At 57.4% G+C, this 922,746-nt stretch carries 839 protein-coding genes, 3 tRNA genes, 1 other RNA gene, 22 pseudogenes and 5 riboswitches (2 of these 870 running past the window's edge); of the genes and pseudogenes, 385 read left to right on the top strand and 480 right to left on the bottom strand.

Annotated features, from left to right (window positions below; all coding sequences use genetic code 11):
* Positions 1–317: the final stretch of a LysE family translocator gene (locus RLO149_RS06205; RefSeq protein ID WP_013961225.1), read on the top strand. 319 nt of this gene lie to the left of the window's left edge; the window shows 317 of its 636 coding nt (coding positions 320–636); its start codon lies beyond the left edge, outside the window; its stop codon occupies positions 315–317.
* Positions 314–844 (top strand): adenine phosphoribosyltransferase, encoded by a 531-nt coding sequence (locus RLO149_RS06200; protein ID WP_013961224.1) that lies wholly within the window; start codon positions 314–316, stop codon positions 842–844. Before RLO149_RS06205 ends, RLO149_RS06200 begins: the two co-directional genes overlap by 4 nt.
* Here RLO149_RS06200 and RLO149_RS06195 read toward each other — a convergent pair whose 3' ends face one another.
* The 12 genes from RLO149_RS06195 to coxB form a co-directional block, all read right to left on the bottom strand.
* On the bottom strand, positions 845–1,309 hold the full coding sequence (locus RLO149_RS06195; protein ID WP_013961223.1) for a YHS domain-containing (seleno)protein: 465 nt from the start codon (positions 1,307–1,309) through the stop codon (positions 845–847).
* Positions 1,310–1,392: 83 nt separating this feature from the next.
* A complete protein-coding gene (locus tag RLO149_RS06190) occupies positions 1,393–2,832 on the bottom strand; it encodes an FAD-binding oxidoreductase (protein WP_013961222.1) in 1,440 nt (479 codons plus the stop codon).
* Between the two features lie 41 nt (positions 2,833–2,873).
* Positions 2,874–3,695, bottom strand: coding sequence for an MBL fold metallo-hydrolase (locus RLO149_RS06185; protein WP_013961221.1), 822 nt, complete (start codon positions 3,693–3,695; stop codon positions 2,874–2,876).
* A gap of 119 nt (positions 3,696–3,814) precedes the next feature.
* Positions 3,815–4,399 carry a GNAT family N-acetyltransferase gene (locus RLO149_RS06180; RefSeq protein ID WP_083825498.1) on the bottom strand — a complete coding sequence of 195 codons (585 nt, stop codon included), beginning with the start codon at positions 4,397–4,399 and terminating at the stop codon, positions 3,815–3,817.
* Positions 4,399–5,661, bottom strand: coding sequence for a M16 family metallopeptidase (locus RLO149_RS06175; RefSeq protein ID WP_013961219.1), 1,263 nt, complete (start codon positions 5,659–5,661; stop codon positions 4,399–4,401). Before RLO149_RS06175 ends, RLO149_RS06180 begins: the two co-directional genes overlap by 1 nt.
* Before the next feature lie 2 nt (positions 5,662–5,663).
* Positions 5,664–7,046: a threonine synthase gene (gene thrC / locus RLO149_RS06170; protein WP_013961218.1), complete on the bottom strand. Its 1,383-nt coding sequence runs from the start codon at positions 7,044–7,046 to the stop codon at positions 5,664–5,666.
* A 5-nt stretch (positions 7,047–7,051) separates the two neighbouring features.
* The gene (locus RLO149_RS06165; RefSeq protein WP_013961217.1) at positions 7,052–7,732 is read right to left on the bottom strand and encodes an SURF1 family protein; all 681 of its coding nucleotides are present in this window, start codon (positions 7,730–7,732) and stop codon (positions 7,052–7,054) included.
* A gap of 70 nt (positions 7,733–7,802) precedes the next feature.
* Entirely contained in the window at positions 7,803–8,624 is an 822-nt protein-coding gene (locus RLO149_RS06160) for a cytochrome c oxidase subunit 3 (RefSeq protein WP_013961216.1), read from the bottom strand.
* A gap of 25 nt (positions 8,625–8,649) precedes the next feature.
* Positions 8,650–9,234, bottom strand: a complete 585-nt coding sequence (locus RLO149_RS06155) for a cytochrome c oxidase assembly protein (protein ID WP_013961215.1) — start codon at positions 9,232–9,234, stop codon at positions 8,650–8,652.
* Positions 9,234–9,398 (bottom strand): hypothetical protein, encoded by a 165-nt coding sequence (locus RLO149_RS06150; RefSeq protein WP_044025234.1) that lies wholly within the window; start codon positions 9,396–9,398, stop codon positions 9,234–9,236. Before RLO149_RS06150 ends, RLO149_RS06155 begins: the two co-directional genes overlap by 1 nt.
* 3 nt (positions 9,399–9,401) lie before the next feature.
* Positions 9,402–10,346: a heme o synthase gene (cyoE, locus tag RLO149_RS06145; protein ID WP_013961214.1), complete on the bottom strand. Its 945-nt coding sequence runs from the start codon at positions 10,344–10,346 to the stop codon at positions 9,402–9,404.
* A gap of 61 nt (positions 10,347–10,407) precedes the next feature.
* Complete coding sequence (gene coxB, locus RLO149_RS06140) at positions 10,408–11,322, bottom strand: cytochrome c oxidase subunit II (protein ID WP_013961213.1); 915 nt, start codon at positions 11,320–11,322, stop codon at positions 10,408–10,410.
* Between the two features lie 188 nt (positions 11,323–11,510).
* On the opposite strand from coxB, the gene tldD reads away from it, so the two are divergent.
* From tldD to RLO149_RS06105, 6 genes are all read left to right on the top strand, one after another.
* A complete protein-coding gene (tldD, locus tag RLO149_RS06135) occupies positions 11,511–12,932 on the top strand; it encodes a metalloprotease TldD (RefSeq protein ID WP_013961212.1) in 1,422 nt (473 codons plus the stop codon).
* A 97-nt stretch (positions 12,933–13,029) separates the two neighbouring features.
* Positions 13,030–14,193 (top strand): DNA-processing protein DprA, encoded by a 1,164-nt coding sequence (dprA, locus tag RLO149_RS06130; RefSeq protein ID WP_013961211.1) that lies wholly within the window; start codon positions 13,030–13,032, stop codon positions 14,191–14,193.
* Between the two features lie 269 nt (positions 14,194–14,462).
* Complete coding sequence (topA, locus tag RLO149_RS06120) at positions 14,463–17,099, top strand: type I DNA topoisomerase (RefSeq protein ID WP_013961209.1); 2,637 nt, start codon at positions 14,463–14,465, stop codon at positions 17,097–17,099.
* Positions 17,100–17,273: 174 nt separating this feature from the next.
* The gene (locus RLO149_RS06115) at positions 17,274–17,969 is read left to right on the top strand and encodes a CoA transferase subunit A (RefSeq protein WP_013961208.1); all 696 of its coding nucleotides are present in this window, start codon (positions 17,274–17,276) and stop codon (positions 17,967–17,969) included.
* A 10-nt stretch (positions 17,970–17,979) separates the two neighbouring features.
* Positions 17,980–19,032, top strand: coding sequence for a PAS domain-containing protein (locus RLO149_RS06110; protein ID WP_013961207.1), 1,053 nt, complete (start codon positions 17,980–17,982; stop codon positions 19,030–19,032).
* 12 nt (positions 19,033–19,044) lie between these two features.
* Entirely contained in the window at positions 19,045–19,671 is a 627-nt protein-coding gene (locus RLO149_RS06105; protein ID WP_013961206.1) for a 3-oxoacid CoA-transferase subunit B, read from the top strand.
* Between the two features lie 65 nt (positions 19,672–19,736).
* Here RLO149_RS06105 and RLO149_RS06100 read toward each other — a convergent pair whose 3' ends face one another.
* Positions 19,737–20,564: a lytic transglycosylase domain-containing protein gene (locus RLO149_RS06100; protein WP_013961205.1), complete on the bottom strand. Its 828-nt coding sequence runs from the start codon at positions 20,562–20,564 to the stop codon at positions 19,737–19,739.
* Positions 20,565–20,915: 351 nt separating this feature from the next.
* On the opposite strand from RLO149_RS06100, the gene RLO149_RS06090 reads away from it, so the two are divergent.
* The 16 genes from RLO149_RS06090 (at position 20,916) to RLO149_RS06015 (ending at position 36,524) form a co-directional block, all read left to right on the top strand.
* The gene (locus tag RLO149_RS06090) at positions 20,916–21,194 is read left to right on the top strand and encodes a hypothetical protein (protein WP_013961204.1); all 279 of its coding nucleotides are present in this window, start codon (positions 20,916–20,918) and stop codon (positions 21,192–21,194) included.
* Between the two features lie 99 nt (positions 21,195–21,293).
* Positions 21,294–21,500 (top strand): hypothetical protein, encoded by a 207-nt coding sequence (locus tag RLO149_RS06085; protein WP_013961203.1) that lies wholly within the window; start codon positions 21,294–21,296, stop codon positions 21,498–21,500.
* A 170-nt stretch (positions 21,501–21,670) separates the two neighbouring features.
* A complete protein-coding gene (cpaB, locus tag RLO149_RS06080; protein ID WP_013961202.1) occupies positions 21,671–22,519 on the top strand; it encodes a Flp pilus assembly protein CpaB in 849 nt (282 codons plus the stop codon).
* A 192-nt stretch (positions 22,520–22,711) separates the two neighbouring features.
* On the top strand, positions 22,712–24,103 hold the full coding sequence (locus RLO149_RS06075) for a type II and III secretion system protein family protein (protein ID WP_013961201.1): 1,392 nt from the start codon (positions 22,712–22,714) through the stop codon (positions 24,101–24,103).
* Positions 24,104–24,107: 4 nt separating this feature from the next.
* On the top strand, positions 24,108–24,491 hold the full coding sequence (locus RLO149_RS06070) for a hypothetical protein (RefSeq protein WP_013961200.1): 384 nt from the start codon (positions 24,108–24,110) through the stop codon (positions 24,489–24,491).
* A gap of 299 nt (positions 24,492–24,790) precedes the next feature.
* Positions 24,791–26,026 (top strand): CpaE/TadZ family protein, encoded by a 1,236-nt coding sequence (locus RLO149_RS06065; protein ID WP_013961199.1) that lies wholly within the window; start codon positions 24,791–24,793, stop codon positions 26,024–26,026.
* Positions 26,027–26,045: 19 nt separating this feature from the next.
* On the top strand, positions 26,046–27,491 hold the full coding sequence (locus tag RLO149_RS06060; RefSeq protein ID WP_013961198.1) for a TadA family conjugal transfer-associated ATPase: 1,446 nt from the start codon (positions 26,046–26,048) through the stop codon (positions 27,489–27,491).
* 45 nt (positions 27,492–27,536) lie between these two features.
* Positions 27,537–28,499, top strand: coding sequence for a type II secretion system F family protein (locus RLO149_RS06055; protein WP_013961197.1), 963 nt, complete (start codon positions 27,537–27,539; stop codon positions 28,497–28,499).
* Positions 28,500–28,510: 11 nt separating this feature from the next.
* Positions 28,511–29,494, top strand: a complete 984-nt coding sequence (locus RLO149_RS06050; protein WP_013961196.1) for a type II secretion system F family protein — start codon at positions 28,511–28,513, stop codon at positions 29,492–29,494.
* On the top strand, positions 29,491–30,084 hold the full coding sequence (locus RLO149_RS06045; protein ID WP_013961195.1) for a tetratricopeptide repeat protein: 594 nt from the start codon (positions 29,491–29,493) through the stop codon (positions 30,082–30,084). The genes RLO149_RS06050 and RLO149_RS06045 overlap by 4 nt, the downstream gene beginning before the upstream one ends.
* Before the next feature lie 30 nt (positions 30,085–30,114).
* A complete protein-coding gene (locus RLO149_RS06040; RefSeq protein ID WP_013961194.1) occupies positions 30,115–30,972 on the top strand; it encodes a tetratricopeptide repeat protein in 858 nt (285 codons plus the stop codon).
* A 6-nt stretch (positions 30,973–30,978) separates the two neighbouring features.
* Positions 30,979–31,476: a prepilin peptidase gene (locus tag RLO149_RS06035; RefSeq protein WP_013961193.1), complete on the top strand. Its 498-nt coding sequence runs from the start codon at positions 30,979–30,981 to the stop codon at positions 31,474–31,476.
* A gap of 81 nt (positions 31,477–31,557) precedes the next feature.
* Complete coding sequence (locus tag RLO149_RS06030; protein ID WP_013961192.1) at positions 31,558–32,865, top strand: P-loop NTPase family protein; 1,308 nt, start codon at positions 31,558–31,560, stop codon at positions 32,863–32,865.
* A gap of 56 nt (positions 32,866–32,921) precedes the next feature.
* Positions 32,922–35,375: a ligase-associated DNA damage response DEXH box helicase gene (locus RLO149_RS06025; protein WP_013961191.1), complete on the top strand. Its 2,454-nt coding sequence runs from the start codon at positions 32,922–32,924 to the stop codon at positions 35,373–35,375.
* 39 nt (positions 35,376–35,414) lie between these two features.
* On the top strand, positions 35,415–36,077 hold the full coding sequence (pdeM, locus tag RLO149_RS06020; RefSeq protein WP_013961190.1) for a ligase-associated DNA damage response endonuclease PdeM: 663 nt from the start codon (positions 35,415–35,417) through the stop codon (positions 36,075–36,077).
* 9 nt (positions 36,078–36,086) lie between these two features.
* The gene (locus RLO149_RS06015) at positions 36,087–36,524 is read left to right on the top strand and encodes a PaaI family thioesterase (protein WP_013961189.1); all 438 of its coding nucleotides are present in this window, start codon (positions 36,087–36,089) and stop codon (positions 36,522–36,524) included.
* Here RLO149_RS06015 and folD read toward each other — a convergent pair.
* The 17 genes from folD to ruvC all read right to left on the bottom strand — a co-directional run bounded on the left by folD (position 36,521) and on the right by ruvC (position 52,242).
* Complete coding sequence (gene folD / locus RLO149_RS06010; protein WP_013961188.1) at positions 36,521–37,423, bottom strand: bifunctional methylenetetrahydrofolate dehydrogenase/methenyltetrahydrofolate cyclohydrolase FolD; 903 nt, start codon at positions 37,421–37,423, stop codon at positions 36,521–36,523. The genes RLO149_RS06015 and folD overlap by 4 nt on opposite strands.
* A gap of 14 nt (positions 37,424–37,437) precedes the next feature.
* Positions 37,438–37,908 (bottom strand): hypothetical protein, encoded by a 471-nt coding sequence (locus RLO149_RS06005; protein ID WP_013961187.1) that lies wholly within the window; start codon positions 37,906–37,908, stop codon positions 37,438–37,440.
* Positions 37,909–38,004: 96 nt separating this feature from the next.
* On the bottom strand, positions 38,005–39,681 hold the full coding sequence (locus tag RLO149_RS06000; protein WP_013961186.1) for a formate--tetrahydrofolate ligase: 1,677 nt from the start codon (positions 39,679–39,681) through the stop codon (positions 38,005–38,007).
* 146 nt (positions 39,682–39,827) lie between these two features.
* Complete coding sequence (locus RLO149_RS05995; protein ID WP_013961185.1) at positions 39,828–40,424, bottom strand: MOSC domain-containing protein; 597 nt, start codon at positions 40,422–40,424, stop codon at positions 39,828–39,830.
* A 102-nt stretch (positions 40,425–40,526) separates the two neighbouring features.
* Positions 40,527–42,446, bottom strand: a complete 1,920-nt coding sequence (gene ftsH / locus RLO149_RS05990; protein ID WP_044025232.1) for an ATP-dependent zinc metalloprotease FtsH — start codon at positions 42,444–42,446, stop codon at positions 40,527–40,529.
* Positions 42,447–42,526: 80 nt separating this feature from the next.
* Positions 42,527–43,771, bottom strand: a complete 1,245-nt coding sequence (gene tilS / locus RLO149_RS05985) for a tRNA lysidine(34) synthetase TilS (RefSeq protein ID WP_044025231.1) — start codon at positions 43,769–43,771, stop codon at positions 42,527–42,529.
* A 6-nt stretch (positions 43,772–43,777) separates the two neighbouring features.
* Positions 43,778–44,623: a tol-pal system protein YbgF gene (ybgF, locus tag RLO149_RS05980; protein WP_013961182.1), complete on the bottom strand. Its 846-nt coding sequence runs from the start codon at positions 44,621–44,623 to the stop codon at positions 43,778–43,780.
* Between the two features lie 4 nt (positions 44,624–44,627).
* A complete protein-coding gene (pal, locus tag RLO149_RS05975) occupies positions 44,628–45,149 on the bottom strand; it encodes a peptidoglycan-associated lipoprotein Pal (RefSeq protein WP_013961181.1) in 522 nt (173 codons plus the stop codon).
* 90 nt (positions 45,150–45,239) lie between these two features.
* Complete coding sequence (tolB, locus tag RLO149_RS05970; protein WP_013961180.1) at positions 45,240–46,571, bottom strand: Tol-Pal system beta propeller repeat protein TolB; 1,332 nt, start codon at positions 46,569–46,571, stop codon at positions 45,240–45,242.
* Positions 46,568–47,716 carry a hypothetical protein gene (locus RLO149_RS05965; RefSeq protein WP_013961179.1) on the bottom strand — a complete coding sequence of 383 codons (1,149 nt, stop codon included), beginning with the start codon at positions 47,714–47,716 and terminating at the stop codon, positions 46,568–46,570. The genes tolB and RLO149_RS05965 overlap by 4 nt, the downstream gene beginning before the upstream one ends.
* Positions 47,679–48,173, bottom strand: coding sequence for a protein TolR (gene tolR, locus RLO149_RS05960; protein ID WP_013961178.1), 495 nt, complete (start codon positions 48,171–48,173; stop codon positions 47,679–47,681). The genes RLO149_RS05965 and tolR overlap by 38 nt, the downstream gene beginning before the upstream one ends.
* Before the next feature lie 3 nt (positions 48,174–48,176).
* Positions 48,177–48,872: a protein TolQ gene (tolQ, locus tag RLO149_RS05955; RefSeq protein WP_013961177.1), complete on the bottom strand. Its 696-nt coding sequence runs from the start codon at positions 48,870–48,872 to the stop codon at positions 48,177–48,179.
* 98 nt (positions 48,873–48,970) lie between these two features.
* Positions 48,971–49,369 (bottom strand): tol-pal system-associated acyl-CoA thioesterase, encoded by a 399-nt coding sequence (ybgC, locus tag RLO149_RS05950; protein ID WP_013961176.1) that lies wholly within the window; start codon positions 49,367–49,369, stop codon positions 48,971–48,973.
* A complete protein-coding gene (locus RLO149_RS05945) occupies positions 49,366–49,992 on the bottom strand; it encodes a hypothetical protein (RefSeq protein WP_013961175.1) in 627 nt (208 codons plus the stop codon). Before RLO149_RS05945 ends, ybgC begins: the two co-directional genes overlap by 4 nt.
* 42 nt (positions 49,993–50,034) lie before the next feature.
* Complete coding sequence (gene ruvB / locus RLO149_RS05940; protein ID WP_013961174.1) at positions 50,035–51,057, bottom strand: Holliday junction branch migration DNA helicase RuvB; 1,023 nt, start codon at positions 51,055–51,057, stop codon at positions 50,035–50,037.
* Between the two features lie 25 nt (positions 51,058–51,082).
* Entirely contained in the window at positions 51,083–51,739 is a 657-nt protein-coding gene (ruvA, locus tag RLO149_RS05935) for a Holliday junction branch migration protein RuvA (RefSeq protein WP_013961173.1), read from the bottom strand.
* A complete protein-coding gene (gene ruvC, locus RLO149_RS05930; protein WP_013961172.1) occupies positions 51,736–52,242 on the bottom strand; it encodes a crossover junction endodeoxyribonuclease RuvC in 507 nt (168 codons plus the stop codon). Before ruvC ends, ruvA begins: the two co-directional genes overlap by 4 nt.
* A gap of 332 nt (positions 52,243–52,574) precedes the next feature.
* Here ruvC and RLO149_RS05925 point away from each other — a divergent pair, with 332 nt between their 5' ends.
* Positions 52,575–52,793 (top strand): DUF1127 domain-containing protein, encoded by a 219-nt coding sequence (locus tag RLO149_RS05925; RefSeq protein ID WP_044025230.1) that lies wholly within the window; start codon positions 52,575–52,577, stop codon positions 52,791–52,793.
* A 161-nt stretch (positions 52,794–52,954) separates the two neighbouring features.
* Here the strand turns inward: RLO149_RS05925 and RLO149_RS05920 are convergent, their stop codons facing one another.
* The 6 genes from RLO149_RS05920 to RLO149_RS05895 all read right to left on the bottom strand — a co-directional run bounded on the left by RLO149_RS05920 (position 52,955) and on the right by RLO149_RS05895 (position 59,539).
* Positions 52,955–53,299, bottom strand: coding sequence for a hypothetical protein (locus tag RLO149_RS05920; RefSeq protein WP_013961170.1), 345 nt, complete (start codon positions 53,297–53,299; stop codon positions 52,955–52,957).
* A gap of 107 nt (positions 53,300–53,406) precedes the next feature.
* Positions 53,407–54,279 (bottom strand): 50S ribosomal protein L11 methyltransferase, encoded by an 873-nt coding sequence (locus RLO149_RS05915; protein ID WP_013961169.1) that lies wholly within the window; start codon positions 54,277–54,279, stop codon positions 53,407–53,409.
* The gene (locus RLO149_RS05910) at positions 54,279–55,670 is read right to left on the bottom strand and encodes an MATE family efflux transporter (RefSeq protein ID WP_245538130.1); all 1,392 of its coding nucleotides are present in this window, start codon (positions 55,668–55,670) and stop codon (positions 54,279–54,281) included. The genes RLO149_RS05915 and RLO149_RS05910 overlap by 1 nt, the downstream gene beginning before the upstream one ends.
* Positions 55,667–56,899 carry an MFS transporter gene (locus tag RLO149_RS05905; protein ID WP_013961167.1) on the bottom strand — a complete coding sequence of 411 codons (1,233 nt, stop codon included), beginning with the start codon at positions 56,897–56,899 and terminating at the stop codon, positions 55,667–55,669. The genes RLO149_RS05910 and RLO149_RS05905 overlap by 4 nt, the downstream gene beginning before the upstream one ends.
* A gap of 85 nt (positions 56,900–56,984) precedes the next feature.
* On the bottom strand, positions 56,985–57,182 hold the full coding sequence (locus tag RLO149_RS05900) for a hypothetical protein (protein WP_013961166.1): 198 nt from the start codon (positions 57,180–57,182) through the stop codon (positions 56,985–56,987).
* Between the two features lie 119 nt (positions 57,183–57,301).
* Complete coding sequence (locus RLO149_RS05895) at positions 57,302–59,539, bottom strand: primosomal protein N' (protein WP_013961165.1); 2,238 nt, start codon at positions 59,537–59,539, stop codon at positions 57,302–57,304.
* Between the two features lie 82 nt (positions 59,540–59,621).
* Between RLO149_RS05895 and fsa the strand changes: the two genes are divergently transcribed.
* The 5 genes and pseudogenes from fsa (at position 59,622) to RLO149_RS05870 (ending at position 63,683) form a co-directional block, all read left to right on the top strand.
* The gene (gene fsa, locus RLO149_RS05890; RefSeq protein WP_013961164.1) at positions 59,622–60,275 is read left to right on the top strand and encodes a fructose-6-phosphate aldolase; all 654 of its coding nucleotides are present in this window, start codon (positions 59,622–59,624) and stop codon (positions 60,273–60,275) included.
* Positions 60,276–60,418: 143 nt separating this feature from the next.
* Positions 60,419–61,117 carry a DUF484 family protein gene (locus RLO149_RS05885; protein ID WP_013961163.1) on the top strand — a complete coding sequence of 233 codons (699 nt, stop codon included), beginning with the start codon at positions 60,419–60,421 and terminating at the stop codon, positions 61,115–61,117.
* Positions 61,114–62,034, top strand: a complete 921-nt coding sequence (locus RLO149_RS05880) for a tyrosine recombinase XerC (RefSeq protein ID WP_013961162.1) — start codon at positions 61,114–61,116, stop codon at positions 62,032–62,034. The genes RLO149_RS05885 and RLO149_RS05880 overlap by 4 nt, the downstream gene beginning before the upstream one ends.
* Positions 62,035–62,107: 73 nt before the next feature.
* Positions 62,108–62,806: pseudogene (locus RLO149_RS05875) on the top strand (CDP-alcohol phosphatidyltransferase family protein).
* A 106-nt stretch (positions 62,807–62,912) separates the two neighbouring features.
* Complete coding sequence (locus RLO149_RS05870) at positions 62,913–63,683, top strand: hypothetical protein (RefSeq protein WP_013961161.1); 771 nt, start codon at positions 62,913–62,915, stop codon at positions 63,681–63,683.
* A gap of 4 nt (positions 63,684–63,687) precedes the next feature.
* On the opposite strand, the gene RLO149_RS05865 is transcribed toward RLO149_RS05870, so the two are convergent.
* From RLO149_RS05865 to RLO149_RS05845, 5 genes are all read right to left on the bottom strand, one after another.
* Positions 63,688–64,143 carry a methylated-DNA--[protein]-cysteine S-methyltransferase gene (locus tag RLO149_RS05865; protein WP_013961160.1) on the bottom strand — a complete coding sequence of 152 codons (456 nt, stop codon included), beginning with the start codon at positions 64,141–64,143 and terminating at the stop codon, positions 63,688–63,690.
* A 170-nt stretch (positions 64,144–64,313) separates the two neighbouring features.
* The gene (gene ileS / locus RLO149_RS05860; RefSeq protein ID WP_013961159.1) at positions 64,314–67,343 is read right to left on the bottom strand and encodes an isoleucine--tRNA ligase; all 3,030 of its coding nucleotides are present in this window, start codon (positions 67,341–67,343) and stop codon (positions 64,314–64,316) included.
* A gap of 205 nt (positions 67,344–67,548) precedes the next feature.
* A complete protein-coding gene (locus tag RLO149_RS05855; protein ID WP_013961158.1) occupies positions 67,549–68,544 on the bottom strand; it encodes a YcjF family protein in 996 nt (331 codons plus the stop codon).
* A complete protein-coding gene (locus RLO149_RS05850) occupies positions 68,544–69,029 on the bottom strand; it encodes a GNAT family N-acetyltransferase (RefSeq protein WP_013961157.1) in 486 nt (161 codons plus the stop codon). The genes RLO149_RS05855 and RLO149_RS05850 overlap by 1 nt, the downstream gene beginning before the upstream one ends.
* The gene (locus tag RLO149_RS05845) at positions 69,026–70,441 is read right to left on the bottom strand and encodes a YcjX family GTP-binding protein (protein ID WP_044025557.1); all 1,416 of its coding nucleotides are present in this window, start codon (positions 70,439–70,441) and stop codon (positions 69,026–69,028) included. The genes RLO149_RS05850 and RLO149_RS05845 overlap by 4 nt, the downstream gene beginning before the upstream one ends.
* A gap of 113 nt (positions 70,442–70,554) precedes the next feature.
* Between RLO149_RS05845 and truA the strand changes: the two genes are divergently transcribed.
* Positions 70,555–71,325: a tRNA pseudouridine(38-40) synthase TruA gene (truA, locus tag RLO149_RS05840; RefSeq protein WP_044025228.1), complete on the top strand. Its 771-nt coding sequence runs from the start codon at positions 70,555–70,557 to the stop codon at positions 71,323–71,325.
* 8 nt (positions 71,326–71,333) lie between these two features.
* On the opposite strand, the gene RLO149_RS05835 is transcribed toward truA, so the two are convergent.
* The 4 genes from RLO149_RS05835 to RLO149_RS05820 form a co-directional block, all read right to left on the bottom strand.
* Positions 71,334–71,855: a hypothetical protein gene (locus tag RLO149_RS05835; protein ID WP_148264316.1), complete on the bottom strand. Its 522-nt coding sequence runs from the start codon at positions 71,853–71,855 to the stop codon at positions 71,334–71,336.
* Entirely contained in the window at positions 71,831–73,489 is a 1,659-nt protein-coding gene (locus RLO149_RS05830; RefSeq protein WP_013961153.1) for a hypothetical protein, read from the bottom strand. The genes RLO149_RS05835 and RLO149_RS05830 overlap by 25 nt, the downstream gene beginning before the upstream one ends.
* A complete protein-coding gene (locus RLO149_RS05825) occupies positions 73,486–74,466 on the bottom strand; it encodes a membrane dipeptidase (protein ID WP_013961152.1) in 981 nt (326 codons plus the stop codon). The genes RLO149_RS05830 and RLO149_RS05825 overlap by 4 nt, the downstream gene beginning before the upstream one ends.
* 238 nt (positions 74,467–74,704) lie before the next feature.
* On the bottom strand, positions 74,705–75,940 hold the full coding sequence (locus RLO149_RS05820) for an acyl-CoA dehydrogenase family protein (protein ID WP_044025556.1): 1,236 nt from the start codon (positions 75,938–75,940) through the stop codon (positions 74,705–74,707).
* Positions 75,941–76,038: 98 nt separating this feature from the next.
* Here RLO149_RS05820 and RLO149_RS05815 point away from each other — a divergent pair, with 98 nt between their 5' ends.
* The 4 genes from RLO149_RS05815 to RLO149_RS05800 all read left to right on the top strand — a co-directional run bounded on the left by RLO149_RS05815 (position 76,039) and on the right by RLO149_RS05800 (position 80,078).
* Complete coding sequence (locus RLO149_RS05815; protein WP_013961150.1) at positions 76,039–77,058, top strand: phosphotransferase family protein; 1,020 nt, start codon at positions 76,039–76,041, stop codon at positions 77,056–77,058.
* Between the two features lie 83 nt (positions 77,059–77,141).
* Complete coding sequence (locus RLO149_RS05810) at positions 77,142–78,335, top strand: NAD(P)/FAD-dependent oxidoreductase (protein ID WP_013961149.1); 1,194 nt, start codon at positions 77,142–77,144, stop codon at positions 78,333–78,335.
* Positions 78,336–78,351: 16 nt separating this feature from the next.
* Positions 78,352–79,188 carry an NAD-dependent epimerase/dehydratase family protein gene (locus tag RLO149_RS05805; protein ID WP_013961148.1) on the top strand — a complete coding sequence of 279 codons (837 nt, stop codon included), beginning with the start codon at positions 78,352–78,354 and terminating at the stop codon, positions 79,186–79,188.
* Between the two features lie 113 nt (positions 79,189–79,301).
* Positions 79,302–80,078: an N-formylglutamate amidohydrolase gene (locus RLO149_RS05800; protein ID WP_148264315.1), complete on the top strand. Its 777-nt coding sequence runs from the start codon at positions 79,302–79,304 to the stop codon at positions 80,076–80,078.
* A gap of 78 nt (positions 80,079–80,156) precedes the next feature.
* Here RLO149_RS05800 and RLO149_RS05795 read toward each other — a convergent pair whose 3' ends face one another.
* Positions 80,157–81,521 carry an MATE family efflux transporter gene (locus RLO149_RS05795; protein ID WP_044025227.1) on the bottom strand — a complete coding sequence of 455 codons (1,365 nt, stop codon included), beginning with the start codon at positions 81,519–81,521 and terminating at the stop codon, positions 80,157–80,159.
* A gap of 235 nt (positions 81,522–81,756) precedes the next feature.
* On the opposite strand from RLO149_RS05795, the gene RLO149_RS05790 reads away from it, so the two are divergent.
* The 3 genes from RLO149_RS05790 (at position 81,757) to RLO149_RS05780 (ending at position 86,138) form a co-directional block, all read left to right on the top strand.
* The gene (locus RLO149_RS05790) at positions 81,757–83,040 is read left to right on the top strand and encodes an alpha/beta hydrolase family protein (RefSeq protein WP_013961145.1); all 1,284 of its coding nucleotides are present in this window, start codon (positions 81,757–81,759) and stop codon (positions 83,038–83,040) included.
* A gap of 339 nt (positions 83,041–83,379) precedes the next feature.
* On the top strand, positions 83,380–85,338 hold the full coding sequence (parE, locus tag RLO149_RS05785) for a DNA topoisomerase IV subunit B (protein WP_013961144.1): 1,959 nt from the start codon (positions 83,380–83,382) through the stop codon (positions 85,336–85,338).
* Positions 85,335–86,138, top strand: a complete 804-nt coding sequence (locus RLO149_RS05780; RefSeq protein WP_013961143.1) for a hypothetical protein — start codon at positions 85,335–85,337, stop codon at positions 86,136–86,138. Before parE ends, RLO149_RS05780 begins: the two co-directional genes overlap by 4 nt.
* Before the next feature lie 249 nt (positions 86,139–86,387).
* Here RLO149_RS05780 and RLO149_RS05775 read toward each other — a convergent pair whose 3' ends face one another.
* Both RLO149_RS05775 and RLO149_RS05770 read right to left on the bottom strand, forming a co-directional pair.
* Positions 86,388–86,672 carry a hypothetical protein gene (locus tag RLO149_RS05775; RefSeq protein ID WP_013961142.1) on the bottom strand — a complete coding sequence of 95 codons (285 nt, stop codon included), beginning with the start codon at positions 86,670–86,672 and terminating at the stop codon, positions 86,388–86,390.
* Positions 86,673–87,033: 361 nt separating this feature from the next.
* Entirely contained in the window at positions 87,034–87,429 is a 396-nt protein-coding gene (locus RLO149_RS05770; RefSeq protein ID WP_013961141.1) for a c-type cytochrome, read from the bottom strand.
* A 200-nt stretch (positions 87,430–87,629) separates the two neighbouring features.
* On the opposite strand from RLO149_RS05770, the gene RLO149_RS05765 reads away from it, so the two are divergent.
* Positions 87,630–88,256: a hypothetical protein gene (locus RLO149_RS05765; RefSeq protein WP_148264314.1), complete on the top strand. Its 627-nt coding sequence runs from the start codon at positions 87,630–87,632 to the stop codon at positions 88,254–88,256.
* On the opposite strand, the gene RLO149_RS05760 is transcribed toward RLO149_RS05765, so the two are convergent.
* Complete coding sequence (locus tag RLO149_RS05760; RefSeq protein ID WP_013961139.1) at positions 88,257–88,661, bottom strand: c-type cytochrome; 405 nt, start codon at positions 88,659–88,661, stop codon at positions 88,257–88,259.
* Positions 88,662–88,771: 110 nt separating this feature from the next.
* Here RLO149_RS05760 and RLO149_RS05755 point away from each other — a divergent pair, with 110 nt between their 5' ends.
* Positions 88,772–89,206 (top strand): DMT family transporter, encoded by a 435-nt coding sequence (locus RLO149_RS05755; RefSeq protein WP_013961138.1) that lies wholly within the window; start codon positions 88,772–88,774, stop codon positions 89,204–89,206.
* On the opposite strand, the gene RLO149_RS05750 is transcribed toward RLO149_RS05755, so the two are convergent.
* The 5 genes from RLO149_RS05750 to proS form a co-directional block, all read right to left on the bottom strand.
* A complete protein-coding gene (locus tag RLO149_RS05750; RefSeq protein WP_013961137.1) occupies positions 89,190–90,185 on the bottom strand; it encodes an Ldh family oxidoreductase in 996 nt (331 codons plus the stop codon). The genes RLO149_RS05755 and RLO149_RS05750 overlap by 17 nt on opposite strands.
* Positions 90,186–90,231: 46 nt before the next feature.
* Positions 90,232–90,915 (bottom strand): ABC transporter ATP-binding protein, encoded by a 684-nt coding sequence (locus tag RLO149_RS05745; RefSeq protein ID WP_013961136.1) that lies wholly within the window; start codon positions 90,913–90,915, stop codon positions 90,232–90,234.
* Positions 90,908–92,194, bottom strand: a complete 1,287-nt coding sequence (locus tag RLO149_RS05740) for a lipoprotein-releasing ABC transporter permease subunit (RefSeq protein WP_013961135.1) — start codon at positions 92,192–92,194, stop codon at positions 90,908–90,910. Before RLO149_RS05740 ends, RLO149_RS05745 begins: the two co-directional genes overlap by 8 nt.
* Before the next feature lie 52 nt (positions 92,195–92,246).
* The gene (locus RLO149_RS05735; RefSeq protein WP_013961134.1) at positions 92,247–92,744 is read right to left on the bottom strand and encodes a DUF2937 family protein; all 498 of its coding nucleotides are present in this window, start codon (positions 92,742–92,744) and stop codon (positions 92,247–92,249) included.
* 88 nt (positions 92,745–92,832) lie between these two features.
* Positions 92,833–94,188 carry a proline--tRNA ligase gene (gene proS, locus RLO149_RS05730; RefSeq protein ID WP_013961133.1) on the bottom strand — a complete coding sequence of 452 codons (1,356 nt, stop codon included), beginning with the start codon at positions 94,186–94,188 and terminating at the stop codon, positions 92,833–92,835.
* A gap of 204 nt (positions 94,189–94,392) precedes the next feature.
* Between proS and RLO149_RS05725 the strand changes: the two genes are divergently transcribed.
* The 4 genes from RLO149_RS05725 to ppx all read left to right on the top strand — a co-directional run bounded on the left by RLO149_RS05725 (position 94,393) and on the right by ppx (position 100,029).
* The gene (locus RLO149_RS05725; RefSeq protein ID WP_013961132.1) at positions 94,393–95,460 is read left to right on the top strand and encodes an AI-2E family transporter; all 1,068 of its coding nucleotides are present in this window, start codon (positions 94,393–94,395) and stop codon (positions 95,458–95,460) included.
* A 1-nt stretch (position 95,461) separates the two neighbouring features.
* Positions 95,462–96,145 (top strand): P-loop NTPase family protein, encoded by a 684-nt coding sequence (locus RLO149_RS05720; RefSeq protein ID WP_013961131.1) that lies wholly within the window; start codon positions 95,462–95,464, stop codon positions 96,143–96,145.
* 40 nt (positions 96,146–96,185) lie between these two features.
* Positions 96,186–98,360 carry an RNA degradosome polyphosphate kinase gene (locus RLO149_RS05715; RefSeq protein ID WP_013961130.1) on the top strand — a complete coding sequence of 725 codons (2,175 nt, stop codon included), beginning with the start codon at positions 96,186–96,188 and terminating at the stop codon, positions 98,358–98,360.
* Between the two features lie 106 nt (positions 98,361–98,466).
* Entirely contained in the window at positions 98,467–100,029 is a 1,563-nt protein-coding gene (gene ppx, locus RLO149_RS05710) for an exopolyphosphatase (protein ID WP_013961129.1), read from the top strand.
* Here ppx and RLO149_RS05705 read toward each other — a convergent pair.
* From RLO149_RS05705 to RLO149_RS05680, 6 genes are all read right to left on the bottom strand, one after another.
* Positions 100,026–100,355 carry a hypothetical protein gene (locus RLO149_RS05705; protein WP_013961128.1) on the bottom strand — a complete coding sequence of 110 codons (330 nt, stop codon included), beginning with the start codon at positions 100,353–100,355 and terminating at the stop codon, positions 100,026–100,028. The genes ppx and RLO149_RS05705 overlap by 4 nt on opposite strands.
* A 109-nt stretch (positions 100,356–100,464) precedes the next feature.
* Positions 100,465–101,145, bottom strand: a complete 681-nt coding sequence (locus tag RLO149_RS05700) for a molecular chaperone DjiA (protein ID WP_013961127.1) — start codon at positions 101,143–101,145, stop codon at positions 100,465–100,467.
* Positions 101,146–101,196: 51 nt separating this feature from the next.
* The gene (locus RLO149_RS05695) at positions 101,197–101,673 is read right to left on the bottom strand and encodes a GNAT family N-acetyltransferase (RefSeq protein ID WP_013961126.1); all 477 of its coding nucleotides are present in this window, start codon (positions 101,671–101,673) and stop codon (positions 101,197–101,199) included.
* Complete coding sequence (locus RLO149_RS05690; protein WP_013961125.1) at positions 101,670–102,287, bottom strand: VOC family protein; 618 nt, start codon at positions 102,285–102,287, stop codon at positions 101,670–101,672. Before RLO149_RS05690 ends, RLO149_RS05695 begins: the two co-directional genes overlap by 4 nt.
* Complete coding sequence (gene scpA / locus RLO149_RS05685; RefSeq protein ID WP_013961124.1) at positions 102,284–104,413, bottom strand: methylmalonyl-CoA mutase; 2,130 nt, start codon at positions 104,411–104,413, stop codon at positions 102,284–102,286. Before scpA ends, RLO149_RS05690 begins: the two co-directional genes overlap by 4 nt.
* Complete coding sequence (locus RLO149_RS05680; protein ID WP_245538129.1) at positions 104,376–105,359, bottom strand: hypothetical protein; 984 nt, start codon at positions 105,357–105,359, stop codon at positions 104,376–104,378. The genes scpA and RLO149_RS05680 overlap by 38 nt, the downstream gene beginning before the upstream one ends.
* 99 nt (positions 105,360–105,458) lie before the next feature.
* On the opposite strand from RLO149_RS05680, the gene RLO149_RS05675 reads away from it, so the two are divergent.
* Positions 105,459–105,914 (top strand): DUF4174 domain-containing protein, encoded by a 456-nt coding sequence (locus RLO149_RS05675; protein WP_044025226.1) that lies wholly within the window; start codon positions 105,459–105,461, stop codon positions 105,912–105,914.
* Positions 105,915–105,966: 52 nt separating this feature from the next.
* Here the strand turns inward: RLO149_RS05675 and RLO149_RS05670 are convergent, their stop codons facing one another.
* The 5 genes from RLO149_RS05670 to RLO149_RS05650 form a co-directional block, all read right to left on the bottom strand.
* Positions 105,967–108,012, bottom strand: a complete 2,046-nt coding sequence (locus RLO149_RS05670; protein WP_013961121.1) for an acetyl-CoA carboxylase biotin carboxylase subunit — start codon at positions 108,010–108,012, stop codon at positions 105,967–105,969.
* 110 nt (positions 108,013–108,122) lie between these two features.
* On the bottom strand, positions 108,123–108,329 hold the full coding sequence (locus tag RLO149_RS05665) for a hypothetical protein (protein WP_013961120.1): 207 nt from the start codon (positions 108,327–108,329) through the stop codon (positions 108,123–108,125).
* 313 nt (positions 108,330–108,642) lie between these two features.
* Positions 108,643–108,990: a hypothetical protein gene (locus RLO149_RS05660; RefSeq protein ID WP_013961119.1), complete on the bottom strand. Its 348-nt coding sequence runs from the start codon at positions 108,988–108,990 to the stop codon at positions 108,643–108,645.
* Between the two features lie 79 nt (positions 108,991–109,069).
* Positions 109,070–109,462: a DUF6497 family protein gene (locus RLO149_RS05655; protein ID WP_013961118.1), complete on the bottom strand. Its 393-nt coding sequence runs from the start codon at positions 109,460–109,462 to the stop codon at positions 109,070–109,072.
* A gap of 108 nt (positions 109,463–109,570) precedes the next feature.
* Positions 109,571–111,103: an acyl-CoA carboxylase subunit beta gene (locus RLO149_RS05650; RefSeq protein ID WP_013961117.1), complete on the bottom strand. Its 1,533-nt coding sequence runs from the start codon at positions 111,101–111,103 to the stop codon at positions 109,571–109,573.
* A gap of 694 nt (positions 111,104–111,797) precedes the next feature.
* On the opposite strand from RLO149_RS05650, the gene RLO149_RS05645 reads away from it, so the two are divergent.
* The 3 genes from RLO149_RS05645 to RLO149_RS05635 all read left to right on the top strand — a co-directional run bounded on the left by RLO149_RS05645 (position 111,798) and on the right by RLO149_RS05635 (position 115,042).
* Positions 111,798–112,019, top strand: a complete 222-nt coding sequence (locus RLO149_RS05645; RefSeq protein ID WP_013961116.1) for a hypothetical protein — start codon at positions 111,798–111,800, stop codon at positions 112,017–112,019.
* 245 nt (positions 112,020–112,264) lie between these two features.
* On the top strand, positions 112,265–113,530 hold the full coding sequence (locus RLO149_RS05640) for a multidrug effflux MFS transporter (protein WP_245538128.1): 1,266 nt from the start codon (positions 112,265–112,267) through the stop codon (positions 113,528–113,530).
* A 111-nt stretch (positions 113,531–113,641) separates the two neighbouring features.
* Positions 113,642–115,042 (top strand): helix-turn-helix domain-containing protein, encoded by a 1,401-nt coding sequence (locus RLO149_RS05635; protein WP_013961114.1) that lies wholly within the window; start codon positions 113,642–113,644, stop codon positions 115,040–115,042.
* Between the two features lie 2 nt (positions 115,043–115,044).
* Here the strand turns inward: RLO149_RS05635 and RLO149_RS05630 are convergent, their stop codons facing one another.
* The 7 genes from RLO149_RS05630 to RLO149_RS05600 form a co-directional block, all read right to left on the bottom strand.
* On the bottom strand, positions 115,045–115,689 hold the full coding sequence (locus RLO149_RS05630) for a thermonuclease family protein (protein ID WP_013961113.1): 645 nt from the start codon (positions 115,687–115,689) through the stop codon (positions 115,045–115,047).
* An 86-nt stretch (positions 115,690–115,775) separates the two neighbouring features.
* A complete protein-coding gene (gene betA / locus RLO149_RS05625; RefSeq protein ID WP_013961112.1) occupies positions 115,776–117,434 on the bottom strand; it encodes a choline dehydrogenase in 1,659 nt (552 codons plus the stop codon).
* 10 nt (positions 117,435–117,444) lie between these two features.
* Entirely contained in the window at positions 117,445–117,690 is a 246-nt protein-coding gene (locus tag RLO149_RS05620; protein WP_013961111.1) for a DUF6552 family protein, read from the bottom strand.
* Entirely contained in the window at positions 117,690–119,147 is a 1,458-nt protein-coding gene (betB, locus tag RLO149_RS05615) for a betaine-aldehyde dehydrogenase (protein WP_013961110.1), read from the bottom strand. The genes RLO149_RS05620 and betB overlap by 1 nt, the downstream gene beginning before the upstream one ends.
* Before the next feature lie 39 nt (positions 119,148–119,186).
* Positions 119,187–120,695, bottom strand: a complete 1,509-nt coding sequence (gene betC, locus RLO149_RS05610) for a choline-sulfatase (protein WP_013961109.1) — start codon at positions 120,693–120,695, stop codon at positions 119,187–119,189.
* Positions 120,692–121,267, bottom strand: a complete 576-nt coding sequence (gene betI / locus RLO149_RS05605; RefSeq protein WP_013961108.1) for a choline-binding transcriptional repressor BetI — start codon at positions 121,265–121,267, stop codon at positions 120,692–120,694. Before betI ends, betC begins: the two co-directional genes overlap by 4 nt.
* A gap of 76 nt (positions 121,268–121,343) precedes the next feature.
* Complete coding sequence (locus RLO149_RS05600; RefSeq protein ID WP_013961107.1) at positions 121,344–122,249, bottom strand: DMT family transporter; 906 nt, start codon at positions 122,247–122,249, stop codon at positions 121,344–121,346.
* A 192-nt stretch (positions 122,250–122,441) separates the two neighbouring features.
* Here RLO149_RS05600 and RLO149_RS05595 point away from each other — a divergent pair, with 192 nt between their 5' ends.
* Complete coding sequence (locus RLO149_RS05595; protein WP_013961106.1) at positions 122,442–122,696, top strand: hypothetical protein; 255 nt, start codon at positions 122,442–122,444, stop codon at positions 122,694–122,696.
* 66 nt (positions 122,697–122,762) lie between these two features.
* Here RLO149_RS05595 and RLO149_RS05590 read toward each other — a convergent pair whose 3' ends face one another.
* Positions 122,763–123,503: a YebC/PmpR family DNA-binding transcriptional regulator gene (locus RLO149_RS05590; protein ID WP_013961105.1), complete on the bottom strand. Its 741-nt coding sequence runs from the start codon at positions 123,501–123,503 to the stop codon at positions 122,763–122,765.
* 456 nt (positions 123,504–123,959) lie between these two features.
* Between RLO149_RS05590 and RLO149_RS05585 the strand changes: the two genes are divergently transcribed.
* Complete coding sequence (locus RLO149_RS05585; protein ID WP_013961103.1) at positions 123,960–125,732, top strand: SLC13 family permease; 1,773 nt, start codon at positions 123,960–123,962, stop codon at positions 125,730–125,732.
* 281 nt (positions 125,733–126,013) lie between these two features.
* On the opposite strand, the gene RLO149_RS23515 is transcribed toward RLO149_RS05585, so the two are convergent.
* From RLO149_RS23515 to mgtE, 6 genes are all read right to left on the bottom strand, one after another.
* Positions 126,014–126,382, bottom strand: a complete 369-nt coding sequence (locus tag RLO149_RS23515; RefSeq protein WP_148264312.1) for a hypothetical protein — start codon at positions 126,380–126,382, stop codon at positions 126,014–126,016.
* A 105-nt stretch (positions 126,383–126,487) separates the two neighbouring features.
* Positions 126,488–128,269: an SLC13 family permease gene (locus RLO149_RS05575; RefSeq protein WP_013961101.1), complete on the bottom strand. Its 1,782-nt coding sequence runs from the start codon at positions 128,267–128,269 to the stop codon at positions 126,488–126,490.
* Positions 128,270–128,320: 51 nt separating this feature from the next.
* The gene (locus RLO149_RS05570; protein ID WP_013961100.1) at positions 128,321–129,226 is read right to left on the bottom strand and encodes a DMT family transporter; all 906 of its coding nucleotides are present in this window, start codon (positions 129,224–129,226) and stop codon (positions 128,321–128,323) included.
* Positions 129,223–130,035: a TIGR00282 family metallophosphoesterase gene (locus RLO149_RS05565; protein ID WP_013961099.1), complete on the bottom strand. Its 813-nt coding sequence runs from the start codon at positions 130,033–130,035 to the stop codon at positions 129,223–129,225. Before RLO149_RS05565 ends, RLO149_RS05570 begins: the two co-directional genes overlap by 4 nt.
* A 242-nt stretch (positions 130,036–130,277) precedes the next feature.
* Positions 130,278–130,850, bottom strand: a complete 573-nt coding sequence (locus tag RLO149_RS05560) for a 5-formyltetrahydrofolate cyclo-ligase (protein WP_044025225.1) — start codon at positions 130,848–130,850, stop codon at positions 130,278–130,280.
* Positions 130,847–132,238, bottom strand: coding sequence for a magnesium transporter (gene mgtE, locus RLO149_RS05555; RefSeq protein ID WP_013961097.1), 1,392 nt, complete (start codon positions 132,236–132,238; stop codon positions 130,847–130,849). The genes RLO149_RS05560 and mgtE overlap by 4 nt, the downstream gene beginning before the upstream one ends.
* A gap of 106 nt (positions 132,239–132,344) precedes the next feature.
* Here mgtE and guaD point away from each other — a divergent pair, with 106 nt between their 5' ends.
* On the top strand, positions 132,345–133,643 hold the full coding sequence (gene guaD, locus RLO149_RS05550) for a guanine deaminase (protein ID WP_013961096.1): 1,299 nt from the start codon (positions 132,345–132,347) through the stop codon (positions 133,641–133,643).
* Between the two features lie 12 nt (positions 133,644–133,655).
* Here guaD and RLO149_RS05545 read toward each other — a convergent pair whose 3' ends face one another.
* From RLO149_RS05545 to RLO149_RS05530, 4 genes are all read right to left on the bottom strand, one after another.
* On the bottom strand, positions 133,656–134,996 hold the full coding sequence (locus RLO149_RS05545) for an 8-oxoguanine deaminase (protein ID WP_044025224.1): 1,341 nt from the start codon (positions 134,994–134,996) through the stop codon (positions 133,656–133,658).
* Positions 134,993–135,799: a histidinol-phosphatase gene (gene hisN / locus RLO149_RS05540; RefSeq protein WP_013961094.1), complete on the bottom strand. Its 807-nt coding sequence runs from the start codon at positions 135,797–135,799 to the stop codon at positions 134,993–134,995. Before hisN ends, RLO149_RS05545 begins: the two co-directional genes overlap by 4 nt.
* A gap of 78 nt (positions 135,800–135,877) precedes the next feature.
* Positions 135,878–136,255 carry a helix-turn-helix domain-containing protein gene (locus RLO149_RS05535; protein WP_013961093.1) on the bottom strand — a complete coding sequence of 126 codons (378 nt, stop codon included), beginning with the start codon at positions 136,253–136,255 and terminating at the stop codon, positions 135,878–135,880.
* 472 nt (positions 136,256–136,727) lie between these two features.
* Positions 136,728–137,603 (bottom strand): LysR family transcriptional regulator, encoded by an 876-nt coding sequence (locus RLO149_RS05530; RefSeq protein WP_013961091.1) that lies wholly within the window; start codon positions 137,601–137,603, stop codon positions 136,728–136,730.
* A 122-nt stretch (positions 137,604–137,725) separates the two neighbouring features.
* Between RLO149_RS05530 and RLO149_RS23085 the strand changes: the two genes are divergently transcribed.
* From RLO149_RS23085 to rnpB, 7 genes are all read left to right on the top strand, one after another.
* Positions 137,726–137,941, top strand: a complete 216-nt coding sequence (locus RLO149_RS23085) for a DUF1127 domain-containing protein (RefSeq protein ID WP_044025552.1) — start codon at positions 137,726–137,728, stop codon at positions 137,939–137,941.
* 176 nt (positions 137,942–138,117) lie between these two features.
* Positions 138,118–138,855 carry a Bax inhibitor-1/YccA family protein gene (locus RLO149_RS05520; RefSeq protein WP_013961089.1) on the top strand — a complete coding sequence of 246 codons (738 nt, stop codon included), beginning with the start codon at positions 138,118–138,120 and terminating at the stop codon, positions 138,853–138,855.
* Positions 138,856–139,170: 315 nt separating this feature from the next.
* Positions 139,171–139,458 (top strand): Asp-tRNA(Asn)/Glu-tRNA(Gln) amidotransferase subunit GatC, encoded by a 288-nt coding sequence (gatC, locus tag RLO149_RS05510; RefSeq protein WP_013961087.1) that lies wholly within the window; start codon positions 139,171–139,173, stop codon positions 139,456–139,458.
* Complete coding sequence (gatA, locus tag RLO149_RS05505; RefSeq protein WP_013961086.1) at positions 139,458–140,945, top strand: Asp-tRNA(Asn)/Glu-tRNA(Gln) amidotransferase subunit GatA; 1,488 nt, start codon at positions 139,458–139,460, stop codon at positions 140,943–140,945. Before gatC ends, gatA begins: the two co-directional genes overlap by 1 nt.
* 41 nt (positions 140,946–140,986) lie before the next feature.
* Positions 140,987–141,694, top strand: coding sequence for a hypothetical protein (locus RLO149_RS05500; protein ID WP_044025551.1), 708 nt, complete (start codon positions 140,987–140,989; stop codon positions 141,692–141,694).
* Positions 141,695–141,696: 2 nt separating this feature from the next.
* Entirely contained in the window at positions 141,697–142,329 is a 633-nt protein-coding gene (locus RLO149_RS05495) for an N-acetylmuramoyl-L-alanine amidase (RefSeq protein ID WP_013961084.1), read from the top strand.
* A gap of 59 nt (positions 142,330–142,388) precedes the next feature.
* An RNA gene (rnpB, locus tag RLO149_RS22985) (RNase P RNA component class A) lies at positions 142,389–142,789 on the top strand.
* A 231-nt stretch (positions 142,790–143,020) separates the two neighbouring features.
* Here rnpB and RLO149_RS05485 read toward each other — a convergent pair.
* Positions 143,021–143,242, bottom strand: a complete 222-nt coding sequence (locus tag RLO149_RS05485) for a DUF2061 domain-containing protein (protein ID WP_013961081.1) — start codon at positions 143,240–143,242, stop codon at positions 143,021–143,023.
* A 124-nt stretch (positions 143,243–143,366) separates the two neighbouring features.
* Between RLO149_RS05485 and RLO149_RS05480 the strand changes: the two genes are divergently transcribed.
* On the top strand, positions 143,367–144,215 hold the full coding sequence (locus RLO149_RS05480) for a helix-turn-helix domain-containing protein (RefSeq protein WP_013961080.1): 849 nt from the start codon (positions 143,367–143,369) through the stop codon (positions 144,213–144,215).
* A 233-nt stretch (positions 144,216–144,448) separates the two neighbouring features.
* A complete protein-coding gene (gene rpmG / locus RLO149_RS05475) occupies positions 144,449–144,616 on the top strand; it encodes a 50S ribosomal protein L33 (protein WP_013961079.1) in 168 nt (55 codons plus the stop codon).
* A 101-nt stretch (positions 144,617–144,717) separates the two neighbouring features.
* Here the strand turns inward: rpmG and RLO149_RS05470 are convergent, their stop codons facing one another.
* Positions 144,718–145,377, bottom strand: a complete 660-nt coding sequence (locus RLO149_RS05470) for a ceramidase domain-containing protein (RefSeq protein WP_013961078.1) — start codon at positions 145,375–145,377, stop codon at positions 144,718–144,720.
* 98 nt (positions 145,378–145,475) lie between these two features.
* Here RLO149_RS05470 and RLO149_RS05465 point away from each other — a divergent pair, with 98 nt between their 5' ends.
* Complete coding sequence (locus RLO149_RS05465) at positions 145,476–146,165, top strand: metal-dependent hydrolase (protein ID WP_013961077.1); 690 nt, start codon at positions 145,476–145,478, stop codon at positions 146,163–146,165.
* Positions 146,166–146,175: 10 nt separating this feature from the next.
* On the opposite strand, the gene RLO149_RS05460 is transcribed toward RLO149_RS05465, so the two are convergent.
* Positions 146,176–146,625, bottom strand: coding sequence for a nucleoside deaminase (locus RLO149_RS05460; protein WP_013961076.1), 450 nt, complete (start codon positions 146,623–146,625; stop codon positions 146,176–146,178).
* A 63-nt stretch (positions 146,626–146,688) separates the two neighbouring features.
* Here RLO149_RS05460 and RLO149_RS05455 point away from each other — a divergent pair, with 63 nt between their 5' ends.
* The 15 genes from RLO149_RS05455 to RLO149_RS05385 all read left to right on the top strand — a co-directional run bounded on the left by RLO149_RS05455 (position 146,689) and on the right by RLO149_RS05385 (position 163,550).
* Positions 146,689–147,546, top strand: a complete 858-nt coding sequence (locus RLO149_RS05455; protein ID WP_013961075.1) for a pseudouridine synthase — start codon at positions 146,689–146,691, stop codon at positions 147,544–147,546.
* 275 nt (positions 147,547–147,821) lie between these two features.
* Positions 147,822–148,706, top strand: coding sequence for a 5-bromo-4-chloroindolyl phosphate hydrolysis family protein (locus RLO149_RS05450; protein ID WP_013961074.1), 885 nt, complete (start codon positions 147,822–147,824; stop codon positions 148,704–148,706).
* Between the two features lie 33 nt (positions 148,707–148,739).
* Positions 148,740–149,936, top strand: a complete 1,197-nt coding sequence (locus tag RLO149_RS05445; RefSeq protein ID WP_013961073.1) for a toxic anion resistance protein — start codon at positions 148,740–148,742, stop codon at positions 149,934–149,936.
* A complete protein-coding gene (locus RLO149_RS05440) occupies positions 149,896–150,888 on the top strand; it encodes a DUF2927 domain-containing protein (protein WP_169315065.1) in 993 nt (330 codons plus the stop codon). Before RLO149_RS05445 ends, RLO149_RS05440 begins: the two co-directional genes overlap by 41 nt.
* 27 nt (positions 150,889–150,915) lie before the next feature.
* Positions 150,916–152,052, top strand: a complete 1,137-nt coding sequence (locus RLO149_RS05435; RefSeq protein ID WP_013961071.1) for an SPFH domain-containing protein — start codon at positions 150,916–150,918, stop codon at positions 152,050–152,052.
* Between the two features lie 87 nt (positions 152,053–152,139).
* Positions 152,140–152,565, top strand: coding sequence for a hypothetical protein (locus RLO149_RS05430; protein WP_013961070.1), 426 nt, complete (start codon positions 152,140–152,142; stop codon positions 152,563–152,565).
* Positions 152,562–153,668 (top strand): TFIIB-type zinc finger domain-containing protein, encoded by a 1,107-nt coding sequence (locus tag RLO149_RS05425; protein ID WP_013961069.1) that lies wholly within the window; start codon positions 152,562–152,564, stop codon positions 153,666–153,668. Before RLO149_RS05430 ends, RLO149_RS05425 begins: the two co-directional genes overlap by 4 nt.
* Before the next feature lie 43 nt (positions 153,669–153,711).
* Entirely contained in the window at positions 153,712–154,158 is a 447-nt protein-coding gene (gene dtd, locus RLO149_RS05420) for a D-aminoacyl-tRNA deacylase (RefSeq protein WP_013961068.1), read from the top strand.
* A 30-nt stretch (positions 154,159–154,188) separates the two neighbouring features.
* A complete protein-coding gene (locus RLO149_RS05415) occupies positions 154,189–155,301 on the top strand; it encodes a glycerate kinase type-2 family protein (protein WP_044025223.1) in 1,113 nt (370 codons plus the stop codon).
* Positions 155,302–155,354: 53 nt separating this feature from the next.
* Entirely contained in the window at positions 155,355–157,346 is a 1,992-nt protein-coding gene (locus RLO149_RS05410; protein ID WP_013961066.1) for a CocE/NonD family hydrolase, read from the top strand.
* 117 nt (positions 157,347–157,463) lie between these two features.
* Entirely contained in the window at positions 157,464–159,059 is a 1,596-nt protein-coding gene (locus RLO149_RS05405; protein WP_013961065.1) for an ABC transporter substrate-binding protein, read from the top strand.
* 13 nt (positions 159,060–159,072) lie between these two features.
* Positions 159,073–160,029 (top strand): ABC transporter permease, encoded by a 957-nt coding sequence (locus RLO149_RS05400; RefSeq protein WP_013961064.1) that lies wholly within the window; start codon positions 159,073–159,075, stop codon positions 160,027–160,029.
* Entirely contained in the window at positions 160,026–160,838 is an 813-nt protein-coding gene (locus tag RLO149_RS05395) for an ABC transporter permease (protein ID WP_013961063.1), read from the top strand. Before RLO149_RS05400 ends, RLO149_RS05395 begins: the two co-directional genes overlap by 4 nt.
* Positions 160,835–162,472 (top strand): ABC transporter ATP-binding protein, encoded by a 1,638-nt coding sequence (locus RLO149_RS05390; RefSeq protein ID WP_013961062.1) that lies wholly within the window; start codon positions 160,835–160,837, stop codon positions 162,470–162,472. Before RLO149_RS05395 ends, RLO149_RS05390 begins: the two co-directional genes overlap by 4 nt.
* Before the next feature lie 241 nt (positions 162,473–162,713).
* Positions 162,714–163,550, top strand: a complete 837-nt coding sequence (locus RLO149_RS05385) for an alkaline phosphatase family protein (protein ID WP_013961061.1) — start codon at positions 162,714–162,716, stop codon at positions 163,548–163,550.
* A gap of 56 nt (positions 163,551–163,606) precedes the next feature.
* On the opposite strand, the gene RLO149_RS05380 is transcribed toward RLO149_RS05385, so the two are convergent.
* From RLO149_RS05380 to RLO149_RS05370, 3 genes are all read right to left on the bottom strand, one after another.
* Positions 163,607–165,490 carry an acyl-CoA synthetase gene (locus RLO149_RS05380; RefSeq protein ID WP_013961060.1) on the bottom strand — a complete coding sequence of 628 codons (1,884 nt, stop codon included), beginning with the start codon at positions 165,488–165,490 and terminating at the stop codon, positions 163,607–163,609.
* 114 nt (positions 165,491–165,604) lie between these two features.
* Entirely contained in the window at positions 165,605–167,416 is a 1,812-nt protein-coding gene (locus RLO149_RS05375) for an ABC transporter transmembrane domain-containing protein (protein ID WP_013961059.1), read from the bottom strand.
* Positions 167,417–167,664: 248 nt separating this feature from the next.
* A tRNA-Gly gene (locus RLO149_RS05370) sits at positions 167,665–167,738 on the bottom strand.
* Between the two features lie 195 nt (positions 167,739–167,933).
* Here RLO149_RS05370 and RLO149_RS23760 point away from each other — a divergent pair.
* Positions 167,934–168,098 (top strand): hypothetical protein, encoded by a 165-nt coding sequence (locus RLO149_RS23760; RefSeq protein WP_158308139.1) that lies wholly within the window; start codon positions 167,934–167,936, stop codon positions 168,096–168,098.
* Positions 168,099–168,418: 320 nt separating this feature from the next.
* On the opposite strand, the gene RLO149_RS05360 is transcribed toward RLO149_RS23760, so the two are convergent.
* From RLO149_RS05360 to RLO149_RS05315, 9 genes are all read right to left on the bottom strand, one after another.
* Complete coding sequence (locus RLO149_RS05360; protein WP_044025221.1) at positions 168,419–169,918, bottom strand: phospholipase D family protein; 1,500 nt, start codon at positions 169,916–169,918, stop codon at positions 168,419–168,421.
* A gap of 574 nt (positions 169,919–170,492) precedes the next feature.
* The gene (locus RLO149_RS05350) at positions 170,493–171,884 is read right to left on the bottom strand and encodes a mechanosensitive ion channel family protein (protein WP_013961056.1); all 1,392 of its coding nucleotides are present in this window, start codon (positions 171,882–171,884) and stop codon (positions 170,493–170,495) included.
* Positions 171,885–171,908: 24 nt separating this feature from the next.
* Positions 171,909–172,160 (bottom strand): hypothetical protein, encoded by a 252-nt coding sequence (locus RLO149_RS24090; protein ID WP_013961055.1) that lies wholly within the window; start codon positions 172,158–172,160, stop codon positions 171,909–171,911.
* A 46-nt stretch (positions 172,161–172,206) separates the two neighbouring features.
* A complete protein-coding gene (locus RLO149_RS05340) occupies positions 172,207–173,520 on the bottom strand; it encodes a mechanosensitive ion channel family protein (protein ID WP_148264311.1) in 1,314 nt (437 codons plus the stop codon).
* Between the two features lie 50 nt (positions 173,521–173,570).
* On the bottom strand, positions 173,571–174,701 hold the full coding sequence (locus RLO149_RS05335; RefSeq protein WP_013961053.1) for a BamA/TamA family outer membrane protein: 1,131 nt from the start codon (positions 174,699–174,701) through the stop codon (positions 173,571–173,573).
* A 159-nt stretch (positions 174,702–174,860) separates the two neighbouring features.
* Positions 174,861–176,042 (bottom strand): carbohydrate porin, encoded by a 1,182-nt coding sequence (locus RLO149_RS05330; RefSeq protein WP_013961052.1) that lies wholly within the window; start codon positions 176,040–176,042, stop codon positions 174,861–174,863.
* Positions 176,043–176,051: 9 nt separating this feature from the next.
* On the bottom strand, positions 176,052–176,945 hold the full coding sequence (locus RLO149_RS05325) for a hypothetical protein (protein ID WP_013961051.1): 894 nt from the start codon (positions 176,943–176,945) through the stop codon (positions 176,052–176,054).
* Positions 176,942–177,709, bottom strand: coding sequence for a DUF3299 domain-containing protein (locus RLO149_RS05320; protein WP_013961050.1), 768 nt, complete (start codon positions 177,707–177,709; stop codon positions 176,942–176,944). The genes RLO149_RS05325 and RLO149_RS05320 overlap by 4 nt, the downstream gene beginning before the upstream one ends.
* Before the next feature lie 84 nt (positions 177,710–177,793).
* Complete coding sequence (locus RLO149_RS05315) at positions 177,794–179,188, bottom strand: metal-dependent hydrolase family protein (RefSeq protein ID WP_013961049.1); 1,395 nt, start codon at positions 179,186–179,188, stop codon at positions 177,794–177,796.
* Between the two features lie 188 nt (positions 179,189–179,376).
* On the opposite strand from RLO149_RS05315, the gene RLO149_RS05310 reads away from it, so the two are divergent.
* Positions 179,377–180,366 (top strand): helix-turn-helix domain-containing protein, encoded by a 990-nt coding sequence (locus tag RLO149_RS05310; protein ID WP_013961048.1) that lies wholly within the window; start codon positions 179,377–179,379, stop codon positions 180,364–180,366.
* Positions 180,367–180,590: 224 nt separating this feature from the next.
* Here RLO149_RS05310 and RLO149_RS22860 read toward each other — a convergent pair whose 3' ends face one another.
* On the bottom strand, positions 180,591–183,299 hold the full coding sequence (locus tag RLO149_RS22860; RefSeq protein ID WP_013961047.1) for a calcium-binding protein: 2,709 nt from the start codon (positions 183,297–183,299) through the stop codon (positions 180,591–180,593).
* 425 nt (positions 183,300–183,724) lie between these two features.
* Here RLO149_RS22860 and RLO149_RS05300 point away from each other — a divergent pair, with 425 nt between their 5' ends.
* The 5 genes from RLO149_RS05300 to RLO149_RS05275 all read left to right on the top strand — a co-directional run bounded on the left by RLO149_RS05300 (position 183,725) and on the right by RLO149_RS05275 (position 188,132).
* Entirely contained in the window at positions 183,725–184,021 is a 297-nt protein-coding gene (locus tag RLO149_RS05300; protein ID WP_013961046.1) for a hypothetical protein, read from the top strand.
* A gap of 285 nt (positions 184,022–184,306) precedes the next feature.
* The gene (locus RLO149_RS05295) at positions 184,307–184,735 is read left to right on the top strand and encodes a hypothetical protein (RefSeq protein ID WP_013961045.1); all 429 of its coding nucleotides are present in this window, start codon (positions 184,307–184,309) and stop codon (positions 184,733–184,735) included.
* Between the two features lie 6 nt (positions 184,736–184,741).
* On the top strand, positions 184,742–186,040 hold the full coding sequence (locus tag RLO149_RS05290) for a relaxase/mobilization nuclease domain-containing protein (protein ID WP_013961044.1): 1,299 nt from the start codon (positions 184,742–184,744) through the stop codon (positions 186,038–186,040).
* Positions 186,041–186,254: 214 nt separating this feature from the next.
* Complete coding sequence (locus tag RLO149_RS05285; protein ID WP_013961043.1) at positions 186,255–186,914, top strand: hypothetical protein; 660 nt, start codon at positions 186,255–186,257, stop codon at positions 186,912–186,914.
* A 975-nt stretch (positions 186,915–187,889) separates the two neighbouring features.
* A complete protein-coding gene (locus tag RLO149_RS05275; protein WP_013961040.1) occupies positions 187,890–188,132 on the top strand; it encodes a PIN domain-containing protein in 243 nt (80 codons plus the stop codon).
* A gap of 84 nt (positions 188,133–188,216) precedes the next feature.
* Here the strand turns inward: RLO149_RS05275 and RLO149_RS05270 are convergent, their stop codons facing one another.
* From RLO149_RS05270 to RLO149_RS05260, 3 genes are read right to left on the bottom strand one after another with little or no spacing between them, the layout of a single operon-like run.
* Entirely contained in the window at positions 188,217–189,215 is a 999-nt protein-coding gene (locus tag RLO149_RS05270) for a site-specific integrase (protein ID WP_013961039.1), read from the bottom strand.
* Complete coding sequence (locus RLO149_RS05265; RefSeq protein ID WP_013961038.1) at positions 189,212–190,576, bottom strand: tyrosine-type recombinase/integrase; 1,365 nt, start codon at positions 190,574–190,576, stop codon at positions 189,212–189,214. Before RLO149_RS05265 ends, RLO149_RS05270 begins: the two co-directional genes overlap by 4 nt.
* Positions 190,573–191,811, bottom strand: a complete 1,239-nt coding sequence (locus tag RLO149_RS05260) for a site-specific integrase (protein WP_013961037.1) — start codon at positions 191,809–191,811, stop codon at positions 190,573–190,575. Before RLO149_RS05260 ends, RLO149_RS05265 begins: the two co-directional genes overlap by 4 nt.
* Before the next feature lie 77 nt (positions 191,812–191,888).
* On the opposite strand from RLO149_RS05260, the gene RLO149_RS05255 reads away from it, so the two are divergent.
* Positions 191,889–192,548 (top strand): PIN domain-containing protein, encoded by a 660-nt coding sequence (locus RLO149_RS05255; RefSeq protein ID WP_013961036.1) that lies wholly within the window; start codon positions 191,889–191,891, stop codon positions 192,546–192,548.
* A gap of 2 nt (positions 192,549–192,550) precedes the next feature.
* Here RLO149_RS05255 and RLO149_RS05250 read toward each other — a convergent pair.
* Positions 192,551–193,647 (bottom strand): IS3 family transposase gene (locus RLO149_RS05250; protein WP_085977359.1). Its coding sequence is split into 2 segments (ribosomal slippage): positions 192,551–193,401 and positions 193,401–193,647, totalling 1,098 coding nucleotides; the frame shifts between segments, so codons are not numbered across the junction.
* A 90-nt stretch (positions 193,648–193,737) separates the two neighbouring features.
* Here RLO149_RS05250 and RLO149_RS05240 point away from each other — a divergent pair.
* Positions 193,738–194,058 (top strand): hypothetical protein, encoded by a 321-nt coding sequence (locus RLO149_RS05240; RefSeq protein ID WP_013961033.1) that lies wholly within the window; start codon positions 193,738–193,740, stop codon positions 194,056–194,058.
* Between the two features lie 32 nt (positions 194,059–194,090).
* On the opposite strand, the gene RLO149_RS05235 is transcribed toward RLO149_RS05240, so the two are convergent.
* Positions 194,091–194,507 (bottom strand): hypothetical protein, encoded by a 417-nt coding sequence (locus RLO149_RS05235; protein WP_013961032.1) that lies wholly within the window; start codon positions 194,505–194,507, stop codon positions 194,091–194,093.
* Positions 194,508–194,518: 11 nt separating this feature from the next.
* Positions 194,519–195,025 (bottom strand): antirestriction protein ArdA, encoded by a 507-nt coding sequence (locus RLO149_RS05230; protein ID WP_044025547.1) that lies wholly within the window; start codon positions 195,023–195,025, stop codon positions 194,519–194,521.
* A gap of 386 nt (positions 195,026–195,411) precedes the next feature.
* On the opposite strand from RLO149_RS05230, the gene RLO149_RS05225 reads away from it, so the two are divergent.
* The gene (locus RLO149_RS05225; protein WP_245538127.1) at positions 195,412–196,533 is read left to right on the top strand and encodes a Fic family protein; all 1,122 of its coding nucleotides are present in this window, start codon (positions 195,412–195,414) and stop codon (positions 196,531–196,533) included.
* A gap of 163 nt (positions 196,534–196,696) precedes the next feature.
* Here the strand turns inward: RLO149_RS05225 and RLO149_RS05220 are convergent, their stop codons facing one another.
* Together RLO149_RS05220 and RLO149_RS05215 are read right to left on the bottom strand one after the other, a co-directional pair.
* Positions 196,697–198,271, bottom strand: a complete 1,575-nt coding sequence (locus RLO149_RS05220) for a ThiF family adenylyltransferase (protein WP_013961029.1) — start codon at positions 198,269–198,271, stop codon at positions 196,697–196,699.
* Positions 198,271–199,485 carry a CBASS cGAMP synthase gene (locus tag RLO149_RS05215; protein ID WP_013961028.1) on the bottom strand — a complete coding sequence of 405 codons (1,215 nt, stop codon included), beginning with the start codon at positions 199,483–199,485 and terminating at the stop codon, positions 198,271–198,273. Before RLO149_RS05215 ends, RLO149_RS05220 begins: the two co-directional genes overlap by 1 nt.
* A 153-nt stretch (positions 199,486–199,638) precedes the next feature.
* Between RLO149_RS05215 and RLO149_RS05210 the strand changes: the two genes are divergently transcribed.
* Entirely contained in the window at positions 199,639–200,229 is a 591-nt protein-coding gene (locus RLO149_RS05210) for a Cap15 family cyclic dinucleotide receptor domain-containing protein (RefSeq protein WP_013961027.1), read from the top strand.
* A 181-nt stretch (positions 200,230–200,410) separates the two neighbouring features.
* On the opposite strand, the gene RLO149_RS05205 is transcribed toward RLO149_RS05210, so the two are convergent.
* On the bottom strand, positions 200,411–201,031 hold the full coding sequence (locus RLO149_RS05205; RefSeq protein ID WP_013961026.1) for a recombinase family protein: 621 nt from the start codon (positions 201,029–201,031) through the stop codon (positions 200,411–200,413).
* 459 nt (positions 201,032–201,490) lie between these two features.
* On the opposite strand from RLO149_RS05205, the gene RLO149_RS05200 reads away from it, so the two are divergent.
* Positions 201,491–202,096 (top strand): hypothetical protein, encoded by a 606-nt coding sequence (locus RLO149_RS05200; protein ID WP_044025217.1) that lies wholly within the window; start codon positions 201,491–201,493, stop codon positions 202,094–202,096.
* Here RLO149_RS05200 and RLO149_RS05195 read toward each other — a convergent pair.
* The 5 genes from RLO149_RS05195 to RLO149_RS05175 form a co-directional block, all read right to left on the bottom strand.
* A complete protein-coding gene (locus tag RLO149_RS05195) occupies positions 202,093–203,070 on the bottom strand; it encodes a coiled-coil domain-containing protein (protein ID WP_013961023.1) in 978 nt (325 codons plus the stop codon). The two genes, RLO149_RS05200 and RLO149_RS05195, sit on opposite strands and share 4 nt — an antisense overlap.
* Positions 203,071–203,330: 260 nt before the next feature.
* Positions 203,331–203,831 (bottom strand): hypothetical protein, encoded by a 501-nt coding sequence (locus tag RLO149_RS05190; RefSeq protein WP_044025216.1) that lies wholly within the window; start codon positions 203,829–203,831, stop codon positions 203,331–203,333.
* Between the two features lie 52 nt (positions 203,832–203,883).
* Positions 203,884–204,876: a M48 family metalloprotease gene (locus RLO149_RS05185; protein ID WP_044025215.1), complete on the bottom strand. Its 993-nt coding sequence runs from the start codon at positions 204,874–204,876 to the stop codon at positions 203,884–203,886.
* A 12-nt stretch (positions 204,877–204,888) separates the two neighbouring features.
* Complete coding sequence (locus RLO149_RS05180; protein ID WP_013961020.1) at positions 204,889–205,227, bottom strand: hypothetical protein; 339 nt, start codon at positions 205,225–205,227, stop codon at positions 204,889–204,891.
* Positions 205,227–205,496: a hypothetical protein gene (locus tag RLO149_RS05175; protein WP_013961019.1), complete on the bottom strand. Its 270-nt coding sequence runs from the start codon at positions 205,494–205,496 to the stop codon at positions 205,227–205,229. The genes RLO149_RS05180 and RLO149_RS05175 overlap by 1 nt, the downstream gene beginning before the upstream one ends.
* 79 nt (positions 205,497–205,575) lie before the next feature.
* Between RLO149_RS05175 and RLO149_RS05170 the strand changes: the two genes are divergently transcribed.
* From RLO149_RS05170 to RLO149_RS05145, 6 genes are all read left to right on the top strand, one after another.
* Positions 205,576–206,157, top strand: a complete 582-nt coding sequence (locus tag RLO149_RS05170) for a hypothetical protein (RefSeq protein ID WP_013961018.1) — start codon at positions 205,576–205,578, stop codon at positions 206,155–206,157.
* Between the two features lie 124 nt (positions 206,158–206,281).
* Positions 206,282–206,581 (top strand): hypothetical protein, encoded by a 300-nt coding sequence (locus RLO149_RS05165; RefSeq protein ID WP_013961017.1) that lies wholly within the window; start codon positions 206,282–206,284, stop codon positions 206,579–206,581.
* A gap of 44 nt (positions 206,582–206,625) precedes the next feature.
* A complete protein-coding gene (locus tag RLO149_RS05160; RefSeq protein ID WP_013961016.1) occupies positions 206,626–206,913 on the top strand; it encodes a hypothetical protein in 288 nt (95 codons plus the stop codon).
* Positions 206,914–207,088: 175 nt separating this feature from the next.
* Complete coding sequence (locus tag RLO149_RS05155; RefSeq protein WP_013961015.1) at positions 207,089–207,280, top strand: hypothetical protein; 192 nt, start codon at positions 207,089–207,091, stop codon at positions 207,278–207,280.
* A 25-nt stretch (positions 207,281–207,305) separates the two neighbouring features.
* Positions 207,306–207,503 carry a hypothetical protein gene (locus tag RLO149_RS05150; RefSeq protein ID WP_013961014.1) on the top strand — a complete coding sequence of 66 codons (198 nt, stop codon included), beginning with the start codon at positions 207,306–207,308 and terminating at the stop codon, positions 207,501–207,503.
* 138 nt (positions 207,504–207,641) lie between these two features.
* Positions 207,642–209,273: a type IV secretory system conjugative DNA transfer family protein gene (locus RLO149_RS05145; protein WP_044025213.1), complete on the top strand. Its 1,632-nt coding sequence runs from the start codon at positions 207,642–207,644 to the stop codon at positions 209,271–209,273.
* Between the two features lie 613 nt (positions 209,274–209,886).
* Here RLO149_RS05145 and RLO149_RS05135 read toward each other — a convergent pair.
* A tRNA-Leu gene (locus RLO149_RS05135) sits at positions 209,887–209,972 on the bottom strand.
* A gap of 129 nt (positions 209,973–210,101) precedes the next feature.
* Between RLO149_RS05135 and lipB the strand changes: the two genes are divergently transcribed.
* On the top strand, positions 210,102–210,794 hold the full coding sequence (gene lipB / locus RLO149_RS05130; RefSeq protein ID WP_308443335.1) for a lipoyl(octanoyl) transferase LipB: 693 nt from the start codon (positions 210,102–210,104) through the stop codon (positions 210,792–210,794).
* Between the two features lie 199 nt (positions 210,795–210,993).
* Here the strand turns inward: lipB and RLO149_RS05125 are convergent, their stop codons facing one another.
* Positions 210,994–211,500, bottom strand: coding sequence for a PAS domain-containing protein (locus RLO149_RS05125; protein ID WP_158308138.1), 507 nt, complete (start codon positions 211,498–211,500; stop codon positions 210,994–210,996).
* A gap of 315 nt (positions 211,501–211,815) precedes the next feature.
* On the opposite strand from RLO149_RS05125, the gene ctaD reads away from it, so the two are divergent.
* Entirely contained in the window at positions 211,816–213,486 is a 1,671-nt protein-coding gene (gene ctaD, locus RLO149_RS05120) for a cytochrome c oxidase subunit I (protein ID WP_013961010.1), read from the top strand.
* A 319-nt stretch (positions 213,487–213,805) separates the two neighbouring features.
* On the top strand, positions 213,806–214,288 hold the full coding sequence (locus RLO149_RS05115; RefSeq protein ID WP_013961009.1) for a DUF2244 domain-containing protein: 483 nt from the start codon (positions 213,806–213,808) through the stop codon (positions 214,286–214,288).
* A 60-nt stretch (positions 214,289–214,348) separates the two neighbouring features.
* Here the strand turns inward: RLO149_RS05115 and RLO149_RS05110 are convergent, their stop codons facing one another.
* Both RLO149_RS05110 and RLO149_RS05105 read right to left on the bottom strand, forming a co-directional pair.
* Positions 214,349–215,068 (bottom strand): helix-turn-helix transcriptional regulator, encoded by a 720-nt coding sequence (locus RLO149_RS05110; RefSeq protein ID WP_013961008.1) that lies wholly within the window; start codon positions 215,066–215,068, stop codon positions 214,349–214,351.
* Positions 215,069–215,336: 268 nt separating this feature from the next.
* Entirely contained in the window at positions 215,337–215,795 is a 459-nt protein-coding gene (locus RLO149_RS05105; protein ID WP_013961007.1) for a GatB/YqeY domain-containing protein, read from the bottom strand.
* A 227-nt stretch (positions 215,796–216,022) separates the two neighbouring features.
* Here RLO149_RS05105 and carA point away from each other — a divergent pair, with 227 nt between their 5' ends.
* Positions 216,023–217,183: a glutamine-hydrolyzing carbamoyl-phosphate synthase small subunit gene (gene carA / locus RLO149_RS05100; RefSeq protein ID WP_013961006.1), complete on the top strand. Its 1,161-nt coding sequence runs from the start codon at positions 216,023–216,025 to the stop codon at positions 217,181–217,183.
* A gap of 707 nt (positions 217,184–217,890) precedes the next feature.
* Positions 217,891–219,798, top strand: coding sequence for a glycosyltransferase (locus tag RLO149_RS05095; RefSeq protein WP_013961004.1), 1,908 nt, complete (start codon positions 217,891–217,893; stop codon positions 219,796–219,798).
* On the opposite strand, the gene RLO149_RS05090 is transcribed toward RLO149_RS05095, so the two are convergent.
* Complete coding sequence (locus RLO149_RS05090; RefSeq protein WP_013961003.1) at positions 219,795–220,442, bottom strand: GntR family transcriptional regulator; 648 nt, start codon at positions 220,440–220,442, stop codon at positions 219,795–219,797. The genes RLO149_RS05095 and RLO149_RS05090 overlap by 4 nt on opposite strands.
* Positions 220,443–220,550: 108 nt before the next feature.
* Here RLO149_RS05090 and RLO149_RS05085 point away from each other — a divergent pair, with 108 nt between their 5' ends.
* From RLO149_RS05085 to RLO149_RS05075, 3 genes are all read left to right on the top strand, one after another.
* Positions 220,551–221,195, top strand: coding sequence for a pyrimidine 5'-nucleotidase (locus RLO149_RS05085; RefSeq protein WP_013961002.1), 645 nt, complete (start codon positions 220,551–220,553; stop codon positions 221,193–221,195).
* An 80-nt stretch (positions 221,196–221,275) separates the two neighbouring features.
* Positions 221,276–221,524, top strand: a complete 249-nt coding sequence (locus RLO149_RS05080; protein WP_013961001.1) for a hypothetical protein — start codon at positions 221,276–221,278, stop codon at positions 221,522–221,524.
* A gap of 60 nt (positions 221,525–221,584) precedes the next feature.
* The gene (locus tag RLO149_RS05075) at positions 221,585–222,784 is read left to right on the top strand and encodes a UbiH/UbiF family hydroxylase (RefSeq protein ID WP_013961000.1); all 1,200 of its coding nucleotides are present in this window, start codon (positions 221,585–221,587) and stop codon (positions 222,782–222,784) included.
* On the opposite strand, the gene RLO149_RS05070 is transcribed toward RLO149_RS05075, so the two are convergent.
* The 3 genes from RLO149_RS05070 to RLO149_RS05060 form a co-directional block, all read right to left on the bottom strand.
* On the bottom strand, positions 222,777–223,904 hold the full coding sequence (locus RLO149_RS05070; protein ID WP_013960999.1) for an aminotransferase class V-fold PLP-dependent enzyme: 1,128 nt from the start codon (positions 223,902–223,904) through the stop codon (positions 222,777–222,779). The two genes, RLO149_RS05075 and RLO149_RS05070, sit on opposite strands and share 8 nt — an antisense overlap.
* Positions 223,905–224,002: 98 nt before the next feature.
* Positions 224,003–224,458 carry an Lrp/AsnC family transcriptional regulator gene (locus RLO149_RS05065; protein WP_013960998.1) on the bottom strand — a complete coding sequence of 152 codons (456 nt, stop codon included), beginning with the start codon at positions 224,456–224,458 and terminating at the stop codon, positions 224,003–224,005.
* Positions 224,455–224,910: an Lrp/AsnC family transcriptional regulator gene (locus tag RLO149_RS05060; RefSeq protein WP_013960997.1), complete on the bottom strand. Its 456-nt coding sequence runs from the start codon at positions 224,908–224,910 to the stop codon at positions 224,455–224,457. Before RLO149_RS05060 ends, RLO149_RS05065 begins: the two co-directional genes overlap by 4 nt.
* A 137-nt stretch (positions 224,911–225,047) precedes the next feature.
* Here RLO149_RS05060 and ilvC point away from each other — a divergent pair, with 137 nt between their 5' ends.
* Together ilvC and RLO149_RS05050 are read left to right on the top strand one after the other, a co-directional pair.
* Positions 225,048–226,070, top strand: coding sequence for a ketol-acid reductoisomerase (gene ilvC, locus RLO149_RS05055; protein ID WP_011568179.1), 1,023 nt, complete (start codon positions 225,048–225,050; stop codon positions 226,068–226,070).
* 73 nt (positions 226,071–226,143) lie between these two features.
* Positions 226,144–227,064 carry a DMT family transporter gene (locus RLO149_RS05050; RefSeq protein WP_174270214.1) on the top strand — a complete coding sequence of 307 codons (921 nt, stop codon included), beginning with the start codon at positions 226,144–226,146 and terminating at the stop codon, positions 227,062–227,064.
* A gap of 99 nt (positions 227,065–227,163) precedes the next feature.
* Here RLO149_RS05050 and glmM read toward each other — a convergent pair whose 3' ends face one another.
* The 8 genes from glmM to RLO149_RS05010 all read right to left on the bottom strand — a co-directional run bounded on the left by glmM (position 227,164) and on the right by RLO149_RS05010 (position 237,633).
* Positions 227,164–228,513: a phosphoglucosamine mutase gene (glmM, locus tag RLO149_RS05045; protein ID WP_013960995.1), complete on the bottom strand. Its 1,350-nt coding sequence runs from the start codon at positions 228,511–228,513 to the stop codon at positions 227,164–227,166.
* On the bottom strand, positions 228,506–229,519 hold the full coding sequence (folP, locus tag RLO149_RS05040) for a dihydropteroate synthase (RefSeq protein WP_085977358.1): 1,014 nt from the start codon (positions 229,517–229,519) through the stop codon (positions 228,506–228,508). Before folP ends, glmM begins: the two co-directional genes overlap by 8 nt.
* A 2-nt stretch (positions 229,520–229,521) precedes the next feature.
* Entirely contained in the window at positions 229,522–230,445 is a 924-nt protein-coding gene (locus tag RLO149_RS05035) for a dihydroneopterin aldolase (protein WP_013960993.1), read from the bottom strand.
* Between the two features lie 93 nt (positions 230,446–230,538).
* Positions 230,539–231,162 (bottom strand): cell wall hydrolase, encoded by a 624-nt coding sequence (locus tag RLO149_RS05030; RefSeq protein ID WP_013960992.1) that lies wholly within the window; start codon positions 231,160–231,162, stop codon positions 230,539–230,541.
* Positions 231,163–231,315: 153 nt separating this feature from the next.
* Positions 231,316–233,853: a putative PEP-binding protein gene (locus RLO149_RS05025; RefSeq protein ID WP_013960991.1), complete on the bottom strand. Its 2,538-nt coding sequence runs from the start codon at positions 233,851–233,853 to the stop codon at positions 231,316–231,318.
* Between the two features lie 92 nt (positions 233,854–233,945).
* Positions 233,946–236,174, bottom strand: a complete 2,229-nt coding sequence (gene glyS / locus RLO149_RS05020) for a glycine--tRNA ligase subunit beta (RefSeq protein WP_013960990.1) — start codon at positions 236,172–236,174, stop codon at positions 233,946–233,948.
* Positions 236,174–236,695, bottom strand: coding sequence for a DUF6446 family protein (locus RLO149_RS05015; protein WP_013960989.1), 522 nt, complete (start codon positions 236,693–236,695; stop codon positions 236,174–236,176). The genes glyS and RLO149_RS05015 overlap by 1 nt, the downstream gene beginning before the upstream one ends.
* Positions 236,692–237,633 (bottom strand): glycine--tRNA ligase subunit alpha, encoded by a 942-nt coding sequence (locus RLO149_RS05010; protein WP_013960988.1) that lies wholly within the window; start codon positions 237,631–237,633, stop codon positions 236,692–236,694. Before RLO149_RS05010 ends, RLO149_RS05015 begins: the two co-directional genes overlap by 4 nt.
* Before the next feature lie 157 nt (positions 237,634–237,790).
* Here RLO149_RS05010 and RLO149_RS05005 point away from each other — a divergent pair, with 157 nt between their 5' ends.
* Positions 237,791–239,563: a serine protease gene (locus RLO149_RS05005; protein ID WP_013960987.1), complete on the top strand. Its 1,773-nt coding sequence runs from the start codon at positions 237,791–237,793 to the stop codon at positions 239,561–239,563.
* An 8-nt stretch (positions 239,564–239,571) separates the two neighbouring features.
* On the opposite strand, the gene RLO149_RS05000 is transcribed toward RLO149_RS05005, so the two are convergent.
* The 4 genes from RLO149_RS05000 to metZ all read right to left on the bottom strand — a co-directional run bounded on the left by RLO149_RS05000 (position 239,572) and on the right by metZ (position 245,219).
* Positions 239,572–241,164 (bottom strand): thiamine pyrophosphate-binding protein, encoded by a 1,593-nt coding sequence (locus tag RLO149_RS05000; protein WP_013960986.1) that lies wholly within the window; start codon positions 241,162–241,164, stop codon positions 239,572–239,574.
* A 1-nt stretch (position 241,165) separates the two neighbouring features.
* Positions 241,166–242,656 (bottom strand): TrkH family potassium uptake protein, encoded by a 1,491-nt coding sequence (locus tag RLO149_RS04995; protein WP_013960985.1) that lies wholly within the window; start codon positions 242,654–242,656, stop codon positions 241,166–241,168.
* A gap of 115 nt (positions 242,657–242,771) precedes the next feature.
* Positions 242,772–243,875, bottom strand: a complete 1,104-nt coding sequence (folE2, locus tag RLO149_RS04990) for a GTP cyclohydrolase FolE2 (RefSeq protein ID WP_013960984.1) — start codon at positions 243,873–243,875, stop codon at positions 242,772–242,774.
* Between the two features lie 162 nt (positions 243,876–244,037).
* The gene (gene metZ, locus RLO149_RS04985) at positions 244,038–245,219 is read right to left on the bottom strand and encodes an O-succinylhomoserine sulfhydrylase (RefSeq protein WP_013960983.1); all 1,182 of its coding nucleotides are present in this window, start codon (positions 245,217–245,219) and stop codon (positions 244,038–244,040) included.
* A 62-nt stretch (positions 245,220–245,281) separates the two neighbouring features.
* Positions 245,282–245,358, bottom strand: a riboswitch (SAM riboswitch).
* 113 nt (positions 245,359–245,471) lie between these two features.
* On the opposite strand from metZ, the gene RLO149_RS04980 reads away from it, so the two are divergent.
* The 3 genes from RLO149_RS04980 (at position 245,472) to RLO149_RS04970 (ending at position 247,987) form a co-directional block, all read left to right on the top strand.
* On the top strand, positions 245,472–246,464 hold the full coding sequence (locus RLO149_RS04980) for a serine aminopeptidase domain-containing protein (protein WP_013960982.1): 993 nt from the start codon (positions 245,472–245,474) through the stop codon (positions 246,462–246,464).
* A complete protein-coding gene (locus RLO149_RS04975; protein WP_013960981.1) occupies positions 246,448–247,152 on the top strand; it encodes a glutathione S-transferase N-terminal domain-containing protein in 705 nt (234 codons plus the stop codon). Before RLO149_RS04980 ends, RLO149_RS04975 begins: the two co-directional genes overlap by 17 nt.
* 109 nt (positions 247,153–247,261) lie before the next feature.
* Positions 247,262–247,987 (top strand): Crp/Fnr family transcriptional regulator, encoded by a 726-nt coding sequence (locus RLO149_RS04970; RefSeq protein ID WP_013960980.1) that lies wholly within the window; start codon positions 247,262–247,264, stop codon positions 247,985–247,987.
* On the opposite strand, the gene RLO149_RS04965 is transcribed toward RLO149_RS04970, so the two are convergent.
* The 4 genes from RLO149_RS04965 to RLO149_RS04950 form a co-directional block, all read right to left on the bottom strand.
* Positions 247,984–248,598 (bottom strand): inner membrane-spanning protein YciB, encoded by a 615-nt coding sequence (locus tag RLO149_RS04965; protein WP_013960979.1) that lies wholly within the window; start codon positions 248,596–248,598, stop codon positions 247,984–247,986. The genes RLO149_RS04970 and RLO149_RS04965 overlap by 4 nt on opposite strands.
* A gap of 9 nt (positions 248,599–248,607) precedes the next feature.
* Positions 248,608–249,516, bottom strand: a complete 909-nt coding sequence (locus RLO149_RS04960) for an EamA family transporter (RefSeq protein WP_013960978.1) — start codon at positions 249,514–249,516, stop codon at positions 248,608–248,610.
* Between the two features lie 71 nt (positions 249,517–249,587).
* Positions 249,588–251,045 carry a signal recognition particle-docking protein FtsY gene (gene ftsY, locus RLO149_RS04955; protein WP_013960977.1) on the bottom strand — a complete coding sequence of 486 codons (1,458 nt, stop codon included), beginning with the start codon at positions 251,043–251,045 and terminating at the stop codon, positions 249,588–249,590.
* Positions 251,046–251,123: 78 nt separating this feature from the next.
* Positions 251,124–252,824 (bottom strand): NAD(P)H-dependent oxidoreductase subunit E, encoded by a 1,701-nt coding sequence (locus RLO149_RS04950; RefSeq protein WP_044025544.1) that lies wholly within the window; start codon positions 252,822–252,824, stop codon positions 251,124–251,126.
* A gap of 335 nt (positions 252,825–253,159) precedes the next feature.
* Here RLO149_RS04950 and RLO149_RS04945 point away from each other — a divergent pair, with 335 nt between their 5' ends.
* Positions 253,160–253,576: a hypothetical protein gene (locus tag RLO149_RS04945; RefSeq protein WP_013960975.1), complete on the top strand. Its 417-nt coding sequence runs from the start codon at positions 253,160–253,162 to the stop codon at positions 253,574–253,576.
* 100 nt (positions 253,577–253,676) lie between these two features.
* Here the strand turns inward: RLO149_RS04945 and xseA are convergent, their stop codons facing one another.
* On the bottom strand, positions 253,677–255,218 hold the full coding sequence (gene xseA / locus RLO149_RS04940; protein ID WP_013960974.1) for an exodeoxyribonuclease VII large subunit: 1,542 nt from the start codon (positions 255,216–255,218) through the stop codon (positions 253,677–253,679).
* A 79-nt stretch (positions 255,219–255,297) separates the two neighbouring features.
* On the opposite strand from xseA, the gene purD reads away from it, so the two are divergent.
* Positions 255,298–256,563: a phosphoribosylamine--glycine ligase gene (purD, locus tag RLO149_RS04935; protein ID WP_013960973.1), complete on the top strand. Its 1,266-nt coding sequence runs from the start codon at positions 255,298–255,300 to the stop codon at positions 256,561–256,563.
* Between the two features lie 10 nt (positions 256,564–256,573).
* Here purD and RLO149_RS04930 read toward each other — a convergent pair whose 3' ends face one another.
* On the bottom strand, positions 256,574–257,320 hold the full coding sequence (locus RLO149_RS04930) for an FG-GAP repeat domain-containing protein (RefSeq protein WP_013960972.1): 747 nt from the start codon (positions 257,318–257,320) through the stop codon (positions 256,574–256,576).
* Positions 257,320–257,643 (bottom strand): 2Fe-2S iron-sulfur cluster-binding protein, encoded by a 324-nt coding sequence (locus tag RLO149_RS04925; RefSeq protein ID WP_013960971.1) that lies wholly within the window; start codon positions 257,641–257,643, stop codon positions 257,320–257,322. Before RLO149_RS04925 ends, RLO149_RS04930 begins: the two co-directional genes overlap by 1 nt.
* Positions 257,644–257,767: 124 nt before the next feature.
* Between RLO149_RS04925 and RLO149_RS04920 the strand changes: the two genes are divergently transcribed.
* Positions 257,768–258,163: an OB-fold nucleic acid binding domain-containing protein gene (locus RLO149_RS04920; RefSeq protein WP_013960970.1), complete on the top strand. Its 396-nt coding sequence runs from the start codon at positions 257,768–257,770 to the stop codon at positions 258,161–258,163.
* A gap of 1,226 nt (positions 258,164–259,389) precedes the next feature.
* Here RLO149_RS04920 and RLO149_RS04915 read toward each other — a convergent pair.
* The 6 genes from RLO149_RS04915 to rpiA all read right to left on the bottom strand — a co-directional run bounded on the left by RLO149_RS04915 (position 259,390) and on the right by rpiA (position 265,675).
* Positions 259,390–260,853, bottom strand: a complete 1,464-nt coding sequence (locus RLO149_RS04915) for a Do family serine endopeptidase (protein ID WP_013960968.1) — start codon at positions 260,851–260,853, stop codon at positions 259,390–259,392.
* 146 nt (positions 260,854–260,999) lie between these two features.
* Positions 261,000–261,197 (bottom strand): DUF2065 domain-containing protein, encoded by a 198-nt coding sequence (locus RLO149_RS04910; RefSeq protein ID WP_044025210.1) that lies wholly within the window; start codon positions 261,195–261,197, stop codon positions 261,000–261,002.
* The gene (gene hflC / locus RLO149_RS04905) at positions 261,194–262,093 is read right to left on the bottom strand and encodes a protease modulator HflC (protein WP_013960966.1); all 900 of its coding nucleotides are present in this window, start codon (positions 262,091–262,093) and stop codon (positions 261,194–261,196) included. The genes RLO149_RS04910 and hflC overlap by 4 nt, the downstream gene beginning before the upstream one ends.
* A complete protein-coding gene (gene hflK / locus RLO149_RS04900) occupies positions 262,093–263,256 on the bottom strand; it encodes an FtsH protease activity modulator HflK (protein WP_013960965.1) in 1,164 nt (387 codons plus the stop codon). Before hflK ends, hflC begins: the two co-directional genes overlap by 1 nt.
* 73 nt (positions 263,257–263,329) lie before the next feature.
* Positions 263,330–264,784: an FAD-dependent oxidoreductase gene (locus RLO149_RS04895; protein WP_013960964.1), complete on the bottom strand. Its 1,455-nt coding sequence runs from the start codon at positions 264,782–264,784 to the stop codon at positions 263,330–263,332.
* Positions 264,785–264,886: 102 nt separating this feature from the next.
* Complete coding sequence (gene rpiA / locus RLO149_RS04890; protein ID WP_013960963.1) at positions 264,887–265,675, bottom strand: ribose-5-phosphate isomerase RpiA; 789 nt, start codon at positions 265,673–265,675, stop codon at positions 264,887–264,889.
* Positions 265,676–265,854: 179 nt separating this feature from the next.
* Between rpiA and RLO149_RS04885 the strand changes: the two genes are divergently transcribed.
* The 3 genes from RLO149_RS04885 to RLO149_RS04875 are packed head-to-tail and all read left to right on the top strand — an operon-like array spanning position 265,855 to position 268,924.
* Complete coding sequence (locus RLO149_RS04885) at positions 265,855–266,547, top strand: glutathione S-transferase family protein (protein WP_013960962.1); 693 nt, start codon at positions 265,855–265,857, stop codon at positions 266,545–266,547.
* Entirely contained in the window at positions 266,548–267,924 is a 1,377-nt protein-coding gene (locus tag RLO149_RS04880; RefSeq protein ID WP_013960961.1) for an L-serine ammonia-lyase, read from the top strand.
* Positions 267,925–267,979: 55 nt separating this feature from the next.
* Positions 267,980–268,924 carry a DMT family transporter gene (locus RLO149_RS04875; protein ID WP_013960960.1) on the top strand — a complete coding sequence of 315 codons (945 nt, stop codon included), beginning with the start codon at positions 267,980–267,982 and terminating at the stop codon, positions 268,922–268,924.
* Here RLO149_RS04875 and RLO149_RS04870 read toward each other — a convergent pair.
* Positions 268,815–269,534, bottom strand: coding sequence for a thiamine diphosphokinase (locus tag RLO149_RS04870; RefSeq protein WP_013960959.1), 720 nt, complete (start codon positions 269,532–269,534; stop codon positions 268,815–268,817). The two genes, RLO149_RS04875 and RLO149_RS04870, sit on opposite strands and share 110 nt — an antisense overlap.
* Before the next feature lie 138 nt (positions 269,535–269,672).
* Here RLO149_RS04870 and RLO149_RS04865 point away from each other — a divergent pair, with 138 nt between their 5' ends.
* A complete protein-coding gene (locus RLO149_RS04865; protein WP_044025209.1) occupies positions 269,673–271,004 on the top strand; it encodes a hypothetical protein in 1,332 nt (443 codons plus the stop codon).
* A 347-nt stretch (positions 271,005–271,351) separates the two neighbouring features.
* Here RLO149_RS04865 and RLO149_RS04860 read toward each other — a convergent pair whose 3' ends face one another.
* Together RLO149_RS04860 and RLO149_RS04855 are read right to left on the bottom strand one after the other, a co-directional pair.
* On the bottom strand, positions 271,352–271,576 hold the full coding sequence (locus RLO149_RS04860) for a DUF2842 domain-containing protein (protein WP_013960958.1): 225 nt from the start codon (positions 271,574–271,576) through the stop codon (positions 271,352–271,354).
* A gap of 11 nt (positions 271,577–271,587) precedes the next feature.
* A complete protein-coding gene (locus tag RLO149_RS04855) occupies positions 271,588–272,883 on the bottom strand; it encodes an adenylosuccinate synthase (protein WP_013960957.1) in 1,296 nt (431 codons plus the stop codon).
* Between the two features lie 175 nt (positions 272,884–273,058).
* Between RLO149_RS04855 and RLO149_RS04850 the strand changes: the two genes are divergently transcribed.
* Positions 273,059–273,454: a DUF6524 family protein gene (locus RLO149_RS04850; protein ID WP_044025542.1), complete on the top strand. Its 396-nt coding sequence runs from the start codon at positions 273,059–273,061 to the stop codon at positions 273,452–273,454.
* A gap of 50 nt (positions 273,455–273,504) precedes the next feature.
* Here the strand turns inward: RLO149_RS04850 and RLO149_RS04845 are convergent, their stop codons facing one another.
* The 3 genes from RLO149_RS04845 to nthA are packed head-to-tail and all read right to left on the bottom strand — an operon-like array spanning position 273,505 to position 275,119.
* On the bottom strand, positions 273,505–273,819 hold the full coding sequence (locus RLO149_RS04845) for a nitrile hydratase accessory protein (protein WP_013960955.1): 315 nt from the start codon (positions 273,817–273,819) through the stop codon (positions 273,505–273,507).
* Entirely contained in the window at positions 273,816–274,490 is a 675-nt protein-coding gene (gene nthB / locus RLO149_RS04840) for a nitrile hydratase subunit beta (protein ID WP_013960954.1), read from the bottom strand. The genes RLO149_RS04845 and nthB overlap by 4 nt, the downstream gene beginning before the upstream one ends.
* On the bottom strand, positions 274,487–275,119 hold the full coding sequence (nthA, locus tag RLO149_RS04835; RefSeq protein ID WP_044025541.1) for a nitrile hydratase subunit alpha: 633 nt from the start codon (positions 275,117–275,119) through the stop codon (positions 274,487–274,489). The genes nthB and nthA overlap by 4 nt, the downstream gene beginning before the upstream one ends.
* A 285-nt stretch (positions 275,120–275,404) precedes the next feature.
* On the opposite strand from nthA, the gene secG reads away from it, so the two are divergent.
* The 15 genes from secG (at position 275,405) to RLO149_RS04760 (ending at position 289,480) form a co-directional block, all read left to right on the top strand.
* A complete protein-coding gene (secG, locus tag RLO149_RS04830; protein ID WP_044025208.1) occupies positions 275,405–275,770 on the top strand; it encodes a preprotein translocase subunit SecG in 366 nt (121 codons plus the stop codon).
* A 178-nt stretch (positions 275,771–275,948) separates the two neighbouring features.
* Positions 275,949–277,592: a CTP synthase gene (locus RLO149_RS04825; protein ID WP_013960951.1), complete on the top strand. Its 1,644-nt coding sequence runs from the start codon at positions 275,949–275,951 to the stop codon at positions 277,590–277,592.
* 203 nt (positions 277,593–277,795) lie between these two features.
* Entirely contained in the window at positions 277,796–278,578 is a 783-nt protein-coding gene (locus RLO149_RS04820; protein ID WP_013960950.1) for a VPLPA-CTERM sorting domain-containing protein, read from the top strand.
* Between the two features lie 128 nt (positions 278,579–278,706).
* Positions 278,707–279,498, top strand: a complete 792-nt coding sequence (locus RLO149_RS04815; RefSeq protein ID WP_013960949.1) for a 23S rRNA (adenine(2030)-N(6))-methyltransferase RlmJ — start codon at positions 278,707–278,709, stop codon at positions 279,496–279,498.
* Positions 279,499–279,639: 141 nt separating this feature from the next.
* The gene (locus tag RLO149_RS04810; RefSeq protein WP_013960948.1) at positions 279,640–280,077 is read left to right on the top strand and encodes a tellurite resistance TerB family protein; all 438 of its coding nucleotides are present in this window, start codon (positions 279,640–279,642) and stop codon (positions 280,075–280,077) included.
* Positions 280,078–280,114: 37 nt separating this feature from the next.
* Entirely contained in the window at positions 280,115–280,555 is a 441-nt protein-coding gene (locus tag RLO149_RS04805) for a tellurite resistance TerB family protein (RefSeq protein WP_013960947.1), read from the top strand.
* 14 nt (positions 280,556–280,569) lie between these two features.
* The gene (locus RLO149_RS04800; protein WP_245538126.1) at positions 280,570–281,298 is read left to right on the top strand and encodes a phosphate/phosphite/phosphonate ABC transporter substrate-binding protein; all 729 of its coding nucleotides are present in this window, start codon (positions 280,570–280,572) and stop codon (positions 281,296–281,298) included.
* 120 nt (positions 281,299–281,418) lie between these two features.
* Positions 281,419–282,195 (top strand): ABC transporter ATP-binding protein, encoded by a 777-nt coding sequence (locus tag RLO149_RS04795; RefSeq protein ID WP_013960945.1) that lies wholly within the window; start codon positions 281,419–281,421, stop codon positions 282,193–282,195.
* Positions 282,196–282,222: 27 nt separating this feature from the next.
* Positions 282,223–282,951, top strand: coding sequence for a transporter substrate-binding domain-containing protein (locus RLO149_RS04790; protein WP_013960944.1), 729 nt, complete (start codon positions 282,223–282,225; stop codon positions 282,949–282,951).
* Between the two features lie 57 nt (positions 282,952–283,008).
* Positions 283,009–283,893, top strand: a complete 885-nt coding sequence (locus RLO149_RS04785; RefSeq protein ID WP_174270226.1) for an ABC transporter permease — start codon at positions 283,009–283,011, stop codon at positions 283,891–283,893.
* Complete coding sequence (locus RLO149_RS04780) at positions 283,890–284,696, top strand: ABC transporter permease (protein WP_013960942.1); 807 nt, start codon at positions 283,890–283,892, stop codon at positions 284,694–284,696. The genes RLO149_RS04785 and RLO149_RS04780 overlap by 4 nt, the downstream gene beginning before the upstream one ends.
* A gap of 87 nt (positions 284,697–284,783) precedes the next feature.
* Positions 284,784–286,118 carry a glutamine synthetase family protein gene (locus RLO149_RS04775; protein WP_013960941.1) on the top strand — a complete coding sequence of 445 codons (1,335 nt, stop codon included), beginning with the start codon at positions 284,784–284,786 and terminating at the stop codon, positions 286,116–286,118.
* A gap of 3 nt (positions 286,119–286,121) precedes the next feature.
* Complete coding sequence (locus tag RLO149_RS04770; protein WP_013960940.1) at positions 286,122–286,814, top strand: type 1 glutamine amidotransferase; 693 nt, start codon at positions 286,122–286,124, stop codon at positions 286,812–286,814.
* Positions 286,799–288,157, top strand: a complete 1,359-nt coding sequence (locus RLO149_RS04765) for a glutamine synthetase family protein (protein ID WP_013960939.1) — start codon at positions 286,799–286,801, stop codon at positions 288,155–288,157. Before RLO149_RS04770 ends, RLO149_RS04765 begins: the two co-directional genes overlap by 16 nt.
* Before the next feature lie 18 nt (positions 288,158–288,175).
* Complete coding sequence (locus RLO149_RS04760; RefSeq protein ID WP_013960938.1) at positions 288,176–289,480, top strand: NAD(P)/FAD-dependent oxidoreductase; 1,305 nt, start codon at positions 288,176–288,178, stop codon at positions 289,478–289,480.
* Positions 289,481–289,501: 21 nt separating this feature from the next.
* Here the strand turns inward: RLO149_RS04760 and phaR are convergent, their stop codons facing one another.
* The 3 genes from phaR to RLO149_RS04745 all read right to left on the bottom strand — a co-directional run bounded on the left by phaR (position 289,502) and on the right by RLO149_RS04745 (position 292,595).
* Complete coding sequence (gene phaR / locus RLO149_RS04755; RefSeq protein WP_013960937.1) at positions 289,502–290,068, bottom strand: polyhydroxyalkanoate synthesis repressor PhaR; 567 nt, start codon at positions 290,066–290,068, stop codon at positions 289,502–289,504.
* A 135-nt stretch (positions 290,069–290,203) separates the two neighbouring features.
* Complete coding sequence (locus tag RLO149_RS04750) at positions 290,204–290,650, bottom strand: phasin family protein (protein ID WP_013960936.1); 447 nt, start codon at positions 290,648–290,650, stop codon at positions 290,204–290,206.
* Positions 290,651–290,789: 139 nt separating this feature from the next.
* Positions 290,790–292,595 (bottom strand): PHA/PHB synthase family protein, encoded by a 1,806-nt coding sequence (locus RLO149_RS04745; protein ID WP_013960935.1) that lies wholly within the window; start codon positions 292,593–292,595, stop codon positions 290,790–290,792.
* 109 nt (positions 292,596–292,704) lie between these two features.
* Here RLO149_RS04745 and phaZ point away from each other — a divergent pair, with 109 nt between their 5' ends.
* Positions 292,705–293,991 carry a polyhydroxyalkanoate depolymerase gene (gene phaZ / locus RLO149_RS04740; RefSeq protein ID WP_013960934.1) on the top strand — a complete coding sequence of 429 codons (1,287 nt, stop codon included), beginning with the start codon at positions 292,705–292,707 and terminating at the stop codon, positions 293,989–293,991.
* Between the two features lie 7 nt (positions 293,992–293,998).
* On the opposite strand, the gene RLO149_RS04735 is transcribed toward phaZ, so the two are convergent.
* The 3 genes from RLO149_RS04735 to RLO149_RS04725 all read right to left on the bottom strand — a co-directional run bounded on the left by RLO149_RS04735 (position 293,999) and on the right by RLO149_RS04725 (position 296,237).
* Positions 293,999–294,709: an alpha/beta fold hydrolase gene (locus RLO149_RS04735; protein WP_013960933.1), complete on the bottom strand. Its 711-nt coding sequence runs from the start codon at positions 294,707–294,709 to the stop codon at positions 293,999–294,001.
* A 155-nt stretch (positions 294,710–294,864) separates the two neighbouring features.
* On the bottom strand, positions 294,865–295,620 hold the full coding sequence (locus tag RLO149_RS04730) for an alpha/beta fold hydrolase (RefSeq protein ID WP_013960931.1): 756 nt from the start codon (positions 295,618–295,620) through the stop codon (positions 294,865–294,867).
* A gap of 239 nt (positions 295,621–295,859) precedes the next feature.
* The gene (locus tag RLO149_RS04725; protein WP_245538125.1) at positions 295,860–296,237 is read right to left on the bottom strand and encodes a hypothetical protein; all 378 of its coding nucleotides are present in this window, start codon (positions 296,235–296,237) and stop codon (positions 295,860–295,862) included.
* A gap of 65 nt (positions 296,238–296,302) precedes the next feature.
* Between RLO149_RS04725 and thrS the strand changes: the two genes are divergently transcribed.
* The 5 genes from thrS to RLO149_RS04700 all read left to right on the top strand — a co-directional run bounded on the left by thrS (position 296,303) and on the right by RLO149_RS04700 (position 300,998).
* Entirely contained in the window at positions 296,303–298,249 is a 1,947-nt protein-coding gene (gene thrS, locus RLO149_RS04720) for a threonine--tRNA ligase (RefSeq protein WP_013960929.1), read from the top strand.
* Positions 298,250–298,452: 203 nt separating this feature from the next.
* Positions 298,453–298,755, top strand: a complete 303-nt coding sequence (locus tag RLO149_RS04715) for a BufA1 family periplasmic bufferin-type metallophore (protein WP_013960928.1) — start codon at positions 298,453–298,455, stop codon at positions 298,753–298,755.
* An 82-nt stretch (positions 298,756–298,837) separates the two neighbouring features.
* On the top strand, positions 298,838–299,692 hold the full coding sequence (gene bufB / locus RLO149_RS04710) for an MNIO family bufferin maturase (RefSeq protein ID WP_013960927.1): 855 nt from the start codon (positions 298,838–298,840) through the stop codon (positions 299,690–299,692).
* Positions 299,689–300,447, top strand: a complete 759-nt coding sequence (locus RLO149_RS04705; RefSeq protein ID WP_013960926.1) for an HvfC/BufC N-terminal domain-containing protein — start codon at positions 299,689–299,691, stop codon at positions 300,445–300,447. Before bufB ends, RLO149_RS04705 begins: the two co-directional genes overlap by 4 nt.
* Entirely contained in the window at positions 300,444–300,998 is a 555-nt protein-coding gene (locus RLO149_RS04700) for a DoxX family protein (RefSeq protein WP_013960925.1), read from the top strand. Before RLO149_RS04705 ends, RLO149_RS04700 begins: the two co-directional genes overlap by 4 nt.
* A 6-nt stretch (positions 300,999–301,004) precedes the next feature.
* On the opposite strand, the gene RLO149_RS04695 is transcribed toward RLO149_RS04700, so the two are convergent.
* Positions 301,005–301,322: an ArsC/Spx/MgsR family protein gene (locus RLO149_RS04695; protein ID WP_013960924.1), complete on the bottom strand. Its 318-nt coding sequence runs from the start codon at positions 301,320–301,322 to the stop codon at positions 301,005–301,007.
* A gap of 196 nt (positions 301,323–301,518) precedes the next feature.
* Here RLO149_RS04695 and RLO149_RS04690 point away from each other — a divergent pair, with 196 nt between their 5' ends.
* Positions 301,519–301,725: a cold-shock protein gene (locus RLO149_RS04690; protein WP_011568104.1), complete on the top strand. Its 207-nt coding sequence runs from the start codon at positions 301,519–301,521 to the stop codon at positions 301,723–301,725.
* A gap of 341 nt (positions 301,726–302,066) precedes the next feature.
* On the opposite strand, the gene RLO149_RS04685 is transcribed toward RLO149_RS04690, so the two are convergent.
* Both RLO149_RS04685 and RLO149_RS04680 read right to left on the bottom strand, forming a co-directional pair.
* A complete protein-coding gene (locus RLO149_RS04685) occupies positions 302,067–302,546 on the bottom strand; it encodes a dihydrofolate reductase (protein WP_044025207.1) in 480 nt (159 codons plus the stop codon).
* Between the two features lie 3 nt (positions 302,547–302,549).
* Complete coding sequence (locus tag RLO149_RS04680) at positions 302,550–303,383, bottom strand: thymidylate synthase (RefSeq protein WP_013960921.1); 834 nt, start codon at positions 303,381–303,383, stop codon at positions 302,550–302,552.
* Between the two features lie 417 nt (positions 303,384–303,800).
* Here RLO149_RS04680 and RLO149_RS04675 point away from each other — a divergent pair, with 417 nt between their 5' ends.
* From RLO149_RS04675 to RLO149_RS04665, 3 genes are read left to right on the top strand one after another with little or no spacing between them, the layout of a single operon-like run.
* On the top strand, positions 303,801–304,229 hold the full coding sequence (locus RLO149_RS04675) for a VOC family protein (protein ID WP_013960919.1): 429 nt from the start codon (positions 303,801–303,803) through the stop codon (positions 304,227–304,229).
* Entirely contained in the window at positions 304,196–304,936 is a 741-nt protein-coding gene (locus RLO149_RS04670; RefSeq protein ID WP_245538124.1) for a DUF1194 domain-containing protein, read from the top strand. Before RLO149_RS04675 ends, RLO149_RS04670 begins: the two co-directional genes overlap by 34 nt.
* 2 nt (positions 304,937–304,938) lie before the next feature.
* Positions 304,939–305,655: a DUF1194 domain-containing protein gene (locus RLO149_RS04665; RefSeq protein WP_013960917.1), complete on the top strand. Its 717-nt coding sequence runs from the start codon at positions 304,939–304,941 to the stop codon at positions 305,653–305,655.
* Positions 305,656–305,658: 3 nt separating this feature from the next.
* Here RLO149_RS04665 and RLO149_RS04660 read toward each other — a convergent pair whose 3' ends face one another.
* From RLO149_RS04660 to RLO149_RS04640, 5 genes and pseudogenes are all read right to left on the bottom strand, one after another.
* The gene (locus tag RLO149_RS04660; RefSeq protein WP_013960916.1) at positions 305,659–306,171 is read right to left on the bottom strand and encodes a MarR family winged helix-turn-helix transcriptional regulator; all 513 of its coding nucleotides are present in this window, start codon (positions 306,169–306,171) and stop codon (positions 305,659–305,661) included.
* Between the two features lie 254 nt (positions 306,172–306,425).
* Positions 306,426–307,985, bottom strand: coding sequence for an AMP-binding protein (locus tag RLO149_RS04655; protein WP_013960915.1), 1,560 nt, complete (start codon positions 307,983–307,985; stop codon positions 306,426–306,428).
* Positions 307,986–308,342: 357 nt separating this feature from the next.
* Positions 308,343–308,471, bottom strand: a pseudogene (locus tag RLO149_RS24085) (IS3 family transposase); the annotation flags it as partial.
* Positions 308,472–309,064: 593 nt separating this feature from the next.
* Positions 309,065–309,919, bottom strand: coding sequence for a DUF481 domain-containing protein (locus RLO149_RS04645; RefSeq protein ID WP_013960914.1), 855 nt, complete (start codon positions 309,917–309,919; stop codon positions 309,065–309,067).
* A gap of 125 nt (positions 309,920–310,044) precedes the next feature.
* Entirely contained in the window at positions 310,045–310,974 is a 930-nt protein-coding gene (locus tag RLO149_RS04640; RefSeq protein WP_013960913.1) for a LysR family transcriptional regulator, read from the bottom strand.
* A gap of 209 nt (positions 310,975–311,183) precedes the next feature.
* Between RLO149_RS04640 and RLO149_RS04635 the strand changes: the two genes are divergently transcribed.
* On the top strand, positions 311,184–311,387 hold the full coding sequence (locus tag RLO149_RS04635; protein ID WP_013960912.1) for a hypothetical protein: 204 nt from the start codon (positions 311,184–311,186) through the stop codon (positions 311,385–311,387).
* A gap of 717 nt (positions 311,388–312,104) precedes the next feature.
* Here the strand turns inward: RLO149_RS04635 and RLO149_RS23080 are convergent.
* From RLO149_RS23080 to urtA, 7 genes are all read right to left on the bottom strand, one after another.
* Positions 312,105–312,434, bottom strand: a complete 330-nt coding sequence (locus RLO149_RS23080; protein ID WP_083825442.1) for an FmdB family zinc ribbon protein — start codon at positions 312,432–312,434, stop codon at positions 312,105–312,107.
* A 56-nt stretch (positions 312,435–312,490) separates the two neighbouring features.
* On the bottom strand, positions 312,491–313,720 hold the full coding sequence (gene fmdA / locus RLO149_RS04625) for a formamidase (protein WP_013960909.1): 1,230 nt from the start codon (positions 313,718–313,720) through the stop codon (positions 312,491–312,493).
* 33 nt (positions 313,721–313,753) lie between these two features.
* On the bottom strand, positions 313,754–314,443 hold the full coding sequence (gene urtE / locus RLO149_RS04620) for an urea ABC transporter ATP-binding subunit UrtE (RefSeq protein ID WP_013960908.1): 690 nt from the start codon (positions 314,441–314,443) through the stop codon (positions 313,754–313,756).
* A 12-nt stretch (positions 314,444–314,455) separates the two neighbouring features.
* A complete protein-coding gene (urtD, locus tag RLO149_RS04615) occupies positions 314,456–315,205 on the bottom strand; it encodes an urea ABC transporter ATP-binding protein UrtD (RefSeq protein ID WP_013960907.1) in 750 nt (249 codons plus the stop codon).
* Between the two features lie 11 nt (positions 315,206–315,216).
* Positions 315,217–316,356, bottom strand: a complete 1,140-nt coding sequence (urtC, locus tag RLO149_RS04610) for an urea ABC transporter permease subunit UrtC (RefSeq protein ID WP_013960906.1) — start codon at positions 316,354–316,356, stop codon at positions 315,217–315,219.
* A gap of 12 nt (positions 316,357–316,368) precedes the next feature.
* On the bottom strand, positions 316,369–317,295 hold the full coding sequence (gene urtB, locus RLO149_RS04605; RefSeq protein ID WP_013960905.1) for an urea ABC transporter permease subunit UrtB: 927 nt from the start codon (positions 317,293–317,295) through the stop codon (positions 316,369–316,371).
* 73 nt (positions 317,296–317,368) lie between these two features.
* Positions 317,369–318,640: an urea ABC transporter substrate-binding protein gene (urtA, locus tag RLO149_RS04600; RefSeq protein ID WP_013960904.1), complete on the bottom strand. Its 1,272-nt coding sequence runs from the start codon at positions 318,638–318,640 to the stop codon at positions 317,369–317,371.
* A 231-nt stretch (positions 318,641–318,871) separates the two neighbouring features.
* Between urtA and RLO149_RS04595 the strand changes: the two genes are divergently transcribed.
* From RLO149_RS04595 to RLO149_RS04580, 3 genes are all read left to right on the top strand, one after another.
* Positions 318,872–322,216: a hybrid sensor histidine kinase/response regulator gene (locus RLO149_RS04595; protein ID WP_044025539.1), complete on the top strand. Its 3,345-nt coding sequence runs from the start codon at positions 318,872–318,874 to the stop codon at positions 322,214–322,216.
* Complete coding sequence (locus RLO149_RS04590; RefSeq protein WP_013960902.1) at positions 322,203–323,114, top strand: response regulator transcription factor; 912 nt, start codon at positions 322,203–322,205, stop codon at positions 323,112–323,114. Before RLO149_RS04595 ends, RLO149_RS04590 begins: the two co-directional genes overlap by 14 nt.
* 713 nt (positions 323,115–323,827) lie before the next feature.
* Positions 323,828–325,012: a ShlB/FhaC/HecB family hemolysin secretion/activation protein gene (locus tag RLO149_RS04580; protein ID WP_013960901.1), complete on the top strand. Its 1,185-nt coding sequence runs from the start codon at positions 323,828–323,830 to the stop codon at positions 325,010–325,012.
* Here RLO149_RS04580 and RLO149_RS04575 read toward each other — a convergent pair.
* The 7 genes and pseudogenes from RLO149_RS04575 to RLO149_RS04550 form a co-directional block, all read right to left on the bottom strand.
* Complete coding sequence (locus RLO149_RS04575) at positions 325,002–326,645, bottom strand: BCCT family transporter (protein ID WP_013960900.1); 1,644 nt, start codon at positions 326,643–326,645, stop codon at positions 325,002–325,004. The genes RLO149_RS04580 and RLO149_RS04575 overlap by 11 nt on opposite strands.
* 66 nt (positions 326,646–326,711) lie before the next feature.
* Positions 326,712–328,289, bottom strand: a complete 1,578-nt coding sequence (locus tag RLO149_RS22855) for a winged helix-turn-helix domain-containing protein (protein ID WP_013960899.1) — start codon at positions 328,287–328,289, stop codon at positions 326,712–326,714.
* A gap of 180 nt (positions 328,290–328,469) precedes the next feature.
* Positions 328,470–328,736 (bottom strand): hypothetical protein, encoded by a 267-nt coding sequence (locus tag RLO149_RS04565; RefSeq protein WP_013960898.1) that lies wholly within the window; start codon positions 328,734–328,736, stop codon positions 328,470–328,472.
* 169 nt (positions 328,737–328,905) lie between these two features.
* A pseudogene (locus tag RLO149_RS24400) lies at positions 328,906–329,037 on the bottom strand (integrase); the annotation flags it as partial.
* Between the two features lie 68 nt (positions 329,038–329,105).
* A complete protein-coding gene (locus RLO149_RS04560) occupies positions 329,106–329,960 on the bottom strand; it encodes an SDR family NAD(P)-dependent oxidoreductase (RefSeq protein ID WP_013960897.1) in 855 nt (284 codons plus the stop codon).
* 238 nt (positions 329,961–330,198) lie between these two features.
* Positions 330,199–330,441 (bottom strand): annotated as a pseudogene (locus tag RLO149_RS24470) (transposase); the annotation flags it as partial.
* Between the two features lie 569 nt (positions 330,442–331,010).
* Positions 331,011–331,217, bottom strand: a complete 207-nt coding sequence (locus RLO149_RS04550) for a DUF6471 domain-containing protein (protein WP_013960894.1) — start codon at positions 331,215–331,217, stop codon at positions 331,011–331,013.
* A gap of 156 nt (positions 331,218–331,373) precedes the next feature.
* Between RLO149_RS04550 and RLO149_RS04545 the strand changes: the two are divergent.
* Positions 331,374–332,072, top strand: a pseudogene (locus RLO149_RS04545) (IS1595 family transposase); the annotation flags it as partial.
* Between the two features lie 1,065 nt (positions 332,073–333,137).
* Here RLO149_RS04545 and RLO149_RS04530 read toward each other — a convergent pair.
* The 8 genes from RLO149_RS04530 to RLO149_RS04495 are packed head-to-tail and all read right to left on the bottom strand — an operon-like array spanning position 333,138 to position 340,154.
* Positions 333,138–334,040: a DMT family transporter gene (locus tag RLO149_RS04530; protein ID WP_013960890.1), complete on the bottom strand. Its 903-nt coding sequence runs from the start codon at positions 334,038–334,040 to the stop codon at positions 333,138–333,140.
* Positions 334,037–334,831, bottom strand: a complete 795-nt coding sequence (locus tag RLO149_RS04525; RefSeq protein ID WP_013960889.1) for an ABC transporter permease — start codon at positions 334,829–334,831, stop codon at positions 334,037–334,039. Before RLO149_RS04525 ends, RLO149_RS04530 begins: the two co-directional genes overlap by 4 nt.
* The gene (locus tag RLO149_RS04520; protein WP_013960888.1) at positions 334,824–335,762 is read right to left on the bottom strand and encodes an ABC transporter permease; all 939 of its coding nucleotides are present in this window, start codon (positions 335,760–335,762) and stop codon (positions 334,824–334,826) included. The genes RLO149_RS04525 and RLO149_RS04520 overlap by 8 nt, the downstream gene beginning before the upstream one ends.
* Positions 335,759–336,478 carry an ABC transporter ATP-binding protein gene (locus RLO149_RS04515; protein WP_013960887.1) on the bottom strand — a complete coding sequence of 240 codons (720 nt, stop codon included), beginning with the start codon at positions 336,476–336,478 and terminating at the stop codon, positions 335,759–335,761. Before RLO149_RS04515 ends, RLO149_RS04520 begins: the two co-directional genes overlap by 4 nt.
* On the bottom strand, positions 336,472–337,155 hold the full coding sequence (locus RLO149_RS04510) for an ATP-binding cassette domain-containing protein (RefSeq protein WP_013960886.1): 684 nt from the start codon (positions 337,153–337,155) through the stop codon (positions 336,472–336,474). Before RLO149_RS04510 ends, RLO149_RS04515 begins: the two co-directional genes overlap by 7 nt.
* The gene (locus RLO149_RS04505; protein ID WP_013960885.1) at positions 337,152–338,675 is read right to left on the bottom strand and encodes an ABC transporter substrate-binding protein; all 1,524 of its coding nucleotides are present in this window, start codon (positions 338,673–338,675) and stop codon (positions 337,152–337,154) included. The genes RLO149_RS04510 and RLO149_RS04505 overlap by 4 nt, the downstream gene beginning before the upstream one ends.
* Positions 338,676–338,685: 10 nt before the next feature.
* Complete coding sequence (locus RLO149_RS24080) at positions 338,686–338,946, bottom strand: DUF6525 family protein (protein WP_044025201.1); 261 nt, start codon at positions 338,944–338,946, stop codon at positions 338,686–338,688.
* The gene (locus tag RLO149_RS04495) at positions 338,943–340,154 is read right to left on the bottom strand and encodes a GTP-binding protein (protein WP_013960884.1); all 1,212 of its coding nucleotides are present in this window, start codon (positions 340,152–340,154) and stop codon (positions 338,943–338,945) included. Before RLO149_RS04495 ends, RLO149_RS24080 begins: the two co-directional genes overlap by 4 nt.
* A gap of 104 nt (positions 340,155–340,258) precedes the next feature.
* On the opposite strand from RLO149_RS04495, the gene RLO149_RS04490 reads away from it, so the two are divergent.
* Positions 340,259–340,681, top strand: a complete 423-nt coding sequence (locus RLO149_RS04490) for an RrF2 family transcriptional regulator (RefSeq protein ID WP_013960883.1) — start codon at positions 340,259–340,261, stop codon at positions 340,679–340,681.
* Between the two features lie 75 nt (positions 340,682–340,756).
* On the opposite strand, the pseudogene RLO149_RS23070 reads toward RLO149_RS04490, so the two are convergent.
* From RLO149_RS23070 to RLO149_RS04455, 7 genes and pseudogenes are all read right to left on the bottom strand, one after another.
* Positions 340,757–341,267 (bottom strand): annotated as a pseudogene (locus RLO149_RS23070) (IS6 family transposase).
* A 130-nt stretch (positions 341,268–341,397) separates the two neighbouring features.
* Positions 341,398–343,179, bottom strand: a complete 1,782-nt coding sequence (locus RLO149_RS04480; RefSeq protein WP_148264307.1) for a TRAP transporter permease — start codon at positions 343,177–343,179, stop codon at positions 341,398–341,400.
* A gap of 49 nt (positions 343,180–343,228) precedes the next feature.
* Positions 343,229–344,185, bottom strand: coding sequence for a TAXI family TRAP transporter solute-binding subunit (locus tag RLO149_RS04475; RefSeq protein ID WP_013960880.1), 957 nt, complete (start codon positions 344,183–344,185; stop codon positions 343,229–343,231).
* 218 nt (positions 344,186–344,403) lie between these two features.
* Positions 344,404–345,289 (bottom strand): annotated as a pseudogene (istB, locus tag RLO149_RS04470) (IS21-like element helper ATPase IstB).
* Positions 345,279–346,516 (bottom strand): annotated as a pseudogene (gene istA / locus RLO149_RS04465) (IS21 family transposase); the annotation flags it as partial. The pseudogenes istA and istB, both read right to left, overlap by 11 nt.
* A 153-nt stretch (positions 346,517–346,669) precedes the next feature.
* A pseudogene (locus tag RLO149_RS04460) lies at positions 346,670–347,317 on the bottom strand (transposase); the annotation flags it as partial.
* 138 nt (positions 347,318–347,455) lie between these two features.
* The gene (locus RLO149_RS04455) at positions 347,456–348,319 is read right to left on the bottom strand and encodes a LysR family transcriptional regulator (RefSeq protein ID WP_044025536.1); all 864 of its coding nucleotides are present in this window, start codon (positions 348,317–348,319) and stop codon (positions 347,456–347,458) included.
* Between the two features lie 107 nt (positions 348,320–348,426).
* On the opposite strand from RLO149_RS04455, the gene RLO149_RS04450 reads away from it, so the two are divergent.
* The 7 genes from RLO149_RS04450 (at position 348,427) to RLO149_RS23065 (ending at position 355,011) form a co-directional block, all read left to right on the top strand.
* Positions 348,427–349,581 (top strand): ABC transporter ATP-binding protein, encoded by a 1,155-nt coding sequence (locus RLO149_RS04450; protein WP_013960877.1) that lies wholly within the window; start codon positions 348,427–348,429, stop codon positions 349,579–349,581.
* A gap of 1 nt (position 349,582) precedes the next feature.
* The gene (locus tag RLO149_RS04445; RefSeq protein WP_013960876.1) at positions 349,583–350,551 is read left to right on the top strand and encodes a carbohydrate ABC transporter permease; all 969 of its coding nucleotides are present in this window, start codon (positions 349,583–349,585) and stop codon (positions 350,549–350,551) included.
* Positions 350,551–351,513: a carbohydrate ABC transporter permease gene (locus RLO149_RS04440; RefSeq protein ID WP_013960875.1), complete on the top strand. Its 963-nt coding sequence runs from the start codon at positions 350,551–350,553 to the stop codon at positions 351,511–351,513. Before RLO149_RS04445 ends, RLO149_RS04440 begins: the two co-directional genes overlap by 1 nt.
* 100 nt (positions 351,514–351,613) lie before the next feature.
* Entirely contained in the window at positions 351,614–352,861 is a 1,248-nt protein-coding gene (locus tag RLO149_RS04435) for an ABC transporter substrate-binding protein (RefSeq protein ID WP_013960874.1), read from the top strand.
* 61 nt (positions 352,862–352,922) lie between these two features.
* Positions 352,923–353,750: a phosphodiesterase gene (locus tag RLO149_RS04430; protein WP_013960873.1), complete on the top strand. Its 828-nt coding sequence runs from the start codon at positions 352,923–352,925 to the stop codon at positions 353,748–353,750.
* The gene (locus RLO149_RS04425; RefSeq protein ID WP_013960872.1) at positions 353,747–354,529 is read left to right on the top strand and encodes a phosphodiesterase; all 783 of its coding nucleotides are present in this window, start codon (positions 353,747–353,749) and stop codon (positions 354,527–354,529) included. Before RLO149_RS04430 ends, RLO149_RS04425 begins: the two co-directional genes overlap by 4 nt.
* 65 nt (positions 354,530–354,594) lie before the next feature.
* The gene (locus RLO149_RS23065; RefSeq protein WP_013960871.1) at positions 354,595–355,011 is read left to right on the top strand and encodes a VOC family protein; all 417 of its coding nucleotides are present in this window, start codon (positions 354,595–354,597) and stop codon (positions 355,009–355,011) included.
* Between the two features lie 118 nt (positions 355,012–355,129).
* Here the strand turns inward: RLO149_RS23065 and RLO149_RS04420 are convergent, their stop codons facing one another.
* Both RLO149_RS04420 and RLO149_RS04415 read right to left on the bottom strand, forming a co-directional pair.
* Complete coding sequence (locus tag RLO149_RS04420; protein WP_245538123.1) at positions 355,130–355,972, bottom strand: DMT family transporter; 843 nt, start codon at positions 355,970–355,972, stop codon at positions 355,130–355,132.
* 47 nt (positions 355,973–356,019) lie between these two features.
* Positions 356,020–356,964 (bottom strand): helix-turn-helix domain-containing GNAT family N-acetyltransferase, encoded by a 945-nt coding sequence (locus RLO149_RS04415; RefSeq protein WP_044025199.1) that lies wholly within the window; start codon positions 356,962–356,964, stop codon positions 356,020–356,022.
* 140 nt (positions 356,965–357,104) lie between these two features.
* Between RLO149_RS04415 and RLO149_RS04410 the strand changes: the two are divergent.
* A pseudogene (locus tag RLO149_RS04410) lies at positions 357,105–358,603 on the top strand (IS1182 family transposase).
* Between the two features lie 519 nt (positions 358,604–359,122).
* On the opposite strand, the gene RLO149_RS04400 reads toward RLO149_RS04410, so the two are convergent.
* Positions 359,123–360,568 (bottom strand): IS1182 family transposase, encoded by a 1,446-nt coding sequence (locus RLO149_RS04400; protein WP_013960868.1) that lies wholly within the window; start codon positions 360,566–360,568, stop codon positions 359,123–359,125.
* A gap of 217 nt (positions 360,569–360,785) precedes the next feature.
* Here RLO149_RS04400 and RLO149_RS23060 point away from each other — a divergent pair.
* The 8 genes and pseudogenes from RLO149_RS23060 to RLO149_RS24465 all read left to right on the top strand — a co-directional run.
* A pseudogene (locus tag RLO149_RS23060) lies at positions 360,786–361,401 on the top strand (transposase); the annotation flags it as partial.
* A 224-nt stretch (positions 361,402–361,625) separates the two neighbouring features.
* Positions 361,626–362,257: pseudogene (locus RLO149_RS04385) on the top strand (tyrosine-type recombinase/integrase).
* 305 nt (positions 362,258–362,562) lie between these two features.
* Complete coding sequence (locus RLO149_RS04380) at positions 362,563–363,441, top strand: LysR family transcriptional regulator (RefSeq protein WP_013960867.1); 879 nt, start codon at positions 362,563–362,565, stop codon at positions 363,439–363,441.
* A 91-nt stretch (positions 363,442–363,532) separates the two neighbouring features.
* On the top strand, positions 363,533–364,357 hold the full coding sequence (locus RLO149_RS04375) for a putative hydro-lyase (protein ID WP_013960866.1): 825 nt from the start codon (positions 363,533–363,535) through the stop codon (positions 364,355–364,357).
* A 25-nt stretch (positions 364,358–364,382) separates the two neighbouring features.
* Positions 364,383–365,408: a TRAP transporter substrate-binding protein gene (locus RLO149_RS04370; RefSeq protein ID WP_013960865.1), complete on the top strand. Its 1,026-nt coding sequence runs from the start codon at positions 364,383–364,385 to the stop codon at positions 365,406–365,408.
* A 25-nt stretch (positions 365,409–365,433) separates the two neighbouring features.
* A complete protein-coding gene (locus RLO149_RS04365) occupies positions 365,434–365,982 on the top strand; it encodes a TRAP transporter small permease subunit (protein ID WP_013960864.1) in 549 nt (182 codons plus the stop codon).
* Positions 365,979–367,262 carry a TRAP transporter large permease gene (locus RLO149_RS04360; protein ID WP_013960863.1) on the top strand — a complete coding sequence of 428 codons (1,284 nt, stop codon included), beginning with the start codon at positions 365,979–365,981 and terminating at the stop codon, positions 367,260–367,262. Before RLO149_RS04365 ends, RLO149_RS04360 begins: the two co-directional genes overlap by 4 nt.
* A gap of 63 nt (positions 367,263–367,325) precedes the next feature.
* Positions 367,326–367,391 (top strand): annotated as a pseudogene (locus tag RLO149_RS24465) (LamB/YcsF family protein); the annotation flags it as partial.
* 23 nt (positions 367,392–367,414) lie between these two features.
* Here the strand turns inward: RLO149_RS24465 and RLO149_RS23055 are convergent.
* Positions 367,415–368,425: pseudogene (locus RLO149_RS23055) on the bottom strand (ISKra4 family transposase).
* Between the two features lie 830 nt (positions 368,426–369,255).
* Between RLO149_RS23055 and RLO149_RS04350 the strand changes: the two are divergent.
* Positions 369,256–369,900: a VPLPA-CTERM sorting domain-containing protein gene (locus tag RLO149_RS04350; protein ID WP_013960858.1), complete on the top strand. Its 645-nt coding sequence runs from the start codon at positions 369,256–369,258 to the stop codon at positions 369,898–369,900.
* A gap of 481 nt (positions 369,901–370,381) precedes the next feature.
* On the opposite strand, the pseudogene RLO149_RS04345 reads toward RLO149_RS04350, so the two are convergent.
* A pseudogene (locus RLO149_RS04345) lies at positions 370,382–370,597 on the bottom strand (integrase core domain-containing protein); the annotation flags it as partial.
* Between the two features lie 194 nt (positions 370,598–370,791).
* On the opposite strand from RLO149_RS04345, the gene RLO149_RS04340 reads away from it, so the two are divergent.
* Positions 370,792–372,024, top strand: coding sequence for an IS110 family RNA-guided transposase (locus tag RLO149_RS04340; protein WP_013960856.1), 1,233 nt, complete (start codon positions 370,792–370,794; stop codon positions 372,022–372,024).
* Positions 372,025–372,285: 261 nt separating this feature from the next.
* On the opposite strand, the pseudogene RLO149_RS04335 reads toward RLO149_RS04340, so the two are convergent.
* The 3 genes and pseudogenes from RLO149_RS04335 to RLO149_RS04320 form a co-directional block, all read right to left on the bottom strand.
* Positions 372,286–373,100: pseudogene (locus RLO149_RS04335) on the bottom strand (IS3 family transposase); the annotation flags it as partial.
* 56 nt (positions 373,101–373,156) lie between these two features.
* Positions 373,157–373,747 carry an LOG family protein gene (locus tag RLO149_RS04325; protein WP_013960854.1) on the bottom strand — a complete coding sequence of 197 codons (591 nt, stop codon included), beginning with the start codon at positions 373,745–373,747 and terminating at the stop codon, positions 373,157–373,159.
* On the bottom strand, positions 373,747–374,355 hold the full coding sequence (locus tag RLO149_RS04320; RefSeq protein ID WP_013960853.1) for a DJ-1/PfpI family protein: 609 nt from the start codon (positions 374,353–374,355) through the stop codon (positions 373,747–373,749). The genes RLO149_RS04325 and RLO149_RS04320 overlap by 1 nt, the downstream gene beginning before the upstream one ends.
* A 61-nt stretch (positions 374,356–374,416) precedes the next feature.
* Between RLO149_RS04320 and RLO149_RS04315 the strand changes: the two genes are divergently transcribed.
* The 3 genes from RLO149_RS04315 (at position 374,417) to RLO149_RS04305 (ending at position 378,466) form a co-directional block, all read left to right on the top strand.
* Positions 374,417–375,433, top strand: a complete 1,017-nt coding sequence (locus RLO149_RS04315; protein WP_044025533.1) for a GlxA family transcriptional regulator — start codon at positions 374,417–374,419, stop codon at positions 375,431–375,433.
* An 889-nt stretch (positions 375,434–376,322) separates the two neighbouring features.
* Positions 376,323–377,666, top strand: coding sequence for a metal-dependent hydrolase family protein (locus tag RLO149_RS04310; RefSeq protein WP_013960851.1), 1,344 nt, complete (start codon positions 376,323–376,325; stop codon positions 377,664–377,666).
* A gap of 146 nt (positions 377,667–377,812) precedes the next feature.
* Positions 377,813–378,466: a DUF3299 domain-containing protein gene (locus RLO149_RS04305; protein WP_013960850.1), complete on the top strand. Its 654-nt coding sequence runs from the start codon at positions 377,813–377,815 to the stop codon at positions 378,464–378,466.
* A 256-nt stretch (positions 378,467–378,722) separates the two neighbouring features.
* Here the strand turns inward: RLO149_RS04305 and RLO149_RS04300 are convergent, their stop codons facing one another.
* A complete protein-coding gene (locus tag RLO149_RS04300) occupies positions 378,723–379,523 on the bottom strand; it encodes a hypothetical protein (RefSeq protein WP_013960849.1) in 801 nt (266 codons plus the stop codon).
* Positions 379,524–380,363: 840 nt separating this feature from the next.
* Between RLO149_RS04300 and rlmF the strand changes: the two genes are divergently transcribed.
* Positions 380,364–381,290, top strand: a complete 927-nt coding sequence (rlmF, locus tag RLO149_RS04290) for a 23S rRNA (adenine(1618)-N(6))-methyltransferase RlmF (RefSeq protein WP_044025531.1) — start codon at positions 380,364–380,366, stop codon at positions 381,288–381,290.
* A gap of 110 nt (positions 381,291–381,400) precedes the next feature.
* Here rlmF and RLO149_RS04285 read toward each other — a convergent pair whose 3' ends face one another.
* The 3 genes from RLO149_RS04285 to RLO149_RS04275 all read right to left on the bottom strand — a co-directional run bounded on the left by RLO149_RS04285 (position 381,401) and on the right by RLO149_RS04275 (position 383,333).
* Positions 381,401–382,255 carry an AraC family transcriptional regulator gene (locus RLO149_RS04285; protein WP_013960846.1) on the bottom strand — a complete coding sequence of 285 codons (855 nt, stop codon included), beginning with the start codon at positions 382,253–382,255 and terminating at the stop codon, positions 381,401–381,403.
* A gap of 342 nt (positions 382,256–382,597) precedes the next feature.
* Positions 382,598–383,008, bottom strand: a complete 411-nt coding sequence (locus tag RLO149_RS04280; RefSeq protein ID WP_201766495.1) for a MarR family winged helix-turn-helix transcriptional regulator — start codon at positions 383,006–383,008, stop codon at positions 382,598–382,600.
* A 31-nt stretch (positions 383,009–383,039) separates the two neighbouring features.
* Positions 383,040–383,333, bottom strand: coding sequence for a putative quinol monooxygenase (locus RLO149_RS04275; RefSeq protein ID WP_013960844.1), 294 nt, complete (start codon positions 383,331–383,333; stop codon positions 383,040–383,042).
* A gap of 316 nt (positions 383,334–383,649) precedes the next feature.
* On the opposite strand from RLO149_RS04275, the gene RLO149_RS24460 reads away from it, so the two are divergent.
* The 7 genes from RLO149_RS24460 (at position 383,650) to RLO149_RS04250 (ending at position 392,233) form a co-directional block, all read left to right on the top strand.
* Positions 383,650–384,060 (top strand): GFA family protein, encoded by a 411-nt coding sequence (locus RLO149_RS24460; RefSeq protein ID WP_013960843.1) that lies wholly within the window; start codon positions 383,650–383,652, stop codon positions 384,058–384,060.
* A 1,261-nt stretch (positions 384,061–385,321) separates the two neighbouring features.
* Positions 385,322–385,410, top strand: a riboswitch (TPP riboswitch).
* A gap of 482 nt (positions 385,411–385,892) precedes the next feature.
* The gene (locus RLO149_RS04270; protein WP_281015714.1) at positions 385,893–386,609 is read left to right on the top strand and encodes a winged helix-turn-helix transcriptional regulator; all 717 of its coding nucleotides are present in this window, start codon (positions 385,893–385,895) and stop codon (positions 386,607–386,609) included.
* Positions 386,610–387,866: 1,257 nt separating this feature from the next.
* On the top strand, positions 387,867–389,402 hold the full coding sequence (locus RLO149_RS22845) for a CAP domain-containing protein (protein WP_158308136.1): 1,536 nt from the start codon (positions 387,867–387,869) through the stop codon (positions 389,400–389,402).
* Positions 389,403–390,153: 751 nt separating this feature from the next.
* A complete protein-coding gene (locus RLO149_RS04260; protein WP_013960835.1) occupies positions 390,154–390,504 on the top strand; it encodes a hypothetical protein in 351 nt (116 codons plus the stop codon).
* A 312-nt stretch (positions 390,505–390,816) separates the two neighbouring features.
* Complete coding sequence (locus RLO149_RS04255) at positions 390,817–391,542, top strand: phosphocholine cytidylyltransferase family protein (protein WP_342626650.1); 726 nt, start codon at positions 390,817–390,819, stop codon at positions 391,540–391,542.
* A 106-nt stretch (positions 391,543–391,648) separates the two neighbouring features.
* On the top strand, positions 391,649–391,780 hold the full coding sequence (locus RLO149_RS24340) for a hypothetical protein (protein ID WP_259650597.1): 132 nt from the start codon (positions 391,649–391,651) through the stop codon (positions 391,778–391,780).
* Positions 391,781–391,951: 171 nt separating this feature from the next.
* Positions 391,952–392,233: a hypothetical protein gene (locus RLO149_RS04250; RefSeq protein ID WP_013960833.1), complete on the top strand. Its 282-nt coding sequence runs from the start codon at positions 391,952–391,954 to the stop codon at positions 392,231–392,233.
* Positions 392,234–392,273: 40 nt separating this feature from the next.
* On the opposite strand, the gene RLO149_RS04245 is transcribed toward RLO149_RS04250, so the two are convergent.
* On the bottom strand, positions 392,274–392,825 hold the full coding sequence (locus RLO149_RS04245) for a 2OG-Fe(II) oxygenase (protein WP_013960832.1): 552 nt from the start codon (positions 392,823–392,825) through the stop codon (positions 392,274–392,276).
* Between the two features lie 56 nt (positions 392,826–392,881).
* Positions 392,882–393,325, bottom strand: coding sequence for an FAD synthase family protein (locus RLO149_RS04240; RefSeq protein ID WP_013960831.1), 444 nt, complete (start codon positions 393,323–393,325; stop codon positions 392,882–392,884).
* A gap of 242 nt (positions 393,326–393,567) precedes the next feature.
* Between RLO149_RS04240 and RLO149_RS04235 the strand changes: the two genes are divergently transcribed.
* The 6 genes and pseudogenes from RLO149_RS04235 (at position 393,568) to RLO149_RS22840 (ending at position 396,470) form a co-directional block, all read left to right on the top strand.
* A complete protein-coding gene (locus tag RLO149_RS04235; protein ID WP_013960830.1) occupies positions 393,568–394,215 on the top strand; it encodes a CDP-alcohol phosphatidyltransferase family protein in 648 nt (215 codons plus the stop codon).
* A 240-nt stretch (positions 394,216–394,455) separates the two neighbouring features.
* Positions 394,456–394,935 carry a response regulator transcription factor gene (locus RLO149_RS04230; RefSeq protein WP_013960829.1) on the top strand — a complete coding sequence of 160 codons (480 nt, stop codon included), beginning with the start codon at positions 394,456–394,458 and terminating at the stop codon, positions 394,933–394,935.
* Positions 394,932–395,687 carry a cache domain-containing protein gene (locus RLO149_RS04225; RefSeq protein ID WP_013960828.1) on the top strand — a complete coding sequence of 252 codons (756 nt, stop codon included), beginning with the start codon at positions 394,932–394,934 and terminating at the stop codon, positions 395,685–395,687. Before RLO149_RS04230 ends, RLO149_RS04225 begins: the two co-directional genes overlap by 4 nt.
* A 6-nt stretch (positions 395,688–395,693) precedes the next feature.
* On the top strand, positions 395,694–395,867 hold the full coding sequence (locus tag RLO149_RS23750; protein WP_158308135.1) for a hypothetical protein: 174 nt from the start codon (positions 395,694–395,696) through the stop codon (positions 395,865–395,867).
* Between the two features lie 52 nt (positions 395,868–395,919).
* A pseudogene (locus tag RLO149_RS24335) lies at positions 395,920–396,108 on the top strand (hypothetical protein); the annotation flags it as partial.
* Positions 396,109–396,128: 20 nt separating this feature from the next.
* The gene (locus RLO149_RS22840; protein WP_342626649.1) at positions 396,129–396,470 is read left to right on the top strand and encodes a VTC domain-containing protein; all 342 of its coding nucleotides are present in this window, start codon (positions 396,129–396,131) and stop codon (positions 396,468–396,470) included.
* Between the two features lie 294 nt (positions 396,471–396,764).
* Here RLO149_RS22840 and RLO149_RS04215 read toward each other — a convergent pair whose 3' ends face one another.
* From RLO149_RS04215 to RLO149_RS04205, 3 genes are all read right to left on the bottom strand, one after another.
* Positions 396,765–398,069, bottom strand: coding sequence for a TRAP transporter large permease (locus tag RLO149_RS04215; RefSeq protein WP_013960825.1), 1,305 nt, complete (start codon positions 398,067–398,069; stop codon positions 396,765–396,767).
* Complete coding sequence (locus tag RLO149_RS04210; protein WP_013960824.1) at positions 398,056–398,550, bottom strand: TRAP transporter small permease; 495 nt, start codon at positions 398,548–398,550, stop codon at positions 398,056–398,058. Before RLO149_RS04210 ends, RLO149_RS04215 begins: the two co-directional genes overlap by 14 nt.
* Positions 398,551–398,616: 66 nt before the next feature.
* The gene (locus RLO149_RS04205) at positions 398,617–399,591 is read right to left on the bottom strand and encodes a TRAP transporter substrate-binding protein (RefSeq protein ID WP_013960823.1); all 975 of its coding nucleotides are present in this window, start codon (positions 399,589–399,591) and stop codon (positions 398,617–398,619) included.
* A 154-nt stretch (positions 399,592–399,745) separates the two neighbouring features.
* On the opposite strand from RLO149_RS04205, the gene RLO149_RS04200 reads away from it, so the two are divergent.
* The 5 genes and pseudogenes from RLO149_RS04200 (at position 399,746) to RLO149_RS24455 (ending at position 403,871) form a co-directional block, all read left to right on the top strand.
* Positions 399,746–400,525, top strand: a complete 780-nt coding sequence (locus RLO149_RS04200; protein WP_013960822.1) for an SDR family NAD(P)-dependent oxidoreductase — start codon at positions 399,746–399,748, stop codon at positions 400,523–400,525.
* Positions 400,526–400,613: 88 nt separating this feature from the next.
* A riboswitch (TPP riboswitch) is annotated at positions 400,614–400,703 on the top strand.
* 46 nt (positions 400,704–400,749) lie between these two features.
* A complete protein-coding gene (gene thiM / locus RLO149_RS04195) occupies positions 400,750–401,523 on the top strand; it encodes a hydroxyethylthiazole kinase (protein WP_013960821.1) in 774 nt (257 codons plus the stop codon).
* On the top strand, positions 401,520–402,164 hold the full coding sequence (thiE, locus tag RLO149_RS04190; RefSeq protein ID WP_013960820.1) for a thiamine phosphate synthase: 645 nt from the start codon (positions 401,520–401,522) through the stop codon (positions 402,162–402,164). Before thiM ends, thiE begins: the two co-directional genes overlap by 4 nt.
* On the top strand, positions 402,161–402,964 hold the full coding sequence (thiD, locus tag RLO149_RS04185; RefSeq protein WP_013960819.1) for a bifunctional hydroxymethylpyrimidine kinase/phosphomethylpyrimidine kinase: 804 nt from the start codon (positions 402,161–402,163) through the stop codon (positions 402,962–402,964). The genes thiE and thiD overlap by 4 nt, the downstream gene beginning before the upstream one ends.
* A gap of 117 nt (positions 402,965–403,081) precedes the next feature.
* Positions 403,082–403,871: pseudogene (locus tag RLO149_RS24455) on the top strand (TenA family protein).
* An 84-nt stretch (positions 403,872–403,955) separates the two neighbouring features.
* On the opposite strand, the gene RLO149_RS04170 reads toward RLO149_RS24455, so the two are convergent.
* On the bottom strand, positions 403,956–404,930 hold the full coding sequence (locus tag RLO149_RS04170) for a sugar-binding transcriptional regulator (protein ID WP_013960818.1): 975 nt from the start codon (positions 404,928–404,930) through the stop codon (positions 403,956–403,958).
* Between the two features lie 160 nt (positions 404,931–405,090).
* Here RLO149_RS04170 and RLO149_RS04165 point away from each other — a divergent pair, with 160 nt between their 5' ends.
* The 9 genes from RLO149_RS04165 (at position 405,091) to RLO149_RS04125 (ending at position 415,712) form a co-directional block, all read left to right on the top strand.
* Positions 405,091–406,422: an iron-containing alcohol dehydrogenase gene (locus RLO149_RS04165; protein WP_013960817.1), complete on the top strand. Its 1,332-nt coding sequence runs from the start codon at positions 405,091–405,093 to the stop codon at positions 406,420–406,422.
* A gap of 21 nt (positions 406,423–406,443) precedes the next feature.
* Positions 406,444–407,169 carry an SDR family oxidoreductase gene (locus RLO149_RS04160; protein ID WP_013960816.1) on the top strand — a complete coding sequence of 242 codons (726 nt, stop codon included), beginning with the start codon at positions 406,444–406,446 and terminating at the stop codon, positions 407,167–407,169.
* Between the two features lie 80 nt (positions 407,170–407,249).
* Positions 407,250–408,791, top strand: a complete 1,542-nt coding sequence (locus RLO149_RS04155; RefSeq protein ID WP_013960815.1) for a xylulokinase — start codon at positions 407,250–407,252, stop codon at positions 408,789–408,791.
* On the top strand, positions 408,788–409,693 hold the full coding sequence (locus RLO149_RS04150) for a TIGR01459 family HAD-type hydrolase (protein ID WP_013960814.1): 906 nt from the start codon (positions 408,788–408,790) through the stop codon (positions 409,691–409,693). Before RLO149_RS04155 ends, RLO149_RS04150 begins: the two co-directional genes overlap by 4 nt.
* A gap of 372 nt (positions 409,694–410,065) precedes the next feature.
* On the top strand, positions 410,066–410,989 hold the full coding sequence (locus tag RLO149_RS04145) for a carbohydrate ABC transporter permease (protein ID WP_013960813.1): 924 nt from the start codon (positions 410,066–410,068) through the stop codon (positions 410,987–410,989).
* Positions 410,989–411,879: a carbohydrate ABC transporter permease gene (locus RLO149_RS04140; protein WP_013960812.1), complete on the top strand. Its 891-nt coding sequence runs from the start codon at positions 410,989–410,991 to the stop codon at positions 411,877–411,879. Before RLO149_RS04145 ends, RLO149_RS04140 begins: the two co-directional genes overlap by 1 nt.
* 60 nt (positions 411,880–411,939) lie before the next feature.
* Positions 411,940–413,463, top strand: a complete 1,524-nt coding sequence (locus RLO149_RS04135; protein ID WP_013960811.1) for an ABC transporter substrate-binding protein — start codon at positions 411,940–411,942, stop codon at positions 413,461–413,463.
* Positions 413,464–413,577: 114 nt separating this feature from the next.
* Complete coding sequence (locus tag RLO149_RS04130; RefSeq protein WP_013960810.1) at positions 413,578–414,657, top strand: ABC transporter ATP-binding protein; 1,080 nt, start codon at positions 413,578–413,580, stop codon at positions 414,655–414,657.
* Positions 414,658–414,677: 20 nt separating this feature from the next.
* A complete protein-coding gene (locus tag RLO149_RS04125; RefSeq protein ID WP_013960809.1) occupies positions 414,678–415,712 on the top strand; it encodes an NAD(P)-dependent alcohol dehydrogenase in 1,035 nt (344 codons plus the stop codon).
* Positions 415,713–415,907: 195 nt separating this feature from the next.
* Here the strand turns inward: RLO149_RS04125 and RLO149_RS04120 are convergent, their stop codons facing one another.
* From RLO149_RS04120 to RLO149_RS04035, 19 genes are all read right to left on the bottom strand, one after another.
* A complete protein-coding gene (locus tag RLO149_RS04120; RefSeq protein ID WP_013960808.1) occupies positions 415,908–416,363 on the bottom strand; it encodes an RpiB/LacA/LacB family sugar-phosphate isomerase in 456 nt (151 codons plus the stop codon).
* Positions 416,360–417,136, bottom strand: coding sequence for a triose-phosphate isomerase (locus RLO149_RS04115; protein WP_013960807.1), 777 nt, complete (start codon positions 417,134–417,136; stop codon positions 416,360–416,362). The genes RLO149_RS04120 and RLO149_RS04115 overlap by 4 nt, the downstream gene beginning before the upstream one ends.
* Before the next feature lie 33 nt (positions 417,137–417,169).
* On the bottom strand, positions 417,170–418,102 hold the full coding sequence (locus RLO149_RS04110) for a sugar phosphate isomerase/epimerase family protein (protein ID WP_013960806.1): 933 nt from the start codon (positions 418,100–418,102) through the stop codon (positions 417,170–417,172).
* The gene (locus RLO149_RS04105; RefSeq protein WP_013960805.1) at positions 418,093–418,932 is read right to left on the bottom strand and encodes a TIGR01459 family HAD-type hydrolase; all 840 of its coding nucleotides are present in this window, start codon (positions 418,930–418,932) and stop codon (positions 418,093–418,095) included. Before RLO149_RS04105 ends, RLO149_RS04110 begins: the two co-directional genes overlap by 10 nt.
* Positions 418,929–420,167 carry an FGGY-family carbohydrate kinase gene (locus RLO149_RS04100; protein ID WP_013960804.1) on the bottom strand — a complete coding sequence of 413 codons (1,239 nt, stop codon included), beginning with the start codon at positions 420,165–420,167 and terminating at the stop codon, positions 418,929–418,931. The genes RLO149_RS04105 and RLO149_RS04100 overlap by 4 nt, the downstream gene beginning before the upstream one ends.
* Entirely contained in the window at positions 420,160–421,137 is a 978-nt protein-coding gene (locus RLO149_RS04095) for a class II aldolase/adducin family protein (protein ID WP_013960803.1), read from the bottom strand. Before RLO149_RS04095 ends, RLO149_RS04100 begins: the two co-directional genes overlap by 8 nt.
* The gene (locus RLO149_RS04090; RefSeq protein WP_013960802.1) at positions 421,134–422,633 is read right to left on the bottom strand and encodes a glycerol-3-phosphate dehydrogenase; all 1,500 of its coding nucleotides are present in this window, start codon (positions 422,631–422,633) and stop codon (positions 421,134–421,136) included. Before RLO149_RS04090 ends, RLO149_RS04095 begins: the two co-directional genes overlap by 4 nt.
* A complete protein-coding gene (locus RLO149_RS04085; protein ID WP_013960801.1) occupies positions 422,630–423,283 on the bottom strand; it encodes a class II aldolase/adducin family protein in 654 nt (217 codons plus the stop codon). The genes RLO149_RS04090 and RLO149_RS04085 overlap by 4 nt, the downstream gene beginning before the upstream one ends.
* A gap of 4 nt (positions 423,284–423,287) precedes the next feature.
* Positions 423,288–424,328 carry a 2-hydroxyacid dehydrogenase gene (locus RLO149_RS04080; RefSeq protein WP_013960800.1) on the bottom strand — a complete coding sequence of 347 codons (1,041 nt, stop codon included), beginning with the start codon at positions 424,326–424,328 and terminating at the stop codon, positions 423,288–423,290.
* A complete protein-coding gene (locus tag RLO149_RS04075) occupies positions 424,321–425,889 on the bottom strand; it encodes an FGGY-family carbohydrate kinase (RefSeq protein ID WP_013960799.1) in 1,569 nt (522 codons plus the stop codon). Before RLO149_RS04075 ends, RLO149_RS04080 begins: the two co-directional genes overlap by 8 nt.
* A complete protein-coding gene (locus RLO149_RS04070; protein WP_245538122.1) occupies positions 425,886–427,007 on the bottom strand; it encodes an ABC transporter ATP-binding protein in 1,122 nt (373 codons plus the stop codon). Before RLO149_RS04070 ends, RLO149_RS04075 begins: the two co-directional genes overlap by 4 nt.
* On the bottom strand, positions 427,007–428,116 hold the full coding sequence (locus tag RLO149_RS04065) for an ABC transporter ATP-binding protein (protein ID WP_013960797.1): 1,110 nt from the start codon (positions 428,114–428,116) through the stop codon (positions 427,007–427,009). The genes RLO149_RS04070 and RLO149_RS04065 overlap by 1 nt, the downstream gene beginning before the upstream one ends.
* A gap of 3 nt (positions 428,117–428,119) precedes the next feature.
* Positions 428,120–428,977, bottom strand: a complete 858-nt coding sequence (locus RLO149_RS04060) for a carbohydrate ABC transporter permease (RefSeq protein ID WP_013960796.1) — start codon at positions 428,975–428,977, stop codon at positions 428,120–428,122.
* A gap of 10 nt (positions 428,978–428,987) precedes the next feature.
* A complete protein-coding gene (locus RLO149_RS04055; RefSeq protein WP_013960795.1) occupies positions 428,988–429,911 on the bottom strand; it encodes a carbohydrate ABC transporter permease in 924 nt (307 codons plus the stop codon).
* A 115-nt stretch (positions 429,912–430,026) separates the two neighbouring features.
* Complete coding sequence (locus RLO149_RS04050) at positions 430,027–431,472, bottom strand: ABC transporter substrate-binding protein (protein WP_013960794.1); 1,446 nt, start codon at positions 431,470–431,472, stop codon at positions 430,027–430,029.
* A 30-nt stretch (positions 431,473–431,502) separates the two neighbouring features.
* On the bottom strand, positions 431,503–432,459 hold the full coding sequence (locus tag RLO149_RS04045) for a sugar-binding transcriptional regulator (RefSeq protein ID WP_013960793.1): 957 nt from the start codon (positions 432,457–432,459) through the stop codon (positions 431,503–431,505).
* 89 nt (positions 432,460–432,548) lie between these two features.
* Positions 432,549–433,001 carry an ATP-binding cassette domain-containing protein gene (locus RLO149_RS23045; RefSeq protein ID WP_013960792.1) on the bottom strand — a complete coding sequence of 151 codons (453 nt, stop codon included), beginning with the start codon at positions 432,999–433,001 and terminating at the stop codon, positions 432,549–432,551.
* 234 nt (positions 433,002–433,235) lie between these two features.
* Positions 433,236–433,388 carry a hypothetical protein gene (locus RLO149_RS23745; protein WP_013960790.1) on the bottom strand — a complete coding sequence of 51 codons (153 nt, stop codon included), beginning with the start codon at positions 433,386–433,388 and terminating at the stop codon, positions 433,236–433,238.
* 7 nt (positions 433,389–433,395) lie between these two features.
* Positions 433,396–433,602, bottom strand: coding sequence for a hypothetical protein (locus tag RLO149_RS04035; RefSeq protein WP_013960789.1), 207 nt, complete (start codon positions 433,600–433,602; stop codon positions 433,396–433,398).
* Between the two features lie 198 nt (positions 433,603–433,800).
* On the opposite strand from RLO149_RS04035, the gene RLO149_RS04030 reads away from it, so the two are divergent.
* A complete protein-coding gene (locus RLO149_RS04030) occupies positions 433,801–434,583 on the top strand; it encodes an aspartate dehydrogenase (protein ID WP_013960788.1) in 783 nt (260 codons plus the stop codon).
* A 781-nt stretch (positions 434,584–435,364) separates the two neighbouring features.
* On the opposite strand, the gene kynU is transcribed toward RLO149_RS04030, so the two are convergent.
* The 4 genes from kynU to RLO149_RS04010 form a co-directional block, all read right to left on the bottom strand.
* Positions 435,365–436,573 (bottom strand): kynureninase, encoded by a 1,209-nt coding sequence (kynU, locus tag RLO149_RS04025; RefSeq protein WP_013960786.1) that lies wholly within the window; start codon positions 436,571–436,573, stop codon positions 435,365–435,367.
* A 249-nt stretch (positions 436,574–436,822) separates the two neighbouring features.
* Positions 436,823–438,448 carry an alkaline phosphatase family protein gene (locus RLO149_RS04020; RefSeq protein ID WP_013960785.1) on the bottom strand — a complete coding sequence of 542 codons (1,626 nt, stop codon included), beginning with the start codon at positions 438,446–438,448 and terminating at the stop codon, positions 436,823–436,825.
* 74 nt (positions 438,449–438,522) lie between these two features.
* Positions 438,523–439,554, bottom strand: a complete 1,032-nt coding sequence (locus RLO149_RS04015) for a TAXI family TRAP transporter solute-binding subunit (protein ID WP_013960784.1) — start codon at positions 439,552–439,554, stop codon at positions 438,523–438,525.
* Between the two features lie 19 nt (positions 439,555–439,573).
* Positions 439,574–441,433, bottom strand: a complete 1,860-nt coding sequence (locus tag RLO149_RS04010; RefSeq protein ID WP_013960783.1) for a TRAP transporter permease — start codon at positions 441,431–441,433, stop codon at positions 439,574–439,576.
* A gap of 115 nt (positions 441,434–441,548) precedes the next feature.
* On the opposite strand from RLO149_RS04010, the gene RLO149_RS04005 reads away from it, so the two are divergent.
* On the top strand, positions 441,549–442,355 hold the full coding sequence (locus tag RLO149_RS04005) for an IclR family transcriptional regulator (protein ID WP_013960782.1): 807 nt from the start codon (positions 441,549–441,551) through the stop codon (positions 442,353–442,355).
* A gap of 144 nt (positions 442,356–442,499) precedes the next feature.
* On the opposite strand, the gene RLO149_RS04000 is transcribed toward RLO149_RS04005, so the two are convergent.
* Positions 442,500–444,434 carry an acyl CoA:acetate/3-ketoacid CoA transferase gene (locus RLO149_RS04000; protein ID WP_044025192.1) on the bottom strand — a complete coding sequence of 645 codons (1,935 nt, stop codon included), beginning with the start codon at positions 444,432–444,434 and terminating at the stop codon, positions 442,500–442,502.
* 150 nt (positions 444,435–444,584) lie between these two features.
* Entirely contained in the window at positions 444,585–445,094 is a 510-nt protein-coding gene (locus RLO149_RS03995; RefSeq protein WP_013960780.1) for a MarR family winged helix-turn-helix transcriptional regulator, read from the bottom strand.
* A 168-nt stretch (positions 445,095–445,262) separates the two neighbouring features.
* On the opposite strand from RLO149_RS03995, the gene hmgA reads away from it, so the two are divergent.
* The 4 genes from hmgA (at position 445,263) to RLO149_RS03975 (ending at position 449,248) form a co-directional block, all read left to right on the top strand.
* Complete coding sequence (gene hmgA / locus RLO149_RS03990) at positions 445,263–446,612, top strand: homogentisate 1,2-dioxygenase (protein WP_013960779.1); 1,350 nt, start codon at positions 445,263–445,265, stop codon at positions 446,610–446,612.
* A 5-nt stretch (positions 446,613–446,617) separates the two neighbouring features.
* A complete protein-coding gene (gene maiA / locus RLO149_RS03985) occupies positions 446,618–447,253 on the top strand; it encodes a maleylacetoacetate isomerase (RefSeq protein ID WP_044025527.1) in 636 nt (211 codons plus the stop codon).
* Between the two features lie 10 nt (positions 447,254–447,263).
* The gene (gene fahA, locus RLO149_RS03980) at positions 447,264–448,514 is read left to right on the top strand and encodes a fumarylacetoacetase (protein ID WP_013960777.1); all 1,251 of its coding nucleotides are present in this window, start codon (positions 447,264–447,266) and stop codon (positions 448,512–448,514) included.
* Positions 448,515–448,669: 155 nt separating this feature from the next.
* Positions 448,670–449,248: a histidine phosphatase family protein gene (locus RLO149_RS03975; protein WP_013960776.1), complete on the top strand. Its 579-nt coding sequence runs from the start codon at positions 448,670–448,672 to the stop codon at positions 449,246–449,248.
* Positions 449,249–449,266: 18 nt separating this feature from the next.
* Here the strand turns inward: RLO149_RS03975 and RLO149_RS03970 are convergent, their stop codons facing one another.
* A complete protein-coding gene (locus RLO149_RS03970) occupies positions 449,267–449,752 on the bottom strand; it encodes a MarR family winged helix-turn-helix transcriptional regulator (RefSeq protein WP_148264304.1) in 486 nt (161 codons plus the stop codon).
* A 120-nt stretch (positions 449,753–449,872) separates the two neighbouring features.
* Between RLO149_RS03970 and RLO149_RS22835 the strand changes: the two genes are divergently transcribed.
* Both RLO149_RS22835 and RLO149_RS03960 read left to right on the top strand, forming a co-directional pair.
* Positions 449,873–450,877 (top strand): formylglycine-generating enzyme family protein, encoded by a 1,005-nt coding sequence (locus RLO149_RS22835; protein ID WP_013960774.1) that lies wholly within the window; start codon positions 449,873–449,875, stop codon positions 450,875–450,877.
* Between the two features lie 63 nt (positions 450,878–450,940).
* The gene (locus tag RLO149_RS03960; protein ID WP_083825438.1) at positions 450,941–451,480 is read left to right on the top strand and encodes a cytochrome b; all 540 of its coding nucleotides are present in this window, start codon (positions 450,941–450,943) and stop codon (positions 451,478–451,480) included.
* A 172-nt stretch (positions 451,481–451,652) separates the two neighbouring features.
* Here RLO149_RS03960 and RLO149_RS03955 read toward each other — a convergent pair whose 3' ends face one another.
* The 4 genes from RLO149_RS03955 to RLO149_RS03935 all read right to left on the bottom strand — a co-directional run bounded on the left by RLO149_RS03955 (position 451,653) and on the right by RLO149_RS03935 (position 457,209).
* Positions 451,653–452,780, bottom strand: a complete 1,128-nt coding sequence (locus RLO149_RS03955) for an aminodeoxychorismate synthase component I (protein ID WP_044025191.1) — start codon at positions 452,778–452,780, stop codon at positions 451,653–451,655.
* A 2-nt stretch (positions 452,781–452,782) separates the two neighbouring features.
* Positions 452,783–453,076: a Dabb family protein gene (locus tag RLO149_RS03950; RefSeq protein WP_013960771.1), complete on the bottom strand. Its 294-nt coding sequence runs from the start codon at positions 453,074–453,076 to the stop codon at positions 452,783–452,785.
* A 378-nt stretch (positions 453,077–453,454) separates the two neighbouring features.
* Positions 453,455–456,169 carry a methionine synthase gene (gene metH, locus RLO149_RS03940; protein ID WP_013960769.1) on the bottom strand — a complete coding sequence of 905 codons (2,715 nt, stop codon included), beginning with the start codon at positions 456,167–456,169 and terminating at the stop codon, positions 453,455–453,457.
* Complete coding sequence (locus RLO149_RS03935) at positions 456,166–457,209, bottom strand: homocysteine S-methyltransferase family protein (protein WP_013960768.1); 1,044 nt, start codon at positions 457,207–457,209, stop codon at positions 456,166–456,168. The genes metH and RLO149_RS03935 overlap by 4 nt, the downstream gene beginning before the upstream one ends.
* A gap of 403 nt (positions 457,210–457,612) precedes the next feature.
* Between RLO149_RS03935 and RLO149_RS03930 the strand changes: the two genes are divergently transcribed.
* On the top strand, positions 457,613–458,566 hold the full coding sequence (locus RLO149_RS03930) for a DMT family transporter (RefSeq protein WP_013960766.1): 954 nt from the start codon (positions 457,613–457,615) through the stop codon (positions 458,564–458,566).
* A 98-nt stretch (positions 458,567–458,664) separates the two neighbouring features.
* On the opposite strand, the gene RLO149_RS03925 is transcribed toward RLO149_RS03930, so the two are convergent.
* Positions 458,665–458,979, bottom strand: a complete 315-nt coding sequence (locus RLO149_RS03925) for a carboxymuconolactone decarboxylase family protein (RefSeq protein WP_013960765.1) — start codon at positions 458,977–458,979, stop codon at positions 458,665–458,667.
* Positions 458,980–459,134: 155 nt separating this feature from the next.
* Positions 459,135–461,807, bottom strand: a complete 2,673-nt coding sequence (locus RLO149_RS03920) for a molybdopterin-dependent oxidoreductase (protein WP_013960764.1) — start codon at positions 461,805–461,807, stop codon at positions 459,135–459,137.
* Positions 461,808–461,923: 116 nt separating this feature from the next.
* Between RLO149_RS03920 and RLO149_RS03915 the strand changes: the two genes are divergently transcribed.
* Positions 461,924–462,628, top strand: coding sequence for a response regulator (locus RLO149_RS03915; RefSeq protein ID WP_013960763.1), 705 nt, complete (start codon positions 461,924–461,926; stop codon positions 462,626–462,628).
* Here the strand turns inward: RLO149_RS03915 and RLO149_RS03910 are convergent.
* The gene (locus RLO149_RS03910; protein WP_013960762.1) at positions 462,601–465,381 is read right to left on the bottom strand and encodes an ATP-binding protein; all 2,781 of its coding nucleotides are present in this window, start codon (positions 465,379–465,381) and stop codon (positions 462,601–462,603) included. The two genes, RLO149_RS03915 and RLO149_RS03910, sit on opposite strands and share 28 nt — an antisense overlap.
* Here RLO149_RS03910 and torT point away from each other — a divergent pair.
* The gene (gene torT, locus RLO149_RS03905; protein ID WP_148264303.1) at positions 465,359–466,369 is read left to right on the top strand and encodes a TMAO reductase system periplasmic protein TorT; all 1,011 of its coding nucleotides are present in this window, start codon (positions 465,359–465,361) and stop codon (positions 466,367–466,369) included. The two genes, RLO149_RS03910 and torT, sit on opposite strands and share 23 nt — an antisense overlap.
* Before the next feature lie 66 nt (positions 466,370–466,435).
* On the opposite strand, the gene RLO149_RS03900 is transcribed toward torT, so the two are convergent.
* The 4 genes from RLO149_RS03900 to RLO149_RS03885 are packed head-to-tail and all read right to left on the bottom strand — an operon-like array spanning position 466,436 to position 469,729.
* The gene (locus tag RLO149_RS03900) at positions 466,436–467,401 is read right to left on the bottom strand and encodes a YeeE/YedE thiosulfate transporter family protein (RefSeq protein ID WP_013960760.1); all 966 of its coding nucleotides are present in this window, start codon (positions 467,399–467,401) and stop codon (positions 466,436–466,438) included.
* Positions 467,402–467,416: 15 nt separating this feature from the next.
* On the bottom strand, positions 467,417–468,874 hold the full coding sequence (locus tag RLO149_RS03895) for a dihydrolipoyl dehydrogenase (protein WP_013960759.1): 1,458 nt from the start codon (positions 468,872–468,874) through the stop codon (positions 467,417–467,419).
* Positions 468,875–468,904: 30 nt separating this feature from the next.
* The gene (gene grxC, locus RLO149_RS03890) at positions 468,905–469,177 is read right to left on the bottom strand and encodes a glutaredoxin 3 (RefSeq protein WP_013960758.1); all 273 of its coding nucleotides are present in this window, start codon (positions 469,175–469,177) and stop codon (positions 468,905–468,907) included.
* 51 nt (positions 469,178–469,228) lie between these two features.
* Positions 469,229–469,729, bottom strand: a complete 501-nt coding sequence (locus RLO149_RS03885) for a YkgB family protein (RefSeq protein WP_013960757.1) — start codon at positions 469,727–469,729, stop codon at positions 469,229–469,231.
* Positions 469,730–469,866: 137 nt separating this feature from the next.
* Between RLO149_RS03885 and RLO149_RS03880 the strand changes: the two genes are divergently transcribed.
* Complete coding sequence (locus RLO149_RS03880; RefSeq protein ID WP_013960756.1) at positions 469,867–470,535, top strand: TetR/AcrR family transcriptional regulator; 669 nt, start codon at positions 469,867–469,869, stop codon at positions 470,533–470,535.
* Positions 470,536–470,543: 8 nt separating this feature from the next.
* On the opposite strand, the gene pta is transcribed toward RLO149_RS03880, so the two are convergent.
* The 10 genes from pta to RLO149_RS03830 form a co-directional block, all read right to left on the bottom strand.
* The gene (gene pta, locus RLO149_RS03875; protein WP_013960755.1) at positions 470,544–471,542 is read right to left on the bottom strand and encodes a phosphate acetyltransferase; all 999 of its coding nucleotides are present in this window, start codon (positions 471,540–471,542) and stop codon (positions 470,544–470,546) included.
* 43 nt (positions 471,543–471,585) lie between these two features.
* On the bottom strand, positions 471,586–471,945 hold the full coding sequence (locus RLO149_RS03870; RefSeq protein ID WP_013960754.1) for a cupin domain-containing protein: 360 nt from the start codon (positions 471,943–471,945) through the stop codon (positions 471,586–471,588).
* Between the two features lie 18 nt (positions 471,946–471,963).
* Positions 471,964–473,001: a YeiH family protein gene (locus tag RLO149_RS03865; RefSeq protein WP_013960753.1), complete on the bottom strand. Its 1,038-nt coding sequence runs from the start codon at positions 472,999–473,001 to the stop codon at positions 471,964–471,966.
* A gap of 98 nt (positions 473,002–473,099) precedes the next feature.
* A complete protein-coding gene (gene xsc, locus RLO149_RS03860) occupies positions 473,100–474,881 on the bottom strand; it encodes a sulfoacetaldehyde acetyltransferase (protein ID WP_013960752.1) in 1,782 nt (593 codons plus the stop codon).
* A 25-nt stretch (positions 474,882–474,906) separates the two neighbouring features.
* Positions 474,907–476,301: an NAD(P)/FAD-dependent oxidoreductase gene (locus tag RLO149_RS03855; RefSeq protein ID WP_013960751.1), complete on the bottom strand. Its 1,395-nt coding sequence runs from the start codon at positions 476,299–476,301 to the stop codon at positions 474,907–474,909.
* Between the two features lie 27 nt (positions 476,302–476,328).
* Complete coding sequence (locus RLO149_RS03850) at positions 476,329–476,715, bottom strand: nuclear transport factor 2 family protein (protein ID WP_013960750.1); 387 nt, start codon at positions 476,713–476,715, stop codon at positions 476,329–476,331.
* A 24-nt stretch (positions 476,716–476,739) separates the two neighbouring features.
* Complete coding sequence (locus RLO149_RS03845; RefSeq protein ID WP_013960749.1) at positions 476,740–477,243, bottom strand: universal stress protein; 504 nt, start codon at positions 477,241–477,243, stop codon at positions 476,740–476,742.
* A gap of 24 nt (positions 477,244–477,267) precedes the next feature.
* Positions 477,268–478,608, bottom strand: coding sequence for a TRAP transporter large permease (locus RLO149_RS03840; RefSeq protein ID WP_013960748.1), 1,341 nt, complete (start codon positions 478,606–478,608; stop codon positions 477,268–477,270).
* Positions 478,608–479,156, bottom strand: a complete 549-nt coding sequence (locus RLO149_RS03835) for a TRAP transporter small permease (RefSeq protein ID WP_013960747.1) — start codon at positions 479,154–479,156, stop codon at positions 478,608–478,610. The genes RLO149_RS03840 and RLO149_RS03835 overlap by 1 nt, the downstream gene beginning before the upstream one ends.
* Before the next feature lie 61 nt (positions 479,157–479,217).
* The gene (locus RLO149_RS03830) at positions 479,218–480,234 is read right to left on the bottom strand and encodes a TRAP transporter substrate-binding protein (protein WP_013960746.1); all 1,017 of its coding nucleotides are present in this window, start codon (positions 480,232–480,234) and stop codon (positions 479,218–479,220) included.
* A gap of 154 nt (positions 480,235–480,388) precedes the next feature.
* Between RLO149_RS03830 and pdxR the strand changes: the two genes are divergently transcribed.
* From pdxR to RLO149_RS03815, 3 genes are all read left to right on the top strand, one after another.
* The gene (gene pdxR / locus RLO149_RS03825) at positions 480,389–481,876 is read left to right on the top strand and encodes a MocR-like pyridoxine biosynthesis transcription factor PdxR (RefSeq protein WP_013960745.1); all 1,488 of its coding nucleotides are present in this window, start codon (positions 480,389–480,391) and stop codon (positions 481,874–481,876) included.
* Positions 481,877–482,099: 223 nt separating this feature from the next.
* Positions 482,100–482,825 carry a sulfite exporter TauE/SafE family protein gene (locus tag RLO149_RS03820; RefSeq protein WP_013960744.1) on the top strand — a complete coding sequence of 242 codons (726 nt, stop codon included), beginning with the start codon at positions 482,100–482,102 and terminating at the stop codon, positions 482,823–482,825.
* A 38-nt stretch (positions 482,826–482,863) separates the two neighbouring features.
* A complete protein-coding gene (locus RLO149_RS03815) occupies positions 482,864–483,907 on the top strand; it encodes a PLP-dependent cysteine synthase family protein (RefSeq protein WP_013960743.1) in 1,044 nt (347 codons plus the stop codon).
* Between the two features lie 10 nt (positions 483,908–483,917).
* Here RLO149_RS03815 and RLO149_RS03810 read toward each other — a convergent pair whose 3' ends face one another.
* Positions 483,918–486,935: an aminotransferase class III-fold pyridoxal phosphate-dependent enzyme gene (locus tag RLO149_RS03810; protein WP_013960742.1), complete on the bottom strand. Its 3,018-nt coding sequence runs from the start codon at positions 486,933–486,935 to the stop codon at positions 483,918–483,920.
* A 142-nt stretch (positions 486,936–487,077) separates the two neighbouring features.
* Entirely contained in the window at positions 487,078–488,442 is a 1,365-nt protein-coding gene (locus tag RLO149_RS03805; RefSeq protein WP_013960741.1) for a formimidoylglutamate deiminase, read from the bottom strand.
* A gap of 75 nt (positions 488,443–488,517) precedes the next feature.
* Between RLO149_RS03805 and hutI the strand changes: the two genes are divergently transcribed.
* Genes hutI through RLO149_RS03765 form a run of 8 tightly spaced genes read left to right on the top strand, consistent with a single transcriptional unit; the run spans position 488,518 to position 497,925 of the window.
* Complete coding sequence (gene hutI, locus RLO149_RS03800) at positions 488,518–489,711, top strand: imidazolonepropionase (RefSeq protein WP_013960740.1); 1,194 nt, start codon at positions 488,518–488,520, stop codon at positions 489,709–489,711.
* Entirely contained in the window at positions 489,708–491,249 is a 1,542-nt protein-coding gene (hutH, locus tag RLO149_RS03795; RefSeq protein WP_013960739.1) for a histidine ammonia-lyase, read from the top strand. Before hutI ends, hutH begins: the two co-directional genes overlap by 4 nt.
* Entirely contained in the window at positions 491,246–492,040 is a 795-nt protein-coding gene (hutG, locus tag RLO149_RS03790) for an N-formylglutamate deformylase (protein ID WP_013960738.1), read from the top strand. The genes hutH and hutG overlap by 4 nt, the downstream gene beginning before the upstream one ends.
* Complete coding sequence (locus RLO149_RS03785) at positions 492,037–493,203, top strand: CaiB/BaiF CoA transferase family protein (RefSeq protein WP_013960737.1); 1,167 nt, start codon at positions 492,037–492,039, stop codon at positions 493,201–493,203. The genes hutG and RLO149_RS03785 overlap by 4 nt, the downstream gene beginning before the upstream one ends.
* The gene (locus RLO149_RS03780) at positions 493,200–494,345 is read left to right on the top strand and encodes an acyl-CoA dehydrogenase family protein (protein WP_013960736.1); all 1,146 of its coding nucleotides are present in this window, start codon (positions 493,200–493,202) and stop codon (positions 494,343–494,345) included. The genes RLO149_RS03785 and RLO149_RS03780 overlap by 4 nt, the downstream gene beginning before the upstream one ends.
* An 11-nt stretch (positions 494,346–494,356) precedes the next feature.
* Positions 494,357–496,027, top strand: coding sequence for a urocanate hydratase (hutU, locus tag RLO149_RS03775; protein ID WP_013960735.1), 1,671 nt, complete (start codon positions 494,357–494,359; stop codon positions 496,025–496,027).
* Positions 496,028–496,043: 16 nt separating this feature from the next.
* On the top strand, positions 496,044–497,084 hold the full coding sequence (locus tag RLO149_RS03770; RefSeq protein ID WP_013960734.1) for an aromatic ring-hydroxylating dioxygenase subunit alpha: 1,041 nt from the start codon (positions 496,044–496,046) through the stop codon (positions 497,082–497,084).
* A gap of 37 nt (positions 497,085–497,121) precedes the next feature.
* On the top strand, positions 497,122–497,925 hold the full coding sequence (locus RLO149_RS03765; RefSeq protein WP_013960733.1) for a phytanoyl-CoA dioxygenase family protein: 804 nt from the start codon (positions 497,122–497,124) through the stop codon (positions 497,923–497,925).
* 60 nt (positions 497,926–497,985) lie between these two features.
* Here RLO149_RS03765 and RLO149_RS03760 read toward each other — a convergent pair whose 3' ends face one another.
* Positions 497,986–499,128 (bottom strand): alanine racemase, encoded by a 1,143-nt coding sequence (locus RLO149_RS03760; protein ID WP_013960732.1) that lies wholly within the window; start codon positions 499,126–499,128, stop codon positions 497,986–497,988.
* Between the two features lie 501 nt (positions 499,129–499,629).
* Here RLO149_RS03760 and RLO149_RS03755 point away from each other — a divergent pair.
* The 4 genes from RLO149_RS03755 to RLO149_RS03740 all read left to right on the top strand — a co-directional run bounded on the left by RLO149_RS03755 (position 499,630) and on the right by RLO149_RS03740 (position 503,823).
* The gene (locus RLO149_RS03755; protein WP_013960731.1) at positions 499,630–500,916 is read left to right on the top strand and encodes an ABC transporter substrate-binding protein; all 1,287 of its coding nucleotides are present in this window, start codon (positions 499,630–499,632) and stop codon (positions 500,914–500,916) included.
* Positions 500,917–500,996: 80 nt separating this feature from the next.
* Positions 500,997–501,851 carry an ABC transporter permease gene (locus RLO149_RS03750; protein ID WP_013960730.1) on the top strand — a complete coding sequence of 285 codons (855 nt, stop codon included), beginning with the start codon at positions 500,997–500,999 and terminating at the stop codon, positions 501,849–501,851.
* Positions 501,852–501,861: 10 nt separating this feature from the next.
* Positions 501,862–502,686: an ABC transporter permease gene (locus RLO149_RS03745; RefSeq protein ID WP_013960729.1), complete on the top strand. Its 825-nt coding sequence runs from the start codon at positions 501,862–501,864 to the stop codon at positions 502,684–502,686.
* 30 nt (positions 502,687–502,716) lie between these two features.
* A complete protein-coding gene (locus tag RLO149_RS03740) occupies positions 502,717–503,823 on the top strand; it encodes an ABC transporter ATP-binding protein (protein ID WP_013960728.1) in 1,107 nt (368 codons plus the stop codon).
* 4 nt (positions 503,824–503,827) lie between these two features.
* Here RLO149_RS03740 and RLO149_RS03735 read toward each other — a convergent pair whose 3' ends face one another.
* Complete coding sequence (locus RLO149_RS03735) at positions 503,828–504,730, bottom strand: LysR family transcriptional regulator (protein ID WP_013960727.1); 903 nt, start codon at positions 504,728–504,730, stop codon at positions 503,828–503,830.
* Between the two features lie 200 nt (positions 504,731–504,930).
* On the opposite strand from RLO149_RS03735, the gene RLO149_RS03730 reads away from it, so the two are divergent.
* The 6 genes from RLO149_RS03730 (at position 504,931) to RLO149_RS03705 (ending at position 512,638) form a co-directional block, all read left to right on the top strand.
* The gene (locus RLO149_RS03730) at positions 504,931–505,635 is read left to right on the top strand and encodes an isochorismatase family protein (RefSeq protein ID WP_013960726.1); all 705 of its coding nucleotides are present in this window, start codon (positions 504,931–504,933) and stop codon (positions 505,633–505,635) included.
* A 61-nt stretch (positions 505,636–505,696) separates the two neighbouring features.
* Positions 505,697–506,749 carry a TRAP transporter substrate-binding protein gene (locus RLO149_RS03725; RefSeq protein WP_245538121.1) on the top strand — a complete coding sequence of 351 codons (1,053 nt, stop codon included), beginning with the start codon at positions 505,697–505,699 and terminating at the stop codon, positions 506,747–506,749.
* A 97-nt stretch (positions 506,750–506,846) separates the two neighbouring features.
* A complete protein-coding gene (locus RLO149_RS03720) occupies positions 506,847–507,446 on the top strand; it encodes a TRAP transporter small permease subunit (RefSeq protein WP_013960724.1) in 600 nt (199 codons plus the stop codon).
* A gap of 5 nt (positions 507,447–507,451) precedes the next feature.
* Positions 507,452–508,735 (top strand): TRAP transporter large permease, encoded by a 1,284-nt coding sequence (locus RLO149_RS03715; protein WP_013960723.1) that lies wholly within the window; start codon positions 507,452–507,454, stop codon positions 508,733–508,735.
* 40 nt (positions 508,736–508,775) lie between these two features.
* Positions 508,776–510,848, top strand: coding sequence for a hydantoinase/oxoprolinase family protein (locus RLO149_RS03710; RefSeq protein ID WP_013960722.1), 2,073 nt, complete (start codon positions 508,776–508,778; stop codon positions 510,846–510,848).
* Between the two features lie 14 nt (positions 510,849–510,862).
* Positions 510,863–512,638, top strand: a complete 1,776-nt coding sequence (locus RLO149_RS03705; RefSeq protein ID WP_013960721.1) for a hydantoinase B/oxoprolinase family protein — start codon at positions 510,863–510,865, stop codon at positions 512,636–512,638.
* 111 nt (positions 512,639–512,749) lie between these two features.
* Here RLO149_RS03705 and RLO149_RS03700 read toward each other — a convergent pair whose 3' ends face one another.
* The 3 genes from RLO149_RS03700 to radC all read right to left on the bottom strand — a co-directional run bounded on the left by RLO149_RS03700 (position 512,750) and on the right by radC (position 515,854).
* The gene (locus RLO149_RS03700; RefSeq protein WP_013960720.1) at positions 512,750–513,337 is read right to left on the bottom strand and encodes a c-type cytochrome; all 588 of its coding nucleotides are present in this window, start codon (positions 513,335–513,337) and stop codon (positions 512,750–512,752) included.
* The gene (locus tag RLO149_RS03695) at positions 513,334–514,593 is read right to left on the bottom strand and encodes a PQQ-dependent sugar dehydrogenase (RefSeq protein ID WP_013960719.1); all 1,260 of its coding nucleotides are present in this window, start codon (positions 514,591–514,593) and stop codon (positions 513,334–513,336) included. The genes RLO149_RS03700 and RLO149_RS03695 overlap by 4 nt, the downstream gene beginning before the upstream one ends.
* A 316-nt stretch (positions 514,594–514,909) precedes the next feature.
* The gene (radC, locus tag RLO149_RS03690) at positions 514,910–515,854 is read right to left on the bottom strand and encodes a RadC family protein (protein WP_374758637.1); all 945 of its coding nucleotides are present in this window, start codon (positions 515,852–515,854) and stop codon (positions 514,910–514,912) included.
* Positions 515,855–516,130: 276 nt separating this feature from the next.
* Here radC and araD point away from each other — a divergent pair, with 276 nt between their 5' ends.
* The 4 genes from araD (at position 516,131) to htpG (ending at position 521,915) form a co-directional block, all read left to right on the top strand.
* The gene (gene araD / locus RLO149_RS03685) at positions 516,131–517,864 is read left to right on the top strand and encodes an L-arabinonate dehydratase (RefSeq protein WP_013960717.1); all 1,734 of its coding nucleotides are present in this window, start codon (positions 516,131–516,133) and stop codon (positions 517,862–517,864) included.
* A gap of 96 nt (positions 517,865–517,960) precedes the next feature.
* Entirely contained in the window at positions 517,961–518,266 is a 306-nt protein-coding gene (locus tag RLO149_RS03680; RefSeq protein ID WP_044025190.1) for a DUF4389 domain-containing protein, read from the top strand.
* 166 nt (positions 518,267–518,432) lie between these two features.
* A complete protein-coding gene (locus tag RLO149_RS03675) occupies positions 518,433–519,833 on the top strand; it encodes a M20 family metallopeptidase (RefSeq protein ID WP_013960715.1) in 1,401 nt (466 codons plus the stop codon).
* Between the two features lie 216 nt (positions 519,834–520,049).
* Positions 520,050–521,915, top strand: coding sequence for a molecular chaperone HtpG (htpG, locus tag RLO149_RS03670; protein ID WP_044025521.1), 1,866 nt, complete (start codon positions 520,050–520,052; stop codon positions 521,913–521,915).
* Positions 521,916–522,009: 94 nt separating this feature from the next.
* On the opposite strand, the gene cuyB is transcribed toward htpG, so the two are convergent.
* On the bottom strand, positions 522,010–522,717 hold the full coding sequence (gene cuyB / locus RLO149_RS03665; protein ID WP_013960713.1) for a cysteate racemase: 708 nt from the start codon (positions 522,715–522,717) through the stop codon (positions 522,010–522,012).
* Entirely contained in the window at positions 522,717–523,730 is a 1,014-nt protein-coding gene (gene cuyA / locus RLO149_RS03660) for a D-cysteate sulfo-lyase (RefSeq protein WP_013960712.1), read from the bottom strand. The genes cuyB and cuyA overlap by 1 nt, the downstream gene beginning before the upstream one ends.
* A gap of 119 nt (positions 523,731–523,849) precedes the next feature.
* Between cuyA and RLO149_RS03655 the strand changes: the two genes are divergently transcribed.
* The 8 genes from RLO149_RS03655 to RLO149_RS03620 all read left to right on the top strand — a co-directional run bounded on the left by RLO149_RS03655 (position 523,850) and on the right by RLO149_RS03620 (position 532,946).
* The gene (locus RLO149_RS03655; protein WP_013960711.1) at positions 523,850–524,794 is read left to right on the top strand and encodes a LysR family transcriptional regulator; all 945 of its coding nucleotides are present in this window, start codon (positions 523,850–523,852) and stop codon (positions 524,792–524,794) included.
* Positions 524,795–525,105: 311 nt separating this feature from the next.
* Positions 525,106–525,972, top strand: coding sequence for an amino acid ABC transporter substrate-binding protein (locus RLO149_RS03650; RefSeq protein ID WP_013960710.1), 867 nt, complete (start codon positions 525,106–525,108; stop codon positions 525,970–525,972).
* 60 nt (positions 525,973–526,032) lie between these two features.
* On the top strand, positions 526,033–526,752 hold the full coding sequence (locus tag RLO149_RS03645) for an amino acid ABC transporter permease (RefSeq protein WP_013960709.1): 720 nt from the start codon (positions 526,033–526,035) through the stop codon (positions 526,750–526,752).
* A 3-nt stretch (positions 526,753–526,755) separates the two neighbouring features.
* The gene (locus tag RLO149_RS03640; protein ID WP_013960708.1) at positions 526,756–527,412 is read left to right on the top strand and encodes an amino acid ABC transporter permease; all 657 of its coding nucleotides are present in this window, start codon (positions 526,756–526,758) and stop codon (positions 527,410–527,412) included.
* A complete protein-coding gene (locus tag RLO149_RS03635; protein ID WP_013960707.1) occupies positions 527,409–528,137 on the top strand; it encodes an amino acid ABC transporter ATP-binding protein in 729 nt (242 codons plus the stop codon). The genes RLO149_RS03640 and RLO149_RS03635 overlap by 4 nt, the downstream gene beginning before the upstream one ends.
* 243 nt (positions 528,138–528,380) lie before the next feature.
* Entirely contained in the window at positions 528,381–528,755 is a 375-nt protein-coding gene (locus RLO149_RS03630) for a hypothetical protein (protein ID WP_013960706.1), read from the top strand.
* A 240-nt stretch (positions 528,756–528,995) separates the two neighbouring features.
* Positions 528,996–531,509: a cation:proton antiporter gene (locus tag RLO149_RS03625; RefSeq protein WP_013960705.1), complete on the top strand. Its 2,514-nt coding sequence runs from the start codon at positions 528,996–528,998 to the stop codon at positions 531,507–531,509.
* Positions 531,510–531,713: 204 nt separating this feature from the next.
* Positions 531,714–532,946: a class I SAM-dependent methyltransferase gene (locus RLO149_RS03620; RefSeq protein ID WP_013960704.1), complete on the top strand. Its 1,233-nt coding sequence runs from the start codon at positions 531,714–531,716 to the stop codon at positions 532,944–532,946.
* 714 nt (positions 532,947–533,660) lie between these two features.
* On the opposite strand, the gene RLO149_RS03615 is transcribed toward RLO149_RS03620, so the two are convergent.
* On the bottom strand, positions 533,661–536,135 hold the full coding sequence (locus RLO149_RS03615; protein ID WP_245538119.1) for a sensor domain-containing protein: 2,475 nt from the start codon (positions 536,133–536,135) through the stop codon (positions 533,661–533,663).
* 499 nt (positions 536,136–536,634) lie between these two features.
* Here RLO149_RS03615 and RLO149_RS03610 point away from each other — a divergent pair, with 499 nt between their 5' ends.
* The 5 genes from RLO149_RS03610 (at position 536,635) to xylA (ending at position 543,317) form a co-directional block, all read left to right on the top strand.
* Entirely contained in the window at positions 536,635–538,260 is a 1,626-nt protein-coding gene (locus tag RLO149_RS03610) for a dihydroxyacetone kinase subunit DhaK (RefSeq protein ID WP_013960701.1), read from the top strand.
* Positions 538,261–538,386: 126 nt separating this feature from the next.
* Positions 538,387–539,442 (top strand): sugar phosphate isomerase/epimerase family protein, encoded by a 1,056-nt coding sequence (locus RLO149_RS03605; protein WP_013960700.1) that lies wholly within the window; start codon positions 538,387–538,389, stop codon positions 539,440–539,442.
* Between the two features lies 1 nt (position 539,443).
* The gene (locus RLO149_RS03600) at positions 539,444–540,571 is read left to right on the top strand and encodes a Gfo/Idh/MocA family protein (RefSeq protein WP_013960699.1); all 1,128 of its coding nucleotides are present in this window, start codon (positions 539,444–539,446) and stop codon (positions 540,569–540,571) included.
* Positions 540,572–540,575: 4 nt separating this feature from the next.
* Positions 540,576–542,012 carry a xylulokinase gene (gene xylB, locus RLO149_RS03595; RefSeq protein WP_013960698.1) on the top strand — a complete coding sequence of 479 codons (1,437 nt, stop codon included), beginning with the start codon at positions 540,576–540,578 and terminating at the stop codon, positions 542,010–542,012.
* 3 nt (positions 542,013–542,015) lie between these two features.
* Positions 542,016–543,317: a xylose isomerase gene (gene xylA / locus RLO149_RS03590; RefSeq protein WP_013960697.1), complete on the top strand. Its 1,302-nt coding sequence runs from the start codon at positions 542,016–542,018 to the stop codon at positions 543,315–543,317.
* A gap of 124 nt (positions 543,318–543,441) precedes the next feature.
* Here xylA and RLO149_RS03585 read toward each other — a convergent pair whose 3' ends face one another.
* The 5 genes from RLO149_RS03585 to dctP (RLO149_RS03565) form a co-directional block, all read right to left on the bottom strand.
* Positions 543,442–544,980, bottom strand: a complete 1,539-nt coding sequence (locus tag RLO149_RS03585; RefSeq protein WP_013960696.1) for a malonate--CoA ligase — start codon at positions 544,978–544,980, stop codon at positions 543,442–543,444.
* Between the two features lie 2 nt (positions 544,981–544,982).
* Positions 544,983–546,233: a malonyl-CoA decarboxylase gene (locus RLO149_RS03580; protein ID WP_013960695.1), complete on the bottom strand. Its 1,251-nt coding sequence runs from the start codon at positions 546,231–546,233 to the stop codon at positions 544,983–544,985.
* A complete protein-coding gene (locus tag RLO149_RS03575; protein ID WP_013960694.1) occupies positions 546,230–547,546 on the bottom strand; it encodes a TRAP transporter large permease in 1,317 nt (438 codons plus the stop codon). Before RLO149_RS03575 ends, RLO149_RS03580 begins: the two co-directional genes overlap by 4 nt.
* Positions 547,546–548,094, bottom strand: a complete 549-nt coding sequence (locus RLO149_RS03570; RefSeq protein ID WP_013960693.1) for a TRAP transporter small permease — start codon at positions 548,092–548,094, stop codon at positions 547,546–547,548. The genes RLO149_RS03575 and RLO149_RS03570 overlap by 1 nt, the downstream gene beginning before the upstream one ends.
* A 66-nt stretch (positions 548,095–548,160) precedes the next feature.
* On the bottom strand, positions 548,161–549,105 hold the full coding sequence (gene dctP, locus RLO149_RS03565) for a TRAP transporter substrate-binding protein DctP (RefSeq protein ID WP_174270224.1): 945 nt from the start codon (positions 549,103–549,105) through the stop codon (positions 548,161–548,163).
* Positions 549,106–549,286: 181 nt separating this feature from the next.
* Here dctP (RLO149_RS03565) and RLO149_RS03560 point away from each other — a divergent pair, with 181 nt between their 5' ends.
* Positions 549,287–549,934: a GntR family transcriptional regulator gene (locus RLO149_RS03560; protein WP_013960691.1), complete on the top strand. Its 648-nt coding sequence runs from the start codon at positions 549,287–549,289 to the stop codon at positions 549,932–549,934.
* Between the two features lie 52 nt (positions 549,935–549,986).
* On the opposite strand, the gene RLO149_RS03555 is transcribed toward RLO149_RS03560, so the two are convergent.
* The 4 genes from RLO149_RS03555 to RLO149_RS03540 form a co-directional block, all read right to left on the bottom strand.
* A complete protein-coding gene (locus RLO149_RS03555) occupies positions 549,987–551,786 on the bottom strand; it encodes an NAD(P)/FAD-dependent oxidoreductase (protein ID WP_013960690.1) in 1,800 nt (599 codons plus the stop codon).
* 148 nt (positions 551,787–551,934) lie between these two features.
* On the bottom strand, positions 551,935–553,692 hold the full coding sequence (locus RLO149_RS03550; protein ID WP_044025520.1) for a sigma-54-dependent Fis family transcriptional regulator: 1,758 nt from the start codon (positions 553,690–553,692) through the stop codon (positions 551,935–551,937).
* Between the two features lie 79 nt (positions 553,693–553,771).
* Positions 553,772–554,941 carry a type 2 periplasmic-binding domain-containing protein gene (locus tag RLO149_RS03545; protein WP_013960688.1) on the bottom strand — a complete coding sequence of 390 codons (1,170 nt, stop codon included), beginning with the start codon at positions 554,939–554,941 and terminating at the stop codon, positions 553,772–553,774.
* Positions 554,941–556,920, bottom strand: a complete 1,980-nt coding sequence (locus tag RLO149_RS03540; protein WP_013960687.1) for a hypothetical protein — start codon at positions 556,918–556,920, stop codon at positions 554,941–554,943. The genes RLO149_RS03545 and RLO149_RS03540 overlap by 1 nt, the downstream gene beginning before the upstream one ends.
* A 389-nt stretch (positions 556,921–557,309) precedes the next feature.
* Between RLO149_RS03540 and RLO149_RS03535 the strand changes: the two genes are divergently transcribed.
* The 3 genes from RLO149_RS03535 to RLO149_RS03525 all read left to right on the top strand — a co-directional run bounded on the left by RLO149_RS03535 (position 557,310) and on the right by RLO149_RS03525 (position 560,017).
* A complete protein-coding gene (locus tag RLO149_RS03535) occupies positions 557,310–557,819 on the top strand; it encodes a nuclear transport factor 2 family protein (protein ID WP_148264302.1) in 510 nt (169 codons plus the stop codon).
* Between the two features lie 180 nt (positions 557,820–557,999).
* Positions 558,000–558,791 carry an HAD-IIB family hydrolase gene (locus tag RLO149_RS03530; RefSeq protein ID WP_044025519.1) on the top strand — a complete coding sequence of 264 codons (792 nt, stop codon included), beginning with the start codon at positions 558,000–558,002 and terminating at the stop codon, positions 558,789–558,791.
* Positions 558,792–558,796: 5 nt separating this feature from the next.
* A complete protein-coding gene (locus RLO149_RS03525; RefSeq protein ID WP_013960683.1) occupies positions 558,797–560,017 on the top strand; it encodes a glycosyltransferase family protein in 1,221 nt (406 codons plus the stop codon).
* Between the two features lie 9 nt (positions 560,018–560,026).
* On the opposite strand, the gene RLO149_RS03520 is transcribed toward RLO149_RS03525, so the two are convergent.
* The 9 genes from RLO149_RS03520 to RLO149_RS03480 form a co-directional block, all read right to left on the bottom strand.
* On the bottom strand, positions 560,027–561,775 hold the full coding sequence (locus tag RLO149_RS03520) for a sugar phosphorylase (RefSeq protein ID WP_013960682.1): 1,749 nt from the start codon (positions 561,773–561,775) through the stop codon (positions 560,027–560,029).
* Between the two features lie 174 nt (positions 561,776–561,949).
* Positions 561,950–562,882 carry an SMP-30/gluconolactonase/LRE family protein gene (locus tag RLO149_RS03515; RefSeq protein ID WP_044025188.1) on the bottom strand — a complete coding sequence of 311 codons (933 nt, stop codon included), beginning with the start codon at positions 562,880–562,882 and terminating at the stop codon, positions 561,950–561,952.
* Positions 562,842–563,603 (bottom strand): cytochrome b561 domain-containing protein, encoded by a 762-nt coding sequence (locus tag RLO149_RS03510; protein WP_245538118.1) that lies wholly within the window; start codon positions 563,601–563,603, stop codon positions 562,842–562,844. Before RLO149_RS03510 ends, RLO149_RS03515 begins: the two co-directional genes overlap by 41 nt.
* Positions 563,603–564,538, bottom strand: coding sequence for a carbohydrate ABC transporter permease (locus tag RLO149_RS03505; protein WP_013960679.1), 936 nt, complete (start codon positions 564,536–564,538; stop codon positions 563,603–563,605). The genes RLO149_RS03510 and RLO149_RS03505 overlap by 1 nt, the downstream gene beginning before the upstream one ends.
* Positions 564,538–565,452 (bottom strand): carbohydrate ABC transporter permease, encoded by a 915-nt coding sequence (locus RLO149_RS03500; RefSeq protein WP_013960678.1) that lies wholly within the window; start codon positions 565,450–565,452, stop codon positions 564,538–564,540. The genes RLO149_RS03505 and RLO149_RS03500 overlap by 1 nt, the downstream gene beginning before the upstream one ends.
* Before the next feature lie 76 nt (positions 565,453–565,528).
* Entirely contained in the window at positions 565,529–566,857 is a 1,329-nt protein-coding gene (locus RLO149_RS03495) for an extracellular solute-binding protein (RefSeq protein ID WP_013960677.1), read from the bottom strand.
* 29 nt (positions 566,858–566,886) lie between these two features.
* Complete coding sequence (locus RLO149_RS03490; protein WP_013960676.1) at positions 566,887–567,975, bottom strand: ABC transporter ATP-binding protein; 1,089 nt, start codon at positions 567,973–567,975, stop codon at positions 566,887–566,889.
* Positions 567,976–568,072: 97 nt separating this feature from the next.
* Positions 568,073–569,077 carry a LacI family DNA-binding transcriptional regulator gene (locus RLO149_RS03485; protein ID WP_013960675.1) on the bottom strand — a complete coding sequence of 335 codons (1,005 nt, stop codon included), beginning with the start codon at positions 569,075–569,077 and terminating at the stop codon, positions 568,073–568,075.
* Between the two features lie 328 nt (positions 569,078–569,405).
* On the bottom strand, positions 569,406–571,979 hold the full coding sequence (locus tag RLO149_RS03480) for a PA14 domain-containing protein (RefSeq protein ID WP_013960674.1): 2,574 nt from the start codon (positions 571,977–571,979) through the stop codon (positions 569,406–569,408).
* Between the two features lie 174 nt (positions 571,980–572,153).
* On the opposite strand from RLO149_RS03480, the gene RLO149_RS03475 reads away from it, so the two are divergent.
* The 6 genes from RLO149_RS03475 (at position 572,154) to RLO149_RS03450 (ending at position 582,271) form a co-directional block, all read left to right on the top strand.
* A complete protein-coding gene (locus RLO149_RS03475) occupies positions 572,154–573,881 on the top strand; it encodes an ABC transporter transmembrane domain-containing protein (RefSeq protein WP_013960673.1) in 1,728 nt (575 codons plus the stop codon).
* Positions 573,881–575,971, top strand: coding sequence for a peptidase domain-containing ABC transporter (locus tag RLO149_RS03470; protein WP_013960672.1), 2,091 nt, complete (start codon positions 573,881–573,883; stop codon positions 575,969–575,971). The genes RLO149_RS03475 and RLO149_RS03470 overlap by 1 nt, the downstream gene beginning before the upstream one ends.
* Position 575,972: 1 nt before the next feature.
* Positions 575,973–577,289, top strand: a complete 1,317-nt coding sequence (locus RLO149_RS03465) for an HlyD family type I secretion periplasmic adaptor subunit (protein WP_245538116.1) — start codon at positions 575,973–575,975, stop codon at positions 577,287–577,289.
* 248 nt (positions 577,290–577,537) lie between these two features.
* A complete protein-coding gene (locus RLO149_RS03460; protein WP_013960670.1) occupies positions 577,538–578,863 on the top strand; it encodes an ABC1 kinase family protein in 1,326 nt (441 codons plus the stop codon).
* Positions 578,864–579,037: 174 nt separating this feature from the next.
* On the top strand, positions 579,038–579,802 hold the full coding sequence (locus RLO149_RS03455; protein WP_013960669.1) for an SdiA-regulated/phytase-like domain-containing protein: 765 nt from the start codon (positions 579,038–579,040) through the stop codon (positions 579,800–579,802).
* Between the two features lie 186 nt (positions 579,803–579,988).
* On the top strand, positions 579,989–582,271 hold the full coding sequence (locus tag RLO149_RS03450) for a mechanosensitive ion channel family protein (protein WP_013960668.1): 2,283 nt from the start codon (positions 579,989–579,991) through the stop codon (positions 582,269–582,271).
* A 33-nt stretch (positions 582,272–582,304) separates the two neighbouring features.
* Here the strand turns inward: RLO149_RS03450 and RLO149_RS03445 are convergent, their stop codons facing one another.
* The 6 genes from RLO149_RS03445 to RLO149_RS03420 all read right to left on the bottom strand — a co-directional run bounded on the left by RLO149_RS03445 (position 582,305) and on the right by RLO149_RS03420 (position 599,699).
* Positions 582,305–585,400, bottom strand: a complete 3,096-nt coding sequence (locus tag RLO149_RS03445) for a phospholipase D-like domain-containing protein (protein WP_013960667.1) — start codon at positions 585,398–585,400, stop codon at positions 582,305–582,307.
* Between the two features lie 5 nt (positions 585,401–585,405).
* A complete protein-coding gene (locus tag RLO149_RS03440) occupies positions 585,406–589,392 on the bottom strand; it encodes a hypothetical protein (protein ID WP_013960666.1) in 3,987 nt (1,328 codons plus the stop codon).
* Between the two features lie 2 nt (positions 589,393–589,394).
* A complete protein-coding gene (locus RLO149_RS03435; protein WP_013960665.1) occupies positions 589,395–596,768 on the bottom strand; it encodes an OmpA family protein in 7,374 nt (2,457 codons plus the stop codon).
* Positions 596,769–597,206: 438 nt separating this feature from the next.
* Positions 597,207–598,109 (bottom strand): ribokinase, encoded by a 903-nt coding sequence (gene rbsK / locus RLO149_RS03430; RefSeq protein WP_013960664.1) that lies wholly within the window; start codon positions 598,107–598,109, stop codon positions 597,207–597,209.
* Complete coding sequence (locus tag RLO149_RS03425) at positions 598,110–598,556, bottom strand: RbsD/FucU family protein (RefSeq protein ID WP_013960663.1); 447 nt, start codon at positions 598,554–598,556, stop codon at positions 598,110–598,112. It abuts the gene before it with no gap.
* Positions 598,557–598,661: 105 nt separating this feature from the next.
* Positions 598,662–599,699, bottom strand: a complete 1,038-nt coding sequence (locus tag RLO149_RS03420) for an ABC transporter ATP-binding protein (protein ID WP_013960662.1) — start codon at positions 599,697–599,699, stop codon at positions 598,662–598,664.
* A 217-nt stretch (positions 599,700–599,916) separates the two neighbouring features.
* On the opposite strand from RLO149_RS03420, the gene RLO149_RS03415 reads away from it, so the two are divergent.
* Positions 599,917–601,545 (top strand): extracellular solute-binding protein, encoded by a 1,629-nt coding sequence (locus RLO149_RS03415; RefSeq protein WP_013960661.1) that lies wholly within the window; start codon positions 599,917–599,919, stop codon positions 601,543–601,545.
* Between the two features lie 238 nt (positions 601,546–601,783).
* On the opposite strand, the gene RLO149_RS03410 is transcribed toward RLO149_RS03415, so the two are convergent.
* The gene (locus RLO149_RS03410; RefSeq protein WP_013960660.1) at positions 601,784–603,070 is read right to left on the bottom strand and encodes a hypothetical protein; all 1,287 of its coding nucleotides are present in this window, start codon (positions 603,068–603,070) and stop codon (positions 601,784–601,786) included.
* A gap of 227 nt (positions 603,071–603,297) precedes the next feature.
* On the opposite strand from RLO149_RS03410, the gene RLO149_RS03405 reads away from it, so the two are divergent.
* Together RLO149_RS03405 and RLO149_RS03400 are read left to right on the top strand one after the other, a co-directional pair.
* Positions 603,298–604,401 (top strand): carbohydrate ABC transporter permease, encoded by a 1,104-nt coding sequence (locus tag RLO149_RS03405; RefSeq protein ID WP_013960659.1) that lies wholly within the window; start codon positions 603,298–603,300, stop codon positions 604,399–604,401.
* Positions 604,398–605,312 carry a carbohydrate ABC transporter permease gene (locus RLO149_RS03400; protein WP_013960658.1) on the top strand — a complete coding sequence of 305 codons (915 nt, stop codon included), beginning with the start codon at positions 604,398–604,400 and terminating at the stop codon, positions 605,310–605,312. Before RLO149_RS03405 ends, RLO149_RS03400 begins: the two co-directional genes overlap by 4 nt.
* Positions 605,313–605,504: 192 nt before the next feature.
* On the opposite strand, the pseudogene RLO149_RS23040 reads toward RLO149_RS03400, so the two are convergent.
* Positions 605,505–606,823: pseudogene (locus tag RLO149_RS23040) on the bottom strand (IS1182 family transposase); the annotation flags it as partial.
* A gap of 72 nt (positions 606,824–606,895) precedes the next feature.
* On the opposite strand from RLO149_RS23040, the gene RLO149_RS03390 reads away from it, so the two are divergent.
* Complete coding sequence (locus RLO149_RS03390) at positions 606,896–607,915, top strand: IS110 family RNA-guided transposase (protein ID WP_013960549.1); 1,020 nt, start codon at positions 606,896–606,898, stop codon at positions 607,913–607,915.
* Positions 607,916–608,155: 240 nt separating this feature from the next.
* On the opposite strand, the pseudogene RLO149_RS03385 reads toward RLO149_RS03390, so the two are convergent.
* Positions 608,156–608,350: pseudogene (locus RLO149_RS03385) on the bottom strand (transposase); the annotation flags it as partial.
* A 481-nt stretch (positions 608,351–608,831) separates the two neighbouring features.
* Here RLO149_RS03385 and RLO149_RS03375 point away from each other — a divergent pair.
* On the top strand, positions 608,832–609,383 hold the full coding sequence (locus tag RLO149_RS03375) for a hypothetical protein (RefSeq protein WP_013960654.1): 552 nt from the start codon (positions 608,832–608,834) through the stop codon (positions 609,381–609,383).
* A 174-nt stretch (positions 609,384–609,557) separates the two neighbouring features.
* Complete coding sequence (locus RLO149_RS03370; protein ID WP_013960653.1) at positions 609,558–611,348, top strand: calcium-binding protein; 1,791 nt, start codon at positions 609,558–609,560, stop codon at positions 611,346–611,348.
* A gap of 372 nt (positions 611,349–611,720) precedes the next feature.
* On the opposite strand, the gene RLO149_RS03365 is transcribed toward RLO149_RS03370, so the two are convergent.
* A complete protein-coding gene (locus RLO149_RS03365) occupies positions 611,721–613,208 on the bottom strand; it encodes an FGGY-family carbohydrate kinase (RefSeq protein ID WP_013960652.1) in 1,488 nt (495 codons plus the stop codon).
* 278 nt (positions 613,209–613,486) lie between these two features.
* Here RLO149_RS03365 and RLO149_RS03360 point away from each other — a divergent pair, with 278 nt between their 5' ends.
* The gene (locus RLO149_RS03360; protein ID WP_013960651.1) at positions 613,487–614,515 is read left to right on the top strand and encodes an aldo/keto reductase; all 1,029 of its coding nucleotides are present in this window, start codon (positions 613,487–613,489) and stop codon (positions 614,513–614,515) included.
* A 7-nt stretch (positions 614,516–614,522) separates the two neighbouring features.
* A complete protein-coding gene (locus tag RLO149_RS03355; protein WP_044025515.1) occupies positions 614,523–615,365 on the top strand; it encodes an amidohydrolase family protein in 843 nt (280 codons plus the stop codon).
* Here RLO149_RS03355 and RLO149_RS03350 read toward each other — a convergent pair.
* The 6 genes from RLO149_RS03350 to RLO149_RS03325 all read right to left on the bottom strand — a co-directional run bounded on the left by RLO149_RS03350 (position 615,350) and on the right by RLO149_RS03325 (position 620,737).
* On the bottom strand, positions 615,350–616,189 hold the full coding sequence (locus RLO149_RS03350) for a PfkB family carbohydrate kinase (protein ID WP_013960649.1): 840 nt from the start codon (positions 616,187–616,189) through the stop codon (positions 615,350–615,352). The genes RLO149_RS03355 and RLO149_RS03350 overlap by 16 nt on opposite strands.
* Positions 616,186–617,172 (bottom strand): TIM barrel protein, encoded by a 987-nt coding sequence (locus RLO149_RS03345; protein ID WP_013960648.1) that lies wholly within the window; start codon positions 617,170–617,172, stop codon positions 616,186–616,188. Before RLO149_RS03345 ends, RLO149_RS03350 begins: the two co-directional genes overlap by 4 nt.
* 116 nt (positions 617,173–617,288) lie before the next feature.
* The gene (locus RLO149_RS03340) at positions 617,289–617,645 is read right to left on the bottom strand and encodes a hypothetical protein (protein ID WP_013960647.1); all 357 of its coding nucleotides are present in this window, start codon (positions 617,643–617,645) and stop codon (positions 617,289–617,291) included.
* A complete protein-coding gene (locus RLO149_RS03335) occupies positions 617,642–618,727 on the bottom strand; it encodes a hypothetical protein (protein WP_245538115.1) in 1,086 nt (361 codons plus the stop codon). The genes RLO149_RS03340 and RLO149_RS03335 overlap by 4 nt, the downstream gene beginning before the upstream one ends.
* A gap of 370 nt (positions 618,728–619,097) precedes the next feature.
* Positions 619,098–619,970: an alpha/beta hydrolase gene (locus RLO149_RS03330; protein WP_245538114.1), complete on the bottom strand. Its 873-nt coding sequence runs from the start codon at positions 619,968–619,970 to the stop codon at positions 619,098–619,100.
* Positions 619,971–620,320: 350 nt separating this feature from the next.
* Positions 620,321–620,737 (bottom strand): universal stress protein, encoded by a 417-nt coding sequence (locus RLO149_RS03325; RefSeq protein ID WP_013960644.1) that lies wholly within the window; start codon positions 620,735–620,737, stop codon positions 620,321–620,323.
* Positions 620,738–621,110: 373 nt separating this feature from the next.
* On the opposite strand from RLO149_RS03325, the gene dctP (RLO149_RS03320) reads away from it, so the two are divergent.
* From dctP (RLO149_RS03320) to pcaG, 6 genes are all read left to right on the top strand, one after another.
* The gene (gene dctP / locus RLO149_RS03320) at positions 621,111–622,211 is read left to right on the top strand and encodes a TRAP transporter substrate-binding protein DctP (protein WP_013960643.1); all 1,101 of its coding nucleotides are present in this window, start codon (positions 621,111–621,113) and stop codon (positions 622,209–622,211) included.
* Between the two features lie 91 nt (positions 622,212–622,302).
* The gene (locus tag RLO149_RS03315) at positions 622,303–623,613 is read left to right on the top strand and encodes a TRAP transporter small permease subunit (RefSeq protein ID WP_013960642.1); all 1,311 of its coding nucleotides are present in this window, start codon (positions 622,303–622,305) and stop codon (positions 623,611–623,613) included.
* Between the two features lie 3 nt (positions 623,614–623,616).
* Positions 623,617–624,972, top strand: a complete 1,356-nt coding sequence (locus RLO149_RS03310; protein WP_013960641.1) for a TRAP transporter large permease — start codon at positions 623,617–623,619, stop codon at positions 624,970–624,972.
* A gap of 130 nt (positions 624,973–625,102) precedes the next feature.
* The gene (pcaC, locus tag RLO149_RS03305; RefSeq protein WP_013960640.1) at positions 625,103–625,486 is read left to right on the top strand and encodes a 4-carboxymuconolactone decarboxylase; all 384 of its coding nucleotides are present in this window, start codon (positions 625,103–625,105) and stop codon (positions 625,484–625,486) included.
* A complete protein-coding gene (gene pcaH, locus RLO149_RS03300) occupies positions 625,483–626,205 on the top strand; it encodes a protocatechuate 3,4-dioxygenase subunit beta (protein ID WP_013960639.1) in 723 nt (240 codons plus the stop codon). The genes pcaC and pcaH overlap by 4 nt, the downstream gene beginning before the upstream one ends.
* Positions 626,206–626,207: 2 nt before the next feature.
* Positions 626,208–626,795, top strand: coding sequence for a protocatechuate 3,4-dioxygenase subunit alpha (pcaG, locus tag RLO149_RS03295; RefSeq protein ID WP_013960638.1), 588 nt, complete (start codon positions 626,208–626,210; stop codon positions 626,793–626,795).
* Positions 626,796–626,798: 3 nt separating this feature from the next.
* Here pcaG and RLO149_RS03290 read toward each other — a convergent pair whose 3' ends face one another.
* The 5 genes from RLO149_RS03290 to RLO149_RS03270 all read right to left on the bottom strand — a co-directional run bounded on the left by RLO149_RS03290 (position 626,799) and on the right by RLO149_RS03270 (position 631,573).
* Positions 626,799–627,773, bottom strand: a complete 975-nt coding sequence (locus RLO149_RS03290) for a glucokinase (protein WP_013960637.1) — start codon at positions 627,771–627,773, stop codon at positions 626,799–626,801.
* Between the two features lie 108 nt (positions 627,774–627,881).
* Complete coding sequence (locus RLO149_RS03285; RefSeq protein ID WP_013960636.1) at positions 627,882–628,499, bottom strand: glutathione S-transferase; 618 nt, start codon at positions 628,497–628,499, stop codon at positions 627,882–627,884.
* A 55-nt stretch (positions 628,500–628,554) separates the two neighbouring features.
* Positions 628,555–629,778: a 5-aminolevulinate synthase gene (gene hemA, locus RLO149_RS03280; protein WP_013960635.1), complete on the bottom strand. Its 1,224-nt coding sequence runs from the start codon at positions 629,776–629,778 to the stop codon at positions 628,555–628,557.
* A gap of 110 nt (positions 629,779–629,888) precedes the next feature.
* Positions 629,889–630,311, bottom strand: a complete 423-nt coding sequence (locus tag RLO149_RS03275; RefSeq protein WP_013960634.1) for an aconitase X swivel domain-containing protein — start codon at positions 630,309–630,311, stop codon at positions 629,889–629,891.
* Positions 630,311–631,573, bottom strand: coding sequence for an aconitase X (locus RLO149_RS03270; RefSeq protein ID WP_013960633.1), 1,263 nt, complete (start codon positions 631,571–631,573; stop codon positions 630,311–630,313). Before RLO149_RS03270 ends, RLO149_RS03275 begins: the two co-directional genes overlap by 1 nt.
* Before the next feature lie 171 nt (positions 631,574–631,744).
* Between RLO149_RS03270 and RLO149_RS03265 the strand changes: the two genes are divergently transcribed.
* Genes RLO149_RS03265 through RLO149_RS03250 form a run of 4 tightly spaced genes read left to right on the top strand, consistent with a single transcriptional unit; the run spans position 631,745 to position 636,783 of the window.
* Positions 631,745–632,995, top strand: a complete 1,251-nt coding sequence (locus tag RLO149_RS03265; RefSeq protein WP_013960632.1) for a sarcosine oxidase subunit beta family protein — start codon at positions 631,745–631,747, stop codon at positions 632,993–632,995.
* Positions 632,995–633,282 (top strand): sarcosine oxidase subunit delta, encoded by a 288-nt coding sequence (locus tag RLO149_RS03260; RefSeq protein ID WP_013960631.1) that lies wholly within the window; start codon positions 632,995–632,997, stop codon positions 633,280–633,282. Before RLO149_RS03265 ends, RLO149_RS03260 begins: the two co-directional genes overlap by 1 nt.
* The gene (locus RLO149_RS03255) at positions 633,279–636,224 is read left to right on the top strand and encodes a sarcosine oxidase subunit alpha family protein (RefSeq protein WP_013960630.1); all 2,946 of its coding nucleotides are present in this window, start codon (positions 633,279–633,281) and stop codon (positions 636,222–636,224) included. Before RLO149_RS03260 ends, RLO149_RS03255 begins: the two co-directional genes overlap by 4 nt.
* Entirely contained in the window at positions 636,217–636,783 is a 567-nt protein-coding gene (locus tag RLO149_RS03250; RefSeq protein ID WP_013960629.1) for a sarcosine oxidase subunit gamma, read from the top strand. Before RLO149_RS03255 ends, RLO149_RS03250 begins: the two co-directional genes overlap by 8 nt.
* Here RLO149_RS03250 and RLO149_RS03245 read toward each other — a convergent pair.
* The 8 genes from RLO149_RS03245 to RLO149_RS03210 all read right to left on the bottom strand — a co-directional run bounded on the left by RLO149_RS03245 (position 636,780) and on the right by RLO149_RS03210 (position 644,461).
* On the bottom strand, positions 636,780–637,787 hold the full coding sequence (locus RLO149_RS03245) for a GlxA family transcriptional regulator (RefSeq protein ID WP_044025513.1): 1,008 nt from the start codon (positions 637,785–637,787) through the stop codon (positions 636,780–636,782). The genes RLO149_RS03250 and RLO149_RS03245 overlap by 4 nt on opposite strands.
* Positions 637,788–637,999: 212 nt before the next feature.
* A complete protein-coding gene (locus RLO149_RS03240) occupies positions 638,000–638,764 on the bottom strand; it encodes a hydroxypyruvate isomerase family protein (protein ID WP_013960627.1) in 765 nt (254 codons plus the stop codon).
* The gene (gene otnC / locus RLO149_RS03235; RefSeq protein ID WP_013960626.1) at positions 638,764–639,414 is read right to left on the bottom strand and encodes a 3-oxo-tetronate 4-phosphate decarboxylase; all 651 of its coding nucleotides are present in this window, start codon (positions 639,412–639,414) and stop codon (positions 638,764–638,766) included. The genes RLO149_RS03240 and otnC overlap by 1 nt, the downstream gene beginning before the upstream one ends.
* Positions 639,411–640,679 (bottom strand): 3-oxo-tetronate kinase, encoded by a 1,269-nt coding sequence (gene otnK, locus RLO149_RS03230; RefSeq protein WP_013960625.1) that lies wholly within the window; start codon positions 640,677–640,679, stop codon positions 639,411–639,413. Before otnK ends, otnC begins: the two co-directional genes overlap by 4 nt.
* A gap of 23 nt (positions 640,680–640,702) precedes the next feature.
* Positions 640,703–641,605, bottom strand: a complete 903-nt coding sequence (gene ltnD / locus RLO149_RS03225) for an L-threonate dehydrogenase (RefSeq protein WP_013960624.1) — start codon at positions 641,603–641,605, stop codon at positions 640,703–640,705.
* Positions 641,606–641,688: 83 nt separating this feature from the next.
* Complete coding sequence (locus tag RLO149_RS03220) at positions 641,689–642,360, bottom strand: GntR family transcriptional regulator (RefSeq protein WP_013960623.1); 672 nt, start codon at positions 642,358–642,360, stop codon at positions 641,689–641,691.
* Complete coding sequence (locus RLO149_RS03215; RefSeq protein WP_013960622.1) at positions 642,357–643,376, bottom strand: Gfo/Idh/MocA family protein; 1,020 nt, start codon at positions 643,374–643,376, stop codon at positions 642,357–642,359. Before RLO149_RS03215 ends, RLO149_RS03220 begins: the two co-directional genes overlap by 4 nt.
* Complete coding sequence (locus tag RLO149_RS03210) at positions 643,373–644,461, bottom strand: isocitrate/isopropylmalate dehydrogenase family protein (RefSeq protein WP_013960621.1); 1,089 nt, start codon at positions 644,459–644,461, stop codon at positions 643,373–643,375. The genes RLO149_RS03215 and RLO149_RS03210 overlap by 4 nt, the downstream gene beginning before the upstream one ends.
* Before the next feature lie 136 nt (positions 644,462–644,597).
* Between RLO149_RS03210 and RLO149_RS03205 the strand changes: the two genes are divergently transcribed.
* The 12 genes from RLO149_RS03205 to ureG all read left to right on the top strand — a co-directional run bounded on the left by RLO149_RS03205 (position 644,598) and on the right by ureG (position 653,031).
* On the top strand, positions 644,598–644,888 hold the full coding sequence (locus tag RLO149_RS03205; protein ID WP_013960620.1) for a putative quinol monooxygenase: 291 nt from the start codon (positions 644,598–644,600) through the stop codon (positions 644,886–644,888).
* Positions 644,885–645,682: an N-acyl homoserine lactonase family protein gene (locus RLO149_RS03200; protein ID WP_013960619.1), complete on the top strand. Its 798-nt coding sequence runs from the start codon at positions 644,885–644,887 to the stop codon at positions 645,680–645,682. Before RLO149_RS03205 ends, RLO149_RS03200 begins: the two co-directional genes overlap by 4 nt.
* A gap of 132 nt (positions 645,683–645,814) precedes the next feature.
* Complete coding sequence (locus RLO149_RS03195; protein WP_013960618.1) at positions 645,815–646,630, top strand: urease accessory protein UreD; 816 nt, start codon at positions 645,815–645,817, stop codon at positions 646,628–646,630.
* 3 nt (positions 646,631–646,633) lie between these two features.
* Complete coding sequence (locus tag RLO149_RS03190; RefSeq protein ID WP_013960617.1) at positions 646,634–646,936, top strand: urease subunit gamma; 303 nt, start codon at positions 646,634–646,636, stop codon at positions 646,934–646,936.
* Between the two features lie 9 nt (positions 646,937–646,945).
* Positions 646,946–647,251 (top strand): urease subunit beta, encoded by a 306-nt coding sequence (locus tag RLO149_RS03185; protein ID WP_013960616.1) that lies wholly within the window; start codon positions 646,946–646,948, stop codon positions 647,249–647,251.
* A gap of 32 nt (positions 647,252–647,283) precedes the next feature.
* On the top strand, positions 647,284–648,105 hold the full coding sequence (locus tag RLO149_RS03180) for a cyclase family protein (protein WP_013960615.1): 822 nt from the start codon (positions 647,284–647,286) through the stop codon (positions 648,103–648,105).
* A complete protein-coding gene (locus RLO149_RS03175) occupies positions 648,105–648,500 on the top strand; it encodes a carboxymuconolactone decarboxylase family protein (protein ID WP_013960614.1) in 396 nt (131 codons plus the stop codon). Before RLO149_RS03180 ends, RLO149_RS03175 begins: the two co-directional genes overlap by 1 nt.
* Positions 648,501–648,868: 368 nt before the next feature.
* Positions 648,869–650,578, top strand: coding sequence for an urease subunit alpha (ureC, locus tag RLO149_RS03170; protein ID WP_013960613.1), 1,710 nt, complete (start codon positions 648,869–648,871; stop codon positions 650,576–650,578).
* Between the two features lie 74 nt (positions 650,579–650,652).
* Positions 650,653–651,111: a hypothetical protein gene (locus tag RLO149_RS03165; protein WP_013960612.1), complete on the top strand. Its 459-nt coding sequence runs from the start codon at positions 650,653–650,655 to the stop codon at positions 651,109–651,111.
* A gap of 132 nt (positions 651,112–651,243) precedes the next feature.
* Positions 651,244–651,735 carry an urease accessory protein UreE gene (ureE, locus tag RLO149_RS03160; protein WP_013960611.1) on the top strand — a complete coding sequence of 164 codons (492 nt, stop codon included), beginning with the start codon at positions 651,244–651,246 and terminating at the stop codon, positions 651,733–651,735.
* Positions 651,698–652,366, top strand: a complete 669-nt coding sequence (locus RLO149_RS03155; protein WP_083825436.1) for an urease accessory protein UreF — start codon at positions 651,698–651,700, stop codon at positions 652,364–652,366. The genes ureE and RLO149_RS03155 overlap by 38 nt, the downstream gene beginning before the upstream one ends.
* A complete protein-coding gene (gene ureG, locus RLO149_RS03150) occupies positions 652,363–653,031 on the top strand; it encodes an urease accessory protein UreG (RefSeq protein WP_013960609.1) in 669 nt (222 codons plus the stop codon). The genes RLO149_RS03155 and ureG overlap by 4 nt, the downstream gene beginning before the upstream one ends.
* A gap of 9 nt (positions 653,032–653,040) precedes the next feature.
* Here ureG and RLO149_RS03145 read toward each other — a convergent pair whose 3' ends face one another.
* Positions 653,041–654,153, bottom strand: coding sequence for an S-(hydroxymethyl)glutathione dehydrogenase/class III alcohol dehydrogenase (locus tag RLO149_RS03145; protein WP_044025512.1), 1,113 nt, complete (start codon positions 654,151–654,153; stop codon positions 653,041–653,043).
* 55 nt (positions 654,154–654,208) lie between these two features.
* The gene (locus tag RLO149_RS03140; protein ID WP_013960607.1) at positions 654,209–655,231 is read right to left on the bottom strand and encodes a LacI family DNA-binding transcriptional regulator; all 1,023 of its coding nucleotides are present in this window, start codon (positions 655,229–655,231) and stop codon (positions 654,209–654,211) included.
* A gap of 163 nt (positions 655,232–655,394) precedes the next feature.
* Here RLO149_RS03140 and hisD (RLO149_RS03135) point away from each other — a divergent pair, with 163 nt between their 5' ends.
* The 7 genes from hisD (RLO149_RS03135) to RLO149_RS03105 all read left to right on the top strand — a co-directional run bounded on the left by hisD (RLO149_RS03135) (position 655,395) and on the right by RLO149_RS03105 (position 661,134).
* Positions 655,395–656,702, top strand: coding sequence for a histidinol dehydrogenase (gene hisD / locus RLO149_RS03135; protein WP_013960606.1), 1,308 nt, complete (start codon positions 655,395–655,397; stop codon positions 656,700–656,702).
* 5 nt (positions 656,703–656,707) lie between these two features.
* Positions 656,708–657,460 carry an SDR family NAD(P)-dependent oxidoreductase gene (locus RLO149_RS03130; RefSeq protein WP_013960605.1) on the top strand — a complete coding sequence of 251 codons (753 nt, stop codon included), beginning with the start codon at positions 656,708–656,710 and terminating at the stop codon, positions 657,458–657,460.
* Positions 657,457–658,464 (top strand): alcohol dehydrogenase catalytic domain-containing protein, encoded by a 1,008-nt coding sequence (locus RLO149_RS03125; protein ID WP_013960604.1) that lies wholly within the window; start codon positions 657,457–657,459, stop codon positions 658,462–658,464. The genes RLO149_RS03130 and RLO149_RS03125 overlap by 4 nt, the downstream gene beginning before the upstream one ends.
* Before the next feature lie 31 nt (positions 658,465–658,495).
* Complete coding sequence (locus RLO149_RS03120) at positions 658,496–658,900, top strand: universal stress protein (RefSeq protein WP_013960603.1); 405 nt, start codon at positions 658,496–658,498, stop codon at positions 658,898–658,900.
* Between the two features lie 65 nt (positions 658,901–658,965).
* Positions 658,966–659,472: a sulfopyruvate decarboxylase subunit alpha gene (gene comD / locus RLO149_RS03115; RefSeq protein ID WP_013960602.1), complete on the top strand. Its 507-nt coding sequence runs from the start codon at positions 658,966–658,968 to the stop codon at positions 659,470–659,472.
* Entirely contained in the window at positions 659,469–660,023 is a 555-nt protein-coding gene (comE, locus tag RLO149_RS03110) for a sulfopyruvate decarboxylase subunit beta (protein ID WP_013960601.1), read from the top strand. Before comD ends, comE begins: the two co-directional genes overlap by 4 nt.
* Positions 660,024–660,027: 4 nt before the next feature.
* Entirely contained in the window at positions 660,028–661,134 is a 1,107-nt protein-coding gene (locus RLO149_RS03105) for an alpha-hydroxy acid oxidase (protein WP_013960600.1), read from the top strand.
* 70 nt (positions 661,135–661,204) lie between these two features.
* On the opposite strand, the gene RLO149_RS03100 is transcribed toward RLO149_RS03105, so the two are convergent.
* The 8 genes from RLO149_RS03100 to RLO149_RS03065 form a co-directional block, all read right to left on the bottom strand.
* Positions 661,205–662,020 (bottom strand): aminoglycoside 6-adenylyltransferase, encoded by an 816-nt coding sequence (locus RLO149_RS03100; protein ID WP_013960599.1) that lies wholly within the window; start codon positions 662,018–662,020, stop codon positions 661,205–661,207.
* An 86-nt stretch (positions 662,021–662,106) separates the two neighbouring features.
* Entirely contained in the window at positions 662,107–662,730 is a 624-nt protein-coding gene (bluB, locus tag RLO149_RS03095) for a 5,6-dimethylbenzimidazole synthase (protein WP_013960598.1), read from the bottom strand.
* A 60-nt stretch (positions 662,731–662,790) separates the two neighbouring features.
* Positions 662,791–663,534, bottom strand: coding sequence for a precorrin-6A synthase (deacetylating) (gene cobF, locus RLO149_RS03090; protein ID WP_013960597.1), 744 nt, complete (start codon positions 663,532–663,534; stop codon positions 662,791–662,793).
* Positions 663,535–663,542: 8 nt separating this feature from the next.
* Entirely contained in the window at positions 663,543–664,262 is a 720-nt protein-coding gene (gene cobA, locus RLO149_RS03085) for a uroporphyrinogen-III C-methyltransferase (RefSeq protein WP_013960596.1), read from the bottom strand.
* On the bottom strand, positions 664,259–665,575 hold the full coding sequence (locus tag RLO149_RS03080) for a cobyrinic acid a,c-diamide synthase CobB (protein ID WP_013960595.1): 1,317 nt from the start codon (positions 665,573–665,575) through the stop codon (positions 664,259–664,261). The genes cobA and RLO149_RS03080 overlap by 4 nt, the downstream gene beginning before the upstream one ends.
* A complete protein-coding gene (cobM, locus tag RLO149_RS03075) occupies positions 665,568–666,362 on the bottom strand; it encodes a precorrin-4 C(11)-methyltransferase (RefSeq protein ID WP_013960594.1) in 795 nt (264 codons plus the stop codon). The genes RLO149_RS03080 and cobM overlap by 8 nt, the downstream gene beginning before the upstream one ends.
* On the bottom strand, positions 666,359–666,727 hold the full coding sequence (locus RLO149_RS03070) for a cobalamin biosynthesis protein (protein WP_013960593.1): 369 nt from the start codon (positions 666,725–666,727) through the stop codon (positions 666,359–666,361). The genes cobM and RLO149_RS03070 overlap by 4 nt, the downstream gene beginning before the upstream one ends.
* Positions 666,724–667,923 carry a bifunctional cobalt-precorrin-7 (C(5))-methyltransferase/cobalt-precorrin-6B (C(15))-methyltransferase gene (locus RLO149_RS03065; RefSeq protein ID WP_013960592.1) on the bottom strand — a complete coding sequence of 400 codons (1,200 nt, stop codon included), beginning with the start codon at positions 667,921–667,923 and terminating at the stop codon, positions 666,724–666,726. The genes RLO149_RS03070 and RLO149_RS03065 overlap by 4 nt, the downstream gene beginning before the upstream one ends.
* Here RLO149_RS03065 and RLO149_RS03060 point away from each other — a divergent pair.
* Positions 667,922–668,677 carry a cobalt-precorrin-6A reductase gene (locus tag RLO149_RS03060; protein WP_013960591.1) on the top strand — a complete coding sequence of 252 codons (756 nt, stop codon included), beginning with the start codon at positions 667,922–667,924 and terminating at the stop codon, positions 668,675–668,677. The two genes, RLO149_RS03065 and RLO149_RS03060, sit on opposite strands and share 2 nt — an antisense overlap.
* Here the strand turns inward: RLO149_RS03060 and cobJ are convergent.
* From cobJ to RLO149_RS03025, 7 genes are read right to left on the bottom strand one after another with little or no spacing between them, the layout of a single operon-like run.
* Entirely contained in the window at positions 668,653–669,402 is a 750-nt protein-coding gene (gene cobJ, locus RLO149_RS03055; RefSeq protein ID WP_013960590.1) for a precorrin-3B C(17)-methyltransferase, read from the bottom strand. The genes RLO149_RS03060 and cobJ overlap by 25 nt on opposite strands.
* A complete protein-coding gene (locus RLO149_RS03050; RefSeq protein WP_013960589.1) occupies positions 669,399–670,124 on the bottom strand; it encodes a precorrin-2 C(20)-methyltransferase in 726 nt (241 codons plus the stop codon). The genes cobJ and RLO149_RS03050 overlap by 4 nt, the downstream gene beginning before the upstream one ends.
* Positions 670,121–670,750, bottom strand: coding sequence for a precorrin-8X methylmutase (locus RLO149_RS03045; RefSeq protein ID WP_013960588.1), 630 nt, complete (start codon positions 670,748–670,750; stop codon positions 670,121–670,123). The genes RLO149_RS03050 and RLO149_RS03045 overlap by 4 nt, the downstream gene beginning before the upstream one ends.
* Before the next feature lie 2 nt (positions 670,751–670,752).
* The gene (locus RLO149_RS03040) at positions 670,753–671,907 is read right to left on the bottom strand and encodes a precorrin-3B synthase (protein WP_013960587.1); all 1,155 of its coding nucleotides are present in this window, start codon (positions 671,905–671,907) and stop codon (positions 670,753–670,755) included.
* Positions 671,904–675,170, bottom strand: coding sequence for a cobaltochelatase subunit CobN (cobN, locus tag RLO149_RS03035; protein ID WP_013960586.1), 3,267 nt, complete (start codon positions 675,168–675,170; stop codon positions 671,904–671,906). The genes RLO149_RS03040 and cobN overlap by 4 nt, the downstream gene beginning before the upstream one ends.
* A 6-nt stretch (positions 675,171–675,176) precedes the next feature.
* Entirely contained in the window at positions 675,177–676,232 is a 1,056-nt protein-coding gene (gene cobW / locus RLO149_RS03030) for a cobalamin biosynthesis protein CobW (protein ID WP_013960585.1), read from the bottom strand.
* On the bottom strand, positions 676,225–676,602 hold the full coding sequence (locus tag RLO149_RS03025; RefSeq protein WP_013960584.1) for a DUF1636 family protein: 378 nt from the start codon (positions 676,600–676,602) through the stop codon (positions 676,225–676,227). Before RLO149_RS03025 ends, cobW begins: the two co-directional genes overlap by 8 nt.
* A gap of 90 nt (positions 676,603–676,692) precedes the next feature.
* Positions 676,693–676,888: riboswitch (cobalamin riboswitch) on the bottom strand.
* A gap of 298 nt (positions 676,889–677,186) precedes the next feature.
* On the opposite strand from RLO149_RS03025, the gene RLO149_RS03020 reads away from it, so the two are divergent.
* Positions 677,187–678,338, top strand: coding sequence for an acetate/propionate family kinase (locus tag RLO149_RS03020; RefSeq protein ID WP_013960583.1), 1,152 nt, complete (start codon positions 677,187–677,189; stop codon positions 678,336–678,338).
* 25 nt (positions 678,339–678,363) lie between these two features.
* Here the strand turns inward: RLO149_RS03020 and cls are convergent, their stop codons facing one another.
* From cls to RLO149_RS03000, 4 genes are all read right to left on the bottom strand, one after another.
* Positions 678,364–679,794: a cardiolipin synthase gene (gene cls / locus RLO149_RS03015; RefSeq protein WP_013960582.1), complete on the bottom strand. Its 1,431-nt coding sequence runs from the start codon at positions 679,792–679,794 to the stop codon at positions 678,364–678,366.
* Positions 679,791–680,474: an endonuclease/exonuclease/phosphatase family protein gene (locus RLO149_RS03010; RefSeq protein ID WP_013960581.1), complete on the bottom strand. Its 684-nt coding sequence runs from the start codon at positions 680,472–680,474 to the stop codon at positions 679,791–679,793. The genes cls and RLO149_RS03010 overlap by 4 nt, the downstream gene beginning before the upstream one ends.
* Before the next feature lie 94 nt (positions 680,475–680,568).
* Positions 680,569–681,201 (bottom strand): MarC family protein, encoded by a 633-nt coding sequence (locus RLO149_RS03005; protein WP_013960580.1) that lies wholly within the window; start codon positions 681,199–681,201, stop codon positions 680,569–680,571.
* 129 nt (positions 681,202–681,330) lie between these two features.
* On the bottom strand, positions 681,331–683,397 hold the full coding sequence (locus RLO149_RS03000; RefSeq protein ID WP_013960579.1) for a GumC family protein: 2,067 nt from the start codon (positions 683,395–683,397) through the stop codon (positions 681,331–681,333).
* Positions 683,398–683,702: 305 nt separating this feature from the next.
* On the opposite strand from RLO149_RS03000, the gene RLO149_RS02995 reads away from it, so the two are divergent.
* The 3 genes from RLO149_RS02995 to RLO149_RS02985 are packed head-to-tail and all read left to right on the top strand — an operon-like array spanning position 683,703 to position 687,146.
* Positions 683,703–684,542: a sulfotransferase family protein gene (locus tag RLO149_RS02995; RefSeq protein ID WP_013960578.1), complete on the top strand. Its 840-nt coding sequence runs from the start codon at positions 683,703–683,705 to the stop codon at positions 684,540–684,542.
* On the top strand, positions 684,539–685,810 hold the full coding sequence (locus tag RLO149_RS02990) for an O-antigen ligase family protein (RefSeq protein ID WP_013960577.1): 1,272 nt from the start codon (positions 684,539–684,541) through the stop codon (positions 685,808–685,810). Before RLO149_RS02995 ends, RLO149_RS02990 begins: the two co-directional genes overlap by 4 nt.
* Positions 685,811–685,838: 28 nt before the next feature.
* Entirely contained in the window at positions 685,839–687,146 is a 1,308-nt protein-coding gene (locus RLO149_RS02985) for a lipopolysaccharide biosynthesis protein (RefSeq protein WP_013960576.1), read from the top strand.
* Positions 687,147–687,153: 7 nt separating this feature from the next.
* Here RLO149_RS02985 and RLO149_RS02980 read toward each other — a convergent pair whose 3' ends face one another.
* Entirely contained in the window at positions 687,154–688,128 is a 975-nt protein-coding gene (locus RLO149_RS02980) for a sulfotransferase (RefSeq protein ID WP_013960575.1), read from the bottom strand.
* A 321-nt stretch (positions 688,129–688,449) separates the two neighbouring features.
* Between RLO149_RS02980 and RLO149_RS02970 the strand changes: the two genes are divergently transcribed.
* Complete coding sequence (locus tag RLO149_RS02970) at positions 688,450–689,679, top strand: polysaccharide biosynthesis/export family protein (protein WP_013960573.1); 1,230 nt, start codon at positions 688,450–688,452, stop codon at positions 689,677–689,679.
* A gap of 10 nt (positions 689,680–689,689) precedes the next feature.
* Here RLO149_RS02970 and RLO149_RS02965 read toward each other — a convergent pair whose 3' ends face one another.
* Positions 689,690–691,018, bottom strand: a complete 1,329-nt coding sequence (locus RLO149_RS02965) for a right-handed parallel beta-helix repeat-containing protein (RefSeq protein WP_013960572.1) — start codon at positions 691,016–691,018, stop codon at positions 689,690–689,692.
* 183 nt (positions 691,019–691,201) lie between these two features.
* Between RLO149_RS02965 and RLO149_RS02960 the strand changes: the two genes are divergently transcribed.
* Together RLO149_RS02960 and RLO149_RS02955 are read left to right on the top strand one after the other, a co-directional pair.
* Positions 691,202–692,401, top strand: coding sequence for a nucleotidyltransferase family protein (locus RLO149_RS02960; RefSeq protein WP_013960571.1), 1,200 nt, complete (start codon positions 691,202–691,204; stop codon positions 692,399–692,401).
* Positions 692,402–692,498: 97 nt separating this feature from the next.
* The gene (locus tag RLO149_RS02955) at positions 692,499–693,626 is read left to right on the top strand and encodes a glycosyltransferase family 4 protein (RefSeq protein WP_013960570.1); all 1,128 of its coding nucleotides are present in this window, start codon (positions 692,499–692,501) and stop codon (positions 693,624–693,626) included.
* Between the two features lie 65 nt (positions 693,627–693,691).
* Here RLO149_RS02955 and RLO149_RS02950 read toward each other — a convergent pair whose 3' ends face one another.
* From RLO149_RS02950 to RLO149_RS02920, 8 genes are all read right to left on the bottom strand, one after another.
* Entirely contained in the window at positions 693,692–693,955 is a 264-nt protein-coding gene (locus RLO149_RS02950; protein ID WP_013960569.1) for a spike base protein, RCAP_Rcc01079 family, read from the bottom strand.
* Positions 693,956–694,185: 230 nt separating this feature from the next.
* Positions 694,186–695,118 (bottom strand): phosphoenolpyruvate carboxykinase (ATP), encoded by a 933-nt coding sequence (locus tag RLO149_RS02945; protein WP_013960568.1) that lies wholly within the window; start codon positions 695,116–695,118, stop codon positions 694,186–694,188.
* On the bottom strand, positions 695,118–696,995 hold the full coding sequence (locus RLO149_RS02940; protein ID WP_245538113.1) for an asparagine synthetase B family protein: 1,878 nt from the start codon (positions 696,993–696,995) through the stop codon (positions 695,118–695,120). Before RLO149_RS02940 ends, RLO149_RS02945 begins: the two co-directional genes overlap by 1 nt.
* Positions 696,996–697,009: 14 nt before the next feature.
* A complete protein-coding gene (locus tag RLO149_RS02935) occupies positions 697,010–697,441 on the bottom strand; it encodes a lasso peptide biosynthesis B2 protein (RefSeq protein ID WP_013960566.1) in 432 nt (143 codons plus the stop codon).
* A gap of 3 nt (positions 697,442–697,444) precedes the next feature.
* Positions 697,445–697,732: a PqqD family protein gene (locus RLO149_RS02930; RefSeq protein ID WP_013960565.1), complete on the bottom strand. Its 288-nt coding sequence runs from the start codon at positions 697,730–697,732 to the stop codon at positions 697,445–697,447.
* 209 nt (positions 697,733–697,941) lie between these two features.
* Positions 697,942–698,082, bottom strand: a complete 141-nt coding sequence (locus tag RLO149_RS23420; RefSeq protein WP_085977357.1) for a lasso RiPP family leader peptide-containing protein — start codon at positions 698,080–698,082, stop codon at positions 697,942–697,944.
* 144 nt (positions 698,083–698,226) lie between these two features.
* Entirely contained in the window at positions 698,227–700,050 is a 1,824-nt protein-coding gene (locus RLO149_RS02925) for an ABC transporter ATP-binding protein (RefSeq protein WP_013960564.1), read from the bottom strand.
* Positions 700,051–700,187: 137 nt separating this feature from the next.
* Complete coding sequence (locus RLO149_RS02920; RefSeq protein ID WP_013960563.1) at positions 700,188–700,865, bottom strand: sugar transferase; 678 nt, start codon at positions 700,863–700,865, stop codon at positions 700,188–700,190.
* 617 nt (positions 700,866–701,482) lie between these two features.
* On the opposite strand from RLO149_RS02920, the gene RLO149_RS02910 reads away from it, so the two are divergent.
* Positions 701,483–702,112 (top strand): helix-turn-helix domain-containing protein, encoded by a 630-nt coding sequence (locus RLO149_RS02910; protein WP_013960561.1) that lies wholly within the window; start codon positions 701,483–701,485, stop codon positions 702,110–702,112.
* Between the two features lie 22 nt (positions 702,113–702,134).
* On the opposite strand, the gene RLO149_RS02905 is transcribed toward RLO149_RS02910, so the two are convergent.
* The 6 genes from RLO149_RS02905 to RLO149_RS02885 form a co-directional block, all read right to left on the bottom strand.
* A complete protein-coding gene (locus RLO149_RS02905) occupies positions 702,135–703,202 on the bottom strand; it encodes a heme-dependent oxidative N-demethylase family protein (protein WP_013960560.1) in 1,068 nt (355 codons plus the stop codon).
* A gap of 11 nt (positions 703,203–703,213) precedes the next feature.
* Entirely contained in the window at positions 703,214–704,176 is a 963-nt protein-coding gene (locus tag RLO149_RS02900) for a PDR/VanB family oxidoreductase (RefSeq protein ID WP_013960559.1), read from the bottom strand.
* Positions 704,173–704,769 (bottom strand): dimethylamine monooxygenase subunit DmmA, encoded by a 597-nt coding sequence (gene dmmA / locus RLO149_RS02895; protein WP_013960558.1) that lies wholly within the window; start codon positions 704,767–704,769, stop codon positions 704,173–704,175. Before dmmA ends, RLO149_RS02900 begins: the two co-directional genes overlap by 4 nt.
* A gap of 50 nt (positions 704,770–704,819) precedes the next feature.
* Entirely contained in the window at positions 704,820–705,965 is a 1,146-nt protein-coding gene (locus RLO149_RS02890) for an aminomethyl transferase family protein (protein WP_013960557.1), read from the bottom strand.
* Between the two features lie 151 nt (positions 705,966–706,116).
* On the bottom strand, positions 706,117–706,287 hold the full coding sequence (locus tag RLO149_RS23940) for a hypothetical protein (RefSeq protein WP_013960556.1): 171 nt from the start codon (positions 706,285–706,287) through the stop codon (positions 706,117–706,119).
* 28 nt (positions 706,288–706,315) lie between these two features.
* The gene (locus RLO149_RS02885) at positions 706,316–707,713 is read right to left on the bottom strand and encodes an ammonium transporter (protein ID WP_013960555.1); all 1,398 of its coding nucleotides are present in this window, start codon (positions 707,711–707,713) and stop codon (positions 706,316–706,318) included.
* A 201-nt stretch (positions 707,714–707,914) separates the two neighbouring features.
* Between RLO149_RS02885 and RLO149_RS02880 the strand changes: the two genes are divergently transcribed.
* From RLO149_RS02880 to RLO149_RS02855, 6 genes are all read left to right on the top strand, one after another.
* Positions 707,915–708,844 carry a class II glutamine amidotransferase gene (locus RLO149_RS02880; RefSeq protein ID WP_013960554.1) on the top strand — a complete coding sequence of 310 codons (930 nt, stop codon included), beginning with the start codon at positions 707,915–707,917 and terminating at the stop codon, positions 708,842–708,844.
* A gap of 2 nt (positions 708,845–708,846) precedes the next feature.
* Positions 708,847–709,524 (top strand): GltB/FmdC/FwdC-like GXGXG domain-containing protein, encoded by a 678-nt coding sequence (locus RLO149_RS02875; protein ID WP_013960553.1) that lies wholly within the window; start codon positions 708,847–708,849, stop codon positions 709,522–709,524.
* A 9-nt stretch (positions 709,525–709,533) separates the two neighbouring features.
* Positions 709,534–710,877 (top strand): FMN-binding glutamate synthase family protein, encoded by a 1,344-nt coding sequence (locus RLO149_RS02870; protein ID WP_013960552.1) that lies wholly within the window; start codon positions 709,534–709,536, stop codon positions 710,875–710,877.
* A 57-nt stretch (positions 710,878–710,934) separates the two neighbouring features.
* Positions 710,935–712,263 (top strand): type III glutamate--ammonia ligase, encoded by a 1,329-nt coding sequence (glnT, locus tag RLO149_RS02865; RefSeq protein ID WP_013960551.1) that lies wholly within the window; start codon positions 710,935–710,937, stop codon positions 712,261–712,263.
* A 63-nt stretch (positions 712,264–712,326) separates the two neighbouring features.
* The gene (locus RLO149_RS02860; RefSeq protein ID WP_013960550.1) at positions 712,327–713,664 is read left to right on the top strand and encodes an NAD(P)-binding domain-containing protein; all 1,338 of its coding nucleotides are present in this window, start codon (positions 712,327–712,329) and stop codon (positions 713,662–713,664) included.
* A 117-nt stretch (positions 713,665–713,781) separates the two neighbouring features.
* Complete coding sequence (locus RLO149_RS02855; protein ID WP_013960549.1) at positions 713,782–714,801, top strand: IS110 family RNA-guided transposase; 1,020 nt, start codon at positions 713,782–713,784, stop codon at positions 714,799–714,801.
* A gap of 297 nt (positions 714,802–715,098) precedes the next feature.
* Here the strand turns inward: RLO149_RS02855 and RLO149_RS02850 are convergent, their stop codons facing one another.
* From RLO149_RS02850 to RLO149_RS02800, 11 genes are all read right to left on the bottom strand, one after another.
* Entirely contained in the window at positions 715,099–715,479 is a 381-nt protein-coding gene (locus tag RLO149_RS02850) for a hypothetical protein (RefSeq protein ID WP_245538112.1), read from the bottom strand.
* Positions 715,480–715,576: 97 nt separating this feature from the next.
* Positions 715,577–715,963, bottom strand: a complete 387-nt coding sequence (locus tag RLO149_RS02845) for a hypothetical protein (RefSeq protein WP_013960547.1) — start codon at positions 715,961–715,963, stop codon at positions 715,577–715,579.
* Entirely contained in the window at positions 715,960–716,361 is a 402-nt protein-coding gene (locus RLO149_RS02840; RefSeq protein ID WP_013960546.1) for a group II truncated hemoglobin, read from the bottom strand. Before RLO149_RS02840 ends, RLO149_RS02845 begins: the two co-directional genes overlap by 4 nt.
* Positions 716,358–718,730, bottom strand: coding sequence for a trimethylamine N-oxide demethylase (locus tag RLO149_RS02835; RefSeq protein WP_013960545.1), 2,373 nt, complete (start codon positions 718,728–718,730; stop codon positions 716,358–716,360). Before RLO149_RS02835 ends, RLO149_RS02840 begins: the two co-directional genes overlap by 4 nt.
* 274 nt (positions 718,731–719,004) lie before the next feature.
* Positions 719,005–720,108, bottom strand: a complete 1,104-nt coding sequence (locus RLO149_RS02830) for a mandelate racemase/muconate lactonizing enzyme family protein (RefSeq protein ID WP_013960544.1) — start codon at positions 720,106–720,108, stop codon at positions 719,005–719,007.
* 11 nt (positions 720,109–720,119) lie between these two features.
* Positions 720,120–721,736 carry a GMC family oxidoreductase gene (locus RLO149_RS02825; protein WP_044025179.1) on the bottom strand — a complete coding sequence of 539 codons (1,617 nt, stop codon included), beginning with the start codon at positions 721,734–721,736 and terminating at the stop codon, positions 720,120–720,122.
* 1 nt (position 721,737) lies between these two features.
* Positions 721,738–722,562: an ABC transporter permease gene (locus RLO149_RS02820; protein ID WP_013960542.1), complete on the bottom strand. Its 825-nt coding sequence runs from the start codon at positions 722,560–722,562 to the stop codon at positions 721,738–721,740.
* Positions 722,562–723,455, bottom strand: coding sequence for an ABC transporter permease (locus RLO149_RS02815; protein ID WP_013960541.1), 894 nt, complete (start codon positions 723,453–723,455; stop codon positions 722,562–722,564). The genes RLO149_RS02820 and RLO149_RS02815 overlap by 1 nt, the downstream gene beginning before the upstream one ends.
* The gene (locus tag RLO149_RS02810; protein ID WP_013960540.1) at positions 723,448–724,515 is read right to left on the bottom strand and encodes an ABC transporter ATP-binding protein; all 1,068 of its coding nucleotides are present in this window, start codon (positions 724,513–724,515) and stop codon (positions 723,448–723,450) included. The genes RLO149_RS02815 and RLO149_RS02810 overlap by 8 nt, the downstream gene beginning before the upstream one ends.
* Positions 724,516–724,582: 67 nt before the next feature.
* A complete protein-coding gene (locus RLO149_RS02805) occupies positions 724,583–725,623 on the bottom strand; it encodes a polyamine ABC transporter substrate-binding protein (protein WP_013960539.1) in 1,041 nt (346 codons plus the stop codon).
* Positions 725,624–725,720: 97 nt separating this feature from the next.
* The gene (locus RLO149_RS02800; protein ID WP_013960538.1) at positions 725,721–727,043 is read right to left on the bottom strand and encodes an NAD(P)/FAD-dependent oxidoreductase; all 1,323 of its coding nucleotides are present in this window, start codon (positions 727,041–727,043) and stop codon (positions 725,721–725,723) included.
* 189 nt (positions 727,044–727,232) lie between these two features.
* Here RLO149_RS02800 and RLO149_RS02795 point away from each other — a divergent pair, with 189 nt between their 5' ends.
* Together RLO149_RS02795 and RLO149_RS02790 are read left to right on the top strand one after the other, a co-directional pair.
* Positions 727,233–728,105: a LysR family transcriptional regulator gene (locus tag RLO149_RS02795; protein WP_158308134.1), complete on the top strand. Its 873-nt coding sequence runs from the start codon at positions 727,233–727,235 to the stop codon at positions 728,103–728,105.
* Positions 728,102–728,710, top strand: coding sequence for a dimethylsulfonioproprionate lyase family protein (locus RLO149_RS02790; RefSeq protein WP_013960536.1), 609 nt, complete (start codon positions 728,102–728,104; stop codon positions 728,708–728,710). Before RLO149_RS02795 ends, RLO149_RS02790 begins: the two co-directional genes overlap by 4 nt.
* Positions 728,711–728,752: 42 nt before the next feature.
* Here the strand turns inward: RLO149_RS02790 and RLO149_RS02785 are convergent, their stop codons facing one another.
* Positions 728,753–729,889, bottom strand: a complete 1,137-nt coding sequence (locus RLO149_RS02785) for a helix-turn-helix domain-containing protein (protein WP_245538111.1) — start codon at positions 729,887–729,889, stop codon at positions 728,753–728,755.
* 14 nt (positions 729,890–729,903) lie between these two features.
* On the opposite strand from RLO149_RS02785, the gene RLO149_RS02780 reads away from it, so the two are divergent.
* Entirely contained in the window at positions 729,904–730,917 is a 1,014-nt protein-coding gene (locus tag RLO149_RS02780) for an alpha/beta hydrolase family protein (protein WP_013960534.1), read from the top strand.
* A 297-nt stretch (positions 730,918–731,214) separates the two neighbouring features.
* The gene (locus tag RLO149_RS02775; protein ID WP_013960533.1) at positions 731,215–732,405 is read left to right on the top strand and encodes an LLM class flavin-dependent oxidoreductase; all 1,191 of its coding nucleotides are present in this window, start codon (positions 731,215–731,217) and stop codon (positions 732,403–732,405) included.
* A gap of 148 nt (positions 732,406–732,553) precedes the next feature.
* Here the strand turns inward: RLO149_RS02775 and RLO149_RS02770 are convergent, their stop codons facing one another.
* Together RLO149_RS02770 and RLO149_RS02765 are read right to left on the bottom strand one after the other, a co-directional pair.
* Positions 732,554–733,294: an SDR family NAD(P)-dependent oxidoreductase gene (locus tag RLO149_RS02770; RefSeq protein WP_013960532.1), complete on the bottom strand. Its 741-nt coding sequence runs from the start codon at positions 733,292–733,294 to the stop codon at positions 732,554–732,556.
* Positions 733,291–734,121, bottom strand: a complete 831-nt coding sequence (locus RLO149_RS02765; protein WP_245538110.1) for a sugar phosphate isomerase/epimerase family protein — start codon at positions 734,119–734,121, stop codon at positions 733,291–733,293. Before RLO149_RS02765 ends, RLO149_RS02770 begins: the two co-directional genes overlap by 4 nt.
* Before the next feature lie 177 nt (positions 734,122–734,298).
* Here RLO149_RS02765 and RLO149_RS02760 point away from each other — a divergent pair, with 177 nt between their 5' ends.
* The 3 genes from RLO149_RS02760 to RLO149_RS02750 are packed head-to-tail and all read left to right on the top strand — an operon-like array spanning position 734,299 to position 737,150.
* Positions 734,299–735,342: a sugar phosphate isomerase/epimerase family protein gene (locus RLO149_RS02760; protein ID WP_013960530.1), complete on the top strand. Its 1,044-nt coding sequence runs from the start codon at positions 734,299–734,301 to the stop codon at positions 735,340–735,342.
* 10 nt (positions 735,343–735,352) lie between these two features.
* Positions 735,353–736,489 carry a Gfo/Idh/MocA family protein gene (locus RLO149_RS02755; RefSeq protein ID WP_013960529.1) on the top strand — a complete coding sequence of 379 codons (1,137 nt, stop codon included), beginning with the start codon at positions 735,353–735,355 and terminating at the stop codon, positions 736,487–736,489.
* The gene (locus tag RLO149_RS02750; RefSeq protein WP_148264299.1) at positions 736,440–737,150 is read left to right on the top strand and encodes a CIA30 family protein; all 711 of its coding nucleotides are present in this window, start codon (positions 736,440–736,442) and stop codon (positions 737,148–737,150) included. Before RLO149_RS02755 ends, RLO149_RS02750 begins: the two co-directional genes overlap by 50 nt.
* 21 nt (positions 737,151–737,171) lie before the next feature.
* Here the strand turns inward: RLO149_RS02750 and RLO149_RS02745 are convergent, their stop codons facing one another.
* The 9 genes from RLO149_RS02745 to RLO149_RS02705 all read right to left on the bottom strand — a co-directional run bounded on the left by RLO149_RS02745 (position 737,172) and on the right by RLO149_RS02705 (position 746,154).
* On the bottom strand, positions 737,172–738,116 hold the full coding sequence (locus RLO149_RS02745; protein WP_013960527.1) for a carbohydrate kinase family protein: 945 nt from the start codon (positions 738,114–738,116) through the stop codon (positions 737,172–737,174).
* A complete protein-coding gene (locus RLO149_RS02740; RefSeq protein ID WP_013960526.1) occupies positions 738,113–738,400 on the bottom strand; it encodes a hypothetical protein in 288 nt (95 codons plus the stop codon). The genes RLO149_RS02745 and RLO149_RS02740 overlap by 4 nt, the downstream gene beginning before the upstream one ends.
* Positions 738,397–739,491 carry an ABC transporter ATP-binding protein gene (locus RLO149_RS02735; protein WP_013960525.1) on the bottom strand — a complete coding sequence of 365 codons (1,095 nt, stop codon included), beginning with the start codon at positions 739,489–739,491 and terminating at the stop codon, positions 738,397–738,399. The genes RLO149_RS02740 and RLO149_RS02735 overlap by 4 nt, the downstream gene beginning before the upstream one ends.
* A complete protein-coding gene (locus RLO149_RS02730) occupies positions 739,488–740,357 on the bottom strand; it encodes a carbohydrate ABC transporter permease (RefSeq protein ID WP_013960524.1) in 870 nt (289 codons plus the stop codon). Before RLO149_RS02730 ends, RLO149_RS02735 begins: the two co-directional genes overlap by 4 nt.
* A complete protein-coding gene (locus RLO149_RS02725) occupies positions 740,357–741,274 on the bottom strand; it encodes a carbohydrate ABC transporter permease (protein WP_013960523.1) in 918 nt (305 codons plus the stop codon). The genes RLO149_RS02730 and RLO149_RS02725 overlap by 1 nt, the downstream gene beginning before the upstream one ends.
* Before the next feature lie 72 nt (positions 741,275–741,346).
* Positions 741,347–742,807: an ABC transporter substrate-binding protein gene (locus tag RLO149_RS02720; protein WP_013960522.1), complete on the bottom strand. Its 1,461-nt coding sequence runs from the start codon at positions 742,805–742,807 to the stop codon at positions 741,347–741,349.
* A gap of 66 nt (positions 742,808–742,873) precedes the next feature.
* Positions 742,874–743,956 (bottom strand): ABC transporter ATP-binding protein, encoded by a 1,083-nt coding sequence (locus tag RLO149_RS02715; protein ID WP_013960521.1) that lies wholly within the window; start codon positions 743,954–743,956, stop codon positions 742,874–742,876.
* Between the two features lie 90 nt (positions 743,957–744,046).
* Positions 744,047–745,102, bottom strand: a complete 1,056-nt coding sequence (locus RLO149_RS02710; protein WP_013960520.1) for a sugar phosphate isomerase/epimerase family protein — start codon at positions 745,100–745,102, stop codon at positions 744,047–744,049.
* A gap of 29 nt (positions 745,103–745,131) precedes the next feature.
* On the bottom strand, positions 745,132–746,154 hold the full coding sequence (locus RLO149_RS02705) for a LacI family DNA-binding transcriptional regulator (RefSeq protein WP_013960519.1): 1,023 nt from the start codon (positions 746,152–746,154) through the stop codon (positions 745,132–745,134).
* A gap of 93 nt (positions 746,155–746,247) precedes the next feature.
* On the opposite strand from RLO149_RS02705, the gene RLO149_RS02700 reads away from it, so the two are divergent.
* Entirely contained in the window at positions 746,248–746,682 is a 435-nt protein-coding gene (locus RLO149_RS02700; RefSeq protein WP_013960518.1) for an RbsD/FucU family protein, read from the top strand.
* 18 nt (positions 746,683–746,700) lie between these two features.
* Here the strand turns inward: RLO149_RS02700 and dhaL are convergent, their stop codons facing one another.
* The 4 genes from dhaL to RLO149_RS02680 all read right to left on the bottom strand — a co-directional run bounded on the left by dhaL (position 746,701) and on the right by RLO149_RS02680 (position 752,737).
* Entirely contained in the window at positions 746,701–748,458 is a 1,758-nt protein-coding gene (gene dhaL, locus RLO149_RS02695) for a dihydroxyacetone kinase subunit DhaL (RefSeq protein ID WP_013960517.1), read from the bottom strand.
* A 224-nt stretch (positions 748,459–748,682) separates the two neighbouring features.
* Entirely contained in the window at positions 748,683–750,674 is a 1,992-nt protein-coding gene (locus RLO149_RS02690; protein WP_013960516.1) for an ABC transporter permease, read from the bottom strand.
* Positions 750,674–751,690, bottom strand: coding sequence for a quaternary amine ABC transporter ATP-binding protein (locus RLO149_RS02685; protein WP_013960515.1), 1,017 nt, complete (start codon positions 751,688–751,690; stop codon positions 750,674–750,676). Before RLO149_RS02685 ends, RLO149_RS02690 begins: the two co-directional genes overlap by 1 nt.
* Before the next feature lie 99 nt (positions 751,691–751,789).
* Complete coding sequence (locus RLO149_RS02680; RefSeq protein WP_013960514.1) at positions 751,790–752,737, bottom strand: ABC transporter substrate-binding protein; 948 nt, start codon at positions 752,735–752,737, stop codon at positions 751,790–751,792.
* A gap of 567 nt (positions 752,738–753,304) precedes the next feature.
* On the opposite strand from RLO149_RS02680, the pseudogene RLO149_RS24075 reads away from it, so the two are divergent.
* Positions 753,305–753,971: pseudogene (locus tag RLO149_RS24075) on the top strand (amidase family protein).
* Complete coding sequence (locus RLO149_RS24070; protein ID WP_245538109.1) at positions 753,943–754,155, top strand: hypothetical protein; 213 nt, start codon at positions 753,943–753,945, stop codon at positions 754,153–754,155. Before RLO149_RS24075 ends, RLO149_RS24070 begins: the two are co-directional and overlap by 29 nt.
* Positions 754,156–754,434: 279 nt before the next feature.
* On the opposite strand, the gene RLO149_RS02670 is transcribed toward RLO149_RS24070, so the two are convergent.
* Complete coding sequence (locus tag RLO149_RS02670; protein ID WP_013960510.1) at positions 754,435–754,701, bottom strand: succinate dehydrogenase assembly factor 2; 267 nt, start codon at positions 754,699–754,701, stop codon at positions 754,435–754,437.
* A complete protein-coding gene (locus RLO149_RS02665) occupies positions 754,685–755,092 on the bottom strand; it encodes a helix-turn-helix domain-containing protein (protein ID WP_013960509.1) in 408 nt (135 codons plus the stop codon). Before RLO149_RS02665 ends, RLO149_RS02670 begins: the two co-directional genes overlap by 17 nt.
* Positions 755,093–755,177: 85 nt before the next feature.
* Between RLO149_RS02665 and RLO149_RS02660 the strand changes: the two genes are divergently transcribed.
* Positions 755,178–756,380 carry a pyridoxal phosphate-dependent aminotransferase gene (locus RLO149_RS02660; RefSeq protein WP_013960508.1) on the top strand — a complete coding sequence of 401 codons (1,203 nt, stop codon included), beginning with the start codon at positions 755,178–755,180 and terminating at the stop codon, positions 756,378–756,380.
* A 120-nt stretch (positions 756,381–756,500) separates the two neighbouring features.
* On the opposite strand, the gene ychF is transcribed toward RLO149_RS02660, so the two are convergent.
* Together ychF and RLO149_RS02650 are read right to left on the bottom strand one after the other, a co-directional pair.
* Entirely contained in the window at positions 756,501–757,598 is a 1,098-nt protein-coding gene (gene ychF / locus RLO149_RS02655) for a redox-regulated ATPase YchF (RefSeq protein WP_013960507.1), read from the bottom strand.
* A gap of 66 nt (positions 757,599–757,664) precedes the next feature.
* A complete protein-coding gene (locus tag RLO149_RS02650; RefSeq protein WP_013960506.1) occupies positions 757,665–757,859 on the bottom strand; it encodes a hypothetical protein in 195 nt (64 codons plus the stop codon).
* 152 nt (positions 757,860–758,011) lie between these two features.
* Between RLO149_RS02650 and trpA the strand changes: the two genes are divergently transcribed.
* The 3 genes from trpA (at position 758,012) to RLO149_RS02635 (ending at position 760,817) form a co-directional block, all read left to right on the top strand.
* Positions 758,012–758,803 carry a tryptophan synthase subunit alpha gene (gene trpA / locus RLO149_RS02645; protein WP_013960505.1) on the top strand — a complete coding sequence of 264 codons (792 nt, stop codon included), beginning with the start codon at positions 758,012–758,014 and terminating at the stop codon, positions 758,801–758,803.
* Entirely contained in the window at positions 758,800–759,555 is a 756-nt protein-coding gene (locus RLO149_RS02640) for a hypothetical protein (RefSeq protein WP_013960504.1), read from the top strand. The genes trpA and RLO149_RS02640 overlap by 4 nt, the downstream gene beginning before the upstream one ends.
* A 92-nt stretch (positions 759,556–759,647) precedes the next feature.
* A complete protein-coding gene (locus tag RLO149_RS02635) occupies positions 759,648–760,817 on the top strand; it encodes an alpha-hydroxy acid oxidase (protein ID WP_013960503.1) in 1,170 nt (389 codons plus the stop codon).
* Between the two features lie 24 nt (positions 760,818–760,841).
* On the opposite strand, the gene RLO149_RS02630 is transcribed toward RLO149_RS02635, so the two are convergent.
* The gene (locus RLO149_RS02630; protein WP_013960502.1) at positions 760,842–762,014 is read right to left on the bottom strand and encodes an MFS transporter; all 1,173 of its coding nucleotides are present in this window, start codon (positions 762,012–762,014) and stop codon (positions 760,842–760,844) included.
* 147 nt (positions 762,015–762,161) lie between these two features.
* Between RLO149_RS02630 and RLO149_RS02625 the strand changes: the two genes are divergently transcribed.
* From RLO149_RS02625 to RLO149_RS02600, 6 genes are all read left to right on the top strand, one after another.
* Positions 762,162–762,800, top strand: a complete 639-nt coding sequence (locus tag RLO149_RS02625) for a 50S ribosomal protein L25/general stress protein Ctc (protein ID WP_013960501.1) — start codon at positions 762,162–762,164, stop codon at positions 762,798–762,800.
* A 104-nt stretch (positions 762,801–762,904) separates the two neighbouring features.
* Complete coding sequence (pth, locus tag RLO149_RS02620) at positions 762,905–763,606, top strand: aminoacyl-tRNA hydrolase (RefSeq protein ID WP_013960500.1); 702 nt, start codon at positions 762,905–762,907, stop codon at positions 763,604–763,606.
* Positions 763,606–764,643 (top strand): DUF2332 domain-containing protein, encoded by a 1,038-nt coding sequence (locus tag RLO149_RS02615; protein ID WP_013960499.1) that lies wholly within the window; start codon positions 763,606–763,608, stop codon positions 764,641–764,643. Before pth ends, RLO149_RS02615 begins: the two co-directional genes overlap by 1 nt.
* Entirely contained in the window at positions 764,643–765,830 is a 1,188-nt protein-coding gene (locus tag RLO149_RS02610; protein WP_013960498.1) for a serine hydrolase domain-containing protein, read from the top strand. Before RLO149_RS02615 ends, RLO149_RS02610 begins: the two co-directional genes overlap by 1 nt.
* The gene (locus tag RLO149_RS02605; RefSeq protein WP_013960497.1) at positions 765,817–766,188 is read left to right on the top strand and encodes a DUF2237 family protein; all 372 of its coding nucleotides are present in this window, start codon (positions 765,817–765,819) and stop codon (positions 766,186–766,188) included. The genes RLO149_RS02610 and RLO149_RS02605 overlap by 14 nt, the downstream gene beginning before the upstream one ends.
* A gap of 129 nt (positions 766,189–766,317) precedes the next feature.
* Positions 766,318–766,947, top strand: coding sequence for a hypothetical protein (locus RLO149_RS02600; RefSeq protein WP_013960496.1), 630 nt, complete (start codon positions 766,318–766,320; stop codon positions 766,945–766,947).
* On the opposite strand, the gene trpB is transcribed toward RLO149_RS02600, so the two are convergent.
* The 5 genes from trpB to ihfB form a co-directional block, all read right to left on the bottom strand.
* Positions 766,944–768,176: a tryptophan synthase subunit beta gene (trpB, locus tag RLO149_RS02595; RefSeq protein WP_013960495.1), complete on the bottom strand. Its 1,233-nt coding sequence runs from the start codon at positions 768,174–768,176 to the stop codon at positions 766,944–766,946. The genes RLO149_RS02600 and trpB overlap by 4 nt on opposite strands.
* Before the next feature lie 96 nt (positions 768,177–768,272).
* Positions 768,273–768,464, bottom strand: coding sequence for a hypothetical protein (locus RLO149_RS02590; RefSeq protein ID WP_013960494.1), 192 nt, complete (start codon positions 768,462–768,464; stop codon positions 768,273–768,275).
* Positions 768,465–768,557: 93 nt separating this feature from the next.
* On the bottom strand, positions 768,558–769,226 hold the full coding sequence (locus tag RLO149_RS02585) for a phosphoribosylanthranilate isomerase (RefSeq protein WP_013960493.1): 669 nt from the start codon (positions 769,224–769,226) through the stop codon (positions 768,558–768,560).
* A gap of 40 nt (positions 769,227–769,266) precedes the next feature.
* Positions 769,267–769,617, bottom strand: coding sequence for a lipopolysaccharide assembly protein LapA domain-containing protein (locus RLO149_RS02580; RefSeq protein WP_013960492.1), 351 nt, complete (start codon positions 769,615–769,617; stop codon positions 769,267–769,269).
* The gene (ihfB, locus tag RLO149_RS02575; RefSeq protein WP_013960491.1) at positions 769,617–769,901 is read right to left on the bottom strand and encodes an integration host factor subunit beta; all 285 of its coding nucleotides are present in this window, start codon (positions 769,899–769,901) and stop codon (positions 769,617–769,619) included. Before ihfB ends, RLO149_RS02580 begins: the two co-directional genes overlap by 1 nt.
* Positions 769,902–770,110: 209 nt before the next feature.
* On the opposite strand from ihfB, the gene RLO149_RS23740 reads away from it, so the two are divergent.
* Positions 770,111–770,272, top strand: coding sequence for a hypothetical protein (locus RLO149_RS23740; RefSeq protein ID WP_158308133.1), 162 nt, complete (start codon positions 770,111–770,113; stop codon positions 770,270–770,272).
* A gap of 118 nt (positions 770,273–770,390) precedes the next feature.
* On the opposite strand, the gene rpsA is transcribed toward RLO149_RS23740, so the two are convergent.
* The 12 genes from rpsA to irr all read right to left on the bottom strand — a co-directional run bounded on the left by rpsA (position 770,391) and on the right by irr (position 783,444).
* Positions 770,391–772,070 carry a 30S ribosomal protein S1 gene (gene rpsA, locus RLO149_RS02570; RefSeq protein ID WP_013960490.1) on the bottom strand — a complete coding sequence of 560 codons (1,680 nt, stop codon included), beginning with the start codon at positions 772,068–772,070 and terminating at the stop codon, positions 770,391–770,393.
* Positions 772,071–772,365: 295 nt separating this feature from the next.
* A complete protein-coding gene (locus tag RLO149_RS02565) occupies positions 772,366–772,896 on the bottom strand; it encodes a hypothetical protein (protein ID WP_013960489.1) in 531 nt (176 codons plus the stop codon).
* A 142-nt stretch (positions 772,897–773,038) separates the two neighbouring features.
* Complete coding sequence (locus RLO149_RS02560; protein ID WP_013960488.1) at positions 773,039–773,656, bottom strand: (d)CMP kinase; 618 nt, start codon at positions 773,654–773,656, stop codon at positions 773,039–773,041.
* Between the two features lie 7 nt (positions 773,657–773,663).
* On the bottom strand, positions 773,664–775,016 hold the full coding sequence (gene aroA, locus RLO149_RS02555; RefSeq protein ID WP_044025178.1) for a 3-phosphoshikimate 1-carboxyvinyltransferase: 1,353 nt from the start codon (positions 775,014–775,016) through the stop codon (positions 773,664–773,666).
* A gap of 83 nt (positions 775,017–775,099) precedes the next feature.
* Positions 775,100–775,801, bottom strand: a complete 702-nt coding sequence (trmB, locus tag RLO149_RS02550; RefSeq protein WP_013960486.1) for a tRNA (guanosine(46)-N7)-methyltransferase TrmB — start codon at positions 775,799–775,801, stop codon at positions 775,100–775,102.
* Between the two features lie 319 nt (positions 775,802–776,120).
* Positions 776,121–777,302: a methionine adenosyltransferase gene (metK, locus tag RLO149_RS02545; RefSeq protein WP_013960485.1), complete on the bottom strand. Its 1,182-nt coding sequence runs from the start codon at positions 777,300–777,302 to the stop codon at positions 776,121–776,123.
* Positions 777,303–777,306: 4 nt separating this feature from the next.
* Positions 777,307–777,356, bottom strand: a riboswitch (SAM-SAH riboswitch).
* 30 nt (positions 777,357–777,386) lie between these two features.
* The gene (gene lnt, locus RLO149_RS02540; RefSeq protein ID WP_013960484.1) at positions 777,387–778,916 is read right to left on the bottom strand and encodes an apolipoprotein N-acyltransferase; all 1,530 of its coding nucleotides are present in this window, start codon (positions 778,914–778,916) and stop codon (positions 777,387–777,389) included.
* A complete protein-coding gene (locus RLO149_RS02535) occupies positions 778,913–779,809 on the bottom strand; it encodes a hemolysin family protein (RefSeq protein WP_013960483.1) in 897 nt (298 codons plus the stop codon). Before RLO149_RS02535 ends, lnt begins: the two co-directional genes overlap by 4 nt.
* 39 nt (positions 779,810–779,848) lie before the next feature.
* Positions 779,849–780,349 (bottom strand): rRNA maturation RNase YbeY, encoded by a 501-nt coding sequence (gene ybeY / locus RLO149_RS02530; RefSeq protein ID WP_013960482.1) that lies wholly within the window; start codon positions 780,347–780,349, stop codon positions 779,849–779,851.
* A 36-nt stretch (positions 780,350–780,385) separates the two neighbouring features.
* A complete protein-coding gene (locus RLO149_RS02525; RefSeq protein ID WP_013960481.1) occupies positions 780,386–781,405 on the bottom strand; it encodes a PhoH family protein in 1,020 nt (339 codons plus the stop codon).
* A 112-nt stretch (positions 781,406–781,517) separates the two neighbouring features.
* Positions 781,518–782,843 carry a tRNA (N6-isopentenyl adenosine(37)-C2)-methylthiotransferase MiaB gene (gene miaB / locus RLO149_RS02520; RefSeq protein ID WP_013960480.1) on the bottom strand — a complete coding sequence of 442 codons (1,326 nt, stop codon included), beginning with the start codon at positions 782,841–782,843 and terminating at the stop codon, positions 781,518–781,520.
* 181 nt (positions 782,844–783,024) lie between these two features.
* Entirely contained in the window at positions 783,025–783,444 is a 420-nt protein-coding gene (gene irr / locus RLO149_RS02515; protein WP_013960479.1) for a Fur family transcriptional regulator Irr, read from the bottom strand.
* Between the two features lie 194 nt (positions 783,445–783,638).
* On the opposite strand from irr, the gene fabA reads away from it, so the two are divergent.
* Genes fabA through RLO149_RS02500 form a run of 3 tightly spaced genes read left to right on the top strand, consistent with a single transcriptional unit; the run spans position 783,639 to position 786,210 of the window.
* The gene (fabA, locus tag RLO149_RS02510) at positions 783,639–784,148 is read left to right on the top strand and encodes a bifunctional 3-hydroxydecanoyl-ACP dehydratase/trans-2-decenoyl-ACP isomerase (RefSeq protein ID WP_013960478.1); all 510 of its coding nucleotides are present in this window, start codon (positions 783,639–783,641) and stop codon (positions 784,146–784,148) included.
* 31 nt (positions 784,149–784,179) lie between these two features.
* On the top strand, positions 784,180–785,409 hold the full coding sequence (gene fabB / locus RLO149_RS02505; RefSeq protein WP_013960477.1) for a beta-ketoacyl-ACP synthase I: 1,230 nt from the start codon (positions 784,180–784,182) through the stop codon (positions 785,407–785,409).
* A gap of 9 nt (positions 785,410–785,418) precedes the next feature.
* Positions 785,419–786,210, top strand: coding sequence for an enoyl-ACP reductase FabI (locus RLO149_RS02500; RefSeq protein WP_013960476.1), 792 nt, complete (start codon positions 785,419–785,421; stop codon positions 786,208–786,210).
* A 130-nt stretch (positions 786,211–786,340) separates the two neighbouring features.
* On the opposite strand, the gene RLO149_RS02495 is transcribed toward RLO149_RS02500, so the two are convergent.
* Positions 786,341–786,787, bottom strand: a complete 447-nt coding sequence (locus RLO149_RS02495) for a hypothetical protein (protein ID WP_013960475.1) — start codon at positions 786,785–786,787, stop codon at positions 786,341–786,343.
* A 144-nt stretch (positions 786,788–786,931) separates the two neighbouring features.
* Entirely contained in the window at positions 786,932–787,366 is a 435-nt protein-coding gene (locus tag RLO149_RS02490) for an FKBP-type peptidyl-prolyl cis-trans isomerase (RefSeq protein WP_013960474.1), read from the bottom strand.
* A gap of 186 nt (positions 787,367–787,552) precedes the next feature.
* On the opposite strand from RLO149_RS02490, the gene RLO149_RS02485 reads away from it, so the two are divergent.
* From RLO149_RS02485 to RLO149_RS02445, 9 genes are all read left to right on the top strand, one after another.
* On the top strand, positions 787,553–788,239 hold the full coding sequence (locus RLO149_RS02485; protein ID WP_013960473.1) for a haloacid dehalogenase type II: 687 nt from the start codon (positions 787,553–787,555) through the stop codon (positions 788,237–788,239).
* Positions 788,239–789,063 (top strand): alpha/beta fold hydrolase, encoded by an 825-nt coding sequence (locus RLO149_RS02480; RefSeq protein ID WP_013960472.1) that lies wholly within the window; start codon positions 788,239–788,241, stop codon positions 789,061–789,063. The genes RLO149_RS02485 and RLO149_RS02480 overlap by 1 nt, the downstream gene beginning before the upstream one ends.
* Positions 789,060–790,043: a threonine ammonia-lyase gene (locus RLO149_RS02475; RefSeq protein WP_013960471.1), complete on the top strand. Its 984-nt coding sequence runs from the start codon at positions 789,060–789,062 to the stop codon at positions 790,041–790,043. Before RLO149_RS02480 ends, RLO149_RS02475 begins: the two co-directional genes overlap by 4 nt.
* A 40-nt stretch (positions 790,044–790,083) precedes the next feature.
* Positions 790,084–790,887, top strand: a complete 804-nt coding sequence (pcaD, locus tag RLO149_RS02470; protein ID WP_013960470.1) for a 3-oxoadipate enol-lactonase — start codon at positions 790,084–790,086, stop codon at positions 790,885–790,887.
* Entirely contained in the window at positions 790,880–791,590 is a 711-nt protein-coding gene (locus RLO149_RS02465) for an alpha/beta fold hydrolase (RefSeq protein ID WP_013960469.1), read from the top strand. The genes pcaD and RLO149_RS02465 overlap by 8 nt, the downstream gene beginning before the upstream one ends.
* A 3-nt stretch (positions 791,591–791,593) precedes the next feature.
* Positions 791,594–792,925, top strand: a complete 1,332-nt coding sequence (locus RLO149_RS02460) for a lyase family protein (protein ID WP_013960468.1) — start codon at positions 791,594–791,596, stop codon at positions 792,923–792,925.
* Positions 792,922–794,127 carry a TCR/Tet family MFS transporter gene (locus tag RLO149_RS02455; RefSeq protein WP_013960467.1) on the top strand — a complete coding sequence of 402 codons (1,206 nt, stop codon included), beginning with the start codon at positions 792,922–792,924 and terminating at the stop codon, positions 794,125–794,127. Before RLO149_RS02460 ends, RLO149_RS02455 begins: the two co-directional genes overlap by 4 nt.
* 101 nt (positions 794,128–794,228) lie before the next feature.
* A complete protein-coding gene (locus RLO149_RS02450) occupies positions 794,229–795,320 on the top strand; it encodes a Zn-dependent alcohol dehydrogenase (protein WP_013960466.1) in 1,092 nt (363 codons plus the stop codon).
* Positions 795,321–795,344: 24 nt separating this feature from the next.
* Positions 795,345–796,586, top strand: coding sequence for a mandelate racemase/muconate lactonizing enzyme family protein (locus RLO149_RS02445; RefSeq protein WP_013960465.1), 1,242 nt, complete (start codon positions 795,345–795,347; stop codon positions 796,584–796,586).
* 7 nt (positions 796,587–796,593) lie between these two features.
* On the opposite strand, the gene RLO149_RS02440 is transcribed toward RLO149_RS02445, so the two are convergent.
* The 14 genes from RLO149_RS02440 to RLO149_RS02375 all read right to left on the bottom strand — a co-directional run bounded on the left by RLO149_RS02440 (position 796,594) and on the right by RLO149_RS02375 (position 811,538).
* Positions 796,594–797,289, bottom strand: coding sequence for an RraA family protein (locus tag RLO149_RS02440; protein ID WP_013960464.1), 696 nt, complete (start codon positions 797,287–797,289; stop codon positions 796,594–796,596).
* Positions 797,289–798,413 (bottom strand): cobalamin-independent methionine synthase II family protein, encoded by a 1,125-nt coding sequence (locus tag RLO149_RS02435; RefSeq protein ID WP_013960463.1) that lies wholly within the window; start codon positions 798,411–798,413, stop codon positions 797,289–797,291. Before RLO149_RS02435 ends, RLO149_RS02440 begins: the two co-directional genes overlap by 1 nt.
* A gap of 45 nt (positions 798,414–798,458) precedes the next feature.
* Entirely contained in the window at positions 798,459–799,433 is a 975-nt protein-coding gene (locus tag RLO149_RS02430) for a cupin domain-containing protein (RefSeq protein ID WP_013960462.1), read from the bottom strand.
* Between the two features lie 36 nt (positions 799,434–799,469).
* Positions 799,470–800,438 (bottom strand): nuclear transport factor 2 family protein, encoded by a 969-nt coding sequence (locus tag RLO149_RS02425; RefSeq protein WP_013960461.1) that lies wholly within the window; start codon positions 800,436–800,438, stop codon positions 799,470–799,472.
* Complete coding sequence (locus RLO149_RS02420; RefSeq protein ID WP_013960460.1) at positions 800,435–801,451, bottom strand: LacI family DNA-binding transcriptional regulator; 1,017 nt, start codon at positions 801,449–801,451, stop codon at positions 800,435–800,437. The genes RLO149_RS02425 and RLO149_RS02420 overlap by 4 nt, the downstream gene beginning before the upstream one ends.
* Positions 801,452–801,467: 16 nt before the next feature.
* Positions 801,468–802,229 (bottom strand): SDR family NAD(P)-dependent oxidoreductase, encoded by a 762-nt coding sequence (locus RLO149_RS02415; protein ID WP_013960459.1) that lies wholly within the window; start codon positions 802,227–802,229, stop codon positions 801,468–801,470.
* On the bottom strand, positions 802,226–803,275 hold the full coding sequence (locus tag RLO149_RS02410) for an ester cyclase (RefSeq protein WP_013960458.1): 1,050 nt from the start codon (positions 803,273–803,275) through the stop codon (positions 802,226–802,228). Before RLO149_RS02410 ends, RLO149_RS02415 begins: the two co-directional genes overlap by 4 nt.
* Positions 803,276–803,451: 176 nt before the next feature.
* A complete protein-coding gene (gene hisD / locus RLO149_RS02405; RefSeq protein WP_013960457.1) occupies positions 803,452–804,780 on the bottom strand; it encodes a histidinol dehydrogenase in 1,329 nt (442 codons plus the stop codon).
* 12 nt (positions 804,781–804,792) lie between these two features.
* Positions 804,793–805,323 (bottom strand): ester cyclase, encoded by a 531-nt coding sequence (locus tag RLO149_RS02400; protein WP_013960456.1) that lies wholly within the window; start codon positions 805,321–805,323, stop codon positions 804,793–804,795.
* A 28-nt stretch (positions 805,324–805,351) separates the two neighbouring features.
* The gene (locus tag RLO149_RS02395; RefSeq protein ID WP_013960455.1) at positions 805,352–806,509 is read right to left on the bottom strand and encodes a carbohydrate ABC transporter permease; all 1,158 of its coding nucleotides are present in this window, start codon (positions 806,507–806,509) and stop codon (positions 805,352–805,354) included.
* Positions 806,509–807,534: a carbohydrate ABC transporter permease gene (locus tag RLO149_RS02390; RefSeq protein WP_013960454.1), complete on the bottom strand. Its 1,026-nt coding sequence runs from the start codon at positions 807,532–807,534 to the stop codon at positions 806,509–806,511. Before RLO149_RS02390 ends, RLO149_RS02395 begins: the two co-directional genes overlap by 1 nt.
* 122 nt (positions 807,535–807,656) lie before the next feature.
* Entirely contained in the window at positions 807,657–808,877 is a 1,221-nt protein-coding gene (locus RLO149_RS02385; protein WP_013960453.1) for an ABC transporter substrate-binding protein, read from the bottom strand.
* A gap of 81 nt (positions 808,878–808,958) precedes the next feature.
* A complete protein-coding gene (locus RLO149_RS02380; RefSeq protein ID WP_013960452.1) occupies positions 808,959–810,014 on the bottom strand; it encodes an ABC transporter ATP-binding protein in 1,056 nt (351 codons plus the stop codon).
* Between the two features lie 300 nt (positions 810,015–810,314).
* Complete coding sequence (locus tag RLO149_RS02375; RefSeq protein ID WP_013960451.1) at positions 810,315–811,538, bottom strand: acyl-CoA dehydrogenase; 1,224 nt, start codon at positions 811,536–811,538, stop codon at positions 810,315–810,317.
* 107 nt (positions 811,539–811,645) lie between these two features.
* Between RLO149_RS02375 and RLO149_RS02370 the strand changes: the two genes are divergently transcribed.
* Positions 811,646–812,533: a LysR substrate-binding domain-containing protein gene (locus RLO149_RS02370; protein ID WP_044025177.1), complete on the top strand. Its 888-nt coding sequence runs from the start codon at positions 811,646–811,648 to the stop codon at positions 812,531–812,533.
* A 276-nt stretch (positions 812,534–812,809) separates the two neighbouring features.
* Here RLO149_RS02370 and RLO149_RS02365 read toward each other — a convergent pair whose 3' ends face one another.
* Together RLO149_RS02365 and RLO149_RS02360 are read right to left on the bottom strand one after the other, a co-directional pair.
* Positions 812,810–813,475 (bottom strand): SOS response-associated peptidase, encoded by a 666-nt coding sequence (locus tag RLO149_RS02365; protein ID WP_013960449.1) that lies wholly within the window; start codon positions 813,473–813,475, stop codon positions 812,810–812,812.
* Between the two features lie 103 nt (positions 813,476–813,578).
* Complete coding sequence (locus tag RLO149_RS02360; protein WP_013960448.1) at positions 813,579–815,135, bottom strand: bifunctional metallophosphatase/5'-nucleotidase; 1,557 nt, start codon at positions 815,133–815,135, stop codon at positions 813,579–813,581.
* A 124-nt stretch (positions 815,136–815,259) separates the two neighbouring features.
* Between RLO149_RS02360 and RLO149_RS02355 the strand changes: the two genes are divergently transcribed.
* Positions 815,260–815,610: a DUF952 domain-containing protein gene (locus tag RLO149_RS02355; protein WP_044025176.1), complete on the top strand. Its 351-nt coding sequence runs from the start codon at positions 815,260–815,262 to the stop codon at positions 815,608–815,610.
* Positions 815,607–816,659 (top strand): quinone-dependent dihydroorotate dehydrogenase, encoded by a 1,053-nt coding sequence (locus RLO149_RS02350; protein WP_013960446.1) that lies wholly within the window; start codon positions 815,607–815,609, stop codon positions 816,657–816,659. The genes RLO149_RS02355 and RLO149_RS02350 overlap by 4 nt, the downstream gene beginning before the upstream one ends.
* Here the strand turns inward: RLO149_RS02350 and RLO149_RS02345 are convergent.
* From RLO149_RS02345 to RLO149_RS02335, 3 genes are read right to left on the bottom strand one after another with little or no spacing between them, the layout of a single operon-like run.
* A complete protein-coding gene (locus RLO149_RS02345) occupies positions 816,656–817,996 on the bottom strand; it encodes an MATE family efflux transporter (RefSeq protein ID WP_013960445.1) in 1,341 nt (446 codons plus the stop codon). The two genes, RLO149_RS02350 and RLO149_RS02345, sit on opposite strands and share 4 nt — an antisense overlap.
* A complete protein-coding gene (locus tag RLO149_RS02340) occupies positions 817,986–818,504 on the bottom strand; it encodes a PaaI family thioesterase (protein ID WP_013960444.1) in 519 nt (172 codons plus the stop codon). Before RLO149_RS02340 ends, RLO149_RS02345 begins: the two co-directional genes overlap by 11 nt.
* Positions 818,501–818,923 (bottom strand): PaaI family thioesterase, encoded by a 423-nt coding sequence (locus tag RLO149_RS02335; RefSeq protein ID WP_013960443.1) that lies wholly within the window; start codon positions 818,921–818,923, stop codon positions 818,501–818,503. Before RLO149_RS02335 ends, RLO149_RS02340 begins: the two co-directional genes overlap by 4 nt.
* A gap of 129 nt (positions 818,924–819,052) precedes the next feature.
* Here RLO149_RS02335 and RLO149_RS02330 point away from each other — a divergent pair, with 129 nt between their 5' ends.
* The gene (locus tag RLO149_RS02330) at positions 819,053–819,424 is read left to right on the top strand and encodes a MerR family transcriptional regulator (protein ID WP_013960442.1); all 372 of its coding nucleotides are present in this window, start codon (positions 819,053–819,055) and stop codon (positions 819,422–819,424) included.
* Here the strand turns inward: RLO149_RS02330 and RLO149_RS02325 are convergent.
* Positions 819,421–819,666 carry a hypothetical protein gene (locus RLO149_RS02325; protein ID WP_013960441.1) on the bottom strand — a complete coding sequence of 82 codons (246 nt, stop codon included), beginning with the start codon at positions 819,664–819,666 and terminating at the stop codon, positions 819,421–819,423. The two genes, RLO149_RS02330 and RLO149_RS02325, sit on opposite strands and share 4 nt — an antisense overlap.
* A 74-nt stretch (positions 819,667–819,740) precedes the next feature.
* A complete protein-coding gene (locus tag RLO149_RS02320; protein ID WP_013960440.1) occupies positions 819,741–820,487 on the bottom strand; it encodes a LuxR family transcriptional regulator in 747 nt (248 codons plus the stop codon).
* Positions 820,488–820,706: 219 nt separating this feature from the next.
* Between RLO149_RS02320 and RLO149_RS02315 the strand changes: the two genes are divergently transcribed.
* From RLO149_RS02315 to RLO149_RS02270, 10 genes are all read left to right on the top strand, one after another.
* Positions 820,707–821,108 carry a MerR family transcriptional regulator gene (locus RLO149_RS02315; protein ID WP_174270212.1) on the top strand — a complete coding sequence of 134 codons (402 nt, stop codon included), beginning with the start codon at positions 820,707–820,709 and terminating at the stop codon, positions 821,106–821,108.
* A 36-nt stretch (positions 821,109–821,144) separates the two neighbouring features.
* A complete protein-coding gene (locus RLO149_RS02310) occupies positions 821,145–822,926 on the top strand; it encodes an acyl-CoA dehydrogenase C-terminal domain-containing protein (RefSeq protein WP_013960438.1) in 1,782 nt (593 codons plus the stop codon).
* A 125-nt stretch (positions 822,927–823,051) separates the two neighbouring features.
* On the top strand, positions 823,052–824,200 hold the full coding sequence (locus tag RLO149_RS02305) for an acyl-CoA dehydrogenase family protein (RefSeq protein ID WP_013960437.1): 1,149 nt from the start codon (positions 823,052–823,054) through the stop codon (positions 824,198–824,200).
* A gap of 41 nt (positions 824,201–824,241) precedes the next feature.
* Positions 824,242–824,880: a glutathione S-transferase family protein gene (locus RLO149_RS02300; RefSeq protein WP_013960436.1), complete on the top strand. Its 639-nt coding sequence runs from the start codon at positions 824,242–824,244 to the stop codon at positions 824,878–824,880.
* Positions 824,881–824,919: 39 nt separating this feature from the next.
* Positions 824,920–826,131 carry an acetyl-CoA C-acetyltransferase gene (locus RLO149_RS02295; protein ID WP_013960435.1) on the top strand — a complete coding sequence of 404 codons (1,212 nt, stop codon included), beginning with the start codon at positions 824,920–824,922 and terminating at the stop codon, positions 826,129–826,131.
* 2 nt (positions 826,132–826,133) lie between these two features.
* The gene (locus tag RLO149_RS02290; protein WP_013960434.1) at positions 826,134–826,601 is read left to right on the top strand and encodes a cupin domain-containing protein; all 468 of its coding nucleotides are present in this window, start codon (positions 826,134–826,136) and stop codon (positions 826,599–826,601) included.
* Positions 826,598–828,796 (top strand): 3-hydroxyacyl-CoA dehydrogenase NAD-binding domain-containing protein, encoded by a 2,199-nt coding sequence (locus tag RLO149_RS02285; RefSeq protein WP_013960433.1) that lies wholly within the window; start codon positions 826,598–826,600, stop codon positions 828,794–828,796. The genes RLO149_RS02290 and RLO149_RS02285 overlap by 4 nt, the downstream gene beginning before the upstream one ends.
* A gap of 212 nt (positions 828,797–829,008) precedes the next feature.
* Entirely contained in the window at positions 829,009–829,452 is a 444-nt protein-coding gene (locus RLO149_RS22820; RefSeq protein WP_013960432.1) for a cupin domain-containing protein, read from the top strand.
* Between the two features lie 179 nt (positions 829,453–829,631).
* A complete protein-coding gene (locus RLO149_RS02275; protein ID WP_013960431.1) occupies positions 829,632–831,254 on the top strand; it encodes an AMP-binding protein in 1,623 nt (540 codons plus the stop codon).
* 105 nt (positions 831,255–831,359) lie between these two features.
* The gene (locus tag RLO149_RS02270) at positions 831,360–832,373 is read left to right on the top strand and encodes a hypothetical protein (RefSeq protein ID WP_013960430.1); all 1,014 of its coding nucleotides are present in this window, start codon (positions 831,360–831,362) and stop codon (positions 832,371–832,373) included.
* A 9-nt stretch (positions 832,374–832,382) separates the two neighbouring features.
* Here RLO149_RS02270 and upp read toward each other — a convergent pair whose 3' ends face one another.
* The 6 genes from upp to RLO149_RS02240 all read right to left on the bottom strand — a co-directional run bounded on the left by upp (position 832,383) and on the right by RLO149_RS02240 (position 837,844).
* Positions 832,383–833,015, bottom strand: coding sequence for a uracil phosphoribosyltransferase (gene upp / locus RLO149_RS02265; RefSeq protein WP_013960429.1), 633 nt, complete (start codon positions 833,013–833,015; stop codon positions 832,383–832,385).
* A 57-nt stretch (positions 833,016–833,072) separates the two neighbouring features.
* The gene (locus RLO149_RS02260; RefSeq protein ID WP_013960428.1) at positions 833,073–834,263 is read right to left on the bottom strand and encodes a phosphopentomutase; all 1,191 of its coding nucleotides are present in this window, start codon (positions 834,261–834,263) and stop codon (positions 833,073–833,075) included.
* A complete protein-coding gene (locus RLO149_RS02255) occupies positions 834,263–835,573 on the bottom strand; it encodes a thymidine phosphorylase (protein ID WP_013960427.1) in 1,311 nt (436 codons plus the stop codon). Before RLO149_RS02255 ends, RLO149_RS02260 begins: the two co-directional genes overlap by 1 nt.
* A 1-nt stretch (position 835,574) precedes the next feature.
* The gene (locus RLO149_RS02250) at positions 835,575–835,964 is read right to left on the bottom strand and encodes a cytidine deaminase (RefSeq protein WP_013960426.1); all 390 of its coding nucleotides are present in this window, start codon (positions 835,962–835,964) and stop codon (positions 835,575–835,577) included.
* 78 nt (positions 835,965–836,042) lie between these two features.
* Positions 836,043–837,134 carry a cupin domain-containing protein gene (locus RLO149_RS02245; RefSeq protein WP_013960425.1) on the bottom strand — a complete coding sequence of 364 codons (1,092 nt, stop codon included), beginning with the start codon at positions 837,132–837,134 and terminating at the stop codon, positions 836,043–836,045.
* On the bottom strand, positions 837,131–837,844 hold the full coding sequence (locus RLO149_RS02240; protein WP_013960424.1) for a hypothetical protein: 714 nt from the start codon (positions 837,842–837,844) through the stop codon (positions 837,131–837,133). Before RLO149_RS02240 ends, RLO149_RS02245 begins: the two co-directional genes overlap by 4 nt.
* A 128-nt stretch (positions 837,845–837,972) precedes the next feature.
* Here RLO149_RS02240 and RLO149_RS02235 point away from each other — a divergent pair, with 128 nt between their 5' ends.
* The 4 genes from RLO149_RS02235 to RLO149_RS02220 all read left to right on the top strand — a co-directional run bounded on the left by RLO149_RS02235 (position 837,973) and on the right by RLO149_RS02220 (position 842,930).
* Positions 837,973–840,246 carry an NADP-dependent malic enzyme gene (locus tag RLO149_RS02235; RefSeq protein ID WP_013960423.1) on the top strand — a complete coding sequence of 758 codons (2,274 nt, stop codon included), beginning with the start codon at positions 837,973–837,975 and terminating at the stop codon, positions 840,244–840,246.
* Positions 840,247–840,337: 91 nt separating this feature from the next.
* A complete protein-coding gene (locus RLO149_RS02230; protein WP_013960422.1) occupies positions 840,338–840,607 on the top strand; it encodes a hypothetical protein in 270 nt (89 codons plus the stop codon).
* Between the two features lie 75 nt (positions 840,608–840,682).
* The gene (locus tag RLO149_RS02225) at positions 840,683–840,940 is read left to right on the top strand and encodes a hypothetical protein (RefSeq protein ID WP_013960421.1); all 258 of its coding nucleotides are present in this window, start codon (positions 840,683–840,685) and stop codon (positions 840,938–840,940) included.
* Between the two features lie 97 nt (positions 840,941–841,037).
* Positions 841,038–842,930 (top strand): propionyl-CoA synthetase, encoded by a 1,893-nt coding sequence (locus RLO149_RS02220; protein WP_013960420.1) that lies wholly within the window; start codon positions 841,038–841,040, stop codon positions 842,928–842,930.
* Between the two features lie 72 nt (positions 842,931–843,002).
* Here the strand turns inward: RLO149_RS02220 and RLO149_RS02215 are convergent, their stop codons facing one another.
* The 3 genes from RLO149_RS02215 to RLO149_RS02205 form a co-directional block, all read right to left on the bottom strand.
* The gene (locus tag RLO149_RS02215; protein ID WP_013960419.1) at positions 843,003–843,212 is read right to left on the bottom strand and encodes a CsbD family protein; all 210 of its coding nucleotides are present in this window, start codon (positions 843,210–843,212) and stop codon (positions 843,003–843,005) included.
* 107 nt (positions 843,213–843,319) lie between these two features.
* Positions 843,320–844,537 (bottom strand): Coenzyme F420 hydrogenase/dehydrogenase, beta subunit C-terminal domain, encoded by a 1,218-nt coding sequence (locus RLO149_RS02210; RefSeq protein ID WP_013960418.1) that lies wholly within the window; start codon positions 844,535–844,537, stop codon positions 843,320–843,322.
* Entirely contained in the window at positions 844,537–845,298 is a 762-nt protein-coding gene (locus RLO149_RS02205) for an NAD kinase (RefSeq protein ID WP_013960417.1), read from the bottom strand. The genes RLO149_RS02210 and RLO149_RS02205 overlap by 1 nt, the downstream gene beginning before the upstream one ends.
* 224 nt (positions 845,299–845,522) lie before the next feature.
* Here RLO149_RS02205 and glyA point away from each other — a divergent pair, with 224 nt between their 5' ends.
* On the top strand, positions 845,523–846,818 hold the full coding sequence (glyA, locus tag RLO149_RS02200; RefSeq protein WP_013960416.1) for a serine hydroxymethyltransferase: 1,296 nt from the start codon (positions 845,523–845,525) through the stop codon (positions 846,816–846,818).
* A 43-nt stretch (positions 846,819–846,861) separates the two neighbouring features.
* Here the strand turns inward: glyA and RLO149_RS02195 are convergent, their stop codons facing one another.
* The 5 genes from RLO149_RS02195 to RLO149_RS02175 form a co-directional block, all read right to left on the bottom strand.
* Complete coding sequence (locus RLO149_RS02195) at positions 846,862–848,145, bottom strand: TRAP transporter large permease (RefSeq protein ID WP_013960415.1); 1,284 nt, start codon at positions 848,143–848,145, stop codon at positions 846,862–846,864.
* 9 nt (positions 848,146–848,154) lie between these two features.
* Positions 848,155–848,682: a TRAP transporter small permease gene (locus RLO149_RS02190; protein ID WP_013960414.1), complete on the bottom strand. Its 528-nt coding sequence runs from the start codon at positions 848,680–848,682 to the stop codon at positions 848,155–848,157.
* Positions 848,683–848,758: 76 nt separating this feature from the next.
* Positions 848,759–849,739: a TRAP transporter substrate-binding protein gene (locus RLO149_RS02185; RefSeq protein WP_013960413.1), complete on the bottom strand. Its 981-nt coding sequence runs from the start codon at positions 849,737–849,739 to the stop codon at positions 848,759–848,761.
* Positions 849,740–850,042: 303 nt separating this feature from the next.
* A complete protein-coding gene (locus RLO149_RS02180) occupies positions 850,043–850,354 on the bottom strand; it encodes a cupin domain-containing protein (RefSeq protein WP_013960412.1) in 312 nt (103 codons plus the stop codon).
* Between the two features lie 20 nt (positions 850,355–850,374).
* Positions 850,375–851,118 (bottom strand): SDR family NAD(P)-dependent oxidoreductase, encoded by a 744-nt coding sequence (locus RLO149_RS02175; RefSeq protein ID WP_013960411.1) that lies wholly within the window; start codon positions 851,116–851,118, stop codon positions 850,375–850,377.
* Positions 851,119–851,298: 180 nt separating this feature from the next.
* Here RLO149_RS02175 and RLO149_RS02170 point away from each other — a divergent pair, with 180 nt between their 5' ends.
* From RLO149_RS02170 to RLO149_RS02160, 3 genes are all read left to right on the top strand, one after another.
* Positions 851,299–851,985 carry a GntR family transcriptional regulator gene (locus RLO149_RS02170; RefSeq protein ID WP_013960410.1) on the top strand — a complete coding sequence of 229 codons (687 nt, stop codon included), beginning with the start codon at positions 851,299–851,301 and terminating at the stop codon, positions 851,983–851,985.
* Positions 851,986–852,252: 267 nt separating this feature from the next.
* Positions 852,253–853,899 carry a calcium-binding protein gene (locus RLO149_RS24330; RefSeq protein ID WP_013960409.1) on the top strand — a complete coding sequence of 549 codons (1,647 nt, stop codon included), beginning with the start codon at positions 852,253–852,255 and terminating at the stop codon, positions 853,897–853,899.
* 270 nt (positions 853,900–854,169) lie between these two features.
* Complete coding sequence (locus RLO149_RS02160) at positions 854,170–854,706, top strand: RNA polymerase sigma factor (RefSeq protein ID WP_013960408.1); 537 nt, start codon at positions 854,170–854,172, stop codon at positions 854,704–854,706.
* 71 nt (positions 854,707–854,777) lie between these two features.
* Here RLO149_RS02160 and RLO149_RS02155 read toward each other — a convergent pair whose 3' ends face one another.
* Complete coding sequence (locus tag RLO149_RS02155; protein ID WP_013960407.1) at positions 854,778–855,347, bottom strand: hypothetical protein; 570 nt, start codon at positions 855,345–855,347, stop codon at positions 854,778–854,780.
* Between the two features lie 173 nt (positions 855,348–855,520).
* Here RLO149_RS02155 and RLO149_RS02150 point away from each other — a divergent pair, with 173 nt between their 5' ends.
* Positions 855,521–856,681 (top strand): S8 family serine peptidase, encoded by a 1,161-nt coding sequence (locus RLO149_RS02150; RefSeq protein ID WP_013960406.1) that lies wholly within the window; start codon positions 855,521–855,523, stop codon positions 856,679–856,681.
* Between the two features lie 30 nt (positions 856,682–856,711).
* Here RLO149_RS02150 and RLO149_RS02145 read toward each other — a convergent pair whose 3' ends face one another.
* A complete protein-coding gene (locus RLO149_RS02145; protein WP_013960405.1) occupies positions 856,712–857,740 on the bottom strand; it encodes a zinc ABC transporter substrate-binding protein in 1,029 nt (342 codons plus the stop codon).
* 56 nt (positions 857,741–857,796) lie between these two features.
* On the opposite strand from RLO149_RS02145, the gene RLO149_RS02140 reads away from it, so the two are divergent.
* The 5 genes from RLO149_RS02140 to RLO149_RS02120 all read left to right on the top strand — a co-directional run bounded on the left by RLO149_RS02140 (position 857,797) and on the right by RLO149_RS02120 (position 861,734).
* The gene (locus RLO149_RS02140) at positions 857,797–858,309 is read left to right on the top strand and encodes a Fur family transcriptional regulator (protein WP_044025174.1); all 513 of its coding nucleotides are present in this window, start codon (positions 857,797–857,799) and stop codon (positions 858,307–858,309) included.
* Positions 858,306–859,073, top strand: coding sequence for an ATP-binding cassette domain-containing protein (locus tag RLO149_RS02135; protein WP_013960403.1), 768 nt, complete (start codon positions 858,306–858,308; stop codon positions 859,071–859,073). Before RLO149_RS02140 ends, RLO149_RS02135 begins: the two co-directional genes overlap by 4 nt.
* On the top strand, positions 859,073–859,867 hold the full coding sequence (locus tag RLO149_RS02130) for a metal ABC transporter permease (RefSeq protein ID WP_013960402.1): 795 nt from the start codon (positions 859,073–859,075) through the stop codon (positions 859,865–859,867). The genes RLO149_RS02135 and RLO149_RS02130 overlap by 1 nt, the downstream gene beginning before the upstream one ends.
* 230 nt (positions 859,868–860,097) lie before the next feature.
* Positions 860,098–860,880: a transglutaminase-like domain-containing protein gene (locus RLO149_RS02125; protein ID WP_013960401.1), complete on the top strand. Its 783-nt coding sequence runs from the start codon at positions 860,098–860,100 to the stop codon at positions 860,878–860,880.
* A gap of 119 nt (positions 860,881–860,999) precedes the next feature.
* Positions 861,000–861,734: a proteasome-type protease gene (locus RLO149_RS02120; protein WP_013960400.1), complete on the top strand. Its 735-nt coding sequence runs from the start codon at positions 861,000–861,002 to the stop codon at positions 861,732–861,734.
* A 227-nt stretch (positions 861,735–861,961) separates the two neighbouring features.
* Here the strand turns inward: RLO149_RS02120 and RLO149_RS02115 are convergent.
* The 19 genes and pseudogenes from RLO149_RS02115 to RLO149_RS02030 form a co-directional block, all read right to left on the bottom strand.
* A tRNA-Trp gene (locus tag RLO149_RS02115) sits at positions 861,962–862,037 on the bottom strand.
* A 214-nt stretch (positions 862,038–862,251) separates the two neighbouring features.
* Complete coding sequence (locus RLO149_RS02110) at positions 862,252–862,638, bottom strand: hypothetical protein (RefSeq protein WP_013960399.1); 387 nt, start codon at positions 862,636–862,638, stop codon at positions 862,252–862,254.
* Positions 862,639–862,887: 249 nt separating this feature from the next.
* Entirely contained in the window at positions 862,888–864,063 is a 1,176-nt protein-coding gene (tuf, locus tag RLO149_RS02105) for an elongation factor Tu (RefSeq protein ID WP_013960398.1), read from the bottom strand.
* Between the two features lie 78 nt (positions 864,064–864,141).
* Positions 864,142–866,268 carry an elongation factor G gene (gene fusA, locus RLO149_RS02100; RefSeq protein WP_013960397.1) on the bottom strand — a complete coding sequence of 709 codons (2,127 nt, stop codon included), beginning with the start codon at positions 866,266–866,268 and terminating at the stop codon, positions 864,142–864,144.
* An 81-nt stretch (positions 866,269–866,349) separates the two neighbouring features.
* On the bottom strand, positions 866,350–866,820 hold the full coding sequence (gene rpsG, locus RLO149_RS02095; protein ID WP_013960396.1) for a 30S ribosomal protein S7: 471 nt from the start codon (positions 866,818–866,820) through the stop codon (positions 866,350–866,352).
* A gap of 12 nt (positions 866,821–866,832) precedes the next feature.
* Positions 866,833–867,204 (bottom strand): 30S ribosomal protein S12, encoded by a 372-nt coding sequence (rpsL, locus tag RLO149_RS02090; RefSeq protein ID WP_011570072.1) that lies wholly within the window; start codon positions 867,202–867,204, stop codon positions 866,833–866,835.
* Between the two features lie 364 nt (positions 867,205–867,568).
* Positions 867,569–868,438: a DMT family transporter gene (locus RLO149_RS02085; RefSeq protein ID WP_013960395.1), complete on the bottom strand. Its 870-nt coding sequence runs from the start codon at positions 868,436–868,438 to the stop codon at positions 867,569–867,571.
* Positions 868,439–868,600: 162 nt separating this feature from the next.
* Positions 868,601–872,845 carry a DNA-directed RNA polymerase subunit beta' gene (gene rpoC / locus RLO149_RS02080; RefSeq protein ID WP_013960394.1) on the bottom strand — a complete coding sequence of 1,415 codons (4,245 nt, stop codon included), beginning with the start codon at positions 872,843–872,845 and terminating at the stop codon, positions 868,601–868,603.
* A 53-nt stretch (positions 872,846–872,898) separates the two neighbouring features.
* The gene (gene rpoB, locus RLO149_RS02075; RefSeq protein ID WP_013960393.1) at positions 872,899–877,035 is read right to left on the bottom strand and encodes a DNA-directed RNA polymerase subunit beta; all 4,137 of its coding nucleotides are present in this window, start codon (positions 877,033–877,035) and stop codon (positions 872,899–872,901) included.
* Positions 877,036–877,292: 257 nt separating this feature from the next.
* Positions 877,293–877,664, bottom strand: coding sequence for a 50S ribosomal protein L7/L12 (gene rplL / locus RLO149_RS02070; protein WP_013960392.1), 372 nt, complete (start codon positions 877,662–877,664; stop codon positions 877,293–877,295).
* A gap of 74 nt (positions 877,665–877,738) precedes the next feature.
* On the bottom strand, positions 877,739–878,254 hold the full coding sequence (rplJ, locus tag RLO149_RS02065) for a 50S ribosomal protein L10 (protein ID WP_011570078.1): 516 nt from the start codon (positions 878,252–878,254) through the stop codon (positions 877,739–877,741).
* Between the two features lie 239 nt (positions 878,255–878,493).
* Positions 878,494–879,192: a 50S ribosomal protein L1 gene (rplA, locus tag RLO149_RS02060; protein ID WP_013960390.1), complete on the bottom strand. Its 699-nt coding sequence runs from the start codon at positions 879,190–879,192 to the stop codon at positions 878,494–878,496.
* A gap of 1 nt (position 879,193) precedes the next feature.
* Positions 879,194–879,619, bottom strand: a complete 426-nt coding sequence (gene rplK, locus RLO149_RS02055) for a 50S ribosomal protein L11 (RefSeq protein WP_013960389.1) — start codon at positions 879,617–879,619, stop codon at positions 879,194–879,196.
* A 125-nt stretch (positions 879,620–879,744) separates the two neighbouring features.
* Positions 879,745–880,278 carry a transcription termination/antitermination protein NusG gene (gene nusG, locus RLO149_RS02050; protein ID WP_013960388.1) on the bottom strand — a complete coding sequence of 178 codons (534 nt, stop codon included), beginning with the start codon at positions 880,276–880,278 and terminating at the stop codon, positions 879,745–879,747.
* 208 nt (positions 880,279–880,486) lie between these two features.
* Positions 880,487–880,684, bottom strand: coding sequence for a preprotein translocase subunit SecE (secE, locus tag RLO149_RS02045; protein ID WP_011570082.1), 198 nt, complete (start codon positions 880,682–880,684; stop codon positions 880,487–880,489).
* Positions 880,685–881,071: 387 nt separating this feature from the next.
* Positions 881,072–882,529: a hypothetical protein gene (locus RLO149_RS02040; protein WP_052304781.1), complete on the bottom strand. Its 1,458-nt coding sequence runs from the start codon at positions 882,527–882,529 to the stop codon at positions 881,072–881,074.
* Between the two features lie 89 nt (positions 882,530–882,618).
* A pseudogene (locus tag RLO149_RS22815) lies at positions 882,619–882,873 on the bottom strand (IS21 family transposase); the annotation flags it as partial.
* A 204-nt stretch (positions 882,874–883,077) separates the two neighbouring features.
* Entirely contained in the window at positions 883,078–883,404 is a 327-nt protein-coding gene (locus RLO149_RS02035; RefSeq protein WP_044025173.1) for a hypothetical protein, read from the bottom strand.
* Between the two features lie 376 nt (positions 883,405–883,780).
* Positions 883,781–886,285, bottom strand: a complete 2,505-nt coding sequence (locus tag RLO149_RS02030) for an adenosylcobalamin-dependent ribonucleoside-diphosphate reductase (protein ID WP_013960384.1) — start codon at positions 886,283–886,285, stop codon at positions 883,781–883,783.
* A 92-nt stretch (positions 886,286–886,377) separates the two neighbouring features.
* On the opposite strand from RLO149_RS02030, the gene RLO149_RS02025 reads away from it, so the two are divergent.
* Entirely contained in the window at positions 886,378–886,827 is a 450-nt protein-coding gene (locus tag RLO149_RS02025; protein ID WP_013960383.1) for a DUF1489 family protein, read from the top strand.
* A 7-nt stretch (positions 886,828–886,834) separates the two neighbouring features.
* Here RLO149_RS02025 and hisG read toward each other — a convergent pair whose 3' ends face one another.
* Genes hisG through hisS form a run of 3 tightly spaced genes read right to left on the bottom strand, consistent with a single transcriptional unit; the run spans position 886,835 to position 890,204 of the window.
* Positions 886,835–887,527, bottom strand: coding sequence for an ATP phosphoribosyltransferase (gene hisG / locus RLO149_RS02020; protein WP_013960382.1), 693 nt, complete (start codon positions 887,525–887,527; stop codon positions 886,835–886,837).
* On the bottom strand, positions 887,524–888,606 hold the full coding sequence (locus RLO149_RS02015; protein WP_013960381.1) for an ATP phosphoribosyltransferase regulatory subunit: 1,083 nt from the start codon (positions 888,604–888,606) through the stop codon (positions 887,524–887,526). Before RLO149_RS02015 ends, hisG begins: the two co-directional genes overlap by 4 nt.
* Positions 888,603–890,204 (bottom strand): histidine--tRNA ligase, encoded by a 1,602-nt coding sequence (gene hisS, locus RLO149_RS02010; RefSeq protein ID WP_013960380.1) that lies wholly within the window; start codon positions 890,202–890,204, stop codon positions 888,603–888,605. Before hisS ends, RLO149_RS02015 begins: the two co-directional genes overlap by 4 nt.
* Before the next feature lie 114 nt (positions 890,205–890,318).
* Here hisS and RLO149_RS02005 point away from each other — a divergent pair, with 114 nt between their 5' ends.
* Entirely contained in the window at positions 890,319–890,513 is a 195-nt protein-coding gene (locus tag RLO149_RS02005; RefSeq protein ID WP_011570120.1) for a SlyX family protein, read from the top strand.
* 41 nt (positions 890,514–890,554) lie between these two features.
* Here RLO149_RS02005 and dnaE read toward each other — a convergent pair whose 3' ends face one another.
* Positions 890,555–894,079, bottom strand: a complete 3,525-nt coding sequence (dnaE, locus tag RLO149_RS02000; RefSeq protein ID WP_013960378.1) for a DNA polymerase III subunit alpha — start codon at positions 894,077–894,079, stop codon at positions 890,555–890,557.
* 223 nt (positions 894,080–894,302) lie between these two features.
* On the opposite strand from dnaE, the gene xdhA reads away from it, so the two are divergent.
* The 9 genes from xdhA to RLO149_RS01950 all read left to right on the top strand — a co-directional run bounded on the left by xdhA (position 894,303) and on the right by RLO149_RS01950 (position 905,067).
* Entirely contained in the window at positions 894,303–895,676 is a 1,374-nt protein-coding gene (gene xdhA / locus RLO149_RS01990) for a xanthine dehydrogenase small subunit (RefSeq protein WP_013960376.1), read from the top strand.
* Complete coding sequence (xdhB, locus tag RLO149_RS01985) at positions 895,673–897,970, top strand: xanthine dehydrogenase molybdopterin binding subunit (protein ID WP_013960375.1); 2,298 nt, start codon at positions 895,673–895,675, stop codon at positions 897,968–897,970. Before xdhA ends, xdhB begins: the two co-directional genes overlap by 4 nt.
* Positions 897,970–898,902, top strand: a complete 933-nt coding sequence (xdhC, locus tag RLO149_RS01980) for a xanthine dehydrogenase accessory protein XdhC (protein ID WP_013960374.1) — start codon at positions 897,970–897,972, stop codon at positions 898,900–898,902. Before xdhB ends, xdhC begins: the two co-directional genes overlap by 1 nt.
* Positions 898,899–900,413 carry an ABC transporter ATP-binding protein gene (locus RLO149_RS01975; protein ID WP_013960373.1) on the top strand — a complete coding sequence of 505 codons (1,515 nt, stop codon included), beginning with the start codon at positions 898,899–898,901 and terminating at the stop codon, positions 900,411–900,413. Before xdhC ends, RLO149_RS01975 begins: the two co-directional genes overlap by 4 nt.
* A 41-nt stretch (positions 900,414–900,454) precedes the next feature.
* Positions 900,455–901,537, top strand: coding sequence for an ABC transporter permease (locus RLO149_RS01970; protein WP_013960372.1), 1,083 nt, complete (start codon positions 900,455–900,457; stop codon positions 901,535–901,537).
* A complete protein-coding gene (locus tag RLO149_RS01965) occupies positions 901,537–902,457 on the top strand; it encodes an ABC transporter permease (RefSeq protein ID WP_013960371.1) in 921 nt (306 codons plus the stop codon). Before RLO149_RS01970 ends, RLO149_RS01965 begins: the two co-directional genes overlap by 1 nt.
* A 53-nt stretch (positions 902,458–902,510) precedes the next feature.
* A complete protein-coding gene (locus RLO149_RS01960) occupies positions 902,511–903,587 on the top strand; it encodes a BMP family ABC transporter substrate-binding protein (RefSeq protein ID WP_013960370.1) in 1,077 nt (358 codons plus the stop codon).
* A gap of 181 nt (positions 903,588–903,768) precedes the next feature.
* Positions 903,769–904,179, top strand: a complete 411-nt coding sequence (locus RLO149_RS01955; protein ID WP_013960369.1) for a universal stress protein — start codon at positions 903,769–903,771, stop codon at positions 904,177–904,179.
* Between the two features lie 252 nt (positions 904,180–904,431).
* Positions 904,432–905,067 carry an Npun_F0296 family exosortase-dependent surface protein gene (locus RLO149_RS01950; protein WP_013960368.1) on the top strand — a complete coding sequence of 212 codons (636 nt, stop codon included), beginning with the start codon at positions 904,432–904,434 and terminating at the stop codon, positions 905,065–905,067.
* 54 nt (positions 905,068–905,121) lie between these two features.
* Here RLO149_RS01950 and RLO149_RS01945 read toward each other — a convergent pair whose 3' ends face one another.
* The 3 genes from RLO149_RS01945 to RLO149_RS01935 form a co-directional block, all read right to left on the bottom strand.
* Positions 905,122–906,492, bottom strand: coding sequence for a glutamate--cysteine ligase (locus RLO149_RS01945; protein WP_013960367.1), 1,371 nt, complete (start codon positions 906,490–906,492; stop codon positions 905,122–905,124).
* A 64-nt stretch (positions 906,493–906,556) separates the two neighbouring features.
* A complete protein-coding gene (locus RLO149_RS01940; RefSeq protein ID WP_013960366.1) occupies positions 906,557–907,078 on the bottom strand; it encodes a hypothetical protein in 522 nt (173 codons plus the stop codon).
* A gap of 30 nt (positions 907,079–907,108) precedes the next feature.
* Positions 907,109–907,852 (bottom strand): 16S rRNA (uracil(1498)-N(3))-methyltransferase, encoded by a 744-nt coding sequence (locus RLO149_RS01935; protein WP_245538108.1) that lies wholly within the window; start codon positions 907,850–907,852, stop codon positions 907,109–907,111.
* Between RLO149_RS01935 and ubiA the strand changes: the two genes are divergently transcribed.
* Genes ubiA through RLO149_RS01920 form a run of 3 tightly spaced genes read left to right on the top strand, consistent with a single transcriptional unit; the run spans position 907,853 to position 911,117 of the window.
* Positions 907,853–908,815 (top strand): 4-hydroxybenzoate octaprenyltransferase, encoded by a 963-nt coding sequence (ubiA, locus tag RLO149_RS01930; protein ID WP_013960364.1) that lies wholly within the window; start codon positions 907,853–907,855, stop codon positions 908,813–908,815. It abuts the gene before it with no gap.
* 60 nt (positions 908,816–908,875) lie between these two features.
* Entirely contained in the window at positions 908,876–910,753 is a 1,878-nt protein-coding gene (locus tag RLO149_RS01925; RefSeq protein WP_013960363.1) for an OmpA family protein, read from the top strand.
* Positions 910,754–910,787: 34 nt separating this feature from the next.
* Positions 910,788–911,117, top strand: a complete 330-nt coding sequence (locus RLO149_RS01920; protein WP_013960362.1) for a hypothetical protein — start codon at positions 910,788–910,790, stop codon at positions 911,115–911,117.
* 12 nt (positions 911,118–911,129) lie between these two features.
* On the opposite strand, the gene RLO149_RS01915 is transcribed toward RLO149_RS01920, so the two are convergent.
* The 10 genes from RLO149_RS01915 to RLO149_RS01865 all read right to left on the bottom strand — a co-directional run bounded on the left by RLO149_RS01915 (position 911,130) and on the right by RLO149_RS01865 (position 919,783).
* On the bottom strand, positions 911,130–911,579 hold the full coding sequence (locus RLO149_RS01915; protein WP_013960361.1) for a universal stress protein: 450 nt from the start codon (positions 911,577–911,579) through the stop codon (positions 911,130–911,132).
* 90 nt (positions 911,580–911,669) lie between these two features.
* Positions 911,670–912,113: a molybdenum cofactor biosynthesis protein MoaE gene (locus RLO149_RS01910; protein ID WP_013960360.1), complete on the bottom strand. Its 444-nt coding sequence runs from the start codon at positions 912,111–912,113 to the stop codon at positions 911,670–911,672.
* A 3-nt stretch (positions 912,114–912,116) separates the two neighbouring features.
* Positions 912,117–912,362, bottom strand: coding sequence for a molybdopterin converting factor subunit 1 (gene moaD / locus RLO149_RS01905; RefSeq protein ID WP_013960359.1), 246 nt, complete (start codon positions 912,360–912,362; stop codon positions 912,117–912,119).
* Positions 912,359–913,027: a CDP-diacylglycerol--glycerol-3-phosphate 3-phosphatidyltransferase gene (pgsA, locus tag RLO149_RS01900; RefSeq protein ID WP_013960358.1), complete on the bottom strand. Its 669-nt coding sequence runs from the start codon at positions 913,025–913,027 to the stop codon at positions 912,359–912,361. The genes moaD and pgsA overlap by 4 nt, the downstream gene beginning before the upstream one ends.
* 102 nt (positions 913,028–913,129) lie before the next feature.
* The gene (gene uvrC / locus RLO149_RS01895; protein WP_044025172.1) at positions 913,130–915,007 is read right to left on the bottom strand and encodes an excinuclease ABC subunit UvrC; all 1,878 of its coding nucleotides are present in this window, start codon (positions 915,005–915,007) and stop codon (positions 913,130–913,132) included.
* 289 nt (positions 915,008–915,296) lie between these two features.
* On the bottom strand, positions 915,297–916,076 hold the full coding sequence (locus RLO149_RS01890; RefSeq protein ID WP_013960356.1) for an SDR family oxidoreductase: 780 nt from the start codon (positions 916,074–916,076) through the stop codon (positions 915,297–915,299).
* Between the two features lie 22 nt (positions 916,077–916,098).
* Positions 916,099–917,046, bottom strand: coding sequence for a calcium/sodium antiporter (locus RLO149_RS01885; protein WP_013960355.1), 948 nt, complete (start codon positions 917,044–917,046; stop codon positions 916,099–916,101).
* Positions 917,047–917,220: 174 nt separating this feature from the next.
* Positions 917,221–918,018, bottom strand: a complete 798-nt coding sequence (locus RLO149_RS01875; protein ID WP_013960354.1) for a S49 family peptidase — start codon at positions 918,016–918,018, stop codon at positions 917,221–917,223.
* A gap of 68 nt (positions 918,019–918,086) precedes the next feature.
* A complete protein-coding gene (locus tag RLO149_RS01870; protein ID WP_013960353.1) occupies positions 918,087–918,848 on the bottom strand; it encodes an ABC transporter permease in 762 nt (253 codons plus the stop codon).
* Positions 918,845–919,783 carry an ABC transporter ATP-binding protein gene (locus RLO149_RS01865; RefSeq protein ID WP_013960352.1) on the bottom strand — a complete coding sequence of 313 codons (939 nt, stop codon included), beginning with the start codon at positions 919,781–919,783 and terminating at the stop codon, positions 918,845–918,847. Before RLO149_RS01865 ends, RLO149_RS01870 begins: the two co-directional genes overlap by 4 nt.
* A gap of 151 nt (positions 919,784–919,934) precedes the next feature.
* Here RLO149_RS01865 and RLO149_RS01860 point away from each other — a divergent pair, with 151 nt between their 5' ends.
* Positions 919,935–920,912, top strand: coding sequence for a DMT family transporter (locus RLO149_RS01860; RefSeq protein WP_013960351.1), 978 nt, complete (start codon positions 919,935–919,937; stop codon positions 920,910–920,912).
* Here the strand turns inward: RLO149_RS01860 and RLO149_RS01855 are convergent.
* The gene (locus RLO149_RS01855; RefSeq protein WP_013960350.1) at positions 920,899–921,261 is read right to left on the bottom strand and encodes a YigZ family protein; all 363 of its coding nucleotides are present in this window, start codon (positions 921,259–921,261) and stop codon (positions 920,899–920,901) included. The genes RLO149_RS01860 and RLO149_RS01855 overlap by 14 nt on opposite strands.
* 10 nt (positions 921,262–921,271) lie before the next feature.
* Positions 921,272–922,234 carry an NADPH:quinone oxidoreductase family protein gene (locus tag RLO149_RS01850; protein ID WP_013960349.1) on the bottom strand — a complete coding sequence of 321 codons (963 nt, stop codon included), beginning with the start codon at positions 922,232–922,234 and terminating at the stop codon, positions 921,272–921,274.
* Between the two features lie 151 nt (positions 922,235–922,385).
* Between RLO149_RS01850 and RLO149_RS01845 the strand changes: the two genes are divergently transcribed.
* A protein-coding gene (locus tag RLO149_RS01845; RefSeq protein ID WP_013960348.1) for a DUF1045 domain-containing protein crosses the window boundary here: on the top strand, positions 922,386–922,746 show its 5' portion. The gene runs 323 nt beyond the window's last position; the window shows 361 of its 684 coding nt (coding positions 1–361); the start codon lies at positions 922,386–922,388; the stop codon falls past the right edge of the window.

Here is a 922,746-nt window from a genome sequence, read left to right as displayed (position 1 = left end):
CGAATGGTGTGTTTGGGCACACGGCCATGGTCACGGCGCTCAACCCGAAATCCATCGCCTTTTTCATCGCCTTCGTGCCACAGTTCATCCGACCTGAAGCAGCACTCTTGCCGCAATTCGCGATCCTGATCGCAACTTTCGTCACCCTTGCTGCCCTCAACGCGCTGGCCTACGCGCTTTTGGCGGATCGATTGCGCCGTGTCATCGCCAGACCCTCCGTTCTGACATGGATCACCCGCGCAGGCGGGGCCACCTTGATTGGCATGGGCGTGCTGACCGCAACCCTGCGCCGCGCAGTAACCAGAGAGACATTATGAAAACCGTACAAGATTACATCCGCACCATCGTCGATTTTCCCCATGAGGGCATCATGTTCCGCGATGTGACCACGCTTTTCGCGGATCCGCGCGGGTTTCGCATCGCGATTGATCAGATGTTGCACCCCTATGCCGGGTTGCAGATTGATAAGGTTGTGGGGCTGGAGGCACGCGGGTTTATTCTCGGTGGCGCCATCGCGCATCAACTGTCCAAGGGGTTCGTCCCGATCCGCAAGAAAGGTAAGTTGCCGGGGAAAACCATCAGCGAAGCCTATACGCTGGAATATGGCGAGGCGATTGTCGAAATCCACGATGATGCCATTCAACCGGGCGAAAAGGTGCTGGTGGTCGATGATCTGCTGGCCACGGGCGGCACCGCCGAAGCGGGCATCAAGCTGATCAAGCGGTTGGGAGGGGAGATCATCTCCACCTCCTTCATCATTGACCTGCCCGATCTTGGCGGGCGCGCGCGGCTTGAGGCCATGGGCGTGGAAGTCAACGCGCTCTGCGCCTATGAGGGGTTGTGATCAGCCAACAAGCGTCGGCCAGTTCGCATCCCCTGCGGCGATGTTACCGGCCACGTCACGTTCCCATTTGCGTTGAATACGGCGTGAATAGTTAAGGTATAACTTGCCATCCACAATCTTCCACGCCTCGGGTACGGTTGAGGCGGTGTAGCCTTTGCTGACGGCATAGGCGCAAAAGCCGCCGTATTGCGGGGCATAAGTGGCCGGATCGGCGGCAAAAGCAATCCGGTTTTCTTCATTAGCAAAGCGCCATGTGACGCCCATCCAGTCATGGGTGATGTCCGAACGGCCCTTGGTTGGCGCGCCATCGGTAAAATAGGCAACCACGTCGCTGCCATCCACAGCAACACCGGCCTCGGAATAGATGTTGCCTTCACCTGCGCCAACCCGGTGACTGCTGATCGCCAGCGCTGCGATGGGCAGTGCTGCACCGCCAAGTAAAACCTGTCTGCGTGTGAATGACATATCTGAACCCCGCTTTCATCCTGTTTGTGGTGTTTAAGACATCAGCGTTGCACAGCAGATAAACAACCACGCCCACAGATAAGTTATGTCTGTTTCACTGCCATCTGCGCCGTGTTCAAGACAGCGCCCGGATTCATGATGCCAAAAGGGTCGAGCGCTGTTTTAATCGCACGCATCGCCGCCAGTTTGGCCGGGTCGCTGTAGCGTTCCAGATCATCGACCTTCAGCCGCCCAATCCCGTGTTCCGCGCTGACCGAACCACCCATGTCGTGCACCAGATCATGGACCCTGCGCTGCACCTCTGCGCGCTGGTTTTGGTGGTTCGATACGCGGCCCCCCTGCGCCGGGAACACATTATAATGCAGGTTTCCGTCCCCCACATGTCCAAAGCAATTGATGCGGAAATCGCCCAAACCCTCCACAAGGGCTCTGCCCCGGTCAATAAACGCGGGCAGCGCCCCCAGAGGCAGCGACACATCATGCGATGAGATTGAACCTATGCGCTTGTTCGCTTCGGGAATACGCTCGCGCACGGCCCAGAAATCAGCAGCCTGCTGATGGCTTTGTGCCACGATGCCATCCTCAACGAGACCTTCGGAGAGAGCTGAGGCAAAGAGCTCCTCCAGCGCGTCCTGCGGGTCCAGACCCTGCACAAGGCCAACGTCAATCAGGACAGACCATGCAGGGGCGACATCGAAGGGCTGGCGCACATCAGGCAGTGTTTCGCTCAAAAAAGCCAAGCCCTGCCCGCTGATCAGTTCGAACGCGCTGACCATTTCCCCCAGCCGCGCGCGCGCAAGCGCGAGAAGCGACAATGCAGCCTGCGGCGAGGGCACAACGAATAGTGCCGTCCCCATATGGGCCGGTTGCGGGCTCAGTTTCAAAGACGCCGCCGTGATAATCCCAAGCGTGCCTTCGGAACCGATCAGCAGGTGCCGCAGGTCGTAGCCGGTGTTATCCTTGCGCAGCCGTTTCAACCCGTGCCAGATTTGGCCATCAGGCAAAACGGCCTCAAGCCCAAGGCACAGATCCCGCGCATTTCCATAGCGCAAAACGCCCGTGCCACCGGCATTCGTCGCAAGGTTACCCCCAATCCGCGCTGTTCCCTGCGCCGCCAGGGAGAGTGGAAAAAGCCGCCCCGCCGCTGCTGCGGCCTGCTGCACCTGCGCAAGGATGGCGCCCGCGTCACAGATCAGAACATTTTCCTCCGGATAGATTGCGCGAATGCTGTTCATCCGCTCCAGCGAGATCACCAGCGGCGCGGGACCCTCAGGCATGATCTGCCCGCCCACCAACCCCGTGCCGCCGCCGTAAGGCACAACGGGCACACGCGCGTCAGCCGCAAGCGCCACCAGCTGCGCCACCTGATCAGTTGAACGCGGCGCCGCAACCAAACCTATCGCGCCTTGCCAGCGGCCACGCGGCTCCTCACTGTAGCGTGGTTCAGCATCGCGCAGCACATCGTCTGGCAAATGGTCTAACAAGGTCTGGCGAAACGCGGAATCGGCTGAATTATGCATCATGCACCTTGATCCCTTGCCGGGGTGCCAGATGCAAGAGCGCGCTAGTTTTCGCTCAGGAAGGCCGGGCGCAGCACCATCACCGTGGGACGTGATGGCAGGCGGTCCAATGACATTTCGAGCGATGGCCCACCCACCTCAACGATCTGGAATTCATCGGACATGCCTTGCAGAAAATCATCCAGTGCAAACAGCGAAAACCAATGCATCGGGATCACAACAGAGGACCTGAGCCGTTTCAACACGCGGGTCATCGTCGCCAGATCAAGGGTGTAGCCCCCGTCGACAGGAGCCATCACAATATCGACACGCCCCAGTGCCGCATATTGTTCGGCATCCGGTTCGTGGTGCAGATGCCCCAGATGTCCAACGCATAAACCCGCCAGTTCAAAGACAAAGATCGAATTGCCTTTGGTTTCGATCCCCGCAAAGGACGAGCGTATATCGGTCGAGACATTGCGCACGAGCACCTCCCCAAGGTCGAGGTTATGCACGATGCCCTCGCCAAACGGCCCCCAGCCGGGCAAGACATGAGGGATCGCTGGATCTGGGTTCGCGGTCCAATGTGTGGCATGCGCATGGTTCATTGTTACCACGTCGGGGATCAACGGCAGCGTACCGGTGTAGCCTGTGTAATCCGTGACCATGTTCAGCCCGCCGTGGCTTCGGATCAGAAAGCTCGCGTGGTGGATATAGTGAATTCGGACGGTTTCCTCATCGACCGGCGCGAGGCTCGCGGGCACGATGTATTCAATGCCAGGTGTGGCATCGGCCAGCGCCAAACAATGGCTCGGCGTGCGCTCAAGGTCCTGTGCTTGCGCAATCCCGGCCGACAGAATGAAGATAAAAAGGCTTCGCAATATCATGTCATGTCCCCTCCGCTAGCCTTAAAAACTAGCACAGAGCCGTGAAATTCCAGACCGTGGCGCGCACAAATTATCGTTGCTTGACGAAGATCTGCCCAAATGACGGGCAGATGTCTTCCTCACGACGCGGTGGTTTTGCCCCGTCGGTCAGAGCGCAGCGCCGCATAGAGCACATGCGTGCGCCAGCGGCCATCAATCTGCAGATAGCTTTGCGCGACGCCCTCGTATTTGAACCCTGAAGTTTCCAACAGTCCGCGCGAGGCTTTGTTTTCCGGCAAGCATGCCGCTTCGATCCGACTGAGGTCAAGGCGCGTGAAGGCATGGTGCACCAGCGCCGTAATCGCTTCGCGCATATATCCCTGCCGGGCAAAAGGCTCACCCGTCCAATAGCCCAATGTGCCGGCTTGCGAAGGCCCGCGCCGGATATTGTCGAGCGTGATTGCGCCAAGCAGTTGTTCATCCTGTCTGCGGATCAGAAACAAGGGCAAAGCGGATCCACCCGATACGGACCGCTGCGCCCAGTAGACGCGATTGGTGAAAGCCTTTCTGCTCAGATGGTCTTCGGCCCAGTTCGGCTCCCAGGGGGTGAGGTAATCCATGCTTTGCGCGCGCAGTTGCGACCACGCGCGAAAGTCCGAATGGATCGGCGGACGCAGTGTCATCCGCTCGGTCTCAATCCTGAGTTTGCGACGACCGCGAAGTATCACGCTGCACGGCGCTCCTGTAATGCAGCAAGCGTCGGCGCGCCCTCAACCGGTCCGTAAAGGGCAAGTGCTGCCGGTGCGCTTTCCGCAATTTCGCGGGCAAATTCGCGCACATCCCCGGTGGTCACCGCATCAATCATCGCGACTGTTTCGTCCAGCGGCGGCACACGGTCCCAGATCTGGACCAGACGCGCGAGCCGCTCCGCACGGTTGGACGGGCTTTCCAGTCCCATCAAAAGACCCGCTTTCATCTGTGCACGCGCACGTGCGACTTCGGCAGGCGACATGTCATCCACGGCGCGTTTCATCTCGTCGATTGTGATCTCGGCCAGTTGGCCGAGCTGCTCTGCACTGGTTCCGGCATAAATCGTCGTCATGCCCGTATCCGCATAGGCCCCCGCCTGCGCAAAGATCGAATAACACAGCCCCCGATTTTCGCGGATTTCCTGAAACAGGCGGCTCGACATACCGCCACCCAAGGCGGAGGCGTAGATCTGTGCTGTGTAAATGCGATCGTCCCGGTAACCGGGGCTTTCGAAGGCCAGCGCGAAATGCGCCTGCTCCAGCGCTTTGGTCTGGCGCCGCTCGCCGCCCAGAAACTGTGCAGCATCCACATCGAACATCGGCTTGGCCTGCATGCCGCCAAAAAGCTCTTCGGCCACGCGCACAATCGCATCGTGATCGACCGCCCCCGCAGCAGACAGGATCATCTGTTCGGGTCCGTAGTGTTGCCCGATGAAGTGCTGCAAATCGGCCCGTGAGAATTGCGACACCCGTTCGGTTGGGCCAAGAATGGTACGGCCCATCGGATGGTCGGGATAGGCCTCTTCTTGCAGCCAGTCGAAAATCACATCGTCCGGCGTGTCCAGCGATTGGCCAATTTCCTGCAGAATAACGCCGCGTTCGACTTCGATCTCGGCCTCTTCCAACGTGGGGTTAAGCAGAATATCCGCAATCACATCCAGCGCCAGCGGCACATCATTCTGCAACACCCGCGCGTAATAGGCCGTCACTTCGCGACTGGTATAAGCGTTGATATAGCCGCCCACGTCCTCGATGCTTTCCGCGATCTGCAAGGCCGTGCGCTGCTTTGTTCCCTTGAACGCCATATGTTCGAGAAAATGGGCGATGCCGTTTTGCTTGGGCGTTTCGTGACGGGCCCCCGCAGTGACCCAGACCCCGATAGAAGCCGAGGCAAGGCCCGGCATATGTTCGGTTACGATGCGAAAGCCGTTCGGCAGGCGGTGTTGGTTCAATGTCACGCTCAGATGTGCCCTTTTATATGTTTTTTCAGGGCGTCCAGATCGTTTGGCACGCGGGTCACCCTTTCGCTGCGCTCATACAGGTCAGACATACGTGCAGGCAAGGGTGGATGTATGCCCGATGCCGCCTCGACGGCTGCCGGGAATTTAGCCGGGTGGGCGGTCGCCAGCGTGACCATGGGCGTGCCGATGACGCGTTCCTCATCGGCGACTTTGACGCCAATGGCCGAATGCGGGCACAGCAACTCGCCGCTGTGTTTCAGCGCGCGCGCAATAGTATCCGACGTTTCCTGTTCAGAGGCACGCCCCGACGTGTAATGCGACTGCAGGACCTGCATCGCGCCTTGGCTTACGTCAAACCCACCGGCTTTCAGTTCGTCCATCAACTGAACGATGGCCGGTCCTTCGCGGTCATAGGCGTCAAATAATGCGCGTTCAAAATTTGAGCTGACCTGAATATCCATCGACGGGCTGATCGAGGGCACTGTTTCCCCCTTGTGATAGCCCTGCCCGTTCAGACAGCGGTGCAGGATGTCGTTCTGGTTGGTGGCCACCACCAGCCGGTCAATTGGCAGGCCCATCTGCTTGGCGATATAGCCTGCGAAAACGTCTCCAAAATTGCCGGTGGGCACTGTAAAGCTGACCTTGCGGTGTGGTGCGCCCAATGCGACGGCTGCCGAAAAATAATAGACCACCTGCGCCAGCACGCGGCCCCAGTTGATCGAGTTCACCCCAGCAAGGCGCACGGTATCGCGGAAGTCGAAATCGTTGAACATATCCTTGAGCCGCGCCTGACAGTCGTCAAAGTCACCATCCACGGCCAAAGCATGCACATTGCTTTCGGTCGGCGTGGTCATCTGGCGGCGCTGCACTTCAGAAATGCGGCCATGGGGATACATGATGAACACATCCACATTGCTCAGGCCCCGAAATGCTTCAATCGCGGCAGAACCGGTGTCACCGGATGTGGCCCCCACAATCGTCACGCGTTCGTTCTTGCGCCCCAATGCTGTTTGGAACATCTGCCCGATCAGCTGCATGGCAAAGTCCTTGAAGGCCAGCGTAGGCCCATGAAACAGCTCCAGCAGAAAATGCCCCTGATCCAACTGCTTGAGCGGGGCGCGCGCGTCATGGCCAAAGACCGCATAGGCACGCCCGATGATCTCGCGAAATTCCGTGTCCGTGAAAACATCCCCTACAAAGGGGCGCATTACGGTGTAGGCGATGTCTTCATAGCGCTGGCCTTCCATCGCGCTGATGGTATCGGGCGACAGCTGTGGGATTGTTTTGGGGACATACAGACCGCCATCACGGGCAAGCCCGCTCAACATCGCCTCTTCAAAATTCAGCACAGGCGCGGTGCCACGGGTCGAGATGTATTGCATATCGTTCAGCTTTTGGTTGCGCCGGATTTCCGGCGGAGAAAGAAGAAAGTCATCAAGGACCAGATCGTCGCAAGGGAAAACCACGTCACCGCATATTGCAAGTGATCGTTGGGAATCACGCGCGTGTCCACAGGCATTGGCGACAAAGGCCCGCCAAGTTGCGGCGCATCACGGCGCACGACAAGGATAGGTCGCGTTCCGAGCGCTGCTGCCATGGCGTCCACATCGCGGGCAAACCAGATGTTACTCTGCAGGTCCGGCTCGGGTGTGAATCCGTCGACTTCCTGTGGCCATTGCAGATTTCCCACAATGCTCAGCGGCGGGCCCTCTTCGAATTTCAGACCGCTGGCATTTTCCGTTGTGACAAAACCCAGATCAATCAGAATGTCACCGTCAGGATGCAACATGGGCCGGATGATCCGGTACCCGGCGCCAACGTCTTTTTTGGAAACAAGGATCCTCAGGAAATCCGCGCGCAATGTCCCCGTCACTTGCACGGGCAAATAGGCGTCGCGCGCGCGATCAAGTTGCGCCGGCAACGCCACAGGGTCGGCTGCAATGCGGCTGTCGATTTCAGCGATCACGCCTTCTTTCCATGCAAGGCGCTGTATTTGCCAGACGCCGAGGCTGATCAGGATCGCGGCCCCGCCCAGTCCGATAACCACCAGAAACGCCAACCGGCCCATTCGGTGCTGCCTTTCCCAAAGAAAAGCGCGCGAAAACCGCGCGCTTTGATTTCAGAGCCTGAAGCGGCGGTTAGTGTCCGCCCGGCATTACGCTGACGCCCCAGATGTAGACCGACAAGAAGAGGAACAGCCAGACCACATCGACAAAGTGCCAGTACCAGGCTGCCGCCTCAAAGCCGACGTGTTTCTCAGGGGTGAAATGCCCCTTGATGGCACGCACAAGACATACGGTTAGAAAGATCGTCCCGATGATCACGTGCAGCCCATGAAATCCTGTGGCCATGAAGAAGTTCGAGAAGAACTTGTCGCCGCCAAACTCCCAGCCCTTGTAGAGCAAATAGGAATATTCATACGCCTGCAGTATTGTGAACAAGACGCCGAGGATGATCGAGATGGCGAGGCCCCAGATCAGGTCGCGCCGGTTGTTCTCGTGTACCAGCGCATGGTGCGCCCAAGTCACGGCACAGCCTGACAAAAGCAGAACCAGTGTGTTGATCAACGGCAGGTGGAAGGCGTCAACGTGATAAATTTCCGGCTGAACGTACTCCGTGCCCGCGTATCCGCTCATCGGATAGATGGCATGTTTGAAGAACGACCAGAACCATGCCGCAAAGAACATCACCTCGGACATGATGAAGAGGATAAACCCATATCGCAGACCGATCCGCACCACCGGCGTGTGATCCCCCACTTTGCTTTCCGCGACGACCTCGGACCACCACGCGAACATCACGTAAAGCACAGCGGTAAAGCCAATCAGGAACATCCATGGGAATTGACCCTGCATCCACAGCACGGCGCCAAAGAGCATGAAAAATGCCCCGACCGCGCCAAGCAATGGCCAGATCGAGGGGTTTAAAATGTGATAGTCATGGTTCTTTTCATGCGCCATGGTTTCGTCCCTTACCTTATATTGGTCAGTTCAGACTTGTGTCTGAATTTTCTTCAGTGTCCTGCACGTCGGCGAATTCTTCGGGCAGGTCGATTTCATAGAAAGTATACGACAGCGTTATCGTGTGAATGTGCTTGCCGTCCCGGTCATCGACGATTTCCGGGTCCACGTAAAAGGTCACGGGCATCTGCACCCGCTCACCCGGTTGCAGCACCTGCTCTTCGAAGCAGAAACACTGGATTTTGTTGAAAAATCCACCCGCTTGATAGGGCGTCACATTATAGCTTGCCGATCCCGCGATTGGGCGGTCTGTCGGGTTATACGCCTCGTAGAATGCCAGACCAGATTCACCAATGCGCACGTCCATTTCGCGGACGACCGGTTTGAATTCCCACGGCATGTGATTGTTCAGCGAGCCATCAAAACGGATGGTGACGGTTTGATCAAGAATGTCCTCGGGCGCTACCTCGGAAACACCTGTTACGCCCCCAAATCCGGTCACCCGGCAAAACCAGTCATAGAGCGGCACCGATGCCCAAGCCAAAGCACCCATGAAAACCACGACACTCACGGTTTGAGCGACGGTTTTTGCAGGTCCTTGCAGAGCCATCAGTTCGATACCTCCGATGAAGCAGGCACAACAAAGTCGTCACTGGTAACTTTGGCGAATGTTATGGCCAGAACAAGCACGACAAATCCGGCCAGCATGAGGCCGACGCCTACATTACGCCCCTTGCGACGCGTGTGGATCTCATGTTCAGCGCGAATAGCCATATTCTACCAGCCTCCCAAGCCGAACGGGCGCAGCGCCGCTTCCAAAAGGATGACGCCGAAATGTGCAAAAAGATACCACAAGGATAGGCGGAAAAACTTTTTCTCCACGCGGTATTCGTCAGCAATCGCCGTGTCTTCGTCGCGCCGCCAGATATCAACCGCGCCCTTGAGAAACAGCGCATTCAGCACCAAAGCCGCTGCAAGATAAATCGGGCCACCAATCGCGGTGAAGCCTGTACCGACGGCAAGCACCGCCAGCAGGACCGTGTACACGATGATGTGCGCGCGCGTCTTTTTGCGACCGTGGGTCACTGTCAGCATCGGCACACCAGCATCGTCGTAATCAGACTTCATGAACAGCGCCAGCGCCCAGAAATGCGGCGGCGTCCACATGAAAATCAGCGCGAACATCAGCCATGCTTCAATCGACAGGCTGCCGGTCGCGATTGCCCAGCCAATCACGGGCGGGAATGCCCCGGCGGCACCACCGATCACGATGTTTTGCGGCGTCCAGCGCTTGAGCCACATTGAATAAATGACGGCGTAAAAGAAAATCGTGAAAGCCAGAAGCCCCGCCGCCAAGAAGTTGGCGGTCAACGCCAGCATCATGATCGACAATCCCGACAGGGCCGCCCCCAGATTTAACGCCTCACCGGGCTGAATACGTCCGTCAGGTATCGGGCGCTTAGATGTGCGACGCATGATCGCGTCGATGTCCGCATCCCACCACATGTTCAGCGCACCAGAAGCGCCTGCACCAATGGCGACAAACAGGATTGACGCAAACCCGATGACCGGATGCACCGGTGTTGGCGCGGCCAACAATCCAACCAGTGCGGTAAAGACCACAAGTGACATCACGCGCGGCTTGAGCAGCGCGAAGTAATCGCCCAACTGCGCCTCGTACTCTTTCGCCGCCGGGGATGATGTGTAGCCTACGTCAGCCATTTTTGTGCCTCACGGTACTCTAAAGCCAAAAGTGATATCTGCGAAACCAGACCCATGTACGTCAGTTGGACGCCACGAGCCGGTCACGCGGGATGCCAGCGTATTCCTCGCGCGCTCCCTCAAGCCATTCAGCGTAGGCCGCTTCTGACACGACCTTTACCGTGATGGGCATGTAGGCGTGGTAGAAACCGCACAGCTCCGAACACTGGCCGAAATAGATGCCTTCACGCTCTGCGTTGAACCACAATTCTGCCAGGCGACCGGGCACCGCGTCCTGCTTCACGCCAAAGGCAGGGATCGTCCAGGCGTGGATCACATCCGCCGCAGTGACCTGCATGACCACTGTGGTACCGACCGGCACAACGATGGAAGTGTCCGTTGCCAAAAGGAATTCGTCCCGGCTGTAGCCTGCATCGATCAACTTGGCCTCCATGTGCTCGTCCAGCACAAAGGGCGTCACATTTGCATCATCCGGACGCGCGTTTTCGTCCAGTGTCGCAGGCGAGCCGAGCATGTAGCTTTCGAACTCAAAACCTTCGTCAACATACTCATAACCCCAATACCACTGGTATCCGGTGACCTTGATCGTCAGGTCAGCCTCAGGGATTTCCTGTTGTTTGAACAGGATAGGCAGTGAAAACGCGCCAATGAACACGAGGATCACAATCGGTACGATCGTCCATGCAATCTCAACCGGTGTGTGGTGGGTAAAACTTGCCGCTTCGGGGTTGCGTTTTGCGTTGTAGCGTATCGCCACCCACGCCAGCAGCCCTGTCACGAACACCGTGATGATCGTGATGATCACAAGAATCATACCGTCCAGCCACTGCAGATCGGTTGCGAGCTCTGTCGCTGCGGGCTGAAAGCCCATCGCGCCATCAACCGGTGTTCCGATGATCTCAAGACCATCCTGTGCCCACGCAGCACTCGTCGTTGCTGCAGCCGCGAAAGCTGCCATTGAAAATAGTCGTGTCATTTGCCGTCCTGATCTTGAGCTGATCTTGGGATCATGTTGCGCATTGTGGTCGGGGTAATGGTGTGCGCACCTGCCCGCCCGTTGTAATCTGCATCCTTACAATCATATTCTGTACGTAAGATAAAGACTTCATAGCTGCGAACTTCCGACGCAGTTCTTCCTGATCACAACCCCGGACGGAGCTTTCCATGACTTCAACATCATTTTCGCCCTTTGAGGACGCTCTGGACCGGGATGCCGCCCTGCGGGTTCTCAAAGAGGCAACGGACGGCGCGGACGATGGTGAGCTTTTTCTGGAACGCCGCCGCTCTGAGTCGCTGGTTTTTGATGACGGGCGCCTCAAGACCGCCAGCTATGACGCATCCGAAGGGTTCGGTCTGCGCGCCGTGCGCGGCGAAGTCGCAGGCTATGCCCACTCCACCGAGATAACTGAGGCTGCGTTGCGCCGCGCCGCGCAGACCGCGCGTTTGGCCGTCGGCGACGGGGGCGGGACATGGGCGGATGCACCTGTTGCGACGAACAAGCGTCTGTACACGGATGTGGATCCAATAGCGGGCGCAGAATTTCCTGTGAAGGTTGAGACGTTACGAGAAATCGATGCCTTTGCCCGGGGTCTCGACAGTCGAGTCGTTCAGGTTTCGGCGACGGTCGCAGCAAGCTTGCAGGAAATCGAAATCCTGCGCCCGGATGGCTATTCGGTCCGGGATGTGCGGCCCATGACGCGCGTGAATGTTTCCGTGATCGTCGAGGAAAACGGGCGACGCGAGGCGGGCTCTGCAGGCGGTGGCGGGCGCGTCGGGCTGGACGGGTTGCTCGATCCGGCGGATTGGCAGGCCAAGGCGCGAGAGGCGCTGCGGGTGGCCTGCGTCAACCTTGAGGCCGTCGCAGCGCCCGCAGGCGTGATGGATGTGGTTCTGGGACCGGGCTGGCCGGGCATTTTGCTGCACGAAGCCATCGGTCACGGGCTTGAGGGCGATTTCAACCGCAAGGGGTCATCGGCTTTTGCCGGGTTGATGGGCCAGCAGATCGCCAGCAAGGGCGTCACGGTGCTGGATGACGGCACGATCCCGGATCGGCGCGGGTCCATCACCGTCGATGACGAAGGAACGCCGTCGGGTAAAAATACCCTGATCGAAGACGGCATTCTGGTCGGCTACATGCAGGATCGCCAAAACGCGCGCCTGATGGGTGTTGCCCCCACCGGCAACGGTCGCCGCGAAAGCTATGCCCATGCGCCGATGCCGCGTATGACCAATACCTATATGCTGGGCGGCGATGCCGCGCCGGGCGAAATCGTGTCAGACCTCAAGGATGGCATCTACGCTGTGGGGTTTGGCGGCGGTCAGGTGGATATCACGAATGGAAAGTTCGTGTTTTCCTGCACCGAGGCCTACCGCGTTCAGAACGGGAAGGTTGGCGCCCCTGTAAAAGGGGCAACACTGATCGGGGATGGTGCAACGGCACTGAAACAGATCCGGGCCATCGGCAACGACATGTCGCTTGATCCGGGCATGGGCAACTGCGGCAAAGCGGGCCAGTGGGTGCCGGTGGGTGTGGGCCAGCCGACCCTGATGATCGGCGGTCTGACGGTCGGAGGGTCTGCGGCATAAGTCAGCGCGCAAAATTAGTGCTGAATACAAGGCATTTCGTTCATCCGTTGTTAACCAAGTCGGCTTAAACCTGATTCTGCAACGGACGGAGCCTCGGATGACTGACAGGGACCACAATCCTTCTTCCACTCACCCCCCACTCCCACCCACCTCGGAAGATGAACAGTTTTCCAGGCTCCGTCTGTTGCGATCTCGCCGGGTTGGCATAGCGACGTATAAACGACTGCTGACTGAACACGGCACTGCGCAGAACGCGCTGGCCGCGCTACCTGAGGTAGCGCGTGCCGCCGGCGTTGAGAAATACGAAATTTGTCCCGAAGCGGTCATTCAGGCGGAATTGAACAAGGCGCATGCCGCGCAGGCGCGCCTCGTGATGCAAGGCACCGACGCTTATCCTGAGCTGCTGAACGAACTTCAGGACGCACCGCCTTTTTTATGGGTGATCGGCGACGTTGAACTATTGAAAAAACCAATGGTGTCTCTGGTTGGGGCACGCAATGCTTCGTCGCTGGGGACCCGTATGGCCCGCGCCTTGGCACGCGATCTCGGTGCTGCGGGCTACACAGTTGTATCCGGCCTCGCCCGCGGCGTTGATGCGGCGGCCCATAACGCAGCGCTGGAAACCGGCACAATCGCGGTGCAGGCTGGTGGTGTGGACGTAATTTACCCGGCGGAAAACACCGAACTGGCACTGTCGATGGCCGAGCATGGGTTGCGCGTCTCCGAACAACCGATGGGTTTGCAACCGATGGCGCGCCATTTTCCAAGCCGCAATCGAATCATCGCGGGTCTCAGCCAGGCGACCGTTGTGGTCGAAGCCGCCGCGAAGTCCGGAAGCCTGATCACCGCACGCGATGCCTTGGATCAGGGGCGCGACGTTTTGGCTGTGCCGGGCAACCCATTCGATGCGCGTGCGGCGGGGTGCAATCAACTGATCCGCGACGGTGCGACATTAATTCGCTCTGCAGCGGATGTGATCGAAGCGCTCAGCCAAATGCATCACGACGCACCGCAATTGCCGATACCTGCCCCGACACCGCGGCGGGACAGCCCCCCGCCAGCAAAGATGAAAACCAAGTTGAAACAAGCGGCAGCGTTACACCGTCAAATCCTGTCAAGACTAAGCCCCGCGCCCGTGCCGGAGGATCAGTTGATTCGCGATTTGGCCGTCACCGCGTCGGAGGCGGCCCCCGCCCTGCTTGATCTGGAGATGGATGGCCAGATTACGCGTCAGTCAGGTGGCATGTTATCGCGCAGCTGAACCTTTCGCAGAGGCGTCACAGACATCCAACCGCGCGCAATCGCCTCTGGTCCGGCCGGGCAAAAACAGGCGTCGCGACGCGCGATGGAACAATCAAAACAGGTGCAATACAGTTCGGACCAGAGGGTTTGACCGCCTGTCCCGATCAGGCCCACCCCCATCGGGCAAAACAGCGTAAAATTCGATCTGCCATTGAAAATAATTACTTGCGCACCACCTGTCTCACGGCCATAGACACAAGATATTTTTGATCAGAGGTGCCTCAGTACATGCCGGTTGTTGTCGTCGAATCCCCTGCTAAAGCCAAGACAATCAATTCGTATCTGGGTGACAATTATACTGTCCTCGCCTCTTACGGTCATGTGCGGGATTTGCCCCCCAAAGACGGCTCCGTTGACCCCGACGCCGGTTTTGAGATGCTTTGGGAAGTCGGTTATGACAGCCGCAAACACGTCAAGGCCATCGCTGATGCGCTGAAAGAAGACAATGCGCTGATCCTTGCAACTGACCCCGACCGTGAAGGCGAAGCGATAAGCTGGCACCTCCAGGAGGCGCTGACGAAACGCAAATCCATCAAAAAAGATACGCCGGTCAGCCGCGTGGTCTTCAACGCGATCACCAAAGCCGCCGTGACGGAAGCGATGCAGAACCCGCGTCAGGTGGATATGCCGCTGGTTGAGGCATACCTCGCCCGCCGCGCGTTGGACTATCTGGTTGGTTTCAACCTCAGCCCGGTGTTGTGGCGCAAACTGCCCGGTGCGAAGTCCGCAGGCCGCGTGCAATCGGTTACCCTACGCCTGATCGTAGAGCGCGAGATGGAAATCGAAGCGTTCCGCGCGCGCGAATACTGGTCCGTCAAAGCACTCCTTGCCACCCCGCGCAGCCAGGAATTCGAAGCCAGGCTCACCGTTCTCGCGGGCAAGAAGCTTGACCGGTTCGACATCGAAAACCAGACGCAGGCCGAATTGGCCGTGCAAGCCATCACCAGCCGCGACCTGAGCGTCAAATCGGTGGAGGCAAAACCGGCCAACAGAAACCCCTCGGCCCCCTTTATGACATCGACGCTGCAACAGGAGGCAAGCCGCAAGTTCGGCATGGGCGCGCGCCAGACGATGAGCACCGCGCAGCGGCTTTATGAAGCGGGCTATATCACCTACATGCGGACCGACGGGATCGACATGGCCCCCGAAGCGGTGAGTGCTGCGCGCGATGCGATCAAGACGCTGTATGGTGCCGATTACGTTCCAAAAAGCCCGCGCATCTACAAAAACAAGGCCAAGAACGCGCAGGAAGCGCATGAATGTGTCCGACCGACGGACATGATGACCAAGGCCGAGGACCTCAAGACATCTGACGCGGATCAGCGCAAGCTCTATGACCTGATCTGGAAACGCACCCTTGCATGCCAGATGGAAGCGGCGCGTCTGGAGCGTACGACGGCCGAAATCGCAAGCGAAGACGGACAGATTGGCCTGAGAGCAACCGGTCAGGTCATGTTGTTCGACGGTTTCCTGCGCGTCTACGAAGAAGGCCGTGACGACGTGGCCGTGGTCGATGATGACGACAAGCGCCTGCCACAGATTGGTCAGGGCGACCGCTTGGACAAACGCACCGTCACCCCGGAGCAGCACTTTACCCAGCCGCCGCCCAGATACACCGAAGCCACGCTGGTCAAACGCATGGAAGAGTTAGGCATTGGCAGACCCTCAACCTATGCCTCTGTTGTGACGACGATTCAGGACCGTGAATACGTCCGCAAGGACAAGAACCGCCTCATCCCCGAGGACAAAGGCCGGTTGGTCACTGCGTTTCTAAGCAATTATTTCCGCAAATACGTCGGGTATGATTTCACAGCCGACCTTGAGGATCAGCTTGATACGGTCAGCGCGGGAAATGCGGATTACAAGGAAGTGCTGGGGCGGTTCTGGCGCGATTTCTCGGCTGCAATCGCCGAGACGGCAGATCTGCGGATTACTGAGGTTCTCGAAAAAATCAACGAGGTGCTTGAACCACATCTGTTCCCGGCGAATGAAGATGGAACGGACCCGCGCCTGTGCCCCAACTGCGGTGCGGGGCGTCTGAGCATGCGCACGGCCCGGTCTGGCGGTGCGTTTATCGGCTGCTCGAACTATCCGGAATGCCGTTATACCCGCGCCTTCGGCCCGCCCGGCGAAGAGGATGACAGCGGCATCCCTCCCGAAGGAAAGCTGCTGGGCGAAGATGGCGAAGATAAGATCTACGCCTTCAAGGGGCGTTTTGGCCCCTATGTTCAGCGCGGCGAAGTGACCGAAGACAACAAGAAGCCACCGCGCCAATCCATTCCAAAGGACTGGCCGCCGGAGGACGTCGACTTGCCACAGGCGCTGAAACTGCTCTCGCTGCCACGCGAAATCGGCCCTCACCCCGAAGACGGTATAACTGTCTGGGCCAATATCGGTCGCTATGGCCCCTATATCAAACACGCGCCGTCCACTTCGGACCGCGGCGGCACAAACGCCAACCTCGAAGGCATTGACGAGGTCTTTACCGTCGGCATGAACCGCGCGGTACAGCTTTTGGCAGAAAAGCTCGCGTCGCGCGGCCAGCGTGGCGGTGCGGCTAAAACCCTGCGTGATCTTGGAGAACATCCCGAAGAAGGTGGCCCCATCGCGATCATGGAGGGCAAATACGGACCTTACGTCAAATGGGAAAAGGTAAACGCCACCCTGCCCAAAGACAGCGATCCCGCCGGGTTGACCATGGAAGCCGCCGTGGCCCTGATCGACGAAAAGGCCGCGTCAAAGGGCAAAAAGCGTCGCAAGGCAGCCCCCAAGAAGACAGCCGCCAAAAAGACTGCGACAAAAAAGGCCGCACCTAAAAAGACCGCACCCAAGAAAAAAGCCCAGGCAAAAAAAGCTGAAGAGTAACGAAGGCTTGACCGGGCGCACGGTTTTGCCCGGATCGCTCGATAAGCCGTGTTAATATCTTGTGCTACGCTCACACGTGAAATAAAACGTGGACAACACCGGCCTGCACCGTGGCAAAATATTTTGTTCATTGCCATTGGCTTCCGGTTCGCAGACTAGATGTGAGGAAGCGCGATGAATAAAGTGTACGGGTCGGCCTCTGAGGCGCTTGAGGGGGTTTTGCACGATGGCATGCTCATCGCGGCGGGTGGATTTGGACTGTGCGGCATCCCTGAATTGCTGCTCTCGGCGATCCGCGATGCTGGCACCAAAGACATGACCTTTGCGTCCAATAACGCCGGTGTTGATGATTTCGGCATCGGCATTTTGCTTCAGACACGACAGGTCAAGAAAATGATCTCTTCCTATGTTGGGGAAAACGCGGAGTTCATGCGCCAATACCTGTCGGGCGAACTGGAACTGGAGTTTAACCCGCAAGGAACCTTGGCCGAACGCATGCGCGCGGGCGGTTGCGGCATACCAGGGTTTTATACCAAAACCGGTGTTGGCACCGTGATCGCCGACGGAAAAGAGCATAAGGATTTCGACGGCGAAACGTATATTCTGGAACGCGGCATCGTTGCGGATCTGTCCATCGTAAAGGCATGGAAGGCCGACGCGACCGGCAATCTGGTGTTCAGAAAAACTGCGCGCAACTTCAACCCACCCGCCGCGATGTGCGGCAAAATCTGCGTGGTCGAGGTGGAAGAGATCGTGCCAACAGGCAGCCTTGATCCCGACAGCATCCACCTGCCCGGCATCTATGTGCATCGCCTCATTCAGGGCGCACATGAAAAACGGATCGAACAACGGACCACTAGGGCTGCGTAAGGCGCACAGCATGGCAGATACGAAAACAAAATCGCGCGCCGGTGCGAAGCAAAAGTCAGAGCCGTTTTCAGAACAGGACTTCGGTGGGTTTTCCCGCTCACAGGTTGCGATGGTATTGACCAACCCGAACCTTGACGACAACCCCATCGTCTATGCAAACGAAGCTTTTGTGCGCACCACCGGCTATGCCCATAGCGCTATTGTGGGGCGCAATTGTCGGTTCTTGCAGGGCGAGGATACGGACAAGGCCGCTGTGGATGTGCTGCGCCATGCCATCGAACTCGATCAAAATGTGACGGTCGATATTCTGAATTACAAAGCCAACGGCGCGCCCTTCATGAACCGTCTGGTTGTGTCGCCGATTGTGGATTCGCAGGGCAAGACCGAATATTTCATCGGCATCCAGAAAGAGTTGCGCAACGGTGAGCGGGATCCGAGTGCCGAGAAGGTGCATGATCACCTGATGGAAGTGCAAAACCGGGTTCAATCCGATCTTTCCATGATCATCACGATGATCCGAAACCAGTCGGCGGCAACCTCGGTCCCGGATGATTTCGCGGCCCTGAAGCGGCGTGTCGAGACGTTGGAATTGCTCTATGAAGAGATGAAACTGGCGGATCGGCATGCAAACCGCGATACCGTGCAGATGGGCAGCTTTGTGTCTCGGCTGGCCAGCGCGATTGCCCATACCGAAGGGCGGCCCGGCATACGGATGAACATGCAGATCGAACCGCTTGAGGTCTCCATTGAGGTGGCAACACGCGTGGGTCTTGTGGTGTCGGAATTGCTGACCAACACGTTTCAGCATGCGTTTGAGCGGATGGAAACCGGTCTTGTGGAAATCCGGATGTCGCAGTTGAGCGCGGGCGGGCTGCGCCTGATTGTGTCAGACGATGGCATCGGCATTCCGCGCTCAATGGAATGGCCCTCCAGTGCTACGGTTGGCGGACGGATCGTCTGCGGCCTGATTGAAGGTCTCGAAGGAACATTACACCTCGGCCGTGGGGCTGCGGGCAGCTTTGTAACAATTGATGTGCCAGCAGGCGCGTCAGTCACCGAATAGGATAGGACTGTTATGCCTTGGGATCGAAACCAGATGGCGGAGCGCGCGGCGCAAGAGCTTGAAGACGGCTGGTATGTAAACCTCGGGATCGGCATTCCGACGCTGGTCAGCAATTACATACCCGACGGCATTGAAGTGACGCTTCAGTCGGAAAACGGCATGCTCGGCATGGGCCCCTTCCCGGTTGAAGGATCTGAGGATGCAGACCTCATCAACGCGGGCAAGCAGACCATCACCGAACTGCCGCAAACCGCCTATTTCGACTCGGCGCAGTCCTTCGGTATGATCCGGGGCGGCAAGATTGCAATGGCGATCCTTGGGGCGATGGAAGTGGCCGAAAACGGCGATCTGGCGAACTGGATGATCCCGGGCAAACTCGTGAAAGGCATGGGCGGCGCGATGGACCTTGTTGCGGGCGTCGGGCGCGTTGTCGTTGTGATGGATCACACCTCGAAACATGGCGATAGCAAAGTGCTGCGCGAATGTACCCTGCCCTTGACGGGCAAAAATGTCGTGGACCGGATCATCACCAATCTGGGCGTGTTGGACGTGGTCGAGGGCGGGTTGAAAATCGTCGAGACGGCGGACGGCGTGAGCGAAGAAGACCTGCGCGCGGCAACCGAAGCCACAATCATCTGAGGTCGCGTAGGGCCAGACCGGAGCGTTCCGGGGTACCTCGTGCCTCAGCTACGTCGTCAAACCCTCTAGTTGAGTCCTGCAAAAACACATCCGTCCGACACAAGTTCGGGCGGGGTGAGACACAGCCCTCGGGCCACCTGAAATGCGCTGAGAACCTTGGGCACATAGTCGCGTGTTTCGGGGAACGGCGGCACACCGTCATGTTTGGCCACTGACCCCTCGCCCGCGTTATATCCAGCCAGCACCATGATCGGGTCACCGTCAAATTTCTCCATCAGCCAGTCGAGATAGCGCACGCCGCCTTGGATGTTCTGACGCGCAGATAACGCATCCTCGACACCAAAGCGTTCGGCTGTGGCAGGCATCAACTGCATCAAGCCTGTCGCGCCCGCTGTACTGACCGCCCCCGGATTGCCTGAGGACTCCACCGAAATCACCGCCAGAACCAAGGCGGGCGACACGCGTGTCCCCACGGTCGAGCGCAGAATGGTCGCACTGTTGTTGCGCGCGATTTCCTGCAAATGCTGCAGCCTTGGCTGGGGGATACTCCCGCCACCGCCAAGCACTGCCATCGCCTCGTGCAAACGCCCCGGCCCGGAATCTTTCAGTTGAGGGGAAATCCGTGACCAAAACCAGCTGTATGCCCCGATCTTCAGGTCATCGAGAAGGGCCGCATCCTGCAATGCTGGCGTCTGAACGAGAGGTACGCGGGGCCGAGCCAGCAAGCGCGCCTGCTCTTCAGGATCAATTTGCACGATCTGTGGCCGTTCGCCTGCTTTCGGCACACCCACACGTTTGGCACTGAAATCAGGAAAGGTTGCCGGGGTATCAGCCCATGCGGCGCACCCAACCGATAACGCTGCCAAAAGCGACAGTAAGAAACGAATGCGCATGATTTCTGCTCTCAGTATTTTTGGTTTTGCTTTGCGCGAAGTATCACAGATTGCCCACTCTCTGACCAGAAACCCGAGCCGGGATCAGGGCGATTTTGCCATAATCCAAACAGTGTCAGCCGACGCAAAACACAAGGTTACTTATTTTTTCAATTTTAAATCAGTGCCTTAAAGTGAAACTCGGCTATACATCAATAGATACGCAAAAGTCACAATTGGTGTCAAAATGATGCCCCAATCGCCCAGCTATATGTCCCTATACCAAGTCGGGCCGACCAAAACACGCAAACGGTCACTGAGATCGACAAGGTGAGTACGTTTAAATCAAGTGATCCTTTGGAGGGACAAGGCATGATGAAATTTATCAATAACTTCCGCAAAGACGAAGATGGCGCCGTTACGGTTGACTGGGTCGTTTTGACCGCCGCCGTTGTTGGTCTGGCTGTTGCGGCATATAGTTCGATCAATACTGGCGCCACAGAACTGACGGGTAAGACAAGCACGTTTCTCGGCGCACAGGATCCCGCACTCGCAGCTGGCGGGAACATTCAGGGCGCTGCCGGCGGCGGCACAACAACTGACACGACCACACCGACTACGACAACACCGACTACGACAACACCGGACTAATAATCCCAGCCTGATAAAGACACAGGGGCCGCAATCTGCACGCAGAGCGCGGCCCCTTTTTTTCCGAATGCTGTTATTTGAAGAGCAGAGGATAGTTTGATGTCGATTGATTTGAAAAAATTCATGATAAACGAAAACGGCGCGATCACCGTGGATTGGGTTGTTCTAACCGCTGCCGTTGCCGGATTATGCATCGCTTTCATTGTGGAACTACGAAGTGACGCCAGCAATCTGAGCTTTTTGACACAGCGATACCTTGAGGCGCAGGACCCTCAGGCAGCCGCAGGCGGCAATATTCAAGATTGAGGATGGCGCATGAACAATCGCCTTTTCAGAAGTAATCACGGGAGGCACGCGCAACAAACCTCTGAGTTACCACGCAAAAATCGTGAAATTGCCGCATTTGGGCATCACTTTTAACGCAGCACTGAACATGCGCGCCCCAAAAAGGCGCATCGGCAAAACGAGGTGACATTATGCGAGTGATATTTGGAATGGTCCTTCTGGCGGGCGTCGCGCTCGCGGGTGGCGCCGTATATATGGCCAAAGGGTACATCGGCCAGTATCAGGCCGAGCTTGCCCGCGCACAGCAAATGCAAAGCGCGATCGTGCCGACCCAGCCCGTATTTGTCGCAACCCGCCACCTGCGTTACGGCGACACTTTGAACCCCGAAGATGTGCGGGCCGTAAACTGGCCGACAAATGCCATTCCTGACGGGATTTTTACGGATATTGCAGTGCTTTTCCCCGAAGGTACGGACGAACCGCGCCTGATCATACGCCCCATGGAGCCGAACGAGGCGCTGCTTGCCGTCAAGATCACCGAGCCGGGCGAGGATATTGGCCTGACCACGCGGCTCGAAAAAGGCATGCGCGCATTCGCCATTCGCGTTGACGTGGCAACCGGCGTGTCGGGGTTTCTGCGGCCCGGAGACAAGGTTGATGTGTATTGGACCGGCGGCGTCCAGACCAGCAATGGCCGCGAGGACGTCACCAAACTGATCCAGAGCGCTGTCCGCCTGATCGCGGTGGACCAGACCGAAGATCAGATGAATGGCGCGCGCATTGCCCGCACGGTGACGGTCGCTGCAAGCCCCGAACAGGTCGCAGCACTGGCGCAGGCGCAATCCACTGGCAATTTATCCTTGTCCCTTGTGGGCGCAGGTGATGATGCTGAGCTCGATGAGATCAAGGTAAATCAGGTTTCTCTGCTCGGCCTGCAACAGGCCGCCCCAGTGGTCGCAGCCCCCGTAGCCCGTGTTTGCTCGATCCGCACCCGTCGCGGCGCTGAAGTCGTGGCAATTCCCATTCCCTGCACAAACTAAGTAAATCCATGGGCTTACAAGGGCGCAATTGCATCAGTTGCGCCTTTTCCCGTTTTGCGTGTTGCCATTTATCCACATAAGGACAACCGCGGAACCCATTGATTCTTGCAAAAAATTCAAAACCTGCGCAAAGTATCGCCTATACGGGCAAAAAGACCCGAAATTGAGGCGTGATCAACAAAGGCAGGTCACATGAAAACCAATGGAATACTCAAGGCAGCCCTTCTCGGGCTGACGCTAAGCGTGAGTCCTGTTGCCTTTATGGCACCTTTGACGGCTCAGGCTGAAGCGCTGCGGATCATCGCCAGAGAAACGAGCGAAACGCTGAATGTTTCGCAAAACCGTGCCGTGGTGGTGGAAAGCGAAATCCCTTTCGCCGAGCTCAGCATCGCCAACCCCGGAATTGCGGACATATCATCCTTGTCGGATCGCAGCATTTACGTGCTTGGCAAAGTGCCGGGCATCACAACGCTGACCCTTCTGGATGCGGCCGGGCAGTTGATCACCAATGTCGAAGTCAGGGTTGCCCCCGATCTGACCGAGTTCAAGGAACGCCTCCGCCAGATCCTGCCCGGTGAAGCGATTGAAGTGCGCACCGCCAATGACGGCATCGTTCTGTCGGGACAGGTATCGAGCAGTCAGCGCCTGTCAAAAGCGCTTGAACTGGCCGCACGCTATGCGCCGGATCGCGTCTCAAACCTGATGACGGTCGGGGGTGTTCAGCAAGTGATGCTGAAAGTGCGCTTTGCCGAAATGAGCCGCGGTGTGTCCAAACAGTTGCAAAGCTCCCTTAGGATTGGCGGCACAGAGGCTCAGGCGGGGATCGGTCGCGGCATCGGCGGCATTCCAAATCTGGCCGCAGATACGGCGCAAGGCGCTGTGTTCTTTGATTTCGGGCTGGGATCAACACAGGTTCAACTGCTGTTGGAAGCACTGGAAACAAAAGGGGCCGTGCGGACATTGGCCGAACCCAACCTCGTGTCGCTGTCCGGCCAGGAAGCGAATTTCCTCGCGGGCGGCGAATACCCGGTTCCGGTTCAAAGCGAAGACGGCATCAGCGTTGATTATAAACCATTCGGCATCGAACTGAACTTTGTCCCCCGCGTTGTGGATGGCGATCTGATCAATCTGCAACTATCGGCTGCGACCTCCTCGATTGACCCCTCGAACGGGATCAGCGTTGGTGACAGCTTTACCGTGGATGCGTTTATCCGCCGGGAAGCGTCGACCACGGTCGAAATGCGCGATGGCGAGAGCTTTGCGATTGCGGGACTGCTGGAGGACAACTTCAATGATAATATCTCACAGGTGCCCTGGCTGAGCGATGTTCCGATCCTCGGTGCCCTGTTCAGAAGCACGGATTACATGCGCAACCAGACGGAACTCGTCATCATCATAACCGCACATCTGGTAACCCCGACCCGTGGCGAAGCCCTCGCCCTGCCGACGGACCGGATCAGGCCCCCAAGCGAAAAGGATCTGTTCCTGAACGGGCGCACGATCCAAACCCTGAACGCGCGCGGTGCGGCGGGCGAAGTGGCCAAACAGGACTTCGGCGGCTCTTATGGCTATGTGATGGAGTAATCAGATGTCTCTTTTCCTTACCACACCCGCACGCGCCGTTGTCATTCTGACGGGATTGGCCACGCTGAGCGCCTGCGCACCGGATACCGGGGTTGGTCAATTTTACCGCGAGGCCGGATCACAAGTTGACTCAGGCGAATTCGGGAATGCGACGCTACACAACCAGCTTTCGCAAATCTGCCGCACAAACAGCGCGGGCGTAGGCAAAGTTGGTGGTCAGGCGGGTGATCCGCTCGTGGTACTTGACCCCGAAAGCACGTTGAACCGCAAAGTGTATCGCGTGCACTGCGATGGCACTCTGGATGGTAAGTTTGCGCAGGTTGTCTACCGCGAGTATGTCGGCAGCAGCGTGCAGACGTCCAATGTGGAACAGGCCGACGCGCAATAACGCGCGCCCCGCTTGCCGCGATTAGACCGAAACGACAGGCAGAGCATTGCAACTCTGCCTTTTTGGTTGGCGCGGGCTAACCCAACAATTTGACAATGCTTACGCCATTGTGTCTGCAAACCCAACAATTGGGCGAATTCAGCCCTAATTATGCCCAAGTTCACTGCGACTTTCCCTCCAATGGGACACGCACGTCCGGCAGAAGCAGCCGGGCGTGAGCGTCAAAGGGGAACACGCAAAGCGCTCTCGGTGCGCCATCCTCCTTTGATCCGCTCTGGAACACGAAGGAAGACGAGGCAATGACCGGCACACCGCCAAATTCGGAGTTATCACCGATCGTCGCTTGCACGGTCAGCCGGGATGTCCAGAACTTTGATCTGTTGATCGAAGATATGGAACTGGCGCTTGGTGAAAACTGGGGCGACCTCGGCTTTGCAGAGGCACTGGCCTTCTTTGGCCAACCTGAGGCGCAAGCGCTTGAATTCATTGCCCTTGCGATTGACGAGACCGATGAGGAAAACCTCAACCATATGGGTGAAATCATCGGACAGGCCAAGGCGCGCGGCATCAAGGTGATCCTGATTGCCGAAGACGTGACGCCCGCCGCGCTACATTCACTGCTCAGGCAGGGCGCGGATGAATTTGTGCCCTACCCTCTGCCCGAAAATGAACTGTCAGAGGCGATCGAGCGCGTGCGCGCCGCCGAGCAAGCATTGCAGGCAAGCGCCAATACCCCCGCGTTGCATTCTGGTGCCCAGAAAGAAGGGGCCGTGATCGTCGTGCATGGGTTGGCGGGCGGCACCGGGGCCACAACCCTCGCCGTGAACCTCGCCTGGGAACTTGCGACCCATGAAAAGAAAGAAGGCCCACGTGTCTGCCTGATTGATTTCGACCTTCAATACGGCGCGGTGGCCACCTATCTGGATTTGCCACGTCGTGAAGCGGTCTACGACATGCTGGCCGACACGGAAAACATGGATGACGAGATATTTGGCCAGTGTTTGCTGACCTTTGAGGACAGGCTCGAGGTTCTGACCGCCCCTGCGGATATGTTGCCGCTCGATCTGATGTCGGCGCAGGATGTCAGTCGCATTCTGGCTATGGCGCGACGCCATTTTGACTATGTCGTCATTGATATGCCCTCCACGCTCGTGACGTGGTCCGAAACGGTGCTGAATGCGGCGCATGTCTATTTCGCGACCATGGAAATGGACATGCGCTCGGCTCAAAATGCGCTGCGCTTCAAACGCGCGCTGCAATCCGAAGACCTGCCCGTCGAAAAGCTGCGCTATGTGATGAACAAAGCACCCAAGTTCACCGATCTGTCCGGCAAAAGCCGGATCAAGCGGATGGCGGAAAGCCTCGATATCTCAATCGATCTGCAAATGCCCGATGGAGGCAAACCGATCACGCAGGGGGCGGATCACGGCATACCGCTTGCCCAGTCTGCCGCCAAAAACCCGTTGCGTCGTGAAATTGCCAAGCTCGCGGCCTCCATCCTCGCGCTTGGCAGTACCGACGTCAAAGCCGCCTGATTTTCAAAGGAAGCCCTGCATGTTCTCAAAATACAAAAAAGCCAAAGCAGAAATGCCTGTCGGGCTGGATGCCTCAATCCAGAAAGCACCACCGGGCGACGCCCCGGACAACACGGCTGTGCAAAACGTCATGCGCAAGGCACCACAGGCTGCCCCGGCGCAGGTGGCCCAGATGGACAAAGAACGCAAACGCAAAGAGCGGATGGGCGAGATCAAGCTAGACCTGCATCACGTGCTGCTCGACAGCCTCAACCTTTCTGCGCTTGAACATGCAACCGAACAGGATTTGCGTCAAGAAATCAGCGCCATCACCAGCGAACACCTGCAAGCCCAGAGCATCGTTCTCAACCGCGAAGACCGCCAGACGCTGACATCCGAACTCTATGATGAGGTCACAGGGCTCGGGCCCCTTGAGACGCTTTTGAAAGATGACACGGTCAACGATATTCTGGTCAACGGGCCCCAGCAAATTTTTGTGGAGCGGGATGGCAAACTGCAACTCACAGACGTTATCTTCAAGGATGAACGCCACCTGCTGCGCATTATCGACAAGATCGTCTCGGCCGTTGGTCGGCGCGTCGATGAAAGCAACCCCTACGTGGATGCGCGCCTTAAGGATGGGTCGCGGTTTAACGCGATGGTCCCACCCGTGGCCGTTGACGGCAGCCTCGTGTCGATCCGGAAATTCAAGAAAGACAAGCTGGGCATTGATGATCTGGTGCACTTCGGCGCCTTTACCGAAGAGATGGCCGCCTATCTGCAGGCGGCCGTAGCGACGCGCCTCAACATCATTGTCTCGGGCGGAACGGGTTCGGGAAAAACCACAACCCTGAATGCCCTGTCGTCCTTCATCGACAACGCGGAACGTATTCTGACCATCGAGGACACGGCGGAACTGCAATTGCAGCAGACCCATGTGGGTCGCATGGAAAGTCGCCCGCCCAACGTCGAGGGCAAGGGCGAAGTTTCCCCCCGTGATTGCCTCAAGAACGCTCTGCGGATGCGGCCTGATCGCATCATTGTGGGCGAGACACGCGGCGAAGAGGTGATTGATATGCTGCAGGCGATGAACACGGGCCACGATGGATCAATGACGACGATCCACGCGAACTCTGCCCGCGACGGGGTGTCTCGACTGGAAAACATGATCGCCATGGCCGGGATCGAAATGCCGCTCAAAGCGGTGCGCAGTCAGATCTCATCGGCGGTTAATCTGATTGTTCAGGCCTCGCGCCTGCAGGACGGATCACGCCGTATGACTTCGATCACCGAAGTAACGGGGATGGAGGGCGAAGTCATCTCGATGCAGGAAATTTTCCGCTATCAGCGCGTGGGGCTCACACCGGAAAACAAGATCATCGGTCATTACACGGCCACCGGCGTGCGTAGCGCATACGCCGAACGCTTCCGTATGTGGGGCTACGATTTGCCAGCTTCCATCTATGAACCCACCGCGGCCCAGTAGGGGTTTTCAACATGACCTACTGCTTCGCCATTTGAGGATTTGAACATGAGCCCAGAACCCATCATCTATGGCCTGATCTTCATCGGCGTGCTCGTTCTGGTCGAGGGTCTTTATCTGGTGACCTTCGGCAAATCCATCAGCCTGAACAGCCGGGTGAACCGCAGACTTGAGATGCTGGACAAGGGCACGGGCCGCGACGAAGTGCTGGAAAAGCTGCGCAAGGAAATGCAGCAGCACATGAAATCAAAGTCGATCCCGCTCTATTCCCTGCTCGGTGAAAAGGCGCAAAAGGCGGCGATTGCCTTTACCCCAAGCCAGCTGGTCATGATCATGGGCGTGCTCGCGGTCGTCGCTTTTCTGGGCCTCAGCGTGGGCACGGAATCATCCCTGCCCGTGCGGATCATGATGTCCATCGGCATTGGTGTGGGTGCGGTCTATTTCTGGGTCTCCAGCAAGGCCAACAAGCGTCTTGCCATGATCGAAGAACAACTGCCCGACGCGGTTGAACTGATGGTCCGCTCCCTGCGGGTCGGGCATCCGTTCTCCTCAGCGGTGCAAATCGTCTCCAAGGAGGTGCAGGACCCGCTGGCGTCGGAAATGGGTGTTATCGCGGATGAAAGTGCGTATGGGCGCGATGTCGGTGACGCCCTCAAGGAAATGGCGGAGCGTCTGGACATGCAGGATCTGCGCTTTCTGGCGGTTGCGGTGAACATCCAACAGACATCCGGCGGCAACCTTGCGGAAATCCTCGCCGGGCTGGCCAAGGTGATCCGGGCGCGCTTTCGCCTCTTTCGCCGGGTCAAGGCCATCACCGCCGAGGCAAAATGGTCAGGCAAGTTCCTCTCTGCGTTTCCGGTCGTTGCGCTGATTGTGATCAATGTTGGCGATCCGAATTACTATGACGCGGTGCGCGATCATGCGTATTTCATCCCCGCCTGTTTCCTTGTGGGCGTCTTCCTCGCACTGAACCTTTTCGTCATGCGCATCCTGACCGATATCAAAGTATAGGGAATAATCCGATGGGTTTTTTAAACAATATCAACGCTTTGATTGTCGAATTTCTTGGCCCCCTTGGCCCCATTATCCTGCTGGGCACGCTGGGTCTGATCATGATCGGTGTGACTGTGGCCCTGATGCTGGCCCAACCTGAAGACCCGATGGAAAAGCTGAAAAAACAGATACAGACCCCAGGTTCAAGCGCGCCGGAACAACGCCTGCGTCAGGGGGAGCGCAATGAACAGTTGCAGAAATTTGCGTCTTTTCTCGAACCACAGGACGTCGCCGAACTGAGCGCGCGGCAATTGATGCTGCGCCAGGCCGGGTATCAAAGTCAGGACGCTGTCCGCTTTTTCCATTTTGCACAATTCGCCCTTGGTCTTGCGGGGCTGCTGCTGGCTTTTGTCTACCTCAACCTGCTGGGCCATGGTGAGGGGTTCACCACGCAGAAAATGATGATCTATACGATCATTCCCGGCGCGGTGGGGTATTATCTGCCGGTCTACTGGGTGCGACGCCGGGTCGATACCCGCAAGGATGAGATCACACGCGGCTTCCCCGACAGCCTTGATATGATGCTGGTCTGTGTCGAGGCGGGCCAGTCGCTGGATCAGTGTATCGTGCGTGTCTCCAAGGAATTGCATGCCTCCTACCCCGCCCTCGCGCAGGAATTTGATGTTGTGGCCTATGAGATGAAGGCGGGTAAGGACAAAACCACCGTGCTGAACGATTTTGGTGAACGCTGCGGTGTGCAGGATGTGTCGTCCTTTGTAACCGTGCTGAACCAATCCCAGCAATTCGGCACATCCATCGCCGAGGCCCTGCGCGTTTATGCGGGTGAAATGCGCGACAAACGCGTGATGCGCGCCGAAGAGGCCGCAAACAAGTTGCCAACCAAGATGACCCTTGCCACTATGATGCTGACCGTTCCGCCCCTGCTGATCATTCTGGTTGGCCCATCGGTGCACGGGATCACACAACTGGGGAATCTGGGCGCCGGACAATGAAAACAGCAAAACGGCGGGCTTTTGCCTTTGCCACCTTTGCGATCGCTGGATTGGCCGCGTGTGAAAACACAAGCAGCCCGTCGCTGCCTGAAGATCAGGTCATGGCACCGGGGGTTGATCTGCGCGCGGCGGCCAAACAGGACAGTTCAGAGGCGGTCGAAGCCGGGCACAGGTTGATTGCGGCCGGGGAATACGAACTTGCCCTGCGCGCCTTCAACCGTGCAGCTCTCAGTCGCGGCGCGTTGGATGCCGAAATCCTGTCCGGTCTGGGCACCGCCAATCTGGGCCTCGGCCGGCTCGGACAGGCCGAAGAATTGCTGCGGCGGGCTGTGCGTGACGATGCGGCACAGCCTGTGGATTACAACAATCTTGGCGTTTTATTGATGGAACAGGGCAAGACCAACGAGGCATTGCAGTATTTTCGCCGCGCCTTCGCACTCAGCAATGGCGAAAACATCGCAATCCGGGATAATCTGCGCTTGGTACTCGCAAAAACAGAAAATTCTGCTACGCTTGAGCCTGAGAAAAGCAGCGAATACAAATTGGTCCGCCGCGGAAACAGCGATTTTATCATCCGCCCGACACCATAAACGAGGCTAGAGCAGAAAAAGGACGCAAAAATGCGCCACCCTTTCGTTTTTTCCGCCTGCATTGCAGGCGCTATAATGGTTGCCGGTTGTGCCCCAAAGCCATCGGATGAGGAAACCGTTGAACGCGCTTTTCAGGACGTCAACGTTGTCGATGAAACCAACCTATCCGAAGTCATGCTGACAGTGACCGACCCGAATGAAGCGATTTCATATTACCAGCGCACCCTGCAGAGCAGTCCCGACCGGATCGACCTGCGTCGCGGACTTGCCGCGTCTTTTGTGCGCGCGAAACGTTTCACCGAAGCAGCAAGCGCATGGGAAAAAGTTACGGAACTAAAAGACTCAACCAGCGAAGACAGCGTGAATTACGCCGACGCCCTGATCCGCAGTGGCGATTGGGACAAGGCGGAGAAGGTGCTGGACACGGTCCCCCCGACTTATGAGACATTCAAACGCTACCGCCTCGAAGCGATGATGGCAGACGCCAACGAAGAATGGAAAAAAGCCGACAGCTTTTATGAAACGGCGATCGGGCTCACCACGACACCGGCCGGTGCCTTCAACAACTGGGGTTATTCCAAACTGACGCGCGGTGATTTCGCAGGGGCGGAAAAGCTGTTTGGGCAGGCGATCCGACAGGACACCACACTGTTTACTGCCAAGAACAACCTTGTTCTGGCCCGCAGCGCACAGCGTAAATACACGCTGCCCGTGGTACCGATGACACAATCAGAACGCGCGCAACTGCTGCATACGATGGCGCTGTCGGCGGTCAAACAGGATGATATCCAAACCGGCAAAAGCCTGCTGCGCGACGCGATTGACACGCACCCGCAACACTTTGAAGCCGCCGTGCGTGCGCTGGAAGCCCTGGAAAGAAGCGGCTGAGGCGACATGGCATTTTCGTCGAGTGCTGCGCTGTGGTTTTTGCCCTTTGTGCTGCCGCTTTGCCTTTACGTTGCCTATACCGATCTGGCGCTGATGAAGATCATCAACAAGGCGGTTGTCACACTGGGGGCCATTTACGTGATCCTTGGCCCTTTCGTCCTGCCCTCCATTGAGGCTTATCTTTGGGGGTTTGCCCAGTTTGCGATCGCACTGGGCGTTGGATTTGTACTGAATGCCATCGGGGCAATGGGCGCGGGGGATGCTAAATTCATCGCCTTCGCAGCACCCTTTATTGCACCGGGCGACCTGCCCCGCGTTGTTTTGCTTTTCACCTGTATCCTTTTGGCGGCCCTGCTCACACATCGCGGTGCGCGCGCGAGCCGATTGCGCGACCTCGCGCCCGACTGGGTCAGCTGGTCACAAGGCAAACGCTTTCCCCTCGGGCTCGCGCTTGGCCCCACCCTCGCCCTTTATCTGTGCCTTAGCGCGCTCAATGGTGCCTGAATTACGCCATTTTCCTTTAGTATCTCACGGATAACGGGTGCCAGACGCCCCACGGAAAATGACGATAGCAAGGTCCGCAAGATGAACATGCACACCACCGACGTGATGTCGCCGCCCGCCCCAAGCAGGCTGGTCGATATGAAGCTTTCGACTGTGATGATGCGCGACATTATCCTCAAGACCATGTTTCGCAAGAACGTCGATGTGGTCAGCGAACTCAGCGCCACAGTCTGCCTGCCCGTCCCCGTCACACAGGAACTGGTTGACCTCGCCCGTGGCCAGCAATTGCTCGAAGCAACGGGGACGCTGAATGCCAACAACGGGGACGAAATGGGGTATCAGCTGACCGAACAGGGCAAAGCGCGCGCGCTGGATGCTCTGGCGCAGTCTGAATATTTCGGCCCGATGCCTGTGCCGCTGGATGTCTACCGCGCGCAGGTGAAACGGCAGTCAATCCGGAATATCATGGTCACAAAAGGCCAGTTGACCGAGGCTATGGGGCATCTTGTGCTGCCAAATGATCTCTTGGGCCAACTTGGCCCTGCGGTCTCGGCCGGTCGGTCGATCCTGATGTATGGCCCGCCCGGGAACGGCAAATCCTCGATTTCAAACGGCATTCGCGACGCGCTCGGGGATCAGATATACGTGCCGCGCGCCATCGAATACGCCGGACAGGTCATCACCGTCTATGATCCCATCGTACATGTCGCCGTTGAGGACGAAGCCGAAGACCCCACCTGCCTGCGCCGCCGCACCCGCTTTGACAAGCGCTACGTGAAATGCGAACGCCCGACGGTGATCACTGGCGGTGAGCTGTCACTCAATATGTTGGATCTGGTCTATAATCCAACGGCGCGCACCTATCAGGCCCCGCTGCAATTGAAATCGACGGGCGGCATTTTCATCGTGGATGACCTTGGCCGACAGGCAGAACCGCCGCAGGCCCTCGTCAACCGCTGGATTGTGCCGCTGGAAGAGGGCAAGGATATTCTGGCGTTGCAGTCGGGTGAAAAATTCGAAGTGCCCTTCGACACTCTGGTGATTTTTTCCACAAACTTTCACCCCAACGAAATTTTCGATCAGGCCGCTCTGCGCAGGATCTTTTTCAAAATCAAAATTGACGGTCCAAATCAGGAAGACTTCCTGAAGATATTTGCCATGATGGCCAAGAAGCGCGGGATGCCGCTGGATGAAGCGACGCTCGTGCATCTGCTCAAGGTAAAGTACCCAGAAATCGACAACGTTTATGCCAATTACCAGCCGATATTCCTGATCGATCAGATGATCGCAATTTGCGAGTTCGAAGGCATCCCCTATCAGATGCGACCCGACTTACTGGATCGCGCCTGGGCGAACATGTTCGTGAAGAGCGAAAAGATCGTGAAATAGACGCTGAAACGCCGCGCGGTATTGGCCTGACTGCCGCGCAGCACTACACTTGCCTTATGACCGGCGTACCACAACAATTTACCGATTGGTTCGCCTCAAAGGGCTGGCAAATCCATCCGCATCAGCTTGACATGCTGGCGCGCGCGGATGATCCGGCGTTACTGCTCATTGCGCCCACGGGCGGCGGCAAAACACTGGCGGGTTTTCTTCCGACACTGATTGATCTGGCCACTGCGCCACGGGATGGATTGCACACGCTTTATATCTCTCCTCTCAAAGCCCTGGCGGCAGACATAAAGCGCAACCTGACAACCCCTGTGACTGAGATGAACCTGCCCATCCGGGTTGAGGACCGAACAGGTGACACATCGGCCACGCGCAAGAAGCGTCAGCGCGCTGACCCCCCGCATATTCTGCTGACAACACCCGAAAGCCTTGCGTTGCTGACAAGTTACGAGGATGCGCCGCGCATGTTCAAAGGGCTGCGGCGCGTTGTGGTGGATGAGATACACGCACTGGCAGAATCCAAACGTGGCGATCAGTTGATGCTGGCGTTGGGTCGCCTGCAGCGGCTTTGCCCGGACCTGCGCCGGGTGGGTCTGTCTGCGACCGTCGATGATCCGCAGGCCATTGCACAGCTTCTGGCAAAACACCCCGACCCCTGCGAGATTTTGCTGGCCGATCCCGGCCCTGCCCCGGACATCTCCATGCTGACCACGCCCGAGGCGCCGCCTTGGTCGGGCGGCAATGCGGCCTATGCCATTCCGGCGGTGCTGGCGCAGGTCAAGGCGCACAAAACGACGCTGATTTTTCACAATACCCGCGCGCAGGCCGAGATTTTCTTTCACAATCTGTGGCTTGCCAATGAGGACGGACTGCCGATCGGCATCCATCACGGATCGCTGGATCGCCAACAGCGCGAAAAGGTCGAAGCGGCGATGGTGCGGGGCGATCTGCGCGCAATTGTCTGTACCGGCAGTCTTGATCTGGGGATCGACTGGGGCGATGTGGATCTTGTCATACAGATCGGCGCACCCAAGAACGTCAAACGTCTGGTGCAGCGGATCGGACGGGCAAATCACCGCTACAACGCCCCGTCCAAGGCGCTGCTGGTTCCAGCGAACCGGTTTGAAGTTGTCGAATGCCACGCCGCTCTGGATGCGGTTTACGCCGGGCAGCTTGATGGCGAGCCACGCGGACGCGGGCCGCGCGATGTCTTGTGCCAACATATCCTCATCACTGCCTGCGCAGGGCCCTTTGATGCGGATGCGCTTTATGGTGAAGTGATCACCGTCGGGGCCTACGCTGACCTCACCCGCGCAGAATTCGACGCTTGCCTGACGTTCTGTGCAACGGGCGGGTATGCGCTGCGCGCCTATGATCAGTGGCAGCGTCTGATGCAGAATGCTGACGGGTTGTGGCATCTGCGCGACCCGCGCGCGGCGCAGAAAATCCGCATGAACATCGGCACGATACAGGACACGGACACGCTGAAAGTGCGCCTGCAACGCAGCCGTGGCGGCAAACCCTTGGGAGAGATCGAAGAAGGGTTCGCAGCAACGCTGACGCCCGGCGATACCTTTTTGATCGGCGGACAGATCGTGCGCTACGAGGGTTTGCGCGAAATGACAGTTGAGGTCAGCCGCAACGCTGCCAAAAAGCCCAAAGTCGCCACGTTCCTCGGAACAAAATTTGCAACCTCTATGCAACTCAGTGCCCGCGTTGTCGAAATATTTCAGGACACTGACTGGCCCTATTTGCCCGCGCATACAGCCGACTGGCTCGCACTACAACGCAAACGCAGTCAGTTGCCAGCACCGGGGCGTCTGCTGATCGAAAGCTTTCCGCATGACGGGCGCGCGCAGACTGTGGTTTACGGCTTTGCCGGGCGAAACGGGCAACAGACCCTTGGCCTTTTGCTGACCAAACGCATGGAGGAGATGGGGCTCGACCCGTTGGGGTTTGTCGCGACCGATTATGCGACGCTGATCTGGGGGCTGCAACCTGTCACGGACCCCGCACCGCTGTTCGACCTTGAAGCGCTTGAAACCGGGCTGGAGACTTGGCTGGCGGGCAACGCCGTCATGAAGCGGACCTTCCGCGCCAGCGCAACGATTGCCGGGCTGATCCAGCGCAACACACCAACAGCGCGCAAATCAGGCCGGCAAGCGACCTTCAGTTCGGATATTCTCTATGACACATTGCAAAAGTATGATCCGGATCATCTTTTACTGGAAATTACCCACGAGGAAGCCTTGCGCGGCTTGGTCGATTTTGGCCGGATCAAGGAGATGGCGGAGCGCGTTGCAGGTCGCATCGACCATGTAACCCTGCCCCGCGTCAGCCCGCTTTCAGCGCCCATGCTGTTGGAAATGGGTCGCGTTCCCGTCAAGGGCGCGGCTGAGGAACGGCTGCTCGCCGAAGAAGCCGAGCGTCTTATGCACGCCGCGGGTCTGGCACAGATCACACCGCCGCCGAGCGACAAACCGAAATGGCGCGTCGGCTGGTAACCCCTTGCCAAGATCGACCGAGTGCGCGATGGACAAATCATGAACTTTTACGATTTCTCCTTTTGTGGCATTACGCTCAGGGCGATGCCTTCGGGCGCGCTTTTCTGGCCGGACGAGAACCTACTCTGCGTTTCTGATCTTCATCTGGGAAAGTCCGAGCGGGTGGCGCGGCGCAGCGGGCAAACCCTGCCACCTTATGAGACGCGCGACACACTTGCGCGACTAGGGGATGATCTGGCCCAAACCGGTGCCCGGATCGTCATCTGTCTGGGCGATAGTTTTGATGACGTTACGGCCGCTGAAAACCTGACAGAAGAGGATCGCCACTGGCTGATGCGGCTGCAAGCGGGGCGGCACTGGATCTGGATTGAGGGCAATCATGACCCGGGCCCGGTTGAATTTGGCGGGCAGCATGTGCATCAATTGGTGCATAAAGACCTGACCTTTCGCCATATCGCTGACCCCGGTCAACACGCTGAGATTTCCGGGCATTATCATCCCAAAGTTCAGCTTCAGACCAGAGGGCGCATGATTTCACGCCCGGCTTTTCTGGTTGATGACAGACGCCTCGTGATGCCGGCTTACGGGACATATACGGGCGGGCTGCGTACAAATCACCAAGCGCTTGACCAACTGATGGGCCCGCATGCTCTTGCAATTCTGACCGGCCCGGTGCCCACTTGTGTTCCAATGCCACGATAGGACCAGACGATGGATCAAGCAGAATTGGACCGCATTCAACACAGCTTTGAAGCGCAAAGCATGATGCATACCTTAGGCGCGGAACTGGCCAGCGTGCGTACAGCCAATGTGACCATTAAAGCGCCGATTTTACCGGGCAGTCGCCAGCAGCAGGGGTTTGCCCACGCCGGGTTAACCTTTGCCATCGGGGACAGCGCTGCGGGATATGCCGCCCTGACAACCCTGCCCCGTGATCGTGAAGTCGTGACGGCTGAAATGAAAATCAACCTGCTGGCCCCTGCGCTTGGTGATTACCTCATCGCAAAGGGCAGGATCATCAAAGCAGGCCGCCAGCTGATTGTGGTGGCTGCGGATGTCTATGCGGTGACCGGCACGCACGAACGGCATATTGCCGCTCTGCAGGGCACGATGGTGCCGGTTCCCGCGACACCACAGAGTCCGGCTTAAGCGGTCAACCCTTCGGGTTCTTCCAGACCATTTGCACGACAACATGCCGTGACCGTATTGGCCAGCAGGCAGGCGATGGTCATTGGACCCACACCGCCGGGCACAGGCGTGATGGCCCCGGCAACCGCCGCACAGCTGTCGAAGTCCACATCCCCTACCAGACGCGTTTTGCCTTCGCCCTTTTCCGGCGCATCCAGACGATTGATGCCCACGTCAATCACCGTCGCACCGGGTTTGATCCAGTCACCGGGCACCATTTCAGGTCGCCCAACCGCCGCCACGACGATATCGGCGCGCCGCACGACATCCGCGAGGTCCTTGGTGCGGCTATGCGCGATGGTCACAGTGCAGCTGTCACCCAGCAAAAGCTGCGCCATCGGTTTGCCCACGATGTTTGAGCGACCGACAACAACGGCATCCATCCCCGAGAGTGAGCCATGGTAATCGCGTAGCATCATCAGGCAACCCAGTGGCGTGCAGGGCACCATGCTTTTCTGACCCGTGCCCAACAGCCCCACATTTGAGATGTGAAACCCGTCGACGTCCTTTTCTGGCGCAATGGAATTGATCACGAGGTCCTCATCAAGATGCTTTGGCAAGGGCAGCTGCACCAGAATGCCGTGGATTTCAGGATCCTTGTTGAGTTGATCCACAATCGCCAGCAGATCGGCTTCAGACGTGTCCACATCCAGCTTGTGCTCAACTGATTTCATACCGACTTCGGTGGTCTGTTTGCCTTTGGAACGCACATAGACCTGACTTGCCGGGTCTTCCCCGACCAGCACAACGGCCAGCCCAGGTGTGATCCCATGATCGGCCTTGAGGCGCGTTACATGCTCTGCAACCTGCGCACGAACGCGCGCGGCAAAGGCTTTTCCGTCAATGAGTGTAGCTGACATTTCTGATCTTCCTGTTATCTGATAAAATCGACCCGGTGAGCCCAGTTTTGGCCGTCACTGATGATCAGCTCGTCAAAGGCCATCAACTGCAAAAGGTCGTAAAAAGTGGCAACGTATTGCAAGTCTTCCTGTCGGAAATACCCGCCTTGCCTGACGCTTGTCGTAAGCTGTGCAAGGATCGCACGCGCGCGATAGATGGTTGAAAACACGTCGTCATCAAGGGCCACAAGGATAAGCGTATCTGCCCCTTCGCCCTTAGTGAAGAATACGAATCTCGGGCTTTCCGGCGCTTCCAGCTGTGCTTTGGTCAGAACGTTCACAAAATCTATGCGCACGCTTTTGTTTGCACCTTCCGAGCTGCGCACAACCCGGTCAAACGTTTCCGAGGTTGCCACCTCGGGATAGTAATACCCGACATATCGGTCCTCAGCCGCTGCGTCGCCAGCAAGCAACACGGCTGCGACAAAAGCAATCCATCTCATCATTGTGGTTCCTTTCCACTCTCTGAGCGACCAGCCTGCCCGACCTGCGCACTGCGGGCAAGGTAATTTGCCCGCAGCAATCTTTGTGAGATCAGACGATCAGAAAAGCCCTTCAACGTCTCCATCTGCGTTCAGCTTGATTGCCTCAGCCGACGGCACGCGCGGCAGCCCCGGCATGGTCATGATCTCTCCGCAGATGGCGATCACAAAACCAGCACCCGCGCTCAGGCGGACTTCACGCACCGGCACCGAAAAGCCGGTGGGCGCACCGCGCCGCTCAGGGTCCGTGGTAAAGCTGTATTGCGTCTTTGCCATACAGACCGGCAAATTGCCGTAGCCCTGCGCTTCCCAGTCCTTCAACTGGTTGCGCAGTTTTTGATCCATCAGAACCTCATCTGCGCGGTAGATACGCTTGGCGATGGTATCGATTTTGTCAAACAGGCTCATGTCATCGGGGTAGATCGGCGCGAAGTTTGCCATATCCGCATCCGCAATCTCCGCTACCCGTGTCGCCAGTTCCGCAGACCCTTCCGAGCCCAATTCCCAATGGCGCGACAGGATCGCTTCGGACCCGTGTTCTGAAACGAAATCCTTGACCGCCTGCACCTCTGCATCCGTATCCGTCACGAAGTGGTTGATCGCAACCACAACCGGAACACCAAAGGATTTGACGTTTTCGATGTGACGCCCAAGGTTCGGGCAGCCTTTTTTGACGGCATCAACATTTTCCGCACCGAGGTCCGCCTTGGCGACACCTCCATTCATTTTCATCGCCCGCACTGTGGCGACGACAACGACGCAGGACGGCGCAAGGCCAGCCTTGCGGCACTTGATGTTGAGGAACTTTTCCGCCCCGAGATCAGCACCGAAACCCGCTTCGGTCACGACGAAATCCGCCAGCTTGAGCGCTGTCGTCGTCGCGATCACCGAGTTACACCCATGCGCAATATTGGCAAATGGTCCGCCGTGCACAAAGGCAGGGTTGTTTTCAAGCGTCTGCACGAGGTTGGGCTGCATGGCGTCTTTCAGCAGCACCGTCATCGCACCGTCTGCTTTGATGTCACGCGCATAAATCGGTGTGCGGTCGCGGCGGTATGCAACGATCATATCACCGAGACGCTTTTGCAGATCTTCAAGATTATTGGCGAGGCACAGGATCGCCATAACCTCGGATGCCACCGTGATGTCAAAGCCGGCTTCACGCGGGAAGCCGTTTGCCACGCCACCAAGGGAGGCCGTAATGGTGCGCAACGCCCGATCATTCATGTCCAGAACGCGGCGCCATACGACGCGGCGCGTGTCGATTTCCAGCTCATTGCCCCAGTAGATGTGGTTATCAATCATCGCGCTCAGCAGGTTGTGCGCTGAGGTGATCGCGTGGAAATCGCCCGTGAAATGCAGGTTCATTTCTTCCATCGGAACAACCTGCGCATTGCCACCCCCGGCGGCGCCACCCTTCATCCCGAAATTCGGGCCCAGCGACGCTTCACGAATACAGACGGCTGCCTTGCGACCGATCCGGTTGAGACCATCACCAAGACCAACCGTCGTTGTCGTTTTTCCTTCACCGGCAGGCGTCGGGTTAATGGCGGTCACCAGTACCAGTTTGCCATTCTTATTCCCTTGTACGGAATTGATGAAAGACTGCGAAACCTTTGCCTTGTCGTGTCCATAAGGCAGCAGATCGTCACTGGATATGCCCAGCTTTGCGCCGATTTCCTGAATGGGCAGTTTTGTTGCGGCCCGCGCAATTTCGATATCGGTTTTAAAAGCCATGGAATGTCCCCCTGAAAATGCCGATTAGGCTGTGTTCTATGTTCTGCATACAGGGGTGTACCGTCAACGGAGAGTCGCAATTCCGACGTTTTCCACTCATGATGCGGCGACGAAGGCCGCATTCGTTTCTTTTCGGAAACCTGAACTTAGCCTCGTGCATCCCCCAACATCTGCCAAACCGGCTGATCCGGAATGTGCAGACGCACAGAATCCCCGACCTTAACGGAGCCTTCACGCTCAACCCAGGCTGTCACACCACGCCGGTTTTTAGCGGCGGGTTTGAACTTGGGCCCAAGGCCGGGGCGGTCTTTTTCAATCTCCCTGCCGGGGTAAATGCAGGGCCGGTTTTCCATATCGACCGCAAGGCTGGCCCCGCTTTCGACCTGCAACCGTGAGGACGGGGGGACATGGCTAAAGTCTGGGATTCCTTCGATGACCATCGACGCCCCGAGCCATGCAGGATCAATATCAGCCATCCCCATATCCTCGGCAATCGCGTCGAGCTCCTCTTGCGACAATATGGTGAGTTGGCGCACGTTGCGAATTTCGGTGCCCTCAGGATATTGCGCCTTGGTGCGCACGCAGGCAGGCCGTGTCAGCCCACCGTGGCATTCGCCTTCTATCCCGGAAAATTTCAGATCCGCTGAGGGTAGTGTTTCAGATCGCAGTGTTTCCTGTGTGTTGATCACGCGCCCCAGCCAAACGACGCGACCTTGAAACTTTGTCGGCATAAGTGCTGGCATGTGTCAGCCTCCGCTGTTGAGTTTACAGGCACGATGCCGAAACGGCACGCAAAAGAAAAGGCCCCGCATCAGCGAGGCCTTTCTTTTCACACGTTGGTCTGGTCAAACCGAGGGTTCAGGCTCAAGACCACCTTCTGATGGGGGTCTTTTGTTTGCCTTCGCTTTGGGAATAGCGGTAACACTTGTTGTCGCGCCGCTGTCAGGTTTATCTGCCTGATCCGCGGGTGGCACAGGTGGATCACCATTCATAACCCGCTTGATCTCTTCACCGGTCAGTGTCTCGTATTCAAGCAAGCCCTGCGCGAGGCGTTCGAACTCGACCTCGTTTTCCTTGATGATCTTGCTCGCCGATTCATAGCCGTCCTGAATGAAACGCTGCACTTCTTCTTCGATCAGCTCTTTGGTGTTTGCCGAAACCGAGAAGCCCGCTGTGTTGCCCTGATACCCCTCAGCCGCTTCTGAGTAGTCGATATTGCCGACCTTGTCAGACATGCCCCAGCGCAGCACCATTGCACGCGCCAGTGCCGAGGCCTGCATAATATCGCCAGCGGGACCATTCGATACAGAATCCGGACCATACTTGAGGATTTCCGCCGCCTTACCCGCCATCGTCATCGCGAGGCGCTGGTGACATTCGTCCTTGAACATGTTCAGGCGATCAATCTCAGGCAGGCTCATCACCATGCCCAACGCACCGCCGCGTGGAATGATCGTCGCCTTATACACAGGGTCACATTTTGGCAGCTTGATACCGACCAACGCGTGCCCCGCCTCATGATAAGCCGTCATCTCTTTTTGTTCCGCGGTCATGACCATCGACCGGCGCTCCGCGCCCATCATGATCTTGTCCTTTGCCTGCTCGAAATCAATCATCGTGACAAAGCGGCGGCCAACACGCGCGGCACCCAGAGCCGCCTCATTCACGAGGTTTGCCAGATCAGCACCGGAAAATCCGGGCGTACCGCGCGCGATGATGCGCAGATCAACATCCGGACCCAGCGGCGTTTTGCGCGCATGCACACCGAGAATTTTCTCGCGCCCCTTGATGTCGGGATTGCCGACGGTAACCTGACGGTCGAACCGACCCGGACGCAGCAAAGCAGGGTCCAGTACGTCTTTGCGGTTGGTTGCGGCGATGATGATCACGCCTTCGTTTGCCTCAAAGCCATCCATTTCGACCAGAAGCTGGTTCAATGTCTGTTCACGCTCGTCATTACCGCCGCCGTATCCAGCGCCACGATGGCGACCGACAGCGTCAATTTCATCGATGAACACGATGCAAGGCGCGTTTTTCTTGGCCTGCTCGAACATGTCACGGACACGCGAGGCACCCACACCAACGAACATTTCTACAAAATCCGACCCTGAGATCGTAAAGAACGGCACACCTGCCTCGCCCGCGATGGCGCGCGCCAGCAGCGTTTTACCGGTTCCGGGAGGGCCCTCAAGCAATGCACCTTTGGGAATTTTGCCCCCAAGGCGGCTGAATTTCTGCGGGTTGCGCAAGAATTCGACAATTTCTTCCAACTCTTCCTTGGCTTCATCAATGCCTGCGACATCGTCAAACGTGACGCGCCCATGCTTTTCGGTCAGCATCTTGGCCTTGGATTTTCCGAAGCCCATCGCGCCGCCTTTGCCGCCGCCTTGCATCCGGTTCATGAAATAAATCCAGACACCGATCAACAACAGGAAGGGCAGCAGCGACATCAGAAACGTCTGAAAGCCGGATTGCTGCTGCTGCTCCGCACGCACTGACACGTCGTTTGCGATCAATAACTGTGTGATCTCAGCGTCAGATGGCTTGATCGTGACATAGTCTGTCCCGTCTTCCTGACGGAAGCGCACATGCTCCCCATCCAGTGTCACGTTGCTGACATTGCCGGATTCGACCGCTTCAACGAATTCAGAATAGCTGATTTCGCGGCTTTGCATGGTGCTGCCGGGGCCGCTGAACAGGTTGAAAAGCGCCAAGATCAACAGAAATAGTACAACCCAAAAGGCTATATTGCGTGCATTTCCCAAGGAAAGTCTCCTAATACCGTTTGTGGTCTTGATCCGCATGATAAAGCCACACTCTTAAGATAGACGTACCACGGATATGTTCAATGGCCGAATACCCGATCGAAAAGGCAGCCCGGCCTTTTTATCACTTCCGCGCGCCAGGCTGATGTGCTTTGTGCCACGGGTGCGGCGATAAGGACATCGCCCTGCCAGACGGCAGGTGTGGCCAGCAACAGCGTGCGCGGCAGGTCGGTGCCACGCCATTCAGGGCACTGCAGCAGGCCATCTTCGCCTAACGCCCTGATTTCGCTGACTTCTGCGTTTTGATCTCCGAAAATTTGCCACCTGTCGTCCCAAAGCGCTGAGGCATCAGACCTGATGTGCGCCACGGCCTGAAACTCCCTGAAAATCCAGAACGTATCGCCCACCCGGATCAGACGACAGCCCGCTACTGTTGCGCTGTCGCTGGTCTCAGCAGCCGCCAGAGCAGCTGCGAGGGCTTTTTGTCGCGGCGCATGTGATGGTGCGGCGATCCAGTCGATGGCCGCCACCAGCAATCGGCGGGCGATCTCTTGTGGCAAACCTAGAAACCCGGACCAGGGCATTGCCGCTCCACCGCCCCGCAGGCAGACGAGATCACGAACGGCCTGCATCGTCTGGTGTTCAAGAGCGCTGCGCGCCTGCGCCATGTTCCCCGCCACCTGTGCCAGCGACGCGCGATCCACGCCCAGATCCGCCAATGTCGCAAGCGCGCGACGCGCCTTTATCCGCTCAAATTGATCGTCCTCATTGCTCGGATCCTCGCACCACGCCACGCCGCGCCCCCGCAGAAATCCGCGCAATTGCGCGCGCGACATTGCCAACAGCGGCCGGTGCCAACACAGGCCCCGGTCATCGCGCCGCGCCGCCATGGCGCTGAGCCCATCAACGCCGGACGCACGCGCCAGCCCCATCAGCACGGTTTCGGCCTGATCATCCTGCGTGTGACCCAGCGCGATATCCGTAATGCCCTGCCCGCGCGCCCAATCCGCCAGCAGCCGATAGCGCGCCACGCGGGCAGCGTTTTGCGTATTGCCTTTGCCGTTCCAACCCGTCCATTTCAGAGTGACATGTGGCACATCATGCGCGGCGCAATAGGCTGCGACACCTTCCGCCTCGGCAGCGGCCTCGGGCCTCAGCCCATGATCCACGGTTGCACAGGAAAGCGCGATCCTGTTGCGTGCAGCATAGTCGCGCAGCAAGACCAGCAGCGCCATTGAATCGCTTCCCCCCGACACGGCAACGCCAAGAGCTTTTGGGATGTCAGGCGAAAAATGGGCATCGATCTCGCCTTCAGGATCGGACATGATGCGTTACGGACAGGCCAGCGTGCGACGGGCCTCTTCGGCCTGCACCACTGCCGGATCACCTGCGAACCGAATACCCACCTCTGAAAGCGTGACACAGGCCTCGGCGACCTGATTCAACGCACCCAGTGATTTGCCCAGCCGGAAGAGCGCCTGTGGCGCCACCTGCCCTGTTGGTTCTGCGCTGAAACTATCCAGATAGGCGCGCGCTGCTTCGCGTGTGCGCCCCAGCCCTTCGAGCGCCTCACCACGGCCCAGATCAGCGCCCGCCGCCAGAGGACCCCCGGGATAATTCATTGAAAAGGCGGCAAACTGGTCCGCGGCGGATTGATAATTCCCATCTGCCAAGGCGGCCTGCGCGTTTTTAAAATCATCTTCTTCACCGACCGCAAGTTGCGACCCGCCGGGCACAACCCCGGAAGACGCAGGCGGCTGGGGCGCTGCAGTGCCGCCGGTTGTTGGCACCGGGGTGCCCGTGTCGCCGCCAAGCGTGGTGGTTTCCCCCAAGGTGCTGATATCGCCGCCCTCGAGTTCAACCAGACGAAATTCCAGATCGCCAATCCGGTTGGTCCCATCCTCAACGATCCGGTTGACGCGAAACTCCAGCTCTTCCGTTTTCGAGGTCAAACGCTGCATCTCGTTTTCCATCACGGACAACCGATCCAGTACCGTGTCGCCGCCAACGGCCACCGACGGGCCGCCGGTGGTGGAAAGCTCGCGCTTCAAACGCTGCATTTCGACGTAAAGCACCGTGAGTTCCTGCCGGATGTCGGCAAGGGTCTGGTCATCCTGCGCCGCCGCCGGGAGGGGAGCAATCAACAAAGCTACGGCACAGAGTACAACAAAACGCATCGTATTATCCGGACAGGCCGCTGGCCAGAACCGTCACAGCCCGGCGGTTTTTCGCATAGCACTCTTCGCTGCTGCAAATCTCAATCGGGCGTTCCTTGCCGTAGCTGACGGTCTGCAACCGGTTGCCCGCAACCCCGCGCGAAATCAGATATTCGCGCACCGCATTTGCCCGCCGCGCGCCAAGGGCGACGTTATATTCGCGCGTGCCCTGTTCATCTGCGTGACCCTCGATCACCGCCGTGTAATCCGTATTCGCCAGCAGCCACTGCGCCTGACCCTCTACCGTGGTCTGACCGACCGCATTAATCGCGGATTCGTCCACAGAGAACAGCACCCTGTCACCCACGGTCTGATTGAAATACGCGGTAGAGGTCGGATCATTGGCGCTGCCCGGCACAATCGCACCGCCGCCAGCCCCGCCGATGCCACCAGCACCACTGCCGTCGGTACCAAAGCGGCCCGGATCGGTACAGGCCGCCAGCGCAAGCCCCGCCACAAGTAAAAGAATATTCCGTGTAAGTTTCATGCTCTTTGCCTCATTCGGTCAAATGTTATTATTATGCGTGATATTTTATCACATGCGCGCCGCCAATAGAAATTGTTTCGCGCATATCCTTCATCTCTGCAACGGGGACCATGACGGGTCAGACCCCCCTTCGGGCGTGCGCACAGGGCGCAGGTTTCTGCCCGTGATATCCACGGAATAAAGCGTGGCGCGTCCCTGTGCGCCCTGCGTTTCGCGCGAAAACATGATCACGCGACCATTGGGCGACCATGTGGGTCCTTCGTCAAGAAACGAAGCTGTGAGCAAACGCTCTTCTGATCCATCAAGACGCATTACGCCGATATGGAACCGCCCGGCATTTTGTTTGGTGAAGGCAACCAGATCGCCGCGCGGCGACCAGACCGGTGTGCCGTAGCGCCCCGGCCCGAACGAAATACGGCGCGCCTCGCCGCCGCTTGCGGGCATCACATACAATTGCTGTGACCCCGAACGATCACTTTCGAACACGATTTGCGTGCCATCTGGTGAATAGCTCGGTGCCGTCTCAATCGAGGGGGCCGCCGTCAGCCGGGTCGCGGGCCCACCATTTACATTCATCCGGTAAATATCAGTATTCCCGCCCTGGCTGAGCGAAAAGACGATGGTTTCTCCGTCCGGTGCAAAACGCGGTGCAAAGCTCATCGTGCCTTCCTGGCTTTCCAGCGCGCGGCGCTGCACCGAGGTCACATCAAGCACATAGATGCGCGGGAATCCTGTTTCATAGCTGGTGTAAAGCACCCGCTGACCATCTGGCGAAAACCTCGGGGCCAGCACGATCGAACTGCTATCGGTGAGGTATTTCACATTTGCCCCATCGTAATCCATGATCGCCAGCCGTTTTTGACGTGCATCCTTGGTGCCGGTTTCAGAGACATAGACGACGCGGCTGTCGAAATACCCGCCCTCACCCGTGATCCGGCTATAGACCGCATCCGCCACCTTATGCGCCATGCGCCGCCAGCCTTCGGGCGTGGCGGAAAACTGCAACCCATCGCCCATTTCCGCCCCGGAAAACACATCGTAAAGCCGGAATTTCACGTTCAGCTGGTTGCCCTGCACGGCCACTGCACCGGTAATCAGCGCTTGGGCATTGATGGCTTTCCAGTCCGCATATTGGATCGGCGCGGCAAAGCTGCTGACGTTGCTGATAAAAGCGCCCGGTTCAATTTCACGAAACAGCCCGGTGCCTGTCAGGTCGGCAGAAATCACTTCAGTGATCTGTGCCGCCACGCCCGTGGCATCGGCGGTCTCGGCTTCGAAAACCGGCAATGCAAAGGGCAAAGGCTCGATCACGCCTTCCGTGATCTCAATGCGCAGCGGTCCGCTGTTCTGGGCCAGCGCCGGCGCTGTGAAAAGCGATAGAACAGCCAGAATTGCTGTGAATACTCGTATCTGAAAACTCATTTGACCCGCATCCTTTCGGGATTGAATGTCATCTCAATGTCTTGCCATTGGCTGTATTTCTCAACCGGTAAATTGAAGCCGCGCGCGCCACAGCGAATGATTGCACGCCGCGCCGCCTCAAATGCCTGTCTCGCGGCCGCTTCGGAACCACCGGAACTCGACGCCATCCGGATCGACCCGGTGATCGGCCTTCCGTCCTGTGACATCGACACTTCGACCACGACCGTGGTGTTAAGCGCATCCGTTGAAAGTGAACCGACGTTCCAGCAATTGGACACCTCCACCCGCAGCGCATCCTTTTCACCCGCCGACAGCGGCGGGCCTTGCGGCACGGCAGGCGCGGGCGTTTCATTCGACAGCGCCTCTTGCAGGGCGGCGTTCACGGCATCATCCGTTGATGGCGTTTCTGGTTCGGCGGGCGGTGCCACGGCAGTGCGCACGGGCGCTTCGGGTCGCCGCGCGGGCGGGCGTTGTGATTGCTCGGGCGCCCGCGCGGGGCGGTCGGCTTCGGTCACGATCTCGGTCGCGGCGGCCTCCGGTGCGGTCGCATCTGCGGGGTCCTGCGTTTCGTCCCCTGTGGCATCCGGCGCGACCGCGTCGCGCTCAACAGGGTCGGGCAAGGCTTCGGGCGCAGGCGGGGCAAAGGCTTCGGGGGCCACACGTTCTGCGGCTTGGGGCACAGGAGTGTCGCTGATGTCAGGCGCCAGAACGGCGATGTCCGCCTCGGGCTGATCGAGAACAGGCGCTTGATCCGAGATGTCGGCGCGCGGGGGCAAGGGTTCAATCTCGGACACATCCGGCGGCGTTTCCGCCTCCGGCGTGAGGGTCGCCTGCGGGGTCGTCAGATCGGTCTGATCTTCTGGCTGATCCGGCACTTGCGGTGCGTCCGGCACCACGGAGGGTGTCGCAGGTTGCGCAATCTCTGTCACGGATTGCGGCGGTTGCACCGCAGCGACCAGTGCGGCGTATTCAGCGCTGGAAACGACCGACACATCAGTGGTCTGGGACGGCAAAGGTTCAGCGGCAAAGACATCGCCAAACGCCATCCAGCCCAGCAAAACGAGATGTCCCGCCCCTGAGATATAGTGACCGGTGTGCACCGCGCGCCTACCGATCTGCCCCGTCGGCAGCCCCGTCGCGCCCATCGAGCGTTGGGCCACCAATATCCGTCACCAAACCGATGTTGGAAAATCCACCGGCGTTCAAGGCCCCCATCACTTCCATGACGCGCAGATAAGGCACCGAGCCATCGGCACGTAAAAACACCCTGTCCGAGGTCCGCTCCGCCGCGATGGCGCGCAGTTTCGGGATCAGTTCGTTGCCTGCCGTCTCAGTGGTCTGGATTTGAATGGATCCTTCCGCCGTGATCGTAACGGTCAGGGGTTCCTCTTGGTCCGTGGGCAATGCGCCTGCGGCCGTCTTTGGCAGTTCAACCGGCACGCCGACTGTCAGCAGCGGTGCGGCAACCATAAAGATGATCAACAGCACCAGCATTACATCGACGAATGGCGTTACGTTGATCTCAGACATGGGCTGCGCGCGCGTGGTCCGCCTGCGCCGCTTGGTGCTGCCGCCCGGTTTCTGGAGAACATTGGCACCCATGGCTCAACTGTCCAACTGGCGGCTGAGGATGGTTGCGAACTCATCGGCAAAGGACTCGTAACCTGCGAGAATACGGTCTGCATCCGCACTGAGCTTGTTGTAATAAATCACCGCCGGGATGGCCGCGAACAGCCCCAGACCCGTGGCGAGCAATGCCTCGGCGATACCGGGCGCGACAACGGCGAGGTTGGTGTTCTGCTGCTCTGCAATCTCGATAAAAGCGTTCATGATCCCGATGACAGTCCCGAATAGGCCAATGAACGGCGTGGACGACCCGATGGTGGCCAAGACCGTCAGGCCATCGCGCAGATGCTCGGATTCCTTGTTGATCGCCACATCCATGGAGCGGTCGATCCGCTGCGTCGCCCCTGCGATCAGCCCGCCGTCATCGTGATGCGAGCGTTGCCATTCCATCATCCCGGCGGCGAATATCTTTTCCGTACCGCCCGAAGGGGCCGGGCCGACCTCTTCGAACAGACCGTCCAGCGGCTCGCCCGACCAGAAGGCGCGATCAAAAACCGCCGCTTCATGGCGCGTCTTACGATAGAGGATCAGCTTTATCACGATCACCGACCACGCCCAGAACGAGGCCACAATCAGCATGATCATAACTAGTTTTACGACTATTGTTGCGCGCGCGAATAATCCGAAGAATGAGAAATCAATCTCATGCGCCATAGCCAGCGTTTCTGCTTCCATATGCCTGCTCTTTGCCCAATACACCCGGGGTCGATTGTTTCGACCTCCATTGATGCCAAGTCTAGCCCAGCCTTGTGCAGAAAGCTATCACTATGGTGTTATCGCCCATCACATAGGGGCAGTGAGCGGAGATTTGCTGGCAATCTCGTGGGCTTACCCCCCGGCCCGATGCACACAATCGTCACCTTTGCCGCAAACAACAGCGTCTCGTCGCGCCAAACGTCCTGCGACATCACCATACGAGCGGGCGTCAGCTGCGTCATTTCAGTGCGCACCGTCAGCCGGTCATCAAAGGTTGCCGGGACGATGTAATCCGCCTCGACCCGCCTGACGGCGAAAACAACGCCTGCGGCTTTCATCTCAAGCTGGTCGATGCCGATCTCGCGCACCCAGTCGCTGCGCGCGCGTTCAATATAGCGCAGGTAATTGGCGTAATAGACGATCCCGGCCATATCCGTATCTTCGTAATAGACGCGGATGGGAAAGCTGTGGCTCATTGTGACAGCCCCACGCGTGCCGCGAGCCGAAGCGCATGGCTGGCGTCCGACGATGCCACCGGCAGAACAGGATCATAGGCCGCACGGATAAGCCCGGCGATATCCGGGCGCAGAATGGTCTTCTCGCCCGCTACCGCCAAGGGTGAGCGGTCTTTGAAGGCCATGTCCGACCACAATAAAACCGATTGCACTATCTGACTGAGCGCGAGGGTTTCAGCAGGCACAGCGCTCAGGTTTTCTTCCATCCGCAGGAAAACGAAACAGGCCTTGATCCCGCCGTCAGTGTCAAAGTGGAAAATACGGTATTGGTTCGCATCCGCCTGTTTGAGGCGCGCCAGCAACGGCCCCAGATCGGGCACCAGTCGATCGAGCCCCGGCACCTCCGGCAACTCGTCCCAGTCGCGAAAGAAAAACATCATCAGGTTGCTGCCAAGCTCGGGGTCCGTCTCGGCCATCTTGTGCCCCGATAGCGCCATGACCGCCTCAAGCGCGCCCTTGATCACGGACAGTGTTTCATCCGTCACACCAAAAACAACAGGCGCAATGGGCCGCCCCCACCGGGCAAAGGTGAACTGACCCGCGCTGCGCGTAAAAAGCGCTTCGATCTCGCTGGCATCCATCATAACGGCTGCTGTCTCCTGCTTGGCGGCACGCGCAGGCGCCGCTTATCCCCCAAACAAATCCGTCTGGGCGCGCGGCGCGTCAAGGCCCAGATGCGTCCAACCCTTTTGCGCCAACATGCGCCCGCGCGGCGTGCGCTGGATCAACCCCTGCTGCAACAGGAAGGGTTCGATGACCTCTTCGAGCGCATCGCGGCTTTCGCTGAGGGCCGCGCTCATCGTTTCAATGCCCACGGGTCCGCCCGCGTAATTCTCGGCGATCAGCCGCAAATAGCGCCGGTCCGCACCATCAAGTCCCAGATGATCCACGCCCAGCCGGTTCAGCGCCATATCCGCAAGCTCGCGCGTGACACGCCCATCGCCCTCGACGACCGCGAAATCGACGACGCGGCGTAGCAATCGCCCTGCAATCCGGGGCGTACCGCGGGCCCGGCGCGCAATTTCACGCGCGCCACCCTGATCTGCCGGGGCCCCAAGTTTGCGCGCATTCCGCTCCACGATAATGAAAAGCTCGTCTTCGGTGTAAAACTGCAACCGCGTGGGGATGCCAAATCGGTCGCGCAACGGCGTCGTCAGCAGCCCCATCCGCGTGGTCGCGCCCACAAGTGTGAAGGGCTGCAGTTCGATCCGCACCGTGCGCGCGGCAGGACCCTCCCCGATGACCAGATCAAGTTCGAAGTCTTCGAGGGCGGGGTAAAGCACTTCTTCGACGGCGGGGTTGAGCCTGTGGATTTCATCGATAAAGAGCACATCGCGTTTTTCCAGATTGGTCAGGATCGCCGCAAGGTCGCCCGCCTTGGCCAGCACCGGGCCGCTGGTCATGCGAAACCCAACACCCAATTCGCGCGCCATGATCTGTGCCAGTGTCGTCTTGCCCAATCCCGGCGGACCGTGAAATAGCGTATGATCCATCGCCTCACCCCGTTGCCGTGCAGAAGCAATGAACACCTTGAGGTTGGCGCGCACGTCGGCCTGCCCCACGAATTCGTCCAGCACTTGCGGGCGCAGGGCGCGATCATGATCCTCGGGCAGAGGGTCAGGGCGTACCGTCGGGTCAATATCGCTCATGAATTATCCTGCATCTGGTCGCAGCCTATCCTTTGGGTGCGAGCCGTTTCAATGCCGCCCGGATCAGATCAGGCGTTTCTGCCTCAGGCATCTCGCCTGCCGCCTCAGCCACAGCGCCCGCCGCGTCCCCCGGACCATAGCCCAGATTGGACAGGGCTGACAGAGCCTCGGCCTGTGCCGATGGGTTTTGCAACACCGGGGCTGGCGTGGCCGTCGTTTCAATGACCGTGTCTGTGGCATCAGCGCTTGCGATGGCTTGCGTGTCGCGCATGCCCATGACGCTTGGTGCTTTGTCCTTGAGGTCAAGAACGACGCGTTGCGCGATTTTTGGGCCGACCCCCTTGGCCGCCTTGACCGCGTTCCAATCGCCGAGAGCGATGGCCCGGCTGACGCCATCCGCCCCGAGGGTGCCGAGGATTGCAAGCGACGCCTTGGCCCCGACCCCCTGTACGGAGGTCAGCAATCGATGCCATTCCTTTTCCGTGAGCGTGGTGAAACCAAAAAGCTGCATCACGTCCTCGCGCACCAGCAGGTCCGTATATAACGCGACGACCTCGCCCACACCCGGCAGAGCCGCCAATGTACGTTCCGAGCAAAAGACCAGATACCCGACGCCGCGCACATCTATCAGCACGTGATCCGTTGTGCGATATTCAAGACGGCCTGTGATCTTGCCAATCATGCGGTTGCCTTTGCAATTGCGGCGCCCAAACCAGCCGCTCCCCCGTGGTGTGCGTGACAGATGGCAATCGCCAAAGCATCCGCCGCATCCGGGCTTTTGATCTCTGCACCGGGCAATTGCAAGCGCACCATATGCAACACCTGTCCCTTGTCCGCGTGACCAACCCCCACCACCGTCTTCTTGATCTTGTTAGGCGCGTATTCACCAACGCGCAGGCCTGCCTGTGCCGGCACCAGCATCGCAATCCCGCGCGCCTGACCCAGCTTGAGCGTCCCGGCACCATCCTTGTTGACGAATGTCTGCTCGACCGCAGCCTCATCCGGCGCAAACTTCAAGACCACGGCCGTGAGTTGCTCATGCAAAGACAGCAGGCGATCTGACAATTCAGTTCCGACCGAGACACAAACCCCATTGGCCACATGCGCGATTCGACTGCCGGAAAGTTCAATGACGCCCCAGCCGAGGTTTCGTAGCCCCGGATCAATGCCAATTACCCGTGTCATAAATGCTGTCCTGCTCTTTTTATTCGTTTTTTATGCATTAGCACGAAAGGCGAACATGCGCCAAGCGGTTCCTTTTTCAAACCCTCGCGGTCGGTTTTCCGGCTTGCCGCGAATTTTAGGTCAAAAAGCGCCGTCAAATGGTTGGTTTCCGACACATACGCTGCATCATTTTTTGTTTGTTTACTTTAGGTTAACCGAAATCAAGACCTATGCGGAAATTGCATACCGCCCATGCGCTTTCTCACCTTGCTGAAAATTCGGGCAGACCCTATCTGCCTCTCACAACACACCGGCATGACCGGTCAACTCAGATAGATATAAGGACGGCTACAATGGCTACTTTTGACACCACCCGCACCACATACGGCTCCGCCACAGCATCGAGCCGTTTCTTTGCCACCATCAGCGCAGCAATCGCAACAGTTGTTTCATGGAACGACGCGCGCGTCACACGCAACGCTCTGTCCGGTTTGACAGATCGTGAACTGGAAGACATCGGCCTGAGCCGCTCAGACATCGACGCGGTCGCAGAGAACACAATGATCCGCTAAATGAGTGCCTGTCTCGCACCGCGCGTGTGAAACGATAGGTCTCAAAGAATATAAGCCGCGTTTTCCTGCATCGGAAAACGCGGCTTTTTTACACTGGACCACCTAAAACAGGCTTTCCGTTACTCGTTACACAGCATCAGGCGCGGGCCTGCCACTGATCACTAACCGACTGTAGCCAGAAGAAATGTCGCGACTTTTTGCGACACCGGGTCTGCTTGCATGACCCAGGCGCAGACCTTTTCGAAAGTATTGCCTGAGGCGAGTGTATCGATACGGCCCTGATATGTTGCCGGGCCGATCACAGCGACCGCCATCGCCTTGAATGCAACAAACCCGAAAGCCACCGCGACACCAAAGCGAACCATCAGACCAGAGCGTTCTGCCTTGGGGGCAATCGTTATCAACCCATCCGGATTGACCCCGGCCACATACCCGTTTGCCAGCGCGCGATGCTTGCGTTCAAGGGTATCCAGTCGTCTTTCAAATTGAGTGAATGTGTCAGACATCCCACTCTCCCACTGACCAAGCCCCCACCCGATCAATGAAGAAGATGCTCATAAATTATGGAAAATTCAAGATAAACTGGCCATTTTCGGCAAAGTATCAGGCGAATTCAGCCATTTCTACTTAGAGTAAGCGTTGTCCAGTCAACAATCTCTTCGCGATGGTCTAGATTGAACCCGGATTGTACATAAACGTCGATGACACCATCCGCCTGTTCGTTAAGAATACCCGATAGAATTGCGTGACCACCGGGCGCGATATTGATTGCCATGTCCGGGGCCAGCGCAACCAGCGGTCCCTTGAGGATATTCGCAAACACGAGATCGAAGGGGGCTGCTGCGCGCAGAATGGGGTGATCAAACCCGGCGGCCTCGACACAGACGACCCGCCCTGTGAGTTCGTTGGCCTTGATGTTGCTATTGGCCACATCAACCGCAACTTCATCAATGTCGCTGGCGAGCACAGGGTTTTTCCAAATCCGCGCAGCCGCCATCGCCAGCACGGCGGTGCCACAGCCGATGTCCGCCACGTTTTTGCCTGAAAACCCGCTGTTGTCCAATCGATCGAGTGCGCGCAGGCAGCCCAGCGTCGTGCCGTGGTGCCCCGTGCCAAAGGCCATCGCCGCCTCGATCAGCAAAGGTTCCGTATCGGGCGGCACATTCTCTGCGTCATGGCTGCCATAGACAAAAAAACGGCCCGCCCGCACAGGTGCCAGCTCGCGCCGCACATGGGCGACCCAATCGGTTTCGGGCAGCTGTGATATCACAAAAGGCTTGGCATCCAATGCGGTCGACAGCAACAGCAAGGACGTCTCATCGGGCGGTTCGGTGAAATAACCGCCCACTTCCCACAGGCCCGAGCCATCCTCGACCTCAAAGACACCAATGCCCGTGGGTTCAGGCTGCAAACCTTCCATCGCAAGACCCAAGTTTTCGGCGGCATCCTTGCCGCGCAGTGTTGTGAGGGCAGTAAAAGTTGGCATCAGCGTCTCCGGTATCGATCAGGGTTCGGGTAGGGCCGCAGCGCTGCGACGTCAAGCGCCCGTTTGCGCGCCCCTTCCAGCCCCGCGACGTATCGCCATCCCCAAAAACAGGCCAGCGTTCCAACCAGCATGCTGGCCAGAGCCTGCCCGTAGATCACACCCGACGCCCCGAAATAGATGGCGAGAAGCGCTGCCGCCGGCCATCCGATTGCTGCTTCCTTGGACCAGTTCAGCAGCGTGGAGCGGGCTGGCTTGCCAAGGCTGTTAAAGGCGGCATTGCACACAAACAGCGGACCCACAAAGATAAACCCGCCGACCCCTACGATACTGAAGGCGCGCAATACGTCCGCACCCTGCCCGGTCAACCCGAAGAGCGCGCTGACGTAAGGCGTTGCCCAGAAAAGAGCCAACCACATTGTCAGCGTATACATCAGGCAGAAAATCAACGCGTCGCGATAGGTCGAGCGAAGCCGTGCGTAATACCCCGCACCGTAATTCTGGCCAAAGATACCACCGATCGCGCCAGACAATGCAAAGATACCGCCAAAAACCACAACGGTAAGCCGCCCGACGACCGCCCATGCTGCCACAGCGTCATCCCCGAAAGGGGCCATGATCATGGTCAGCAAATAGTTTCCGACGGGTGTGGCCATCTGGGTGGCGATGGCGGGCACGGCGATGGCAAGGTATACGGGCAAAACGGTGCGCAACGCCGTCAGATCAGGCCGCGCAATCAGCTTGTTTTGCCATGCGGCAAAATAGAGCCCCAGAAGCATCAAGGCCACCCGAAACAGCAACAGACCAATTGCCGCACCATCAAGCCCCCAGCCCAACCAGATGATCAGCACCGGGTCGATTACCATCAGCAAAGCCCCCGAAAGCAGGGTGATATACATCGCCTTGGCCCCGAACCCTTCGGCGCGCAGCACGCCCGATGCAATCAATCCGATGGCCATCAGCACCAGCGAGGGCATTGTGATCAGCAGATACCGCGCGGCCATGGCCGCCGTTTCACCAGTGGCCCCTGCCAGCGCCAGCAAATCGTGCCGAAGCACGATGACCAGCGTGGCCACAACGGCCTGAATGACCGCCGCCGTGACCATGGCCGCCCCCGCCTGCGTCCGCGCCTTTTCGCGGTTCCCCTCTCCGATGCTGCGCGACACCATGGCGGTGGACGCGATCATCAACCCCACGCCCGAGGACACCGAAAAGAACTGGATCGCAAAGGCAAACCCGATGGCCGCAACGAGTCTGGGGTCTCCCAGTTGCGCAATCCAGACCAGATTGGCCGCATCCACAAGAAAAACGAACGTAATGCCAAAGGCCCCTGTGGCCGTCATGCGCACAACATGCCCCATCGTCGATCCCGTGAGGAACCGACCTTCGCTCATTCTGCCGGTGCGGGGATGCCACGCGCGAAAATGGTTTCAAACCCTTTTTCGGGATGGCGCGGGATCATCATGGCAAGGGCAAAGGACACCGCCGCCATGACCGCCGCAAGAAAGAACACCGCCGCCGGGGACCATAGCCACAGCAGACCAAAAGACACCGGCAGAAAGACCGCCGCGATATGGTTGATGGTAAAGGCAACAGCTGCAGTCGGCGCGATATCACCGGGATCTGCGATTTTCTGAAAGTAGGTTTTCAGCGCCAGCGCCAGACCAAAGAAGATATGATCCAGCACATAAAGCGTCGCCGCCACTGCCACGCCCCAGCTGAAATAATAAACGCCGCCATAACACAGAAACACCAGCACCAGACCGATGTATTCAAACCCAAGCGTGCGCCGTTCGCCAAAATAACCCACCGCACGGCCCAGCAAAGGGGCGACCATTATGTTGATCACAAGGTTGATAAGGTACAGCAGCGTGATTTCATGTACATCATAGCCGAATTTTTCGACCATCATGAAACCCGCAAAAACCACAAAAATCTGACGCCGCGCCCCCGACATGAACTGCAGCGCGTAATAGAGCCAGTATCGTTTGCGCAGCACCATTTTCTTGATCTGCGGATTAGGCGCTTCAAACTGCGGATAGGCCAGCATCGCGAAGACGGCCAAAGCGACGGTAATGCCGCCGCCCGCCATATAGACTGTATTGTAGGACAGACCCAATGTATCCCACAGCGCCATGATCGCCAGATAGGCAAGCAAAGTCGCCCCTGATCCTGCCGCGAGCAGCCAGCCGAGGATACGCGGCGCTTCCTGTTTGCTCAGCCATTGCAGTTGCAGGGATTGATTGACGGTCTCGTAATAGTGAAAGCCGATCGAACTCAGCATGGTGATGGCCAGAATGCCGCCCATGGAAGGGAACCATGCGGTAACCGCAGTGGCAACGCCGAGCAAGATCAACGAAACAAGGCCCAGCACCTGCTCGCGCATGAAAATGATGATCGCGATGACCCCAACCGCCAGAAATCCCGGAATCTCGCGGACCGTGTGCAAAAGCCCGATATCCGAACCATCGAAATCGGCGGCTTCAATCACAAAGTTGTTCAGCAATGCAGACCACGTATTGAACGCAATCGGCATCGCAAAGGCCATCAGGAACAGCAAGGCGATCGGCCGTCGCCACAGCGGTAGATGGTGTGCATCTGCAAGGGGAACATAGCGGGCCATACCCGTTGCTTAGTCCTTTTGTGGACCTTTGACGAGGCACAATTTTGCACCCCGCCATAGGCCACCAAGGTCTATTTCATTGCTCTTACCGTGCAGAAGACGCGACGTTGCCGTGCCAATCCTCGATATCGGACTGTTGCGCCGGGCCTTGCGATACACTGATCAAAGTCAGGGCCATGAGTATCCCGGCGACCGCCGCCAATGTGCCCTGCCGTGGCAAAGACAGGCGCGAGTTTGACCAAGGGGCGGTGTGAGTCCTGTGTTCTGTGGTCTGATAAGCCATTTCATTTCTCCTGATGCGCACAGTGGTCGGACTGACCTGTGCTTCTGATCAAGAGATATGCGCGGATGAACGATAAGCAAAACGAATGTTTATGATGCATTACATCACACATATGAATGCTAATAAAAACTCTGTGGATCAATATCGACGGCGACACGTAAATCACCTTTGATCCGCAATTGGGCCACCCAACGCGCAAGCGCCTCCTGCAAGGGGGCAGATTTCTCAGCCTTTACAAGCAGCCGCACCCTGTGACGTCCGCGAACGCGCGCAATCGGCGCGGGTGCTGGCCCGAAAACCTGCGCACCGATGGCCCGCAACGGCGCATCCTGCCGCGCCAGTTGATTGCCTGCGTCAAAGACCATCGCCACGTCGGGTCCGCTCAGGATAATACCGGCCATGCGCCCGTATGGCGGCACGCCAGCGGCCTTGCGCTCGCGCGCCTCGGCTGCCCAGAATTCATCTTCGTCCCCCGCCAGAATGGCGCGAATGACAGGATGCTCGGGTTGATAGGTTTGCAAAAGTGCAGCGCCCGCTTTTTCCGCGCGGCCGGCGCGACCGGCGACCTGCCGCATGAGTTGAAACGTGCGTTCGGCGGCGCGCAGATCAGATCCCTGCAGGCCCAGATCCGCATCAATCACGCCGACCAGCGTCAGGTTGGGAAAATTGTGCCCCTTGGCCACAAGCTGCGTGCCGATGATGATGTCAGCACCGCCTGCCGCGATATCTTCAATCTCGGCCTTGAGTGCGCGGGCAGAACCATACATGTCCGAACTGAGCGCGGCAATCCGGGCGTCGGGGAACAGTTCTGTCGCCTCTTCTGCCAGCCGCTCGACACCGGGCCCGACCGCTGCCAGCCTGTCTTCAGCATTGCACGACGGACAGACCGTGGGCATCGGTTTGCTTTCGCCGCACTGATGACAGACAAGGCGCTTGAGAAACCGGTGCTCCACCATGCGCGCGTCGCAATGATCGCAGCCAATTTGATGGCCGCAGGCCCGACACAGCGTGATCGGGGCATAGCCGCGCCGGTTGATGAACAGCATCGACTGCTCCCCCCGCGCCATGCGTGCCTCCACCTCTTTGCGCAGCACATCAGAGACCCAACGATTGGACGGAAGGCTTTCAACGCGCATATCAATGGCACGCATTTCTGGCATCACCGCGGCCCCGAACCGCGAGGTCAGTTCCAGCTTTGCGTATTTGCCTGCCTGCGCATTGGCCCAGCTTTCCAGCGAGGGTGTGGCAGAGGCAAGAACGACCTGCGCCCCGCAGATCGACGCGCGCAGCACCGCCATATCGCGCGCGTTGTACAAAACCCCCTCTTCCTGCTTGTAGGAGGTGTCGTGTTCCTCATCGACCACGATCAGGCCAAGGTTCTGATAGGGAAGAAACAGCGCCGACCGCGCGCCGATGACAAGCTGCGCCTCACCCTGACCGACCATACGAAAGATACGCCTGCGTTCGGTCATGGTCGCCCCCGAATGCCATTCAGCAGGGCGCGCACCAAAGCGTTCCTGCACCCGGGTCAGGAATTCAGCGGTCAGGGCGATCTCGGGCAGCAGCACCAGTGCTTGCCGGCCTGCCGTCAGGGCCGCCGCGACTGCCTCAAGATAAACCTCGGTCTTGCCCGAACCCGTGACACCGCGCAGCAGGGTCGTGCCATATCGTTCTGAACGGACCGCCTGCGCCAATTGCGCCGCCCCCGCCGCCTGATCCGCTGTCAGTGCCTTACCGGGGCGCGAGGGGTCAAGACGGGGAAAGGGCAGATCGCGCGGGCTGTCTTCTTCGACAACAGCCCCCTGTGCGACCAGACCTTTGACCACAGACGTACCCACATCGGCCATCTCGGCGAGTTCCTTGAGCGTGAAGGCCAAATCGCCGTATTCCGCCAAGGCCGCCAACACTTTGCGCCGCGCCGCCGTCATCTTGTCAGGTTCTCCCGAACCACGCCGGTAGATCTTGCGCATCGACGGCGGATCACCCAGACCCGGCGCGCGGGTGGCAAGACGCAGCATCGCAGGCAGCGGCGTCAGCGTGTAATCCGCCGCGCGTTTAAGAAACAGACACATCTCTTCGCGCATGGGGGCGGCATCCAGCACCCGGTAGGCCTGACGGATTTTGGAGCGTTCATAATCCCCCTGCCCCGGCCCCCAGACAACACCCAGCACCTTGCGCGGTCCAAGCGGCACCTCGACAAAAGCACCCAGATGGCACCCCCCTTCCGGAGCGCGATAATCCAGCGTGCGGCCCAGAGGCTGGGTCGTCAGGACAGCGATCAACGCGTCACAATCGTAAAATTGCGGCAGGCTCAAAGGGCAGGCTCCGGCTGAAACGGCAATTGAGGGTTTCAGCATCGCAGATCATGCGGTAAAGCCAAGCGCAAGAGCGATCAACGCCGCGTCACCCGAACACCGCGCTAAAAAGGATACCACACACATGAAGTTCTTCGTCGATACCGCCGACACGCAGGCCATTGCAGACCTCAACGATCTGGGCATGGTCGATGGCGTCACCACGAACCCCTCGCTGATCCTGAAATCGGGACGTGACATCATTGAGGTGACAAAGGAAATCTGCGGCATCGTCTCAGGCCCGGTCAGCGCCGAAGTGGTCGCCCTTGAGGCAGATGCAATGATCGCCGAAGGGCGCAAGCTTGCCGAGATCGCCGAGAACATCACCGTCAAACTGCCCCTGACGTGGGACGGCCTCAAGGCGTGTAAGACACTGTCGGATGAGGGTAAAATGGTCAATGTGACCCTCTGCTTTTCGGCCAATCAGGCGCTTTTGGCGGCCAAGGCCGGTGCATCCTTCATCAGCCCGTTCATCGGGCGGCTGGATGACATGAGCCTTGATGGATGCGAATTGATCGAGGACATCCGCACGATCTATGACAACTACGGGTTTGCGACTGAAATCCTCGCGGCCTCCATCCGTACCATCAACCATGTCCAGCAAGTCGCGCTTATTGGTGCCGATGTAATGACGGCCCCCCCTGAGGTGATCCATAAACTGGCGTTTCACCCGCTGACCGACAAGGGCTTGCAACAGTTCATGTCGGACTGGGAAAAAACCGGTCAGAAGATCCTGTAAGAACCTGACATACCGCCTTACCGGCGCGCTGCCCTTACGCGGGGTGGCGCGTGCGGGCAACACATGAAGGCTGGTCGCACATTTTGGCAGATTTTGAACATGACCCGTGGTACTGTTTGAAAAAATGAAAAAATGAGCAGCATATGACCAGCACTCCGAAAATCGAAGACGCATTGCGCGCAAAGATCATCGCCACTCCCGATGTAATTCTGGACGACAAGGACGTGATGCGCGCCCTTGTTGCCGCCAACGAAAAGATCATGGGCGACAATATTGTCGATCTGCGCGGCATCGCGATGGACCGTTTGGAAAGCCGCCTTGACCGGTTGGAAGACACCCATCGTTCCGTGATCGCGGCGGCCTATGAAAACGTTGCGGGAACGAACCAGATACACCGCGCGATCCTGCGGATTCTCGAGGCCGACAGCCTGACGGACCTGCTTGCACATCTGCAAAGCGATGTTGCCGAAACGCTGCGGGTTGATGCGATCCGGCTGGTTCTGGAAAGCGATCAGAACGACGACCCTATGGCCACTGAAAACGGCAAGATGCGCAAGGCTCCGGGCTATATGGATGCCTATGTCACCCAAGGGCGCGGCGGCATTTCACGGCAGGTGACGTTGCGCCGCGTGGATCATGGCGATGCTGATGTTTTTGGACAGGACGCAGAGCAGATCCGCTCGGAGGCCTGTCTTAAACTTGATTTGGGCGCAGACAGACTGCCCGGTCTGCTGGTTCTGGGCTCAAAGGACGCCGAGATGTTCGGACCGCAGCAAGGCACGGATTTACTTGTGTTTTTCACGGGCGTGATGGAAAGGGTCCTGCGCCGCTGGATCACGTGAGCTTTATCAGCCCTGCCGCCACTGATGCGCTGCAAAACTGGCTGGCGCATCAACGCGCGATCAAGGGTGCCGCGGAAAACACACTGATCGCCTATCAGGGCGATGTGATCGATTTTCTGTCCTTCATCACCGCACACAAGGGCGCACCGCAAGGTTTGGGCGCGCTGGCGGATATATCCGTGACCGACATGCGGGCGTGGATGGCGCAGACGCGCGAGACCGGTGTCGCTGCGCGCTCGCTGGCGCGAAAACTCTCGGCGGTGAAGGCGTTTTACAAATGGCTGGCCCTGCGCGAGGGCTTTGAACCCACGGCGGTTTTATCCACGCGCGCACCCAAGTTTCAAAAGAAACTGCCCCGCCCGTTGGCCCCGGATGCGGCGCGAAATCTGATCGACGCCATCGAAATCCAGTCCCAGCACCCTTGGGTCTGCGCGCGCGACGTGGCGGTCGTGACCCTGTTGTGGGGCTGCGGGTTGCGTATTTCCGAAGCGCTCTCGCTCGCCGCAGCAGACGCGCCCCTGCCCGCCACGCTGCGCATTACCGGCAAAGGCGGCAAGGAACGTATTGTGCCCGTATTACCCGCCGCGCGCGACGCGGTGGACGCATATGTCAGGATGTGCCCACACCCGCAGACCGCTGAAGCCCCGCTGTTTCGGGCGGTGCGCGGCGGGCCCTTGCGCCCCGGTACGATCCAAAAGGTCATGGCCGCCGCGCGGATGCAACTGGGTTTGCCCGCCACCGCGACACCGCATGCGATGCGCCACTCCTTTGCAACCCACCTGTTGAACGCGGGCGGTGATCTGCGCGCCATTCAGGAACTGTTGGGCCATGCCTCCCTGTCCACAACGCAAGCCTATACAGCCGTCGATACCGTGCGCCTGATGAAGGTTTATGACCGCACCCACCCCAAAGCATGATCTCTTTGCAATTGATCCGGCCAAGCGCGACATTTCTTTTGCATCCCAAGGCCGTATGGGTCAAAAAGCCTTCATGACTAATCGAATGGCTGCGCTTGCGGTCCACCTTCTGACCGCAACGGGCGCAGTATTTGCAATGCTGGCGATGCTGGCCGCCGTGGACGAAAAATGGGATCTGATGTTCCTGTGGCTTGTGGTCGCTTTTTTTGTCGATGGTATCGACGGACCGCTTGCCCGGAAATACCACGTCAAGGTCAACGCGCCGGAATTTGACGGTGTATTGCTCGACCTGATCATTGATTACCTGACCTATGTTTTCATTCCCGCCTTTGCGCTGTTCAAATCTGGGCTGATGGATGGCTGGACGGGTTGAGTCGCGATCATTGTCATCACCTTTACATCTGCGATGTATTTCGCTGATACGCGCATGAAAACCAAAGATAATTCCTTTTCCGGCTTCCCCGGCTGCTGGAATATGCTTGTGCTGGTTATCTTTGCACTTGAGCCCAATTTCTGGGTCAGCCTGACCTTGGTGACGACACTTGCAATTGCGATGTTCCTGCCGCTCAAATTCGTGCATCCGGTGCGCACGAGGCGCTGGCGGTGGCTGACACTGCCCATCGCCCTGGCCTGGACCGGTTTTGCCGGCTGGGCCGCCTGGGTGGATTTCCACCCCGAAAGCTGGGCGCATTGGGGGCTGGTCGTAACCTCGGTCTATCTGCTTTTTGCCGGTGTCGCGCAGCAGATTTTTCCAGACAGCGAGACCACCTGACGAGGGCGGGCAGGCCTTGGGCTGGCGATCGATAAATATTTGATGGAAATGGCCATGTTCGTGTTAGGGTAGCGTGTATTCTTCTCATTGATGAAGGACATGCCCTGTGAAAACACTACTTTTCAAGCCTGTCGGCGCGCCGCCACGCGCAGGGCTACGCGCGTCACGAAGCGGTGACAGCGCGCGCACCAATAGAATGACAACCCTGCAAGCGCTGGCAAAGACAAGCAAAAGCACGGCGTACATCGACAGCCTGCAACAAAAAGCGGACCAGGTGCGGCCCGCCCAAAGCGTTCGCCATTTAGAGGCAGTTCAACGCAAAGCCGCAGCCGGGCCCGTCGCACCCTCAGGCAGAACCGCATATCCTGCGCACCAGCCCGTTTTACAAAGGACAGTCGCTGACGCCGCGCAAGAGCTCTTTGACGCCGGTATAAAAATCATAAAGACCAAGGAATGGAAACGTAAGTTCTGGGAAACGCATGGCCTCACCAATGCAGATAAGGCCGCAGTTCAAACCGCGCTTGACGCGTTGAGGGTAGGTGCACCCGTTGCAGCAGCACCTGTCGCGCCGGACATGCGCGTCAATACAAACTGGCCGACCGAGGGCGGCATGAGCGAAGGCGATGCAGAGATTGTCGCAGGGGTGCTGCATTGGACAGAAGTCAAAAGCGACAAGTTCACCTGTTCAGACCCCAGCCATACCCCCAAGGGAAAAGTCTATCAAAAGGGTGGTACGTACTATGGCGCGGACAAGGATGGCCATGTTGGGTGGGGCTTTAAAGTCTGGGTAAAAAAGAAGGGTAACATGCTTGATTACAAGGGGAATATCACCTGGGATGGGACAGATTGGACGCATGATGCACGCGGCACCAAATAACCGCTCAGATCAACAACCCCGCCGCTCCTTCGTGGCGCAACAGCGCCACTTTGGTCTCAACCCCGCCTGCGCCGGAAAACCCGGTGAGCCCTTTGGCCCCCATCACACGGTGGCAAGGTATGATGATCGGGATCGGATTTGCCCCGCAGGCCTGTCCGACCGCCTGCGCAGGCACGCCGAGCGCTTTGGCGATATCCCCGTAGGTGCAGGTATCGCCAAACGGAATGGCGTAAATGGCGTCACAAACCGCCTTTTGAAACGCGCTGCCCCCGATGCGCAAAGGCAGATCGAACTGCTGTCGCGTCCCGTGATCATATTCTGAGATCTGCAAGGAGGCGCGCTGCAAGAGCTCAGATGCGTCCTCGCGAACAGCATTGCCCCAGTTGACGGACACAAGTGCGCCGTCCTCTTCCGTCAGGATCAGGCGACCAAATTGCGTTTTCACTGTGCATATCAACATGCGTCAAAGGTCGCGCATCATCCTTCTCGGAACAACCCGAAAGATGCGCCTTGAACCATGGGGGAATGGTGCGACAGACTTAAAACCATGCGTCGATACCGAAACCTGCCAGCGCCAGAGCGACGGGCGGTCGGAACGTCGGGGCGACCGCTATGGCCGCCCGTTGCACGTCAACTCATTGCACTATCGCAGCGCCCGCAAACATCTGCGTGGCTGTGACTGCCTACATCCGGCAGAATTTTCCAGCAGCGCGCACATTTTCCACCATCCGCCTTTTGGAACACAACCGCTACGCCGTCGGTTTCCGGCAAGCGAAAAGCCCCCTCTGGTGGCGTATCCCCCGTCAGAGTGATTTGCGAGGTGATGCAGATGTCTTCAAGAGGCAGGCTTTCCAGCGCGGCGCGCGCGTCGGCGTCACTGACGTAGACGGTCGGGGCCGCTTCCAGCGATGCGCCGATCACCTTATTGGTGCGCTCGACTTCCAGCGCAGCCGTGACGACGCGGCGCGCGCTGCGCACCCCGGACCATTTCGCGGCAAGGTCAGGATCCAGCCAATCACCCGGCGTGTCCGGGAAGTCCTGCAAGTGCACCGAACTGTCCTCATCCCCGAAGCGCTGCAGCCAGACCTCCTCCATAGTGAAGACCAGAACCGGCGCGAGCCATGTGGTCAGACGATGGAACAGGATATCCAGCACTGTCCGCGCCGCACGCCGTTGCAATGTGTCACCGTCGCAATACAGCGCATCCTTGCGGATATCGAAATAAAACGCCGACAAATCGACCGTCGCAAAGGTAAAGACCGCCTGAAAAACACCCTGAAAATCATAGGCCGCATACCCATCCCGGACGGTTTTATCCAGCTCAGCAAGACGGTGCAGCACCCAACGCTCCAACTCGGGCATATCTTCGGGGGCGGTGCGGTCATTTTCGCTGAAATCTGACAGAGATCCGAGCATATAGCGCATGGTATTGCGCAACCGCCGATAGCTGTCCGCCACGCCTTTCAGAATTTCCGGCCCGATACGCAGATCGACCGTATAATCCGCCTGTGCCACCCAAAGTCGCAGGATATCCGCACCATATTGCTGGATGATCTTTTCTGGGGCTACCGTATTGCCCAGCGATTTGGACATCTTCATGCCCTTTTCGTCCAGCGTGAACCCATGCGTCAGCACCGCGCGATAAGGCGCGCGCCCCATCGTGCCGCAGGCCTGCAACATTGATGAATGGAACCAGCCGCGGTGCTGGTCGGTCCCTTCGAGGTAAAGATCGGCGAGGCCATCCTCAGAGCCATCCGCGCGGTCGCGCAGCGTAAAGGCGTGAGTGGAGCCGGAATCAAACCACACATCCAGAATATCCATGACCTGATCGTAGTCATCCGGGTTCACGCTATCCCCGAGGAAGCGTTCCTTGGCCCCGTCTTTATACCACGCATCCGCGCCTTCCGCCTCGAAGGCTTCAAGGATGCGGGCGTTTACAGCGTCATTGCGCAGCAGGAAATCAGGATCATCATGTTTGGCCCCCTTTTTCACAAAACAGGTCAGCGGCACGCCCCAGGCGCGCTGGCGTGACAGCACCCAATCGGGCCGTGCTTCGATCATGGAATAAAGCCGGTTGCGCCCGGTTTGCGGCGTCCAGGTGACGAGTTCGTCGATGGAGGTCAGCGCGCGCTTGCGGATCGTGTCGCCATATTGGTCGTTGCCATCACCCATCTTGCGGTCGATTGCAGCAAACCACTGGGGCCGGTTCAGACGGATCACCGGCGCCTTGGAGCGCCACGAATGTGCGTCCGAGATCGTGATGCGTTTGGTGGCGATCAGCGCGCTGACCTCTTTGAGTTTTTCGATCACGGCTTTACTGGCCCCACCCGGCTTGCCATTCGGTTTGACGACCTGCTGACCTGCGAAAAACGGCAGATCGGCGCGGAACGAACTGTCATCAAGGATGTTATACGTCATCGGCAGGTTATTCTTGACCCCGATGGCATAGTCGTCATCGCCGTGACTGGGGGCCGTATGCACAAAGCCTGTCCCAGTGTCGTCGGTGACATGATCGCCCGGCAACATCGGCACATCGAAATCCCATTCGCCTGCCGCGCCGTCGAGGCCGCGCAGCGGATGTGCACAGGTTAGCCCACGTAACTCATCGGCAGATACGTCGTCCAAACGCTTGTACATACCGGGCTGGAGCCGCGCGGCAGCCAGTGCTTCTTGAGCCAACGCGTCAGCCATTAGGTAGCGGTCGCCCACCGACACCCAACACTCCTCCGGCGTTTCCGTCACCTCGTAGAGGCCGTATGAAATACCCGGCCCGAAACAGATCGCCCGGTTTTGCGGAATTGTCCAAGGGGTTGTTGTGAAGATAACGACGGACGCGTCTGAGAAAGCCTTGGCTAAATCGTCCCGTCGGGCAATCTCGTTCCCTGTGTGACTCACCGCTTCATTGTCGTCCGCCACCCACGCGCCCTCGGGTTTGGAGGTCGAACTGACAGCAAACTTCACCCAGATCGCATCCGTCTGGCGGTCATGGTATTCGACTTCGGCCTCGGCCAGCGCTGTTTTCTCTACCGGCGACCACATCACGGGTTTGGAGCCTTGATAGAGCGTGCCGTTCATCAGGAACTTCTGGAACTCTTCGGCGATCACCCGTTCGGCGTGAAAATCCATCGTGAGGTAAGGGTTTTCCCATTTACCCGTGATGCCGAGGCGTTTGAATTCCTCGCGTTGGATGCCCACCCAGCCTTCGGCAAACTTGCGGCATTCCTGACGGAAGTCGACGATATCCACGTCGTCCTTGTCGCGGCCCTTGGCGCGGTATTGCTCTTCGATCTTCCACTCGATGGGCAGACCGTGGCAATCCCAGCCGGGGATATAGCGCGCGTCATGGCCCATCATTTGCTGGCTGCGCACCACCATATCCTTGAGCGTCTTGTTCAGCGCGTGCCCGATGTGCAGATGGCCGTTGGCATAGGGCGGCCCGTCGTGCAGCGTAAAGGGCGTGCGCGTGGGTTTTCCTTTTTCGCCCGTCCCGGCGAGGGCTTTTTCGCGCAGCCGGTCGTAAATCCCGATCCGTTCCCAGCGGGCCAGCCATTCGGGTTCGCGCTTGGGCAGACCTGCGCGCATCGGAAAATCCGTCTTGGGCAGGTTCAGGGTGGATTTATAGTCAGGGGCGGCTGTCGTGTCAGTCGTGTCGGCGCACATTGCGGGCGTCCTCTCGGATGGTCTTTGAAATGGGGTAAGCTGTCGGTGCGAAAAGCTCAAACACCTTGGCCCGGCGTCTCATATGATCAGAGCGCCGGGGATATAATTCGGACTATGATCGCAAAAAATCCAGTCATGCGCGCGTGTATAAGCCCGGCGTTGCGGCATCACAAGACCTCATGCAGCACACCTGCGCCTTGCGCCTTCAGGTTCTGCCAGATTTGAAAAGGCCACCGAGGCTGTTTGCGATGATATCGCGCACCTTCGGGCGTTTTTGCGTGGTGAAGGCCATGGGTCGGCATACTTCCATCGCCGCAACGCCCACGCGTGCGGTCAGTGCACCGTTAACGAGACCCTCGCCGAACCGCCGCGACAGCTTGCCCACGATGGAGCCGCCGAGGATCGGCTCAAGCATATCGTCACCCACGGCAACCGCGCCCGTGGCCACCATATGCGTGAGCACAGCGCGGGTCAGCCGCCAGCTGCCCAGCGTCCCGGCGCGCCCGCCATAAACTTCGGCGATGCGACGAATCATGCGGATGTTGGCGGTCAATGCAGCGGCCACATCCGCCAAAGCCAGCGGCACCAGCGCAGTTACCGTGGCGACTTGCCTCGCGGCCACCTCAATTTCGCGCGCCGCCATCCGGTCCAGCGGGGCGAGCAGTTCGTTTTCACACAAGCCCAGTAAGCCAGCCGCATCCAGTTGATCGGGGGCCAGATCGGCGAACCGCCCGCGCGCCCAGCGGGTTTCCTCGCGGGTTTTGTAAAGCGCAACCAGACGATCCGACACTTTGCGCGCCGCTGCCAGATCTGCCCCCATCAAGGCGGCATCTGTGCCGCGGCGCAGGCTATCAACCTTTGCCAAACGGCTGAGCGCGGCCAGTTCACGCAAGACAATCAGCGCCAGCACCAAAAGAAAAGCGGCAAGCAGCGCCGTCACCGCCCAGCCCAGCACCGGATTGCGCATCACGAGGCCAGTGACAAAATCCCAAGCCGCAACCGAGACGATGGCCCCCATCAGCCCTGCGCCAAGGCCAAAAAACCACCGCGCAAGCCGTGACGGGCGACGCGCGGCCAGCACCGCAGCGCTTTGCATCGCCTGCCCCTGCGGGGGCGGTGTCAGATCGGGGACCGGCGGCGCTTCGGCGACGGATTTGGTTTCTTGCGCCTCAAGGTCGATCAGCACAGGACCCTTGGCCATCAGCCCGTTTTCCTCGCGCCGCGCGCGGGTTTGAATTCGGGCGCTTTGCGTGTCCATTCAAAGCGAATGTCCGGCAGCCCGGCTTCATTCCCGCTCCCGTTCGTGCGATCCACGCTCACGAAACCGCGCAACTCATAGAAAATCGCGGCAACGCCATTCGCCTCATAGCTCCACAACCCGAGTTTATCGCATTCGCCCTTTGCATCCTCAAGCAGCGCGGTGCCGATGCCTTTGTCCTGCGCTTCGGGCAGGACATAAAGCGCATAAACCTCGCTCTCGTGGCGGGCGATGAAACCGACGACCTTGTTGTCGATCTTGGCGACCTTGACCCAACCGGCCTCAATCATGTCTCCGGCATATTTGATTTCTTCGGCAGCGGAATGCACGCGCGGCAGCCACGGCATCAAATCATTTGACACCGACAGAATGTTTCCAACAGCACCGGCATCCAGCGACCGTGCGGGAGAAATAGTGAATTCGATCATAGCCTATCCCCTAAAAGGAATTGGGCCGCCTTATCAAGTCGGATATGCGGCGGACCATCGCCGGGGCGCAAACTCAACAGCGATGGTGCGAAATTCATCACACGGTAATCGTCATCCAGCCAGCTTTCGGCCCCGTCCCGCGCGGGGGTCAGCAATCTGGCCGGATCGCTCGGCAGATCACCGGGATAGAACGCCGCCTGTTTGCCGGTTTCAAGCAGTTGACCGCGCACAACATCAAGGTCCTGACCCGCGTGGGTGACCGTCTCTTCGGTGGTGGCGCGCAAAGAGGCAATCGCCAACGCTTGCGTCTGCGCCCCTGCAAACTGCGCCTTGTTACGCGCATCACGTACCAGCGCGTCAATGATCGCGGTGAGTTTATCGTGTTGCTTGTGGTGCAAGTGATCCGCCTTGGTTGCGGCGAAGAGTATTTTTTCCACCCGTTTGCCCGCAAATAGCTGCGTCAGAAAGGCGTTGCGCCCGGGCCGGAAAGCGCCAAGAATATCGACCATGGCCCCGCGCATATCCTCAACCGCACGCGGTCCTTTATGGATCGCGCCCAAGGCATCAACCAGCACGACCTGACGGTCGATCCGCGCAAAATGATCCCGGAAAAACGGGCGCACGACTGCGCGTTTATAGGCCTCAAAACGCCGTGCCATCTCGCGGCGCAACGATCCGCGCGCATCTGTGCCATCCCCTGTCAATGGGGCAAACGTCAGCACCGGCGACCCCTCCAGATCACCGGGCAGCAAAAAACGCCCCGGTGAGCAGTCGTAATATCCCGCGACGCGCGCGGCATTGAGGTAGTCGGTAAAGCCCGCCGCCAGCGCCTTGGCCAGCGGTTCGTCCAGTTTTGCGTCCGCTGCGACCGCCGCGCTCTGCGCGAGATAGGCTTGCGCCTGTGGACGCTCAGCCGCGCGCGCCAGTGTTTCCTGCGACCATGTGGCGTAATCCTTGTCCAAGAGCGCCAGATCGAGCAGCCACTCACCGGGATAATCAATGATATCCAGATGGATCGTGCGCGGCCCCTGCAGCCCCGCCAAAAGCCCCGCGCGGCGCACCCGCAACGACAACCGCAACTCGGAAACCGCGCGTGTGCTGTCGGGCCAGCGCGGTTTGGGGCCGGTCAAATCGCTCAGATGCGCCTCGAAATCAAAGCGCGGCACCGTATCGTCCGGCTGCGGTTGCAGGAATGCGGCCTCAATGCGCCCTTCAGCGGCGGCGGCCAGATGCGGCATCCGCCCCCGGTTCATCAGATTCGCAACCAAAGAGGTGATGAAAACCGTCTTGCCCGACCGGGCAAGACCCGTGACGCCGATCCGTATAACCGGTTCAAACAATGTCTCATTGACCGTGTTCTGTACCGTTTCAATCTGGCGCAGCACCGTGTCGGCGAGTGTTGATATAACCAAAACGTGTCTGCCTTTGAACTTCTCGATTGGCCCTACATAAGCGCGCATCCCCAGCCATGCCAGAGCAAGAAAGCCATTTGACGCTGGCGAGCGAGTTGGCTAGGCCCACGCCCATGCACAGATACGCCCTCAAAGTCGAATATCACGGCGCGCCCTTTGTCGGATGGCAGCGTCAGAAAGAACATTCCACCGTTCAGGGTGCGATTGAGCAGGCTTTGGGAAAAATCGCGCCGGCGCCCCATACGATTGCGGCTGCAGGGCGTACGGACGCAGGTGTGCATGCGATCGCGCAGGTGGCACATTGTGATCTGGTCCGCGACTGGGATCCGTTTCGTTTGTCAGAAGCGTTGAATTACCATCTCAAGCCCGCGCCCATCGCCATTACCGCCTGCACCGTTGTGGACGCGGACTGGCACGCAAGGTTCTCTGCGCGTCAACGTCAGTATCTGTTCCGCATCTTATGCCGCCGCGCCCCTGCAACGCATCAGAGGGGGCTGGTTTGGCAAGTCAAACAAAATCTGGATGTGGCGGCCATGCGGGAAGCGGCCGCGCTGCTGATCGGCCAGCATGATTTCACGACATTCCGCTCCACCATCTGTCAGGCGGAGAGCCCGGTCAAAACGCTTGACCGTCTTGATGTGAGCGAGGTCGAAACGCCCTATGGCCGTGAGATTCATTTCGACGTGCGCGCCAGATCCTTCCTGCACAATCAGGTCCGCAGTTTTGTGGGCACGCTGGAACGGGTTGGGGCCGGTTCGTCCACACCGCAGGATGTGGCAAGGGCGCTGGCCCTGCGGGATCGCGCCGCCTGCGGGCCGGTTTGCCCGCCCTATGGCCTGTATCTGGCGCATGTGGTTTACGACCGCCCGCCGTTTGAGGCGTAGCAATTGGTCTAATCGTTATCCGTCAGCCCTGCGCCGGCACCGGCACTACGTGAGGCGGCACTTTCGGGCACAAAGGTGCGCGCCGCCAGATTGTTCATCTGCTTTAACAGCGCGTCGCACCCGCTGATCCGCAGCGGATGACTGCGCGGGCGGGGTTTTGCGAAATCCACGACCAGCCTAATCGCACCGTCCTGCGCGCATTCGGTGCGCGCCATGAAAGGCAATGCCGCCACATAGCTGTCCAGCAGGGTATCCTGTGTGACGCTGGCAACAACAGCGCACCCGTCGCTGCGCGCGGTGCTCAACGCTGCATCCAGCGCCAAAGGGTATTCCAGAATAGCCCCCCCCGGCAGGAAATCCAAAGCCTGCGCCAGCGCATCCGGGGGCCGTGCAGCGGTCAGATGCACAGCCGCCGCCTGTCCAAAGCGTGCAGCCTGCTGCGGCGGTGCCCCTGCCCCGCGCGCGGCCTTGCTCGCCAGTGCCGTGATTTCAGTGGCCGACCAGTTCACGCAGCATAGACCGGCAACCACCAGTCATCCGTATTGTCCTGCAATTCATCCGCCAAAGGCGCACCCTGACACAGGGTGATCCGGGTCCAGCGGTCTGATTTCGGATCGAACTTGGACGCGCCAAAGAACGAAAGCTTGCAGCGCAGCATGTCAATCGGCAGGCAGGTTTGCGCAATCAGGTTGTCGCGGATTTCGCCGTAAGCGTACTGCGCCGCCGCCGCAACGCGCGATGCGGCCAGCGCATGATCCGGGTGATCAGCCAGAAAATCGGCCATGGGTTGCGCCGTTTCGGGCAAATCTTGATACAGCGCCTTGATCCGCCGCCCGATGTCCAGCGGCGATTCCAGATCGGCCCCCGGCTCTTCGAAACGGTTGCCCAGACGCGGCTCCTGTTTTGCCGCACTCACATACCAGAACTGGTGACATTCTGGTTTGGCATCATAATCAGGCGCGAGCGCCCAAGCAGCCGCCTCTTCGATCTGCGCCTTGACCGCATCCGTGTCAGGCAGCGGCAGAACCATCGCGCCAAAGGGGTCGGACATGCACTCGGCCAGCCCATCGACCACATCGCCAAAAGGTTCCAGCAACAATGCGACCACCAGTTCCTGAACATCTAACGACGCGGCTTCCGACCACGCGAGCAACGCTTCGATCGCGCCCATTTTGACCAGCGCGCCTTGGGCAAAGCGACCCTCGGCACGCGCCGCGCGCCAGTCGCGCGACAACCGGTCGATCCGATCCTGATGTGCGGCATCGGGGACATTCCACTCGCTCAGGTGGCGTTCGGCACGCAACGCCAGCGCCTCCAGCCGCGCCGCTTGCCCCTTGGGCACCAGTTGGATCGCGCGCACCTGCGCCAGCGCCGTTTCACGCGCCAGCATCCAATTGTTCAGCAAAACCGGGTGATTGACCAGAAACGGCGCCATGCCAAGGCCCGTTGAATTCCCGATCCCCAAATGGCGTTTGATGCGCCGATCCAGCGGAGCACCACCGACAAATTCCACAAGATCGTGGGTGAAATGCCGGATCAGCCAAACCGTCAGCATTTCGGCCATGAAAGGCCCGCCAAACCCCGGGCGCGCCTCAATACGCGCGCGGTCCGCGATCCCGAATTTACCGTTGCCATAGACGGCCGTGGTGCGCATCAGATACCCGGTTTGGCGCACCAACGCTTCGTCGGGTTGCTGCCCGGCCCTGAGCCGCTCAATCACATGGGCAAAGAGGCGCACGGATTTATTGGCCCGGCTCAACACCAGATCATGCTCCGTGAAGCGGGCAGCTTCCTGCTTGGGGGCGGTGGCGCAGATCCGCGCGATTTCATCCGCGTCAGGCACCCCGTCATAAAGCACATAGGCCGTGTCCCAGGCGGTCGCGATCACGCGATCCGTGCGCTGATCCGCAGGCAGATCGGTGGAGACGGCAACGAGCGCATAATCATGCCCGCCGAACCGCAGGGTATAGACCGCATGGCCAAACCCCTGCGCGTCGATCTGCCAGACGGGCCGCGTCACCTGCACGTTTTCAGCAGCAAGCGCGCGCATCAGGGTACGCAGAAAAGACAAACGCGTGGGAAACATGGACCCCATCCGGGCCAGCCGCATGACCTTGTCCGGGCTGCGCAGCGGCGCTTGGGGCGGGTTTGGAAGATCCTTCATAGCGGCTCAAAACTCTCTTCGTAAAACCTCAGCCAGTTGCCGCCCATGATCCCGTCCACGTCAGCTTCGGACAGGGAGGTCTGCAACAGGCCTGCGCGGATGTTAGCAAAATCGCGGTTGTCATGAAACCATGTCGGCATCGGCGGAAAGCCTGCATTGCTGGCGGAACCTTCGCCGTAATCCATGACCTTGGACCATCGCCCCACCCGCATCCATTCCACAACGCTGTCGGGCTGGTCCTGACAAAGGTCCGTGCCGATGCCCAGGTGGGACGCGCCGTAGCGGCGGGCGGCCTCTTCGACCATCGCGCAAAAACCATCGAGCGTGCAGGCCGAGCCACCCTTGAGGTGGTGAGGATAGACCGAGAACCCCAACATCCCCCCCGCGCGCGTCAAGGCCTGCAGCACCTCGTCTTTCTTGTTGCGCAGCGCGGCTTGCCACCAATGCGGATTGGCATGGGTGATGGCGATGGGCCGGGTCGAATGTTCGATCGCCTCCAGCGTCGAGCGGTCGGCGGAATGGGACATATCCACCACCATCCCCACGCGGTTCATCTCGCGCACCACCTGTTTGCCCATGCGCGTGAGGCCCGTGTCATCGTCTTCGTAACACCCCGTGGCGAGCAGGGATTGATTGTTGTAGGTCAGTTGCATGAAGCGGATGCCAAGCTGATGGCAAATCTCAACTAGTCCAATGTCGTCCTCAATGGGACTCGGGTTCTGGAACCCAAAGAATATCGCGGTGCGGTTTGTTTCCTGCGCGCGGCGCACGTCAGCAGCACAGGTGCCTTTAAAGATCAGATCAGGATGCGCCTCGAACCAGCGGTTCCACTGCTCAAGGTTCAGCACCATCTCACGAAAGCTCTCGTGATAGGCGATGGTGACATGCACCGCATCCACCCCGCCTGCGCGCATCTGCGCAAATATCTCAGGCGAAAAATTGGCATACTGCAGGTTGTCTATCAGCGGTGTTTTCATAAGCGCATCTTGCGAAATCCGGCGCAATACTCAATTCCAAAAGCGGCATGCGCCCGGTCGTTTCAGTCAGCATCAGACCCAAAGGCGCTGGAAAACCGGCGGTTTCGGCGCCCTTGACTTATTATTTATCGACATTACTGACCAAGAAACGTCTTAAATATGCAGAGTAATATACATTTTACGATATTTCACCACATTTGCGGCCCCACGCCCTGCATGGCATCGAAAACCAAATGTCTCAGATTTTTTGCTGCGTGTGTTTGCGTAATTCCGTGCGCGCAACCTGACGGCGGTGCACCGCATCCGGGCCATCGGCAAATCGCAAGGCGCGCTGCCAAGTCCAGGCCATGGCCAGCGGCGTGTCCTGACTGATCCCTTGCCCGCCATGCATCTGCATCGCTTCATCAATTACCTTGAGAGCCATGCGCGGGGCCACGACCTTGATCTGACTGATCCATGGGGCGGCCGCGCGCGCATCGCCCTGATCCATCATCCACGCCGCCTTGAGGCACAACAGGCGCGCCATCTCGATTTCCATCCGGCATTCCGCGATGATGTCGAAATTCGCCCCCAGCATCGCCAGCGGTTTGCCAAAGGCTTCCTTTTGCAGCGACCTTCTGCACATCAACTCCAGCGCCGCTTCGGCCTGCCCGACCGAGCGCATGCAGTGATGAATACGCCCCGGCCCCAGACGCCCCTGCGCGATCTCAAAGCCACGACCTTCGCCCAGCAACAGGTTTTCGGCAGGCACGCGCACATCCGAAAAACGGATATGCATATGCCCATGCGGCGCATCATCATGGCCAAAGACCTTCATGGGGCGCAGGATTTCGATCCCCGGTGTCGCCGCATCCACCACGATCATCGAATGCCGTTGGTGTTTTGAGATCTCATCACCGCCCGTGCGCACCATGACGATATAGACCTTGCAGCGCGGATCACCGGCACCGCTGGCCCAGTATTTTTCGCCATTGAGCACATAATCATCGCCGTGCCGCACACAGGACATGGCGATGTTTGTCGCATCAGACGAGGCCACTTCCGGTTCCGTCATCAGATAGGCAGAGCGAATCTCCCCCTCCAGCAGTGGCGCGAGCCATTGTTCCTTCATCGCGGGCGTGCCGTAGCGTTCAAAGACTTCCATGTTGCCCGTGTCAGGTGCCGAGCAGTTGAACACCTCCGCCCCGAGGGGGGTTTTGCCCATCTCTTCGGCAAAATATGCATATTCCACGGTGCTGAGGCCGAACCCCTTTTCACTGTCGGTCAGCCAGAAATTCCACAACCCGGCGGCTTTCGCCTGCGCCTTGAGCCCTTCGAGGATTTCCGCCTGCCGGTCGGTATAGTGCCAGCGGTCCCCCTGCCCGATTTCGCCGTGGTATTCTTCTTCCAGCGGCATGACGACGTCCCGGATCATATCGGCGACACGCTGCAACAACGCGCGGTTCTCTTCGCGCATGCCGAAATTCATATCCATCACCGTCTCCTTCAGTCCGCCCATCGGGGCTTTCCCCCGCGCCACAGGTTTGCTTAGATCACCCGCGGTGTCCATAAGACAAATCAAAGGGGATGCGCATGCACAGCTATGATCACAAAACGCTGGAGGCGTATCTGGCCAACCATGTGCCGGGTTTCGAGTCGCTGGATGGCATCGAAAAATTCTCGGATGGGCAATCGAACCCGACCTACCGGCTCACCAGTGGGGGCACGGAATTCGTGCTGCGCGCCAAACCCCCCGGTGTCCTGCTGAAATCCGCCCATGCGGTGGATCGCGAATACCGCGTGATGCAGGCGCTGGCATCCACGGATGTGCCGGTGCCCCATGTGCTGCATCTGAGCGGTGAAGACACCCCGCTGGGCGCGCAGTTCATGGTGATGGAGATGGTCAGGGGTCGCATCTTTTGGGATCCGGCCCTGCCCGGCATGACCCCGGCCGAGCGGGCCGCAATCTATGACGCCATGAACGAAACGCTCGCCAAATTGCACAGCGTTGCGCCCGACAGCATCGGGTTGGGCGATTATGGCAAGCCGGGCAATTACTTCGAACGGCAAGTGACCCGCTGGTCTGGTCAATACCAGCAAGCTGCGCGCGCACCACTTCCTGATGCGCTCTGGCTGATGGAGTGGCTGGGCGCGCATATGGCCCGCGATGATGGCGCGAGCAGTATCGTGCATGGCGATTACCGCATCGACAATATGATCTTTGCGCCCGACGCGCCGCGCGTTCTGGCCGTTTTGGATTGGGAGTTGTCCACCCTCGGCCACCCGCTGGCCGACCTTGCCTATCAGTGCATGCATTGGCGGCTGCCCCATGCCGGTCATTTTCGCGGCTTGGGGGGTGTGGATCGTGCCGCCCTTGGGTTGCCGGATGAGGCCGCCTATGTGGCCACCTATTGCGCGCGGCGACAGATTTCGGTGCCGGACAACTGGACATTCTATCTGGTGTTTTCCTATTTCCGCCTGCTCGCGATCCTGCAAGGGGTGCGGCGCCGCGGGCTGGACGGCAACGCCTCAAACCCCAAGGATACAGATCGGCTGCGCGATGTGATTGCCCTTTTGGCCCTCGATGCGCGCCACCTTGCACAAACGGCATGACCCGCTTTGACCGGCTGAAGGCTTGACGCCATGGGCTGTCCTGTGATCCTGATTTCGCAACACCGAGATTTTCGAGGATAACGATGAACCCCAAACACGCCAGTTATGATGTTGTGATCGTCGGCGGCGGCATCTACGGCTCCAGCATTGCGTGGTGGCTGACGCAGATGGCCGGCTTTGACGGCCGCATCCTCGTGATTGAGAAAGACCCGACTTATGCGCAGGCCGCCACCAGCCTGACCAACAGCTGTATCCGGCAGCAGTTCTCAAACCCGACCAACATTGCGATCTCGCAATTTGGCGCAGAATTCATTCACAACTTTCAAAAGTTTATGGGCGCGTCGGATGACGTACCCGCGCTTTCCTTGCAAAACTTCGGCTATCTCTATCTGGCCGACACAGCCGCGCAGGCCGACACATTGCGCGAAAGCCAGCAGGTGCAGGCGCAGTTGGGCGCAGGTACCCGGCATATGCTGCGCGATGAGATCGCCGACGCCTACCCATTTTACAACCTCGACGATATTCTTGCGGCCAACCATAATCGTATGAACGAGGGGTATTTTGACGGCGGCACCATGTTTGACTGCTTTCGGCGCATGGCGCGCAAGAACGGCGCGGAGTATCTGAGCGATGAGGTCGTCGCCATGACGCGCGTCGGCACCCGCGTGGAAAGTGTGACGCTGAAGTCCGGCGCGACGCTCTCCTGCGGGCTGGTGGTCAATGCATCGGGCACCCGCGCGGCCGCCACCGCGCGTATGGCAGGCCTCGACATTCCCGTGGAGGCGCGCCGCCGCTATACCTATATCTTTGATGCGGCAGAACCGCTTGACCGGGACCTGCCGCTGACGATCGACCCGTCCGGTGTGCATTTTCGCACCGATGGGCGGTATTACATGGCGGGCGGCGGACCGGATCAAGACCCCGCCGTCGATGTGGATGATTTCGAGGCGGATCACAGTTTGTGGGAAGAGAAATTCTGGCCCATCATCGCCCATCGCATCCCGCAGTTTGAACGGATCAAACTGGTAAACATGTGGGTCGGCCACTACGATTATAATACGCTGGATCAGAACGCCATTCTCGGCCCCCACCCGGAAGTGAGCAACTTTGTCTTTGTGAACGGGTTCTCGGGTCACGGGTTGCAGCAGGCCCCGGCCATCGGGCGCGGCATCGCCGAATGGATCGCCTATGGCGCTTACCGCAGCCTTGATCTTGCCCCATTTGGGGTCGAACGTGTCCTGCGGGGCGAGAAATTCTTGGAAAAAGCCGTGATCTGACGGCAAGGAGACGGATATGAAGAAACTGGTTTTGACAGGCGCCGCAGGTCGCCTTGGCTCTTATCTGCGTGAGCCTCTGACAGCGCTCTGTGACAACTTGGTGAGCACGGATATCGTCGACGATATCGGCACGCTCTATGCAGGCGAAACCTATGTCAAAGCGGACCTTGCGCAGATGGACCAGATTGCGCCGGTGGTTGAGGGGGCCGATATGGTGTTGCATTTCGGGGCCATCGTGGATGAAAAACCGTTCGAGGAACTGTTGGGCCCGAATTTTGTCGGTTCCCATAATATCTGGGAGGCCGGGTACCAAGCCGGTGTGAAACGGATCGTCTATGCCTCGTCGATCCACGCGGTGGGCATGCATCTGAAATCTGATTTCATCGGCATTGACGCTGAACACCGCCCCGATACGTTTTACGGGCTGGCCAAGTGTTTTTCCGAAGATCTGGGCCGGATGTATTGGGAAAAACGCGGGCTGGAATCCGTTCATCTGCGCATCCTCTCCTGCGCGCAGGTCAACAACACGCGCGCCTTGGGGTCATGGCTGAGCTATCCCGACCTGATCCACCTCGTCACCCGCGCCATCGACACGCCATCGGTCGGCTTCGCCATTGTCTACGGCGTATCAAACAACGACCGCGCACCTGTTGATAACGCCAAGGCCAGCTTTCTGGGGTACCGCCCCACCGACAATGCCGAAGTCTATGCCGCCGAGGTTCTCGCACAGGCAGAACCTGTCGACACCACAGATCCCGGTCAGATGTGCCACGGCGGGCCGTTTGCCAAGGTCGATCTGGGGCAAAGCGGTATGGCTCAGATGAACATTGTGAACGACAGAAAGCAGACGTAACGCATGTAAGGAGCGTGCCCCGCGACATACCCCGTACGGGGCGTCAACCTTGCGCTAGAGAAACTGAATTACCAATCCATTTCACCGTTTGCCTGCCTTGGGAACATCACCACATGCCGTTAGAAATCATTCCGGGAAATGGTCCCTTGATCATCACGCTACCCTATACGGGTACGAACATGCGTCGTGAACTGGTGGATAGGTTGTATGATAAAAGCCGCCATATCACCTCGAATGACCGATATCTGGACAGGCTTCTGGGCGGTCTGGCGAATGACGCGACGACCATACGGACGAACTTTCACCGCTTCGTCTCGGATGTGGACGCGGTATCAATGGCTTCAGAACTTCGCGCGCATAACGGATTGCTTGGCGTGGTCCCGCTCATCGATCACGATGGCACCGCAATCTGGTCAAGCCCGCCAACCGTCGATGAAGCAAGGGTGTGGCGCGCCCTTTATTTTACACCCTATCACGCCGCACTCGCCACACAGATTGCACGGGTTCGCGCCAAATACGGCCATGCGATCGTCTTGAACTGCCGGGCGAGACGCGCAGAGAGTATGACGGCAGCAGAGGTGCCGGACATCGAATTCTCAACCCATTTGGGCGCCTCCTGCGGTGTAAGCCTGTCTGCGGAACTGGCTGCACTGGTCAAAAGCGCCAGTGCCCATAGTGTGTTGGTAAGCGGGCAGTTGCGGACAGGCTGGACCACGCGCCAATATGGCAGGCCAAAGGCGAACACGCATGCATTTGATCTGGACGTGCATGAAAACTGTTATCTGACAAACGATGGCGAAGTCGGGCATTTCGACGCTGAAAAAGTGGAGCCCTTGCGCGATACATTACGCCAAGTGATGCGGCATCTTGGTCAATGGACGCCCCACTGACGACAAATGCGAGGCCCTGACAACCCCAAAGGCATGATGTGTTGCGCTACCATAGGCGCGCCGCTGGCCCTACCGGGCTTATACCTGCGCATCCTTCAGCGTGCGCAAAGTAACACTCCAGAACCGTTGCGACAGCAAAATCGCGGCCACCGACAACCCGACAACCAAGCCAAGCCAGACACCGATCCCTTCCATCCCCAAGACAAAACCGAACAGATACGAACACGGGATACCCACGCCCCAATAGCTGACGGCGGCATAAATCATCGGTATCTTGGTATCTTGTACACCGCGCAAAAGTCCAAGTGCTATCACCTGCGCGCCATCCACCAGTTGAAACAGGGCGGCCATCGCCAAAAGCCCCACGCCGATGGCCATGATCCCCGCACGCTGCGGGTCGTCTTCCTGCATGAACAGCGACAAAAGCATTTCGGGCGCGGCAAGGAAAATGATGATCGTGATGGCGGCAAAGCCAAGCGACATGAAAGTCACCATTTTGCCCCCGCGCCCCATCTGTACCGGGTCATTGCGCCCATGTGCATTGCCTGCACGGATTGTGGCCACATTGGACAAGCCCAGATGTACCATGAATGTGATGGAGGCCAGTTGTAACGCAATCCCATGCGCCGCCAGCGGCACCGTGCCCAGCCAGCCCATCATCACGGCGGACCCCGCGAACAACCCCACCTCGGCCAGCGCTGTCAGACCGATGGGCCAGCCCAACAGAAACACTTGCAGCAACATCTGCCAGTCGGCCTTCCACAGGCGCTGGAACAGGGCATGCTCCGGCAAGCTAACCCGCGCATAAATCACGACCCCGATCAGCGACACCGTCTGCGTGATGATGGATGCAACCGCCGCGCCCCTGATGCCTAGTTCTGGCGCGCCCCAGTTGCCGAAGATCAACGCGTAATTGGCAATGGCATTGATCACCGCCGCAAGGATCGTCACCCAAAGCACCACTTGTGTGCGTTCCAATGCCGCCAGATAGGACTTGATCACCATCACCAACAGGGCGGGCACGATGCCATAGGCTGCAATCTCAAGATACGCACCGGCATCTCTGGCGACACCGTCCCCCTGCCCGATCAGACGCAAAATCGGCTCGGACCAAATCATCAGCGGCATCGCGAGTAGACCGAACCCAAAGCTGAGCCAAAGCCCCATCCGCGTGCTGCGACGCAACCCGATCTCGTCGTCCTTGGCCGCATATGACGCAACCATCGGCATAACGGCCCAGGCAAAACCCGAACCGAAAATGAACAACACGAAAAAATACGTGGATCCCAGCGTGACAGCCGCCAGTGCTTCGACCGAGTACCAGCCCAACATGACCGTGTCCGTCACGCCAATGGCAATCTGCGCCAGATGCCCGCCAACGAGCGGCAGTCCAAGGTTCAGGATGGCACGGGCGTGCTGAGGATATGTGGTACTCACTTGCATGTATTTTCCATACGCCCGCGTTGCTCCAAACAAAAGAGGCCAGCCGCCCGGATTGGGACAATTTCCGACACAACCGGCCCGTCGATGCGCTATCAATGACACATTTTTTGTCCGCTCAGGTACAATAGCGATCACAGTCCAGCATAAAAAACAGATCATAAGCGCTTGATTTTCTGAGTGAGTCTGTCAACTTGGCACTGCAGTCAATTACGGCGGCACCGACCGGAGCACTACAATGAAGACAACCACCAGGATCGCTGCGATTGCGAGCCTTGCTGCCGCGCCGGTGTTTTCCAACCCAATTGATCAGATAAGGCCCGACGCCCCCGAACTTGCCCCTTACGGCGCCCTGTCGATTGGCGTTCAGACACTGTCTGTGGTCAACCCAGATCAGATTGATGTCGTCTCGATCACAGACGACGACGTCCCGCTGTATGATCGTCCGATAACGCTCGAAATATGGTACCCGTCCAGCACGGCAGTGAAAGAACGCGGCACCTATTCGGCCACATTGCGGGATGGCGCGTCGGTCGTGACCCTCACGGGTCGTGCGCAGCGCGATGCACCACCGGCCACCTCGCAGCGGTATCCGCTTATCGTGATCAGCCACGGTTATCCCGGAAACAGATATCTGATGTCTCATCTGGGGGAAAACCTCGCCTCGAAAGGCTATGTCACAGTCGCCATTGACCACACCGACAGCACGTATAGCGATCAGGCTGCCATCGGTTCTACCTTGCTCAACAGGCCGGTCGATCAACGGTTTGTCATTGATTACCTCGCGCAGCTGGATACGCCGCTGGGCCGGATCATCGACACGAATGTGGTTGGTGTGATCGGGTATTCCATGGGCGGATACGGTGCGTTGGTCTTTGCCGGGGCCGGTGTCACGGAAGCTGCAACCGAATATAGCTGGGGTACGCCAAACGGGCTGCTGGCACGCCATCTTGCAGGGTCAGAGGAACACGAGGCGTTGATTGACCCACGCGTGCGTGCGACGATTGCGATCGGACCATGGGGCCGCAATGCAGGATTATGGGATGCCGGCAGTATGGCTGGCCTGCGGATACCGACACTGCTGATGGCAGGCAGTTCTGATGATGTCTCGGTCTATGAAGCCATCCGCACTATTTTTGACGAGGCTACCGGCATCGACCGTCATTTATTGACATTTGAATACGCCAATCACAACGCCGCCGCCCCCATACCTGCCCCGGTTGAGAGCTGGCAGCCGGTCGAAACCCTCGATTTTATTCCTTTCGAGCATTATGCCGATGCCGTCTGGGACACGGTGCGCATGAATAATGTGGCACAGCACTTTGCGACTGCGTTTTTTGATCTCCACCTGAAAAACGATGTTTCAAAGCAACCCTATCTCGCCCTCATTCCCAATGGTGCTGACGGAGTCATTGCACTGGATGAAAATGCAGAACCAACCGAAGATCATACGTTCTGGACTGGCTTTGCGCCGCGCACGACCAACGGCCTCAGGTTCGAAACGAAGTTGAAGGGTGAATAGCGCGACGCAGGCGAATTGACGTCCCGCCACCCTACGAAACAATGCAAAACGGTTTGGGCAGACGCCATGCCGGGACATCAGAAAAGCCAAACCGCAAGAAGGTTCACGACACTTCAATCGGAAGGCGGCATGTTTCGGCGATCAGACCACGGATCTCACAGACACTCTTGGTCCTCGGTTAGGCAGCGCGGTTTCTGATATTTCAGACACTTAGTTCAGCAAGCGCAGCGCGTTGGCTCGTTTTTTGCGATCTATCGCCATGACCACTGCGACACGCTCTTTTCCCCAACCGTCGCCTCTGCCATACTCGACCGCAAATCAACAAAAAAGAGCAGCGGTATGAATGACCTCCTTTCCTCGGGGCACGAGCCTACAGATTATGACGCGTCTTCCATTGAAGTGCTCGAAGGGCTTGAACCCGTACGCAAGCGCCCCGGCATGTACATCGGCGGCACGGATGAACGTGCGTTGCACCATCTGGTGGCCGAAGTGCTCGACAACTCCATGGATGAGGCCGTCGCCGGCCACGCCACCCGGATCGAGGTCGAGTTGCACGAAGATTATGCCGTCACCATACGCGATAATGGCCGGGGCATCCCCGTGGACCCGCATCCGAAATTTCCCGACAAATCCGCGCTTGAGGTGATCCTGTGTACCTTGCACGCGGGGGGTAAATTCTCTGGCAAGGCCTATGAGACCAGCGGCGGTTTACACGGCGTCGGGGCCTCGGTGGTCAATGCACTCAGCGACAGCATGATTGTGCAGGTCGCGCGCAACAAACAACTGTTCGAGCAACGTTTTTCGCGCGGGTTGCCACTTGGCCCCGTTGAGGAGCTTGGCCCGACACAAAACAGGCGCGGCACGACGGTGACTTTTCATGCGGATGCCGAGATTTTTGGCGCGCACCGCTTCAAACCTGCGCGGCTGTTCAATTCCATCCGCTCCAAGGCCTATCTCTTTTCAGGGGTAGAAATCCGTTGGAAATCTGCGATCTCGGACGGTGAAACCCCACAGGAAGCGACGTTTCATTTTCCCGGCGGCCTGTCGGATTATCTGCGCGAAACCCTTGGGGCTGCGACCACCTATGCCGACAATCCCTTTGCCGGAACCGTTGATTTCAAAGAGAAGTTCGGCGAGCCCGGCAAGGTCGAATGGGCCATCAACTGGACGCCCTCGCGCGATGGGTTCATCCAGTCCTATTGCAACACCGTCCCCACCCCCGAGGGGGGCACCCATGTCGCCGGGTTCTGGGCCGCGATCCTCAAGGGCATCAAAGCCTATGGTGAGTTGTCCAACACCAAAAAGGCCGCGCAGATCACGCGCGAGGATCTGACATCCGGCGGCTGTGCGCTGGTGTCCTGCTTCATTGCCGAACCCGCCTTTGTCGGCCAGACCAAGGACCGCCTGTCCACCGAGGCCGCCGCGAAAATGACCGAAGGGGCCGTGCGCGATCATTTCGACAACTGGCTGGCGGCGGATACGAAATCCGCCGGGGCCATCCTCGATTTTCTCGTGCTGCGCGCCGAAGAACGCCTGCGCCGCCGTCAGGAAAAGGAGACCGCGCGCAAATCCGCCACCAAGAAACTGCGCCTGCCCGGCAAGCTGACCGATTGCACCTCAAAGGATCGCATCGGCACGGAACTGTTCATCGTGGAAGGCGACAGCGCCGGTGGCTCAGGCAAAGGCGCGCGCGACCGCAAAACACAAGCGCTCTTGCCGCTCAAGGGCAAGATCCTGAACGTGCTGGGGGCCGCCTCGTCCAAACTGGGCACCAACGCCGAAATCTCGGACCTGTGCGAAGCGCTTGGCTGTGGCATGGGCACCAAATTCAACCTTGATGATCTGCGCTATGAAAAGATCATCATCATGACCGACGCGGATGTGGACGGCGCGCATATCGCGGCGTTGCTGATGACGTTTTTCTTTACGCAGATGCGCCCGATGATTGATGCAGGCCACCTCTATCTGGCCTGCCCGCCCTTGTTCCGGCTGACCCAAGGGGCCAAGCGTGTCTACTGCCTCACGGAGGAGGAAAAGAACGACTGGCTGGAAAAAGGTCTGGGCGGCAAGGGCAAAATCGACGTCTCGCGCTTCAAGGGCCTGGGCGAAATGGACGCCAAGGACCTCAAGGAAACCACCATGGACCCCACCACCCGCAAACTCATCCGCGTGTCAATCGACGAAGACATTCCGGGCGAGACGGGTGATCTGGTGGAGCGTTTGATGGGCAAAAAACCGGAACTGCGCTTCCAGTACATTCAGGAAAATGCGAAGTTTGTGGAGGAGTTGGATGTATGAAACGCTTTAGGCGATCAACAGGCTTTTCATTCTTCGAACAAGTGGTCCACGAATTGTACGTGGCCGCCCGACCTCGGCTGAGGAACCCAAATCAGCGAGACGAAACTATAAACCATTTGTTTCAATATAAAAATACGATTGTCAGTCGGGCATTCAGGCTGGTCACTGCGTTCGTGGTAGCTGCGATCGCAATATCGACGATGTCAGACGGCGATCGTTTACACCTGCAAATCGCTACCTTGAAATTATCGCTACCAGAAATTTACTTCGTTTTTGCCGCGTCATTGGTTTGGATTGCTCTAGTCAAATCCGATATTGAAATTCGCATCGTCGGTTGCGTTATCAGTTACATAGTAAACGCTAGATTTCATAACGACCGTTTTGCAGAGGTCCGCACAATATTTCTCGGCAACAAAGAACTCGAGCTAGTTTCACCACTCAGAGTAAAACACTTTTTCAAAGTAATGCCTCGCGAACAGGTATTCATTAAAAGCGCATATATACTGTTGGTTATTGGGCTTTCTACTCCTGTTGTTTTTGCTTTTTTTACAGTTCTTTTCCGAGCTGTCATCCTCATATTCTCAAATGGTGGAGCCTATCTACAAATGCCATTGGCGATTGCCAGCGTCCTTATCCTTCCTCTAACTCTAGTGTATTATGGCTTGTTCGTCAGACTAAACCCCATTGAAAAGGATCAAATGCAAATTCGCTGGGGGTTTCTTAGTCATGTAATCCCACCCGAGCAGCGGCCCATTTTTCAATTGGATCGGTGGACGAAAGACTTCGAGAGACTGGAATGACTAACGCTCGGGGCCCCGCCTCGAGCCGCGCTTGCACAGGGCTCCGCCCATTCGGCCCTGAAACCTTCCCCCGGAAGGTTTCCGTTACGGGCTTTACCCTCTCCCCACGGGAGAGCGCACTTCGTTTGCCCTAGGTTACGCTCGCTCCGGCCTCAAACTGTAGACTGGACAGGTCGCAAGACAACCTTCGCCCAAGGGTCAGGCGCGGCCCTACCGTTATGACTGTCGGAGTCGACCAATGCCTGCCGTTCAACCCGACGCAAACACCACCCCGCCGGTTTTGTTCTGCATTGTCATGGGCAACTCCTCCGTCGCCTCTGCGCGGATGGCGGCGATCTTTTCCTGCGCGGACATGGCGGTCGCTTCGTCAACATACTGTGTCACGACGGAAAATGCGTTCTCGCCCGTGCGCAGCATCTGCACGCTGGATGCACCCACGGCCATGACGAGGGGCACGTATTTCTCGCGCGCCAGCGCCTCCATCTCACCGGTCAATTCGGTCGTCGTCCAATGGCTGACTGTGCAATAGCTCATTTCAATACCCTCCGTTAAATGATGCAACCGCGTTGCACGCGAGGGCCTATGTACCAAGAAAACTCCGCCCGAAGCCCCCCGGTTGGATCATTCGGGCGGAATGGTTTTTTACATCACCACCATATGGAATGTAGTGAAAACAGCCCAGACGCCCATCAGGGAGGCAAATCCGACGGCAGTTGGCAACACGACTTTCAACATGTCTCTTTTCCTTTCCAGGCACCCCGATTCCGGGGTGCGGTGTGTGCCGCAGGACGTTCTGCCCTGCGAGCTGGAAAAGAGATGGGGGCGCTTTGTTGACACAAAAAGCCCCCTTTTCGTCACGATGCCTCACCCCTGCGGGAGCGGCTGTAACATCGCGTCAGTCCTGCAAACCCTGCAGAAACGCCACCAAATCCGCCACGGCGGGGGACGTCAGGATCGGCTGGCCGCTTTCGGTCCTGAGCGAGAGATCATCGCCCACGAAGAAGTCACCATAGATCGGCATGGGAGAGCCGTGGCTGACCAGCGGGTCGCGCCCGTCGATGCGCATCACGACGCGCGTCATCGGGAAAACGCCGTCGTTGCGCGCGGACAGCGCCGTCAGATCAGGCGGTTGCAGCACCAGCACCGGGGCCATCGGGCCATTCCCGCGGGCGTCGGCGCCGTGACAGGTCGCACAGTGGCGTGCGTAGATTTCAGCACCGGTTTCGACGTCCTGCGCAGCCGCAGCCCCTGCGCAAATCGACATTGCCACACCAAGAATCAGGTTCTTCATCGCTCCCTCCTCATCACTTTCGATCCGAGTGTAGCATCAGACCCAACAAGGGGCCGTGATCTCGATCAAGGATATTGCCAAACGCACTGATGGATGTGACCCAAAGATGCCTTGATCTGCGCGCGCATATTGGGCACTGCTGGGCCATGCGATTGATGTTACTTCTTTGTTTGACCCTTCTGACGGCCTGTGGGCGTCCGATGACCGATACGGAAAAGGCGTTTGCACAAACGCTGCACGGCGATACGCTTGATACCTCACAAGTGCGCATTGTCGATGGCGCGCCCACGCGGGCGGTCACGTTTACGCGCACGCCGCGTCCCCGCACGACGTGCCGACAACGTATTTTGCCGCCTGCAACCACAGAGACAGTCACATCAAAGCCCGCAGCCATAGCGATCTACAATCATATCCTGTTTGATCGCGACTGGTATCTGGAGGACTACCTGCCGGACTACCCCGACCAGATCGGATTGATCGCCGCGATGCTGTTTGCCCATGAACTGACCCATGCCTGGCAATGGCAAAACCGCGCTGAAACCGGCTATTCCCCGTGGGCGGCGGCATTTGAGCATCGCGGCGCAAGTGATCCCTATCTTTTTGACATTGATGCAAGCCCGGCGTTCAACGATTTCGGATATGAGCAACAGGGCGCCATTGTTGAAGAATTTGTCTGCTGCCGCGCATTGGACCCAACGGCACCCCGAACCGCCCGGTTGCATGCGCTATTGTCTCAGGTCATGCCCGTCGCACCCCTGCCAACGGGGCGACCTTACGCGGTGGGCCTGCCTTGGGAAGGCGTCGAACTGCGCGGGATTTGCCAGTGATCAGGGCAATTGCGAGGCTTCAAGATAGGCCAGCAAGGCCGCTTGCGGTGCGGGAACACGGGCGCGGCCCGCTTCGGTTTTAATGCGCTTGCTGTCTTGCGAGGTCAGATGTGCAAAGGGGCGCATCAACCGACCCGGTTGAGAACCCGCCGCATAGTCATCCAGCAGTGCCAGAACCTTGCCGCGGGGGAAATTGCCGCCTGACCGCACCGCCAGCGTTGTCAAATCCGGCGGAACCTTGTTGAGACCGACAACCCCAATCCCGCCCCCGCCGCGCAGATCACCGCCATGACAGATCGCGCAGTTTTCGCTGTACAAAACCGCCCCACGGCTGACACGGTCATCGCGGCCACAGGCGGCCAGAAAGACACAAGCTGCCATTATCAGGCTGGTGAAACGGGGCATCGCATACTCCATCGAAAAACGCGTTGCACCTATTCTAGCCTAATTGTCTTGCTGATCTGGTAACGGCCCTGCATTCTCTTGCCAGTACAGCACCGAAGAGGATACAGCCCATGGCCCAACACGCGTTCACTATGGTTTTGGCGGGCATCGGCATCCCAATTCTGGCCGCACTCAATGCAGCCCTCGGCGCCAAGATCGGCTCCCCCGCCGCTGCGGCGACTGTTTTATTCACCGTGGCTTTCATCAGTTGCGCCTGCGTGGTTCTGGTCACCGGACCGGAGGCATTCCTGCGCCTTGGCGGCACCCCAAAACATCTGTTCTTTGCGGGCGTGCTGATTGCGTTCTATGTCCTGAGCATCACCTATATCGCGCCCAGTTTCGGCATTGGAAACGCGGTATTCTTCGTCCTGCTCGGCCAATTGATCAGCGCTGCGGTCATAGATCACTTCGGTTTGTTTGGCGCGCGGATCAGCCCGATCAATCCGACACGCGCCTTAGGCATCGCAGTCATGGCAGCCGGCGTCTTTATCACTCAGAAGGTGTAGGACCCTGCGCCAATTCCAGCAATCTGTCCCAGACCTGATCAACCACTTCGACCTTCTGCATGATCTGGCGTGATTGTCCGGGCATACGAGCGCCTTCATCTTTGGTTGCTGCCTGCGACAATGCCGCAAGCCGCTCCGCGAAGGCCTCACCGCTTTGTGGGTCAATAAGGATATAGAACTGCCCCAGATCATGGGGGGGGCCCTGCGGCGCCTTGAGGGGTTTGACGCTGCCCGACAGGACCGAGCCTGTCATCCCCGCCGCGAGGATCTCAGCCATCAGACCAAAGCCCCAGCCCTTATGCTCCCCGACCGATACCAGCGAGCCTTCCAAGGCGGCTTGCGGATCGGTGGTTGGCTGCCCCTGTGCGTCCAGTGCCCAGCCCAGCGGAATATGCTGGCCCAAGGCCTTGGCCATCGTGATCTTGCCCAAGGCCACGGTTGTCGTTGATTGATCAAACTGCATGGCAACGCCGCCAGCGCCATCAGGTACGGAAAACGCAATCGGGTTGGTGCCGATGACCCGCGTTTTACCACCGGGTGCCGCAACGATGGGCGAAGCGTTGGTGAACCCGATCCCGATACATCCTGATTGTGCAATCTGTTCGGTGAAATAGCCCAGTGAGGTGCATGTATGCGCATGTCCCACGGCAAGCGTTGCGGTCCCCAGCGTCTTGGCCGCATCCAGCGCAGGCACCAGACCATGGGCAAAAGCAGGCTGGGCAAATCCATAATTGGCATTCACGTGAATGGCCGCGGGACGAGGCGTGGTCACTCCGGGCACGGCCCGACCATCGACCCGGCCCGTTTCCAGCTGCAAACAGTAGCTTTCAACATAGTACAAACCACAGATCTTATTGCCATACCCCTCGGCCACGCGGACAGCGCGGGCAACTTCAGCGGCTACAAACGGGGCTGCGCCATAGGCAGTGAGCGCCTGTTTCGTCAGTGCTTCGATGTCATCCAATGTGTGTAAAGGCATCTTCTTTCCCTTTTCTTCGCCCCAAAGCCCACGCCGGGCCATGTCATCACGCCTCAGAAAGCTGCCCTGCATCCAACCGGATTTGGCGATCCATACGTGCGGCCAATGCAAGGTTATGCGTGGCAATCAACGCTGACAAACCTGTGTCCCGCACAAGCTGCATCAGGGCACCAAACACCTGATCCGAGGTGCCCGGATCCAGATTGCCCGTCGGCTCATCCGCGAGTAGTAATTTGGGCGCATTCGCCAGTGCACGACAAAAGGCGACGCGTTGCTGCTCTCCCCCCGACAGGGCGCCGGGGCGGTGTGCTGCCCGCGGCGCGATACCCACCGCAGACAGCAAAGCGGCCGCGCGCGCGGCAGCCGTGGTTTTGGAGATGCCATTGGCGAGTTGCGGCAGGATAATGTTTTCAGCCGCATTGAATTCAGGCAACAGGTGGTGAAACTGGTAGATAAATCCAACATCATTGCGGCGTATCGCCGTGCGCCGCGCATCGCTTAGGCCGCTCATCTCTTCGCCATCAATCAGAACCTGGCCCGCATCCGCCACGTCCAGCAGGCCAGCAATGTGCAGCAAAGTGGATTTACCCGCCCCCGAGGGCGCCACCAAGGCGACCACCTCTCCTGCGGCGATGCTCAGGTCGATCCCGCGCAGGACAGTGACGCTGTTTGCCTGCCCCGCATTATACGACTTCGTGATGCCGCGCATCTCAAGGATCGGGTCACTCATAGCGCAAGGCCTCAACCGGGTTCATTCGTGCCGCGCGCCGCGCAGGAAAAATGGTCACCACGAAAGACAGGCTTAATGAAAGCGCCACGGCTGACAGCACATCCCTGAGGTGCAGTTCGGCAGGCAGCGCATAGATGCCCCGGATGGACGGATCCCAGACGCCGCCGCCCATGGCAACATTCACGAAAGAGAAAATCGGATCAATATAGATGGCAAACAGCGATCCCAGAATGACACCAGCGGCGGTACCAATGATCCCGGTAAAAGCGCCACAAATAAAGAAGACCCGCAGGATCGACCCCTCGCTTAGCCCCATTGTGCGCAGAATGCCAATGTCACGACCTTTGTTCTTGACCAGCATGATCAGGCCGGACACGATATTCATAGCAGCGATCAGCACCAGGATCGACAGGATGATGAACATCACGTTGTCCTCGACCTCCAGCGCGCGCAGAAAGCCGCCGGACGCGTCCTGCCAAGTCCAGATTTGCCCGCGCTCACCGGCGGCTTTCAACAGATCCATCCGCACGGTCTCAAGACGTTCCGGTTCCTGAACCATCACTTCGATTTCGTCCGCTACCCCTTCACGGTTAAAGAAAGTTTGCGCATCAGAAAAAGGAAGATAGGCGCGCGTTCGGTCGATGTCATAACGCCCGGCGGTAAAGATATACGTCACCTCATAGGCGTTCACGCGCGGCGATGTGCCGAATGCGGTTTTCACCCCATCCGGCGATATCAGACGGATGCGATCCCCGATACCGACACCCAATTCGCGCGCCACCCCAGAGCCCAAGGCGATCCCCTCATCAAACCGCGCGATATCACCACGCGATGTGGCCGGGTCCGCAATGCGCGGCAGCGACCGCAGGTTTTCAGGGGCCACACCAAACACCTCGACCCCGGCATTGCGCCCTTGATGTGCCGCCATCACCTGCCCGCGGATCAAGGGTGCAACGCGCGTGACGCCCGGCACCGTTGCGGCCTGTGCGGCAATCGCATCAAAGTCTGTCATCGTGCGATCCATCTGACCGTTTTCCGTCACGGAACCCAACGCATAAATCGTCACATGGGCATTGGCCCCCAGAATCGTATCCACAAATTCAGCCCTGAAACCAGAGCGCACAGAGAGCGTGGCGATCAGCGCAAAGACCGCAAGCGTGATACCAATCAGGCTGATCCACGTCATGACGCTCACGCCGCCTTCGCTGCGGCGGGCGCGCAAATAACGCCATGCAATCATCCATTCAAAACCCGCAAAAGGCGGAGGTGTTCTGGCCATTCATTGTCCTCGGGTGAACCTGCGCGCAACCTGCGACTTCGCACGTCGCGGGTCAAGCCGACAATGTTTTGGTGCGACGTCGGGATCGCAACAAACCCGCGATCAAAGCCGTTGCCATGCCACCGGCTATCCCACCAAACCCTGCGAACATTGCACTGTCAGCTGACAATGGCAGCGCGGGTTCGAAAGCATCCCAGGCGCCTTGCGCGACTTCCGGGTCCGTCAGATGCGCAAAATGATAAGCGCGCATGAAAGGTCCCTGCCCCTCGAGAATATCAAGATCGGCGCGCAACCCTTCATAGCGCAGGAATGCCTGTTGCATATCCTTACGGCGCGCCTGCACAAAAGCAGAGCCGGTCATTTGCGCCAAGGCCTCATCCCGACTGAGCCCCAGTGAGGCCGCAGATGCATCGAAATCCAGTATGACCTGCTCCAATGCGTCCACCGCCCCGCCAAGGCGCTGCAGATACTGTTGTGAAAACGCTGGAAACTGCGCAGCGCCCAACGCGCCTGCGACACTTGCTGCCAGAATGAAACTGCGAAGGATCATCGCCTTCTCCTGCTCACCCCCCGATGGCATGTCCCTAGGCCTAGCAGAAACAGCGCGCTGCTCAAAGCCCCGCGCCGCGCGTCCTTGCTTACAGGTTGCCAGTCACGTGGTGTGTCGCGTAGATGCTTGCGATTTTTTCGACGGCCTGTTCTGGCGGCATTTCGACACTCTCGCCGGATTTGCGACTGGTCAGCTCGACAACACCGTTTTTCAACCCACGCGGCCCGACCGTAATGCGCCATGGCAATCCGATCAGATCCATGGTCGCGAATTTGCCACCTGCGCGCTCCTTGCGATCATCATAAAGCGGATCAAGCCCGAGCGCACGCAATGACGTATAAAGCGCATCACAGGCTGCATCTGCCTCAGCATCGCCCTGTTTCAGGTTCACAATACCGCAGTGAAACGGCGTCACGCCTTCGGGCCAGATGATGCCCTTGTCGTCATGGCTGGCCTCGATGATCGCGCCGACAAGGCGGCTGACCCCGATCCCGTGGCTGCCCATATGCACAGCCGTTGGTTTACCATCGGGGCCTTGCACCTTAGCGCCCATCGCATCGGAATACTTGGTGCCAAAATAGAAGATCTGTCCGACCTCGATGCCGCGCGCTTTGCGCTGACGCTCAGCTGGGATCGCATCGAAAAGGGCCTGATCATGTGTTTCGTCCGTGCGCGCATAAAGGTTGGTGAATTCCTCCATCACCCCCTGACACTGCGCAACGCTGTCGTAATCAATATCGCGGTCCCCAAAGGTCAGGTCGGTCACGGCGCTGTCATAGAACACCTCGGATTCGCCGGTATCCGCCAAGACGAGGAATTCATGCGTGTCATCGCCGCCAATCGGGCCGGAGTCCGCACGCATCGGAATAGCCTGCAAGCCCATCCGCTCATAGGTACGCAGGTAGCTGACCAGATGGCGGTTATAAGCGTGCAGCGCGTCCTCTTTCGTCAGATCGAAGTTATAGCCGTCCTTCATAAAGAACTCGCGCCCCCGCATCACGCCAAAGCGCGGGCGCATCTCGTCGCGGAATTTCCACTGGATGTGATAGAGCGTCAGCGGCAAGTCCTTGTAGCTGCTCACATGGCTGCGGAAAATATCGGTGATCATTTCCTCGTTGGTCGGCCCAAAGAGCATGTCGCGGTCCTGCCGATCCCTGATCCGCAGCATCTCAGGCCCATAGGCATCATACCGCCCACTCTCGCGCCACAGATCCGCCGATTGCATTGTGGGCATCAGCATCGGCACGTGGCCTGCGCGGATTTGTTCCTCATGCACGATATTTTCCAGTTTGCGCAGCACTTTGAACCCCAGCGGCAGCCACGAATAAATCCCCGCTGCGTTTTGCTTGATCATCCCTGCGCGCAACATCAGGCGATGGCTGACAATCTGCGCCTCTGCCGGGTTTTCGCGCAGCACGGGCATAAAATATCGGGTCAGGCGCATGGGGTGTCCTCTTTCGGTCTTCGGGTTGCCTTTGATTAGGCCAAAGCCGCGTAGCTCGCAATCGCCAAACCGCTTTCGCGGACCTACACTACAAACTGGCGGCGGTGCCTCTAAAACGGGCAATAGGTTTTTGCAGCGCTACCCTTGTATCGCAACCTGCGATAAGCAATGTGGCAGCACGACACTAAATGGAGAGAGAGAAACATGGCCCTGCCCATCCGGGATCAACTGAAATATTGGGGAATTGCCACCGCAGTGCTGCTGGTTGCGCTGATGTTTTTGGGTGATGTTCTTTTGCCCTTTGTTCTTGGTGGTGCGATTGCCTATTTTCTGGATCCAGTGGCGGATCGCCTCGAACGCCTCGGTCTGAGCCGCGTGGCAGCGACAGCGATCATAACCCTGTGTGGCATGATGGTTTTCTTTATTGTCGCCCTTCTCGTGATCCCCGCGCTTGTCGAGCAGGCCGTAAAGCTGGTCAATGTCGCGCCAGAATACGCCCGCAATATCACAGCCTTTCTGACCGAACGCTTCCCGACGCTGCTGGATGAAGACTCCGCGATGCAGCGCTCTTTGCATTCCTTGGGCGAGACCATCCAGAGCCGGGGTGCCGAGCTTCTGGAAACGGCGCTATCGTCTGCGGCGTCCTTGCTGAACGTCCTTATCCTGTTGGTGATCGTGCCCGTCGTCGCGGTATATCTGCTGCTGGACTGGGACAACATGACCGCAAAGATCGACAGCCTGCTGCCTCGCGATCATGCCCCAACCATCCGCCAACTTGCGTCCCAGATTGATCAGGTACTGGCGTCATTTATCCGCGGAATGGGCACCGTTTGCCTGATCCTCGGCACATATTACGCGATTGCCTTGATGCTTGCGGGGCTGCAATTCGGGCTTGTCGTCGGGTTCATCGCCGGGCTGGTTACCTTCATCCCCTACCTCGGGGCATTGATCGGCGGGGCATTGGCCATCGGGCTTGCGCTGTTTCAGTTCTGGGGCGACTGGGTCTCTGTGGGCATTATCGCCGGTATCTTTGCCTTGGGTCAGGTGCTCGAGGGCAATGTGATCACGCCCAAGCTTGTCGGCAACTCCGTGGGCCTGCACCCGGTGTGGCTGCTGCTGGCGTTGTCCGTTTTTGGCGCGCTCTTTGGATTTGTGGGCATGCTTGTGGCGGTACCTGTTGCGGCGGCTCTAGGCGTCGTGGCGCGGTTTGGCGTCGCAAAATACACAAGCTCACTGCTGTATCGCGGCATGTCGGACAAGGATCAAGACTGACGTGCCTGAACAGCTGGGCTTTGATCTGCCAGGCATCACAGCGCTGGGACGTGCGGATTTTCTTGTAGCACCCTCGAACGCCGTGGCCGTGGCCCTCATAGAAGGCTGGCAAGACTGGCCCGGGCGCAAGCTCGTGCTCAGCGGTCCCGCAGGGTCGGGAAAGACACATCTTGCGCATGTGTGGGCGGCACTGAGTGGCGCGGAAATCTGCGAGGCGCAAACCCTTGCAGCGCAGGATATCCCCGAACTGGCAAGACGGTCTGTCGCCATCGAGGACGTCCCTGCCATTGCCGGGAACACAGAGGCAGAGACAGCATTATTTCACTTGCACAACCTTGCGCTGGCCGAGGGCAATGCACTGCTCTTTACCGGCGAGGCAGCGCCGGGCGCATGGCACTTGGAACTCCCGGATCTGAAAAGCCGGATAGAAGGGACACAGGCGGCATCCCTGCACCTGCCCGACGATGCCCTGTTGTCGGCCGTTCTTGCAAAGCTCTTTGCGGACCGCCAGTTAATGCCAAAACCTGACCTGATTGCCTATCTTATCTTGCGGATCGACCGGTCGTTTGCAGCCGCACGCAGGATCGTTGCGGCCCTCGATGCGGCATCGCTGGCGCAAAAGCGCCCGCTCTCACGGCAACTTGCGGCGGCAGTGCTGGACAAAGAGGATCAGCTTGCGCGATAAACGTCATTCAGCCGACATATGCTTATTGTAAAAGGTCAAAATGACACAAGCAGACTTTCTCAGCGCAGATTTTCCCGAACCGGTCGCACTTCCCAATGTGGATGCCAGCGGGCCGGAGCGGTTTTTCAATCGGGAGCTGAGCTGGCTGGGCTTTAACTGGCGCGTGTTGGAAGAAGCCGAGAACCCGCGCGTACCCCTGCTGGAACGGTTGCGGTTCTTGTCCATCTCGGCAACCAACCTCGATGAGTTCTACACCGTGCGGGTTGCGGGCCTGCGCGAATTGGCCATGGCTGGAAACACGACGCCTGCGGCCGACGGGCTGACGCCGGCTGAGCAGTTGGTTCTGATCAACAATGACGCGCGCACGCTGATGGAAACGCAGCAACGCGTGCTTGTTGCACTGCTTGCCGATATGGAAGCCGAAAACATCTCCGTGCTCAGACGGGATGATCTGACTGCTGCAGACAAGAAATACCTCGAAGAGGTTTTCCTGACGCAGGTTTTTGCCGTCCTGTCCCCGCTCGCGATTGATCCCGCGCACCCTTTCCCATTCATTCCAAACACCGGATATGCCCTCGCCCTGCAGCTTGAGCGCAGCCGTGACAAGCGCCCGTTGCAGGCCCTGCTGCCAATCCCGGCGCAGATCGAACGCTTTGTCGCCTTGCCTGCGCCCGAAGGGAGCCATCGTTTCCTCCCCCTCGAAGAACTGCTGGTCATGAATATCTCGCAGCTTTTTCCCGGATATAAACTGAAAGCGCATTTCGAATTCCGCGTCCTGCGCGACAGCGATCTGGAAGTAGAGGACGAAGCCGAAGACCTCGTGCGCGAATTTGAGGTTGCCCTCAAACGGCGGCGGCGCGGCGAAGTTGTGCGCCTGACCCATTCGCCGGGCGCGCCGCCCAAACTGAAATCCGTGATCATGGAAGAACTTGACGTTGATCTGGACGAGGTGATCCAGCTTGATGGGATGGTGGGCATGGCGGACCTCGCCGAATTGGTGCTGGATGCGCGCCCCGACCTGCTGTGGCCCAATTTCACCCCACGTATCCCTGAAAGGGTCACGGACCACGACGGCGACATGCTATCCGCGATCCGCAACAAAGACATGCTGTTGCACCACCCCTATGAGACGTTCGATATGGTGGTGCGCTTTTTGCAGCAGGCCGCGCGCGACCCGAAAGTCGTCGCAATCAAACAGACGCTTTATCGCACATCGCGTGACAGCCCGATTGTCGAAGCGCTTTGCGAAGCGGCAGAAGGCGGGAAATCGGTCACAGCGCTGGTTGAGTTGAAAGCCCGGTTTGACGAGGCTGCCAATATCCGCCAGTCCCGTCGCCTCGAACGCGCCGGCGCACATGTCGTATACGGGTTTCTTGACCTGAAAACCCACGCGAAGATCTCAACAATCGTGCGGCGTGAAGGCAATCAACTGGTGACCTATACGCACTATGGGACCGGCAATTATCACCCTATTACAGCGCGCATTTATACGGACCTGTCGTTCTTCACCTGCGACGCGCGGCTGGGGCGCGACGCCACCAAGGTCTTCAATTACCTGTCTGGATATGCGCAGCCTGAAAGCCTCGACAACCTTGCCATTTCGCCGATAACCCTGAAACCGCGCCTGCTGGAACTGATTGCCGCCGAAGCGGATCACGCCAGCAGTGGCCGCCCCGCTGCCATCTGGGCCAAGATGAACTCCATCATCGACAGCGAAGTGATCGACGCTCTTTATGCAGCCAGCGCTGCCGGGGTCAAAATCAGTCTGGTGGTCCGGGGCATCTGCGGTTTGCGCCCCGGTGTGCAAGGGTTGAGTGAAAACATCCGTGTCAAATCCATCGTCGGGCGATTTCTCGAACACTCCCGCATTGTCTGTTTTGGCAATGGCGCGGGCCTGCCTCACAAGAAAGCGCGGGTTTTCATCTCATCGGCGGATTGGATGGGGCGTAACCTGAACCGGCGCGTCGAGACGCTGGTCGAAATTGAAAACCCAACGGTCAAAGCGCAGATCGTCAGCCAGATTATGGCGGCCAATCTGGCCGATGTCGCACAAAGCTGGGTGATGCGGCCCGATGGCGTTTTTGAACGCCCGCCGATACAGGAAGGAACATTCGCCTTTAACTGTCACCGCTTCTTCATGGAAAACCCGTCTCTTTCAGGGCGCGGGTCTGCCGGTGCCTCGGACGTTCCCAAGCTGACACATACCGAGGACTGACGGCCATCCACAACAAAACGCGAAGCGCGCGAAAATAACCGCCTGATCCGCATTGACGGCTGCGACGTTTTTGAACAGTCTGCCCGCGAACAACTGTTGCAGGTCTATGACCGAAACCAATCCGAAACCTGAAGCCCCGGATGCCAGCCATCCCGATGCCGGTCTGTTTGGACAGCCGCTTTTTCGCGATCCGGGTGCGCGGGCATTGTCGCGTGTCGGGGTTGTCGATGTGGGCTCAAACTCGGTGCGGCTCGTGGTTTTTGATGGGGCTGCGCGCAGTCCGGCATATTTCTACAACGAAAAAATCATGTGTGCGCTTGGCGCAGGTCTGTCAGAGTCCGGTATCTTGAACCCGCAGGGGCGCTTGCGCGCGCTCAATGCACTGCGCCGTTTTCAGCATCTGGCACAAGGCATGGGATTACCCAATCTGACCGTCGTCGCCACAGCCGCCGTCAGGGATGCAAGTGACGGACGGGATTTTTGTGCCGAAGTTCAGCGCGAGACCGGGCTGCGCATCTGGGTCATCGATGGAAAAGAAGAGGCGCGGCTGTCTGCCCAGGGCGTTTTGCTGGGCTGGCCGGGCTCTTACGGGCTGGTTTGCGATATTGGCGGCTCGTCTCTGGAGCTGGCCGAAATCTCGGATGGGCGCGTGGGTCGCCGTGTCACATCCTCCCTTGGACCGCTGAAATTACGCGAAATAAAAGGCGGCAAGAAAGGTCGCCAGACACATATCAGAGAAACCATGACGGCCTTGCAAGAGGCAATGGGCGCGCAACGTGACAGGCTTTTTCTGGTTGGTGGATCATGGCGCGCCATCGCACGGATCGACATGCACCGGCGGAGCTATCCGTTGCACGTGCTGCATGAGTACCGCATGACCGCGCGATCCGTCAGCGCAACCATCAAGTTTATCGAAGAAAGCAACCTCGATGAGTTGCGCAGCGCTTGCGGTATCTCTTCTGCGCGGATGAGCCTCGTGCCGCTGGCGACCGAGGTGCTCAGCCGGCTTGTGAAAACCTTCCGGCCCAAGGATATTGCGGTTTCGAGCTATGGCATTCGCGAGGGCATGCTCTATGAACAAATGCCCCAGCGTCTGCGCGATCGCGACCCATTGATCGAATCCTGCCGGTTTGCAGAAGCAAAAGACGCCCGCATGCCGGGTTTCGGTAAATCCCTCTATGCCTTCATCCACCCGTTGTTCAAATCTGTCCCCGCCTCCCGGCGCAGGCTGATCAAAGCGGCTTGCCTGCTGCATGATGTCAGTTGGCGCGCGCACCCCGATTATCGGGCCGAAACCTGTTTTGACAACGCAACACGCGCCAATCTCGGCGGTCTGAAGCATTCCGAACGTGTGTTTCTGGGCCTCGCGCTGCTGCATCGCTACTCAAACAAACGCGAAGGGACGCGTTTTGCCGAGCTTTATGATTTGATTGACGACGCCGAACGACGTCAGGCCGAGATACTTGGCAAGGCCATGCGCTTTGGTGCCATGCTCTGGATGACGCAAGACGCTAAGCGGGGCACGTTACGTTGGTTTCCAAAGAAAAAACACCTGCAACTGAGCCTCACACCTGACATGATCCCTCTGTTCGGAGAGGTCGCAGAGGCGCGGCTCATGTCCCTCGCCGCCTCGCTTGAGGCCAGCCTCGAGGTGAAAAAACTGCGCTAAAGCTCGATCTGTGGGACGGGCTCCGTTTGCTCGGGGATCGGGCTGCCTTCTGGTTTGCGGCGAATGATGATGTCGCCGTTTTCCAGCATTTCCGGTGGCTCATAGACGGACCAGTCTTTGACCTCTTCCATCAGACCCATCATCGCGGGGCCCATTTCTTCCATGAAGCTGCGCATTTCCTCCCATGCGGGCTGCATCTCTTGCAGCAACCCTTCGAGAAACTGCTGCGCGCCTCGTTCCATCAGGGACGATCCATCCCCTTCCTGCGCCACAGCCGAATGACCCGCCACCGACAAAACAAAAAGAGCTGCGAATATCTTTTTCATGGCGCAACAATAGCAAGCCGCCCGCGATTCTGACAGCTCAGATCACCCCGGCGACATACGATTGCGCAGGGACGGCGCCACCCTACGGAACCTTAACCATATAAGCACATCAGCCGTTTTCCGCACGTATATCGTCCCATGCTTTATTGATGTCAGACATGCGTTTTTGCGCAAGTTGCAACGCTTCTTCGGGCACACCGCGCGCGATCATGGCATCTGGGTGATTTTCGCGCACAAGGCGCCGGAACACCTGGCGTATTTCCTCGATCGGCGTGTCCGGTGTGACGCCCAGTACGGTGTAGGGGTCCTGTGGCGCATCGGGCGCAAATCTCATTCGCAGCGTACTGAATTCAGATTTCGGTATGCCAAAAATGCTGGTCACCTTTTCCAGAAAAGCGTTCTCGTTGGGATGATAAAAGCCATCCGCCATTGCGATATGAAACAACCCCTCGAGAAGATCGCGCAGTGTTTCCGGCTGCCCGCTGAACATGGTGCCGATGCGCTGTGCATATTCTTCGAAGCCCGCCGCATCCTGACGTGCAAGGTTGAACACCTTGGCCGCCCCGGCCTCATCCTGCGCAGCGATACGAAAAACTTCGCGAAATGCGGTTACTTCATCGCGGGTTACCCGCCCGTCCGCCTTGGCCATCTTGGCCCCCAAGGCAATCACAGCAATCGTAAAGGCCACTGACCGTTCAGGCGGGCTGCGCAGCCGGTCAAAAACGGCCGACAGCCCTTCGCCAGCTGTGAGGGCGGAAAGCGCGTCAGTAATACGGGACCAAATAGACATGGGCAGACCATAGCCCCTGCGGTGCGGACTGTCAGGCCATCAACGCAGCTATCAGAGGTTTTTCTGCATGAGAATGAGGTCTAGCCAGTGCCCCTGTTTGTGCCCAACTCCGGGAAGATGCCCAACCTTCATGTACTCCAGCCTTTCATGAAATTTGATCGCCGCCGGATTGTGACTGCTGATCGCGCCAATCATGACCTTTTTACCAGCCGCGTGGGCAGCGGTTTCAGCCTGCGCCATGAGCGCGCGCCCGATACCAAACCCATGCGCCTTTGGATCGATGATGATGGTATGTTCGACCGTGGCTGCATAGCCCGGCCCGGGTCGAAACGGGCCGAAGGTCACGAAACCTGCAAAAACGCCCTTGTTTTCCGCGACATAAAACTGCGAAGGCTGCGCGGTAATCCGGGTTTCAAGCTCTGCCCGCGTCTTTGTCGTGGTGGTGAAAGTCGCCAATGTGTCTTGGATCATCCAATTCCACAAGGCGACAATGGCTGAACTGTCCTCCGGTGACGCGGGCCTGATCATGACCCGAGTGTACGCAACCCGTGCGGTGTGTCAAATTCTGCATGCATGCCCACAGGGCCGGTTTCGATCACGATACGGTCGTCCTGCATGTGCCCCCTCAGCACGCCGTTCAGACCGTCCGCCTGTGGATGCGTGATCGTCAAACGGCGCAGTGTGATGTCACTGGGCCGCAGCCGTTCCGCCGGATGCGGCGCGGATTGCCATTCGATCAAAGCCGGGCCGCAATTATCAAATGGCAGGATACCGTCTTGCGGCACCGCCATCTGCCAGCGCAAATCACCCCGTTTCAAAGCGACCGGCGTTCCGAACCCCGCCGGCAGCTTTTCCAGCGTATTGGGCAGGTCATCCGTCCGACATATCCAGTTTGTCAGACGCGGCGCGCCCTTGAAACGGTCCAGATCAAACCACCTTGGTCGATCTGGCTGTGGCGCATGCGGGTTGATGGCAATCGCCTCAAGATAAAGCCCGTCTTCAAGGCCGAGCAATGCGTTATGCGTGAAAAACACATCATGCGCGCCCCCGTCTTGAAGGGTCACGCCAAGCGCGTCTTCGACGTAAGCGCGCGCCGCCTCCAGCGTTTCACCAGCGATGGCAATGTGGTCAAAAGTGATCAATGGCGCGCCTGTGCTATCAGTTTGAGAATGTCCTGCGCAGCTTTGGGGATGTTCGTACCGGGGCCGAAAATAGCCTTGACCCCCGCATCATAGAGGTACTGGTAATCCTGCTGCGGGATCACCCCCCCGCAGATCACCAGAATATCCTCCGCACCCGCTTCTTTCAGGGCGCTCACCAATTGCGGTGCCAGTGTCTTGTGGCCCGCCGCCTGGCTGCTGATCCCGATCACATGCACATCGTTGTCAACTGCGTCCTGCGCCGCCTCGGCAGGCGTTTGAAAGAGCGGTCCAACGTCCACATCAAAGCCGATGTCGGCGAAAGCGGTCGCGATCACCTTGGCCCCGCGGTCATGCCCGTCCTGACCCATTTTCACGACCAGCATACGGGGCCTGCGCCCTTCGGTTTCGGCAAAGGCCTCGACCGATTTCTGGATGGCGGCAAAGCCTTCATCCCCCTCATAGGCCGCGCCATAGACACCCGCGAGGGTTTTTACTTCGGCTCTGTGACGGCCAAATATTTTTTCCATCGCCATGCTGATCTCTCCTACTGTCGCGCGGGCGCGGGCGGCTTCAATTGCGGCTTCCAAAAGGTTGCCACCTTCCGCAGCGCGGCGGCTCAACTCTTCGAGGGCGGCGTCACACGCGGCGCTGTCCCGCGCCTCTCTCACCTTTTCCAACCGCGCAATCTGGCTTTGACGCACAGCGGCGTTGTCGATGTCCAGAATATCGATCAGGTCCTCTTTGTCGCGGCGGTATTTGTTGACCCCGACAATCACTTCGGTGCCCCGGTCAATGTTGGCCTGACGGGTGGCGGCGGCCTCTTCGATGCGCAATTTGGGCATGCCGCTGGCCACGGCCTTAGTCATGCCGCCCATTTCCTCAACCTCTTCGATTAACTGCCACGCCGCCTCGGCCAGATCATGGGTCAGCTTTTCGACATAGTAGGACCCGGCCAAGGGATCGACCACATTGGTCACACCCGTTTCTTCCTGCAAAATCAACTGGGTGTTACGGGCAATGCGGCTTGAGTTTTCGGTGGGCAGCGCGATCGCTTCATCCAGTGCATTGGTATGCAGGGATTGTGTGCCCCCCAAGACCGCGCTCATCGCTTCATAGGCGGTGCGGATCACGTTATTATAGGGGTCTTGTTCCTGCAGGCTCACGCCGGAGGTCTGGCAATGGGTGCGCAACATCGAGGATTTGGGGTTTTTCGGTTCGAACTCCTCCATAATCCGCGACCAGAGCAAGCGCGCGGCGCGCAGCTTGGCCGCTTCCATAAAAAAGTTCATGCCAATGGCGAAAAAGAAACTGAGCCGTCCGGCGAATTTGTCCACATCCATGCCCCGCTCAATCGCGGCGCGGACGTATTCGCGTCCATCGGCTAGGGTAAAGGCAAGTTCCTGCACGAGGTTCGCCCCCGCCTCCTGCATGTGATAGCCGGAGATGGAGATCGAGTTGAATTTCGGCATCTCGGCAGAGGTATATTCGATGATATCCGCGATGATCCGCATCGAAGGTTCGGGCGGATAGACATAGGTGTTGCGCACCATGAATTCCTTGAGGATATCGTTCTGGATCGTCCCCGAAAGCACCGCGCGGTCGTGTCCCTGCTCTTCACCAGCGACGATAAAGTTCGCAAGGATCGGGATTACCGCACCATTCATCGTCATGGAAACGGACACTTTATCAAGCGGGATGCCGTCAAAGAGGATTTTCATATCCTCAATGCTGTCGATCGCCACGCCCGCCTTGCCCACGTCGCCCTCAACACGTTCGTGGTCGCTGTCATAACCGCGGTGCGTCGCTAGATCAAAGGCCACCGAAACACCCTGCTGCCCATTGGCCAGCGCCTGACGGTAAAAGGCGTTGGATTCTTCTGCCGTGGAAAATCCTGCATACTGCCGGATGGTCCAGGGACGTCCCGCATACATCGTCGCCTTTACGCCCCTTGTATAAGGTGCCGCGCCGGGCGTTGAGCCAAGGTGTTTGACGTCAGCCAGGTCTTCTTCGGTATAGATCGGCTGGACGTCGATCCCTTCAAGCGTGCGCCACGTCAGGTCGTCAATCGGGCGGCCGCGCAATTCAGCTTCAGCCAGGGCGCGCCAGTTGTCTTTTGTCGAGCTCATCTTGTTGTCCTTTGTTTTGTGTCAACCGCGGCAGGGTTGACCCTGCTCTTTCCGGATGACGATCCTCTATCAGCGTGGCGCGGCCGTCAGCGCCCGCCGTCAACCACATCATATCATCGGCATAGACTTCCCGCAGGGCCGCATGCTCTTCATTTGTAAATGGGTTCCAGCGTCCCATGCCAAAGGGCAAGTCCGCCGAAGCGGCACCGCGATCATTCAACACCCGCCGCAGATCAGGCAGGGTCGGCATGCGGTTCAACCATGACCGCTGTGTATCGAAAGGCGCATCCAAACCAGCCCCCCGCGCCAAGACCGCATCGGGTCGCCCGATGAATTTCTCAAAAGGCAAAACGGCGATCTTTGTCTGCGGCAGGGCATCCGAAATATCAGTTATCACATCACGCCAGCCGCGCGTTGCATGCGCGATTTGTGCCAAAGCGTTACGCTCAGGCACCTCCAGCCCTTGGGAAATACCATGCGCGAGCGCCGAACACCAATATAGTTCGAGACTGCGAATGCTCACCAAAACAGTGGATATTTCGATGTCCAACGCAGCAGCAAGCCGCTTCAGACCAACGCCCGCTGCGGGATAAAGACTTCGCTTTTCAACATTCTGCGCCAGCGTTCCGAGCATGTCGGCATCGCTGAGCAGCATGGATTGCATGTCCTTTTGGCGGGCTTGATCCATCTGGCTTTGCGCAGAAACCGAAACATTCACATCTCCCATCGCAAGCCCCTGCGTGGGCGCGCCGTCTTTGGCCCTGACCGGTTCGTAACACGCAATTTGGCGCGCCGACAGTTCCCCAACATGGCGGCGCAGATAGTCCTGAAAACTTGCAGTGCCGGTGCGATGCGCCCCGATATGCAGAATGATGTCCATAGCGCAATTGACCCGCTGAGCATAGGCCGCCCCTGTCGGCCGGGGTATTGGGGTACCTGTTTGCATTACACCAAATCCGTTGCTGCAGTTTTAATGCCAAATTTGCACGACAACACCATCGCATCTTGAAAAAACCGGCCTATATTAGCTGCAACAGGAGACACAATGAAAACACTATTACCCTTTGTTTTAGCAGCCCTTTTTGCCTCTCCCCTGAGTGCCGAGAATGGCGAGGTACCTGCGAGCGAACAACTGTTCTTTTCCATGGATGAAGTGGATTTGAAACAATTCAAGTGGAAAAAAAGACCAGTGGTCGTTTTTGCAGATTCGGATCTGGACCCTGCCTTCGTCGAACAAATGAAGCTTTTGCGCGAAAGGCCCGACGAATTAATGGCGCGCGACGTCGTCGTGATCACCGATACCAACCCCGAACCGCTGTCAGACCTGCGGCGCAAACTGCGCCCGCGTAATTTCATGCTGGTCCTGATCAACAAAGAGGGCACGGTCAACGTGCGCAAACCTTTCCCCTTGGATGTGCGTGAAGTCAGCCGCAGCATTGACAAGATGCCCATCCGCCAACGCGAAATCCGCGAGGAAAAAGCGCGCGCCGCCGAAGGGTAGCGCGCGGCATCTTTCCTGAAAATCTGCGGCGACGGACACTCAGGCATCGCGTTTATTCGAACTCCATGATCACATCATCCACCGCAAGACTGTCACCTGCGTCGGCATTCACCTTGGTCACGGTGCCTTTGCGTTCCGCACGCAGGATGTTCTCCATCTTCATCGCCTCGATTGTGCACAGCGCCTGACCTTCCTGCACCTCGTCCCCGACGGCAACGTCCAGTTTGACCATCAGACCCGGCATCGGGCAGAGCAGCATTTTCGATGTATCCGGCGGCAGTTTCTCAGGCATCTTGCGCGCCAGTTCCGCCTGTCGCGGCGTGCGAATATGAACCTTGATATCCGCGCCGCGTGTGCGGATGCGAAAGCCCCCCGACACCTTGCCAACCTTCAGGATTAACGGCGCATCTGCGACCGTCATCTCGGCCAATTGATCCCCCGGTGTCCATTGGCCGGAAACACGCAGGCCTTCACCATCCTCGAACAACACCGTCGCACCGTCCTGATCCGCGTCAATCTTGAGATCAAACGAATGGCCCTGAAGATGCGCATTCCAGTCGCTGCCGACCTTGCGTTCGTGGTTGTCCATGCGGCCAGACACCCGCGCGCGACGGATTTCAGCCACCCGGTGCATCGCGGCGCAAGCCGCTGCAATGCGGCGCAACTCAGCCTCAGGCAAGTCGACCCCTTCAAACCCATCCGGGTACTCTTCGGCGATAAAGGCCGTGGTCATTTCCCCCGACACGAATTTGGGATGATCCATGACCGCCGACAGGAACGGCAGGTTATGCCCGATGCCTTCAACCTCGAAACTGTCCAACGCAACGCGCATCTTCTCAATGGCTTCTGCCCGCGTCGGCGCCCAAGTGCATAGTTTGGCGATCATCGGATCGTAATACATGCTGATCTCGCCGCCCTCATAGACGCCTGTGTCATTGCGCACGGCCATCTCGCCCGCCGGGGCATCCCCCTGCCATGTTTTCTGCTCAAGCAATGGCCCTGCCGCGATTTCCGCCGGCGGACGATAGCGCGTCAGCCGCCCGATGGACGGCAGGAACCCGCGATAGGGGTCTTCGGCATAAAGCCGGTTTTCAATCGCCCAGCCGGTCAGCGTGACATCGTCCTGCGTGATCGACAGCTTTTCACCATTGGCCACACGGATCATCTGTTCGACCAGATCAACACCGGTGATCAATTCGGTCACTGGATGCTCCACCTGCAACCGCGTGTTCATTTCGAGGAAATAGAAATTCTTGTCCCCATCCACAATGAACTCAACCGTGCCCGCCGAGGCATATCCGACCGCCTGCGCCAGAGCGACGGCCTGTTCACCCATGGCCTTGCGGGTGGCCTCGTCCAGAAACGGGCTTGGGGCTTCTTCGACGACTTTCTGGTTGCGGCGCTGGATCGAACATTCCCGCTCGCCCAGATAGATGCCGTTACCATGGGTGTCGCAGAGCACCTGAATTTCGATGTGCCGCGGCTGTGTGACGAATTTTTCGATGAAAATGCGGTCATCGCCAAAGGAGTTCGCCGCCTCATTTTTTGATGACTGAAATCCCTCGCGCGCTTCATCGTCATTCCAGGCGATCCGCATGCCTTTGCCGCCGCCACCTGCGGACGCCTTGATCATCACCGGGTATCCAACCTGATTGGATATCTTAACCGCATCCTCTGCGTCTTCAATCAGGCCCATATAACCCGGCACGGTGCTCACTCCGGCCTCCTGCGCGATCTTCTTTGATGTGATCTTGTCGCCCATCTTTTCGATCGCACCTACGGGCGGCCCGACAAAAGCAACGCCCGCCGCCTCAAGCGCCTGCGCAAATTTGGCGTTCTCGGACAAAAAGCCATAGCCCGGATGAACCGCCTGAGCGCCGCTCGCCTTGACCGCTTCCATGACTTTGTCGATCACGATGTAGGACTGGTTTGCAGGCGGCGGCCCGATATGCACCGCTTCATCCGCCATCTGGACATGCAACGCCTGCCGGTCCGCGTCGGAATAGACCGCTACAGTGGTTATTCCCATCTTCCGCGCAGTCTTGATGACACGACAGGCAATTTCTCCGCGGTTGGCAATCAGGATCTTATTGAACATGTGAAGTCTTTCTGTAGCAGGACGAATATTTCTGGATGACGCCAAGACACGACAAAGGACCGCGCAAGCGAGGCTCGCGCGGTTTCTGCGTCGGAACTTGGGTGTGGGTTTTAGTTACACTGACCGGGGCTGAGCTGGCAGAAAAGCACGTTTGCGCCCGCGCCAAGCGCCGCCCCCTTGGCAAGACCGTTGTTTGTGATGACCGCCGCACCGGCGCCGATGGCAGCCCCCCCGACGGCCTGTTCACCGATTGAATCGCCGCAGGCCGCAAGACTGAAACCTGCCGCCATGACAAACGCAATTGCTTTGATCTGCATTCTCGAATTCCTCTGAGATTGTTTTTTTGTTCTTCGGGTGGGACAGATGTGTTTTTCCACTGCCTCACTGACACAATACCACAGATGCGCAGCGTACTCAAAAAGACGGGCAACGAAGGCAAAAAAGCGCCGCGTTGCCCGTCAGGGGAAGGGGTACGAATAGTGTACACAGGTGCCGTACGGGGATATGCGCAAGCACCTGCCCTCCTATCGATACACGCCTCGGTTGAAAAATAAAGCAGAAATTCCGAAAAAATTGGCGCGCAGGCCAAGACCCGCCGCTCCGGGACGTGTTCAGGCGAGATCATGCCGATCATTGCTCGAATGCCTCCGGGAAAGATGAACGTGCCACGTTTTCGTCGATGACCAACATGGATTCGTAGCTCGCAGGATCAAACGGATCAGTCGCGGCAATCACCTCTCGCCCAAAAAGCCAAGACAGCCGACCCGCATCGAGATTCCCACGCTCGAAAGGCTCCGCGCCAAAATGCAACCACAGCGCTTTGAAAAACGCAGCATCAGCACGACGATCCGCCGGTTTCCGGTCATGAAACCGTTCACGACGGGACAATGGCGTCACGCCGCGAGGGTTAAACCTGCGCAACGTGAAGTGATAATCCGTTCCCGGAAGTCGACCTGGAAACCCTTTGTGTTTCAGCATATTACGCCACTTATATTATGTGTCACGTCACGTTTCGCATAGGGCGTTTTTAAACGCCTGAACCGCTGGCACCGCTCCATCACCACAAATCCTTCCACGCACAGGCACCATCAACCACGCGAAACGCTTCAACGTATTGAGTAGCTTGCGCATCCGACTCGCCAAACTCCAACGGCCGGTTCATCATCGCGATCGAAATCACATCTGTATCCAGCGCAAACTGCTGCATGTAAGGCAGCGCTACCGTATTGCACAAATGCTCAAAGTCACCCTCCACCTGCGCAAATGACAGATCGAATTCGTTTCGACCGATGCCCGGCGCCAGGAACCGAAAGCGCAGCCAGGCTTCTTCACCCACCTGATCGATCAGTACTTCAAACAGATCAATGACCTGACCAGAGGGCACGTCCTGCACGGATGCGTTTTGGTGAACCACTCCGCCCAGATCTGATATTATCACCGCAACAGACATATCCGCCCCGTCATCGCCATCCAGCCATCGACCTGAACGCCGCGGGAAGACGGCGATACATCTTCCAGTGCTTCAGGAAAATTATGAAAAATCATAATTCACAACACCTTACAGGGGTATATTGTCGTGTTTTTTCCACGGCATTTGCACCGACTTGTTTCGCAATGACGCAAAGGCACGAGCGACACGCTTTCGGGTGCTGCGCGGCTGGATCACCTCATCCACAAACCCCCGCTCAGAGGCGACAAAGGGATTGGCAAAACGCTCTTCGTAGTCAGACGTATGTTGCGCGATTTTCTCAGCGTCGCCCAAATCGGCACGGTGAATAATCTCAGTGGCCCCTTTTGCCCCCATCACCGCGATTTCAGCGGTTGGCCAGGCGTAGTTGAAATCTGCGCGCAGGTGCTTGGATGACATCACCACATAGGCACCGCCATAGGCTTTGCGCGTGATGACTGTCACCATCGGAACCGTTGCTTCACCATACGCGTAAAGCAGCTTGGCACCATGCTTGATCACACCAGCATATTCTTGACTGGTGCCGGGCAAAAAGCCGGGCACATCAATCAACGTGAGCAACGGGATTTCGAAAGCGTCGCAAAAGCGCACGAAGCGCGCCGCTTTGCGTGAACTGTCAATATCCAGACAGCCCGCCAGAACAAGCGGCTGGTTTGCAACAACACCTACCGTGCGACCCTCAAGACGAATGAAGCCCGTGATGATGTTTTTTGCAAACTCTTCCTGAATTTCGTAAAAATCGCCCTCGTCCGCCAATTTATGGATCAGCTCTTTCATGTCATAGGGCGTGTTCGGATTGTCGGGAACAAGCGTGTCAAGCGAGGGTTCAATCCGGTCCGGGTCATCAAAGAAGGGCCGCACCGGGGGTTTTTCGCGGTTGTTCAGAGGCAAAAAGTCGACCAAGCGACGCACTTCTGCCAGCGCTTCGACGTCGTTCTCAAACGCGGCATCTGCGACAGATGATTTGCGGGTATGCGTCGTTGCCCCGCCTAGCTCTTCTGCGGAGACATGTTCATTCGTGACCGTCTTGACCACATCAGGCCCCGTCACGAACATATATGAGCTGTCTTTCACCATAAAGATGAAGTCCGTCATCGCCGGGGAATACACCGCGCCGCCTGCGCAGGGCCCCATGATCAGGCTGATCTGCGGAACAACGCCTGACGCCATGATGTTGCGCTGGAAAACCTCTCCATACCCTGCAAGGGAATCGACGCCTTCCTGAATACGCGCACCGCCGGAATCATTGATACCGATTACCGGGGCCCCATTCTGCATCGCCATATCCATGATCTTGCAGATCTTTTTCGAATGCGTTTCCGACACAGACCCGCCAAGAACGGTGAAATCCTGACTAAAGACATAGACGACCCGTCCGTTGATCGTTCCCCATCCTGTGACAACACCATCGCCTGCAGGCTTTTGATCCTGCATGTTGAAATCGGTACAGCGGTGCGTGACAAACATGTCAAATTCTTCAAAGCTGCCCTCGTCCAGCAAAAGATCCACACGTTCGCGTGCAGTTAGTTTACCGCGGCCATGCTGTGCATCGATCCGATTTTGCCCGCCACCCAATCGGGCAGCTGCCCGCCGGTCTTCGAGTTGCTCAAGGATGTCTTTCATTTTGGACCCCATTTTTGGTTTTCGAACTTCTACCGAAATGAGGATCAGAATCGAAGGATAAAACGGCAAATTTGCAAATTTTATTCACGATGCACATTGCAAACTGCAAACTTGCGAAGCCGCGTGTCTCGTAGAACGCGTTTACGGGTCCGTATGAGGTCGCCTTTTGCTCGAGCAATTTGTTCATTTCAGAACAATGCCAGTGACCGTTGGAATTGTACCACCATTTGTTTCTCAAATACTTAAGAAAACCACACCCTGCGCGACCCCTTGTTCTGACGGGAGCTTACGGCACAACTGTTCAGGCTGACGGTCCTAAACTTCGCAGCGCTAATATTTTGGGCTTGGCATTGTTTGCGCTGAACGGGGACCTGCGTTTTGCTCGGTACGTGCAATGTATATAACGCTGCGCTTCTCAGACGCGCCAGTGATCAGATCGGGTCAGCCTCAAAAGACGGCGAGGCAATCACTTTTATAAAAACTGCTTTTTGAATTGTGTTGAGTGGCGGCACCATCTGTCTCAAGCGCCCGGCCGGTCGGCACACGTTGTCGATGATCGGTCATCGCGACTTCGCTCAGTGGTCGCTCCATCTCAGCCAACTAGGACGAGAGCCTTGCCACGATCCACGCGGCAATGGAGTAAGGGATTGCGCTCTTTGTTACGACTGATCTCTATGGCTTTGGCCACAACGAGATGCTTTTTCCCGGTGCTCCAAAAGGCGAACGCGACAGTGCTTTCGTGCAGGTACAGTTCGGTGGCTTGAGTGACCCGGCAGGTGGGTTTGCCGGTGCGATTTATCGCCCTGCATCGATTTTGAACGCCTTGACCCAGTGCTTGCGCCGCCTCAGCAGCCACTACATCGACCTCTGCCACCCGACGGTCACGTCGGTGAAGGTCATCCAGACTGTGTTTTGACCGCACAGATCCCCGTCGCGTCAGAGAAAAGCGGCGCTTACCAGAGATAAACCGGTGACGTCTTTCGCAAGTGTGCGGCCTAAGCTGGCACCATGACGCCGGATGCACAAAGCCGTGTGCGACCACAATCGGATCACGAGTTTCAGGGGCCAAGCAACCGATAAGGGGAACCTGCGAATTCGGCAGCCGAAAAGCCACCACATCCGGCAGTGCCACATCGGGGGCGGCAGATGTCGGGACTGTCGATGGACAAGCCGCGAGCGCTGACCTACAAAACCGCTATGACCGAATTGCCCGTCGTCCGTTTCTTTGATCGGACCACACCTCCGCACATTTCGACGCTGATCCTGCTGGCAGGCATGTCTGCTATTGTCATGAACATGTTCCTGCCGAGTTTGCCGCGCATGACGGCGCATTTTGACACGGATTACGGGATCATGCAGCTTTCTGTTGCGCTCTATCTCGGCATCAGCGGGGTGTTGCAGCTGTTTCTGGGGCCGGTGTCTGACAAATTCGGACGCAGGCCTGTTATTCTGGTGGGTCTGGGTGGCTTTCTGCTCGCCACGCTGGGCTGTATCTATGCACCCAACGTCGAAGTGTTCCTGTTCTTTCGTATGTGTCAGGCGGTGGTCGCTGTGGCGATGGTGCTCAGCCGTGCGGCTGTGCGCGATATGTTCGAACAGGATCAGGCGGCCTCCATGATCGGCTATGTCACGATGGGGATGGCGGTGGTGCCCATGGTCAGCCCGATGTTTGGCGGAATCCTCGACCAGATGTTCGGATGGGAGGCCAACTTCTGGGCCCTGTTCATCCTCGGCGCGCTCATGCTCTGGGTCGCATGGGCGGATATGGGGGAAACGGCCGTCAAAAGCGGCAAGACCCTGACCGCACAATTCGCCGAATACCCCGAACTCCTCACCTCTCCGAGGTTCTGGGGCTATTCGCTGGCGGCGGGTTTTTGTTCTGGCGCGTTTTTCGCCTATCTGGGCGGCGGACCTTTCGTGGGGTCCGTGGTGTTTGGTATGACGCCTTTCTGGGTTGGCATTTTCTTTGGCGCGCCCGCAATCGGGTATTTCTTTGGTAATATGTTCACCGGAATGTTCGCGCAACGGGTCGGGATCAACACGCTTATCTTGATTGGTGCCTTGATCAATGCCCTCGGCGTGGCACTGTCTTTGCTCATCTTCCTTGTGGGCGCGGGAAGCCCGATGAGCTTTTTCGGCCTCATGACATTCGTCGGATTGGGCAACGGCCTTGTGATCCCCAATGCGACGGCTGGCATGTTGTCGGTGCGCCCGCATCTGGCAGGAACTGCATCAGGGCTTGGCGGGGCCATCATGATTGGCGGCGGTGCCGCATTAAGCGCGCTGGCAGGTGCGACATTGAACGAAAGCAGCGGTGCTTTTCCACTGCTTTACATCATGCTTGCGACGGCCCTCGCAGCCGTTGTCTCAATTCTGGCAGTTTATGCACGCGAACGCCGTCTGATCCGCCAAAACAGCCCTTTTTGAAGCGATGGTTAGGCAAGCGTTAACCATGATAGCGCACCTTGCGTCAGCAGGTTTGCAAAGTTAGCCTTTGCCGACTCGACCCACTTGCAAATACGTCGGAAAGAGCGCTTCATGGCCACACAAAAACTATACGCGGGGGCCAAGCTGCGTGAGCTGCGCACCCGTATCGGCCATACACAAAAGGACTTTGCCGCCAAGCTGGGCGTGTCCCTGCCCTATCTCAACCAGATGGAAAACAACAACCGCCCTGTGTCGACAACGGTTGTGCTCGCCTTGGCGCAGGAGTTTGGTCTGGATGTCACAGAACTCAGCGAGGGCGACAGCGAACGGCTGGTCAGCGACATGCGCGAAGCGCTGGCCGACCCGGTTTTTGCTGAAACTCTGCCGCCCCTCGCGGATCTGCGGCTTGCAGCATCCAACGCGCCGACCTTTGCGCATGCCTTTCTGAAATTGCATCGCAACTATCGACAGATGCAGGAACGACTGGCTTCGCTGGACGAGGCATTAGGGCGTGAAGATGCGAGGGCCACACCGAGCCCTTGGGAAGAGGTGCGCGACTTCTTTCATTATTGTGACAATTACATCGACGCCGTGGATCGCGCGGCTGAGCATTTTGCCACGAAACAGGGCACCCATCGCAACATCCGTGTCGCAGCCGTCGCCACCCTCGGCAATAGCGATGTCACGGTAGAATTTGCAGAAACGGATCGGCTTCGACTATACGATGAGGCTGCGAAAAAGCTGACCCTGTCGCGCAGGGCACCCGCTGAAAGCCAGACATTTCAACTGCTGTTGCAGGTCGCATTGATCAAACAGGATGCCCTGCTTGAAGCGACGCTGGACCTTGCCAGATTTCACACCACAGAAGCACGGGCCATCGCCAAGATCGGTCTTGCCAATTATTTCGCGGGTGCTGCCCTGATGCCCTATACGAAATTTCAACAGGTTGCCGCAGAATGCAGGCATGACCTTGAAGTCCTCGCGGGTCATTTTGGCGCGTCGATTGAGCAAGTGGCGCATCGGCTCTCAACGCTGCAACGCCCCGGATCAAAAGGTATCCCGTTCTTTTTCGTGCGGGTGGATCAGGCGGGCACGATCACGAAACGCCACTCGGCCACGCGGCTGCAATTCGCTCGGTTTGGCGGCGCTTGCCCCTTGTGGAATGTGCACCGTGCCTTTGAATTGCCCGGTCGGTTTTTGCGCCAGTTGGCGGAAACACCAGACGGGGTACGCTACATCAGCCTTGCCCGTGATGTGACAAAACCCGGCGGGCGGTTCGGTGCGCCCGTGCGGCGCTATGCCATTGCGTTGGGATGCGAAATCCGCCACGCGCGCGATCTGGTCTATGCGGACGGCATGGATTTAACGACGGATCACGCCTTTGAACCGATCGGTATTTCCTGCCGGATTTGCGAGCGGACCACCTGCCATCAACGCGCCGTACCGCCGCTGGAACGACAGCTTAAGGTCGATCCAAACCTGCGGGATGTTCTGCCTTACAGCATTGAATAGCCCTAGCGTCGCGCTGCACGCCAACCCGCGGCGCGCGCCTCAGCCGCCGAACAGAACCACCGTTCGCCTTTTTGAGTGCGAATACGGGTCCGGTCGTAATGATGCTGACCCGGCACATGATAAATGCGCGTTCCGTTGGACGAGATGTTGCCCTTGATCCGGCACGCACCATCAGGCGCCGTTTGAGCGCGCGCGCGTGATTTGCGAAACTCTGCCGGGGGCTGAACGCGGCTGGCGTGTAGCCCAATGGCACGTGCCGCCGCTTTGCGTTCGACGGCGACATAGGCGTCAGAATATCGCCGATACGAGAATGCCAGCCCATCAGTCACGAGGTTTGCCGCGATGTCTTGCCCATCGACCTGACAGCTTGCCACCATCCGACCATAGCGGTCGGTATCCAATGACACGCAGCTGGCTGTTTTTCCGGCAAAACGCGCCGCGACGGTTTGGCTGACCCAAGCACCGCAGCGCCAGATATCGCCGCGCGCTGTCGTGCAGGTCTGATCGGTTTCGGGCGCATCTATTCCGTGTAATCGTACCCGCGTACCGCCCACGTCCAGCGTGTCACCATCGATCACACGAATAACGCCCACGGTACCCGCCACCGCACACGACACACCCGTGCAAACTGCAACCGCAGTCAGCATGCTCAAAATCCACCTCACCATGAGGTAAAGATGTGTATCCTAAGCGGTCAGAACAAGATTTCACCTTAACCAAGGTTAACCAAACCTTAGCGCTGTGCGTGCTGCCAGTCCGGATGCATCCACACCCGATCATTGCCGCGCGCCAATGCATCCTTGCCCAGCAGGTGATCCGACACTTTTTCGCCGACCATGATAGAGGGCGCGTTCAGGTTGCCGTTGGTGATCCGGGGAAAAATGCTGCTGTCCGCGACGCGTAGCCCCTCGACACCGATCACACGGGCCTGCGGGTCCACAACAGCATGCGCATTATCGGCGCGCCCCATCCGGCATGTTCCGCAAGGATGATAGGCGCTTTCCACATGTTCCGAGATGAAGTCATTCAAGGCGTCATCGGACTGCACGGCGGCACCCGGCTGGATCTCATGTTTGACAAAAGGCTTGAACGCGTCCTGCGCGAAAATCTCGCGGGTCAGGCGGATGCAGCGTCTGAAATCCTCCCAGTCATCCTCGTGAGACATGTAGTTGAAAGCTATTTTCGGTGCGTCAGCCGGATCAGCCGAGGCCAGCGTGACAGACCCCCGCGATTTTGACCGCATCGGCCCCACATGGGCCTGAAACCCGTGACCTTCGGCGGCGACTTTACCGTCATAGCGCACGGCGATTGGCAGGAAATGATATTGTACATCGGGATAGGGCACACCCGCCTGAGAGCGGATAAATGCCGCGCTCTCGAATTGGTTGGACGATCCCATGCCGGTCTTTGTAAACAGCCATTGCGCGCCGATCCTGGCTTTGGAAAACAGGTTCCAATATCGATAGAGCGTTATAGGCTGTTTCGAGGCCATCTGCAGGTAGAGTTCCAGGTGGTCCTGCAGGTTCTGCCCCACGCCGGGGCGATCTGCGATCACCTCAACCCCATGCTCCGCCAGATGCGCAGCGGGACCGATACCCGACAGCATCAGCAATTTGGGCGAATTGATGGACGAAGACGCAAGCACGACCTCACGCGACGCGCGGATGACCTTGGTCGTGCCACCCTGCAGGATTTCGACGCCACGCGCCCGGCGCCCTTCGAATATCACCCGCTGCGCGAGGCCATTCACCAGTGTACAGTTGTCGCGCTTCAAGGCGGGCCGTAGATAGGCGTTTGCCGCAGACCAGCGCCGCCCGCCCCAGACCGTTTGGTCCATCGGGCCGAAACCCTCCTGCTTATGACCGTTGTAGTCGTCGGTCGCCTGATAGCCTGCCTCGACCCCGGCCTGCACAAAGGCTTTGAACAGCGGGTTTTGCCTTGACCCCCGGCTGACATGCAGCGGCCCATCGGTGCCGCGCCACGCAGGGTCCCCCCCGTGGCCGCCATCGTGCCAATGCTCCATCCGTTTGTAATAAGGCAGCACATCCGCATAGGACCAGCCCTGCGCGCCCTGCTCTGCCCAATGGTCAAAATCCATCGCATGGCCACGGACATAGACCATACCGTTGATACTGGATGAGCCGCCGATCACCTTGCCGCGCGGGCAAGCGAGCCTGCGCCCGCCCAAATGCGGCTCAGGTTCCGAAGTATAGCCCCAATCATAGCGTTTCATGTTCATCGGATAGGAAAGTGCTGCGGGCATCTGGATGAGTGGCCCGGCGTCTGTCCCCCCATGTTCGATGACAATGACGGATGCCCCTGCCTCAGACAGGCGGTATGCCATCGCGCAGCCTGCGCTGCCCGCCCCCACAATAACGAAATCTGCTTGCATCACGTGATCCTCAGGCGTTCAGATAGCCGATGAACAAGGAAAGAAACGCGCCGATATGGACGACCATGATCGCCCTGTCTTTCCACATCACGCCAACGGCCAGCCACAGCAGAATGCCGATGAAGAACGCGAAAACGTTCCATGGCACGATGTTGAGCCCGGTCAGCCCATAGCCGATGAGTTGCACAATTGTGGCGATCCACTTGACGATATCGACAGCTTGGTAGCCTGCTGTTTTTTCGGGTGTATTGGTCATCAGAAAGGGGCCTCCAGATCGCCCATGCGGACGTAAACCGATTTGATCTGGCTATAGTGTTCGATGGCCGCTTTGGAATTTTCGCGCCCCACGCCAGACGCTTTCGAGCCCCCAAATGGGGCCTCCACCGGCGCGTCATTATATGTGTTGATATAGCAGGTGCCTGCTTGGAACCCGGCTGCGATGCGATGCGCACGGGTCAGATCGCAAGTGAATACCCCGGCAGCAAGGCCAAATTCGGTGTCATTGGCGCGGGCGAGCACATCTGCCTCGTCATCGAAATCGAGCACCGCCATGACGGGGCCAAAGATTTCCTGCCGCGCGATGATCATGTCATCATGCACATCCGCAAAAACGGTGGGTTGCACATAAAACCCCTCGCGGTCCATCCGCGCGCCGCCAAAGACAAGGCGCGCGCCCTCCGCCTGCCCTTTCGCAATGTAGTCCAGCACGATGGACATTTGCCGCTCTGAGACCATCGGTCCAAAGCTGGTTTGCGGGTCCATCGGGTCGCCGATGACTGCTGTCGCCAACCGCTCTGACAGGCGCTTGAGGAAGGCGTGTTTGATGGCTTTGTGAACGAAAACGCGCGTTCCGTTGGAACAGACCTGCCCCGACGAATAGAAATTCCCAAGGATCGCACCGCTGACCGCGTTTTCCAGATCAGCATCGTCAAATATGATCAGCGGGGATTTACCGCCAAGCTCCATCGTGACGTGTTTGATGCCAGCAGCCGCTGCGGCATAGACCTTGCGCCCGGTCGGCACAGAACCGGTCAGGGACACCTTGTCGACCCGCGCATCGCTGACCAAAGCAGCCCCCACGTCGCCCAGACCCTGAATCACATTGTAGAGCCCCTCGGGCAGGCCTGCAGCATGCAGAATTTCGGCCACCTTCAGGGCGCATAGCGGCGTCGTCTCGGACGGTTTGAACACCATCGCATTGCCGCAGGCCAGCGCTGGCGCGCCCTTCCAGCAAGCGATCTGCGTGGGGTAGTTCCAGGCACCGATGCCGACACACACGCCCAAGGGTTCCCGGCGGGTATAGACCCAATCCTCGCCCAGCGGGATATGTTCGCCCGTCAGCGTTGCCGCCATACCGCCGAAGTATTCCAGCGCATCCGCACCGCTTGTTGCATCGACCACCGATGTTTCCTGATAGGGTTTTCCGGTGTCATAGGTTTCCAGCACGCTGAGGTCATGGTTGGCCGCGCGCATCATGTCCGCAGCACGGCGCAGGATGCGCCCGCGTTCGGTGCCTGTCATGGCGCCCCATGCGGCCTGTGCGCTCCGCGCCGCATCCAGTGCTGCATCGATGATCGCAGGCGTTGCGGAATGCACCGTTGCGATCACCTCACCGGTTGCGGGGTAAATGACCTCAATCGGTGCGCCATCGGTATCTTCGACATATTGCCCGTTGATGAAATGGCTGGCGGTGGGTTGGGTTGGATAGCTCATCAGCTGTGTTGCCTTCGGTGAGGGGAGTTTTGGGCGTGGTTACTCACCGCGCGGAAACCGTTTGCTGTCTTCAAGGATGTTGAGGTCCATGTGATTGCGCATGTATTGCTCGGATGCGGCGCGCAGGGGCTGATAGTCCCACGGGTAATACCCGCCCTCACGCAAAGCTTCATAAACGACCCAGCGGCGCGCCTGACTTTTGCGCACGTCTGCATCAAAGGCGTCGAGATTCCAGCGGGCCTCCGCTTTGCTGCGCAGGGCCGACACCGTACCCTGATGATCCGGGTGCTGCGCAAGGTTTTGCAGCTCATGAGGATCGCTTTCCAGATCGAACAGTTGTTCGGGATCGAGGACACATTTGTTGTATTTCCACTGGCCATAGCGCAGGGACACCATCGGAGCATAGGAGGCTTCCGCTGCATATTCCACCGCAACGGGTTCTGTGCGTTCGACTCCCTGCCCCATGGGCACCAGCGACACCCCGGTGGTCCATGCCATCACCTCGTCCATTGACACGCCCGCAAGGTCACAGAGCGTCGGACAGACGTCGATATTGGACACCGCCGTTGTCTGCAGCCCCGGTTCCATTTGCGGCGCAGAGATCATCAGCGGCACCCGTGAGGATCCCTCGAAAAAGGACATCTTGAACCACAAACCACGCTCGCCCAGCATATCGCCATGATCCGAGACAAAGAGGATGATCGCCTCCTGCCGCGTGTCTTCCAGCGTTTGCAGGATTTCACCGATTTTGTCGTCGAGGTAACTGATATTGGCAAAATACGCGCGTCTGGACCGTTCGATATCGCGTTTCGTGATGTCAAAGCTGCGCCAGTCATTCGCATCGAAAATGCGCTGGCTGTGCGGGTCCTGATCGGCGTAGTCAAAGGCCGCGACCTCAGGCTGAAGATGCGCACAATCCTCGTAGAGATCCCAGTATTTCTTGCGCGCCACGTAAGGGTCATGCGGATGGGTGAAGCTGACCGTCAGACACCAGGGGCGCGCATCCGCCCCGCGTGACAGATCGTAGAGTTTGCGGGTCGCGTTGAAGGCCACCTCGTCATCATATTCCATCTGGTTGGAAATCTCGGCCACACCCGCGCCCGTGACCGAGCCCATATTGTGATACCACCAGTCGATACGCTCGCCCGGCTTGCGATAATCCGGGGTCCAGCCAAAATCCGCCGGGTAGATATCTGTGGTCAGGCGCTCTTCGAAGCCGTGCAACTGATCGGGGCCGACAAAATGCATCTTGCCCGACAGGCAGGTCTGATACCCCGCCCGCCGCAGATGATGCGCATAGGTCGGGATCGAGGAACAGAATTCGGCGGCATTGTCATAAACGCCGGTGGCTGAGGGCAATTGACCCGACATGAACGCGGCACGTCCTGGCGCACACAGGGGGCTGGCGGTATAGGCGTTTTTGAACCGTGTTGAGCGCGCGGCGAGCTTTTTCAGGTTTGGCGCATGCAGCCAGTCCGCAGGGCCATCGGGAAAAAGGGTGCCGTTCAGCTGGTCAACCATCAGGATCAGGACGTTCGGCTTGCTCATGCGGGGCGCTCCAGCAAGGTTGACAGCATGGCAAGAGCGGTATCGCGCGCGGCGGCGGCACTTTTTGAACGCGACAGGGCGGCGCGCAGGTATAGACCATCTATCAGCGCGGCGATCACCTCTGCATGCGCAACCGGATCGGGCGAAATCGGGCGCAAGGCGTGAATGAGGTTAGATTGAAGGCGCTGTTGATAGACCCGCAACAGCCGCAGTGTATCGGGATTTGTCGCGGCCGAGGCATAAAGCGTCATCCATGCGCTGATGGTTGATGGCGTAAAACAGGACGGCGCAAAGCTGGCGTTGATCAACGCCTCCGCGCGGGCGCGCGGTGTCGGGGCAGCACGCAGACTGCGGCGCACCTCTGTTCCGAAATCGCGCAGGATTTGTTGCATCGCCGCCAGAAATATCTGGTCCTTGCCGCCAAAGTAATGATGCGCCAGTGCGGTGGACATGCCTGCGCGTTTCGCAATCTGACCAACGGTGACATCCAGCGATCCGCGCGCGCCTATCTCAGCGATGGTGGCATTGACCAAGGCCGTCCGACGGATCGGTTCCATTCCAACTTTTGGCATTTTTCCTCCGGGTCTGACCACACAAGCCATCCCTAAAAGGATTTTTATTGATCCGTCAATCAATAAAAAACCGACGCTATCCTTTGGTCTCGTTCAGCGCCGGTGTTGTCGGTTTGCGCTTGAGCACCGCTTCGCGCCAAGTGATGAAGGTGACGGATGACAGGATCACAACACCGCCGACCACCACCCAGATGTCCACCGCCTCACCAAAGGCGAAATATCCCAAGAGCACTGCCCAGATCAGCTGCGTGAAGGTGACAGGCTGCGTGACGGTGACCGGCGCTGCGGCAAAGGCGAGCGTCATGGTATAGTGGCCCGCCACGGCACAGCAGGCGATGCAAAAGAGCAAAAACAGCTCCCAAAGGGTCGGTGTCACCCAGTCGATCAGCGCAAAGGGTGCCAGCACGATGGTGACGAAAATCGACAACATGGCCACGACCACAGATGGTTTGACCTCATCCGCCGTGACCTTTGCCGTGAGATAAGACGCGCCAAAAGCAAGGGCCGTAAACAGCATGGCAAAATGCCCGCTGCTGATTTCACGAAACCCGGGCCGCAGGATAATGAACGCCCCGATCAGCGCCATCACGACAGCGGCAATGCGCCGAAAGGCCAGCTTTTCGCCAAGAAACACGGCGGCCCCAATGGTCACATAAATCGGGGCGAGGTAATTCATCGCAGTGACATCCGCGAGCGGAATGCGCGTCATGGCGTAGAACCATGAAATCACACCAAGCCCGTGGATCACGCCGCGAAACCCGAAGAGTTTCCATTGGCGCGGGGTCAGATGCGCGGCCCGCAAGGCCCCGATGGCCGGGATCAGAAAAACAAGCCCGAGCAGATACCGCAAGAAAGCCATCTGTGCCGGCGGCAGCCCGGTGCCCATGAACTTCACCAGCGCCGTAACGGAGATGAAACACACACCCGTCACGAGCATCCAGAAAATGCCGGTCAGGGGTTGAGAGGTCTTGGTCATGGACATGCGCCATAGACACCTTCGTAGTGAAGTAGTGCAAGGGGGATATCTGAAAACACCGCGCTCATTGGTCTGAGCTACGTCGTTCCGTTCACGGATACTTTATCCATGAAACTCCAATCACATAAATCTGATCAGGGATGATTGGCGTATAGATTGTAAATGACCATATCTTGTTAAGAGTAAAAGGGAGGCCTGATGTTTGAAAATCTGAACCGTCTCGATCTGACGTCGAAAGACATCGACATGATCGAGGCAGCGCTGCACACGCAAAAGAAAATTCTGGCTGTCCAGAGCGAGGCAGGCGGTACAGGCGCGCGGCGCAAACTGACAGACATCAAGCAGTTGATGAAACGTGTTGGCCGTGCACGGAACATGAACCACAAAGGGCCAGCCCAATCATGGACGCAAATGGCCCGAACGATGCTGACCGGGCAAAGTACATCCGGCTGATGTGAGGGCCACGTGTTGGCTCTGCCCCCGGATGTACGACGGCGCCTGTGTCGTTTGTTGGCCGTCTTAGATCTGCTCCATCACCTCGTCAGAGGCTTCAAAATTGGCGGTGACACGCTGCACGTCGTCGTCATCCTCCAAAGCGTCGATCAGGCGCATCAGTTTTTGCATCCCCTCAAGGTCCATTTCCGTTGTGGTCGTTGGCTTCCACACCAGCTTGGTTGACTCGCTTTCGCCCAACTCAGCTTCAAGCGCCGTCGCAACCTCATTCAGGTCCGTATCAGCACACCAGATGATGTGACCATCCTCTGAGCTTTCGACATCCTCTGCCCCGGCTTCAATTGCCGCCATCAGCACCGTATCTGCATCGCCCACCTCGGCCGGGTAGGTCACCTCGCCTTTGCGGTCGAACATAAAACCGACACTGCCTGTCTCACCGAGGTTCCCGCCGTTTTTGGTAAAAGTCGAGCGGACGGTGGAGGCGGTACGGTTGCGATTGTCCGTCATCGTTTCCACAATGACCGCCACACCGTTCGGGCCATATCCCTCATAGCGGATTTCTTCGTATTCGTCGCCGTCACCCACCTGCGATTTCTTGATCGCGCGGTCAATGTTATCCTTCGGCATGGACTGCGATTTGGCTTCTTTTACAGCCAATCGCAAACGCGGGTTTTTCTCAGGATCAGGATCGCCCATTTTTGCAGCAACTGTGATCTCCTTACTGAGTTTGGAAAAGAGCTTTGCCCGCACGGCGTCCTGACGCCCTTTGCGATGCTGGATGTTTGCCCATTTTGAGTGGCCTGCCATGTGGTTTTCCGTCCCTGACTTCAGCGTGAGCGCATTCTATAAAACAGGAGCGCCAGAAGGGGCAAGGCCACGGCCTCCAAACCTGCGCATTTTACCCTGCCGCAGGCGTTCAAATCTCACATAACCATAAACGCGTTTCAGCCTCGCTCCAACGGTACGGGTTAACGCATTTTACCGCGCGGGAGAGGTTTAAACGCTTGTGATTAAACCAGATTTCGCGCGGTCATCTACGTCAAGACTTGCGGTTGGCCTTTGGGATGTTGGGCGTTGGACACTTATTTGCCTGCCAAATTGCGCACAGATGTCATCGACAGCCGAAAAAGACCAACACACCCCAGATCCGCCCGACCGCCCCCCGCGCCAAATGCCCGAGTGGTCCGTTGATCCGATCGTGGAGCAACATTCGGCATATTCCCCCTTCCCCCCCGGGACCGCCTATGCGTAGATCGGCAGGTTATGACAACCGAACAAATCATCCTCTTTTCCCTTTTTGCTGCAGTTTTCGCCATGCTGTTATGGGGGCGTTTACGATATGATATTGTTGCCTTTTCTGCCCTGTTGATTGGCGTCGTTTTGGGCGTTGTGCCCACGCAGGACGCGTTCTCAGGCTTTGGGCACCCGGCCACGCTGGTCGTGGCATTGGTGCTTGTTGTCTCGGCGGGTCTGGTGCGATCTGGTGCGGTTTTTCTCATAACACGCACTTTGGTGGACGCGTCGCGCAGTCTGGGCGCGCACATCGCACTTATGGGGGCCATCGGCGGGGTTTTGTCAGCCTTCATGAACAATGTGGCCGCCCTCGCCCTGTTGATGCCGGTCGACATACAGACCGCCCGCAAGGCGGGTCGTACCCCCGGGTTGAGCCTGATGCCGCTGAGTTTCGCGACAATCCTTGGCGGCATGGTCACGCTGATCGGCACGCCGCCCAACATCATCATCGCTGCAATCCGTGAAGAAAGTCTCGGCGCGCCATTCGCGATGTTTGATTTCGCCCCCGTCGGCGGTGCCGCGGCCATCGCGGGGCTGGCATTTGTGTCGCTAATTGGCTGGCGGTTAATCCCCAATCGCGAAACGGATGCAGGGCAAAGCAATGATATTTCACAATATATCGCCGAATTGACAGTGCCCGACGGAAACAAACAAATCGGCAAACGCGTTGTGGAATTGACCGAAGCCGCAGACAAGGCCGATGTCGCCATTATCGGCCTTATTCGCGGCGGCAAACGCCGCTATGGACAGGCGCGCAACACCATTATTGAAGCAGGCGACGCACTGGTTTTGGAGGCAACGCCCGAAGCCCTGGATGAATTCCGCTCGAGCCTTGATCTGGCCGTCGCAGATGCCACGCGCGAAGAGGCGCTGAATGCGGCCGGCGAAGGTGTGGAAATCATCGAGGTCGTGGTGCCGGAAGACGCGCGCATCCAGGGCAAGACCGCGCAGGCCATTGGACTTGCATGGCGTCAACGCAGCGTGCTGCTGGGCGTGTCGCGTCGTGGCAAGCGCCTGACCAAACGTCTGCGCCAAACGCCCATTCAAACGGGGGACATTCTGTTGCTACTGGTGCCGCGCGACAGCGGCCCGGATGTTGCGGACTGGCTTGGCTGTCTGCCACTGGCGGATCGTGGACTGGCGGTCACCGTCAACAAAAAAGTATGGCTGGCCATAGGTTTGTTCGGGGCTGCGGTCTTTGCGGCCAGTGTGGGCCTGTTGTATCTGCCAATTGCCATGGGGCTGGTCGTCGTGGCCTATGTCCTGACAAAGATCATACCCCTCGCTGAGCTTTATGATCACATCAACTGGCCGGTTGTGGTGCTGCTTGGCTCCATGATCCCGCTGGGTGCCGCACTCGAAAGCTCGGGCGGCACGGAGTTAATTGCAGGTGCTTTGGTGTCTTTGACCAACGGGCTGCCCGCATGGGCCGTTCTGACGGTGCTGATGATTGTCACGATGAGCCTGTCTGACGTCCTGAACAACACGGCAACCACCATCGTCGCAGCCCCTGTGGGCATCCAGATGGCGCAAAGTCTTGGTGTGTCACCGGATCCCTTTTTAATGGCCGTCGCCGTTGCCGCCTCAAGCGCGTTTCTGACGCCCATAGGCCATAAAAACAACACCTTGATACTGGGTCCGGGTGGATACGGCTTTGGGGATTACTGGCGCATGGGCCTGCCGTTGGAGATTATCGTCGTCGCCGTCAGTATCCCCGCAATTCTGGTGTTCTGGCCGTTATAGCAACGGCAAAAAACGTCTGCATCGCTCGTTGAGATCAGGTTTTTTGGCCATCCTTCGACGTCGTGCCGAACCTGCATGGGCTGGGCCCCCTCTGCGATGCTCTTATCTGGCTCGCGAATAGTATGTCCGGTCGGTGGCTGCCGCATCCGAGTTCAAAAGTCCTGACCGGGAACTAAATCGCGACACGAAACCATTCTTTAACGGGTCAAAGACTAAGGTCTAATGTGGTTCAAGGACAGGCCCGGAACATGCTTTCATACTCAAGAAACGAAATGTATCAGTCACGCAGAAACGCCGGTGAAGTTACACCCGCCTATGAGGATGCTGGGCTTTTCAAAACTGCAATATGCCAGCAAATGCTTGAGCTTATTCCGCAAATGCGCCGAAATAGCCGGGATGATCTTATTGTGCGCGGGTTTGTCGACAGGAAAACCGAAATCGATATTTTCTTTTCCGGTCGTCGAACGGCTGAAGTCGGTCCATTGGAAGCACAACTCAAAGCACTGATGTCGATCGCGCGCAAAAAAGCCTCCGATGCTGGCGGCCGGCCGCCTGACGTAGACAAAATCAGGCTGCCCGTCCGCGTTGAAGGCGCTTGGCGACGCAGCAGGCAAATTGATGATAGCGGTTGGGAAACGGGGTCCTACCATTTCGTTGTCGCCCGGTGGTCCCTGCTCGACAAAGACGGCAGCACTGTTTCCTTTGGTGAGCCGCCAGTGGTCTAGGGGTTGAACACTGCACTAATAGGCCATGTTTCAAAGCGGCCAAATCAGCGGAATGACGAGTGACACGATCACTGCCATGCTTAAATTCAACGGCAAACCCACCCGCGTAAAGTCGGTAAACCGGTACCCACCGGGACCATAGACAAGGGTGTTGGTCTGGTATCCGATCGGGGTGGCAAAGGCACAAGACGCCGCGATCATCACTGCGACAACCAAGGGGCGCGGGTCCAATCCTAAAGCCGTACCCAACCCAATCGCGAGCGGAGTCATAATGACCGCAACCGCATTGTTGGACACAATTTCAGTCAAGGTGGACGTCATCGCAAACACCACCAGCACGACGACGGCGGGCGGCATCATCATCAAGGTGGGCGAAATACTGTCGACAATCAATGCGATGGCCCCTGATTGCTGCAGCGCCGCGCCGATCGTCAGCATCGAAAAGATCAATGCGAGCAGCCGCCCTTCGACAAAGGAGAACGCTTCATCCGCATCAATGCACCCCGTCACCAACACGACCGCCACCGCGACGACGGCCAAGAGCAAAATGGGCGCGACGTTAAACGCAGCAAAGGCAACGATCCCGGCAAGTGCTGCGATGGCGATGGGCGCATGGCTGCGCCGATACGCCCGTTCCGTGGGGTGCGAGACGTCAACAACATCCATATCATCGGCAAGCCGCTGAATATCCGCCGGCGCCCCCTCCAGCAGCAGGGTATCACCGACCTTGACGATCAGAGAATCCAACTTCTGCCCGATGTTCTGGTTCCGACGGTGCACGGCCAACGGATAAACGCCATACCGTCGACGCAGGCGCATCCCCCCCAGAGAGCGCCCGACCATGCGACACCCCGGCGTGATCAACACCTCAACGGTGGTCGTTTCCACCGCAGACACCTGATCCACGCGGCGCAATTCCTTGTTAGTTTGCAGGCTCAGCAGTTCGGTCATTTGCGTACGCAAAACCACCCGGTCGCCGACCTCCAGTTCAACAGCCTTCAGGTCGCGGCGCAAAGATAGGTCTCCACGCACGACATCAATCAAACGCACGCCCTCACGTTTGAACAGTTGCACCCCAAGTACCGCGCGCCCAATCAGGTTGCTGTCCGGCGGAATGACCGCTTCGGTGAAGAATTTCATCTTTGATCGGTCCGTCAGCATGTTCGCCATACTGTCACGGTCCGGCAAAATACGCGGCGCGATAAAGGCGAGATAGATCAGACCCCAGGCGCAAACCACCAACCCAATTGGCATGATTTCAAAAATCGTAAACGGCGCGAGCCCCTCGGTGCGGGCCACCCCATCGACCAACAGGTTTGTCGAGGTGCCAAGCAACGTGAGCGAACCGCCCATGATGGCCGCATAGCTCAAAGGAATCAGCAGTTTGGACGCCTTTACGCCAAGTGTTTTGCTCAACTGCACAACGATCGGTATCATAACCACGACGACAGGCGTGTTGTTCATGATCGCAGAGGCCCCCATGACGGATAAAATCACCCCGGCAACCGCGGATTTGGGGCGGACCTTTGCCTGTTTTTCCGCTGCCCGCGTCAACACATCCAACGCGCCGGTGCGCACCAAGGCCCCCATGACGATGAACATCGCGGCGATTGTCCAGGGCGCTGGGTTGCTCAGGACGGCGCGCGCATCGTCGTAGGGCAATACCCCCATGACCAGCATCAAGGCCGCGCCCGCAATTGCAACAACCTCGGTTGGGAATGTTTCGCGGACAAACAAAACGAACATGATGCCCACAACAGCAAGTGTCAGGAGCGGCGCTGCCTGTGCGGGAAGCTGAAAGAGGTTTATCAATGCAGAAGCGCTCCGTGCTTTGCTGGCCTGACGGTCACTGTCGCTGATCGGTCAGGCTTGAGCAAGCCCGCCTTTGCTCCGCGGCTGTACAAGGTACATGCCGACAAACATAAGCGCCAAAGCTGCCCAAACCGCAGGCGGGTAGGCTTCGGCAAGTATGACCTTGGCCCACAAAAGCGCAAAGCCCGTAACCAGATAGCTGACCTGCACAGTAAACACAGGTCCCGCCCGACCAACCAGCCAGACATACCCTGCGTAGACCAGCACATGCGCAACCGAGGCCCCCATCAAGGCATGGCCCGATGTTGTGTTCAGGTCGGCCGGGGCGATGAACTGTCCCGATGCAAGGGTCACGGGCAAAATGACCACTGTCCCCAACAGCGATGCCCCGAAAAGGACCTGTACCGCATCCAGACCGGCAGTGCCCCATTTGGCCACCACATTCCCTTCCATCGCATAGCAAAGACCAGCGATCATTGCGACCAGCAGCCAAAACACCGGGGCGGCAAGCGCCGCGCTTACCCCCGGCATGACGATGATCAGAACACCCAGAAGACCCGCAAACAATCCCGATAGGCGTCTCCATGAAAAGCTGTCGAGCCGCAGGAGCAATGCAATGGGAAAGGCGAACATCGGGATCATCGACAACAGAATTGCCATAATACCGGCCGGCACGTGAACCGCCGCCTGAAAGGACGCTGTATTCGGTATCAACGTCCCGATCAGCGCGACAATGGCAAAGACGCGCAATGTCGACCAATTGACGGGCAATCCCTTGCCGCGCACTGCGCATAAAACTGCCATCAGCACCGATCCGATCAAGAGCTGCCAGAAAATCAGCCCGAAATGGCCAAAACCGCTTGAGACAGCTATTTTTGTAAGCGGGATCGTTACGCCCCACCCGGCCCCCAGCAGCACCAGCACAAAGCTGAAAAACACCGTTTCACGGCGGGTCATGGCGCGGCTGGTTGCAGTATCCCACCGTCTCGCACCATGGCGATCCGGGTTGCTTTTCCAGTGCGGTCATCTGTCTCTACATAGACACCTGACAGGGTCGCAGTGCCCGTCGCGGGCGTAAATCGGTCCTTGGGCATGCCTGTAATAAAGCGCCGCAGGGGTTCGGTTTTTTCCATGCCGATCACCGAATGATAATCCCCGCACATGCCTGCGTCCGTCAAATACCCCGTGCCCCCCGGCAACACCATTGCATCCGCCGTTGGCACATGGGTATGCGTGCCAACCGCAAGGCTGACCCGGCCATCGCAAAAATGCCCAAGCGCCATTTTTTCCGAGGTCGCTTCGCAGTGAATGTCAACAAGCGCGGCTGACGCCTGCCCGCCCAGTGGATGGGTTTTCAGCACCGGTTCAAGGGCCGAGAACGGATCGTCAAAGGGGCGTTTCATAAACACCTGCCCCAGGACCTGCGCCACCAGAACCTTGCGCCCATTTTGTGCGGTGAACAAACGCGCGCCTTTGCCGGGCGCGGCCTTGGAAAAATTGAGGGGCCTCAGGATGCGCGGTTCGTGCTGGATGAACTGCAGCATGTCCTTTTGATCAAAGGCGTGATCGCCCAACGTCAGGCAATCTGCGCCTGCGTCAAGCAGGGTTTTTGCATGGCTGCCCGAGAGCCCCATGCCGGAGGTCGCGTTTTCGCTGTTCACCACAACGAAATCCAACCGCCATTCCTGCCTCAATCGCGGCAGGTTTTCTGTGATCGCGCGCCGTCCGGCCCTGCCCATGACGTCGCCAAGAAACAAAATCTTCATGCAAGATGCCTAGGCCCGCGATACGATCAGGGCAAGAGGCGGGGGAAATTTTTCTCACTCAAACGCAAGGGACTGGCGCAAGCACCGCGACTGGTCCAACCCAAAGCTCGGCAAGCGCAGGGGCCGGACCTGATCTCTGGGACAGCGTCGTGATGCGTGCTGCGCCTTTTTGAACGCGCCGAACGCAGATGAAACAGGGCTGCGGTCGAACAAGACAATCACAATATTCTAAAGGTCGTGCTTTATACTGTTCCTAAGCGAAAATCATAGATTTTCTGTTCGGTTACGATGGCATCCAACGGTTGGTCCGTCGACTCCAGTGGTAGCGTGTCTGAAATCTGCGCTGCATAGGCAAACCCAACAGCGAGCGTTGCGCGTTTCGCCCTCAAACCTTCAAGCGTGCGATCATAAAACCCGCCGCCGTACCCCAGCCGCCCGCCTTGCGTATCAAAGGCCACAAGAGGTGCAATCACAATTTCAGGTTCAAAAAACTCTGCGTGCTCAGGAATCTGAACGCCGAATGCACCGCTGATCATTTTCATATCAGGCTCCCAGCGGGCAAAGCGAAGCGGCTGACCCGCGCCGATGATCACCGGTACACCAACCGGGCCATGCGCCGCCGCCTCGATCATGGCAGGCATAGGGTCAATTTCCGAACGGATTGGCATATAACCAGCCGTGGGCACCCCGCGATAGCCCGCCAGCACACTCGACAACAGCGCCGCGCCGGTCCCTTTATTGTTCGCATGCGCCGCTTCGCGACGCGCAAAGGCAGCCTTTCGCGCGGCCGCTTTGATTTCGGTCATATCCGTCACAATAGCACCATAACTGCAATTCCAAGGAAGGCGAAAAAGCCCACCACATCCGTGACGGTCGTTACGAATGCGCCGGAGGCCAGTGCGGGGTCAATTCCGATCCGATCTAAAATGACCGGAATAGCCGTGCCTGCAAGCCCGGCAACAATCATGTTGATGACCATCGCGATTGCGATGACAAATCCCAAGGCCGGTGAGCCAAACCAGATTACACCGACAATGCCGATCACCACCGCAAAAATCAGCCCGTTGATCGCGCCGACCAGAACTTCGCGCCTGATCACGCGCCAGACGTTTGCCCCGGTGAGGTCCTTGGTCGCCAATGCGCGCACCGCCACGGTCAGCGACTGCGTGCCAGCATTCCCTCCCATCGAGGCCACAATCGGCATCAGCACCGCCAACGCGACGATCTGCGCGATGGCCGCTTCAAACTGGGCAATCACCAGAGAGGCAGCAATGGCCGTCAGCAAGTTCACAGCCAACCATGGCAACCGCTGCTTGGTCGTTTCTGAGACACGGTCCGACAAGGAGCCCTCCCCGACCCCGGCGAGCCGCAGGATGTCTTCCTCGTGTTCTTCATCCAGAACCGCCATGGCATCGTCTATGGTGATAATGCCGATCAATCGCCCCTCCTCATCAACCACGGGGGCCGAAATCAGGTGATATTGATTGAACGCATAGGCAACGTCGGATTCTTCTTGCGTTGCAGGTATGATCTGGAAGGTTTCTTCCAGCAAATCCATCAGCTTGGTTTCACGCCGCGACCGCATCAGCTTGCCAAGCGTGACATTCCCTACCGGATGCAGGCGCGGATCCACGATCACGATGTGGTAAAACTGATCCGGCAATTCCTCTTCGGGCGTGGCGCGCAAATGGTCAATCGCCTCGCCAACGGTCCAATGCTCCGGTGCCATGACGACTTCTCGCTGCATCAGGCGCCCGGCGGAATACTCCGGATACCCCAGAGCCTGCTGCACAGCCGCGCGGTCCACGTCCTCAAGCGCATCAAGGATCGTTTCTTGCTGATGATCCTCCAGATCCTCGACCAGATCGACCACATCGTCGCTGTCCATCTCGCGGACCGCTTGCGTCAAAACCTGCGGCGTCAGAACGCCAATGACCTCTTCGCGGATGCTTTCATCCAGCTCCGAAAGGATTTCCCCGTCAAACTCGCGATCATAAAGCCGGATCAGCCGAGAGCGATCGAATGCGTTGATCTGTTCCAGAAGGTCCGCGATGTCCGCAGGGTGCAGCGGCTCCATCAGCTCTGTGAGCTTGGCCTGATCCTCGATATCCACAGCATAGAGGATGGCTGATATCGCCTTGGGACCCAGCACATAGGCGGCGTCCTCAAGCTCAATTGGTACTGGTTCGGTTTGCTCCGACATCTGCGTCCTCCTGATGCAAACCCGACAATAGGCGCGCGCCAATATGGTTACAATGGTCCGCCCAATGATCGTTGCTGTCCGCACAGCAAGTCCCTAAGAGTTGGGTATGAGCGTATGTGATTTAATCCTTGGACAAACCTTCGACGTCAGCGGAAACCCGATGACATCGCCTTGGCAAGAGGCTGTGGCCGTCACGCGTGACAGCGCCGTCTTGCTCAAAGACGGGCGCATTGAACAGGTCGGGAAAGCAAGCGCATTGCGCAGGCAACACCCGCAGGCCCGGGTCACGGACTATGGTGACAGGTTGATATGTCCCGGTTTTGTCGACGCCCATGTTCATTACCCGCAGACGGCCATTATTGCCAGTTGGGGGAAACAGCTGATCGACTGGCTGAATACATATACCTTTCCCGAAGAACTGCGTCTGTCTGATCCTGACTATGCGGGCATCATCGCGGATCGCTATCTGGATCTGAGTTTGGCGCATGGCACCACCACGGTGTGTTCCTATGCAACATCGCACCCCGCGAGCGTGGATGCGTTTTTCGAGGCTGCTGAAACGCGGAACCTGCGCACGATCGCCGGGAAGACCTGTATGGATCGCAACGCGCCGGACGCGCTGTGTGATACCGCCCAGCGCGCCTATGACGAGAGCAAATCGCTGCTGGAACACTGGCATGGCCGGGGGCGTGCGCAATATGCGATCACGCCGCGGTTTTCGCCTACATCAACGCCTGCGCAACTGGAGGCTCTGGGTGCGCTTTGGGCGGAGCATCCGACCTGCCTGATGCAAACGCATCTGAGCGAACAGGTGCCGGAAATCGAATGGGCGCGGGGGCTTTTCCCGACAGCGCGCGATTATCTCGACACGTACGAAATGTATGGTCTGATCGGCGAACGCGCGGTTTTTGGCCACGCCATTCACCTTGAGTCTCGCGAAATTGACCGCATCGCCGAAACTGGCGCGGCCCTTGTGCATTGCCCGACCTCGAACACCTTTATCGGGTCAGGGTTGATGGATGTGGCAGGGCTCGCTGCGCGGTCAGTGCCTTTGGGGTTGGCGACGGATACCGGTGGTGGGTCGTCGTTTTCCATGTTGCGCACCATGGCCGCCGCTTACGAGGTCGCCCAACTGCGCGGCACCGCGTTGCATCCGGCCCAATTGCTTTATCTGGCGACTGCCGGGTCGGCGCGTGCGTTGCATTTGCAGGACACAATCGGCACCCTCGCACCGGGGTATGAAGCCGACCTGACGATCCTTGATCTGGCCTCCACCCCGGCGATTGCCCAACGCGCGGCCGAAGCGGAAAACGTCTGGGAAGCGATTTTTCCCACGATCATGATGGGCGATGACCGGGCTATTGCGGATGTCTGGATCGCTGGAAAACGGTGGGTCACAGGCTAATCGCCCGACCCTTCACATCCCGTCACGCAAACCCTGCACCAAATCGTTCTGGCGCGCGATCACGGCACTGGTGTTGATCGTGACCATCTGGCCGTCGCGCACGACGTCCCGCCCCTCGACAATCAGGTCTCTGACCGTTGTGGGCCCCGCGAGCAGCAACGCGGATGGATCCCAACTGCCTGCGGCCTCAATGCCACCCATGTCCCAGATGGCGATGTCCGCGCGCGCGCCCACCTGCAGACGGCCGCATTCGGGACGCCCCAGAACATCCGCGCCCCCGCGTGTTGCGATCTCCAGCGCTTCGTCAGCGCTCATGGCGTCTGCACCAGATGCCACACGTTGCAACAACATGGCCTGCCGCGCCTCTGCGATCAGGTTGCCTGCATCATTGCTTGCAGAGCCATCAACGCCAAGGCCCACCGGCACCTGCGCATCCCGCATCTTGCGGATCGGCGCTATCCCACTGCCAAGACGGCAATTCGAGCAGGGACAATGCGCGATACCCGTCGATGTGTCGGCAAAGAGTTTAATCTCGGCGGCATCCAGTTTGACGCAATGCGCATGCCACACATCCGGACCAACCCAACCAAGGCTTTCGGCATATTGACCGGGGCGACAGCCAAAATTCGCGAGCGAATAGGCGATGTCTTCGTCGTTTTCCGCCAGATGCGTGTGCATCATCACGCCTTTGTCCCGCGCGAGCAGAGCGGCATCGCGCATAAGCTCGCGGCTGACCGAAAATGGCGAACATGGCGCAACCCCGACTCGACACATCGAAGACGGCGCCGCATCGTGAAAGGCATCGATCACACGGATGCAGTCCTCAAGAATATCCGCTTCTTTCTCGACGAGCGTATCGGGCGGCAAACCACCGTCGGAGATACCAATGCTCATCGCACCGCGCGTTGGCTGGAATCGCAGGCCAACCTCACGGGCGGCATGGATGGTATCTTCCAGCCGGGTCCCATTGGGGTAAAGGTAAAGGTGATCACTGCTCAGGCTGCATCCCGAAAGCGCCAGCTCAATCAACCCCACCTGCGCTGAAGTAAACATATGATCCGGCGTGAACTTTCCCCAGATCGGATAGAGGGTCTGCAACCACCCGAACAACAGCGCATCCTGCCCCTCCGGCACGGTACGGGTCAAAGACTGGTAAAGATGGTGGTGCGTATTCACCAGACCGGGCGTGATCACACAGCCGCGCGCATCCATCGCGGGCAGATCGCCGGCGGCACCTGGCCCGATTGCACGAATTGCACCGCCATCAATCACGATGTCCGCGCCCGCGAGCTTTCTGCGCGCATCGTCCATCGTCACGATCACATCTGCATTCTTGATCGCCCGGATGGTCACTGCCCACAACTTTTCAGGATATCAAGCGCCTGCTTGTGAATGTCGGCATTGGCGGCGGCGATTGCACGACCGCCCTCATGTGCAGGTCCACCATCCCAATCGGTCACAATTCCACCCGCTGCCTGCACCACAGCAATCGGTGCTTGAATGTCATAAGCCTGCAAGCCGGCCTCGATGACCAGATCGATCTGCCCGCTGGCCAGCAGGGCATAGGCATAGCAATCCATACCATACCGCGTGAGCTTTGCCTGACCTGCGACCTGTTGAAAGGCCTCTCTTTCCGCCGGGCTGCCGACTTCGGGAAAGGTGGTGAACACCGTGGCTTGCGACAACGCACGCGGTGGCAGGGTCGTTAAGGGACTGGGGCCCGACGGCCCTGTCATATGGGCAGCAGTGGGTGTGCCAATGAACCTCTCGCCAATATATGGCTGATCGATCAGTCCGTAAAACGGTCCAATTGCATCGCGCACCGCGATCAGGACACCCCATGTCGGCGTCCCGCTGACAAACCCGCGCGTCCCGTCAATCGGGTCCAGCACCCATGTCAGGCCGGTTGTGCCGGACGTGTAACCAAGCTCCTCTCCCAAAATGGCGTCGTCCGGGCGCATCTGCGCCAAGAGGCCACGCATTTCCTGCTCCGCCGCGCGATCCGCCTCGGTCACAGGATCATACCCACCGGCCAGTTTATTGTCCTGCGTCAGTGACGGCGACCGGAAAAATGGAAGAATAACCGCGCGTGCCGCGTCAGCCAACTGGTTGGCGACCGCATCGATTTCGTGAAGGTGGGTGTGTGACAGGTTCATGGCGTTTGAACGTGCCAGTTTATACCGCCCCTCGCAAGGGGCAGCACAGGCAAATTTACCGAAACACAGTCAGCAAATTTATGCTACATCGCTTAGAACGCGCGCCAATTCAAACAGACGACGACGTTGGTTTTCAGGTATGGCGTAATAGGAACGGACAAGGTCCATCGCCTCTTTGTCACCCATCATGTCAGCGGGCACGGATGATGCCGGCTCTGGCGCATCCTTACCTGCTTCTTCGCGCAAACCTTCAAAGAAAAATGCAACGTCTACGTCGAGAGCGTCAGCAATGTCCCAAAGGCGCGATGCACTGACGCGGTTCGCGCCAGTCTCGTATTTCTGAATTTGTTGAAACTTAATACCAACACATTCTGCCAGCTTCTGTTGCGTCATTCCAACGAGCCACCGGCGCTGCCGAATGCGCTTGCCAACATGTACGTCTACAAGGTGTGCCATATGATATTCCTCACTCTTACCCAAATTACAAACGCGTCACCGCCACAGTACCGACATAGTTGTGTCACTGTTTCAGCAACTGATACTTTCCAATAGGGGCAACAATACGAAAGTTGTCATTTGGATCAATACCAAAGACCGCACCATCCACTGTGCCCAATCGCGCGATAGACAATCTATACGTGTTTTATCGTGCCGAATTCTGCGCTTAGCGTCGCAGGATTAAAAGCAGCGAATTTGCGTAAAAATTGATATTTCCGGTGATTTTCCGACAGTTAGGACACAATCAGGCGTTGAATGGACGGAAATTGCACAATTTATGCCGATTCTAGCGGTGCGGGAGTGATACGGATTGAGGCGAAAAAGTGACGCTTCAAAGGGTCTGAGCCCACCAAAACCACGGATCGTTCGATCAGCGGAATTCAGCTTACCGTTTGACTTCAATGGGCTCTCCCGTATAATCTCGCTTCCCCTATACGGCTTTCAGCCTCGGCTGCTCAGATGCCAAAAATGCGCGCCTCAGATAATCCGCCAATGTATCGTGAATCACGCCCTTGCTGCCCTGCGCCCCATAAAGGTTGATTTGCTGCTGCGGTAAGTCAGGCAAAACTCCGCCGTGATCTATCCGTTCCAGATGTGGCGGCTCAGTGCCTTCGATCATCGTGTGGACGGCGAGATCGGCGCTGACCGTTGCTTCGATCGTGCGGTCGCTTTCTGTTTCGACAATGACATCCCACAGGATACCGGCCGTATCCAGCGCCTCCACCACACGCGGGCGGAAGGTGCAGTGTCGCCCAAACGCCAGTTTCAGCGGTTTTTGCCGCCATGCGGCACCGCCGGGCGCTCCAACCCACCGCAAGGGCTTGCGGCATAAAGTTTCCGCGCCCGCATCCAGCGACGTTTCGGTCGTAAGAATGACATCACATTCACCCCGCCCGAACTTGTCCTTGAGCGCGCGTGTGTAAGAGGAGACGAGATGCACCTTTACCCGCGGGAAAGCCGCGTGAAACTGTTTCAAAACCTGCGGAATCGCCGGGTACACAATATCATGCGGAACGCCCAGTACGATTTCGCCCTCATAGGCTTGGTCGGTCAACCTGCCGATCACCTCATCATTCAGTGCCACCATGCGCCGCGCATAGACCAACAGCTGCTCTCCCGATGCGGTCAAGGCAATGGTGCGCCCCGATCGGTCCAGCAAAGAGACGTCAAGCACCTCTTCAAGTCGTTTGAGTTGCATCGACACCGCCGATTGCGTCAGGTGCAGAAACCCGGCGGCACGGGTGACGCCGCCAGAATCGGCGACCGCGACAAAAGAGCGGAGCGTTGTGACGTCCAGATTTCTCATATCAGCATCCTTGATGGTTTTCTTCACAAACATTCGTTTTAAACATCTTATCATCTCTGCCATATACATCAAGAAGATTGATGCAAACCGAGAACGCATCACAGGATCGAAAGGAAAAGACCATGGCATTGATTGATTTTGGAATTGTCCGGGGAAGACGCACAGCACAGCCAATGCGCCTCGCGCTTTCGACCCGGTTGGCTTTGTGGAAATCCCGCCGCGCGCTGGCAAAACTGGACGACCGCGCCCTGGAAGATGTCGGGATCTCACGCGTTGACGCTGACCGCGAAGCACAGCTGACCGTTTGGGATGTTCCGGCAGCCTGGAAACGCTGCTAACTGTGTCTGATTGCGCGATTTGACCAGAGATTAACGCTACATTAGCCAAATCTGGTCAAATCGGCACATTCCCGACCGAAAAGCCTTGAAATGGACGCAAGACGCCACGATATTCAATCGCGAGAGCGCGTAGAAAATCTGACGCGCCAGATACGTCAATTTGGAGGTCTTAAAAAATGGCTGACGTGAATACAATCCGGACCGCTGCCGGATCCCGCGCCGCCCAGATAGATGCGGGTTTGCGCGCCCACATGAATAAAGTCTATGCGACGATGTCGATAGGCATGTTGATCACCTTTGCTGTGGCATGGGCGGTCGGGACCGCACCGCAACTGATGGCGGTTTTCCGCGACCCGGTGACCCTGTCGCCGAACATCCTTGGCTGGATCATCATGTTCGCGCCGCTGGGCATGGTGTTTGCGTTTAGCGCAATGATCAACAAAATGTCCGCCGCTGCCGCTCAATTGTTCTTCTACGCGTTTGCAGGCGTCATGGGATTGTCCATCTCGTGGATTTTCGTCGCCTTCACCGGCATGTCCATCGCTCAGATCTTCCTGATCACATCTATCGCGTTCGCGGGCCTGTCCCTTTGGGGCTACACGACCAAGAAAGACATCTCCGCCTGGGGTAGCTTCCTGATCATGGGTGTGATCGGTCTGGTGGTTGCATCGATCGTCAACATCTTCCTTGGCTCGCCTGCGATCATGTTCGCGATCTCTGCCTTGGGTGTTCTGATCTTTGCGGGCCTCACAGCCTATGACACGCAGAACATCAAGAACACATATCTCGCGCATGCCCACCATGGCGACAGCGAGTGGCTGCAGAAGTCTGGTATCATGGGCGCGTTGAGCCTTTACCTGAACTTCATCAACATGTTCATGATGTTGTTGTCCCTGTTCGGAAACAGAGAATAAGTCGCACGCTTTAAGCGCTTACAGAACAAAGCCTGCCAGTCACCTGACTTGGCAGGCTTTTTATTTGATGACTCGTTATCTTCAGACCGCGAACCCCGGTCCATTGGCCTGTTTGCAAGCCATGCAAAAGCCGCGCTTGCTTGCGTGCGCGCTCAGGTCCCGATCATCCTGAAACGCGATAAGCGCCAGCGCACCGCCGCAAAGTTTTGCACCTGGACGAAAACAACCACCCTTCGTAGAGCGCTCAGCGCAGACTGAGACTTGGCAAGGGCGCGCATGCGCGGTACATGGCGGCCAAGTAAATGAGGAACCCGCATGTCCATTGATGAAAGCACCGCCGCCCGCGTGGCGAAACTGGCCCGGATCAAGGTTGAACCAGCCGCATTGCCCGCGCTGGCCGGAGAGTTCAACACCATTCTCGGCTTTATCGAACAGCTGAACGAGGTGGATATCGACGGCGTCGAGCCCATGACATCGGTGACACCGCAAGTGTTGAAACGCCGCGCGGATGTTGTCACCGACGGCGACCAGCAAGCACGTGTCCTGTCCAATGCGCCAGATGCCCGCGAAGGGTTCTTTGCCGTGCCAAAGGTGGTTGAATAATGAGCAAGCTGAATGAACTGGGACTGGCCGAGGCGCGCGATGCGCTGCGCGCAGGAGAAACCACGTCGAAAGACCTGACCGAGGCCTGCCTCGCGGCCATCGAGGATGCAGGCGTGTTGAACGCCTTTGTGCATCACACCGCCGATCTTGCGCTTGAGCGGGCAGCAACTGCTGACGCGCGTCTGGCACAAGGGGCGGCCCCTGCGATGTGCGGCCTGCCAATCGGCATCAAGGATCTTTTCTGCACCAAAGGCGTGGCGTCGCAGGCCGGATCGCGTATTCTCGAGGGCTTTTTGCCTGAATACGAGTCCACCGTCAGCCAGAACCTTGTGGACGCCGGTGCGGTCATGCTGGGCAAGCTCAACATGGACGAATTCGCCATGGGCTCGTCCAACGAAACCTCGGTCTATGGCGATGTGATCAATCCGTGGCGACGCGCGGGCGATGAAAAACCGCTGACACCGGGGGGATCTTCGGGCGGTTCGGCGGCGGCGGTTGCCGCTGATCTATGCCTCGCCGCAACCGGTACGGATACCGGCGGCTCCATTCGCCAGCCTGCGGCCTTTACCGGCACTGTGGGGATCAAACCGACCTATGGGCGTTGTTCACGCTGGGGGGTCGTGGCTTTTGCCTCCTCGCTCGATCAGGCGGGGCCGATGACGAAATCGGTGCGCGATGCTGCGATCATGCTGGAGGCGATGTCAGGTCATGACCCAAAGGACAGTACTTCTGCCGATCTGGTCGTTCCGGATTTCGAGGCGGCGCTGAGCGGAGATATTCGCGGCAAAAAGATCGGCATCCCCAAAGAATACCGCATGGACGGCATGCCCGATGAGATCGAAGCGCTGTGGCAAACCGGCATCGCCATGATGAAGGACGCAGGCGCTGAAATCATCGACATCTCCCTGCCACACACGAAATACGCGCTGCCCGCCTATTACGTGATTGCCCCGGCTGAGGCGTCGTCAAACCTCGCGCGCTATGACGGTGTGCGTTATGGGCATCGCGCCAAACTGGATCAGGGCGATGGCATCACGGAGATGTATGAAAAGACCCGCGCCGAAGGCTTCGGACCCGAGGTGCAGCGCCGCGTGATGGTTGGCACCTATGTGCTGTCCGCCGGTTTTTACGACGCCTATTACAACCGCGCGCGCAAGGTGCGCACGCTGATCAAGCGGGACTTTGAAACCGTTTTTGCGCAGGGTGTCGACGCGATATTGACGCCTGCGACCCCGTCGGCGGCCTTTGGACTGGGCGAAATGACCGATGCTGATCCGGTCGCGATGTATCTCAACGATATCTTTACCGTGACCGTCAACCTTGCCGGATTGCCCGGAATTGCGGTCCCGGGCGGGCTTGATGCAAACGGCCTGCCGCTTGGTCTGCAACTCATCGGTCGTCCGTGGGAAGAGGCGGAGTTGCTGAACGCCGCCTATGCGCTTGAACAAGCGGCGGGTTTTGTGGCCAAGCCGGATAAATGGTGGTAACCTTTGATATGAGCGAAGAGGGCAAAAAGATGGGAATTCGCATGCGACCGCATCTATCCGTTGTACTGCCTGCTGTACTGATACTGGCGGCCTGCGCGCCACAGGTGTCCGACAGTCCGCGCGGTGCCGGGTTCACATCGGCCGAAGCGATACAGGCACGCGATGCGGCGCTGCAAGGCGCCCCCCTCGGCGCGCCCGACACGGTTTTACCCCCCCTTGACGGCACCATTCCGGTTACAGGAGCAGTGCCGGCAGACGGATCCGCTGAACAAACCGCTGCCGATACCACGCGAATTTTGCAACAGACCAGCACGACATCGACGCTCCAGCCTGTGCCGCCAACGGTTTCGAATACAATCGGCATATCCAATGAGAACAATTTCGATGCCGTCTCTGAGCAGCGCAGCATCGAAAGTGACGCAGAACGCATCGCCCATAACCGCGCGCAATATCAGCTCATTCAGCCAGAAGCATTGCCGGAACGCACAGGCGACAACCAGCCCAACATCGTCGCCTTCGCGCTCGCGACAACCCATCCGGTCGGCACAAAGGTCTACGCACGCGCCGGTCTGAATGGGGCCGCGCGGGCGGAACGTAACTGCGCGCAGTATCCGTCGCCGGACAAGGCCCAACTGGATTTTCTGGCGCGTGGCGGCCCCAAACGGGATCGCAAAGGCCTTGATCCGGACGGGGATGGCTATGCCTGCGGCTGGGATCCAACGCCTTTTCGCAGCGCCTCGCAAGGCTAACCATGCGGCACTGCCCTTCGCCGAATTTTAGCCCGCGGCGCAATGGGCTGACGCCTACGCTAATCGTGATTCACTATACCGCCATGGCAAGCGCCGACGCAGCCATCGCGCGCCTGTGTGATCCGCAGGCGGAGGTTTCCGCACATTATCTGATTGATCGCAGCGGCCCCGTGACGCAGATGGTCAAGGAGGATCAACGCGCCTGGCACGCGGGCGTCGGGGAATGGCGCGGGCTGACTGACATCAATTCTCGGTCTATCGGCATCGAACTGGATAACGACGGCACGCAGCCGTTTCCCGAACCACAGATGGCCGCGCTGGAGGATCTGTTGCAGGGCATCCGCAACCGCTGGCCAGTGGCTGCAAGCGACATCATTGGCCATTCCGACATGGCCCCGGGGCGCAAATCAGACCCCGGACCACGCTTTGACTGGGCGCGTCTGGCCCGTCAGGGGCTGGCCGCACCCGTGGCCCCGGAGACGCAGTGCGATGGGTTTGAACACGCCGCACAGCGCGCAGGTTTTACCGCCCCTGTGGATCACGCAACGCTGCTGAGGGCCACGCGGCTGCGCTTTGCGCCATGGCGCGAGGGCCCGCTTACGGACGACGATCTGCAGTTGTATCACCGGGTTTGACCCCGGGCCGCTGCAATGGCCATTGACGCTGCTGCGATTTACGCGCATCACGCACCCGCGCGGAGGGCCGGATGGCCGCGGCACTGGCAACAGGGTCGAGGAAAGTCCGGACTCCAAAAAGCAACGGTGCCGGGTAACGCCCGGGCAAAGCGATTTGACGGAAAGCGCCACAGAAAACAGACCTCCTGTCGCGCAGGTCGGGCAACCGAAACCGCCGACAGGCAAGGGTGAAAAGGTGGGGTAAAAGCCCACCGCGTCGCTGGCAACAGGGACGGCATGGCAAGCCCCACCGGGAGCAATGCCAAATAGGGACCGCGCGTCGCAAGACGGGGCCGCTTTTGCCCCAGCAGGTCCGGGTTGGCAGCTAGAGCCTTGCGGGCAACCGCCGGGCAAGAGGAATGGTCATCGAACCGGGGGCAACTCCGGGGAACAGAATCCGGCTTACAGGCCCTCCGCGCACTTTAAAAAAGCAACCGATCTGTCGCACTCTTTCTGTGCCCGTCAGTCGGTGAACGGTAATGCATGCAGGACCAGAACCGGCCCGTTCTAGAGTGTCTGACGAAGTACCTGAAACATCAAGTATCACGTAACGCGTTGAAATCTTTTATTTCAGGCAGCGTTATGTAATTCAGGTTTTTCGCCTGACGCATTAAACGGTGCGTGATTAATCGTGGCCCGTAGATCAACGATCCTACCTTTTCATCGCAGGGACACCGCCCCTGCCCCATGCAACTTTCGACCACAGGATCTCATGCACAAAATATGCCAAAAACCCCGCCACTGATCCGGCAAATGCGATGCCACCACTCGCTGCAACTGACCCCGTGAACATGAAACCGATCAACATCATCGTGAAAAACCCGGCAACCTGCCAAGTGACGGCTTTGGTCAATAATCTGATTTTGGTGTCCATCGAAAACTCTCCATGCAAGCCTTTGGATTTTCATTTTGCTATCGCAAACTGTGCCCGGTGGACATTTGGTGAATTTGCTGCGTAAATTCAATTTTGGTGCATTTTATCTGCAAAGTTGATCACAATGGACAAACGCCTGCGTGCGACCCTGTTTCGAAAACGGCTTGAAGAAGCAATGATGCTCAAAGGGGTGACGAAAAGTGCGCTTTCCCGCGCGACGAAGGTGGACCGCTCCACCATTGGCCAATTGCTGAAAGATGACCACCCGCGCCTGCCAAACGCACAATTGGCCGCAGATGTGGCGGATGTGTTGAGCGTGAGTACCGATTGGCTGCTGGGCTTGACGAACAGGCCGGAAACACCGGGCGATATCGTGGCGGCGGCCCTGTCGCTTAGCCCGGCCGAGCGAACATCTGCGGATGAACAACTGCTGGAATGGCATCACGAAGCCGCCGGGTACAAGGTGCGCCATGTCCCGGCGACCCTGCCCGATATCCTGAAAACAGAACGCATGTTGGAGTGGGAATACGCCGCCGTGCGCGAACGCCGCCTGCCCGAAGCCTACCGCGCAATGCAGGATCAACTGGCATGGTTGGCATCCGGCGTGTCGGATTACGAGATCGCCCTGCCGATCCACGAAATCGAAGCCTGCGCGGCGGGCACCGCTTATTACAAAGGCGTTGATGAAAGCACCCGCTTTGAACAGTTGAACTTCATTGCCGACCAATGCGATCAGATGTTTCCACGGCTGCGCGTTTTCCTGTTTGACGCCCATCGGGTGTTCAGCTCCCCCGTAACCGTGTTCGGACCGAACCTCGCCGTGGTCTATGTGGGGCAATGCTATCTCGCGTTTCGCGAGATCGAACGGGTGAAATCGCTCTCCAGTCACTTTGACTGGCTGGTACGCGAGGCCGTTGTGGATGCACGCAATGTCCCGCAATTCATCCGGTCCCTGACCGGTGGCTCACACTGATATGGCACTGATCGCGTTCGACCTGAGCGGCGTGCGCCCGTCGCACGATATCTCAAGTCATGCTCAGCGGGGGTTTTGCATGCGCCGGCCACGGCGGTCTGCGCTTGACCGGACAAGATTGGGGTGATGAATACATCGTTTAGCTGTTGACTCACTGCTTGATCCGGGTAAAAGCCGGGTTTCAGGATTTACGCGACCCCTCGGCGGAGTTGGGACGCAGCAGGAGAGAAAACATGGCCAAGCCAACCACGATCAAAATTCGTCTGAACTCCTCGGCGGGGACAGGCCATTTCTATGTAACGAAAAAGAACGCGCGTACCATGACCGAAAAGATGGTCATCAGAAAGTATGACCCCGTCGCGCGCAAGCACGTTGAGTACAAAGAAGGCAAGATCAAGTAAACTGATCTTCCGGCGAAGCGAATGACAAGGCTGTGCAGACTGCGCAGCCTTTTTTCATGCACCGCGCCCTTTCTGGCACCACGCTTTGTCCCACATCTGCGTCAGGCGTGAGAGTTGCGCGCCTTTTGGTGCATGAGCCGCACGTATATATAGATCATCCAGCCCAGCATGACGCCATTCAGCACATGCCACATGAAATGCGTGCCCATCGGGATGGCCTCACAGACCGGTTCATCCAAGGTGCGAAACGCCAGTGAAAGCACAAGCAACCCCGCGCCAATCGCCAGACCGCGGGCGAACTCCGGCAACCGGCGGCGCAAAAATCCGGCGTAGAGGAAAATCAGCAGCGGCACGGGCGCATATGCCGCTGACCCGCCAAGCGCCGGGACAAGCGAGAACACCGGGACCATCATACCGGCGTAGGGAATGAAAAGCGCCGTCAGCCCAAGGGCAGGCCAACCGCTGACGTCAAAGGCCGCGCGATTCACCGCAAACAGATAGAGCAGAATGAAACCGATGATGGGCAATACATCCGCCATCGCAGCCCAGACCTGCGCATGGGTGTGGAACAGGTAGCTGCCGATCCCGATCAGCCCCAGCACCACGCATAAGGCGCGTGCCAAGGGGACCCCGCGCGCACGCCGCCACATCACAAGTGCTGCAAGGACAAAGGCGAGATTAGTGATCGCATTAATGGGTTCCGCCCAGTATTCAGGCCCCATACGCTCACAGTATCCGTCAACGTAGCGCGTCCACTCCACCTTTGTCTCCCTTGCATCTGAACATGCGGCCAACGACGGTTTTGCCTAAAGCGGCATCCGCGTCTAAGGTCCAAGTATTGCAGACAGGGAGGGATTCAATGCAAATCATTTGGCTCGGGCATGGCAGCTTTCGCATCGAAATCGAAGATCAGGTGCTGCTGATTGATCCGTGGCTGTCAGGCAACCCGATGTTGCCTGAGGATCAGCACGCGGCCGCCACCACGGGTGCGACGCATATCCTGATCACCCATGGCCATTTCGATCACACGGCGGACGTTGTGGCCCTGTCAAAATCGCTGGGTGCACCTGCCGTGGGAATTTATGATTTCATGAGCTATCTCGAGTCCAAGGAAGGCCTGAGCGTCATAGGGTTCAACATGGGCGGAACGGTGAAGCTCGGCAAGGTGGCCGTGTCGCTGGTTCCTGCTCTTCATTCAACATCATATGGGCCGGACGCGGCGGCCTCCCTCGGGCGCGAAGCGGGGTTCATCGTGCAGGGCGAGGGTCATACCATTTACGTTTCAGGTGACACCGGTATCTCCGCCGAAATGGACTGGATCGGCGATTACTACAAACCCGATATCGGCATCCTCAGCGCGGGCGGGCATTTCACCATGGATATGAAGGGCGCGGCCTATGCCGCCAAGCGGTACTTTGACTTCAAAACCGTGATCCCCTGCCACTACAAGACTTTTGAGCTGCTTGAACAGTCCGCGACCGACCTCATCGACGCACTGCCAGAGGTCAATGTGATTGAACCGCAGGTCATGAAACCGATACCCTTTTGAGCTACGCCTCCTACCGCCGCGCGGTAAAGAACCCTTTGAGCATGGCCTCGGATTCCGCAGCGGCGATGCCATCAAACACCTCTGGCGCATGGTGACATTGCGGATGGCTAAAGACGCGCGCGCCCTGTGCCACGCCACCCGATTTCGGATCACCCGCACCGTAATACAGCCGCGATATCCGCGCCGCTGAAATTGCCGCGGCACACATCGCACAAGGCTCAAGCGTCACATAAAGCGCATGATCGATCAACCGTTCCGTCCCCAGCACAGCACAGGCCCGGCGGATCGCCAGCATTTCAGCATGCGCTGTCGGGTCGAGGTCCGCGCGGGTCTGATTGCCTGCAGCGGCAATAATCAGGCCATCCGGGTCCACAACGACAGCACCGACCGGGACTTCACCGCGCTTGGCGGCTGCACGTGCCTCAGAGAGGGCCGCTTGCATATGCGTGTTGAACTGCATGGGCTTACTTGCACGCAAACTGTTCTCTTTCGCAAGCCCGACAAACACGGTATGCCCCGCCTCATGACATCAGAACCCACGCCGCAGGGCGACCGCATTGCCAAAGTCCTCAGCCGCGCAGGTGTTGCCAGTCGCCGCGAGGCGGAGCGTATGATCGAGGCCGGCCGCGTCAAGGTGAACGGACAGCATATTTCATCCCCGGCACTGAATGTTCAGGGCACCGACAAGATCACGGTGGATGGCAAAGAAGTGTCACCACCAGAACCCGCACGGCTTTGGCTTTACCACAAACCCACGGGCCTCGTGACCACCGACAACGATGAAAAGGGCCGCGAAACAATTTACAGCGCCTTGCCGGAGGATATGCCCCGTGTGATGAGCGTCGGGCGGCTCGATATCAATTCCGAAGGGCTGTTGCTGCTGACCAATGATGGCGGGGTCAAACGTCGCCTTGAACTGCCCACGACGGGATGGCTGCGCCGATACCGCGTGCGTATCAATGGCAGACCAACTGATGCGACGCTGGACCCGCTGCGGCGCGGGATCAGCAGCGAGGGTGAAAATTTTCAACCCATGCAGATCACGCTGGACCGCCAGCAAGGTGCAAATGCATGGCTGACCGTGGGGCTGCGCGAGGGTAAAAACCGCGAAATTCGCCGCGCATTGGCGGAACTGGACCTATCCGTGAACCGCCTGATCCGGATCAGCTATGGTCCTTTTCAACTCGGGGAATTGAAGCCCGGCGCGGTTGAAGAGGTGCGGCGCAAGATCCTGCGTGACCAATTGGGCCTTGAGGGCGAGGTTGAGGAGAGCGCACCAAAACACCCGGATGCTGGCAAAAAACGGGGGCCAAATGTGAATCGGACGCGCACAGCAGCCCCGGGCAAATCATTCAAACACACCAAAAAACCGCGTAAATGACGCATCCTTTGCGGCTTTCCCCCTCGTAGTATTAAGAAAAATGTCGTCAAACTCATCTATCGCTGCATCATTTCAGTGATAACGGTATTACACTGGTACAGGTGCAGTTTGTTCGGAACTCAACCCTAGCGCAGTTTGCGGCAAGGGCCTATATTTGACCAAGACATCGGTTTAGGGGACCAAATGAGACCAACGACGCTTCAAAAAACGGCCTATCTTGCGCTGCTGCTTCTGATGGTTGGTGTGGCTTCCGGTCTGATGGGGGGGCTGTAATCATGGCCAAACGCTTTGGCGGCCAATTCAGTCCGAAAGGCGCCCCTCAGGAAGGCTCGCAGGCCGAAGCGACGTTTACCGCGGCCACTGTGGACCCTGTTGGTGCCCGCGCGAACCTGATGTTCCTGCCAGCCGTCGCGTTGCTTTTTACCGCAGTCTTCAACGGCGCGCTCGCGCTTGTTCTAGGGTTGGCCGGGGCGGGAACCTTATGTCTGGGGGCGTGGCTTTTGCGCGGCGGCTTACAGGCCGAGGCCGCGTATCGTGATCGCAAAGCTGCGCGCCGCCCTGCCCTGCCCCGCAAGATACTGGCGGCCCTGCTGGCGGGCGGGGGCATCGCCCTTGGCGCACTGAGCCATGACAATGGCCTTATCGCCGCCGTTCTTTATGGTGTGGCCGTGACGGGCCTGCATCTTGCCGCCTTTGGCATCGACCCGCTGTCCGACAAGGGCATGGAAGGCATCGACACTTTTCAGCAGGACCGCGTGGCACGTGTTGTCGATGAGGCCGACGCGCACCTCAAGGCCATGACAGACGCACTGCTGCGCATTGGGGATCGTCAGATCAACGAGCGCATGGCCGCCTTTCAATCCGCCGCGCGCAAGCTGATCCGCACGGTTGAGGAAGACCCGCGTGACCTGACTGCCGCGCGGAAATACCTCGGCGTCTATTTGCTCGGCGCGCGCGATGCGACGGCGAAATTTGTGGATTTTTACGCACAGAACCAACGCACCCAGACGCGTGACGACTACCTGTCGCTGCTGGATGACCTGCAACGCAACTTTGCGGCCCGCCACGAGAAACTACTGCTCGATGATCATAGTGATTTGACCGTCGAAATAGACGTCCTGCGGGATCGTCTGGACCGCGAAGGCGTGCGTCTAGACTAACGCATCTTTTGATACTTGATTAAGGGAGTTACCATGTCCGAAGAAATACGCGCCAAGGCTCAGGAGACCCTCGCCATGGTCGAAGAAGTGACCGCAGCGACCTTGCCGGAACCCATCGAAGCGAACGCCATCGTTCCCTTGGCCGAAGCAGATGCCCCCGTCAGCGCAGAAATCACCAAGCGCATGGCCGAGATCGACATGTCGGATACAAATTCGATTGTCTCTTTCGGCAGCCGCGCACAGGTGGAACTGCAGGAAATTTCGCAAGCCATGCTGGGCGGTGTGCGCAACAAGGATGTGGGTCCTGCGGGCGACAGTCTGCGCGATATCGTGACCACAATTCGCGGCTTTTCCACTGCTGAACTGGACATGCGCCGGGACCGAAGCTGGTTTGAAAAACTGCTCGGGCGCGCCGCCCCCATCGCGAAATTCACCGCGAAATACGAAGAGGTGCAGGGACAGATTGACCGGATCACGGATGAGCTGCTCAAGCACGAGCACACGCTGCTGAAGGACATCAAGTCGCTCGATATGCTCTATGAAAAGACGCTGAATTTCTATGATGAACTGGCGCTTTACATCGCGGCGGGCGAAGAGAAACTGACCGAACTGGACGAAACGGTGATCCCCGCCAAGGCCGCGGAGGTCGATGCGGCAGCCGAGGACGATCAGGTCATGGTCGCACAGGAATTGCGCGATCTGCGCGCCGCGCGCGACGATCTGGAGCGGCGTGTGCATGATCTGAAGCTCACACGTCAGGTCACGATGCAGTCGTTGCCGTCCATCCGGATGGTGCAGGAAAACGACAAATCCCTCGTCACGAAAATCAACTCGACGCTGGTCAACACCGTGCCCCTTTGGGAAACCCAATTGGCGCAGGCCGTCACGATCCAGCGCTCTGCCGAAGCCGCGCAAGCCGTGCGTCAGGCCAATGATCTGACGAACGAACTGCTGACCGCCAATGCAAAGAACCTGCGCGAGAGCAATAAGGTTATCCGCGAGGAAATGGAGCGGGGCGTCTTTGATATCGAAGCGGTGAAACAGGCCAATGCAGACCTGATCGGCACCATCGAAGAGAGCCTGCAAATTGCGGATGAAGGCAAAGCCAAACGCGCCGCCGCCGAAGTGGAATTGAAAGAGATGGAGAGCAAGCTGCGCGACACATTGGCCTCTGCCAAAGCGCGCGGCGATGGCACAGGCGACACCGCAGCCACTGCGGTCCCCAGTTAGGATCAAGGTGCAGCGGATTTGTTCCATATTACGCTGGGGCGTGGCTTTGGCCGCGCTCCTTGCTGTTGCAGCCTGTGATATGCCCCTCAAAACCAGCATAACACCCAAGGCGCGCCCTGCGGGGCTTGGGCAGCCAGGCGTTCAACCGACCTCAGAACAAAGCGCTGCCTTGCGCAGCTATCTTGTTCAGGTGCAGGCCGCACAGCTCAGTCAGGGCCTGCTGCGTGAGGACGGAGGCGGCCCTGACACGCCTTTTACGCCTGACATGCTGGCGCGCAACTTTGAACAGATCGTATTTTACAACGAATACGCCAGTGCCTTGCAGGGCCGTGGCGGAGAAAGCCTGCTGCGCAGATGGGAAGGACCGGTGCGCTTTGACACGATTTTCGGCGCAGGCGTGCCGCCCTCCGTGCGCAAGGCGGAGGATGCGCGCATCCGTGACTATGCCGGCAGGCTGGGGCGCGTCACGGGTCATCCGGTTAACACACTCGGCCCGGCGAATTTCATTGTGATCGTTGCCGGTGAAGATGATCGCGACGCGGCCCTGAACACAGCCGCCGCGCGCCTCAATGGCCTCAACGCGCAAGACCTCGACCCCTTGCGCGACTTTGGCCGCGACAACTATTGTATTGTCATTGCCTTTGCCACCGGATCAGATCCAAACACCTACACGGCGGCCGTGGCTGTCGTCCGCGCTGAAAACCCGGACCTTCTGCGGCTCAGCTGCATCCACGAAGAGCTCGCCCAGGGGCTTGGGCTGGCCAATGACAGCCGCGATGCGCGCCCTTCGATCTTCAATGATGACGATGAATTCGCGCTTCTGACCGCGCATGATGAGCTTCTGCTGAAAATGCTCTACGATCCGCGCCTCGATATCGGGATGAGCGCTGCCGAGGCCGCGCCGATCACACGGATCATCGCACGTGAACTGACCAATTCTGGCCCCTTGTAGGGGTCACAGACCAAAGGACTGAGACATATGGGTATATTTGATTTTCTCTCCGGCGAATTCATCGACGTCATCCATTGGACGGATAACACCCGTGACACCATGGTGTGGCGTTTCGAGCGGGAAGGGCATGAAATCAAATATGGGGCGAAACTGACCGTGCGCGAGGGTCAGGCGGCCGTGTTTGTGCATGAGGGGCAACTTGCGGATGTCTTTACGCCGGGGCTTTACATGCTTGAAACCAACAACATGCCGGTGATGACGACGCTGCAACACTGGGATCATGGCTTTCGCAGCCCGTTTAAATCCGAGGTGTATTTCGTCAATACGACCCGGTTCAGCGATCTCAAATGGGGCACCAAAAACCCGGTGATCTGCCGCGATCCGGAATTCGGCCCGGTCCGGCTGCGCGCCTTTGGCACCTATACGATCAAGGTGAGCGACCCGGCCAAATTCCTTGTCGAAATCGTTGGGACCGATGGCGAATTCACCATGGATGAGATCAGCTTTCAGATCCGCAACATCATCGTGCAGGAATTTTCGCGCACCCTTGCGCGCGCGGGCATCCCGGTCATGGACATGGCCGCCAACACGCGCGAACTGGGTCAGCTGGTGGGCAAGGAAATCAGCAGTCAACTGGCAGAATACGGGCTGTCGATGCCAGAGCTTTACATCGAAAACATCTCGCTGCCGCCGTCCGTGGAACAGGTCATGGACAAGCGATCGTCGATGGGTGTGATCGGGAACCTCAACGAATACATGCAGTTTCAGGCCGCTGAAGCCTTGGGGCGCGATGGGGGCGGGGCGGCTGCCCTGCAGACAGGTCTGGGTGCCGGTCTGGGCATGCAGATCGGGCAGGCCGCCGCGCAACAGGCAGGCCCCTGGGGCGCGCGGGCCGAGGCGGCACCGGCTGCTGCGGCGCGGCACATGGCCCCTCCCGCCCTGCCCCCGGTCGAACATGTCTGGCACATCGCAGAGCAGGGTCAGACAAAGGGCCCCTTTTCCAAAGCCAAGATGGGCCGCATGGTGAGCGAAGGGGCGCTGACGCGTCAGACTCTCGTCTGGACGCCCGGTCAGGATGGTTGGATGGCCGCCGAGGACGTCACGGAACTCGCACAGCTTTTCACCGTCCTGCCGCCTCCCCCGCCCCTGCCGAACGCGGGATAAACCCTTGAGCGAACGTCAGAAACCATATGCCGCGCCGCCACAACTGAGCCGCACCGCGCGCCATAGCCCGGCGAAAGCGCGCGTGTTATGACCCGTCGCCGTGCCACCATCCTGTTACACTGGCTGGTGCTGGTTCTGCTTTTGCTGGTTTTGGCATCGGGGCGCGAAACCGCACTCTTTACCGCCGCCTTCGGGCTGAGCGGTCTGGCCATGGGCGCGCTTGCCCTTGCGTTTGGCCGGATGAATGGGCCGGGTCCGAAACTGACGGGGCCGTTTCGACAGGCGCATCCATGGCTCAATCGCGGCATGTATCTTCTGCTGGTCTGGACATCCCTCAGCACGCTGGCGCTGAGCTTTGGAGCGGCCTTACCCGGCCCCGACACGCATGCGCTGCTGGTCGCTCTGGTCGCCGCCACTGCCCTGCACGCACTCTTTAACCTCTGGCGGCACATGGCGCTGATGGATGGGGCGCTGCACCGGATAACGCCTCGATCCCTCCACGGTATGTTATGAGCACAGAGGCGCAAATCCAGCAGGCAGAGCATCATTTTCCCTGCGACACCTGCGGCGCAGACCTGCGGTTTGACCCGGCGCAGGGGCAAATGGTCTGTGCGCATTGCGGGCATATCGAAAGCCTCGATCAAGGGCCATGGGCGGCGGCGAAAATCCGCGAGCTTGATTTCAACACGGCCCTGAAAGGCGATCTGCCCGCGCCCGAGATGGAAGAGACGCGCGTCTCCTCCTGCCCCAATTGCGCCGCCGAAGTCGCCTTTGATCCCAATGTGCACGCCAAGGAATGCCCGTTTTGTGCAACGCCTGTCGTCACCGACACCGGCACTCACCGCCACATCAAACCGCGGGCGGTTTTGCCTTTTGCACTGGACGAGCGCACCGCCCATGATGCGATGAACGACTGGCTGGGCTCGCTTTGGTTCGCGCCAAACGGGCTTCAGGATTACGCCCGCAAGGGGCGCAAGATGGATGGCATCTATGTGCCCTACTGGACCTATGATGCAGACACCACGTCGCGCTACACTGGCGAGCGGGGCACGGTCTACTATCAGACCCGTCAGGTCATGCGCGACGGCAAACCAACAACCGTCCGGGTCGCCAAGGTGCGATGGCGCGCAGCGCGCGGGCAGGTTGCGCGGTTCTTTGATGATGTTCTGGTGCTGGCGTCAAAAAGCCTTCCCAAAAGGTTCACCGATGGTCTGGCCCCCTGGGATCTTGCCGCACTTGAACCCTATACGCCCGAATACCTCGCAGGCTTTCGCGCCGAAGGATACGCCGTCACGCTGGAGCAAGGCTTTATTGAGGCGCGCGCCATCATGGACGCCACGATCCGCCGTGACATCAAATTCGACATCGGCGGCGACCGGCAACGCGTTCACCGCGTCGATACGCAAATTCGCGATGTCACGTTCAAACATATCCTCTTGCCGGTCTGGCTTGCCGCCTACAAATACCGGGGCGAAACCTATCGCTTTGTGGTGAACGGGCGCACAGGCAAGGTGCAGGGGGAGCGGCCGTATTCAGCGATCAAGATTGCATTGGCCGCAATCGTCGGCTTATCTGTGGCCGCCGCTGTGGGATATTTTTACGCGATGAACCAATGATCCAAACGGTCAAACCGAAACACCACGGCGCGGCGGTGACGCGATGAGGGCGCTGCTGCAACGTGTCAGTGCGGCATCGGTCGCGGTCGACGACAATACAATCGGCGCGATTGACCATGGGCTGCTGATCTTGGTCTGCGCCATGCCCGGTGATACTGCGGACACAAGCGCGCGACTGGTCGCCAAGATATCCCGGCTGCGCGTATTCAAGGATGACGCCGGTAAAATGAACCTGAACCTTGCACAAACCGGCGGTGCCGCCCTCGTGGTCAGCCAGTTCACGCTGGCCGCCGACACGTCACGCGGCAATCGCCCCGGTTTTTCCGGTGCTGCCAAACCCGCAGAGGCGCAAGCGCTATACGAGCAATTCGCGCAAGATTTGCGCGCACTGGACATTCCCGTGCAGACCGGCCAGTTCGGCGCGGATATGGAGGTATCGCTTCGCAACGATGGGCCTGTTACCCTCTGGCTTGATACCGCCGATGCCTGACCTTTTCCTTTCAACTGCACAAGACACCGCATGACACATCAAAACACATTGGTATCCCTTTTTGAGGCTGGCGTTATGGCCGTGCGCGGCGACAGTGCCGTGCAGCATGCGCTGTCAACGGGTACTGTGACCGACAGCCCCGATCAGATCATCGCCGTGGGCAAGGCCGCCACGGCCATGGCGATTGCGGCCCATGAGAAATTCCCCAACGCCCCTGTCTTGATTGTCACGAAACATGACCACGCGGACGGTGCCCCCGCGCGTGCAGAAATCATCGAGGCGGCGCACCCGGTACTGGACGAAAGCTCGCTGCTGGCCGGGGCGCGCATGCTGGATGTGGTGTCGCGCATGGCGGCTGGCAGCCACTTGCTGATGCTGGTGTCCGGTGGCGCCTCTGCCCTTGCCGAAGCCCCGGTCGAGGGGCTTGATCTTGCCGGGCTTAAGGCCAGAACGACCGAAATGCTTGGCTCTGGCGCGGATATTCACGCGATGAACAAGGTGCGTAAAACCCTCAGCCGGGTGAAGGGGGGCAAGCTTTTGTCCAACTTCAAGGGCGCGCAGGTGACGAGCCTAGCGATTTCGGATGTGGAGGGCGATATGCTCTCCGTCATCGGATCGGGGGTTGCAGATGCGCCGGAGGATCCGCCGTTTTCTTTCACCGCGCAGATCGTCGCCAGCAACGCCATCGCCAGACAGGCCGTCGCGCAAAAGGCCACGGATCAGGGCCTGCCGGTCAGATCAAACGAAGAGAGCCTTTATGACGACATCAAAACGCTCGGGCCGCGTCTCGGCCGCGCTCTTGTGTCCGGGCCTGCGGGCGTGCACATTCGGGGCGGTGAGCCCACCGTCATCCTGCCGCCGCAGCCGGGACGCGGCGGGCGCAATCAGGCGCTCGCCCTGCTGATCGCGCGCGAAATCGCGGGCCAGTCCGGAATTGAGGTGCTGGTTGCCGGAACCGATGGCACGGACGGGCCGACCGATGCCGCCGGGGCCATTGTCGATGGCGAAACATGGGATGCCAGTGGGCAGGACGCGCTTGATCGTGCCGATGCAGGGACATGGCTGGACGCGCGCGGGGCGTTGTTGCGCACGGGGCCCACGGGCACAAATGTGATGGACCTCGTCATCGCGCTCAAGCAGTGAAAGGGCGGCGCTGACCGCTTGACAACAGGGCACAGGGCGGCAACCGTTGGCGCATGAATAACGACACCTCCCTACGCGACATCGAAGAAGACGCAGATTTCGGCATCACGCTTTCAGACGGATGCAGGCTTTCTGCGCGATTGTGGAAACCCAAGGACGCAGGGTCAGATCCTGTGCCGGTGATCCTCGAGTATTTACCCTACCGCAAGCGCGACGGCACCTGCGCGCGCGACGCGCTGACCCACCCGTGGTTTGCAGAACGCGGCTATGCCTGCCTGCGGGTCGATATGCGCGGCAATGGTGACAGCGAAGGGGTGATGCAGGACGAATACACCCCGCAGGAACTGGCCGACGCGGTCGAAGTCATCAACCAGATCGCAGCACAGGACTGGTGCAACGGACGTGTCGGGATGATGGGGATCAGCTGGGGCGGCTTTAACGGATTGCAGGTTGCGGTCCTTGACCCTGCCCCGCTCAAAGCCGTAATCACGCTCTGTTCGACCGTGGATCGCTACGCAGATGACATCCATTACAAGGGCGGCTGCCTGCTGAATGAAAATCTCGGCTGGGGCTCCACGATGTGGGCCTATTCCAGCCGCGCCCCCGACCCTGCCCTGCGCCCGGACTGGCGCGCCATGTGGTTGGAACGCCTTGAGAACGAACCGTTTTTACCCTCGGTCTGGCTGCGCCACCAAAGGCGCGATGCCTATTGGGAACACGGCTCGGTCTGCGAAGACTACAGCGCCATCAAGGCCAAGGTGCTTGCGATTGGCGGCTGGGGGGACGCCTATAAAAACGCGGTGCCGAAACTGGTCGAAGCGCTGCCGGATGCCAAGGGCATTGTCGGGCCATGGGTGCATAAATACCCCCATTTCGCCGTGCCCGAACCGCGCATCGGTTTTCTGCAGGAAGCCCTGCGCTGGTGGGATCACTGGCTCAAGGATATCGACACCGGAGTGACGCAGGACCCCGATTACCGCGCCTACATCATGGACGGCGCACGCCCCCAACGCTGGTATACCGAACGGCCGGGTCGCTGGGCAGCAGAGGAATATGGCGCAACAACACATATCCCCCACCGCTCCCTGCATCTGACGAACAACGGCCTGTCCGATGGCGCAGGGGCCTTGCGGGCAGAGGTCTCATCGCCACAGGATTGCGGGGCGGAATCCGGTGAATATTGCGCCATCTGGCTGGGGCCGGAAATGCCGGGCGATCAGCGGCGCGATGATACGCATTCCGCCACGTTTGACAGCGCCCCGGCGGAGGATGACACGGATATCTTCGGCGCGCCACGCATCACCTTGCGGCTGAGTTCGGACCAGCCACAGACGCAGATCGCCGTGCGGCTCAATCACGTGCATCCCGATGGTGCGACGACGCGCATCACATATGGCGTGATGAACCTGAGCCACCGCGACGGGCATGCCAACCCCAGCCATCTGACGCCGGGGGAACCCTTACGCGTGGTTTTCCACCTCGATCATATTGCATACCGGCTGCCCAAAGGTCACCAACTGCGGGTTTCCGTGTCGACAAACTACTGGCCGCTAATCTGGCCCGCACCGCAAGCGGCACGCATTACGCTGCATAGTGGGACGATGAACCTGCCCGTGCGTCGCAAGGCACGGCGCGACGAATGCCGGTTCGAACCGCCGACCGCCGCCCCCCCGTGGGAGGTTGAAACACTGCGCGAGGCCAAGAGCGTGCGGCGGCGCGAAACGGACATGACCACAGGGGTTGTCTCGCTGATCATCGAAGATGATTTCGGGAAACTGCGCGATAAGCAACATGGCCTGATCGCGGGTTCAGTTGCGCGCGAACGCTGGGATATTCACCCGAATGATCCGCTGTCGGCGCGTGGCACCTGCCATTGGACCGAGGAAATCGAGCGGGACAACATACGCCTGCGTACTGAGGCGCATAGCAAAATGTGGTGCGACGCGGATACGTTCTTCCTTTCGGCGCGCATCGAAGCCTATGAGAACGACGAATGCATCTATGCGCGTGATGTGTCAGACCAAATTCCCCGCGACCACATTTAGATGGGTACAATCAAATTCGTGCAATAAGCCTTGCGGCATGGCAGGAAATGCGCATGCTTACTGACATCACGAAAAAACAGATAAGCGCACAAAGCGCATCACAATCGGGAGATGACGATGAACGACGAACTCAAGCACCTTAGTACACGTGTGACCAAAGGGTTGATGACCCGCCGCGAATTCGTGGGGCGCGCGGCAGCGCTTGGTGTCACAGCCGTGGTTGCTAATGCCATGCTTGCGAGCGCTGCAAAGGCAGCAGGCCCCGTGCGCGGTGGCACGTTGAAACTGGGCGCCTCGGGTGGCGAGAGCACGAACACGCAAGACCCGGCCCTGACCGCCTCCGAAGTGCCGCTCTATAACTTGCGCCACTGGGGCGAGACGCTCGTGGATGTCGGTGCCGACGGCAGCCTTGAGATGCGCATGGCCGAAAGCGTGGAAGGATCATCTGACGCCAAAAAATGGGTGTTCAAAATCCGCAAGGGCATTCCGTTTTCAAACGGCAAGGAAATGACTCCCGAAGATGTCATGATGACCATGCAGCGCCACTCCAACGAAGACAGCCAGTCGGGTGCCCTCGGCATCATGCGCGGCATCGAAGAAATGTCCGTGGATGGCGACAACTTCATCGTTGACCTGTCCACCGGCAATGCCGATTTGCCCTACCTGATGGCAGACTACCACCTGATGATCCAGCCTGGTGGCGGCATGGATAACCCCGCCGCAGGCATCGGCACCGGCCCCTATACAATTGAATTTGACGAACCCGGCGTGCGTCATGGCTTCAAACGGCGCGATGATTACTGGGACGCGGACAACCGCGGCTTTGCAGAGTTCTCAGAGCAACTGGTACTGAATGATGCAACCGCGCGCACCGCCGCCCTGCAGTCCGGCCAAGTGCATATGATCAACCGCGTGGACCCCAAAGTCGCGGCCCTTCTGGACCGCGCACCGAGCCTCAGCGTGAAATCGACAGCCGGTCGCGGGCACTACGTGTTCATCATGCACATCGACACTGCACCCTTCGACAATAATGAACTGCGCCTTGCCCTGAAATACGCCATCAACCGCGAAGAGCTTGTCGACAAAATCCTGCGCGGCTATGGCTCCATCGGGAATGACTTCCCGATCAATGCCGGATACCCTCTGTTCGACACGACGATCGAGCAGCGCCAACATGACGTGGCCAAAGCGGCGGAGCATTACAAGAAATCCGGCCATGACGGATCGCCCATTATTCTGCGCACAGCCGATGGTGCTTTCCCCGGCGCGGTTGATGCCGCCGCGTTGTTCCAGCAGTCCGCACAAGCCGCTGGTATTCCACTGGAAATCAAACGCGAGCCAAATGACGGCTACTGGTCCGAAGTCTGGAACGTACAGCCGTTCTGCGCGTCCTATTGGGGCGGTCGCCCGGTGCAGGACCAGATGTATTCGACCGCCTATCTGTCGACTGCAGACTGGAACGATACGCGCTTCAAAAAACCGGAGTTCGACGAAAAACTGCTGGCGGCCCGCGCCGAGATCGATGAAGCCAAACGCAAGGCCATCTATTCGGAAATGGCCATGATGGTGCGTGACGAAGGCGGTCTGATCCTGCCCATGTTCAATGATTTCGTCGGGGCGATTGCCAGCAATGTGGGCGGTTGGGTCGATGATCCGAACGGTCCGCTGATGAACAACAAAGCACCGATCAAATGCTGGCTGACGGACGCTTAGGGCGGTCGGTCAGATGCATCCCATCCTGAAACTGGTAACCCAGCGCGTTGCGCTGGGTGTCCTTTTGCTCTTCGCCGCCTCTGTGCTGATCTTTGCGGGAACCTCCATTCTCCCCGGCGATGTAGCTCAACAGATCCTTGGCCAATCCGCCACGCCAGAGGCCCTTGAAAATCTCAGACGTGAACTTGGCCTGAACGAACCTGCGCTGACCCGCTATTTTTCATGGCTCGGTGGCGTGATGCAGGGCGACCTGGGCACTGCTCTGACCAATGGCCGCGACATCGCCGAAAGCCTTGGGTCACGCCTGTCAAATACGCTTTTCCTCGCCTTCTGGGCTGCCGTTATCTCGGTGCCGCTGGCGATTTTCCTCGGCCTTCTGGCGGTACGCTACAAGGACCGCTGGCCCGATAAACTGATCTCCGGGGTGACGCTGACCACGATCTCAGTCCCGGAATTCATGATCGGCTACATCCTGATCTACTGGGTATCCATCAAGTTCGGCTGGTTCTCGTCCGTCGCCATTATCAACGATGGCATGAGCCTTGGCGAAAAGCTCAACGCGATTGCCATTCCCGTCATGGTCCTGACGCTGGTGGTGCTGGCGCATATGATGCGCATGACGCGCGCGGCGATCCTCAATGTGATGCAATCGGCCTATATCGAAACCGCCGAACTCAAGGGCATGCCGATGCTTAAAATCATCGCCACACATGCCTTCCCCAACGCCATCGCGCCCATCGTGAATGTCGTCATGATCAACCTCGCCTACCTCGTCGTGGGCGTCGTCGTGGTCGAGGTCGTCTTTGCCTACCCCGGCATGGGCCAGTACCTCGTGGATCACGTGGCCAAACGGGACATCCCCGTGGTGCAGGCCTGCGGGCTGATCTTTGCCGCCGTCTACATCGGTCTGAACCTCGTCGCGGACATCGTGTCGATCCTTGCAAACCCAAGGTTGAGGCATCCGAAATGAGAATACCCATCGCGGCCCTTGTCGGCCTGTTTTTCACCTCCCTGTTTTTCCTCATGGCGATCTTTGCGCCCCTGATTGCGCCCTATGGCATGGCCGAAGTCGTTGGCGATGTCTGGGAACCGCCCTCTGATCAATTCATGTTGGGCACCGATAATATCGGGCGCGATCTGCTGTCGCGCATGATCTATGGCGGGCAAACCACGATCTTTATCGCCACCGCCGCCACGGCGCTCAGCTTTATCACAGGCTCCGTGCTGGGCTTTTTTGCCGCTGTCTCCGGCGGCTGGGTCGATCAGGCGATCAGTCGTTTTGTTGACCTCATCATGTCGATCCCCTCGCTGATCTTCGCGCTTGTGGTTCTGTCTGTCATGCCCACGACGATCACCATCCTGATTGTTCTCATGGGGCTGCTGGATTCCACGCGGGTCTATCGGCTGGCGCGCGCCGTCGCCGTAGACATCACGGTCATGGATTACGTCGAAGCGGCGCGCCTGCGCGGTGAAAAAACCGGCTGGATCATCTTTCGCGAAATCCTGCCCAATGCGCTGTCGCCACTGGTGGCCGAAATGGGCCTGCGGTTCATCTTTGCTGTGCTCTTTGTGTCCACCCTGTCGTTCCTCGGCCTTGGCGTGCAGCCCCCGCAGGCGGACTGGGGTGGCATCGTAAAAGAGAACAAGGAAGGCATCAACTACGGCATCGCGGCGGCCCTTTATCCGGCCTATGCCATCGCCGTGCTGTGCATTTCGATCAACCTCGTGGCCGACTGGGTGCTGAACCGCACCACGAGCCTGAAAGGGGGCCGGGGATGAGCGAACCGCTTCTCAGAGTCCGTGGCCTGAAAATCGGCGCAACGATTTATCCTCCGGGCGAAAAAGCGCGCGACATCGAGATCGTGCATGGTGTGGATTTCGATCTGGCCCCCGGCAAGGTATTGGGTCTGATCGGGGAATCCGGCGCGGGCAAATCCACGATCGGCCTTGCCTCCATGGCCTATGGGCGCGGCGGTGTGGAACTGACGGGCGGCTCGGTTGAGGTCAACGGGCGCGACATCCTGCAATCCGGTATCCGTGACATCCGCCGGTTGCGCGGGGCCGAGGTAACATACGTCAGCCAATCCGCTGCCGCCTCTTTCAACCCGGCCAAGAAGATACTGGAACAGGTCACAGAGGCCGCCATCCTGCAAGGCAAATTCGCCCGCAAGCAAGCCGAAGAGCGCGCGGTTGCCCTGTTTGCCAAACTCGGCCTGCCCGATCCGGAAAACATCGGCCAGCGCTATCCGCATCAGGTCTCCGGCGGGCAGTTGCAGCGCTGCATGACCGCCCTTGCGCTCTGCCCTGAACCGGACCTTGTGGTCTTTGACGAACCCACGACAGCGCTGGATGTGACGACACAGATTGATGTACTGGCCGCGATCAAGGACGCGATCCGGGACACCGGTGTCGCCGCCCTCTATATCACCCACGACCTTGCTGTGGTCGCGCAGGTGTCGGACCATATCATGGTGCTGCGCATGGGCGAAATGGTCGAATTCGGTACGGTCGATCAGATCATCAACCACCCGCAGGAAGAATACACACAAGCGCTGGTTTCCGTGCGCTCCATCGAGCATGAGGAAAAACAGCCCTCGGCAGAACCTGTGCTGAAGATCGAAGGCATAACCGCCCGCTATCCCGGCACCAAGTTCGACGTTCTGAAAAACATCAACGTCGATCTGCACCCCGGTCAGACGCTCGCGGTCGTGGGCGAATCCGGGTCCGGCAAATCGACGCTGGCGCGGGTGATCACGGGGCTTTTACCACCCAGCGCGGGTCAGATCACCTTTGACGGGCGCGTGCTGACGCCTGACCTGCCCACCCGGCCACTGGAAGATCTGCGCGAGTTGCAGATGATTTATCAGATGGCCGACACCGCGATGAACCCGCGCCAGACCGTCGGCACGATCATCGGGCGACCCCTCGAATTTTACTTCGGTCTCAAGGGTGCGGAGAAACAAAAACGCATTCAGGAACTGCTGGATGAGATCGAGCTTGGCAGCGGGTTTCAGGATCGATACCCTGCGGAACTGTCCGGCGGACAAAAGCAGCGTGTCTGCATCGCCCGCGCACTGGCCGCAAAACCCAAACTGATCATCTGCGACGAGGTCACTTCGGCGCTCGACCCACTGGTCGCGGACGGAATCCTCAAATTACTGCTGAGCCTGCAAAAGGCAGATGACGTTGCCTACTTGTTCATCACGCATGATCTGGCGACAGTGCGCGCCATTTCGGACAGCATCGCGGTGATGTATCAGGGCGAAGTCGTGCGTTATGGGCCAAAGTCACAGGTGTTGAGCCCGCCATTCGACGACTATACAGACCTGCTGTTGAGTTCAGTGCCCGAAATGCGTCTTGGATGGCTCGAAGAGGTCATCGCCAACCGGAAAATGGAGAGCGCGGGCAACTGATCCCGCGCGACCAAACGCCCCTGTCAGGTGCAAAGGTCCAAAGCCGTCGCGCGGCAGGCTTTCCCGCGCATTCGCGCAAATGAACGCGATTCCGGACCGTTTGTAGCGTCTGACGACGCACCAGAAACATCACATATCGCCCAACTCGGTGGGTGATTCAGGTTTTTGGCATGACACTTTCGGCGTTGCCTTGCGCCCTCAAATGGCCTCAGATGCGGTTGCGACAGGCTGAGGGTTTGATATGGACGCCAAATTGCTTCTGATCATCATCGACGGGGTGCCCTATCGGAATTTCCGCAGGCTCTTTGGCAATCTTGAGGGCTGGGTAGACAGCGGTGCCGCACGGGTCTGGAAACACCGTTCGGTGCTGCCTTCCATCTCGGCCCCCTGTTACGCCTCCCTTCACACAGGCGTCAGCCCAGCGGTGCATGAATGCACCGGTAACCACGCGGTTTCCCGGCTCAAACAGGCAGATGTGTTTTCTCAGGTGCGCGCAGCGGGCGGTGTCACCGGCGCTGTCGCCCATTCCTTCTGGTCAGCGTTTTTCAACCGCGCGCCCTTCGATCCGGTCCGCGATATCGAATATGACGAGCCGCAAAGCGGCAGCATCAACCATGGCCGATTCCATACGATGGAAGGCTATGGGCTGGCCAACCAGATGACCCCGTCGGATGCCGATCTCTTTGCCACGCTGACCCGGCTGTGCACGCGGTTCGATCTGAACTACGGGATCTATCACAGCTGCACGCTCGACAGCATGGGGCACCGGTTTTTCCACGACTGTCAGGAAATGGACGACGCCTGCGCCAAGATGGACGAGATGCTCGCGCCCTATATCATCAAATGGCGCGCGGCGGGCTATGAGGTGATCGTCACCGCAGATCACGGGCAGGACGCGCGCGGGCATCACGGCGGGCGCGATCCGCTGCAACAGGAAACCGCGCTCTATTACTTTGGTGAGGCCGATGGCCCCGATCCGGGTACCGTGATTGACCAATTGCAACTGGCGCCGACGATCCTGTCGCGTCTGGGGGCGCCCATCGCTGCCACAATGCAGGCGCCGGTCTTTCTGACCTAACCGCAGCTTGGCACCTTTGACGCAGTAGATGCCGACCCTCTATGGCAGAACGCGGCTCAGGCGGTGGTGCTGAATTCCCACGGGCGGACAAACTGGCCAAGCACTGCCGCGACCTCATCTTCGGCCGCCCCATGTGCCGCCACCTGCGCCACCAGACCGCGCTTCTTGTCATCCACCACCGTCACCACGCGCGCGGAAAGGCCCGCCGTTTCAAGTGCACGGTTATAGATGCGCATCACCGCATGTTTACGCAAATCAGGTTTGAAAATCTTGCCCACGGCCGTTTTCGGCAACTCCGGCAGGATCGTCATATGTTTGGGCTGTGCGGCACGCTCATGCACGTGTGATTTGCAGAACGCCAGCAATTCGCCTTCGCTGACCTCTGCCCCCTCGACCAGTTCGACAAAGGCACAGGGCACTTCACCCGCATGGGCATCCGGTTGCCCGATGGCCCCAGCAAAAGCGACCGCCTCGTGGTGCAGCAGCGCCTCTTCAATCTCGGCGGGATCAATGTTGTGACCGCCCCGGATGATCAGATCCTTGGCGCGCCCCGTGATCCACAGATAGCCATCGCCATCCACGCGTCCCAAGTCGCCCGTGCGCAGGTGATCGCCATGAAACAGATCAATGTTCTTTTCCGCCTCAGTATAGGTGCTGCCGACGAACACACCGGGGTTTGAGACGCAAATCTCTCCGACCTCATCGACCCCGGCCTCCACATGGCCCTCGTCGGTGGTCTTGAGGATTTTGACGCTGCAATAGGGAAACGGAATACCGATGCTGCCCACTTTCTTTTCGCCATCCACCGGGTTGCAGGACACAAGGCAGGTGGCCTCCGTCAGCCCATAACCCTCCACCAGTTTCACGCCTGTGGCCTCTTCGAAGCGCCTGAAAAGCTCGAGCGGCAGAGGGGCCGAGCCTGAGAACGCGATCTTCACGCTACTCACATCCGCATCAATCGGGCGCTGCATCTTGGCGGATATTGCCGTCGGCACCGTGATGATAAAGCTGATCTTCCAGCGTTCCACCAGCTTCCAGAAATTGTCCATCACCCCCTCACCGCGATAGCCCTGCGGGGTCGGAAACACCACATGCGCACCCGACACGACCGCTGCCATCAGGATCACGTGACAGGCGAAAACATGAAACAGCGGCAAGGGGCACAGGATGTTGTCCTGCTCGGTAAAAAGCAGCTCCGTCCCGACCCAGCCGTTGTAGATCAGACCGGAATAACGGTGCTGCGCCACCTTGGGCATACCAGTCGTACCACCGGTATGAAAATAGCAGGCCACGCGATCCTCAGTGCTGTCGGCAAAGCTGAGGGTCTTGGGCTGTTTCGCAATTTCCGCTGAGAAATTCAGGTATTGCGCCTGATTTTGCACCGCGCGTTTGGGACGGATCAGCGGCACGATCCAGGACTTCGGCGGCGTGAGATAACGCAGCAGATCGACTTCGAGCACGGTTTGCACATTAGGAGCCAAGGCAACCGCCTGCGCGGCCTTATCCGCAACATCCGTCTTGGGAAAGGGCCGCAGGGTGACCACGACCTTCGCATTGGTTTCACGCAGGATCGATCCGATCTGTTCAGCATCCAACAAGGGATTGATGGGGTTTGCAATGCCTGCCACCGCGCCGCCAAGAAGGGCAAGAACCGTCTCATTCGCGTTAGGCAGAATATAGGCCACCACATCCGTCTCACCGATACCCAGCGCGCGGAACAGGTTTGCCGCCTGCGTCACCTGATCCTTGAGCACGGACCACGTCAGCGTCTCCGCCTTATCTTTGGGTCCGGAAAATATCTGATAACTGATGGCGTTGCGGTCGGGATGTTTTGCCGCCGTTTCGCTCAGCGCCTGATAAAGCGTGACAGGCAGGCGCCGCTCCGCCCATGCCATTTCAGCTTCAATCGCGTCGCGATCCTCAAAACCGGCAAAGCCCATGCGTGCTCCTCCCAAAACATGTCATGCTGCGTCGTGCTACGATGCAATATGCAGAATGGGCGGAACCGCGCCACAGCGCAAGCGATCTGGCGAAAACGTAAGGTCACTTCCGACTTATTCGGCGGCGATCCCTTCGGTGAATTGCAGCTTGGCCAGACGGGCATAGAGGCCCCCCTCAGACACAAGCTGATCATGCGGCCCGGTGGCAACCACGCGGCCCTGATCCAGCACGACGATACGATCTGCCTTTTTCACCGTGGCAAGCCTGTGCGCCACGATCAGCGTGGTGCGTCCCTGGCTCAAGGTGTCCACCGCAGATTGCACCGCGCGTTCGCTTTCGGCATCCAGCGCGCTTGTCGCCTCATCCAGCAGCAGGACCGGCGCATCCCGCAGGATGGCCCGCGCAATCGCGATGCGCTGCTTTTGCCCGCCTGACAACATCACGCCCCGCTCGCCAAGGTATGAATCATACCCATCCGGCAGCGCTGCGATGAAATCATGCGCCGCTGCCGCCTGTGCCGCCGCTTCGATTTCGGCATCACTTGCATCGGGGCGCCCAAACCTGATGTTCTCCCGCGCCGAGGTGGCAAAGATAACCGGATCCTGCGGCACCACAGCAATGTATTTACGAAAATCATCACGGCGCAACTCGGCCAGATCAACCCCGTCAAGCAGAATGCGCCCGGAGCTGGGGTCATAAAATCGCAGCAGCATCTGAATGATCGTCGTTTTACCGGCCCCAGACGGCCCCACAAAAGCGACCGTTTCCCCCGGTTCAATCGCCAGCGATACATGTTCCAGCGCCTTGGTACCCGGTCGGGAGGGATAGGCAAAGGTGACATCGTCAAATGTCAGCTGTCCGACAACCGGGCTCGGCAAGCTGCGCGGGTTGGTGGGGTCAACCACCGCATCTTCGGTTTGCAGCAATTCGACCAAGCGCTCCGTCGCACCCGAAGCACGCTGCAACTCGCCCCAGATCTCAGAGAGCGCCGCAACACCGCCCGCAACCATCACCGCATAGATGACAAACTGCACAAGCGCGCCCTGCGTCATGTCGCCCGCGCGCACATCCCGCGCCCCGATCCAGAGCACGCCAACAATGCCTGAAAACACAAGGAAAATTACGATAACGGTCATGATGGCACGGGTGTTCACGCGCCGCCGTGCTGCATCGTAAGACAGCTCAGTAAATTCGGAAAACTTTGCCTGGCTGGCGCGTTCATGGGTAAAGGCCTGAACCGTTTGCACTGCACTCAACCCTTCAGAGGCATTGCCCGACGATGCAGCAATCCAGTCCTGATTTTCACGGCTCAACACCCGCAACTTGCGCCCCAACACGAGGATCGGCACAACAACCGCAGGCACGATCAGCAAGACCATCGCGGTCAGTTTCGCAGAAGTGAACAGCATCAACGCCAGTCCACCGATGAAAATCAGCAAATTGCGCAGAGCGATGGAGACGGACGAGCTGATAACGGACAGGATCAATGTCGTGTCCGTGGTGATCCGGCTCAGCACTTCGCCGGTCATTACTTTTTCATAAAAGGCCGGGCTCATCCCGATCACACGATCAAAGACGGCTTTTCTGATGTCCGCGACCACGCGCTCACCCAGCCGCGTCACAAGCAGGTATCGCAGGCCTGTGCCGATGGCCAGCAACCCCGCGATCCCCAAGGCAGCGGCAAAATAGAGGTCGAGCGTTTGCGCGTCCTTGGTGTAAAAATTATCAACCACCCGGCGAACGGCAAGAGGCAAGGTCAGGGACAGTACAGCCGTGACCACAAGGGCCGAGACCGCCGCGAGCAACAAACTGCGATAAGGACGCATAAACGGCAGCAACGCCTTAAGAGACCCCAGTTTCTTGGATTTCTCACGCTCTTCTGTCTGTCCCGGTGCGCCGGGAACCGGTGGTGTTGACCGGGTCATGCCTTGTCCTTTTTGGTGTCGCACTCTGTGATGGCTGGCCCAGCATCCCTCGTCAAGCCATCGATGAGTATAGGGGACAAAACCACGCAGCCAAATGAGCACAAAGCTTCGAAAAACCCGGTTCAGGCGGTGACATATTTACCGCGCGTTTCACCGCCCACGACGTGACTGCGCGAAAGGTCTCGAAAACCATTCTCAAGACCACGGAAAAGAGAAAACAACCAAGATATCTGCGGGAAAATATTTTCTGGAGCGGGCGGCGGGAATCGAACCCGCGTCATTAGCTTGGAAGGCTAAGGTCTTACCACTACACAACGCCCGCCCAGTACTGCGACGTACTATTTCATACCTATACTGGCGTCAAGTGGAACCAATTGCGGCACTGTTTCAAAGAACCTCCCGGCCCAAACCAGTCATCCAGCCGCAACCTGCGATGCGGCGTCTCCCGTGGTCTTTCGGACGGCATTGCGGCTTCAAAGGGCCTGTGTTGCAGTCATGTTTAGCGGCGCGGTATCTGATGAACCCGTTTTTTGCCACCATTGGGTTTTCGCGGTTTGGATTGGCACTCAACGCCAAAGCTGTGGCCACCAACCAGACCTTCATCCATGCAACGCTGCAAGACTGTCTCGAACAGATGTCGAAACAAGCCGCTTTCACGGAAACGACTGTGCCTGTAGTTTGAGAAAGTCGAATGGTCCGGGCTTGGATCACCAGATGAGGGGAGTTTTCAACTATATCCGGACAATGCGCCTCTTGCAGTTGTCGCCGATGATCACTTTGAAAGGGATCGCAATTTCTGCAGGTCTCATATGGCAGCGCAACACTTTTCACCGAACCGTTCATTCAACTGATGCGATCTGTGGGGGGTCTCAAGTTGACCTTTTGCTGCGGTCTGTCAGAGCGTCCGAGCCGCGAAACAGATAAGCATTCCATGCTCTTGCCCCAAGGTTTTTTATATATAATTCAATTTTTTACTTGCAAAATATGTAAAGCTGCCAACCTTCAAAGCTGTTGTTCCACCGGCAGCCACCCTGTCAGTGTCGCCAGCAGTTTTCGAAAGAACCCCGCATTGGGTTCACTGCGGTAAATTTCGTTTTTGCCAGAACCTTGATACCGCCAGACCGGGTTACCGTCGGGACCCGCTGCGACGTCAAATACGTATTCTTGAACCTCTGCGTTCAACCGCGCCAACACGTCCGAGGCCAAGGCGGGGCTTTCTATGATCATGGCGATTTCAGAGTTCTGGCGGATGGAACGGGGATCTATATTTGTTGAACTGACAAACAACCTGCCCGCATCAATAATCGCCAATTTCGAATGAAGAACCAATGGCGTGGTGCTGCCTTCGACGATCAACGGTGCATCCGCACGGACTTCCATGAACTCGACACCTGATCGCAAAAGTCGGTTGCGGTACTTTGCATAGCCTCCGTGCACGTAAGCGTGGTTGGTCGATGCCAGCGAATTTGTCACAATGCGCACGCGCACGCCTTTGGCGACGAGGCGTTCGAACACTTCGGCGCCGTAATCCTCAGGCACGAAATAGGGCGTGATGATCAAAACCTCGCGTTTTGCGGACAGAAGCGTGTTGTAAAAAGAATTCCCAACCGTGAACGGGCCCTGACCTGGCGGGCGGCGCAATTTCTGGGGATCATCCGTGACCACAGTTGCGGTCCCGACATAGGACGGTTTCCGCCCTTCCCTGAGATCACGAAGATATTGCGAGCTCACCGCCCCCTTGTACACCTTGGATCTCGGATCATCGGGGACGGCCCTTAAAGCCGCCAGCGCCTCGCGCAAAGCTGCGGCATCACCTTGTGCAAAACTATTGACCGGTACTGCCCATTCATCGTTCCAGAAAAGGTCGAAGGATGCGGAGAGTTGCTCAACAGGCCGACCCGCAATAAACAAATCAAAGTCGGCGAATTCGCTTTCAGTCTCTATTTGATAGTATTCGTCCGCGATATTGCGACCGCCAACAACGGCAAATGTGCCATCAACGATGAATGCCTTGTTGTGCATACGCCGATTGACCCGTTTGAAATCAAGCAGGAAATTCCCGACAAATGTGCTGTTTCTGGAAAGCGGATTGTATGTGCGGATATCGACATTCGGATGCGCGTCAAGCGTTGCGATCTGTTCGTCCTGCGCATTGGTGAATACATCGTCGTAAAGCACCCGTATCCGGACGCCCCTTTCGGCAGCGTCAAAAAGCGCAAGCCACACCAGCGCGCCAGCCGTGTCAGGTTTGATGAGGAATGTCTTGAGATCGATCGTATGCCGCGCTTCTTCAATCATCCTCAGGCGGGCACCCAAGGCATCATTGCCATTGTTCAGCGGCGCCAGCAAAACCTGATCGCCATTGATCTCTGCGCCAATTGTGCTTTCGATGCGGCTCACTGTTGATGGCGCGGGGGGCGCTGCGGTTTCTGCTGGCCGGTTCGTTTCGAAGGGCACGTAAGTGCAGGCGCTCAGATATATGACGCCAGACAGAAGTGTCAAAATTGAAACGGTTCTTTGCGCAAAAAGCTCTGATGACGGGCGATCTGTACCCCTACCGGTTCCAACATGTGCCTTCCCTTGCGAGCATCGGAGTTTTAAGCATCTGATTGCGTGGACATGCCAATCTTTCAGGGTTTCCATCCCGAACGCTGGCGATAAAGGCTTCATGCCTGCACAACCATGATGGTCACAGTTTCCTGACCAACGACCTCGAGTGTGTGACTTGAGGTTTCGGCCCGCGGGAGACGAAAGACTTCGCCAGCTTGAACGCTCCTTACCGCTCCCTCTGTTGCCACAATGCGCAGCCTACCGCTCAGCACAACAGCTATTTGGTCACAATCAGGAACCCGTGTCGTGCTCTGGAAGCCGGCAGGCAACTCAATGAACACCATATGCCGGCAGCTCGTTGGCTCTGACATTCTAGCCATTTTTCCCATTAGATCATTGTTACTTGAACGAAATTCAACATCCGAAGAGTCCAGGAACGGTTGACCGTCAGGCGCAGTCAGCAGTTCAATCAGATTTAAGGCCAAGGCATTTCCTTCTCTCTTCATTTGCGCGGCTAGATCAGACCTTATGGCGACTTTTGCACTGCCAGTTTTCCGGTCCAGACTTCGGTGGGAATCTTCGGCGCTTCGGGATCGGCTTCATAGGACGGTGTCATAATCTGAACGCCGTTTTCGTGGAACACATCTACAATGTTGCGGTGCAGATCTGACAATATGCGGGGCATACTTGAGCCGCGCGTCGTGAATGCATTGATCTGATAATTGATCGCGTAGTCAGCCAATTGCGCCCAAAGCACAAAGGGGCTGGGTGTTTTCTTGAGGTCACGCGTTCTCTTGGCCGCTTCGATGAGCATGGCTTCGACTTTGTCCTGTGGCTCCTCATATCCGATGCCCACAGTGGTATGAACAAGCAATCCGCGCCCGTCAATTTTTCGGGTATAATTAACGACCTCGGAATTCAAAAGCTGTGCATTGGGGATACTCACCATCTCATTTTTGACTGACTTGATGAGGGTCTCCATCATCTTGATCTCCACAACATCGCCGACCTGATCCCCCACCTTGATGCGGTCCCCGATATTGGTGCTGCGGCGGTAAATCACGAACAGCCCGGCCATCATGTTGCTCACGACCGTGTTGGACCCCATGGAAACCATGAGACCTGCAAGAATGGTCAGGCCCTGAAATGCACGACTGTCTGATCCGGGGATATGTGGATAAGCGAAAACAATGGCGATTGCGATGATCAATACGCGCAGAATGTTGAACGTCGGCTTTATCCAACTCTGTTCAAAGTTCTTCCATTCTATTGTACCTGCTTCCATGTTTTCCATGAAAAGGCGCAGGCCCTTTATCAGGTAGCGGGTGACCAACAGAATAATGACCAATGTGATCAGATTGGGTAGATAGCTGAAAACTCCGAATATCACGTCCATCAGCGGCTGGGATACATACGTCAGCAGTAACTGTGCGAATGGACGGGTCTGCACAAAGGACAAAAGTACGAAGGTGAGATAATAGTAAAAGACGAAAAGATACCCGATCCACAGACCCATATTGGCACCAAAACCAACCAGCTGCGCAACAGCCTGTCCTTTTACAACCGCGTTGGTGGCCTCTTCAAATCGGGTGAAGCGTTTAATGGTGAACCGTTGAATCCACTGAATGAGCCTTGTGCGTCCTTTCAGAAACAGAAAGGTCAACAAAGCAAATCCAACGGTCCATGCCACCGCGACCAATGCACTCTCGACCAGCGCCTCGTCAGAACGACCAAAACGAAAACCAGCCACAGATCGTTTGATCGCCTCCGCGTGAAGCTCTGCCAGAAGTACAAGGCTGATTTGCTCCCATTCGGCATCAGCATTGGTTGTGACCGTCAAAAGACGCCCGTTCGCTAAAATAGCAAGCCCGCGATCATCTTCACGGATCTCATACTCAAGCTGCACAAATTCCGGCAATTCAGCGATCTCCAGAACCCGCTGTTAGATCCTTGCTGCGCGTTCATTTGCAGGTAACGCACTGAAACCACGCACAAAGAACAGGGTCTCGCCATCAACCACAACCGGGGCTGCAAACGTCTCATCCGCCTGTGTCTGGGGTTCGCGAGGTTCTGAGATGTTCTCTTGTGCATGCAAGGACGCGGCGAGCAGTGCCGTCAAGACAACGAGTGACAAAACACGCAAGGCAAACCGGATGGCATGCTCAAAACCGGAGCGGGATTTCAACTTGATCATCGCACAGATACCCCGTTTTGTGTGACCACGATGACAACGCCAATAATCATGTTGTAGCCACGATCGATCCAGCATTCTTGCCCTGAATAAGATGAACGTCGCGTTGTGGAAACGGGATGGATATCCCTTCTTGATCAAAGCGTTCTTTCGCCTGACCCGTCAAATCCCAATAGACCGTCCAGTAGTCTTCTGATTTGGTCCAGGGGCGGCAATAGATATTGACGGAACTGTCACCCAGTTGACCAACAAAGATCTCCGGAGCAGGGCTTTCGAGGCATTTAGCATGGGCTGCAACAAGGCCTTTGAGCACTTCAATGGCGTGCTCCGCGCTATCTGAATACCCGACGCCAAAAACCAGATCGACGCGCCGCTCAGGCGACACGCTGACGTTCGTGATCACGTCCCCCCAGATCTTTGAATTGGGTACGATAATGATCTGATTGTCGAAGGTACGAATTTGCGTGGACACAACAGACATTTCGTCAACGAAACCAGATGCCCCGCCCACCTCGATGTAATCGCCCGTATCGAAAGGCTTCATGATCATGATCATCAGCCCACTGGCGAGATTGCCAAGCGTGTCCTGCATTGCGAACCCCAAGATGAACGACAGCCCGCCAAAGATCGCAAACAAGGGTGTCACATTGACACCAAAGGCGCTCAAAACCACAAGAACGCCCAAAACAAATGTCGCCCAATATACGGCATTCACGATGAAACGCTGAAGCAGTCGTGACAAGTTCGGCACCCGTGACAAGCCCCTGCTCACGGCGCGGCGCAAAACCCGCGCGACAAAATACATGCCCCATAGGGCGACCAAAAATCCGGCGACCTTCAGCAAGAATCCCAAGCCCCCTTCAGCAGATGCCAGCCAGCTTGCCGCCAGTTGCAAAAGCGAACGAAGATCGGTCGTGCGCACCGCTTCCAGCCTGAGCGCGTTGAGATAGGTGTCATGAACTTGAATGTCTTCGATCAAAGCGCCTTTTGTGCGCCATGCGTCAAGGACGGCCCCGTAACTGTCTTGCACCATGCTTTGGAGTCCGAAGGTTTTTGCCAATTCATCGCGCAGAACTTCCTCCCGCGCACCTTCTGCTATCGCCAGTTCCAGATTGAGACCTGCGATGTCTTCAAGAACCGATTTTACATGGTTTTGCCATATTACAGCCAGCTCTGACAGATCATCAGCGGTCATCGGCACGGTGAGGCTTTCAAGTTCACTTGCAGTCGTAGTTACGCTTGTTGGCGCAGGCGGTGAAAATGAAGAAGCAGCCTGGTCTTGCGCAACTGCTAATCCCCCCAGTGCGAGGACCATCACCAGAAAGGAAATCGAAAGGAGTATCGAAAGACGAAGGTGGCTCATTTAGTATTCACTTTTCCTTTAGGCTAAGGCGTAACCACTTGTTTCAAATGTTAAAAACGCTGACCTACGAATATGTAAAGAAACTCTTCGGAATCGTTGTTTGTGGAAACGTCGACTGAAAAATCCACCGGGAATTTCTGAGAGACCCGATACCGAAGGCCAACGCCACCAGCGATGCGGTCGCCGTTTTCTGTCAGCGAGCCGAATTCGGAACCCGTCCAGCCGATCCCGCCGAAAGCAACAAAACCAAACCGTTTGCCAAGCCGCTGACGGTATTCTGCTTGCGCCGATACCAGTCGCGTGTCGTAGAATTGCGTCGGGTTGAACCCCCGAAGACCGTCTGTGAAGCCAATTGAGCACTTGTCGAAAAAAGGCGCGTCAGATGACGCGGCACAAGTTGAAAGCCTTCCGGCGACGACTTTTTCCTCGCCGACAGTATGATACGTATCCAGATTCAGTGAGGCGTAATTGTAGGCCCGCGACTCGCTCGACAAAGAGAACCCGCGGTTAACGGCAGCGCTCAGACGGGACCCGTTTGTCGGGTAGTCGCCGTCATCCCTGAGATCCCACTCATAGCTTACGCCCAAGCTACCGAGTTCAAGCTGCAGGTCTGGCAAAAGCTCGGCGGGAATGCTCGTTCCATCCGTGTTCAGTCCAATGCTCGTGTCCAGATAGCGCAGATTAACTCCAAACGTGTTGGTCTTAGATACGGCATACGAAAGTCCGCCATTAAACAACTCGCCATCTTGCTTGATAGGAAGCTTGAGGCTTCCAAAGAACAAATCGTACTTTATGTCCGCTTCCGCCAAAGCAAGGTTCAAACTCCAGCCACTTCCAAATGACAGATTGGTCGCGAGCCCATGGGCTTGGCTGCCATTGTCCGACCCCATGATGCCAAGCCCGACGAACGACGTATCCGCGTCCGGTGACAACTGAAAGAGATAGCCTGCCCCCAAGGATAAGCCGGCACCAATGGCCGGATTGGAAAATGGGATTGGAACGACCAGCGCCGAGCCGTTCCTGAAACCGTAGTCAGCGTTTTCTTTGGTCGACTGAACAGGTGATAAACCGCTGTCGACAATATCTGGGTTTGCCAGCAAGCTGTCCGCAGAAACGCTCGTCAAAATGGCAAATACTGTTGAAAACGTGGTAATTTTGCTCTGGTATTTGGCTTGCTTCACAAGTTGGCTCTTTTTTTGTCTCTATACATGCGCACCGGCGCGCGACCCACATTCCCAAATCTCAACCGTTTCAAACATCGCTTCCTATTTTGAGCCTCACACATTTTTTTCCGTGTCGCGAACAATACTTTCCAATCCGCTTCAGGAAGGCCCCTGGAACTAGAAGACGATCCGCGCCCGTAATCCGAACAATGTGACGCTTGACTGACCTGAACTGAGCAGCGGATCTTTTATGTACTGAACGGAAGGCGTGATCTGTAGGTTTGGTGATATGGAGAACCGGTAAAATGCCTCGATCGTTTTCTGGTCCCCCGAGATACCATCCGCTTCGGCCCAATTGAGGCCGACCCCCGCCAAATCAGTATTGCGCGCATAGTAACCAAGACCAGCTGATACCGATTTGTCATAAAGAGCCGCCCGGCCCTTGGATGTACCCGCACGAAAGAAAGGCATCCACTTGTTCTCAAGAAACCAGGCTGCAGAAAATGCCGCGCCGTAGTCTTCGCGGCGGCTTCCGTCATCTGCGTCGTCAGCATGCCAGAGGGTCAGGTGGATGTTGTCAAAATACACACGGTCAAATCCGCTGGTATAGCCGATTTCCACACTCTTGAAGAGTTCACCCTCAGAGAAGACATCAAAATCAGGACTGGACGGGTCCGCGTTTGCGTCTGCGATAGCTCCTGTTGCATAAAAATTGGATCCCAGTTTTGCGCCAGCCGCGATGCCGAGCCCGGCGTTAGGGGCGTTGATTGTCGGGTTCGTATTGAATGCAAGGTTTTGAAAGGCTGTATAGGGGCTCACCAGACCGTAGACATCAACGAAATCCGTCGTGTCGATTTGGCCGATCTGAAAGGTCCACGCGCCATCGTCTGCCCTTTGTGTCCAGAAGAAGTTCGTCAACAGCGTACCACTGTCATTGAAAGCAGTGCCGGTGATCGACAGCGCGCCGCCGTCAAATCCAAAGTTTTGTGGCGCAATATCTCCGTAAGCATGGCGGTCTTCCAGTTTGAAGGTCAGACTGCCGAACTCGGTCGCCTTCCATGTGCCGTAAAACCGGAATATCCCGCCCGACGCCTCCCCTTCGCCCTGATCGGAATTTGACGTCTGACCAAGTGCCAGATAGTCGAAATTGAAACTAAAGCCTTTTTGCGCGAGGCTTTCTTTCCACCGGAAATAGCCGGGCGCGATATTTACGGGAAAGTCTGATCGAAACTGCGGGTCGGTAAGCCCGTCGCCCGGCTGCAGATCGGCCTGTACCGACGAGGGTCCGCCAAGACCCTGCGCGAAAGCCGGCCCCGACAGAAGAACCGCGAGAAAGGGAAGTATGAGTATTCTTTTCATCACGGGGTCTTACCTTATTGCTGCAAGAACTGCGGCGCGGGTCGCTGCGTCAGCCGGGGGCGTCGGTGGGTTACGCTGAAAGGGGTTTTTGATGACCGGGCTGAAGGTGAACGTGAACTTCCAATCCGATGCAAAGGCATCTGGCGCAACGACGTTCTTTTCAATGCCAGCGTTGAGTTTTACGATCTGTTTGCCAAAGGCCGTTGTCTTGGCGACCTGAACACCCAAAGGCACGGTCCACGCGTTATCACTGTCCACCTTCCAGTCATAAGTGATTGTGGGTCCTGTCCCAATTTGCCAGCCGTTGCCCACACCGTAAAACAAGAAATACTGCAGGGACGTGATGGATGTGTCGGGTCCGCTTCCTCCGACTTTTTCGTTGTGGAAGGGGAAGAACCCCCATACGCCCCAATCTTCGGTTTTCACAGCCAAGGCGCTTGGCCCAAGCAGCCAGTTGTCCGAAGAGACATCGCTTCCCGTCGGAACTGCGCCAACGATCCCAGCGCCAAGCGTCCAGCCATCACGTGTGCCCGCGTAGAGCAGATCAAAGGCGATATCGCCCACCGCGTCCTGGGCGTCAAAATCGCCTTGGCCAGCGTTAAAGTCAGGCTGCCCGAACGCATAAGCGAGAGCAGGTCTGAAAATCAGGTTATTGCCATTGGGCAAAACGAACGGAAATACAGGTTGGAACGTCGCGGTAAAACTGTCCTGATCGTCGGCATTGGGCAAATCCCCGTCAAAATTCCGATACTCGAACTTGAAATTTAGCGTTGCGTTTGCGGCGCCCGGATTTGCCAACTCCTTCGCCAATTCATCGATATTTGGACCGACGCCTTGGGCCAGCGCAAATTGAGGCAATAGCCACATTGACAGTGCACTCAGGAGAATGCGGGGCCGCTTCATGGTTTCACGCTCTGGGACGTTGAAGAGAATGCGCTTGAAGCGCGTAATTTCTGCGCCAGTGCGTTGGCCGCATTGATGTCTGGGGACTTTCCGGCCTTGGCCTTAACATCAGCGAAGGTCTCGGCATGCTCGACTTCCATCAGGAACGTTGCATTCATTTCGACAGGGCCATCTACAATACGAACAACCTCCTGTGTCGGAGAGATTGATAGCTTACCGGTGAGGCGCACGGGTTCGTGTACGGCGCGTGGTTGCCACGCATCGGTCAGCCGCACTTTAATCATCTGATTGGCGTTCGGAGGGGGCATGTGGCTGCACATCCCACGCTCTGGGACAAGGTATGCCACCGACGTTCCGTCGGGGTCTGGCGGCGCCGGGATCGCATAACCGCTCAGGCTGACAACCTGACCGTCAACTTCACGGTTGCCGGTTGTAGCCGCCTTTTGTCGACGCTCAGCAACGACCCATCTCTGCTCAATAAGCCAATCGGCGTTTTTTCCACTTTCCAAAAATCGGAGATTTGCACCACGCGCGATCTCTTCAAATTCTGATTGTTGATGATCTGACAAACCACCCCTCGCCAGCGCCTGTCGCGCCGACGCAATCGTTTTCAACGCCTCAATTTCAGGATAAGATAAATCCCGATACGGATCGTCGAACACTTGTACCGACGGCTCTACGAGATCGGGCCACTCAGCTGTCTCAGATGCAAGCATGGTGCTTCCAAGTGTCGCCAACACGGCAAATGCTAACAAGGGTTTCATCGGGTTTGGACTTCTTTGCGGATTTTGAAATAGTCAGAGATGTGTGCAGGGCAGCCGAGGCAATAAACCGCCCTGCATCCCTACTCAGTTCAGAGTATTCTTGTAGATCACGCCATCTTTCATGATCACGAGGATGCCTTCAGGGCTTTCAGGCCGCTCGGGACCATCAAACCATTTGTCTGATGTGCCCATAACCGAGAAATCCTCTAACGGGTTGCCTTCGACCAGAAGAATATCCGCATAGGCGCCTTCCTCGATGACACCGAGTTTGCCTTCTGGGTACGGGTTCATGAAATCACCAGACAGCGCAACGAGTTCGCCACCTACTGAGGTCATTGTAACCAGAGCGGTGTGCGGACCAAAGAAATCGGCATTGAGGAATTTCTCATAAGCGATTTGTTTGCTGCATGAGGCAACATCGCCAACACAGTCGGTTTGGAAGGCCCGTTTCGCCGGGCACTCTTTCATGTTGGTGATGTAGTTGCCGAAGGCGGCGGATGCGGATTTGGCTTTGCGCAGGCTTGCAGGGACGTTTGCGATTGCCGGTATCTCAAAGAGGTTAGGATCGAAGGCGGTGAGGTTTGTCGTGATGTACGCGTCTTTTTTCGCCATGAGTGCTGAAATTTCGCAATCGAACATGAAGCCGTGTTCGATGGAACGAACGCCTGCGTTCAGCGCGTTCAAAATCGCTTCTTTGCGGTAAGAGTGGGCCATCACATAACTGCCATATTCGTTTGCAACCTGAACCGCAGCTTCGATCTCTGCCTGCGACCCGGCCAGCAACTGCCATGGATCGAAGGCTGAAACGACGCCTCCAGATTGCATGAACTTCAACTGGCTGGCGCCCATCCGGAAGTTGTTGCGACCATATTTTTGGACATCGGCAATATTATCAACTTCCTGCGCCATGTTTAGGCGGCTGAAGTTGGTCGACTGTCCGACGGGTGCGGTGAAGTTTGCGAAATCCGCGTGTCCACCGCGTGAGCCAAGAAATGCACCCGATGGATAGAGGCGCGGTCCGAGGATCATGCCCCCGTCTATAGCACGCTGCAATCCGGCGTTTGCACCGCCGGCATCCCGAACGGTGGTGAACCCCTGCATCAAATACATCTCAGACATTTTGGTGCCGTGGATCGCAAAATCTTCCCATGTGGTTTCCGATTCCATGATAGGAAGCGAGGGGCCCATAAGCATTAGGTGCGCATGACCCTCGATAAGCCCGGGCATCAGAGTGCGCCCACCGCCATCGATCACGCTTGCCTCACCTACATCAATGGCTTCTGTCGACACCGTTTTGATCAGGTTCCCCTCAACCAGAACGTTTGCATTCTCGATCCGGGCTTCGTTCACACCGTCAAAAACGTGTACGTTCGTGAACAGTGTCATGGCCGGTGCGCCGTCTTGCGCCCATGCCGGAATAGCGGCAACGCAGAGCAAAGCGCTTACTGCTGTTGCAGTCAGTAATTTGGTGAGTTTCATTTTTGACCTTTAGGTTGAGTCACTTTTCGGTGATTACACTATCCCGGTACGACAGCTTAACTCAATGAAGCGGTCAGTCATTTTTTCCCATTCCATTGTGAATCCTGGCAGATAATGACAGATTGCATTGACCAAATGACGAAATCGAGTCTGAATACTGATCCCATCAGCCGTGTTCGAGGTTCTTTGTGTCGAAGTCTTTGCCTTTAGTTCAGCTCCAACTTCTTCACCCATTGATTGCTGGGCTGCGTTCATATGGCGTGGATCCAGACCCTGTTCTGGAGAGTGTTGGATTGACGCAGACCGCGGTTGATCAGGCGGGGGCTTCTGTTCACGTCATGGTCATGCACCATCTCCTGGAAAACTGTGCAGTTGCCGCCAACGATCAGACTTTTTGTGCGAAGATAGGCTCTCAACTCGACCCGACAGGCTGGCCGATGGTGCGAGACGCTTTTCAACGCGCAACAACCCTTGGCGATTTTCTGAATATCTATGTGGCGCAAGCGCACAAATACGCATCGTCCGCCACATCCTATGTCGAAGTTCGGGGAGATATGGCGACGTTTGGCGAAACAAGAAAGTTCAAACCGCTTGTCGAACCGGCGCAGAACGACGGTTTTATGATTGCGCTGAAAATGGCGATGCTGGGAAGAGTATTAGGAGAGATCAAGGAACCGGAACGCGTTCTCCTGGTCCTCAGCGATCCTGCCGTTCTGCCCAATGCCCTCAAGCGGTTTCAGGCATTGCGCGGCAACAATATGGGCTGCCGCGTTCAATTCCCGTCCGAATGGCTGTTACGGCCCAACTCAGAAAGCGGACTTGAAACAGGGTTCGCAGAACAGGGCACCGCCAAACAACAAGACGCATTTTTGATCAGTATGAGGCAGCTTTTGGGGCAACAGATCGGCAACGGGGGATTAAGTGCGAATGAAGCTGCGGAACTGATGCACATGAGTTCACGCAAACTCGCCAGAATGCTCTCCAAACTGGGAACGAGTGTTTCAAAAGAGCTTTCAAAAGCAAAGATAGAACATGCAAAAGAAGTTCTTCTTACCACTGATCGTTCCGTCGAAGATATCGCCGCTTCTCTCGGCTATTCCGACCCTTCAAATTTTGCGCGCGCATTTTCAAAAGTCGTACGTTCGACGCCATCCGCATTTAGGGACCAATTTAAATAGCAACCGGGTGACCATTGGTGAACTCCATAGCGTGGTTGCCGCAAGGCAGAGACAGGGTTCGGCCAAAAGAGACGAGAATTCTGGGGAGTCGTCAGCACGGCTTTCGGACGGTTGCGGCGCGCAGGAATTCGTCCTTCGCACCACAAGGCCCACGTCACCGGCACCGTCTCAGACCAAGCATGCTCTGCATATTGCGACACGCAGCGGTATGACATGCCACCGTCTCAAACGATGAAGTCACCGATCACATAGTCGCCCGGCGACACGCTCTGAGTGTCGTTGATCCGGATCATCAGATCAATCGTGTCGTCATCGTCGATGCTCCCCAAGAGTAACGTCGCATCGAATATCGACCGGACCCAGAACACGCCCGCGCCAAAGGAGAGACCACTGACATCGGTCTGCTCTCCGATAAAGCTAAAGGCCTGGTTCCCGGCAATCAGGGTATTGGCGTCGATGTTGGACAGATCGATCCGGTCGCCGCCTGCCACTCCGACCCCGTCCATGCCGTTGATGCTGTCGTGCTGGAAAGGGTTGGAGTCCGCGACACTATCGAACTGAAAAATGTCGTTCTGAGCGCCGCCCACCAGTGTGTCCGACCCCAGTCCGCCAACCAGAACGTCGTTGCCCCTGCCCCCCAAAAGCGTGTCATTCGCCGCACCGCCGAAGAGGAAATCGAAACCATCGCCACCAAACAGCCGGTCACTGCCAGCCTCACCAAACAGGTGATCGTCCTGCTGGTTGCCTTGCATGAAATCGTCGCCATCCCCCCCAAACAGCGTGTCGTCATTCGAACCGCCGAACAGCCTGTCGTTATCATCGCCGCCTCTCAGAACGTCATTGCCGCCGCCACCGCGCAGCTGGTCCTGCCCAGTGCCGCCGACCAACGTGTCATTGCCGATCCGGCCCACCAAAATGTCATCGCCATCGTTCCCCTCGATGACATCATCGCCCGCACTGCCATCCATCAGGTCGTTGCCTTGGCCACCCCGCAAGGTGTCGTTTCCGTCACCGCCAAAGGCTCTGTCATCGCCCACACCTCCGTCGATAACATCGACCCCGGTGCCACCGCGGAAATTGTCGTTGCCAAGGCCGCCGTCCATGATGTCGTCGCCGTCATTGCCGATCAAAAGGTCGTTGCCATCCCCACCGTCCATGGTGTCATTGCCAGCACCGCCATACATGATGTCATCGCCGTTTCCGCCGATCATATCATCGTTGCCATCGCCGCCGTTCAGGACGTCGTTGCCGAGTTCGCCGCGCAGGGTATCATTACCCGTAACGCCCAGAATCCGGTCGTTGCCATCCCCCCCTTCCAGAGTGTCATTACCGGAGCCACCAAGCAGAAAATCATTACCCCCCAAGCCCGTAATAAGATCATCGCCGCCGCCGCCGTCCATGCGGTTCGCGCCTGCGGTGCCAGACAACGCGTCATTGCCGTTGCCGGAAATGATGTTCTCGAAGTTGTAAAATCCTTCGCGGGCCTCGTTTGGGGCGCCAAGGTAATCTGTCTGACCCGTTTCAAGATTGACGGTGTAGTCACCATTGAAAGCAGTCGTATCCAGCGTATCGATACCCGCTTCGCCGTTCAAATACTTGAAATCACCCGCCAACGCGAAATCGGCACTGGAAATGATCCGATCATTCCCGCCGCCGCCCCAGAAATCGCCACTGCCAGAAGTGTAAATGTTATCATTTCCGACCTGACCAAGGATTGTGTCCCCGATCTCGCCTTCCAGCACGGTCGATCCGTTGATGCCAGTGGTTATCGTATCAGTCGCGAGGAAGTTCGTGCGAAGCTGACCGTAGTCGTCAGGGTCGATCACCTCGCCGCGCGGGTCCCAGATTGTGGAATAGATCTCTCTGGAGGACCCAGATCCTTGTTCGCCATGCCACACGAAAACAATCCGGCCGTCAGCCGTTACGCTGATTTCCGGTTGGGTTGCCAAAAACCCTCCATCACCGATCAGGACCGGCGCAGTCGCACTGGAACCATCAGCATTGAAGATTTGCGCATGATATCGACCATACCCCACTTCGAACATGATTACGAAACCACCGTCTGGCAAGGCGGCGACGCGCGGTTCGTTGACGACATAACCCGACATTTCAATCGGGATAATTTCAGCGACGGCGTTACCGGCGTTATCGTAGATGTGTCCAAGGATTTCACCGTAGTGCGAGCCTTCCTTGCCGACAACAACATAGCCACCATCTGCCAAGCTCGCGATGTCGCGCGCAGCATTAAAGCTACCGGCGACCAGTGTTTGGTTAATAATTCTTCCACCTTCAGTGGCGATAGAAACTAAGTTTGCGTCACCACTCCAAAACAGCGTGGCGAAATTTCCATTGCTCAGAACAACAGCGTCTTCAACAAAGGGTCGGACAGCGCTCGCTGTTGGATTTTGAACAGCAAAGGTGGGCAAAAAGCTGTCGTCCTCGTCTATGACAAGAGCATCCACTTGGTCATCATCAAAATTTCCGTAAACGACGAAAATGTCATCATTACCCGGCAAAAGATTCGCTACGACCTGTGGCCTATCATAGTCACCTTCATTGGTGAGCGTGCCGTATCTATAAGAAAAATCTTCAAAATTTCGTTCAATACGAAGTGTCTCTTCAGCCCCACTTTCGTCTGAATAAACCACCACGAAACCGTCATGTGTCGGCGCGATATCGAAGCTCGTCTGATCATCTTCCATCCATTCAAAGTTAAGCGCAAAGGAGTCAAATTCGACGTTGCCATCGGCGTTGTAGATTTTGGCCACAATATCTTGCCCATTGTCCGGCGCCCCCTCGCCGAATTGCTCTCTCCAGGCGACCATGAACCATCCATTGGCAAGTCCGATCACCTTTGGCGAGAATTGGTGTCCGATACTTGCATTGCCAGTATTGACCTGAAACGGCGCGCGCCACTCAGTTAGCGTTGTCATAAATTCATCCGTCCCTTTGAAACCATTTCTTAACAATAATTAATACCTTCCTGCTCAAATCGTTGATCCAGATCAACTGAAGGTCAAAAGGAAAAAAAAGACGCAACGCTGTGCACACGACACCAAGAAAAGATCAACGGCCGCCACCAGACGCTGATGGTCTTGAGCGTGCCTTCGTAACTTCTTCCCAAATTAAGACCTACTGACCTTTGCTCGCCCCTTCGGTCCCGGCGGATCGACGTGCCGACCTTCGCTCCAAGTCCCGAATTCACTGGACGTCCAGTGTGCGTTTCTGTCGGCGGTAACCGGGTGCAACGAATTTTGGCCCCTGCACAGACCGCGATGCCTACCGATCACGTCATGTTACACTTCGATTGCCGGTGCACGATTCGGTAAAAACCGCACGTCATGGAAAATGTCGGTAGATGAGAATAAGACGGGTCTCGGCCCTTGAGGCTGCCGACCCTTGCCCGCTCGTTTTCCGCGTCACGGCTCTTCGCGCTGACGCCGCGTCAATGCCAAGGCTCCATGGCAATCTATACATGCAGCACGGATTTTCAGCCGCCAGAGCCTCCGGTGCCCCAAACCGCTTTAATGTCCCATTTTATCTGACGACGGACAGCATTTGGGTGGGCAAAGACGGCGCCTCCACTTTGGTCAAAAGCCTGCTGGCCTTCGTGAACCAACAGGTCGTGACTGATTTGTTCAACCCTGTTCCCTGAGCGGAATACATCAAACGGGCTCCCCACGGCATCACACGCCGCAACGGCCATCGTGTCCTTTGAAAGGGCATGAACGCATTAAGGCCCGCAAACCTATGTAATATTTTGATTTTTGGACAATCTTGCCAAACAAGTAAAAGTGGTGCAGGTGTCAGGAGATACTTCGAACACTGTTTTGCCCCCTGAAACCTGCTGCTCTACTGACTTCGCTGGCGTCTTTGACACGCTTCAAGAATGGGAAGAAGTCCTTGCCGCAAGTGAAATAGATTTTGAGAGGTTAGAGCCATGAGCCGCTTTAACCGCCTGACAAAGACGTTTCTCGGCTCTGCGAAAGACGAACCCGAAAAGAAACCTGAGAAGAAAAAGCGCCCCGCGCCGATATCGGTGCGGTTGAATGAAACCGAACTAAAAGCACTTCGGCAGGCGGCGGCTGGGCGTTCAATGAATGGCTATATTCGGGAACGTCTGTTCGGTGCCGCCTTCTCTGGCTTGAACGAAAAAACCGTGCCTGACGATTACGCTGCAATGGCGCGCATCCTCGGAGCACTCGGACAATCCGATGTTTACACATCGCTGGCAGCAATCTCGCTTGCAATTGAGAATAATCGGCTGCCCGCCACGCGACAGACACAAGCTACAATTGACAGGGCTTGCTTGCAGATTGAAGAGATGCGTTCCGATCTTCTGATCGCCCTTGGGCTTCGGTCGGTGTGAGGCGGTATGATCCTTGTCGGCAATCAACGCGGCGGTGCTAAGAATCTCGCTCATCACTTGATGAAAGACGAGAATGAGCGCGTTAAGGTACATCAAATTCGTGGATTTGCCTCGGATGATCTGCAATCCGCGTTTCAGGAATCCTATGCCATGTCGCGCGCGACGAAATGCAAGCAGCACCTTTTCAGCCTTAGCCTGAACCCTCCCAAGGATACTGAAATTTCCGCAAAGGAATTCGAGAACACTGTAGATCGAGCCGAACAACAACTTGGCTTAGAGGGGCAGCCGCGCGCCATTGTTCTGCACACAAAAAACGGCAGAACACATGCGCATGCCGTTTGGAGCCGCATTGATCATCAAGAGATGCGCGCGGTGCAAATGTCATTCTCTAGGCGCAAAATGCAGGATCTATCCCGAGAGCATGGCTGGCAGATGCCACGCGGCTTTGTTCGTCATGAAGAGCGCGATCCACGCAATTTCACATTGGCCGAATGGCAGCAATGCAAGCGAGCTGGACGCGATCCGACCAAGACCAAGGAGATTTTTCAGGATGCCTGGGCAATCTCGGATAGTCGCACTGCCTTTGGCAATGCGCTTGAGGCTCATGGTTTCGTTTTGGCCAAGGGTGATCGCAGAGGGCACATCGCCGTTGATCGAAACGGTGAAGCTTTTGCTATTGCAAAATATGTCGGGGTCAAAGCCAAGCAAGTGCGAGACAGGTTGGGTGATCCATCGAAGCTGCCTTCTAAGAACGAAGCTCATCGCATAGCTTCAGATCGCACCATCAAACGTCTTGCTGAACTGCGCGAGCAAGAAAAGCTACGCGCGCGCCAACGTGTTGAACAGCTTTCTCGGCAAAACGCAGAGAACAAAAAACGTCAGTCTTTGGCTCAGGAAGAACTTAAGAAGCGTGTGGCCTCAGACACTGATAAGCGTAAACAAGAACAGGACGCTCGTTTGCGCAAAGGCCTGATGGGACTGCTAGATCGTGTGACAGGCAAGCGTAAGAAAACTCTTCAGCAAAACGATCTTGAAAATGCACAAGCTGAACAACGGGTGAACGCGCAGCACGAACGTTTGCGTGCTCAGTACGTGTCGGCGCAAGAAGCAATCGCCAAACGCAAGAAAGAAGAACTGACGCGCGGAGCTTATATCCGTCGCGAACTTGCCAATGACACGAGACAACTAGAGGAGCGGTTTAAGGAGCTCAGCTCTGAAAGCGACAAGCCAGCCCGACGGCGGCAATCATTGCCTAGGCAAAAACGGCGGATACGCAGCACTGAAAGGCCTAGTTTTGAGCGCTAAAATAACTAGTTCTTGGCGAGCTCGCGCCCGAGTGCCGTCAGATCGTCGGGATAAGGCGAGAAGTAAGTAAAGCTATGGCTGTGGATAAAATGGGGGACAACTTGTGCAAAACTCGGCGTTTGTCTTCGGCTACTTGTTTCGCGATCAAAACAACTATATTCGTGTTATTCTCTGCGAAGAGTCGTTAGCGAGGGTTATTATGATAGGACGATGGATGAGTCCGCTTCAAGAGAGTGTCGACTTCATCTCTTTTGAAGTTTACCTTTCATTTCAGCCTAAACTTGACTGCAATGACATCGCGGTTCAGGTGCTTGGGGACTATCTGGCAAATCTTGCCTATGAGGGTGTGCTCTGTAGAGGACTTGAGCCTTTTGAGGGGTTTGATCTGGCGAAAGCTGCGGTTGGTAAGGATGCGTATCCGTTGCAAGTTCGTCTTGTACGTTCTGCTTCGTTTATCAAAAAATTCACTCAAGCCTGTGCGCAGCTCGAAAAAATCAATGGGCCAGCGCTCAACGGGCATGCTCCAACGGCGTTTGCAGCATCACGAATCGCTCAAAAAAGTGAGAAGAGTTTGTCAAGAATATTTATCAATGGGGGCTTGAATTTCTTGGAATTAAACGATATTATTTACGCCAAACAAGGACGCGGAGGCGATCTAAACGACCATCCGCGCCAATATGAGGCAGATATGGTAGATAGCAAGAAGCCCATCATAGGCGGTTCTACTGGGGTGCTCAAAGCCGCCCTGAGTGAAGCTGAGTTAGGCATTCTCAAATCAGAGCTTGCCGATTTGAAACGCGATTTTTCCAGTGGCACTGTGCCCGTTGTGACCAACGATGAAGCGTTGAAAATTTTTGAGGCCGATTTGCGCTAGTTGTGCCGCTTTGTGGCGCTTAATGTTTTCTAACACTGCATAACCAATTGTTTGCCAAAACACGGCAATTGTGCTTCTCTAATAAAAAAAAATCGGGACGAGCAGTGTAATGACATTGGCCAACTACTCCATTGATGCTGGTGCGCTTCTACGTGCCCGAAGCATAGCGTTCAATGCAATGGACACTGGCTCTGACGGTTACGGTAAACAAGCCGCAGAAGAAAAGTATGCTGACCTTACCAAGAGCTGCGTAATGGTTCTCAAAGCCTGTTCCGGGCAACAGGTTGACGGCGTGACGTACGAGACTGACATTTACGACGGGCATGAAGCGCTGTTAATCTACACACCGAAACACAAGATCGTTTGCATTAAGTTGGGCCTATCAAGCCAAGAATTTCGCCCGACTGCGATATTTAGCCTATGACCTCAGAATGAGGAGAACGGTTTGTTTAAGTGGAAGATCATAGCGGTTGCACTGCCTATTGTTTGCACGCTTGTATCTGCGGTTTGGTTCTATGTATGCGTTGAGCTCGGGCATTCGTCGCATGCAGGTCGAGGCGGAGCATTAGGCGTTGCACTATCTTTTGCCGCCTTGTTTTTACTTTCTTATGATAGATACCACACTGTTGAGATAGTGAGCTCTTCCTCGGATGAGCTACTAGCGTTGCTTTCTGAAACGTCTTCTGACGACCCTCGTATCCTTGCAGAGACAAACTCAGGAATAATTAGAGCGATAAGCACAGACTTGCGTCGCACCCGTGTGCAAACACGAAGAGAAAATATATCACTAACTATTTCTGGTGTAGTCTCAACCCTCTTTTGGGGTTTTGGAGATTGGATCGCTACTTACCTCGTTTAATGACGGTCACACAATTTGGCCTGTGCATTCTCTTGCATTCAAGGTGGTGTTGATATCTGTGCCGTGACAGGCTGTTATGGCTAGTTTCGAGATTTAACACTTTGGGTGGCGCGCATATGACCACGATTTTCATTGATACGAACATTCTGATGAATGACCGCTTTTTCCGTTCATCCTCGGCCAAAGCGTTCTTGAAAGCGTGCTCTTTCTTAGGCGTCCAAGTTGTTATTCCCGATGTTGTGTTTGATGAGTTATTGGGAAATTTTTCGGCAAGACTACAAGAGAAGGCGGATGCATATCAAAAGAGTAGCAGAGAATTAAAGCAGCTTGTCGAACTCGAACATTCTCCATTATCATGAGAACGGCATAATGCGGAGGAAGTCCAGCTGGGCTTCGATCATTGGGTTTACTGGGTTTTTTCCTCCGCATTATTTTGATGGTTGTCAGAGCGTATCGAGCCAGTCGAGCACGTCTTGGTCACGCCGCCACGACGGCGGGCTATCGGTCTTCGGTTTTTCAACCTGTTCCAACGCTCGGCGCTTGGTTTCCAGATTGGCCTGTGCGTAGTGGTTTGTGGTTTCCAGGCTGACATGGCCAAGCCAGCTTCGGATCACGGTGACATCCACGCCCGCGGCTACCAAATGCACTGCGGTTGCGTGCCGGAAGCTATGTGGTGTCACGTGTTTCTGCGCGAGCGTCGGTACATCCACCGCTGCGGCCTTCACATACTCTGCCAACTTGAAGCGCACGCCTGAAGCACTGAGCGGGCTGCCATAGCGGTTTACAAAGAGCGCTGCATCGGCCGGTCTCGGCACGCGCTTCAACAGGGATCGCAGCAATGCGACCGTCTCTGGCCAGAGCGGACTGATCCGCTCCTTGCGGCCTTTTCCGTACAATCGCACACAGCCAGGTGCCTCGAACCTGATGGCCTGCGGGCACAAATCAAGCGCTTCCTGGATACGTGCGCCGGTGTTGTAGAGGAACGACAGCAAGGTATGGTCCCGTTGGCCGATCAGCGTTGACCGGTCGGGCTGCGCCAGGATTGCCTGCACTTCTTCGGGTTCGAGGTAATCCGGCGCGCGGATCGGTGCCTTTTTCGTTGGCACATTCATGACCTCCGCGCATTGCGCCATCAGTTCCGGTTCGCGCGTTGCCACAAAGCCGAAGAAGCTGCGCAGGGCAGCAAGGCGGCAATTGCGGGTACCGATCGTGTCGCCGCGTACACTCTCAAGGTGATGCAGGAAGGCGATGACCTCTGCGGCGGTCAACTCGCTCAGCGTGAGACGAACAACCGGCTTGCCACACCGGACTGCGACAAAGCGCAGAAAGAGCCGCCAGGTATCCCGATATGACTTGACGGTGTGCTGGGACGCGTTGCGTTGCTGGACCATCCAGTCGGTGAAGAACATGCGCAGTAACTGGGGGAGAGGATCAAGCTTCATGATGCCACCTCCCCCGGTTCAGCGTTGCCAGGCGAGGCGAATGTCCGGAACCGTTCGTTTGCCTCATGCAGCAACTCTTGGGTCACGGTGATGTAAACCAGCGTTGAGTTGATGTCGCGGTGGCCAAGATATGTTGCCAAATACGGCAGTTTCTCCTGCGGGTTCACGCCTTGCCGGTACCATTCGAGAATCCGGTGAACGACGAAGGTATGGCGCAGATCATGAACGCGCGGCCCGGTCTTGCCCTTGGTCGGTTTGAGGTCGGCCATCCGCAGAACGGTGACAAGGTTGGCGCTGATCGATGCGCGGCAATAGTGCCTGTTATTCTGATCGTGCCAGAACACGCCAGCTTCGGGATTGCGAGAGACGTTGGCCACCTGCCTTGCCTTTAGAAGGGCACGCAAGGCATCCATTGCACTCTCCGACAGCGGCAGCAGACGGGATTTGAAGAACTTCGTCTCCCGGATCGCGATGGTCCCGCTCTGCATGTCGACGTCGCCGAGCGTCAGCCTTGCAATTTCGCCGATCCGCAATCCGGCGCAATAAGCCAGAACCAGCATCGTATAGAGGTTGATCGGACGCGAGGGCGCGCGCGGCGACGGATAGGTCCGCGCGATGGCAAGCAGTTTTTGAATGTCCTCGGGGCTGTAGATATACGGACGTCGCCAACCGCGCGCGACCTGTTTCGCGGGCCGGTGATCAGGAGGTCGTCTGGGCCGTGACGGATCGTCATGACACAGGGCCTTGTTCAGGATACGGGCCAGTTTCTCGCACTCAGCAGTATGGTTCGCGGTCGCCTTCGCCTTGCCGTAGTGCTCAAGTAGGGTTTCTAGTGGCTGACCATCAAGATCGGGCCTTTGCTGCAGAAAGCGGTCGAACCTGCGGCATATGACCTCCGCAGCCTCATAGCGATAGCCCCTGCGTTGCATCCGCTCGACATGGGCGCGCATCAGCGCTCCCAAGGGGCTCTCAAACGGTCGCGGCTGTCGCAATGTCTCGAGCGCCTGATCGGGATCAGCGGTCATCAAAGCCCGTATGATGCTCGTGTCACTGCGGGCATTGTACTGGCGTCGTAGCTCGGAGATCGAGTTGCTCTCTATCTTTCCATCATTCACCAGAGCGTCGAGGAAGCGGGCGACAATCCGGGCGCGGTGCTGCACCGTCGAGCGGGCCCAAACCTTACCGCGTTCACGCAACCAGTGTTCAAGTGTTCGCCGACCGGTCGCACCACACCGCAGCGCCGCCTGCCTGAAGCTTTCAAGCGCTTGTCGGTAGTAGATCGGCGTTATCGCGTAGTTCAACGGAAGCTGGGCGATGTAATGCTTGATGATCTCATCGCCATCCTGAGGCCAACGTCTCATTGTCTCGCCTCCCGGCCTGGAAGATCGATGGCAATCGCACGAAGGTCCTCTGTGGCAAGCTTCAAATATGGAGTGGTCGCCTCGGATGACCTATGGCCAAGCACATCTCCAATAATCTTGCGTGGGGTGGATGCCCTGAGCATGCTAACAGCGCGGGCATGACGGAAGATATGTGGCCCACGCTTGCCAACCGGTTCAATCCCTGCAGCGGCCAGACGCCGTTTGACCACACCATAGAGGCCGCCCGCCGTCATCGCCTGATAGGGGGCCCGGCTCCTCAAAAAGACAGTGCGCACATCAGTCCGTGGGCGGCCTTCTCGCAAGTAACGCAGGATCGCGTCCCCCACGGTTTCCATCAAGGGCAGAACGGCCCTCGTATTGCTCTTGGAACGCTGCACCCGCAGGGTATCGGCACGCCAGTCGATGTCGTCGATTTGCAACCTGCCGACCTCGCCTGAACGAAGGCCGTACTTGGCAAGGAGTTGCAGAATGGCATGATCGCGCAAACCCAAAGGTGAGACGTCCTGCCCTGCCACCTTAAGCACATTCGCGATCTGCTCGGGGGTCAGGATCGACGGAATGCCCTCATAGGCGTAGAGCAGCGGTGCGATCACATGACTTGAGAGGTCTTGGCCGTGCAGCTTGCTGCGATGCAAGTGCCGCAGAAAGCCACGCAACCGCTCGGCCACATCCTTGAGCGATTTGCGGGTCAGACCCGGCGCCCGACTATCCAAGTAAGCATCGATGTCAGGCACGCTCAGTTCGGCAAAATCAGCCTTCCCGGTTCGCGCGATAAACCATTTGCAGAAGTGGCGTGCCTCCCACATCAATGCTTTGATCGAAGGGGTCGCCAGACCGCGTTCCGTGCGTAGCCAGCGTTCATATACCTTGCAGACATCCCGGCTTCGTTGTTCCGCGGCGCTCGCAGCAGGCGGTGCCGGCGGCCATTCTGTCAGCGCAGACCGCAACAAGGCGTGAATGCCCGATCGAGGAATTGAAGCCCATCTAGGCGCAGGCAAACGCCCGCGATCCTTTTCAAATTGCTGTACCGCGTGATCGAGGTACAGCGCAACAAGGTCCGGGGTGACATCCCGCAGCTCGATCTCTCCCGCTCGCAGCCAAGACAAGAACTGGCCTGCATAGAGACAATAATTGTTCACGACGGTTGGGCTGTAGCGCTGCGCTTGCAACGCCTCACGAAGCTTCAAAAGTGCCTTGAGGGTTGTTGGTGACATTTGGTTCTCCTTGGATTGATCGATCAACCCAGGAAACCTCCAGTCTCAAATAATGCGCAGCAAGTGAGAATGGCGCGATGTACAAATCATTGAATTATCACAGCTTACAAAAACGATCTCCGCATTATGCCGTTCTCATGATAACTCAAATAATGACGAGCTCGTCATTATTTCAACCAGATGTCGAGGCAGAAGCTTCAGCCTATGAAGACTGGCTCATAGAGTTGATCGAAGACAATGGGATCATAGTCGCGCCGCACCCAGATGTCTCTGCAAAGGAATTGGTTTCAAAATGCTACGAAGGGGCGAAGCCATTCAAAGACGGTGGCGAAGGTCACAAGGACTACCTTGTTTGGAAGACCGTTGCCACGCACATCAATGCACAAGACACTGACGCATCGAATTTCTTTTTGACCAATAATACAAAGGATTTTTGTGCCAAGGGCGACGATGGAGAGTTTGTCTTACATCCTGAACTGGTAGAGCAAATCGACGTCGAAGCGCGAGTGCCCAGCATCCAGACTGCGCTTAGAAACGCCTTTGACAACGTGCTCGCGCCGCAACTTCAGGGCGCTACGCTAGAAGACATTCCCGACATTGGAACGGACGAAGTGCAGGCCTTTGTAGACAAGTGCTTACTTGATGATTTGCCTCATCACTCTGCGTTCGGTTTCGAAGTGACCTGCGCCCCAAGTTCCCTCCAGCTTTGCGCGGAGTCCTTGGGGTTAAATCTTTGACCTTAAGCGGCCATCTTGTCCATGATCCTTCTCTGCAAGAATTCCATCGGCGTCAGGTTGCCTAATGCTGAATGTGGTCTGCGCCAGTTGTAATCCTCCTGCCATTCTTCAAGCGTTTCGCGGGCATCACCCAGTGTTCCAAACAGCGTTTCATTGAGGCATTCATCCCGTAGCTTGCCGTTGAAGCTTTCGATAAAGCCGTTCTGCTGGGGTTTTCCTGGCGCGATGTAATGCCAATCGATACCCGTGTCTTGAACCCACTTCAGGATCGCCATGCTAGTGAACTCGGTGCCATTGTCCGACACAATCGTCTTTGGCAGGCCGCGTTCGGCGACGATGCGGTCCAGTTCACGCGCAACCCGTTGGCCAGACAATGACGTGTCGGCCACCAGCACCAAGTTCTCGCGGCTGAAGTCATCCACAACCGCCAGAATACGAAACCAGCGACCATCCGTCAGCGCATCAGACACGAAATCCAACGACCAGCGCTGATTTGGACCATCTGGCAACACCATCGGCTTCCTCGTGCCCAATGCGCGCTTCCTGCCGCCTCTGCGGCGCACCTGAAGCTTTTCTTCGGTATAAATGCGTCTTACCTTTTTGTGGTTCACGGCAAAACCTTCCCGCGCGATCATCACGTGGACACGACGGCAACCAAACCGTCGTCGTTCCCTCGAAACTCGCTTGATGGCATCTCGTAGTTCGGCATCATCATCACGACGCGACAGATACCGCACAGTTGATCTATCGATCTGCAAAACATCACACGCCCGCCGCTGACTGACTTGATGGGCTTCCATCAGATGCGCCACAGCTTTCCGCTTTCCAACGGGCGTCACCATTTTTTTGAATTGATGTCTCGCAGCATCGCATTGTCGAGCATCTGCTCTGCCAACAGCTTCTTCAGCTTGCCGTTCTCATCTTCCAATGCCCGCAATCGCTTCGCATCTGACGGCTCCATGCCTCCATACTTCGATTTGTATTTGTAGAACGTCGCCGAGCTGATCCCGTGCCGCCGACACACGTCAGCAGTCTTCTCACCAGATTCCTGTTCCTTGATCATCGATATGATCTGTTCGTCCGTAAATCGTGCCTTCATATGTCCGTCCTTTTGTTGGGCGGACTCTACACAAATCTGGAGGAGTTTTAGGGGCGCAGGTCAGAAGGTGTACCCTTCGGCAACGATGTCGTGATCACAAGCGTCGGCGAAGCGGAAATTGGCAACATAGAACTTGTGAAGGCTGACGACGAAGTTTTCATCAAAGTGAGTGGAACCATCGAAATCGAAGTTTCTGGGTTCATGGACAAGCACGATTATTATCGTGCGATGGAAGCCGGGCTAAACGTTTCTGTCGATGATGCTGATTGGAACGATCATGTTATGGCGGTCAGCACGTATGTGGACACGGAATTTGAGGTCAGGCTCTTCTATTCGTCCGAAAGCAAGGATATAGCTGGCTGCGAGATTTCCTTGCCGCAAGAAATCGAGGACGATTGGCCTTACAAATAGGTCTGTCTAACATCATCAATCAACCCTTCTGCCTAACGTCCAAACAAATCCAGCTGCTGTGCAGGCAACCCGTCCAAGGTCTTGAGGTTCGCAAAGCCGTTGTAGATGTGGTTGTGCTTAAGGCTCATGGATGTGTGTATGTCTGCACAACATGCGCCATTTGGTGCGGGGTGGTTGCGTCTATATTTCCGCAATTCCCGCACGCAGCGGCGGTAAATTGAAACATCACGTTTTAAGTCAGCGATGAGCTTAGAGCGCATGGCGTGGATCGCGCGTGTACGCTGCGGTTCAGATCTGCGCCCGATGGCTTTTATGTCTGCTGCCAGATAGCCCTCGTAATTATCAGAAAGAATGGAGTCCCTGATGTCTTTGAGCTTTGGGACGGCACCGCCGAGAAAATAGTACCATGGGTGCCCTGCGCTGTATCTTTGGTGAGAGAGTTGTGTCATGTCGCCCTCCCTTAAGATGCTCGATAGATTAGGTTTTCGCCCGCAATGACGGTCTCGCTGTATTCCACAGACAAATCACGGGCGATTGCGTCATAGTCGATGTAGAATTGCAGGCTTTCGGGGATGTCGCCAAACAGGCCTTCGTCGACAAATTGCTCCGCCAGTTCTTGCATGCTTCTGACGTAGTAGATGTCTATGCCGTGACGGTCTGGTTCTACATCGGGGTCAAAATCATAGCCGCATTCGCCAACGGCAATGATAACCAGTATTTTCTGCCAGTCTTCCCATGCTTCGACGCAGGTCAAAAAGTCGCGAAAGTTGCCTTGATTAATGCCGATGGCTTTTGCCAACTCACAGTCAATCTGCTCTCCGTCAATGAACTGGATTTCAAACTCTTCGACAGAATCGCCGGAACTGTTGACCAGTTTTATGGCCTTCTCTTCAAATTCGTCCGTTGTGTCAAAGTAGAAGCCCTGAGCTGTGATGTCATAAGGCGGTGCATGAAGGGTAATTGTCATTGTGATCTCGCTTTCCTTTGGATCAAAGGCGGAGCCGACCATCAGCCCCGCGCTTGAACCTCTGCCCAGCGGCGAGCGTCCCAATAAAAAGCCGCGATAAAGCGCGGCTGGGACGTCTCGATCAAACTTTCCGGGAATGGGCCAATTGTCTTCTCGGGAGACCGCTTGCGGCGGAAGATGATTGACGCACAGCCCTTGGGCGTTCCCGGATTTGATGTAAGCTGGGAGAACAGGTTCCAAGCATGCCAGGGCATGCGCTTTCAAGATGGCGGCGAGCGTGCCGCCTCATCCTTTTGCGCAAGGGATTGAAGCCGGATGGCCGGGACTACAGGCCCGGTTCACGAAAGCCCGACCTGCAAGGCAGGTGCGCCCACTTATGGATGTTTATGGGTATAGTTTTGGATATTTTCCTACTAAACTTGCCTTTATGGGTATTTTTGGATATATTTTTGGGTATGACCTTGAACATAGAAACTATCAATATCACGCCCGAAATCCTTGCTATCATCGCTGAGATTGATGAATTCAAGGGCGCATGGAAGGCTCTCGGAACGCTCGCGCCGGAGCGCTTATCTGCGCTGCGCCGCGTGGCCACTATTGAAAGCATCGGCTCTTCAACTCGGATAGAGGGCAGCAAGCTCTCTGACAGCGATGTCGACAAACTGCTATCCAACATTGAGATCGAAAAATTCGACACGCGCGATGAACAGGAAGTGGCGGGATACGCCGAAGCAATTGAAACGGTCTTTGCAAGTGCAAGCGTTATCACGCTCACTGAGAACCACATCAAGCAACTTCACCGCGATCTCTTGCGCCATTCTTCAAAAGACGAGCGGCATCGCGGCGAATACAAGACGCAGATCAATCATGTGAGCGCGTTTGATGCGGATGGCAATGAAATTGGCGTGGTTTTCCAGACCGCATCGCCCTTCGACACGCCCAACCTTATGGCGGAACTGGTGAAGTGGACGAACACAACGCTGGAACAAAAGGCCCTACACCCTTTGCTGGTAGCCGCTATTTTCACGGTCGTCTTCTTAGAAATCCATCCGTTTCAAGACGGCAATGGCAGGCTGTCACGCATTCTGACGACGCTTATCCTGATCCGTAGCGGCTACGAGTATGTGCCTTACAGCTCACTAGAAAGCGTTATCGAACAAAGCAAAGAAGGTTACTACCTCGCCTTGCGCCGTACACAAGGCACCATCCGAACGGACAGTCCAGACTGGCAACCTTGGCTCATGTTTTTCTTGCGTGCCCTGCAACAGCAAAAAGCACGCCTTGAGATCAAAATGAACCGTGAGAAGTTGCTCATGCAGCAATTGCCGCCGCTCAGCGTTGAGATCGTTGATCTCGTCAAAAAGCATGGCCAACTTAAACTTGCACAGTTTGTCGAACTTACTGGTGCAAACCGCAACACGGTGAAGAAACATTTAGGCGTTCTTGTTGCCAACAATCAATTGTCAAAACAAGGTGTCGGTAAAGGAACCATCTACGTTCTGGTATAAGTGAGCAAAAGGTGACCGACGATCAGACGCTGCCCTTACTGTTTTGTTGTGAGCTTAAAGCACCCACCTCACTAACCGCTCGACCAGAAGCTGCGCATGCGGGGCATTTCTTAGAACGAGAGACAGATTTCCAAGGCACGCCTTGGGATTGGTTCGGGACGACCTATACTGTCCGTAAATCGCCCGAATATCCATCGCTAAAAAAATCAGCGACGTGCTGTGATGCCAAAGCAGCGGCGCTTAGCGAAGCCGAGACACCAAAAGGAGTGAACGTGCCATATGCGCAAGCCCGGATCGCAAGCTTCGCCAGCGCAGCATCTGGCTTTACTGGTGAATTTTGCCAAGCGCCCGTGAACTCAGGCTTCAAGCATCTAAAGCAAGCTTTCTCCGAACCGCGTGTGGATAAATACGTTTGAGCTGCAGCGCCGTTGCCAAAAATCAGCGCATACAAGATTGGCGGAAAACTCCCCATCTTGGCATCGCAGGATAGCGCGTGGGCATTCAACGCATCCGAAAATGCTTGTTCACCTGTGGCATCAACCACGATGTCATATGCAGTAAGTCGGTCGAACGTGCTTTGCCCGGAGGTGCTCACCGCATTTACTTCAACATCGGGAAAGTCTGTTTTTAGGGCTTCAGCTAAAGCCTTCGCCTTGCTTCTCCCAAGATACTTCGAGCCAAGAATATGTCGGCCAAGATTCTCAGGTTGGAGCGTATCTTGATCAATGACTAAAAGACGTTGTTCAAAGCCAGCGCCCAGCTGAACAAGGCTCCGGGCCAGATATCCGCCGATGGTTCCGGCTCCAATAAGAGCGATCCGCTTGCCTTTGAGCGGAGGTGTCCCGTCGAGGTTTCGCGCTGTAATCTCCTCTGACGTAGCCAGCTTTCCCTTAAATCTGTCTAGAGAGAGCTGTGCAGCCTTTGACTTCCAAAGATCAGGAATTGCGTTCTTCCGAAAGCCCTTCCGTTCGGCCTGTTTGATCAAGCCAGATTTCTCGATCTGAAACCCGATGATTGCGTTTGGTGCTGCAACAACCAGTGCGGGTAGCGGCTTGCCTCCTGTGATCACCACGTCAAGTAAAGCTGTGCTGGTATGCACTTGAGGTTCTAGCCATTCAACGACCTTCTCAAAGGTCTTGACGGTGCTTGGCGGAGGCCGGATATCGCCTACGGCTTCGACAACTGGCGCAGAAAAGAATTTTTTGAACTTTCCGCCAGCATCGTTAGCCCAACGCTGCATGCGCTTCTCGGTGCATCCGCCGATCAAGCATTGTGGTCCAACAGAAAATTCACAGACACCAAAAACCAGTGCTTTGTTGTTCCTAGGATCATCAATGAGGTGATAGCACGTCATACTCCAATATGACGCGAGCTCAGCCATGTATTCTGCTTTCGGGTTGCTGTGAAGCAATACAGCCAGCGTTGCTTCTGCTTGTTTGACCACGGCCATGATACTGCGATCCGGCGCATATCGGTCCAAAAGTAGCGTATCAGGGTTCGCGTAACATAGCTGCGCCCCTTCCATCATATGCGCAGTCAGGCGGCTCGGTAGGGCTTCCTCATTCAAGACCCGCACAATTGGCCGCGCCAGGAAATCATAGTCAGGTATCTCGATTTCGAGCTGTACACTGACCTTCCCGACCTTAACGAAGCCCTCATAGGCATCAAACCGACGGGTCATTGTTGGCGCAAACCCGATTGCCTCAAGTGCGCCACGCACCTTTGTCGGCGCGTCCATCAGCCGGATACGGTACGCCGAACCTGCGGAAGTGCGGAAACAGGGGCGATTTTGACGGGAGCTGATACTTCGCCGGGAACAGACATGTGCGCTTTTACGAGATCGGGGCGGTTCGGGACACGTCCGCCCAATGCATTGCGAAGTCGCTCGACAGTGATTGAGCTGTGAAAGTGGCCGTTGAGCGCTGTATCGACATGTTGTTCGAGTTGTTCGATCTCAGAGATGATCCTGCGACGCTCAACGTCATCCCAGGCATTCAAGACAGACCGTTCCTCAAGAACTGGGTTTAATACGTCTCCACGTAACATTTCCGGTAGCGCTTTGGCGATGGATAGAAAGGCTTCATCGTCACGGTTGTCTTTCGCATCAACCATTCCGCTCCGGTAGGCGTTGGCGGCACAGACCATCAATAGGATTGATGTCGGCCCTCCGGTGTCAAAGGTAAAATCCCGCCACCCTTTGAGATAGCGGCATTGCCTGCGAAGGCCGGAAAACCGCGAAAAATGATCCTCGAACCAATCATGCAAAGCACGGGGATCGGAATGGATCCACCCCAATTCCCTATGCGCCAGCATAACACGATCCGTTGGGATTCGCAGGTGCGGAAATCTCTTGAAGTAGTTAGACATGTCGTCCATTGCCGAATTCAATGCAATACCAGTCGTGTCAGCAAATGCCATAGCAAGCGCGATAAATTCTTCATCTGGGATCGCATAAAGCGGGTAGTCGATGTGAAGTTCTGGCGATAACTCGACTCTAACGCAAGTTGCTTTCTTAACAATTTTCCAACCATGTAAATCGCAGAGTGGTTTAATCGCTCGCTCAGCCAGCGCGAAGTATTTCTCTGATGCGATGCCCGGAGAATCGTGATCGAGATAAGATGTCTTCACGTAGACGCCGGTATCACGGTCGCATTGTTGCGGCGGTAGAAATGCCGGATGGACTGCAGTTTTATAAGCCATGCCGCCTTGAAGCAAAAACTTAAGCTCAAGTGATGGCGCGGTTTGCTTTTGATCGCGAAATGCGTCGGATGCAAACGCCATTACGTTACCCTGTTTTACGACAAGTTCCGCCGCTGACCGCATCGCGGCGCGAAGCTGTTTGTCATCGCTTCGCAAAGCCTCCGCTTTGTCGTCAGGAAGCAAAATCGCTTGATGGTAGGATGCCGAGACATTCGCCCCGACAAACAGTGCATGTGCGTTCATGTAGGTCATGGCTGAATCCAAACAGTGACTTATTACATTCCATGATATAGCATAAGAAGGTTCGCGCCAACCAACATCTAGGGGGTATCCACAATGTATAAAGTTCTTTAGCGAACTAGGCTTGCTTGGGTTCTCTGCTTTCTGGTGGCAATCAGCTTTCCAATGAACTTTGCCTTTTTTCAGCCTCAATCTGATCCTAGCAAATGGCCTCGGACACTAACGGCGACACCTGGCACTTTTGGGCTGCTGATCGGGTTTCTTGGAGCAACGCCTACATGGCGCTGGTTTTGGAAGAAGTTCCCCAAACTAAACGAGTGGGTCTTTCCTGATCTTAACGGTGAATGGGAAACAGTCATGATGTCGAACATTTGCGTAATGGCGGAGAGCCATCCCGATTTTAAAAATGCCGACACCGACAAGATTTCGTATGAAATCTCGGGGAAATTCACCATCAAGCAAAACTGGTTTCGAATTAAGATTCTTTATGACGCGACAAACAAATATACAAAGTCGCGCACGCTGGTAGTCCAGCCCAAACGTGATGCTGATAAAGACTGTTTCAGCCTAGCTTACATCTATGTTGCCGAAACCATAGCGCCACAAAAAACCGATGAACAGCATCACTTCGGGGCCGCAATGCTGGAGGTCAACCCGGACTGGCAAGTGTTGTCAGGGCCTTATTGGACGAACCGAAACGCACAGAAGGGCCTAAATACTGCTGGCACTTTGGAGGCCAAACGTCTGTCACAGTGATGGCCGGGGGAATGCAACAGGGGGCGGCACGCCCCCTTTGCCGAGGACGGCGCAGCCGCCCGCAGCCAAGATGCGCGGTACTACCACCGCGCACATCTTGCGTAAGCCAGAATTTCTTAGTGAGGTATCAAATCAAGCAGGTATTACCCGGTAACACCACCGCCGCCTGAAAAAGCATCGCCTAAGCCGCCCTATCCAAACCAACCCTGCGGATGCCTCTTTGTATGGTGCTTTCTGATACGTCGAACCTTGCAGCTATTTCTCGGATCGATTTGCCATCTTGATGCACGCACCGATGCGCTTCGATAACGTCATCATCAGATAGCAGATGTGGCCGACCAATCTTCGATCCACGTTCCCGTGCTGCCTTTAATCCAGCCATGGTATTCTCGCGGATCAGATTGCGGCTAAATTCCGAGACCGCTGCGAACACATGGTAGACCAGCTTGCCGCCCAGTGTCGTTGTATCGATACCTTCGGTCAATGAGCAAAACTGGATGCCCTCATTGTCGAGCCGCGAAATGAGATCGGTCAAATGCAGCACCGACCTGCCCAAACGATCCAGCTTGTAAACGACCAGCGTATCGCCCTCACCGAGGGTATTGAGAGCCTCATCCAAGCCCGGCCTATCTGCTTTCGCGCCAGACACACCATGATCATAGTAAATCCTTGCACAGCCCGCTCGTTGCAGAGCATCAAGCTGCATATCCAGTTTTTGATTTTCGGTAGACACGCGGGCATAGCCAATCAACTGCCCATCGGGCAGCAATGGAGACAAGGGCGAAGGCCACATCACAGTCATAGTACGCTCCGTTTGGGGGTAGCAAAACCGATCCTTTTTGACCGTTTATCATTTTGATACCTCCACTGCCGTGCCGATGTCGCCAACACCTTGGAAAACAAGGTGTGACCCCATATTTGTATTTTCATAACATTCGTCATCTATATCCTAGTCACTAACCATCGGATTTGATTGAAACAAATGCTGGCTTCGCTGCCAAGTTTTCAGGCCATCACGAAGCGTTTTTTCCACTGAATTCTTCGAGTCGAAACGCCGACAGAAAGGCCAAACGAGGCGGTGCGTTTCGATATGCTATTTTTGATAGACGAAAATGCATAATTGATGGCTTGACAGGTAAGATAGCTTCAAAAAAGCTTGCAAATACGCAAGATTTTGCCTATATTTTGTTCCGCGGCGCATAAGAACAACAATATGCTGCAGAGGTGTGTGTCCGAAACGAATAAAAATTCGAGGACACGAATGGCAAAAGCCAGACAAACAAGTGCGATTTTTGGTGCGGTAACGGGCGCAGTGCTTTCGGCTGCCGCTGTGCTGTCGCCAACTGCATCCTTCGCGCAAGAGGCAACGCCAGTAGCGCAACCATTTGATGAATCTCTGTGGACACAAGAAACCTGGGAACTTAAAAAAGCTAGAGAAGCAGCCGGGCTTCACGTCAAATCCGCCGAAAATACCGTAGCGATCCTTTTTCACGTTGGGGATGATCTTCGTGCGCGCGCGCAAGCTGCCGCTGAAAAACACAACGTTTCTGCTGAGCATGCCCTGCAAGTGATGCTGAACCATATTGCAGAAGACTATACCCAGAAGTTTGATAGTCACGGCCTTGAGGCGAGAATGTTCTCCAGCACAAATCTGGATTCTAGAGCAAGTGGCCTTACATATATTCTCAGGATACGAGGAAGCGACAACGAAATTGGGTCAATTTCATATGAAGATGAAAGCGGGAACCCACTTCTAAATTTGGCGGAGGCCAATACCGAAATAGAGCGTGTTGCTAGAGCTGTCGCATATCTCAATCAACAAGCATCACTTGATACAGGTGAGCCTGTTCCAAATTTTGGTGGTTAACCCATTCCATTGTTCAATTTGAAGTCAATATTGCTTGCTAACTCAGTGTCTTTCGTCGTCACGGGTGGGGATGCTGCGGAGAACTGCTTGCCGAAATCATCGCTTGCGAAGTCTAAAGCGCTGTCATCACCAAACAAATCATCCAACGCGGCGTTAGACTGCTCAGCGTTATGATCGGATGAATACTCGTCGTTCCTAAAGTCTTCCAAAAAACCAAATCCATCTGCCTTCACGGCAACTGTCTGTGTTACATCAGAAACTACATCGGCTTGCTCCCATCCCTCACTCGAAGACTCGGCAGCCTTTGCTCTTTTGTCTTCAAGGCTCAGCCCAAGATCGTTGTCGATTTCCTTGATATCATTTACGATGTCATCACGTCGGCGGTTCAACCCATCCAATTGTCCTTGAAGGCCATCGCGCTCATTCCTGAGCGAACTTCCATGCGTGGCAAGAATTGCAGCCAAAGCATCAGCGGCTTCGGGATCGTTGGGGTCAATTGTCTTGCCGCTTTTGCGAAGTGCTTCGATCACTTCTGGGTGTTGGAGCGCGTCCTCGACTGACAATGAGCCTTCTTCTAGTCCATCGATAAGACTATCGACTGCCTCAATGCGTTCGTTTAGTTCGTCAATTTGGCCTACCAATTCAGCAATCTGAATATCAATAGCTGCTAGGTCATCGAGAAGCGCTTGTAACCTTCTCGCCTCACGGGCTTTCTTCTCTTGTTTCTTTTGGCGTTCCTCGTTCATTTTGGAAGCTGTTGCGCTGTCCGCACCGCGCAACGCCGCGCCGAGTTGCTGGGTATCGCCCATGTCCATTTGAACCTGAATGCCGCGCTTCAGGCCTTCATTTACCAGCGTTTCAGGTTGGGTCTCGTCTGGAGCTAATACAACTTTGGCCTCGCCAATAAACGCGCCTAATGTAAGCGTAGCTTTGAATTGTTGTTTGAGCGCCCCTGGCTCTTGCAATGCAGTCATTTCTTATTCCCCACACACGCGTCCAGTTCCTCGTTTATTCGGGTCGGATCGGTATGTTCGCGTTAAGTATGACCCGAATTAATTAACATTATGGAATTATTAATTCGAATTTTATCTAATTTTTACAATATATTAAATGATTTCTAGTAACGGTTGTATTTTATCAATAATTGATAGCTTTACACAATTATAGGTAGTAAATCGAGATGCAAACGCTCTAATCGTAAGGAATAAGGCACCAAATTTGATTTTGGTGAGGCTCAATCACCCCAGATATTCATGGCTTTTCGAATAAACCTGAGGTGAGATAGCAAAATCAAACTCTCGCGCCCTCTGGCTAATCTCTTGAGCTTGTTTTCGGTTAGACCTTCGGGCGCTGATGCATCGCCCACAATGAGCTTTCGAACGGAGGTGGTTCGCGCCGATAGGAAAACCTGCAACTCATCATCTACGCCGTCTGTAATTAAAACAAGGCGTCGTTCGTTCGCATCGCACGGCAACTCGGATTCAAATACGATGCTTCGATAGGCCTGCGTGACAGCGACAATGTTTTCAGCGTGCGCGCTGCGAGATTTGCCGCTCATCCATGCTACGATCATCCCTGACGTCAGATTTGATGTTGCCCCGACGAGATCGAGAGATTTAGCATATTGAAAAATCTTCGCCGCGCCAAAGCCAGTGCGTTCTTTCTCCGCTATGAGTGCGTCTAACGTATCTTGGGAAATCTCAATTCTGGTCGTTTTTCGTGGCAGCATATACATCGAGCATAGCATATTGGTCGCCGCGTTTCACGCATTTGAAAACATCGTAAAATCAAGTGAGCAACCACCATTCCAACTTGGTTGCCAGAAGACCTCCGATCAACGAACCGGGCCCAACAATGAGGTGAACGATCAAGCTATAACGAAAGCGCCCCAACAGCTTGAATGCAAGCATGGTCAACACTGACAGAACCACTCCAAAATTGATCAACATTACAAAAAACGGCCAAACGCCAGTGGACATTAGCTCGGGCGGCGCAGAAGGAACCCCCTCGGTAATGGCATCAAATTGCCCCAAAAATACGATTACATAGAAAGCCGTTGCAAGGAGTAACCAGTTAGCGACTGCAACAGCAGTGCAAAATCCAAGACTTGCCCGCCAACCACCTTGCTCAAATGAATACATCGCCGAAACACTTATAGCGCCATATGCGGCACAAATGGGCAAAACAATAAGTAAAATGAAGATTGGCACAAACCAGACGGGGAAACTCTCTGCTTGGGAAGCAAAAGAATTCAGAGCCATAAAGACAAAGTAACTGAGGGCAGCCCCGCCGGTGACGAAGACTAGCGAACGAAGCACTTCTGAATGAAGTCGATAATTTGAAGCAAGCCTATCATCTCGCAACGCGTCGGCTCGGCGCTTGAAACTTGGGTGGGTAAACGATCCCACCATGCGATCCAGCCCTGAAAACCACCACGTATTATTCCGAATTTCACGGCGCAATGACCTACGCATCCAGTCATCGACAGCCTCTCTATTTAAAGCGCGGCTTTCTCTGTCGGCTCTAAATTCTCGCGCATGGAGGCTTTGTCTAATCCAAAGGAGAAAGAAAACAGGGAAACCAATCAATCCCAGAATTGCCGTTATTGTTCCATTGAAGGACGTTTCAGCGGCCACCCCAGACAATACATTTGAAAGCAATACAAATGTGGCGATCAGAGAATACACGACGATAAAAAATGTTGTGATCCCAAAGATGCCGACGAAATGAAAAAATTTGGCGTCTCCGTTTTTGATGTGAGCATATTCGTGCCCTATCAACGCCTTCCAATCCTAATAGTGCCCCGCCAAATCCTGTTCATTGAAAATGATGTATTTGCGGAAGCCGAGATCGACGGCGCACGTAACGGCCCCCGCGCCCGCACGAATTCTTACACGATCATCACCGATTATTTGGGCAATGTCTGGCCGCTTAATTGGCTTGGACGCTTTCAGGGGGGCAAAGATGACTGTTGTGACATACCAGACGAGTGGCCCAAGAGTTATCAACGCGGCCAAAATGGAGCTAGCGTTGGCGATGCTCGGAACAGAAATAAAGAGAATTGGGATGAAGAGTGCCGTCGCAAGGCCGTCGATGGCTTGTTGCGGTGTCGTCGCTATTTTCTGACGCATCAGGTGGCTATATGTATATGGGCTTGATTGCCGAACATTGATCTGAGAGCGGCCTGAATCTCCGCAATTTCAGCATCTGACTTGGTCTCTTTGAGAGAGATCGTGATCTCAGGCAAGCGACCGTTGCCTGCTGCAAACACTGATGTCCCAACACTTTTTCCCTGCACAGCGTCAGGATCAACCAGATTCCCCAACTCGCCATCAAGAATGCGGTCATAAACCTCTCTGAGATCATAGTTCCCCTCGGCAGTGATCGTCATTTTCTGCACAGCAACGTCCTCGAATCTTGGCCTTTCCTAATTTCTAGGCGATAAACGCCGAAAGAAACAGAAGGGCTGAGCAGTTTCGATGCACCTAGCGTTCGTAAAAATCGCAAAAACGATTGAAGGCATAGCCGCGCATCTCGGGCTTGACGTAACCGCCAAGTGGGATGAGGTCGATGGCACACTTCGCGGAACATTGGTAGCAAAGCACCCTTCTGGGACTTCTGCTGACTCCCAAAAGAAATTGACCAACTTGATCTTCAAAGCTCAAGAGTTCGCGACCGCCAACAGCCTCACCGTGGATAGTACTTCCGGCGGCAGTGACAGTGACTCTTTCATTATTTTACAGATAGTTAGCGACATAGATTTGGACCAAATCGTCAAATCTGGTAAACTTGACTCTTATTGTAAATCTTTAATTGATTTTTTTGAGCACGAGTTGACCGAACGAAGACAAAAACGCAGCCGAAATGAACTACCGGACCCCGACAGGTCCCCTCAAGCACATGTTAATCGAAACCCACGAGCCACAAAACAGTTCAAAACAGATGTAGACCCCGAACTTTCTGAAAGAATTGATGCCTTTCGGCAAGCAACAGGCATGAGCAAACGGGAAATTACAGAAGCAGCACTCCAAGCCTATCTTGATCAGCAAGAACCAAAATAACCTATCCACCTTATTGACATATTATGGCGTACGCCATAATTATGAGTAAGACGTTTCGCTAAGATTCGAAAAACTCAAAGCCCTCGAGAACCATCGTTCAGAGGGCACTAGGAAGGTGCGCCAAATGGATACATTATGGACAACAACGGCACTGACTGGCGCAATGGCGCTCGTGAATGTCATGGGAACCGCGTCTTTAAAAGTTTCGGCTGAGCCAAATAAGCAAGCCTACTTCGCAGCCGGAATAGTTGCCTACATCATCGGCGCAACTCTTTTTGTCGCACTTCTCAAAGAACACAGTGTAGCGGTGCTCGCCGTCGCCTCCACAACACTTCAACTCGGCTTGATGATTTCCCTATCAATCTGGTTGTTCGAAGAGAAAATTAATTTAGTTCAAGGCTCTGCCATGTTTGTGCGGTTGTAAGCGCATCCATTGCGATGCTCGCAGCTTCAAACTGAGGGGTCGTCATGCATCAATCTCCTCAACGCGGAAGCTCAGGGCTGTCCGCTGCCTTTAACCCTCTTGCCACCCTTTCGGCACTCTTCGGCGCAGTCTTTGTCGGCCCTTCGATCTGGCCAGCTATTGAGCCGACTGTCTGGCAATCCCTGACGAGCCAATACGATCACAACACCGCGTTCTGGCTGGCATGGTGCATCCGCATCGGGACCTTGCCACTTGCTTTTACACTCATCCGTCTTGCGCTTCTCATCGGGTTTACAAGCCTGACAGCGTTTACGGCACGAAGGCTCATGTGAGCTGTTACTCGAAACCATGAAAGGAAAATATCATGGCACGATTTGCGAAGATAACCGTCAGAAAAAGGGGGCCAGATTATGGAACGGGGATCGCCATTGTCATCATGCTTGGCTTCATTGTGGCTGCCCTTTTCGGCCACGTACCAGCCTGGCTTCAATAGAGCAAGGAAAGTTCATGAGAGGTAGAAAACACTTAACTGCAAACGAGCGTTTCAACAACTTTGGCCTTGGCACCGTCGGCCTTGTTGTCGCATTCATGATCGCAAAATATGGCAACTTCGAATGGAATATTGCAATTTCCTTCGTCGTTGGACTGGTCGCATTAGGCGGCATTTTTCGTGGCCTCTTTGGCTTCGACGAAGTTTAACCCCTACTATCACAAAGGAAAAATTATGGAAAAAATGACAAAACATCACTCCGCTCTTGAGCGCGTCGGTTTGTTCTTCGGCGGTCTGGGCTTTGGCTATCTTACTCTCTTGGCACTTGGAAATTACAGCGGCGGCGGTGCGGCGCAGGCAGGGATTGCCTTGTTTGCATTGTGCTCGCTGGGTGGCTTTTACGGTGCCTTTGTTGGCAAGCAGTCGATCTAGAAAATAAGAAAGCGATCTCGCAAGATTTCTCGCGAGATCGCCCAAGATATCAACCAATAGTTTGGCTGGGAGCGGTGCGCCAACACCAACCCCAGCGCCTTCTCCCAAACATCGGGACAAAACGCAAAAAGAATTCAAATGATAGACATGGAGAGCCACCGACATGGGTCGGCGGGTTTTTGTGATGCGCGCATGCGCCGAAAAGCGGGGTTAAACCGCTCGAACGGCGCATTTGTCGGCATTGATGAAGCTGGGCGCGTATGCCGAAGTGATCAGCAATCAGCAATTTTGCTGTGTGGCGGCGCGAGATCGGGCAAAGGAAACCTCATTACAAGATGGCTTGTTGACGGGGCAATCGGTGACAAGAACGGCTCGCACAACATCATAAATATGGATTGGAAAGGTCAGGACAGCCCCATTGCGAGCCTACAAGTCACGCAGGGGGGCAGGATTTATACGTTCAATCCCCGCCGCAAACGTGATCAGCCGTCGCATCACATAAATCCTTTGTCACACTTAATGGCCAGTTCGCCGACACTCGTAGCAGACGCGCTTCTTAGTTCAGCAAGCTGGATACCTTACACTGATCCCAAGGCAGCATACTTTGAAGGCATGGCGCAAAAGTTAAATGCCGCTGTAAGCATCTCTCTGGTTCGCAAGAATGGCAATGTCACTTTACCTGAGATAGCGGACAAAGTCGCAGGACTCGGAACGGCCACAGAAGAGTGGCTGGACATGGAGTATGAAATCTCCATACAGCCAGAACCCGAAATTCGCGAGATTGCGACTGACCTCAGAAAACTGCGCGAGGGCAACTCTGATGCGGGCGGGTTTGCGGGCATCAAAAACGAAATTGCACGCAGCTATACTTGTCTCATGGACAGCCAAATGCGGGATGCATTATCGCCGCCATTTGACTTTTGTTTTTCTGACCTGACACGCGAAAACAGCCCACCTGCAATGGTCAGCATCATGGAAGACCTGGAATATGCAGAGGTCAGCGGGCCTGTAATTCGTGCGCTCTATACTTGCGCTTTGGTCTTCAAGCGGCGCGCACCGACGGCCCGCCCGCAGTTTTGGTGCCTCAATGAAATTGGCAATATCGGCGCGTGGCCACTGGCGGAAACCTTGGCCACGATTTCGGCGGGGTTTGGTATACGCACCGCCTATGTGGTGCAGTCCACGCGCCAACTCGAAAACCTGAAACGTGGCGCAAGCGAAGTCATTCCAAATTCATGCGGCACCGCCATTTACATGGGAACACGCTCCACTCAGCAAGCAGCGTTGATCAGTCGACAACTTGGCAAGATTACACTCAGTTTTGATGATATCACGACGCAGACACGCGCCCGCGCGGCAAAGTCAAAAGCCATGCTCGACATGGTACTCCATTATGCCGACCCCATCAACGCGGCGATGACAGCGGCACATCAAGATCAGCTCATAAATCATCAGCAAAAAATGGCGAGAGAACTGCGCTCCGTTGACGAGGTCATCAACGAAAAAAATGACCGCGCCTACGTCTTTATGCCCGGTGTTCTCGAACGTCCCTTCTACGCGCAGATTCCGAAATACTGGACTTGTCGAGACCTCGCCGGGAAATACCTTGGCGACCCTTTTCACGCCAAGCCCGGCACAGTCGAAATTGCGACATGGCTAGGCCAGCGACACCGCAAAATCATCACCGAACCCGTTCCACCCCAATATGCCGACTGGCCGCAATACCGTGACAGTGGCCAATGGTCTTACGTGAAAGGATACCGACCATGAGAAAGAAACATGCCGGAAATGTATATGCAGATTCGATGGTACCCCTACTATCTTTGTCACACCAGAGGATGTGACAGCTATGGCAAGTCTCTGCCACGGGACAAAGTAGAAACTGCGTTCGAAGGCTTTCTGCGCCGCCTAGTGCCCACAGACAAGCTTGTTCAGGTCGCAACAGCAATGTTTCGTGATGCGTGGAGTCAACGTACCGAGCAGGCCAAACAGGCAGACCGCGCTCTGGTAAAGCAAATTGCTGCAATCGATAAAGAAGTCGACGCGCTGCTGGACAACATCGTCCAGGCGAGCGCCCCTCGCGTGATTGCGGCTTTTGAAGCGCGCATCACCAAGCTTGATACCGAGAAGCAGATTTTGAGCAAAAGACGCACGCAAATTGCTGCGCCAAGCAAGGGCCTGGAAGAAATGTTAGAACTCTCCCTCAAATTCCTCGCAAGCCCTTGGAAAATATGGGCTACAGGCGATCTTTCCTTGCGCAGAACAGTCCTAAAACTGGCCTTAGCAGATCGCGTTCAGTATTATCGAAAAGACGGACTTAGAACACCAAAAACTACCTTACCATTCAAGGCCTTAAGCCATATCAATGACCAGTTTTTGAAAATGGTGCGGATGAGAAGACTCGAACTTCCACGGGTGTTACCCCACAGCGACCTCAACGCTGCGCGTCTACCATTCCGCCACATCCGCACGATAAATGGTCAGCGGTCTTTAGCCTGCCAAGGTAGCCTTGTGAAGAGTGATTTTTGCATTTTTCCAAAATCCACGAGAACAGACGGGATTGCGTGACAGACCTTTGCGCGCCGCCTCTGCTGCGGTATGGCTGCGCGTATGGTGGAATGGATCATCTCTGAGGGCCTGACCGATTTTCGCACGGCGGAGCGTTGGATGGAAACGCGGGCGACAGATATTGCCCAGGGCCGGGCGGCGGAATGCATCTGGCTGGTGGAGCATCCTCCGCTCTACACGGCGGGGACCAGTGCAAAGGAATCGGACCTGATCGACCCGGACCGCTTTCCTGTTCATGCAACCAAAAGGGGCGGGCAGTATACGTATCATGGACCCGGTCAACGCGTGGCCTACACCCTGCTTGATGTCGGCGCGCGCGGGCGGGATGTGCGCGCATTCGTTGAGCAACTGGAAAGATGGGTGATTTCGACACTTTCACAGTTCAACGTGACGGGGGAAATCAAGCAAGGCCGCGTCGGCGTCTGGGTGGAGCGACCGGAAAAACCCAAAACCGCGAACGGCGCAATTGCACAGGACAAGATTGCCGCCATCGGTATTCGGCTGCGCAAATGGATTTCCTTTCATGGGGTTTCCATCAACGTCGAACCCGATTTGAGTCATTTCAACGGGATCGTGCCCTGCGGAATATCCGAGCATGGCGTTACAAGCCTTGTGGATCTGGGGCTGCCTGTGACGATGAACGATCTGGATACCGCACTTATGCAGGAATTCGGTGAGGTCTTCGCAGGCCCCCTGCAGCCGGTGAAGTGGCGCGATTCGTAATTCAGCCACTTAAAACGCTGCCCTTTCGTCATGTCCGACACCGCGCCGCACGCCGAGGTACCGTCCCATCGGAATATGTACCACATCACCCGGTTTCGCCCTCTGACCAAGGGCGACAAAACCCCTGCCCGCGCATGAGGGAAAACTCCCGACACCACGCGCGCTGACAAACGCCCCCTCAGATCACCCGCTGCAAACCCTATATACTGTCAGCGCCATCGACGAGCTGTTGCTTTAACGCGGCATTCACCTCGTGCAAGTTCGCTTCGGCTGTTTTCTCTGCCGTGATGTCGAACGCGATGCCGATGTGGCGCAACACGCCCCCATCTGCCGCCCGTGTGAAAACCGTCTCAATCGAACGCAGCCAGACCTCATGACCATCGCGTGCGATTGCCCGATACTCCCAAACCGCTTGCTCATGATCGGCCAAGTCCTGCATTTCGGCCACATTGCCGGCAATGCGATCGAAATCATCATCGTGTATGATGGTTGGCAGTAAATCATCGCCCATCGCCTTGATGTCCTCCGGCGAATACCCGAGCAATTCCGCGATGCTCCGGTTGGAGTATTCGTTGCTCATGGTCTCATGATTGAACACATAAATGATGCCCGGCACCAGCGCCACGATCTGGCGCAAGAAGGTCACGCTGTCCGCATCGATCACGCTGGAGGATTCATACTGCCAGGGGATTTGTGCCAGTGCCATGGAGATCATCCTCTATACCCATACTCTTGTTGACCGCGGACATGGTCGGGGCATCAGATTGACACCTTGGGGGTAAAGGTTGCGTTAAAACCCAAGGCTGCCGGGGTCGAATCGCCACGAATACCCACCGGTATTAAGGCAAATGCGAAGGATAACGACCCGATCCGTTTGCGTGGCCGCAGGAATTTTCATTTTATCTTACACGTGCGGCATTAGGATCATTGCTCCTTGGCACAACACACTCTAAAACCGAGGTGAATCTATGGTCGGAACGGGAACCCCGGCCTGGACAAACACACAATCAGGAGGCACCGCATGGCAGACGCAGCCATTCACGGGCACGACCATCAAGACGAACGCGGGTTTTTCACTCGCTGGTTCATGTCCACCAACCACAAAGACATTGGTATTCTCTATCTGATCACATCCGCGTTTGTCGGGTTCGTATCAGTAGCCTTTACCGTTTACATGCGCCTCGAGCTGATGGAGCCGGGCGTTCAGTACATGTGTATGGAAGGCGCGCGTATGTTCGCCAGCGATGCGCTCTGTACACCCAACGGACACCTTTGGAATGTTTTGATCACCGGTCACGGTATTCTAATGATGTTCTTTGTGGTCATTCCGGCGCTCTTCGGCGGATTTGGCAACTATTTCATGCCGTTGCAGATCGGCGCGCCGGATATGGCCTTCCCGCGGATGAACAACCTGTCCTTCTGGATGTATGTCGCAGGCACCGCCTTGGCGATCTGCTCGGTCCTTGCACCGGGTGGTAATGATCAGGCCGGTTCGGGCGTTGGCTGGGTACTCTATCCACCGCTGTCCACGAACGAGGGCGGGTATTCGATGGATCTCGCGATTTTCGCGGTCCACGTCTCGGGCGCCTCCTCGATCCTTGGTGCGATCAACATGATCACGACATTCCTGAACATGCGTGCCCCCGGCATGACCCTGTTCAAAGTGCCGCTGTTCAGCTGGTCGATCTTTGTCACAAGCTGGCTGATCCTGTTGTCCCTGCCGGTTCTGGCGGGCGCGATCACCATGTTGCTGATGGATCGCAATTTCGGCTTTACCTTCTTTGATCCCTCTGGCGGCGGTGACCCGGTGCTGTACCAGCACATCCTGTGGTTCTTTGGCCACCCAGAGGTCTACATCATCATCCTGCCCGGCTTTGGCATCATCTCCCATGTGATCGCGACCTTCGCGCGCAAACCGATCTTCGGCTACCTGCCGATGGTCTGGGCGATCATCGCCATCGGTGCCTTGGGTTTCGTCGTCTGGGCGCACCACATGTACACCGTGGGCATGTCCCTCAACCAGCAGGCCTACTTCATGCTGGCCACGATGGTCATTGCGGTGCCCACAGGGGTCAAGGTGTTCAGCTGGATCGCGACCATGTGGGGCGGATCGGTGGAATTCAAAACACCCATGCTCTGGGCCTTTGGCTTTCTCTTCCTCTTCACCGTGGGCGGTGTGACCGGCATCGTGCTGTCGCAGGCCGCCGTGGACCGCTACTACCACGACACCTACTACGTCGTGGCACACTTCCACTACGTGATGTCGCTGGGGGCTGTCTTCGCCATCTTCGCCGGGATTTACTTCTACTTCCCCAAGATGACTGGCAAGATGTATCCTGAATGGGCCGGCAAGCTGCACTTCTGGACGATGTTCATCGGCGCAAACCTGACCTTCTTCCCGCAGCACTTCCTGGGTCGTCAGGGCATGCCACGTCGTTACATCGACTATCCTGAGGCCTTCGCCTACTGGAACCTGTGGTCAAGCTGGGGCGCGTTCCTGTCCTTTGCCTCCTTCCTCTTCTTCTTTGGCGTCATCGCCTACAGCTTGAAGTGGGGCCGCAAATGCACCGAAGCGAACCCGTGGAACGAATACGCGGATACGCTGGAATGGACCCTGCCCTCCCCACCGCCCGAGCACACGTTCGAGCAGCTTCCAAAGCAGGAAGACTGGGACAAGCAGCACAGCCACTAAGGCACACGTCAGAAACTTCCAGGAAAAGCCCCGCACCGCCGGGGCTTTTTCACATTCCGGGTCACCCGCAGTTTACCACTGACACATCGCCCCGACCTACCCCGCAGGCTCCGACGCAATACCGACGTGACACCGACGTCATACCGACAGACCATTTTGCTGATGTGACGGCCTCAAGAGACGCCCGCGCCATCAGCGAAAAACCACGTCGCACCCCTGTGGTCTGCGTGCCGCATTGCGCCGCGCCCCGCCCCTGCGGTAAACATCGATATAGCAACACCCCCGGTTATCTCACCCGCAACCAGACTGACGTCCCATCATGCCCTATCAATGGATTTCACAGCCCGACGAGACCCCGCAGACGTTGCGTCTGTGGCCGCATAATTCGCTGCCCCCGCAGGGGATGGCCGCCTTTGTGATGGCCACTTTCGCAATGATCCTGATCCCCGTGGTGACGATGCTCGGCTCGCCTGTGCTATGGGGCCTCCTGCCCTTTGTTTTATTGGCTGTCTGGGGCATATATCATGCCCTGCAACGCAACCGAAAAGCCCGCAATATCGTTGAGGTTCTGACCCTCAATGACGAGGAGGCACATCTGATCCGAACGGAGCCCACAGGCGCCACGCGGGAGTGGGATTGCAACCGCTATTGGACCACCATCACCAAATACGAAAAGGACGGACCGATCCCGCATTACGTGACCCTCAAAGGCATGGGACGCGAGGTGGAAATCGGCGCCTTCCTCAGCGAAGAAGAGCGTGTCGCGCTCTATGATGAGCTGCAACGCGCGTGGCGGCGCTAAAGCGTCATCCGGAAAAACCTGACTAATCCACCGCCGCCTGAAATCAATAATTTCAACGCGTTAGGGGATATGCGATGTTTTTGGCATCTCGTCAGACGCTCTGGGTCCGCCCCACTGGTTTTCTTCGCCCCAGAGATGGCGCAGCAAACCCGACTGTTCCGCAAAGCGATCCTCAAGAACAGTACATTCATAGATGCGATCTGTCCGAAAATGACGGAAGCCGGTGCGTAACTCACACCACCCTGCGACCATCACGCATTCCAGATGATAGATCAGCGCAAGTGGGCGGATAACGCGTATTGTGTCCGTGCCCTCACCACTGCGATAGGTGAGTTTGAGCTTTCTCGCATCACGGATGGCAGATCGCAGTGACGCAATCGACACGCACCCCTTTGACGGATCATCGCGCGGTGCGCCCCACGGGGACACCTGCAGCCAGTCGGCAGGACCGTGCAGCGCATCAACCTTCTGGTGAATACTCTTGGCCGCCGCCTCAAGCCCACTGTCCCCGGTGCGCACCAGCATCGCCAGCCCCACCCGCAGCGCGTCGATTTCATCGGCATCAAAATTCAGCGGCGGCAAGTCATACCCCGCACGCATCATGTACCCGATACCCGGTGCGCCATCGATGGGCGTCTGGCGTGCCTGCAAGGTCGCTATGTCACGATAGACCGTTCGCTTGGACACCTCCAGACGCACCGCCAGCGCATCCGCTGTCAACGGGCGCGGGGCTGCCCGCAAAAGCTGGATAATTTCGAACAGGCGGTCAGATCTGGCCATGGTGCACCCCTCTCGTCACTGCTGACACCTTATCACTCCCTGCTGACAACGTGCTGTCAGCAGGCTTGTGCGACAACAGTGAAAAAGAGAAAGGGCGCTTATGTACTCCTACGACGAATACACACTGTTACGGCTGCGTTTGGGGCGGTGGGATCCAGAGTTCACACCGAAACCCGTGCAGGTGCAGATCAAACTGATAAACTTTGAAAAATTGGTGCGCCGTATCAAGCAGTTGCTCCGCGGTCGACCGTTTCGGGTCAAAACCTGATCAGCTCAAACGTTCTTTGACGGTCGGACCAATTTTCCCGAAATCCATTTGGCCGGTGTACTTGCCTTTCAGCACACCCATCACTTTGCCCATGTCACGAATGCTCTCGGCGCCTATTTCGGCAATCGCCGCATCCACGGCGACTGCCGCTTCATCGTCAGACAGTTGTCGTGGCAAAAATTCTTCGATGACGGTGACTTCCTGACGTTCCCGCTCTGCAAGATCAAGGCGCCCGCCCTCTTCGTAGGCGCGCGCACTCTCGAGCCGTTGCTTCGCCATTTTGCCGAGGATCGCAAGAACCTCTGCATCGCCAACGCCTTCGTCGTTCCCGACGGCACGCGCTGCAATATCCTTGTCCTTGATAGCAGCATTGATAAGGCGCAGCGTCGATAGACGGTCCGCTGCCTTGTCTTTCATCGCCTGTTTCAACGCGGTCGAAACCTTCGTGCGCAAATCCATCGCTCACATTCCTTTTTGACTGTCCCGCGCCGATTGTCCTGTTGCCGAACGGGCGCGGTAAGGGGCAGACATTACCCAAAGCCCGGCGCCGCCGCAACACCCGCCGCTGCGTCATGTCGGTCGCGTCACAAGCGCAGCCAGCACGTGCCAATCCGCTTGACCCGATCTGTCCGCCCGTCTAGGTATCGCCAGATTTCGTCGGCATCCTTTTGCAGAAAGGTCATCCCATGACTGTCCCCGCGTCCGAGCGTCCAACCGCCTGTCTGGCTCTTGCGGATGGCACCCTGTTTTACGGGATGGGATTTGGTGCAACAGGCCAAACCGTGGCGGAGCTTTGCTTCAACACGGCCATGACCGGCTATCAGGAGATCATGACGGACCCTTCCTATGCCGGGCAGGTCGTCACATTTACCTTTCCGCACATCGGCAACGTGGGTGTGAACCCGCAGGATGACGAAACCGCCGACCCTGTAGCAGCGGGAATGGTGGTTAAGTGGATGCCCACAGAGCCGTCAAACTGGCGGGCCATTCAGCATATCGACGATTGGCTTACGGCCAGAGGACGAATCGCCATAGGCGGCGTCGACACCCGGCGTCTGACGCGCGCGATCCGTCAGTCCGGCGCGCCCCATGTGGCGCTGGCCCATGATCCGAGCGGCAATCTGGATGTTGAAGCGCTCGTCGCTGCTGCGCGCGGTTTCAGCGGGCTGGAAGGCGTTGATCTCGCCAAGGAAGTCACCTGCGCACAGTCCTATCACTGGAATGAAATGCGGTGGGCCTGGCCCGAAGGCTACACCGCGCAAACCGAGCCGAAGCATAAGGTCGTCGCGGTTGATTACGGCGCCAAGCGCAACATCCTGCGCTGCCTTGCAAGTGCCGGCTGCGATGTGACGGTGCTGCCAGCAACGGCGACATATGAGGATGTGCTTGCACACAAGCCGGACGGTGTTTTTCTGTCCAACGGGCCGGGTGATCCGGCGGCAACAGGTAAGTATGCGGTGCCCATGATTCGAGGCGTGTTGGATAACACGGACCTTCCGGTCTTCGGGATTTGTCTGGGCCACCAGATGCTGGCATTGGCGCTTGGCGCACAAACCATCAAGATGAACCACGGACATCACGGGGCCAATCACCCGGTCAAAGATCATGACACCGGGAAAGTGGAAATCACGTCGATGAATCACGGCTTTGCCGTTGATGCGCAGACGTTACCGGATGGGGTCGTTGAAACGCATACATCGCTGTTTGACGGGTCCAACTGTGGCATTCGCATGGATGGTCGGCCTGTCTGGTCCGTGCAGCACCACCCCGAGGCAAGCCCGGGCCCACAGGACAGCTATTATCTTTTCGAACGTTTCGCCAAAGCGATGGCAGATCGGGCCGCTTAGGTCGTTGCGCACCTGCGCTTTGGGTTGAATGATCCATATTTCAACGCGAGGGCGCTTGAATGTGAGCATTGGTTCGAGCCTTTGACGTCCGACGGTACAACCTGTGCAATGTCGTGTTTTGGCCGTTGGCGATGGCTTACGGTTTTAACCTTTATAGCCATCAACCTATAGGGGGCCACGAGACCCCTGCACACCTGAAATTCGTATTTGCCGGAGTGTCTCGGTGACCGCGTAACGGTTACACTGGATAGCACTGGCGCGATTATTGCAGGCGCGCGACCAAGCGCACCCTTTGTTTGTATTGCCGCCGCATCCGAACATGTGCCGCCTGACGGATCTCGGGTGATGACCGCCTCTCGGCCCCGATCTGCGCTTTCGCATCCTCCTAACAGATTTAGACGCGATAATTTGCAGTTCCAAATGAGACGTCGCACCAAGGTTTTCCTGCCATTTGGCTCGCTGAACGCTGTCAGTCACATCGGCGGTGAACTGCAGAAGTAAAGGCATGTTAAGCATATATGACTATTTCAGAGTGATGGTTCGTTGCCAAAAATTCGCAGACCTTGGGCAGAGTGAAAGTGCCCCAACCAACTGATTGGCGCCGCGATGCGGATTAACAGAAATATCCACGCACTGTTTTCGGTAACAGTTCATTAACTGCGATCTGCAAGACTGCATCGTCCTCTAACGATGCAAGGCAATCGACGATGAATGACATTCACCTGCGTTTGTCTGACAACAAATCCAACGCGCCCCCCGTAACGCATCCTCCCATTGGCCGCCTGTTGGTGGACCGGGGCAAGATTGCGCCAAACGACCTGACCCATGCGTTGAATTTGCAGCGTCGCATCGATGCGCCATTGGGTGACATCATGATCTCCGAAGGGCTGATCAACAAAAAGGATGTGTTGAGTGCGCTGGCCGCACAGGCAAGGGCAGAAGGCGCCGATCTGGAGCTGGAGCCGCCGGCCATGGAGATGGCAAACCGACTGCCTGCTTCGCTGTGTCTGCGCTATGGCGTGGTTCCATGGCGCGAAGACGCGCGGGCGCTTTATGTCGCCACCAGCAGCCCGACGGGGTTTACGCAGTTGCTGGAAGCCTGCGGTCCTCAGGAGCGACAGCTTTTTCCCGTCATTGTTGATGACGCACAAATTCAAGCCCATCAGAGCCGTCTTTATGGCAGTGAGTTGGCGCAAGGGGCCGCCTCGCGTGTCCCTGTGGAGGAAAGTTGCCGCAGTTGGGCAGGTCGCGGGCGTCACCGTCTGATCTGGGCGGCCGCCGCCTTTTGTCTGCTGGCGGCATCGCTGGTTTTTGCCCCGTCTTGGTCCATCACTGTGCTGGCCCTCTGCGCGATCATCACGCTGTTGATGACCAGCACTTTAAAAGCTGCTGCGTTGTTCATTTACCTCAGGAGCGGACAATCGGCGCACGCTCCTCCTGTAGACTTCAAGCCGTTTCGCATGCCGCGTGTGTCCGTTCTGGTCCCCTTACTCAAGGAAAAGGAAATCGCCGGACAGTTGATCGCACGTCTCAGCCAATTGACCTATCCCAAATCCCTTTTGAACGTTGTGCTCATACTCGAAGAGGGCGACACCCTCACGCGAGAGACGATCAAACGCACTGAACTGCCCGACTGGATGAGCGTGATTGAAGTCCCCGAGGCGGGCGGGCTGACCACCAAGCCGCGCGCGCTCAACTATGCGCTCGACTTTTGCAAGGGATCAATCATCGGTGTCTGGGACGCTGAGGACTGGCCCGAAGCCGACCAGATCGAGAAAGTCGTCACACGCTTCAACACCGCCTCCGATAACGTCGTCTGTTTGCAAGGCATTTTGGATTATTACAATTCGCGCAGCTCATGGCTCGCACGCTGTTTTACAATCGAATACGCCATGTGGTGGCGCATCGTTATGCCGGGCATTGCCCGCTTGGGCCTTGTGGTGCCGTTAGGGGGCACAACCTTGTTCTTCAAACGCTCAGCACTTGAGGAACTGGGCGGCTGGGACGCGCATAACGTAACCGAAGATGCCGATTTGGGCGTACGGCTCGCGCGGCATGGCTACAAAACAGAACTCTTGCCCACCGTCACGCGCGAGGAGGCCACCAGCCGACCATGGGCGTGGGTGCGACAGCGTTCCCGATGGCTCAAGGGCTTCATGATCACCTATTTTGTCCATATGCGCCGCCCCGGCGCGCTTTTGCGCGATCTGGGCTTCTGGCGGTTCATGGGCGTGCAGACCATTTTTCTTGCCGCTGTGTCGCAGTTTGCAGCAGCCCCCGTATTGTGGAGCTTCTGGCTCACTTTTTTTGGCGTGGCCCATCCCGTGACCATGACCCTGGGCGCACCAATCATGTGGGGGCTTGCCGGGTTTTTTATTACCACCGAAGCCCTCAGCCTCGCCTTGGGCGTGGTGGCGGTCTCCGGAAAAGGACACCGTCACCTGATCCCCTTCGTACCCACCATGATGTTCTATTTTACACTTGGCACGGTCGCTGCGTACAAAGCCTTGTGGGAACTGGTGCGCGCGCCCTTCTTCTGGGATAAAACCCAACACGGCGTGAGCGCACAAACCGACCCAAATCCTCGAAAACCGGGTTTGGAAGACGGTTGCTAGACCTCTTCCTCGCGGCGTTTTGCATCCTGCTTTAGTCGCGTTATGAACGCCACGGAAATGTGGTCTCTGAGGGCCACATAGGCCGCTTCTTCGTTCTTTTCCTCAATGGCACGCACGATCCCGTCATGTTCTGCCTGCGCAATCGCGCCGCGACCCTGCGCTGCCAGCGACGTCGTCGCCATCAACGCCATCGTGCGATGCACCAGATCAAGTTGCTGCACCAGATATCTGTTGTGCGAGGCAAGATGCACCTGCTTGTGAAACCGCCGATTCGCCCGCGCCAAAGCGACCGGATCATCAATAAGAGCATTGTCGGCCTCAACCATCTCGCGCAGAATGCGGACCTCTTCCGGCGTTGCATGTTGCGCGGCCAATCGCGCCGCCAGACCTTCCAGCTCACGGCGCACGACATACAATTCCGCCATCTGATTGTGATCCAAAGACGCGACAATCAGGCTTCGACCATCCCGTGCCAGCAAGGACTGCGTCTCAAGGCGCTGCAGCGCTTCGCGGATTGGCGTACGCGAGACACCGAAACGCTCTGCAAGCTCGCTTTCGACCAGCCTGCTGCCCGGCCTGTAAATCCCGAGGTCAATCGCTTCGAGGATCATCGAATAGGCATCTGTATTCTGAGGCTTTTGCATGGTCTGAGGTGGCCTTTCGTTTCTCTCTTTTCATCTTAACGACGCCACAAGGCGACACGCAAGCCCTGCACACTTGCCTTGGCTCTCCTGAGCTTTTAGGACTAGCGGATGGTTAAAGCTGCTTTTTCGGATGTGCGCCACTGGGTCTTTGATCTTGACCACACGCTATACCCCCCATCTGCCCGTTTGTTTGATCTCATCGAGGTGCGCATGACCGCATATGTCATGCAAGCGCTTGGGGTTGAGGAGCAGCAGGCAGATCACTTGCGCAAACAGTATTGGGCGGAACATGGCACAACACTTGCAGGTCTCATGCGCGAACATGATGTCGATCCGGGCCCCTACCTGACGGATGTACATGATATCCCGCTGGATCGCCTGTCACCTGATCCGCAACTGGCGAAAAACATTCGCGCCCTTCCCGGGCGGCGCATCGTTTACACTAACGGCTGCGCACCCTACGCCGAAAGGGTGTTGGAGGCGCGCGGGTTAGCAGGCGTCTTTGATGCGGTTTACGGCGTTGAACATGCGGACTTCATGCCCAAACCGGACCATGCAGCCTTCGAAAAAGTATTTGCCAGAGATGGCGTGCAAACCAAGACCGCCGCCATGTTCGAAGATGACCCCCGCAACCTCAAGGCACCACATGCCATGGGCATGCGCACGGTCCATGTGGCAGATCAAGCGGACAACGGCGATCACATCCATTTCCACACCGATGATTTAAGCGGGTTCCTGGCAAGGATAATTTAACCGACCAAATGCGACAATCAGGCTCATTCCGCAGTGCAGCGGGCATCCTATCTACCAATTAGACCAAACAGGAGAGTTTAATGAGCCTTGCTGCCACACCGACCCGATTGCCGCTTTGGCAGCGGATGTTTTTCGCGCTTCCCATCATCGGCTGGATCGCAAAAGACCTTCTTTTCGGGGATAAAAACAACGTCTGGTTCGCGCTGATCGGTTTTGTAAGCCTCTGGCTGTCGTCTGCGTTGATATTCGGGTTGCCCGGTCTTTACCTGCCGGCCCTCGCGCTGGTGCCGATCATTTTTGTGACTCTTCTCTTCATTACCTGGGCCTAGGTTCGTGATGGTCATCCAGATCTGATCCGGATATTCCGGGCGTAACGGAACGGGAATGCTATGACAGATCTAACGTGTGATATTCTGATATCGGGTGGTGGTATCGCAGGGCTTACGGCGGCAGCCGCGTTCGGCACCGCAGGTTTTGATGTGATCTGTGTTGATCCTTCCCCGCCGATCACCGATCGTGCCGATCTAAAGGCTGATATGCGTTCAACCGCCATGTTGCAGCCCGCACGCGAGGTGTTAACCGCTGCGGGCCTGTGGGACCGGCTAGCGCCGCACGCCTCCCCCTTGCAGGTCATGCGCATCGTGGATGCTGGCGGGCCAGAGCCACAAGCGCGCATGACAAAAGACTTCAACGCCTCGGATGTGTCGGATCTGCCTTTTGGTTGGAACCTGCCCAATTGGCTGCTGCGCCGCGAAATGGTGGAGCGGCTGACTGAATTGCCAAATGTCGATTTCCGCCCCGGCACAGGAACGAAATCCCTGTTCACGCGGGAAAACGAGGCCCGTGTCGGATTGACGGATGGATCGCGCGTGCGCGCCAAACTGGTGGTGGCCGCGGATGGGCGCGCCTCGCGCATGCGCGAAGCCGCAGGTATCCCGGTAAGCACCACCCGCTATGGGCAAAAAGCGCTGGCATTTGCCGTAAAACATCCGATCCCCCATGAAAACGTATCGACCGAAATACATCGCACGGGCGGCCCGTTCACCCTTGTACCGCTTCCGGATCATGAGGGGATGCCATCGTCGGCGGTGGTCTGGATGGATGACGGCCCCGTGAGCCAACAGCGTTTCCATAGCGAAGTGGAGCGCTTCGAAGAAGAGATGTCTGAGCGCAGTTGCTATTTATTCGGTCCGCTATCTCTCGCCTCCCACCGCACGATCTGGCCGATCATCACGCAAAAAGCCGACCGCCTGTCCGGTGAGCGCCTCGCGTTGATCGCCGAAGCGGCCCACGTTGTGCCGCCCATCGGGGCGCAAGGTCTGAACATGAGCCTTGCCGATACATCGACGCTGCTGGCGCTTGCGCAGGAACGCCCAGAGGGGCTTGGTGATCGCAAGATGCTGGATGCGTATCACAAGGCACGCGATAACGATATTGCCCTGCGGGTGCGCGGGATTGACCTGCTGAACCGTGCCAGTCAAGTGCACACGCCCGCCCTGAGAGACGCGCGTGCCATGGGGTTGAATGCCCTATATGCGCTCGGTCCCGTCCGGCGCACCCTGATGCAGATGGGACTTGGCGTCAGATAACGTCGTCCAGCACCCGCGACAGGCGGGCAAGGGTCCCATCGACGTCATAAAGCTTGTCTAGCCCAAAGAGCCCCAGACGGAATGTTCTGAAATCAGCCGGTTCATCGCACTGAAGCGGCACACCCGCCGCGATCTGCATGCCCTGCGCCATGAACTTCTTGCCATTCTGGATATCCGGATCGGCGGTATAGCTGACCACGACGCCCGGTGCGCCAAACCCATCCGCCGCGACCGAAACGACCCCTTTTGCGGCCAGCATGTCGCGCACCCGGTTGCCAAGGTCCCATTGTGCATCCTTCAGGCGCTCAAAACCGTACTCCCGCGTTTCCAACATTGTGTCGCGGAACGCGCGCAACGCATCCGTAGGCATTGTCGCGTGATAGGCATGCCCGCCATTTTCATAGGCCTGCATGATGCTGTGCCACTTGCCCAGATCAATCGCAAAACTGTCCGACTGCGTCTCGGCCAAGCGTGCCACGGCACGGTCCGACAGCATCACAAGCCCCGCCGACGGGGACGCGGACCAGCCTTTCTGCGGCGCTGAAATCAGCACATCGACACCGGTTTTGCGCATATCAATCCACGCGCAGCCCGACGCGATGCAGTCCAGAACCATCAACGCGCCGACCTCATGCGCGGCGGCCGCCATCGCGGTGACATAGTCATCCGGCAGAATGACACCCGCACTTGTCTCAACGTGCGGTGCAAAAACCACATCCGGTTTTTGCTCGCGAATGGTCGCGACAACCTCTTCGATTGGCGTCGGTGCAAAGGGGGATGGGCTGGCGTTTCCGGTCTGGCGTGCCTTGAGAACCGTGGCCCCCGACGTCAATCCACCTGTTTCGAAAATCTGGCTCCAGCGGTAAGAAAACCAGCCATTACGCACCACCAATACGTCCGCATTGCGCGCGAATTGCCGGGCGACCGCTTCCATCCCGAAAGTCCCGCCGCCCGGGATGATCACCACCGCGTCCGCACTGTAGACGTCTTTGAGCATACCAGAAATGTCGTTCATCACCTGCTGAAAAGCAGCGCTCATGGAGTTCAACGACCGGTCGGTGAACACAACCGAAAACTCTTCAAGGCCATCGGGGTCAATTGTGTCAAGCAAGGCAGCCATTTGTATTCTCCTATTCATTCTAGAGTCCCGTTCTAGCGCGCCCCGGGACAAGGGGCAAAGCCTGCTTTGACGCACCTGTGCATATTCTTACCCGTCGCCTATAGCGGCCCGGGCAAGCGTTCCTCGCTCAAAAGCACATTCGCCTCGACCTCACCAGCACCGGGCAGTGTCATGATCCGGCGGCGCAGCACGCGTTCAAAGTCGGGCAGATCACGCGCCACCACGCGCAGGCGGTAATCATAGAGCCCCAGAACATGCTCGACCTGCTGCACTTCGGGGATCGCGCTGACCGCCCGCTCAAAATCTTCAAGGCTGACGCGCCCCTTGGTGGCGAGTTTTACGCCCAGAAAGACCGTGACCCCAAAACCAAGGCTTTGCGCATTCAGGCGCAGGCGGCGACCCCGCAACACCCCCGCCGCCTCAAGTTTGCGAATGCGTCGCCATGTCGCAGGCTGTGACAGGCCAAACCGCCGCCCCAATGCGCCGGCACTTTGCAACGCGTCATCGGCAAGGGCGCGCACAAGGCGTCGGTCAATATCATCCAATTCGATCATATGGGCAGTGCCTCTTCGGATTTGATCCGGGCGATCTGCATCAGGGCTTCGATGTCGGCGATATGCGGCAGGGTCAGAATGCGGTCGCGATAAATATCGTGATAATGTGGCATATCCCGCGCGATGATGTTCAGACGCGCATCAACGCGGCCCAGAAAGGTCTGAATTTCCGTAACCTCGGGAACACCCCGCGCCGCTTCGATGAATTCATCAAACGCCCGCGCGACGGTCTTGTCCAAAGTGACACGCAGCGATACCTCAACCGAATAGCCCAACGCAGCCCAATCCACGACCGCGCCCACTCCTTCTATAACGCCTGCGTCCTGCATCCGCGCCAGCCGTCGTGCGGCCTTTCCGGGCGAGATCCCGACACGTTCAGCCAATTCGGCCGAATTCAGGGTGGCGTCCGCTTGCCAATGGCGCAAGAGACTCCGATCAACCGTGTCGAGCATGATTTTACCGTTTTCTATTAAATTAACAAATGAATACTGCAAAAACTGTAGAATTTCCAGAGACTCAATCGCTGGTATTACCGGGATATGCGGGTATTGTGCACCCCAGCATAAACCAAACAGAAGGAGCGCCCGACATGCGCGTTTATTACGACAGAGATTGTGATGTAAACCTGATCAAGGACATGAAAGTCGCCATTCTCGGTTATGGCAGCCAAGGTCACGCGCATGCGTTGAACCTGCGCGATTCAGGTGCCAAGAACCTCGCCGTTGCGCTGCGCGAAGGATCTGCCTCTGCCGCAAAGGCCGAAGGCGAAGGCCTGCAGGTCATGGGCATTGCCGAAGCCGCCGCATGGGCCGACCTGATCATGTTCACCATGCCCGATGAGCTTCAGGCCGAAACCTACAAGAAATACGTCCATGACAACATCCGCGAAGGGGCCGCAATCGCATTCGCGCACGGTTTGAACGTCCATTTTGGCCTGATCGAACCCAAGGAAGGCATCGACGTCATCATGATGGCGCCAAAGGGCCCCGGTCACACGGTGCGCGGCGAATACACCAAAGGCGGCGGTGTTCCCTGCCTTGTTGCAGTGGACAAAGACGCCTCCGGCCGCGCGCTGGAAATCGGACTGTCCTATTGCTCTGCCATCGGCGGCGGGCGCTCGGGCATCATCGAAACCAACTTCCGCGAGGAATGCGAAACCGACCTCTTTGGCGAACAGGCCGTTCTGTGCGGTGGCCTCGTTGAACTGATCCGCATGGGCTTTGAGACCCTTGTCGAAGCAGGTTATGCGCCGGAAATGGCCTATTTCGAATGCCTGCACGAGGTTAAATTGATCGTTGATCTGATCTATGAAGGCGGCATCGCCAACATGAACTACTCGATCTCGAACACGGCGGAATACGGCGAATATGTCTCCGGCCCGCGCGTCTTGCCCTATGATGAGACCAAAGCACGCATGAAGGCGATCCTGACGGACATCCAGAACGGCAAATTCGTCCGTGACTTCATGCAAGAGAATGCTGTGGGCCAGCCACACTTCAAAGCGACACGTCGCATCAATGACGAGCACCAGATCGAAGCAACAGGCGAAACCCTGCGCGGGATGATGCCTTGGATTTCTGCTGGTAAGATGGTTGATAAATCCAAAAACTAAGCGTCCAATATCTCTGATCGATGCTCACCCCGGCGCAAGGCGTCGGGGTGACTTTTTTAAACAGAAAGAACATGTGTCCCAACAGCCCCGCATAACAGCTACCAGCTGGCTTATGGTCGCGATCCTTGGCGTGACGTGGGGCGCAACATTTCTTGTTACAGAAATCGCCCTTGAGGGTATGACGCCGTTTTGGCTCGCGGCGGGTCGCATCGGGTTTGCAGCAATTCTGATGACAGCCATTTGGGGGGCCTTGGGGTTTCGCCTGTTTGAAAGCCCGCCCGACCGGAGCGTCTGGGGCGCAACCCTTTTCATCGGCGCGTTCAGTTCCGCCGTTCCCTTCATTTTGCTGGCGTGGGGTCAGCAGTTTGTCACTGCCGGATTTGCAGGCGTCTCAATGGCGGCTGTGGCGCTGATCGTCTTGCCACTTGCGCATTTTCTGGTGCCCGGCGAAATCCTCACCCTTCGCAAAGGGGTCGGGTTCGTCATCGGGTTTGTCGGCGTCTGCATTTTGATCGGCGGTCAGGCTTTTGACACAACCGGCGCCAGTCTCGAGCCCCTGGGCCGCGTCGCCTGTGTTGGCGCGGCAAGTTGTTACGCCGTCTCTTCAATCGTGCTGCGCCGCTTGCCTGCAGTGGATGCCATCGGGCTGTCCACGCTTTTGCTGTTGATCGGCATGGCGGTCGTGGTTCCCGCTGCGTTTATCGTCGAGGGCCCTCCGGTGGTGCCGGACAGCAAAACGCTGTGGGTGCTGGCCTTTTTGGGGCTGGTGCCGACCGCAGCTGCGAGCCTGCTGCGGGTGCTTGTGGTGCGCACAGCGGGCCCGGTGTTCATGTCACTGGTCAATTATCAGGTGCCTGTGTGGTCTGTCGTATTGGGCGCGCTTTTGCTGAGCGAGCCGCTGCCCCCCTCCCTGCTTTGGGCCATGATCCTGATCCTGAGCGGCGTTGGCCTCAGCCAATACGGATCACTTAATCGGCTGTTCAGGCGCGGCTAAACCGCCTTGCGTAAAACCTGAGTCACCCACCGCTGCCCGAAATCAGAGGTTTCAACGCGTTGGGTGATATGCGATGTTTCTGATATTTCGTCAGACGCTTTAGGTCCCGCCCACGGCATCCGCAACAGCTTCGACAACGCTATCAACCGCCCGCTCCATTACCGTCTGATCCTCGTGTTCTGCCATCACACGCACCAGTGGTTCGGTGCCGGATTTGCGGATCAACAGACGCCCCTTAGCGGACAGATCAGCCTCCGCCGCCGCAATGGCGGCTTTGACGCGGGCGTCCTCAAGCGGGGTTTGACCTGCTGTAAACCGCACGTTCTTGAGCAATTGCGGCACTGGTTCAAATCGGTTCAGCAAAACGCTTGCGGGCTGGTCGGCTTGCGTCATCGCCGCCAGAAACTGCAACCCCGCCATCAGACCGTCCCCCGTGGTCGCGTAATCCGTCATCACGATGTGACCCGACTGCTCCCCTCCAAGGTTAAACCCCCCGGCGCGCATCCGTTCGACCACATATCTGTCGCCAACCGCGGTGCGTTCCAGCTTCAGCCCCAGATCGGTCAGGAAATGTTCCAAGCCAAGGTTGGACATCACCGTGGCGACAAGCGCGTTATTCGCCAGTTTGCCGCGTTCCGCCCACCGCTGCGCCATAAGGGCCATGAACTGATCGCCATCCCCAACCTTGCCCGTTTCGTCGATCAGGATCACGCGGTCGGCATCGCCATCAAGGCAGATGCCCACATCAGCACCATGCGCCACGACCATTTCTGCCGCGGACTGCGGGTGCGTTGATCCGCACCCTTCGTTGATGTTCTTGCCATTAGGGGACACGCCCATCGGAATAACCGTAGCACCCAGTTCCCATAATGCCTCAGGTGCGACACGGTGCGCTGCACCATTTGCGCAGTCGATGACAACTTTCAGCCCGTCAAGCCGCCGCTGGCGAGGAAAGGAGGTCTTGAGCCGTTCGATGTAGCGAAAACGCCCATCATCAATGCGTTTGGCCCGCCCGATATCATTCGCTTCCACGGCATCGACACCGGACGCGATCAGCGCTTCGATCTCCTGCTCGGCCTGATCCGACAGCTTGAAGCCGTCAGGGCCAAAAAACTTGATCCCATTGTCACAGGCCGGGTTATGGCTGGCCGAGATCATCACCCCAAGGTCCGCGCGCATCGACCGTGTCAGCAGACCGACCGCAGGTGTGGGCACCGGCCCCAGCAACAGCACATTCATCCCCGTGGAGGTCAGACCCGCCGTCAGCGCGTTTTCAAACATATAGCCTGATAAACGTGTATCCTTGCCGATCACCACACGGTGCGCGACCGATCCATCACGCCGGAAATATTTACCGACGGCGGCACCGATACGCAGCGCCATCTCGGCTGTCATCGGGTGCTGATTGGCTTTGCCGCGCACCCCATCTGTTCCAAAAAGCTTATCCATGCCCATGTCCTGCCACGACCGCACGCCAAAGCGCAATGGCCTGCAGGGTCTGTGGCACGTCATGAACGCGCACAATTTGTGTCCCATGTTTCAAAGCCGCGAGCGCGACCGCCAATGACCCCGGCATCCGGTCACGCGCCTTTTCGGCCCCGCCGAGTGTTCCGATGAACTTTTTGCGCGACGCCCCCAACAGGATCGGCACGCCCAACGCATGAAACAGGGACAGATGCGATAGCAGTCTGAGATTGTGCTCAAGCGTTTTGCCGAAACCAATCCCGGGGTCAGCAATGATCTGATCGCGCGGCACACCGATCTGCACCAGCCGGTCAATTTGCAGCGCCAGAAAGTCGTATACATCCAGCAGCACGTCGTCATACTCGGGTCGGGCCTGCATGGTTGCGGGATCCCCCTGCGCATGCATGACACAGACGGGCACCTGCCGCGCAGCACAAAGCGGCGCGAGATCAGCATCAAACGTAAACCCGGAAACATCATTCACCAATGTGGCCCCCGCGTCGATCGCGGCCTCGGCGACAGGTGTTTTGCGGGTGTCGATCGAAATGGCCATCGCGTGGCCCGCCTGGCGCAGAGCTTGAATAACTGGCGCTGTCCGTTCGATTTCTTCCAGTGCTGGCACCAGCTGTGCACCCGGTCGGGTGGATTCCCCCCCCACATCAAGGAGGTCCACACCGACCATTTGGGCCGCACCTGCCAAAGCGTCAGCAACCGAATGATGAGTGCCGCCGTCCGAAAAGCTATCCGGCGTCACGTTCAAAATCCCCATGACACGCGGTTTGTTAAAATCCAGCCCGGCAATCGACACGCGTTCTCGGGTGAGAGTTGTCAAAACAGCCGGTGGCGCATCCGTGGCGGGAATGACCTGTGACGGGCGCCCCCGTTCCAGCACCTCGACATCCGTAAACCACGTCCAGCCCCCGGCCAGCGACATAGCACCGCGCGGGCGCACGGGCCCCGATTGCAGGAGCGGGCGAAAATAGGGCTGCACGTCTACCAGACTTCGGCGTCGATCGAAACGCTGCGAAGTGGCACAGACGCCTCGGTTGGCAGTGCGGCCCCAATGACGACCATTTCGCGCGCACCAAGGGTTGCTGCAAACCATGCAGCCAAGGCAACAGCATCGCGCGGTTGCGCGGATGGACCGTCCACGGCATCAAGTACAATCTTGGATGGCGCCCATACCGAGGACTGGCCGTTTTTCATCGCCCAATCAAGCTCTGTGCGGGTCGAAACCACCACACAGCGGTCGTCCTTGGAGGCCAGCACCCAGGCATTCTGCTCAATGGCCAGCAGGTCGATCCGGCGTTGCGCCATACGATGGTTGATCTGCGGGGCCCGTGTGAGTGATGCGCCCACACAAAACACCACGGGACGATTAGATTTCTCAAGTTGATCAATCCACGTCTTCAGATTTGGCGAGGCAATCGCCTCATTGCTCAGATACAGCAACTCAGGGCGAACGCTTGCGCTCTCAGCCTCCGGTGCGGCATTGAGCGTGCTGGTCGAGCGCACGATCTCAACCCCCAGCGCGCCCGGTCCCCGGTCGAGCTTTTCGATCCGAACGAAGGCCCGCATCGCCTGAGGCTCCAGCAAAATACGTTCCGCGACGCGTTCCGCCAGCGTTTCGAGCAGATTTAGGCGTTCATCAGCCAGCGCGCCAGCTATTGCTTCGGTCACGCGGTCGTAGCTGAGTATGCGATCAACATCATCGTCGATTACACCGGTGAGCGGCTGCACCTCCACCACAACGTTAAAGCAAATGCGTTGGGTGACCCCACGCTCGGCCTGAAACGCGCCGATTTCAACCTCGACGATATGATCGCGCAACGAGATGCGATCCAGTGGCATTTTGTCAGCAGTTGCCTCAGACCTCTCGGAAGGATGCGCAAAAGCAAGTCGTATTTCGGAACTCATTCAGAACGCCTCTCTTCCCGTACATTGAACGCCATCTTACCGAAAGCGCACCGGGGAGCAAAGCTCAGACCGCCACAATACGTCTGGAATGCGTCAGTTGCTGGCTGTACGCCACGTGTGGCGGTAAAAGATATGAGTCCCGATCGCCGTCGTTTTTGTGTACGTCTTGCTCCAGCGCGGCTTTACAGCCGTGGTATGATAATGCGTGGCACCTTCTGTCAATTCCGGCGCTTTGCCATCCAGCGCGACACGCGCAACTTTTGAGACGCGCTCAAAAGCACGGGGCTCCTTGATGACCTCTTTGTGCCCATCGCAGGTATAAGTGAACTGGCACTGGTATTTCTTGCCCGTTCCTTGGTTAATGACGCCGCACGCAGAGGATGGGAAGCGTTCGGATTCCACGCGGTTCATGATGACCTCCGCCACCGCAAACTGGCCCTTGACGGTTTCACCGCGCGCCTCGAAGTAGAGCGCTTCGGCAAGACAATTCCATTCGTCGCCGCCCGTTGCTTCGGGCAGGTCGTCGATCCAGTCGCGCGAAAACTCAACGCCGAAAGTGTCTGATCCATTCTCAGGCGTACGGTTCAGTGTAACAGACTGAAGCGCGTTCTTCTCATCGGATACGGCGTCGTCGTTCGCGACAACCGGCGCTGCCACGAAAAGGCCCAGAGACAGACCTATAGTAAACAATAACGTAGTCGGACGTAATACTCGCATAACTGCGGCCCCCACCAAAGTTGCAGTGAATGCTCTCTACCGGGATAAAAAGTTTACGTAAAGTTTACGGCCGTCAACATGGTTAATTGGTCAGCCAGTCTGACGCTTAATGGCAACACTTGCTGGCTGATATAGTATTGATAATATTGAAAACTACGAAATATTGTGTCCGATCGCAAGCTGTGCGGCAGCTAGTCGCGCCACGGGGACCCTGAAGGGCGAACACGACACATAGTTGAATCCAGCGTTGCGGCAGAACTCTATCGATTCGGGGTTACCCCCGTGCTCGCCACAGATGGACAGTGTGATATCGGGCTGCGCCGCCCGCCCTCTTTGTGCCCCAATTTGCAAAAGCTCACCAACCCCGTCGATATCAAGCGTATGAAACGGATCTTCGGGAAAGACACCCTGCCGCACATAGTCGGACATGAAACGGCCGGCATCGTCCCGTGACAAACCATAGGTCATTTGCGTCAGATCGTTGGTTCCAAAACTCAAGAATGCACAATGCGGCGCGATATCGGCCGCGCGAATGGCAGCCCGTGGTGTTTCAACCATGACGCCGAGCCGATAGTTGAAATCCTGACCCTTTTCCAATCTCACTGCGGAAGCAACAGTATCTATGGACGCCTTGACCAATTCAACCTCGCGTTTTGCTGACACAAGCGGGATCATGATCTCGGGCACGACCGGATCGCCATCCGCGCTGGCATCCAGCGTTGCTTCAAAAATCGCGCGCGCCTGCATCTCGTAGATTTCAGGCACGGTGATGCCAAGGCGCACACCACGCAGGCCCAGCATCGGGTTATATTCCATCATCGCATCAATCCGGCGCGTGACGTCGGACAGAGGTAAATCCAAAGCATCCGCAAGCTCGCGCTGGCCCGCCCGGTCGGTTGGCAGGAATTCATGTAAGGGCGGGTCAAACAGGCGAATACAGACCGGTTTGCCTTCCATAATGCGGAACAATTGGGTGAAATCCGCCCGTTGCATCGGCAGCAAACGCTCCAGAACCGCGCGCCTGTCCTGCGAACTTTCCGCGAAAATCATTTCGCGCATGACGGTCAATCGCCCCGGTTCAAAGAACATATGCTCGGTGCGACACAAGCCGATACCTTCTGCCTGAAAATTACGCGCCGTTTGCGCATCAGCGGGGGTGTCGGCATTGGCCCGGATCTCGATATCGCGCAACTCATCCGCCCATTCCATCAACGTCTGAAAACTCTCGTCCAGCGCTGCTTCACGCATCTCCGGCGCGCCAGCGAGGACTTGACCGTTCGTGCCATCAACCGTGATGATGTCCCCCGCCGAAAACACCCGACCATCGCTGGCCACCAACTCTTTGCGCCGACGATGAAAACGCATATCCGTCGCCCCCACCACACAGGGCAGGCCGATCCCGCGTCCGATGACGGCGGCGTGACTTGTGATGCCGCCGCGCTCCGTCAGTACCCCTTGGGCGGCGTGCATACCCCGAATGTCTTCGGGGGCCGTTTCGCGGCGCACGAGGATACAGGGATCGCCCCGCGCGGCACTGGCTTGCGCCTCAGTGGCTGTGAAAACGATCGCGCCGGTCGCCGCACCGGGGCTTGCTGCAATGCCGCTGCCAATCACATCGCGCACGGCATTGGTGCGCACTTGCCGGTGCAAAAGCTCGGTCAAGGTGCGCGGTTCGACCCGCATCAACGCCTCTGCCCGCGAAATTACCCCGTCTTGTGCAAGTCGCACAGCGATGCGCACAGCAGCACGGCTTGATCGCGGCACCCGCACCCCATCAAGGATATGCACCTTGCCATTGTCCACCGCGAATTCCAGCTGCATTTCGGCCCGCAGTTTGATCCGCATGAGGGCCGCATGCTCCTGCAGTTCTGCGAAAGCGTCCGGTACAAGGTCTTCCAGCGAGGGACCGCGCGGGTCGCGCCCAAGATAAAGCGCCGAGGAATCCCCCTCTACCGCATCGCGGCCCTGGCTTTGGCTCAAGTATCGCCCGGTGATCTGCGGCAGCCCCGTGTCACTATCGACAAGCTGCAGGACCCCCGATCCACATTCACCCAGACCGACACCAAGCGCCATTTGCTGCACCACGAGGCCCAACCCCGCATCCGCAGGCGCGCCCTTGGCCTGCCGCAACAGCCGCGCCGACGTGCCATCCCATGCCCGCGCCATGGATTTGAGCACAGCGGCAAGCTGTTCGCCGGGGTCTTTGGGAAACGGCTCTTCCATTTCAATTTCATAGGCCCGCAGGGAGTCCTGCAACGCCTGTTGGCCATCTTGCGCCACATCGTCGAACATATCCGGGTCAAGCCGGGCGACATCGACGGCAAAGGATTGCACGAAACGGGTATAGACCGAGCTTGCCGCTTCTGCGCCCAATTCGGCCACCAGCGCCTGAAAACGCGTGTCATTCATCCCGATGTTGAGAACCGCGCCCGGCCCGCCCCAGTCGGGATCCTCAGAGGAAGGACGCACGCAGAGCAACGCATCCTCCGGAAACTGGGACACGATGGCGGCGATATCCGGTAACTGTCCCCGCGCGATATTCTGTACAGCCTCAAAGGACAGCGCGACGGTGCGCGGCACCGGCAAGTCGAGACGCACAAGCCGTTGGAGACACTTTGCGCGCCCCCCATGTGTATTGTTTGCGATGGGCGCTGTGGGCGTAACGAGGGTTGTATTCGGATTATTCTGCACTGCGGCACCTTTTTGAACTTGCCTGCAGCATAGAATGTAAACCTAGCCTGACAAGCACTAGTGCAAGCGCTCCCATTTTGCCGCAGGTCGGTTTAGCCCTCGATCCGGGTCAGGTCCGCGACAGACAGACAGATCTGCGTGATCCGGCTGAGCAGGTTGAGCCTGTTGCGCCGGACAGTCGGGTTGTCAGAATTGACCTGCACCGCCTCAAAAAACGCATCAATCGGCGCGCGCAGTGTGGCCATGGCGGACATGGCGGTGGCAAAGTCTTCGGATTTCATCGCCGGGGTGATGATCGCCTCAGCGGTGTCCAGCGCTTCGAACAGCGCGCGTTCTTCGTCGGTTTCCGCGAATTTGATATCCGCGCCGTAGGAGTACTCGACCCCATCCGCCTCCTGCGCCTGCGTCAGGATGTTGTTGGCCCGCTTGAAGCCCTGGATCAGGTTTTCTCCATCCTCGGTGCCGACCACATCGGACAACGCCTTGGCCCGTTTGACGAGCAACGTGAGGTCATCATTGCCCGGCATGGCGATGCAAGCGTCGATCACGTCGTGGCGGATGCCTTGATCGCGGAGATAGACTTTGAGGCGGTCGTGGAGGAAGGTGAGAAGGCTTCTAGCGCCTTGGATGATCAAAGGTTCATCGTCAGGAGATGTCCGAAGCTTAGTCTCCAAACTCTCGAATTCCTCAAGTGCTCTCCAAAATTCGAGTACGCCCTGATAATATCTTCCGCGCTCTTCGATCGGCACCGGTTCGAATTCGTCCTCAAACTTAATTCTTGCAATACCAATCAGCTGTTCTGCGACCAGCAACTTCAAAAGCCGCTCTAGGTCGATGCGAACCCCATTTCCCAAGGCCAACCGAACAACCCCCAGCGCCGCCCGACGCAGCGCAAAGGGATCTTTTGACCCGGTCGGCTTCTCGTCAATCGCCCAGAAACCCGTCAGTTTGTCGATCTTTTCGGCCAGTGCCACAGCGACCGATACGGGCGCGGTGGGCACGGCGTCGGACGGCCCAAGGGGCGCGTAGTGTTCTTGTGCCGCCGCCGCGATGGCGTCGGACTTCCCGGCGGCTTTCAGGTAATAGCGCCCCATCAGCCCCTGCAGTTCGGGGAATTCGTAGACCATCTCAGACGATAAATCCGCCTTGGCCAGACGCGCAGCCTCTTCCGCCTCATCTGGGTCGGCCCCCACCATCGGGGCCATTTCGCGCGCCAGCGCCGCGACCCGGTCCACCAGTTCGGCCTGCGTGCCAAGCTTGTTGTGAAAGGTCACATTTTCCAAGGCTTTCAGCCACTCGCCCATGCCCGCTTTGGCCACACGCAAATCATTGTCCCAAAAGAATTTCGCATCCGCCAAACGCGCCGATAGCACCTTTTCATTCCCCGCCAGAATGGTCGCGCCGTTATCCGCCGTGTCGCGGTTGGCCACGGTGACGAACCGCTCGATCCGGCCTGTCTTGGGATTACGCACGGAGAAGAATTTCTGATGCTCTTTCATCGAGGTTTGCAGAACCTCCGGCGGCAGATCGAGGAAGGCTTCGTCAATCCGCCCCATCAGAACTACAGGCCATTCGACCAGCCCTGCGACCTCGGCCAGCAGACCCGCATCCTCGACCACCTCAAGCCCATTGGCAAAGGCCTGATTGGTGGCATCGTGCCAGATCATATCTGCCCGCTCTGCCGGGTCGAGCACGACAAAGGCGCGTTTCAGCTTGGCCGTATAGTCATCAAACCCAGTGACCGAGAACCGGTCCGGCGCCATGAAACGATGCCCCTGTGTGCTGTCCCCCGCCGTGATGAGATCGACGCTCAGCGGTACGACCTGCGTGCCTGCCTCATCCGACAGAATGCATAGGATCGAGTGTAACGGGCGCACCCAGCGCAGGGTGCCCGTGCCCCAGCGCATGGATTTGGGCCATGGAAAGTTACGGATCGTCTTTTCCAGAACTTCCGCCACGATCTGCGCGGCGGGCCGTCCCTCTTTGGTGATTTTCGCAAAAAGCACCGGCCCTTTGGGCGTATCCCGCGTCTCGAGTGCCTCGCGCGTGACACCTGCACCGCGCAGGAAACCCTCAATGGCCTTGTCAGGCGCATCGGCTTTCGGGCCTTTGCGCTCCTCGACAGTGGTGGGGCTTGCCGCAAGCACCCCCTCAAGCGTCAGGGTCAGACGGCGCGGTGTGGAGAACGCCGCCGCAGAGGCATAGGTTAACCCGGCTTCAACCAGACCATCAGCGACGAGTTTCTGCAGGTCTTGTGCCGCGTGGCGCTGCATGCGGGCGGGGATTTCTTCGGAGAAGAGTTCAATCAGTAGATCAGGCATCAGTTACTTTCCCGTCTGGGGCATTCTTCACCAACGATGGTGCCGTCATAGGCCTTTTCACCGCAGTCATTCAGCTCGTGCCAGATGTAGCCACGCCCGTCCTGCGTGATCGCCACAATTCGGTCGACGCCGAAGTCCACGTTCTTTTCGCCAATGAACGCCAGCGCCGTACCGGCCTTTAGTTCCTCCGCGATGGCGGCCGCATCAAAACACGCGAACCACTCCGGCGCGTTGCGTGGCACAGCCCGCTCAAGGCCCGCGTAGGTTTCCGTCAGCATCGCGAGGCTCGATGGTGTGGTGAAACAGGCGCGGAACCGAATGGGAGAGCTGTCTGCGTCGATGGCCTCGATATTTTCCGCCAGAATGGGCACCGGGGTGTCAGCCCCCAGCGGCAACAGCTGGACCTGTTGCAGATCGGCGCTTGCCTCTTCGTAAAAGCCGTAGACCTGTAAATAATAGAGCGCCCCGCCCGCGAGAAGTGCCGAGATCATAATGACTATTCCAACGATTTTACCGCTCATGCGGCGCTCTCCGGTGTCCAGCCGCCCGCGCGCGTCTGCACAAAGGCATCCGCACATTGCTTGGCCAGCGCGCGAACTCGTCCGATATAGGCCTGCCGTTCGGTCACGGAGATGACACCGCGCGCATCCAGCAGGTTAAAGATATGGCTCGCCTTGATGCATTGGTCATAAGCGGGCTGCGCCATCACGATACGCCGCCCGGTTTTGGGATCGTCGGGGGCTTGCGCGAGGATCCGCGCGCATTCGGCTTCGGCATCAACAAAGTGCTGCAGCAGGACATCCGTATCCGCCACATCGAAATTCCAGCGGGCATATTGCGCCTCGGCCTCCTGAAAGACATCGCCATAGGTCAGCGGGATCGGACAGCCGGGGTCGTTGAATGGCATCTTGTTGCCATCATCTGCACCCAGAATATACATCGCCAGCCGCTCTAATCCGTAGGTCAGTTCCCCCGACACAGGGTGGCAGTCATGACCGCCCACCTGTTGAAAATAGGTGAATTGGCTGACCTCCATCCCGTCGCACCAGACCTCCCAGCCGAGCCCCCAGGCCCCCAGCGTCGGGCTTTCCCAGTCGTCTTCGACAAAGCGGATGTCGTGCAGGTCCATGTCGATGCCGATGGCGCGGAGCGATCCGAGGTAGAGCTCCTGCAAATCCGGCGGGCTGGGTTTAATGATCACCTGAAACTGGTAATAATGCTGCCACCGATTGGGGCTGTCGCCGTAGCGCCCGTCCGTCGGGCGGCGCGAGGGCTGCACATAGGCGGCAGCCCATGGTCTGTTGCCAAGGCTGCGCAGGGTCGTGGCCGGGTGAAAGGTGCCTGCACCCACTTCCATGTCGTAAGGTTGCAAGATCGCGCAGCCTTTCCCGGCCCAGTAATCCTGAAGCCGCAGGATGATCTCCTGAAAGGATTTTGGCGTCGTGACGCTGTCTGACATGGCGCGAACCTCAAGCTGAACTCGCGCTCTTCCTACGTGGGCTGGGAACAAGGGTCAATTGTATCTCAGACGATAAATTACCTGACATCTTATGGTCAATCCGGTGATTTCCTGCTTATTAGACGCCAAAGTGTATGCCTTGGGGAAAACTGCTGTAATGACGCGACTTGTTTTGGTTTTATCTGTTTGCTTTAGCTGTCTGTCGGTCGCTGCTCAGGCGCAATCCGGACGAGATCTGGTATGGGTCCAGATCGAGGCGCGACCGACCTATGATGCAGCGCTGGCGCGGGTTGAGAGATATGCTGCGACTTTGCCTGATGTTGCCGGATTCTCTTTGGCCGGGGGATGGTATGCCGTGGTGCTGGGCCCCTATACCCCCGAAGATGCCGAGCAGGTTCTGACCCGCTATCGCCAGCAAGGCCTGATACCAAACGACAGCTATGTGGCGTTGAGCAGCAGTTATGCGCAGCAGTATTGGCCGGCCGGCGTCGATGTGCTTGGCCTGGGCGCAATTGGCTCTCTTTCAGAGCGGATCACCCCGCAGATCGTCCCCCCGGTGCTGGCAGGCGAGCAGACTGCGCAATTGGATAGTGTGGATGGTCCAGTTGATACCGAAACACCAGCGCAAGCGCGCCGCAGTGAAAGTCAATTGACTGCAGCACAACGGCGCGAGCTGCAAACAGCACTGCAATGGGCGGGTGTTTATAACGCCGCCATTGACGGTGCATTCGGTCGCGGCACACGCAATGCGATGGCCACATGGCAGCGCAACAATGGACTTGAGGCAACAGGTGTATTGACCACACAGCAGCGGGCGCGACTGATTGCGGCCTATACGGCCATTCTGGACGGGCTGGACATGCGCATGGTCCGCGACGCCGAGGCGGGTATTTCCATCCAACTCCCGACAGCGGTGATGCGTTTCACCCGTTACGAAGCCCCATTTGCAGAATATGACAGCACGGGGGATTTCAAAGCCCGCGCCTTTCTGATCAGTCAGCGCGGGGACCGGGATGCCCTAGCCGGGCTCTATGATATACTTCAAACCCTGACGATTGTCCCGCTGGAAGGGCCACGCAGCCTTTCGCGCAACAGCTTTCAGATCGTGGGGCGTGGTGCCGGTTTTGTCAGTGAAACCGATGTACGATTGATCGGGGACGAAATCAAAGGCTTCACTCTGGTATGGACTGTGGGCGATGAGGCGCGCCGCAGCCGGGTGCTTCAGGAGATGCGCGCGAGTTTCCAAAGTACTCCCGGAGTATTGGACCCAAGCGCGGGGGTTCCCGCGTCACAGCAGTTGGACCTGTTCGCAGGGATCGATGTGCGAAAACCAACGATCTCGCGCTCGGGGTTTTATGTGGATGCGGCTGGGTCCGTCGTCACGACGGCGGCAGCGGTGGAAAGCTGCGCGCGCATCACATTGGACGATCAGTTCGAGGCGACACTCACAGGCGTTGACCTTAATCGCGGGATCGCCCTTCTGACGCCAAATCAGTCGCTCGCGCCGCCGGTTTTCGCGCAGTTCAGCGCACAACCACCGCGGCTTCAGTCCGATATCGCTGTTGCAGGATATTCATTCGAGGGACAGCTCAGCGCACCCTCTCTCACCTTCGGGAAGCTGTCGGACATGAAAGGTCTAAGCGGAGAAACCGACCTTGGCCGATTGTCCGTACAGGCTTTGCCGGGTGACGCGGGCGGACCGGTTCTTGACAGCAGTGGCAGTGTTTTGGGCATGTTGCTTCCAAAGGAAGAAGGCGGGCGCCAATTGCCCGAGGACGTACGCTTTGCGCTGACAGGTCAGGCGATTGGGTCGGTCATGACGCAAGCTGGATTAACTTTACGCAAGGGCGCCCAAACCGCAGGCATGGACCCGAAAGACATCACCGACCTTGGCGTTGGCATGACAGTCCTTGTCAGCTGTTGGGAGTGATTTTTCCACTACTGCCCCACGTCGGGTGTGACATAGATCAGCGTTGGGCCGTCTGCCTCAAACGCATCCCGCACGGCGGCTTGGAGCGCATCCAGACTTTGGGGCGCGGCTGACCTCGCGCCGAAAGCTTCGGCGAGTTTGCAAAAATCCGGATTGCGCGCGATCACAGCATTGGGCGCAATCTGGGCACGCACCATGCTGTCTTCGATCTCTTTCAGCTTGCCATTGTCCCAAAGCAGGATCGGCAGGCTCAGCCCAAGCTCGACCGCCACGCCCAATTCCTGCATCGTATAATGAAATCCGTAGTCACCGATAATAGCGAGCGTGGGTTTTCCAGCGCGCCCGATGGCCCCACCGATGGCTGCGGGCGTGGCATATCCAAGGGTTCCAAAGCCATAGGGATGATGCCAGTGGTCCGCGCGGTCCATATCCCAGACTTCTTTCGCGACATAGGCGAACTGGGTCATGTCGGAATAGATCATCGTGCCTTCGGGCAAGGCCGCTTGCAGCGCATCGCACACCGGCACAATGCCCGGACGTTCGGCGGCTATTTCAGCGCGCCATTGGGATCGCGTCGCCGCAATATCCTGAGCACGCCATTCGGTTTGCGGAATATGCCCCTCCAGCGCATCACACAGGGTTTGCGCGAAGGTGGCTGCTCTGGCGACAATCTGAATGTCGCCCTCCCGCCGCGCGCCGGTCATGTGGGATGGGTCAATATCCACGCGGATCGTCGGGCAATGATGCCCCAGTTCATCCCGCCAGATATCTACCTCCGCCAGTTCCGAGCCGATCACCACAAGCAGATCAGCTTGCGCCAGAACGCGCGCAGAATCCGGGCGCGCCAGCGTCGAGCCAAAGTAAAGCGCGTAATCCGACGGGATGATGCCGCGCCCTGCGTATGTGCAGAATGCTGCAGCACCCGCACGGCTGGCGAGCTTGAAACAAGGGCTGGCGGCTGATGCAGCGCCGCCCCCGAAAATCATCATCGGGCGTTTGGCGGATTTAAGCGCTGAGACGACTTTCGCGGCGTCGCTGGCGGAAAAGCCATCAGCACAGATTGTGGCACCATCGTCGCGCGGCGGTGCAACCGGTGCCAGCGCCTCAAGTTCCGCAATGGGTACCTGAATGTGCTTGGGGCGCGCGCGCCGGGTCTGAAACTCGGTGAAAGCGCGGTCAATCAGGTGATACGCAGCCTGCGCCGTTTGCGCCTGCACCGACCATTCACACACGGTTTCCGCGGCGGCGCGCTGGTCTTTCATCTGGTGCAACTGGCCTTTTTTTGCGGCCACCTCATCAAGACAGGACGATAGGACCAGCATCGCAACAGAATCCGAATAGGCCTGCCCCATGGGCGTCATCGCATTGCACAGGCCGGGTCCGGTGATCACATAGGCCACCCCCGGCTTGCCGGTTGCGCGCGCATAACCATCGGCCATGAACCCCGCCCCCTGCTCGTGGCGTGCCAGAACATGCGTGATGCCCGCCTCTTCGATGCCCCGGTACATTTCCTGATTGTGGACCCCGGGGATGCCAAAGATGACATCGACGCCGCGATCCTTGAGCATATGTGAAATCTGCGCACCCAAGGGACGTTGCATATCAATCTCTCCAAAATGAAAGGGTGAGCATCGCATAGACGGCCAAAAGCTCCAGCCGCCCCAGCAACATGCCCAATGTCAAAAGCCATTTGGCTGTATCGTTCAGCCCTGCAAAACTACCTGTGGGGCCAATTTCATCGCCCAGACCCGGCCCCACGTTCGACAAGGCGGTGGCCGCACCGGAAAGCGATGTGATGAAATCAAGCCCCGTCAGGCTGAGGGCGACCGCGAGCAACCCCAGTGTCAAAACAAAGAACATGAAGAAGGACATCACCGAACTGAGGACTTCCTCGCCGACGGGCCGCTTTTCATACCGCACGATAAAAACGCCGTTGGGAGAGCGAATTTTTCGCAGCTGCAAGCGGATCGAGGCAAACAACAGCTGATAGCGGAATATCTTGATCGAACAGGTGGTTGACCCCGCACAGCCGCCAATCAGCCCGATAAAGAAAAAGAGGGAGATCAACAGCGGACCCCATTGCATATAATCCGCCGATGAATACCCGGTCCCGGTCATAATCGAGGTCACGTTAAAGAGCGCCTCACGAAACGCGCTTTCGGCGTCCTTTGGAAAATACTGCGTCAAGGCGATTGCGATGCCCAACACGATAATCAGGAGCGTCATCAGGAACACACGCACCTGACTGTCGCGCCAAAGCGGTTCCGTGTGACCATTGATCATCTGCACATAGCGCACGAAAGGCAGTGCTGCGAGGATCATGAACAGGCTGGCCACATATTCCGGCGGGCCGGAAAACGTGCCGAAGGACGCATCGTAATTGGCAAAACCGCCGGTCGAAACGGTCGTCAGCGCATGTACCGTCGCATCAAAAGCATCAAGGCCGAGGGCAAGATAGCACAGCGCGCAGGCCATGGTCAGGCCAAGGTAGATGCTGGATATCTGGCTGGCAATCTGCGTCGCACGGGGCAGAATTTTTCCCATCGTATCAAAGGCTTCAGATTTGAAGATCTGCATACCCCCGACCCGCAGTTCCGGCAGGAACACCATGGCGACAACAATAATACCGATGCCCCCCAGCCATTGCAGAATACCACGCCACAAGAGCAATCCTTTGGGCAGCGTTTCAAGCCCGGTGAACACGGTGGAGCCCGTGGTGGTCAGGCCCGACATGGCCTCAAAGAACGCATCGACAAAACGGGCCTCGGTCGCGCCGAGCACGAAGGGTATGGCACCGAAAAGCGGCAAAGCGACCCAGACCCCGGTGGTCAGGATGAACGTTTGCTGGATCGTCAGCCCTTCCTTGACGCCGTTTGAGCAGGCAACAGCGATCAGCCCCCCCGCAAGGACCGTAAAGAGCGCGGATTGCAGAAAAACCGGCCAATGCTCGCGCCCTTCGGCGATATCGATCATCATCGGCAAAACCATGGCTGCACCAAGCACAGCCACCAGCAAACCGATCACATATCCGACGGGGCGCAAGTCCAACATATGCGCAGGGTTGGCGCGGCGCTCGGCTGGTGTCAAGCGCATCCGGTCTGCTCTGCAAGTCCCGCCTGCCCGCGAGGCCACAAGGCGCTAGAGCTGGTTGAGGTACGCACGCGTTGAATTGGCCCCAAAAAGGCAGATCACGTCTAAGATGGTCAAGTTATCCGACGTGAAACAGCGTGTTGAACAATTTCGGGTCAAGGCTCTCCGATTTGAACGTGTCACCCTCCATCAGAATGCTGACCGCATCATGGCTGTGCAGGCTTTCCTGATGGCTCGCGATCACGCGGAAGTCTCCGATCCGGGTATCGGCGTGCAATTGCTCACAAAACAGGCGCGCGGCATCTTCGACAAAGATCGGGTTGGCGGCGTTGAGTTCTGCGAACGCCTGTTCGTCTTCGCGTTTGACCATAACTTGTGTTTCGGTCGGCACAGCGCGTCGGCAAGTTTCGATCAGATCTTCGAACCACAGACATTGACCGTCGTTTTCAACCTCAACCGAAACCCGCGCAACAGAGCGTTGCGAATGCGGCGTCGCCAGCTGTCCGCGGGTTGCGCGCGCATGCTCGGAAAGTTCCAGCGAGCACGGGCAGGTCGATGAATACACATAATCAAGATGCATGATTTTCTTGCGCACGCCGCCCTGATCCACCAGTTCCAGCGCGATGTCGTAATACTGATACCCGGACAAACCAGACCGCAGGCTATCCACCTTCATCGGAAAGCTGAACCGCATCTGAATGCGGGCGTCAAAGCTCTCCAGATCATTGATATAGGCATCAAGCGCGGCTTCGATCACCTCAAAGCTGAAGGTTTCTTCTGCATGTTTGTAAAAACTGCGCATGATCCGGGACATGTTGATGCCCTTCTTATCCGCCTCAAGACTGACGGAGCCGGTCACGGATGTTTCGAGCGTGATATCCCCACCGGTACGTGTGTGGAACCGGATCGGCAGGCGGAAGTTGGAAATACCTACATGCTGGATCTGCTGTTTCGTCCCGCGGATCAGGCTCGACGGGCCGTTTTGAAGATCGGGCAATGTCTCTTTGTAGCTGTCATCAATCGCGAAATCACCGGGATACTCGCGCGACAAGGCTGGATACTCGACCCCGTCCATGCCCGGGATCAGGCGGGCGACCGACGGGTCAAGCTCGCTGATCTCAGTCGGCGTCGCCTGTTTGGCCCACTGTCGCAGCACATCCAGTGCCGCCTGCGCCTCATCTCTGTCGGGCGTGACCTGTAATCCGGGTGTGTGAATATTCATCGCGATGTTCCCTGTACGTCTTCGAAGTAGCAACATAGGGCAGCATTAACTATCTGCCAATCATAGAGGGAAATACCCGGTACATATTTGCCAAAAACAGATGCTTACGCAGCGCAGAAAACATATAACGCGTTGATTTTATTATATTCCATGAACAACTCATCAAACACACTGCAAGGCCTGAAAAAGGTCCGCTTTCAGGTCTTCCTGATCCTCAATCCCGACACTGATGCGAATTAAGCCTGCTGAAATTCCAAGCGCATCTTTCTGGTCTTGCGGCAAACGCTGATGTGTCGTTGTCGCGGGATGCGTCAAAATCGTCTTTGCATCGCCCAGGTTATTGGAGATGACACCAACCTCAATAGCGTTCAAAAACCGGAATGCCGCCTCTTTACCCCCTGCCAGATCAATCGAAAGGACCGTCCCCCCTTTTTCCATCTGCCGTTTCACCAGCGCGTGCTGCGCGTGGCTTGGAATGCCGGGATAAATAACCCGGTTCAGTTTTTCATGCCCATCAAGCGCGATGGCCAGTGCCGTTGCGTTTTCGGTCTGCGCCCGCACCCGTAAATCAAGCGTTTCAAGCCCTTTCAGCATGACCCAAGCTGTAAACGGGCTCATGGAACCGCCGGTGTGTTTCATGTAGGGTTCTACGGTTTTTCGGACGAAATCCTTGGTACCGAGGATCACGCCTCCCAACGCCCTGCCCTGCCCGTCGATATGTTTGGTCGTTGAGTAAATCACGACATCAGCGCCCTGCTCAAAGGCCCGGGACCACACTGGGGTTGCAAACACGTTGTCCACAAGCACGATTGCGCCTTTGGCATGGGCCAGACCTGCGACGGTCTCAATATCAACGACTTGCAACGTGGGATTGGAAATTGATTCGAAGAAGACGGCGCGCGTATCATCGCGAATGGCCTCCTTCCACTGCGCGATATCTGTGCCATCCACGAAGGTCACCTCGACACCGTAGCGTGTCAGGATTTCTTCGAGCACATAGAGGCAGGACCCGAAAAGCGCGCGGGCCGAAACGACGTGATCGCCTGCTTTGAGCATGGACATCAACGCGCCCGACACTGCGGCCATGCCAGAAGCGGTGGCAAAGGCGTCTTCCGCACCTTCCAGTGCCGCGATGCGGTCTTCGAACATCGCAACTGTGGGGTTTCCATAGCGTGCATAGATGAACTCATCCGGCCCCGCTTCAACAAACCGTGCTTCGGCCTGTTCGGCCGTGTCATACACAAAGCCCTGCGTCAGAAAGATCGCCTCCGACACTTCGCCGTACTGGCTTCGTCGGGTACCCGCATGCACAGCACGCGTCCGCGGTTTGAGGTCTTTTGTCATTCTCGTCTTCTCCAGTCCGTTTCGGACACAAAAAAACCCCATACGCGGTCAATGCGACGGGGTTTCCTCATCGAGTGACCTTTTAGCGGAGTGTTTAGAGTGGCCCGCAATCCGGTATCAAATCGCCACGCCTTCTCGTAGAATAAAGGGTGTTGCGCGTCAACACCGTCACGGTGGTGTAATACGGTTTTCATCTTTCCTACCTATGGATGGTTCAACAAAGAACCACAAAATATGGTGTAGGGGGGCGCGATGCCTTTGCTCAGGATCAATGCCACGCCGTCCGCCCTTGCCTTGCATGACACGGCGCAAGCCGCGCCTTACAGGCTCTGCGCACTGGCCTCAAAACCGGGACCGGCCGTGATCATGGTGCATGGCTATAAATACGCACCGGGCACTGAAGATCACTGCCCACACCGCAAACTGTTTGGAAAAACCGAGCACAGTTGGCCCGCAGCACTTGGGTTCGAGGGGGCGCATCCCGCCGAGGGGCTTGGCATTGCCTTTGGCTGGTTCGCGCGGGGATCCCTGCGGACGGTGCACCAACGCGCATCACAGCTCGGTGCGCAGCTCGCCGCCGTCATTCAAATGCTCAAGGCCCATTCCCCTCAGCGCCCAATACACATTATTGCACACTCCATGGGGTCCGAGGCCGCCCTCAGCGCTCTGGCCCATTTGCCCGCCGGCGCGGTTGACCGCATGGTTCTGTTGACGGGTGCGACCTATGCAGGCCGCGCGAAATCGCTGCTCGCAACACCGGCCGGACGCACTGTGCGGGTTTTGAATGTGACAAGCCGCGAAAATGATCTTTTTGATGCGGCATTTGAACGTCTGGTCAAGGCCGACACCCCCCGCGATTGTACGATCGGACAGGGCATTGAGGCGCAAAATGCCGTCACCGTGCAGCTTGATTGTCCCAAGACGATAACGCGGCTGCAGCAAATCGGTCTGCCCATTTCGCCCCCGAGCAAGCGGATATGTCATTGGTCCGCCTATAAACGTCCCGGCGTCATGCGCATGTATAGCCGGTTTCTGCGCGATCCTGAGACGCTGCCGCTTGCACAGCTCAAGGCCATATTGCCTGAAAAACCTGCGCCACGATGGTCGCGGCTTTTGCCAATGCCCGCGCAAGCACGCACCCGCCGACAATTCCGCTTGTCCCACCCCGCACATGCGGTAGGCTCCACCCTGTGCCTGCAGGATGCAGCCTATGCGCGGAGTGATAAAAATGAGCCAGCCTATTGATCTGTTTTACTGGCCCACGCCCAATGGCTGGAAGGTTTCGGTTGCGCTTGAGGAAATGGGCCTGCCCTATACCACGCACCTGATAGACATCGGGGCTGGCGATCAGTTCGCGCCTGATTTCCTGAAAATTGCGCCAAACAACCGAATGCCTGCGATCATCGACCCTGAGGGACCTGATGGGGCGTCCGTTTCGGTTTTCGAGTCGGGCGCAATCCTTCAATATCTCGCGCAGAAAACCGGCGCGTTCGGTGGTGAGACCGCGCGCGACAAGATCGCCGTGACGCAGTGGCTCATGTGGCAAATGGGGGGACTGGGTCCAATGGCCGGTCAGGCGCATCACTTCTTGAAATATGCGCCTGCGATGGACCCGCCGCACGATCTGCCTTACGCGAAGGACAGATACCGGGCCGAGGTTGGCAGGTTATACGGGGTTCTGGACCGGCAACTGGCTTGCCATGAGTTCGTCGCCGGAGATTTCTATTCGATTGCGGATATGTCGATTTGGGGCTGGGCGTCGCTTTGGGAAGGCCAGCAACAAACGCTTGAGGACAAACCACACATGAAACGCTGGCTCGACACGGTGAGTGCGCGCCCCGGCGTCATCGCAGGTCGCGCGCTTCATGCAGAAAAGCGCGGGGATTTCCGCAAGGACAAGGCCGCGCAGGCTCAGCTGTTCTCAAAGCGCTGATTTGAGCATCTGCGAACAATAACAATACTTTTCGTCTCGATTTTCTTTGCAATGCGGATCGTTTTCGCCAAGAGTCCTGCCATGCAATCACGAGGCAGAGTCGGATAATATGTACGGTAGCGTATTGACGCCGGAGAACATGGTTTACCTTGCCGGTGCTTTTTATGTCGCGGGCATGGCGATCACAAATCAGATCATCCTGCGGCTGCTCATTTTGGCGGGGACCTGCGTTTATCTGATCTACTATGCGATCATTGGCGAGAGCCCCTTGTGGGAAGCGATCTACGTCAGCCTGCTGATTGGCATCGCAAACATCGGCGGGTTGAGCACCTTGATCGCGCGCCAGTCGCGGCTTGCGATCCCGCGCGCCCATGCCGATATCTTTTACGATTTTCCGCGCCTGCCGCCGGGGGATTTTCGAGCGCTCATGAAACTCGCCAAACGCTATACCGTGGAACAGGACAAGCAGGTCACTCTTGAGGGCGAAATGGGTGAAAAACTTTACTTTGTGCTCAAAGGCGCGACGCTTGTGCGCAAGGGAGAACAGGCGTTTGTCCTGCCCCCCAAACTTTTCCTCGGTGAGGTGTCATTCCTCACAGGTGTGCCAAGTTCTGCCTCAGCGTGGCTCGAAGAAGGCGCCGAGGTGTTGGAGTGGCAATTCGATGACCTGCGCCGCAAATGCGCGCGCAACCCCCGCTTCAATCTCGCGCTGGAGGCAGCCATATCGCTTGATCTTGCAGGCAAGGTTGCACGGTCAATGGGTGAATCGTCCGTGCATGTGGACAGTATTCCGGCACCGATGATCAACGCATTGTCTGATGTGCGACGGGTCTAGGTCTCGTCGGTACTGTCCTCGTCAATCATGTAGCTTTGCAGCGACGTGAACTGCCACATCAGGAACGCCATGAGGGCTACGGGAAAGCCAAAGGTTTCGATCTTGACCCATGCATCTGTCGACATGGTGCGCCAGACAATTTCATTCGCCACAGCCAGCGCCAGAAATGCGGCGCACAAGCGACGGGTCAGGATCATCCAGCCCTCATCGCGCATTGGCATCAACTCGCTCATGACATAGGCCAGATACGAGCGGCCCTGCATCAAACCAATCCCCAGCAGGACGGCAAACAGACCATAGACAATGGTCGTTTTCATCTTGAAGAAACGCTCATCGTTGAACCAGGCAGTGAGCCCGCCAAAGAAGATCACCATGAAGGCCGTGAACACCTGCATCCGGCTTAGTTTGCCCGTAAGTGCCCAGAGTATGCCCATCGCAACGAGCAATATCGGCACAAAGATCAGAGCCGCGACAATGAAGCCGGTGTACTCAGTACCGCCAATGACAAAAACGTCTTCCTTGATCTTGAGATAGATCAGGAAAAACAAAATGGTCGGCCCCAATTCCAACACCTGTTTGAGTATTGGGTTGATGGTTTTTTCTTCTTTCACAGTGCTCTCCTATCCACCAACCTCAACTATCACGGCCCCCAGCGCAATCAATGCCATAAGCGCAATTCGCCGTGGGCCGACCGTTTCTTTGAGGAACGCCCAACCGATAACGGCTGCAAAAACCGTCGAGGTTTCACGCAGTACGGCCGCCTCACCGACTTTATCGAGCCGAGTGGCCAACATTATGCTGCCAAAGCTGAAAAAAGCGATAAACCCGCCGGTCACGCCGCGTACCATGAGCGGTGGCAATTCGGGGCGCGCATCCGCTGCCATGCCCAACCAGCGGCGTGCGGCCAGGATCGGCATGAAGAACCCATCGATCAGAAAGAACCACGCAAGGAACGTAAAGGGGTTGGCGGTCGCACGAATTCCATACGCGTCATAGGTGGTATAAAGGGCCACGAACAACCCTGTGATCACCGCCAGGCCCAAAGCTGCGTGAAGCGTGTCACGCTCGGACACCAGATAAACCATATTGTAGATGGCAAGTCCGAATATCCCCGCCAAGAGCACCGCGATCCCAGCCCATTGAATGATGGTGAATGTTTCACCGAAGATCAGATAGGCGCCAATCACCGCAAACAGCGGCCCTGTACCGCGCACAACCGGATAGACAACCGTATAAGCACCCCGTGTATAGGCCATGGCTTGCAGGATTTTATAGAGCGTATGGATTACCCATGCCCCGACAAAGATCGGCCACATGTGCGGTTCCGGCCAAGGCACGACGAAAAGCGCAAAGGGTGCCGCCATTACCATATATGAAAAGTCGATGGCCCCGCGCGATATCCACGGATCATGTCTGCCCTTTTGCAAAGCACCAAAGACTGCGTGCAGAAACGCCGCCAAAATGGCCAACCAAAGGGCAAGCCGATGGCCTGCTTCGGTACCTTCGATGGAGATCAGCCAGTCTGTCATTTTGCTGGCTTATCGCCCGCCATAAAGCGCGTGACGGATTTGGATCTGCACTTCGGAAGCGCGTAAAGCGTTCACCCCCGCTCCAGCCCCATCAATGCGTCCGCAAAATCTTCCGGGTCAAAGGCATCAAGATCATCAATCTGTTCGCCCACACCAATCGCATGGATCGGCAGGCCGAATTTATCAGCCAGCGCCACAAGCACGCCGCCCTTGGCGGTCCCATCCAGTTTGGTCATCACTAGGCCGGAAACATCCGAAATATCGCTGAACACCTTGACCTGATTAAGCGCATTCTGCCCGGTCGTCGCATCCAACACCAGCAGGGTATTATGAGGTGCCGTTTCGTCCTTCTTACGGATAACGCGGACAATCTTGGCCAGTTCTTCCATCAGATCGGTCCGGTTTTGCAACCGGCCTGCTGTGTCGATGAGCAACAGATCTGCACCGTCTTGCTGCGCCTTGACCATGGCATCGAAGGCAAGGCTCGCCGGGTCAGACCCTTCCGGAGCCGTCAGCACAGGCACGCCTGCGCGATCCCCCCAAACCTGCAATTGCTCAACTGCCGCTGCGCGAAAGGTATCCCCCGCTGCAATGACAACCTTTTTGCCTGCCGCGCGAAACTGGCTGGCAAGTTTGCCAATGGTGGTGGTTTTACCAGAGCCATTCACACCCACGACCAGAACAACCTGCGGTGTGCGTGGATAGAGCGGCAAGGGTTTTGCCACGGGTTCCATGATCTGCGCAATTTCGGAGGCCAACAGCTCTTTTATTTCCTGAACCGACAGCTTTTTCCCAACCCGTCCCTCCGCCATGTTGGCTACGACACGAAGGGCTGTGTCCACGCCCATGTCCGCCGCAATCAGCAATTCTTCGAGCTGTTCCAGCATGTCGTCATCCAGCGTGCGTCTCACCACGATGGCAGGCGCTGAGCGCCCCATCAACCTGCCCAGCAAACCGGGTTTATCTGCTGCAACAGGTGTTGGTTCGGACAGATCAGACGCAATCGGCGCAGGTGAGCGCGGCATCACAAACGGATCATCCGCTGGCTGAACGTCTGTCTCATCGGCCTCAGCTTGCGGCGCGTCAGACTTGTCCAACGCGACCGGCTCGGGTGTGATCTCTGGCTCTGGCTCTGGCTCTGGCTCTGGCTCTGGCTCTGGCTCTGGCTCTGGCTCTGGCTCTGGCTCTGGCTCTGGCTCTGGCTCTGGCTCTGGAGAATAGGTAACCGGCGCTTCCGGCGGATCAAGCGCTTCGACCGTCGTATCCGCTGGGCCCTCGTCAACGGCGGCCTGTTCAATCGGATCTGGTTCCAGCGCGCGGTCGTCAGAAGGTGCTGACAACACCTCGATGTGCGCCTCCTCGGGGCGCACGACCTGCGCAGCCGCTTCCACCTCTTCCGCAGCAACGGCGGGCGGTTTTACGTCAACCGTTTCCGCGACCCCGCCATCGTCAACGATTGCTTCTAGTCCTTCATCAATCTTGGACGACGACTTGAACAGTTTGTCTTTGAGTTTTTTGAAAAACGCCATGCGCGGGCCTGCCTCTTCACCGGTTAATGCTCATCTAAGAGGATTTGCCGCGAAACGAAAGGCCCGAGCCGTTTTGGGTCAGATTTCCTCGGGGAAGTGTTTCATTACCATGCGAATGGGGTTCGGTGCCGCCTGACCCAAACCGCAGATTGATGCATCTACCATTGCGGTGCTCAACTCTTCCAGCAACCCGGTGTCCCACTGGTCCGCCTGCATCAGTTTGACTGCTTTTTCGCATCCGACCCGGCATGGTGTACATTGCCCGCAGCTTTCATCTTCGAAAAACCGCAGCATGTTGAGCGCCGCCGCCCGCGCGGAATCCTTGTCAGAAAGAACCACGACCGCCGCGGATCCGATGAAAGAGCCAAGCGGTTGCAGCGTGTCAAAATCCAGCGGCACATCACTGATTGATGCAGGCAAAATGCCCGACGATGGTCCACCAGGTTGATAGGCTTTGAACAGATGGCCGTCAGCCATGCCCCCTGCGGCCTCGATAATGTCAGTAATTGTTGAGCCTGCTGGCAATAGATAGACGCCGGGTTGCGCAACCCGTCCCGAGACTGAATAGCTGCGCAGTCCCTTACGACCATTCTTTTCGGTTGCCGACAGAACCTCCGGACCCTCGCGGCAAATACGCGTCACCCAATGCAGGGTTTCGACGTTATGCACCAACGTAGGCTGACCAAAGACACCAACCTGCGCCACAAAGGGCGGACGGTGTCGTGGCATGCCGCGCTTGCCCTCGATGCTTTCAATCATCGCGCTTTCTTCACCACAGATATAGGCACCAGCACCACGCCGCAGGTCGATGTAACCCGGAGTGACAATCCCGGCCTCCTCCAGCGCTTTTATTTCACGCGCAAGGATTTCCAGCACCGCAGGATACTCGTCCCGCATGTAGATAAACGCGGTCTCGGCTTCGACGGCCCAGGCGGCAATCAACATGCCCTCAAGGAAAAGATGCGGCACGCGCTCAAGATAATAGCGGTCCTTGAACGTGCCGGGTTCGCCCTCATCCCCGTTCACCGCGAGGTAACGCGGCCCCGGATTGGCCCGCACAAAGCCCCACTTCTTGCCAGAGGGAAAGCCAGCACCGCCCAATCCGCGCAGCCCTGAGGCCAGAACGTCTTCTTGGACCTTTTCCCAATCGCCGGTTTCGCGCAGGGTTTTCAGCGTTTCATATCCGCCTTCGGCGACATAATCGGAAAATGTCTCATAGCTCGGGATATGCACATGCGTATCGCCCGCCGCGATGGCAGCAGTGACCTTTTCCGGCGTGGCGTGATCGATATGGGCATGACCCAGTTCCAGAACCGGCGCCGTGTCGCAGCGCCCCATGCAGGGCGCGCGCAACACGCGGACTTCCCCCGGGTTCAGGCCATTTTCAAGGGCGGCCTTCAGTTCCTGCGCACCCGCCAATTCGCACGACAGGGAATCGCAAACACGAATTGTCAGGGCCGGTGGCGGTGTTTCGCCTTCCTTAACCACGTCGAAATGCGCATAAAACGTCGCGACTTCGTAGATTTCAGCCATCGACATGCGCATCTCTTCAGCCAGCGCACGCAGATGGGCGGCGGACAAACACCCGTGGGTGTCCTGAATTTTGTGCAAATGCTCAATCAACAGATCGGCACGGCGCGGCGCATCGCCCAAAAGCGCGCGAACCTCATCCCAAGCGGTGTCCTGCAGCTGGCGACCTTTCGTATACCGCCGCCCTTTGCCCTTGCCAGACTTCCAGACACCTTTTTCGGGGGTCTTGTCGCTCGTATCGAGTGCCATCGGCATATCTCCCTGTCCGCAAACACCACGGAGCATGCCCACGTGATTTCCTGATGCCCAGCAATATCAGTCTGAACAACGCCACGGTAGTTTAAAACACGGCACCACAGGCAGCCATAAACGACACTTCTGTGTCCGATCCGAAACTTGCGTCATTAACCGCGACGCAACAAGCGCCTTGGAGGCGCGGCGACAAAGAGGTAAACAAAGAGTTAACGAATAAAGCCCACGTGAGGGCGGTGCCGGCGCGTCACGATCTGGCGAACTGTAGCACCACAGGCCCTCTGGCGTCAGAAGGCTTCCGTTTGAAACGTAGTATCCAAAGGTGAGTAAACATGCGAAAACGACCATTGTTCATTCCAGTAATTGCGGCCCTTTTTGCGATGCTTTCTGGTGGGATGGCTCTTGCGGCGGAACCAATGGACGGTCGGACTTTTGATGAATACACCCGCGGCAAAACGCTGTTTTATGGCCAGAATGGTGAGAAATACGGGGCGGAGGTCTATCTCGATGACCGTCGTGTGAAATGGTCGTTTCTGGACGGACAATGCAAGGAAGGGTTCTGGTACGAAGAGGCAGGGCAGATTTGCTTTGTCTACGAGGATAACCCGACACCGCAATGCTGGGCCTTTACCAAAGAAGATGGCCGCCTTTCAGCCCGGTTCGAGAACCTGCCCGGCGCGACCGAATTATACGAAGCTGAAGACGTGAACGAAGAGATGATCTGCCTCGGCCCCGACGTCGGTGTCTGATCCCCTGGAGCGTCTGACAAAATACCTGAAATATTACGTAACGCGTTGAAATATTTGATTTCAGGCAGCGTTACATGATTCAGGTTTTTCGCATGATGCTTCAGAACAGCGAGCCTTGTTCCGGTGGTTTGCCCGCTGACTTTTTAGACGCGGTCTTGCCGCCCACTGTCACGCGGCCATCGGCGAACTGGATTTCCAGACTGCTGGCCGTTTTTGCGGTCTTGCTGTCTGTCACCACGGCCCCATCCGATCGCACAACTGCAAAACCGCGCGCCAGCGTGGCCTTGTAGCTGAGTGTTTCATTCAGCCGTCCCAACGCATCGAGCTTGCGGCGGGCCGCATCGAGGTTTTGCTCACCCACTTTGCCCAACCGCTGCACCACATCCTCGAAATGCTGTTTCTTGCGTCGATAATCCTGCTCAAGGACTGCCGGGCGATACCGCCGCACCCTTGTTTCCAGTTGCTCTTTGCGCGTCGCCAGCGCGCGCAACAAGGCCGGTTGCAGACGGCGCGCCTTTTCTTTGAGCTGCCGGTCCTCTGCCTGCACAGCGCGCGTCAGCATCGCCGGTCGCAGTGACCCGCTGACATCCGCCAGACGTATCTTGCGCCGCTGCACCCCGGACATCAGCGCCGGGGCCAGCCGCGCGCCGCGCGTGTCGACCAGTTGACGCGGGCTTTCAAGCAAACTGTCCGGGCGCGGCAAGGCGCGGGCCACGTCGCGCAAACGCTGGTCCCGGCGGGTCAACCCCTGACTAAGCGCCTGACGCATGCGCGCATCCTGCTGCTCGACCCATGCAATAAGCTCATGGCGCACCGGCACGGCCAATTCAGCCGCAGCTGTGGGTGTGGGCGCACGTTTGTCAGACACGAAATCGATCAGCGTGGTATCGGTTTCATGCCCCACCGCCGAGATCAGTGGAATGTCTGACGCCGCCGCCGCCCGCGCGACACTTTCCTCGTTAAACCCCCACAGATCCTCGACCGATCCGCCGCCGCGCGCCACGATGATCAGGTCCGGGCGCGGCAAGGCCCCTCCAGGCACCAGCGCGTTGAACCCCGCGATGGCAGCCGCAACCTCGGGTGCACATTTCTCACCCTGAACGGCGACGGGCCAGATCAGCACCTTGCGCGGAAAGCGGTCCCTCAGGCGGTGTAGAATATCCCGAATCACCGCCCCGGTCGGCGACGTCACAACCCCAATGATTTCCGGCAGATAGGGCAGCGGACGTTTGCGCGACGCCTCAAAAAGCCCCTCCGCCTCCAGTTGCTTTTTGCGCTTTTCCAGCAGCGCCATCAACGCGCCCTTGCCCGCAACAGCCACCTCATCCACATTCATGTTGTACTTGGACTGCGCGCCATAGGCGGTGATGCGCCCCGTCACGACCACCTCGAGCCCCTCTTCGGGGATCACGCTCAGCCGGGCGACCTGTCCTTTCCATGTGGTGCAGGACAGTTGGTTCCGATCATCCTTGATGTCGTAATACATATGGCCCGATCGCGCCTTGATCACGCGGCTGACCTCGCCACGCACCCGCACGCGGCCGAACTCTCCTTCCAGCGTGCGTTTCACCGCACCGGAGATTTCACTGACCGTAAATTCGGGCGTATTCTGACCCGGTGTGGGATCGTCAAGCAAGTCCATGGTGCCTCGGGTGTTGTCACAGGTTCCCCGCCAGCTTAGAACGCCCTGAACATAAGGCCAAGCAGATCGGGAGCCCTTCATGAACATTCTTATTCTCGGCAGCGGGGGGCGTGAACACGCTCTGGCCTGGGCGGTCAAACAGAACCCTAAATGTGATCGCCTGATCGTGGCCCCCGGCAACGCAGGGATCGCGGGGATCGCCGAATGTGCGTCCCTCGAGATCGAAGATGGCGGGGCCGTCGCGCGCTTTTCGGATGAAAACGCCATTGATCTCGTGATCGTCGGACCCGAAGCCCCCCTCGCAGCGGGTGTTGCTGATCGCTTGCGGGATGCAGGCATTTCGGTTTTTGGCCCCGGTCTTGATGCAGCAAAGCTCGAAGCATCAAAAGCCTTCACCAAAGCCATCTGCGATGCAGCCGGTGCGCCCACGGCCGCATATGCCCATTTCACCGACCGGGCTGCGGCACGGGCCTATGTCGAAGCACAAGGCGCACCGATTGTTATCAAGGCAGACGGTCTTGCAGCAGGCAAAGGCGTGATCATCGCCCAGACGGTCGACGAGGCACTGGACGCGCTTGATGACATGTTCGGCGGCAGTTTCGGCGATGCAGGCGCAGAAGTCGTGATCGAAGAATTCATGGAAGGCGAAGAAGCGTCCTTCTTTATGCTGTGCGATGGCGAAACCGTGCTGCCCATCGGCACGGCGCAGGACCACAAGCGTGTGGGTGACGGCGACACCGGCCCCAATACCGGCGGCATGGGCGCCTATTCCCCTGCCCCGGTGATGACGCCAGAGGTAACGCAGGCGGCGCTTGAGCAGATCGTGCAGCCGACAATGACCGAAATGATGCGGCGCGGGACACCCTATCAGGGTGTGCTCTTTGTCGGCCTGATGATCCAAAACGGTGCGCCGCGTCTGGTCGAATACAACGTGCGCTTTGGCGATCCCGAATGTCAGGTCCTGATGATGCGCCTTGGCGCGCAGGCGCTGGATCTCATTCAGGCCGCCGCCGAAGGCAGGCTGGATGAAGTGCAGGTCAACTGGGCTGATGATCATGCTCTGACGGTCGTGCTGGCCGCGCGCGGATATCCCGGAAGCTATGAAAAAGGGTCTGTCATCGGCGGGCTTGACGGTTTTAAAGAGGACAGCAAGCATATGGTTTTCCATGCTGGCACAACCCGCAAGGACGGCCAGTACACCGCCAGTGGCGGGCGGGTACTTGGCGTTACGGCGCGCGCTTCATCGCTCGCCGAAGCGCGAGAGCAGGCGTATGGCATGGTGGATCAAATCGACTGGCCGGAGGGGTTTTGTCGCCGTGACATTGGCTGGCGGGCACTGGACTAGAAACTTGTCGTTAATTCGCGCAAGACAGAGCGGAGGCAAACGCGCCGCGTGAGGTGTCCGTCCCAAGACGTCGTGTTTCAAACAGGCCATCGCTATACCGGATGGCCTGTAATTCGGCCCAATCTGCACGCGCGAGAATCATTTCCGGAAAGCCATCACATTGCCTGATGCCACCGGCAATATCGCGCTCTCCGATGCGGTGATTGGTGACACCGCCAAGCGATGCAATTTCACTAAGCTGGCGGCTTTGATAGCGCCAGATGCGCAGTGTTTTCGCCAGATGGGGGCGGTCAACATAGGCGATCTCAACATACCCATCCCCGTCAATATCAGCGGCGCCCAAAGGGGCAAGCCAGCGAAAACGGGTGCCTATATAGGGGGTAGCCGTTACAAAACCAGAGGCGTCATAGATAACCAGCCGCGCGCCGCTTGATTGATCACTTTCAACAACGATGACTTCGGGCGAGCCGTCTGCGTCAAGATCAACGATCCGGGGGTGCGTATCTTCAAAAACCGATGTCACCGGCAGTTTGAAACGCCGGATATCCCCGTTGGCCAGCGTGATGACGAGCGTCTCGTGCTCAACACCATCGCCAAGGACCGCATGGGCATATCGCTGCGTCGGACCTGCGTAGTCAGCCGAAACGATTGCCTCGGACGCCTCTGCCACCCCCTGCAAAAAGCACAACACTGGCAGCGCGCGGCGAACGAAACAGAGCAGGCGGCGCGCCAGAAGACGCCGCGCCCACGCCTTCATCAGATCTGTTTTTCGGGCATTTGCACGATGAGACCGTCCAACGCATCCGTCACTTTGAGCTGGCAGGTCAGCCTGGATCGGGCCGGGTCAGGCTGATAGGCGAAATCAAGCATGTCTTCTTCCATATCGTCCTTGCCGGGCAGTTTTTCGATCCACGCGGGATCAACATAGACATGACATGTGGAACAGGCACATGCGCCACCGCAATCGGCCTCAATTCCGGGAATGTTATTGTCGCGCGCGCCTTCCATGACCGTCAGGCCATTTGCGACCTCAACAACATGCTCCGTCCCGCCGTGTTCAATATAGGTGATTTTGGCCACGTTCATCCATTCCTTCTTGCCGTGTTCAATCCGTTCACCGTCGGCATATAGAGCGCGTGCGCCTGTTTTGCGACCCCCTTCGCAGAGGATTGTTTTTGATTTCTTTTGTTCTATATTTGTTCTTATGCAGATCATCACATCTCGTCCCGCCCCGGCAACTGATACGAAAACCGCTGGGAAATGGCCAAGCCCACCCGCCTGCCTTGTCGCGCGACAATTGACACAGCCGCCGCAAAATGCGCGTGTCGCCGTGGCCGGTATTGTCATTTTGAGACAACGTCCCGGCACGGCCAAGGGGGTTATCTTTCTCACGCTGGAGGATGAAACCGGCGTTGTGAATGTGATTGTCTGGCGGAATATCTATGAAAAGTTCCGCCGCGCCGTAATCGCAGGGCGCATGCTGCGCGTCACAGGCAGGCTTCAACGCGCCCATTCCGTAACCCATGTTCTTGCAGAAGAGATCGAGGATTTATCACCTTTACTGGATGGTCTTGTGCAGGAAAACCAAGCCTCCGAGTAAAACTACCTTTCCAGACAAGAAAAGGACGCGCCAAAAACGCCGCTTTCAAAAACCTAAGCGCGATTTCGCATCCACTGACCGCAATCTATGCCGACGTGAACCACATTTCGGACCAACGCGGCTTGGAGTGGCGCAGCCCATCTGCTGTGGCGCATCCGTAGAACGCCTTCCAAGATATTGAACGCACGACGTTACGACATGGTCGCAAGCATGCGCATCATGAGCGCAGACGCTTTGCGTGACACTGTCCAACTCTGAGGTGTTCGGTGCACCGATCCCTGGTTGGGTGGATGCTTATTCCTACACCGCGCCACTGCGGTTCAGAAAGGCGTTGTGTGCGCACATGAGCAAGGCAAAGGCCACACCTTCGTTGAAAACCGCGCCGGATCGCCAAGGCCCGAAACTCAGCGCAACACTGTCAGAATCCGCGCGCGTGCCCTGGCATTCATTCAACAATCAGAATGGACGACTTCGGAACGCAGCCGCGCGGCTGAGTTGCTTCGTCTGATGCACCAGCCGTTTGAGATACGTCAGACGACATGTTCGGCAAACCTCTGGAAATCTGCCGGTACTGCCGAACTATGCGCCAGCGCGGTGACCCTCTGTTCGAACTGAGCAGCTAAGTTCCGAAAGCCGTCACACTCAACGCGCATAATGGACAAGAGCAGGCCCAACGACGTTATCCCGCAAACAGACGGCCCTTTTGCACGTTGCCAAGTCCAAGCTATGCCTGTCGGAGCAACAGTACCACGCAACGCTGGTACAAATCGGCGGGGTGAAGCGCCACCATGGCGGAACAGGGAAACCATGATTGCAAAGCTCTTGGAGCCGGTACGAAAACGGTCGCAGTACTCGACAGGACATAATTCATTTCGAACGGTCCCTCAAAGCCTGTTCAAACGCCGCTACAAGCCTTTTTGAATACATCCTTTCAACGTCCCTGTGAATACAGGAAAACCTGCGCCGACAACGCTCCGGACTAACAGCGCCCGGACACAGTGGGTATTCACTGTGGCAATGATTACCACGACGACATTCAAGGCGCGGGAAAGCAAAATTGCCAGTGCTTTCCCGCGGGGTCACCGGATCGAGAAAATCGCCACCCGTAACCGGTGCGTACACTCCGTGAAACGCGTTCCCAAATCCGATCCGCAATCGCCCAAGGTCAAAAACAGGCGTCCGGTATCAAAACCAGTTCAACACCAGCAACGCCTGTTTTTAGCGGATCATTCAGCGAGGGACAGCGCCACGAAACGCGGATCGCCCGCACGTCGCACGAGTAACAACAGCGATTTGCGCCCTGCGTCCTTGGCTTCCTCGACACGGGTTTCAAGATCCGCGATGCTTGTCACTTTTTTCTGACCTGCTTCGGTGATGACATCGCCCGACCGCAGACCCTTCTCAAAAGCTTCCGACGCTTCGTCCACTTCCATGACCGCCAGACCTTCGGTCTCCGGTTTGGCACCAAGTTGCTCGCGCAACTCATCGGTCAGCACCATCAAGGTGAGGCCCATCATTTCAGCAGAGGTCGGCGCATCTTCCTGCGGGGCCTGCGCGACGGCAGGTGTCGCGCCTTCGGCTTCTTCACGGCGGCCCAGTGTCACAAGCAGGGTTTTTGTCTCATCGCCCCGCCGCACGACAACGCGCACCGCTTCGCCCACAGGCGTATTGCCGACCTGACGCACAAGACCGCGTGTGTCTTCAACGTCGCGCCCGTCAAAACTGATGATCACATCACCGATCTCGATACCTGCATCCAGTGCAGGCCCCTCCAGTACACCGTTCACAGCAGCACCGTCGGTGGACGCAAGCCCCATGGCTTCGGCCATGTCCTCTGTCACGTCCTGAATTTGCACACCCAGCCAGCCGCGCCGCGTCTCGCCAAATTCCTGCAGCTGGTCAACGACGCGCGTCACAACATTTGAAGCCATCGAGAACCCAAGACCGATCGAGCCGCCGGTCGGTGACAGAATAGCGGTGTTCACGCCAATCACTTCACCGTCCATGTTGAACAACGGGCCACCTGAGTTTCCGCGGTTAATCGCAGCATCGGTCTGAATATAATCATCATAACGACCGCTGAGTTCCCGGTTGCGCGCCGACACGATCCCGGCCGAAACGGAAAACCCCTGCCCCAGCGGGTTGCCCATCGCGATCACCCAGTCGCCGACCCGCGAACTGTCGCTATCCCCAAAGGACACAAATGGCAGTGGTTCGTTCGTTTCGACCTTCAGCAAGGCGATGTCGGTGTTCGGGTCCGTTCCCATGACCTCGGCAACCAATTCACCGCCGTCAAAAAATTCAATCAGAATTTCGTCAGCCCCTTCAATCACGTGGTTGTTGGTGACAACGTAACCATCTTCAGAGATGACAAAACCGGACCCCAGCGCGGACGACCGGCGCGGTGCGCCTTCGGGCCCATTGTTACGGTCCCTGAAAAAATCCTCAAAGGGCGAGCCTTCCGGCACTATACCTTGCGGTCCGGTCCGACGTGATACCGTGGTAGAGGTCGTGATATTGACCACCGATGGGCTGATTTTTTCAGCCAGCGGCGCTAGGCTTGCAGGCTGTGCCAGCACTGTAACGGGTGCAACAAGGGCGAATGCCATCGCCAAAATAGCGATCACCAAAAACCGAAACCGCGTCTGCGCCGGAACTCTATGTGGCATGGATACCGTCTTGGATGTCATGCGTCGTCTCCTGAAATACGTTGTTGCCTGTCATACTGTGCGCCTACTTTGCGCTTAAAGCCAGTCTGCATGTAGCCATATAGGCCTGAAGGGATAGATGGGCCACCCTTGCGCGGTTTCAACTCCCTGTGAACGTGCAGGCGGTTTCAAACCCCGCCAAGCTGCCAGGCGGCCCAGACCAGAATAAGCCCGCTCACCGCGATCAGCCAGCCCATTTGCCGCACCGCCGTCTCCGGCAGGGAGCGCAGCATCTCAAGCATACGTTCAATAAGCGAAGGGGCCAGCGCATAGGCCAGCCCCTCGATAATCATAACCAACCCTAAGGCCAGAAGAAGCGTGCTCACCGGGTTTCGCCCTCGTCAGACCGCGATCCCTGATCGCTGCGCAGGTAGTTAAAGAACTCGCTGTCCGGGGACATGACGATGGATGAGTTGCCGCCTTGCAAAGACCGTTCATAGGCGGTCATCGACCGCGTGAACTCAAAGAACTCGGGGTCCGCACCGAAGGCGCTTGCAAAGATGGCGTTACGTTCCGCATCTGCCTGACCACGCACGATATCCGCTTCGCGTGTCGCCTCGGAAATCAGCTCGACGACTGTACGATCTGCCAAGGCGCGCACACGTTGGGCGGCTTCTTCACCGCGCGCAATCTCGTCCGCAGCTTCGCGTTCCCGCTCCGCCCGCATCCGCGCAAAGGTCGCGTCAAGGTTTTGTTCCGGCAGGTTCGTCTGCTTGAGACGCACGTCAACAACCTCAAGACCAAGCGGCAGGGCACGCTGGCGTGCCTGAGACGTGATCCGGGCCATCAACTCTGCGCGATCCGCAGAGAGAATGGTGTTGGATGTCACCCCGTCAGAACCCAGAACCGCACGGATTGCCGGGTTCAGGATACCTTCCAGACGGTCTTCAGCGGCCCGCATGCCACCGACACCCACAGCCTGTCGAAACTGCACAACGTCAGAAATCCGGTAGCGTGCAAAGGCGTCGACGACCAGACGACGATCATCCGATGGCGTAACTTCGACAATGTCGGTATCGAGCGACAGCGTTCGGTCGTCATAGCGCACGACCTCTTGGATGAACGGGATCTTGAACGCGAGGCCCGGATCTTCCTTGACCGATTTGATCTGGCCGAATTGCAGCACAAGCGCTTTTTCACGTTCGTCCACAATGAAAACGGAACTCAGCACGCCTACAACCGCGATCACCCCGATCGGGATCAGAAATTTAGTTGCTTTCATCAGTTTGTTCCTCCAGTCGGACGGCGCAATTCATTGAGCGGCAGATAGGGCACGACGCCTTGTCCACCTTCTCCACCAAGACCACTTTCAAGAATGATCTTGTCGACGCCGCCAAATACACGTTCCATGGTCTCCAGATAGAGACGTTTGCGCGTCACATCAGGTGCCTTGACGTATTCCTCAAGAACAGATGTGAAGCGTGCCGCCTCACCCTGTGCTTCGTTGACCTGCTGTGCGCGATAGGCTTCAGCCTGTTCCAACCGGCTTGCAGCTTCACCGCGTGCGCCCGCTGTGACCCGGTTCGCATATGCATCAGCCTGACGTTCCAGACGGTCACGCTCCTGCTCAGCCGCCTGCACTTCGCGGAAGCTGTCGATCACTTCGCGCGGCGGGTCGGCCTTGTCGAGGTTGAGACGAATGATGTTCACACCACTGTCATAACCGTTGAGCGTCGACTGGATCAGTTGCAGCGCTTCATCGGCAACCACCTGACGATCCCGGTTAAGGATCGGCGCAAGTTCGTTACGCGCAATCACTTCGCGCATCGCTGATTCAGACACCGCACGAATTGTTTCCTGTGGCTCAGCAAGGTTGAAGAGGTATTTGGCCGGATCACTGATGTTCCAAACCACCTGAAAATCGATGTCGATGATGTTCTCATCCGTCGTCAGCATCAGACCACTGTCCGTGCGCGCACCGATGTCTTCGGTTTGTTCGCGCGTCACAGGAAGGACTTCTGCCGTAACAAGTGGCCATGGCGCAAAGTTCAGACCCGAGTTTCCTGTGGCCGAGTATTCGCCGAGAAACAATTCAACCGATTGTTCTTCGGGAGCGACCGTGTAGAGGCTCGCCATCAGCCACGCACCAAAGGCTGCCAGAGCGGCCAGCCCGATTGTGCCACGCGTCAGCGCGGGTCCACCGCTGCCACCGCCACCGGTGCCACCGCCGTTACCATTGCCGCCTTTGCCGCCCATGAGGACGCGCAGACGTTCTTGACCCTTTTTGACCAGTTCATCTATCTCAGGAATTTGCGGCCCTTCGCCGCCGGGACCGCGCGGACCGCCGCCGCCCGACCCACGATTTCCACCGCCCGAACCGCCGTTCGGTTTATCATTGCCCGAATTTCCGCCGCCCCCCCAGGGGCCGCCATTGTTGCCAGCCATTAAGTTCTTTCCCTTCTAAACCGCATAACGTCACGATCAAACCAAGTCATAGGTACGTTGCCCTGCACGGAATTCAAGCCGTGCGCATGGGAGAACGCATCGTCACGATCTCTTCCGACATTGTGGGGTGGACCGCAACCGTTCGGTCAAAGTCTTCTTTCGTTGCACCCATCTTGATGGCGATGCCCGCCAGTTGGATCATTTCACCCGCATTTGGGGCTACAATATGACATCCAAGGACCTTTCGCGTCTTTATCGACACAATGAGTTTCATCAACACGCGGTCCGGTTTTCCGGCAAACGCAGTCTGCATTGGCCGAAACGATGTGCAATAAATTTCAACCGGTTCCTGTTCGCGGGCCGCTTCCTCGCCCAGACCGACCGTGCCCATTTCCGGTTGGGTGAAAATTGCGCTCGGGATCAGGTCGTGATCCACAGCCGTCGGATTGCCTTTGAAGACAGTTTCGACAAAGGCCATGCCCTCACGGATCGCGACCGGCGTCAGGTTGACGCGGTCGGTGACATCCCCGATCGCATAGATGGAGGGCACCCCGGTCTGGCTGTAGGCGTCAACTTCGATCTGCCCACGCCGACCCAGTTTCACGCCAAGCGCTTCAAGCCCCATGTCTTTGGTGTTCGGGTCCCGCCCTGTCGCGAAGAGAACCACATCAAAGACCCCTTCGGTGCCGCTGGTGGATTTCACCCAGACCGGGCCTTTTGTCGCAGCGCTGCTGTGCATTTGTGCAAGTTCTGCGCGATCCTGCGCCGTCCCGCCCATGGCGCCGCCTTCGGACATGCTGTCATGCTCTCCCGCAGGGGCCATCTCAAGAATGTTCGTGCCTACCTTGAGGTCGACGCCGCGTTCGCGCATTTGCTCCGCGACAAGGCCACGGGCCTCATCATCAAAGCCGCGCAATATCTGCGCACCCCGGTAGTATTGCGTGACCTTGACCCCCAACCCGTTCAGGATCCCGGCGAATTCGCAGGCGATGTAGCCCCCGCCAACGATCAGTACCGATTTGGGCAGGGTCTCCAGATGGAAAATATCATCGGACACAATGCCAAGATGGGCATTGGGCATATCTGGTCGCACGGGATGACCGCCGGTTGCTACCAGAATATGTTTGGCGGATTTGGTTTGCCCGTCTGACAATGTCACCTCATGCGGGCCGGACACTGTGGCGCGTGCATCAAATGTCTCAACACCTGATTCCGACAACAGCCTGCGATAGACCTGCTCAAGGCGGTCCAGTTCTGCGTTCAGCTTGGTTTTGAACCCCGGCCAATCAAAGCTGCCTTTTTGCATGTCCCAGCCATAGGCCTGCGCTTCATCCGGCATGCCCGCATATTCCGAGGCGAATACCATCAGCTTTTTGGGCACGCAGCCGCGGATCACGCAGGTTCCGCCGTATCTGTCTTCTTCTGCCAGAGCCACCCGCGCGCCTGCTTCGCTGGCCGCCACGCGCGCCGCTCTGACGCCCCCTGAGCCGCCACCAATCACGAAAAGATCATAGTCAAAGTCAGTCATGCGAAGGGTCTTTCTCTTTTGTGTATTCTGGTGGCCCTAGCCAAAGACCACTTTGGATGCGCTCGCCCGTGCATAGGTCAGGTCAGACAGGCGCTGGTCTGATCAATCGCTCAGATCGCTGAACAGATTGTCACTTTCGGCAAAAACCATGCGTTCGCTTGCAACCGTTCCATCATTGATGTCGCGCACCTCGACCTTTCCGTCCCCAAAACCCAGAACGACCGTGTCGCAGATATCAATGAACAGACCGTTCTCAACCACACCCGGCAGCTGATTGAGCGTCATCGCAAGTTGCCGCGCATCGCCGATCCGCTTGAGATGCAGATCAATGATGTGGTTGCCTTCGTCCGTCACGAAAGGTTTGTCGCCATCCATCCGCAGGCTGCTGTCGCGCCCCAGAACGTCCATGGAGACGAGGGTTTCATCAACCAGCGCATGGGTCGTTTGCAATCCAAAGGGGATCACCTCGATCGGCAGCGGGAAGGCGCCCAGCGTCTCAACCTCTTTGCCCACATCGGCAATCACGATCATGCGATCAGAAGACGTCGCCACGACCTTTTCATGCAGCAAGGCACCGCCACCGCCTTTGATCAGATTAAACGCGCCATCGAATTCATCCGCACCATCAATCGTCAGATCCAGCCGCTTGGCCGCATCGAGTGTGATCACATCAATACCGACCTCACGGGCCAGTTCCGCAGTGCGCGTAGATGTCGGAACCCCTGTAATATGCAGCCCTTCGTCGCGCACCCGCTCCCCCAGACAGCGCACAAGCCAGGCCGCCGTTGACCCGGTGCCCAGCCCCACCCGCATACCATTTTCTACGAATTGTGCGGCCCGTTTGGCGCAGACAAATTTTGCCTTGTCGATCGGCGAGAGTTCTGAAGACATCGATGGCTCCTTGCGCGGCTTCAGGGGCCTTATAAGAAACATGCAGCCAAGGTGCGAGAGCGATTCTTGCATCCCCACCGAATAGTGAGGTGCAGCACCGCTTTGGTTATGTGCGTTTTCCTCTTGAGGAGGTCGCTTTTCCTGAAGTCCTTTGCCTTCGAATCCGCTATGGAATGGCTATGAGCACAGCGCGCTACATTCTTCACTATGCCCCGGATAACGCCTCTTTGGTGATCCGTCTGGCGTTGGAAGAACTGCGCCTTGATTACACCACGCAACTGGTGGATCGCCAAAATTCGGCGCAACACAGCCCGGCCTATCGCGCCCTGAACCCGAACCAGTTGATCCCGGTGCTGGAAACGCCGCAGGGCCCGATCTTTGAAACCGCTGCCATATTGCTGTGGCTGTCCGATACACACGGGCATCTTGGCCCGGGCGCTGATGATCCGCAAAGAGCGGAACTGCTGAAATGGTTGTTCTTTTTGTCCAATACCCTGCATCCTGCGTTGCGCATGCTGTTTTATCCCGGCGCTTATATTGGACGCGACGTGGATCATGTGTCGCAGCTCACGCAGATGACGCAGTCCAACATCCTGCGCCTGCTGGGCCTCATCGATCAGCGATGGGCAGATGATCGCCCTGGCATTTTGCTGGACCTTTATCTGGGCCCCATGATGCGCTGGCTGGCGCTTTATCCGACGCAGAGCGACAGAACATGGTTTGACCTCACGGCCTTTGACGCGATACACGCAGCGCTGCGCAACCTTGAACAACGCCCGTCAGTTGAGACCGCACAACAGGCCGAGGGACTTGGCCGCGATCCGTTTACGTCCCCTCGCCATCCAAACCCGCCAGAAGGAAGTGCCACTTAGATGTTTTTATCTGTCTTTGATATGTTCAAGGTCGGTATCGGCCCCTCATCCTCACATACGATGGGGCCCATGGTCGCTGCGGCGCGGTTTCTGGAGATGATGCGCGCGTCCCCCTTCGAATTTCACGGGATACGCGTGTCGCTGCATGGCTCACTTGCCTTCACGGGTGTAGGTCATGCCACGGACCGGGCCACCATTCTGGGCCTCGCGGGGTTTGTCCCCGACACTTATGACGCCGAGAAGGCCGAAGCGGCACTGGCCGAGATAAAAGCCACAAAAACCCTGAACGTTGAGGGCCTGCAACCCCTGCGGTTTGACCCTGCAACCGATCTGATTTTCGACTATGAGACCCCGCTCAGCGGGCACGCAAACGGTATGATGATCCGCGCCACAGATGCCCAAGGCGATGTCACCCTGCGCGAGGTTTTCTATTCTATCGGCGGTGGATTTGTGATGACCGAAGCGGAGCTTTCCGCGGGCAAAGACACCGATGAAACCGGCCCGCCCATTCCCTACCCGTTCAAATCTGCCGCCCAGATGCTTGAGATGTCGACCGCCTCCGGCAAGAACATTGCCGAGATGAAACGCGCAAATGAAATTGCCCGTGGCTGTCCGACCAGCCTCGCAGAAGGCACCAAGCGGCTTTGGCAGGTGATGGATGATTGCATCACGCGTGGGTTGACGACCGATGGTATTCTGCCCGGCGGCCTGCAGGTCAAACGCCGCGCCAAAGGCATCCATGACGCGCTTTTGGCCGAACGGGGCATGAACCTCAACGCGCCCCACACGATCAACGACTGGATGAGCGTCTACGCGATGGCCGTCAACGAGGAAAACGCGGCCGGTGGTCAGGTGGTCACGGCCCCCACAAATGGTGCTGCGGGCGTACTGCCTGCCACCTTGCGCTATTATCTGGATCATGTCCCCGGCGCATCAGAGTCCCACATCGAGGACTTTCTGCTGACGGCTGCAGCCATTGGCGGCTTGGTCAAGTTCAACGCCTCGATTTCAGGCGCTGAGGCAGGGTGTCAGGCCGAGGTCGGCTCTGCCGCAGCCATGGCCGCTGCGGGCCTGTGCGCTGTAATGGGCGGCACCCCCGCACAGGTGGAAAATGCCGCCGAAATCGCGTTGGAACACCACCTTGGCATGACCTGCGATCCCGTCAAGGGTCTGGTGCAAGTCCCCTGCATTGAGCGCAATGGCCTTGGCGCGATCAAAGCCGTGTCGGCAGCATCCCTCGCCTTGCGCGGCGATGGTACGCATCTTGTCCCGCTGGACGCCTGTATCGAAACCATGCGTCAGACCGGCATCGATATGTCAGAAAAATACAAGGAAACGTCGCTCGGCGGATTGGCTGTAAATGTGCCGAACTGCTAAGTGCGCAAAACAACCTCTGCTTGCAATGCTGACCAGATCGCTTTAGGCTCCAACAATGACAATTGACCGGCCCTTTCTTGGCATCATGCTGATGCTGGGATTTTGCGTGCTTGCGCCTGTCGGCGATGCGATAGCGAAAATCCTCGGACAAACTGTGCCAATCGGCCAGCTGGTTTTGGTGCGTTTTGCGGTGCAGGCTTTGTTGCTGATCCCGTTGGTCTGGCTCACACGGCGACGCTGGCGCATGAGCAAACGGGTGACTTGGCTGACATTCGTGCGCACCATTCTTCATATTATAGGTATCGGCGCCATGGTTACCGCGTTGAAATACCTGCCACTTGCAGATGCTGTTGCGATCGCTTTTGTGATGCCGTTCATCATGCTGGTGCTGGGTAAATACGCGTTGAACGAAGAAGTCGGTGCGCGCCGTATCATTGCCTGCGCGGTCGGTTTTCTGGGCACCTTGCTTGTGGTGCAGCCCAGCTTTGCCCAAGTTGGCTGGCCTGCCCTGTTGCCCGTAGGCGTGGCGATCAATTTTGCCCTTTTCATGCTGGTCACCCGCCAGATCGCAAAGGAAACCGATCCAATCAGCCTGCAGGCGGTCAGCGGCGTGATGGCAGTGTTTGTGATTCTCCCGGTTCTTTTGATCTTTCAAAACAGCGGTTTTTTACAGCTTCAGATTGTGCATGTGTCGTCCTATGACTGGACCTTGCTGCTGAGCATCGGCCTATTGGGCACGGTCGCGCATCTGTTAATGACGTGGTCGCTGCGTTTTGCGCCCTCCGCCACGCTCGCGCCGATGCAGTATCTGGAAATTCCCTTTGCGACGATCATCGGGTTCATGGTGTTTGGTGATTTTCCAAATCCGATGGCAAGCGTCGGTATTGTGATTACGATTGCGGCGGGTCTCTATGTGGTACTGCGAGAGCGGGCCATCGCTTTGTCGCTGACAGCCCGAGCAACGCCTGCACAACCGGCTGAAGGAACGCGCGCGGCATGATGCACAGCATCACCGGGGCATCCGTTTCAATCGAAAACGGTCCGGTTGTACGATTTGATGTCCCTGCCTGCAAACCGGGCGCGAAGTCGATACCGTCAATCGGCCAGAACAGCCCCTTGGACCGCCCCCGCACCGGCCCCATCGGAAACAGGGATACCCGTGTTCCTGCTGGGGTTGGCACATTGAACGCGGGTGGGCACAGGAATACGATGTCGGTTGCGCCCAACAGGACGATATGTCGGTCTGCCCGTCGTATTATCGTATGCAACGCCGCCAGCGCGTGATCAATCTGCCCCCCGCAAAATCCGACGGCAACCACCAACGGCGCAGAAACATGCCGTAGCGCCTTATCGAAATCGGTGCTGTCCTGCTCCGCGATATGATGAAACCGCTCCGCTGCGATGCGCGCACGCGCGCGGTCCGAGATCGAGTCCATATCCCCGATGACCGCGGCCACATCGATACCAGCCTCCAAGGCCAGATGCGCACCACTGTCGGCAGCAACACATATCGGCGCCAGCGCCAGCGCGCTCGCGACATCATCCACTGTCGCCTCGCCCCCGCCAATCAGGGTTAACGGTTTAGTCGTTTCTACAATTGTATACGTCATGAAAGTTTATGGTTCATTAGGGACACACGCCACAATATTGCCATGATCTGGCACGATTAATAACACTGTCTGATGCTCCTTGGGGCTTAGCTAAAATGTTAGACACCTTGTTACCAAAACGCACGGGACGCGCATGAGATGACGAATGACAGCAAGGTCCTTACGGTATCCTATGGTACATTTTCCTGTACTTTAGAAGGGTTTGACGACGCCCTTGGCACGATGAAGGACATCGCTGAATTCTTTCGCGACCTTGCGGCAGAGGACAGGTTCTTCGGGGCAGAGCCGCCGCAACCAGATGCAGAGGCGTTGGCGCATAAGATCCAGCAAACCCGGGCCCAGCGCATTGAGGCTGATAGTTTTGATGGCCAAATCATGCTTAAAGCGCATGATCCAACCGCAGTCGCTGCACAGGAGTCCGTGCTCAGGACAACGAACGCAGAACAATCAGCCCTAGACAGCGCAGCGGCTTTTTTCGCAAAACCAGTGACTACGCCCGCAATCGTTCAGGATGACATGGAAGCGGAAATGACGGCTCAGGCTTTCAAGACCGTGGCATCGTTGGCAGGTGTGCGCCCGGCATCTGAAACGTCGTTTTTGACAAAACAAAACGTTCCCGGCCAGACCACCAAATCAGCCGGTAGCTCTTTTGAGAAACGTGAACGTCTGCGCGCGGCGGTGTCACGACAAGAAATGCAGGCGCAGGATGTCGGATACGATGAAGACGCCGAAGCACCCAGCGAAGTTCTGGGTTTTGACGGGTTGAAAGCGCTGCGCAATGCGGAGGCACGCAGCCAAAGCAATGTGATCTCCAACGCTGCTCAAGACATCGCGGGCGCGCTTCAAGAAGATGCTGAACATGAGGATAGCGCGCGCAAGACTGTTGCAGAGGACGTTGACACAGACGACATTGATGCGGTCCTGCGCGCTCTTGAAGCGGGCAATAACGCAAATGCTGACGATCAGGTATCTGGTCTGACTGGGGAAACATACGACAGCAAACCGCAGCAGCGGGATGAAGCAGCAGACCCTGAACCGTACATGTCGCAGACCCAAGCCAAGCCTGTCGATGTGCCAATCTCCGGATCAGGTGCCGCGCGCAAAGATGCATCCCAAATCAAACAAGACGCAGAAGACGACCTGTCACGCTTGATGGCGGAGGCGGATCACCAGATGGAACAACCAGATGGTCAAACGCGACGCAGCGTTTTTTCACAATTGCGCGCCGCCGTTGCCGCACGCCGTAACGATCAGTCACTTGAAAACGAGACCGCAAAACGCGCCAAAGACGTACAAGCCTACCGCGGCGACCTTGCAGATGTCGTACAACCGCGCCGCGCTGTATCCGCCGGGGAAAGCTCCGAGCGCCATTCAGGTGCCCGCCCCGCCCCGCTGAGGCTCGTGGCAGAACAACGGGTAGATCACCGTGTGCGAGAGACCACCGCTCTGCGCCGCACGGACGACACGTAGAAGGAAAGTACCAAAGCTGGCAAGGGCAGCGTTTTCGCCACCCGTGCGGCCGCGCATGGGGCACAAACCTTGCCAAAATTACAGGAAGCCGCAGTTGCATATGTCAGCCTTGTCGAAGGACGGGCAAAACTCTCGTTGCAGCAGCTTATGTCGCGCAGAAGACAAGTCTTTAAAGGGGGTTTCAGCCGTGAGGATGGCCTGCGGTACTTTGATCACTTGCTGCGCGCAGACAAGATAACAAACGTCAAAGGCGGCTGGTTTACTGCCTCTGACTAAAACAGATAGCCACCGGACCGACACGCAACAGTTTAACGCGATCCAAACGAGCTGCGCGCCGAAAGGGTCGTTCAGCCTTCGGGTTGATCCGGGTCTGCCTGACCGACGCCTTTGAAAATAAATTTGAACGGCAAGGCCCAGAACACCCCAAGAACCACATATACCAACAATTCGACCCAGAGCGAGGGGCGATCAAGCCAGTTAATCACGGTAATGCAGGACACAATATAGACCGGCAGCCCGATCAAAAGGATCAGCAGTGCAAGGCGGCGTCTGGCTTTGTAACTCAGCGACATGGGGTTCCTTATCAATCGGCGAACGGATCCGTGACGAGGATGGTGTCTTCCCGCTCCGGCGAGGTAGAAAGTAGGGCGACGGGGCAGTCAATCAACTCTTCAACGCGGCGCACATATTTGATGGCGTTGGCAGGCAAATCCGCCCAACTGCGCGCGCCTTCGGTGGATTCCGACCACCCCGGCACTTCTTCGTAAATGGGACGGCAGCGCGCCTGATGATCCGCTGCGGTCGGCAAGTAATCCATGCGCTTGCCATCCAGTTCATATCCAACACAGATCTTGAGCGTCTCGAAGCCGTCCAGAACATCAAGCTTGGTCAGGGCAATCCCGTTGACGCCGGATGTCGCACAGGTCTGGCGCACCAGCACGGCATCGAACCAGCCGCAGCGACGTTTGCGCCCCGTCACCGTGCCAAACTCATGCCCACGCTCGCCAAGCCGCTGGCCATCGGCATCGTCGAGTTCTGCCGGAAAGGGGCCTTCACCCACCCGCGTTGTATAGGCTTTGACGATCCCGAGCACATAATCGATCGCGCCGGGGCCTACACCGACACCGGTCGCCGCCTGACCTGCAATCACGTTTGATGAGGTTACAAAGGGATAGGTGCCAAAGTCGATATCCAAAAGCGCGCCCTGTGCGCCCTCAAACAGAATACGCTTGCCCGCGCGCCGCTTTTCGTTGAGCACCTTCCACACGGGGGCTGCGTACTTGAGGATGTGGGGTGCGATCTCGATCAGTTGCGCAACCAGCGCGTCCCGGTCCACCGGCTCAATCCCGAGGCCTTTGCGCAGCGGATCATGGTGTTGCAGCGCACGATCCACCCGCGCTTCGAGCGTGGCAGTATCGGCCAGATCCGCGACCCGGACCGAGCGGCGACCGACCTTATCCTCATAGGCGGGGCCAATACCCCGGCCCGTCGTACCGATCTTGGTGCCTTTGCTCGCGGCTTCCTCGCGCGCACGGTCCAATTCGCCATGAATGGGCAGGATCAGCGGTGTGTTTTCGGCGATCATCAAGGTCTCGGGAGAAATATCGACGCCCTGCCCGCGGATAATGTCGATTTCCTTGGTCAGATGCCAAGGGTCCAGCACAACGCCGTTGCCAATAACAGACAGTTTGCCGCCCCGCACCACGCCGGAGGGTAACGCGTTCAGCTTGTAGACTTTGCCATCAATGACCAGCGTATGTCCGGCATTGTGACCGCCCTGAAAGCGCGCGATCACATCCGCGCGTTCAGACAGCCAGTCGACAATCTTGCCTTTTCCTTCGTCGCCCCACTGAGCGCCCACAACGACGACGTTTGCCATATCTGGTCCTTTTGTATTCGGATGAAACCCGCGCCGGTATAGCGAGGCATGCGCCGGGGCGAAACCTCAAAATGTACGCCGCTCGATTGACGCAGCACCTTGGAAGGGTAATAGACATTCCCGGGCCGCAAGGATCGCTTTCGGCGCAGTGCAGCAACCGGACGGAATGAAAGACATGGGTATACTAACACGTTGGATGGGCGCGTTCGTGCTCTTGGCGGCCACCTTCAATCCAACCCAGTACAACTATATCACGTGGCTTCAGACATATGGTGCGCAAAACCTGTCGATTGCCGTCCTTGTGGGTCTTGTTCTGGCCGTCGCATATATCATTTTCCTGCGCGCAACGCTGCGATCCATCGGCCCCCTGGGCATGGGCCTTATCCTTGGGATATTCGCAGCCGCGGTCTGGGTCCTGCATGACTTTGGCGTTTTGGCGCTGGATAATCAGAACCTGAATGTCTGGCTGGCGCTCTTTGCCTTGTCTGCCGTTTTGGGCATCGGTCTGGGGTGGAGCCATGTGCGGCGCGCTCTGTCCGGTCAAACAGATGTGGACGACATTGACGACTAACCATCGGCAAATGCGCGCGTTCGACAGACCCGCGCGCTTCGGCCGTTCAGTTATTCTGTCAAGTGAACAGGCTGACCATGCGGTGTGTTCAGATAGGCCGTTTCCCAAGCTGCTTTGATCGCGGCAATGTCGGATGTTTCTGCCATGCCCTTGGACACCAGTGTGTTTTCCAGTGTTTCGAGCCAAGCCAGAAAATAGTCGTCACCGCCATCCAGTTCTTTACTCAACCCGTGGCGCTTGAGTGTACGCGAAAAAGCCGCCGCCCAATCGGACCAAGGCAAATGGCCCGTTTCGTTCAAACGCACAGTGACGGCGAAAACCTGCGCGTGCCAAGGTTCTGAAAACACAGGTTCCGGTGGTGTCATGTGTCCGCCACCAGATAGCTTTGCCACAGGTCCAGCACGACTTCATCGTCGGGATGCTCGGGATGCGCCCAGAGTTCGGCAGCACGAAAGGCGACCGCATAAAGCGGTTCCGGCGCTTCGCCAAGGTGATGCGCGGCACTGTCAGGCAAAACATGCGTGCCGTGAAAACGGACGATGCGTCCCCGCATACCCGCCGCATAGCGCGGCAGGCGCGTGTGGCCCCCATCGACAAGGCAGTTCGCCGCAATCTTGCGCGTTTTGACGGTGTCGCCGACACTGAAAAGCTGTGGCACCTGCGACGGTCGGTCTGCTGGACCGCCACGGGCAAGCACGCTGTCCACGTGTTCGGCGCGCAACGCACGCTCTGCCAGTGGGCTCGGCGCCGGATCTGCGGCGGCGTACTCACGCGCATCCACTACCCCGGTTTCAACCAGCAGGTCTGCCAGCCCGGCCATCCATTTTTCGTAATAACTAAAGCGCGCATAATCCGTGGGTGACAATTTTTCGCGCGCATGACGCGAGATATCGATGTTCCACTGCCCCAGAACGCCAGAGGCAAGGGTCACTGCCAAAGCGCGCGCGTGCCAGTCCTCTTTGAACTTCACGCTCTCGTTTTCCGGTATCACGGCACCATCGCCATACCGCCCCCCCATGTCGTGCGGCCGGGTCATGTCGTGCGCGCCTCGGGGCTGTGCACAAGGCCCGTGCCGATCATGCTGTCGCGGGTTACAAGGTCCATCAAGGCTTCTTCATCCCAGTCGTCCGTGCCCTTGGGGCGTTGCGGAATGACCAGATACCGGACTTCGGCGGTGCTGTCCCAGACCCGCACTGCCCTGTCGGCGGGCAATGCGACCCCAAAGTCGGCCAGTACCTTGCGCGGCTCGCGCACAGCGCGGGCGCGATACGCATCTGATTTGTACCATGTCGGCGGAATGCCCAGCAAGGGCCACGGATAACAGCTGCACAAGGTACACACGACCATGTTGTGAACCGTGTCCGTGTTTTCAACGGCCACCATGTGTTCGCCCTGACGGCCATAATACCCCAGTTCGGACACGACCTTTGTCGCATCTTTTAGCAAAGCGGCGCGAAAGGCAGGCTCCAGCCACGCCTTTGCCACCACATGCGCGCCGTTACGCGGGCCGATCTTGTTTTCATAGGTATCGATAATCGCATCCAACGCCAGCGGATCGACCAGACCTTTCTTGGTCAGCAGCGTTTCCAGCGCTTTGATGCGCAGTACAGGGTCGCCGGGCAGCAACGAGTGCGGGTGATTGTGGTCATCATGGTCATGCGGCATGATACAAAGATGCGTCCAAGCGGGCATGTTTGTCCAGCCGCTTTGGAACGGAAATTTTCAACAAGACAGATCCGTCTGCCACCGAAAGCACTGAGGCACATGGGTTTGCATGCCAATAGCAACGCCGAAATACACGAGGATCGCACCCCATTTCACACCCGCAATTCACGCCGCAGGCAGTCGTATTTCATCAAAGCCCGTAACGTCGGTTTGAATCCTCCCTTGCGGGTGGGGGCAAACTTGCCTAGATACGCCCAAAGTTGCTCTGAACCATACAGGTCCTTCATGGAAAACGTCGTCCTGATCATACACCTTATCCTCGCCTTGGGGCTGATAGCCGTCGTGTTGCTGCAGCGTTCCGAGGGAGGGGGCCTTGGCATGGGTGGCGGCGGTGGCGGTGCCATGACCGGTCGCGCCGCGGCGACAGCCTTGGGCAAGGTGACATGGGCGTTGGCGATCGCCTTTATCTGTACGTCGATGACACTGACGATATTTGCAGCCGAGAACGCATCGGGGTCTTCGGTGATTGACCGCCTCGGCGTCACACCACCCGCAGCGGATCGCAGCGACACACCCGGCGTGCCGGAAAGTGATCTGCTGTTGCCCCCATCCGCGGATGAGAACGCCCCCTTGGTTCCAACGCTGGAATAACAAAAACACTACAACACCTTGAGAGCTGTCAGGATTTTGCAACATCATATTGCGAGTGGCCTTGCCTTGCCGGTCCGAATCCTGCTAAACTTTACTCCCGTGGTGCTGCGACTTTTCGCAGTCGAAAAATCGCGAAACTGACACTATTTCGCGGCGACGCACGGGAGCAGCTCAAGCAATGGCACGATATATTTTCATCACCGGAGGTGTGGTTTCATCGCTTGGAAAAGGGCTGGCATCCGCCGCTCTGGGCGCTTTGCTGCAGGCGCGTGGTTTTTCCGTACGGTTGCGCAAGCTTGATCCCTATCTGAATGTCGATCCCGGAACGATGTCGCCCTTTGAACATGGCGAGGTCTTTGTGACCGATGATGGCGCGGAAACAGACCTTGATCTGGGCCACTACGAGCGTTTCACCGGCGTTGCGGCGCGCTCCACCGATTCCGTGTCCTCCGGCCGCATCTATTCCACCGTTCTGGAAAAGGAGCGGCGCGGCGATTACCTCGGCAAAACCATTCAGGTGATCCCGCATGTCACGAATGAGATCAAGGATTTCATTGGTATTGGCGATGACGAGGTCGACTTCATGCTCTGTGAAATCGGCGGGACGGTCGGCGACATCGAAGGCTTGCCGTTTTTCGAAGCGATCCGACAGTTCACCCACGATAAACCTCGCGGCCAATGCATCTTCATGCATCTGACGTTGTTGCCCTACCTGGCCGCGTCAGGCGAACTGAAGACCAAGCCGACGCAGCACTCGGTCAAAGAACTGCAATCTATCGGCATCGCGCCTGATATTTTGGTATGCCGCTCCGAACATCCGATCCCGGAGAAAGAACGCGAGAAAATTGCGCTGTTTTGTAATGTGCGCAAAGAATCTGTTGTGGCAGCCTATGATCTGAAAACCATCTACGACGCCCCTCTTGCCTATCACGAACAGGGGCTCGATCAGGCCGTTTTGGATGCGTTTGACATTTCCCCCGCGCCCAAACCCGACCTGACGGTCTGGCGGGATGTCTCGGATCGCGTGCATAATCCTGAGGGCGAAGTCAAAGTGGCGATCGTTGGTAAATATACGCAGCTCGAAGACGCGTATAAGTCCATCGCAGAGGCCTTGACCCATGGCGGTATGGCAAATCGCGTCAAAGTTACTGTTGAATGGGTGGACGCAGAAGTGTTCGACACCCAAGATGTCGCCCCGCACCTTGAGGGCTTTCACGCGATCCTCGTGCCCGGAGGTTTTGGCGAACGCGGAACCGAAGGCAAGATAAAAGCGGCCCAATATGCCCGCGAGCACAAGGTGCCCTACCTTGGTATTTGTCTCGGCATGCAGATGGCCGTGATCGAAGCGGCACGCAATGTGGCGAACATCAAAGCCGCCGGGTCCGAAGAATTTGACCATGAAGCGGGCAAAAAGCGGTTCGAACCTGTCGTCTATCACCTTAAGGAATGGGTACAGGGAAATGCCAAAGTGTCCCGCAAGGTTGGCGATGACAAGGGCGGGACCATGCGGCTCGGCGCGTATGATGCGACCCTGACCGCGGGCACGCGCGTGGCTGATATCTACCACACCTCCGCCATTGATGAGCGGCACCGTCACCGCTACGAGGTCGACATCAAGTATCGCGCGCAACTCGAAGACGCCGGTCTGGTGTTCTCCGGCATGTCCCCTGACGGGAAACTGCCCGAAATCATCGAATGGCCGAAGCACCCGTGGTTCATCGGCGTGCAATTTCACCCAGAATTGAAGTCGAAACCCTTTGATCCGCACCCCCTGTTCGCGGATTTCATCCGTGCCGCTAAGGAAAACAGCCGCCTCGTTTGATTCGAGTGGTTTTGCTGTGGGCAGTTCCCGTGTTGCGTGCGCGAATTACTACCTAGAGCCGCATTTTCTACACCCGCGCAATTAAGGCGATAGAAAAAGCAACTAAAATTGACCGCATTATCTTAATCGGCGCGTATTCGCTTGAAATTAACAGGGATTAACGAGATATTAATTGCACATTTACATTTTTAACGAGGTAACTCATGCTTAGAACGACAGTTGCAGCAGCGGCGCTGCTTTCATTCGGATCGGTTGCACATGCAACAACTATTACCGCGCAAGTATTTACTCCAACTGATTTTGCCAATCTTACGAACGGCGCTGTTGTTGAAGACTTCGAGCTTTCTAGCATTCTAACTGGCACGTTCGCGAACACCCAAGCGGTACGCGGTGTCGGTTCGGTTGAAGAGGGAGAGTTGTCAGGCGATTTGACAACGAAAGTTGGTACATTTGGATCACTGTGGACAGCGGGCGACCTGCTCGGTTCAGGCTCGACATGCAGCAGGTTCGACTTGGGCGCAGCAGACTGCAATGGGATAGCTCTTCAAAAGAGTCCCGACGATACAAACGGTCAAGGTAACATTGTCCCCGACAATGGCAATTTCGCTATCAATTCCAACGATACACAGGGCATAGTCTGGAACGCTGCGCTTGCAGGCGGAACGCTGTTTACAACTCTGGTGTTTGCAATTCAAGATGCTGCCGACGTGGGTGCCAAGACCCTGACGGTAGAACTGGGCGACGGAACAAAAGCTGTTTTCTCAGGGTCTTTGTTCGGGAATAACGATACGAACATCGTCAAAATCAGCTTCGACGCTGGCGTTGCTTCGGCGGAGGTGTCTATTGAAACGTCACGGAATGACGCGTTCACCGTCGACGGCGCAGCGATCAGCCCCGTTCCACTGCCAGCATCTTCGCTGCTGTTGATCGGTGGTATGGCTGCTCTGGCAGGCGTGGCACGTCGCCGGAAGAACAAAAAAGCCTGAACACAGCTTTAGGTCTTACAAAGAGCGCTCCGATGTTTCATCGGGGCGCTTTTTTCATGTCTTGGCCCCATACGTCATCCTGCCGCTTTCCTGTTGTGCAGGCGTGTCATTCATTCTAGCGATGTATCATGCTCAGCTACCAACATATCTACCATGCGGGCAATCTTGCCGATGTGCATAAACATGTGCTGCTGGCGTGGATTTTGTCTTACATGCTGCGCAAGGATAAACCGCTTTCCTATATCGAGACTCATGCGGGCCGCGGGCTTTACGACCTGCAGGACCCGGCGGCGCTGAAAACGGCTGAGGCAGCGCAGGGTATAGAGATAGCCCACGCCTTTTTCGACGATACACATCCTTTTGCGGCCGTCCTGACCAAAATCAGGCGAGATTTCGGGGCGTCGTTTTACCCCGGTTCCCCGCTGATCGCCGCATCCCTGCTCAGACCCGGCGACCGGATGCACTTTGCCGAACTTCACCCGGCCGAATTTGACGCGCTGGATTTCAACACGTCCTCCACCGGCGCGAAATGCTACCAGATGGATGGGTTTGAATTGGCCCATTCCATTTGTCCACCGACCCCGCGACGTGGCGCGATGCTGATCGACCCGAGCTACGAAATTAAGACCGATTACACCAAGATCCCGCAGCAAATCTCCAAATTGGGGAAATCCTGGAATGTTGGCGTCATCTGCCTATGGTACCCGATCCTGACAGTCAGCCAGCACATGGGCATGTTGCGATCCTTGCAACAGGATCATCCCTCCGCTTTGCGTCATGAGGTTCGTTTTCCGCCCGCGAAAAAGGGGCATGGCATGATCGGTTCGGGCATGTTCGTGATCAATCCACCCTACGGTCTGGCCCAAGAAATGGCCCGTCTCGGGGCGCATTTCGGACAGTCACACAGCCCTGCCAAGTAGTGCTTTGCAGCGCGCCATCCCCTCCGCACTGCGTAAAAACACGGATTGATCTGGTCACAGCAGTGTTATTAAACAATCGGACGGCTTATGCCCATGATGCCCGTGTATATCTGGTCGACCTCGCGTGAATTGAGATAAAAGATGTTTGAGCGATTGTTTCCCCGCCGAAAAGCCAAGGCGCCCCCCCTGCCGCAACCCAATGCACAGTTGGCGCTTGGCGCGCTGCTTGTGCGGGTTGCCTTTGCGGATCGACAATACAGAGCGTCCGAAGTAGGGCAAATCGACCGTATTCTAGCGGCGACCTTTGGTCTCAAACCGCTTGAGGCCGCAAAATTGCGCGCAACCTGCGAAGCGTTGGAGCGTGACGCCCCCGGCACACCGGAATTTGCGCGCATTCTGCGCGATGAGGTGCCTTACACCGACCGCCGCGCCCTCGCGCAAGCCATGTGGTCGGTTGCGCTGGCCGATGGGGAACGCGACGCCGATGAAGAAGTCATGCTTGAAAACATCGAAGAGGCATTGGGCCTGAGCGCGGATGATATCGCCGACGCGCGTAAAACAGCCCTGAATGACGATTGAGATTGGCACGCCCGAGAAAGGTATTTATATCACTCTCATGTTTGCTGATTTCCTGAAAAGACTGACCCAGTCTGACGCCGAAGACTTTCCCGATGAAGACGCACGTCTTGCATTGACCGCGTTGCTGGTGCGGATCGCTCGTTCCGACCATGACTACAGCACTGCGGAGCGTGAGCGCATCGACAGAATTAATGCGCGCAGGTACGGTCTTGGTCCGGGCGCGGTCAGCGCCCTGCGCGAAGAAGCCGAAGCGCTTGAAGCCGAGGCGCCCGATACGGTTCGCTTTACCCGCGCGATCAAAGATGCAGTCCCCTATGAGGACCGTCTGTCCGTCGTCAAAGCCCTGTGGGAAGTTGTGCTGGCGGATGGTGCTCGGGCACAGGAAGAAGACGCTCTGGTCCGCATGGTCACGAATTTTCTGGGCATCAGCGACCGCGACAGCGCGCTGGTCCGGCAGGACATAAACCCTCAGGCATGATTGCCAGTTTGCCAATGTATGAAACCCCGCACACCCGTGCGGCGCATGATATATATTGGCAAGCCATCCGCGATACCTACGGACGCGGCCCAAAGCACCTAAGCCGCGATTTAGACCCGCATGACTGCTGGGAACGCCACGATCTCGTTTTGTCACAAACATGCGGGCTTCCCTATCGCAGCGGCCTGCACGCGTCGGTCTTGCTGGTCGGGACGCCGGACTATGGGGTGGCCGATTGCCCACCCGGTTACTATCGATCCCATTTCATTGTGCGGTCATCTGACGAGCGTATGCAGATCACGGATTTTGCCGGCGCGCGTTTTGCGCGCAATGATGTGCGGTCTCAATCCGGATGGGCAGCTGCTGAACAACACCTGATTGACCACAAGGCCGGTTTCAGCTTTGCGACCAACTGCGTTGATACAAGAGCACATCGCGCCTCTGCCGAAGCCGTCAGCACAGGCATGGCGGATATAGCGGCGATTGATGCGGTGACGTGGGCCTTGTTGGAACGCGACACGGACCTGACCGCCGCCTTGCGGGTGCTGGTCTCGACCGCGCCAACGCCGGGCCTGCCCTATATCTGCGCGCGCGGACAGGACCCTCAGGCGCTTTTTGGCGCAATATCGAAGTCAGTTGCAGGCTTGGAACCGCATATTCGCGCAGCATTGATGATCAAAAACATAGTGCATATTCCCGCGTCCGCGTATCTCGCGGTGCCGCTACCACCGACATCAGGATAAAATAAGTGGCGCTAATGCGCATATTGACCTAGCGGAAACTGAAAATACACACTTTCAAAGTTGCCAAACCAGCAAATTTCCTTCCTTATGCCTTAGCGAAATAAGCAAGAGATCACATACGTGAAGCCGCAAGCGCCCGTCATTGAGATGAAAAACCTGCACAAGGCCTATGGAGCGCTTGAGGTGATCAAGGGCGTCGACATCACAGCACCCAAAGGACATGTGATATCGCTGATCGGGTCTTCGGGCTCTGGCAAATCGACGCTGTTGCGCTGTTGCAACCTGCTGGAGGACAGCCAGCAAGGTGACATTCTGTTCAAAGGGGAACAGGTCACGTGGAAGGGCGAGGGTCATGCCCGCCGCCCCGCTGACAGCGATCAGGTTTTGCGCATTCGCACAAACCTCAGCATGGTGTTCCAGCAGTTTAACCTTTGGGCGCATATGACCATTTTGCAAAACGTCATGGAAGCGCCGGTGACTGTCCTCAAGCGGGACCGTGATGAGGTCGAAAAAGCGGCGCGCGGCTATCTCGACAAGGTTGGTATCGGCGACAAATGCGACGTCTACCCTGCGCAACTGTCCGGTGGTCAACAACAGCGCGCAGCAATCGCGCGTGCACTCTGCATGGAGCCTGAGGCGCTGCTTTTTGATGAACCAACCTCGGCGCTCGATCCTGAACTCGAGCAAGAGGTGATCAAAGTCATCAAGGACCTCGCCAGGGAAGGGCGCACCATGCTGATCGTGACGCATGACATGAAACTGGCCGCTGATGTGTCAGACCATGTCGTCTTTCTGCATCAAGGTCTGGTAGAAGAACAAGGGCCGCCGGAAACGCTGTTCGGCGCACCCAAATCAGAACGCCTGCGTGGGTTTCTTTCGGCAACCCACGCAGCGTAATCAAAAATAATAATTGGGAGTACTGATATGAAAACACTTATCCTGACGACTGCCACTCTGGCCCTGACAGCTGGTATGGCGCTTGCAGATGGTCACGGAAAAACCGTGCGCATGGGCACTGAAGGTGCCTACCCTCCGTATAATTTCCTCAATGACGCCGGCGAAGTCGACGGATTTGAGCGCGAGCTTGGGGACGAACTCTGCGCGCGCGCAGAACTGACCTGCGAATGGGTCACAAACGAGTGGGACAGCATCATCCCCAACCTCGTTTCCGGCAACTATGACGTCATCATCGCAGGCATGTCCGTGACCGATGAGCGTGATGAAGTCATTGATTTTTCTGAGCAATACACCCTGCCAGATCCTTCTGCCTATCTGTCCGCCTCTGCGGATGTGGACCTTGAGGGCGGCGTGATCGCGGCACAGGCCAATACGATCCAGGCAAGCTTTATCGCCTCCTCCGGTGCGGTACTGGTTGAATTTGCGACCCCGGAAGAAACCGTCGCCGCCGTTAAAAACGGTGAAGCGGACGCGGTTCTGGCGGACAAAGCATTCCTGTCCGAACTGGCAAACGCCGATCCGGACCTGATGTTGCTGGAGCAAAACGTCATGATTGGTGGCGGCATTGGTCTGGGCCTGCGCGAAAGCGATACGGAGCTGAAAGAAAAGTTCAACGTGGCGATCCGGTCCATGAAAGAAGACGGCAGCCTGAATGCCCTGATCGGCAAGTGGTTGCCCGATCTGGAACAGTTCTGATCCATTCAAACCGGCGCGCGCCACCGCGGGCGCCGGTTATTTAAAGCGAGACATATTATTTTCAGCTTTTGCACAGATCCAAGTCTTCTGCCTGACTGGCAGTGGATGTCGTGCTATCTGACGACGCCAAAACACATGTCGCTCTATTGGTCCGTGCTGACCGTTTTACTGCTGCTGGCGATCACAGCACCCGTGGCACTGGCCTTTGGGTTTGGCGGCGCATCCGCTGCGCGCTCAAACATCGCGCCGCTGCGTTGGTTTGGAAAATCCTATATTGCAGTGGTGCGCGGCGTGCCCGATATCGCGTTTTTCCTGTTTTTCGTCATCGCGTTGGATCAGGGCATCGAATACCTCAGACACAAGGCGCTGTGCCCCGACTGGTCGGAACCGATCCGACAGGGGAATGATTTTGTCGTCTGTCAGGCGGCAAAAATGCCCTTGGGCTCGGCCCCGCAGTGGGTCCATGAGAGCTATGGGTTCGCACTGGCTGTCCTGACATTTGCCCTTGTTTTCGGCGCTTTCGCAGCCAATGTCCTCTTTGGGGCCATGCGGGCCGTGCCCCGCAGCCAACTTGAAACTGCCGAAGCCTATGGCATGTCGCGGCGCCAAACCTTCTGGCGCGTGTTGGTGCCGCAGATGTGGGTCTATGCCTTGCCGGGTCTGTCCAACCTCTGGATGGTACTGATCAAAGCCACGCCGCTGCTGTTCCTGCTAGGTGTTGAAGACATCGTCTATTGGGCCCGCGAATTGGGTGGGACCAAGACGCCCCGCTTCACGGATTACCCGCATGGCGACTGGCGCATGTGGTATTTCCTCGCGCTGCTGGTTTTTTACCTGTTGTTCACGCGCGTCTCCGAGATCGTGCTTGAACGGGTCATGGCGCGCCTGACCCACGGACAGGCAACCGCCGCTGGCGAAGCCCAGAGAAAGGCCGCCGCATGAGTTGCTGGCAAACCATTCAGGATTATGGCCTGCGCGCGATCGGTATTGGCGAACGGTTGCTGCCCCGCGATGATTTCACGCTGTGCCAACAGTTTACGCTGATTGGGTCTGGCATGATCTGGAACATCTATTTCGGTCTTGTGGCGCTGATCTGCGGGTTTTTTCTGGCGACAGCCGTAGCCGTCGGCAAGGCGTCCCCTCGCAGGATTTTCCGCAAGCCATCTGAGTGGTTCATCTTTATCTTTCGCGGCTCACCGCTCTTTATCCAGTTCTTCTTCGGCTACTTCCTGTTCCTGAGCCTCAAGTCCGTATCGCCCATATTCGACCCCTTCACAGCCGCCTGGCTCGGGGCGTTGATCGTGCTGTTCTTCAATACGGCCGCTTATTCAGGTGAGATCTTTTACGGCGCGTTGCAGTCCATACCCAAAGGCGACACCGAAGCCGCAGATGCATACGGGATGACCGGATGGGCCCGGTTCCGGCGTGTCATCTGGCCCACTATGCTGCGGCTGGCCTGGCCTGCTTACACCAATGAGGCGATCTTTTTGTTTCATGCAACTGCGCTGGTCTTTCTGTCCGGGTTCCCTGCCTGGCAACAGCGCGGCGATGCACTCTATTATGCCAGCTACTTCGCAGACAAGACGTTCAATCCGTTCGTGCCCTACCCGATCCTCGCGGGGTACTTCATCCTGCTCACGCTGATCGTTGTGGGGATATTCGGGCTGGTCAACGCGCGGCTGAACCGTCATTTGCCGCAAGATGCCAGACCTAAATTGAGGTTGCGTCCCAACCTGATCCGGTAGTATCCATAATTTGATCAAATTATCCGTGGCGCTGGCCGTGGTACGGGACGCCGCACCCTTATGACCAGCCCATAAGACTGGTGCTGTATGAAGAACTGGCTTCGAAAAAATCCACAGGTCCGCACGATCCGGGTGGCGGCTTCTGACCTGAATGGTCAGGCGCGCGGCAAACGCATCCCGTCGCGCTATGCAGATAAAGCGGTCGAGGGTGGCACGCGGTTTCCCATGTCGGTTCTGAACCTCGACATCTGGGGCGAGGATATCGACGACAGCCCGCTGGTCTATGAAACCGGCGACCGCGACGGCGTGCTGAAACCGACCGAGCGGGGGTTCATGCCGATGCCGTGGCTCGATGCGCCCTCGGCGCTTTTGCCGATCTGGATGTTTCACGAAGACGGGCGACCCTATGCAGGTGATCCGCGCCACGCGTTGAACGCGGTGGTTGAGCGCTACAAAGCGCGCGGGTTGACGCCGGTTTGTGCGGTGGAACTGGAGTTTTTCCTGATTGACGATTCCGGTCGCACACTGCAGGTGCCGCCGTCGCCGCGCTCTGGCAAACGCCGCGTGGCAGGAGAAATCCTGTCCCTGCGCGCGCTGGATCAGTTCGATGCATTTTTCACCGACCTCTATGATGCCTGTGAAGAAATGGACATTCCGGCAGACACAGCGATTTCCGAGGCTGGGCTCGGCCAATTCGAGATTAACCTGATGCATTGCGATGATGCGCTCAGGGCAGCTGATGATGCGTGGTTGTTCAAGATGCTGGTCAAGGGCATGGCGCGGCGGCACGGGTTTGCCGCCAGTTTCATGGCCAAACCCTATGAGGATTATGCCGGGTCCGGCCTGCACATTCATTTCTCTGTGCTGGATGGCGCGGGCAACAATGTCTTTGACGACGGGGGCGAGGCAGGCACTGATGTGCTGCGCCATGCAGTTGCGGGGTGCCTCAAGGCCATGCCGGGCTCGGCCTTGGTGTTTGCGCCCCATGCCAACAGCTTTGATCGGATGGTGCCGGGGTCACATGCGCCCACAGGCATCAGCTGGGCCTATGAAAACAGAACCTCTGCCATACGGATTCCCTCTGGCAGCCCTGCAGCGCGGCGCATCGAACACCGGGTGGCGGGCGGCGATGTGAACCCCTACCTGATGCTTGCCGCCGTCTTGGGTGCTGCCCTTAACGGGATCGAAGACGCGCAGGATCCCCCTGCCCCGATCACCGGGAATGCCTATGCCGCAGACCTGCCGCAAATTCCGGGCGACTGGGAAAGCGCGATTAATCAGTTTGAAACCGACGAACAAGTGGCGCGTATTTTTGCCCCCGACCTGATCCGAAATTTCGTGCTGACCAAACGGCAGGAGATGAAATATATGGCCGAGCTGTCGCCGCAGGAACAGGTCACCATCTATCTGGACACGGTGTAGAACATGAAAATTGGTATTCTGATCACCGGACACCCGCCTGAAAACATGATGGAAGGCGGCAGCTACGACCAGTATTTTGAGCGGTTGCTCGAGGGGCAAGGCTTTGACATGCAGGGCTGGGCCGTTGTGGATGGCATCTTTCCCGAAAGTGTCACGGATGCGGATGGATGGCTGATCACCGGATCAAAACATGGCGCTTACGAGCCCCACGACTGGATCCCGCCACTGGAAGACTTCGTTCGCGAGGCTTATGCGGCGGGCCGTCCGATGATTGGCGTGTGTTTCGGCCATCAGATCATCGCGCAGGCCATGGGGGGACGGGTTGAAAAATTCGACAAGGGGTGGTCGGTTGGACTGACCGAGTATCAGATGGACGGTCGCACCTATGCGATCAATGCATGGCATCAGGATCAGGTCGTGCAACGCCCTGAAGGTGCCAAAGTGATCGCCCAATCGGATTTCTGCGAAAACGCGGGGCTTTTATACGGTGATCGCATCTGGACCATACAGCCGCACCCGGAATACGATTCAACCTTTATTAAGGGGTTGATCGAAACACGCGGAAGTGGCGTTGTTCCTGACGACCTCTTGGCACGTGCGATGTCAAAGCTCGAGCAGCCGAGCGACCGCATGGACGTCGCCAACAAAATGGCTGCATTCTTCAAGAAAGAGAGGGCCGCATGGCCGACTGGATAACAAACCTGCCAAATGCTGCGCGCGCCTATCTGGAGGGGCACCGGCTTGACGAAGTTGAGTGTATCATTTCCGATTTGCCCGGCATTGCGCGGGGCAAGGCCGTTCCTGCATCGAAGTTTCAACGGCAGGATTACTTTCACCTGCCCGACAGTATCTTTTACCAGACCATTACCGGCGGCTGGGGCGAAGCGGCGGGGGATGATGGTTTCATTGAACGCGACATGATCCTCAAGCCTGACATGAGCACCGCGACCGCCGCCCCATGGACGGGTGACTGGACGTTGCAGGTGATCCACGACGCCTTTGATCGTGCGGGCGAGCCTGTGCCCTTCAGCCCGCGCAATGTCTTGAAACGCGTCTGCAAGCTCTATCAGGAAAGAGGGTGGTCCCCCGTTGTGGCCCCTGAGATGGAGTTCTTTCTTGTGGCGCGCAACATTGACCCGGCCCATGACATCAAGCCGATGATGGGCCGGTCCGGCCGCCCGGCTGCTGCGCGGCAGGCCTATTCCATGACAGCCGTGGATGAATTCGGCCCGGTCATCGATGACATTTACGATTTCGCCGAGGCGCAGGGTTTTGAGATCGACGGCATCACGCAGGAAGGCGGCGCGGGGCAGTTGGAGATTAACCTTTTGCACGGTGACCCGGTCAAACTCGCCGATGAGGTCTTTTATTTCAAACGACTGATCCGCGAAGCGGCGCTGCGTCATGATTGCTTTGCCACTTTCATGGCCAAACCCATTGCGGATGAACCCGGCAGTGCCATGCATATCCATCACTCCGTTCTGGACACAGAGACCGGGCAAAACGTCTTTTCCACGCCGGACGGCGGAGAAACCGACCTGTTCCGCCACTTCATTGCCGGTCTGCAAAATCACATGCCCGCAGCACTCGCGGTCTTTGCGCCTTATGTGAACAGTTATAGACGCTATGTGAAAGATCACGCAGCGCCGATCAACCTGAACTGGGGACGGGATAATCGCACCACGGGCATCCGCATACCACTGTCCAGCCCCGCCGCGCGGCGCGTGGAAAACCGGCTGGCCGGGATGGATTGCAATCCCTATCTGGGCATCGCGGCCAGCCTCGCCTGCGGATATCTCGGCATGGTCGGTCGCGAAGAACCGCAGCCGGAATTTAAGGGCGACGCCTATGACGGGGATGGGGATATTCCGCGTGTTCTGGGCTCTGCGCTGAACCTGTTTGATGAGGCTGACGCGATCCACGACGTTCTGGGACCAGACTTCGCCCGCGTCTATTCGATCGTGAAACGCGCGGAGTACGAAGAGTTCCTGCAAGTGATTTCGCCTTGGGAACGCGAACACTTGTTGCTCAACGTCTGAGCGTTATCTGAACCGCAAATGGATCTGCTATATACAAACGACACTGCCGGCCAGTACCCGCCAAGCTGGTATGCGGCAACGGCGACGCCACCTGAACCGTTTCCCAAACTGGACGGGGCGCACACCGCAGATGTGTGTGTCATTGGCGCGGGCTACACCGGGCTATCCGCCGCGCTGCACCTCGCAGAATCTGGCCGCCGGGTCATTCTGGTGGACGCGCATCGGGTCGGCTTTGGCGCATCAGGCCGTAATGGCGGTCAGCTTGGCAGCGGGCAACGGGTTGATCAGGAAGCGCTGGAAAGCATGGTCGGGTTTGAGCGCGCGCGCGTCCTGTGGGAATACGGCGAGGATGCCAAGGCACTGGTCAAATCCCTGATCGCAGAACACAAGATCGACTGCCACCTGAAACCCGGCATCGCGTGGACCGGATCAACCAGAAAAGATGTCGCGCATCTGCATGACTACGCGGCGCATCTGCAGAACAAATACAACTACACGCAAATCGCAGCGCTTTCGGCTGAGGAATGTCACGCACTTTGCCCCTCCCCTGACTACAAAGGCGCGTTGCTGGATAGGGGGGCGGCGCACCTGCATCCGCTGGCCTTTGCTTTTGGGCTGGCGCGGGCCGCTGTGGCGGCTGGTGTCACCATTCACGAAAACACGCGGGTTACAGAGCTTGAACATGGTCAAGCCGTTAAGGTCAAAACCGAGGGTGGCGTCATAACCGCCGGTCATGTTGTGCTGGCCTGCAATGGCTACCTGTCAGGATTGGCACCCAAGGTCACCGCGCGCGTGATGCCGATCAATAACTTCATTGTTGCCACCGAGCCACTGGGCGAAGACGCGAACCGCGTGCTGACACAGGATGTCGCAGTCGCGGACAGCAGGTTCGTGGTCAATTACTTTCGCCTGTCCCACGACAAACGGTTGCTGTTTGGCGGGGGCGAAAGCTACGGGTATCAATTCCCGAAAGACATCGCACCGCTCGTGCGCAAACCAATGCAGGTTGTTTATCCGCACCTCAAAGACGTGCGCATCGACTACGCATGGGGCGGGACATTGGGCATCACCATGAAACGCTTTCCCTACCTTGCGCGCGTGGCCCCGAACATCTTGTCCGCCTCGGGATATTCCGGCCATGGGGTCGGAACGGCGACGCATGCGGGACAATTGATGGCCCGCGCAATCGAGGGCCAGGATCAGGGATTTGATACAATGGGCTGCATCCCCACACCGGCTTTTCCGGGCGGGGGTGCCTTGCGCACGCCCTTGTTGATCCTTGCGATGACCTGGTACGCCATGCGCGACCGTCTGGGCTTTTAACCCAGACCGGGTCCTTGCGAACTACTTTAGTTTCGACAGTTTATCCTGCAATTCAGAAAGCTGCTGCTTGATGGAATCGAGGTCTTCGCCCGGTTCTTCAGCCGCCTCCTCGGAGTCGGCCTCATCTTTGCTGTTCCACCCGGATGGGTTGGCCAAACCACCGGTCATCGCTTTCATGAACGCTTTCTGTTGAGCTTCCATCATCTCAAAGCCCGGCATCTTTGCCATCGGGTTCATCGAACCCATCTGATCCAGCATCTGGCTTTGGCCACTACGCAGCATTTCAAAGGACGCTTGCAGAAACTGCGGCACAACACTTGCACCGGGGGTCATGTAGCTGCGCACCAAATCGTTGAGAACGTCAACCGGCAGGACACTTTCGCCGCGGCTCTCGTGCTCGGCGATGATCTGCAACAGATATTGCCGGGTCAGATCGTCACCAGATTTCAGATCGAGGATCTGCACTTCGCGCCCTTCACGAATGAAGCCCGCGATATCTTCAAGCGTCACGTAATCGCTTGTCTCAGTGTTATAAAGCCGTCTGCTGGCGTAGCGCTTTATGAGCAATGATTTTTGTTTTTCCGCCACGGGGTGCCTCCGAAAAAATAGCGCTGCACTGCAGCTTAAGACACTGACGCACAAAAAGAAAGGGCGAGCTTTTACAAGCTCGCCCAACCTCATTGCGCCTTACAGGGAGGATCCAGCGCAAATCAGATTTCTGGTTCAGTTGGTTTTTGCAGCTTTTTTGACAACTGCAGTCGCCTCGTTTGTGGCTTTCTTGACTGCGGCTTGAGCGTCTTCGCTCATGTCTTTGCCAGCGGCCATCATCAATTCAACTGTGTCCATTTGTGCTTTTTTCGCGATTTCAGCGAAAGCAGCCATGTGCTCTGCAGCTGTTTCGGAATACGCGGAAGCGAAATCTGTCATCGCTTTTGCGTAGTCAGCAGGCTCTGCTTTGGCTTTGGCCATGTCCGACATTTTGGCAAGCGTGTCTTGCGCCCATTTGTTGGAAATGTCTGTGGATTTTTCTGCGGCGCTCAGCGCGACGGAAGAGAGCTTTTCATTCAGCGTGGCTGATGTTTTGAAAGCTTCGTCAAATGCTTTGGTGTCTACCGGAAAAGCGCCCATTACATCTTTGAACATTGCGGAGAGATCAGGTGTCTTGCTCATATCTAATTCCTTTCGTCGCCTTCCGAGATGATCCCGGTCTGTTGCGTCTGAGGAATATATAGATGCCGCACTGCAGCATTGCAAGCTTTTTCTGCACTGCAGCACAAATAAATGCTGCAGTGCAGAATTACGTTGAAAATCAGACCGTTGCTTTTATCGCAACATAGGTTCCGGGGGCATCACACAGAATTTCATGCGTAGAATCGCCGGGGATACGCGCCTTAACCTTGCGGCCCGATCGCTTTTTCAACCAGTCGCCCCACAGTGGCCACCATGATCCGTCATGAAAGTCAGCGCGCGCGTGCCAGTCCTGGTACTCCAGTTTCATGTCGGGGTTCGTGTAGTGACCGTATTTGTTCCGGGTCGGCGGATTTACGATGCCTGCAATATGCCCTGACTGGGTCATAATGAACGTCTTATCCTTAGACCCCATTTTCTGGACACCGCGGTAGCTGTCTTTCCACGCCGCGATGTGATCTGTCTCGCAAGCCACGGCACAGAGCGGCACGTCAACATCCGTCAGCGTCAGCTTGTGGCCCAGCAGTTCAAACCCATCCCCCGCCAGTTCGTTGCGCTGGCACAGGCCCCGCAAGTACTGCATTGCCATTTTGCCCGGCAGGTTCGCGCCATCCCCATTCCAGTAGAGCAGATCAAACGCGGGCGGGGCGTGCCCCATCATATAACTCTTGATGGCAGGGCCGTAGATCAGATCGTTTGAGCGCAAGAACGAAAAGGTGCGCGCCATGATCACCGAGGGTAACATCCCCTTGTCTTCAATCTCCGCCTCGATCCCATCAATGAAATCATTGGTCAGAAACGGTGTGAATTCACCCTGATCCGAAAAATCCGTCAAGGCGGTAAAGAAGGTGGCCGACCTGATGGATTTGTCGCCGCGTTGTTTCATCAAGGACAGCGTCAGTGCCAGAGTGGTCCCTGCGATACAGTACCCTACGGCATTGACTTGTTTTTCGCCGCAGATCTCCTTGATCTCGCGAATTGCGGCAAGATATCCCTCCTCGATATAATCCTCCATACCGACATCGCGATAGGTCGGATCCGGATTGATCCACGAAACGACAAAGACGGTCTGGCCCTGTTCAACAGCCCATTTAACCATGCTGTTTTGCTCTTTGAGGTCGAGAATATAAAACTTGTTGATCCAAGGGGGAAAGATCACCAGCGGCGTTTTATAGACCTGTTCCGTTGTTGGCGTATATTGCACCAACTCCATCATGCGGTTGCGGTAAACGACTTTGCCGGGTGTTGTGGCGATGTTGCGGCCCAGTTCAAACGCGTTTTCATCCGCGAGCTTGACCACCAGTTCGCCGTTGTTCGCCTCCAGATCACTGATCAGGTTCTCAAGACCCTGCACAAGGCTCTGGCCCTCCGTCTCGATCGCTTTTTCGAGGGCATCCGGATTGGTTGCCAGAAAGTTGGTCGGCGACATCATATCAACGATCTGTTTGGCGAAATAGTTCAGCCGGGTCTTTTCGAGATCGTCAAGCTCTGTCACATCCTCGACCGCGGTCTGCAGAGCTTGTGCGTTGATCAGGTATTGTTGCTTCACGTAGTTGAAGTAGGGGTGTGTGTCCCACAGCGGGTTGGCAAACCGTTTATCCTTGGGGCCCGGATCTTCGGGGGCTGCCAGCTTGCCTTGTGCAAGCACTTGCTGCGCTTGCACAAAATGCTTCATCGTGTCGGACCAATAGGACATTTGATGTTCCAGCACCTTGGCCGGGTTGTGCATCATTTCGGCCCAATAGGCTTGCGCCGCCCTCCCGAACAACTCTTGATTCGGGCCATCCAAGGCGGCGTTGTGGCCTTGTTTTTGGGTAAGAACTCTCTGCAAACGTTCTGACAACACCTCTACTTTTTTGAGGTTTTGGGTCATTTTTTCGAGTGTTTCGCCGCTGGGGACAACACCTTCGTCACTTTTTGTTGTCATCGGAACCTTTACTCCCTATGTTTGCACCTGCAGCATTACGTCGTTGGCTTTCAGGGGGCGATGCGACTGTCTGTCTCGGCAATCCGGGCAATGGTCAAGGAGACCCCTTATGCGATACATGGCGACATACGACCTTATGGAAACGATCCGTAACACGAACCAATGGCTTGGTGCTTCTGCATTGGCTATGGGATCATACCCTGCATTTTCCCTAATTCCCAACCCTGCTTTTGCATGGATGACCGCATGGGGCGAAGTGACGGAACGCACATTCCAACGCATGATCGTAAAGCCAGACTGGAACATCCCGCCCGTCCCTTCTTTGGACGCGCAGGATCATCTGGTTTCCACCGAAGTCGTCGTGGAAAAGGATTTTGGCGATCTGCTGCATTTTGTCGTCGCTGACCGTCCCGTGCCGAAACGCAAGGTTTTGCTGGTTGCACCGATGTCCGGGCACTATTCAACCCTGTTGCGTTCCACCGTGATCAGCCTGCTGCCTGACGCTGATCTTTACATCACGGACTGGCACAATGCGCGGGATATTCCCGTGAGCGCTGGCAAGTTCGATATTGAAGATTACACCCTATATCTTGTTGATTTCCTGCGCGAGCTCGGCCCGGACACGCATGTGATTGCCGTCTGCCAGCCTGCCCCGCTGGCCTTGGCTGCAACCGCCTATCTTGCCGAGGAAGACCCAAGCGCACAGCCGCGCAGTCTGACGCTCATCGGTGGTCCGGTGGATCCCGATGCGACACCGACGGATGTGACCGACTTTGGCCGCCGCGTGACGATGGGCCAGCTGGAAGAAATGATGATCCAGCGCGTTGGGTTCAAATACCCCGGTGTAGGTCGCATGGTCTATCCCGGCCTGCTGCAACTCAGCTCGTTCATCTCAATGAATGGCGAAACGCACAGCAAAGCCTTCATGAACCAGATCACGCGCGTCGCGCAGGGCGACGCCGAGGAGCACGACAAGCACAACCGGTTCTACGATGAATATCTGGCTGTTATGGACATGACGGCTGAATTCTATCTCTCGACTGTCGAACGCATTTTCAAGAATCTTGAAATTGCCAAGAACGAGTTCGTCGTTGCGGGTAAGAAGGTCGATCTGGGCAAAATAACAACCGTCGCGGTTAAAACTGTCGAAGGGTCGAAAGATGATATTTCGGCGCCGGGCCAATGTGTCGCCGCACTCGATCTGTGCACCGGCCTCCCGGACGACAAGAAGGCAAGCCATCTTGAAGACGGCGCCGGGCACTATGGCATCTTTGCGGGCAAAAGCTGGCGGCGCAACATCCGGCCACTGGTTCTGGATTTCATCGATGCCAACAGTGGTGATGGCAAGCCGACAAGCAAAACCAAGCGGGCCGCGAACAAGAACGCCGCCGCCTGAACGCACCTTACGTCAAGACGTAAGGCTGTGACATCCATTCCCTGAGCGCCTGCGTCGTTTGTGCGGGTTGCTCAAGGGGGGGGAGGTGTCCTGCGTTTTCCAGCACACGCAACACGGCCGACGGGATCAGTTCCGCCATGAATTCATGTCGCTTGACCGGGCAAAGCGCGTCATGCGCCCCACAAAGCACAAGTGCAGGCACTTTGCATTTGCGTAGCGTCGTCTGCTGATCAGGGCGGCGTTGAAGGGCGCGCGACTGTCTGACGAACACCTCTGGCCCGGCGGCTGCGGCCATATCCATCACCAAATCCAGCACCTCGACCTGTGCAGGCCCGGGGGCGAGGTATTTCGGCTTCATTTCTTCGCGCATTACATCCAGCATCCGACCGGTGCGGGCTGCAACAATCTGCGGTTCCCGCCCGGCGGCCACCTGCGGTGTTTCAGCCAGCGGATTGGTGTCCATCAGGGCGATGCGGGTCACCCGCTCCGGGGCGCGCCGCAGGATTTCCATCGCCACAATCCCGCCCATGCTCAGCCCGGCCAGCGCAAAGCGTTGGGGCAATTCATCCAGCAGGCCCGACGCGATCTCCTCGATGCGTTCTCCCCGTGTAATTGGCGCAATCATGACGGCCGTATCAACGGAAAGCTCAGCGATTTGCGGACCGAACAGCCGCGCATCACACATCATTCCGGGCAGCAACACCAGCGGTTCAGCCATCCCGCCCCTCCAGCATTTTGAAAGAGTAACAATTTTTCATTGCGGTTTTTTGCACCTGAGAGACACCGATGTCGCAGTTGTGACCGGCAGAGCGCGAAAGCACAAGCGCCACGCTTTGCGCGGGCTGGCCCACACGCGGGACATCGCCCATCACCTCAAGACGCTGCCAGCGCGAGCACCTCTTCAATCGCAGAGTCGATCAGACCGAGGCAAGGCCCATCCGAAAACCGGTGATCCGCATCTTTGACAAGCAACAATCGCATATCCGGGCTTTGGGCATGCTCCAGCAACCTGATCGCAGTTTGCATGCTCACCGCAGTGTCTGCGGTGCCTTGCAGACATCTGACCGGAAAATCCAAAACCAAGGGTTTACGCAGGACCAGTTTTTCCCTGCCATCCTCGATCATGCGGCGGGTGATGATATAGGGCTCCATGTAGTCAGAGGGTATTTCAATCTGGCCCTCCGTCTCAATCTGCGCCTTTTGCGCCTCACTGAACGAAGCCCAATACCCGTCTTCGGTAAAGTCTGGCGCCGCCGCGATGGTAACCATGCCAATGATGCGATCCGACATCCGCCGCGACAGCAGCAATGCTTGCCAGCCCCCCATGGACGAGCCGACGGGCAGTACAGGACCCGTCGTCAGCGCGTTAAGGATATCGAATGTGTCTTCTGACCAATCCCCAATGCATCCCTCCTCAAAGGTACCCGATGACAGACCATGGCCTGAGTAGTCAAACCTCAGAAAGGCCCTGCCGCTCTGCCGGGCCCACGCCTCAAGGTGCACCGCTTTGGTGCCTTCCATATCGGATTTCAGGCCACCGAGGAAAACAATCAAAGGTCCTGCACCAAGCGTCAGGTGATAGGCCAGCCTGCGCCCGCGGGGGCTATCAAAATGCTTCGGATCAGACATCTCAACCTCTTTTTGGCCGATGATGCGCCGAACCCTTCGGAACCTACAATCCCCGAAGCACAATTTATCGGGCTTACTTTGTTTTTTGAATGGGTAATGTTTGCGCCGCTTGGTTAAAGGCCGGGCGACCGGTCGCACATGCCGCGAAGGGCTATAGGCGCCTGAACTGATTTGGGATCATCTTGCATTGCCCGAAGACCGCCGCCCATCTGGGAAGCGATCAACCGGATGGCAGGTGATCAGCCGCTGACGTATGTCTGCGCGCGGGGGCGATAAAAAACCTTTTGGTTATGGAGCCTGCCCAGAAGTTCTTCGCTCTCGCGCAGATCTCCTTCGATGACCATGATCGATTCGAGTTCGGCCGGGTTCTGATCCGACAACGCACGGCGCATCTTGCACAGTTCGCGGGACCGCGCACGCAGCGCTTCTTCGATGACATCAACGTCGTGAATGCTAAGTTCGAAAGTTCTGTTGAAACGCGGCATCTGAAAATCCCTCACATTTGGACGTTTCGCATTGGAAACATATGTCGGATTTAACACGTAAGGTGTCGCAGTCAACGTATTCTTCGGTATACAATTTCTGCCCCGCTTGACACGAACTGCATAGGGGTTCATCAGCCAAGCTCCTAAACCCGCAACCGGGCGTCTCGTAGGCGCCAAACTGACGAGGAGCGCCCAAGATGGCCCAGATCTCTCTCACCTTCCCCGATGGCAGCGCACGCGAATTCGACGCAGGCGTCACCGCTGGCGATGTCGCAGCCAGCATTTCAACCTCCCTGCGCAAGAAGGCGATCAGCGCGACCGTCGGCGGCGAGCACTATGATCTGGCTTGGCCAATCAGCGCAGACACCACCATCGCGATCCACACAATGCAGGACGAGGCACAGGCAAATGAACTGGTGCGCCACGACCTTGCTCATATCATGGCGCGCGCCGTGCAGGAAATCTGGCCAGAGACCAAAGTGACAATCGGCCCTGTAATAAAGGATGGCTGGTATTACGACTTTGACCGCGCTGAGCCGTTCTCGCCCGAAGACCTTGGCCTGATCGAAAAAAAGATGAAAGAGATCATCAACAAACGCGACCCAGTGCGCACGGAAGTGTGGGACCGCCCGCGTGCAATCGCCTTTTATGAGGCGAACAACGAACCCTATAAGGTCGAGTTGATCGACGCCATTCCGGGCGATGAACCCTTGCGGATGTATTGGCACGGCGACTGGCAGGACCTGTGCCGTGGCCCGCATCTGCAACATACCGGGCAAGTGCCCGGCGATGCGTTCAAACTCATGTCCATCGCAGGCGCGTATTGGCGCGGTGACAGTGACCGCGCGATGCTGCAGCGTATTTACGGCGTGGCCTTTACGGGCAAGGAAAAGCTCAAAGCGCATCTGACCATGCTGGAGGAAGCGGCCAAACGCGACCACCGCAAGCTGGGCCGCGAAATGGACCTGTTTCACATGCAGGAAGAAGCCCCGGGGCAAGTATTCTGGCATCCAAACGGCTGGTCCATCTATACAACGCTGCAGGACTACATGCGCCGCAAACAACGCGCGGCGGGCTATCAGGAGGTCAACACCCCTCAGGTGGTTGATCGCAAGCTGTGGGAAGCCTCGGGCCATTGGGACAAGTATCAGGAGCATATGTTCATCGTCGAAGTGGACGAGGAACACGCGCGCGAAAAAGCGGTCAATGCGCTGAAACCCATGAACTGCCCGTGCCACGTGCAGATTTTCAATCAGGGGCTTAAATCCTATCGCGACCTGCCGTTGCGCATGGCTGAATTCGGGTCCTGTAACCGCTATGAACCGTCAGGTGCACTGCACGGGATCATGCGGGTGCGCGGGTTTACTCAGGACGATGGCCATATCTTTTGCCGCGAGGACCAGATCGAGGCGGAATGCGCGGCCTTCATCACCTATCTGTCGTCCGTCTATCAGGATCTCGGTTTTGAGAAGTTCGAGATCATGTTTGCCACACGGCCCGAAAAGCGCGTGGGATCTGAGGAAAGCTGGGACCATGTCGAGGCCGCGCTGGAAAACGCGATCAAGGCGACAGGTCATCCCTATACGCTGGACGCAGGCGAAGGGGCATTTTACGGGCCCAAGCTGGATTTCAAACTCACCGACGCCATTGGCCGGGAATGGCAGTGCGGCACGTTTCAGGTTGATCCGAACCTGCCGGAACGGTTGGACGCCACATTTATCGGAGAGGATGGGGCAAAGCACCGCCCTTACATGCTGCACCGGGCCTGTCTGGGTTCGTTCGAGCGGTTCATCGGGATTTTGATTGAAAATTCCGCCGGGAAACTGCCGTTCTGGCTGGCCCCGCGGCAGGTGGTTGTGGCGTCAATTATCACTGACGCGAATGACTACGTGATGCAGGTGGTTGATCAACTCAAGGCAGCTGGGGTGCGCGCGGAAGCCGATCTGCGAAATGAAAAGATCAACTACAAGGTGCGCGAACACTCCGTCGGCAAGGTCCCTGTCATTCTGGCCGTTGGCGCGCGCGAGGTCGAAGAACAGACAGTCACCCTGCGCAGGCTCGGAGAGAAAAAGACCACCGTTGAGAGTCTTGAGGCTGTAACACAAGCTTTGGGACGTGAGGCAACGCCGCCCGACCTTTTGTAACAAAAAAGCCTGTTCTCAGCCGTTACACAGAATACGCCGCAGTTTTTGAAACATTTCTGCGGCGTTTTACGTGTTTTTCTGCCCCTTGGTCACCATTTGCTGACGCATGTGTGACACACAGGCTCGTGAATGGTATGTTTTGCATGCTTTGATACAAATGAGGCACAGATGGCCAGCAGGTCAGTTTAAAAAGGGAAAATGATATGTCCAACACGATGAAAACCGTCGCAATCGCAAGCGCAGTCGCTGCCGCCTTCGTCGCGCAGACAACAACCGTTCAGGCCGCCGCCAAGGAAAAATGCTATGGCATCTCGCTTGCGGGCGCGAATGATTGCGCTGCTGGCCCCGGCACAACATGCGCCGGTTCGTCCACTGTCGATTATCAGGGCAACGCATGGACGCTTGTTGACAAAGGCACATGCGCAGAGATCGAACTGCCCGCCATGGCAGACGGCACTCCACGCGAAGGGTCGCTCGAAGAGCTGGACCGCGACCGGCCCGCATAACTAATCCATTCCCGCGCCCGGCATTTTCGATGTCGGGCGCTTTTCAGGCACCTCTCGGCTGGCCGCAATTCTCGGAGAGCCCATGTTAGACACTTCCCCACACGCGCCCAACCTGCCCCTTGCGCCGGGTGTTGGTTACAAACCACAGCATTTCAGTGACCTGATGGAACGGCCCGGCTGCGTAGAGTGGCTGGAAGTTCATGCGGAAAACTACATGGGCGATGGCGGTCGCCCACACGCCCAGTTGCGGGCATTACAGGACCGCTTCGCATTATCCGTTCATGGTGTCGGATTGAGCATTGGTGGCATACAGCCACTGGACAAAGCGCACCTGGCGCGGCTCAAGACACTGCTGGATCGCACAAATCCAGCGAGCTTTTCAGAACATCTTGCCTGGTCAACCCATGGTGCAGAGTTTCTGAACGATCTGCTGCCCCTGCCCTATACGAATGAAACACTCGCGCATGTCGCGGATCACATCGACGAGGTTCAAGAGGTCATTGGGCGGCAAATGCTGCTAGAAAACCCGTCAAGCTATCTGGCGTTTGACGAAAGCACGTGGCGCGAAACCGATTTTCTGGCGGAACTGGTCAAACGCACCGGCTGCGGTCTGTTGCTGGACGTGAACAACGTTTTTATTTCTGCGACCAATCTCGGCTATACCCCGAAAGACTATATCGACGCATATCCGCTCGCAGCGGTGGGCGAAATTCATGTTGGCGGTCATGACGAAGATGCGGACGATCATAGCGCGCCGCTGTTGATTGACAGCCATAGCAAACCCGTCGTGGACCCGGTCTGGGATTTGCTGGCCTATACGATTTCCAAAACCGGACCGCGCCCCGTTCTTGTGGAATGGGACAACGACGTGCCGGACTGGCCGATCTTGCTGGCAGAGGCCGAGCGCGCCGCGCAGGCTCTCGAATCCGTCGGATGACAGTTGAACAGACCCAGTTTCGCGCAGCCTTGCTTGACGCTCAGGCAGTGGTGCCGCCCGGATTGACGGATGGCGCAGGGGATCCCGCTGGCAACCGGTTTTCTGTTTATCGCAACAATGTGCTCGTCTCGCTGACAGAAGCCCTGACGGTTGCTTTTCCTTTACTTGTCAAGCTCTTGGGTGCGCGGGGTTTTGCACAACTCGCCGAAGTTTACGCAAGGCAAAACCCGCCGCGATCCCCCCTGATGATGCACTATGGCGCCACGTTGCCCGCGTTTCTGGAGACCTTTGAGCCTCTCGCCCATCTGGGGTATCTCGCGGATTGCGCGCGCCTTGATATTGAAATGCGACAATCCTACCACGCAGCGGACGCACCAGACCTCAATCCGGAGGTTTTCCAACAGGATGAGGCGGCGCTGATGCAGCTAAAGTTGCGCCTGAAGCCCTCTACCAAAGTGTTGCGTTCACGCTGGCCACTTTACGACATCTGGGCATTCAACATGACCGAAAACGCCGACAAGCCGCGTGCCATCGCGCAGGATGTGATCATCACGCGCCCCGAATTCGACCCCGCACCTCACCTGCTGGCACCCGGTGGCGCGGACTGGCTTGAGGCACTGCATGCGGGCGAGGAATTTGGCGCCGCCTGTGAAAAGATCGCCCGTACACACCAAGCCTTCGACCTTACAGCCTCGCTGACGCAAGCGATCGCCACGCACGCCCTGACAGAATACACTACAAAGGAAACACCATGATTACCCTTTACACCGCCATTTCGGATCGCCTGACGCGGGCAGAATGGCTCTTGCCAACTCTGGCGCGTTTGGTTTTTGCAGGCACGTTGCTGATGTATTTCTGGGTCTCCGGCCTCACCAAATTGGGCGACGGTTTCATGGGGTTGTTTCAACCATCTGTCGGCGCTTATGCGCAGATTTTCCCCAGGGTGATGGAGGCCGTGGTCTATGACACATCACAGCTTTCCATATGGCATTGGGCTGTGGTCGTCGCAGGGACATGGGCAGAGTTCATTCTGCCTGCGCTGATCGTGGTCGGGCTTTTCACGCGGTTGAGCGCTTTGGGCATGATCGGATTTGTGATCGTACAATCGCTGACCGATTTGATCGGTCATGGCGGTCTGGAACATGCTGAAACGTTCGGCGCGTGGTTTGACCGGTTTCCCGACAGCATCATCATGGACCAACGCGCGTTCTGGATCTTTGTGCTGCTGGTTCTGGTGGTCAAAGGCGCCGGGCCGCTGTCGCTCGACAGGGCGATTTCACGGCAGGTTCTACCCCGAGAGATGTGAAACTGCTCAGGCTGCGCCCAACGCGGCCTGAGTTTCCTTGCTCCAGCCCAGATACAAGGTGTCGCCCTGCTGTATCAGCGGTCGTTTCATGAGTGCAGGGTGTTCCTTTAGGAGTGTCAAGGCGGGCCTGCCGCGCGCTTCTTCATCCAAGGAGCGCCACGTGGTGGACCGTGTGTTCACCAGTTGATCCCCAAAGGTCTCGTGTGCCCGCGCCAATACGCTATCCGGAACGCCATCACTGCGCACATCTACCAACACAGCACCCGGCAAGGCTTTCATAGCTTTCCGGCAAGTATCGCAATTTTTCAAACCATAAAGTTGCATAGTTTTTCCTCTTTTTTCGCTGTGGTTAACGTAGTTTTGAGCAGTTTACACCTGATACTGCTTGATTTTTTCATGAGAAGCCCAATCTGATAAAGCAAGGTCAAACTTGGGGTAATGCGCAAGTGCAGCCGAAAACTGGAAGTTCACGCCGCTTTTATCAAAGGCGGTGTAAAGAGACAAAGGAGGCACGGAAAAGATGCCAACTGGCACCGTGAAATGGTTTAACACCACCAAGGGTTATGGGTTCATCGCCCCCGAAGGTGGCGGCTCGGATGTGTTTGTGCACATCTCTGCTGTAGAACGGTCAGGCCTGACGGGTCTGGCGGACGATCAGAAAGTCGACTTCGAGCTTACGGAGGGGCGAGACGGACGTCAGATGGCGAGCGATCTCAAACTGCTCTGATCCGTAGAAAATTTTACAGCGCTTGGGCCAAGATGTATGGCCCGGGCTGTCGCTTTGTTCCGCTTGCTGTTTTTCCATATGACGGTGACGCGTGACAGACACGCCCAGAAACGAACCATCCAAAACCGGCTCGGTTTGATCGCAACAGTGGCGCATAGTTAGTATCCGTTCCACAGTTGATAGGTGCGAATGGTTTGGTATGAACTCCGATCGTGACCAGCATTCGGAGCGCAAGTTGCCCGGCAACCGCAGGCGTCGGCAACATAACTGTCTGCACCGGCGCGCTCAGAGCTGATTTCGCCAAACGACACCCTGTTGAGCTGATCGCACCGCGCAGGAAGCTACATCAACCTCAGATACTCATGCACAGAACAGGCAGGCGCCTGCCCGCGCAGCGGACGCGTGTCGATTGCCTTCCAACCCGCTACGTCAAAATTTGGGAAAAACGTATCGGCATCAGGGACGTCGATCTGCACTTCAGAAATCAACAAGCGATGTGCCAATGGCAGCATTTCCTGGTAAATTGCTGCACCACCAATACCATAAATTCGCTGATGCCCGTGCTCTATCGCAAGCTCAATGGCAACCTTTACACTGGGTGCAACCACTTCCGCAGTATCCGAATTTGATGAAACCACGACGTTAAAACGTCTGGGCAGAGGCTTCACCGGGAGGCTCTCCCAAGTGTTGCGCCCCATTATCAGCGCGCCGCCCAAGGTTTCGCGCTGAAAGAACTTAAGATCCTCAGGGACATTCCATGGGATTGTCCCGTCACGTCCGATCGCGCCGTTTTCTGCACGGGCCACAATGAGAGTAATCACTGCTCAGACCGCCACAGGTGCCCGGATCGCCGGGTCAGGGTCATAGCCGATCACTTCAAAATCTTCGTAGCGGAAGTCAAAAATGGAACTCACATCACGATTTATACGCAGTTTCGGCAAGGGTTTGGGCGTGCGCGTCAGTTGCAAATTCACCTGATCCATGTGGTTGCTGTAAATATGCGCATCCCCCAGCGTGTGCACGAAATCACCCGGTTCATAGCCGGTGACATGCGCCAACATCACAAGCAGCATCGAGTATGACGCAATGTTGAAAGGCACCCCCAGAAACATGTCTGCGGAACGTTGATATAGCTGCAGATGCATGCGACCGTTCAGCACGCGCACCTGCCAAAGCGCGTGGCACGGCGGCAGCGCCATGCGCGGCACATCAGCCGGGTTCCAGGCGGACACGATCAGACGACGGCTATCGGGACTGGATTTGATTGTGTCAATCAGATTGGCTACCTGATCAACTCCCCGACCAATGTGCAAAGGCTCATCATCTTTTACGTCCCCTGTCTGCGCGCCCGCAGAGAACGCCCGCCACTGGTGGCCATAGACCGGCCCGAGGTCGCCGTTTTCATCGGCCCATTCGTCCCAAATCTTGACACCGTTTTCCTGCAGGTAACGGATGTTTGTGTCACCGGACAGAAACCAGAGCAGTTCATGAAAGATAGAGCGGAGGTGCAACTTCTTGGTCGTGACCAGTGGAAAGCCGTCCGAGAGACGGTAGCGCATTTGCATCCCGAAGTAAGAGGTCGTGCCGGTGCCCGTACGATCCGTTGATTCTTCTCCGAACTCCAGAATGGTGCGTAGTGCGTCGTGATACTGCTGCAAATCATTCCCCATCATTCGATCTTGTTGCATTGAGCCGACAGGTTGCGGCTTGCATCTTGGTTTACAAGAGACAGGTCACGCAGTGTCCAGACTTTTGATTTACGCCGTGGGCGTGCGAATTGAAATACCTTGTCGGAATTCCTTTTGTAGAACACGAGGAACGGGTGCGCCGCTTTTGTAACGTCTATGATTCCAACTGACCCTACCAGACGGCACGATGACTGGAACACACGCAATCTGCTCTGGCCTCAGATGTGTAAATCGACCTCTGGAAGACATCTCGACACTCTTCGCAGGAACGACCTTTGTAAATTTCCGCAGACCTCCAACCCGCGCGTTCACGTCTGCGGGATGGTGCTGGCGTCCAAAGCTGGGCATGTTAGGCTGCACTTGTAACCTCACAAAACGGAAACCCTGATGACATTAAAATATTTGCACACCATGGTCCGCGTAAAGGATCTGGATAAATCCATCGCTTTTTACGAACTGTTGGGCCTAAAGCAAACGCGGCGTATGGACAGCGACAGCGGTCGCTTCAGCCTTGTGTTCATGGCGCCTCCCGGTCAGGAAGAGTGTCCCGTTGAACTGACCTATAATTGGGACGGTGACGAGGGCCTGCCCAGCGACAGCCGCCACTTCGGACACCTCGCCTACCGGGTGGGCAACATCTATGAGGTGTGCCAGCATTTGATGGACAATGGCGTAACAATCAATCGCCCCCCGCGCGATGGTCACATGGCCTTTGTGCGCTCACCTGACAACATTTCAATCGAAATCCTGCAGGAAGGCGACCACCTTGCCCCGGCTGAGCCATGGGCAAGCATGGAAAACACGGGGCATTGGTAAGAGCAGCCACTCTTGCCGGGCTCATGCTGTTATCTGCGCCAGCCGCTCTGGCGCAGAATTGCCGCTTGGCGCTGGTCCTTGCGATGGATGTGTCCAGCTCCGTTGACGCCGCAGAAGACACCCTGCAAAGAGGCGGTCTGGTCGCAGCGCTTACCGCCCCAGAGGTTCAGGCCGCCTTTTTTGCGACAGATCAATATGTTGCGCTTGCTGCTTTCGAATGGTCCGGGCGCTACAATCAGGAAATTCTGTTGGACTGGACGCTCATCGACAGCCCGGCAAAGCTGCTTGGCGCAGCGCAAAGGATTGCAAACAGCAAGCGCAGCCACAATGATTTTCCCACCGCAATGGGATACGCCTTGGGGTACGGTGCGGGCATGTTGGAGCGGGCGCCTTCCTGTTTGTATGAAACACTCGATATGGCAGGAGATGGTCAGAACAATGAGGGGTTCAGCCCGGCTCAGGCTTATGCGGCTTTTCCCTTTGACGGCGTTACAGTGAACGGATTGGTCGTCAACGGCGCCGATTTTGAAGCGGAAACAGGCTTGATCGCCTTCTACAAAGGGCAGGTCATGCGCGGTCCCGCTGCTTTCGTGGAGATTGCGCAGGGTTTTGAAGACTATGAACGGGCGATGCGTCGCAAGCTGGAGCGCGAATTGACGCCGCCTGTTATCGGCTCAACATCGTCGCCCCATTCCCCCCGGGGTTAGCGATGCGGCGCATTTTATTTTTCATCCTATGTGCACATTTCGTGTCGCCCACTGTCGCCTTTGCAAACTGTCGTCAGGCACTTGCGATTGGTCTGGACGTTTCCGGATCGGTTGATTTGCGGGAATACAGATTGCAGATCGATGGCCTCGTGGCAGCCCTTAATCACCCGGAAGTCACCAAAATTTTATTGGCGATGCCCTCTGCACCGGTTTCCCTTTTGGTCTATGAATGGAGCGGCCCGGATGACCAAGAGCTGCTTGTTGGCTGGACACCGATCACAGGGCAAGACGCATTGCAAAATGTCAGCAAAACTTTGGCACAAACGCAACGGCGCGAGGCAACCCCCGGCACGGCACTTGGGACCGCCATGCAGATCGGCGCGGATTATCTGGACCAAATGGCGTCCTGCTGGAAACGTACGCTAGATTTATCCGGAGACGGGAAATCCAATCTGGGCCCGCGGCCACGGCATGTAAGAGAGACCCTCATGTCCAGCGAAATTACAATCAATGCCCTTGCGATCGGATCAGACGCGCCAGCGGCCACAGATCGCAGATATGTCGAAATTGGGGAGTTATCCGCTTATTTCGCCGCAGAAGTCATCATGGGCGCGGACTCCTTTGTACAAACAGCGCTGGGGTTTGAGGACTACGCCAACGCGATGACGCAAAAATTGAAGCGCGAACTTGCGGGTATTGCCGTGAGCGCGCTTCAATAATTATCAGTAGATGTAGCGGATCTGGTCCGTCCAATACCGCTCCATCCGCTTGAGAGACCGCGTGATGTCATCAATACCTTCGGGGCCCAATACACCCTTTTGCTCCAAGCCTTCGGCATGGCGTGAAAACAGCACAGTGACCACGTCACGGATTTTGCGGCCCTTTTCAGTCAGCTTCACGCGCACCGAGCGACGGTCAATTTCGCAGCGCTGATGGTGCATGTAGCCCATTTCAACAAGCTTTTTCAAATTGTAGCTCACGTTGCTGCCCTGATAGTATCCCCGGCTCTTTAGTTCGCCTGCCGTTACCTCGTTTTCACCGATGTTGAACAGCAGCAGCGCTTGTACGGCGTTGATCTCAAGCACCCCGACACGTTCGAATTCATCTTTGATGACATCGAGTAAAAGGCGGTGCAATCGCTCAACCAGCGACAGCGCCTCCAGATAGGCGATCATAAAGCCCTGGTTCTGACCGGGTTGATCTGCTTCGGACTTAATTGGATCAAGAATACTCATACACGCGCTCCGACATTGCTGATTTGTTCAGAAATTGCGCCGGAAAGCCCAATATTTCGTTAAAAATTAGTTTTGTGATCGTTAAAACTGTATAACATATTGAAAAACAATGCCTCTTTTGATTTTTTATTGCATTGCAAGGGCTTTGAGGCCCCTTCGCCCGCTGTTTGAGTTATCTGCGCCCCTGCCTCATTTTGGGCAGCCACAAGACTTAGACGCGTGTAATTGCACCCGTCGGGACGAAAACAAACAGTTTATGCGCTGGATTGATCGCGCAGAACCCGTCGGAGAATCTTGCCAGATGCAGATTTGGGGATTGCATCAACAACACTCAGCCTTTGCACTTGCTTGAAGGGGGCCAGACGTTCCGCGAGATGGGCTTGAACCTCTTCCAATGACAGCGTGTTGCTATCTTCAGCGACCACAATGAAGGCCGCGGGTAACTCCCCTGCTTCTTCATCTGGCACACCGATGACTGCGGCATCAAGTATCGCGGGATGCGAGACCAATGCAGCCTCCAGTTCAGCCGGTGCCACCTGAAAGCCCTTGTATTTAATGAGTTCCTTGAGGCGGTCCGTGATGTAAACGAAGGAATCGGAATCGATTCTGGCGATGTCACCTGTCCTGAGCCATCCATTTTCGGCGATTGTCTCTTTTGTGGCCCGAGGATTGTTCAGATAGCCCGCCATGACCTGCGGCCCACGCACCCAAAGCTCTCCATCCTGTCCAGGTGCTACATCTTTGAGGGTTTCTGTGTCGACGATCCTGCACTCGGTATTTGGCAACGCAGCACCCGACGACCCGTCCTTGCCTTTACCAAAGGGCGACGCGTGACTAGCCGGGGAAAGTTCGGTCATGCCATAGGCTTGCGTCGTGTGCGTGCCCAGTCGCTGGCTGATGGCCTCTGCCACGTCCGATCCCAAGGGGGCAGCTGCAGAATTGACCTGCTCGAGACAGGACAGGTCATATTTGTCGACTATGGGATGTTTGGCCAAGGCCAATGCCACTGGCGGAACAATCCAGAGTTTCGGTGTTTTATGCGTTTCGATCAAACTCAGAAAAAGCTCAAGATCAAAGCGCGGCATGGTCACCAGACAGCCACCAGCCGCAATGTACACATTCTGAAGAACCTGCAGGCCATAAATGTGAAAAAACGGCAAGAAGGCAATGGTCGTCTCGCGCGCGCCCGAAAGGCCGGTTACCGCCAAAACCTGATCTACATTCACAACAAGGTTCTGATGGGTGAGCATGACGCCTTTGGGCAGACCAGTGGTGCCCGAAGAATAGGGCAACACCACCACATGGGTCGTCACATCCACAGGGATTTGTGCGGTCATCGGCGGCCCCATCAGTTCATGAAGGGGAAGCATTCCCGCAGGGGCCTCATCAATGATAACGATGTCGTTGATGCGCGTACCCTTGATGGCCTCTTTGGCGATATCGGCAAACATCGCGATAGTAATCAGGACCTCGGCGCCGGCATCCTCAAGCTGGTGTTTGACCTCGGGTGCGGTATAGGTCGGATTGATTGTTGTGATCGTCCCCGCGGCCCAGGCGGACGCGTGAAAAATGACGCAGAACTCAGGTATGTTCGGCGCCATCAACGCAATGGTTTTTCCAGCCCCCCACCCTCGCGCCGTCAAACCGCCCGCCAGAGATTTCACGTCATGAATGAATTGAGCCCCGGTTCGTTCCCGCCCCGTCGGTCCGTCAATCAGAACGGTCATCTTGGGGTCAATGTTTTCAAATACGCGTTGCGTAATAGTGTCTTGGGTTAATGCGACATCGGGAAACGTGCTTTTGTAAATTGTCATTGTTTGATCCTCAGCCTTCCAAGAGCTTTTGACGTGGTCTCAAGTCTTTTGTGGGAAATTACACCTTAGCCAGGGTGTATGGGGTTTGGGTATAATGCTGCTTTTACTCATTTTATGCTTGAACACTATGTTACACCGGGCACCTTGCAATCAAGCGCCGAATGGGGCGCGGGTAACTGGTGGCATGTGATCCAGTCTTTGCTGAAGCCGTGATTGATTTCCTGGAAATTGATCGTTTCCTGAAACGGCAGCCACCACAGCCTTTTGCTAAATATGTTGTCGAGGTGGCGTCTGCGCCCAAGCTGATTGGCCAGTATGTCCGTTGTCATTCAACAATGGGATGTCGCAGCAACTTGACCTGTTCTCTTTCTCCATGGCCTTCATCTCACTGAACATTGACGCATCGACGCCGCCGAGCTTCGCCCGACACTTACAGCAACACGCTTTGCTCCGCCCCTGTTCAAGGACAAGCTCAGCCACCGGCACCCTGCGAACCGTCACAAGCTGTGCCGCTTGGCGCTTTTTTGACGGACCCTCCGGTCCGCCGCGCGCAACCACAACGACAACCCGACGTTGACCAATGAAATATATCACGCGAGACCGCGCCGCCGCCGCAGTTCGGCTTCGAGCCTAAAGAAGAAAACTTGATTTCTCGCTGCAGGTGAACAGTTTGCTACGCCGCGCGGCCGTCGAAAAAGCCACCTATTCTGGTGCATTGGCTACTGCGTCGCAGCAGGCTTATTTGGTTTTTGGTCAACGAAGCGTTCAGGCTGCCCAGATAGGGTTTGCACTTCAATCAGTTTTTCGAAGACTTCCGTCATGACCGGGTCAAAGCCGAACACAAAAAACGTGCCCCGGGTCGGCCACGACCAAGTCAAACGCCGATCACGGTGCCAGTGTTCTGCGAAGTAAGAAGCTCAACCGCAAGACAGTCATACGCATCCGTTTGAATCGAAATATCTGCCGCCATGTTCATCAGGTGCACTCGCTTTAAACAAAGGGGCAGGTTTCCCTGCCCCCGGAGTTGAACGTTGCCTGATCCGTACGACGCTGAACCGGCCAGACGCGTTTCAAGGTGCTTAGAAGCCCAGCACCAACGACAGGCCCAGTGTGTTGTCGGTCGATTTACGGCCACCCGCAGGGTCGGTATTGTACTCTGTTCGATAGCTCACACGGGTTGACAGGGTATCGGTCACTTTGAAGTTGATGCCAGCGTCATTGGTGAGAACTGTGTTGACATCAGACCCAAGGACATCTGTGTCCAGGGTGAACGATACTTGCTCATTAAAGCCGTAGTAGTACCGCGACGACGCGATGAAGCCGATTTCAGTATCGGATTCATCAGTGATGTCACTGAAGTACCGAACACCTGGACCTGCCTGCACACGCCAAGTGTGGTTTTGGTCGTTCAGCACCCGGTACCCCGGGCCGAAGCCGATGAAAGCGTCCTGTTGGTCGCCGTCCAGCACGTTGCCGTCGTCATCCACAGACACGCCGTCAAACTCGTAGCGGGCAAGGCCAAACGCGTAGAATTCGTCGGTGAAGTAGCGGTTGCCTTCGTAAGTACCAAAGAATTTCTCTTCGTTCTTTGTTCCGTTGGCTTCGCCATATTCGACCGCAAATCCGATCAGGTGGTTCCACGAGCCAATGCCGTAGGTCAGACGACCTGCAGCCGAGAGCTCACCGGTGTCCGTGTTGCCATTGGCGGCCGATCCTGTCAGTGCAAATGATCCGCGCCAGCCCTGCGGCACGTTATTCGGGCCAAAACGACCATCGTCGTTGCCATCTTCCAGATTGTCCTGCGCGTCTTCGGCGATGTCATCGATACGATCATCCAGATCATCGATACCGACCAAACCAGACTGTGCAAATACAGGAGACGCAACCAACAATGCGATCGCGGAAACCGAAGCCAGTTTCAAAAGTGTGTTCATGGGTCATTCCTTTCCCAACAAGGTGACCCGCCCTCATTGAGGAACGGGAGCATCTCTGCTGAGACCGGATATAGAGAACGGTTTGTCTTGAGTGAAATTCGAAATAATCGGGTATGAGACGAGTATTATTTACTTGTAATAGGTGAATGATCTTCAGCATCGAAATTTTTCATTACCTCAAGCTGATCAACCACGGATTTCTGTTCATCTTCAGCACTTTGCACCACTTGCGCCAGAGTCGTGCGCATCAGCTCCGTCAGATCGTCATCCAAGTCATCCCGAAATACGACCCAGGATGGATAGGGAAAGCGTGGCGCGTCCGCAACAATGTGCAGTCTTCCTGCATCCAAATGACGCTTTACAGACCGCGCCGGCAGGAAAGCAGCTGCCTTCCTGTTGACGACATAATCCGCTGCCAGCGCACCGAGCGCCATGGACCGCCCAGAATCTGTTAGATGCGGCAGGGCGATGGTCAGCGCATGGGTGAATTCAGGCCCCCAATCCACAGAGACGAATTCCTTCTTCATATCTACGGTGGCTTCAGGATAGGAGGCCACCAAGATCAGCTCATCATCCAGCGCATGCTCTACGATCAACCCCGGGCGCAATTGCGGTGTATAAAGAAGCGCAGCTTGCACCACGCCTTCGATCAAAAAGCGCGTTATCCTATCTGTCATGCCTAGTTCAGCATGCACGCTGAGTTCAGGCATCTGCGCCTGCATTGCGTCCAGCCAGCGAAAACCCAGCCGGGGCCACAGCGAATATTGCGCGCCGATAGACAAGGCACGGCTGTAGCCTTCCGGAATGGCGATCTGCTGGCGGGCCTCTTCCCAGATCTTGAGCAGGCTGAGCGCGTATCGTTCGAACTGTTTGCCCTCGGACGTCAACACGGCACCCGCCTTGGAGCGGATAAAAAGGGGGTGGCCCAAGCTGTCTTCGAGCCGCTGGATCCGCAGGCTCACGGCCGATTGCGTTACGAACAGACGGTCGCAGGCGGCGACGAAAGAGCCGGTGTTGGCGACTTCGATGAAGGTCTTGATGAGGGTGATGTCCATATTAATCCATGAGCTTTACGCGTTTCATATACAATTCTTATTCGTTTTTCTTGTCTGATGGAATGTCCTAAATCTTCGCTCGTGGAAGTTGATGTGGCCGAGACTGCATTTCGCAGATGGCCAACCGGGACGAGCGTCCCAACGCGCATCATCGCGGGATCAGCTTCCACGCTGGCTAAAACCCATTTGTTGGGAAAAGGAGACTGAAAATGAAACTTTTCACGACACGCAAGGCACTCGTGGTAACTCTTTTGGCCGCATTGCTCAACATCGCGGCCTGTTCCACCGACCAAGTCATTGACAACTCGGTCGGTGTCGCCGCCGGAACAACAAAGGTTGTCGCAAAAGGCGCGGTTGGCGCTGGAAAACTGGCCGTGAAAGGCGTCAGGAAAGCGGCTGGTTCCGACGGATGATCAGGCAGTAACGTTCAACTGAGACCGGGTGACCGGCGCGCAAATCGCGCCGGTCTTTGTATTTTAACTGCGAGCGGTCCATTTCAGGCTGCTTTTGTCTCAGGCGGATCGTTCGATTTTTCCATGTGGACAGGCCGTGCGTAAATTGGACTGGCCAAAATGTGGTGGACGTGCCCGCGGTCAAACCCAAGGGCATTTCAACGCGAGGGAAGTACAGGCCGTCTATTTCCGGGGAACGCGCTGAATCGGAATGTGCGGGATGCTACCGCCGCCGATGTTACTGTAACCGCCTTCGCCTCAAACACGGTTCACTGGTGCAAAACAGTGAACGGCGCTGGGTTCAACCATGCACCGTCTAGGCTCGCGCATCAGGCGCATGACATCTGCAAAATAGCCATGAAATGACTTGTCACAGTCCGTTTCCTGCGCCACGGCTACCCGGTGGGATTTATTACGCAGAAGACCGAAGAAACAAACCCACACCCAATCGCAAAAGTCATACGTTGCGACCACCCGAAACCGACGGCACTTAGGCTGCCTCCGTGGACTCTGCCATGGAGGTTTTTCTTTGGGTGCAGAAACCTGCCACATTTTTGGTGCAGTCAGATCTTTCCCAAAATGTCTTTCAAAACGACTTTTTCGAACTTCATAGTTGGGGCGACTTCAACGTGATGACAGATGTTTTTCGATCGTTGAAACGACGCACTGTCCAAGATGTCAGTGCGAGATCATCCATGGTCTCTTCGTTGGGAAAGACTTTGCGCCATTGGCGTGATGCAGGGTCTTTGATGGGCGCGCCTTGCCAGACGTGCAACAAGAGCATCCCGGCCCATGACTGGATCTCTTCGGGCTGTCAGCGCTGCGTTCATTTGTTTCATGTGCGCGACGTGTGCCACCTTCCAAAACAGCAAGCCGCGGTGCGTTCAACAAGACCCGAGGTGCGCTGGTTGAGCATTCCGGGCAGTCACAGGGCGCTTTGAACCGTTCCAGAGACGCAAATGCGGTAAAGGGACCGCAGTCCTCGCAATAATAGTCGTATAGAGGCATATCCTGCTCCTTTTTTGGTTGGCAACCGGACGGCTCGAAAACCGCCCGGTGTTTTTTCAAAGATCTGGCGCAATCGGCATATCAACGGAGCCATCAAGATACTTCTTTGGACCATCCGCGTTGGGCATCATGTCCCACTCGAAGATATCGTTCGGCAACCAAAGCGTGGCACAGGCGTTGGGAATATCGACAACGCCAGAAATGTGCCCCTGCACCGGTGCAGTCCCCAGAATTGAGTAAGCCTGCGCCCCGGTGTAGCCAAATTTTTTCAGGTATTCTATCGCGTTAAGGCAAGCCTGCCGGTAGGCGATATGAACATCAAGGTAGTGCTGCTCGCCGCTCTCATCGACAGAAATCCCCTCAAAAATCAAGAAATCATCGTATTGAGGCTTGATCGGGGATGGTTTGAAGATCGGATTCTTGACCCCATACTTCGCCATACCGCTCTTGATGACCTCAACCTTGAGGTGCAGCCAACCGGCCATTTCGATCGCACCGCAGAAAGTGATCTCGCCGTCACCCTGGCTGAAATGCAGATCGCCCATCGACAGGCCCGCGCCGTCCACATAAACCGGAAAGTAGATTTTGCAGCCCCGGCTCAAATCCTTGATGTCGCAGTTGCCGCCATGTTCGCGCGGGGGCACGGTGCGGGCGGCTTCCATTGCGGCCTTGTCGCGGGCCTCGCCCTGCATGGCACCCATATGCGCGCTTTGTGTGTTGGGCAGGGCGGCCAGCGGCGGCACACGCTCGGGATCCGTGTTAAAGAGCTTGGTCTCGCGGCTGTTCCACATGTCGAGCATCTTGCGATCCGGCAAGCACCCGATCAGGCCGGGGTGGATGAGCCCCGCGTATTTAACGCCGGGCACATGCCGGGATTTGGTGAACATGCCGTCGAAATCCCAGATCGATTTCTGCGCCGATGGGAAATGATCGGTCAGAAAACCACCGCCATTGTTCTTGGAAAAGAAGCCATTGAAGCCCCAGTTCATTTCTTCCTTGGCGCCGATGTCCAGGATTTCGACGACCAGCAGATCGCCGGGTTCCGCCCCTTTCACGCCAATGGGTCCCGAGAGGTAATGCACCTGTTCAAGCTCTACATCACGCACATCGGAGGCGTCATCGTCGTTCTTGATCTGCCCGCCGGTCCAGTCATAGGTCTCGATCTTGAAATCGTCGCCCTGCTCGACCCAGATGTTGATGGGGATGTCGGGATGCCAGCGGTTGTGGATGTTCTCGTTCGTGTGTGGGCTTTCGCTCAGATCCACAGAAATCAATGTGTCTGCCATGGGTTAGGTCCTCTCCTTCTTAGTTTCTTGACGTCAAACAGATAGAAATTTCGATACGCGGTCGGCGTCGATGCCATCGCGGGGGCTGTCATGCACAAAATTCCCGTTTTCGATCACGATCACCCGGTCGGCCACATCCAGCGCAAAGCTCAAAACCTGTTCTGACACGACAATCGTCAGGTTTTTCTCGTCTCGGATACGGCGCAGGGTGCGGGCCATTTCGCGGATGATCGACGGCTGAATGCCTTCGGTCGGCTCATCAAGCAAAAGCACCTTCGGCGCGCTTGCCAGAGCGCGTGCGATGGCCAGCTGCTGTTGCTGCCCGCCAGAAAGATTGCCCCCCCGGCGCGACTTCATTTCCAACAGCACCGGAAAGAGCTCGTATATGTCCTCGGGGATATCCTTGGCGCCCGTCGTCGTGAGCCCGGTTTCGATGTTTTCGCGCACGGTCATGGACGAAAAGATCATCCGACCCTGCGGCACATAAGCAAGGCCTGCGGCCACGCGCTGGTGCGGTTTCATGCCATAAACGGAGGTCTTGCCCACCCGCGCGTCGCCGTCCCTTTCGGGCAGGATCCCCATGAGCGTTTTCATCAGCGTGGTCTTGCCCATGCCGTTGCGCCCCATGATGGCGACAATCTCGGCCGGTTTCACGTCCAGATCCAGACCATGCAACACTTCGGATTCGCCATAAGCCGCGCGGAGATTCTTGATCGAAAGCATAGGCGCTCCTTTTCAGTGGCCGAGGTAAACTTCGATGACTTTTGGATCGTTTTGCACGCGCTCCATCGAGCCCTCAGACAGGGTCTTGCCCTGATGCAACACGGTCACCCTTGTGGCGATATCGGCGACAAAGCCCATGTCGTGCTCGATCACGATCACCGACCGGTCCTTGACAATCGTGTTGAGTAGTTCTGCTGTCTTTTTGCGCTCGGCCACGGACATGCCCGCAACAGGTTCATCAAGCATCAGAAGTTCGGGATCCTGGATCAGCAACATGCCAATCTCCAGCCATTGCTTTTGCCCATGACTGAGATACGCGGCTTTTTCATCAAGCAACGTCTCAAGGAAAATCGTCTCAGCGATTTCCTTGATCAGGGACCTTACCGTATTGCTGCGCCGAAACGTCAGGGCGCCAAAGACGCTATAGCCATGCGGGTAGGACAATTCCAGATTTTCGAAAACCGTGAGGTCTTCGTAGACGGAAGGCGTCTGGAATTTTCGACCGACACCGGCATGCACGATCTGATCCTCGCGCATGGTCAGAAGTTCCTTACCCTTGAAGTTGACGGATCCATTTGTCGCCTTGGTCCGCCCGCAGATGAGGTCGAGCACGGTTGTCTTGCCGGCCCCATTTGGTCCGATGATGACGCGGCATTCATTGGGCTCAACGTAAAAGCTGAGGTCATCAACCGCCTTGAACCCATCAAAAGAAACGGTCAGCCCTTCGACGGAGAGGACGAAATTGGGATTCTGGTCCAACATGGGTCTGTCTCCTATTCCGCTGCCGCGCGGGTGGCGTCGTCAGGTTTACTGGCGGCGTTGGCCGGTCTTGCCAAAAGCTTGTTGATGCGCGGGGCGACATGGTCGGCGTAGAGCCCGGCCAACCCGTTGGGAAAGAGCATCACGACCGCGATGAACAGACCGCCAAGACCAAACAGCCACAATTCCGGAAAGCTTTCGGACAATGACGTCTTTGCCCAGTTCACCAGCAGTGCGCCATAAACCGCGCCGATAATGGACAGCCGCCCGCCCACAGCACAGAAGATCACCATCTCGATGGAGGGCACGATGCCCACTAGGGTCGGTGACATGAAACCGACCTGAAGCGTGAACATCGCCCCGCCAATTCCGGCAAATGCGGCACCGAGGCAGAAGATAAAGATTTTAAAACTCGCGACGTCGTAACCTGAAAAACGCACCCGGTCTTCCTGATCCCGCATTGCGATAAGCAGTCGCCCCAGTTTCGATTTGCGGACAAATTGCGCGATGAACAGGCAGATGAAGAGCAACACGCCATTTACATAGTAAAGCGTCTCTTTTGCAGCCTCGGTCCGGATGTCCCATCCTTGCAACGTGCGCAGGTCGGTAATCCCGTTGACACCGCCCGTGAAGCCCTGTTGACCAATGATAAGGATCGTCAGGATCGCGGCGAAAGCCTGTGTGATGATCGCAAAATAGACCCCTCCCACGCGCCTGCGGAACATTGCCATACCAATGATGAAGGCGAAAATCACCGGAACCGCGACAACAGCGAAGAGGGCGAAGGCCAGATTGGCGAACGGTTCCCACCACCATGGCAAGGCACTAAGCTGGTTCCAATCCATGAAATCGGGGATGCCCGGCGTGGACTGGATGGCCGTGTTTTCAGGCGTTGAGGCTTCGAGCTTGAGAAACATCGCCATGCAGTATCCGCCCAGCCCGAAGAAGACGCCCTGCCCGAGGCTGAGGATGCCCCCTGCCCCCCAACACAGCACCAGACCGACGGCAACGAAAGCGTAGGTGAGGTATTTGCCGAACAGGTTCAGCCGGAAGCCGTCCAATGCCAACGGCAGAACAATGAAGATGATCCCGGCAAGGATGGCAAAGCCAACGATGTCTTGCCGGGTGAAAAGGCGGTTGGAAGCGATGCTCATCTTTCCGGCTCCTTATTTACGCAGCTTGAGAGTGAACAGACCCTGAGGACGGATCATCAGGATGCCGACGACGATCAGCAGCGTCAGCACTTTGGCCATTGAGCCGGAGAGGAAGAATTCCATGATCGACTGTGCCTGGCTGATCGAAAAGGCGCTGGCGATAGTGCCGAGCAGGCTGCCTGCGCCGCCAAAGACCACGACAAGGAAAGTATCCACGATGTAGAGCTGCCCCGCCGTGGGTCCGGTCGATCCGATCATCGTAAACGCCGAACCGGCCACGCCCGCGACCCCGCAGCCGATGCCGAAGGTCAACCGATCGGTCCACGCGGTGTTGATCCCGACCGCATCGGCCATCACGCGGTTCTGGCTGATCGCACGCACCTGCAAACCCCATGATGAGCGAAACATCAGATAATACACGGCCAGCGAGATCGTGACCGCCAACACCATGACAAAAATACCATTGATCGGTATTTCGACCAGATCGGTCAGCGGCAGCGATCCCATCATCCAATCCGGGATGCTCACCCCGACTTCACGCGCGCCGAAAACGCTGCGATAAAGTTGCTGCAAGATCAGGCTCAAACCCCAGGTGGCGAGCAACGTGTCAAGCGGGCGTTTGTAAAGATGCCGGATCATCGCCCATTCAACGAACAGACCCAATAAACCGGACGCGAAGAATGCAATGATCATTGCGATAAAGAAATACATGCTGAAAAGGCCAGGCAGATAGGCCTCAAACAGATTTGACGTCAGATAGGTCATGTAAGCGCCGAGGATCATGAACTCGCCATGCGCCATGTTAATCACGCCCATTTGGCCAAAAATGATGGCCAGACCCAAGGCCATCAGCACGAAGACCGAGAACAGAATAAGGCCGGCAAAGCCCTGCATGGCGAAAATCGCGCCTAGTTCGCTCATTGAGTAGTCGGCAAACATTCTGTGCCTCCGTGTCATGTTGGGTGAGAAAAGCGGGAGGCGTATCCTCGCAATACGCCTCCCCCTGCAGTGCTTACTGGTAGCCTTCCGGGAACGGATCCGGCTCCACCAACTCCGCAGTCTCAAACACCACTTCATATTGACCATCCGCCTGCGCACGGCCCACGCGGGTCTTGGACCACAGATGGTGATTTTCGTGTATTTTCACGTATCCCTCAGGCGCGGTTGTCATCTCGATGCCCGGGCTGGCCTCGCGCACTTTATCCACATCAAAGGACCCGGCCTTCTCAACCGCAGCCTTCCACAGCCATGGACCAAGATATGCCGCCTGCGTCACGTCACCGATCACGATGTCCTCGCCCCACATGTCTTTGAAGGCCTTGACGAATGCGAGGTTGTTTTCGTTCTGAAGGCTCTGGAAATACTTCATGCAGGCATAGGTGCCTTCGATGTTTTCGCCGCCGATGCCGCGGATTTCATCCTCGGTCACGGAGATAGTCAGCACCATCGGGCTTTCGCCTGCCGGATCGATCCCCGCAGCTTTCAACTGCTTGTAGAAGGCGACATTGGAGCCCCCCACGACGATCGCATAGATCACATCGGGCTTACGCAGACGGATCTTGTTGATGACGGAATTGAACTGGGTATGGCCCAGCGGATAGTATTCCTCGCCCACAACCTTGGAATCCGGAAGGAAGTTTTCGATGTGCTTGCGCGCGATCTTGTTGGAGGTGCGCGGCCAGATGTAATCGGACCCCAGCAGGTAGAACGATTTGGCCCCTTTAGTCTCAGAGACCCAATCAAGGCCCGCGATGATCTGCTGGGTGGCTTCCTGACCCGTGTAGATCACGTTGGGCGACTGTTCGAGACCTTCATAGAAGGTGGGGTAATAGAGGAACCCGTTGTGCTGCTCAAAGACGGGCAGAACCGCCTTGCGACTGGCGGATGTCCAGCACCCCATGACCGAGGCGACCTTGTCATTCACCAGCAATTTGCGCGCTTTCTCGGCGAATGTGGGCCAGTCAGACGCGCCATCTTCCTGAATGTATTCGATTTTGCGGCCAAGAATGCCGCCTTGGGCGTTGATCTGTTCGATGGCCAGTTTTTCGGCCTGAACGGAACCTGTCTCCGAAATTGCCATTGTACCGGTGACCGAATGCAGAATGCCGATCGTAACGGTGTCATCAGTCACGGCGAGGCCGGTTGTATTGACCTGTGCTGTTGGAAAATCAGCAGCGTGCAGGCTCTTGGGCAAAAACAGTGACGCCGTCATCGCGGCGGTACCGGCCATAAAAGCACGGCGGCTCGCGCCGGTCATTTTTGCGGGTAACTTCTTGTCAGACATGGACAATCCTTTCGGTTGATTGCGGTAGATGTGCACAATCTGTGCAGGTTGCCCTAATCATCTGTTAATCATTGCCTGCCGCGAATACGTCGATTGACGTATGCCACTGCGCGTAACTACGCTGTATCAATGCTCCAGCAATGGATGTGACGGGAAATGGAGGGCCCGCTGAGCTGACGTCTTCAGCCAATCATCCTTTTCAGGGTTAAGGCTGTGGGACTGGGGATGCAGATGGCGACGACGTATCGCGCGACAAAGGAAAAGCGGCAGTACAATCGTTGGGTAGCCAACGAGACCAAGGAAGACTTTGCCTTGCGCTTTACGGCCCACCGGGCCCGGCGCTGGTCTTGCGCGCGCGTAGCCAATACCGCCATTGGCTCGATATCTTTCCTTGCGCTTGAGGCGATCGGTGCTGCGATCACGCTCTCTTACGGGTTTGATATCGCTGTGACTGCGATCATGCTGGTGGGGGCGGTTCTGTTTCTCACAGCGCTGCCCATCAGCTACTATGGTGCGCGCTACGGTGTGGATATCGACCTGCTGACACGGGGGGCAGGATTTGGCTACATCGGCTCGACAATCACCTCACTGATCTATGCCACCTTCACCTTCATCTTTTTCGCGCTTGAGGCCGCAATCCTTGCGCTGGCCTTGGAATACAGCCTCGGGATTCCATTGGTCATCGGCTACTTGATCAGCGCGGTGGTTGTTATCCCGCTTGTCGTGAATGGCTTCTCCAAGATTTCCTCTTTTCAAGCCTGGACACAGCCGCTCTGGGTTTTGCTGCACATCACGCCCTTCGTCATTCTGGGCGTTGTGGGGTACGATATCCAAAGCTGGTCCAGCTTTGAAGGCAACGCGGCACAAACCGGCGAGAGCAGCAGCAAGCTGATCATGTTAGGCGCAGCCTCCGGCGTCATCTTCTCTCTGATCGCGCAGGTCGGTGAGCAGGTCGACTACCTGAGGTTTCTGCCCGTGCCACACACGCCATCAGAAAAGCGCCGCTGGTGGGCGTCGCTTTTGATGGCGGGACCGGGATGGTCCATTCTGGGCATGCTCAAGATGCTCGCCGGGTCCTATCTGGTGGTTATTGCAATCGCGAACGGAGTTCCCGAAGCGCTGGCCACCGACCCGACGCGCATGTACGAAACCGTTTTTGACATGGCGCTGGAGCAGCCCTGGGCGGTTCTGCTGCTCACCAGCAGCTTTGTCATTCTCAGTCAGCTAAAAATCAACGTGACCAACGCCTATGCGGGCTCAATCGCTTGGTCGAACTTCTTTTCCCGACTGACCCACGCACATCCTGGCCGCGTGGTCTGGCTGGTGTTCAATGTCGGCATTGCCCTGATGCTGATGGAACTGGGCGTTTTTGGTGCCTTGGAGGCCACATTGGCGCTTTATTCGCATGTTGCGTTGGCGTGGATCGGTGCGTTGGTTGCTGATCTGGTCATAAACAAACCACTTGGCCTCAGCCCCCCGGGCATCGAGTTTCGCCGCGCGCACCTTTACGATTTCAACCCTGTCGGCATCGGTTCCATGGCGACGGCATGTCTGTTCTCCCTACTCGCCTTTGGCGGTGCGTTTGGTGCGATGATGGAGGCCCTCTCCAGTTTTATCGCACTGGGTACGTCGTTTCTACTGGCCCCTGTGATCGCATGGGCGACGGGTGGGCGTTACTATATCGCCAGAGCCGCACCGGCGGATGTGGCCGGGAAATGTATCATGTGTGATTACAGCTTTGATCCGCCCGACATGACCCATTGTCCTTTTCATGCCGGTCCGATCTGCTCGCTTTGCTGCACGCTGGACAGCGCTTGCAGAGACAGCTGCAAACCACACGCCCGTCTGGATAACGTCACGCGGGGCGTGCTGACACGGAACTTGCCCTTATCGGTAGCGCAAGCGCTGATGTCGCGCATGTCACGGTTTATCCTCATCACCGCTTTCATCGGTTTGGGCTTTGGAGGACTATTACTTTTTGTACGCGATCTGCGTTATGCAGAGAACTTTGACGCGATCCTCTGGGTTGTTTTTACGATGGTTGTCATTGTCAGCGGCATCACGGTCTGGATGTATCTTTTGGTTTCCGAAAGCCAGCGGCAGGCGCGTAAAGAGGCTGAAAAACAGACGGAACGGCTGCTTTTTGAGGTACGGGCGCACGAACGCACGGACTTGGAACTACAACAGGCAAAGGAAAAGGCGGAAGCCGCAAATCTTGCTAAAACGCGCTATATGACTGGGCTCAGCCATGAACTGCGAACACCGCTTAATTCCATTTACGGGTTTGCACAAATCCTTGAACGCGACGAAGACATGCCTGCCCGCAGGCGCAATTCGATCATCACCATTCGGCGCAGCAGCGAACATTTGGCTGGCCTAATTGAAGGGCTGCTCGATATATCAAGGATCGAGGCCGGGCGCTTGAAAATCAGTCGGGACCGCATAAATCTGCGGGTATTCTTACAACAGGTCAGTTCGATTTTCGAGGAAGCCGCGCGTGAAAAGAACCTCCGGTTCAGGATGGAGACAAGCAGAGTCCTCCCGGTGTGGATCACATTTGATGAAAAGCGCCTGCGTCAGATCATCATCAACCTGTTGTCGAACGCTATCCGCTACACCGACAACGGCGAGGTTTCAATGCGGATCAAATATCGCAATGAAGTGGCTGTTATAGAAGTCAGCGATACCGGATGCGGCATCCGTGAAGAGGATCGCGCGCGGATCTGGGAGCCGTTCGAGCGTGGAAGCGGGACGCAGGCGCAGGGGTCGGGCCTCGGTTTGACCATCACCAAGCTACTGGTAGAGATATTGGGTGGCGACATCGAATTGGAAAGCACTGAAGGAAAAGGCAGCCTATTTCGGGTCCGCGTGATGCTGCCTGCAGTGCCGGCAGATGCGCGCGACAACCTGTCTGGAACGGTCGTTGAAACTGAGCCGGTGTCCGTATCGCGGGTTTTGGGCGCACGCAAGACCCTGCTTGTCGTGGATGATGATCTCAACCACCTGAATCTGCTGGACAGCTATCTTGCGCCCTTGGGATTTGCGGTTCTCACCGCGCCAAGTGCAGAGCACGCGGAGGCGATGCTGAAGGATATCACACCTGATCTGTTTGTACTGGATATCGATCTGCCCGGTCTGGATGGGTATTCGCTGGCGGAAAAACTACGACAGGGTGCGCATCGTTCCTCCCCGATCATTATGATCTCCGGACACGCGATGGATACACAGGCTCCCGCGTCTCAGGTGCCACTATGCGACGCATTCATCACAAAACCTTACAATCTTGACGATCTTCTGTTGCGCATTGCCGAAATTCTGCGCCTTGAACTTTCGTACAAGGAAACCGCGGACCTCAAAGTTAAGCCCAAAGCTCCGTTTTCCGAAGCAGAGCGTACCGAACTGATTGAACTTGCGCGCAACGGGATGGCCCGGGCGTTGACAGATCGCATCGGTGAGCTGGCCAAAAAAGGCAGCCTGCGGGGTTCCATGCTGGTGCGGCTCAACAAGATGGCCTCGGTTTTCGATCTGCCGGGCATTGCTGATATTCTCGAGGAGATGGTCGATGCCGACCGTTGACAGCAAGGACCGTCACATCGCGCTGGTCGTGGACGACAGTCCGGAAACCTTGAGCATGATCAGCGCGGCGCTGGAAGAAAACGGCATCAGTGCCGTTGTGGCCACCAATGGTCGCACGGCCCTAGATCTGGCGCAACGTATCCTCCCCGACGTCATTCTGCTGGATGCCATGATGCCGGGCATTGACGGTTTTGAGACCTGTTCCTTGCTGAAAGCAGACGAGCGTCTGGCCTATGCACCAGTGATCTTTATGACCGGTCTGACCGAACCGGAGCATATCGTTCGTGGTCTTCAGGTCGGAGGTGTCGACTATGTCATGAAGCCCGCGGTCATCGACGAATTGATAGCCCGGATCACCACCCACATCATAAATGCAAAAGCGATACAGAGTGCGCGGCAAGCGTTGGATACGTCAGGGCGCTCCGTTATCGCGGTATCCTCAGAGGGCGCGTTGCTCTGGGGAAGTCCAAAAGCGCTTCGTTTTCTTGGGGAAACCATGAAATGTGATGAAACGGCCCTTGCGGGAAACCAGCGGTTTTTGCGCTGGCTGTCATCAAGTTCTCAATTGCCTGCCTCAAAAGCGAGCAGCTTTGCCTTTGAAACCTTTGTCCTCGATTATATTGGCACGTCGCCTTCTGGTGAGAATTTGCTGAAAACCAATCAAAAACGGGACGCTCATCCTTACCAGCAACTTGAAGAGGTATTCGGCCTGACCCCAAGGGAAGCGGAGGTGCTTTACTGGCTGTCTCTTGGCAAACCCAATCGGGATATTGCGCAAATCCTCTCTCTGAGCAGCAGAACAATCAACAAGCATCTTGAACAGGTATTTCAGAAAATGGGCGTGGATAACCGCACCGCGGCAGCGGTGGCTGCAGACCGTGTAATGCATCAGGTGTGACGCGATCTTGCCCTCAAGCTCTGGGTGATGTTGCTTCCGGTTTCGGGGGGCCTCTGGGTCTGCGGTCGTGCCCGCTGCCCACTCTGAAAGCATGAATTATACGGAACCAACTTCCGCTGGCAGCATCGGCTTGGTTCGTGCAGCATCGTCGACGACACTTTGATTTGTATCGATCAGAAAATCCATGAAATAGGCAAAGAAAGCGGGTCCTTTGCGTGTAGCTCCAATCGACGTGGGGTCTGGTCTCGCACCATCTGAAACAGAGAGGCACCTGAATCCAAAAACCCGCCCTACCGGGCAGGCGAGCCATGCGAATACTTATCGCGCGCGCCGAGACGACCGCTCTGCCAGCCGCTGAAGTCCAGTCCGTTTAGGAAAAGCCTGGATAAGGGTGCGGAACGCAATCATTCGCTGCAAGCCAGATTTTTTTAAGCCAAATCTCGAAAGCGGACTCGTATTGAAGGCTGCCAAGGGCAGTCTGATCAAACGGGATCACCTAATTCGTGCCGCGCGCCCCATAGCTCTAGGGGCGGTCAAGGTGAAGGAGAACTCCATCCAATTCTATGACTGACCGGTGAGGGCTTTTGGCCTGATCAACTCATCGCAGATTGTTGAAACGGGAAGCAGCACTTTGATGCTGCACCGATTTTCGATTGACGTAAGGGAGTTTCTCGCCTCTTATTAAAGTATTATTTTCATTGGTGTATTCCCGTATGAAGAGAATTTTTGCGCTGGCGGCGATGTCATTGCTTTTGTCTGCCGATCTCGCAAAAGCACAATCCTTCTTTGCCGATTTTGCTGCCGACCCGGCAACGGGTGTTGACAAAGGGTCAACATCACGGCTTCGGAAGGTGGAAGAAAATACCGGTTATTTGACATTCACCTCAAACGGCGCTGAAGAACTCGGGCCTTACAATGCTGCTGTTGGTATGTCCCTTCCTGACTTTGCGGCGGCGGGTGATCAATTCGACGCGGTGCTGTTCATAAGCGGTCTGTCGGAGAATGACGAAATTGAACTTGCCGCGCTCGGTCTGGGCTACCGCCTTCAAGTGCCGGATACCGGCGTTACTCTTTTTGCTTCCGCTGATCATGGCGAATACCGTCTTGGGTCCAGCGAGAGCCTCGCGCTGGACATCAGAGGGGAGCAAACGAATTTTGCCATCGGCGCGAGGCGGCTTGCCGCATCGGAAAACAGCAGAGTTTTGGCGAGCCTCGAGTTTGCTCTACGTGACAGTTCGGCCGAAGCACTCGGCAGGACAGTTGTGGAGGAAAACCTGCGACTGGTCCGGGCGGCGCTGCAACGCGACACCGGGCAGCTATTTAGGTTCAGGACGCGGCTGGCAATTTCCGCAACCAAAGGGTTGGGCGGGTTTGGTGCATCGGCAGAGAACAGTCTGCTTGGATCAGCACCGGGGTCTACCGCTAACTTTCTGCGTATCGCCTTCAGTGCTGAAGCTTCAGTGCCGGTTTCACGACGGGTATTGGTCAATGCCGGCATCGTTGGCCAATGGACTGATGACAGTCTACCGATCTCGCAGCGCTGCGGGTATGGCACCAACACCTATGCGCGTGGTTTCGACCAGAGTTTCGTCAATGGAGACCGCTGCCTGGGTAGTCGGGTCGAGCTTGCCTACAACTTCAAACTTCCATCTTTGGAGGCAAAACGGCTGGACTTGCGGCAGGGATTTTTCGGGATCGACGGGGGCTGGACCGAGGACCTTGGCAACGCGGTTCTGACGGGGAACACCGATAACTGGTCAAGTGCTTCTATCGGGTACAGGACCGCTATTGGTGATTTTCTGGGGGAGCTGTCCGTCACCCATATTCTGGACGAACCGGTTGGCGCAATTGAGCAGGATGCGACCCGGGTATGGTTCCGACTTGCACTCAGGTTCTGAAATCCGTTCTGGCTGAGCCGACGGCGGCGGCTGATCTTGACCCTGCCTTAAGAACAAGGCGCAGGATCGACACCAGCATCAATGCCATGATGCCGGAAAAGGGCACCGCGCCCACGATCATGATGTCACGCACCGAAGCCACCCCCCCGACAGCCATGACAGCGCCCGTGATGCCCGCGATAACGAGCGCCCATATCATCGAATGCAACGGTGTTTCCGATACAGTGGCGCCTGACGCCCCTATTGATTTGATCGCGATGATGGCAGCCGATGTAGACGCCACGATGAGAATGAGAAAAAGGAACACGATCACCCCTTTCATGATCGTTGCCCACGCCGGGTCCAAGACCAAGTCAACTGTCTGGTAAATCCGAAAGGCGTGGGCTGCGTTCACGATTTTTCCTTGCGCGATCCCGTCGGCCTCAAGCAGCAGCGCGGACCCCCCAAGGGTTGAGAACCAGATGAAACACATAACTGTTGGCATAATCACCGCGCCAAGGATGAATTCACGCACAGTACGCCCGCGCGATATCCGCGCCAGAAAGAGCCCCACAAAGGGCGCAAAGGCAATCCACCACGCCCAGTAAAAGATCGTCCAATCTGCCTGCCACTGTGCTTGCTCAGCTCCGTTTGGGCCGCTTGACGGCCCGTATACAGTGAAAACCTCGGATGGCAGGCGGCGCAGATAGGTCAGACCGGCATCCGCAAACCCGCCCATCAGTCGCCCAACCGGCCCCGTCAAGAGAAACACGAGCAAGACACCAAAGGCGACGAGGAGCCCGAGATTGGAAATCCATTTCACGCCGCGATCAACGCCGGACAGGATTGATGTCGTTACGATAGACAAGGCGACAAGCATGGCTGTGAGAAGAGCGACAAGGGGCGGATCACCGGCGAAATCTGCGAAAAAGGTGCTGCCGGTCAAAACGGATAATCCCGAACATATCTGTTCTAGACCCAGAACAATTGTGGTCGTGATACCGGCGATGATGGCGAGGATGGACAGGATGTCGACCACATTCCCAAGCCAACCTTCCAAGCGCGCCCCAAACAGTGGCACAAGGGCGGACCGCATCGTCATCGGTTGGTCATTGCCATGACAATTGAGGCCAAGCGAAAGGGCGACAATCGCATAGCAACTCCATGCGGACACCCCCCAATGCAGATAGGTAAAGCGCATCGCCGAAGTGATCGTCCCGCTGCCCGTTTCACCTGCCAGAATATCAGGGTTGATGACAGAATGAGCCACGGGTTCGCTGACCGAAAAGACGAGGATGCCGATCCCGATCCCGGCGCAGACCATCATCGAAAGCCACGACTGCGTGCTGTATTCGGGCACGTCGCTGGGTTTGCCCAGTTTCAGAACGCCCGATACCGGCAAAACCACCAAAACGGCGCAGGCGATAACGAACACACCAAGCAGGTTGATGTACCATGCCGCAAAGATCGTGAGTGTCAGTGCCTTGAGTGCCTCCAACTGCGTGGCGGCGGCGGTTGGGCTGGCGATAAGTGCCAAGACCAGAAGCGTCACAATGACCTTTGAAATCAAAGAGACCGTTGGGTTGAAGCCTTTATAGAACCCTTTTTGAACGGTGCGAATTTCGAGTCTGTCCGTGATTGGGGAGTTTGCCACAGGTTACGCCTCCGATTGCCCTGACACGCAGGATCGAAGCGCATTGTTGTAGAATTGTTTGCTTTCCTACTTTTTGCTGTTGGATCGCTGCAGCTGGGGCAGATGAAGAGCGGTCTCTTGCGGCACGACCTCCGGCCCGAAGCGTCGGACAAGCAGATTGACCGGTGTCAATAAAGAGTTCTGTCGATGCTCGGGGTTCTCAAAAAGGCGCGCGCTCAGGTATGTGACGAACTTGAGTAAACCCGTTGCGCGTTTGCGTGACATGAGCAGTGTTATGGCCTTGGCACGCAACGAGGGGGAGATGGGGTCGCTAAAGAGCGGTTCGAAAATGAGCATTGTGGCAGGCCGCGCTTTGTGCATTCGCTTCATCGTCGCGGCGAGCCGGGTGTGGTTGCCGGATGCCTTGTAGGCCTGACACAGCAGGGTAAGTGCATAAATCTGAAAATCAGATTTTGGTGTACTCAGTTGCTCGGCCTGCAATAAATAATTCTCGGCCATTTCCATGTCGCCGGTGAAGGAGTGTAGCTGTCCAACGATGGCGAGGGACGAGGCGATTGCGGTGTTTGATTTGTGCGCTCGGGCTGCCAGTTCCAACGCCAGATCCCGGTAACCCTGATCGACGAAATACAACAGCTTTGCGGCCATCACCGCCAGTTCCGGCCTCGTTTGTGCATAGTCCAGAGCGTCCAGCACACATTGTTCAATCTCGGCCTCGTCTGCGGCGCATGTGTCTTCGCCATTGGTAAAAAGGTCGTATCCGTTCAGCACATATTTCGTGTGCAGATGTGTGGCCCACATCATCTTGAGTGCGGGGTCGTCGGGTTGCTCTGTTCTGAGATCTGTCAGCCTGCGGTTCGCAATCTCCCACGAATTACTGTCTTTGGGCAGTTCAGCCGCATGGTGCATTGCGATGGGCAGGGGTGCTTCACCAATGCCTTTCTGGGCGATGTCCTGCCAGTAATTCGCCATAATCAAACGCGTGAGCGTGCGCGATTGAACCGATAGGTTCTGATACCCCTCCGGTCCGGCCTCAATGGGAAAGCGGCGCACCACAAAGATGTGGCCGCCGGGCAATCGGCGCGCGGATACGACACATTCAACACCTGAACCGTATTGGAAAAAGCTGATCTGAACGTCGATCTTCTGCCCGCGGGCGACGCTTGCAGAAACCCCTTCAACGTCTTGCGCGATCATGACGGTTTCATCTGGTGGGATCTGACTGCGAAAATCTGCCTGCAGGAAGGGGACCAAAGCCAGACCGTTTTCCTCGAATTCACCAAGGGTGGCGAGGCCCTTAAGCGGCGCTATGACGATGAATGCGGCCTCGGCATCATTTGATGCCGACGTTCCGGTAAAGAGCCAGACGTAACCTTCACCATATCGTGTCTCAATGAACTTCGGGTTTTTGGCGCTGTCGCGGAGCTTGGCCCGTATTCGGTTGATCAGAAAATCAACGTTTCGGTCACTCTTCTCCGACCCATGTTCGCTGATTGCATCCAGAAGGTAATCGCGGGATAGCACACGGCCAGCGGAGGTAGAAAAAACCGCCAGTGCACGCTTTTCCATCCGGGTGAATTTGACCTCGGTGCCGTCCTCAAACCGCACTGCCGAAAAGTCCGGCTCGAAAATCAATTGTTGCGACAAAGATACCTACGTTAATGATGGATAATCTGTTGGTTTCTTTATCGTAAAGGCGAATTTCTCTTTGTCGAGGATCTTGTCCGTTTCCGGGATTTAAACTTTTACCCCAAGTCATCCTGCCGCGTAACAGAGACGTTCGATAAACCAGCCGATCAGTCAGGTGACTGCGTATTGTGGAACGGGCTAGTTCAAAGGACGCTGCCCGCTTTTACGCGTGCTGACGAAAATCTCCCAGATACGAAACAGGTTTATTGGCAACAGTATTGCATGCAGAATGAAAATCGGTCCAAGGCCAGCCATCTGGGCGTACACGAGAAACGCGACATTGCTGGCCAGTGCGAAAACCCGGAGCCAGAGTATCGACCGCATCATGAAAGTCGCAACGACCAAAGAAGCTGCCAGATAGCCGACTAAATCGTTCTGTATCTCGAACCACCCAAGTTCTGCCATAGCCGCTCCCCTCAAGACGTTGGCGGTGCGTCCAAGACATCGGGCCCCACTGCTCTAACGCGGTTTTCACCGACGAATGTTGCAGAATTATTTGAGCGTTCATTTGCATCCCTTAAAGGGTCACAAGCAGTTACACCACGCGCAGGTTGCCCGTCTTTTTGTATATCTAAGTGACCTTTGTCCGCCGCATCGAATGCGAGCCCTATACGTTTGCTTCCAAGCCAATCGACGTAATCCAGTCCCGAACAGGGCGCACATACTGCCGGGTGGAGATGTGCAACCTGTCGTGGAAACGACCGGGCTAATGGTAGCCTCGTTTATCACAAACGTCCGATGCCCGTAAAAGCTGCCGCTGAAGCGCTTGCCCGTTTACGGGTCCAGAGCCTCGTCGTTTTTGTCGACAAACGCAGCGAAGGCATCAGAATAATCAGGATGCCACCGACTAAGCGCCGGACGGTTTTCTATGATGTCGCCCATGGCCCAAGCCATGCGTTTTTCGTCAAGCTCGCGCGGCACATCGTTGTCGGGACAAAGGATATAAAAATCCCCACGATCCATGCTCTTGACGAAGAAATCCGCAGTCTGCTCTGCAGTCCATGCGGCGGGCGGTTTCTCGGAAAGTCCTGTGATGCCGGTAAAGACAAAGCCCGGGATCAGGAGATGCGCCGAAAGCTGGCATCCTTCTGTATTGCGAAGTTCATGTGCCAGCGCCTCGGTGAAGGCTTTGAGTGCGGATTTAGATACATTGTAAGCGGGGTTTCCGGGCGGTGTCGTGATACCCTGCTTGGAGCCCGTGTTAATAATCGCACCTGGACGGCCCCGGCTCACCATTCCGGGCGCGAAGACCTGAGTCCCGTTAATAGCGCCCCAGAGGTTGACCGCGAGTATTGATTGCCATGCGTCAAGTGGACCAAGGCAAGAAGAGCCTGCGCCAATCCCTGCATTGTTCATCAGGATATCCGCACCACCGAAGCGGCCGGTTACTTCCGATTCCAAAGCAACGATCTGCTCCCTGTCAGAGACATCTACCGAAGCCACCATAACGTCCGCAGCACCTGCATCCCGAAGGTGTCCTGCAAGGGTGTCCAGCTTGTCCTCAGCGAGGTCAACAATCACCAGCCGCATTCCCATGCCTGCAAACTTCGTCGCCGCAGCCAATCCGATCCCCGAGGCTCCACCGGTTATCACGGCAACCGACTCTGCAGAAAGTGCGGGATGGGTCATAGTGTATCCTCCATTGGTCCGTCATCTTAACCGGTGACGCAAGCGGCGCAAGTTCGGAGCGGCGCAGCGGGCCATTCTCCAACGCCTTCCTGAAAGCGGTCGTTCTCAAATTGCAGAAGCTTATTTCTTTCAAACCAGATGATCCTGAGACCGGAGGTTTGACTGTCGGAAGAGGTCATAGAGTGACCGGGCGTTAAGCACCTGCCTTGAGCCCAATGTTGCTGATGCTGTAATTGGCGCGATTTCTCTCTTCGTCGAGCGCTTGCATCCGTGAAACCAGGGACGCATCCATTCTGCCATACTTCGCCCGCCACTTATAAAAACTGGCCGTACTCATCCCATGTTCACGGCACAGATCAGCAACAGGTACACCGCTCTCGGCTTAGTTCAAAGTACCCATGGTTTGGGCTTTCCTGAACCTGGATTGCTTCTTCAGAGTCACCTCGTTCGTTATTGATAAAAATATAATTAAAACAGACATTTAACGTCAGGGTATGCACCCTAGCACCGAGGGCAGATAGCGGACGTCCGGTGCAGCTGGCTTCATCGTGTGGTTCAGTGCTCAGGAAAATACGTCATTGGTTTCTGAGCTTTGAAGTTCTGCGCCCTCAGCTCTGGCTATTTCGGGATGCTGATCATATTTGCCACCTTTTTTATACCGAAATTCGTATCGGACAGGTGCTGGTCGATCAGTTGTCAGACCCTCTTTGCGAGATCGACAATGCCCATTTCAGGAAGACCTACCTCAGGTACTTCTGGGCGGGGTTTGATAACTCCGAGGTCCTGTGCGAGCCAGCTAGATGCAAAACGAAGCGTGGTTAAACGGTCTGGCGAGCGCGTCGTTGTCGCGGAAATATCGAACAAGTCCTAGGCGCTGGTTTACGGGTTAGATTTGACCGAGGCACAGATAAAAGACGAGATCCAGAACGCAGATGAAAACGTGTTTAAGCGCGGGTTTGTAGTTGATCTGAATCTAGTCTTCTCTGGGCCGCGTCCAGTCGCCTATTCAGTAATTCACTTGCACCAAGTTATTGATATTGATGACGAAAGCTAGAGGCGCAACTCTGAAAGACCAATTGCTGCAAGCGACTGCAACAAGAACGCTGCGCTAAACGTTCCTCGTGACAGCTTGTTGCGAATATTCACCTCTTTTTCGTCAATTAAATCGGCGAGCTGAGCATACGTCACCCCCTGCCGCTTCAATTCCGCCTTCAACATATTTGCTGCTTTGGTTTCCCATTCGTTTTGATCTGGCATGTGTCACCTATGTAAGTAAAAGTATCACAAACATTACATAAGTTATTTATTCGATACCTCCACATACTGTATTCATTACTTAGGTAATGGTTAAGACACAAAAAGGCACAGCACTTTCTCCTATCAGCGGCATCACGCACACTTAGGTTTCGCAGCATCTACAAGACTGGCGAAGAAGCGGCCTACAAAGTGTTCTGTGAAATGCGCTGACCTGAGATAGAAGGCGAAGCGGTTTGCCCGTGCTGCGGTTTTGACGAAGCGTACAAGATCACCACGCGCCGCAAGTTCAAGTGCAAGGCGTGTCACCTCCAGTTCAGCGTTACATCCGGCACCATCTTCGCATCGCGCAAAATGGACTTTGTAGACCTGCTGGCTGCGATCTGCATTATCGTGAATGCGTCCAAGGACGTATCTATGGTGCAGTTGTCGCGTGATCTGGATTGCCAATACCAAAAGGCTTTCGTGCTGGCCCACAAGCTGCGTGAAGTGATGGCGCTAGAAGTCCACACGGGCCAGGTTCTGGAAGGCCATGTGGAGATTGATGGCGCATATTTTGGTGGTCATATCCGCCCCGAAAATGCCAAGGCCGACCGTAAGGACCGTCGCTTGAAGCGCCACCAGACCGGCAAGCGCCGCGTTGTCATTGCCATGCGTGAGCGTGAGGGCCACAGATTGCCTTTCGTGGGTCAGGCTGAGGCGGAAGGTGTGGCGCTTGCCAATCAAAACGTGTCGCGCATGTCTACCATGTCCGCAGACGAAGCGTCACACTGGGATGAGTTGCACATGGACTACCACGTTGACCGCGTGAACCTCTCCGGGATTTACAACGACCGATACTCAAGTGTTGTTGATGCAATACGCAAAGAGGCAAGTGGCGGCAATAAATGAGAAGAGATGACTTCCATGTTCATCTTTAAGTCCTCAAATTCCCATGAAGACATGGCAACCTCAATCTACCTTGGGTCACTGCTAAACGTCCCTAAGGATGCGGTCCTAGTCGTTAACGCCTCTAGCGGAACGTTCGCGACCAGAGGCAAAATCGAACATCCTTCCACTTTGGCCGCGCTGTTCACTAAGGAAGCCAACGTTCTCGCGGGGCTCTTCGGTACTTATGAACGATTGGTGCGGGCAGATTGGAACGCGGAATATCCTTGCTGCCCGCATTACTGCGCCTAATCGGATTTTCTTGCTTAGGTTCACTTTATCTTCCACATACAGCCGCTTAACCCGAAATCTTGCACTACATGCCCATCTTTCTGCGCCCTCTGTAAGGCGTCACGAACCCGCTTTAGCACATCGGGGTAAATATCCTCATCCCACCCTTTAGCATCCATGATTTGCGCCGCTATCGTTTCATCATCTGCAGGCCCTTCCCGTAGCATGTTGTTGATTGTCAGTTTCAACTCACTGCGTTCGAATAGCTGCTTGTACTTCCCGCGCGCCGCAATGCCCTTGGGGTCGTCTGTATAGCCGCATAGCACCAATGCGCGGCCTTCATAGCAACCTTGTGCTGGCCTGCTATATCTGCGCGCTTCTTGATTAGTCCGTGAATAACGATTGATTGTTCCATGCCCTATTGTGATTCACATGGGCGGAGGATTCGGCTAGATTGTTGGTGCGTTTGATACATAAGGCCGGAAGTGATGCTGGAAGAGGCATTTGCTGCATTCTCGCTGAACGACGGCTTTCGTCCCGCGACGCAGTCATCGCCCCTTTTTCGAACGTCCCATCTTGATGACAAGCAGTCATTGATATTTGTCGATCCGCTGTTGTCGGCATGAAAGTCTGCTACAACCAGAAAGCGGCCATTCTGGAAGGCTGCCGGAAGTTTTGTCATGCGGGCAATGCGCCTGTTCGGCGTACAAATTCCAATGGTTGCTTTTGTTTTGTTTGACGTCACTGGACACTGTAGCGAGCTCCTCATTGCCCTGTTTTCGGTGCCAGAGACTTGTTCTTTTCAGCAGCCGCAATCGCGGCCCCTAGCAAGACCAAGGGGAGTGCGAACAGAAAGCTCGTTGAAAGTGACAATCTGAAGATCAAAAGGTCAGCCAAAATTGGCCATATGATCGCGATGTACTCAAATGGGGCAAGCCGTGTCGCTTCGGCATAACGGAATGCAAGTGTCATTGCGATATGTGCAAAACCGCCAAACAGACCGGAGCCGATCAGCAAGAAAACTGTCCAGCTGCTCGGCATGATCCACCCTGATGGCACAGTAAGGAGAGCGCCGATCATTGACGCCAGCACAAAATAAAGCGCGATTGCCCCCGGGCTTTCAGTGCGGTTGAGGCTGCGCACCATAATCAACGCAATTGCGGCAAGGGCCGCAGATAGAATGGCGAAACCAAAGCCGATGAGGCGTGCGCCGGATGCACCACTATGGCCCAGCTCTGGCCAGACCATGACGATGACCCCGGCAAAGCCAAAGGCAAGCCCGCTGATCCGCCATACTGTCAAACGCTCGCCCAGCAGTACCACTGCGGCGATAGCCATCAGAATTGGCGACAGTTGCGCAATCAATGTTACTTCGGCAACGCCTAATCGCACGATGGCGGCGAATGATGCAAACAAAGCGAGCGCTCCAAAGCCTGCGCGGACCAGATGACCAATGGGACGTCTGGTTGCCAACCCTTGTGGGAACTCGCTCCTCAGCCAGAGGAATACGATCAATGGTATCAGCGCAAAGGCGGATCTGAAAAAGACGATTTCGCCAAGTGGCACGTCCTCACTGACGGCTTTGACGCAAATCACCATGCCTGCGAAGAGGACGCCGGACAGGATGCGCAACCCGATCCCGAGCCGTGGGCGGTCTGTGTCGGTCATGCCTTATGGTCCTGCTCTGCCAGTGCGTCGCGCAACGTATCGCCTGCCAAATTAATGGCAAGGACACAGACGACAACTGCGAGGCCTGGCCAGATCATTTGAAGGGGCGTTGAGCGCATATGGATACGCGCGTCCAGCAGCATCGTCCCCCATTCGGGCATCGGCGGTTGCACCCCAAAGCCCAGAAACCCAAGCGTAGATATGCCAAGAATGGCCCGTGCAAACATGCCCGTCCAGACCACCGTCAGGGAGGGCAATAACGACGGCAGATAGTGCCACCGCGCGATGCCCAAACTGGAAACGCCTGCAAGACGGGCCTGAACCACATAGCCGCGTGTCTTTAACGACAACCCAATGGCGCGCGCAACGCGCGCATAGCGCATCCAGCTTGTGACGGTCAGCGCGAAGATCAGGCTGCCTGTGCTCGCGCCCAACACTCCTGCAATCACGACTGATGCGACAAGTTCTGGGAAGGCAAGAAACGTGTCTGTTGTGCGCATCACGATCCAATCAACCACCTTACCGCCAAGGGCTGCGAGCAGCCCTATTAATGTGCCGATCACCAACCCGATCACCGAGATCAAAAAGGCCAGTCCCAGCGACCATCGCGCCCCATGCAGCAACCGTGACAGAATATCGCGGCCCATGGCATCTGTTCCCAACCAGGCTTGCGGATTTGGCGGGCTTAGACGGTTCGGAATGTCGATCTGCGTTGGGTCATGCGGGGCAAGCATTGGGCCGAATACCCCGAGCCCAACAAGGATCAGAACAAGCAAGACGACGCTACGCATCATGCTCTCCGATCCGGGGATCGAGGGTGCGATAAAGTAGATCGATCAACAGGTTGACGACCACGAAGACCACGGCCGTGACCAGCACCGCCGCTTGCACCTTTGGAAAGTCACGGGCACCAATTGCGGACACGAGGAAACTGGCAAGGCCGGGGCGGGCAAAGATGACCTCAACCACAACAAGCCCCTCCAGCAGGAACGCCAGCTCTAAGCCCAAGACAGTTACAAAGGGGATCGCTGCGTGGGGTGCCACATGATCGCGCTCAATGTCACGATGGATCACGCCCCGCCGCCGCAAGGCAGGCAGGAACGCCTGGTCGCGTGCTTCGAGAATGCCCGATCGCAGGATGCGCGTGAGCGATGCCGCGACGCCCAAGCCCAGCGTCAGTGCGGGAAGGATCATATGTGCAGAGGTGCGCGCGCCCATCGCGGGGAGCCAGCCCAATTGCACCGCAAAAAGCAAGATCAGCAGAAGGCCCAACCAAAAGGCCGGGATCGCCACGCCAATGGATGCCACCGCCACAGCGCCGCGATCCAGCCAGCCTCCGGGGTTGCGCGTGGCAATCAGCGCAAGTGGGACAGAGACCACCAAACCAACGAACAGCGCCGCCAATGCGAGCGGTACAGTATAGGAAATCGCCGTCACCAATTCCGGCCAGACATCGCGCCCGGTCACTGAGGATTGGCCAAAATCGCCGACCAGCAGCGGCGCTATCCATGCTTGGAAGGCCGCAGAAAATCCAGCGTCTAAACCGGCCTCTGAGCGGACCAAATCAATCACTTCGGTTGGGGCGACTGCGTTATGCCGTGCCATCGCGATCGCCAGCGCAGGATCGCCCGGCGCATGCCACAGCAATGCAAAGGTTGCCAACGCCGTGCCAGTTAGGACCACAACAGCGCGCAGAAGAAGGTTCACGACAATCTGGATCATGCAACGCGTTCCAATGCGCCAAGGGAAAAAGCGGCGTCGCGCAAGGTTCGGCCATAGGCAGTTTGTGGTTCGTCCAAGAAGGCCCGCGCGGGCGTGAGTTCTTCGATCCGACCGGCTCGCAGAACCGCAATCTCGTTGGCGTAGGCCGCCGCATAGCCAAGATCATGCGTCACGATAAGGGCGGCAAATCCTTCTTCGCGCTGCATTTGCGCGATCAGCCGTGCGGTGTGCTTTTGTGTGACCGCATCCAATGCGGAAAGCGGTTCATCAAACAGGACCAACGGCGGTGCTGCGATCAGCGCGCGCAAGATACCAACCCGTTGCGCTTGTCCGATTGAGACCTCGGCTGGCCGACGATCCAGCAGGTCAGGCGCAATCTCCAGACCGGAACAAAGACGCGCCAGCCGGTCATCATCCAGCACCCGCCCCCGCAGCGGCTCTTTCACGGAGCGACGTAAGGACATGCGGGGATTAAACGCGCTGCGCGGTTCTTGCATGACAAGCGCGGGTCGGCAATTGCGCACTGGTTTCGCGTCCCATGTAACGTGTCCGGTCGCGCATGGAACAAGCCCTAGAATAGCATTGATCAACGTCGATTTTCCTGCGCCACTTTCGCCGACGACCGCGAGCGTTTTGTTTGGAGCGAGCGACAACGACACGTCTTTTAGCGTCACAACTGACCTGCGACTGACAGAGACCTGATCGACCTTTAGCATGGCAGTTCCAGCCAGTTGCGATGTGCGCAAAGCGCCTTGGCGGCTTGTGTCTTTGGAGCCATGAGAAACCGTTCGGTTGGTGCGTCTTCGACAATTTTTCCGTCGTCCATGACCATCAAACGGTGTACCCTGCGGGCCGCGAGGCCAAGGTCGTGGGTGATCAGCAAAAGCGCCGTTTGACGATCCTTCAGATACGCATCCAACAAATCCATCGTGCCCGCCGCCACAACCGGATCAAGCGCCGACGTTGGTTCGTCCATCACGAGCAAATCTGGCGTGCCGATCAAGGCCATTGCGATAACAAAGCGTTGTTGCATGCCCCGGCTCCACCCCCATGGGCGCTTGCGCAGATCACCACCTTCAATATGCAATGCATTGAACAGCATCTGTTGGCGGATTGGGTCAGCGGAAAGTTCCAGCGCGCGTTCCGCTTCGCGCCAGTGAAAGGCCATTGACCGCAGGGGATCAAGCGCCTCGTCGGGGCTTTGCGGGACATGCGCGACGCTGACACCTTCGGCGCGCAAATTATCTATCAACACATGGCCCAGCGTCGATTTTCCTGATCCCGACGCACCAACAAGCCCGACGCGTTCGCCGGGCCTGATGACGATATCAGTAGGATGAAGAATGGTGCGACCCGAGCGGATAACGCTCAGGCCAGTTGCCGTGATGGTCATTCGGTCATTTTCGTCTCATGCGTGATCCAATAGGTCTCTGTCGGGTGAACCGCATAGCCGGTCAAGCCCGCGCGTGCGACATTGGTTTGGCTGACGTGAAAGACTGGGATCATAGCCGCATCAGATGCGATGATCTCTTGAACGCGGTCGTATATCGCTTCCCGCCCCTCTTGATCAAAGGTCGTGCGGCCGTCGGCCAGCAACTGGTCCAGTTCTGCGTTCTCGTACCCTCCGGCGTTTGACCCACCGGTGGATTTCAGCAACTCCTCAAGGACCGCGCCGGGGTCACCTTGTGGTGTCGTTACCCAAGCCTGCAGAAACATGTCCGCATTGCCTGCCGCAATTGCATCGGAACTGGCCCCGTATTCGCCAACGCTGATCGTGGCTTTGACGCCGATGGCTTGCAGAAAGGCTTGGGTCAGCTCCGCCGTTGGCGGCAATGCAGCCCGGGAGGAATACGTCACGATGTCGATTTCCAGCGGCGCACCATCGAGCATCCATGTACCGCCCTCTTTGACAGCGCCTGCTTCGTCCAGCAGGTCCTCGGCCAAGGCCGGGTCATAAACCGGATCAATGTCTGCCGCCCATCCCATACCTGCCGGATACACCGTACCCGCCGGGACGCCACCGACGCCAGAAAGGGCGGCTTGAACGATGCCGTCACGGTCAATCGCGGCAGACACCGCGCGCCGGATCAGCGGGTTGGCCATAGGGCCGCTGGCCGCGTTCACTGTGTAGAAATAAAGCCGCGCGGTTGGCGCCGCAAAGCCCAGTGCGCCGGTTTCCTGAATGCGCGCGAAATCCGTTTCGGGATAGTTGATCACCATATCAACTTCGCCTGCCTCAAATGCCAAAGCGGATGCGCCGGGATCGGGGATGCCGACGACGCGCACTTCTTCAAAACCCGGTACACCAAGGCGGTAGTCGCTATTTGCCGCGACGCGGTAAAGCTGATCAGGGATTGCTTCCTGGAAAACATAAGGGCCGGTGCCGTTAATTGGGTAATCCTCTGATGCAGCCCCAAGAATGGCAATGCCTGGCTCTGACAATGTCCATGGGAAGGCCGCATTGGGGCTGTTTGTCTCGAACACGACAACCTTATCGCCGTCCGTCGACATGGACGCAAGGTCAAGCAGGTTCGCGATACGCGCGTTGTAGCCCGTGTGACTCTCGACAGAGATCGGTGTGATCGCATCCACCACGGATCGCGCAGTCACGGGGGTGCCGTCATGAAAGGTCAGCCCTTCGCGCAATGTGACACGCCAGGTCGTTGGCGAGGATTGCGCGATCCCCGCTGCCAAGCGGGGATAGAGGTCCAATTCATAATCGATCCCCATCAGGGTTTCGGTCACGCCAGTTTGGTTCGACATCCAGCCATTGTAGCCAGCCCGGGGGTCCGGGACAGGATCACTGGAAATGAAGCCGACGGCAATATTGAAGGTCCCTTCCTGCGCAACGGAAGGCAGGGCGGTTGAAAGTGAACAAATGGCAACAGCGGCGAGCCGTGTCATGAGAGACATAGAGAATTCCTTATTCTGTTGGGAGGGTCGCGCGCTTATCGCGGGCGAGCGTTTGGGCCTCAGAGCGGTGTAGCAAAGCAAGCACGTGATCAGTGGTGAGCCCTTTCGCCTGCGCACGCTGCCAGATTTTGCGCGCCGAAGTGGGCGACCACGGCAATGCCGCTTGGGAAAGCCAATGTCGCAGCGGTGTAGGTAATGCGTCGTAGGTGTGCATGGGATCAACAGACCGGCGCCGCCTGCGCAGTGACGTTTGACCAAGATTGCGGTTCATGCCGCCTCCTCCGCACGCCGCCAAAGCGGAAAGGGATCAACATAGTCTGGCAACGCATCGAGGCTGCTGGCGACCAACTCCGGCACAAGACAAGCATCAAGTCGCGCCTTTATCGTTGCCCAATCTATTCCCGCCCCAATAAAGACAAGCTCCTGTCGACGGTCGCCCCAAGGCTCCTGCCAGTGGGCTTGCATGTAGTTTCGCGCGCTTTCGTCCTCGGGCCAGCTATCCTTTGGAACTGTCGCCCACCACGTCCCAAGTGGCTTGACGCTCGACAGGGATCCGGCGAGCGAAAACTCGGCGACCCATTCCGGGCGCGTCGCAATCCAAAAATGCCCTTTGGCGCGGATAACACCGGGAAGATCGCCGTTCAGAACCTCCAGTACCTTTTCTGGAATGAACGGTTGCCGGGCGCGATATACATACGACGCCACGCCATATTCCTCGGTTTCAGGCGTGTGATCGGCAAAACCGTAGAGTTCTTTGGCCCACATCGGGTGCTCATGCGCCTGTGCGAAATCAAAAAGACCGGTATCGAGGATCGCTTCAGCGGCGACATCTGAATGATCCGTTTCAATGATCCGCGCGTCGGCGTTGAGGCTACGAATAATCTTGCGTGCCGCATCCACGCGTTCAGGGCCTGCATCGGTGACTTTATTCAGGACGACGACGTCAGCAAATTCGATCTGATCGGTAAGCAGGTGGACCAGAGTACGTTCGTCCTCATCGCCCATGGTTTCGCCGCGATCGCTCAGGAAATCATGGCTGGAATAATCATTTAGCAGGTTCACCGCATCCACCACCGTGACCATTGTATCAAGGCGAGACACATCAGCGAGGCTGTCGCCGCGCTCATCGCGGAAATCGAAGGTTGCGGCGACAGGAAGCGGTTCAGAAATACCCGTGGACTCTATCAGTAAATAATCAAAGCGCCCTTCCGCTGCGAGCCGCCGGACTTCGTCCAATAGATCATCACGCAGCGTGCAACAAATGCACCCGTTCGACATTTCGACCAGCGTTTCATCCGTCCGACTTAGTTCCGTGTCAGCCCGCACAAGGTCTGCATCGATATTCACCTCAGACATATCGTTGACGATCACCGCAACCCTGCGGCCTGTCCGATTGTTCAGCACTCGGTTGAGTAGCGTGGTCTTTCCCGCGCCCAGAAAACCTGAAAGTACCGTGACGGGAAGGCGCGTATCTGACATGTTCGGCTCCATTCGCTGCTCTACAAGTCAGGTAACTTACTCAGTTACTAGATTGATGCAACAGAGAATGTTACATTAACCTCCATATTGGAGAACACCCGCCTATGAAACGCAACTCACGTCTGTCGCTCGCACTTCACACCCTTGGCCATATGGCAGGTGATCCCGCGGGAGTGCGGACCTCAGCGGATATTGCTGAGCATGCCGGGACAAATCCAGTTGTTGTGCGCCGCGTCCTTGGAAAGCTGCGCGAGGCGGGTTTGCTAACCTCTGAAAAAGGACATGCGGGAGGATGGCGTCTTGCACGTGAGCCCCATGAGATCACCTTGGCCGATGTTTATCTGGCGCTGGATGAAAGCCTTGTTGCGACGGGTGAACAAGAGGTTGCCTCCTCGTGCTCGGTAGAGAATATCTTACAAAGAAAAGTGGCGTCGGTCTTGGAAGACGTTGAGCGCAGTTTGGTGGAACGACTGGCCGCAACCACAATAGCCGAAGTGCGAGAAACCGGACCCGTCAAACACGGCTGATCCGCAGGGAAATCCAAAGTTGGGGACTGTTGCGTTAAAGTTCGTGGGCCAAAATTATACAACTGAACGCTGATTTTAGGCAGCCTCCTGAAAGAGTTGATGCATGAATGCAATCTCGCCTTTGACGCGGGGCTGCTTGTTGTGAATGTGGTCTCTCTTGAGTGTCCTTTTCGTCTCGATCCCCGCTAACGTCGCCTGCGCAGATCGCCTTACGATATGTCGGTGCCTTGTCCGTGCAAATAGATACGGGTCGATGCAAACGCACCCGTTCAATGGCTCTATTTAGAAAGGCTTTGGCGTCTCGTCTTGCTGTGAGGCGAAACTCCACCAGTTGATCGTTCGCATCAATTGCGCGCCACAGGTACCGCCATTTTCCACCGGCCCGTATGTAGGTTTCGTCAACATGCCAATCGAGGCTGCTGCGTTTATGATGCTTCTCAGCTCGCTTGGCCAATTCAGGGCCAAACTTTTGAACCCAGCGGTAGACAGTAGACCGATCTACGTCCAGGCCCCGTTCTGCCAGCAGATCAACGAGGTCTTGGTAGGACAACGGATATCGCAGAAACATCCGCACGGCACGCAGAATAACTGCAGCCGGAAATCAATGTCGCTCGAACGGCTGTTTACGCGGCACGATAGGGTCCTTTCGCTACGCTCACTCTGACAAAACTAAGTTAATGCAACAGTCCCGTTTCAACAGACTGCGACCAACTTTTTTATGTGGTCAATATACCCACAAAACAGGCAGCCAAACCGAAAGCGGTCAGTAAGGCTCGGTACAACCAACGGGGTTTCCCGATCAGCGCGTATGAAAGACATGTAAGTCCGATGCCGACCATCAAAAATGCGCTCAATGCACCTGTTGTGTTGGTTGAAACGCGGATCAGATCGGGGTTTGCAATCATGGCAAGCGGAATGATGTAGAGCCCGAGGCCGAGCGCCATAGCCGTCAGTGCAACCCTGAGCCAGTTTTCCCCAATCATCCCCGCCGCTATGAATACCGCGCCACAGACAGGGGGTGTGATTGTGGATAACAATGCGAACCAGAATACAAACAGATGTGCCTGCAACGGCTCAAGCCCCAGTTCGATCAACGCAGGTCCCGCAACGGACACGCAAATGACGTAGGCTGCCGTGGTGGGGACCTCCATTCCGAGCAAGAGGCATGCCAGCGCGGTAAGGAACAGCGCGGGCCAAAGCGAACCGCCGGATCCCGAGATGATGACGGAAGTGATTTTGATCCCCAAACCAGTGATACCGAGCACGCCGATGATAATCGATGCGCAAATTATAATCGCTGCGATCATGGCCACCTGTTGGCCGACAGCCAGAAAAGCGTGACCCATACGGTCAAACCCCTGGGCGATGTTCATGCGGGGTGATGCGTCGAAAAACAGCGCTGCCGCGCCAGTAAAAATTGCCAGTACGGCCGCATATTGCGGCGTAAACCCTGCAATAAACATAGCTGTGAGCAGGACCGAGAACGGCACCAGAAAAAACCCGGAGGTGATCAGCACCATGCGCGCGCCGGGGCGTTGGTCCTTTGGCACTGCCTGCAGGTCGAAACGCTGCGCATAGGCATTGATGCCCATCCATACGGTCAGAAAATAGAGGATCGCAGGCAGGAGTGCTGCCAACATGATCTGCGTGTAGGGCACTCCGGTCAGTTCAACCATCACAAAGGCACCAGCCCCCATAAGAGGCGGCATGATCTGACCGCCTGACGAAGCCACAGCTTCGACTGCAGCGGCGAGGCGCTTGGGATAGCCCAGTTTGGTCATCGCAGGTAATGTAATCGCACCTGTTGAGGCCACATTGGCGGATGCCGAGCCCGAGATGGACCCGAAAAGTGCCGACGAAATAACCGATACTTTGGCCGCACCACCCGTCAGGCGCCCTGCAGCGGCAGAGGCCACATTCATGAATCCCTGTCCCGCTTCGCCCGCATTCAGCACCGCACCAAAGATGACAAAGATTGCGACAACACCTACCGATACACCTGTGAGGCTGCCCCAAAGACCGCCTTCGGCAACAACAAGTGTGCCGAGAAAGCTGCGCAAGGGCGTACCGGCATGGCCAAATTCACCGGGGATATGTTGCCCGTACAAACCGTATATCAGCGCGCACAGCGCCACCGCCGGCAATGGCCAGCCAATCATACGCCGCGCGCCCTCCATTGCGATCGCCAAAAGCGCGATCGCCAGCGCGACCTGAAATCCGTTTTCCAAAAACCCGTATTGGTTGCGCAGGATCTGGTGGTTCAGGGCGATCCAGATACAGGCTGACACACCGATGAGCGTGATGACGAGACCCGACCACCAGCCCGCGTGTGTCTTGGCGGCGTATAGAAACACCCATGGCAAAATGAGCGCCATGTGCAGGGGACGCGCTATGAGGTTGGGCACCAATCCGTAAAAGATCAACCCGATATGGAACACGGCGGTGACCATGCCAAGCACGATCCACACGCGGCCAGCGCTGGGGGAAAAGGATGTCATGGAACCAAAGAGCCTTATCCCCATTTACCGTGGGAACAAGGCCAACCTGCTACATATGTGCGTCGTTCAGCGACACACCGATTTCTTTGTAGTACCGGATCGCACCGGGGTGAATCTGCGTCGTAATGTTGCTGAGCATATCGGCGGAGACCCCGGCCCACCACGCCGCATCCTTGGCCATGTTCTCGCGTGTTTCCCAGTAGGTTTTGGTGAGCATATACGCGGTATCGTCGTCCATTTTGGTCGTGGAATAGGCGACAACGGGCAAAGACGTCGTTGTGATGTCTTCAGTCTGGCCGGTATACGTCCCGGCTGGAATTGTCAGGCGCGTGCGCTTTGACTGCGCGATCTGTTCATCATTGAGCGACAGGACGGTAACGCCGGTAGAGGCCGCCGCTTCGATGACGTTCGGTGCTGGAAAGGAACCCGCCGTGACAAATCCGTCGATTTGTCCGTTTTTCAAAGCGTTTACAGCATTCGACAATTCTGAATCGGCGACCGTTACCTTGCCTTCAAGGCCAAACAGCTCGAGGTACTTCGCGCCCTCACGTGCTCCGAATGAGCCACTGCCCAAAAGGATCGTCTTGCCTTCCATCTCGGCAAAGCTGGTGACGCCGCTGTCCTGTGACATGACAAAATGCATGGTCAGGGACGGGATCGGGAACAGCGCGCGGATCTCTGCAAAGGCTGGATCGCTCTTGCCCTCGAACATGGCCTTGCCGCCCTGCGCCAGACCAACCAACGCAGGCGGCGTGGTAAACACATAATCACCACCGCGCGCGCGGACCTCCATCACATTCTGCACTGAGCCTTGGCTCTCTTCGACGGTCACGGAAATATCGCCGCCCGTACCTGCCTTCATCGCTTCGGCGATTTGTACAGCCATCTGGAAATACGATGAACCCGCTTTGGCGGATTTATAGGTCACGCGCGTCTCGGCCGTAGCGGTTGTGGTTAGTATCAAAGCAACGGCGGCAGCCGCGCCGATAGATTTCATAAGTGTCATTTGGTATCGCTCCCTGTTTCCAGCGAGACAATATTGTTTGGCAAGGTAATTGCAAGCTAAGCCATCAGAGTTTGTCCCGCGTTCGTTTACTGCATGAAATCTCAAGCCGCCTGAGCGTTTTTTCCAAGAAAAAGGAGCATTTGCAGTGTTAATTGTCACTGAGAACTGACCCGGTATTTTCACCGAGATTTGACCCCCCCTTGTTTATGCGTCTTTGTCTATGACGCAGTCAATGTTGCTTTCTCCTTTCCTGTTTTCTTTGCGGCCTCAGCGCTGGCTTTGAAGCGGTAGCTGTCGTTGCCAGTCTCGAGGATGTGGCAGCGATGCGTTAAGCGATCTAGCAGCGCCGTTGTCATCTTGGCGTCTTCGAACACCTGTGCCCATTCTGAGAAGCTGAGGTTGGTGGTTATGATGACACTAGTGCGTTCATAGAGCTTACTCAGTAGATGGAAGAGCAGCGCACCGCCTGACGAACTGAATGGCAGATAACCGAGTTCGTCAAGGATGACCAAGTCGATCTTTGTGAGCATCTCAGCCAATTTCCCTGCCTTTCCAAGGGCCTTTTCCTGCTCCAACGCGTTGACCAATTCGACGGTGGAGTAGAAGCGCACCTTGCGTCGATGATGCTCGATCGCCTGCACGCCGGTAGCTGTGGCGACATGGCTTTTGCCGGTGCTTTTGCCGGTGCCAGGTCCACCAATGAGAACGACGTTTTCCGCATTCTCCCCTCTCGGCAGATTGCTTCGCAATCGCCTGCCGGGCAATGTATGAACTCACCGCGATGGAGCTGTCGGACCGTGGCCTCATTGATGTCGCTCGACGTAAAGTCAAAGCCCGTCAGGTCCTTGTATGATGGGAAGCGCGCCACCTTCGTGTGATAGGCAATCGAACGCACTTCCCGTTCGGCCATTTCCGCCTTGAGCAGTTGGGACAACATCGGAGTGGCCGCCTCAAATGCTGGAACACCTTGTGTAACCAGATCGTCAACCGCGTGCGCCATGTCGCACCAAAGGTGCGCGACTATGGATGCTCGCCTTTGGCGAGACGCAGCTTGAGACTGCGCAGCATGATGACGATTGAGGCTCCTGCAGGATCATGACGCATGGCGCTTTCCTCCTGCTTGTCTCAGATCGTCGTACCGATCTACGTTTGCCATTGGGGCTGTTTCCAAAGCCAAGGCATCTGGTGGATCGATCTCTGGTTGATCTGTCCGCTTTGGATCAATCAGCCTGTGCAGGAGGTTGAGGATATGCGTCTTCGTCGGCACCCCGGCTTCCAGCGCCAGTTCCACTGCTCGCAGAACAGCGCTTTCATCATGGTGTAGAACCAAGGACAGGATATCAACCATCCACTGCCCGTCAGGGTATTGCGGAGCATTGTCCCGAGAGGGTCGCGATCTCCGCCTTCTTTGCGCAACATGTGATCCTGTAGTCGACGGAAGATGTCGGGCATCTCTGTAAACGGTGCACCATTGCGTAATGCCCCCGGTTTGCGTTGGAGCGAGCCATCGTCCGCCATGGGTCCGAGGACAATGGCGAGCGCCAGATAATGGCGCCAATCATAGATGACTTTGCCTGGCTTGCGGTGGGATCGATCAATGATGCGGTCATGCCTGCTGACGGTTTGCCCCTCTGCGACGATCACAAGTCGTTCCGGGTAAACACGAAGGCTGACAGGGCGGTTCGCAAAACTGGCGGGCACGCTGTACCGGTTGCGTTCAAAGGTGATCAAGCATGTTGGCGACACACGCTTGCTGTGTTCAACAAACCCGTCAAAGGCTGGTGGCAGAACCATCAACATAGGCTTCTCAGCGTCCCAAGAATCGGCGATTGAACCAGGCAATTCCCGGTGCGGCGTCTCCGCCCACAGAGCGATACAGCGTTCTTCCAGCCACTGGTTCAGCTCTCCCAGATCTTGGAAGACCGGCATGACCTGCCACAGCCGGTTCCGTGCATCCCGTACGTTCTTCTCAACCTGACCCTTCTCCCAGCCCGCTGCCGGATTACAAAACTCAGGTTCAAAGACGTAATGGCTCGCCATCGATTTGAAGCGTGCGTTGACATCGCGCTGCCTACCACGCCCAACACGATCCACGGCCGTCTTCATATTGTCATAGATGCCACGCCCCGGAACGCCGCCAAACGCGCGGAAGGCATGCCAGTGTGCATCGAATAGCATCTCATGTGTCTGCAAAGGATAGACCCGCACAATAAAGGCGCGGCTGTGCGACAGCTTGGTGTGTGCAACTTGCAGTTTGACGCGTTCGCCCCCAATCGTGGCACAGTCTTCGCTCCAGTCGAACTGGAATGCTTCACCGGGCTGGAACACCAGTGCGCCGTGCAATCTCACGAATTGGCATTTTGTCACGCAACGCCCAGCGTCGAATAACACTCAAAAATCCCATGCCTATCACTCCATGTCTCCCCGACAAAAACCGTCAGGGCAATGTGTCCACATGGGTCAGTTCTCAGTGACATTCAACACCATGTCCACCAAGCGTTCGATCTCCTGCCGGATACGCGCGCAGCGTTGTGCCAGATTGGCGACCTTCTCGGCCCGGACCTCACCCTCTTCCTGACGGTCGATCCGGACCATTTCATCGAGGTAGCGCTCGATACTCGCAATCAGATGGGTGGTGCGGCTCGCGATCTTGCCCTTGGTAAAGTTCTTGTCTCGATTATTGTCCGCCTTGAATTTGGAGCCGTCGATGGCAACACAATCCCCCTTCAGCACCCCGATCCGGCGACAGAGTTCGACGAACTGTGCACAAGTTCGCCGAATGGCGGGACCGTTATCGCGGCGAAAATCAGCGAGTGTCTTGTGGTCCGGGACCAATCGCCGCGTCAGCCACATCACCTCAACATTGCGACCAGCCTCCCGCTCCAGCGCGCGGCTGGAGGGCACGCGGTTCAGATAGCCGTAGATAAACAGCTTAAGCAGGACAGATGGGTAATAGCCGGGCCGCCCTGTCCGCGCCGGCGCCGTCCACAGGAAACCGATCGCCTCAAGGTCGATCTCCTCCACAAAGAGGTCAATCACGCGAACCGCATTGTCCTCGTCGATCCAGTCTTCCAGCCGGTCCGGAAAAAGCGTCATCTGAATTCGATCTGCACCTTCGATATATCCCGACATGCACGCCTCCTATTCTTGACGAGAAGCATACAACATCCAGAGTTTTCACACACCCTCAGCCCTTAGCGTCCAATGCTGCAGGATACGTGAAGGGCTGCTCTTAGTTTCACAAAGTGAAACTGAACGCTCAGGGGTTTCTCATTCAATGGCGGCATTGATGAATTCTGAAACGAGCTTCAACCGCGTGCGGTCTTTGGTGGCGATAAGGGACGTGTTCCGGGCTTCGGGCATTTCTTCGATGCCAATTTCGCAAAGATTGTTTTTGATGAGGCTGCTGTTTTGTAAGAACAACGCGACACCAATTCCCTGCAACACCGCTTCGCACATCAAAGGGAAGGTTGTCATCGTGGCCACGCGATTGAACGATATTCCATAGCGATCGCAAGCTTGATCCAGCAAGCGGCGCGTGAGCGACCCCTTCTCCGGGACAATGACCGTCTCTTGTGCAAGCTCGGCCAGTGAGATCTTGGCGCGCTTGGCGAAGGAGTGATCGCAACGGCAATAGATCACAAAACGTGCGCTTTCGATGTGGATTTTTTCCCAATGCTCATGATCGGGCGCATCGGTGATCAAGCCCACATCCGCAAGGCGGTTGCCAATCATCGATTTGGCAGTCGTCCAATCGTAAAGCCCAAAATCGACACGAATATCGGGAAACCGGCGCTGAAACCGCGCAATAATCCTCAACGCTGGTTGCGGCGCATTTCCGATGATCTTGAGACGACCTTCTTTCATGGCATTGAACCCTTCGAGCCGATCTGTGACTTCTGCGCTCAGGGCGACCATGCGATCCGCCAGATCGTAAAAATCCTGTCCGGTCGGGGTGAGTTCTACCCCATACCGACCGCGCAGCAAAAGAAGCGTTCCGACGCCTTTTTCAAGGTTCGCAATATGTTGCGTGATTGTGGATTGCGTGACGCCCAGCCGGACGGCGGCGGCGGAAAAGCTCCCCTCACGGACGACATAGGCAAACGCTTCGAACTGATGGTGGTTGGGGCGCATGATCTTTCCTTTTACCCCAAGATAGAACCCATCGGTTTCACTAATATGACGACACAAAACGGTTGTGTTCAGCACCTATTCCTTTTGCTGTACCAAAGGAGAATCGCATGTCAGGTTTGCAGATCGCATCTGTCACCAAGTCCTTCGCAGAGACCTCCGTTTTGAAAGGTGTGACCCTGGATGTGAAGGATGGAGAGTTCATTTCGTTAGTGGGCCCTTCCGGTTGCGGAAAGTCGACCCTGTTGCGGATCATCGCCGGGCTTGAGACACCAACAAGCGGCAACATCGCAATCGGTGGTACGGATGTGACACAGCTCCGCGCGGCGGATCGCAATCTGTCGATGGTATTTCAATCCTACGCGCTTTATCCGCATTTAACTGTGGCCGAGAACATCGCGGTGCCTTTGCAGATGCGCCAAATGACAGCGCTGCAGCGGTTGCCGGTGCTGGGCAGTGTGATGCCCGGTGCGCGGACGCAAAAAGCCGATATTATCCAAGCCGTCCGGCATGCGGCCGAAACGCTGGAAATAGCGGCACTTCTGGATCGCAAGCCCGGGCAATTGTCGGGCGGGCAGCGACAGCGTGTTGCCTTGGGCCGTGCCTTGGTGCGCGATCCGGCGGCGTTCTTGTTGGACGAACCGCTGTCAAACCTTGATGCGAAGCTGCGCGTTCAGACCCGTGCCGAGATCGCCGAATTGCACCGCCGCCTGAAGGCGACGTTTATCTACGTTACCCATGATCAGGTCGAAGCCATGACCATGTCCGACCGGATCGCGGTGATGATGGATGGTGAAATCCTGCAATGTGCAGCACCCGATGTGATCTATGAAGACCCTGACGACATTCGTGTGGCCGAGTTCATTGGCTCGCCCAAGATCAACATCTTGCCGGTGGAGCGAAACGGCACCGAGCTGACGGTGTTTGATCAGGTCCTGAATTCTCGTTTCTCTATCGACAGTCCGAAGGTGATGCAGATGGGCCTGCGTCCCGAAGCCCTGCGATTGACCCAATCCGCGCCGCGTCTCACCGGACGGGTCGTGCATTTGGAGAATCTCGGGTCAGAGGTCTTTGCCCAAGTTACCCTGAACACCGATGGATCGCGGGTGACCCTGCGGGCCATGCCGGCACAGCGGCAGAGTTTGGGTCTGGGTGCGCAGGTCGGTCTGACCTTTGATCTGAGGGCAGCTATTATGTTTGACGCAGAGGGGAACCGATTGCGCCGCGCCGAACTTGCCGCCACCCTCGCACCTGAGGTGGCCTGAGATGGCGGTCGTGGACCCCAACGTTGCAGGCGTCGCCAAATCCAAACCCGACAACAGGCAAGCGCGCGCGGGCTGGGGGTTGGCGGCACCTGCCTTGACGCTCATGGTTTTGATCCTGCTGGTGCCGATCATCGTGGCTGGTGTCCTGTCTTTCACTAACTATTCATTGGGCAATCCCGGCTTTGATTGGGTCGGCGTGCAGAATTATGAGCGCCTGTTCACCCGTTCGACTTACGAAAAGATGTTTGTTGCGACCTTTACCTACGTGGTCACCGTGGTGCCCATTTCCGTGGGTCTTGGCCTTGGGGCGGCCCTGCTGGTCCATTCGCTGGGCCGGATCGGGGACATCTACAAGACGATCTATTTCCTGCCCGTGATGGCCACGTTGTTGGCCATGGCCATCGCCTGGGAATTCATGCTGCATCCAACGATCGGGATGGTGAACCGCACCTTGGAGATGGCCTGCGGGACATGGGTTGAGGCGTTGCCCTTCTTTACCAATGGCTGCGCCGAGGGTTTCCCGCTGTGGCTGGGGGATCGCGACTACGCGATCTGGGTGGTCTGTTTCATCGGCATCTGGCAAGGGTTCGGTTTCAACATGGTGCTGTTCTTGGCCGGCCTGACGTCGGTGCACCGAGAACTGTACCACGCGGCCGAAATGGATGGGGCCCGCTCCGCGTGGGACCGGTTCCGGCTGGTCACATGGCCCGCCCTCGGGCCAACCACCGTCTTTGTGGTGACCATTTCCTGCATCCGCGCCTTTCAGGTCTTTGACACGATCGAGGCCTTCTGGCCGCAGGGCGGTGGGCCAAACAAATCCGCCTATGTGATGATGTTCGCGATCTTTGAGAAAGGCATCCAGCAGAACCTGATCGGCATCGGCTCGGCCATCACCATGTTGTTCCTGCTGTTCGTCATGTTTCTGACCCTGATCCAGCGATGGCTGGTCGAGCGCAAGGTGCACTATTGATGACACGTGATTGGTGGAAACATCTGGTGCTGATCCTTGGCACGATTATCGTGTTGGCGCCGTTCTATATGATGGTCAGCTATTCGTTCAAAAGCCCCGGCGAAATCGACCGTGGTGAAGGCGGGTTCTTTGGCCGTCAAGAGATGATGATCGACCCACGCTGTGTCGCCTTGCGCCAGCCAAGCCGCGCCGACATAGATGCCGCCCGTGCGCGGTTTGCTGGCCAAGACGACGCCAGCGTGCAGGCGGCCTTGTTGGCCGAGGCCGAGGCGTCCTGTTCCATGCGCCCTGTGGTGTTCAACTATTCCAAGGCTTTCACCGAAGCACCGCTTGTCCGCTATCTGCTCAATGGCGTGATCGTCACCGTATCGATCTTTCTGATCCAGATCGTTGTCGCACTGCCCGCCGCTTACGCCCTCGCCAAGCTCAAGTTCTGGGGGCGAGAGGCGGTCTTTGGGCTGGTCCTGTTCTGCCTGCTGATCCCTGTCCACGCCATCGCCCTGCCGTTGTACATCGGGCTGGCGAAGCTGGGGCTGACCAACACCTATGCCGCCCTTGTCGTGCCATGGACCATCTCGGTCTTTGGGATCTTCCTGATGCGCCAGTTCTTTATGACCGTGCCTGACGATCTGATTGATGCGGCGCGGATGGACGGGATGTCCGAGCTGGCCATCGTCTGGCGGGTCATGCTGCCCACAGCGATCCCCGCGCTTTTGGCCTTTGCCATCTTTTCGGTGGTGGCTCATTGGAACGATTATTTCTGGCCGCGCATCGTCGTGACCGGAAACCGCGATCTCTTCACCCCACCGCTGGGCCTTCGCGAGTTCAAGGGTGATGGGGATGGGTCGTTCTTCGGCCCGATGATGGCCACTGCCACCGTTATCGTCACACCGTTGATCGTCGCGTTTTTGCTGGCCCAACGCCGCTTTATCGAAGGGATCACTTTGTCTGGAATGAAGTAAGGCGGGACTTCTCCCGCCCTACCCGTAGCCCCGAAAGGGGAAAATCACCGGGGTCTGCCAATCACCAAACCGCACGTCCCCGACAACAGGAGCAAACCTAATGAAACTGACCACAACTGCAATGGTTTTGGCCATGTCAGCCAGCGCCGTTTTCGCCGAGGACAAGGTGACCATCGAGTTCGCCTATCCCTATAGCCACCTCTTTGATGTCACCTACGAAGCGATGATGCCCGCTTTCCAGGCGGCGCACCCGAATATCGAGGTCAAGTTCCGCGCCACCTACGAATCCTACGAGGACGCCACCAACACGGTCCTGCGCGAGGCCGTTGCTGGCAACCTGCCAGATGTCAGCATGCAGGGTCTGAACCGTCAGGCACCGCTGATCGACAAAGGCATCGCCCAGTCGCTGGAACCCTTCATCGCCGGCGAACCTGATTTCGAAAAGGACGGCTACCACCAGGCGATGCTGTCGCTTTCGACCTTTGACGACGAAGTCTATGGCCTGCCGTTCTCGATCTCCCTGCCGGTTGGTTATTACAACATGGACATCCTGCGCGAAGGCGGCATCGAAGAGCTGCCAACGAATTGGGACGAGGTGATTGCAGCCTGCAAGACCATGAAGGCCAACGGCATCGACAATCCGATCTTCTGGGGTTGGAACATCACCGGCAACTGGTTCGTTCAGGCCCTGTTGTGGAGCCAGGACAAAGCGATCGTCGAAGACGGCCGCGTGACCATGGACAGCCCAGAGGCGCTGGTCGCACTGGAACAGATGCAGGAAATCTTCACAGAATGTGAAATGCAGAACCTCGAATGGAAGGCCGCATTGTCGTCTTTCTCCGCTGGTTATGTCGGCATGATGTTCTGGTCCACTTCGGCTCTAGGCGCGGTTGAGCGCAGCCAAGGTGATTTCGAACTGGTGACCGGCCCATTCCCAGGCCTCGACGGTGCGCCGATAGGGCTGCCTGCGGGTGGCAACGCGGCGATGCTGACCTCAACCTCCAAGGATCCTGCCGTGCGCGAAGCGGCTTGGACATGGCTGAAGTTCATCACCTCAGGTGAAGGCGCTGCGGAAGTGGCTAAGACCACTGGCTACATGCCACCGAACAAGGCTGCCAACGAGATCATCCTCGCCGATTTCTACGAGCAGAACCCGAACAAACAGACCGCGGTGGACCAGCTCCCGCTGTTGCGCGACTGGCTGGCCTATCCTGGCGACAACGGACTGGCAATCACCCAAGTGATCTATGACGGGATCGAACGCATCGTCACTGGCGACGCGACCGATATGAAAGAATTGCAGGAAGAACTCGTCGAGGAAATCGCCGACCTGCTGCCCAACGGCTAAACCATCCTCCGGTCGCCCTTTCGGGGGCGGCCGGATTTCTTTCCAAGAAAGGCTCAGGCCAATGAAACTTGTGCATATCTCCGACATTCATTTGACCGTTCCCGGTGAACGCATGGGCGGCTTGAACCCCCACAGACGTTTCGCACAAGCGCTCGACGATGTGCGTACCCAACATCGCGATGCCGCGCGGATTATCATCACTGGCGATCTGACCCACTGGGGCGAATCTGCTGCCTATGCGACCCTGGTCGATGCGCTGACCGATCTGCCCTGTCCTGTACGTCTGCTGATCGGCAACCACGATGACCGCGCGGCCTTTCTTGCCGCCTTTCCCGACCATCCAAAGGACGCGGCGGGTTTCATCAATTACGCAGAAACGGTGGACGGCACGCGCCTGATCTACCTCGACACAACCGAGCCGGGCACCCACGCAGGCCATTTCTGCGCCGCGCGCCGCGACTGGCTTGAGGCAGAGCTAATGAACTGCGCCCGTGCGCGCCTGTTCGTGCACCACAACCCTATGGCCCTTGGCTTGCCTGCCGAAGATAAGATTGCTCTCGTGCCGGAAGATCGCGCATCTCTGGCGGAGCTTTTGAGTACCTATCGCGGCCGCATTGATTACATCCATTTCGGCCATGTCCATGCGCCGGTGCACGGGACGTGGTGCGGCATTTCCTTTGCCTCTGTCCGCTCTACCGGCAATCAATCCCTGCCGGACCTGACCGAGCAGGAGCTGCTGCAAGGTGCTCCAATGGCCCCGTCTTATGGGGTGATCCTTGCACAGGGCACAGATACCGTCATTCACGAAATCCCTTTCACTTGGGACGGACCGATTTTCAGTGCAGGAACCAAGTGGGACGATTGGGCCAAACCTGTGGCCGCAGAATGAAATTTATTCATCTTACCGACACCCATGTCATTGGCGAAGGGGAACTCTATGGCCAAGACCCCGCCGCGCGCCTGCGGGCCGCTGTCGCGTCTATCAATGCAGAACATAGCGATGCCGCCTTTGTCGCCCTGACCGGTGACATAACCCATTGGGGAGACACGGCGGCCTATGTGCGATTTTCGCGCGAAATCAAAGAGCTCGACATGCCCCTGCACCTAATTGTCGGCAATCACGACGACACTGCATCCTTTGGCGTCGCCTTCCCAGAGATTCCCCGCGACGAAAGCGGTTTTGTACAAAGCGGTTTTGAAACCCAGTTCGGGCGGTTTTTGTTGTTGGACACAAAAAACCCAGAAACCCATGCGGGCGCATATTGCCCCGCGCGCCAAGTCTGGTTGACTCGCGAACTGGACCAAACCAATGGCCCAGTTGTTCTGTTCATGCACCACCCACCGTTTAAGACAGGCATAGCATCTATGGACCGGATTATGTTGCAGGATGCCGAGGCGTTCTATGATATCGTCGCCCCCCACAAGGCGCGCATCCGGCATCTGTTCTTCGGTCATGTGCATCGCGCCATTTTTGGCAATTGGCGGGGCATCAGCTATTCCTGCATGCGCGGCCTAAACCATCAGGTCGCTTTGGAGCTGAATGGGGCCGCCGATCGAATTGCTGCGAATTTCGAACCTCCGGCCTACGGTGTGGTGACGTTGAGCGACGATCAGGTCACGGTTCATTTTCACGATTTTAGCGATGGATCGGATCGGTTCTTTTTGTAAATCTACTCCAAGGTCCTCGCACTGCGCATCGCCCAAAGGCCTAAATGCTTTGAAGGAATTTACACATGATCGCCTATATTACTGTTGGTGCGGATGACATCGCACGCGCAAAACAATTTTATTCTGCGTTTCTCCCAGCCCTTGGTTACAGCCAAGAGGAATATCATGGGGACCTGAGCTATATTCCGCCTTCAGAACCGGGCACCCCTCCTGTTGCACCAGACTTCTACGTCAAATCACCCTTCAATGGATGTCCAGCATCGGGTGGGAACGGAGCCATGGTCGCATTTGACGTCGGTAGTCAAAGCCAAGTGCGTAATCTTCACGCCGCTGCCCTTGCCGCTGGAGGTTCTGACGACGGCCAACCGGGGTTCCGCGCTTCGTATGGCTCTCACTTCTACGTTGGTTATCTCCGCGACCCTCACGGTAACAAAATCGCGTTGTTTTCGAACGACCCAAGCGAACCCGGACGAGACGGATAGAAGAGGCATCGCGGCCATTCGAGCGGAATGCAGCATACGGTGAATTTGGCTCCTTACCGCCGCCAGATCGGGTGAAGCATGTTTATGTTAAGAGGGCGACCCCTCCAGCAAGGACAGTTTATGAAGATGGTTTACCTCCTTTAGCGAATACCAGAACGAGAAGTGCTGAGACGACGAGCCCCAAGGCGATGGCGACCGATCCCGTTATTTGACCCTCCTTCAAACAAAAAGACAGAATGGTTGCTGTGAAGGGACCGAGCCCAAGAAACGCAGTCACGTGACCGGTCGGGATGCACGACAGCGCATAGAGCCAGCACCAGAACCCGGCACCGCTCGACAAACCGATACCGAGAACGAGGAAAGCCGTGGCGTGTGTCCAACCAGCTGTGGTCAGACCTTGTGTTTCAAACGCTGCGATTGCGCCGAGCGGAACGAGTGACGCGAGCATCGCAAGAAGGCTGACTTGAACGCCGCCATACCTTCGAACGTAGGGACGCAGATATACTGAACAGACCGCGCCCGTCATGATCTCCACGAGGGCTGCAAAAAGACCAAAGAATTCAAACGAGCCAATCGTTGTTACAAACAAATCTGTCCCGAGCAGTACAGCAATGCCAAGCACAGACAGCAAGATCGCCAATAGCTCCGCTGTGCCGATAAGCCTGTGAAACAGCACCCGCTCGCAGGTCAGCGTGACAAGAGGCAATGTCGCAAAGATGAACGACACCCGTGCAGAGAACGCGAGAAGGACTGCAAGGTTTAGCATGGCGATCAGCAGTCCGAATTGCCCGACGCCGATAACAGAGATCGGCAATGCATCACCGCGCGAGATACGTGGTTCGCGGGCGGCAACCCAGAACGGGGTGAGCACGATGCTAGCGATCAGATATCGCCAGAACCCCAATCCGGCTGCTCCGGTTGCGTCTACAACCGCCTCACTTGCCACAAGGGCGTCACCCACCTGTATGCCCGTGAATGAGGCCGCGAGATAGGGAAGCAAACGCGTCGCTATACTCCGCGTCCACGTACAAACTCCTGCTCAATCACTTGCATGCCCCATTGCGTGCCGGGGGTCTGATGCGCGAGCGTGAACCCGTGTTTTTCGTAAAGGTGGCGCGCGGCGTCCAGTCCTTTGAAGGTCCATAGCCGCGTGCGATCAAAGCCGTGATCGTCGACGAATGCAGTAGCCTTGCGCAGAAGCATATTTCCGATGCCCATTCCATGCGCAATGGGGCTAACAATGAACCACCGCAAGTGGCTGGCACCATCGGTCAAATCCTCGCCATCAAGGGAGATAGACCCAAGAAGCCTATCGCCAGAATAGGCGGAAAACGTCGTGTTTACTGGATTGTCGATCCGCCCCATGAACTCTGACATTTCCGTTGCAACTTTGCGCTCAAAAACAGAGCCAAATCCACAATGCTGCGCATAAAAGGTCGCATGTAGATGCGCCACGGATGATATGACCCCCGAGCGGTAGCCTTCAAAAATGTCGACTTTTGGTGGAGATACGCATGCGCCGCTTAGCGATTTTGCAAACAGGGCAAGGCCAGTCTCAATCGTTGCTATTTGCGCTGACGGCAAATCTTCAAGTGCAGACCGAAGTTGGAGCCTCCCAAACGCTTCGACTTCGCCGAGCAAACGTTTGCCCTCCTCCGTCAAAGACAAATCGCGTGCCCGCTTATCACTCGGATCAGGGCCAGCTTGAATGAGGCCGTCCTTCTTCAGCTTTTGAACCAGGCGGCTCACACTGGATTTTTCCAGATGTAAAAGGTCGCCAAGATCGCTGGCATTCTTCACTGTGCCGTATCCTAGCTCGATAATTGCATGGACCGCAGAAGGAGACAGATCAGTACCCGCCAGTCCACGTTGCATGAAGCCGAGTTCACGTACGATATGTCGCGCTGCAGCGCGCATTTTGTCTATGCGGGGAACTAAGATTCTCTCATCCATGGTTGTATTGTACAACTATTTTTTTGAAATCGTCCATCCATTAACAACGTGTGGAATGATGCAGCATCGTGGTAGTTTGGGCTGAGGGTGTGTGAAAACTCTGGATGTTGTATGCTTCTCGTCAAGAATAGGAGGCGTGCATGTCGGGATATATCGAAGGTGCAGATCGAAGTCAGATGACGCTTTTTCCGGACCGGCTGGAAGACTGGATCGACGAGGACAATGCGGTTCGCGTGATTGACCTCTTTGTGGAGGAGATCGACCTTGAGGCGATCGGTTTCCTGTGGACGGCGCCGGCGCGGACAGGGCGGCCCGGCTATTACCCATCTGTCCTGCTTAAGCTGTTTATCTACGGCTATCTGAACCGCGTGCCCTCCAGCCGCGCGCTGGAGCGGGAGGCTGGTCGCAATGTTGAGGTGATGTGGCTGACGCGGCGATTGGTCCCGGACCACAAGACACTCGCTGATTTTCGCCGCGATAACGGTCCCGCCATTCGGCGAACTTGTGCACAGTTCGTCGAACTCTGTCGCCGGATCGGGGTGCTGAAGGGGGATTGTGTTGCCATCGACGGCTCCAAATTCAAGGCGGACAATAATCGAGACAAGAACTTTACCAAGGGCAAGATCGCGAGCCGCACCACCCATCTGATTGCGAGTATCGAGCGCTACCTCGATGAAATGGTCCGGATCGACCGTCAGGAAGAGGGTGAGGTCCGGGCCGAGAAGGTCGCCAATCTGGCACAACGCTGCGCGCGTATCCGGCAGGAGATCGAACGCTTGGTGGACATCGGCCAGGCGCTCAGGGAAAGCCCGGACAGTCAGATATCCCTGACGGATCCGGATGCCCGCTCCATGGCCACCAGCGCCAAGGGCAGCGGTTTTGTTGGCTACAACGCCCAGTCCGCGGTGGATACCGAGACCCATCTGATTGTCACACATGACGTGATCAATGCCGGGCACGACATCAATGCCGGGCACGACCGTGAACAACTGTCGCCGATAGCCAAGGCGGCAAAGGCCGCTCTCAGACGTGACGAAATGAGCGCGGTGGCTCCCTCTCGGGATATTGCTTCGCAATACCCTGCCGGGCAGTGGACAAGGGCTACTTCAGCGGCCGCGAAATCCTGGCCTGTCACGAGGATGGCATCACCCCGACCCTCCCCCGGCCCGAGACTTCGGGCAATCGCAAGAAGGGCATGTATGTGAAGGCCGACTTTGCCTATGACGCGGATGCGGATCTTTACCGATGCCCGGCAGGTGAGACGCTGACTTACCGCTATACGACCGAAGAAGGCGGCTTGATCGTGCGACGCTACTGGACCAACGTCTGTCAGACCTGCCCGGTCAAGGCGCGCTGCACCACCGGAAAAGAGCGCCGGATCACACGTTGGGAACACGAACATCTGGTCGACGAGATGCGCGACCGCATGAGCAGCGAACCCACATTGATGAAACTGCGTCGCTCAACGGTCGAGCACCCATTCGGCACGATCAAAGCGTGGATGGGGGCGGCGCACTTCCGGATGCGCACGCTCAAGAATGTCCGCACCGAGATGGCATTCCATGTCCTCGCCTACAACATCAAGCGCATGATTAACCTAATCGGTGTACGTGGGCTTCTGGCCGCCATTCCGGCCTGATGGGCGGCGCTCAGCTCAAATCGTATCGCAGCAAACGTCACAAGTGCGCAGATTCAGCCCTCTCCGGAGCAAAAGGCGCAAAAGTGGCCCAAAATCAGGATACCTCCACAAAATCGGTTGAAACGTCCTCATCGTCGAGAAACCAAGCGAGTTTCCACACACCCTCAGCCGGGAGCGGTCATCTGATGAGGCGCGGCATCTGTTCAATATTGGCTTCGGTTGGCGACAAGGACGGCCCATTGCGGACCTTGAACGACTGGTCAAGATGCTGCAGTCGCAGCCCGTAATGCCGACATTCGCCGCAAAAGCAAAACTTGATGCGGGCCGAACTCACACAACGCGGAGAGGCTGTGTGGAAACTCTGTTGATTGTGGTGTCGGCGTGAGCGTTCGGTGTTTTTTTGGGCATTTTGGCTCGGCATCGTCATTTCCACTACTTAGATGGGTTGAGAAGGCGGCTGAGGCAATCTCCGGCTCACCCCGGCGTTCTCGAGGCTAATTTCAAGCCGAACGATACCCCTTACGCCTTCATCGCCGCGATCATTGCCGGGATGCCCATCAAGTTCATGACGCGGGTCATGTTGTAGGCGAGCACATGCAGCGACATCTCGGTGGCGACATTTTTCAACCGTCTCATCTTGAAGTGTGTCGCCCCCATCCAAGATTTGATCGTGCCGTAAGGATGCTCGACGGTCATGCTGCGGACGGCCAGTTGGGCTGGGTCTGCGTCCAACCTTTCTTGCACCCGCTCAAGCACATCCTCTTTCTCCCATCGACGCACGCGCCGTTCCTTGCTGGCCGTGCATTTGTCCTTGATGACGCAATCGGCGCAGGCTCCCGACCAATATGATCTGATAGCTTTGCCGTCTTGCTGGCCGGTAAATCTGTAGGTCAGCTGCTTGCCTGCCGGGCAGACATAGACATCCTTGTCGCTGTCATATGTGAAGTCAGCCTTGTCAAACTGACCGCGCGCAGCGGCGTTCGATGTCATTGGTTTGGGAACGACAACCGAGATACCAGCCTCTTCGCTGGCAACAATTTCCTCGCTCTTGTAATAACCTTTATCCGCGATTGCTGTGAGCTGATCTGTCGTCATGACATCGTTTGCTGCCGCGGCCATCATCGACAAGGCATCCCGGTCGAACCCAAGCATTGTTACTTGATGCGCAACGATCAGGTGGTGATTGGCTTCGACGACCGTTTGAACATTGTAACCGACAATGCGGGGCATCCGGGCCGTTGTTGCCATGGATCGGGCATCAGGATCACTAAGTGAGACTCGGGTTTCGCCGGTCTCATCCATGCGCTGCTCGATTGATCTGTAGCGCACCGCCTCCTTTTGCAGATGCTCCAGCTTGCGTAGAGTGCGCTCCATGCGGGCCTCTGGCAGCACCGTGCCGGTCTGTTCAAACACTTCGTCGGCGCGATCCAACTCACCCAAATAGCGCTCGATTGCCTTGTCAATCTCACCCAACTTCTGGCGCAGCTTACCGCGCGTGTAATTCTTGGCCTTGGAGTTCAGCGCCTTGAACCGACTACCGTCAATGGCAACCACATCCCCATCGAGCAGGTTCATGTTGCGGCAGAGCGCGACAAACTGCTGGCACACCTTGCGGATCGCGGGGCCGTTATCTTTCCGAAAGTCTGCAATCGTCTTGAAGTCCGGCTTCAACCGACCCGTCAGCCAGACAAGTTCCAGATTGCGACCGCACTCGCGCTCCAGGCGACGCGATGACTGGATCTGGTTCAAATACCCGTAGAGATAAATCCGAAGCAACAAGCCAGGATGATAGCCAGGCCGTCCAGTTGCCGCTGGCATCGCATTGAAGCCCAGCACCGCAAGATCAAGCAGGTCTATAAAGGCATCAATGGCGCGGACAGGACTGTTCTCATCAACATAATCGTCCAGACATTCGGGCAGCAACATCCTCTGCTGCCGGTCCAGACCCTCGATAAATTGCGTCATCAACAACCTCCGTATCGAATACGAAAATTATACCATCAGTCCGGTCAAAATGGGGGAGTTTTCACACAGCCTCTCCGCACAGCGGACTTGTGCAGGTGCAGCTACTGCTCACGCAGCATTTCTTCGCAGTTGCAGCAGATCTTATGCTGCGATGCAGCCGAAGTCGCGGAAGCGGCCATTCAGTGATACCGACGTCAGTGGACTTCAGACTGGACCTGTCGCGGATACTGCCTATGGATCGGCGGAGAACCTCGCGTGGCTGACAAAGAAGCGTGGCATCATTCCGTTTATCCCTCTGGCCCATTGCCCGGCAGTGCATGTTTACATGCATGAGAGGGGACAAGTCGGAGCGCAAGGATGGCACATTCTCTCGCTCCGACTTCGAGTGGGACGAAGACAACGACCGCTATTCCTGCCCTGAAGGCCAGCACCTGTTGCAGTCCCGCCGGAACTATTCTGACCCGCGCAGGAAAGAGCCAAGAACCGGGCGGCGCAGATACCGCGCCACCAAAGCTATATGCGATGCGTGCCCCTCAAAACCAAAATGCTGTCCAAACACAAATACGCGCTTTATCGGTCGTGAGGAACATGAGGACGCGCGTGACTTTGCCCGACTGGCTGCCAAGTCTCCCTTCAACCCCAAAGCCCAGGCCAAACGCAAAAAGGTCGAGATGCTCTTCGCCCACCTCAAACGCATTCTCGGCCTGGGGCGGCTCCGGCTTCGAGGCCCCTGCGGTGTACAGGACGAATTTACACTCGCAGCAATCGCCCAGAACCTCCGAAAACTTGCAAAACTAAGGCCCAAGACCGTCGAAACAAGGATCGCGATATGATCTGAACCACCAAAACGACAGAACAACAAGCCGCCCAGTACAACGGGCGGAACAATAAGCCCGGGACCAACGCCGCGAGGCGGCCAACCCCCCAAATCACGGCGACTTCTTCAACAAAATCAGCTCTTAGCGGACCTCGGATGCACCGCAGCATCTCATGATATGGTGAGCTGTCAACGTCGGGTTGTCGTTGTGGGAGAGTATGGCGGATCGGAGGATCCGTCATGGAAACACCAAACCTACCAGCCATTCGCGCACTTCGTCCGGCATGGAGCAAAGGCTGCATCTTCGGCCAAGGGCGACCATTGAAACCAAAGAACGTTTGGGCGATCCGAGTTCGCCTTGAGTTGGCTGAGAACCATCGAGACCTCGCTCTCTTCAACATGGCAATCGACAGCAAATTGCGCGGTTGCGATCTGGTGGAGATGAAGTGGTCGACGTAATGGCGTCCCGACAGATCAAAGAACGAGCATCGGTACTGCAAAGCAAAAAGCAGCAACCTGTGCGCTTTGAGATATCGGAAGGCACTCGAGCCTCAGTCGAGAAGTGGATGAAAGACGAACTCATGGTCGGCTCTGAATATCTTTGGCCTGGCCGCTTCCATGAGCGCCTGCACATATTAACGCGCCAATACGCCCGGATTGTCCGTGACCGGGTTACCTCGATCGGCCTCGCGGCAACTGCCTATGGCACGCATTCGATGAGAAGGACCAAGGTCACGCAAATCTATAAGAAGACGGGCAACCTGCGCGCGGTCCAGCTTTTACTAGGACATACCAAGATGGACAGCACAGTTCGATATCTCGGCGTTGAACTCGAGGATGCCTTAGCGATTGCTGAAGCCATTGAAATTTAATGCAGTTGGGTCGCCTACATGGGCAGCCCATTCCCGCCATTCATCTCGTCGAACGCCGCTGCAGTGCAGCCTCACCAATCCAGTAGTTCGCTGCTCCAGCGAGGTCGATGCGCAGCCCTGGGGCGGCAATCGGGACGAAGTCGACCGTACTGATATCATGGCCAACGTCCGCTTTCCGCCAGTATGATCGGGACAACATTTCCGAGGTCTAAGATGCTGACCCTCCGTTTTCATGTCCGATGCGTCTGGCTTTGCTGTTAAATTTATAGATATGCGGCCGGACTGACATAATTTATGGATGATCTATGACATTTGATCAGATCAAGACATTCCTCTGGGTGGCGCGGTTGGGAGGCTTTCGCAAGGCGGCAGATCGGCTGAACCTATCGCAGCCCGCTGTCTCGACAAGAATTGCAAATCTGGAGCAAGAACTGCGGGTGCCCCTCTTTGAACGTGGTCGGGGTGACCTTGTCCTGACAAAGCACGGCACGCTCTTGCTCTCTTACGCCGAGCAGATGTTGTTTGTCGAAGAAGAGATCAAGCAACGCGTTGCCAACCCGTCCGAGGCAGAAGGCCTATTTCGCGTTGGTGCTTCCGAGACCATTGCACAGGCTTGGTTGCCAGATTTCCTCAAAGCTTTCAGTGAGCAATATCCGCGTGTAAACGTTGATCTTACAGTCGACATTTCCCTGAACTTGCGCGCTGAACTTCTTGAAAGAAAACTCGATCTTGCGCTGTTGATGGGGCCAGTGTCGGAGTTTTCTGTTGAAAACGTTACCCTGCCTTCATTTGATTTGCACTGGTACCGCTCGACCACAAACCCGCAGACCGACCTGACCAAAATTCCGGTCATTTCCTATTCAAGCAAGACCCGACCTTACCGCGAACTGATGTCCGAACTCTCGCGGCGGATTGGGCCAAAGATGCGCGTTTATGCGTCAGCGTCATTGTCGGCCAGTTTGAAGATGATTGCAGCGGGAATCGCCGTTGGCCCCTATCCAAGGGCCTTGGCCAATGATTTTCTTGAGGCAGGGCAAATCGTCGAATTTAATCCGGGATTTCGCCAGCAGTCCCTGTCGTTCACCGCGTCATATCTGTCAGAGCCACGCAGCTTTCTCGTTGAAAATAGCGCACAAATTGCGTGCAGTGTTGCAGACACATGGGATCGGACCCAACCGAAATGAATTCACTAAATCTATCAAGAGTGATATAAATTGATAATTTGATTGAACGAAACGACCGTGTGATGCTCTTCGCACAGCGGGGGAGTTTCGCATGGTGCAAAGATCAGTTTCACATTCCGACCTCGTTGCCTGTTCTGCAAGCGAAGTCAGATCGGCCATTCGCAGCGGGTCATATAAAGGGCACACGGCGGGGCTTGCTGTGGGAAAGCTGCAATGCAACCTTGCAATTTTACCCGAGAAATACGCGTTGGATTTCCTGCGGTTCTGCCAGCGCAACCCCAAGCCATGCCCCATCGTGGGCGTGGGCGATAGCAGTGATCCAACCTTGCCGACTCTGGGCCATGACATTGATATCCGCACGGATGTCTCGAAGTACCGTGTGTTTCGCAATGGTACGCTGAGCGACGAAGTGACGGACATCAGTGATGTTTGGACTGACGACCTTGTCACTGTTGCGCTGGGATGCTCGTTTACATTTGAAAATGCACTGCTGCGCACTGGCATTCCGGTGCGTCATGTGGAGAAGGGCCTGAACGTTCCCATGTTCCGGTCCAACATCGACCTTGTTCCTGCGGGGCGGTTCGGCGGCCATATGGTCGTGACAATGCGCCCGATACCGCAAGCGCAGGTCGACCAGGCCCGCGAGATCAGCCGCCGCTTTCCCCAAGCGCATGGAGCACCGATTGCAGTGGGCGATCCTGCCCAGATTGGCATCCCCGATCTGGCCCGCCCTGATTGGGGTGATGCGGTCGAAATCAAAGCTGGCGAAGTCCCCGTCTATTGGGCCTGCGGCGTGACGCCGCAAAACGTCCTTTTGGATGCGGGTCTGCCGATCTGCATCACACATTCGCCCGGTCACATGCTGATCGCTGATGTGGCGGAGGACGCTGAAACAACAATCCTGACAAGAAACTGAACCAACACAACGTGGAGATAACAATATGAAAAAGACACTCACAATTCTGGCCGCAACCACGGCTCTGGCCGCACCCGCATTTGCCGAGAACCTGTCCGTTGTCGGCAGCTGGTCCAGCCTGCCGCTGCACAACAGCTATGAAGCCCCGTTCTGGAGCACGACTTTGCCAGCAGCGGGTGATTTCAAAGTCGAGTTGACCACCCACAACCAGATGAGCCTCGGTCTGGGCGATATTTATCCTCTCTTGGGCCAGGGCGTTTATGACGTTGCCATGACTGTGGCCGATTACGCTGTCTCTGACGCGCCAGAGCTGGAAGGCCTTGATGTGCCACTGATCGCGCTCACCGCCGATGAAGCCCGCGCCATGGTCGACGCTGCGCGCCCCATGGTGTCCGATATCTACCGCGACCGTTTCAACAGCCACGTTCTGGCCATCGCACCCTACCCGCCACAGGTTGTTTTCTGTAACGCCGAGATCGCAAGCCTTGCCGATCTGGAAGGGCTCAAAGTTCGTGCCTCTGGCCGCATGACCGCCAAGCTGCTCGAAGCGTTGGGCGCTGAGGGCGTGAACGTGTCCTTCTCCGAAGTGCCGGGTGCTTTACAAAAAGGTGTGGTTGATTGTGCTGTGACCGGTGCTGGTTCGGGCTATTCCGCTGGTTGGTGGGAAGTCTCCTCTCACCTGCTGCCGATCCCGCTGGGGGGCTGGGACCCTGTTGTGACGGCGATCAACCTCGACAAGTGGAACGGCATGTCCGCGGAGAACCAGACGCTTCTCACCGATCAGATCAAGACCGGCTTTGAAGACCTCGCATGGGCCAGCGCCCAAGATGCACTTGTCAATGACATTGCATGTCTGACGGGCAACGGCGCGTGCCCGTCAGGCGATGCCCGCTCCATGACGCTTGTGGAGGTCAGCGACGAAGATTTCACACGCGCCCGTGACATCCTCACATCCGAAGTATTGCCCGAGTGGGCGGAGCGCGCAGGGGGTGACTGGCCCGCACGCTGGAACGACAGCGTAGGCAAAGTTGTCGGCGTCGACATCGAGTAAGCAAGAACCAAAGGGCGGGCCGGACATGGAACTCAAGATGATAGATACCCTGCGCAGGCTGAACAAAGGGGTTGCCCTTTGTGTCGGCGCGGGGCTGCTGATTTGCGCGGCTTTCGTGCTGACCGATATCATCATGCGCCGGTTCGGCACGTCCCTTGGCGGCACTGAAGAGATCGCGGGCTACGCTATGGCGCTCGCGACCTCATGGGGCATGGCGTATACTCTGCTTGAGATGGGCCACGTCCGCATCGATATTCTGCGCAGCCGCGCTGACAGCTTTAAACGCGCGCTCTTTGACGTCTTTTCCATGACCATCATGACGGGGGTCATCATCACCATCGCGGTCAAGGCGTGGCCAGTGTTGGAGCGATCGATCAAGAACGGCTCCACCGCAAATACACCGCTTGAGACACCTCTGGTCTGGGTTCACCTGCCGTGGTTCGCAGGCTGGGTCTGGTTCGCACTTATGTCCACCATTGTGACCCTCTGCGCGCTGAGTTTGCTGTTTAAGCGCCGCCATGAGGATACCGAAAAATTCATCGGCGCATTTGCAGAGCAGGACACATCGAAATGATCGGCTATGTCTCCATCGGCCTTCTTGGCCTGCTTGCCCTCTCAATCCCTGTCGGGATCGTATTGTTCTTGTTGGGCTTTGGCATTGATGCGTTCTTCTCAAGCTTCCCGCTCACGAAAGGCCTTGGGAACATGGTCTGGTCAGCGTCTAATTCCGCAACGCTCATCGCGATCCCGTTCTTTGTACTGCTGGGCGAGATTCTTGTGCGCAGCGGTGTTGCCACGCGCACCTATGCAGCTTTGGATCGTTGGGTCAGCTGGCTGCCTGGCGGGCTGGTACACGCCAATATCGCTACGGCGACGATGTTTTCCGCCACCTCAGGATCATCGGTTGCCACGGCGGCCACTGTAGCTACAGTTGCCATGCCACAGGCCGAAAAGCTGGGCTATGACCCCAAGCTCTTTTCGGGTGCCATTGCCGCAGGCGGCACGCTGGGCATAATGATCCCGCCATCAATCAATCTCATTGTCTACGGCTTTCTTACCCAATCCTCGATCCCCCAACTTTTCCTTGCAGGCCTCATACCTGGCCTTGCACTGGCACTGATGTTCATGCTGGTCACAGTCATCATCTGCATGATCCGGCCAGATCTGGGTGGCTTGCGCCGCACATTTCCGTTTCCACAAATGCTGCGCGCGCTGATAGATCTGGTGCCGATCCTGCTGTTGTTTGGCATGATCGTCGGCTCCATCTATGCGGGCTGGGCCACCCCGACCGAAGCTGCCGCCGTCGGTGTCGCTGGTGCCTTTGTCATCGCACTCGCCTTTGGCGGGGTGTCATGGGACATGCTGACACAAAGCCTTACAGGAACGGTCAAGATCACCTCCATGATCATGCTGATTGTTATTGGCGCGTCCTTCCTGAACTTCACGCTGGCCTCCGCAGGGTTGGGCCGCGAATTGACCGCCTTTATGGACGGGCTTGGCCTGTCGCCGCTAGCCTTCATCCTTGTGGTGGTCGTGCTCTACATCGTGCTGGGCTTTTTCATCGAAACCCTTTCACTCATGGTTGTCACGATCCCGATTATTGTGCCGATGGTTTTGGTCCAAGGGTATGATGTGATCTGGTTTGGCATCCTGATGATCGTCCTTATCGAAATGGCGCTGATCACACCTCCTGTCGGCCTCAACCTCTATGTGGTTCAGGGCGCGCGCAAGTCAGGCAGCCTCAATGAGGTCATGTTGGGCGCGCTGCCCTATTGCCTGACCATGCTGTTGATGGCGGTTCTTTTGATCGCCTTCCCGAGCATTGCGCTCTTCCTGCCAAACGCGCTTCAGTAAGGATTGAGAATGATGCAGATCAACCTCAACTCCGATCTTGGCGAAGGTTTTGGACCGTAGAGCATGGGCGATGGTGGCGAAATGCTCTCCATCGTGAGCTTGGCCAATATCGCATGTGGTGGCCATGCAGGGGGAATGGGCAAACTTGGTGGTCAGGCGGCCATCCTTGCGACGGTCAGCCTGCCGTCAAGCAGAACAGCGACGCGATGCGCTCCGTGCGGGGACCATCGTATGCGCCACCGTTTGCCCTTTTGAGCGTTTCCGATGTCATGGACGCACCCCTCTGCGCGGGATGACGAGACTGCGCGCCAGTTTCGATATCGCTGGCCATAATTTGCGAGCGCGTCAAAGTTGCCGGAAAGTTAGGAATTGAGTTGTTTGCATCGCGCTATAACACGTCTGGCCGCTTCTCGCTGGTCTGTTGTTTCCAAGCACAAATGATCGCAGTCAACCTCAAGAACCTTTAATATTGTGGCGGCTGTCATCACTTTGCCATGCCAAAGACACCACAACATCTAGGTGCCGCTTCTGGTATTCCGGACGACATCGAATATGTGCACCGTCCAGGAAAACGGTCAGTGGAGAAGATGTGGCGCTGGCGTTTTTGTCCCCATGCCCTTCGTCGGCGGCTTCAAGCTTTTCGGCAATGCGTCCCAACCGATTTCGGACTGTCGTGTTTGACTGAGGCGCGCACGGCAGAAAAATCACGAGCAACCGGGCCGCCTCTCGAAACGAGTGCCGCGGTCCCAACTCAGCCTGACGGCGCAGTAGTTCGGGTGTCGCGCGATCCGGAAACATCGCGTTGATTGGCGAAAGTGGAGCGACTGTCGTGGCCACCGCGTCTGATTTACAGGCACACTATCGTAGCCGCGGCGCTTTCACCCGAAACCGGCCGTATAGTGTGCCGCAAGTACAGCCTCGATCATTGTGGATCACAAGCCGCTTTCGGCAGTTATCGCAAATTCGACCTGCCGCCAACGCTTCGTAGATCTGATTGTGAAGGAGCATTTCGTGAAAGTGCGACAACAAATTCTCGGCTTCATTAAGCCGCAAACCCAAGCTTTCGGTTTCTAGGATGTCAGGTGCACGGCAAAGACGCTCGATACTGCGCCTCTTTGTTTCCCACCCTTAAATGTCGTTTCGACAAAAATTCGCACATCCATGGTCGACCCCGCCTCGCTCCAAAAGCTTCACGCTAACACGGCGCCAACCAAGCTTTGCCCACTCCCCGTTGATTTCAATAGAAAATTTATAACCGGATTCTGATAGGCGGGTTACAATGACAGCTGGTTTGAGAACAAGGGTTGAGCAACAACCCCGACGCCCGGTCGGTAGTCTGCGACTGGTGGCTGTAGGACCAGTTTAGACGGCGTCTTTATAGTTCTCGGCGAGGGTCATCAATGCGCTGGCTTTTGACGACGCGGCGTCGGCCAGCTGTCGACGCACCGCTGAGCTATAGCTAGCTCAAACGAAGCTTCGTGCAGGGCGTACCAATAACCCATTCCGATCGTGATTTGGACATAAATGCCTATCAGAATCCATGTGCCCAAAACGGTCTTTTTTTTGCAACGGCAGGCAGCATGCCGAAACCTGTGGAAAACCTTGTGCGACAAACCCGTGGCAAAACTAGCTTTGATTTTGCACGTTTCTGGCCGTGCTCTTGAGAGCGGACGTTAGAGAACAGCGTAGCACCAGCTTATTTCTGGCTATGGGTGGCGGCACGAACAGCCCAAAGTCGCCCATCGATATGGGCTCGGTCGCTGCGGTGTGGCCTCGCGAAGGCTGTAAATTGTCGAGAGCGCAGAAATCTGGGACGCCGATGACCGCATTGCAGCGCGAAGTGAGCATTCGCTGCGGAAAAGCTAAACAGACGGTTACTTACTACTCTCAAACAACTCCTACTTGGTTTCTTTAGATTTCAGTAGTGCAGGTTACCAAAAAGCGTATAAGTCAAACTTCGGTTAAACTATTAATAATAGGAAAGAATTTTTACATGAGTATTGCGATTAAAGTATTGGCTGCATCGGTCCTTGTTTCCGGGCTGGCAGCGCAGGCAGGCGCGGTTACGGTATCCTCGTTTACAGGAACATACGACGAAGCCACCGGGGTTGAGGCTACTGGTGATTACGACAAAATCGGATCAAATCTCGGAGCGCCTAATGAGGTCGGTGATTTTCAGCTGGTTGCTGGAACAAACATATTCTCAGGCTCCATCAGTACGCCGAGTGACTCAGGGGACGTTTTCAATGTCGTAATTGGAGCCAATCAGACTCTTGTGGGCGCTACTCTGACTTTTGGCGACAATGTTGACGCTTTTAACCCGTACTTTGGGTTTCCGTCGCCTACATGGGGTCTTTATGAATCGTCCATTACGCCAACTATTTTTGAATACAAGGTGCCAAATTCGAACGACACGACGTCTTCGTTCAGTTCCACACAGACCTTCGTGCGCGGGCCTGGCACATACAACATGGTTTTTGCAAACGGTACTTTTGGCACGAATAATGGTGCTGTAGATTATACGATGACCTTCTCCGTCAACGAAACTATTATCCCTCCAGCGGTTCCACTACCCGCCGGATTTCCGCTGCTGTTTGCCGGAATCGCTGTTTTAGCGGGCCTGAAACGTCGCCGGTGAAGTTGCCTCAAACGTAAATTGATGATCGCGGACAAGACAAACTGCCAAAATTCTGTTTTGGCAGTTTGTTTCTATCGGGCAGGCGCAACTTTGCGGACCCAGTATGCGCCCGCATGGGTTTCTGGGAAGGGCGTGCCAAAAGCTGCAGTGCCGCCGTGACTGCCGACCATCAGGTGCCGGGTCATATCCAGCTCTTTGATTTCGAGCGAAAATCGCGCTCAGGTCGCCGTTTCGCCTTAGTGGCTCATGTCACCGGTCAGGATGACAAAGGCCGCATAGCTGAGTTCTGCAATGGATAACTGCCAGGCGACGGCGCAAGTCATAGATGACTTTGCCTAGCTTATGGTGTCGGGAACTCACCATCTGCGGGACGGAACTGCTTTTCGCCAATCGCAATTCGACGGCTGGAATGGCATGTGTAGCTGACCTCTAAGTCTGGCCAGGTAATCCCCCCATTTTTAATGGGGGTCAGCCGTAGAATTCAGGCGGCTGTTTTCAGTTTCATGGCGGGTGTGATGCCACCAATGCCCATGTTGGGTCGCTCGTTGTTATAAGTCCAGAGCCATTCAGTCGCTTGCTCTTGTGCCTCCTCGATGGTTTCAAAGATATATTGCCCCAGCCATTCGCCACGAACGGTGCGGTTGTAGCTTTCAATGAAGCCGTTCTGCTGGGGCTTTCCAGGCGCGATGTAGTGCCAATCGATGCCTGTATCCTGAACCCACTTGAGGATCGCCATGCTGGTGAACTCAGTGCCGTAACACCTTCGGAATAACGCTGATTGAGAGGCTGTGATTGCCTGCGCAGCCGTCAAATAGCGCAGCAGGTGGTCATAGCCGGGTCTCAGGTCCCTACAGTGGTTTTGCACAAACCACACCGCAAAGGAGACCGACTATGACCGAGATGACTATTGCACAAGATACACCTGTTTTGGTTGCCATCGACATTGCCAAAGCGCGGCATGAAGTTTTGATTGCTGTTCCAGATAAGAAACGCCGACGCCGTTTAACCGTCTTGAACAGCCTTGCCGACTTTAACCGCCTCGTCACCGCGTTGAAGGAATACGGACGTCCAGTTCGTGTAGCCTTTGAGGCGACCGGTAATTATCACCGGGTCTTGGCGTACCATCTGGCAACCGCAGGCTTTGAGGTAAAGCTCGTGTCGTCGGTTGCTTTGGCGCGTACGCGGGAAGCACTCAACAACAGCTGGGACAAGAACGATCCCAAGGACGCGCAAGTCATCCTGCATATGATGGAGATCGGGAACGAGCAGTTTTACCATGACCCACTAGTGCAGGGCACGAACGACATTCAAGAGCTGTCCAAAACCCATGATATCGTCTCCAAGTCAAAGACCGAGCTTTGGCACCGCGTGCTGACACATTATTTGCCGTTGTACTTTCCCGAAGCTGACCGCTTTCATCGCAGCTCGCGCAGTGATTGGTTCTTTGCATTCCTTGAACGCTATCCATCGCCGCACATTATCACCGCCATGGGCAAGGACGCATTCACCACTGACGCTTGGGATGTTGTGGGGCGCAAGGTCGCGAAAGAGCGTTTGCCTGGAGATATTTACGAGACAGCCAAGTCTTCTGTAGGATTGCCGGCTGCCCCAGATTCTGATGCTATCAGTATGTTCCGCTTGGTTCTTGGAGAAGGTCGCAGTCTCATAGCGCAACGCAATCAAATCGAAGCTCGCGCCGTCGCGCTTCTCAAAGATCTGCCTGATTATCAGTTGCTGACATCAATACCTGGGATCGGCCCGATAAACGCCCTGACCATCCTCGCAGAAGCTGGCGACTTGCGCCGCTTTGGACACCACCGGCAATTTCTGAAGTTCTGCGGTATGGACCTGGCAACCATCCAGTCCGGCACATTCCGTGGCCAAACCAAGCTGTCAAAATACGGGAATGCCCGCTTGCGCCGCACCCTGTGGATGGCGGGCCAGGTTGCCATTCTCCAACGTACCAACAGCTTCCGTGACAAGTTCGAGCGCTACATCGCCAAGGACCGACAAAACACCCATTTGCGCCGAAAGGCATATACCGCAATCGCTGCGAAGATGGCCCGTACTGTTCACGGGATCATCAAACATGGCGAACCCTATCGCCCCTTCTTTGAGGGGTGATTGATCACAGAAGGACCTTTCTCTGTAAGGGCCGTGGAGGCAGACAACTGACCTCGTAGATAATGTTCAGGCCTTCTGTGTTAGCGACCCGATGATCTCGTCTTAAGGACGGTGAGAGCCGCAAAAGCGTACTCTGTGTTTGTTATGGGAGAGACTGTCGTTGACCAAAAAGCCGAACTGAGGCATTTTCTGAACGTGTCGAAGCACCTCGATACGACAATGACCTGATGCCAAATCAACCAGTTTTTCCGCGCATAGGACGTTGTCGACACGAATTACTTGCGGCTGACCACGCCATTCGATGATCTGGTTCAAGCTGCGCACGACCCGTTCTGCGGGCAGCGAGAAGCCCACCTCAATGGCCAGGCCTTCGCGATTGAAGTCATCCAAAACGTTCAACGTCCTGATCGACCGACCATCCGCAAGCTGATCCGCCATGAAGTCCATGGACCATGTCTCATTTGGCCGCTTAGGCACCGCCAGTGGTTCTGGTTTGTCTCGCTTCAAGCGTTTCTTAGGTTTGATACGCAGGTTCAGCTCCAACTCGCAGTAGATCCGATAGACGCGCTTATGGTTCCACCCATAGCCCTGAACGTTGCGCAGATACAAAAAGCACAGGCCGAAGCCCCAGTTCCGTTTGTTGGCCGTCAAGCGTTCAAGCCAATCCGCGATCTCTTCGTTCTCGTCACTCAGTTCGGGACTATATCTGTAGCAGGTCTCGCTGATCTCGAACGCACGGCACGCGAGCGCGATACTGACGCCGTTCTGCGCGACCGCCTTCATGGCCATCTCTCGCCTTCGAGACGGCCTCAGCGCTTTTTTCGAAGCGCCTCCTTCAGCAAGTCGTTCTGCATGCTCATCTCTGCGTACATGCCCTTCAGACGGCGGTTCTCTTCGGCTATATCCTTCATCTCGGATATCATCGACGCATCCATGCCGCCAAACTTGGCCCGCCATTTATAGAAACTGGCGCTGCTCATTCCATGCTTGCGGCACAGCTCAGAAACCGGCACACCGCCCTCTGCCTGCTTCGACACCGCCATAATCTGCGCGTCGCTATATCGTCCGTTCTTCATCGTGAATCTCCTCAGATATCTTGCCGAGAAAATTCTACTTTTGAACACCACTAATTTTAGGGGGGATTACCGTCATATCCCTTCTCAGGTGGGTGTTCGTATTCTGATAGTTTGCTCAGAATAGTTTTGATATCGGATGCGCAGAGAAGCATGTCGCGGTACTGCGCCGACAAGAATCCTTGTGCCACCATCTGATCTATCATCGTGAGGAGCGGATCGAAGAACCCAACCACGTTGAGAAGCGCAATCGGCTTTCTATGATAGCCGATCTGGCCCCATGTCCATTGTTCAAAAAACTCCTCCATCGTGCCCGTTCCGCCCGGCAGCACAATGAAGGCGTCTGCCATTGTGGCCATTTTTGCTTTCCGTTCGTGCATATCTGAAACGATAATCAACTGCGTCAAATGGGGATGCGCGATCTCTTTGTCGACCAGAGCCCTCGGCATTACGCCGGTGACCTGCCCACCGTGACTGAGGCACCCATCGGCGACCGCACCCATCAGGCCGACCCGGCCACCACCGTAAACAAGGGAAAGCTGTTGATGTCCAAGGTGCGCGCCAAGCGATCCGGCCTGCGAGGCGAAGACATCCCCGACACCTGACGCGGACCCGCAAAACACGCCGACCGAATTGATCGAACAGCCCATCAGATCAACCCCGCCAATTTTGCAAAGGGATCTCGTGAGGAATCCTTGTGCCATTCATATTCGGTGCCCAAGGCTACTTTTTCCGCTGCGGCCATTCCATAAAGGTCGGCAATCACGGCAAGGGACATATCCATCCCAGCGGAGACACCAGAGGATGTGAAGAATTTACCATCTTCGACCCATCGCGCCTCTTTGACCCAATCCACATTCGGGGCAAGAGGGACGGTATCGTTAAAGTCGATTTTGTTCGTCGTTGCTTTGCGACCGTCAAGAACCCCGGTCATTCCCAGCAACACAGTTCCCGTACAGACGGCCATGACACGTTCGGCGTTTGCGGATGCCTCTCTTATCCACTGCATCAGTGCTTGATCCTTGGCTGCCTCCAATGCGGAATCGCCACCTGGAATAAACAGCAGGTCGTAGTCGTTTTTCTCAGCGATCGTTTTATCCACAACGATGCGCTGACCATGGACGCTTGGCACGGCTTCGCGTCCCTGCGCGACCGTGATGATCTCAATCCCTTGTGCCGCCCCCCCCAACATTTCCATCGGACCAAAATAATCGAGCGTTTCAAAGCCCGGAAACACGAGCGCGGCCATTGTTCTCATTTTAAATACTCCTTGTTGCAAGAGATGGATAACCCGGGCGCTCTATGGCATGAATGACAACATGCCCCCTTTTTGCGCCAAAATGCCAAAGACGTCGCCCGACCAGAAAACGGTGATCTTCATCGTTTATCCCGGTATCGTCTTGCTCGATCTTGTAGGACCCTTGCAGGTCTTCACGCACGCCTATCCAGAAGGCGGCGAGAACCCAGCCTACAGGACCCACATCGTGTCCTTGGATGGCGGCCCGATCGCGACGAACACGATTGTCGGCATCGACAGCGCGCCGCTGTCCATGGTGTTGGGCGAAATGGGTGATGCTGGCCCGGACACCCTTGTGATTGTTGGCGGCAATGGTGCCGAGGTTGCCGCGCATGATGAGGGGCTGGTGCAGGCTGTCGCGACGCTCTCCACACGCGCGAGGCGCACCTGTTCGGTCTGTTGCGGTGCTTTCGTGCTCGCAGCGGCCGGTCTGCTCGATGGTCGGCGTGCGGTGACCCATTGGGAGGATTGCGACCTTTTGGCCACCCGTTACCCAAAGGTGAAGGTTGAGGTTGATCCCATCTATATCAAAGAGGGGTCGATCTGGACATCAGCAGGGATCACAGCAGGGATCGATATGGCCCTTGCCATTGTTCAGGAAGACCTTGGAAAAGGCCCTGCATTGCGGCTCGCGCGGTCCCTTGTGACGCCAATGATCCGGTCGGCAGGACAATCACAGTTCAGCGCGGATCTGGCGCGCCAAACACAGGATGCCAAAGGGGAGTTCGCTGCGTTACATGAATGGCTGCGCGAGAATTTGGCACATGTGACCAGCGTTTCGGACATGGCGGACCGCTGTGGAATGAGTGGGCGAAGTTTTTCTCGCCGATATGCAACAAGCGTTGGCCTGCCCCCGGCTAAGTCGCTGGAACGCATGCGGGTCGATGCCGCTCGGAATTTACTTATTGAAAGCGACCGCAATATGAAGGCTGTCGCATTGGCCTGCGGCTTTCGTGATCAAGAAAAGATGCGGCGGGCGTTTCACCGGCATCTGCACACCTCGCCATCAAGTTATCAAGCATTGTTTGGCGAAAGCTGACGTCCGTGCACGGTGCAGCATGAGTGACAAGGGTTCTTTGCGCTTATCGGATGCGAAGAGGCATCTGTTCAATCGCGGCTCTGGTTGGTGGTAGGAACGGTCCAGAGAGGTATGAAGTCGGCCACAAGGCTCATGAATAAACACGAAGAACGTCAAGACATAACCGACTGATTTTCGACGACCAGACTGAGAACATAGCCATGTTTGGGAATGATGGCTTGCCGCTATGTTGCCAAAGAGAATGCCGCCGTCGTAGCCCGTCGATTTGGCCAGCAAGTAATCATACTTTGGATTACTTGGCTTTCCCGGCGAATTCTGCATCGGCTTATATTGGTCGGAACTCGGCGCGGCAATACAATCAGCGACGCACGTGAGATGAGAAGGGTTTTCACATCAAACTTGTTATGAATTAGGTATCCACCCCAATAAATGAAGTCGTTTCGGTTGATTAGAGTGTCTGTGTCGCATTGAACGGCCTCGACTTCTGCACAGCGTTTGAAGTCTGAAGCCGCCGGTCTTTTTCAGGTACGGCCCATACTGGCAATTGGCCTGAAAGGCGCGGATTCCCAAGAAGTTGATATCAACAAAAGCACAGTTGATTTCGACTACCTTCCCAAGCTGGCCAACCCGACGTTTTTTTATGACATTTGATCCCGCGCTGAGCTATCGTTGGGAGATGGACAACCGCTTTACTAGCTTGCAGGTTACATTGGGAATGCGCACAGGTGAGGCCCTCAGGCGCGCCAGTCAGGTCTTTATAAAGCCGGGGATATACGCAGGTGGCAATCGACCGGTCGATTTCTCGTTACAGGTTGGGTACAATGTTATGAACTCTTCGTCACGACGATTGGTCAGTTCAGCTGTGTGCTGAAAGAACAAGGATAGTAAGATGACAATACAGGCCCGGATTAATCGCATGTTGTCGGCAACGGCGATGATGATTTACGCTGTGTCCGCACCGGCATGGGCGCAGGATGTTACACTGATCAGCAATGTAAATATTTTTGACGGTGTGAACGAAGCACTCATTGAAAACGCCAACGTCGTGATCACGGACAACCTGATCACATCGATTTCGACTGAGCCCCTCGCAGTGGCTGGTGGAACCGTCATTGACGGCGGTGGCCGCACATTGATGCCCGGCCTGATCGACGTGCATTGGCACACACTTTACTGCTGCAATCCCCAGAGTGTCGTTGCAACGGGAGATATTCTGGAAGTTGCCGTTCGGGGCGCCATGGGTTCCGAAGGCACCTTGATGCGCGGCTTCACATCCGTACGCGATGTCGGTGGTAATTCCTTCGCGATCAAGCGAATGATCGATGCAGGCGAAATTGAAGGCCCCCGCATCCTGCCTTCCGGTCCTCCCGTAACCCAGACTGGTGGGCATTTCGACTATCGGCCCTATCAGGCGGTGCCGAGCAATTCCGCGGATTCGCAATGGTACTGGTACAGCGTCGGGCTGATGGCGCAGGCTGATGGCGTGCCGGAGGTAATCAAGCGCGCGCGTGAGATCATGCGCATGGGCGCGACCCAGCTTAAGATTTCCACGGGCGGCGGTGTATCTTCCACTTATGACCCATTGGATGTGCGTCAGTATACCAAGGCTGAAATCGAGGCCTTCGTGGAAGTGGCCGATACATACAACACTTATGTCGCCTCGCATGTCTTCACGGACGAGGCGGTTGAAATTGCCGTCGCCGCTGGCGTGAAGTCTATCGAACATGGCTTCCTGATGAGCCGAGAGACAATGGAACTGATGCGTGACAACGACGTCTGGCTGTCGGTACAACCCTTGCTGGATGATGAAGACGGTTTCTCTTTCGATGACCCGGTGAGCCAGCAAAAATGGATCGACGTCACGAACGGCACGGATTTCACCTACACCACCGCCAAGGAGGTCGGGGTAAAGGTGGCCTTCGGCACCGATATCCTGTTCGACCCCGCGCTGGCTGAACGTCAGGGCGCATTCCTTGCCAAGCTACAGCGTTGGTACACGCCCTATGAGGTGTTGAAGATGGCGACCTCGACCAATGCCGAACTGCTTGAACTATCCGGCCCGCGTCACCCCTATCAGCAAGGCGATCTGGGCGTGATCGCAGAAGGTGCCTATGCTGACCTGATCCTTGTCGATGGTAACCCGCTGGAAGACATTGACCTGATTGCTGATCCACATAAAAATTTCGATCTAATCATGAAAAACGGCGTCATCTACAAAAACGAAATGGAGTGATCCTTCAATCCGGCTTGAGATGGCTGCAGAAAACTCAGAAAACGGGCTCTGATTTTTTCACCAACACCCCTATCGGCCGTGTAGGATCACATCAACTGTGACTGTGCGGCTCTAAAAAGCCAGCAGAAGAAGTAGGAGAAGTTCAAGTGGCGCTGGGAAACCCTAAGCTATTTATAGGTGCGATTGCCTTAATGGCATTGGGCATGTCTGCGGCAGCCGAGCGCCCGGCCATCAATTGGACAGAACTTGTGGGCCCACAGTCAGTTGTTGAAGACCCTTTCGCTGAATTAGCGCCTGAACAACTGGATGCGCTGAGGATAATACTCAGGTTTGAGACCTCTCAAGACGCATCATCAAAAAACACAACCTTCCACGAAGCACAAAAGCTACGCAGCCAGTTATCGCGCGAAGGGCTTGATGTAGACTGGCTTTTCAAACAGCGTGAGATAATCATTCAGCAGCGTCGAGCACAGTCCAACGCAGTCAATCCGGACGTTATCGGCAAGGACGTTCGCATACCGGGCTACGTGCTGCCATTGGAATTCGAAGGGCAAAAAGTGACTTCTTTCCTGCTCGTTCCTTACGCTGGCGCTTGCATCCACACACCGCCCCCGCCGGCAAATCAGATGGTGCATGTTGTTTACCCTGACGGAATTGAAGTCACGGGTCTGTTCACACCAGTGTGGGTCGAGGGGAAGATAAACGCCGAATTATCGGTTCGGGACGTTGGATTATCAGATGGCGAGTCCCGCGTTGAGGTCGGCTACAAGATGTCGCCCGAAAACGTTTCGTTGTACTGAGCTATAGCCAGTCAGGATTCCAACTCAGGTTAAGTCGTTTTGCGAAAATAGTTTTTGGCTGGATTCCGAAATCCAGTTGAGCTGGGAAAAGCTGAAATGCCTGGCACTGGCCCGCCGCCACACAGGGCCAGTTTTACGGTTTCAATGAGAGTGAAGGCGGTTGCGATGGCTGTGCCGCCGCCTTCAGAACCAGCGAACAATGTCTTCCGTCAGGGACTTTCGGACGGGTGGCTGTCTGATTTAAGGTAGAGTTGCCTCACATAATCGCTTCCTGCTTTTTGACACTAATGCAGTTTGCTTTTGGCATGCCGGCAGGCTTAGTGAACTGGGCAATCGACACATTTTTCGCACATTGAAAACGTTGTGGTTTACGCGCGAGCAGATTGGCCAAGTCATTGGCTGCCATCCAGATCAAATGGTCTTCCTCGGTCATCTGTTGGTTCGCGTCCAACCAGCTACCGTGGTCACAATGATTATAGCCGTAGCGCAAATGGGCCCCCTTCGCGGCCAGTCTTTGGGGAACAAGCGCAAAGACGAATGATGGGTTCCATGCACCAACCATGATCTCAAGCAGAATGCGCGACAACATTGACGTCGCACCCTGACTTCGCGGACCGCCGAGGCCGCTGGCATGAAGCCAGAACTCGCCGTGATAACAGACTTTCCCCGTGATCGTTTGCAGTGCTTCCGGACCTGAATAGAACGTGAGATCCGGGTCAGGCGTCGAGCCGGGCGTGATATATTTGTGGCGGTGCGTTTTGAGGTGCTGATCGAGTGAAACGCCATCAAGATCGAGAAGGCGCACGGCCTGTGTATGGATCAACTCCCCATCCGGGTTGAAACCGCAGACCCAGAAGCCATTGCCTTGGTCGATATACGAGCTGGCGACATCGAACATGGGATAAATCGGGCCGCGATTTGACAGTTGGCTCCTCAGACTGCGGAATTTGGCGAAATCATCCCCAATTTCCACACGGATTCCCATCTGTTCCAGATCGCTGAAGACTCCGCGTAGGTTCGTTATCAGTTCAAATAGTTTACTCGGTAACATCTGCATCAGACTGACCCTCTCTTCCTTGTTTGGCTCTTACGCCCACAACCGTTGGTTAACTTTGTTTAAGTGTCGATTTTCAGCGCGCCCAGTATCGCTCGGGCTTGAGAACCTTGTGTCCCGCAATTCAGGCTGTTTCTTCCCGAATGGGTGGACTGATATTCAAAACGCCGGTTCGCCGACGCCGCAACACCGTGAACAATGGAATTTTCAAATTCTACCTTAGACCGGTTTCCGACAAGGCAGTCATGCGTTTGGACAGATCGCTTTGCCGGATCAAACAGTGCGGTTTTGGCTTGTTTGTGCGCATTGGAATTCTTGGCGCATGGCGAATTCACAGATGTGTTCGAGCCATGCCCCTCCCCGATACCAGCAACTAATTTCCCTACGGCAGAATTTACGCGCGCCATGTACCGCGCGCACCAGATGCCTTCGCAAGTCTCTTCAAATCTGAGGCAAAAGCCGCGGGCTATATGATTTGACGTCGCTGACATCTTCACTCCAAAACACGATAATTCCTTTCTCTTCATATTTCGAAAAACTTTAAACAAATACGCTTAGATTTGTTTTTAGTTAACTGACCAGCTTCGGTGACTTGCCGAAAGCTCGTTGAAAACAGCCCCTGTCGGCTGTTGACGGATGTACCTATTTGATCGGCGGAATGCCGCATTCGAGAAAGTCGGTTTGGGCTCAAAACTACGGATGCTGCACACGGAAAGACTGGTCGGCCCGGTTTGCCCGTGGAGGATCTGTCCTACTCCTGGTTTTACTATTTGTGCTTGATCGCCTAAGCTCAACTCACAGGCTGGCGAGTGACGTCCACCAACTTTGATGAAGGCGTCCCGCATGGCTACCAAAACCAAGCTACATCCCCGCAATCAACACTCAGAAGGCTACGACTTCGCGCGTTTAGTCGCGCAGACGCCTGAACTTGAGGCTTTCACGACCCGCAATCCACGCGGCGAGACGACGATTGATTTCAAAGACGTGAGTGCTGTCCGCATGCTCAATCGAGCGTTGCTAAAGACGCACTACAATATTGAATTTTGGGATATCCCAAGTGGCTATCTATGCCCCCCAATTCCGGGTCGTGTCGACTATATCCACTATCTCGCGGACTTGCTTGCCGACAGCAATAACCAAGACATACCACGTGGACCTCATATCAAAGCACTAGACATCGGCACCGGCGCGAGCTTGGTGTACCCGTTGACAGGCCAGAGCGAATACGGCTGGAGCTTCACTGGCGTCGATATTGATGCGGGTGCTCTCAAATCGGCAAGGCAGATTTGTGAATTCAATAATTTGAAAATTGCCCTCAGGCGCCAAGACAACCCTGAGAATACTTTCAGCGGCGTGATCAAAGCCAAGGATGCTTTTCACCTAACCATGTGCAATCCGCCTTTTCACGCGTCCAAGGAAAAAGCGAGCAAAGGCACCCAACGCAAGTGGTCGAACCTAGGCAAAGGACACTCCGAACAGCGCAACTTTGGCGGCCAGAACGCCGAGCTTTGGTGTCCGGGCGGTGAGATCAGATTTATTGCCCGTATGGTTGAGCAGAGTACGGAGTTCGCACAGCAGTGTTTGTGGTTTACCTCATTGGTATCGAAGAAAGATAATCTGCAGCCGCTCCATAGGATTCTAGGAAAAGCGAGGGTTGCTGATTACAAAGTTGTCGAGATGGCGCAGGGGCAGAAAACCAGCCGCTTCATTGCTTGGACCTACATTAAGAAAAATCAGCGCTCCTCGTTCGCGAAAGGGGCTGAAACCTAGCAGCCCCTTTGCAGACGTTCCGTTGTGACGTTCATGCCTGTTTCGCTGACGCTGCGCCTCATGACACTGTAGATGCCCCGCTGGACCGCTCAGGGTTTGCCGCGCTCATTTTAGCCCTCCAGCGGCATGTAGATATCGGTCAGCAAATCGGCAGGCGCCGTGTTGGTGGGATCATTGAGGTAGTGCTCGAATGACGGAGCATCGCGCAACGATTCCTGGCTGGACGATAGCCACGGGCCGTAAACGTAGCGATAGGCTTCGGCCAGGCCAGCGTAAGGGCCCTTGAAGTGAAGTACAGCGTATCGACCACCAGTTAATTGAACCTCTTCAAGACCATCGGGGATTGCCCCACCCTCCCATAACACACCGGCATGGCTGCGAAGATCTTCCGTGGGGGTCACCTCAGGATTGTCATAATAGACACCGGCCATGCCCCGGGTCTGGGGCCAGTGATTGCCGGTTGAGATGATCGTGGCAACCTTTTGGTAGGCCACGCTGCCTTCGGCATAATCTCCGCGATGGGACAAAGCGGCGAGGCGTTTGTCAGATGTGGTCTGGATGTCGACGTCGAACACGTTGGAAACTCCTTGTGGGTTGGGATGGGGCGCCATGCCGGGAAAACCGGCATTTCGGAAGGCTGTGGGGGTCTGGCCGTAGATGTCCTTAAAGGTGCGGGAAAAACTGCGGTCGTTGGAATACCCGACATGGGCCGCAATCTGAGCAATGGGCAGGTCGGTACGAAGAAGAAGCATGGTGGCCTTATGCATGCGAACGGACCGGATGATCTGCGCGGGCGACGCCCCCATGATCGCGGTGAAGACCCGGTGCCAATGGAACCGTGACATTGCGGCCACGTCCGCAAGTTGGTCCAGCGACAGATCATCCGCCGCTTGGGTGTGGATGTAGTCAATGACCCGCAGAATGCGGTCCATGTGGGGGTGGGGTTTGGGTGCGTTGTTGCTCATAGGGAAACCATAACAGCGACCATATGCACAAATCTTGCTGAATTACGCAGGCGGAGGGAATCCTTCCGAAAAGTCCACGATGTTGGTCCAAAGCTGCTGCAAGATGAACGAACGACAGGTCTAGAGATGGTGCCATGGCTGGGTTTGCCATCTAGCGGACGTCTGATTTGAGCCGTTCACAACGGTGCATCGCTGGCCCAAAGTCGATGATACCGCAAGGCGGAAAATGGCTGGAAAGAGCCCATCCTGACCGATGATAGGCCGTGCGCGAACGTCAGCTTCGAACAACGGTGACAGCGGCATAAACGACGATCCATGCAAAGAAGGCCGTCAGAAGCCGCGTCATGGTTGTTTCCCCATAAAAACGGAAATGGTTTCAAAATAGCCGGGTAGGATCGCTGCAAGCGCCGTTTTGCTTTTATCGGTCAGCGCCAGACGGTGCGCGCGTGAATCCTCGGGATCGTCACGGCGGGCGAGCAGATCGTCTTTCAGTAGCGAGGTCACAGTCCGGTGCAGTACTGGTTTGGAAACGTCCAGGCGTTGATTGATTTCACTTTGACGAAGACTGTCTGTTTCTGGTTCGCGGTCTATCACAATGAGGATATGGAATTTCAACTGTGAAAGGTTGTGGCTATTAAAGTAGGCATCCAATAGGCGCTCCAGCTGGCTCGCCTCTCGCATCATCGAGAGTGCACGCGCCACGGCATCCACGTCGCCCACGCCAGTCGCTGATACGTAGCCGTCGATCATCATCCGCGTGGGCAATTCCCGAAGAAAGAACATGTTAATCTAAACTGTGCAGTGGCAGGATGCGAGGTGGTTCGGCCAGCCATCCTTCGTAAGATTTGAAGATCGCGGCTGTGTAGGGTTGAGCATGGTGCTGATCGAGCGCATCCTGATCTTGCCATTCTTCGAAAAGATACAGCGTGTCCTGACCCGGTGCCTCGAACAGCTCGAACGAACGGCAGCCTTCTTCCGCGCGAGTCTGGTTCAGAATTTCGATGATAGCTTGCTGAGCATCCTTGAAATGTTCAGGCTTCGGCTTGATTTCAGCGAAGACGAATAGCGAGTTTGACATCTGTTATTTCCTCATTTGTTATCATGATAACTAATAAGTGAGATTGTTAATGTCAATTAGACGGCAAAATACTCTTGAGCTTTCGTTCTCCGAGATGACAGATCTTCCCAAAAAGCACCTTTTGTTGATCGGCTCAAAGAAGCGGATATTGATGTAAGTGCGACGAAGGTCGGCAAAGTTCGCGGCTCCGGGCTGCAATCGAGAAATTGAGGATTCCGCTAAAAGGCGGCTTTGGATCGATCCGCACCAGTTTGACCTTCCCAAGGGTGAGATGCAGGGTGAAGCGTAGTTTAACGCTGCATTTTGGAGAGACCAAATGAACGTGGACGGAGGATGCCTTTGTGGGGCTATTACGTATCAGGCTGTTGTAGACCCCGAGCGCTGCGCGATCTGCCACTGCGAGAATTGCCAGATCAACTCGGGCACCGCGTTCGGGTGGGTCGTGCATATCGATGATGGTCAATTCGAACTGACAAGTGGCAGGCTCAAGGTATTCGAAACAGTCGCTGACAGCGGTCGCCGCAGGTGTTTAAGCTTTTGCGGTGATTGCGGAACGCGCATACATGCACAGACGCCGGACGAGCCCGGCACGTTCTTTGGCCTCAGGGTCGGAACTGCACGCCAACGCCATCTGCTCGCGCCGAAACAACAGGTTTGGTGCCGGTCTTCGCATACATGGGTGTTCGATCTCCCAATGATCACGCGAAATGAAATGCAAGGTCGTTAAGAACAGCAGTACAAAGAGGACATACCCGCCCGAACTTGCCAATATCAAATCACTCCGGCACAGCGAGCGGCAGCGATGCGGGCATCGACCGCAGCATCGAGAACCAACTTCGAACAGCGGCTTTGGACCGATTCTATTAAGGAAGCTTTGTGTCGTAATTCCCCATTTTCAGAAGGGCGCGTCGGTAAAATACAAGCGGCATTCATTTTTTGCATCAGGAGTATACCACCGATCCCCATGTTTGGATCTTTATTGCCGCATACCCCGGCGTTGCCTTTTGCGCGTGCCGCGATCTGAAATCCCAGACGTTTGCCCCTAAACGAACGTCCGCAGGGCCCAAAGATATGAACCCGCGGCCGCCCGGACGGCGACAAACCCACTATTCTGCGAGCGGCGCGCATGGGGTGCTGCTCCCAAAATTATATGCCCATGCGCAATAACCTTAAGCATGGGCAGCCGTTCGTCAGTGAAAGGTGAATTCAAGTTGATCCTACCCCCAACGCGACGCTCATTTAAATGTAGAGTTCTCTCAATCCTGCTCAGCTGCCCTAAATGGAAAGCAAAACTGAGTAAGTCTTTTCGGGATGTTCCAATTCATGATCATTTATCCAAAGCCTCAGATGAAGGCCGTGACGGCAGATGTAATCGCGCCAAACAACAACTTCTACATCTTTACGGTTCGTTGCGACTCCCTCTTGGACTGCAATACATGGGCTAATCAAAACTTACCCCTTCAGCGATATTCTATCGTTTGAAAACACGTTATTGATAACTCCTTTACCTGTGAACGATGTAACCAAAATATGGACTAAAAATTTCTCAGTTTATGTGCGGAAGTATTATTCAGTTGATCTGTCCCGCTTTCGTGCCGCTCCTATTAACCATTTATGCAGCCTTTGCTTCGAAGGCCAAGGGGCTTTTCCAGCCGGCTGCTGAGCGGTGCCTGCGCGGATTGTAACAGCCGTTCGGGCGCAAGGTTTTCTGACAATCGTGAAAACAGTATTGGCCGCCGCACTCGGAGTGGTGCCCTCTCGGCAGATTGCTGTGCAACCGACTGCCGGGTAACAAATGCGTCCCCTCGGCGGTGACCATAGCTCCCCAAAGACAGATCGAACCGCTCACGCATGTGCGCAAGCACCACAGTATCTTTCGCAGGCTTTGGCTGAGCGGACGTTTGCGGAACGCTCGAAATGGCAGCGGACCGCTCATAAGTTCGAGGAGGTGCCAAACCATTTGACCCGTCTGATGGAAGCTCCTATTCGAGATTTACCGGGGGCGCTTTGCAGCTGAGATGTACCCTTAGAACCTGAACCAGATAATGCTGGCGGAGGGAGGACACAGAGCATGAAATCGGCTTTCCTGTTCACCTTTTGTCGTCAAGAAAGACGCCCGAAAGTGCATGAATTGAGTACTGCTCGCAAGAATAGCTGGTTTACTGACCTGCACAACAAAGAGCTGCGACTGGCCTTTATATTCCACCAAAATCGACACGAATGTATCCCGGCACTCTATCACAGTCGCTTACGAGCCCTCTCCTTGGAGAGCTTCACAAAGCATTTCTTGGTTCGGGTCGGAATAGACCATGAAGGTAACAAATCACACGTTTCCCGAGCGTCTCCAGTGATCTCTGCCATTTTTGAAGCGGGCGGCAAAACCAGACGCAGAATATGAATTATTCGGTCAATTTACAACGTGAATTCAAATAATTGAAGCCAAAGCGCATTTAAAATCACCGCACCAAACAGCACCGTTTCGCTTATCGGAATTGCGAGTTGGATAGCAGGAATCAACAATGATAAGAAACTGGGATACCAGTCTGTGGAGCAGGATCGTTGCAAACTAGGATATTCAAAATCTTGGAAACTGTGGCGAAACACGGCCCGATTACCTTGGATGAACTCGCTCAAAAGACGGACATCAGTCGATCCGCTACCTTTCGCGGATTAAAAAGGCTGGAAGACGGTGGGTGGATAAGGCTCAGGCTGAATGGGCGCCAATATGTGCTCACATCGAGAGTCGAGCAAAGGTTGAATTCGAAAGTTGAGCCAAAGAAAGAAATCGAGCAGCTCACACCGGTTATTTCCCAGAGCATCGATTTGAAGTCGATAAGAACACGTATTTTTCAACAAGAAACGACCGTGTCAGCTGAGCTGGTCGATGACAGCATTTATAATTGCTCTGAACGATGTGATCAAATGATGGCTGCTGATTGTTGTCGCTTCCTTTTGAAGGTTCTTCAGTATGCAGGGTTTGCGGTGGGCAAACCACAGCTGGATCAGGCGCAACTTGTCAAAGCCCAAGATTTACTGGGGAAGCTTGAGCGATGTGATTTTGCAATCGTGTCTGATCATCGGTTTTTGTGGTTACCTGTTTTTTCCCGGTCCTCCGAAGTATTTCTGTTATGTCTGTCTTGTCGGAATTTTGGTCATATCGACAGTAAAGTCGGCCATAAACTTGTGGGAGATCTCAAGGAAAATGCATATGCTACAGGTCTGATAACATTTCAAAACCTGAAAACGCAGCGGCTCGGAACAAGCTCGGTTTATTGAAATGCTCTCAGCGCGATTGCCCCTGCTGCGACGAGGCAAGCAGCCCGGCATATGAACGAAAACACACCGCGCCGGATACTGTTCCGTTTTTCGGTAGCAGCGCTTAGAAACGGCACATGCGCCTCGCCGCCTCGACCGTCCCTGATGTGAAAACAATGGTTTTTGTCACTTATGTCTTTTGGGCGTGTGCTAACATCTGAATCGCCGCCTAGAAACTCATCGAAAACATGCTCACCGTTACATCGGATATTCTCAACCATGATGATCGTTCCTTTCGCTATGGTTAAGACGACTGGACGCGACCTCGTGTGTGGCCTCATTTGCTAATCTCAGGAAAGTCTTGTCCCCGTCGGGGGCAGCAGCAAACACAGCATCTAATTCATACTCGTTTGTCCGAAGACATTGGTGGACCGTTGGCAGCTTTATCACGTCAACTGCAAATGGCTGTATCCCTCCTCTAGGTGAAGCAGTGTCTGCGCTACAACACGCGGGGACCCGGTAAGCTCGCGGCCAGAAACCCTCTGTCGATGGTCCCTCCAAGGTTTCCATCAGTGATTTCTCCAAAGGAATGAGAACACCAGTTGAAAGAGCTTCACCCAAAGATAGATACCGGGTGGGATGGAGATAAACACCCAGACGATAAGGTTCATTTTCGGTTTCATCTTGGCATGTCCCTTAGATAGCTTTGCCCGAGTTCAACGGACCGGTCTGATCCGGGAAATTTCACGGATTGCGCCGATCGGGCAATTTTGGCATTTCGGATTTTGGGATGGCGGTTGCCACGGTTTCCGAAGCTCAGTTCCGCTTCGGAAACACAAGCACTCTGTGTTTTGGCTGTCGGTGGTATTTTGCCAATTGCCGACACTACAGAGAAGTGTGACAGCGTTGCGTTATGCGTTCAGGCGCTATCAGTAGCCCTGAGGTCGGAGCGTGCAGGTTGCCTGAACATCAACCTGTCGGTTATGATTTCGCCTAACATAAGATAGATAAGCCCCGTTTTCGTGGGCACCTTGCAGCGTTTCTAGCGCCGCTGACGTATAGGCGTAATTTTGCTGTCAGTTTCCTCAACTCAACACACCATAATGGGTGCTATTGCGTCCAATTAGCCAGTTGGCGGACGCTCCTTTGGAGGTCATTCCGCAAAGTGGGATGGTGGATTCGGGATACCAGCGATTCCCGCATACCGAGTGCACGGGTCATGTTTTGGATGCAGTCCGAAAGCCACATGATGCCAAAAACCACTCAAAGGAGAATGTCATGTCACAAGCCAACAAATACGAGCAGCAGATGCTGGATTTGATAAATGCAGACCGTGCAGAAGTCGGCCTGGATCCTTTAGTATTCAACGCAGACCTCAATGAAGCCAGTGAAGACCACAGCGTATGGATGCTCGACAATGATCGCTTTAGCCATACGGGTGCTGACGGATCCAATTGGCGTGAGCGCATCGAGGCTTCAGGCTATGAATTGGAAGGAAACTGGAAAACCGGCGAAAACATAGCATGGGTCAGCGAAGCCGGTGACAATGGCATGTCAGACGAAGTTGCCCAGCTGCACACCAACCTGATGAACAGCCCTGAACATCGCGCAAACCTCTTGAACCCGGACTTCACGGAAATCGGGATTGGTATCGAGGCCGGTGATTTTGTTGACGACGGGCAGACGCTGGACGCGGTATTTGTCACCCAGAACTTTGGCACAACGAGCGCAAATACCGTCGTACTTCCCGATGCAAGAGCGGACGCGTCGACCGTGGTTGAACCAACACCTGCCGTGGTTGAAGACACAGCACCTGCAGAACCGGAAGTGGCGGAACCAGAAATCACTGCCGGAACCGGCTTTGATATCAAACAGTTCATAGCTTCACGAGGTTTCAGCACAAATCAAGAGACAGACGAAGACGTCGAAGAGATGAGCACGAGCAGCTCAACCACTCAAACCACCAGAAGCAGCATCGAAACCACTGCGGTCGCCAGCCAAGCGGATGGTCCATCGGTCCAGCTTGAGACCGAAGGTAACGTCAGCGGCGGTAGCTCGGCCACAGTCGATGACATAACCGCAGAAGAATTCGTGTCAGAACAATCCACTGATCCGGTCATCGCATCCGCGCAAGACGCCCCGGTTGTGGAAGAAGTGCCTGCCACAGTCGAGCAGGCGCCCCCTGCGGAACCAGAAATCACTGCCGGAACCGGCTTTGATATCGAACAGTTCATGGCTTCACGAGGTTTCAGCACAAATCAAGAGACAGACGAAGACGTCGAAGAAACGAGCACGAGCAGCTCAACCACTCAAACCACCAGAAGCAGTGTCGAAGTCACGTCAGTTGCCAGCGACACGGATGGTCCATCGGTGGATGTGCAAGGCGAAGGGAATTTCAGTGGTGGAGGATCAGCAACAGTCGATGATGTAACTGCAGAAGATGCGGATTCGGGAACCATCGCCATCCCCAGTACAGATGTGCCCATCGTTTCCAGAGTCCTCGATGAAGGCACGGTCGTGTGCGACGATGCGGGCGGTATGGAACTCAGCTCCGATAACTTCGTCTTTGACTTTGGCCCCAACGTGCGATCGGAATCCGGGTCAACGATCAGCAGCGCCAGTATCAGATCGGTCGCCAGTTCAGAGAGCGGCCTGACCGTCGAGGTCTTGGCCATGGAAGGTGACGTAGAGCTGTTCGGAACCGTCAGCATGAATGGCGAAACGCAAAGCATCGCCTTCAGCACGTCAGCGGCAGATTCTTCCGATGTGGCATCGTTCTGCGGATCCGAATTCTTTGATGAGTTCATATTCTGAACGCAGTGAGAGGGGTCTCTTTGACCCCTCTCACTGTAATTCCAAGTCAGACAACCCAACCAAGGATCTTCAGATAGGTGAAGTCAGTTTGCCCGCTGTCCGGTAATCGCCGCTTGCGGCAATGAGAGGGGGAGCTCATTGCGCAGCCTGGTTTTGAACTCGACGCCTGCAGGACGATTTGTGCTTTTCAGGGATCAAATCATCAGCCTTCAGGATAAGCGGCACGACTGCCTCTGACACATGCACAAATCGGATCAAAAATATCCTGCCATGCAGGGAGCATCCACAAAGGATGTTCGCCGAACCTGCGACGTGGCCGTGTGAAAACCCGAAAACAGCGTTTTCTTTGTGCTGACGTCGAGCCCATCGCGACGACTTTCCGCAAGGCGGAGATGACCGATCAATCCAAAGCGGGCAACACAAGGCCGGTTGTCATTTTCGGACTGGGAAGTTATACGTATCAAACAAAAGTTTGTTGTATCTGCTGCTTAGGCATATTGCCTACCAAATTAGACGACATTCCTGCATCAAGAAAATTTAACTGTCGCGCCCCTCGCTGAGGGTGGTGATTTTTGCGCCGATTGTCAGGGAAATCGTTCAAGGCCAGCGTATTGCGCCTCATGGTCACGATCAGGACGAGCGGCGATCATGATCGGCCAACGCAACTAAAAAAACGGTGCGCGGGCAAAGCGGACCTGAGTAGATCAAATTGAAGTAGTGGGGCGGCGCTTTCTCCGTCAGAGGAACCAAAATGACTTTTCCAGAATGGGCGAAACCCGGCATCTACGGTGCTGTAGGTGGTGCAATTGCGATCACGATCCTTGGATTCAGCTGGGGTGGTTGGACAACAGGCGCCACTGCTGAAGAAATGGCCCAGACCTTTGCCACTGAAGAAGTGACGAAGGCCATGGTGCCAGTCTGTCTTGACGCGTCCAAAGCTGACCCGGAGCGCGCGCCTAAACTGGCCGTCATTCAAGAAGCTTCTGCTTTCAACCGCACCAAGGCCGTTATGGATGCAGGTTGGGCGACGCTACCCGGTACTGACATGCCAAACCGCGACCTCGCAAAGGCGTGCATCGACGGGCTTGAGCTTGACGCTTGATAAACCAAAAATGGACCTGCAGTGAATTGCGTAGTGCAGGTCCAAACCACTTAAACATATCCGACAATGCCACGCTGGCGGCCGCACTTCGCATTGCTCTCTCAATCTGCGCCCAGTCGTAGATCGCATCGCCCATTTTCGCAGAAACCGGATCACCGAGGTTGCCAGCGAACCAAGAGGAAACAATCAACGCCTCAATTATGGAGTGGAAACAGAATGAAGTATGAAATCAATCGCCCTCCAAAAGCTGTCATACTGGCAGCAAGCGTTGGATTGCGGCTAAACCCTCAGTTAGACGCATGCGCAAAATGCATGTTATCTGTCGGCGGTTCCATTGTCCTAGAGCGGATGATCCGCAATTGCCTCAGCTGTGGTATATCCCAATTCGTGCTGGTTCTGGGGCACCGGTCTGACGAGATCAGGGAGTTCGTCAACAAGACATTTCGCGGCATCAGGGTCACTTACGTGCTCAATGACCGCTATCACGACAATAACGATTGCCATTCGCTCATGCTGGCGTCCGATGCCGTCGGGATTGCTGAATTTATCAAGTTTGATGCCAATATGGTGTTTGAGACCAGATTTTTGCGGACATTGCTCGACACGCAACTGCCCAATGTGCTGTGCGTTAATTACGGTGCTGCACTTACCAGGAGCGACAGAAAAGTCGTTGTCGACGAACAGATGCGCGTGGTCGAAATCGGCAAGTCCGTCACGTCCAAAACCGCGCGTGGCAAGCTGATCGGGATCGAGAAGATCAGCGCAGTCACAGGACCCCTGCTCTTTTCAGAACTGAAGCAGATGAAGAAAGGTACAGCGGGTGCAAATCTCCACTGCGGGGCCGCTTACGAGCAACTGATCAAGCAGGACGTTCCTTTTCACACGTTAGACACAAAGGGATCGGACTGGACGCGAATTGATACCATCGAAGATTTTGAGGCTGCCAACGCAATGTTTGGATCACCAGTTTCAACAGTATCGCGTGACCAGCAACGAGCGTTTGATGAGGCCGCAGAGGAAACGTCAGACCCAACATGATCCCCCCGCACCATATAACTGCGCGCCCCTAGGTGGTAAGCAGTGACGACCACAGCCACCCCTTGTCATTCCGGCATTGGATCGCTGCACTTTGAAAGGACAGACGATGGCCAAAGGTAATAAACGTGGAAATAAAGAAGCCAAGAAACCAAAACAAGAGAAAGCAAAAATCTCTGCTACAGCCAATTCACTCGCTGGCAAACCCGCGTTGGCGATTGGTGGCAAGAAGGCAAAATAACACGGGGGCGGCGTGGAACATCAACATACTCAGTTAGCCTGAAAAGTACCCATCATTGTTACGTTACATGCCCTTCAGTTCCGCGCCGCAGTTTCCCCAAAGAAAACCCACGATCGAGCCAAACTGCTCTCAAGTATCATCAGCGCCACTGCTGCATTCAGGGACTTAGCCATGACGGAACCAGACGAGAGCACAGCAAAAGTTCACTATATCTGCCAGACATATGTGGAAAAGAAAGTTGGGCGCGATGGGCAAGATAGCTTAAAAATCGACAAGCAATTCGAATATACGACAGCATCTGAGGCACAAAATAGAGCCGAAAGGGAAGCCCAGTCCGAAGACTGCGCAGGCGCTGATGCCTATATCGTGAACGAGGATCCCAACACTGGAGAAGTTGAACCGCCCCGTTTTCTGATAAGGCTGGGCAAGGTTCCTGAATTTGATGAATTTTGACTGCTAAGAAACATAATCGGTAGCATCCCAGCCGGACGCATCACCGAAAGGCCGGGCCATGCGCCCAGACAGTCATTGAATGTCGTGTGCCACGTTTGACCGGTGTTACGTGATGCAGCGTGAAACTGGGGAAAATGCTGACGCACCCCTGTGCGCGACTGGCGGCCAGCACCTGAGCGCCGGGCATGATCTCAAGATCACCACCGTCATAAGAACCAGGCTTGCTTAATTGCAAGACAAGAGTGAGCTTGCGTTTGCGCGCAACTGGCCCGTCACCGATATCCGAATGCCACGCAAAATGACCCCCATCTGTATCCTTGTAAATCGCCACCTGTGGGCTTTCTGCAAATTCCCGCAGATCAAAATCAAAGTGCTCAACATTGGATGCGCGCACAAGCGCGATCAACCGCTCCATCACCCAGCCCATGCCATCGACGTTGTCTATCCAAACCAATTCAGCGTTGCGCAAATTGTGATCCTGCCGCTGACCAACGAGGAGGGCTTCTTTAGTCGGGGTCTGGGCTATCGCCGCGATAATGCGTTCACATTCTCCCGCACTAAACGCACTGGGCATGGAATGGACTGCGATCATTGGTTAGCCCTTTCCAAGCAGAAGCCGCATGCACGGCTTTGAGTGCGGAATGGCGATTAAGACACCATCAGTTCTGGTTTTCTGTGCGCCTGCGATTGCGCCAAAACCATTTGCTTTATTCTTGTAGAAGACGTGCGTGGATTATACCGAACCTGAGCAATTTCTTTGCCCATCTCCCTCAAATAAGCATCCACATCCAGATTGTGCGCCTGGGTGCCCCAATCTTCGCCAATGACAAAGATATCCACGTCCACCGCTATGCAGCCTGACACATATTCCAATTCATGGTAGGGTCGAACGATGTCGACACAGCTAAGCGCTTGCAACATCTCAACGCGCTGCTCCAACGGAACGACAGGAACGTTTGGTTTGTAAAGGTTCACGACCTCATCCGACGCGACGCCGACCGCGAGAACATCACCAAGTGACTTGCAATGGTTCAGCAGAGCAAGATGGCCAACATGGAGTAAATCGAAAGTGCCGACTGTATAGACGATCATTCTACGTATTCTCCTTTTACCTGCCCACAAACAGTGCTAGCTAACGGCATCGAAATGCACGCTAACGTGAATTTTGTCGTTTAGTTTCAAACAATTAAACTGACTTAACCCCAGATTTTCTAAAATCTGGAGTTGTTTGGTGTTTTGAAGACTACGCGTTTCAAATGCACACAGAATGGGAAGCAGAGATTGCCTGTCAAAGATTGAACAGGGGCCTCATCCTCTAACTCAAAGGACCTGCCATGACAACTGAAAACGCCATTTCTCCTCAACGCCCTATTCTGTCTTACATTAAGGATCTGCCCAATATCTGTTCTCTCGCAGGATTGGGCTGCACGCTCTTGGCGATCTATTTTCTGATAACGGGTCTGTATGCCGCTGCCATGATTGGCATGATCTGGGCAGTCGCATTTGATTGGGCCGATGGGCTTATTGCCCGCAAGATGACCGGTCGCACTGGCGATGATCGCAAGTTTGGCGGCCAGCTGGACCTCTTGATTGATATCGTAAGCTATGGCGTCACACCTGCAGTTTTGGTCCTGAGCTATGCCAATTTCAGCCCGGCCTTTTTGCCGGTTGCCTTCATAATGCTCGTCTTCGGTGTGACCCGGCTAAGTTACTTCAGCACTTTTGGCCTGTCGGATGATGCAAAATACACCGGATTGGCTATTGATAATAACAGCATCCTTCTCGTCTTCATCTTTATGTTCGCAGGTTTGTTTGATCAGATGGTGTTCTCGATCATCCTCGCAGCCGCCGGCCTGTGCCTCGCAGGCTTGAATGTCTCCCAGATAAAAACGCCGAAGCTCTCCGGCAATCCCATCAACGTTGCTCTTCTTGCCGCCTATACCCTGGCAGTTTCCATTTTCTACGGATCGACGCTGTTTTAGCTCTGTCATCAATAATAGTCGCCGTTATTTCGCCACTTAGGCGGCGCAGCATAGTTGAGTTGGAAATGCGCGACGATGACCTTGGAATCCCCGATAACGAACGCACGCATCTGATGGCACGCGGTGCGCGCCCGAAAATGAAATCGCGGCGGACAGCTGCCATTCGCTCTTGACCGCTTGAGGCAACGCAGCGGCTGCGGGGGGCTCACAGGGTGAGGTAAAGCACGCTGGGTTTTCTGCGTGCTGGCTCTACGGGTAGCGCTGCCGCTATTGGCAACAACGCTGCCGATAATCCGCTTGGGGTTGAACGGGGGGGCCGATGATTACCTTGTCAAACCTATGGAGGTATCAGAGTTGATTGCGCCGTGCCGTGCCGTTTTGCGCAGACCCGGCAGTTGTTTGAGCGTGGTTCTTAAGGCCGGGTCACTGCGCCTTGATACCGCCCATCGCGAAACACGTATGAACAGCACTCTGCTCGGCGTCGGTCGCCGAGAAGTTGACGTGCTTGAAATCCTGATGCGGCGCAAAAATAAGGTTGTGTCGCGTCGCGCCCTCGCAGAAAGCCTCTGTGACCAAGATGCAGACATCACACCAAATGCGGATGATGCAGCCGTATCGCGTTTGCGGCGCAGGCTGGAAGCTTCCAAGGCAGACATCAGCATGCGGACACTACGCGGCATTGGCTGGATGTTGCTGGATGGGAGCGACTTGCGAAGATGACGCAAAAACGCGAGCGAGGGTCCTCACGCTTAACGCGGCGACTGATATGGATTTCCGCTGCGGCGCTGATTGCGAACATTGCTTTTGTCGCCATCTACGATGTTGCCGACGACAGTGCGCTTTTGGCAGATGCCGTCAGTCGCGAGATCAGCTATCTTGATCAGGCCGTGCTGGCAGCGTCTGCAAACGCTGTGCGTATTCAGGATGCGGTTCGGCCTCATTTCACAAATTATCCCGATGCCTATGGATATGTGCTGGTGGATTCACAGAACCGTCTCATCGACAGCATGAACCAAGAATTGCTCCCCACCAATCTGCTGGGAAGTCCGATTGAACTGGATGACTGGATTACACGCGAGGCGGCTCTTGGCGAGATGGAAACCTACGCATCGCACGTCATCTTTGGGCCGGAAGGACGTTATCGCGTCTACTTTGCAATGATCGGCGATCCGGCCAACTTGATCAGAGCAGAGATTTTGGGCAAATTTTTTGACCATGTCCTGCGTCCCGTGCTTCCGACTTTGGATATCTTGATTGGTGGTGTGCTTTTGAGAATTCGCCGCGACTTGAGGCCGGTCGCGGAGGCCGCGGGCTGGGCAAGGGAAATTTGGCCCGACAAGCCATCAGATTTATTCCAACACGATAATCCACTCGCTGAAATCAAGAATCTGACAGACGCAGTCAGCCGTGCGGTTGACAGGCTTAACAGTGAACTGGAGAGCGAAAAGCGACGTACCGCACACGCCTTGTGAACGCCCGTGGCAATTCTGGTTGCGCGGTTGGGCAACCTGTCGGATGACCCAGCGCTCGACCCCATGCGTGATGACGTCAAGGCACTGTCGCGAACAGTCACTCAATACCTTTTGTCCTCGGGCGCGGATCGAATGGAGGTTGGCCAAGATGACCCTTTTGACCTGAATGAGGTGGCGTAAGAAGCGGTCAAGGCGCTCACGCCGTTGGCCCTCATGAGCGGGTCGTCGGCGGCGTTCCAAGCTGCGCACGCGGCACTACCTCGGTGCTGACATCTGCTTTGTCGAAGTGAAACTGAAGTCGCTTCGGAAAGTCACGGCCAAGAAACGCCTGCCGCATGACCCTTCGGCACTGGACCAGTTGACCGCCCCGGCCATGCAGTTCGCCGAAAATCCCACCTCGGTCACTACGGTCGAGGGCTGAACGCGCCCTATCTGCTGGTCATGCAGATGCAGTACGAAAGGATGACACTTGTTGCCCGTGCGGGGGGTGAGCGCATGACGATTGATCGCAATTTGCAGTTCTGGAACGCTGGGAATGAGGCCGCGAGTTCACCCAAAATAGTTGTCGTTGAGACGAAATCAGCCTTTGGTCGGGGGATTGCCGACACGGTCCTGCGCAGCAATGGCTACCACCACGTCGGCTCGTGTTCCAAATACTGCATCGGTCTTGCCGCACTTGGAATTGTGCCGCGATTTAACAAGTTCTTGCCCGCTTTCCGGCGCCTGTTGCCACATATAACCTCCACCCAAACGGCAGAGAATCCGGCTTTTCTGGCCGCATGAGGGTTCGGCTTTTGTTACATGCCCTGCCCCACTCGGGCCAGATCATCCGCTGTGTTTTCTGCCGGTTATGTCTCACACCTGAGGCAAAAGAGAACACGGTGATGGCCGCGCAGGTATCGGGGCATCTCCCGCCCACTCTTTTCGGAAACGGGATGTCAGAAGCACCCCTCCCCCAGTTCGCGCAGCGCGGCCATCCGGCAACGTTTCTCTCAGTAGTGGCGACCTGTGGACCCGCCAAGCGAGGATCGCAATCACAAATGATCTGCGCGCACCGAAAGCAAAACCTGCCACGCTTCACTGAATGAAATTCGGCATCAGCCAGCGTGGCAGCGCCAGAATAAGATCAGGCACAAGAATAATGATCAACAACACAAAGATCATTGGCAGCAAGATGACGACCACGTCTTTCAGCGCTTCGATCAGTCTTATTTTGCCAATCGCGGCACTGATCAGCAGACAGAGCCCATAGGGCGGTGTGACCAGCCCAAACGCAAGGCTCATGATACCTATGATCCCGAAATGGATCGGGTGCATCCCCACATGCTGCGTCACCGGGAATAACACCGTGCCCAGAATAATGATCGCGGGAATCGCGTCGATGAACATGCCAATCAGAAGGAACGCAAGGGCACACATGATCCCAATGCCGATGACGCCCAGACCGAGCTGGTCAATATAGGCCACCAATGTGGCAGGGATTTTGAAATAAGCCAGACACCATCCAAAGGCAGATGCGGTGCCGATGCAGAACAGCGTAATCGCGGCGAAACGCGCGCTGTCGTAAAGGATATGCGGCAGTTGGCGCGGCGTGATCGTACGATAGATAAACATGCCCAGAAACAGCGAATAAAGGACGGCGACCACCGAGGCTTCGGTCGGTGTGAAAAACCCACCAACAATCCCGCCCACGATGATCAGCGGCGTCATGAGCGCCAAGGACGCGCCAGCCGCCGCGCGGAAGAGTTCGACGAGTGTGGAGCGTGTGTGCACCGGATAGCCCCGCCGCTTGGCGTAGATATAGACCGTTACCATCTGCGAGCCCGCGATGAGAATGCCGGGGATCACACCAGCCAGAAACAGCCCCCCGATCGAAACCGACATCAGCCCACCCCAGACGATCATCAGGATCGAGGGCGGAATAATAACCCCCATGACGCTGGAACAGGCCGTGATGGCCACCGCGAAAGATGAATCGTACCCCTCTTTCTTCATCTGCGGGATCAAAAGCGATCCGATGCCCGCCGCATCGGCGGTCGATGACCCGGAGGTGCCGGCAAACAGCATGGAGACGACCACATTCACATGCCCTACCCCACCCGGCAGATGCCCAACCATCGCGCGCGCAAGGCGGATCAGCCGATCCGTTATACCAGCCGCATTCATCAGATTGGCCGCCAGCAGAAAAAACGGGACCGCCAGAAGGATGAAAGCGTTATAGCTCTTGAACATCTCGCGCATGAGCAGAACGGGCGTCAGGCGGTCCTCGATGAAAAAGACCGGCACGACGGCCAGCCCGAGCGCAAAGGCAACTGGCACGCGCAGCGCGACAAGAATGCCAAAAGTGCCAAACAGAATGGCAGCGACTTCACCCGGCCCCATCGACCATTCCCTTCTTGAACACTTGAAAATCATCGAATATGCGCTCAACGGTAAAAAGTGCCCACGTGCCCCCCGCGATGGGCCAGGCGACATAGATCATCCACATGGGCAGTCCGAATATTTCGGACTGTTGTCGTGCGCCGAGCACAAAGAAATCGCGCCCCCACCACAGAAACGACAGCGCCATCACAAGGATGGACAAGTGCACAAACAGTTTGGAGGCGAACTCGATATGCCGGTTCTGGGTATGGGGCAACACATCAACGTCGAAATGGGTGCCGTCCCGAACGGCGATCATCGCACCGATCAGGATGATCCAGACAAAGCAGAAACGCGCGATCTCTTCCGTCCAGATGTAACGCGGTACCATTCCGGTGTACCGGCTCAGGATCTGCATCGTCACCGGAACGATCAGCGCGGCCATCAACAGAGTGATAAGAAACTTCAGAAGGCGATAATAGCCTTCGAGAAACATACGCATGGCGCGTCTCGTTTTGTCTGAGTGGTGGGCAGGTTCCGCGTCACGAGGACACGGAACCCGGATAGATCAGTTTACGGCTTCAATCGCTTCTAGGACGTCAGTCGCGCCCAGTTCTTCGGCATATGACCGCTTCACAGGACCGGCGAGTTCCAAAAGCTTGTCGCGCTCCGTAAACTCATGGGTTTTGAGCAAGCCTGCATATTCCATCGCCGACAGTTTTTCGCTGTCCTGACCGCTTTCAAGATCGCGGCCCAGCTTGCCACCAGCCTTGCCCGCTTCCATCACGCAGGCCTGTTCTTCTGGCGTCAGCCGCTCAAACGTCGCGTTTGAGAATGCAATTGGCCTGACGGTGATGGCATGCCGTGTCAGCGAAATCTCTGGACCAACCTCGTAGAACTTCATCTGTTCGATGCCTGCCGCCTCGTTCTCGGCCGCGTCGATTACGCCGGTCTGGATGGCGTTATAGACTTCGCTATAGGCGATGACCGAGGGGGCCGCCTTGATGGCTTCGAAGATACGGGTCTGGATCGGTGCTCCCATGACGCGCATTGGCAGCCCTTGGAGTTCTTCCATCGTGGTCACGGGCTTGTTCACGATCAGGTTGCGCGTGCCACCGCCCGCGTAGCCGATCAGCCGCACATCCGCCTGCTGCAGAACGTCCGCGGCGAGCGGAGCAAGAGCATCCTGTTCCATTACGGCATTCCAGTGATCCAGATCACGAAACAGGAACGGCATGTCCATCAAGGGCGCTTTCTGCGAGAAAGTCGACATATGCGATGGGCTGACAATGGCGTAATCCACCGCGATGCCCTGGCTCATGTTTTCAAAATAATCCTTCTCCAGCCCAAGCTCTGAATTCAGATGCAGATCAAAGATGAGCGAGCCACCGGAACATTCGCCCGCGACGCGCTCAAACTCCCGCAATGCTTTGGTAAAGGCGTGAGATTCGTCGAACTGCACAGCGCCCACAAGTTCGGTCGCCGACGTCGTCGTGGCCCCCGATGCCAATGCAATGCATGTTGCTACAGCCAAGTATTTCATACAATCCTCCCAGTTTTCTGGCGGCTACTAGACGGCCACCCGGAGACTACAGTATGGTTTGAGTCTGACCGTATACGCAACAACTGTTTATTTACCAAAGTCCTTTGCAGCCGAAAGTAATCTGGACCTGCGAGGGTCTGTCAGGAGTCCCTTCATGTCGGAACATGCTTTGAGAATACCCGAGTTCAAAGGCAAACGCATTCTGATCACTGGCGCATCAACCGGCATCGGAGCGGCGCTGGCAGAGGCATTTGCATCACAGGGGGCACATGTCGGTGTGCATTACAATTCAAGCAGTGAAGCTGCGGAAACAGTGGCGCGCAACATAGAGGCTAAAGGCGGCAAAGCGCATCTGATCCGAGCGGATGCGTCAGACAGTGCGGCGATGGGCGCTGCGGTTGAAGCCGCCTCAGCGGCACTCGGCGGCCTTGACGGGCTCATCAACAATGCCGGTGGGATGGTCAGGCGGGTTGCCTACGCCGAAGTGACCGACACAGATTACGACGACATCATGGATTTAAACGCCCGTTCAATCCTTGTGGCCTCCAAGGCTGCCTTCCCCCATCTAAAGGTGAGCGGCGGTTTCGTCATACATACATCCTCGATTGCAGCCAGAAACGGCGCGAGCAACGGTGCCGGGCTTTATGGCTCGTCAAAGGCATTCGTTTCAAACGTCACCCGGGGTATGGCCAAAGAATGGATCGCCCATGGTATCCGGGTGAACGCGGTCGCGCCCGGTGTGATTGATACGCCATTTCATGAACGCTACTCGACCGCAGCGCAGATGGACGCGATGCTGGCAACCATTCCGCAAGGGCGTTTGGGAAGCGCTAAGGACTGCGTCGGCGCATACCTCTTTCTGGCGTCAAATCGTCTGGCGGGATATATCATTGGCCAGACGATCGAAGTGAACGGCGGACAGCTTATGCCTTAACCCGCAGCGCAAAACCGCATGGGTGATGGATGCCGCTGCGTATGACGCGTTGAATCAGTTTGACGACCCGACCGAAAAAAATTAGCCGTTTATGCACCAGGGGCGCTGAAAAGCTGAGACGTACCCTTCGAACCTGAACCAGATAGTGCTGGCGGAGGGAGGTTGTATGTCTACTTGTGCTGCATACATCGCACCTCTTTTTGCTTGCAAAAAGAGGAAACACAATGGCCCCACATGACCTGCTGACTGCGCTGCGCGACCAGAATCCTTTGGTGCACTGCATAACGAACTACGTGGCGATGAATGTCGCGGCAAACGTCGTTTTGGCAGCGGGTGCATCACCCGCCATGGTCCATGCGCCCGAGGAAATCGCCGAATTTACACCTGTTTGCGGCGCATTGACGATCAATATCGGAACACTGTCAGCGCCTTGGCAGGCCAGTATGGTGGCGGCGGCAACGGCGGCCAATGCGCAGAATATCCCGTGGGTTCTGGATCCCGTTGCGCACTTCATCTCCGATTATCGCAAACGTGCAGCGCAGCTTCTGCTCGCACAACGCCCTACGATCCTGCGCGGCAACGCATCTGAAATTCTGGCACTGGCCGGGGAAGCAGGGGCTGGGAAAGGGGCCGACAGTGGGGACAGCGTAGAGGCCGCTCAGGGGGCTGCCAAATCGCTTGCGACCCAGTTTGGGTCGGTCGTCGCGATCACCGGCCCCGTTGATTATCTGACCGATGGCACCCGCGAGGCGCAGGTTTCGGGCGGCTCGCCCCTGATGCCGCAGATTACCGCTCTGGGCTGTTCTCAGACCGCATTGATGGGCGCATATGCAGCCACAGGCCCGGCTTTCGACGCGGCGCTCGCCGCCCTTGCGCATTTCAAAGTCGCAGGCAGTGCCGCTGCAAAGCGCGCCGAGGGGCCGGGCAGCTTTCAGGTCCATTTCCTTGATGCACTTGCCAACACACAGCCCGCTGATTTGGCACAGGTCATCGGATGACGGGCCAGTTGAAAGATCACTTGCGGCTCTATCTGGTGACCGACCCACAGCTTTGTGCGCAAACGGGCATCGTGGAGACCGTGCGCCGTGCGGTGGCGGGTGGGGTGACGATGGTGCAACTGCGTGCCAAACACGCCACCACCGCGCAGCGCATTGACCTCGCGATGGCGCTCAAGGCCGCCTTGCAGGGCACCGGTGTGCCGCTCGTCATCAATGATGATGTCACTGCTGCAGTCGCCGCGGATGCAGATGGCGCGCATATCGGTCAGGGCGATATTGCGCCGGACAAAGCCCGCGCGATGCTCGGCCCCGACAGAATTCTGGGGCTGTCGTGCGAAACGCCGCAGACCGTGCGCGACGCGGACCCGGCCTATGTGGATTACCTTGGGCTCGGCCCTGTTTTTGGCACGGATACGAAAACCGACCACGCGCAGCCCACGGGTTTTGACGGACTGGCCGATCTGATCGCGCTGTCGTCTTTGCCGAATGTTGCGATTGGCGGCCTCAAGCCCGACCATATAGATGGTGTGCTTGCCAGCGGAGCGGATGGCATGGCCGTCGTTTCAGCCATCTGCGGTCAGGCCGACCCAAAGGCGGCGGCACGCGCATTTCACTCCTTCAAACCGGAGCACAAAACATGATCCCAAACGTCCTGAGTATCGCAGGTTCTGACCCCTCCGGAGGCGCGGGGGTTCAGGCCGACATCAAGGCAATTTCAGCCAATGGTGCCTTTGCCATGGCGGCCATCACGGCGTTGACTGCACAGAATACGCAGGGCGTGACTGGTATTCATCCGGTTCCGCCCGCGTTCGTCCAAGCGCAGATCACAGCCATCTTTGCTGACATCCGCGTCGATGCGATCAAGATCGGTATGATTGCCAATGCTGAGATCGCAGCCGCTGTGGCAGATGCGTTGCAGGGGAACAGCGACATCCCCATCGTGCTTGATCCAGTGATGATTGCCAAAGGGGGTGCCGCGCTGCTGGAGCCGGAGGCGGTGGATACCCTGCGCGCGTCCTTGTTGCCGATGGCAACCGTACTGACGCCAAACCTGCCCGAAGCCGCCCATCTGCTTGGTATGGCCATCGCCACAACACGCGACGAGATGGCCGCGCAAGGCGCTGCACTTTGCGCCCTTGGTGCCAAGGCGGCACTGATCAAAGGCGGGCACCTTGACGAGCCTCACAGCCCTGATTACCTTGTCATCACAGAGGCCGTGACATGGTGTGACGCAAATCGCGCCGACACATCCAACACCCATGGCACCGGCTGCACGCTGTCATCGGCCCTGGCCGCGCAATTGGCCAAAGGACTGCCCCGCGCCGCTGCCACAGCTGCCGCCAAATCCTATGTCGCACAGGCCATTGCGCATGCAGACGCCTTGTTCGTGGGTACAGGCCACGGGCCGACGCACCATTTCGCATCCCTTTACGCGCAATGAAAGTGAATGACCTATGACGTCTTTACACTGTGACACCACCCTGAACTTCGCCGTCACAGGACAAAAAGCGGGCCACCTTGCACAGATCAGCAACACCGCAAGAGATGGGGCCGCACTATGACCGGTTCTGTGTATGGGGAGACCTTTTCGCTCTGGCGTGCAGGATGCCCTGAACCCTGGCAGACATATACCCACCATGATTTCGTGGAAGGGCTGCGAGATGGATCGCTGCCGCGCGCCGCGTTTCTCCATTACCTTGTTCAGGACTACGTGTTCCTCGTTCATTTCGCGCAGGCATGGTCGCTGGCTGTGGTCAAGTCTGAGACGCTGGATGAGATGAAGTATGGTGCCAGAGCCGTTGATGCCTTGGTCAATCACGAGATGGCCCTTCATGTGCAAACCTGCGCAGCCGAAGGCATTGATGAAGCAACGCTATATGCCGCCCGTGAAGAATTCGAGAACCTTGCCTATACCCGCTACGTCATGGACGCGGGGCTGCAGGGGGATTTGCTTGATCTGTTGGCTGCACTCGCACCCTGTTGTTTCGGCTATGGCGAAATCGGTACACGACTGGCCGCAACAGCCGCCCCTGACACGCCCTATGGCGACTGGATCAGCACCTAAAGCGTCATGCGAAAAACCTGAATCACGTAGCGCTGCCTGAAATTAAAGATTTCAACGCGTTACGTGATACTTGATGTTTCAGGTATTTCGTCAGACGCTCTATGCCGATGCCGCTTATCAGAAGGCCATGACTTCGGTGGGCGTCTTGATCGATGCGGCGGTGACACGACGTTTGGGGCCTCATCCGAGTGCTTCGCCACGATGGCCGCAGTTACAAGCCCGCTTTGCCACCGCCACCTGGTTGGAAATCGGTTTTTGGGATATGGGATTGCGCGGCGTGTGAACAACGCACGCGCCCTTTGCCGAGCCATGCCGCCTGCCCTCGCGGGGCAGCTGGCAGTTGCGCAGATCGCCGGGTCCTGCGGGATCAGTCAGGCTGATCCGTCAAATCGGAGTCCAGGACGCTTTGCGCGGTGGCCTCGTCTATCACCAGATGGGTCGCGAGCTTCCCAAGCAAGGCAGCCCGGATGGCGGCTGTTTTATGCAGACCTCCGGCCACACAAATGCGACGCGGGATCGCGTGTAAATTCTCCAGCGTCGCGCCAATCAGCTGGTCATGCACCGGCGAGCGCACTTCATTGCCGTCGGCATCTATGAAAAGCCCCATGATGACAGCCAAAGCGCCGTCTGCCTCTACAGCGTTCAGCGTCTCAGCTTTATGCACATTATGGGTGGAAATTGTCGAACCCGCGCCCAATTCGCCGACACCGAACAAAGCGGTGGAGGCGTTGCGGATCACCTCGAATTGGGCCGCAATCGAGGGTTCCGCCATCAGGCTGGCTTTGACTTCGGCATTGGAAACAACCGCAGGGGCAAGGATGTTGACGCATTTGGCGCGCAAGCGATTGGCCAACAGAGACGAACACAGTTCGGGTGAAAAATCACTGGCCATACCGTCCGGACTGGCCACCAGTTGGCATACCGTGATGTCATCCAACCGCGTATGCCCGGGCACGGATTGCGCAACGGCAGCGACGGTGCGCCCCCAGGCCACGGCAAGCGTTTCCCCGTCCTTCAGATTGCCAACCAGCATGATAGAGGCGGCACGGCCCAGCCTCTTCAAATCATCGGCGCCTTCCAGCGAGGGAATGATGAGGGCCTCTTGCAGACCAAAATGATCTGCCATCTGACGGGACAAGGCCACATGTGAGGCGACGGTCGTGTCAATTTCGATTTTAACGAGGCCGCGTTCTTTCGCCTCGGCCAACAGTTTGATGACAGTCACACGCGACGTGCCCAACCGGTCGGCGATTTCTTTCTGTGTCAGTTCATCAACATAATAGAGCCATGCCGCCCAAACAGCCGCATCGGAAAACTCAACTGGTTTTTTCAAACGTTTCATATGCGCAGTCAATTCTAGTAGCGACGAGGAACACTCTTGACCCACCCCAGCTACTAGCACAACTCAGATACACATGTATATTTGTAATTTACATTTGTAAATTTGCTGCTACTTTATGCCGACTTTCGGACACCGATCCAGCAATGGGAGCAGCAACGCCATGGACTTAACGGAAATGGACAGCCGCAACTGGACGACCTTGATCGACGATATCGTTGCAGGTGACTTCTATGATGCCGAGGCTGGCAAGAAGGTTTCCGTCCCCTACGAGTCCATCGTCTTCAGGGAGAGCCTTGATGGGATGGAAGAAGCGCTTGTTGGCAGGCTGAAGCTTGGAGAAAAGCTCGCTGTTGTTGCCGATGAGAACACGTATGACGTATTGGGCGGGCGCGTCGCGCGCGCACTCAAACCCATCGGCGGCGAGGCGGCAATCGTTCTGAAAAACCCCCATGCGGACATGCAGACGGCAGCCGCACTGGCGGACCAACTCAAAGGATATGACAGCGTCATCGCGGTCGGCTCAGGCACCCTCAATGACCTGTGCAAATACGTCACCGCGCAGGACGGACGGCGCTATGCTGTGTTTTCCACTGCGGCCTCGATGAACGGATATACGTCAACCACGGCCAGCATGACACTGGACTCCGGCTTGAAGGTTTCGCTGCCAGCGCAAGCCCCGGCCGGGTTCTTCGTGGATATGGCTGTCTCTGCGGCGGCACCCTCGCATCTTAGCGCATCGGGGTTTGCCGATTGCGTTGCCCGCTCGGTGGCGCAGGTGGATTGGTGGATGTCGCACCGTTTGCTCGGCACGCTCTATCGCTCCGTACCGTTTGACATCCAGATCGCGGATGAAATCGAATTGAACAAATGTGCCCATCTTTTGCCTCAGGGCGATATCGAAGCGACGGCACGGCTTTATCGCGTGTTGACGCTCTGCGGGCTCGGCATCGGTTTTATCGGCATGTCCAATCCCGGTTCCATGGGCGAACATCAGATCTCGCACTACATTGATTGCTTTGCAGGGGCGCGGCATCCCGGCACGCTGCATGGGCAACAGGTGGGTGTGGCCAGCCTGACCATGGCACGCATTCAGCAGGGACTTCTGGCGCAGGATAGCGCACCGGTGATGAAACCGACGCCGATTGATACCGAAGGGATGAAAAAGCGCATGGGCACCGCCGCCACCGACTGCATCGAACAACTGCGGCGCAAGGCACTGGACGGTGACGCCTTGGACGCGGTCAATCACAAACTGGCCACCCTATGGCCTGAGCTTCAGCGCGAGTTACGCCAATTCATGATCCCGGTCCAGGAGATGGAGAAGCTGCTCGCGGATGCAGGCGCGCCAACGACCGCTGCGGACCTTGGAATTGACCTTGAATTTTACCGCGAGGCCGTGCGCCATGGACATGAGATGCGAGACAGGTTCTCCTTTGTCGATATCGCCGCTAATGCCGGTCAGCTTGAGCAATTCATCGCGATCCAGACGTAAGCCATTTCAGGGGAGGGTAAGATGAGCACAAAACCATTGGTCGCAATTACGGGCGCCAGCTCCGGTATCGGGGCCGCCGTGGCGAAAACCTTTTCGGATGCCGGGCACCCTGTCTTGTTGATGGCGCGCCGCCTTGACCGGATGGAGGCGCTGAACCTGCCCAATGCGGTGTGTTGCGAGGTTGACGTGCGTGACCGTGCCCAGATCCGGGCGGCTGTCGAAAAGGGCGAAGCCGCATACGGCCCCGTCGATATGATGTTCTGCAACGCCGGTATTGCGCGGCTCGCTGATATCGGCACGCAACCCCCCGAAGAATGGGATGAGATGATCGACATCAACACCAAGGGTGTGATGAACGCGGTGCATGCCGTGATGTCGGACATGATGGAGCGCCGCGCAGGCACGCTGTTCATGATGAGCTCGATTGCCGGGCGCAAGGTCTATCCGGATCATACGGTCTATTGCGGCACCAAGTTCTTTGTCCACGCGGTGTCGGAATCCTTGCGCGAATATCTGTCCGATTACGATGTGCGGGTCATCGTTCTGTCCCCCGGCATCATCGAAACCGAGGTCCTTGGCGCGGTGAATGACCCCAATACGCTCAAGGCCTATCAGGACAACAAGAAAAAGATCGGCGGCGGGATCGGCCCGGAGCATGTGGCATCCATCATGTTGCACAGCTATCAGATGCCACAAAACGCTCTGATCCAGGAAATTTGCATCACGCCAACGCGGCAAAAGTTCTGAAGACCGGCAATGGATAATGTCGCAGAGATGTGGGGGCGAGAGATGCGTCAGCGACTGTTGGAAACGATGCGGCGAGGGTTATGACAGAGCATCCTGAAATCAAAGACTGTGTTATTGGAATCGATTCATCGACCACCGCGACCAAGGCGATCGCATGGACGCGCGAGGGAAAGTTCGTGGCCGAAGGGCGGTGTCCCATCGCGCTTTCCAATCCCAAACCGGGTCATTTTGAACAAGACGCGCAAGACTGGTGGCTGAGCACGAAAGAGGCGCTGCGCGAGGTGACGGGCCAGATTGATGCGCGCCGCGTTGCAGCCGTTGCCGTTTCCAATCAACGCGAGACCTTTTGCGTTTTTGGCGCGGATGAAAAGCCGTTACTGCCCGGCAGCCTCTGGCTCGATGAACGCGCGACAGGCCAGCAGCGCAGCTTTGCCGCAAAATACGGCGCGGAGAAAATTCGCGCCCTCTCCGGCAAGCCGGTGGATGTCATTGTCCCGATCTATCGCATGCTGTGGATCGCCGAAAACCACCCGGATATCTATGCCCGGATCCGCCATTTCGCGGATGTGAATTGCTTTATCACCCGCAATCTGACCGGGTGTTGGGCGACGTCGCTGGCCTCGGCCGACCCGATGGGCATGGTGGATATGAAACACGGGTGCTGGTCGCACGAACTGCTGGACGCGGCGGGCATTGACGCGGCGATCCTGCCTGACTTGTATCGCCCCGGTGCAGTGATCGGACCGCTCACGGCGCAAGCCGCAGAGGCAACCGGGCTGCCTGAGGGTATTCCGGTCGTCGCGGGCGGCGGGGATGGTCAATGCGCGGCCACTGGCACCGGAACCGTTGAACCCGGCATCGCTTATATGAACCTAGGCACGGCGCTGGTTGCGGGGTGCTATTCCCCGGAATATGCCCATTCGCAGGCGTTTCGTACGGAAATTGCGGTCGCCGGAGAAGGCTACATCTATGAAACACTGCTCAAGGCCGGCACATTCCTGATCGACTGGATGACAGAGCAGTTGGCGCAGGTCAAAAAGGAAGATCAGACAGCCTTTCTGAACGCCCTCGAAAAAGAAGCACAACAAAGCCCGATCGGCGCGAACGGCCTGATCGTGCTGCCCTACTGGCAGGGATCGATGACGCCAAACTGGGACAGCGATGCGCGCGGGGTGATCGCCGGTCTTTCCGGGTCGACGCAAACCGGCGACATTTACCGCGCCATACTCGAAGGCCTCGCACTTGATACGGCACTTGCGTTTGACAAAGCGCGTGAGGCGACGGGCCGTCGGTTGAACAAGGTTGTCGCGATTGGCGGTGGCTCCTCTTCTGATCTGTTTCTTTCGATCATGGCCGACGCGTTGAATGTTGAGGTGCTGCAATCAGATGTCCGTGAAGCATCCTCGCTTGGGGCCGGAATGGCAGCAGCGCATGGGGCCGGATGGTATCCAACCCTGTCAGAGGCTTCTCTTGCCATGAAAGGCGAGATCGTGAAAACCGTGCAGCCCAACCCCGAACGCGTCAAACGCTACGAAGCATTGCGCGGGCACTATGAAAAACTGTGGCCGCTGCTGTCCGACTGGAACGCCGGGCTGCGCAAGTTCACTGAGGAACAACAATGAGTTATGCAGCAGTCCTGTCTACCGAGGCCGCCTTTGATCGATATGAGCAGGTCCGGGATCGCTTGCCGGGCGCGCAGTTCTGCGCAACACCACAGGCCTGCCGCACGCTCGAAGATGTCGCACCGTATGTGGACGCCTTTGTACTGGATGCCTTTGGGGTCCTGAATGTAGGGGCCACTCCCATTCCCGGTGCGGTCGATCGCATCGCGAAATTGCGCGCCATGGGCAAACGGCTGATCGTGCTGACCAATGCCGCGAGCGACGATCATGCCTTTGCCGTGGCCAAGTTCCGGGGTCTGGGGTTTGATTTTTCCGCCGATGAGATCGTGACCAGCCGCGATGTCTGCGTTCAGAATATCCAAGCGGATTTACCAAAGGGCCGCTGGGGCGCTGTGTGCAAGGCAAGCGACACGTTAGAGGACATTGATCTGGATATCGTGGCTTGGACAGCGGACACGCAGCCCGCGGTGGATGGTTTTTTAATGCTGTCCAGCGAGCGCATCGATGACGCGCTTATGCAGGCGTTGGAACAGGCTCTGCTTGCCCAAAAGCGCCCGCTTGTCTGCGCCAACCCTGATCTTGTGGCCCCGCGTGAAACCGGACTTAGTTGCGAGCCCGGCTTTTTCACCCATGCGCTGGCAGATCGCACCGGCGTTGTGCCGCAGTTTTTCGGCAAACCTTTCGGGAACGCCTTTCAGGCGGTCATGGAACGCCTCGGCGCGGCCTCACCAGACCGCGTGGCCATGGTCGGTGACACATTGCACACAGACGTGTTGGGCGGTGCTGCGGCGGGGATGAAAACCGTGCTGATTGAGGATCACGGGCTGTTCAAAGGTCACGACGTCGGCGCTTACATGCGCAGGTGTGGTATTCGACCCGACTTTGTCTGCCCGACGACCTGATCCCCCTTACCTGTGACACAACCATATGCCCCGAAAGGCCGCGATCTCACCTGTGAAGCGGCAGGTGAGCAGCGCAAAGCGCACCGTGCCAAATATGGTACAGGCTGTACGCTCAGACCATTCTTTACACATGTAAACTACCTCTTTTTTTTTGTTTTTTATTGGTATAGGGTTTCAAGGGGATAGCTTGGTCTCAGGTTGGATATTGTCTTTGTGTTTTCTTCTTCGAATGCGCTGCACATAACGGGCTTCGACAAGGGTTGACTAAAAAACAGTTCCAGACACCAAGGTAAGGGAGGACATTCAGATGAGTTTGCGCGAAAGCCACACTGCCATGGCCATCGCTTGGGTCCTTCCGGGAGGCCGCTGATTGTGAGCACGGTGACACCATCAGCCGATGAGAGATCAGACAACCGTCTGCGCATGCCGCGGTGGCTGACGTCTGAACATCCACTGCCCTGGCTGTTCCCGTGCATTTCGCTGCTGCTGGTGTTCGGGCTTTATCCGATCCTCTATTCGCTGTGGCTGACGATGTACAAACGCAACCCTGCGACGCGGGTTGAGACCTTTGACCCCGCGTGGAACTGGTCGCGGCTCTGGGCAGATGAACGGGTTTGGGATGCGCTTCAGGTGACCCTGACCTATACATTCGTGGCCATCATCTTGCAGCTGACGCTCGGCATGCTGATTGCGCTCTTGCTGGACACGGATCGCAAGGGGTTTAGCATTCTGCGCGCCTTAATGACATTACCGCTGGTGGTGCCCCCTGCCGTGACGGGTATGATGTTCCTGTTGATGTATGACGGCTCGTTCGGTGTGATCAGCCATGCGCTCTATGATCTCGGCATCATATCGAAAGACGCACCGCTTTTGGCGACAGGCTCTACGGCGCTGTTGGCCGTAATCATCGTGGATGTCTGGCAATGGACGCCGTTCATGGTGCTGATCATGCTGGCAGGCTTGCGCGCCCTGCCCAAAGACCCCTTTGAGGCCGCCGCGATTGACGGGGCAACGGATGTGCAGGCGTTCTTCAAGCTGACCCTGCCCATGATGTCCAAAATCATTGCACTGGCCGTCCTTATTCGGGGCATCGACCTGTTCCGCGTCTTTGACTACGTCAAGGTGATGACGGACAGCGGACCCGGCACCGCCACCGAAACCCTGACGGCCTACACCGGAACGATCTATTTCAAGAGCGCGAATTTCCCATTCGCCTCCACAGTTGCGATCTTTACGCTCTTGGTGGTGCTGATCGTTGCCAATGTCTTCATTAAAGTCTTCAAGGTACGCTTTTGATGGAACAGTCACGGCCCTTCATCATCGCGCGCTACGTTGCTGCCATTTCTATCGTATTGGTCTTTCTGTTCCCGATCTTCTGGTTCGCGCTGACCTCGATCAAACCGATTTCGGCGGTTTTCGACAAAGACGGCGTGATCTGGTTTGATTTTGTGCCGACGATGGAAAACTACCGCGTCACCCTGCTGGGCGAATCCTCGATTGATGTGAACCAGAACACCCGGTCGGATTTCGGCACCAGTGGTGGCAATTCCTATGACGGGCGCGGTTCGATCCTGTCGTCGATCATCGTCGCCGTCGGCTCAACCGTTCTGTCGGCAGGGATGGGGATGCTGGCCGCTTACGGCCTGTCCCGCATGAGTTTCCGGGGCTCGCAAGGCCTTTTGAACTGGGTGCTCTCACAGCGGTTTCTGCCGCCCATCGCGATCATCATCCCGCTGGTGTTCATCTTTCACGACATGGGCCTGCGTGACACCTATGTGGGGCTGATCATCGCCCATACGCTGATCAATATACCCATCGCCGTGCTTTTAATGAAATCCTTCATCGACGACATTCCGGTCGATATCGACCATGCCGCCATGATCGACGGTGCGACGCGCTGGCAGGTGTTCTGGAAAGTGATCCTACCGATGTCAAAAGGCGGTCTGGCGGCCACCGCGGTGCTCTGTTTCATTTTCTCTTGGACCGAATTTCTTCTGGCCCTGTTCCTTACAAGTTCGATCCGCACGATCCCGGTGAAAATCACCACCTTCGTGACATCCACGGGAAGCGAATGGGGATATATTTCGGCGCTTGGGACATCGGCCATCATACCGGGCTTTATCTTCATCCTGCTCGTTCAGAACCATCTGGTGCGCGGGCTGACGATGGGGGCAATCAAGGACTGATCTTTCTAACCCTCATCCGAGGGCAAAATACGGCTCAAATCATATCAGGGAGGTATCCAAATGAGCTTCAGGACCCACGACAAGCAGCGCTTCATCATAGACAGCGCCAATGACTTCACGAATAAACGCATCTCGAAACGGGATTTTCTGCGCAAAATGGGCATGGCAGGTGTCGGCATGTCGGCCTTCGCTGCGGGATCGCTCGGCGGTTTCCGCTCGTTTGGCAACATGGCAATGGCCGATGCCCACGGGGAGACGCCGGAGGATGTGGCAAATTTCCTGCGTGAAGCGGGCAAGCCCTTCGCCGGCACCACCATCCGCTACACGTCGGAATCAACACCGCCTACCGTTGTTCTGAACCAGCTGAAATCCGAGTTCACAGAGCTGACCGGAATCAATGTGGAAATCGAAATCGTTCCACTTGAGCAGGTTCTGGCCAAGGCGACACAGGACGTTCAGGGCCAGCTTGGCACCTATGACCTTTATTACCTTGATCAGGCATGGACTGCGACCTTCTCGCGCGACACGATTGATCCGCGTGAGTATTATGCGGACAAGCCTGACCTTGCCATGCCGGGCTTTGACTTTGATGACTTCTCGGAGCCATTGGTCGAAGGCATAAGCCTTTATCAGGACAAGTGGATCGGCCTTCCCTTCGACATTCCGATCTTTACGCTGATGTATCGCAAGGACATCCTTGAAAAGCACGGCATTGCCGTTCCAAAAACCTATGAAGATTTCACACAGGCTGTGGAACTGATCACCGCGGCAGAGCAGGAAAACGGTATTTACGGCACCGGGCTGCAGGCAAAATCTGGTCACTATTCTCTGGAATGTGACTGGTCACAGGCGGTCTGGGGCCATGGCGGGTCGATATTCGACGCGGACAAGATGTTCTCGGGCAATGACGCCGCAGGCGTCGAAGGGCTGGAGTGGTACATGAACCTGTTGGCAAATGCGCCAGCGAACTCCGTCGCCGCGACATGGGATGGCCAGTGGCAGATGGGTGCTTCGGGTCAGATCGCGCTCTGCCAGTCGTGGGCCGAATTCTTCCCCGGCTGGAACGCGGACGATTCCGCTGTGAAAGGTCTTTGGGAGATGACGACCCCGCTTCAGGGCCCGTCCAACCTGCGCGGTCGCGATGCGGTTGGCTTTGGTGAGATTCCAAACTGGGGCCATCAGGGTGGATCCTCGATCGCCCTGTCGCGTTATTCCAGCAACATCGACGCCGCATGGTTGTTTATGCAGTGGGCCTGCTCCAAGGACATCATGACACGCTGCACGCTCGCGGGTGGCTTTGCCCCGATGCGCACATCGTCTTACAACGATCCACGCATTCTGGAGCGCCAGAACCTTGAAGGGTCAGGAACCACCCGCCACCTCGGCACGGTTCTTGAGACGATCAACAACTACATGGCGTCCGAGCCGGACATGGCGATCTGGGCCGGTCTTGCGAACAATGAAATCCCGACCGAACTGGGCAAATTGCTCACCGGTCAGGACTATGACGGCAATGCCAAGGCCTGCATGGATCAGATCGCAAAACTGGTTGATCAACAGGTCGCCGAAGCAGAGCTTCGCTAAGTCTCTCAACCATGAAAAGCGCCGCCGCCTTCTCGGGCGGCGGCGTGTAAGTTGAATACGTCAAGGCAGCAGCGGATACGGAATGCTTTGGCAAGTAACCAAGTGGGCACACATATGGCGTCAGTGACAATCGCAGACCTGAAAAAGACCTATGGCAATGTTGCGGTCCTGCACGGCATCAATCTGGATATCGAAGACGGCAAATTCGTCGTCCTTCTGGGGCCTTCGGGGTGTGGTAAATCCACCCTTCTGCGCATGATTGCCGGCTTGGAAAGCATCAGTTCAGGCGATGTAAAAATCGCGGAGCGGCGCGTGAACGGTGTGCATCCCAAAGACCGCAATATCGCCATGGTGTTCCAGAATTACGCCCTCTACGCGCATATGAAAGTGCGCGACAACATGGCGTTTTCCATGAATCTGAAAAAGATGGACAAGGCCAAAATTGACGAAAGGGTCGCCTGGGCCGCTGGTATCCTGTCGCTGGAACCCTATCTGGACCGCTATCCCAAAGAGCTTTCGGGCGGGCAACGCCAGCGTGTCGCCATGGGCCGCGCGATCGTACGCGACCCTGACGTGTTTCTCTTTGATGAGCCTTTGTCCAACCTTGACGCCAAATTGCGCGTGCAGATGCGTACTGAGATCAAAGAGCTTCACCAGCGTTTGAAAACCACCACCGTCTATGTGACCCATGATCAGATCGAAGCCATGACCATGGCCGACACCGTGGTGATCATGCGCGACGGGGTGATCGAGCAATCAGGCTCCCCGCTTGATGTATATGACAATCCCAAGAACCTCTTCGTGGCGCAGTTCATCGGGTCGCCCGGCATGAATATCCTTGAGGGGATTGTCAAAACCGCTGGTGGCGAAACCGCGCTTGATATCGGCGGCGCCCGCGTTGCTGTGCGCGATGGTCTGGCCTTGCAAGACGGGCAGGCAATTCTGCTGGGTGTACGGCCCGAGCACCTCAGCCTGTCGGACACGGAGTCAGATTTGAAAATGATACTTTCTGTAGCTGAACCCACTGGCCCGGAGACACATCTTTATGGCAGGATCGGCGGCAAGGAAGCCTGTGTCATTTCACGCGAGAGACGCGATTGGGTTCCCGGCGAAACATTGCATGTCACCGTGGACAAACAGAACAGCCATATTTTCGACCAACAGTCGGAAACCTGTGTGACCAGTGCACCCTAAGGAACTGTGAAAGGCCGATTATGCCCCAAGCCCTCGTATTGGAAGAAAAGGGCAAGCTTGCCCTGCGCGAGATAGACCTCGACACCGACCTTGGTCCACATGACGTCAGAATTGCGGTTCATACGGTGGGTGTCTGCGGCAGTGATGTGCATTACTACACCCATGGGAAAATCGGCCCGTTTGTCGTAAAGGAACCGATGGTGCTGGGCCATGAGGCCGCAGGCACCGTGGTGGAGGTCGGCACCGCCGTGTCCCACCTGCAAAAAGGCGACCGGATCTGTATGGAGCCGGGTATTCCCGATCCGAACTCCCGCGCTGCCAAATTGGGCATCTACAACGTGGATCCAGCTGTGCGGTTTTGGGCGACGCCCCCGATCCACGGCTGCCTGACGCCTGAAGTCGTCCATCCGGCCAAATTCACCTACGCCCTGCCGGACAATGTGACCTTCGGAGAGGGTGCGATGGTCGAACCCTTTGCCATCGGCATGCAGGCCGCGTTTCGCGCGAAGATCAAACCGGGCGATGTGGCTCTGGTGCAAGGCGCTGGCCCGATCGGCATGATGGTCGCTTTGGCCGCATTGGCGGGCGGATGTTCCAAGGTGGTCATCACCGATTTTGCCCAGCCCAAACTGGACCTGATCGGCCAGTATGACGCCATTGTTCCGATCAACCTGGGCGATGACAACGCGGTTGCAAGGATCGAAGCCGAAACAGGCGGCTGGGGCTGTGATCTTGTATTTGAATGCTCAGGTGCGGCGCAAGCCATCCTGCAAGCCCCGCAATTTGTCTGCCCCGGCGGGGCCATTGTTCTGGTGGGCATGCCGGTGGAGCCTGTGCCGATGGACATCGTCTCCCTTCAGGCCAAGGAGGTGCGGCTGGAAACCGTTTTCCGCTACGCCAATGTCTATGACCGCGCCATCAATCTGATCGCATCGGGCAAGGTTGATCTGAAACCGCTGATTTCAGAGACATTCGCGTTTTCCGACAGTATTGCGGCCTTTGACCGGGCCGTGGAACAGCGGCCAACGGACGTAAAGCTGCAAATCACGTTTTGACGGGCTTAAAGCGTCATGCAAAAAACCTCGATCACGTAACGCTGCCTGAAATCAAAGATTTCAACGCGTTACGTGAGACCCAATGTTTCAGGTATTTCGTCAGACGCTCTAGACCACGGTCAGCACCGGGCACGGGTTTCATGGATTCCGCCAACACGCGCCGAAGCATTGTCAATGATCAAGGCACGCGCTGGATCACGCCTTGTTATAGGCGGCGTCCAACCGGTTAATCGCCTGCACATTTCCAGCCGAGTGCCCCTCGGGATCAAAATGGCTGGAGAGATAAGCATCCACAATATCCTTGGCCAGTTCCGCGCCGACAACGCGCGCACCCAGCGTGATGATCTGCGCATTGTTGGAGGTGGCCGCTTTGCCTGCTGAATAGGTATCATGGCATTGTGCCGCGCGGATACCCGGCACCTTGTTGGCCGACAGGCAAACGCCGATCCCGGTGCCGCAGACCAGAATGGCACGCTCAACCTCGCCCGCGATCACAGCATGAGCGACCCGGTTGGACAGGTCCGCATAAAACGCATCCGGGCCGTCCTGCGTGCGTGACATCTCGACCACGTCATGGTGCGCGCCAAGGTGCTCCGCGAGGGTTTTCGCCAAACCTTCGCCCGCGCTATCGCCTGCCACTGCAATTTTCATGTCGTTTCTCCCAAGTCCAAGGTTGCCGCAGATTTTTCCAGAATTTTCAGATAGCCGGTCGCGTCCCACGCCGCGCGCCCGATGAACAGCCCGTCAATGTGCGGGCAGCGGATCAATTCCTCGCAATTGTCCTGATTGACCGACCCGCCGTATAGGCAGGGCACCCGCCGTCCCAGCATCTCGCCTGCAACGTCGATGATCTCGGCCTGTCGCGCGTCGGCATATTCTGATGTCGCGGGGATGCCATGTTCACCAATCGCCCAGACCGGTTCATAGGCCAGCAAGACCGGCGCGGTGCCAGTAACCCGCGCCAGCGCGGCGCTGACCTGCGCGGCCAGCACCTCTTTGGCGCGCCCCGCCTCGCGTTCCTCCAGCGTTTCGCCGATGCAGATCAAGGGGATCAACTCATGCCGCACAGCCGCCGCCACCTTCAGCCCCACGGTCTCATCCGTTTCGCCAAAATGCGCGCGCCGCTCGGAGTGTCCCAGTTCCACAAGGTCCAAGCCGCAATCCAAAAGCATCGGTGCGGAAACTTCGCCCGTCCACGCGCCTGCATCCTCCCAATGCATATTCTGCGCCCCGACCTTGACCGAGGTATCGGCCAATGCAGCCTTGATGTCGCGCACGAAAGGAAAGGGCGGCACGACGAACCGCTGGATGCGCGGATCACGCGCACCATCCGCTGCGGCGAGCGCGCGGGCAAAATCCAGCCCTTCGGCAAGCGTCTTGTTCATCTTCCAACTGGTGCCAATCCAAAAAGACGGTTCAGACATGCGACGACCTCGTTTTAACCATCAGTATGGTGTTCATATGTTCAAATCCTGCACACCACTATCAATGTGCGGTGCCCAGAAGGCGATACTTTCCGCGATTTGACCAATCACTTCGCGGTCATTCGGTTCGCGCTCTTTGAAGGACAGCTCAAGACAGATTTCATTGTCCACCGCACCGCCCTCAGCCAAGGCCGCCAGCAAGGGTGCTGGCTGAATACGGCCCTGCGCGTTGAACGCGGCGGTAAAGGGGCGGTGGCCGCCCTTGTCCATCAGGCTTTGCTTGATGTGGATGATCGGGCTGACCTTTGGCACCGCGCGCGCCCAGGCATAGGGGTCATAGTCCGCCGGATCAGGGCTGGTCACATCGCCGTGGTCAATATCGGCCATCATCTTCATCGGGACGGCCATATCGGCAGCGTCCAGCCGGTCTTGCAACGCCAGGGCTGCTGCGATGGTTTCCCCGAATTCGCGCCCGATGCTCATCGGTTCCCAAAAAATGAACTCCAACCCGGCGCTTTTGGCGTGTTCCGCAACCTGCGCCCAGCACTCGATCGCCGTGTCGATCAGGGCGGCGCGCCGACTTGGGTCGTCGTAGTCGCTGTAGGTGAATATCGCGAATTGCGTACCAACCGAGGTGCCCCCCAATTCAGCTGTGATATCGGCAAAGGTCTTGAACCACTCGACGTAATAGCGCCGCACATCAGGGTCAGGATGGCCAAAGTGGTTGAGCCGTCCATAAGGCCCCGTCATGCCGCTGGTGACGCGCACGCCGGTGCGGCGCAAAGCTGCGCCCATCGTCTTGGTCAGCCGCGCGGCGACCGGAGCTGGCCAGCTTGGGTTGATGAATTCATGGGTCAGTTGCAGATCACGGATACGCAGATCCCGCGCGACGGTGTCGATCAGGTCGTCCGGCTGTGCAAAGCGGTTGACCAGCGGGTTCGTGTTCAGCGAAAGCGTCAATGCCATCGAGGCCCCTCCCAGCAAAAGCTCGGTATTATGAAATCGGGCATCGCCGTGGCGCGGCAATGCTCCAGCAGCGCATCCTCGGACAGACCGGCATGCAATCCGGTGCGCACCAAAGCCGTCGCAAAGCCCGCGGCCCGCCCCCCTGCGATATCATGTTCGGGGCTGTCACCAATGCATAAAATGCGTTCTGACGGCCCCAAAACCGCCTGCCCCATGCGGTAGATCAGCGGATAGGGCTTTCCAACCCACTCCACCGTGCCACCCAGTTCTTCGTAAAGCTGCGCAATGACCCCTGCCCCAAACCGCTGCCCCTGTGGCGTGAGCATTTTGATATCCGGGTTGGTGCAAAAAGCGGGCACGCCACGCTGCGCCGCAGGGGCCAGCCATCTGCGGTAATGCGCGCGGTCAAATTCATCTGCGCGGCTGCCTGCGATGATCAGCAGATCCGCCGCTGCGGCCTCATCCACCGGGGTCAGGTCAAGGCCTGCAACCGCCGACATATCCCCGTCACGCGCGTGAACCCAAACGGCGGCACCGGGGGCGATATCCTGCCCGATCCGGCCTTTGATTTCGGCAAAGGCGGCTTCCCCGGATGACATCACGGTGATGTAGCTATCCCGGTCAAACCCCAACCGCGTCAGGCGCGCCGAATTCGGGGCTGCACGCTTGCCGGAGTTTGACAAAAGCACCACCTGCTTGCCCATCCCCGTCAGGGTGGACAAGGCCGCCGCTGCCCCCTGATACGCCCCTGTGCCATCCAACAGCACGCCAAACTGGTCGATCAGAAACGCGTCATACTGCGGGGCAAGGGTCATCAAATCCGTTTTCATAGGGCCGACCGTGCCAAAAGCGCTGTGCCGAACGCGGCCTCACCGGACAGCGGTTCGGGCATTGCGACGGACAGGCGACGCGCTCTGATCCGGGTCCATGCTGCATTCGCAGAACCGCCGCCCACGGATCGAACGCTGCGCAAGTCGGGCGCACCAAGCTCAGCCAGCCGCGCGTAGGCCTGCGCTTCGATGTCTGCGATACCTTCGAACATGGCCTGCAGATGCGTGCTGTCCGCTGCCGGGCGCGGCCCCATGACCGGTGCGTGTTCCGGGTCACTGATCGGAAAGCGTTCACCGGGTTTGGCCAGCGGGTAATAAAATAATCCGGTGTCGGTCTCAGGGTCGATCCGGGTCGAAAGGGCCGCGATCTCAGGCGCGGAAAAGACCGACAACAGCGCATTGCCCCCGGTGTTGGACGCCCCACCCGCGAGCCAAAGGCCCAATATTTTATGGCTGTAGATACCGAATTGCGGCGCGAATACCGGCTGATCGGACAAGAGCTTGATCGTCAGCGTACTGCCAAGCGCCGTTACCCCATCCCCCGCCTGCGCCGCGCCCGTGGCCAGAAAGGACGCGCAGCCATCCGTGGTGCCCGCAACCACCGCGCAATCCGGGCTGAGGCCAAAGAGGTTATCTCCCACCTGCCCGACTACCGTTCCCGGTGCTACGACCTCCGGCAACACTGCCGGGTCGATCACCTCCGCGATCCAGTCGGGCCAACTGCCGCTGACGGGATCATATCCGGTTTTAAGCGCATTATTTTCGTCGCTGATCCAGCGCCCGCTGAACTGCCCGGCGATCCAGTCGGCCTGATGCACCACACGTGCGGGCTTATGCATCAGCAGCTGCACCGCCCGCGCCAGACCACTGGTGGCCCCGCGCGCTGCGGTTGTTTCGGGTGAGGCGGCGGTGATACGGTCCAACAGCTCCGCATCGGTACAGACGTCATTATACATCACACCGTCGGACAAGGGCACGCCGATGGCATCAATCGCCAGTATCGTGCCCGAGGTGCCATCAACCGCCATTGCACGTACATCGCGCGCGTCAACATCCTCCAGTGCCGCCAAGACCGCCTGTTCCGTTGCCGCCCACCAGACGGACGGGACGCGCGGGCTACCGGGGTGATCGGCATGGGCAGATTTGCCCGTGCTGACAAGATGCCCCGCCGCATCAATCACCACGGCCCGCGCGCCGGAGGTGCCCAGATCAATACCGAGGTAAAGCTCAGCCATTCAGCGCCTGCCGATATTTTTCGGCGTCCCAATCAAGCAATTCGCCATTTTCCGCCATGCTCAGATAGTTCAAAATGGCGCTTTCGGGCACGCGCGTCAGCACATCCCCAAGACACTGCGCAAGGGCCCATGCACCCACCGTTGCATCCGCACGCATGGCAGCCCCCTTACCCGGTATCAGGACAAAGGGCGGACTGTCGCCCATGGGCGGCGCGTCACAGGCCATGGCCCCCACGCCGCAGAAAATCACGTGATCGGGATACAGACTGCCACCCGTGGCCATCCCCAACAGCGCAGGATGGCAGGCCACCGCAGATAGGGAGGCCGGGCCCGCCACCCAGCCCTCAGGCAGATCGCCGGGCGGGGCCGCGCGCCGGGGCCGCGACTCCACGCGCAGCGCCTCAGCTACGCCGAGCAAAAGATCACCCGCGGCACCAACCGTATCGGCCGCGACGATCACGCCGTGATTGCCGAGAACGATGACATCGCAGCCTTGCCGGACCAGATCGCGCACCTGCCGCGCCAGGTTGGCCCCCGGTTTCGCATAAGGTGTGACGCCCCAGTTGAACCCGACCAGTTTTTGACCGATGGCAGCCACCGGGTCGGCCTGAATTGCATGCGCCAGCGTATGGACACAATGCACATGAAGCACGATGCGCTGCTCAAAAACCGCATGCAGCGATGTTTCGATCGAGGGGCGCAAGCCGTCCTGCGCCAGCGCAAACTCCATCGGCTGATCAGCGCGGGCCTCGCCCTTTTCCAGACTGGCCCGCATGGCTGGCAGATCACAGGCCACGAAGATATCTCGCGCCTCGGCATCGGCCAAAAGCGTGCCCGACGCCTTGATCCACATCACATCACCATCCTTGACGGATGTATTGCCCCCCGCCGCCTGTATCAGCATCGGATCGGCCCCGATCCGGGCGGACAGGCTGGCAAGCTCTGCCAGATCAGCGGGCTGCATCGTCATGTTTGCCGCTCCAGATTTTGCGCAACCCACGCGGTAAAGGCGTCGATCTGCTCAGCACTCATCTGCAAATTCTCCTTGGTGCGGCGGTACAGGATATCCTGCGCGGACATCGCCCATTCGTGGGTCGCAAGATAGCGCACCTCTGCCTCAAAGAGGCGTGGGCCGAATTGAACCCCCAGATCCTCCAGCGCGGTTGCATCCCCAAGGATCATCCGCATCCGCGTGCCATAAAGCCTGCCCCAGTGCAGCACCAGATCCGCCGGCAGCCATGGGTATTCGCGCTGTATATCCGCAACAAAGCGGTCAAAATCCGCGTCTGCAATATCGCCACCGGGCAGCGGCGCTTTCGCCGTCCAATCCGCGCCCATCTGCGGGAAAAAGCCGTCGAGCTTTTGCAGCGCATGTTCTGCCAGCTTGCGAAAGGTCGTAATCTTGCCACCAAAGACATTCAACAGCGGCGCACCGCCTTGTGTTTCAAGATCGAACACATAGTCGCGCGTCACGGCTGACGGGTTGCCCGCGCCGTCGTCATAAAGCGGGCGCACGCCTGAAAAGCTCTGGACCACATCGTCACGGGTCAGTTCCTGTTTGAAATAGCGGTTCACCGCCGCCAGCAGGTAATCAATCTCGCTCTGATCGGCTGTGACCGCTTCCGGCGCGCCATCATAAGCGATATCGGTCGTGCCGATCAGGGCCTTGTCACCCTCGTAAGGGTTGATGAAGATCACGCGTTTGTCGTGGTTCTGGACGAGATAAGCCTGCTGCCCCTCCCAGAATTTCGGCGTGATGATATGGGAGCCCTTGACCAGCCGCACATTGCGCTTGCTGTTGGTGCCGGTCACACGGCCAACAACATCCGTCACCCATGGGCCCGCCGCATTGACCAGTGCGCGGGCGGAAAAGGCGCGTGTGCCCTCTGGGCCCTGCACGGTGATGTCCCACCGATCCCCGTTGCGCCGCGCCGATGTGCAGGCCGTGCGGGTCAGAACCTCGGCCCCTTTTTCAGCGGCGTCCACCGCATTCAGGATCACAAGACGGCTGTCGTCGACCCAGCAGTCGGAATATTCAAACCCTTTGGTATACCCATCCTTGAGCGGCACCCCTTCGGGAGCGCGTCGCAAGTCCAACACCCTAGTGCCGGGCAGCTTTTTGCGCCCGCCCAGATTGTCATAGAGAAACAACCCCAGACGGACCAGCCAGGCAGGCCGATCATCCGGCGAATGGGGCAGAACGAACCGCATTGGCCAGATGATATGCGACGCGGCGTTGAGCAAGACTTCACGTTCGATCAGCGCCTCGCGCACCAGCCGGAATTCGTAATACTCAAGATAGCGCAGCCCGCCATGGACCAGCTTGCCCGACCGCGAAGATGTGCCCTGCGCCAGATCATCTTTTTCGCACAGCACAACCTTGAGGCCGCGCCCGGCGGCATCGCGCGCGATCCCTGCCCCGTTGATGCCGCCCCCGATGATGAAGAGGTCGCAGGGTTCGCTCATTGGGCGGTGTCCTTTGCCTGCACGCCGTAGCTTTCGAACCCTTTGGCGGTCTCTTCGATCTCGCCGTCGCTGAGCAACACCGGCCCACCAATCGCCAATGTATGAACATATTGATGCGCCAGCGCTTCCAGCTCACCCGCCAGCCAAAGCGCGCGCGTGAGGTCAGACGCCCCCACCACCATGCCATGGTTGGCCATCAGACAGCCATTGCGCCCCTCCATCGCCTCCAGAATATGCTCGGACAATTCTGCCGTGCCATAGCGGGCGTAATCGCAGACACGAATGTCGGGGCCACCAAAAGCCGCAATCATGTAATGCACCGCCGGGATCGGTTTGCGCGCGATGGCCAGAATGGTCGCATAGGGTGCATGGGTATGCACCACCGCGTTGATGTCCGGGCGCCCGCGCAGAATGTCGCGATGAAAACGCCACTCGGATGAAGGTTTGTTCGGCCCCTCCCAACCGCCATTGTCATCGTCCAGACGCATCCGGGCGATCATGTCCGGCGCAATCACGTCATAGCCGACAGCCGATGGCGTGATCAGCATATGATCCCCGTCGCGCATCGACACATTGCCCGATGCACCCCGATTAAGCCCGTCCGCTTCCAGCTTCTTGCAGGCTGTGATGATATCCTCGCGCTGTCCCATCAGATCAGCACGGGTTGCGCGCGGGTTCACCCGCGATGAAACGACGGACTTCTTCGGCGGCCTGTTCCGCCGCATAGGTCACGGTGCGCACCGATGCCCCGGCGATATGCGGGGTAAGGGTCACATTGGGCAATTGCAGCAGCGGCCAGTCTTTGGGCACCGGTTCGACACCAAAGGTTTCCATCATGGCGCTGCCGATTTCACCCTCCACCAGTGCGGTGTAAAGATCATCGTAATGGCACATCGGGCCACGGGCCGTGTTCACGAATAACGCATCGTTTTTCATTTTCTTGAAGGCCTCTTTGTTCATCATTTCTTTTGTCTCATCGGTGACGCGCGCATGCAGCGTAACCACGTCCGCCTCGCTCAACAGGCGGTCCAGTGTCACATGTTCCACCCCCGCTTTCGCATCCTCAGGGGTCAGTTGCACATAGGGGTCGCAAACCAGCACCTTGGTCCCAAAGGCGCGCAGCAGCTTGACCACTTTGCTGCCGATATTGCCATAGCCGATGACGCCCACGGTCATCTCATTCAATTCGCGGCCCGTGATATCGGCCCGGTAGAGATCACCGCGCCATATGCCATTGCGCAACGCCTCGTGGCCTTCGCGGATCTTGCGGGTCTCGGTCAGGATGGCCCCAAGGGTAAATTCCGCCACGGCACTGGAATTGCGCCCCGGTGTGTTGACCACCGTGACCCCGTGATCCGCCGCCGCCTTCATATCCACATTGACCGGCCCGCCGCGCGACACCGCGACCAGTTTCAGGTTCGGCATCCGCGCCAGCATACTACGCGATACAGGCGCCAGATGGGTCACCAGAATTTCCGCATCCCCGACGAAGTCGACCACATCATCCGCCGTGCCGAAATACTCCTTGAGATCATCCATGCCCTTGACCGAATAGCCATGTTCCATCGGTTCATCGGGCCAATTGTCCTTGCGGGTGCGGATGTCAACCGCGTCGCCACAGGCCGCTGCAAGCGCATCGGCAAATTTCTCCGGCAGCATGAACAGATCGCCTATGATCGCGACTGACTTAGGCATGATGTGTCTCCTTGATAGTGGCGAGCGTCGCCCAGACCGGGGCGGCATCTGTGCGGATGGTGCGGTAGGACGGAAACAAAGCGCTGTAGCGCGCAGCAAGGTCCGCGTCCGGTGCTTCGGCAGGCCCGAGCAAAGGCTGCACCCAATCGGCGATGCAGGCATTCATATCCGAATAGGCCCCGATCGCCACAGCAGCCGTCATCGCAGCCCCTGCCGCCCCGGCTTCCTCGCGCGCGGTCGTGCGTACATTTGCGCCCAGAGCAGAAGAAAAAACCTTGCGCAGCGCGGCCGAGCGCGCGGCCCCGCCCGTCAGGCGCACCTCGGTCGGGACGCCGCCCATCGCGTCATAGCAATCGCGCGCCGCATAGCCCAACCCTTCGATGACCGCCCGCAGCAGATCGGCAAAGCCATGCTTTGATCCAAGCCCCATGAAAGCAGCGCGCGCGTTGGTGTCGGTGAAGGGTCCGCGCTCTCCCGCTTCCGAGATATAGGGGTGATAAATCACCTCGCCGGGGTTTGTACGCGCCAGCCACCCCTCGATCCGGGCAACGAGATCGGCGTGTTCAACAGCGCCGCCCATCTCGCGGATCAGATCCGCCCCCAGCCCAAGCAGCCAGTCGATGTTGAGCGTTGAGGCCATATTCGTCTGGATTTGCGCAACAAGGCCCGGCACAGGCAAGACCATGACATAGCCCGAAGGCTCCGCACTCAGAGTGACATCTGCCGCCGGGGTTGCGCGCATGTGCATCCCCGTTGATCCCACGATGGTGCAGCCCGTCGCGGCATCCGGCGTGTAAAGCCCCGCGCCCAGCCCGGTACAGGCCACATCCACATAGGCCAGCGCCACGGGCGTGCCCTCCAACAGCCCGGTCTGCGCGGCGGCCTGTGCGGACAGGCCATGAGTTTGCTGCGCACCATCGACGATTTCGGGCAGCAATCCACGGCGATGGGTCAGCCCAAGGCTGGCAATCACCGCGCCGCTATAGGCGCGGGTGCGAAAACTGCCGAAGGTGAAGTTGGCTTCTGACGGGTCGGTCGCCCGCACGCCGGTCAGGTTGAGATAAATCCAGTCCTTGCAGTGCAGCGCCACCTCGGCGGCGTCCAGCACCTCCGGCATCGTCGCATCCATATGCGCCAGCTGCACCCCCATCTGGCAGGCGTTCAACCCGGTGCCGGTGCTCTGGAACCGCTCCGGCGGCTCAGTCGTGCGCAAGCTGGCCGCCGTGGCAGCACTGCGCGCATCAAGCCAAAGCCATGCATCCGTGACGGGCCGGTTGTCCTTGCCCACAAGCCACGTGCCGTCCCCCTGCCCCGTCACTGCAAGGGCCGCCGTGCGCGCCGCAAGATCGGGCACCTTGTCGGCCAGATCGCGCAGGGTCCGGGCGCAATCCGCCCATGTCGTATCCTGACACTGAAACGCCGCCCCATCCGCGCGGGTGGTATAGCGGTTGGGCACCGAGGCGACGGCGATCTGCGTGCCGTCCAGCAGGAATGCCACCGATTTGATGACCGATGTGCCTGCATCAATCCCGATCAGAATATCACGCGCCTGAGCCGTCATGCCATATGTGCCCCGTGGCTGAGGGCGGCGCCCGTGTCCTTGTCAAAGACATGCAAATCCTCCGGTGCGAGACGCACATGGATGGCATCCCCCACCGCCACATCCGCCCGGTCGTGTTCGACCAGAACAATGGTGCCGTTTGCAAAACTGGCGGCGATATGGCTCTGATCGCCCAGCCACTGGTTCGCGATGACCTTTGCCTGCGCGCCCGCCGTGTCGCGGTGCACCGCATAAGGGCGCACCCCCAGCACGATGTTCTTGCGCGCCAAAAGGCTCGCGCGCACTTCGGGGGCAAAGGCATCAGCGGCATAACTCAGATTCAGACCCTGCCCCAGATCGAGGTGCAACTGCCCTTCCTGATCGCTGGCTTGCGCGTCAAAAACATTCATCGGCGGCTCGCCCACAAAAGTGCCGGTGAACAGATTGGCCGGTGCTTCCTTGATGGTCTGCGGGGTGGCAAATTGCTGCAACACACCGCCCTCCATCACCGCGATCCGGTCTGCGAGCGCGTTGGCTTCGGTCTGATCATGCGTCACGAGGATCGCCGTCAGCCCACGTTCCTTGATATAGTATTTGATCCGCCCGCGCAGCAGTGTGCGCAATTGCGGTTCCAACTGACCCATGGGTTCGTCCAGAAGGTGCAAATCCGCATCCCGGATCAGCGCGCGCGCCAGCGAGGCCCGTTGTTGTTGCCCGCCAGACACCGACGTCGGATACCGGTGCAGAATGTCGGTAATCTCCAGCATCTCGGTCACTTCCTTGACCTTGGCCTCTACCTCGCTGGCGGGCAGTTTCGCGGCCTTGAGCGCAAAGGCAATGTTTTCACCCACGGTCACGGTCGGGTAAAGCGAATACCCCTCAAAGGCCATCGCCACATTGCGCCGAACCGGCGGGAGCGTCTGAATTTCGCGGCCCGCCAGTTCGATCGTCCCCCGGCTGGTTTCCTCAAAGCCCGCGATCATCCGCAAGGTCGAGGTTTTACCGCAGCCAGATGAGCCCAAAAGCGCGATAATCTCGCCTTTCATCACGTCCATGTCGATGTTCTGGACCGCATGAACACTTTTGCCGATGGCACCGTAGAACTTGTCGACGCCCGTCAGTTTCAACAGCGCGCTCATCATGCGGCTCCTTGTGTATTTGCGGGCTGTGTCGGTGCAACCCGGTTGCCTGTGGCGCGGTCAAACAGATGGATGTGGGTCGCGTCAATCGTGACAAAGCCCGTCCCTTGCGCAGGTCCCGGACTGCCCGCCGGGCGCGACACCATGATTTCGCGACCATTTTGGGTCAGTCCGAGGGTCACGGTTTTCTCGTTCAGCGGTGTTTCCGTCTCGATTATAAGGGGGATCGCCCCTGCGGTGCCTTCTGCGACAAAGCGGATCGCTTCGGGGCGAATGCCAACCGTGCACGCGCGCCCAACCATTTCGGCATATCCGGCATCAACGGTCACGGGAACGCCGGACAGGGTAAATTGCACACCACCTGCGCCTTGTGTGAGTGTGACGTCCAACAGGTTGATTACCGGATCGCCAAACAGGCGGGCAATCTCGATATTGGCCGGGGCGAGATAGATGTCGGACGGCGTGCCGGTCTGTTCGATGCCGCGCGCACTCATCACCGCGATCCGATCTCCAAGCGCCATCGCCTCTTTGTAGTCCTGCGTGACGTAGATCACCGTGGCGTTCTGCTCCTTGAGCAGGCGCGGCAGTTCCAACCGCATCTCGAACCGCAGCTTTGCATCCACATTGCGCAAAGGGTCATCAAGCAGCAGAATGTCAGGCTCCCCCGCAAGGGCGCGGGCAAGGGCGGTGCGCTGCTTTTGACCGTTGGACAGTTCCTTGGGCTTGTGGTGCAGCACATGTTCGATCTTGAGCATCCGGGCGATCTTGCCCACTGTGTCGGTGATCCCCGATTTACTCATGTTGCGCGCGGTCAGGGGGGCTGCGATATTGTCGGTCGCATCCATATGCGGAAACAGGGCAAAGTTCTGGAACGCCATGCCGATGCCCCGGTCCTCTGGCTCGACACCGTTCATGTCACGCCCCTGAATGGTGATGGTGCCTGCATCCGGCTCAACCACGCCAGCGATCAGACGCAACAGCACGGTTTTACCCGCCCCGGAGGGGCCGAACAACACCAGTGTCTCCCCCTGATCCACCGACAGGCTGACCCCGTCCAGAACCACGTCCTTTTTGAAGGCTTTGACAATATTCTCAAGCGCCAGAGTCATGGTTTATCCTTTCACCGCGCCAAGGCTGAGGCCTTCGACAAGGTAGCGTTGTGCATAAAGCGCGAGCGCAAAAGTCGGCGCAATCGACAGGATGATCCCCGCCGCGATCTGCCCGTATTGCACGCCGGAGGCGGTGATAAAGGCCAGCGCCCCAACCGTGACCGGCTGTTTGTCCGCCGAGGCAAGCACCAGCGCAAAGATAAAGTTGTTCCATGCAAAGATAAACGCCAGCAGGGCCGCCGCCGCAATTCCTGGCCCCGCCAGAGGCAGCGCAATCTTGCGGAACGTCGTCCACCAGCGATGGCCTGCAATGCGGTAGGCATATTCGATATCTGCTGGAATATCCTCAAAATAACCCCGCACGATCCACAGGATGAGCGGCAGCACGATCAACTGATAGACCCAGATCAGCCCGCCGTAGGTATTGGCTAAGCCCAACTGCTGAAAATAAATCGTGAGCGGCAAAAGTACGAGCAGCGGCGGCGCGAAGCGAAAGGACAAAAGCGTAAAGGCGATGTCTTCGGAGCCGCGGAATTTCAGCCGCGCAAAGGCATAGGCCGCAGGCACACCAAGGATCAGACCCACCGCAACAGAGGCCGTTGACAAAAACAGCGAGTTGAACAGATTGCCCATGAACTTGATTTCAAGGGAGCTGGTATCCGTCACAAGCTGGCCGGTAATCAGCCCCCGGTAATTCTGCAATGTCGGTTCAAAGAACACCGAAGGTGGCACCTGAAGGATCGTTGCATTGGTCTGGAACGACATCAGGATGATCCAGAAAATCGGGAACATGAAGAACAGGATCACAAGGGTGATCGCGATGCCGCGCAGGACAGTTTCGAGTGGAGAGGTGGTGTTCATGGCCTTGCCCCTATGCGTCGCCGCGCTGCCGTTCACGCAGTCGCAGCCAGTTTTTGATAAAGATGCTCGACAAGAAATAGGTGATCGCCCAAAGGATCATCATCAGTGCTGCAGAACGCCCCACATTCGTCGATTGGAAGAAATTCAGATAGGCTTCAACCTGAAACACGGTCAGCGCATCGCCCGGCCCCCCTTGGGTCATCGCGTAAATGATATCGAACTGCTGAATGCTCTCAATCATGCGGAACAATACTGCGGTCAGCAGGAAAGGTGTCAGCATGGGCAGGGTGATGCGATAAAACACGAACCATCGCGGCACGCCGTCCAATGCGGCGGCCTCAAAAGGTTGTTGCGGCAGGGAGCGCAGCCCGGCCAGCAGCAGGATCATGATAAAGGGTGTGTAGACCCAGACATCGACGATCACGACCGTCAGCATTGCGGTCTGCGGATCGGACGCCCAGTTGAAATCGGTAAAGCCCAGAAAGTCTGCAAAATAGGAAAGAATGCCAAACCCCGGGTTCGTCATCAGCTTCCACATCAGGGCCGCAAGCGCCGGGGCCGTCATCAACGGCATAAGCAGCATGATCGAAACGAAATTGTTGAACCGCGTCCGCTTTTGCAGCAGAAGGGCAATCCCCAAGCCCAACAGCAACTCGATCCCCACCGCGCAGAACGCGTAGGTGAGCGACACTTTCAGCGTGTTCCAGAACGACGCATCCGACATGAAATTCAGATAGTTCTGGCCCCAGTTGTATTCCCGCGCCCAGGGTTGCGACAGACGATAGCGCTGCAGCGAATACAACACGGCCGTGAAAAACGGGATCAGAATGCCAATGCAGACCAGCAAGGCGGGCAGACTGAGCACATAGGGCAGCATCCGTCTGCTGACTTTAAATCGCCTGCGAGGGGGGGCGCCTATCGTTGCGTCTGACATGAACAATCGTCTCCTGTATCTCTGAGCGCTCTCAGAGCATGCAATTCACAGTGTGCGTGTGAAACAGTGGGGGCCCGCCTGCACAAGGCTGGCGGACCCTTTCGTCTCTGCTGACTTAGTGCAGGCCAGCCTCACCAAGCTGGGTGTTGACGGATTCGGCCAGCATATCCAGCCCTTCATCAACAGGCACCTCATTGGCGACCATCTTCTGAAGCGTCTCTGCCCACTCGGTTGTGAGGTCAAAGAACAGCGGCTGCGGCGTGAATTTGATCGATGCCCCCGGTGCCGATGCATCATGCATTTCGACATATCCCGAGTATTTCGACGACAGTTTATCACGGAACATTTCATCCGCCCATACCGAAGAACGTGCAGGGTTCACGAGGTCCATCTCACGCGCGCCGAACAGGTCATGCTCAGGGCCCGTGACCCACTGCAGGAAGTACCATGTGGCATCCTTGTTCTGTGAGGCCCGCGACATCGCCATCGACCAGATCCAGATGTTTGGCGTCGGCGCGGCTGCGTCAGGGTTGGCCGCAAAGCCAGAGAAGGCAAGGTTGCCCGCTTCTGCATTCTCGCCACCGTTCATGAAGTAGCCGAGAATGTCCGCGTCAAACATCATCGCAGACTTACCAGCCCCCACATCCGTGCCGACCTGATACCATGTGTGCGTTGACCAGTCAGGCGCACCGGAATCCTGGATCATCTTGACCCATTTGCTGTGGTATTCCTTGGACACATCCGTGTTCATGGCAGCCGACAACATGCCATCATCGCCAACGGTCAGATCGACCTGATCAAAGTTGGTGTATCCCGACAGGAAACCGGGGTGGATCGTTGCCCAGCTGCGCGAGCCGCGCACACCGATGCCATAGCCGCCTTCCATGACGGATTTTGCCGCCGATGCCGTGTCCAGCAACTCGTCGATATTGGTGGGAACGGACAGGTTGTTGGCGTCGAAAATCCGCTTGTTATAGGTCAGGTTGTTCTGCTCATAGGCCAGTGGGATACACCACTGCTTGGCATCATCAGAACCGATAGGCGCACCGGGAACACCGCTCCATGCGCAGGATTTGCGCACGCCTTCAAGCACGTCTTCCCACATGTAATCCGGGTTGGTCTTGGTGTCGTCCATGATCCATTCGTTCAGATCCTCGACCCAGCCCGCTGGACCATAGGTCCATGTCATGTAAGCACCGGTCATGAACGCGTCATATTCGCTGGAGCCTGACGACAGGGCGGCCGTTACCTTGTCGAAATACACATCTTCGGGGAAGACGTCATATTCCACATTCATGCCGGTGAGTTCCTTGAAGTTCTCAAGGTTGGCAATCATCGCATCGGTATAGGGGTGCTGGTTGAGCAGCAGACGCACGGTTGTGCCTTCGTGCTTTTTCCAATCAAACCCGTTCTGCGCCAGCGCACGGGTGGCCGAGGCATTGACCAGTATCGCCGCCGCAGATGTGGACAGGCCGAGCGCGCCAAGGCCCCTGAACAGTGAACGCCGGCTCATCTTGCCAGCCGTGAAGCTGTCTATCAGCTTGTTTTCTTTATCATACATTAGATTTCCTCCCTGGGTTTCAAAATCGTATCAGTCTTGCAAAAGCGCGCGTGCCGTGCGCTCATCAGTGATGAGGCCGCTCAGGCAACCGTTCATCAATACAGATCGGATTGCGCCGACCTTCTCTTTGCCACCTGCAATGGCGACAATCTTTTTGCCCTCGGAACCGTTCAGCCCCGCAGACATTGTTCGCTCGGTCAGCGCGGTCCGTATGGTGCGCCCCTCCGCGTCAAAGAACTGCCCGAGCAATTCGCCAACGCCACCCTTGGCAACGACGTCCTTGATCTCTGGCGCTTCTATCATGCCGGATGAGACCAGCGACGCGCTGGGTTCAGTTGTGCCGATGCCAACAACCTTCAATTCGGAATTTGCCGCCAATTCGAATACTTTGGACACACCGCGCTGGTTCAACAGTACCTCACGGTCTTCAACCGAATTGGCAAAGAACGGAACGGGCATTACATAGGCCGCGGCCCCCGTTTTGGCCGTCAGACGGGCCATCACGTCATGCGGTGTGGCCGAATAATTCCGGGTCAACCCGCCAAGCAGCGACACGAATTTGACCTTGCTGCCATCGCACCGGCCCATCTGGTCGACCGATGCAGCCAAGGTGCGACCATGACCGATCCCGATACAAGCATGATCACCATTGTCGATCTCACGCTTGATAAAAGACGCGCCCGCCTGACTTAACGTGCGCAGAGGCAATCCCGGCTCTCCGAGGTCAGGCGCAATTTCGCATGTTTTCAACCCGTATTTCGCCGCAATTGCGCTTTCCAGGGCGATGCATTCCGCGATGTCCCCTTCGATAGAGACCTTGACCAGACCATCCTGCACCGCGCGCGCGATCAGGCGATGCGCCTTGACCGATGGCACCCCAAGCCGCTTGGCGACCATCGCCTGTGTGAGCCCACCAACGTAATGCAGCCATGCAGCACGCACAGAAAGGCTCGCCTCCATCGCCATCTTTTCCGCCGTGAGCGCCATTCATTCCCCCATGGAACCGGTTTAGCCAAGTCGCGAAACCGAATTTTATTCCACCATGTGTAAAATTTTGCACTTTAAAGATAAGCGTGTCAACAACCTCCTACGCTGCATCGCAGCGCTCTACGCCTAGGGGGATGTGGGTGAGATCGACCCCGATAGACATCTGCCTGTCGGATCAGCGCCTGCGCCACGGATACCATCTGCGACTGCCCGCCTGACAGCTCGGAGATGTAGGATTCGGACAAATGCCCGATACCCGCGTCATGCAGGGCAGCCCCGACAGCCCCCATATCCTCAGCACTGACGCGCCAGCCAGCGAGGTTCTTGCGCGCCATCATCATGACGTCGAACACGGTAAGCGCGGCACTGGCGGCAAAGAACTGCGGCATGAAACACACCCGCCTGAGCCGGTTGCGGGAGGCGAGCGTCGAAAGATCGGTGCCGTTCAGGTTGACCATGCCAGTGCTGGGTTTCAGCAGGCCCGCGATGACACGAAACAGGGTGGATTTGCCCGACGCATTCGGCCCGATCAGAGCGGTCAACTCCCCCGGTGCAGCGCGTTGAAGCTAAAGAGCATCGCGATGCCCACAAGGATCATCGCTTCGGGCGTCACCCCGCGCAATTAGATAAAGGCAAAGAGCGCCAGCGAAGCCAGAAGCGAGAACATGAAAGCATTGACCGTGACCAGCAGGTCACCAACAGCCGGGATCACCGTAAAGCCAAGACGGCAGGTACAACCAGGCCAGCAACGGCAATCTTTGTCCAGCGCTCCTGTGTCAGCGCCCCCCTGCCAACGCGTCGACAACCGGGATCACATGGTCCTCTAGCCGGTCGATCAATGTGACGCCGCCCAGAATTTCGGACAGAAACTGCGAAATCGCCTCGGTGCGATACTCAAGCTGCTCCGAAGGAACAGGGAATGGGGCCATCGCTCTTTCAGCAAGTGCGATGCCTGTCTCCCTCACACGTCAACTGCCATGTCGTCTGACGCACAAACCCAACCGGCTCGTGGTTGCCTGCAATGAACGGACCCTGAATGCCTAAATCACCGATCCAGCGATAGACGCCGCCGCGCAAGCCCGCCTCATCCAGCGCAAGACCATCATCGACTGGGGTTAGTCCGCCGGTACGGATACCGCGCATCGTTTTGCATGCACAGGCTTTGGGTCTTGTTGTAGCGATTGCACGCAGCAACCCAAATTGATCCAGGACACTTAATCACCTTTGAAGAAGGCGTCGAAATCGCGGGCGGGCATTCTGCGCGACCTGACTTGGCGATGCCATGAAACTATATCAAAGCCCTTTGAGTTTCCGATATAGAGACCAAACAAGGAGGCTTGTATGAAGATTGGTGTTATCGGTGAGGGGGCCATCGGCCGCTATGTGATTGATCAACTCAGCATTGACGGGCGGGCACCTCTTATTTCGCTTGTGCGGCCGGCGCGTATGGACAGGGCGAATGACAAAGTGTCCGTTCGTGTCGCAAGCGTGGGCGACCTTCCCGATGATATTGATTTGATGGTCGATTGCGCGGGACATGCAGCATTGATCGAACATGGGGCGGCCATTCTGAAACGGGGCATTGATCTGGTGACCGTCTCACTGGGCGCACTTGCCGACGAAAATCTGGAACAACTCCTGACGCAAGCAGCACGGACCGGTGGGGCACAGCTGCATTTGGCCAGCGGTGCGATCGGCGCTTTGGATTGTCTGCAAGCTGCGCGTGTCGGGGGGCTGAGCGAGGTGACTTACACCGGACGCAAGCCGCCCGCCGGGTGGCGCGGATCTGCCGCGCAAGAGCGCGTCGATCTGGACGCTTTGACATTTGCCACCGCCCACTTCAGGGGCACGGCACGACAGGCGGCAACGCAGTATCCCAAGAACGCAAATGTCGCTGCCGCTGTGGCCCTTGCCGGATTGGGCTTTGATCACACACAAGCGGTTCTGATCGCAGATCCCGATGCAACCGCCAACATTCACGAAATACATGCATCCGGCGCATTCGGGAGTTTCGGCTTCAGGATCGAGGGCAAGGCCCTGCCCGACAACCCGCGCAGCTCTGCGCTTGCCGCGATGAGCGTCATTTCTGCCATCCATCGCCGCCGCGCTCCGATAACGACATAGCGCCCATATGTGTTGCAATCACACCCGTACCGGCGACCACGCGATGACAGGCCTGGAGCTGCGCCACTGGTTGCAATGTGTCAGCACGGCACCCGGTAAGCAGGCGGTGCGTGCCCTTTGCGTTCAGCTATTTAACAGGACCAATCGCGGCATCGTTCCGACAGTTTTTGGCAAAAGGCTCACCTGTCACGGCAAACCGATCTTTGCGCAGACTTCAAATGCCGCCCACAACAGGATGGTATGAACGAGGACAATAGCGGTCCCATTGTGGTGAGCACAGGTCGGTCGTCACCCGTCTGAGCCAGCAATTCGATTGCATGGCTTGTCGCATCGTTGCGATCGGGGTCCTCCAGTTCGGCGCTGGCCAGTAGGTTGCAATCTTAAACAGCTCGCCCGACATGATGTAGCCATCCGCGCCCTCGCCAGAGTTGGCCCGGTCCCGGCGCTGCGCTTTATTCGTTAGCAAGACAGTCTTTGAAATGCGACAGCACTTCGCCTCCCAATTTGGATGCACAGACGCGAGCCTATTCCAAACCTCAAAGCCACATTCAAAGACCACGGCACCGATTTGAGGGCGCTTGGAAAGCCCAAACCGCTGTGAGCGGTCTGTGGGTTTTGCCGCCCAGCACGGCGCGCGCACATAGCCGGGAGAAATATTCGACCCGCTTGAAAACGGCACCATGTTCCACAAGATTGAGCATGCGCATCGATTGATGACCCGGACAGCCCGGATAGTCCTATCTGAGTTACTCGCACATGATCATGAGCACGTTTGCTACTGTCATGTCACAAGCGAACGTTTCTGGAATTGCGCGTTTTTCCAGCGCTCTTCCTTGAGGATTTTCTCCAGTTTGTCGACAGCGCCCATGATGTCAGCCTCGTTCACGAACAGCGGTGTAATCCCGAAACGCATGACGTTGGGAGCACGAAAATCGCCAATCACATTGTCGGCTATCAGCGCCTGCATACAGGCATAGCCGTGCTCAAACGCGAACGACACATGGCTGCCGCGTTTCCTTGGTTCACGCGGCGTGACGAGATCCAAGCCGGGGCAACGCGCCTCAATCTCGCTGATGAACAGCGCGCAGAGTTCTGCTGAGCGCGTCTGCAATTCGTCCATATCCACATTGTCCCAAATATCGAGCGCCACGGACAAAAGCGCGAAAGACGCAATCGACGGCGTGCCGATCCGCATCCGTTCGATCTTGCCTGGCATGGGGCGGAATGCGGTGTCAAAGGCAAAGGGGGCCTCATGCCCATACCAGCCCGACAGGAACGGCTCGACCGTGTCGAGCAGACGGGGCGCCACATGGATGAACGCAGGCGCGCCGGGCCCACCGTTAAGATACTTATACGTGCAGCCCACCGCGAAATCCACGTCACAGCCACCCACATCGACAGGCACCGCACCGGCAGAATGCGCCAGATCCCAGACGACCACCGCGCCCAGCGCATGCGCTTTGTCGATGATCGCTTTCATGTCGTGGCGCCGGCCTGTGCGGTAGTCGACTTCGGTGAGCATCACCACGCCGACGTCTTCGATGATATGGTCCATGACATCTTCGGGATCGGGCGTGCGCAACTCGTAACCTGCATCCTTCAGCTTGATCAGCCCCTCGACCATATAAAGGTCCGTCGGGAAATTTCCGTTGTCCGACAGGATCACCTTGCGGTCCGGCACCATCGCCATACCCGCTGCAACCGCCTGAAAGACCTTTATGGACAATGTATCGCTGACCACGGTGGAGCCCGCAGGTGCGCCAATCAGACGCCCGATACGATCGCCCAGCGTATTGGTCTGCATGAACCAGTCCTTGGTGTTCCAGCCCTTGATCAGTTCGGTGCGCCATTCATCGTTGAGAAAACTGGTCATGGCTGGCACCGACGCGCGCGGCATCGGCCCGAGGGAGTTGCCGTTAAGATAGATCATCCCTTCGGGCAGATCGAACTGCTGGCGTGTCCATTCGAAATCAGTCTTGTATTGGGTCACAGTTTTTCCTCACTTCGAGATTTCTTTCAGGCGCTTGACCAGCGACATGTCTCTTTTCGTCGGTCCACCACGCTCTGGCATCGGGGCACAGACCCGTTCATTTGGCAGTCTAGCAGGCGCTCTGACCGCTGCACCCGTCTTTTTCATTTTTTCACTGATACCGTCCGATAGATGGGCGTATCCTCCCGGGCGGAAAATGAATATACGAAAGAGGAATGGAAGCCCGCGCTGTACTGCCTGAAAGGGGGATCAGGACGGCGGCTTTTTATCCGCCTCAAGCGCGGCCTCAAGGTCGGCTTCGGTGGGGAAACCGATGATGATGCCCGCCCTTGCCTCGTTCAGGTCTGCACCGCGCCTTTCGATCTCGGCATCCGACATTGTGGTGCGCTGGCTGATACGGCGGGTCCACTGGAAGAACAACGCCTGAAGGCGGTCACATTCGGCCGCATAGGCGGGATCACCGCCGAGATCGTGAAATTCATTCGGGTCGGTTTCCAGATCGAACAACATCGGGCGAAAGCCTTCGGCAAAGACGTATTTCCAGCGCCCGTCAAACAGCATCGTCAGTTTGGCATCCGCGACGCTGACGCCAAGACGACGGCGGACCTGACGCATGGAATAATCATATTCAGACACCACAAAATCGCGCAGAGCTTCCTGTTTGCCGTGCATCAAGGGGCGCAGGGACTTGCCCTCGATGATATGCGGCACCTCTTGTCCGCCGAAATAATCGAGAATGGTGGGGGCCACGTCGATCGCCTCCACCAGTGCATTTGACACCGTCCCGCGCGTGGCATCTGCCTCCGGGCTTGGGTCCATGACAATCAGCGGTATGCGCGCCGATGGATCGTGAAACAGCTCTTTTTCGCCAAGCCAGTGATCGCCCAGATAGTCGCCGTGATCCGAGGTAAAGACGATCAACGTGTCATCCCTCAGGCCCTTGGCGTCGAGAAAGGCCATCAATTCGCCCATCTGGTCGTCGATCTGTTTGATCAGGCCCATGTAGGCACCGATAACCTTGGTGCGGGTGGTCTGGTTGGTGAAGGCTTTGGAGACGCGCTCTTCCATGAAAGCGCCGAACACCGGGTGCGGGTCGTCCTTTTCCCCGTCATGGCGCAGCACGGGGGAATGTGTTTCGGGCGGGTACATGTCGTGGTAGGGCGCGGGCACGATATAGGGCCAGTGCGGTTTGATATAGCTGAGATGCAGGCACCATGGGGTGTCGCCAGCCTCTTCAATGAAATCCATCGCGCGGCGGGTGATATAGGGGGTTTCGCTTTCCTCATCGGCGGCGCGCGCCTTGAGATCGGAATTATCGAGGAACCAGCCGCTGAGGATATTGCCATCCTGATCCTCACCGCTGTTGGCCACGCTGTCCCACGGGTTTTCATCCTCCCAGCCGCGCTCCTTCATGAAATCATCGTAGTTCTTGTTGCGCTTGCCATAGGACGTGCTTGGGTGCAGCCCGTCGTCGCGCTCATAGGGCTCAAACCCACATTCCGCCACCAACGCCCCGATGGTGCTGTCGGGTGCTAGGCCAAGGCGCTTCATGCCTTCCGCATCGGCAGCCATATGTGTCTTGCCGCAAAGAGCCGTGCGCACACCCAGCGGGCGCAAATGATCGCCCAAGGTCATCTCACCCACCTTCAGCGGGATGCTGTTCCATGTTGAGCCATGCGAGCTGACGTAGCGCCCGGTGTAAAAGGACATCCGCGATGGACCGCAGATGGGCGATTGCACATAGGCCCGGTCAAAGCGCACGCCGCGTTTGGCCAGCGCGTCGATATGGGGTGTTTCAAGGCCCGGATGCCCCGCGCAGGACAGGTAATCCCACCGCAGTTGATCACACATGATGAAGAGGACGTTTTTTGTCATGAGAGTTTCCGGGTTCTGCAGATCATTGAAAACAACAGGAATGGCCGGGGCTGTGTGCGCGCCGGCCAGACCGATTAGCCTTTGGCGGCGTCCGGGATGGCCACACCCATCTCGCTCAGGGCGCGCAGGGCACCGGGGTGCAGGGCGAGGTTGATGTCCTGCACGGCACCTTCGGGGGTGATCGCCCGCAACCACGGCGACCCATCGCCCGCTTCTTTGACCCCGGCGTAGAAGGCCTTGCTCATCTGATAGATCATCTCCTCGTCCGCGTCCTGATTAGTGACGATGCCCACAGTCACGCCAAGGGTCGTGACATCCTCTTCGTTCATCTGATTGTCGCCGTAAGCACCCGCGGGCAGTGTCGCCGCGCTGAAACCCGGACGCCCTACAAGGGCCTGCACCCCTTCGGTCTCGAGCGCCTCTGAGGGAATGCCGAGGAAGCGGATTTCATTGGTGACGGCGATCTGCGTCAGGGCCGGGCTGGGCGCGTTGGTCGGGTTGCAATAAACATCGATGTTGCCGTCCTGAAAGGCCGCAGCTGCAGCGTCCCAACCAAGGCTGACCGCTTCGTAATCCGTGCCCGCTTCGAGGCCAGCAACCGCTTTGAACAGACGCTGCATGGTCGTGAATGCGGCACCACCGGGCGGGCCGAGAAAGACGCGTTTGCCAGCGATCTGATCCATGGACGTGATGCCGGAGGATCCATAAACCGCAATGTGATAAACCCCCATTGGGAAGTTCAGCACCGTGCGCAGGTTCTTGACCAGTTCGGGGGCTTGTTCGATTTTCTCATACATCGCGGCCTGACGGCGCATCAGCGCATGAATCACCGGCGAGGACATGCAGAAATCGCTGCGGCCCATGGCCACTTCAAGCACGTGGCGGGTCGCGGCACCGGTCGCGTTCAACTGGATCTCGTAGTCCGGTAGCGCGCCGTTCACGATGTTTGCAAAGGTCGTCATCACAAGGTTTGGGCTGGTGCCCGGTCCGAGTGTCGACATGCGCAGCAACTCCTTGGCAAAAGCGGCACGCGGCAAGGCCGCAAGTGCAGCCGCACCTGCCGTGCTTGCCAACAGGGAGCGGCGGGTCAGGTTTGGGGGTGTCATGGGTCGTTCCTCCTCTGGATCAAGTATTTTCGGGCGTCATGAAGGTGCCGAACCTGACGACGGACCACAGCGCAAAGGTCGCAGCCACAGCAATCCATGACACATAAGCTCCTAAGAACAAGAGCGCGAAAGCGAGGGCCAGCCCGATGGGCGCATAGCGTGCCTTGCCTTTGGCCGGGTAACAGGCGCGCGAAATATGCAGCACGGCAAGTGTGACAAACAGGATCGATTGCACCGATTCCATCAGCGGATAGCCGGTGCCGAGCAACATTGCGGGCTGATAGATAAAGGCAAAAGGGATCACAAAGCCGGGCAAGGCCAGCCGGGAGGCCTCAACAGCGGTGCGCATGGCCCCGGCCCTCGCAATTGGTGCGGCGGCAAAGGCGGCCAGTGCAACAGGCGGGGTCACAGCCGACAACACGCCGAAATACAGCACGAACATATGCGTGTGAATGATTGGCACGCCAAGCTTTTGCAGCGCAGGGCCCATGACCAGCACGATGATCAGATAGGCGGGCACCGTGGGCATCCCCATGCCGAGCAACAGACAGGCCAAGGCCATGAGCAGCAGGGATACCGCCAGTTGCCCGTCGGCATAGCTGCCAACAAGCGACGCGAACCGCAGGCCGACACCGGTCAGGTTCAAAATGCCGATGATGATCCCCACGGCCCCCACGATGACCACCAGCTGGGCGGAAATCATGCCCGCTGAGCGGATGAACTTGATCCAGGACGGGATGTCCGTCAGCAGGCTCGGCTTTAGCGCGAAGCCGAAGACCATGGCGAAGGCCACGCCGATAAAGCCCGCATAGGCGGGCGAAGCCCCCCCGACCATGGCCACGACAATAGCCGTCAGGGACAGCATGAACACAATGATCTGCGCGACCTCGCGCCATGCAAAATTCATCTTGGGCTGTGCGGAGATATCAAGATCCATGTCGCGCGCCGCACTGGACGTCGCCATGAACAAACCAACGTAATAGAGGATCGCCGGAACCGCAGCCGCCACACAAATCGTCAGATAAGGCTGGCCTGTCACGTCGGCCATGATAAAGGCAACCGCGCCCATGATCGGGGGTGTGATCTGCCCCCCGCTAGAGGCTGCGGCCTCAACCGCGCCTGCGAAATGCGGTTTGAAACCGCGTTTCTTGATCAACGGAATGGTGATGACCCCCGTGCCGACCACATTGGCCACCGCACTGCCCGAAATCGTGCCGAACAGACCGCTGGCAATCGTTGCCGCAGCCGCAGGACCGGACCGCACGCGCCCGGTGGCGGCCAGCGCCAGTTTCACCAACACCTGATCAATGGTCAGGAATTCCAGAATAGCCCCGAAGATGATGAAGATAAGAATGGTCGAGACGACCGTGGCCATCGGACGTCCGAAAACACCGTCGAAAGAATACCACAGAACCTGAATCAATTCCTCAGACGTCATCCCCGCATGGCGCATGAAGCCTGGCGCGAACTGCCCGAATGCGCCATAAATCAGAACAAAACCCGCCACACAGGCCATGACCATGCCGACAGAACGGCGGGTCAGTTCGATCACGGCGATCAAACCCAAAGTGCCCAGCCAGATATCTGTGGATGTCAGAAAATAAAGACCGGTTTCAATTTCCGCAGCGGCGCGAAAGTACTGATAGACCGCAACGCCGAGAAAGGCCGCCGTGATGAGCGCCAGCAGTTTTCCCACAGGGCTGCCGCTGCGCTCGACCTGAAAGAGCAGGATCAGCAGGCCACCGACCAGCAACATGCCGACCCGAAGGTAGGATTCGCTGAAGACACCAAAGACAGAGACGTAGAAAACGACGACGATGATCAAACCGGACAATGCCAGGCTCAATCCCGTCACGGATCTTGAAAGCACATTCTGCACAGGTCCCCTCCTCCTCGGTCTGCGGCAAGCCTTTCTGCCCGGCCACGGCGCACCACAATATTAACTAGACACACATCCCTTTAAGGTCGAACATGCGTTTCACTAGGTGGAACGCGTGGTCAAACTAAATCGCTCTGTTGAACGCAGTATGAAAATACTCGAAGTTGTGTCGAGTAATGGCGTGTGTTCATTGGTTTTTCTGGCGGATCAGACGGGTTTGCCCAAAGCCACGATCCTGAGAATTTGCGCAACGCTGGTCAATCAAAGATGGCTGACCCAGAGCCGCAGCGACAGTCGGTATCGTATTGGGTCCCGGTTCCCGCGCTTGAGCGTCTACCCTGATTCGATAGATGCGCTGGTCGAGGCCGGAAGCGCAGAAATCATGGAATTATCCAAGGCAACCGGGCTGGGGGTGGATCTTGCCGCCGCGATCGGAAACGGGCGGGTCGAGATTGTCGATACGACCCGACACTATGGCCGGCATGGTATCTTTCCCGATTGTATCGGCTACCGCCCTTCGCCTTTCCGCTCGGCTTTGGGCTGTGCTTTTCTGGCCGCCTTGGGGCCCGGGGAACTGATGGAATTCTCCGACAAACTGAGCGCGAGCCTGAAAGGCAAAGACCGCGATGCCGCCGCGCAACTGCCGGATAAACTCAAAGATATCCGCGCGCGCAGCTTTGCCAGCCGGGAACATGGCTATTGGGGGCGCGCGGTGGACTATGGCGGAATTCCCAGCGCGATCAGCGTTGCCATCCGCGCCAGCGATCAGGTCGTGGGGGCGCTGAGTTTGGTCTGGCTCGCCGAAAGGCGCAGCGTGGATGATGTCGCGCAGGCGCATCTTGCGCAGCTGAGCGCAGCAGCAGATGCCATTGGCACTCAATTCGCCGTGAACCTTGATCTGGGCGATCTGCCACAATCCTGAGTTATGGCGTCTGACAAGATACTTGGACCATCGCAGATCACCTAGAGCGTCTGACGAAATACCTGAAATATCACGTATCACGTAACGCGTTGAAATCCTTGATGTCAGATGGCGCTAGGTGTTTCAGGTTTTTCGCATGACGCTTTATGGCGCCTCTTCAGCCCCGAGGAACGCCTGCGCCTGCGGGCCGGTCTCAAAGATATGCGTGCGCGCGTCGGGAAAGACCTTTCCCAGTTTCATCCGCATGAAGGCCGATCCGGAATAGCGCGAAACCTTTGCGTAATAGCGTTCTGTCAAGCGGTTCACCATGTCGGCCCAGTTGCTTTCGAGCGCTTCGTCAATACGAAAACCATCATAGTTCACGATGACATCAACCCGCTTGCCATGGGCCTCACAGGTGCGGGCGACCGCCGTTCTGACCAGATCGATTTCGTCTTGTGTGCGGATGCGCATTTTCTCGAAGTTGAGAAATAGCTGGCCGAGCTTGCTCTCGATCGCCACGCGGTCCGGCAGATCAAGGTGCAACAGGTCGGTGCGCAGGCCCATCTCTTGTGTGCGGAAAATGCGCGGGTCCATGAGGCAGATTTCATCTACAATCGGGGGCACGTCCATCAGTCTCAAAATATCATGCTCCAGATCAATGCCGGGGGCGATTTCGATCAGTTTCAATCCGCCAGCGGTCAGTTCGAACACGCACCGCTCGGTCACATATAAAACTGGCTGGCCCAGCCGCGCCGCGCGCACGCCCGAAAACGAAATCTGCTCGACATGATCGAGGAATTTGCGCGCCCTGCCCTCTTGGCGGATCTCGACCCCATCCGCGTCGATCTGCACATCCAGCCCCTGCGCGCTGAACGTGCCGGCAAACACTAAGGCGCGGGCATTCTGACTGATGTTGATGAACCCACCCGCACCTGCAAGACGCGGCCCAAAGCGGGAGACATTGACGTTGCCAATAGCGTCCGCCTGCGCAAGCCCCAGACAGGCCAGGTCAAGGCCCCCGCCATCATAGAAATCAAACTGGTTGTTCTGCGGGATCACCGCGTCAGTGTTGACCGCCGCACCGAAATCAAGTCCCGAAGCCGGTTGCCCGCCGATCACGCCCGGCTCGGCGGTGAGCGTCAGATGCTCCAGCAACCCTTCTTCGGCGGCGACGGAGGCCACGCCTTCGGGCATCCCGATCCCAAGGTTGACCACACCGTTCACGGGCAACTCAAACGCACAGCGCCGCGCGATCACCTTGCGCGCATCAAGGGGCATGACAGGCATTTCACCACGCGGCGGTTTGATGCGGTTGGTGAAGGCCTGACTGAAGGCGGTGCGATAAGTCTGCAGATGGTTTTCCGGGCGCGCGATAACGACGGCATCCACCAGAATACCGGGGATATGGACGTCGCGGGCGGGCAATGTCCCCGCCTGCGCCACACGTTCGACCTGCACGATCACCACGCCGCCCGCATTATGCACCGCCATGGCTTGCGCCAGATTGTCGATGGTCAGCGCCTCGCGCTCCATCGTGACATTGCCCACCTCATCCGCCGTCGTGCCGCGCAGCAAGGCGACCGTCAGCTTCTGTGACGGGTAGAACAGGACTTCCTCGCCGCCGATCTCCATCAGTTCAACCTGCGGCTCGGTCGATATCTCGTTGATCGCGCCGCCTCCGTTGCGCGGATCGACAAAGGTCTCAAGGCCAACTTTGGACAACATGCCCGGCTTGCCCGCCGCAATATCGCGGTAAAGCTGGCTGATCACACCTTGCGGCAGGTTCCAGCCTTCGATCTTGCCTTGCGTGGCCAGCGTCGCGACCTTTGGGATCAGCCCCCAGTGCCCGCCGATAACACGTTTCAACAGGCCCTCATGCCCCAACCGGTTCAGGCCGCGTTCCTTGCCATCCCCCTGCCCTGCGGCAAAAACCAACGACAGATCGCGCGGATGACCTGTTTGCACAAACCGATCTTCGACAGCGGCCAGCAGTTCATCCGGGACACCTATGCCAACGAAACCGGAGGTCGTGACGCAATCACCGTCCTTGATCAGGGCCGCAGCCTCGGACGGAGAAACGACCTTGCTCGCCTTCATGCCGCTGCCCACGCGCTCTCCAAGGCCAACGCAATGCCGATGGTTTCTTCCGCCGAAATCGCGCCGGTGATGACAGACCTTTTGCCGGTTCGTTCAATCATGTTCATTTCCTCGGTGCTGTCTTGGGTTTCTGAATGCACTTACGCGCGGCTAGCCTGCACCGTTCGGCAGTGTTTTTGAGACTTCATCGTCCACCTGCGGTCGGCGTGTCGCGCCCGGTTGTGTATCGAGAACATCATGCAAACGCTCCATCAGGGTATTCAGCTGATCCCGCTCCGCATCCGAAAATGTGCTCATCAATGCGTTTTCAAATGACAGGGCCGCAGGAACAATCCCGTTGAACACATCCAGCCCCGCCGCGGTCACTTCGATCTCAACAAGGCGGTGGTCGGCATCGCAAGTGGATTTCGCCAGAAGCCCCGCCTTTTCCAGCTTGGTTACCGCGCGGCTGACACTCGGCTTTTCAAGATAGACACTGTCGTGAATTTCGCGAACGGACATCTTTTCGCGCCGCGCAACATGGACCAGAACCCGCCATTCAGGCGTCGAAAGACCGTATTCCGCGCCATAGACCTTCGAGAGCATCTTGGAGATACGCGATGACAGCACCGACAGTTTGTAAGGCAGAAACTCAGACAGGTTGAAATCACTTGAGGTCATGTAAATCCGGCACCTTCGATTTCGTTGCATATGAAATGATCTTGACTCATTTTCCCACAAAATGATAATCGTTGCAAGTGAAACGAATTTGACCCACCTGTCAAAGCGGAATTGAACGCACCATTATTCGCATCGGTGCCGACCACTTGAAACGTGAGGAGACATGCCATGAAAGACGCAGATATCAGCCGTTTGGTTCAGGCCAACGGCGGACTGACAAACCCCGGCTATATGCCCGGATTTGGCAATGATTTCGAGACCGAAGCCCTGCCCGGTGCCCTGCCCCAAGGCATGAACAGCCCGCAAAAATGCAACTATGGGCTATATGGCGAGCAGCTTTCCGGCACGGCATTCACCGATGTGCGTCCCGAACGCACGTGGTGTTATCGCATCCGCCCGTCGGTCAAACACAGCCACCGCTATGAAAAAATCGACCTGCCGCATTTCCGCTCCGCTCCGGATATCCACCCTGATGTGACCTCTCTGGGTCAGTACCGCTGGGACCCGATCCCGCATACGGATGAGCCGCTCACATGGCTGACGGGGATGCGCACCATGACGACGGCAGGTGACGTGAACACGCAAGTGGGCATGGCCAGCCACGTCTATCTGGTGACCCAATCCATGCAGGACGCCTATTTCTTCTCTGCGGACAGCGAGATGCTTGTGGTGCCACAGGAAGGCCGCCTGCGTTTCGCGACCGAATTGGGGATCATCGACCTTGAACCCAAGGAAATCGCGATCATCCCGCGCGGTCTGGTCTACCGTGTGGAATTGCTGGACGGGCCTGCGCGCGGCTTTGTCTGTGAAAACTACGGCCAGAAATTTGAACTGCCGGGCCGGGGTCCTATTGGTGCGAACTGCATGGCCAACCCGCGTGATTTCAAGGCACCGGTTGCCGCCTTTGAGGACCGCGAAGTGCCCTCGACCGTCACGGTCAAGTGGTGCGGCCAATTCCACGAGACAAAGATCGGGCAAAGCCCGCTCGACGTGGTGGCATGGCACGGCAACTACGCGCCCTACAAATACGACCTGCGCAATTATTGCCCGGTTGGCGCGATCCTGTTTGACCACCCCGACCCGTCGATCTTTACTGTGCTGACCGCGCCGTCAGGCCAGCCGGGCACCGCGAATATCGACTTTGTGCTCTTCCGCGAACGCTGGATGGTGGCCGAAAATACTTTCCGCCCGCCATGGTATCACAAGAATATCATGTCCGAGATGATGGGCAACATCTATGGCGAATACGACGCCAAACCACAGGGTTTTGTCCCCGGCGGTGTGAGCCTGCACAACATGATGCTGCCCCATGGCCCCGACCGCGAGGCGTTCGAGAAAGCGTCCAATGCGAACCTCGGCCCTGACAAGCTGGACAACACAATGTCCTTCATGTTCGAAACCCGCTTCCCACAGCAACTCACCCAATTCGCGGGCAAGGAAGCACCGCTGCAGGACGACTACATCAACTGCTGGGCGGACATCGAAAAGAAATTCGACGGCACACCGGGTAAAAAGTGATCACCATGCTGACGCTCTATTCCTATTGGCGGTCGAGCACATCCTACCGCGTGCGGGTGGCGCTGAACCTCAAGGGGCTGTCATATCGGACAGTCCCGGTCGACCTTGTGGCCGGAGCGCAGCGCGCGCCCGACTATGTGACGAAAAACCCCAGCAAAGCTGTGCCGACGCTGGTGCTGGAGGATGGCACAGTTTTAACCCAATCGCTGGCAATCCTCGATTATCTCGAACATACCGCGCCCGACCCCGCCCTTTTGCCAAGCGATCCGTTGCAGCGCGCAAAGGTGCTGGCGGCCGCGCAGATTATCGCGTCAGACATTCACCCGGTGAACAACTTCAAGGTGTTGAGCCGCCTGAAATCCCATCACGGGTTCACCGGTGATACCGCCGCCGCTTGGATGCGCCACTGGATCAGCGAGGGGCTTGAGGCCTATCAGGCGCTGCTGCCGGATGCTCCGACATACAGCTTTGCGAACACACCGCAGCTCTGCGACCTGTGCCTTGTTGCACAGCTTTACAATGCACACCGCTGGGGCGTTGACCTGACGCCCTTTGCCCGCCTGCTCGACATCGAAAAGCAGGCCCTCAAATTGCCGGCCTTTGACGCCGCGCGCCCCGAAAATCAGCAAGACGCAGCCTGAAGGAACCCCCATGACACAGCGCATCCAATCCTGGCTCGAAAGCGCAAATTCGCCCGAAACCGACTTCCCCCTCAACAACCTGCCCTATGGCGCGTTTCACGTCGCGGGCGGTGATCTGCACGCAGGCGTCGCCATCGGGGATTACATTCTGGATGTGAGCGCGCTGGAACAGACCGGTCAGCTTGACCTGCCCGAAAGCGGTATCTTTGCACGCGGCACATGGAATGACTTCATGGCTCTGGGGTCCGATGTCTGGGACAGCTTTCGCAAACACCTGACCGCCGCCTTGAGCAAAGGTGCCGCCCAGAAAAGCGCGTTTGAAACGCATCTGGTTGCCATGGCCGACGCCACGCTTGAGATGCCGTTCACCGTGACAGAATTCACCGACTTTTACGCAGGCCGTCATCACGCCTTCAACGTCGGCAGCTTGTTTCGCGACCCGGCCAATGCCCTGCCGCCAAACTGGCTGCACATCCCCATCGGCTACAATGGCCGCGCATCATCCGTTGTGGTCAGCGGCACCGACATCACCCGGCCCAACGGGCAGTTAAAATCACCTGACGCCGAAATGCCGGTGTTCGAGGCGTCAAAGCGGTTTGATCTGGAACTTGAGCTGGGCGCCATCGTCGGCAAACCCTCCAAAGGCCGCGTGAGCGTGCAGGAAGCCGATGACATGATCTTTGGCTACGTCTTGCTGAACGACTGGTCCGCGCGCGACATTCAAGCGTGGGAATACCAACCACTCGGGCCGTTTCAGGCCAAGGCGACGGCGACCACGATCAGCCCTTGGATTGTCACCAAAGCCGCCCTTGAGCCGTTCCGTGCCTCGACACCGCCGCGCGAGAAGGAACTGCTGCCCTACCTCACCGAGCCCGGCCCGATGCTCTATGATATCGACCTCGAAATAGGCCTTGCGCCAGAAGGTAAATCCGAGACGATCCTGTCGCGCACGAATTACAACGTCATGTATTATTCGCCAGCCCAGCAACTGACCCATCATACCACCAGCGGCTGCCCGATGCGGGTCGGTGATCTATTGGGCTCCGGCACGATCTCGGGACCGGAAAAGGCAAATCGAGGCAGTCTGCTGGAGCTTAGCTGGGCAGGTAAGGAACCGCTGACGCTGGACACCGGCGAAACGCGCACATTCCTTGAAGACGGCGATACCCTGACCCTGCGGGGGGCCTCAAAAGGTGACGGCTACCGCATCGGATTTGGTGAGTGCGCAGGCACCTTACGCCCGGCGGCTCCACTGGAATGAAGCGACGTGGCCTTGCGCGCCGATCCGTCTGAGCACTCATGATAAGGTAACGCCCGGTGGTCTCAGACCCATGGGGCGCTATGGTTTCGTCGAGGCCGTACAACCCCGGTTGGTAATACAAAACACACACCACAAAAGGGGAATAGACGGATGAAATGCCCTCAAAATCACTGATCTCCCGGCGGCATCTGCTGCTTGGGGCTTTTGCCATCTTCACCCTGCCGACGTATCTGCGGGCGGCCCCGCAAACGCTCTCTGCATTGCAGAGCGGCGGGCACGTCATCTATTTTCGCCACGGTGCGACCACATGGTCGGGGGTCGATAACATCAACTGGCCCCGCGCGCGGCAACGGCTTTTGTCGGGGGCGGGGATTGAACAATCGCGCATGATCGGCGACGCGTTCAAACGCCACGCCATCCCGGTCGGCGCGGTCTTGGCCAGTCCCTTTGCACGCTGCCGCGATATGGCAGAGATTGCGTTTGGCCGCGTCGAGGAGCGGATGGAACTCCTTGGTCTTTTGTCGGATGAACAGGGTCGGGCAGCCCGGATCGCATACCTTCGGGACAGGTTGCGCCTGCCGCCGCAAGACGGAGCAAACCGCATCATCATTTCGCACACATCCAATATCGCGACGGTCGCCAACGTGCGATTGGCCGAAGGAGAGGGTGCCATAATACGCCCGAATGGTTCGGGTTTTACGGTTCTGGAAACACCAATGCCTCAAGACTGGTGAGGGCAGTCAGCCCCCATCTTAGCCCTCGCCGCGTGCTTTTTGCAGCAGCGCGCTCAACTGCTCCAATTCGTCTTTGGACAGGTGCTGCAGCTGTCCAATGTGCAGATCAACCAACGGCTGGTCGATCCTAGCAAGCAACTCCTTGCCTTTTTCGGTCAAGTGGCTGCGCACAATGCGTCGGTCCGTTTCGTCATGTTCACGCCTGACCCATCCATCGCGCACCAAGCGATCCATCAGGCGGGTGACGTCGGCCCGGGGATCGGTCATCTGTTGACTGATCTGCGAAACGCTCGCGCCGCCATCGCCGTCCCGTCGGATCGCCCGCAGCGCATTGTATTGCCTGCCGGACAATCCGAATCCGGCCAGCAAGTCACTGACGTCCTGCCCAAGCACTTGGGATGTGCGCATCAGATTGAGATACGCCTGTTGCTCTGGCACATGGCTTCCCGTTTCCGCCACCACGAGGTCTGGTGTCTTGAATGCATCCATTTTCCGGCGGGACATCGTATCTCACATATATGTTATCGACAATAGATGTTGTAAACGTATATATAGATCACCAGCTTTGTTTTGTCGAGCAGCCAATGAACCGGCTGAATGTTTTTGACGTGAAACGGGGGCAGCATGACGGGTGCGCTTACGAAGAAAACGAGAAGCTATCTGAGCATGCTGGCCGGCGGTGCGGTCATCACGTTTTGGGCGGGTGCCCTTCACGCAGCGCAAAATCAGCAACCGCCTGATTACTCAACACTCGGCGCAGTACCCTTTACGTCCGCGAATGCGCCATCCGCCGTGCGGGCATCCGAGACGATGCTGACGATACAAGGGGGCCCTTACACGCTGGGTCGTAATGACGGTCCAGCCATTGAACGCCGCGCGCATAGCGTGACGTTGGAAGGGTTCCGCATGGATCGTACCGAAGTAACCAACGCGGCCTTTGCGGAATACCTGAACGCGCTCGATATTCAGGTCTTGGTGGCGTTTGAGGCAGGCGGCGTCTCCGCCAAACACTTGTCTCAGAGCGGGATTGCCCTTCTGACTGAGGGACGCGGCGACAGTGGTCTTTACCCCCTCATCGCACTGGATGATGATCAGGCGCGGATTGGTCACGACACGGATAGATTTGTGCCAACCGAGGGCTATGCAGACCATCCCGTAGCGGAAACAACTTGGGCAGGCGCACGCGCCTATTGCCACTGGCGCGGAGCACGGCTGCCCACCGAAGCAGAGTGGGAAGCGGCGGCGCGGGGTTCGGATGCGTTTCTCTACCCTTGGGGAAACACAGCACCCGACCCAACCCGCGTTTTCACCTCCGGGCGCACCGGTGTCACAGGCGCAGTTGGCGGTCGTCCTGCCGGGGCTTCGCCACTGGGCGTGCTTGATCTGAGTGGGTCGCTGGCCGAATGGACCTCAAGCCTTTTGCGGGCCTATCCCTATAACCCAAAGGATGGCCGCGAGGATCACACTCTGGCAGGTGAGCGCGTTACCAGAGGAGGGGATTACATCTACGATGCCAACGCCGCCACGTTGACCGCAACCCATCGAGACGGGTTTTCGAACGCGCCCGAACGCGGCCATCGCCATATTGGTTTTCGCTGCGCCGCAGACCTACAAACAGATCAAGGGTAACTGCCCTAAATCCATCTGGTATCATAGCAAAGCAAACGATTTTCTGAAGTAAGAGGCTCACCCATGTCAAGATTTTACGATACACCTGAACGATACAGCCTGATCTCTCGCACTCTACACTGGGGTATGGCCCTCCTCTTTGCAATGCAGTTTGTAACGGCAGCGCTGCGATGGGCCCTGCCCCGTGAAGATCCGCTGCGCGAGTTTTTCTGGGCCTATCACGCACCGCTCGGAACCACCCTGTTTTTGCTGGTGCTGCTGCGCGGCGCATGGGGATTGATCAACCTGAGGCGACGTCCTGCGCCGCACGCGGGACTGATCGGGCGCGCGGCTCTCGCAGGTCATCTGGCGATCTATGCTCTGATGGTGATTGTGCCGACGCTCCGTCTGATTGCGGCGGCGGGCAGTACGCGCGGGTTCAGCTATCTCAGCATTGAGATATTTGCGCCGCGTGAAACGAAAATCGCCTGGATGGACGCAATGGCGGAATGGCATGGGGAGCTGGGCTGGATCCTGGGCCTGCTTGTGCTTGGTCACATCGTCATGGCGGTCGGCTGGCATCACCTCGTCAAACGTGACGGAACCTTGCAGCGGATGACCTGAACGCGGGTGCGTTATCCCCCGTACAATCATCAGGTGAGCAAACATCGCTCACTTCAGACGTGTTGCTGAGATAAGCGTTTCATGATCGCCTCGTGCTGTCCTGCCGGGATGTCACGCTCTGTGACCAGTGCGCGCGTGATGCAGCGCTAAATCCGGCATTCCGCTTGCTGCATCATACGGCGTAACGAGACTTGAGGATCGCCTCTGCATATTCGTCGCTTTTCTTGCTGTCGTGCACGATCCCGCCGCCGACGTTGAGCGTGGCAGTGCCGTCATCGTTGCAGACAACTGTCCTGATGGCGACGTTGAACTCCATCGACCCGTTGGGAGCGATCCAGCCGATGGAGCCACAATATGCGCCGCGCGCCTCGCTCTCGAGCGACCGAATGATTTGCATCGCTCTGATCTTTGGCGCGCCCGTGATTGAACCGCAGGGAAACAATGCCTCGAATATATCATACAGTGTGGTTTTCGGCACTATCTGGGCCGTGACGCGCGACGTTAGCTGATGCAATGTTGCATAGGTTTCGACTTTGAACAGATCCGGGACTTTGACGCTGCCTACTTCAGCCAGTTTACTGACATCATTGCGCAAAAGGTCCACAATCATCAGGTTTTCTGCTTGATTCTTCTCAGACTTTTGAAGCCATCTCGCCTTTTCGGTGTCCTCTTGCGGTGTCTTACCGCGTGCGGCAGTCCCCTTCATCGGCTTGGTTTCAAAGTGCCCGCTTTCGTCGATGGCAAAAAACAATTCTGGTGACCGGGACAAGAGCACCGGCCCCCCAAGATCCACAAAAGCGCCATGAGGGACAGGTTGTTTGGCACAAAGATCACGGTAGAGCGCGATCGACGGTTCAGCATATCGGGCGGTCAGCGGAAAAGTGAGGTTGGCCTGATAAATATCGCCAGCCGATATGAGTTTCTGAACTTCGCAAAAGGCGGCAGAGTATTGTGCTTCGTCCCAAACCGGGTCCAAATCCTGTAATCGCGCAGGCTTCACAGGCTGGTCGAATTCGGCCGGGGATGGCGCATCAAAGACGCCGAAACACAGCAGCGGCACCGTTCTGTCGACTGGCATCAAATCGCTCAGTTTATGCGAAAACACATAGCCCAATTCGTAGCTCGCGTATCCAGCCAGCCAATGCCCTTGCGCCTTTGCTTGTTCCATCGCAGCGAATGCAGCGGTCACATCTGCGGGTGTGTCAGCGCGGATCGTATGAAGGGGGTCAACAAACGCGCTGGCCCCTGAAAGGGGACCTTTATCAAAGATGACCTGTCGTGGGACAGAACGGCTTGCCAAGTCTAAAAATCCGCCGCGATGCGCAGGTCGCGCAAGGGCCTTACGATGTCGATAGCCTTGAGGTACAGCGGATGGGCCTTATAGGCTGACAGCGCCTCATTGCTTGCGAACTCTGCATAGACGACAACGTCGACTTCGCTCGACAGCGCATCGTCGCGGGTGTTCTGGCGCACCTCAAAAACCTCTGAGTGCGGGATATCCGCCAAGAGCGATAACCCGTCGATGATACGGGGCAGATCGACCTTATCCTTGGCGCTGAAAAAGACGACATGTCGAATGTTGGGACGGGGTGGCATAAAATCTCCGTATGGTTCTTGAATCGCTCACCGAATGGCGCAAGCCTTAGCTGCAACAGGCGGGCACTTCTAGGGCAAAACCCCGATGCAATCCGCTGTCCGGGTACAGAAAGATGCGGCCATTTGTCCGCCGGATTTGACGACTTGTATTCAGGCGATGCGCTCGGACGATGGCGCGCCTTTTGCCCTTGTCAGAACACGCCACGTTTCGGGTGAACCCTTCGTGTCAAACAATCGGCTCGTTATTGCATCGGGTGACATTTCCGGCCCGCGCGACAGACGCATATTTTCCTAGAAAAGACACTTTCAAGGGGCCGCAAACAGCGCAGGCTCATGTTTTAACCGTTGTAAATCAAACGGTTAGGACATCAGCCCAGATCATTCAGCGGCAACAGCAGCGACCGGGGTCGGCGTGTAGTTCAGGATGGGTGCAAGCCATCTTTCCGCCTCCTCTAGATCCATGCCTTTGCGTACGGCATAATCCGCCACCTGATCGCGTTCCACCTTGGCCACGCCAAAATAATAGGCGTCAGGATGGCCGATATAGAGCCCTGATACCGAAGAACCGGGCCACATGGCCATGCTTTCCGTCAGTTCGACCCCGGTATTGGCTTCGGCCTCCAGCAGGGAAAACAGGGTCAGTTTTTCCGTGTGATCGGGCTGGGCCGGGTAGCCGGGCGCGGGGCGGATGCCGCGATAGGGCTCACCCACCAGTTCATTCGGGGCAAACCCTTCGTCGGGCGCATAGGGCCAGAGTTCGCGGCGCACCCGCTGGTGCAGCATCTCTGCCATGGCCTCGGCAAACCGGTCGGCCAGCGCTTTGACAAGGATCGACGAATAGCTGTCGTTTGCCTCCTCGAACTTTTTGGCCAGGACGGCCTCCTCCGGGCCTGCGGTGACGACAAAACCACCGACATAATCTGGTGTACCAACAGGTGCGACAAAGTCGGACAGGGCCATATTGGGCCGCCCCGGGCGTTTGGCGTGCTGCTGGCGCAGGGAGTGCAGCGTGGCCAACTGCGCGTCCCGGTCCTCGCCGGTGAAGAGGTGAATGTCGTCACCACGCGCATTGGCCGGCCAGAACCCGGCGACAGCGCGGGGGCCGAACCATTTCTCATCAATGATCTGTTTCAGCATCGCCTGTGCATCGGCAAAGAGCGCGCGCGCGGCCTCTCCCTGCCGTTCGTCCTCAAGGATTTTCGGGTAAACGCCTTTCAGCTCCCAAGTGCGGAAAAACGGCGTCCAGTCGATGTATTTCGCAATCTCTGCGAGGTCCCAGTCCTCAATCACACGGGTGCCGGTGAAGGTCGGCGCGGGCACGGTGTAATCGCTGAAATCAATCTTCATGGCATTGGCCCGCGCGGCGGCCAGCGGCACACGTTCCTTGGCACGTTCGGAGCGTTCATGGCGCTCGATCACGCTCACATATTCGTCGCGAATGCCCTCGATATAGCCATCGCGGCTCTCGGGATTGAGCAGTTTGCTGACCACACCCACAGCCCGGCTGGCGTCCAGCACGTGGATCGCCTGATTTTTGGTGTAGCGCGGGGCAATCTTGACGGCTGTGTGCACCTTGGATGTGGTCGCTCCGCCGATCAACAGCGGGATGTCATAGCCCTCCCGCTCCAGCTCGCTGGCCATATGTACCATCTCATCAAGGCTCGGCGTGATCAGACCAGACAGGCCGATGATATCCACGTTTTCCGCCTTGGCAACTTCAAGGATTTTCTGCGGCGGGACCATCACACCCAGATCAATGATCTCGTAATTGTTGCAGGCCAGCACGACACCCACGATATTCTTGCCAATATCATGCACATCGCCTCTGACCGTCGCCATCAAGACCTTGCCCGCCGCCTCGTGCCCGTCCCCGCCATTCAGGCGTTTTTCCTCTTCCATAAAGGGCAATAGAACGGCCACCGCCTGTTTCATCACACGGGCGGATTTCACCACCTGCGGCAGGAACATCTTGCCCGCCCCAAACAGATCGCCGACCACGTTCATCCCCGCCATCAGTGGCCCTTCGATCACATGCAGCGGACGCGCGGCCTGCAATCGCGCCTCTTCGGTATCGGCGTCGATGAATTCCGTGATGCCGTTGACCAGCGCATGTTCCAGCCGCTTTTCAATGGACCACGCGCGCCACGCCAGAACGCGCACCTTTGCCTCGCGCGCACCGCCCCTGAAGCGTTCGGCCATATCAAGCATCCGCTCGGTGGCATCGTCGCGCCGGTTGAGAACCACGTCTTCGCAGGCCGCGCGCAGGTCGGGATCAATCTGGTCGTAGACGGCCAGCTGGCCCGCATTGACGATGCCCATATCCATGCCCGCCTGAATGGCGTGATAGAGGAAAACCGCATGCATCGCCTCGCGCACGGTCTCATTGCCGCGAAACGAAAACGACAGGTTGGACACCCCGCCCGACACATGCGCATGGGGCAGGTTCTGGCGGATCCAACGGGTCGCCTCGATAAAGTCGACACCATAGTTGTTATGCTCTTCGATGCCAGTGGCGACGGCAAAGATGTTGGGATCAAAAATGATATCTTCGGGCGGAAAACCGACCTCCTCCACGAGGATACGGTAGGCGCGGGCGCAAATCTCGGTTTTGCGGGCGGCGGTATCGGCCTGCCCCTCTTCGTCAAAGGCCATGACGACAACAGCGGCGCCATAGGCCAGACAAAGCCGGGCGTGATGGCGAAATTCCTCCTCGCCCTCTTTCATTGAGATGGAATTGACCACGGATTTACCCTGCACACACTGCAGGCCCGCCTCGATCACCTCCCATTTGGAGCTGTCGATCATGACGGGCACGCGCGCGATGTCGGGCTCGGACGCGATGAGGTTGAGAAACTCGATCATCGCCTGTTTGGAATCGATCAGCCCCTCATCCATGTTGACATCGATGATCTGCGCGCCGTTTTCCACCTGATCGCGTGCCACATCAAGGGCCGCGGCATAGTCGCGATTGGTGATCAGCTTGCGAAACTTGGCAGAGCCGGTGACGTTGGTCCGCTCACCCACGTTCACGAAGGGGATGTCGGGCGTGAGGACAAAGGGCTCAAGCCCGGACAGGCGTAAATACCGGGTCATGCCGCTTGCTCCTTTTCCAACTGGCGCGGCGCAAAGGGGGCGACCGCTTCCGCAATTGCGCGGATATGCTCGGGCGTGGTGCCGCAGCAACCGCCGACCACATTCAACAACCCCTCTTGGGCGAAACCGGCCAGTTGCTCGGCGGTCTCTTCGGGGCCCTCGTCATATTGCCCGAAGGCGTTGGGCAACCCCGCATTGGGATAGGCGCAGGTCAGCGTGTCAACCACGCCCGCAAGCTCCGCCATATGCGGTCGCATCGCGCCCGCCCCAAGTGCACAGTTCAGCCCCACGGAAAACGGTCGGGCATGCGCTACCGAATGCCAGAACGCCGTCGGCGTTTGCCCCGAAAGCGTGCGCCCCGAAGCATCAGTGATCGTGCCGGAGATCATAATCGGCAAGCGGATGCCCTGCGCCTGACACGCCTCGATCGCCGCAAAAATGGCCGCCTTTGCGTTGAGCGTATCAAAAATGGTTTCAATCAGGATCAAATCCGCGCCCCCGATGATCAGCCCCCGGATCTGGTCGCGGTAAGCAAGGCGCAAACCATCAAAGGTCACCGCGCGGTACCCCGGATCACTCACATCCGGGGACAAAGACGCGGTACGGTTCGTTGGGCCAACGGCCCCCGCCACATAGCGCGGCTTGCCATCCTGCGCCGTGGCCCGGTCCAGCGCGCGCCGCGCAACGCGCGCCGCCTCCACGTTCAGATCATGGACGGCAGCCTCAAGACCGTAATCAGCCTGTGCAATCGCGGTTGAGGAAAACGTATTGGTTTCGACGATATCCGCGCCTGCGATGGCGAAATCATAGTGGATTTGTTCGATCGCCTGCGGCTGTGTCAGGGTCAGCAGGTCGTTGTTGCCCTTTTGCGGAAGGTCCGTCGCATGCGCGCAGGGCGTGCCGGTTCCATGACCGGTATAATCATCCTCCCCAAGACCGAGCCCCTGGATCATCGTGCCCATGGCGCCATCCATGATCAGGATACGCTCGCGCGCGGTCGCGTTCAGTGCGTTGACGCAGTGATGATCGTGTAAAGACATGGCGGCCCCCAAGTTTTCGTTGCTGCTACCTACCAGCATCTCAATTATTAGTATAATTCATATTCTTCAGATTCATTATGAGTTACTCGCGGATAGTCACGTGACGCCCGCATATATCCGCCACCACTGACCCACAAAAAACATGGCGGTGAAACCTGCTTGCCCCGGATAAACCGCCCTGACGCAACAGCGGACGTGTCCGGATGTGAGCCATTCGCATTTTGCATAGCGGCTTTCACATTGCCCATGTTGACCCAAACCGGGCGGCGGCCTAACTCCGCGTCAATGGCAGTGCCCGCGATGGCGTCGTGTGCTTTCTGCCCTTTCCGCAAATATCCTGAACGCCCGGATTTCGACGGCTCCCGCAGTGGAGCGGTCCCGAAGTGATTGTTGAGGTCCCAAGATGTTCCAGAACCCGTCCCTGCCCGGTCTCCACATTGCCGCACCTGCCAAACCCAATACCGGGATGATCTGCATGATCGTGGCAATGCTGCTGCTTCCCGTGGGGGATACATTTGCGAAACTGATCAGTGAGACACTGAACCCGGTCGGTGTCACGCTCTGCCGTATTCTGGCGCAGGCGCTGTTTCTGGTGCCGGTCGCCTATCTTCTGCGGCACCGTCTGCGCGGGGCGATGTTCTCGCCTGTTGTGGCGCTGTCGGGGGTGCTGCTGATCGTGTCGCTGACCAGCCTGATCAGCGCTTTTGCGGTGATGCCAATCACGACGGCACTTGCGATCTTCTTTGTGGAGCCGCTGATCCTGACCATTCTTGCCGCGTTCCTTCTGGGGGAAACCGCCGGGCCGCGCCGCCTTGCCGCCGTCGGTGTCGGGTTGATTGGCGCGATGATCGTGATCCGTCCCGGTTTTGACGTCTATGGCTGGGCAACCTTGCTGCCGCTGATCTCCGCCTCTGCCTATGCGCTCAACATGATCGTGCTCAAGAAAGCAACCGTGACCCGTTCCGGCCTGACCGTTCAATGTGGCACGACGATCTATGCCGGGCTTGGCCTGATCCTACTGTCTGCCGGTCTGGGCGCGACGGGCATGACGGCGTTCGTACCTGCCGCCAGTGACACCGCGACATGGCTGCTGATCCTCTGCGCTGGCGTGGTTGCGGCCACATCCTTTGTGCTGATCGCCGAAGCATACCGATCCGCAGACGCAACCGCCCTGGCGCCGTTTCAGTATCTGGAAATCGTAACCGCCACGGCCCTCGGGTTTCTTGTGTTTGGCGATTTCCCGGACACGCTGACGTGGATCGGCGTGGCAATCATCCTTGGCTCGGGCATCTATATCTTTCACCGCGAAGGACAGTCAGACACCGCAGCACCCCGCCGCAAACGCGCGGAACGCTAAAGGGGTCGGCCCTAACGGTAGCCCCTCTGTCGCATCGGGCGTGGCCAACCTGACCTTGAACCGGGCTGCGCATCGCAGCGCCCGGTTCAAGGCATGGTTCAGGCTTCGGTGACGTCCGAAATCCACGTGCCCGCCGCAACCGCGCGCGGCAAGCCCAAAGGCCCGATGGCCAAAAGAGCAACCTGATGCAGGTCCTGCTGGCCAATGTCCTCTGCGAGACCCCGGCGCGCATGCGAATGCACCGCACCTTCGGACCCCGCACCGATGGCAAGGGCCAGTTTGACCAAGCGCCGTTCGCGCGCGCTCAGCCCGCCGGCACTGGCGGTGGCGGCACCCAGACTGGCATAGGCGTCCCAGATCTCCGGGTGGGCGGCGGCGAGATTTCCTGCCGCGCCGGGTAGATCGTTGCTCATCTTTTTCTTCCTTTCAAATTATTCTGTCGGCCGTCCCACAAGTCTGTTTAAACTGCTGGCCCTGTGTTGCTTGCGCCTATGGCAGCGCGTCAGGATCGACGCGCCTTTGGCGGGGGCTGGACAAACCAGCCTCCAGTCTTGTTTTGCACATGCGTTCACTTTGGTGCGTCCGAGGCGTTTTGCATGAGGTATTCTGTCACCAAGGCCGCCTCGGCTTCGTCCAGACCTGCGCGCGGGAACATGGATGGGGTGATGCCTTTCCACTGCTGCTGGGTGAAGTGGGTCACTTCGCGCGGGGCGTGGCAGACCGTGCAGCGCTCGAAGTAGATCTTCTCGCCCGGGCCCATATCCGCATAGAGCTTTTCGGTCAGCTCATAGAGGCGATCAACACCGATCTTGTCATAATCAATCGCGGCATAGTCGTAGTCCTCAAGGATCGCGGGTTTCTCATAGGCCAGGTTCGGCCCCTCCGGATCCTCGCATTTGCGCATTGAACACAGGGTGGTATTCGCAGTCGTTGCCTGCGCCACGCCGGACGAGCGCTGTGTCGAGGTCAGGAAATTCACCAGACCCGAGTTGCACCGCCCCTTGCTGTCCAGCTGCGGCCACGCGCCCTCGTAGATCGATACGACGCCGGGCATGATCTCGTCGCTGACAACAGCGCCCGCAATCACCGTGCCCCGGTCGTTGTAAAGCTCGACCAGATCGCCATCCTCGATCCCGCGCGCGGCGGCATCTTCCGTGTTGATCCGCACCGGTTCACGCCCCTGCACCTTGTAAAGCGCGCGCAGGTTTTCCGACTGGTCCATCTGGCTGTGCAGGCGGAACCACGGGTGTGGCGACACGACGTGCAACTGGCCCTCTTTGGCGTTGCCGAGGTATTCGTGCTTTTCCATCCAGATCGGCATGCCCGGCATGTCGTCGATATCGAGCTTGGCAAAATCCTCGCAGAACATCTCGATCTTGCCTGAGGATGTGTGCAGTGGCGCGCCTTCGGGATCGTTGAAGAATTCCCCGTGACGGGTCCATTTGCGCGCCTCTTCCGGCACCTCCTGACGGGCAAAGCCCTTTTCCCAGAACGCGTCGAACGGCGTGTGCGCCGCTGCGCTGGATTTCTCATAAGCAGCTTTGACGTGGTACATCTTGTCTTCGCCATCGGTGAACTGCGCCCACAGACCCAGCGTATCGGCCAGCCCTTCAAAGATCTCGTAGTCCGGCAGGCTTTCACCCACGGGCTCGATCATCTTTTTCATCGCGTAGACCTTGTCGTTGGAATAGGTCCCGCCGGAGGAGATATCATCCTGTTCCAGCGTCGAGGCCGCAGGCAGAACGATGTCACACCAGCGTGTTGCAGCGGTCCACCAGACATCCACGCTGACCACGGTTTCCACCTTGTGCAGCGCACGGATCAGCCGGTTGGTATCCTGCTGGTGGCTCATGAAGTTGTTGCCCGCGTTGAAGACGACTTTCACATCTGGGTAGGTGTGGGTGTTGCCGTTGTAGAACACTTCCTTGCCCGGGTTTTCCAGCATGTCGGTGATGCGGCTCGCCGGGCAGACGGTCTTGACAAAATTCCGCCCCTGCGACAGGCCCGCCGGGTTGGATTTGCCCGAAGCGGGCATGCCGCCATTGCCATAGTGCCAGCTGAAGCCCACACCACAACCGGGCTTGCCGATCTTGCCGGTCAGCGCGGCAAAGTTGATGATCGCCCAATGGGTCATCTCACCGTGTTGCGCCCGTTGCAGCGCCCATGCCCCGGCGATATTGGTGTTGGATTTGGCAAAAAGCTCCGCCATCTCGCGGATTTTCGCGGCGTCAATGCCAGTGATGCCAGCGGCCCATTCCGGTGTTTTCTCGACGCCATCGGTCTCGCCTTTCAGGTAGGCGATCCACTTGTCAGACCCGACCGTGTATTTCTCCATATAGGCGCGCTCCTCAATTCCCTCGGCCAGCACGTGGTTGGCCATGGCACAAAACAGCGCCACATCGGTGTTGGGCACGATCTGGACCCATTCGGCATCCAGATAGGCGTCAGAGGCGGTTTTCTGCGGGTTGATCGAGATGAACTTCACGCCAGAATCGCGGATGGTTTCCCAATGCGCATACATGCCATGGTCTGCCACGCGGTACTCCACCCGGTTGTTCTTGATCGGGTCACACCCCACCAGCACAAAGACCTCGCAGTGATCGCGGATGGTCTCCCAGGCAGATTGGGTCGAATAGACTTCCATGTCGCCGATGATATGGGGCAGCGCGACCTGCGAGGCCCCCGCCGACCAGTCGCCAGCGGTCACGGTGCAGCCCCCGATCAGGTTCATCAACCGGCCCTGCAGCACGTTGGGGCGGAAGGTGCCCGCGTTGGACCACCCACCATAGGAGGAGCTGAAGATCGCCTCGTTGCCGTGGTTTGTGGCCGTGTCCAGCAGCGCCTTGGCCGTCAAGCTCCATGCGGTGTCCCAATCGACGCGCACGTATTCTTCCTTGCCGCGCAATTCGGGCTTGATGTCGCCGGTTTCCCAGCCGTCGAGATAGGATTTGCGCACCATCGGATAGTTGATGCGCGACTTGTCATAGGTCCGGTCCATCACCCCCGTGGTCAGCATCTCGGTCGGGCGGGCGTCAATGTCCATGATGGTGTTGAGGCCGACCAGCTTGCCGTCGCGCACAACTCCCTCAAACGGGCCGTAGTGCGTTGCGTGAAACACGCGCCCGTCAAAAGAGTTCGGATCAAGTGCCGCGAGCGCCGTTGTGCCCATCAGACTTGTTGCGCCGAATGCAGCTGCACCGCCTTGTAAAAAGCTGCGTCGGGTTGGTTGCGTAATTGACATGCGTGCCTCCTGTGACAGGTTGATTTGGCACCACACTATTACAATGCACACCCACAGGTGTTGATCCGGCGCAAACCGGGTTGTTCGAAGATGTAAAGAAATGTAACAGTTGCGCCATGCCCCAACACATCCTCATCGTAGAAGACGACCGCACAACACGAATGCGACTGGCGGCCTATTTGAAAGAGCAGGGATACCGCGTCAGTCAGGCCGAAAACGCCACGGAAATGGACGAAATCCTCAGTGCTGATCCCGCCGAACTTTTGCTGATCGACATCAATCTGGAGGGCAAAGACGGGCTGACCATCACCCGCGAGCAACGCAGTAAATCGCGGGTAGGGATCATTCTGCTGACGGCGCGCGACGATCAGGTGGACAAGATCGTCGGTCTCGAAATGGGCGCGGATGACTATGTGACCAAGCCCTTTGACAAGCGCGAACTGGCCGCACGGGTCAAGAACCTTATGGCCCGTATTGCCGATATCGGACAAGCGCCGCAAAGTTCGGATCAGGTGGAGGAATTCGGCCCCTGGTGTTTCGACCGCATCCGGCGCCGGCTGGTGTCTGCGGCCCGGACCGAGACGCTGACCAAGCAGGAATTCGACGTCATGAGCGCGCTTGCCGATCATCCCGGTCAGACGCTCAGCCGGACGCGGCTTGCCGAAATGATGGGTCGCAAAGCAATGCGCTCAAACGACCGGATGATCGATGTGGTCGTCGGACGCCTGCGCAAGAAGCTGGAACACGACCCCGCCCACCCGGAATGGATCCTGACCGAGCACGGACGGGGGTATCATTTTGTTGATCCGAAATCGGTCTGAAGCCCCGCCTCTCGGGCGGCCTTGTCCAGCATGGATTTCGCATCCTGTGCTGTCTTGTTCAACAGGGTGCGCAGATCGTCGTCTGCGCCACTTTCTGCGGCTTCGATACGGGCCAAAACGGCGCAAAATGCTTCGAGGTGAAAATTCGCGGCAGCCCCTTTGAGCCTGTGTGCGTGTTTGCGCTGATCCTCCGAAGCCGCGTCGAGGATCACGCAAACAGCGCGTGGCAAGTCATCCAGAAACTCTGCCACGATCTGCCCGGTGGTCTGCGCCCCGAGGTCAGAAACATCGCTGCGCAGGCTTTCCAAAACACCCTCGAAATCAGGGGGTGTTCCATCCAACGTGCTGACGGCCAGCACCTCGGCCAGCGCACGGGGCGAGATTGGTTTGGACAAGATGCGCGCAACGCCCAGCATCGCCCGGTTTTCGGGCGTATCCTCGATCAAATGCGCGGTGAGTGCCACCAGCAAGGGCGTGTTTTCCTGTTGCGCAAGCGCGGCAGCCACATCTGCGCCGCTCATGTCAGGCAGATCAAGGTCGATCAGGACCAGATCAAAGCGCCCTGCACTGCAGGCCTGCAACCCGGCGGTGCCGCTGTCGGCTTCGGTCACGCGACATCCCAGCCGTTCCAGATAGCCACGCGCGACCATCAGATTGACCCCATGGTCATCAATGACCAGCACATCGCGTCGCAAAAGCAGGTCGCTTGATGGCGTCTCATCTTTTGCAATACGTGCTGGATCCCCGCGCATCACTGGCACGGTCAGGGTAAAGCGGCTGCCAAGGCCAATCTCGCTTTCGATGCTGAGCGCGCCGCCGAGCGCTTGGGTAAGCGTGCGCGAAATGGCAAGGCCGAGGCCCAATCCTTCGATCCCGGCGCGTTTGGCCGCATCGGCACGCATATAGGCATCAAAGGCATGCTCAATCGCCTCGCGGGTCATGCCAACACCGGTATCCGCCACCGTAAAGCTGAGCACGAGCTGCCCCGAATGCGCATCCATGGCATGATCCACAATGAGCGTGACCGTCCCGCGCTTGGTATACTTTACCGCGTTAGACATCAGATTCCCGACGATCTGTCGGATCTTCACCACATCCCCCAACACAACCAGCGGTGCCGGGTCCGACAGGTCCACGCCCGCTTCCAACCCCTTTTTCGCCGCAAGGGACTGCAATTGATGACCCAATTGCCCAACCAGTTCACGCAGATCGAAATGCACCGGAGTGCCCCTGTTTGCAATATCTTCATTGCTGGAGAAGGCGAGAATGTCGTTGGTGATATCCAGCAATTCGCGCGCTGATTTAAGCGCAGTGGCGGTGCGCGCCTTGCGGTCCGCATCCTGCGTATCTGCTTCCAACAGATCGAGCATTCCGATGATGCCGTTCAAGGGTGTGCGGATTTCATGGCTCATCCGGGCCAGAAACTCGGTCTTGCTGCGGTTTGCCGCTTCGGCTGCGGCGCGCGCTGCATCCGAGGCTTGCATTTCGCTGACTACATCGCCGGTGCGCGCGATGACGGCGTCCTCCAGACTATCGCGCAACTTTGCGGCATCAATCGCGCGGCGGCGCAGGATGTTCAGGGCCTTCTCAAGGCGTCCGATTTCGTCGTGGCCGCTGATCGCAACCGGTGCACCGTAATCCGCCCCCGCCACCGCAACGATCCGACGTGAAACATTACCAAGCCGCGCAATCAGTTGCCTGCGGGCGTATAGCCACAAAAACACCCCTGCAATGATCGCGCTGGCAACGAGCAACAGCAGCCCGAAAAGCATCAGCGAAGCGCGCTGCCGCGCCTGTGCAATCTGCGCAAGCCCCGCCGCCTGAACCGCATCACGCGCTTGCCGTGCCCTTTGGGAAAGCTCTGTGATGGTGCGCTGCAGCAACGCGCTGTCTTGCGTGATCGACGTCCGCAGCCTGATCTTTTCTTGCGACAGATCGATCAAGCCACCTGTTTGCAGCGCCCTTTTTTGCTGTTCCAGCAGCATGCCGGCTTCCTGCGCCGCGCGCGGTGACGGCAGAAAGGCGACGCGGCGCAGTGCGAGGGTGAGGCCCGTTTCAAGTTGATCATGCGCCATTTGCACATCTTCCAACAGTGTCAGCCTTGGCACTTGCTGAAACTGCAATCGCAAAGCGTCCACCATCCGCGCCAGTTCCGTCAGCCGTTCAAAGGCAAAGAAGTAGCGATCTGCCAATGCATCCAGCGCCGGGCGCGGGTCGATGTCAGGGGTTGCGTAGAGATCTGCGATACCTGCGGTCACCCGCAAGCGGGCAAGGTCGGTCTCGGCTTCGATGAGGGCATCAAGGCGCGCACCATCCTGTGCAACTGCACTCACCATGCGTTGGATTTGATCCTCAAGCCGCAATTCATCGTGCCCGTTGGCCGTCATCCGGACGACGATGTCATTTGCGTTCACCCCCTGCATGACCTCGGCCGCAGGCCCGCTCAGTTCAGCCAGCGCTTGCGCTCCGTTTTCGATATCAAGGACCGTCCTCTGCAGGGCGGTGGCGATCTGCTCCAGGTCTGCGCTGGTGTCGGCCTGAACAAAGGCCGCAGCAAGCGATCCAACCACTTCGGTGGACGCGCCAATTCGGCTTGCCAGTTCTATCGCGGGCAGGTTGTTTTGAATAAGGGCGTCCTGTGTGCGCACCAGATAGCGGTTGACGCCAATCGCAGCCAGGCCCACCATAATGGACAAGGCCGCAAGAGCGCTCAGGATTTGGATCAGTCGCGTGTCAAAGCTCGTTCGTCGCATGTTCAGACACTACGGGGCTGCCCTGACCGGCACAATCGCCGCTTTCAGCTTTGCGCTCGGGGTTGGCCTGTCGGTCCTCCCGACGTCGCCAAAAGCTGAAATGCGCCAATTGTTTTGCGTATTGGTTCCCCATTTCAAGGATGAGTACTGGCTCAGTGTCGGTTTTGGTCTTGAGCAGGAAGCACAGCGCAACAACGCAGACCTTCTGTTCTTTGAGGCAGGTGGGTACGGCGACCCTGCCGTACAGATCGACCAGCTTGACGCCTGCGTCAAACGCGGGGTCAACGCGATTATCATCGGTGCGGTGGCATCCGATCATGTCGAGCTGACAAATGCCATTGAACAGGCGGCACAGACGGTCCCTGTCTTTGGGCTGGTCAACGAAGTGCACAGCGATGCGCTGGCCGGTCATGTCGGTGTGGACTGGCGCGACATGGGTTATGTTTTGGGCCGTCACCTCAGCGCGCTGCACCCGGCGGGCTCGTCCGCCCAGACTGCGGTTCTTGTCACCGGCCCCCCCGAGGCTGGCTGGACGGGACCACTGGAAGCCGGACTGCGCGACGGGCTTGCCGACAGCGCTGTCACCATAGTGGACGTGCTGGGCGCGGATACCGGCCTGCGCCAACAGCTTGCGCTGAGCGAACTTGCGCTGGAGCGCCATCCCGATGCCAGCTATCTGATCGCGAGCGCACCCGCCATAGAGGCTGCGATTGGTTTGCTGGCAACCCGATCCGATGCGGACAAACCCATTCTCATGGCAACCTATGTCAACCACACGATCAAACGCGGCCTGATGAATGGCAGCGTGCTGGCTGCGTCCTTTGACGACCCAATGTTGCAAGCCCAAATGGCGATCCGGCAGGCGACATCTGAGCCTGTGCGATCTTTCGAGGCGACCGGGCCAGAAATCGTGGTTTTGACGCGCAATGCCGACAATCTGCACGATATTCGCATGTCGCCCGCGGATTACTTTCCGGCACTTCAATAGCGCCGCTGGAAACTACCCTTTCGAGGTGGGGCGCGCCTGCGGGATCACCCTTTCCACCCCTGCCACTTATGTCTCACGCCAGATCAGAAACGACAGACATAACGTCAGGGTCATCGCAGCGTATGCCGCGATGGCGTGGGGGGCCAGTGACGGCAGGCCGTGGATCAGCATTGTGCCGTTGCCTCCGGGGATGACTGCTGCCGATGCCCCCATGATGGCCCCTCCGACCAGACACCGCGCACTGGCCATCAGGGGCGGAAAGCGCAGATCAAAGTCACTGTATCGCCACGCGGCCATCAGCCCGCCGATCGCGACGGTCATCGCACACATTACCACGGGCAAACCATCGAAATTGAGGGTCGGGTCAACGAGACGTTCGGCACGGTGTGACAGGACGCTCATATACGTCCAACTGCCTGCCAATGCATAAAGCAGGCCACCACAAACACCGACCACCAGCATCGCGCGATAAGGCCCCATCCGCGACGGTGCCGGATCGCGCAGATTGCGCAACCAACGTGGCGCGCGTCGATAAAGCGCCACGATCAGGACCACAACCAGCACGCCCCAGATCGAAACCGCCCCAACGGTCGGTATTTCGAGGGGGGAAACACGCAGGACCGCGTCGCTTTCGCTGGCACTACCGACGGACGCAATCGCAGTCGCGCCTGCGACCATCCCAACTATCGTCAGCCCATAGACAAGGTTGCCGCCCGTCAGATGCGCCAGCGTGCCAAGGGCGCAGGCCCGGTTGATCCGCGCGCCCAACCCGAAAGCAACGCCCGCCAAGAGCACCTGCAACGTGACAGGATATCCGGCGGAGAGCGTCGCACTGGCCGGAAACAGCCAGTGCAGCGGGATAATCACAGCCCCCGCCCCTGCCGCCGCCACGCCAAAGGCGCGAAAGCGTCTGCTGCGGCGTTCAACAATCAGCGACTGCGTTGCGGCAACCGCACAGATACTGCCGCGCCGGATTGCATAGCCGACACAAAATGCAAGCATCAGCAAAAATGGGGTGAGAAGGACAGTCATGTTCAGATGTTTCTATCAGCCGCCCGGCCCGCAATCGATGCAGCGCAACGGCGGATTGGGACCAAAATCCAATGTGGCGGCGAGGTTACGCAGCGCGGTGCGCAGGCCCTCTTCGATCACGGGGTGATAGAACGGGCGCTGCAAAACCTCAGCAACGGTCAGTTTGCTCTCGATGGTCCAGGCCAGAAGATGACCCAGATGCTCCGCCGCCGGGCCTATGATCTCGGCCCCGAGCAACAGCCCGGTTTCGCGATCCCCGTAGACACGCAGCAAACCCTTGTCCTTGCCAATGACACGCGCGCGGCCCTGATCCTCAAAGGAAACCTCACCATAGGCGAAATCGATACCCGCCTCTGACAACGCCTTGTGGCCGCGACCGGCAATCGCGATCTGTGGATCAGAAAACACCACGCCGAGGCCCGTGCGACGCACACGGCGATAAACTTCGGGATACCGGGCGGCATTCTCGCCTGCGATCCGGCCTTCATCCGCAGCTTCGTGCAACAGCGGCAGATCAACAGCGGCATCGCCGGTCACAAAGATCGGTGCACCCGTGTCGCTCTTGGTTCGTGCCTGCATGGACTGCGGGTCAATATCTGGCGTGCCGCGCGCATTCAGCACCAGCGAGGTGTTTTCCAACCCGATCCGGTCAAGGTTGGGCCGACGCCCCGTTGCGGCCAGCAGGAAATCGAACCGCTCTTCACCTGTGTCACTGGCATCATTGCGGTTGCGCCACTGCACCACGACCGCGTCACCGTCGCGCGTGATTTTCGTCTCAGCATCAAAATGCGCGGCGAACTCGGCCCCGAATGTGTCACGGGCATAGGCCACCAGATCCGGATCGCTCAGCGGGCCGACGGCATTGCCCATCCCGAAGAGATGCACCCGCACGCCCAGACGCGACAGCGCCTGACCCAGTTCCAGCCCGATCACACCTGCGCCAAAGACGGCAACCGAGCGGGGCAAATCCTGCCAGTCAAACACATCATCGTTGATGATCAACCGATCCCCTGCGACCTCGAAAGGGGACGGCACTGCGGGGCGAGAGCCTGTCGCAATGATCACCGTGCGGGCGCTCAGCCGGGTGCCATCGGCCAGTTCCAAGGTGTGATCATCAACAAACCGCGCATTCTGGCGGATCAGGTGATCGTCCTTGAATTCATCCACGGCTTCCTTGACGAAGCCCACGAAGCGGTCGCGTTCTGTGCGCAGCCGGTGCATCACGGCCACGCCGTCGACTGTTACATCGCCTGCATGAACGCCGAATTTCGCGGTATGGCGCGCTTCATGCGCGGCATCTGCCGCCGCAATCAGCAGTTTGGAGGGCATGCACCCGACCCTAGCGCAGGTTGTTCCCAAAGGACCTCCGTCAATCAGGGCGATCCTGTCGGTTTGCCTTGCGGCCTCGCGGTAAGCAGCCATTCCGGCCGTGCCAGCGCCGAGGATTGCAACATCTACGTCGTATTCGCTCATTGTTTTGGTCCTTTGTGACAAGTGTCGACTTCACGCTGTTTGTTTGTTTTTGAGCAGAGCATCGAGGGTGCCTGATGTGTTGAGGGCTGTGAGGTCGCTGTTTCCGCCGACGTGGAAATCTGCGATGAAGATTTGCGGCACGGTGGTGCGCCCGCCGGCGCGGGCGATCATTTCGCGGCGCCGCGCGGGGGTGATGTCGATGTCGTGGTTCACGAAGCGCACGCCTTTTGCGGCCAGCAGGGCGCGGGCGGCTTTGCAATGGGGGCAATAGCCCTTGGTGTAGAGTGTGATTTCAGGGGGCATGGGGTGTCTCCGGGTCTGTGCCCCCGCCGCATTGACGGGGGCTGTGGCGGGTCAGTTGCGGGCGATGCGGCGCAGGGCGTCACCGGACAAAAACAGCGCAGCGGCCAGCAGGACGATGTCTTTCAGCAAGAACTGGCCCGGCACGACCGACAGCGCGGGAAAGCCGCCAAGGCTCGGCTCGCTCACCGGCGCGGTGAACAGGAAGCTGGCCGTCACAAAGAAGGTCGCCAGCGCGCCCAGGGCCCCCAGCAGCGCCACCTTGGGAAACTTCGCGCCCACCACCAGCAGCAGGGCAATCGCGATCTCGGCGGATCCGATCAGGTTCGACGCCCCCTGCAGCGAAAACACCGAATAGAGCCAGCTGGTCAGCGGGCTGGAGGCGACCAGACCCTCGATGGCGCCCGCTTCATAGGCGGTGAATTTCATCGCCCCGATCCAGCCCAGCACAATCGCGCTGGAAAAGCGGATCGCATGGGTGCCCGCATTCGCCACGGTGTCGCCCAGATCGGCGAGGTTCACGGCGGCGGCGGGGGTGTCTGTTACATGTGTCATGGTGTGTTTCCTTTCTTGACCGAATGGTCTTTATTTAGGTAAAGCTGTGCGGCGTCAGTGCCGATGGCCAACACCTACAGATTACGGACTGATCGGTCAATAACTATCCATTCACAGCTTCGCGAGGACAATGACACATGCAGCAACCCGGACGCCCGAGGGAATTTGACCCCGATGAGACCCTGTCGAAAATCATGCATCTGTTCTGGGAACACGGCTATGAGGCGACGGGGCTGAGCGACATCACAAAGGCCACGGGGCTGGGCAAGGCGAGCCTTTATGCGGCGTTTGGCAACAAGCAGTCGATGTATCTCAAGGCGCTTGCGCATTACGACGCCCGGGTGGTGGAGGGGGCGGTGCGCATCCTGCGCGCGCCTGACACGGCCCCGCTGGCGCGGATCGATGCGTTTCTCAGCGCGCCGCTCACGGCCCTGGGCGATCACGCCGACAGCCGCGGCTGTTTCCTGTGCAACGCCTCCGCGGATCGCGCCGCGCTGGACGCGCAAACGGCAACCCTCGTGCGCACAGGCTATGACAAGATGCGCCGCGCCATCGTCCATGCCCTGTCACAGGCACGCCCGGACATGGCCCAGAATGCGCGCGACCAACAGGCGCAACTGATCCTCACCGTCTACTCCGGCCTGCGCATCATGGCCCGATCCGCCAAAACCCTAGAAACCCTCAAACCCGCAAAAAACGCCGTCATGGAAATCTTGCGCAACAAGCCGGCTTTACGAACCCTCCCCAAAGCACACTTGGGGGGATTGCGGACGCTAAGCGCCGACCCTAATCGGGGGCCACTATAAAGGAGACGTCAACGCCCGGATTGCACCGCTGTCACGGCAGTCATGTCAAAGATGTCATCCGCCGTGCAGCCCCGCGACAAATCGTTGGCTGGTTGCGCAAGGCCCTGCAAGACAGGTCCGACCGCCCGCGCGCGCCCAATCCGTTGGGCAACCTTATAGGCGATGTTACCAGCATCCAGATTTGGGAAGATGAAGACATTCGCCTCCCCTTCGACCGCAGACCCCGGCGCCTTGGCGGCGGCGACCTCGGGAACAAAGGCTGCATCGAATTGCAATTCCCCGTCCACGATCAAATCAGGCGCCATGTCGCGCAGCAAAGCGGTCGCTTCGACGACTTTGGACACTTTCTCACCGCCCGCACTTCCCTTGGTTGAGAACGACAGCATTGCGACTTTTGCGGTTTCACCCATAAGTTTGGAAAATGACACTGCTGACGCTGCAGCAATCTGGGCCATTTCCGAAGCATTCGGCTCAATCACCAAACCCGCATCAGAAAAGACCAGCACACCCTGTTTCGGATGGTGGTCCTGGTTCAGCAACATCAGAAAGAAACTCGACACCATCTTGGCATCCGGCGCGGTGCCGATCACCTGAATTGCCGTACGCACGATTTCAGCGGTGGCGGTCACAGCACCGCCGAGCGTCCCATCGGCATGCCCAAGCCGAACCATCAAAGCGGCAAACACATGCGGGTTCTGCACAGTTTGCGCCGCAATCTCTGGTGTCACCCCTTTGTGTTGTCTCAGCGTGTAATAGGTATTTGTCATCTCGGCCAGATGCGCACTATTTGCAGGGTCCTGGATTTCGATACCATCCAGATCGTCGGCACCCGCTTGCGTGAGAGCGGAGACAATCCTGTCGCTATCCCCGACCAGAACGATCCGCGCGATCTGCTGTTGCCGCGCTCGTATGGCCGCTTCAATCACGCGCGGGTCTTCCCCTTCGCTCAGAACGATCTTGCGGTTCAGGCGGACAGCGTTGTCCATAATTTGCTGTAGCGGTGTCATGTCGATGCTCCGAAAAATGCGAGACCTGCGGGTCGACGCGGCGTTAATCCGCGCTGTAGTCCCGGATCACAAAATGCTTGGTTGTGGTTTCAAGCACGTGCCAGAAACCGCGAAACCCGTTGGGAATGACAAAGCTGTCCCCGGCGCGAAACTCCTGTTCGGTGCCATCATCCGAGATCAGCTTGATGTGCCCGCTCAGCAGAACACAGAATTCGTCGCGGTCCGCAAAAGCGATCCATTTGCCGGGCGTGCTGGTCCATGTGCCCGCCAGCATCGTCCCGTCCGGGCTTTTGAACCGCATCTGGGTTTCGTGGTGCGGATCGCCCTCGACCACCCGGTCGGGCAGGTCAGCAAGGCGGCGTTTGGTAAGGGGGGCATCGTCTTTGAAATCAATGACACGCATGTGTTCGGTCCTATCAGGTTAGCTGGCGAAATGGGTGATGCCGTAAAGGATGAAGCCCGCAATAAAGATGGTCTGGGCTACGATCAGAACGATCGCCTGACCGCCCACATCAAATATCGTCTTGAGCGACGTTTTCATGCCGACCGCTGCAATCGACACCAGCAGCGCCCATTTCGACAGATCCGCCAGAAAGGACTGGGCAAAGGCCGGGATCAAACCAAAGGAGTTGATCGCCGCCAGCACCAGAAACATGACCACGAAAAACGGCATCAGCGGCGGGCGCTTGTCCCCGGCGTCAGCATCTTCGGCAAAGGCGCGGATCACCAGCGCAAAGACCAGCACGACCGGGGCCAGCATGGTGACGCGGATCAGTTTCACGAGGGTCGCCGTCTCGCCGGTTTCGTTGCTGACAGAGAATCCGGCCCCGACCACCTGCGCTACATCGTGGATCGTCCCGCCGAGGAAGACGCCCGCTGCGATGTCATCAAGCGCCAGCGCGGAGGTGATAATCGGATAGGCGATCATGGCGACGGTGGACAGGATCGTGACACTGAGGACGGTGAAAATGAGGTTGCGTTCGGAATGTTCGTTCTTGGGCAGAACGGCCGCGATGGCCATGGCGGCCGAGGCCCCGCAGATCGCGACGGCCCCGCCTGTCAGCAAAGCAAAGCGCCAGCCGCGTCCAAGCAGCCGCGCACCCAACAGACCAAAGAGGATCGTCAGGATCACCCCGGCGACCACCAGCCCGATCAGCTTGGGGCCCAGACCGATCAGAAGTTCCACGCTGATGCGCGCGCCCAACAGCGCGACACCAATGCGCAGCACGGTTTTGGATGTAAACCCGATACCCGTGACACAGCGCCCTTCTTCGGCAAGAAAATGGAATGCGATGCCCAATAGCAGCGCCATCAGCATCGCCGGGGCACCATAATGTTCGGACAGGAATTGCGCGGCTGCCGCAACAACGACCGAGACCGCAAAACCCGGCCCATTGTCGGATAAAAACGTCTGAACACGACCAAAAACACTGGTTTGGGCAGTCAATGGGGTAGCCATCGGACAAATCTCCTTGGTCGCGCGCTTGCCGGCTTGCGCGGCGTTTTGAATAGAGGCGAAGGGGCCGCAGTCTGCGCGCCCCCTTCGATTTCTGGCAGTTAGCCGATCTGTTGCTGCTGCATATCGGATGCAGTGATCCCCGCAACCGAAACCGGCTTTTTCATCGCGTCGCGACGGAAAGGTTCGCCCAATTCCTGGTTCAGAACAACTTCGATGAAGGTGGTGACATTGTCTTTCATCTGCTCTTTGATTGCAGTGTTCAGAACGTCTGTCAGTTGCTCCATGCCGATGGCTTGCACGCCTTTGACGCCACAGCCTTTGGCGATCTCTGCGTAGTTGACGCCTTCGTTCAACTCAGTGCCGACGAAGTTATCTTCGAACCACAAGGTGGTGTTGCGCTTTTCCGCACCCCATTGGTAGTTGCGAAAGATCACCATGGTGATCGCAGGCCAATCGCCCCGACCGCAAGCCGTCATCTCGTTCATCGAGATGCCGAATGCGCCGTCACCGGCAAAACCGACCACCGGCACGTCCGGGCACCCAATTTTCGCACCGAGAATCGCCGGCAAGCCATAGCCACAGGGACCAAAGAGGCCCGGTGCCAGATATTTGCGGCCCTTGTCGAAGGACGGATAGGCGTTACCGATCGCACAGTTGTTGCCGATGTCCGAGGACACAATGGCATCTGATGGCATCGCGGACATGATCGCGCGCCATGCCTGACGGGGTGACATGCGGTCGGGCTGGCGGTCGCGTGCCCGCTCGTTCCATGTGACGCCTTCGTCCGCATCGTCCTCGTGATCCATTGATGACAGTTCCTGCGCCCAGCGGGATTTTGTCATGGCAATCAGATCGGTACGCTCTTTGCGGCCCGTGTCGCCAGCACCATCGCTGAGCTGTGCGAGCAACTGTTCAGCCACAGCTTTGGCGTCGCCCTGAATGGCCACGTCGACCTTCTTGGTCAGCCCGATCCGGTCGGAGTTGATGTCGACCTGAATGATCTTGGCGTCTTGTGGCCAGTAGTTGATGCCGTAGCCAGGCAACGTGCTGAACGGGTTCAGACGGTTACCCAACGCCAGAACGACGTCCGCCTTCTGGATCAGTTCCATCGCCGCCTTGGAGCCATTGTAGCCCAAAGGACCAACTGCCAGAGGATGCGAGCCGGGGAAGGCGTCGTTGTGCTGGTAGCCACAGGCCACCGGCGCATCCAGCGCTTCGGCCAGTTTGGCAGAGGCGTCGATGCCACCGGACAGGATCACGCCTGCACCGTTCAGGATCACGGGGAATTCGGCTTCTGAGAGCAGTTTTGCCGCTTCCTTGACCGCTTGGGTGCCGCCTTGTGGGCGTTCCAGACGGATGATCTGGGGCAGCTCGATGTCGATCACCTGCGTCCAGTAATCGCGGGGTATGTTGATCTGTGCAGGGGCACAACCGCGCCATGCTTTTTCAATCACACGGTTCAGCACTTCAGCCATGCGGGACGGGTCGCGCACCTCTTCCTGATAGCAGACCATGTCTTCGAACAATTTCATCTGTTCGATTTCCTGAAAACCGCCCTGACCGATGGTCTTGTTGGCCGCCTGTGGCGTCACCAGCAACATCGGCGTGTGGTTCCAATATGCCGTTTTGATCGGCGTCACGAAATTGGTTATGCCGGGGCCGTTCTGTGCGATGGCCATGGACATTTTGCCGGACGCGCGGGTGTAGCCGTCCGCAATCATGCCGCCGGATGTTTCATGGGCACAGTCCCAGAACTTGATACCCGCTGCCGGGAAGAGATCCGAGATCGGCATCATGGCGGAGCCGATGATCCCGAAGGCGTTGTCGATGCCGTGCATCTGCAAGACCTTAACAAAGGCCTCTTCTGTCGTCATTTTCATGTCAATAATCCTTGTATCAGAGAAGTCAGAGAATTTCGTCGCGGGCGTAGTAGTAGGGATAGGCCACCCGTTGCCCCAACCTGCGGAAAGGGGTGAGAATGCCGTGGCTTGGCAGTTGCGACGTAAAGATCGGGAGCTTGAGATCCTTGCCCTTGCCCGCCACCATCTGCGCCAGGCGTTTGCCGGCCTGTGCAGAGTACATCACGCCATTGCCGCCATAGCCCATCGCATAAAAGATCGTCTGCTTGGGATCGGGCTGGAATATCCGGGGCATCATGTCATGGCTGACATCCACCCATCCCCACCAAGAGTAATCCAAATCGATGCCCTCAAGCACCGGAAACTTACGATAGAGGCCTTTTTGCAAAAGAGCCAGGTGTTTGGGGTTCTCCGCATCAAGACCCGTGATGGCGCTGCGGCTTCCGATCTGGACCCGGCCATCCGGCAGATACCGGTAGTAATGCCGCAGGGTGCGCGTATCCGTCAGGGGTGATTTTACTTGAAACCCGCATTCCGCCTTCTCTTCGTCGGTCAGCGGACGCGTCACGATGGAGTTTGACAGGATCGGCATCAGGCGATGCTTGGTTTTTTCATTCAGACCCGGTGGCGTATATCCCGCCGTCGCCAAGGCCACGGCGCGCGCGCGCACGATACCACCCGGCGTGGTGAGGTGGTGCACCCCGTTCACGGTCTTCCAGCCCATCACGGGGCTGGCGGTGTGTATCTTGGCACCAAGTTTGCGCGCCAGTCGCACATAGCTGAACGCCAGTTTGGCGGCATGGATCGAGGTGCCGTCAGGCTCCCACAGGGCACCATGTGCTTCCTGATCGCGCACGTAGTTCTCGTGCAACTCATCGCGTGACACCATGCGTGCGCCATAGCCGAACACGTCGTTCAGAACACCGCATTCCTTTTCCAGCTTGGCCATGACCTTTTCGCGGTGTGCCATATAGAAATGGCCACCGGTTTGCGGATCACAGTCAATGTCGTCAGACCCGATCAGATCATTGAACAGCTCAAAGGCTTCGCAGACCTCGGCATGCATGCCTTTGGCCACATCAACACCCCAACGCTTGATCCATTCCGACCGCTTGAGACGGCCAGACGAGATCTGCGCTTGCCCACCGTTGCGGGTGGAACAGCCCCAGGCCACTGTGTTGGCCTCAAGGATATGCGCCTTGATCCCATGCTCTTTTGCGAGATGGATCGCCGTAGACAGCCCTGTATAACCAGACCCGACAACGACAACATCCACATCGATGTCACCCGATATCGGTCCATCATCTTCAGGTGGTGTGCCTGCTGTGCCAATCCAGTAGGTTGGCGCATGATCCCGGTTGTGACCCGGGCCCGCGTCCACAATGGGATCATAGCGCGGGTCATAGCTGGCCTTGGGCCAGTGCTTTGGTCTGTGTGGCATTTTACTGCTCCATCAACGAGACGAAAATTACGCTTTGAAAGGCGGGCGGGATTTGCGCAGGGCCTGTTTTACGACGATCTTACCGTCGCGCAGCGTGAACAGATCAGCGCCTTGCGCCTCAACGCGCATGCCATCAGCGCCCGTGCCCGAAAAAGTCCATTCGGACACCGCGCGGTCCCCGTGCACAAAATGGCTGTGGTGGTCCCAATGGGCGTCTTTCATGCCGGCCCAGACGGCGGAAAACGCGGCGGCGATGGCCTCGGCACCTTCGACTTTGCCGCCATAAACCGCGTCGCCACCAACGGTGTAGAAGACGCAATCATCGGCGAAGTGGGTCATGACGCCATCGACATCATGGCGGTTGAACGCATCGAATGTATCGGACAGGTCTTGGGCGGTCAGGGTCTTGGACATTTTCGTCTCCAGTGTTTGTGAGGATCAGGAATTCGACTCGTCGTCCCGATAGGGCACGACCAGTGTCGGAATGGTGGAACGGCGCAGCACACGTTTCGCGACGGTGCCAAGGAAGGTCTGGGAAAACCCGTGCTCATGGGCCCCGACAACGATCAGGTCACACGCAAGCTCGGCGGCCCGGCGCAGGATCACCTCGGCAGGGTATCCATCGACCAGCTCGATTGACTCGACCTGCCTTTGTATATCGCGGTCTTCTTCGTCCACATGCGCCCAGAACGACTTTTGCCGTTCCGCCATGACGGCCCTTGCGTGATCATGGCGCGCTTTCATTGCCGTTTCCGCGGAATCTGTGGTCTGCATGAACATCTGCAAAGTGATCTTGACGTCGTCGCTCATCGGCAGGACCGCGTGCACCATGTGCAGTTTGGCACCGGTGGCGGCCGCGAGGCTGGCCGCGTGACACAGCGTGTAGGCCGAGTGTTTGGACAGATCCGTGGCGCACAGGATATGGGTTATCTTGGATTTCATGATGAACTCTTTTCTGATCAGCGATCAATAACCGAGGACCCGAGGGAGCCAGAGCGTGATTTCAGGGACGTAGGCGATGATGAAAATCGCAATCGTGTTGATGAAGGCAAACGGCAGGGCCGCCACGGATATCTTTTCGATCGAGATGTTAGAGATACCCGAGGCGATGAACAGGTTCTCGCCCAGTGGCGGGGTCTGGAACCCGATGCCAAGGCAGCACACCATCACCACACCAAAGTGGATCGGGTCGATCCCGACACTATAGGCGACTGGCAACATGACAGGCACGAGGATCAGAATGGTGGCCAACGTCTCCATGAACATGCCAACAAAGAGCAGGAAGAGGATCACCAGCGCCCAGATGATGTAGATATTGCTTGTGACCGAGAGCATTCCATCTGCAATGACCGCCGGGATCTGGTTTTCAACCAGCAGACGCCCGAAAACGGTCGCGGTGAACATGATCAGCAGGACGCGCCCGGTGAGCCATGTGGTCGTCTCAAGTGCGGTGAACAGTTTGGTCCAGCTGAGTTCGCGGTAGATGAACGTCCCCACAGCAAGTGTATAAAAGATCGCCACGATTGCAGCCTCTGTCGGCGTGAAGAAGCCGGAATAGATGCCGCCGAGGATTACCACAGGGGCCATCAGCGCCCAGAAACCACGGTACATTTCGCACCAGATCAAACGCGCCGACCAGCCTTCAGATGAGCCTTTATAGCCATGCTTTCTGGCGAGGATATAATTCATCAGCAACAAGCTGCCGGCGATCAGGAAGGCGGGCATGAAGCCTGCGATGAAGAGTTTGGGAATGGATACGGTCTGGAACTGGCCGAACTGTTCAACTGCTGCGGGTGGCGCGGGCATGCCAAGGGCTGCGATGCCAAAGATGATCAACGGGATCGACGGCGGGATCACGATGCCCAGACCGCCCGATGACGCGGTGATGGCAGAGGCATAGCTGCGCCCGTATCCACGTTGGATCATGGCCGGGATCATCAACATACCGACCGCCGCCGTGGTCGCGGGGCCTGAGCCTGAGATCGCACCAAAGAAGAGACAGGCGAAAACCGTCGCGGCAGACATGCCGCCTGTGAAAGGCCCGGCAAAACTTTCCGCCACATTGATGAGGCGTCGTGACAATCCAGCGGCCTCCATCAAGGCACCCGCCAGAATGAACGCAGGCAGCGCCATGAGCGGGAATGACCCGACGGATGTAAAGGCGATCTGAACGAATTTGATCGGGTTCTCATCCAGATAGAGGAACGAGATCAGCGTGGACACACCAAGCGCAACCGTAATTGGCGCACCGATGGCCATCAAAAGCAGGAAGCCGCCAAAAAGGATAAGGATGATTTGCGATTCCATTACTTCTTCTCCTGCTTGGGCGTTGTGGTTTCGGCGCGAATTTCTTCGAGATCGATGGCGTCAGGATCGCGCAGGTCTTCCCCCAGAACGATCTTTTTGTAATTCACCTGAAGGACGCGGAACGTCATCAGGGTGAAGGCGATGGGCAGAACGATGTAGACCCAGCTGAGGTGGAACCCCATGGTCTGGGAAGACTGGAACCGGTTCATCTTGTTGAAGATGAAGTCTATGGAAAGATAGACAAAATAGACGTTGAAGAAGACCCAGAAGAGATCGGCAAAGGCCTCTATATATTTGATCGCGCCATTTGGCAGAAACTTGAACTGAAAGGTGACCCGGTTGTGCGCACCCTTTTTGGCGGCATAGCTTGCGCCGAAAAAGACAAACCACACGAACATGTAAATCGAAAGCTCTTCGACCCATGAGAACGAGAAATCAAACAGGGTCCGAACGATGACCTGCAAAAACAAGAGGCACACAAATACCGCGAGCAACGTGCGACAGATGTAGCTCTCTATGTTGTCGATGATGTACCAGAATTTTGTCATGACCCCCCGCTTTCAGTTGTGGAAGGCACCCCTAGATGCCTTCCGACGTTTTGAGTTGCGATTATTCAGACACGGGCGCGCGACCGATTTCAGCCAGCACAGCGTTCATCTTTTCGATACCGCCGATGCTGTCATAGAACTTTGGCCAGACGGCTTCGGTTGCCAGCTTGATGAACTCTTCCTCGTTGTTTTCCGGATCAGAGATTTCCATACCTTCGTCGAGCAGGATTTGTTTGATCTCGGCTTCCTTGTCGCGCAGAAATTGTGCGGAGGCAGCTGTCGCGGCTTTGCCGGCGTCCAGAACGGTCTGCTGATCTTCGGCGGACAGCTCTTGGAACACCTGCTCAGAGATGATCAGCGGCTCGATGGAAAAGATGTAACGAATGTTTGTGACGTACTTTTGCACTTCATAGAACTTCATCGCGTTGATGGTCGTGTAGGGGTTGTCCTGACCGTCGACAACGCCGGTTTGCAGACCCGCAAAGGTTTCCGACCACGCCATCGGGGTCGGGCTGATGCCCCAGGCTTTATAGGTGTCGATCATGATTTCGTTTTTGGGCACGCGGATCACGAGACCTTGCAGGTCCGCCACGGATGTCACCGGCTTTTTGGAGTTCGTCAGGCGGCGAAAGCCTGTATAGGTCCATGCGATAATCCGCACACCTGCATCTTCGATTGTGTTTTCCGTCAGTTCCTGACCGATTGGGCCTTGGGTCAGCTTTTCCGCGTCCTCGAGGCTCAGAATGACGTAGGGCAGTGAGAACACACCGACTGTCGGCGAGAACGGTGTGACGTTGTTGATTGCCAGAATGGACATGTCCAGCGTGCCGATGGCCGCTTCGTTGACCGTGTCCTGCTCGGAGCCAAGCTGGCCATTCAGAAACAGCGTGGCCGTGTGTGCCCCACCCGAAAGCTCTTCCAGAGCTTGCACGAAGGCAACGCCGGTCGCCTCTTGGCTGCTGCCACCGCTGTCCCCAACTGCGATCTTGAAATTCTTTGCATCGGCCATGCCGACGCTTATGAACGTGGCGCTCAGCGCAATCGCCGTTGACGCCATGAAACGTGTGAAATAAGACATATCGTCCTCCCAAATATTGTGCGCCTGTGCGCTCTGCCGCAGGAGGAGCATTCCACCTCCCTCTCGGCTGAGCGACGGATAGAAGGAATCGTTAACCAATCGTTAGGGCCAGTTTTTCTATTGACTTAGACCAGTAAAGCTCAAGAATTGGGCGATGGCTAAAGTTCGCATCGCGCCCGACGTCTTTTTCCTCGATCGTACCTCCCGGCGTCCGTTTCAAACGCAGATCCGCGAGAAAGTGATCGAGTCGATCCTTTCCACGCAGGCCTTGCCCGGCTCACTCATGCCCTCTTCGCGCAAACTCGCAGAACACCTCGGCGTGGCCCGCATGACGGTGACGCTCGCCTATCAGGAGCTGGTGGTTCAGGGGTATCTGGAAACGCAAAGCCGCAGCGGTTACCTCGTCGCCAAAACGGACGCGGTCCCACGCCTGCCCAAAGGGCATGTCAACGAACCCATTGAAAACAGTGAGGTCTGGAAGAATATCCTGTCGGAAAACCTCGCCGCGCGAAGACGCGTGGTCAAGCCGAAAGACTGGCGCGCCCTGCCCTATCCGTTTGTGTTCGGCGAAATGGACACAGCCCTTTTTAATCATACCGCGTGGCGGGAATGCGCGCGACAGGCCATCGGAAAGCGCGATTTCGACCTGATGGCGGGCAACGGGGCCACGGATGATCCGTTACTTGTCGACTACATTCTGTCCCGCATGCTGCCGCGTCGTGGCATTACGGCCAACCAAGATCAGGTTCTTATCACCGTGGGGGCCCAAAATGCGATCTGGCTGGCGATTGAATTGTTAACGCGCAGACCTCTGAAGGCCGTGTGTGAAAACCCCGGCTATCCAGACACGTTGCAGGCGTTGCAGTGGTGCGGCGCCGACATCACGACAGTTGATGTTGATCAATACGGGCTGCCGCCCAACAAGATCCCGATTGGAACGCAGGCGGTTTTCGTCACCCCGAGCCACCATGCGCCCACCGGTGCCACGCTCACACGGGAACGTCGACTACGATTGCTTGAACAAGCACAGGAGCATGATTTCATCATTGTCGAGGATGACTATGAATTCGAGATGAGCTTTATCCAGCCGCCAAGCCCCGCGCTGAAAGCAATTGATAAAGACCAGCGTGTGCTTTACGCGGGCAGCTTTTCCAAAGCGTTGTTTCCCGGTTTACGGTTGGGATACCTCGTCGGACCCGAACGCGTAATTGCCGAAGCGCGCGAATTGCGCTCGATGATCCTGAGGCACCCGCCCGGCCATCTGCAAAGAACGGCCGCGTATTTTCTGGCTCAAGGTCATTACGATCTGTTGATCCGCGACATGCGGCGCGCCTTTGCCAAACGCCGCGCCGCTGTGGTCGATGCGCTTGGCAATACTGATCTGGAGATTTCAGGCGCCGCACAATTTGGGGGCACAAGTCTTTGGGTCAAAACGCCGGACGGCATCGATACCGAAACCCTCGCCACGGACTTGCTGAAAGACGGTGTCGTCATAGAACCCGGCGCGCCGTTTTTCAGCGGAGACAATCAGCCAAAGGGGTTTTTCAGGTTGGGCTACTCTTCGATCCCGGTGGATAAAATTCCCGAAGGCGTGCGGTTGATCTCTGCGAAAGTCACCGCAGCACAAAAACAAAAGCTGTGAGTTGAGTTCCATAACTGCAAGCCCGACGCCGGATATCTGCATCACGGCACCCCGTTCGGGATTGGTTGATCATGCGAATGTGCTGCAACCCGCCCGCCTGCGCAAAACCCCCGGAGAAACGACGTTGCCAGTCCCACAGACAAAGCCCTAAGGTGCCGCATTGCACCACGATGCGCCCGGTTTCGACAAAGATGCACAGGCGCGCAACACAGGAACAGGCGACATGGAATTCACGCAGCCGATCTCGTCGCTGGTGCTCGCAAATGGCGTGGTGATCCTCGCGGCGCTGGTACAGACGTCAACCGGCATGGGATTTGGCATGATCGCAGCCCCTTTGCTGGCGCTCGTCAGCCTTGAATATGTCCCCGGGCCGATGTTGTTCATCAATCTGTTTTTATCCCTTCTGATGCTTGGCGATGGCCGCGCGAATGTTGTGCAGCGAGAAGTGGCATTCCTGCTGCCCACCATCCTGATCGGAACCGCGATCGGGGCGGCGATCGTCATGCTGGTCCCGACCGATACGCTGGGCGTGTTGTTTGCGCTGCTGATACTGGTGGCCGTCGCAGTGACCGTTTTTGCCAAAGCGCTCGCGCTGACATCGCGCAACCTTGCGGTATGTGGCGTTGCGGTTGGGGTCATGGGCACTGCCACGGGTATCCCCGGCGCGCCGCTGGTGGTGCTTTATCAGAACGAACGCATTGAGAAAACACGCCCCACGATGGCGCTTGTTTTCACCTTTTCCTATATTTCATCGCTGGTTGCCCTCAGTTTTGCCGGGGCATTTTCCGCGCAGCTGGCGTTTCTTGGGCTGATGCTCCTGCCCGGCCTGATCATCGGCTATGCCGCCGGAAAGCGGGTACGCGGGTACATGACCAAAGCCACGGGCCGTTTCCTGATGCTGTCGATTTCTTCAACCGGCGCGCTGTTGCTCTTGCTCAAATCCATTTAAACGGTACCGGGCTGACAGCCGAACGCAAGGAGAGTTTCATGGACATTTGGGTCGCCCACGCCATTCGCCAGATCAACGCCGATGCGCATCGCTCGGCTGACACGCATCTTTTCAAGCTCCCTTTGCCGCGCCTCACCGGTGTGGACATCTATCTGAAAGACGAAAGCACGCATCCCACAGGCAGCCTCAAACATCGCCTCGCGCGGTCGTTGTTTTTATATGCGTTGTGCAACGGCAAGATCAACGCGGACACAACTATTGTCGAAGCCTCCTCTGGCAGCACCGCCGTTTCGGAGGCCTATTTCGCGCGGATGATTGGCGTCCCCTTTATTGCCGTACTCCCCAAAAGCACCGCCCGCAGCAAAATCCGGCAAATCGAGTTTTATGGCGGCAAGGTTCACTTTGTGGATGCCGCGCCGCAGATGCATGAGGCCTCGGTTGCGCTCGCCGCGTCAATCGGTGGCTATTTCATGGATCAATTCACCTATGCCGAGCGTGCCACCGATTGGCGGGGCAACAACAACATTGCCGAAAGCGTTTTCACCCAGATGGAACAGGAACCCCATCCCATCCCCGCGCATCTGGTGATGAGTGCGGGCACCGGCGGCACATCGGCCACTCTGGGCCGTTACATTCGCTATAAGGGCTATGATACGGAACTCACGGTCGTGGATCCGGAAAACTCCGTGTTTTATCAAAGCTACATGACAGGGGATCGCAATCTGCGGTCGGACAAATCCAGCCGCATCGAAGGGATCGGGCGGCCCAAGGTCGAACTCTCCTTTCAGCCCGGCGTTATTGATCAAATGATCGCGGTGCCGGATGCTGCGAGCGTGGCGACGATGCTGTGGCTCGAAGAGTTGATCGGGCGCAAGACGGGGCCATCCTCTGGAACGAACCTCTGGGGGGCACTGGAGCGCGCGCAGGACATGATCAAAACCGGGCGCGAAGGGTCGATCGTCACGTTGTTATGCGACAGCGGGGATCGCTATCTCGACACCTATTACAATCCGGGTTGGGTCAGCCACTGTATCGGGGCCTATCAGGATTATTCCGACCACCTGAACAAACATTTCAAGTGATCTGGCAAGCTCAGGCAACTTCGCCAAGGATGTGATCCAGCACCTCTATGATCATCGCGGCATCCTCCGCTTCGATGGTCAGCGGGGGGCGGATTTTGAGCACATTGTCTTTCGGCCCTTCGCTGCCGATCAGGATGCGATAATCGCGCATGCGGTTTTTGACATAGGCGCATATCTCCGGCGCTTCCGAGCCGTCAGGGCGGATCAATTCCACCCCCAGAAACAGCCCCATACCGCGCACGTCACCCACACAATCGTATTTCGCTTTCAGCGTCTTGAGACCCGCCATCAACTGCCCACCGATCTTGCGCGCGTTATCCTGCAGGTTTTCATCGTCCACGATCTGCAACACTTCATGGCCAATCCGGCATGACAGTGTTGAGCCCCCGAAGGTTGAAAAGAACTCAATCCCGTTGTCGAAACTCGCCGCGATCTCGCGCGTTGTGACCAGCACGCCGAGGGGATGCCCGTTGCCGATGGGTTTGCCCATCACGACGATATCGGGCAGCACCTCCTGAACCTCAAACCCAAAGTAATACGCGCCCAGCCGCCCCAGACCCGTTTGCACCTCATCCGCAATACACACCCCGCCGGCGGCGCGAATTTTCGCATAGACAGCAGCAAGGTAACCCTTGGGCGGTATGATCTGCCCCCCGACTGACGGGAAGGTTTCGGCGATAAAGCCCGCAACCCCCTGCCCTTTGTCCTGCAAGGATGCGATGGCCGGGTCCACCAGATCGGCGAACTTCTGCGCGCGCATCGGATCATCGCGGCCAAAAGAACCCCGGTAATCATCCGCGATTTCCACCAGTTCCACCCAGTCGGATTGCCCGACACCACCCGGTTTATTGAACTTGTAAGCAGAGATATCGACCGCCCCGGTCGTGTTCCCATGATAGCCGTGATCGGGCGTGACCATCCCCTTGGCACCCGTATGAGCACGCGCCAGACGCAGGGCCAATTCATTGGCTTCGGTGCCCGAATTCACGAAATAGCAGACCTGCAGATGATCCGGCAGTTTCGACAGGATCTTGTCCGCAAACGCCGTTTGAGCCGGGTGCAGGTAGCGGGTGTTTGAATTGATACGTTTCAGCTGATCGGCAGCCACTGTCTGAATGCGCGGATGGGCATGACCCACATGGGGCACGTTGTTATAGGCATCCAGATAGGGGCGGCCCCATTCGTCGAACAGATAGTGTTTCCAGCCGCGCACCAGCATCACCGGATCCTCATAGGAAAGGCTCAGGTTACCGCCAAACTTCTGCTGCCGCGCTTCCCGTATGTCGTGTTTTGAGGTCGGAGCATAGCGCACCTTCTCGTCCTCAAGGTTCAGCAATGCCGCAGGGTTGGGGCAGATGGCACGCCACAGATACATCTCGTCAGGGTCACCGACACCGGGCCAATCGGCCTCGATGCCCTCAGTCGTCAGCGCAAGCTGAAAATGCACATGTGGGGCCCAGCCCCCGTTCATCGTCGCATCGCCCAGACGGCAGAATTCTTGCCCCCGCTCGATCACCTGACCGACGCGCAGCCGATCCAGAAACTCCGGGTCGAGATGACCATAGAGCGTGTAAAACGGATCGTCCTGCGGCGTTTCATGGCGCAGGATAATGACACCGCCGTAATCCAAATGTCCGGCGCGGTATTCGGCAACAAACACCTCGCCGCGCATCGGGGCAAACATGGGCGTGCCTGCTGAGGTGAACACATCAACGGCCAGATGGACCGTGCGCCGGTCACTGGCCTTCCACGGTCCTTTGCGAAAGGCGGGTTCTGCATAGATCAGGCGCGGCTCATGGTAATAGCCCAGCCAGATGCGGCCCTGATCTTCGAACTCCGCGCCCACTCTGGCGGCTTCTTCCAAAGGCATGTGAAACGGGTTCTGGGGCCAGGTTGACTGCTCAACAGAGAGCGCGCCCAGCGGGGCGTCTGAAATATCACAGCCCATCAAAGGCGCGAAATTTCCGCGTTCCTGTTCCAGCCAAGCCTGAACCCGCTCGGCCCCTTTGACCACGGGCAAACCACAGGCTGCACGCAGGCGGGCGGCGAGCAGACCGGCGTGCAGGGTGTTGCCCTCCAGAAACCGCCAGGCCGGTGCTTGCGAGATCGTCACGTAAGGGTCATCGGGATTATCCGCCGCCATGAGCGTGGAATTCACGACACTCACCGCAAGGCGCATGCGCAGCAACGGCCAGAGCATGTCAAGCTCGCCCGTCGTCAACGGATAAACCGCATGATACCCGGCAACGAGCGCGGCAAGGGCCGCTTCCGGGCGGGCATGATCAAGCACGATATAGGCCGCCGCAATGGCAAGATCGCAGATCCGGGGGGCCGCGCACATATCGCCCAGATCAATCAGGCCCGAGACCCGGCGCGGCGCAGACAGCGCACCTGTGACAAGGATGTTGTAGTCGTTTGCATCATTGTGGATGGCGTGTTTCGGCAGCGCGTTCAACGCGGGCATCAGGGCGGCAAACTGCGCGTGGATGTCCTTGATCATCTCGCGCCGGGCGGGGTCGGTGATGCAGGTTATCTCGTCCCCGATCCACGCCGCACGCATCAAATCCCATTTGAAATCGCGCGCCAGCCCTTCGTGGTGAAAATCCGCCAAGGCCATTGCCGAACCGGCGAGCACCTGCCCCAACTCATGGATCAGCGCCTCGCTTTTAGGGGCGATATGGGCATAACATCGCCCCGGCAACTGCCCGAGCAACCACACAAGGCGTTCCTGACCATTCTCATCCCTGATCGTCAGCAAAGACGCCGCGTCCGTCGCGGGAATAACCATGGGGCAGGGCAATTGCGGCTGGCGTGCGGTGATGTGTTCAAAGGCTTTCACCTGCATATCGACAAGCCATCTGTCGCAGCCCACCCGCATGACCTTGACGATATAGCCCGCGCCATCCTCAGTTGTCGCGCGGAAATTCAGGTCATATTCACCATCGAGCGGCGTCAGCTCTGCGTTGATGTGCCACTTTTGCGCAAGGACGGATTGCCAGTGCTGAATGCGCTTTGCCGTTTTGTCCATGACCCACCCGCCCGCTTGTACTTCACCTGCGCCTGTGATGCGGTTGTCGTTCTGTGCTGTCAAGAAACACGCATCAGAAATGCCGCCCAAAACCGGCCCGTACCGGGGTCCGCAGCCTTCGCGAACCCGCAATCAGGGGCGGTTACAACGCATCCCGCAACGCGTCGATTGTTCGTTTGTAATCTGCGACGATCTTCGCGCGTTCCACGTGCTGCGCGTTTTTCACCATATGCCGCCCGGCAGACCAGACGTCCGTCACCAAACGGTCATCCCCCGCGAAAATCCATGCATCCAGCGCCGTGTCGCCGTCCCTGCCCCACAGGTGTTCCGAGGTTGTATCGAGCGAGAGCATATCCGCCCAGCATCCGGCCTCGATGCGCCCTGACGCGCGCTGCGCCGCCTGCGCGCCACCCTGCAGGATGTCATCAAAAATCCGCCGCCCTGTTGATTTCCCGGGCGATGCCAGCGCTGCGCGCGTGCCATCACGCAGCCGTTGGGAGTAATCCAGCGTCCTCATCTCTTCGCTCAGTGAAATGCGGATGTTGCTGTCAGACCCGATCGCAAAGGCCCCACCATGATCGACCCAGCGCACCGCATCGAAAATCCCGTCGCCCAGACTGCTTTCGGTGATCGGGCAAAGACCCGCAACCGCACCTGAACGCGCAAGGCTGATCGTCTCGTCAGGGGTCATCTGGGTGCAGTGGATCAGGCACCAGCGCGCATCAAGGTCCATATTGTCCAACGCCCAAACCACGGGCCGCGCGCCCCAATGCGCTTCGACCTCCGTGACTTCGGCGCGCTGTTCAGCCAGATGCATGTGGATCGGACCGTCCGGAAATGCCGTGCCATAGGCTTGCAGATCGGCAATGCCAACCGCACGCAGGGAATGGGGCGCGACGCCGATGCTGCAGTCTGCCGAAGCATGCCTGATGCTGGTCGAGGCCGCCGCATACAGCCTCTGGAACCGATCAAACGTGTTGCCGAACCGTATCTGCCCCGTGGTCAGGTCACGCTGGTCACAGCCGCCGAATTGATAATGCACGGGCAACAGGCACAGCCCCATACCCGTGCGATCCGCTGCAGCCACCACGCGTTCGGAAGTTTCCGCGATACTGTCATAAATGGCGCCGCCCGGCTGGTGATGCAGATAGTGAAATTCAACCGACGCGCCATATCCGGCCTCCAGCATCTCCATCTGCACAAATGCCGTGATCGCTTCGATATGGTCCGGTGTCAGACGGTCGAGAAAGCGGAACATCAACTGGCGCCATGTCCAAAAGCTGTCGCTTGGGTCGGGGCCGCGCCGCTCGGTCAGGCCCGCCATTGCGCGTTGGAACGCATGGCTGTGCACATTGACGGGGGCTGGAAGCAACATCGCAACGCGGCTGCCGGTCTCGGGTGCGTCGGGCTGGACCGCACCGATGCGGCCCTGCGCATCAATATCAACCTGCACATTTGACGCCCAGCCAGAGGGTAACAGCGCCTTTTCAGCCCAAATCCTTTGCATGGTTCACTCCGCTTGACATAATATTATGTATGCACATAAAACACCAAGAACGCCAACTTGCAAGTGAGTCGACGGATGCTTTTCACCAACGCCAGAATTGTGACCCTGCGGGACGATCAGGACTACGGTCTGATCGAGGAAGGTGCCATCGCCACCGATGGTGACCAGATCACGTGGGTGGGGCCAAGTGCCGATGTGCCCGATGTTTACCGCAGCGAAACAACGCATGATCTGGGCGGGCGGCTGGTAACTCCGGCGCTGATCGACTGCCATACGCATGTGGTTTTCGGCGGCAATCGCGCGACCGAATTCGAGCTGCGCCTGAACGGTGCGAGCTACGAAGAAGTGGCGCGCGCAGGCGGGGGGATCGTATCGACCGTGACGGCCACGCGTAGCGCATCCGAGGCGGCGCTGCTGGCAGATGCGCTGACCCGTGTGGATGCGCTGATCGCGGAAGGTGTCACGCTGATCGAGGTAAAATCCGGCTACGGGCTGGACCGTGACACGGAACTCAAGATGCTGCGCGTCGCCCGCCAAATCGCGAGCGCCCGCCCGGTAGATGTGCGCACCAGCTTTCTCGGCGCGCATGCTGTCCCGCCGGAATTCAAGGGCAACCCGGATGCCTATATCGACGACATCTGCCTACCCACCCTGCGTGCCGCACACGGCGAGGGGCTGGTCGATGCGGTTGACGGTTTCTGCGAGGGCATCGCCTTTGACACAGCACAAATCAGGCGCGTTTTTGACGTGGCGGTGGAGCTTGGCCTGCCGATCAAACTCCATGCTGAGCAATTGTCAAACATCGGTGGCACGCAACTGGCGGCGCACTATGGCGCGCTGAGCGCTGATCACGTGGAATATGCCACGGATGCCGACGCGCAGGCACTTGCGAAATCCGGCACGGTTGCGGTCGTGCTGCCCGGCGCATTCTATACGCTGCGCGAAACGAAGGTCCCGCCGATCGCGTCTTTCCGCAAACACGCTGTGCGCATGGCTCTGGCCACGGATTGCAACCCCGGATCATCCCCGCTGACATCGCCGCTTTTGGCGATGAACATGGCCTGCACCCTGTTTCGCGTGACTCCGCTGGAAGCCTTGCTGGGCATGACGGCCCATGCTGCCGCGGCCTTGGGCGAAAAGGACCGCGGCCGGATCATGGCAGGTGCACGCGCTGATCTGTGCGTCTGGAACGCACAGCATCCGAGCGAATTGGCCTATCGCATCGGGTTCAACCCGCTGCATCACCGCATCTTCAAGGGGGCGATATGACACTCACGCTGACACCGGGTGCGGCAACGCTCGCGCAATTGCAAGACATCTGGGCGAACAACCGTGCTGTCACGCTGTGCCCCTCGGCCCATGCCGGGATCAAAGCGGCGCAGGCGCTTGTGGCAAAGGCTGCTGCCGGTGATGACGCGGTCTATGGCGTGAATACAGGCTTTGGCAAACTGGCCAGCGTCAAGATCGCACCCAAGGATGTCGCAACGCTCCAGCGCAACCTGATCCTGTCACACTGCTGCGGCGTGGGTGAGCCGCTGGACGCGGCGACCACCCGGCTGATGATGGTGCTGAAACTGCTGTCTTTGGGCCGCGGCGCATCCGGCGTTGCAATGACGACCGTTGAGAGTATCGAGAACATGCTCGCGCGCGGCGTCACCCCTGTGATCCCCAGCCAAGGGTCGGTCGGTGCATCGGGCGATCTGGCTCCGCTGGCGCATATGGCCGCAGCCATGATCGGTGAGGGTGAGGCCGTTTTCGAAGGCACACGCATGGCCGCCGGTGATGCCCTGCGCCACGCGGGCATCACCCCCATCGTGCTGGGCGCAAAAGAGGGTCTGGCGCTGATCAACGGCACGCAGTTTTCAACCGCTTGCGCACTGGTGGGCCTGTGGGGCGCGTGGCGCAATGCGGCGACCTGCGTGCTGACCTGTGCCTTGTCCACAGATGCTATCATGGGCTCCACCGCGCCCCTACAGGACGCGATCCACACCCTGCGCGGGCACGCCGGTCAGATCGCCGTGGCGCGCGCGCAACGGGCGCTGATGGCAGGCTCGCAAATCCGCGAAAGCCACGTGGAGGGCGACACGCGGGTTCAGGACCCCTATTGCATCCGCTGCCAGCCGCAGGTGACGGGTGCCGCGATGGATATTCTGCATTTTGCAGGCAGAACGCTCGAAATCGAGGCCAACGCCGTCACCGACAACCCGCTGGTGCTGGTGGAGGATGAGCTGATCGTCTCGGGCGGGAACTTCCACGCCGAACCGGTGGGCTTTGCCGCCGATCAGATCGCCGTGGCCGTGTCGGAACTGGGCGCGATTGCGCAGCGGCGCGTCGCACTTATGGTCGACCCGACGCTGTCCTTTGACCTGCCGCCCTTTCTGACGCCTGATCCGGGCCTCAACTCAGGCCTGATGATTGCCGAAGTCACCACCGCCGCGCTGATGAGCGAAAACAAGCACCTCGCCAATCCCTGCACGACCGACAGCACTCCGACCTCCGCCAATCAGGAAGACCACGTCAGCATGGCAGCCCATGCCGCCCGGCGCCTGTTGCGGATGAACGCGAACCTGAATGTGATCCTGGGCGTTGAGGCGATGTGCGGCGTGCAGGGCATCGAATTTCGCGCCCCTCTGGAAACCAGCGCCCCGCTCAAGGCCGCGATGGCCGTTTTGCGCGCGCATGTACCGACAATCGTCGAAGACCGCTATATGGCGCCCTCCATCGAAGCCGCCAGCGCCTTGGTTGCAAACGGCACGCTGGCGTCTTGCGTGGGTCTGCCTGCCTTCGTCAAGGGAGAGGCCGCATGACCCCCGTCAGCGTTCATCAGGGCAGCAGCCCCATCGTGCTGGGCTTTCCCCATACGGGTACGTATGTGCCCGATGGCATTGCCGCAAAACTGAACGACAATGGCCGCCTGCTGGCGGACACAGATTGGCATATTGACCGGCTCTATGATGGTCTGTTGGCGGATGCGACGACGGTGACGGCCAATTTCCATCGCTATGTGATCGACGCCAATCGTGATCCCGAGGGCGAAAGCCTCTACCCCGGTCAGAACACCACCACCCTGATCCCGCTTACAGATTTTGACGGGCGCGATATCTGGGATACGCCGCCCGGCGAGGCAGACATCGACACCCGTCGACGCGATTTTCACGCGCCCTATCACGCGGCACTGGCGGCTGAGATGGCCCGCGTGCAGGCCCTGCACGGTGTGGCGGTCCTATACGACTGCCACTCGATCCGCTCGCATATCCCGTTCCTGTTTAATGGTGTGTTGCCGGACCTCAACATCGGCACCAATTCGGGCGCGACCTGTGCGCCCCGGATCGAACAATGTGTTTGGGACCTCGCCGCCGCCGCACCAGAGTACACAAGCGTTTTGAACGCCCGTTTCAAAGGCGGCTGGACAACCCGCCATTACGGACGACCCGCGCAAGGCTGGCATGCGATCCAGATGGAAATTGCGCAATCGGCCTATCTGGAGACCGAAGCCGCGCCCTGGACCTATGACGACGCACGTGCTGGGCGGCTGCGCCCTCATCTGGCGCAGATGTTGAACCGTCTTGCTGACCTCGCACCGGAACTGCGGACATGAAGCCATTGGACGGGATCAAGGTTCTGGATCTCACCCGCGTCCTTGCGGGACCCTATTGCACGGCGTTGCTGGCCGATCTGGGGGCGGAGGTGATCAAACTGGAGCCGCCACGCGGGGATGATTATCGTCACATCGGACCATTCCTCGACGGTGACAGCGCGCTGTTTTCGCTGAACAATCGCGGCAAGAAAAGCATCGCGCTGAACCTGAAAGACCCCGAAGGGCTGGCGCTTGCGCAGCAGATCGCCACAGGCTGCGATGTGGTTGTCGAAAACTTCCGTCCCGGCGTGGCTGATAAGATCGGGCTTGGTCCTGACACCTTGCGTGCGCAAAACGCCGGGTTGATCTATGCACGTGTGTCGGGTTTTGGGCAGACCGGACCGTTCAAGGACCTGCCCGCCTATGATCTGGTCGTGCAGGCCATGTCCGGCCTGATGGCCGCCACCGGAGAAGAGGGCGGCGCGCCGCTCAAAACCGGTGAATCGGTCGCTGATCTGATGGGCGGTCTGTTTGGCAGCTGGGCGATCCTTGCCGCACTCGTCAATCGCGGGCGCACAGGACAAGGTGCCGTGCTGGACATCGCAATGTATGACGCGCTTTATTCCCTTTTGACCACCAGCCACGCGCTGCATTTTTATGCAGGCCAAACGCCGGAGCGGGTCGGCAACCGGCACCCGCTATCGACCCCTTTCGGATGCTTTGCCACACGGGACGGTCAGGTGGTGATCGCGGTGCTGACCCCGGCCCAATTCGCCCGGCTGGCGGACCTGATCGGGCAGCCCGATTTGCCACAGGATGCACGCTTTGGCACGGATAGTCTGCGCACCCGGCATGAACCCGCGCTCAAAGCCTGCATTGAGGCGTGGAGCGCAAAACAAACGACAGAAGATGCCATGATCGCATTGGCAGAGGCGCAACTGCCCTCTGCCCCGATCTGGAGCATCGCCGAGGCAAGCACAAGCGCACATGCAAAGGCGCGCACCCTCGTTCAGCACGGCGCGCGCCCATTGGTCGGGCAGCCCGTGTGGTTTGACGGTGAAAAACCGATGGCACAGACCCCCGCACCGGGTTTGAGCGCGGATGCGACGCGCATCCTGTCGGATTTCTGCGATGTGGACGCGGCGCGGCTGGCCCTGCTTCGCGACAAGGGAGTGGTTCTATGACCTCCATCTGGCATATGTTGAACGACGACGAAACCCTGTTTTGCGATCTGCTTGAACGGATCGTGGCGGACAAGATCGCGCCCCTTGCAACGCAAACGGACGAGACGTCGAATTTCGTCCACGCGCAACTCAAGGTGCTGGCAGAGGCGGGTATGATGGGCGCGAACCTGCCCGAAGCCTTCGGCGGCTCGGATATTTCCGCCCCTGCCCTGCTGCGCGCCGTTGAAATCGTGGCCGGTGGATGCGGATCGACGGCCTCGGCGCTGACCGCGCATTTTCTGGCCAGCGATTCCATTCTGATCGGCGGCACCGAGGCGCAAAAAGCCCATTGGCTGCCCAAAGTGGCCACAGGCGAAGCACTGGGTGCCTTTGCCCTGACCGAGCCCTCAGCGGGCAGCGATCCGGCATATATGAAAACCCGCGCAACCCGAGAGGGGGATGGATGGCACCTGAGGGGGTCCAAATGTTTCATCTCGAACGGGGGTGTCGCGGATATCCTCATCGTCTTTGCGGTCACCGATCCGGCGGCGCGGCATCGCGGGATATCCGCCTTCATCCTGCCCAAGCACACGCCCGGATTTACCGCCGGACCTGCGGAAAAAACCATGGGCCTCAAGGGCGGGCATGTGTTTTCGCTGACGCTGGATTGCCACCTGCCGGCGGAGGCCCTGCTGGGCGAGAAAGGGTCAGGTTTTCGCACCGCGATGAAAGTGCTGGACAATGGACGCGTCGAAGTTGCCGCGCAATGTATCGGCATGGCGCAAGCGGCCCTTAATGCAGCCAAAGCCTACGCCAGTGATCGCGTCATCGGCGGCGAGGCACTCAGCGCCAAACAGGGTATCCGCTGGATGCTCGCCGATATGGCGCTCGATCTATACGGCGCGCGGCTCATGGCGCTTGAGGCTGCCCGGCAGCGCGATACGGGCGCGCGTTTCAGCGAAGCGGCGGCGATGGCCAAGCTGAAGGCCAGCGAGGCTGCGGATCGTGTGGCCGACGCGGCACTGCAAATCCACGGGGGCTATGGCTATACCCGTGATTTCCCGATCGAACGACTGACCCGCGATTTGCGCATCATGCGCATCTACGAAGGGTCCTCTGAAATTCAACGCAATATCATCGCCGGCCACCTGCTGGCGCACTGAAGGAGAAAACCATGACCAACGCCCGTCATAACCTGCGCGACGTTTACCCCCCCACCGGGTCGGAAATCACGGCCAAAAGCTGGCTCACCGAGGCGCCCATGCGCATGCTCATGAACAACCTGCACCCGGATGTGGCCGAGAACCCGCATGAGTTGGTGGTTTACGGCGGCATCGGCCGTGCTGCGCGCACGTGGGAGGATTTCGACGCGATTGTCGCCGCGCTGAAGGACCTAGAGGAGACGCAAACGCTGCTGGTGCAGTCGGGCAAACCGGTGGGCGTCTTCAACACGCATAAGGATGCGCCGCGCGTGCTGATCGCCAATTCAAACCTCGTACCGCATTGGGCCACGTGGGAACATTTCAACGAGCTCGATAAAAAGGGCCTTGCGATGTATGGCCAGATGACCGCCGGGTCGTGGATTTACATCGGCACGCAGGGAATCGTGCAGGGCACCTACGAGACCTTCATGGAAGCGGGTCGCCAGCATTATGACGGCACCCTCAAAGGCCGCTGGATCCTGACTGGCGGTCTGGGCGGCATGGGTGGTGCACAACCGCTGGCGGCGGTGATGGCCGGGGCCTGCTGTCTTGCGGTGGAATGCGACGAGACCCGCGCCGATTTCCGTCTGCGCACCCGCTATGTCGATGAAAAAACCCATGATCTGGACGAAGCGCTGGCGATGATCGAGCGCTGGACCGCTGCAGGTGAGGCCAAATCCGTCGCCCTGATCGGCAATGCCGCTGATGTGTTCCCCGAATTGGTCAAGCGCGGCGTGAAGCCCGATATGGTCACCGACCAGACCTCTGCCCACGACCCCATTCACGGCTATCTGCCACAAGGCTGGAGCGTCGCGCAGTGGCGCGAAAAGCAGGAAAGCGACCCCAAGGCGGTTGAGGCAGCCGCGCGCGCCAGCATGAAAACCCAAGTCGCCGCGATGGTCGATTTCTGGAACCAAGGCGTGCCCACGCTGGATTACGGCAACAACATCCGACAGGTCGCACAAGAGGAAGGGCTGGAAAACGCCTTTGCCTTCCCCGGCTTCGTGCCCGCCTATATCCGCCCGCTGTTCTGCCGGGGCATCGGCCCGTTCCGCTGGTGCGCGCTGTCGGGCGACCCCGAGGACATCTACAAGACAGATGCCAAGGTCAAAGAGTTGATCGACGACCCGCATCTGCACAACTGGCTGGACATGGCCCGCGAACGGATTGCGTTTCAGGGCCTGCCCGCGCGCATTTGCTGGGTGGGACTGGGCCTGCGTGACAAGCTGGGTCTTGCGTTCAACGAAATGGTGCGCACTGGCGAACTGAGCGCTCCGGTCGTCATCGGACGTGATCATCTGGACAGTGGTTCTGTGGCCTCGCCCAACCGCGAAACGGAGGCGATGAAGGACGGCTCGGACGCGGTGTCGGACTGGCCGCTCTTGAATGCGATGCTGAACGTGGCAGGCGGTGCGACATGGGTGTCGCTGCACCATGGCGGCGGTGTCGGCATGGGCTTTTCGCAGCACTCGGGCATGGTCATTTGCTGTGACGGGTCCGAGGATGCAGACCGCCGCATTGCGAATGTCCTGTGGAATGACCCTGCGACAGGGGTGATGCGTCACGCCGATGCAGGCTATGAAGACGCCCTTGACTGCGCGCGCGAGAATGGCTTGAACCTGCCCGGTATCGTGGGCCGCTGAAAAAAGGAACATGCAGATGTTTTTGAAAAATGCTTGGTATGTCGCCGCGTGGGATCATGAGATCACGCGCGAATTGCAACAGATTACGGTGCTTGGTGAAAAAATCTGCGTTTTCCGTTCTGAAGCGGGGGAATTGGTCGGGCTAGAAGACGCCTGCCCGCACCGCAAGCTGCCTTTGTCCAAAGGGCGCATCAAAGGGGACACGGTTGAATGCGGCTATCACGGCCTGACCTTCAATTGCGTGGGCCAATGTGTCTGGGCGCCCGGCTCTGGCGGCATTCCCTCCAACGCCAAGGTGCATGCTTATCCGCTGCAAGAAAAATACGGGCTGGTGTGGATCTGGATGGGCAATCCCGCGCTGGCCGATCCTGCCGACATTTTCGAGATCGAGAATTACGACAATCCGGCATGGGGCATAAACCGGGGTGCGGCGATGGAGTTGGACTGCAACTATCTGCTGATGTGCGACAACCTGCTGGACCCGACCCATGTGGCATGGGTGCATCAAAGCAGCTTTGCCGCGGCAGCCACCAAGGACACGCCCCTGCGTATCACCAAGACGGACGAGGGTGTAATCGTGCATCGCTGGATGATGGATCACGAACCTGCCCCGTTCTACAAGAAGGTCGTCGAGTTCGAGGGAAATTGCGACCGTTTGCAGCACTACGAGGTCCGCTACCCGTCGCATGCGTTGATCAAGGCGGTGTTTACACCGGCTGGCACCGGTGGTCCGGATGGGCCGCTGCATGAAAATACGTTCATCATGGACAGCTATAACTTCATGACACCCACCGATGAGGGCCGCACGCGGTACTACTGGTTCCAGCTGCGCAACATCCGACCCGATGATGAGGCCCTGTCCAAGATGATGAGCGAGGATGTGCAGCACGCCTTCGAAGAAGACCGCGCCGTATTGAACGAGGTGCAAAAAGGCATGGCCAACAAGACCTCGCCGCATATCGACCTGCCCATTGATGGCGGACAGCTTCGCTTCCGCCGCCAGTTGCAGGCGATGATCAACGAAGAACAACAGGTCGATCGCCAGATGGCCGAATAGCCCGCGCACGACCATCCATTTACCAAGGACGAAACCGATGACACATCCCCTCCTCACTCAAGACCACATCGACGCCTATGCCCGCGACGGTGTTGTCCTTGTCAAAGGCTTGTTCAAGGATCAGGTGGACCAGCTTCGCGCGGGCGTGGCGCGCAATATGGCGGACCCTGGACCCTACGCGGCCGAAAACCTCAAGGAAGGAGAAGGCGGTCGTTTCTTTGACGATTATTGCAACTGGACCCGCATTCCCGAATTTGCCGAAGCCATAAAGGCATCACCAGCTGCTGCGGTTGCCGCTGAGCTGATGGGATCAAAGAGCGTTCAGATGTTTCACGACCATGTGCTGGTCAAGGAACCGGGTACATCCAAACCCACGCCGTGGCATCAGGACAGCCCCTATTATTTTGTGGAAGGGCAGCAAACTGTCAGCTTCTGGTCGCCGCTTGATCCTGTGCGCGATGCATCCCTGCGCTGTGTGGCAGGCTCGCATCTGTGGGAAAAACCTGTGTTGCCCACGCGTTGGCTGGCAGAGACCAGCTTTTATCCCAATGATGATGACTACATGCAGGTGCCAGACCCGGACGCCGAAGGGATGGACATCCGCGAATATGAGATGGAACCGGGCGACGCCGTGGCGTTCAACTACAAGACGTTGCATGGCGCGCGCGGCAATGAAAGCGGCACCCGCCGCCGGGCGTTTTCCTTGCGCTTGCTGGGCGATGACGCACGTTTTGTCGAGCGTCCGGGGCCAACATCGCCCCCGTTTCCCGGTCATGACATGAAAGAGGGGCAGCGCCTGCGCGAAGACTGGTTCCCGATGCTGCTGAAAACGGCCGACTAAGCGGCGCGATCTATGCGGCCACCTGTGCCGGGCTGCCCGTGCGAGGCTGACCCAAGCGGCCTACCAGCCGCCAAACCGCGACCACTTCATCAAGGGGGCGCCCGCCTCTTTGGGCACAACGTGATACCCGCTGTGCTGTGCCGCCGTCGCGCAGGCATGGTTAGGCAGGATGCGCAGTTGCGTGTCGACCGGCAAGGTCGGTATCGCGCCCTTGAAATCCGGATGGCGCGCGATGACGCCATGTTCCTGATTGGCTTGCACCATGATCAATCCGGGGATCGGCACGCCTGCACTGTCGCATACAATCCCATAGCCCTGATCGACGCGCTGCGCTGCCGTGCCCCGGTCGCGCGACATTGCCATCCAGCCTGCATCGCAGATCGTCCATTCCCGCTCTTTTTGGTGACCGATGACGGTGGTCAGAACGCTGAGCGCGATGTCATCCACGCTGCATGCGCCAATACCGGCCATGACCAGATCAAAGAACACGTAAACGCCTGCGCGCAGCTCGGTCACTCCGGTCAGGTCTTTTGCCGCATGCGCCGTGGGCGTTGAACCGACACTCACGACCGGGCAGGGCAATCCTGCGGCGCGCAGCGCATCTGCGGCCTGAACGACCGCGAGACGCTCTTGCTCGGCGCATTTTACATGGGCGTCTCGACCGACGGAACCATAGCTGCCTCCTGCGTGGCACAAAACACCGGTGAGTTCTGCGCCGCCATTTACCAGAATGCGCCCGACCTCAACGAGTGCCGGATCATTGGGTGACAAGCCACTGCGATGCCCATCGCTGTCAATCTCGATAAGTGCCGGAATCACGATGCCCGCCGCGCGTGAGGCAGATGCAACAGCCTCGGCCTGTGCGGCACAATCCAACAGCACCGTCACACGGCAGCCTGCGCGGTGCAGCGCGATAATGCGGTCAAGCTTGGACGCACAGATACCAACGCCATAGAGAATATCCCTGATCCCGGCGGCGGCAAAAACTTCGGCCTCGGCGAGGGTCGACACTGTGGCAGGCCCGTTTCCATCGGCCAGAACATAGCGTGCCGCCTCGACACTTTTCGTCGTTTTCAGATGCGGTCGCAGTGATACGCCCAATGTCACGGCATGATCGGACAAACGGTGAATATTTCGCTGCATGCGCGCCTCATCGACGAGCAAGCAGGGTGTCTGCAGGTAGGAAAAACGAGGATCAGTCATGCGCCTGCCCTTACACCCGCAACGTCGAAAACGAAAGTGCCGTCACGTGGGTTCCGGTATCCGATGGCGACCGCTTCCCGAAAAAACCAAAAGCGGCACGCCCCCAGTATTCGATGCCACGGCGCGTGCAGGAACGGCGGCACCCTATCCTTTTGCGCCTGTCACCAAAATTCATTTCGCTTGAAACAAATACCAAGCGCAGCCGTCAGTTTTTGAAAACCTGCAACAGCGGCTAACGTTTATGACCGTCGGTTTGGACCGGTTGACAGCGCTTATTTTTTAAGCATCCGCATTATTGCAAATTTTGCATTAATTAATGAGAATCTTACGCTCAATCTTTGCGGGCGTCTGCCTCTAGAGTGAAGACCAACAAGCGCGTTCGTTGCACGAAGCGTGCACCTTGTCGGCGAACATACATTTTACAACTAAAAACACATCCAAAATGCCACCAAGGATATCTGCCGGAATTTACCTTTGGCGATCACCACAGCGGAGAGACAAATGCAAAAAACAAATAAACCAACGAAGATTTCACGCCGATCTGCCCTGAAACAGCTCGGGACCAGCACGGCGCTGGCTGGAGCTTCCGGTGTTCTGGGCGCGCCGATGATCTGGGCGCAGGGCATCAAGGATGTTACGTTGTTGCACCTCGGACCTGCCTATTCCGCATTCCCGGATATGGTCGCAAAGGCTTCTGCGGATTTGGGCTTCAAGGTAGAGATGCAAAACGCCTGGACCGATGGGATTATGGCGCGCGTTGTTAACCAGCCTGATACGCTGGACATTGCCGATCTGGAATTCTGGGCCACTCAGCGGGTTTGGCGGCGCGGCAACATGCAGCCGATTGACGTCAGCCGCATTGAGAACTGGGAAAAAATCATACCCATTTTTCGCGATGGCACCAATTTCGATGGCTCGCCCATGTCGACACAGGGCACCCTGCCCTTTGAGGTCCAGTATGTGAATGGCGAGGGCGGTTTCGCCAGTGGCGCAACGGATCAGGCGTCGATCATTCCAACGATCTACAATGCGGATACGCTGGGCATCCGGCCCGACCTGATCGGCCGCGAACTCAACAGCTGGGCGGAACTGCTGAACCCTGAGTTTTCAGGCAAAACCGCGCTGATCAACGTGCCGCAAATTGGCATCATGGATGCGGCCATGGCCATCGAAGCGCGCGGCGACATCACATACGGCGACAAAGGCAACATGACGCCGGAAGAAATCGACAAGACCATCGCCATCCTGATTGACCTCAAGAAAGCCGGCCATTTCCGCGCATTCTGGTCCTCCTTTGATGAATCGGTGAACTTCATGGCCGGGGGCGAGGTCGTCATTCAATCCATGTGGTCGCCCGCCGTTACCGCTGTGCGCTCGCGCGGTATCGACTGCGAATATCGCGGGCTCAGCGAAGGCTATCGCGGCTGGGGCAATGGGTTGGGCATGATGAGCCACCTCGACGGTCTGAAACGCGACGCCGCCTATGAATATATGAACTGGATGCTCTCGGGCGAATATGGCGCATTTGTTGCACGGCAAGGCTATTACGGCACGGTGCCTGAAACCACAAAGGCGGCGCTGAGCGCTGAAGAGTGGGATTATTGGTACGAAGGAAAACCCGCCGCCGTTGAGATCAAGGACCCCTTTGGTGGCGTTATGGAACAGCCCGGACGCGCGCGTGACGGCGGCTCTTTCGAGCAGCGTGTCGGCGGCATCACAGCCTGGAACACGCTGATGGATGAAGGCCAGTATCTGGTCGAGCGCTGGAACGAATTCGTCGCTTCCTGACACGCCCTTTTTCACTAACGGCCGGGCACTGTGTCAGCAGCGCCCAGCCCAGATCAGCAATAATGAGTGGTTGACCGTTCATGAACAAGACATTGATTTCATGGCTGCAAATCCTGCCAATGGCGACGATTTTGATCGCCTTTGTGGGCATTCCGCTCGCCACTGTCGTATCGCTCAGCTTTTGGACTTTTGACGGTCTGGAGTATTTTCCCGACTTCACATTGGAAAACTACACCAAGGTGTTTTCCTCCTGGGTCACATGGAAGATATTCTTCAACACGATCCGCTATGCGGCCATCACATGGGCCATCGCGCTGGTGATCGGTTTCACCGTTTCCTACTACCTTGTTTTTTATGTCAAAAACCTGAAGATACAGATCGCGCTGTTCTTGTTGTGCACGATCCCCTTCTGGACCTCGACAGTCATTCGCATGATTTCATGGATCCCGTTTCTGGGCCGAGAGGGGATTTTCAACACCGCGCTGATGTCGACAGGAGTGATCAACCAACCCCTCGAATTTCTGTTGTTCTCCGATTTTGCCGTGATCCTGACCTATGTGAACCTGTTCACGTTGTTCATGATCGTCCCGATCTTTAACGCGATGGTAAAGATCAACCCGAATGTCATTGAAGCCGCGGAGGATGCAGGTGCGAGCCAGCTGCAGATCCTGTGGAACGTGATCATCCCCTTGACCCGCACCGGCATCGCGCTTGGCACGATTTTTGTCGTGACGCTAGTGATGGGTGATTTCTTTATCGTCCGCGTGATGAGCGGCGGGCAAAGCACGTCTGTCGTCTCCGCGATGAAGAACAACATTGATCAGCTGTTCTATCCGCAAGCGGCTGCCATGGCGGTGCTGTTGATCGCGGTGGTGGTTTTTATGGTGTCGGTCATCCTGCGTGTGGTCGATGTGCGCGCCGAGCTGGCGAAATAGGGGCAAACCAATGGCACAGAACAACAAATCCCGGCGCGGTCTGGCTTTTTACCTGCTGACGGCTTTCTTCGTTACCTTCATCCTGTTTCTCTACGGGCCCATGATCGCGATCTTTGTCTTGTCCTTTCAGGGGGAAACGGGCGGTATGACCTTTCCGATGCGCGGGGCTTCGACCCATTGGTTCAACGATCTGTTTACCTCAACCCGATACGGCGATCTTGCAGGATCGTTCAAACGCTCAATGACTTTGGGCGCAGTTGCGATGTTGATCACGGTGGTTGTATCCTTCTTTGCCGGACTGGCGTTCAGACGCCGTTTCTTCGGCTCCGGTCCGGTGTTTTACCTCGCCATTATCTCGCTGGTCATGCCCGGCATTCTGGTGAGCCTCGGCATCGGTCAGATGTTTCAAACCATCGGTATTCGCCCGCACTGGATGATCTCGGGTCTTGGCGCGCACCTGAGCTGGACCCTGCCCTTTGGCTTATTGATCATGTTTGCGGTGCTCAACCGGTTTGACAGCTCATGGGAAGAGGCCGCACGCGATGCAGGCGCCACATCCGTCGGCGTCCTGCGCTACGTGACCCTTCCCATCCTGTACCCCGGACTCATCGCTGTCGCGCTCTTTGGGCTGACGCTGTCTTATGACGAATTCCCACGCTCGCTTTTGGCCGTGGGAACAAAGAACACGCTGCCGATCCATATTGCAACGCTGACCTCCAACGTCACGACGCCCGCCCTTTATGCGATTGGCACGCTGACAACAGCCCTCAGCCTGTGCCTCATCGTGGCGGCATTTGCTGGTATCGGTTTTTCCCAACGCAAACGCGGCAAATGACACCCGACGCACAATAAGGAACCCAAGAAAATGAGCAAAACGGGCGAAATTGTACTGGAAAAGATTACCAAGTCCTTTGGGAATTTTCAGGCCGTTGGTACTGTCGATCAGGTGATCGAAGGGGGCAGCTATTGCTGTATGATCGGCCCTTCCGGCTGCGGAAAATCCACGCTCTTGCGGATGATCGCGGGGCATGAAACGCCGACCTCGGGCCGTATTCTGATTGGCGGAAATGACGTCACAACCATGCGCACGGGCGAACGTGGTACGGCGTTGATGTTTCAGGATTACGCCCTGTTTCCGCATCTCAACCTGAAAGACAATGTCGCGTTCAGCCTCAAGATACATGGCGTGGCAAAACCGGCGCGGCAGGAACAGGCGATGGAAATGCTGGCACGGGTTGAGCTTGCGAACCTCGCAGATCGTATGCCCTTCGAGCTTTCGGGCGGGCAACGGCAACGCGTCGCCTTGGCTAGGGCCTTGATCACGAACCCGCAGGTCCTGCTTCTGGACGAACCGCTATCCGCACTCGATGAATTCCTGCGGCTCAAGATGCGGGTCGAACTCAAGCGACTGCAGGATGATCTGGGCATTACCTTCATTCACGTCACCCACACCCAACCCGAGGCGATTGCGCTGGCGGACAAAGTCATCGTGATGGATCACGGCATCATCGAACAGGCGGACCATCCGCGTGCCGTTTATGACCAGCCATACAGCCCCTATATCGCCCGCTTCATGGGCGGCCAGAACGTGGTGACAGGCACGATTGCGGCCACAAACGGGTCGCAGGTCGTGGCCGAAGCCGAAGGTGGCGCGCGCTTTGATCTGCCCGTCAAACGGGACATGGCCATCGGTGATCCGATCAGCTTTGCCGTGCGCCGGGACAAAATCCGCATCGTTTCCAAGGCAGAGCAAGACATGAACACCCTGCAAGGTGAGGTCATCAACGTCGAATATCAGGGGACATTCGTCAAAGTCGGCTTGAATACGACGCAGGACGATGAATTCATCGTATATATGGACGACCGCGCATATTTTGATAACCCGCTCAAAGTCGGTGACGCTGTGATTTCGGAATGGTCGTCAGACAATGTCTGCCACTTGCTGGGCACCAACAATTCCAGCGGCGATTAACGCGTTATGACGCGTTGGGATAGAGCTCTTCTGCGACTGCGATAAAATTCATCAGGGCGGGCGTTTTATAGGCCCGGTTCCATGCCAGCAACGTTGAGATCTTCGCATCACAGTCACTGATGGGTTTGGTCATGATCGTGCGGGGCTGGAACCGTGCAATACCTTGGGAGTACACAGAAACACCCAAGCCGGATGATACAAGCCCCAGAATTCCAAGCGCATTTGACGCCTCATAGCTGATTTGAATCTTATGTCCTTCGCGTGAAAAGAGATCTTCGAGAAACAACCGAAAGAAGTCCCATTCCGCCCTGCTTCCCAACACCATCGGGTATTGTGCAATCTCGGCCAAGGTCACGGATGGCCGGGTCGACAGCCGGTGGTCCGTCGATAAGATCGCGACGGGTGGTTCGCTTACCAGCACTCTGTTTTCGAACTGCGGATGAGAGAAAGGACCCAGCATAAACCCCGCATCAATTCTGTTGCGCGACAGTTCGATGCGTTGACCTTGCGTACGGATATACTGCAGTTCAAGGTCTATATCGGGGTAGCGGTGGGTGAATTCGCGCACAACGCTTGGCATCACTTCCATTGCGGCGAACGACATATACCCGATCCTCAGAGAGCCGCTCTTGCCTTCGGCTGCGATGCCTGCGGCGCGCACAGCGGTCTCAATCTCGCTGCTCATCAGCCGCGTTCGCTCGTGGAAAACTTCGCCGGCGGCCGTCAGGGACACTTCGCGCGTTGTGCGGCGGATCAATTGATACCCCAGCAGATCTTCAAGTTGGCGGATCCTTCGGCTCAGCGCGCTCTGATCCATCGCCAGACGTTCCGCAGCCCGGCGAAAACTCAGCTCAACCGCGACAACATTGAACGCCTCAATATTCCTGTAATTCGGCAGTGCCGCCATAATCCATACCCCAATCGCATTAAAAACCCCCTGATTTATATAGCCTTAGCGATAATTGTAAAAAGATCAATAATAGTGGCTCACACAGCAATTGTTTCTGTACCCCTCAGGGCGTTCACTGGCGTCAGGCGATCGTTGCGCCACGCTGAATTTGAACAACAGATCGGTCCTTTCGGGCCCGAAACACAAAAGGACAGGACATGGAAGACGTAGATGTCAAAGAACTGGATCGCATGCTGCAGCAGGCGTTCGACGAGGCAACAAAGCTGTATAAAGAGCGTGGATTCGCCCGGCGCGTGGGCTTTGGCAAAAAACCCGCATTGGTCAGTGTCGATCTGGCGAATGCCTGGACGCGGCCGGGCAACCCTTTCACCTGCGATCAGGAAAAGATGGATAACGAGATCATTCCCGGCATGCAGAAGCTGCTCAAGGCTTTCCGCGCCAATGGTCATCCCGTGATCCATGTCACCACGGCCTATGAGATCACTGACCGCAATGCTCCTTTCACGGACATGGGCCTGTGGCATGATAAAATTCCGGTGGATGTCGTTGATCTGGCGAATGAGGATCTCTGGGCCATCGACAGCCGCATCGCGCCAATTGAGGGCGAGTATACCCTTTTGAAAAAACGCGCGAGCTCTTTCCACGGCACCGAACTGGCCGGCATCCTGCGCGCAAATGGTGTGGACACGATCCTCGTGACCGGCGTGACGGCCTGTGCCTGCGTGCGCCAAACCATCTGTGACGGCATCGCAGACGGGTTCCGCACCATCGCGGTGAAAGAGGCGATCGGGGATCGAGTGCCCGGTGCTGTTGCATGGAACCTCTTCGATATCGACTCCAAATTCGGCGATGTCGAAACCGTGGATACCTGCGTCGAATACCTCAATACCGTCGGCAAGTAATAACGCGCCAACGCGCGGATTGGCTGCGCGTTGGCCTTTCAAAAATCATTTGGGGGTTAAAATGAAAATTATCAGAACTTTAGGGTCTTGCGCCATGGTAACTGCATTGTCCGTAATCGCGGGCCAAGCAGAGACGATTCAACGTGATTTCAAAGTCGTCGGCACATGGGGCAACCTGTCGTCATGGCAGAATGTCGAACAGCCGTTCTGGAGCGAAAAGCTGCCTGCCGCGACAGGCGGCAGGATCACAGGCAACGCCATCCCGATCACCAAAGCGGGCCTTAAGGGCACCGAAGTGATGCGCCTGCTGAAGCTTGGTGTTTTCGAGGTCGCGCATGGGTTGGGCAGCTATGTTGCATCCGAAAACCCTGCGATTGAGGGCACGGATCTTTCCAGCATCGCACCTGACTTTGCCACGATGCGTCAGATCGCGGCGGCCTATGAGCCGACAATGGATCAGACGTTCCGCGATGTATACGGGGCCACGATTGTGTCGCTGCATCCCTGGCCTGCGTCCATGATTTACTGTGTTGAGCCAATCGCCAGCATCGATGATCTGAAGGGACGTAAAATACGGGTCCACTCTGCTACCTTGGGTGATTTTGTCGAAGGTGCAGGCGGCGTTGTCGTCACATTGCCCTTTGCCGAAGTTGTTCCTGCACTTGAAAAGGGGGTCGCCGATTGCGCGGTCACTGATCCGGTTTCAGCCTTCAAGGCGAAATGGCATGAGGTTATCAACCATGTCTTTACCCTGCCGATTGGCTATTCGATCACCTTTACCGCGGTGAATGCAGATCTTTGGGATGGCCTCGACGAGGAAAGCCGCTCAGTCATGCAGGCCGCGTTTGACGAGATGGAAGACGCCGGCTGGGCCATTGCGGAATCCGAACAGGCCATGGGCGTTGGATGTCTGACCGGCACGGTTGAATGCACGATGGGCGAAGCAGGTGCCGCATCGTTGAACACGCCCAGCCCGGACGACGAGGCGGCACGTCAAGCCATCCTCAGCGACTTTGTCCTCAAGCGGTGGTCTGATCGCTGCGGCAACGATTGTGTCTCGGCATGGAACGAGACAGCAGGCGCTGCGGCGGGCCTGAGTGCCCCCACGAACTAAACGAACCTCCCTGTTGGCGCGGCAAGGACATGTCGCGCCACTCACTGGCGGTGCGCCCTAGTACGACAGGACGCACCGCATTTTCAACGGGTTCACTATGTACAACACTTTGCTTGCAAGACTGACGACCACATCCCGCATCGCCGTATGGATCGGTGGGTCGATGATGTTGTTCGCCGCCTTCATGGTCTCCATTGATGTGCTGTGTCGCAAGTTTTTCGGGATTTCGCTGGCAGGGTCAGATGAAATCTCCGGCTATCTCTTTGCCATATCCACCGCCTTTGCCTTTCCTTTCGCGCTTTTGCAAAAAGCGAACGTGCGCATCGACGTAGGCTATCAGATGTTTCCACGCATTGGACGCGCGCTTCTGGATATTCTGGGGCTGTCCCTTTTGACCTTCTTTGTCGTGATCGTCACATGGCGCGCCCTGCTGATGGTGTCGGTCACATGGGAAAACAACTCTCATTCCATCACACCGCTTCATACCCCGCTTATCATCCCGCAAGGCCTTTGGGTGCTGGGTTGGTGCTTGTTTTGTTTCACGCTGTTCGTGGTTCTTTACGGCATGATCTCGGCACTGGTGCGCGGACGGTTCGACACATTGCATGCACTCGGTGGGGCAACCTCGATGGAAGAAGAGATCAAGGAAGAAACAAGCGGGCTTCTTGACGATCCATCGACAGCCAGAAGGGACTAATCACAATGCTGGGCACAGCCTCGGGAATTTTATTCGGCCTGATCGCGCTTAGCGTTCCAATCGCTGCGGTGATTGGCATACTGGCTCTGGCGCTGGCGTATATCTACTCGCCGATGCCGCTTTATCTTGCTGCTGGTGACATCTTCTGGACCAACAGCATCGATTTCATTCTCACGGCAGTGCCTCTGTTCATCCTGATGGGCGAAATCCTGTTGCGGGCAGATGTAGCCAAAAAGATGTATGCGGCCCTGTCGCATTGGCTGTCATGGCTGCCCGGCGGGTTGATGCACTCCAACATCAGCGCCTGTACGCTGTTTGCGGCAACCTCTGGGTCGTCCATTGCGACGGCGGCGACGGTGGGCACGGTTGCCATGCCCCAAATCGAAAAGGACGGCTATAACCCGCGCCTGTTCATGGGTACTTTGGCGGCGGGTGGCACTTTGGGTATCCTGATCCCGCCATCCATCAACATGATCGTCTATGCGCTGCTGACCGATACCTCGGTGCCGCAACTCTATATGGCGGGCTTCATACCGGGGGCGATCCTCGCTGGCCTGTTCATGCTGACCGTGCTGATCGCCTGCATTATCAAACCATCCTGGGGCGGCACACGCGGTCACAGTGACTGGGGCGCGCGGATCAGGGCCTTGCCCGATTTACTGCCGCCGCTTGGTATTTTCCTGATCGTTGTCGGATCCATCTACGCAGGGATCGCCACCCCGACGGAGGCCGCGTCACTGGGTGTTGTCTCTTCCTTGGCGCTGGCCGCGTGGAACGGCAAAGTCTCAATAAACATGCTGCAGCAGGCCGTTGAGGGCACAATGCGGACCACTGCCATGGTGATGTTGATCGTCTTTGCCGCTGTCTTTTTGAACTTCGTGCTCGCCGTTGTTGGCCTGACGGAGTTGATGAGCAGCTTTGTCAACGGTCTGGGGCTTGAACCGATGCAGACCATGATCGTGATCGTCATCGCCTTCATGATCCTCGGCTGCTTTATGGAGGCTTTCTCACTTTTGCTGATCGCGACCCCGTTGCTTGCACCAATTGTTGCGGGCATGGGGTTTGATCTGATCTGGTTCGGCATCCTGATGATGCTGATGCTGGAAACGGCGCTGATCACGCCGCCGATCGGGATCAACCTCTATGTGATTCAGGGTGTGCGCAAAAACGGGCCCATCAGTGACGTGATAATAGGCACCCTGCCCTTTCTGGTGGCGTTGATCCTGATGATCGTGCTGCTGCTGGCCTTCCCGCAGATCGCGCTTTGGCTGCCCGGTGTAATAAAATGACAAACAGAATGACTTCAATAAACCCCAAGGGAGATGAAACATGGCGCGTATCGGCGTAGATGTAGGCGGAACCAACACTGACCTTGTTCTGGAGTGTGACAAAGGCACGTTTTTCCACAAAGTCCCCAGCACCACACAGGACCAGTCCATCGCCGTGGTCGAAGGGATTGAACAGATCTGCAACATCGCCGAGATCGACAAGAAACAGATCGAAGTGATCAGCCACGGCACCACGGTTGCTACGAATATCACCATCGAACACAACGGTGCCGAAGTGGGATTCATCACCTCAAAAGGGTTCCGCGATATCCTGCATATTGGTCGCCACAAGCGCCCACATAACTTTTCGCTGCACTTTGATGTGCCATGGCAGAGCCATCCCCTGTCCAAGCGCCGCAACCGAATTGCGGTGACGGAACGCATTCGCCCGCCCACCGGCGAGGTCGAGGTTCCAATGAACGAGGCAGAGGTGCGCGCCGCCTGTGCGATTTACAAAAAGCGCGGTGTGAAATCCATCGCGATTGGATTTATGTTTTCGTTTCTGAATGACAGCCATGAAAAGCGCGCCCGCGACATCGTGCTTGAGGAAATACCGGACGCCTATGTGTCCATCTCGTCAGAAGTTGCAAACGTCATCCGCGAATATGAACGTTTCTCGACCGTTGCGATGAACGCTTTTGTCGGTCCGCAATCCTCGCTTTATCTGCGCAATCTCGAAGCCAAGGTCAAAAACGCGGGTATCCCTGCCAAGCTGCGGGTGATCCAGTCGAATGGCGGTATTTCCACCATCGACGGCTGCGCCAAAAAGCCGGTTGGCATCCTGATGTCCGGCCCCGCCGGGGGCGTGATCGGTGCACTGTCCGAGGCGCGTCTGGCAGGCACCGAAAACATCCTGACCGTTGATATCGGCGGCACATCCGCCGACATCTCGACCATTGCGAACGGGCAATTTCGCATCAAGAACCCACGCGACACAATTGTATCAGGCCATGCCGTTATGGCGCCGATGATTGATCTGGAGACCATTGGTGCGGGTGGCGGCTCCATCGCTTATCTTGATGCGGCGGGCGGATTTAACGTCGGACCGCGGTCCGCCGGGTCGCAACCCGGACCGGCCTGTTACAACCGTGGCGGCACAGAGCCGACCGTGACCGATGCGCAGGTGGTGCTGGGCCGGATGGATGCGGACAAGTTCCTTGGCGGCGATCTGCCGCTCGATCCGGAATTGTCCCACAAGGCGATCAAGGAAAAGATCGCGGACCCGCTTGGTATCTCTGTGACGGATGCAGCCCTTGGCATCATCAAGATCGTCAACAACAACATGTCCCTGACGATCCGGTCCAATTCGGTCGCACGGGGCTATGATCCGCGAGATTTCTCGCTGATGCCCTTTGGCGGCGCGGGCCCCTTCCACGGCACGGCGCTGGCAGAACTTGTTTCGGCCCGCGATGTTCTGGTGCCACTTGCACCGGGTATCACGGCGGCGATGGGGCTGCTGGGCACGGATTTGCAATACGAACACACGCGTTCTGTTATCACCAACCTTTTCAGTGCTGATCAGGCGGCGATCGACAAGGTCAACGCAGTTTCTGCTGATCTCAGTGCGATGGGCAAGGTGTTGTTGGACAGCGATGATATTCCCAACGCCGAACAGGCCTATGAGGTCATCGCCGAGATACGCTATCACGGTCAGGGCTTTGAACTGCGCATTCCGATGCCCACGGGCGGACTGAGCCTTGAAAACAAGGCCGAGGTGATCGACGCGTTCCACAAACAGCACAAGGCGGATTACGGATACGCCTTTGATGATGCGTTGGTTGAACTTTATACCGTGCGCGTCATTGCCACGGCAAAAGTACGTCATCACGCGCTGGATCCGCTGTTCAAAGGCAAGCCCGATGATGTGGAAAACGCCTTTATGTATGAGCGCGAAACCGTGTTTGACGATGGCACAAGCCACATCACACCGCGCCTTGATCGCGGCAAGCTCGGGGCCGGAACCACCGTGGACGGGCCCACGATCATCATCCAGCACAACTCCACCACGTTGTTGCCGCCCGGATATACCGCCGAGGTTCTGGACTATGGCAGCATGCGCCTGACGAAATCCTGAAGGAGGACAATTCAATGACCAAAGAGAATAAAACAATTGATCCGATCACCCTTCAGGTGATCCGGGGGGCCATCGAAACCATCGCCGAAGAAATGGCGCATGTGCTGTTTCGCATGTCTTTCTCGTCCATTATTCGGGAATCCGAGGATTTGGGCGCGGGTCTTTTTGATAAGAATTTCAACACGTTGTGCGAATCTGAATCGACACCGATGCACATCGGCTCCATTCCCGGCTATCTGCACGGCATTGAGGAAACGCTTGATGATGGCGAGTGGTACGAAGACGACGTGGTCGTGCACAACCACCCCTATTTCGGAGCGTCGCACACGCCTGATCTGGCCATCGTCATCCCGATATTCTACGAGGGCGAATTGGTCGGTTATTCCGGCAACACTGCGCATCATATCGACATTGGCGCGGCCACGCCGGGGCTGATCATTGATGTGCATGACGTCTATGCCGAAGGGATGTTGTTTGCCGGCACCAAGCTTTACCGCAAGGGCAAGCGCAACGACACGATGTGGAATTTCATCCACAATAATTCCCGTGCGGCGCGCCAGTTGGTTGATGACATCGAGGCGCAGATCGCCTCGGCCCGCCTTGGGGTAAAGCGCTTTGTCGAACTGCTGGATCGCTACGGCAAGGAACTGGTGTTCAACGCTTGCAACCAGCTGATGGATTATTCCGAAAAGATGCTGCGCCAGCGGATCGAGGCCATCCCCGACGGAGAATACCGCGCCGAAGGGTGGCTGGATGATGACGGGCGCAACCGTGGTCAGACCCTGCCCGTGAAAGTATGCGTGCGGGTAATCCACGACCGGATCGAGGTCGATTTGACAGGGTCCTCACCGCAGACACCCACCGCCTACAACGTCCCGTTTGAAGGCTCGACCAAGGTGGCGGCCTTCGCCGCGTTCCGCAAGCTGCTGCTCGATACCGCGACCAGTGACACGCGGGTCCCGTCAAATCAGGGTTCTTTTCGGCCCATCTCGGTCATCGCGCCGGAAGGGTCGATTTTCAACCCCATTGCGCCCACCTCGGCCGAGGCTCGGTTTACGCAGTGCAACATGATGATCGACCTGATCATCAAGGCCATGGCGCCCGTGCTGCCGGATGAAATCATCGCGGGTTCATCGGCGTCGATCTCGTTCGCCTCCTACGCGGGCGTGCGCCCGGATGGCGAATACTGGGTTTTCCTTGAGGTCAACGAAGGCGCTTACGGCGGGCGTCCGCAGTCAGACGGCCCGGACAGCATCGACAACCTGATGGCCAACACCCGCAACAACCCGCTCGAAGATCTCGCGATGCATATCCCGATGATCTGCGAACGATATGAGTTGCGCGACGACGTACTGCCGGGGGCCGGAAAACACCGGGGCGGCATTGGCGTCGTCAAAAGCCAGCGTATCCTGACGGATGGCATCATCACACATGAAAGCGAGCGTCACACAAACGTGCCATGGGGCATTTTTGGCGGCAAGGAAGGGGCCGCTGGAAAATGCGAAATCTACAATGCCGCCTCCAACGCCCCGACGCGTGAGATGCATTCGAAGTTCCACGGTCTTGAGGTGAAAAAAGACGATGTGATGGCCTATTACAGCCCCTGCGGGGGTGGCTATGGCAGCCCGCTGGAACGCGACCCTCAAAAGGTGCTCGACGATGTTCTGGATGGGTTTTGTTCAGCCGAACAAGCACATGAGGTTTATGGCGTCGTGCTTGATCTGGAGGCTGAGACCGTCGCACTTGATGCGACGTCGCGGCGACGCGAGGAACTGGAAAAGGCGGGTTGATCCCGCGCTGAGCTGCACGCGGTTCTAAATGCGCCAGTCCGGACGGCACACTCGTTCAGACTGGCGCATTTGGCTGTTCAAGTTTCCGTGTTTTGCCGTTCTTTGCGCCGCTCACTCCGGTGCGGGCAGGATTTCCAACCCCACAGCGGCATACCAATCCGCAATCTCCCTGATCTCTGCGTCCGACAACTCCGCGGCCACGTCAGACATGATATCATGCTGACGCTTCCCGCGTTTGAACGCTTTAAGTTGCGTATCGATGTAAATGTTTGTTTCACCTGCAAGGTTTGGCGCATCAAGAAGTTGCGAGATACCATCCGCGCCGTGACAGGATACGCAGGCCTGCGGTGCGTTTGCAGCCAAGATGCCCTCGGGCAGTGTTGCGCGCGCCTCATGCGCGGCATACCACGCCGCCACGTCCGAAATTTGCTGCGCAGTCAGACCCGCAGTCACAACACTCATCATTTCATGCTGGCGCTGCCCGGTCTTGAAGGCCATCAGCTGACTTTCGAGGTATTCCACCGGCTCACCCCCGATATGGGGCGCGATTGGTATCGTCGCATAGCCGTCAATGCCGTGACAGGTGCGGCACATATTGGCGATTTTGCGCCCCGCCTCCGGGTCCCCCGCCTGTACTGGCACAGCGGTGCCCCCGGCGAGCATCAGCCCGCCGAGAAACAGTGTCATCAGAGCCTTCATTCGGACTGCGATCCGACGTAGGCAATCCGCCAGATCGCACCGGCAAAGTCATCCGATACCAGCATCGAGCCATCAGGCAGAAATTCGATGTCCATCGGGCGGCCACGATATTCGCCCGTATCTTCGTTCAGCCAACCGTCGGCGAAAACCTGTGCTCCGGCGGCGTTGCCCTCTTCGTCAAGGGCGGTGAACATCACCCGTGCGCCCACAGGTTCGGTGCGGTTCCACGACCCGTGCTGCGCCCAGAAAATGCCGCCGTGGTATCCTTCGGGGAAGCTGTCATCGTGATAGAACCGCATGCCAAGATCCGCCGCATGGGCCGTCAACTCAAGTTGTGGTTCAACAAAGCTGACCCCCTCTGGTCGCGGCACATCCTTATAGGCGGGGATCTCCACCCGGCTGTTGGTCCAGGGAAAGCCGAAGTGCTGCCCGGCTGCGGTCTGGCGGTTCAATTCGCCCGGCGGGATATCATCACCCATGCCATCGACCTGATTGTCCGTCCACCACAACTCACCCGTTGCAGGGTTGAAGTCCTGACCGACGGAATTACGAACGCCACGCGTATACACTTCGCGGTCTGACCCGTCGGTGTTTATGCGGATGATCCCGCCGATACCCCATTCGTCGTACATCTCAAGCTTTTCAACAGGTTGTACATTGTGCGGCTGGCCCAGCGAGATATAGAGTTTGCCGTCCGGGCCGATATCGCAGACCCGTGCAGTGTGGTTGAAGCTTTCTTCCTCGGCAGGGACAAGTGCGCCTTGCGCGACAACGACACCAACCGCAGGGTCCGGCCCTTCAAAGAAGAACTCGGCCGCCGGGAACACGAGGACCCGGTTACGCTCCGCAATATAGAGGAACCCATCCGGCGAGAAACAGGGCCCATTGGGGATGTCAAAGGTGATCGAGGGTGCAAAGTCTTTTACCTCGTCCGCCACACGGTCGCGGTCACGATCCACGATGGACCACATCTTGTCCTTGCGCGTGCCTGCAAACAGCACGGTGCCTTGCGGTGCCATCGCCATGGAACGCGCGTCCGGCACGACGGCGTAAAGGCTCACCTCAAAACCGTCCGGCACGTTTATATGATCGACAATTGCCTTGAGCGATTCCGCCCGCGCCCCGTCTTGCTCAACAAAAGTGAACGTGGCGTCCGTCTTTTGCATGTTGCTGAGTTTATCCATGTTGTCCTGTGCCATCAGTGGCGTGGATAAGATGGACGTGCAAAGCATCGCCGCCAAGCTGCGCTTGATCATATTTATTCCTCCCAGAATGTATCTCGTCGTTTCTATTTCGCATGGCGAGAGCCTGTGTGCCCTCAACCATGAGAGGAGGTTTGCGCGAACGAGGACGCGTGTCAACGGTGAAGACCATACGTTATCGTATGGTTTGAGTGCCCTGCGCGACGGCGCGGGCACTTATTGCTAATACCTTTTGCTATATTGCAAAATTGGGTTCTGGCTGGGCGCGAGGTACGCTTAAGAATCGCCAACTTTTACTGAGAGCGCGGAGGTCTGCATCCGATGTACGAGTTCCGCATATATCGGAAAAAGGCGCGAGCCTTTGACTGGATCACGCCAAATAGCCACCATCCTTGAACGAAAATTCCGTCTCTTTGCCGATAATCACATGATCATGAATGGTGACGCCAATGGCAAGACAAGCAGATGACACCTGATCCGTCATCGCAATATCCTGCGAACTTGGCGACGGGTCGCCCGAGGGGTGATTATGCACGAGAATAATCGCACTGGCGTTAAGCTCCAACGCGCGCTTGGCAACCTCGCGCGGATAGACGGGCACGTGATCAACTGTCCCTTTGGCTTGTTCTTCGTCAGCGATGATGACGTTCTTGCGGTCCAGAAACAAAACCCGAAACTGTTCCGTCTCGCGATGCGCCATTGTCGTGCGGCAGTATTCGATGAGGTCATCCCAGGACGACAAAACACAACGCTCAAGTATCTTGGCCTGCCCCATACGCTGTGCAAAGGCTTCGGCGAGTTTGAGCTGATAATAGACTTTGGGCTCCACCCCTTCGACTTGCATCAGCCGGTGTTCAGAGGCCGCGACAACTCCGTTCAGATCGCCAAACGCGCTCAACAACCGTTTTGCCAAAGGTTTGACGTCAATGCGCGGAATCGCATTGAACAGCAAAAGCTCCAGTATTTCATATTCAGGCATGGGCGCGTGCCCGCCTTTCAGGAACCGTTTACGCAACCGCTCCCGATGTCCCCAATAATGCGGGACCTTGTTGCCATCGCCGTCAATCAACAGCCCCCCACCCGCTGCGACATCCTTGGACAGGCGGCGCGTATTTTTGTACGATGGCGTGAAGGCCGGTCTGGTTTCGATGTCGGGGGGCGGCATCCTCGCTTCCAAGTCATCAAGGCCCCGCAAGGCGTCTTCGGAAAACCCCTGCAGTTTCCGCGCAGGCGGATGTTTCAGGTCCGACCCCGAAGACCTCTTTTTCTTGCGCAAGAGTGAAGAGGTGGATGTCAGCCAACTATTCATGCCCATAATCCTCAAAGCGATTTTGTTACATCAATCGCTTAAAATGCGTGGTTTTGGTTAATGCATGGTTAACCAAAACAGGTCGCAAAAACTATTTATGGCGTACGAGCCCGTTGTTTTGGCTAACCGGGTCTTGTGCATCCTTCGGTGGCTTTTTGTCTGACCGTTCCACCTGTCAAAAGTCGTGCAATGAGCGCTGCGCGACCCAAAAAACGCGCATGCCATGGAAACCGCCGCAGATTTGGCGGTATGCTGGCACCAACCACAATGGAACAGCTGCACATGCACAAAAAATCATACGACCAACTTCGCTCTGCGCGCTGGTTTCAACCGGACGATCTGCGATCATTCGGCCACCGCTCGCGCGCGATGCAAATGGGGTTGTCGCGCGAGGATTGGGAGGGCAAACCCGTCATCGCCATCCTCAATACATGGTCCGAGTTGCAACCCTGCCATATGCATTTCAAGGATCGGGTTGAGTTCGTCAAAAAGGGCGTGCTTCAGGCAGGCGGCATGCCGGTGGAAATCCCGGTCCATTCACTGGGAGAGCAGTTGTTGAAACCAACCGCGATGCTTTATCGCAATATGGTCGCCATGGAGGTCGAAGAGGTCCTGCGCGCGAACCCGGTCGATGGCGCGGTGCTGATGGGCGGATGCGACAAATCCACGCCTGCGCTTGTGATGGGTGCGGTTTCCATGGGCCTTCCCTTCATCTACCTGCCCGCAGGTCCGATGTTGCGGGGCAATTATGCCGGAAAGGTGCTGGGGTCGGGTGCCGATGCATGGAAATACTGGGATGAGCGGCGCGCGGGGCACATTTCCAAAGAGGAATGGGAAGGGGTCGAGGGGGGCATCGCACGTTCCTATGGGCATTGCATGACAATGGGCACGGCCAGCACCATGACGGCCATCGCCGAAGGGCTTGGCCTGTGTCTGCCGGGGGCGTCGTCCATCCCGGCCCCGGACGTGAACCACCAGCGCATGAGTGCCGATTGCGGCAGACGTATCGTTGACATGGTGTGGCAGGATCTGACGCCGGATCAGATCATCACCCAAAGCAGTGTCGCGAATGCCGTGACCGTTGCCATGGCCACCGGCTGTTCCACCAATGCTATCATTCACCTGATTGCCATGGCGCGCAGGTCCGGGGTGCCTCTGACGCTTGATGATCTGGACGCAATCGGAAAGACGACGCCCGTGATTGCCAATATCCGACCCTCCGGGCAGGACTATCTGATGGAGGATTTTTTCTACGCAGGGGGTTTGCCCGCTTTGATGAAAGAACTGGGCGACAAGCTGGATTTGGACGCAATGACCGTTTCGGGGCAGACGGTCGGGCAAAACATCGCGAGCGCCACGAATTACAACAGCGATGTGATCCGCAGCTTGAGCAACCCGGTCTACCGCGAAGGCTCACTGGCGGTGCTCAAGGGCAATCTGGCACCGGATGGCGCTGTCATCAAACCTGCCGCCATGGATGCGAAATTCATGACACATCGCGGGCCTGCGATGGTGGCAAATTCCTATACCGAATTGAAGTCGATCATAGATGACCCGCAGGCGAACATTACCGCCGACCACGTTCTGGTCCTACGCAACGCGGGTCCTCAGGGCGGGCCCGGCATGCCCGAATGGGGCATGATCCCCATGCCGCAAAAGCTGCTGAACGAAGGGCACCGGGACATGGTGCGCCTGTCCGATGCGCGCATGAGCGGCACGAGTTACGGGGCCTGTATCCTGCATGTGGCGCCTGAGGCTTTTGTGGGCGGGCCGCTCGCGCTGATCGAAACCGGGGATATGATCTCGGTCGACATTCCGAACCGCCGACTGGACGTAGAATTGACCGAACAGCAACTGGCAGAGCGTCGGGAAAACTGGGTGCCGCCAAAACCGCACTATGAACGCGGCTATGGCTGGATGTTTCTCAAACACATAGAACAAGCGGACAAGGGCTGTGATTTCGACTTTCTGCGCACGGAATTCGGCGCATCTGTGCCGGAACCAGAGATCAATTGATTTGCAGCGCAAAGCAGACATATGATCCCGCAGGCGGGTCTGGATGAATTTTACGCATCGCTTATGCGATGACAGTGTTGGGTATGGGGAATGAGCATGGACAAGGATGAAGAGAAAATCGCCGGACGTCTTCACGGGGAGCAAATAGAGCCTGAAAAAGCGGACAACCTGCTGGAGCGGCTGATTTACGTGCTGATCATCGCCGTCATGATCTCTTTTGCGCAAACAGTGCTGGGTGTCATGACCGTCATCCAGTTCATCATCATGCTGGTGAACAACAAACAGCCCAATGAACGGATAGCGGATTTTGGCACCGACTTGGGTATTTGGGTCGCGAAGGCGGCAAGATATCAAACCGCAGCAAGTACCGTAAAACCATGGCCCTGGACAGATCTTGATTGAGGCCTTGGGACGGGATCGGCCGCGCCCTGGATCGGATTGCCCGGCGCCTGCGAAGCATTGGGGCGAGGCACCTGCTGTGCTAAACGATCCATTCAGATAGAAGCGGACGCATTCGATCCATATCGCAGGCCTGCGGGGCTGCTGTGAAAGACTGACAGGACCAATGATGACCCGCACCGCCGCTCTGCACCGCGCGACCGAATATTTCGACCAAGGGCGGTTTCAGTCCGACCTGACCCACCTTGTAAGCTATCGCACCGAAAGCCAGAACCCGTCGCAAACTGCACGCACAGAATGCGCGCGGTATCTCGACGTCGCCATCGGCCCACGCCTTGCAGCGATGGGTGTCACCTATGAGGTCATCGATAACCCTGATCCGCGCGGCGGCCCGCTATTGATCGGAGAGCGGCACGAAAGCCACGATCAGATCACCGTTTTAACCTATGGCCATGGAGACACAGTGCTTGGTCAGGAGGATATGTGGCGCGACGGGCTTGCACCTTGGACCCTGATCGAAGAAGGCGACCGCCTTTATGGGCGCGGCACGGCAGACAACAAGAGCCAGCACATCATCAACATCGCGGCCCTTGAGGCCGTGCTGGCCACGCGCGGGCGTCTTGGGTTCAACCTGCGCATCGTGATCGAAATGAGCGAAGAGGTTGGCTCAATCGGTCTGGCGCAGGTTTTCGCTCGTTATAAGGACCGTCTCACGGCGGATGTCCTGATCGCATCGGATGGCCCGCGCCTGCAACCCGACGTGCCGACCATTTTCATGGGCTCACGCGGGGCGACGACCTTTGATTTGCTGGTCGAAACACATGAAGGCGCGCATCACTCCGGCAACTGGGGTGGGCTTTTGGCGGACCCTGCGATGATCCTTGCGCATGCGCTGGCGTCGATCACCGACCGGCGGGGCCAGATCAAGGTGCCTGAATGGCGACCTGACAGCCTGACCGATACGGTGCGCGCCGCGCTCAGGAACCTGCCGGTAACAGATGGGGATGGGCCAGCGGTCAATCCCGATTGGGGCGAAGAAGCGCTCACCCCCGCCGAACGTGTTTTCGGATGGAACAGCTTTGCGGTTCTCGCGCAGGTTTGCGGTGTGCCAGAAGCCCCGGTCAACGCGATTTCCGGCTGGGCGCGTGCCACATGCCAATTGCGCTATGTGGTGGGCACCGACCCGGCGGACGTAGTGCCTGCATTGCGCCGACATCTGGATGCGCATGGATTTGAGGATGTCCAGATCATAGAGCATGAGCGCGGCTTCTTTTCGGCCACACGTCTCGATCCCAAGCACCCTTGGGCAGAATATGTCGCAAACTCGATCCGCGAAACCAGTGGCGGTGCGCTGCACATCCTGCCCAACCTCGCCGGGTCGCTCCCGAATGACAGCTTTACGGATATCCTTGACATGCCCACGATCTGGGTGCCGCATTCTTATCGCGGCTGCTCGCAGCATGCGCCGGACGAACATGTGCTAAAATCCGTCTGTCGCAACGCGTTGCGTGTTATGGCGGGCATCTTTTGGGACGTGGGCACGGTTGGTTCAGCACTGCCAAAGAAATAAGACGTCTTCGTTCCTCAGCTATGTCCTTGATGAAACCTGCAACGGCCCTTAGAAAACAACACGGATCATAACGTCGCCGATGGCCCATACCTGATGCCTTTGGCATCAGATCATATAATGCCGCATTTACAAAACCATGAGGTTGAAACGGCCCTCAGTTTTCTTATGTTGCTGCGCACGACCGGCCCAGACGCCACACATACAAAGGTTTTCACAATGACTGATGCAAGCGTAAAAGAGACATTTTACTTTCAGACGGAAGTGGGTCAGCTTCTGGATATCGTTGCTGGATCACTTTATTCCAATCGTGAAATCTTCCTGCGGGAATTGGTGTCCAACGCCTCGGATGCCTGCGACAAACTCCGCTATGAGGCGCTGACCAACCCGTCCCTTGCACAAAACGCGGATGAATTCGCCATCTCGCTCGCGGTCGACAAAAAGGCAAAGACGCTTTCGGTCTCCGACAACGGCATCGGGATGAACCACGCCGATCTGCTCGACACGCTCGGCACGATCGCAAGGTCCGGCACTGGTGCATTTCTGGAAGCGCTGAAATCTGAGGAAAAGGGCGACATGGGCTTGATCGGCCAGTTCGGTGTCGGGTTTTACTCCGCATTCATGGTGGCCGACCGTGTGGATGTGCTGACCCGCAAAGCGGGCGAAGACGAAAGCTGGCTGTGGTCCTCAGACGGTAAGGGCGAATTTTCAATCGAACCCGGCGAGCGCGCCGAAAGCGGCACGACCGTCACGCTGCATATGAAAAAGGACGCGAAGGAGTTCCTCGAAGAGAGCCGCATTCGCCACATCATCAAGACCTATTCCGAACACATCAGCTTTCCGGTGCGGCTGGACACGGAAGCGCTGAATTCCGCCTCCGCGATCTGGACCCGCGCGCCCAAAGAGATCACCGAGGAACAGCACACTGAATTCTACCACCATGTCTCAAACGCCTTCGACAAGCCGTGGCATGTTTTGCACAACCGCGTTGAGGGCACGGTCAATCACACGAGCCTGCTTTACGTACCCTCCATGGCGCCGTTTGATCTCTATGAGGCAGAGCGCAAGAGCCACGTGAAACTCTATGTGAACCGGGTGTTTATTTCCGACAATACGCGCGATCTGATCCCCGCCTATCTGCGGTTTCTGCGCGGCGTTGTGGATTCGCAGGATCTGTCGCTCAATGTCTCGCGCGAGATGCTGCAGTCGGACCCGAAGCTTGCCAAGATCAAAACCTCCGTTACCAAGAAAGTGCTGGGCGAGCTGAAGAAGAAGGCCAAAAAATCCCCCGAAGACTATGCAGGTTTCTGGCAGAATTTCGGTGCGGTCCTCAAAGAGGGGCTGGTCGAAGACCCTGCCCTGCGCGATCGCATCCTTGAAATCTGCCGTTTTTCATCCACGAAATCCGGGGATTTGACCAGCCTGTCCGACTACGTCAGCCGCTGCAAGGAAGGACAGGATGCGATCTACTACATCGCCGGGGATGACGCCAAAAAGATTGCGCATTCCCCGCATCTGGAAGGGTTCAGGGCCAAGGACGTCGAAGTGCTGCTGTTGTCCGATCATGTAGATGAATTCTGGCTCCAGCACATCACGGAATTTGAGGGCAAAGCGTTCAAATCCATTACACGTGGGGCTGCTGATCTGGACAAGATCAACGACGGTGAAAAAACCGATGATACCGAAGACGAGGCGCAAACGCCTGATCTTGCTGAACTGATTGCAGCGCTCAAACTGGAACTGGGGGCGTCAGTCAAAGACGTGCGCCCCTCCAAAAGGTTGACCGACAGCCCCGTTTGCCTGATCGCGGATGAGGGCGACATGGACGTCAACCTTGAGAGAATGCTGAAACGGCACGGCCAGTTGCAAGACGCGATGCCACGGGTGCTTGAGCTGAACCCGGATCACAGAATTATCACAAAACTGGCAGATCGCGCCAAAGCCAGCGAGGCCGCGTCTGATCCATTGCTCAGGGATGCGGCGCATTTGTTGCTGGATCAGGCGCGGATTGCAGATGGCGAAATTCCGACGGATCCCGCCGAATTTGTGCGCCGCCTCGGGTCGGTCATGGACAGCGCTTTGTAGGAACCTGCGCACTGCGGTGGTCGATTTGCACATGTGAAAACCGACCACCTGTCGAGGCAGCGCACAGGCGGCCAACGCATCGCTGACGGGGACGCTATTTTGCCCGTGCGCCTGAAAACGCAACGACCGCATGGGCGAGCACATCAAGCGTATCCACAACCGGGACCGGGGACGCAAGGCGCTGACTTGCAAGGGAAAACTCAGAGCAGCCAATGATCACGCAGGTGGCTCCTCTGGATTGTAGCTTTTGCGCCTCACGCTCCAGCAGGTCGATGTCCGCGTCGCCCGGGCCCGCGTTCTTGATTCTGCGTATGGCGGCCAGAATATCATTTTCCTCTTCAGGAAAGATCGACACAGTCCCGTTTTGTGCACAAAGGTCTTTGAACAAACCCGTGCTATTCGTCGCCGGCGAGGCAAGAATACCGACAATCTCACCCTGTTTCATGGACCGCGCCGCATATGCGCAGGCCAGTTCCGGCATGTGCAAAAGCGGAATGCTGACGCTGCGCTTAATCTGCGGGGCGTATAGATGTGCAGTATTGCAGGGCATCGCTAGCGCTTTTGCACCCGCCTGTTCAAGCCTGACCGCCATTTCTGCAAGAACCGGTCCCGGATCGGGCCCGTCCTTTTCAATTAAATGGCGGATACGGGACGGAACTTGCGGGTTCATATCCACAATAAGGGGCACGTGATCCTGATCGTCCTGCCCAGCGGTCGCACCATGCACCCGTTGCATGAGGGCAATCGTCGCTTCGACGCCCATACCACCCAGAACACCGACGCGCCGAAACGCATCCGCCATCAGGACCAGCGGTTTGAAAAATCGAACGCCGCGTCATAGCCAAACAGGGCCACAGAGCCGCCGGTATGCAGGAAAACCACACGTTCGCCCTTTTTGAAGTGGCCTTTGCGGATCAGATCGATAAACCCTGCCGCCCCTTTCGCCGAATAGACAGGATCCAGCAGGATCGCTTCCAGCTCGGCAAACATCTGAATGGCCTCAAGACCGCTGTCGGTGGGGATACCATAGCCTTCGCCCACATAATCAGTGTTGGCCACGACGTCTTCGCGCGCCACAACGCCGGGGCAGCCCAGTTTTTCAGCCGTTTTGCAGGCCAGATTATAGACGTTCTCTTCCTGTTTGGGTTTGGGTGCGCGCACGCCGATGCCCAACAGGGGAATCTGCGCGTTCATCGCCTTCAGCCCGACAATCAAACCCGCCTGCGTGCCCGCACTTCCGGTGGCCGTGACCATGTGGTCGATTTTGATCCCGCTGCTGTTCACCTGATTCAGCATTTCAAAGGCACAGTTGACATAACCCAAAGCCCCGGTCGGGTTCGACCCACCGCCCGGAATGGTGTAAACCTTCTTGCCATCTGCACGCATTTCCACGGCCATCTCTTCGATCAGCGCATTGAAATCGCCGCCGCCGGGGCGTTTTTCAGTCGTCGCACCATGTAAATGATCCAGCAAAACGTTGCCGTTGTTGTTATAGTTGGCGTTATTCGATCCCGTGCGATCTTCGAGCACGATGTGACACTGCATGCCCATCTTTGCCGCGAAGGCCGCTGTCTGACGCGCGTGGTTTGATTGCGTGGCGCCTTGGGTCAGCACGATATCGGCCCCCTCCAATTCCGCCTCTGCCATCAGGAATTCCAGCTTGCGGGTCTTGTTGCCGCCTGTGGACATGCCGGTGCAATCATCCCGCTTGATCCAGATCTCCGGCCCGCCCAATTCCCGGGTCAGGCGGTCAAGGCGCTCCAATGGTGTGGGCAAGTGCGCAAGAAAACGGCGGGGAAAGCGGGCAAGATGCATTTTGGATCCTTAATTTGCTATATCCGCTGTTTACGTTTGACGAACCCTGAATGCTAATGCAAATTGCTGCCTCTAAATTGCGGAAATCGCAAGTTTTACATCATTCGGAGTGGATTTAAATGCGTTTGGAATGGATCGACGATATTCTGGCCGTTCTGGACAACGGGTCCTTGGCGCGGGCCGCCGAGAAGAGGATGTTGACGCAATCCGCCTTTACCCGTCGCGTGCGGCTCATCGAAAGCAGTATCGGCACAGAGCTTTTTGACCGCCGGCGTAAACCCGTCACGTTGATGCCCGGGGTCGAAGCGCTTGCACCGGAACTGCGCGACATCAGCATGCGGTTGCGCAAAATCAGGCTCAAGCTGAAAATGGCGACCAGTCAGACCGGCGTGGCATTGAGTTTCGCCTGCCAGCACGCGATCACCACAACCGTTTCGCCGTGGATCGTGCGCGCGCTCACCGCGGACCCTGATGTTTCGGTCAGGGTGCGTTCAAGCAATCAAGAGGAATGTCTGAGGCTCTTGCTGTCAGGTGAGGTCAATTTCGTGGTCATGTACACCTTGCCGGGGGTGCAAACGCCGTTCTTTGAACGCGCCTTTGACGTGCTGACCCTTGGCGGTGACGTCCTGATCCCCGTCTGCGCGCCCGATCTGGCCGATATCGCGCAGATGTCGCAGATCCCCGGCATAAGTTACCCCTCCGACGTGTTTCTGGGACAGGTTTTTGAACGCAACATCAGCCCACGGCTGCCAAGTGGTTTGCAGATTGTGTCAAAGGCGGAAACGGCGCTGACGCTCGCAGCTTATGAATTCGCGCTTGGGGGAATTGGCGTGGCGTGGCTGCCACGTTCCTTGGTTGTGGGCGCGCTGGCCAACGGGTCGCTGATTTCTCTCGAAGACCAGCTTCCGACCCAGACATTGGATATCAAGGCTTTTCGCCTGTCAGAGGGTCAAAGCTCACAGTCAGATGTCACTTGGCGCAATGTGCTTTCGAGCATCGCATTGCCTGTGCATTTGAACGGCTTGGCGAAACCCTCGAACGATGCTGTGTCTGACGTTCAGTGAGCGGGCAACGCCGACGCCGGGCGTTCCATTCGATCTGATAAGGGTCACCCGTCACCGACCCCGCGCGCTGGCATCTTTACCCGTTCAATATGGCGAACGTCGGTGCGTCGGGCTAAACCGGTCAACCCTTAAGTTGCCGTTCTCGCAATTTGGCGAGCGAAGTTTGCATTAGACTAGCGCGCAGCAAGACGGTTAACCTTTAATCTATGCAAAACGCTCACTTTTTCCCTAGCTGCGCATATCTGACGGAGTGATTGGGCTTCAGATCAGAACAACAGCGTCGAGCTTATCAATCAACAAGGAGTACCCGAATGCTATTTAAGAACACACTACTGACAGCGGCAGTTGCACTGGGCCTGTCGGCCCCGGTTGCGATGGCGGATGGTCACGGTGGCACGCTGGACAAAATCGCCGCAAGTGGTGAGATCGTCATCGGACACCGCGAAAGTTCCGTGCCTTTTTCATATCTTGATGAGAACCAGAACCCGGTTGGGTATTCGATTGATCTGTGCATGAAAATCGTCGATGCCGTCGCCGCAGAGCTGGATCAGGAACTGACCATCAAATATGTGCCGGTCAACCCCAAGACCCGTATCGCTTTGATGGCGAATGGCACCATTGATCTGGAATGTGGTTCAACCACCAATAACCTGACGCGCCAGCAGCAAGTCGAATACCTGCCGGTAACGTTTGTGACAGGCACCAAAATCCTGACGCGCAAGGATTCAGGCATCAACTCAGTTGCCGATCTTGATGGCATGGCTGTGGCTCTCGCCCAAGGAACAACCAACGAACGCGCCGTCATGGCCGCTGTCGAGGCTGCTGGGCTGGACGTCAAGATCCTGCCCGTACGCGATCACGCCGAAGGCATGCTGTCGCTGGAAACTGACCGTGTGGACGCTTACGCGACCGATCACATCCTGCTGCATGGTCTGATTTCAAAATCAAAGAACCCGGATGATTTCGCCGTTGTCGGTGATTTCCTGTCATTTGACCCTTACGCCTTGATGGTCCGCCGTGACGACAGCGCTTTTGAGCTGGTCGGAAAGAAAGCCCTCGCGGAAGTGTTCCGCACCGGAGAAATTGTTGAGATCTATTCCAAGTGGTTCGACCCACTTGGCGTGCCTGCGGATCCGCTCTTGCAGGCGGCGTTCATACTCGGCGCATTGCCAGAGTAAGCGAAAACCGGACCGGCGCGCAGATAGCCCGCCGGTCTTTTCATATGCGGGGCGCGACTGATGGACTACAATTGGAACTGGGCCGTTCTGTTTGAGGAGCAATACCTCAGCTGGCTGATCAGTGGCTTTGGATGGACCGTTTCGGTCGCGCTGAGCGCCTGGTGCATCGCCATTGTGATCGGCGTGCTGGTCGGGGTCGGAAAGACGGTGCCAAATCGTTTCATCCGGGCCATCTGCGCCACCTATGTTGAACTCTTCCGCAACGTGCCGCTGCTGGTGCAGATGTTCATCTGGTATTTTGCCGTTCCAGAGATGGTGCCCGACGACTGGGGCCGCTGGATGAAACGCGACATGCCAAACCCCGAATTCGTGACCGCTGTCGTCGCACTGGGCCTCTATACAGCCTCGCGCATCGCCGAGCAGGTCCGTGCGGGAATCGAAACCGTCCCACCCGGTTTGACCGCTGCCGCCACGGCCCATGGCCTGAACGTATCGCAGACCTATCGATACGTCCTGCTGCCGATTTCATTTCGCATGATCGTGCCACCGCTGACATCCGAATTTCTGACCGTTTTCAAAAACTCTTCACTGGCGCTGACCATCGGCCTTCTGGAACTGACCGCCCAAAGCCAGCAGATCGCTGAATACACCTTTCAGGGGTTTGAAGCCTTCACGGCTGCGACTGTGATTTACGTCTGCATCGCTCTGATCGCGACGATCCTGATGCAGATCCTCGAGAAATATACCCGCATTCCGGGCTATGTCGGAAAGGAGGGCTGAGCGATGGAAGATTTTGATTTCAACCTGATCTGGGACTCCCTGCCCTTCCTGTGGCAAGGCCTGCAACTCAGCCTGTGGCTGACCTTCCTGTCGATCATCGGCGGCATCGTTCTGGGCACGTTACTTGCATTGGCACGCCTGTCGGGCATCAAACCACTGGCGATGGTCGCCGCAACCTATGTGAACCTGATCCGCTCGGTGCCCCTGATCCTTGTGATCTTCTGGTTTTTCTTTCTGGTGCCTCTGGCCATCGGACGCCCCATCGGCAGCTTTTATTCCGCACTGATCGCCTTTGTCCTGTTTGAGGCCGCGTATTATTCCGAAATCATGCGTGCCGGCATTCAAAGCGTGAAACAGGGTCAGGTCCATGCGGGCCAGTCCACCGGGCTGAACTATTGGCAAATCCAGCGCTATGTCGTTTTACCGCAAGCCTTTCGCAACATGATCCCGATCCTTGTGACGCAGTGCATCATCCTGTTTCAGGATACCTCGCTGGTGTTCGTAGTTTCCCTGCGCGACTTCATGACGGCGTCGTCCATCGTGGCGCGCACCGAAGGCAGGCTGGTTGAAATGTACCTCTTTGCCGCCGTCGTCTATTTCGTAATCTGCTTCTCCGGCTCAATGCTCGTGCGAAGCCTCAAGTCCCGGATGAGCACATGATCAGCATCGACAAAATCAGCAAGTGGTATGGCGATTTCAAAGTTCTGAGCGATTGTACAACCAGCGTGACCAAGGGCGAAGTTGTCGTGGTATGCGGCCCATCGGGGTCTGGGAAATCGACATTGATAAAATGCGTCAACGGGTTGGAACCGGTGCAGGAAGGCCGCGTTGTCGTGGACGGCGATGAGGTAACGGCCAAAAAGGCCAACCTGACGGCTCTGCGCTCGCGCATCGGCATGGTGTTCCAGCACTTTGAGCTGTATCCGCATATGTCTGTGCTGGAAAACCTGTGCCTTGCCCAAGAAAAAGTCCTCAAACGCAGCCGGGCAGAGGCCGTTGCCCGTTCTGAGAAACTGCTCACCCGGGTCGGCATGGAGGATCACGCAAGTAAGTACCCCAGTCAGCTTTCGGGCGGACAGCAGCAGCGGATTGCCATCGCGCGTTCTTTAGCGATGGACCCGATTGCCATGCTCTTTGACGAGCCAACCTCCGCCCTTGATCCCGAAATGATCAAGGAGGTGCTTGATGTCATGGTGGAGCTTGCTCAGGAGGGGATGACCATGATGGTCGTGACCCATGAAATGGGCTTTGCGCGCAAGGTCGCCGACCGGGTCATTTTCATGGATGAGGGTGCGATTATCGAGGACCGGCCAACCACCGAGTTTTTTGACAACCCCGCAAGTGATCGCGCCAAGGACTTTCTGTCAAAGATACTCAATCACTGAGGACAAGGCAGACATTTCGATCCTCATCAAAGTGGGTCGCACACTGCTCTTTGCCCATATATCAAACAGCACAAAACCGAACTGCCTTCGTTCGGATTCTATGATAGGTCGGATTCAGAGGCCGCTGCGTATTACTTTCCGGGCAGGCGCGCTAATCGGGGTCAGCGTTTCAGACGTTGACCGCATGGCGCAGAGGCTTCAGACAAAACGGAACGCGCACAATCGCACCTTGTGAGATCTGATTTGACCAGTACCAAAACCACAGCCCACGATTTGGCAGAGCGGGTTCGCGCGCATCTGTGCAAGATTGCGGGGCAATCAACGCCGATCACCTATCAGGCGCTCGCATTGAATTTGAACCTGTCACCGCCAAACACAATACAGCAATTGACGGTCGCGCTTGAGGTTCTGATCGAACAAGACGCCGCCCAATCCCGCCCCTTGATCGCCGCGCTTGTGATCAGCAAAGCAAGGGAAGGCTTGCCCGCTCCCGGCTTTTTCGACTGCGCAGCGCGGGTGGGACGCTTTGAGGGCGATGCTTCGGGACCTGAAGCGGCCACATTTCACGAAGCGGAATGCGCCACGGCGACCGCGTTCTGGCGCACCAATTCACCCTGAGCCGACAAAACGCTTCGACAAGGGCCTGACCTTTCTCAATGCGCTTGCTTTGCCGCTGTTACAAAACGGGCAAAACCAGTTCTTGTCGTTGGCAGTCTGCGCCTTTCCTCCAGGCGCAAAACGGCACGCTTAAATCATCAGTCCTGTGCGGGCGTGACCGCTGCGCATACTGATCGTTTTTCCTCTTCAGGGCCGCGTGTTTTTACATACGCGCAATGGCCCGTATGATATCTGATCCCTATGGATATCGTAGTGATCACAACCATCATCGCGTCGCTGTTCCTCGTCATCGGGGTGTCAGAGCCCTTGGCCGCGCGTTTACGACTGCCCTATACGGTTATTCTGGCACTGGTCGGCATTCTGATCGGGGTGGGCGCGCTGTTCTTCCTGCGTACGGATCTGACGGATGTGCTCAACCCCGTGGCCGAGGCGATCCTTGGCCTGCCAATCAAATCCAACGTGTTCCTCTATGTCTTTCTGCCAACTTTGCTGTTTCAGGCCACATTGGGCATGAACCTGCGGCGTATGATCGACGACTGGGTGCCGATCCTGACCCTTGCCGTCGTTGCCGTGGTCGTGGCGACGCTTTCGGTGGGCTATGCGCTGGCCTCTGTCAGTGCTTTGCCTTTGATGGCCTGCCTGCTGGTGGGCGCGATTGTCTCCACGACGGACCCTTCTGCCGTGGTGTCGATCTTCAGGTCCATCTCGGCACCACGGCGTTTGTCCCGGATCATCGAGGGAGAAAGCCTGCTGAACGACGCTGCGGCCATCGCGCTGTTTGGTCTGTTCATGGGGTTCGTTATGCTCGGCATCCCAGACCCCACTCTGAGCGACGCATTCATGCAATTCCCATTGCTGATCATCGGTGGCGCGCTGATCGGCTGGCTGGCCGCGCGATGTGCGGTCTGGGTCATGGCGGCGTTCGCACGCTATGAGCTGGCGCAAATCTCAATCTCTGTCGCGCTGCCCTATCTGGCATATATCGTCGCAGAACAAAGCGTCGGGGCCTCCGGTGTGATTGCCGTTGTCGTTGCAGGTCTAACCCTGAACCTGACAGGACCGGGCAGGTTGTCGCCGCAATCCTGGGCGAACCTGCGCGAAGTCTGGGAACTGCTGGCCCATTGGGCAGGGGCGCTGATCTTTATCCTCGCCGCCCTTCTTATTCCCCGCCTCCTTGAAGAAGTCCGCCTTGGTGATCTTTTCTTGCTTGTCGTGGTCATTCTCGCGGCCATTGCCGCCCGTGTCGTCATCCTGTTTGGGCTTTTGCCCTTGCTGACCATTCTACGCATTTCACCCCCGGTAGAACGGCAGTACCGTGTTGCCATTCTTTGGGGCGGTCTGCGTGGTGCTGTGACGCTGGCACTTGCTCTAGCCGTCACCGAAAGCGCAAGAGTGCCGGGCGAACTACAGCGCGTGGTGGGTATTCTCGCCACCGGGTTCACGCTTTTCACACTGATGGTGCAAGGAACCACCCTGCGTACGGTGATCCGTCGGCTTGGTCTGGACCGCCTGTCACCGATCGAAGATGCGCTGTCGCGGCAAGTCGTTGCAGTAGCGCTGCAGACGGTGCGGGAGGATGTCGCGCGCACTTCGGAGAACTACGATCTGACACATGACATCGTGCGCGCAGAAGCAAAACATTTCGGTGAGCGGCTGGATACAGCAGTCAAACTGGCCGAGGACGCTGACGATATTCTGGAACGGGACCGTGTCACCCTTGGCTTGATCGCACTGGCTGCTTTTGAGCGTGACATGATACTCGAACGGGTCCGGGAACGCACGATATCAGCGCGGATGGCCGAACAGGTGATCCAGAATGCGGATCGGCTGATTGAGGCCGCCCGTACTGGCGGGCGCACCGGCTATCAACGCGCCGCGCGCCGCTCCGTGGCCTACGGCAAGACATTTCGCACCGCCGTGCTGCTGAACAGCCGTCTGGGCATATCATTCCCCTTGGCGCGAATGACGGCTGACCGCTTCGAACAACTCCTGTCACAACGTTTGATCCTCAAGGATATGGGAACATTCATCGAGGGTCGCATACGCCGGATATATGGCCGCAGGCTTGCAGATCTTTTGCAGGAAATGCTCACAAGACGTATCGAGATGGTCGAAACTGCGCTGGAGGGTTTGCGCCTGCAATACCCCGGTTATGCTGAGGAACTCGAGCGTCGCTTCATCAGGCGGACCGTCCTTCGCATCGAAGAGCGAGAGTACAACACCATGCGCGACGATGGTTTGATTGGCGCAGAAGTTCACACCACGCTGATGCAGGACCTCACGACGCGACGCGCTGCGATTGAAGACCGCCCGCTGCTTGATCTGGCGCTTCAACGTGTGGAGCTGATCCGGCAATTTCCACTCTTCGTAGGCCTCGATGAAGCTGCCGTGAAACGGCTATGCCGCGCGTTCAAGACGCAATACGCCAATGCCGGTGACCTGCTGATCACGAAAGACAGTGCCGCCAAGCAGGTCTACTTCATCGCATCCGGCGCAGTTGAGTTGGAAAGTGCAGGCCAGTCCTGGCGGTTGGGACGCGGAGAGATGTTCGGGCAAATGGCAATTCTGATAAAGAAAAAAATCCGCGTTGAAGCGCGTGCCATTGCGCCGTCAACCTTCCTCGTCCTTGATGAACACCGCTTCCGACGTTTGCTCTCACGCAGTGCAAAACTACGCTCAGCAGTACGCGCCAGCGCCGAAAAACGCGGCATCGACCTTGAGGGATTGCGGGCGGATCAATCGCATTCACCCTGATATGAGCCGGCGCGCCTGCTGCGATCTTTGCAAAAGATGCGCACTGAGGGGTGTGCTGACGGTTCAAAAATGCCCGCGCTTTCGGATGACCCCAATGCATTTGACGCAGAGTGGCGGTCGGGCCGGTGTCCCTTTACGATATTTTAGAGTCTCGCTTTGATTATGTCGGTTGGCAGGATTTGCTTTAAATGAGGGAAAACAAAATTGGCTGAAAGAAATTCACCGACATCTTCACAAACAAAACAAGCGTTTGAGCAAAGCGCCGAGGACGCTGACACCCTCGTTCACCTCGCAAAACTGGAGCCCCTGACAGATGGCGGCCTTCGAACATCACAGCTGCTGAGCGAAACCCTGGCCATTGCCCCCGACCACCATGAAGCGCAGGTGCTTCAGGAGCGGCTGCACCAGATGTTCGTTCCGCGCTGGCATTTCCCGATGCTTGCCGACAAGGCGCGTAACAGCGCATATGCCAAGGCGATAAAAGCCAAAGTTCGCCCCGGTGATATTGTACTCGACATCGGCTGCGGTGCGGGATTGACCGCAATGCTGGCGGCGCGCGCGGGTGCAAAACATGTCTACACCTGCGAACAACAGCCCCTGATCGCCCAAGCAGCAATTCAGGTCATCAATGACAATGGCCTGAGTGATCGCATCACGGTCATTCCGAAATTGTCCCATAATCTTGTGGTGGGTGTGGATATTCCGGAACCTGCGGATGTGGTGATCTCGGAAATTGTTGACACCGTCCTGCTTGGCGAAGGCGCGCTTGCGACACTCACCCATGCGATGCACATGCTTGCCAAACCACAAGCCCGCGCGATCCCCGAACGCGGGACATTGATGGCGCAACTCGTGCAAAGCGAAGGGCTCTTGAACCTGTTGCGCCCGCGGGAGGCAGAAGGATTTGATCTGAGTGCCTTTCATCGCTTTGCCAGCGTCGCGCAACTTACACCTAATGATCTCACAGCCTGTCGGCTGAAGCCCTTAGGACCCGCATCAGAGCTATTCCAGTTTGATTTCACCAAGCCAAACGTGAGATCCGCACGAAAAACGACAGAACTTGTATGCGCTGACCCCGGCACCATCCACGCGGTCTTTGTGAGTTTCGAGATGGAACTGGCCCCGGGTATCCTGCTTGCAAACGACCTCGATTCCGACGGCCACTGGGGACGAACCGCTTTCTTGCTGGATCGTCCGCAGTTCGCAGCAGAAGGCGGCCACTTGACAGTCACCGCTCAACACGATGCATCCCAATTGAGCCTTACGGTGACAGCTGACAACTCCCTCTCCAATGATGGAGATCATGCCACGGGTTGGCTAAAGCGCGCACTGGATTTGCCACCGCATCTCTGGGACGCCCCTCATATCACCTCGCAGGCCAAGACAAAAAGCGGGTCATCGAAGGCAAAAGACAGCGTAAAAAAGTTAGCAAGTTGAGGAAAAAATCTCTGCTGATCAGACTCAGACTGTGCATATCCAGCACGTAAAATGGCAAGAAGGTGCGGCATCAGCACCTTTTTCCTACCGGTTCTTTGGGTATGCCCGCCTGTGGAAAATGCAGGTCAAGGTGCCAAGATCGACGTGTCATTCGAATGAGTGCACCGGCCTTTCCATGGCACTTCGAAGCAACAGTATACTCTATCACGTCACCCTTATAAAACGCTCAAACCACATCGCTTTGCAACGCACATCTCGGATTTTCAAAACCTGAAAGATTGAGCAACAAACAGCATCTCCATCGATATTTGAGAACACGGTGGATCGCCGTCGCGCTGGCCAGCCTAGCTTGGATATTTCGTCCCACAAACAGATACGGAGTTTCGCACATTACTAAAAACATCACATTCCAAACTTGAATAGGGACATATCAATGCGGCGTCTTCGTCGATCGGACAGCCTGCAACGGTAGTGACCTGCCCCCCGAAACTTCCCTCGTTCTGATCTAGAGTTTGCTCAACCTTTTTAAGGATTAAACGAATGCGTCGTGAGCGCGGCCAACGTAAACCTTCGGTTTGGACGTCATTTGCAAAGGGGCGCAGCAACACCGTCCGCGCGTTTGATTAGACGTGTTCTGATCGATAAAAATAACTTGGCACAGCGGCGGGCTGGTTTGAACCATATGCATCCACCGATGACACACCTTGCGTTTATTCAGTTCCCCACAAACTCAGTCGAGCCATCTCTGGCCACGAAGGTAAGAAGCTTTTCGAACGGCATCGGTTTGGCAAACAGGAAACCCTGCAGCCGATCACACCCCAGATCGGCAAGGACGGCGGCTTGTTCCCGCGTTTCCACGCCCTCAGCCGTAATACCCATTTCAAGCGCGAGCCCGATTTCGACGATTGAACGCACAAGCCGCAAACCACTGTCACTCTCGGTCACTTGCGCAACCAAACGGCCGTCGATTTTCAAACGGTCCGGTCCGATGCGCTGTAGTGCAACGACCGACGCGTGCCCACTGCCAAAGTCATCTATTTCAATCGTGATTCCGATGTCGCGCAAGCGGTCCAGTTGGAAAAGGAATGCGTCGTCCTCTTCTTCAAAAAAGATAGTCTCCAACAGTTCAAAACAGATTTTTCCTGAATACCCTGACACCCGTGTTCTGATCTCATTGATGCTGTTCTCCCGCACCCGGCTTGCGCTCACATTGAAGGACAGCGAGGGCCGGGATGGCAAATGTGGCAGAACGCCTTCGCAGTCTTTCATCGCCTTTTCAAAAATCATTTCATCAATGCTGGCAGTTACGTTGAGATCCGTTGCGGTTGCCAGAAAACCTTCTGGCGCCACGATCCCTTTTTCCGGATGCTGCCAGCGCGCCAGAACCTCCACGCCCGCGACGTGACCTGTTTTGGAGTCGATTTGTGGCTGATAGTACGGCACGAACTCATCCTTTTCGATGGCACGCAATACATCATCCGCCAGCCTTTTATTTTTTAGGATGTCCTGCAGGTCGCTCCGGTCAAACAAACCCAGTCGACCGCGTCCTGCGCGTTTGGCCTTGTAGAGCGCGATGTCTGAGTTCGTCAGCAGTTTATCGACTTCTGAAAGCGGCGTTTCCGCAACCCCAATTGATGCCCCAAAGCGACACTCCTTACCTTCAAAATACACCGGCATCTGGAGCTCGTTCAGCAGAGTGGTTGCCAACTGAAAGGGGCGTGTGCTGCCCGTCTTAAAACGGAGCAAGACAACAAATTCGTCCCCCCCGATGCGGGCGATAACGTCCTGCGGCTGTACCTCGTGCCTGATGCGGTTTGCCGTTTCCAACAGGACGTGATCACCCGCAGCATGCCCCATCGTGTCATTGATCTGCTTGAAACGGTCCAGATCAATATGCAGCATGGCAATTTCGCCGCCATGCGTCCGCTGGCACTCTGCAAGCTCTTGAAACCTTTGCGACAAATGGCGACGGTTTCCCAGACCCGTGAGGTCATCATGCACTGCTGTATGGGTGATTTCCTCATTCGCGCGTTCCAGTTTCTTTGTATAACGTTCCACCGCGCGCCGCTGATTGACCACTTCGGTAATGTTCAGCCGCAACACCACATATTCGCCATTCTTGGCTTTTGAACGCACAATACGGAAATGCTGACCGTCCGCGAATTCAAAGTCCTCAACAGATCTGTCGAGAAGTTGGGGGCTATAGTATCCCTCCAGCCATTCCTCCTCCCGGCCCCTCGCCGCCGGAATACGCCCCGAAAAAGCCGCTTGTCGCAAGAGGTCTTTCAGGTTGGTTCCCGTGCGCAGTTGTTGGGGTGTGTCCGTGACGGACCTCGCATAAGCCGGGTTCCAGACCACCAGATTGTGCTCCGCATCGTAAATTGCGAATGGATCAGGGTAAGCGTTGATGGCAGAGATCAAGCGCTCCTGAGCCGCCTCAAGTGCGCGGCGTTGTCGCACAAGCTCGGTTGTATCAATCCTCAGCATGACCAAGTCGCCGTTCTTTGCGCGCGACCTCAAAAGCCTGTGGTGAATGTCACCGGCCAGTTCCAGATCCTGAACAGGTTTGGCAACATCCGCTTCCTGATGCTCAATTGACGCCCACTCTTTCTCCTTTCCGATGGCTTGCACGATCTTGCCGCCTTCGATTGCGATGCGGGCCGCCTCTGTTCGGTGCATCCCGACGTAAAGCGCCGCAGGATCATCCGTCATTGAACGGCTATAGGCATCGTTCCAGACGATCAGACAGTCATCCTTGTCGTAAATCGCAAAGGGCGAAGGATAGGCATCCAAGGCAGCAATCAATCGCGCGCGGGATCGTTTGGCTTTGGCCTCGGCGTCTTTCAGCGCTGAAATTTCACGATAGGTTGCGCAGATGAAGCGTTCTGCCTCCGGGTCATCTCCGGCATCCAGAAAGGAAATGCTGGCCCAGAATTGAGTGCCATCCGCGCGGGTGAATTGCGATTGGGTCGATGGGTTTCGCTCCAAGTCTGTTTGATCTGTGGTAAGCGCCGCATAGAGGCGCAACGTGGTCCGAAGCTCACCGATCTCGTCAAAGGATCGCCCGGTTATGTCGCTGGGCGCGTAACCGAAAAGGCGGGAAAAACCCTTGTTGATATAGGCGACACGGGCGATGTCACACCCGGGCGAAATGCATCCAACCACGACGGCATCGCCGGTGAGATCCATAAACGTCCTCTGAAGTGTCTCGAACTTCATCGCCACCTCTACCTCGAAGCCCTTGCCTTAAACGATTTTCGTTAGGGTCTGATGAACAGGTGTCTCCAATTCTGCGCAGTGAGCCTGTTTTTGCGCGGGATTCTGTGAAACATCTCGGTTTTTGAAACACACAGAGGCTGGTTTCAGATTCCCCGACGGTGGACCTTGGTCAGGGCGTCGGCGGATGAGCGGACATGCATGTGCGCAACGCCGTTTGACGAAACCTTTGAACCTGCTCTACAGTCGCTTTCGAAGGCGGGGGAGGTCTGAGGGGATGAGAGGCGAGCGGACAGATATGTCCCGAGCGAATTGCGCAATTAAGCGAAATATGCGCGGTTTGGACGTCGTTTTTGTGCGGCGGACGACGCGCCCATTACGGACCAAATCGCAGCCGAAACCACAAACACACGTAAGCCGATGCTCGCCGCACCTGCCCTGCCAATCAGACGAATAAGAGGATTAAATACGCATGACGCAGTTCATCAACAAAAGGGAAACACTGGTCACCGATGCGATCGATGGGCTGCTGGCGAGTTCGGGAGGGGCGCTTGAGCGTCTCGACGGGTATCCTCACATCAAGGTTGTCTGTCGTGCAGACTGGGATAAATCGCACGTCGCGTTGATCTCGGGTGGCGGCTCGGGCCATGAACCCGCGCATGCCGGGTTTGTCGGGCGTGGCATGTTAACGGCCGCTGTGTGCGGCGAGGTTTTTGCCTCGCCTTCCGTGGATGCGGTGCTTGCCGGTATTATTGCCGTGACCGGCCCTGCGGGATGCCTTTTGATCGTCAAGAACTACACAGGCGACCGGCTTAATTTCGGGCTGGCGGCAGAACGCGCCCGTGCTCTTGGTTTGGTGGTCTCGATGGTCGTTGTCGGCGACGACATCGCGTTGCCTGACTTGCCCCAACCGCGCGGCGTCGCAGGCACGTTATTTGTCCACAAAATTGCGGGGGCCATGGCTGAACAGGGTGCCACGCTCACCGAGATCACCAAAGCCGCGCAAACCGCCATCGACTCCATGGCGTCTATCGGCATGTCGCTGGATACATGCACGGTTCCCGGCGCGCGCAAGGAAAACCGCATCGCCACGGGCATGGCGGAGCTTGGCCTCGGCATTCACGGCGAACCCGGTGTGCAACAAGTTGCCTTTGAGGATGCGGGCACCGCCATGGATATGGTGCTTGATAAGTTGGCCCCGCGGATCACCGGCGGGGACCATGTTGCGATCCTGAATAACCTTGGTGCCACGACACCGCTTGAGATGAGCGTGTTGGCCAATGCCCTGACGACATCGGACAAGGCCAAAAATATCAAACACATTATCGGTCCTGCCCCGCTGATGACATCACTCGACATGCATGGGTTTTCCGTATCCGTCCTGCCTGTCGATGACACAACCCTTTCTTATCTGAGCGATCCGGTCGACATGGCTGACTGGCCACAGATGCAAACCATCAGCGCACCCAAGGTCGCTCTTTTGCCCGATGGGCTTCGCCCTATTCAGCCCGCTGCGTCCCGAAATGAAGATACACGCAACCTGCTGGACCACGCCTGCGATCTGTTGATTACAAGCGAAGCCGAGTTGAACGCACTGGATGCGAAATCAGGGGATGGTGACACAGGCAGCACGCTGGCCACCGCCGCGCACGATCTCAAAGGCGCACTGGACCGCTTGCCGCTGGCCGATCCGGCGCAGCTTTTCCGGGCGATCAGCAATGAACTCAGCCAGACGATGGGTGGATCTTCGGGCGTCATCCTTGCCATTTTCTTCGGCGCTGCAGGTGATGCCTCGGCCAATGGTCTGCCACCCACCCAAGCGCTGCTTTCCGGATTGGAACGGATCAGCCAGGTCGGCGGCGCGCGCAAAGGCGACCGGACGATGATCGACGCGTTGGAGCCAGCCCTGCACGCCCTGCACAACGGGATCGCAGCCGCCGCAACAGCAGCGCGCAAAGGGGCCAGTGAAACGGCAAGGATCGGACAGGCCAAAGCGGGACGCGCGTCCTATGTGCCCGAGGAAAACCTGATCGGGCACAACGATCCGGGCGCGGAAGCCGTAGCACGGTTATTCGAGGGTCTGGCAACCATCACGTAAGCATGCAATTAATTTGGTCGATATCGGTGCAGGTCACGCAAAGCGCTCGCAATGTGGATGGGTATCCCCACGCGCCGGACACGAAAAACGCCACTAAGAGCGATATCACAGCCGGGAGGAACAGACATGAAAACAATCAAGGGACCTGCCCTTTTTCTGGCGCAGTTTGCAGGTGACGAAGCGCCTTTCAACTCATGGGGTGCGATCACCAAATGGGCGGCAGACTGCGGCTATAAGGGCGTGCAGGTACCCAGTTGGGATGCACGCCTGTTTGATCTGTCAACCGCCGCCACAAGCAAGGACTACTGCGATACATTCAAGGGCGAAGCGGTCGAAAATGGGATCGAAGTGACCGAGCTTTCGACCCATCTGCAAGGGCAACTGGTCGCTGTTCACCCCGCATATAACGCAGGCTTTGACGGATTTGCGGACCCATCGGTGCATGGCAATCCTGAGGCGCGTCAGGCATGGGCGGTCGATCAGGTTAAAAAGGCGATTTCTGCCTCAGCCAACCTTGGCATCAAAAACCATGTGACTTTTTCCGGCGCTCTGGCGTGGCCTTACATCTATCCATGGCCGCAACGCCCCGCCGGTCTGATTGATACCGCGTTTGATGAACTCGCCCGGCGCTGGCGACCCATTCTGGATCATGCCGAAGATCACGACGTCAACATCTGCTACGAAATCCACCCCGGCGAAGACTTGCACGATGGCGTCACATTCGAGATGTTTCTGGAGCGCGTCGATAATCATACCCGGTGCAATATGCTCTATGATCCGTCCCATTATGTGCTGCAGTGCCTTGATTACCTTGACAACATCGACATCTACAAAGACCGTATCAAGATGTTTCACGTCAAAGACGCAGAGTTCAATCCGACAGGGCGGCAAGGTGTCTATTCCGGATACCAGCCCTGGGTTGATCGCGCGGGACGGTTTCGTTCGCTCGGTGACGGGCAGGTCGATTTTGGTGCAATATTTTCGAAAATGGCCGCAAACGATTTTGACGGATGGGCAGTTGTTGAATGGGAATGCTGCCTGAAACACCCTGAGGATGGCGCGCGCGAAGGCGCACAATTCGTGAAAGATCATATCATTCGGGTCACGGAACGCGCCTTTGACGACTTCGCGGATGGCGGCACGGATGAAACTGCAAATCGCAGAATGTTAGGAATTGAATAATATGGCAAAGATCAAACTTGGTATGGTTGGCGGCGGAAATGACGCTTTTATTGGCGGGGTTCACCGGATTGCTGCGCGCATTGATGATCGCTATGAACTGGTGGCGGGTGCTTTGTCGTCCACGCCGGAAAAGTCGCAAGCCTCGGGCAAAGCCATCGGATTGGCGCGCATATATGATGATTTCAAACAGATGGCGATCCGTGAGGCGCGGCTGAAGAATGGCATCGACGCGGTGGCAATCGTGACACCCAACCATGTGCACTATGCCGCCGCACGTGAGTTTCTCAAACGTGGCATTCACGTCATTTGCGACAAGCCGCTGACCTCTTCGCTGGCGGATGCCAAAAAGATGGTCAAAGCCGCCGAAACCTCGGATGCGCTGTTTATTCTGACGCATAATTACACCGGCTATCCGATGGTGCGTCAGGCCCGCGAGATGATCACCGGCGGTCAGATTGGCAAAGTGCGCGTGGTACAGGTGGAATACCCGCAGGATTGGCTGACGATCGAGCAGGATTTCAAACAGGCCAATTGGCGCACCGACCCCGCGCAGTCGGGCGCGGGCGGTTCAACCGGCGACATCGGCACCCATGCGCATAACCTCGCGCGCTTCATGACCGGTCTTGAGGTCGACAGCCTTGCCGCGGACCTTGATGCATTCGTGCCCGGGCGGCAGGTGGATGACAACGGCCATGTGATGCTGCGCTTTGAAGGTGGGGCCAAGGGGATGCTGTGGTGCAGTCAGGTGGCGCCGGGCAATGAAAACGCGCTGCGCATCCGCGTTTACGGTGAAACCGGCGGTCTGGAATGGGCGCAGGAAGACCCCAACTACCTCTGGCACACACCTTTCGGCGAACCAAAACGGCTTTTAACGCGCAACGGTGCCGGAACCGGAGACGCCGCCGCCCGGATGAGCCGCGTGCCCCCCGGCCACCCCGAGGGATACCTCGAAGGATTTGCCAATATCTACACCGAAGCGGCCAATGCGATAGAAGCCCACCGCGATGGTTCAAAGGCGGACGCAGCGGTGATCTACCCGACGGTGATGGATGGGTTGCGCGGTGTCGAGTTTGTCGACGCCTGCGTGCGGTCTTCCGCGCGCAATGCGGCCTGGGTCAAGCTGAGGTAGCAACGTGACATTCATTGGTCTGGACCTCGGCACCTCATCACTCAAGGCGATCCTGATAGACGCACAACAAAACATCCTGTCCGAACATGCTGTTCCCCTGAGCGTGGAGCGCCGGCAGGATGGATGGTCCGAACAGGACCCGCAAAGCTGGTGCGATGCTGCCATCGAAGCGCTGACGGCTTTGGCAGCACACCCGGCCTGCGGCGAGGTTATGGGTATTGGCCTGTCGGGCCATATGCATGGCGCAACGCTGATCGGGGCAGATGATGCTCCCCTGCGGCCCTGTATGTTGTGGAACGACACGCGCAGCCACGTCGAGGCCGCAGGCATGGACGCCAACCCGCAATTTCGCGACATCAGTGGCAACATCGTCTTTCCCGGCTTTACCGCACCCAAGGTCGAATGGGTCCGCCGCAATGAGCCGCATGTGTTCGATCAGACCGCCAAAGTCCTGCTGCCCAAAGACTACCTGCGCCTGTTCCTGACCGGCGAATATGTCTCGGAGATGTCGGATGCGGCGGGCACGGCGTGGTTTGACACCGGGAAACGGGACTGGTCGGATGCGCTGCTCTCTGAATGCGGCCTGACGCGCGCACAGATGCCCGCGCTGGTCGAGGGGTCCGCCCCGTCAGGCACATTGCGCAAGGAGCTTGCCGCGCAGACGGGCGTCCCGCAATGCACCGTCGCGGGCGGGGCCGGTGATAATGCCGCCGCCGCGATCGGCGCGGGCGTTGTCACGGAAGGCTCTGCGTTTTTATCGCTGGGCACGTCGGGGGTTCTTTTTGCCGCCAACGCGGGCTACCGCCCTGCCCCGGCCTCTGCGGTTCACACATTTTGTCATGCGCTGCCCGACACGTGGCACCAGATGGGCGTGATCCTCGCGGCAACTGACGCTTTGGAATGGCTTGCCCGGCTCACGGGTCAGAGTGCAGCGGCGTTGACCCACGACCTTGGTGACGTTCGCGCCCCTGAAAAGACGCTGTTTCTGCCCTATCTGGGCGGGGAGCGGACACCGCATAATGACGCGCAAATCCGTGGACAGTTCCTGCATCTTGATCACGCGACCGACGCCAAGGCCGCCGCCCGCGCCGTCCTGCAAGGTGTCAGCTTTGCCTTTGCCGATTGCAAGGACGCGCTGCATGCCACGGGCACGGAAGTCACACGCGCGCTGGCGCTTGGCGGGGGGGCCAAATCCGATCACTGGGTCGCGATGCTGGCCACGACATTGAACATCACGCTCGATGTACCCAAAGACGGTGATTTCGGCGCGGCATTGGGGGCTGCACGATTGGCGATGATGGCCAGCACAGGCGCAGGCGCGGACATTGCATCGCAGCCGCCCATCTCCCGCAGCGTTGATCCTGACCCTGCCCTGCACTCTGCCATGGCAGATGCGCATGCACGCTACAAACACGCATATACACTTCTGAAGGACCTTTGATTCATGACCGATTTCTTCAAGGACATTCCCGCCATTCGCTATGAAGGACCCGATACCGGGAACGAATTTGCGTTCCGGCACTACAATCCGGATGAGGTAGTGATGGGCAAGACGCTCAAAGATCACTTGAGGTTTGCCTGCGCCTACTGGCACAGCTTTGCATGGCCGGGCGGCGACCCCTTTGGCGGGCAGACGTTTGAGCGTCCATGGTTCGGGGACACGATGGACCTCGCGAAGCTCAAGGCCGATGTGGCCTTTGACATGTTTGAGCGTCTGGGCGTGCCCTATTTCTGTTTTCACGACGCAGACGTGCGCCCCGAAGGCGACACCTTTGCCGAAAGCACCAAGAACCTCGAAGAAATCACCGACTATTTCGCCGAAAAAATGGACGCAACAGGCGTCAAACTGCTGTGGGGCACAGCCAATCTGTTCTCGCATCGCCGTTTCATGGCCGGGGCGGCGACCAATCCCGACCCCGAAGTATTTGCCTATTCCGCCGCGACGATCAAATCCTGCATGGATGCGACCCTGAAACTGGGCGGCGAGAACTATGTGCTCTGGGGCGGTCGCGAAGGCTATGAAACACTGCTGAACACCGACATGGCCCGCGAACGCGCGCAGGCGGGTCGAATGTTGCAAATGGTGGTCGATTACAAACACAAGACTGGCTTTGCAGGCACCATCCTGATCGAACCCAAACCGCAGGAACCGACGAAACACCAGTATGATTACGACGTCGCGACGGTCTATGGCTTCCTCAAGGATTTCGGTTTGGAAGGTGAGGTCAAAGTCAACATCGAACAGGGCCACGCGATCCTTGCAGGCCATAGTTTTGAGCATGAGCTTGCACTGGCACGGGCATTGGGGATTTTCGGCTCGATTGACATGAACCGGAATGACTACCAATCGGGGTGGGATACCGATCAGTTCCCAAACAACGTTCCCGAGATGGCGCTTGCCTATTACGAAGTTCTGCGTGCCGGGGGCTTCGACACTGGGGGCACCAACTTTGACGCAAAGCTGCGCCGACAATCGCTTGACCCTGCGGATCTGATCCTTGCGCATGTGGGTGGTATGGATGCCTGCGCTGCGGGGTTAAAGGCCGCCGCGGCAATGCTTGAGGATGGTCAGCTGGAGGCGGCCCGTGAGGCGCGCTATGCGGGCTGGTCGGAAGATTTGGGGCAAAAGCTGCTGACCTCTGATCTGACAGAGATTTCTGATCTGGTGACCGCACAAGGCATTGACCCGCAACCACGTTCAGGTCGGCAGGAACGGCTCGAAAATCTGGTCAACAAATACCTTTAACGCGCTGTGGCGACCTTCAACACGCGCCGTTGTGGCCGGAAAACCCGGGCACGACACTCTCCTGCTCGGTGTTCACACATGTTCCGGTCGGTCGTTTCGGGACCTATTCGACCAGCGCGGGGCGTTAACCCGTCGCGGCACTGGAAGGGGTTTTTGTAAACAGATCTTTATAGCGCGCGCGCAATTCGTTCTTTTGCACCTTGCCCATCGTGTTGCGGGGCAGTTCCGGCACAATGATCATCTTTTGTGGATTTTTGAACCGCGCCAGCGCCTGCCTGACGGCCTGTTCGATTTGCGACAAATCCGGTGTGGCCTTCGGGACGGGCACCAGCACCGCGACGACCGTTTCGCCGAAATCCGGATGTGGCACGCCGATCACAGCGCTTTCCAGCACGCCGGGCTGTTCGTCAAGCACCAGTTCAATCTCTTTGGGATAGATATTGTATCCGCCCGAAATAATCAGGTCCTTGTTGCGCCCGACGATCTGCAAATACCCGTCTTCATCAAACCGACCCAGATCTCCGGTAATGAAAAACCCGTCTTTTCGTAATTCTTCGGCAGTTTTCTCGGGCATCTGCCAATACCCTTTGAAAACATTGGGCCCGCGCACTTCCACATCGCCGATCTCGCCCTGTGGCAGCGCAACGCCTGTGCTTGCATCCGTGACACGAACCTCCACGCCCGGAAGCACAACACCAACGGTGCCTGCACGTCTGTCCCCTTCATAGGGATTTGACGTGTTCATATTCGTCTCCGTCATGCCATAACGCTCAAGGATACGGTGGCCGGTGCGCTCTTCGAAAGCGGTATGCGTATCTGCCAGCAACGGTGCGCTGCCCGACACGAACAGGCGCATGTGTTTTGTCAGTGCCCGTGTGAAACGGTCATCGCTCAAAAGACGGGTGTAGAACGTCGGAACACCCATCATTGTGCTCGCCTGCGGCATCAGTCGGATCATCTCATCAAGATCAAACTTTGGCAGAAAGATCATCTCCCCCCCCGCCAGCAATGTGATGTTCGTCGCCACGAAAAGACCATGCGTGTGAAAGATCGGCAAGGCATGCAACAGGACATCCTGATCAGAAAACCGCCAGAAATCGGTCAGCGTCTGCGTGTTCGACAGCAGGTTTTCCTGTGTCAACATCGCCCCCTTGGAGCGACCTGTAGTACCCGACGTATACAAAAACGCCGCCAGATCATCCGATGACCGGTCGACCGTTTCGAAGGCTTCGGACATGTCTTTGGCCATATCTGTGAAACTGCCTGTGCCATCCGCGTTCAGGGTTTCCAATCGCGCGTCTGCCTGTGCAGCAACGGCCGCGAGGTCCCCGCGTTTGCTGTCGTCGCAGAGCAACAAGCGCGCACCGCTGTTTGCGACAAAATAGGCAAGCTCTGTTGCTCTGTACCCCGTATTGAGGGGCAAAAATATGACACCTGCCCGCACGCAAGCGGCATAGACCGCAAGCGCTTGTGGCGACTTTTCGACCTGGACCGCGAGCCTGTCGCCCGGTTTCAGGCCAATGTCGGAAATGACATTTGCGAACCGCCCCGCCATCGCCACAAACGCACCATGGCTGATTGTCTGGCCATCAGGCAGCCTCAGAAACACTGTCTCAGCGCCGTGGTATTGCCCAAAAACTGCGTCATAAAGAGGGTTTGCCATGCTCAGTCTCCTGCCGGTTGCACCGGTGTCTTTTGCGCCAGATTTACCACATCCTTTGATGCGGCAACGCGCTGTTGTCCCACAAAGCTTTCGTGGTTCTGAGGGATTTGTGCAAGATCGTAGCAGTAATTCACCATTGCCCCCCCAGATTGCCGAAGCCCGTTTTCCGACGTGTCCGCTTCAGCATGGACTGCGTGGATATAGGCGCCATTTCCCAAATGAAATCGCGCCACCGGATCAAGGGGCAATCCATCGGCGCGTTTGACCTGCGTCAGGTAACAGGACGCAAGGGAGCGGACCTCTTCAGGATCACCAGCCAAAGACAACCCCGCCCCCTCCGCCCAGGCCCTCAAACCGGGGATCGGGGACAAAGTCACAAACTGACGGACCTGTGGAAACTCGCGCGCAAGATCCGCGACAACCTGCTTGATCAACGAATTCCCAAACGAAATTCCTGCAAGGCCCGGCTGACAGTTTGAAATCGAATAAAACACCGCCGTATCCGTGTCATGCGCTGCCAGTTCTTCGCGTGTGTCTGACAAGAGGTGCTGGATGGAGTGCGGCACACCTTTGGTCAACGCGACTTCGACGAAGATCAGCGGTTCATCCCCCATGGCGGGATGGAAAAACGCAAAGCAACGCCGGTCCTCGGGCTGCATCCTGCGCCGTAAGTCCTCCCAACTCTCGATCATATGAACCGCCTCATAAGCGATGATCTTTTCAAGGATCGCCGCCGGGCTGTTCCAGTTGATCGGGCGCAACATCAGAAAACCAAGGTTGAACCACGAGGCAAACAAGTGCTTGAAATCCACATCAAGCGGCGCAAGTCGCGGATGGTTAGGCATCATTGCCAGCAAGTCGGCGCGCATCGCGACCAGATCCCGGGTCGCATCTTCTATCCGGTTCAGGCGACGGATCAGTTCCTGACGGCGTGGCTCACTGGCGGCTGAAAACGCTTTGTATGTCGATCTTGACGGATGCGCCTGATAGGATTCAAGCGCCCGAAACACCTCTTGCGGTGAGATGCCCAACCCGTCGCACAAATAGTGGAAGAACGCGCCTTTCTCGGATGCATCCATCTCGCCATAACGCTCCAACACGCAACGCGCCAGACTGCCCCCGGAGATTTCGCCGCGACTGCCCAACAACGCCTCACAGAGTTCATTTATCGGACGGTCATCCGATTGCCCCGCCAGAAAACTTGAGTACCGGCGATCAAATACATTTGAAATCAGATCGCCAAAATACCTCACAGCGCTTGCCCCATGACAGCATCCGGCAACCATGTGGCAATGCCGGGAAAGACGCAAAGCAACAGAATTGCAATCACCATGCAGGCCACGAAGGGCAATGATCCCTTCAGGATTGTCTTGAGCGAAATATCCGGCGCGATCCCATTGATCACATAGAGATTGAGGCCCACGGGCGGCGAGATCAGGCCAATCTCCATATTGATGGTCAGGATGACCGCGAACCATATGGGATCGAACCCTGCGGTCGTTATGATCGGCAGCAAGATCGGGGCTGCCATCAGAATCACGGCCACGGGCGGCAGAAAGAACCCGGCAATCAGCAGGAACACGTTCACGGCCCCCATCAGCACCCACCGGTTTACATCAAGCGTCGCGATCCATTCCGCAATGGATTGCGTGATGTAAAGGCTGGACAGCATATAGGAGAAAACGCCCGCTGCCGCGATAATGAAGAGGATCATCACGCTTTCTTTGGTGCTGTCGCGCAGAACCAGCCAGAGATCTTTGGGGTTCCAGAGTTTGTAGATGATCATCGCAATCAGCAGGCACAAAAGCGCCCCGACTGCCGCTGTTTCGGACGGTGTCGCAATCCCGCCGTACATTGCATAAAGCACGCCGACGATGATCGCCAGAAAGGGCAAGACGCGCGGCAAGATCTCAAATTTCTGTTTCCATGTGTAGGTCGTTGAGGCCAGCAAGGCCCGGTCCCCGTATTTCCATGTCGAATAGAGCGACCACGCCATGAACAGGCTGACCAGCAACAAGCCGGGGAAGACACCAGCCAGAAAAAGACGGCCAATGGATGTCTCGGTCGCGATGCCATAGACAATCATTGTGACCGATGGCGGGATCAGAATGCCCAGCGTGCCGCCTGCAGCGATGGAGCCCGCAGCCACGCCATCTGGATAGCCGCGTTTGCGCATCTCAGGGATGCCCATCTTGCCGATTGCCGCACATGTGGCGGGGCTTGATCCCGACATTGCGGCAAAGAGCGCGCAGGCCCCCAGGTTTGAAATCACAAGTCCGCCGGGCACGCGCGTCAGCCACCGTTCCAACGCCTCGTATAAATCCGCGCCTGCACGGGTGGAGGCAATGGACGCCCCCATGATGATGAACATCGGGATAGACAGAAGCGCAAAGTTATCGAGTTTCCCGAACAGGATTTCGGGCAAAAGTTCCAAAGATCGCAAGCCATCAAAGACCAATAAAAACCCTGTCGAAACAATCAACAAGCCGAGGCCCACAGAGACGCCGGAAAAGAGGACGAGTATCGTGGATATCGCAACGATACCCCCTAGAACAAGCGGATCCATCAGCTGTCCTCCAGCCCAAAGGGCGTATCAATTTTCAAAATAACGGCGACAAGATCAGCGATGAGTTGCAACAGGAACAAGCCAAACCCGACAGGCAGCGCCAGATAGGGTATCCACAGCCGAACACCCCAAACCGTATCCGATTTCCAGTTCCGCTCGTAGGTGAGGTGCCAATGCTCAAACCCATAGTACAGCAGCACGGCCACCATCGCGATCGATACCGACAGCGTCACGATACACAGGTAATATCGCGCTTTTTTTGGCAGGGCCAACGGCACCAGATCGACGTTCACATGCCCGCGCAAATGCTGCACGTAGGGTAATCCCACCAGAGTTGCGCCAATGGCAAGATAGACAACCGCCTCGGTCTGCCAGACGGTTGATCCATTGAGCACAAAGCGCACAAAAATCATCTGACAGGTGATCCCGACCGCCGCGACAATCATACCCGCTGAGCACCAACCCGCGACTGTAGAGAGCGCTGCAACGACACGCAGGAACCGATTGTTGCCTGAGCGCGCCGCGGACACTGAGCTTTGAGCAGCCATTCCGCACGTCCTTTTTGATAGATCAAACGGTGACCCCTTGATCAGGGATCACCGGCAGGTTGGGAATTACTCGACGGAAAGCGCCATATCGAGCAAGGCCTGACCATCGGGCACCTCGTCTACAAAGGCTTTGTAGGAGGTTTCCTGCGCAAGCGCGCGCCATGCTTCGAAATCCTCAGTGGACATTTCAGCAATTTCAACGCCTGCTGCCTTAAAGACGTCTACCGATGCGGCGTCCTGTTTTTTGGCTTCAGCCAGATAGAACGCTTCGGCTTTTTCCGCGCCTGCCAGAAGTGCAGCCTGCTGCGCTTCATTCAACCCGTCAAAGGTGGATTTGTTCATCAGCAACGGCTGGTACATGAACCACAAGGCCACATCACCTGCCGGTGTGTAACAGGCGACCTGCTCATAAATCCGGTAGGAAACGAAAGACGAAGACGATGTATTTGCAGCATTCAGAATGCCCGTCTGCATGGCGTTGTAGATTTCCGAAGAAGCCATGGACGTAATCGAAGCCCCTGCCCCGGCGAGCATTTGTTCAAACGCCTTGCCCGCCGCACGTGTTTGCATGCCCTCAATATCGGATGGACCAGTGATGCATTTGTCTTTGCCGACAAAACCACCCGCCAGATAGCCATGCACCAGAACCATAACGTCATCGTCTGCCAGCTTGGCTTCGAGCGCTTCCATGAAGGGTGACGCGCTCAATCTGGCCGCATGGTCGTGGTTTTTCACAAGTCCGGGCATCAAGGTGAGGTTAAACGCAGGTTGTTGCCCGCCCGCATAGCTGAGCGGCAGAACCGTCATATCCAACTGACCCCGGCTGAGCGGGCGATACTGCTCGCGCGGCTTAAACAGAGACTTTGATCCAAAGATTTTAATCTCCAGATCCACATCAGCGGCCGCGACCTCGTCTGCCACGATCTGCGCAACCTGATGGCGCACATCCTTGTTGGACCATTGGTGCGACAGCCGAAGCTCTGTTGCAAGCGCGGCAGACGACAACCCCATCAGCGCGACTGCAGCAGCAGTCGCAAAAAATTTCGATTTCACAAATTTCCTCCCAGATTATCTGGCTCGTACGATGGCCATGATGCCTTTTGTGTTCCACGCTTTGCATGCGCAGTCAACTTTTTTGTATACAAGATAAAAATTATTGTATTCTACTGCCGTTGTCCCTACCCTGCAATTTATGGAAACCAGACGCGCCGACCAAATCGCCCACAGCATTGAACAACTTGTATTCGTTGGGGAATTCAAGAATGGGGAGCGTTTGGACGAAATTCGACTGGCACAGCAGTTCAGTGTCTCACGCACACCCATTCGCGAAGCCCTCCAACGGCTGGTGCTGTCGGGCATGGCAGAGCAGATTCCCCGACGCGGTGTCTTTGTGCGCAAACCAGACGCGGTTGAGCTCATGGACATGTTCGAGACAATGGCCGAGCTAGAGGCCGCCTGCGGGCGCTTTGCCGCGATGCGTATTACGGACGATGGGCTCAAGGCGCTGGAAGCGGCCAACCGCCGCTGTCACAATGCGATCGATGCACAGGACGCAGCACTTTACTATGACGAGAACGAGACGTTTCACCGCGAGATATACAAAGGCTGCGCGAATGGCTTTCTTGAAAAGGAGGCGTTGCGGCTGCAAAACCGCCTCAAACCCTATCGCCGGATGCAATTGAAGTTCCGCGGACGCTTGAAGCAGTCGATGTCAGAACATGATGAAATCGTCAATGCGATCAAAGAAGGCGATGAAACCCGAGCAGGCACGATACTAAGGCAACATGTGGCCGTGCAGGGTGAAAAGTTTCATCAGTTGATCGCGAACTTAAACAACTGATCGTGTTTCGGCGGATTTGCGGCCCGCTGAGACAAGCGGGCCGCTGTGTTGCTCACGACAAGTGATGCACATCTTGCAAGCCATAGACCGGTGTTTCAATTCCCTCCATTCGAGCTTTGATCTGCAACGACAAAAACTGCGAATAATGTCTGGACTGGTGCAGGTTACCGCCATGAAACCAGAGGTTTTCCTGTTGGGTCGGTTTCCACATATTGCGTTGTTCCCCTTCCCAGGGTCCGGGATCTTTGGTTGTGTCAGACCCAAGGCCCCAGACTTTACCAACCCTGTCTGACATCTCCTGCCCCATCAGATCGGCAACCCAACCATTCATGGAATTATAACCTGTCGCATAAACGATCAGATCTGCCTCAAGTTTTTGACCAGTGTCGAGGATCACGCCATCCTCAATTACCTCTGTGACCTGCCCATGTGCCAGTTTGATTTCGCCATCAATGATCAGCTGGCTTGCGCCGACATCAATATAATAGCCAGACCCGCGACGCAGGTATTTCATGAACAGACCTGAGTCGTCATCGCCCCAATCGAGCTGAAACCCGGCCTTTTCCAACCCGTCATAGAACTCTTTATCCTGCTCTTTCATCTGCGCGTATGCGGGTATCTGAAACTCATGCAGGATCGCATAAGGCAGCGAGGCAAAGATCAGATCCGCCTTTTCGGTGGTCATACCGTTGCGCACGGCCTCCTCTGAGTAAAGCGCGCCGAGGCCCACCTCCATCAGGGTTTCAGAGCGCACGATATGCGTCGATGAGCGCTGCACCATCGTGACATCCACATCGTTTTCCCAAAGGGCTGCGCAAATATCATGCGCTGAATTGTTGGACCCGATGACGACAGCTTTCTTGCCCGCCCATTGGTCCGGCCCGTCATGTTCGCAGGAGTGTTGCTGCACGCCTTTGAATGTATCCATTCCCGGAAAATTCGGCATTCGTTTTTTGCCAGACATGCCGGTCGCCATCACGAGTTGCTTGGGCTTCAGAGTGACCTGTTCGCCGTCACGGTCAACCACAACTGTCCATTCCTGCGTCGCCTCGTCATAGCTTGCCGACTTGGCCCAGGTTTTGGTCCAGTAGTTCAACTCCATGACCTTGGTGTACATTTCCAGCCAGTCGCCAATCTTGTCCTTGGGCGCAAACACCGGCCAGTTGTCAGGAAACTTGAGGTAGGGCAGATGATCATACCAGACCGGGTCATGCAGACAGAGCGATTTGTAGCGGTTGCGCCAGCTATCCCCGGCTCGTTCGTTCCCCTCCACGATGATCGTCGGCACCCCAAGCTGGCGCAGGCGCGCGCCCATGGCGATGCCACCCTGTCCGCCCCCGATAATCAGGCAGTAGGGTTGCTCACTATAGCCTAATTCCGCCAACTCTCTTTCGCGGTCTTCCTGCCACGTGCTACGATTTTTGCCCGCGCCATGCTTGGCGCCCAGCGGCCGGTCAAATCCCTTTGGCTCTTCATAGCCTTTCAGCTCGACCATCGTCGTCAGCAGCGTCCAGATTTTCCCCTCCCGCAACCGTACCATTCCGTAGCCGCGCGCAACTTCGGTTTCAAACTGGATCCACGCGGTCGTCACGCCACCCTCTTCGGTCGGGACCTCACCATCTGCGATCTGCCAATTGCATGGCTTGGTGGTCGCAAGCTGATGCTTGAGCATGTCTTCAACCTGATCTTTGCCTTCGACCGTTTTGATGTTCCACGTAAAGGTCACGAGATCGCGCCAATAACAATCCTGTGCAAACATCTCCTTTGCGGCAGCAATATCCCCGCTTTCCAGCGCTTTGCCGAATTGGTCCAGAAATGCCTGTGTCTGGTCTTCAACCGTTGAATCGAGCATGTCGTCCTCCCTTAGCTCTTGAATCTTGCCTGAAACCTGCCGGTGATGATGACAGGATGCCAGTGCAATTGATATGTCGCGGTGGCGTAAAACCTCTTGGCGCCCACAGATGTTGCGCGCGCAACAAAACGCAACTGATACGCCATGCCTATGCAGGCGGCGACAGACCCGCCTTGCGGATGCGGCGCAAAACGGTTGAACGGTTCACCCCCATACGGCGTGCCGCACGCGACATGTTCCATCCACAGGCATCAAGAAGCGCTTCAAGGGCTGCATCACTTTGCGCATCTGACTTTTGGGTTCCTTGCGGCATGGGCAGATCTGGCAAATCGATCACATTGCTTTCGGCAACGGCTGCCGCCACATCCATCACACTCTCCAACTCTCTGATGTTGCCGGGCCATGGACGACCTGCAAGCTCCGCCCGCGCCGCCGCAGAAAGACTGAGGTCCTTTGCCGTATGTCTCCGCAGCACGCGGTCGATCAGCCAGTCAATATCATGACGCAAGCGCAACGGAGGCAGGATCATCACATCCCCGGCCAGCCGGTAAAACAAGTCCGCCCGAAATCCCCCCGGCCGGTCATCTGCGCGCAGATCCGTTTGGCACGATGAAATCACCCTGAAGTCCGTTCGCTGTTCAATCAGTTCCAAAAGGGCCGACTGCGCGGTGGGGTCCAACTCGTCCACACCCTTAAGAAACAGCGTTCCAGACGGTGCCGTCTGCAGCGACTGCCACGTGTCGGAGCCTACCGCTGTGCATCGCACGACATGCAAGGCACGACCCTGTGCTGCGCAAACGTGGATGGCTCTGGCGAACCGCTCTTTGCCCGTGCCTGTCTCGCCTTGCAATATCAGCGGCACCTGTGTTGGTGCCAGACGCGCGGTACGGCGCTGCAACCGGTTCAGCGCCGGATCTGCACCGGCTAAATTGGCCAGAGGCGCAGGTATATCCAAGGCTGAACGATGCGGCGCGACGCGCGCCTGTTGCGGCGCAATCGCATGCCCATAGAGGCCACGCCCGTCCTTGAGCCGCAAGACGCGTTCTTCTGCGGGTCGCCCGCGCATCAAATCAGGCAGATCATCCACCGACATATCAAGCAAAGCATCAATGCGCTTGCCGATCAGCCCATCGCCGGTATCCGGCATCAACAGGGTCCCGGCGGCATGCGTCATGCCAATGATCCGACCCGACCCATCCAAGGCAACCGCCGCCTCCGGGTCGACTTCAAGAAATTCCGGTGACGTGGAAAAGCGCAGAACCCAATCCCGCCGTGTCATCGCCATCAGGTTCGCCATTTCGACCCGCCGTGCAGAAGCCTTCACAAGGTTCATGGCCAGATTTTGGCTCGACTTTGGCGATGGGGAACGCAACAGCGACACATCGAGCACCGCACTCAGTTTGCCATGGGTGTCATATATCGGCGCGGCAGTACAAGACAGCGGCGTATGGGCAATCCCAAAGTGATCACTCTGATGAATGGTCACCGCCTCACCGGTCACCAGACAGGACCCGACACCACAAGTGCCTGCCAAATCTTCCGACCAGTCCGATCCCAGATAAAGACCCGAGCGACGCAGCTCTTCCTCGAACCGCGGATCACCAAATGAATCCACGCAAATGCCCTTGGCATCCGCCAGCAACAATACATAATTCTGCTCAGCCACCTGACGAAAAAGCGACTTGAGACCGGAACGTGCGGTTGCGATCAACCGTTCGGCTTGTTCGCGGTGCAGGCGCAATTCAGTATCCGTTACGATGTGCGCAGCTTCCGCCTTGGCCGGATCAAGACCATAGGTTTCCACACACCGCCGCCAGCTATCCAGAACCAAAGGGTCACGGTGATTGTCACTTGCTCGCCCGCTGAGAACCCGGTCGATTTCCCTGATATGCGTCAGATCACTCAACGGCACGCCTCCCTCTCCCCTTGGACGAGGCTACATCAAGGCGATTTGATTTTCGAGTGTTTCGTTTCGGGCCATGCAATCAGGGCGAACCGCGCACTGAACGAAAGAACATATCCAGCGTTGTAGTGGGCGATGTGGGGTGAAACGTATCGTAAAACGCCTGATCGATAATGGACGGATGCGAGACGATTTTTTGCGATAATATTTCAAAGAAACGCGCGACGCGCAGGGCCCTTTCGGGGTTATCCACATAATCCAGACGACCAAATATCGCGTATCGGTCGGTGGTGAATGTACGGTTGCCATTGGTGAAATCACAGCCCGGAATATCGTTCACATTGGCGAGAATGATCTCTCTGTCGCCGATGTAATTTGCCACCTGACCATTGCAAAACGCCTCGGCTGCCTGTTCGTGTGACCGGAACATGATGACGGAGCCGCTGATTTCACTGTTCAGATTGCTTTGCAGAACGTTGATCGCCTGCTTTTGCTGGGTGCTTAGATCGCAATTGGACTCTCCGCGCAAAAAGGCAATTAACGCATCGCGATACTGGGGCATTTCGTTCGTCGTCAGCAAGGCCCGGATCCCCGAACGCGCCGACGACGTGTTTCCAACCAGCCCAAACAGAAATTTGGCACCCTTTGGATTGTCGCGAGGGATTTGTGGGCAAGATCCATCGTCAATGCTGCCGATCTGACGGCTGATGCCGGGCTGCGTGAGATAGGAAACCCCGGTCAGATAAACGGGTGGTGAGATGATCAAACCAGTCCGGCGGGCATTGGTAATCGTTGCGGGGTCGCACAATATGTCGATTGTTGGTGCCACAGTTGTTTTGACGGAACCGCTGTCGTTCCCGTCGACTTCATAGCCTTTCAGTAAGCCAAAGCGTCCTTCGCTCGGCTGCTTATCCAGCTTTGCGATTTCCTTATCGAGGTCCACAATTTTCACGCCATCGCGCGCAAGACCGACAGGTCCATCCGGATCGAGCATCATTTCGGTCAGGACGGCATCGCAGATACGGGTGATGTAGCCCGTGTATCTCTGCGTGGACAACGGACCCGGTGTCGCCGCTGTCAGAACATCCACCATCGTTTCGGCCTGAAAGGAAAAGGGCATCGCCTTGGAGCGCACACCGATGCGCAGTTGGTACTCATCCGCCTCAGCACCCGCGTCTGCTTGTGCAAGCTCGTTTGCGCCGACAGAGAATGCCGTACATATCACCGCCAGTGTGCCAATGAGCCTGCGCATCACGCGACGTCCTTTTTACCGGGAAGGCCCTGCGGTTTTGCAGTGGATTGACCCTCCACCAACTTGCGCAGCCAGCCCGTCGGCTTGTTCGGCTCCGCCACGGTTTCCTCACCCTCCTCATCCTCTGAGCGGTCTTCGGTCAGCTCAATGAAGAATGCGAAGAGTATCAGGAAAAGCATCGGCAAAAATGCCTGAATAAGCCAATCGCGTTTTTTGTAGGTGATCCATTGATTGCCCTCAAACAAAGGGAAATCATCAAATTTGTAGCTGAAAAAGACCACAGCGGCCATCAGGAACCCGACAAATATGGCGCATGGTACAGCCAGCATCACAATGGTGCGCAAGCGGCTGAAATCGTCATGTTTGTCCAGAATGACCAGAACGCCAAACCCAACCGACAACCCAACAAGCGGCATCATTGCATAGTAGATGAAAGCATCGTCGATCTGACGAATGATCTGCGACTGCGTCACCTGAAAATTACTGTCAAAAGCAAGCTCCAGCAGTGACCCCGCGATCGCCAGAATAAACGCAAGAACTGCGGGCACGACACATAACCCCAGCAGGCGCAGAAAGGGGATGCGATGCATGCTCCACCCCGGTTTCCAGCTTTCCTGCTCCATCCGGACATCCCGTCCGAATATCACCGCCCCTGCAGCAGCAAGTGTGACGAGGGCCATCTGAAAGGTGTCCCACGCCGCCTGCACCAGCAAATCAGGCCGGATTTCGTATTTGTAGGCAACCTTGCCGGCTTCGATCACGGACAGACAGGCATCACTTGGCCGGGGAACCACACACCCCGCCAGCGTCAAAGGTGCTGCTTGCTCGAACTGACGGGGCGGGTTTGCGTTGAACATTGCGATGCTCGTCTCGATCTGATCATCCGCCCAGGTAAAATCCCTGTCGACCATACCTTGATGCCAAAACGCGTAAATCATGAACACGGCCACAACAGACGCAAAGCAGGAAAAGAAGGCCGACAGAGCAAAGGAGTTCTTTTCAGGAACATAGTTGCGGTCAATCACGTGCACGATCTTCGCCAACGGCGTTGCGGGATCGAGATTTTTTACCGATTGGTTGTTGCGAATATAATGCACGGCAAACAACGCCTTGGTGTTTTCAGCCACCCGCAGAGCCGTCCTGTGCAGTGTCACCAAGCCGTCCGTCGTTTTGGGATCATACCCCAAAAGAAGGTCAGAAAGCTCCGTCAACTCGCACTCCAGCTGACGCGACATTTTGGTCAACTCTTCGAGCTCCGCAACAGGGAAATATTGCGCCCTTTTACTGGGGGTCACCGCCAGCGACAGCGCATCGATGATGGTCAGTGCCTTGTCTATCTCTTCACGCCGTCCGGCAAGGTCAGGTGCGAGCCTTGCGTCCTGATCTTCCGCGCCCTCTTCATCCTCTGCCTCTATCGCTTTTGTCAGTTCTTTACGAAAATGGGCCGTCAAAGCACCGGGTTTTCTGGTCTTGCAAATCCGAGTTGTTTCCTGCGTTTGAAGCGCATCAATCACGCGATAAACGCCGCGCGGAATCCCGGCAATGCGGTGCGCTGCGGACCTCACCATGTTCTCAATCGGCCGCATGACACCCACCGACATGATGGCGATCAGAAAGGCGGACACGAAGATCGGCTTTGCGTAGACTGTTCCCTCAAGGTTCAGGATATCATTGCCAAATGGGTCAAAGCTCGCGGTAGCCCCTACCTCGAATTTTGCGACATTGGCGTTGCGGATCAATTCATAAAGTTCAGCAGACGAAAGGATGATCGCGTATGACACAAGATACAGCATCGAATAGACGATGAAGCCAAAGAAGCCGTCTTTTTGAGTGCACAGATCCGATACGCGTGCGTCTTGAAGAATTGGATGACGCTGGAAAGGCGTCTGTGTCAGCGACTCGCGGTAATTTCGGCGCGCTTCGATCAGCAACGCAATTGCACCAAAACAAACCACGCCGATGTAAATCAGCCAGTTCATCTCAGATCACGCGGCCCCGAAGATGCCCTACCAGCATTTCTGTACTGCAGGATTACAAGGTCCCGCAGCAATTTCACTCGACTGGTCGGCCACGTGCAACAGTTGCACACTTCCAACCGTGAGTATCGTTATCAGCGCAATAATACGAAGCATCGATTTAATCCATTTTCTCTAAACTCGCTAATTCTATCGCTAAAGTTGCAAAAAATCAATAGTTCCAACGGATGAGGCGATTAAGCAGGATTGTTCAAAAATCGCGCGCAGCGGTTCAATCAGTCCGGACGGTTTAAGTCTATCCCTTGGGGCAGCACCAAGATGACCGCGCAGACGACCAACACCGACACGAAAATCAAAGCGATTAGCGGGCATCACAACCCTATGGAAAGGTCATGACCATGAAACACTATATTCTTGCCACCCTGCTTGCCCTGCCTCTTCCCGCTGTCGCGGGTGACGAAGCTGCCATCCTCACCACGATCCAAGGCATCGCGACGGCTGCGGACGCTCAGGACTGGAGCCGTCTGGATATGAAATTCGGTGATCACGTCATCCTGAACCAACTGTCACTGGAAACCGATCAGGGTGCGCGTGTCCAAGACCGGACGGTGATCGGGATATGGGCAGAGTTGCTGCCGCGTTTTGACAACACACACCATGAGATTTCGCAGATTGAGGTGCTGGGCGTGTCCTCAGTCGTTGCGCGGGCGACGGCGCGATACCACGCCACATACGACCTGCATGGCCAGACGTGGGAGCAAACGGGTCGTCTCGACTACGTTTTGAAAAACACCGATGCAGGCTGGCGGGTCGTCGCACTCAACACAACGCCCGAGTGGGAAAACCGCCGCTTGTCGGACCTGTTTTTGCAAGATGAGGGCACACCCGCGGGAAACAGCTAATCGACGTTTCCGCCCTTGGTTTTGAGCGTTGAGATCAACATTGCTCGGTCGCACCGCATGATGAGAAAAACAGCGCTTCCAACTCACGAGGGGTAATAATATCAATTTCAGTCGCCATTTCGACGAAATCCAACAAGCGCCTTCTTGTTGTTCCGCAGTTGCTGCGGCATGCTAAGTATCATGCAAAACGCACTGCATCTGTTGGTCTTCACCGATCTGGACGGCACATTGATTGATCACGACACGTATCAGTGGGCCCCTGCCCAGCCTGCACTTTGTGCGCTTTCGCGGATACATGCAGGCGTCATCTTGGCCAGCAGCAAAACCGCGCCTGAGGTCAATGCCCTGCGAGAGGCGCTGGACCTCGCAGACTGGCCCGCAATCATTGAAAACGGAGCCGGGTTGCTGCCTGCACATGGTCAAAGCGCGCCCGATGGGCATGAATATCATCAGATCAGGTCTGCTTTGGCGCAAATACCGAATGCATTGCGCCGCCACTTCACCGGCTTTGGCGATCTGACACCTGCCGAGGTCGAAAAGGTGACCGGCCTGTCCACCACGGCCGCCACGCAGGCCAAGGAACGCGCGTTTTCCGAGCCCGGGCTGTGGCATGGCACCGAAAATGAGCTTTCTGAGTTCAAAAATGCGCTACAGGCACTCGGTATCAGCACACGAGACGGCGGCCGGTTTCTCACCTTGTCATATGGCAAAAACAAATCTGACCAGATGGCGGCTATCGTCACCCGGTACGCACCGAAGCATACGATAGCCCTTGGCGACGCACCAAACGATGTGGAAATGCTGGAAGCCGCGGAATTCGGCGTTGTGATCCCCAATCCGAATGGACGCGCGCTTCCCAAACTTGTTGGGGAAGCAAAAGGCCGGATTATTCGCGCGCCGGAAACTGGCCCTGCGGGGTGGAACGCGGCAATACTCGGCTTGCTAGAAAAGCTCGACTTACAAAAGGACTGACCCACATGGCCGATTTCCACCAGAATGGAAACATCACGACCCTTCACAACCTGCGCACCCGGTCAGTTCCCGAGATGAATGACGAACTGGTCACTTTTGCTCAGACGCGCAAAATCTCATTGATCCTGCCTTGCCTCTATTCCGAGCTTGAGGGCGATGCGATGCCCAATATTCTGTCTGAACTGTCGCAAGTCACATTTCTGCACCGCATCATCATTGGACTCGATCAGGCGGATGAGGCGCAATTTCGCCATGCAAAGCAGTTTTTCAAGGGCCTCAACCAAAACCACATCGTGATCTGGAACGACAGCCCGCGCATGTTGGAACTTGGCGCGCGCCTTGATGCAATGGGCCTTGCCCCGGCGGAACAGGGCAAAGGCAAGAATGTCTGGTCCGCACTTGGCTATCTGATCGCCTGTGCGGACAGCGCGGTGATGGCCATCCATGACTGCGATATTCTTACCTATAAGAACGAAATGCTGTCCCGCCTTGTCTATCCGGTGGCCAATCCGAATTTCCCCTATCAGGTCGCCAAGGGCTATTACCCGCGCATTGGCGGCGACAAGATGAACGGCCGGGTGACGCGGCTGTTGGTCAGCCCGCTGCTGATCGCCTTGAAACGCGTGATCGGTGACAGGGACTACATCGACTACCTGCGCAGCTTCCGCTATCCATTGTCGGGCGAATTTGCCATGCGCACCGCGATCCTGCCAGATTTGCGTATACCCTCCGACTGGGGGTTGGAGATTGGCGTGTTATCCGAAGCTTGGCGCAACCTTGCCCCGAAAGCCGTGTGTCAGGTCGAGATATCCGATGCTTACGACCACAAGCATCAGGAGCTGAGCACAGAGGATGCAGACGCAGGCCTCAGCCGAATGTCCACGGATATTTGCAAGGCGGTGTTTCGAAAACTGGCTGCCGACGGCACGGTCTTTACCGCCAACACGTTCCGTGCTCTCAAAGCAACATATTACCGCAGCGCTCTGGATGTTCTGGAGGCGTATTACAACGACGCCAAAATGAATGGCCTCTCGATTGACCGACATGAGGAAGAAACGGCGATTGAGTTATTTGCCGAGAACATCATGCGCGCAGGTCAGGTTTTCATCGAGAACCCGCATGAAACGCCGTTCATCCCAACCTGGAACAGGGTTCATTCAGCGGACCCGCGCTTCTTGAGCGACATGCGTGCGGCAGCTGCGGCAGATGAAGCAGACTACCAGTAAGCGGACGGATTAGATTTTGTTTGTAATCCAGCGGCATTGATAAGGGGCAAGGGTAATCGCGTCAGCAAAAACGTCAATCTTTTCGCCGCTCAGAATATCCACCCAGTCTTCGTCATCGATGAGGTTCATTGAGGCGGCAGGAATGTCTACGACCTCGTCACTCACATTGTGCAAGGCGAATACCGACTGAAAGCGGTCCAGACTTTGCCGCCATACTCCAAAGACCCGATCATCCAAAGACATGGTAAACTGAGTGGCATTGGGGTGAAATGCGGATTGCCGCGCCCGCAGACGCAAGCGCGCGGACAGGGCACCGAGAACTTTTGCATGGATTGTCTCAGGATCCGCCAGTTGCGCCTGCAAGCTTGGATAATCCCACCGATGCCGGTTGATCGCCCGGTTCATACCCCGCCTTTCGACCTGCCCATGATCATTGGATGTCGCGAGCATGGAATGGATGTAGAAAGCCGGGATCCCTTCGAGAGACATCACGATTGTCTGAGAGCAGATAAACCGGTCAAAATGCCGGTCATCCTCTCCCTTGAAGGTACGCGATGTAGCCTCGATAAATGTCGTGTTCAACTCGTAGGGCGCTTCACCCCCGTCCGGCAGTGCGCGCATGGATACGAGCCCGCCAATGTCCCGGACCGTCTGGATCATCTGCGCCTGTTCCTGTGGCGGCAGAAGCCCTTCTGCCGGGCGCATTCCGATCCCATCGTGGCTGGCCGTGAAGTTCAGATAGGCACAGCCCAATTGCGCGGGTGGCATCCCGCTTTGCCAGCGCCGCAGGTACCGGGCGGACCCCGACATCATGGCATGCAGGATCAGTGGCGGCAGCGGAAAGTTGTAAATCGCATGCGCCTCATTACGGTTCCCGAAATAGCTGAGGTTTTCGGCCTTGGGCACGTTGGTTTCGGTCAGCAGAATGATCGTCTCCGCCGCGTAGTCGCACAGCATGCGCATGAGCTGCACAATCGCATGGGTCTGCGGCAAATGGATCGACGGTGAACCCACCTCTTTCCACAGAAACGCGACGGCATCGAGGCGGATGATCTGAACACCATTGTCTACATGCAGTCGGATAATGCGCAGAAACTCCAACAAGACCTCCGGGTTGCGGAAATCCAGATCGATCTGGTCGTGGCTAAAGGTACACCAGACATGGCGCGGCCCGTTCACGGTTTCGATTTTCTGCAGCAAGGGTGTGGTGCGCGGCCGGACCACTGCCGACAGATCATCATCGGGGGACGCCTCGAAAAAGAAGCGATCATAGGGCACCTGCCCCTGCCGGTAGGCATTGAACCACGCCCCCTGGCTGGACACATGGTTCAGCACAAGATCGGACATAAGGTGAAACGCACCCCCGATCCGGTTTATATCGGCCCAATCACCTAGCTGCGGATTTACCGCCCGAAAGTCAGATACCGCAAAGCCATCGTCAGACGTAAATGGAAAAAATGGCAGGATGTGCACGCCATTCACCACGCCTTTCATGTAGCGCAGCAGAAAATCATGAAGCAGATCAAGCGGCTTGTGAGACCCGTCCAGTATAGAGTTGCCATAGGTAATCAGCAGCGCGTCTTTTTCAGTCCACAGATTGTTGCCCGGCAAGCGCCCCCGCTTGCGCGGCTTGGCGCCTTCAGGCCAGAACGCCTCAACGATCTTGCTGGAGAGGATATCAGCGTCAATGTCTGGATAAATCTGACGGACGAGCGATGCGAGGCGCATGCTGAAGGAGGTCGTCTTACTGGCTTTCATCTATTCAGAGGTCCGGTTGTCTTGAACGTTCAGCCACAAGCCAACATTGTTTAGCGCGGTTTGCCCAGCAAATTCCACCAAATCCGGCACAAAGGACAGTCAGAGCTACGCGGCTGACCATTTCTTTGTCGAATGCCGCGAGGGTCGGTTCATCCGCGCAAGCGGGTCAAGCCATCACGCAGAGCCATAGGGCGAGACACCATTCACGTTGAGATACACCGCATAAAGCGACGTGGTGCCGCAAATGAACAACCGGTTCAGTTTTTCGCCGCCAAAACAGACATTTGCCACAAACTCCGGAATCAGGATTTTGCCGAGCAGCTCCCCGCCAGTGGACAGGCAGTGCACACCATCCGCCGCGGAGGTCCAGATCCGACCGTCCGTGTCCAGCCGGAACCCGTCGAAAAAACCGCTGTCACAGGTGGCAAAGACGTCACCACCGCTGAGCGTGCCATCAGCTGCCACACTGTGGCGGCGGATATGGGCGGGGCCATCAGGCATGTGCGTTCCACCGGTATCTGCGATGTAAAGCTGCGTCTCATCCGGTGAAAAGGCCAGACCGTTCGGCTTGATATAATCATCGGCGACGATCCGAATGTCCCCATTGTGATCGACACGGTATACGTGGCACGCCCCGATTTCACTGGGGGCGCGCATCCCCTCGTAATCCATCATGATGCCGTAGGACGGGTCCGTGAACCAGATCGATCCATCGGATTTGACAACAACGTCATTCGGCGAATTCAGCCGCTTTCCCTGATAACTGTCGGCGATCACGGTGATGGAGCCATCAGGCTCGGTGCGGGTCACCCGGCGGGACAGATGTTCGCAGGAAACCAAGCGCCCTTGCCGGTCCACGCTGTGTCCGTTGGAATTGTTTGAAGGCTGGCGAAAGGTCGAAACGCTGCCATCGGTGTCATCCCAGCGCAACATCCGATTGTTGGGAATATCCGACCAGAGCAGATAGCGCCCTGCCGCAATCCACACAGGCCCCTCGGACCAGCGCGCGCCGGTCCACAACCGATCCACGCGCGCATGTCCAATCAGGCAGTCGTTAAAGCTGGGGTCAATTGCGTTGAAGCCGGTCCCGTCGATCATCCCGAACATCGCGTTCTCCCTTCTGTTCATCAGGTATATTCATACGGCGCACGCCCCACCCCGGTGCCGCGCGTTGGTTGCCCGGATGCGCTGGGTCCGCGCCCCAGATGGCCTGATAGGTGTCCACGGCAAACCCCTTGCGCTGCAACACGACGAATGCACATAGCAATCCGCTCCACCACAGCCCCAAGGTCACCCACATCCAATTCGGTGCATTCGCGTGCCACAGCCCGAAAATGATCGTCACCAAGGCCAACAGGATCGCCGCATAGCCCACGGATTTATGCACATGTTCAAAAATCAAACGCCATCGGGTCATATCATAGTGATCCCCGCGCATGTTGCCGCCCGGCATGGTTGGCCCCCCCTTGTCACCGCGCAAAAAGCCGAGGGTGACCTGCACAAAAAGGGCTGCAAGCACGCCATAGCCCAGCCACCCATGCCACGACAAAGGCCCGTCAGAAGAGACCCAGTAGAGCAAAACGAACCCCACGACGGAAAGCGCGGCAACCGTCAACTGCCCGAACAGATGGCACCGCCACCAGACCTGTACATCCAACTCGCGCGGCCAGTCCTGACCCGGTAAAATCTTGAAAAACCGCGCGATCAGAATGGCCAGCGGGGCAATCACGCCCCATGCAATGACCATTGTCCGCGCGTGCCATGAAACCGCAAAGCCGACGTCATGCACCCGTGTCGGGTCAATCGGCGCAAGCAGCCAGTCCCACATCATCCCTTGACCGCGCCCGCCGTCATGCCGGTAATGATCTGACGGCTCGCAAAGAGCGTGAAGATGATCGGTGGGATGGCAAGCAGCATGCCAGTGGCCATGATCACGCCCCATTCGACATTGAATTCCGACATGTTGTTCACGATCAGAATGGGTACGGTGCGGGTGTCGCGATCACTCAGAGCCGAGGCCAGCAGGTATTCGTTCCATGCAATCCGAAAGGTGAAAATGGCCGCCGCCGCTAGGCCCGGTTTGATCAGCGGCAGCACGACCTTGAAGAACACCTGAAACGGGCCGGCCCCGTCCACGCGCGCGGCTTCTTCCAACGATCGCGGCACCTGAACGATAAAGCTCTGCAAGATCCAGATCACAAAGGGCAGGTTCATCGCGACATAGATCAGGATGATCCCCGAATGCGTCCCGGCCAGACAAACATCACCGCGCCCGCCAAAGGTGTCGCGGATCATGCCGCCGATCAACCCATCGCGATCAAGGCAGAATTCATTGTTCCACAGTCCGAAAACCGGCACAAGCAGCACCGCAGGCGGTACCATGCGCACCATCAGCGTGCTCATCGACACTGTGTCACGGCCCATGAATCTGAACCGCACCAAGGCATAAGCCGCCATACAGCCGATGATCAGGGTCAGCAGGGTCGAGATCAGCGCGATTATCAGCGAGTTGATGAATGCGCCCCCGAATTTCAATGAGCAAAAATCAAGGTGGTCGATTTCATACCACAAGACATCGCAGAGCGCTGTTTCGTAGTTCTTGATCGTGGGCAAAAACAGCAAGCCCGTGCCACCCGACAGGATGTCCACGTCCAGCTTGAACGAATTGACCAGCATCAACAGAACCGGCCCCACAGACATAAAGACCAGCGCCACAATGATGGCGTAAAAACCGACGGGTTGACGTTCTTGTCTGGCGGCCATCAGCTGTCCTCCTCCTGAACCATCGCGTTCAGCCGGGCCGCGCGCGCCTCTTGCCAGCGGGTGAAGACAAACATGCCCAGCGTCAAAAACAGCAGCAGAATGAGCAGATAGTTCGACATGGCCGCTGCGACCCCAAGTTCGCGAAACTCCGTCGCGGTGCGGGAAATGCGCAAGGCAAGGATTTCCGTGGACAGACCCGGCCCGCCTTCGGTCATCACAAGGATCACCTCAAGCACCTTGAACGCATCAATCAGACGCAAAAGCGCGGTGACGATCAGCACGGGCATCATCAGCGGCAGTTTGATATGCCAGATTTGCTGCCAGCCGGTCGCACCGTCAATCCGCGCCGCTTCAAGCGCGGAGCGGGGCAAGGACTGCAGCGCTGCCAGTGACAGGATGAAAATGAAGGGCGTCCACTGCCAGATATCGGCAATGATGATCGACATCAGCGCATGTTCGCCCAGCCAGTCCACCCGGGGCAGACCCAGCTTGTCGAGAAAGCCGTTAAAGGTGCCGATGGTCGGGTGATACATGTAGCGCCACATCAGACCCACCACCACCGGCGCGATCATCATCGGCAGAATGAACAATGTGCGCAAAATGGACATGCCGCGGATGTTGCGATCAAGCAGCAACGCAAGGCCCACACCAATCAGCATCTCCAATGTCACAACGAAGAACGCAAACTTCAGCGTGACCACAAGGCTTTCGTGGAAATTCGGATCGCCCCAAAGGGTAATGTAGTTTTTCAGGCCAACGAATTCGGCCTCACCGATTGTCTGACTGGGGTTCCATTCGCGAAAACTGCCCCAGATCATGTAGCCCAGCGGATACATCAACGCCATTGCCATGATCAGCACGGCGGGGGCCATGAACATGTAAGGCGTCAAACGGTTGGCCATGGCGATGCGCATGAAAACAACTCTTTTCTGGTTCAGTCAGGACAGGCTCGGGGCGCACAAAACAGCGCGCGCCCCGAACGCTGGGAGGTTACTGCCAGGTATAATAACCTGCATCATCCATCACGGCGCGCGTCCGCTCTGCAACACCGTCCAGTGCTTCCTGAATATCGAGACCCTCTGTCAGAACCTTGGACATTGTGGTGCCGATATCCGCGTTGATCTTACCCCACACAGGGATGATCGGACGCCAGTCAGGGTCCGCGTATTTCAGAGCTTCGCCGAACGTGGCCGAGAACGGGAATTTCTCGTTCAGGCCGGGGTCTTGGTAGGTGGAGAACCGCGAAGGGTTACCGCCTGCCATCGCGACCTTCAGGTCCCCCTGTTTGGACGTGAGCCACTGCATCAGCAAAAAGGCGGCTTCCTTGTTTTCGGCATTCTTTGGGATCGCAATTCCGAAGCCACCTGTCTGGCTGCCCCTGCGCACGCCTTCGGGGTGCATCGCATAGCCGACTTTGCCCACAACCTTTGAGCGGTCAGGGTCTTCAAACCCGGGCATGAAGGCGATTGAATCAAGGAACATGGCGGCCTCACCGTTGGAAAAGGCCGCCGCCGCCTCGGATGGTCCAAAGCTGAGCGATCCTTCGGGGCCACAATCTACGATGGTCTTGAGCGCTTCGGCAGCTTGCTTGCCCGCTGCGTTGTTGATGATCGGGTTCCACGCATCGTCAAAAACGCGCCCGCCCAATGGCGCGAGGTGCAGCAAAAACGCATGACTGGCCTGATGTCCGGATGCGGCCCGCGATGCCATACCGCCCATGCCGGGTTCCAGTTCGGGTATTTTACACGCCGCATCAAGCAGTTGGTCATAGGTCTCGGGCTTGGCGATCCCGTGCTTTTCAAAGATGTCCTTTCGATAGGCCAGCACGGATGTTTCCGACCCGAAAGGGATACCAAAAAGCGATCCCGTCGGGCCCGGCAGATAACCTTTGGCCCCACCTGCAACGCCGATGTTTTGAACATAGCCGTCAATCAGGTCTTCGGCATCGTAGTTTGGATCGGCCAGCTTAGGGTCCATGAAGTACTTGGCCAGGTTTTCAAGTTGATCCGCGAAGACATAATCAGCCTTTGAAAACACTACGTAGGAGATCAGGTCGTATTCCCCCTCGTCCTGCGCAAGCTCCAACGTCTGACGTTCGCGCATCTTGAGGTAGGGCAGTTGATCAACTTCAACCTCAATCCCGGTTTCTGCGGTGAACTCAGGCAGAATTTTCATGGCCGCGTTGTAATGCGGGTGTGCGGGAAAGTTCACGATCAGCGTCGTGCCCTCGTATTCAGCATAAGGGTTAGCGAAAACCGCTCCCGTCATGAAGAGCGCAGCGGAAACGCTGATCCCTGTCCGTTTTAGTGTCGTATACATCTGTGTCCTCCCATAAAAAATTCAGGCCGCTACAAAGCAACCTCACTCTGGCGGTCAAAGAGATGTATCCCTCCTGAATTGACCGCAAACGTCAGCGTCTGGCCCAGTGCGACAGGCGTGTCCGAGCCAAGTTCAACCATGATTTTTGCCCCACCGCAGGTGCAGAGCAAAACAGACTGCGCACCTACGTATTCCGACACCATCACATGCAATTCCAACGCATGCTCCCTGTCGCAATCCGGCGCATAGGTCAGATCGGATGGCCGCACGCCAATGATCACATCCTTGCTTTTGTTCTGCAGAGCAGCCGACGCCCTCTCGCCCTCCAGCAACAGATCGAACCCGTCGCCCTTGGCATAGACCTTGTTTTCCCGTTGTTCGATTTCTGCGTTGAGAAAGTTCATCGGCGGCATGCCCAGAAAACCCGCCACAAATTTATTGACCGGGTGCTTGAACAGCTCTTCTGGGGTGCCCTGCTGCTGGATGTACCCGCCATGCATCACCACAATCCGATCCGCCAATGTCATCGCTTCGATCTGATCATGCGTGACGTAAATCATGTTCTTCTGAACACGCTGGCTCATTAGCGCCAGTTCGGCCCGCATCTGACCGCGCAGCTTGGCATCAAGGTTTGAGAGCGGTTCATCAAAAAGAAATGTGCTGGCATCCCGCGTCAGCGCACGCCCCATGGCAACCCGCTGGCGTTGACCACCTGATAGCTCACCCGGTTTGCGGTTGAGGTAATCGCTCAACCCGAGGGTCGCCGCCACGGTGCGGACCTTTTCGTCAATTTCCGCTTTGGGTCGTTTTTGCAGGCGCAAAGCGAAGGACATATTTTTGGCGACGTTCATGTGTGGATAAAGCGCGTAGTCCTGAAACACCATCGCCAGATCACGGTCTTTTGGCTCAAGCCGACTGACGGGCCGACCATCTACGTAGATTTCACCCTCTGTCACATCCTCAAGCCCTGCGATCATGCGTAAAGTCGTGGATTTTCCGCAGCCTGAAGGACCCACAAGAACCGTGAACTCATTGTCGGCCATCTCAAGTTCGATGCCATGCAAAACCTCTACGTCACCGTATCGTTTTATCAGATTTTCCAAGTGAATTGTCGGCATTCAGCCCGCATCCCATGTCACATTTGCAGGCCACCGTATTGATTGTGACCGGTAACACAAGTAGTTTTTGCTAGATTTCAGGTCTCTTCTTTGACTTTCAGCGAGATTTTGTGCTCCCACGAAAGCTCAACTCCGCTTTAACGGCCACCGTTCTCGCGGTCGTGTTTACTGTGTCAGTTTCGGAAAAAAGCTCAGATAAAAGGGTCCCAGTCGCCTGACCTATGCGCCTTGGGTCCACAATTACGGTGGTAATTGAAGGGTTCGAGAACCGGGACACCTCAAAATTGCCAAAACCTGCAACGCCAATATCATCCGGCACTGATTTGTGGAGTCCGGACAGCGCAGACAGCACCCCGAAAGCCGGAACATCCGAGACGCAAAAGATACAATCCACATCCGGATATCGACTGAGCAGTTCCGGCGTCGCGACTGCACCATCCTGAATCGAAAGCGGCGGTTTTCCCAGCTGCAGAATCCGGTGCGCGGACAGTCCCGCGGATTGCATAGCCTCGGAAAAGCCCCGACGCCGCGCGGCACCGCGGGTCCAGGCGTCATCTGCTTCCCCTAAGAACGCGATGTTACGGTATCCTCGCTGGATCAGCGCACGCGTCATTTCGGCCGCCGCGTCACAGTTGGAAAACCCTATTGTGTGGCCAATCGGGTTTTCTGGTCGTTCCCACAATTCAATAACAGGAAGATTAGAGTCGCTGAGCAACTGAACGGTCCTGTCAGAGTGACCGTCGTAAGATAAAACGATTGCTTCTGGTCTGCGGCGCATCATGCTCTCGACAAGCTTCTCTTCACGTTCCACCGAGTAATCGGTATAGCCCAGCAAAATTTGCTGACCAATTTTTTCAAGCTCTTCCGTCAAAGCCTGCACCGTCTCGGCAAAATGCAAGTTATTGAGCGACGGTACCAACACAGCCACGAAACCAGACCGTTTCGTGGTCAAGCTGCCCGCCATTTGATCGGGCACATAATTCATATCGCGCACAACCTGCAAAATGCGCTGACGTGTTTCAGATGACACAGGGCTGTTATCACGCAACGCGCGCGACACGGTCATACGAGAAACGCCGGCTGCCCTCGCAACGTCCCGCATCGTAACGGGCGGTCTTGGTTTTGACGATCTCGGCAAGGCTCATCCATTCTGGTGTCACCGCGTCTATACTGCGCGCTGTTGGATAATGGTGCAAGTGGAGCTCTGTCGGAGCATGCCGTACTTTGGGTAATGGTAATGGGATCCAGAACACTAAGACACTTTTCTCACGCGATACCAGCTTTGCTGGTGTGCGTGGATTGTCAGGCATAGGTCAGTCGACCACCTCTGAGGAAGAACTGGACAGCATGTTCGCAGTTAATTTGCACGCCATCTGTCTATCAACGCGATCACTGTACACTTGGCATTTATCGTTCACAGGAACAGGTTTTCACCAATCCTGCCGCTCATAAGTTTCTGTAACTTCAAAGGTCTGTTCAGCATCCTGTCCAGGCGCGACAGCTTCGTCCAATATATCGTCATTTTCAGAGTTGCCGTCACGACCATAGTCGTGCACTACATCAGCCCAACCCCCGGAAGCGGTTTCACCTTCGCCCGTTTGCTCAAGCAAAACAAGGTCTTGCTGTGCGTCATCCGTTTGCGAACCTACTTCATCACTGCCTACGTTGATTTGAAACGACGTGCTGACCTCGTTTTCTGAACCGTTTACTGCCAAAAAAGAAACCGAGACATCCACGTTAATTTCGCCCTCAAAACCGGGCGGTGGCATGACTTCTATCAGATCGAGATTCCACCCTTCGAGTACGATGTCATTGCCATCAGCAACAGCGGTCATATCACCACTCACAAGAATTGTGTCTGCGGGTATCCCGGAAAGCGTCGCAGGCCCGTGAGAAAGAAAATCCGATGTATCAAGACGAATGTCGATGGCGCCATTCTGATCTGCGATTAAATCACTGTCCGCCTGAACCAGTTCCCGCCCGTCCGTTCCGGGGCCGTCCCATTCCAGTTTCAGACCTGCGACGCCATGGTTTTCAAAGTAACGGATTTCGATTTCATGCGTGCCGGGTTCAAGCTCAATCTCGCCCGTTCGCGTTCGAAACGAGTGCAGCCCGTCATTTTCAACCACTTCTTCACCATTTACAAAGAGCACGACGCCATCGTCGCCACCGAGGTAAAAGTTGTACACCCCGCCTTCTTCAACGGTGACATCGCCGGTAATTCTTGCGCCGAATGTATCCTTGGCGCCGCCCTCCCAGAACGACCCTGATCCGTTTTCGTAGTCTATTTCACCAACAACTTCTTCATGCGTCGGCGTGCCTGACCAATCAATTTGATCCAAGGCGCTCAGACTGTGACCAACGTCGAAATAGCTGGCTTTGAAACCGGTTTGAACTTCAAGCTCAGGCGTAGGAATGTCGATAGTATTCACTTCAAAGTTCAGAGGTGTCTGGCTCGTCGCAGTATTACCATCCTCAAGCGTGACAGTCGTTTTGACTACCGCAGAAACCTCACCGGCAAAGTCAATTGGTGGCGTAACTTGAACGACGGAAACATCTCTGCCAGAAATATCGACTGCCCCCGTTTCGCCGACCTCAACGAGTTGATCGCCAAGCTGAACCATACTGCCCGGCGGCAATCCTTCTATTGTGTGCGATGCATTTTCGTCGCCTTGCTCAATATCCACGTGTACATGGAGAGGCATACCATTCACCGTTTGCAGGTCATCAATGGGCGGCGTGGTGACCAGCTCTCGTCCGTCAATTCCCGGACCTTCCCACTCAAGCTTTAGACCGGCATGGCCGTAATTCTCAAAATACCTAATCTCGATTACATGTGTGCCGGGCTCCAGCTCAACCTCGCCGGACCGCGTTCTGTAAGAATGTAACCCATCGTCCTCAATGACCTCTATGCCATTCACATAGAGAACGACGCCATCATCGCCGCCCATGAAAAAATCAAAGGTGCCACCTTCTTCAACTTCTATGTTTCCAGTAATCTGCGCACCGAAGGTATCGGTGGCACCGCCCTCCCAAAACGATCCCCTGCCATTTGTGTAGTCAATCTGTTCTACGAGTTCATGGTGCGTTGGCTCTGCGTTCCAATCAATATCATCAAGTTTGCGCAGGGTCTGGTCTACGTCGAAGTACTTTGCATGAAAACCGGAGCCAAGGTTAACCTCTGGCATATCAACAACGTCGACGGAAAACTGTTCGGTTACGGCATTACCGGCGCTGTCCGTTACTGTGATGTCTAGCGTCAGATTTGTGGCGTCATCCGTGTCAAGGCTTGTTCCGTCCTTAAGTTTGACGACACCGTCAAGAATTTCGAACCGGTCATCCGAAACAGAGAACTCATGCGTGTCCTGTGCATCTAGATCGCTGAAGCTTAACCGGCCCAGAACTGCCCCATCAACATTTTCGGCGATTGCCCCATTCGACAGTTGGACCGCTGTAGGCGCCGAATTCTCAACACCGCTGTTTTGAGAATTTTCTGCGTTTGTTTCATCGTCGGGTGCGGCCTGACGATGGTTCGTGTCCGGGGCCACCTGCTCTTCTTGATCGGACACCGGGGCTTGCTTGGCAGCAGGCTCCATCTGCGTCAAATCCAGTTTTGTATCATCGGCCGCAGAACGGCCGCCCCCTGAACGAGGCGCAGCCTCCGAGTTCGTCTGAAATCCCCCGGTCTGCGATATTGTACCAGCGTCTTGCCCGGTTGAATTTGCCTCTGCAGCGGACGTGGTTTCAGTTTCCGGTTCATTCTCAGACGCATCTGTGTTATCCGCGGCCTCTGGGTCAGCAATGAAGGTCCCGGCACCGTCGAGCGACCCTTCGGATGCCTGTTCAGGCTCTTCATCTTTGCCATAATGCAGTGAGCTGCGCGCCGGATCATCCTGCACCTGCTCTGCCGATTTCAGCGACTGTTCAGCGATCTTCTTTTTGAGGTCTTCCGCATCTGTTTGTGGCGCGGTTGCGACCTCTTCTTCGAACTCGTTTTCAGCCATGGCATTTCCCCCGGTTGGATCGGACCAAAATTCGGTAAAAACGCAAAAATTTCCTTAACGTGCTGTTCCAATACTGTTCAAATTTAACCGATTTTTCTGGCGTCTAATGTGAGACCTTAAGCAGTTCGTAAACGCACGGGCTTTACCAAGTGACTTCGAAAAGGGTGAGTTCGTATGACCGGAAAAGAAAAGATAACTACAACGCAGCAGATGCGACCAAGACTGGGAACAGCCGTCCTATCGGCGACAATGGCTTTGAACCTGCTTGCTCTCGCGTTGCCCTTGGTTGTGCTACAGATCTTTGACCGGGTTATTCCATTTCAAGCAACCGAAACGCTATTTGTTCTGTTTTTTGGGATGTGCTTGGTAGCAATACTGGAATTTTCTTTGAAATGGGCGCGCATCGTCTTGCTGAGTAACCTCGGCGAGGCTTTCGATCAGACGCTGACAACCCGTTTCACTCAATCCACGCTTAATGCTGAACCAGAAGCGTTCACCAAAGTAACCCCAGCCGTACATCTGGATCATTTTGGTGCGATATCGCAACTGAGGTCTTATTACTCAGGTCAGGGTCGCATTCTGGCGATCGACCTGCCTTTTGCCGCGCTTTTTGTCGTCATGATCGGCTTGATCGGCGGCTGGCTTGTGCTTGTTCCGTTGGTCAGCATTGCACTGTTGATGGTGTTCAAAACCGCGCTTAAACGTGCTCAGTCATCGGTATTTGAAGAGCGCAAGAAGCTTGACGACAGAAGATACTCCTTCCTCGTTGAAGTAATGTCACAAATCAAAACGCTTAAGGCAAACGCGATGGAGGCGCAGATTAAGCGGCGATATGAACTGCTTCAGGATCAGACAGTCGACATCAGCCAACGGGTCATCAAATTTTCCGGCTTTTCACAATCGTTTGGCGCATTGTTCTCCCAAATGGCGGTTGCAGCAATGGGTTTGTTTGGAGGTTACCTGATCATTAGCGGCAGCTTGGGCATCGCTGAGCTTGCGGCCTGCATGCTTCTGAACGGGCGCACCGTACAGCCGATGTTAAAAACGCTAAATCTTTGGGTTCAGGCGGAAAATCTGTCCTCGTCACGCTCAAAGCTTGACGAAACATTCGCACTACCATCCCGTCAGGTCGCAACTGGGCAGCAAACATCGCTTGAGGGTGGAATTCGCTTTGAAAACGTCGCGATGAGACACCCAGCACGGGATGAATATCTTTTCCGCGGTGTGAACACTGAAATCCTACCCAATCAAAATCTGGCCTTGCTGGGAAAAACGGGCTCGGGCAAATCGACGCTTATGAAGCTCGTATTGGGTGAGATCATACCGTCAGAGGGGCGAGTACTCATTGACGGTCGGCCTGCGCATGAAATGTTCCATGCAAGAGGCAACAAAGGAATTGGTTATGCAGACCAGCAACCGGTTGTTTTTGCTGGTACGGTCCTTGATAATATCTCTGCTTTTGGCGACGGTGCAACGATCACGAAGGCCTTGGAGTATTCAGAGCGTTTGGGCATCGACAAAGTACTGCACCGCCTACCGCTCGGGTACAATACGCTGATGCAGGACTGTCCGGCGCTGATAAACAATCAAGCGGCTTTGTTAGGTATATCTATTGTCAGAGTAATGGCGCTGGAACCAAAAATACTGATTTTGGACGACGTTACAGCAACGATGGATAAAGTAACGCGTGATGGGTTCCTGTCGTTCATTGAAGACACCCACCAACATACAACGCTGATAATTTCGAGTACGGATCAAAAACTGTTGGAGTACGCAGAGGCGTCTCTGGATTTCAACCATGCGACGACCGAAAACATAAATGAATGGGATGAGGACAATCATGCCGATATTCAGGCAGCGAGGCAGTTTATGACCGGACCGTTTCAAGAACGGAGCGCTTGATGGAAAAAGCAATCTCTCCCAGCTTCAACCTGCTGAACCAACTCATGTCAGCAGCAGGATGGCACAGCAGTCCAAATCGGTTGTTCGAAGCCGTACCGCATATGTCAGATCAACTGACACCTTTCGACATGGTGAGCACATTTGAGAACCTTGGCGTTCCGACATCCTCGCAACGTTGCAAACTAAGCGAGATCCAAGCCGACGATTGCCCAGCGTTATTCGTTGACAATCAAGACCGTATGCAAGCGATACTTGAGGCCAGTTCAGGAAATCTCCTCATCTGTCGATTGGAAGAAAGTGACCCGCACTGGGTCAAAGCAAGCGGTGTGGCAGGACGTCTGGTGCGTTTGGAGCGTTTCAAAAGCGAACGAATACCCACAAATCAGTACAGCTTTGGTCAGATCACCGGAACCTTTAAAAATCTATTGCCATGGCTGGTCATTTCTTCGTTCATGTCCAATCTGGCAAGCCTCGCGACACCCTTGTTGATTATGGTCATCTACGACCGTGTTATCCCTTCAGGTTCAGTTGATCTGATTACATCCCTCGCTTTGGCTGCATTTATTTTATTGGCAACGGACGCGGGCTTTCGCCTCATCAGGTCTCGGGCCATAGCTCATATGGGACGCGAAACAGAACTCGGTCTTGGCTTGGCTCTATTTCGCAAAATACTCGCCTTACCCGTATCACAAATTCAAAAAACCAGCGTTGAACAACAACTTGCAAGGTTTAGGCAATTTGAAAGCCTTCGGGATATTTTTACGGGTCAGATCCTCGTAGCAGTGCTCGACTTACCCTTCACTCTGATTTTTTTGGCTGTTTTGTATGTATTGTCGCCGCAGATCGCCCTATTGATTCTGGCCCTGATCGTCGTGTTCGCCGTGATTGCGTGCATTACGCTTCCTATGCAAACATCCCTGAACGCCCGTGCCGCAGAACACAAAGCGGCCTTGCAAAGTTTCGTATTTGAAACCGCGCAAAATCAACGAGCGATCCAGCGCCTTGGCCTGATTGACTATTGGAGCAAACAAAGCGACGCGCTGAGCAGAAAAGCGGCGCGTGCAACGCGTCGGGCTTCCCAACTCCAATTGGTCACACAGAACCTGGGTCAAAGCCTGATGGCCATCGCTGGCTTGGGCGCAATAACCTTCGGTACGCTGAGCGCTATGCAAGGCAATATGTCGTTTGGTGCCTTGATTGCGGTTTTGTCTCTAGTGTGGAAAGTGCTGACGCCCTTACAGGCTCTCTATGCGAACTCTGCTCAAATAGTGTCTTTCCGGAACAGCAAAGCACAAAGTGACCGTGTCTTGAACTTACCTGAAGAAATGGTGCGCGGCGTGGCGCAAAACCACCAAAAAACGCTCAAAGGCCAGATTTCCGTTTCTGGGGTTACGCATCGCTACGATTCAGCGAGCGCACCCGTGCTTTCACAAGTTTCAATCGATATCGAAGCCAACGAGTTTGTTGTATTGGGCGGCACCAGTAACAGCGGGAAGACAACTTTGTTAAACCTGCTGCAAGGATTTTACCAACCCAGCATAGGTTTGATCCAGATTGACGGCCTTGAATTAAGGCAAATCGCAGTTGACGATCTTCGCCGCTCAATCAGCTATTGCCTGTCGCAGCCAGAGCTATTTTACGGCACAATTTACCAGAACTTCAAGCTGGCTGCCCCGTCTTTAAGCCGCGATGACGTCCATGAAGCGCTCAGGCAAATGGATCTGTCAGATGAAATCGACAGCTATCCCGATGGCTTGGATACGAGGCTATCAGAGTCTTTTCGCAGCACGCTGCCGCTATCAACTCAGCGTGCCCTTGGTATATCAAGAGCAATTGCCAGAGGCGGGTCGATTTGCATGCTTAACGAACCGCTTGCAGGACTTGACACCCAACATCGCGATGCCTTGCTTCGAACCTTGGCAGATTTGAAGGGCTCTCGCACGTTCATCGTTGCAACTCAGGACGCAGATATCGCACGCGTGGCCGACCATTATCTTTATTTGCAAAACGGTAGGGTCGTAGCCGATGACCGCGGCAGCGCAGGCCTGAAGAAATTCAACGCTTTGCTAAACCGAACAGGAGCAAGTTGACATGACCAGAACCAAGTTGATGCAAGGCAAAAAGGGTGTGTTTGCAAAATCCGACGCGCGTGCAGCAAGGCGTGGGCCAAAACTGGCCAGCCTCTTCATTATGACGCTTGTCGGGTTTCTTGGCGGGTCGTTGTGGATGGCCGCATCAACCGTCGTTCCTGAATTGACGCGCGCAAGTGGTGCTCTTGTTCCCACGGGGAGATACCACCAGATTCAAGCACCAGAAAGCGGCACAGTCGTTTCAGTTTACGTTCATGAAGGCCAAGAAATAGAAAACGGGCAAGTCTTAGCGGAGCTATCTTCCGCTACTCTGGACCAATATGAACAAGACATACATCAAGAGCTTGCTGCAATTGACACAAAAGCGAGGAATTTTCGGGCTATTCTGGCGGGCGTTGCATCAGACACCCCGACCTCGGTTTCATTTTCAAATCCCGAATTGGAGTTTGCTGAAACGCAACTGAGACTCTTCGCTAGCAAGCAACGCGCACAGGAGGAGTTGACGATACGGCTTCAAGAAACGCTCGAAACATTGGAACGTGCACGTGAGCTTGCCGAAAAGCGCGTCATCGCCAAAACGATATCCGTTGAAACAGATGAAGATCTATTCAGTAAAGGTTTAACTACCTCTCGCGACCTTGATGCACAAAAAGACCGCCTGGACCAATTACAAGCACGTCTTGTGGATGTGGATGTGCGCCTTTCTCAACTGCAAAAAGAGGTCAGTCTGGCACAATCCTCGACAGCGCAAAACCGTTTGTCTCTGGAGGAAAAATACACTGAGAAGTTATTTGAACTAGAATTGCAGCGTGAGGCAGCGGATAATCGGGCCAGAGTCATTGCACAACAACGCGATAAATTAAAATTGCGCGCGCCCGCAAACGGCGTTTTACATGCGATCGGATTTCCAAATCCAGGTGAGATCGTGAACGTCGGCGACGTCCTTTTTGAACTCCTTCCGACCCAGCAAAGCCTTGTTGCAGAAATCGAAGTGAATCCATCGGATATCGGACATATTTCAACCGGCGATCCGGTTGCCCTTAAGTTCGACACATTCGATCCAAGACGTTACGGGCAAGTAGAAGGCGAAATCATTAGCATCTCACCCAATTCGGTTATGGATGTCGATACTGGCCAAGAACACTTTCGTGCCACTGTCGCACTGAACAACGCGTCGATAGGCGAAGGTGTTTGGCAAAGGGACCTGCAATCAGGGATGACGACAACTGCAGAGATCGTAACCGACGAAAGAACGGTACTGGCTTACTTGCTCAAGCCAATTAGCCGCTCGCTGGAAAATGCCTTCGGGGAGAGGTAACTTATATCCCGGTTGCATCAGCTTTTGCGTTCTTGCGACGTGGTGAACAAAATGTCCGTCCAAACAAGCATCGAATTTCACCAACGGGCAAAGACGGTCTTGCCATCCAAATCCCGCCCGCAGGAACACGCGGCCGAGCCTCAATTAGTCAAATGTGCCAACACCTGATTGGCCCCGAGTTTCGCTTTTCCGCACAGTGAAGCGCGAACAGCCATTGCCGCACTGACCACGCCCGCTACCTGTCGTCCATGAGTGACAAAACTGACGACCCGCGCGCTTTGGCCGTTCCATCAGGCCGCATCGCCCGACTGAGCCGCCTCAGTTCAATGACCGCCGGGGTGGCGGGCAACATGGCCGTGAACGGTCTGGCGCAACTTGGCCAAGGGCAGCGCCCGTCCATGCGAGACCTGTTGCTTACCCCGCAGAACATCACGCGCGTGGCCGATCAACTGGCCAAGATGCGCGGGGCCGCGATGAAGATTGGGCAGTTGATGTCTATGGACACTGGTGATGTCTTGCCCCCTGAACTTGCCCAGATCATGGCCCGGCTCAGAGATGACGCGCATTTCATGCCGCCCGCGCAACTCAAGCAGGTGCTCAACGCCAATTGGCCCGACGACTGGCTTCAAAAGTACAAGAAGTTTGATGTCCGCCCCATCGCCGCAGCTTCCATCGGGCAAGTGCACCGTGCGCAGTTGAAAGACGGGCGTGATCTGGCGATCAAAGTGCAATACCCCGGTGTTGCAAAGAGCATTGACAGCGATGTTGCAAACGTCGGCGTTCTGATGCGGATGTCGGGTCTCTTGCCGAAAGGGTTTGAGCTCGCGCCATATCTTGAAGAAGCGCGCAAACAATTGCATGACGAAACCGATTACGTTCTGGAAGGCGCGCAACTCGCGCGCTTTAGCACGTTATTGCACGACAATCCGGCGTTCATTGTCCCCGAACTTTACCGCGACTGGACGACGCCCGGCATTCTTGCGATGAGCTATGTCGACGGGGAACCAATCGAAAGCGCACAGAATGCGCCGCAGGACACGCGCAACCGGATCGCGAGAAATCTTATAGAGCTGACTTTGAAAGAGCTTTTCGAATTTGGCCTGATGCAAACTGACCCAAACTTTGCAAACTATCTGTATCAACCTGAAACCGGGCAGATAGTCTTGCTTGATTTTGGCGCAACGCGCGCACTCGATCCGGTCATAGTACGTCAATACCGCGCGTTGATGCGCGCGGGGCTGAGCGACGACAAAGGCGCGATCGCGCAAACGGCGCAAGACATCGGGTTCTTTGTGGCAGAGACGCCTGAGACACACAAAAACCGGATTGTAAAAATGATCCGACTTGCTTTTGGCGTGCTGCGCGACAGCACAGAATTCGAGTTTGCCGCAACAGATTTATCCCAACAGATGCAAACAGAAGGCATGGCGCTGGCCCAAGAGGGTTTCGTACCGCCACCCTTACCGATCGATGTTCTGCTGTTGCAGAGAAAACTCGGCGGGGTGTTTCTTCTCTGCGGGCGTTTGGAGGCAAAGGTTGATCTGTCAACGCTTTGGGATGCCTACCTTGCATGACCGGAACAGCATCCCGACGCAGTACAAACTGTAACGGGGTATCCCGGTGCAGCCCTTGATGGAAAAACCGATACTCGCGTCAAGTATTGTGGCAGTGTGTAAAAAACCGGCACGCGCGCCGTCGTCATTGAAAGGTCTCAAAGAAGTCACTCACCGTTAAACGGAGGTACCACAATGTATCGTCTCATCACCTTGGTTTGCATGACGCTTGCAGGTCCGGCGTCTGCACTGGACTTGAAATTGACAGGCCAGTTTGATCTGAATTATCCCTCCAGCCTTGATTACGATCCGGCCTTTTGTGGGCTTTGGATTGCAAACGAAGGCCCCGAAGCCATTCTTTTGACGCTGGATGGGCTGGAACTGCGCCGCATTTCTTCAGGACTTTCCCGGATCAAGGCGATCACCATCGAAGGGGAGAATTTACTCGTCGCAGACGGAGCCGGAAGCTTTCAGCGCATAACGAAAAACGGGGTCGCGCTTGCTGATCCATTTCGGATTTCATCGCAATGGGCCGATACAGAAGGGTTGGCCGTTGATGCAGATGGCACCTTGATCATGGTCGAAGACGACCCTGAATATCTGACCTGGATGTCCCCGTCGGGCGAAATTATCCGCCGGATCGACACGATGACATTGACCCAACCTCTAAGCGAAGCGCAAGGGATCGCGCGCGATCCGCGCAGCGGGCATTTGTTGATCGTAGATGACATGGAAGGGACGAACAGCCTGTATGAATTTGACGCCGACGGCCAGTTGCTGGCGACCGCCTCGCTTCTGGAATACGGCATGGACCCGGAAGGCATCGCCATACGACCCGGATCGAACCAGCTGTTCATCGCTTTTGACAGCGGCACAAGCATTGCAAGTTTCGAATATTCGCCGACGCTGCCAGAAGGTGCCGCACCTTTGCCGCCGGGTGCCGATTGCGCATTGATGTGATCCCCTCCTCATCCAGAAACACGACAGACACGCAAGTGATTGCACGTTAAGCGATGATCGGCACGTCGCCCGCCAAAGCGTTCAGGCGCTTTGTGGCGATAGGATGCGCGACAATTGCTCGCACTTATTGGTTGCAAAAAAACGACATGATGCTTAAGGCGAAGGTAATAGCCTCAGGAAATATGCATGCTAACTCGTTTCGCGCTGCCTCTAGTCATCTTTTTTTCATTGATTTTCGCTGCAATTGTTGCGCCCGGACCCGGAGTTCACGCGCAAACAGTAACGAGCCAACCTGACACGACACAGATGCCCGATCCGCTGTCGTCCGAGGCCATCCGCGAAATGGTTGCGCGCATGTCGGACGATCAGGTGCGGGTCATGCTGCTGGACAGGCTCGATGCCGTCGCAACGGGAAACGCCGAAGAAACAGCTGAAATTCAATCACTCGCGCTAGCTGCGACACGCACATGGGAAGCGTTCTACACACCCATCGTTGAGGCTGTTCAGCGCGTTCCGATCCTGTTTGTGCGCCAGTTCGAAGCTTTCGGCAATTTCGCAACGAGTTTCGGCGCGAGTGGCCTTGCGGTTTTGTTCGGGCTTTTGATTGGCATCCTGGCTGTAGGCTATGCGGCAGAACTCCTGGTTACCAAGACGCTGGAGCGGCGTACCAAAAAAGCAATCGTCCAAGAGACAGGGTCACTGCGTGATACACTGTTCTTTCTGGCCAAACGGTTCGGGCGGGAAATTCTGGGTCTTGCCGTTTTCTACATCGTTATCCGCATCGTTGGCGCGTCTTTCCTGACCCCACAGCAGATTGCCATCCTTGCTCCGGCGGTGCGCCTCTTGGTGCTGGTGCCAAGGCTGATTGCGGCGTTGTCGCGCTTTGCGCTTGCCCCGTATGAGCCGCAGTACCGTCTCGTCAGCGTGAGTGATCACTGGGCGAAATACCTGCACCGGAACCTGATCGGATTGGGTTTGCTGGGCGGTTTCACGATGTTCATCATCGGTTTTAACGCCCAATTCGGCGTGCCCATCGGCGAGACCCGCCTCGGTTTCTGGCTCACATTTGCGCTGCACGTCTATATCATCGTCATCGCATGGACGGCCCGCGATGGTCTTGTCGAAATGATGCGGGGCAATGACCCTGACCGCACCAGATATGATGAGCAGGTCGCGCAGTACTATCCGGTATTTGCGGTCGTTGTGTCCGTCTTTACCTGGGCGCTGTCGACGATTGTTGCGGGCTTTGGCAATATCGCGTTGCTGCTGAAAGCACCGCATTACACCACGATGTTCTGGCTGCTCATGGCCCCGATTATTGATACCATCATCCGCGGTCTGGTGCGCCACCTGCAACCTCCGATGATCGGTGAAGGTCCCGTCGCAGAGCAGGCGTACAAATCCAACAAACGAAGCCTGATCCGCATCGGGCGCGTGCTCGCTTTTGGCATGATTGTCCTCATCATTGCCGGCGCTTGGGAAATCGATCTGTCCAACGTGGGCGCGACCAGTGCAGGTGAGCAATTCATCGGCAATCTGATTGAGTTTCTGGTCACTTGTGCGGTCGGTTACATCGTGTTCGAGCTGATGTCGCTGTGGATCAACCGCCGCCTTACACGTGAACAATCCTCCAGCCTGACGTCGGATCAGGAAGCCGGTGAAGGCGGCGGAGCGGGCGGTTCGCGCCTTGCCACCGTTTTGCCGCTGATCCTGATGGCCTCACAAATCGCCATTGGCGTCGTCTTTGGTTTGCTTGCCGTGGGCACGCTTGGCATCGACATTACGCCACTGCTTGCCGGGGCGGGGATACTTGGTCTGGCCATTGGTTTCGGGGCGCAGAAACTCGTCACCGATATCGTATCAGGCATTTTCTTTTTGATTGATGATGCATTCCGGGTCGGAGAATACGTCGACGTTGGTGGCACGATGGGCGCGGTCGAAAAGATCTCCATACGCTCCATGCAATTGCGTCACCACCGCGGCAATGTGCATACGATCCCCTATGGCAGCGTGGAAAAGGTCACCAATTTCAGCCGCGACTGGGTGATCATGAAGCTGATGTTTACGGTGCCCTTTGACACCGACCCCAACAAGGTCAAAAAGATCTTCAAGAAAATCGGTGCGGAAATGCTGGAAGACCCGCTATTCAAGGATGATTTTCTTGAGCCCTTCAAAAGCCAGGGCGTGTTTCAGTTCGACGATGTGGGCATTGTCATGCGTGGTAAGTTCATGGCCAAACCCGGCACGCAATTCACCATCCGCAAAGAAATCTACAACCGTGTCCGCAAAGAGTTCGAAGCAAACGGCATCGAATTTGCCCGTCGGGAAGTTCGCGTCGCGATGCCCGGCCTGGAGGATCATGACGACCTGAGTGATGTGCAACGCACCACCGTCGAAGCAGCAGCAAGCGGTGCAGTGCAGGCACAGATAGAGCAGGAAGCAGCAGAGGCCGCTGCGGCCAAGAAATAGCCCGCGTCTGGCGTTTCCAGACCGTCTTTGGTTTCATGCCAGAAGGGCTGCCAGAAACAGGGACAGGTTGGCTCCATCGCTGCCGTCAGGGTCCGCAACAGCGGCCGTTTGCGCGATGACGCTTGCGTCTGTCGGTCCGTCCCAGTTCGGCTCCAACCGTCCCAGACCGCCTTGTTCGACGAGGTCCTGCACCAACGAAAATGCCGCCGTGGGGCGCTGCAGCCGGATAAAGTCCGACGAGGGTAACCCACTGGCATCTCTCGGCACGACACCGAGACGTCCAGCCATCGATTGGATGCGCTGATTTCGCACCTTGGCGCTGTAACCTTGGGCGATGGTATGATCGACAGAGGCCACCGCAGCACTGCCATCAAAGCTGATACCACGTCTGCGCAAATGTGTGGCACCGGTCAGGGAATAGACATCATCCACAACGACGGTCGTGCCCTGCAGCCGCGCAGCCCGCCCCGGAAAGGCGCCCGGGTGAAAGGCGACCACACGATCTGCGGCCACGCTTTGCAGCGCCAGCAGCGCTTCGTTGCGCAACTGGATCGCGGCGCGCACATATGGCGGATTGATAAAGTCGGTTTCGCGCGGGGTGCATAGAATGACCTTGAGCCGCGGTTGCACAGCCAGACGATCGGCCAATATCTGGATCAGGTCCACCGAGACCGCACCGCTGCCAGCACCGGCATGAACTGTGCGGGCAAGGCCAGCCGTTTCCACGTAAACCAATTCCTGCGCTTCGTGAAACGCTCGCGCCAAAGACCACAGCGCATCGCGCGCCCCGTGGACCGACAGCTCATATTCGCGACGCAACTCGTTCAGCAAGCGGTTACCATTTGTCACATCCACCGTGGGGGCCGGCAGTCCCAACGCACCAGCCACATCATTGATAACAGTTTGCAAATCAAGTGGAGTGGCTGAGTTGAGCGGGTTGCCATCAGGCAATAGCGACAGTTCTGGCGTTTCGGCCACTGCCGCGATGGATTGCAGCAACACACCGGATGATGTGGCTCCTGCGGGTGCCCCACCTGCCCGCACGGGCGGGTTCATATTATCCCCTCCTGACATCGCCAACCAGCCCGGCGCCTGCCCGACAGGAGGGCCACCGGGCAAGGGAATGAATGGCTGCACACGGCGCACTGCGTGGCGTGCGAGGTCATAGCCCAGCGCCCCCTCGACACGCACAGCACTACTGTGGGTATCCGGCCCGGGCGGGTTGCCCGGGTTGCCCTGCGCATGGCTGGCTGACATCGTATCACGCGACCAGGACGCGGCACTCAGCACCCCGTCCCAGTCAAGACCGGCGCTGACATTGACCGAGCCGATGCCACTGACGACGATGCCTTCCAGACGCGCCATAGTCGGGAGCCTCGGCCCAATGCGCGGCACCGTTTCGGACGCCAGCGCACGTGCCGCATCAACGGGCGTGCCAGCTGCGCCATCATCAGGCCCGGCATCCGTACCGAAAATCGGGACTGGGGCCACCGATTTCAAATTATCGGACAGACCGCCCATACGATCGAGCGCAGGTGCAAAGACATCAGGCGGCAGAGCGGCAGGTCCGGGCGCAATCTGCAAAGTTCGGGCGGCAAACAGACGCCGGTTTTGTCCGCGTGGTGTGACCACCAGATCAAAGACCAGCGTCGCCGGGTCCGGCTTGGGGTCACCTGCGCTCAGGCCAAGCGGGTTGTGCACCCGGATCAGCGTCGGCTGGCCTGCCACCGCAATTGCAGCACCGCCATCCCCGCGTTTGAATGACGGCGTCTCTCCGATTGCGGGAATGGAAATAAACCGTTGATTATAAAGCCTGACAGCACTGCCATCGGGCACAGCGTCAGCAACGATCTGAACGATAACATCTTCATCCGCAGTCCATGTCGCCGTGGCTCCTACGATCGGCGCCGGGTTTGGGCCGAACATGCCAATACCTGCCGGGGTCGGAAACGCAGGCCAGCGGGCCGCCGCACCCGGCGCGGTTGGCGCAGGGACCAAATCGTCAATAATCGGCGCGACGGCAAACATCAGCGGATTGCCCGGTGCACCATCAACCCTTGCAAGCACAGCATCCGCACGCGCCATCAGGTCCGGGCCATCGACGACGTAGTCTATCACAACTTCGGTTCGCACCTGCGGTTTCAGATCCGACGGCATATCCCCATCCTCACCGGGCACACCAGCAACGGCGCTGGTGGTGCGGTTCCCACGCAGATGCCAATCCAGATCAACCGCATAGGCGCGCAGGAACTGTCTCGGCAACGACACGCCACCCGGCAGCGCGGGCTGCGTCAAGGGCCCGGCAGCCAAAGTGCCGCCCGTCGCCCACCCCAAGCGCACGCGGCTTGCAGCATTCGCGCCGGTCGCAGCAACCGTTTCATTTGCAGCCAGTGTCATCAGCCCCGAGGCATTTGGAACTCCCGTGGATGTGGTATCAGCGGCCTGCTTTTCCACACCGACATCGCCCAGATGGCTCACGAAGGGCGATCCATGCAGATCCACCACCTGCACCACAACGCCGGATGCAGCACCCAGACCGGTTGCAATCGCACCAATCCCGCCTGCGCCGCCTGTGCCCCCACCGTTTGAGAAATCGAGGGCCGGAAAACTGGTGATCAGATCATCAAACAATGCCGCGATGGAAATCGGGTCAATGATCAACCCGCGCCCGTCATGAAAGCTCATCGGTTCCGTGCGACCAAGGCTTTCACCCGGCTCATAGGTTTGGGGCGACCGGTCCGGCATGGGAACCGCCCCTGTAAACACCAGCGTTTCCGGCACGGGGCGGTGGTGCGGTGCAGGGGCCACGGCATATCGCGCCATCAAGCGGCTGAGGCGTTCAACGGCTTGGGGGTGAAGTCGAAAGGCCGCAACCGGCCCGGCAATGCCAGCCCCCGTTACATCCCGGAATTCATGGCCCTGATCAAGATACTCCAGCGTGCCGCGAAATGGGGCCAGTGCGTTGCCCGATGGTGCCAATCTCAATGTGTTAGAATCAAAAGTCGGATTGGCGCTGCCCCAGGCATTTGACAGGCGCGCCATGGTCAGGCCCAAAGCATCCAGCCCATTATCCTGCAGGGCCTGTGCAGCGGCCTGTGGTGTCAGCGTAAAGACGTTAAGCTGTGTCACTTAGGTCACTCCCGATCTGAACTTGAGACGCGCCGCCCGTCGGGCATGATGATCTCAAAGGTGATCGCCCGCAGATCCGAGCGCGCGAATACCGTGATGCCGGTGCGCACTCCGATGCTCTGGCGGCTGGCGGAATAGAGCGGCGATTTGGCGTTTGTCTTGGCCGGAACGCCGCCAACAGGTATTTCATCAAGCGGTGCCTCATAGACGAGGTTCTTGCCATCAGTCCTGAACTGCGATTTCGGCCTGTTGGACCCCAGATCAATGATAGGACCGGGGCGCGGCTCAAACCGCGGTATTTTTCTGCTACCGGCAAATTCCGGATCGCTGCCGGATTGGCGACCAAAGCGGCCAAATTCCTCTGTCTGGTCGCGCAGGGCGCGCAAACGGTCCGGCCCAAGAATACCGCCGCCGCCTGAGGTTGGTCTGATCGTGATCCGGACCTTGTATTCAAGCGGCCCAGAGATGGGCGCATCGGTTGTGACAGAATAAACCGTTCCACGGCCAGAGATGCTAAAGCTGTCCACATCGCTGAGGGTTGGCAAAGGAACGATCGAGCCTTGAGCAAAGCGGGCCAAGTGTTCAGTCACCCGGCCAATCGGGTCGGTGAGCCTGAGCGTGACACTGCCGCCGGGCATAGCAGCGGGGCGTCGAATAAAGACGCGATAGTTTCGGGCTGACCCGTCAGGCTCGCGCCAGAATGCTGTCTGCATTGTTGTCGGCACTTCACTCACCAGATTCAGCGGCGTTGCACCGGGCAGTTTCTCGCCCGGATTGCGCGGGTCATCAGCAGCCTCAGGTGCGACAGTATAGAAATGCGACAGGTCTTCTCCATCGAACCGGACATCGACCGATATCCTGTGCGATCCAAGTTCGGTGGGATCAACCGGTGCGTCTGAATTGAATGACACAAGTATATCGCCCAGATTCCCGCCACCCGGCCAGACAAGCACGGGCGGGCTCAACTGTGGTGGGCCATCGGGTGGGATGACAATCGAAACTGCAGGGGACGGTCTGCCACGGCCCTTGCGAATACCGCGTTGCGGATCATCCAAGCCCCATGCGATAGCGCGGTACCATTGTGGTTTCCAGGACCCGGATGGAGCATCATTGCCGGTGATATCAGTAATCCAGGTTTCTGATCCATTGGTGTCAGAACTGGCTGCCCACTCGGCAGTGCTCCCTGTCAGCGACACCAGAGGTGGCCCCATACTGTCCAACCGGCGCGCCGCATCCGCAACACGTGTTCGATAGATATCAACACGACCCGGCCTTGCGCCTGACGCGGGGCGGGTTTCAACTCTGATGCGCGCGGCAAACCCGCCGGGGCCTTCGACGGGCAAGGCTTCGATGGTTGGTGGGGCGGGCGTTGCAATGCGTGGGGCCACAAAGGGTATCATCGCCTCATCTGCGGTCGGCCCGCTTGGCCATGGGCCTTCGACGCCGCCCGTACTTATGGGAATAACGACAAATAGATGAATGGCTTGGGACCCGCGCGGCAAAGCCACGTCCAGATTGGTGCCCGTCAGCAGTTTCTTGTTGACCCGATTGAAGTCCCGCCGGTCCGGTTTGCTGGCAAATTCGGTTTTCAGGGTGGACAGTCGGTCGCTCAAAGACACACCGGGCAAAGCCTCAGCCAGATTCCGGCTGGCGAGCATTCTGGTTTCGGTGCTTTGATACAGGATGTAGCCCTCGGCCCCCGGCACAGATTGCCATTCGACAATCGCATGGCACTCGCCCTTTGCATCGGGAAGGCTGGCCAGCCGCACGATATCAATCACCTGCGTCGGCCGCGAGCGTGGGTCTGACGCATAGGTCAGTTTGCTGCGTGGGCCATAGCCCCCTGCCCGCCCCGGTGCGACAGCCTCGCGCAAACGCGCCTGAAGCGCCAGCCCCACATGCGGGGTCGCCGCATAATCCAGCGAAAAGGCGGGAATGGTCACGCGGTAACGCCGCGCATGTCCCTGACTTGCAAAACCCGGAGTCGCCACTTCGGCGCTGCCCTGCGCATCCAGATTGATAACGCTTGCCTGACCATTCAACCCCGGCACGCCGGGATCGGTTAGCGATGCAACATCCCCCGAAAAGGTGATAAAGACGTTTTGTACAGCCCCACCGATTGATTTTTGCAGGCCCGCTCCGGGCAGACCACCCGGCGGTTCTGCATGGCGCGTTGCCGCTGCAAACAGCCGACCGCGAAAGTCGATGCGCGCGACAGAACGGACGCGCCAGTCCACAACAAACTCGACAACCAGATCAGCCGGGCACACCGTGCCGCTGCCCGTATCTATCGGCCTGAGTTCCGCTGACACGATATTTACCGGATCAGGCGGTGGCTGCGTGGTTGAAAAGGCGCGGGTTGCCCATGGGCTCCAGATGCCAAAGATATTCTGGGTGGCGATGCCGTATTCGGCGCTGACAGCACCGGCGGCATTGGGGATCACAAAACCTGTGTCCGACGCAGATTGGCGCGGGTATTCTGGGTCTTTGCGGTTTTCGTTGTTCCCGATTGGCATGTGCCCCTTGCCGGAGGGACGCCGCTCCATCAAGGGCGCGGCAGGGTCGGTCGTGCCGCTTTCTGCACGGCTGAACGCAAAGCTTGAGACGGCGTTCAGATTATCAAGCGGCAAGCGCTCCCAACTGGCACGGCTTGTCGCAATCCATGATCCATCCGGGGCGGCGGGGCGCTGATGCGACAGAAAATGCACACGCAGATCAACAGCCGTCAGCGGGCGCATCACCCGGCGTGGACGGGGGATAATCGCGGCCAGCTCGCGTGCTTCCCCTTTTCCGTTCAAGTCGTTTGGCCAAAGACCTGTGATCATATAATCATAATCTGCCATGTCGGAAGAGCCGAGAAAACTCCGATCGGCCAGCACGATCGGGTCAAGATTGACATAAGGGAACCCGGTCCCGAAACCCATCAGCACCGACTGCATCGGGTCGGTTCCGACAGCCATTTGCAACAGCTTCACAGCCGAAACATGCGCCTCGCCCTTTTCGGCTGGCATGGCCTCTCCGCTCAGGTTTTCCGGCGGGCTGATCACATGTGTGTCGAGCACATCCACCTGCTTATTAGGCGGGGCCTGCAACGCCTTGTGCAACATTTGCAAAAGCGTTTTTCGGGCGTCGTCAATCATGCCATCCGGGTCAGGCATTTCCCAAACAGGTCCTTTGTCACCAGTCGGGAAGTTGGGATACCAACCGAAAGGGTTAATGCCGCGCGAAAACCGCTGTTTAGCAGCATCTATCGCGGAGACCTCACTGCCCACGAGACCCTGTTCCTTGCCATGCGCCTGACCGTTCAGGTCTGCGAAGTTGTCGGGATCCACCGGTAGCCCGACCGTTTCGACCAATTCCCAGCCAGTGATTTCGTTGGCATGTGATACAGGTTCACCAATGATTGTGACATCCTGTCCGTCGGCACCGCTGATCAGCAGTGCTGTGATGTGCGGGGCGTAAAACTGATAGCGCCGCTCGCCATTCGCAGCCACGCTCAAGCTTTCAAAACCCAACATGTTTTCAAAGCCAACGCCATTTGCAAGCGGAACAATATTGACCGTCAAGGCAGGACCGTTGCTTTTGATGGTGACGTTCACCGACATCATCGGTTGAAAGAACTGATGGACCGTTCCGAGCGGCGGCATGGCAGTCTTTCGGACAGGCGTCGCGACAGGTTTGGACAGAAGCGGGAACGCAATGCGACGCCAGACCTTGAACGGTTCAGAGGGCAGACCAACGGACGGATTGAGTTGCCAGCGCAAAAACACCGAAAAGACGTGGTTACCAAAATCCTTGAGGTCGATGCCTTGGGTCTCGCGCTTGGACGCTGCCCGCAACGCGTCACCCCCTGCAGCAGTGTCGCCGCCGGGGCCAAAAGGGAATGTCACAACGTCATTTTCATCGGCGAAAGGTCGCAGAACCGAGCTTGCGGTGATCATCGCGCCCTGACCGCGGAACCAATATGGGAAAAATGTTCGCTTCACGGCCATACCTACTCTTCTTCCCACGGGGCGCGGGCCAAGTCAGTTGCAATGATCTCGATCTCGACGTTGCCGGAAAAACCTTCGTTAAGGTAAGGTTCGTCAAAAGCCTTGCGGATCATGTCCATCCGCAGGCTCTTGCCGCGCGAGCCAGCCTTCAGCGTTACGAGTGCACGCTGTGCGCCCGGTGCAAACAGGATCTTGTCCACGATGTCATCGGATGCCGCGCTTTCCGCGATGGACAACCACGGCGCAGGCTCAAGGCGCCAGCGGGTGGCCGCGATTCCATCGGGGTCCTCTTCGGTGACTTCCTGCGGAATCGGTCGCGTGCGATGCATCGGCTCACTCGCATCCAGCAGCAATGCCGCTGGTTGCGGATCGGCTGCCGGGTTTGCCTGCTCCCAAAAGACGATGACGCGGGCCGCACCGGGCACATCCATCGGCTCAAGGCCGGCACCAATCAGTTCCTCGTCCAGCTCCGGGCCCATTGTGGTCAACAGATCCTGACCGGCAAGGATGCTCTCCAGCGTCCGTCCGGCAAAACGCGGATCATTTCCGATCGCCTGAAGCGCGCCGCTTTGCACGAAACGATGCTCCATCAAGGTGGCCTGAAAATCACCTGCGAAGTCTTCCAATTGACCGAACTGACCGGTGGAGAAATTCAACCGATAGACACGCGCGCCGACGGTTTCCGCAGGCGCACCAATGTCTACCGCCTCAATATCAATGACGTAGTCGGTGTAAGGATCAAGCGGGATCGGCAGGGTCAGCATTGAATGCCGCACCCGGTTTTCATCAATCGGAACGCAAGGTCCGCTTTCGCCAAGAACGTCTTCGACCACCGCCTCAAACGGGGAAAGCACATGGGCCTTCACGTATTCCAGCGTGCCTGCATCGATGGGCACGGGGTGCGGCAATCCTGGCTCATTCACCTGCCGGAAAGACGCAGCCTTGAGCCTGACGCGCAGCTCTTTGCCATAAGCTGCAAACAACTGATCCACTGAATTCGTCGCAAAGACAAAGCGGGGCGCATCCAACCCGAACACATGCGCCTCACCCTCAGCCGGCAACGTGCATAGTATCCATGGATCCAGCCGTTTGGGTGCGGCACTATCGGTCCGGAACCAGAATGTAGCCGATTGATCCGCGGCATCACTCTCAGCACCTTCATCATCGCGGGTCCGCACATCCGTTTTACAGCTCACGCGGTAAAGCGCATCCGGGAATAGCAGTGCCACATCCGCGCTGGGACCGCTCACAAGGTCTTCGAGCACCTGCCGGTCTTTTTCAATTTCAATGTTGTCGTAAGCTTCACGGCGCGCTTCACTCAGGCGGGTCAGCTCAATTGCGCCCACATAATAGGGGCGTCCCTGTTGCTCAAAACGCTGCGCCTGCTTTTCATCAAGATAGAGTACGCCGATCCGGAAGCGTTCCGTGCCATCAGGTGGCGCAAGCTCAACGCAAACAGGCTGGCGTGGCGCAAGCCGCATCTGACCATAGAGCACCGTGTGATACACGTCCTCGAACCAAGGGCCATTTGTGTCCATCCAGTTCGGCGGCAAGCTGGTGACGGTCAGCAGGTCTGAAACCCGCACCGGGCGCATGCCAAGCACATTGCCATCCCCATCAAGGAAGTGGATCACCAGACCGCGCCCCGTGCCCTGCTGGTCATCGTTTAACAGGCCGCGGTTGACCCACATCAGCAAATGACCGGACAGGATTTCGCCGCTGTCCACTTCAATCACATCAGAAAGAGGTCCGTGTTTCAGTCCAAGAGATGCAAGCTGGTCCGCGACCTCATCTGCACGGCTGCGATCTCCAAAGACTACCGGCTCGCCCGTGTCCCACAGCGGGGAGGCCAGCACACGGCCCGGGCATTTTGGTTCATCGACCTTTGAGCCGCCCGGCACAGTCGTGCCATGCGGGCCAGCAGCCGTGGCACCCGCCAGCACGCTAAGCAGTGCGCTGCGCTCGATTTCCACGCCGCGTGTCACCCGGCGGATCGCTTCGCCAAGCTCCAGATGTTCTGCTGATAACTGATCGACCGGGCCGATTGTCCCGAATGATCCGGCAATCGCACGGTTTACCTTTTCGCGCTCCACCGTACGGTTCAGTTTGGTGTTCAACGTGGCCGTGGTCGTTATCTTGTCACCAAGGCTCTTGTTCAACGTGCCTGACCCCAAGGACATATTCCGCGTCAGTGTCCGCATCTTCAGCGCGGACGTGCCGGTTTCATCTATCTTGTTGAGCGTGCCCGTCAGATCGCGCCCTGAGGTGGCAATCACACCTGTCAGATCTCCGCCCCTGATGCCTGTCGTCAGGCGACCAGTTTCAAAGCCGCCGCGATTTGGAGTTCCGTCGCGGCCCTCGGGCGCGCAATCAACCAAGCCTCCTTCGACGACCGCGGGGACGATGCCGCGCATCTGATCGAGCGCGAAATCACCCGAACGCCAAGTTTCATGCACATGCAGCTCGACGTCCGGATCACGGGAGCGTTTGGCGTCATCAGGGTCGGGCCATGCAGTCCCCTTCAGATCCCAGCCATCGGCTGACGGGCCAAGACGTTCGTCCGAAAAGGTCCACAGAACCGGGGCCGCAGGGGCTGCGGGTTCACACACGTTGCCCCACCGCTCCCGGATGGTCTCTTCCAGAATTTCCGTCCGTTCCAGCGCTTTGGGCGCAGGGTTTGGCACCCAATTCAGCAAGGACAGATGCGTGGTCAGGTTTTCACCGTCCGGCGGCTCAAGCGTCCACCATGTTGACGGCGTATTTCCGGCCATGACCGCATCGGTTTCCCCTACCCGCTCCAGCGTGACCTCGGTCATTGTATAGCGATAGGCGAAATCGCCCCGCGCGATAAAGCCACCTGCGGGGGCGCCGGTGCTGCCGCCCGGCGTCTCACCCAGCGGCGTGATACCCCCGTCCAATGCGGGCATCGCAAGGCTGATCACCGGGATCGCATCAATCGGTACGACGGGGATATCTGCATCCGCGGGCGTGTTGTCGTCGCGCGGCATGTCGCCAATTTTGCTGTCTATGCCGCGATCCACCCCGGTGCCTTCGGCCAGCGCGGGCGTGCGGCTGACCAGAACGGCCCCGGCATAAAGATCGGGTGGCGGGGGCAGTATCTTGGAATCCTCGCCGAGGTGGAAATCAACGCAGCCCTTGATGGAAAAGAAAAAGAGGTCCAGCTCACCGCAAACCTCACCGTCGATGCGGCTGACCTGCGTGCCATCTGCGCGCTCACCAACCTGCGCGGAAAGTGCCGCAGAGGCCGACAGGCTGATGATGAACAGCTTCAGCTCGCCCCGGATATAGAGCAGCCCGCCCACGTAAAACGGCTGGAACCCAATGATCGCGTTAAAGCCCGCCGTCACCTTGAGGTAGAGGTTGATCGAGGTGTTACCCCAGATGATCGACACCTCAAGCCCGGCGGCGATCCCAAAGCCATTGACCTGGCTCAGCGCGGGCAGATTGTTGCCCGGCGGCTGATAGCTTGGGATACCATGCCCTGAGAACATGACGTAACCAGAGCCGTCAAAAGCCCCCAGAATGGACGCACGGATCGGACCCGGCAGCGGGTTGTCCTGCAGGTCTTTGCCCGCGAAACTGCCAAGATACACGTGCCAGAATTTGCCATCCTTGAGGTTGAAAAACGCCTCAATCGGAATTTTGATCTCGACCAGCGGGTCGATGGTGAAGTCAATGGAAATGCCGATGGTCAGCGTCCCGCGCCCAAAGTCCAGATCAATGACACAGAGGAACGTCCCTTCGGCGTTCTTGTCTTTCAGCTCAGGCAGCACCGCCAGCAGGTTGGCCTTGACCACCAGCAGGACACGCGGCCCGGGCAACTCCAGCAGGAACATGCCTTTGACGTTAAAGATAATCGGACTGCCCATCGTGCCCAGCGTGATCCCAACGCCAAAGGCCCAACTGTCAAGGTTGGTTTTCCAGGCTTGTAAATTCGTAGGATCCCCGTTGGCGCGGTTCTTCAGCCATTCAAGCGCCGGGGTGAGCGAGGTGATACCGTCCTCATCACGTGCATAATGCATCGCGAAAAGACCGACAAAACCGTAAATGCCAAAGCCCGATTGCGCCAGCGGAATGGCGACGGGCAGTTCAACCTCAAGGGCCACCGCCACGCCGGTTGCAGGACCACCCGCGCTTTCCGGGATCTGCTTGATCGCGATTTGCGCTGCAATCCGCATCTTGACGGGGATCAGGCGGACATCAATCCCGCCCTTGATCTCGGTACCATCGTCCCCGTTGTTGAACTCCATATAGCCGGAGCCTTCAAGCACGCCCGGAACCTTCAACCCCGCACCAAAGGCAGTCAGTTCGGGCGGTCCCAGCGGATCAACCGGCATGCGCACCCGTGCCCGGTCAACCGAGATCACACCGAGATCAATGGCAAAGCCCAGATCAATCTCAAAACTCAAGGGGTTCGTGCGGGCAATGCGCGCACCCAGAACCTGCAATATCTGGCCCAACGGTTCAGCCACGCGAATGGCACCGGGGCCCGATACATCAATGGAATAGCCTTTGGAGCTGTCAAAAACAGGTCTTAAATCAAACCGGCCACCCCCACCCGGCGGCACACCAAAGCTCAGCCCGATCGCCTTATAGCGCACGGCAAGCGGCGTATCGCGCGGAATTTCCAGCAGCGGGTCGCCATCGCCAAACCCGATATTGACGGATACGGCTGTTTCTACGTCGAACAGGAAACTCATCAGCCAGCGATCCCCCTGCCGCCGGAACGCGCCCTCGCCGCCGAACAGGATCACTCTTTCAATGTTGAAAAACCCGGCTTGCGCCAGACCTGTTGCAACACCAACCACGGCCGCTGACGCCACGAGGGGGGCGATGCTGCCATCCGAGCCTTGCGCTGGCGTGCTTTCCGCCAGCAAGGGCGTGAAAATCGTGGTCATCCCCAACAGATCGCGTCCGAAATTCTTGGGCTTCAGGGCTTGCCCGGGCAGTTGCCCTGTCATCAGCAATCCATCTTTGTCCGCCGGGTCTGCGCCGATATAAAGTTTGACCTCATCCGTCTGGCTGGCCGGGTCGGTCTGGTAGAGAAACAGAAAATCCGTAATCCCATCGGCAGGGTTGTTGCCGATACCGCGAATGTCATCGGGGAGTTCGGTCGCCCCCCCGTTTTGCAGTGTGCTTTCCAGACCCGTCTGGAAATCGATCTTGCCCGAAAGCTCAAGTGCAACAAACTGGTTGCGGATAATGCGCACTTTCAGACGCGCCGAATGGAACCAATCCGGGGTGGCCGGATCATTGGGTGGCGTGTCGGGCACGACCGGGGGCGGCAGTGGCTCGGGCGCTGCAGGCCTGCGCACCGTACCGGTGATGACTTCACCCGGCAGGTTGACCGAAAAGCCTGTGATCGTCGCCTTCCAATATTGTGATCTGTTGGTGGGGCCTTGGGTTTTCCATGTGGTGTCGCGCCAACTGGCCGTGTGGGTCGCGCCCAAGGGCGCATTGGCTCCGGTGAACGTGGGCGGAAAACGGTCCTCGATCAGTGCACGCAATCCTTCGGCGCGCCGTTGGCTGAGCTTCCAGTTATACTGCGCCTTTGAATCATCCCCATCCCAGCTGGCCGTGCCGGTTATGGTGACGTCCTTGGGGTTAATGCGGGATAGAATATCCGTATAGGCCACATCAAAAGCACGGGCACCCGGTTGCCAATCTGATGTTTTGCTGGCGGTCAGTGCTTCCTTGTCGCGAATGTGTCCCGGCACCCGCGCATAATCGGTGTAATCCACCTTTGGTGGCGTATCAAAACGGAAAAACCCGACGAGCGATGTCACCGCATCGTCTGGCGTGCGCGCCTCAATCGCGCGCGATTGCCCGCCCGTCACATCGATATCCACCGTCACACCAACTGTGGGAGGGCCTCCGTCGATGCGCCATTCCGTCGCCGGCGGCACGCTGAACCCCGCCAGACTGACCCTGACGCCGCCCGCCTCTCGGTTGTCACTCAGCAAGGCCAGCGGGGGCGCGACCAAGGACTGCGTGCCGCGCGTGATGGATGTGGTTTCCAGAATGGCTGCAAGCGGTGCGCCGGGCGGTGGGGCAATCGCGGGGGGCGCGCGCCGTCCGACCGAAACGGTCAGGGTTGCTTGTTTGGGCGGCGCGCTTGCATCTGCTGCCGTGATTGTAATGGTTCGTGTGCCGGTCGCGGGCGCGCTCACATCATGCACGATGCCCGCCTGCGCCCCACTGCCCTGATCCACGGTGACGCTGTAAGGCGCGCGCCCCCCGCGCACATCGACCGCAAGGCGCGTGGTTTCCGGCAGGGCCGCAGTTGCATTACCCGGGCTGGTGCGCGTGATACCAATCCCGCGCCCGTCACTTGCAAAGAAGTTCGCGCCGATCACAAGATCGCCGCCGCCCTGATTGATGACAGCAACGTCAAAATCGCCCGTGACCCCGTTGGAGCCACCCAATCCGATCAACAGGTTTTCAACACCTGCGTTGACGGCGAAATCCTCAGCCCCGTTGGGGGCAAAGAAAATCCGGATTTCCGGCAGGTAAAGACCGGTCCAGGCTTCATCAAATCCGAACTGCGACAGAACTTCGGGCGGTGTGTAGCCATCCGACAGGTCCAGATATGCAGAGCGAAAGCCAAAACCCACCACGCGGCCTGACCCGATAAAGGCGTGATGCGGCTCCATCGTGACAAGCTCGGCTGCCGAAAGCGCGCCCGGATCATCAAGGCCAGAGGCCCCCAGCGAGACAAGGCACACCTGCACCTGCGCGTTCGTATCCGTTCCTTGGGTCAGCCGCAGCTTGACCTTGGGCAAGTGAAAGACCACGTCCCGGCGCGATGTATGTGGCACCAGCAATCCATCCGCCCGCATCTCGGCAGGCTCCAGAAAGGGCGGGCGCATTTCAATGCCTGACAGGATCAGGTCCAGCGTAAATCCGGTGTTTGGATAGTCCGATGGCGGCGGGTCAATCGGTGGCGCATCAAGCGCATCCAGAACATCGCGCACCGCTTGAAACGCGGCATCCCCACCAGCCACCCCCGCGACACCGTCGGCGATAATGGCGCCCGCCACGCGCGGGACGGTCATGCTGAACTCGACCTTTGTGTCGGTTACGTCCAGCCAGGGTTCCGAGCGGTCGGGTTGATTTCTCGGATGCCCTTCCGAATTCGCCGCCGCCCCGCTGAGCGTGCCTGTGCTGGGATCAAAAGTGGGCAGGTCCACATCACCGGAAAATCGCCCGATGCCGCGAATGACCATGCCACCGGGGCCGGTCGCGGTCTCGTAGCTTTCAACGTAAATGACGGATAGAACTGCATGCCAAGGGGTCGATTCGCCGCGCAAAATGTAGGGGCGAAAAAGATCAACGAGTGACAGGTCAAAAGGCATAGGCCAAACACCTTCGCAATTCTTGCTCAGAGAAAAATAACGGTGAGAAATGGCAGCAATCTAAAGGTTAACACAACCATAAATAGTGCTTTGAGTCAAACTGGCATGGGCACGAGCTTGCCGCCGGGGGCCAGCGCTGGAAGTCGAATGCCTGAGGCACATCCTTTGAAGATGGGATACGGCAGTGCTGGAAAATATCGCGTAAACGATAGCGCGGTCCGCTATTTTTCACATACACGGCATAGGGTTGGCACTCATGTGACGCTCTTTCTTACACGTAGCGCACCCAGCCCCTTGAGCACCAAAAAGACGTGGCTCAAGCTGTCAAAACATACGATCATTTTGAGTGCAGCAGCGCGTTGGCAGACGCCCCCGACTCAGGCGAAACCACTGCCCTCTCAAACCCAGCTGCTGCGTTGCTGCAGATAACTGCGCGGCTTACAACAGCGCCTCAACCTCTGCCCGCGTTGGCATGGCGGGTGCGGTTCCGGGCCGTGTCACGGATATTCCTGCCGTCACGCATCCATAATGCACCGCCACCTCTGCCGATTTTCCTTCGGAGAGAGCGGCCGCAAATGCGCCGTTAAAGGCATCTCCCGCACCTGTCGTTTCCACGACCGGACCTGCATGCACCGCAGGAACGAAACCGTGCCCTGCGAGATAAGCGCCTTGTTCACCCATCGTGATAATTGGCCTGCCGACACCCATTTCTGACAAAGTATCACAGGCTTTCTGTGCGCTGCGCGCGTCTGTAACGGCAATGCCGGTAAGTGCCTCGCATTCGGTTTCATTGGGCGTGATGTAGTCGCAAAGCGCAAGCATGTCGGGCGGCAACTCGGCGGCGGGTGCGGGGTTCAACACCGTCACCACATTGGCAGTTCGCGCGATTTCAAGCGCCCTGACTGCTGCATCCATCGGTTGCTCAAGCTGCGTTACAAAGACATCCGCGCTTTGGATCAAATCCGCCTGCGCCTGCACATCCTGCCCGCTGATAAAGGCCGCAGCACCGGGCGCGATGATGATCGCATTGTCGCCGGTGCTTTCTTCGATAAAGATATGCGCGGCACCGGTATAGCTGTCCGCCATCTGGATTACATGCGGGGTGACACCTGCCGCGCGCCAAGTCTCCAACGCCAACCGGCCAAAATCATCTTGCCCGAGCCGCGAAATCAGATGTGTTTCAGCCCCCAGCCGCGCAGATGCCACGGCCTGATTGGACCCTTTGCCGCCCGGACCAAGGGCAAAGGACTTGCCCATGATCGTTTCGCCCATCTTTGGCATGCGGTCCGCGCGGTAGGCCGTATCGGCCACAAAGACGCCCAGAATAACGACCCGGCTCATCTATGACGCATCCGGTGGAACAACGCCTTTGCGAAAGGCGAAACAGCCGTAAAACCGCCGCTCGCCGGTCTGGATCACCGCATAGGCTTTCTTGGATCGGTCGTAAAAGGCAAAACGTTCGATGCTCAACATTGTCGGCCCGCCAGCTGCAGAGACCTCATGCTGAACCTCCTGCATGACGGGCAGGATGGTGTCTGGCTCATCCACAACCTCCATCCGGGCGGCGGCATCATCGACGAATGTATCAATCGGATAAACGGACAGCACAGCGCGCACCACTTCGGCGGCAGGCCTGTCGATGCGCAGGATTTTTCCCAGCACAGTATCCCTCGCGACACTGTCAGAGGGGAAATTTGTATCCGCAATGATCAGATCATCGCCATGCCCCATTGCGCGCAGTGCAAAAAGCACTTCCGCATTCAAGATGGGATCAATTCCTTTCAACATGGGTTACGTCCTTTCTATTATTGCGCCAAAACCTGCTCAAAAGGGCGCTCCAATGGCGGTATGGATCACCACTTCAACACAGCCCAACGATCCGGCATCATCGGGTCAAACCATCCTTTGGCCAGTTTCTGCGTCGAAACAATGCAGGCGGTCCGGGTCTGGCTTCAGATGAATGGTGCTGCCCGGCTCAAAGGCATGACGCTCGCGGAACACTGCCGTCACATCCTGACCTGCGTAGCGCAAGAACACCATGGTTTCCGACCCGGTCGGTTCGACCACTTTGACCTCCATGGGCAAACCGTCATCCGACAGGATCAGATGTTCGGGCCGCACCCCAAGGTTGACCTTGCCAGAGCCTGAGGGCCCCGCGAACAGATGATCCCCGATGCGAATTTGCCCGCCCTCAAGCTCGGCGGACAGCAGGTTCATCGACGGCGCACCAATGAAAGTTGCCACGAATTCATTGGTCGGGTTGTCGTATAGATCAAGCGGTGTGCCGACCTGTTCGATCAATCCGCCCTGCATCACGACGATGCGGTCAGCGAGGGTCATTGCCTCAATCTGATCATGGGTGACGAAAACAGTCGTTGTCTTGAGCCGCTGGTGCAGTTCCTTGATCTCGGTGCGCATCTGAATGCGCAATTTGGCGTCAAGGTTTGACAAAGGCTCATCGAAAAGAAAAACCTGCGGATCGCGCACGATGGCGCGCCCCATCGCCACCCTCTGACGTTGCCCACCGGACAGATGCCTTGGCTTGCGGTCCAGATAGTCGGTGAGGCTGAGGATTTCTGCCGCTTCTTTGACCCGGCGGTCGATCTCGGCGCGGTCGGTTTTAGCGACCTTGAGCGCAAAGCCCATGTTCTCGGCCACGGATTTATGCGGATAAAGCGCATAGGTCTGGAATACCATGGCGATGTCGCGCTGCGCGGGGGGCAGGTTATTCACCACACGGTCCCCGATGGAAATCGTCCCACCGTTGATCGGCTCAAGCCCGGCGATCATGCGCAAAAGCGTCGATTTCCCGCAACCTGACGGACCGACCAGCGCCACAAACTCACCATCCGCGATATCGACATTCAGGTCACGAATGACCTCGACAGACCCGTATGATTTACGGATATCTGTGATCCTGACGTCAGCCATGCCGTTTCCACTCCCCCTGAATTAAGGCGATGCTAAACAATGAAAAATTCGCTGTCCACGGGGTCAGACACCTTTTGTTGACTAAACGTATTTCTCGACCATACTCGCGTCTTGATGGGGGAGCTTACGGTGCCGGTCAATCAAATCAGTTTGATGGCCGAGATATCTGCCGCCTTCCCGTTTTAGCAGATCTGATTTACTTCCAGGGAGGACACCTATGAAGGTCGAACTTTACAATTACATCCGCGCGGCGCAAAAAATGAACCGCCGCCAGATGCTCAAAGGCACCGCCGCAGTCGGCGCCATGGCCATGATGCCAAAAGGGGCCGCAATGGCGGACGGGCACGGGAATGTGCGTGCCGACATCCTGAAAATCCCCGGCGTGGGCATGGGAACGCCGACGGACAGCGACTATCAGAAAGTCGGTGCGATGTGCCTCGAAGGCACCAAGGCGAATGTGGCCGAAGGCGAGTTCGAAGGGGTTGAGCTGACCTTCATGGGGCTGAACAACCAGAACCAGCACAACTTTATCTTCCGTGGTTTCCTGCGGGCATGGGAGGATTACACAGGGGCCAAGATCAACTGGATCGACCTTGCACAGGCCGATTACAACGCCCGACTGCAACAGTCGATTGCCACAGGGACGGTGGATTTCGACATCATCGAAATGGGTGCTCCGTTTGAGGGGGACGTGCTGGGCAAGGGCCTCGCATCGGAGATGCCCGATTGGGTCAAAGAGCAGATCGACATGGACGATTATGTGGATTACCTCAAAGCGCCCGTGGGTACATGGGATGGCAAGACATATCGCGTCTCGATTGATGGCGACACGCATACATTCGCCTATCGCAAGGACTATTTCGGAGCGGATTCCATCACCGGGCAAGAGGTGCCAACGACCTGGCCAGAGGTCAATCAAATCACCAAAGACCTTGTAGGCAAGGAAGATCCGCTGACCGGTCTGCCCGCGCATGGGTATCTGGACCCGCTCAAGGGTTGGGGCGGTTTCGGGTTCTACTTCCTCGAAAACAGGGCGGCTCCCTATGCCAAACACCCCGATGATCCGGCATGGCTGTTTGATCCCGATACGATGAAACCACGCGTTAATAATCCAGCCTTCGTTCAGGCGATTCAGGACGTGATGGATCTGATCGAAGCGGGTGCATATCCCACCGATCAGATCAACGCAGACCCCGGCACAACTGCCTTCCAGCAGTTCCTTGCAGGCACCGGCGGCATGATCAGCTGGTGGGGCGATGTTGGTGCCTCGGCGCGCACGTCCGATACATCTGTCGTGGGCGACGTCGTCGGCTTCAGCATCAACCCGGGCAGCGAAAAGGTCTGGAACACCGCCGCCGGGCAATGGGACGAAATGCCGAACGTGGCTCCCAACAACGCCTATATCGGCTGGGGTGTCTATGTGATGGCCACCGTTGAGGGCGACGAGAAGAAGAAAAAGGCGGCATGGTCCGTGGCCGCACATCTGGGCGGCAAGGATATCTCGCTCTGGGCGTCTGCCTATCCGACCGGGTTCCAGCCCTATCGGAATTCGCACTTCCAGTATGAAGAATGGGAAGAGGCAGGCTATGACCGCGCCTTTGTCGAGGATTACCTGGGCTCGAATGCGGATAGCTACAACCACCCCAATGCGGCAGTTGAACCGCGCATTCCGGGCATCTTCCAATACTACTCTGTTGCCGAAGATGAACTGGCCAAGGGCTATGCCGGTCAATACGGCTCCGCTCAGGAGACGGCAGATGCGATTGCCGCCGCCTGGGAAAAGATCACCGACCAGATCGGCCGCGCCAGCCAGATCGCGCTTTACAAGGCGTCACTGGGTCTTTGATCCTTCGCAACGCTACAAAAACGGCGCGGTTTTTACACCGCGCCGTTTTTTATTGTGTCACCTGATGGCCGCATGGTGCAACACCTGACGCGCGATCAAACGTTCATAAAAATGCCCTCAGGCGTTAGCGCAAAAATGCCCTCAGGCGTTAGCGCAGTTGTCAAAAGCAGTTTTTACAAAGCCGCCGCCCATTGCAGAACGGCCCATTAACACTCACTCTCAAATTAATGTCACCGGGTTAGTCGGCGAATTGCGGATTGATCATGACCGTGCAGGCTTCAGGCTCAGTCATACAGGTCGTGCAATTCCTGTTTGCACAGCAGCCCGGGCGACAGACAGGCCGAAACTTAATCAGAGAAATATCCGGATGGAACACGCACCATGTATCGCGTGTTTGGATACTTGAGGAGCTGGCACAGGTGCCGGAAACCGCGCAGTTTTCCTCCACTTCATATGTCCATTGAAATAACCCGACGTTCACTTCACCGTTCCTGGCTGTGCAGGAAACCGATAACTCCTGAAGAGTCGATTGTTCCAGTGCCTCGGTCAATGAACGCGACTCTCCACCCGACGCCGTGAAGGATAAAGAGGTCGTTTGCTTTGCGAAGAGCGCGTTTGCTTCAGCTTCAATGGCGGTCGTGACCGAAAGGTTCCACTCCGACGTCTTTGTGTCCGCTCGGCTTCCAGTAACGCCAATAGCCGTTTTAAAAGCCATCTTGTCATTATGCCCTATGATCTGCTTCCACTGACCTTTGACAGAAATAATTTCGAGTGAGTCATCCGGGACTGTCGCGACATAGCATGATTTTACAACGTTGTTCATCGGGTCCACAACAAATGTGTCCAGCCCACAATTTACCTTGTTGGCAGCGACCTCGCGATACGTATGGTTGCTGCCATCGTTGCCTTGACCATAGCGCACCAACTGAACAACAGATTTGTCGGTCGTGCAGGGCCTTTCGCCGCCAGAGCAGATTTCCCAACCGGTAATGTCAGAATACTCAATGCCTGCTTCACAGTGCTTATGGACGTTTGGGACCGGGTCATATCCAAAGGTGTGTATGCTGCATGCGACATTCCCCTGTGCATTGGGGGCCACAGGAACCATGATCCACGCATCATCCGTCCCATACTTCATGTAATAGGGTCGGTCCTTGTCGCCATTTACAAAGCAATTTGTCCCTTCTGTGCCGCATTTATAGGTATTCTCGGCGACATACTGGTCCATCCCCGTCAATATCTGGTATTCGCAGGTCTTTGCGCCGGGTTTGACGTTGCCCAAGCTGTTATTGCAGGGAATAAGTCCGCCATCCCGTCCCACGCCTGCCGTCGTAATAGTCCAGTCCTCGCCGCTGCCGTAACGAAGACGCACGGGATCAGTTGTGTTGATCACGCACCAACCGCCTGCATCGCCGCACGATACCCACCCCCCTGATTGCGCGACGGCAGGCGACGGCGCGCCAACGCCAATGAGAAACAATCCAACTGCGGTAAAAAACACTTTAGTGTAAAGACTTCTGATCATTCTACTCTTCCCTCAATGGGCCAAAAATTTGCCCTGCGCTGACCGTAACAGCCTTTCGCATTTTTACCGAAGCTAATCCGTCTGAAGAAATCTTTTACGGTTGACCGTCGGCGTGGGCATATTTTCTTGGAAGATAGAACCGAGGGTCTTTCGAACCGAGGCACCCCAAAAGCTTCAGGTTTATTTTACGCCTTAACAGTCAGCAACTTCCTCGCTAACGTCCCGGTATGACGAACGAAGGCGACCTTCTCCACACCGTTACGGCGGACGCAATTTCCGACACGCGCAGGCGGGTTGGCAAAGCACTGGTATGGGGATCCGCCGGGCTGTTTTTAGCACTGGCCGCCTGGCAAATGGCCTTTGATACCGGGCGCGTGACGAGTGGTTTCGACACGTGGCGACCCGTGCTTTATGCCTATATGCTCTGGGCCACGGCGCTTTGTGCCGCTCAGGTGATCGTGAATGGTGAAAAGGGCAAACGCACGCTTTTCGTGCTGCCCGCCGCCCTGTTTGTGATCAGCCTTGTGGTCTTTCCGCTGCTCTTTGCGCTTTATATATCGTTTACCGACTGGAACCTTGCATCGCCCAATGGACCGCAGCCCAACGGCTGGGACAACATGCGCGAGATGTGGAATGATACGTTTTACTGGAACGCGTTGAAAAACATGGTCTATTACGTGCTGGCGGTCAGTGTGGAATACGTCATCGCCTTTGGTCTGGCCCTGCTGTTGAACGCGCAGATCAGGGCGCGCAAGTTCTTCCGTGTGGTGTTTTTACTGCCGCTGATGCTGAGCCCTGTGGCCGTGTCGTGGATGATCGGAAAATCCATGCTGGAGGTCCGCTTTGGCCCGATCTCACGCGTGTTGCGCGAAATGGGCATTGAACCGAGCTTTTTTGGCACCCCGGAGATCGCCCGCTTCATGATCATGGCCATGGACGCATGGACGTTTATTCCCTTCATGATGATCATGCTGCTGGCTGGTCTGCAGGCCCTGCCGCGTGAAATCATAGAGGCCTCGAAAGTCGATGGCGCATCCGGCTGGCAAAGCTTTCGCGAAGTGATATTCCCCCTGATGCTGCCCGTATCGGTCACAGCCGTGGTGATCCGCATTATCTTTAAACTCAAGCTCGCCGATATCATCATTAACGTGACATCTGGAGGACCCGGCGGGGCAACCGACAGCGTGACAAGTTTCATATTCCGCGAATACCGGGACCGCTCGAACGTGGGCTACGGGACCTTGCTGGCGATGGTCTATCTCGTCCTGATCGTCATTTTCGTAACGCTCATGCTGAAACTCGTGAGCCGCTGGATGGAGCGTCCTGCATGAGCGCGGTTTTCAAAGATCACGAGGGCGACCAGCGCATGCCGACGAAATGGTGGGTCAGCCGCATTGCCATTTATGCCGCCCTGATCACATGGGCCTTTGTCTGTCTGTTCCCGATTTTCTGGACGATCACCACGTCTTTCAAGCTCGCGCCAGACGTGATGAAGGGCAATATGATCCCATGGGTCGACTTCGTCCCGAAATGGCGCGGCTGGGAAAGCTTAGGCTTGTCGCCCCGCCTCATCGGCGAGGTTTCCACCGTGCGCGAAGAGTTCTTCAAACGCTTCTGGAACAGCGCCATCGTCGCCATCTCCGCCTCCACCCTCGCGGTGGTGCTTGGGTCACTGGCGGCCTATGGCCTGTCGCGGTTCAACTACCGCTTTGGATTCATGCGCAATTCCGACATCTCGTTCTTTTTCCTCAGCCAGATGATCCTGCCCCCGGTGGTTCTGGCACTGCCGTTTCTGGTGCTGTACCGCTCGCTGGACCTGCTGGACAGCCGCATCGGTCTGATCCTGCTTTACACGCTGATGGTGCTGCCGATTGTCATCTGGATCATGCGCGACCAGTTTCAGGGCATCCCCGTGGAACTGGAAGAAGCAGCATTGGTCGACGGGCTTGGCATCTGGGGCGCGTTCATGCAGATCGTCCTGCCCATCGCCCTGCCCGGCATGGTCGCCGCCTTTATCCTCAGCCTCGTGCTGTGCTGGAACGAATATTTCTTTGCCGCCCTTCTGACGGCCACGAACTCAACGACGCTGCCGGTGATGGTGGCCTCTCAGACCGGATCGCAAGGCATCAACTGGTGGTCCATGGCCGCCCTGTCGACCGCTGCGATCTTTCCGTTGATAATCGTCGCTGTGTTTCTGGAGAAATACATTATCAAGGGCATGGCAGCCGGGGCGGTGAAATAAACGCGGCACAATGACCGCTCCCGGCTGAGGGTGTGTGGAAACTCGCTTGGTTTCTCGACGATGAGGACGTTTCAACCGATTTTGTGGAGGTATCCTGATTTTGGGCCACTTTTGCGCCTTTTGCTCCGGAGAGGGCTGAATCTGCGCACTTGTGACGTTTGCTGCGATACGATTTGAGCTGAGCGCCGCCCATCAGGCCGGAATGGCGGCCAGAAGCCCACGTACACCGATTAGGTTAATCATGCGCTTGATGTTGTAGGCGAGGACATGGAATGCCATCTCGGTGCGGACATTCTTGAGCGTGCGCATCCGGAAGTGCGCCGCCCCCATCCACGCTTTGATCGTGCCGAATGGGTGCTCGACCGTTGAGCGACGCAGTTTCATCAATGTGGGTTCGCTGCTCATGCGGTCGCGCATCTCGTCGACCAGATGTTCGTGTTCCCAACGTGTGATCCGGCGCTCTTTTCCGGTGGTGCAGCGCGCCTTGACCGGGCAGGTCTGACAGACGTTGGTCCAGTAGCGTCGCACGATCAAGCCGCCTTCTTCGGTCGTATAGCGGTAAGTCAGCGTCTCACCTGCCGGGCATCGGTAAAGATCCGCATCCGCGTCATAGGCAAAGTCGGCCTTCACATACATGCCCTTCTTGCGATTGCCCGAAGTCTCGGGCCGGGGGAGGGTCGGGGTGATGCCATCCTCGTGACAGGCCAGGATTTCGCGGCCGCTGAAGTAGCCCTTGTCCACTGCCCGGCAGGGTATTGCGAAGCAATATCCCGAGAGGGAGCCACCGCGCTCATTTCGTCACGTCTGAGAGCGGCCTTTGCCGCCTTGGCTATCGGCGACAGTTGTTCACGGTCGTGCCCGGCATTGATGTCGTGCCCGGCATTGATCACGTCATGTGTGACAATCAGATGGGTCTCGGTATCCACCGCGGACTGGGCGTTGTAGCCAACAAAACCGCTGCCCTTGGCGCTGGTGGCCATGGAGCGGGCATCCGGATCCGTCAGGGATATCTGACTGTCCGGGCTTTCCCTGAGCGCCTGGCCGATGTCCACCAAGCGTTCGATCTCCTGCCGGATACGCGCGCAGCGTTGTGCCAGATTGGCGACCTTCTCGGCCCGGACCTCACCCTCTTCCTGACGGTCGATCCGGACCATTTCATCGAGGTAGCGCTCGATACTCGCAATCAGATGGGTGGTGCGGCTCGCGATCTTGCCCTTGGTAAAGTTCTTGTCTCGATTATTGTCCGCCTTGAATTTGGAGCCGTCGATGGCAACACAATCCCCCTTCAGCACCCCGATCCGGCGACAGAGTTCGACGAACTGTGCACAAGTTCGCCGAATGGCGGGACCGTTATCGCGGCGAAAATCAGCGAGTGTCTTGTGGTCCGGGACCAATCGCCGCGTCAGCCACATCACCTCAACATTGCGACCAGCCTCCCGCTCCAGCGCGCGGCTGGAGGGCACGCGGTTCAGATAGCCGTAGATAAACAGCTTAAGCGGTTGGTGTGGATAGCTCCTGCTCCACCCGGCGTCGCAATGCGCCATACTGCAGTTGTCTATCACTGCTATGAAAGGAGCTACCCAATGCAAGTTACAACAATCGGTATCGATCTGGCCAAACATGTTTTTCAGGTTCACGGAATTACTGAGGATGGAGAGGTTGTCTTCAATCGAGCGATCCGGCGCGCACAACTCATGCAGTTCTTCATCAATCTGGAGCCCTGTTTGATCGGCATGGAGGCATGCGGGTCCAGCCACTATTGGGCGCGAGAACTGACCAAGCTTGGGCACGATGTTCGCTTGATCCCAGCCAATTATGTGAAGCCCTATGTCAAACGCGGCAAATCTGACGCGAATGATGCCGAAGCTATATGTGAAGCGGTGACACGCCCGACGATGCGGTTTGTTGCGCCCAAATCCGAGGAACAGCAGGCCGTCTTGTTCCTGCATTGTGCGCGCGATTTGATCGTCAGGCAACGAACACAACTCAGCAACATGCTTCGCAGTTTGCTCGCCGAGTTTGGTGTCATCATTCCACAAGGAACCGGAGCCGCAGTCAAATACGCCAAAGGTGTTCTGGAGGGAGAAAAGCCCGCCCTTCCGCAAATCGCAATTGATGTTCTGAAACAACTTAGCCACCAACTTGTCGCTATGCATCTCCGGTTCCGCTGGTACGAGATGCGCATGCGACTTCATTCGAAACTGGACAAACGCGTTATGCTGTTGCGCACGATCCCAGGCGTTGGCCCTGTGACCGCGTCCGCCATTGTTGCCACTATCGGCGACGCAAAACAGTTTAAGAATGGTCGACAATTTGCAGCGTGGCTGGGGCTCACACCTCTGAACATGTCGAGTGGCGGAAAAGAACGATTAGGACGGATCACAAAAATGGGTGACCGATACATTCGGCGTCTTTTGGTGACCGGGATGACAGCGAGATTGCGGCAAATGAAAGTGAATCCTGACCGCGTCGATCCATGGGCTATCGGCCTTCTTGAGCGCAAACCTGCTCGACTGGCGACCGTTGCAATGGCAAACAAGACTGCTCGAATTGTCTGGGCGGTGTTAACCAAGAACGAATACTACCGGCCTCACACAGCCTAACAAAAGGAACACCCGAGACAGCAAGACCTACGAAATGATGGCGCACAGTCAGCCCGCCAACCAAGACACCCCGTCGAATGTCCAGGACACATTGTTGTTCGATAAGCCGTTTGGGACTTGGTCGCGGAAACCATCAGGGCCGGCGGCTACGAGTGCCGCGCAAACAGGCCGGACACACGTCTGCTTCTGACCAGTGCGAAATTACTTCAAATATGTCTTGCTATGCAGGAGCTATCCACACAGGACAGATGGGTAATAGCCGGGCCGCCCTGTCCGCGCCGGCGCCGTCCACAGGAAACCGATCGCCTCAAGGTCGATCTCCTCCACAAAGAGGTCAATCACGCGAACCGCATTGTCCTCGTCGATCCAGTCTTCCAGCCGGTCCGGAAAAAGCGTCATCTGACTTCGATCTGCACCTTCGATATATCCCGACATGCACGCCTCCTATTCTTGACGGGAAGCATACAACATCCAGAGTTTTCACACACCCTCAGCCCAAACCGGTCATTGCTCTGATCTTGCTGCGCGCGCAGCAGAAGAAGTGCTGCAGGTGCGCGGTTGCTGACGCCGCTATGCAGCGGAAGAATTGCCATTCGTCCTGCGCATAGCGTAACCTTGGGAGTTAAGGATCAGGTCGCGGACGAAGCCGACATCCCCCAAGCGCCCGCTTTCGCTATAAGGCCAAAAACGGAGCTTTGCGCCGACGGTAGAAACGTATGGGTTCTGATCGATCTCAGCGGTGCGGTTCTCGGACCGAGCTATCACCCCGATCGGGCACATCGTCAGGCGCGGTTTTCCGATCTTTGCGGATTATCTACAAAATGAACATTAGTTAATTTGCGATCAGAAAAAATTTACATTTTCATCGCGCCGCATAGAATTAAATAATTAATGAAGCTATTAGGTAAAAAAATTTATGTGGATCAAAGGGCTAGGTGGGATATACTTCGGTGCGTTTGGATCCGAAGCAGGCCAAACACTGTTTGGGTTTGACAGCGAAGAAGGCGGCCTGAAAGAGGTTCGTACTGCGAGCGGATCGACTTTTACACCATATTCTATTGTAACCGAAGTCTTCGGGGAAATCATGGTGTCGGGTAGACCTCATGGAGTGGAAGGTGACGCCGTTGGTTACGAGCTGTATCATTTCAACGACGATGGTGCGCTGTCCCTTTTTTCTGACATTACGCATGGGTCCGCATCCTCCTTTTTTGATTTAGACACGATCGTGCCGGGCTTTGAAGATGATGGCAGGATTTTGGCGCTCGAAGGCGGAGGCGATCGGGTCCCGACTTTTCTATACACAGATGGCTCAACCAGCAGGCTTTCTGACGAAATTCCGGGAGTTGAAGAGATTACCGGCTTCAAACAGGCCTACCCTCACGATGACGGTTTTATTTTCAGTTATAAGAGCAATCCGGGCTTTTTGCAGTCCTTCCATAGTTACCATTACGACTTCAGAACGGACTGAGCGACGTTTCTGAATTCGTTCGATATACCCATGCATCCGACGTATATAAACGCTTGGAATCAGTGGACAGCAAATGGTCGGGTGTTTGCCGATATCAGAGGATGGACTCCGGATTCCAGCGAAAGCGTATCAGGCCTTTGGGAATTGGTCGACGGGGTTTGGACATATCTAACAATGTCTGTCTCGGAAAACTCCATCTTTGGTGCGCGTCCTGCGATGGTTTTTGACGGGGAGGTTTACGTTATAGGTCATGGTCAAGCGGGCAACAATTTGTACAAGGTGACCGCAGATGATGTCGAAGTCGCTGCGCCCTCATCCTTCGAACTTACCTATCAGTACGTCCTGCCACTTAGGCCCATCGTTTACGATGGGGATGTCTACTTTTACACGGAGTCCGCACGTATCGACACGGGATCGTTTACCACACTGTACAAGGGCCTTATTCGTTTAACACCCGATGGACATGCAAGTATTGCATCGACGTTTGGAAAGGAAAACCTGCCGTTGCCATCGGTGGTCATCGATTTTGATATGCAGACCTACCAGGGTTTTCGAACAGATGATAGCGCTGACCTTATTTATGTAGTTGAAAATGGGGAAACTAGGATACTTGAACTTCCGACCGGAAAGTTCTCTTTACATGGGTTTCTCGGCGGAACGTTTTATGCCAGTGCAACTGATCTCGAAGGAAATTTAGGTTTATTCGCTCTAGTTGAAGACGATTGGATCAATGTAATCAGCTTAGATGGTTCGCGACCCATTACAGATCTAACTCGGTTCGTTCAAATGAACGTCGTCAGTGATGCGGCAGATGTTTGGCTAGGAGACGAAACGTCAGAGCATGTTAATTCGGGCGAAAAAGATAGCATCGTTTACGGTAGAGCGGGAGATGACGTGTTGCGGGGTGGGATCGGTAACGACACTCTGTACGGTGATGAAGGCAACGATCGCTTGAATGGTGGAGAGGGCGAAGACACGATTTCTGGTGGTGTAGGCGATGACACGGTCTTTGGCCGACAGGGCGATGACGACATCGATGGTGGCGCCGGGAACGATAATCTCGCCGGAGAAACTGGCAATGACGACATCGACGGCGGCGCGGGGGATGACCGGCTGCGGGGGGCAAGCGGCAATGACGAGCTCGACGGCGGTGACGGGAACGATACTGCGTTCGGCGGAGAGGGCGACGACATCCTGCGCGGCGGCGCGGGCGATGATGCGCTCATGGGCAACGGCGGTGCGGACCAAATTTTCGGCGAGGACGGCGCCGACACGCTGTTCGGCCAGACCGGCGCGGATCAAATGCTCGGCGGCGATGGAAACGACTATATGGGCGGCGGCGGCGGAGACGATGTGCTCGACGGCCAGGCAGGTGATGACACCATGTTCGGCGGCTCGAATGATGACACGCTCTTTGGCGGCGCCGGCAATGATCTGATAAATGGTCAGCAGCAGGATGACGACCTGTTCGGCCAGTCGGGTAACGATACACTCTTTGGCGGCGACGGGTTCGATCTGCTCGATGGCGGCACGGGGAATGACACGCTCTTTGGCGGCAACTCTGGCGACACGCTCATTGGTGGTGCGGGTATCGACGTCATGGATGGCGGCACAGGCTTCGATGTCTTCGAATTCAACGCGATCTCGGAGTCGGCCTTTGGGTACGCCGACACGATCTCGGGCTTTGACGGTGCGGGCGCGGGAGGAGGCGATACCATCGATGTGGCAGGAATCGACGCGAACACGAACGTGGTCGGCGACCAGGCCTTCACCTTCCTGGGTGCTGTCACCTCAGCCGTGGGCCTGAGCTTCGGCGCAAGGGCGCTCTGGGTGCAGGAGTTCGGTGGTCAGACCCGGCTTTACGGCGAGGTCAACGGCGACGGCATCATCGACCTGGAGCTCCGCATCAACGACGGTCCCGGCACCGACGCGACAGATTTCACGGCAGGGGATTTGTTTTTGTGAGAGCAATGATGATCCCTCTAAGAAGGGGTTTGACCGCTTTGTCGGCTATTGCTTCTGCTGGGTAATGTCTCTGAGCCGATGGATCGACCTGCTGGCCAAATCGTCGACAATAAGACCACACACGCAAAAGACTTTTTCCACGGGCATTGCGCTGCCCAAGCAGAGCAAATCGCTTCGACATCACTCAGCAGGGCCGATTAAGTGAACGAACATGCGAAACTGCTGTCAATCTGCGAGATTCAAACACGCTTTGAACGACTGCTCTAGCGACAACATGCTACGTCATAACGTATTTATGGCCACGGCTACGAGCGGATGCTGCGTCAGCGAGAACGAAAAACCCAAGGTCGGGTTTGTCCCGCACAGCGGACTTTATCCCATCTCTTTCGCGATATCCTTGGTCTGCTCATAGAGACGGCGGAACAGGGCGTAGTGCTTTTCATAGATCGGGTCCGGGGTGGCTCGCACGGTTTCCTGCACCGGGTTCCAGTCGGTGATATCCGCGCGCCTAACTGTACCAATTGCCAAAGCGGCAAGAAACGCATCGCCATAGGCCGCGCCGGACGTTTTTTCGCAGACCATCTGATCAATCCCCGTAACATCCGACGTCGCCTGCAGCCAAAGGCGGTTTTTCGTGCCACCCCCAACAGCAAGCAGGCGGGTCGGGCTTTGACCTGTTTCGGCAAAGGTGTCCGTCACATGCCGCGTGCCATAGGCGATCCCCTCGATCAGCGCGCGATACATGTCGCCGCGCGTATGGGTCAGGTTCAACCCAAAGAACGCACCTTTCGCATTCATGTCGTGGATCGGGGTCCGCTCTCCGGAGAAGTAGGGCAACATCACGAGCCCATTCGCACCGGGTGGGCTGGTGGCCGCTTCCTCAGCCAGCGTCGGGAATGCAGCATCTACCGCAAGATCGCGCGCAAACTGATCCCGGAACCAATGTGTCAGCGTCCCCGAGGTCGCAAGGCCCGCCATCGCGGTATGCGCGCCTTCAAATAGCCAAGGCGCATACCAGATGCGCGGATCAGGGGTCCGACCAGCGGTGCGCAGGACAATGAAAATGGTCGAGCCATACATCATCATCATGTCACCCGGTTGATCGACACCCACCGAGAACGCCTCTGCCGCCGCATCAATGGTGCCCGCCGTGACAGGCGTGCCAGCCGCAAGCCCGGTCGCCCCTGCCGCCGCCTCGGTGATGGTCCCGGCGATTTCATTTGACCACAAAAGCCGGGGCAGCTTGTCCAGTGGCAGGATATCCGGCGCAAGATCATCGACCCAGCCCTGCGTCACGACATCATAAAGCGGTGAGAAACTCGCCGCTGTGAAATGATCAATCACCACCTCACCCGTGAGGCGTTGCACCAGAAAACTGGTCGATGTCAGGATATGGGCAGTGTTTGCGTAAATCTCGGGGCGTTGTCGTTTCAGCCAGAGGATCTTGGGCCCGACCGATTGCGATGTCAGCGCATTGCCGCAGCGCGCGATGATCGTGTCTTCGCCGATGCGCTCAGTGAGTTCACGCACCTCCGCTTCGGCCCGCCCGTCGACACCGTAAAGCACACCGTTCATCAACGGCGTGCCTCGGGCATCCACCGGCAGCATGCAGGGGCCAATCGCGCTGCAGGCAACGGCCTTGATATCGGCGGGATCTATCCCGCTGTCGTTTAGTATGGTCCGGCACACATGCACGAAATCGCCCCACCAGTCTTCTTCCGGACGGTGTTCCGCCCAGCCCGGTTGCGGCACAAGCATCTTATGGCCCCGCGCCGCCTGCGCGTGAATGTGGCCCGTTTCATCCACCAGAACGCCCTTGGTTTCATATGTGCCGATGTCAATGCCGAGCGTGTAGGCCATCAAGTTCTCTCTTCCCTTGTCGCCGTTTGAGTTGACGATTTCCCATCAAACGGGACGCGCCCCCAAAATCTGAAACCAAACCTGCCAAATCAATGCACGTCGCAGGTGCCGCTGTGTATAGGGCAGATAGAACGCCTTACCAACCTGTGCACAACAAAAACGCAGCAAGGCCGACCAGTTGCGCCGCGTTCCATAGCCGACACAAGACCCGCGCGGTGATCTGGTCTTGCGATGGCAAATCGGTCTATGCTCGCACCAGCATCAGGGAGAAGACCAACATGGCATTGAAAACGCGGCATTGGGACAGACTTGGCAACGGCGGGCTGACTTTTACGGAACTCGGGTTCGGCACCGCCCCTCTGGGCAACCTTTACCGCGCCATCAGCGACGAGGACGCGCGCGCCACGCTGGATGCCGCATGGCAGGGGGGCGTTCGCTATTTTGACACGGCACCGCTTTATGGGCTGGGCCTGTCGGAGACGCGGCTCAATCCTTTCCTGCGCGACAAACCAAGGGATGAATACGTGTTGTCGACCAAGGTGGGGCGGCTCATGCAGGCCTGCGATGCCCCTTACCGTTCCGGGATTGGCAAATGGTTTGACGTCCCGCAACGGCGCGAACAATACGATTATACCTATGACGGCGTGATGCGTTCGTTCGAGCATTCGTTCTCGCGCCTTGGGGTTGATCGCATTGATATTCTCTATGTGCATGATCTGTGTGTCTTTTCACATGGCTCGAAAGAAGCCTCGGACATGCGGATCGAAGAGTTCTTTGGCGGGCGGGGCTATGATGCGATGATCTCGCTGCGTGATCAGGGGCTAATCCGCGCCATTGGCGGCGGTGTGAATGAATGGGAAGTCTGCCAGACACTGGCTGAGCGGGGTGATTTTGACCTCTTTCTGTTAGCCGGGCGCTACACGTTGCTGGAACAAAAAGCGCTGGACAGCTTTCTACCGCTTTGTGATAGCCGCGGGATCGGCATTGTAACGGGCGGGCCTTATAATTCTGGCATATTGGCTACAGGTGCCAAGCCCGGCGCGTTTTACAATTACGATCCGGCACCTCAGGAAATCATGGACCGGGTGAACGCAATCGAGGCGGTGTGCACGGAGCATGGTGTGCGCATGGTGGATGCCGCTTTCCAGTTCCCGCTTTTGCACCCGGCTCATGTGGCCGTCATTCCCGGCGGTCAGGGTGTGGGCGAAATGCAGGCCAACCTGGAGGCAGCACAGGCCGAAATCCCTGCGGCCCTTTGGGCGGACCTCAAGGCCAAGGGCCTCATGCGCGAAGATGCACCGGTCTGACGTTGGTATGAAAATCGACGCACATCAGCATTTCTGGCAGCCTGCGCGAGGTGATTACCACTGGATGCCGCAAGACAATGCCACCCTGAACCGCGCTTATGCGCCGCATGATCTGGCGCAGATACTGGCGGCCCATGATATCGACGGCACGGTTCTGGTTCAGGCCGCCGCGACGCTGCATGAAACCGAATACATGCTGGGCCTTGCGGATGCGTCGCCCTTTGTCAAAGGCGCCGTCGGTTGGATTGATTTCGAGGACCCGTCCCATCTGAAACATCTGGAAAGCTGGGCGCAGCATCCAAAGTTTCTGGGTGTACGCCCGATGATTCAGGATATCCCGGATGTCGACTGGATGCTGCGTCAGGATGTGCGATGGGCTTACGCTGCGCTGATTGATCTGGATCTGACCTTTGATGCGCTCGGGTTTGCGCAACATATCCCGAATTTCCTGACGATTGCTCAACGTTATCCAGCCCTCAGGGTCGTCTTTGATCACGCGATGAAACCACAGATCAGGGACCAGCGTGCAGGCAAGGACATATTTCCGGCATGGGCCGAGGGCATGCGTCGACTGGCGCAGGAAACCAGCGGCATGTGCAAGATGTCAGGCTTGGTGACAGAGGCGGATGACGCTTGGCAGGTCGAGGATCTGGCCCCCTTTACTGCCCATGTGCTTGAGGTGTTTGGCCCCGATCGCGTGATGTGGGGGTCTGACTGGCCGGTGTGCCGTCTGCAGGCTGAATACGACGTTTGGTACGCAGCTGCGCAAACGCTCACAAGAGGTTTGAGTGCAGACGAACAGGCGGCGGTTTTTGGGGGATCGGCCGCGCGGTTTTACCGGTTGAGTTGAGCGTCCAGAAAGGCGTACAGCGCGTGATCATCGTCACGCTTTGCCACTGGCGTCGAAACCAGCCATGCGGCGGCAGCCTGCGCGCGCGGCAAGGCCTCGTTCATGCTGGCCCCTTGGGAAACGAATGCGGCCAAGGCCCCGACAAACATGTCCCCAGCGCCATGGGTGGACGCGACGGCAACATCCCAGGCCGGATAGGTGGACCCGTCATAGGTCACTCCCTCCCCACCCAGCGTGGTGAGAACATCTGCTTTCTGCGTCAGGTCAGCATAAAATGCCGCCTCAACCCGGTTGACGATCAACAGATCGACACAGGCCAGCATATCATCTGAGAGCGCTCTGGCCGGTGCGGCATTCAACCAGACAGTCGCCCCTGCGGCCTGCGCCCTTTGTGCGATTGCCAGATTAACCTCGTGCGGGATTTCATTCTGGAGCAGCACAAGGGATGTCTCTGGCGGGATTTCGATCTGGTCTGCATCAATGGCAAGGTTGGCGGCAGAGACAATCACCGCACCATACTCTCCGGCATCATTCACGATGGCACTGCTCATGCCACTGGGACCGGGATCGCGCTGCAATTGGCTGATATTCAATGGACTTGCCGCAAGACGCGCGCGCAGAACGTCGCCAAAGGCATCGCTGCCCGCCCGGCCTGCAAAGTGAACGGTTTCACCCAAACGGGCCGCAGCCAGCGCCTGATTGCCCCCTTTGCCGCCAAAAACATAATCCACGCCTGACCCCGCAAGCGTTTCATCAAGAGCAGGTATGTGCGCAGCGCGAACGACCACATCAAGATGTAGCGCACCGACCACCAGAATGGTCATTTCAGCATGGCCGCCTGTACCAGACGCATGGACAAGGGCGCATCCTGTCGGGCGATGGCCGCTTGCAGATCAGCGTCCCCGGCGAGGCTCTGCGCAATCGCGCGCAGACGGTTCACCACGTCGATATTGGTGCGCGCCTCTGCGACAGGATCAAGGCCGGAATGGTCCGGGAACGTATCGAAATAGATCGCGCCATCATATCCTGCACGCGTCAGTTCCACGAGCAGTTCAATGGTCTGCACGGGATGCACGGCACCCACCATCAGCCCGTTGTCCCATTTGCCGTAGCCATCGTTAAGATGCACACCAAGGATGCGCGAATGACGCGCCACGAGGGCGGCGGCAAAGGCGGGCATCTCATCGGCATAAAGCACATGGGCAAAATCAAGGGTGACACCGGTATTGGGCCGGTCAATCTCCTTGAGCGCAAGAAGGGTCGTGGCCGCATCGGGCATCAGGGCAAAGGCGCGCGGCTCATTGGGTTTATATTCCAACGCGATATCAAGGTCCGGGTTGTGATCCGCAACCTCAGTGATCGCCGCGATCGTGTTTTCCCACGCGCGGGCATAGTCCATCTGGAACGAATAGTCGAAACCATCCTGCCCCATCCAAAGCGTCATCAAACGCCCGCCCATATCCGCCAGCACGTCAAGCCCGCGCTTGGTTTCGTCAATCGCCGCGCGCCGGACGCTGGCATCAGGATGCGTGAAGGCCCCCAGTTTATACCCCGGATCCGTATAATACCGCATGGCCATGCCGTTGAGCACCATACCACTGTCCTGCAAAGCATCCGAAAGCTGGGCAGGCGTGTCGTTTGCAAAATGATCCGGGTAATTCAGATCCGCCGCCGTGAGCCCTGCCGTTGCCGCGCGCGCCAGCAGATCAGCGGTTGTGACCTTATTTTTCCCCGGCCAATAGGCGTCGGCACCGATTTTGAATGCATTGAGCCTTGCAGCAAACAGGGGTGTGTTTTCTTGTTTCATGACCGAACCTTAGTCAGTCTGACAAAGACTGGCAATTTCCATTTTGAAAGGATGCTTATCGCAGCAGCAAGACCATCCGGTCACCGCTCAAAACGCTGGATCAAACGTGTGCGCAGTCATTCTGCCAATGCGATACTGCTGATACGGATCATATGAAATAGAGTCGCTGCCTGCGCCACTGACGCATCACCGGTGTTCGTGTCGGGCGCACAAAGCGTGCCGGTCACCACCACAGCTTTGCCGTGAAGCGTCCGGCCTTCATCTTCGGGTCGGTCGAACAGATCAACGAATGTGCCATCCGCAAGCGCAAGCAAGACAATACATCCCGCTGCGGTCAGGTTGCCATTTGCGTCCTCCACCAGTGTTCTGTGCCGCGGGTTGAAATCTGGCCGGTATTCACCTGCAACACGCACGATCTGCCCTACATTCCTCTTGAGGTCAGATGCGTTTATGATCGGTGGCGCATCACTCATGACTTGGCGTTGAATGTCGTGGCGCGATTGCCGTGCGTACCGGTGGCCAGATGCTCATCATGGAACGTTTTGCCAGCTTCAGCCTCAGTACCATACATCTGGAACGCCCAACTTCTATCTACAAACTCGGCAGCCCATTTCCGCAATCTTGCGATCTCGTCCTTCAGTTCCTTGCCCGACATCGTTTCCTTAGCGGCCTTGATCCGGCTTGCTGCGCTGACCGCGTAGCTTTCCAGTGTCACATTGTCAGCCCCATCTTTGGCCACAACGCCCGCCCAATGGAAATTCCACGTATGACCACTTGATTTAAACCCCGGCATATCGCCTTCGGTCACCATGGTATACGCACTTCCAATGTCCGGGTTTGCATAGCGGTTGATACCGACGTGCTTGTCAAACGCCTTGCGGCCCTCTTCTCCAAGCGCGTGATACATCCGCCGCGCTGACTTTGCGCTGCGCGGCTTGATGAACCAGAAAAAAGGACCGATTGAGCGGTAGTGCACCCCTTTGGTCAAAAAGCCCTCACTGGCGTCGGTCCCGAAGAACGCCTTTATGGCCTTTGGAAACATCTCTTTGGAGTAGGCCTCAGGATTGCCCGAGGCTTTGCTGTCACCAATTTCGGTCGTCGCCTTCGGGCTGGACCGTGTACCCTCTACTCCCATGACCGTGCGGGCCACCTTGCCGCAATCGGTCCACATGGCCAGAATATCATCATCGGTGACGCCCATATCGTCTGCCTTGTCACCTGCGTTGATTTCTTTGAGCTTTTTCGTTCGGTCATGGTCGACATCCGCAATCGCCGTTTCACGCAGATATGGTGCGACCCGATAAATATCGTTTCCTTCCAGCTCCATCAAATCAGTCGTTTGGGTCAGGCCGATGGCTGAGGAGGCCGCGAGCAACTTGTCATCCCCATCCTTGATGATTTCTGGCGTGGCATAAAGCGACGCACCCCCACCGCTCTTGTCCTGCGGGACAGCCGACTTTCGCGAATCACTAAGACGCCATTGGGGCGGCGGGTCTGCAGATGTCGCAGCATAAGCCTGCAAAACCGGTGTCACACCAGCTCCGCTGTCTGCCATGCGTTGCAGCGCCGAGAGGCGATCTACAGAGACACTCTGATCTGCTTTCGCCTGCAAACCGCGTCCAGCCTGTCGGACCTGCCGCGACGGGTTGTTCGCGAACCTCTGACGTTTCTCAATCGGCTGAGCGGTACACCTCATACGGGAAATTATAGTATACCATGGCCCCTGCCACAAGTAATCATGGCGAACGGCCTCTTTCATTGGCTACTTCTGCGCAGCTTTTGCATCCAATTGGCGGAAATCTGCGCGGAACTGTACGATCCGTACAACGTGCACCCATCTGGTGTCCGCCTCACCCAAAACACAACCCGTGGGCAGGTGTCACAACGTCTTACGCCGCTTGTGGCGGGCCATGGGCTATCAGTTCCTACGTCAATATGATCGACCGCTGGTCCGGATCATCGGGAAAGACCCGACCGTTTTCGACGCACTGAAAGATGTGTTCAAAAACCACGCCCGGATTGCCGTCTTGTTTGGCATAGCGGAAATAATTGTGACCCGTCGGCATGTCATACGCCGTATTGATGTCATCGCAATCGACCTGAAATACGTTACGCGGGGTCTTTTTCATATCCTCGGGCCCGGTATGGCCCAACCGGCGAGATGCCACCTTGTTTCTGAGGTTTGCCGCTTTGCTGGCGCGCAACGCAAGATCATCAGAGGCATAATAAACGACCACATTTCGCGACGCATGGCTGATCAATTCACCAGAATTTCCTTCTTGGAGTGTTTCATTCACGACGTCTGCGGCAACGAGGAAGGTGTTGCGAAATAACAGCGGTACGCCGGATGCCAGATCGTATCTGTCCCATTCAACAAGGGTCTGGCGCAAGACACGGTTGCCCATGGAATGCGCCAACATGTTGATGCGTTTCAGGCAGGGTGCCACGTCGGGTTCATTTGCATCCGAGTTTCGCCATTCCAAAAACTTTTCCAGAACGCGAGCAAAGGAATAGCCGCTTTGGTCCGCTGATTTTTGATCGTCCCAATAGTCGTCAACAATCCCAAGGTCATTGTCGCAGGGCCATATGATCGGCACCACCAGCGATTCTTTTTTCTTTTTCTGATCACAAAGTTCTTGCAGTTCGCCTGCCATCCGAAACACGTCTTCCGGAAGATTGTTAAAGCCATGCACAAACAACAGGACTTGCCGGTATTCGGACTGCTTCAACCTGAGAAGAAACTCTGCGCTGCCAATTTCTGTGTGATCCTCATCATCGCCCATTTCGCAGAAAAACACGGAATTGCTTGGCGCATTGTTTCTGAGATCGAAGTTGAATTTTCTACCCTTGCGGGATCGTATGCTTTGCTTTGGAAATCGATTGGTTACGAATAACATTGCGTCACTCCCATCTGAAATCTGGAAATTTAAAATTCGTTGCACGTAATACGGGCAGCTTAACAAATAAGAATGTCTCTGTCACTTGGCATAGTCGTGCGGCGTCGGGCGGATTTCGCCATTGCAAAATGCGCGCCCCATCGGACCGCAACACAAGCGTCACTTTTCACCCGCCCGACAATTCAAAAGGCCGCCCAGATGCATTGTTTTAACATGGGTGACAAGCTGTGAGGGTCGCCCTCGCCGCTTTTCTATTTGATGGATAAAAACGCGCAACTTGCGTGTTTGGCGATTTGTTGCGAGGTGCTACCTGCAAACATGCCGCTGAACGTGCCAAGACCACGTCGCCCGGTGATGACGAGATCAGCGCTGTAAAGGTTGACGATCATCATGATTTCATCAAACGCGTCCCCTTCCGCGACTGTAGCACTGGAGGGCGTGATGCCAGCGTTTTGCGCACGGGCCATTGCCGACTTTATGACATCTGAGGTGAGCCCGCTACCGCCCGATGCCAGCTTTTCATGGTCGGATTTGTCCACTGCCTTGTTTTCCAAAGCGTGTATCAGGTGGACTTCGCCGCCAAAGGCTTCGGACAACTTGCACGCGGCGTCCACACCACGGGTCGCGGCGTCCGACCCATCCACAGCGACGACTATTGACTGAAACATAGGTCCTCCGATCATTCATGCTCACCGCGACCAGAGCAGGATTTCGGCTTGGCGTCTTTGCTTTAAGTCAAGCCCGACCCCGTTTTGCCCCATTCATGTCCGCGGCACCTGACAAATCTCAGTGAAAGTGATTCGAAACGGGGGTTTTATCCACTGTTTCAACCTCCCTTTGGCCAGACCATCGAAATATCAAACGGACTTTTGGCCGGGTGACTGCCCCCTCAATTCGCTTGAAAAACAGGGTAGTTTTGACTGTTAGCGGCCAAACTGGAAAAAACTTCTTACCAATTGCGACAAAAAGTACTAAATCCTCGGTCGAGATCAGGGCCAAAGCACACCCGTGCCTTTTGCCGATCCAAATAGGGAGGACGATATGACCATCAAAACAACAAGCCGCCGGAACGCGCTGCGCACTCTTGCCGGTGCTGGTGCCGCAACCTTGGCCGCACCGCATATTGCAACTGCAGCCGGTGAAGGAACAACCTGGAAAATCCAGACGTCGCACACAGGCGGGATTGGCCTTGCGACCTTTAAAGACTGGTGCAGTTCCATCGAAGAGAAAACCGGGGGCGAGCTATCTTTTACCGCTTTTGGCGCCAACGACGTGGTTGGGGACTTCCAGCTCTATGACGCGGTGAAAAACGGCGTTCTTGACGCGGTAAACCCGTTCACGATCTACGCGCAAGGCATCATCCCTGCTGCGACCTTCCTCACCAGCTATCCACTTGGGCTGCGCAACCCACATGAATGGGACGTCTTCTTTTACAGCCTCGGCGGTCTGGAGATTGCCCGCGAACTTTACGCCGCACAGGGCATGAAGTTTATCGGCCCGGTCCACCACGGCCCCAACATCATCCACTCCAAGGTGCCGATCCGCTCCATCGACGATTTTGCCGGTCTGAAAATGCGCATGCCCGGTGGTATGGTCGCCGAAGTGTTCAGCGAAATCGGTGCCGAAACAACCGTTCTGCCAGGCTCTGAAATCTTCCCGGCGCTGGAAAAAGGCACGATTGATGCGGCCGACTTTGTCGGACCTGCGGTGAACTACGCGCTTGGCTTCAGCCAGGTGACAAAGTACATCTCCATGGGCCCTCCCGGTTTTATGTCGCTTTATCAGCCGGTTGACCTGATGGACATCACCGTTGGCCAAGCCGCATGGGATGCCCTGACGCCCCAAATGCAGCAGTTTGTCGAGATGGAGACGCACGTCTATTCTGACATGCACCATGCCGCGATCCAGCAAGCGGATCAGGAAGCTTGGGCCAAGTTTGAGGCAGACGGCACAGAGATCAACCGCCTTAGCCAGGACGATGTCGAACTGATGACCGAAGTGGCCGTTCCGATCTGGTTCGACTACGCCAACCGCGACAAGGACGCGGCACGCGTGTTCAAGATCCAGCTCGATTACATGATGTCCGGCTCTTTGGGGTATGTGACGGCAGAGCAGATCGAAGGTCTGACGCTGAACCTCTGATCGGGGTCAGGTACTGACCAAATCAATGTGACGGCCCGGCGTTCTGTCGGGCTGTCCGTGCGAGACATCCCTTTCTCAACAGGACAAAGACATGCCCAGTCTAAGCTTTACGCTGCCACACTGGCTCTATCTGGTTGGCCTGATCGCCTTTCCACTTATTGCCATGGCATTGGCCCGTCGCCCCCAGCCCGCTGATCGTGAATATTCCTCCGCACTTGGATATATGATCCTTGTGACGGGTGGCATCATCGGGCTGCACCGCTTTTACCTCAAAAGCATGCTCGGCTTTCTGTATTTGCCAGTCTTTTTGTTCATTCTCTATTCAAATGGGCAGGAACAGACGGCACGCAACGCCCTGTCAAATGTTACAAATGAGGTGCGCAGTGCCGAGCGGATGATAGACCGCGAAACGCCAAGGCTGGAAAAGGCCCGCGAGGATGTCATCACATTTACCACCGCGTTGTCGGAGGCGGAGGAAGGGTCATTCGCCGAGAAATCCGCGCAACGCAGGCTGGACCGCGCGACTGGCGGTGTCGAGACGAGTTCCGAGCGCATTGAAGAGGCACAACAGGCCCTCGATGCCGTTGGAGACCGACTGGAAATTGCGACGCAGGCGCGGCTTTTCTGGACGAATGCTGCCAAATACGCGCTCTACACCATTCTGGCTTTTCTGGTGATCGACGCGCTGATGTTGCCCGGGATGGTCAGACGCGCAAATGCCGCGATTGAGCCCGAAGAGATGACGGAGCTCGAACGAGCGCTGGCAAATGCCGCAATAGAAGAAGGCCCAAAAGACGACCGCGAATGGGGCAAGAACTGGATCGACCGTCTCTCGCTCTTTTGTGGTGAGTTTGTCTCGTATTGGGCGGTGATCGCGGTCTTTGTCTATTACTACGAGGTGATCGCGCGCTACGTCTTTAATTCGCCCACCAACTGGGCGCATGAGGCGATGTATCTGATGTTCGGCATGCAATATCTGATTGCAGGGTCTTATGCGATGCTGACCGAGACCCACGTACGGGTCGACATCTTTTACGCGCCGTTGAAAAAGAAATCCAAGGCGTGGGTCGATCTGTTGACGTCGGTCTTTTTCTTTATTTTCGCCGGGACGCTGCTGGTGACCAGCTACATCTTTGCGATGGATGCAATCGCCGTCCCCTCCGGTAACGGGGTGCTGTCCTCATGGGCGCGCGGTGAAATTCCGACCACCGAAATGCTGGCCACCTTCAATATGGCGCAGTTCACAGACCCTGCGATCCGCTGGGGCGAGATCAGCTTTAACGAATGGGAAGTCCCGCTTTGGCCAATGAAATGGGTCATGGTGATTGGCGGCCTGCTATTGGTGCTGCAAGGCGTCTCAAAGCTGGCAAAAGACGTGCGCGCAGTCGCAAGAGGGGCATAAAAAATGGGCATTGAAATCGGAATTGAGCTTCTAACGCTCATCATGTTCGGCAGCCTGTTGGCACTTTTGATGGCAGGCTTGCCGTTGGCCTTTGTGACCGGTGGTCTGGCCTGTGTCTTCCTCTTTATCCTTGGGGACGCACAATCGCTCAACATCGTGCCAAGCCGCATCTTTCCGCTGATGACGAACTACCAGTTATCGGCCATTCCGCTGTTTATCTTTATGGCCGCCATGCTTGAGCGGGCGGGGATCATCAACGATATGTTCGATGTGATCTATAAGGTGCTGGGCGGGGTGCGCGGGGGTTTGGCCGCAGCAACGATCATCGCCTCTACTGTGCTTGCTGCGATGGTCGGCGTGATCGGTGCCGCCGTGGTGACCATGGGCATCATCGCCCTGCCCGCGATGTTGAAACGCGGCTATGACCCCAAGATTGCCATGGGTTCGATCATGGCCGGGGGTACGCTGGGCATCCTGATCCCGCCCTCCATCCTCGCGATCATCTATGCGGTTGTGGCGGAACAATCCGTTGGGGAATTGTTTATCGGGGCCGTCATTCCCGGTCTGATGCTGTCGGGCATGTACATTCTGTATGTTCTGCTGCGCAGCGCGATCAATCCAACCCTTGGCCCGCCCATTCCCATCGAAGAGCGGATATCAACGCAGGAAAAGATCCGTCTGATCGGGAAAATGTCCGCGCCAATTGCCTTGATCGCCGTGGTTCTGGGTGTGATCTTTTCCGGCGTCGCCACCCCGGTTGAGGCGGCAGGCATCGGGACGTTTGGCGCGTTCATCGTCGCGGCCATCCACCGCAAGCTGACGTGGCCAACGGTCCGCGAGGCCTGCCTGACCACGCTGAAAGCCAGCGCAATGGTCATCTGGATCATGTTTGGTGCGACCATTTTCGTTGGTCTTTACGTGCTCGAAGGTGGCCAGCAATTCGTGCAGGACAGCCTTGCCGCCACCGGTTTTGGGCCATGGGGCATCCTGATCATCATGATGATCGTGCTGGTCGTTCTGGGCATGTTCCTTGACTGGGTCGGCATCCTGCTTTTGTGCGTGCCGATCTTTGTGCCGATCATCAAGGCCATGGGGCCGGAGCCTTTTGGCATGACCGATCCGAACGATCTGGTGCTGTGGTTTGGGGTGCTTTATCTGGTCAACATGCAGATGTCGTTCCTGTCGCCGCCCTTTGGCTATGCGCTGTTCTACCTGCGCGGCGTGGCACCGCCCGAAATCCCGATGACGGATATCTTCAAGGCAGCACTGCCCTTCCTTGCGCTGCAAATCGTGGCCCTCGTGATCTGCATGTTCTTTCCGCAGGTGATCACTTGGCTACCCAATCTGGTTTACGGATAACGGTTTAGACAAAACGGCGGCCCCACGGGTCGCCGTTTTTACTTGGGGCGGCAACAGGGCATAAAGGCCTCTATTCAAAGGGCCCAATATTTGACACCCTGCATGTGGCAAACAGACGACGGAGGCACCAATGAGCGACCGGTTTGAAGATGGCATGTCCATAAGGCGCGCCGTTCTCGGAGACGCGCATGTCGACAAGACAGAGGCCGAGCGGCACCCGATTGAGACGCCGTTTCAGACACTGATCACCGAAGCGGCATGGGGCACGGTTTGGGCCAGCGACGGTATCAGCCTGCGCGAACGCTCCATGCTGACGCTTGCCTTGCTTGCCGCCACCAGAAATTTTGATGAAATCCCGATGCATATAAGGGCCACCGCGCGTACAGGTGCCAGCCCGCAGGATGTGATGGAAGCCTTTCAGCATGTGGCGATCTATGCCGGGGTGCCCGCAGCAAACCATGCGATCAAACTGGCCAAGCAGACCTATGCGGAAATGGAAGATGCAGGTGAATGAGCAAACGCGCGCTGTCCCCCAGAAACTGGCAGGTACATCCGCCCGCCCTTGCACCGGCCTATAAAACCAGCCGGTTGCGCGCGCCTGCGCAACCTCTCATCGCGATGGACCCGACCATAAGCGAGCTGACGGGCCCCACATTCGTCCCGGCGCAGATCGCTGTGAGCGACAGTGATCTGCTGCAAAACCACAAAACCACAGGCCTCCCGATCGGCGAGCGGATCATCGTGCATGGGCGCGTTCTGGATGAACAGGCGCGACCCGTCCCTCATACGCTGGTCGAAATCTGGCAGGCCAATGCCAGCGGGCGCTATCGTCATGCGAACGACAGCTATTTCGCACCGCTGGATCCGAATTTTGGCGGTTGTGGCAGAGCCCTCACCGATCAGGACGGTGCCTTTCGGTTTCACACGATCAAACCGGGCGCCTACCCTTGGCCAAACGGTCCCAATAGCTGGCGCCCTGCGCATATCCATTTCTCGGTCTTTGGCACCGCATTTGCACAACGCCTGATAACACAGATGTATTTTGAAGGCGACCCGCTGCTGAAGCTTTGCCCGATCTATCAGGCGGTTCCCGACCAGCGCGCCAAAGAGCTGTTGGTTGCCCCGCTGGACATGGAGAGGAGCGAACCGTTTGACAGTATCGCCTATCGCTTTGACATCGTCCTGCGCGGGGCACGTTCCACCCCCTTTGAGAACCGGCCCGAGGGGAATTGACCGTGACCCTGCCTGATACCCCAAGACAGGAAACCGCGTCGCAAACCGCTGGCCCCTATGTCCACATCGGTCTCATGCCCGTCATGGCGGGACTGAGTATTTATCCACAAGAAGTGGGCCGCGCCCTTGCAGGGCCAGATACGCAAGGTGAGCGTATCGAGGTGCAAGGTTCCATTTTTGACGGCGCGGGCGAAGCTATAAAAGATGCAATCATTGAGGTCTGGCAGGCGGATGCCGAGGGCGGCTTGGCAGGAAACGATGGGTTCACCGGGTGGGGGCGCGTGGCGACGGACTTTGATACAGGTGTATTTTCGTTTGAAACCATCAAACCGGGATGCGTTGCGGCACAGGGCGGCAGGGTGATGGCCCCTCACCTCACCCTCTGGATTGTTGCACGGGGGATCAACATCGGGCTGAACACACGGATGTATTTCCCGCAGGACAGCCAAGCGCACGACATTGACCCCGTGCTGTCAGGATATGTACCGCAAGACCGGCGCGACACCCTGATCGCCCGGCGCGAGGGAGACAGCTATCACTTTGACATTCACCTGCAGGGCGCGCGGGAAACTGTTTTCTTTGGTTTCTGACGTTTAGCCCTGCAAAACACCGTTCAAATAGGCCGCATTGCCTTTCAGCGCGGCATAATCGTCTTGCACGACATAAATACCGAAATCTGTCATGAAATCTGCAAAGCGGCCTTTGTCCAGAAACGCCGCTTCGAAATTCGCGTCCTTCATGAACGGCGCGATTGCGCCGGACAGCCCGCCCACCAGATAAATGCCACCGAAGGGCAGTTGCACCAACGCAAGATTGGCAATGACCATCGCCGTCAGGCGCACGAAATACTGCACAGTTTCGACCGCAAGGTCATCGCTGTCATCCACACACGCGGACATGATGGCTGCCGAGTTCAACACGCGACTTTCGCCAGCCTCATGCGCCACGAAGGCAAAGACACGCTCCAGCCCGCGGCCCGACAGGATGTCATCAATCGCGGCAAACCCGTGATGTTCCTCGATGAACGCACAGAGCCGCAGGTCCTGATCCGTTCGGATCGGCATGTTGGCATGGCCGCTTTCAGACGTGGCCACATAGGCACCGGCCTGCGTCATGAAAACCGGGGAGGCATTGAACCCCGTCCCAAGGTTTACGACAAGACGCGCGTTGCCTTTGGCCGTTGCAGACCCTTGGCGCACGCAGGCAAGATCATCGGATGCCAGTTGATCAAGCGCATATCCCTGCGCCTGCAAGTCATTGAGCAAGGCCACATGTGCGGCCCCTGTCGCCTTGGCTATTTCTTCGGCGTCCATGTCCCAGTCAAGATTGGTCAGCCGCCCCTTGCCGCCATTGACGGGCCCTGCGATCGCAACACAGACAGCCTTTGGCCGCACATTCCCCTCGGCGGCAAGATACTGCGCCAGAACGGAGGTGAACCCGTCATTTTCCGCATTGCGATAGCGCCGGATCGTGGGGTTGAGCACGTCTACACCATCGCATAAAGCCACGCGCGTGTTCGTACCGCCAATATCTGCAACCAAGGAATACTTTTGCGAAGGGTGAGGCATAGATGGTAATCCAAAAAAGGCCGGGTTGACCGGCAATCAAGACCGTACTGGCCTTCTAGTGAGCGCTAACACGCAGGTCAACGCGGCTTGCGCGCGTTCAGAAGTGCGCTATGGAAAACCAACAGCGTCATGGCCCGGTTGCCATTGCGGGTATTTCGGCATGATCGCCGAAAAGGCGTCACTTGCGAGAAACTGCGCCAGCCAGTGCTGGAGCCGTGGCCAGTCCTGCGCATCAAACCACGGTTTATCAATGAATGCGAATTGCCGCACAAAGGGTAAAATCGCCAGATCGGCCAACGTTGCCTTGCCAAACAAAGACTCTGAAAGCTGCGCCTCAAGCGCATATAAAAACTCAGCCGCCTGTGCGCGCGCCACCCCTTGGTCGGACTCCGGGTATCGTGTGGCATATTTCGTGCGATCAAGCGCCGCTTTGAATGGACCATCGCAGGTTTCGATCAATTGCCAGCCGGTGTCGGGCATGTCCAACAATCTCTCCGGGTCGTTCTGCTTCAACGCCCAGATCATGATATCGAGGCTCTCGTCGATCACGCCCTGATCCGTGACCAGACAGGGGACTGTGCCGCTGGGCGAGGCGTTCAGAAACGCCTGCGGCTTGTCTTTCAGCACGACTTCGCGCAGGCACACGGGAACCTGCGCAGATACCAGCGCAAGACGTGCGCGCATCGCGTAAGGGCAGCGGCGAAAGGAATAGAACACAGGCGTCATCGCCTGCAATTTGCCAGCTTACGCCGCCCGCAACAAGCCACCCAAAGACATCAGATCACTGTGCGGCCATGGGCAGACGCGCCAACTCGCATTGCGTCCACAGTTCACCCAATGCGGCCACCAGATGGTCGATGTCTGCGGCGCTGTGGACCGGGGACGGGGTGATGCGCAAACGCTCCGTCCCCTTCGGAACCGTCGGGTAATTGATCGGCTGGATGTAGACGCCGAAATCCCGCATCAGAATATCGGAAATGTACTTGCATTTGACCGGACAGCCCACCATCACCGGAATGATATGGCTCGGGTTCATCTCATGCGGAATGCCGAGGGCATCCAGCCGCGCGCGCACTTCGGCCACACGGTTTTGATGCGCGTCGCGTTCTGTCTGCGACGTCTTGAGATGGCGGACGGAGGCTGCTGCCCCCGCGGCCACGGCGGGCGGCAGGGCTGTGGTAAAGATAAACCCGCTGGAAAAACTGCGCACAAAATCGCACAGATCAGCGGATGCAGCGATATAGCCGCCCACGACGCCAAAGGCTTTGCCCAGAGTGCCCTGGATCACAGTCAGCCGGTCCATCAGTCCTTCGCGATCTGCAATGCCACCGCCGCGCGCGCCGTAAAGGCCAACCGCGTGGACTTCATCCAGATATGTCATGGCGTTGTATTTATCCGCCAGATCGCAGATTTCAGCAATGGGTGCGATGTCGCCATCCATGGAATAAACGCTCTCGGATGCGATCAACTTGGGCCGATCGAGCGGTTGTTGCGCCAGTTTGGCCTCAAGGTCGGCCAGATCATTGTGTTTCCAGATTTGACGTTCTGCTTTGGAATGGCGGATGCCTTCGATCATCGACGCATGGTTGAGCGCATCTGACAGCACAAGACAGTCAGGAATTCTGCCCGCCAGCGTCCCCAGCGCGGCCCAGTTGGACACATAGCCGGAGGTAAAAAGCAATGCGCTTTCCTTGCCGTGTAAATCCGCAAGCTCTGCTTCAAGTTTCACATGATCGTGGGTCGTGCCTGAGATGTTACGCGTACCACCTGCACCCGCACCGCAGCGGTCCAGCGCATCATGCATCGCGCGCAGCACGTCGGGGTGTTGCCCCATGCCAAGGTAGTCATTCGAACACCAGATCGTCACCGGTTTCTCGGTCTCGCCGCCATGTGACTGCGCCCGTGGGAAAGCGCCCCGTTTCCGTTCAAGTTCAGCGAATACGCGGTAGTTACCCTCTTCTTTCAGGCTTGAAAGCGTCTTTGCGAAATACGATCCATAATCCATGTGGTCTGATGCCCTCCCGTTTCACCTCCAAGAAATACACTTGTCACAAACAGCCCCGCTTTGATCCAGATCAGAAAACCGAACCGCTCAGGTAAGCCATTGGTCGTGGGTCAGCGGCTCGTATTCCGCGAACCAGTTGTCAGAATCGAGCCATCTTCGGCAATGGACAGCATATCACCTGACACAAAAGGCGGGTCTGGCAGGAGCACAACCGCAGGTGCGCGCCAGCCCATCTGCCGGGCGACAACCACGCCGATGGGCAGGATTGCGTCGCGCTGCCCGAGGATCAGCGCAAGCGGGTTGAGTTTGCGGTAAATCAGCTCAAGCAGCACCGCTGACGAGCTGCTTGACCCGATCAGGTGCGGCAGAACGATGATCTTACCTGTGATCGGCGCGCCCCGTTGTGGGTGGCCCGCCAGCACCACTTTGGAGGAAGCCGGATCAACACCGCCCCAGAAACTCAACGGCGCGTCCATGCGCAAGACCTCGCCGCGGGTGACGCCTGCGCATAACACCTCCGCCTGCCACCGCATCACCAAGCCCCCCCAGAGCAGATGACCCGGCCTGCGCGGGCACTTGCGACACAGTTTTTCAGGCTTCCGAAGACCGGGTCATAGCCAGTATTTCCTTTGGCATAATGGGCAAATTTGGCGGAGTTGGTCATCAAAACACCGGGGCGATCAGGCAGAATTGGCGTCACAACCACGCAGGTGTCCAGAACAAACACAACGCCCAAAGCCTCAAGCGCCTGCGCTGTGCGGTCCTTTTCCAGATCGGTCATACTGTGGCGGCCGAGGCAAACATAGACCGGCACTTTGAACGGTATGCCACCCGCCATCTCGAGCAGCGAGCGACATTCATCGGATGAAAAATGGGGACTGCCCAAGGCCACCGCATCAATGCGACCGCTATCCGCATGGCTCAAATCCTGTTTGGCAGCGATCATCATGCGCGGTGTGATCGCGATAACTTCACGGGCTTTGGTGCCCCCGAATGCGGTTGCCTGATCAGGGGCCTCAGGCGTGATGCCAATCAGATGGACAAGCCCCACCGCCCCGGTTGACGCAGCACCCGCGAATAATGCCTTGAGCTGATCCTCACCCGGGGTGCCGACGATACCCTTAACGGCGCAAACGCGCGCGCCTGCCAGACGACCGATCAACGCGCCAAGGACCGGAAAGAAAACCTCATCCTGCTGCCATTCCGCAGGGATGTCAGCCAGGTCGAGCAAGAGGGTCGCATGTCGGTTTTCAGCAAGGTGCAGCCCATAATAAGGCGCGCGGCCCGCAATTGCGCAGGCAATGTCCAGAAAGTCACCATAACGATTGGTGCGCGCGCCCAAAACACTGTTGCAAAAAGCCACCGCGTTGGATTCCCCCCATGCGACCTGCGTGCCAAAAGCCGGGCGCGCACCCGCCTGATAGGGCGCGCAGGTCCAGCTGGGAATGCAGCCCAACCGTTCGTGCGCAACCATTAACCGAAACGCCATTTTCCGCGCCTCGCCGGACAGGCGGGATTGCGCGGGTTTCAAGAGGTTCAAAGCACCCACATTGGTCGTCGCAGGCACAGCAGTTTGTGCGCCAAGCTCAACCAACCGCTCGCAAAAAAGGGTCCCGGACGCGCCATGATAAAGACACCCGTCAATATGAGCAAAATGGATCGGCACCAGCCGGTCAGCTCCCAGAATTTGCGCGGCCTCCAGCACAATTTGCAATGCCATACGATGACCTTGCGATCCGGTCTGCCCGTCAAGCACCGCCGCTTCGTCCTCAGTCAACTGGATGCTCGCCAACATGCCACCTCCGCTTCGGCTGCGATACTGCGGCTGAAACCGGGCCGGTACAAGTCTTGCGCCAACACATATCATCGCAGCACGTGATGCGCGTCGTATTTGAGGATAAGCATGTCCGGTTTCAGACTGGCAAGGTGCAAAAACCCTGCCATTTTCGGATCAAGAGGATAGCCAATGCGATATTCAGGTTTTCAGGTCATCAAAGAAGCGCTGACAGGGCACAAAGGCTGGGCGCCTGCGTGGCGCGACCCTGAACCCAAAAGCCAATATGACATCGTCATCATTGGCGGCGGCGGGCATGGTCTTGCCACCGCCTATTATCTTGCGAAGGAATTCGGGCATAAAAAGATCGCCGTTCTTGAGAAGGGATGGATTGGTGGCGGCAACGTCGGGCGCAATACCACGATTGTGCGATCAAACTATCTGCTGGATGGCAACGCGCCCTTCTACGAATTCGCGCTCAAGCTCTGGGAAGGGCTGGAGCAGGATTTCAATTATAACGCGATGGTCAGCCAGCGCGGGATATTGAACCTGATTCATACGGATGCGCAGCGGGATGCCTTTATCCGACGCGGCAATGCCATGCGGTTGAACGGAATCGATGCTGATCTTTTAAGCGTTGATGAGATCAGGGCACGCTATCCCTTCCTCAATTTCGAAAACGCGCGCTTCCCGATCAAGGGTGGTCTGGCCCAACACAGGGGCGGCACGGTGCGACACGACGCCGTGGCCTGGGGGTACGCGCGCGGCGCCGACAGCCGAGGCGTCGACATCATCCAGAACTGTGAAGTGACGGGTTTTCGCGTTGAAAACGGCTGCTGTACCGGTGTCGAAACCTCGCGCGGCTTTGTCGGCGCGGGCAAGATCGGCTGCGCGGTTGCCGGATCTTCGGGGCGATTGATGTCCAAAGTCGACATGCGCCTGCCCATGGAAAGCCACGTCTTGCAGGCCTTTGTCAGCGAAGGTCTGAAACCCGTCTTGCCGGGTGTCATCACATTCGGTGCAGGGCATTTTTATTGCAGCCAGTCCGACAAGGGTGGTTTGGTCTTTGGCGGCGATCTGGACGGGTATAATTCCTATGCGCAGCGCGGCAATCTTCCCGTACTCGAAGACGTCTGCGAGGGTGGCATGGCGATTTTCCCGATGATGGGCCGCGCGCGGCTTTTGCGCATGTGGGGCGGGATCATGGATATGTCGATGGATGGCTCTCCGATCATAGACCGGACGCACATCGACGGGCTCTATTTCAATGGCGGGTGGTGTTACGGGGGCTTCAAGGCAACGCCTGCATCCGGTTTCTGCTTTGCCCATCTGCTGGCCAAGGACGCGCCGCATCCGACCGCAACGGCCTTCCGCTTTGACCGGTTCGAAAAAGGGCGCATGATTGATGAGAAAGGGATGGGCGCACAGCCCAATTTGCACTGATGATCATTAATCACCCCCTTCTTGGCCCGCGCGACAGCTCCGAATTCACCTATCTTGGGGACGCATCGTTGATCGACCGGCCCGATCCACAGGCGGACACCGCAGCGCAGGATTTCTACGAATATCAATACATTCGTGAAAACCCCGCGGGGCTCTTGCGCGAGCTTTGGTTTCATGAGGGGGGCGATCGGTCCTGGCTGGTCGTGACCCGCAATACCATTACCCATGAGATAACGTCAGTTGAGATGGCGCGCGACGTCGCGCGCGCGCGGGGGCGCAGCATATGAGCCAAATCAACAGGGTCGGCGGCGGCCAGATTGACCGCACCCAAATACTGAAATTCAATTTCGACGGCACCCAATACACAGGGCACCCCGGCGATACGCTGGCTTCCGCATTACTAGCAAACAATGTGCGGCTTATGGGCCGGTCGTTTAAATATCACCGTCCGCGCGGCCCGCTGACCGCAGGGTCCGAGGAACCAAACGCGCTGGTGGAACTGCGCGGCGGCGCACGTCAGGAACCCAACACGCGCGCCACCACAACCGAGCTTTACGACGGGTTGTGGGCGAAAAGCCAAAACCGCCTTGGATCGCTGCGCTTTGATCTGCTGGCCATCAACGATCGCCTGTCAAACTTTCTGACAGCCGGGTTTTATTACAAGACTTTCATGTGGCCCGCCGCCTTTTGGGAAAAGCTCTACGAGCCGATCATCCGACAGGCCGCTGGTCTTGGGTCTTTGTCCCTAAAGGCAGACCCCGACGATTACGATAAAGGGTTCCTGCATTGTGACCTTCTGATCATTGGTGCGGGACCCTCGGGGTTGATGGCGGCCCTGACCGCTGGTCGATCCGGTGCGGATGTGATCCTTGCCGATGAAGATTTCCGCATGGGCGGGCGCTTGAACAGCGAAGTTCTCAGCGTCGATGATCAAACCGGCAGTGACTGGGCCTTGACCACGCTGTCAGAGCTTGCGAGTCTGCCAAATGTGCGGTTGATGCCCCGCACAACGATCCTTGGCGCATTTGACCACGGAATTTACGGCGCAGTTGAACGGGTCAGCGATCATCTGCGGACACCCCAAGCGGGTAAGGCGCGTCAGGTTCTGTGGCGCATTTACACGCAAAACGCGATCCTCTGCGGTGGCGCAACCGAACGCCCGATTGCCTTTGACAACAACGACCGACCCGGCATCATGCTGGGCTCCGCCGTGCGTAGCTATGTGAACCGCTTCGGGGCCGCGCCGGCGCATCGGATTGCTGTGTTCACTAATTCGGACGAGGGGCATCAGACCGCTCGCGACCTGACAGGCAAAGGTATCAAGGTCGCTGCAGTTATCGACACACGCGAAACGGCCCCCCTGAGCACCGATTTCGAAGTAATCGCCGGGGCGCAGGTCGTCGATACCAGAGGTCGCCTTGGCCTCACCTTTATCGACGTGCAAATGCCCGACGGCAGCCCGCGCGTCATTGAATGTGGTGCCTTGGCCGTGTCAGGCGGCTGGAACCCCAATGTGCATATGACCTGTCATCACGGTGGCCGCCCGGTATGGAATGAAAAGCTTGCCGCATTTGTACCGGGCGCGTCCCTGCCCCCCGGCATGACAGTCGCAGGTGCCGCCCGCGGTGATCTGTCGACCATGGGCGCATTGCGCGGGGGCGCGCAGGCGGCAAAGGCAGCGTTGGGTCTGAAAGGCCGGTTGCCCAAACTGCCAAAGGCCGAGGATGCTGAGGTGTCCGTGACGCCATTTTGGTACGTAGAGGGCGCAAGCCGCGCCTGGCTCGATCAGCAGAACGACGTTACCGTCAAGGATGTCAAGCTGAGCCATCAGGAAGGGTTTCGCTCCGTTGAGCACCTCAAGCGCTACACCACGCTTGGCATGGCAACGGATCAGGGCAAAACCTCGAATATGGGCGGGTTGGCGATCATGGCCGAAATGGCCGGAAAATCGATCCCCGAAGTGGGGACAACGATGTTCCGCCCGCCTTACACACCCGTGGCTCTGGGTGCACTTGCAGGTCGCTCGGTTGGCAAAGATTTCAAGCCGGTCCGCAAAACACCGAGCCACGAATGGGCCAAAGAGCGCGGTGCGGTTTTTGTCGAGGTGGGAAACTGGCTGCGCGCACAGTGGTTTCCGTTGCCGCATGAAACACATTGGCGCGAAAGTGTTGATCGTGAAGTGCTGGCAACGCGCCGGTCGGTCGGGGTGTGCGATGTCACGACGCTGGGCAAGGTGGATGTGCAGGGCAGTGATGCTGCGACCTTTCTCAACAAGGTTTACTGCAATGGCTTTGCCAAATTGGCAGTGGGCAAAACGCGCTATGGCTTGATGCTGCGCGAGGATGGCATCGCCATGGATGACGGCACCGCCGGGCGCCTTGCCGAAGACCATTTCGTGGTGACAACCACAACCGCGAACGCGGTAAACGTCTATCGGCACATGGAATTCGTGCATCAGTGTCTGTTCCCTGGTCTGGATGTGCAACTGATTTCCACCACCGAAAGCTGGGCACAGTTCGCCGTTGCCGGTCCAAATTCCCGTGCGGTTTTGCAACGCATCGTTGATGCGGACTATGACCTGAGCAACGAAGCCTTTCCCTTCATGGGCTGTGGCAACATCACGGTCTGCGGTGGGCTGCGCGCACGGCTCTTTCGTATCTCCTTCAGTGGGGAACTCGCCTATGAAATCGCCGTGCCGACCCGCTATGGCGATGCGTTGATGCGACGCCTTATGCAGGTGGGCGCAGAATATGACATCACCCCCTACGGCACCGAAGCGCTCAGCGTGATGCGGATCGAAAAGGGCCACGCTGCGGGGAACGAACTGAACGGTACCACCACGGCGCTGAACCTCGGTCTGGGGCGGATGGTCAGTCAGGCAAAAGACAGCATCGGTGCGGTTCTGTCGCGACGCGAGGGCCTGAACGAGCCGGATGCGTTTCGGCAGGTCGGGATCAAACCCGTCAACGCCGACAGGGAAACCCCGGCAGGCGCACATCTGATGGCGGCTTCTGGTCCGGTGGACGCGGCCCACAGTCAGGGCTATGTCACGTCGGCCTGCTATTCACCAAACCTTGGCCACCATATCGCATTGGCCTTTGTAAAGAACGGCGATGCGCGCATCGGTGAAGTCATGCGGCTGGTCAGCCCGCTGACAGAGTATGAAACACAAGTCGAGATCGTCAGCGCCCATTTCATAGACCCGGACGGAGAACGCCTGCGTGCATAATCTATCACCAACATCCGCCTTGGGAGCGTCTGCGCCACGCGCCGATGAGATCGGCACGATCCGGATTTCGGAGAACTTCGGCCTTGCGCTGGCATCTGTTTCAGCGCGCCATGGGCAGGAGGAACGCTGCGCCGACGCGCTCAGTACCTATATCGGAGCAACCGCGCCCGGCCCTGCCAGAGCTGTTATCGGCGAGCCTTTTGCCGCTTTCTGGACCGGACCCGATCAATGGATGGTGTCTGCACCGTTCGAGACGCATGAATTACTGGCCGATGACCTCAAGGCGTCGCTGCAAGATGCGGCCTCCGTCACTGAACAAACGGACGGATGGGTTGTTTTCGATGTCACAGGCGCCGGTGTTGTCGACCTGTTCGAGCGCTTATGCCCCGCCCCGGCCAGACGGATGGTGGCAGGCGATGGTCAGCGCACGACGATACATCACATCGGTTGCTTTTTGAACTGCCACGCTGAGGCGCAAGGCTTTCAGGTGCTGGGGCCGCGTTCGTCCGCTGGCACGTTGCATCATGCCCTGATGACCGTAGCGCGGGCTGTTCTTTAGGACACCACGGGCACTGCGAGGTTCTTGCGAACCCTGAACAGATTTACCTTTTCGCGATCCTCTGCCGGGTGAAGCCCAAAGACCTCCTTGTAGTTCTGGATCATGGGCGTGGCAGATGCATAGCCCACCGCCAGGGCAATCGCCGTCATATTATCGTTGGAATAGCGCACGAGTTGACGCGCGGCGTTCATCCGCATCATGCGGTAATACTGCAATGGACTGTGGCCTGTGGCTTTGCGAAACATGCGCTCAAGCTGCCGCGCAGAAACGCCGACGATATCTGCCACATCGGCGACTTTCACCGGGTCCTCGATATGGCTGCTGAACAACTCGATGGATTCCCTGACGACTGTGGGCAGCATATCATCCGTGCTTTCCGCGCGCACCGTCGGCACCCTCTGATCGACGCCTTGACCGCGCACAAGCGCATGTTGAAACCAGCAGGCAACTTCGGTGGAAACGCCCTGCCCCAGCTGCTCTGCCACGAGATGCAGCGCAAGATCAAAGCCAGCGGCGGCGCCTGACACCGTGATGCGGCGACGGTCAATGGAAATCACTTCGTTTGTGGCAGAAATGCGCGGGAACTCTTGGGCGAAGGCCGCGGCGTAACACCAGTGAACCGATGTGCGAAAACCCTGCAACAAACCCGCTCTGGCCAGTGGGAAAACCCCACCACTGACCGCCCCCAAGGTCACGCCATGGCGTTCCAGTTTGCGCAACTGAGCATCAGACCTGGAGGGGTCCGCAAAAGAGCTGGCAGGGGCCGCCATCAGGTACAGCTGATCAATGTCATGCACATCATGCAGCCCCGCATCGGCCTGAAAAACAACCTGCGCGCTGGATGTCACCGTATTCCCGTCCTCGGACAAAATTACCCAGTCGAAGGCATCCACCTCCGCGATCTCATTCGCCGCGCGCAACGGTTCAATCATTGAGGTCAGGCAGGCCATGGGGAAGCCCGGGAAAATCAAGAAGCCGATGGTTATTTTGTTCTTTTGTGACATGAGCATATCTTATCAGGATGAATGATCAGGAAGCCAGCCTGAGACCAAAGTATTTGCTGGCGCGCAAATCAGGTCAGGCATTTATTTGCCGTTCATCCCGCTTGATTGGTTCCTGTGGGGTCCGTAGCAGGGGGCTTGAGCATATCAGATTTGACTGGTGATCGCGCTGTCAGGGCATCAGGGGCCGCTTTACTGACGTGATCGCATGACCCTCAGTCTGGCAAGTCCGGCATCCACGCCAGCGTATCATCCGTTGGCTGCGTTGACTTATACTCAGCCCCGAGGGGTTTGTTCCACCCCAACCCTTCGATCACGCCAAAGATATGCGGGTAGTTGACTTCGCCCCCAATGGGCGGACCCCGATCCGGCACACGCGCGAACTGGATATGCCCGATCACCGGCATCAGGCGCGCAAGTCTGTTACTCAGATCGCCCTCCATCAGCTGGACATGATAACAGTCAAACATCAACTTCAGGTTTGATGCACTAACTCGGGTGATAATCTCTTGCGCATGCGTTGTCGTGCTCAGGAAATACCCCGGCGCATCATAGTGGTTTAACGGTTCAATTAAAATATTGATGCCATGCGGTCCCGCTTGTTCACAGGCGTATTCCAACGCCTCCACAAAGCAGTTTTCAGCGATGACACCCTGTGCAAAGCCCGCCATCACATGCACGTTTTGCGCCCCGATCGCCTGCGCATAGCTGATCGCCTGATCAATGGCGGCGCGTGCTTCCACCTCTCGACCGGGCAAGGCGGATAATCCGTTTTCGCCCGCATCCAGATTTCCGCGCAGCGTATTGAGCCCGAGCATGGGCAGACCGGTCGTTTTCAGTGCTGCAACGACGTCTTGTGCAGCTTCTGCGTAGGGCCAATGGCATTCAACCGCATCAAAGCCCGCTGCCTTTGCGGCATGTATCGCCTCCGGCAGAGGACGGTCGGTCCAAAGAAAGCCCAAGTTCGCAGAAAACTGCATCATTCCTCCCAATCTACGTCAAAGTGCGTCACGATATCGGTGATCTGTGCCGCATTCAGCATCCGGGGCTGAAGCCCGCGTGTCATCAACGCCAACCGTGCGGTATCCTCAAGCTCTTCGATCGCGTTGCACGCCGCCTCCACGTCTTTTCCGGCCACCACCGGGCCATGGTTGGCCAACATCACCGCGCTGCGTTTGCCCGCCAGACTGCGCACGGCCTTGCCCATTGCCGCATCACCGGGCCGAAAGAACGGCAGCAGCCTGACCTTGCCAAGCTTCATGATGGCATAGGGCGTCAGCGGCGGCAGAAAATTGTCTTCATCCGCGTCCGGCATCATGGAAAGCGCGACAGCGTGACAGCAATGCAAGTGCACAACCGCCCCTGCGGTCGAGCGGGTATCATAAAATGCTGAATGCAAGGGCATTTCCTTGGTCGGCGCATCACCACCGATCAATTTTCCCGTTGCATCAAAGCGGCTTAACCGACCCGGATCAAGGCGCCCGAAACTTGTACCGGTTGGCGAGACCAAAAGTCCCCCATCATCCGTGCGCGCCGAGATATTGCCGGTACTGCCGCCCGTCAAACCACGGTCAAACATAGATTTCGCCAACTGGCAGATCTGTTCCCTGAGGCGATTTTCTGCGGTCATGACGCGTCCAGCACCTCAATCGCTTTGGCAAAGAAATCTGCATCGCCAAAATTACCTGATTTGAGCGTCAGCGCGATGTGTTTGCCTGCGCTTTCGCAATACGTCCAAGGCACACCGGGCGCAATTTCAGAACCGATATCAAGCTGAGACACCCCAAGCGCCTTGGTCACCGCGCCTGATGTCTCGCCCCCCGCCACGACAAACCGTCTGGCGCCGCGATCCCGCGCAAGAACGGCCAGCTGTGCCAGCGCGTCTTCCACAATTTCACCGGCCCGGGCGACACCCAGTTTCGCTTGCGCTGCCAGAACGTCGGCGGGTTCAGCCGTGGCGTAGATCAGCGGCATCGCGTTTAGCGCTTGGTTCTGAAGCCATTCGAGCGCCTTTTCTGGACCCTCTTCGGCCAGTTCCAGCGGGTTAAGTCGAAAGCCGGGTGCTTTCGTAAGGTACTTTGCGACCTGCGTTTGCGTCATTGCTGAACAGCTACCCGATAGAACGATGCCATCAGCGACCACGTCAGGTTTTTGGCGAATGACTGTGTCTGCTTCTATAAGCCCGTCGCGTAGATACAGCGCTGGCAGCGGCATGGCGAGCGCACTCCCCCCGGTCAAGAGCGGCATATCCCGGCACGCCTCGGCAATCACCGACAGATCCTCATTTGCGACCGCGTCGACAACGATATGAGCGGTATCTTTGCTTGCGTGATCCTGCATTGCGACCCGCACAGCGTCCGTGCCGCGTGCAACGGTCAGACGGTCGATCAATCCAACGGGGCGCGTCACCTGTGGTTTCAGCAGGCGCATCAGGTTGCTGTCCCGCATAGGCGTAAGGGGGTGATCCTTCATCGGGCTTTCGGACAGGGGGTGTTGCCCGACAAACAGGTTCCCCATGAAAATTGAGCGCCCATTTTCCGGAAAGGCCGGGCAATAGATCGTCTGATCCGCGTTCAGGGCCACCATCAGCGCCTCTGCAACCGGACCGATGTTGCCTTCAGAGGTACTGTCGAAAGTCGAACAATACTTCCAGAAAAAGCGTGTGGCACCGGAACTGCGCAGCCACTCCAAAGCAGCGAGGCATTCGGCCACCGCCGCATCCACCGGCGCGGTCCGGCATTTGAGTGCGATGACCTCAAACGGAGCCGTATCGGTGGGCGGTTCCTGTGGTACACCAATGCGCAAAGATACGGGCATACCGGAACGCGCGAGCAACCCTGCAAGATCAGTGGCCCCGGTAAAGTCATCAGCAATACAGCCAAGGATAGTATTCATCTGCTCTGCCTTATTCCCTGTCTTCAGCTTTCACCGGGCAGCGTGAGCCCGGCGTTGCGCGCGTATACTTTGGCGACGGCCGCGTCATCCTCGTGGCCCAATCCCTGCCCCGCTGCCGCGACAAACTGTTGAAGGGCGGCTGCTGTGATCGGCGCGCTGAACTGCGCGTTTTTGGCTATATCGAGCACGATACCAAGATCCTTGGGCCAGATGTTCACCGAACTATGCGGTGTGTAATCGCCCGCAACAATGTGCGGTGCGCGGTTTTCCAGCATCCAGCTGGTGCCCGCACATTTGCTGATCACCTCGACAAACTTGTCCGGGCTGACCCCTTGCGTCATACCAAAGGTCAGCGCTTCGGCCATGGTTGCAATATGCACCCCTGCCAGCAGTTGATTGACGGCCTTCATCGCCGATCCCGCCCCGGCGCTGTCGCCCAGTTCAAAAACCGTTTCTGCGATGCTGTCCAGAACAGGGCGCGCGGCGTCAAATGCTTCTGGCGTACCCGCTGCCATGATCGACAACTTACCCTGAGCCGCCTTGATCGACCCGCCCGAGATTGGCGCATCCAGATAGTGCACACCATATTCCGCGCATCTGGCACTCATGGATTCTGCAAAGTCCGGAGGCACCGTGGCACAAGCGATAACGACCGCCCCATTGGCCAAGTCTGCCACCACCCCGTTGTCGCCGAACAACACGGATTCCGTCTGGGCAGCGTTCAGCACAACGACCACCACGACCTCTAGCTGCGGGGCAAGATCGCCAAGCGCGCCAGTCTGCCCGCCGTCGGCAAGGAAACGCGCAGCTTGTTCCGCGTTCACATCAAATCCATAAGTCTGATGCCCCCCGCGCAGCGCCGATAAGGCGATGCCATACCCCATGGAGCCCAGGCCGATGACGGCTGTCTGTCGCGTGTTTTCCATTCTGCGCCCTTGATTAGCTACGTTTTTCCAATCGTAACGTTTTACGCAGCCAATGTCCGTAGAAATCAAACAGTTTTATGCAATTAAAGGCGATGCAATTTGTGCTTGGCCAGCAGGCCGACCAACATGTCGCGTGCGACGCGCCTGTGGCTTTGATGCAGCCTGCGCGCTTGATCCGGCTGGCCTGCTGCGATGGCCGCGTAAACCGCCCGGTGATCTGCATTCGAGCGCACAGGAGAGGGGCGCATATAAAGCGTCATGACGCGCGCGCGGCGCACCTGATCCGCCATCATTGCCACGATGGCCTCGATGCGCTGGTTCCCACCCAAACGCACCAGTTCAAGATGAAAGGCATCATCCGCACGGGCCCATGCCTCCCGGTCGTCACGTGCAAGGGCTGTGTCCATCTCGTCGATAGCCGCTTCCAGCGCGCGCAGATCATCCGAACCATAGCCCTGTCCGGCGGCGCGCTCAGCGGCGTGGCTTTCAAGCAGGGTAAGCACATCGTATATCTCACACATATCTTGCGACGACACGCCCAGCACACGGACACCACGGCGCGGGCGCACCTCAACAAGACCCTGCGCCTGTAGCGACAACGCCGCCTCGCGCACGGGCGTACGCGACATGCCCAACCGCGCAGCAAGCTCGGTTTCCAGATGATCCGATCCGGGGCTCAGATCACCGCTGAAAATGAGGTCACGCAACATCCTGATCGCGCGCTGCGTGTTAGATGCGGCATTGATGTCCGTCATGTCACGAGCACCTTCGCACCCTCTTGTGCGGATCGGTAAATGGCATCGCGGATGCGGATGACTTTGCAGTACTCTTCCGCTTCGTTTTCGAACATGCCGCTCCCCCGCAAGCCAGCAACCACATGTGTTTGCAGCGCATGCACGCAATCCCCGCCAAATCCATCCCACCGGTCGGGGGGCAACAAGAGCGTTGTTTCTGCTGAACCAAAGACCCGTTTTTCAACCCGCCCGTCGCCGAACAGGGACAGCGTCCCGCCAGTCCCTTCAATCAAGGCCTCGCCCATGGTGCGCCGCAGGTTGTCGCTTGCGTGGTCAAGATGCCTGTTCCCATCAAAAACCGACCTGATACCGCCTTTGTGTTCAAAGATAATATAGCCTGCATCTTCGCCCGCAATCACCGGGTTCAGGCGACGTAGATCGGCATAGACCGAGACCGGATCACCAAAGAGAAACCGGAAGGTGTCAATCCAATGCACGGCGGTTTCGTGGACCAAAAACGCAGGCATCTTTTGGAAATAGGGCTGTCGGTCCAGATAGGCATCGGGGCCCTGACCATCGCCGGGGCGCAACCGAAACACGGCCTGATGCACATCGCCAATGCCACCACGCGCGATCTCAGCCTTGATGGCGCGGTACCACGGCATGAAGCGAAAATTCTCATGCACGATCAGCCGCGCCTGCGCATGTGCCGCGCGCGCGGCGGCTTCTTTTGCTTGCTCGAGGGACGTGCAAAAGGGCTTTTGGCAGATGATCGTTTTGACGCCAGCCTCAAGGGCCGTATTGATAGTGGCAGCCTGCGCTGCCGGGGGCAAAATAATGTCCAGAATATCCGGTGATGTGCGTTGGATCATTTCGCCCGTGTCTGAATAGGCCGGGCAGCCTGTCGCCTGCGCCGCTGAAATTTGCGTATCAGCAACACCAACGACTTCAACGTCTTTGATCCGCGCCCATGATCCCAGATGGAACTGGCTGAAATAGCCCGCCCCGACGCAGGCAAGGCGCAGCGCGTTTGTCATTGCTTTAGTACGCTGTCCAGGACGGCGCGGGCTGCTTCTGCCGTGCTGGCCACGCCACCCATATCCGCCGTAAGATGGTGACCCGCACCGATGACGGCTTCTACGGCCGCCTGCAACTGGCTGCCGTCGCGTTTCAGGCCTGCACAGTCATGTCGTTCCCCCAACCAAACCAGCATCATTGCCGCCGACAGGATCATGGCCATCGGATTGGCCACGCCCCGCCCCGCGATATCCGGGGCCGATCCATGACAGGGCTGGAACACTGCATGATCCAGACCCATGTCAGCCGAAGGGGCAACGCCCAAGCCCCCCATCAGACCTGCGCCGAGGTCAGACAAGATGTCGCCGAACATGTTTTCCGTGACCAAAACATCGAATTCCCAAGGCTTAAGGACAAACCACAAGGCCGTGGCATCGACATAAGCGTGATCCGCCTGCACATCGCCGTGTTTGGCGGCCTCCGCATCAAAAAGTGCGCGAAAAAAGGCGAATGCGCGAAACACATTTGCCTTGTCCACACAGGTCAGACGTCCCTTTCCGCGGCCTGATGCCTTGCGCGATTTTGTCAGATCAAAGGCAAAACGGAACAGTTTTTCAGATGTCTCGCGCGTGATCAGGAGCGTTTCGCGCGCCTCATCCTGGGTAACTTCCCCACAGCCTTGCGTATGAAACAGCCCTTCGGTGCTTTCGCGGATCAGCACGAAATCCACCTCTTGGTCAGGTGTAAGCTTCAAGGGCGTGTTCAGCCCCGGAAATATCCGAACTGGTCGCACACCCGCAAACAGATCGAGTTTCTTGCGCAGTTCGATCTGTGGCGAGATTTCGGTGCCATCGCGATAGCGCACCGATGGCAACCCCATGGCGGAGAGCAGGATTGCATCAGCCGACTGCGCCTGCGTCATGGACGCCTCCGGCAAAGACTCTCCGAACTGCGCGTAATGCGCGGCCCCCGCAGCACAGGGGATGAAATCGAAATCATAGGCGGCACGCTCGGACAGGGCGCGTAATATCTCGACGGTGGGGGCCGTGATCTCGGGGCCAATGCCGTCCCCCTCGAAAACAGCGATCTTATAGGCGTTTTGCATGGCTCATTCTCAAATCAGGAGGTCAGGGGCGAAATCCACTTTCATGGCGATTGCATTAGCGTATACATTAATGCATACTTTATTCAACCGCGCAGAACGCTTGACCAGAAAAGCACCCTAGAAGAGAGCGAAACGAATGTTTGCAGTCACGGTCACATTCTCCCTTAAAGCGGGGCGCGCTGAAAAATTCATGCCGCTGATGTATGAGAACGCGAGGGCGTCGTTGGAGAATGAGGTCGGCTGCCTGCAGTTTGACGTGGCAACAGACAGCGCGCGCCCGGAGGAGGTTTTTCTGTACGAGATATATTCAGACGCTGCCGCATTTGACGCACATCTTCGCACTGCGCATTTTCAGGCCTTCGATACCGCAACCGGCGATATGATTGCAGCCAAGGACATTAAAACCTACCGGAGTGTCGTTCAGTGAGCACATGGGAAGTACACGCCATCAAATATGCGGATCGAAACAGCCGCACACGGCGCGACAGCTTTATCTTTGATGACAATCACGACGCGCCCCATCCGATGGATTATTTCATATGGCTGCTGCGTCGAGGCAACGAGGTGATCCTCGTGGACACTGGATATGACCAGCCAGAAGCGCAAAATCGCGATCGTCCCATCCGGATGGACCCTGTTGCCGCCTTGCGCCCCCTTGGGATACTGCCGGAGCAGATCGACCACGTGATCGTCACCCATCTGCACTACGATCACGCGGGCGGCTTGCACCTTTTCCCGAATGCGAAACTGCATATGCAGGCGGCAGAAATGGCCTATGCCACCGGCCCCTGCATGTGTCATGACACCTTGCGCATGCCCTTCACGGCGGATCATATCTGCGAAGCGGTCAAGCGCCTCTATGCGGGCAAGGTAATCTTTTACGAGGGCGACGCAGAAGTAGCGGATGGCGTGAGCGTCCATTGCATCGGCGGGCACAGCCGTGGCCTGCAGGCGGTCCGCGTCCGGACGCAAGCGGGTTGGCTCGTGCTGGCATCGGACGCCGCGCATTATTATGAGAACGTTTTTGCCCGCAAACCCTTCCCGATTGTAGTTGATCTGCAAAACATGCTGGATGGCTTTGCGACCCTTGAAAGGCTGGCCTCCAGCCCGGATTTGATCATACCCGGTCACGACCCGCTGGTGGCCGCGCTTTTCCCGCAGGGCGCTGCAGCGCATATACGGCGCCTGGATCAAGGTCCGACGTCCCCAGTCCCACGATAGCGAAAAACGCACAATAAACAGGCACAGCGATTTAAATTGCGGCTGAATTCTTTCCTCATTCTGGTCATTTCGTTTGGCCTTATGTGAAGCTGACGCAAGTTTGAAACGACCTGAAGGCCCTCTTCCTTGCTCATGCGCACTGCCACACCGCTGGACCAACCCCGCGCCATCGGCTTTGCCCGTGTCAGCAGCAAGCGGGTCAATGGTGGCTCTGGCATCGACGGATTGCGACAGTCGGGCGCGCTGAAGCTCTTGTTTCCAACATCCCGCCACATCGTTCAGGCGACCCTGATCAACACAGCAGGCGGTGTCACAGGGGGCGACCGGTTTGAAATTGACGGCTGTGCCGGTGCGGGGTCCCGGTTGACCATGACGACGCAGGCGGCAGAGCGCGCATATGGCGCACAAGTTGGCCAAACCGGCGAGATCAAAACAAACCTCAAAGCCGAAGCAGGCAGCCACCTTTTCTGGCTGCCACAGGAGACGATCCTCTACAAAAATGCCGCAATCGACCGCCATCTCAGCGTGAACCTCAGCACGGGGGCCGAGTTCCTGATGGTTGAACCGGTCCTCTTTGGGCGCAGGGCCATGGGTGAAGATGTCAGCGCTCTCGCCTTTCGGGATCGCATTGATATCCGACGTGACGGCGCGCCGATTTACCACGACGCCATTCACTTACAGGGCGATGTGGCCGCGCACCTCGACAGACCGGCGATTGGCGGTGGCGCGCGCGCGATGGCAAGCCTCGTGTGGGTGTCACCTGATGCACAAGGGCGCATTGATGCATTGCGCCGGATAATTGGTGCCTCAGGCGGCGTCAGCCTTTTGCACAAGGATGTTCTGGTCATGCGCCTTTTGGCCACGGATGGGTATATCCTGCGGCGCTCCTTGATACCCGTGCTGGACCTGATCACGGATGACACTCTTCCCCAAAGCTGGAGGCTATAGGCTATGCAACTCACCCCACGGGAAAAAGACAAGTTACTTATCTCAATGGCCGCCGAAGTTGCCCGCAAAAGGCTCGCGCGCGGGGTCAAGCTGAATCACCCTGAGGCGATTGCACTGATCACCGATGCAGTTGTTGAAGGTGCACGCGACGGGCGGTCCGTTGCCGATATGATGGAAGCAGGCGCGCAGGTGATCAATCGCGACCAGTGCATGGAGGGGGTGCCCGAGATGATCCACGATGTGCAGGTCGAGGCGACCTTTCCCGATGGCACCAAGCTTGTCACAGTCCACAACCCGATCCGCTAGGAGGCACCCATGATCCCCGGAGAAATCATGCCCAAAGAGGGTAACATCACCCTGAATGAAGGGGCCGAGGCCATCACGCTGATGGTGGCAAACACAGGGGATCGCCCGGTGCAGGTCGGCAGTCATTACCACTTCGCTGAGGCAAACGCGGCGCTGGAGTTTGACCGCGACACCGCGCGCGGCATGCGTCTCGACATTACCGCAGGAACCGCCGTACGCTTTGAACCAGGCCAGAGACGCGACGTGCAGCTGATCCCGATATCAGGTGCGCGGCGTATCTTCGGGTTCAATCAGCAGGTCATGGGTGATCTCTAACGCCCCCTGCTTAACAGTGAGGAGACAACGATATGTGTGATGCTTGCGTGATAAACGCCGTGAAGGACAAGATGCTGTCGCGGCGGAATTTTTTCAAAGCCAGCGCCATGACAGGTGCTGCAGCGGCCCTTGGCGGTGTCGTGGCCACCCCGCAAGCGATGGCGGCCGGACACGGCGGTGTGGTCGATATGACCCACAAGCTCAGCCCCGATTTCCCGACGTTCTTTGGCGTGCCCGGTATTTCCATGGAACAGCCGTTCAATTTTGCCGAGCACGGGTTCAACCTGATGAACCTCAGTATCAACGAACACACGGCCACCCATATCGACGCGCCACTGCATTTTTCCGCCGATGGGGCCAGTGTGGATGAAATCCCGGTGACCGATCTTGTGATCCCGCTCTGTGTGATCGACATTGCCGCCAAAGCGGCAGAGGACGCGGACGCGCAAGTCACCCCGGATGATCTGAAAGCATGGATCGCAGCGAACGGCGATATCCCGGAGCGCGCCTGCATCGCGATGCATTCCGGTTGGGCAGGCAAGACCGCGACCGATGCCTATGTGGGCAATGACGCGGATGGCGTGAAACACTTCCCCGGTTTCCATGTGGAGGCCGCACAGATGCTGGTCGAAGAAACCACCGCCGTTTGCATGGCCGTGGATACGCTCTCGCTGGATCACGGGCCGTCCCCCGATTTCGCAACCCATTACGCTTGGCTGCCCGAAGGCCGCTACGGCATCGAAAACCTCGCAGGGCTGGACAATGTGCCCGCTGCCGGGGCGACCTTGGTCGTGGGCGCACCCAACCATGTGGGCGGCACCGGTGGCCCTGCGCGCATCTTTGCGATGGTCTGATGGCGACGGTTTCGCTGATATCCGATGACGCGGCCAGCCCTGAGGTGCTGGCCGTGTTCGACGACATACGTGCTGTGCGCGGGACGGATTTCATCAATAACTTCTGGCGCGCGCTGGCGCATGACCCGGCGTTGCTCAAAGCCACGTGGGAGCGGCTGAAAGTCGTAATGGGCCCCGGTGATCTCGACCCATTGGTCAAGGAGATGATCTACATCGCCGTTTCCACCGCCAACGGCTGTTCCTACTGCGTGCACTCCCACACCGCAGCCGCCAAAGCAAAAGGCATGAGCGACGCACAACACGGAGAACTGGCCGCCGTCATCGGCATGGCGATGCAAACCAATGGGCTGGTCACGGCGCTGCAGGTGAAGGTCGACGAGGTGTTCAAGGCATGAGGCTGACGTTGTATTCGCAGCACACCAAAGCCGGGCATCCCCCGGCCGCGGGCATGGGGCTGAAAGCCCCCGCCCGGGGGGGCGGTCGGGGGCTGCCCGGCGGAGCCCGCCGTTCACCACCAGCCACGGTACTGGCCGAGAATGACCAGAAAAAAAATTGTGTAAGCGATGGCTTGAAGCCAGAAAGCTGTGCTCGACATGAATTGCCTTTCAATTGGTGTGACTTGTCGAGTGAAGCATTAAGCAGAACAAGAACTGCTTGTCTCAACCAACATTTTAGCTGGACTACAAATTATGCAAAATTTGCGAATGAATTCAGAAGCGATGTGTCCCACGCTTCTCACGGCCTTGTGATCGGAGTGAAATAAATGCCCACCAATATCCCCCGCACCAACTACGCTGCCATGTTCGGCCCCACCACCGGCGACAAGGTGCGTCTTGCTGACACCGACCTCATCATCGAGGTTGAGCGCGACCACACCATCTATGGCGAGGAGGTTAAATTTGGCGGCGGCAAGGTGATCCGCGACGGGATGGGACAGTCTCAGGTCACGCGCGCGGAAGGGGCCATGGACACGGTCATCACCAACGCGCTGATCGTGGATCACACGGGCATCTACAAGGCAGATGTCGGCCTGCGCGACGGGCGCATTGCCAAGATCGGCAAGGCGGGTAACCCCGACACGCAACCGGGTATAGACATCATTATCGGCCCCTCGACCGAGGCCATCGCGGGCGAGGGCAAGATCCTGACAGCGGGCGGGTTCGACAGCCATATCCACTTTATCGCGCCGCAGCAGATCGACGACGCGCTGCACTCTGGCATCACCACGATGCTGGGCGGTGGCACCGGTCCTGCGCATGGCACGCTGGCCACCACCTGCACACCGGGGTCTTGGCACATCGGGCGGATGTTGCAGGCGTTGGATGCCTTCCCCATGAACTTCGGCATCTCGGGCAAAGGGAACGCGTCGCAACCGGCGGCCCTCGTCGAGATGATCGAAGGCGGGGCCTGCGCGATGAAGCTGCACGAGGATTGGGGCACGACACCGGGGGCCATCGACTGCTGCCTGTCCGTGGCCGACGACATGGACGTGCAGGTGATGATCCACACCGATACGCTTAATGAGTCCGGGTTCGTCGAAAACACGGTGGCCGCCATCAAAGGCCGCACGATCCACGCCTTTCACACCGAGGGCGCGGGCGGCGGGCATGCCCCGGATATCATCAAGATCTGTGGCGACGCGAATGTGATCCCCTCTTCCACCAACCCGACGCGGCCCTTCACGGTGAACACGTTGGAAGAGCATCTTGATATGTTGATGGTGTGCCACCACCTCGACAAATCCATCCCCGAAGACGTGGCCTTTGCCGAAAGCCGCATCCGCCGCGAAACCATCGCCGCCGAAGACATCCTGCACGATATGGGCGCGTTTTCCATCATCGCCAGCGACAGTCAGGCCATGGGTCGGGTGGGCGAAGTCATCATCCGCACATGGCAAACCGCCGACAAGATGAAGAAACAGCGCGGCGCATTGGTCGAGGAAACAGGCGACAACGACAATATGCGCGTGCGCCGCTACATCGCGAAGTATACAATTAACCCGGCGATTGCCCACGGCATCAGCCACGAGATCGGCAGCATCGAGGTCGGCAAACGCGCTGATCTGGTGCTGTGGAACCCTGCGTTCTTTGGCGTGAAACCCGAAATGGTACTGATGGCAGGCACCATCGTCTGCGCGCAGATGGGCGACACCAATGCCTCCATCCCCACACCGCAGCCCGTGTATTCGCGCCCCATGTTCGGGGCCTTTGGGCGGTCGGTCGAACACTCCGCCGTAACCTTTGTCAGCGAAGCGGCTCAGACGGCGGGCATCGGCGAGACGCTGGGCCTGCGCAAAGAAACACTCGCCGTAAAGGGCACGCGCGGGATCGGCAAAAAAGACCTGATCCTGAACGACGCCCTGCCCCATATCGAGGTGAACCCCGAAACCTACGAGGTCCGCGCCGATGGTGAACTCCTCACCTGCCAACCCGCCGAGGTGCTGCCGATGGCGCAGCGGTATTTTCTGTTTTGAGTGCCGCGACCGAAACAAGCCTAGAGTATCAACTCTTAGCGAGGGCTTCGGGTTATCTGGAAGCGGCTAGGATCGTGGCTGACGTTAAAGGTGGTAAGACTTCACTGGTTGCACCTATTGGAAACTTGGTTGCGCACGGGCTTGAGGTTTTGATGAAACACTGGCTGCTTCGCAAAGGTGTTCCGGTTGAGGTTCTAAGCAGCTGGAGATATGGACACCAGCCAGAAATGCTTTGGACCGACCCACAGAGCGAAGATCTGCGAGAAGCCGCCGAACAGGAAGGAGCGCGTGCATTGGCGGCGGCGAAAGAGTCCGGACGATTCGTTGATGAAGACTGGCCACAGCCAATAGCGCTGCTGAATGAGCACATTGGCGAACTTTCAAAACTTCATACGTCAGAATCTAACTATGCTTTGCGGTATGCGGCTGCGCCCGATGCAACAGCGCCTGTACCGTTGTTTCTTCTGGACGTATTCCAACCCTTGAAGGATCGGCTGGCTCGTTCTTATTCACGGCAAGACTTCGACATTTGACTGTCCGGAAAATGAGTAGATTACGAATGTGGAGCAAACGTCCGGCGGCACGCCGGGCAGCCCCCGACCGCCCCCATGGGCGGGGGCTTCACCCCCACCCGCGGCCGGGGACCGCCCTAACCGAGAGATATCATGCTAACCGCCCAGAAAATCACCCACAGCCACCATCCGGACGATCACGTGACGCTCGACTATGACGCGCGGTTCCTGCGGCGCAAGGTGTTAGCCACCGACAAGGGGGTTCAGGTGCTCGTGGACCTGCCCCAGACGACTTCGCTGAATGCGGGCGACGCGTTGGAGGCAGCGGATGGCACGCTGATCGGCATCATCGCGGCACCGGAGCCCCTGCTGGAGGTGCGCGGCGAAATGTTGCACCGGATCGCGTGGCACATCGGCAACCGGCATACGCCTTGTCAGATCGAGGACGACCGGCTGTTGATCCAGCGCGATCATGTGATGGCCGATATGCTGGGCAAGATTGGCGCGACAGTGGCCGAAATCGTTGAACCCTTTACACCCGAGGGAGGGGCCTACGGCCACGGGCGCACCCATGGCCATGACCACAGCCACCAGCATGGCCCGGCCCATGATCATTCACACGATACACATCACCATGAGCACTGACGCGTTCCTGACACTCACGCAGTGGCTTTCGCCCGGTTTCCCGGTCGGCGCCTACGCCTATTCGCATGGTCTTGAACAGGTCATTGATCGTGGTGACATGCGCGATGCAAAGGCGCTGCGAGACTGGGTCCAGGACATTTTAGAACACGGAAGTGGGACGAGCGACGGCATTCTCCTTGCGGCGACCTACAAAGCACTCCCGGAAGACGTTAGCCGGATAGACGCCATTGCCCGTGCTTTTGCCAGCTCTGCGGAACGTATGACAGAAACGGTGGATCAGGGCACGGCATTTGCCAAGGCGGTGGATGCCATCTGGGCGACCGACCTTGGACAGCTATGCTACCCCGTTGCGGTTGGGCGCGCGGCCTGTGCGCAGGGCCTGCCACTGGATCTGACACTTGAAATCTACACCCATGCCTTTGCCGCGAACCTTGTGTCTGCAGCGGTGCGTCTGGTGCCTTTGGGGCAAACCGAAGGACAGGCTGTGTTGGCTGCACTGGCGCCGCTGATCCGGCAGGTGGCCCGCCGGTGCCATGATGCCGGTCTTGACGATCTGACCTCCTCCTGCATGGCGCTTGATATTGCCGCCATGCATCATGAAACCCAGTATTCAAAGGTATTTCGCACATGAACGTTGCATCGCCCCTTACGCTGAACGGACCCTTGCGCATTGGCATCGGCGGCCCGGTGGGCGCTGGCAAAACCACGCTTACAGCGGCTCTGGCAAAGGCGCTGAGCCCGCGACATTCGATTGGCGTGATTACCAATGACATTTACACCCAAGAAGACGCCGAAGCGCTGATGCGGTTGCAAATCCTGCCGCAGGATCGGGTGATCGGCGTCGAAACCGGGGGGTGTCCACATACGGCGATCCGCGAAGATGCATCGATCAACCTAGCAGCCGTTGCCGAAATGCAGACGCGTCATCCCGAGATCGAAGCGATCCTGATCGAAAGCGGTGGCGACAACCTGTCAGCCACGTTTTCACCGGAACTGGCGGATGTCACGCTCTACGTCATTGACGTGGCGGCGGGAGAAGAAATTCCGCGCAAGGGCGGCCCGGCCATCACCCGATCCGATGTCCTGATCATCAACAAAACCGATCTGGCCCCGCATGTGGGCGCATCGCTGGAAGTGATGGAGCGGGACGCGACGCGGATGCGCGCAGGCCGCCCCTTTGTCTTTACCGCGTTGCGCCATGGTCAGGGTGTGTCAGAGGTGCTGGATCATCTGCGCGCTATTTCGGGTCTCGGCGCCGATTTGGCGGGCGTCAGCCCCCAATTGGATGGGGGCTGACGGGGTCACTCAAAACTCCACGACGGCTCTGATTGATTTGCCTTGGTGCATGAGGTCGAAGCCGTGGTTGATTTCGTCCAAGCTGAGTTTGTGGGTGATCATGGGGTCGATCTCGATCTTGCCGTCCATGTACCAGTCCACGATCTTGGGCACATCCGTGCGTCCCTTGGCTCCGCCGAACGCCGTGCCGCGCCAGACCCGGCCCGTCACCAGCTGAAACGGGCGCGTCGCAATCTCGGCACCCGCAGGGGCCACGCCGATGATGATGCTCTCGCCCCAGCCCTTGTGCGCCGCCTCGAGAGCCGTGCGCATCACGTTCACATTGCCCGTGGCGTCGAAGGTGTAATCGCAGCCCCCGCCCGACAGTTCGACCAGATGCGCGACCATGTCGCCCTCGACCTTGCTGGGGTTCACGAAATCGGTCAGGCCGAAATGGCGCGCCATCTCTTCCTTGTCGTCGTTCAGATCGACGCCGATGATCTGATCCGCGCCCGCCAGCCGCAGCCCTTGAATCACGTTCAGACCGATGCCGCCCAGCCCGAAGACGGCGGCCGTTGACCCAATCTCAACCTTTGCCGTGTTAATAACGGCACCGATGCCGGTGGTCACGCCGCAGCCGATGTAGCAGATTTTATCAAAGGGCGCGTCCTTGCGCACCTTGGCCAGCGCGATTTCCGGCACAACCGTGTGGTTGGCAAAGGTCGAGCAGCCCATGTAGTGGTGGATCGGCGTGCCATCCAGCATCGAAAACCGGGTTGAGCCATCGGGCAGCAGCCCCTGACCCTGCGTGGCGCGCACTTTCTGGCAGAGGTTCGTCTTGGGGTTCAGGCAGTAGTCACACTCGCGACACTCCGGCGTATAAAGCGGGATCACATGATCGCCCACCTCAAGGCTGGTCACACCCTCGCCGATCTCGATGACAACGCCCGCGCCCTCATGGCCCAGAATGGCCGGAAAGATGCCTTCGGGATCATCGCCCGAGCGCGTGAACTCATCCGTGTGACACAGGCCGGTCGCCTTGATCTCGACCAAAACCTCTCCGGCACGCGGGCCGTCAAGATTGACCTCCATCACCTCAAGAGGCTGCCCAGCCGCAACCGCAACCGCCGCACGCGTTCTCATCATAGTCAAACTCTCCTTCTAATTCGCAGGAACAGAAAGCGCAAAGCCTTGGATGTCAAGGCAGGCGCGGTGGTTTCAGTGACTCGCGTTGAATGAATTCAGTCGCGAAGGTCGTGGAAGACAGATCATTCTCCCCGGCAATCTTGGCCAATAGGAATTGCGCTGCCGCGCGACCCATTTCGATCTGGGGCACACGCACCGTTGTCAGCGCCGGTGTGACCACACGCGCCAGCCCCACATCGTCAAAGCCAACGAAAGACATCTCATCCGGTAGCGACATGCCAATCTCACGTGCGCGCATCATCGCACCGGCGGCCAGCGCATCATTCGCACATAAAACCACGGTCGGCTTTTCCGCCTGCGCCATGATCTGATCAAACGCTGCAGCAGCATCGTCGATCAAATAGGGTGCTTCGACCTCATGGGTGATACGCGCGCCATCGCCAAATCGCGCCACAGCGGCATAGACACCATCGCGTCGCGCCTTGGCACGATCGTTGCTGGCCGTCTGGCCACTGATGACAGCGATCCGCCGATGCCCAAGGCGCATTGCACGTTCTGCTGCGTCACCCGCCGCTGTCGCGTTATCAAACCCCGCGAAAAACTGTCCCTCACGGCTGACGTTACACCACGAGACCACATGCGCCACTCTTCGTTTGTCGATAAAATCCCACGTCTTGTCGGGCCGGTCATTCCCGATCAGCATCAGCCCATCGGCCCCCTGCCCGACCAGTGATTTAATCTGGCGGAATTCCTGTTCAGAATCGAACCCCGTCGTTGCAACCAGCAGAGTGACACCATCAACCGCCAGAGCCTCCTGAAAAGCCTGAAGGCCGCTTGCAAACATCGCGTTGGCCATCGAAGGGATTACGGCACCAACAGTGTTCGTTCGGCTTGACGCGAGCGCACGACCGCCAAAGTTTGGCGTATATCCAAGAGTTTCAATCGCCTTTTCAATCTTCTCCCGTGTACTTGCTGCAACTTTGTCAGGATCGTTCAACGCCCGCGAAATGCTCGCAGTCGAGACCCCGGCCATTTTGGCCACATCTTCCAGAGTGGGTGCTGTAGATTTGACCATCTCACCATCGCCTGACGCTTAGGGTCCAGAGTACGGACCTGGTTGATGTAAGCGCTTGCATTGAGCCATGCAAGCGCTTACACATCTGCATACCAAGGGATTCTATTGGTGGGCAACCCCAACATTGATCCACCAAACATATGTGACACGCTGGAGGCGCGAAATGGCTCGTGAATATCTGAAAAAAGCTGAAAAGACCGCGATGACAGATGCGGGGGACGTGCGCGAGACCGTTCAGAATATTCTGAGCGACATAGAGGCCGGCGGCGATGCTGCGGCGATGCGCTATGCTGAAAAGTTCGATAAATATACCGGCAATGTCATCCTGACCGCAGAAGAGATCGACGCCGCCAGCGCCAAGGTCAGCCAGAAACTGAAAGACGATATCGCGTTTGCACATGACAACGTGCGCCGCTTCGCTGAGGTGCAAAAATCCACAATGAAGGATGTGGAACTTGAAATCGTTCCCGGGTTAATCGCTGGCCAAAAGGCCATCCCCGTGCGGGCTGCCGGATGCTATGTTCCCGGCGGGCGTTACAGCCACATTGCAAGTGCGATCATGACCGTCACCACCGCAAAGGTTGCAGGCTGCCAGCACATCACCGCATGTTCGCCGCCGCGACCCGATGTCGGGATCAATCCCGCGATCGTCTATGCCGCCAACCTCTGCGGTGCCGACAAAATCCTGTCCATGGGTGGGGTTCAGGGGGTCGCCGCCATGACCTTTGGCCTCTTTGATTTGCCAAAAGCGGATATTCTGGTCGGCCCGGGCAACCAGTTTGTCGCCGAAGCCAAGCGCATTTTGTTTGGCCGTGTCGGCATCGATATGATTGCAGGGCCAACCGACAGTCTTGTGCTGGCAGATGCCTCTGCCGACCCCTTCATGGTCGCGACAGACCTCGTCAGCCAGGCAGAGCACGGATATAACTCTCCGGTTTGGCTCGTAACAGATACCCGTGCGTTGGCTGAAAAGGTCATGGAATTGGTACCGGGTCTTATCGACGACCTGCCAGAACTGAACCGGGATAACGCGTTTGCCGCATGGCGTGACTATGCCGAGGTGATCGTCTGTGCCAACCGCGAGGAAATGGCCGACTGCTCAGATGATTACGCCCCCGAACACCTAACCGTACAGGCCGAAGACCTGCCATGGTGGCTGGACCGACTGCAGTGCTACGGCTCGCTCTTTCTGGGCGAAGAGACAACCGTTTCATTTGGTGACAAGGCATCCGGGACCAACCACGTGCTGCCCACATCGCGATCCGCAAAATACACTGGCGGTTTGTCCGTGCATAAATACATGAAAATCGTAACTTGGCAGCGCTCCACCCGGGATGGCGCACGCCCGGTGGCCGAAGCCACGGCGCGGATTTCTCGTCTGGAGGGGATGGAAGGGCACGCGCGCGCCGCGGATGCGCGTCTGCACAAGTACTTTCCGAACGAGAACTTTGACCTCTCAGCAGTGGATTAATTCAGGTGAGCGCGCTCTTTGATGTCAGCGGCAAGGTGGTCTGCGTGACAGGTGCCAGCAGTGGTTTGGGCCGACAAGCCGCCACGATGCTGGCACAGGCAGGCGCCAAAGTCGTCGGCGTCGCGCGTCGCGCAAAGGAATTGGACGCCTGGCATCGTGAGACAGAGGGGCAGACCGCCTGCGTCATAGCCGATCTGGCAGACAGGGATGCCTTGAAAGATGTGGCCACAAAGGTCGGTGTACCATTTGGTGAGGTGGATATCCTGATCAATGCCGCTGGAATCAATACACGTCAGCATGCAGATGAGGTGACAGATGCAGGGTGGGATGTGACCCTGAACCTCAATCTTGCGGCACCCTTTTTTCTCGCCCAAGCGCTTGTCCCAGCGATGAGACAAAACGGGTGGGGCCGGATCATCAATTTCGCCTCTCTGCAATCGCAGCGCGCCTTTCCCAATGGCATCAGCTATGGCGCGTCCAAAGGCGGGGTGGAACAGATGACCCGCGCCATGGCCGAGGCATGGTCAGGCCACGGCATCACCGCGAACGCCGTGGCACCCGGTTTTTTCCGCACGGAACTGACAGGGCCGGTATTTGCCAATCCCGAACTGGCGCAGCGCAACGCGGATCAGACCTGCATCGGGCGCAACGGCGAACCTGTCGACCTTGATGGTCCGCTGATGTTTTTCTGCGCGCCCGCGTCTGACTATGTAACCGGCCAGACCCTTTTCGTTGACGGAGGTTTTACAGCAAAATGAAGGCATTAGTCTATACTGACATTGAGCAATTGACCTATCAGGACCGCCCTTTGCCAACCCCCAACGCGGACGAACATCTGGTGCGCATCGAGGCATCGGGGATTTGCGGGTCGGACATGCATGCCTTTCTCGGTCATGATGAACGCCGCCCTGCCCCACTGACACTTGGACACGAAGCAGCCGGTGTCGTGGTTGGCGGACCGATGGACGGGCGACGCGTCACCCTCAATCCATTGATCACCTGCCTGTCCTGCGACGATTGCAACGCAGGCCGCGAGAACCTTTGCACCAACCGGCAGATCATATCCATGCTGCCACGCGAGGGCGCTTTCGCAGAATACGTCTGCGTGCCCGAGCGTAATCTTGTGACGGTGCCAGATCACGTCGACCTTGAAAAAGCAGCATTGGCCGAACCTATCGCCTGTGGTTGGCACGCCGCCCGGCTCACGCGTGCTGTCTTGGGCAGCGACCTCACGGATACGCGGTGCGCAGTGATTGGCGGGGGCGCAATCGGCGTTGGCGCTGCCTTGGCGCTTGCAGCACAGGGTGCGCGGGATATTACGGTGATTGAGCCAAATGAGCTACGCCGCGCGCGTCTTGCTGATGTTGCAGGTTTTGAGGTTTGCGCGCCGGATGAACCTGCCGCGCCCGAAGCGGGCAGCGTTGACCTTGTGATTGACGGTGTGGGCTATGCGGCCACCCGTGCTGCTGCCTGTATGATGGCCCGTCCGGGCGGGGTGATCGGGCATATCGGCCTCGGGAGCGGTGAAGGCGGTCTTGATGTGCGCCGGATGACTTTGCAGGAAATCACCTTTATTGGTACATACACCTATACGGCGCAGGATTTCCGCGACACGGCTGAGGCCATTTTCGACGGGCGGCTCGGGCCTCTTGACTGGATCGAGACACGCCCCTTGGCGCGGGGTCAAAGCGCGTTTAACGATATACGCAACGGTAAGGTCGCATCGCCGAAAATCGTCCTGATCCCCGAACACGCCGACTAACCCGCCGCCTGCAACCGAAAAAGGACACACCATGTACAAGAAGATCATCGTCTGCCTCGCTCTTGACCACGGAATAAGCGAAACCGCGCTGGCCAAGGCGAAACTGCTGCTGGATGACGGCGGCGAAATCATTGCACTGCATGTCCACGAGTTGCCATCGGGCACCACGAACGCCTATGTCACCGACGATATCGTGGAACGTGAACGGGCGAATGCTGAAAAACGGCTGTTGGAACGCGTGCAGGGTATTCCCAGCGCCAAGGCTGTCTTGATCAACGGCCATACCGGCCGGTCGATCGCGCAATATGCAAAGGAGCAAAACGCCGATTGCATCATTCTGGGGTCTCATAAACCGGGGTTGAGCGATTTCTTTCTCGGCTCTACTGCGGCGAGGATTGTACAGCAGGCGCATTGCTCTGTCGTTGTGTTGCGCTGAACTTGCTCCTGCCTTTCTAAAAAATACGACTTTCACTTCAATCTGAATTCGAGGAGGCCACATACGTGTCCATCAGTTCCAAAATTGTGGACGATTTCATCGCAGAAGGCGTTGAATTCATTACCACAGTTCCGTGCAAACAGCTTGCCGGCGTCATCGACGAAGTCGAGGCACGACCCGAAATCCACCACGTCCCGTCCAATAAGGAAGACGAAGGCATGGGGTTGTGCGCGGGGGCTTTCATGGGGGGCAAGAAACCTGCCATCATCATGCAGAACACCGCGATTGGGGTCACGATCAACACGCTGGCCACGCTGACGCAATACTACCGGATGCCGCTGCCCATGTTGATCTCCTATCGGGGCGAGTTGCGCGAACCCGTGGCCTGTCAGGTCGAGATGGCGGTGCACACCAAGGCGCTGTTGAACCAGATGCTGATCCCCACGTTCCACTTCCATAAGGAATCCGATGCAGCCGAACTGCCTGAGATTCTGAAATACACATTCATGTGCAACAAACCTGTGGCGATCCTGACGGATGCGTCCTTCTGGGGAGGCTATGGCGACCAATGATCCGTTCTGAAATCCTGCGCGAAATCGCGCCCATCCTTCGGGATCACCTCGTTGTCTGCAACATCGGTCTGCCCAGCCAGGAACTGCATATGATCGACGACCAGCCGACCAATTTCTACATGCTCGGCACCATGGGTTTGTCGTCTTCCATCGGGCTTGGCCTTGCCATGGCACAGGACAAAACCGTGATCTCCATCGACGGGGACGGCTCTGTTCTGACCAATATGGGCACTCTGCCTACTATCGCCAACAACGTCGCGGACAACTATATCCTGATGATCATCGACAATGGATCTTACGGTTCCACCGGGGATCAACCGACCTACGCGGGCAAGAAAACGTCGCTGGCGGCAGTGGCATCGGCCTGTGGCTGTGAAAACGTGATCGAGTGTCAGGACAAAGACACCGGCGAGGTTCTGCAAAAAGCCATCGACAGCAAGCAGATGACGATCATCGTCGTGAAATGCGACAGCGGCAACATCAAGCTGCCTGTGATCACCATGGACCCGGTCGTTATTCGCGACCGCTTCATGAAGGCGGTTCAGGCCTGATCTGATGGGTACCGCCATCCACAGCTATGACGACGCCCGCCGCATCGCGCGGCGGCGTCTGCCTTGGATGGTCTTTGACTACATTGACGGGGCGGCGGGCAATGGCGTGGCCGAAGCGCGCAACCTCGCCGCCCTGCGAGACATCGAATTGCAGCCGCGCGTGCTGCGCAACGTTGCGCGTCGCGACATCGGTGTGCAGGTGTTTGAGCACGCGGGTCAAGCTCCCTTTGGCATCAGCCCGATGGGCATGTGCAATCTGTCAGGTCCCGGCGCGGATGTGATGCTGGCGCGCATTGCTGCGAAACATCAGGTGCCTGTCGGTGTCTCGACCGTTGCGTCCACCTCACTGGAAACGATGATCGAAGAGGCGCAGGGACACGCCTGGTTTCAGCTCTACTTTTCCGGGGATGGCAGCGGCACGGCCAAACTGGTGGAGCGTGCCAAAACCGCCGGATACAAAACGCTGATCATGACGCTGGATGTGCCCGAAGTGGGGCGACGTCCGCGCGAATTGCGGCGTGGGTTCAAGATGCCGTTCAGGATCGGTCCGATGCAATTCATCGACTTTGCCCTGCATCCACGCTGGTCCCTCTCCAGCCTCATAGCAGGCGCGCCCGATCTGGCAAACTTCCAGACACCGGAGTTTACCTTTGATCGCACCGAAAGCCGCGCAGCCGCAGATTGGGATTTTCTCAAGCGTTTGCGCGACAGTTGGGATGGCAATCTGGTGGCCAAGGGTGTGACGGATATTGACGATGCCTTGCAGCTGAAAGCGCAGGGCGTTGACGCCATTCAGGTCTCAACCCATGGCGGGCGCCAGCTTGACAGCGCGCCGCCCCCCATTCTTGCGCTCAAACGGATACGCGACGCCATCGGCCCGCAGTACCCCCTGTTTTATGACACCGGGATGCGGTCGGGTGAGGACGTCGTCAAAGCCTATCACATGGGCGCTGATTTTGTCTTCTTTGGGCGCGGGATGCAATTTGCGATTGCGGCGGGTGGGCGCGACGGGCTTGAACAATATTGGAACCTGCTGGCGGATGAGGCCAGCCTCACCCTCGCCCAGATGGGCTTGACCACCCTGCCCAATCGGAGCGACGTCACCCGTTAGCCAAATGTGGATGACTGCTAAAACTTGTCACTCTGCACGCCTGTTTTGGTCCGGCCTGACCACCATGCGTTCAAACAGCTACTTGCGGATCGTAAGGGCGCTCCAAGGACAGCGTCTGCTTGAGCCGTTTCCATGTCGCCTCTTCAAACCGGTCGGGCCACACGACACCCAGTTCTGCGGCTTGTCGCCGGGCGCGCGGCAGAAAAGCACCAGCATAGGCAAGATGCGCCGCGATCATGCCCTCACGGATGGGCAAAGGCGGCGGCAGCGAGATCAGAAGCTCTTGCTGAGCATCCGTCAGCAGCCGATTGAGATGCAGGATGCCACCACGGTGGGGCGCGTTGGTTTCTTCCACTAGCAAATCAACCAGTAACTGCCTGAGGTGATAGACGCCCAAGACACCGTTGATATATTCCTTGCGACCCTCAGCCAAAGGCAAAAGCCCGAGTATTCGAATAAAATCCTCCACCTGACGCAGGAATTTATCCGGGTCCCGCACCCTCGAAGGCGCTTGCGGCGTCAATTGATCGTATAGTCGCTCGGGATCGAAAACGACTTTCAGCGTGTTCTGATAATGCGAAGCCAGCTGCTCAGGCTTGAGAATGATCAGGTCAATGCGCATCCAGTCTTCGGTGATCGCATTGATGAGAACGGGTATGTTCGTGCGATCCCACCACAAAACGATCGTTCCGGTTTGCGACACCGCTTCGCGCCATGCGGCGGCAATCGCATCTGTTGCGCCATTCTCGCACACCAAAACGAAGTCCAGATCGCTATAGGCATCGGCCAAGCCGTTCCCGTGACTGCCACTTAGAAACAGGGCTTGAACCTCCGGCACGTCCTGCAGGGCTGCTGCGATGGTGTTGATCTTCGATTTATCTGACATTGGGTTGCACCTTTTCTGGGACCCAACGGTTTTACCACTGGAAACAATCGTTGCCAAACCGCCCCTGCCCTGTCAGATGCAGCCCGCTAGCGAATAATCCACTGCGTCGCGGTATCCTCCTGCCATCCTGTCTGATGCAAAAGGGGCGTATCTGACTCCGTTTCCGCATACCCAAGGCACAGGTATCCGGTCAGCGACCACTCTGGCGGGACGCCCAATGTGGCGCATACGTCGTCCGGATCAAGGATCGACACCCAACCGACGCCAATATTCTCGGCCCGTGCCGCCAGCCACAATGTGTGGATCGCCATCGCGGTTGAATAGGACAACATCTCCGGCATGCTCTGACGCCCCAAGCCTTTGCCCTCTTCCGGTGCGGTATCGGTAAACACAGCCAGATGAACGGGTGCATCGCGCAGCCCTGCCAGTTTCAGCGCCAGATAGGCCTGCTGATCGCTGCCGGAGTAAAGCTGCGCTGCCTCGGCATTGCTCGCTTCGAAATTCGCGATGATCCGGGCGCGCAGGGCAGTGTCTTCGATCTGAAGGATACGCCAGGGGCGCGAATTTCCGACCGAAGGCGCGCTGTCCATGCTGGCGCGCAGACGTGCCAGCACCTCCGGCGCGACGGGATCGTTGCGAAAATGCCGGACATCACGACGCCACGTCAGGATATCCTGCAACGCTTGTCGATGTGTCTGTGTCAGTTTCACCGCTCGCCCTTTTCTGGCATCCTATCAAATCAACCTGTCCGCAAAAGGCATTTCACAGCCTCATCCGTCGCCTTTGCGCAGCAAATACGTATCCATGATCCAGCCATGATCCGCGCGGGCCCTCGCGCGTTTTTCCACGATCTGCGTGCCGACAGCGCGCAGACGCCCCTTGATGGTTATCTGTTCGGGCATGCCCAGAAAAGCCCCCCACCAGATCATGAGGTCCGGATCATCCAGCGCCATGAAACTGCATTTACCATCCAGCATCACAACGGCAGTCTCTGCTTTGCCCGGCAGGCCATGGGTGCGCAGTTGCTGGCCCGTGGTGACGCAGACCGATCCATCGATGGTGTTGAAGGGGATCGCGTGTGCGGCCGTCAAAGCCTGCAAAGCCGTGATACCCGGCACAACCCGGATCGTGGGGCGCGGCGACAGGCGTTCGGCAATACGCAGGGTGCTGTCGTATAATCCGGGATCGCCCCAGACCAACAGGGCAACCGGACCGGTGATGTCTGTCCCTGCCAAAGCGCCCTGCCACGCCAGCGCGATCTGATCATGCCACAGCGCCACACGCTCCTGATAGGACAGTGTTTCATCCCGCACCGGCATCTCGAACGGCACGACCTTTGCCTGCGCGCCTGCTGCTTCGATGATTTTCAGACGCACCGTGGCGAGGTCATCCTTGCCCGCCCCTTTGCGCGGCAAGAGGATCACGGCTGCGTCGCGGATCGCCTGCTGGCCTTCCAGCGTGATATGCGACATCGCGCCGGTGCCAATCCCGATAAGCCACAGATCAGAGATCATAGCGCGCGCTACCCTTCTGCCAGAGGTCCATAGAAAATCAGCGCCGGTTTTGATCCGACCTCTGACGTCAATGCGGCAACCAGTGCCGCAACGGTGGTTCGGGTGATTGTCTGCTCCTGCGTGCCCACGGCCTCGGCGAGGATCGCAGGCGTTTCGGGGGGCAGGCCGCGCGCCATCAGGGCCTGCGCCAGTCTTGGAAAGGTCCGTTTGCCCATAAAGACGACCGTGCAGGCGGTTTTATCGGCAAGTGCGGTGAGGTCCAGATCATCCGGCAAATCCCCTGATGCGTCATGCCCTGTCACAAACTGGACACGACGCGCGGTGAAACGGCGTGTCAGCGGGATACCGCAGGCAGCAGCAGCGGCAATGGCGGATGGCACGCCGGGAATGATCTCGTATTCAATGCCGGCGGCGCGCAGCGCCACGAGTTCTTCTTCGAGGCGGCCAAACAGACCGCTGTCGCCCGATTTCAGCCGCACGATACGCCCGCCTGCCTCGGCGTATTCGACCAGCAAACGGCTGACGTGCTGTTGACGGGGTGACGGGCGGCCCGCCCGTTTACCCACACCCACCAGATCGGCGCCCTGCTTGGCATGGGTCAAAATCGGGCCAGAGGATAAATCATCAAACAGAACAGCGTCCGCGCGCTTGAGCCGGTCCACCGCCTTGAGGGTCAGCAACTCCGGATCGCCCGGCCCGGAGCCGACGAAGGAAACGAATCCGCTCATGCTGCCTCTGGCGTAATGAGGTGAAAAAACGTCCCCGTCACATTGCCGCGCAACGACCCGGTTTCAGGCACCGGGTTGCCATCCGCGTCGAACACATCCGCCAGCGCCGCATCCGGTTGCTCCAGAATGGTCGAATAATGAAACTCATGCCCGCGCAGCGCCTGACCGGTGGCAAAACCGGGCATCGCCGCCCCCAGAACGGCACGACGATAGCCAAGGTGGAATTTCCTTTTCTCATAAGAGGTCACAAGGCCAAGCAACCCGGCCATCGCATGGGTGTTACCCTCCTTGTCGATCAATGCGGTGCCAAGCGCCATGTATCCACCGCATTCCCCATGTACCGGGCGCGTCTCTGCATGGGCGCGCAAACCAGCGAGAAACTGCGACGCCGCCGCCAATTGCCCTGCGTGCAATTCCGGATACCCGCCGGGCAACCATACCAGATCAGCGCTCGTATCAGGTGCCTCATCGGCCAGCGGCGAAAACGGTAGGATCTCGGCCCCCGCAGCGCGCCAGCCCTTCAGCAGATGCGGGTAGGTGAACGAAAAGGCGGCATCTTGCGCAAGCGCAATGCGCTGTGCGGGCGGGCGCGGCAGCCCGCCGCCTGATTTCTGCACAGCACCCGCCGCCGCCGCACGGATCGCCGGCAGATCGACATGCGCGCGCAGGAATTCGGCATACCCCGCAATCGCGGTTTCCAGATCGGGATGTTCAACCGCCTGAATAAGGCCAAGGTGACGTTCCGGCAGGCTCAGATCCCCCCGGCGGGGCAAAACGCCCAAAACCGGGATGCCAGCCTTGTCCATGCCAAGGCGCGCAAGCCGTTCGTGACGCGGGCTGGCCACGCGGTTCAGAATCACACCTGCAAAGGGCAAATCAGGTGCATAGGCTTTGAACCCCAGTGCCGTGGCCGCCGCAGATTGCGCCTGACCGCCCACATCGACGACCAAAATCACCGGCCAGCCCATCCGCATCGCCGTCTCCGCGCTGGAGCCAAAGCCGGTCTGGCCTTTTGTGGCGACCCCATCATACAGCCCCATGGACCCTTCCGCGATACAGATATCCGCGTCCATCATCTCAGCCGCGATCCCATTCAGCAGCGCGGGGTCCATCGCCCAGGTATCAAGGTTGAACGAGGGCCGCCCGCTGGCTGCACGGTGAAACGCCGGATCAATGTAATCAGGCCCGGATTTATAGGGCTGCACCGTCAATCCGTCATCACGCAAGGCGCGCAACAGGCCCAGCATCACAGTTGTTTTCCCCGTCCCCGAGGAGGGCGCGGAAATCAGCAGGCCGGGGGGTACGTCAGTCATCGCCATGTCTCCATTCCGACCACGGGCTTTGTGCCGATTGTGGTCTGTAACGTCTGTCATAATCAGCGGCGTATAACCGGCTTTCCGCGAAATCCTCACCGCCGATGGCCGGGCCGACCAAAATCAAGGCGGTGCGTGAAATGTCCGGATCAAGCTGGGCCTGCACCGTGGCGAGCGTGGCGCGCAGCACACGTTCATCGGGCCAACTCGCGCGAAAAACCACAGCGACCGGGCACGCCGCACCATAATGCGGGGTCAGGTCCTCAACCACTTTCGCAAGGTTCCCGATCGACAGATGCAGCGCGAGCGTAGCACCTGTCGCACCAAAATTCGCGAGCGTCTCACGTTCTGGCATGGACGACGCCCGGCCCTGCGTTCGGGTCAGAACCAGTGATTGGGACAGCCCCGGCAGCGTCAACTCCTGCCCCAGACTTGCGGCGGCGGCGGCAAAAGACGGCACGCCCGGCGTCACGCTAAAGGGGATATCCAGCGCTTTGAGACGTCGCAATTGTTCGCCCATGGCAGACCACAGCGACAAATCCCCCGAATGCAACCGCGCCACATCCTGCCCGGCGGCATGGGCATCAGCAATCTCAGCGATGATCGCATCAAGGTCCAAGGGTGCCGTGTTGATGATCCGCGTCCCCGGCGGGCAATGGTCCAGCACAGCCTCAGGCACGAGCGACCCCGCATATAGGCACACCGGGCAAGCGGCGATAAGATCACGCCCGCGCAGCGTCAACAGATCCGCCGCACCCGGGCCTGCACCGATGAAATGAACCGTCATGCGCCCTCTCCTATCGCCAGTGCACAAGTTGCCTTGCCATCGGATGATTTGACGCGCGGTGCAAGCAGTTTTGCGCCCGGCCCGGCTGCGGCAAGGGCTGCGGCCTCGGCAACCGATCCCGTGCCCCGCGCCGCCTGTGACGCCGCCGATTGCGTTTGCGTCACCTGTTTGCGCAAGGCCGGTGCGGACACAGCGATGATGGGCAAAGACATGTCAGCGGCGAGGGTCCGAAACCCCTTGGCACACGTTTTGTCGTCTATGGTTGCGATTGCATCAACGGTGGTTTGTGACCCCGTTTCAGACAGCGCATCCCTGAGGCTGGCCGCTGTTGCAGCCGATTGAAACCCAAAACCTGCCACGATCATAGCACGCCGCTCCACTGCACGAGGGGATAGGATGGCTTCCACGCGGTTTTGGCACCCAGCGGTTGCGCGGTCGACACATCAATACGCAACAACTCACCCCCCTTGATCGCATGCGTTTCCGCCAGTAGGCGTTCAGCCTCGAGCGTGACGGCGTTGGCGACAATGCGCGTTCCGGCGGGCAATAGTCCCTCCAGCGCATCCATCATTTCCGCGCTTAATCCGCCCCCAATGAACACCGCATCAGGGCTTGGCAACCCGGTCAGCACATCGGGCGCCTCTCCGTGGACAACCCGCAAACGATCCACCCCAAGCGCCGCTGCGTTGTGTTCAATCAGCCCCACGCGATCTGCGCGCGGTTCAACCGAAATGGCGCGGCACGCCCGGTGCGCCAGCAGCCATTCGATGCCGACGGACCCTGACCCGCCACCGATGTCCCACAGCAACTCCCCCGGTTTCGGTGCGAGGGACGACAGGGTTACGGCCCGCACCGGGCGTTTGGTCATCACGCCGTCGGTTTCGAAGATTGCATCCGGCAGACCAGCAGCGACGGGCAGCACTGCACCGGCGCCCTTGGGCTTGAGCGCCACGCAGACCGGATGCTGAAATGCGCGGGGCTGCACGTCGTCGGCGCGCAGCGGCGTGCATTTTTCACGCGGCCCGCCAAGCGCCTCCATCACGGTCAGCTCGCTTTCGCCAAACCCTTCGCCTTGCAGGTATTGCGTAAGCGCGTGCACGGCATCCCCATCGCGCAACAAGACCACAAGCTGAAGATGTGGTGCAAGAAAGGGACGAAGCCGCGTCAAGGGGGCCGCATGCAGGCCAAGGCAGATCGTCTGATCAATCGCCCAGCCCATATGGCTCGCGGCCCGCGCGAAAGTGGATGGCGCGGGCAGACATCGCCACTCGCCCGCCTCAAATTCACGCGCAATGACGGAGCCTGCGCCGAACCAGAACGGATCACCCGACGCCAGAACCACGACCTGTTGCCCCCGCAGGGATGCCAAAAGCCCTATCCCGTCAGAAAACGGCACAGGCCATTCGATCAGCCTGGCAGTGGTCTCGGCGAGCAATGACAAATGCCGCCGCGGCGCCATGATCACCTCGGCAGCGGCAAGGGCCTTATGGCTTGCAGGGGGCAGGCCATCCGGTCCATCTTCGCCCAGACCGATGATGGTGATCCAAGGGGCTTTAGTCATGACGCCAAACCTGCTGATACTCGGCGGCACGACCGAGGCCACGGCGCTGGCCAATGCGCTGGCAAAAGCTGGGGTCAAAGGCACCGTGTCTTTTGCGGGGCGCGTGGAACGACCGATCCGCCAACCCTTGCCGCAGCGTGTCGGCGGTTTTGGTGGCGCAGAAGGTCTTGCGCGTTACATGCGGGCGGAAAAGATCACCCATCTGGTCGATGCAACCCATCCGTTCGCCGCGCAGATGAGCCGCAATGCGGTCGCGGCCTCTGCGCAGGCCGAGGTGCCGATGATCGCCCTGACCCGTCCCAAATGGGACCCCGAACCGCAGGACAAATGGCAGCATGTTGCGGATATCGCGGGGGCCGTTGCGGCGCTTGAGCGCGCGCCGCTGCGGGTGATGCTGGCGGTGGGGCGCATGCATCTGGCCGATTTCGCGCCCAACCCGCAGCATTTTTATCTGTTGCGGCTGGTGGATCCGCCAAAGGCCGCGCTGCCATTGCCCGACGCACAGGTGATTGTCGCGCGTGGCCCATTTACCGAACCCGACGACCGGGCCTTGATGCAGGAGCACAGGATCGACATCGTCGTGTCGAAAAATGCCGGCGGCAGCGGCGCCTATGCCAAGATCGCCGCCGCGCGCGCGCTTGGGCTGCCGGTCATCATGATAGACCGCCCGTCTGTGCCGGAGCGGCACGAGGTCGCGACCCCCGCTGACGTGCTGGCCTGGCTCAGCCATCAGGAAACCGACCGCGGGGTGTAAACGATGGGATCGCCCGCCCGTTCAATCAGCCGCGTCTGGGATGAGCCGACCAACACCACGGTGCGCATATCCGCCATTTCAGGCGTCGCCTCGGCAAGCCGCACCACATCGATCTTCTGCTCGGGCGTGGAAACCGCGCGGGCAAAAATCAGCAACCGCTCAGGCGCGCACCCCTCGCGCAGAACATCGAGGACACGGGCAAAACCATCGGGGCGCGCTTTGGAGCGTGGATTGTAAAAACCCATTGCAAAATCAGCTTCCACCGCCAGTCGCAGCCGCTTTTCGATCAGATCCCATGGTTTCAGGTTATCGCTCAGGTTGATCGCGCAAAAGTCATGACCAAGCGGCGCACCCGCCGCCGCCGATGCGGCGAGCATGGCGGTAATGCCGGGTAAAACCCGCACATCCAACGCGCGCCACGTCGCATCGCCCGCTTCAAGGGCTTCGAAAACAGCCGAGGCCATCGCAAAGACACCTGGATCACCAGAGCTGACCACCACCACACGGCGGCCATCGGCAGCCATCTGCAAAGCGTGGCGCGCGCGATCCAATTCCACCCGGTTGTCGCTTTCGTGCAAGGTCAGACCGGCGCGCGGCGCAATGCGGCGCACATAGGGAATGTAGCCGACGATATCTGTGGCCTGCGCGATTGCCTCCGTCACTTCTGGGGTAATGCAGCTCTCCCGACCCGGTCCAAGACCCGCGATGATGACCCAGCCGCTCACGGCCTGCGGCCCTGTCCATGCACGATGATGATTGAAAAATAGGGCAGTGTTTCCGCGTCGAACTCGGCCAGAGGGCAGATTTCCTGCCCCTCCATGCTGGCGTATTTCACAAGGATCGCGCGCTCCGCCTTGCCCGCCGCCGCCAGTGCCCGGCGCACCTTGGGCAGGTTGCGCCCGATTTTCATAACGACCAATGCATCGGCCTGTGTCATCGCATTGGTTAACGTCTCTTCGTCCAGCGTGCCCATCACGGTCGACAGAATGTCATCGCCCCATGTGATCGGCGCGCCACTCGCTGTCCAGGCGGCAGACATGCCCGTGATGGCCGGAATCACTTCGATCGGCAGACTGTCTTTCAAACGCGTGTAAACATGCATGAAAGAGCCATAAAAGAACGGGTCCCCCTCGCACAGCACCACAACGTCTTCGCCCGCTTGCACAAGCGTTTGCAGATGCGTGGTGCAGTCGGTGTAAAAGGCCGAAAGTGCCGCGTTGTAGCGCGGATCAGACAGCGGGATCTCGGTCGTGACCGGGTATTCCATCGCAAAGGGCACCACATCATCGCGCAACATCCCATCTACAATGGTGCGCGCGCGACCGGCACGGCCTTTCTTACGGAAGTAGGCAATGTTGCGGGTCTCGCGCACGAGACGATCTGATTTGACGCTCATCAGCTCCCGATCACCGGGACCCAAACCGACGCCATATAATACGCCGGTCATTCCGCGCGACTCGCGATGGCATTGATGGCCGCGACGGTGATGGCGCTGCCGCCCAGACGACCCTCGACAATGATCGATGGCACCGGGTTCGCCGCCCATAACGCGTCTTTGCTCTCTCTTGCGCCGACAAACCCGACGGGGCAGCCGATGATCGCCGCAGGCCGTGGGCAGTCCGGATCTTCGAGCATCTCCAGCAGGTGAAACAGCGCGGTTGGCGCATTGCCGATCGCCACAACCGCGCCCTCCAGACGGTCCCGCCAAAGCTCAAGCGCTGCAGCCGAACGCGTTGTGCCAAGTCTTGCGGCCATGTCCGGCACCCGGGCATCCCGCAGGGTGCAGATCACATCGTTATCGGCGGGCAGGCGTTTGCGTGTCACCCCTTCGCTCACCATATAGGCATCGCAAAAAATCGGCGCACCCCGCATCAACGCATCCCGCGCCGCTGCGACCATGCCGGGGGCAACTTTCACATGCTCTTCCAAGCCCACCAAACCTGCAGCGTGGATCATGCGCACGACGACTTGCTCTTCGTCGGGTGCAAAACGCTCCAACGCCGCTTCGGCACGAATGGTTGCGAAGCTTTCCAGATAGATGGCCGCCCCATCTTTTTCATATTGGTAAGGCATGGCTACTGTGTCAGTTCCTTGAAAACATCATCTATGGACAATCCGCGCGCAGACGGCTCATCCCATGCAGCGTCATGCCTGACAAGATCGAATTTACCGTCCGCGCCGACCAGAGTGACATCCGCAGGCCCGGCATGCGCGCAGCCCTTCGCGCAGCCCGACACATGCAGGCTTTGTCCCTTGGGCATGCGGGTGGCAAGTGCCTCGGCCAAGGCCCGGGTTTCGATTTCGCCCTGTTCACAAAGCGGCGCACCGGGGCATGCATGGACATTCAGGATATGCGCACCGGGTTTCGTGACGAAACAGTCGGTTGCGACCTTTGAGGCCCCTTCGAGCAGGAACAGCCGCCACGGCGTGCAGCGCAGCCCTACGACTGCGTCATCCGCGAACAAACCGATCAACCCGCGTGCATCCACCGCCCCGAAACCCGCACCCAAAAGGTATCCCTCAGGGCAAGGACCCGGTTGCGGTGTCGTGCCAGTGCGACGCGGCGCATGGCCCTGAAAACCGTCCGGCAGCGCGTTTCTTTCCAAGTGGCGGCGCATGCGGCCTGCCTGAGCACCGCCGCTGTCGACAAACCACTGCGCAAGATCAGCAAGCGCGGACAGCGCCGTGTCCGGGCTTATTTCCATACCCGTCACGGCACCATCCGCGCGCAGGATCAAAGCTGTTTGTGCGCCACGTTCGAACCTGAAATCACCCGAGGCCAAAGACAACAGCGGCTGCGCACCTGTATCAAGGACAATCCCCATTTTGGCGGGCAAGTTCGGCAAGGCCCGCAAGCCTGCCACGATCCTCGGATACAGGTTTTCGGTGAGGCCATCCTGCCCCCAGAAAGGCGTCGTGAGGATATTCCTGCGCGCCTCATCCTCTGCTGTGGCATCCAAAAGGTGCGCATCCATAAGCGCTTCCAGTAGTGCACCGTGCCGGTCCTGATCCACGCCCCTGATCTGCAGGTTGCCCCGCGAGGTCAGATCAATCACGCCATTGCCATAGCCGATCGCAAGCTCGGCCAGCCTGCAGGCTTGGGTGCGATCCAGACGGCTCATCTGAGGACGCACGCGCACAACCAGCCCGTCGCCCGAGGCCATCGGGCGATGCGCGCCCGGGCACCATCCCTTGACGCGGGGAGCCTTCGCAGAGGCTGCGCGGTTCATTCCGCCGCCTCCAGCGACGCGAGGATCGAATTGCGCCGCGATTTCCACAGACCCGCCGCGTGCAGCGCTGCAAACCGGTCCCGCATGGCGGCCAACGCCGCAGGGTTCGCATCTGCCAGAAAGGCCGTGACATCCGCATCGCCCAATGTGGCGTCGAAATAGAGATCGAATAGATGTCCCGGCACCACATCGGCAAGCTGGGCAAAGGCAGCCATGTTTTCCAGTGTCGTGGCGATTTCCGCCGCCCCGCGAAAGCCATGCCGCTGCATGCCCGCAATCCAATCCGGTTGCGTGGCGCGCGCATGAACCACACGGGCAATCTCTTCGGTCAGGGTGCGGGTGCGCGGGTTTTCGAAATCGGTCGCATCCATATGGTAGAGTGCTGCGCGCCCACCGGTGACGGATTTGGCGGCGGCGAACCCTGCCTCATGGGTGGCGTAGTCTTCGGCCAGCAGCACATCGGTTTCCGGCAAGTCCTGAAAGTGCAGAAACGCAGTCGCCTTGCTGACCCGCGCCTTGATACCAGCGGCGTCTTGCTGCACTTTATCCCCGTCGAGCGCCCAGCTTGAGGTGGCCAGCCAAGCTTCGCCTGCCGCCAGTTTGGCTGCCTCGGAATAATCACCGATATGGGCCCCCATGGCGACGCCGAAACTGCCCGGTGCCGGGCCGAAAACGCGCGTGGTGTCAGCCCCTGCGTAGGGGTTCCAGTCGGGCGCTTCATCGCGGGCGGCCAAGGCGCGCACCGCTTGCGAAAACAGCGCTGTAAGTGTCGGGAACACGTCGCGAAACAGTCCGGAAACACGTAAGGTCACATCCACGCGCGGGCGGTCCAATTCGGTGATCGGCAGCACCTCGATGCCTGACACACGCTCGGACCCTTCATCCCAGACCGGGCGCGCACCCAGCAGGCACAGCGCCATCGCGAACTCTTCACCTGCCGTGCGCATGGTGGCCGACCCCCAGAGATCCACGATCAGGCTGCGCGGCCAGTCGCCTTCGTCCTGCAGATGTCTGCGCACGAACTCATCCGCAAGCCTGCGCCCCTGTTCGTAAGCCGCCCGCGTCGGAACGGAGCGTTGGTCTATGGTATAAAGGTTGCGTCCGGTGGGCAGCACATCAAGCCGCCCCCGGTAGGGCGATCCGGACGGGCCGCCCGCGATGCGTTTGCCATCCAGCGCCGCCAAGAGGGCTGCACTCTCGCATCGCGCGGAAAGGCTCGCATCAAAAGTGGTATCCACCTGCGGCGCGCGGCCCCAGATATGCAAACCATCCCCGAACTGGCTGTCCTTGATGTCACAGACAAAGCGGTCGATGCGCGTGATGGCCTCCGCCGCGCAGGACACGCCATCCAACCCCAATTCATGTTCCACACCCAGCGCCTGCGCCTCATCACGGATATTCTCCTGCAACAGATCGCGGCGGCGCGGATCAAGCCCGTCCGCATTGGAAAATTCATCCAGCAAAGCTTCAAGCCGTACCAGCCGCAGCGGCGTCGCAGTGGGGCGCAGGGGCGGCGGTATATGCCCCAGCGTCACAGCCCCGATGCGGCGCTTGGCTTGTGCCGCCTCGCCGGGGTCATTCACGATAAAGGGATAAATGACCGGCGTCGCCCCGGTCAGCGCATCCGGCCAGCATGCGTTGGACAGGGCGACCGACTTGCCCGGCAACCATTCCAGCGTGCCATGCGCCCCGATGTGAACGATGGCATCCACCTGCGTGCGCAGCCACAGATAGAACGCCACATATTCATGGCGCGGGACACGCGACAGGTCGTGGTATTCTTGATCGCGTTTCTGCGGTGTGCCACGCTCTGGTTGTAGCGCGATCCAGACATTGCCACGCCGCACGGCCGGCATCGCAATCGCGACACCTTCAGGCGGATCGTCCCATGCTATCGTGAGATCGTCGCGCAGGCTCTGTGGCAGATTGGCCAGCAGCGCCTGATAGTCACGCGCATCGAGCAGTTGGTCGGCGCTCTCAAAATCCTGCGCGGTAACGTGCCCGTCGGTCGCGTAGCCCGCACCTGCCAAATCCTCAAGGATCGCGGAGGCAGAGCCAAGCGCGTCCATCCCCACAGCATGCGCGAGGTTCCACTCGCGCCCCGGGTAGGTGGACATCACCAATGCTATGCGGCGTTCACTGGCGGGTTTGGACGCCAGATGGACCCAAGCCGCCACCCGATCCGCGATTGCCATGATCCGCTCAGCGTGGGGGCGGTGCACAAAGCGCGAATATTGCAAATCCGCGTCCCTCTTTTGCGGCTCCTTGAAAGAGGCGACACCGGCGAACAGCCGTCCATCAACTTCTGGCAGCACCACATGCATAGCCAGATCAGCGGGGGACAACCCGCGTTCTGCTTCGGCCCATGCCGCCTGCCGCGAGGTGGCCAGCGCCATCTGGAAAACCGGCACGTCACCTGCGTCCAGCGGCGAGGCGCCGCGCGTGCCTTGCCCGGAAAATGACGTCGCATTGACGATTGCAGCGGGGCTGAGATGGGCCACCTGACGGGTCAACCATTCCGCAGCACCCGGAGCCTTGAGCGAGGGTGCAAACAGCCCCATCACGGCAAACCCCTTGGCGCGCAGCGCGGCAAAGACCTGTTCAATCGGTGCCAGATCGGCGGCCACCAGAAACGAGCGGTAAAAGACGACAAGCACCAGCGGCTCCGTGGCCTCCTTGGCCAGAACCGGACAGGTCACATCGTGCTCAGGCGTCCAGCCCCCGACCGAGGGCAACGTCTTGGCCCCGCGCACAGGCCCTGCATAAAGCCCCGAGGCCAGCGCCATCTGCGCCAGTGCCGCCTGCCATGCAACCACACCACCGGTATCACAAAGCTTTTGCAACTGACGCAATGTGGACACCGGCAAGGTCGAGACCGCATCAAGGCGCGTATCCGTGCGCCCGTCCGCAGGCAGCACGGCCAGCGCAATGCCCTTGGCCCGCGCCAGAGCCTCGATCTGCTGCAGGCCATAGGGCCAGTAGGGCACACCGCCAATCAGCCGAATAAGAATACCCTTTGCGCTGCACAGCGTTTGTTCGACATAGGTATCGACCGACAGCGGGTGTTTCAGCGCCGTGATATTGGCCAGTCGCAAGCCGGGCAGCCGGCCCTCGGGCCCACCCCCCTTGCGCCACGCCTGCGCCAAAGCACCGAGGTCTGAATCAGACAGGCTGAGCACAACCAGATCGGCGGGCGTCTGCCCCAGATCGGTTGGCGTTTCCGTCTCTTCCAGACCATGGCTTTCGCGAAAGACGACATGCATGGCAGGTTACTCGGCAGCCGCAGGGACAGGGACCAACACGGATTGCACCGCCTCATAGCTCACATCATCATGTTCAGCGATCACGACCAACCGGCCCCGGCGCGGTTCATTTTCGGCCCAGGGGCGGTCAAACTGATGGCGCACGCGCGCGCCCACCGCCTGCACCAAGAGCCGCATAGGTTTACCGACAACGGAGGCATAGCCTTTGACGCGCAGGATATTCTGCTCCTTGGCCAAAACCTCGATGCGGGCAACCAGTTCGGCCGGATCGGACACTTCGGGAATCTCCACCACGATGGATTCAAAATCGTCATGTTCGTGATCATCATGCCCATCATGATGCGAGGGGCGCGCGTCCATATCGTCTTCGGCAGCGGCCTCCAGCCCCAGAATGACGCGCGGGTCAATCAGCCCTTCAGCAACCTCAATCACCGGGATCGGGCGCGGGCTGCGCGCGGCGATTTCCTCTTTGGCTTTGGCCACGCCTTCGGCACCGGCCAGATCGGGCTTGGTCAGCAGGATAATATCCGCGCAGGAAATCTGGTCTTCAAAGACCTCGGACAAGGGCGTGTCATGATCAAGGCTTTCATCCGCAAGGCGCTGCGCATCCACCGCCGCCACATTCGACGCAAAGCGGCCCGCGGCCACAGCCTCGGCATCGGCCAGCGCGATGACGCCATCCACCGTGATTTTCGAACGGATATCCGGCCAGTCAAACGCCTTGAGCAGCGGTTTCGGCAGGGCAAGGCCGGAGGTTTCAATCACGATGTGCTCCGGGCGCGGCTCCAACGCCATGAGCGCTTCGATGGTCGGGATGAAATCATCCGCGACTGTGCAGCAGATGCAGCCGTTCGCAAGTTCCATGATGTTTTCTGCCGGGCAATCCGGGATCGCACAGCCTTTGAGGATTTCACCATCCACGCCCACATCGCCAAATTCATTCACCACAACCGCCAGACGTTTGCCGCCGGGGTTCTGGATCAGGTGCGAAATCAGCGTGGTTTTCCCGGAGCCGAGAAACCCGGTGATCACCGTGACGGGAAGTTTTGCAAGATCAGCCATTGTTGTCCTCCAGCGGCGGTATGCGCGCGATACAGTTACGTTTGAAATGTTCCGGGCGGGTGCGCCACGGGATCAGACCATCACTGGTCTCATGATAAAGGGCGGCCCCCTCTATCAGCGTGTCCAGATGCGACGCCTCATGCAGGTTTCCGTACAGATAGGTCCATTTGGCCCCGCCCCCCCGCAGCGCGACGGAACACCCGGAATCGCAGTTTTGCAAACATTCCACCGCCCGCAGTTCCAGCCCCTCGGGCAGACCGCGCGATTGCAATTCATCAAACAAGCGCTGGCCCGGACGTTCGCCGTCGTCGGTGACGTCGGTGCCGCGTTTGCATTTGATGCACACCAGTATCTCTGTGCGCTCACCCATGGGGGCGGCCAGTGCAGGTTACATCATTGTCCGTTAAAACAGCATGTGCCGTCATCATATCATTCCTTTCCGGAGCACCCCGCCCGGTCTTATGTTGCGTTTGTGATGGCAGGTCTCCTGGCTCGCGGGTCACCGCGCCTCTTTTGCCTTCCCAACCCGTCTTTCGGTCAGTGGCGTGCGACAGAGGCACTCTTCGCTTACAGTTGCGGGGGCAGCCACGGCATTTCACCGCGTTCCCTTTTATGTCCCGGCCTGAACCGGAACAACCATCGTGCCCTGCATTTTCCAGCGATGGCGTGGGAAGTCAATGGCGCACCGCCTTGTCCGGCGATTATCGCTTTCTGATTGGCCAACTGGCGGTAAAGTACGCGTGTTTCACCACGCCACAGGGTGCCGCCAGATACCCGCGTGACAGCGGATCACGAGGCTGCAACTATAACCATCAGAAAACACGCCGGTGTTCAGACCGCCGGCCCCACATTCGGAGGCCATGTGCCAAACACACTGACAAGCCGCGCGGATCGGATGCACATGCGCGTTTCGTATCGCGCAATCGTCGCTTTGTTCCGCCGGGTCGCCGCCACATGAGCGGTATCCTCACATTAAACACCGGCTCGTCATCGCTGAAATTCGGGCTTTACCGGGATGCGCCGGAACCCCAGATGCTGCTCTACGGTCAAGTCGATGAAATTGGCGACAACGCGCTGTTGATCCTGAACACCAGCGAGGGAAAAACCAAACAGAAGGTATCGGCCCCCACGCCCGCTGCCGCGCTGGATCATGTTATCAAGGCGCTGGCACCGCATATAACCGGGTTGCCCATCCACGGGGTGGGCCACAGGATTGTGCATGGCGGCACGGATTTTACGAAACCCACGCTGCTGACCGGCGATGTGATGGCGGCGCTTGCCCGGTTCAACCCGCTCGCACCGCTCCATCAGCCCCATAACCTGGCCGGGGTTGAAGCGGCGCGCGCGGCCTTTCCGGATTCTGTTCAGATCGGGTGTTTTGACACGGCGTTTCACCGGGGCCATCCGTGGGTCAATGACACCTTTGCCCTGCCGCGCGCCTTTTATGACGAAGGTGTGCGGCGCTACGGGTTTCACGGGGTCAGCTATGAATACATCACTGGGGTCATCAAAACCACCTACCCCGACCTGCACAAAGGGCGGCTGGTGATTGCGCATCTGGGCAACGGGGCGTCTATGTGTGCGATTACCAACGGAAAAAGCGTCGGGTCCACCATGGGATTTTCGGCATTGGATGGTTTGCCCATGGGCACCCGCTGCGGCCAGATCGACCCCGGTGTGGTGCTGTATCTGCTCACGCAAAAGGGCATGGCCCCCCTTGAAGTGATGGAGATGCTCTATTCTAAAAGCGGGCTGTTGGGCCTGTCGGGGATCACCAGCGATATGCGCGAACTACTGGCCTCGGATGATCCGCAGGCGCGCGAAGCAATCGACTACTACGTATTCCGCGCCCGGCGCGAAATCGGGGCGCTGACGGCGGTGCTGGGGGGGATTGATGCGCTGATCTTCTGCGGGGGCATCGGGGAAAACGCAGCCCCTATCCGCAGCCGCATCGTTGAGGGGCTGGAGTACCTGAACATTACGGTTGACCCAAAGCAAAACCAGCGCAATGCGCGCGATATCGGCACGGGATCAACACGCGTGATGGTCATCCCGACGGATGAGGAACGCATCATCGCGCGCGCGGTTCATGCGGCAATATCATAGGGCATGACGCCTTGGGCCGGATCAATCACAACACGGGGCCGATGGTGGCGATGACATTGTGCCAGATGCGTTCGTGTCGGGGCCATGTGCGCACCGCTTCAAGCAGCACAGGATCGGATTGCGCGATATACCCGGCCTGCCTGTCACAGACCGCTTGCGTGATGCGGGCGTCCTGCAAAAGCACGTTGTTTTCATAGTTCAGATCGAAACTGCGCAAATCCAGATTGGAGGAGCCGATCAGCGTCACTTTATCGTCTATTGTCAGCGTCTTGGCATGGAGCAGCCCCGCTTTGAACTCGTGGATATGACACCCGGATGACAGCAGCCTGCGATAATAGCCGCGGCTGGCGGCGGCCACGATCCAGCTGTCATTCTTTTGCGGAAAGATCAGCGTTACACGCACGCCGCGATGAGCCGCTGCACAGAGCGCATCCAGAACCGTCGCATCCGGCACGAAATAAGGTGTGGTCAGCGTTATCGTGCTCTGCGCGCAGTTGAAAAGGCTGGAAAACAACTGCGGTGTTGCGCCGTTGCGTTCTGTCGGGCCATCCCCGATTGCATGGGCCGGGAAGCCGGGGGAAAGACACTCGACCTTCAAGGCACCGGGATCGAATGCTTCGCCGGTGGCCTGCATCCAATCGCTGATGAACAGCAATTGGTTCTGCGCAACCACGGGCCCCTGAAAGCGCAGCATGATGTCCACCCATGGCCCAAACCGGGCCTTTGGCAGAAACTCCGGATCGGCACAGTTGCGGCTGCCGCAATAGGTGATCTCGCCATCAATGACGGTGATCTTGCGGTGGTTGCGCAAATCTATCCGGCTGGTCAGCAGTGTGAGGATGGGGCGGTTGAGCGGCAGTGTCACGGCGACCTGAACGCCTGCCTCTTTCATCTGCGTCCACAGCGGCGATCTGATCAGCGCGCGCGATCCCAGCCCGTCGGCCATGGCACGACATGTCACCCCGCGTTTAGACGCGCGCATTAAGGCTTGCGCCACCTCAGTGCCGGTGCCGTCCGTCAGCCAGATGTAATACAGCACATGTACGTGGCTTTGGGCGCGATCAATATCGGCGATCATGGCGGCATTGGTGGCACGTTCATCCGCCATCAATTCCGCCTGATTACCTGCCATGGGAAAGAACCCGTTGATAGAACTCGCGTAGCGGAATGCGGATTGGTAGTAGGGGTCGATCAGGGCCTCGCAGCCCCCCGAGTCGCCAAAGATCACGCCTGCCTGTGGTCGTATTTCATCAAAAACCTGTTTGTGCCGCTTTTCCGCGTGATGGCCGAGGTCAACCTCACCAAACAGAAAGTAAAGCCCGCTGCCAACATAAGGGACAACGGCGAGAATGATAAACCACGCCAGCCGCGCAGGCGGCGACAGGTCATCGCGCAACAGAATGCGCACCGTGAAAGCAGTAACGATCATAAAGTGCGCCAGCAAAAGCAAGGTCATGGCTCGGCCTTTGTGAAATCCACGGTGATCACAATTGGTAGGTGATCTGACGCGCGTACCGCAAGTGTAGACTTGTGCACATGCGAAGACACAACGCGCAGACCGGGGCCAAGCACAAACAGATCAAGCGCCGCTCTGGGACGGGCGGCGTGAAAGCTCAGACCCGGTGAGACGATCTGCGCATCTGAGCCAAAATCAAGCCGCTTGAGGTTCCATTCGTTGAAATCCCCGGCAAGTATCACGGGATGGGTTTGACCCTGCAAAACCTGCCTGAGCACATCAACCTGTTTGCGCCGCGTCCCCGGTGTCAGGCCAAGGTGCACGCCGATAATCTCAACACAGGGGTCAGCGATCTGCACAGAGACAGCCCCGCGCGGATCAATCGACGGCAGATCAATGCGGCGCGCGGCGTGGCTGTCATAGTGGGATCGCAACAGTATCGTGTTCCCGTGCCACCCGTGGCTGAGCGCGCGGATGGAAAAGTCAGGCAACAGATAACCCAGTTCACTTTCCAACCGTTCGATCGGCAGCACCCCTGCCCGCGTGCCGGTTCTGCGGTCAGCCTCTTGTAAAACAACAACATCCGCGTCGATCTCAAGCAGAACATCCGCGACCCGCTCCGGGTCACGCCGCCAGTCGAGACCAACAGCCTTTCGAATGTTGTAGCTTGCAATTTTCACAGTTTGGACTTCGGTTTCACTGTAAACTCGGTTCCTTCGCCGCCAGTCACTAAAAAACGTTGCCCGTATGAACCCGCAGATACCGTCCGCAGCATCAGGCCAACCCGGGAAGCACGGCCTTGCCCCCCGCAACAATCATTTCGACCGCAATGGCCAACAAGGTCATTCCCATGAGCCGTGTCATAATCACACGCATCGTATCGCTGAGAACCTTACCGAAAAAGGATGCAAAAAAGAGCACAACGAACAATAAGGTCAGGATGACGCCGACGATCCCACCAAGGGCGAGCATGGTATTGAGGCCCGTCGTGTGTCCGGCATAAATGATCAGTGTGGCGATGGTGCCCGGCCCGACAATCACCGGAAATGTGATCGGGTAAAACGCAAGCCCGGTTAAGTCTTGCATATGGTCTTGTTCTTGTTCCGTGCCCTGATGGGATGTCACGCTGTTGCCGTTCAACATCGACCAGGCGATATGTGACAGCACGATGCCGCCGGCGATGCGAAACTCGTCAATGGTGATGCCGAAAAATCCGATGATCTGTTGGCCTGCAATCAGGATGACAGTGCACATAACGGCTGAAAAAACCGTGACTTTCACAGCAAGTGTGCGCTGCTGTGCGACGGTAAAGCCCGCCGTAAGCGCCAGAAATATCGGCAGGTTCACGAAGGGGTTCATGATGGCAAACAGCGCACCGAAAGCTTTGATCAGTTCGGGATAGTCCATAAATCACCCTTGGCTTTCGGTCCCCGCGCAGCAGGTCTCTCGTCTGGAAACAACAGTGACCGCGCCCCGCTCACATGCAAAACGCACACCTTGCACATGTTTTGCAAAACACCGTCGAGGCGCAGCCCGTTATGTCCAGTATCTGGCAAAAGCACCTTTTGAGGCACCATAGTTTTTACCGAATGCTTCGGGCGCATCGCAAAAGGCAACGACATGGCGTTCTACTTTTGCGGATTCAAGCGCTGCAACAGTCTCGCGCACAGCGGCGCGGGGGCTGCGATCATAGGCCGTCACCAAAACATGTGCATTTAAATGCGCCGCAATTCTGGAAGCATCCGGCACGCTGAGAACGGGCGGGGTGTCAAAGATGATGATTTCATACCTCTGGCGCAGCGCTTCGATCAATTGCGAGAACCGCTCCACCTCCAGAAGGTCGGCCGGATTGACCTGTGACTGACCGCTTGGCAGCAAATCAAACCCGGAGGATTGCGTTATAATCGCATCCGAAGGATCGACCTCTCCGGCGATGACCTCATGCAGGCCGGGTTGATCGGGGGTAATTCCAAGACTTTTGGACAAAGTGCCCGAGCGCATGTCCCCGTCAACAACGATCACGCTGCGGTCAATCTTGGAAAAGCTATGCGCCAGCGCTTGCGTGACCAACGATTTACCTTCACTCGGCAGCGACGAGAAAACACCGGCAACAAGCGGCCCGGTTGCGTCCGCGCTAGATACAAGCCGATGGCGCAAGGCGCGTATACCATCAAGGAAGGGCGACGCCTCTTTAGAGGACAAATCCAGCGTTCCAGATAGGTTTTTACCCCCTTTGCCACCGTGCGCCGAGGGCAGCTGAACGACACAATCGCTGCCCGTGATTTCCGCCAGCTCGGAGACGCGGCGCACGCGGTCGTTCGCGGCTTCGCGCACCAACACATGCGCGATGCCGATAAAGAGACCCAGAACAGCCGCGATGGCCACCATGCGACGACGCCCCTGGGCATCCGTACGCAAGGGCGCTTCGGCCGTGGCGAGAACCTGCGCACCGGCATCCCGCAATCCGGTTTGGATCGACAGCTCCTTGAGACGGGCCAGTGAGCTTTCATAGACCTGCGACGTGGTTTCAACCTCTACCTCCAACTGCCGCAGACCGACCATGAAGGCGTTGGCTTCGGCAATCCGTTCCTCAATGGCATCAAGTCCATTGCGCAGCGCCGTGTTCAACTGTTCGAACCTTGAGCGCTCTGTCTGCAACGCGCCGAGCAGCGTCTCAACGTCCTGCGCAAGGGTGTCCGCACCAATGGCCCGACCCAGATTGGTCCGCTCCATGCGCAAGAGTGTTTCGTTTTGATCAAGCGCATCCCGCACCGCTTGGAAATCGCTCGCAGATGTGGCGTTCAGCACTGCAAGTGCGGTGTCCAGTTCATCCAGCGACGCCTGTGTGCTCTCCAGTCTTGACCGGACGTTCACGGTTTCGCCTGCCAGATCGTTGGCGGATTCCATCGCGGAACTGGTGGCACCCGCACTATAATCCTGCAAAAGCGCCTGATCAGCCTCCAGACGCAAGCGCAGTTCGTTGACCCGCGTTCTGAGGGCACCGGCAGCGCGTTCCGTTTCGCTTTGCCCACGTTCCAGTTGGTAGTCGAGATAGGCATCGAGATAGGCATTCGCGATGGCTGCAGATTTTTCCGGTACAGTCGTCGTTGCTCGCAGCACGATCACATTTGTTCCCGGCAAAATGCTGACTTGCGTGATCGAGGCCAGCCAGTCCAAAGCGAACTGACGCACGATGCTGTCGGGGTAAATCTCTGCCTCAGGATCGTCTTCGAGGATCGCGATATTCGGGTTCACCTCGGGATCATTGGTCAGATCCAACCGCTCGATCACCTGAAGCGCTAGGCTGCGCGACCCCAGAATGGTCAATGCGTTTACGATCGCCCCCTGCGTCACCTCGATGTCGCCGGCACTGTCAAACTCGACGATTTCCAGATTCCCGCGCGCCAGAAGCATCTGCGCCTCGGCGGTATAGGTATCGGGCGATCGCAACACCAAAATCGCGGTTAGCAACGTCAGGATGAAAGCCGGTAGCAAAATACGCAGCTTGTTACACCACAAAAGTCGCCACAACGCCACGATCCCAACCGGAGAATCATCTTGGTCGGGCTGTTCAGGGAAGGTGTTTCTGGGCGTATAATGCATCTGGATTACTCAATCATCACTTTGTATTGCCATGCCGACAATTTCATACCGGCGTCCGCTGGCCCCGTATGAAGCCAAAAATTATCTGCCGCGTTAATAAGGCTGTTTGTTAGGGCATGAAAGAGCAAATGGCTTTTCCGTCCAATTGGGCGTCAAATGCACGCGAGAAGAGAGAAAGACGCTCAGGTTATCGGCATTATTAACCTATTGGGCGCGAATCTGCTTGCCATTGCTTGCGCCCTGCAGGCGTTAAGATGTAAGCCCTGTGGGACACCACGCAAAGACTGACGGATAGGCATTGTGCGATGACGCTACCCAATTATTTTTACGGCGGCCCACCAAAAGCAGGCTCTTCCTGGATTTACAGTCTCCTGGCCGCGCACCCCGAGGTTTTTGTTCCAGACGGGAAATACGTGCAGTTTTTTACGGATTTCTATGATCGCGGGATCGACTGGTACGAACAGCTTTATGATCAGGCAACGCCCGAGCAGACGGCACGATGTGATCTGACCACGGACTACCTTTTTGTTCCCGAAGCAGCAGAGCGGCTTGCGAAACACATTCCAGATGCGCGGGTTTTCTTTTCGTTGCGCAACCCAGCAGAGCGCGACTGGTCTGCGTATCAGCATCTGTTGCGCACAGGACAGGCCCGCGGTTCGCTTGAGCAGGAGGCCGATACCGCGCACCGCCTTTTGTCGACCTGCAGTGCGTATTCCGACGCGATTGAACGATCCTGGCGGCTGTTTGGCAAAGAAAACACGCATATCCTGTGGTTTGACGACATCAAATCAAACCCTCAGGCGGCGGCAGATTCGTTGCATGATTTCATGGGCGTGTCCCGCCGGTTGATTGGCGCGGATGACGAGGGGGCCAAGAATGTGGCCCGCGCGGCGCGTAACCCCTATGTGAACGGTATGCTGAAGCAAGGTGCCGTCGCATTACGTGCGGCCGGCCTGAGCAAAGTGCTTGGCAAACTCAAGGACAGCGCGCTGGTCGACAAGGTCCTCTTTAGCAAAGACCGGGTTCCAAAGCTGCGCGATACCCCTGATGCGCTTGCTTTTCTGACCGAGAGGCATGCCGCTGAAATCGACCGGCTCGAGACACTGTTGTCGCGCGATCTGTCCACATGGCGAGGGCGTCCGTGACAACGCGCGCGCGGACGAACAGCGTATCTGACGCTTTGGGCGCGCTGAGTTGGCGCGTTTATATCTTTGCTGTTCTTCTGAGCTTTTTCGTCGTTGTCGAACCTGCACCAACGGATTTGGTGTTCATGATTGCGGTGGCAATCTTTTGCTTTTCGCGACCTGTCACCACCAATTTTCTGAGCGGGTCCGCGTTGCTTGGCGTGTATTTATACCTCGCGTTTTCCGTTCTATCGCTCATTTTTGTGGAATTCGTTTTTGTGTTTGCCGTGCGGGCCGTCGCAATTGAGTTTTACATGATCGGGCTTTTTGTCATGACCGCCTATTTCGTGAAAACGAGAGGCGATCAGGCTTTTGCAACCATTCTGGGCGCGATGGCGATCGGCGGTGTTCTTGCGTCTTTTGTGACGCTTGTGGCGTTGTTAGACCTCATTCCCAACAGCGAAATTCTGTTTCGCGGTGAGGGGGCAAGGAACCGGGTCAAAGCGACCTTCAAAGATCCGAACGTGTTTGGGCCCTTCTTGGTGCCGGGCTTCTTGTTTCTGGCTTGGGTCGTGGTGGAATCAGCCCGTTTTCGCCTGTTGGCGCTCGGGGCGATGGGTCTGGTGACCATTTCGCTGATCGCGACTTTCTCGCGGGGTGCATGGGTTCATGCGTTTATCTCGCTGTCGGTCTTCAGCCTTGCTCTGCTGATCTATCGTCCCACGGCGCGCGCGATGTTCACGGCCATTGTCTGGTTTGCCATTATCGCCTGCTGCATCGGTTTGCTGTTTCTTGATCAGATCACAACACGCCTCGCGGATTCCTTTTTTGCGCAGCGCCTGTCCCTGCAAAGCTATGACACATCGCGCTTTGGCTATGTCGCAGATGCGGCCCGGCAAATCTGGGAGCATCCGCTGGGCATCGGGCCGTTTCAGGCGCGTTATGTTTATGGTTATCTGCCGCATAACACTTTTGTTGCCTTTGCCATGCACAATGGCCTCTTGGCCTGTCTGGGCCTGATCCTGATTTATGGCTCGGCAATGGCCCGGTGCATCATCAAAGTCGTCAATCAGCAGCCCGGCTGGACAAAATATGCACTGGTCTTTTCGGTTCTGCTGGGGCTTGTGGTGCTGATGCAGGTTGTGGGCGCTATCCACTGGCGGCACATGTATCTGGTCTGCGGGCTGGCCTTCGGGACTTATACAACAGACACACTACTGGTGGCCTCAAACAAGCTGAGCAGGCGTAAAGGCGTTGCGCGTCGCCGAAACTGGCAGCCTGCTGAATGACCACGATCAAGACCGGGGCCCTAAAAAGATGAAAAAACTCATGCTCGGCAGCGTTTTGTCCGCCGGTCTGAAAGTGGCAAGCGCCGGACTGACATTCCTGATGTTCATGCTGCTTGCCCGCGTTTTGGGCGCGGAGGAATATGGGTTGTTTGCCTCAATGTTCGCGCTTGGAACGATTGGCGCGATCACGGCACTCTTTGGGCAACACACGCTCAGCATCAAAACGCTGTCTGCACTTGGCGACGGTCCTGAACGCGCAGCGGACCGGCGCTTTGCCCTTCGACGCAGTTTTCAGATCACGCTGGTTGGTGCCGTACTCGTGATCGGCGCGATCCTCGGGGCAGGCATGGCTGCCCCGGTGTTGGGTTTTGACGTTAATCCCGTCTACCTGATCGGAGCCTGCGCGCTGGTCATCCCCTTTGCGCTGGCCGAACTGGTGTCGCACCAATACCGCGGCTTTGGCAGTATTCTCTGGGCGCTGGCGCCGCGCGATGTGTTGTGGCGCGCAATCGTCCTTTTGGCCTGCCTGGGTGCGGCCAGTCTGCCGTTTGTGTTCCGGGATGCGTTTACAGCGATGATTGGCATTTCGCTGGTGTTGATGGCCCTCGTCGTCGTGCAGCTTATCGCGATGCTGATCCGCTATCGCGACCAGTTTGCGGCCCAACCGGGTGCTCAGGTCACCGCCACCATGCCGTGGGGCGTGTCGGCGTGGATGTGGGTCGCATCGCTCGGCACAATGGGCGCGAGCCTCAATCTCTCCGCCGCCGCGCTGTTTTTGCCCCCCGATCAGATCGGGGCCTATTTCGCGGCCCAGAAAACATCGCAGCTTTTGCAATTGCCCATCATCGCGATCAACATTGCGGCGACACCTGTTTTCGCCCGGCTTCACAGCCAAAACGATATCAGCGGTCTGTGCGACGTGGGCCGAAAACTTGCGATGCTGATCGCGGGGCCACTGGCCATCGGGGCCGCCATTCTGATCTTTTTCGCGCCTGATCTATTGTCCCTCTTTGATCCAAGCTTTGCCGCTGCGGCGCTCGCGTTGAGTATTCTGGCGGGCAGCTACCTCTTGATCGGGCTGGGTGGGCCGACCCGACCCCTGATGTTGATGAGCAATGGGGAACGTCCCGTGGTGCGCATGACCCTGATATCCGAGGCGGTGGGCCTGATGCTTATTCCCATACTGGTGCCTGCGTTCGGGATTGTTGGTGCCGCGCTGGCCGCACTGGTTGTGCGTGTGCTGTTCACCCTTCAAACCGTTGCATGGTGTCGCACCAAGCTCGGCGTTGATACATCCATCCTATCTTTGTTGCCCGGCGGCAGGCAGACGGGTTAAAAAGCGCCTAGTCCATCGCATAGCCGTAGCGGCGCGCCGCTGGCCCACAAATCAGCTGTGCCAATCTTTGGTCGGTCTGCGAGATGTCATCGCGCCACGAAGTGTTGGGATCAAGCGTGATCTCCCCCACAACAAACCGCGACGGGTTGCCGCTGATGGAGTGCTGGGCATGCACAAGTGCTGCACGACCATTCCCAACCCCGGCTTTGCCCGACACCGCCTCGAACAACGGTGCTGCACCGGACAACAGCGCCTCTTGCCAGTTTTCGGCAAAATCCTCGAAGCGTATCCGGAAATACATGTCGGGTGCCAATTGCGCAAACCGCTCGCATTCGGCATTCACCACCACCCATTGCAAGAGCGAGCGTGTGGAAGAATATCGCGGAAACAACTGCCCCTCCGGCGCGTCCTGGCGCTGTTTCGTTTTTTTCCACGAATGCAAAACAGCACGCGGGTCGCGGACCAAATGCAGGAAGGCGACATCAAAAGAACGTTTCCGGTATAGCAGGTTCAGCGCGTAAAACGGGCTTTTGGACGCATCAATCAGAACCTGACTTTGGCTTTTCTCAAAAGCTGCGGAATAAAGTGACATCAAAAGATCAAGATCGGTTGCAGTGCGCTCAAAATACATCTGACGTGACCGGCCATTGTGCAGCCCGGGAAACTGACGGCGTCGCGCCCCACTGCCGACAGAGCGCACCAAGGCCCGCGCCCGGTCAGGGTCGATGGCGTTCAGCGTTTCCGTGCCAAACGGAAGGCTCGGCCAGAAGGCACATTCTGAAAACGCGCGTTCGCAGCCACAAATGCCATTGTCGATGACACCACGGTCCCAAAGATAGCGCACCTCGCCCATGGATGCGGATGCGGGCATGGACCCGAGAATATTCGCCATGACGGAGCTACCACTGCGGCCCCACCCCAATATATAGACCACCAGAGGGCGCGGCTGTTGTGTGAACCCAATCGGTGAAGTGCTAGACATGGCCAGCCCGTACTCCAGCCGCTGCATTTGCGACATGCCGCGCAAGCGGAAATTGGCAAAAAGTAATGGTCATAAAAACAGCAACCAGAAAATTCTTGCACCTAGCAGTGGTGGAGGGAGCCCATTGGGTCAAGCCCTCGAGGCAAAATCGTCCGAATGTCGCCAATACTCTGCCGTCAAATCATACTATTTTGAAGACAATGCGGTTCTGGGTATATTTCACGCGCCGCACACTCTGGACAAAACTCGTGAAACCGGGGCAGTGTCTGCTCGTCAAGTGAAAGGGTAAAACGATGTGCTTAAATCGGGTCGGTGTTTGTTATGGGTAAGTCTTTGACGCATATTCTGGGACGTGCGGCGGGCACCTTCGCACTTGGGCTGGTTTGCGCATTTGCAACGGGTGCGGTGGCTGAACCTTATCGGCTCGCGCCCGGTGATCGTATTTTGGTCCAGATCATCGAGTTGGATAACCATTCCTACATCGGAACAGTCGACACAGCGGGCGAAATTCGCCTGCCCTATTTGGGCACACATCTCGCTGCGAACAAAACGCTTGATGAGTTGTCGCAGGATATTTCGCTGGCTGTGGCAGGCCGGCAAATCCGTTCTGTCCAGAACGGCATATCCTCGGTGATCGTACTGGATGAACAGGACATTTTCCTTGATATCGACACCTACCGTCCCGTGACGGTGGTCGGGGCCGTTGCTGCACCGGGCCGCGTTCCTTTTGAACCGGGCCTGAACGTGCGTGCCGCCATCGGTTCGGCCGGGGGTAACGCCCTGGCGGGACAGACAGAACGCGTTGACCAACTGGCGAACTTCCGCACCCGGCAGGCCGAGTTGCGCGAGACCGAAGCCTGGCTTGCGGCCGAACTCTGGCGCATCGACGTCATGCTGTCCGGTGCGGACAGTGACGCCCCGATTGATGAAGAATTCCAGATTATCGTTGACCGTCTCGACAGCCGCGATGTTGAGAACTTTCGGCGGATGATTGATGGCGCACGCGCGCAGCTGGACCGGGAACGCGAAGACAACGCAGCACGCATCGTTCTGACCAAGAAACGCACGGAGTTTCTTGAAACCGCGCTGTCGCAGTTTCAAACAGCATCAGAGATCGAAGAAGAAAGGCTTCAGGATGTTCTGCAGCTTTCGAACCGTGGGCTGACCACCGTCAACTCTCTCGATAATGCACGCGAGGGGGCGCTTAACGCCTCGTCACGCTTGCTGACAACACAAGCCGACCTCGCCGCCGCAGAGAGCGAACTACAGTCCCTGATGATTGAAAAACAGGGGCTGGACGCCGATTTCGTTCAAGCATTGATGGATGAGAAAGCCAAGTTTGAGCGCGACTACGACGAAGCGCGCGCGCGCCTGACCAGTCTCAATCGTGAATTGGCGCTCGGCACCTTCACCGTTGAACAGGACGACTCCACAGAGCTTACGTTCATCCTGCACCGTCAAAACGGGGCGAGCGAGACAAGCACAGAAGTCACGCCGGACACGCTCTTGCGCCCCGGCGACGTTGTTGAAGTGATCTTTACCTACAACTGAAAATAACGCGTCAGGATGGGCAGTTCAGCGCCGGTTGCAGGACGCCATTGTCTTGCACCTCGGCACCGATTTTGTTCCAGACATCCCCACCGGATGACAGGATGATGTTACGCTCGACTTTGACGTCTTGTGCGAAATCTCCGATGCCGCCCAGCCGCACCGCGTCCCGCTTGACGCCGCAAATGCAGTTCTCGGCTATGGTGATATTGCTGAACTTACCGATCCCGGCGTCGTCCTTGTGGCGATAGACCATGATGCCGAAACCATTGCTGTCAAAGACAAGGTTATCGACCACCTGAATGCGATCAAGGTTCGGATGGAGCGGATCACGCCCCGATTCTCTCGCCAGAACGATCCCGTTCTGGACGCCAAATACGGCGTTGCGCCGCACGTCAATATTCGCGACTGTCCGGCTGCCTGAGTCAATATAAATGCCGTGCCGATCGATCCCATGCATAACATTGTCCGTGATCGACCCGTTGATCGCCCCTGCCTTGGCGTCAATCCCATACTGGCGTGTATCGAATATGTAATTGTTTCGGATCACAAACCCATCCACACCGCCGCCTAGGGAAATAGCTTCATTCACGCCTTTGGGGAAATTCGTGTTGGTCATCCTGTTGCCCTGAATCAGCACATCGAACAAACGGTATTCATCGACTTTGGTGACATAGCGCATGACGATTCCGCCGACATAGATCGCAGAGTTACCGGTCGTATCAATGTCGTTGTTGAGAATACGGATGTCGCGCTCTCCTTCATCGGTGCCTTCGACAAAAATCCCATCGCGGGCGGCATTCTGCAGACGGAAACCTGAGACGGTAATATGGCTTGCACCGCGGATTTCGATTAACCCCCGTGTTTCTCTGCCCGTCCCATCGATCACGGCGCGCTCTGCGCCATCCGTTTGCGCCGCAATGATAATCGGGGCCGACGGCGTACCCGACGTACGCATCACGACAGGTCGGTAGTTTCCCGGCTGCACAACGATTTTGTCCCCGGGACGCGCATTGTTCAATGCAACCTGCAACTGTTGCAACGGACGTGCTTGGGACCCGTCCCCTCCGCGCGCAGCACGATAGGACACAAAGACCAGCCGGTCAGGGTTTTCTTCGATGACCGGAACACTCTGCAGAGCCAATAGATGCTGCGCCATGGCAGGCGTGCTCAGGCCCTTGTTTGCCAGCATTTCCAGTGCACCAACACACCAGCCCCCAGCCTGATTTGACGCCTGATTTGACGCCTGAACAGGCGACGCAAAGCTGGCTGCTAACGCCAACAGCGGAAAAATCAGATGACGACCGCTCTTGAAAATGGCGCTCATTTTGACACGCTTCATAGTTTATTCATTCCATTTTGACCCAGATCATCTCAAACACCCCGCTTTTGTCCATATTGCTACGAACTTATAGATATAAAACCGCATCTGGGCACTGGAAGCCATCGCGTCACAGACTTATCAATAGAAATGACCCGTTTTTTCTGGCAAACGTAGCCGAACCCTAGGAATTGTAAGCACCCAATGAATTCCAGCCTCAATACAGCGGAAATGCGCCTGCATGTCGCCTTTGCTAAAATCGGCTTTACGCAAGATGAACAGCGGGCGGCCGAATCGCTCGCGCGGCAAGTCACCGACTGGGACAGCTTTGTGGCGACAGCCATGCGCAACTTCAGCCTGCCCAACATGCGGATGCACCTTGGCCGCATGAACCCTGATTGCGTACCGCAAAAGGTGCATGACGAACTAAAAACTGCTGCCAATGCATCTGCTATCCGGAACATGTTGCTCGTTTCTGCCCAGCATCAATTCAAGGAAAAATGCCTTGATCCGCTTGGTGCGGAGGCGTTGTTTTTCAAAGGCATCAGTCTTGTAAGTCAGTATTACCCGGATCTTGGATTGCGACCTTGCCGAGATATAGACGTTCTGGTGCGCCCCGAAACGCTGCGCCCTATCGTGCTTACCGCGATTGAAGCCGGATATCAGTTTGTCGTGCCGGGCCAGGCGGAGCATCCGTTGACTGAACCTTCCGAGATTGACGCGGCCCTTCATTACCGCAACGATGCCAGCCTTTTGACGCCTGAAGGCATGGCGATTGATCTGCAGGTCAAGCTGGATAAATACTCCGGAATCTTCGCGCGCGAGGATGTCTTTGCGCAGGCTATACCCGCCGTGCTGGGTGGCAAAGAGTTCATGACAATGCCGCCTGCATTTCTGTTCAATTACCTGTGCCACCACCATGCCCGGCATGTCTGGTCCCGGCTGCACTGGCTGAGCGATATTGATGCGCTGGTCAATTCACCTGATTTTGACGTTGATGAGGCCGTGGCACTGGCAGACAAGCTAAATCAGCGCGGCACGGTTGAGGCCAGCCTTGAAATGCAGCGGCTCATGTCACCCGAGCAATCATGGGATGACGCGCCGGAATTGTGGCGGGGTTTCAAATTTCTGGAACTCAGCCTGCGTAATTTGTCTGGTGATCTCGACCTCGAAAAACGTATCGGTTTCAACATGAAGGGCGGGGAGTTCATGTTCGACTGGCAGGCGGATGCCAGCCTCATTCGCAGAGCGCGCCTACGTCACTCGCTCCAAGTCTGGCAGCCGACGATCCGCCAATACACACGGTTTCCACTGCCACGCGGTTTACGCTGGCTCTATGTTTTCCCTCGTTTTATTCACCTGATGGAACGAACCCGTGACCGCGGCGGCAAAAAAGCGGACTGATCAAAGCGCGCATCACGGGCAGCATATTTACACTGGGCTCGCGCATCGCGCAGCGCCGTCACGACCAAACAGAAACTTTTCAAGGACATCAGATACCATGACGCAGCCGCTTAGAATTGCGCTTGTTCTGGAAACCTCTGGCGGCGGGTCCGGGCGCCACGCGCTTGATCTTGCCGAGGGGCTCGCCCAGTCTGGCCATGATGTCACGGTGATCTGGTCAGCCGTACGGGCGCAGGACGACTTTCGCTCAAGGCTGTTGGCAATGGAGGGGGTAAGCAACCTGCCACTGGCCATGCACCGCGCGGTTGGATTGGCAGATGCAAGCAGTCTGCGCGCGCTCAAATCGCTGCTGCGGATACAAGGGCCATTTGATATTATACATGGCCACAGCTCCAAGGCCGGCGCATTGATACGCTTACTGCCACGCAGTATCCGCGCGGCGCGGATTTACACGCCACATGCGTTTCGCACGATGGACCCGGACATGGGCGGGCGGGCCAGACGCATCTATGGCACCATCGAACGGGTGCTGGCCCCGCGTGGTGATCAAATCATCACCGTGAGCACGGCGGAGTATGAACACGCCATCGGACTTGGCATCAAAGCGCAGAAACTGACCACCGTGGTGAATGGTGCAGCCCTGCCCGATGATACCGACCGCGCGGCAGCACGCGCCTTTATGGGGCTTGCGCCGGATGACGTGGCGGTCGGGTTCATCGGCCGACTGGATGCGCAAAAAGCACCGCTGCGTTTCGTCGAGGCGGTGACGCTGGCAGCACAGCACGCCCCGAAACTGCGGGGGCTTGTAATTGGGGATGGATCATTGCGCCAGGCCGCTGAAGAGATGAATACCGCCAAAGCCATTCGGTTTTTGGGATGGCAAAATGGACCTGCCCTGTTTCCCGGCCTCGATGTGTTCTGCATGACCAGCCATTACGAAGCGATGCCCTACACCCTGCTTGAGGCCCTGCATGCCGGGGTGCCGATAGTGACCACTGCCGTTGGCGGCGTCGAAGAAACCGTCGTTGAGGGCACAAACGGTTTTGTGCTGCCAACTGATAGCGGTGCATCCAAAATTGCCGAGCGGCTGGTCACACTCGCGACAGATACCGAATTACGCCACGCCTTTGGCGCCGAGGCGCAAAAAATGGCTTTGGACCGCACGGTGCAGGCCATGGTTCAAGATACCATAAGCGTATATCAGGCGGCCAGCACGCAAGGCTGACAACGACATGCGGTGGCGCACTTGTCATTGAGTGGCTGCGCGCAGGCTGAAAGACGCCCCCTGCGCTAGTAAAGCCCCACAATGCCCGACGCTGTCGTGCCTGTTTGATGCACAACCGTGCAGCGGATCGGGTAGATCATGCCGGGCTGAACTGATGTGAGGTTAACCGTTTGACCATGTGCCATTGTAACCGTCAGGTTGCCTTCTGTTCCCACGTAAACCGCGCGCGTCACGTGTGACAGGGGTGTGCCATCATCTGGCGCAATCTCAAAAGCCCCAAAAGCAGGTGCATTCAGGCCGGGGCTATGGTGTTTGAAAGGATCAGACATTTTCACTCACTTTGTTTGGGAAGATTGACGGTTTGAGCGTGACCTTATGCCCCCAGATGTCCTTTCAAATTGAAAACCCGACGAACGCCTGATTAGGAAATCCGTGCAGGACGCGTTGTTTTCGCGCGCGCCAATTTTCCGAGCGCTTGGTGTCTTTGCCGCACGACGCCATGATGCTCAGGAAAGTCGCCTTTGTGAGCGCAGTCTACTTCCGACAGAGGGATCGGCGGTCAAAAGGTGGGATCGACAAACTGCTCAATGGTCTGGGTCAGATCGTCCAACCGGGACAAGTCCGCGGGCACCAACAGTTCAAATACGGGCGCTTGAGACACAACCGCACCACAGCGTTTAAGGTGACTGATCAGGTGGTTCTGCCCCAATCGGGTTTCACCGTAGCGGGCCATGAAAGTATACCGCAACACCGTTTCAAGCGCCTTATGCGGCGGCAACCGAACGGCCTGCGGCGCGCTTACGTCGTCACTTCGGCGCAACATGAACAAGCTGCCCAATGGGACTGCCGCCACGGCAATCGGCGTTGCCATGCGCTTTTGTACTTTGGGCAGCGACGGATGGATAAGTCTGTCACTCGCCTCATCGCCCAAACCGAGCGCTTCGATCGAGTCTGGCCAGAGTTTCATGCTGGAAAACCCGGGCTGGACCGTCAGCGTCTCATCTTCGGACAGGGTCCGGCCCACGGCCACCAGATCATCCGTGATCGGCACATGCCCGCGCGCCACCAATGCGGCGCTGGTCGTCGATTTCCCGGCTCCCTTATCCCCCAAAAAGAGCGCTGCATGGCCTTGCACCGACACAGCACTCGCGTGCAGGCACAAAACGCCACGCCGCTCCAGCACCAGAGACATGACGAGGCCCAGAAGAGCCTGCGACACCAAATGATCTGACACACCATCCTGAGGGTCAATTCGGACCGTCGAAGGGTCGTCGATGCAAAACGCACCAACCGCGTTCCAATTCATATACTGCTTGTCGGGCTGAATATCGAAATAGGGGTCGATTTCCGGTTGGCGCGACGGGCGCAGACCCGTTGTGCGGAGCACGCGCACCACATCACTGCCCGCAACAGGGTCAACCGGTTCCAGCACATCACACAGAAAATCCGACGCAAGCGTGAGTCCAAACACAGCGTAATAGTGAGGTTCCATCAAATCAATATCCCTTTAGCCTGTGCGTCACACCACCCCTTAAGCCCTTTAATCCAATAGCTTAGAACAGCCAGTCGCCACAACGCTCGAATTGCAGCCACGTCTGTGACTTCACGCACAATTACTTGTTTGCGCAATTGCTCAGCGGCATCAACACTGACGAAATCGCTCATTGGCTCGAAAAAGCTGACTTGTTTGTCACTGTAAAAATCGCGCACCACATCAAAAATTTCGTCTCCAAATTCCGCTTTATCTGCCCGTGTTCGAATACTCTCGGGCAGAATATCACGCATCGCTTCACGCAAAATCCACCTGCTGCGGCCATCGCGCAGTTTCATTTCAGCGGGAAAGGCAAGGCACAGAGATAAAACGCGACGGTCGAAAAACGGGTATCTGGGCAACACCTCTGCGGCAGTGGCGGAGCGGTGGAAAACTTCAAACGCCTGCGCCATCAAAGGGGCATTCAGTGCCCTTAAATGCGTCAGGCATTCGGCTCGATTGAAATCCGCCTTGGTTTTCAAAAGTGGGTCGGGTGCATATCTCTCAGTTGCGGCAATTCGTTCCTGCAGATCCGACGTGATCAGCGAGATTGGCGTTCCTGACCATCCGGATATCGACGAACGCTTTGTCTGATAGCGCGCCAGCTTGAGGAACAGCCTGCGCAGCGGGTTTCTTGGTCCCATTCCGCTGTAGTGGGCAATATGGCTGGAAAAAAGGGCGAGAAACGGGAGACTATGGACCTTCGCCGCACCGCGTGCTTCGCGATAAAGCAGCGAGAATTTTCGATGTGTCGCCAGTTCGACCAAACGACCGTAGCCATGCGAAATGACCTCATCCCCGCCGTGCCCATCGATCACGGCGCTTAATCCCAAGGCACGTGCATGGGGATAGATTTGCCGTGCTTTGGGCAGGCCCGGTGCCAGAAACAAATCCATCTGTTCATCAAGGACCGTGGCAAGGTCATCCAGCGGCGGTGCGCCCGCAATCGCTATTTTGTGCGGGATGCTCCCGAATGTCTCATTCGCCGCATCGATATAGCGCGTTTCATCATACGCCTTGTCTGCGCCATAAACAAAGGACACCGTTTGCACAGGAGCGCCCGACTGTTTTGCGGCAAGCCCGGCAAGCGCCGAGGAATCCAATCCCCCGCTCAGCATCGCGCCAACGCTCCCTTCGGGGCGCATACATGCAAGGGTCGCCGCTTGCAGCGCGTCACGCAATTGCTCGGCGCAATCTGTGCTCACGGTTTCTTGCGGTATCTCCAATTTCCAATACCGCCGGGGCGACACGGTTTGGTTTGCAGGCTCAAGCTGATGTGCCGGCGGTAGCCGCAGCACAGCATCAAAGGCTGTCCTGTCAAAATCAACTTCATCGCCCTTGATGAAATCCGCAATCCGAATAGCATCGGCGCTTAATGCGACACCAGACAAATGCAGACATGCGCGCAGATCCGACGCACATGTCACCGCGCCATCCGAGACCGTATAATAAAGCGGGTAAACGCCCAAGTGGTCTCGGTATGCCTCAAAACGACCGGTTTCCTTGTGGATGAAAACAAGTGAAAACGAACCGTAAACGGTGTGTATGAAATCCTGACCCTTGGCCAAGCGCAAATCGAGCAACAGTTCCAGATCAGACTTTTCAGCAGCCTGCTGTGGGGACATATCAAGCTGATGAGTGACGCCATCACGGTCCTGCAGAAACGCAAGGCCACATGCACCCCAGTCCGCAGCCTCACAATACCCTGCATCCCCTGTCGTGGCACCATCGACACCAGCCATGGTCTGCGTCAGACGCCATCCCTGATCCTGCAGGCGCGCCAGACGCGCATGCTCAACCGGAGGAGCGGACGCGGATCCAGCAAGGGGTATCCGCAAGACAAACGAATGCATCATAAAGAGACGGGGGGACGCACGGGCGTCGGCAAATCAAGGATCTTGTTAAAATCCAGCACTGTGCCTTCATTTCCTTCGAGAACAACCTGCGCATTCCAACTCAGCCATGCATGCGCTTTCAGAGTCGTTTCATCCTCTTTCTTGAGACCCATTGTGATTGTCGACGGTATGCCCTTCCATGACAGGATCGCCTGACAGGAAATCGTCTGCGTCAGGCAGCTGGCATCCGGGATAAATCGAGAAATCTGAGACACGGCATGCGTCACACGCGCCACCGTCGCCCGCCGCGCCATCTGCGGATCATCCGGACACGGGCGCACGAGGGCCGTCCGGATACGTTGATACCGCGTGACCCAAAGACCGACGCGTACCACCAGAACAACCAGCAGACTTAAACTATAAATCCCTGCCCAACGAATAGCGCGCATGTATCACTCGGTCTCTTTCGGCACGACCTTGACCACATTCGCCTCAACCATCTGGCCCACAAGGGACTCGATGTCTGCTCTGCATTGATCATCCGTCACATCGAATTTTTCTGTCACAATCTGAACCATCTCATTCAAAGATTTAGGTTCGGACAGGCCCAGCCACAAGGCCGACGCAGTAGCATTCATCGTAAAATACGTATTGGTTTGAAGATGCAGCAACGCTCTGTCCCCACCAATATCGCAATCAACAACGTCAGATTGCGCGACATAACACTTTTCAGATACCATAAGGTCGATCCACTTTAATTCTATTTGGTGTACGACACCGGAAACGCAGTATGCGTAAAGATTGCTTGAAACGGTGATCACGTAAACCACAAAAAGTTATGGGAAAACGTCGCTTTGGCAATAGTACAAAAAAAATGCCGGAGACCGGTTTACCCGGACTCCGGCGGAGTTAATTTAGACTGACGCCAAAATAGCGTCGAACCTGTCGATTAGGACAGTGTCAAGTCTGCGAATGGCGTGCCAGCTGGGAACGCTGCGTCAAGGGAGGAACCTGTGGAACCACCTTTTGTTACAGCTTCAACTTTGCCATGCGAGCGCAGTACAGGCGCTTCGTATACAGCTTTAGTCATGACTTCTCCTTCAAATATTAACCAGAAATAGTTAACGCGTATTAACTATATCGGTCTTCTAGGGGAATTCTCAAGTTTTATTATAAGGCTTTAACGCTTTTTCGCCTATAATCTGCGCCATGCTTAATATTTAGGACATGGATTCTAGCTCCGGTAGCCACGTCCCTGCCTTTCAAACATTTCAGCATACCGCCCGTTTTGGCCAATAAGTTGCGCATGCGTGCCTTCTTCGACAATTTTTCCGTTATCTAACACGTATGTATAGTCTGCTTGCCGGATCGTGGACAGCCTGTGGCTGATCACCAAAGCACCGCGCCCCTCGAGCTTATCGCGGAAGCCGTCAAACAGTTCTGCCTCCGCATTTGGATCTATTGCACTGGTCGGTTCGTCCAGAATGATGAATTTCGATTCGGGAAACATCGCCCGCGAGAGCGCAATTTTCTGCCACTGCCCACCAGACAGCTCAACACCGCCATCAAACATGCGCGACAGCACCGTATCATACCCCTGCGGCAAATCCTCGAGAACCTCATGCGCACCGGTCAAACGCGCCACATCAAGCAGACGCGCGTCGTTACCGTCCCGGCCCAAATCGGCCAGTCGAATGTTGTCCCGTCCCGTGTAGGCAAATTGAACGAAATCTTGGAAAATGACACTGAATTGCTTGCGATATGCGACCGGGTCAAAGTCCTGAACATCCAACCCGTCATAGGTCACACTGCCTTCCTGAGGGTCGTAAAGACGGCACAAGAGTTTGATCAGCGTTGTTTTACCGGACCCATTACCACCCACAAGCGCAGTAAACTGCCCCGGCCGGATGCGCAGCGATACATCTTCCAAAGCCGGTTTCTCTGACGTCGGATAAGAGAAAGTCACATGCTCAAGGGCAACGCCTTGTTTCACGTCCGCAGGCAGTGGTTTGGGAACCTCACCGGTCGCCATCACAGGCTTAAGATCGAGGAATACGAAAAGTTGATTAAGAAACAGCTGATCATCATAAAGCCGGGACAGGCTCATCACAAAATCCCGACCCGCGGTTTCTGCGCGCACCAGCAACAGGACCACCATGATCAGGTCCGAAAGCTCCGCCTGCCCCGTGGAAAAACGGTAGAGGATGAAAGCGGCAGAGGCAAAGACGACGAGCGTTCCCACGACCGACACGAGGCTTTCCGCGATGGATTTGCGGCGTTCAATCGCAAGGTAGTCTTTGCGCACCACCTTGCGGATTTTCATGTATTGGGCGCGCAGATACGCGCCAATATCCCACAACCGGATTTCTTTGGCGAAGGGCTGTGACGTCATCAGCCAGTCTGCATAGGATGCGTGGCGCTCTTTTTGCACAAGTCGGCGCTGGAGTAAAAACCGCTGCCGCGTGAAACGCACCTGCACCACCAACATTAACCCGACAGCAATCAGGCTGATGGGCAACAACCGCCATTCCACAATGAACAACACGACAGCAATGCCCGCGAGCATCATGCCACCCCGAAACACATTCAGCGCATTTGCGATGACCTGTGCGGGGCGTTGTGCACCTGCCTGTCGCGCCCGCTCAAGACTGTCATAATAAAGCGCACTGTCGTAAAAGCTGAGATCAGCGGCCACAGCGCGTTCCTGAATGGCCCGGTTCACATAGTCGCTGACAACAAATCCTTGTGCCGCGCGAAAGTAATTTGCCACCGAATGCATGATACGGCCCGCCAGAAACAGGCCCAAGACGATTGAAATCGCCGCAAGCACGCGCCCCATATCGACACCATCACTCGCGCTTGCAGACTGGGTAATATCGTCAACGGCGAGTTTGACAGCCAACAGCGCGCCGAGCGCCAGCATGATTTCGAGCAGGGCAGCAATAAAAACGAAGATACCAAGCCGCTTGCTGCTGTATTTCAAAAGCGCAATGACTTTGCGCCACAAGGAAAAGTAGCGTTCGATCTTTCCGGTAATAGAGGGGGTTTTGGCCGACATCTTGTTGTACCTTTCGACGGTCTGTTTAAGACCGTCGATCACGCAATACCACAGTCAAATTCTTGGGTGTCGCGTTAAGAACTACAATGTCACGATCGATTGTTGATGCACGGACGCATATGCGTTCGCCCGTTAGCCTATCGTCCAGTCGCGCCCACAACGGACAGGCCAGTCTTTGCAATAAGGCGCAGGTCCGTAAGCAACGAAATGTCTTTTGCATATTCGACGTCGAAGTTCACACGCTCATCATAGGTGACGTCGTTGCGTCCGGAAACCTGCCATAGTCCTGTAATGCCAGGTGTCATCGACAGATAGACCGGACGGTGCGTTCCATATTTGTGCAACTCAACACGGACGATGGGCCGAGGTCCGACGAAACTCATCTCTCCGCGGATGACGTTCCATATCTGAGGCAGTTCGTCCAAGCTCGTCTTGCGCAAGAAGCGGCCAAGACGGGTAATGCGGGGATCGTCATCCAGCTTGTGATCTCTGGCCCATTCCTCGGCTGCGGCAGGGTTTGCCTTCAGATGCTCACGCAGCTTTTCTTCTGCATCCACAACCATGGTGCGCAGTTTCCAGCACCTGAATACTTTACCATTGCGTCCCACACGTCTGTGTCCAAAAAACCCGCTGCCACCATCGCGCTTCGTCATCAGCCATAAAACAGCGATCAAAGGAAACAACACCGGAATGATAGCCAGAGCCAAGACCAAATCGAAAACGCGCTTGCCAGCGATTTTATACGGAGCAAAACCGTCAGAGGTTTCTTCACAGTGCTCAAGCTTTTCTACTTCAGCGGGGTGGAACATCGCCATAATCACTCTCTCCTTAAACATCTATTTAAAGAACTTAACTAATCCTTAACCTTTTCTCGGCCAATTTTAAGTTAAACGGAAGCAAAAAATTGCCTAATCTCAAAAAAGGGCGACTTCCCGCATAGGTAGTGGTTAATTTGTTGGCGTTCTGGTCAATTGCTTTCACCCGAATGGTCCCCGCGACCCATGAACCCTTTGGTTTCAACAATTTCAGGATGGTTTTAGCCGGTGCGATTCGGTAAAAATAATGCGGCCGAACTCTGTGTCAGACAGTGCTATCAGCGCTTCAAAGCCAGAGACATGCGCAGTCGGCTTGTCAGAGTTAACAAAGGTAACTTGCTTGATCACGACAGTCGTTCGACGACGATCTTGCGCATTTTCGCAAACAGTAAAGCGCTTAGCCAGTTCAAAGGGAGCGCAAAACGCTGACTCGCAAACTGCCAGCTCCAAAGGAATTTCCACACCCGCAAACTTGTTCACCCTAGTTAGTAGTTTTTGCAATCACAGGAAAATTGTGGCTATTCTGGTAAGAGGCATACCAATTTGAAAGTGCCGCTCCCACCGGCACAGAAATAGAAAGCGCCTCGACCGTGAATATAGAAAAAGTTAATCACGATATGGTTGTTAAACTCTCCCAAGACCCGCATGGCACCCGCGATGGTGAACGTGAAAAAGTTCTCGAAGTGGCCATTGGCCGTGAGGTGCGCGGCTATCGCAAGCAGCAAGGTATCACCGTTGCCGAGTTATCCGCCCTGACCGGGATCTCCATCGGGATGCTCTCCAAGATTGAAAACGGCAATACGTCACCCTCGCTGACAACGCTCCAGACGCTTGCCAATGCCCTGTCGGTTCCGCTGACCAGCTTTTTCCGCCGGTTCGAGGAAAGCCGTCTCGCCGTGCACACCCGCGCAGGCGAAGGCGTTGAAATTGACCGCGAGGGCACCCGCGCCAATCACCAGTATAAATTGCTTGGTCACATCGGCTCCAATGCGTCCGGCGTCATGGTAGAACCCTACCTGATCACGCTCACGGCTGAATCTGACGTTTTCCCAACGTTCATGCACGGCGGCATCGAAACCATCTATATGCTTGAGGGCGAGGTCGATTATCGCCACGGCGACGACGTGCACCCTCTTAAACCCGGCGATACGCTATTTTTCGACGCAGACGCCCCGCATGGCCCGGAAAAGCTGGTCAAATTACCGGCCCGTTATCTGGCCGTCATCAGCTATCCCCAAAACACGTAAGCCGTAAGACCAAGCGCCGCCGTTACTTTTGCAACGGTGGCTCTGTGTCCAGTTCCGGCCAGATGCCCAAGGACGTGGGCAGGCCATCGTCAAACTCTGACAGGTAATCGAGCATCAGGGGCCGGTTGTCGATAAAGCCTTTGTAGGTCGCAAGCTCGTCGGGCAGATCACGGATCACGCGGTGCAAACGCCGGCCCCATTTGGGAACGGTCATCAGGTCTTGAAAACTGCACAGATAGCACCGGATCGGAAACACCAGCGCGTTGGAGCGCGGCAGCCTGAAGAACGTTTGCAATTCAACGCGTAAATGCTGCTTTGCGCCTACATTTTCCGGCGTCAGCGTCGTTTTCTGAATGCCCCATTTGTGGTAGTTTTCCGGCGATGTATCCAGCAGCGGGTTGACCGTCATCGTCCAGTTCAGGCGACGCGCAGGCGCGCCTTGCTGAATGTTCAGAAGGAATTTCAGCGCCCTGACGAAAATCCCTTTTTCATGGGCCAGCGGCACCGGTGCGTGCCACTCGAAAAAGTTCATGCCGATGTCGAAGTCAAGGCTCCAATCCGCTTGCGTCGTCACCATCCCCGCATCCATCCAGAGATTGTCATCGCGTTGATCCAAAACGCAATAATCGCCCTGCGCCTGTCGAGTGATGTATTCCATGGGACCGTAGGGCAGCGTTGTTTCATCCATGAATGTAAAGCTGTCATCGATGCCCAAGGGCTTGTTAACCCACCGCCACTTGTCACCATCGCGGTGCAGTTCGAACAACTCCGGATAGTCTTCCGATTTCGACACCATGATCAGTTCCAGCAAGTCCCAGCCCGCCAAAGTCATATGAGGCAGCGACTGACAGCGCAGCGGGTCATCGGCCAGCACTTTGGCACGGTCGCGCATCTCTGAGACGTAATGTTCATCCACATCGAAGCGTTTTTCATAAACACTGTCTGCAGGCCCGCCGCGATGCTGTTCCATGTTCACCGCATACATGTAGCTGTCTTTGTCAAATGGGAACGGAAAACGCTTTATGGCCCGTTCCGAATTGTGGAACGAGTAGTCATCGCGAAAAGTTTCGTCGTTGAATTGAATGGTCATTCCGGGCCTCCTCAGCGGTCCAGCACGAGGGTCTTGCCCTCAAATCGCGATACACAGGGCATGATCTTTTCACCGCTGCTATGTTCATCGTCATCCAGCCAGTGATCGCGGTGGATAAAGTTCCCAGCATAATCAATCACGCGGGTCTCGCACATGCCGCAGGCACCGCCACGACACAGGTAAGGTGCATCCACGCCTGCCCGTTCGATGGCTTCAAGCAGGCTTTCCTGCTCACCGACCTGAATAACCTTGTTCGATATCGCCAGTTTGACCTCAAACGGTTTTCCGGGCTGTGGGGCCAGAAACTCTTCGTAGTGGACCGCCTCACGGGGCCACCCCAGAGCTTCGGCCTGTCCGCGCACCCATTCGATCATCCCCTTGGGGCCACAGACGTAGATATGCGTGCCCAGCGGTTGGCCATCCAGCAGGTTTTCCAGATCAATGACCTGATCCTGATCGTCGTAATAGACATGCACGTCATTGGGGTGCGTTGATGTGAGTTCGTCCACATAGGACCCCAGCGCCTTGGAACGGCAGGCGTAATGCAACTCCCAAGCCCCATGCGCCCGGTCCAGTTGTTTAATCTGTGCAAGAAACGGCGTGATCCCGATGCCACCTGCGATCATCAGATGCTTTTTGGCCCTCAGATCAAGGCTGAACAGGTTCACCGGGTTTGAGATCACCATCTCATCCCCCACTTCGACCTTTTGATGCATGAACAGCGATCCGCCCCGCCCCTCGTCATCTCGTCTGACGGAAATGGTATAGGCCGTCTGATCAAACGGATCAGACATCAGCGAATAAGGGTTCAGCCGCGTGATGTCGCCATCCTGCATCTCAACCACCGTATGCGCACCACCAGAAAAGGTCGGCAGCAATCCACCCGCGACCGGCTCAAAGCGGAACCGCGTCACGAGGGCGTTCAGCGGGGTTTTTTCGGTTACGCGAACGACAATCTTCTCTGCCCCACTCATTGGTAGATCGCCTTTGGCTCAGGGACGTTGCCCGGGTCTTCCGCGTCGATACACACTCCCTGATAGGCGGCCAGCCTGCGCGAATAGTGGTCGCGCACGAACAGGTTAAGCCCACAATGGGAACAGACAAAGGGATCGGTCTCAACGTCCTCGGTTATACCTTTACAATGCACGCACTGCATGCGCCGGGCAACAGACCCACGATGTTCGGTCTGGATGGCCGTATGCGGAATACCAGCCTGCATGGCCTCGTTCTGGGCCTGCCCCATCAATCCTTCAGTGCCCGCGAGATAAAGTTGCAGGCCCATATGGGCATCCTGCAACACGCGGCGGATGCGCGACACGGAGGCTTCGTAAGACGGCCCCTCGTAGAACTGCGCAGGCTCAAGCGCGCGCAGTTTTTCTGCATACGCCGTGCCTCGCGCGATAAAAATGATATGAGTTTTTGCCATCAATTCGGGTGTGGCGACGTCGATAATGGCTTGTGCCCCTCCCGCATCAGCGATCATCAGGTGCTGCTTGCCAGGGCGCGCCTGCAATGTGCCGTAGATCGGGCGGCTGCGAATGGATGGTGGAAATTCAAACTTCGACATGATGTCCTCTCGGCAGAAACGGGCGCGCGATAACGCGCACCCGACAACGCTCAGCCTTTGGCTGAGCGGATTTTCTTTTCTTTGTCGTAGAACGGCATTTCTTCTGTGACGCAGGCGATTTCCGTTCCATCCCCATTGCGCACGGTCAGGCTGACACCCGGCGTCGCGCAGTCTTTGGGCATGCGTGCAATCCCGACGTTATGACTGTTTAACTCAGAATACATGCCAAAGGTGACCACGCCAACTTTCTCACCATCTTTGAGCAGGTCCGCCCCCTCATCCGCGGGCGTTGTCCCCTCCAGGCGCACGCCGTAGATCTTGAAGCGTTCCTTGCCTTCAAGCGCATAGTGGTTTTCAGCGCCGATGAACCCGGTCTTGCCGGGCGATACTGTGAACTCAAGCCCCAGCTCCCAGATCGTATCGCCACAAGGCTCATCATCAAAGGGATAGGTCTCAGAATTGTCGCCGGGATAGAACAGGAGGTAGGATTCGGTCCGCAACAGATCAAGCGTGGAGAACTGCACAGGCTGGATGCCCATGCTGGCACCCTCGGACAAAATATTGTCCCAGACATGCACCACATCCTTGGCCCGCACGAAAATCTCATATCCGCGTTCACCGGTATAGCCCGTGCGCGAAATCATCACGTCGCGGCCAAAGAGCCGCGTGTGTGTGATCCCAAAATAGGCAAGGTCGCGGATTCCGTCGATATGTTGCGCCAGAAAGTCGACGGCCACAGGCCCCTGCAACGAGATGTCATGCAAATCATCGTCGAAAAGCACTGCAACATTCTTGCCCGCCGCGACGCTGGTCAATTGTTCCATTCCCGTGCCGGTTCCATGCACAACAAGCCACTGATTGACGTTGAGGTGATAGATGACGCAGTCGTCGATGAATTTTCCTTCGCTGTTGAGAATGGCAGCATAAGTTGACCGGCCCGGCGCGATTTTTTCGACGTTCCGGGTCGTGACACGGTCAATGACATAGGCCGCATCAGGCCCGACAAGATGCACCTTCTTAAGGCCCGACACATCCATAAGCCCGGCTTTGGTCCGGATCGCTTCGTAATCCGCTTTGGCACGCTCGGGGCTGTGGTCATAGAACCACGCCGTACCCATCCCGTTCCAGTCTTCCAATTCTCCGCCAATCGCCGCGTGACGATGTGCGAGCGCGGATTGCCTCCATAGAATGGCCATGGTTTTCTCCCTGTTCATGCGAGTCTTTTCTTGGCCGCATTCAGCCTCAGCTTGTTTTAAAAAGCAACAACCGTGTGCAAATTATTTTCCTGTCAGGCAAGAAAATGCAGGAAGCCGCTTGATACAGCGGCTTCCTGACGTGGCATTCAGTTTACTTGTCGAACTTTTTCGTTTTCTGCGTTTCGGTCCGCTGGCCAATCACCAGCACACCAACGCAAATCACGATTGCAACAAAGGTGGACAACCCCGGCAACGACGTGCCCCATCCCATAAACATCGCGCCATCAACGACACTCCAAGAGGCTTCTTCGTATGGAAACATTTCTTTTCCTTTCAGTTGGGTGTTGAGCTTATTCGGCAGGTGTCACGGGGGCGTCCACGCCCCATTCAGGATACCCGGCAGCGGGCACTTTGACGAGGTCCATGCCTGCTCGCTCGGCCCCTTCGCGGATACGCAGCATTCCGAACATCTTGAGGATGAAGGAAATGACGTACCCAGGGACAAATCCAAGCAGGAAGAATACCACGGCGCCCACGATCTGCCCCATCAGGCTGATTGTCGGCACCTCACCGGCAGCCCCTTGCAGCGAAGGATATCCTGCCCCGAATATACCCAACAAAATCAGGCCATAGAGGCCGATTGTTCCATGCACCGTGACTGCCCCGACGGCATCGTCGATGCCGCGCCGTTCCAACCAATCCGCACAGGGCTTAAGAATCACCCCAGCAGAGAATGCGATTATGAAGGCAATCGCCGGGAAATAAATATCCAGCCCCGATGCGGTCGAGATAATACCCGCCAGCGCACCCGACATCATCCAGAACGGATCGCGGGTGAACAACCATGCGCCAATGATACCACCAGATATCGCCATCAATATATTGAAGGACAAAGCCGACAAGGTCACCGGCGTGCCGTAGATCGTCGCGGGTTTATCTCCAAACCAGCTCCAGGCTTCGCCGGGCACGATCACGCAGGCCATCAAAAAGCCCCAGAACCCCACAATGATCAGCATCAGACCCGTCACTGTCAGCGGCATGTTATGCCCCGGGATATGATTGGCCGAACCGTCTTTGTTGAACTTGCCGATGCGCGGACCAAGATTGATCAGAACACCAAGTGCAAAGAACCCAGCCACCGCATGGACCAACCCAGCAGCGCCGAAATCATGTACGCCAAACTGCGTGACCAACCAGCCATCCGCGTGCCAGCCCCAGGCTGCCGCAACGACCCAAGCAAAACTACCCAGCACAACGGCTAAGATGATAAATCCAACGGTCTGGATGCGTTCGATGACAGCGCCCGACATGATGGACGCCGTGGTTGCCGCGAAAAGTGCAAAAGCGCCAAAAAATACGCCCGACGCCTGATCAGCGACATTCGGACCCATATATTGCGCACTCTCACCCCAGCCCCATGCAATCGCATTCGCATATTCGACGCCCGAAATACCTGCGGGCCCCGGCGCGCCCGGCAATCCTGTTGGAAAGCCCCAATACACCCACCAGCCGAAAAAGTAGAATGTCGGGATCATGAACGCAAAGGCGAGCAGGTTTTTAACACCCGAACTCAACACGTTCTTCAGGCGCGACGCGCCCATTTCATATGCCAGAAAGCCAACATGGATGATGATCATCAAGGGGATTGTCAGGTAGTAGAAGGTTTCCGCAAACATGCGATTGGTCGTTTGCCCACTCCCCTGAAGGGCCGCAATCTGGGCCGTTAATTCTGCAATTTGTTCTTCCACGATTTGCTCCCGTGTAGCTGTTGGTTCTCATACGCTGTCATGTGCAAGCTGCAGCGCTGATCAAAATGAAACATGAGAAGCGCGCTAAGGCGACTCTTTTTTCACACGTGTGAAAAAAAGTTTCCTGCCTGTTGAGTGGTCAAAGTTTTGATGCTAGCGTTTGAGTCGGACATTAAAATCACCTCAAGGGAGGCCCCGGCCATGTGCGGGATCGTAGGACTTTTTCTGAAAGACAAAGCGCTTGAACCTCAGCTGGGCGATATGCTGACGGATATGCTCATCACCATGACGGACCGCGGTCCAGACAGTGCCGGCATCGCAATTTACGGTGATGAAACAAAAGGAAAGGTCAAACTGACCGTACAGTCCAGCACGCCGGATCTGGACTTTGCCAAGCTGGATGAGGACCTGCAAAAGCACCTCGGCAGCACGGTGGAAATGAGCATCAAAGACACCCATGCAGTTCTGCGCCTTGATACGGTGGCCGCCGCCAAAGCACGTGTGGTGCTGCGCGACATTCGGCCAAGTGTAAAAGTCATGGGACATGGCGAAACGCTCGAAATATACAAGGAAGTCGGTCTGCCTAAAAATGTGGCAGAACGTTTCGAATTGCGCAAAATGAGCGGCTCGCACGGTATTGGCCATACCCGCATGGCGACAGAATCAGCCGTCACAACGATGGGTGCGCATCCGTTCAACACCGGTGTTGATCAATGCCTTGTGCACAACGGGTCCTTGTCCAACCACAATTCGCTGCGGCGCAAACTGCGTCGGCTTGGGGTGCACATTGAGACGGAGAACGACACCGAAGTTGGTGCGGCCTATCTGACTTGGAAAATGCAAACCGGTTCAACACTTGGCGAAGCATTGCAAAGCTCGCTGGATGATCTGGACGGCTTTTTCACCTTCGTTGTGGGCACAAAGGACGGGTTCGGCGTTGTACGCGACCCGATCGCCTGCAAACCCGCCGTGATGGCCGAAACTGATCAATACGTCGCGTTCGGCTCTGAATACCGCGCACTTGTGAACCTTCCCGGTATTGAAAACGCCCGCGTCTGGGAACCAGAACCCGCCACTGTGTATTTCTGGAGCCATGGCGCAGCCCCCACCGCAACTGAAAAGGCGGCTTGATCATGCAAACATTTGACTTGGAGGCGCAGGGTCTGCGCGAACTCAACTCAACACTACATGCGCAGTCCAAGGACACCAACCAAACCGTCTGGGAGATCGTGAACCCCAAGGGCAGCCATGCAATAGCCGTGGGTCTTGACGCACCCATCGAGGTCAACATCAAAGGATCGACCGGCTATTACTGTGCCGGCATGAACAAGCAGGCGACTGTAAACGTCCATGGATCCGCCGGTCCGGGTGTCGCGGAAAACATGATGTCCGGCACAGTCTTTATTGACGGGGACGCGTCGCAATACGCGGGCGCAACCGGCAATGGCGGCACGTTGGTCATCAAAGGCAATGCCTCCTCCCGCTGCGGGATATCCATGAAGGGCATTGATATCATCGTACATGGCAACATTGGACATATGTCTGCATTCATGGCGCAATCGGGCAATCTGGTCGTTTGCGGCGACGCTGGCGAAGCGCTTGGCGACTCGCTTTATGAGGCAAGGCTGTTCGTGCGCGGATCGGTAAAATCCCTTGGCGCCGATTGCATCGAGAAAGAGATGCGACCCGAACATCTGGAGCTGCTTACCGAACTGCTGGAACGGGGCCAATGCGATGCCAAGGCGTCAGAGTTCAAGCGCTACGGGTCCGCCCGCCAACTGTATAATTTCAACATTGACAATGCGTACTAGGGGACTGAGATGAAAGATGATGCCAATGGTGCACCGCGCACGACCCCAATCCAATCCGCTACGTTTTCAAACCCGATAAACGCTGAGATCAGACGCGCGGCGGCCACGGGAATTTATGACATTCGGGGCGGCGGTGCCAAGCGCAAGGTGCCACATTTCGATGATTTGCTCTTTCTGGGGGCTTCGATCTCGCGCTATCCGCTCGAAGGATATCGCGAGAAATGCGAGACCTCAGTCACTTTGGGCACCCGGTTTGCAAAGAACCCGATCCAGTTGGACATCCCCGTCACCATTGCGGGCATGTCTTTTGGCGCTTTGTCCGGCCCCGCCAAAGAAGCACTGGGCCGCGGCGCAACGCTTGCGGGCACCTCGACCACAACCGGCGATGGTGGCATGACCGAAGAAGAGCGCGGGCATTCCAAAAAACTGGTCTATCAGTACTTGCCATCCCGCTACGGCATGAACCCGGACGATCTGCGCCGCTGTGATGCGATTGAAATCGTCGTAGGGCAAGGGGCCAAGCCCGGCGGTGGCGGCATGCTTCTGGGTCAGAAAATCTCAGACCGGGTTGCTGAAATGCGCAATCTGCCCAAGGGCATCGATCAACGCTCTGCCTGCCGCCATCCGGACTGGACAGGGCCGGATGATCTTGAGATCAAGATCCTCGAGTTGCGTGAAATTACGAACTGGGAAAAACCCATCTATATCAAGATCGGTGGCGCGCGCCCCTATTTCGATACGACACTGGCGATCAAAGCCGGGGCCGATGTGGTCGTGTTGGACGGGATGCAGGGCGGCACAGCGGCGACGCAGGACGTGTTCATTGAAAATGTCGGGCAACCAATCCTTGCCTGTATCCGCGAGGCCGTGCGCGCGCTGCAGGATCTTGACATGCACCGCGAAGTTCAACTGATTGTATCGGGCGGCATTCGGACCGGCGCGGACGTGGCCAAGGCGATGGCGCTGGGTGCGGATGCCGTGGCCATCGGGACAGCGGCACTGATTGCGCTGGGAGACAACGACCCCAAGTGGGAGGCGGAGTACAATGCCCTTGGCACCACGGCAGGTGCCTATGACGACTGGCATGAGGGCCAGGACCCTGCAGGGATCACCACGCAAGACCCCGAGTTGATGAAGCGCTTTGATCCGCTGGAAGGCGGGCGAAGACTGAACAACTACCTCAAGGTGATGACGCTGGAAGCACAGACCATTGCACGTGCATGTGGCAAAAACCATTTGCACAACCTTGAACCCGAAGATCTTTGTGCATTGACGATGGAAGCTGCCGCCATGGCGAAAATTCCATTGGCAGGCACGGACTGGTATCCGGGGAAACCCGGCACGAGCTATTAAAAAATAAGGGCGCGGCCATTGGCACGCGCCCGTTTTACGACTGATAGGGACAAACACATGACAACTGATCTGGCGGCCTTTGCAAAAGAAAAAGGCGTTAAGTACTTTATGATCTCTTTCACCGACCTGTTTGGTGGGCAGAGGGCCAAGCTGGTCCCCGCGCAAGCCATCGCGGATATGCAGGAAGACGGTGCCGGGTTTGCCGGGTTTGCGACATGGCTGGACATGACGCCAGCCCATCCGGACATGCTGGCCGTGCCTGACCCGTCCTCCGTGATCCAGCTGCCTTGGAAACCGGAAGTCGCATGGGTTGCCGCAAACTGCGTGATGGAAGGGCAGGAAGTCGCCCAAGCGCCGCGCAACGTGCTGCGCCGCTTGGTGGACGAAGCTGCAGATGAAGGTCTTCATGTCAAGACCGGCATCGAAGCGGAGTTTTTCCTGCTGACCCCTGATGGCAGTCAGATCAGTGATGAATTCGATACCGCCGCAAAACCCTGTTACGATCAACAGGCCGTCATGCGTCGCTATGATGTGGTGCGTGAAATCTGTGATTACATGCTGGATATGGGCTGGGGCCCGTATCAGAACGACCACGAGGATGCCAACGGCCAGTTTGAGATGAACTGGGACTTTGACGATGCATTGCAGACCGCCGACAAGCATTCATTCTTCAAGTTCATGACGAAATCCGTGGCTGAAAAGCACGGCCTGCGCGCCACCTTCATGCCAAAGCCGATCGAAGGTCTGACCGGCAACGGGTGTCACGCGCATATTTCAGTCTGGGATGCCCCCGGAGCCGCATCGAAAGTGAATGTTTTCGCTGGCGAAGGCGAAGGACAGACCGGCGAGGTTGGCCTGTCCGAGCGCGGCAAGCACTTCCTTGGCGGGATCATGAAACACGCCTCAGCACTTGCAGCCATCACCAACCCGACGGTGAACAGCTACAAACGCATAAACGCCCCCCGCACGACTTCCGGGGCCACATGGGCGCCCAATACTGTGACGTGGACGGGCAACAACCGCACACATATGGTCCGCGTGCCCGGGCCGGGCCGCTTTGAATTGCGCCTGCCGGACGGGGCGGCAAACCCTTATCTGTTGCAAGCGATTATCATTGCCGCAGGCCTGTCAGGCATCCGCTCCAAGGCGGACCCCGGCAAGCGCCATGACATTGATATGTATGCCGAGGGTCACAAGGTGCGCGGTGCGCCCAAATTACCTCTGAACATGCTGGATGCGCTACGCGCTTATGACAAGGATAAGGGCCTCAAAGCAGCAATGGGGGCCGAATTCTCGGCGGCGTACCTGAAATTGAAAACGCAAGAGTGGCATGATTTCACATCCTATTTCAGCGGATGGGAAAAAGAAAACACGTTGGATATCTGAGAAAAGACAGAGGCCTGCGCGCCTTAAGCCCTCACATCTACTCAGTACTGCAGGAGACACTAAATGACAAAACGAGTTGCAATCATAGGTGCAGGCCCATCAGGTTTGGCACAACTGCGCGCCTTTCAGTCGGCCAAGGAAAAAGGCGCGGACATCCCCGAAGTTGTCTGTTTCGAAAAGCAGTCCAACTGGGGGGGATTGTGGAACTACACCTGGCGCACAGGTCTCGATCAGTATGGCGAACCCGTACATGGGTCGATGTATCGGTATCTGTGGTCCAATGGCCCCAAAGAAGGTTTGGAATTTGCGGATTACTCGTTCGAAGAACACTTCGGCAAACAGATCGCCAGCTATCCGCCGCGCGCCGTGCTCTTTGACTACATCGAAGGCCGCGTGAAAAAGGCTGGTGTGCGTGACTTGATCCGGTTTGAAACGGCGGTCCGCAGTGTTGAAGAAACGGACGACGGCAAGTTCACGGTCAAGGTAAAAGACCTGCCCGGTGACAATGAATACGAAGAGGTATTTGATTACGTCGTCTGCGCATCGGGGCATTTCTCGACACCCAATGTGCCGGAGTTCGAGGGCTTTGATTCGTTTAAGGGCCGCGTGTTGCATGCACATGATTTCCGTGATGCGCTGGAATTCAAAGACATGGACCTTCTGCTGATCGGCACCTCCTATTCCGCCGAAGACATCGGGTCCCAATGCTGGAAATACGGCGCAAAATCCATCACGGTCAGTCATCGTACCGCCGCCATGGGATATGACTGGCCCGATAACTGGGCAGAAGTGCCTTTGCTTCTCAAGGTTGACGGCAACACCGCGCATTTCAAGGATGGCACATCCCGCAAGGTTGACGCCATCATCCTGTGTACCGGCTACCAGCACCACTTCCCTTTCATGGCCGACAACCTCTGCCTGCGCACGGCGAACCGGCTGGCGACGGCGAACCTGTACAAGGGTGTCGCATGGATTGATAATCCGAACCTCTTTTACCTCGGGATGCAGGACCAGTGGTTCACCTTCAACATGTTCGACGCGCAGGCGTGGTGGGCGCGTGATGTGATGCTCGGCCGGATCGCCCTGCCCGACCGCGCCACGATGCTTGCCGATGTCGAAGAACGCGTGGCCCGTGAGGATGCCGGAGAAGATGACTATGATGCCATCTGGTATCAGGGTGATTACGTCAAGGAACTGATCGCGGAAACGGATTATCCGAGTTTTGATCTGGAAGGGGCCTGTCAGGCCTTCAAGGAATGGAAGGGTCACAAAAAGAAGAACATCATGACGTTCCGTGACAACGGGTATAAATCTGTGATCACAGGGACCATGGCCCCCAAGCATCACACGCCGTGGAAAGACGCGCTGGACGACAGTCTTGAGGTCTATCTACAGAACTGATGCACTTTCTTGTCTTGCAGCAAACCGCCCCGGTTGGTGTGGATAGCTCCTGCTCCACCCGGCGTCGCAATGCGCCATACTGCAGTTGTCTATCACTGCTATGAAAGGAGCTACCCAATGCAAGTTACAACAATCGGTATCGATCTGGCCAAACATGTTTTTCAGGTTCACGGAATTACTGAGGATGGAGAGGTTGTCTTCAATCGAGCGATCCGGCGCGCACAACTCATGCAGTTCTTCATCAATCTGGAGCCCTGTTTGATCGGCATGGAGGCATGCGGGTCCAGCCACTATTGGGCGCGAGAACTGACCAAGCTTGGGCACGATGTTCGCTTGATCCCAGCCAATTATGTGAAGCCCTATGTCAAACGCGGCAAATCTGACGCGAATGATGCCGAAGCTATATGTGAAGCGGTGACACGCCCGACGATGCGGTTTGTTGCGCCCAAATCCGAGGAACAGCAGGCCGTCTTGTTCCTGCATTGTGCGCGCGATTTGATCGTCAGGCAACGAACACAACTCAGCAACATGCTTCGCAGTTTGCTCGCCGAGTTTGGTGTCATCATTCCACAAGGAACCGGAGCCGCAGTCAAATACGCCAAAGGTGTTCTGGAGGGAGAAAAGCCCGCCCTTCCGCAAATCGCAATTGATGTTCTGAAACAACTTAGCCACCAACTTGTCGCTATGCATCTCCGGTTCCGCTGGTACGAGATGCGCATGCGACTTCATTCGAAACTGGACAAACGCGTTATGCTGTTGCGCACGATCCCAGGCGTTGGCCCTGTGACCGCGTCCGCCATTGTTGCCACTATCGGCGACGCAAAACAGTTTAAGAATGGTCGACAATTTGCAGCGTGGCTGGGGCTCACACCTCTGAACATGTCGAGTGGCGGAAAAGAACGATTAGGACGGATCACAAAAATGGGTGACCGATACATTCGGCGTCTTTTGGTGACCGGGATGACAGCGAGATTGCGGCAAATGAAAGTGAATCCTGACCGCGTCGATCCATGGGCTATCGGCCTTCTTGAGCGCAAACCTGCTCGACTGGCGACCGTTGCAATGGCAAACAAGACTGCTCGAATTGTCTGGGCGGTGTTAACCAAGAACGAATACTACCGGCCTCACACAGCCTAACAAAAGGAACACCCGAGACAGCAAGACCTACGAAATGATGGCGCACAGTCAGCCCGCCAACCAAGACACCCCGTCGAATGTCCAGGACACATTGTTGTTCGATAAGCCGTTTGGGACTTGGTCGCGGAAACCATCAGGGCCGGCGGCTACGAGTGCCGCGCAAACAGGCCGGACACACGTCTGCTTCTGACCAGTGCGAAATTACTTCAAATATGTCTTGCTATGCAGGAGCTATCCACACAGGGCATTCGGCGGCGGTCGCGTTTCATCTGACCTGACACGCATAAAACAGCGCAGTTAAGGCGCGCCAGAGATACGCAAGAACACGATGGTTTGCTGCAAAGCGGCTTTGTCCTTGAGCGATACATCGACGATCTTGCCCGCAATCGTGAAACGGCGCAAATCGTAGGTATCGGGGTGGTTGACCGTATTTTCCTTGGAGTACACTTGCGCATTGGCACAATCAGCGACCCGCTGAACCACAGCGTCAAAGCTCTGCGTGCTTGCGGCGGATCGGTAAGGAAACGACCAATAGCAGTGGTTTGACACAGCCCCGGAAAGCGCACGCGACGTGGCACAAACAGCGCCGGATGCCATACCTGACGCCTCAAACAGGGACATGTCACCCTGTTGCGACGGGTGGTATTTCTCCAGTTCGGTGCAGAAATCGCCCGCCAAGGACGCGCTACCAGCTGACGTCAGTGCAAACAGCCAGAGCACAACGTAGAGTCGACGGTTTCGCCTGAGGCACATTCGATTGATCAGAGGGTACATGCTATTCGCGTACCATCTGGTTTCCTTCTTCGACACGAAAAAGCGTTGGCGGCGTTGATTTGCTGACCCAGTAAAAATCGCCGTCCCACTCCATCACGAACCAGCCTTCCCAGTCCGCATCGTCTGGCCAGATGCTTTGAAATTCGTCACGCTCTGCGTCGACGCGCCATTCTCCATAGAGGGACGCCGTATCTGGCTGTGCATAAACGGTTTTTCCCTCTTTGCCGAAAAACTGAACGTAATCAGCGCCATCCCATTGGCCAAAGACCGTGTTCCCTGACAACAGCGCCTCGATTTCGTAGGCTTTCAGCTTGACCGCTTGGGCCAGCGCCGGAAGCGCACACAGCAGCATGACCGCCACGCAGGACACGGTTTTGACAGCCCTCATGCCCCCGGCACCTTTCCATCGTTCACCAACAGCAAAGCGACCTTTCGCAAAGTGGTGCGCAGCCGCTCCGTTTTGGGACCCAAATGGCCCAGATCGCTCAAGGTTCGGTCCATCACAGTCAGCCACAATTCCGCATCCTCCAGCAGAATGGGCACATGCGCGTGGATCTCGCGCACGTTCATATGGCGGTGTTTCTCAAGGTAATATTGCCGCCCGCCCATGAAGCCGGACAGAAAATTGAACTGCTCTTCGCGCGTATGTTCCAAACCATGTCCATCCATATGCAACGCCAGCAGACGCGCCGCCTCAGGTTCGGTTTCGACCAGATCATAAAAATGGGTCACCAGCTCACTCAACCCGGGCTCTCCACCGATTTGATCAAGCATGGTTTGTGTCATGAGCGGGGGCGTTCCTTGGCAGGGTCATAAGCGGCGACGGTCGGTGCGATAACAGCGGGCAGACGTTTTTGGTGACCATCAAGCTTGCCCACTTCCAATACCGTGCCCACATCGGCGTGTGCCACGTCAACACGCGCCAACGCGATGTTTTTGCCCAATAGCGGGGACCGCATGGACGACGTCACCTCGCCCACCTGCGCGCGGCCAACATGCAGGCAGTCGCCATGTCCCACATCCACGTTGCTGTCTATTTCAAGGCCCACCAGCTTGCGCATCGGATTTTCCTTGCGCCGCAGGAGCGCGTCGCGGCCAATGAAATCATCCGTCTTTGACTTCAACGGGACCGTAAAACCGACGCCGGCTTCAAAAGGATCGGTCTGGTCGGAAAAGTCATAACCCGCAAAGATCAGGCCCGCTTCGATGCGCACCATATCCAAGGCTTCCAGCCCCATGGGTTTGATCCCATGCGCCTGCCCGGCCTCCCAAATGGCGTCGAAAATCTCTGCGCAATCCTTGGGGTGGCACATGACCTCATACCCTAATTCGCCCGTATAGCCGGTCCGCGAGATAACGAAAGGCGTGCCCGATTCATCATTAAGCCGCGCCGGTGAAAACCGGAACCATCCAAGCTGGTCGAACTCCGGGTTATGCGGTGCGGTCCAGACAAGCTTGCGCAGCAGGTCGCGACTTTCAGGACCCTGAACCGCCACATTGTGAAGCTGATCTGTGGATGAGCGAATTAGAACTTTCAGGCCCAGTTTTTCCGCCTGTTCCCTGATCCATTCCCCGCCATAATCGTTTCCGCCGATCCAGCGGAAATTGTCTTTGCCCAACCGGAACACCGTTCCGTCGTCGATCATGCCACCGTGTTCATAGCACATCGCGGTGTAAACGACGCCGCCCACGGCCAATGTCTTCATGTTTCGGGTGAAAATATACTGGCATAGCGCTTCGGCGTCAGGCCCTGTGATTTCGAATTTTCGCAACGGGCTGAGGTCCATGATCACGCATTTTTCGCGGCAGGCGTGGTATTCCTCGATCGGCCCGGTCTCGGCGTAACAACTGGCCAGCCAATAGCCGTTGTATTCAAAAAAGTTGCGCGTGTGCTTGGCAAAGCTCTCGTGAAATCCGGTTTGTTTTGTCATTTTGGGCTCTGCTTCAGGGGTGGGACGGTACGCAACAGCGCGTTGAAAGGTCTCTTTTCCAGAGTAGGTGCGCACGTGAATATCAGTTGGGTTCCACCCGTTTGCAGCGGATGTGTCATCCGGACAGGCAGATGAAACGCAGACGATATCGGTCAGAGCGCGCAGCAGGACATAGTCACCCGGACGCGACCACGGTTCGTCCGAGTACATCACCCCATGCTCATCCAGAAAGGTGTTGAAAAAGAAGTTGATCGCCATCCACCCGGGACGGCCCGTCACATTGAACTTTTCCAACGCACCATTGAAATTGTCAGAGCAGTTTACGTGGCCGGGATAGCCGATGTCATCGTAGTATTTCGCCGAACAGGCCAATGCAAAGGCATCATGGCGACCGCAGGTGTCCTGCACGACCTCGACCAGCGGCAGCATCTCCTGATCGTAGTATTTTGCGTGCAGACCGGGCATCGGATAGGCATGCCCCATCAGCGTGCGCGTGGTCGTCACATCCAATGCGTGCTCGATCCCCTTGTCGAGTTTGCGGGCCGAAAAACACTCGAAATCAGTGCATTGCCGGCCATCCACATCAATGATCTGGATGTAGTCGCCCGCTTTGACAAAATACGCCTCTGCGGTCTGGGTATGGACACGAATATCGTCAATCGGATCGGCAAGCGGGTCCGGCGCCTCAAAACTGGCGTGTCGTTTGATCACCGCGCGTGTGACCATGACCGTGATCGGCGTGGTTGTATTCTGACGCTCTGCGTCCATGGGCAACCCCGGTGCAGCAACAATCAGGCTGCCATCCCGTTCCACGCGCAGGCTTTCTTGTGATCCGGCGGGCGTGTCGCTCGCAAATATCTGCACCGCAGGCGCATCGGACAAGTCAATGCCGCGCGCCTCAAGCCCCATCCGCAATCCGCGCAAGGATTGATCACTGCTGAGCAACAATCGGCGCAGCCCTTCGGCTTGTGCATTGCCCGGAGCGTTCAGGATCGCCGGATCGATCTTGCCACCTTTTCCAGCCGCAACAACTTCGCAGATCTGCGCACCTTCGTCATTGATCAGTGTAATCGCATCGCCTGCGAATACCGGGATCAAAACGGCACCCATACCCTCCACCACGTATCTTTCGGTGCCGGGCGGCAAGGTAAACTGCGACGGCAGGTAGATTTTGCTGGGTGAAGGCGGCCCGGGACGCACGTTGGCATATATTTCGTCAAGCATATCGCATCATGTCCCAGCTATTTATTTGCACGACCGGAATAAAAATTTATTTTTAAGAATAAGCATGCGTCGGTTTTCACTGCAAGTATTTTAACGCACCTGCCTCTCTTTTAGCGGGATCAGGGGTATTGTCTGATGACGATTGCCAGTGTGGCATAGGCATGCGCGCCCGTATCATCGCCACAGGTTTGACATTATGATTGCAACAGTTGCGTGGTTCTGCGGTCAAATCCGCACTGCTTGCGGCATAACACAACCATCAACGATAGTCAGTTCATACCAATTCGCTCACCTGATATTGCGCCTTGGCCAACCATTCCGGGGAAATCTCCACACCCCATCCGGGTCTGTCCGTGACACGCGCATGCCCGTCTTTGATGCCATAGGGCGTTTCAACGAACAGCCCCTCTTGCCAAGGGTAATAATCAGGCCCTTCGATTGAAAACTCCAGATACTTCCCGGCATTCGGAATGGCGCGCAGCAGATGCATCGTGAACAAGGTCACCATCGACCAGTTCGCGCAATGCGGCGTCACGGGGAGACCGGCAGCTTTTGCCATCTGAACGACCCTCAGCGTGCGGCAGATGCCCCCGAGATACAGGATGTCGGGCTGAACGATATCCACGGCCCGCATGTCGATCATGCGCTGCCAAGTCGGTAGATCACAGTCCTGTTCCCCCCCGGTCACGTCAATGTCCAAAGCTTCAGTGACCTGTTTTGTCTGCGCGAGTTCCCAATAGGGGCAGGGTTCCTCAAAGTGGCAAAAGCCATGGTCCTGCAACATATGGCCAACCTCAACGGCGCGGTCCGGCGTGTAGCAGCTATTGGCGTCGATCAATAAATCCACATCATCGCCCAGTTCGCGGCGCATGGTCGGAATGATCTCTTCGGTGCGACCGGGCCATTCATCGCGGTTGCGCCCGACCTCTGCACCGGCACGCATTTTAAAGGCGGTGAACCCTTGCGTATCCCGCAACATTTTCAAGCGGTCCGCTTCCTCGCTGGGCGTGATGTCGCGCTTCATCGAGGACGCATAGGCGCGGATCAACCCCGGTGTGCCACCCAGCAATTCAGCAACGGGTTTACCCTCTTGTTTGCCGCGCAAGTCCCAGATTGCGGTGTCTACACCTGCCATGGCACGGCGCAGGTAAGAGCCGGGAAACTTGTGCTCGCGCTCTGTCACGATGTCGAGCAGATCATCCAGATCCGTGATGTCCTGACCCAGCATCCAAGGCGCGACCTGCCGGTGCAAAACCGTGCAGGTGATGTCAGAGTGATAGGTCGATACCTGCCCCCATCCTTGCGCCCCGTCCTGCGTTGTGACGCGCACAAAGCCCACGGCCTCAGTGGTAAAGGTCTCAATCGATTTCAGCTTCATATGAAGTCCTTTCAGGGCTTGGCACCGGCAAGAATAAGGTCGGATGCTCTCTCACCGACCATGATCGCGGGGGCATTTGTGTTTCCGGTCGGGATGGTTGGAAAGATGGAGGCATCTGCCACCCTGAGGCCTTCTATTCCGTGCACCTTCAGCCTCGCGTCAACCACGGAAACGGCGGGGTCCATCCCCATCCGACAGGTCGCGCAGGGATGAAAAACTGTCCACGATTTTTCCCGGATATAGGCAGCGATGTCTTCGTCGCGCGTGCACCTGACGCCGGGCAAGTCTTCACTTTCGATTACCGCCTGCATCGCCGGGGTCGCAGCGATCTCGCGGATCAATTTGATCCCTGCCAGCATCAGCGCGCGATCCTCCGCTGTGTCCAGATAGTTAGGGTATATCAACGGAGCCGCCATCGGGTCAGGCGATTGAATCTGCAAATGCCCAACACTTGTCGGCTTGCACGGGTTGAACCCCATCAAAAAGCCGGGAAACGGGTCAGGGCTCATCAGGGGGCGCACGCCAACGGGTGCGCGCGCGTAGCTGAGCGGCGAGAAATAGAGCTGCAGATCAGGCCCCGGTGATGTGTCGAACAGGCGCATGAACCCACCCCCCTGATTGAGGCTGAGCGAGAGCGGCCCTTTGCGTTTCAGCGCGTATTGCAAAGCCGCCCTGATCTTGCCCGGCAGGGAGCGCAGCTGCTGATTAAGGCTCGGCACACGGGCGCGGTAAAGGTGATCAATACCCAGATGATCCTGAAGGTTCTGCCCCACTGCCGGCGCGTCCTGCACGATTTCTACCCCTTGCGCCTGCAACACGGCACCCGGACCAACCCCCGACAGTTGCAGAACCTGCGGTGAGCCGATGGCACCCCCTGACAGAATAACTTCGGCGCGCGCCTTTACGGATCTGACCTGACCCTTGTGCCGGTATTCGACCCCGACCGCCCGCTTGCCTTCAAACAAAACGCGCGTGACATGGGCACGGGTGCGAATTTCCAAATTCGCGCGCTTTCTCGCAGGCATCAGATAACTGCGCGCGGCGGAGGCGCGCAGTCCCCCTTTGGTATTGATCTGATAGCAACTCGCTCCCTCCATCTCGCCCGCGTTATAGTCGCGGTTTGGGGGGATACCCGCCTGCTCCGCGCCGCGCAGATAGGCATGGGTCAGCGGGTGCACTTCACCCCAAACATCATGCACCGCCAGAGGGCCAGCCGTACCGCGCGCCGGATGTGCCGGGCCGTCCCAGTCTTCCATACGCTGAAACAACGGCGCCACATCATCCCACCCCCAGCCCGGCGCGACCGCCTCCCATTCGGCATAATCGCGTGGGTGTCCGCGCACATAGACCATCGCGTTGATGGAACTGGACCCGCCCAGCACCTTGCCACGCGGCCAATAGGATCGCTGATCTTTAAGCCCGGCATTTGGTTCGGTGGTGTATTTCCAATTGACCCGCGCATCATGGTAAATCTTGCCATAGCCAATGGGCATTTGAATCCAGAGGTTTCTGTCGGTTCCCCCCGCCTCCAGCAGCAGCACGGTATATCTGCCGCTTTGCGTCAGGCGGTTGGCAAGGACCGAACCTGCTGACCCCGCACCGACGATGACATAGTCCACCGCTTCCAAACTACTTATCCGACGGGTTGCGCCCAAAGACCTGCGCAAGGATCATCATCAGGGAGGTAATGATGATCATGATCGTTGAGATCGCGGCAATCGTCGGGTCGATCTGATCACGCAGCGCGTTGAACATATTGCGCGTCAGGGTCGGGTTATCCCCGCCCGAAATGAACATTGCCACCACCACCTCATCAAAGGATGTCAGGAACGCCAAAAGCGCTGCCGTCACGATGGCAAAGCGGATTTGCGGGACGGTGATGGTCAAAAACGCCTTCCACCGCGGCGCCCCAAGGCTGCGCGCGGCAAGCTCCTGATTCATGTCATAGCTCTTGAGTGCGGAGCCCGTGACAATCACAACAAGTGGCAAGGCCAGCACGCTATGCGCCAGAACAAGACCGGTAAGGGAATAGAGCAGGTTGACCTGAACAAAGACATAGAATGCGCCAATCGCCACGAGAACAACCGGCACCATCATCGGGGTGATCAGCATCAGATAGGCCAGCCGCACAAAATGCACGCGCGAACTGTGCAACCCATAGGCCGCAACCACCCCGACCGGCGTCGCCACCAGCATGGTCAGAACCGCCGCCTTGAGCGATGTGGCCGTGGCCTGCATCCATTCAGGTGAGCCGAAATAGTTGCGATACCAGCGCAAGGACCATGTTTCAGGCGGGAATTCAAGATATTGGGATTCCGAGAACGACATCGGGATGACGATCAGCGTCGGTGCCACCAAAAGCAGCATCACGACGGCGGCAAACACATAAAGCCAAAGGCGCTGGCCGTGGGTGACCTGAGTCTCAGACGCGGGGCTATTCAACCACTTCAGCATCAGTGCCCGCCCCCTGTCATCTTGCCCAGATTGACAAAGCGCGAGGCCAGCCAAAGGATGCCAACCGTCAGCACCAGCAGCACCACACCCAGCGCGCTTGCTGCGCCCCAATTCACGAACAGCTCAATATTGGACACGATCTTCATCGACACCATGATCACCTTGCCACCGCCAAGAACGGCTGGGGTCACAAAAAACCCAAGGCACAGGACAAAGACCATCAACGACCCGGCCAAAAGCCCCGGGATCGACAGCGGAAAAAACACCGTCCAAAACGCGCGGCGTGGGCTGGCACCAAGGTTGGACGCGGCCTTGAGGTAGTCGTGATCGATCGCCTTCATCGCGTTGTAGACGGGCAGGATCAGGAAAGGCAGCATGATATGCACCATTCCGATCAGGGTGCCCGTCATATTGTGCACCATCTTGATCGGCTCGTCCCAGAGCCCCAGCGAAATGGCCCATTGGTTGACCAGCCCCTGCTTTTGCAAAAGCACCAGCCATGCGTATGTCCGCACCAATAGGGATGTCCAGAAGGGCACCAGCACCGTGATCAGGGCAAGGTTTGCCCAGCGGTTTGGCAGTTGTGACATGAAATAGGCCAGAGGATAGCCGATCAGAATGCACAACCCCGTGGTCAGCAGACTGACCTGAAAGGTCGTCACGAAAATCCTCGAATAGGATTTTCGTTTGATCATGCGTTCGTAGTTTTCCAGCGAGAACTGCCCGTCCGCCCCGATGAAGGAGACATAGAACAGCCACCCCACCGGGATGACCAGAACAACCAGCACCATCAACAGCGCAGGCGAACTAAGGCCAAAGAGCTTCAGCCGCTCCAGCGCGCCATCGCGCCGCAAGCCTTCGCTTTGGTGAGGATCAAGGGACGCGTCAGTCATCGGCGCTGATCAACACAGTATCGGCCGCCTCAAGCGACAGGGCGACCGGATCACCAACGCTGGGCAGATGCGCAACGATATCCCCGCGAATGCCGCCCCGCAGGCTTATCTCGGTGCCGTCAGAAAGCCTTGCATACATCAGATAGCTGTCGCCTTGGTAGACGACATTGGACACAGTGGCCTGAAAGACATTCGCGGTCCCGGACGCCGCACCAAGGCGCAGCCGTTCCGGGCGGATCATCAACAGCAGCGGCCCGGCTGGTGGTACGTCGCCCGCGTATTTCAGCGCCATACCGGCACAAGTGATCTGATCGCCCCGCCGGTCCACCGGCAAAAAGGTGGAATCGCCAATGAAATCGGCGACAAACCGGTTCGCCGGAAAATCATAGAGCTGTCTTGGCGTGGCCAGTTGCATGATCTTGCCATGGTTGACGACTGCGATACGGTCCGACATCGTCAGCGCTTCCCGCTGATCATGGGTCACATAGACCGTCGTCATGCCCAGCTTTTCGTGCAGGCTGCGCAATTCGATCTGCATCTGATCGCGCAGCTTTTTATCCAGCGCAGACAGGGGTTCGTCCATCAACAGGATGCGCGGCTCAAACACGATTGAACGCGCCAGTGCGACGCGCTGTTTTTGCCCGCCCGAAAGTTGGTCGATCCGACGCTCACCGAAGCCGCCCAATTGCACCGTCTCCAAGGCCTCTTCGACGCGCCGCACGATTTCAGTCGCCGGTGTTTTGCGCAACTTGAGCGGATAGCCCACATTCCCGGCCACGGTCATATGCGGAAACAGCGCGTAGTTCTGAAATACCATTCCCACACCACGCAGATGCGGGGCGGTGCGGATGACCTCTTCGTCCCCGAATTTCAGACTGCCGCTGTCAGGACGTGTAAACCCAGCCAGAACCATCAACAGCGTGGTTTTCCCGGAACCAGATGGTCCCAGCAGGGTCAGGAATTCGCCGCTTTTGACATCGAGCGATACGTCGTCCAACGCATACACCGATCCGTAACTTTTGGTCACATTCCGGACCGTGATGGGCAGTGCGTTGGTCAAAATCTATTCCTTAATTCACGCTGCGGGCCGCCATACGGCCCGCAGGTCATAATCTGTGCTGCTCTGATCACTCAGTCAGCATTTCCTGATACATCTCATCCGCGATGGTTTCCCACTTTGCGTACCATTCCAACGAAACCGGCAGCTGCATCGCGGCGTTTTCGGGCGAGGATGGCAGGCCTGCCGCCATTTCCGCCGTGATCACACCGGTGTCATAGGCGGCTTTGTTGGTTGGGCCGTAAGTGATGTAAGTGGGCAGGTCGTCCTGGTATTCGGGCTTTGATATCTCGGCGAGGAATTCCATCGCCACATCCTTGTTGGGCGCACCAAGCGGGATCGCAAAACAATCGTAATCCAACAGCGCCTGATTGAAGCTGTACTTGACCTGCGCGCCGTCTTTTGCCGCATTGTCAAAACGCCCGTTCCAGCCGGTGCTCATGTCGACCTCACCGTCTTTCATAAGCTGCGCCTGTTGTGCGCCGGACGACCAGAACACGTCAATTTCGGGTTTCAGCTCGCGGATCTTGTCCAATGCGCGTTCGATCCCTTCTTCGGAATCGAGCTCGGCATACACATCCTCAGGTGCCACGCCCAGCGCCATCATGGCAGGCTCAAGCGCCCCTGCCACCCGGTTGCGATAGGCGCGCTTTCCGGGGAATTTATCAACATCCCAGAAATCAGCCCAGCTTTGCGGGCCGTCATCGCCGTAGGTTGCCGTGTTCCAAGCGTAGACAGTAGAAAACACGTCACCGCCAACGCAGTAATCCGTGTAAAGGCCCTCGTAGAAAGTTGAGACATCAATGACGCTGTAATCCAGCTTTTCCAAAAGCCCCTCCGCAGCAGCGCGCGCCGCAGACCCGGACCCGCTGGCCACAATATCTAGGGACACGGCACCAGACGAGACCTGCAGGCGGACGTCAGACATCCCTCCATAGGTTTCCTGTTTTACGACGATACCCGTATTGGCTGCCGCCGGTTCAAAGAGCGCTTTGCTTTGCGCCTCCTGATATGATCCGCCCCATGACGCGACCGTGACGGTCTTTTCTTGTGCATAGGCCGTCGAACTCAGCAGCGCCGCTGCCAGTGTTAAACCAAGTGTTCTTTTCATGATTTTCCTCCTTGTTGTTTTCACGCGCCCGTTTGGGGGCACCTTGTTGGTTTTGTTTTTCAGGCGGTTCAGCATCATAGCCGCCCAGATGTCTCAGTCACGATGATGCGGCAGCACGTTCGCTCTCAATCCGGTCCTGTCTGCGGTACCATGCAACGGTCGCGGGCAAAAACCATGGGTTTCCGGTGTAAAACGGGCGCGTCGGGTGGGTCAGCCCGTCAAAGGCAGTGATGCCTTCTGGTCTGCCCAAGACCTTTTGGCCCAGTCGCTTGCCCAGATAGCTGGCCATTGAAACGCCAGCTCCGCAGTAGCCCATCGCATAATGCACGCCCTCGTGAACGCCGGTATGGGCAAGTTCGTCAAAAGTATATGCAACCTGCCCGCTCCACGAATGGGTGATGGCATAGGGCGCAAGCTGCGGAAAAATGCGACACATATCCGCAAACAGCTTTGGACCGCTGATCGCTGTATCGGCCTCATTGGCCGATACACGTCCCCCAAATAGCACGCGCGTTCCATCTGGTGACGGACGATAGTAATAGACGACTTTGCGCGTGTCGCTGGCAATCCGGGACGTTGGGAAAAGCTCACGCACAAGGGCCTTGGGTAAAGGTTCTGTTGCGATCACATAGCTGCCAATTGGAATGACGCGGCGCTGCAACCATGGCGTCACACCGCCCGTGTAGCCATTGGTCGCAACGATCACGTCGCGCGCGCGCACCTGCCCCTTGGCGGTCGAGAGCAGAAAACCAACAGCGTCTCGCTTGATGACCGTCACCGCACAGTTGCCAACGACATGCACCCCAGCCAATTGCGCCAATGTCAGCAAACCGCGATGGTATTTCGCCGGGTTGATCGAGGCATGACGCGGAAAGACCACGCCGCCATGATAGGTGTCTGATCCAAGCTCGCTGCGTTGTTCGTGACGGGGCACGGCAAAGGCTTCGATCCCTTCTGTCCGGCTCAGGGTTTCTGCACCGCGCGCAATCTCTTCATAATGCGCAGGCGTATGTGCGGCGTGATACCTGCCGCTGCGCAGAAAATCACACTCGAGCCCTTCGGAGGCAACAAAGTCACCGATCCATTCAAGCGCGGCCTCCCCCTCCTTGCGGATCGCACGCGCACGGGTTGCCCCATATTTGGCCGTCAGCTTTTCGAGGGACGGTTTGATACTGGTGCTGATCTGGCCCCCGTTTCGGGTGCTACACCCCCAGCCGGGTTCTTGCGCATCCAACACCATTGTCTTGCGTCCGGCCCTTGCGGTTTCGATCGCAGCATGCATGCCTGTATACCCGGAACCGACAACGGCAACATCGACATCCTCCAGCGGAACACTCGGTAATTCAGGCAGCGCAGGCACGTCGTCCAGCCAGAATGAACTGTCCTTGCACTCCTTTCCAAACACCTCGATCACCGCCATCCTACGTTCCCCCAAACGCCTGATTACCCTCGCCAATCGTATTCCAGAGTATATCCGAGCGCTTTGGAAAGGGGCCTGTCTGTTGACGTTAGAAACAAGAAGAGATTAAATCAATTTAAATTCAATTATCAAAGTATTCGATTCACTTATGCAAATAGCGACCGAATGGGCACGATGAAACTTCGGCACATGGAAGTGTTTAGCGCTCTGATTGACGCCGGCTCCGTGTCCCGCGCGGCAGAAAAGCTCAACCTGACGCAGCCCGCGGTCAGCATCGCGCTCAGCAATTTCGAGGCAGAACTGGGGTTTCGCCTGTTTCACCGCGAACGTGGTTTTTTCACACCGACGACAGAAGCCATGCTGCTGCACGAAGAAGTCACGAAAGGTCTGCAAGCGATTTCGCTCGTGAAGCAACGCGCAGCGGGCATTCTTTCAGGTCAAACCGGGCACATCAGTATCGCCACGAACGGTGTGCTTGCTTTCAACTTTCTGCCCCGGGTGTTGGCATCCTTCCAACGCGACCATCCCAATATAAAGACGGATATAAAGGTTCATTCCTCACGCCAGATCGCCTCTTGGGTTGCGGGTCATCAAATCGACATCGGGCTGATCGACCTGCCCGTGCCGGTGGCCGGCCTGCATGCCGAGATCTTCAATTTCGAATGCGTCTGCGCGGTTCACAAAGACGACCCGCTGGCCGCACTTGAGACGATACACCCGACGTCTCTTGCCGGGCGGTCCGTGGTCAGCATTACCGGCGATCATCAGATTGACCGCCAACTTGAGACGCTTCTGGCTGATACCAACACCCTTATCTCACGCAATGCGACGGCCTATTATTTCGCGATCGCACGTAAACTTGTGGCAGCCGGTGACTACGTCGCCATTCTGGACCCGATAAACGGCAAGGCGGATTTGCAGGACGACGTCGTCTGGCGTCCTTTTGTGCCCCGTATTGATAATGACCTCGCCGTGATCACCGCAAAGGGGCTGCCGCTTGGCCGCACGGTTCTTGAAATGCATACACGTATCCGCACAGCCCTCAAGCAGCTGGCCCTATGACGCGTGCCGGCGCATCCAAAAGGGTCATTTCTGACCACTTGACCAACTTCATGCAGGCGGCATCTGCCGAGGTGAAACAACATGACACGGAGATTGCACGGCGTATGAGTGCCGCACTGTCCGCTGATCAATCGCAACCACCCGTATTAGCCCCCGCAAGAGTACCGGCCTGTCACATATTGCCAGAGCTTATGTCAGCCCCCGAAACCGACCTGATGTCACTGTTGGCTGAATGCAGTGACACCTTGCACTGGCGCGAGGCGGGGTTTGGAAAACTACCCGCCCAAGCGGTGCAGAAACTGGCAGTCACCGAACTGATTGGGCCAGACGCATTGTTCCCGAACCCCGACATACGTATCGGCCTTTTGATACAGGGGGACGGCTTTCATTATCCCAAACACCATCACGCCGCAGAGGAGCTGTACCTGATCCTGAAAGGCACCGCCTTTTGGAGCGTCGAGAATAAAGCGCACACCCCCAGAGCACCCGGTGGCTTTGTGCATCACAAATCGCACCAGCCACATTCCATCGTGACGGTTGATGAACCCATGCTGGCCCTTTGGGGGTGGGTTGGTGATGTCGACGGGTCGTCGTACTCCGTCTGAAAGATCACTGCCGAGGGCCGTCCGGGGACAAGCCGCACCCTGTCACATAGATTTCCGCGATCCAGATATCTCTGCCACGTTGGACGCCCTGTCCGCGCCGCGCCGCCACGCAGATGGGGCCACCCCGGTTACACGGCGAAACTCTCGATTAAAGTTGGATTTGGTGTTGAATCCGCTCCCCAGCATCGCATCGGTGACGGATGATCCGGCTTCGATCAGATGACAAGCGTGCCGGATGCGCCAGGCATTCACATAGCGGGAAACATTGGACCCTGTCGCGCGATTGACCGCCGCAGACAGGCGTTTCTCCGGCAAATGCAGCCGCCGCGCGAGGCGTGTCAGGTTGAGGTTAGGATCCAGATGCAAAGGCTCACGCGACAAAAAGCTTTCGAGGCGCGCGAGGATTTCATCATCCTCAGCGATAGATTCGTGCGAGGGCGCAGCGCGGGCCTCATGTTCATCGTTCTCCGCACCAGATGCCGCCGGGCTGCAGCTGAGCAATCCCAGCAACAGCATCGCAAGCGATGACGAGGCGGTGATCATCCAGCCCGTCCAGCTGTCGTTACCGGTCATGAAAGCCAGCGCGATCAGAACATCGCTGAGGGCCGAGCCAATCAGTGCCCAGCCCAGCACTTTCCAGATCACGCCGGGCGTCTCTCCGGCTTCAAGGCGTGCCAGCGGCATGTCGGAAAACATGCTAATGCGCCACAGGATTGCCGCCCCATAAGCCACGAAGATCACGGGAACGACAGCGTCCAACGTCTCGGGCGCAAAGACGCGACAGAACAGCGCAAAGGCCGGGGCCACCGCATGCAGAGACAGATTGCGCAATGACAGGCGGCGGACCAGAGCATCCTGAAACGTGATCCATGCCAGTGGCGGGATCGCCGCAGCAGTTACCGGCAGGACCGGGCGCAGCCATTCCACGTTATACCCACCGACCAGCGCCACGAGAAAGGATTGCACGGCACAGGCGGCCATAAAGAAAACCAGCACCTTCCTGCCCCCGGATAGGAACGTACGCCCGGCGAGATAAGCGAGCACAAGGGCCACGAAGGCAGGTATCGGCAACATCGGCATACCCCCCCTTCTATCCGAAATCCGGATCGTGGCGACCTCTATCCCGGATATAGGACGCGGCTTGGGCGCTATCTGGCGCATCAGGGCAACAACGTTCATCAACGGAGGTTCTCATGAAACGTATTGCTCTCTTGTCGCTTCTATCCTTGTCACACGCATGTGCCGCTGCGGCGGATATGCTGCCCGGATATGACCGGTTCGATCTGTCCGCAGCCCATCGCGCCACCCCGGTCGCGGCGTCAATCTGGTATCCGGCGGCCAATCCGACCTACCGGGCCCCCGTCGGCGACGGCCCGATTTTCGAGCCGAGCTTTGCCTTTGTCGGCGCTGCGGTTGCGGATGGCCAACACCCGCTTGTCCTGCTGTCGCACGGGTCGGGCGGCAATGCGCAAACATTGGGCTGGCTGGCAAGCGGTCTGGTGGATCGCGGGGCGATGGTGCTTGCGGTCAATCATCCCGGCTCCACCAGTGGCGACAGTTCACCGCGCCGCTCGGTCGATCTTGAAGCGCGGGCGTCCGATCTGTCGGCGGCACTGGACATGATCCTTGCGGACCCTGCCTTCGCGCGCCATGTCGACCTGGACAGGATCAGAACCGTTGGTTTCTCGCTTGGGGGTGCGACATCGCTTGGGCTGGCCGGGGTGCGATTCATCGGCGCACAACAGGATGAAAACTGCGCAACAGGTCCTGATGCCGCCGATTGCACCTTTTTCCAGCTTGGGGGTGTGCGGTTTGCCGACTATCCCGGCTTTGACGCGGACACCCGCGATGAGCGCATCAGCCGCGCCGTGATCATCGACCCGGGGTTTGGTGGTTCCGCGGATCCCGCAAGTCTGAACACCGCCCTGCCCGGTATCACGCTGATCAATCTTGGCGATGCAGATCGTCTGGGCGCTGCCGATGTGGGACCAGAGGGAAATAACCTCGCCAATCGGTTGCCAGATGCCCGCTATGTCGAGATTGCCCCGGCCAATCATTTCACCTTTCTGAGCACCTGCAAACCCGGGGCGACAGGCATGCTGGAAGAAGAGGGAGAAGACCCGATCTGCTCTGACCCGGCAGGGACTGATCGTAAAGCAACCCATGCGCGTTTGATTGACGCTGTTGCGACCGGGCTTGGATTATAGCCAAGCGACTTCAGGTGTATTCCGCGCCCTTCGGCGCGTGACGCCGGAGGGTCTTTTGAAGAGGGCGGGCGGGGTCCAGCCCTGTTGCGTTTGTTCGTCGTACGACAGGCGGCTGCACCGAACGGTGCCGGGCGCGCACGCTCGCAACCGATCCGCTGCTGCCGGAACGAGGCCGAAAACCCCTACCAAAGATGCATCAACGCGGCACTGAAATGATTTTGACCATTTCAACTATGCCGTTAACATTCACCTACGCCGCCCATCTTTCACCGGGGGGCGATCAAGGGAGGACCATGAATGAACGACCGTATGCGTTTTGGAATTTTTCTGGCACCGTTTCACAAGCCGGGTATCAATCCGACATTGGCACTGGAGCAAGACCTCGAACTGGTGCAATGGCTGGATCGATGCGACTATGACGAAGTCTGGTTTGGCGAACACCATTCCGCCGGATCCGAGATTTCCGCCAGCCCTGAAATAATGATCGCCAGTGCTGCGCCACGTACGCGCCGGATCAAACTGGGCACCGGCGTTGTCTCCGTCAGCTATCACAACCCGCTATGGGTCGCAGAAAAGATCGTGCAACTGGATCACCTGACCCGCGGCCGTGTCATGCTGGGCCTTGGGCCCGGCTCCTTGCCGACCGACGCCGCCATGATCGGCCTGAGCCAGAAGGACACCCGTGGTTTGCTGGCAGATGGGCTGGACATCATCACGCGTCTGTTGCGCTCTGACGAACCGGTGAATTTTGAGAACGATCGCTGGACGTTGAAAGATGCGCGTCTGCACCTGCGTCCCTATTCCAACTTTGATCTGGCCACTGCCGCCGTTGCCTCACCGACTGGGCCAAAACTGGCCGGAAAGTATGGGACCGGTTTGATTTCCATCGGCGCGACAACGGCCGCCGGATTTGATGCCCTCGCCCTGCATTGGGACGTGATCGAGGAAGAGGCGCGACACCATAAGCAACAGGTAGACCGCTCAAAATGGCGGCTTGTCGGCCTGTGTCATATCGCGGAAACTGCCGAACAGGCGCGCCGCGATGTGGAATACGGGATTGAACACTGGTTCAATTACTTTCAGGAAATCGCCGCCTTCCCGCAGATGTCCATGCCGGGCCAGAACGCCAAGGAGATGATTGATTTCATCAATGACAGCGGGTTCGGCGCAATCGGCACGCCAGAGATGTGCAAGGCGCAAATCGACCGGTTGTGGAAGCAATCTAATGGCGGGTTTGGCGCTTATCTGATGCTCGCGCACAATTGGGCGAATTTTGATGCCACGCGCAAAAGCTACGAGTTGATCGCCCGTGAAGTCTTCCCGCACTTTCAGGGCCAGCATCTGTCCACAATGAATGCCGCCGTGCGGGCCCAAAAGATGCGCCCCGAACTGGCAGCGGTTCATGCCAAAGCCGTCGAAACCGCGCAGGAGATTTACTCGGCAGAGAAAGACAGCCGCGGCGCAAAAGCAGCCGAACCGGCGGAATAAAATCCAAGGCTGCCGCATGTCAGCATGCGGCAGCCCAAGGCCCGCCTAGAGCGTCCGACGAAATACCTGAAACATCAGGTATCACGTAACGCGTTGAAATCCTTGATTTCAGGCAGCCTTACGTGGTCCAGGTTTTTCGCATGACGCATTAATAGGTCGCGCGCCCGCCGGACAAATCGAATACGCCGGCAGTCGTGAAACTGTTTTCCCGCGACGCAAGCCAAGCGATCATTTCGGCAGCCTCAGTGACTTCAAGAAATCGTGCGCGCGGGATTTTCGACAGCATGTAGTCAATATGCTCTTGGCTCATCTGGTCAAATATACGGGTGCGCGCAGCCGCAGGTGTGACGCAGTTCACTGCGATATCAAGGTCTGCCAGCTCTTTACCGAGCGATTTGGTAAAACCGATCACACCAGCTTTTGACGCTGAATAGGCGGAGGCGTTGGGGTTCCCCTCCTTGCCTGCGACCGACGCAATGTTGACAATCCGCCCGTATTTCGCGTCCCGCATGGAGGGTACAACCGCTTTATTGACGTGGAATGTACCCAGCAGGTTGATCGCCACGATCTTGGCGAATTCTTCCACCGGATAATCTTCGACCGTAGCATTCATCCCCGCGACGCCAGCGGAATTAACCACGACATCAATGCGCCCTGCAGTGGCCAGTGTTGCATCGCGCGCCGCGCACACACTATCCCAACTGGAGATATCGACGCCGATGGCAGAGCTGTCGCCACCCAACTCAGAGGCCGCCTGACTGGCCAGCGCTTCATCCGCATCCCAAATGATGATCCGCGCGCCTCTCTTGAGCAATACCTCACAGACTGCGCGGCCAATTCCCTGCGCGCCACCCGTGATTACAGCAACCTGTCCTGAAAAATCCATCATGCTGCGTCCCATCCTTCTCTGATACAGCGATAACCATCGCGATAATATGCCTCGGGGCTTTCCGCAAAATCACGCCATACACGCGTTGCCGCCGCAAGTTCGGGCAAGCCGCGCCCAAAGGCTTCGATCGTCAGCCAACGATCATAGCCCGACGCCTTGATCGCCGCGAACGTCTCAGCAAAGGGGATATGCCCACGCCCCGGCACGCCGCGATCGTTCTCGGAAATATGCACATGTACGATATTGTCGGCATTGCGCGTAAACGCATCAATCGGGTCACGCTCTTCCAGATTGGCGTGGAAGGTGTCGTACATCGTCTTGATCGCGGGGTGATCTACCGATGTGGTATAGGCGCACAGATCGTCCATCGTATTGGCAAAATAGGTCTCAAACCGGTTCACCGCTTCCAGTGCGATTGTGACGCCATTGGCGCTGGCATGATCACCAACCTGCCGGTGGACCTCGCGCGCCCGGTCAAATTCTGCCTCGGTCGGTCCCGCGCCAGTGAAATGCCCCAGCGTCTGGTGCAAAGGTCCCCCAATCGCATCCGCCCCCAGCGCCGCCGTGCAATCAACGCACCACTTGAGGTAGTCCACAGCCGCCTTGCGCGCCTCAGCATCGTCGCTGAGCGGGTTCATCTCCAGCGTTGGCACAACCGAAATTCCGGTGCGTCCCAGCCCCAGATCATCCAGCATCTTACCGGTTTCGGCGTAGTCGTCAGGCGTTCCTGAAAAGATGGGGATTTCCACCCCGTCATAGCCGGTTTTCTTGATATCAGCGAGAAGCGCCTTGTGCCCCTGCCCCACCGAGGTTGTCCAAAGCAACATGCAGAATCCAATTTTCACAACGCGTCTCCCCCCTAAGGATGCCCAGTCCTGAGGGTTATACTGCGTAAATGAGGAATATCCAAAGCTATTTATGATGAGCGCACGTCAGAAAATTGAATACTTTTACTCAGAGTTATGCCAGCATGGCAATCGAACAACAAAACCGGGGAGGGTACCATGGGAACTCAAGCATATCCCAAGCTGCACAATGCGATGTGGCCGGGACTGGTGGGCAAAGGCGACGAAGAGCCGCCGATCAGTCTGGACAGAATGCTGGACTTGACGCAAGCCGCCGAGGTCGATGGCGTAAAGTTTGACGGGGTCGACCTGTTTCTTGCCGATCCGCATACGCCGATTGATGCCGATGAGGATACCATCAAGGCGCTTGCGGATAATGTCGGCGGTCGGGGGCTGACAATCGGCTCTGCCGTGGCGCCCGTCTGGCCGCCCGTCGGGGGCGGATCGGCCATGGATGAGGGCGAGGGCCGTCAGGCGTTTCTGAACGCTGTGCGCCAGTCTTGCCGGATCATGGGTCGGTTGCGTGACCTTGGCGTGCGAGACAGTGGCGTCATTCGCGTGGATACCGCAACGGATGTGGCAAGCTGGGCCGAGGACCCGGCGGGCAACACAGCGAAAATGGCCGAGACGATGCGTCAGGCTTGTGACATTGCCGCCGACCACGGCGAAAAGCTCGCCGCTGAAGGGGAAATCTGCTGGGGTGGCATGCACAGTTGGAAACACATGCTGGACCTTCTGGAAGCGGTGGATCGCCCCGGGACATTCGGGTTTCAGGCAGATCTTGCGCACACGATGCTTTATGCTCTGGGCTACAATGCTCCGGAACACCGGCTGCTGCCGGAAGGGTATGATTGGAAGGACCCTGCCGAACTGGACGTCGCGCTGAAAACAATCACGGACGCGCTCAGACCCTGGACGATTGACTTTCACGTCGCCCAGAACGACGGCACCGTGCATGGCAGCGGCAGCCACGACAAAACGGGCCGGCACTGTCTGGCAACGGACCCGAATGGCAGGCTCGATATCGTCAAACACGCGGGGTTCTGGCTGAACAACGCGGATGGAACACCAACCAAGGCGATGCAGCACATCTGCTGGGACGGGTGTATGTTCCCCAATGCGGTTCTGAACGATCAACAGACATGGAACGAAATACTGGCCGCCATGATCAAGGTGCGCGACGCCCATGGCTGGCAGGCATAAGGAGGCAGATATGACAAAACCCAAACTCAGAATTGGCATGGTCGGCTATGGATTTATGGGCCGCACACATTCCAACGCTTTCCTGACCGCCCCGCGTTTCTTTGATCTGCCGCGTCAGCCAGAACTGACAGCTATTTGCGCACGCGACCGTGACCGCGCCGAAGCCTTCGCTCAGAACTGGGGCTACGGCTCGGTTGAGACGGACTGGAAGGACCTCGTCGCGCGCGATGACATTGACCTGATTGACATCGCGGCACCCAACAACATGCATCAGGAGATCGCAATCGCCGCCGCTGAGGCTGGTAAAATGGTGATGTGTGAAAAGCCACTGGGCCGGACCGCCGCTGAAAGCCAAAAGATGGTGGATGCGGTCGAAAAGGCAGGTGTCGCCAATATGGTCTGGTATAACTACCGCCGTATTCCTGCCGTGACGCTGGCCAAGCAAATGATCGACAACGGTGATCTGGGCCGGATTTTCCATTATCGCGCCAAGTTCCTGCAGGACTGGACGATTTCCGAAGACCTGCCGCAGGGGGGTGAAGGGCTCTGGCGGCTCGATAAATCCGTGGCGGGCAGCGGTGTGACGGGCGATCTGCTGGCGCATTGCATTGATACGGCGATGTGGCTGAACGGCGGGATCGACAGCGTGACTGCCATGACGGAAACCTTCGTCAAAGAGCGCGAACACACCCTGACGGGCAAGGTCGAACCGGTTGGCATTGATGACGCCTGCGCCTTTATGGGGCGGTTCGCCAATGGATCGCTGGCGACCTTTGAATCGACACGCTACGCGCGTGGTCACAAAGCGCTCTACACGCTTGAGATCAACGGCGAACACGGCTCTTTGTTCTGGGATCTGCATGATCTGCACCGGCTTGAGTATTTTGACCACCGCGACGACGGGCGGACGAGGGGATGGCGTTCGGTACATGTGACCGATGGTGATCACCCTTACATGGACAAATGGTGGGTGCCCGGCCTGTCCATCGGCTATGATGAAAGTTTCACGCATCAGGCGGCGGATTTCATCATGGGTCTTGATGGGACGCCCGCCGCACCAACCTTTGCCGACGCGCTGAAGACCGACAAGGTGACAGATGCCGTTCTCAAATCTGCCGACACTGGCCGATGGGAAACGGCAAGCTGATCTGATGCCTGAGCCGACCCGCGCCTTTGAGCCGATCGCGCGGGTCGACCGCGCCCATTGGCGCACTATTTCTTTCGAAAGGACGACTTCGAAAGGGGATGAAATGCGCGGAATACGAGGATTGGCATGGGCGGTATTGCTTGCCGTGGGACTAGGCGCGACGGCCGCCGCAGATGACATGGTTCTCGAAGACTTCGGCGACGGCGCATCGAAACGCTGGCAATATGCGGCGGATACAGTCATGGGCGGTGTCTCTGACGGTGCTGCCGTCGTGGCCGTGATCGATGGGCAGCCCGGCATCCGGTTGACTGGCACGGTCAGCACAGAGTTCAACGGTGGCTTTATTCAGGTACGCCGTCTGCTGCGCGATGGCCTGCCCGCAGAAACCGCCGGGATTGAGCTGGATGTGCGCGGGAACGACCAACGCTATTATATCTTCATCAGAACGTCCGAGATGAGCAGGCCATGGTACTATTACGGCGAAAGCTTTGAAGCTGGCACCGCATGGCAAAAGGTTCAACTATCGCTGGACAGTTTTGAGCGATCTCACGCACATCTGAGCAAGAGAATTGACCCTGAGGAGATCATCAGCATCGCAATTGTCGCCTTTGGCCGCGATCATGAAGCGGATATTTCGGTGCGGCGCATCACGCTCTTTTGAGGCGTGCGCAACAATAGATGCTCAGGCCGCGCGCCATGCGGCCATCGCGGCCTCGGTCTGCGCGCGATCAATGATCCCGGCGTCCGACCCAAGGCCCGATGCGACAAGCGACGCAGCCGCCGTGCCCAGATGCCCGCACTCTAGCAGCGAGCGATCATCCGCCAGCCCGGCAATGAAGCCCGCCGTATAGGCATCGCCACATCCGGTCGTATCGATCACGTCGATATCATAGACCGGCACATGCACGCGATCGTTTCCCAGCGCGATCATCGACCCATCGCCCCCCATGGTCAGCACGCAACACTTGACACCCCGGCTTTGGAAAAAGGCGATGTTTTCCTCAACACCACTGACACCGGACAGGATTTCCGCCTCCTCGATGGAGGGGATGAAATAGTCGATATGCGGCAACAACGGCTCGACAAATTGCCATGTATCAGGCCCGGCACCGACCAGATCCCATGTGGTGACGCAGCCTGCCTCCTGGGCGGCCTGCAGCAAGCGGCGCGATGGCTCCCCATCCATCTTGGCCAGAAGCCCGGTACCGCCAAGATGCAGAAACCGGCAATTCAAAACCTCTGACAGTTTATCCGGTGACACATCAAAATGATCGGACGCGCCCCGGCAATGCAGGGCCGGTCGTTCGCCGTTGGCGCGCACATTCAGAATCGTGGCTGAGGTTTCAACCCCCTCAAGCTGCTGCATCAGACGGCAATCAATCCCTGCCCGCGCCATATGGCTCAATACGAAATCGGCCTTTTCGTCATCACCGACGGCTCCGACCGCCTGACAGTTCAGACCCAGCTTGGCCAGATCGACCACAGTCCCGCCAGCGGTCCCGGCGACGGTCAGGCGTATCTCGTCAATAAACTCGACGTTGCCTCCTTCGGGGATGCTTTCGACCGGACGCCCGAGAATATCGAGGATATAGAGCCCGACCACAGAGACATCAAAGCGGCCGCTCATCTCAGCGATCCCAGATATTCAACGTAAAGAAAAGCCGTGCCAATCCCCAGCGCCGCCGCGACGCCCAGCACGATCATCACGATTATAAACACATTCAGGAGTTTGCGCGCCGGGACCCCTTCCCGGCAAAATGGTACAAGATTGAACACGAGCGCACCAATCACCACGGTCACGCAGCCGATGGAAAACAGCGTCAGTGAAAACGGTTGAAAGATCGCCAGAATGGACAGAACGCACAAACCGATGATGAGACGTTCAGCAAGTTTTGCCTGTGATGCGGTCATTTTGTCCTCAATAGTTGTTCGTCTTCGGTGAAGATATGCGTCATTTTGGGCGGGAACTTTGTATGCACATGGTCCCCTTCCGCGAGTGGCACGCGCCAATCCGTTACAAGTCGCAGATCATGGTGCCCGTCCTTGAGGTGCACCAGCGTTTCTGCTCCCATCGGTTCGACCATATCAATCTTTGTCGACAGGCCATCCGCAGAAGGTTCGCGGCTGATCTCAAGGTTGCGGGGGCGGATGCCGAGGGTCACCTTGGCCCCGCGCGCAAGCTCCTCGACACGGCGATCCACCTCAATGATCATGCTTTGATTTCCCTCAACCGCGAATTCTGCAACCCCGTCTCCTTTGAGGTCGGTCAGCGTCGCAGGCAGCAGGTTCATTTGCGGTGTGCCGATAAACCCGGCCACAAACAGGTTGCTTGGCCGCTGAAACACATTGTGCGGTGTGTCCACCTGTTCGATCCTGCCATCGCGCATTACCGCAATCCGGTCGGCCATGGTCAGCGCTTCGAGTTGGTCATGGGTCACGATGACGGTTGGGCGGCTGAGGTCCTGCAACACCTCCTTTATCTCGCCGCGCATTTCCTCGCGCAGTTGCACATCGAGCCGGGACAGCGGCTCATCAAACAAAAAACACGTGGGATCACGTATGATGGAGCGCCCCACCGCGACCCGTTGCTTTTCCCCTTCGGCAAGCTGCCCCGGTCTGCGGCCCAGAATACTGCCCAGTTGCAGGGTATCGGAGATCTTTTGCACGCGCTTGTCGATTTCGGATTTCGACATCTTTTCCGCATGCAAAGGAAACGCGAGGTTTTCCGCAACCGTCAGGCTGGGATAGAGCGCGTAGAACTGGAACGACATCGCGACGTTGCGGTCCCGCGGCGCGAGTTCATTGACCCGTTTGCCCTGCAGGACAACGTCGCCTTCGGTCGCGTATTCCAACCCTGCAATCATGCGCAGGGTTGTTGTTTTCCCGCAGCCGGATGGGCCAAGCAGGCACAAGACCTCACCATCGCCCACATCGAAATCAACCGAATCCACGGCCGTTAAAGCACCAAACCGTTTGGTGAGACTTTTCAGTTCAATCGTCATTTTTTCACCGTTCCGAAAGTCACACCGCGCAAAAGCTGGTTTTGAAGCAGGAAAGTGACGAAAAAGATGGGGAGCAGGAACAAGGTCACAATGGCTGCAAGCAAGCCGTAATCAACGCCGACCTCACCGCCCAGTGTCCGCGCCATTGCGACCGGCACGGTTCGGGTCTCAACCCCTGTCAACAGCAGCGCAAAGAGGAATTCATTCCACGTCAGGATCAGGCCAAAGACGAATGTCGCCGCAAGCCCGGCCAGAATCTGCGGGATGCAAAAGCGGAAGAAAACCCGGCTTTCGCTCGCACCGTCCATACGGGCAGCATCCTCGATTTCCGGGTTCAACTCATCAAAGAAGCTTTTCACCAGCCAGACCGAGAACGGGATGTTAAAGGCGGTATAGAGCAGGATGATCCCCCAATAGCTGCCCGCGAGACCAGAGAGGCGGAACATCAGGAAGATCGGAATGATGACCACGATGGGCGGCATCATCCGTGTCGTCAGGATGATAAAGAGGTAGGTGTCATTGCCTTTCAGCGGATAACGGCTGAAGGCATAGGCCGCCAATGTCCCCACGATCAGCGCGAGCCCCACGGAAGTCCCCGCGATAAAGATCGAATTGAAGAAATAGAGCGCCATATCAGTGGCCTGACTGGACCCGGTCGTGATCGACGACCGGTAAAACACCGACACGAAATTATCCATCGTCGGTGTAAAGAACAGTTTGGGCGGCACCGCCAGCGCATCTGTCCGCGTTTTGAAGGCGGTCAGGATAATCCAGAGGACCGGCGAAAAATAGACCAGCCCGACAAGGGTGGTGATCAAGGTGTACCCCCAGCCCGCCTTGCCAATCTCACGATATCTACGGGCCATTAGCCGACCTCCTCTGCGCGTCGATTGACGGTATAAAGATAAAGGTTTGTCATCACGACAACGATGAACAGCACGATATAGGCCAGCGCAGACGACTGGCTGGTCTGAAAGAACTGAAAGGCCGTGCGATAGAGGTACACCGCGATAGTCTCGGTCGAACTCCCCGGCCCGCCTTCGGTGATGATGTAGACGATATCAAACAGCTTGAACGTCTCAATCGTGCGAAACAGAACCGCCAGCAAAAGCAGGCTTTTGATATAGGGAAAGGTGATGGTCCAGAACCTGCGCCACGCACTGGCGCGGTCAATCTCGGCCGCCTCATAGAGGTATTTCGGCACGCTGACGAGACCGGCAAGAACCAGGAGCATCACAAAGGGCGACCACATCCAGGCATCCGCGATGACGATCCCGGCGATGGCCCCCGCAGGGCTGCCCATGACCACGAACCTGTCTTCGGAAAAATTACTGAGCAGGTAGCTCACGATGCCGAATGTCGGTTCGTAAAACAGTTTGAAAAACACACCAACGGACACGAAAGACAGCATCATCGGCGTCAGGACGAGCATCAGCACGATCCGCCGCATGGGGAACGCCTTGGCGAACATCAGCGCCAGAAGAAACCCGACGATGAGTTGCAGCAGGACAGACGACCCGACGATAATGGCCGTGGTCTGAAACCTTTCCCAGACTTTTTCGTCTGTCAGCACGCGTTCATAGTTTGACAGACCGCGAAACGTCGGCACCCTGAGCGAGCTTGCTTTATAGTTGAAAAAGCTCAGCCCGAACGACCAGAGCAACGGGAAAATATTCATCACGAACAGGATCGTGATTGCAGGCGTGACCAAAAGCGCACCACGTCTTTTTGGATCTAACAGCCAGGCGCCGAAACCGCCCTTACCGTTTGCTGCATCTGCCATGTACTACTGCCTCACAAGGATTACGTAAAAAACCAGAGCCCGGGATCAATCCCGGGCTCCGAGAGTATCAGATCATTCGATCATGCCGATGTCTTCCAGCAATTCCTGCTGGAATTCAGCAACCGAATCGAGCGCTTCCTTGGCCGAAATCTGACCGGTGATCGCCTTGTCGAATTCTTCTTGCTGCTGTGTCAGCATTTCGAAGAACTCAGGGATGTGCCAGACGTCTTTCTGCCAATCGATCATCTCGACATGCGCACGGTTCCATGGGCGCAGTTCGTTGTACTGTGGATCCGCCATGACGCTCATGCGCCCGGACTGACCACCGTTTTTGACCGCTTCCAATTGGGTTTCGGGGCTCAGCCACCACTTCACAACGTTCAGCGACTCTTCGACGATCTGATCGCTATTCCACGTTGTCAGGACAAACGGCTGACCACCGATGTTACCCGTCCGGTCGATTGATCCATCGCCCTTACGTGTGCCCGGCGCAGGTGCAAAGGCAGATTTGTCATGTACCTTGGATGCATTGGGGTCGAGAATAGGCTCACCGAGACCAACCCAGTCGATAATCGCACCGACCTTGCCCTGCATGTACAGATCCTGGATCACAAAGATGTCCATTTGCCCGGTTTGCGCAACCGGCGGCATGTACTGCAAATAGGACAGGTATTCGTCAAACGCGGAAACCGCGACATCCGAATTCACGACACCTTCGGCTTGCGCCTCGGGGGCTTTTGTTTCGTCCCAGATATCGCCACCCTGCTGCCAGATAAACGCGTTGATCTGCATGGTGGAGAAGTCGTAGCCTTTGCCAGCCTGATAGGCGATGCCATAGAAATCATCGTCCAGCGTTTCACCGGCGAGCATTTCGCCTTTCTTACGCTGGAAGAACTCACCGACCTGACCCCATTTGGTCCAGTCCGTATCCTGCCAGTCCTCATAGGTGCAGGGCAGGTTTGTGCCATACTTGGCCTCAAAATCCGCCATTTCCCCTTCGTGACAGAAGATATCTTCACGATAGTAGGTCACATAGGTATCGGGGAACTGCGGGAAACCGTAGTAATTGACGCCCGGTGCCGGTACTTCGCCCGCCTCTTCCAGTTGCGCACGGGTTCTGTGCGGATAGGTCGAATAAGCCGACACAAGCGCCGGGTGAAGATCCTGCATGATGGCCGTCAGTTCCGGGTCCGCTTTGATCCGGTCCGTCAGGTTCAGATAGTACCCGCCCTCGACGAAAGCACCAAGCCACTGGCTGTCCGTCACGATCATCTGGTACTTCTGTTCACCCGACGTCAGCGACGCTGCAACCCGTTCGTAAAAGCTGGGCCATGGGATGAAATCAATCTCCAGTTTTACATTGGCACCCGACGGCGACGTATAGGTCTGATCCGCATATTCCTGCATGAACCTTGTCGGTGGCCAGTCAGGTGCTGCCATCGTGATCGTGATGTCTTCCGCAAGAGCCGGGGCTCCGCTCAATCCTGCGGCCAGGGTTGTCGCCCCCAGTAATCCGCCCATTAAAGTACGCATTCTTCTTCCTCCACTAGTTGTCAAATTTTGAGTTTTTATTGCTCTGCTCACCTTTTCTTTTGCTTTTTATCCACTGCCCAAACGCCGCCCGCTGCCCCGGTCAAAGAAGTGCAGATCAGAGGGGTCAAAGGCGACTTCGATCTCGTCACCCACCGAATACTGCGCCGCAACCTCTTCGCGCAGAACCATTTTCAGGCCCACGTCCTGCACCGCCACGTCAAAAATTGTTACATCCCCCAGTGGTTCAGTCAGATGAATTTTGGCCGGGAACCGCGCCCGTGCCGCCGTGCCCCCTTCGGCCAGAACAATGTCCTGCGGACGCAGCCCAACGGCAATATCCTGACCCGACAGAACACTGCGCGCATGCACGGGTGCTTTCAGAAACGACAGTTGGACCTGCCCGTCATCCGGGGTCGCCGCGGACAGGATATTGATCGGCGGGGACCCGACCATCCGCGCCACATAGAGGTCATTCGGCATGCTATAGAGATCACGCGGTGTGCCAATCGCCACCACGCGGCCGTTCTCGATCACACCAACCCGTTCGCCCATAGTCAGCGCTTCAAGCTGGTCCGGCGTCGCATAAACCATCGTCATGCCCAATTCACGGTGCAGACGTTTGAATTCCGCGCGCATCTCATGGCGCAGCTTTGCATCCAGATTGGTCAGCGGCTCATCCAGCAGCAAAAGCCTTGGGCGACGCACGATGGCACGTCCAATGGCAACACGCTGCTGCTCCCCACCGGACAGGGTCGTGGTCTTGCGCTTGAGCGTATGCGATACCCGCAACAATTCAGCAATTTCGCCGACACGCTTTTTGATATCGTCACTGGCAACCCCGTCGCGGCGCAAAGGATGGGCCAGATTCGCCTCAACGGTCATATGCGGGTAGAGCGCAAACGTCTGGAAAATCATGGACATCCCACGGTTTTGCACCGGCGAACGGGTGACATCCTGACCGTCAAAGCGGACTTCGCCCTCTTTCAGCTCTTCGAGCCCGGATATTGCGCGCAGCGTCGTCGTCTTACCCGATGACGATGGCCCCAGCAGGCAGAAAAACTCACCATCGGCGACGTCGAAGGTCATGTCTTCAAGGGCGACAACGCTGCCAAACTCGCGCCGCAGGTTTTTGACTTTTAGCTCAGACAAGGTGGCATGCCCCCCGTGTTCCCTGCACTGCTTGGTTGCCTACCCCGGACGCCTTGCGGCCCATGGCCTTGGTTTGCACCATATGTCTCATCACGAAATCCCCAACATGCGCTTGTTCGCATCCTCATCCGTACCGCCATCCGCAAAGTCATCAAACGCACGCTCGGTCACGCGGATGATGTGATCAGAGACGAATTGAGCGCCTTCGCGCGCGCCATCTTCCGGATGCTTCAGGCAACATTCCCATTCGACCACGGCCCAGCCATCAAACCCGTTTGCCGCCATTTTGGAAAAGACCGCGTTGAAATCCACCTGTCCGTCGCCAAGACTGCGGAAACGCCCCGCACGGTTGACCCAGCTTTGGAATCCGGAATAGACACCCTGCCGACCGGTCGGGTTGAATTCCGCATCCTTGACGTGAAACATGCGTATACGGTCTTTGTAGATGTCGATATTATCAAGGTAATCAAGGCACTGCAGCACGTAGTGCGACGGATCATACAGCATGCAGGCGCGGTCATGATTGCCCGTCCTCTCCAGAAACATCTCGTAGGTGACGCCGTCCATCAGGTCTTCGCCCGGATGGATTTCATAACACACATCGACACCGCAATCTTCTGCATGATCCAGCAACGGCATCCAGCGTTTGGCCAACTCATCAAAGGCGGTTTCGACCAAACCCGCAGGACGCTGCGGCCAAGGGTACATGTAGGGCCAGGCCAATGCGCCGGAAAAGGTCGCATGCGCGCCTATGCCGAGGTTTTTCGATGCGCTCAGCGCTTTTTTAACCTGATCGACGGCCCATGCCTGACGTTTTGCAGGGTTGCCGCGCACATGGGGCGCCGCGAATCCGTCAAAGGCGTCATCATAGGCCGGATGCACGGCCACCAACTGCCCCTGCAGGTGCGTCGACAACTCGGTGATCTCAATGCCATTGTCCGCAGCAACACCCTTGATCTCATCGCAATAGGTCTCGGACTCCGCCGCCTTTTCAAGGTCAAACAATCGACCATCCCAGCTTGGGATCTGCACGCCTTTGTACCCGCAATCCGCAGCCCATTTCGTGATCGCATCCCAGCTGTCAAACGGTGCCTCATCGCCCGCAAACTGCGCCAGAAACAACGCTGGCCCTTTGATCGTTTTCATTCCCCTGTACCCCTTCACCAATTCCAGACTTACGGAAGATTATCCCGCATGAAGATTTCAATTCTGATCCGTTCCTGATTTTCATTGATCGGCCCGTTGTCCGTGAGGGCTTTGAGCACGCGCACTGCGCTGCGAACCTCATGACCCGGATCCTGCACCAAGACGGCGTCGACTGTACCAGATAGCAACGCATCCCGTGTATGCTCGGAAAGCTCGGTCGTGACAGCCCGGATATCGGTCTTTGCGCTCTCGATTGCTTCGATCACGCCACGGGTGCCACCGCCCAGGCTGTACAATCCGACAATATTCGAATTTGCAGCCAACAGTTTTGAAAGCTTTTCCTCGACCAAACCCGCAAGCTCTTCGCCTTCAATCCAAGGCAGCACATTCAGGTGTGGACATTCAGCGCGCATGACCTGTTCGAATCCCATGCGTCTCTCAACGTGATCGCGCAATATCCCGGAGCCCGCAATGACCGCCACATCGCCCGACGGCGCGCAGATGAACCTGTTCAGCAGGCTTGCGGCGACTCGTCCTGCGGCCACATTGTCTATGCCGATAAACCGATCGCGGCGCGAATTCGGGATGTCAGAAATAAACGTGACAACGCGAACACCCCGATTTCGAAGCTTGTTTATCGCATCACGCACGATCTGGCTTTCGACAGCCACAAGCGCCAGACCATCGCCGACATCATCCCCCAGCGCGTCAATGGCACGCACAACGGCCTCCGGGTTCAACGGGGGAACAGTGACCGCGCGGATATCTATCCGGCTCTTGGATGCGTCACTTCTGGCCGCCTCCACTTCGTTCAGCAGGTCATTGAAAAACGTGGTCTCACCCGCCGGGAGAATGAAGGTGAACCGATAGTCTTTGCCCCGCGCAAGATCGGCGGCGGCCTGATTGCGCACAAAACGCAACTGATCCATCGCAGAGTGCACTTTTTCTATCGTGCTCTCGCTGACGCCTTTGCGCTCGTTGAGCACACGATCAACGGTGGCGACGCTTACGCCAGCCGCTTTCGCAACGTCTTGTGCCGTCACCCGGTTCATGTTGACTCCCTCTGGTCAAAAGGTTGATGTAGTTCATGATGTACGTCAACCAAAAATGAGATAAATCACATCATCCATGAAAGGCTCGTGCTTATGCTTATCGGAATTGACCCTGTTTTGACCCCGGACCTTTTGCGCCATCTCGGGGCAATGGGCCACGGAGATCAACTCGTGATTGCAGATGCGAATTTCCCGGCCGAGGCCTGTGCAAATCGTATTGAACGTCTGGCCGGGGCCAGCGCGACCGAGGCGCTGCGCGCGATCCTGTCCATCATGCCGCTCGACACATATGTGGACGCCCCGGCCCGGTCGATGCAGGTGGTGGGTGACCCGGCGGCTGTCCCGGATATCGTGGCAGAGTTTCAGCGCATCATTGATGACGTGGCCGATCACCCCGCACAGATACAATCCGTGGAACGGCATGAATTCTACCGGGAGGCCAAAAAGACCTACTGCGTTGTTCAAACGTCAGAAAACCGCTTTTACGGCAATATCATCCTGTCCAAAGGCGCCATTGCACCAAGCTGAAGGCCCGGCGACATACTGCTAGGATTTTTCCAGATCGGCCAGCACCTGTGCCCAGGCCTGCAGCATCACCGCAGCGGATTCAGCGCCGGGATCAATGTGCCCACGCGACCTTTCCCCCAGCTTTTTGGACCGCCCCCTGTTACTGAGCATCTGTTTTGTCTCAACGGCACCGGCTGACGCCGCTTGTGCTGCCGCGACAGCACAGTCCGCCACGGCGGAACTTTCGCGCAGCTTCGCTTTGGCTGCCGCTGCGGCGGGACCCCATGCATCGACCATCGTTTTGTCGCCGGGCTGCGCGCCACCACGTGCAACGATTCCATCAGACAGGCCCTGTACCCAAGCCACATAGCTGGCCGCATCCAGATTGAGCCGGTCAGCGACCGCTGCCCCCGCCGTTTGAAAGGCACTCCCGTATAGGGGGCCCGCCGAGGCGCCAACCGCTTCAAGGAAGGCATCCGCCATGTCCTCACACATTGCGGATATCGTCGCAGGCCGGTCTGGCGCGTTCAGCCGGGCCATGACAGCCTTCCAGCCGATTTCCATCGTCAGCCCATGATCACCATCCCCGATTGCCCCATCAAGTGCGCTGAGCCGGTCCCGTTCCCGGTAAATAGCCTGCGCCGATGCTTCCATCATGGTATGAAAAACACCCGGGGTAATCGGCCCGTCGGACTTCAGATCATCCAGCGCAACAGTCGTGCGCCCGCGCTGCTTTGATCTGCTTTGCATCTCACGCGCAGGGTGGGCCGCGGGCGCAGCAGCCGCGCCAACGCGCAAGGCGGGCGTATCACAGGGATGATCCAGCCAGCTTTGCAGATCGCCGTCCAGCTTCATGATGGTGATCGACGCCCCTTCCATGTCGAGCGAGGTGCAGTATTCGCCAACCCAGCTTGCGTGAATATCGACCGAACGCTCTGCCATGATCTGCGCAACCCGGTTGTGCAGAATGTAAAGCTCCAGCAGACTGGTGGACCCGAGACCATTCACCAGAACCGCGACCCGGTCCTGCGCGCCCAGGTCCAGTTCCTCAAGGATCGGGGCCAGCAACCGGTCCGTAACCGCATCTGCCGTTTCCGCCGGGCCACGCTCGATGCCCGGCTCGCCGTGAATTCCCATGCCGATTTCCATCTCACCCGGCGGCAGTTCGAAATTGGCCTGCCCGGTCTGCGGCATCGTGCAGGGACCAAGTGCCACGCCCATGGTTCGCGTCGCATCATTGGCCCGCTTGGCCGCCGCTTCGACCGCCTCCATGTCCAAGCCAAGGTCTGCGGCGGCCCCCGCAACCTTGAAGACGAAAAAATCGCCCGCGATGCCGCGTCTTTCCTCGATATTATCAAGCGGCGCGGACGCGATGTCATCTGTCACCACGAACGAGCGCGCAGTGATCCCTTCCTTGGCCATGCCCTCTGCGGCCATGCCAAAATTCATCACATCACCGGTGTAATTCCCGTAGAGGAACAACACGCCCGCACCGCCGTCCGCCGCAAACCCGGCATCCATGATCTGTGACGGCGATGGTGAGGCAAAGATATTTCCCAAGGGTGCCGCATCGGCCAGCCCATGCCCCACATAGCCTGCAAACGCCGGTTCATGCCCTGATCCACCGCCCACAACAATCCCGACCTTACCATGGCGCGGCCCGTTCTTTGCAACGATGGCGCGCCCTGTGTCCCCGCTTACGAACAGGTGGTCTGGGTGCGCGGAAACCATACCCGCGATCAACTCTTCGATCAGGTTGTCGGGATGGTTGATCAGTTTTCTACGTTGGACCGACACGTCAGCTGCTCCTCATGTTCTTGAAACGCAAAGCTGCTACATATGGCGGCGCAAAGTCAAACATCATTCCCGTTGGATGTCGACGCTGAACGGCAGGGCCGACCGAAGGCATTACCATTTCGCGTGTGCCTTCCCGTCGCGCCGCGCGCGCGCAAAATTGAAAGGCCATAGCCGGTCGTTTTGCCAAACCGGGCAAGGGTCACCTCGCCCGTGTCCGCCGCCCGCTAGTCCCCAAGACCCAGCATTTTTTTCTGATCCGACGCCCATTTCATGATGGTAAGGTCGAATGTCAGCGCCATGAGCGACACACAAATCCCAAGCACAAAGTTCTTGCCCATATCAGTGCCCGCAAGCGTCCGCTGCAATTCCTGCCCCAGATCCTGCGTGCCGATAAAGGCCGCGATGATCACCATGAAGAAAGCGAACATTATGGCTTGATTGAACCCGACGGCCATGGTCGGCAAGGCAAGCGGAAGCTGCACTTTCCACAGTTTTTGTCTGCGTGTAGCGCCCGCCATATCAGCGGCTTCAATCATCTCTTCGGGAACAGATCGAAGCCCTTCGATTGTGTAACGCGTCAATGGCACCATCGCGAAAATCAGGATGGAGAACACGATCGCGACGTCAGTGATCCCAAACAGCATGATAGCCGGGATCAGGTAGACAAAGCTCGGGAAGGTTTGCGCCGTGTCGCATACCAGCAAAATGCGATTTGACCACTTCTCCGTACGTGCGGCCCATATTCCCAAAGGCAAACCGAACATCATCGCTAAAGTGACCGCCGAAATAACCGAGTAAAGCGTAATGACCGAACGGTCCCACCACCCCGATAAGGCAACCAGTGAAAAGAAAATTCCCGCTAGCACTGCTTGCTTTTTACCGCCGAGCCACAGCGCAAAGGCAACAATGAGTAATATGAAAGCAGGTGTCGGGATCGACAAAAGGAAATTCCGGAACGGTATCAGCACCTGAACATTCAAAAATGAACGTAAGAACCCTGTAGTGGTCTTTACGATATTGATGTCGAGGAAGCCTTTGATCAGAACGTCGATCTCCCTGCCCTGACTGAAGTTCTGTCTGCGCCCGATGGTTGATGCCACTTCGACAAACTGTGAAACGACGATGAAAAAGACGAACAGTCCGACGCCAATCAACGCGATCAAATGGCGTTTCCACCAAGGTGTGCCTTTTTCGAAATGGACGGGCTGTTTGGCGACCCAGGCTTTGGACATACGGTCCAGCATGACAGCAAGCAGCACGATCGTAACACCGATTTCAAACGAGCGGCCCAGCTTGAAACTGCCCATCATCGCCAGCAGCTTGGCCCCCAATCCGGGCATGCCGATAAACGCGGTCAGCACCACCATCGCCAGACACAGCATGATAACCTGATTGACACCCACCAGAATTTCCCGGCGCGCGGAGGGCAGATAGACGTGGCGCAAAAGCTGCCATCGGCTGCATCCGCTCATCTCCCCAGCCTCAACGACCTCTGCCGGGACCTTTTGCAGGCCCAAGGTCGTCATCAAGATCATCGGAGGGATCGCATAGATTGTGGTCGCAACGGCGCCCGCTGTCGGGCCAACCTTGAAAAAGATCACGGCGGGCAGCAGATACGTAAAGAACGGCAACGTCTGCAACACCGACAAGACGGGTTTGAGTGCGCGATTGAACCATGGTTTACGCCAGGCAAGGATGCCCAGCGAAAGGCCAATGACAAAGGCCAGCGGGGCGGCAACAACCAGCACGGACATGGTTTCCATGGCGATGGTCCACTGACCGATCAACGCCGTCCAGATGAACGTACCCGCCCCCAGCAGTGCCATCCGCCAGCCGCCCAGATAATAGCCAACGACCGCCGCAACTGCTGCCACGGATGTCCATGGAATGGGCCCGATGTTGGGCCACCTTCGTTTTCCAAACAGCAGGTTGGCGGTGGCATCGAGTATCCACTCCAACCCCTCGGTCAGTGTCCGCGTCAGAACAAGCAGACCGAGGTCATCTTTGACAAAATTGAAAATAGCATCAAGCCAGACCGCAAAGGGCGGCACCAATGCTTCGGGCAGGCGAAACAGCACTGACGGCAACAGCCCAGCGTATTGGGCCAGCGTCAAAACCGCCGCGACCGCGACGAAAACAACGGCCAGTCGGCTGGTCGACATCCCATCACGCGCCTGAATGCCCTGAACTTCACCGCTCTGTGCGATATCGGCCATCAGGTGGCCTCCAGCAGGATATCCAGCCCGTCCTGACGGCGAAGGCCGCCAATGGCCACGCCATCGCGCTGGACGGGGATAATGGCGCGTGTGTCCTGCACCAGCAGTTTCGCAAGATCCTTGACAGACGCGGTTGCATCGACCGGTTCACCGTCGCCCATGGCATCGGTTTGCGCCAGTGCGCCCGCCTGAACCACCCGCGCGCGATCAATATCTTCGGTGAATTTGCGCACATATTCGGTCGCCGGGTGCAGCACGATCTGATCAGGCGTGTCGCATTGTTCGACCGCACCGTCCTTCATGATCGCAATACGGTCGGCCAGCCGAAGTGCTTCGTCAAAATCATGGGTGATGAACACGATTGTCTTGCCCAGCATCGCCTGCAGGCGCAGGAATTCGTCCTGCATCCCGCGCCGTATCAGAGGGTCAAGGGCCGAAAACGGCTCGTCCAGAAACCAGATGTCAGGCTCAATCGCCAAAGATCGTGCAATGCCAACACGCTGCTGTTGTCCGCCCGATAGTTCGCGCGGGAAATATTCTTCTCGCCCCTCAAGCCCGACCAGTTTCACAACTTCCAAGGCGCGTTTACGGCGTTCGTGTTTGTCCTGCCCGCGCATCTCAAGTGGGAAAGCGACATTTTCCAGAACAGTACGATGCGGCAACAACCCAAAGCTCTGAAAAACCATTCCCATCTTGTTGCGGCGCAAATCGATCAGCTCCTTCTCCGAGAGCTTCATGATGTCCTGACCCTCAACCTCGATGACGCCGCCCGTAATGTCGTGCAGGCGCGAAAAACACCGCACGAGCGTCGATTTTCCGGACCCCGACAGACCCATGATGACCAGCATTTCACCGCGGGCCACGTCTATGGAAACGTCCTTTACCCCTGCAATGTAGCCATCCGCCCTTATATCATCAAAGCTATGGGATTCAGGCAGTTGAGCGAGATACCTTTTCGGATCTGCGCCAAAAACCTTCCAAACGTTTTTGCAGGAAATAACGGGGGCATCAGTCATGTTTTGGGTCTTCCTTTGTACAGGATACCTATTCGGGTCGCGAACACCCGACCAAAGGTTCATTTGGCCGGGTGTCAGTTTTGTCTGTGTCAGTTTGGGTTAGGAATTGCCCAACCACGGCTGCCAGACATCCGGGTTTTCTTCCAACCAGATTTCTGCGGCCTCTTCGGGCTCATAATCGTCAACATCGACCAGCTTGGCCATTTGAGCGATTTGCGCGTTGGTGAATGAAATTTTGGTCAACGTGCTATAGGCTGCTGGCCATTTTTCCTGCATGCCATCCCATGCCGCTTTCTTCATATATCCCTTGGCAGGATTGCCGCAGTCATAAAGCGCATTGGGATTGGGGCCAACGCTTGGGTCTTTGTCACATCCATCGACCCATTCCGGGAATTCCACGAACTCACCGGGCCAGACCGCTTCGGCAAAGTTCGGCGTCCAGTTGAAGACGACGATTGGGCGCTTGTCAGCCTCAGCGGCCCCGATTTCAGCCCAGAGCGCGGCAGCCGACCCTGCGTTGACCACGACAAAATCCATTTCCAGCGCTTCAACCCGTTCCTGACCGTGCTTGAGCCAGTCCACGGGACCATCCAGGTAGCGGCCCTTGTCACCCGTCTCAGGCGTGGCGAATATCTCTGCGCACTCGTTCAGCGCTTCCCAGCTGGGCAGACCGGGGCATGCGTCTTTGGTCCACATCGGATACCACCAGTCTTCGCGCGTCACCGCATTATGATCGCCCGCATCATGCAATCCGCCTTTTTCCAGTGCGGCACGGAAGGACGCGCCAAAGGCCCCTTCCCAGACTTCCATTTCCAGCGTGACGTCACCAAGTCGCACCGACTCGTAAACCGCTTGGCTGTCAGTGGTCACAAACTCGACATTGTTGCCCATTTCTTCAAAAATCTGGCCCACGACATGTGACATGACGATCTGTGATGACCAGTTGTGGATAGGGATCACAATTGGATCGCTGCTGTCTTCGGCAAAGGCTGCGAGTGGCATACAGGCCAGAATACCTGTTGCCAGAGCAGTTGTAAGTCTTTTCATGTTAGTCTCCCGGTTGGTAAAGCTATGTTAAGCATTATTTTCAGAACGCGCCGCATGTGCAGCCCCGCAGAGCATCGGCGAATCTTTACCCGCGGCTCGTCAGCATTCCATTGACGTCAGTGTTACAGGATTTTCCTATCAATCAAGTTTTTTTCTCAACAGGCGTGATGAAATACAACTTGCGATTGCAGAATGGACGGTAACACTGAATTTTTTTCCGGATACAGCTGATTCATGGAGCCGTACCTAACAGAAAAGCGACCCTCGCGGGCGCAATGCACAATTCTTGAACACTGCCCGGCTGTCGACGACATGCCACGTGCCGAAAAATTGCGCGGGCTTTCAGGGCCGACGGCCCGCACCAGTGCCGGAACGTCAAGGTCATAACCTAACTGCCTGTGGGTCCGTATTGGCGGCAAAGTGGGATTATGCGGCGTGCTATGGTGCGTCGTGATCAAAGACGCTAAAAGATAGAGCCGGGGTCATGCTGCTGAGTTAGTGTGCTGTCCATCATGCGAATACAGTCAAACACGGTTGGCGCCGACCCCCAGCACCACCCGCACACCGATGCAATGCCTGAATTGCCGAAGAATATGGTGCTGTCCAAACTGCCCTATACACTGCCTGCTCTCAGAAAGAGCTTACGCTCAGGGCGTCACACCGCAACAGGTCATTGACGAGGTTTTCAGACGGCTGACTGCGGTTGCAGATCCGGCTATCTTCATCTCTTGCCAAGACAAAAACACGCTATATGCTAAGGCGCGGGCACTGGGTTCTTTTGCCCCCAACCTTCCCCTTTGGGGCATCCCTTTTGCGGCAAAGGACAACAGTGACGTCGCGGGCCTTAAGACAACAGCGGGCTGTCCAGTCTACGCCTACACCCCGGAAAAAGACGCATTCGTCGTCGCAAAAATGCGCCATGCCAGCGCGTTGGTGATCGGGAAAACCAACCTTGACCAATTCGCAACCGGTCTGGTGGGCATGCGCACTTCACACGGCGCGCAACGCCATTGGTCCTGCACTTGTTCCGGGCGGGTCATCCGCTGGTTCAGCCGCTGTTACAAGTCACGGCATCGTGACGTTTGCGCTTGGAACAGATACCGCCGGATCAGGCCGGGTGCCTGCCGCACTGAACAACATCGTCGGTTTGAAACCAACGCTGGGCGCGCTTTCCGCGACGGGCGTCGTGCCGGCCTGCCGATACGGTGTCTATTTTCGCCCTGACAACGGATGACGCCTATGATGTTTTGTCGGTCGCGCGCGGCTATGATCCGCAAGATGTATATTCCAAACACGTGCCCCATGCATCCTTGCATTCTGCCCCCAATGGTCTGCGCATCAGCGTGCTGAGCATTCCCACTTTTTACACAACAGACGACCCGCTGGTTGATCCGATTACGCCAAACTCTAAGCTCTGAACCTACACCAACTTTGTGAACCTTTTGGACATTTGTGGTATTGCCGTCCCCACCTCACCGCGCAGCGATGGCCGACCCGGCACCGTGACGATCTTGGCCCGCGCAGGCCGGGGCGTGCTTGCTGCCACTGTGGCATGTGAATTTGAAAAGGGGTGCCAGCGCTGCATCGGCGCCACCAAACACCTGCTTCAAGCCCCAGCACCCCTGCCCGGTGAGGACCTCCGGCAAACCTGAGATGCAAGGCCGCATCAATCGACCGGAAGCTTGTCGCGCTGCGTGCTACACGCAGTGTCCGGGCAAATCGTTTTTGATGGCCTCAATCAAGGCAACATAGGGTTCGGGTGGTGCAATCTGACCGGTAACCCACTGGTACAAGTCATGGTCGTTTTCATTGAGCATGGCGTCGTAATGGGTCAGGCCCGCGTCATCCATACCCTCCAACTTTCGCTCGGCAAAATGCTGCAGGATCAGGTCCATCTCTTTGATCCCGCGCCGCATGGATCGCATTTTCAGCCGTTTGATACGATGTTCATGCAGTTCGGTCATCTACACCGTCCCGCAACGCAAGGCGCAGTTTCTTTTCCAGACGCCCCATCTGTTCCACCCGTGCCATCATATCGGTCCGCAATTCGCGCATCTCGTTCAGAACTTCGCTCGCGGAGGCTGGCAAAGTCCGTTCCTCCATCGGCGCGTCGAGCCCTTCGCCCTGCCCGTTGATCAGCCACATCATGGACACATTCAACAAGCCCGCCATCATCGACAAGCGGTTCGCGCGCGGCTCGCTCAGGTCATTTTCCCACGACCGCAAAGTTGCGACACGCACGCCCAGACGCCGCGCGAGTTCCGCCTGCGTCATTTCAGATGTTTCGCGAGCTGCCGCCAATCTGTCCCCGAAAGTCGCTGTTTCAGGCCCGTACCAGTCTTTAAAATCGTCCATTTTGTATTCTCCTGCGCGCTATCGCGCTTGATCGGAAGCCTGCCGCCCCCTAAGAACGCCTGAGTTGTATCAAACCGAGGCCCCCATGGAATTCCTGTCTACGACGCTCGCACGCGTCAAACCGTCTCCGACGATTGCTGTTACCACCAAAGCGGCCGAACTGAAGGCCGCGGGCCGCGATATCATCGGCCTTGGCGCAGGCGAGCCTGATTTTGACACACCGCAGAACATCAAAGACGCCGCGGTGGCAGCCATAACAGCCGGGAAAACAAAATACACGGCTGTTGACGGCATTCCCGAGCTGAAACAGGCCATCTGCGACAAATTGCAACGCGATAATGGCCTCAGCTACACCCCGTCACAGGTCAGTGTCGGCACCGGTGGCAAACAAATCCTCTACAATGCGCTGATGGCCACGCTGAACGAAGGCGACGAGGTCGTGATCCCTGCCCCCTATTGGGTCAGCTATCCCGATATGGTGCTGCTGGCGGGCGGTGAACCCGTCATCGCTGAAGCCTCGCTGCAAACCGGGTTCAAGCTGACAGCGGATCAGCTTGAGGCGGTGATAACGGATAAAACCAAATGGCTGATCTTTAACTCGCCCTCAAACCCGACCGGCGCGGGCTATACTTGGGAGGAACTCAAGGCGCTGACGGATGTGTTGATGCGTCACCCCCATGTCTGGGTGTTGACTGACGATATGTATGAGCACCTCGTCTATGACGATTTCAAATTCTGCACCCCGGCGCAGGTCGAACCGCGGCTGTATGACCGCACGCTGACGGTGAACGGGGTCTCCAAGGCCTATGCCATGACGGGATGGCGGATCGGCTACGCCGCAGGGCCGGAGCAGTTGATCAGCGCCATGCGCAAGGTACAGTCGCAATCCACCTCCAACCCCTGCTCGGTCAGCCAGTGGGCTGCGGTGGAGGCGCTGAACGGTACGCAGGATTTCATCGCGCCCAACAATGAGATGTTCGCGCGTCGCCGCGATCTGGTGGTGAAAATGCTGAACGAGGCCGAAGGAATCCGCTGCCCGGTGCCCGATGGCGCGTTTTATGTCTACCCATCAATTGCGGGTCTGATCGGCAAAACCTCGGCCGCGGGCACATTGATCGACACGGATGAAGCCTTTGCCACGGCGCTCCTCGAAGAAACCGGCGTGGCGGTGGTCTTTGGCGCGGCCTTTGGCCTCTCGCCGAACTTCCGGGTCAGCTATGCGACCTCGGATGCGGCCCTGACCGAAGCCTGCAGTCGCATTCAGACATTCTGCGCAAAGCTCACGTGAACACGATCAGGCGGTGGCGCGAAAGTGCCCCGCCACGGCAACCGCTGGGGGCAGCGCACGCATCGTGGTGTTGATCCGTGAATGATGTGCCAGCGCGGTGCGACGCGCGCCCATGATCTGTCAGGTGTTGAACAGGAAATGCAGTACGTCGCCATCCTTGACGACATAGGCCTTGCCCTCGGCGCGCATTTTGCCCGCCTCTTTCGCCGCAGACTCGCCACCAAGTGAGACGAAATCATCATAGGCGATGGTTTCGGCGCGGATGAAGCCCTTTTCGAAATCTCCGTGAATGACACCCGCCGCTTTCGGGGCCGTCGTGCCTTGCGGAATGGTCCAGGCGCGCGCCTCTTTGGGACCCACGGTGAAATAGGTTTCAAGGTGCAAAAGCTTATATCCGGCTTGGATCAAACGGTCCAACCCCGCCTCTGACAGACCCATTTCATCAAGGAACATCTCTGCCTCATCAGGTTCCAACTGGCTGATTTCTTCCTCGATCTGGGCCGAAATCACCACATGGGAATTGCCCTGCGCCGCCGCCATCTCAGCCACCTTGGCTGAGTGCGCATTGCCCGTCGCGGCCTCGGCCTCGCCCACGTTGCACACAAAAAGAACGGGTTTGCTGGTTAGCAGTTGCAGCATGTTCCACGCTTTGCGGTCCTCGGCATCCACGTCAATGACACGGGCCGGGCGACCATCCTCCAAAGCGCTCTTCGCAGCCTCCATCAGGCGTTGCTGCTGCACGGCTTCCTTGTCGCCACCACGCACTTTGCGAATGATATTCTGCAAGCGTTTTTCGATGCTCTCAAGATCTGCCAGCATCAACTCGGTCTCAATTGTTTCCGCATCCGCAACCGGATCGACGCGCCCTTCGACGTGGGTGACATCGCCATCCTCAAAGCACCGCAGTACGTGTGCAATCGAGTCCACTTCGCGAATGTTGGCCAGAAACTGGTTGCCAAGGCCCTCGCCTTTGGACGCGCCTTTGACCAGACCCGCAATGTCCACAAAGGTCATCCGCGTCGGAATGATCTGTTTCGATTTGGCAATATCGGCCAATTTGTCGAGCCGCACATCCGGCACGGCAACCTCACCCACATTGGGTTCAATCGTGCAAAACGGAAAATTCGCAGCCTGCGCCGCCGCCGTACGTGTCAGCGCGTTGAAAAGTGTGGATTTGCCGACATTCGGCAGACCCACAATGCCCATTTTGAAACCCATGTTCGCGTCCTCTGATCAATCGCGCTTCACCTAGAGCGATTGTGCGTCCGACACAAGGTCTTGCGGTCAGAACCGCTGCCTGCGGTCTTCGCGCGCATGAAAGATCAACGCCCAAGCCAGAATGATGAACATCGGATGGGTCAGTCCGCCTGAAAAGATCAGCGCGGGTATCCAGATCACGAAAACGATGATCGCCAGTATCGGGCGACCCGTCAGCAAAATGGAAAGCGGAGGTAAAAGAATGGCAAGGATATAGTTCATGACGTCAAGATAATGGCATCTGTTTCGGTTTTCGAGGGGAAATATCTTCCAAACCTCTCCCTCCGGCCAAGACCGAGCATGTGCGGCCTTTGATGCATTGATTTCCCCGGCAGTTTTAGGCATGTGAAGCGGAACTGCTGAAAGGTGCCGCCATGACCCGTATTGACGAAAAATTCGCCCAACTTGCTAAAGACGGCAAAAAAGCCTTTGTGGCTTACGTAATGGCTGGCGATCCGGACTATGAGACGTCGTTGGAAATCGTCAAAGGGTTGCCTGCGGCGGGTGTGGATGTGATCGAACTGGGCCTGCCCTTCACCGATCCGATGGCGGACGGGCCGACGATCCAACTGGCCGGTCAGCGCGCGCTTGAAGCTGGAATGACGCTGCAAAAGACGCTGAATCTCGCCCGCGCTTTTCGCGAAGACGACCAGACAACCCCCATCGTCATGATGGGCTACTACAACCCGATCTACAGCCGCGGCGTAGAGAGCTTTCTGGCCGAGGCCAAGGACGCAGGCATTGATGGTCTGATCGTGGTGGACCTTCCCCCCGAGGAAGACAGCGAATTGTGTCTGCCCGCGCAAGCCGCTGGTCTGAATTTCATCCGCCTCGCAACGCCCACCACCGATGAAAAACGGCTGCCGCGTGTTCTGCAAAACACCTCCGGTTTTGTCTACTACGTGTCGATCACAGGCATCACCGGCGCTGCCGAAGCGCAAGCGGTCGATGTCGGCCCCGAAGTGGCGCGGATCAAATCCGCCGCCGCCCTGCCCGTTATCGTCGGTTTCGGCGTGAACACCCCTGAAAAATCCAAAGCCATCGCAGAGGTAGCCGACGGCGTGGTCGTGGGATCAGCCATTGTCGGAAAAATCGGCGCAGGCGACAGCGTTTCGGATGTTCTGACCTTCGTCAAAACTCTGTCTGACGGCGCCCACAGCGTGTGATTAAAACCTACCGGATCGCGACCAAGGCCTTTGCCGGGACCTTCCCGGTCGCGATTACAATCAGCGTCATACTGGCACTCGCGAAACAGTTCCTGCCCGACACATCTCTGGCAGGATCTCTGATCGCTTTCGCTCTCGTCGCTTTTTACGCGCACCGCGCCATCCTGCTGGGTGAAACGCACAGCTGGCGGGGTTCATTCAGGAAGCCACCACAGAGCACGCCAGCTGTGAAACTGTGGCCCTTCTTGTGGCGCATGTTTATCTGGTGGGTATTTTGCGCAGGGGTCTGGATTGGTCTCTATTTTGCTCAGAAATCTCTCGTCTATGCGCCGAGTGACGCAATCACCTCGGATCAAGCAATGGGCCTTATCATTGTCTCCTCTGCTGTGACCGTTGTGTTCGCCCTGCCCTTTCTGGCAGCCTTTGGCACCACGCTGCCCGCCGCGGCAATCGGGGGAAATGTGGGCCTGAGTGCCGCATGGCATCGCGGGCGTCGGCGTTTCTGGCCGACGCTGGGGCGGTTGTGGGGCGGAAACGTCCTGTTTTCTGTAATAGGCAACGGCCTTCTGCTTTGGCTTCTGCCGGAAACGGGGAACCCGGGCATCGACGCGGCCTTGCAAATCCCATTCGAACTTGTCGGCATTTTCGCGATTTACCTGACCGCCGCCGCCCTCAGTCTTGCCTATACGGAAACTGAGGGCGAAGACCCGCGCGCGCCGGGTCAGACGGGAACCGCACCTGATCTCTCCTGATCGCGGCAGGCCCGGCGAAGACCCAAAGCGTTAAGCGATTGATCTTTGCAAGCCCGATTGGTAACGAAATGTGACCAATACGAGGGGACACCATGCCGACGATCACCACCATACAAGACCTGAAAGACCTGCACGAACGGCGTGTGCCCCGGATGTTCTACGACTACGCGGAAAGCGGCAGTTGGACGGAACAGACGTTCCATGAAAACACCACTGATTTTGAGAAAATCCGCCTCAGGCAGCGGGTTGCCGTGGATATGACCGGGCGCAGCACCGCGGGCCAGATGATTGGCGAGGATGTCTCCATGCCGGTGGCTCTGGCGCCGGTCGGCTCAACCGGTATGCAGCATGCGGATGGCGAAATCCTCGCAGCACAAGCCGCTGAAGCCTTTGGCGTGCCCTTCACGCTGTCAACGATGTCGATCTGTTCCATTGAGGATGTCGCCGCCAACACCAGCAAACCGTTTTGGTTCCAGCTTTATGCAATGAAGGACAAACGCTTTGTGGAGCGGGTCATCCAGCGTGCCAAGGACGCGAAATGCTCGGCGCTGGTTCTGACGCTTGATCTGCAAATCCTCGGGCAGCGCCACAAGGACATTAAGAACGGGCTGAGCATTCCGATCAGACCGACCGTGCCGAACCTGATCGACCTTGCAACGAAATGGCGCTGGATCGCGGCCATGGCGAAAACCAAGCGCCGCCAGTTCGGCAACATCGTGGGCCATATCGACGGTATCAGCGACATGTCGTCTCTGTCGATCTGGGCTGCCGAAAGTTTTGATCCCAAACTGAACTGGGACGAGGTCAAGGAGATCAAGAAAATGTGGGGCGGGCCGCTGATCCTCAAGGGTATTCTGGACGCTGAGGACGCCAAGATGGCGCTCAATGTCGGTGCGGATGCAATCATCGTGTCAAACCACGGCGGGCGACAATTGGATGGGGCACTGTCGTCGATCCGGGCGCTTCCGGCGATTCTGGACGCGGTTGGCGACAAGGTCGAGGTGCATATGGATGGCGGCATCCGCTCTGGTCAGGACGTGCTGAAAGCCTTGGCGCTGGGGGCAAAGGGCACCTACATCGGCCGCGCCTTTGTGCACGGGCTGGGGGCGATGGGTGGTCCCGGCGTCACCAAGGCGTTGGAGATTATCCACAAGGAACTGGACACCACCATGGCGCTGTGTGGGGAGACCAATGTCGCTGACCTTGGGCGGCATAACCTTTTGGTCCCAAAGGATTTCGAGGGGCAGTGGCAGTCGCCTTAAAACGCCGATGACCTGCAGGGGGCCTCAGGCATCCCTGACCGGGTGTGCGGCGGCACTGCGCCCCAGGGCGGGCAAGAGCACGAGTGCCGTGACCACCATGATGCAGGCCACGAGGATGAACCCCGCCCGCAGCCCGAAGGCCTCCGAGGTGAACCCCATCAAGGGCGGTCCAAAGAAATAGGCCCCGTACCCCATGACGGACACGCGGCTGATCGCGTCGAGCCGCGCCTCGGGGGCCACCGTTCTGCCGATCAGCGCGAGGGCAAGGGGGGCGATGACCGACACCCCCAGCCCCGCCAGACCAAAGCCCAGATAGGCAATCATCAGGGACGGCGCGACACCGGCAACGCACAGCCCAAAAGCCGAAACCAGCGCCGCGATGCCCATCAGTTTGAGTTCAGGCATATGATGCGACATGAAATGCCCCGCTAGGCGACCAACCCCCATGGTCAGCCCAAGAATGGCAGGGCCCAACGCCCCCTCTGACGGATCGCCCCCCAGCGTGCGTTCAAGATGCAGCGCGGACCACCCTTCGGCGCTGGCTTCGACCAGAAAGGCCACCAGCACCACAAAACCGCCCAAAACGGTCAACAGACGCGCCACGGATACCGACGCCCGTGCAGCAGCGGCGGGAACCGGTCGGGGCTTTGACGCCGGTTCGACCATGATCCATGCCAGAGCGATCGTCACACCGCACAGCAGCGCGAATATCTCAAACGGCGTCCAGTGCAATTCGCGAAACGCCCCGGTCGCCATCGCCGCAGCCCCATAAGCAAAGGAATAGATCGCATGATTGAGGTTCATCAGGGGTCGGCCTGACACCTCTTCGGCTTCGGCAATGCGTACGTTTGCAAGGACATCGACAACACCAGCGGCGATGGAGGCGACGACCATCATGAGGGTAAACAGTATCCATTCGGTTGCCACCCCCGCGCCCAGCATCCCGACGGCAACCAGCACTGACGCACAGGACAAAGCCCATCGCCCCGCAACGCGATCCGCAAATGGGGCCAGCCACATCGCGGTCACGGCGGCCAAAGACGCCACCAAAAGCAAAGCACCATAGGCCCCGTCAGAGGCATCAATGGCCGCCTTGATTACAGGCATCTGCGCAAAAAACGCTGCCCAGGCCGCGGCCATCAGAGCGAACCCCGTCAGCGGTCTGCGCGATAACCAGAGGTCATGCAAAAATCCCATGCTTTTCCCTGACACGCCGCTGCAATTGCAACAAGCCGCCTTTGCGCAAAAACCGCTTTCCATGACAGATAAACCGGTCTATACGCGCGACTTCACGTGGGGCTACAGCCTTGGAGGAGCCCCACCCTTATATATTGGAGAGTATCAATGGCTGGAGAAATTCCGGATCTTGTCGCTCAGGAACGGACGGGGACAGGCAAGGGCGCCGCTCGTCAGGCACGCCGCGACGGCATGGTTCCTGGTATCGTTTTTGGTGGTGATGTCGACCCTTTACCGATCAACATTCCGTTTAACGTGCTGATCAAAAAGCTGCGTGAAGGGCGTTTCAAATCGACCCTTTTCAACATGAAAGTCGAAGGTCACGACGACGTGCGTGTGATCTGCCGCGACGTGCAACGTCATGTGGTCAAAGACTTGCCAACGCACATCGATTTCATGCGTCTTAAGCGTACAACTCAGATCAACCTGTTTATTGCAGTCGAAGTAGACGGCGAAGAAGAGGCACCGGGTCTGAAAAAAGGCGGCGTGTTGACGTTGATCCGACCAGAGGTCGAATTGATCGTGACCGCAGGCGATATCCCTGATCACATCACGATCGACATCTCCGAGATGGAGATTGGCGACAACATCACGATTTCTTCGGTGAACCTCCCCGAAGGTGCCAAGCCGACGATTGACCGTGATTTTGTGATTGCTCAGCTTTCCGCACCTGCGGGTCTTGTGTCATCTGATGACGAAGACGAAGAGGACGGCGCAGAAGAAGCTGTCGAGACAACAGAAGAGTAAGTCGCCTTTCAATGCGATAACCGATGCGGGGCCCTTTGCGGCCCCGTATTTCGTTTCGGGACATGCTCGGCTATGCTGCATCGCAATATGGAGGAAACCGTCGCGTGAAACTGATCGTTGGGTTGGGCAATCCGGGCCCCAAATACGCCGGACACAGGCATAACATCGGGTTTATGGCGTTGGACCGCATCGCAGCGGACCACGGGTTTACTGCGTGGAAGGACAAACATCAGGGCAGTATCAGCGAGGGGCGCTTTGGCAGTGACCGCGCGATCCTGCTGAAACCGCTGACGTTTATGAACAACTCTGGCCAGTCCGTTCAGGCGGCGATGCGCTTTTACAAACTTGAACCGAAGGATGTGATTGTTCTGCATGATGAGATCGATCTTGCGCCGGGCAAAGTGAAACACAAGGTTGGTGGCGGGCATGCAGGTCACAACGGGCTGCGTTCGATCCATGCGCATATCGGGCCTGAATACGCGCGCGTCCGGCTGGGCGTTGGACATCCGGGACACAAAGACCGCGTACCCGGCTATGTATTGCATGATTTTGCCAAAGCGGATCAGAATTGGCTGGATGATGTCCTGCGCGGTGTCAGCGATGGTGCGCCCTTTCTTGCCGCCACAGAGGCTGCAAAATTCAGTAACGCGGTTGCGCTGCGCGTGTCGCCGCCCCGCTCCGGCACCGGACAAAAGGGCAAGGACAAACCACCCGCGCCCACAAAACAGCAGGCGACAAAAACCAAGGCAGAGCCCGAACCCGATACGCGTTCTGCACTGCAAAAGCTGATGGAACGCTTCAGGTGATGCTGCAGGAGGCGTTCCGCGATCAGGCAATCAGTTGCACGCGTCTTGGCTCTCCTTTTATGGGGCAACTGTTGGGCATTCTGGCGGATTACTGGCCCGCCAACAGCCGATTGGGTCAGTATTTTGCGACCTTCAGCGGGGATATTGGCCCATCGGGTGCCTCCCTGCCGCTGCGCATTGCGGGCGGCTTGCATGCGCTGGTGCTGAGTGACCTCGCACCTGCGCTGACGCGGGTCTATCCCCCGAACCAGAGCGAAGATGCGCTGTTGCGTGACACGGTTCTGGAAGCGCTGCATACCCACGAGGTCTTTCTGCTCGATTGGGTGCAAAGCCCGCCGCAAACCAATGAGGTGCGTCGCTCCGCTGCGCTGATGCCCGGCGCGGCGGTAGCTGCGACGTATTTTGATCTGCCGGTCTACCTGTCCGAGCTCGGCGCGAGTGCGGGGCTGAACCTCATGTGGGACCACTTTGATGTGGCGCTGCCGGAGGGGAGTTTCGGCGTGCAAGCGCCCGCACTTACCCTAAGTCCGGATTGGAACGGGCCGATGCCCCCGCAACGCTTGCCGAGGATTGCGCAACGGGCAGGCGTTGACCTCAACCCGCTCGACCCCAGCGACCCTGCGGACCTGCTACGTCTGACCGCATTTCTATGGCCCGACCAACCTGAGCGGCTGGCCTTGACTAAAGCAGCCGCCTCTGTTGCCTGCACAGAGATTGAGCGCAGTGATGCCATCGACTGGCTGGAACACCGTCTGACGAACGCGCCAGACCAGCACATGCACCTGATCCAGCACACCGTCGCTTGGCAATACTTCCCCAGCGACGCGCAGACCCGCGGCCGCGCCCTGATCGAAGCGGCAGGTGCACGGGCCACGCAAACGCGGCCCCTTGCCTGGCTTTCACTGGAAACCGATGGCGACACGAAAGGTGCATTGGGGGCTGCGCTGACACTCAGGCTATGGCCGGGCGACAAAACGCTGCACCTTGGGCGCGCAGATTTTCATGGCCGATGGGTCAAATGGGCTGGCATGACCTGATGCGCCGCTTTGGAAAATGGCTGGGGCGCATCTTGCTCGCCGCCTTCTGCGCGGCACTCGTCATAGGCCTTTGGAAAGGCGAGGAAATCAAACGCCTGATGGCGGTCAACAGCCTGTTTGAGCCAGACCGCATCGTCCGGAATTTCAGCACGATGGATGCGGCATTTCTGCATGTACCTGTGGGGAACACGCAGACGCCGCCCTCTGCCCTGCCCGCTGGCCCGAAAATGACCCTGTCCGATGGCACAGCGGCATGGCTCGCCGCGCGCAAGGTCACATCATTGGTGGTGCTGAGCAATGGGCAGCTGGTCCATGAAAGCTATCACCTCGGCACCAAACCAGAAGACAGGCGCATCAGCTGGTCGCTGGCCAAAAGTTATATCTCGGCCCTGACCGGCATCGTTTTGGCGCAAGGGTCCATCGCATCTCTCGATGATCCGGTGACGCGCTATGCGCCGCGCCTGAAAGGCGGCGCCTACGACGGTGCCACGGTGCGCAACGTGCTTAACATGGCAACCGGCATCAGTTTTGACGAAGACTACACCGACTACGATGCTGACATTAATCGCATGGGGCGTGTGTTGGCCTTGGGCGGGTTGATGGATGATTTTGCCGCAGGCCTCACCGAAACCTTCACGACCCCCGGCAGTGACTGGCAATATGTGTCGATTGACACGCATGTGCTGGGCATGGTCATCCGCGGTGCAACGGGGCGATCCTTGGTCGACTTGATGGGCGCGCATATCATCACGCCGCTGGGTCTGGAAAGCACGCCCTTTTATCTGACGGATGGCGCGGGCGTGGCATTTGCTTTGGGCGGGTTGAACATGATGACCCGCGACTATGCGCGCTTTGGTCAGATGATGGCACAGCATGGACGCTGGAACGAACAGCAAATCGTCCCGAAAGACTGGGTGATCGCGTCAACCACCGCCTCTGCGCCAACCGGTCCAGATGAATACGGCTATGGCTATCAATGGTGGATGCCGCACGACGCAAGGCCCCGTGAATACATGGGACGTGGCATTTATGGCCAATACCTCTACATCAATGAGGAACGCGGCGTGGTGATCGCGCTGACGGCGGCGGATGGCGAGTTTCGCAACGCAGATGTGCAGCGGCAGAACATCGCGCTGTTTCGTAAGATAGCCGATCGTGTGCAAGGAGATGCAAATGGAAAAAGATGATAGCATCAACGTATTGGGCGAGCCGCTCGTGATCTGTGGCACCGACCCGGTCACGGGTTTCTTTCGCGACGGGTATTGCAATACCTGTGCTGCCGATCAGGGCAGCCACACCGTCTGCGCCGTGATGACGGCGGAGTTTCTGGCGTTCTCCAAATACCTCGGCAACGATCTGAGCACACCGCGCCCCGAGTACGGATTTGTCGGTCTCAACCCCGGTGATACATGGTGCCTCTGTGCGAGCCGGTTTTTACAAGCCCACGCTGAGGGCTGCGCACCACAGGTCAGTCTGGAGGCGACGCACAAAAGGGCGCTGGAAATCGTACCGCTGGACGTGCTGGAGAAATATGCGTCGGCATAGTCTCTTGCTTACGTCCCAAATCTGAGCTTTGGGCATCGGCTTTTTTGCGTTCGTGTTTCGCTATCAATTGGACAGTTGGCAATGTGGTGTTAGCCTGACCATACCACGACGCTCCAAGTAGGACTTAAGATGAAAAACAAATTTATTGCAGCAGCTGCACTGGCTTTTTTAACGTCAAATCCCGTTGCTGCTGAACCGACGAACTATGGGAAACAAACCGCGTTTGGTGCTGTCAGCGGGGTCGAAATGAGCAAAAAAGCGAAAACTGCGTACCGACAATTTCGGGGCGAAGCTAATTATTTCGGTGCGATGTACACAAACACAACCACAGATTTGTCATATTGGGTCTGGGGGCTGCACAACCTGTCGGACGCGCGTCAAGCCGCTAGAGCCGATTGTGAACTAGGCTCTGGTGGAAAAGGCAATTGCACACTTGCAGCCTTGTCTTATCCAAGGGGCACATCTCCAAACGACGGTTTTTCCAATGGGTTAAGCCAAGAGGGTAGCAAGGATTTCAAGACGGAATACAGAGGTCAACAAAAAGCTGGCAAGTACGGCGCATTCGCCATATCCCGCGTCGGGAGCTGGGGCTACAGTTGGAGTTTCGATGAACGTTCTGAGGCGCTCGCAACCGCTTTGCTCCAATGCGAGGCCTCAACTAAGGGTGTTCTTGCAGACCTGAACGCCAAACAGCGCGACTGGGCAAGACGTAACGGCTATGTTGAATGCAAGGTTGTCGACATATTTGAAGGACGTTAAGCAAATTCGCCCATCTCGAACCCCAGCGCTTTGGCGACGGTAAAGATATCCTTGTCGCCACGCCCGCACATGTTCATGCAGATTATGTGATCCGACGGCAATTCAGGTGCGATTTTCATCACATGGGCCAGCGCATGACTGGGTTCCAGCGCGGGAATAATACCTTCCAGTTCGCAGCATAATTGGAACGCCTCAAGCGCTTCGACATCTGTGATCGACACATATTGCGCGCGCCCGATGTCATGCAGCCATGCATGTTCCGGCCCGATCCCCGGATAATCGAGGCCCGCTGAAATTGAGAACCCTTCGAGGATCTGACCGTCGTCATCCTGCAACAGATACGTCCGGTTGCCATGCAGAACGCCGGGTCGCCCGCCTGTCAGCGATGCGCAATGCTCCATCTTGGCATTTACACCTTTGCCGCCTGCTTCGACGCCGATGATGCCAACCTCCTTGTCGTCCAGAAACGGATAGAACAGACCCATGGCGTTCGACCCACCGCCAATCGCCGCGATCAATGTATCCGGGAACCGGCCTTCGGCGGCAGTCATTTGCTCACGCACTTCCTTGCCGATGATCGCTTGGAAATCCCGCACCATGGCGGGGTAAGGGTGCGGGCCGGCAACAGTGCCAATGCAATAGAACGTGTCGCGGACATTGGTCACCCAGTCGCGCAAGGCGTCGTTCATCGCATCCTTCAATGTGCCCCGACCCGAGGTCACGGGGACAACCTCGGCCCCCAGAAGTCGCATGCGGAACACATTCGGGGCCTGACGCTCAACGTCATGTGCGCCCATATACACGATGCATTTGAGACCGAATTTTGCGCAAACTGTCGCTGTCGCCACACCGTGCTGACCCGCGCCCGTTTCCGCAATGATCCGCGTTTTGCCCATGCGGCGCGCCAGAATGATCTGGCCCAGCACGTTGTTGATCTTATGGGCGCCTGTGTGATTCAACTCATCACGTTTCATATAGACTTTGGCACCACCCAGATGCTCCGTCAGGCGTTCAGCATAATAAAGCGGGCTGGGACGGCCGACATAATGCGTCCAGAGGTCATGCATTTCAGCCCAGAAGCTGTCATCCGTCTTGGCGTTTTCGTATTGCTCTTCCAACTCGAGAATCAGCGGCATCAGCGTTTCTGAGACAAAACGTCCCCCGAAATCACCGAAACGCCCGTTTTCATCCGGACCCGTCATGAAAGAATTGAAAAGATCATTGGCCATGATACGCACCTTTGTTCGCAGAACTAGCCTTCTGACTATCGTGCGCGACGCCGGTAAACAAGGCGTTTTGCCCGGTGTTTACAAGCGACCTGTTACTTAGGGCGAGCCTGTATGAAAGGGCGTGGTCGGCGTGGTGCTATCGGCGATACTGCCGGTTCGGGAGGAGGTTTCAGACAGATGGAGCGTACTGACGGCCCCGGCACGACCCACATCTGTCTTTGTCCCGGCAATAACGCCAATAGCGGTCACAGCAACAGAGGCAAAAGCGACGATAAGGACAAATTTCACTTTTCTATTCCACAAATCTGCAATTCAGATCTACGGATGATCTGCTGCTAACACTTTCTTAACAAAGTGCCAGCGGCAGGTCTGTGAAGTGGATCACAGAAGGGAGGGAATGCTCTGTTTGTTGGCCGCCTTGACGAAAGCGTCGAAAAGCCGCGCGTCTTTTGTCCCCGGCTGGCTTTCCACGCCCGAAGACACATCAACCTGCCGCGCGCGGGTTAGCCGAACCGCATCCGCGACGTTTTCAGCCGTCAACCCCCCGGCCAGCATCCAGGGCCGTGTCCAGTATTTCCGGTCCGCCAACAACTGCCAGTCAAAGGCCAGACCGTTGCCGCCCGGCAGATCGGCGCCTTTCGGGGGTTTGGCGTCGATCAACAGTTGATCCGCCACCGCACTGTATTGGTCAATTGCGGGCAGATCACTGGCATCAGAAACGCCCAAAGCTTTCATCACCGGCAGACCATAACGCGTCTTGACCTGCGACACCCGCTCAGGCGTTTCGCTCCCATGAAGCTGAAGCATATCCAGAGGAACCTGCGCCGTCAGCGCATCCAGAAACGCATCATCCGCATTTACTGTCAGGGCGACCTTCGCCACACCGGTGGGTGTGTCAACGGCCAAGGCACGCGCCTGCTCAAAACTCACATTGCGTGGTGATTTCGCGAAAAACACAAAGCCAACATAAGCGACGCCTGATTTCGCCGCCGCCGCAACATCAGCGGCGGAGGATAAGCCGCAAATCTTGACTGAGACGCTGTTTTTCATACGCTCGTTTGATCACGCCAAAGGGGGCACTGCAAGGGCTTCAGCTGGCCTCTTCCAGCAGGGCGATCACTTCGTCCTTGCCTTCGTGTTTCTCGCCCTTGAGCCGTTTTACTTCACGTTGCAGCCTGCGCATTTCGCGGGCTTGTCGCGCTGCTTCTGCGCGTTGCGCATATTCACGCATCCACTCCCAAACAAACCCAACAAACAGGCCCACGATGATCCCGCCAAAGATGATGATGAACAACGGCAACTCAATCTGCGGATTCATCGCAAACCATCCCGCCACTTCATTCGGGATCAGTTGGATAGAAACATAGCCACGGTTCGCCACAGCAATAGCGATCAAGGCGATGCCGAAAACGGCGATCAGAGCATATTTGATATAACGCATCACGATTTCCCGTTAAGCCGATCTCGAAGAAGTTTGCCCGTCTTGAAAAACGGCACGTGTTTTTCTTCTACATGCACCGTCTCGCCGGTCCGTGGATTGCGTCCGACACGCGCATCCCGCTTCTTTACTGAAAAAGCACCGAACCCGCGCAACTCGACCCGGTCGCCGCGGGCCATGGCATCGGTCACTTCCTCGAATATCGTATTCACAATCCGCTCCACATCTCTTTGGTACAAATGCGGATTTTCGTCAGCTATCTTTTGGATCAGCTCAGAACGGATCATAGCAACACCCCCCGGGATTATGTGTAGCGCTTTGGAGCGCATTGGCTAAACTATAGAAAGTTTCTGAGGCCACGGAAAGTCAGCCTGTGCGACGGTGGGCGGTTTTTTGTCACTGAAGGCCCTGTATTCGCGTCGTTTTTCGCCGCAATCACTATTGGTCATGCGATAATGGGTCCGGGCGGGTGCATTGCTGCAACGCAGCTAATGGAATGATTCGATCCGAGGAGCCATGGCAAACACTCTGTTTACAGGCGATCCGCACGGTATTGGACGTCGCGGGTAAGATCATCACATCCGACCAAAAGACGCCCCTGTTTTCCGGGACCTTCGCCATTGGCAAGCCCCCACTGGATCGTAAAAGCCCGTTTTGAGTAGCAGCACGCGTGGCTGTTTATGAAAAAGGCCCCGGCGGTGTTTCCCCCGGGGCCCTTTTATCATCAAACCCTGAAACGTATTATTTCAAGATCTTAAGTCATGATGTGGAAACGACTATTTGTCGTCGTCGCCTTTCAATGCTGCACCAAGGATATCTCCCAAGGACGCGCCGGAGTCGGACGAACCATACTGCTGCACGGCCTCTTTCTCTTCCGCGATTTCGCGCGCTTTGATGGAGACACCCAAGCGACGCGATTTTGCGTCGACATTGGTGATCCGCACGTCGACCTTGTCACCGACCGAGAAACGCTCCGGGCGCTGCTCTGCACGGTCACGGCTGAGATCGGAGCGGCGGATGAAGGATTTCATGCCCTCGTATTCCACTTCGACACCACCGTCTTCGATGGCCGTTACGGTCACGGTCACGATGGAACCACGCTTCACGCCGCCCACGGCTTCGGCGAATTTATCACCACCAACGCCTTTGATCGACAGAGAGATACGCTCTTTCTCGACATCCACTTCGGAGACAACGGCATGCACCATGTCGCCTTTGCGGTAGTTCTGGATCGCATCTTCGCCGCGCTCGTCCCACGACAGGTCGGAGAGGTGAACCATGCCGTCGATGTCGCCGTCCAGACCAACAAACAGACCGAATTCGGTAATGTTTTTGACTTCGCCTTCGACTTCTGTGCCCTCGGGATGTGTTTCTGCGAACACTTCCCATGGGTTGCGCATGGTCTGCTTGAGGCCAAGGGAAACGCGGCGCTTCGCACCGTCGATTTCCAGAACCATGACTTCGACCTCTTGGGACGTTGACACGATCTTGCCCGGATGCACGTTCTTCTTGGTCCAGGACATCTCGGAGACGTGCACCAGACCTTCAACACCGGCTTCAAGCTCAACAAAGGCACCGTAATCGGTGATGTTGGTCACGCGACCTGTGTGTGTGGATTCCAGCGGGTATTTCGCGGCCACCAGATCCCATGGATCTTCCTGCAGCTGCTTCATGCCGAGGCTGATGCGGTGGGTCTCTTTGTTGATCTTGATGACCTGCACCTTGATCGTCTCACCGATGGTGAGGATCTCGGAGGGGTGGTTCACACGGCGCCATGCCATGTCGGTCACGTGCAACAAGCCGTCTACGCCACCAAGGTCCACAAAGGCACCGTATTCGGTGATGTTCTTGACCACACCATCAACTGTCTGACCTTCGGTAAGGTTACCGATGACTTCGGCGCGCTGTTCGGCACGGGATTCTTCGAGGATCGCGCGACGCGATACAACGATGTTGCCCCGGCGACGGTCCATTTTCAGAACCTGGAACGGCTGCTTGAGACCCATCAACGGGCCTGCATCCCGCACGGGACGCACGTCAACCTGAGAGCCGGGCAGGAACGCCACAGCACCACCAAGATCGACCGTAAATCCACCTTTGACACGGCCAAAGATTGCGCCTTCGACGCGCTCTTCGCTGGCGTAGGCTTTTTCCAGACGGTCCCATGCTTCTTCGCGACGGGCCATTTCACGGGAAATAACCGCTTCGCCCTTGGAGCTTTCGACCTGACGGAGGAAGACTTCCACTTCATCGCCAACAGCGATTTTGGGGGCTTCACCGGGGTCTGCGAATTCTTTGAGTTCGACGCGGCCTTCCATCTTGTAGCCTACGTCGATAATGGCTTGGCCCGCTTCAATCGCGATAACCTTACCTTTGACAACCGATCCCTCTTCGGGGGTGTCCATTTCGAAGCTTTCTTCTAAGAGTGCTTCAAACTCATCCATCAGATTTGCCATGTGGCGTCGTTTTCCTAACTTGGTTTGTTTCTGGCCGTGCGGTTGTCTCCGCCGGTCTTTGACGATTTTGCACTGACGGATCGGGCCTTGCACTGAAACAAACGAAGGGCCGGTGATCACCGACCCTGCCTATTTTCCTCAGATGCGTGGCTTTAACGCCCCGTCAATGCGCCGCTCTTAGCGTGGTTTGGTCGCGGTATCAAGACATGTGATGACGCGTGCCGCAAATCGGCAGAACACCGTCAGGCCGCATGATGCGTCCCATTTATCGCGGACGTCGTGAGCGGGCGCGTGATCAAAGCTCTTGACCGCGTTTTTTCAGCTCATCCAGCAACTCTTGATAAATGCCACTGGAATCACCGCCGCCAAAGACAGACGCGCCGCCGGAATAACTCTGTCCATAAGTCAGGGCGACACTGACCGTCTGCGCCAATCCGGAAATGAGCTGATCCCGCTCCAGAGGTGACAGGGGATGGATGAAAACGCCCCATAACCGGCCCTGTGCCACAGCATATCGCGCATCAAGTGCTGAATCGAAATTGGCCTGCATCAGGCGTAAAAGCTCTGCCTGCTCCAACGCATCGGCAGAGCGGATCGGCACCATGGCCCGCATACGATCCGCACGCGGGTCCGCGATCACAATGACCGGGATGTCCTGAATGGTGAATTCAAACGTCGGACCACGCTGCGAGACCTCAGGGTCAAGGGCCGCGATGATGCCCGCCATCCGTTCCATCGTCATCGGCCCTTCGGGCGTGGGTAAATCTTGCCCGCGCGCCATTGTCGACATCACAAGCAGGACGGTGAGTAAAGCAATCCGTATCATTCCAAACCCTCACAAATCTATGTGGCGAAATGATAGCGCCCCAAAGCCATGTTGACCAAGCACCCTTTAGTGAACGGCTTGTAACTCATGGCCATTGCCGGGTTCATGGATGCAGATCAAGGGGGGCTTGCCACGTGAGGCGTCAGGCGCGTCGGTCTTTAATTGCGCGGATTGCTGCAGCGACCGCCGCTTCAATATCCAAGGTAGAGGTGTCAATCGTCACCGCGTCGGCGGCGGGTTTCAAAGGGGCCTCGGCGCGGTCCCGATCACGGGCATCGCGTTCCAGCACATCCGCCAGAACCTGTTCAAAACTGATCGCCGCGCCTGCCCCGACAAGTTCATCAAAGCGGCGGCGCGCGCGCACATCAGCACTGGCCGTCACGAATATCTTGGCCTCCGCATCCGGGCAGATCACCGTGCCTATATCACGCCCATCCAGAACCGCGCCCCCGGCCCGTCTGGCAAAGCTGCGCTGGAAATCAAGCAGAGCCGCGCGCACCTCGGGGATGACAGCAACGCGGCTGGCGGATTGCGCGACTTCCGGGCTGCGCAGGTTCGAGCCCTCCAGCATGTCAGCGGAAAGTCGTTGCGCTGCCTGCAGCGGCTCCATCCCCAAAAGCACCTGCGCCCCGACCGCCCGGTAGAGCAATCCCGTATCCAGATGGCGAAACCCGAAATGCGCAGCGACCGCCTTTGAAATCGTGCCCTTGCCCGCAGCGGCGGGTCCGTCGATGGCAATGGTAAAGGCCGCGTCCGACATCGCGCCCCTAGCCGTCTTCGCGCTGAATGCGGGCACCCAATTGCGCCATCAAGGGTTCAAAAATCGGAAAGGACGTCGCGATAGGCCCGGCATCATCGACCTTGACCGGCTTTTGCGTGGCCATGCCCAAAACGAGGAATGACATAGCGATCCGGTGATCAAGGAAGCTTGCGCAGGTCGCCCCACCAGCAACATTCCCATGGCCCTGTCCCGTGACAATCCACCAATCGGGGCCATCCTCAACAGCCACGCCGTTGGCACGCAGACCACTGGCCATGGCATCAATACGGTCACTTTCCTTGACACGCAGTTCCTTGACGCCGCGCATGACCGTATCGCCGCGCGCAAAACTCGCCACAACAGACAGCACGGGATATTCATCAATCATGCTGGCCGCGCGCGCCGGTGGCACCTCGATGCCCGTCAGGTCCGGTGAAAACCGCGCGCGCAGATCGGCCACCGGTTCGCCGCCTTCAACGCGTTCATTTTCATAGGTCAGATCCGCCCCCATTTCACGCAGCGTTGTGAACAGCCCGGCGCGCGTCGGGTTCAACCCGATCCCCGGCACCAGAACATCCGAACCGGGCACAATCAACGCTGCACAGACCGGAAACGCCGCAGAGGAGGGATCGCGCGGCACGTCAATCTTTTGGGGTTTCAATTCGGGTTGGCCTGTCAGGGTAATCACCCGGCCTTCGTCCGTGTCCTCAACCGAAATCTCGGCCCCGAAACCCGCCAGCATGCGTTCCGTGTGATCGCGCGTCGCCTCGGCCTCGATGACAACTGTCTGTCCCGGCGCATTGAGACCAGCGAGCAAGACCGCCGATTTCACCTGCGCAGACGGCACCGGCACGGTGTAAGTCACCGGCACGGGGTCAGCAGCGCCAACCAAGGTCATCGGCAACCGCCCGCCCTGTCTGCCGTGGGACTGCGCCCCGAACAGCGCCAGCGGGTCCGTAACCCGCGCCATCGGTCGCCCGTTCAGCGAGGCATCGCCGGTAAATGTCGCGCTGATCGGGGATGTGGCCATGGCCCCCATGATCAATCGCACACCGGTGCCTGAATTGCCGCAGTCAATCACGCCATCGGGTTCGGCAAACCCGCCCACACCGACCCCATACACGGACCATTCACCACCGCCATGATCGGTGACCGTGGCCCCAAAGGCCCGCATGGCCTTGGCGGTATCGAGCACATCCTGCCCCTCAAGAAGGCCGGAAATCCGTGTCTCACCCACGCTCAGCGCGCCCAGGATCAACGACCGGTGCGAAATGGATTTATCACCGGGGACACGGGCCTCACCCGTCAGAGGCCCGCAGGCGCTGGATGTCATTGGAATGGGAGCGCCGTGGCTGGACATGATGCATCTCGGTATTGAACAGAACTGCCGCTGGATTAGCGGCAAGGCGCTGCTGCGTCCAGCCCATTCGGGTCTCGGGCGGCCTACTCCCTGATAAAGGTCAGGTAGTGCGGCGTGCGCCCTTCGCGCAGCGCTTTTTGTTCATAACGCGTGGAAATCCAGTCGGGCCAAGGCCTGCGCCAATCATCTGGAGAGTTGGCCAGCCACTTGAACCCATGCTGCGGCACTTCCTGCAGGGTTTGCCGGACGTAGTCTTCGATGTCCGTGGCCACGCGAAAGACCGAGCCGGGCTTGAGCGCCCGCGCGAGGGGTTCGAGGTGTTCTGCCGTGACAAACCGACGCCGATGGTGGCGTGCTTTCGGCCATGGATCGGGATAAAGCAGAAAGGCCCGGTCGATGGACGCCGCAGGCAATACATCCATCAGATCACGGGCATCGCCCGCGTGGACCGCGAGGTTTTCAACACCCGCGCGGCGAATCTTTCCCAGCAACATCGCAACACCGTTGATGTAGGGCTCCGCGCCGATGATGCCGATGTCAGGGTTTTGCGCGGCTTGGTGCACAAGATGCTCGCCCCCGCCAAAGCCGATTTCCAGCCAGACAGGCTTGCCATCAAACAGGGCGGGCAAATCTAGGGGCCTGCGATCCGGGTTTTCCTCCCAGCCCACAGGTCCGGGCGAGAGCGCCGCGAGGTCCTCATCAAGATATCGCTTCTGCGCCGCCTTGAGCGACTTGCCCTTGAGGCGGCCATAGAAATTTCGATGTGGGCGTTTTTCTGTGCTCATAGATGCCCCTTACAGCGTCCGACGAAATATCAGACACATCGCATATCGCCTACCGCGTTGAAATCTCTGATTTCAGGGAGCAGTGGGTTATTCCGGCTTTTTGCATAACGCGTTAACGAGCCATCAAAACCGCTGCAACACGCGAGCGGGCAGAAGTTGGTCGATACTCTACAGCCGGACGACTTGCTAAGATGGAGCGTTCGACGTTTCACGGATCTCCGGCAGAGACTTATTCCCTGCCTCGGGCAGTGTGATGTATCGTAAAACCGGCGGGCCATAAGCGCATGTTTTCGGCATATGGCCCGGCAAGGTTACTCTACTACAGCGCCGATTTCAGCACTTCTGTCAGGTCAGTTTTTTCCCAGCTGAACCCGCCGTCTGCATCAGGTGCGCGGCCAAAATGACCATATGCCGCCGTCCGCTCATAGATCGGTTTGTTCAGATGCAAATGCTCACGAATGCCGCGCGGGGTCAGGTCCATGACCTGCCCGATCGCGCGTTCGATCTCTTCTTCGTCCACTTCGCCGGTGCCGAAGGTGTCGCAGTAGATCGACAGCGGCTTGGAGACGCCAATCGCATAGCTGAGCTGGATCGTACATTTGTCCGCCAACCCTGCCGCAACCACGTTCTTGGCCAGATAGCGCGCCACATAGGCGGCTGAGCGGTCCACTTTCGTCGGATCCTTCCCTGAGAAGGCACCGCCACCGTGCGGGGCGGCCCCGCCATAGGTGTCCACGATGATCTTGCGCCCTGTCAGTCCGGCATCGCCATCCGGCCCGCCAATCACAAAAGTGCCAGTCGGGTTCACCCACCATTCCGTATCGCCTGTGATCCAACCATCGGGGAGGACTTCGCGAATATAGGGTTCAACGATTGCGCGGATATCGTCGGACGTCTGGCTTTCATCAGCATGCTGCGTCGACAAGACGATAGAGGTCACACCAACCGGCTTGCCGTCTTCATAGCGCACCGAAAGCTGGCTCTTGGCGTCGGGGCGCAGGGTTGGTTCGGTCCCGTCTTTGCGCACCTCAGCGAGGCGGCGCAACACCGCATGTGCGTAGTGGATCGGCGCTGGCATAAGTTCCGGCGTTTCGTTGGAGGCATAGCCGAACATGATGCCCTGATCGCCGGCACCTTCGTCTTTGCCTTTCGCGGCATCGACCCCCTGCGCGATATGCGCGGATTGTTCATGCAGCAGGTTTGTCACCTGACATGTGGCATGGTGAAACTTGTCCTGCTCATAGCCGATGTCCTTGATACAGGCGCGCGCGATTTCCTCGATACGGTCCATGTATTCGTGCAGCTTGTCTTTATCCGACAATCCCACCTCACCCCCAATGACCACGCGGTTCGTGGTGGCAAAGGTTTCGGCCGCCACACGCGCTTCGGGTTCTTCGGCAATGAAAGCGTCGAGAACTGCATCCGAAATCCGGTCGCAGAGTTTGTCCGGATGTCCTTCTGAAACGGACTCCGAGGTGAAAACATAATTTTTGCGGGACATTTATCGCTCCAATCGCCAATGAAGAACCACGTCAGGAAGCCGTTGTGGTTCGCTGCAACTGCTTACGGTCGCGCTATGCCAAGGTCAATCGCTATATGACCACCGTACGGTGGTCTGTCGCAGGCAGAGCAACACGAGGCTGACAAGCAAAAATACAGACATCGGAACGTCACCAAAGCGGCTGTAAAGCGTCGCAGGATCAGGGCGTGGCAACGGCGCGTCTATAAAACCGGCCTGCCCCAGCGGCAGACTGGAAATGATCCGCCCGGCCGGGTCAATCATGGCGGAAATCCCTGTATTGGCCGCGCGCATCAGCGGCAAACCCTGCTCAATCGCGCGCATGCGGGCCTGTGCCAAGTGTTGTTGGGGCCCCGCATATTGTCCGAACCACGCGTCATTTGTGATCTGTAACAGGAAATCAGGGCGCGCGGGCGCCGCGTTCACGCCATGGGCAAAAACAGCCTCGTAACAGATGAGAGGCAGCGCAGTACCCAAGGGACCAAAATCCAACAGTTCAGGACCGGGGCCGCTGCTGAAAATGCCAGCCTGTGCCACAAGGGCGGATAACCCAAGACGGTTCGCAAGGCCCGCAAAGGGCATATATTCGCCAAAGGGCACAAGGTGGTGTTTGTCATAAATCGCTTGCGGCGCGCCCTCAGGACCTATCACGGCAAGCGCGTTTCGCAGGGTGCCCCCTTTAGCCCGCAAAGCCCCCAAAACGACCGAAACACCGTTACCCGCCCGCCCGATTTCGACAAGCGCCGGACCCGCCGTTTCCAAACGCCACGGAATTGCCGTTTCCGGCCAAACGATCAGATCAGGCACTTGGTCCGCCGTCTGCGCTGGGGCCGCGGTCAACGCAAGCTGTCGTTGAAAGAAGACCTCGGCCAAGTCGGGCTGCCATTTGAGATGCTGCTCCGCATTGGGCTGGATAAGACGCACCCAATTGCCGCTCAGCTCCGCCATCGGGCGCATCAGAGGCGAATAGAGTGACGCCAAAACAGCGACAAAAACGAGGCCTTGCCCCGCTTTCAAGATGCGACCACCCGTCAAGGAAAGCACCCATGCAGAAAGCAGAAGCGCAAAGGTCGCTGCATGTGGCCCACCCCACGCGAGAAGTTGCGACAGCGGGCCATTGATGGCGACCTGCGCCGGGCTGGCCCACGGAAACCCCGTAAAGACATATGCCCGTGCGATTTCAGCGGCGGTCCAAGTCAGCACCAAGCCGAACGTCGCGTGCGACACAAATCGGGCAGCCCAGAACGCCAGCGCCCAGAATAGTGCCAGCCCGAGGCTGAGCAAACCGACCGCAAACGGCGCCATCCACCCGTGGCGCGCTGCATCGACCTGAAAGGGTTCGACAATCCAGATGAGAGCGAGTGCAAAATAGCCGCAGCCAAAAGCCAAGCCAACGACTGCCGCCGCGCGCCGGTCAGCCTGGATGCGCCACAGACAAAACGCGCCGGCCAAAGCGATCACAAGGGCAGCGGGCTGATCATAAGGGGCTTGCCCGAAAGCGCCAATGACACCCAGAAAACCCGAAAGTAGAATTTGCGCAGACCACGGCAGCTTTGCCAGCCCGGCGAATTCCGAACGCCCCGGCGTGGCTGTCACGTTGTTTGAGCCGCCGTGCGCACGCGCAGCCTTTTGATGCGGCGCGGGTCTGCGTCGATCACCTCGAATTCCGGGCCATCGGGGTGCACCACGACTTCACCCCGCGCAGGCACGCGCCCCGACAGCATGAAGACCAAGCCGCCCAGCGTATCAATTTCTTCTTCATCGACCTCTTCATGCGCGGTCAGGGAGGTGCCGATTTCGGCCTCGAAATCCTCTAGTGGGGTCTTTGCCAAAGCCAGATAACAACCCGGCTTTTCTTCGGTGAAATACACGTCCTCATCCACGTCGTGTTCATCTTCGATTTCGCCGATCACCTGCTCGATCAAATCCTCGATGGTGACAAGCCCGTCCACACCGCCATATTCATCAATCACCAGCGCCATATGCCGACGTTCCGCCTGCATTTTGGTCAATAAAACGCCAATCGTCATAGACGGCGGCACGTAGAGCAGCGGACGCAGCATCGCACGCAGATCAAAGCTCTTTGAGCCGCCGTTGAACCCATGGTTCAACGCAACATCTTTCAGGTGCAAAAAACCGATGGGCGTGTCCAGCGTGCCATCATAGACTGGCAAACGCGTCGAACCGCTCTCTTTAAAAACAGCGATGGCTTCGTCCAGAGTAGATGTCGCCGGTATGGCCGTAATATCAGCCTTGGGGATTGCCACATCCTCCACCCGCATGCGCCGCAGGTTCATCATGCCATGCGTTTGCAGGCTTTCTGAATGATTTTCAGCCGGAGCCTCGACCAAATCGCCCTCTGAGGGGCTTAATGCGCCAATAACGCGGCTGAAGAATCCTGCTTGTTTTGCAGGTTCATCGTCTGGTGGAGGGGTGTTTTGTTCACGCGCGCTCAGCGCTGCGTCAGATGATCCGTCGTTGTCGCCCATTGGGTCCTGTTCTGAATTAAAGGCGGATAGTGCCGCCCGTTAAACCATATATGGGTCATCCAAACCCATTTTGCCAAGTATTTTAGCCTCGACACCCTGCATTAGCGTGGCATCAGGGTCACGAATATGGTCGTACCCCAATAAGTGTAATGTTCCATGAACGATCAAATGCGTCACATGGTCTGCCAGTGGCTTGCGCAGATCAGTCGCTTCGCGCAGGCATGTCTCATAGGCGATGGCCACATCCCCCAATGCCAACACGCCGGTTAAATCCGCAGTCGGCGGTGCGGGCACGGCACCAGCAATCACCGGCGCCAGATCAACGGCAGGCCAGCTCAGCACATTGGTCGCCGTTGTTTTTTCACGAAAATCAGCGTTCAGAAGCGTGATGCGCGCATCGTCACAGGCGAGATACGAAACCTCCGCAGCTTCCAGATCAAGATTCAGGGTGACGGATGTCGCGCGCAGCGCCTCAAGTACCAGCACATCAAGGTCCAAGGCGCTCCAGCGGTCATCTTCGATCAATACGTCAATATCCATGCGCCATTCCCTGACCCCATTGGCAAAACGCGTGTTTCACGCCTTGGGGGTTGGATCAGCCTCATAGGCTTCGATGATCGCAGCCACCAGCGGATGGCGCACAACGTCTTTTGAGGTGAAATAGTTGAAACTGATCTTGGGGATCGCCTTCAGCAGGCGTTCCGCATCCGCCAGCCCCGAGGCCGTCCCGCGTGGCAAGTCAATCTGCGTGCGGTCCCCGGTGATCACCATACGCGAACCCTCACCGAGACGCGTCAGGAACATCTTCATCTGCATGGTGGTCGCATTTTGCGCCTCATCCAGCACCACAAAGGCATTCGACAGCGTCCGCCCGCGCATGAAGGCAAGCGGCGCAATCTCGATCTGCTTTTCCTCGATCAGCCGCGCCAGCTGCTTACCCGGCAGAAAATCGCCCAACGCATCGTAAAGCGGCTGCATGTAGGGGTCGACCTTGTCTTTCATGTCACCGGGCAGAAAGCCCAACCGTTCCCCCGCCTCAACGGCAGGACGTGACAGGATGATTTTATCCACCTGCCCCGACAAAAACATCGACACCCCAACGGCCACGGCAAGATATGTCTTGCCCGTACCCGCCGGGCCAATGCCAAAGGCCAACTCGTTCTCGAAAAGCGATTGAACATATGCTTTTTGCGCGTCCGTACGCGGCTCAACACGTTTCTTGCGGGTCTGGATCTCAATGCGGTTGCCGATGGGCATTTCCAGCTGATCCCCATCTTCAGGCACCGCAACCTCTTCAAAGGGGCCCATGCGCAACTCACGATCGACATCACCCGCTTCGACCGCGCGACCGCTTTCCAGCCGCGTGTAAAGCGCGTGCAGAACGCGAATCGCATCGGTAGAGGCGTCATGGCTGCCGACGACAGCCAGTTGATTGCCACGCCGCACGATCTGAACGCCCAACGCCTTTTCCACCTGCGCGAGGTTTGCGTCATACGGCCCGCACAGGTCGATCAGCAGGCGATTATCGGGGAATTCAACTGTGCCACCGGGTGCGGCGGTCAAAACATCAGTCGCGCTTGGGTCACTGGGCGGCAATAGCTGCTCCTAACGGGGTACGAGTCGGCACGACGGTGCCAATTCCTTGAGACCAACGCAAGCGCTGCCTGTACGATTATCCGGCAAAGCCACACAAAAATGTTGATTGAGGTCAGCTAAGCGCCACCGCAGCAAGCGAGTTGCGTTTCGCCTCGACAATGCGAACCGGTAAAATGTCACCGATGCGCGCATTGCATTGATCCACGTGGACCGCATGCAAGTATTCGGATTTGCCCACCATCTGCCCGTCAAAGCGGCCGGGCTTTTCAATCAAAACGCTGACATCACGCCCAACCATCGACTGCTGGATGTCCTGCTGCTGGCGCGTAATCAGCGCCTGAATGCGCTGCAATCGCTCATCCGCCTCGTCGGGGTCGACCTGCGCGCGCTCTGCGGCGGGCGTGCCGGGCCGTGTGGAGTATTTGAATGAATAGGCATAGCCATAATTTACCGCCTCGATCAGATCGAGCGTGGCTTGAAAATCCGCTTCTGTTTCCTCAGGGAAACCAACAATAAAATCCCCGGACAGCAGGATATCGGGCCGTCCGGCGCGAATACGTTCGATGAGGCGCAGATAGCTGTCGGCGGTGTGACTGCGGTTCATGCGTTTGAGGATTTTGTCAGACCCCGATTGCACCGGCAGGTGCAGATAGGGCATCAGCTTCGGGCAATCGCGGTGTGCTTCGATCAGATCATCCCGCATGTCGTTGGGGTGCGAGGTGGTAAAACGGATGCGCTCCAACCCGTCGATATCATTGAGCGCCCAGATCAATTGCGCCAGCGTCTGTTCGTTCCCGTCTGCACCCGCGCCATGATAGGCATTCACATTCTGCCCCAGCAGGGTGATTTCGCGCACGCCACGCTCTACCAGATCGCGCGCCTCGTCCAACACGCGCGTGACGGGTCGACTGACCTCCGCACCCCGCGTGTAGGGCACAACGCAAAAGGCGCAGAATTTGTCGCAGCCTTCCTGAACGGTCAAAAATGCCGAGGGCGCGCGCCGCGCTTTGGGGCGCGCCTTGAGCTCTTCGAATTTGTCCTCGGGTGGAAAGTCGGTGTCGAGCGCCTTGTGACCTTCGCGCAGGCGCGCTTCCATCTGTGGCAAGCGATGATAGGACTGCGGCCCCACAACCAGATCAACCGCAGGCTGGCGGCGCATGATCTCTTCCCCTTCGGCCTGTGCCACGCATCCGGCCACGCCGATCTTCAGGTCAGGATTATCTGCTTTGAGCGATTTGAGGCGCCCCAGTTCCGAATACACCTTTTCCGCGGCCTTTTCACGGATGTGGCAGGTGTTGAGCAGAATCATATCCGCATCTTCCGCGGTCTTTGTCTCAACATACCCTTCAGCGACCAGCGCCTCGGACATGCGCTCGCTGTCATAGACATTCATCTGACAGCCGTATGTCTTTATGAAAAGCTTCTTGGGCGCAGTCATGGCAGGGATCCGATCAGTGGGGTGTTGCGCGGCTGGATACCAGTCTCTGCGAAAGCTTGCAATGCAACTCGCTTGTCTCAACGTCACGCGATTTGATAGCACACCTTTGGTCCGCTCAACCTGCGCGCCGCATTAGTCTTGTCTGCGCGGCAAAAGCCCGGAACCGCGGCAGGTTTGGGCGTCAGGGTTTGCGACGCAGGCGGATAACCACATCGACGGAGGCGATCTCCGCCCCCTCAGGGGCATCGGGCAGTTGCGCGATCACGAGGTCTTCTGACGGGGCATCTGTGAGGGTTGCATCATCTTCCCAGTAAAAATGCGGATGATCATGCGTGTTGGTGTCAAAATAGCTTTTTGACCCATCCACGGTGACTTCCTGCACCAGACCCACATCACAAAAGGCCCGCAGGGTGTTATAGACTGTTGCCAAAGAAACTGCCTCGCCCTGCGACTTGGCCGCGTCAAACAGGCTTTCAGCCGTCACGTGACGGTCCTGACCATCGCCGATCAGCAATGCCGCCAGCGTCACGCGCTGGCGCGTCGGGCGCAGACCAGCGGTTGCCAGCCATTGTGCTCCGATATCATGTTGCGCGTCGTTCATGAGTGCCTCTTTGTACGAACCTCTTCTATATAAAGGGCTTTGCGAATGATTTTCAATTGGAAAGACACCCCCGCCGTTCAGGAAAACTACGGGTGTCGCATATAAACATGCCGCATCCGCACTCTTGCAGGACCCGCAAACACGATGCTAGAGGGGGTCGACCCTTAGAGACGCCGAGCAGGAGACGCGCCAGTATGGCCCAATACCCGACCAGTTTCGACAAAGAAGCCCTGTTAAAATGCGCCCGCGGCGAGCTTTTTGGCCCCGGCAACGCACAATTGCCCGAACCACCCATGCTGATGATGGACCGCATCACGGACATCTCTGAAGATGCGGGTGCGAACGGAAAAGGACATGTTGTCGCAGAATTCGATATCACCCCTGATTTATGGTTTTTCGACTGCCATTTCCCCGGTAACCCGATCATGCCCGGGTGCCTTGGCCTTGACGGGCTGTGGCAACTGACCGGTTTCAATCTGGGCTGGCGCGGTTGGCAGGGGCGCGGTTATGCCCTTGGTGTCGGCGAGGTAAAGCTCACCGGAATGGTGCGCCCGGATCGCAAGATGCTGACCTATTATGTGGATTTCACCAAGGCGATCCAGTCCCGGCGCTTGACAATGGGCGTGGCCAATGGCCGTGTGGAAGCAGATGGGGAAACCATCTATCAGGTTACAGATATGAAGGTTGCGCTCTCCGAGAGTTGAGGCAGAGCCGCTATTAACAAAGGAGTGCGCCATGCGCCGTGTCGTCGTGACAGGTCTGGGCATCGTCTCATCCATCGGAAACAACGCAGAAGAAGTTCTGACCTCTCTCAAGGCGGGCACCAGTGGCATTACCGCAAGCCCTGAGATGAGCGAGCATGGCTTTCGCAGCCAGATCGCCGGGACGCTCAAGATTGATGTGACCGAACACATCGACAAACGCACGCTGCGTTTCATGGGACCCGGTGCTGCCTATGCCTATATCGCCATGGCGCAGGCCATCGCGGATGCCGGGCTGGACGAAGACACCGTGTCCAACCCGCGCACGGGGCTGGTGGCCGGATCAGGTGGCCCCTCCACCAGCGCGATGCTGACGGCGCATAATGTCGTCGCCAAAACCGGCGCTACAAAACGCATCGGTCCCTTTGCCGTCCCAAAGTGCATGTCCTCGACCGTAAGCGCAAACCTCAGCACCGCGTTCAAGATCAAGGGCGTAAACTATTCGATTACGTCAGCCTGTTCGACCTCGCTGCATTGTATCGGCAACGCGGCTGAGCAGATCATGCTCGGCAAGCAGGACGTGATGTTCGCAGGCGGCGGCGAGGAACTCGACTGGACCCTTTCCTGCCTCTTTGACGCGATGGGCGCGATGAGCAGCAAGTATAACGATACGCCTGAACTGGCCAGCCGTGCCTTTGACGCCAACCGCGACGGGTTTGTGATTTCGGGCGGTGGCGGCATTGTGGTGCTTGAAGAACTCGACCACGCCTTGGCACGCGGTGCTACGATCTACGCCGAAGTCACGGGCTATGCGGCAACCTCCGACGGGCACGACATGGTCGCCCCTTCCGGTGAGGGCGGCGAGCGTGCGATGCGTTTGGCACTAAGCACACTGCCCGAGGGGCGCAAGGTCGGCTATATCAACGCGCATGGAACCTCTACGCCAGTGGGTGACGTCGGCGAGATTGAAGCGGTCCGCCGTGTCTTCGGCACAGGCACCACCCCGCCGGTCAGTTCAACCAAATCCATGACGGGTCACGCACAGGGTGCCGCCGGCGCGTTGGAGGCCATCTTCAGCCTGCTGATGCTCAAACATGACTTCATGACCAGATCGATCAACGTAGAGACACTGGATCCCGCGCTGACGCCCGAGGAAATCGTACTGGAACGTGTCGACAACGCCGGGCTTGATTCCGTCATGACCAATTCGTTCGGGTTTGGCGGCACCAACGGGTCGATGATCCTGTCGAAATATCTGGGATAGGAGAAAATCATGTCAGGTCTTTTGGCAGGAAAACGCGGGCTGGTCATGGGCGTCGCAAACGAGCGTTCGATCGCATGGGGCATCGCAAGATCGATGGCGGCTGCCGGTGCGGATCTGGCCTTCACCTATCAGGGCGACGCCTTTGGATCGCGCCTTGCCCCGCTCGCGGCCTCTGTCGGGTCGGACTTCATGGTCGATGTGGACGTCACAGACGACGCATCCTTGGACAAAGCCTTCGAACAACTGTCGGCGCACTGGCCGACAATGGACTTTCTGGTGCACGCCATCGCGTTTTCGGACAAATCAGAACTGACGGGCCGTTTTCTCAATACCAGTCGCGAGAATTTCAAGCAAACGATGGACATCAGCGCCTATTCGTTTCTGGAGGTGGCACGTCGCGCGCACCCCCTTATGGTCGAAAATGGCGGTACGTTGATGACGCTGACCTATCAGGGCAGCAATACTGTCGTGCCCAATTATAACGTCATGGGTGTGGCAAAGGCCGCGTTGGAAAGTGCCACACGGTATCTGGCGAACGACCTTGGCCCCGAAGGCATCCGCGTGAATGCGATCTCTCCCGGCCCGATGAAAACCCTTGCCGGGGCGGCCATTGGCGGTGCGCGAAAGACCTATAAACACACCGACCAAAACGCCCCTCTGCGCTCAAACGCGACGTTGGACGCGGTGGGCGGCACGGCTGTCTATCTCGCGTCAGATGCAGGTGCCTGCACCACCGGCGAAATCATACACGTTGATGGTGGGTATCATATCCTCGGGATGCCACAGGGCGAGAACCTGTAAACGCTTATGCCGCGGCACAGTCGTACCTGACGTACACGCGCGATGTTTTGCCTGTCCCTATTGGCCCAAAAATGCGCCTGAAAACGCATGAACAAGAGTTTATTGCATGCCGCAGTTACCCGACCTCGCGCTAAGTCCCGTTTGCGCGCTTACCGTGGGCGTGATCCGGCACGTCTGATGCCTCCGCGCCTGTGGTTGGCGCTGCACCCGTGCGGTGGTGTCCGGCATGCGTTGCCTGTGCAGATCCGGCCTGCGCCGTCAGATCCAGCTCCATCAGACGGTCTGTTTCCCAGACCTGTATGGCATCGGCGACCTTAGCGGGCATCACAGCCGACCGGGTATCCGCCGCGGCTTCAACTTTCTGCTCAGACATCAGCGCAACCTTGTAAATCACAAAGACTGCAGCAATCGTGAGCAAACATCCCCCGACCCAGGCACAAACGAAAGCCATCAACCACCCAGTACCACTGACCTTGAGGGCTGCCAGCAGGCCGACAGTGAGGGCAATGTCCAAAAAGATAACCTGTAGCGCGTTCATAACAGGAGCATCGCTCGTTCGGGAGGTTTCGTAATCCATAAGAATTTCTCCTTCAGGAACGCAAAAAAGGCCCTAGTTAAACGCTACACTCCGTCTCATTATGGTTAGATGCACCCCGCATTTCGTTCAAGTGACTACAGAATTCATAATTAACACTTTGTCAGCGGTATGCGGGATATCAATTCATGCCGCATCTATGCGCATCAACTCGATATCAAACGTTAGGTCTTCGCCCGCGAGTGGATGATTGGCATCCAATGTCACCGTCGCGTCATCGACCTCAACCACGCGCACCGGCATTGACTGGCCATCCGGCGTCTGCATTTCCAGTGTCGTCCCTATGTCCAGTGGCAAATCCGGCGGAATGCCTTCGCGCGGAACAGCCTGCCGCATTTCAGCTTTCAAGGGACCGTAAGCCTGATCGCAGGCAATTTCGACTTTCTTCTTGTCGCCCACGCTCATGCCCGGCAAGGCCACATCAAGGCCGGGTATGATCTGGCCTGACCCGACAATGAATTCCAATGGGTCGCGACCATCTGAACTGTCAAACGTACTGCCATCCAACAGCGTACCAGTATAATGAATAGCGACTGTATCGCCCGTCTTGACGTGGGTCATTTCGTCTCCAGTGTTCTGTGTGGGGGTGTGTGGCGAAGGCCGCGTATCTGCGCAGGTTCTTCTGTGTCGCCCCCACATTGAACATCTCTTGGAGATCAGTAAACCCGAAAACCAGTCCTTTTCGCCCTTTTACAAAGCGGCGGCCCGTGACACTCTGCACCGGGATAGCGGTAAAGGAATGTGCAGATGGCCATTAAGACATGTGTTTTTGATGCCTACGGCACACTTTTCGATGTCGCTGCAGCCGCGCGACAGGCGGCCTCTGAACCTGATTTCAATCATATCGCCGACAGTTGGCCGGTTCTGGCTGAAAACTGGCGGCAGAAACAATTGCAGTACACATGGCTGCGCGCTGTTGTCGGGGCACATGATGACTTTTGGACCATCACCCAAGAAGGACTGGACTGGGCCTTGGAAAAATCCGGGCACGCGCAGGATACAGCATTACGCGAACGCCTGTTGGCGCTCTACTGGGAACTTCAGAGCTATCCCGAAGTGCCGCTGATGTTGGCCACGTTGAAAGAGGCGGGGTTGAACACAGCAATCCTGTCCAACGGCTCGCCCGACATGCTTGCCGGTGCGGTTCAGTCAGCAGGTATCGAAACCTTTCTTGACGACACTTTGTCGGTTGAATCAGTAGGCGTGTTCAAACCGGATGCGCGGGTCTACGATCTGGTGCTCAAGCGGTTTGGCGGCGATCTTGATGAGGTTCTTTTTGTCTCGTCCAATGGCTGGGACGCCGCATGCGCCTCAGGCTACGGGTTTCAAACCGCATGGGTCAACCGCGCGAACGACCCTGTAGACAGGTTGCCGTGGCGCCCGGAACATGTGTTGGATGATTTGCAGAAAATCCCCAAAATTGCAGGTATATGATGCCGAAGTTCACAACCTCAGACGGGCTTTCCCTCTATTACACGGACGACGGAGACGGCTTGCCGATCCTTTGTTTGTCGGGGCTGACACGCACGTCAAAGGACTTTTCCTACGTGACACCGCACCTCAGTGGGACGCGGTTGATCAAACTTGATTACCGCGGACGGGGCAATTCGGATTGGGACACAAACTGGGCGAATTACAACCTCTTGATTGAAGCCCGCGACGTGATTGAATTGCTCGACCATCTGGCGCTGGATCGCGTGGCGATCCTGGGGACGTCGCGCGGCGGACTATTGGCAATGGGTCTGGCCTTCGGCGCAAAGGAACGGCTCTTGGGCGCGGCGCTGAATGACATCGGGCCGGTGATTGAGCCAAAAGGACTTGATAACATCATGGGCTATATCGGACGGGCCCCCAAAGCGGTCAGCCACCTGACCGCTGCGCGTTTGCTTGAGCAGAACATGACCGGGTTTTCAGACGTTCCTTTGACCCGGTGGATGGAAGAGGCGATCAAACACTATACCCGCAGCGGCAGCGGTTTGGACATTACCTATGATCCAAAACTGCGCGACGCGGTGGAATTGCAGGGGGCACAGGCCGCACCCGACCTTTGGCCCTACTTCGATGCATTGTCTGGCCTGCCGCTGGCATGTATTCGCGGCGAAAACTCTGATCTGTTTTCGCATGAAACCCTGAAAGAGATGAAAAACCGTCGCCCGGAGATGATTTCAGCCACAGTGATCGGACGGGGACATGTGCCGTTTCTTGATGAACCGGAATCGGTTGCGGCACTGCAAACATGGGTTGAGGCGCTCAAGTGAACATCGACGCAATTCGGGCCGCAGAGCAAAGACTAGAAGGACATGTGCGGCGCACGCCCTTGCTGTCCTCACCCAATATCGACGCAATCGCAGGACGTCGTGTTTTGATCAAAGCCGAGTGCTTGCAACACACCGGCAGCTTCAAATACCGTGGCGCGCTGTCCGCAATTTCGGCCCTTGATGCGCATGCGCGCAAACGGGGCATTATCGCCTATTCGAGCGGCAATCACGCGCAGGGCATCGCCTTGGCAGCCCGGCAATTTGGCGCCCCTGCGGTCATTATTATGCCACAGGACGCACCGCGCACGAAGATTGAGAACACGAAACTGCTCGGTGCGGAGATCGTTCTGTATGACCGCGTTGCAGGCGAAGACCGGGACGCCATCGGTGCTGCGTTGTCAGCGGAGCGCGATCTCACCCTGATCAAGCCTTTTGACAACCCGCAAGTGATCGCAGGTCAGGGCACCGCCGGGCTGGAAATCGCAGCACAGGCGACAGCGCTGGGGGTGGACACAGCCGAAGTGATCGTCTGCTGCGGTGGTGGGGGATTTGCCTCCGGCATTGCGCTGGCGCTGGAGGCGGACGCCCCGGGCTACCGCGTGCGCCCTGCAGAACCTGCCGATTTCGATGATATGGCGCGGTCTCTCGTTGCCGGTGAGCGTTTAAGCAACGCGAAAACTTCCGGCAGTATTTGCGACGCCATCATCTCTCCCACACCGGGCGTTCTGACCTTTCCCATCCTGCAAAAACTGGCAGGCCCCGGGATTGTCGTGACAGATGACGAAGCACTGCACGCCATGGCCTTGGCGTTTGCGCACCTCAAGGTCGTGGCCGAACCCGGTGGCGCCGTTGCACTGGCATCGGCCTTGTTTCACGCCTCAGAAATTGACGGCGACACAGTGATCGTTACGATCTCAGGCGGCAATGTCGATGCCGAGGTTTTTCAAATGGCCTTACGCCAATATGGTGATCTCTTGTGACCGACCTGCGCATTTCGACCCGCCTGACGGGGTGCTGCGTATGAAGATGGCGCGGCTTGGTGATATCTCAGTGCATTACCGAGTGGATGGGCCCGACGATGGGCCACCGGTTGTTTTTGCCAATTCGCTGGGCACAGATATGCGGCTTTGGGATCCCATTCTGCCGCTTTTACCAAGCGGCTTGCGCATCATCCGCTACGACAAACGGGGCCATGGGCTGACGAGTTGCCCGCCGGGTCGGTATGCGATGGGTGCGCTTGTCAAAGACGCGGAAAATCTGCTGGATCATTTGCAAGTTACGAACTGCGTCTTCGTAGGGCTGTCGATTGGCGGGATGATCGCGCAGGGCCTTGCGGTCAAACGGCTCGACCTGATGCGTGCCATGGTCCTGTCAAACACTGCTGCGAAAATCGGCACGCCAGAGTTGTGGGATGCACGGATCGCAGATGTTGAAAGCGGGGGCATCGAAAAACTTGCGGATGCCGTGATGGAGCGGTGGTTTTCAGCCCCCTTTCGCGCCCAGCCCGAACTTGCGCTTTGGCGCAACATGCTGACACGGCAGGAAGCCAACGGGTATATCGGATGTTCAGCCGCCATTTCAGGCACCGATTTTTTCACGCCCACCAGCGGGCTGCGTCTGCCGACGCTGGGCATCGCCGGGTCCGAGGATGGCTCAACGCCCCCTGACCTCGTGCGCGAGACGACAGACCTGATCCCGGGCAGTCAGTTTCACCTGATCAGGAAGGCCGGACACCTGCCTTGCGTTGAACAACCCGAGGAATTCGCGCGCGTCCTGACGGGCTTTTTGCAGCAGGTCGGTCATACTGCGGGGCCGGATGGCTGATATCTTGCTGATCCACGGGTCTTGTCACGGGGCGTGGTGCTGGGACAAATTGATCCCCCACCTCAGCGCCAAGGGTCACACTGCACGCGCCATCGACCTGCCAAGCCACGGCGATGATAAAACAGCTGTGGAAGCGGTCACCCTTGATCATTATGCCCGTGCCATTGCCGAGAACTGCAAGGATCACACGACGCTTGTTGGCCACTCGATGGGGGGCTATGCAATCGCAGCGGCGGCAGAGCGCATTCCGGAACAGATCGCGCAACTGATCTATCTATGTGCCTATGTCCCGCAAAACGGCATGACCCTTGCCCAGATGCGCAAAAAAGCGCCCCGCCAGCCTCTCCTGCCCGCTGTTCGCATGGCACCAGATGGGTTGAGCTTTACAATCGACCCTGAGATGGCCCCCGACATCTTTTATCACGACTGCACGCAGGGTGACGTCGAATTTGCCCTGTCCCGCCTCTGTCCTCAGGCGGTTGCACCGACGAATGTGTCTTTGGCTGACATGTCCGCCGTTGAAAAACGGCCCCGCTGCTACATTCGCTGTATGGATGACCGCACCATTCCACCCGAGTTTCAGGTGACCATGACCCAAGACTGGCCCGCTATCTCTGTGCGCCAAATGAACTGCGGACATTCTCCATTTTTTTCAGACCCTGAAACTCTCGCCACCCATATTGATCAGGCGATCCGAGGATAACCGATGGCCGCAAGCGTTTTTGACAGCCCCCTTTACAGTAAACTCTTTCCCGTCGGTGAGACGGGCCGCCTGTTTTCAGACACCGCCGCGATCCGCGCGATGCTGCTGGTTGAAGGCGCATTGGCCAAAGCACAGGGCACATTAGGCATCATCCCCGAAACAAGCGCGGCCGCCATTCATCGCGCCTCGCTTGAAATTCAGATTGACCCCGGCGCGCTGGCCACATCCACAGGGCAGAACGGCGTGTGCGTCCCCGGTCTGGTGGATGCTTTTCGCGCTGAGATGAACGCACCCGAACATGCGCAATTCGTCCATTGGGGTGCCACATCGCAAGACATCATCGACACAGCACTGATGTTGCGCTTGCGTCAGGCCTTGGCGCTTGCGGAAAGTGACCTGCAGGCGTTGTTGTCCCGGCTGGCGGACGCCGCAGAAAAACATGGCATGACACCCATGGCCGCCCGGACATATGGGCAGATCGCCACCCCCACAACCTGGGGGGCTGTCGTCTCGCAATGGGGCATGCCACTGGCCGACGCGCTCAGCGCCTTGCCCCGGCTGCGCCAATCGAGCCTTTTCGTATCGCTCTCTGGCGCGGCTGGCACATCCGCCGCACTGGGCACGCAGGCCCCTGAACTACGCCGTGCGCTGGCAGAGGGGCTGGGGCTGCAGGATCCTGAAAGATCGTGGCATACTGATCGCACGCCCCTGTTGCGGATCAGCGACTGGCTGGGGCACGTATCTGCCATACTAGGCAGTATGGGAAACTGTCTGAACGGGCTGGCCGCCAGTGGGATTGACGAGGTTCGTTTTGACAACCCCGGTACGTCCTCCACCATGCCGCAAAAGCAAAACCCGATTGACGCCACATCGCTTGTGGCCCTTGCCAACCAGTCATCGGCCTTGCGCGCGGGCATGACCTCCGCCGCGCAGCATCAACACCAACGCGACGGCACCGCATGGTTTACCGAGTGGATGCTGTTGCCACAGATCGTCCTGACGACCGCATCAGCCTTGCAGATCGCCACAAGGCTGGCGGGCGAAATGCAGCCAAACGTAGCGCAGATGCAGGCGGGTTTGGAAACCGGCAACGGGCTGATCCACGCCGAAGCGCTGAGTTTTGCCTTAAGCAAAGACATGCCTCGACCTGCGGCGCAGGCGGCCACCAAAGCGCTTTGTGCCCAAGCAGTGGCCGAGGGCACGTCCCTGCCCGCCTTGGCACTTGCGGCTTACCCGGACTTGCCGCCAAGCCTCTTTCAAAGTCAGCTTCAGCTTGGTCAGGCCGCTACTGAGGCGCGGGCTTTCGTCACGCGCGTCAGAGGCATTGGTAAGTGAAACCCGCCGTCGTTTTCATTCTCATCACAATGATGATTGATGCGATGGGCATCGGGCTGATCATCCCCGTTATGCCCGATCTGTTCCAAGAGGTTGGCGCGGGTGATCTTGGCACGGCAGCCCTCTGGGGCGGGATATTGGCCACTGCATTTGCGGTCATGCAGTTCTTCTTTGGGCCTGTGATCGGCGGGCTGTCTGATCGCTTTGGACGCAGGCCTGTACTGCTGGTGTCACTGGTTGTGATGATGCTGGATTACCTTGTCATGGCGCTGGCCGGCAGCATCTGGCTGTTGCTGATCGGGCGCATGATCGGCGGGGTGACGGCTGCAACGCAGGCAACGGCGAACGCCTATATGGCGGACATTTCTGCCCCCGAAGACCGGGCCGCAAATTTCGGCCTGATCGGTGCCGCCTTTGGCGTCGGCTTTGTGCTTGGCCCGTTGATTGGCGGCCTGCTGGCGGAATTCGGGACCCGCGCCCCGTTTTATGCCGCCGCCGCCTGCGCCGGGCTGAATGCAATATTCGGCTATTTCGTGCTCAAGGAGACACTGCCCACCAGCAAACGGCGCCCTTTCGAGTGGCGACGCGCCAACCCTTTCGGCAGTTTTCGCCACCTCAGCAAGCTGCACGCGCTGGGGCCTTTCCTGATCGTGTTTTTTCTCTATCAGGTGGCATTCGCCGTTTACCCCGCGATTTGGTCTTTTTTCGGGAAGGAGCGTTTTGGCTGGGAACCTGCGACCATCGGGCTGAGCCTTGCGCTGTTCGGCATCATGATGGCCATCGTGCAGGGCGGTCTGATCCGGCCCGTCATGCGTCTGCTGGGCGCGCGTGGCACGGTCGTGTACGGCCATATCTTTGATATCTGTGCGTTTTTGGCCCTCGCCTTTGTCACCAGCGGCACCGTCGCCCTCATCCTGACGCCGCTTGCCGCCCTCGCCGCGGTGATCACACCCGCCCTGCAAGGTATCATGTCCAAATCTGTCGGACCCGACGCGCAAGGCGAATTACAAGGTGCACTTACTTCGCTCAGCGCGCTGGCAATGATCCTGTCACCACTGGTCATGACCGGCACTTTTGCAGCCTTCACCGGTCCGGATGCACCAATATACGCACCCGGCGCACCCTTCATTCTATCGGCTGGACTGATCGCAATCGGTCTGGCCATTTTTGTGATGCGCGGACGAAGCGCGTCGTTTTCATGACGACAACTGTTGGATTTCGTCGTGTTCGGGCTTGCACACGACCCGCCATTTAGTAACGCTGGCCAGACAGTCATGAAAAGCGCCGGGGACATCACCAGATCATGCAAAAAGTAAAAGCTGCCGTGTGCCACGAATTCTCAGCGCCTTTGGTGATTGAGGACATCTTGCTGCGCGCGCCTGAACGGGGCGAAATCGAAGTCACCCTTGACGCCGTCGCGATTTGTCACTCCGATATTTCATTTGCACAAGGCGCGTGGGGGGGATCGCTACCAGCCGTCTATGGACATGAAGCAGCCGGGCGCGTCAGTGCCCTGGGCTCTGGCATTACAGGCTTGAACCTCGGCGACAGCGTTGTCGTGACTTTGATCCGTGCCTGTGGCACCTGCTGTAGCTGTGCAGGCGGCAAACCGACGCTCTGCGACACACCCTATGACGGGGATGCGGGGCCGATCACAACCGCTGACGGGGGCAGGCTGCATCAGGCGATGGCCACCGGAGGTTTTGCTGAAAAAGTCGTTGTTGATCAAAATCAGGTCGTGCGAATTGACCCTACTGTGCCCAAGGACGCGGCCAGCCTGATCGCGTGCGGCGTCATTACAGGTGTGGGGGCCGTGGTGAACGCTGCGGGCCTGCGCGCCGGGCAGGACGTCGTTGTCATTGGTGCCGGAGGTGTCGGATTGAACGCGATACAAGGGGCGCGGATCGCCGGGGCGCGCCGCATCGTGGCTGTCGACATGAGCGAAGACAAGCTGGAAACAGCCAAGGATTTCGGCGCGACACACGGCGTTCTGGGCACAACAGACAAACCGTGGCGCGCGGCATTTGAGGCCTTGGGCGGGCGCGGTGCGGACGCCGTCATCGTCACTGTCGGTGCGATCCCCGCCTACGATCAAGCCCCCCGTTATCTTGCATCCGGGGGTAAAGTTGTGATGGTCGGTATGCCGCATTCCGGCGCCAAATCCAGCTATGAACCGGTTGTCTTGGCCGCAGTGGGTCAGGGGATGATCGGTTCAAAAATGGGTGATGTGGTGATCCAACGGGATATCCCCTGGATGGTCGACCTTTATCTGCAGGGGCGTTTGAAACTGGATGAGCTGATCTCGGGACGCTGGTCTTTGGATCAGATCAACGAGGCGATTGCAGATACCAAGGCGGGTGCCGCGCGACGCAATGTGATCGTGTTCGACACCTAGCGGGTCAGCCAAGAGGGAACAGAAATGAAGCTGAAAGACCTCGACGTTATCGTTACAGCCCCACCGGCGCCCGGCTGGGGCGGGCGATACTGGATTTTGGTGAAGGTGACCACGGACAACGGCATCACCGGCTGGGGCGAATGCTATGCCTCAAGCGTCGGACCCGTCGCGATGCGCGCCGTGATCGAGGATGTCTTTGCCCGCCACATGGCAGGCGAGAACCCCGAAAACATAGAACTCATGTTCCGCCGCGCCTATTCTTCCGGTTTCACGCAGCGTCCCGATCTGACGGTCATCGGCGCATTTTCCGGGTTGGAAATCGCCTGTTGGGACATTCTGGGCAAGGCGCGTGAACGCCCTGTTTATGCCCTTCTGGGCGGTCGCATGAACGATCGCATCCGCGCCTACACCTATCTTTATCCGCTGGCGCATCATGATCCGTCAGCTTTCTGGAGCTCTCCGGAAATGGCCGCTGAAACCGCCGTTGCGATGGTTGAGAAAGGTTACACCGCGCTCAAATTCGACCCTGCAGGCCCCTACACGATGCGCGGCGGGCACATGCCTTCGATGCGCGATATCGCGCTGTCCGTGGCCTTTTGCAAAGCCATTCGTGACGCTGTGGGCGACCGGGCGGACCTGCTTTTTGGCACCCATGGTCAGTTCAGCACCGCCGGGGCGATCCGTCTGGGTCAGGCGCTGGAACCCTATAGCCCGCTGTGGTTTGAAGAGCCGATACCGCCTGACGCTGTTGAGGAGATGGCGAAAGTTGCGCGCGCTGTCCGAATTCCCGTGGCGACCGGCGAAAGGCTGACGACCAAGGCCGAGTTCGCCCCTGTGCTGCGCGCGGGTGCGGCGACGATCCTGCAACCCGCATTGGGGCGTGCGGGCGGCATCTGGGAGATGAAAAAGGTCGCCGCCATGGCGGAGGTCTATAATGCACAAATGGCACCGCATCTTTATGCAGGGCCGGTTGAATGGGCCGCCAACATCCATCTGGCGGCGTCCATTCCCAATGTGCTGATGGCGGAGTGTATCGAAACGCCCTTCCATGACGCGCTGATCAAAGGCGCAATCCGGGTCGAAGGCGGCTTTGTCACGCCGCCGGAGACGCCCGGTCTGGGCATCGACGTTAACGAAGAATTGGCCCGCACGCATCCATATAATCAGGACGCTCTGCACCTTGAGATGCGTGAAGCGCCTTGTGATTACGTGAATGGCAATAATTTTCAGGGGGGCGCGCCCACGCCGGATGGCAAAATGGATTAGGACCAGATTAGGTTCGTGCGGCCTCGAACGCGGCCCAGACATCTTCGAAGTCCTCAAAACTCAAGCGTCTGCCTTTCACCGCGTCGAATATGATCCGCTCGGAGCGCATGAGCGTGGCAATCGCCCCTGCCAGATCAGGGATCACATCCGGCGGGATGACAAGCGCGCCATGACGATCCGCATGCACCAGATCGCCGTCCGCAACGCTCAGGCCAAAGATCTCCACTGGCTCTGCGATATCGACCACATGCACGAACCCATGGCTCGGCCCGATGGAGCCTGCGACAACCGGATATCCCTCTGGCATATCGCCAAGGTCCCGCATCACACCGTCGGTCAGCGTGCCCGCAAGACCAAAGCTTTTGTGGATATTCGTGTTGATCTCACCCCAATAGGCCCCGATGGCATTTGGCACATCCAGATCCTGCACTACAGCTACCGCAGGCCGCGGCCCCGTCGCCATATGTTTGTAATAGGCCATGCGCCGCGCTTTGATCACCTCGGGCGCTTCGCTTGGCGGTTCCACCGCTTTGATGCGGGCCGTGCGCGCAAAACCGACCATTGCCGGGGCATCTGGATGCGAGGCGATCATGGTTTGCCGGGTGAACGCGTTGAAACCACGCTTGCCCTGCGCCACTTCGATGGCGTTGCAGACCGTGGGGGTGTCCACCTCTGTCAGCAGCTTGAGCAGCGCCGCATCCATCAGCGCGCTGCCGCAATCGCGGCCCCCTCTGACAAGGCCGCCAGCTTCGCAAAAGCGATGTCCGGGTCCACCGCCCCAAACCCCGCAAAGGTACCAAAGCCGCAATCGGACCCCGCAATCACCCGATCGGCACCCACTATGGGCGTAAACCGCTCGATCCGCTGCGCGACCACCTCCGGATGTTCGACAAAATTGGTTGTGGTATCGACAACCCCCGGCACCAGCACCTTGTCGTCCGGTATGTCTGACTTGCGGTCGCGAAACACTGTCCATTCATGCGCATGACGCGGGTTTGACGTCTCAAACAGCAGGTATTTCGCCTTGGCGGATATCAAGGTATCAAACACCTTGTCCATGCCGATGTCGCAAACATGCGGGCCCTCGTAATTACCCCAACAGATGTGGATGCGAACCCTGTCCTGCGGCACATTCGCCAGCGCATGGTTCAACGCCTCGACGTGGCTTGCGGCGATCTTGACGAACTCCGCGTCTGACAGGTCATTGAACAGCATATGGCGCGACAGCGCGAGGTCCGGGCAATCCAGCTGCAGATCAAGACCGGATGCAACAATCGTTTCGTATTCATCGCGCATCGCATCGGCAAGTGCCGCGAGATAAGCGTCACGTGTCGCATAATGCGCATTCTGCAAGAACAGTGAAATCACACCGGGCGAGGCCGCATTCATGAACCCGCGCGTTACCCCCTGCTGCGCCATGGCAGATTTTAGGTTTGCGATGTCCTTTTGCAGCTCGCCCTGCCCTTTGGGTTTCACCTCACCGGTGCACATGGGACGGGCGTATTTCGGCGTGCCGCCATCATCCGCGAGCCGCTTTAGAAAGGTCGGGAACTGCTTGAGATCAGCGGGCGCATTGCGCGGACTGTCCCCGGAAAACCCGGTGTAGCGGTCCTTGACGTAAGTCGCATAGGAAATCTTCGACGTTTCGCCATCACTGACGATGTTCACGCCCGCCTTGACCTGTTTTGCCACGGTTTCGGAGACCGCGCGCGTCATCGCAGCATCAAAAGCGCTGGCATCATAGGTTTCGCCGCGTTCACGGGCGAAGATGAAATCCACCACTTCCTGACTGCGCGGCAGGCTGCCCACATGTGTTGTCTTGGTCACGTTACTCTCCCTTTTTGCGCCACGCCGGGCACCTGCGCTGTGCGATTACCCGGCCTGTGCCACCCACGTCGGCCCCGCCTGATCCTCGGTCGCGATGACGTGAAACAGGCTGGCATCCCCCGTCATGGACGGTTGTGCGCGGTGCATCAGGTTTTCGGGCACAGACATCGTGTCGCCCGGCGCGAGCGTCGCACTGCCGCCGTCCCAATCCACACGCCAATGCCCCCGCACCGGCATCAAGACCGATGGTTTATTGTGCTGATGCATCGCACCGCTCGCCGAGGCGCGGGTGACGAAATCAACCTCAAAGCCCGGCTTGTCCGGCAACATGCCTGTCTCACCAATGACTTTCGCAGGGGCGCGATCCGCGAGGGCCACCATATCCCAGTACCGCGCAACATGGTTTGGCACGACGTCTGCGCTTTCCGGTTCGGGAAAGGCGGCAAGTTCCTGCGCCGTCAGCACCGGCATGGGGTCTATCCCGTCGGGCAGTGCCTGGCCTTTTTTGGTGTCATAAAGCTTGCCCTCTTGCGACAGGACCAACCCGTGATCGGCTGCATCCTCGATCACCTGCGGGGCCCAGATGACCCCCCCGCCTGCATCATCCCCCCCGAGGATCGCCATGATCATCCCGTAGTCATTGCCGATGTTCTCAAACCCGCGAAAGATACCCGTGGGGATATTGAAGATATCGCCCGGTTCCAGCGTCACCTCGCCCGCATCGCCCCAGCGTCCCCAGAAAAATCGCCAACGCCCCGACAGCACAAAAAACACTTCGGCTGTGCGGTGGCTGTGCAGGCTGTTGCGGCATTTGGGCGGCTGCCCTGCGGCGCCGATGTTGAACCCATGCGGGATGGAGATATGCACATGCTGATCCGGCGATTCTGACACGCCACCCCCGATGATGGTGAAGTTCTCTTTCTGATCAGAGCCGGGCGTATGGGCGTCTATAAAGGCCGTCTTGCAGGGTTTCAGATTACCATAGCGGACAATACGGCGTTCCATTTCAGCAGGGGTCATAGCGTTTTCTCTTTCATCCTGAACATTGCGATCGACCTATCCGGTATGCAGCAATATTTGCTTCCAGACGGTCGTCTCGTCATAGATCACGTATTCCCGGCGCAGGCCCCACGGGCCGAATTCGGCGTGGCATATCCCCAGCAGATAAACATCCGCACCTGTCGGCGCGCCAAACGCGCCCCAGCCCGAATGCTTGCCCGTCAGGGACCAGCGCAGGGCCGCGCGGGGCGGCATCTGCGGGTCTTCGCGCCCGATCTGATGGTCGATCTGAAACACCGCATCAGGGAAAGACGCGCGCAGCCCCATCCAGAACTGATCCACATCACCGTGGCTGTGGCCGGTATATCCGCCGGGGTATTCGACCTGCACCGCACGGTCATAGACCTGCGGGATCACCGCCATATCCGCCCCCATGATGCGGGTCAGGATATCGCCGTATTTTGCGCCCCATTCGTTGTCATTGCCGCGCCCTTTATAGGGGCCGGGCTGGTCCGTCGCAGGTGACAGGGGTTGCACGCAGGCCTGCGGCCCGCCTTCCCTTTCGATCAGGTCGGTGGCATAGGCTTTGGCGTCCCAGCCCAACTGGCGCACGATCGCACCCTGATCCCGAATGAGCCATTCATCATTGATCTGGTTGTTGATCGCATGACAATCCGCCAAAATCCGGTAGGTCAGTTTTTTGCCTGTCGCTTTGCCATAGACACCGTCATGCGCATGCGTCGCCGTGCTCAGCAGGCGGTGGGAGGACAACATGCCCTCCTCCGGCGTGCCAGACCAGATCACATCTTCGCCCAGCAGCGTGCGGTCCGGGAATTCGGCCAGCGTCGCCATGGTCGCGCCAATGACCTTTTGATTGCCAATCACAACAGAGGCGGGCGAGCGGACGACGATATCATCCGAATAGTACTGGTGCAGCGTCGCGATCCCGCGATCTTCCCAGATTTCCTTAGTGATCCCGATGATGTAACCGGGAAAGTCTTTGAACTTCGGATCGAAGCCTTTCATTGCGCATTTTCCTTGGGTTTGCGGGCGGAGCCGCGGATCATTAAAGGGCCATCCAGCACGATACGGCGCGGGACATCATCGGCACCGGACAGACGGTCCAGCAGGGCCTGCGTTGTCTCGGCCACCATACGGTTTGCGGGTTGGCGGACCGTTGTAAGGCTGTAACTTGGCCAATGCGCAAGGGTCACATCGTCATAGCCCACAACGGACACGTCGTCGGGGATACGCAAGCCAAGTTCAAAACGCAGCACATCCATCACCGCAAAGGCCATGTGATCATTGGCCACAAAGACCGCATCAGGACGCTCGGCCGTGTCAAACATCGCCCGTGCGGCATCTTTGGCCTGCTCAAAATTGAAATTGCCGATGCCGCGCGCAAAAAGGGTCTGCCCGGCCTCCTTCAGCCCTTCGACAAAACCTGCCTCGCGGTCGATCTGGGTTGAGGCCCCTTCCCAGCCGGCAATAAAACCGATGCGCGTGTGGCCCCCGGCGACGAGAAACGCGGCCAGTTTGCGCCCCCCCGCCATGTTATCAGACGTCACCGACGTCAGCCGCGCGTCATACTGGTGGCGGTTGAACAGGACGATGGGGATGCCCAAGCCCTCACAGCGCTGCGTCAGATCGTTGGACAGGCCGACCGAGGCGGCAATGATCCCATCGACCTGATAATCCAGCAATTCGTCGATCACCGCCTGGGTTGCGGCGCTGTCATTGGACGCCATGAAGACGAGCACATGATAGCCTTCGCCCTGCAATGACTTTGACAGCCGTTCAATGGCTTCGGGGTAGAACTGGTTTTCGAGGTAAGCCACCACCAGCCCGATAATACGGCTGCGTCCTGTGTTCATCGCCCGCGCCAGCACATTGGGCCGGTATCCCAGATCAGAGGCGGCTTTGCGCACCTTGTCGCGGGTCGCTGCACTGACCGATGCGCCCGGCGTATAGACGCGGCTTACGGCGGAACGGCTGACACCGGCCTTTTCCGCCACATCCAGAGCCGTCACCTTGCCCATTATGCGCGCGCCCCCCTCACCCTGCAGTCCAGCCCCCGTCGATCAGCATCGACGTTCCCGTCACCATCGCAGAAGCATCAGACGCCAGAAAGACCGCAGCCCCCATGATGTCTTCGACCTCGCCCACGCGGGGCAGTTTGATCTTGTCCATGATCCACGCAAGGCGTTCGGGATCATCGAACGTCACCTTTGTCAGCGGCGTGCGGATGAAGGTCGGGCAGATCGTATTGATGCGGATGTCGGATTTGCCCCATTCGATCGCCATGGATTTCACCATCCCCTCCAGCGCGTGTTTGGAGGCACAATAGACCGCACGCTCAATGCCCCCCACATGGCCCATCTGGCTGGAGATATGGATGATCGACCCGGCCCTGCCCGCATCCTGCAAGGCTCGCGCCGCATAGGCTGACAAAAAGTAAGCACTGCGCAGGTTGATGTTCATCACCGCGTCGTAGTCTTCGGGCGTGGTCTCAACCGCCGGTGCGTGTCGCGCAAGCCCGGCTGAATTGATCACGACATCAAAAGGATCACTGAACACGCTCGCCAGCGCCTCCAGATCGGTTTGATCAAGTGGGCTGGCCTGTGCCGACAGACCCGCCGCCTTGATCGCTGTCACCGCATTTTGCAAAGGTTCAACCCGCCGGGCTGCGCAAACCACATGCGCCCCCGCCTCTGCGAGAGCAACGGCACAGCCCAGACCGATCCCGGAGGATGCGCCCGTCACCAAAGCACGTTTGCCTGCGAGGTCAAAGGCAGGGGTTGTCGGTAGTTTCGTCACAGCGCCACTCCTGTCTGCAGATCAAAGCCTGCGCGCGCCTTGTTGAATTCCCGCATGCGCGCAAAGACATCGACGCCGATCTGATCGTACACGTGCAACAGGTCAACCAAAACCCAATTCTCCCGGATCAGCCCCTTTTCCACACGCCAGAAATCAAGGCTGCGCATGGCGATCTTCTTGCCCGACGGGGCGATACCGAGCCACCCTGCGTTGGTGATCGACTGATACATATCCGGCCAGCCCGTCACAGCCGCATAGTTCCGATCCCCAAAGAAGTGACATTCAATTTCATCAACGTGCCGTCCGCGATCCGGCATGGCGTTCAGGAACGGGATTTGATGCCAATGCCTGAACCCGCGCTGACCGCGTGCCGTCCCGATACCAGCAGGGCCGTACCATGACATTTTCGGGTGCCAGAAACGGTCCATCTCCATCACTTCGGGACCGCCCTGACCGGGGTGGCGCATCAAGTGTTCCAGCATGTCGATGATATGTTTGCAGGTCGCAGCCCCCGCTGATGCGTCGTAAGGCCCCGGCACGATCCCGTCACAGGTCGCAGGCCCCGGCACATGCCATTCCCGACCAAGCGACGGCGACAAGGGCCAGGCCCCCGCCTGCATCATCAGTTCCGGTATATCCCAAAGCGCCTGAAGCTCGACGACGTGGCCGTTTTCTATCCGGTAGAATTCGTGGAACCGCATGTGCATCATATGCCCTGTCGCCGGGATATCCATCCACGGCGCGCTGAAGGTGCCGGTGTAATAGCCACCGCATCCGACCCAATTTGCCCCTTCCGGTGTTGGCCCCGCCATCACGATGGTGTCACGCCGTTCCAGATCGGGCACCGCGCGCAGCAACGGCAGATAGGCTTTGTCGATGAAGGCGTCGACACCAAGCGTCGTTTCAAACGGAAAGGCCAGCCGGAACACGGCGTCGGTTGCGCATATCGCGTGCAGCGCCGCGCGCAGGCCTTCAACATCAAAATCATACATCGCAGCCCGAACCGGTGCGAGGCGTGATTTGTTATCGCTGTGCGTATCGCTCACCGGGCTTGGGTCCTCATCCGTTTGAATTGGGTATCACCCGTTTGAGCGCACAAACGGATTTCGCGCAGCAGGGTCGCAACAGGCAGACACCTGATGACACCCAGCAGATTACAGGGGCCCACGGCCCCGGTTTGCAGCGCCCGTTCCTTGGTTGCCTGAGTGCGGTTCATTCGGTTTTATTCCGCCGCTTCCTTTGCAGGCGCGCCCGTCCCGTAGGGCACATTCTGGCCACCATAGCGCCGGACACGCAGGTTGCACTGCTCTGCGTGACCCACGAACCCTTCAAGCATGCACAGGCGTGACCCATAAGCCCCGATTTCTGCTGCCGCCTCATCGGTCAGGATCTTTTGATAGCTATGCGTCTTGAGGAATTTGCCGACCCAAAGGCCGCCTGTGTAGCGCCCCGCCTTTTTCGTCGGCAGGGTGTGATTGGTGCCGATGACCTTGTCGCCATTTGCCACATTCGTGCGCGGCCCCAGAAACAGCGCGCCATAGCAAGTCATCTTGTCCAGAAACCAGTCGTCCCGGTCGGTCATGACCTGCACATGTTCCGATGCGACATCATCGGCCACCGTCAGCATTTCGTCGTAGGTGTCGCACAGGATGACCTCGCCGTAATCGTTCCAACTGACCCGCGCGGTGTCCGCTGTGGGCAGGATGGTCAGAATACGCTCAATCTCGGCCAATGTCGCATCGGCCAGCTTGCGCGAATTCGTCAGCAAAACCGCAGGTGAATTATAGCCATGTTCCGCCTGCCCCAAAAGGTCCGTCGCGCACATCTCGGCATCCACCGTGTCATCGGCAATCACCATCGTTTCGGTTGGCCCGGCAAACAGATCGATGCCCACGCGGCCAAAAAGCTGGCGTTTCGCTTCGGCGACAAAGGCGTTGCCGGGGCCGACAATCATATGCACAGGCTCAATCGTGTCGGTCCCGATGGCCATGGCCCCCACCGCCTGAATGCCACCCATGACGTAAATCTCATGCGCACCGCCCAGATGCATGGCCGCAATCACCGCCGGATTCGGTTTGCCCTTGAAGGGCGGCGTGCAGGCGATGATGCGCGGCACTTTTGCCACGCTCGCCGTGGCGACCGACATATGCGCGGATGCCACCATGGGGAACTTACCGCCCGGCACATAGCAGCCGACCGATTGAACCGGGATGTTCTTGTGACCCAGAATGACGCCCGGCATCGTTTCGATTTCGATGTCGCGCATGCTGTCGCGTTGGGCCTGCGCAAAGTTGCGCACCTGCTCCTGCGCAAAGCGTATGTCTTCCATCTCGCGCGGGCTGAGCTGCGCGATCAGATCGTTAATTTCCACAGCACTCAGACGAAACGCAGCCGGTGAATAGCCGTCGAACTTCTCGCTCAACTCCCGCACAGCTGCATCGCCACGCGCTTCGATGTCCGCCAGTATCGCTTCAACAGCCGCACGGGTTCTGGCATCATCGTCAGCACGCTCCGCATCCGGCTTGCCGCGTTTCAGATACTCAATCGCCATATTTCTCTCTCCTCACTGTTCGGGTCGCGGCGGTGCTTTTTCACCGCGATCGAACGCCTCCCAACCCTCACCGTCAAAGACGTCTTTGCCCAATTGGGCCAGCACATGAGGAAAATCGACCATTACCCAATTGTCGGTGATCTTGCCCTCTTCGACCTTCCAGAAGTCCATATACCGGATTTCGATCCGCTTGCCTGTGGCCGCAATCCCCATGAAGGGACCTGAATGTGTCGCTTCCTGGCGGCCAAAGGCAGCAGCCCATTCGCCCATGTAAAGCCGCGCCTCATCCACGCAGACCTTATCGGAAAAGGCCGCCTGAAACGGTCGTTGCCAGTTGTCCTGAAACGCGCGCAAACCGTCCTTTGTGCCGCAGCCCTGATTGCCCATCCACCGAAAGCTCTCGGCAAAAAAGGCTCCGATATCGTCAATGCGGTGGTCGTTCAAACCATCCACCATGCCTTCGATTGCAGCGCGCGTCGCGTCCGTTTTGGACATATCCGTGTCGCGGCTCAGAACCGCTTGTTCGGGGCGTGAACCCTTCATTTGTCACCTCTTTGAAATGAGCACAGGGTCATCCTTTGACCGCGCCGGCGGTCAGGCCCGAAACAATCTGGCGCTGGAACACCATGACCAGCAAAAACAACGGCGCTGTGATCGAGACCGCAGCGGCGACTGCCTCGACCTGATCGGTGGTTGTCGTTTCGCGGTTGAAATAGCCTGCAATGGCCGGAACCATCGTCTGGTTCTGGGCATCCAGCAGCAGCGATGTCACCAGAAAGTCATTGTACCCCAGCAGGAATGAAAACAGACCCGTTGTGATAACGCCGGGCCACATCACCGGCATGATCACACGGCGAAATGCCTGAAAATGCGAACATCCATCGACGCGCGCCGCCTCGTCCAGTTCCGCCGGAATGTTCTGAAAGAAGGACCGCAGCATCCAGATGGTGAACGGCTGGTTGATCGCGACAAGGACCGCAATCACCGCCCAGGGCTGGCCATAAAGCGTCGGGGCGCCTTCACCGAAAATCGGGCGTAGGATTTCGGATGAATTGATGAACACCGGCAAATACCCCGCCACGAGGACCGAGTGCGGCAGCGCGCGAAAGACCAGCGCAAGGATCAGCAGCCAGAAGGCCAGATCAGAGCCGGAGCGCGCCAGACCATAGCCCGCCAGCGTGCCGACCGTCAGCGAAACAGTGACCACCCCCGCCGTGACCAGCATCGAGTTCAGGAAATTGCGGTAGAATTCGTTCTCGGCCCAGACGGCCACATAGTGTTCGGTCGTCAGCCCCAGAACGGGTGTGCCCAGCGGCCCCAGCAGCCCGTTCACCGCCCCGAGGATCAGCGGCAGGAGCCCAAAGAAAATCAGCACAAAGGCAACCGCATAGATCACCGCGCCGAAAATCCAGCCCAAGGCAATCATGCCCGGCGGACAATATTGCTGCACCAGCCCCGGCAAGCGGGTAAAGGCCCATCGGATGGCGAAATACAAAACCGCCAGCCCGACCACGATGTCCAGCACCGACAGGCCGTCGCCGTTCGCGCGCGTGGCCGGCCCCGTGATGACATCCCAAGGGCTTGCCGCAAAGGCATCCACGGGGGATTTGAAGCTCATGATCGCGATCCAGAAGATCGGAAACGCCGCGAGCAGACACCAGAACGCCAGAAAGGCACCGGACGAAAAACGCAGCGCAAACGACTGCTGCATGGCCTTGGAGGTAGACATCAGTGCGCACTCCCTTTGTGGTCGCGCCATGTGCGGCGCAGCGGCAGGATCAGCAAGAACACGATCCCGATCATCGTCAGCATGGCCGAAGCAGAGGCGCGAGAGATCGCACGGTTGCCCGCATCGTCCGGCGTCATGAAGTCATAGGTCAACCATTGCAGTGAAATCACATGCGCCTGCGACCGGAAGCCGACGATCTCTTCGAATACGCGGTAGCAGTCCATCAAGTGGATCAGCGCGATGAAAACGATCAGCGGCATCAGGTGTGGAATGATGACATGGCGCAACCGTTCCCACCGGCTGGCGCCGTCAATCACGGCACTTTCCAGCGTATCCATATTCACCGTTTGCAGCCCGGCATAGAAAATCACAAAGGCAAAGGGCGCAACATGCCAGACCCTGTAGAAATACATCAGCACCTCGATCGTCCACGCCTGCGCGAACATCGAGATGTTGGTTCCCGTCCAACGCTCCATCATGGAAGTGAGGATACCATCTCCCACGAACAGCCAGTAGATCGACAGCGACCCGATCACGGGCGTGATGATGAACGGCAACAGCGATACAAAGATCACCGGCCCCCGTATCGAGCGCGCGGCGTTGTTCACCGTCAGCGCGATCAGCAGTCCCACGCCGATGACCAGAGGCAAGGTCAGCAATGTGAAGGACAGCGTAAAGCGCAGGGCCTTCCAGAAATCGATCTGCATGATGTCGTTCCAGCTGCCGTTGCCGACAGCTTCCCAGAACTTATCCATCTGCAGCACGTTCTGATAACTCTGCAAACCAACCCAGCGGGTCTCGGTGATCGTCTTCCCGTTGTCATCCAGAACCGGAACGGTCTTGATCTCGGTTGTGCAGGTTTGGGTCACAAAACCGGGCGTGCAGGTTTCCACCTCGATCTGCTCTTGTATTGTGATGGTTTCCTGAAAGCTCTGAATAAAAACGGACAGCAGAGGTGCCGCGATGAACAGCAGCATCATAAAGATGGATGGGCCAACAAAGGCTGCAAATGTTTTGAACTTCATAGCATTTTCCTCGCTGCGGGTCCCAGGCTTTCAGCTCGTTCGGCTTCGTCAAGCAGAGTTTTTCCTCTTGATGAAACTGAAGACGTGACGGCTGGCCGGGACGCCCCCGGCCAGCCCTTGGATTACTCCAGTACGTTCGCTTCTCTGGCTGAGATCGTGTAGGCTTCCTCGATCGCTTCAAGCGTCGCCTGTGCATCACGTTCGCCGGTCAGAAACGCGGGCAACTCATTGCCCAGAGCCGTGTGCATCAGGCCCATTTGTGTTGTGGATGGATATGCAGGGGGTGCCGGATTTGCACTCGCTGTGGCAATTGCACCTGCAGCAATTTCTGTCGGTTCATACCCTTGAACCAGCCAGATTGCAGCTTCATTTGCACCCTGCACCGTTTCTGCATCGAGGCCCTCCATCGCAACGCGAAACGCCGCATCCGCCTCTTCGTCAGAGATGTTTTTTGCGATAACGATGCCATCCCACCATAGTGTCGTGGCGGGTGCCCCACCTTCCATTGCGACGGGCGCTGCGGCCATGGCCACTTTGCCCACCACCTGGCTTTCGGCTGCGTCATTCATCGCCCCGGCGCGGCTTGACCACAGGTTGGCCATGGCGATCTTGCCTTGCTGGAATTGCTGCTGCACATAGGTGCTGTCACTGACCAGAACTTCGGGATCTGTATATTCCAGCGCTTTTTCCATGGTTGCCAGAGCCTTGAGTCCGGCTTCTGAGTTTACCGCGGCCGTGTTGTCATCATTAAAGAAATCACCGCCAAAGCCGGGATACATGTTCACGAATTCCTGCGCGATGTTCCAGCCCGATTTCATTGTCGCACCCAGAGGGTAGTCGACAACACCGGCAGCCTTGATCTTTTCGGCCGCAGCATAGATCTCATCCCAAGACGTGGGCGTCTCGATGCCAAGGTCTGCCAGAATATCCGAGCGGTACATCAGGTGCTGCGTGTTCACCATCATGGCGACCGCCATGATCTGCCCGTTCACGCGGATGAGTTGGTTCGGGCTGAGGTTCTGGCCATATTTGGCCACCAGATCGTCCAGCGGACGGATTGTGCCTGAATTCAAAAGTGGCGTGATCGTCCCGTTTGACACGCCCCCGATCTGATAAAGCGCTGGATTTGCCTCAAAGGCTGCGGGCTGCTTGGTACGAAATTCCTGATCCAGTTCAGCCTGAAAACTGCCGCATTCCGCCATCGCGTCCGTAACGGCTTTCCATGCTTCAAAACCAGCGCTCAGCGACTTGATCGGTACCTCATTCTCGAATGAGCAGGCGGCAAATGCTGCGCTTCCCAAAAGCGAGATGGCACCCGCCAAAGCAATTCTCTTCAAAAACATATGCAAACTCCCTGTTGCGGTTGCGTTGGGTGCATCTTGCAAGGCTGCACCCTATATTTGGTCCTTGATCGGACGTTTTCGTCAGGATGCGGCGCGCCGCGTCCCGGTTTCTTTGTCAAACAAATGACAAATGATCGGGGACACGATGAAGGAGATCATATCCCCAATCTGCGCCCGAAACTCTTTGTGCGCCTTGACGGAAACAAGCTGACCGCCTGCCCGAACGGTGAGCATCGTCGCATCCCCCAGCAGTTCAATCGTGTAAATCGGCGCTGTGATCTGACCTGACCCATCCTCGGACAAAGTCGCATCTTCTGCGCGGAACCCCAGTGTCGCAGGGCCATCTGGACCGGGCAGACCGCTGATCTCCACATGCGCGCCCACAAAGGTGCCGCCGGTCATCTCGCCGTCCATCAGGTTCATGGCGGGGCTGCCGATGAAACTGGCCACAAAGGTATTGGCCGGATTGTCATAGATCTCCGTCGGCGTGCCGACCTGCTGCACCTTGCCCTGCTTCATCACGACGACACGGTCCGCCAGCGTCATCGCCTCGATCTGATCATGGGTGACGTAGACGGTCGTCACCTTCAACTCGTGGCTGAGGTTCTTGATCTGCGCCCGCGTCGATACCCTGAGTTTCGCATCCAGATTGGACAGCGGCTCATCCATCAGGAACACATTCGGTTCCCGGACAATCGCGCGTGCAAGGGCCACGCGCTGCCGCTGACCCCCCGACAGCTCAGCGGGCTTGCGGTGCAGGAAATCGTCCAGTTCCACCATGGCAGAGGCGCGGCGCACGCGTTCATCATGCTCCCCCTCGGGGACCTTGCGCACCTTCAGCGGGAAGCGGATGTTCTCATAAACGTTCATGTTCGGGTAAAGCCCGTAGGACTGGAACACCATGGCGACATCACGGTCTTTCGGGTCAAGGTCATTCACCACCTGCCCGTCAATCACGATGTCGCCCTCCGTCGCGTCTTCGAGCCCGGCAATCATACGCATGGTTGTGGTCTTTCCACACCCCGAGGGGCCCAAGAGCACCAGAAACTCCTGATCGGCGATGGTCAGGTTGAAATTATCAACGCCAACAAAGCTTCCCCACCGCTTGTTTACGTTGCGCAGTTGTATCTCAGCCATCTTGTCCCCCTGATGACGCCGCGAACCGAAACCGGCTGCTCTGTGACGCTAGCCACCTGACCCCATCTTTGGCAAGACTTTTTTGCACACGTGTGCAAATCCAAGCTAGAAATGAATTTCCTGCTTGTTTTATAGACTGTTACCCATGAAACTTCCGCTTGCGCGTGGCGACCGTTTGTAAAAGCAGGTCACAGAAATGCTGATGCCGCTCACCCCGGTGAACGGCATCCAAGCACTCGCAATAGGCGAATCAATGCGCCTTGGCTGCCGTCAAATCAGACGAACCAAGCGCCGTTATGTCTAGAAGAACGCCTGCACACCCGTTTGGGCACGCCCAAGGATCAGCGCATGAATGTCATGTGTGCCCTCATAGGTATTGACGGTCTCAAGGTTCATCATGTGGCGGATGACCTGAAACTCTCCGCTGATGCCATTTCCGCCATGCATGTCACGGGACATGCGCGCGACATCCAGCGCCTTACCGCAATTGTTGCGCTTCATGATGCTGATCATTTCAGGGGCCGCCTGCGCGCTGTCCATCAAACGCCCCACCTGCAAAGAGCCCTGCAAGCCAAGTGCGATTTCGGTCTGCATATCCGCCAGCTTTTTCTGGAACAACTGCGTGCCCGCGAGCGGCTTGCCGAACTGGTGACGGTCCAGGCCGTATTGCCGCGCCGCATGCCAGCAGAATTCCGCAGCACCCATGACACCCCAGCTGATGCCGTACCGTGCGCGGTTCAGGCACCCGAACGGACCCTTCAGACCCTGCACATTCGGCAACAGTGCGTCTTCGCCAACTTCAACACCATCCATCACGATTTCGCCGGTGACCGAGGCGCGCAGGCTCAGTTTGTTACCCACCTTGGGTGCGGACAGCCCGGTCATGCCCTTTTCAAGAACGAAGCCGCGAATTTTGCCACCATGCGCTTCAGACTTCGCCCAGATCACGAAAACGTCGGCGATCGGTGAATTCGAAATCCACATTTTCGACCCGGTCAACTTGTACCCGGTTGGTGTCTTTTCGGCGCGCGTCTTCATCCCGGCGGGGTCAGACCCAGCGTCCGGCTCTGTCAGGCCAAAACAGCCAATCGATTCGCCCGAACACAGCTTGGGAAGGTATTTCTGACGCTGTGCCTCAGTGCCATATGCGTAAATCGGATAGATCACCAAAGAGGATTGCACGGACATCATCGACCGATACCCCGAATCGACCCGCTCAATCTCGCGCGCGACAAGACCGTAGGCCACATAGGAGCCACCCAAACCCCCGTACTCTTCGGGGAGCGTGATCCCAAGGAGCCCCATATCGCCCATTTCCTTGAAAATCTCAGGCGCAACTGTTTCGTTCTCATAGGCGTCGATCACACGCGTCTGCAGCTTTTCCTGCGCATAGGCCGCAGCGCTTTCCTGAATCATCCGCTCATCTTCGTGCAGCTGATCGGTCATGCGGAAAGGGTCAGACCAGTCAAATCCGGCCAGATCAGGGGCATCTTTGGCTTTCAGTATCGGGGTTTCAACGTTCATCGGTTTTCCTTTCGGCGTCATGCCGGCGTTTGCTTGGGTGCATTATTGCAAGTTACGGACCAAAAGGCTAACGAGGCTTTGTTCTGTTATCCATGAGAATAACTCATATGCAACCTGCGCGCCGATTTCTCCCCTCTACCAACGCGCTGACCTGTTTCGAAGCGGTCGCGCGTTTGGGCAGCGCAACCGACGCGGCGGCAGAATTGTCGCTGACCCAAAGCGCTGTGAGCCGGCAACTCAAAGCCCTTGAAGGGCAATTGGGTATCGAACTCTTTGAACGGCGCGGACGGCAATTGGTGCTGACGGCCCGCGGTGCGGCTTATGTGAAAGAGGTCCGCACAATCCTGCAACATCTGACCCGCGCTTCTGTTGCCGTGCGGACGGATGCGCGCGGTGGGGCGCTCAACCTGTCGATCCTACCCGCTTTCGGCATGCATTGGCTGGCACCCCGGCTGCAGGACTTCGCCCAGACCCACCCGGAGGTCACCGTCAATCTGTCCACCCGGCTGGCCCCGTTTGACTTTCGGGATACGCATTTTGATGCCGCCATCCATTTCGGGCGCGAAGACTGGCCAGCAACGGACTACCTGCCGCTCATGCCAGAGACCGTGGTGGCGGTATGCGCGCCCTCTCTGATTGCAACGCCGCTGAGCGATCCGCGCGGTATTCTGTCCCATGACCTGATGCATCTGGAAACCCGCCCACGCGGTTGGGTGCGGTGGTTGCGCTCACTCGATATTGACGCCTCACTGCCCCCGGGCATGGTTTTTGATCAATTTTCCACCATGGCGCAGGCGGCCGTGCATGGATTAGGGGTCGCGCTGCTGCCGACCTTTGTCGCGGACCCCTTCCTGAACAGCGGCCAGTTGGTTCTGGCCTCGCCACATACCAATCAGAGCATCGGCAGTTATTTCCTCGTGTGGCCAAGAGACCGCGAAGAAAGCCATAGTTTGACGTCTTTCCGCACCTGGCTGCGCAAGCAAGCCCGTTCATAGGTCATATCCGATCACTTTGGACACCTGCATGAAGATGAATTTTTCGCGCGGAAACGGCAGCGGTTTGACAATGACGCCAGCACGCCATGGTCGCGGCGCGTTTCTGTCGCAATTCGCCTTTATGCACTGGATGTCCACTCCTTGGGTGGGACGGATCGAGGGTGTTTGATTGTTTAACCAGTTCACGCGTTTTTAGTGACCCCTTGCGACGTCCCACTCAGCGGTGTGCCAAAGGATACAGCCGGAACCGATGGTTCAAAGGCGGATTGGTATCAGCTAGATCGGCGCGATCAGTTGTGGCCCGGACGCACGGTTGGAATTGACCGCGCGATCGACACGAAAAACCTCCAGCGCATCGTCAGGTGCCGCCCGCATCAGGGTTGCGGCACCGTGACCCGCTTCACCGAGCCATAGCGGCCAATCCTCGGGCTCAAGGATCACCGGCATCCGATGATGAATACGCGCCATCGTTTGATTGGCCGCAGTCGTTACCAACGCCACACTGCGCAGTGCCTCTCCGTCCGGGCCAGTCCAGTTTTGCCAGACCGCCGCCATGACACAGGCGCCACCCCCCGATGGGGTCATGAACCAAGGGTCGCGGGCACCGTCCTCTGTCTTGGTCCACTCATAAAAACCGGTGGTGACAACCAATGCGCGCCGCTGACGCACAGCCTCACGAAATGCAGGTTTTTCTGCAATCGTCTCGGCACGCGCGTTGATCAGCAGCGGGCCATCGTTGGTTTTCTTGTACCAATGCGGCAAAAACCCCCAACGCATGGACGTCAGCCGCCTTTGCCCCGCATCACCGCCCGTGATGACGTGGATATTGTTGGTCGGACAAACGTTGTAATTGGGCACATCCGGCAGATCATTGTCCGGCTGTGCGTCGAACAATTGCGCCATCGCGTCAGTGGGAAGGGTAATGGAAAAACGTCCACACATGCGTGCTACCTGTCGCGCGGTTTGGGTCAATATGGGTTGAGTTGCAAAGGCATACGCCCGAGAAATACCCGGGCGCATGAATCAATTCGGGCAACGGCGTGGGTTACTTGGCCGTAATGCGACCGTCCAGATAGGGCGTGTAGGGGGCGTTCGCCGCCATGTATTCCGCCGTGACATCCGCAAGGTCGGGGCCGAAATCATAGGCCTCCTGCGCGGTCTTGAACATATCAAACCCGTCGCCGCCATTGCGCACATAATCGTTTGAAACCACGCCATAGAGTTTTTCCAGATCAATCGGCGCACCGCCCACCATCACGTCGCTGATCCGGCTGCCTGCGGGCTGTGACACGTCAAAGGCATAGCTGATCCCCGCCACCTGCAGGAAACGACCCGCGCCCTCTTCATGCTGGCTGACCGCGTTTTCAAGCGCCGCGACGATCGTGGCACCGGTGACCTTGAAGGTGCTCAGCGTGTTCTGAAACGGCAGCACCGTCAGCACTTCACCCTTGGTCACTTCACCGGCGTCGATGCTGGCACGAATACCGCCGCCGTTTTGCAACGCGATCTCAATGCCCTGGTCCTGCACCCGGGCCAGCATGGCATCCGCGATCAGATTGCCCATTTCGCATTCGCGGGCGCGACAGGCATCACGTTCCCCCACAATCGCCCCCGCCGCATCGGCGACAACGGCGTTTCTGATTTCATCCAATGGCAGTGCTGCCTCGACGATACGCGCAACAGTCGCTTCATCCGCTGTCACGGTCGCATCCATGATCAGCGGCTCGCCAACGGCACTAATTACAGCACCTGCGTCATCAAAGGTCACATTCAATTCGCCCAGAAACTTGCCATAGGCATAGGCCTGCACGATCGCCGTATCCCCAACCATCGTTGGGTAAGGGCCAACGGCGTCTTCATTCGTGTTGGACAAAAGGCTGTTGGAATGCCCTCCGACGATCACGTCAACACCGGTTGTTTCAGCGGCCACGCGCTGATCCACGCCATAGCCGGAATGGCTCAGCACGATGATCTTGTTCACACCGTCCGCGGTCAGCAGGTCAACTTGTTCCTGAACGGCGGCCACCGGATCGGAGAAGGTGATGTTATCCCCCGGCGAGGCCAGCTCGTCCGTGTCCTGTGGGGTCAGTCCGATCAGGCCCAGACGCTCACCGCCGCGTTCGATCACCACAGACTTGGGCAGCGTTTCCGCCAGCAGCGGCTCGCGCGTGACATCCGCATTCGACATCAGCACAGGAAAGTCCACAGCATCGATAAAACCGCGCAAAACCTCGGGCCCGTCATCGAATTCGTGGTTGCCCACGGTCATCGCGTCATAGCCCATCTTGTTCATCATCTCGGCCGCAAGCGCGCCCTTGTAATAGGTGTAGAACAGCGTGCCCTGAAACTGGTCGCCCCCATCCACGAGGATCGCGTTGTCACTGCGCGCTTTGGCATCCGCAATGGCCGTCACAAGGCGGGCAGACCCACCAAAGCACTTCCCTTCGGCGTCATCCTCGCCAGAGCAGCCGCTGTCAAATCGACTGATCGGCTCGAACCGCGCGTGGAAATCGTTGGTGTGCAGAATGGTCAGGTTGTATTCCGCCGCCGCCATACCGGTGGTCACGGCAAGTGCAGCGGTCGCACTCAGGAATCGTTTCATCATTTTCCCCCTAGATGGACATTTGCCACATCGTGACCTGCAGGCCGCGACGTGTCAAAGGGTCAATCGGCGCGGGTGTGCGCATGGTCTTGACCGCGCGCCAGTGCCGGGGCATCAGGCGCATATGATCATTTTGAAAATATTCCGCGCCTCTGAATGGGAAGCGCTGCAAAACGCGGGCGAAACCGCTGGCGCGCCCATAGATATCGCGGATGGATATGTGCATTTCTCGACCGCGCAACAGGCAGGGGAAACAGCCGTGAAACACTTCGCGGGTGCGTCGGATTTGTACCTATTGGCGGTGGATGCTGAAAAATTGGGCGCCGACCTGAAATGGGAGGTGTCGCGGGGCGATCAGCGGTTCCCGCATCTATACCGCAAGCTGCGCCTTGGTGATGTCCTCTGGGCGGTGCCGTTGCCCCTCGTGGATGGCGTGCACCAGTTTCCAGCCGGGCTGGACGAGGCCTGCGCATGAAACGGCTCGCCGAAAAGGCAGGCCTTGCGGTTTTGCAGAACATGGACCCGGAAAGGGCGCACGGCCTTGCCCTTGCAGCGCTCAATGCGGGGCTTGCCAGTCAGCCGGGGCCGATCACATCGGACCGTCTGCGCGTGCGCTTGGCAGGCATGGATCTGGCAAATCCGGTCGGGCTGGCGGCGGGCTTTGACAAGAATGCCCAAGCCGTTTGCCCGCTTGGCAAGGCTGGTTTCGGGTTCATTGAGGTGGGCGCGGCCACGCCCCTGCCCCAACCCGGCAACCCAAAGCCACGCCTCTTCCGCCTCAAGCAAGACGCCGCCGCCATCAACCGCTTTGGGTTCAACAACGATGGGATGGACGCCATCGCCGGGCGACTGACAAACGCAGAATGCGCTGTGCCCGTCGGCATCAATCTCGGCGCGAACAAGACCAGCGAGGACCGCGCCGCCGATTTCGCCGTTGTGATGCAGCGCTTCAAAGCGCATGTGTCTTTCGCGACGGTCAATGTATCCTCTCCCAACACCGAGAAACTGCGCGACCTGCAAGGGCCCGCCGCCCTTGCCGCGCTGCTTGAAGGCGTGATGGACGTGCGGGGCGACATTCCGGTGTTTCTGAAAATCGCGCCGGACCTGACCCTGCCCGAGATCCGCGATATTGCCACCGTTGCGCAGAACGCGGGCGTGGATGCGATCATCGCAACCAACACCACGTTGGATCGCGATGGGTTGCATGGGCCCCATAAAACGCAGGCGGGTGGGTTGTCTGGCCAGCCCCTTTTTGAGAAATCAACGCGCGTGCTCGCACAGCTTTCCGCAGCAACAACCTTGCCACTGATCGGTGTCGGCGGTGTTGCAAGTGGCGCGCAGGCCTACGCCAAAATCCGCGCCGGTGCCACTGCGGTGCAGCTATATACTGGGTTGGTTTATGGCGGGCTGTCGCTGGTTGGCGACATCGTCCGCGACCTTGATGATCTGCTTGCACGCGACGGGTTTGCATCCGTGGCAGAGGCCTGTGGCACGGATCGCGACCGCTGGCTCAACGCGGCCTAACCTGCCTTGCTCGCGTGGCGTTCAAGGGCTGGGTACCGTGCGCCCAATGTAAGGCCACGCACCGCAAAAGAGATCAGCAAGGCCACCCAAAGCCCGTGATTGCCCCAGATCGGCAGCAGCACGAGGATAGCAAGCCAATATGACGCAAAACTCAGCGCCATCATGTTGCGCATGTCACGACCCCGCGTCGCCCCAATGAAAATGCCATCAAGCATCCATGCCGCGCAGCCCACAATGGGCGCGGCGATCATATAGGGCAGGAATTCGCGCGCGACACGCTGCACATCGGCATCCTTGGCCATCACGTCAATGATCCAGCCCCCGGCCAGCGCAAAGCCCAAAGCAGCGGTGACACAGACAACCATCCCCCAGAACGAGGTGACGATGACGCTGCGCCGCACATGGCTGCGTTTACCCAGACCATAGGCCCGCGCGATCAGCGTTTCCGCCGTAAAGGCGAAACCATCCATCGCATAGGCCGTGATATACATGAACTGAATGAGCACTTCATTGGCGGCCAGCGTCACGTCTCCGAAACGCGCGCCAATAAAGACGAAGGACGAAAAGATGATCATCAGCATCAGCGAGCGCAGAAAAATATCCGTGTTCAAAAGCGCCATGCGGATCAGCTTGGTGCGGTCGAAAATACGGGGCCAATCGCGCCAATCCGGGCGTTTAAAGGCCGCACGGCAAAACCAAAGACCCAAGGCGCAGCCAGTAATCTCGGCAATGACGGTTGCCGCTGCGACACCCGGAACACCCCAGTCGAGCACCAGCACAAAAACCAGATCCAGAACCACATTGACGCCATTCATCGTGAGTTGAACCCAAAAGACGCCCGCCGTCTTTTCCATCGCGACCAGCCAGCCGGTGAGGGCAAAAACCGCAATCGCGGCAGGCGCTGTCCAGATGCGGATTGCCAGATACTGGCGCGCGAGGCTTTCCACCTCGTCACTGGCAGGCGCCAGCCGCAGCGCGGACCAGAAGATCAGCGGCTGCGAGATAATCAGCAGCACACCGCCCGCAAGGGCCACGACCAATGCGCGTGTCAGCCATGCGGACACTTCGGCCTTGTCGCCTGCCCCTTCGGCCTGCCCCACCAGCCCAACAGTCCCCATGCGCAAAAAACCGAAAATCCAGTAGATCGTGGACAGGATGATCGCACCCAAGGCCACGGCACCAATCGGTGCCGCTTCGCCCATTTGCCCAACGACACCGACGTCAACAGCGCCCAAAATCGGAACCGTTGCATTTGATAACACAATGGGCAGGGCAATTTTCAGAACTCGTCTGTGGCTGATTTCATCGCGTGCAGAGGATACAGGATCAGGCGTCACGACGGTCCGGCATCAGAAAATGACCTGTGGCTTGCGCGAAAAGACGGTCGCGGTTGTCTTGCCAAGCCTCAACATGCACAGAGGCATAACGCCGACCTGACCGAACGATCCGCGCCCGTGCATAAGCGTCGCGCGGCAGTCCCGACCTTAAATAATCCGTGGATATATCGATGGTTTTTGGCAAGCGGGGCATGCCACCACTGGCCAATCCCTTGGCGTCTATTGCACCTGATTCCACGTCTTCCCACAGGTAGGTCCAACTCAGCGTGATGATGGCGCTCACTTCGAGAAAAGCGGCAGTGACCCCACCGTGGATTGCAGGCAGTAGCGGATTTCCGATCAGTTTTTGGTCAAAGGGTAAGATGCCCGTTAATTCATCTCCGCGCCGCTCGAACTCAATGCCGAGAAATTGGATATAGGGCACGCCATCTACCAGAGCACGCAGCGTCGCATCCCGTCTTTGCTTGATGACCTGAACCGGTTCGGGGGCACGCCGTGGGGCTCTCATCGTCTGTTCTCCACCATAAACGCGCCGGTGGCAGCGGCCACGGGGTTTTCTGTATCTTCGTCTGTGGCGGTCGCCCTGACAAAGGCCACAGTCCTTGTCATGTGATAGCATACCGCCTGCGCTGTGATTTTCTGACCCGGCGTCGCGGCACGCATGTAGTCGATCCGCAAATCAATCGTTGCGGTGCCGCCCCCGTTATCGGGATGGCACATCACTGCCGCCCCGCAGCACGTATCCATAAGCGCAGAAACCGCGCCTCCATGGATCACGCCGGTTTCAGGATCGCCGACCAGTTTCGGATCATATGGCATTTCAATCGCTGCCATCCCGTCGCCCATGTCCGTCAGCCGCATGCCCAGAGCTTTACTATGCGGAATCGCCTCCACGAATTGCCTTGCGATTGCATCTTTCTCCGCCATCTCCGGCTCCGCCTCGTTGGTCCTGTGTGTCTGGGCTCCTTTATCACAGCAGTGTGTCACCAAGAGCAAGGGGGAGTGTTGCGCTCGCGTCTTTTGCGCCCTAGCCTGAACCCAAGGGAGAGAGCCGCAATGACATCGGACCGCTTGACGTTCAAAGAGATGTGCGCCGAATTCGACGTCACACCGCGCACGCTGCGCTATTATGAGTATATTGAACTGCTGCAGCCAGATCGTGAAGGACGCTCACGTTTTTACGGACCGCGCGAACGCGCACGGATGAAGCTGATCCTGCGCGGTCGGAAATTCGGCTTTCAGCTCGAAGATATCCGGCAGTGGCTTTTGATCTATGAGAATGAGGGCACCGACGCGCAGATGCGCAAATGGATCGCGCTTGCCGACGGTCAGTTGGCGCAGTTGGCAGAAGAGCGCGCCCAGCTCGATGACGCCATCGCGGAATTAAAGCGGCTGCGCGATACCACGGCAGCCGCTTTAAAACGCTAAGGGCATTCGCCATTGCGCTCCAAAGCCTGCGCCAGCCTTTCCAGATTAGCAGCAGCCATGATCAACTGGGACACCACCGACGTCGGATGATCCCCCGCCGAATCGTACGCCGTTGATTCGACCAGCTTGGCAGCTTGGCGCAGCCTTATCGAACTCTCACGCGGGGCATCAGGAATATTGGCTCCCGTTACTGTATCCGCAGCGCAGAATACAATTTGGGCTATTTTTTTCTCGGTTTTCATAATTAATCCACTCACCGTATACTAGAAACGCCTCTCTATACCGGTGGCAATGGCGCGTCTGTCACGCGACTACGTTACACTACGGCACCCCGCCTGTGTCGAACCAGCCCGGACCCCAAACCGCGAATGGCCGCTGTCGTTCTGTCGTTCACATCCAGTTTTTCAAAAATACGTCGGGTGATCGTGTCCACCGTGTGCCGCGATATACCGAGGATTTCGGCGATAACAGAATTGCTCTTACCGCGTGCAATCCACTGCAGTATTTCGACTTCACGTGGCGACAAGGTATCAGCCGTGCGCTGGCGGTATTCAGTCAATTCGCAATATCGAATATGCGCGATCTGTGCAGCACATTGCAGTTCAAATATTTCGTCCGATGTCAGGTTTGGATCATGCTCGCCAAAGCCCAGTCCGACATAGGCATTGCGCATATTGGGGCCATAGACCTGCATTGCCACCCCGTCACCAAGCCCGGAGTCGGCAAGAGTTTGCATATACCGTTCGCCTTCTTGGGAAAGCCGCATCAACTTAGGCGCTTCTGACCAGCGAAACGGTCGAGACAAAATCGACGCCAGTTGTGGAATAGGATCAACCCGAAAAAGCTCCGACTCCAGGTATTCGCAAACCCATCCCTCAGGAAAGCCATCCGAAACAATACCCAGAGGTTTGGACCCCGGCAGTTGCGCATCATCACTATGATAGCTGACCATTTTTATTTTTCGCGCATAGAAGAAATCCAACGCATTGCGCCAAAGATCGGTCACACTTTTAGTGTCGCGACAGCAGGATACAAAATCATTCAACGTCCGAAATTCAGCCATTGACGCTTTTTCCTTCACAAACCAGAGGTCGTTGAATTGCAGTTTCCAATAACGCATTTCAACACATAATAGAAAAAACTGCAAAGAAATGCCGCTTAACGGGAAATCAAAGCGCTCCTAAAGTGACGCAACGTCTCGGTTACGTAAACCTGTGCTCCTATTGTAGCACCAGCACACGTTCTTAGGTTTGGATCATTCTGACGAAAAATGATGGTAAAGATGACACAAGAAAATATGACAATCCGCCAAATGTGCGACGTCTTTGATGTCACACCCCGCACCCTGCGGTTTTATGAAGCCAAAGAGCTTTTATTCCCGATCCGAGAGGGACAAAAACGCCTGTTCACGCGACGTGATCGGGCGCGTCTCAAACTTATCCTGCGCGGAAAGCGGTTTGGATTCAGCCTTGAAGAGATCCGCCAGTTGCTCGATCTCTATGACATGGGCGACCAGCAGCAGACGCAGTTGAGCCGCGCAATCGAAGTGGCGCGCGACCGCCTCGACGATCTGATCCTGCGCCGGGACGAGTTGAATGACGCGATCGCTGATCTGACCGAGCAATTGAAATGGGGCGAAGACATGGTTGAATCCATGCTCGAGCATAAAGACGCCGCCCAGTAAACGACCCGATACCCGCAGTTTTCAGGGAGAGAAAAAATGCCAAGCTACACCGCGCCAACCAAAGATATGCAGTTCGTACTGCACAATGTGCTGAATGTCGTCAGACAACCTATTCCGGGGTATGAAGACCTCGAGGCGGATTTTACCTCTGCCATTCTGGAGGAGGCGGGCAAGCTCGCGACCGGCGTGCTCGCGCCGCTGAACACGGTAGGCGACACGGAAGGCTGCACCCTGGAAAACGGTGTGGTGCGCACGCCCACCGGCTTCAAGGCTGCGTTTGATCAGGTCCGCGAAGGCGGCTGGCCGGGCCTTGATATGCCCGAGGAATACGGCGGGCAGAATATGCCCTGTGTCATCGGCACCGCCGTGGGAGAGATGTTTTCCTCCTCCAACATGGCGTTCACGATGTATCAGGGGCTGACGCATGGTGCAGCCTCGGCCATTCTGGCGCATGGGTCGCAGGCACAAAAAGAGACCTATCTGCCGAACATGGTATCCTGTGAATGGACCGGGACGATGAATCTGACCGAACCGCATTGCGGTACGGATCTGGGCCTGATGCGCACCAAGGCGGAACCACAAGCCGACGGTAGCTACACCCTGACCGGGCAAAAGATCTTCATCTCGGCGGGCGAACACGACATGTCCAGCAACATCATTCACCTTGTGCTGGCCAAAATACCCGGCGGCCCCGAGGGCATCAAAGGTGTGTCGCTGTTCATCGTGCCCAAATTCATCGTTAAAGATGACGGCTCCCTCGGAGAGCGCAACGCTGTTGCCGTGGGTAAGATCGAAGAAAAGATGGGCATCCACGGCAACTCCACCTGCGTGATGAACTACGATGGCGCGACGGGCTACCTGTTGGGCGAAGAGCACAAGGGCATGCGCGCCATGTTCACCATGATGAACGAAGCGCGTCTGGGCGTGGGCATGCAAGGCATGAGTCAGGCCGCAGCCGCGTATCAAAACGCGCTGGAATACGCCAAGGACCGGCTGCAGGGGCGCGATGTGACCGGTGAAAAGAACCCGGACGGTCCCGCCGACCCGCTGATCGTACATCCTGACATCCGTCGCTCCCTCATGGATCAAAAGAGCTTTGTCGAAGGGGCGCGCGCTTTCATGCTCTGGGGGGCCACAATGATCGACGCGGCACATCGATCACATGACAAGGATGCAGACGGTCTCGTTTCGCTGCTGACGCCGGTGATCAAGGGGTTCCTGACCGATCAGGGCTATGACATGACCATCAAGGCGCAGCAGGTCTATGGCGGGCACGGCTACATCGAGGAATGGGGCATGTCCCAGTTCACCCGTGATGCGCGGATCGCCATGATCTATGAAGGGGCCAACGGCGTTCAGGCACTCGATCTCGTCGGGCGCAAGCTCGCGCAGGACGGTGGCAAGCATGTGATGGCGTTCTTTGATCTGGTTAAAACCTATATCAAGGACAACGCAGGACAAGACGCGGAGTATGACCGCGCGTTTCTGGAGCCGCTGAAAGCTGCCTCAAAAGATTTGCAGGCAGCGGGCATGTATTTCATGCAGAACGGGATGAAAAACCCCAACAATGCGCTCTCGGGATCGTATGATTTCATGCATATGTTTGGCCACGTTTGTCTCGCACTGATGTGGGCAAAAATGGGCAAAGCCGCGCAGGATGCGCTGGCCGCAGGCGCATCGGACACCGCGTTTTATGAAACGAAACTGGCGACCGGTCGCTATTATATGGCGCGCCAATTGCCAGCCACAGCCCTGCATCTAAGTCGCATCCAATCCGGGGCAGATACAGTCATGGCGCTGGATGCGGCGAATTTCTGAAGCGTACAGCCGGGGGGGCAAAAGGACCCTCCGGCGGCGCTGGCGCACTGGGATTTGATCCGGCCAAGGCGCACCTTTGCAATACGTCGTTTTGACGTCACCATAACACAAGAGGGTATCTTGAGATGAACCAACACACCTCCACATGGATGACCGACGAGCATCAGATGATTGCGGATATGACCGCACAGTTCATCACCAACGAATGGTCGCCAAAATTCGAGAAGTGGCGCAAGCAGGGCCAGATGGACCGCGAAACATGGGCGCAGGCGGGCGAATTGGGTCTGCTGTGCCCCTCCATTCCTGAGGAATACGGCGGCGCTGGGGGTAATTTTGGCCATGAGGCCGCAATCCTGATCGAAGCGGCACGCGCAAATCTCGCCAGTTGGGGGCATGGCATCCACTCAGGCATCGTGGCGCATTACGTGCTGGCCTACGGCACCGAGGATCAGAAAAACCGCTGGCTGCCGCAGATGGTCTCGGGCGAGATGGTGGGCGCGCTTGCCATGACCGAACCCTCCACCGGGTCGGACGTGCAAAGCATCAAAACTAAGGCGATCAAGGACGGCAACGCCTACAAGTTGTCGGGCCAGAAAACCTTTATCACCAACGGCCAGCACGCCAACCTGATCATCGTTGCTGCAAAAACCGACCCTGCCGAAGGGTCCAAAGGCGTGTCACTCGTCGTCGTTGAAACAGACGGTGCTGACGGGTTCAAACGCGGTCGTAACCTTGAAAAGGTCGGACTGCATGCCTCTGACACATCAGAGCTGTTTTTCGATGAGGTAGAAATCCCGCCCGAGAACATTCTTGGCGGTGCCGAAGGGCAGGGATTTTATCAGATGATGCAGCAGTTGCCGCAGGAACGGCTGATCATTGCCTGCGGGGCGGTGGGCGCCATCGAGGGCGCTGTCGAGCGCACCATCACGTATTGCAAGGAACGTGAAGCGTTCGGCGGGCCGCTCACGCAGTTTCAGAACACAAGGTTCAAACTGGCCGAATGCAAGACCAAGGCTGCTGTCGCGCGCGCCTTTCTGGACGACTGCATGGCTGAGCATCTGCGCGGGGAGTTGAGCGTCGAAAAGGCCGCGATGGCCAAATACTGGATCACGGACACGCAAGGCGAGGTTCTGGACGAATGTGTGCAACTGCATGGCGGATATGGTTTCATGCAGGAATATGCAATCGCCGAAATGTGGGCGGATGCCCGCGTCCAACGCATCTACGGCGGTACAAACGAAATCATGAAAGAGTTGATTGCGCGCTCCTTATGAGCAGCATGAAGCTTAAAGCGCCTTGGGAGGGGCGATGAGATATGACAATCAAACTCTATTGTTTTGGGGAAAGCGGAAACGCCTATAAGGCCGCCCTCGCATTGCAACTGTCCGGTCTGGACTGGGAAGCCGTGAAGGTCGATTTCTTTGGCGGCGAGACACGAACGCCAGAGTTTCGCGCCTCCATCAATGAAATGGGCGAGGCTCCGGTGCTGGTGGACGGCGACATCAAGCTCACGCAATCCGGCGTCATACAGGACTACGTGAGCGAGAAATCCGGAAAGTTCGGCGGCGCAGATGCCTCCGAGCGGCGCGAAGTCATGCGCTGGGTGCTCTGGGACAATCACAAGCTCAGCTCTGGGGCTGGCATGACGCGTTTCCTGATGAATTTCCTGCCCGAAGACAAACGCCCCGCTGAGGTGATCGCCTTTCATCAAGGGCGGCTCAAGGCGGCCTATACGGTGCTGAACGATCATCTTGAGGGGCGCGACTGGATCGTGGGGGGCGGCATTACAAATGCCGATCTGTCCTGCTGCGGATATCTCTATTATCCTGAACCCTTTGGATTTGACCGCGCCGAGTGGCCCCATATCGACGCGTGGCTGACCCGGCTGTCACAGGTGCCGGGGTGGAAAGCCCCCTATGACCTGATGCCCGGCTCCCCCGCTGATCGCACATAACACAATCGGGGCCAACGGCTGGCCTCAAAGGAGACGACGATGACCGAAGCCTATATCTATGACGCGCTACGCACCCCGCGTGGCAAGGGCCGCAAAGACGGCAGCCTGCATGAGGTGACATCCCTGCGCCTGTCCGCACAGACGCTCAACGCGCTGAAGGAACGTAACAACCTTGAGGGTCACGCCGTAGAAGATGTGATCTGGGGAAATGTGACACAGGTGATGGAACAGGGCGGCTGCCTTGCGCGCTCTGCGGTGTTGGCCTCCGATCTGGATGAGCGCATCCCAGGGCTGGCCATCAACCGGTTTTGCGCCTCCGGCATGGAGGCGGTCAACCTCGCCGCCAATCAGGTGCGCGGCGGTGCCGGTCAGGCCTATATCGCGGGCGGTGTCGAAATGATGGGCCGTGTGGCCATGGGCAGTGACGGGGCGGCCATCGCGGTTGATCCGACGCTCGCGATGGAGAAATACTTCGTCCCCCAAGGCATCAGCGCGGATATCATCGCGACCGAATATGGCTTCGGCCGCGATGATGCGGACACGTTGGCGGTCGAATCCCAGCGTCGTGCAAAACAGGCATGGGATGAGGGGCGTTTTGACAAATCCGTCATCGAGGTGCGCGACCAGAACGGGCTGAAGATTCTGGATCACGACGAATACATGCGCCCGCAAACCGACATGCAAAGCCTTGGCGCGCTGAACCCCGCCTTTCAGGCGATGGGAGAGGTCATGCCCGGCTTCGACAAGGTCGCGCTGATGAAATATCCGCATCTTGAGCGGATCAACCACATCCATCACGCGGGCAACTCATCGGGTATCGTCGATGGGGCTGCGGCCGTTCTGATCGGCAACAAGGAGTTCGGCGAAGAGCACGGGCTGAAGCCGCGCGCCCGCATCCGCGCCACGGCGAAAATCGGGACCGACCCCACGATCATGCTGACCGGTCCTGTGCCGGTGACCGAAAAAATCCTTGCCGACAGTGGCATGAACATCAAGGACATTGATCTTTTTGAGGTGAACGAGGCCTTTGCTGCCGTCGTGCTGCGCTTCATGCAGGCGTTTGATGTCGATGATGCGAAAGTAAACGTCAACGGCGGCTCGATCGCAATGGGCCATCCGCTGGGGGCAACCGGGGCCATCATCATCGGCACGCTGCTGGATGAGTTGGAGCGCGCCGACAAAGAGGTCGGCCTTGCCACGCTCTGCATCGCCTCCGGCATGGGTGCCGCGACCATTATTGAGCGGATGTAAGCATGATCCTGCCCAATGAAAGCGTACCGGCGCAGACCGGCAAATCGAGCTACCCTGATCCTTTTAACCTCGGTGAGGGGCATTTTATCTATCGCGCGTTCGGAGATGTCGGCGGGCTGACCCAATTCGGTGTCTCATTACAAACCCTGCAGCCTGGTCGCCAGTCGTCCCAGATGCACTGGCACACGGAGGAAGACGAGTTCATGCTGATGATCCATGGCACCCTCACTGTCGTTGAGAATGGCGTCGAAACCGTGGTCGGGGCCGGCGACGCCTGCTGCTGGAAAGCGGGCGATACCACCGCGCATACGCTCAGGAACAACAGCGATGCGCCGGCAACTTATCTGGTTGTGGGCACACGCGCTGCGGATGATGTGTGCCATTACCCCGGGCTTGATATGCTGGCGACGCCGCAAGGCTTCACGCACCTCAACGGCACTCCATACCCCAAAAAAGGAGACGACACATGACTGATTTTACAATGGACACGGATGCCGCAGGCATTGCGACCATCACATGGGACGTCAAAGATAAATCCATGAACGTCATGACGCTTGAGGCATGGGATGTGCTCGACGCTTTGATAGACCAGGCGCTGACGGATGACGCAATCAAGGGCGTGGTCATCACCTCGGGCAAAGACAGCTTTGCCGGTGGGATGGACCTCAACGTGATTGCACGCATGAAAGAGATGGCAGGCGATGACCCGGCAAAAGGTTTGTTTGACGGGATCATGAACGCCCATCGCATCATGCGAAAAATCGAACGCGCTGGCATAGACCCCAAGACCCTGAAAGGTGGCAAGCCCATTGCCACTGTGCTGCCCGGTACAGCCCTTGGCATCGGGCTTGAAATCCCGCTGTGCACGCATCGCATCTTTGCCGCACCCAACCCCAAGGCCAAGATCGGCCTGCCCGAGATCATGGTCGGTATCTTTCCCGGCGCCGGTGGCACGACCCGCCTGACGCGCAAGATGGGGGCGATGGCCGCATCGCCGTTCCTGCTGGAAGGGAAACTGGTTGACCCTGCGCGCGCCAAAGCCGCCGGGTTGATCGACGAAGTGGCGGATGATCCGATGGCCGCTGCCCGCGACTGGGTGTTGAATGCCAAGGACGCGGACCTCGTCAAACCATGGGATGCCAAGGGATACAAGATGCCCGGCGGCGCGCCCTATCATCCGGCGGGTTTCATGACTTTTGTCGGGGCCTCTGCGATGGTGAACGGCAAGACGCAAGGGGTGTATCCGGCGGCCAAGGCGTTGTTGTCAGCCGTCTATGAAGGCGCGCTTGTGCCGTTCGACACCGCCCTCAAAGTAGAAGCCCGTTGGTTCACGAATGTGCTCATGAACCCATCGTCATCCGCGATGATCCGTTCGCTTTTCGTCAACAAGGAAGCGCTTGAGAAAGGGGCGGTGCGTCCGGATGATGTTGCAGATCAACGGGTTAAAAAGCTCGGCGTGCTGGGCGCGGGCATGATGGGGGCTGGTATCTCGCTGGTCTCTGCGCAGGCCGGGATTGAGGTCGTGCTGATTGACCAGACGCAAGAGGCCGCAGATCGTGGCAAGGCCTATACCGCCAGCTTTGCCGACAAAGGCATTGCGCGCAAAAAGACAACGCCTGAAAAGAAAGAACAACTGCTCAACCTGATCACGGCGACCACTGACCTTGACCACCTCAAGGACTGTGATCTGATCATCGAAGCCGTGTTCGAAGATCCGAAAGTCAAAGCCGAAATGACCCGGAAGGTCGAGGCCGTGATCCCGCAGGACTGTATTTTCGCCTCCAACACCTCGACCCTGCCGATCACCGAACTGGCCAAAGCCTCATCGCGCCCGGATCAGTTCATTGGCATCCACTTCTTCTCGCCCGTCGAGAAAATGCTGCTGGTGGAGATCATCAAGGGCAAGGGTACGGGCGACCGGGCCGTGGCCAAGGCGTTGGATTACGTGCGCCAGATTCGCAAAACGCCCATCGTTGTGAATGACGCGCGGTTCTTTTATGCCAACCGCTGCATCATTCCCTACATCAACGAAGGCATCCGCATGGTCGCCGAGGGGGTTGAACCTGCGCTGATCGAAAACGCGGCCAAACTGGTCGGCATGCCGCTTGGTCCGCTGCAACTGGTTGATGAAACCTCGATTGATCTGGGCGCTAAAATCGCGCGTGCTACCAAGGCTGCCATGGGCGATGCCTATCCCGATGCGGCGGTGGACGAGGTGATCTTCTGGATGGAGGGCGAAAACCGTCTGGGCCGCAAGACCAGTGCCGGGTTTTACGCCTACGACGAAAAGGGGAAACGTCAGGGTCTATGGGACGGTCTTGCCGCGCAATATCCTGTATCTGATACGCAGCCCGACCTGATTGACGTGCAGCATCGCCTGTTGTTTTCGCAAACGCTCGAAGCGGTGCGCGCGCTCGAAGAGGGCGTGTTGATGGACATCCGCGAAGGGGACGTGGGCGCGATCCTCGGCTGGGGCTTTGCGCCTTGGTCCGGCGGCCCGGTCAGCTGGCTCGACATGCTGGGCGCGGCCTATGCCGCTGAGCGGTGCGATCAATTGACACAAAGCTTCGGAGATCGTTTCACCTGCCCCGATCTTTTGCGCGACATGGCCGCGAAAAACCAAAGCTTCTATGGCCGGTTCGCTCAGAAACCCAAAGCTGCCTGATATAAGGCAGCCGACCAAAGGGGGCATTTTGCCCCCTTTTTTTTGTGCGGGGCGTGCCGTCCATTTCTTACGGTGGCACTTGTGGAGGGTGTGAACAGTACTGTCGCTACATTCGAAGGTGCCCCGCACAACCAACACGGATGTCTGCATTGACCGAATGTGATTAACGGCGCCTTCTGATAGTGACCAACATCGCAAAAGAGGACAAGCAGATGATAAATCGCGCGATAATCGCTCTGGCTTTCATCGGATGGACCGCAGGTGGCGTTCATGCACAAGCCCCATCAATCAGTATTGTAGACAGCGCAACCCCATCCGAAGAACTGCCCGTCAAACCCGGCGTCTACATCGGTCAAAAGATCACTTTTGAAGATACGCATTCGGGCAACCTCGTTGCGCGCGTCGGCGTCTGGGAAGCCGGGATCAGCAAAACCTACCTCGAGGATTATCCTTTCACCGAATACGTCCTGATGATCAGCGGTCACGTCGTCATCACAAACGACGACGGCACGGAAAATTCGTTCAAGGCTGGAGATACGTTTGTCATACCAAAGGGTTTCAGCGGGATTTGGGATGTGCGCGAACACATGAAAAAGCAGATGGTACAGGTTGGCGACCCCACCGCGCGACCAACATCACGCCCCGTTTCCGACTAAACAGGCAGGATCAGGGCGTCGTCAAAACGAATGCGTCTCTCTGCGCAGCCAGAGAAAAGTAATCTAATTCAGCTGATGGCGTTAAATGTCTTACAATTCCCTTTTCAAAAATTGCAAATGCGATATCTTCACCGCTGCACAGCAAGGCTGATGCACATTAATGGCTGGGGAGGCGCGATATGGGATGGATGGCAAACGAGACGGGGTTGGACAAATGTGCCGCAAACCATGTGCCACTTACACCTTTGTCTCATCTGAAACGTGCCTCGGTGGTATTTGCTGAGCACACGGCGGTTGTCTACGGTGATGTTCGACGCAGCTACGGCGAACATGCCGCACGCGCGACGCAGCTGGCCTCGGCACTGGCGGCCAAGGGTGTCGCCCCCGGCGAAGTCGTGGCAACGCTCCTGCCCAATGTGCCGGCACAGGTCGAAGCGCATTTTGGCGTACCCGCTTGCGGGGCAGTGCTCAATACCATCAACACGCGGCTGGACGTGGATACCGTCACCTACATCTTTGAACATGGTGAAGCGAAAATGGTGCTGGTGGATTCCCAGTTTCTGGACCTCGCCGAAGCCGCCTGCGCCAATCTTGCGTCCCCTCCGACCCTCATCGAGGTTCCCGATGCAGTGGCGGGTATTGAGGCGTCAGGTCGGCACCAAACCTACGAAGACTTGGTAACAGGCGGCACGACGGACTTCGAGTGGATCATGCCACAGGATGAATGGGAAAGCCTCGCGCTGAACTATACCTCCGGCACGACAGGCAGGCCAAAAGGCGTGGTCTATCACCATCGCGGGGCCTATCTGATGACCATGGGCACGGTGATTAGCTGGCGCATGACTCTGCACCCGACGTTTATGCAAATCGTTCCGCTGTTTCACTGCAACGGGTGGAACCACGCGTGGATGATGCCCCTCATTGGCGGCACGCTGGTCTGTTGTCGCGATATCACCGCACCGGCGATCTTCGACGCCATTGCGGACGAAAAGGTGACGCATTTCGGTGGCGCGCCCATCGTGCTGAATATGCTGGTGAATGCCCCGATGGAGGAGCGCCGCGCGATTGACCACCCTGTTGAAATCTTCACCGCAGGCGCGCCCCCTGCCCCGGCAACCTTGTCCAAAATCGAAGCCTTGGGTTTCAATGTGACGCAGGTTTACGGACTGACGGAAACCTATGGTCATGTCACCGAGTGCCTGTGGCGCAGCGAATGGGACGGGCACGAAGCGGATGCCAAAGCGGCGATCAAGTCCCGTCAGGGCGTCCCCTTTCCGATGATGGAAGACATCGTGGTGATGGATGCCGATATGACACCAGTCCCGACCGATGCCAGCACGCAGGGCGAGATCATGATCCGCGGCAATTCGGTTATGAAAGGGTATTACAAAAACCCGCAAGCCACATCAGAGGCATTTGCAGGCGGGTATTTTCATTCCGGTGACATCGCCGTGCAGCATGGCGACAGCTATATCCAGATCGCGGATCGCGCCAAGGATATCATCATTTCCGGCGGTGAGAATATCTCTTCCGTCGAAGTGGAGGGCGTTTTGATGGCCCATGACGACGTGATGCTGGCAGCTGTGGTTGCCAAACCTGATGACAAATGGGGCGAAGTGCCCTGTGCCTTTGTGGAGCTTAAATCCGGAGCCACGGTGGATGAAGCCGGGTTGATCGCTTTTTCGCGCCAAACGCTTGCGGGTTTCAAAGCGCCTAAGAAGGTGGTGTTTCAGGAATTACCCAAGACGTCGACGGGCAAGATTCAGAAATTCGAACTGCGCAAACTGGCCGAAAAAACCTAAGCCCCGCCATGCATCGTCCAGCGTCTGCGCGTCCTCAGCCATTGCCCGCCTGCGCGCGGCAGTGCTAGACTGCGTAAAGGCAAACCCGAGCAGAAAAACACAGCCATGACGGCCCTGAAAAAATACGCGCGACTGGAAGCGACCGCTTTGTGGCGCGCATCGCCTGATGATCAGCGGCGCGAGGTCGTGCTGTCCGTTGGCGATGCAACGCTGGTCATCTCAGATCTGCGCGATCAGGCGATCACGCATTGGTCACTGGCGGCGGTGCAGCGGGCAAACCCGGGTGTCAGACCGGCTATTTTTCATCCCGAAGGCGACACCGGTGAAACCATCGAGCTTGCCGCAGATGAAGCCCAGATGATTGACGCCATCGAAAAGCTGCGCCGTGCGGTAGAACGCAATCGCCCGCGTCCGGGACGATTGCGCTGGCTGGGCATGGCGGTGTCTTTTGCTCTTGTCATTGCGGCTGCGGTTTTCTGGCTGCCCGGCGCTTTGATCACGCATACGGTCTCTGTCGTGCCCGACGTCAAACGCGCCGAGATCGGTGCCGCACTGCTGACACGGATCGAACGCATGACCGGTCCCGCCTGTGCGGAACCTGCCGGGCTGCGCACAGCGCAAGTGCTGCGCGCCAAATTGGGCAGCGGCCCGCTGAGCATCATGCCGAGCGCTGTGACCGGCAGTTTGCACCTGCCCGGCGGGCGCATCCTGATCGACCGTGCCTTGGTCGAGGATTACGAAGAACCTGATGTCGCCGCGGGCTTTGTTCTTGCTGAAAAGACCCTGATGGCCGGATCGGACCCACTGCGCGCCTTGCTCGAAACGATGGGCACCGCCGTGAGCTTCCAGCTTTTAACGACGGGCAGCCTTGATGGGGATACTTTAGACAGCTACGCCGAATATCTCCTCACACAACCGCGCAGCTTTCCGCCCGACGCGCCCCTGTTGCAGGCCTTTTCCGAGCGAAACCTGCGCAGCACACCCTATGCCTATGCCCGGGATATCACGGGGGAAAGCGTGCTGAGCTTGATCGAGGCTGACCCGATGGCAGGCCGCACCGCCCCTCCACTGCTGAGCGATGCGGATTGGTTGAGATTGCAGAATATCTGTGGCGGGTAAGTAAACGCCCTATTTCGTGCCAAACATCCGGTCACCGGCATCGCCCAGACCGGGCACGATATACCCGACGTCATTTAGCTGCGCATCCACTGCCGCTGTCACAATCGGGACATCCGGGTGCGCCTCCTGCATGCGCTTGATGCCTTCGGGGGCGGCCAACAGGCACAAAAACCGGATGTTTGTTGCCCCGGCCTGTTTCAAAAGGTCAATCGCCGCCACCGAGGAATTGCCTGTCGCCAGCATCGGATCAACCGCAATCACGAGACGGTCCTCCAGCGCTTCGGGCACCTTAAAGTAGTATTGAACGGGCTGCAGTGTTTCCTCGTCGCGATAAAGCCCGACAAACCCCACACGGGCCGAAGGGATCAGTTCCAACACGCCGTCCAACAGGCCATTGCCAGCCCGCAGGATCGAAATCAACGCAAGCTTTTTGCCCGCAAGCGTTGGCGCTTGCATCTCCTGCATCGGCGTCTCAATCGTCTTTGTGGTCATGGGCAGACCCCGCGTCACCTCATAGGCCAGCAACTGACTGATTTCGCGTAACAACTGGCGAAAGACGGCGGTCGGCGTTTTCTTATCCCGCATGATGGTCAGCTTATGCTGCACCAAAGGGTGGTCAACGATTGTCACATGATCAGACATAGATTCTTTCTTTGGCGTTTTGCATTATTAATTCGCGTCAGCATTTGTATAAAGCATTTAGGGCACCGGCACATCAAGGTGCTGCGCGACCAAAGCGGCCACATCCCTAAACCCGATATGGCCTAGCTGCCCTACGCCTTTACCAGCGATCAGCACCGGCACACGTTCGCGGGTATGATCCGTGCCGCGCCATGTAGGATCATTGCCGTGATCGGCTGTGATAAGCAACATATCACCCGCCTGCAGCCGGGCCAGCATACGCCCCAGACAGACATCAAACCATTCCAGCGCGCAAGCATAGCCCGACACATCCCGGCGGTGCCCGTAAAGGCTGTCGAATTCAACGAAATTGGCAAATGTCAGGCTGCCTTCTTCGGCTGTGTCGAGAAGGGATTGCAGGTGGACCATCAACTCCGCGTCACTGCCTTTAAAGACCTGATCAATGCCTTGCATCGAAAAGATATCGCCGATCTTGCCCACCGCATAGACACGACGACCCGCATCCTGCACCCAGTTGGTCAGCACAGGGCCCGGCGGCGCAATCGCAAAGTCGCGGCGGTTTCCTGTGCGTTTAAAGCCCGCACTTTCCGTCCCCCTAAAGGGTCGCGCGATCACACGCCCCACTTTCATGCGGTGCAGGAACGGCGCGAGATCCGCACACAGATCCATCAGGCGTTGCAGTCCAAAACTGTCTTCATGCGCCGCGATCTGAAAAACCGAGTCCGCAGAGGTATAGCAAATGGGCTTGCCCGTGCGCATGTGTTCTTCGCCGAACTCGGCCACAATCTCGGTGCCGGAGGCGTGGCAGTTGCCCAAGATACCATCCACTTTGGCAAGATCACACACCCGCTGGATCAGCTCCGGAGGAAAAGATTTCGTGGTTTGCGTGAAATGGTGCCACGTCCAGGGGACAGGCAGGCCCGCCAGTTCCCAATGCCCTGATGGCGTATCCTTGCCGGTGGATGTTTCGGTTGCCGCCCCCCAAACCCCTTTGGGTTCTCGCCCCAGCCCCGGAGCAACAGCACCGCTGGCCAGTTGAACCGCCCGGCCCAAGCCCAGCCCGTCCAGATGCGGTACTTTCAACGGCCCCTCACGTTCAACTGACGCTAATCCCCGCGCGCATTGCTGCGCGATATGGCCGACGGTATTCGCGCCGGTATCAGGTATATCACCGTTGAAATACGCCGCCACATCGGGTGCACCCCCGATACCGACGGAATCCATGACGACCAGAAAGGCGCGCGCCATCATCCAACCCTTTCATGTATCAGGTCAGGCACAGCGATTGTGTCACTCTCCGAGAGGGAGATCGCAGCGCGCACTGCAGCAACCGCGCGATCCGCATCGTCGGGTCGGCTGGCATGCACAACCGCCAAAGGCTGACCCTTGCGAACCTTGGCCCCAAGCCGCACCACCTGTGTCAGACCGACGCGGGGGTCGATCTTGTCCGTCTCAACGCGCCGACCACCGCCAAGGCTGACAACGGCCAGCCCCAGGGCTTCGCCGTCAATCGCAGCGATATGGCCCGATTGCAGGGCGGAAACCTCGCGGATCACGGTCGCTTCGGGTAGGAAACGTTGCCAGTTCTCCACGAAATGCACCGGCCCTCCCATGGCGGCAACCATCCGCCCGAACTGGGTCGCGGCGCGCCCCTCTTTGATCGCGGCACGGATGGCATCGGCCCCGGCCTGTACGTCATTGGCGGACCCCGCATTGGCCAACAGCACCCCGCCCAGCGCGACCGATAGTTCAACCAGCGGCCCATCAGCAGCACCTGTCAGAACGCGCATGACTTCGGCCACCTCAAGCGCATTGCCAAGGCTCGGCGCGAGCGGTTGGCTCATGTCGCTGATCAGCGCAGTGGTTTTGCACTCCGCAGCATTCGCCGTTGTGACCAATGCGTGCGCCAGTGCCTGTGCCGCCTTTTTATCCTTCATGAATGCGCCACTGCCGATCTTGACATCAAGCACCAGCCCCTCAAGGCCTGCGGCGAGTTTCTTGGACAGGATGGATGCGGTGATCAGATCAAGACTATCAACCGTCGAGGTCACATCCCGCACCGCATAAAGCCTGCGATCCGCCGGGGCGATATCAGCGTTGGCCCCCACGATCGCGCAGCCTGCTTCTGAAACGACGGCGCGAAACCGGTCCTCGTCCAGTTGCGTGACAAGACCCGGTATCGCCTCCAGCTTATCTAGTGTTCCGCCGGTATGGCCAAGGCCGCGACCCGAAATCATCGGCACATAGGCCCCGCAGGCCGCCAGAGCGGGCGCAAGCACCAAGGAGATGCAATCGCCCACGCCACCCGTTGAGTGTTTGTCGAGTATCGGCCCCGGCAGATCCCACCGCAACACCTTGCCACTGTCACGCATCGCCAGCGTCAGCGCGACCCGCTCAGGATCACGCAAACCACGCGCACAAACGCCCATGGCAAAGGCACCGGCCTGCGCATCACTCATCCCGTGATCCGCAAGCGCTTGCGCAACCCATTTCATATCTGTCGTGGTGAGGGCCGAACCATGACGCAGGCGCGCAAGGACAGAACGTGCGTCTGCCATGCTACACGCTCATATGATCGGTGTTGAACACCCCGGGCAAGAGCGCACCCACGGTCGTTTTCTGTTCAATACCGGTTGTCGTGGCCATGGTCACAGGCACATCGGCCCCGGCAAATTCCGCAAGTTTTTGCCGACAGCCACCACAGGGGCTGACCGGCATGGGCGATCCGGCGATCACATAAGCCTCTATGATCACTTTTTCCCCCGCTGCCACCATGGCCGCGATTGCACCCGCTTCGGCGCAGGTGCCTTCCGGGTAGGCCACGTTTTCCACGTTGCAGCCCACGTAAACCGCGCCGGATGCGCCGCGCACAGCCGCCCCGACCTTGAAATTGGAATAGGGAACATGGGCATTTTCCCGCACGGCTGTTGCTGCATCTTTCAGGGACATTCGCGCCTCATCAATTCATACCACTCAATCATAGCGTGTCTGCCCGCGCCTCATATTGCAAGAGGCGGCGGGGATATTTCAGCGCGCCACGACTTTCGTGTCAAACACACCGGGCAATGAGACTTCCAAAAGCTCCAGATCAGACGACGGATCGCTCAGGCGATATGCCATCCGCGGCGGAATCACAAAGGCATCCCCCGCCGTCAGGAAAGACGCATCGCGCCCTTCCCCTTCCAATGTCACCTGCCCCTCCATCACAAAGGTGAAGAGAATGTCGCTGTTATGCTCTGTCCAGACCGTGCTGCCCTCACCGGGACGCACGACATGCACACCAGCCACATCATTCGTGTGTTCGGCAATAGTGGTGTCCCGGCTTTGAAACCCCGGAATCCGAAAGGGCGCCCATGTTGCCTGCTCTGCGCGGTGGTGCACAAAGCGCTGCCCGTCAAACACACGGTCCGGGTTGGCCGGGCCGTTGGGCAGCGTCATGTCATGATCTATCGTCGTGACATGTTCCGCCGGTACGCCAATTTCGATCACCTCGATATTATCGGAAGCATAAAGCACCCTATGGCGGATTTGCGGCGGCTGGATCACGCAGTTGCCCGCATGCAGACGGAAGGGTTCGCCCTGATCCTCGTAGACCAGATCAACCCACCCCCGATAACAAAAGATCAGCTGAAACCCGACCGTGTGATAATGCACCATATCCGGCACCGGACCGCCGTCCGGGATGCGGATATGACTGGCGATGATTGACCCACCGAGGCGGTCCGGGATCAGATCACGATACTGCATGCCAGCACGACCGATGATCCACGGGGCCTGATCGGCAAGCCTGCGCACCACGAAACGATGTACCGTTTCCGGCAGGATCAGAGGTTCGTTCAGCGCAGCAATCTCGACCCTTGTGCCGTTAGGGGCTGTGAGCACGGTCTGTCCATCGGCGAAACCACCCGGATCATCCGTCAGGATGCGCAACGTCCCCGCAGGTTCGGATGCGCCCTTTTCGATCCGGACGCGCAATCCGTGGCCGGAAAACACCGCCACTGAGGGATCATCAGCTGGATAGATCATATCCATCCGCATCTTCAGCACCTTAGTGAAAAATGGGATGTCTTGACGCAGCTCTTGCGTCGGCAGGCGCACCTCTGCCTGTATGTCACTCACGTTTTGCGACCTCTCCACCGGGCCGCAATAGCCAGAATGGCGCAGACGGGGATGAAGGTCTCGCCAATCTCTTCCACCAACGAGGCTGTCGCATCCAAATCTGCCGAAATCACAATCCCGAAATCCAGCAGCTTGCGCCCCAGACCATCAACGGTTTTCGTGCCGACAACCAAAACGCCGGCCAGTATTGCAAACCAAGGCCAAAGCGCGCCGTCGCGCAAAGCACGCAAGACCGCTGGACCGCCGCGCCACGCCGTGCGCAGAATGACATAGATTGAAAACAGCGCGACCGCACCCGCGATCAGCTTTGTGCCAAGCGCAGTATCACCACTGTAAAGGCGCAGAGACAGAATACCTGCATCGGTGAAAGCTTTGTCAAAGTCCAATTCCCTGCAGGCAAAAAGCGCCATCAACGCGGGCACGTGAAACAGACGCAGCCATTCAGACATCGGCGTCTTGATAAAGAAAACCACGACGGCAAGGATGTAAAGCACAGCCGAGGCCGTCTCCAGACCGCCGCCCTCGCGCTTGAACGACTGGCCCTGAGCAAAGAACAAAAGATCGACGATCACGAAGACCGCAATCAGGCCAAAACTGAGCACAGCTGCGCTGGCCAGTCCCGGCCACTTTTCTGATGTCGCTGTCGGGCTTTGCTGATCTATCATCCGGTACCGCATCGCTTTTGGGGTCGATTTTGCTGCGATGATCATTAAGCTGGCTACAGGTCAGTTGTAAACATCTGCTGTACTCCTGCCCTTGGGTCCAGTAATGAACCGTCGGCAGTCATTTTGCAGATAGTTTAGCATTAAACTACCACGCCCACGGGAGGGGACTTCATATGTCAGACACACCAAACCTGCGCCAGGCAGCACTGGATTACCACGAATACCCCAAACCCGGAAAACTGGAAATACGCGCAACCAAGCCGCTGGCCAATGGTCGTGATCTAGCGCGTGCCTATTCTCCCGGTGTGGCAGAAGCCTGCATTGAAATAAAAAATGATCCCGCCGCAGCCGCCCGCTATACCTCCCGAGCCAACCTCGTGGCTGTTGTTACCAATGGCACCGCCGTGCTGGGCCTGGGTAATATTGGCGCATTGGCCTCCAAACCGGTGATGGAAGGAAAAGCGGTTCTGTTCAAGAAATTTGCCAGCATCGATTGTTTTGACATTGAGGTAGACCAGTCCGACCCTGAAAAGCTGGCGGACATCGTATGCGCGCTGGAACCGACATTCGGCGCGATCAACCTCGAAGACATCAAGGCGCCGGATTGTTTTACCGTTGAACGGATTTGCCGCGAGCGCATGAACATCCCCGTATTTCACGACGATCAGCACGGCACAGCGATCGTTGTCGGGGCGGCTGCAAAGAATGCTCTTTTTGTGGCGGGAAAGCGCTTTGAAGACATCAAGATCGTCTCAACCGGTGGCGGTGCTGCGGGGATCGCTTGCCTGAACATGTTGCTAAAACTTGGCGTCAAACGCGAGAACATCTGGCTCTGCGATATTCATGGTCTCGTTTATGAGGGCCGCGACGTGGACATGAACCCGATCAAATCGGAATTCGCACAGCGTACCGATTTGCGCACGCTTGATGATGTTATTCACGATGCTGACCTCTTTCTGGGGCTTTCGGGGCCGGGTGTGCTGAAACCGGAGATGGTCCAGCGCATGGCGAAAAAGCCCATCATCTTCGCGCTCGCAAACCCGACGCCGGAAATCCTGCCGGATGCGGTGCGTGCCGTGGCCCCTGATGCAATCATCGCAACGGGTCGGTCCGATTTCCCCAATCAGGTCAACAATGTCTTGTGCTTTCCCTTTATCTTCCGGGGTGCCTTGGATGTCGGGGCGACCACCATCAATGATGAAATGCAGCTGGCATGCATCGACGGGATTGCAGAACTTGCCCGTGCAAGCACCTCAGCTGAGGCGGCGGCGGCCTATAAGGGCGAAGAGATGACATTCGGGGGAGAATATCTGATCCCGAAACCCTTTGATCCACGTCTTGTCGCGGTCGTGTCTTCGGCAGTTGCCAAAGCGGCGATGGACACCGGCGTTGCCGCGCGTCCGATTGACGATCTTGGCGCATATCGGGAGAAACTGAACGGGTCGGTGTTCAAATCAGCCTTGCTGATGCGTCCTGTGTTTCAGGCGGCGCGGCAGTCCCCGCGCCGCATCGTTTTTGCAGAAGGCGAAGACGAAAGGGTCCTGCGCGCCAGTCAGGCCATGCTGGAGGAAACCAACGAGCGTCCCATCCTGATTGGCCGCCCCGAGGTCATCGAAATGCGCATAGAAAAGGCGGGGCTGAACATCAAACTTGGCAGTGACGTCGATTTGGTGAACCCCGAGAATGATCCGCGCTACCGCGACTATTGGGAAAGCTATCACGAGTTGCGCGCGCGCAGCGGTGTAACGCCAGATCTTGCGCGGGCGATTATGCGCACAAATACCACGGCAATCGGGGCCGTGATGGTGCACCGCGAAGAGGCCGACAGCCTGATCTGTGGCACCTTTGGGGAGTTCAGCTGGCACCTCAATTACATCACGCAAATTCTGGGCGGTAAAAACCTTCATCCGGTCGGGGCGCTTTCAATGATGATCCTCGAAGATGGGCCTCTGTTCATCGCGGATACGCAGGTGCATCTGCATCCCACACCAGAGGAAATCGCAGAGATCGCAATCGGGGCCGCGCGTCATGTGCGCCGTTTCGGGGTTGAGCCCAAGATCGCGTTCTGCTCGCAGTCGCAATTCGGCAACAAAGGCGACGGAACGGGCGGGCGTCTGCGCGGCGCAATCGAGCTGCTAGATCGTGGTAATCATGATTTCTGTTATGAGGGCGAGATGAACATTGACACAGCCCTTGATGCAGAGCTGCGCGCGCGCATCCTACCCGGCAATCGCATGGAAGGGGCCGCGAACGTTTTGGTCTTTGCGCATGCGGACGCGGCCTCCGGGGTGCGCAACATCCTGAAAATGAAAGGCGGCGGGCTTGAGGTTGGGCCCATCTTGATGGGTATGGGCAACAGGGCGCATATCGTGTCGCCTTCGATTACGGCACGCGGGTTGCTGAATGTCTCCGCAATCGCAGGAACGCCGGTCGCTCAATATGGATGACCCGTGATCAATTTCCCGTAACCACAAACAATTCAGCCTTTCCAAGTGTAACGTATGTCCCAAGTGTTACCCAGCGACGAAAGGAAGATGTGTGAGAACGAAAACTCTTATAACAGCAGTCGGCGTGGCGCTGGCTGCATGTACGACGGTGATCGAAGAACGCATAACCACCGGTGTCTACCAGGGCGAGGAATATGAAATCCGTACGCGCACCCTACAAGGGCGCAATGGCCCGTTTGAGCATTCGAGCGCCGTGTTCAAAGGGGCGACTCTGGTTTGCCGTATTGACAGTCCTGGTGACTGTGAAAAAGCTGCACAACACCTCATAAATGGTTATGATGACCGCGGTTTTAACGGTTGATAGCGGCTTTTGGCGATAAATAAAACGGTACGTGTGCCGCGTCACAGCGACCAGCATTACAAGGAGAGATGTATCATGCAAGCATGGAAGTGGGTGTTGGTTGCTGCTGTGGTTCTGGCAGGCTGCGCCGAGGTTATAGAGGAAAAATACGGGAGCATTGTGGTGGACGGGCAGACCTATGAACTGCGCAGTCGTGTCATGGATGGCCGCAACGGGACCTATACGCACACCAGTGTCATTGTTCGAAATGTGCCGCAAACCTGCCTGCCAGAAAGTCCGGGCGATTGTCGCGCCGCAGTAAAAAACGCACTGAACAACAACGGCCGTCGCTGATCCTCAATAGCAAAACGGATACATGTTTCGCAAAGGCTTGCCCTCGCTTTAACGTGGGCGTAACCATAAGCGATTGCTAAGCGCAGGGGTGCCAGACATGAGATATCAAGACATTTACCGGGCCAGTCTGGAAGACCCCGAAGCCTTTTGGATGCAGGCAGCCGACGCCATCGACTGGGAGCGCAAACCGTCCAGGGCGCTGTTTGATCGCGAAGAGCATATTTACGAATGGTACGCGGACGGGCTGGTCAACGGCTGTTACAACGCAGTTGACCGCCACGTGGCTGCCGGGCGCGGTGCGCAGGCGGCGATTATATACGACAGCCCCATCACCGGCACGAAATCCACGCTCAGCTATGCCGATCTGCAAACCAAGGTGGCCTCCTTGGCCGGTGCGATGGTTGCCCAAGGTGTTGGCAAGGGCGACCGCGTCATCATCTACATGCCGATGATCCCCGAAGCGCTGGAGGCGATGCTGGCCTGCGCGCGCATCGGTGCGGTGCATTCTGTCGTCTTTGGCGGGTTTGCTGCGAACGAACTGGCCGTGCGCATTGATGATTGTCAGCCCAAAGCAATACTGGCCGCTTCTTGCGGGTTGGAGCCGGGGCGCGTGGTCCATTACAAACCGCTGCTGGATGGCGCCATCGAAATGGCCGACCATAAACCTGACTTTTGCCTGATCCTGCAACGGGAACAGGAAATGGCCGAGTTGACCCCCGGTCGCGATCTTGACTGGTACGACGCCCAAAACGGTGTACCGCCCGCCGACTGTGTCCCGGTCGAGGGCAACCACCCGGCCTACATCCTCTATACGTCTGGCACGACGGGCGCGCCAAAAGGTGTGGTCAGACCGACCGGCGGTCATCTGGTCGCGCTGAACTGGACGATGAAAAATATCTATGACGTAGACCCCGGGGACGTCTTTTGGGCCGCCTCGGATGTGGGTTGGGTCGTTGGCCACAGCTATATCTGCTATGGGCCCTTGGTCCACGGGAATACGACCGTCGTGTTTGAAGGGAAACCCGTGGGCACGCCGGACGCAGGCACCTTTTGGCGTGTGATCTCTGAACATAACGTGCGCAGCTTTTTCACCGCCCCGACAGCGATCCGCGCGGTAAAACGCGAAGACCCCAAGGGGCTGGAGCGGGAAAAATATGATCTGTCTTGCCTGCGGTCCCTCTATCTGGCGGGCGAGCGTGCTGACCCCGATACCATTGAATGGGCGCAGGATATTCTGAACGTGCCTGTCTATGATCATTGGTGGCAGACCGAAACGGGTTGGACCATCGCGGGCAACCCGGCGGGTCTTGAGGCGCTGCCGGTCAAGATCGGCTCCCCCACGGTCGCGATGCCGGGGTATGACGTGCAAATCCTTGACGAAGCAGGGCATCCGCAAAAGCCCGGCGAATTGGGTGCCATCGCGATCAAACTGCCGCTGCCACCCGGCACATTGCCAACCCTGTGGAACGCTGCGGATCGCTACAAGAAAAGCTACCTCAACGCCTTTCCCGGATATTACGAAACCGGTGATGCAGGCATGATTGATGACGACGGATATCTTTATATCATGGCGCGCACCGATGATGTGATTAACGTCGCAGGCCACCGCTTGTCCACGGGTGCCATGGAAGAGGTGCTCGCCAGCCACCCTGATGTGGCGGAATGCGCGGTCGTCGGTGTGAGTGATCAATTGAAAGGGCAATCCCCCCTTGGTCTTGTCTGCCTGACCAAAGGCGTCAACCGACCCCATGGCGAAATCACCACCGAATGCGTCAAGTTGATCCGGGACAAAATTGGCCCCGTAGCGGCGTTCAAAAATGCACTGGTTGTGGATCGCCTGCCCAAGACCCGCTCTGGCAAGATCCTGCGCGCAACCGTCGTCAAAATCGCGGATAGTCAGGAGTTTAAACTGCCCGCGACCATAGATGACCCGGCCATTCTGGATGAAATCAAGGATGCGCTGCAAACGATCGGATACGCCAAGGGCTGATAGCTTCCGCTGGTTTGGACGAAAAAAAGCAGCCCCCTATGGGACTGCTGCTAGTGAGATATGCGCCAGTGATCAGGCGGCGTCTTTTAGATTGGCGAGGAACTTGTCGACTTGCACTTCCGCATCGGATTTCGCCAAACCGTAGCGCTCCTGGATAAGGCCCACAAAGCGTTCCCGTTCACCGGCGGCTTTCTGGATTTCGTCATCCGTTAAATCGCCCCATTGCGATTTGATCTCGCCTGTCATTTGTGACCAGTTGCCTTTGATTACGTCCCAATTCATGGTGTCTCTCCTTCATCTGAAACAGTCTCAGTTGAGTGAAACGCGTGCTCTCTACGCGTCGTTCACATGATCAACGCGCCATCAGGCCATGGGTTCCATACAAAGGGCTATTTTTCTGGAACGTCGGCTTGCGTGGCACGCTCGCCGTCCTGAGGCTTCAGATCGTAGGGTTCTGCCACCTTCCAGACGTGATCCGGCACCATATTTTTCATCTTTGCCGGTTCTTCGCGGCGCAGGTGCAGGATCGTCTCGGCGGCTTTCATCTCGACCCGCGTGCGCGCGAACTCAAGACCGCGCGGCCCGATACGGGGTTGCAGCCAACTGACGATCGGTCGCAGCCAGTCAGGCATGCGGCGCAAGGGCAACCCGCCCGCCGCCCGCGCCGTATTGGCGATAAAACCTTTGACGGCGTTGGCTCGTTTACCCGCTGATCCCGGCGCTTGCAGGTGTATGCGCGCGCCCAGCCCTTCCAGCATTTCAGCCCCGCGCGCATTGCGTACCAATAGCCATTGATCCCCCTCACCGCCCATATAGCCGACGGTGATGTCCGCCAGACTGTTGGTGTAATCAACGCAGGTGCGACAGGTCAGCGGAAAGAAATCGCGCGGCAAGTCAGAAATCGGCAGCGACAAAAAGGGGATGAGCCGTTGGCGCCCATCCGTAAAACGCAACTCAACCTTAAAATCTGCGCGAAATTCCAGATAGGTGATCGTTTCAGGGGCTTCATCCAGCAACTTCAGAAATGTGTGGAAATTCTCGGTCGTTGTATTGTCAGAACAGGGCGTACCAATGACGTAAAGACGCTCCAGCCCCAGATCGGCCTCAAGCGCGCGCAGGGCATAAATCTGGCAGGGAATCCCGATCACAGCGAGCCGTTTGAACCCCTGTGCCTGCGCCTCTTCCAGCAAGGCCAGCAGCGGCGCATATCCCATACGCATGCCGCGCGCGCGTGCCATATCACTGGCCTCAGTAATCAACGCAGGCTTCGGCCGCCAGCTGTCGGCATCATCCGGCACCATCGTCAGCACCGCATCCACACGACCCCGCGTCAGTAAGTCTGCGGCCAGCGCGGTCGTGATACCCGTCCACTGCGCACCCTCCGCAGGGGCCACCATACGCGCGCGGTGCATGGCCTTGAACGGGCCGAAAAAGGTCTCATCGCCTGCACCACGTGTACGCCCATGCACAGCCTTTTCCAATGCGGGGTAATCCGGCGCAATGAACTGACATGCCTTGCCACAGGCGCGCGGGTCCTTGAAACGCGATACCCCACAGTCCGTGCACAGCCCACGCGGGGCAGGGTCGCGAAAATCAGGCGTCAACATCAGGTGAATTGCTCATTGATGAGACGTTCCTCAAGGCCATGGCCCGGATCAAACAGAATGCGATGCGCCACCGATGGCTCAGAGCGGATTTCGACCGAGGTCACGTCCATAACGGACTGTGCGTCGGCTTCGGCCATAACCGGGCGTTTGTCATGCTCCAGCACATCAAAGCGCACCGTTGCATCCTGCGGCAAGAGGGCCCCCCGCCAGCGTCTTGGGCGAAAAGCGCTCATCGCAGTCAGCGCCAGCACCGCCGACCCGATGGGCAAAATTGGCCCGTGTGCCGAGTAATTATAGGCGGTGGACCCTGCGGGCGTGCTCAACAAGGCGCCATCACAGACCAGTTCAGCCATGCGCAACCGGCCATCAATCGTCACCCGCAGCTTGGCCGCCTGCGGACCGGTGCGCAGCAGGGAAACCTCGTTGATCGCCAGCGCCTTGGTGGTTGATCCATCCGCGCAGGTCGCGATCATGGCCAGCGGGTTGATAACCTCTTCCTCGGCGTCCGCGAGACGGGCGGGCAAGTCGCTTTCTGCATAGGCATTCATCAAAAAACCAATGGTCCCCCGGTTCATCCCGTAGACAGGTGCCGGGTGATCCTGCGTCGCATGAAGTGTTTGCAGCATGAAACCATCGCCCCCCAATGCGACAATGACATCCGCCTCTTGAACATCGACATTACCATAGCGGGTGACAAGCGCTGCTCGGGCCGTCTGCGCGACATCCGCCCGACTGGCAGTAAAGGCGATCTTGCTGGTCATGACAGGTTTCCGATCGGGGTCTTTGGACCTCAAAACAACCACATCTCTGTTCGGTTGACCAGCGTTGGCCGACTGAATTTATCCGCTGCATGATTGCAAGGCGCGCGCAGGATCACTAGACACGACGCATATTTCTAGTCGAGCGTCGCTTTACCAGCTTTGCCCGCGTCCTAGTTTCCGATACGAAACCGACTGCAACCTATTCACACAAGGGAGATGCCTCCATGAACGCCCCCCACCGCGCCCCCGGCTTTTTCACTCAGTCACTTGCTGACAGTGACCCGGAACTTTTTGGCTCCATCACGGATGAACTGGGCCGTCAGCGCGACGAGATCGAGCTGATCGCCTCCGAAAACATCGTCTCTGCCGCCGTGCTTGAGGCGCAGGGGTCGATCATGACCAACAAATACGCCGAAGGATATCCGGGGCGGCGTTATTATGGTGGCTGCCAATTCGTGGATGTGGCTGAAAACCTCGCCATCGAGCGGGCGTGCAAACTTTTTGACTGCGGCTTTGCCAATGTGCAGCCGAATTCCGGGTCTCAGGCCAATCAGGGCGTGTTCACTGCCCTTTTGCAGCCGGGCGACACCATTCTGGGCATGAGCCTTGATGCAGGCGGTCACCTGACGCATGGGGCAAAACCGAACCAGTCTGGCAAATGGTTCAATGCCATCCAATACGGCGTGCGCCGCGAAGACAACCTGCTGGACTATGAACAGGTCGAAGCCCTCGCCAAAGAGCACCAGCCCAAGCTGATCATCGCCGGGGGCTCTGCTATCCCGCGCCAGATCGACTTTGCCCGGATGCGCGAAATCGCTGATATGGTGGGCGCGTATCTTCATGTGGACATGGCGCATTTTGCCGGTCTCGTGGCCGCGGGCGAGCATCCCTCGCCCTTCCCGCATGCGCATGTGGCCACCACGACGACGCATAAGACCCTGCGCGGCCCGCGCGGCGGCATGATCCTGACAAACGACGAGGCACTGGCGAAAAAGTTCAATTCCGCCATCTTCCCCGGCATTCAGGGCGGTCCGCTGATGCATGTGATCGCCGCCAAGGCCGTTGCCTTTGGCGAAGCGTTGCGGCCAGATTTCAAGTCCTACACAAAGCAGGTCATAAGCAACGCGCAGGCGCTGTCGGATCAGCTGATCAAGGGCGGGTTGGACACGATCACGCATGGTACGGACACGCATGTGGTGCTGGTCGATCTGCGCCCCAAAGGCGTGAAGGGCAACGCGACCGAAAAGGCGCTGGGGCGCGCACATATCACCTGCAACAAAAACGGCGTGCCGTTTGATCCGGAAAAACCGATGGTGACTTCCGGCATCCGTCTGGGCAGCCCGGCCGGGACGACGCGCGGTTTCGGTGAGCCGGAGTTTCGCCAGATCGCGGATTGGATCATCGAAGTTGTCGACGGCCTTGCCGCCAATGGCGAGGAAAACAACGGTGCGGTGGAGGCCAAGGTCAAAGCCGAGGTCGCAGAGATGTGCGCCCGCTTCCCAATGTATCCAAACCTCTAAGCACCAGACGGCCCTGCACGATCACGTGCGGGGCCGAACGATTTCAGCCCGCAACCCAGTTGGGCAGCGTCAGCGAGATGGCAGGCACAAAGGTAATCAGCAACAGCGCGATGAGAATCGCGATGTAAAATGGCCAGATGGTGCGAACCGCCTTCTCCATCGGCAGTTTCCCAACAGCGCAGCCGACGAAAAGGCACGATCCGACGGGCGGCGTGCACAAGCCAAGCCCCAGATTGACCAGCAGGATCATCCCGAATTGAAGCGGGTCAATCCCCAGACTGTGGGCGACCGGCAGGAAGATCGGCGTGCAGATCAGGATGAGGGCTGCCATGTCCATGATCATGCCCAGCACCAGCAGGATGAGGTTGATCATCAGCAATATCAGGATCGGATTTTCCGTCATGCCGGTCAAAAGGTCCACCGTCTTCAGCGGCACCTGATAAAACGTCAGCATATAGGCAAAGGCCCCGGCGCAAGCGATCAGGATCATGACCATGGCCGTTGTCTTGACCGCCTGCGTCACCGCCGTGCGGAATTTGAGCCACGTGATCGAACGATAGACCAACAAGGTGACGAAAAACGCGTAAAGAGCCCCAAATGCCCCCGACTCGGTCACAGTGAAAACACCGGACAAGACGCCGCCGACGATGATCACAGCCGTCAACAGACCCGGTATCGCCCCAAAGAATGCCATCACAAGTGCTGTCCAGCCGGGAAACTGTTCGGCCTGATAGCCACGTTTCACCGCCACCAGATAGGCCGCCAATGCGAGGCAAAAGCACATCAGAATACCGGGTACGACACCGGCCAGAAAGAGTTTTGAGATTGAAATGCCGCCCCCTGCCGCAATGGCAAAGATGATCATGTTGTGACTGGGCGGAATGATGATGCCAGCGATGGAAGACGTCACCGTGACGTTAACGGCATAATCCGCATCATAGCCTTTTTCTTTCATCACCGGGACCAGAATGGATCCAAGCGCGGAAATATCAGCAATCGCCGAACCAGAAATGCCGCCAAACAGCATCGACGAGAAAACATTGACGATGCCCAGCCCGCCGCGCACGGCACCAACGGCAGCAGATGCGAATTTGACCAGACGCATGGCAATGCCGCCATGGAACATCAATTCGCCCGCGAAGATGAAAAATGGGATCGCCATCAGCGCAAAGACATTGATCCCGCTCACGATCCTTTGGAAACCGATCATCAGGGGCAAGCCTTCGTACCAGAAGGCAACAATGGCAGAGATACCGAGCGCGAAAGCAACAGGCGTGCCGATCACGACACAGAGCGCGAATGCCCCCAAAAGAACCAAAATGCCCACGGTAAATCCCTATTCTATACTGTCACTGCGGTCATCCACGCCCAAAAACAGGCGGATAAGATGACCAACCGAGAAAATGAGTATCAGCCCGCCGCCGATGGTCAGCGGGAGCGATCGCAACCCTTCGGGCAGTTGGATCAGAGGGATCAGCGACCCCCATTTGAAAATCGTGAGCTGTGCGCCGTACCACAGCATGAGCCCGCCAAAACCGGCCATGAGCACATCCGACAGCACAACAAAAAAGCTGCGCACCCGTGGCGGAACAGCGCTGCGCAACAGCGAGACGGACAGATGGGTGTTTTCATGCACACCGACGGCTGCGCCCAGAAAAGCGATCAGCATCACGAGCAGCAGCGCCATCTGTTCCACCCATGTGGGTGTGGCGTTCAACACGTAGCGTCCAAAAACCAACCAGCCGAATATGACCGTCAGGAAAACCAATGCCACTCCGGTCAGAATGCGGCAAACAAACGCCAGCGTATCAAGCACCGCCGCCATGCGTTTTACGAAAAAAGGAAGGGGCCGCGCGTCGCTCATCCGCATTCTCCGCCGTGGAGGTGTCTGGCCCCCGATATTGGGAGCCAGACCATTTCACCTTGGATCAACACACAGATTATTCTGTGGCCTGAATGAGCTCGACGAGCGCGCGCAGATCCGGGTTGGTTTCAAAGTAGGCTTCATAGACCGGCGTCATTGCAGCCTGGAACGGTGCCTTGTCAGCAATTTCGTTCACAACCACACCGGCAGCTTCTACCGCGGCACGGCTGGCCGCTTCGCGCTTGTTCCAGAGGTCACGCTGATAAAGCGCGGATTCCTGCGCCGCTTCGAGGACGGCGGTTTTCATCTCTGGCGACAGGCTGTTGAACGTACCGATGTTCATGCAGATGCATTCGGGGATGATCAGGTGTTGTGACAGTGAATAATACCCTGCAACTTCAAAGTGCCCCGTGGATTCGTAAGACGGCCAGTTGTTTTCGGCTCCATCCACAACACCGGTTTTCAGCGCTTGATATACCTCAGCAAATGCCATCGGGGATGGGTTGCCGCCAAGCTCGGCGATCATGCCTGTGAACAGTTCGTTGTTCATCACGCGTACCTTCATGCCTTCGACATCGGCTGGCGTGTTGATCGGTTTATCACCGTTGTAAAAGGACCGCGCGCCCGCATCATACCATGCCAGCGGCTGAAGACCTTTTTCGGCCATACCCGCTGCAATTGTCGCACCGGCTTCGCCGTTGAGCACACGGAACATGTGCGGGACGTCTTTGAAAATAAAGGGCAGTGAGACAACATTCGCCGCCGGGACAATCGGCCCGATGGGGCCCAGGTTGAAGTTGCCGATTTCCAGCGCGCCTGCGCGCACCTGCTCGACGGCGTCGGGCTGGCTGCCCAATGTGCCGCCGTGGAACATCTGCAACGTGTATTCGCCGTCTGTTTTCACAGCAAGCAGCTCTGCAAATTTGTCCATGGCTACGGTGTTTGGATAACCGTCGACGTGGATATTCCAGCCGCGCCAGTTGTCCGCGCTTGCGACGCTTGCCACGACAGCGAGCGCCACAGCGCCCGCAAATGATTTGGTTAGTGCATTGAACATGATGTCCTCCCTTGGTTTTATCTCAGTGACACCCGCCGGTACGCCTTGTGAGCTGCCAGATCATTGGCAGCGCACGGCCCCCTCCCTGACAAGGTGTCGTGTATCGATGCGTAAAGGAAGACTAGTATACCAGAATTGTCAACTCTAATACGCTCTGTGCGCACGACATGCATCTGACAGAACAGTCATGACCAACGGGACACGGCACGCTGCAAGCGAAACAGGCTGCGGGTCAACAGGCTTTGGTGCGGTGCCAATGGGTATATAATTTACCGGGCGTGACGGAACGAAAGCGATCAGGCGTTACAGAAAATCGTCTCGTCTGGGCGTGAAACCGTCGACGAGCATGCCCGGTTCCAGACATACACACCCATGTTCCTGATTGGCGGGCACAACGAAGCTGTCACCCGGTCCGACGTCGCGCGTTGTGTCGCCGAGGGTGAAGCGGAAACGCCCGCTTTCGACATAGGTCGACTGAACATGCGGGTGATGGTGCAGTGCGCCCGTGGCCCCTTCCTTATCAAAGCGAAAGGCCACCACCATCAGGTCAGGATGATCCGACAGCACCTGACGTGTCACATTTTCGCCGGTGGATACAATTGGGTAATCAGACATATCACGCCCTTTCAGTACAATCAGGAAAACACCATACCGCCGTTGATGTCGATATTCGCACCGGTAATGAATGCGGAATCCGAGCAGGCGAGAAACAGGATCAGATTGGCGGTGTCCTCGGTCGTGCCCTGCCTTTTGACAGGCGCCGTGGCCTCAAAACCGCGCCGCCCCGCATCAGGGGTGTGCACATTGTGGAAATCCGTATCAATCATACCGGGGCACAGGGCGTTCACGCGGATGTCCGGCCCAAGCTCTTTTGCGAGCCCGCGCGTCATGGTCATCACCGCACCCTTTGACGTGGCATAAGCCACAGCACCGGCACCGCCGCCGTCCCGCCCTGCCTGACTGGCGAGGTTCACGATTGCCCCGGATTTCATATGCGCAAGACAGGCCTTCGTCATCATGAACGTACTGGTCAGGTTCAGATCCATAACGGCGTTCCAATGATCCAGCGGCATCTCGGCGATGGTTTTGCGCGCGATCAGGCCGCCCGCGTTATTGACCAGAATATCTATACCGCCAAAGTCAGCGACGGTTTTTGACACCAGCGCTTCGACGTCTTCGGGTTTGGTCAAATCACCCTTCAGGGCAAAGGCCTGTCCGCCCTGTGCTTTGATCTGCGCCACAGCCGCATCTGCACCGGTACTGCTGGAAAAGTAGTTGATCGCCACATTAGCACCTTCCGCCGCCAGCTTGATCGCTGCGGCCTGACCGATGTCACGCCCCCCACCTGTAATGATTGCCGTTTGCCCTGCTAGTTTCATGGCCTGCCCTTTCCGCTGCTTCTCGCACTGGTATACTAGTCATTTAACTGGTATACCAGTGCGAGTTTACGGCGCACCTGAGGATCATAACGGAACCAGACGCCTGGCCCGCACGGTTCTGTCGCAAGCTCACTTCAGGCAAGACGTCCTGAAGCACACAAAGACCATGGAGGTGATGCAATGGCTCAGGCCACACAACTTGGCGAGCGGCGCACCAGCGTTGACGACATATTTGACCACCTTCACGACGAAATCCTGTCGTTGCGCCTGCGTCCGGGCGACAAGATTTCCGAAGCCGATATCGCCGCCCGGTTCGGTGTGTCCAGACAGCCCGTGCGGGACGCGTTCAGTCGGCTGGCCACGCTTGATCTTTTGCTGATCCGCCCACAACGCGCCACCGAAGTGAAACGATTTTCGCTGCGCGAGATTGCCAAGTCGCGTTTCGTGCGCGCCGCCGTGGAACAGGAAGTCTTGCAGCGCGCGTCGCAATATTGCGACGCAACCGGCGCGGCGGAACTCGACGCGGCACTTGCGGCACAGGAACAGGCGATAGAACAGAATGACCTCGAGACCTTTGGAGAACTGGATTACAAATTCCATCAGATCCTGTGTCATATCGCCAAGGTGGATTTTGCTTTCGACGTCATCCGCACGGAGAAATCAAACGTCGACCGCCTGTGCATTCTGAGCCTCTCCAAAGGGGATCGGATGCCTGATCTTGTGGCCGATCACCGGCGTATCGCAGAAGCGGTCAGAAAACATGATGCGCAGAGCGCGGTCGAGAACGGCATGCGTCACCTCTCCCGACTGGACGCGACGATCGAGCAGATTTCGATTACAAACGCGAATTACTTTGAACGCGAGTAAATCCAAAGCCTGATCAAGCGGCGCCTGCCACACCGTTTTTCATACCATCAAAGACATCAGAGGACGCATGACGACACGGCCTCAGGCGGGCACGATTCAGGCTTTTTCATTTTTTGTTTCTTTTTTTGAACCCAACGCGTCATCGGCGCGACCAATGGGTATCTCGCCAGTTGCGGGGCACTGACACAAGGCCACAACACCTTGGGCAGGCTTCGGACAGGCGGCGGTGAAATTGAAAACGATGATGATATTAGCATGGAGAATCCAATGTCCCTTTTTAACCTTTTCAATCTTTTTTCCAACGGCCTCGACATTAAAGGATCTGACAAGAGCGATCTGATTATCGGCTCCTTTGGCAATGATACGATTGCCGGGAACGGTGGCGACGATCTGATGTTTGGTCTGTTCGGCAATGATAAAATGTCCGGTGGTCTGGGCGATGACACGATTTTCGCGGGTGGCGGCCATGACATCGTCGAAGGTGGCGAGGGCGAAGATGCCCTTTATGGCAACAACGGCAATGACGTGATCGTCGGCAACAGAGGCGACGACAAGATGTTTGGCGGATCAGGCAACGACAAGCTGGTCTGGAACAACGGCGACGGTTCTGACCTGATGAATGGTGGCAGCGGGTATGATAAGGTACAGGTGAATTTCAACACCGACCTTGTGGATAATGACCTGCAAAACAAGGACGTCGCAGAATTTGAGACAACCGACACAGGCGTCCAGTTCGCCCGCACCGAAGTCAATGATCAGTCCGAACGCGGCCTGTTCCAACTCGACATCCGCGAAACCGAAGTGCTGGAGACGAATTTCGGCGGCGGTGATGATACTGCAGTGATCAAAGGCGATGTGCTTGAACAGATCGCTCTGAACCTTGATGGCGGGGACGGCGTCGACACGCTGGATCTGTCACAGGTTGATGCGGGCATCAAGGTGGACCTTGCCGCTGGCAAACTGGCGCATTCCAAAGCCGAAAACTTCGAGAACGTCATTGGCACCGAGTATAAGGATCTGCTCAGGGGCGATGCGCAGGACAACGTCATTTCGGGTCTTGGCGGGGATGACCAACTCGGCGGTCGGGGCGGCGATGACACGCTGATCGGCAACAAGGGCGACGACAAGGTCTTTGGCGGGGACGGCGATGATCTGCTGATCTGGAACAATGGCGACGGGTCGGATCTGATGCACGGCGGCAACGGATATGACCGCTTGCAGGTCAACTTTGACACGGACCTTGTGAATGACGATCTGCAAAACAAGGACGTGGCTGAGTTTTCCGTCGCGGACATCGGGCTGCAATTTGCACGTACCGAGGTGAATGATCAGTCAGAGGCTGGCCTGTTCCAACTGGACGTGCGTAACATCGAAGTGTTGGAAACAAACTTTGGCGGCGGCGACGACACGGCCGTGATCAAGGACAACATCCTCAAGCGGATCGAACTTGAACTGGATGGCGGCGATGGCGTGGACCTTCTCGACCTCAGCGACGCAGCATCGGCGGTCACTGTTGATCTCGCGGCAGGCACCATCACCGACGGGGCGAACACATCCACCGCGATCAACTTCGAGAACGTCACCGGCACGGATTTCAACGACACGATCACCGGCAACGATCAGGACAATGTGATCCGCGGTGGTGCCGGAAACGATGTGATGTCAGGCGGTGCGGGCGCAGATACTTTCGTGTTCTTCGAAGAGGACGCGGGCGTCGACATCATTCTCGATTTTAACTTCAACGAAGACAGCCTCCTGTTCCTCACCAACGATCCGGAGGTCACAACCGACAGCCTGCTGTCGAACCTGACGCAGACCGGGGACGACGTGGAACTGGCCTTCAACAACAAGGTGATCACATTCGAAGACACTGTGGTTTCCGACTTTAACGCCGACGATTTTATGATTGCATAAGTAACGAGTACATCTGAGGCGAGTGGCCCCGTCAGCTTTCGGCTGGCGGGGTTACGTAATTTCGCCCGCCAGGGTTTGAATCTGACGCAAAACCTGCCTCATACCTTGGTATTCCTCTCGCCCTGCACGGTTGCTGACAAGCAAAATGGGCGGAAAAACGCACAGCGCATGGCTTTACCCACTCTGTTGTCTCGCTTGTGAGTTGTGTCTGACTGTGCACAATGGCACTTCTTGTTTGCGCAATCTTCTGGACCGGTAAGCAAAAATTCGATGGATGACAAAGATCTCATTGCACGCATTGCTGCAGGCGACAAAAGCGCAATGCGGGACCTCTACACCCGGTATGATCAGGCCATCTATGCGTTTGCCATGGGGCGTTGCGGAAATTCCGAACTCGCCTCGGATTGCGTGCATGACACAATGCTTGATGTGTGGCGCACAGCGTCGCGCTTTGGCGGGCAATCAAGCGTCAAGACCTGGCTGTTTTCGATTGCGCGCAACAAGTTGGTCGATGCTTTGCGCAAACGCGGCAAGCTCTCGTTTGTGGATGAGGTGCCGGAAAGCGCGGATACCGCACCGGACCCAGAGGCCGCAGCAATCGCGGCATCGGAAAAGCAACGGCTTCATACCTGCCTGAAAGGGTTGAAAGATGTGCAGCACTCCGCCATCCGCCTCGCCTTTCTCGAAGACCTGACCTACCCCGAGATCGCTGAAATCGAAGCCGTGCCAGTCGGGACCATCAAAACCCGCATTTTCCACGCCAAACAGGCACTGATGCGGTGTCTCGCCGCCGGGTTGCATCGCTGACGCTGTTTTAATTCTGTTGGGTCACGTGGGGCGCATCGGATCACTCCGGCCCACATTCCGAACGCTTCAGATTATTGTTCAACTACCAATTCGACGATATCGCTGCGTGTGTTCAACGCAACGAGCGCTTCTTGCAAGGATGTCTGGTTGATAAAGGACACGCGCACCAACCCCAGAGCCGTTGGCCCATCAGATATTGTGCCACCCAAAGGACCCAGCAACGCGCCAATCTCACCAAAACGCGCCGCATCGCTGAACTTGACTTGCAAAACGAAAGCCCCCGCACCCTCGGTTGCAGGGGCAAAGCCGTCAGGCACACCGCTGATGCGCGGCACGACCGCGACCTGCCAGGCCATAACCGCTATTGTGGCCACCGCCGCATATCGCAAAATCTGCGCCAAAGGGCTGCGGTTGTCATTTGCTGGCTTTGGCATGGGTGTGATGCTGGCGGACAACCTGTCCCAGACCGCATCGCTGTTGTCGTGTTTCGGCTCTGCCCGCAGCGCGCCACGCACGGACTGCATTACGGCCACCTCGGAGGAAAGTGCCGCATCGGCCGACATGTCTACTTCAAACGCTTGCCGGTCCTGCGGTGGCAGCCGGTCTTGCACGTAGTTCAGTATCTTGTCGTCGCGATCCATTTCGTCACAGCCATACAGTTGCAGTGTTCACCTCTTTGTCGCACAGTCTTGGGGAAAGGTTCAAAAAAACTTTGCGCCGCTGAATTTTTTTGAACCCTCGCTCGGTGCGGTGCGACAAATCTAGCGAGGTGGGGCGTAACTCTGCGCCTCCCCATCCCGACAGGAGATACCACGTGATTAACGCACTGCAGTTCCTTCGCCAAGTTGTGATCATCAGCCTTCTGTTCGTTCTGGTAGGGTGCGCGCCTTTGACGACTTCCCCCGACAAAAACGACACGAATGTGGTCGGGCAGCGCAAAGTCATCGCGCTTGTCCCGGATGCGCAAGCAACCGAAGGCATGCGCGCAGCAGGGCTTTCAGGTGGCTATCAACTTCTGGATGTAACGGATCTGGCGGGGCTTGATCTTACGATGCTGACCTTTCGGATGCCTGACGGCATCACCGGACCACAAGCAATCGCCGCGCTTGAAGCGGCAGTGCCCACCTCAACCGTTGGCATCAATCACGCCTACCGCCTCCAGCAATCCAGCAGTGCCGCGCAAGAGCTGGATTATGCCAACGCAATGATGCGATGGCGCACAGATGGGTGTCGTGCACAGGTGCCGGTGGGTGTGATCGACACCGGGATCGATACCACCAGCCCGGCTTTGGACGGCGCGCGCATCGTGACGCGCGCGTTCTTTGAAGGTCGCGCCGCACCGGCTGCGCATGGTACGGATGTCGCCTCTGTTCTGGCCAATCCCAGCCGCCTGAAAGACGTCACGATCTACGGCGCAAACGTGTTCGGGCAGCAAGACGCGCTGGGGCTGAAGGCGGGTGCGGATGCACTGGTGCGCGCACTTGACTGGCTGGCGGAGGAAGACGTCCGCTTCGTCAATCTCGCCCTCGCCGGTCCTTACAACAAACTGCTCGACCTTGCCGTGGAACGTTCGGTGGACCGTGGGTTGATCCTTGTGGCAGCTGTGGGCAACGACGGGCCGAACGTTGATCCTTTGTATCCCGCAGGTTTTGACGGGGTGATCGCCGTGACTGCAGTAGACGCCGACGGACGAATCTACCGCAACGCGGTGCGTGGCCCGCATGTGGATATCGCCGCGCCCGGTGTGGACATTCTTGTGCCATCCGGGGGCAGCGTTCGGTTCGTGACCGGTACGTCGATCGCGACCCCCTTGATCACGGCCCGGCTGGCGGCTGATCCGACACTTGCAAATGCGCGCAGTGTTTCGGACGTGCGCAAGCGTCTGGCCGCAACCAGCGCGGAACTGGGCCGTTCAGGGCGCGACCCGGTCTACGGACACGGCCTCGCCCTCGCCGAAGACATCTGTGGCGATTGATATCTGTCCGCCGTCATAACGACTGGAGGGTTACATGCACTCCGCCAGCGCCGTTGCGAGATTTCCGATCAGCGCGGGATAAAGCGCCGGTCCGGGTTCGAGGTCTGACCCAAGCGGATCAATTATGCCCGTTTTCGCCTGCGTGCCATCGAGAACGGTCGCAACAAGACCTGAGTTGAATTGCGGCTCGGTCAGAACACAATCGACGGCTTGTTCTGCGATCCGGCCTTGAATCTCGGCAATCCGTGCCGGGCTGGGGTCTGAGGCATCACTCAGTGAAATCGCGCCTGCTGCCGGGAAGTCGAAATCCGCTTCGAAATACTGATAGGCGTCATGAAAAACGATGAACTCACCACCGCGCACTGGTGCAAGCGTGGCATTCACCTCATCAATGAGCGTTTCCATTTCCGCGCGTCCCGCAGCCGCGTTCGCAAAGTAGATGCTGGCATTATCAGGGTCAGCCGCGGACAGCTGCCCTGCTATTACGTTCAGCCAGTTTCGTGCGTTTTGAGGCGACAGCCATGCGTGCGGATCATGCTCCCCGTGCGCGTGATCCTCATGCCCTGCGTCCTTGTGGCCATGATCATCATGCGCGTCCTCGGCGTGATCATGGTCTTTGTGCGCGTGTTCTGCGTGATCTTCGTCACCGTGATCGTCGTGGTCATCGTGATCTGCGTGGTCATCGTGATCATGCGCCTCAAACAACGCGCTCTCGCGGAATTCCAATGCAATTGTACCCGGCGCATCAAGCAATTCGCTCACCACCGCATCAGACGCAAGTGTCTCAAGGGTGTCGGTGAGCCATGGCGTAAGACCGGGGCCAATCCAGAACACGAGGTCGGCATCCTGCAGCGCTGCCGCTTCGGAGGGGCGCAGGCTATACTCATGCGGGCTTGCACCGGACTGAACGATGAGGTCGGGCGCGCCGACACCCTCCATCACCCGCGCGACAAGAGAGTGAACCGGCGCAATATCAACGGCGACCCGGGGTGCCTGTGCAGAAGCGGCCCCCCCAATCAGCGCGGCTGTGAGGGAGAGAGCAAGACGCATTCTGGACATCGGTAATTCCATGTGATTATATAACATTACAGCTGAGATAAATAAAATGTAATAACATGACAAGTGATTCGACGCATAACGGTACTGGCGGCCCGCTGGGGTTTGCGCTTCATGATCACGATGTCTGTGTGAGTGACACGCTGGCAGCGGCAGAAGCGCGCTGCGCCGCGGACGGGCTTCGGTTTACGCCTGTGCGCCGCAAGGTTCTGGAGATTTTACTGCAGGAGCACCGCGCTCTTGGTGCCTATGCAATCCTTGACCGCTTGCGCGAAGACGGGTTTGGCTCGCAGCCACCTGTTGCTTACCGGGCGTTGGATTTTCTGGTCCTGAACGGTCTGGCCCACAAGATTGAGCAGTTGAACGCCTTTATCGCATGCGTCCACCCCAGCGAAGCGCACACACCCGCCTTCATGATCTGCCGTCTGTGCGACGCGGTGGCCGAAACACACTCATCCCCTGCAAAAGGCGCGTTGGGGGACGCCGCACGCGCCACGGGCTTTCGGATAGAACGGACCATCGTCGAAGCAGAAGGCGTTTGCCCGACCTGCGCCGAAAAGGCAGATGTATGAGCCTGGTTGATGTTGAAGAGCTCAGCGTCCGCTACGGTGCCAGAACGGTTTTGTCGCGCGTCTCCCTGAACATCGCACCGGGGGAGATCGTGACCATCGTCGGCCCAAACGGTTCAGGTAAAACCAGCCTGTTGCGGGCAATTATCGGCGCGGTGAAGCCGTTTCAGGGTCGCGTCACTCGGGGTCCCGGCGTCACATTGGGATATGTCCCGCAAAAGCTGCATATCGACGAAACGCTCCCAATCACGGTCTCTAGGTTTCTGAAGCTTCCCGGTGGCGTGGAGTCTGCAGACATAGATCAGGCGCTGGCGCAGGCCGGGGTGCGGGATTTGTCCAAATCGCAGTTGTCTCAACTCTCGGGCGGGCAATTTCAGCGGGTGATGCTGGCACGCGCACTGATTGGAAAACCTGATCTGCTGCTTCTGGATGAGGCCACGCAAGGGCTGGATCAACGCGGCTCGGCCTCCTTTTACCAACAGATCGAAAGCGTGCGTCAGGAAACGGGATGTGCCGTTTTGATGATCAGCCATGAATTGCATGTCGTGATGAGCGCCTCTGACCGCGTGATTTGCCTGAATGGGCACGTCTGCTGCGAAGGCACACCGGCAGTGGTGGCATCCGCGCCGGAATACCGCGCGCTGTTTGGTTCGGGAACCGGCGGCGCATTGGCGCTTTACCGGCATGAACATGACCACGAACATGACCACAAAGACGGGTGCGATCACGAACAGGCAAAACACGACCGAACAGAGGCCGCTGAGTAATGCTGGATGATTTCATGGTACGCGCTGCCTTGGCCGGGATCGGCGTGGCCGTTGCCGCAGCCCCTTTGGGATGTTTCGTTGTCTGGCGGCGGATGGCGTACTTCGGCGATGCCACGGCACATGCAGCAATTCTGGGCGTGGCCTTGTCGCTCGCCTTCTCGATGTCGATCTTCATTGGCACCATGGTCGTGGCCTTGCTGATGGCCCTGACGGTCAGCGTATTGTCTGGCCGGGGCTATGCGATGGACACGTTGCTCGGTGTTCTGGCGCATTCAGCCCTTGCCTTTGGGCTGGTTGCCGTGTCGTTTTTGTCCGGCGTACGGATCGACCTGATGGCCTATCTCTTTGGCGATATCCTCGCGGTATCGCGCGGTGACCTCGCGGTGATCTGGGGCGGTGCGGCACTGGTTGTCCTGCTGATCGGTTGGCGTTGGTCGGCCTTGCTCACATCAACGCTGAACGAAGACCTGGCCCATGCAAGCGGGATTGACCCCAAACAAGAACAACTCGTGTTGACGCTGGCATTGGCCATCACCGTCGCCGTTGCGATCAAAGTCGTGGGGGTGCTTCTGATCGCCGCTATGCTGATCATTCCCGCCGCTGCGGCACGTCCCCTGTCACGAACCCCGGAAGGCATGGCCCTTGCCGCTGGTGTAATCGGGACCCTGTCAGCCATCGTGGGGCTGCGTGCCGCCTATGTCTTTGACACGCCGGCAGGCCCGTCAATTGTCTGCGTTGCTGCACTGAGCTTCCTCGCCACGAGCTTGATCAGGAATTTCAGACCCGCAGCGTAAAGCTGATAATCCAATCAAAGCCGGGACTGCGTCACGAAGGATATACCTCCGTAGTCTGCCTTCAACCCGTGATCTTCAAGACTGGTTTGCTGCCGTGGACCTCACATCTCATTGTCCGTCATCGCACCCCGTCGATTGGTGCGATTTCGATCCCGCTGTCATTGTGGTCGACAAGGGCCGGGTGGCTGGGATAGAGAACGCACTGCGCTGAATCAACACATGGGCTGTTTGTGGACCTTTTTATCAAGACCCATCTCAAATATACGGCTCAGCAACCCAGCGATTTGCTTTTGCAGATCGAGGCGCTGTCAGACGTGAATCAGATCTGCAGTCGGACGCGCCTGATCCTGAACAATGACGCGACGCAACAGGAATTGTCCGGCAATGACACCAATGGGACACGCCGCTGGGTGCATTGTGAGGCGCTGTTTGACTGTCGCTACGAAACACAGGTGCGCATTGCGCGACACGAGGCCAACATAGAAGGACTACCCGAAACCCCACGCATGCAGATCCCCGGCGATGTCATCCAATATATGACGCCATCGCGCTATTGTCAGTCTGACCTGTTTTTGGATTTCGTCGCCACGCAGTTCGATGGTTTGACCGGGGGCGCATTGGTCAGCGCCCTCAGCACTTGGGTGAATACGAATTTCACCTACGACAATGGCGTCAGCCACTCGGGAACAACCGCGACGGACAGTTTTGCCAGCCTCTCCGGCGTCTGCCGTGACTATGCTCATGTACTGATTTCTCTGGCGCGCGCGGGTGGCATTCCGGCCCGCTTTGTCAGCGCATATGCCCCTGACGTGGTGCCACAGGATTTTCATGCCGTCGTCGAGGTATATTTGGACGGCGCTTGGCATATCATTGATCCGACGGGAATGGCACAGGCACCGGAGGTTGCGAAAATCTGCGTGGCGCGCGATGCAGCGGACGCGTCGTTCCTGACCTCCTACGGTGCGATAGACCTCAAGGAACAATCGGTAGACGTCATTCGGATGCCTAAATAGGACGCGGTTCCGCGGTGGGTTTACGGAATACCAAGGAATTGATGATTGTGTCCGCGAGGTTTCAGCACTAGATAAACAAGCCGGATGACCGGGTATCTTACCCCTGTTTTGGATCACAAATGACCTACTGTGTCGGCCTGCGTTTACGCCGTGGCCTCGTTTTCATGTCGGATACCCGCACCAACGCCGGTGTGGATAACTTTTCGACCACCAAAAAGATGTTCACCTGGGAAGTGCCGGGGGAACGTGTGATCACTCTCATGACCGCTGGCAATCTGGCGACGACGCAGGCGCTGATCAGTTTGCTGGAAGAGCGGTCCAAGACTCCATCTGAACGCAGCCCATCGATCCTTGAGCGGCCCACCATGTTCGAGGTTGCGCGTCTGGTCGGTGCGACCCTGAAAGAAGTGATCGCAGACACCACGGGCGCCGGTCCGGCGGCCTCCTCCCGCTTTAAAGCGTCAGTGATTGTGGGCGGGCAGGTCAAAGGCGGCCTGCCAACGCTATTCTTGATCTATCCCGAAGGTAATTTCATCGAGGTGACGGAAGACGCACCGTTTTTCCAGATCGGTGAAGCAAAATACGGCAAACCAATCCTCGTGCGCGCCTATGATCCCGATCTGAGTTTCGAGGACACGATCCGGCTTTTGATGGTCTCATTCGATTCGACCATCAAGGCGAACCTGTCGGTGGGCTTGCCGCTTGATCTGCAAATCTACGCAAACGACAGCTTCACGATCGAAGAACAGTCCCGGGTTGAAGCGGATGACGCCTATTATCAGTCGATTTCCGAGAGCTGGGGCGACGCGTTGCGCAACGCATTGATGGATTTACCACCCTATAAACGCGCCTGAAAAACTCTGTTCGGAATTTCTACGCCAGCGGCCTTTGGGCGGAAGCCTGACAGACACAGTGTTCAGGGCAGCAAAATCTATACATGGATGGTGATGCTGCTCACCTAAAACTCGAGTGAGGCGACCCGAGAACTATTGGAATTGGTATCAAAGCGTCTAATGGGACGCGCATGCTGGTGAACAACCAACCCCACCTGCAGGAAAACGCGCGCATAATATAGATGATTTGGCAGGGGCTGAGGGACTCGAACCCACGACCCTCGGTTTTGGAGACCGATGCTCTACCAACTGAGCTAAACCCCTATGCCAATGCTTCGATAGAATTTCATCTACGCAAGGTCAAGCAGATATGAAAGTTAATCGGTTTGCCTATGTCAATTACGGCTTTTACCACTTGATAGATTCCACGTTGATTTCAAAAATCCACAGGCTGGACTACTTCGACATTTCAGTCGGCGACCGTATTGAGCCTTCCAACCCGATCGCCGTCTTATCTAATCTTACAGTGAGTTCGTTTTCAGGACACAATGTACGTAAACGAAGCACCATTGCCACGATCTCTGCTGCCCTGAACTTTGTTTCCCTCCAAAACTAGCAGCTGGCAATCTTCGGGCGAAGGACCACGTGGTCCTTGAGACAAAGTCCGACAAAAGAACCCATCTTTCATAACATATGTACCCGCCAGTGGCTTGCCATCCCAAGACCCTTCGATTGTTCCGTCAGCAAGTATTTGAATGCTCTGCCCGGGTTGGAGCGTCAGGGTTTTGCCTGTTATCGCTGCCATATCGCTTTGTGTCGCTAGCTGCATGGCGTTTGGTGTGGCCGTCGTCACAGTAGTGTTCGTTGTGGTCTGGCATGCCGACAAAGTCGCCACTGCCGCAAATGCTGCAATCAGGGTTCTCATTTCAAAATTTCCTTACTTCAATGTTGAATAGTGGAACCCTAGGCATCAGAAATTTTTCAGTCAAATTATTTCACTTTCAGTGCCAAACCACGTGCAGCATGGAGTTTTTGGGTGCGAACAACAAAAAAGTAAAAAGGCCGCAGCTAAGAGCTGCGGCCTTTAGGTGTTTCGGTGACCATAGGGGAAGTATCTGCAAGGTCGTTGATCTGGTTGGTCAACCGCCTAAGGTGCTACTCCCTATGTCAAAAATTACTCCGTAATCTTTGACACGACGCCGGCGCCGACGGTGCGGCCGCCTTCGCGGATCGCGAAGCGCAGGCCCTGCTCCATCGCGATTGGCGCGATCAGTTCAACACCAAAGGACACGTTGTCGCCCGGCATGACCATCTCAGTGCCCTCGGCCAGCTGAACCGTGCCCGTCACATCCGTTGTGCGGAAGTAGAACTGGGGGCGATAGTTCGCAAAGAACGGCGTGTGGCGGCCGCCCTCGTCCTTGGTGAGGATATAGGCCTCGGCTTCGAACTTGGTGTGTGGCTTGACCGAACCCGGCTTGCACAGAACCTGACCACGCTCAACCGCTTCACGGTCGATACCGCGCAGCAATGCGCCGATGTTGTCGCCGGCTTCACCGCGATCCAGCAGCTTGCGGAACATCTCAACACCCGTACATGTTGTGGTCTGGGTGTCCTTGATCCCCACGATCTCGATGTTGTCGCCAACATTGATCACGCCACGCTCAACACGGCCCGTCACAACAGTCCCGCGACCGGAAATCGAGAACACGTCCTCAACCGGCATCAGGAACGGCTGGTCAATCGCACGCTCAGGCGTCGGGATGAACTCATCCACGGCGGCCATCAGCTTGCGGATCGCCTCTTCGCCGATCTCTGGATCACGCCCTTCCATCGCCGCCAGCGCGGAGCCGGGGATCACAGGAATGTCGTCGCCCGGATAGTCATAGGAAGACAGCAATTCGCGGATTTCCATCTCGACCAGCTCGAGCAGTTCCTCGTCGTCGACCTGATCCACTTTGTTCATGAAAACAACCATCGTCGGGATGCCAACCTGGCGGCCCAAGAGGATGTGCTCGCGCGTCTGGGGCATCGGGCCGTCAGCCGCGTTCACAACCAGGATCGCGCCGTCCATCTGCGCCGCACCGGTGATCATGTTCTTGACGTAATCCGCGTGACCGGGGCAATCCACGTGCGCGTAGTGACGCGCTTCGGTTTCATACTCAACGTGCGCTGTCGAGATCGTGATCCCGCGGGCTTTCTCCTCAGGCGCGCCATCAATCTGGTCATACGCCTGAAAATCACCAAAATACTTCGTAATCGCAGCCGTCAGCGTCGTCTTGCCGTGGTCAACGTGACCAATCGTGCCAATGTTAACATGCGGTTTATTACGTTCAAACTTTGCCTTTGCCATGATGGCCTCCTTAGATATTCATTTGGGTTGTCGATCAACCCGGTGTTGGTACTTGCCGCCCCGGCAGGGGCGACCAAATTAAGCGAATTTTGCCTGAATCTCGTCGGAGATATTCTGTGGCACGGGGTCATAGTGATCGAATTGCATCGTAAACTGCGCCCGACCCGAAGACATGGACCGCAGAGTGTTGATATACCCGAACATGTTGGCAAGCGGCACAAAGCAATCGATCGCAATCGCATTGCCCCGTGGTTCCTGACCGGACACCTGACCCCGGCGTGAGGTAAGGTCACCAATGATGCCACCAGTGTATTCTTCCGGTGTAACCACTTCCACTTTCATGATCGGCTCAAGCAGCTTTGCGCCCGCTTTTTTCATGCCCTCGCGCATGCCCATCCGTCCTGCAATTTCAAACGCAAGAACAGAGGAGTCAACGTCGTGGAATTTCCCGTCGATCAGAGCGACCTTGAAGTCGATCACAGGGAAACCCGCCAGCGGACCAGAATCCATCACCGATTTAATGCCTTTTTCGACACCCGGAATGTATTCTTTCGGAACCGAACCACCAACGATGCGGGATTCAAACGAATAGCCTTCGCCCGCTTCGGTTGGCGACAGGATCATCTTGACCTCAGCAAATTGACCGGACCCACCCGATTGCTTCTTGTGGGTGTAAACCACTTCGGCTTCGCGAGAAATCGTCTCACGATACGCAACCTGTGGCGCACCGATGTTTGCTTCGACTTTGAACTCACGCTTCAGGCGATCAACGAGGATATCCAGATGGAGTTCACCCATGCCCTTCATGATCGTTTGACCGGATTCGATATCTGTTTCCACACGGAAAGACGGATCTTCCGCAGCCAGACGTGCAAGACCCTGAGACATCTTCTCTTGGTCAGCCTTGGTTTTTGGCTCAACCGCGATCTCGATCACCGGATCCGGGAACGTCATCGTTTCCAGAACAACCGGATCGTTTACGGCACACAGGGTATCGCCTGTTGTGGTATCCTTCAGACCCGCAAGCGCGATGATGTCACCGGCGAACGCCTCGTCAATCTCTTCACGGTTGATGGAGTGCATCATCATCATGCGACCAACGCGTTCTTTTTTGCCTTTGGTCGAGTTCAAAAGAGTATCACCCTTTTTCATCTGACCCGAGTAGATGCGTGTGAACGTCAACGAACCGACGAAGGGGTCGTTCATGATTTTGAATGCAAGACCCGAAAACGCCATGTCATCGTCCGCCCGACGCGGGATATCACGGGTTTCTGTCTCATCACCAGGCTTGAAGCCCATGTAGTCGACGACGTCCAGCGGGCTGGGCAGGTAGTCGATAACCGCGTTCAACAGCGGCTGAACACCCTTGTTTTTAAAGGCTGAGCCGCACAGCACCGGAATGAACTTGATTTCCAGCGTGCCCTGACGGATCAGTTTGCGCAGCGTGTCCACATCTGGCTCTGCACCATCCATGAGGTAATTTTCCATGGCATCGTCGTCCATCTCGACCGCAGTCTCGATGAGTTTGGCGCGCCATTCGTCGGCTTGTTCTTTCAGGCTGTCGCGGATCGGTTTCTTGACCCAGCTCGCGCCAAGGTCTTCGCCTTCCCAGACCCATTCTTCCATGGTCACGAGGTCAATCATGCCTTCGAGCTCGGTCTCTGCACCGATTGGAATCTGGATAGGGGCCGGGATCGCACCGGTGCGGTCCTGAATCATTTTCACACAGTTGAAAAAGTCAGCGCCAATCTTGTCCATTTTATTGACGAACACAATGCGCGGGACTTTGTACCGGTCGGCCTGACGCCAAACGGTTTCGGTCTGCGGCTCGACACCAGCATTTGCGTCCAAAACGGCAACCGCGCCGTCAAGTACCGCCAGCGAACGCTCAACTTCGATGGTGAAGTCAACGTGGCCGGGTGTGTCGATGATGTTCATGCGGTATTTCGTGTCAGAAGTCGCCTCTGCTGTGGGCTCTTCCTGACGCTGCCAGAACGTGGTGGTCGCAGCGGATGTGATGGTGATCCCGCGTTCCTGCTCCTGCTCCATCCAGTCCATGGTTGCGGCGCCATCGTGCACCTCACCAATGTTGTGGGATTTGCCGGTGTAAAACAGAATACGTTCGGAACAGGTTGTTTTGCCGGCATCAATATGGGCCATGATGCCAAAGTTACGGTACCGGTTGAGCGGATAGTCGCGTGCCATGGGGCTGCTTCCTCGAGATATCTAAAAACGGTTAAACGCGCCCCCAGACGGGGCGCGACTTGGCGGGGGAACCCGCCCGGTTTACCAGCGGTAGTGGCTGAACGCTTTGTTCGCGTCTGCCATTTTATGCGTGTCTTCGCGCTTTTTCACGGCAGTACCGCGAGACTGAACAGCATCCATCAGTTCGCCTGCAAGGCGCTCTTCCATGGTGTTCTCATTGCGCGAACGGGCGGCTTTGATCAACCAGCGAATGGCCAGCGCCTGACGACGCTCAGGGCGCACTTCGACGGGCACCTGATAGGTGGCACCACCGACACGGCGCGAGCGCACTTCGACGGAGGGCTGGATGTTGTCCAGCGCTTCGTGGAACACCTCGATTGGTGCGCGCTTGATCTTGGTTTCAACGCGCGTCAGGGCGTTGTAAACGATGGTTTCTGCGATCGACTTTTTGCCGTCGATCATCAGGTTGTTCATGAATTTTGTCAGAACCAGATCACCATATTTGGCGTCGGGCAGGACTTCGCGTTTTTCGGCTGCGTGGCGACGGGACATATCGTATTCCTCTTACTTCGGACGCTTCGCGCCGTATTTCGAACGGCGTTGCTTACGGTCTTTGACGCCTTGGGTATCCAGAACACCACGCAGAATGTGGTAACGGACACCCGGAAGGTCTTTGACACGACCGCCACGGATCAGAACCACGGAGTGTTCCTGAAGGTTGTGGCTTTCGCCCGGAATGTAGCTGATGACCTCAAAGCCATTGGTCAGACGAACCTTTGCAACTTTACGCATCGCAGAGTTGGGCTTTTTGGGTGTGGTTGTGTAAACGCGCGTGCAAACGCCGCGCTTTTGCGGGCACTCTTGCAAGTGCATCGATTTGGATCGTTTGATTTTAGGCTGCCGCGGTTTGCGGATCAGCTGTTGGATCGTTGGCATTCCGGCTTTATCCCCGTGTTGCTCACATATGTGTGCACGGGACGGCCCCGTGCGGTTTCAATTTTACACGGCTCACGCGTCCATGAGCCGCCCCTTGCGCAAAAAGCGCGTTTATTTCTTGTCGCAAGACCGCGCGACAACAAAAAAACCGCCTCCGCTTCCGTACCGAGGAAACGACGCGGTGGGTTAACAGAGGATCGGGCCGATAGGGGGCCGGATCGTGACCACTTTAGTATGATGTCAGTGCAGGCAAGCGTAATTCCTGCTCCGAGATAGCGCGCGTATAAAAGGAGTCGCCAAGGGTGTCAACAGCTTGCCTGAAACGGCGCACATGTTCCGGTGACGCTGCGAAATCGACCTGTCCTTAGTGGGCGGCCATCAACTGGCGTTCCCGGTAAAAGGTGAACAACCCCGTTGCCACGATAAGACCCGCCCCGAAAAAGGTCAGCGGCGTGGGCCAGTCCCCAAAAAACGTCCACCCCAACAGCAGCGCCCATATCAGCCCCGTATATCTGAACGGCGCGATGAAAGACACATCCCCCGCCCGCATCACCTGAACCGAAAAGAAATAGCCGCCTATAATGAACAGAGCGGCCGCGAAAACCATACCGCCCAGTTGCGGCGTCACGGGTGCCCATTCAATGAACAGGCAAGCAAAACCTGATGTCACCAAGACTGAAAATGACGCGGCAAACGTGACCAGCAGCGAAGGGACGCGCGCAGACATGCACCTTGTAGAAAGATCGCGCACCGTTACGCAGATAACGGCAAGCAGAGCCAAAATCGACCAGATCGAAAACCCATCCGCGCCGGGGCGCACAATCAGCAGCATGCCAATGAATCCAACGCCGATGGCTGCAAACCGACGCCAGCCGACGGCTTCTCGCAAAAACAGCGCCGATCCGAGCGTCAGCATCAGCGGCAGCATTTGCAGGATAGCGGTCGCGTTAGCCAGCGGCATATTCAACAGCGCCGTCACAAAGAACACTGCTGCCGCCACCTCAGCCGCCGACCGGACACCAATCAGTACCCAGTCACGCCGCGATACATCAAACTGCCAAGCCTTGTTTCCATGTGCTAAAAAGCCAATAAAAACAGTGGATAGAACACCACGCAGAAAAAGAAGCTGGAAAAGCGGCAAGTCCCCATCGGTGGCCTTCAGGAATGCATCGTTCAGCGTAAAGCAAGCCATGGACGCGATCATGAGTAAGGCGCCATTCATGTTTGCCGACATCAATTCAGATCCTGGACTGTAGGTTTAAGGGGCTTCGCGTCGCGAAATGGCGTCAAAATTGACCGGCAACTACCATGTATGAGAAAATACCCTTTTGTACAAAATGAAAAGCCCCCACCGGTATGATCCGATGAGGGCCTCTCTATTTCATGAGCCGCAGTCTTAGTCCCGGCTGTCTTCCTCGTGATGCACTGGCTGATCAAAGACGTCGCCACCCACCATATCGTCCACCACAGGTGCTGCGAGGGCCGCTGCCGCTTCTGCTTCTTCACGGCGTGCTTCGATCACAACATTGTCGCGATCCTGAGCCACACGACGCATTTTCATGGTCGCGCCACCAGTCCCGGCTGGGATCAGGCGACCCACGATGACGTTTTCTTTCAGACCGACCAGCTTGTCTTTCTTACCTTGCACAGAGGCTTCCGTAAGAACACGCGTGGTTTCCTGGAAGGACGCCGCAGAAATAAAGCTGCGGGTCTGCAACGACGCCTTGGTGATCCCCAGCAGGATCGGTTCGCCCTTTGCGGGGCGGCCGCCTTTGCTCAGCGCTTTTTCGTTCGCCTGATCAAACTCCTGCTTGTCGACATGTTCGCCCTTGAGCAGCGTGGTGTCCCCAGATTCCTGGATTTCCCACTTCTGCAGCATCTGACGCACGATGACTTCGATGTGCTTGTCGTTGATCTTTACGCCTTGCAGACGGTAGACATCCTGCACTTCGTCGATCATGTAATCCGCCAGCGCTTCGACACCCATAATGGCAAGAATGTCATGCGGCGCCGGATTACCGTCCATGATGTAGTCGCCCTTCTGGACAAAGTCACCTTCCGCAACCGGGATGTGCTTGCCCTTGGGCACCATGTATTCGACCTTGTGATCCGGATCTTCGGAGGACTCAATCGCGATACGGCGTTTGTTCTTATAGTCCTTGCCGTAGCGCACATAGCCATCGATTTCCGCAATGATAGCGTGATCTTTGGGGCGACGTGCCTCAAAGAGTTCGGCCACACGTGGCAAACCACCGGTGATGTCCTTGGTCTTGGCACCCTCACGCGGGATACGCGCAACCACATCGCCCGCCTTGATCTCGGTTTGGTCCTCAATGGACAGAACCGCATCAACGGACATCGGATAGGTCACCGGATTGCCCGCATCGTTGCGTACAGGTTCCCCATCGGCATCTACCAGAATGATTTCAGGCTTCAGCTCGTTGCCCTTGGTCGCGGAACGCCAGTCGATCACGATCTTCTGTGTCATGCCGGTTGCATCATCGGTCTCATCCTTGATGGCGATCCCGGACACGAGGTCCACGAATTTCGCCATGCCGGATTTTTCCGCAATGATCGGCAACGTGTAGGGATCCCATTCAAAGAGCTTGTCGCCGCGCACCACTTTTTGGCCTTCGGTAACAAACAGCTTTGTACCATACCCTACTTTGTGGCTGGCACGCTCCTCCCCATTATCATCATGAATGATGAGTTTCATGTTCCGACCCATGACCATGATCTCGCCCGCCTCGTTTTCGAGCGTTTGAGCATTGTCAAAGACAACTTTGCCGGAATGGCTTGCCTCGAGGAAGGACTGCTGCCCACCCTGTGCAACACCGCCAATGTGGAACGTCCGCATGGTCAACTGTGTACCCGGTTCACCAATGGACTGTGCCGCGATGATGCCGACAGCCTCACCAGAATTGACCATCGTACCGCGTGCGAGGTCACGACCATAGCACATGGCACAAACGCCCTCTTCGGCCTCACAGGTCAGCGGGCTTCTGATCCGCGCCGATGCGACACCTGCTTCTTCAACAGAATCCGCCATGCGTTCGTCGATCAAAGTACCAGAGGCAATGATCACCTCATCCGTGCCCGGACGCACGATATCCTCGGCCACGACACGGCCCAGAATACGTTCGCTCAGCGACGACACAACTTCACCATCGTTCACAGCAGCGACGGCTGTGATTGACGTTTCGGTGCCACAATCGCGCATGCGCACGATGCAGTCCTGTGCAACATCAACCAATCGCCGCGTCAGATAACCGGAGTTCGCCGTTTTCAAAGCAGTATCCGACAGACCCTTCCGCGCGCCGTGCGTGGAGTTGAAGTACTCAAGAACGGTCAGACCTTCCTTAAAGTTGGAAATGATCGGCGTTTCGATGATGTCGCCGTTCGGCTTGGCCATCAGGCCGCGCATCCCGCCGAGCTGTTTCATCTGTGTCACCGATCCACGCGCACCGGAGTGTGCCATCATATAGACCGAGTTCGGTTCCATTTCGGAGCCGTCCACGTCCGTCTGGCTGGCCGAGATAGAGCCCATCATCGCGTCCGTGACCTTGTCGTTACACTTAGACCAGGCATCGACCACTTTGTTGTACTTCTCGCCCTGAGTGATCAGACCGTCCATGTATTGCTGTTCGAAATCCTTAACCTGGTCGCGCGTCTCACCGACGATCGGCCATTTGGTATCGGGGATCAGCATGTCGTCCTTGCCAAAGGAAATCCCGGCTTTGAACGCTTCCCGGAAACCCATGGTCATGATGTGGTCACAGAAAATGACGGATTCCTTCTGACCGCAATAACGGTAGACGGTGTCGATGATCTGCTGCACTTCTTTCTTACGCAGCAAACGGTTGACCAACTCGAACGGTGCCTTGGCATTGAGCGGCAACAGCGCGCCAAGACGGATCCGGCCCGGTGTCGTGTCAAACCGCTGCATCACTTCGAGACCATTCTCGTCGATCTGTGTGATCCGCGCGGTGATCTTGGAATGCAAATGGACCACCCCGGCGTCAAGCGCATGCTGCACTTCTTCGACGGAGCCAAAGACCATCCCTTCGCCCTTCATGCCCGCACGCTCAAGGGTCGTATAATACAGACCCAAGATCATATCCTGCGACGGCACGATGATCGGAGCGCCGTTTGCAGGGGACAGAACGTTGTTCGTGGACATCATCAAAACGCGCGCTTCAAGCTGCGCCTCAAGGCTCAGCGGCACGTGAACGGCCATCTGGTCCCCATCAAAGTCCGCGTTAAAGGCGGAACAGACCAACGGGTGCAGCTGGATCGCTTTGCCTTCAATCAGCACGGGTTCAAACGCCTGAATGCCCAAACGGTGCAACGTCGGCGCACGGTTCAGCATCACAGGGTGTTCGCGGATGACCTCGTCGAGGATATCCCAAACTTCGGGACGTTCTTTTTCGACCAGCTTTTTCGCCTGCTTCACAGTCGAAGAAAGCCCTTTGGCCTCAAGTCGCGAATAGATGAACGGCTTGAACAGTTCGAGCGCCATCTTTTTGGGCAGACCACATTGGTGCAGCTTGAGTTCGGGACCGGTCACGATGACCGAACGACCCGAGAAGTCGACACGTTTGCCCAAAAGGTTTTGACGGAAGCGGCCTTGTTTACCCTTCAGCATGTCAGACAGCGATTTCAGCGGACGCTTGTTGGCACCCGTGATCACACGGCCGCGACGGCCATTGTCAAACAGCGCATCGACAGATTCCTGCAACATCCGCTTTTCGTTACGCACAATGATATCAGGTGCGCGCAATTCGATCAGACGCTTGAGACGGTTGTTCCGGTTAATCACCCGACGGTAAAGATCGTTGAGGTCGGAGGTCGCAAAACGACCGCCATCCAGTGGTACCAGCGGGCGCAGTTCAGGCGGAATCACAGGGATCACGGTCAGAACCATCCACTCCGGGCGGTTGCCGGATTCGAGGAAAGATTCCACGACCTTCAGGCGCTTGATGATCTTCTTGGGCTTCAGCTCACCTGTGGCTTCTTTCAGATCAGCACGCAACTGGTCTGCTTCGGCTTCCAGATCAATCGCGGCCAGCATTTCGCGGATCGCTTCGGCACCGATGTTGGCGGTGAAAGCGTCCATGCCATAGATGTCTTGCGCATCCATATACTCTTCTTCGGTCATCATCTGACCGTAGGTGAGTTCTGTCAGACCCGGTTCGATCACCACGTAGTTTTCGAAATACAGCACGCGTTCCAGATCACGCAGTGTCATGTCCAGCATCAGACCGATGCGCGACGGCAGCGATTTCAGGAACCAGATATGCGCAACCGGCGAGGCAAGCTCGATGTGGCCCATCCGCTCACGGCGCACTTTTTGCAGCGTGACTTCCACACCGCATTTCTCGCAGACAACGCCGCGATATTTCATGCGCTTGTATTTACCGCAGAGGCATTCGTAATCCTTGATCGGGCCAAAGATACGCGCACAGAAAAGACCGTCCCGCTCAGGCTTGAACGTCCGGTAGTTGATTGTTTCGGGTTTCTTGATCTCACCGAAAGACCAAGACAAGATCCGCTCTGGCGATGCCAGAGAGACCTTGATCTCGTCGAAAGTCTTAACCGGTGCAACGGGGTTGAACGGGTTGTTTGTCAGTTCCTGGTTCATTTTCAAATCCTTGAAAGGGGAGCGTTGGGAGTGAGGTGACGGGGCTTAGCCCGTCACTCGTCTTCCTCCGCGTCCAGGAGTTCCATATTGAGGCCGAGGCCACGGACTTCTTTGACCAGAACGTTAAAGCTCTCGGGCACGCCCGCTTCAAAGTTGTCCTCGCCCTTGACGATGCTTTCATAGACTTTCGTCCGTCCGGCCACGTCGTCCGACTTCACGGTCAGCATTTCCTGCAGGGTGTATGCAGCGCCGTAAGCTTCGAGCGCCCAGACCTCCATTTCCCCAAACCGCTGACCACCGAACTGCGCTTTACCGCCCAAGGGTTGCTGGGTGACCAGCGAGTATGGACCGGTTGAGCGCGCGTGGATTTTGTCATCCACAAGGTGGTGCAGTTTCAGCAGGTATTTGACACCCACGGTCACCGGGCGGGCAAACTGCTCACCTGTGCGACCATCAAAGAGCACCGACTGACCGGATGTATCAAAGCCCGCGCGGGTCAGCGCATCGTTCACATCCGCCTCTTTCGCGCCGTCAAAGACCGGCGTTGCAATCGGCACACCGCGTGTGACATTGCCTGCCGCCTCGATGAGCGTGTCCTCATCCATGCCAACAATGCCTTCGTCATAGACATCTTGACCATAGGCAAGGCTGAGCGCGTCACGCACAGGTGTCAGATCGCCAGAACGACGGTATTCCTGCAGCGCCTCATCCACATTTACACCGAGACCGCGCGCGGCCCAGCCCATATGTGTTTCAAGGATCTGACCCACGTTCATACGAGATGGAACGCCGAGCGGGTTCAGACAGAAATCAACCGGTGTCCCGTCGCCAAGGAACGGCATGTCTTCCATGGGAACAACTTTGGAGATAACACCCTTGTTCCCGTGACGACCGGCCATTTTATCGCCCGGCTGCAGCTTGCGCTTTACCGCCACAAAGACCTTGACCATCTTCATCACGCCCGGGGGCAGATCATCGCCACGGCGGACTTTTTCAACCTTGTCCTCAAAGCGCGCATCAAGCGTGCGTTTCTGGATTTCGTACTGCTCGTTCAGGGCTTCAACGACTTGTGCATCCGCCTCATCCTTGAGCGCCAATTGCCACCACTGACCACGCGGGAGCATTTGCAGCAGATCATCAGTGATCTCAGCGTTGGAGGAGACACCTTTCGGCCCCTTCACCGCCACCTTACCCATGATGGTAGACTTGAGACGCGCGTAGATGTTGCGATCAAGGATCGCCATTTCATCGTCACGGTCACGGGCCAGACGTTCGACTTCTTCCCGCTCGATCTGCAGCGCACGTTCGTCTTTTTCCACACCGTGGCGGTTGAACACGCGCACTTCGACGACGGTGCCGAAGTCACCCGGTTTGACGCGCAATGACGTATCCCGCACATCCGACGCTTTCTCACCAAAGATGGCGCGCAGAAGTTTTTCTTCTGGCGTCATCGGGCTTTCACCCTTCGGTGTGATCTTGCCCACGAGAATATCGCCCGGCTCCACATCGGCACCGATGTAGACAATGCCCGCTTCGTCGAGGTTGCGCAGGGCTTCCTCGCCGACGTTCGGGATATCGCGGGTGATTTCCTCTGGCCCCAGCTTGGTGTCACGCGCGGCGACTTCGAATTCCTCGATATGGATCGAGGTAAAGACGTCGTCACGGGCGATCCGCTCGGAGATCAGAATGGAGTCTTCATAGTTGTAGCCATTCCACGGCATGAAGGCGACGACGACGTTCTTGCCGAGCGCCAGTTCCCCCATATCGGTGGACGGACCATCCGCGATCACCTGCCCTTTGAGCACCGTGTCGCCCACCTTCACCAGCGGACGCTGGTTGATGCAGGTGTTCTGGTTGGAGCGCTGGAATTTGCGCATGCGGTAAATGTCCACACCCGCGTCACCCAGTTCCAGATCAGATGTCGCACGAATAACGATACGCTGTGCATCCACCTGGTCGATGATGCCCGCGCGTTTCGCCATGATCGCCGCACCGGAGTCGCGCGCAACCACTTCTTCGATGCCAGTACCCACGAGCGGGGCCTCGGCCTGAAGCAGTGGAACCGCCTGACGTTGCATGTTCGAGCCCATCAAGGCCCGGTTCGCGTCATCGTTTTCGAGGAACGGGATCAGCGAGGCCGCAACAGATACCAACTGTTTGGGCGACACGTCGATCAAATCGACATTCTCGGAGGGTGCCAAGGTATAGTCACCGGACTGACGCGTGCTGACCAGATCGTTTTTGAAACGACCGTCCTCATCCAACTGCGCGTTCGCCTGCGCAACAGTGTGACGCATCTCTTCGGTGGCGGACATATACTGTACTTCGTCCGTTACCATGCGGTTTTCAACCTTGCGGTACGGTGTCTCGATGAAGCCGTATTTGTTCACGCGGGCGAACGTCGCCAGCGAGTTGATCAGACCAATGTTTGGCCCTTCCGGCGTTTCAATCGGGCACATCCGGCCATAGTGGGTCGGGTGCACGTCGCGCACCTCAAAGCCCGCGCGTTCACGTGTCAGACCGCCCGGCCCAAGCGCAGAAAGACGACGTTTGTGCGTCACTTCCGAGAGCGGGTTGGTTTGGTCCATGAACTGGCTGAGCTGCGAGGAACCGAAGAATTCACGCACCGCAGCGGCTGCTGGTTTGGCGTTGATCAGATCCTGCGGCATCACCGTGTCAATCTCAACCGACGACATGCGTTCCTTGATCGCACGCTCCATGCGCAGCAGACCCACACGGTACTGGTTTTCCATCAATTCGCCGACGGACCGCACACGACGGTTGCCGAGGTGGTCGATATCGTCAATGTCACCACGCCCATCGCGCAGGTCTACCAGCGCCTTGATGCAGGCCACAATGTCTTCGCGGCGCAACGTGCGCTGCGTGTCTTCGGCGTCCAGTGCCAGACGCATGTTCATTTTCACGCGGCCAACGGCAGACAGGTCATACCGTTCAGCGTCAAAGAACAATGTGTCAAACAAGGCCGATGCCGCCTCGACGGTGGGGGGCTCGCCCGGACGCATCACGCGGTAAATGTCCATGAGCGCGGTGTCGCGGTTCATGTTCTTGTCCTGCGCCATGGTGTTGCGCATGTAAGGGCCGACATTCACGTTGTCGATGTCCAGCACCGGAATCTCGGTGATCCCTGCTTCGACAAGCTCTTTTGCAGTACCGCCGATCAGCGTGCCGTCTTTATCGTACTCAAGCGTCAGCTCATCGCCAGCCTCGACATAAATCGCGCCGGTCTCTTCGTTGATGATGTCCTTGGCGACAAACTTGCCCGCGATGTGCTCATACGGCAGCAACAATTCGGTCACTTTGCCTTCGTCGATCAGTTTCTTGACCGCGCGCGGCGTGACTTTCTTGCCCTTTTCGAAAAGGATTTCACCGGATGCCGCATCCACCAGATCGTATGTCGGGCGGGTCCCGCGCACGCGATCAGGGAAGAATGGGGCGACCCAGCCTTTGTTCTTCTCAAGCTTGTACGTAATGGTGTTGTAATAAGCGTCCATGATCGCTTCCTGGTCGAGACCCAGCGAATAAAGCAGCGTGGTCACGGGAAGCTTGCGGCGACGGTCAATCCGCGCAAAGACGATGTCTTTTGCGTCGAATTCAAAGTCCAGCCAGGAGCCGCGATAGGGAATGATCCGGCAGGCAAACAGCAGCTTGCCCGACGAATGCGTTTTACCTTTGTCATGATCAAAGAACACACCGGGGGAACGGTGCATCTGGGAAACGATCACACGTTCGGTCCCGTTCACCACAAAGGTCCCATTGGGCGTCATTAAAGGCATATCGCCCATAAAGACGTCTTGTTCTTTGATGTCTTTGACCGATTTTGCACCGGTGTCTTCATCCACATCAAATACGATCAGGCGCAGCGTCACCTTCAGGGGCGCGCTGTAGGTCATGTCACGTTGCTGACACTCCTCGACATCGTATTTGGGCTTCTCGAGCTCGTATTTTACATATTCAAGCACGGAAGTTTCGTTGAAGTCTTTGATCGGAAAGACAGACTGGAACACGCCGGTGATGCCTTCACCGTCGGTCGGCACATCTGCTTCGCCTGAGTTCAAAAACAGATCATATGAGGATTTTTGCACCTCGATCAGGTTCGGCATATCCAATACTTCGCGGATTTTGCCATAATATTTACGTAGACGTTTCTGGCCAAGGAACGATTGAGCCATATTAGGTGTCACCTTTCAGAGTTCTCACCGGTCGAGGACGCCGTCGGGCCACGGCACCTCGCCCATACGAGACGATACGTTTCGGTCTATTCGTGAGCACCGTCCCACCGGTGCCCTCCCGACCATTGAACCGCATCTTGGAAAACGCCCTCATCAAAAGGCCCTTACCAAGACAGGTTGAGCCGGACCTGAAATCTCAGGTCCAGCTCGGTTTTTGTCATCGAAAGCCATGTAGTCCGGCTTCCGAGTGAGGCAACTTAGGCCAGTTCGACTTCGGCGCCAGCTGCTTCCAGCTTGCCTTTGATCTCTTCGGCTTCGGCTTTGTCGCAGCCTTCTTTGATTTTGCCGCCAGCTTCAACCAGGTCCTTGGCTTCTTTGAGGCCCAGACCGGTGATGCCGCGTACTTCTTTGATGACGTTGATTTTCGAAGCGCCTGGGCTTTTCAATACAACGTCAAACTCTGTCTTCTCTTCCTCGGCAGCGCCTGCATCGGCAGGACCGGCCATCATGACAGCGCCACCGGCTGCTGGCTCAATGCCGTATTCGTCTTTGAGGATTGTCTTCAGTTCTTGTGCTTCGAGCAGAGTGAGACCAACGATCTCTTCCGCCATTTTCTTCAGATCAGCCATGTTTTAGCTCTTTCCGTTAACGATATGTGTGTTCCAACGCCGAGTGTTCAACCCAACGCCAATAAGACGATTGCTTAAGCGGCCGCCTTGTCCTCAACAGTGGACAAGATGGATGCGATATTGCTTGCAGGTGCGCCAATGGCCCCGGCGATGTTCGAAGCAGGTGCGCCCAGCATGCCCGCGATAGTAGCAATAAGCTCCTCGCGCGAAGGCATTTTGGACACGGCTTCTACACCGGCGGCGTCCAACGCGTTCTCACCCATTGCGCCGCCGAGAATCACGAATTTTTGATTCTCCTTGGCATAGTCCTGAGCAACCTTGGCCGCGGCCACAGGATCCTCAGAAAAGGTCAGAACGGTCATACCCGTCAGAAGGTCAGCGATGCTTGCGCATGGCTTGCCCTCAAGGGCGATCTTGGCGAGCCTGTTTTTGGCAACACGCACAGACCCACCCGCGTCGCGAGCGCGCGCACGAAGGTCTTGCATTTCAGCAACTGTCAGACCGGCGTAGTGGCTAACCACAACGACACCAGAGCTTTCAAAGATCTGGCCGAGTTCGTCGACCAGCTGTTCTTTTTGTGCTCTATCCACAGTTTCACTCCAATTGTGGTCGGGTTCCCCCGACCGGCTCAGTTTAGAGAAGCGATCTTCTGCCTCTCGTTTCGGGTCCAATTCAGGGTCCCGAGCCATGACCGCCCGAAGGCTTGAATGATCTCGTTTCCCATCTCAGGAAGGAATTATGCGAGGTGACCCCCAAACCCTCCGTCTCGGACAGAAAGCAAGGCCAACGTATTGGCCCTGCCTACCTGACGGGTCGCCCCGCCAAATTCTTATTCGACGTTCGCGTCTTCGACAGCGACTGACACGCCCGGGCCCATGGTCGAGCTCAGCGCGATCTTTTTCATATAGGCCCCTTTGGACCCAGATGGTTTGGCTTTGGACACCGCACTGACAAAGGCGCGGATGTTTTCGACCAGCTTGGCTTCGTCAAAGCTGATTTTGCCAACGCCTGCATGCACGACGCCGCCTTTTTCAGCCTTGAACTGAACTTCGCCGCCTTTTGCCGCTTTCACGGCGGCTTCGACGTCCATCGTCACTGTGCCGACTTTTGGGTTCGGCATCAGGTTACGCGGTCCAAGCACCTTACCCAGACGACCGACGATTGGCATCATGTCCGGTGTCGCAATGCAGCGATCAAATTCGATCTTGCCGCTTTGGACAGTTTCCATCAGGTCTTCTGCGCCAACGATATCAGCCCCAGCCGCCGTTGCTTCATCCGCTTTTGCGCCACGGGCAAATACAGCGACGCGCACGGTTTTACCGGTGCCGTTCGGCAGGCCAACGACGCCACGAACCATCTGGTCAGCATGACGCGGATCAACGCCAAGGTTCATCGCAATCTCAACTGTCTCGTCGAATTTGACCGAGGAATTTGCCTTCATCAGGGCCACGGCTTCTTCGACAGTGACGTTCTCTTTGCCGGCAAATGCCTCACGCGCGGAACGCGCTCTTTTTCCAAGTTTTGCCATCTTACTTCACCTCGATGCCCATGGAACGGGCAGAGCCCAGAATGATCTTCATTGCCGCTTCGATCGACGTGGCGTTCAGGTCTTTCATCTTCGCTTCCGCAATCTCGCGGACCTGCTTGGTGCTCACGTATCCCACGACTTCGCGGGACGGCGTCTTGGCACCAGACGACAGCTTGGCGGCCTTCTTGAGATAATAAGACGCTGGCGGCGTCTTGATATCCATCGTGAAGGATTTGTCCTGATAATAGGTGATCACGGTCGGGCAAGGGGCGCCTTGCTCCATATCTGCGGTCTTGGCGTTGAACGCCTTGCAGAATTCCATGATGTTGATGCCGCGCTGACCCAGCGCCGGACCAACCGGCGGGGATGGGTTTGCTTGCCCGGCGGGCACCTGCAGCTTCATGCTGCCAACGAGTTTCTTGGCCATTGGCCTTCTCCTTTTTCCAACCCTGTCGCATCGCGCTGCTTCAGGTCCTCGGCGGGAAACCCGCCGTTGTTGTCGTGGTCCGGTTCAGATGCCGCGGCACCGTTGCCTCCCACGCCTTACACACGTCAGGTCTGTTTGTTGACCTGCGTGAATTCCAGTTCGACCGGTGTTTCCCGGCCAAAGATCGAAACCGACACCTTCAGGCGCTGGTTCTCATCATCTACTTCTTCGATCATGCCATCGAAGTCCTCAAACGGACCGTCGGCAACCTTGACCTTTTCACCCACTTCAAAGTGGATCAGTGTACGCGGCGCTTCTTCGCCTTCCTGAACACGGTTGAGAATCGCGTTCACTTCCGCATCCCGCATTGGCATAGGGCGACCTTGCGGCCCCAGGAACCCGGTAACGCGGTTGATGGAGTTCACAAGGTGATAGCCCTTGTCCGACATCTCCATGTGCACCAGCACATAGCCCGGCATGAACCGGCGCTCAGTGGTCACCTTCTTGCCGCGCCGCACTTCAATGACCTCTTCAGTTGGAACCAAGACTTCGTCAATCTGGTCTTCCAGCTCCTGCTCGGCCACGGACGTACGGATTTGCTCTGCGATCTTTTTCTCAAAGTTCGACAGGACACTGACCGAATACCACCGCTTTGCCATTTGAACCTTATTCCCTGTCTGCGATCGACACATCAGCGCGCCAATTTTTCTTTTACTATCAAGCCTCTTGGCCGCTATCCCCGAACAGAAAATCGGCGCACAACTCGAATCGCCGCACGCCCCCGCTCAGGTCAGGGTTGCGGGATACTCCGCAAACCTGAATGTTTCAAGGGGATTAATCTGTTTTTTGTGCGGCTCGAAAGACGCCTTACCCGAACATCGTCAAGACAGACTGCAAGCCCCAGCGGATCAAAATATCCACCAAAGCGAAAAATACAGCCGTGAGCGCCGCCAGAATAAAAACCATAACGGTGGTCAGCATGACCTCACGACGCGTTGGCCACACGACTTTGGACACTTCAGCACGAACCTGCTGGATGAACTGGAGCGGATTAGTCGTGGCCATGGGGCACCTTCTTTGTGAGCTAGCTATGGCGATGTAACGGCCAAAGCTACAGAATTCAAGAGACCATTGCGATCAGTCTGCGTTGCCTTTGCCCAACAGGGTCACTGCCCTGTAACAACCGGGTCAAGGACGGCCCGACCAAAGCACAAACGCGCAGATGACGAAGCCTGAAAAAGACGACCGGACAAAGCCACAGAATCAAACTGCCATAGCCTCAGGAAAACCCTTCCATCCGGCACCTTTGCCACGTCGTCGAAAGTCGATACCGTCGTGCGCAAGATATCCGCGCGGCATCTTACGTGATCGGACGGCTATCCATGACCAGCCGCCACACTATCGCTACAATCATTTAATGGCCATCGACTTCACCTAAGTCATTGATTTAGCTTACACGACTGCAGGTTTCAGCGGGCAAACTGGCCATTTTTCAAGCATAACTCGCCCACTGAATCTTGGTGGCTTATGCCAGAAATTTCCCAACAAAAAAGCCGCCTTCAGTTCGCTGAATCGATAGAAGTCCTCACCGATCTCAGCCCTTAGCAACACGGGAAAAATACCCCGCCGTTTCAGTCGGCTGACAACCTCTCTAACTTGAAGACCATACTGCTCCGTAATCCTCGCAGAATGTATGAACCGAGCCATGAAATCGGAAACCACCGCGAGATCAAACTGCGGGATCCGGTGTTCGCCATTGGGACCAAAAACGTAGGCGACAGGCAGGCTCACGTCCTCCGAATTTTGGTCAACCAGATTCCAGCCGACTTCCCTCGGGATTTTCAACGCACCAAAGGCTCCCGTGGGAGATAGACTGGTGGTGAATGCTGAAGCATGCAGCTTCACTTCCGCGGGGTCCATCAGAAGCCCGCCAATTCCTTTCTGACCAGCCAAGCGGACGACACGCTCGAGAAAGCCACCGAGGATCAGATGCACCACGCTAACGGCCGGGACCTTGGCCTTTTCCGCAGCTTTCGAAACCGGCACCAGCTCGCAGTCAGCAACCTCCACCTCAACCGCCCTTGCATGGAGCCTGCCAACCAACATAGCAACTTCTTCACGATCCACTGCTTTCTGGGTGCGTCCGCGCGTTCCGGGCCCTCCACAGTAGATCGGAGTAAGCAGACGATCGACAAAAAGAAAATCTATCAGGGGACGCTTGCAGTTGAGCTGCTTTGGGAGCGAGATGACATGCACGATCCGCTTAACGCACTGCGTCACCTCCCGGCCCTTCTCGACCGGAAAGGCGAAATGGGCAGGAGCATGCTGGGGCACAATATCCGCAGCAACGAGCACACTGCGTAGGGTCCTTGAGTCCAGAATCTGCTCCTTGGCCAAAGACGCGACCGTGTGCAGGCACCGCTCGGCGAGTTCGACACCAAGCATCTTTGTTCCCGCCGGCAGGGCGATGTTCTCAATGATGACGTCACGGAGGATGCGCGCTACGTCGCCCGGATCCTTGAGCGATTTCGAGTGTGCCAGAGCGTTGTAGAAATATCCGAAAATCTTGCGCGGCCCAGGCGTGCCAGTCGCGTCATCGAATTTGCTAAACTGTGCTTTAAGTGCCTCCCGGATCCCGTTCTCGCCACGCGCTGTCAATTCAAATCCGACGCGACCGGCATAGTCCCGATCATCTGAAGTTGACTCCGGCAACTTCTGATCCGGCCCGAAAGCAACCAACACTCCTGCGAGTTCCGTCGTACGTGTCGCCTGATCCAATGTCTGTGCATCCAGCCATTCGAAACTAGATTCCCCGTTGAGGCGGCGCATGATGTAGTCCTGAAGGGGAGAAACAGAGCGCCGCTCCGCCTTCGCGATCAACGCCTCGAGTTTATCACCACGCTCACGCACACAGCGATCCAATTCGCGCAGCTTGTCATCCCAAGCGGTTTGCGGTTGACGGACAAGCGGGATCTCGTGATGAGCGCATGTCCGGACTGCCTACCACGCCCAACACGATCCACGGCCGTCTTCATATTGTCATAGATGCCACGCCCCGGAACGCCGCCAAACGCGCGGAAGGCATGCCAGTGTGCATCGAATAGCATCTCATGTGTCTGCAAAGGATAGACCCGCACAATAAAGGCGCGGCTGTGCGACAGCTTGGTGTGTGCAACTTGCAGTTTGACGCGTTCGCCCCCAATCGTGGCACAGTCTTCGCTCCAGTCGAACTGGAATGCTTCACCGGGCTGGAATGCTTCACCGGGCTGGAACACCAGTGCGCCGTGCAATCTCACGAATTGGCATTTTGTCACGCAACGCCCAGCGTCGAATAACACTCAAAAATCCCATGCCTATCACTCCATGTCTCCCCAACAAAAACCGTCAGGGCAATGTGTTCACATGGGTCAGTTCTCAGTGACATTTTATGGGGCTACCGGGTCAGTTCTCAGTGACATTCAACAGAGTGAGGGCTCCAAACGGTCATACTCCTCGCGTTTGAGGTGAGAGACGCCGGCGGCTGCAACACGGTTCTTTGCCAGCTTGTTCGCGCGTGAGGTGATACGCAACGTATCCCAGTATGTGAGTTCTACGCCATCGGACAATTCATCGCCAAAGATCTCGATATCGCTGACATTGAATTCAGCTGACCGCTCATCATCACCGATCAGATCGATCGCAACCTTCTTTTTCCGAAAATCCTCCAGGAATTTACTGAGCTGTTTAACGATCGCTTTCGGATCGGTTTCATAGTGGGGGACGTCGATAATTTTGATACGCTTCATGGTCTGTTTCCATATCCAGTAAGGAAGGGAGGGAAACGGCGGCATACGAAGAGGGGCAGGTAAAATGAAGTCGCATGTCTCTGGTGCCGCTCCCGATGGGGAGGCAGATCAGGAAACCCGTATGAGGCGGATATGGCGATGCGTTTTCATACCCCGAACAAAAACCGTTTTTCGCGATGCGGTCAAGAGGGGCTGGAACCTTCCACCACTCGAAACAACAGCGCCGACCCTCTCGGATCGGCGCTTTCGCTATTAAGCAATTTCAATAGCTTAGAAGTCAGTGGAAGAAATAGACCTGAAAAAGTGGAAGACAATTTGGCCAAAGTGGCTTTCAATTGCCTGTCTTTTCAACAATAACCATGCACTCGAACGAGTGTTACCCGCATTTGGAATACCCACACGACCCACAGGTCATGCATCCCTCGACCATGCGCAAATCGAACTGGCCACAGCTGCTGCAGGCTTGCCCGCGCTGGGTATCCAAGCCCACGACCTGTGCCTGTGGGTCCGATTTCAGACCCAATCCCTCACCTGCGATAAACCCGGTCGCGATCATGTGCTGTTCGATCACACCGCCAATCGCCGCGAGGATCGACGGGATGTACTTGCCCTGCATCCACGCGCCGCCGCGCGGATCGAACACTGCCTTCAGTTCCTCGACCACGAAGGACACATCCCCCCCGCGCCGGAATACCGCCGAGATCATCCGCGTCAGCGCGACAGTCCACGCAAAGTGCTCCATATTCTTGGAATTGATGAAGACTTCAAACGGTCGACGATGCCCGTTCAGCACGATGTCGTTGATCGTAATATACAAGGCATGCTCACTGTCGGGCCATTTGACCTTGTAGGTGTTGCCCTCCAACTCGCTGGGGCGATCCAGCGGTTCGGACATGTAGATCACATCGCCATGGGGTTGCTGCGGTTCAGCGTCGGAAGTGGTAATGACTTCGGGGGCGGCGTCCTTAGACCCGAAAAGGAGCCAGCCAGCGTCAACACTTAGTGCTTTCGCCAGTTTGGTCGCCGAGTCACGTGCCATCTCGCGTTTTCCACTTAGAAACTGGTTCACCAGACCTTGTGATAGGTCAGCAGCTACCGCTAGCTCGGTCTGCGTCTTGAAAGCCGACTCTCGCATTGCCCAGTCAAGTCTGTCAGAGGGATTGTCAAATTCAGGTGCTTTCTTCTTCTCACTCACACTCAACACCGACCCCGTTACCGCATTCGGCCGATACGTCGTACAGCCCTTACAGCCGCTATCCCACGCCTCCATGTAAACATCCTTAAAGGCGTCAAAACCAATATCTTCAGGGCAGTTGATCGTCTTTGAGATCGACGAATCCACCCATTTCTGTGCTGCCGCCTGCATTTTGACGTGCTCCAGCGGAGCCAGCGTCTGGGCGTTCACGAAATAGTCGGGCAGTTCTTTGTCGCCAAACTTCTCACGCCACATCTGAACCGCATAATCGACGACTTCTTCCTCGGTGCGGCTGCCATCTTTTTGCAGAACCTTGCGGGTGTAGGCATAGGCGAACACCGGCTCGATGCCCGAACTGACGTTCCCCGCATAAAGGCTGATCGTCCCCGTTGGTGCAATCGAGGTCAGCAAAGCATTGCGAATTCCATGTTCACGCACAGCTTCGCGCACGTCCTCATCCATCGCCTGCATCGTGCCGGACGCCAGATATTTGTCCGCATCAAAGAGCGGGAACGCGCCCTTCTCCTTCGCCAAGTCCACCGACGCCAGATATGCGGCGCGGGCGATCGCGTGCAACCAGCGGTCGGTCTGACGCGCCGCCTCGTCCGAACCATAGCGCAGCCCGACCATCAACAGCGCGTCCGCCAGACCCGTGACACCCAGCCCGATCCGCCGCTTTGCATGTGCTTCGCGCGCCTGCGCTTCCAATGGGAATTTCGAGGCATCCACCACGTTGTCCATCATGCGCACAGCGGTCGCCACCAGATCATTCAGCGCGACCTCATCCAGTTTTGCCGCCTCTTCAAAAGGCGCGCTGACCAGCCGAGCCATATTGATGGAACCCAACAAACACGCGCCATAGGGCGGCAGGGGCTGTTCGCCACACGGGTTCGTCGCGGCAATGGTTTCGCAGTAATTCAGGTTGTTGGCCTGATTGATCCGGTCAATGAAAATCACACCGGGTTCGGCATAATCGTAGGTCGCCTGCATGATGCGGTTCCACAGATCACGCGCCTGCAAAGTGCGGTAGACCTGACCGTCAAACACAAGGTCCCACGGGCCATCCGCCTTGACCGCCTCCATGAAGGGATCAGTCACCAGCACGGACATGTTGAACATGCGCAGCCGCGCGGGGTCCGATTTGGCGGCGATGAAATCCTCCACATCCGGGTGATCGCAACGCATGGTGGCCATCATTGCTCCTCGGCGCGACCCTGCCGACATGATCGTGCGACACATCGCATCCCAGACATCCATGAACGACAAGGGGCCCGACGCATCCGCCGCCACGCCTTTTACGTCTGCACCCTTGGGACGGATCGTCGAGAAATCATAGCCGATCCCGCCGCCCTGCTGCATGGTCAAGGCGGCCTCTTTCAGCATGTCAAAAATTCCACCCATGCTGTCGGGAACCGTCCCCATCACAAAGCAATTGAACAGCGTCACCGACCGCGCTGTGCCCGCCCCAGCCGTGATCCGACCCGCAGGCAGATACTTAAAATCTTTGAGCGCGGAATAGAATTGCTCTTCCCAAATGTCAGGTGTCTTTTCCACCCGCGCCAGATCGCGCGCGATGCGCCGCCATGTGTCCTCCACCGTGACATCAATGGGCGCGCCGTCCGCTTCCTTGAAGCGGTACTTCATATCCCAGATTTGTTCGGCAATTGGGGTGGTAAAGGCTGACACTGGTGGGGTCTCCTGATCTTAGTTATCCACAGACGGCTGTGGAAAAAATACTATCTCTTGAGGGTATGAATTCCGAAGCTACTATATACGCCATGGATACAAAGAATCAAAGCACCAAACGCACGCATCTTATCAAACTCTCCGTGGGAACAGAGACAGTAGACGACCTTGCGGCTTGGCAAGCGACGAAACGCGCGCAGACGCCGGACGGCTTGCCGCGCCATGTCACCCGCATGTGGCCCAAACGCGAAGTGGAAATCCTGAACGGCGGCTCGATTTACTGGGTGATCAAAGGCGTCATTCAGTGCCGCCAGACGGTAATGCGCTTGGATGAGTACATCAGTCAGGATGGGATAAGACGTTGCGCCATCGTGCTTGATCCCCAGATTATCCGCACGCAGACGAGTCTGAAGCGACCGTTTCAAGGCTGGCGGTATCTGCCGGTTTCTGACGCGCCACCGGACCTGCCCAAGGGGCGTGCCTCAGAAGAACCATTACCGGTTGAACTCAATCGTGCATTGGCTGAGATCGGCGTATTATAGCCCGCCTCTAACCGCCGATCTGCGCAATCAGTTGCTCGGCAATCTGCCGGTCGGCTTTGTCCAATGCGGCGGCCCTGCTGCGCCACAGCGTCGCCTGCGACCGCAATACGGGACCGTCGCAGAGTATCTTGAGGTGGTTGGCGCGCAAGGTCTCTCCGCTTGAGGTAATATCTGCAATCGCTTCGGCCGTTTCATTGGCCACCGTGCCTTCGGTCGCGCCCTGACTGTCAACAAGTGAATAATCCGCAACGCCGCCCTGACGTAAATACTCGCGCACAAGCCTATGGTATTTCGTCGCGATCCGCAGACGCATCCCGTGGGCTTGCCGAAACGCCGTGGCAACCGCATCCAGATCATCCAGCGTATCCACATCCACCCAGGCCTTTGGCACCGCAAGCACAAGGTCCGCAAACCCAAAGCCAAGCTCCTGCACAGGCTCGACCATCTGATCCCAGAGCGGCAGTTTCTCCTGCACCAGATCCGTGCCCGTGACGCCAAAATGTATCCGACCAGCCGCCAGTTCACGCGGCATTTCGCCTGCGGACAACAGGATCAACGCCACGCCCTCGATACCATCCACCGCCCCGGCATATTCGCGATCCGACCCGGCGCGCGACAGGGTAACGCCATGCTGGCCGAACCAGTCAAAGGTCTTTTCCATCAACCGCCCTTTGGACGGGACACCCAGTTTCACGGTCATGTGCCGCCCTCCAGCATCAGCATCAGATCGGGCCTGATGACCCCACCGACGGCGGGGATTTCCGCACCACCTCCCAATCGCCGGGTCAGCGCATCATAGCGACCGCCTGTCGCCACCGCGGGCAAATCGTGACGTTTCGGGTGGTAATAGCCAAAGACAAAACCGTCATAGTATTCCATCGACGTACGCCCATAACTCGCCTCAAACGGCAGCGCGTCGACATCCACACCGCGTTTGGCCAGTGCCTCGGCGCGGTCGGACAACCGTGCAACCGCCTGTTCGATACTTGGCATATCCACAGCCAGATCGCGCAGCTGCTGCAAGGCGAAAGGCATGGTTTCGCGCACATTGACCAGCGCATCCAGCAGGTCCACCTCGGTCTCGCTCAGGGGGGCGGTCGCGGCATCGGCATGCAACAAAGCGATCCGCGCGTCGATCTCGCTCTGGCTGCGTTTGCCGATCAGGGGTGCATCCGGGACGGCCGTATGGCCTGCCAACAATTCCAACCGCTGTTTTGACGGTTTGATCCGTCCGGCGTAGCGGTCCAGCAGGCTGCGGAACCGGCGCGGGCGCCAGATGTGCCGCAAAAGCGCGGATTTCCGGGCTTCTGTGGTGCGCAGACCCCGCACGGCAGCAGTCAGGATGCCGATATCCCCCGTCGCTGCGCGCAGGCCCAAGGGCGAAAGCACAGTTTCAAACAGGCAAAACACCTCCGCATCCGCAGCGGCCGGGTTTTCGCGGTCAAAGACCTCATAGCCGACCTGAAAATACTCATTCGCACGCGACGGGTCGTGTTCCTGCCGGCGGAACACTTCGCCGGCGTAGGTATAGCGCGCAGGTTCTGCCCCATGCGCCATGTGCATCTGGACCACGGGCACTGTAAAATCCGGGCGCAGCATCTGCTCACCCCGCAGGGCATCAGATGTTACATAGGCCCGGGCGCGGATTTCCTCGCCGTAGAGATCAAGGAGCGCATCGGCAGGTTGCAAAATAGGCGCATCGATCCGCTGCGCCCCTGCCGCCTCAAAAGACGCACATAGGTCCGCCGCACGCGCCAGCGTCGCTGCACGCGTTGTCATTTTTCCAACCCGTGCTGCGCCAGAATTTCGCGCACCTTTGCAACAAGGTCCGCGCGCGGCACCTCAAACTGGCTGGGGCGGTCCTTCCATTCCTCAAGCGTGGCGCTTTTGGCGATTTCAGCACCAAGGATCAGGTCCTTGATCTGCACCACGCCCTTTTCGTGCTCGTCGCCACCCTCGATCACGGCGACGGGGCTGTTGCGCGTGTCGGCGTATTTGAGTTGATTGCCAAAGTTCTTAGGATTGCCCAGATAGACTTCGGCGCGGATGCCCGCCTGCCGCAGTTCAGCGACCATCGCCTGATAATCCGCCATACGGTCGCGATCCATGACGGTGACGACCACGGGGCCCACGTCTGTGGTGTCCAAACGCCCCTTGGCATGAAGTGCCGCCAACAGCCGATCCACCCCGATGGACACCCCCGTCGCAGGCACTTCCTGCCCGGTAAAGCGTTTCACCAGATCATCATACCGCCCGCCGCCTGCGACAGACCCAAAGTTGCGGGTGCGTCCCTTTTCGTCCTGAATTTCGAAGGTGAGTTCGGCTTCGTAGACCGGGCCGGTGTAGTAGCCAAGGCCGCGCACGACGGAGGGGTCAATGCGGATTCGATCCGGGCCGTAGTCTTGGGCTTGCAGAAGATTTGCTATTTGACGTAGCTCACCAACTCCTTCGACGCCCAATTTAGAGCCGGCAACAATACCCTCAAGATAGTCCAGCATTCTTGTTTTGAATTCTTCTGGGTGCTCTGTCGCAAGCCTCAAAAAGTCAGGCCATTGATCTTCCTGCGGATGATCTTCTTGCATGTCATTTAAAACGTTGGTTGTTGCCGCAATAAAGGACATGACCTTGTTTGCCTGCTCACGCGAAAGACCCGCGCCAGCCGTGAAGTCGCCACTTTCATCTGTCCTACCATCTTCGAGAAGCTGGCTGACACCAGACGGACCCAAGCGATCTATTTTATCTATAGCACGCAGTACGATGCCGCGTTCATGTGCGAATTTTTCAGGCGTCGTTGGATCAAGCAAGCCAGCAACTTCCATAATACCGTTCAACACTTTGCGGTTATTCAGCCGGACCACATAGTCTCCACGCTCGATCCCGACCGCCTCAAGGCAATCGCAGAGCATCGCGCAGATCTCGGCATCCGCAGCCACCGACGATGCGCCGACCGTATCCGCATCGCACTGATAAAACTGGCGAAACCGCCCCGGACCGGGCTTTTCATTGCGCCAGACGGGGCCCATCGCGTAGCGGCGGTAGGGTTTGGGCAGGTCGTTCTGGTGCTGGGCATAGACCCGCGCCAAGGGGGCCGTCAGATCATAGCGCAGGGCGAGCCAATCGCCGGGTTTGTCCGCGTCCGCGTCTTCCTGCCAGGCGAACACGCCCTCATTGGGGCGGTCCACATCGGGCAGGAACTTGCCCAGAGCCTCAACCGTTTCCACGCCTGAACTTTCCAGCGCATCAAACCCATAACGATGATAGACCCCGGCAATCTTTTGTAGCATCTCTGCGCGCTGGCTGACTTCGGCACCGAAATAGTCGCGAAAGCCCTTTGGCGTCTGCGCCTTGGGGCGGGGTGTCTTTTTGGGCTTGGCCATGAGGGGTCCCTTTGGCTGGTCTGGTCTCGCGCGGTCTAGCGGATGCAACGGCTACAAACAAGATGGGCGCGCAGGCTCTTTATCGCGCCGGGTGTGCATGCTAGGGGCTGGGTCATGGAAAAGCTCGAAGAACAGATCGCCCATCTGACCCGCACCGTCGAAGACCTGTCCGATGTGGTTGCGCGGCAGGAAAGTGAAATCGCGGTGCTGACCCGTCGTGTTTTCATGCTGATGCAGCGGGAAGGGGAACGCGAGGCGCAAGGCTCAGGCAGCGTGGTTCTGGGTGATGAACGCCCGCCGCATTACTGATCAGGGCGCGTTTCGTCAGGCGATGCAAACGCAAAACGCCATCAGATTTCCTCGACCTCCAGCACGCCGGAGAGGGATTTGATCGCGCCCTTGATCTGCGGGTTCACGATGAAATCCTGTCCCAGTTCAACCTCGACCTCGCCCGGCAAATCCGCCCCCATCAGGCATAGCATGACCGGCCCCTGCGCACGGCCCTTGACCGCGCGCCCTGCCCCCTCAAGCACTGTTGCGACGGCAGCCACCGCTTCGGGCGCGTCGACAAAGACCTTGAGCCCCATGCTGCTGACATCTGCCGTGGCGGCGTCAATCGGCCCCACAGAGCGGCCCAGCAGTTTAAGTTGATCAGATTCCATCGTCGCCTCAACCGTGACGAAGATCTTTGAACCGGCCTCAAGATGATCGCGGGCCGCCTCCAGCGTGTCAGAAAACAGCGTCACCTCATAGGCACCGGTCGGGTCCGACATCTGCGCAAAGGCAAAGCGGTTGCCACGCGCCGATTTACGTTCCTGCCGACCGGCGACGATACCCGCAAGGCGCGCATTCATGGCCCCCCGTTCGGTGACTTTTTCGGTCAACTCATCAAGGGTCATGAACGGCACGCCGCGGTCATTGCCCCATTTGCGTTTCAGCTGACCCATATAATCATCCAGCGGGTGGCCAGAGAGGTAGAAGCCGACGGCCTTGAATTCCTCGCTGAGCCGTTCGGCGGGTTGCCAGTCGTCCACCGGATGCAGGCGCGGTTCAGGCAGATCATCGCCCGCCTCACCAAAGAGAGACACCTGATTGGAGGCTTTCTGCTCATGGATCGCCGCTGAGTAATTCACCAGTGCATCCAACGCCCCAAAGACGCGCCGCCGATTGGCGTCCAATGCGTCAAACGCCCCGGAGCGCGCGAGCATCTCAAGCGGGCGTTTGCCCACACGTTTGAGGTCGACCCGCCGCGCCAGATCAAAGAGCGTGGCAAAGGGTTTGTCGCCCCTCCCCTCTGTGATCAGTTTCATGGCTTCGACGCCCACGTTCTTGAGCGCACCGAGCGCATAGATTAACGCGCCCTCCTCAACCTTGAACGTCGCGGCAGAGCGGTTCACGCAGGGCGGCACCCATGGCAGTTCCAGCCGCTTGCGCACCTCTTCGAAATAGATCGCCAGCTTATCGGTCAGGTGGATATCGCAGTTCATCACCCCGGCCATGAATTCCACCGGGTGGTTCGCCTTGAGCCAAGCCGTCTGGTAGCTGACCACCGCATAGGCCGCCGCGTGCGATTTGTTGAACCCGTAGTTGGCGAATTTCTCCAGCAGGTCAAAGACTTCGCGCGCCTTGTCCTTGTCGACGCCATTGGCCACCGCGCCCTTTTCGAACTTGGGGCGTTCCTTGGCCATCTCTTCGGCGATCTTTTTACCCATGGCGCGGCGCAACAGATCAGCACCACCAAGGCTATAGCCCGCCATGACCTGCGCGATCTGCATCACCTGTTCCTGATAAACGATGATACCTTGCGTTTCCTCTAGAATATCGTCGATCAGCGGGTGAATGGATTCAAGCGCGCGCAGCCCGTTTTTGACCTCGCAATAGGTCGGGATGTTCTCCATCGGGCCGGGACGATAAAGCGCCACAAGTGCGACGATATCCTCGATACAGGTTGGTTTCATCCGCTTTAGCGCATCCATCATGCCCGAGCTTTCCACCTGAAACACAGCCACCGTCTTGGCGCTGGCATAAAGCTTGTAGGACCGCTCATCATCCAGCGGGATTGCATTGATGTCGTTTTCCGTGCCTGCTGCGGGGGCGTAAAGCTCCGTCCCGTCGGCGGCAATGTGCAGCGGCCTGCCGGATGCCATGATCTGCTCAACCGCGTTCTGGATCACGGTCAGTGTCTTGAGGCCCAGAAAGTCGAATTTGACCAGCCCTGCCTGTTCCACCCATTTCATGTTGAACTGGGTGGCGGGCATTTCAGACCTTGGGTCCTGATAGAGCGGCACCAAAGCATCGAGCGGCCTGTCGCCGATCACAACCCCGGCGGCGTGGGTGGACGCGTTGCGCAACAGCCCCTCGACCTGCTGGCCATAGTTCAGCAGCCGCGCCACGACCTCTTCGTTTTTGGCTTCCTCGCGCAGGCGCGGCTCATCCGCCAGTGCCTTTTCGATCGACACGGGCTTGACGCCCTCGACGGGTATCATCTTGGACAGACGGTCCACCTGACCGTAGGGCATTTGCAGAACACGGCCGATATCGCGCACCGCAGCCTTTGACAAAAGCGCACCAAAAGTGATGATTTGTCCCACCTTGTCACGGCCATACTTTTCCTGAACGTACCGGATGACCTCTTCCCGCCGATCCATACAGAAATCGATGTCGAAGTCTGGCATAGACACACGTTCCGGGTTCAAGAACCGCTCAAACAGCAGGTTGTAGCGTAGCGGATCAAGGTCCGTGACCGTCAGTGCATAGGCCACAAGGCTTCCCGCGCCCGACCCCCGGCCCGGCCCCACGGGTATCCCCTGCTCCTTGGCCCATTTGATGAAATCCGCAACGATCAGGAAATAGCCGGGAAAGCCCATACCCTCAATAATGCCAAGTTCGAAATCGAGCCGTTTGGTATAGTCCTCGACGCTTGTGGCATGAGGTATGACCTCCAGCCGCGCCTTGAGACCTGCATGTGCTTGTTTGCGCAGTTCCTCGACCTCGTCATCTGCAAACTTGGGCAGAATGGGGTCGCGCCGATACGCCTGAAAGGCGCAGCGTTTGGCGATCTCAACAGTGTTCTCAATGGCTTCCGGCAGGTCCGCAAACAGAGCGATCATCTCCGATTGAGACTTGAAATAATGCTGATTGGTCAGACGGCGACGGTCATCCTGCTGATCGACGTAAGCGCCCTCTGCAATGCAAATCAACGCATCATGCGCCTCATACATATCTGATTTCGGGAAATAGACGTCGTTGGTCGCAACCAGCGGCAGGTCCATCGCATAGGCCATCTCCACAAAGCCGCGCTCAGTCAACCGTTCCTTTTCCGGCTGGCCGGACTCGCCCGGATGGCGCTGCAATTCGACATAGAGCCGGTCCTGAAACGCCGCTTTCAGCCGGTCCATCAGCGCCTGCGCGGCAGGCATCTGACCAAGTTGCAAAAGTTGCCCCACAGGCCCATCCGGCCCGCCCGTCAGACAGATGATCCCGTCTGCATTGATTTCGAGTTCCGACAGGGTCACCTGCGGCAAGGCCCCGCCCTTATCGATATAAAGGCATGAATTCAGACGCATCAGGTTCTCGTACCCTGTCTCGTTCTGGGCCAGCAAAACTACGGGTGCGGGCGCGCGTTCCTTCTCGCCCGGCTGTGCGGTCACATAGGCCACATCGACCTGACAGCCCAGAATAGGCTGAACGCCTGCCCCGGACATGGCGACTGAAAACTCCAATGCGGCAAACATGTTGTTCTTATCCGTCAACGCCAAAGCGGGCATGCCCGCATCACGGCATAAAGCAGGGAGTTTTTTCAGGCGCAAAGCCCCCTCCAGCAGTGAGTATTCGGAGTGGGTGCGCAGGTGAATGAATCGGGGATGTGTGCTCATGAAGACACCCTATGCCAGCGCGCGCAGCGCTGCCAGAGAGCACAGACACGCCAAGATCATATTTTCAGCACAGCCCTGAAAGACGGCTTTGTCACCTATATTTTTTCTTGCCACACCCGGCTTGCTTGAATAGCGTCGGCAATTGTCGACCGCCTGCTGTTCTACGCCGCATCGAACGCAAGGCACACCCAAGGGTCTGAAGTAACGCGGCGGATCTGACTGAATGAACATCACGTTTCGCCTGAACGGAGAAACTGTAACGCTCTCGGATGTATCGCCGACAACGACAGTATTGGATTGGTTGCGGGATCATAAAAGGCTGACCGGTACGAAAGAAGGCTGTAACGAAGGCGACTGCGGCGCGTGCACCGTCATGGTGACGGATGAAACCGGCGCCAGAGCGCTGAACGCCTGCATCCTGTTCCTGCCGCAGATCAACGGCAAAGCCCTGCGCACCGTCGAGGGGATATCTGCGCCCTGCGGAACGCTGCACCCGGTGCAACAGGCGATGATCGACCATCACGGCAGCCAATGCGGGTTTTGCACGCCGGGCTTTGTGGTTTCCATGGCGACGGCGCACCTCAACGGGGCCACCAATGACGATGTGCAACTCTCCGGGAACCTGTGCCGCTGCACCGGCTATGCGCCGATCATCCGCGCCTGCGAGGCCGCCCGCGATGCGGCCGTGCCACCCCATATGCAGGACACCGCCCCCGACCCTTCGCCGCTCGTATCCGCTGCGGGTCATGCGCAACCAAAGACTTCGGACGCTTTGGCCGAATGGTACATGCAACACCCGGATGGCACGTTGATCGCCGGGGCCACGGATGTGGGCTTGTGGGTCACCAAGGAATTCCGCGATCTTGGTCAGGTCGCCTTTCTGAACAACTGCGCCGACCTGCGGGCGATCACATCAACCGATGACGGGATCGAGATCGGCGCGGCGGTCACATTGAGCGATCTGGAAACCGCGATGGCAGACCCGCACCCGTCCTTTGCAGCCCTGATCCGGCGGTATGGATCTGTGCAGGTGCGCAATGCGGCCACCATCGGCGGGAACATCGCCAATGGCTCCCCGATCGGGGATGGCCCGCCTGCATTGATCGCACTGGGGGCGGCGCTGCATTTGCGTCGAGGGGCGGCACGCCGGAGCATGCCGCTTGAAGATTTCTTTCTGGAGTATGGCAAACAGGACCGCGCCACCGGCGAGTTTGTCGAGAAAATCACCCTTCCGCATCAGCCAGACCGATTGCGGTGCTACAAGCTTTCCAAACGGTTTGATCAGGATATCTCTGCCCTGTGCGGGTGCTTTTCGATCACCGTGGAAAACGGGCGTGTTGCGCAGGCACGGCTGGCCTTTGGTGGCATGGCAGGCACGCCAGAACGCGCATCGCAGGCAGAGGCCACACTACAAGGTGCCGAATGGTCCGAGGCCAGCGTCACCGCTGCAATGGCGGTTCTCAGCGCGGACTTCGAACCGATGAGCGACATGCGCGCCAGCGCGCAATACCGTATGATGACAGCGCAAAACATGCTGCAGCGCTATTGGCTTGAGGATCAGGGCATCACCACATCCGTGCTTGAGGTGGCCCCATGAGCGTCGCCAAACCGCTTCCCCACGATGCCGCGCGCCTGCATGTCACCGGCGATGCCCGCTATGTCGATGATATCCCCAGCCCCGCCGACACGCTGCATCTTGCATTCGGCGTATCTGCGCTCGCCCATGGCAAAGTAAAGGGTATGAACCTTGACGCCGTGCGGCAGGCGCAAGGGGTTGTCGCCGTGCTGACCGCAGAGGATCTGCTTCATGCGAATGATGTCTCCCCCGCGGCCCATGATGAACCGCTCTTGGCGCAAGGGGTGGTTCACTATGTGGGCCAGCCGATTTTCCTCGTCGTGGCCACCTCGCATCTGGCAGCACGGCACGCCGCACGCCTTGGGGAGATCGACATCGACGCCCTGCCCGCGCTGCTGACGTTTGATGACGCGCTCAAAGCAAACAGCCGCTTTGAGGACGGCCCCCGCATCTATGAACGCGGCCACCTTGGCGACGGTTTCGCCGCGGCGGAACATGTGATCGAGGGGCAACTTGACATCGGCGGTCAGGAGCATTTCTATCTCGAAGGTCAGGCGGCCATCGCTTTCCCGCAGGAAGGCGGCGATATGCTGGTCAGCAGCTCCACCCAGCACCCCACCGAAATCCAACATAAGGTCGCCGAAGCCCTGGGCGTGCCCATGCATGCGGTCCGGGTCGAAACCCGGCGCATGGGCGGTGGTTTCGGCGGAAAAGAGAGCCAGGGCAATGCCTTGGCCGTTGCCTGCGCCGTGGCAGCAGACATGTTACGCCGCCCCTGCAAGATGCGATACGATCGTGATGATGATATGGTTATCACCGGCAAGCGGCACGATTTCCGTGTCGAATACAAGGTTGGCGTTGATGCCCGCGGCCATATTACGGCCATTGATTTCACACACCTTGCGCGCTGCGGATGGGCGCAGGACCTGTCCCTGCCGGTGGCGGATCGCGCGATGCTGCATGCGGACAACACCTATTACTTGCCTGCCGTGCGCATCACCAGCCACAGGCTGAAAACAAACACCCAAAGCGCGACGGCCTTTCGGGGGTTTGGCGGCCCGCAAGGGATGCTGGGGATTGAGCGAGTGATGGACCATATCGCAGCCACCCTTGATCTCGACCCACTCGACGTGCGGCACCGGAATTTTTACGCAGCACCCGGTGCGTTGGCGCGCAATCAAACCCCTTATGGCCAAACGGTCGAAGACTTCATTGTGCCAGAAATGATCGCCCGGCTGCGCGCAGACTGTGACTATGACGCGCGCGTGCAGGCAGTCGCACGGTGGAATGCAGAAAACCGCTGGATCAAAAAGGGCATCGCCCTGACACCGGTCAAATTCGGTATTTCCTTTACGCTTACGCATCTTAATCAGGCGGGCGCATTGGTGCATGTCTATCAGGATGGGTCAGTGCATCTGAACCATGGTGGCACGGAAATGGGTCAGGGGCTGTTTCAAAAGGTAGCGCAGGTCGCCGCCGCGCGCTTTGGCATCGACACCGCACAGGTCAAGATCACCGCGACAGATACCGCCAAAGTGCCCAATACCTCTGCCACCGCTGCCTCTTCGGGGAGCGATCTGAATGGGATGGCCGTACAGGCGGCCTGCGATACCATTCGAGACCGTATGGCCGATCTACTGGCGCAGGAGCATCAATGCGATCCGGCGGATGTGGTGTTCAGGGATGGCATCGTGTCAGTTTCCGGTGCTGAATACAGTTTTGCGGATGTCGCGCAAAAGGCATATCTCGCACGGGTCAGCCTGTCTGCGACCGGGTTTTACAAGACGCCGAAACTGGAATGGGACAGGATCAAGGGCAAGGGCCGCCCGTTCTTTTACTTTGCCTATGGCGTCGCGGCGACAGAGGTTGCGGTCGATACGCTGACCGGGGAAAACCGCATACTGCGCGCCGATATCATCCATGACGCAGGCGCCTCCCTGAACCCCAGCCTTGATATCGGGCAGGTTGAGGGTGGCTATGTGCAGGGCGTCGGATGGCTGACAACCGAGGAACTGATCTGGGACGATCAGGGCCGTTTGCGCACCCATGCGCCCTCCACCTACAAGATCCCCGCCTGTTCGGATCGACCCGACGTGTTCAACGTCTCGCTCTGGGACGCGCCCAACAAGGAAAACACGGTTTACCGTTCAAAAGCCGTGGGAGAACCCCCTTTGATGCTGGGCATTTCGGCATTTTCCGCCCTGTCGCAAGCGGTTCAATCCTGTGGCCCGGCCTATGCGGACCTGCAGGCCCCGGCGACTGCTGAGGCAATTTTAAAGGCGATAAAACGCACCCGCAAAGAGGTTTGGGACTAATGTCATTTGACCGCTCTGCCCTGATCGACGCGTGCAAACACCACGGCCTCGTGACGCGCGTCGTCGTGGCGCGCGTGCGCGGATCGGCCCCGCGTGAGGTGGGTGCCGCCATGCTGGTCTGGCGCGCGGGCGCGTCCGGAACGATCGGTGGCGGCGCCTTGGAACATGCGCTTATGACGGCCGCCCGCGACATAGCCTCACCCGGCTATTTCAACATCACACGTCACGCATTGGGCCCTGATATGGGACAGTGTTGTGGCGGATCGGTTGATATCGTGACCGAGAGCTTTGATCTGGCCGCTGCCGAGGCCTTGCCAGAGGATGTGATAGCCCGCGGCCCCGGCGACATGCCGTTGCCCGTCGCCCGGATCAAAACGACCGCGCGCAACACGGGCGTGCTGCCGGAACCTGCGCTGGTCTCGGGCTGGATGGTTGAACCCGTAACCAAGCCTACCCGCGACATCTGGATCTGGGGCGCGGGCCATGTGGGTCGCGCCCTGATATCGGTGCTGGCCCCTTTGCCCGGCGTCAGACTGACATGGGTGGACGTGACTGCGGGCCGCTTTCCCGACCATATCCCCGACGCAGTCACCACATTGACCGCAGCACGCCCCGAACGGCTTGTCGCCTATGCACCGCAACAGGCTGAACATATCATCGTCACCTTTTCGCATGATCTGGATCTGGAGCTCTGCCATCGGCTGTTGCACCACGGGTTTGCCTCTGCCGGGCTAATCGGGTCGGCCACCAAATGGGCGCGTTTCAAATCCCGGCTCAAGGGATTGGGGCATAGCGGTGCGTCGATTGACCGTATCACTTGCCCCATTGGTGATCCGTCCCTCGGCAAACACCCGCACGTTATCGCGCTGGGGGTGGCGGCGGATCTGCTGCGCCACACATCGGGCGCTGCCCGCATGGAAGGATACGCATGACACCCCTTTTATCTTTGCAGGGCCTGACCAAAGCCTACCCCGGCGTGCTGGCCAATGACCACGTCTCGCTCCAGATCGAACCGGGTGAAGTCCACGCATTGCTTGGCGAAAACGGCGCGGGCAAATCCACGCTGGTCAAGATGATATATGGCCTGGTCAAACCCGACACAGGCGACATGCGCCTGCACGGAGAGGTATTTTCACCCCCCGAACCCCGCGCGGCCCGTGCTGCCGGTGTCGGCATGGTGTTCCAGCACTTTTCGCTTTTCGATGCACTCAGCGTGGCGGAAAACATCGCTCTGGGCATGGAAGACGCCCCGAAAATGGGGGCGCTGTCCGAACAGATCCGCAGGGTTTCGGATACATACGGTCTGCCGCTCTCGCCGGATCGCATCGTCGGTGATCTATCGGCAGGTGAGCGGCAACGCGTTGAAATCATTCGGTGTCTGTTGCAAGCGCCCAAGCTGTTGATCATGGATGAACCCACGTCGGTCCTGACCCCACAGGAGGTTGATATCCTGTTTGAGACATTGCGTACCCTGAGTGCTGAGGGCACATCGATCCTTTATATCTCCCACAAACTCGAAGAGATCCGAACTCTCTGTGATGCTGCCACGATACTGCGCTTGGGCAAGGTGGTGGGCGATTGCATCCCACGCGACACCAGCGCGCGCGACATGGCGGAAATGATGGTGGGCAAGGTTCTGACAACTCCGAAACGTTCCGGCGTGGCCTTGGGAGAACCCTTGTTGCGCTTGACGAACCTGTCGCGGCCTGCGCCTTCCGCCTTTGGCATGCCACTGCGTGATATCACACTGACCCTGCGGCAAGGCGAAATTCTTGGTATTGGGGGTGTGGCCGGAAATGGACAGGACGAACTGCTGGCGGCCTTATCCGGTGAGACACTCGCCGATCCGGGCATGGTTCTTTTTCATGGCACGGATATCGGCAAGGCAGGGCCAAACGCGCGGCGAAAGCTGGGCATACTGGCCGCCCCCGAAGAGCGCTTGGGCCATGCGGCAGCCCCGGATATGTCACTGACCGAAAACGCCATGCTAACGGGGGCGGCGCGCGAGAAACTGGAACAGAACGGGTTTCTCAACTGGCCCGCCGCGCGCAGCTTTGCCGAACGTATCATCGACGCTTTCGATGTACGCACGCCGGGTCCGGAAAACGCCGCGCGCTCGTTGTCGGGCGGCAACCTGCAGAAATTCGTGATCGGCCGCGAGGTGTTGCAGCGCCCCGAAGTCCTTGTGGTCAATCAGCCGACATGGGGCGTTGATGCCTCTGCCGCTGCCGCGATCCGGCAAGCGCTGCTGGATCTGGCCGAAGGCAATGCCGCTGTCATCGTCATCAGTCAGGACCTTGATGAGTTGATGGAGGTTTCCGATCACTTCGCCGCGCTGAACGAGGGTCGCCTGTCGACGCCGCGTCCCACCAAAGGGCTCACGGTTGAACAGATCGGCCTGATGATGGGCGGCGCACACGGAATGGAGGTGGCGCATGTTTAGCCCGCGGAACCAAAAACCAATGCGCCAGATAAGGGTCCGACATGCTCAGGCTTGAAAAACGCCCCCAACCCAGCCGCCTCTTTGCCTATGCAACCCCTGTTCTGGCCGTGCTTGCCACATTCTTTTTCGGCGGACTGCTGTTTGCAGCCTTGGGCAAGGACCCGGTCGAATCCATCATCACGATTTTCTGGGAGCCACTATTTGGCGAGTTCTCGTTTTTCTACCGCCCGCAATTATTGATCAAAGGCGCGCCGCTTGTGCTGATCGCGATTGGCCTCAGCCTCGGTTTCAAAGCAGGGATATGGAACATCGGGGCCGAGGGGCAATATATCATGGGCGCGCTGTTCGGGGCAGGTGTCGGGTTGGCATTTTACCCCGCGGAAAGTGTTCTGATCTTTCCTGCGATGGTTCTGGCTGGTGCTTTTGGTGGCTGGATTTGGGCCATGATCCCGGCATTGCTCAAGGTCAAATTTGGCACAAACGAAATTCTCGTCTCCCTGATGCTGGTCTATGTAGCAGAGCAATTTCTTGCCTCCATGTCACTGGGATTATTGAGAAACCCCGAAGGCATGGGCTTTCCCGGCAGTCGCAACCTGCAACAATATCCATCTGCCCATAATGCCGATCTGATCGCGAATACGGGCATGCACTGGGGCGTGGTTGCGGCGATGATTGCGGTAATCTTTGCCTATGTTCTTCTGGCCCGCCACCGGCTCGGCTTTGCCATCCGCGTCACCGGTGAAGCACCGCGTGCCGCGCGTTTTTCTGGTGTGAACCCAAAGCGGCTGATCATCTTTTGCCTCGGCACATCGGGCATGCTGGCGGGCCTTGCCGGGCTATTTGAGGTGTCAGGACCTGCTGGTCAGGTCGGCATTGATTTCAACGCGGGCTACGGCTTCACGGCCATCATAGTCGCGTTTTTGGGGCGTTTGCACCCTGTCGGCATTGTGCTGGCCGGGCTTTTGATGGCGCTGACCTATATCGGCGGCGACATCGCACAGGGCCAATTGGGCCTGCCCGCCGCCGCCATTCAGGTCTTTCAGGGGATGTTGTTGTTTTTCCTTCTGGCGCTTGATCTTTTCACCAATTACCGGCTGCGCTTTGGCCGGACGGAGGTTGCATAATGGATCTGTCTGCCATCAACCCGATCCTGCTGATCGCCGCCTTGATGAGTGCCGCGACACCGATTTTGCTGGCCGCCACCGGTGAATTAGTCGCCGAACGTGCAGGTGTCCTGAACCTCGGCGTCGAGGGCATGATGATCGTCGGTGCCATCTGCGGCTTTGCGATTGCGGTTGAAACCGGGTCCCCGGTGGTCGGTTTTATCGCAGCGGCCCTCGGCGGCGCGATGTTGAGCCTGCTTTTTGCCTTCCTGACACAGGTGACGTTGGCCAATCAGGTTGCGTCCGGGCTGGCGTTGACGCTGTTTGGGCTGGGGCTCTCGGCGCTTTTGGGTCAGGGATACGTTGGCATTAAACCACCACGCATGCCCGATGTGAATTTTGGTTTTTTGGCGGACATCCCGGTTATCGGCCCGATTTTGTTTTCGCATGATCCCATTTTGTATTTCGGGATCGGCTTGGTGGCTGCTGTCTGGGCGGCCCTGAAATTTACCCGTGCAGGGCTCGTTCTGCGCGCTGTGGGCGAAAACCATGACGCGGCCCATGCTCTGGGGTACAAGGTTGTGCGCATCAGAACGCTGGCGATCATGTTTGGCGGGGCTTGTGCGGGGATGGGTGGTGCCTACATCAGCCTGATCCGGGTGCCTCAGTGGACCGAAGGGATGACGGCAGGTGTCGGGTGGATCGCTCTCGCACTGGTGGTATTCGCCAGTTGGAAGCCATGGCGTGTGCTGCTGGGTGCCTATCTTTTTGGCGGAATCACCCAGTTACAGCTTAATTTGCAGGGAGCTGGCGTTGCCATTCCGGTCGAATATCTGGCAATGTCGCCCTACGTCATTACAATCGTTGTGCTCGTTATCCTGTCTGCGGATAAGAGCGCTGCCCCCGGTTCATTGGGCCGGACGTTTCACGCCTCAAGCTAGAGGCATATCAGCGCTCCGGCACAGGGGCGGTTTAACATGGGGAAGACCTGACTATGAAAATTACAACCCTACTGGCCAGTGCTGCCTTAGCGCTTGGCCTGGCCACCGCAGCGGTGGCGCAGGACACAACCAAAGTAGGTTTTGTCTACGTGGGCCCCGTTGGCGACGGTGGCTGGACCTTTACGCATGATCAGGCCCGTCAACAGGTCGAGGCCGAGTTCGGCGATGCCGTTGAAACGGTCTTTGTCGAAAGCGTCGCTGAAGGCCCGGACGCAGAACGCGTCATGACGCAGATGGCGCTTAATGGTGCGGATCTGATTTTCACCACCTCCTTTGGCTATATGGATCCCACCAACAATGTAGCGGCCAAATTCCCCGACGTGAAATTCGAACATGCGACCGGATACAAACGCCTGCACCCCAATGTGTCGACCTATTCCGCCCGTTTTTACGAGGGGCGTGCCGTGCAGGGCCACATTGCAGGCAGCATGACAGAGAGCAATATCATTGGATATATCGCGTCCTTTCCCATCCCGGAAGTTATTCGCGGTATCAACTCCGCCTATCTTCACGCGTCCAAGCTGAACCCGGATGTGGAGTTCAAGATCATCTGGGTCTACACATGGTTTGACCCTGCGAAAGAGGCCGACGCGGCCACAGCCCTTATCGAACAGGGTGCAGACGTGATTTTGCAGCACACCGACTCCACAGCACCGCATGCGGCGGCTCAGGAGGCCGGCAATGTGATCACCTTTGGGCAGGCTTCGGATATGTCCGCCTATGCGCCATTCCCGCGCGTCAGCGCGATTCTGGACGAATGGGGTGACTACTATATCGCGCGGACCAGAGCGGTCATGGATGGCACCTGGGAAAGCGTCGACACATGGCACGGTATCGGTGATGGCATGGTTGGCATCGGCGAGATTACAGATGCGGTTCCCGCGAATGTCAAAGAAGAAGCCATGGCCCTCAAGGCATCCTTGGCTGACGGGTCATATCACGCGTTCACTGGCCCGATCAACAAGCAGGACGGTTCCGTCTGGTTGGCCGAAGGTGAAACCGCAGACGACGGAACCCTTGCTGGCATGAACTTTTATGTTGAGGGTGTCACCGGAGACATTCCGCAATAACCCCGGATCATAACCGCGAAAACAAAGCCTCGGAGAACTCCTCCGGGGCTTTTTTTATGCGCGCGGATTTATGCGGTCAGCCGACACATAAAAGCGCGTAAAACGTCTGCAATCTGATCCTGATCAAGGCTTACCACTGAGCGGTGGTGTAAAGTTCAGTTAACTTAAAGGAGAAGTTGAAATGTACACCAATATCATCGTTCCAGTCGTATTCGATCATGGCGAGCGCAGTGCACAGTCTTTGAAAGTTGCCCAGCAACTTTTGGAAGAGGGCGGAAAAATAACACTGCTACACGTCATGGAAGAAGTGCCATCTTACGCAACAACCTACCTGCCCGAAGGGTTGAAGGAGCAGCATGAAAAAGACGCTGTGGAAGGGCTGAACGAAATGGCCAAGGGTTTGACGGCGGACTGTGCATTTGCCGTCGTACATGGCCACGCCTACACAAGTATTTTGCAATACAGCAAAACGCATGAAGCAGATTGCATTGTCATCGCGTCCCACAAACCGGGGTTCGAGGACTACTTTCTGGGCTCGACCGCGGCGAGGGTCGTGCGCCACGCAAAATGCGGCGTGCATATTTTACGATAGCGCCTGCCGAGCCGGAATACCAATGTGAGCGAAAGCCGTGCGGCACCCAGTTTAGGTGCCTCACGTCTGGCCTACTGCTAAGAGCGGACAAATATCACTGCTATTTGTGAAAAAAACACCTGACTTCTACCGTCGCGGGAGACAGCGCCTATTACGATAGCAAGTTAACAAGTGATGAACAGCTTGTGGGCTGTTGTGGTCGGGTGTGCCACTTCGGCTTTGTAATAAAAGCATCTTCAAAGGGATATTTAAATGTTTAAGAAGACTCTATTTGCTGCGGTACTTATTGCGCTGCCAAGCCTTGCTAGTGCAGTAACTGTTACTGCTGAAAACGATTACGCCACGGCGCTTGGACTGGTCGATCCGACACAGTCTCTGGATTTGCCGGGTGCGTGGGTTCAGACACCGCTTACCATCAATCCGGACGCTAGCGTTGGTGGTCAGTATCGCTCACCCTTTGAGACGGCAGGCACAGCGGTTCCGGGGATTGCGGCATCGGCGGGGTATTTTACTGTTGGTGTAACCAGCACGCCATATAGTGGGTTTCCAAACCCGGCGGAACTGACGCTGTCCTCGCTCGCTAAATCCGTTAGCCTGTTGTGGGGCTCACCTGACACATACAACACATTGGAGTTGTACAACGGCGGAACACTCGTCGGTACGGTTTTAGGCGGGCAATTCAACGCTTTGGGTAAAGAGGCGTCTTTTGTCACGATTTCAACGAACGACGTCACGGAGTACTTCGACACGCTCAAGTTTTCATCTACGACCAACGCATTTGAGTTCTCAAATGTTTCTATCGCGCCTGTTCCGCTGCCTGCAGGCCTGCCCCTGCTGCTGGCCGGTCTTGGAACTTTCGCTTGGATGCGCCGCCGCAAAGCTGCGTAACATATCCAAGTAGTCTACGAAAAAGCAGCCCTTCGGGGCTGCTTTTTTTTGCGTTCAGTATGAATACTCGCTGTAGATGCGCGTCAGATCGCCGTTCCAGTCGCCATGATAGTGATCAAGCAGTTCATCAGCGGATGTTTTACCGGTCTCGATGCTCTCATGCAGCGCGTTCAGGAAATGCGTTTCATCCGGCACCATGCCCCCGGCACCGGGCCGTGCGCGCGCGGCAAGGCCTGATTGGCTGATTGAGACTGCTTCACGCGCCAGATCATGCATGCTGATGCCGTTAACCTGTGCCTGAAGGCCATCAACCGACGCAGCAACTCGCAATTCTTCGCGCGTCTCGGCGTCAAACCCTTTGACAAGGTCCCATGCGGCATCAAGCGCTGACTGGTCGTACATCAACCCAACCCAAAACGCCGGCAGCGCACAAAGCCTGCGCCACGGACCGCCATCCGCACCGCGCATTTCGATGTATTTCTTCATCCGTGCTTCGGGAAATGCTGTTGTTAAGTGGTCCGCCCAGTCGGACAATGTCGCAATCTCCCCCGGCAGTGCTGACAATTCACCCTTAAGGAAGTCGCGAAAAGACAAGCCGAGTGCGTCAATGTATTTGCCATCCCGGTAAACGAAATACATCGGCACATCCAAGGCATATTCGACCCAGCGCTCAAACCCGAAACCCTCCTCAAAAACAAAGGGAAGCATACCCGTGCGTGCCGCGTCCAGATCGCGCCACACGCGCGAGCGCCAGGATTTATGGCCGTTCAACTTGCCCTCAAAGAAAGGTGAGTTGGCAAAAAGCGCGGTTGCGACAGGCTGCAAGGCAAGTGCGACGCGCATCTTCTGAACCATGTCCGCTTCGGAGCCGAAATCAAGGTTAACCTGCACCGTGCAGGTACGCCGCATCATGACACGGCCCATCGTGCCGACCTTGGTCATGTAATCATTCATCAGTTTGTAACGCCCCTTGGGCATCAGATCCATCTGCTCATGCGTCCAGATGGGGGCAGCACCCAGCCCGATGAAACCCACGCCGATCCGGTCGGCGACCTCTTTCACTTCGCGCAGGTGGATGTTGACCTCATCACATGTCTCATGGATCGTCTCGAGCGGTGCGCCGGATAGTTCCAGTGCGCCGCCGGGTTCAAGGCTGACATTCGCGCCGTCCTTTTCAAGGCCGATGATCTTGCCGTCCTCAGAAACCGGTGCCCAGCCGAAGGTATCGCGCAACCCTTCGAGCACGGCCTGAATGGAGCGATCCCCCTCATAGGGCAAAGGCAACAGGGTATCCTTGCAGTAGCCGAATTTCTCGTGCTCTGTGCCGATCCGCCATTCTTCCTTGGGCTTACAGCCGCTGGCCAGATAGCTGACCATCTGGTCGTATGACGTAATTGGGCCGCCGCCAGACTGAGGGATAGACATAGGGGAGGCTCCGTCTGTTTTAATTCACATTGCCCCAGAGGGATGGGCCGAATTTAACCGGGTGTCAATGCAACCGGGCTTTTGCGTCAACTGGCCTGCCACGCTGCCAGATCACCTTTGTGGTCTTCTCTGACGACTTCAAAGCGGCCAGCACATGTTCCATACGAAGGCCGGGCAATGTCGCAAAGGCATCGAAAAGCGCTTCCGCCCCTGCGGCGTTCACCGGGATAAGCAACTCGGGTGCTGTACCTTCGCGCAGCCGCCAATGCGCGGGGAAATGCGTGTGATCAAGCGTCACGCTGGTCAGTTCGCGCAACGCCACAGCACCACCGGTCAAAGGGCCAAAGTAGGTGATCTGCCCTTCATCGACCTGCACCGATCCCGGACCGTCACCCGCATGGCGAAATCTGGCACGCTGAACCCCGATCCAGATCAGCGCCGCCCCGCCCACAAGCGCGGCAAGTGCAGGCAACAAGAACAGCGGACCCGCATCACTGAGCCACAAAAGCCCGATGCAAACAGCAACCGCACCGATCAATGCCTCGCGCCAGCGGATGATTTGCGCCTTGGCCTCAGGTCGGATCATCTCGCATCCTTTCGCTGTCGTGATGCGCCCTCATGTCCAGTCCCCCAACGCCTGTTGCCAAACGGTCAATGCAGCAACCGCCGCCGTATCCGCCCGCAGGATGCGCGGCCCAAGCGACACGGGGTGCGCATGTGCAAGACTGCCGAGTTTTTCATGTTCACGGGGCGAAAAACCACCCTCCGGGCCGATCAGGATGGCCCATGGCCCTGCCTTTTGGAGCAGAGTCAGGCTCTCGCCTGCACGTTCTTCGTCACAAAACATGATACTTCTCGTGGTATCCCAACCGCCCAGCACCCAGTCCAGCCGCGCAAGGTCGTCGACTTTGGGTACAAAGGTGCCGCCACATTGCTCGGCAGCTTCCACCGCATGCGCCTGCAGTCTGTCGCGCTGAATGCGCCCTGCATTGGTAAATTCCGTTTGCACCGGCATGATCCGCGCAGCCCCCATTTCCACGGCTTTTTCCACAATGAAATCCGTTCGGGCCTTTTTGATCGGCGCGAACAACAGCCAGAGGTCCGGGGGCATCAAAAGGGGCCGTGTCTGACGGAGCAGATGCAATTCCCCTGCCCGCTTACCAGCCTGTGCCACTTCGGCCAGCCATTCGCCGCTTTGCCCGTCAAAAACCAGAACATGCGCGCCTACGCCCAGACGCATCACGCCGAAAAGGTAATGTGCCTGATCGCGCGACACAGGAACAGATTGCCCCTCCCCTAAAGGGTGATCTACATAGAGGCGGATTTTGGCTGTGACTGAGCGGTCCATACGGAGATACATATGCAAGAGCCAGCCCAAGCGCCAGATGGTCAGGTCGCAGATGCGCCAAAAGACAACTGGGTCGATGTCTATGCCCCGGCGGCGGCGCGCCCCTATCTGCGTCTCAGCCGTGCGGATCGCCCGATTGGCACATGGCTGTTGCTGCTGCCCTGCTGGTGGGGGCTTTCGCTATCCATGCTTTATGATCAGCAGGCCAGCTGGTTCGATCTGTGGATCGCCATTGGCTGCGCATTCGGCGCTTGGTTGATGCGCGGTGCGGGCTGCACGTGGAATGACATCACCGATCGTGATTTTGACGGGCAGGTTGAACGTACCCGCTCGCGTCCGATCCCCTCGGGTCAGGTCACCCTGCGCGGCGCCGTCATCTGGATGTGCCTGCAGGCCTTGCTGGCGTTTTGCATTCTGCTGACATTCAACCTTGCCGCAATCGGCCTTGGCATCCTGGCACTGCTGCCTGTCGCGATCTACCCTTTTGCGAAACGTTTTACGTGGTGGCCACAGGTATTTTTGGGCCTTGCGTTCAACTGGGGCGCACTGTTGGCGTGGACGGCCCATAGCGGCCAGCTTGATGCGCCAGCCGTTGTTCTTTACGCCGCCGGTATCGCATGGACCCTGTTTTACGACACGATTTATGCCCATCAGGATACAGAAGATGACGCGCTGATCGGGATTAAATCCACCGCACGGCTCTTTGGAAACAAAACCGCCGCATGGTTGCGCCGGTTTCTGATGGCCACGGTTGGGCTGATGGGTGTCGCCGTGATCTTTGCCGTCATGCCAGCCGCGAATATGCTGGCCCTTGTCGTGGCCCTCGGCGGGCCATGGGCCATGGGCTGGCATATGGCGTGGCAACTGCGCGGTCTGGATACCGATGACAACGCAAAACTATTGCAGCTGTTTCGGTCGAACCGCGACACCGGCATAATCCCGCTTGTGTTCTTTGGCATCGCGCTCCTGCTGTGATTGAAACCTGCGCGCGTGCCGCGTATCAAAGGACGCAACCTCTAACAGTTTCAGGATGATATGCCACTTTCTCGTGCTCACCTCGTTGCGACAGCCTTTGCAACTGCTGCAGGCGCGTCCTTGCTGGCAGCAAGCTATTCGGTAAACGTCATCGAAGACAGATCAGAGACTGAAATACGCTATCTTCTGGATCGCAACGGACTGACTTGGGCCGAGGTCGAAGCCGACGGCCTTCGGGTCATGATGGCAGGTGTCGCACCGACCGAAGCGCTCCGGTTCCGGGCACTGAGCCTCGCTGGCTCGATCGTGGACGCCGCCCGCGTGGTCGATGAAATGGAAGTGGCAGCGGTCGCTGAATTGGAGGCGCCGCGGTTTTCAGCCGAAGTCCTCAGGAATACCGCAGGTGTTTCCGTTATCGGGCTGATCCCGCAAAGCACCGACCGCGCGGCGATCATGGAGGGGTTCTCGGCAATGAGCGACCTGCCCGTCACCGACCTCCTGGAAACCGCCGACTACCCGGCCCCAAGTGGCTGGGAAGACGCGGTGGCCTATGCCATCACCGCTATCAAGGATTTACCGCGCGCCAAAGTGTCGGTCGATGCCGGTCGCGTCTCAATAACGGCCATTGCGGACAGCGCCGCAGACAAGGCCGAGATGGAGGCGCATTTGTTCCGCATTGCACCTCCCGCGCTGCGCGTATCGCTGAATATCACTGCGCCGCGTCCGGTGATCACGCCCTTTACACTCCGATTCGTGAAAGACGGCAGCGGCACGCGATTTGACGCCTGTTCCGCCGATACGGATGAGGCGAGGGGCCGTATTCTGGATGCGGCTTTCAAGGCCGGGCTGACGGGTCCGGGACGCTGCACCGTTGGCATGGGCGTGCCATCCCCCTCATGGACCGAAGCGGTCGTAAACGCCATTGACGCGCTCAACACCTTGGGCGACGGGACGGTCACTTTTTCCGATGCCGATGTCACCCTTGCTGCGGCTGAAGGGACAGATGCGGGTCTGTTTGACCGGGTTATTGGCGAGTTGGAGGCGACGCTGCCAGACGTGTTTGTCCTGAACGCCGTTTTGCCATCGCCAAGTGATGCGGACAGCGGCCCGTCTGAGTTCATTGCAACCCTCAGCCCGGAAGGGCAGGTGCAATTGCGCGGTCGGATGCCGGGCGAAGCGATACGCGATGTCGCGGACAGTTTTGCAAAGGCCAAATTTGGATCGGACAATGTCTACACGGCAACGCGCAATGTCGCGGACCTGCCTATGGATTGGTCCACGCGCGTTCTGGCCAGCATCGAAGCGCTTGGCTTTCTCAACAGCGGGGCTGTGACGGTCACACCCGAACGCATCACCTTGTCGGGACGATCCGGCAACGCCGAGGCCAGCGAGACGATTGCGCGACTGATGGTGGAAAAACTGGGCAATGATGCCGCCTTTGACGTCGATATTGCCTACGTCGAAGCGCTCGACCCTGTTGCAGCCTTGCCCACTGCCGAAGAGTGCGAAATGAAGATCGCCGACATCGTGGCCGGGAGCAAAATCAACTTTGAACCCGGTTCGGCGACAATAGATGCGGCAGCACTCACCACCATGGATCAGATCGCCGATGTATTGCGGGTCTGCGGGGATCTGAAACTCGAGGTGCAGGGTCATACCGACAGTCAGGGCCGCGAGGAAATGAACCGCTCGCTCAGTCAGGCGCGGGCACAATCGGTGCTGAATGAACTGAGGGCGCGCAAGGTTCTGACATCAAACTTCATCGCGAAGGGCTACGGCGAGGCCAACCCGATTGCCGACAATGACACCGAAGAGGGGCGCGAGGCCAACCGGCGCATCGAATTTAAACTGATCCGACCCGAACCAAGTCTGCCAGAGGGCGAATCTGCGCTGGAAAGCATTGCCGAAAAAAGCGATACAGTGACAGAAACCGAATAATCCGCGCCAACCGGTACGTCGAAAGGACAGTAGAATGACCAGCCCGCAATTTGTGGTGGCGACAGCAATCATGCTGTTTATCGCCTTTTGCCTCGGATGGTTTGCCAATTGGCTGGTGCACCGTTTTTCACGCGTCGCAGCCGATGATGTCGCGCAGCTGGACCGCATGAGCCAGGAACTGCATGAAGCGGAGGAAACCCGCGATCAGGCGATCACCTACTTGCAACAGCGCGAAGCCGAACTGACCAACCAACTTGCGCAGACCGAAGCCGAGTTGCGCGCGGCGATGGATGGGCTTCGCGACGCCCGTCACGAAGCCGAAGAGATGCGTGCACGCGTCAACCAGAAACAACAGGCTGGCTGACGGCGTATCGCGTTATTTTACGGTCAGATGGGCGCAGCTTGCATGATGCCCCACGTTTTGCGACGTGCTGCCCAGTACGAGCGCAGAAAGATTGCCGAGCCCACGGCGCCCGGTCACGATCAGGTCGGAGTCAACGCTGTTTGCGTATTCGATCAGCGCTTTCGCTGCATCGCCTTCACCCACATAGGTTTTGATCTCACCGGTGTGTCCGGCAGCCTTGGCAGTTTCGATGGCTTTTTCGAGCATCACAGCCGTTGATTTGGCTGTTTCTTCGGCTGAGGGCATCGTTGTTGCAACGTGGTAACCCGCAACAGCCCCCATGGCAAAGGCAACAGTTTCGGGATGCGGCGTATGCACGACATGCACGGATGAATCGTATTTCGTCGCCAGATCACAGGCCATCCGAATAGCGTTATCCGAAGGTTCTGAACCGTCATAGCCCACACAAATTGTCGAAAACATCGTCTAATCTCCCTCTATTTCTGATGGGAAGATTATACCTCGAACAGCACTACGTGCGATATGACTTGGATCAACGCTACAGCGTATTGGTTACCATCGCTCCAGCGCGGCTTCGTCCTCGTCGCGCGCGGCAACCCATGATGCGCCTTGGGACGTGATCTCGCGCTTCCAGAAAGGCGCGCGGGATTTAAGGTAATCCATCAGAAACTCCGCAGCTTCGAATGCATCCTTGCGGTGGCGTGCAGCGGTTGCGACCATCATGATCATTTCGCCCGGCACCAAGCGGCCATGACGGTGAATGACGAGCGCATCGCCCAGCGACCAACGCGACATTGCCTGCTCGCCAATATCCGTCAATGCCGCCTCGGTCATGCCGGGGTAATGCTCAATCTCCATCGCCTCAAGCGGGGCTTCATGTGTGTCCCGCACGATGCCCGTAAACGTGACAATCGCTCCCATACTGTTATGCCCTGACGCAAAGGTCTGTGCCTCATGGCCAAAGTCAAAGGGGGCGTCCTGCACCACGACCCGCATGCGTCAACCTCCGGTCATGGGCGGAAAGAACGCAACCTCTTTTGCGCCCGCGAGCGGGGCGTCAAATTCGCACAACTCCTGATCTATTGCGACGCGCAAAGCCGAGGTATCGGCAAAGGCCGCAGCATAACGCTCTTCCTTGGCGCGCAGTTCTGCCACGAGATCGTTCACGGTTGCCGCCGACGTCTCGACAGTCTCGCGCGGGGTGCCAATACGTTCCCTAACCCAGGCAAAATAAAGCACATTCATTTGTCGTCATCCTTCAGATACGGCATGGCTTTCATTAAATAATCCACACCGGTTATCAACGTGAGCGCTGCCGCGATCCACAATAGAGTCAGCCCAATCGACCCGGCCCATTCCATTGCCATGTGTTTCCAGCGCAAACCTTGCAGGTCCGGTTCAGCACCCGCAAAAACAGCATCGACCATCGTCTGATCCATGCCCCAGGCGGACATCCCCAGATAATGTTCAAAGACACCGTGCGAAAAGAGCACCGCAATGGCAATCATCTGAAGCGTCGTTTTCCATTTGGCCAATACAGTCACTTTCAAAGTTCCGGCCGTATCGCCCAGAAATTCGCGCAGCCCTGACACAAATACTTCGCGAAACAGTATCACCGTGGCGGGCAAAACCAGCCAGGGCGACCAGCTGGAAAAGCCGATGATGACCATGAGGGCGATCACCACCATGGCCTTGTCCGCAATCGGGTCCAGCATCGTGCCCAGCTTGGTCTCCTGCTTCCACGCGCGCGCAAGATAGCCGTCAAACCAGTCCGTCACGGCAGCCGTGACAAACAGGATCAACGCGAACCAATCCGCATAGGGTCGCGTGAAATAGAGGAACATGACCGCCACCATCGGGGCAGCAATCAGGCGGGTAATGGTTAACAGGTTTGGAATAGTCATTCTCATGTCAACACCTTACACCGCCGGGTTTGCGGGTGAAAGCAACAACCAAGTGCAATACCGCTTACGGCAATAAAACCCCCAATCACTGAACGGGGCGTGAACAGATCAGCCGCGTTCGTGAAAATAGTCATATATTTTTTCCGCCAAAGCGCCCGAAACGCCGTCCACTGCCTTGAGGTCAGTAAGATTGGCGCGCGCAACCGCCTTGGCCGAACCGAAATGCGCCAGAAGCGCGCGTTTGCGGGCAGCGCCAACGCCGGGCACATCATCAAGCGGGGTGGCCCCCACAGCCTTGGACCGCTTGGCCCGATGTGTGCCAATGGCAAAGCGGTGCGCTTCGTCCCGCATCCGCTGGATGAAATAGAGGACCGGATCATTGTGGCGCAGGGCAAAAGGGCGACTGCCCGTGCGATAGAATTCTTCCTTGCCTGCATCGCGGTCGACGCCTTTGGCAACGCCAACCATCGGAATGTCCTCAACGCCATACTCCCGCATGATCGACGCCACGGCACTGACCTGTCCTGCGCCCCCGTCGATCAGCAACAGATCTGGCCAGTGCCCCTCTTTGCGTTCCGGATCCTCTTTGATCAGGCGCTTGAACCGCCGTGTCAGCACCTCTTTCATCATACCAAAATCATCGCCGGGAGTGAGATCCTCCCCGCGAATGTTGAACTTACGGTACTGATTTTTCAAAAACCCCTCGGTCCCGGCCACGATCATCGCACCGACGGCAAAGGCCCCCTGAATATGCGAGTTGTCATAGACTTCGACCCGCTCGGGCGGGGTCTTGAGGTCAAAGGCTTCGGCCAGCCCTTTCATCAGACGCGCCTGCGTCGCGGTTTCTGCCATCTTGCGTGCAAGGGATTCGCGGGCGTTGCGCAGGGCACCGTCGATCAACTCCGCCTTCTCACCGCGCTTGGGTACGATCAATTCAACTTTGCGGCCAAGCTTTCCGGACAAGGCATCTGCCATCAGGTCCGGGTTTTCAATGTCACTGCTCAATATGATCTGGCGCGGCGGTTCGCGGGTGTCGTAAAACTGACCGAGGAATGCCTCCAGAACCTCAGCCGCATCTACATCCGCCCCGACGCGCGGATAGTAGTCGCGGTTCCCCCAGTTCTGATTGGCGCGAATGAAAAACACCTGCACGCAGGCCTGTCCGTTTTCCAGATGCAGCGCCACGATATCTGCCTCGGCCACGCCCTTGGGGTTGATTCCCTGCGCGGTCTGCACCTGCGTCAGCGCTTTGATACGGTCGCGCAAAGCTGCCGCACGCTCAAACTCCATCGCCTCGGAGGCCTGCGACATATCACGCGCAAGCCGCGCCTGAATATCCGTCGTTCTGCCCGTCAGGAACTTTTCCGCATCCTTGACCGTCTGCCGGTATTCCTGCGGGGATATCTTGCCAACACAGGGCGCAGAGCAGCGTTTGATCTGGTACTGCAGACAGGGGCGCGTCCGGCTCTCGAACATGCTGTTGGAACAGTCTCGCAGCAGAAACACGCGTTGCAGCTGGTTGAGCGTTCTGTTCACCGCCCCCGCCGACGCGAAGGGGCCGTAATAGCTGCCCTTTTCCTTCTTCGCCCCGCGGTGCTTTTTGATCTGCGGATAATCATGATCTGCAGAAACGAGGATGTTTGGAAAACTCTTGTCATCGCGCAGCAGCACATTGAACTTGGGCTTGAGCTGTTTGATGAGGTTCTGCTCAAGCAGCAGGGCTTCGGTCTCTGTCTTTGTGGTCAGAAACATCATCGACGCCGTCAGGGATATCATCCGCGCGATGCGGGGCGTATGACCGGTTGGCCGCGCATAGCTCGACACACGCGCGCGCAGGTTGCGCGCCTTGCCGACGTAGAGCACCCGGCTCTCAGAATCGAGCATCCGGTATACGCCCGGTGAGACATCAAGCGTTTTCAGATAGCCCTGAATAACCTCGCAGCCCAGCACCTCGCCTTCCGGATGAGTGTCAACTTTAACCGTCATAACGCTCTTTACATGATTCCCGTTTCGGCTGCACTGTAACGCAGGTGGCTGCAAGGCTTAAGGTGTCCACCGAACCTGTGGACAACTCTGCTGATAACTTGCACCCAGCCGGGATTTTTCCTTGTTTTCTTGATATTTCCACGAAATGCCCAAAAAACAGGCACAAACTCAACCCCTTGTTTTTACGGAAAACTTTCCTGCCAATCTGGCAAGGGTTTGAAAATATTAGCATTTTTGTAATACTTTTGTAACGATGATCCGAAACGTGCAAAACTTTTCTCGGGCTGACTTATTCAACCCCAAGTATGTCTAGCGTTTCCCAGCCCAGATGCTGCCCGCCATCGATGCAAAGCAGCTGACCTGTCAAGGCTGGTGCATCCAGAATATACCCGAGCGCTGCGGTGATATCTGCCGGATTCGATCCTCGTTTCAGAACCGTGTGCGCTCTTTGCGTCCTGAACTGTTCATCGGTTTGCCGTCCACCCTGCAAGGTCGGGCCGGGCCCGATGGCGTTCACACGGATCGCAGGGGCCAATGCCTGTGCCGTCGTCTGGGTGAGCGCCCATAGCCCCATCTTGGCCAGCGTGTATGTCATGAACTCCGGCGAGAGTTTGCGCACTCTCTGGTCGATCATATTGACGATAACCCCCGACGCATAAGGCTCGCCCGCGTCATCGGTTTTCGGTGCCATCTGCTGATCCGCCATTTGCTGCGTCAGAATGAAAGGCGCGCGCAGATTGCTCTGCATATGCCGGTCCCAGCTTTTTCGTGTGGCAGTGTCGATGGTGTCATATTCAAAAATGGATGCGTTGTTGACCAGGCATGTGATGTCCCCGCCAAGGCAGTCACGGGCCTGCACAAAGAGGTTGGCCGTCTGCGCATCGTCCAGCAGATCGGCTTGCAACATATGCCCCTGCCCCCCCGCTTCCTCGATCAGGCGCACCGTTTCTGTGGCCCCCTCAGCTGATGAGGCATAGTGCACCGCCACCCGGTAACCGCGTCCCGCAAGATACACCGCCATCGCACGTCCCAGCCTGTGGCCCGCACCTGTCACCAACGCCCTTGTCATCAGAAAAGCCTCCGATCCCGTGTCACGCAAGAAGTAAGACAAGATAGGCGATATACAACACCGACAGAACCACCCCCCATGCCCGCGTGATATTCCATCCGAAAAAGACGAAAGGCAAAAGCAGGAAGGACGCCGCCAGCATGACCCAGAAATCAAACCGCATGAACTCGGGATCAACCGGGATTGGCCCCACAAAGGCCGCAACGCCAATGATCGCCAGCAGGTTGAACATATTCGAGCCAATGACATTGCCCAAGGCCACATCAGCCTGACGGCGCAAGGCGGCCATAACAGTCGTCGCCAGTTCCGGCAGCGAGGTCCCGATCGCGACGAGCGTCAAGCCGATGACCGTGTCGGAGATGCCGTATTCTTTTGCAATCACCGTCGCATTTTCGACCAGCAGGCTTGCGCCCAAGGGCAAACCAACCAACCCCAACCCGAGAAAGATAAAAATCCGCCACATCGGCAGATTTGGATCAACCCCTTCGAGGTCCTCTTCGGGGTTCTCACATTCTGACGTGCTGTGATTGTAGGCGTCCCGAAAAGCGTCCCCAAGCACCAGCGCCAGAGCGCCCAGAAGAACAAGCGCCGCAATCCAGTCAAAGACACCGCGATAAGCCAAACCTATGAAAAGGACAGACGCTAGGATCATGTGAATATATGTCTTGCGCGTGTCACATTCTGAGGTGTGCATCGTCGCCAGCAAGGCCGGAATGCCAAGCACCAGCAGGATGTTCGCCGTGTTCGATCCGACCACATTGCCCAAGGCCAATCCCGGCACACCGTCCAGCACGGCCTGCACCGAAATCAGCAGCTCAGGGGCAGAGGTGCCAAAGGCCACGATTGTGAGGCTCACGATCAGTGCAGGCACCCCAAGGCGCAGGCTCAGGTTCACCGCACCCTTGACCAGTGAATCGCCAGCAAGCAGGAGGATAAGCAGCCCAAGGCCGGACAACAGCCAAGGCGTCATGTACGGTTTCCTTTATCGCCACACCCGCAGGGACCCCGCCCGATACGGTAGCGTCCGCAGGATTTGCACTTGGCCGACGCGAGGCGTTTTCCACCCAACCAGTGCATCTTGCCGAACATGGCAAGCACCCCCATGAAGACGAGAAACAGAGTGACGATCTTGAAAATCATCCGGTTACAAACCAAACTGCGCGAAGGCGCTGCGTTCTTCGATACTGTGCAACGTATCGTCTAGGATACGGCTGCCAAAGCGGCTGAGCAGGGGTTTGCGCACGCCATAGCTGCGAAACTTCACCTTGTCGCCAAAGCGCTCAATCATCATGGGTTTGAGGTGGCCGATACCATCGATCAACCCAAGCTCAGCGGCGCGGCGTCCCAACCAGACTTCTCCGGTGAACAAATCGCGGTCCTCGGGCAGTTTGCCGCTGCGGCGCGCGGATACGTGATCTTTGAAATTGCCATGGATGTCTTCGAGCAGACCTTTCAGGCGGGCCACATCTTCGGGATTTTCCGGGCGGAACGGGTCAAGCATGGATTTTGACTTTCCCGCCGTGTAGACACGACGCTCTATGCCTTGGCGTGCCAAAAGCTCATGCGCGCCAAAAGACGCCGAAATCACACCGATCGATCCGACAACCGAGCTTTCGTCCGAGTAGATTTCATCCGCAGCCGCCGCGAGCCAATAGCCACCAGATGCGGCCACATCCTCGACAAATGCGATCACGGGTATGCCTTTTTCTTCGGCTAACCGCCGAATGCGTGCACCGATCAAGGAGGATTGCACGGGGCTGCCACCGGGTGAATTCACTTCCAGAGCGACGGCCGCAGGCTTGCCGCGCGAAAAAGCCTTTTCAATCGCAGGCGCGAGGCTTTCGTCGTTCAAAGTGCCACGCCCCGCGGCGCTGATCACACCAGCGAGGCGGATCACTGCGATGGTCGGGTCTGATTTCAGAAAGGGTATCCAACGTTTCATGTGTGCTCATGTAGAATGGCGTCCCGCATCAAACAAGGCGGATACGACAAGAGTTTTCACACGTTACTTTATTGCCGAAGACGCCAACCGGTTTTGAAAATCCATCCGATCACCAGCAGACACACGCCCGTAAAGGCTGCAATAGCCATAAGGGAAAGGCCAATCGGCACATCTGCAGCGCCAAAAAACGACCATCGAAATCCTGAAATCAGGTAGACGACCGGGTTGAAAAGCGAAATCGTTTGCCAAACCGGCGGCAGCATCGAAATTGAATAAAATGCGCCACCCAGAAAAACCAGAGGGGTAATCACGAGCAAAGGCACCAGTTGCAACTGTTCAAAATTGCTTGCCCATATGCCGATGATGAAACCCAAAAGCGAAAAGCTGAGGCAGGTCAGGACGAGAAACAGTATCATCGCGATTGGGTGCGCGATCTGAATGTCCACGAAAGCAAAGGACGTGGCCAAAATAATCACCCCGATAAACATCGCCTTTGCGGCAGCAGCACCCACATAGCCCGCGACGATCTCAAGAAAGCTCACGGGGGCGGAAAGGAGTTCATAGGTCGTGCCGATGAACTTGGGGAAATAGATGCCAAAGGATGCGTTGGAAATCGCCTGCGTGATCACCGACAGCATGATCAGGCCCGGCACGATGAACGCGCCATAACTGACCCCGTCCACTTCCTGAATGCGGCTGCCAATGGCCGCGCCGAAAACCACAAAGTAAAGCGATGTAGACAAGACCGGGGACAGCAGGCTTTGTGCGATGGTTCTGAAGAACCGGGCCATTTCGAACATAAAGATGGTTTTTACAGCGATAAGGTTCATGCTTCGACCTCCGCGTCTTGATGGACCAGATCAACGAAAATGTCCTCCAGACTGCTTTGGCGCGTTACGACATCGCGCAGCACGAGGCCCGCAGCCGCAACATCCGCCAACAGCGACGTAATGCCCGTGCGTTCCGCGCGCGTGTCATAGGTGTAGGTCAGTGAGCGACCGTCCTGAGCAAGGCTGAGGCCGTATTTCGCCAAAGCCGCGGGAATGCCGTCGAGCGTTTGGGTCAATTGCACCTGAAGCTGCTTTTGCCCCATGCGCTTCATCAGCTCGGATTTTTCCTCGATCAGCAGCAACTCGCCCTTGGCGATCACGCCAACCCGGTCCGCAATGGCTTCGGCCTCTTCGATGTAATGGGTCGTCAGCACGATTGTCACACCAGACGCCTTGAGATCTGCAACGATCTCCCACATGTCCTTGCGCAACTCGACATCCACACCTGCCGTTGGTTCGTCCAGAAACAGCAGGCGTGGTTCATGGCTCAAAGCTTTGGCAATCAACACACGTCGTTTCATACCGCCGGATAGCTCACGGATCTGATTGTCGCGCTTGTCCCACAAAGACAGTTGCCGCAGGATCGCCTCCACCTTTGTGTCATCACTCGGCTTGCCAAACAGCCCGCGCGAAAAACGCACCGTGTTGATCACACGCTCAAAGGGCTCAAGATTGACCTCCTGCGGAACCAGACCGATCATGCCCCGGGCTGCGCGAAAATCCTTGATGATGTCAAACCCACCCACGCGCACGCTCCCGCCGCTGGCCCGCGTGATCCCGCAAACAGTGGAAATCAGCGTCGTTTTGCCTGCCCCATTCGGCCCAAGCAGGGCGATGATCTCGCCCTCTTCAATCTCAAGGCTGACACCGTTGAGCGCTTTGAACCCGTCAGAATAGACTTTGCGCAGGTCCTTGATCTCAAGAATGGCCGTCATTTGAACGCTCCCCCACAGAATTGCCCGAACAAATAGGGCCAGGTGGCCGGAATGGACAGAGCAGAAATGCGCAGTACCTCTGCGTCCCGGATGCGGTGCAGCGTGTCGCATCTGTGCAAGACCTGCATCGTTTGCATGATATGGGTAGCAAATGACAACTGTTGCTGAGAACAAGTCAGGCCTTGCGATCCTGTTCATCCTATTCGGGGTTCTGGCCATTTCCGTCAATGATATGCTGATCAAACAGCTTTCCGGCCAGTATCCACTGCACGAACTCGTCTTTCTGCGCTCAGTTCTGGGGCTCGCATTTTCGGTATTTCTGGTCCAGATGGAAGGCGGCTGGCGCATTCTGAAAACGCGCCAACCTGTATTGCACGCGATACGCGGCCTGCTCATTGTCGCAGCGAACATGAGCTATTTTGCAGCCCTTGCCGCGCTTCCGCTGGCGGATGCAACGGCGCTGTTTTTTGCCGCACCGCTTTTGATCACCCTATTGTCGATCCCGATTCTGGGGGAGAAGGTTGGCATCCTGCGCATGACGGCCGTTCTGGTCGGGTTTTGCGGTGTGATCCTGATGCAGCGGCCCTGGGCGGGCGCTGACACGCTTGAGGCGTCGCGTCTTGTATTGTTGCTGCCCGTCTTTGCCGCCTTGATGTATGCGCTCAACCAGTTGATGACGCGAAAACTTGGGGTCAGCAGCAAAGCCTCTGCGCTGTCGGTCTACATTCACATGTCGTTCATCGTGGTCTCGCTGGGGTTCTATCTTGTTGCCGGGGATGGCCGGTTCGCGGCGGGGACAGAAAACGCCTCAGTAGAATTTCTGTTGCGCGCGTGGATTTGGCCGGTGGGCATAGACTGGTGGTTCATCCTCGGGATGGGCGCCAATGCCGCTATCATCGGCTATTGCCTGAGCCAGGCCTACCGTATCGCAGATGCCGCAACCGTCGCGCCGTTTGAATATGTCGGGCTGCCACTGGCGGTTTTCTGGGGATGGCTGATCTTTGCGCAACTCCCGGTCTGGGAGGTCTGGGCGGGTATCGCGCTTATCCTCGGCTCGGGGCTGTTCGTGTTCCTGCGCGAGCAGCAAAAAGCCCGCGTGGTGGCGCGCGGCCCGATCAAGCGTCAATAGCGTCGCGTCGCTCCAGATAATACCGCACAGCGTCCTGCACATGGCGGAAACGGTCTCCGCCCAGATGCTTGCCGCCATACCAGCGCGTCACGACAACGATTTCGTCCTGCAGCCCTTCGCGCTCCAACATGCGCAGGATCACCATACCGGCCCCGGCCTCACCGTCATCATTCTTGAGCGGACCGCTGGAAGTCAAAAGGCCCCATGAATGATGCGTCGCCTTGGCAAATTTCTTGCGCCGCAGCAGCGCTTTGACAAAGGCCTTGGCCGCTGTTTCATCTGCGCAGGGCCCGCCGGAGACGGCATATTTTGACCCGCGGTCGCTAATGATCCCTTCGAAAACCTGCACGCCCAGCCCCTCACGCCACCCGGACCACAACCTTGCCGGTTGCTTTGCGCGTGCGCAGTAAATCAAGCGCCTCATTGGCCTGCTCCAGCGGCAGGACATGGCTGACATGTGGTTTGATCTTTCCGGCCACATACCAATCGGTCAGCACCTCGAAACTATCTGTCAGGACCTTTGGGTTCACCCGCGTATAACCACCCCAGTAAAAGCCGATCACCGTCAGGTTCTTGACCAGCAGATGGTTGGCCGGAATTTGCGGCACCTCGCCCGAGGCAAACCCCAGCGGGATCAGGCGCGCCTCGGGTCGGCACGCCCGCAAGGCCGCCTTGAACTGCTCACCCCCGATCGGGTCATAGACCACATCCGCGCCGCCCAGTGCCTTGACGCAGTCCCGAATATCATCCGTCTCGGAATCGATCAGATGATCCGCGCCTGCCGCCTTGGCCACCTGTAGTTTCTGCGCCCCCCGCGCCACGGCGATCACCTCTGCGCCCATCAATTTGCCCAACTCGACCGCCGTCAGCCCGACGCCGCCCGAGGCCCCAAGCACGAGCAACCGCTCCCCCGCACGCAGATGCGCCTTATAATCGAGCGCAACATGGCTAGTTCCATAGGCAATGAGGAAAGCGGCGGCATCTTCATCGGACATGACATCCGGGATCGGCACACAGATATCGGCGGAAATTGCCGCGAAATCCGCCAAGGCGTCAAAGCCGCAATAGGCAGCGATCCGTTGACCGACCGTGAACCTTGTCACGCCCTGCCCCACCTCGGTGACCGTCCCGCAGAGTTCCATACCAAGGGTAAAGGGCACGTCGGGCCGTTCCTGATAGGTGCCTTTGATCGCCAGCAAATCGCCAAAGTTCAGACCGCAGGTGTGCACCTTGACGACAACCTGCCCGGCCCCGGCGGAGGGGTGCGGTATGTCTCGCAGGCTGAGGGGTTTGCCAAGTTCCGTCACTTGCATCGCGCGCATCGAAACATCCTTTACTGCCGCATTCTGCGCCTATCTGCCCAGAGGGCGTGCGTATTTGCAAGGGGCGCGGCGGTGCGATGCGCCTTTTGGTCTTGGCAAGCCTGTGGTCGTCATGTCAGGACAGCGGTGCGACCAAGCCGCCGGACACAGCATGACCTACACCCGCTATGCCATCTACTACACGCCACCGCCCGGGCGGTTTGCCGAGCTTGGTGCGCGCTGGCTTGGATGGGACATCGCCAAAGGCCAGCCCGTCGGTTCACCAGACCTTGATATCGTCGCGACCCCGCGCAGATACGGGTTTCATGCCACGCTGAAAGCGCCGTTCTTTCTGGTGGACGGGGTCACAGAAAATGACATGCTTTGTGCGTTTCGCGATCTGGCTCAGAACCTCGCGCCCGTCGCGTTGGAAGGGCTAGAGGTCAAACGCCTCGGCGGGTTTGTCGCGTTGGTGCCTTTTGGCATTACGGATGCCTTGCAAAGCCTTGCAGCCAACTGCGTCACGCGGCTTG

This window comes from Roseobacter litoralis Och 149, from assembly GCF_000154785.2.
GTDB classification, from domain to species: domain Bacteria; phylum Pseudomonadota; class Alphaproteobacteria; order Rhodobacterales; family Rhodobacteraceae; genus Roseobacter; species Roseobacter litoralis.
Note: the sequence above shows the minus strand (reverse complement) of the source record. Positions and strands in the feature narration are given on the sequence as shown.

Bases quoted from the DNA above. Each gene is read 5' to 3' on its own strand.
- RLO149_RS06200 (WP_013961224.1), top strand. From the start codon at position 314: ATGAAAACCGTACAAGATTACATCCGCACCATCGTCGATTTTCCCCAT.
- RLO149_RS06195 (WP_013961223.1), bottom strand. From the start codon at position 1,309: ATGTCATTCACACGCAGACAGGTTTTACTTGGCGGTGCAGCACTGCCC.
- RLO149_RS06190 (WP_013961222.1), bottom strand. From the start codon at position 2,832: ATGATGCATAATTCAGCCGATTCCGCGTTTCGCCAGACCTTGTTAGAC.
- RLO149_RS06185 (WP_013961221.1), bottom strand. From the start codon at position 3,695: ATGATATTGCGAAGCCTTTTTATCTTCATTCTGTCGGCCGGGATTGCG.
- thrC (WP_013961218.1), bottom strand. From the start codon at position 7,046: ATGCAATACATCTCGACCCGTGGCACCGCGCCTGTGCTGAATTTTGAA.
- RLO149_RS06165 (WP_013961217.1), bottom strand. From the start codon at position 7,732: ATGGGCCGGTTGGCGTTTCTGGTGGTTATCGGACTGGGCGGGGCCGCG.
- RLO149_RS06160 (WP_013961216.1), bottom strand. From the start codon at position 8,624: ATGGCGCATGAAAAGAACCATGACTATCACATTTTAAACCCCTCGATC.
- RLO149_RS06155 (WP_013961215.1), bottom strand. From the start codon at position 9,234: ATGGCTCTGCAAGGACCTGCAAAAACCGTCGCTCAAACCGTGAGTGTC.
- RLO149_RS06150 (WP_044025234.1), bottom strand. From the start codon at position 9,398: ATGGCTATTCGCGCTGAACATGAGATCCACACGCGTCGCAAGGGGCGT.
- cyoE (WP_013961214.1), bottom strand. From the start codon at position 10,346: ATGGCTGACGTAGGCTACACATCATCCCCGGCGGCGAAAGAGTACGAG.
- coxB (WP_013961213.1), bottom strand. From the start codon at position 11,322: ATGACACGACTATTTTCAATGGCAGCTTTCGCGGCTGCAGCAACGACG.
- tldD (WP_013961212.1), top strand. From the start codon at position 11,511: ATGACTTCAACATCATTTTCGCCCTTTGAGGACGCTCTGGACCGGGAT.
- dprA (WP_013961211.1), top strand. From the start codon at position 13,030: ATGACTGACAGGGACCACAATCCTTCTTCCACTCACCCCCCACTCCCA.
- topA (WP_013961209.1), top strand. From the start codon at position 14,463: ATGCCGGTTGTTGTCGTCGAATCCCCTGCTAAAGCCAAGACAATCAAT.
- RLO149_RS06115 (WP_013961208.1), top strand. From the start codon at position 17,274: ATGAATAAAGTGTACGGGTCGGCCTCTGAGGCGCTTGAGGGGGTTTTG.
- RLO149_RS06110 (WP_013961207.1), top strand. From the start codon at position 17,980: ATGGCAGATACGAAAACAAAATCGCGCGCCGGTGCGAAGCAAAAGTCA.
- RLO149_RS06105 (WP_013961206.1), top strand. From the start codon at position 19,045: ATGCCTTGGGATCGAAACCAGATGGCGGAGCGCGCGGCGCAAGAGCTT.
- RLO149_RS06100 (WP_013961205.1), bottom strand. From the start codon at position 20,564: ATGCGCATTCGTTTCTTACTGTCGCTTTTGGCAGCGTTATCGGTTGGG.
- RLO149_RS06090 (WP_013961204.1), top strand. From the start codon at position 20,916: ATGATGAAATTTATCAATAACTTCCGCAAAGACGAAGATGGCGCCGTT.
- RLO149_RS06085 (WP_013961203.1), top strand. From the start codon at position 21,294: ATGTCGATTGATTTGAAAAAATTCATGATAAACGAAAACGGCGCGATC.
- cpaB (WP_013961202.1), top strand. From the start codon at position 21,671: ATGCGAGTGATATTTGGAATGGTCCTTCTGGCGGGCGTCGCGCTCGCG.
- RLO149_RS06075 (WP_013961201.1), top strand. From the start codon at position 22,712: ATGAAAACCAATGGAATACTCAAGGCAGCCCTTCTCGGGCTGACGCTA.
- RLO149_RS06070 (WP_013961200.1), top strand. From the start codon at position 24,108: ATGTCTCTTTTCCTTACCACACCCGCACGCGCCGTTGTCATTCTGACG.
- RLO149_RS06065 (WP_013961199.1), top strand. From the start codon at position 24,791: ATGACCGGCACACCGCCAAATTCGGAGTTATCACCGATCGTCGCTTGC.
- RLO149_RS06060 (WP_013961198.1), top strand. From the start codon at position 26,046: ATGTTCTCAAAATACAAAAAAGCCAAAGCAGAAATGCCTGTCGGGCTG.
- RLO149_RS06055 (WP_013961197.1), top strand. From the start codon at position 27,537: ATGAGCCCAGAACCCATCATCTATGGCCTGATCTTCATCGGCGTGCTC.
- RLO149_RS06050 (WP_013961196.1), top strand. From the start codon at position 28,511: ATGGGTTTTTTAAACAATATCAACGCTTTGATTGTCGAATTTCTTGGC.
- RLO149_RS06045 (WP_013961195.1), top strand. From the start codon at position 29,491: ATGAAAACAGCAAAACGGCGGGCTTTTGCCTTTGCCACCTTTGCGATC.
- RLO149_RS06040 (WP_013961194.1), top strand. From the start codon at position 30,115: ATGCGCCACCCTTTCGTTTTTTCCGCCTGCATTGCAGGCGCTATAATG.
- RLO149_RS06035 (WP_013961193.1), top strand. From the start codon at position 30,979: ATGGCATTTTCGTCGAGTGCTGCGCTGTGGTTTTTGCCCTTTGTGCTG.
- RLO149_RS06030 (WP_013961192.1), top strand. From the start codon at position 31,558: ATGAACATGCACACCACCGACGTGATGTCGCCGCCCGCCCCAAGCAGG.
- RLO149_RS06025 (WP_013961191.1), top strand. From the start codon at position 32,922: ATGACCGGCGTACCACAACAATTTACCGATTGGTTCGCCTCAAAGGGC.
- pdeM (WP_013961190.1), top strand. From the start codon at position 35,415: ATGAACTTTTACGATTTCTCCTTTTGTGGCATTACGCTCAGGGCGATG.
- RLO149_RS06015 (WP_013961189.1), top strand. From the start codon at position 36,087: ATGGATCAAGCAGAATTGGACCGCATTCAACACAGCTTTGAAGCGCAA.
- folD (WP_013961188.1), bottom strand. From the start codon at position 37,423: ATGTCAGCTACACTCATTGACGGAAAAGCCTTTGCCGCGCGCGTTCGT.
- RLO149_RS06005 (WP_013961187.1), bottom strand. From the start codon at position 37,908: ATGATGAGATGGATTGCTTTTGTCGCAGCCGTGTTGCTTGCTGGCGAC.
- RLO149_RS06000 (WP_013961186.1), bottom strand. From the start codon at position 39,681: ATGGCTTTTAAAACCGATATCGAAATTGCGCGGGCCGCAACAAAACTG.
- RLO149_RS05995 (WP_013961185.1), bottom strand. From the start codon at position 40,424: ATGCCAGCACTTATGCCGACAAAGTTTCAAGGTCGCGTCGTTTGGCTG.
- tilS (WP_044025231.1), bottom strand. From the start codon at position 43,771: ATGTCCGATCCTGAAGGCGAGATCGATGCCCATTTTTCGCCTGACATC.
- ybgF (WP_013961182.1), bottom strand. From the start codon at position 44,623: ATGCGTTTTGTTGTACTCTGTGCCGTAGCTTTGTTGATTGCTCCCCTC.
- pal (WP_013961181.1), bottom strand. From the start codon at position 45,149: ATGAAACTTACACGGAATATTCTTTTACTTGTGGCGGGGCTTGCGCTG.
- tolB (WP_013961180.1), bottom strand. From the start codon at position 46,571: ATGAGTTTTCAGATACGAGTATTCACAGCAATTCTGGCTGTTCTATCG.
- RLO149_RS05965 (WP_013961179.1), bottom strand. From the start codon at position 47,716: ATGGGCGCGACGGGGCTGCCGACGGGGCAGATCGGTAGGCGCGCGGTG.
- tolR (WP_013961178.1), bottom strand. From the start codon at position 48,173: ATGGGTGCCAATGTTCTCCAGAAACCGGGCGGCAGCACCAAGCGGCGC.
- tolQ (WP_013961177.1), bottom strand. From the start codon at position 48,872: ATGGAAGCAGAAACGCTGGCTATGGCGCATGAGATTGATTTCTCATTC.
- ybgC (WP_013961176.1), bottom strand. From the start codon at position 49,369: ATGAGCCACAGCTTTCCCATCCGCGTCTATTACGAAGATACGGATATG.
- RLO149_RS05945 (WP_013961175.1), bottom strand. From the start codon at position 49,992: ATGATGGATGCCAGCGAGATCGAAGCGCTTTTTACGCGCAGCGCGGGT.
- ruvB (WP_013961174.1), bottom strand. From the start codon at position 51,057: ATGAGCGATATTGACCCGACGGTACGCCCTGACCCTCTGCCCGAGGAT.
- ruvA (WP_013961173.1), bottom strand. From the start codon at position 51,739: ATGATTGGCAAGATCACAGGCCGTCTTGAATATCGCACAACGGATCAC.
- ruvC (WP_013961172.1), bottom strand. From the start codon at position 52,242: ATGACACGGGTAATTGGCATTGATCCGGGGCTACGAAACCTCGGCTGG.
- RLO149_RS05925 (WP_044025230.1), top strand. From the start codon at position 52,575: ATGGCTACTTTTGACACCACCCGCACCACATACGGCTCCGCCACAGCA.
- RLO149_RS05920 (WP_013961170.1), bottom strand. From the start codon at position 53,299: ATGTCTGACACATTCACTCAATTTGAAAGACGACTGGATACCCTTGAA.
- RLO149_RS05915 (WP_013961169.1), bottom strand. From the start codon at position 54,279: ATGCCAACTTTTACTGCCCTCACAACACTGCGCGGCAAGGATGCCGCC.
- RLO149_RS05910 (WP_245538130.1), bottom strand. From the start codon at position 55,670: ATGAGCGAAGGTCGGTTCCTCACGGGATCGACGATGGGGCATGTTGTG.
- RLO149_RS05905 (WP_013961167.1), bottom strand. From the start codon at position 56,899: ATGGCCCGCTATGTTCCCCTTGCAGATGCACACCATCTACCGCTGTGG.
- RLO149_RS05900 (WP_013961166.1), bottom strand. From the start codon at position 57,182: ATGGCTTATCAGACCACAGAACACAGGACTCACACCGCCCCTTGGTCA.
- RLO149_RS05895 (WP_013961165.1), bottom strand. From the start codon at position 59,539: ATGCTGAAACCCTCAATTGCCGTTTCAGCCGGAGCCTGCCCTTTGAGC.
- fsa (WP_013961164.1), top strand. From the start codon at position 59,622: ATGAAGTTCTTCGTCGATACCGCCGACACGCAGGCCATTGCAGACCTC.
- RLO149_RS05885 (WP_013961163.1), top strand. From the start codon at position 60,419: ATGACCAGCACTCCGAAAATCGAAGACGCATTGCGCGCAAAGATCATC.
- RLO149_RS05865 (WP_013961160.1), bottom strand. From the start codon at position 64,143: ATGTTGATATGCACAGTGAAAACGCAATTTGGTCGCCTGATCCTGACG.
- ileS (WP_013961159.1), bottom strand. From the start codon at position 67,343: ATGTGCGCCGACACGACTGACACGACAGCCGCCCCTGACTATAAATCC.
- RLO149_RS05855 (WP_013961158.1), bottom strand. From the start codon at position 68,544: ATGGCCAAGGGTCCTGTGCTGATCGACCTTGAGGCGCAAGAAACCAAA.
- RLO149_RS05850 (WP_013961157.1), bottom strand. From the start codon at position 69,029: ATGATCGAATTCACTATTTCTCCCGCACGGTCGCTGGATGCCGGTGCT.
- truA (WP_044025228.1), top strand. From the start codon at position 70,555: ATGCACAGATACGCCCTCAAAGTCGAATATCACGGCGCGCCCTTTGTC.
- RLO149_RS05830 (WP_013961153.1), bottom strand. From the start codon at position 73,489: ATGAAGGATCTTCCAAACCCGCCCCAAGCGCCGCTGCGCAGCCCGGAC.
- RLO149_RS05825 (WP_013961152.1), bottom strand. From the start codon at position 74,466: ATGAAAACACCGCTGATAGACAACCTGCAGTATGCCAATTTTTCGCCT.
- RLO149_RS05820 (WP_044025556.1), bottom strand. From the start codon at position 75,940: ATGGATATGAATTTCGGCATGCGCGAAGAGAACCGCGCGTTGTTGCAG.
- RLO149_RS05815 (WP_013961150.1), top strand. From the start codon at position 76,039: ATGCACAGCTATGATCACAAAACGCTGGAGGCGTATCTGGCCAACCAT.
- RLO149_RS05810 (WP_013961149.1), top strand. From the start codon at position 77,142: ATGAACCCCAAACACGCCAGTTATGATGTTGTGATCGTCGGCGGCGGC.
- RLO149_RS05805 (WP_013961148.1), top strand. From the start codon at position 78,352: ATGAAGAAACTGGTTTTGACAGGCGCCGCAGGTCGCCTTGGCTCTTAT.
- RLO149_RS05800 (WP_148264315.1), top strand. From the start codon at position 79,302: ATGCCGTTAGAAATCATTCCGGGAAATGGTCCCTTGATCATCACGCTA.
- RLO149_RS05795 (WP_044025227.1), bottom strand. From the start codon at position 81,521: ATGCAAGTGAGTACCACATATCCTCAGCACGCCCGTGCCATCCTGAAC.
- RLO149_RS05790 (WP_013961145.1), top strand. From the start codon at position 81,757: ATGAAGACAACCACCAGGATCGCTGCGATTGCGAGCCTTGCTGCCGCG.
- parE (WP_013961144.1), top strand. From the start codon at position 83,380: ATGAATGACCTCCTTTCCTCGGGGCACGAGCCTACAGATTATGACGCG.
- RLO149_RS05780 (WP_013961143.1), top strand. From the start codon at position 85,335: ATGAAACGCTTTAGGCGATCAACAGGCTTTTCATTCTTCGAACAAGTG.
- RLO149_RS05775 (WP_013961142.1), bottom strand. From the start codon at position 86,672: ATGAGCTATTGCACAGTCAGCCATTGGACGACGACCGAATTGACCGGT.
- RLO149_RS05770 (WP_013961141.1), bottom strand. From the start codon at position 87,429: ATGAAGAACCTGATTCTTGGTGTGGCAATGTCGATTTGCGCAGGGGCT.
- RLO149_RS05765 (WP_148264314.1), top strand. From the start codon at position 87,630: ATGACCGATACGGAAAAGGCGTTTGCACAAACGCTGCACGGCGATACG.
- RLO149_RS05760 (WP_013961139.1), bottom strand. From the start codon at position 88,661: ATGCCCCGTTTCACCAGCCTGATAATGGCAGCTTGTGTCTTTCTGGCC.
- RLO149_RS05755 (WP_013961138.1), top strand. From the start codon at position 88,772: ATGGCCCAACACGCGTTCACTATGGTTTTGGCGGGCATCGGCATCCCA.
- RLO149_RS05750 (WP_013961137.1), bottom strand. From the start codon at position 90,185: ATGCCTTTACACACATTGGATGACATCGAAGCACTGACGAAACAGGCG.
- RLO149_RS05745 (WP_013961136.1), bottom strand. From the start codon at position 90,915: ATGAGTGACCCGATCCTTGAGATGCGCGGCATCACGAAGTCGTATAAT.
- RLO149_RS05740 (WP_013961135.1), bottom strand. From the start codon at position 92,194: ATGGCCAGAACACCTCCGCCTTTTGCGGGTTTTGAATGGATGATTGCA.
- RLO149_RS05735 (WP_013961134.1), bottom strand. From the start codon at position 92,744: ATGATCCTTCGCAGTTTCATTCTGGCAGCAAGTGTCGCAGGCGCGTTG.
- proS (WP_013961133.1), bottom strand. From the start codon at position 94,188: ATGCGCCTGACCCGATATTTTATGCCCGTGCTGCGCGAAAACCCGGCA.
- RLO149_RS05725 (WP_013961132.1), top strand. From the start codon at position 94,393: ATGGCCCTGCCCATCCGGGATCAACTGAAATATTGGGGAATTGCCACC.
- RLO149_RS05715 (WP_013961130.1), top strand. From the start codon at position 96,186: ATGACACAAGCAGACTTTCTCAGCGCAGATTTTCCCGAACCGGTCGCA.
- ppx (WP_013961129.1), top strand. From the start codon at position 98,467: ATGACCGAAACCAATCCGAAACCTGAAGCCCCGGATGCCAGCCATCCC.
- RLO149_RS05705 (WP_013961128.1), bottom strand. From the start codon at position 100,355: ATGAAAAAGATATTCGCAGCTCTTTTTGTTTTGTCGGTGGCGGGTCAT.
- RLO149_RS05700 (WP_013961127.1), bottom strand. From the start codon at position 101,145: ATGTCTATTTGGTCCCGTATTACTGACGCGCTTTCCGCCCTCACAGCT.
- RLO149_RS05695 (WP_013961126.1), bottom strand. From the start codon at position 101,673: ATGATCAGGCCCGCGTCACCGGAGGACAGTTCAGCCATTGTCGCCTTG.
- scpA (WP_013961124.1), bottom strand. From the start codon at position 104,413: ATGAGCTCGACAAAAGACAACTGGCGCGCCCTGGCTGAAGCTGAATTG.
- RLO149_RS05680 (WP_245538129.1), bottom strand. From the start codon at position 105,359: ATGCAAACAGGTACCCCAATACCCCGGCCGACAGGGGCGGCCTATGCT.
- RLO149_RS05675 (WP_044025226.1), top strand. From the start codon at position 105,459: ATGAAAACACTATTACCCTTTGTTTTAGCAGCCCTTTTTGCCTCTCCC.
- RLO149_RS05670 (WP_013961121.1), bottom strand. From the start codon at position 108,012: ATGTTCAATAAGATCCTGATTGCCAACCGCGGAGAAATTGCCTGTCGT.
- RLO149_RS05665 (WP_013961120.1), bottom strand. From the start codon at position 108,329: ATGCAGATCAAAGCAATTGCGTTTGTCATGGCGGCAGGTTTCAGTCTT.
- RLO149_RS05660 (WP_013961119.1), bottom strand. From the start codon at position 108,990: ATGCTGAAACACAAAGGGTTTCCAGGTCGACTTCCGGGAACGGATTAT.
- RLO149_RS05655 (WP_013961118.1), bottom strand. From the start codon at position 109,462: ATGTCTGTTGCGGTGATAATATCAGATCTGGGCGGAGTGGTTCACCAA.
- RLO149_RS05650 (WP_013961117.1), bottom strand. From the start codon at position 111,103: ATGAAAGACATCCTTGAGCAACTCGAAGACCGGCGGGCAGCTGCCCGA.
- RLO149_RS05645 (WP_013961116.1), top strand. From the start codon at position 111,798: ATGCTTTTTCCCGGTGCTCCAAAAGGCGAACGCGACAGTGCTTTCGTG.
- RLO149_RS05640 (WP_245538128.1), top strand. From the start codon at position 112,265: ATGGACAAGCCGCGAGCGCTGACCTACAAAACCGCTATGACCGAATTG.
- RLO149_RS05635 (WP_013961114.1), top strand. From the start codon at position 113,642: ATGGCCACACAAAAACTATACGCGGGGGCCAAGCTGCGTGAGCTGCGC.
- RLO149_RS05630 (WP_013961113.1), bottom strand. From the start codon at position 115,689: ATGCTGACTGCGGTTGCAGTTTGCACGGGTGTGTCGTGTGCGGTGGCG.
- betA (WP_013961112.1), bottom strand. From the start codon at position 117,434: ATGCAAGCAGATTTCGTTATTGTGGGGGCGGGCAGCGCAGGCTGCGCG.
- RLO149_RS05620 (WP_013961111.1), bottom strand. From the start codon at position 117,690: ATGACCAATACACCCGAAAAAACAGCAGGCTACCAAGCTGTCGATATC.
- betB (WP_013961110.1), bottom strand. From the start codon at position 119,147: ATGAGCTATCCAACCCAACCCACCGCCAGCCATTTCATCAACGGGCAA.
- betC (WP_013961109.1), bottom strand. From the start codon at position 120,695: ATGAGCAAGCCGAACGTCCTGATCCTGATGGTTGACCAGCTGAACGGC.
- betI (WP_013961108.1), bottom strand. From the start codon at position 121,267: ATGCCAAAAGTTGGAATGGAACCGATCCGTCGGACGGCCTTGGTCAAT.
- RLO149_RS05600 (WP_013961107.1), bottom strand. From the start codon at position 122,249: ATGTCCATGACCAAGACCTCTCAACCCCTGACCGGCATTTTCTGGATG.
- RLO149_RS05595 (WP_013961106.1), top strand. From the start codon at position 122,442: ATGTTTGAAAATCTGAACCGTCTCGATCTGACGTCGAAAGACATCGAC.
- RLO149_RS05590 (WP_013961105.1), bottom strand. From the start codon at position 123,503: ATGGCAGGCCACTCAAAATGGGCAAACATCCAGCATCGCAAAGGGCGT.
- RLO149_RS05585 (WP_013961103.1), top strand. From the start codon at position 123,960: ATGACAACCGAACAAATCATCCTCTTTTCCCTTTTTGCTGCAGTTTTC.
- RLO149_RS23515 (WP_148264312.1), bottom strand. From the start codon at position 126,382: ATGGTAGGACCCCGTTTCCCAACCGCTATCATCAATTTGCCTGCTGCG.
- RLO149_RS05570 (WP_013961100.1), bottom strand. From the start codon at position 129,226: ATGACCCGCCGTGAAACGGTGTTTTTCAGCTTTGTGCTGGTGCTGCTG.
- RLO149_RS05565 (WP_013961099.1), bottom strand. From the start codon at position 130,035: ATGAAGATTTTGTTTCTTGGCGACGTCATGGGCAGGGCCGGACGGCGC.
- mgtE (WP_013961097.1), bottom strand. From the start codon at position 132,238: ATGTCGGAGCAAACCGAACCAGTACCAATTGAGCTTGAGGACGCCGCC.
- guaD (WP_013961096.1), top strand. From the start codon at position 132,345: ATGAGCGTATGTGATTTAATCCTTGGACAAACCTTCGACGTCAGCGGA.
- hisN (WP_013961094.1), bottom strand. From the start codon at position 135,799: ATGAACCTGTCACACACCCACCTTCACGAAATCGATGCGGTCGCCAAC.
- RLO149_RS05535 (WP_013961093.1), bottom strand. From the start codon at position 136,255: ATGGCACACCTTGTAGACGTACATGTTGGCAAGCGCATTCGGCAGCGC.
- RLO149_RS05530 (WP_013961091.1), bottom strand. From the start codon at position 137,603: ATGAGAAATCTGGACGTCACAACGCTCCGCTCTTTTGTCGCGGTCGCC.
- RLO149_RS23085 (WP_044025552.1), top strand. From the start codon at position 137,726: ATGGCATTGATTGATTTTGGAATTGTCCGGGGAAGACGCACAGCACAG.
- RLO149_RS05520 (WP_013961089.1), top strand. From the start codon at position 138,118: ATGGCTGACGTGAATACAATCCGGACCGCTGCCGGATCCCGCGCCGCC.
- gatC (WP_013961087.1), top strand. From the start codon at position 139,171: ATGTCCATTGATGAAAGCACCGCCGCCCGCGTGGCGAAACTGGCCCGG.
- gatA (WP_013961086.1), top strand. From the start codon at position 139,458: ATGAGCAAGCTGAATGAACTGGGACTGGCCGAGGCGCGCGATGCGCTG.
- RLO149_RS05500 (WP_044025551.1), top strand. From the start codon at position 140,987: ATGCGACCGCATCTATCCGTTGTACTGCCTGCTGTACTGATACTGGCG.
- RLO149_RS05495 (WP_013961084.1), top strand. From the start codon at position 141,697: ATGCGGCACTGCCCTTCGCCGAATTTTAGCCCGCGGCGCAATGGGCTG.
- RLO149_RS05485 (WP_013961081.1), bottom strand. From the start codon at position 143,242: ATGGACACCAAAATCAGATTATTGACCAAAGCCGTCACTTGGCAGGTT.
- RLO149_RS05480 (WP_013961080.1), top strand. From the start codon at position 143,367: ATGGACAAACGCCTGCGTGCGACCCTGTTTCGAAAACGGCTTGAAGAA.
- rpmG (WP_013961079.1), top strand. From the start codon at position 144,449: ATGGCCAAGCCAACCACGATCAAAATTCGTCTGAACTCCTCGGCGGGG.
- RLO149_RS05465 (WP_013961077.1), top strand. From the start codon at position 145,476: ATGCAAATCATTTGGCTCGGGCATGGCAGCTTTCGCATCGAAATCGAA.
- RLO149_RS05460 (WP_013961076.1), bottom strand. From the start codon at position 146,625: ATGCAGTTCAACACGCATATGCAAGCGGCCCTCTCTGAGGCACGTGCA.
- RLO149_RS05455 (WP_013961075.1), top strand. From the start codon at position 146,689: ATGACATCAGAACCCACGCCGCAGGGCGACCGCATTGCCAAAGTCCTC.
- RLO149_RS05450 (WP_013961074.1), top strand. From the start codon at position 147,822: ATGGCCAAACGCTTTGGCGGCCAATTCAGTCCGAAAGGCGCCCCTCAG.
- RLO149_RS05445 (WP_013961073.1), top strand. From the start codon at position 148,740: ATGTCCGAAGAAATACGCGCCAAGGCTCAGGAGACCCTCGCCATGGTC.
- RLO149_RS05440 (WP_169315065.1), top strand. From the start codon at position 149,896: ATGGCACAGGCGACACCGCAGCCACTGCGGTCCCCAGTTAGGATCAAG.
- RLO149_RS05435 (WP_013961071.1), top strand. From the start codon at position 150,916: ATGGGTATATTTGATTTTCTCTCCGGCGAATTCATCGACGTCATCCAT.
- RLO149_RS05430 (WP_013961070.1), top strand. From the start codon at position 152,140: ATGACCCGTCGCCGTGCCACCATCCTGTTACACTGGCTGGTGCTGGTT.
- RLO149_RS05425 (WP_013961069.1), top strand. From the start codon at position 152,562: ATGAGCACAGAGGCGCAAATCCAGCAGGCAGAGCATCATTTTCCCTGC.
- dtd (WP_013961068.1), top strand. From the start codon at position 153,712: ATGAGGGCGCTGCTGCAACGTGTCAGTGCGGCATCGGTCGCGGTCGAC.
- RLO149_RS05415 (WP_044025223.1), top strand. From the start codon at position 154,189: ATGACACATCAAAACACATTGGTATCCCTTTTTGAGGCTGGCGTTATG.
- RLO149_RS05410 (WP_013961066.1), top strand. From the start codon at position 155,355: ATGAATAACGACACCTCCCTACGCGACATCGAAGAAGACGCAGATTTC.
- RLO149_RS05405 (WP_013961065.1), top strand. From the start codon at position 157,464: ATGAACGACGAACTCAAGCACCTTAGTACACGTGTGACCAAAGGGTTG.
- RLO149_RS05400 (WP_013961064.1), top strand. From the start codon at position 159,073: ATGCATCCCATCCTGAAACTGGTAACCCAGCGCGTTGCGCTGGGTGTC.
- RLO149_RS05395 (WP_013961063.1), top strand. From the start codon at position 160,026: ATGAGAATACCCATCGCGGCCCTTGTCGGCCTGTTTTTCACCTCCCTG.
- RLO149_RS05390 (WP_013961062.1), top strand. From the start codon at position 160,835: ATGAGCGAACCGCTTCTCAGAGTCCGTGGCCTGAAAATCGGCGCAACG.
- RLO149_RS05385 (WP_013961061.1), top strand. From the start codon at position 162,714: ATGGACGCCAAATTGCTTCTGATCATCATCGACGGGGTGCCCTATCGG.
- RLO149_RS05380 (WP_013961060.1), bottom strand. From the start codon at position 165,490: ATGGGCTTTGCCGGTTTTGAGGATCGCGACGCGATTGAAGCTGAAATG.
- RLO149_RS05375 (WP_013961059.1), bottom strand. From the start codon at position 167,416: ATGACCCGGTCAACACCACCGGTTCCCGGCGCACCGGGACAGACAGAA.
- RLO149_RS23760 (WP_158308139.1), top strand. From the start codon at position 167,934: ATGAACCCGTTTTTTGCCACCATTGGGTTTTCGCGGTTTGGATTGGCA.
- RLO149_RS24090 (WP_013961055.1), bottom strand. From the start codon at position 172,160: ATGATCAAGTTGAAATCCCGCTCCGGTTTTGAGCATGCCATCCGGTTT.
- RLO149_RS05340 (WP_148264311.1), bottom strand. From the start codon at position 173,520: ATGAGCCACCTTCGTCTTTCGATACTCCTTTCGATTTCCTTTCTGGTG.
- RLO149_RS05330 (WP_013961052.1), bottom strand. From the start codon at position 176,042: ATGAAAAGAATACTCATACTTCCCTTTCTCGCGGTTCTTCTGTCGGGG.
- RLO149_RS05325 (WP_013961051.1), bottom strand. From the start codon at position 176,945: ATGAAGCGGCCCCGCATTCTCCTGAGTGCACTGTCAATGTGGCTATTG.
- RLO149_RS05320 (WP_013961050.1), bottom strand. From the start codon at position 177,709: ATGAAACCCTTGTTAGCATTTGCCGTGTTGGCGACACTTGGAAGCACC.
- RLO149_RS05315 (WP_013961049.1), bottom strand. From the start codon at position 179,188: ATGAAACTCACCAAATTACTGACTGCAACAGCAGTAAGCGCTTTGCTC.
- RLO149_RS22860 (WP_013961047.1), bottom strand. From the start codon at position 183,299: ATGACAACGCTAACTGAGTGGCGCGCGCCGTTTCAGGTCAATACTGGC.
- RLO149_RS05300 (WP_013961046.1), top strand. From the start codon at position 183,725: ATGAGAATAAGACGGGTCTCGGCCCTTGAGGCTGCCGACCCTTGCCCG.
- RLO149_RS05295 (WP_013961045.1), top strand. From the start codon at position 184,307: ATGAGCCGCTTTAACCGCCTGACAAAGACGTTTCTCGGCTCTGCGAAA.
- RLO149_RS05290 (WP_013961044.1), top strand. From the start codon at position 184,742: ATGATCCTTGTCGGCAATCAACGCGGCGGTGCTAAGAATCTCGCTCAT.
- RLO149_RS05285 (WP_013961043.1), top strand. From the start codon at position 186,255: ATGAGTCCGCTTCAAGAGAGTGTCGACTTCATCTCTTTTGAAGTTTAC.
- RLO149_RS05275 (WP_013961040.1), top strand. From the start codon at position 187,890: ATGACCACGATTTTCATTGATACGAACATTCTGATGAATGACCGCTTT.
- RLO149_RS05270 (WP_013961039.1), bottom strand. From the start codon at position 189,215: ATGAAGCTTGATCCTCTCCCCCAGTTACTGCGCATGTTCTTCACCGAC.
- RLO149_RS05265 (WP_013961038.1), bottom strand. From the start codon at position 190,576: ATGAGACGTTGGCCTCAGGATGGCGATGAGATCATCAAGCATTACATC.
- RLO149_RS05260 (WP_013961037.1), bottom strand. From the start codon at position 191,811: ATGTCACCAACAACCCTCAAGGCACTTTTGAAGCTTCGTGAGGCGTTG.
- RLO149_RS05255 (WP_013961036.1), top strand. From the start codon at position 191,889: ATGTACAAATCATTGAATTATCACAGCTTACAAAAACGATCTCCGCAT.
- RLO149_RS05235 (WP_013961032.1), bottom strand. From the start codon at position 194,507: ATGACACAACTCTCTCACCAAAGATACAGCGCAGGGCACCCATGGTAC.
- RLO149_RS05230 (WP_044025547.1), bottom strand. From the start codon at position 195,025: ATGACAATTACCCTTCATGCACCGCCTTATGACATCACAGCTCAGGGC.
- RLO149_RS05225 (WP_245538127.1), top strand. From the start codon at position 195,412: ATGGGTATAGTTTTGGATATTTTCCTACTAAACTTGCCTTTATGGGTA.
- RLO149_RS05220 (WP_013961029.1), bottom strand. From the start codon at position 198,271: ATGGACGCGCCGACAAAGGTGCGTGGCGCACTTGAGGCAATCGGGTTT.
- RLO149_RS05215 (WP_013961028.1), bottom strand. From the start codon at position 199,485: ATGACCTACATGAACGCACATGCACTGTTTGTCGGGGCGAATGTCTCG.
- RLO149_RS05210 (WP_013961027.1), top strand. From the start codon at position 199,639: ATGAACTTTGCCTTTTTTCAGCCTCAATCTGATCCTAGCAAATGGCCT.
- RLO149_RS05205 (WP_013961026.1), bottom strand. From the start codon at position 201,031: ATGACTGTGATGTGGCCTTCGCCCTTGTCTCCATTGCTGCCCGATGGG.
- RLO149_RS05200 (WP_044025217.1), top strand. From the start codon at position 201,491: ATGGCAAAAGCCAGACAAACAAGTGCGATTTTTGGTGCGGTAACGGGC.
- RLO149_RS05195 (WP_013961023.1), bottom strand. From the start codon at position 203,070: ATGACTGCATTGCAAGAGCCAGGGGCGCTCAAACAACAATTCAAAGCT.
- RLO149_RS05190 (WP_044025216.1), bottom strand. From the start codon at position 203,831: ATGTATATGCTGCCACGAAAAACGACCAGAATTGAGATTTCCCAAGAT.
- RLO149_RS05180 (WP_013961020.1), bottom strand. From the start codon at position 205,227: ATGCGTCAGAAAATAGCGACGACACCGCAACAAGCCATCGACGGCCTT.
- RLO149_RS05170 (WP_013961018.1), top strand. From the start codon at position 205,576: ATGCACCTAGCGTTCGTAAAAATCGCAAAAACGATTGAAGGCATAGCC.
- RLO149_RS05165 (WP_013961017.1), top strand. From the start codon at position 206,282: ATGGATACATTATGGACAACAACGGCACTGACTGGCGCAATGGCGCTC.
- RLO149_RS05160 (WP_013961016.1), top strand. From the start codon at position 206,626: ATGCATCAATCTCCTCAACGCGGAAGCTCAGGGCTGTCCGCTGCCTTT.
- RLO149_RS05155 (WP_013961015.1), top strand. From the start codon at position 207,089: ATGAGAGGTAGAAAACACTTAACTGCAAACGAGCGTTTCAACAACTTT.
- RLO149_RS05150 (WP_013961014.1), top strand. From the start codon at position 207,306: ATGGAAAAAATGACAAAACATCACTCCGCTCTTGAGCGCGTCGGTTTG.
- RLO149_RS05145 (WP_044025213.1), top strand. From the start codon at position 207,642: ATGATAGACATGGAGAGCCACCGACATGGGTCGGCGGGTTTTTGTGAT.
- lipB (WP_308443335.1), top strand. From the start codon at position 210,102: ATGGCTGCGCGTATGGTGGAATGGATCATCTCTGAGGGCCTGACCGAT.
- RLO149_RS05125 (WP_158308138.1), bottom strand. From the start codon at position 211,500: ATGGCACTGGCACAAATCCCCTGGCAGTATGAATCCTCCAGCGTGATC.
- ctaD (WP_013961010.1), top strand. From the start codon at position 211,816: ATGGCAGACGCAGCCATTCACGGGCACGACCATCAAGACGAACGCGGG.
- RLO149_RS05115 (WP_013961009.1), top strand. From the start codon at position 213,806: ATGCCCTATCAATGGATTTCACAGCCCGACGAGACCCCGCAGACGTTG.
- RLO149_RS05110 (WP_013961008.1), bottom strand. From the start codon at position 215,068: ATGGCCAGATCTGACCGCCTGTTCGAAATTATCCAGCTTTTGCGGGCA.
- RLO149_RS05105 (WP_013961007.1), bottom strand. From the start codon at position 215,795: ATGGATTTGCGCACGAAGGTTTCGACCGCGTTGAAACAGGCGATGAAA.
- carA (WP_013961006.1), top strand. From the start codon at position 216,023: ATGACTGTCCCCGCGTCCGAGCGTCCAACCGCCTGTCTGGCTCTTGCG.
- RLO149_RS05095 (WP_013961004.1), top strand. From the start codon at position 217,891: ATGAATGACATTCACCTGCGTTTGTCTGACAACAAATCCAACGCGCCC.
- RLO149_RS05090 (WP_013961003.1), bottom strand. From the start codon at position 220,442: ATGCAAAAGCCTCAGAATACAGATGCCTATTCGATGATCCTCGAAGCG.
- RLO149_RS05085 (WP_013961002.1), top strand. From the start codon at position 220,551: ATGGTTAAAGCTGCTTTTTCGGATGTGCGCCACTGGGTCTTTGATCTT.
- RLO149_RS05080 (WP_013961001.1), top strand. From the start codon at position 221,276: ATGAGCCTTGCTGCCACACCGACCCGATTGCCGCTTTGGCAGCGGATG.
- RLO149_RS05075 (WP_013961000.1), top strand. From the start codon at position 221,585: ATGACAGATCTAACGTGTGATATTCTGATATCGGGTGGTGGTATCGCA.
- RLO149_RS05070 (WP_013960999.1), bottom strand. From the start codon at position 223,904: ATGGCTGCCTTGCTTGACACAATTGACCCCGATGGCCTTGAAGAGTTT.
- RLO149_RS05065 (WP_013960998.1), bottom strand. From the start codon at position 224,458: ATGATCGAATTGGATGATATTGACCGACGCCTTGTGCGCGCCCTTGCC.
- RLO149_RS05060 (WP_013960997.1), bottom strand. From the start codon at position 224,910: ATGCTCGACACGGTTGATCGGAGTCTCTTGCGCCATTGGCAAGCGGAC.
- ilvC (WP_011568179.1), top strand. From the start codon at position 225,048: ATGCGCGTTTATTACGACAGAGATTGTGATGTAAACCTGATCAAGGAC.
- glmM (WP_013960995.1), bottom strand. From the start codon at position 228,513: ATGGATAAGCTTTTTGGAACAGATGGGGTGCGCGGCAAAGCCAATCAG.
- RLO149_RS05035 (WP_013960993.1), bottom strand. From the start codon at position 230,445: ATGAGTTCCGAAATACGACTTGCTTTTGCGCATCCTTCCGAGAGGTCT.
- RLO149_RS05030 (WP_013960992.1), bottom strand. From the start codon at position 231,162: ATGCGAGTATTACGTCCGACTACGTTATTGTTTACTATAGGTCTGTCT.
- glyS (WP_013960990.1), bottom strand. From the start codon at position 236,174: ATGCCTGATCTACTGATTGAACTCTTCTCCGAAGAAATCCCCGCCCGC.
- RLO149_RS05015 (WP_013960989.1), bottom strand. From the start codon at position 236,695: ATGAGCGGTAAAATCGTTGGAATAGTCATTATGATCTCGGCACTTCTC.
- RLO149_RS05010 (WP_013960988.1), bottom strand. From the start codon at position 237,633: ATGTCAGACAGCGTCACGACGCCAAAATCCTTTCAGGAGATCATCCTG.
- RLO149_RS05005 (WP_013960987.1), top strand. From the start codon at position 237,791: ATGACGCGACTTGTTTTGGTTTTATCTGTTTGCTTTAGCTGTCTGTCG.
- RLO149_RS05000 (WP_013960986.1), bottom strand. From the start codon at position 241,164: ATGCAACGTCCCTTGGGTGCGCAGATTTCACATATGCTCAAGGATCGC.
- RLO149_RS04995 (WP_013960985.1), bottom strand. From the start codon at position 242,656: ATGCGCTTGACACCAGCCGAGCGCCGCGCCAACCCTGCGCATATGTTG.
- folE2 (WP_013960984.1), bottom strand. From the start codon at position 243,875: ATGAATATTCACACACCCGGATTACAGGTCACGCCCGACAGAGATGAG.
- metZ (WP_013960983.1), bottom strand. From the start codon at position 245,219: ATGACAAAAGACCTCAAACCGCGGACGCGTGCTGTGCATGCGGGTACC.
- RLO149_RS04980 (WP_013960982.1), top strand. From the start codon at position 245,472: ATGCCTTTGCTCAGGATCAATGCCACGCCGTCCGCCCTTGCCTTGCAT.
- RLO149_RS04975 (WP_013960981.1), top strand. From the start codon at position 246,448: ATGAGCCAGCCTATTGATCTGTTTTACTGGCCCACGCCCAATGGCTGG.
- RLO149_RS04970 (WP_013960980.1), top strand. From the start codon at position 247,262: ATGTACGGTAGCGTATTGACGCCGGAGAACATGGTTTACCTTGCCGGT.
- RLO149_RS04960 (WP_013960978.1), bottom strand. From the start codon at position 249,516: ATGACAGACTGGCTGATCTCCATCGAAGGTACCGAAGCAGGCCATCGG.
- ftsY (WP_013960977.1), bottom strand. From the start codon at position 251,045: ATGGCGTTTTTCAAAAAACTCAAAGACAAACTGTTCAAGTCGTCGTCC.
- RLO149_RS04950 (WP_044025544.1), bottom strand. From the start codon at position 252,824: ATGGCACTCGATACGAGCGACAAGACCCCCGAAAAAGGTGTCTGGAAG.
- RLO149_RS04945 (WP_013960975.1), top strand. From the start codon at position 253,160: ATGCGAAAACGACCATTGTTCATTCCAGTAATTGCGGCCCTTTTTGCG.
- xseA (WP_013960974.1), bottom strand. From the start codon at position 255,218: ATGGACTTGCTTGACGATCCCACACCGGGTCAGAATACGCCCGAATTT.
- purD (WP_013960973.1), top strand. From the start codon at position 255,298: ATGAACATTCTTATTCTCGGCAGCGGGGGGCGTGAACACGCTCTGGCC.
- RLO149_RS04930 (WP_013960972.1), bottom strand. From the start codon at position 257,320: ATGAAGGCGTGGGCGCGGCGTCTTCTGGCGCGCCGCCTGCTCTGTTTC.
- RLO149_RS04920 (WP_013960970.1), top strand. From the start codon at position 257,768: ATGCAGATCATCACATCTCGTCCCGCCCCGGCAACTGATACGAAAACC.
- RLO149_RS04915 (WP_013960968.1), bottom strand. From the start codon at position 260,853: ATGACATCCAAGACGGTATCCATGCCACATAGAGTTCCGGCGCAGACG.
- hflC (WP_013960966.1), bottom strand. From the start codon at position 262,093: ATGAAAGCAACTAAATTTCTGATCCCGATCGGGGTGATCGCGGTTGTA.
- hflK (WP_013960965.1), bottom strand. From the start codon at position 263,256: ATGGCTGGCAACAATGGCGGCCCCTGGGGGGGCGGCGGAAATTCGGGC.
- RLO149_RS04895 (WP_013960964.1), bottom strand. From the start codon at position 264,784: ATGACTGACTTTGACTATGATCTTTTCGTGATTGGTGGCGGCTCAGGG.
- rpiA (WP_013960963.1), bottom strand. From the start codon at position 265,675: ATGTCTTCAGAACTCTCGCCGATCGACAAGGCAAAATTTGTCTGCGCC.
- RLO149_RS04885 (WP_013960962.1), top strand. From the start codon at position 265,855: ATGAGCACAGCGCGCTACATTCTTCACTATGCCCCGGATAACGCCTCT.
- RLO149_RS04880 (WP_013960961.1), top strand. From the start codon at position 266,548: ATGTTTTTATCTGTCTTTGATATGTTCAAGGTCGGTATCGGCCCCTCA.
- RLO149_RS04875 (WP_013960960.1), top strand. From the start codon at position 267,980: ATGACAATTGACCGGCCCTTTCTTGGCATCATGCTGATGCTGGGATTT.
- RLO149_RS04870 (WP_013960959.1), bottom strand. From the start codon at position 269,534: ATGACGTATACAATTGTAGAAACGACTAAACCGTTAACCCTGATTGGC.
- RLO149_RS04865 (WP_044025209.1), top strand. From the start codon at position 269,673: ATGACGAATGACAGCAAGGTCCTTACGGTATCCTATGGTACATTTTCC.
- RLO149_RS04860 (WP_013960958.1), bottom strand. From the start codon at position 271,576: ATGTCGCTGAGTTACAAAGCCAGACGCCGCCTTGCACTGCTGATCCTT.
- RLO149_RS04855 (WP_013960957.1), bottom strand. From the start codon at position 272,883: ATGGCAAACGTCGTCGTTGTGGGCGCTCAGTGGGGCGACGAAGGAAAA.
- RLO149_RS04850 (WP_044025542.1), top strand. From the start codon at position 273,059: ATGGGTATACTAACACGTTGGATGGGCGCGTTCGTGCTCTTGGCGGCC.
- RLO149_RS04845 (WP_013960955.1), bottom strand. From the start codon at position 273,819: ATGACACCACCGGAACCTGTGTTTTCAGAACCTTGGCACGCGCAGGTT.
- nthB (WP_013960954.1), bottom strand. From the start codon at position 274,490: ATGACCCGGCCGCACGACATGGGGGGGCGGTATGGCGATGGTGCCGTG.
- nthA (WP_044025541.1), bottom strand. From the start codon at position 275,119: ATGCCGCATGACCATGATGACCACAATCACCCGCACTCGTTGCTGCCC.
- secG (WP_044025208.1), top strand. From the start codon at position 275,405: ATGGAAAACGTCGTCCTGATCATACACCTTATCCTCGCCTTGGGGCTG.
- RLO149_RS04825 (WP_013960951.1), top strand. From the start codon at position 275,949: ATGGCACGATATATTTTCATCACCGGAGGTGTGGTTTCATCGCTTGGA.
- RLO149_RS04820 (WP_013960950.1), top strand. From the start codon at position 277,796: ATGCTTAGAACGACAGTTGCAGCAGCGGCGCTGCTTTCATTCGGATCG.
- RLO149_RS04815 (WP_013960949.1), top strand. From the start codon at position 278,707: ATGCTCAGCTACCAACATATCTACCATGCGGGCAATCTTGCCGATGTG.
- RLO149_RS04810 (WP_013960948.1), top strand. From the start codon at position 279,640: ATGTTTGAGCGATTGTTTCCCCGCCGAAAAGCCAAGGCGCCCCCCCTG.
- RLO149_RS04805 (WP_013960947.1), top strand. From the start codon at position 280,115: ATGTTTGCTGATTTCCTGAAAAGACTGACCCAGTCTGACGCCGAAGAC.
- RLO149_RS04800 (WP_245538126.1), top strand. From the start codon at position 280,570: ATGTATGAAACCCCGCACACCCGTGCGGCGCATGATATATATTGGCAA.
- RLO149_RS04790 (WP_013960944.1), top strand. From the start codon at position 282,223: ATGAAAACACTTATCCTGACGACTGCCACTCTGGCCCTGACAGCTGGT.
- RLO149_RS04780 (WP_013960942.1), top strand. From the start codon at position 283,890: ATGAGTTGCTGGCAAACCATTCAGGATTATGGCCTGCGCGCGATCGGT.
- RLO149_RS04775 (WP_013960941.1), top strand. From the start codon at position 284,784: ATGAAGAACTGGCTTCGAAAAAATCCACAGGTCCGCACGATCCGGGTG.
- RLO149_RS04770 (WP_013960940.1), top strand. From the start codon at position 286,122: ATGAAAATTGGTATTCTGATCACCGGACACCCGCCTGAAAACATGATG.
- RLO149_RS04765 (WP_013960939.1), top strand. From the start codon at position 286,799: ATGGCCGACTGGATAACAAACCTGCCAAATGCTGCGCGCGCCTATCTG.
- RLO149_RS04760 (WP_013960938.1), top strand. From the start codon at position 288,176: ATGGATCTGCTATATACAAACGACACTGCCGGCCAGTACCCGCCAAGC.
- RLO149_RS04750 (WP_013960936.1), bottom strand. From the start codon at position 290,650: ATGAGCAAGACACCTGATCTCTCCGCAATGTTCAAAGATGTAATGGGC.
- RLO149_RS04745 (WP_013960935.1), bottom strand. From the start codon at position 292,595: ATGACAACAAAAAGTGACGAAGGTGTTGTCCCCAGCGGCGAAACACTC.
- phaZ (WP_013960934.1), top strand. From the start codon at position 292,705: ATGCGATACATGGCGACATACGACCTTATGGAAACGATCCGTAACACG.
- RLO149_RS04735 (WP_013960933.1), bottom strand. From the start codon at position 294,709: ATGGCTGAACCGCTGGTGTTGCTGCCCGGAATGATGTGTGATGCGCGG.
- RLO149_RS04730 (WP_013960931.1), bottom strand. From the start codon at position 295,620: ATGTCTGATCCGAAGCATTTTGATAGCCCCCGCGGGCGCAGGCTGGCC.
- RLO149_RS04725 (WP_245538125.1), bottom strand. From the start codon at position 296,237: ATGAACCCCTATGCAGTTCGTGTCAAGCGGGGCAGAAATTGTATACCG.
- thrS (WP_013960929.1), top strand. From the start codon at position 296,303: ATGGCCCAGATCTCTCTCACCTTCCCCGATGGCAGCGCACGCGAATTC.
- RLO149_RS04715 (WP_013960928.1), top strand. From the start codon at position 298,453: ATGTCCAACACGATGAAAACCGTCGCAATCGCAAGCGCAGTCGCTGCC.
- bufB (WP_013960927.1), top strand. From the start codon at position 298,838: ATGTTAGACACTTCCCCACACGCGCCCAACCTGCCCCTTGCGCCGGGT.
- RLO149_RS04705 (WP_013960926.1), top strand. From the start codon at position 299,689: ATGACAGTTGAACAGACCCAGTTTCGCGCAGCCTTGCTTGACGCTCAG.
- RLO149_RS04700 (WP_013960925.1), top strand. From the start codon at position 300,444: ATGATTACCCTTTACACCGCCATTTCGGATCGCCTGACGCGGGCAGAA.
- RLO149_RS04695 (WP_013960924.1), bottom strand. From the start codon at position 301,322: ATGCAACTTTATGGTTTGAAAAATTGCGATACTTGCCGGAAAGCTATG.
- RLO149_RS04690 (WP_011568104.1), top strand. From the start codon at position 301,519: ATGCCAACTGGCACCGTGAAATGGTTTAACACCACCAAGGGTTATGGG.
- RLO149_RS04675 (WP_013960919.1), top strand. From the start codon at position 303,801: ATGACATTAAAATATTTGCACACCATGGTCCGCGTAAAGGATCTGGAT.
- RLO149_RS04670 (WP_245538124.1), top strand. From the start codon at position 304,196: ATGGGCAAGCATGGAAAACACGGGGCATTGGTAAGAGCAGCCACTCTT.
- RLO149_RS04665 (WP_013960917.1), top strand. From the start codon at position 304,939: ATGCGGCGCATTTTATTTTTCATCCTATGTGCACATTTCGTGTCGCCC.
- RLO149_RS04660 (WP_013960916.1), bottom strand. From the start codon at position 306,171: ATGAGTATTCTTGATCCAATTAAGTCCGAAGCAGATCAACCCGGTCAG.
- RLO149_RS04655 (WP_013960915.1), bottom strand. From the start codon at position 307,985: ATGACAATTTACAAAAGCACGTTTCCCGATGTCGCATTAACCCAAGAC.
- RLO149_RS04645 (WP_013960914.1), bottom strand. From the start codon at position 309,919: ATGAACACACTTTTGAAACTGGCTTCGGTTTCCGCGATCGCATTGTTG.
- RLO149_RS04640 (WP_013960913.1), bottom strand. From the start codon at position 310,974: ATGGACATCACCCTCATCAAGACCTTCATCGAAGTCGCCAACACCGGC.
- RLO149_RS04635 (WP_013960912.1), top strand. From the start codon at position 311,184: ATGAAACTTTTCACGACACGCAAGGCACTCGTGGTAACTCTTTTGGCC.
- RLO149_RS23080 (WP_083825442.1), bottom strand. From the start codon at position 312,434: ATGCCTCTATACGACTATTATTGCGAGGACTGCGGTCCCTTTACCGCA.
- fmdA (WP_013960909.1), bottom strand. From the start codon at position 313,720: ATGGCAGACACATTGATTTCTGTGGATCTGAGCGAAAGCCCACACACG.
- urtE (WP_013960908.1), bottom strand. From the start codon at position 314,443: ATGCTTTCGATCAAGAATCTCCGCGCGGCTTATGGCGAATCCGAAGTG.
- urtD (WP_013960907.1), bottom strand. From the start codon at position 315,205: ATGTTGGACCAGAATCCCAATTTCGTCCTCTCCGTCGAAGGGCTGACC.
- urtC (WP_013960906.1), bottom strand. From the start codon at position 316,356: ATGAGCATCGCTTCCAACCGCCTTTTCACCCGGCAAGACATCGTTGGC.
- urtB (WP_013960905.1), bottom strand. From the start codon at position 317,295: ATGTTTGCCGACTACTCAATGAGCGAACTAGGCGCGATTTTCGCCATG.
- urtA (WP_013960904.1), bottom strand. From the start codon at position 318,640: ATGTCTGACAAGAAGTTACCCGCAAAAATGACCGGCGCGAGCCGCCGT.
- RLO149_RS04595 (WP_044025539.1), top strand. From the start codon at position 318,872: ATGGCGACGACGTATCGCGCGACAAAGGAAAAGCGGCAGTACAATCGT.
- RLO149_RS04590 (WP_013960902.1), top strand. From the start codon at position 322,203: ATGCCGACCGTTGACAGCAAGGACCGTCACATCGCGCTGGTCGTGGAC.
- RLO149_RS04580 (WP_013960901.1), top strand. From the start codon at position 323,828: ATGAAGAGAATTTTTGCGCTGGCGGCGATGTCATTGCTTTTGTCTGCC.
- RLO149_RS04565 (WP_013960898.1), bottom strand. From the start codon at position 328,736: ATGGCAGAACTTGGGTGGTTCGAGATACAGAACGATTTAGTCGGCTAT.
- RLO149_RS04560 (WP_013960897.1), bottom strand. From the start codon at position 329,960: ATGACCCATCCCGCACTTTCTGCAGAGTCGGTTGCCGTGATAACCGGT.
- RLO149_RS04550 (WP_013960894.1), bottom strand. From the start codon at position 331,217: ATGCCAGATCAAAACGAATGGGAAACCAAAGCAGCAAATATGTTGAAG.
- RLO149_RS04530 (WP_013960890.1), bottom strand. From the start codon at position 334,040: ATGACCGACACAGACCGCCCACGGCTCGGGATCGGGTTGCGCATCCTG.
- RLO149_RS04525 (WP_013960889.1), bottom strand. From the start codon at position 334,831: ATGCGTAGCGTCGTCTTGCTTGTTCTGATCCTTGTTGGGCTCGGGGTA.
- RLO149_RS04520 (WP_013960888.1), bottom strand. From the start codon at position 335,762: ATGATCCAGATTGTCGTGAACCTTCTTCTGCGCGCTGTTGTGGTCCTA.
- RLO149_RS04515 (WP_013960887.1), bottom strand. From the start codon at position 336,478: ATGCTAAAGGTCGATCAGGTCTCTGTCAGTCGCAGGTCAGTTGTGACG.
- RLO149_RS04510 (WP_013960886.1), bottom strand. From the start codon at position 337,155: ATGACCATCACGGCAACTGGCCTGAGCGTTATCCGCTCGGGTCGCACC.
- RLO149_RS04505 (WP_013960885.1), bottom strand. From the start codon at position 338,675: ATGTCTCTCATGACACGGCTCGCCGCTGTTGCCATTTGTTCACTTTCA.
- RLO149_RS24080 (WP_044025201.1), bottom strand. From the start codon at position 338,946: ATGAACCGCAATCTTGGTCAAACGTCACTGCGCAGGCGGCGCCGGTCT.
- RLO149_RS04495 (WP_013960884.1), bottom strand. From the start codon at position 340,154: ATGTCAGATACGCGCCTTCCCGTCACGGTACTTTCAGGTTTTCTGGGC.
- RLO149_RS04490 (WP_013960883.1), top strand. From the start codon at position 340,259: ATGAAACGCAACTCACGTCTGTCGCTCGCACTTCACACCCTTGGCCAT.
- RLO149_RS04480 (WP_148264307.1), bottom strand. From the start codon at position 343,179: ATGACATCCTTTTCCCCCAGCGCTGGCCGCGTGTGGATCGTGCTTGGC.
- RLO149_RS04475 (WP_013960880.1), bottom strand. From the start codon at position 344,185: ATGACACTTATGAAATCTATCGGCGCGGCTGCCGCCGTTGCTTTGATA.
- RLO149_RS04455 (WP_044025536.1), bottom strand. From the start codon at position 348,319: ATGCGCCCCAACCACCATCAGTTCGAAGCGTTTGCCTATGTCGTCCGT.
- RLO149_RS04450 (WP_013960877.1), top strand. From the start codon at position 348,427: ATGTCAGGTTTGCAGATCGCATCTGTCACCAAGTCCTTCGCAGAGACC.
- RLO149_RS04445 (WP_013960876.1), top strand. From the start codon at position 349,583: ATGGCGGTCGTGGACCCCAACGTTGCAGGCGTCGCCAAATCCAAACCC.
- RLO149_RS04440 (WP_013960875.1), top strand. From the start codon at position 350,551: ATGACACGTGATTGGTGGAAACATCTGGTGCTGATCCTTGGCACGATT.
- RLO149_RS04435 (WP_013960874.1), top strand. From the start codon at position 351,614: ATGAAACTGACCACAACTGCAATGGTTTTGGCCATGTCAGCCAGCGCC.
- RLO149_RS04430 (WP_013960873.1), top strand. From the start codon at position 352,923: ATGAAACTTGTGCATATCTCCGACATTCATTTGACCGTTCCCGGTGAA.
- RLO149_RS04425 (WP_013960872.1), top strand. From the start codon at position 353,747: ATGAAATTTATTCATCTTACCGACACCCATGTCATTGGCGAAGGGGAA.
- RLO149_RS23065 (WP_013960871.1), top strand. From the start codon at position 354,595: ATGATCGCCTATATTACTGTTGGTGCGGATGACATCGCACGCGCAAAA.
- RLO149_RS04415 (WP_044025199.1), bottom strand. From the start codon at position 356,964: ATGGATGAGAGAATCTTAGTTCCCCGCATAGACAAAATGCGCGCTGCA.
- RLO149_RS04400 (WP_013960868.1), bottom strand. From the start codon at position 360,568: ATGACGCAATTTATCGAGGGTCTGGACCGGCAGCAGAGGATGTTGCTG.
- RLO149_RS04380 (WP_013960867.1), top strand. From the start codon at position 362,563: ATGACATTTGATCAGATCAAGACATTCCTCTGGGTGGCGCGGTTGGGA.
- RLO149_RS04375 (WP_013960866.1), top strand. From the start codon at position 363,533: ATGGTGCAAAGATCAGTTTCACATTCCGACCTCGTTGCCTGTTCTGCA.
- RLO149_RS04370 (WP_013960865.1), top strand. From the start codon at position 364,383: ATGAAAAAGACACTCACAATTCTGGCCGCAACCACGGCTCTGGCCGCA.
- RLO149_RS04365 (WP_013960864.1), top strand. From the start codon at position 365,434: ATGGAACTCAAGATGATAGATACCCTGCGCAGGCTGAACAAAGGGGTT.
- RLO149_RS04360 (WP_013960863.1), top strand. From the start codon at position 365,979: ATGATCGGCTATGTCTCCATCGGCCTTCTTGGCCTGCTTGCCCTCTCA.
- RLO149_RS04350 (WP_013960858.1), top strand. From the start codon at position 369,256: ATGAGTATTGCGATTAAAGTATTGGCTGCATCGGTCCTTGTTTCCGGG.
- RLO149_RS04340 (WP_013960856.1), top strand. From the start codon at position 370,792: ATGACCGAGATGACTATTGCACAAGATACACCTGTTTTGGTTGCCATC.
- RLO149_RS04325 (WP_013960854.1), bottom strand. From the start codon at position 373,747: ATGGGCTGTTCGATCAATTCGGTCGGCGTGTTTTGCGGGTCCGCGTCA.
- RLO149_RS04320 (WP_013960853.1), bottom strand. From the start codon at position 374,355: ATGAGAACAATGGCCGCGCTCGTGTTTCCGGGCTTTGAAACGCTCGAT.
- RLO149_RS04315 (WP_044025533.1), top strand. From the start codon at position 374,417: ATGCCCCCTTTTTGCGCCAAAATGCCAAAGACGTCGCCCGACCAGAAA.
- RLO149_RS04310 (WP_013960851.1), top strand. From the start codon at position 376,323: ATGACAATACAGGCCCGGATTAATCGCATGTTGTCGGCAACGGCGATG.
- RLO149_RS04300 (WP_013960849.1), bottom strand. From the start codon at position 379,523: ATGCAGATGTTACCGAGTAAACTATTTGAACTGATAACGAACCTACGC.
- rlmF (WP_044025531.1), top strand. From the start codon at position 380,364: ATGGCTACCAAAACCAAGCTACATCCCCGCAATCAACACTCAGAAGGC.
- RLO149_RS04285 (WP_013960846.1), bottom strand. From the start codon at position 382,255: ATGAGCAACAACGCACCCAAACCCCACCCCCACATGGACCGCATTCTG.
- RLO149_RS04280 (WP_201766495.1), bottom strand. From the start codon at position 383,008: ATGATGATCGACGGCTACGTATCAGCGACTGGCGTGGGCGACGTGGAT.
- RLO149_RS04275 (WP_013960844.1), bottom strand. From the start codon at position 383,333: ATGTCAAACTCGCTATTCGTCTTCGCTGAAATCAAGCCGAAGCCTGAA.
- RLO149_RS24460 (WP_013960843.1), top strand. From the start codon at position 383,650: ATGAACGTGGACGGAGGATGCCTTTGTGGGGCTATTACGTATCAGGCT.
- RLO149_RS22845 (WP_158308136.1), top strand. From the start codon at position 387,867: ATGTCACAAGCCAACAAATACGAGCAGCAGATGCTGGATTTGATAAAT.
- RLO149_RS04260 (WP_013960835.1), top strand. From the start codon at position 390,154: ATGACTTTTCCAGAATGGGCGAAACCCGGCATCTACGGTGCTGTAGGT.
- RLO149_RS04255 (WP_342626650.1), top strand. From the start codon at position 390,817: ATGTTATCTGTCGGCGGTTCCATTGTCCTAGAGCGGATGATCCGCAAT.
- RLO149_RS24340 (WP_259650597.1), top strand. From the start codon at position 391,649: ATGGCCAAAGGTAATAAACGTGGAAATAAAGAAGCCAAGAAACCAAAA.
- RLO149_RS04250 (WP_013960833.1), top strand. From the start codon at position 391,952: ATGACGGAACCAGACGAGAGCACAGCAAAAGTTCACTATATCTGCCAG.
- RLO149_RS04245 (WP_013960832.1), bottom strand. From the start codon at position 392,825: ATGATCGCAGTCCATTCCATGCCCAGTGCGTTTAGTGCGGGAGAATGT.
- RLO149_RS04240 (WP_013960831.1), bottom strand. From the start codon at position 393,325: ATGATCGTCTATACAGTCGGCACTTTCGATTTACTCCATGTTGGCCAT.
- RLO149_RS04235 (WP_013960830.1), top strand. From the start codon at position 393,568: ATGACAACTGAAAACGCCATTTCTCCTCAACGCCCTATTCTGTCTTAC.
- RLO149_RS04225 (WP_013960828.1), top strand. From the start codon at position 394,932: ATGACGCAAAAACGCGAGCGAGGGTCCTCACGCTTAACGCGGCGACTG.
- RLO149_RS22840 (WP_342626649.1), top strand. From the start codon at position 396,129: ATGCAGATGCAGTACGAAAGGATGACACTTGTTGCCCGTGCGGGGGGT.
- RLO149_RS04215 (WP_013960825.1), bottom strand. From the start codon at position 398,069: ATGGGGCCGGGTGAAGTCGCTGCCATTCTGTTTGGCACTTTTGGCATT.
- RLO149_RS04210 (WP_013960824.1), bottom strand. From the start codon at position 398,550: ATGCGTATGTTTCTCGAAGGCTATTATCGCCTTCTGAAGTTTCTTATC.
- RLO149_RS04205 (WP_013960823.1), bottom strand. From the start codon at position 399,591: ATGAAATACTTGGCTGTAGCAACATGCATTGCATTGGCATCGGGGGCC.
- RLO149_RS04200 (WP_013960822.1), top strand. From the start codon at position 399,746: ATGTCGGAACATGCTTTGAGAATACCCGAGTTCAAAGGCAAACGCATT.
- thiM (WP_013960821.1), top strand. From the start codon at position 400,750: ATGGCCCCACATGACCTGCTGACTGCGCTGCGCGACCAGAATCCTTTG.
- thiE (WP_013960820.1), top strand. From the start codon at position 401,520: ATGACGGGCCAGTTGAAAGATCACTTGCGGCTCTATCTGGTGACCGAC.
- thiD (WP_013960819.1), top strand. From the start codon at position 402,161: ATGATCCCAAACGTCCTGAGTATCGCAGGTTCTGACCCCTCCGGAGGC.
- RLO149_RS04170 (WP_013960818.1), bottom strand. From the start codon at position 404,930: ATGAAACGTTTGAAAAAACCAGTTGAGTTTTCCGATGCGGCTGTTTGG.
- RLO149_RS04165 (WP_013960817.1), top strand. From the start codon at position 405,091: ATGGACTTAACGGAAATGGACAGCCGCAACTGGACGACCTTGATCGAC.
- RLO149_RS04160 (WP_013960816.1), top strand. From the start codon at position 406,444: ATGAGCACAAAACCATTGGTCGCAATTACGGGCGCCAGCTCCGGTATC.
- RLO149_RS04155 (WP_013960815.1), top strand. From the start codon at position 407,250: ATGACAGAGCATCCTGAAATCAAAGACTGTGTTATTGGAATCGATTCA.
- RLO149_RS04150 (WP_013960814.1), top strand. From the start codon at position 408,788: ATGAGTTATGCAGCAGTCCTGTCTACCGAGGCCGCCTTTGATCGATAT.
- RLO149_RS04140 (WP_013960812.1), top strand. From the start codon at position 410,989: ATGGAACAGTCACGGCCCTTCATCATCGCGCGCTACGTTGCTGCCATT.
- RLO149_RS04135 (WP_013960811.1), top strand. From the start codon at position 411,940: ATGAGCTTCAGGACCCACGACAAGCAGCGCTTCATCATAGACAGCGCC.
- RLO149_RS04130 (WP_013960810.1), top strand. From the start codon at position 413,578: ATGGCGTCAGTGACAATCGCAGACCTGAAAAAGACCTATGGCAATGTT.
- RLO149_RS04125 (WP_013960809.1), top strand. From the start codon at position 414,678: ATGCCCCAAGCCCTCGTATTGGAAGAAAAGGGCAAGCTTGCCCTGCGC.
- RLO149_RS04120 (WP_013960808.1), bottom strand. From the start codon at position 416,363: ATGAAAATTGCAGTGGCAGGCGATAGCGCGGGCGAAGGTTTGGCGAAA.
- RLO149_RS04115 (WP_013960807.1), bottom strand. From the start codon at position 417,136: ATGTCTGAACCGTCTTTTTGGATTGGCACCAGTTGGAAGATGAACAAG.
- RLO149_RS04110 (WP_013960806.1), bottom strand. From the start codon at position 418,102: ATGGCATTGACGCTTTCGCTGAACACGAACCCGCTGGTCAACCGCTTT.
- RLO149_RS04105 (WP_013960805.1), bottom strand. From the start codon at position 418,932: ATGAAAACGGATTTGATGACCCTTGCCCCGCAGTATGACGCGTTTCTG.
- RLO149_RS04100 (WP_013960804.1), bottom strand. From the start codon at position 420,167: ATGGCTGAGCTTTACCTCGGTATTGATCTGGGCACCTCCGGCGCGCGG.
- RLO149_RS04095 (WP_013960803.1), bottom strand. From the start codon at position 421,137: ATGACGATGCAGCCCGCTGATCTGGCAGAGCTTGCCAGCCTGTCCGCC.
- RLO149_RS04090 (WP_013960802.1), bottom strand. From the start codon at position 422,633: ATGAGCGAACCCTGCGACCTCTTCATCATCGGGGGCGGCATCAACGGG.
- RLO149_RS04085 (WP_013960801.1), bottom strand. From the start codon at position 423,283: ATGGGACAGCGCGAGGATATCATCACAGCCTGCAAGAAGCTGGAAGCG.
- RLO149_RS04080 (WP_013960800.1), bottom strand. From the start codon at position 424,328: ATGCCTAAGTCAGTCGCGATCATAGGCGATCTGTTCATGCTGCCGGAG.
- RLO149_RS04075 (WP_013960799.1), bottom strand. From the start codon at position 425,889: ATGACGGCTCAGGCGCGTGATATTCTGATCGGGATTGATGCAGGCACA.
- RLO149_RS04070 (WP_245538122.1), bottom strand. From the start codon at position 427,007: ATGAGCGCGCTGTTGAAACTGACGGGCGTCGACAAGTTCTACGGTGCC.
- RLO149_RS04065 (WP_013960797.1), bottom strand. From the start codon at position 428,116: ATGACTCTGGCGCTTGAGAATATTGTCAAAGCCTTCAAAAAGGACGTG.
- RLO149_RS04060 (WP_013960796.1), bottom strand. From the start codon at position 428,977: ATGAACACCACCTCTCCACTCGAAACTGTCCTGCGCGGCATCGCGATC.
- RLO149_RS04055 (WP_013960795.1), bottom strand. From the start codon at position 429,911: ATGTCAGACGCAACGATAGGCGCCCCCCCTCGCAGGCGATTTAAAGTC.
- RLO149_RS04050 (WP_013960794.1), bottom strand. From the start codon at position 431,472: ATGTATGATAAAGAAAACAAGCTGATAGACAGCTTCACGGCTGGCAAG.
- RLO149_RS04045 (WP_013960793.1), bottom strand. From the start codon at position 432,459: ATGGCGCTCACGGCGGAAAAGATGGCGATGGAGGCGAGCCTTTCTGTG.
- RLO149_RS23745 (WP_013960790.1), bottom strand. From the start codon at position 433,388: ATGGCCCCATTCCCTGTTCCTTCGGAGCAGCTTGAGTATCGCACCGAG.
- RLO149_RS04035 (WP_013960789.1), bottom strand. From the start codon at position 433,602: ATGCGCGGTATCCGTACCGGCGGACTAACCCCAGTCGATGATGGTCTT.
- RLO149_RS04030 (WP_013960788.1), top strand. From the start codon at position 433,801: ATGAAGATTGGTGTTATCGGTGAGGGGGCCATCGGCCGCTATGTGATT.
- RLO149_RS04020 (WP_013960785.1), bottom strand. From the start codon at position 438,448: ATGACAAAAAACGTCCTCTTCATCATGTGTGATCAACTGCGGTGGGAT.
- RLO149_RS04015 (WP_013960784.1), bottom strand. From the start codon at position 439,554: ATGACACCCCCAAACCTGACCCGCCGCTCCCTGTTGGCAAGCACGGCA.
- RLO149_RS04000 (WP_044025192.1), bottom strand. From the start codon at position 444,434: ATGAAGGCGAGCAAGGTCGTTTCTCCGTCCGAGGCTGCGGCCCTGATC.
- RLO149_RS03995 (WP_013960780.1), bottom strand. From the start codon at position 445,094: ATGACCTCAAGTGATTTCAACCTGTCTGAGTTTCTGCCTTACAAACTG.
- hmgA (WP_013960779.1), top strand. From the start codon at position 445,263: ATGAAAGACGCAGATATCAGCCGTTTGGTTCAGGCCAACGGCGGACTG.
- maiA (WP_044025527.1), top strand. From the start codon at position 446,618: ATGCTGACGCTCTATTCCTATTGGCGGTCGAGCACATCCTACCGCGTG.
- fahA (WP_013960777.1), top strand. From the start codon at position 447,264: ATGACACAGCGCATCCAATCCTGGCTCGAAAGCGCAAATTCGCCCGAA.
- RLO149_RS03975 (WP_013960776.1), top strand. From the start codon at position 448,670: ATGCCCTCAAAATCACTGATCTCCCGGCGGCATCTGCTGCTTGGGGCT.
- RLO149_RS03970 (WP_148264304.1), bottom strand. From the start codon at position 449,752: ATGTCCCGCCGGAAAATGGATGCATTCAAGACACCAGACCTCGTGGTG.
- RLO149_RS22835 (WP_013960774.1), top strand. From the start codon at position 449,873: ATGACGGGTGCGCTTACGAAGAAAACGAGAAGCTATCTGAGCATGCTG.
- RLO149_RS03960 (WP_083825438.1), top strand. From the start codon at position 450,941: ATGTCAAGATTTTACGATACACCTGAACGATACAGCCTGATCTCTCGC.
- RLO149_RS03950 (WP_013960771.1), bottom strand. From the start codon at position 453,076: ATGCCACCCCGTCCCAACATTCGACATGTCGTCTTTTTCAGCGCCAAG.
- metH (WP_013960769.1), bottom strand. From the start codon at position 456,169: ATGACCCGGTATTTACGCCTGTCCGGGCTTGAGCCCTTTGTCCTCACG.
- RLO149_RS03935 (WP_013960768.1), bottom strand. From the start codon at position 457,209: ATGTCTTTACACGATCATCACTGCGTCAACGCACTGAACGCGACCGCG.
- RLO149_RS03930 (WP_013960766.1), top strand. From the start codon at position 457,613: ATGTTCCAGAACCCGTCCCTGCCCGGTCTCCACATTGCCGCACCTGCC.
- RLO149_RS03925 (WP_013960765.1), bottom strand. From the start codon at position 458,979: ATGAGCAACGATCTACCCGGCGCGGCAGGAAATCTCGCCGCCGCCCAC.
- RLO149_RS03920 (WP_013960764.1), bottom strand. From the start codon at position 461,807: ATGTCAATTACGCAACCAACCCGACGCAGCTTTTTACAAGGCGGTGCA.
- RLO149_RS03915 (WP_013960763.1), top strand. From the start codon at position 461,924: ATGCCCCAACACATCCTCATCGTAGAAGACGACCGCACAACACGAATG.
- RLO149_RS03910 (WP_013960762.1), bottom strand. From the start codon at position 465,381: ATGCGACGAACGAGCTTTGACACGCGACTGATCCAAATCCTGAGCGCT.
- RLO149_RS03900 (WP_013960760.1), bottom strand. From the start codon at position 467,401: ATGACTGTCCTTCTCACCCCATTTTTGCTGATGCTTGCATTTTGTGTC.
- RLO149_RS03895 (WP_013960759.1), bottom strand. From the start codon at position 468,874: ATGAGCGAATACGACGTAGATGTTGCAATCCTCGGCGCTGGCACGGCC.
- grxC (WP_013960758.1), bottom strand. From the start codon at position 469,177: ATGCCCCCTGAAATCACACTCTACACCAAGGGCTATTGCCCCCATTGC.
- RLO149_RS03885 (WP_013960757.1), bottom strand. From the start codon at position 469,729: ATGACACATGTAACAGACACCCCCGCCGCCGCCGTGAACCTCGCCGAT.
- RLO149_RS03880 (WP_013960756.1), top strand. From the start codon at position 469,867: ATGCAGCAACCCGGACGCCCGAGGGAATTTGACCCCGATGAGACCCTG.
- pta (WP_013960755.1), bottom strand. From the start codon at position 471,542: ATGACACCGCTACAGCAAATTATGGACAACGCTGTCCGCCTGAACCGC.
- RLO149_RS03870 (WP_013960754.1), bottom strand. From the start codon at position 471,945: ATGCGTGTCATTGATTTCAAAGACGATGCCCCCCTTACCAAACGCCGC.
- RLO149_RS03865 (WP_013960753.1), bottom strand. From the start codon at position 473,001: ATGGCTACCCCATTGACTGCCCAAACCAGTGTTTTTGGTCGTGTTCAG.
- xsc (WP_013960752.1), bottom strand. From the start codon at position 474,881: ATGAAAATGACGACAGAAGAGGCCTTTGTTAAGGTCTTGCAGATGCAC.
- RLO149_RS03855 (WP_013960751.1), bottom strand. From the start codon at position 476,301: ATGCCACACAGACCAAAGCACTGGCCCAAGGCCAGCTATGACCCGCGC.
- RLO149_RS03850 (WP_013960750.1), bottom strand. From the start codon at position 476,715: ATGTCCAAGACCCTGACCGCCCAAGACCTGTCCGATACATTCGATGCG.
- RLO149_RS03845 (WP_013960749.1), bottom strand. From the start codon at position 477,243: ATGAAATCCAAGATAACCCATATCCTGTGCGCCACGGATCTGTCCAAA.
- RLO149_RS03840 (WP_013960748.1), bottom strand. From the start codon at position 478,608: ATGGAATCGCAAATCATCCTTATCCTTTTTGGCGGCTTCCTGCTTTTG.
- RLO149_RS03835 (WP_013960747.1), bottom strand. From the start codon at position 479,156: ATGACAAAATTCTGGTACATCATCGACAACATAGAGAGCTACATCTGT.
- RLO149_RS03830 (WP_013960746.1), bottom strand. From the start codon at position 480,234: ATGTCTTATTTCACACGTTTCATGGCGTCAACGGCGATTGCGCTGAGC.
- pdxR (WP_013960745.1), top strand. From the start codon at position 480,389: ATGGCTAAAGTTCGCATCGCGCCCGACGTCTTTTTCCTCGATCGTACC.
- RLO149_RS03820 (WP_013960744.1), top strand. From the start codon at position 482,100: ATGGAATTCACGCAGCCGATCTCGTCGCTGGTGCTCGCAAATGGCGTG.
- RLO149_RS03815 (WP_013960743.1), top strand. From the start codon at position 482,864: ATGGACATTTGGGTCGCCCACGCCATTCGCCAGATCAACGCCGATGCG.
- RLO149_RS03810 (WP_013960742.1), bottom strand. From the start codon at position 486,935: ATGGACAAAACGGCAAAGCGCATTCAGCACTGGCAATCCGTCCTTGCG.
- RLO149_RS03805 (WP_013960741.1), bottom strand. From the start codon at position 488,442: ATGCAAAGGATTTGGGCTGAAAAGGCGCTGTTACCCTCTGGCTGGGCG.
- hutI (WP_013960740.1), top strand. From the start codon at position 488,518: ATGCTTTTCACCAACGCCAGAATTGTGACCCTGCGGGACGATCAGGAC.
- hutH (WP_013960739.1), top strand. From the start codon at position 489,708: ATGACACTCACGCTGACACCGGGTGCGGCAACGCTCGCGCAATTGCAA.
- hutG (WP_013960738.1), top strand. From the start codon at position 491,246: ATGACCCCCGTCAGCGTTCATCAGGGCAGCAGCCCCATCGTGCTGGGC.
- RLO149_RS03785 (WP_013960737.1), top strand. From the start codon at position 492,037: ATGAAGCCATTGGACGGGATCAAGGTTCTGGATCTCACCCGCGTCCTT.
- RLO149_RS03780 (WP_013960736.1), top strand. From the start codon at position 493,200: ATGACCTCCATCTGGCATATGTTGAACGACGACGAAACCCTGTTTTGC.
- hutU (WP_013960735.1), top strand. From the start codon at position 494,357: ATGACCAACGCCCGTCATAACCTGCGCGACGTTTACCCCCCCACCGGG.
- RLO149_RS03770 (WP_013960734.1), top strand. From the start codon at position 496,044: ATGTTTTTGAAAAATGCTTGGTATGTCGCCGCGTGGGATCATGAGATC.
- RLO149_RS03765 (WP_013960733.1), top strand. From the start codon at position 497,122: ATGACACATCCCCTCCTCACTCAAGACCACATCGACGCCTATGCCCGC.
- RLO149_RS03760 (WP_013960732.1), bottom strand. From the start codon at position 499,128: ATGACTGATCCTCGTTTTTCCTACCTGCAGACACCCTGCTTGCTCGTC.
- RLO149_RS03755 (WP_013960731.1), top strand. From the start codon at position 499,630: ATGCAAAAAACAAATAAACCAACGAAGATTTCACGCCGATCTGCCCTG.
- RLO149_RS03750 (WP_013960730.1), top strand. From the start codon at position 500,997: ATGAACAAGACATTGATTTCATGGCTGCAAATCCTGCCAATGGCGACG.
- RLO149_RS03745 (WP_013960729.1), top strand. From the start codon at position 501,862: ATGGCACAGAACAACAAATCCCGGCGCGGTCTGGCTTTTTACCTGCTG.
- RLO149_RS03740 (WP_013960728.1), top strand. From the start codon at position 502,717: ATGAGCAAAACGGGCGAAATTGTACTGGAAAAGATTACCAAGTCCTTT.
- RLO149_RS03735 (WP_013960727.1), bottom strand. From the start codon at position 504,730: ATGGCGGCACTGCCGAATTACAGGAATATTGAGGCGTTCAATGTTGTC.
- RLO149_RS03730 (WP_013960726.1), top strand. From the start codon at position 504,931: ATGGAAGACGTAGATGTCAAAGAACTGGATCGCATGCTGCAGCAGGCG.
- RLO149_RS03725 (WP_245538121.1), top strand. From the start codon at position 505,697: ATGAAAATTATCAGAACTTTAGGGTCTTGCGCCATGGTAACTGCATTG.
- RLO149_RS03720 (WP_013960724.1), top strand. From the start codon at position 506,847: ATGTACAACACTTTGCTTGCAAGACTGACGACCACATCCCGCATCGCC.
- RLO149_RS03715 (WP_013960723.1), top strand. From the start codon at position 507,452: ATGCTGGGCACAGCCTCGGGAATTTTATTCGGCCTGATCGCGCTTAGC.
- RLO149_RS03710 (WP_013960722.1), top strand. From the start codon at position 508,776: ATGGCGCGTATCGGCGTAGATGTAGGCGGAACCAACACTGACCTTGTT.
- RLO149_RS03705 (WP_013960721.1), top strand. From the start codon at position 510,863: ATGACCAAAGAGAATAAAACAATTGATCCGATCACCCTTCAGGTGATC.
- RLO149_RS03700 (WP_013960720.1), bottom strand. From the start codon at position 513,337: ATGAAGGCTCTGATGACACTGTTTCTCGGCGGGCTGATGCTCGCCGGG.
- RLO149_RS03695 (WP_013960719.1), bottom strand. From the start codon at position 514,593: ATGATCAAGCGCAGCTTGGCGGCGATGCTTTGCACGTCCATCTTATCC.
- radC (WP_374758637.1), bottom strand. From the start codon at position 515,854: ATGGGCATGAATAGTTGGCTGACATCCACCTCTTCACTCTTGCGCAAG.
- araD (WP_013960717.1), top strand. From the start codon at position 516,131: ATGCACAAAAAATCATACGACCAACTTCGCTCTGCGCGCTGGTTTCAA.
- RLO149_RS03680 (WP_044025190.1), top strand. From the start codon at position 517,961: ATGGACAAGGATGAAGAGAAAATCGCCGGACGTCTTCACGGGGAGCAA.
- RLO149_RS03675 (WP_013960715.1), top strand. From the start codon at position 518,433: ATGACCCGCACCGCCGCTCTGCACCGCGCGACCGAATATTTCGACCAA.
- htpG (WP_044025521.1), top strand. From the start codon at position 520,050: ATGACTGATGCAAGCGTAAAAGAGACATTTTACTTTCAGACGGAAGTG.
- cuyB (WP_013960713.1), bottom strand. From the start codon at position 522,717: ATGGCGGATGCGTTTCGGCGCGTCGGTGTTCTGGGTGGTATGGGCGTC.
- cuyA (WP_013960712.1), bottom strand. From the start codon at position 523,730: ATGCATCTTGCCCGCTTTCCCCGCCGTTTTCTTGCGCACTTGCCCACA.
- RLO149_RS03655 (WP_013960711.1), top strand. From the start codon at position 523,850: ATGCGTTTGGAATGGATCGACGATATTCTGGCCGTTCTGGACAACGGG.
- RLO149_RS03650 (WP_013960710.1), top strand. From the start codon at position 525,106: ATGCTATTTAAGAACACACTACTGACAGCGGCAGTTGCACTGGGCCTG.
- RLO149_RS03645 (WP_013960709.1), top strand. From the start codon at position 526,033: ATGGACTACAATTGGAACTGGGCCGTTCTGTTTGAGGAGCAATACCTC.
- RLO149_RS03640 (WP_013960708.1), top strand. From the start codon at position 526,756: ATGGAAGATTTTGATTTCAACCTGATCTGGGACTCCCTGCCCTTCCTG.
- RLO149_RS03635 (WP_013960707.1), top strand. From the start codon at position 527,409: ATGATCAGCATCGACAAAATCAGCAAGTGGTATGGCGATTTCAAAGTT.
- RLO149_RS03625 (WP_013960705.1), top strand. From the start codon at position 528,996: ATGGATATCGTAGTGATCACAACCATCATCGCGTCGCTGTTCCTCGTC.
- RLO149_RS03615 (WP_245538119.1), bottom strand. From the start codon at position 536,135: ATGGATCTCACCGGCGATGCCGTCGTGGTTGGATGCATTTCGCCCGGG.
- RLO149_RS03610 (WP_013960701.1), top strand. From the start codon at position 536,635: ATGACGCAGTTCATCAACAAAAGGGAAACACTGGTCACCGATGCGATC.
- RLO149_RS03605 (WP_013960700.1), top strand. From the start codon at position 538,387: ATGAAAACAATCAAGGGACCTGCCCTTTTTCTGGCGCAGTTTGCAGGT.
- RLO149_RS03600 (WP_013960699.1), top strand. From the start codon at position 539,444: ATGGCAAAGATCAAACTTGGTATGGTTGGCGGCGGAAATGACGCTTTT.
- xylA (WP_013960697.1), top strand. From the start codon at position 542,016: ATGACCGATTTCTTCAAGGACATTCCCGCCATTCGCTATGAAGGACCC.
- RLO149_RS03585 (WP_013960696.1), bottom strand. From the start codon at position 544,980: ATGGCAAACCCTCTTTATGACGCAGTTTTTGGGCAATACCACGGCGCT.
- RLO149_RS03575 (WP_013960694.1), bottom strand. From the start codon at position 547,546: ATGGATCCGCTTGTTCTAGGGGGTATCGTTGCGATATCCACGATACTC.
- RLO149_RS03570 (WP_013960693.1), bottom strand. From the start codon at position 548,094: ATGGCTGCTCAAAGCTCAGTGTCCGCGGCGCGCTCAGGCAACAATCGG.
- dctP (WP_174270224.1), bottom strand. From the start codon at position 549,105: ATGGGGTTGTCGTCTGCCGCGCTTGCAACAGAGCTTCGGCTGTCGCAC.
- RLO149_RS03560 (WP_013960691.1), top strand. From the start codon at position 549,287: ATGGAAACCAGACGCGCCGACCAAATCGCCCACAGCATTGAACAACTT.
- RLO149_RS03555 (WP_013960690.1), bottom strand. From the start codon at position 551,786: ATGCTCGATTCAACGGTTGAAGACCAGACACAGGCATTTCTGGACCAA.
- RLO149_RS03545 (WP_013960688.1), bottom strand. From the start codon at position 554,941: ATGCGCAGGCTCATTGGCACACTGGCGGTGATATGTACGGCATTCTCT.
- RLO149_RS03540 (WP_013960687.1), bottom strand. From the start codon at position 556,920: ATGAACTGGCTGATTTACATCGGCGTGGTTTGTTTTGGTGCAATTGCG.
- RLO149_RS03535 (WP_148264302.1), top strand. From the start codon at position 557,310: ATGACCATGAAACACTATATTCTTGCCACCCTGCTTGCCCTGCCTCTT.
- RLO149_RS03530 (WP_044025519.1), top strand. From the start codon at position 558,000: ATGCAAAACGCACTGCATCTGTTGGTCTTCACCGATCTGGACGGCACA.
- RLO149_RS03525 (WP_013960683.1), top strand. From the start codon at position 558,797: ATGGCCGATTTCCACCAGAATGGAAACATCACGACCCTTCACAACCTG.
- RLO149_RS03520 (WP_013960682.1), bottom strand. From the start codon at position 561,775: ATGAAAGCCAGTAAGACGACCTCCTTCAGCATGCGCCTCGCATCGCTC.
- RLO149_RS03515 (WP_044025188.1), bottom strand. From the start codon at position 562,882: ATGTTCGGGATGATCGACGGGACCGGCTTCAACGCAATTGACCCCAGC.
- RLO149_RS03510 (WP_245538118.1), bottom strand. From the start codon at position 563,603: ATGTGGGACTGGCTGCTTGCGCCGATTGACCCGACACGGGTGCATGAC.
- RLO149_RS03505 (WP_013960679.1), bottom strand. From the start codon at position 564,538: ATGGCCGCCAGACAAGAACGTCAACCCGTCGGTTTTTACGCCATCATT.
- RLO149_RS03500 (WP_013960678.1), bottom strand. From the start codon at position 565,452: ATGCGCATCGCCATGGCCAACCGTTTGACGCCTTACATGTTCATGGCC.
- RLO149_RS03495 (WP_013960677.1), bottom strand. From the start codon at position 566,857: ATGTATACGACACTAAAACGGACAGGGATCAGCGTTTCCGCTGCGCTC.
- RLO149_RS03490 (WP_013960676.1), bottom strand. From the start codon at position 567,975: ATGCCGACAATTCACTTGGAAAATCTGATAAAACGATACGGTGACGTA.
- RLO149_RS03485 (WP_013960675.1), bottom strand. From the start codon at position 569,077: ATGCGGGACGTTGCGAGGGCAGCCGGCGTTTCTCGTATGACCGTGTCG.
- RLO149_RS03480 (WP_013960674.1), bottom strand. From the start codon at position 571,979: ATGGCTGAAAACGAGTTCGAAGAAGAGGTCGCAACCGCGCCACAAACA.
- RLO149_RS03475 (WP_013960673.1), top strand. From the start codon at position 572,154: ATGACCGGAAAAGAAAAGATAACTACAACGCAGCAGATGCGACCAAGA.
- RLO149_RS03470 (WP_013960672.1), top strand. From the start codon at position 573,881: ATGGAAAAAGCAATCTCTCCCAGCTTCAACCTGCTGAACCAACTCATG.
- RLO149_RS03465 (WP_245538116.1), top strand. From the start codon at position 575,973: ATGACCAGAACCAAGTTGATGCAAGGCAAAAAGGGTGTGTTTGCAAAA.
- RLO149_RS03460 (WP_013960670.1), top strand. From the start codon at position 577,538: ATGAGTGACAAAACTGACGACCCGCGCGCTTTGGCCGTTCCATCAGGC.
- RLO149_RS03455 (WP_013960669.1), top strand. From the start codon at position 579,038: ATGTATCGTCTCATCACCTTGGTTTGCATGACGCTTGCAGGTCCGGCG.
- RLO149_RS03450 (WP_013960668.1), top strand. From the start codon at position 579,989: ATGCTAACTCGTTTCGCGCTGCCTCTAGTCATCTTTTTTTCATTGATT.
- RLO149_RS03440 (WP_013960666.1), bottom strand. From the start codon at position 589,392: ATGGCCGTGAAGCGAACATTTTTCCCATATTGGTTCCGCGGTCAGGGC.
- RLO149_RS03435 (WP_013960665.1), bottom strand. From the start codon at position 596,768: ATGCCTTTTGACCTGTCACTCGTTGATCTTTTTCGCCCCTACATTTTG.
- rbsK (WP_013960664.1), bottom strand. From the start codon at position 598,109: ATGAGCCGGGTCGTTATTCTGGGCGTCTTTGTGGCCGATACGGCCTAC.
- RLO149_RS03425 (WP_013960663.1), bottom strand. From the start codon at position 598,556: ATGTTGAAAGGAATTGATCCCATCTTGAATGCGGAAGTGCTTTTTGCA.
- RLO149_RS03420 (WP_013960662.1), bottom strand. From the start codon at position 599,699: ATGGCTGACGTCAGGATCACAGATATCCGTAAATCATACGGGTCTGTC.
- RLO149_RS03415 (WP_013960661.1), top strand. From the start codon at position 599,917: ATGAAGGTCGAACTTTACAATTACATCCGCGCGGCGCAAAAAATGAAC.
- RLO149_RS03410 (WP_013960660.1), bottom strand. From the start codon at position 603,070: ATGATCAGAAGTCTTTACACTAAAGTGTTTTTTACCGCAGTTGGATTG.
- RLO149_RS03405 (WP_013960659.1), top strand. From the start codon at position 603,298: ATGACGAACGAAGGCGACCTTCTCCACACCGTTACGGCGGACGCAATT.
- RLO149_RS03400 (WP_013960658.1), top strand. From the start codon at position 604,398: ATGAGCGCGGTTTTCAAAGATCACGAGGGCGACCAGCGCATGCCGACG.
- RLO149_RS03390 (WP_013960549.1), top strand. From the start codon at position 606,896: ATGCAAGTTACAACAATCGGTATCGATCTGGCCAAACATGTTTTTCAG.
- RLO149_RS03375 (WP_013960654.1), top strand. From the start codon at position 608,832: ATGTGGATCAAAGGGCTAGGTGGGATATACTTCGGTGCGTTTGGATCC.
- RLO149_RS03370 (WP_013960653.1), top strand. From the start codon at position 609,558: ATGTCTGTCTCGGAAAACTCCATCTTTGGTGCGCGTCCTGCGATGGTT.
- RLO149_RS03365 (WP_013960652.1), bottom strand. From the start codon at position 613,208: ATGGCCTACACGCTCGGCATTGACATCGGCACATATGAAACCAAGGGC.
- RLO149_RS03360 (WP_013960651.1), top strand. From the start codon at position 613,487: ATGGCATTGAAAACGCGGCATTGGGACAGACTTGGCAACGGCGGGCTG.
- RLO149_RS03355 (WP_044025515.1), top strand. From the start codon at position 614,523: ATGAAAATCGACGCACATCAGCATTTCTGGCAGCCTGCGCGAGGTGAT.
- RLO149_RS03350 (WP_013960649.1), bottom strand. From the start codon at position 616,189: ATGACCATTCTGGTGGTCGGTGCGCTACATCTTGATGTGGTCGTTCGC.
- RLO149_RS03345 (WP_013960648.1), bottom strand. From the start codon at position 617,172: ATGAAACAAGAAAACACACCCCTGTTTGCTGCAAGGCTCAATGCATTC.
- RLO149_RS03340 (WP_013960647.1), bottom strand. From the start codon at position 617,645: ATGAGTGATGCGCCACCGATCATAAACGCATCTGACCTCAAGAGGAAT.
- RLO149_RS03335 (WP_245538115.1), bottom strand. From the start codon at position 618,727: ATGGCAGACAGCGGAGCTGGTGTGACACCGGTTTTGCAGGCTTATGCT.
- RLO149_RS03325 (WP_013960644.1), bottom strand. From the start codon at position 620,737: ATGTTTCAGTCAATAGTCGTCGCTGTGGATGGGTCGGACGCCGCGACC.
- dctP (WP_013960643.1), top strand. From the start codon at position 621,111: ATGACCATCAAAACAACAAGCCGCCGGAACGCGCTGCGCACTCTTGCC.
- RLO149_RS03315 (WP_013960642.1), top strand. From the start codon at position 622,303: ATGCCCAGTCTAAGCTTTACGCTGCCACACTGGCTCTATCTGGTTGGC.
- RLO149_RS03310 (WP_013960641.1), top strand. From the start codon at position 623,617: ATGGGCATTGAAATCGGAATTGAGCTTCTAACGCTCATCATGTTCGGC.
- pcaC (WP_013960640.1), top strand. From the start codon at position 625,103: ATGAGCGACCGGTTTGAAGATGGCATGTCCATAAGGCGCGCCGTTCTC.
- pcaH (WP_013960639.1), top strand. From the start codon at position 625,483: ATGAGCAAACGCGCGCTGTCCCCCAGAAACTGGCAGGTACATCCGCCC.
- RLO149_RS03290 (WP_013960637.1), bottom strand. From the start codon at position 627,773: ATGCCTCACCCTTCGCAAAAGTATTCCTTGGTTGCAGATATTGGCGGT.
- RLO149_RS03285 (WP_013960636.1), bottom strand. From the start codon at position 628,499: ATGACGCCTGTGTTCTATTCCTTTCGCCGCTGCCCTTACGCGATGCGC.
- hemA (WP_013960635.1), bottom strand. From the start codon at position 629,778: ATGGATTATGGATCGTATTTCGCAAAGACGCTTTCAAGCCTGAAAGAA.
- RLO149_RS03275 (WP_013960634.1), bottom strand. From the start codon at position 630,311: ATGCGGTGGCAGGCGGAGGTGTTATGCGCAGGCGTCACCCGCGGCGAG.
- RLO149_RS03270 (WP_013960633.1), bottom strand. From the start codon at position 631,573: ATGTTGGCGAGCATCCAGTTGACTGAGGACGAAGCGGCGGTGCTTGAC.
- RLO149_RS03265 (WP_013960632.1), top strand. From the start codon at position 631,745: ATGCGATATTCAGGTTTTCAGGTCATCAAAGAAGCGCTGACAGGGCAC.
- RLO149_RS03260 (WP_013960631.1), top strand. From the start codon at position 632,995: ATGATCATTAATCACCCCCTTCTTGGCCCGCGCGACAGCTCCGAATTC.
- RLO149_RS03255 (WP_013960630.1), top strand. From the start codon at position 633,279: ATGAGCCAAATCAACAGGGTCGGCGGCGGCCAGATTGACCGCACCCAA.
- RLO149_RS03245 (WP_044025513.1), bottom strand. From the start codon at position 637,787: ATGTCACAAAAGAACAAAATAACCATCGGCTTCTTGATTTTCCCGGGC.
- RLO149_RS03240 (WP_013960627.1), bottom strand. From the start codon at position 638,764: ATGCAGTTTTCTGCGAACTTGGGCTTTCTTTGGACCGACCGTCCTCTG.
- otnC (WP_013960626.1), bottom strand. From the start codon at position 639,414: ATGACCGCAGAAAATCGCCTCAGGGAACAGATCTGCCAGTTGGCGAAA.
- otnK (WP_013960625.1), bottom strand. From the start codon at position 640,679: ATGAATACTATCCTTGGCTGTATTGCTGATGACTTTACCGGGGCCACT.
- ltnD (WP_013960624.1), bottom strand. From the start codon at position 641,605: ATGGAAAACACGCGACAGACAGCCGTCATCGGCCTGGGCTCCATGGGG.
- RLO149_RS03220 (WP_013960623.1), bottom strand. From the start codon at position 642,360: ATGACGGACATCAATGCCGCATCTAACACGCAGCGCGCGATCAGGATG.
- RLO149_RS03215 (WP_013960622.1), bottom strand. From the start codon at position 643,376: ATGACAAACGCGCTGCGCCTTGCCTGCGTCGGGGCGGGCTATTTCAGC.
- RLO149_RS03210 (WP_013960621.1), bottom strand. From the start codon at position 644,461: ATGCAAAACGCCTATAAGATCGCTGTTTTCGAGGGGGACGGCATTGGC.
- RLO149_RS03205 (WP_013960620.1), top strand. From the start codon at position 644,598: ATGTTTGCAGTCACGGTCACATTCTCCCTTAAAGCGGGGCGCGCTGAA.
- RLO149_RS03195 (WP_013960618.1), top strand. From the start codon at position 645,815: ATGCGCACTGCCACACCGCTGGACCAACCCCGCGCCATCGGCTTTGCC.
- RLO149_RS03190 (WP_013960617.1), top strand. From the start codon at position 646,634: ATGCAACTCACCCCACGGGAAAAAGACAAGTTACTTATCTCAATGGCC.
- RLO149_RS03185 (WP_013960616.1), top strand. From the start codon at position 646,946: ATGATCCCCGGAGAAATCATGCCCAAAGAGGGTAACATCACCCTGAAT.
- RLO149_RS03180 (WP_013960615.1), top strand. From the start codon at position 647,284: ATGTGTGATGCTTGCGTGATAAACGCCGTGAAGGACAAGATGCTGTCG.
- RLO149_RS03175 (WP_013960614.1), top strand. From the start codon at position 648,105: ATGGCGACGGTTTCGCTGATATCCGATGACGCGGCCAGCCCTGAGGTG.
- ureC (WP_013960613.1), top strand. From the start codon at position 648,869: ATGCCCACCAATATCCCCCGCACCAACTACGCTGCCATGTTCGGCCCC.
- ureE (WP_013960611.1), top strand. From the start codon at position 651,244: ATGCTAACCGCCCAGAAAATCACCCACAGCCACCATCCGGACGATCAC.
- RLO149_RS03155 (WP_083825436.1), top strand. From the start codon at position 651,698: ATGATCATTCACACGATACACATCACCATGAGCACTGACGCGTTCCTG.
- ureG (WP_013960609.1), top strand. From the start codon at position 652,363: ATGAACGTTGCATCGCCCCTTACGCTGAACGGACCCTTGCGCATTGGC.
- RLO149_RS03145 (WP_044025512.1), bottom strand. From the start codon at position 654,153: ATGAGAACGCGTGCGGCGGTTGCGGTTGCGGCTGGGCAGCCTCTTGAG.
- RLO149_RS03140 (WP_013960607.1), bottom strand. From the start codon at position 655,231: ATGGTCAAATCTACAGCACCCACTCTGGAAGATGTGGCCAAAATGGCC.
- hisD (WP_013960606.1), top strand. From the start codon at position 655,395: ATGGCTCGTGAATATCTGAAAAAAGCTGAAAAGACCGCGATGACAGAT.
- RLO149_RS03125 (WP_013960604.1), top strand. From the start codon at position 657,457: ATGAAGGCATTAGTCTATACTGACATTGAGCAATTGACCTATCAGGAC.
- RLO149_RS03120 (WP_013960603.1), top strand. From the start codon at position 658,496: ATGTACAAGAAGATCATCGTCTGCCTCGCTCTTGACCACGGAATAAGC.
- comE (WP_013960601.1), top strand. From the start codon at position 659,469: ATGATCCGTTCTGAAATCCTGCGCGAAATCGCGCCCATCCTTCGGGAT.
- RLO149_RS03105 (WP_013960600.1), top strand. From the start codon at position 660,028: ATGGGTACCGCCATCCACAGCTATGACGACGCCCGCCGCATCGCGCGG.
- RLO149_RS03100 (WP_013960599.1), bottom strand. From the start codon at position 662,020: ATGTCAGATAAATCGAAGATCAACACCATCGCAGCAGCCCTGCAGGAC.
- cobF (WP_013960597.1), bottom strand. From the start codon at position 663,534: ATGATCTCTGATCTGTGGCTTATCGGGATTGGCACCGGCGCGATGTCG.
- cobA (WP_013960596.1), bottom strand. From the start codon at position 664,262: ATGAGCGGATTCGTTTCCTTCGTCGGCTCCGGGCCGGGCGATCCGGAG.
- RLO149_RS03080 (WP_013960595.1), bottom strand. From the start codon at position 665,575: ATGACTGACGTACCCCCCGGCCTGCTGATTTCCGCGCCCTCCTCGGGG.
- cobM (WP_013960594.1), bottom strand. From the start codon at position 666,362: ATGACGGTTCATTTCATCGGTGCAGGCCCGGGTGCGGCGGATCTGTTG.
- RLO149_RS03070 (WP_013960593.1), bottom strand. From the start codon at position 666,727: ATGATCGTGGCAGGTTTTGGGTTTCAATCGGCTGCAACAGCGGCCAGC.
- RLO149_RS03060 (WP_013960591.1), top strand. From the start codon at position 667,922: ATGACGCCAAACCTGCTGATACTCGGCGGCACGACCGAGGCCACGGCG.
- RLO149_RS03065 (WP_013960592.1), bottom strand. From the start codon at position 667,923: ATGACTAAAGCCCCTTGGATCACCATCATCGGTCTGGGCGAAGATGGA.
- RLO149_RS03050 (WP_013960589.1), bottom strand. From the start codon at position 670,124: ATGACCGGCGTATTATATGGCGTCGGTTTGGGTCCCGGTGATCGGGAG.
- RLO149_RS03045 (WP_013960588.1), bottom strand. From the start codon at position 670,750: ATGCCTTACCAATATGAAAAAGATGGGGCGGCCATCTATCTGGAAAGC.
- RLO149_RS03040 (WP_013960587.1), bottom strand. From the start codon at position 671,907: ATGAACCGCGCAGCCTCTGCGAAGGCTCCCCGCGTCAAGGGATGGTGC.
- cobN (WP_013960586.1), bottom strand. From the start codon at position 675,170: ATGCATGTCGTCTTTCGCGAAAGCCATGGTCTGGAAGAGACGGAAACG.
- cobW (WP_013960585.1), bottom strand. From the start codon at position 676,232: ATGGCTGATCTTGCAAAACTTCCCGTCACGGTGATCACCGGGTTTCTC.
- RLO149_RS03025 (WP_013960584.1), bottom strand. From the start codon at position 676,602: ATGGGTGAGCGCACAGAGATACTGGTGTGCATCAAATGCAAACGCGGC.
- RLO149_RS03020 (WP_013960583.1), top strand. From the start codon at position 677,187: ATGAGCGGTATCCTCACATTAAACACCGGCTCGTCATCGCTGAAATTC.
- cls (WP_013960582.1), bottom strand. From the start codon at position 679,794: ATGACCTTGCTTTTGCTGGCGCACTTTATGATCGTTACTGCTTTCACG.
- RLO149_RS03005 (WP_013960580.1), bottom strand. From the start codon at position 681,201: ATGGACTATCCCGAACTGATCAAAGCTTTCGGTGCGCTGTTTGCCATC.
- RLO149_RS03000 (WP_013960579.1), bottom strand. From the start codon at position 683,397: ATGCATTATACGCCCAGAAACACCTTCCCTGAACAGCCCGACCAAGAT.
- RLO149_RS02995 (WP_013960578.1), top strand. From the start codon at position 683,703: ATGACGCTACCCAATTATTTTTACGGCGGCCCACCAAAAGCAGGCTCT.
- RLO149_RS02985 (WP_013960576.1), top strand. From the start codon at position 685,839: ATGAAAAAACTCATGCTCGGCAGCGTTTTGTCCGCCGGTCTGAAAGTG.
- RLO149_RS02980 (WP_013960575.1), bottom strand. From the start codon at position 688,128: ATGTCTAGCACTTCACCGATTGGGTTCACACAACAGCCGCGCCCTCTG.
- RLO149_RS02970 (WP_013960573.1), top strand. From the start codon at position 688,450: ATGGGTAAGTCTTTGACGCATATTCTGGGACGTGCGGCGGGCACCTTC.
- RLO149_RS02965 (WP_013960572.1), bottom strand. From the start codon at position 691,018: ATGAAGCGTGTCAAAATGAGCGCCATTTTCAAGAGCGGTCGTCATCTG.
- RLO149_RS02960 (WP_013960571.1), top strand. From the start codon at position 691,202: ATGAATTCCAGCCTCAATACAGCGGAAATGCGCCTGCATGTCGCCTTT.
- RLO149_RS02955 (WP_013960570.1), top strand. From the start codon at position 692,499: ATGACGCAGCCGCTTAGAATTGCGCTTGTTCTGGAAACCTCTGGCGGC.
- RLO149_RS02950 (WP_013960569.1), bottom strand. From the start codon at position 693,955: ATGTCTGATCCTTTCAAACACCATAGCCCCGGCCTGAATGCACCTGCT.
- RLO149_RS02945 (WP_013960568.1), bottom strand. From the start codon at position 695,118: ATGGAACCTCACTATTACGCTGTGTTTGGACTCACGCTTGCGTCGGAT.
- RLO149_RS02935 (WP_013960566.1), bottom strand. From the start codon at position 697,441: ATGCGCGCTATTCGTTGGGCAGGGATTTATAGTTTAAGTCTGCTGGTT.
- RLO149_RS02930 (WP_013960565.1), bottom strand. From the start codon at position 697,732: ATGGTATCTGAAAAGTGTTATGTCGCGCAATCTGACGTTGTTGATTGC.
- RLO149_RS23420 (WP_085977357.1), bottom strand. From the start codon at position 698,082: ATGACTAAAGCTGTATACGAAGCGCCTGTACTGCGCTCGCATGGCAAA.
- RLO149_RS02925 (WP_013960564.1), bottom strand. From the start codon at position 700,050: ATGTCGGCCAAAACCCCCTCTATTACCGGAAAGATCGAACGCTACTTT.
- RLO149_RS02920 (WP_013960563.1), bottom strand. From the start codon at position 700,865: ATGGCGATGTTCCACCCCGCTGAAGTAGAAAAGCTTGAGCACTGTGAA.
- RLO149_RS02910 (WP_013960561.1), top strand. From the start codon at position 701,483: ATGGTTGTTAAACTCTCCCAAGACCCGCATGGCACCCGCGATGGTGAA.
- RLO149_RS02905 (WP_013960560.1), bottom strand. From the start codon at position 703,202: ATGACCATTCAATTCAACGACGAAACTTTTCGCGATGACTACTCGTTC.
- RLO149_RS02900 (WP_013960559.1), bottom strand. From the start codon at position 704,176: ATGAGTGGGGCAGAGAAGATTGTCGTTCGCGTAACCGAAAAAACCCCG.
- dmmA (WP_013960558.1), bottom strand. From the start codon at position 704,769: ATGTCGAAGTTTGAATTTCCACCATCCATTCGCAGCCGCCCGATCTAC.
- RLO149_RS02890 (WP_013960557.1), bottom strand. From the start codon at position 705,965: ATGGCCATTCTATGGAGGCAATCCGCGCTCGCACATCGTCACGCGGCG.
- RLO149_RS23940 (WP_013960556.1), bottom strand. From the start codon at position 706,287: ATGTTTCCATACGAAGAAGCCTCTTGGAGTGTCGTTGATGGCGCGATG.
- RLO149_RS02880 (WP_013960554.1), top strand. From the start codon at position 707,915: ATGTGCGGGATCGTAGGACTTTTTCTGAAAGACAAAGCGCTTGAACCT.
- RLO149_RS02875 (WP_013960553.1), top strand. From the start codon at position 708,847: ATGCAAACATTTGACTTGGAGGCGCAGGGTCTGCGCGAACTCAACTCA.
- RLO149_RS02870 (WP_013960552.1), top strand. From the start codon at position 709,534: ATGAAAGATGATGCCAATGGTGCACCGCGCACGACCCCAATCCAATCC.
- glnT (WP_013960551.1), top strand. From the start codon at position 710,935: ATGACAACTGATCTGGCGGCCTTTGCAAAAGAAAAAGGCGTTAAGTAC.
- RLO149_RS02860 (WP_013960550.1), top strand. From the start codon at position 712,327: ATGACAAAACGAGTTGCAATCATAGGTGCAGGCCCATCAGGTTTGGCA.
- RLO149_RS02855 (WP_013960549.1), top strand. From the start codon at position 713,782: ATGCAAGTTACAACAATCGGTATCGATCTGGCCAAACATGTTTTTCAG.
- RLO149_RS02845 (WP_013960547.1), bottom strand. From the start codon at position 715,963: ATGAGGGCTGTCAAAACCGTGTCCTGCGTGGCGGTCATGCTGCTGTGT.
- RLO149_RS02840 (WP_013960546.1), bottom strand. From the start codon at position 716,361: ATGACACAAACCATGCTTGATCAAATCGGTGGAGAGCCCGGGTTGAGT.
- RLO149_RS02835 (WP_013960545.1), bottom strand. From the start codon at position 718,730: ATGCTTGACGAAATATATGCCAACGTGCGTCCCGGGCCGCCTTCACCC.
- RLO149_RS02830 (WP_013960544.1), bottom strand. From the start codon at position 720,108: ATGAAGCTGAAATCGATTGAGACCTTTACCACTGAGGCCGTGGGCTTT.
- RLO149_RS02820 (WP_013960542.1), bottom strand. From the start codon at position 722,562: ATGCTGAAGTGGTTGAATAGCCCCGCGTCTGAGACTCAGGTCACCCAC.
- RLO149_RS02815 (WP_013960541.1), bottom strand. From the start codon at position 723,455: ATGACTGACGCGTCCCTTGATCCTCACCAAAGCGAAGGCTTGCGGCGC.
- RLO149_RS02805 (WP_013960539.1), bottom strand. From the start codon at position 725,623: ATGAAAAGAACACTTGGTTTAACACTGGCAGCGGCGCTGCTGAGTTCG.
- RLO149_RS02800 (WP_013960538.1), bottom strand. From the start codon at position 727,043: ATGGCGGTGATCGAGGTGTTTGGAAAGGAGTGCAAGGACAGTTCATTC.
- RLO149_RS02795 (WP_158308134.1), top strand. From the start codon at position 727,233: ATGGAAGTGTTTAGCGCTCTGATTGACGCCGGCTCCGTGTCCCGCGCG.
- RLO149_RS02790 (WP_013960536.1), top strand. From the start codon at position 728,102: ATGACGCGTGCCGGCGCATCCAAAAGGGTCATTTCTGACCACTTGACC.
- RLO149_RS02785 (WP_245538111.1), bottom strand. From the start codon at position 729,889: ATGAACGTTGTTGCCCTGATGCGCCAGATAGCGCCCAAGCCGCGTCCT.
- RLO149_RS02780 (WP_013960534.1), top strand. From the start codon at position 729,904: ATGAAACGTATTGCTCTCTTGTCGCTTCTATCCTTGTCACACGCATGT.
- RLO149_RS02775 (WP_013960533.1), top strand. From the start codon at position 731,215: ATGAACGACCGTATGCGTTTTGGAATTTTTCTGGCACCGTTTCACAAG.
- RLO149_RS02770 (WP_013960532.1), bottom strand. From the start codon at position 733,294: ATGATGGATTTTTCAGGACAGGTTGCTGTAATCACGGGTGGCGCGCAG.
- RLO149_RS02765 (WP_245538110.1), bottom strand. From the start codon at position 734,121: ATGTTGCTTTGGACAACCTCGGTGGGGCAGGGGCACAAGGCGCTTCTC.
- RLO149_RS02760 (WP_013960530.1), top strand. From the start codon at position 734,299: ATGGGAACTCAAGCATATCCCAAGCTGCACAATGCGATGTGGCCGGGA.
- RLO149_RS02755 (WP_013960529.1), top strand. From the start codon at position 735,353: ATGACAAAACCCAAACTCAGAATTGGCATGGTCGGCTATGGATTTATG.
- RLO149_RS02750 (WP_148264299.1), top strand. From the start codon at position 736,440: ATGCCGTTCTCAAATCTGCCGACACTGGCCGATGGGAAACGGCAAGCT.
- RLO149_RS02745 (WP_013960527.1), bottom strand. From the start codon at position 738,116: ATGAGCGGCCGCTTTGATGTCTCTGTGGTCGGGCTCTATATCCTCGAT.
- RLO149_RS02740 (WP_013960526.1), bottom strand. From the start codon at position 738,400: ATGACCGCATCACAGGCAAAACTTGCTGAACGTCTCATCATCGGTTTG.
- RLO149_RS02735 (WP_013960525.1), bottom strand. From the start codon at position 739,491: ATGACGATTGAACTGAAAAGTCTCACCAAACGGTTTGGTGCTTTAACG.
- RLO149_RS02730 (WP_013960524.1), bottom strand. From the start codon at position 740,357: ATGGCCCGTAGATATCGTGAGATTGGCAAGGCGGGCTGGGGGTACACC.
- RLO149_RS02725 (WP_013960523.1), bottom strand. From the start codon at position 741,274: ATGGCAGATGCAGCAAACGGTAAGGGCGGTTTCGGCGCCTGGCTGTTA.
- RLO149_RS02720 (WP_013960522.1), bottom strand. From the start codon at position 742,807: ATGCGTACTTTAATGGGCGGATTACTGGGGGCGACAACCCTGGCCGCA.
- RLO149_RS02710 (WP_013960520.1), bottom strand. From the start codon at position 745,102: ATGAAAACGATCAAAGGGCCAGCGTTGTTTCTGGCGCAGTTTGCGGGC.
- RLO149_RS02705 (WP_013960519.1), bottom strand. From the start codon at position 746,154: ATGAACCGGGTGACGGCACAAGACGTTGCGAAAGCGGCTGGCGTAAGC.
- RLO149_RS02700 (WP_013960518.1), top strand. From the start codon at position 746,248: ATGCTTATCGGAATTGACCCTGTTTTGACCCCGGACCTTTTGCGCCAT.
- RLO149_RS02690 (WP_013960516.1), bottom strand. From the start codon at position 750,674: ATGGCCGATATCGCACAGAGCGGTGAAGTTCAGGGCATTCAGGCGCGT.
- RLO149_RS02685 (WP_013960515.1), bottom strand. From the start codon at position 751,690: ATGACTGATGCCCCCGTTATTTCCTGCAAAAACGTTTGGAAGGTTTTT.
- RLO149_RS02680 (WP_013960514.1), bottom strand. From the start codon at position 752,737: ATGAAAAGACTTACAACTGCTCTGGCAACAGGTATTCTGGCCTGTATG.
- RLO149_RS02670 (WP_013960510.1), bottom strand. From the start codon at position 754,701: ATGACCGAACTGCATGAACATCGTATCAAACGGCTGAAAATGCGATCC.
- RLO149_RS02665 (WP_013960509.1), bottom strand. From the start codon at position 755,092: ATGGACGATTTTAAAGACTGGTACGGGCCTGAAACAGCGACTTTCGGG.
- RLO149_RS02660 (WP_013960508.1), top strand. From the start codon at position 755,178: ATGGAATTCCTGTCTACGACGCTCGCACGCGTCAAACCGTCTCCGACG.
- ychF (WP_013960507.1), bottom strand. From the start codon at position 757,598: ATGGGTTTCAAAATGGGCATTGTGGGTCTGCCGAATGTCGGCAAATCC.
- RLO149_RS02650 (WP_013960506.1), bottom strand. From the start codon at position 757,859: ATGAACTATATCCTTGCCATTCTTTTACCTCCGCTTTCCATTTTGCTG.
- trpA (WP_013960505.1), top strand. From the start codon at position 758,012: ATGACCCGTATTGACGAAAAATTCGCCCAACTTGCTAAAGACGGCAAA.
- RLO149_RS02635 (WP_013960503.1), top strand. From the start codon at position 759,648: ATGCCGACGATCACCACCATACAAGACCTGAAAGACCTGCACGAACGG.
- RLO149_RS02630 (WP_013960502.1), bottom strand. From the start codon at position 762,014: ATGGGATTTTTGCATGACCTCTGGTTATCGCGCAGACCGCTGACGGGG.
- RLO149_RS02625 (WP_013960501.1), top strand. From the start codon at position 762,162: ATGGCTGGAGAAATTCCGGATCTTGTCGCTCAGGAACGGACGGGGACA.
- RLO149_RS02615 (WP_013960499.1), top strand. From the start codon at position 763,606: ATGCTGCAGGAGGCGTTCCGCGATCAGGCAATCAGTTGCACGCGTCTT.
- RLO149_RS02610 (WP_013960498.1), top strand. From the start codon at position 764,643: ATGCGCCGCTTTGGAAAATGGCTGGGGCGCATCTTGCTCGCCGCCTTC.
- RLO149_RS02605 (WP_013960497.1), top strand. From the start codon at position 765,817: ATGGAAAAAGATGATAGCATCAACGTATTGGGCGAGCCGCTCGTGATC.
- RLO149_RS02600 (WP_013960496.1), top strand. From the start codon at position 766,318: ATGAAAAACAAATTTATTGCAGCAGCTGCACTGGCTTTTTTAACGTCA.
- trpB (WP_013960495.1), bottom strand. From the start codon at position 768,176: ATGGCCAATGATCTTTTCAATTCTTTCATGACGGGTCCGGATGAAAAC.
- RLO149_RS02585 (WP_013960493.1), bottom strand. From the start codon at position 769,226: ATGAAAAACAGCGTCTCAGTCAAGATTTGCGGCTTATCCTCCGCCGCT.
- RLO149_RS02580 (WP_013960492.1), bottom strand. From the start codon at position 769,617: ATGCGTTATATCAAATATGCTCTGATCGCCGTTTTCGGCATCGCCTTG.
- ihfB (WP_013960491.1), bottom strand. From the start codon at position 769,901: ATGATCCGTTCTGAGCTGATCCAAAAGATAGCTGACGAAAATCCGCAT.
- RLO149_RS23740 (WP_158308133.1), top strand. From the start codon at position 770,111: ATGATTCGATCCGAGGAGCCATGGCAAACACTCTGTTTACAGGCGATC.
- rpsA (WP_013960490.1), bottom strand. From the start codon at position 772,070: ATGGCAAATCTGATGGATGAGTTTGAAGCACTCTTAGAAGAAAGCTTC.
- RLO149_RS02565 (WP_013960489.1), bottom strand. From the start codon at position 772,896: ATGATACGGATTGCTTTACTCACCGTCCTGCTTGTGATGTCGACAATG.
- RLO149_RS02560 (WP_013960488.1), bottom strand. From the start codon at position 773,656: ATGTCGGACGCGGCCTTTACCATTGCCATCGACGGACCCGCCGCTGCG.
- aroA (WP_044025178.1), bottom strand. From the start codon at position 775,016: ATGTCCAGCCACGGCGCTCCCATTCCAATGACATCCAGCGCCTGCGGG.
- trmB (WP_013960486.1), bottom strand. From the start codon at position 775,801: ATGAGCACAGAAAAACGCCCACATCGAAATTTCTATGGCCGCCTCAAG.
- metK (WP_013960485.1), bottom strand. From the start codon at position 777,302: ATGTCCCGCAAAAATTATGTTTTCACCTCGGAGTCCGTTTCAGAAGGA.
- RLO149_RS02535 (WP_013960483.1), bottom strand. From the start codon at position 779,809: ATGGGCGACAACGACGGATCATCTGACGCAGCGCTGAGCGCGCGTGAA.
- ybeY (WP_013960482.1), bottom strand. From the start codon at position 780,349: ATGGATATTGACGTATTGATCGAAGATGACCGCTGGAGCGCCTTGGAC.
- miaB (WP_013960480.1), bottom strand. From the start codon at position 782,843: ATGACTGCGCCCAAGAAGCTTTTCATAAAGACATACGGCTGTCAGATG.
- irr (WP_013960479.1), bottom strand. From the start codon at position 783,444: ATGAACGACGCGCAACATGATATCGGAGCACAATGGCTGGCAACCGCT.
- fabA (WP_013960478.1), top strand. From the start codon at position 783,639: ATGGCCCAATACCCGACCAGTTTCGACAAAGAAGCCCTGTTAAAATGC.
- fabB (WP_013960477.1), top strand. From the start codon at position 784,180: ATGCGCCGTGTCGTCGTGACAGGTCTGGGCATCGTCTCATCCATCGGA.
- RLO149_RS02500 (WP_013960476.1), top strand. From the start codon at position 785,419: ATGTCAGGTCTTTTGGCAGGAAAACGCGGGCTGGTCATGGGCGTCGCA.
- RLO149_RS02495 (WP_013960475.1), bottom strand. From the start codon at position 786,787: ATGGATTACGAAACCTCCCGAACGAGCGATGCTCCTGTTATGAACGCG.
- RLO149_RS02490 (WP_013960474.1), bottom strand. From the start codon at position 787,366: ATGACCCACGTCAAGACGGGCGATACAGTCGCTATTCATTATACTGGT.
- RLO149_RS02485 (WP_013960473.1), top strand. From the start codon at position 787,553: ATGGCCATTAAGACATGTGTTTTTGATGCCTACGGCACACTTTTCGAT.
- RLO149_RS02480 (WP_013960472.1), top strand. From the start codon at position 788,239: ATGCCGAAGTTCACAACCTCAGACGGGCTTTCCCTCTATTACACGGAC.
- pcaD (WP_013960470.1), top strand. From the start codon at position 790,084: ATGAAGATGGCGCGGCTTGGTGATATCTCAGTGCATTACCGAGTGGAT.
- RLO149_RS02465 (WP_013960469.1), top strand. From the start codon at position 790,880: ATGGCTGATATCTTGCTGATCCACGGGTCTTGTCACGGGGCGTGGTGC.
- RLO149_RS02460 (WP_013960468.1), top strand. From the start codon at position 791,594: ATGGCCGCAAGCGTTTTTGACAGCCCCCTTTACAGTAAACTCTTTCCC.
- RLO149_RS02450 (WP_013960466.1), top strand. From the start codon at position 794,229: ATGCAAAAAGTAAAAGCTGCCGTGTGCCACGAATTCTCAGCGCCTTTG.
- RLO149_RS02445 (WP_013960465.1), top strand. From the start codon at position 795,345: ATGAAGCTGAAAGACCTCGACGTTATCGTTACAGCCCCACCGGCGCCC.
- RLO149_RS02440 (WP_013960464.1), bottom strand. From the start codon at position 797,289: ATGGATGCGGCGCTGCTCAAGCTGCTGACAGAGGTGGACACCCCCACG.
- RLO149_RS02430 (WP_013960462.1), bottom strand. From the start codon at position 799,433: ATGACCCCTGCTGAAATGGAACGCCGTATTGTCCGCTATGGTAATCTG.
- RLO149_RS02425 (WP_013960461.1), bottom strand. From the start codon at position 800,438: ATGAAAGGCTTCGATCCGAAGTTCAAAGACTTTCCCGGTTACATCATC.
- RLO149_RS02420 (WP_013960460.1), bottom strand. From the start codon at position 801,451: ATGGGCAAGGTGACGGCTCTGGATGTGGCGGAAAAGGCCGGTGTCAGC.
- hisD (WP_013960457.1), bottom strand. From the start codon at position 804,780: ATGGCGATTGAGTATCTGAAACGCGGCAAGCCGGATGCGGAGCGTGCT.
- RLO149_RS02400 (WP_013960456.1), bottom strand. From the start codon at position 805,323: ATGAAGGGTTCACGCCCCGAACAAGCGGTTCTGAGCCGCGACACGGAT.
- RLO149_RS02395 (WP_013960455.1), bottom strand. From the start codon at position 806,509: ATGTCTACCTCCAAGGCCATGCAGCAGTCGTTTGCGCTGCGTTTTTCG.
- RLO149_RS02390 (WP_013960454.1), bottom strand. From the start codon at position 807,534: ATGAAGTTCAAAACATTTGCAGCCTTTGTTGGCCCATCCATCTTTATG.
- RLO149_RS02385 (WP_013960453.1), bottom strand. From the start codon at position 808,877: ATGTTTTTGAAGAGAATTGCTTTGGCGGGTGCCATCTCGCTTTTGGGA.
- RLO149_RS02380 (WP_013960452.1), bottom strand. From the start codon at position 810,014: ATGGCTGAGATACAACTGCGCAACGTAAACAAGCGGTGGGGAAGCTTT.
- RLO149_RS02375 (WP_013960451.1), bottom strand. From the start codon at position 811,538: ATGAACGTTGAAACCCCGATACTGAAAGCCAAAGATGCCCCTGATCTG.
- RLO149_RS02370 (WP_044025177.1), top strand. From the start codon at position 811,646: ATGCAACCTGCGCGCCGATTTCTCCCCTCTACCAACGCGCTGACCTGT.
- RLO149_RS02365 (WP_013960449.1), bottom strand. From the start codon at position 813,475: ATGTGTGGACGTTTTTCCATTACCCTTCCCACTGACGCGATGGCGCAA.
- RLO149_RS02360 (WP_013960448.1), bottom strand. From the start codon at position 815,135: ATGAAACGATTCCTGAGTGCGACCGCTGCACTTGCCGTGACCACCGGT.
- RLO149_RS02355 (WP_044025176.1), top strand. From the start codon at position 815,260: ATGATCATTTTGAAAATATTCCGCGCCTCTGAATGGGAAGCGCTGCAA.
- RLO149_RS02350 (WP_013960446.1), top strand. From the start codon at position 815,607: ATGAAACGGCTCGCCGAAAAGGCAGGCCTTGCGGTTTTGCAGAACATG.
- RLO149_RS02340 (WP_013960444.1), bottom strand. From the start codon at position 818,504: ATGAGAGCCCCACGGCGTGCCCCCGAACCGGTTCAGGTCATCAAGCAA.
- RLO149_RS02335 (WP_013960443.1), bottom strand. From the start codon at position 818,923: ATGGCGGAGAAAGATGCAATCGCAAGGCAATTCGTGGAGGCGATTCCG.
- RLO149_RS02330 (WP_013960442.1), top strand. From the start codon at position 819,053: ATGACATCGGACCGCTTGACGTTCAAAGAGATGTGCGCCGAATTCGAC.
- RLO149_RS02325 (WP_013960441.1), bottom strand. From the start codon at position 819,666: ATGAAAACCGAGAAAAAAATAGCCCAAATTGTATTCTGCGCTGCGGAT.
- RLO149_RS02320 (WP_013960440.1), bottom strand. From the start codon at position 820,487: ATGGCTGAATTTCGGACGTTGAATGATTTTGTATCCTGCTGTCGCGAC.
- RLO149_RS02315 (WP_174270212.1), top strand. From the start codon at position 820,707: ATGACACAAGAAAATATGACAATCCGCCAAATGTGCGACGTCTTTGAT.
- RLO149_RS02310 (WP_013960438.1), top strand. From the start codon at position 821,145: ATGCCAAGCTACACCGCGCCAACCAAAGATATGCAGTTCGTACTGCAC.
- RLO149_RS02305 (WP_013960437.1), top strand. From the start codon at position 823,052: ATGAACCAACACACCTCCACATGGATGACCGACGAGCATCAGATGATT.
- RLO149_RS02300 (WP_013960436.1), top strand. From the start codon at position 824,242: ATGACAATCAAACTCTATTGTTTTGGGGAAAGCGGAAACGCCTATAAG.
- RLO149_RS02295 (WP_013960435.1), top strand. From the start codon at position 824,920: ATGACCGAAGCCTATATCTATGACGCGCTACGCACCCCGCGTGGCAAG.
- RLO149_RS02290 (WP_013960434.1), top strand. From the start codon at position 826,134: ATGATCCTGCCCAATGAAAGCGTACCGGCGCAGACCGGCAAATCGAGC.
- RLO149_RS02285 (WP_013960433.1), top strand. From the start codon at position 826,598: ATGACTGATTTTACAATGGACACGGATGCCGCAGGCATTGCGACCATC.
- RLO149_RS22820 (WP_013960432.1), top strand. From the start codon at position 829,009: ATGATAAATCGCGCGATAATCGCTCTGGCTTTCATCGGATGGACCGCA.
- RLO149_RS02275 (WP_013960431.1), top strand. From the start codon at position 829,632: ATGGGATGGATGGCAAACGAGACGGGGTTGGACAAATGTGCCGCAAAC.
- RLO149_RS02270 (WP_013960430.1), top strand. From the start codon at position 831,360: ATGACGGCCCTGAAAAAATACGCGCGACTGGAAGCGACCGCTTTGTGG.
- upp (WP_013960429.1), bottom strand. From the start codon at position 833,015: ATGTCTGATCATGTGACAATCGTTGACCACCCTTTGGTGCAGCATAAG.
- RLO149_RS02260 (WP_013960428.1), bottom strand. From the start codon at position 834,263: ATGGCGCGCGCCTTTCTGGTCGTCATGGATTCCGTCGGTATCGGGGGT.
- RLO149_RS02255 (WP_013960427.1), bottom strand. From the start codon at position 835,573: ATGGCAGACGCACGTTCTGTCCTTGCGCGCCTGCGTCATGGTTCGGCC.
- RLO149_RS02250 (WP_013960426.1), bottom strand. From the start codon at position 835,964: ATGTCCCTGAAAGATGCAGCAACAGCCGTGCGGGAAAATGCCCATGTT.
- RLO149_RS02240 (WP_013960424.1), bottom strand. From the start codon at position 837,844: ATGATCATCGCAGCAAAATCGACCCCAAAAGCGATGCGGTACCGGATG.
- RLO149_RS02235 (WP_013960423.1), top strand. From the start codon at position 837,973: ATGTCAGACACACCAAACCTGCGCCAGGCAGCACTGGATTACCACGAA.
- RLO149_RS02225 (WP_013960421.1), top strand. From the start codon at position 840,683: ATGCAAGCATGGAAGTGGGTGTTGGTTGCTGCTGTGGTTCTGGCAGGC.
- RLO149_RS02220 (WP_013960420.1), top strand. From the start codon at position 841,038: ATGAGATATCAAGACATTTACCGGGCCAGTCTGGAAGACCCCGAAGCC.
- RLO149_RS02215 (WP_013960419.1), bottom strand. From the start codon at position 843,212: ATGAATTGGGACGTAATCAAAGGCAACTGGTCACAAATGACAGGCGAG.
- RLO149_RS02210 (WP_013960418.1), bottom strand. From the start codon at position 844,537: ATGTTGACGCCTGATTTTCGCGACCCTGCCCCGCGTGGGCTGTGCACG.
- RLO149_RS02205 (WP_013960417.1), bottom strand. From the start codon at position 845,298: ATGACCAGCAAGATCGCCTTTACTGCCAGTCGGGCGGATGTCGCGCAG.
- glyA (WP_013960416.1), top strand. From the start codon at position 845,523: ATGAACGCCCCCCACCGCGCCCCCGGCTTTTTCACTCAGTCACTTGCT.
- RLO149_RS02190 (WP_013960414.1), bottom strand. From the start codon at position 848,682: ATGAGCGACGCGCGGCCCCTTCCTTTTTTCGTAAAACGCATGGCGGCG.
- RLO149_RS02185 (WP_013960413.1), bottom strand. From the start codon at position 849,739: ATGTTCAATGCACTAACCAAATCATTTGCGGGCGCTGTGGCGCTCGCT.
- RLO149_RS02180 (WP_013960412.1), bottom strand. From the start codon at position 850,354: ATGTCTGATTACCCAATTGTATCCACCGGCGAAAATGTGACACGTCAG.
- RLO149_RS02175 (WP_013960411.1), bottom strand. From the start codon at position 851,118: ATGAAACTAGCAGGGCAAACGGCAATCATTACAGGTGGGGGGCGTGAC.
- RLO149_RS02170 (WP_013960410.1), top strand. From the start codon at position 851,299: ATGGCTCAGGCCACACAACTTGGCGAGCGGCGCACCAGCGTTGACGAC.
- RLO149_RS24330 (WP_013960409.1), top strand. From the start codon at position 852,253: ATGTCCCTTTTTAACCTTTTCAATCTTTTTTCCAACGGCCTCGACATT.
- RLO149_RS02160 (WP_013960408.1), top strand. From the start codon at position 854,170: ATGGATGACAAAGATCTCATTGCACGCATTGCTGCAGGCGACAAAAGC.
- RLO149_RS02155 (WP_013960407.1), bottom strand. From the start codon at position 855,347: ATGGATCGCGACGACAAGATACTGAACTACGTGCAAGACCGGCTGCCA.
- RLO149_RS02145 (WP_013960405.1), bottom strand. From the start codon at position 857,740: ATGTCCAGAATGCGTCTTGCTCTCTCCCTCACAGCCGCGCTGATTGGG.
- RLO149_RS02140 (WP_044025174.1), top strand. From the start codon at position 857,797: ATGACAAGTGATTCGACGCATAACGGTACTGGCGGCCCGCTGGGGTTT.
- RLO149_RS02135 (WP_013960403.1), top strand. From the start codon at position 858,306: ATGAGCCTGGTTGATGTTGAAGAGCTCAGCGTCCGCTACGGTGCCAGA.
- RLO149_RS02130 (WP_013960402.1), top strand. From the start codon at position 859,073: ATGCTGGATGATTTCATGGTACGCGCTGCCTTGGCCGGGATCGGCGTG.
- RLO149_RS02120 (WP_013960400.1), top strand. From the start codon at position 861,000: ATGACCTACTGTGTCGGCCTGCGTTTACGCCGTGGCCTCGTTTTCATG.
- RLO149_RS02110 (WP_013960399.1), bottom strand. From the start codon at position 862,638: ATGAGAACCCTGATTGCAGCATTTGCGGCAGTGGCGACTTTGTCGGCA.
- tuf (WP_013960398.1), bottom strand. From the start codon at position 864,063: ATGGCAAAGGCAAAGTTTGAACGTAATAAACCGCATGTTAACATTGGC.
- fusA (WP_013960397.1), bottom strand. From the start codon at position 866,268: ATGGCACGCGACTATCCGCTCAACCGGTACCGTAACTTTGGCATCATG.
- rpsG (WP_013960396.1), bottom strand. From the start codon at position 866,820: ATGTCCCGTCGCCACGCAGCCGAAAAACGCGAAGTCCTGCCCGACGCC.
- rpsL (WP_011570072.1), bottom strand. From the start codon at position 867,204: ATGCCAACGATCCAACAGCTGATCCGCAAACCGCGGCAGCCTAAAATC.
- RLO149_RS02085 (WP_013960395.1), bottom strand. From the start codon at position 868,438: ATGTCGGCAAACATGAATGGCGCCTTACTCATGATCGCGTCCATGGCT.
- rpoC (WP_013960394.1), bottom strand. From the start codon at position 872,845: ATGAACCAGGAACTGACAAACAACCCGTTCAACCCCGTTGCACCGGTT.
- rpoB (WP_013960393.1), bottom strand. From the start codon at position 877,035: ATGGCTCAATCGTTCCTTGGCCAGAAACGTCTACGTAAATATTATGGC.
- rplL (WP_013960392.1), bottom strand. From the start codon at position 877,664: ATGGCTGATCTGAAGAAAATGGCGGAAGAGATCGTTGGTCTCACTCTG.
- rplA (WP_013960390.1), bottom strand. From the start codon at position 879,192: ATGGCAAAACTTGGAAAAAGAGCGCGTTCCGCGCGTGAGGCATTTGCC.
- rplK (WP_013960389.1), bottom strand. From the start codon at position 879,619: ATGGCCAAGAAACTCGTTGGCAGCATGAAGCTGCAGGTGCCCGCCGGG.
- nusG (WP_013960388.1), bottom strand. From the start codon at position 880,278: ATGGCAAAGCGGTGGTATTCGGTCAGTGTCCTGTCGAACTTTGAGAAA.
- secE (WP_011570082.1), bottom strand. From the start codon at position 880,684: ATGGCCACGACTAATCCGCTCCAGTTCATCCAGCAGGTTCGTGCTGAA.
- RLO149_RS02035 (WP_044025173.1), bottom strand. From the start codon at position 883,404: ATGAAGCGTATCAAAATTATCGACGTCCCCCACTATGAAACCGATCCG.
- RLO149_RS02025 (WP_013960383.1), top strand. From the start codon at position 886,378: ATGGATACAAAGAATCAAAGCACCAAACGCACGCATCTTATCAAACTC.
- hisG (WP_013960382.1), bottom strand. From the start codon at position 887,527: ATGACCGTGAAACTGGGTGTCCCGTCCAAAGGGCGGTTGATGGAAAAG.
- RLO149_RS02015 (WP_013960381.1), bottom strand. From the start codon at position 888,606: ATGACAACGCGTGCAGCGACGCTGGCGCGTGCGGCGGACCTATGTGCG.
- hisS (WP_013960380.1), bottom strand. From the start codon at position 890,204: ATGGCCAAGCCCAAAAAGACACCCCGCCCCAAGGCGCAGACGCCAAAG.
- RLO149_RS02005 (WP_011570120.1), top strand. From the start codon at position 890,319: ATGGAAAAGCTCGAAGAACAGATCGCCCATCTGACCCGCACCGTCGAA.
- dnaE (WP_013960378.1), bottom strand. From the start codon at position 894,079: ATGAGCACACATCCCCGATTCATTCACCTGCGCACCCACTCCGAATAC.
- xdhA (WP_013960376.1), top strand. From the start codon at position 894,303: ATGAACATCACGTTTCGCCTGAACGGAGAAACTGTAACGCTCTCGGAT.
- xdhB (WP_013960375.1), top strand. From the start codon at position 895,673: ATGAGCGTCGCCAAACCGCTTCCCCACGATGCCGCGCGCCTGCATGTC.
- xdhC (WP_013960374.1), top strand. From the start codon at position 897,970: ATGTCATTTGACCGCTCTGCCCTGATCGACGCGTGCAAACACCACGGC.
- RLO149_RS01975 (WP_013960373.1), top strand. From the start codon at position 898,899: ATGACACCCCTTTTATCTTTGCAGGGCCTGACCAAAGCCTACCCCGGC.
- RLO149_RS01970 (WP_013960372.1), top strand. From the start codon at position 900,455: ATGCTCAGGCTTGAAAAACGCCCCCAACCCAGCCGCCTCTTTGCCTAT.
- RLO149_RS01965 (WP_013960371.1), top strand. From the start codon at position 901,537: ATGGATCTGTCTGCCATCAACCCGATCCTGCTGATCGCCGCCTTGATG.
- RLO149_RS01960 (WP_013960370.1), top strand. From the start codon at position 902,511: ATGAAAATTACAACCCTACTGGCCAGTGCTGCCTTAGCGCTTGGCCTG.
- RLO149_RS01955 (WP_013960369.1), top strand. From the start codon at position 903,769: ATGTACACCAATATCATCGTTCCAGTCGTATTCGATCATGGCGAGCGC.
- RLO149_RS01950 (WP_013960368.1), top strand. From the start codon at position 904,432: ATGTTTAAGAAGACTCTATTTGCTGCGGTACTTATTGCGCTGCCAAGC.
- RLO149_RS01945 (WP_013960367.1), bottom strand. From the start codon at position 906,492: ATGTCTATCCCTCAGTCTGGCGGCGGCCCAATTACGTCATACGACCAG.
- RLO149_RS01940 (WP_013960366.1), bottom strand. From the start codon at position 907,078: ATGATCCGACCTGAGGCCAAGGCGCAAATCATCCGCTGGCGCGAGGCA.
- RLO149_RS01935 (WP_245538108.1), bottom strand. From the start codon at position 907,852: ATGTATCTCCGTATGGACCGCTCAGTCACAGCCAAAATCCGCCTCTAT.
- ubiA (WP_013960364.1), top strand. From the start codon at position 907,853: ATGCAAGAGCCAGCCCAAGCGCCAGATGGTCAGGTCGCAGATGCGCCA.
- RLO149_RS01925 (WP_013960363.1), top strand. From the start codon at position 908,876: ATGCCACTTTCTCGTGCTCACCTCGTTGCGACAGCCTTTGCAACTGCT.
- RLO149_RS01920 (WP_013960362.1), top strand. From the start codon at position 910,788: ATGACCAGCCCGCAATTTGTGGTGGCGACAGCAATCATGCTGTTTATC.
- RLO149_RS01915 (WP_013960361.1), bottom strand. From the start codon at position 911,579: ATGTTTTCGACAATTTGTGTGGGCTATGACGGTTCAGAACCTTCGGAT.
- RLO149_RS01910 (WP_013960360.1), bottom strand. From the start codon at position 912,113: ATGCGGGTCGTGGTGCAGGACGCCCCCTTTGACTTTGGCCATGAGGCA.
- moaD (WP_013960359.1), bottom strand. From the start codon at position 912,362: ATGAATGTGCTTTATTTTGCCTGGGTTAGGGAACGTATTGGCACCCCG.
- pgsA (WP_013960358.1), bottom strand. From the start codon at position 913,027: ATGAGAATGACTATTCCAAACCTGTTAACCATTACCCGCCTGATTGCT.
- uvrC (WP_044025172.1), bottom strand. From the start codon at position 915,007: ATGACGGTTAAAGTTGACACTCATCCGGAAGGCGAGGTGCTGGGCTGC.
- RLO149_RS01890 (WP_013960356.1), bottom strand. From the start codon at position 916,076: ATGACAAGGGCGTTGGTGACAGGTGCGGGCCACAGGCTGGGACGTGCG.
- RLO149_RS01885 (WP_013960355.1), bottom strand. From the start codon at position 917,046: ATGACGCCTTGGCTGTTGTCCGGCCTTGGGCTGCTTATCCTCCTGCTT.
- RLO149_RS01875 (WP_013960354.1), bottom strand. From the start codon at position 918,018: ATGAAACGTTGGATACCCTTTCTGAAATCAGACCCGACCATCGCAGTG.
- RLO149_RS01870 (WP_013960353.1), bottom strand. From the start codon at position 918,848: ATGAACCTTATCGCTGTAAAAACCATCTTTATGTTCGAAATGGCCCGG.
- RLO149_RS01865 (WP_013960352.1), bottom strand. From the start codon at position 919,783: ATGACGGCCATTCTTGAGATCAAGGACCTGCGCAAAGTCTATTCTGAC.
- RLO149_RS01860 (WP_013960351.1), top strand. From the start codon at position 919,935: ATGACAACTGTTGCTGAGAACAAGTCAGGCCTTGCGATCCTGTTCATC.
- RLO149_RS01850 (WP_013960349.1), bottom strand. From the start codon at position 922,234: ATGCGCGCGATGCAAGTGACGGAACTTGGCAAACCCCTCAGCCTGCGA.